Origin of the sequence: Halomonas zincidurans B6 (assembly GCF_000731955.1) — a bacterium.
Taxonomy (GTDB): Bacteria; Pseudomonadota; Gammaproteobacteria; order Pseudomonadales; family Halomonadaceae; genus Modicisalibacter; species Modicisalibacter zincidurans.
In genome coordinates, this window is sequence record NZ_JNCK01000001.1 from 1,240,627 (window position 1) to 2,153,980 (window position 913,354).

Annotated in this window: 826 protein-coding genes, 23 tRNA genes and 19 pseudogenes (2 of these 868 running past the window's edge); 414 read left to right on the forward strand and 454 right to left on the reverse strand. The window is 64.2% G+C overall.

Annotated elements, in window-relative coordinates; translation table 11 throughout:
- The 30 genes from glgA to lon (HALZIN_RS0106020) form a co-directional block, all read left to right on the forward strand.
- A protein-coding gene (gene glgA, locus HALZIN_RS0105870; protein WP_084173388.1) for a glycogen synthase GlgA crosses the window boundary here: on the forward strand, window positions 1–540 show its end. 1,080 nt of this gene lie to the left of the window's left edge; only the last 540 of its 1,620 coding nucleotides appear in the window; the start codon falls outside the window, past its left edge; it ends in the stop codon at window positions 538–540.
- A 48-nt stretch (window positions 541–588) separates the two neighbouring features.
- Window positions 589–2,016 carry an alpha amylase C-terminal domain-containing protein gene (locus tag HALZIN_RS0105875; RefSeq protein WP_031383306.1) on the forward strand — a complete coding sequence of 476 codons (1,428 nt, stop codon included), beginning with the start codon at window positions 589–591 and terminating at the stop codon, window positions 2,014–2,016.
- Entirely contained in the window at window positions 2,013–3,833 is a 1,821-nt protein-coding gene (treZ, locus tag HALZIN_RS0105880) for a malto-oligosyltrehalose trehalohydrolase (RefSeq protein WP_031383307.1), read from the forward strand. The genes HALZIN_RS0105875 and treZ overlap by 4 nt, the downstream gene beginning before the upstream one ends.
- Entirely contained in the window at window positions 3,830–5,962 is a 2,133-nt protein-coding gene (gene malQ, locus HALZIN_RS0105885) for a 4-alpha-glucanotransferase (protein ID WP_031383308.1), read from the forward strand. The genes treZ and malQ overlap by 4 nt, the downstream gene beginning before the upstream one ends.
- A complete protein-coding gene (treY, locus tag HALZIN_RS0105890; RefSeq protein ID WP_031383309.1) occupies window positions 5,959–8,754 on the forward strand; it encodes a malto-oligosyltrehalose synthase in 2,796 nt (931 codons plus the stop codon). Before malQ ends, treY begins: the two co-directional genes overlap by 4 nt.
- A 59-nt stretch (window positions 8,755–8,813) precedes the next feature.
- Window positions 8,814–8,996, forward strand: coding sequence for a DUF2934 domain-containing protein (locus HALZIN_RS16755; protein ID WP_035575192.1), 183 nt, complete (start codon window positions 8,814–8,816; stop codon window positions 8,994–8,996).
- Window positions 8,997–11,186, forward strand: coding sequence for a glycogen debranching protein GlgX (glgX, locus tag HALZIN_RS0105900; protein WP_031383310.1), 2,190 nt, complete (start codon window positions 8,997–8,999; stop codon window positions 11,184–11,186).
- Window positions 11,187–11,266: 80 nt separating this feature from the next.
- Window positions 11,267–13,300, forward strand: a complete 2,034-nt coding sequence (locus tag HALZIN_RS0105905; protein WP_031383311.1) for an alpha-1,4-glucan--maltose-1-phosphate maltosyltransferase — start codon at window positions 11,267–11,269, stop codon at window positions 13,298–13,300.
- A 22-nt stretch (window positions 13,301–13,322) separates the two neighbouring features.
- Window positions 13,323–16,673, forward strand: coding sequence for a maltose alpha-D-glucosyltransferase (gene treS / locus HALZIN_RS0105910; RefSeq protein WP_051907397.1), 3,351 nt, complete (start codon window positions 13,323–13,325; stop codon window positions 16,671–16,673).
- Window positions 16,670–18,898 (forward strand): 1,4-alpha-glucan branching protein GlgB, encoded by a 2,229-nt coding sequence (gene glgB, locus HALZIN_RS0105915; RefSeq protein WP_031383313.1) that lies wholly within the window; start codon window positions 16,670–16,672, stop codon window positions 18,896–18,898. The genes treS and glgB overlap by 4 nt, the downstream gene beginning before the upstream one ends.
- A gap of 144 nt (window positions 18,899–19,042) precedes the next feature.
- A complete protein-coding gene (locus HALZIN_RS0105920) occupies window positions 19,043–19,765 on the forward strand; it encodes a glutathione S-transferase (protein ID WP_031383314.1) in 723 nt (240 codons plus the stop codon).
- A gap of 178 nt (window positions 19,766–19,943) precedes the next feature.
- Entirely contained in the window at window positions 19,944–20,654 is a 711-nt protein-coding gene (locus HALZIN_RS0105925; RefSeq protein ID WP_031383315.1) for a DUF3581 family protein, read from the forward strand.
- Window positions 20,655–20,804: 150 nt separating this feature from the next.
- Entirely contained in the window at window positions 20,805–21,671 is an 867-nt protein-coding gene (locus tag HALZIN_RS0105930) for an MBL fold metallo-hydrolase (protein ID WP_031383316.1), read from the forward strand.
- A 38-nt stretch (window positions 21,672–21,709) separates the two neighbouring features.
- Window positions 21,710–22,171, forward strand: a complete 462-nt coding sequence (locus HALZIN_RS0105935; protein ID WP_422723633.1) for a YeeE/YedE family protein — start codon at window positions 21,710–21,712, stop codon at window positions 22,169–22,171.
- Window positions 22,168–22,569, forward strand: coding sequence for a DUF6691 family protein (locus HALZIN_RS0105940; protein ID WP_031383318.1), 402 nt, complete (start codon window positions 22,168–22,170; stop codon window positions 22,567–22,569). Before HALZIN_RS0105935 ends, HALZIN_RS0105940 begins: the two co-directional genes overlap by 4 nt.
- A gap of 279 nt (window positions 22,570–22,848) precedes the next feature.
- Entirely contained in the window at window positions 22,849–23,757 is a 909-nt protein-coding gene (locus HALZIN_RS0105945; protein WP_031383319.1) for a beta-keto acid cleavage family enzyme, read from the forward strand.
- Window positions 23,754–24,725, forward strand: a complete 972-nt coding sequence (locus HALZIN_RS0105950) for an L-carnitine dehydrogenase (RefSeq protein ID WP_031383320.1) — start codon at window positions 23,754–23,756, stop codon at window positions 24,723–24,725. The genes HALZIN_RS0105945 and HALZIN_RS0105950 overlap by 4 nt, the downstream gene beginning before the upstream one ends.
- A gap of 11 nt (window positions 24,726–24,736) precedes the next feature.
- Window positions 24,737–25,237: a thioesterase family protein gene (locus tag HALZIN_RS0105955; RefSeq protein ID WP_051907398.1), complete on the forward strand. Its 501-nt coding sequence runs from the start codon at window positions 24,737–24,739 to the stop codon at window positions 25,235–25,237.
- 21 nt (window positions 25,238–25,258) lie between these two features.
- Window positions 25,259–26,140, forward strand: coding sequence for an alpha/beta hydrolase fold domain-containing protein (locus HALZIN_RS0105960; RefSeq protein ID WP_231663320.1), 882 nt, complete (start codon window positions 25,259–25,261; stop codon window positions 26,138–26,140).
- A 182-nt stretch (window positions 26,141–26,322) separates the two neighbouring features.
- Window positions 26,323–27,168: a cyanophycinase gene (locus HALZIN_RS0105965; RefSeq protein WP_031383323.1), complete on the forward strand. Its 846-nt coding sequence runs from the start codon at window positions 26,323–26,325 to the stop codon at window positions 27,166–27,168.
- Window positions 27,165–29,807, forward strand: coding sequence for a cyanophycin synthetase (cphA, locus tag HALZIN_RS0105970; RefSeq protein WP_031383324.1), 2,643 nt, complete (start codon window positions 27,165–27,167; stop codon window positions 29,805–29,807). Before HALZIN_RS0105965 ends, cphA begins: the two co-directional genes overlap by 4 nt.
- Before the next feature lie 50 nt (window positions 29,808–29,857).
- Window positions 29,858–31,033, forward strand: coding sequence for a beta-aspartyl-peptidase (gene iadA, locus HALZIN_RS0105975; RefSeq protein ID WP_051907400.1), 1,176 nt, complete (start codon window positions 29,858–29,860; stop codon window positions 31,031–31,033).
- Between the two features lie 90 nt (window positions 31,034–31,123).
- On the forward strand, window positions 31,124–31,606 hold the full coding sequence (nrdR, locus tag HALZIN_RS0105980) for a transcriptional regulator NrdR (protein WP_031383326.1): 483 nt from the start codon (window positions 31,124–31,126) through the stop codon (window positions 31,604–31,606).
- A gap of 60 nt (window positions 31,607–31,666) precedes the next feature.
- Window positions 31,667–32,803 carry a bifunctional diaminohydroxyphosphoribosylaminopyrimidine deaminase/5-amino-6-(5-phosphoribosylamino)uracil reductase RibD gene (ribD, locus tag HALZIN_RS0105985; protein ID WP_031383327.1) on the forward strand — a complete coding sequence of 379 codons (1,137 nt, stop codon included), beginning with the start codon at window positions 31,667–31,669 and terminating at the stop codon, window positions 32,801–32,803.
- Between the two features lie 132 nt (window positions 32,804–32,935).
- On the forward strand, window positions 32,936–34,153 hold the full coding sequence (gene ribBA / locus HALZIN_RS0105990) for a bifunctional 3,4-dihydroxy-2-butanone-4-phosphate synthase/GTP cyclohydrolase II (protein ID WP_084173392.1): 1,218 nt from the start codon (window positions 32,936–32,938) through the stop codon (window positions 34,151–34,153).
- A 41-nt stretch (window positions 34,154–34,194) separates the two neighbouring features.
- Complete coding sequence (gene ribH, locus HALZIN_RS0105995) at window positions 34,195–34,677, forward strand: 6,7-dimethyl-8-ribityllumazine synthase (protein ID WP_031383329.1); 483 nt, start codon at window positions 34,195–34,197, stop codon at window positions 34,675–34,677.
- Entirely contained in the window at window positions 34,674–35,174 is a 501-nt protein-coding gene (gene nusB, locus HALZIN_RS0106000) for a transcription antitermination factor NusB (RefSeq protein ID WP_031383330.1), read from the forward strand. Before ribH ends, nusB begins: the two co-directional genes overlap by 4 nt.
- 13 nt (window positions 35,175–35,187) lie before the next feature.
- Entirely contained in the window at window positions 35,188–36,153 is a 966-nt protein-coding gene (gene thiL, locus HALZIN_RS0106005) for a thiamine-phosphate kinase (protein ID WP_031383331.1), read from the forward strand.
- Entirely contained in the window at window positions 36,150–36,623 is a 474-nt protein-coding gene (locus HALZIN_RS0106010; RefSeq protein WP_031383332.1) for a phosphatidylglycerophosphatase A family protein, read from the forward strand. Before thiL ends, HALZIN_RS0106010 begins: the two co-directional genes overlap by 4 nt.
- Window positions 36,624–36,796: 173 nt before the next feature.
- The gene (gene lon / locus HALZIN_RS0106020; RefSeq protein WP_031383333.1) at window positions 36,797–39,220 is read left to right on the forward strand and encodes an endopeptidase La; all 2,424 of its coding nucleotides are present in this window, start codon (window positions 36,797–36,799) and stop codon (window positions 39,218–39,220) included.
- 149 nt (window positions 39,221–39,369) lie between these two features.
- On the opposite strand, the gene HALZIN_RS18050 is transcribed toward lon (HALZIN_RS0106020), so the two are convergent.
- Window positions 39,370–39,762, reverse strand: a complete 393-nt coding sequence (locus HALZIN_RS18050) for a hypothetical protein (RefSeq protein ID WP_160171089.1) — start codon at window positions 39,760–39,762, stop codon at window positions 39,370–39,372.
- A gap of 300 nt (window positions 39,763–40,062) precedes the next feature.
- Between HALZIN_RS18050 and ilvD the strand changes: the two genes are divergently transcribed.
- The 3 genes from ilvD to HALZIN_RS0106045 all read left to right on the forward strand — a co-directional run bounded on the left by ilvD (window position 40,063) and on the right by HALZIN_RS0106045 (window position 43,999).
- Window positions 40,063–41,907 (forward strand): dihydroxy-acid dehydratase, encoded by a 1,845-nt coding sequence (gene ilvD, locus HALZIN_RS0106030; protein WP_031383334.1) that lies wholly within the window; start codon window positions 40,063–40,065, stop codon window positions 41,905–41,907.
- Between the two features lie 429 nt (window positions 41,908–42,336).
- Complete coding sequence (locus HALZIN_RS0106040; RefSeq protein ID WP_031383335.1) at window positions 42,337–43,413, forward strand: oxidoreductase; 1,077 nt, start codon at window positions 42,337–42,339, stop codon at window positions 43,411–43,413.
- Window positions 43,414–43,660: 247 nt separating this feature from the next.
- Window positions 43,661–43,999 (forward strand): hypothetical protein, encoded by a 339-nt coding sequence (locus tag HALZIN_RS0106045; protein WP_150113087.1) that lies wholly within the window; start codon window positions 43,661–43,663, stop codon window positions 43,997–43,999.
- A 96-nt stretch (window positions 44,000–44,095) separates the two neighbouring features.
- Here HALZIN_RS0106045 and HALZIN_RS0106050 read toward each other — a convergent pair whose 3' ends face one another.
- From HALZIN_RS0106050 to nudE, 3 genes are all read right to left on the reverse strand, one after another.
- A complete protein-coding gene (locus HALZIN_RS0106050) occupies window positions 44,096–44,485 on the reverse strand; it encodes a hypothetical protein (protein WP_031383337.1) in 390 nt (129 codons plus the stop codon).
- A gap of 234 nt (window positions 44,486–44,719) precedes the next feature.
- Complete coding sequence (locus tag HALZIN_RS0106055) at window positions 44,720–45,124, reverse strand: hypothetical protein (protein ID WP_160171090.1); 405 nt, start codon at window positions 45,122–45,124, stop codon at window positions 44,720–44,722.
- Window positions 45,125–45,331: 207 nt separating this feature from the next.
- Complete coding sequence (gene nudE, locus HALZIN_RS0106060; RefSeq protein ID WP_031383339.1) at window positions 45,332–45,910, reverse strand: ADP compounds hydrolase NudE; 579 nt, start codon at window positions 45,908–45,910, stop codon at window positions 45,332–45,334.
- A 70-nt stretch (window positions 45,911–45,980) separates the two neighbouring features.
- On the opposite strand from nudE, the gene yrfG reads away from it, so the two are divergent.
- The 4 genes from yrfG (at window position 45,981) to HALZIN_RS0106080 (ending at window position 49,726) form a co-directional block, all read left to right on the forward strand.
- Window positions 45,981–46,634: a GMP/IMP nucleotidase gene (gene yrfG, locus HALZIN_RS0106065; RefSeq protein WP_031383340.1), complete on the forward strand. Its 654-nt coding sequence runs from the start codon at window positions 45,981–45,983 to the stop codon at window positions 46,632–46,634.
- Between the two features lie 41 nt (window positions 46,635–46,675).
- Window positions 46,676–47,071 carry an RNA-binding S4 domain-containing protein gene (locus tag HALZIN_RS0106070; RefSeq protein ID WP_031383341.1) on the forward strand — a complete coding sequence of 132 codons (396 nt, stop codon included), beginning with the start codon at window positions 46,676–46,678 and terminating at the stop codon, window positions 47,069–47,071.
- A gap of 52 nt (window positions 47,072–47,123) precedes the next feature.
- Window positions 47,124–47,999: an Hsp33 family molecular chaperone HslO gene (gene hslO, locus HALZIN_RS0106075; protein WP_031383342.1), complete on the forward strand. Its 876-nt coding sequence runs from the start codon at window positions 47,124–47,126 to the stop codon at window positions 47,997–47,999.
- 146 nt (window positions 48,000–48,145) lie between these two features.
- Window positions 48,146–49,726 (forward strand): phosphoenolpyruvate carboxykinase, encoded by a 1,581-nt coding sequence (locus HALZIN_RS0106080; RefSeq protein ID WP_031383343.1) that lies wholly within the window; start codon window positions 48,146–48,148, stop codon window positions 49,724–49,726.
- A 72-nt stretch (window positions 49,727–49,798) separates the two neighbouring features.
- On the opposite strand, the gene HALZIN_RS0106085 is transcribed toward HALZIN_RS0106080, so the two are convergent.
- From HALZIN_RS0106085 to HALZIN_RS0106100, 4 genes are read right to left on the reverse strand one after another with little or no spacing between them, the layout of a single operon-like run.
- Complete coding sequence (locus HALZIN_RS0106085; RefSeq protein ID WP_051907401.1) at window positions 49,799–50,782, reverse strand: NAD(P)-dependent oxidoreductase; 984 nt, start codon at window positions 50,780–50,782, stop codon at window positions 49,799–49,801.
- 25 nt (window positions 50,783–50,807) lie between these two features.
- Complete coding sequence (locus HALZIN_RS0106090) at window positions 50,808–52,022, reverse strand: MFS transporter (RefSeq protein ID WP_051907402.1); 1,215 nt, start codon at window positions 52,020–52,022, stop codon at window positions 50,808–50,810.
- 7 nt (window positions 52,023–52,029) lie between these two features.
- Window positions 52,030–53,670: a thiamine pyrophosphate-binding protein gene (locus HALZIN_RS0106095; RefSeq protein ID WP_031383346.1), complete on the reverse strand. Its 1,641-nt coding sequence runs from the start codon at window positions 53,668–53,670 to the stop codon at window positions 52,030–52,032.
- Window positions 53,671–53,706: 36 nt separating this feature from the next.
- Window positions 53,707–54,465 carry an SDR family NAD(P)-dependent oxidoreductase gene (locus HALZIN_RS0106100; protein ID WP_201448180.1) on the reverse strand — a complete coding sequence of 253 codons (759 nt, stop codon included), beginning with the start codon at window positions 54,463–54,465 and terminating at the stop codon, window positions 53,707–53,709.
- A 333-nt stretch (window positions 54,466–54,798) separates the two neighbouring features.
- Here HALZIN_RS0106100 and HALZIN_RS0106105 point away from each other — a divergent pair, with 333 nt between their 5' ends.
- The 4 genes from HALZIN_RS0106105 to HALZIN_RS0106120 all read left to right on the forward strand — a co-directional run bounded on the left by HALZIN_RS0106105 (window position 54,799) and on the right by HALZIN_RS0106120 (window position 59,437).
- Complete coding sequence (locus HALZIN_RS0106105) at window positions 54,799–55,911, forward strand: Bug family tripartite tricarboxylate transporter substrate binding protein (RefSeq protein WP_051907403.1); 1,113 nt, start codon at window positions 54,799–54,801, stop codon at window positions 55,909–55,911.
- Window positions 55,912–55,998: 87 nt separating this feature from the next.
- Window positions 55,999–57,477, forward strand: coding sequence for a tripartite tricarboxylate transporter permease (locus HALZIN_RS0106110; protein ID WP_031383349.1), 1,479 nt, complete (start codon window positions 55,999–56,001; stop codon window positions 57,475–57,477).
- On the forward strand, window positions 57,477–57,938 hold the full coding sequence (locus HALZIN_RS0106115) for a tripartite tricarboxylate transporter TctB family protein (RefSeq protein WP_031383350.1): 462 nt from the start codon (window positions 57,477–57,479) through the stop codon (window positions 57,936–57,938). The genes HALZIN_RS0106110 and HALZIN_RS0106115 overlap by 1 nt, the downstream gene beginning before the upstream one ends.
- A gap of 14 nt (window positions 57,939–57,952) precedes the next feature.
- The gene (locus HALZIN_RS0106120; RefSeq protein WP_031383351.1) at window positions 57,953–59,437 is read left to right on the forward strand and encodes an aldehyde dehydrogenase; all 1,485 of its coding nucleotides are present in this window, start codon (window positions 57,953–57,955) and stop codon (window positions 59,435–59,437) included.
- Window positions 59,438–59,452: 15 nt separating this feature from the next.
- Here the strand turns inward: HALZIN_RS0106120 and HALZIN_RS0106125 are convergent, their stop codons facing one another.
- A complete protein-coding gene (locus HALZIN_RS0106125; protein WP_035575531.1) occupies window positions 59,453–60,139 on the reverse strand; it encodes a GntR family transcriptional regulator in 687 nt (228 codons plus the stop codon).
- 111 nt (window positions 60,140–60,250) lie between these two features.
- Here HALZIN_RS0106125 and tcuA point away from each other — a divergent pair, with 111 nt between their 5' ends.
- From tcuA to HALZIN_RS0106155, 6 genes are all read left to right on the forward strand, one after another.
- Window positions 60,251–61,690 (forward strand): FAD-dependent tricarballylate dehydrogenase TcuA, encoded by a 1,440-nt coding sequence (gene tcuA, locus HALZIN_RS0106130; protein ID WP_051907404.1) that lies wholly within the window; start codon window positions 60,251–60,253, stop codon window positions 61,688–61,690.
- Window positions 61,677–62,789 carry a tricarballylate utilization 4Fe-4S protein TcuB gene (tcuB, locus tag HALZIN_RS0106135; RefSeq protein ID WP_051907406.1) on the forward strand — a complete coding sequence of 371 codons (1,113 nt, stop codon included), beginning with the start codon at window positions 61,677–61,679 and terminating at the stop codon, window positions 62,787–62,789. The genes tcuA and tcuB overlap by 14 nt, the downstream gene beginning before the upstream one ends.
- Before the next feature lie 107 nt (window positions 62,790–62,896).
- Complete coding sequence (locus HALZIN_RS0106140) at window positions 62,897–65,275, forward strand: Tex family protein (RefSeq protein ID WP_031383355.1); 2,379 nt, start codon at window positions 62,897–62,899, stop codon at window positions 65,273–65,275.
- A 112-nt stretch (window positions 65,276–65,387) separates the two neighbouring features.
- On the forward strand, window positions 65,388–66,989 hold the full coding sequence (gene gshA, locus HALZIN_RS0106145) for a glutamate--cysteine ligase (protein ID WP_031383356.1): 1,602 nt from the start codon (window positions 65,388–65,390) through the stop codon (window positions 66,987–66,989).
- A 106-nt stretch (window positions 66,990–67,095) separates the two neighbouring features.
- Complete coding sequence (locus HALZIN_RS0106150) at window positions 67,096–67,608, forward strand: disulfide bond formation protein B (protein WP_031383357.1); 513 nt, start codon at window positions 67,096–67,098, stop codon at window positions 67,606–67,608.
- Between the two features lie 92 nt (window positions 67,609–67,700).
- On the forward strand, window positions 67,701–68,204 hold the full coding sequence (locus HALZIN_RS0106155) for an Rsd/AlgQ family anti-sigma factor (protein ID WP_031383358.1): 504 nt from the start codon (window positions 67,701–67,703) through the stop codon (window positions 68,202–68,204).
- A 312-nt stretch (window positions 68,205–68,516) separates the two neighbouring features.
- On the opposite strand, the gene guaD is transcribed toward HALZIN_RS0106155, so the two are convergent.
- From guaD to xdhA, 4 genes are read right to left on the reverse strand one after another with little or no spacing between them, the layout of a single operon-like run.
- Complete coding sequence (gene guaD / locus HALZIN_RS0106160; RefSeq protein ID WP_031383359.1) at window positions 68,517–69,830, reverse strand: guanine deaminase; 1,314 nt, start codon at window positions 69,828–69,830, stop codon at window positions 68,517–68,519.
- On the reverse strand, window positions 69,827–70,747 hold the full coding sequence (gene xdhC / locus HALZIN_RS0106165) for a xanthine dehydrogenase accessory protein XdhC (protein ID WP_035575193.1): 921 nt from the start codon (window positions 70,745–70,747) through the stop codon (window positions 69,827–69,829). Before xdhC ends, guaD begins: the two co-directional genes overlap by 4 nt.
- Window positions 70,744–73,242 (reverse strand): xanthine dehydrogenase molybdopterin binding subunit, encoded by a 2,499-nt coding sequence (gene xdhB, locus HALZIN_RS0106170; RefSeq protein WP_084173400.1) that lies wholly within the window; start codon window positions 73,240–73,242, stop codon window positions 70,744–70,746. Before xdhB ends, xdhC begins: the two co-directional genes overlap by 4 nt.
- A complete protein-coding gene (xdhA, locus tag HALZIN_RS0106175) occupies window positions 73,226–74,692 on the reverse strand; it encodes a xanthine dehydrogenase small subunit (RefSeq protein ID WP_031383362.1) in 1,467 nt (488 codons plus the stop codon). Before xdhA ends, xdhB begins: the two co-directional genes overlap by 17 nt.
- 393 nt (window positions 74,693–75,085) lie before the next feature.
- On the opposite strand from xdhA, the gene HALZIN_RS0106180 reads away from it, so the two are divergent.
- Both HALZIN_RS0106180 and HALZIN_RS0106185 read left to right on the forward strand, forming a co-directional pair.
- A complete protein-coding gene (locus HALZIN_RS0106180) occupies window positions 75,086–75,724 on the forward strand; it encodes a TetR/AcrR family transcriptional regulator (RefSeq protein ID WP_031383363.1) in 639 nt (212 codons plus the stop codon).
- A gap of 80 nt (window positions 75,725–75,804) precedes the next feature.
- Entirely contained in the window at window positions 75,805–76,065 is a 261-nt protein-coding gene (locus HALZIN_RS0106185) for a hypothetical protein (protein ID WP_031383364.1), read from the forward strand.
- A gap of 88 nt (window positions 76,066–76,153) precedes the next feature.
- Here HALZIN_RS0106185 and HALZIN_RS0106190 read toward each other — a convergent pair whose 3' ends face one another.
- The 22 genes and pseudogenes from HALZIN_RS0106190 to HALZIN_RS0106285 all read right to left on the reverse strand — a co-directional run bounded on the left by HALZIN_RS0106190 (window position 76,154) and on the right by HALZIN_RS0106285 (window position 102,350).
- Window positions 76,154–77,446 (reverse strand): cytochrome P450, encoded by a 1,293-nt coding sequence (locus tag HALZIN_RS0106190; RefSeq protein WP_051907407.1) that lies wholly within the window; start codon window positions 77,444–77,446, stop codon window positions 76,154–76,156.
- Window positions 77,447–77,676: 230 nt separating this feature from the next.
- Entirely contained in the window at window positions 77,677–79,236 is a 1,560-nt protein-coding gene (ligD, locus tag HALZIN_RS18335) for a DNA ligase D (protein WP_231663357.1), read from the reverse strand.
- Between the two features lie 484 nt (window positions 79,237–79,720).
- Window positions 79,721–80,131, reverse strand: a pseudogene (locus HALZIN_RS18340) (DNA polymerase ligase N-terminal domain-containing protein); the annotation flags it as partial.
- 130 nt (window positions 80,132–80,261) lie between these two features.
- Window positions 80,262–82,034 carry a thiol reductant ABC exporter subunit CydC gene (cydC, locus tag HALZIN_RS0106200; RefSeq protein WP_051907409.1) on the reverse strand — a complete coding sequence of 591 codons (1,773 nt, stop codon included), beginning with the start codon at window positions 82,032–82,034 and terminating at the stop codon, window positions 80,262–80,264.
- Window positions 82,027–83,820: a thiol reductant ABC exporter subunit CydD gene (gene cydD / locus HALZIN_RS0106205; protein WP_051907411.1), complete on the reverse strand. Its 1,794-nt coding sequence runs from the start codon at window positions 83,818–83,820 to the stop codon at window positions 82,027–82,029. Before cydD ends, cydC begins: the two co-directional genes overlap by 8 nt.
- A gap of 2 nt (window positions 83,821–83,822) precedes the next feature.
- On the reverse strand, window positions 83,823–84,821 hold the full coding sequence (gene cydB / locus HALZIN_RS0106210; protein ID WP_031383368.1) for a cytochrome d ubiquinol oxidase subunit II: 999 nt from the start codon (window positions 84,819–84,821) through the stop codon (window positions 83,823–83,825).
- Between the two features lie 29 nt (window positions 84,822–84,850).
- On the reverse strand, window positions 84,851–86,263 hold the full coding sequence (locus HALZIN_RS0106215) for a cytochrome ubiquinol oxidase subunit I (protein ID WP_031383369.1): 1,413 nt from the start codon (window positions 86,261–86,263) through the stop codon (window positions 84,851–84,853).
- A gap of 304 nt (window positions 86,264–86,567) precedes the next feature.
- Entirely contained in the window at window positions 86,568–86,888 is a 321-nt protein-coding gene (locus HALZIN_RS17835) for a hypothetical protein (protein WP_150113089.1), read from the reverse strand.
- Between the two features lie 134 nt (window positions 86,889–87,022).
- Window positions 87,023–88,039 (reverse strand): bifunctional enoyl-CoA hydratase/phosphate acetyltransferase, encoded by a 1,017-nt coding sequence (locus HALZIN_RS0106220; RefSeq protein ID WP_236254964.1) that lies wholly within the window; start codon window positions 88,037–88,039, stop codon window positions 87,023–87,025.
- 17 nt (window positions 88,040–88,056) lie between these two features.
- The gene (locus HALZIN_RS0106225) at window positions 88,057–89,247 is read right to left on the reverse strand and encodes an acetate/propionate family kinase (RefSeq protein ID WP_031383371.1); all 1,191 of its coding nucleotides are present in this window, start codon (window positions 89,245–89,247) and stop codon (window positions 88,057–88,059) included.
- Between the two features lie 51 nt (window positions 89,248–89,298).
- Window positions 89,299–89,634 carry a hypothetical protein gene (locus HALZIN_RS0106230; RefSeq protein ID WP_031383372.1) on the reverse strand — a complete coding sequence of 112 codons (336 nt, stop codon included), beginning with the start codon at window positions 89,632–89,634 and terminating at the stop codon, window positions 89,299–89,301.
- Between the two features lie 52 nt (window positions 89,635–89,686).
- On the reverse strand, window positions 89,687–91,369 hold the full coding sequence (locus tag HALZIN_RS0106235) for a DUF3141 domain-containing protein (RefSeq protein ID WP_031383373.1): 1,683 nt from the start codon (window positions 91,367–91,369) through the stop codon (window positions 89,687–89,689).
- Window positions 91,370–91,371: 2 nt separating this feature from the next.
- On the reverse strand, window positions 91,372–93,765 hold the full coding sequence (locus HALZIN_RS0106240) for a copper-transporting P-type ATPase (protein WP_268871172.1): 2,394 nt from the start codon (window positions 93,763–93,765) through the stop codon (window positions 91,372–91,374).
- Between the two features lie 89 nt (window positions 93,766–93,854).
- On the reverse strand, window positions 93,855–94,109 hold the full coding sequence (locus tag HALZIN_RS0106245) for an SHOCT domain-containing protein (RefSeq protein ID WP_051907413.1): 255 nt from the start codon (window positions 94,107–94,109) through the stop codon (window positions 93,855–93,857).
- Window positions 94,110–94,407: 298 nt separating this feature from the next.
- Window positions 94,408–94,719, reverse strand: coding sequence for an alcohol dehydrogenase catalytic domain-containing protein (locus HALZIN_RS0106250; protein WP_031383376.1), 312 nt, complete (start codon window positions 94,717–94,719; stop codon window positions 94,408–94,410).
- Between the two features lie 259 nt (window positions 94,720–94,978).
- Entirely contained in the window at window positions 94,979–95,167 is a 189-nt protein-coding gene (locus HALZIN_RS18670; protein ID WP_422723634.1) for a molybdopterin-binding domain-containing protein, read from the reverse strand.
- Between the two features lie 200 nt (window positions 95,168–95,367).
- Window positions 95,368–96,183 carry a peptidylprolyl isomerase gene (locus tag HALZIN_RS0106260; RefSeq protein WP_031383377.1) on the reverse strand — a complete coding sequence of 272 codons (816 nt, stop codon included), beginning with the start codon at window positions 96,181–96,183 and terminating at the stop codon, window positions 95,368–95,370.
- Window positions 96,184–96,254: 71 nt separating this feature from the next.
- Window positions 96,255–96,932 (reverse strand): respiratory nitrate reductase subunit gamma, encoded by a 678-nt coding sequence (gene narI / locus HALZIN_RS0106265; RefSeq protein WP_031383378.1) that lies wholly within the window; start codon window positions 96,930–96,932, stop codon window positions 96,255–96,257.
- A gap of 17 nt (window positions 96,933–96,949) precedes the next feature.
- Window positions 96,950–97,687 carry a nitrate reductase molybdenum cofactor assembly chaperone gene (narJ, locus tag HALZIN_RS0106270; protein ID WP_031383379.1) on the reverse strand — a complete coding sequence of 246 codons (738 nt, stop codon included), beginning with the start codon at window positions 97,685–97,687 and terminating at the stop codon, window positions 96,950–96,952.
- Window positions 97,680–99,308 (reverse strand): nitrate reductase subunit beta, encoded by a 1,629-nt coding sequence (gene narH, locus HALZIN_RS0106275; RefSeq protein ID WP_035575194.1) that lies wholly within the window; start codon window positions 99,306–99,308, stop codon window positions 97,680–97,682. The genes narJ and narH overlap by 8 nt, the downstream gene beginning before the upstream one ends.
- Before the next feature lie 223 nt (window positions 99,309–99,531).
- Window positions 99,532–100,929, reverse strand: coding sequence for a NarK family nitrate/nitrite MFS transporter (locus tag HALZIN_RS0106280; RefSeq protein WP_031383381.1), 1,398 nt, complete (start codon window positions 100,927–100,929; stop codon window positions 99,532–99,534).
- A gap of 68 nt (window positions 100,930–100,997) precedes the next feature.
- Window positions 100,998–102,350 carry an MFS transporter gene (locus HALZIN_RS0106285; protein ID WP_051907414.1) on the reverse strand — a complete coding sequence of 451 codons (1,353 nt, stop codon included), beginning with the start codon at window positions 102,348–102,350 and terminating at the stop codon, window positions 100,998–101,000.
- Between the two features lie 330 nt (window positions 102,351–102,680).
- Between HALZIN_RS0106285 and HALZIN_RS0106290 the strand changes: the two genes are divergently transcribed.
- Together HALZIN_RS0106290 and narL are read left to right on the forward strand one after the other, a co-directional pair.
- Window positions 102,681–104,519, forward strand: coding sequence for a type IV pili methyl-accepting chemotaxis transducer N-terminal domain-containing protein (locus HALZIN_RS0106290; protein WP_051907415.1), 1,839 nt, complete (start codon window positions 102,681–102,683; stop codon window positions 104,517–104,519).
- The gene (narL, locus tag HALZIN_RS0106295) at window positions 104,516–105,157 is read left to right on the forward strand and encodes a two-component system response regulator NarL (protein ID WP_031383384.1); all 642 of its coding nucleotides are present in this window, start codon (window positions 104,516–104,518) and stop codon (window positions 105,155–105,157) included. Before HALZIN_RS0106290 ends, narL begins: the two co-directional genes overlap by 4 nt.
- Before the next feature lie 336 nt (window positions 105,158–105,493).
- Here the strand turns inward: narL and hmpA are convergent, their stop codons facing one another.
- Together hmpA and HALZIN_RS0106305 are read right to left on the reverse strand one after the other, a co-directional pair.
- A complete protein-coding gene (hmpA, locus tag HALZIN_RS0106300) occupies window positions 105,494–106,678 on the reverse strand; it encodes an NO-inducible flavohemoprotein (RefSeq protein ID WP_031383385.1) in 1,185 nt (394 codons plus the stop codon).
- A gap of 217 nt (window positions 106,679–106,895) precedes the next feature.
- Entirely contained in the window at window positions 106,896–110,663 is a 3,768-nt protein-coding gene (locus HALZIN_RS0106305; RefSeq protein ID WP_031383386.1) for a nitrate reductase subunit alpha, read from the reverse strand.
- A 298-nt stretch (window positions 110,664–110,961) separates the two neighbouring features.
- On the opposite strand from HALZIN_RS0106305, the gene fnr reads away from it, so the two are divergent.
- A complete protein-coding gene (fnr, locus tag HALZIN_RS0106310; protein ID WP_031383387.1) occupies window positions 110,962–111,708 on the forward strand; it encodes a fumarate/nitrate reduction transcriptional regulator Fnr in 747 nt (248 codons plus the stop codon).
- Window positions 111,709–111,808: 100 nt separating this feature from the next.
- Complete coding sequence (locus HALZIN_RS0106315; RefSeq protein ID WP_031383388.1) at window positions 111,809–113,155, forward strand: oxygen-independent coproporphyrinogen III oxidase; 1,347 nt, start codon at window positions 111,809–111,811, stop codon at window positions 113,153–113,155.
- 113 nt (window positions 113,156–113,268) lie between these two features.
- Here the strand turns inward: HALZIN_RS0106315 and HALZIN_RS0106320 are convergent, their stop codons facing one another.
- A complete protein-coding gene (locus HALZIN_RS0106320) occupies window positions 113,269–113,658 on the reverse strand; it encodes a SirB2 family protein (RefSeq protein ID WP_084173404.1) in 390 nt (129 codons plus the stop codon).
- Window positions 113,659–113,757: 99 nt separating this feature from the next.
- On the reverse strand, window positions 113,758–114,480 hold the full coding sequence (ytfE, locus tag HALZIN_RS0106325) for an iron-sulfur cluster repair protein YtfE (protein WP_035575195.1): 723 nt from the start codon (window positions 114,478–114,480) through the stop codon (window positions 113,758–113,760).
- Window positions 114,481–114,666: 186 nt separating this feature from the next.
- On the opposite strand from ytfE, the gene norR reads away from it, so the two are divergent.
- The 6 genes from norR (at window position 114,667) to HALZIN_RS0106355 (ending at window position 119,906) form a co-directional block, all read left to right on the forward strand.
- On the forward strand, window positions 114,667–116,184 hold the full coding sequence (gene norR / locus HALZIN_RS0106330; protein ID WP_031383391.1) for a nitric oxide reductase transcriptional regulator NorR: 1,518 nt from the start codon (window positions 114,667–114,669) through the stop codon (window positions 116,182–116,184).
- A gap of 297 nt (window positions 116,185–116,481) precedes the next feature.
- Complete coding sequence (locus HALZIN_RS17420) at window positions 116,482–116,799, forward strand: hypothetical protein (protein WP_236254965.1); 318 nt, start codon at window positions 116,482–116,484, stop codon at window positions 116,797–116,799.
- 27 nt (window positions 116,800–116,826) lie between these two features.
- Window positions 116,827–117,534: a succinate dehydrogenase iron-sulfur subunit gene (locus HALZIN_RS0106340; RefSeq protein ID WP_031383393.1), complete on the forward strand. Its 708-nt coding sequence runs from the start codon at window positions 116,827–116,829 to the stop codon at window positions 117,532–117,534.
- A 229-nt stretch (window positions 117,535–117,763) separates the two neighbouring features.
- Window positions 117,764–118,372: a hemerythrin domain-containing protein gene (locus HALZIN_RS0106345; protein WP_031383394.1), complete on the forward strand. Its 609-nt coding sequence runs from the start codon at window positions 117,764–117,766 to the stop codon at window positions 118,370–118,372.
- Between the two features lie 60 nt (window positions 118,373–118,432).
- On the forward strand, window positions 118,433–118,630 hold the full coding sequence (locus HALZIN_RS0106350) for a hypothetical protein (RefSeq protein ID WP_031383395.1): 198 nt from the start codon (window positions 118,433–118,435) through the stop codon (window positions 118,628–118,630).
- 76 nt (window positions 118,631–118,706) lie between these two features.
- Window positions 118,707–119,906, forward strand: coding sequence for an NnrS family protein (locus HALZIN_RS0106355; protein ID WP_051907416.1), 1,200 nt, complete (start codon window positions 118,707–118,709; stop codon window positions 119,904–119,906).
- Between the two features lie 340 nt (window positions 119,907–120,246).
- On the opposite strand, the gene HALZIN_RS16770 is transcribed toward HALZIN_RS0106355, so the two are convergent.
- From HALZIN_RS16770 to HALZIN_RS0106370, 3 genes are all read right to left on the reverse strand, one after another.
- The gene (locus tag HALZIN_RS16770) at window positions 120,247–120,540 is read right to left on the reverse strand and encodes a YbaN family protein (RefSeq protein ID WP_236254966.1); all 294 of its coding nucleotides are present in this window, start codon (window positions 120,538–120,540) and stop codon (window positions 120,247–120,249) included.
- A 164-nt stretch (window positions 120,541–120,704) separates the two neighbouring features.
- The gene (gene hemN / locus HALZIN_RS0106365; RefSeq protein WP_031383397.1) at window positions 120,705–122,093 is read right to left on the reverse strand and encodes an oxygen-independent coproporphyrinogen III oxidase; all 1,389 of its coding nucleotides are present in this window, start codon (window positions 122,091–122,093) and stop codon (window positions 120,705–120,707) included.
- Between the two features lie 258 nt (window positions 122,094–122,351).
- Window positions 122,352–122,428: transfer RNA gene (locus HALZIN_RS0106370), tRNA-Pro, on the reverse strand.
- Between the two features lie 202 nt (window positions 122,429–122,630).
- Here HALZIN_RS0106370 and HALZIN_RS0106375 point away from each other — a divergent pair.
- From HALZIN_RS0106375 to msrQ, 4 genes are all read left to right on the forward strand, one after another.
- Window positions 122,631–122,996: a CidA/LrgA family protein gene (locus HALZIN_RS0106375; RefSeq protein WP_031383398.1), complete on the forward strand. Its 366-nt coding sequence runs from the start codon at window positions 122,631–122,633 to the stop codon at window positions 122,994–122,996.
- Window positions 122,997–122,998: 2 nt separating this feature from the next.
- The gene (locus HALZIN_RS0106380) at window positions 122,999–123,721 is read left to right on the forward strand and encodes an LrgB family protein (RefSeq protein WP_031383399.1); all 723 of its coding nucleotides are present in this window, start codon (window positions 122,999–123,001) and stop codon (window positions 123,719–123,721) included.
- A gap of 408 nt (window positions 123,722–124,129) precedes the next feature.
- Entirely contained in the window at window positions 124,130–125,146 is a 1,017-nt protein-coding gene (msrP, locus tag HALZIN_RS0106385; RefSeq protein WP_031383400.1) for a protein-methionine-sulfoxide reductase catalytic subunit MsrP, read from the forward strand.
- Window positions 125,146–125,793 carry a protein-methionine-sulfoxide reductase heme-binding subunit MsrQ gene (msrQ, locus tag HALZIN_RS0106390; RefSeq protein WP_031383401.1) on the forward strand — a complete coding sequence of 216 codons (648 nt, stop codon included), beginning with the start codon at window positions 125,146–125,148 and terminating at the stop codon, window positions 125,791–125,793. The genes msrP and msrQ overlap by 1 nt, the downstream gene beginning before the upstream one ends.
- Window positions 125,794–125,838: 45 nt before the next feature.
- Here msrQ and HALZIN_RS0106395 read toward each other — a convergent pair whose 3' ends face one another.
- Window positions 125,839–127,302, reverse strand: coding sequence for an SLC13 family permease (locus tag HALZIN_RS0106395; RefSeq protein ID WP_031383402.1), 1,464 nt, complete (start codon window positions 127,300–127,302; stop codon window positions 125,839–125,841).
- A 179-nt stretch (window positions 127,303–127,481) separates the two neighbouring features.
- Here HALZIN_RS0106395 and HALZIN_RS0106400 point away from each other — a divergent pair, with 179 nt between their 5' ends.
- From HALZIN_RS0106400 to ihfA, 10 genes are all read left to right on the forward strand, one after another.
- Entirely contained in the window at window positions 127,482–127,949 is a 468-nt protein-coding gene (locus HALZIN_RS0106400) for a DUF2489 domain-containing protein (RefSeq protein ID WP_031383403.1), read from the forward strand.
- A 38-nt stretch (window positions 127,950–127,987) separates the two neighbouring features.
- A complete protein-coding gene (locus HALZIN_RS0106405) occupies window positions 127,988–128,212 on the forward strand; it encodes a hypothetical protein (RefSeq protein ID WP_031383404.1) in 225 nt (74 codons plus the stop codon).
- Window positions 128,213–128,599: 387 nt separating this feature from the next.
- Window positions 128,600–129,481, forward strand: a complete 882-nt coding sequence (locus HALZIN_RS0106410) for an OmpA family protein (protein ID WP_031383405.1) — start codon at window positions 128,600–128,602, stop codon at window positions 129,479–129,481.
- A gap of 348 nt (window positions 129,482–129,829) precedes the next feature.
- The gene (gene thrS, locus HALZIN_RS0106415; protein WP_031383406.1) at window positions 129,830–131,725 is read left to right on the forward strand and encodes a threonine--tRNA ligase; all 1,896 of its coding nucleotides are present in this window, start codon (window positions 129,830–129,832) and stop codon (window positions 131,723–131,725) included.
- Entirely contained in the window at window positions 131,691–132,302 is a 612-nt protein-coding gene (infC, locus tag HALZIN_RS0106420) for a translation initiation factor IF-3 (protein WP_084173405.1), read from the forward strand. Before thrS ends, infC begins: the two co-directional genes overlap by 35 nt.
- A gap of 93 nt (window positions 132,303–132,395) precedes the next feature.
- Window positions 132,396–132,590 carry a 50S ribosomal protein L35 gene (gene rpmI, locus HALZIN_RS0106425; RefSeq protein ID WP_031383408.1) on the forward strand — a complete coding sequence of 65 codons (195 nt, stop codon included), beginning with the start codon at window positions 132,396–132,398 and terminating at the stop codon, window positions 132,588–132,590.
- 37 nt (window positions 132,591–132,627) lie between these two features.
- Window positions 132,628–132,981 carry a 50S ribosomal protein L20 gene (rplT, locus tag HALZIN_RS0106430; RefSeq protein WP_031383409.1) on the forward strand — a complete coding sequence of 118 codons (354 nt, stop codon included), beginning with the start codon at window positions 132,628–132,630 and terminating at the stop codon, window positions 132,979–132,981.
- A 133-nt stretch (window positions 132,982–133,114) separates the two neighbouring features.
- Entirely contained in the window at window positions 133,115–134,134 is a 1,020-nt protein-coding gene (pheS, locus tag HALZIN_RS0106435; RefSeq protein ID WP_031383410.1) for a phenylalanine--tRNA ligase subunit alpha, read from the forward strand.
- A 26-nt stretch (window positions 134,135–134,160) separates the two neighbouring features.
- Window positions 134,161–136,560 (forward strand): phenylalanine--tRNA ligase subunit beta, encoded by a 2,400-nt coding sequence (gene pheT, locus HALZIN_RS0106440; protein ID WP_031383411.1) that lies wholly within the window; start codon window positions 134,161–134,163, stop codon window positions 136,558–136,560.
- 28 nt (window positions 136,561–136,588) lie between these two features.
- Window positions 136,589–136,894 (forward strand): integration host factor subunit alpha, encoded by a 306-nt coding sequence (ihfA, locus tag HALZIN_RS0106445; RefSeq protein ID WP_031383412.1) that lies wholly within the window; start codon window positions 136,589–136,591, stop codon window positions 136,892–136,894.
- Window positions 136,895–137,049: 155 nt separating this feature from the next.
- Here ihfA and HALZIN_RS0106450 read toward each other — a convergent pair whose 3' ends face one another.
- Window positions 137,050–137,361 (reverse strand): SCP2 sterol-binding domain-containing protein, encoded by a 312-nt coding sequence (locus tag HALZIN_RS0106450; protein WP_031383413.1) that lies wholly within the window; start codon window positions 137,359–137,361, stop codon window positions 137,050–137,052.
- 131 nt (window positions 137,362–137,492) lie between these two features.
- Here HALZIN_RS0106450 and sohB point away from each other — a divergent pair, with 131 nt between their 5' ends.
- Complete coding sequence (gene sohB / locus HALZIN_RS0106455; RefSeq protein ID WP_031383414.1) at window positions 137,493–138,530, forward strand: protease SohB; 1,038 nt, start codon at window positions 137,493–137,495, stop codon at window positions 138,528–138,530.
- 1 nt (window position 138,531) lies between these two features.
- Here the strand turns inward: sohB and HALZIN_RS0106460 are convergent, their stop codons facing one another.
- The gene (locus HALZIN_RS0106460) at window positions 138,532–138,849 is read right to left on the reverse strand and encodes an ArsR/SmtB family transcription factor (RefSeq protein ID WP_031383415.1); all 318 of its coding nucleotides are present in this window, start codon (window positions 138,847–138,849) and stop codon (window positions 138,532–138,534) included.
- A gap of 407 nt (window positions 138,850–139,256) precedes the next feature.
- Between HALZIN_RS0106460 and HALZIN_RS0106465 the strand changes: the two genes are divergently transcribed.
- Window positions 139,257–141,170, forward strand: a complete 1,914-nt coding sequence (locus tag HALZIN_RS0106465) for a propionyl-CoA synthetase (protein WP_031383416.1) — start codon at window positions 139,257–139,259, stop codon at window positions 141,168–141,170.
- A 218-nt stretch (window positions 141,171–141,388) separates the two neighbouring features.
- On the opposite strand, the gene HALZIN_RS0106470 is transcribed toward HALZIN_RS0106465, so the two are convergent.
- Window positions 141,389–142,513, reverse strand: coding sequence for an ISAs1 family transposase (locus HALZIN_RS0106470; protein WP_031383417.1), 1,125 nt, complete (start codon window positions 142,511–142,513; stop codon window positions 141,389–141,391).
- 161 nt (window positions 142,514–142,674) lie between these two features.
- Here HALZIN_RS0106470 and HALZIN_RS0106475 point away from each other — a divergent pair, with 161 nt between their 5' ends.
- Window positions 142,675–143,139, forward strand: coding sequence for a flavodoxin (locus HALZIN_RS0106475; protein ID WP_031383418.1), 465 nt, complete (start codon window positions 142,675–142,677; stop codon window positions 143,137–143,139).
- 16 nt (window positions 143,140–143,155) lie between these two features.
- Window positions 143,156–143,536 carry a hypothetical protein gene (locus tag HALZIN_RS0106480; RefSeq protein WP_150113090.1) on the forward strand — a complete coding sequence of 127 codons (381 nt, stop codon included), beginning with the start codon at window positions 143,156–143,158 and terminating at the stop codon, window positions 143,534–143,536.
- A gap of 95 nt (window positions 143,537–143,631) precedes the next feature.
- On the opposite strand, the gene ppnN is transcribed toward HALZIN_RS0106480, so the two are convergent.
- Window positions 143,632–144,996 carry a nucleotide 5'-monophosphate nucleosidase PpnN gene (gene ppnN / locus HALZIN_RS0106485; protein ID WP_031383420.1) on the reverse strand — a complete coding sequence of 455 codons (1,365 nt, stop codon included), beginning with the start codon at window positions 144,994–144,996 and terminating at the stop codon, window positions 143,632–143,634.
- A 386-nt stretch (window positions 144,997–145,382) separates the two neighbouring features.
- Here ppnN and HALZIN_RS0106490 point away from each other — a divergent pair, with 386 nt between their 5' ends.
- Complete coding sequence (locus HALZIN_RS0106490; protein WP_031383421.1) at window positions 145,383–146,300, forward strand: LysR family transcriptional regulator; 918 nt, start codon at window positions 145,383–145,385, stop codon at window positions 146,298–146,300.
- 93 nt (window positions 146,301–146,393) lie between these two features.
- Here the strand turns inward: HALZIN_RS0106490 and HALZIN_RS18055 are convergent, their stop codons facing one another.
- The gene (locus HALZIN_RS18055; RefSeq protein ID WP_160171091.1) at window positions 146,394–146,564 is read right to left on the reverse strand and encodes a hypothetical protein; all 171 of its coding nucleotides are present in this window, start codon (window positions 146,562–146,564) and stop codon (window positions 146,394–146,396) included.
- Window positions 146,565–146,927: 363 nt separating this feature from the next.
- Between HALZIN_RS18055 and HALZIN_RS0106500 the strand changes: the two genes are divergently transcribed.
- From HALZIN_RS0106500 to HALZIN_RS0106530, 7 genes are all read left to right on the forward strand, one after another.
- Complete coding sequence (locus HALZIN_RS0106500) at window positions 146,928–148,133, forward strand: ABC transporter substrate-binding protein (RefSeq protein ID WP_031383422.1); 1,206 nt, start codon at window positions 146,928–146,930, stop codon at window positions 148,131–148,133.
- Complete coding sequence (locus HALZIN_RS0106505) at window positions 148,130–149,842, forward strand: ABC transporter permease (RefSeq protein WP_031383423.1); 1,713 nt, start codon at window positions 148,130–148,132, stop codon at window positions 149,840–149,842. Before HALZIN_RS0106500 ends, HALZIN_RS0106505 begins: the two co-directional genes overlap by 4 nt.
- 16 nt (window positions 149,843–149,858) lie before the next feature.
- Window positions 149,859–150,491 (forward strand): ATP-binding cassette domain-containing protein, encoded by a 633-nt coding sequence (locus tag HALZIN_RS0106510; RefSeq protein WP_031383424.1) that lies wholly within the window; start codon window positions 149,859–149,861, stop codon window positions 150,489–150,491.
- Between the two features lie 83 nt (window positions 150,492–150,574).
- The gene (locus HALZIN_RS0106515; RefSeq protein WP_236254967.1) at window positions 150,575–151,198 is read left to right on the forward strand and encodes a DUF3047 domain-containing protein; all 624 of its coding nucleotides are present in this window, start codon (window positions 150,575–150,577) and stop codon (window positions 151,196–151,198) included.
- Between the two features lie 165 nt (window positions 151,199–151,363).
- Entirely contained in the window at window positions 151,364–151,972 is a 609-nt protein-coding gene (locus HALZIN_RS0106520) for a sigma-70 family RNA polymerase sigma factor (protein ID WP_051907417.1), read from the forward strand.
- Window positions 151,969–152,187, forward strand: coding sequence for a zf-HC2 domain-containing protein (locus tag HALZIN_RS16775; RefSeq protein WP_035575196.1), 219 nt, complete (start codon window positions 151,969–151,971; stop codon window positions 152,185–152,187). Before HALZIN_RS0106520 ends, HALZIN_RS16775 begins: the two co-directional genes overlap by 4 nt.
- Window positions 152,184–153,095 (forward strand): AraC family transcriptional regulator, encoded by a 912-nt coding sequence (locus HALZIN_RS0106530; protein WP_084173407.1) that lies wholly within the window; start codon window positions 152,184–152,186, stop codon window positions 153,093–153,095. The genes HALZIN_RS16775 and HALZIN_RS0106530 overlap by 4 nt, the downstream gene beginning before the upstream one ends.
- On the opposite strand, the gene HALZIN_RS0106535 is transcribed toward HALZIN_RS0106530, so the two are convergent.
- Together HALZIN_RS0106535 and HALZIN_RS0106540 are read right to left on the reverse strand one after the other, a co-directional pair.
- Window positions 153,085–153,387, reverse strand: coding sequence for an EthD family reductase (locus tag HALZIN_RS0106535; RefSeq protein ID WP_031383428.1), 303 nt, complete (start codon window positions 153,385–153,387; stop codon window positions 153,085–153,087). The two genes, HALZIN_RS0106530 and HALZIN_RS0106535, sit on opposite strands and share 11 nt — an antisense overlap.
- Before the next feature lie 100 nt (window positions 153,388–153,487).
- On the reverse strand, window positions 153,488–154,156 hold the full coding sequence (locus HALZIN_RS0106540; protein ID WP_031383429.1) for a haloacid dehalogenase type II: 669 nt from the start codon (window positions 154,154–154,156) through the stop codon (window positions 153,488–153,490).
- Between the two features lie 178 nt (window positions 154,157–154,334).
- Between HALZIN_RS0106540 and HALZIN_RS0106545 the strand changes: the two genes are divergently transcribed.
- The gene (locus tag HALZIN_RS0106545; RefSeq protein ID WP_031383430.1) at window positions 154,335–154,892 is read left to right on the forward strand and encodes a carboxymuconolactone decarboxylase family protein; all 558 of its coding nucleotides are present in this window, start codon (window positions 154,335–154,337) and stop codon (window positions 154,890–154,892) included.
- A gap of 240 nt (window positions 154,893–155,132) precedes the next feature.
- A complete protein-coding gene (locus tag HALZIN_RS0106550) occupies window positions 155,133–157,280 on the forward strand; it encodes an FAD-dependent oxidoreductase (protein WP_031383431.1) in 2,148 nt (715 codons plus the stop codon).
- Between the two features lie 36 nt (window positions 157,281–157,316).
- Here HALZIN_RS0106550 and gcvP read toward each other — a convergent pair whose 3' ends face one another.
- Window positions 157,317–160,211, reverse strand: coding sequence for an aminomethyl-transferring glycine dehydrogenase (gene gcvP, locus HALZIN_RS0106555; RefSeq protein WP_031383432.1), 2,895 nt, complete (start codon window positions 160,209–160,211; stop codon window positions 157,317–157,319).
- Between the two features lie 95 nt (window positions 160,212–160,306).
- Window positions 160,307–160,711 (reverse strand): glycine cleavage system protein GcvH, encoded by a 405-nt coding sequence (gene gcvH / locus HALZIN_RS0106560; RefSeq protein ID WP_031383433.1) that lies wholly within the window; start codon window positions 160,709–160,711, stop codon window positions 160,307–160,309.
- Window positions 160,712–161,238: 527 nt separating this feature from the next.
- On the opposite strand from gcvH, the gene HALZIN_RS0106565 reads away from it, so the two are divergent.
- Together HALZIN_RS0106565 and gcvT are read left to right on the forward strand one after the other, a co-directional pair.
- The gene (locus HALZIN_RS0106565; RefSeq protein ID WP_031383434.1) at window positions 161,239–162,618 is read left to right on the forward strand and encodes an alanine/glycine:cation symporter family protein; all 1,380 of its coding nucleotides are present in this window, start codon (window positions 161,239–161,241) and stop codon (window positions 162,616–162,618) included.
- 31 nt (window positions 162,619–162,649) lie between these two features.
- Window positions 162,650–163,758, forward strand: a pseudogene (gene gcvT, locus HALZIN_RS16780) (glycine cleavage system aminomethyltransferase GcvT).
- A gap of 78 nt (window positions 163,759–163,836) precedes the next feature.
- Here gcvT and HALZIN_RS0106575 read toward each other — a convergent pair.
- From HALZIN_RS0106575 to HALZIN_RS0106600, 7 genes are all read right to left on the reverse strand, one after another.
- Window positions 163,837–164,472, reverse strand: coding sequence for an alpha-ketoglutarate-dependent dioxygenase AlkB family protein (locus tag HALZIN_RS0106575; RefSeq protein WP_031383435.1), 636 nt, complete (start codon window positions 164,470–164,472; stop codon window positions 163,837–163,839).
- Window positions 164,473–164,524: 52 nt separating this feature from the next.
- Window positions 164,525–165,076, reverse strand: coding sequence for a phosphatase PAP2 family protein (locus HALZIN_RS0106580; RefSeq protein WP_031383436.1), 552 nt, complete (start codon window positions 165,074–165,076; stop codon window positions 164,525–164,527).
- Window positions 165,048–165,575 (reverse strand): glycosyltransferase, encoded by a 528-nt coding sequence (locus tag HALZIN_RS18345; RefSeq protein WP_236255009.1) that lies wholly within the window; start codon window positions 165,573–165,575, stop codon window positions 165,048–165,050. Before HALZIN_RS18345 ends, HALZIN_RS0106580 begins: the two co-directional genes overlap by 29 nt.
- Window positions 165,460–166,062 (reverse strand): glycosyltransferase, encoded by a 603-nt coding sequence (locus HALZIN_RS18350; RefSeq protein ID WP_236254968.1) that lies wholly within the window; start codon window positions 166,060–166,062, stop codon window positions 165,460–165,462. Before HALZIN_RS18350 ends, HALZIN_RS18345 begins: the two co-directional genes overlap by 116 nt.
- An 89-nt stretch (window positions 166,063–166,151) precedes the next feature.
- Window positions 166,152–166,931 carry a LysM peptidoglycan-binding domain-containing protein gene (locus HALZIN_RS0106590; RefSeq protein ID WP_031383437.1) on the reverse strand — a complete coding sequence of 260 codons (780 nt, stop codon included), beginning with the start codon at window positions 166,929–166,931 and terminating at the stop codon, window positions 166,152–166,154.
- Window positions 166,932–166,980: 49 nt separating this feature from the next.
- Complete coding sequence (locus HALZIN_RS0106595; RefSeq protein WP_031383438.1) at window positions 166,981–167,853, reverse strand: acetyltransferase; 873 nt, start codon at window positions 167,851–167,853, stop codon at window positions 166,981–166,983.
- A 133-nt stretch (window positions 167,854–167,986) separates the two neighbouring features.
- Entirely contained in the window at window positions 167,987–169,936 is a 1,950-nt protein-coding gene (locus tag HALZIN_RS0106600) for an acetoacetate--CoA ligase (RefSeq protein WP_031383439.1), read from the reverse strand.
- A 465-nt stretch (window positions 169,937–170,401) separates the two neighbouring features.
- Here HALZIN_RS0106600 and HALZIN_RS0106605 point away from each other — a divergent pair, with 465 nt between their 5' ends.
- Window positions 170,402–171,817, forward strand: coding sequence for an MFS transporter (locus HALZIN_RS0106605; RefSeq protein WP_084173409.1), 1,416 nt, complete (start codon window positions 170,402–170,404; stop codon window positions 171,815–171,817).
- Window positions 171,818–171,823: 6 nt separating this feature from the next.
- Here the strand turns inward: HALZIN_RS0106605 and HALZIN_RS0106610 are convergent, their stop codons facing one another.
- The 7 genes from HALZIN_RS0106610 to HALZIN_RS0106640 all read right to left on the reverse strand — a co-directional run bounded on the left by HALZIN_RS0106610 (window position 171,824) and on the right by HALZIN_RS0106640 (window position 178,283).
- Window positions 171,824–172,591, reverse strand: a complete 768-nt coding sequence (locus HALZIN_RS0106610; protein ID WP_031383441.1) for a VOC family protein — start codon at window positions 172,589–172,591, stop codon at window positions 171,824–171,826.
- Between the two features lie 265 nt (window positions 172,592–172,856).
- Window positions 172,857–174,023, reverse strand: coding sequence for an acetate/propionate family kinase (locus HALZIN_RS0106615; protein WP_031383442.1), 1,167 nt, complete (start codon window positions 174,021–174,023; stop codon window positions 172,857–172,859).
- The gene (locus HALZIN_RS0106620) at window positions 174,020–174,973 is read right to left on the reverse strand and encodes a bifunctional enoyl-CoA hydratase/phosphate acetyltransferase (protein ID WP_035575198.1); all 954 of its coding nucleotides are present in this window, start codon (window positions 174,971–174,973) and stop codon (window positions 174,020–174,022) included. The genes HALZIN_RS0106615 and HALZIN_RS0106620 overlap by 4 nt, the downstream gene beginning before the upstream one ends.
- A 170-nt stretch (window positions 174,974–175,143) precedes the next feature.
- Window positions 175,144–175,416, reverse strand: coding sequence for a GrxA family glutaredoxin (locus tag HALZIN_RS0106625; protein ID WP_031383444.1), 273 nt, complete (start codon window positions 175,414–175,416; stop codon window positions 175,144–175,146).
- A gap of 108 nt (window positions 175,417–175,524) precedes the next feature.
- On the reverse strand, window positions 175,525–176,358 hold the full coding sequence (locus HALZIN_RS0106630; protein WP_031383445.1) for an inositol monophosphatase family protein: 834 nt from the start codon (window positions 176,356–176,358) through the stop codon (window positions 175,525–175,527).
- An 80-nt stretch (window positions 176,359–176,438) separates the two neighbouring features.
- The gene (locus HALZIN_RS0106635; protein ID WP_031383446.1) at window positions 176,439–176,975 is read right to left on the reverse strand and encodes a response regulator transcription factor; all 537 of its coding nucleotides are present in this window, start codon (window positions 176,973–176,975) and stop codon (window positions 176,439–176,441) included.
- Between the two features lie 36 nt (window positions 176,976–177,011).
- Window positions 177,012–178,283 (reverse strand): ATP-binding protein, encoded by a 1,272-nt coding sequence (locus HALZIN_RS0106640; RefSeq protein WP_031383447.1) that lies wholly within the window; start codon window positions 178,281–178,283, stop codon window positions 177,012–177,014.
- Between the two features lie 162 nt (window positions 178,284–178,445).
- On the opposite strand from HALZIN_RS0106640, the gene HALZIN_RS0106645 reads away from it, so the two are divergent.
- Window positions 178,446–180,035 carry a peptide chain release factor 3 gene (locus HALZIN_RS0106645; RefSeq protein ID WP_031383448.1) on the forward strand — a complete coding sequence of 530 codons (1,590 nt, stop codon included), beginning with the start codon at window positions 178,446–178,448 and terminating at the stop codon, window positions 180,033–180,035.
- A gap of 128 nt (window positions 180,036–180,163) precedes the next feature.
- Entirely contained in the window at window positions 180,164–180,931 is a 768-nt protein-coding gene (locus HALZIN_RS0106650; protein ID WP_031383449.1) for a TatD family hydrolase, read from the forward strand.
- Between the two features lie 7 nt (window positions 180,932–180,938).
- Here HALZIN_RS0106650 and ygfZ read toward each other — a convergent pair whose 3' ends face one another.
- Entirely contained in the window at window positions 180,939–181,988 is a 1,050-nt protein-coding gene (ygfZ, locus tag HALZIN_RS0106655; RefSeq protein ID WP_031383450.1) for a CAF17-like 4Fe-4S cluster assembly/insertion protein YgfZ, read from the reverse strand.
- Window positions 181,989–182,231: 243 nt separating this feature from the next.
- On the opposite strand from ygfZ, the gene treF reads away from it, so the two are divergent.
- From treF to HALZIN_RS0106695, 8 genes are all read left to right on the forward strand, one after another.
- Window positions 182,232–183,836 (forward strand): alpha,alpha-trehalase TreF, encoded by a 1,605-nt coding sequence (treF, locus tag HALZIN_RS0106660; RefSeq protein ID WP_035575202.1) that lies wholly within the window; start codon window positions 182,232–182,234, stop codon window positions 183,834–183,836.
- 88 nt (window positions 183,837–183,924) lie between these two features.
- Window positions 183,925–185,478: a glucose-6-phosphate dehydrogenase gene (zwf, locus tag HALZIN_RS0106665; RefSeq protein WP_051907418.1), complete on the forward strand. Its 1,554-nt coding sequence runs from the start codon at window positions 183,925–183,927 to the stop codon at window positions 185,476–185,478.
- 255 nt (window positions 185,479–185,733) lie between these two features.
- Window positions 185,734–185,925 carry a hypothetical protein gene (locus HALZIN_RS0106670; RefSeq protein WP_031383453.1) on the forward strand — a complete coding sequence of 64 codons (192 nt, stop codon included), beginning with the start codon at window positions 185,734–185,736 and terminating at the stop codon, window positions 185,923–185,925.
- A gap of 48 nt (window positions 185,926–185,973) precedes the next feature.
- Window positions 185,974–186,396, forward strand: coding sequence for an OsmC family protein (locus tag HALZIN_RS0106675; RefSeq protein ID WP_031383454.1), 423 nt, complete (start codon window positions 185,974–185,976; stop codon window positions 186,394–186,396).
- A 31-nt stretch (window positions 186,397–186,427) separates the two neighbouring features.
- Entirely contained in the window at window positions 186,428–188,458 is a 2,031-nt protein-coding gene (uvrB, locus tag HALZIN_RS0106680; protein ID WP_031383455.1) for an excinuclease ABC subunit UvrB, read from the forward strand.
- Between the two features lie 245 nt (window positions 188,459–188,703).
- A complete protein-coding gene (locus HALZIN_RS0106685; RefSeq protein WP_031383456.1) occupies window positions 188,704–190,209 on the forward strand; it encodes a fumarate hydratase in 1,506 nt (501 codons plus the stop codon).
- Between the two features lie 109 nt (window positions 190,210–190,318).
- Entirely contained in the window at window positions 190,319–191,737 is a 1,419-nt protein-coding gene (cls, locus tag HALZIN_RS0106690; RefSeq protein ID WP_031383457.1) for a cardiolipin synthase, read from the forward strand.
- Window positions 191,738–191,867: 130 nt separating this feature from the next.
- Window positions 191,868–192,785 carry a LysR family transcriptional regulator gene (locus HALZIN_RS0106695; RefSeq protein WP_031383458.1) on the forward strand — a complete coding sequence of 306 codons (918 nt, stop codon included), beginning with the start codon at window positions 191,868–191,870 and terminating at the stop codon, window positions 192,783–192,785.
- A gap of 44 nt (window positions 192,786–192,829) precedes the next feature.
- Here the strand turns inward: HALZIN_RS0106695 and HALZIN_RS0106700 are convergent, their stop codons facing one another.
- Entirely contained in the window at window positions 192,830–193,921 is a 1,092-nt protein-coding gene (locus tag HALZIN_RS0106700; protein ID WP_031383459.1) for a bifunctional nicotinamide-nucleotide adenylyltransferase/Nudix hydroxylase, read from the reverse strand.
- A gap of 155 nt (window positions 193,922–194,076) precedes the next feature.
- Here HALZIN_RS0106700 and HALZIN_RS0106705 point away from each other — a divergent pair, with 155 nt between their 5' ends.
- The 16 genes from HALZIN_RS0106705 (at window position 194,077) to HALZIN_RS0106775 (ending at window position 219,984) form a co-directional block, all read left to right on the forward strand.
- Window positions 194,077–195,009, forward strand: a complete 933-nt coding sequence (locus HALZIN_RS0106705; protein WP_031383460.1) for a YihY/virulence factor BrkB family protein — start codon at window positions 194,077–194,079, stop codon at window positions 195,007–195,009.
- Window positions 195,010–195,399: 390 nt separating this feature from the next.
- Window positions 195,400–203,703 (forward strand): malectin domain-containing carbohydrate-binding protein, encoded by an 8,304-nt coding sequence (locus HALZIN_RS0106710; protein WP_031383461.1) that lies wholly within the window; start codon window positions 195,400–195,402, stop codon window positions 203,701–203,703.
- 747 nt (window positions 203,704–204,450) lie between these two features.
- A complete protein-coding gene (locus tag HALZIN_RS0106715; RefSeq protein ID WP_031383462.1) occupies window positions 204,451–205,575 on the forward strand; it encodes a polysaccharide export protein in 1,125 nt (374 codons plus the stop codon).
- 6 nt (window positions 205,576–205,581) lie between these two features.
- On the forward strand, window positions 205,582–206,049 hold the full coding sequence (locus HALZIN_RS0106720; protein WP_031383463.1) for an arsenate reductase/protein-tyrosine-phosphatase family protein: 468 nt from the start codon (window positions 205,582–205,584) through the stop codon (window positions 206,047–206,049).
- Between the two features lie 23 nt (window positions 206,050–206,072).
- Window positions 206,073–208,286 (forward strand): polysaccharide biosynthesis tyrosine autokinase, encoded by a 2,214-nt coding sequence (locus HALZIN_RS0106725; RefSeq protein ID WP_051907419.1) that lies wholly within the window; start codon window positions 206,073–206,075, stop codon window positions 208,284–208,286.
- 23 nt (window positions 208,287–208,309) lie between these two features.
- On the forward strand, window positions 208,310–210,121 hold the full coding sequence (locus HALZIN_RS0106730; protein ID WP_031383465.1) for an ABC transporter ATP-binding protein: 1,812 nt from the start codon (window positions 208,310–208,312) through the stop codon (window positions 210,119–210,121).
- Window positions 210,122–210,139: 18 nt separating this feature from the next.
- Complete coding sequence (locus HALZIN_RS0106735) at window positions 210,140–211,072, forward strand: hypothetical protein (protein ID WP_051907420.1); 933 nt, start codon at window positions 210,140–210,142, stop codon at window positions 211,070–211,072.
- Between the two features lie 22 nt (window positions 211,073–211,094).
- Window positions 211,095–211,994, forward strand: coding sequence for a glycosyltransferase family 2 protein (locus HALZIN_RS17425; RefSeq protein WP_084173411.1), 900 nt, complete (start codon window positions 211,095–211,097; stop codon window positions 211,992–211,994).
- Between the two features lie 48 nt (window positions 211,995–212,042).
- Entirely contained in the window at window positions 212,043–213,149 is a 1,107-nt protein-coding gene (locus tag HALZIN_RS0106740) for a glycosyltransferase (RefSeq protein WP_084173413.1), read from the forward strand.
- Between the two features lie 8 nt (window positions 213,150–213,157).
- Window positions 213,158–214,390 carry an ArnT family glycosyltransferase gene (locus HALZIN_RS0106745; RefSeq protein ID WP_031383468.1) on the forward strand — a complete coding sequence of 411 codons (1,233 nt, stop codon included), beginning with the start codon at window positions 213,158–213,160 and terminating at the stop codon, window positions 214,388–214,390.
- 2 nt (window positions 214,391–214,392) lie between these two features.
- Complete coding sequence (locus HALZIN_RS0106750; protein WP_035575205.1) at window positions 214,393–215,502, forward strand: glycosyltransferase family 4 protein; 1,110 nt, start codon at window positions 214,393–214,395, stop codon at window positions 215,500–215,502.
- On the forward strand, window positions 215,499–216,164 hold the full coding sequence (locus HALZIN_RS0106755) for a sugar transferase (RefSeq protein WP_031383470.1): 666 nt from the start codon (window positions 215,499–215,501) through the stop codon (window positions 216,162–216,164). Before HALZIN_RS0106750 ends, HALZIN_RS0106755 begins: the two co-directional genes overlap by 4 nt.
- Window positions 216,164–217,000 carry an aldolase/citrate lyase family protein gene (locus tag HALZIN_RS0106760; RefSeq protein WP_031383471.1) on the forward strand — a complete coding sequence of 279 codons (837 nt, stop codon included), beginning with the start codon at window positions 216,164–216,166 and terminating at the stop codon, window positions 216,998–217,000. The genes HALZIN_RS0106755 and HALZIN_RS0106760 overlap by 1 nt, the downstream gene beginning before the upstream one ends.
- Window positions 216,997–217,977: a D-2-hydroxyacid dehydrogenase gene (locus HALZIN_RS0106765; RefSeq protein WP_031383472.1), complete on the forward strand. Its 981-nt coding sequence runs from the start codon at window positions 216,997–216,999 to the stop codon at window positions 217,975–217,977. The genes HALZIN_RS0106760 and HALZIN_RS0106765 overlap by 4 nt, the downstream gene beginning before the upstream one ends.
- A gap of 63 nt (window positions 217,978–218,040) precedes the next feature.
- Window positions 218,041–218,943, forward strand: coding sequence for a glycosyltransferase family 2 protein (locus tag HALZIN_RS0106770; protein ID WP_051907421.1), 903 nt, complete (start codon window positions 218,041–218,043; stop codon window positions 218,941–218,943).
- Window positions 218,944–219,042: 99 nt separating this feature from the next.
- Complete coding sequence (locus HALZIN_RS0106775; RefSeq protein WP_031383474.1) at window positions 219,043–219,984, forward strand: UDP-glucuronic acid decarboxylase family protein; 942 nt, start codon at window positions 219,043–219,045, stop codon at window positions 219,982–219,984.
- Window positions 219,985–220,209: 225 nt separating this feature from the next.
- On the opposite strand, the pseudogene HALZIN_RS17430 reads toward HALZIN_RS0106775, so the two are convergent.
- Window positions 220,210–221,118, reverse strand: a pseudogene (locus HALZIN_RS17430) (transposase); the annotation flags it as partial.
- A gap of 595 nt (window positions 221,119–221,713) precedes the next feature.
- On the opposite strand from HALZIN_RS17430, the gene HALZIN_RS17845 reads away from it, so the two are divergent.
- Together HALZIN_RS17845 and HALZIN_RS0106785 are read left to right on the forward strand one after the other, a co-directional pair.
- Window positions 221,714–222,568 carry a hypothetical protein gene (locus tag HALZIN_RS17845; protein WP_150113092.1) on the forward strand — a complete coding sequence of 285 codons (855 nt, stop codon included), beginning with the start codon at window positions 221,714–221,716 and terminating at the stop codon, window positions 222,566–222,568.
- Between the two features lie 110 nt (window positions 222,569–222,678).
- The gene (locus tag HALZIN_RS0106785) at window positions 222,679–223,803 is read left to right on the forward strand and encodes a glycosyltransferase family 2 protein (protein ID WP_084173417.1); all 1,125 of its coding nucleotides are present in this window, start codon (window positions 222,679–222,681) and stop codon (window positions 223,801–223,803) included.
- A gap of 123 nt (window positions 223,804–223,926) precedes the next feature.
- Here the strand turns inward: HALZIN_RS0106785 and HALZIN_RS0106790 are convergent, their stop codons facing one another.
- The 7 genes from HALZIN_RS0106790 to HALZIN_RS0106820 form a co-directional block, all read right to left on the reverse strand.
- Window positions 223,927–225,315 carry an IS1380 family transposase gene (locus tag HALZIN_RS0106790; protein ID WP_031383476.1) on the reverse strand — a complete coding sequence of 463 codons (1,389 nt, stop codon included), beginning with the start codon at window positions 225,313–225,315 and terminating at the stop codon, window positions 223,927–223,929.
- Window positions 225,316–225,510: 195 nt separating this feature from the next.
- Window positions 225,511–226,059 carry a dTDP-4-dehydrorhamnose 3,5-epimerase gene (rfbC, locus tag HALZIN_RS0106795; RefSeq protein ID WP_031383477.1) on the reverse strand — a complete coding sequence of 183 codons (549 nt, stop codon included), beginning with the start codon at window positions 226,057–226,059 and terminating at the stop codon, window positions 225,511–225,513.
- 36 nt (window positions 226,060–226,095) lie between these two features.
- Window positions 226,096–227,403, reverse strand: coding sequence for an NAD(P)H-dependent oxidoreductase (locus HALZIN_RS0106800; RefSeq protein WP_031383478.1), 1,308 nt, complete (start codon window positions 227,401–227,403; stop codon window positions 226,096–226,098).
- 33 nt (window positions 227,404–227,436) lie between these two features.
- On the reverse strand, window positions 227,437–228,213 hold the full coding sequence (rfbF, locus tag HALZIN_RS0106805; protein ID WP_031383479.1) for a glucose-1-phosphate cytidylyltransferase: 777 nt from the start codon (window positions 228,211–228,213) through the stop codon (window positions 227,437–227,439).
- Window positions 228,214–228,245: 32 nt separating this feature from the next.
- The gene (locus tag HALZIN_RS0106810; protein ID WP_051907424.1) at window positions 228,246–229,355 is read right to left on the reverse strand and encodes an NAD-dependent epimerase/dehydratase family protein; all 1,110 of its coding nucleotides are present in this window, start codon (window positions 229,353–229,355) and stop codon (window positions 228,246–228,248) included.
- A gap of 54 nt (window positions 229,356–229,409) precedes the next feature.
- A complete protein-coding gene (gene tviB / locus HALZIN_RS0106815; RefSeq protein ID WP_031383481.1) occupies window positions 229,410–230,678 on the reverse strand; it encodes a Vi polysaccharide biosynthesis UDP-N-acetylglucosamine C-6 dehydrogenase TviB in 1,269 nt (422 codons plus the stop codon).
- Between the two features lie 74 nt (window positions 230,679–230,752).
- Window positions 230,753–232,669 (reverse strand): polysaccharide biosynthesis protein, encoded by a 1,917-nt coding sequence (locus HALZIN_RS0106820; RefSeq protein WP_236254969.1) that lies wholly within the window; start codon window positions 232,667–232,669, stop codon window positions 230,753–230,755.
- A gap of 653 nt (window positions 232,670–233,322) precedes the next feature.
- On the opposite strand from HALZIN_RS0106820, the gene HALZIN_RS0106825 reads away from it, so the two are divergent.
- Both HALZIN_RS0106825 and galE read left to right on the forward strand, forming a co-directional pair.
- Window positions 233,323–234,396, forward strand: coding sequence for an SDR family oxidoreductase (locus HALZIN_RS0106825; RefSeq protein ID WP_035575208.1), 1,074 nt, complete (start codon window positions 233,323–233,325; stop codon window positions 234,394–234,396).
- Between the two features lie 14 nt (window positions 234,397–234,410).
- Window positions 234,411–235,430: a UDP-glucose 4-epimerase GalE gene (galE, locus tag HALZIN_RS0106830; RefSeq protein ID WP_031383484.1), complete on the forward strand. Its 1,020-nt coding sequence runs from the start codon at window positions 234,411–234,413 to the stop codon at window positions 235,428–235,430.
- Window positions 235,431–235,484: 54 nt separating this feature from the next.
- On the opposite strand, the gene HALZIN_RS0106835 is transcribed toward galE, so the two are convergent.
- Window positions 235,485–236,543, reverse strand: coding sequence for a Leu/Phe/Val dehydrogenase (locus tag HALZIN_RS0106835; RefSeq protein ID WP_031383485.1), 1,059 nt, complete (start codon window positions 236,541–236,543; stop codon window positions 235,485–235,487).
- A 236-nt stretch (window positions 236,544–236,779) separates the two neighbouring features.
- On the opposite strand from HALZIN_RS0106835, the gene HALZIN_RS0106840 reads away from it, so the two are divergent.
- Window positions 236,780–237,055, forward strand: a complete 276-nt coding sequence (locus HALZIN_RS0106840; RefSeq protein WP_031383486.1) for an acylphosphatase — start codon at window positions 236,780–236,782, stop codon at window positions 237,053–237,055.
- A gap of 7 nt (window positions 237,056–237,062) precedes the next feature.
- Here HALZIN_RS0106840 and HALZIN_RS0106845 read toward each other — a convergent pair whose 3' ends face one another.
- The 3 genes from HALZIN_RS0106845 to HALZIN_RS0106855 all read right to left on the reverse strand — a co-directional run bounded on the left by HALZIN_RS0106845 (window position 237,063) and on the right by HALZIN_RS0106855 (window position 240,097).
- Window positions 237,063–238,004: a nucleoside hydrolase gene (locus tag HALZIN_RS0106845; RefSeq protein ID WP_031383487.1), complete on the reverse strand. Its 942-nt coding sequence runs from the start codon at window positions 238,002–238,004 to the stop codon at window positions 237,063–237,065.
- Window positions 238,005–238,049: 45 nt separating this feature from the next.
- Window positions 238,050–238,970, reverse strand: coding sequence for a ribokinase (locus HALZIN_RS0106850; protein ID WP_031383488.1), 921 nt, complete (start codon window positions 238,968–238,970; stop codon window positions 238,050–238,052).
- A gap of 188 nt (window positions 238,971–239,158) precedes the next feature.
- The gene (locus tag HALZIN_RS0106855) at window positions 239,159–240,097 is read right to left on the reverse strand and encodes a D-2-hydroxyacid dehydrogenase (RefSeq protein ID WP_031383489.1); all 939 of its coding nucleotides are present in this window, start codon (window positions 240,095–240,097) and stop codon (window positions 239,159–239,161) included.
- Between the two features lie 220 nt (window positions 240,098–240,317).
- On the opposite strand from HALZIN_RS0106855, the gene HALZIN_RS0106860 reads away from it, so the two are divergent.
- The 12 genes from HALZIN_RS0106860 to HALZIN_RS0106915 all read left to right on the forward strand — a co-directional run bounded on the left by HALZIN_RS0106860 (window position 240,318) and on the right by HALZIN_RS0106915 (window position 250,677).
- Window positions 240,318–240,608, forward strand: a complete 291-nt coding sequence (locus tag HALZIN_RS0106860; protein ID WP_031383490.1) for an FmdB family zinc ribbon protein — start codon at window positions 240,318–240,320, stop codon at window positions 240,606–240,608.
- A gap of 59 nt (window positions 240,609–240,667) precedes the next feature.
- A complete protein-coding gene (gene aspS / locus HALZIN_RS0106865) occupies window positions 240,668–242,449 on the forward strand; it encodes an aspartate--tRNA ligase (RefSeq protein ID WP_031383491.1) in 1,782 nt (593 codons plus the stop codon).
- A gap of 143 nt (window positions 242,450–242,592) precedes the next feature.
- Window positions 242,593–243,132, forward strand: a complete 540-nt coding sequence (gene ruvC, locus HALZIN_RS0106870) for a crossover junction endodeoxyribonuclease RuvC (RefSeq protein WP_031383492.1) — start codon at window positions 242,593–242,595, stop codon at window positions 243,130–243,132.
- 78 nt (window positions 243,133–243,210) lie between these two features.
- Window positions 243,211–243,816, forward strand: coding sequence for a Holliday junction branch migration protein RuvA (gene ruvA, locus HALZIN_RS0106875; protein ID WP_031383493.1), 606 nt, complete (start codon window positions 243,211–243,213; stop codon window positions 243,814–243,816).
- A 6-nt stretch (window positions 243,817–243,822) separates the two neighbouring features.
- Window positions 243,823–244,860 (forward strand): Holliday junction branch migration DNA helicase RuvB, encoded by a 1,038-nt coding sequence (ruvB, locus tag HALZIN_RS0106880; protein WP_035575211.1) that lies wholly within the window; start codon window positions 243,823–243,825, stop codon window positions 244,858–244,860.
- A 183-nt stretch (window positions 244,861–245,043) separates the two neighbouring features.
- Entirely contained in the window at window positions 245,044–245,733 is a 690-nt protein-coding gene (tolQ, locus tag HALZIN_RS0106885; protein WP_031383495.1) for a protein TolQ, read from the forward strand.
- Window positions 245,734–245,748: 15 nt separating this feature from the next.
- The gene (tolR, locus tag HALZIN_RS0106890; RefSeq protein WP_031383496.1) at window positions 245,749–246,189 is read left to right on the forward strand and encodes a protein TolR; all 441 of its coding nucleotides are present in this window, start codon (window positions 245,749–245,751) and stop codon (window positions 246,187–246,189) included.
- Between the two features lie 9 nt (window positions 246,190–246,198).
- Window positions 246,199–247,233 (forward strand): cell envelope integrity protein TolA, encoded by a 1,035-nt coding sequence (gene tolA / locus HALZIN_RS0106895; protein ID WP_031383497.1) that lies wholly within the window; start codon window positions 246,199–246,201, stop codon window positions 247,231–247,233.
- On the forward strand, window positions 247,230–248,513 hold the full coding sequence (gene tolB / locus HALZIN_RS0106900; RefSeq protein WP_031383498.1) for a Tol-Pal system beta propeller repeat protein TolB: 1,284 nt from the start codon (window positions 247,230–247,232) through the stop codon (window positions 248,511–248,513). The genes tolA and tolB overlap by 4 nt, the downstream gene beginning before the upstream one ends.
- A 54-nt stretch (window positions 248,514–248,567) precedes the next feature.
- Entirely contained in the window at window positions 248,568–249,104 is a 537-nt protein-coding gene (gene pal, locus HALZIN_RS0106905) for a peptidoglycan-associated lipoprotein Pal (RefSeq protein WP_031383499.1), read from the forward strand.
- An 18-nt stretch (window positions 249,105–249,122) separates the two neighbouring features.
- Complete coding sequence (gene ybgF / locus HALZIN_RS0106910; protein WP_031383500.1) at window positions 249,123–249,896, forward strand: tol-pal system protein YbgF; 774 nt, start codon at window positions 249,123–249,125, stop codon at window positions 249,894–249,896.
- Window positions 249,897–249,915: 19 nt separating this feature from the next.
- The gene (locus tag HALZIN_RS0106915; RefSeq protein WP_031383501.1) at window positions 249,916–250,677 is read left to right on the forward strand and encodes a YciK family oxidoreductase; all 762 of its coding nucleotides are present in this window, start codon (window positions 249,916–249,918) and stop codon (window positions 250,675–250,677) included.
- A gap of 52 nt (window positions 250,678–250,729) precedes the next feature.
- Here HALZIN_RS0106915 and HALZIN_RS0106920 read toward each other — a convergent pair whose 3' ends face one another.
- Together HALZIN_RS0106920 and ubiG are read right to left on the reverse strand one after the other, a co-directional pair.
- Window positions 250,730–251,404 (reverse strand): HAD-IA family hydrolase, encoded by a 675-nt coding sequence (locus tag HALZIN_RS0106920; RefSeq protein WP_031383502.1) that lies wholly within the window; start codon window positions 251,402–251,404, stop codon window positions 250,730–250,732.
- Entirely contained in the window at window positions 251,401–252,132 is a 732-nt protein-coding gene (gene ubiG / locus HALZIN_RS0106925; RefSeq protein WP_031383503.1) for a bifunctional 2-polyprenyl-6-hydroxyphenol methylase/3-demethylubiquinol 3-O-methyltransferase UbiG, read from the reverse strand. Before ubiG ends, HALZIN_RS0106920 begins: the two co-directional genes overlap by 4 nt.
- 292 nt (window positions 252,133–252,424) lie before the next feature.
- Between ubiG and galU the strand changes: the two genes are divergently transcribed.
- Together galU and HALZIN_RS0106935 are read left to right on the forward strand one after the other, a co-directional pair.
- The gene (gene galU / locus HALZIN_RS0106930; protein ID WP_031383504.1) at window positions 252,425–253,315 is read left to right on the forward strand and encodes a UTP--glucose-1-phosphate uridylyltransferase GalU; all 891 of its coding nucleotides are present in this window, start codon (window positions 252,425–252,427) and stop codon (window positions 253,313–253,315) included.
- 5 nt (window positions 253,316–253,320) lie between these two features.
- Window positions 253,321–254,616, forward strand: coding sequence for a nucleotide sugar dehydrogenase (locus HALZIN_RS0106935; protein ID WP_031383505.1), 1,296 nt, complete (start codon window positions 253,321–253,323; stop codon window positions 254,614–254,616).
- Window positions 254,617–254,720: 104 nt separating this feature from the next.
- On the opposite strand, the gene HALZIN_RS0106940 is transcribed toward HALZIN_RS0106935, so the two are convergent.
- Window positions 254,721–255,029, reverse strand: coding sequence for a hypothetical protein (locus HALZIN_RS0106940; RefSeq protein ID WP_031383506.1), 309 nt, complete (start codon window positions 255,027–255,029; stop codon window positions 254,721–254,723).
- 160 nt (window positions 255,030–255,189) lie between these two features.
- On the reverse strand, window positions 255,190–255,381 hold the full coding sequence (locus HALZIN_RS0106945) for a hypothetical protein (RefSeq protein WP_031383507.1): 192 nt from the start codon (window positions 255,379–255,381) through the stop codon (window positions 255,190–255,192).
- A 212-nt stretch (window positions 255,382–255,593) separates the two neighbouring features.
- Here HALZIN_RS0106945 and dauA point away from each other — a divergent pair, with 212 nt between their 5' ends.
- A complete protein-coding gene (gene dauA / locus HALZIN_RS0106950) occupies window positions 255,594–257,366 on the forward strand; it encodes a C4-dicarboxylic acid transporter DauA (protein WP_031383508.1) in 1,773 nt (590 codons plus the stop codon).
- A gap of 9 nt (window positions 257,367–257,375) precedes the next feature.
- Window positions 257,376–257,786, forward strand: a pseudogene (locus HALZIN_RS0106955) (isocitrate/isopropylmalate family dehydrogenase); the annotation flags it as partial.
- A gap of 246 nt (window positions 257,787–258,032) precedes the next feature.
- Here HALZIN_RS0106955 and HALZIN_RS0106960 read toward each other — a convergent pair.
- Complete coding sequence (locus HALZIN_RS0106960) at window positions 258,033–258,611, reverse strand: superoxide dismutase (RefSeq protein WP_031383510.1); 579 nt, start codon at window positions 258,609–258,611, stop codon at window positions 258,033–258,035.
- A gap of 222 nt (window positions 258,612–258,833) precedes the next feature.
- Between HALZIN_RS0106960 and HALZIN_RS0106965 the strand changes: the two genes are divergently transcribed.
- The 4 genes from HALZIN_RS0106965 to msrA all read left to right on the forward strand — a co-directional run bounded on the left by HALZIN_RS0106965 (window position 258,834) and on the right by msrA (window position 266,418).
- Window positions 258,834–259,679, forward strand: a complete 846-nt coding sequence (locus HALZIN_RS0106965; RefSeq protein WP_031383511.1) for a hypothetical protein — start codon at window positions 258,834–258,836, stop codon at window positions 259,677–259,679.
- 121 nt (window positions 259,680–259,800) lie between these two features.
- The gene (gene tamA / locus HALZIN_RS0106970) at window positions 259,801–261,678 is read left to right on the forward strand and encodes an autotransporter assembly complex protein TamA (protein WP_031383512.1); all 1,878 of its coding nucleotides are present in this window, start codon (window positions 259,801–259,803) and stop codon (window positions 261,676–261,678) included.
- Window positions 261,675–265,724, forward strand: a complete 4,050-nt coding sequence (gene tamB, locus HALZIN_RS0106975; RefSeq protein WP_236254970.1) for an autotransporter assembly complex protein TamB — start codon at window positions 261,675–261,677, stop codon at window positions 265,722–265,724. The genes tamA and tamB overlap by 4 nt, the downstream gene beginning before the upstream one ends.
- Window positions 265,725–265,782: 58 nt before the next feature.
- On the forward strand, window positions 265,783–266,418 hold the full coding sequence (msrA, locus tag HALZIN_RS0106980) for a peptide-methionine (S)-S-oxide reductase MsrA (protein WP_035575215.1): 636 nt from the start codon (window positions 265,783–265,785) through the stop codon (window positions 266,416–266,418).
- A gap of 40 nt (window positions 266,419–266,458) precedes the next feature.
- On the opposite strand, the gene HALZIN_RS0106985 is transcribed toward msrA, so the two are convergent.
- From HALZIN_RS0106985 to can, 9 genes are all read right to left on the reverse strand, one after another.
- On the reverse strand, window positions 266,459–267,481 hold the full coding sequence (locus tag HALZIN_RS0106985) for a hydrolase (protein ID WP_031383515.1): 1,023 nt from the start codon (window positions 267,479–267,481) through the stop codon (window positions 266,459–266,461).
- Window positions 267,482–267,532: 51 nt separating this feature from the next.
- Window positions 267,533–268,855 carry a Xaa-Pro dipeptidase gene (gene pepQ / locus HALZIN_RS0106990; RefSeq protein ID WP_031383516.1) on the reverse strand — a complete coding sequence of 441 codons (1,323 nt, stop codon included), beginning with the start codon at window positions 268,853–268,855 and terminating at the stop codon, window positions 267,533–267,535.
- On the reverse strand, window positions 268,852–269,763 hold the full coding sequence (locus tag HALZIN_RS0106995; protein ID WP_031383517.1) for a LysR family transcriptional regulator: 912 nt from the start codon (window positions 269,761–269,763) through the stop codon (window positions 268,852–268,854). The genes pepQ and HALZIN_RS0106995 overlap by 4 nt, the downstream gene beginning before the upstream one ends.
- A gap of 144 nt (window positions 269,764–269,907) precedes the next feature.
- Complete coding sequence (locus tag HALZIN_RS0107000) at window positions 269,908–270,966, reverse strand: ABC transporter ATP-binding protein (RefSeq protein WP_231662691.1); 1,059 nt, start codon at window positions 270,964–270,966, stop codon at window positions 269,908–269,910.
- Window positions 270,963–271,991 (reverse strand): ABC transporter ATP-binding protein, encoded by a 1,029-nt coding sequence (locus tag HALZIN_RS0107005; RefSeq protein ID WP_031383519.1) that lies wholly within the window; start codon window positions 271,989–271,991, stop codon window positions 270,963–270,965. The genes HALZIN_RS0107000 and HALZIN_RS0107005 overlap by 4 nt, the downstream gene beginning before the upstream one ends.
- A 4-nt stretch (window positions 271,992–271,995) precedes the next feature.
- Window positions 271,996–272,952, reverse strand: a complete 957-nt coding sequence (locus HALZIN_RS0107010; RefSeq protein WP_031383520.1) for an ABC transporter permease — start codon at window positions 272,950–272,952, stop codon at window positions 271,996–271,998.
- On the reverse strand, window positions 272,949–273,995 hold the full coding sequence (locus HALZIN_RS0107015; protein ID WP_031383521.1) for an ABC transporter permease: 1,047 nt from the start codon (window positions 273,993–273,995) through the stop codon (window positions 272,949–272,951). Before HALZIN_RS0107015 ends, HALZIN_RS0107010 begins: the two co-directional genes overlap by 4 nt.
- Window positions 273,996–274,125: 130 nt before the next feature.
- A complete protein-coding gene (locus tag HALZIN_RS0107020) occupies window positions 274,126–275,715 on the reverse strand; it encodes an ABC transporter substrate-binding protein (protein ID WP_031383522.1) in 1,590 nt (529 codons plus the stop codon).
- A gap of 188 nt (window positions 275,716–275,903) precedes the next feature.
- Window positions 275,904–276,560 (reverse strand): carbonate dehydratase, encoded by a 657-nt coding sequence (gene can / locus HALZIN_RS0107025; RefSeq protein WP_031383523.1) that lies wholly within the window; start codon window positions 276,558–276,560, stop codon window positions 275,904–275,906.
- A 143-nt stretch (window positions 276,561–276,703) separates the two neighbouring features.
- Here can and gorA point away from each other — a divergent pair, with 143 nt between their 5' ends.
- From gorA to yidD, 9 genes are all read left to right on the forward strand, one after another.
- Window positions 276,704–278,065, forward strand: coding sequence for a glutathione-disulfide reductase (gene gorA / locus HALZIN_RS0107030; RefSeq protein ID WP_031383524.1), 1,362 nt, complete (start codon window positions 276,704–276,706; stop codon window positions 278,063–278,065).
- Between the two features lie 300 nt (window positions 278,066–278,365).
- Window positions 278,366–278,944 (forward strand): diaminobutyrate acetyltransferase, encoded by a 579-nt coding sequence (ectA, locus tag HALZIN_RS0107035; RefSeq protein WP_031383525.1) that lies wholly within the window; start codon window positions 278,366–278,368, stop codon window positions 278,942–278,944.
- 104 nt (window positions 278,945–279,048) lie between these two features.
- Window positions 279,049–280,314 (forward strand): diaminobutyrate--2-oxoglutarate transaminase, encoded by a 1,266-nt coding sequence (gene ectB / locus HALZIN_RS0107040; RefSeq protein WP_031383526.1) that lies wholly within the window; start codon window positions 279,049–279,051, stop codon window positions 280,312–280,314.
- 99 nt (window positions 280,315–280,413) lie between these two features.
- Window positions 280,414–280,809, forward strand: a complete 396-nt coding sequence (locus HALZIN_RS0107045; protein WP_031383527.1) for an ectoine synthase — start codon at window positions 280,414–280,416, stop codon at window positions 280,807–280,809.
- 390 nt (window positions 280,810–281,199) lie between these two features.
- Window positions 281,200–282,369 (forward strand): efflux RND transporter periplasmic adaptor subunit, encoded by a 1,170-nt coding sequence (locus HALZIN_RS0107050; RefSeq protein WP_051907425.1) that lies wholly within the window; start codon window positions 281,200–281,202, stop codon window positions 282,367–282,369.
- On the forward strand, window positions 282,369–285,434 hold the full coding sequence (locus tag HALZIN_RS0107055; RefSeq protein ID WP_031383529.1) for an efflux RND transporter permease subunit: 3,066 nt from the start codon (window positions 282,369–282,371) through the stop codon (window positions 285,432–285,434). The genes HALZIN_RS0107050 and HALZIN_RS0107055 overlap by 1 nt, the downstream gene beginning before the upstream one ends.
- Window positions 285,435–285,703: 269 nt before the next feature.
- Window positions 285,704–286,159 carry a transcriptional repressor gene (locus HALZIN_RS0107060; RefSeq protein WP_031383530.1) on the forward strand — a complete coding sequence of 152 codons (456 nt, stop codon included), beginning with the start codon at window positions 285,704–285,706 and terminating at the stop codon, window positions 286,157–286,159.
- A gap of 73 nt (window positions 286,160–286,232) precedes the next feature.
- Window positions 286,233–286,682 (forward strand): phosphoribosyl-AMP cyclohydrolase, encoded by a 450-nt coding sequence (gene hisI, locus HALZIN_RS0107065; protein ID WP_031383531.1) that lies wholly within the window; start codon window positions 286,233–286,235, stop codon window positions 286,680–286,682.
- Window positions 286,683–286,686: 4 nt separating this feature from the next.
- A complete protein-coding gene (gene yidD / locus HALZIN_RS0107070) occupies window positions 286,687–286,983 on the forward strand; it encodes a membrane protein insertion efficiency factor YidD (protein WP_031383532.1) in 297 nt (98 codons plus the stop codon).
- A 28-nt stretch (window positions 286,984–287,011) separates the two neighbouring features.
- Here the strand turns inward: yidD and HALZIN_RS0107075 are convergent, their stop codons facing one another.
- The 3 genes and pseudogenes from HALZIN_RS0107075 to HALZIN_RS18675 all read right to left on the reverse strand — a co-directional run.
- The gene (locus tag HALZIN_RS0107075) at window positions 287,012–287,431 is read right to left on the reverse strand and encodes a SufE family protein (RefSeq protein ID WP_031383533.1); all 420 of its coding nucleotides are present in this window, start codon (window positions 287,429–287,431) and stop codon (window positions 287,012–287,014) included.
- Window positions 287,432–287,495: 64 nt separating this feature from the next.
- Entirely contained in the window at window positions 287,496–287,621 is a 126-nt protein-coding gene (locus tag HALZIN_RS17850) for a hypothetical protein (RefSeq protein ID WP_422723635.1), read from the reverse strand.
- Between the two features lie 50 nt (window positions 287,622–287,671).
- Window positions 287,672–287,800, reverse strand: a pseudogene (locus tag HALZIN_RS18675) (tyrosine-type recombinase/integrase); the annotation flags it as partial.
- A gap of 188 nt (window positions 287,801–287,988) precedes the next feature.
- Here HALZIN_RS18675 and HALZIN_RS16795 point away from each other — a divergent pair.
- Complete coding sequence (locus HALZIN_RS16795) at window positions 287,989–288,954, forward strand: DNA-binding protein (RefSeq protein WP_035575219.1); 966 nt, start codon at window positions 287,989–287,991, stop codon at window positions 288,952–288,954.
- A 420-nt stretch (window positions 288,955–289,374) separates the two neighbouring features.
- Here the strand turns inward: HALZIN_RS16795 and nfuA are convergent, their stop codons facing one another.
- Window positions 289,375–289,962, reverse strand: a complete 588-nt coding sequence (nfuA, locus tag HALZIN_RS0107090; protein ID WP_031383534.1) for a Fe-S biogenesis protein NfuA — start codon at window positions 289,960–289,962, stop codon at window positions 289,375–289,377.
- Window positions 289,963–290,226: 264 nt separating this feature from the next.
- Here nfuA and metH point away from each other — a divergent pair, with 264 nt between their 5' ends.
- The 3 genes from metH (at window position 290,227) to HALZIN_RS0107105 (ending at window position 296,271) form a co-directional block, all read left to right on the forward strand.
- On the forward strand, window positions 290,227–293,976 hold the full coding sequence (gene metH, locus HALZIN_RS0107095; RefSeq protein WP_084173676.1) for a methionine synthase: 3,750 nt from the start codon (window positions 290,227–290,229) through the stop codon (window positions 293,974–293,976).
- 155 nt (window positions 293,977–294,131) lie between these two features.
- Window positions 294,132–295,784 (forward strand): nitrite/sulfite reductase, encoded by a 1,653-nt coding sequence (locus HALZIN_RS0107100; protein ID WP_031383536.1) that lies wholly within the window; start codon window positions 294,132–294,134, stop codon window positions 295,782–295,784.
- Window positions 295,777–296,271: a DUF934 domain-containing protein gene (locus HALZIN_RS0107105; RefSeq protein WP_031383537.1), complete on the forward strand. Its 495-nt coding sequence runs from the start codon at window positions 295,777–295,779 to the stop codon at window positions 296,269–296,271. The genes HALZIN_RS0107100 and HALZIN_RS0107105 overlap by 8 nt, the downstream gene beginning before the upstream one ends.
- A gap of 73 nt (window positions 296,272–296,344) precedes the next feature.
- Here HALZIN_RS0107105 and smrA read toward each other — a convergent pair whose 3' ends face one another.
- A complete protein-coding gene (smrA, locus tag HALZIN_RS0107110) occupies window positions 296,345–296,941 on the reverse strand; it encodes a DNA endonuclease SmrA (protein WP_031383538.1) in 597 nt (198 codons plus the stop codon).
- Between the two features lie 138 nt (window positions 296,942–297,079).
- Between smrA and HALZIN_RS0107115 the strand changes: the two genes are divergently transcribed.
- The 5 genes from HALZIN_RS0107115 to pdxH all read left to right on the forward strand — a co-directional run bounded on the left by HALZIN_RS0107115 (window position 297,080) and on the right by pdxH (window position 300,909).
- On the forward strand, window positions 297,080–297,502 hold the full coding sequence (locus tag HALZIN_RS0107115) for a gamma-glutamylcyclotransferase family protein (protein ID WP_031383539.1): 423 nt from the start codon (window positions 297,080–297,082) through the stop codon (window positions 297,500–297,502).
- Between the two features lie 310 nt (window positions 297,503–297,812).
- The gene (wrbA, locus tag HALZIN_RS0107120) at window positions 297,813–298,436 is read left to right on the forward strand and encodes an NAD(P)H:quinone oxidoreductase (protein ID WP_031383540.1); all 624 of its coding nucleotides are present in this window, start codon (window positions 297,813–297,815) and stop codon (window positions 298,434–298,436) included.
- The gene (locus HALZIN_RS0107125; protein WP_031383541.1) at window positions 298,433–298,822 is read left to right on the forward strand and encodes a DUF2069 domain-containing protein; all 390 of its coding nucleotides are present in this window, start codon (window positions 298,433–298,435) and stop codon (window positions 298,820–298,822) included. Before wrbA ends, HALZIN_RS0107125 begins: the two co-directional genes overlap by 4 nt.
- The gene (locus tag HALZIN_RS0107130; protein WP_031383542.1) at window positions 298,819–300,072 is read left to right on the forward strand and encodes a hypothetical protein; all 1,254 of its coding nucleotides are present in this window, start codon (window positions 298,819–298,821) and stop codon (window positions 300,070–300,072) included. The genes HALZIN_RS0107125 and HALZIN_RS0107130 overlap by 4 nt, the downstream gene beginning before the upstream one ends.
- Window positions 300,073–300,267: 195 nt before the next feature.
- Window positions 300,268–300,909, forward strand: a complete 642-nt coding sequence (gene pdxH, locus HALZIN_RS0107135) for a pyridoxamine 5'-phosphate oxidase (RefSeq protein WP_031383543.1) — start codon at window positions 300,268–300,270, stop codon at window positions 300,907–300,909.
- Window positions 300,910–300,995: 86 nt separating this feature from the next.
- Here the strand turns inward: pdxH and HALZIN_RS0107140 are convergent, their stop codons facing one another.
- The 4 genes from HALZIN_RS0107140 to HALZIN_RS0107155 all read right to left on the reverse strand — a co-directional run bounded on the left by HALZIN_RS0107140 (window position 300,996) and on the right by HALZIN_RS0107155 (window position 306,983).
- Complete coding sequence (locus HALZIN_RS0107140; RefSeq protein WP_031383544.1) at window positions 300,996–301,880, reverse strand: glycine betaine ABC transporter substrate-binding protein; 885 nt, start codon at window positions 301,878–301,880, stop codon at window positions 300,996–300,998.
- A 97-nt stretch (window positions 301,881–301,977) separates the two neighbouring features.
- Window positions 301,978–302,820, reverse strand: coding sequence for an ABC transporter permease (locus tag HALZIN_RS0107145; RefSeq protein WP_031383545.1), 843 nt, complete (start codon window positions 302,818–302,820; stop codon window positions 301,978–301,980).
- Window positions 302,821–304,023, reverse strand: coding sequence for a quaternary amine ABC transporter ATP-binding protein (locus HALZIN_RS0107150; RefSeq protein WP_031383546.1), 1,203 nt, complete (start codon window positions 304,021–304,023; stop codon window positions 302,821–302,823).
- Between the two features lie 212 nt (window positions 304,024–304,235).
- Window positions 304,236–306,983 (reverse strand): bifunctional acetate--CoA ligase family protein/GNAT family N-acetyltransferase, encoded by a 2,748-nt coding sequence (locus HALZIN_RS0107155; protein ID WP_031383547.1) that lies wholly within the window; start codon window positions 306,981–306,983, stop codon window positions 304,236–304,238.
- Window positions 306,984–307,101: 118 nt separating this feature from the next.
- On the opposite strand from HALZIN_RS0107155, the gene HALZIN_RS0107160 reads away from it, so the two are divergent.
- From HALZIN_RS0107160 to HALZIN_RS0107180, 5 genes are all read left to right on the forward strand, one after another.
- Window positions 307,102–308,052: a histone deacetylase family protein gene (locus HALZIN_RS0107160; RefSeq protein WP_031383548.1), complete on the forward strand. Its 951-nt coding sequence runs from the start codon at window positions 307,102–307,104 to the stop codon at window positions 308,050–308,052.
- Between the two features lie 142 nt (window positions 308,053–308,194).
- Complete coding sequence (locus HALZIN_RS0107165; protein ID WP_031383549.1) at window positions 308,195–308,824, forward strand: helix-turn-helix domain-containing protein; 630 nt, start codon at window positions 308,195–308,197, stop codon at window positions 308,822–308,824.
- A gap of 78 nt (window positions 308,825–308,902) precedes the next feature.
- Window positions 308,903–309,217: a DUF1244 domain-containing protein gene (locus HALZIN_RS0107170; protein ID WP_031383550.1), complete on the forward strand. Its 315-nt coding sequence runs from the start codon at window positions 308,903–308,905 to the stop codon at window positions 309,215–309,217.
- Window positions 309,214–309,744, forward strand: coding sequence for a molybdenum cofactor biosynthesis protein B (gene moaB, locus HALZIN_RS0107175; RefSeq protein WP_031383551.1), 531 nt, complete (start codon window positions 309,214–309,216; stop codon window positions 309,742–309,744). Before HALZIN_RS0107170 ends, moaB begins: the two co-directional genes overlap by 4 nt.
- Window positions 309,737–310,954, forward strand: coding sequence for a molybdopterin molybdotransferase MoeA (locus HALZIN_RS0107180; protein ID WP_031383552.1), 1,218 nt, complete (start codon window positions 309,737–309,739; stop codon window positions 310,952–310,954). Before moaB ends, HALZIN_RS0107180 begins: the two co-directional genes overlap by 8 nt.
- Here HALZIN_RS0107180 and HALZIN_RS0107185 read toward each other — a convergent pair whose 3' ends face one another.
- From HALZIN_RS0107185 to HALZIN_RS0107225, 9 genes are all read right to left on the reverse strand, one after another.
- Window positions 310,955–311,515, reverse strand: coding sequence for an acyl carrier protein phosphodiesterase (locus tag HALZIN_RS0107185; protein WP_031383553.1), 561 nt, complete (start codon window positions 311,513–311,515; stop codon window positions 310,955–310,957).
- Window positions 311,516–311,524: 9 nt separating this feature from the next.
- On the reverse strand, window positions 311,525–311,878 hold the full coding sequence (locus tag HALZIN_RS0107190; protein ID WP_031383554.1) for a TusE/DsrC/DsvC family sulfur relay protein: 354 nt from the start codon (window positions 311,876–311,878) through the stop codon (window positions 311,525–311,527).
- Complete coding sequence (gene tusB / locus HALZIN_RS0107195; RefSeq protein WP_031383555.1) at window positions 311,878–312,168, reverse strand: sulfurtransferase complex subunit TusB; 291 nt, start codon at window positions 312,166–312,168, stop codon at window positions 311,878–311,880. The genes HALZIN_RS0107190 and tusB overlap by 1 nt, the downstream gene beginning before the upstream one ends.
- A gap of 27 nt (window positions 312,169–312,195) precedes the next feature.
- Entirely contained in the window at window positions 312,196–312,561 is a 366-nt protein-coding gene (tusC, locus tag HALZIN_RS0107200; protein ID WP_031383556.1) for a sulfurtransferase complex subunit TusC, read from the reverse strand.
- Window positions 312,562–312,603: 42 nt separating this feature from the next.
- Window positions 312,604–312,996: a sulfurtransferase complex subunit TusD gene (gene tusD / locus HALZIN_RS0107205; protein ID WP_031383557.1), complete on the reverse strand. Its 393-nt coding sequence runs from the start codon at window positions 312,994–312,996 to the stop codon at window positions 312,604–312,606.
- Between the two features lie 178 nt (window positions 312,997–313,174).
- The gene (locus tag HALZIN_RS0107210; RefSeq protein WP_031383558.1) at window positions 313,175–313,843 is read right to left on the reverse strand and encodes a Bax inhibitor-1/YccA family protein; all 669 of its coding nucleotides are present in this window, start codon (window positions 313,841–313,843) and stop codon (window positions 313,175–313,177) included.
- A 131-nt stretch (window positions 313,844–313,974) separates the two neighbouring features.
- Window positions 313,975–314,649, reverse strand: a complete 675-nt coding sequence (locus tag HALZIN_RS0107215) for a metallophosphoesterase (RefSeq protein ID WP_035575540.1) — start codon at window positions 314,647–314,649, stop codon at window positions 313,975–313,977.
- A gap of 240 nt (window positions 314,650–314,889) precedes the next feature.
- A complete protein-coding gene (locus HALZIN_RS18060) occupies window positions 314,890–315,057 on the reverse strand; it encodes a hypothetical protein (protein ID WP_160171092.1) in 168 nt (55 codons plus the stop codon).
- An 87-nt stretch (window positions 315,058–315,144) separates the two neighbouring features.
- Window positions 315,145–315,342, reverse strand: coding sequence for a CsbD family protein (locus HALZIN_RS0107225; RefSeq protein ID WP_031383560.1), 198 nt, complete (start codon window positions 315,340–315,342; stop codon window positions 315,145–315,147).
- A gap of 239 nt (window positions 315,343–315,581) precedes the next feature.
- Here HALZIN_RS0107225 and HALZIN_RS0107230 point away from each other — a divergent pair.
- Window positions 315,582–315,672, forward strand: a tRNA-Ser gene (locus HALZIN_RS0107230).
- 237 nt (window positions 315,673–315,909) lie between these two features.
- Here HALZIN_RS0107230 and HALZIN_RS0107235 read toward each other — a convergent pair.
- Complete coding sequence (locus tag HALZIN_RS0107235) at window positions 315,910–317,616, reverse strand: potassium/proton antiporter (protein ID WP_031383561.1); 1,707 nt, start codon at window positions 317,614–317,616, stop codon at window positions 315,910–315,912.
- A gap of 216 nt (window positions 317,617–317,832) precedes the next feature.
- Between HALZIN_RS0107235 and HALZIN_RS0107240 the strand changes: the two genes are divergently transcribed.
- Window positions 317,833–318,990 (forward strand): ABC transporter substrate-binding protein, encoded by a 1,158-nt coding sequence (locus tag HALZIN_RS0107240; protein ID WP_051907428.1) that lies wholly within the window; start codon window positions 317,833–317,835, stop codon window positions 318,988–318,990.
- 27 nt (window positions 318,991–319,017) lie between these two features.
- Here HALZIN_RS0107240 and HALZIN_RS0107245 read toward each other — a convergent pair whose 3' ends face one another.
- The 6 genes from HALZIN_RS0107245 to HALZIN_RS0107270 all read right to left on the reverse strand — a co-directional run bounded on the left by HALZIN_RS0107245 (window position 319,018) and on the right by HALZIN_RS0107270 (window position 323,271).
- Window positions 319,018–319,815, reverse strand: coding sequence for an alpha/beta fold hydrolase (locus tag HALZIN_RS0107245; RefSeq protein WP_031383563.1), 798 nt, complete (start codon window positions 319,813–319,815; stop codon window positions 319,018–319,020).
- A gap of 52 nt (window positions 319,816–319,867) precedes the next feature.
- Window positions 319,868–320,533, reverse strand: coding sequence for a 7-cyano-7-deazaguanine/7-aminomethyl-7-deazaguanine transporter (locus HALZIN_RS0107250; RefSeq protein ID WP_031383564.1), 666 nt, complete (start codon window positions 320,531–320,533; stop codon window positions 319,868–319,870).
- A gap of 110 nt (window positions 320,534–320,643) precedes the next feature.
- Window positions 320,644–321,420 carry an NAD(+) diphosphatase gene (nudC, locus tag HALZIN_RS0107255; RefSeq protein ID WP_031383565.1) on the reverse strand — a complete coding sequence of 259 codons (777 nt, stop codon included), beginning with the start codon at window positions 321,418–321,420 and terminating at the stop codon, window positions 320,644–320,646.
- A complete protein-coding gene (dnaQ, locus tag HALZIN_RS0107260; RefSeq protein ID WP_031383566.1) occupies window positions 321,420–322,178 on the reverse strand; it encodes a DNA polymerase III subunit epsilon in 759 nt (252 codons plus the stop codon). Before dnaQ ends, nudC begins: the two co-directional genes overlap by 1 nt.
- 42 nt (window positions 322,179–322,220) lie before the next feature.
- Window positions 322,221–322,679 (reverse strand): ribonuclease HI, encoded by a 459-nt coding sequence (gene rnhA / locus HALZIN_RS0107265; RefSeq protein ID WP_031383567.1) that lies wholly within the window; start codon window positions 322,677–322,679, stop codon window positions 322,221–322,223.
- Window positions 322,672–323,271, reverse strand: a complete 600-nt coding sequence (locus HALZIN_RS0107270) for a class I SAM-dependent methyltransferase (RefSeq protein WP_231662666.1) — start codon at window positions 323,269–323,271, stop codon at window positions 322,672–322,674. Before HALZIN_RS0107270 ends, rnhA begins: the two co-directional genes overlap by 8 nt.
- 302 nt (window positions 323,272–323,573) lie before the next feature.
- Between HALZIN_RS0107270 and gloB the strand changes: the two genes are divergently transcribed.
- The 6 genes from gloB to HALZIN_RS0107300 all read left to right on the forward strand — a co-directional run bounded on the left by gloB (window position 323,574) and on the right by HALZIN_RS0107300 (window position 331,416).
- Window positions 323,574–324,341 (forward strand): hydroxyacylglutathione hydrolase, encoded by a 768-nt coding sequence (gloB, locus tag HALZIN_RS0107275; protein WP_031383569.1) that lies wholly within the window; start codon window positions 323,574–323,576, stop codon window positions 324,339–324,341.
- A gap of 43 nt (window positions 324,342–324,384) precedes the next feature.
- Window positions 324,385–325,674, forward strand: coding sequence for a LysM peptidoglycan-binding domain-containing protein (locus tag HALZIN_RS0107280; protein ID WP_031383570.1), 1,290 nt, complete (start codon window positions 324,385–324,387; stop codon window positions 325,672–325,674).
- 119 nt (window positions 325,675–325,793) lie between these two features.
- Window positions 325,794–327,629: an extracellular solute-binding protein gene (locus HALZIN_RS0107285; protein ID WP_031383571.1), complete on the forward strand. Its 1,836-nt coding sequence runs from the start codon at window positions 325,794–325,796 to the stop codon at window positions 327,627–327,629.
- Between the two features lie 9 nt (window positions 327,630–327,638).
- On the forward strand, window positions 327,639–328,715 hold the full coding sequence (locus HALZIN_RS0107290; RefSeq protein WP_031383572.1) for a microcin C ABC transporter permease YejB: 1,077 nt from the start codon (window positions 327,639–327,641) through the stop codon (window positions 328,713–328,715).
- Window positions 328,716–328,720: 5 nt separating this feature from the next.
- Window positions 328,721–329,836, forward strand: coding sequence for an ABC transporter permease (locus HALZIN_RS0107295; RefSeq protein ID WP_051907429.1), 1,116 nt, complete (start codon window positions 328,721–328,723; stop codon window positions 329,834–329,836).
- Window positions 329,833–331,416, forward strand: coding sequence for an ABC transporter ATP-binding protein (locus HALZIN_RS0107300; RefSeq protein ID WP_031383574.1), 1,584 nt, complete (start codon window positions 329,833–329,835; stop codon window positions 331,414–331,416). The genes HALZIN_RS0107295 and HALZIN_RS0107300 overlap by 4 nt, the downstream gene beginning before the upstream one ends.
- A gap of 176 nt (window positions 331,417–331,592) precedes the next feature.
- Here the strand turns inward: HALZIN_RS0107300 and HALZIN_RS0107305 are convergent, their stop codons facing one another.
- Together HALZIN_RS0107305 and HALZIN_RS0107310 are read right to left on the reverse strand one after the other, a co-directional pair.
- The gene (locus HALZIN_RS0107305) at window positions 331,593–332,294 is read right to left on the reverse strand and encodes a pseudouridine synthase (RefSeq protein WP_031383575.1); all 702 of its coding nucleotides are present in this window, start codon (window positions 332,292–332,294) and stop codon (window positions 331,593–331,595) included.
- Window positions 332,294–333,097: an amidohydrolase gene (locus HALZIN_RS0107310; protein ID WP_031383576.1), complete on the reverse strand. Its 804-nt coding sequence runs from the start codon at window positions 333,095–333,097 to the stop codon at window positions 332,294–332,296. The genes HALZIN_RS0107305 and HALZIN_RS0107310 overlap by 1 nt, the downstream gene beginning before the upstream one ends.
- Before the next feature lie 197 nt (window positions 333,098–333,294).
- On the opposite strand from HALZIN_RS0107310, the gene rarD reads away from it, so the two are divergent.
- Window positions 333,295–334,203 carry an EamA family transporter RarD gene (gene rarD / locus HALZIN_RS0107315; protein ID WP_031383577.1) on the forward strand — a complete coding sequence of 303 codons (909 nt, stop codon included), beginning with the start codon at window positions 333,295–333,297 and terminating at the stop codon, window positions 334,201–334,203.
- A 15-nt stretch (window positions 334,204–334,218) separates the two neighbouring features.
- On the opposite strand, the gene HALZIN_RS0107320 is transcribed toward rarD, so the two are convergent.
- The 4 genes from HALZIN_RS0107320 to aptA all read right to left on the reverse strand — a co-directional run bounded on the left by HALZIN_RS0107320 (window position 334,219) and on the right by aptA (window position 340,031).
- Complete coding sequence (locus HALZIN_RS0107320) at window positions 334,219–335,262, reverse strand: hypothetical protein (RefSeq protein WP_031383578.1); 1,044 nt, start codon at window positions 335,260–335,262, stop codon at window positions 334,219–334,221.
- Between the two features lie 150 nt (window positions 335,263–335,412).
- Window positions 335,413–337,011, reverse strand: a complete 1,599-nt coding sequence (locus tag HALZIN_RS0107325) for a methyl-accepting chemotaxis protein (RefSeq protein ID WP_051907430.1) — start codon at window positions 337,009–337,011, stop codon at window positions 335,413–335,415.
- 107 nt (window positions 337,012–337,118) lie between these two features.
- Window positions 337,119–338,618, reverse strand: coding sequence for a CoA-acylating methylmalonate-semialdehyde dehydrogenase (locus HALZIN_RS0107330; RefSeq protein WP_031383580.1), 1,500 nt, complete (start codon window positions 338,616–338,618; stop codon window positions 337,119–337,121).
- A gap of 45 nt (window positions 338,619–338,663) precedes the next feature.
- Entirely contained in the window at window positions 338,664–340,031 is a 1,368-nt protein-coding gene (aptA, locus tag HALZIN_RS0107335) for an omega-aminotransferase AptA (RefSeq protein WP_031383581.1), read from the reverse strand.
- Between the two features lie 328 nt (window positions 340,032–340,359).
- On the opposite strand from aptA, the gene HALZIN_RS0107340 reads away from it, so the two are divergent.
- Window positions 340,360–342,102 carry a SulP family inorganic anion transporter gene (locus HALZIN_RS0107340; protein ID WP_035575224.1) on the forward strand — a complete coding sequence of 581 codons (1,743 nt, stop codon included), beginning with the start codon at window positions 340,360–340,362 and terminating at the stop codon, window positions 342,100–342,102.
- Between the two features lie 173 nt (window positions 342,103–342,275).
- On the opposite strand, the gene HALZIN_RS0107345 is transcribed toward HALZIN_RS0107340, so the two are convergent.
- The 7 genes from HALZIN_RS0107345 to lhgO form a co-directional block, all read right to left on the reverse strand.
- Window positions 342,276–343,397: an ABC transporter ATP-binding protein gene (locus HALZIN_RS0107345; RefSeq protein ID WP_031383583.1), complete on the reverse strand. Its 1,122-nt coding sequence runs from the start codon at window positions 343,395–343,397 to the stop codon at window positions 342,276–342,278.
- A 22-nt stretch (window positions 343,398–343,419) separates the two neighbouring features.
- Window positions 343,420–344,298 carry a carbohydrate ABC transporter permease gene (locus HALZIN_RS0107350; protein WP_031383584.1) on the reverse strand — a complete coding sequence of 293 codons (879 nt, stop codon included), beginning with the start codon at window positions 344,296–344,298 and terminating at the stop codon, window positions 343,420–343,422.
- Entirely contained in the window at window positions 344,291–345,220 is a 930-nt protein-coding gene (locus tag HALZIN_RS0107355) for a carbohydrate ABC transporter permease (protein WP_031383585.1), read from the reverse strand. Before HALZIN_RS0107355 ends, HALZIN_RS0107350 begins: the two co-directional genes overlap by 8 nt.
- 64 nt (window positions 345,221–345,284) lie before the next feature.
- Window positions 345,285–346,538, reverse strand: coding sequence for an ABC transporter substrate-binding protein (locus tag HALZIN_RS0107360; RefSeq protein ID WP_031383586.1), 1,254 nt, complete (start codon window positions 346,536–346,538; stop codon window positions 345,285–345,287).
- A gap of 278 nt (window positions 346,539–346,816) precedes the next feature.
- A complete protein-coding gene (locus tag HALZIN_RS0107365) occupies window positions 346,817–348,199 on the reverse strand; it encodes an ATP-binding protein (RefSeq protein WP_084173678.1) in 1,383 nt (460 codons plus the stop codon).
- 71 nt (window positions 348,200–348,270) lie between these two features.
- Window positions 348,271–348,984 (reverse strand): response regulator, encoded by a 714-nt coding sequence (locus tag HALZIN_RS0107370; RefSeq protein ID WP_031383588.1) that lies wholly within the window; start codon window positions 348,982–348,984, stop codon window positions 348,271–348,273.
- Between the two features lie 257 nt (window positions 348,985–349,241).
- Window positions 349,242–350,438: an L-2-hydroxyglutarate oxidase gene (gene lhgO / locus HALZIN_RS0107380; protein WP_031383589.1), complete on the reverse strand. Its 1,197-nt coding sequence runs from the start codon at window positions 350,436–350,438 to the stop codon at window positions 349,242–349,244.
- Window positions 350,439–350,661: 223 nt separating this feature from the next.
- Between lhgO and HALZIN_RS16800 the strand changes: the two genes are divergently transcribed.
- Both HALZIN_RS16800 and HALZIN_RS0107390 read left to right on the forward strand, forming a co-directional pair.
- Entirely contained in the window at window positions 350,662–351,381 is a 720-nt protein-coding gene (locus HALZIN_RS16800; RefSeq protein ID WP_051907431.1) for a lipopolysaccharide kinase InaA family protein, read from the forward strand.
- Window positions 351,378–352,448 (forward strand): glycosyltransferase, encoded by a 1,071-nt coding sequence (locus HALZIN_RS0107390; protein ID WP_031383591.1) that lies wholly within the window; start codon window positions 351,378–351,380, stop codon window positions 352,446–352,448. Before HALZIN_RS16800 ends, HALZIN_RS0107390 begins: the two co-directional genes overlap by 4 nt.
- Window positions 352,449–352,479: 31 nt before the next feature.
- On the opposite strand, the gene HALZIN_RS0107395 is transcribed toward HALZIN_RS0107390, so the two are convergent.
- From HALZIN_RS0107395 to HALZIN_RS0107415, 5 genes are read right to left on the reverse strand one after another with little or no spacing between them, the layout of a single operon-like run.
- Window positions 352,480–353,487, reverse strand: a complete 1,008-nt coding sequence (locus tag HALZIN_RS0107395) for an Ldh family oxidoreductase (RefSeq protein WP_031383592.1) — start codon at window positions 353,485–353,487, stop codon at window positions 352,480–352,482.
- Window positions 353,484–354,413: a hydroxyacid dehydrogenase gene (locus HALZIN_RS0107400; protein WP_031383593.1), complete on the reverse strand. Its 930-nt coding sequence runs from the start codon at window positions 354,411–354,413 to the stop codon at window positions 353,484–353,486. The genes HALZIN_RS0107395 and HALZIN_RS0107400 overlap by 4 nt, the downstream gene beginning before the upstream one ends.
- Window positions 354,414–354,435: 22 nt before the next feature.
- A complete protein-coding gene (locus HALZIN_RS0107405) occupies window positions 354,436–354,939 on the reverse strand; it encodes a tripartite tricarboxylate transporter TctB family protein (protein WP_031383594.1) in 504 nt (167 codons plus the stop codon).
- On the reverse strand, window positions 354,936–356,453 hold the full coding sequence (locus HALZIN_RS0107410; RefSeq protein WP_031383595.1) for a tripartite tricarboxylate transporter permease: 1,518 nt from the start codon (window positions 356,451–356,453) through the stop codon (window positions 354,936–354,938). The genes HALZIN_RS0107405 and HALZIN_RS0107410 overlap by 4 nt, the downstream gene beginning before the upstream one ends.
- Before the next feature lie 54 nt (window positions 356,454–356,507).
- Window positions 356,508–357,494 carry a tripartite tricarboxylate transporter substrate binding protein gene (locus tag HALZIN_RS0107415; protein ID WP_031383596.1) on the reverse strand — a complete coding sequence of 329 codons (987 nt, stop codon included), beginning with the start codon at window positions 357,492–357,494 and terminating at the stop codon, window positions 356,508–356,510.
- A gap of 354 nt (window positions 357,495–357,848) precedes the next feature.
- Here HALZIN_RS0107415 and HALZIN_RS0107420 point away from each other — a divergent pair, with 354 nt between their 5' ends.
- Window positions 357,849–358,574, forward strand: a complete 726-nt coding sequence (locus HALZIN_RS0107420; protein WP_031383597.1) for a GntR family transcriptional regulator — start codon at window positions 357,849–357,851, stop codon at window positions 358,572–358,574.
- 54 nt (window positions 358,575–358,628) lie between these two features.
- Entirely contained in the window at window positions 358,629–358,775 is a 147-nt protein-coding gene (locus HALZIN_RS18065; RefSeq protein WP_160171093.1) for a hypothetical protein, read from the forward strand.
- A 45-nt stretch (window positions 358,776–358,820) separates the two neighbouring features.
- Here the strand turns inward: HALZIN_RS18065 and suyB are convergent, their stop codons facing one another.
- The 3 genes from suyB to HALZIN_RS0107440 all read right to left on the reverse strand — a co-directional run bounded on the left by suyB (window position 358,821) and on the right by HALZIN_RS0107440 (window position 361,388).
- Window positions 358,821–359,990, reverse strand: a complete 1,170-nt coding sequence (gene suyB / locus HALZIN_RS0107430) for a (2R)-sulfolactate sulfo-lyase subunit beta (protein ID WP_031383598.1) — start codon at window positions 359,988–359,990, stop codon at window positions 358,821–358,823.
- Window positions 359,991–359,992: 2 nt separating this feature from the next.
- Window positions 359,993–360,277 (reverse strand): UxaA family hydrolase, encoded by a 285-nt coding sequence (locus HALZIN_RS0107435; protein ID WP_031383599.1) that lies wholly within the window; start codon window positions 360,275–360,277, stop codon window positions 359,993–359,995.
- 220 nt (window positions 360,278–360,497) lie between these two features.
- Window positions 360,498–361,388, reverse strand: a complete 891-nt coding sequence (locus HALZIN_RS0107440) for a LysR substrate-binding domain-containing protein (protein ID WP_031383600.1) — start codon at window positions 361,386–361,388, stop codon at window positions 360,498–360,500.
- Window positions 361,389–361,496: 108 nt separating this feature from the next.
- On the opposite strand from HALZIN_RS0107440, the gene HALZIN_RS0107445 reads away from it, so the two are divergent.
- A complete protein-coding gene (locus tag HALZIN_RS0107445) occupies window positions 361,497–362,495 on the forward strand; it encodes a YeiH family protein (RefSeq protein ID WP_031383601.1) in 999 nt (332 codons plus the stop codon).
- A 101-nt stretch (window positions 362,496–362,596) separates the two neighbouring features.
- On the opposite strand, the gene HALZIN_RS0107450 is transcribed toward HALZIN_RS0107445, so the two are convergent.
- The 29 genes and pseudogenes from HALZIN_RS0107450 to HALZIN_RS0107590 all read right to left on the reverse strand — a co-directional run bounded on the left by HALZIN_RS0107450 (window position 362,597) and on the right by HALZIN_RS0107590 (window position 388,467).
- A complete protein-coding gene (locus HALZIN_RS0107450; protein WP_031383602.1) occupies window positions 362,597–363,940 on the reverse strand; it encodes a UDP-glucose dehydrogenase family protein in 1,344 nt (447 codons plus the stop codon).
- 23 nt (window positions 363,941–363,963) lie between these two features.
- A complete protein-coding gene (locus tag HALZIN_RS0107455; protein WP_031383603.1) occupies window positions 363,964–364,971 on the reverse strand; it encodes an NAD-dependent epimerase in 1,008 nt (335 codons plus the stop codon).
- Window positions 364,972–365,064: 93 nt separating this feature from the next.
- Entirely contained in the window at window positions 365,065–365,556 is a 492-nt protein-coding gene (locus tag HALZIN_RS0107460; RefSeq protein ID WP_031383604.1) for a hypothetical protein, read from the reverse strand.
- Window positions 365,557–365,660: 104 nt separating this feature from the next.
- Window positions 365,661–366,458 (reverse strand): HAD-IIB family hydrolase, encoded by a 798-nt coding sequence (locus HALZIN_RS0107465; RefSeq protein WP_031383605.1) that lies wholly within the window; start codon window positions 366,456–366,458, stop codon window positions 365,661–365,663.
- A 183-nt stretch (window positions 366,459–366,641) separates the two neighbouring features.
- Window positions 366,642–366,875, reverse strand: coding sequence for a hypothetical protein (locus HALZIN_RS0107470; protein WP_031383606.1), 234 nt, complete (start codon window positions 366,873–366,875; stop codon window positions 366,642–366,644).
- A gap of 105 nt (window positions 366,876–366,980) precedes the next feature.
- A complete protein-coding gene (locus HALZIN_RS16805) occupies window positions 366,981–367,934 on the reverse strand; it encodes an OmpA family protein (protein ID WP_035575225.1) in 954 nt (317 codons plus the stop codon).
- The gene (locus HALZIN_RS0107480) at window positions 367,927–368,748 is read right to left on the reverse strand and encodes a motility protein A (RefSeq protein WP_035575227.1); all 822 of its coding nucleotides are present in this window, start codon (window positions 368,746–368,748) and stop codon (window positions 367,927–367,929) included. The genes HALZIN_RS16805 and HALZIN_RS0107480 overlap by 8 nt, the downstream gene beginning before the upstream one ends.
- A 166-nt stretch (window positions 368,749–368,914) precedes the next feature.
- Window positions 368,915–369,253 carry a hypothetical protein gene (locus HALZIN_RS0107485; protein WP_031383609.1) on the reverse strand — a complete coding sequence of 113 codons (339 nt, stop codon included), beginning with the start codon at window positions 369,251–369,253 and terminating at the stop codon, window positions 368,915–368,917.
- Between the two features lie 413 nt (window positions 369,254–369,666).
- Window positions 369,667–370,050 (reverse strand): histone-like nucleoid-structuring protein, MvaT/MvaU family, encoded by a 384-nt coding sequence (locus HALZIN_RS0107490; RefSeq protein ID WP_031383610.1) that lies wholly within the window; start codon window positions 370,048–370,050, stop codon window positions 369,667–369,669.
- 95 nt (window positions 370,051–370,145) lie between these two features.
- Window positions 370,146–370,370, reverse strand: a pseudogene (locus tag HALZIN_RS0107495) (Na+/H+ antiporter NhaC family protein); the annotation flags it as partial.
- Window positions 370,371–370,666: 296 nt separating this feature from the next.
- Entirely contained in the window at window positions 370,667–371,605 is a 939-nt protein-coding gene (locus HALZIN_RS0107500; protein WP_031383612.1) for a branched-chain amino acid transaminase, read from the reverse strand.
- 55 nt (window positions 371,606–371,660) lie between these two features.
- A complete protein-coding gene (locus HALZIN_RS0107505; RefSeq protein ID WP_031383613.1) occupies window positions 371,661–372,944 on the reverse strand; it encodes a D-amino acid dehydrogenase in 1,284 nt (427 codons plus the stop codon).
- A 13-nt stretch (window positions 372,945–372,957) separates the two neighbouring features.
- Window positions 372,958–374,121, reverse strand: a complete 1,164-nt coding sequence (locus HALZIN_RS0107510; RefSeq protein ID WP_035575230.1) for a class II histone deacetylase — start codon at window positions 374,119–374,121, stop codon at window positions 372,958–372,960.
- Window positions 374,118–375,068, reverse strand: coding sequence for a bifunctional Delta(1)-pyrroline-2-carboxylate/Delta(1)-piperideine-2-carboxylate reductase (lhpI, locus tag HALZIN_RS0107515; protein ID WP_031383615.1), 951 nt, complete (start codon window positions 375,066–375,068; stop codon window positions 374,118–374,120). The genes HALZIN_RS0107510 and lhpI overlap by 4 nt, the downstream gene beginning before the upstream one ends.
- Window position 375,069: 1 nt before the next feature.
- Window positions 375,070–375,426 carry a RidA family protein gene (locus tag HALZIN_RS0107520; RefSeq protein WP_031383616.1) on the reverse strand — a complete coding sequence of 119 codons (357 nt, stop codon included), beginning with the start codon at window positions 375,424–375,426 and terminating at the stop codon, window positions 375,070–375,072.
- A 65-nt stretch (window positions 375,427–375,491) separates the two neighbouring features.
- Window positions 375,492–376,477: pseudogene (locus tag HALZIN_RS16810) on the reverse strand (histone deacetylase family protein).
- 7 nt (window positions 376,478–376,484) lie between these two features.
- On the reverse strand, window positions 376,485–377,762 hold the full coding sequence (locus HALZIN_RS0107530) for a TRAP transporter large permease (RefSeq protein WP_031383617.1): 1,278 nt from the start codon (window positions 377,760–377,762) through the stop codon (window positions 376,485–376,487).
- Complete coding sequence (locus HALZIN_RS0107535; protein ID WP_031383618.1) at window positions 377,759–378,331, reverse strand: TRAP transporter small permease; 573 nt, start codon at window positions 378,329–378,331, stop codon at window positions 377,759–377,761. The genes HALZIN_RS0107530 and HALZIN_RS0107535 overlap by 4 nt, the downstream gene beginning before the upstream one ends.
- Before the next feature lie 89 nt (window positions 378,332–378,420).
- Window positions 378,421–379,503, reverse strand: coding sequence for a TRAP transporter substrate-binding protein (locus HALZIN_RS0107540; protein ID WP_031383619.1), 1,083 nt, complete (start codon window positions 379,501–379,503; stop codon window positions 378,421–378,423).
- A gap of 198 nt (window positions 379,504–379,701) precedes the next feature.
- A complete protein-coding gene (locus HALZIN_RS0107545) occupies window positions 379,702–381,051 on the reverse strand; it encodes an adenosylmethionine--8-amino-7-oxononanoate transaminase (RefSeq protein WP_035575233.1) in 1,350 nt (449 codons plus the stop codon).
- Window positions 381,038–381,766 (reverse strand): dethiobiotin synthase, encoded by a 729-nt coding sequence (gene bioD / locus HALZIN_RS0107550; protein WP_031383621.1) that lies wholly within the window; start codon window positions 381,764–381,766, stop codon window positions 381,038–381,040. Before bioD ends, HALZIN_RS0107545 begins: the two co-directional genes overlap by 14 nt.
- A gap of 2 nt (window positions 381,767–381,768) precedes the next feature.
- Window positions 381,769–382,590, reverse strand: coding sequence for a malonyl-ACP O-methyltransferase BioC (gene bioC / locus HALZIN_RS0107555; protein WP_031383622.1), 822 nt, complete (start codon window positions 382,588–382,590; stop codon window positions 381,769–381,771).
- Window positions 382,587–383,354: an alpha/beta fold hydrolase gene (locus HALZIN_RS0107560; RefSeq protein WP_031383623.1), complete on the reverse strand. Its 768-nt coding sequence runs from the start codon at window positions 383,352–383,354 to the stop codon at window positions 382,587–382,589. Before HALZIN_RS0107560 ends, bioC begins: the two co-directional genes overlap by 4 nt.
- Window positions 383,351–384,601: an 8-amino-7-oxononanoate synthase gene (bioF, locus tag HALZIN_RS0107565; protein WP_150113094.1), complete on the reverse strand. Its 1,251-nt coding sequence runs from the start codon at window positions 384,599–384,601 to the stop codon at window positions 383,351–383,353. Before bioF ends, HALZIN_RS0107560 begins: the two co-directional genes overlap by 4 nt.
- Before the next feature lie 12 nt (window positions 384,602–384,613).
- Window positions 384,614–385,693: a biotin synthase BioB gene (gene bioB / locus HALZIN_RS0107570; protein WP_345473576.1), complete on the reverse strand. Its 1,080-nt coding sequence runs from the start codon at window positions 385,691–385,693 to the stop codon at window positions 384,614–384,616.
- A gap of 140 nt (window positions 385,694–385,833) precedes the next feature.
- Window positions 385,834–386,601 (reverse strand): AraC family transcriptional regulator, encoded by a 768-nt coding sequence (locus HALZIN_RS0107575; RefSeq protein ID WP_031383626.1) that lies wholly within the window; start codon window positions 386,599–386,601, stop codon window positions 385,834–385,836.
- A gap of 100 nt (window positions 386,602–386,701) precedes the next feature.
- On the reverse strand, window positions 386,702–386,902 hold the full coding sequence (locus HALZIN_RS0107580) for a hypothetical protein (RefSeq protein ID WP_031383627.1): 201 nt from the start codon (window positions 386,900–386,902) through the stop codon (window positions 386,702–386,704).
- 132 nt (window positions 386,903–387,034) lie between these two features.
- Window positions 387,035–387,817 carry a DUF2182 domain-containing protein gene (locus HALZIN_RS0107585; RefSeq protein ID WP_031383628.1) on the reverse strand — a complete coding sequence of 261 codons (783 nt, stop codon included), beginning with the start codon at window positions 387,815–387,817 and terminating at the stop codon, window positions 387,035–387,037.
- 17 nt (window positions 387,818–387,834) lie between these two features.
- Window positions 387,835–388,467 (reverse strand): DUF1326 domain-containing protein, encoded by a 633-nt coding sequence (locus HALZIN_RS0107590; protein WP_031383629.1) that lies wholly within the window; start codon window positions 388,465–388,467, stop codon window positions 387,835–387,837.
- A gap of 298 nt (window positions 388,468–388,765) precedes the next feature.
- Between HALZIN_RS0107590 and HALZIN_RS0107595 the strand changes: the two genes are divergently transcribed.
- The 5 genes from HALZIN_RS0107595 to HALZIN_RS0107615 all read left to right on the forward strand — a co-directional run bounded on the left by HALZIN_RS0107595 (window position 388,766) and on the right by HALZIN_RS0107615 (window position 395,715).
- Window positions 388,766–389,935 (forward strand): isovaleryl-CoA dehydrogenase, encoded by a 1,170-nt coding sequence (locus HALZIN_RS0107595; protein ID WP_031383630.1) that lies wholly within the window; start codon window positions 388,766–388,768, stop codon window positions 389,933–389,935.
- Window positions 389,936–390,039: 104 nt separating this feature from the next.
- The gene (locus tag HALZIN_RS0107600) at window positions 390,040–391,662 is read left to right on the forward strand and encodes a carboxyl transferase domain-containing protein (RefSeq protein WP_031383631.1); all 1,623 of its coding nucleotides are present in this window, start codon (window positions 390,040–390,042) and stop codon (window positions 391,660–391,662) included.
- 136 nt (window positions 391,663–391,798) lie between these two features.
- On the forward strand, window positions 391,799–392,638 hold the full coding sequence (locus HALZIN_RS0107605) for an enoyl-CoA hydratase-related protein (protein ID WP_031383632.1): 840 nt from the start codon (window positions 391,799–391,801) through the stop codon (window positions 392,636–392,638).
- Window positions 392,635–394,692 (forward strand): acetyl/propionyl/methylcrotonyl-CoA carboxylase subunit alpha, encoded by a 2,058-nt coding sequence (locus HALZIN_RS0107610; protein WP_031383633.1) that lies wholly within the window; start codon window positions 392,635–392,637, stop codon window positions 394,690–394,692. The genes HALZIN_RS0107605 and HALZIN_RS0107610 overlap by 4 nt, the downstream gene beginning before the upstream one ends.
- A 123-nt stretch (window positions 394,693–394,815) precedes the next feature.
- Complete coding sequence (locus tag HALZIN_RS0107615; protein WP_031383634.1) at window positions 394,816–395,715, forward strand: hydroxymethylglutaryl-CoA lyase; 900 nt, start codon at window positions 394,816–394,818, stop codon at window positions 395,713–395,715.
- 195 nt (window positions 395,716–395,910) lie between these two features.
- On the opposite strand, the gene HALZIN_RS18680 is transcribed toward HALZIN_RS0107615, so the two are convergent.
- From HALZIN_RS18680 to HALZIN_RS0107635, 5 genes are all read right to left on the reverse strand, one after another.
- Window positions 395,911–396,102, reverse strand: a complete 192-nt coding sequence (locus tag HALZIN_RS18680; protein ID WP_422723642.1) for a DUF2442 domain-containing protein — start codon at window positions 396,100–396,102, stop codon at window positions 395,911–395,913.
- A gap of 34 nt (window positions 396,103–396,136) precedes the next feature.
- Window positions 396,137–396,397, reverse strand: a complete 261-nt coding sequence (locus tag HALZIN_RS17445) for a DUF4160 domain-containing protein (protein ID WP_201448183.1) — start codon at window positions 396,395–396,397, stop codon at window positions 396,137–396,139.
- An 81-nt stretch (window positions 396,398–396,478) separates the two neighbouring features.
- Window positions 396,479–396,772 carry a type II toxin-antitoxin system RelE/ParE family toxin gene (locus HALZIN_RS17860; protein WP_150113095.1) on the reverse strand — a complete coding sequence of 98 codons (294 nt, stop codon included), beginning with the start codon at window positions 396,770–396,772 and terminating at the stop codon, window positions 396,479–396,481.
- Window positions 396,769–396,993 (reverse strand): addiction module protein, encoded by a 225-nt coding sequence (locus HALZIN_RS0107630; RefSeq protein WP_031383635.1) that lies wholly within the window; start codon window positions 396,991–396,993, stop codon window positions 396,769–396,771. Before HALZIN_RS0107630 ends, HALZIN_RS17860 begins: the two co-directional genes overlap by 4 nt.
- A 252-nt stretch (window positions 396,994–397,245) precedes the next feature.
- Complete coding sequence (locus tag HALZIN_RS0107635) at window positions 397,246–397,482, reverse strand: DUF2835 family protein (RefSeq protein ID WP_031383636.1); 237 nt, start codon at window positions 397,480–397,482, stop codon at window positions 397,246–397,248.
- A 146-nt stretch (window positions 397,483–397,628) separates the two neighbouring features.
- Here HALZIN_RS0107635 and HALZIN_RS0107640 point away from each other — a divergent pair, with 146 nt between their 5' ends.
- Window positions 397,629–398,990 (forward strand): IS1380 family transposase, encoded by a 1,362-nt coding sequence (locus HALZIN_RS0107640; protein ID WP_031383637.1) that lies wholly within the window; start codon window positions 397,629–397,631, stop codon window positions 398,988–398,990.
- A gap of 238 nt (window positions 398,991–399,228) precedes the next feature.
- On the opposite strand, the gene HALZIN_RS0107645 is transcribed toward HALZIN_RS0107640, so the two are convergent.
- Complete coding sequence (locus tag HALZIN_RS0107645) at window positions 399,229–399,720, reverse strand: type II toxin-antitoxin system YhaV family toxin (RefSeq protein WP_031383638.1); 492 nt, start codon at window positions 399,718–399,720, stop codon at window positions 399,229–399,231.
- A complete protein-coding gene (locus HALZIN_RS0107650; protein WP_031383639.1) occupies window positions 399,717–400,046 on the reverse strand; it encodes a type II toxin-antitoxin system PrlF family antitoxin in 330 nt (109 codons plus the stop codon). Before HALZIN_RS0107650 ends, HALZIN_RS0107645 begins: the two co-directional genes overlap by 4 nt.
- A 369-nt stretch (window positions 400,047–400,415) precedes the next feature.
- Between HALZIN_RS0107650 and HALZIN_RS0107655 the strand changes: the two genes are divergently transcribed.
- The 3 genes from HALZIN_RS0107655 (at window position 400,416) to HALZIN_RS0107665 (ending at window position 402,404) form a co-directional block, all read left to right on the forward strand.
- Window positions 400,416–401,678: a FliC/FljB family flagellin gene (locus tag HALZIN_RS0107655; protein WP_031383640.1), complete on the forward strand. Its 1,263-nt coding sequence runs from the start codon at window positions 400,416–400,418 to the stop codon at window positions 401,676–401,678.
- A 126-nt stretch (window positions 401,679–401,804) separates the two neighbouring features.
- Complete coding sequence (locus HALZIN_RS0107660; RefSeq protein ID WP_031383641.1) at window positions 401,805–402,161, forward strand: hypothetical protein; 357 nt, start codon at window positions 401,805–401,807, stop codon at window positions 402,159–402,161.
- A gap of 42 nt (window positions 402,162–402,203) precedes the next feature.
- Complete coding sequence (locus HALZIN_RS0107665; protein ID WP_031383642.1) at window positions 402,204–402,404, forward strand: hypothetical protein; 201 nt, start codon at window positions 402,204–402,206, stop codon at window positions 402,402–402,404.
- 186 nt (window positions 402,405–402,590) lie between these two features.
- Here the strand turns inward: HALZIN_RS0107665 and HALZIN_RS17450 are convergent.
- Window positions 402,591–402,857, reverse strand: a pseudogene (locus tag HALZIN_RS17450) (Txe/YoeB family addiction module toxin).
- Window positions 402,854–403,072, reverse strand: coding sequence for a type II toxin-antitoxin system Phd/YefM family antitoxin (locus tag HALZIN_RS0107670; protein ID WP_236254972.1), 219 nt, complete (start codon window positions 403,070–403,072; stop codon window positions 402,854–402,856). The pseudogene HALZIN_RS17450 and the gene HALZIN_RS0107670 overlap by 4 nt, the downstream one beginning before the upstream one ends.
- Before the next feature lie 461 nt (window positions 403,073–403,533).
- Here HALZIN_RS0107670 and tnpC point away from each other — a divergent pair, with 461 nt between their 5' ends.
- From tnpC to HALZIN_RS18360, 3 genes are all read left to right on the forward strand, one after another.
- A complete protein-coding gene (tnpC, locus tag HALZIN_RS0107675) occupies window positions 403,534–404,973 on the forward strand; it encodes an IS66 family transposase (protein WP_031383644.1) in 1,440 nt (479 codons plus the stop codon).
- Between the two features lie 132 nt (window positions 404,974–405,105).
- Window positions 405,106–405,789, forward strand: coding sequence for a type II toxin-antitoxin system RelE/ParE family toxin (locus tag HALZIN_RS18355; RefSeq protein ID WP_231664054.1), 684 nt, complete (start codon window positions 405,106–405,108; stop codon window positions 405,787–405,789).
- A gap of 103 nt (window positions 405,790–405,892) precedes the next feature.
- On the forward strand, window positions 405,893–406,204 hold the full coding sequence (locus HALZIN_RS18360) for a helix-turn-helix domain-containing protein (protein ID WP_231664084.1): 312 nt from the start codon (window positions 405,893–405,895) through the stop codon (window positions 406,202–406,204).
- Here the strand turns inward: HALZIN_RS18360 and HALZIN_RS18365 are convergent.
- From HALZIN_RS18365 to HALZIN_RS0107710, 5 genes and pseudogenes are all read right to left on the reverse strand, one after another.
- Window positions 406,129–406,407 (reverse strand): annotated as a pseudogene (locus HALZIN_RS18365) (PIN domain-containing protein); the annotation flags it as partial. The gene HALZIN_RS18360 and the pseudogene HALZIN_RS18365 overlap by 76 nt on opposite strands.
- 114 nt (window positions 406,408–406,521) lie before the next feature.
- Entirely contained in the window at window positions 406,522–406,932 is a 411-nt protein-coding gene (mntA, locus tag HALZIN_RS0107695; protein WP_031383646.1) for a type VII toxin-antitoxin system MntA family adenylyltransferase antitoxin, read from the reverse strand.
- A 152-nt stretch (window positions 406,933–407,084) separates the two neighbouring features.
- A complete protein-coding gene (hepT, locus tag HALZIN_RS0107700) occupies window positions 407,085–407,498 on the reverse strand; it encodes a type VII toxin-antitoxin system HepT family RNase toxin (RefSeq protein WP_031383647.1) in 414 nt (137 codons plus the stop codon).
- Window positions 407,483–407,899 (reverse strand): type VII toxin-antitoxin system MntA family adenylyltransferase antitoxin, encoded by a 417-nt coding sequence (mntA, locus tag HALZIN_RS0107705; protein WP_035575238.1) that lies wholly within the window; start codon window positions 407,897–407,899, stop codon window positions 407,483–407,485. Before mntA (HALZIN_RS0107705) ends, hepT begins: the two co-directional genes overlap by 16 nt.
- 225 nt (window positions 407,900–408,124) lie before the next feature.
- Window positions 408,125–408,409: a HigA family addiction module antitoxin gene (locus HALZIN_RS0107710; RefSeq protein ID WP_201448184.1), complete on the reverse strand. Its 285-nt coding sequence runs from the start codon at window positions 408,407–408,409 to the stop codon at window positions 408,125–408,127.
- A gap of 305 nt (window positions 408,410–408,714) precedes the next feature.
- Between HALZIN_RS0107710 and HALZIN_RS0107715 the strand changes: the two genes are divergently transcribed.
- From HALZIN_RS0107715 to HALZIN_RS0107730, 4 genes are all read left to right on the forward strand, one after another.
- Window positions 408,715–409,371: a hypothetical protein gene (locus HALZIN_RS0107715; protein ID WP_031383650.1), complete on the forward strand. Its 657-nt coding sequence runs from the start codon at window positions 408,715–408,717 to the stop codon at window positions 409,369–409,371.
- Window positions 409,372–409,384: 13 nt separating this feature from the next.
- A complete protein-coding gene (locus tag HALZIN_RS0107720; RefSeq protein WP_031383651.1) occupies window positions 409,385–409,942 on the forward strand; it encodes a FlgO family outer membrane protein in 558 nt (185 codons plus the stop codon).
- A 140-nt stretch (window positions 409,943–410,082) separates the two neighbouring features.
- Window positions 410,083–410,475: a flagellar protein FlaG gene (locus HALZIN_RS0107725; RefSeq protein WP_031383652.1), complete on the forward strand. Its 393-nt coding sequence runs from the start codon at window positions 410,083–410,085 to the stop codon at window positions 410,473–410,475.
- Window positions 410,476–410,570: 95 nt separating this feature from the next.
- The gene (locus HALZIN_RS0107730; protein WP_031383653.1) at window positions 410,571–412,901 is read left to right on the forward strand and encodes a sensor domain-containing phosphodiesterase; all 2,331 of its coding nucleotides are present in this window, start codon (window positions 410,571–410,573) and stop codon (window positions 412,899–412,901) included.
- 87 nt (window positions 412,902–412,988) lie between these two features.
- Here the strand turns inward: HALZIN_RS0107730 and fliE are convergent, their stop codons facing one another.
- On the reverse strand, window positions 412,989–413,336 hold the full coding sequence (fliE, locus tag HALZIN_RS0107735; protein WP_031383654.1) for a flagellar hook-basal body complex protein FliE: 348 nt from the start codon (window positions 413,334–413,336) through the stop codon (window positions 412,989–412,991).
- A gap of 349 nt (window positions 413,337–413,685) precedes the next feature.
- On the opposite strand from fliE, the gene fliF reads away from it, so the two are divergent.
- From fliF to HALZIN_RS0107805, 14 genes are all read left to right on the forward strand, one after another.
- Window positions 413,686–415,458, forward strand: coding sequence for a flagellar basal-body MS-ring/collar protein FliF (fliF, locus tag HALZIN_RS0107740; RefSeq protein WP_031383655.1), 1,773 nt, complete (start codon window positions 413,686–413,688; stop codon window positions 415,456–415,458).
- 5 nt (window positions 415,459–415,463) lie between these two features.
- A complete protein-coding gene (gene fliG / locus HALZIN_RS0107745) occupies window positions 415,464–416,450 on the forward strand; it encodes a flagellar motor switch protein FliG (RefSeq protein ID WP_422723643.1) in 987 nt (328 codons plus the stop codon).
- On the forward strand, window positions 416,443–417,177 hold the full coding sequence (fliH, locus tag HALZIN_RS0107750) for a flagellar assembly protein FliH (RefSeq protein ID WP_031383657.1): 735 nt from the start codon (window positions 416,443–416,445) through the stop codon (window positions 417,175–417,177). Before fliG ends, fliH begins: the two co-directional genes overlap by 8 nt.
- On the forward strand, window positions 417,174–418,577 hold the full coding sequence (gene fliI, locus HALZIN_RS0107755; RefSeq protein WP_031383658.1) for a flagellar protein export ATPase FliI: 1,404 nt from the start codon (window positions 417,174–417,176) through the stop codon (window positions 418,575–418,577). Before fliH ends, fliI begins: the two co-directional genes overlap by 4 nt.
- Before the next feature lie 53 nt (window positions 418,578–418,630).
- Complete coding sequence (fliJ, locus tag HALZIN_RS0107760) at window positions 418,631–419,101, forward strand: flagellar export protein FliJ (protein WP_031383659.1); 471 nt, start codon at window positions 418,631–418,633, stop codon at window positions 419,099–419,101.
- A gap of 30 nt (window positions 419,102–419,131) precedes the next feature.
- Window positions 419,132–420,562, forward strand: coding sequence for a flagellar hook-length control protein FliK (locus HALZIN_RS17090; protein ID WP_051907433.1), 1,431 nt, complete (start codon window positions 419,132–419,134; stop codon window positions 420,560–420,562).
- A 205-nt stretch (window positions 420,563–420,767) separates the two neighbouring features.
- Window positions 420,768–421,256 (forward strand): flagellar basal body-associated protein FliL, encoded by a 489-nt coding sequence (fliL, locus tag HALZIN_RS0107770; protein ID WP_031383661.1) that lies wholly within the window; start codon window positions 420,768–420,770, stop codon window positions 421,254–421,256.
- A gap of 6 nt (window positions 421,257–421,262) precedes the next feature.
- Window positions 421,263–422,306, forward strand: coding sequence for a flagellar motor switch protein FliM (gene fliM, locus HALZIN_RS0107775; RefSeq protein ID WP_031383662.1), 1,044 nt, complete (start codon window positions 421,263–421,265; stop codon window positions 422,304–422,306).
- On the forward strand, window positions 422,299–422,802 hold the full coding sequence (fliN, locus tag HALZIN_RS0107780) for a flagellar motor switch protein FliN (RefSeq protein WP_031383663.1): 504 nt from the start codon (window positions 422,299–422,301) through the stop codon (window positions 422,800–422,802). Before fliM ends, fliN begins: the two co-directional genes overlap by 8 nt.
- Entirely contained in the window at window positions 422,799–423,248 is a 450-nt protein-coding gene (fliO, locus tag HALZIN_RS0107785) for a flagellar biosynthetic protein FliO (RefSeq protein WP_031383664.1), read from the forward strand. Before fliN ends, fliO begins: the two co-directional genes overlap by 4 nt.
- On the forward strand, window positions 423,248–424,045 hold the full coding sequence (gene fliP / locus HALZIN_RS0107790; protein ID WP_035575553.1) for a flagellar type III secretion system pore protein FliP: 798 nt from the start codon (window positions 423,248–423,250) through the stop codon (window positions 424,043–424,045). The genes fliO and fliP overlap by 1 nt, the downstream gene beginning before the upstream one ends.
- A gap of 73 nt (window positions 424,046–424,118) precedes the next feature.
- Window positions 424,119–424,388, forward strand: coding sequence for a flagellar biosynthesis protein FliQ (gene fliQ, locus HALZIN_RS0107795; protein WP_031383666.1), 270 nt, complete (start codon window positions 424,119–424,121; stop codon window positions 424,386–424,388).
- An 11-nt stretch (window positions 424,389–424,399) separates the two neighbouring features.
- A complete protein-coding gene (gene fliR, locus HALZIN_RS0107800; protein WP_031383667.1) occupies window positions 424,400–425,185 on the forward strand; it encodes a flagellar biosynthetic protein FliR in 786 nt (261 codons plus the stop codon).
- 121 nt (window positions 425,186–425,306) lie between these two features.
- On the forward strand, window positions 425,307–426,842 hold the full coding sequence (locus HALZIN_RS0107805; protein WP_051907434.1) for a putative bifunctional diguanylate cyclase/phosphodiesterase: 1,536 nt from the start codon (window positions 425,307–425,309) through the stop codon (window positions 426,840–426,842).
- Window positions 426,843–426,885: 43 nt separating this feature from the next.
- Here the strand turns inward: HALZIN_RS0107805 and rfaH are convergent, their stop codons facing one another.
- Window positions 426,886–427,428 (reverse strand): transcription/translation regulatory transformer protein RfaH, encoded by a 543-nt coding sequence (gene rfaH / locus HALZIN_RS0107810; RefSeq protein ID WP_031383669.1) that lies wholly within the window; start codon window positions 427,426–427,428, stop codon window positions 426,886–426,888.
- A 189-nt stretch (window positions 427,429–427,617) separates the two neighbouring features.
- On the opposite strand from rfaH, the gene HALZIN_RS0107815 reads away from it, so the two are divergent.
- Window positions 427,618–428,994: an AmpG family muropeptide MFS transporter gene (locus HALZIN_RS0107815; protein ID WP_035575241.1), complete on the forward strand. Its 1,377-nt coding sequence runs from the start codon at window positions 427,618–427,620 to the stop codon at window positions 428,992–428,994.
- Here HALZIN_RS0107815 and HALZIN_RS0107820 read toward each other — a convergent pair whose 3' ends face one another.
- A complete protein-coding gene (locus HALZIN_RS0107820; RefSeq protein WP_031383671.1) occupies window positions 428,995–430,833 on the reverse strand; it encodes an SEC-C domain-containing protein in 1,839 nt (612 codons plus the stop codon).
- 138 nt (window positions 430,834–430,971) lie between these two features.
- On the opposite strand from HALZIN_RS0107820, the gene HALZIN_RS0107825 reads away from it, so the two are divergent.
- The 3 genes from HALZIN_RS0107825 (at window position 430,972) to HALZIN_RS0107835 (ending at window position 435,834) form a co-directional block, all read left to right on the forward strand.
- On the forward strand, window positions 430,972–432,894 hold the full coding sequence (locus HALZIN_RS0107825; protein WP_031383672.1) for a hypothetical protein: 1,923 nt from the start codon (window positions 430,972–430,974) through the stop codon (window positions 432,892–432,894).
- A 79-nt stretch (window positions 432,895–432,973) separates the two neighbouring features.
- Window positions 432,974–434,941, forward strand: coding sequence for a DNA topoisomerase III (locus tag HALZIN_RS0107830; protein ID WP_031383673.1), 1,968 nt, complete (start codon window positions 432,974–432,976; stop codon window positions 434,939–434,941).
- The gene (locus tag HALZIN_RS0107835; RefSeq protein WP_031383674.1) at window positions 434,938–435,834 is read left to right on the forward strand and encodes a ketopantoate reductase family protein; all 897 of its coding nucleotides are present in this window, start codon (window positions 434,938–434,940) and stop codon (window positions 435,832–435,834) included. The genes HALZIN_RS0107830 and HALZIN_RS0107835 overlap by 4 nt, the downstream gene beginning before the upstream one ends.
- Before the next feature lie 209 nt (window positions 435,835–436,043).
- Here the strand turns inward: HALZIN_RS0107835 and ppc are convergent, their stop codons facing one another.
- The 4 genes from ppc to cysM form a co-directional block, all read right to left on the reverse strand.
- Window positions 436,044–438,692 carry a phosphoenolpyruvate carboxylase gene (gene ppc, locus HALZIN_RS0107840; RefSeq protein ID WP_031383675.1) on the reverse strand — a complete coding sequence of 883 codons (2,649 nt, stop codon included), beginning with the start codon at window positions 438,690–438,692 and terminating at the stop codon, window positions 436,044–436,046.
- Window positions 438,685–439,548, reverse strand: a complete 864-nt coding sequence (gene mazG / locus HALZIN_RS0107845; protein WP_031383676.1) for a nucleoside triphosphate pyrophosphohydrolase — start codon at window positions 439,546–439,548, stop codon at window positions 438,685–438,687. The genes ppc and mazG overlap by 8 nt, the downstream gene beginning before the upstream one ends.
- Complete coding sequence (relA, locus tag HALZIN_RS0107850; RefSeq protein WP_031383677.1) at window positions 439,545–441,803, reverse strand: GTP diphosphokinase; 2,259 nt, start codon at window positions 441,801–441,803, stop codon at window positions 439,545–439,547. The genes mazG and relA overlap by 4 nt, the downstream gene beginning before the upstream one ends.
- 158 nt (window positions 441,804–441,961) lie before the next feature.
- Complete coding sequence (gene cysM, locus HALZIN_RS0107855) at window positions 441,962–442,858, reverse strand: cysteine synthase CysM (protein ID WP_031383678.1); 897 nt, start codon at window positions 442,856–442,858, stop codon at window positions 441,962–441,964.
- A 155-nt stretch (window positions 442,859–443,013) separates the two neighbouring features.
- On the opposite strand from cysM, the gene HALZIN_RS0107860 reads away from it, so the two are divergent.
- Window positions 443,014–445,722 (forward strand): ATP-binding protein, encoded by a 2,709-nt coding sequence (locus HALZIN_RS0107860; RefSeq protein ID WP_031383679.1) that lies wholly within the window; start codon window positions 443,014–443,016, stop codon window positions 445,720–445,722.
- 2 nt (window positions 445,723–445,724) lie between these two features.
- Here HALZIN_RS0107860 and pdxJ read toward each other — a convergent pair whose 3' ends face one another.
- From pdxJ to rpoE, 10 genes are all read right to left on the reverse strand, one after another.
- The gene (gene pdxJ, locus HALZIN_RS0107865) at window positions 445,725–446,510 is read right to left on the reverse strand and encodes a pyridoxine 5'-phosphate synthase (RefSeq protein ID WP_031383680.1); all 786 of its coding nucleotides are present in this window, start codon (window positions 446,508–446,510) and stop codon (window positions 445,725–445,727) included.
- A 44-nt stretch (window positions 446,511–446,554) separates the two neighbouring features.
- Entirely contained in the window at window positions 446,555–447,253 is a 699-nt protein-coding gene (gene recO / locus HALZIN_RS0107870) for a DNA repair protein RecO (protein WP_031383681.1), read from the reverse strand.
- A 2-nt stretch (window positions 447,254–447,255) separates the two neighbouring features.
- On the reverse strand, window positions 447,256–448,158 hold the full coding sequence (gene era / locus HALZIN_RS0107875) for a GTPase Era (protein WP_031383682.1): 903 nt from the start codon (window positions 448,156–448,158) through the stop codon (window positions 447,256–447,258).
- Complete coding sequence (gene rnc, locus HALZIN_RS0107880; protein ID WP_031383683.1) at window positions 448,155–448,844, reverse strand: ribonuclease III; 690 nt, start codon at window positions 448,842–448,844, stop codon at window positions 448,155–448,157. The genes era and rnc overlap by 4 nt, the downstream gene beginning before the upstream one ends.
- Before the next feature lie 47 nt (window positions 448,845–448,891).
- Entirely contained in the window at window positions 448,892–449,695 is an 804-nt protein-coding gene (gene lepB, locus HALZIN_RS0107885) for a signal peptidase I (protein WP_031383684.1), read from the reverse strand.
- Window positions 449,696–449,708: 13 nt separating this feature from the next.
- A complete protein-coding gene (lepA, locus tag HALZIN_RS0107890) occupies window positions 449,709–451,526 on the reverse strand; it encodes a translation elongation factor 4 (protein ID WP_031383685.1) in 1,818 nt (605 codons plus the stop codon).
- A 186-nt stretch (window positions 451,527–451,712) separates the two neighbouring features.
- On the reverse strand, window positions 451,713–453,155 hold the full coding sequence (locus HALZIN_RS0107895) for a DegQ family serine endoprotease (protein WP_031383686.1): 1,443 nt from the start codon (window positions 453,153–453,155) through the stop codon (window positions 451,713–451,715).
- A 179-nt stretch (window positions 453,156–453,334) separates the two neighbouring features.
- Window positions 453,335–454,336 (reverse strand): MucB/RseB C-terminal domain-containing protein, encoded by a 1,002-nt coding sequence (locus tag HALZIN_RS0107900; RefSeq protein ID WP_031383687.1) that lies wholly within the window; start codon window positions 454,334–454,336, stop codon window positions 453,335–453,337.
- Complete coding sequence (locus HALZIN_RS0107905) at window positions 454,336–455,040, reverse strand: sigma-E factor negative regulatory protein (RefSeq protein WP_031383688.1); 705 nt, start codon at window positions 455,038–455,040, stop codon at window positions 454,336–454,338. The genes HALZIN_RS0107900 and HALZIN_RS0107905 overlap by 1 nt, the downstream gene beginning before the upstream one ends.
- 198 nt (window positions 455,041–455,238) lie before the next feature.
- The gene (gene rpoE, locus HALZIN_RS0107910) at window positions 455,239–455,844 is read right to left on the reverse strand and encodes an RNA polymerase sigma factor RpoE (protein WP_031383689.1); all 606 of its coding nucleotides are present in this window, start codon (window positions 455,842–455,844) and stop codon (window positions 455,239–455,241) included.
- Between the two features lie 280 nt (window positions 455,845–456,124).
- Between rpoE and HALZIN_RS0107915 the strand changes: the two genes are divergently transcribed.
- Window positions 456,125–457,207, forward strand: a complete 1,083-nt coding sequence (locus HALZIN_RS0107915; protein ID WP_031383690.1) for a 3-deoxy-7-phosphoheptulonate synthase — start codon at window positions 456,125–456,127, stop codon at window positions 457,205–457,207.
- 101 nt (window positions 457,208–457,308) lie between these two features.
- On the opposite strand, the gene dinG is transcribed toward HALZIN_RS0107915, so the two are convergent.
- Window positions 457,309–459,447 (reverse strand): ATP-dependent DNA helicase DinG, encoded by a 2,139-nt coding sequence (gene dinG, locus HALZIN_RS0107920; RefSeq protein WP_031383691.1) that lies wholly within the window; start codon window positions 459,445–459,447, stop codon window positions 457,309–457,311.
- A gap of 30 nt (window positions 459,448–459,477) precedes the next feature.
- The gene (rhlB, locus tag HALZIN_RS0107925; RefSeq protein ID WP_031383692.1) at window positions 459,478–460,752 is read right to left on the reverse strand and encodes an ATP-dependent RNA helicase RhlB; all 1,275 of its coding nucleotides are present in this window, start codon (window positions 460,750–460,752) and stop codon (window positions 459,478–459,480) included.
- Window positions 460,753–460,912: 160 nt separating this feature from the next.
- Between rhlB and HALZIN_RS0107930 the strand changes: the two genes are divergently transcribed.
- Both HALZIN_RS0107930 and xthA read left to right on the forward strand, forming a co-directional pair.
- Window positions 460,913–461,155 (forward strand): hypothetical protein, encoded by a 243-nt coding sequence (locus tag HALZIN_RS0107930; RefSeq protein WP_031383693.1) that lies wholly within the window; start codon window positions 460,913–460,915, stop codon window positions 461,153–461,155.
- On the forward strand, window positions 461,155–461,991 hold the full coding sequence (gene xthA, locus HALZIN_RS0107935; RefSeq protein ID WP_031383694.1) for an exodeoxyribonuclease III: 837 nt from the start codon (window positions 461,155–461,157) through the stop codon (window positions 461,989–461,991). Before HALZIN_RS0107930 ends, xthA begins: the two co-directional genes overlap by 1 nt.
- On the opposite strand, the gene HALZIN_RS0107940 is transcribed toward xthA, so the two are convergent.
- From HALZIN_RS0107940 to HALZIN_RS0107975, 8 genes are all read right to left on the reverse strand, one after another.
- Window positions 461,988–463,238, reverse strand: a complete 1,251-nt coding sequence (locus tag HALZIN_RS0107940; protein WP_051907435.1) for a hypothetical protein — start codon at window positions 463,236–463,238, stop codon at window positions 461,988–461,990. The two genes, xthA and HALZIN_RS0107940, sit on opposite strands and share 4 nt — an antisense overlap.
- Window positions 463,239–463,243: 5 nt before the next feature.
- Entirely contained in the window at window positions 463,244–464,005 is a 762-nt protein-coding gene (locus HALZIN_RS0107945; protein ID WP_031383696.1) for an energy transducer TonB, read from the reverse strand.
- Window positions 464,005–464,409 (reverse strand): ExbD/TolR family protein, encoded by a 405-nt coding sequence (locus HALZIN_RS0107950; protein WP_031383697.1) that lies wholly within the window; start codon window positions 464,407–464,409, stop codon window positions 464,005–464,007. The genes HALZIN_RS0107945 and HALZIN_RS0107950 overlap by 1 nt, the downstream gene beginning before the upstream one ends.
- Window positions 464,402–464,935 (reverse strand): MotA/TolQ/ExbB proton channel family protein, encoded by a 534-nt coding sequence (locus HALZIN_RS0107955; RefSeq protein ID WP_031383698.1) that lies wholly within the window; start codon window positions 464,933–464,935, stop codon window positions 464,402–464,404. The genes HALZIN_RS0107950 and HALZIN_RS0107955 overlap by 8 nt, the downstream gene beginning before the upstream one ends.
- Window positions 464,919–466,310: a MotA/TolQ/ExbB proton channel family protein gene (locus HALZIN_RS0107960; protein ID WP_031383699.1), complete on the reverse strand. Its 1,392-nt coding sequence runs from the start codon at window positions 466,308–466,310 to the stop codon at window positions 464,919–464,921. Before HALZIN_RS0107960 ends, HALZIN_RS0107955 begins: the two co-directional genes overlap by 17 nt.
- Window positions 466,307–467,164, reverse strand: coding sequence for a DUF3450 domain-containing protein (locus tag HALZIN_RS0107965; RefSeq protein ID WP_236254973.1), 858 nt, complete (start codon window positions 467,162–467,164; stop codon window positions 466,307–466,309). Before HALZIN_RS0107965 ends, HALZIN_RS0107960 begins: the two co-directional genes overlap by 4 nt.
- Window positions 467,165–467,349: 185 nt before the next feature.
- A complete protein-coding gene (locus HALZIN_RS0107970) occupies window positions 467,350–468,288 on the reverse strand; it encodes an electron transfer flavoprotein subunit alpha/FixB family protein (RefSeq protein ID WP_031383701.1) in 939 nt (312 codons plus the stop codon).
- A 14-nt stretch (window positions 468,289–468,302) separates the two neighbouring features.
- Window positions 468,303–469,061, reverse strand: coding sequence for an electron transfer flavoprotein subunit beta/FixA family protein (locus HALZIN_RS0107975; protein ID WP_031383702.1), 759 nt, complete (start codon window positions 469,059–469,061; stop codon window positions 468,303–468,305).
- A gap of 351 nt (window positions 469,062–469,412) precedes the next feature.
- Here HALZIN_RS0107975 and HALZIN_RS0107980 point away from each other — a divergent pair, with 351 nt between their 5' ends.
- Window positions 469,413–471,056 (forward strand): electron transfer flavoprotein-ubiquinone oxidoreductase, encoded by a 1,644-nt coding sequence (locus HALZIN_RS0107980; protein ID WP_031383703.1) that lies wholly within the window; start codon window positions 469,413–469,415, stop codon window positions 471,054–471,056.
- 18 nt (window positions 471,057–471,074) lie between these two features.
- Here HALZIN_RS0107980 and HALZIN_RS0107985 read toward each other — a convergent pair whose 3' ends face one another.
- The 18 genes from HALZIN_RS0107985 to HALZIN_RS0108070 form a co-directional block, all read right to left on the reverse strand.
- Complete coding sequence (locus HALZIN_RS0107985) at window positions 471,075–473,333, reverse strand: ATP-dependent helicase (protein WP_031383704.1); 2,259 nt, start codon at window positions 473,331–473,333, stop codon at window positions 471,075–471,077.
- Window positions 473,330–473,890 (reverse strand): DUF1285 domain-containing protein, encoded by a 561-nt coding sequence (locus HALZIN_RS0107990; protein WP_031383705.1) that lies wholly within the window; start codon window positions 473,888–473,890, stop codon window positions 473,330–473,332. The genes HALZIN_RS0107985 and HALZIN_RS0107990 overlap by 4 nt, the downstream gene beginning before the upstream one ends.
- 13 nt (window positions 473,891–473,903) lie before the next feature.
- Window positions 473,904–474,752: a TatD family hydrolase gene (locus HALZIN_RS0107995; RefSeq protein WP_031383706.1), complete on the reverse strand. Its 849-nt coding sequence runs from the start codon at window positions 474,750–474,752 to the stop codon at window positions 473,904–473,906.
- A gap of 82 nt (window positions 474,753–474,834) precedes the next feature.
- Window positions 474,835–475,170, reverse strand: coding sequence for a PilZ domain-containing protein (locus tag HALZIN_RS0108000; protein WP_031383707.1), 336 nt, complete (start codon window positions 475,168–475,170; stop codon window positions 474,835–474,837).
- Between the two features lie 27 nt (window positions 475,171–475,197).
- Window positions 475,198–476,184 carry a DNA polymerase III subunit delta' gene (locus tag HALZIN_RS0108005; RefSeq protein WP_031383708.1) on the reverse strand — a complete coding sequence of 329 codons (987 nt, stop codon included), beginning with the start codon at window positions 476,182–476,184 and terminating at the stop codon, window positions 475,198–475,200.
- Complete coding sequence (gene tmk / locus HALZIN_RS0108010) at window positions 476,172–476,816, reverse strand: dTMP kinase (RefSeq protein WP_031383709.1); 645 nt, start codon at window positions 476,814–476,816, stop codon at window positions 476,172–476,174. Before tmk ends, HALZIN_RS0108005 begins: the two co-directional genes overlap by 13 nt.
- Before the next feature lie 9 nt (window positions 476,817–476,825).
- Entirely contained in the window at window positions 476,826–477,827 is a 1,002-nt protein-coding gene (mltG, locus tag HALZIN_RS0108015) for an endolytic transglycosylase MltG (RefSeq protein ID WP_031383710.1), read from the reverse strand.
- A 48-nt stretch (window positions 477,828–477,875) separates the two neighbouring features.
- Window positions 477,876–478,670, reverse strand: a complete 795-nt coding sequence (gene pabC / locus HALZIN_RS0108020) for an aminodeoxychorismate lyase (protein ID WP_031383711.1) — start codon at window positions 478,668–478,670, stop codon at window positions 477,876–477,878.
- Window positions 478,671–478,692: 22 nt separating this feature from the next.
- Window positions 478,693–479,931 carry a beta-ketoacyl-ACP synthase II gene (fabF, locus tag HALZIN_RS0108025; protein WP_031383712.1) on the reverse strand — a complete coding sequence of 413 codons (1,239 nt, stop codon included), beginning with the start codon at window positions 479,929–479,931 and terminating at the stop codon, window positions 478,693–478,695.
- A 194-nt stretch (window positions 479,932–480,125) separates the two neighbouring features.
- Entirely contained in the window at window positions 480,126–480,359 is a 234-nt protein-coding gene (gene acpP, locus HALZIN_RS0108030) for an acyl carrier protein (protein ID WP_031383713.1), read from the reverse strand.
- A gap of 100 nt (window positions 480,360–480,459) precedes the next feature.
- Window positions 480,460–481,203, reverse strand: a complete 744-nt coding sequence (gene fabG / locus HALZIN_RS0108035; protein ID WP_031383714.1) for a 3-oxoacyl-ACP reductase FabG — start codon at window positions 481,201–481,203, stop codon at window positions 480,460–480,462.
- 13 nt (window positions 481,204–481,216) lie between these two features.
- On the reverse strand, window positions 481,217–482,182 hold the full coding sequence (gene fabD / locus HALZIN_RS0108040; RefSeq protein WP_031383715.1) for an ACP S-malonyltransferase: 966 nt from the start codon (window positions 482,180–482,182) through the stop codon (window positions 481,217–481,219).
- 5 nt (window positions 482,183–482,187) lie between these two features.
- Window positions 482,188–483,279, reverse strand: coding sequence for a phosphate acyltransferase PlsX (gene plsX, locus HALZIN_RS0108045; protein ID WP_084173443.1), 1,092 nt, complete (start codon window positions 483,277–483,279; stop codon window positions 482,188–482,190).
- A 34-nt stretch (window positions 483,280–483,313) separates the two neighbouring features.
- Window positions 483,314–483,484, reverse strand: a complete 171-nt coding sequence (gene rpmF, locus HALZIN_RS0108050) for a 50S ribosomal protein L32 (RefSeq protein WP_031383717.1) — start codon at window positions 483,482–483,484, stop codon at window positions 483,314–483,316.
- A 32-nt stretch (window positions 483,485–483,516) separates the two neighbouring features.
- Window positions 483,517–484,044 (reverse strand): YceD family protein, encoded by a 528-nt coding sequence (locus HALZIN_RS0108055; protein ID WP_031383718.1) that lies wholly within the window; start codon window positions 484,042–484,044, stop codon window positions 483,517–483,519.
- A gap of 284 nt (window positions 484,045–484,328) precedes the next feature.
- Complete coding sequence (gene sppA, locus HALZIN_RS0108060) at window positions 484,329–485,396, reverse strand: signal peptide peptidase SppA (protein ID WP_031383719.1); 1,068 nt, start codon at window positions 485,394–485,396, stop codon at window positions 484,329–484,331.
- A complete protein-coding gene (locus HALZIN_RS0108065; RefSeq protein ID WP_051907437.1) occupies window positions 485,389–486,090 on the reverse strand; it encodes an HAD family hydrolase in 702 nt (233 codons plus the stop codon). The genes sppA and HALZIN_RS0108065 overlap by 8 nt, the downstream gene beginning before the upstream one ends.
- Before the next feature lie 29 nt (window positions 486,091–486,119).
- Window positions 486,120–487,076 (reverse strand): RluA family pseudouridine synthase, encoded by a 957-nt coding sequence (locus tag HALZIN_RS0108070; protein ID WP_031383721.1) that lies wholly within the window; start codon window positions 487,074–487,076, stop codon window positions 486,120–486,122.
- A gap of 724 nt (window positions 487,077–487,800) precedes the next feature.
- On the opposite strand from HALZIN_RS0108070, the gene rne reads away from it, so the two are divergent.
- A complete protein-coding gene (gene rne, locus HALZIN_RS0108075; RefSeq protein ID WP_031383722.1) occupies window positions 487,801–490,947 on the forward strand; it encodes a ribonuclease E in 3,147 nt (1,048 codons plus the stop codon).
- Window positions 490,948–491,202: 255 nt separating this feature from the next.
- On the opposite strand, the gene HALZIN_RS0108080 is transcribed toward rne, so the two are convergent.
- A complete protein-coding gene (locus HALZIN_RS0108080; RefSeq protein WP_031383723.1) occupies window positions 491,203–492,501 on the reverse strand; it encodes a M18 family aminopeptidase in 1,299 nt (432 codons plus the stop codon).
- 128 nt (window positions 492,502–492,629) lie between these two features.
- Here HALZIN_RS0108080 and HALZIN_RS0108085 point away from each other — a divergent pair, with 128 nt between their 5' ends.
- Together HALZIN_RS0108085 and ligB are read left to right on the forward strand one after the other, a co-directional pair.
- Window positions 492,630–494,714, forward strand: coding sequence for a carboxy terminal-processing peptidase (locus HALZIN_RS0108085; protein ID WP_031383724.1), 2,085 nt, complete (start codon window positions 492,630–492,632; stop codon window positions 494,712–494,714).
- 91 nt (window positions 494,715–494,805) lie between these two features.
- Window positions 494,806–496,539 carry an NAD-dependent DNA ligase LigB gene (gene ligB, locus HALZIN_RS0108090; protein ID WP_051907438.1) on the forward strand — a complete coding sequence of 578 codons (1,734 nt, stop codon included), beginning with the start codon at window positions 494,806–494,808 and terminating at the stop codon, window positions 496,537–496,539.
- 48 nt (window positions 496,540–496,587) lie between these two features.
- Here ligB and folE read toward each other — a convergent pair whose 3' ends face one another.
- On the reverse strand, window positions 496,588–497,190 hold the full coding sequence (gene folE / locus HALZIN_RS0108095) for a GTP cyclohydrolase I FolE (protein WP_031383726.1): 603 nt from the start codon (window positions 497,188–497,190) through the stop codon (window positions 496,588–496,590).
- Window positions 497,191–497,416: 226 nt separating this feature from the next.
- Between folE and HALZIN_RS0108100 the strand changes: the two genes are divergently transcribed.
- The 5 genes from HALZIN_RS0108100 (at window position 497,417) to HALZIN_RS18170 (ending at window position 500,418) form a co-directional block, all read left to right on the forward strand.
- Window positions 497,417–498,541 carry an ISAs1 family transposase gene (locus tag HALZIN_RS0108100; RefSeq protein ID WP_031383727.1) on the forward strand — a complete coding sequence of 375 codons (1,125 nt, stop codon included), beginning with the start codon at window positions 497,417–497,419 and terminating at the stop codon, window positions 498,539–498,541.
- A 92-nt stretch (window positions 498,542–498,633) separates the two neighbouring features.
- Window positions 498,634–499,071 (forward strand): 2-amino-4-hydroxy-6-hydroxymethyldihydropteridine diphosphokinase, encoded by a 438-nt coding sequence (folK, locus tag HALZIN_RS0108105; RefSeq protein ID WP_031383728.1) that lies wholly within the window; start codon window positions 498,634–498,636, stop codon window positions 499,069–499,071.
- A 133-nt stretch (window positions 499,072–499,204) separates the two neighbouring features.
- A complete protein-coding gene (locus HALZIN_RS18530; protein WP_150113097.1) occupies window positions 499,205–499,573 on the forward strand; it encodes a TFIIB-type zinc ribbon-containing protein in 369 nt (122 codons plus the stop codon).
- A gap of 196 nt (window positions 499,574–499,769) precedes the next feature.
- A complete protein-coding gene (locus HALZIN_RS18685; protein WP_422723644.1) occupies window positions 499,770–499,910 on the forward strand; it encodes a cation efflux transmembrane domain-containing protein in 141 nt (46 codons plus the stop codon).
- Window positions 499,885–500,418, forward strand: a complete 534-nt coding sequence (locus HALZIN_RS18170) for a hypothetical protein (RefSeq protein WP_201448185.1) — start codon at window positions 499,885–499,887, stop codon at window positions 500,416–500,418. The genes HALZIN_RS18685 and HALZIN_RS18170 overlap by 26 nt, the downstream gene beginning before the upstream one ends.
- 54 nt (window positions 500,419–500,472) lie before the next feature.
- Here HALZIN_RS18170 and HALZIN_RS0108120 read toward each other — a convergent pair.
- The 5 genes from HALZIN_RS0108120 to HALZIN_RS0108140 all read right to left on the reverse strand — a co-directional run bounded on the left by HALZIN_RS0108120 (window position 500,473) and on the right by HALZIN_RS0108140 (window position 502,031).
- Window positions 500,473–500,548 (reverse strand) — tRNA-Asn (locus tag HALZIN_RS0108120).
- 31 nt (window positions 500,549–500,579) lie between these two features.
- Window positions 500,580–500,655: transfer RNA gene (locus HALZIN_RS0108125), tRNA-Asn, on the reverse strand.
- Between the two features lie 45 nt (window positions 500,656–500,700).
- Window positions 500,701–500,776, reverse strand: a tRNA-Asn gene (locus HALZIN_RS0108130).
- Window positions 500,777–500,901: 125 nt separating this feature from the next.
- Window positions 500,902–500,978, reverse strand: a tRNA-Met gene (locus HALZIN_RS0108135).
- 99 nt (window positions 500,979–501,077) lie between these two features.
- A complete protein-coding gene (locus HALZIN_RS0108140) occupies window positions 501,078–502,031 on the reverse strand; it encodes a choline ABC transporter substrate-binding protein (RefSeq protein ID WP_031383731.1) in 954 nt (317 codons plus the stop codon).
- Between the two features lie 227 nt (window positions 502,032–502,258).
- Between HALZIN_RS0108140 and betI the strand changes: the two genes are divergently transcribed.
- The 3 genes from betI to betA all read left to right on the forward strand — a co-directional run bounded on the left by betI (window position 502,259) and on the right by betA (window position 506,149).
- Complete coding sequence (betI, locus tag HALZIN_RS0108145) at window positions 502,259–502,858, forward strand: transcriptional regulator BetI (protein ID WP_201448186.1); 600 nt, start codon at window positions 502,259–502,261, stop codon at window positions 502,856–502,858.
- A gap of 47 nt (window positions 502,859–502,905) precedes the next feature.
- Window positions 502,906–504,375: a betaine-aldehyde dehydrogenase gene (betB, locus tag HALZIN_RS0108150; RefSeq protein WP_031383733.1), complete on the forward strand. Its 1,470-nt coding sequence runs from the start codon at window positions 502,906–502,908 to the stop codon at window positions 504,373–504,375.
- 79 nt (window positions 504,376–504,454) lie between these two features.
- A complete protein-coding gene (gene betA / locus HALZIN_RS0108155; RefSeq protein WP_031383734.1) occupies window positions 504,455–506,149 on the forward strand; it encodes a choline dehydrogenase in 1,695 nt (564 codons plus the stop codon).
- Between the two features lie 155 nt (window positions 506,150–506,304).
- Here the strand turns inward: betA and HALZIN_RS0108160 are convergent, their stop codons facing one another.
- Both HALZIN_RS0108160 and HALZIN_RS18070 read right to left on the reverse strand, forming a co-directional pair.
- The gene (locus tag HALZIN_RS0108160) at window positions 506,305–506,856 is read right to left on the reverse strand and encodes an O-acetyl-ADP-ribose deacetylase (RefSeq protein ID WP_031383735.1); all 552 of its coding nucleotides are present in this window, start codon (window positions 506,854–506,856) and stop codon (window positions 506,305–506,307) included.
- Window positions 506,820–507,035, reverse strand: coding sequence for a globin family protein (locus HALZIN_RS18070; RefSeq protein ID WP_160171094.1), 216 nt, complete (start codon window positions 507,033–507,035; stop codon window positions 506,820–506,822). The genes HALZIN_RS0108160 and HALZIN_RS18070 overlap by 37 nt, the downstream gene beginning before the upstream one ends.
- Before the next feature lie 191 nt (window positions 507,036–507,226).
- Between HALZIN_RS18070 and HALZIN_RS0108170 the strand changes: the two genes are divergently transcribed.
- The 5 genes from HALZIN_RS0108170 (at window position 507,227) to HALZIN_RS0108190 (ending at window position 513,758) form a co-directional block, all read left to right on the forward strand.
- A complete protein-coding gene (locus HALZIN_RS0108170) occupies window positions 507,227–508,999 on the forward strand; it encodes an ABC transporter transmembrane domain-containing protein (RefSeq protein WP_031383736.1) in 1,773 nt (590 codons plus the stop codon).
- A gap of 270 nt (window positions 509,000–509,269) precedes the next feature.
- On the forward strand, window positions 509,270–510,196 hold the full coding sequence (locus HALZIN_RS17095) for a GGDEF domain-containing protein (protein WP_051907439.1): 927 nt from the start codon (window positions 509,270–509,272) through the stop codon (window positions 510,194–510,196).
- Window positions 510,197–510,473: 277 nt separating this feature from the next.
- Window positions 510,474–511,109, forward strand: coding sequence for a nucleotidyl cyclase domain-containing protein (locus HALZIN_RS0108180; protein WP_031383738.1), 636 nt, complete (start codon window positions 510,474–510,476; stop codon window positions 511,107–511,109).
- Window positions 511,109–511,849: a DUF3307 domain-containing protein gene (locus tag HALZIN_RS0108185; RefSeq protein ID WP_031383739.1), complete on the forward strand. Its 741-nt coding sequence runs from the start codon at window positions 511,109–511,111 to the stop codon at window positions 511,847–511,849. The genes HALZIN_RS0108180 and HALZIN_RS0108185 overlap by 1 nt, the downstream gene beginning before the upstream one ends.
- A gap of 187 nt (window positions 511,850–512,036) precedes the next feature.
- Entirely contained in the window at window positions 512,037–513,758 is a 1,722-nt protein-coding gene (locus HALZIN_RS0108190; protein WP_031383740.1) for a proline--tRNA ligase, read from the forward strand.
- A 34-nt stretch (window positions 513,759–513,792) separates the two neighbouring features.
- On the opposite strand, the gene flgL is transcribed toward HALZIN_RS0108190, so the two are convergent.
- From flgL to flgB, 11 genes are all read right to left on the reverse strand, one after another.
- Entirely contained in the window at window positions 513,793–514,986 is a 1,194-nt protein-coding gene (gene flgL / locus HALZIN_RS0108195; protein WP_031383741.1) for a flagellar hook-associated protein FlgL, read from the reverse strand.
- A 31-nt stretch (window positions 514,987–515,017) separates the two neighbouring features.
- Window positions 515,018–516,964: a flagellar hook-associated protein FlgK gene (flgK, locus tag HALZIN_RS0108200; protein WP_031383742.1), complete on the reverse strand. Its 1,947-nt coding sequence runs from the start codon at window positions 516,962–516,964 to the stop codon at window positions 515,018–515,020.
- 89 nt (window positions 516,965–517,053) lie between these two features.
- Window positions 517,054–518,163: a flagellar assembly peptidoglycan hydrolase FlgJ gene (gene flgJ / locus HALZIN_RS0108205; RefSeq protein WP_051907440.1), complete on the reverse strand. Its 1,110-nt coding sequence runs from the start codon at window positions 518,161–518,163 to the stop codon at window positions 517,054–517,056.
- Window positions 518,163–519,215 carry a flagellar basal body P-ring protein FlgI gene (locus HALZIN_RS0108210; RefSeq protein WP_236255012.1) on the reverse strand — a complete coding sequence of 351 codons (1,053 nt, stop codon included), beginning with the start codon at window positions 519,213–519,215 and terminating at the stop codon, window positions 518,163–518,165. Before HALZIN_RS0108210 ends, flgJ begins: the two co-directional genes overlap by 1 nt.
- A 113-nt stretch (window positions 519,216–519,328) precedes the next feature.
- A complete protein-coding gene (locus HALZIN_RS0108215; protein ID WP_231664126.1) occupies window positions 519,329–520,003 on the reverse strand; it encodes a flagellar basal body L-ring protein FlgH in 675 nt (224 codons plus the stop codon).
- 50 nt (window positions 520,004–520,053) lie between these two features.
- Window positions 520,054–520,836, reverse strand: coding sequence for a flagellar basal-body rod protein FlgG (gene flgG / locus HALZIN_RS0108220; protein WP_031383746.1), 783 nt, complete (start codon window positions 520,834–520,836; stop codon window positions 520,054–520,056).
- 25 nt (window positions 520,837–520,861) lie between these two features.
- A complete protein-coding gene (gene flgF, locus HALZIN_RS0108225; protein WP_031383747.1) occupies window positions 520,862–521,599 on the reverse strand; it encodes a flagellar basal-body rod protein FlgF in 738 nt (245 codons plus the stop codon).
- 65 nt (window positions 521,600–521,664) lie between these two features.
- Window positions 521,665–522,936, reverse strand: a complete 1,272-nt coding sequence (gene flgE / locus HALZIN_RS0108230) for a flagellar hook protein FlgE (protein ID WP_031383748.1) — start codon at window positions 522,934–522,936, stop codon at window positions 521,665–521,667.
- Between the two features lie 74 nt (window positions 522,937–523,010).
- A complete protein-coding gene (gene flgD, locus HALZIN_RS0108235; protein WP_031383749.1) occupies window positions 523,011–523,694 on the reverse strand; it encodes a flagellar hook assembly protein FlgD in 684 nt (227 codons plus the stop codon).
- A gap of 174 nt (window positions 523,695–523,868) precedes the next feature.
- On the reverse strand, window positions 523,869–524,276 hold the full coding sequence (gene flgC, locus HALZIN_RS0108240) for a flagellar basal body rod protein FlgC (protein ID WP_031383750.1): 408 nt from the start codon (window positions 524,274–524,276) through the stop codon (window positions 523,869–523,871).
- A 5-nt stretch (window positions 524,277–524,281) separates the two neighbouring features.
- Complete coding sequence (gene flgB / locus HALZIN_RS0108245) at window positions 524,282–524,695, reverse strand: flagellar basal body rod protein FlgB (protein ID WP_031383751.1); 414 nt, start codon at window positions 524,693–524,695, stop codon at window positions 524,282–524,284.
- 161 nt (window positions 524,696–524,856) lie between these two features.
- Between flgB and flgA the strand changes: the two genes are divergently transcribed.
- From flgA to HALZIN_RS0108265, 4 genes are all read left to right on the forward strand, one after another.
- Window positions 524,857–525,585, forward strand: a complete 729-nt coding sequence (flgA, locus tag HALZIN_RS0108250; RefSeq protein WP_051907441.1) for a flagellar basal body P-ring formation chaperone FlgA — start codon at window positions 524,857–524,859, stop codon at window positions 525,583–525,585.
- Between the two features lie 117 nt (window positions 525,586–525,702).
- Window positions 525,703–525,981, forward strand: a complete 279-nt coding sequence (gene flgM, locus HALZIN_RS0108255) for a flagellar biosynthesis anti-sigma factor FlgM (RefSeq protein WP_031383753.1) — start codon at window positions 525,703–525,705, stop codon at window positions 525,979–525,981.
- Window positions 525,982–526,013: 32 nt separating this feature from the next.
- Window positions 526,014–526,466, forward strand: a complete 453-nt coding sequence (locus tag HALZIN_RS0108260; protein ID WP_031383754.1) for a flagella synthesis protein FlgN — start codon at window positions 526,014–526,016, stop codon at window positions 526,464–526,466.
- A gap of 192 nt (window positions 526,467–526,658) precedes the next feature.
- Window positions 526,659–528,134 (forward strand): GGDEF domain-containing protein, encoded by a 1,476-nt coding sequence (locus tag HALZIN_RS0108265; RefSeq protein ID WP_084173447.1) that lies wholly within the window; start codon window positions 526,659–526,661, stop codon window positions 528,132–528,134.
- Between the two features lie 44 nt (window positions 528,135–528,178).
- Here HALZIN_RS0108265 and HALZIN_RS0108270 read toward each other — a convergent pair whose 3' ends face one another.
- A complete protein-coding gene (locus tag HALZIN_RS0108270) occupies window positions 528,179–528,589 on the reverse strand; it encodes an SRPBCC family protein (RefSeq protein WP_031383756.1) in 411 nt (136 codons plus the stop codon).
- A gap of 356 nt (window positions 528,590–528,945) precedes the next feature.
- Between HALZIN_RS0108270 and queC the strand changes: the two genes are divergently transcribed.
- Genes queC through HALZIN_RS17480 form a run of 4 tightly spaced genes read left to right on the forward strand, consistent with a single transcriptional unit; the run spans window position 528,946 to window position 531,479 of the window.
- Window positions 528,946–529,647 carry a 7-cyano-7-deazaguanine synthase QueC gene (gene queC, locus HALZIN_RS0108275; RefSeq protein WP_031383757.1) on the forward strand — a complete coding sequence of 234 codons (702 nt, stop codon included), beginning with the start codon at window positions 528,946–528,948 and terminating at the stop codon, window positions 529,645–529,647.
- 2 nt (window positions 529,648–529,649) lie between these two features.
- Window positions 529,650–530,303, forward strand: coding sequence for a 7-carboxy-7-deazaguanine synthase (gene queE, locus HALZIN_RS0108280; RefSeq protein WP_031383758.1), 654 nt, complete (start codon window positions 529,650–529,652; stop codon window positions 530,301–530,303).
- Complete coding sequence (locus tag HALZIN_RS0108285) at window positions 530,303–531,181, forward strand: 6-carboxytetrahydropterin synthase (RefSeq protein WP_051907442.1); 879 nt, start codon at window positions 530,303–530,305, stop codon at window positions 531,179–531,181. Before queE ends, HALZIN_RS0108285 begins: the two co-directional genes overlap by 1 nt.
- A gap of 10 nt (window positions 531,182–531,191) precedes the next feature.
- A complete protein-coding gene (locus HALZIN_RS17480) occupies window positions 531,192–531,479 on the forward strand; it encodes a YkgJ family cysteine cluster protein (protein ID WP_084173449.1) in 288 nt (95 codons plus the stop codon).
- Between the two features lie 157 nt (window positions 531,480–531,636).
- Here the strand turns inward: HALZIN_RS17480 and HALZIN_RS0108290 are convergent, their stop codons facing one another.
- The 10 genes from HALZIN_RS0108290 to HALZIN_RS0108335 all read right to left on the reverse strand — a co-directional run bounded on the left by HALZIN_RS0108290 (window position 531,637) and on the right by HALZIN_RS0108335 (window position 540,862).
- On the reverse strand, window positions 531,637–533,466 hold the full coding sequence (locus tag HALZIN_RS0108290) for a SurA N-terminal domain-containing protein (RefSeq protein ID WP_031383760.1): 1,830 nt from the start codon (window positions 533,464–533,466) through the stop codon (window positions 531,637–531,639).
- A gap of 198 nt (window positions 533,467–533,664) precedes the next feature.
- The gene (locus HALZIN_RS0108295; protein WP_031383761.1) at window positions 533,665–533,937 is read right to left on the reverse strand and encodes an HU family DNA-binding protein; all 273 of its coding nucleotides are present in this window, start codon (window positions 533,935–533,937) and stop codon (window positions 533,665–533,667) included.
- A 178-nt stretch (window positions 533,938–534,115) separates the two neighbouring features.
- Window positions 534,116–536,524, reverse strand: coding sequence for an endopeptidase La (lon, locus tag HALZIN_RS0108300; RefSeq protein ID WP_031383762.1), 2,409 nt, complete (start codon window positions 536,522–536,524; stop codon window positions 534,116–534,118).
- 154 nt (window positions 536,525–536,678) lie between these two features.
- Window positions 536,679–537,956, reverse strand: a complete 1,278-nt coding sequence (gene clpX, locus HALZIN_RS0108305; protein WP_031383763.1) for an ATP-dependent Clp protease ATP-binding subunit ClpX — start codon at window positions 537,954–537,956, stop codon at window positions 536,679–536,681.
- Between the two features lie 69 nt (window positions 537,957–538,025).
- Window positions 538,026–538,646, reverse strand: coding sequence for an ATP-dependent Clp endopeptidase proteolytic subunit ClpP (clpP, locus tag HALZIN_RS0108310; RefSeq protein WP_031383764.1), 621 nt, complete (start codon window positions 538,644–538,646; stop codon window positions 538,026–538,028).
- Between the two features lie 109 nt (window positions 538,647–538,755).
- Complete coding sequence (gene tig / locus HALZIN_RS0108315; RefSeq protein WP_031383765.1) at window positions 538,756–540,117, reverse strand: trigger factor; 1,362 nt, start codon at window positions 540,115–540,117, stop codon at window positions 538,756–538,758.
- 282 nt (window positions 540,118–540,399) lie between these two features.
- Window positions 540,400–540,474: transfer RNA gene (locus tag HALZIN_RS0108320), tRNA-His, on the reverse strand.
- Window positions 540,475–540,504: 30 nt separating this feature from the next.
- Window positions 540,505–540,579, reverse strand: a tRNA-His gene (locus HALZIN_RS0108325).
- Between the two features lie 72 nt (window positions 540,580–540,651).
- Window positions 540,652–540,728: transfer RNA gene (locus HALZIN_RS0108330), tRNA-Arg, on the reverse strand.
- Between the two features lie 57 nt (window positions 540,729–540,785).
- Window positions 540,786–540,862 (reverse strand) — tRNA-Pro (locus HALZIN_RS0108335).
- Window positions 540,863–541,082: 220 nt separating this feature from the next.
- Between HALZIN_RS0108335 and folD the strand changes: the two genes are divergently transcribed.
- The 5 genes from folD (at window position 541,083) to HALZIN_RS0108360 (ending at window position 546,061) form a co-directional block, all read left to right on the forward strand.
- Window positions 541,083–541,946, forward strand: coding sequence for a bifunctional methylenetetrahydrofolate dehydrogenase/methenyltetrahydrofolate cyclohydrolase FolD (gene folD / locus HALZIN_RS0108340; RefSeq protein ID WP_031383766.1), 864 nt, complete (start codon window positions 541,083–541,085; stop codon window positions 541,944–541,946).
- A 61-nt stretch (window positions 541,947–542,007) separates the two neighbouring features.
- Window positions 542,008–542,475: an S-ribosylhomocysteine lyase gene (locus HALZIN_RS0108345; RefSeq protein ID WP_031383767.1), complete on the forward strand. Its 468-nt coding sequence runs from the start codon at window positions 542,008–542,010 to the stop codon at window positions 542,473–542,475.
- Between the two features lie 33 nt (window positions 542,476–542,508).
- A complete protein-coding gene (gene mtnN / locus HALZIN_RS0108350) occupies window positions 542,509–543,234 on the forward strand; it encodes a 5'-methylthioadenosine/S-adenosylhomocysteine nucleosidase (protein ID WP_031383768.1) in 726 nt (241 codons plus the stop codon).
- A gap of 246 nt (window positions 543,235–543,480) precedes the next feature.
- Entirely contained in the window at window positions 543,481–544,698 is a 1,218-nt protein-coding gene (nosP, locus tag HALZIN_RS0108355) for a nitric oxide-sensing protein NosP (protein WP_051907443.1), read from the forward strand.
- Complete coding sequence (locus HALZIN_RS0108360; RefSeq protein WP_035575249.1) at window positions 544,610–546,061, forward strand: ATP-binding response regulator; 1,452 nt, start codon at window positions 544,610–544,612, stop codon at window positions 546,059–546,061. The genes nosP and HALZIN_RS0108360 overlap by 89 nt, the downstream gene beginning before the upstream one ends.
- On the opposite strand, the gene HALZIN_RS0108365 is transcribed toward HALZIN_RS0108360, so the two are convergent.
- Window positions 546,035–546,724, reverse strand: a complete 690-nt coding sequence (locus HALZIN_RS0108365; RefSeq protein WP_035575251.1) for a response regulator — start codon at window positions 546,722–546,724, stop codon at window positions 546,035–546,037. The two genes, HALZIN_RS0108360 and HALZIN_RS0108365, sit on opposite strands and share 27 nt — an antisense overlap.
- Before the next feature lie 136 nt (window positions 546,725–546,860).
- Between HALZIN_RS0108365 and exaC the strand changes: the two genes are divergently transcribed.
- Both exaC and adhP read left to right on the forward strand, forming a co-directional pair.
- Entirely contained in the window at window positions 546,861–548,381 is a 1,521-nt protein-coding gene (gene exaC / locus HALZIN_RS0108370; RefSeq protein WP_031383772.1) for an acetaldehyde dehydrogenase ExaC, read from the forward strand.
- 92 nt (window positions 548,382–548,473) lie between these two features.
- Window positions 548,474–549,502: an alcohol dehydrogenase AdhP gene (adhP, locus tag HALZIN_RS0108375; RefSeq protein WP_031383773.1), complete on the forward strand. Its 1,029-nt coding sequence runs from the start codon at window positions 548,474–548,476 to the stop codon at window positions 549,500–549,502.
- A gap of 120 nt (window positions 549,503–549,622) precedes the next feature.
- Here the strand turns inward: adhP and cysS are convergent, their stop codons facing one another.
- The gene (gene cysS / locus HALZIN_RS0108380; RefSeq protein WP_031383774.1) at window positions 549,623–551,014 is read right to left on the reverse strand and encodes a cysteine--tRNA ligase; all 1,392 of its coding nucleotides are present in this window, start codon (window positions 551,012–551,014) and stop codon (window positions 549,623–549,625) included.
- 4 nt (window positions 551,015–551,018) lie between these two features.
- Complete coding sequence (locus HALZIN_RS0108385) at window positions 551,019–552,713, reverse strand: glutamine--tRNA ligase/YqeY domain fusion protein (RefSeq protein WP_031383775.1); 1,695 nt, start codon at window positions 552,711–552,713, stop codon at window positions 551,019–551,021.
- Between the two features lie 172 nt (window positions 552,714–552,885).
- Here HALZIN_RS0108385 and HALZIN_RS0108390 point away from each other — a divergent pair, with 172 nt between their 5' ends.
- Both HALZIN_RS0108390 and HALZIN_RS0108395 read left to right on the forward strand, forming a co-directional pair.
- A complete protein-coding gene (locus HALZIN_RS0108390) occupies window positions 552,886–553,380 on the forward strand; it encodes a peptidylprolyl isomerase (protein WP_031383776.1) in 495 nt (164 codons plus the stop codon).
- Window positions 553,381–553,453: 73 nt separating this feature from the next.
- A complete protein-coding gene (locus HALZIN_RS0108395; RefSeq protein WP_031383777.1) occupies window positions 553,454–554,194 on the forward strand; it encodes a UDP-2,3-diacylglucosamine diphosphatase in 741 nt (246 codons plus the stop codon).
- Window positions 554,195–554,223: 29 nt separating this feature from the next.
- On the opposite strand, the gene HALZIN_RS0108400 is transcribed toward HALZIN_RS0108395, so the two are convergent.
- From HALZIN_RS0108400 to HALZIN_RS0108410, 3 genes are read right to left on the reverse strand one after another with little or no spacing between them, the layout of a single operon-like run.
- The gene (locus HALZIN_RS0108400; RefSeq protein ID WP_031383778.1) at window positions 554,224–558,126 is read right to left on the reverse strand and encodes an ATP-binding protein; all 3,903 of its coding nucleotides are present in this window, start codon (window positions 558,124–558,126) and stop codon (window positions 554,224–554,226) included.
- A gap of 59 nt (window positions 558,127–558,185) precedes the next feature.
- Entirely contained in the window at window positions 558,186–558,824 is a 639-nt protein-coding gene (locus HALZIN_RS0108405; RefSeq protein WP_031383779.1) for a MiaE family protein, read from the reverse strand.
- Window positions 558,821–559,282 (reverse strand): DUF1289 domain-containing protein, encoded by a 462-nt coding sequence (locus HALZIN_RS0108410; RefSeq protein WP_051907445.1) that lies wholly within the window; start codon window positions 559,280–559,282, stop codon window positions 558,821–558,823. The genes HALZIN_RS0108405 and HALZIN_RS0108410 overlap by 4 nt, the downstream gene beginning before the upstream one ends.
- 263 nt (window positions 559,283–559,545) lie before the next feature.
- Between HALZIN_RS0108410 and acnB the strand changes: the two genes are divergently transcribed.
- From acnB to HALZIN_RS0108425, 3 genes are all read left to right on the forward strand, one after another.
- Window positions 559,546–562,149: a bifunctional aconitate hydratase 2/2-methylisocitrate dehydratase gene (gene acnB / locus HALZIN_RS0108415; protein WP_031383781.1), complete on the forward strand. Its 2,604-nt coding sequence runs from the start codon at window positions 559,546–559,548 to the stop codon at window positions 562,147–562,149.
- A 301-nt stretch (window positions 562,150–562,450) separates the two neighbouring features.
- Window positions 562,451–563,053 carry a porin family protein gene (locus HALZIN_RS0108420; RefSeq protein WP_150113099.1) on the forward strand — a complete coding sequence of 201 codons (603 nt, stop codon included), beginning with the start codon at window positions 562,451–562,453 and terminating at the stop codon, window positions 563,051–563,053.
- A 99-nt stretch (window positions 563,054–563,152) separates the two neighbouring features.
- Entirely contained in the window at window positions 563,153–564,982 is a 1,830-nt protein-coding gene (locus HALZIN_RS0108425; protein WP_051907446.1) for a glycerophosphodiester phosphodiesterase, read from the forward strand.
- A 116-nt stretch (window positions 564,983–565,098) separates the two neighbouring features.
- Here HALZIN_RS0108425 and ppsA read toward each other — a convergent pair whose 3' ends face one another.
- The gene (ppsA, locus tag HALZIN_RS0108430; protein WP_031383784.1) at window positions 565,099–567,471 is read right to left on the reverse strand and encodes a phosphoenolpyruvate synthase; all 2,373 of its coding nucleotides are present in this window, start codon (window positions 567,469–567,471) and stop codon (window positions 565,099–565,101) included.
- A gap of 240 nt (window positions 567,472–567,711) precedes the next feature.
- On the opposite strand from ppsA, the gene ppsR reads away from it, so the two are divergent.
- Window positions 567,712–568,545 (forward strand): posphoenolpyruvate synthetase regulatory kinase/phosphorylase PpsR, encoded by an 834-nt coding sequence (gene ppsR / locus HALZIN_RS0108435; protein WP_031383785.1) that lies wholly within the window; start codon window positions 567,712–567,714, stop codon window positions 568,543–568,545.
- Here ppsR and HALZIN_RS0108440 read toward each other — a convergent pair.
- The 5 genes from HALZIN_RS0108440 to HALZIN_RS0108460 form a co-directional block, all read right to left on the reverse strand.
- The gene (locus HALZIN_RS0108440) at window positions 568,532–569,716 is read right to left on the reverse strand and encodes an acyl-CoA dehydrogenase (protein WP_031383786.1); all 1,185 of its coding nucleotides are present in this window, start codon (window positions 569,714–569,716) and stop codon (window positions 568,532–568,534) included. The two genes, ppsR and HALZIN_RS0108440, sit on opposite strands and share 14 nt — an antisense overlap.
- A gap of 23 nt (window positions 569,717–569,739) precedes the next feature.
- The gene (locus tag HALZIN_RS0108445; RefSeq protein WP_031383787.1) at window positions 569,740–570,327 is read right to left on the reverse strand and encodes a DJ-1 family glyoxalase III; all 588 of its coding nucleotides are present in this window, start codon (window positions 570,325–570,327) and stop codon (window positions 569,740–569,742) included.
- A gap of 109 nt (window positions 570,328–570,436) precedes the next feature.
- Window positions 570,437–571,417, reverse strand: coding sequence for a 3-hydroxyisobutyrate dehydrogenase (gene mmsB, locus HALZIN_RS0108450; RefSeq protein ID WP_328286639.1), 981 nt, complete (start codon window positions 571,415–571,417; stop codon window positions 570,437–570,439).
- Between the two features lie 6 nt (window positions 571,418–571,423).
- Window positions 571,424–572,527, reverse strand: a complete 1,104-nt coding sequence (locus tag HALZIN_RS0108455) for an enoyl-CoA hydratase/isomerase family protein (RefSeq protein WP_031383789.1) — start codon at window positions 572,525–572,527, stop codon at window positions 571,424–571,426.
- Between the two features lie 52 nt (window positions 572,528–572,579).
- Window positions 572,580–573,746: an acyl-CoA dehydrogenase family protein gene (locus HALZIN_RS0108460; protein ID WP_031383790.1), complete on the reverse strand. Its 1,167-nt coding sequence runs from the start codon at window positions 573,744–573,746 to the stop codon at window positions 572,580–572,582.
- Window positions 573,747–573,915: 169 nt separating this feature from the next.
- On the opposite strand from HALZIN_RS0108460, the gene HALZIN_RS0108465 reads away from it, so the two are divergent.
- Both HALZIN_RS0108465 and HALZIN_RS0108470 read left to right on the forward strand, forming a co-directional pair.
- Window positions 573,916–574,356 carry a MerR family transcriptional regulator gene (locus tag HALZIN_RS0108465; RefSeq protein ID WP_051907448.1) on the forward strand — a complete coding sequence of 147 codons (441 nt, stop codon included), beginning with the start codon at window positions 573,916–573,918 and terminating at the stop codon, window positions 574,354–574,356.
- A 67-nt stretch (window positions 574,357–574,423) separates the two neighbouring features.
- Window positions 574,424–576,151: an AMP-binding protein gene (locus HALZIN_RS0108470; protein WP_031383792.1), complete on the forward strand. Its 1,728-nt coding sequence runs from the start codon at window positions 574,424–574,426 to the stop codon at window positions 576,149–576,151.
- 102 nt (window positions 576,152–576,253) lie between these two features.
- On the opposite strand, the gene HALZIN_RS0108475 is transcribed toward HALZIN_RS0108470, so the two are convergent.
- From HALZIN_RS0108475 to HALZIN_RS0108490, 4 genes are all read right to left on the reverse strand, one after another.
- On the reverse strand, window positions 576,254–576,832 hold the full coding sequence (locus HALZIN_RS0108475; RefSeq protein WP_031383793.1) for a hypoxanthine-guanine phosphoribosyltransferase: 579 nt from the start codon (window positions 576,830–576,832) through the stop codon (window positions 576,254–576,256).
- A 152-nt stretch (window positions 576,833–576,984) separates the two neighbouring features.
- Window positions 576,985–578,022, reverse strand: coding sequence for a beta-N-acetylhexosaminidase (nagZ, locus tag HALZIN_RS0108480; RefSeq protein ID WP_031383794.1), 1,038 nt, complete (start codon window positions 578,020–578,022; stop codon window positions 576,985–576,987).
- A gap of 66 nt (window positions 578,023–578,088) precedes the next feature.
- Window positions 578,089–578,607 carry a L,D-transpeptidase gene (locus HALZIN_RS0108485; RefSeq protein WP_031383795.1) on the reverse strand — a complete coding sequence of 173 codons (519 nt, stop codon included), beginning with the start codon at window positions 578,605–578,607 and terminating at the stop codon, window positions 578,089–578,091.
- 2 nt (window positions 578,608–578,609) lie between these two features.
- Window positions 578,610–579,269 (reverse strand): TetR/AcrR family transcriptional regulator, encoded by a 660-nt coding sequence (locus HALZIN_RS0108490; protein WP_031383796.1) that lies wholly within the window; start codon window positions 579,267–579,269, stop codon window positions 578,610–578,612.
- Window positions 579,270–579,468: 199 nt separating this feature from the next.
- Between HALZIN_RS0108490 and lexA the strand changes: the two genes are divergently transcribed.
- Window positions 579,469–580,131, forward strand: a complete 663-nt coding sequence (gene lexA, locus HALZIN_RS0108495; RefSeq protein WP_031383797.1) for a transcriptional repressor LexA — start codon at window positions 579,469–579,471, stop codon at window positions 580,129–580,131.
- Window positions 580,132–580,171: 40 nt separating this feature from the next.
- Window positions 580,172–581,221 (forward strand): DNA polymerase IV, encoded by a 1,050-nt coding sequence (gene dinB, locus HALZIN_RS0108500; RefSeq protein ID WP_031383798.1) that lies wholly within the window; start codon window positions 580,172–580,174, stop codon window positions 581,219–581,221.
- Between the two features lie 12 nt (window positions 581,222–581,233).
- On the opposite strand, the gene purU is transcribed toward dinB, so the two are convergent.
- Entirely contained in the window at window positions 581,234–582,088 is an 855-nt protein-coding gene (gene purU, locus HALZIN_RS0108505) for a formyltetrahydrofolate deformylase (protein ID WP_031383799.1), read from the reverse strand.
- A gap of 218 nt (window positions 582,089–582,306) precedes the next feature.
- Here purU and HALZIN_RS0108510 point away from each other — a divergent pair, with 218 nt between their 5' ends.
- The gene (locus HALZIN_RS0108510) at window positions 582,307–583,893 is read left to right on the forward strand and encodes a ribonuclease J (RefSeq protein WP_031383800.1); all 1,587 of its coding nucleotides are present in this window, start codon (window positions 582,307–582,309) and stop codon (window positions 583,891–583,893) included.
- A 129-nt stretch (window positions 583,894–584,022) separates the two neighbouring features.
- Here HALZIN_RS0108510 and HALZIN_RS0108515 read toward each other — a convergent pair whose 3' ends face one another.
- From HALZIN_RS0108515 to mobA, 7 genes are all read right to left on the reverse strand, one after another.
- The gene (locus tag HALZIN_RS0108515) at window positions 584,023–584,316 is read right to left on the reverse strand and encodes an H-NS family histone-like protein (protein WP_031383801.1); all 294 of its coding nucleotides are present in this window, start codon (window positions 584,314–584,316) and stop codon (window positions 584,023–584,025) included.
- Window positions 584,317–584,491: 175 nt separating this feature from the next.
- A complete protein-coding gene (gene moaA / locus HALZIN_RS0108520) occupies window positions 584,492–585,484 on the reverse strand; it encodes a GTP 3',8-cyclase MoaA (protein ID WP_031383802.1) in 993 nt (330 codons plus the stop codon).
- Entirely contained in the window at window positions 585,484–585,930 is a 447-nt protein-coding gene (gene moaE, locus HALZIN_RS0108525; RefSeq protein WP_031383803.1) for a molybdopterin synthase catalytic subunit MoaE, read from the reverse strand. The genes moaA and moaE overlap by 1 nt, the downstream gene beginning before the upstream one ends.
- A gap of 1 nt (window position 585,931) precedes the next feature.
- Entirely contained in the window at window positions 585,932–586,798 is an 867-nt protein-coding gene (gene moaC, locus HALZIN_RS0108530; RefSeq protein WP_031383804.1) for a cyclic pyranopterin monophosphate synthase MoaC, read from the reverse strand.
- The gene (moeA, locus tag HALZIN_RS0108535) at window positions 586,795–588,042 is read right to left on the reverse strand and encodes a molybdopterin molybdotransferase MoeA (protein WP_031383805.1); all 1,248 of its coding nucleotides are present in this window, start codon (window positions 588,040–588,042) and stop codon (window positions 586,795–586,797) included. The genes moaC and moeA overlap by 4 nt, the downstream gene beginning before the upstream one ends.
- Window positions 588,039–588,695 (reverse strand): molybdopterin-guanine dinucleotide biosynthesis protein B, encoded by a 657-nt coding sequence (gene mobB, locus HALZIN_RS0108540; RefSeq protein ID WP_031383806.1) that lies wholly within the window; start codon window positions 588,693–588,695, stop codon window positions 588,039–588,041. Before mobB ends, moeA begins: the two co-directional genes overlap by 4 nt.
- A gap of 69 nt (window positions 588,696–588,764) precedes the next feature.
- Complete coding sequence (mobA, locus tag HALZIN_RS0108545) at window positions 588,765–589,340, reverse strand: molybdenum cofactor guanylyltransferase MobA (protein ID WP_031383807.1); 576 nt, start codon at window positions 589,338–589,340, stop codon at window positions 588,765–588,767.
- Between the two features lie 181 nt (window positions 589,341–589,521).
- Here mobA and HALZIN_RS0108550 point away from each other — a divergent pair, with 181 nt between their 5' ends.
- The gene (locus tag HALZIN_RS0108550; RefSeq protein WP_031383808.1) at window positions 589,522–590,100 is read left to right on the forward strand and encodes a cupin domain-containing protein; all 579 of its coding nucleotides are present in this window, start codon (window positions 589,522–589,524) and stop codon (window positions 590,098–590,100) included.
- 66 nt (window positions 590,101–590,166) lie between these two features.
- Here the strand turns inward: HALZIN_RS0108550 and upp are convergent, their stop codons facing one another.
- The 5 genes from upp to HALZIN_RS0108575 form a co-directional block, all read right to left on the reverse strand.
- Complete coding sequence (gene upp, locus HALZIN_RS0108555; RefSeq protein ID WP_031383809.1) at window positions 590,167–590,796, reverse strand: uracil phosphoribosyltransferase; 630 nt, start codon at window positions 590,794–590,796, stop codon at window positions 590,167–590,169.
- Window positions 590,797–590,902: 106 nt separating this feature from the next.
- Window positions 590,903–591,595, reverse strand: coding sequence for a uracil-DNA glycosylase (ung, locus tag HALZIN_RS0108560; protein WP_031383810.1), 693 nt, complete (start codon window positions 591,593–591,595; stop codon window positions 590,903–590,905).
- A gap of 97 nt (window positions 591,596–591,692) precedes the next feature.
- Window positions 591,693–592,241 carry an adenine phosphoribosyltransferase gene (locus HALZIN_RS0108565; RefSeq protein WP_031383811.1) on the reverse strand — a complete coding sequence of 183 codons (549 nt, stop codon included), beginning with the start codon at window positions 592,239–592,241 and terminating at the stop codon, window positions 591,693–591,695.
- Complete coding sequence (locus HALZIN_RS0108570; RefSeq protein ID WP_031383812.1) at window positions 592,241–593,554, reverse strand: NCS2 family permease; 1,314 nt, start codon at window positions 593,552–593,554, stop codon at window positions 592,241–592,243. The genes HALZIN_RS0108565 and HALZIN_RS0108570 overlap by 1 nt, the downstream gene beginning before the upstream one ends.
- A gap of 117 nt (window positions 593,555–593,671) precedes the next feature.
- Window positions 593,672–594,286 (reverse strand): riboflavin synthase, encoded by a 615-nt coding sequence (locus HALZIN_RS0108575; RefSeq protein WP_031383813.1) that lies wholly within the window; start codon window positions 594,284–594,286, stop codon window positions 593,672–593,674.
- Between the two features lie 462 nt (window positions 594,287–594,748).
- Here HALZIN_RS0108575 and HALZIN_RS0108580 point away from each other — a divergent pair, with 462 nt between their 5' ends.
- The 5 genes from HALZIN_RS0108580 (at window position 594,749) to HALZIN_RS0108600 (ending at window position 598,917) form a co-directional block, all read left to right on the forward strand.
- Window positions 594,749–595,792, forward strand: a complete 1,044-nt coding sequence (locus HALZIN_RS0108580) for a methionine ABC transporter ATP-binding protein (protein ID WP_031383814.1) — start codon at window positions 594,749–594,751, stop codon at window positions 595,790–595,792.
- Window positions 595,773–596,426, forward strand: coding sequence for a methionine ABC transporter permease (locus tag HALZIN_RS0108585; protein WP_031383815.1), 654 nt, complete (start codon window positions 595,773–595,775; stop codon window positions 596,424–596,426). Before HALZIN_RS0108580 ends, HALZIN_RS0108585 begins: the two co-directional genes overlap by 20 nt.
- Before the next feature lie 126 nt (window positions 596,427–596,552).
- Complete coding sequence (locus HALZIN_RS0108590) at window positions 596,553–597,353, forward strand: MetQ/NlpA family ABC transporter substrate-binding protein (RefSeq protein WP_031383816.1); 801 nt, start codon at window positions 596,553–596,555, stop codon at window positions 597,351–597,353.
- Between the two features lie 78 nt (window positions 597,354–597,431).
- Window positions 597,432–597,890, forward strand: a complete 459-nt coding sequence (locus tag HALZIN_RS0108595; protein ID WP_031383817.1) for a GAF domain-containing protein — start codon at window positions 597,432–597,434, stop codon at window positions 597,888–597,890.
- Window positions 597,891–597,951: 61 nt separating this feature from the next.
- Window positions 597,952–598,917 (forward strand): alpha/beta hydrolase, encoded by a 966-nt coding sequence (locus HALZIN_RS0108600; RefSeq protein ID WP_051907449.1) that lies wholly within the window; start codon window positions 597,952–597,954, stop codon window positions 598,915–598,917.
- A 68-nt stretch (window positions 598,918–598,985) separates the two neighbouring features.
- On the opposite strand, the gene HALZIN_RS0108605 is transcribed toward HALZIN_RS0108600, so the two are convergent.
- The 3 genes from HALZIN_RS0108605 to glpK all read right to left on the reverse strand — a co-directional run bounded on the left by HALZIN_RS0108605 (window position 598,986) and on the right by glpK (window position 600,851).
- A tRNA-Val gene (locus HALZIN_RS0108605) sits at window positions 598,986–599,062 on the reverse strand.
- Window positions 599,063–599,082: 20 nt separating this feature from the next.
- Window positions 599,083–599,159: transfer RNA gene (locus HALZIN_RS0108610), tRNA-Val, on the reverse strand.
- Between the two features lie 207 nt (window positions 599,160–599,366).
- The gene (glpK, locus tag HALZIN_RS0108615; RefSeq protein ID WP_031383819.1) at window positions 599,367–600,851 is read right to left on the reverse strand and encodes a glycerol kinase GlpK; all 1,485 of its coding nucleotides are present in this window, start codon (window positions 600,849–600,851) and stop codon (window positions 599,367–599,369) included.
- A 263-nt stretch (window positions 600,852–601,114) separates the two neighbouring features.
- Between glpK and HALZIN_RS0108620 the strand changes: the two genes are divergently transcribed.
- The 3 genes from HALZIN_RS0108620 (at window position 601,115) to HALZIN_RS0108630 (ending at window position 604,815) form a co-directional block, all read left to right on the forward strand.
- Window positions 601,115–601,933 (forward strand): DeoR/GlpR family transcriptional regulator, encoded by an 819-nt coding sequence (locus tag HALZIN_RS0108620; protein ID WP_051907609.1) that lies wholly within the window; start codon window positions 601,115–601,117, stop codon window positions 601,931–601,933.
- Between the two features lie 101 nt (window positions 601,934–602,034).
- Entirely contained in the window at window positions 602,035–603,552 is a 1,518-nt protein-coding gene (gene glpD, locus HALZIN_RS0108625) for a glycerol-3-phosphate dehydrogenase (RefSeq protein ID WP_031383821.1), read from the forward strand.
- 180 nt (window positions 603,553–603,732) lie between these two features.
- On the forward strand, window positions 603,733–604,815 hold the full coding sequence (locus tag HALZIN_RS0108630) for an endonuclease/exonuclease/phosphatase family protein (protein ID WP_031383822.1): 1,083 nt from the start codon (window positions 603,733–603,735) through the stop codon (window positions 604,813–604,815).
- A 105-nt stretch (window positions 604,816–604,920) separates the two neighbouring features.
- Here the strand turns inward: HALZIN_RS0108630 and HALZIN_RS0108635 are convergent, their stop codons facing one another.
- Window positions 604,921–606,300, reverse strand: a complete 1,380-nt coding sequence (locus HALZIN_RS0108635; RefSeq protein WP_031383823.1) for a class II fumarate hydratase — start codon at window positions 606,298–606,300, stop codon at window positions 604,921–604,923.
- Between the two features lie 245 nt (window positions 606,301–606,545).
- On the opposite strand from HALZIN_RS0108635, the gene HALZIN_RS0108640 reads away from it, so the two are divergent.
- Complete coding sequence (locus HALZIN_RS0108640; RefSeq protein ID WP_031383824.1) at window positions 606,546–606,965, forward strand: secondary thiamine-phosphate synthase enzyme YjbQ; 420 nt, start codon at window positions 606,546–606,548, stop codon at window positions 606,963–606,965.
- A 7-nt stretch (window positions 606,966–606,972) separates the two neighbouring features.
- Here HALZIN_RS0108640 and hda read toward each other — a convergent pair whose 3' ends face one another.
- On the reverse strand, window positions 606,973–607,674 hold the full coding sequence (gene hda / locus HALZIN_RS0108645; protein ID WP_031383825.1) for a DnaA regulatory inactivator Hda: 702 nt from the start codon (window positions 607,672–607,674) through the stop codon (window positions 606,973–606,975).
- A complete protein-coding gene (locus HALZIN_RS0108650; RefSeq protein WP_031383826.1) occupies window positions 607,671–608,750 on the reverse strand; it encodes an AI-2E family transporter in 1,080 nt (359 codons plus the stop codon). Before HALZIN_RS0108650 ends, hda begins: the two co-directional genes overlap by 4 nt.
- A gap of 140 nt (window positions 608,751–608,890) precedes the next feature.
- On the opposite strand from HALZIN_RS0108650, the gene purM reads away from it, so the two are divergent.
- Together purM and purN are read left to right on the forward strand one after the other, a co-directional pair.
- Window positions 608,891–609,967 carry a phosphoribosylformylglycinamidine cyclo-ligase gene (gene purM, locus HALZIN_RS0108655; protein WP_084173451.1) on the forward strand — a complete coding sequence of 359 codons (1,077 nt, stop codon included), beginning with the start codon at window positions 608,891–608,893 and terminating at the stop codon, window positions 609,965–609,967.
- Window positions 609,964–610,698 carry a phosphoribosylglycinamide formyltransferase gene (gene purN / locus HALZIN_RS0108660; protein WP_031383828.1) on the forward strand — a complete coding sequence of 245 codons (735 nt, stop codon included), beginning with the start codon at window positions 609,964–609,966 and terminating at the stop codon, window positions 610,696–610,698. The genes purM and purN overlap by 4 nt, the downstream gene beginning before the upstream one ends.
- A 114-nt stretch (window positions 610,699–610,812) precedes the next feature.
- Here purN and dcd read toward each other — a convergent pair whose 3' ends face one another.
- The 3 genes from dcd to HALZIN_RS0108675 form a co-directional block, all read right to left on the reverse strand.
- Entirely contained in the window at window positions 610,813–611,379 is a 567-nt protein-coding gene (gene dcd, locus HALZIN_RS0108665; RefSeq protein WP_031383829.1) for a dCTP deaminase, read from the reverse strand.
- Window positions 611,380–611,528: 149 nt separating this feature from the next.
- Window positions 611,529–612,332, reverse strand: coding sequence for an iron-sulfur cluster carrier protein ApbC (gene apbC / locus HALZIN_RS0108670; RefSeq protein WP_084173453.1), 804 nt, complete (start codon window positions 612,330–612,332; stop codon window positions 611,529–611,531).
- Window positions 612,333–612,589: 257 nt separating this feature from the next.
- Complete coding sequence (locus HALZIN_RS0108675; protein WP_031383831.1) at window positions 612,590–613,771, reverse strand: M24 family metallopeptidase; 1,182 nt, start codon at window positions 613,769–613,771, stop codon at window positions 612,590–612,592.
- 158 nt (window positions 613,772–613,929) lie between these two features.
- Between HALZIN_RS0108675 and HALZIN_RS18175 the strand changes: the two genes are divergently transcribed.
- A complete protein-coding gene (locus HALZIN_RS18175; RefSeq protein WP_031383832.1) occupies window positions 613,930–614,148 on the forward strand; it encodes a hypothetical protein in 219 nt (72 codons plus the stop codon).
- Here HALZIN_RS18175 and HALZIN_RS0108685 read toward each other — a convergent pair.
- The 4 genes from HALZIN_RS0108685 to HALZIN_RS0108705 all read right to left on the reverse strand — a co-directional run bounded on the left by HALZIN_RS0108685 (window position 614,133) and on the right by HALZIN_RS0108705 (window position 617,703).
- On the reverse strand, window positions 614,133–615,131 hold the full coding sequence (locus HALZIN_RS0108685; protein WP_031383833.1) for an MBL fold metallo-hydrolase: 999 nt from the start codon (window positions 615,129–615,131) through the stop codon (window positions 614,133–614,135). The two genes, HALZIN_RS18175 and HALZIN_RS0108685, sit on opposite strands and share 16 nt — an antisense overlap.
- 178 nt (window positions 615,132–615,309) lie before the next feature.
- The gene (locus HALZIN_RS16820) at window positions 615,310–616,500 is read right to left on the reverse strand and encodes a coiled-coil domain-containing protein (protein WP_035575257.1); all 1,191 of its coding nucleotides are present in this window, start codon (window positions 616,498–616,500) and stop codon (window positions 615,310–615,312) included.
- A gap of 120 nt (window positions 616,501–616,620) precedes the next feature.
- Window positions 616,621–617,037, reverse strand: coding sequence for an alternative ribosome rescue aminoacyl-tRNA hydrolase ArfB (gene arfB / locus HALZIN_RS0108700; RefSeq protein WP_031383834.1), 417 nt, complete (start codon window positions 617,035–617,037; stop codon window positions 616,621–616,623).
- Window positions 617,038–617,088: 51 nt separating this feature from the next.
- The gene (locus tag HALZIN_RS0108705) at window positions 617,089–617,703 is read right to left on the reverse strand and encodes an exopolysaccharide biosynthesis protein (RefSeq protein ID WP_031383835.1); all 615 of its coding nucleotides are present in this window, start codon (window positions 617,701–617,703) and stop codon (window positions 617,089–617,091) included.
- A 266-nt stretch (window positions 617,704–617,969) separates the two neighbouring features.
- Between HALZIN_RS0108705 and HALZIN_RS0108710 the strand changes: the two genes are divergently transcribed.
- Window positions 617,970–618,851, forward strand: a complete 882-nt coding sequence (locus tag HALZIN_RS0108710; RefSeq protein ID WP_031383836.1) for a YihY/virulence factor BrkB family protein — start codon at window positions 617,970–617,972, stop codon at window positions 618,849–618,851.
- Between the two features lie 49 nt (window positions 618,852–618,900).
- Here the strand turns inward: HALZIN_RS0108710 and HALZIN_RS0108715 are convergent, their stop codons facing one another.
- Window positions 618,901–619,371, reverse strand: coding sequence for a tellurite resistance TerB family protein (locus HALZIN_RS0108715; protein ID WP_031383837.1), 471 nt, complete (start codon window positions 619,369–619,371; stop codon window positions 618,901–618,903).
- 164 nt (window positions 619,372–619,535) lie between these two features.
- Here HALZIN_RS0108715 and HALZIN_RS0108720 point away from each other — a divergent pair, with 164 nt between their 5' ends.
- Together HALZIN_RS0108720 and HALZIN_RS0108725 are read left to right on the forward strand one after the other, a co-directional pair.
- The gene (locus tag HALZIN_RS0108720; protein WP_031383838.1) at window positions 619,536–620,156 is read left to right on the forward strand and encodes a rhomboid family intramembrane serine protease; all 621 of its coding nucleotides are present in this window, start codon (window positions 619,536–619,538) and stop codon (window positions 620,154–620,156) included.
- Between the two features lie 393 nt (window positions 620,157–620,549).
- Window positions 620,550–621,068 carry an Hsp20 family protein gene (locus tag HALZIN_RS0108725; RefSeq protein WP_035575259.1) on the forward strand — a complete coding sequence of 173 codons (519 nt, stop codon included), beginning with the start codon at window positions 620,550–620,552 and terminating at the stop codon, window positions 621,066–621,068.
- 109 nt (window positions 621,069–621,177) lie between these two features.
- Here the strand turns inward: HALZIN_RS0108725 and HALZIN_RS0108730 are convergent, their stop codons facing one another.
- Window positions 621,178–623,544, reverse strand: a complete 2,367-nt coding sequence (locus HALZIN_RS0108730) for a DNA polymerase II (RefSeq protein ID WP_031383840.1) — start codon at window positions 623,542–623,544, stop codon at window positions 621,178–621,180.
- 129 nt (window positions 623,545–623,673) lie between these two features.
- On the opposite strand from HALZIN_RS0108730, the gene HALZIN_RS0108735 reads away from it, so the two are divergent.
- From HALZIN_RS0108735 to nth, 6 genes are all read left to right on the forward strand, one after another.
- Window positions 623,674–624,129 (forward strand): alkaline phosphatase D family protein, encoded by a 456-nt coding sequence (locus tag HALZIN_RS0108735; protein ID WP_031383841.1) that lies wholly within the window; start codon window positions 623,674–623,676, stop codon window positions 624,127–624,129.
- Window positions 624,130–624,379: 250 nt separating this feature from the next.
- Window positions 624,380–625,585 (forward strand): saccharopine dehydrogenase family protein, encoded by a 1,206-nt coding sequence (locus HALZIN_RS0108740; protein WP_031383842.1) that lies wholly within the window; start codon window positions 624,380–624,382, stop codon window positions 625,583–625,585.
- A complete protein-coding gene (gene nspC, locus HALZIN_RS0108745; protein WP_031383843.1) occupies window positions 625,585–626,757 on the forward strand; it encodes a carboxynorspermidine decarboxylase in 1,173 nt (390 codons plus the stop codon). Before HALZIN_RS0108740 ends, nspC begins: the two co-directional genes overlap by 1 nt.
- A 143-nt stretch (window positions 626,758–626,900) precedes the next feature.
- Entirely contained in the window at window positions 626,901–628,955 is a 2,055-nt protein-coding gene (metG, locus tag HALZIN_RS0108750; RefSeq protein ID WP_031383844.1) for a methionine--tRNA ligase, read from the forward strand.
- Between the two features lie 22 nt (window positions 628,956–628,977).
- A complete protein-coding gene (locus HALZIN_RS0108755; protein WP_084173686.1) occupies window positions 628,978–629,955 on the forward strand; it encodes an RnfABCDGE type electron transport complex subunit B in 978 nt (325 codons plus the stop codon).
- Window positions 629,956–630,003: 48 nt separating this feature from the next.
- Window positions 630,004–630,642: an endonuclease III gene (gene nth, locus HALZIN_RS0108760; RefSeq protein ID WP_031383846.1), complete on the forward strand. Its 639-nt coding sequence runs from the start codon at window positions 630,004–630,006 to the stop codon at window positions 630,640–630,642.
- A gap of 23 nt (window positions 630,643–630,665) precedes the next feature.
- Here nth and HALZIN_RS0108765 read toward each other — a convergent pair whose 3' ends face one another.
- The 3 genes from HALZIN_RS0108765 to HALZIN_RS0108775 form a co-directional block, all read right to left on the reverse strand.
- The gene (locus tag HALZIN_RS0108765; protein ID WP_031383847.1) at window positions 630,666–631,331 is read right to left on the reverse strand and encodes a glutathione S-transferase; all 666 of its coding nucleotides are present in this window, start codon (window positions 631,329–631,331) and stop codon (window positions 630,666–630,668) included.
- A 154-nt stretch (window positions 631,332–631,485) separates the two neighbouring features.
- Window positions 631,486–631,776 carry an HlyU family transcriptional regulator gene (locus tag HALZIN_RS0108770; RefSeq protein WP_031383848.1) on the reverse strand — a complete coding sequence of 97 codons (291 nt, stop codon included), beginning with the start codon at window positions 631,774–631,776 and terminating at the stop codon, window positions 631,486–631,488.
- 55 nt (window positions 631,777–631,831) lie between these two features.
- A complete protein-coding gene (locus HALZIN_RS0108775) occupies window positions 631,832–633,052 on the reverse strand; it encodes an argininosuccinate synthase (RefSeq protein WP_031383849.1) in 1,221 nt (406 codons plus the stop codon).
- Between the two features lie 202 nt (window positions 633,053–633,254).
- On the opposite strand from HALZIN_RS0108775, the gene rnt reads away from it, so the two are divergent.
- On the forward strand, window positions 633,255–633,920 hold the full coding sequence (gene rnt / locus HALZIN_RS0108780; RefSeq protein WP_031383850.1) for a ribonuclease T: 666 nt from the start codon (window positions 633,255–633,257) through the stop codon (window positions 633,918–633,920).
- 95 nt (window positions 633,921–634,015) lie between these two features.
- Here the strand turns inward: rnt and HALZIN_RS0108785 are convergent, their stop codons facing one another.
- Together HALZIN_RS0108785 and HALZIN_RS0108790 are read right to left on the reverse strand one after the other, a co-directional pair.
- Window positions 634,016–634,651: an HPF/RaiA family ribosome-associated protein gene (locus tag HALZIN_RS0108785; RefSeq protein WP_031383851.1), complete on the reverse strand. Its 636-nt coding sequence runs from the start codon at window positions 634,649–634,651 to the stop codon at window positions 634,016–634,018.
- Window positions 634,652–634,905: 254 nt separating this feature from the next.
- Entirely contained in the window at window positions 634,906–635,253 is a 348-nt protein-coding gene (locus tag HALZIN_RS0108790; protein ID WP_031383852.1) for a Grx4 family monothiol glutaredoxin, read from the reverse strand.
- Between the two features lie 284 nt (window positions 635,254–635,537).
- Here HALZIN_RS0108790 and argF point away from each other — a divergent pair, with 284 nt between their 5' ends.
- Window positions 635,538–636,455: an ornithine carbamoyltransferase gene (gene argF / locus HALZIN_RS0108795; protein ID WP_031383853.1), complete on the forward strand. Its 918-nt coding sequence runs from the start codon at window positions 635,538–635,540 to the stop codon at window positions 636,453–636,455.
- A 31-nt stretch (window positions 636,456–636,486) separates the two neighbouring features.
- Here the strand turns inward: argF and HALZIN_RS0108800 are convergent, their stop codons facing one another.
- The 5 genes from HALZIN_RS0108800 to HALZIN_RS0108820 form a co-directional block, all read right to left on the reverse strand.
- The gene (locus HALZIN_RS0108800; RefSeq protein ID WP_031383854.1) at window positions 636,487–637,125 is read right to left on the reverse strand and encodes a glycosyltransferase family 2 protein; all 639 of its coding nucleotides are present in this window, start codon (window positions 637,123–637,125) and stop codon (window positions 636,487–636,489) included.
- Window positions 637,126–637,137: 12 nt separating this feature from the next.
- Window positions 637,138–637,755, reverse strand: coding sequence for an SAM-dependent methyltransferase (locus tag HALZIN_RS0108805; RefSeq protein ID WP_031383855.1), 618 nt, complete (start codon window positions 637,753–637,755; stop codon window positions 637,138–637,140).
- The gene (locus tag HALZIN_RS0108810) at window positions 637,752–638,504 is read right to left on the reverse strand and encodes a PIG-L deacetylase family protein (protein WP_031383856.1); all 753 of its coding nucleotides are present in this window, start codon (window positions 638,502–638,504) and stop codon (window positions 637,752–637,754) included. Before HALZIN_RS0108810 ends, HALZIN_RS0108805 begins: the two co-directional genes overlap by 4 nt.
- A 3-nt stretch (window positions 638,505–638,507) precedes the next feature.
- Entirely contained in the window at window positions 638,508–639,566 is a 1,059-nt protein-coding gene (locus tag HALZIN_RS0108815) for an acyl-CoA dehydrogenase family protein (protein ID WP_150113101.1), read from the reverse strand.
- Window positions 639,567–639,892: 326 nt separating this feature from the next.
- Window positions 639,893–639,968: transfer RNA gene (locus HALZIN_RS0108820), tRNA-Ala, on the reverse strand.
- 200 nt (window positions 639,969–640,168) lie between these two features.
- On the opposite strand from HALZIN_RS0108820, the gene uvrY reads away from it, so the two are divergent.
- The 8 genes from uvrY (at window position 640,169) to nadB (ending at window position 646,323) form a co-directional block, all read left to right on the forward strand.
- A complete protein-coding gene (gene uvrY / locus HALZIN_RS0108825; protein ID WP_031383858.1) occupies window positions 640,169–640,816 on the forward strand; it encodes a UvrY/SirA/GacA family response regulator transcription factor in 648 nt (215 codons plus the stop codon).
- 84 nt (window positions 640,817–640,900) lie between these two features.
- Window positions 640,901–642,715, forward strand: a complete 1,815-nt coding sequence (uvrC, locus tag HALZIN_RS0108830) for an excinuclease ABC subunit UvrC (RefSeq protein WP_031383859.1) — start codon at window positions 640,901–640,903, stop codon at window positions 642,713–642,715.
- 61 nt (window positions 642,716–642,776) lie between these two features.
- The gene (gene pgsA / locus HALZIN_RS0108835) at window positions 642,777–643,325 is read left to right on the forward strand and encodes a CDP-diacylglycerol--glycerol-3-phosphate 3-phosphatidyltransferase (protein WP_031383860.1); all 549 of its coding nucleotides are present in this window, start codon (window positions 642,777–642,779) and stop codon (window positions 643,323–643,325) included.
- A gap of 58 nt (window positions 643,326–643,383) precedes the next feature.
- Window positions 643,384–643,458: transfer RNA gene (locus HALZIN_RS0108840), tRNA-Gly, on the forward strand.
- A 139-nt stretch (window positions 643,459–643,597) separates the two neighbouring features.
- A tRNA-Cys gene (locus tag HALZIN_RS0108845) sits at window positions 643,598–643,671 on the forward strand.
- A gap of 36 nt (window positions 643,672–643,707) precedes the next feature.
- Window positions 643,708–643,794 (forward strand) — tRNA-Leu (locus tag HALZIN_RS0108850).
- Between the two features lie 365 nt (window positions 643,795–644,159).
- Window positions 644,160–644,420 (forward strand): hypothetical protein, encoded by a 261-nt coding sequence (locus tag HALZIN_RS0108855; protein WP_031383861.1) that lies wholly within the window; start codon window positions 644,160–644,162, stop codon window positions 644,418–644,420.
- Window positions 644,421–644,772: 352 nt separating this feature from the next.
- Entirely contained in the window at window positions 644,773–646,323 is a 1,551-nt protein-coding gene (gene nadB, locus HALZIN_RS0108860) for an L-aspartate oxidase (RefSeq protein ID WP_035575263.1), read from the forward strand.
- 32 nt (window positions 646,324–646,355) lie between these two features.
- Here nadB and HALZIN_RS0108865 read toward each other — a convergent pair whose 3' ends face one another.
- Window positions 646,356–646,742: a hypothetical protein gene (locus HALZIN_RS0108865; RefSeq protein WP_150113102.1), complete on the reverse strand. Its 387-nt coding sequence runs from the start codon at window positions 646,740–646,742 to the stop codon at window positions 646,356–646,358.
- On the reverse strand, window positions 646,702–646,929 hold the full coding sequence (locus tag HALZIN_RS0108870) for an FAD assembly factor SdhE (protein WP_422723645.1): 228 nt from the start codon (window positions 646,927–646,929) through the stop codon (window positions 646,702–646,704). Before HALZIN_RS0108870 ends, HALZIN_RS0108865 begins: the two co-directional genes overlap by 41 nt.
- Window positions 646,930–647,169: 240 nt before the next feature.
- Between HALZIN_RS0108870 and HALZIN_RS0108875 the strand changes: the two genes are divergently transcribed.
- Genes HALZIN_RS0108875 through lapB form a run of 3 tightly spaced genes read left to right on the forward strand, consistent with a single transcriptional unit; the run spans window position 647,170 to window position 648,994 of the window.
- Window positions 647,170–647,466, forward strand: coding sequence for an integration host factor subunit beta (locus HALZIN_RS0108875; protein ID WP_031383865.1), 297 nt, complete (start codon window positions 647,170–647,172; stop codon window positions 647,464–647,466).
- 40 nt (window positions 647,467–647,506) lie between these two features.
- Window positions 647,507–647,812: a lipopolysaccharide assembly protein LapA domain-containing protein gene (locus HALZIN_RS0108880; protein ID WP_031383866.1), complete on the forward strand. Its 306-nt coding sequence runs from the start codon at window positions 647,507–647,509 to the stop codon at window positions 647,810–647,812.
- A complete protein-coding gene (lapB, locus tag HALZIN_RS0108885; RefSeq protein WP_031383867.1) occupies window positions 647,813–648,994 on the forward strand; it encodes a lipopolysaccharide assembly protein LapB in 1,182 nt (393 codons plus the stop codon).
- 7 nt (window positions 648,995–649,001) lie between these two features.
- Here lapB and pyrF read toward each other — a convergent pair whose 3' ends face one another.
- Complete coding sequence (pyrF, locus tag HALZIN_RS0108890; RefSeq protein ID WP_031383868.1) at window positions 649,002–649,697, reverse strand: orotidine-5'-phosphate decarboxylase; 696 nt, start codon at window positions 649,695–649,697, stop codon at window positions 649,002–649,004.
- A 228-nt stretch (window positions 649,698–649,925) separates the two neighbouring features.
- Between pyrF and HALZIN_RS0108895 the strand changes: the two genes are divergently transcribed.
- A complete protein-coding gene (locus HALZIN_RS0108895; protein ID WP_031383869.1) occupies window positions 649,926–650,195 on the forward strand; it encodes a ComEA family DNA-binding protein in 270 nt (89 codons plus the stop codon).
- A 76-nt stretch (window positions 650,196–650,271) separates the two neighbouring features.
- On the opposite strand, the gene HALZIN_RS0108900 is transcribed toward HALZIN_RS0108895, so the two are convergent.
- Window positions 650,272–651,033 (reverse strand): SDR family oxidoreductase, encoded by a 762-nt coding sequence (locus tag HALZIN_RS0108900; protein ID WP_031383870.1) that lies wholly within the window; start codon window positions 651,031–651,033, stop codon window positions 650,272–650,274.
- A 158-nt stretch (window positions 651,034–651,191) separates the two neighbouring features.
- Here HALZIN_RS0108900 and HALZIN_RS0108905 point away from each other — a divergent pair, with 158 nt between their 5' ends.
- The 4 genes from HALZIN_RS0108905 (at window position 651,192) to HALZIN_RS0108920 (ending at window position 656,743) form a co-directional block, all read left to right on the forward strand.
- Window positions 651,192–651,704, forward strand: a complete 513-nt coding sequence (locus tag HALZIN_RS0108905; RefSeq protein ID WP_031383871.1) for an FxsA family protein — start codon at window positions 651,192–651,194, stop codon at window positions 651,702–651,704.
- A 180-nt stretch (window positions 651,705–651,884) separates the two neighbouring features.
- Complete coding sequence (locus HALZIN_RS0108910) at window positions 651,885–652,178, forward strand: co-chaperone GroES (protein ID WP_031383872.1); 294 nt, start codon at window positions 651,885–651,887, stop codon at window positions 652,176–652,178.
- 78 nt (window positions 652,179–652,256) lie between these two features.
- On the forward strand, window positions 652,257–653,897 hold the full coding sequence (groL, locus tag HALZIN_RS0108915; RefSeq protein WP_031383873.1) for a chaperonin GroEL: 1,641 nt from the start codon (window positions 652,257–652,259) through the stop codon (window positions 653,895–653,897).
- Between the two features lie 395 nt (window positions 653,898–654,292).
- Entirely contained in the window at window positions 654,293–656,743 is a 2,451-nt protein-coding gene (locus HALZIN_RS0108920; protein ID WP_031383874.1) for an acyl-CoA dehydrogenase, read from the forward strand.
- A 71-nt stretch (window positions 656,744–656,814) separates the two neighbouring features.
- Here HALZIN_RS0108920 and HALZIN_RS0108925 read toward each other — a convergent pair whose 3' ends face one another.
- Window positions 656,815–657,792, reverse strand: a complete 978-nt coding sequence (locus HALZIN_RS0108925; RefSeq protein ID WP_031383875.1) for an NADPH:quinone reductase — start codon at window positions 657,790–657,792, stop codon at window positions 656,815–656,817.
- An 88-nt stretch (window positions 657,793–657,880) separates the two neighbouring features.
- Window positions 657,881–658,453 (reverse strand): hypothetical protein, encoded by a 573-nt coding sequence (locus tag HALZIN_RS0108930; RefSeq protein WP_031383876.1) that lies wholly within the window; start codon window positions 658,451–658,453, stop codon window positions 657,881–657,883.
- A gap of 242 nt (window positions 658,454–658,695) precedes the next feature.
- Between HALZIN_RS0108930 and HALZIN_RS0108935 the strand changes: the two genes are divergently transcribed.
- The 5 genes from HALZIN_RS0108935 to cobO all read left to right on the forward strand — a co-directional run bounded on the left by HALZIN_RS0108935 (window position 658,696) and on the right by cobO (window position 665,787).
- Window positions 658,696–659,481 (forward strand): glycerophosphodiester phosphodiesterase family protein, encoded by a 786-nt coding sequence (locus tag HALZIN_RS0108935; RefSeq protein WP_051907611.1) that lies wholly within the window; start codon window positions 658,696–658,698, stop codon window positions 659,479–659,481.
- Between the two features lie 802 nt (window positions 659,482–660,283).
- Window positions 660,284–662,137: a TonB-dependent receptor domain-containing protein gene (locus HALZIN_RS0108940; RefSeq protein WP_031383878.1), complete on the forward strand. Its 1,854-nt coding sequence runs from the start codon at window positions 660,284–660,286 to the stop codon at window positions 662,135–662,137.
- Window positions 662,138–662,335: 198 nt separating this feature from the next.
- Window positions 662,336–663,961, forward strand: coding sequence for an OpgD/OpgG family glucan biosynthesis protein (locus HALZIN_RS0108945; RefSeq protein ID WP_031383879.1), 1,626 nt, complete (start codon window positions 662,336–662,338; stop codon window positions 663,959–663,961).
- Between the two features lie 66 nt (window positions 663,962–664,027).
- Entirely contained in the window at window positions 664,028–665,101 is a 1,074-nt protein-coding gene (locus HALZIN_RS0108950) for a PA0069 family radical SAM protein (RefSeq protein WP_031383880.1), read from the forward strand.
- 86 nt (window positions 665,102–665,187) lie between these two features.
- Window positions 665,188–665,787: a cob(I)yrinic acid a,c-diamide adenosyltransferase gene (gene cobO / locus HALZIN_RS0108955; protein ID WP_031383881.1), complete on the forward strand. Its 600-nt coding sequence runs from the start codon at window positions 665,188–665,190 to the stop codon at window positions 665,785–665,787.
- Window positions 665,788–665,796: 9 nt separating this feature from the next.
- Here cobO and HALZIN_RS0108960 read toward each other — a convergent pair whose 3' ends face one another.
- Complete coding sequence (locus HALZIN_RS0108960; protein ID WP_051907450.1) at window positions 665,797–666,684, reverse strand: cobalamin-binding protein; 888 nt, start codon at window positions 666,682–666,684, stop codon at window positions 665,797–665,799.
- Between the two features lie 60 nt (window positions 666,685–666,744).
- On the opposite strand from HALZIN_RS0108960, the gene HALZIN_RS0108965 reads away from it, so the two are divergent.
- The gene (locus tag HALZIN_RS0108965; protein WP_051907451.1) at window positions 666,745–667,548 is read left to right on the forward strand and encodes an SIMPL domain-containing protein; all 804 of its coding nucleotides are present in this window, start codon (window positions 666,745–666,747) and stop codon (window positions 667,546–667,548) included.
- A gap of 97 nt (window positions 667,549–667,645) precedes the next feature.
- On the opposite strand, the gene serS is transcribed toward HALZIN_RS0108965, so the two are convergent.
- Window positions 667,646–668,923: a serine--tRNA ligase gene (serS, locus tag HALZIN_RS0108970; protein WP_031383884.1), complete on the reverse strand. Its 1,278-nt coding sequence runs from the start codon at window positions 668,921–668,923 to the stop codon at window positions 667,646–667,648.
- Window positions 668,924–669,121: 198 nt separating this feature from the next.
- Between serS and ydiJ the strand changes: the two genes are divergently transcribed.
- A complete protein-coding gene (gene ydiJ / locus HALZIN_RS0108975; protein WP_031383885.1) occupies window positions 669,122–672,295 on the forward strand; it encodes a D-2-hydroxyglutarate dehydrogenase YdiJ in 3,174 nt (1,057 codons plus the stop codon).
- A 225-nt stretch (window positions 672,296–672,520) separates the two neighbouring features.
- Here the strand turns inward: ydiJ and trpC are convergent, their stop codons facing one another.
- The 6 genes from trpC to rpe all read right to left on the reverse strand — a co-directional run bounded on the left by trpC (window position 672,521) and on the right by rpe (window position 678,809).
- Entirely contained in the window at window positions 672,521–673,327 is an 807-nt protein-coding gene (gene trpC, locus HALZIN_RS0108980; protein ID WP_031383886.1) for an indole-3-glycerol phosphate synthase TrpC, read from the reverse strand.
- Window positions 673,324–674,361 (reverse strand): anthranilate phosphoribosyltransferase, encoded by a 1,038-nt coding sequence (gene trpD, locus HALZIN_RS0108985; RefSeq protein WP_031383887.1) that lies wholly within the window; start codon window positions 674,359–674,361, stop codon window positions 673,324–673,326. The genes trpC and trpD overlap by 4 nt, the downstream gene beginning before the upstream one ends.
- Window positions 674,362–674,371: 10 nt before the next feature.
- On the reverse strand, window positions 674,372–674,959 hold the full coding sequence (locus HALZIN_RS0108990; protein ID WP_031383888.1) for an anthranilate synthase component II: 588 nt from the start codon (window positions 674,957–674,959) through the stop codon (window positions 674,372–674,374).
- Window positions 674,960–675,411: 452 nt separating this feature from the next.
- On the reverse strand, window positions 675,412–676,908 hold the full coding sequence (trpE, locus tag HALZIN_RS0108995; RefSeq protein WP_031383889.1) for an anthranilate synthase component I: 1,497 nt from the start codon (window positions 676,906–676,908) through the stop codon (window positions 675,412–675,414).
- A 210-nt stretch (window positions 676,909–677,118) separates the two neighbouring features.
- Window positions 677,119–678,114 carry a phosphoglycolate phosphatase gene (locus HALZIN_RS0109000; protein ID WP_084173457.1) on the reverse strand — a complete coding sequence of 332 codons (996 nt, stop codon included), beginning with the start codon at window positions 678,112–678,114 and terminating at the stop codon, window positions 677,119–677,121.
- Window positions 678,111–678,809: a ribulose-phosphate 3-epimerase gene (rpe, locus tag HALZIN_RS0109005; protein ID WP_031383891.1), complete on the reverse strand. Its 699-nt coding sequence runs from the start codon at window positions 678,807–678,809 to the stop codon at window positions 678,111–678,113. The genes HALZIN_RS0109000 and rpe overlap by 4 nt, the downstream gene beginning before the upstream one ends.
- 347 nt (window positions 678,810–679,156) lie before the next feature.
- On the opposite strand from rpe, the gene HALZIN_RS0109010 reads away from it, so the two are divergent.
- The 6 genes from HALZIN_RS0109010 (at window position 679,157) to HALZIN_RS0109035 (ending at window position 684,995) form a co-directional block, all read left to right on the forward strand.
- Complete coding sequence (locus HALZIN_RS0109010; protein ID WP_051907612.1) at window positions 679,157–680,335, forward strand: MFS transporter; 1,179 nt, start codon at window positions 679,157–679,159, stop codon at window positions 680,333–680,335.
- Between the two features lie 120 nt (window positions 680,336–680,455).
- Window positions 680,456–681,478, forward strand: coding sequence for a thiosulfate ABC transporter substrate-binding protein CysP (gene cysP / locus HALZIN_RS0109015; protein WP_031383893.1), 1,023 nt, complete (start codon window positions 680,456–680,458; stop codon window positions 681,476–681,478).
- A complete protein-coding gene (gene cysT, locus HALZIN_RS0109020; protein ID WP_031383894.1) occupies window positions 681,475–682,332 on the forward strand; it encodes a sulfate ABC transporter permease subunit CysT in 858 nt (285 codons plus the stop codon). The genes cysP and cysT overlap by 4 nt, the downstream gene beginning before the upstream one ends.
- A complete protein-coding gene (cysW, locus tag HALZIN_RS0109025) occupies window positions 682,332–683,159 on the forward strand; it encodes a sulfate ABC transporter permease subunit CysW (RefSeq protein WP_031383895.1) in 828 nt (275 codons plus the stop codon). The genes cysT and cysW overlap by 1 nt, the downstream gene beginning before the upstream one ends.
- Entirely contained in the window at window positions 683,156–684,253 is a 1,098-nt protein-coding gene (locus HALZIN_RS0109030) for a sulfate/molybdate ABC transporter ATP-binding protein (protein ID WP_035575268.1), read from the forward strand. Before cysW ends, HALZIN_RS0109030 begins: the two co-directional genes overlap by 4 nt.
- Before the next feature lie 139 nt (window positions 684,254–684,392).
- Window positions 684,393–684,995 carry a YajG family lipoprotein gene (locus HALZIN_RS0109035; RefSeq protein WP_031383897.1) on the forward strand — a complete coding sequence of 201 codons (603 nt, stop codon included), beginning with the start codon at window positions 684,393–684,395 and terminating at the stop codon, window positions 684,993–684,995.
- Window positions 684,996–685,061: 66 nt separating this feature from the next.
- On the opposite strand, the gene tmpT (HALZIN_RS0109040) is transcribed toward HALZIN_RS0109035, so the two are convergent.
- From tmpT (HALZIN_RS0109040) to HALZIN_RS0109050, 3 genes are all read right to left on the reverse strand, one after another.
- A complete protein-coding gene (tmpT, locus tag HALZIN_RS0109040; protein ID WP_031383898.1) occupies window positions 685,062–685,697 on the reverse strand; it encodes a thiopurine S-methyltransferase in 636 nt (211 codons plus the stop codon).
- A 35-nt stretch (window positions 685,698–685,732) separates the two neighbouring features.
- Complete coding sequence (locus HALZIN_RS0109045) at window positions 685,733–686,365, reverse strand: TIGR04211 family SH3 domain-containing protein (protein ID WP_031383899.1); 633 nt, start codon at window positions 686,363–686,365, stop codon at window positions 685,733–685,735.
- A gap of 208 nt (window positions 686,366–686,573) precedes the next feature.
- On the reverse strand, window positions 686,574–686,903 hold the full coding sequence (locus HALZIN_RS0109050; protein ID WP_031383900.1) for a DUF1820 family protein: 330 nt from the start codon (window positions 686,901–686,903) through the stop codon (window positions 686,574–686,576).
- 207 nt (window positions 686,904–687,110) lie between these two features.
- On the opposite strand from HALZIN_RS0109050, the gene HALZIN_RS0109055 reads away from it, so the two are divergent.
- The 9 genes from HALZIN_RS0109055 to HALZIN_RS0109095 all read left to right on the forward strand — a co-directional run bounded on the left by HALZIN_RS0109055 (window position 687,111) and on the right by HALZIN_RS0109095 (window position 694,288).
- The gene (locus HALZIN_RS0109055) at window positions 687,111–688,841 is read left to right on the forward strand and encodes a tetratricopeptide repeat protein (protein ID WP_031383901.1); all 1,731 of its coding nucleotides are present in this window, start codon (window positions 687,111–687,113) and stop codon (window positions 688,839–688,841) included.
- Window positions 688,842–688,845: 4 nt separating this feature from the next.
- Complete coding sequence (gene lolB / locus HALZIN_RS0109060) at window positions 688,846–689,460, forward strand: lipoprotein insertase outer membrane protein LolB (protein ID WP_031383902.1); 615 nt, start codon at window positions 688,846–688,848, stop codon at window positions 689,458–689,460.
- Window positions 689,453–690,316: a 4-(cytidine 5'-diphospho)-2-C-methyl-D-erythritol kinase gene (gene ispE, locus HALZIN_RS0109065; RefSeq protein ID WP_031383903.1), complete on the forward strand. Its 864-nt coding sequence runs from the start codon at window positions 689,453–689,455 to the stop codon at window positions 690,314–690,316. Before lolB ends, ispE begins: the two co-directional genes overlap by 8 nt.
- Window positions 690,317–690,386: 70 nt before the next feature.
- Window positions 690,387–690,461 (forward strand) — tRNA-Gln (locus tag HALZIN_RS0109070).
- Window positions 690,462–690,523: 62 nt separating this feature from the next.
- Window positions 690,524–691,465 (forward strand): ribose-phosphate pyrophosphokinase, encoded by a 942-nt coding sequence (locus HALZIN_RS0109075; RefSeq protein WP_201448188.1) that lies wholly within the window; start codon window positions 690,524–690,526, stop codon window positions 691,463–691,465.
- 116 nt (window positions 691,466–691,581) lie between these two features.
- Entirely contained in the window at window positions 691,582–692,241 is a 660-nt protein-coding gene (locus HALZIN_RS0109080; protein WP_031383905.1) for a 50S ribosomal protein L25/general stress protein Ctc, read from the forward strand.
- A gap of 38 nt (window positions 692,242–692,279) precedes the next feature.
- Window positions 692,280–692,864 carry an aminoacyl-tRNA hydrolase gene (pth, locus tag HALZIN_RS0109085; RefSeq protein WP_031383906.1) on the forward strand — a complete coding sequence of 195 codons (585 nt, stop codon included), beginning with the start codon at window positions 692,280–692,282 and terminating at the stop codon, window positions 692,862–692,864.
- Between the two features lie 185 nt (window positions 692,865–693,049).
- Window positions 693,050–694,141, forward strand: coding sequence for a redox-regulated ATPase YchF (gene ychF / locus HALZIN_RS0109090; RefSeq protein WP_031383907.1), 1,092 nt, complete (start codon window positions 693,050–693,052; stop codon window positions 694,139–694,141).
- Window positions 694,142–694,211: 70 nt separating this feature from the next.
- Window positions 694,212–694,288 (forward strand) — tRNA-Met (locus tag HALZIN_RS0109095).
- A 69-nt stretch (window positions 694,289–694,357) separates the two neighbouring features.
- Here the strand turns inward: HALZIN_RS0109095 and murB are convergent.
- The 9 genes and pseudogenes from murB to HALZIN_RS0109140 form a co-directional block, all read right to left on the reverse strand.
- On the reverse strand, window positions 694,358–695,374 hold the full coding sequence (murB, locus tag HALZIN_RS0109100; protein WP_031383908.1) for a UDP-N-acetylmuramate dehydrogenase: 1,017 nt from the start codon (window positions 695,372–695,374) through the stop codon (window positions 694,358–694,360).
- Window positions 695,375–695,379: 5 nt separating this feature from the next.
- Window positions 695,380–695,553 (reverse strand): annotated as a pseudogene (locus HALZIN_RS0109105) (arsenate reductase/protein-tyrosine-phosphatase family protein); the annotation flags it as partial.
- A 52-nt stretch (window positions 695,554–695,605) separates the two neighbouring features.
- Window positions 695,606–696,406, reverse strand: coding sequence for a 3-deoxy-manno-octulosonate cytidylyltransferase (gene kdsB / locus HALZIN_RS0109110; protein WP_051907613.1), 801 nt, complete (start codon window positions 696,404–696,406; stop codon window positions 695,606–695,608).
- Window positions 696,407–696,411: 5 nt separating this feature from the next.
- Window positions 696,412–696,636, reverse strand: coding sequence for a Trm112 family protein (locus HALZIN_RS0109115; RefSeq protein ID WP_031383911.1), 225 nt, complete (start codon window positions 696,634–696,636; stop codon window positions 696,412–696,414).
- Window positions 696,629–697,645: a tetraacyldisaccharide 4'-kinase gene (gene lpxK, locus HALZIN_RS0109120; RefSeq protein WP_031383912.1), complete on the reverse strand. Its 1,017-nt coding sequence runs from the start codon at window positions 697,643–697,645 to the stop codon at window positions 696,629–696,631. The genes HALZIN_RS0109115 and lpxK overlap by 8 nt, the downstream gene beginning before the upstream one ends.
- On the reverse strand, window positions 697,642–699,384 hold the full coding sequence (gene msbA / locus HALZIN_RS0109125; RefSeq protein ID WP_031383913.1) for a lipid A export permease/ATP-binding protein MsbA: 1,743 nt from the start codon (window positions 699,382–699,384) through the stop codon (window positions 697,642–697,644). The genes lpxK and msbA overlap by 4 nt, the downstream gene beginning before the upstream one ends.
- Window positions 699,381–699,812 carry an ExbD/TolR family protein gene (locus HALZIN_RS0109130; RefSeq protein WP_031383914.1) on the reverse strand — a complete coding sequence of 144 codons (432 nt, stop codon included), beginning with the start codon at window positions 699,810–699,812 and terminating at the stop codon, window positions 699,381–699,383. The genes msbA and HALZIN_RS0109130 overlap by 4 nt, the downstream gene beginning before the upstream one ends.
- Window positions 699,809–700,462: a MotA/TolQ/ExbB proton channel family protein gene (locus HALZIN_RS0109135; RefSeq protein ID WP_231663177.1), complete on the reverse strand. Its 654-nt coding sequence runs from the start codon at window positions 700,460–700,462 to the stop codon at window positions 699,809–699,811. Before HALZIN_RS0109135 ends, HALZIN_RS0109130 begins: the two co-directional genes overlap by 4 nt.
- Before the next feature lie 113 nt (window positions 700,463–700,575).
- Window positions 700,576–702,897 carry a DNA internalization-related competence protein ComEC/Rec2 gene (locus tag HALZIN_RS0109140; protein WP_231663176.1) on the reverse strand — a complete coding sequence of 774 codons (2,322 nt, stop codon included), beginning with the start codon at window positions 702,895–702,897 and terminating at the stop codon, window positions 700,576–700,578.
- 101 nt (window positions 702,898–702,998) lie between these two features.
- Between HALZIN_RS0109140 and HALZIN_RS0109145 the strand changes: the two genes are divergently transcribed.
- Complete coding sequence (locus HALZIN_RS0109145) at window positions 702,999–703,529, forward strand: DUF2062 domain-containing protein (RefSeq protein ID WP_031383917.1); 531 nt, start codon at window positions 702,999–703,001, stop codon at window positions 703,527–703,529.
- On the opposite strand, the gene HALZIN_RS0109150 is transcribed toward HALZIN_RS0109145, so the two are convergent.
- Window positions 703,526–704,257 carry an ABC transporter ATP-binding protein gene (locus tag HALZIN_RS0109150; RefSeq protein WP_031383918.1) on the reverse strand — a complete coding sequence of 244 codons (732 nt, stop codon included), beginning with the start codon at window positions 704,255–704,257 and terminating at the stop codon, window positions 703,526–703,528. The genes HALZIN_RS0109145 and HALZIN_RS0109150 overlap by 4 nt on opposite strands.
- The gene (locus tag HALZIN_RS0109155; protein ID WP_031383919.1) at window positions 704,250–705,491 is read right to left on the reverse strand and encodes a lipoprotein-releasing ABC transporter permease subunit; all 1,242 of its coding nucleotides are present in this window, start codon (window positions 705,489–705,491) and stop codon (window positions 704,250–704,252) included. Before HALZIN_RS0109155 ends, HALZIN_RS0109150 begins: the two co-directional genes overlap by 8 nt.
- Window positions 705,492–705,682: 191 nt before the next feature.
- Here HALZIN_RS0109155 and HALZIN_RS0109160 point away from each other — a divergent pair, with 191 nt between their 5' ends.
- The 4 genes from HALZIN_RS0109160 to HALZIN_RS0109175 all read left to right on the forward strand — a co-directional run bounded on the left by HALZIN_RS0109160 (window position 705,683) and on the right by HALZIN_RS0109175 (window position 709,736).
- Complete coding sequence (locus HALZIN_RS0109160; protein WP_031383920.1) at window positions 705,683–706,750, forward strand: agmatine deiminase family protein; 1,068 nt, start codon at window positions 705,683–705,685, stop codon at window positions 706,748–706,750.
- A gap of 1 nt (window position 706,751) precedes the next feature.
- Window positions 706,752–707,651 (forward strand): carbon-nitrogen hydrolase, encoded by a 900-nt coding sequence (locus tag HALZIN_RS0109165; protein ID WP_031383921.1) that lies wholly within the window; start codon window positions 706,752–706,754, stop codon window positions 707,649–707,651.
- 158 nt (window positions 707,652–707,809) lie between these two features.
- A complete protein-coding gene (gene trhO / locus HALZIN_RS0109170; protein ID WP_031383922.1) occupies window positions 707,810–708,745 on the forward strand; it encodes an oxygen-dependent tRNA uridine(34) hydroxylase TrhO in 936 nt (311 codons plus the stop codon).
- Window positions 708,746–708,869: 124 nt separating this feature from the next.
- Window positions 708,870–709,736 (forward strand): hypothetical protein, encoded by an 867-nt coding sequence (locus HALZIN_RS0109175; protein ID WP_031383923.1) that lies wholly within the window; start codon window positions 708,870–708,872, stop codon window positions 709,734–709,736.
- Window positions 709,737–709,739: 3 nt separating this feature from the next.
- On the opposite strand, the gene HALZIN_RS0109180 is transcribed toward HALZIN_RS0109175, so the two are convergent.
- The 11 genes from HALZIN_RS0109180 to HALZIN_RS0109230 all read right to left on the reverse strand — a co-directional run bounded on the left by HALZIN_RS0109180 (window position 709,740) and on the right by HALZIN_RS0109230 (window position 720,574).
- Window positions 709,740–710,024 (reverse strand): YrhK family protein, encoded by a 285-nt coding sequence (locus HALZIN_RS0109180; protein WP_031383924.1) that lies wholly within the window; start codon window positions 710,022–710,024, stop codon window positions 709,740–709,742.
- A gap of 64 nt (window positions 710,025–710,088) precedes the next feature.
- On the reverse strand, window positions 710,089–711,480 hold the full coding sequence (gene sthA / locus HALZIN_RS0109185; protein WP_031383925.1) for a Si-specific NAD(P)(+) transhydrogenase: 1,392 nt from the start codon (window positions 711,478–711,480) through the stop codon (window positions 710,089–710,091).
- A gap of 67 nt (window positions 711,481–711,547) precedes the next feature.
- The gene (gene nqrM / locus HALZIN_RS0109190) at window positions 711,548–711,805 is read right to left on the reverse strand and encodes a (Na+)-NQR maturation NqrM (RefSeq protein WP_031383926.1); all 258 of its coding nucleotides are present in this window, start codon (window positions 711,803–711,805) and stop codon (window positions 711,548–711,550) included.
- On the reverse strand, window positions 711,802–712,890 hold the full coding sequence (locus HALZIN_RS0109195) for an FAD:protein FMN transferase (protein ID WP_084173459.1): 1,089 nt from the start codon (window positions 712,888–712,890) through the stop codon (window positions 711,802–711,804). The genes nqrM and HALZIN_RS0109195 overlap by 4 nt, the downstream gene beginning before the upstream one ends.
- Entirely contained in the window at window positions 712,887–714,122 is a 1,236-nt protein-coding gene (gene nqrF / locus HALZIN_RS0109200; RefSeq protein ID WP_031383928.1) for an NADH:ubiquinone reductase (Na(+)-transporting) subunit F, read from the reverse strand. Before nqrF ends, HALZIN_RS0109195 begins: the two co-directional genes overlap by 4 nt.
- 25 nt (window positions 714,123–714,147) lie before the next feature.
- Window positions 714,148–714,768 carry an NADH:ubiquinone reductase (Na(+)-transporting) subunit E gene (nqrE, locus tag HALZIN_RS0109205; RefSeq protein ID WP_031383929.1) on the reverse strand — a complete coding sequence of 207 codons (621 nt, stop codon included), beginning with the start codon at window positions 714,766–714,768 and terminating at the stop codon, window positions 714,148–714,150.
- Window position 714,769: 1 nt separating this feature from the next.
- On the reverse strand, window positions 714,770–715,438 hold the full coding sequence (locus tag HALZIN_RS0109210) for an NADH:ubiquinone reductase (Na(+)-transporting) subunit D (protein WP_031383930.1): 669 nt from the start codon (window positions 715,436–715,438) through the stop codon (window positions 714,770–714,772).
- A gap of 3 nt (window positions 715,439–715,441) precedes the next feature.
- Window positions 715,442–716,230 (reverse strand): Na(+)-translocating NADH-quinone reductase subunit C, encoded by a 789-nt coding sequence (locus HALZIN_RS0109215; RefSeq protein WP_150113104.1) that lies wholly within the window; start codon window positions 716,228–716,230, stop codon window positions 715,442–715,444.
- Window positions 716,227–717,459 (reverse strand): NADH:ubiquinone reductase (Na(+)-transporting) subunit B, encoded by a 1,233-nt coding sequence (locus tag HALZIN_RS0109220; RefSeq protein ID WP_031383932.1) that lies wholly within the window; start codon window positions 717,457–717,459, stop codon window positions 716,227–716,229. Before HALZIN_RS0109220 ends, HALZIN_RS0109215 begins: the two co-directional genes overlap by 4 nt.
- Window positions 717,459–718,811, reverse strand: coding sequence for a Na(+)-translocating NADH-quinone reductase subunit A (locus tag HALZIN_RS0109225; protein WP_031383933.1), 1,353 nt, complete (start codon window positions 718,809–718,811; stop codon window positions 717,459–717,461). Before HALZIN_RS0109225 ends, HALZIN_RS0109220 begins: the two co-directional genes overlap by 1 nt.
- A gap of 293 nt (window positions 718,812–719,104) precedes the next feature.
- Window positions 719,105–720,574 carry a glyceraldehyde-3-phosphate dehydrogenase gene (locus tag HALZIN_RS0109230; RefSeq protein ID WP_051907452.1) on the reverse strand — a complete coding sequence of 490 codons (1,470 nt, stop codon included), beginning with the start codon at window positions 720,572–720,574 and terminating at the stop codon, window positions 719,105–719,107.
- A gap of 256 nt (window positions 720,575–720,830) precedes the next feature.
- Here HALZIN_RS0109230 and mfd point away from each other — a divergent pair, with 256 nt between their 5' ends.
- Window positions 720,831–724,280: a transcription-repair coupling factor gene (gene mfd, locus HALZIN_RS0109235; protein ID WP_031383935.1), complete on the forward strand. Its 3,450-nt coding sequence runs from the start codon at window positions 720,831–720,833 to the stop codon at window positions 724,278–724,280.
- A 99-nt stretch (window positions 724,281–724,379) separates the two neighbouring features.
- Here the strand turns inward: mfd and HALZIN_RS0109240 are convergent, their stop codons facing one another.
- The 4 genes from HALZIN_RS0109240 to HALZIN_RS0109255 form a co-directional block, all read right to left on the reverse strand.
- Complete coding sequence (locus HALZIN_RS0109240) at window positions 724,380–724,658, reverse strand: Lpp/OprI family alanine-zipper lipoprotein (RefSeq protein WP_231663154.1); 279 nt, start codon at window positions 724,656–724,658, stop codon at window positions 724,380–724,382.
- A 112-nt stretch (window positions 724,659–724,770) separates the two neighbouring features.
- Window positions 724,771–725,379: a L,D-transpeptidase family protein gene (locus tag HALZIN_RS0109245; RefSeq protein WP_231663153.1), complete on the reverse strand. Its 609-nt coding sequence runs from the start codon at window positions 725,377–725,379 to the stop codon at window positions 724,771–724,773.
- A 514-nt stretch (window positions 725,380–725,893) separates the two neighbouring features.
- Complete coding sequence (locus tag HALZIN_RS0109250) at window positions 725,894–727,558, reverse strand: GMC family oxidoreductase (protein ID WP_031383938.1); 1,665 nt, start codon at window positions 727,556–727,558, stop codon at window positions 725,894–725,896.
- Window positions 727,559–727,665: 107 nt separating this feature from the next.
- Window positions 727,666–729,177: a CoA-acylating methylmalonate-semialdehyde dehydrogenase gene (locus HALZIN_RS0109255; RefSeq protein WP_031383939.1), complete on the reverse strand. Its 1,512-nt coding sequence runs from the start codon at window positions 729,175–729,177 to the stop codon at window positions 727,666–727,668.
- A 197-nt stretch (window positions 729,178–729,374) separates the two neighbouring features.
- Here HALZIN_RS0109255 and HALZIN_RS17485 point away from each other — a divergent pair, with 197 nt between their 5' ends.
- Window positions 729,375–729,752, forward strand: a complete 378-nt coding sequence (locus tag HALZIN_RS17485; protein WP_084173461.1) for a transposase domain-containing protein — start codon at window positions 729,375–729,377, stop codon at window positions 729,750–729,752.
- Window positions 729,753–729,785: 33 nt separating this feature from the next.
- Window positions 729,786–730,031: pseudogene (locus tag HALZIN_RS18690) on the forward strand (IS30 family transposase); the annotation flags it as partial.
- A 164-nt stretch (window positions 730,032–730,195) separates the two neighbouring features.
- Here the strand turns inward: HALZIN_RS18690 and HALZIN_RS0109265 are convergent.
- The 10 genes from HALZIN_RS0109265 to HALZIN_RS0109310 form a co-directional block, all read right to left on the reverse strand.
- Window positions 730,196–730,283: transfer RNA gene (locus tag HALZIN_RS0109265), tRNA-Ser, on the reverse strand.
- Between the two features lie 94 nt (window positions 730,284–730,377).
- Window positions 730,378–730,908, reverse strand: a complete 531-nt coding sequence (locus HALZIN_RS0109270; protein ID WP_328286630.1) for a YiiD C-terminal domain-containing protein — start codon at window positions 730,906–730,908, stop codon at window positions 730,378–730,380.
- Window positions 730,896–731,456: a nitroreductase family protein gene (locus HALZIN_RS0109275; RefSeq protein WP_031383942.1), complete on the reverse strand. Its 561-nt coding sequence runs from the start codon at window positions 731,454–731,456 to the stop codon at window positions 730,896–730,898. The genes HALZIN_RS0109270 and HALZIN_RS0109275 overlap by 13 nt, the downstream gene beginning before the upstream one ends.
- 56 nt (window positions 731,457–731,512) lie before the next feature.
- Window positions 731,513–732,346 (reverse strand): NADPH-dependent 7-cyano-7-deazaguanine reductase QueF, encoded by an 834-nt coding sequence (gene queF, locus HALZIN_RS0109280; RefSeq protein WP_031383943.1) that lies wholly within the window; start codon window positions 732,344–732,346, stop codon window positions 731,513–731,515.
- 7 nt (window positions 732,347–732,353) lie between these two features.
- Window positions 732,354–733,127 (reverse strand): ABC transporter permease, encoded by a 774-nt coding sequence (locus tag HALZIN_RS0109285; protein WP_031383944.1) that lies wholly within the window; start codon window positions 733,125–733,127, stop codon window positions 732,354–732,356.
- Window positions 733,124–734,092 (reverse strand): ABC transporter ATP-binding protein, encoded by a 969-nt coding sequence (locus HALZIN_RS0109290; RefSeq protein ID WP_031383945.1) that lies wholly within the window; start codon window positions 734,090–734,092, stop codon window positions 733,124–733,126. The genes HALZIN_RS0109285 and HALZIN_RS0109290 overlap by 4 nt, the downstream gene beginning before the upstream one ends.
- A 164-nt stretch (window positions 734,093–734,256) precedes the next feature.
- Window positions 734,257–734,361: transfer RNA gene (locus tag HALZIN_RS0109295), tRNA-Gly, on the reverse strand.
- Between the two features lie 23 nt (window positions 734,362–734,384).
- Window positions 734,385–734,460 (reverse strand) — tRNA-Glu (locus tag HALZIN_RS0109300).
- Window positions 734,461–734,475: 15 nt separating this feature from the next.
- Window positions 734,476–734,550, reverse strand: a tRNA-Gly gene (locus HALZIN_RS0109305).
- A 36-nt stretch (window positions 734,551–734,586) separates the two neighbouring features.
- A tRNA-Glu gene (locus HALZIN_RS0109310) sits at window positions 734,587–734,662 on the reverse strand.
- Between the two features lie 185 nt (window positions 734,663–734,847).
- Here HALZIN_RS0109310 and msrB point away from each other — a divergent pair.
- From msrB to htpX, 4 genes are all read left to right on the forward strand, one after another.
- On the forward strand, window positions 734,848–735,249 hold the full coding sequence (gene msrB, locus HALZIN_RS0109315; protein ID WP_031383946.1) for a peptide-methionine (R)-S-oxide reductase MsrB: 402 nt from the start codon (window positions 734,848–734,850) through the stop codon (window positions 735,247–735,249).
- 222 nt (window positions 735,250–735,471) lie between these two features.
- Window positions 735,472–736,416, forward strand: a complete 945-nt coding sequence (gene ylqF, locus HALZIN_RS0109320; RefSeq protein WP_031383947.1) for a ribosome biogenesis GTPase YlqF — start codon at window positions 735,472–735,474, stop codon at window positions 736,414–736,416.
- Between the two features lie 154 nt (window positions 736,417–736,570).
- A complete protein-coding gene (locus HALZIN_RS0109325; RefSeq protein ID WP_031383948.1) occupies window positions 736,571–737,806 on the forward strand; it encodes a pyridoxal phosphate-dependent aminotransferase in 1,236 nt (411 codons plus the stop codon).
- A 114-nt stretch (window positions 737,807–737,920) separates the two neighbouring features.
- On the forward strand, window positions 737,921–738,820 hold the full coding sequence (gene htpX / locus HALZIN_RS0109330) for a protease HtpX (RefSeq protein ID WP_031383949.1): 900 nt from the start codon (window positions 737,921–737,923) through the stop codon (window positions 738,818–738,820).
- A gap of 110 nt (window positions 738,821–738,930) precedes the next feature.
- Here htpX and pdxB read toward each other — a convergent pair whose 3' ends face one another.
- On the reverse strand, window positions 738,931–740,085 hold the full coding sequence (gene pdxB / locus HALZIN_RS0109335; protein WP_031383950.1) for a 4-phosphoerythronate dehydrogenase PdxB: 1,155 nt from the start codon (window positions 740,083–740,085) through the stop codon (window positions 738,931–738,933).
- Between the two features lie 129 nt (window positions 740,086–740,214).
- Here pdxB and HALZIN_RS0109340 point away from each other — a divergent pair, with 129 nt between their 5' ends.
- Entirely contained in the window at window positions 740,215–740,490 is a 276-nt protein-coding gene (locus HALZIN_RS0109340; protein WP_031383951.1) for a hypothetical protein, read from the forward strand.
- A 15-nt stretch (window positions 740,491–740,505) separates the two neighbouring features.
- Here the strand turns inward: HALZIN_RS0109340 and rlmKL are convergent, their stop codons facing one another.
- Window positions 740,506–742,719: a bifunctional 23S rRNA (guanine(2069)-N(7))-methyltransferase RlmK/23S rRNA (guanine(2445)-N(2))-methyltransferase RlmL gene (rlmKL, locus tag HALZIN_RS0109345; protein WP_051907453.1), complete on the reverse strand. Its 2,214-nt coding sequence runs from the start codon at window positions 742,717–742,719 to the stop codon at window positions 740,506–740,508.
- 215 nt (window positions 742,720–742,934) lie between these two features.
- On the opposite strand from rlmKL, the gene rmf reads away from it, so the two are divergent.
- Window positions 742,935–743,141 (forward strand): ribosome modulation factor, encoded by a 207-nt coding sequence (gene rmf / locus HALZIN_RS17495; protein WP_084173463.1) that lies wholly within the window; start codon window positions 742,935–742,937, stop codon window positions 743,139–743,141.
- 106 nt (window positions 743,142–743,247) lie between these two features.
- Here the strand turns inward: rmf and HALZIN_RS0109350 are convergent, their stop codons facing one another.
- The 5 genes from HALZIN_RS0109350 to HALZIN_RS0109370 all read right to left on the reverse strand — a co-directional run bounded on the left by HALZIN_RS0109350 (window position 743,248) and on the right by HALZIN_RS0109370 (window position 752,118).
- Window positions 743,248–744,258, reverse strand: a complete 1,011-nt coding sequence (locus HALZIN_RS0109350; protein WP_031383953.1) for a quinone-dependent dihydroorotate dehydrogenase — start codon at window positions 744,256–744,258, stop codon at window positions 743,248–743,250.
- Window positions 744,259–744,376: 118 nt separating this feature from the next.
- Window positions 744,377–749,215, reverse strand: coding sequence for an NAD-glutamate dehydrogenase (locus tag HALZIN_RS0109355; protein WP_031383954.1), 4,839 nt, complete (start codon window positions 749,213–749,215; stop codon window positions 744,377–744,379).
- A 208-nt stretch (window positions 749,216–749,423) separates the two neighbouring features.
- Window positions 749,424–750,527 (reverse strand): tRNA (uridine(54)-C5)-methyltransferase TrmA, encoded by a 1,104-nt coding sequence (gene trmA / locus HALZIN_RS0109360; RefSeq protein WP_031383955.1) that lies wholly within the window; start codon window positions 750,525–750,527, stop codon window positions 749,424–749,426.
- Window positions 750,528–750,593: 66 nt separating this feature from the next.
- A complete protein-coding gene (gene murI, locus HALZIN_RS0109365) occupies window positions 750,594–751,397 on the reverse strand; it encodes a glutamate racemase (RefSeq protein WP_031383956.1) in 804 nt (267 codons plus the stop codon).
- A gap of 166 nt (window positions 751,398–751,563) precedes the next feature.
- A complete protein-coding gene (locus tag HALZIN_RS0109370) occupies window positions 751,564–752,118 on the reverse strand; it encodes a hemerythrin domain-containing protein (protein WP_031383957.1) in 555 nt (184 codons plus the stop codon).
- Between the two features lie 274 nt (window positions 752,119–752,392).
- On the opposite strand from HALZIN_RS0109370, the gene HALZIN_RS0109375 reads away from it, so the two are divergent.
- A complete protein-coding gene (locus HALZIN_RS0109375; protein ID WP_031383958.1) occupies window positions 752,393–753,736 on the forward strand; it encodes a replication-associated recombination protein A in 1,344 nt (447 codons plus the stop codon).
- Window positions 753,737–753,838: 102 nt separating this feature from the next.
- On the opposite strand, the gene lolA is transcribed toward HALZIN_RS0109375, so the two are convergent.
- Window positions 753,839–754,471 carry an outer membrane lipoprotein periplasmic chaperone LolA gene (lolA, locus tag HALZIN_RS0109380; RefSeq protein WP_031383959.1) on the reverse strand — a complete coding sequence of 211 codons (633 nt, stop codon included), beginning with the start codon at window positions 754,469–754,471 and terminating at the stop codon, window positions 753,839–753,841.
- Between the two features lie 128 nt (window positions 754,472–754,599).
- Window positions 754,600–757,659, reverse strand: a complete 3,060-nt coding sequence (locus HALZIN_RS0109385) for a DNA translocase FtsK (RefSeq protein ID WP_031383960.1) — start codon at window positions 757,657–757,659, stop codon at window positions 754,600–754,602.
- A gap of 240 nt (window positions 757,660–757,899) precedes the next feature.
- Here HALZIN_RS0109385 and aat point away from each other — a divergent pair, with 240 nt between their 5' ends.
- From aat to infA, 3 genes are all read left to right on the forward strand, one after another.
- Window positions 757,900–758,595 carry a leucyl/phenylalanyl-tRNA--protein transferase gene (aat, locus tag HALZIN_RS0109390; protein WP_035575271.1) on the forward strand — a complete coding sequence of 232 codons (696 nt, stop codon included), beginning with the start codon at window positions 757,900–757,902 and terminating at the stop codon, window positions 758,593–758,595.
- Between the two features lie 13 nt (window positions 758,596–758,608).
- Window positions 758,609–759,346, forward strand: a complete 738-nt coding sequence (locus HALZIN_RS0109395) for an arginyltransferase (protein WP_031383962.1) — start codon at window positions 758,609–758,611, stop codon at window positions 759,344–759,346.
- Window positions 759,347–759,479: 133 nt separating this feature from the next.
- On the forward strand, window positions 759,480–759,698 hold the full coding sequence (gene infA, locus HALZIN_RS0109400; RefSeq protein ID WP_013332816.1) for a translation initiation factor IF-1: 219 nt from the start codon (window positions 759,480–759,482) through the stop codon (window positions 759,696–759,698).
- 227 nt (window positions 759,699–759,925) lie between these two features.
- On the opposite strand, the gene clpA is transcribed toward infA, so the two are convergent.
- Together clpA and clpS are read right to left on the reverse strand one after the other, a co-directional pair.
- Window positions 759,926–762,190 (reverse strand): ATP-dependent Clp protease ATP-binding subunit ClpA, encoded by a 2,265-nt coding sequence (clpA, locus tag HALZIN_RS0109405; protein WP_031383963.1) that lies wholly within the window; start codon window positions 762,188–762,190, stop codon window positions 759,926–759,928.
- 97 nt (window positions 762,191–762,287) lie between these two features.
- Window positions 762,288–762,611 (reverse strand): ATP-dependent Clp protease adapter ClpS, encoded by a 324-nt coding sequence (gene clpS / locus HALZIN_RS0109410; protein WP_031383964.1) that lies wholly within the window; start codon window positions 762,609–762,611, stop codon window positions 762,288–762,290.
- 363 nt (window positions 762,612–762,974) lie between these two features.
- Between clpS and HALZIN_RS0109415 the strand changes: the two genes are divergently transcribed.
- The 9 genes from HALZIN_RS0109415 (at window position 762,975) to HALZIN_RS0109455 (ending at window position 771,667) form a co-directional block, all read left to right on the forward strand.
- Window positions 762,975–763,571: a pseudouridine synthase gene (locus HALZIN_RS0109415; RefSeq protein WP_031383965.1), complete on the forward strand. Its 597-nt coding sequence runs from the start codon at window positions 762,975–762,977 to the stop codon at window positions 763,569–763,571.
- Complete coding sequence (locus tag HALZIN_RS0109420; RefSeq protein WP_031383966.1) at window positions 763,568–764,017, forward strand: NUDIX domain-containing protein; 450 nt, start codon at window positions 763,568–763,570, stop codon at window positions 764,015–764,017. The genes HALZIN_RS0109415 and HALZIN_RS0109420 overlap by 4 nt, the downstream gene beginning before the upstream one ends.
- Before the next feature lie 100 nt (window positions 764,018–764,117).
- The gene (gene mnmA, locus HALZIN_RS0109425) at window positions 764,118–765,266 is read left to right on the forward strand and encodes a tRNA 2-thiouridine(34) synthase MnmA (protein WP_051907454.1); all 1,149 of its coding nucleotides are present in this window, start codon (window positions 764,118–764,120) and stop codon (window positions 765,264–765,266) included.
- Window positions 765,263–765,898 carry a high frequency lysogenization protein HflD gene (hflD, locus tag HALZIN_RS0109430; protein ID WP_031383968.1) on the forward strand — a complete coding sequence of 212 codons (636 nt, stop codon included), beginning with the start codon at window positions 765,263–765,265 and terminating at the stop codon, window positions 765,896–765,898. Before mnmA ends, hflD begins: the two co-directional genes overlap by 4 nt.
- Window positions 765,899–765,993: 95 nt before the next feature.
- Window positions 765,994–767,358 carry an adenylosuccinate lyase gene (gene purB / locus HALZIN_RS0109435; RefSeq protein ID WP_031383969.1) on the forward strand — a complete coding sequence of 455 codons (1,365 nt, stop codon included), beginning with the start codon at window positions 765,994–765,996 and terminating at the stop codon, window positions 767,356–767,358.
- A 44-nt stretch (window positions 767,359–767,402) separates the two neighbouring features.
- On the forward strand, window positions 767,403–768,623 hold the full coding sequence (locus HALZIN_RS0109440) for a cupin domain-containing protein (protein ID WP_031383970.1): 1,221 nt from the start codon (window positions 767,403–767,405) through the stop codon (window positions 768,621–768,623).
- Window positions 768,620–769,051, forward strand: a complete 432-nt coding sequence (locus HALZIN_RS0109445; protein ID WP_031383971.1) for a GNAT family N-acetyltransferase — start codon at window positions 768,620–768,622, stop codon at window positions 769,049–769,051. Before HALZIN_RS0109440 ends, HALZIN_RS0109445 begins: the two co-directional genes overlap by 4 nt.
- A 378-nt stretch (window positions 769,052–769,429) precedes the next feature.
- On the forward strand, window positions 769,430–771,028 hold the full coding sequence (locus HALZIN_RS0109450) for an isocitrate lyase (RefSeq protein ID WP_031383972.1): 1,599 nt from the start codon (window positions 769,430–769,432) through the stop codon (window positions 771,026–771,028).
- Between the two features lie 165 nt (window positions 771,029–771,193).
- A complete protein-coding gene (locus HALZIN_RS0109455) occupies window positions 771,194–771,667 on the forward strand; it encodes an outer membrane lipoprotein (protein WP_031383973.1) in 474 nt (157 codons plus the stop codon).
- Window positions 771,668–771,821: 154 nt separating this feature from the next.
- Here HALZIN_RS0109455 and HALZIN_RS0109460 read toward each other — a convergent pair whose 3' ends face one another.
- Window positions 771,822–772,106, reverse strand: coding sequence for a hypothetical protein (locus tag HALZIN_RS0109460; protein WP_031383974.1), 285 nt, complete (start codon window positions 772,104–772,106; stop codon window positions 771,822–771,824).
- 300 nt (window positions 772,107–772,406) lie between these two features.
- On the opposite strand from HALZIN_RS0109460, the gene slyD reads away from it, so the two are divergent.
- Window positions 772,407–772,889 (forward strand): peptidylprolyl isomerase, encoded by a 483-nt coding sequence (gene slyD, locus HALZIN_RS0109465; protein WP_031383975.1) that lies wholly within the window; start codon window positions 772,407–772,409, stop codon window positions 772,887–772,889.
- A gap of 141 nt (window positions 772,890–773,030) precedes the next feature.
- Here the strand turns inward: slyD and ltrA (HALZIN_RS0109470) are convergent, their stop codons facing one another.
- Entirely contained in the window at window positions 773,031–774,113 is a 1,083-nt protein-coding gene (ltrA, locus tag HALZIN_RS0109470) for a group II intron reverse transcriptase/maturase (RefSeq protein WP_236254974.1), read from the reverse strand.
- Between the two features lie 18 nt (window positions 774,114–774,131).
- Here ltrA (HALZIN_RS0109470) and HALZIN_RS18185 point away from each other — a divergent pair.
- Window positions 774,132–774,260: pseudogene (locus tag HALZIN_RS18185) on the forward strand (glycine zipper 2TM domain-containing protein); the annotation flags it as partial.
- Window positions 774,261–774,343: 83 nt separating this feature from the next.
- Here HALZIN_RS18185 and HALZIN_RS18190 read toward each other — a convergent pair.
- The 3 genes and pseudogenes from HALZIN_RS18190 to HALZIN_RS0109480 form a co-directional block, all read right to left on the reverse strand.
- Window positions 774,344–774,832, reverse strand: a pseudogene (locus HALZIN_RS18190) (reverse transcriptase domain-containing protein); the annotation flags it as partial.
- A gap of 14 nt (window positions 774,833–774,846) precedes the next feature.
- Window positions 774,847–775,110 (reverse strand): hypothetical protein, encoded by a 264-nt coding sequence (locus HALZIN_RS18195; RefSeq protein WP_201448189.1) that lies wholly within the window; start codon window positions 775,108–775,110, stop codon window positions 774,847–774,849.
- A 540-nt stretch (window positions 775,111–775,650) separates the two neighbouring features.
- On the reverse strand, window positions 775,651–776,445 hold the full coding sequence (locus tag HALZIN_RS0109480; RefSeq protein ID WP_031383977.1) for an inositol monophosphatase family protein: 795 nt from the start codon (window positions 776,443–776,445) through the stop codon (window positions 775,651–775,653).
- Between the two features lie 206 nt (window positions 776,446–776,651).
- Between HALZIN_RS0109480 and HALZIN_RS0109485 the strand changes: the two genes are divergently transcribed.
- The 14 genes from HALZIN_RS0109485 (at window position 776,652) to der (ending at window position 790,474) form a co-directional block, all read left to right on the forward strand.
- The gene (locus HALZIN_RS0109485) at window positions 776,652–777,434 is read left to right on the forward strand and encodes an RNA methyltransferase (protein ID WP_031383978.1); all 783 of its coding nucleotides are present in this window, start codon (window positions 776,652–776,654) and stop codon (window positions 777,432–777,434) included.
- A 111-nt stretch (window positions 777,435–777,545) separates the two neighbouring features.
- Window positions 777,546–778,457: a serine O-acetyltransferase gene (cysE, locus tag HALZIN_RS0109490; RefSeq protein WP_035575273.1), complete on the forward strand. Its 912-nt coding sequence runs from the start codon at window positions 777,546–777,548 to the stop codon at window positions 778,455–778,457.
- A gap of 192 nt (window positions 778,458–778,649) precedes the next feature.
- Complete coding sequence (gene iscR, locus HALZIN_RS0109495; RefSeq protein WP_031383980.1) at window positions 778,650–779,120, forward strand: Fe-S cluster assembly transcriptional regulator IscR; 471 nt, start codon at window positions 778,650–778,652, stop codon at window positions 779,118–779,120.
- A 34-nt stretch (window positions 779,121–779,154) separates the two neighbouring features.
- Window positions 779,155–780,303 carry an aminotransferase class V-fold PLP-dependent enzyme gene (locus HALZIN_RS0109500; protein ID WP_031383981.1) on the forward strand — a complete coding sequence of 383 codons (1,149 nt, stop codon included), beginning with the start codon at window positions 779,155–779,157 and terminating at the stop codon, window positions 780,301–780,303.
- A 71-nt stretch (window positions 780,304–780,374) separates the two neighbouring features.
- The gene (locus HALZIN_RS0109505; RefSeq protein ID WP_031383982.1) at window positions 780,375–780,701 is read left to right on the forward strand and encodes a HesB/IscA family protein; all 327 of its coding nucleotides are present in this window, start codon (window positions 780,375–780,377) and stop codon (window positions 780,699–780,701) included.
- Between the two features lie 178 nt (window positions 780,702–780,879).
- Entirely contained in the window at window positions 780,880–781,305 is a 426-nt protein-coding gene (gene ndk / locus HALZIN_RS0109510; RefSeq protein ID WP_031383983.1) for a nucleoside-diphosphate kinase, read from the forward strand.
- An 84-nt stretch (window positions 781,306–781,389) separates the two neighbouring features.
- Window positions 781,390–782,517, forward strand: a complete 1,128-nt coding sequence (rlmN, locus tag HALZIN_RS0109515; protein ID WP_031383984.1) for a dual-specificity RNA methyltransferase RlmN — start codon at window positions 781,390–781,392, stop codon at window positions 782,515–782,517.
- Between the two features lie 169 nt (window positions 782,518–782,686).
- Window positions 782,687–783,436 (forward strand): type IV pilus biogenesis/stability protein PilW, encoded by a 750-nt coding sequence (gene pilW, locus HALZIN_RS0109520; RefSeq protein ID WP_031383985.1) that lies wholly within the window; start codon window positions 782,687–782,689, stop codon window positions 783,434–783,436.
- 28 nt (window positions 783,437–783,464) lie between these two features.
- Window positions 783,465–784,544: a RodZ domain-containing protein gene (locus tag HALZIN_RS0109525; protein WP_031383986.1), complete on the forward strand. Its 1,080-nt coding sequence runs from the start codon at window positions 783,465–783,467 to the stop codon at window positions 784,542–784,544.
- A gap of 5 nt (window positions 784,545–784,549) precedes the next feature.
- Window positions 784,550–785,665: a flavodoxin-dependent (E)-4-hydroxy-3-methylbut-2-enyl-diphosphate synthase gene (gene ispG / locus HALZIN_RS0109530; protein WP_031383987.1), complete on the forward strand. Its 1,116-nt coding sequence runs from the start codon at window positions 784,550–784,552 to the stop codon at window positions 785,663–785,665.
- A gap of 67 nt (window positions 785,666–785,732) precedes the next feature.
- Window positions 785,733–787,013, forward strand: coding sequence for a histidine--tRNA ligase (gene hisS, locus HALZIN_RS0109535; protein WP_031383988.1), 1,281 nt, complete (start codon window positions 785,733–785,735; stop codon window positions 787,011–787,013).
- An 80-nt stretch (window positions 787,014–787,093) separates the two neighbouring features.
- The gene (locus HALZIN_RS0109540; RefSeq protein ID WP_031383989.1) at window positions 787,094–787,753 is read left to right on the forward strand and encodes a YfgM family protein; all 660 of its coding nucleotides are present in this window, start codon (window positions 787,094–787,096) and stop codon (window positions 787,751–787,753) included.
- A complete protein-coding gene (gene bamB / locus HALZIN_RS0109545; protein ID WP_031383990.1) occupies window positions 787,750–788,910 on the forward strand; it encodes an outer membrane protein assembly factor BamB in 1,161 nt (386 codons plus the stop codon). Before HALZIN_RS0109540 ends, bamB begins: the two co-directional genes overlap by 4 nt.
- Before the next feature lie 148 nt (window positions 788,911–789,058).
- Complete coding sequence (der, locus tag HALZIN_RS0109550; RefSeq protein ID WP_031383991.1) at window positions 789,059–790,474, forward strand: ribosome biogenesis GTPase Der; 1,416 nt, start codon at window positions 789,059–789,061, stop codon at window positions 790,472–790,474.
- A gap of 21 nt (window positions 790,475–790,495) precedes the next feature.
- On the opposite strand, the gene HALZIN_RS0109555 is transcribed toward der, so the two are convergent.
- Window positions 790,496–791,356: an ATP-binding protein gene (locus HALZIN_RS0109555; RefSeq protein ID WP_031383992.1), complete on the reverse strand. Its 861-nt coding sequence runs from the start codon at window positions 791,354–791,356 to the stop codon at window positions 790,496–790,498.
- Window positions 791,357–791,530: 174 nt separating this feature from the next.
- Window positions 791,531–792,715, reverse strand: coding sequence for a group II intron reverse transcriptase/maturase (ltrA, locus tag HALZIN_RS0109560; RefSeq protein ID WP_084173467.1), 1,185 nt, complete (start codon window positions 792,713–792,715; stop codon window positions 791,531–791,533).
- A gap of 17 nt (window positions 792,716–792,732) precedes the next feature.
- Between ltrA (HALZIN_RS0109560) and HALZIN_RS0109565 the strand changes: the two genes are divergently transcribed.
- The 4 genes from HALZIN_RS0109565 (at window position 792,733) to modC (ending at window position 795,899) form a co-directional block, all read left to right on the forward strand.
- Entirely contained in the window at window positions 792,733–793,110 is a 378-nt protein-coding gene (locus tag HALZIN_RS0109565) for a winged helix-turn-helix domain-containing protein (protein WP_031383994.1), read from the forward strand.
- A 101-nt stretch (window positions 793,111–793,211) separates the two neighbouring features.
- A complete protein-coding gene (modA, locus tag HALZIN_RS0109570) occupies window positions 793,212–794,051 on the forward strand; it encodes a molybdate ABC transporter substrate-binding protein (RefSeq protein ID WP_084173469.1) in 840 nt (279 codons plus the stop codon).
- 7 nt (window positions 794,052–794,058) lie between these two features.
- The gene (modB, locus tag HALZIN_RS0109575) at window positions 794,059–794,760 is read left to right on the forward strand and encodes a molybdate ABC transporter permease subunit (RefSeq protein ID WP_031383996.1); all 702 of its coding nucleotides are present in this window, start codon (window positions 794,059–794,061) and stop codon (window positions 794,758–794,760) included.
- Window positions 794,757–795,899: a molybdenum ABC transporter ATP-binding protein gene (gene modC / locus HALZIN_RS0109580; RefSeq protein WP_031383997.1), complete on the forward strand. Its 1,143-nt coding sequence runs from the start codon at window positions 794,757–794,759 to the stop codon at window positions 795,897–795,899. Before modB ends, modC begins: the two co-directional genes overlap by 4 nt.
- A gap of 99 nt (window positions 795,900–795,998) precedes the next feature.
- Here modC and HALZIN_RS0109585 read toward each other — a convergent pair whose 3' ends face one another.
- Window positions 795,999–796,370 carry a phasin family protein gene (locus tag HALZIN_RS0109585; protein ID WP_031383998.1) on the reverse strand — a complete coding sequence of 124 codons (372 nt, stop codon included), beginning with the start codon at window positions 796,368–796,370 and terminating at the stop codon, window positions 795,999–796,001.
- A 416-nt stretch (window positions 796,371–796,786) separates the two neighbouring features.
- Between HALZIN_RS0109585 and HALZIN_RS0109590 the strand changes: the two genes are divergently transcribed.
- The 4 genes from HALZIN_RS0109590 to HALZIN_RS0109605 are packed head-to-tail and all read left to right on the forward strand — an operon-like array spanning window position 796,787 to window position 800,123.
- The gene (locus tag HALZIN_RS0109590; RefSeq protein WP_031383999.1) at window positions 796,787–797,602 is read left to right on the forward strand and encodes an ABC transporter ATP-binding protein; all 816 of its coding nucleotides are present in this window, start codon (window positions 796,787–796,789) and stop codon (window positions 797,600–797,602) included.
- The gene (locus HALZIN_RS0109595) at window positions 797,599–798,306 is read left to right on the forward strand and encodes an ABC transporter ATP-binding protein (protein WP_031384000.1); all 708 of its coding nucleotides are present in this window, start codon (window positions 797,599–797,601) and stop codon (window positions 798,304–798,306) included. Before HALZIN_RS0109590 ends, HALZIN_RS0109595 begins: the two co-directional genes overlap by 4 nt.
- Window positions 798,307–798,309: 3 nt before the next feature.
- Window positions 798,310–799,179, forward strand: a complete 870-nt coding sequence (locus tag HALZIN_RS0109600; RefSeq protein ID WP_031384001.1) for a branched-chain amino acid ABC transporter permease — start codon at window positions 798,310–798,312, stop codon at window positions 799,177–799,179.
- A complete protein-coding gene (locus tag HALZIN_RS0109605) occupies window positions 799,179–800,123 on the forward strand; it encodes a branched-chain amino acid ABC transporter permease (RefSeq protein ID WP_031384002.1) in 945 nt (314 codons plus the stop codon). Before HALZIN_RS0109600 ends, HALZIN_RS0109605 begins: the two co-directional genes overlap by 1 nt.
- A 108-nt stretch (window positions 800,124–800,231) precedes the next feature.
- Here the strand turns inward: HALZIN_RS0109605 and HALZIN_RS0109610 are convergent, their stop codons facing one another.
- Entirely contained in the window at window positions 800,232–801,446 is a 1,215-nt protein-coding gene (locus HALZIN_RS0109610) for an ABC transporter substrate-binding protein (protein ID WP_031384003.1), read from the reverse strand.
- Window positions 801,447–801,685: 239 nt separating this feature from the next.
- On the opposite strand from HALZIN_RS0109610, the gene HALZIN_RS0109615 reads away from it, so the two are divergent.
- The 3 genes from HALZIN_RS0109615 to HALZIN_RS0109625 are packed head-to-tail and all read left to right on the forward strand — an operon-like array spanning window position 801,686 to window position 804,812.
- Entirely contained in the window at window positions 801,686–801,904 is a 219-nt protein-coding gene (locus HALZIN_RS0109615; RefSeq protein WP_031384004.1) for a DUF1656 domain-containing protein, read from the forward strand.
- A gap of 3 nt (window positions 801,905–801,907) precedes the next feature.
- Window positions 801,908–802,774: an efflux RND transporter periplasmic adaptor subunit gene (locus HALZIN_RS0109620; protein ID WP_031384005.1), complete on the forward strand. Its 867-nt coding sequence runs from the start codon at window positions 801,908–801,910 to the stop codon at window positions 802,772–802,774.
- A gap of 10 nt (window positions 802,775–802,784) precedes the next feature.
- Window positions 802,785–804,812 (forward strand): FUSC family protein, encoded by a 2,028-nt coding sequence (locus tag HALZIN_RS0109625; protein ID WP_031384006.1) that lies wholly within the window; start codon window positions 802,785–802,787, stop codon window positions 804,810–804,812.
- A gap of 224 nt (window positions 804,813–805,036) precedes the next feature.
- On the opposite strand, the gene HALZIN_RS0109630 is transcribed toward HALZIN_RS0109625, so the two are convergent.
- Entirely contained in the window at window positions 805,037–805,747 is a 711-nt protein-coding gene (locus tag HALZIN_RS0109630) for a glutathione S-transferase N-terminal domain-containing protein (protein WP_031384007.1), read from the reverse strand.
- A 357-nt stretch (window positions 805,748–806,104) separates the two neighbouring features.
- On the opposite strand from HALZIN_RS0109630, the gene HALZIN_RS0109635 reads away from it, so the two are divergent.
- Window positions 806,105–807,802 carry an L-lactate permease gene (locus HALZIN_RS0109635; protein ID WP_031384008.1) on the forward strand — a complete coding sequence of 566 codons (1,698 nt, stop codon included), beginning with the start codon at window positions 806,105–806,107 and terminating at the stop codon, window positions 807,800–807,802.
- Window positions 807,803–807,971: 169 nt separating this feature from the next.
- On the opposite strand, the gene HALZIN_RS0109640 is transcribed toward HALZIN_RS0109635, so the two are convergent.
- From HALZIN_RS0109640 to HALZIN_RS0109680, 9 genes are all read right to left on the reverse strand, one after another.
- A complete protein-coding gene (locus tag HALZIN_RS0109640) occupies window positions 807,972–808,496 on the reverse strand; it encodes a gamma carbonic anhydrase family protein (RefSeq protein WP_031384009.1) in 525 nt (174 codons plus the stop codon).
- 92 nt (window positions 808,497–808,588) lie between these two features.
- Window positions 808,589–811,594 (reverse strand): FAD-binding and (Fe-S)-binding domain-containing protein, encoded by a 3,006-nt coding sequence (locus HALZIN_RS0109645; RefSeq protein WP_031384010.1) that lies wholly within the window; start codon window positions 811,592–811,594, stop codon window positions 808,589–808,591.
- Window positions 811,595–811,630: 36 nt separating this feature from the next.
- Window positions 811,631–812,839 carry a pyridoxal-phosphate-dependent aminotransferase family protein gene (locus HALZIN_RS0109650; RefSeq protein ID WP_031384011.1) on the reverse strand — a complete coding sequence of 403 codons (1,209 nt, stop codon included), beginning with the start codon at window positions 812,837–812,839 and terminating at the stop codon, window positions 811,631–811,633.
- A gap of 56 nt (window positions 812,840–812,895) precedes the next feature.
- Window positions 812,896–814,083 (reverse strand): CaiB/BaiF CoA transferase family protein, encoded by a 1,188-nt coding sequence (locus HALZIN_RS0109655; RefSeq protein WP_031384012.1) that lies wholly within the window; start codon window positions 814,081–814,083, stop codon window positions 812,896–812,898.
- 31 nt (window positions 814,084–814,114) lie between these two features.
- On the reverse strand, window positions 814,115–814,900 hold the full coding sequence (locus tag HALZIN_RS0109660) for an enoyl-CoA hydratase/isomerase family protein (RefSeq protein WP_031384013.1): 786 nt from the start codon (window positions 814,898–814,900) through the stop codon (window positions 814,115–814,117).
- Window positions 814,901–814,973: 73 nt separating this feature from the next.
- Complete coding sequence (locus HALZIN_RS0109665; protein ID WP_031384014.1) at window positions 814,974–816,257, reverse strand: TRAP transporter large permease; 1,284 nt, start codon at window positions 816,255–816,257, stop codon at window positions 814,974–814,976.
- A gap of 31 nt (window positions 816,258–816,288) precedes the next feature.
- Window positions 816,289–816,888, reverse strand: a complete 600-nt coding sequence (locus tag HALZIN_RS0109670) for a TRAP transporter small permease (protein ID WP_035575278.1) — start codon at window positions 816,886–816,888, stop codon at window positions 816,289–816,291.
- Between the two features lie 87 nt (window positions 816,889–816,975).
- Window positions 816,976–817,947 carry a TRAP transporter substrate-binding protein gene (locus HALZIN_RS0109675; RefSeq protein ID WP_031384016.1) on the reverse strand — a complete coding sequence of 324 codons (972 nt, stop codon included), beginning with the start codon at window positions 817,945–817,947 and terminating at the stop codon, window positions 816,976–816,978.
- Window positions 817,948–818,348: 401 nt separating this feature from the next.
- Window positions 818,349–818,810: a GlcG/HbpS family heme-binding protein gene (locus HALZIN_RS0109680; RefSeq protein WP_031384017.1), complete on the reverse strand. Its 462-nt coding sequence runs from the start codon at window positions 818,808–818,810 to the stop codon at window positions 818,349–818,351.
- 135 nt (window positions 818,811–818,945) lie between these two features.
- On the opposite strand from HALZIN_RS0109680, the gene HALZIN_RS0109685 reads away from it, so the two are divergent.
- Entirely contained in the window at window positions 818,946–819,638 is a 693-nt protein-coding gene (locus HALZIN_RS0109685) for a GntR family transcriptional regulator (RefSeq protein WP_031384018.1), read from the forward strand.
- Between the two features lie 10 nt (window positions 819,639–819,648).
- Here HALZIN_RS0109685 and glcC read toward each other — a convergent pair whose 3' ends face one another.
- A complete protein-coding gene (gene glcC, locus HALZIN_RS0109690; RefSeq protein WP_051907456.1) occupies window positions 819,649–820,425 on the reverse strand; it encodes a transcriptional regulator GlcC in 777 nt (258 codons plus the stop codon).
- Between the two features lie 241 nt (window positions 820,426–820,666).
- Here glcC and glcD point away from each other — a divergent pair, with 241 nt between their 5' ends.
- From glcD to glcF, 3 genes are read left to right on the forward strand one after another with little or no spacing between them, the layout of a single operon-like run.
- On the forward strand, window positions 820,667–822,166 hold the full coding sequence (gene glcD / locus HALZIN_RS0109695; protein WP_031384020.1) for a glycolate oxidase subunit GlcD: 1,500 nt from the start codon (window positions 820,667–820,669) through the stop codon (window positions 822,164–822,166).
- 9 nt (window positions 822,167–822,175) lie between these two features.
- A complete protein-coding gene (glcE, locus tag HALZIN_RS0109700) occupies window positions 822,176–823,348 on the forward strand; it encodes a glycolate oxidase subunit GlcE (RefSeq protein WP_084173471.1) in 1,173 nt (390 codons plus the stop codon).
- A 1-nt stretch (window position 823,349) separates the two neighbouring features.
- On the forward strand, window positions 823,350–824,633 hold the full coding sequence (glcF, locus tag HALZIN_RS0109705) for a glycolate oxidase subunit GlcF (protein WP_031384022.1): 1,284 nt from the start codon (window positions 823,350–823,352) through the stop codon (window positions 824,631–824,633).
- 122 nt (window positions 824,634–824,755) lie between these two features.
- On the opposite strand, the pseudogene ltrA (HALZIN_RS0109710) reads toward glcF, so the two are convergent.
- Window positions 824,756–825,715: pseudogene (gene ltrA / locus HALZIN_RS0109710) on the reverse strand (group II intron reverse transcriptase/maturase); the annotation flags it as partial.
- A 303-nt stretch (window positions 825,716–826,018) separates the two neighbouring features.
- Window positions 826,019–826,603 (reverse strand): oligoribonuclease, encoded by a 585-nt coding sequence (gene orn / locus HALZIN_RS0109715; RefSeq protein WP_031384024.1) that lies wholly within the window; start codon window positions 826,601–826,603, stop codon window positions 826,019–826,021.
- Window positions 826,604–826,725: 122 nt separating this feature from the next.
- Here orn and rsgA point away from each other — a divergent pair, with 122 nt between their 5' ends.
- The 3 genes from rsgA (at window position 826,726) to asd (ending at window position 829,729) form a co-directional block, all read left to right on the forward strand.
- Window positions 826,726–827,754, forward strand: coding sequence for a small ribosomal subunit biogenesis GTPase RsgA (gene rsgA, locus HALZIN_RS0109720; protein ID WP_031384025.1), 1,029 nt, complete (start codon window positions 826,726–826,728; stop codon window positions 827,752–827,754).
- 94 nt (window positions 827,755–827,848) lie between these two features.
- A complete protein-coding gene (locus HALZIN_RS0109725; protein ID WP_031384026.1) occupies window positions 827,849–828,679 on the forward strand; it encodes a sulfurtransferase in 831 nt (276 codons plus the stop codon).
- A gap of 162 nt (window positions 828,680–828,841) precedes the next feature.
- Window positions 828,842–829,729, forward strand: a complete 888-nt coding sequence (gene asd, locus HALZIN_RS0109730) for an archaetidylserine decarboxylase (protein WP_035575280.1) — start codon at window positions 828,842–828,844, stop codon at window positions 829,727–829,729.
- A 28-nt stretch (window positions 829,730–829,757) separates the two neighbouring features.
- Here asd and epmA read toward each other — a convergent pair whose 3' ends face one another.
- Together epmA and efp are read right to left on the reverse strand one after the other, a co-directional pair.
- Window positions 829,758–830,726 carry an EF-P lysine aminoacylase EpmA gene (gene epmA / locus HALZIN_RS0109735; protein WP_031384028.1) on the reverse strand — a complete coding sequence of 323 codons (969 nt, stop codon included), beginning with the start codon at window positions 830,724–830,726 and terminating at the stop codon, window positions 829,758–829,760.
- 161 nt (window positions 830,727–830,887) lie between these two features.
- Window positions 830,888–831,454, reverse strand: coding sequence for an elongation factor P (efp, locus tag HALZIN_RS0109740; protein WP_031384029.1), 567 nt, complete (start codon window positions 831,452–831,454; stop codon window positions 830,888–830,890).
- A 104-nt stretch (window positions 831,455–831,558) separates the two neighbouring features.
- Between efp and epmB the strand changes: the two genes are divergently transcribed.
- Window positions 831,559–832,599 carry an EF-P beta-lysylation protein EpmB gene (gene epmB, locus HALZIN_RS0109745; protein ID WP_031384030.1) on the forward strand — a complete coding sequence of 347 codons (1,041 nt, stop codon included), beginning with the start codon at window positions 831,559–831,561 and terminating at the stop codon, window positions 832,597–832,599.
- Window positions 832,600–832,642: 43 nt separating this feature from the next.
- Here the strand turns inward: epmB and HALZIN_RS0109750 are convergent, their stop codons facing one another.
- The 9 genes from HALZIN_RS0109750 to pgi all read right to left on the reverse strand — a co-directional run bounded on the left by HALZIN_RS0109750 (window position 832,643) and on the right by pgi (window position 843,996).
- Window positions 832,643–832,909 carry a TIGR02647 family protein gene (locus HALZIN_RS0109750; protein ID WP_328286631.1) on the reverse strand — a complete coding sequence of 89 codons (267 nt, stop codon included), beginning with the start codon at window positions 832,907–832,909 and terminating at the stop codon, window positions 832,643–832,645.
- 97 nt (window positions 832,910–833,006) lie between these two features.
- Window positions 833,007–833,390: a protealysin inhibitor emfourin gene (locus tag HALZIN_RS0109755; RefSeq protein WP_031384032.1), complete on the reverse strand. Its 384-nt coding sequence runs from the start codon at window positions 833,388–833,390 to the stop codon at window positions 833,007–833,009.
- Window positions 833,387–834,439: a M4 family metallopeptidase gene (locus tag HALZIN_RS0109760; protein WP_031384033.1), complete on the reverse strand. Its 1,053-nt coding sequence runs from the start codon at window positions 834,437–834,439 to the stop codon at window positions 833,387–833,389. The genes HALZIN_RS0109755 and HALZIN_RS0109760 overlap by 4 nt, the downstream gene beginning before the upstream one ends.
- A gap of 106 nt (window positions 834,440–834,545) precedes the next feature.
- The gene (locus HALZIN_RS0109765; protein ID WP_051907459.1) at window positions 834,546–836,258 is read right to left on the reverse strand and encodes an HD domain-containing phosphohydrolase; all 1,713 of its coding nucleotides are present in this window, start codon (window positions 836,256–836,258) and stop codon (window positions 834,546–834,548) included.
- A gap of 78 nt (window positions 836,259–836,336) precedes the next feature.
- Window positions 836,337–837,293, reverse strand: a complete 957-nt coding sequence (gene serB / locus HALZIN_RS0109770; RefSeq protein ID WP_031384035.1) for a phosphoserine phosphatase SerB — start codon at window positions 837,291–837,293, stop codon at window positions 836,337–836,339.
- The gene (gene parC / locus HALZIN_RS0109775) at window positions 837,290–839,551 is read right to left on the reverse strand and encodes a DNA topoisomerase IV subunit A (RefSeq protein WP_031384036.1); all 2,262 of its coding nucleotides are present in this window, start codon (window positions 839,549–839,551) and stop codon (window positions 837,290–837,292) included. The genes serB and parC overlap by 4 nt, the downstream gene beginning before the upstream one ends.
- A 188-nt stretch (window positions 839,552–839,739) precedes the next feature.
- A complete protein-coding gene (parE, locus tag HALZIN_RS0109780; RefSeq protein WP_031384037.1) occupies window positions 839,740–841,635 on the reverse strand; it encodes a DNA topoisomerase IV subunit B in 1,896 nt (631 codons plus the stop codon).
- A 25-nt stretch (window positions 841,636–841,660) separates the two neighbouring features.
- The gene (locus HALZIN_RS0109785) at window positions 841,661–842,296 is read right to left on the reverse strand and encodes a YqiA/YcfP family alpha/beta fold hydrolase (protein ID WP_051907460.1); all 636 of its coding nucleotides are present in this window, start codon (window positions 842,294–842,296) and stop codon (window positions 841,661–841,663) included.
- Between the two features lie 29 nt (window positions 842,297–842,325).
- Window positions 842,326–843,996, reverse strand: coding sequence for a glucose-6-phosphate isomerase (pgi, locus tag HALZIN_RS0109790; RefSeq protein ID WP_031384039.1), 1,671 nt, complete (start codon window positions 843,994–843,996; stop codon window positions 842,326–842,328).
- Window positions 843,997–844,141: 145 nt separating this feature from the next.
- Between pgi and cmoA the strand changes: the two are divergent.
- Together cmoA and cmoB are read left to right on the forward strand one after the other, a co-directional pair.
- A pseudogene (cmoA, locus tag HALZIN_RS0109795) lies at window positions 844,142–844,882 on the forward strand (carboxy-S-adenosyl-L-methionine synthase CmoA); the annotation flags it as partial.
- Window positions 844,883–845,000: 118 nt separating this feature from the next.
- Window positions 845,001–845,955: pseudogene (gene cmoB / locus HALZIN_RS16830) on the forward strand (tRNA 5-methoxyuridine(34)/uridine 5-oxyacetic acid(34) synthase CmoB).
- Window positions 845,956–846,064: 109 nt separating this feature from the next.
- On the opposite strand, the gene HALZIN_RS0109805 reads toward cmoB, so the two are convergent.
- The 9 genes and pseudogenes from HALZIN_RS0109805 to dbpA all read right to left on the reverse strand — a co-directional run bounded on the left by HALZIN_RS0109805 (window position 846,065) and on the right by dbpA (window position 856,423).
- Window positions 846,065–848,140 carry an LTA synthase family protein gene (locus tag HALZIN_RS0109805; protein ID WP_031384041.1) on the reverse strand — a complete coding sequence of 692 codons (2,076 nt, stop codon included), beginning with the start codon at window positions 848,138–848,140 and terminating at the stop codon, window positions 846,065–846,067.
- Window positions 848,141–848,304: 164 nt separating this feature from the next.
- Window positions 848,305–849,747 (reverse strand): sulfate adenylyltransferase subunit CysN, encoded by a 1,443-nt coding sequence (gene cysN / locus HALZIN_RS0109810; RefSeq protein ID WP_031384042.1) that lies wholly within the window; start codon window positions 849,745–849,747, stop codon window positions 848,305–848,307.
- Between the two features lie 77 nt (window positions 849,748–849,824).
- The gene (locus HALZIN_RS0109815) at window positions 849,825–850,169 is read right to left on the reverse strand and encodes a four helix bundle protein (protein WP_031384043.1); all 345 of its coding nucleotides are present in this window, start codon (window positions 850,167–850,169) and stop codon (window positions 849,825–849,827) included.
- A 70-nt stretch (window positions 850,170–850,239) separates the two neighbouring features.
- Window positions 850,240–851,157, reverse strand: coding sequence for a sulfate adenylyltransferase subunit CysD (gene cysD, locus HALZIN_RS0109820; protein ID WP_031384044.1), 918 nt, complete (start codon window positions 851,155–851,157; stop codon window positions 850,240–850,242).
- Window positions 851,158–851,406: 249 nt separating this feature from the next.
- On the reverse strand, window positions 851,407–852,141 hold the full coding sequence (locus tag HALZIN_RS0109825; protein WP_031384045.1) for a metallophosphoesterase: 735 nt from the start codon (window positions 852,139–852,141) through the stop codon (window positions 851,407–851,409).
- 127 nt (window positions 852,142–852,268) lie between these two features.
- Window positions 852,269–852,715, reverse strand: coding sequence for a DUF1249 domain-containing protein (locus tag HALZIN_RS0109830; protein ID WP_031384046.1), 447 nt, complete (start codon window positions 852,713–852,715; stop codon window positions 852,269–852,271).
- Between the two features lie 3 nt (window positions 852,716–852,718).
- Window positions 852,719–853,348 (reverse strand): NUDIX domain-containing protein, encoded by a 630-nt coding sequence (locus HALZIN_RS0109835; RefSeq protein WP_031384047.1) that lies wholly within the window; start codon window positions 853,346–853,348, stop codon window positions 852,719–852,721.
- 321 nt (window positions 853,349–853,669) lie between these two features.
- A pseudogene (ltrA, locus tag HALZIN_RS0109840) lies at window positions 853,670–854,629 on the reverse strand (group II intron reverse transcriptase/maturase); the annotation flags it as partial.
- Between the two features lie 396 nt (window positions 854,630–855,025).
- Window positions 855,026–856,423, reverse strand: coding sequence for an ATP-dependent RNA helicase DbpA (gene dbpA, locus HALZIN_RS0109845; RefSeq protein WP_031384049.1), 1,398 nt, complete (start codon window positions 856,421–856,423; stop codon window positions 855,026–855,028).
- 228 nt (window positions 856,424–856,651) lie between these two features.
- Here dbpA and HALZIN_RS0109850 point away from each other — a divergent pair, with 228 nt between their 5' ends.
- The 3 genes from HALZIN_RS0109850 to HALZIN_RS0109860 all read left to right on the forward strand — a co-directional run bounded on the left by HALZIN_RS0109850 (window position 856,652) and on the right by HALZIN_RS0109860 (window position 859,043).
- Complete coding sequence (locus HALZIN_RS0109850; RefSeq protein ID WP_031384050.1) at window positions 856,652–857,380, forward strand: YebC/PmpR family DNA-binding transcriptional regulator; 729 nt, start codon at window positions 856,652–856,654, stop codon at window positions 857,378–857,380.
- A 236-nt stretch (window positions 857,381–857,616) separates the two neighbouring features.
- Window positions 857,617–857,805 (forward strand): DUF3008 family protein, encoded by a 189-nt coding sequence (locus HALZIN_RS0109855; RefSeq protein WP_031384051.1) that lies wholly within the window; start codon window positions 857,617–857,619, stop codon window positions 857,803–857,805.
- A 191-nt stretch (window positions 857,806–857,996) separates the two neighbouring features.
- Window positions 857,997–859,043: an aldo/keto reductase gene (locus tag HALZIN_RS0109860; protein WP_031384052.1), complete on the forward strand. Its 1,047-nt coding sequence runs from the start codon at window positions 857,997–857,999 to the stop codon at window positions 859,041–859,043.
- A 104-nt stretch (window positions 859,044–859,147) separates the two neighbouring features.
- On the opposite strand, the gene HALZIN_RS0109865 is transcribed toward HALZIN_RS0109860, so the two are convergent.
- Window positions 859,148–859,720 (reverse strand): sugar O-acetyltransferase, encoded by a 573-nt coding sequence (locus HALZIN_RS0109865; RefSeq protein ID WP_084173479.1) that lies wholly within the window; start codon window positions 859,718–859,720, stop codon window positions 859,148–859,150.
- A 639-nt stretch (window positions 859,721–860,359) separates the two neighbouring features.
- On the opposite strand from HALZIN_RS0109865, the gene HALZIN_RS0109870 reads away from it, so the two are divergent.
- The 4 genes from HALZIN_RS0109870 to HALZIN_RS0109885 all read left to right on the forward strand — a co-directional run bounded on the left by HALZIN_RS0109870 (window position 860,360) and on the right by HALZIN_RS0109885 (window position 862,748).
- Entirely contained in the window at window positions 860,360–860,962 is a 603-nt protein-coding gene (locus HALZIN_RS0109870) for a class I SAM-dependent methyltransferase (RefSeq protein ID WP_031384054.1), read from the forward strand.
- A gap of 344 nt (window positions 860,963–861,306) precedes the next feature.
- The gene (locus HALZIN_RS0109875) at window positions 861,307–861,624 is read left to right on the forward strand and encodes a hypothetical protein (RefSeq protein WP_031384055.1); all 318 of its coding nucleotides are present in this window, start codon (window positions 861,307–861,309) and stop codon (window positions 861,622–861,624) included.
- A gap of 340 nt (window positions 861,625–861,964) precedes the next feature.
- A complete protein-coding gene (locus tag HALZIN_RS0109880) occupies window positions 861,965–862,255 on the forward strand; it encodes a hypothetical protein (RefSeq protein ID WP_150113105.1) in 291 nt (96 codons plus the stop codon).
- A 106-nt stretch (window positions 862,256–862,361) separates the two neighbouring features.
- Complete coding sequence (locus HALZIN_RS0109885; protein ID WP_031384057.1) at window positions 862,362–862,748, forward strand: septal ring lytic transglycosylase RlpA family protein; 387 nt, start codon at window positions 862,362–862,364, stop codon at window positions 862,746–862,748.
- A gap of 160 nt (window positions 862,749–862,908) precedes the next feature.
- On the opposite strand, the gene yghU is transcribed toward HALZIN_RS0109885, so the two are convergent.
- The gene (yghU, locus tag HALZIN_RS0109890; protein ID WP_031384058.1) at window positions 862,909–863,784 is read right to left on the reverse strand and encodes a glutathione-dependent disulfide-bond oxidoreductase; all 876 of its coding nucleotides are present in this window, start codon (window positions 863,782–863,784) and stop codon (window positions 862,909–862,911) included.
- Window positions 863,785–863,905: 121 nt separating this feature from the next.
- On the reverse strand, window positions 863,906–864,526 hold the full coding sequence (locus HALZIN_RS0109895) for an NUDIX hydrolase (RefSeq protein ID WP_031384059.1): 621 nt from the start codon (window positions 864,524–864,526) through the stop codon (window positions 863,906–863,908).
- Between the two features lie 104 nt (window positions 864,527–864,630).
- On the opposite strand from HALZIN_RS0109895, the gene HALZIN_RS0109900 reads away from it, so the two are divergent.
- Both HALZIN_RS0109900 and HALZIN_RS0109905 read left to right on the forward strand, forming a co-directional pair.
- Entirely contained in the window at window positions 864,631–865,401 is a 771-nt protein-coding gene (locus HALZIN_RS0109900) for an HAD-IIA family hydrolase (RefSeq protein WP_031384060.1), read from the forward strand.
- Between the two features lie 294 nt (window positions 865,402–865,695).
- A complete protein-coding gene (locus HALZIN_RS0109905; RefSeq protein ID WP_031384061.1) occupies window positions 865,696–866,589 on the forward strand; it encodes a dihydrodipicolinate synthase family protein in 894 nt (297 codons plus the stop codon).
- Window positions 866,590–866,653: 64 nt separating this feature from the next.
- On the opposite strand, the gene tmpT (HALZIN_RS0109910) is transcribed toward HALZIN_RS0109905, so the two are convergent.
- The 4 genes from tmpT (HALZIN_RS0109910) to HALZIN_RS0109925 all read right to left on the reverse strand — a co-directional run bounded on the left by tmpT (HALZIN_RS0109910) (window position 866,654) and on the right by HALZIN_RS0109925 (window position 868,921).
- A complete protein-coding gene (tmpT, locus tag HALZIN_RS0109910) occupies window positions 866,654–867,316 on the reverse strand; it encodes a thiopurine S-methyltransferase (protein ID WP_031384062.1) in 663 nt (220 codons plus the stop codon).
- Window positions 867,317–867,390: 74 nt separating this feature from the next.
- Window positions 867,391–867,777: an ester cyclase gene (locus tag HALZIN_RS0109915; protein WP_031384063.1), complete on the reverse strand. Its 387-nt coding sequence runs from the start codon at window positions 867,775–867,777 to the stop codon at window positions 867,391–867,393.
- Window positions 867,778–867,935: 158 nt separating this feature from the next.
- On the reverse strand, window positions 867,936–868,154 hold the full coding sequence (locus HALZIN_RS0109920) for a tautomerase family protein (RefSeq protein WP_031384064.1): 219 nt from the start codon (window positions 868,152–868,154) through the stop codon (window positions 867,936–867,938).
- A gap of 26 nt (window positions 868,155–868,180) precedes the next feature.
- Complete coding sequence (locus HALZIN_RS0109925; RefSeq protein ID WP_031384065.1) at window positions 868,181–868,921, reverse strand: SDR family oxidoreductase; 741 nt, start codon at window positions 868,919–868,921, stop codon at window positions 868,181–868,183.
- 175 nt (window positions 868,922–869,096) lie between these two features.
- Here HALZIN_RS0109925 and HALZIN_RS17505 point away from each other — a divergent pair, with 175 nt between their 5' ends.
- Window positions 869,097–869,351 (forward strand): LysR substrate-binding domain-containing protein, encoded by a 255-nt coding sequence (locus tag HALZIN_RS17505; protein ID WP_236254976.1) that lies wholly within the window; start codon window positions 869,097–869,099, stop codon window positions 869,349–869,351.
- A gap of 46 nt (window positions 869,352–869,397) precedes the next feature.
- On the opposite strand, the gene HALZIN_RS0109930 is transcribed toward HALZIN_RS17505, so the two are convergent.
- From HALZIN_RS0109930 to HALZIN_RS0109970, 9 genes are all read right to left on the reverse strand, one after another.
- A complete protein-coding gene (locus tag HALZIN_RS0109930; protein ID WP_051907461.1) occupies window positions 869,398–870,288 on the reverse strand; it encodes a DMT family transporter in 891 nt (296 codons plus the stop codon).
- Window positions 870,289–870,293: 5 nt separating this feature from the next.
- Complete coding sequence (locus tag HALZIN_RS17510; RefSeq protein WP_084173482.1) at window positions 870,294–870,638, reverse strand: Rrf2 family transcriptional regulator; 345 nt, start codon at window positions 870,636–870,638, stop codon at window positions 870,294–870,296.
- Window positions 870,639–870,721: 83 nt separating this feature from the next.
- Window positions 870,722–871,879 (reverse strand): alpha-hydroxy acid oxidase, encoded by a 1,158-nt coding sequence (locus HALZIN_RS0109940; RefSeq protein WP_236254977.1) that lies wholly within the window; start codon window positions 871,877–871,879, stop codon window positions 870,722–870,724.
- Window positions 871,879–872,895, reverse strand: a complete 1,017-nt coding sequence (locus HALZIN_RS0109945) for a 2-hydroxyacid dehydrogenase (RefSeq protein ID WP_031384069.1) — start codon at window positions 872,893–872,895, stop codon at window positions 871,879–871,881. The genes HALZIN_RS0109940 and HALZIN_RS0109945 overlap by 1 nt, the downstream gene beginning before the upstream one ends.
- Window positions 872,888–873,817, reverse strand: a complete 930-nt coding sequence (locus tag HALZIN_RS0109950) for a dihydrodipicolinate synthase family protein (protein ID WP_031384070.1) — start codon at window positions 873,815–873,817, stop codon at window positions 872,888–872,890. The genes HALZIN_RS0109945 and HALZIN_RS0109950 overlap by 8 nt, the downstream gene beginning before the upstream one ends.
- A 28-nt stretch (window positions 873,818–873,845) precedes the next feature.
- Window positions 873,846–874,967, reverse strand: coding sequence for a mandelate racemase/muconate lactonizing enzyme family protein (locus tag HALZIN_RS0109955; protein WP_031384071.1), 1,122 nt, complete (start codon window positions 874,965–874,967; stop codon window positions 873,846–873,848).
- A 26-nt stretch (window positions 874,968–874,993) separates the two neighbouring features.
- Entirely contained in the window at window positions 874,994–876,499 is a 1,506-nt protein-coding gene (locus HALZIN_RS0109960; RefSeq protein ID WP_031384072.1) for a tripartite tricarboxylate transporter permease, read from the reverse strand.
- Window positions 876,500–876,600: 101 nt separating this feature from the next.
- A complete protein-coding gene (locus HALZIN_RS0109965; RefSeq protein ID WP_031384073.1) occupies window positions 876,601–877,107 on the reverse strand; it encodes a tripartite tricarboxylate transporter TctB family protein in 507 nt (168 codons plus the stop codon).
- 50 nt (window positions 877,108–877,157) lie between these two features.
- A complete protein-coding gene (locus HALZIN_RS0109970; RefSeq protein WP_031384074.1) occupies window positions 877,158–878,129 on the reverse strand; it encodes a tripartite tricarboxylate transporter substrate binding protein in 972 nt (323 codons plus the stop codon).
- Between the two features lie 196 nt (window positions 878,130–878,325).
- Between HALZIN_RS0109970 and HALZIN_RS0109975 the strand changes: the two genes are divergently transcribed.
- Window positions 878,326–880,107 (forward strand): IlvD/Edd family dehydratase, encoded by a 1,782-nt coding sequence (locus HALZIN_RS0109975; RefSeq protein ID WP_084173484.1) that lies wholly within the window; start codon window positions 878,326–878,328, stop codon window positions 880,105–880,107.
- A gap of 68 nt (window positions 880,108–880,175) precedes the next feature.
- Window positions 880,176–880,877, forward strand: a complete 702-nt coding sequence (locus HALZIN_RS0109980) for a GntR family transcriptional regulator (protein ID WP_031384076.1) — start codon at window positions 880,176–880,178, stop codon at window positions 880,875–880,877.
- 7 nt (window positions 880,878–880,884) lie between these two features.
- Here the strand turns inward: HALZIN_RS0109980 and HALZIN_RS0109985 are convergent, their stop codons facing one another.
- Window positions 880,885–881,733 (reverse strand): putative RNA methyltransferase, encoded by an 849-nt coding sequence (locus HALZIN_RS0109985; protein ID WP_031384077.1) that lies wholly within the window; start codon window positions 881,731–881,733, stop codon window positions 880,885–880,887.
- Between the two features lie 406 nt (window positions 881,734–882,139).
- Between HALZIN_RS0109985 and phnC the strand changes: the two genes are divergently transcribed.
- From phnC to phnP, 13 genes are all read left to right on the forward strand, one after another.
- A complete protein-coding gene (gene phnC / locus HALZIN_RS0109990; RefSeq protein ID WP_031384078.1) occupies window positions 882,140–882,970 on the forward strand; it encodes a phosphonate ABC transporter ATP-binding protein in 831 nt (276 codons plus the stop codon).
- 71 nt (window positions 882,971–883,041) lie between these two features.
- A complete protein-coding gene (gene phnD / locus HALZIN_RS0109995; RefSeq protein ID WP_031384079.1) occupies window positions 883,042–884,058 on the forward strand; it encodes a phosphonate ABC transporter substrate-binding protein in 1,017 nt (338 codons plus the stop codon).
- Window positions 884,059–884,106: 48 nt separating this feature from the next.
- Window positions 884,107–884,901: a phosphonate ABC transporter, permease protein PhnE gene (gene phnE, locus HALZIN_RS0110000; protein ID WP_031384080.1), complete on the forward strand. Its 795-nt coding sequence runs from the start codon at window positions 884,107–884,109 to the stop codon at window positions 884,899–884,901.
- A gap of 29 nt (window positions 884,902–884,930) precedes the next feature.
- A complete protein-coding gene (gene phnF, locus HALZIN_RS0110005; protein ID WP_035575284.1) occupies window positions 884,931–885,668 on the forward strand; it encodes a phosphonate metabolism transcriptional regulator PhnF in 738 nt (245 codons plus the stop codon).
- Complete coding sequence (gene phnG, locus HALZIN_RS0110010) at window positions 885,665–886,096, forward strand: phosphonate C-P lyase system protein PhnG (RefSeq protein WP_031384082.1); 432 nt, start codon at window positions 885,665–885,667, stop codon at window positions 886,094–886,096. The genes phnF and phnG overlap by 4 nt, the downstream gene beginning before the upstream one ends.
- Window positions 886,093–886,710: a phosphonate C-P lyase system protein PhnH gene (gene phnH, locus HALZIN_RS0110015; protein WP_051907462.1), complete on the forward strand. Its 618-nt coding sequence runs from the start codon at window positions 886,093–886,095 to the stop codon at window positions 886,708–886,710. Before phnG ends, phnH begins: the two co-directional genes overlap by 4 nt.
- On the forward strand, window positions 886,695–887,792 hold the full coding sequence (locus tag HALZIN_RS0110020; protein ID WP_031384084.1) for a carbon-phosphorus lyase complex subunit: 1,098 nt from the start codon (window positions 886,695–886,697) through the stop codon (window positions 887,790–887,792). Before phnH ends, HALZIN_RS0110020 begins: the two co-directional genes overlap by 16 nt.
- On the forward strand, window positions 887,789–888,622 hold the full coding sequence (locus HALZIN_RS0110025) for an alpha-D-ribose 1-methylphosphonate 5-phosphate C-P-lyase PhnJ (RefSeq protein WP_031384085.1): 834 nt from the start codon (window positions 887,789–887,791) through the stop codon (window positions 888,620–888,622). The genes HALZIN_RS0110020 and HALZIN_RS0110025 overlap by 4 nt, the downstream gene beginning before the upstream one ends.
- Window positions 888,619–889,425, forward strand: a complete 807-nt coding sequence (phnK, locus tag HALZIN_RS0110030; RefSeq protein ID WP_031384086.1) for a phosphonate C-P lyase system protein PhnK — start codon at window positions 888,619–888,621, stop codon at window positions 889,423–889,425. The genes HALZIN_RS0110025 and phnK overlap by 4 nt, the downstream gene beginning before the upstream one ends.
- 11 nt (window positions 889,426–889,436) lie before the next feature.
- A complete protein-coding gene (gene phnL, locus HALZIN_RS0110035; protein WP_031384087.1) occupies window positions 889,437–890,159 on the forward strand; it encodes a phosphonate C-P lyase system protein PhnL in 723 nt (240 codons plus the stop codon).
- Window positions 890,156–891,298 carry an alpha-D-ribose 1-methylphosphonate 5-triphosphate diphosphatase gene (locus tag HALZIN_RS0110040; RefSeq protein ID WP_031384088.1) on the forward strand — a complete coding sequence of 381 codons (1,143 nt, stop codon included), beginning with the start codon at window positions 890,156–890,158 and terminating at the stop codon, window positions 891,296–891,298. Before phnL ends, HALZIN_RS0110040 begins: the two co-directional genes overlap by 4 nt.
- Before the next feature lie 26 nt (window positions 891,299–891,324).
- Window positions 891,325–891,915 (forward strand): ribose 1,5-bisphosphokinase, encoded by a 591-nt coding sequence (phnN, locus tag HALZIN_RS0110045; protein ID WP_236254978.1) that lies wholly within the window; start codon window positions 891,325–891,327, stop codon window positions 891,913–891,915.
- Window positions 891,912–892,667 carry a phosphonate metabolism protein PhnP gene (phnP, locus tag HALZIN_RS0110050; RefSeq protein ID WP_031384090.1) on the forward strand — a complete coding sequence of 252 codons (756 nt, stop codon included), beginning with the start codon at window positions 891,912–891,914 and terminating at the stop codon, window positions 892,665–892,667. Before phnN ends, phnP begins: the two co-directional genes overlap by 4 nt.
- Window positions 892,668–892,908: 241 nt before the next feature.
- On the opposite strand, the gene HALZIN_RS18370 is transcribed toward phnP, so the two are convergent.
- The 7 genes from HALZIN_RS18370 to HALZIN_RS0110085 all read right to left on the reverse strand — a co-directional run bounded on the left by HALZIN_RS18370 (window position 892,909) and on the right by HALZIN_RS0110085 (window position 902,601).
- Window positions 892,909–893,241 carry an RES family NAD+ phosphorylase gene (locus HALZIN_RS18370; RefSeq protein ID WP_236255016.1) on the reverse strand — a complete coding sequence of 111 codons (333 nt, stop codon included), beginning with the start codon at window positions 893,239–893,241 and terminating at the stop codon, window positions 892,909–892,911.
- Window positions 893,242–893,424: 183 nt separating this feature from the next.
- Complete coding sequence (locus HALZIN_RS0110060) at window positions 893,425–893,844, reverse strand: hypothetical protein (RefSeq protein WP_031384091.1); 420 nt, start codon at window positions 893,842–893,844, stop codon at window positions 893,425–893,427.
- Between the two features lie 240 nt (window positions 893,845–894,084).
- Window positions 894,085–895,833, reverse strand: coding sequence for a mechanosensitive ion channel family protein (locus tag HALZIN_RS0110065; RefSeq protein WP_236254979.1), 1,749 nt, complete (start codon window positions 895,831–895,833; stop codon window positions 894,085–894,087).
- A 140-nt stretch (window positions 895,834–895,973) separates the two neighbouring features.
- Window positions 895,974–897,164, reverse strand: a complete 1,191-nt coding sequence (locus HALZIN_RS0110070; RefSeq protein ID WP_031384093.1) for a DUF3322 domain-containing protein — start codon at window positions 897,162–897,164, stop codon at window positions 895,974–895,976.
- Window positions 897,161–900,580: an ATP-binding protein gene (locus HALZIN_RS0110075; RefSeq protein ID WP_236254980.1), complete on the reverse strand. Its 3,420-nt coding sequence runs from the start codon at window positions 900,578–900,580 to the stop codon at window positions 897,161–897,163. Before HALZIN_RS0110075 ends, HALZIN_RS0110070 begins: the two co-directional genes overlap by 4 nt.
- Complete coding sequence (locus HALZIN_RS0110080) at window positions 900,570–901,160, reverse strand: DUF4194 domain-containing protein (RefSeq protein WP_031384095.1); 591 nt, start codon at window positions 901,158–901,160, stop codon at window positions 900,570–900,572. Before HALZIN_RS0110080 ends, HALZIN_RS0110075 begins: the two co-directional genes overlap by 11 nt.
- A gap of 4 nt (window positions 901,161–901,164) precedes the next feature.
- Entirely contained in the window at window positions 901,165–902,601 is a 1,437-nt protein-coding gene (locus HALZIN_RS0110085; protein ID WP_031384096.1) for a DUF3375 domain-containing protein, read from the reverse strand.
- Between the two features lie 214 nt (window positions 902,602–902,815).
- Between HALZIN_RS0110085 and HALZIN_RS0110090 the strand changes: the two genes are divergently transcribed.
- Entirely contained in the window at window positions 902,816–904,342 is a 1,527-nt protein-coding gene (locus tag HALZIN_RS0110090; protein ID WP_031384097.1) for a DUF2252 domain-containing protein, read from the forward strand.
- A 210-nt stretch (window positions 904,343–904,552) separates the two neighbouring features.
- Here the strand turns inward: HALZIN_RS0110090 and HALZIN_RS0110095 are convergent, their stop codons facing one another.
- On the reverse strand, window positions 904,553–905,905 hold the full coding sequence (locus HALZIN_RS0110095) for an O-antigen ligase family protein (RefSeq protein ID WP_084173488.1): 1,353 nt from the start codon (window positions 905,903–905,905) through the stop codon (window positions 904,553–904,555).
- Between the two features lie 210 nt (window positions 905,906–906,115).
- Between HALZIN_RS0110095 and HALZIN_RS17885 the strand changes: the two genes are divergently transcribed.
- Window positions 906,116–906,238 carry a RidA family protein gene (locus HALZIN_RS17885; protein WP_268871178.1) on the forward strand — a complete coding sequence of 41 codons (123 nt, stop codon included), beginning with the start codon at window positions 906,116–906,118 and terminating at the stop codon, window positions 906,236–906,238.
- A gap of 209 nt (window positions 906,239–906,447) precedes the next feature.
- Here HALZIN_RS17885 and HALZIN_RS0110105 read toward each other — a convergent pair whose 3' ends face one another.
- From HALZIN_RS0110105 to HALZIN_RS0110140, 10 genes and pseudogenes are all read right to left on the reverse strand, one after another.
- Window positions 906,448–907,659 (reverse strand): GGDEF domain-containing protein, encoded by a 1,212-nt coding sequence (locus HALZIN_RS0110105; RefSeq protein ID WP_031384099.1) that lies wholly within the window; start codon window positions 907,657–907,659, stop codon window positions 906,448–906,450.
- Window positions 907,656–908,084: a transposase gene (locus tag HALZIN_RS18735; protein ID WP_479691195.1), complete on the reverse strand. Its 429-nt coding sequence runs from the start codon at window positions 908,082–908,084 to the stop codon at window positions 907,656–907,658. Before HALZIN_RS18735 ends, HALZIN_RS0110105 begins: the two co-directional genes overlap by 4 nt.
- A pseudogene (locus HALZIN_RS18740) lies at window positions 908,070–908,321 on the reverse strand (transposase family protein); the annotation flags it as partial. The pseudogene HALZIN_RS18740 and the gene HALZIN_RS18735, both read right to left, overlap by 15 nt.
- Window positions 908,322–908,558: 237 nt before the next feature.
- On the reverse strand, window positions 908,559–908,732 hold the full coding sequence (locus HALZIN_RS18385; RefSeq protein WP_236255027.1) for a hypothetical protein: 174 nt from the start codon (window positions 908,730–908,732) through the stop codon (window positions 908,559–908,561).
- Window positions 908,669–908,926, reverse strand: a complete 258-nt coding sequence (locus HALZIN_RS18390) for an MmyB family transcriptional regulator (protein WP_231664186.1) — start codon at window positions 908,924–908,926, stop codon at window positions 908,669–908,671. The genes HALZIN_RS18385 and HALZIN_RS18390 overlap by 64 nt, the downstream gene beginning before the upstream one ends.
- Window positions 908,927–908,980: 54 nt before the next feature.
- Window positions 908,981–910,297 carry a type II toxin-antitoxin system HipA family toxin gene (locus tag HALZIN_RS0110120; protein ID WP_031384101.1) on the reverse strand — a complete coding sequence of 439 codons (1,317 nt, stop codon included), beginning with the start codon at window positions 910,295–910,297 and terminating at the stop codon, window positions 908,981–908,983.
- A complete protein-coding gene (locus HALZIN_RS0110125; protein ID WP_031384102.1) occupies window positions 910,287–910,619 on the reverse strand; it encodes a helix-turn-helix transcriptional regulator in 333 nt (110 codons plus the stop codon). The genes HALZIN_RS0110120 and HALZIN_RS0110125 overlap by 11 nt, the downstream gene beginning before the upstream one ends.
- Window positions 910,620–911,455: 836 nt before the next feature.
- Window positions 911,456–912,433, reverse strand: a pseudogene (locus HALZIN_RS0110130) (IS1380 family transposase); the annotation flags it as partial.
- A 27-nt stretch (window positions 912,434–912,460) separates the two neighbouring features.
- The gene (locus HALZIN_RS16845) at window positions 912,461–912,967 is read right to left on the reverse strand and encodes a virulence RhuM family protein (protein ID WP_084173490.1); all 507 of its coding nucleotides are present in this window, start codon (window positions 912,965–912,967) and stop codon (window positions 912,461–912,463) included.
- A 99-nt stretch (window positions 912,968–913,066) separates the two neighbouring features.
- On the reverse strand, window positions 913,067–913,354 hold the 3' portion of the coding sequence (locus HALZIN_RS0110140) for a hypothetical protein (RefSeq protein WP_231664187.1). Its footprint extends 24 nt past the window's final position; 288 of the gene's 312 nt are visible here — the last part of the coding sequence; its start codon lies beyond the right edge, outside the window — the gene reads right to left on this strand; its stop codon occupies window positions 913,067–913,069.

The window sequence follows — 913,354 nt, forward strand, 5'->3', positions numbered from 1 at the left end:
CAGAAGGGCCTGGACCTGACCATCGGCGCGGCGGAATCCGTCGTGCGCGCCGGGGGCCAGATCGTGTTCATCGGGCGTGGCGAGATGCCGGTGGAAAAGGCGCTGCGCCATCTGGCGGCCCGTTTCCCGGGCGCCATCGGCGTCAATATCGGCTTCGACGAAGGCGAGGCGCGCTGCATGTATGCCGGCAGCGACTTCCTGCTGATGCCGTCGCGTTTCGAACCGTGCGGGCTGAGCCAGATGTATGCCCAGCGTTTCGGCTCGTTGCCGATCGCTCACCGCACCGGGGGGTTGGCCGATACCATCGAGGACGGCGTCACCGGTTTCCTGTTTGACGAGATGACGCTGGAAAGCTATATCCATGCCATCCAGCGGGCCATCACCGTGTTCCGCGCCACCGACCTGTTCTACGCCATGCGCCGGGCGGCGATGGCCGGACGTTACCACTGGCGCCAGTCGGTCGAGCCCTACAGTCGTCTTTACCGGACGACCGTGGAGGGCGAGGCGGCATGCGAGGCGCGCTATCGCGCAATGAGCTGACGAGCCAGGGAACGGCCCGTCGCGCATTCAAAGACAAGGATGGTAGCCATGACTCGCCATTTTACCCTCGGATCGCCGCTGTCGCCCGCTGGAGCGATGCCGCACAGCAGGGTGGGTGAACGGCGGATCGCACCGCAGGGGCAAGTCGCCGACGCGGCGCTGGCCAACGGCTCGGCCACGCCGCGTGACTGGCGCGAGCGCCTGGCGTCGCATCGCTGGCAGGATGGCGTGTGGATGCGCCAGCGTCGTCGCGAGGACCCCTTGCTCTATCCGCTGTCGATCTATCGGCTCGATCCGCGGGCCTGGCGGCACGATTCGCTGGGCAAGCCGCTGGGCTGGGAGCCCCTGGCCACCCAGCTGGTGCCCTATGCCGCCGATCTCGGCTTCACTCACGTCGAGGTCAAGCACGTCGCACAGGCCGATGCCGGCGCGGCCTTCGCGGGCTTCGTCAATGACTGCCACGTCGGCGGGCTCGGCGTGATCGTCGAATGGCCGCTGGCTTGCTTGCAGGCCGGGCTGTCCGAGGCGGAGGCGCTCGAACTGGCCTGCGACTGGCTCGCGTTCCTGCATGTCGATGGGCTGCGCCTCAAGCCGGTAGTGCCGGACAGCGACGCAGCGGCGCTGAGCCGCTTGATGGACGGCCTTGCGGCGCGCTCCCCGGATACGCTGCTGTTCGTCGACGACCACGATGCCGAGGCGGCGCCCACCACGGCCCGCGCACTGGCCCTCAACACGCACTGGTCGCGTGCCACCCAGGCCTACCTGAGCCAGCCGCACGAGGCGCGTGGCCAGCATCATCATCGGTTGGTCGAAGGGTTGGCCTGCGCCTTCGAGTCGCACTTCGTGCTGCCGCTGATCGACGAGCAGTCCGACGACGGCGAAGCGACCTGGCTGGAACGCATGGCCGGCGACACCTGGCAACGCTTCGCCAACCTGCGCGCCGGGCTCGGCTTCATGTGGGCGCATCCCGGCAAGAAGCTGGTCGGCATGGGGACCGAATTCGCCCACGGCCAGGCCTGGCGCCCCGCCGGTGAACTCGACTGGTCGCTGCTCGACGATCCTTGCCATGGCGGGATGCTGCGGCTGGTCGCCGATCTCAACCGACTCTACGGCAACGAACCGGCGCTGCATCACTTCGACTGTCAGCCGGAAGGGTTTGCCTGGGTGGTCGGCGACGACAGCGTCAACAGCGTGATCGCCTTTCTGCGCTACGGCCCCGAAGGCACGGCTCCGCTGCTGGCGATTGCCAACTTCACGCCGCGTGTGCTGAGGGGTTATCGCCTGGGCGTTCCGGCATTGGGCAGCTGGTACGAAGTGCTCAATAGCGACAGCACCTTCTACGGCGGCTCGAACGTCGGCAACGCGCATGGCGTCAGGGCGCAACTTTTGCCCAGCCATGGCCATCCGGCCTCGCTGGAGCTGACCTTGCCGCCGCTGGCCACGCTGCTGCTCAGACAGGGGGACTGGCCGGCATGACGGACGAGCTATCACAGGCCGCATTCACGCCGACCTACGGCGCCCACCTGGTCGATACGCAACGCACCCGTTTCGTGCTCTGGGCGCCCAGCGCCCGAATGGTGTATGTCGAGGTGGAGGGCCAGCCCGGCCAGCCGATGCAGGCAACCGCGGAGGGCCATCACGAAGCCGAGATCGGCTGCGGCCACGGAGCGCGCTACCGCTATCGCGTGTTCGCGGCGGACGACGACGAGGGCACTTTGGTGCCAGACCCCGCCTCACGGGCCCAGGAGGGTGACATCGACGGCCCAAGCCTGGTGATCGACCCCCGGCGCTATCAATGGCGCCACCCCAAGTGGCGAGGGCGTCCGTGGCACGAGACGGTGCTCTACGAGCTGCACGTCGGCGCGCTGGGCGGTTTCGACGGCGTGGGCGAGAAACTCGCCTATCTGGCCGAACTGGGCGTCACGGCCATCGAACTCATGCCCGTCGCGGAATTTCCCGGCGGGCGCAACTGGGGGTACGACGGCGTGCTGCCTTACGCCGTGGAAGCCGCCTACGGCAGTCCCGAGGCCATGAAGGCATTGATCGACGAGGCCCACGGCCACGGGCTGATGGTCTTTCTCGACGTGGTCTACAACCACTTCGGCCCCGATGGCAACTACCTGGCGACATACGCCGAGGCCTTCTTTCGCGACGACCTGCAGACCCCTTGGGGGCCGTCGATCGACTTCCGTGAGCCGCCGGTGCGCCGCTACTTCATCGACAACGCCTTGATGTGGCTGCAGGAGTATCGTCTGGACGGGCTGCGCTTCGATGCCGTGCATGCGATCAGCGAACGCGATTTTCTGGTCGAGATGGCCCGCGAAATTCGCCGTCGCGTCGATCCGCGGCGCCACGTCCACCTGGTGCTCGAGAACGAGGGCAACACCGCCAGCCTGCTCGATGCCGATCACTACACCGCCCAGTGGAGCGACGACTGGCACAACGTCATGCACGTGCTGCTCACCGGCGAGTACGAAGGCTACTACGCGGATTTCGTCGAGGACGCCACGGCCAAGCTGGCGCGTTGCCTGAGCGAAGGCTTCATCTATCAGGGCGAGCGCTCGCGGCACGGCCACCCGCGCGGCGAGCCCAGCGCGCACCTGCCGACCAGCGCCTTCGTGATCTTCCTGCAGAACCACGACCAGACCGGCAACCGCGCGCTCGGCGAACGCTTGAGCGTGCTGGCCGATCCCGACGCGCTGGCCGCCGCCAACGTGCTGCTGCTGCTGTCGCCGATGGTGCCGCTGCTGTTCATGGGCGAGGAGTGGGGCTCGACGCGGCCCTTTCTGTTCTTCACCGAACACCGCGACGAGCTGGCCGAGGCCGTGCGCGAGGGGCGACGCGCCGAGTTCGCCGACTTCAGCGCCTTTCAGGACGAGGCCATGCGCCGCCGGATTCCCGATCCCAACGCGCTTGAGACCTTCGAGGATTCGATCCCCGACTATCAAGTGCGCGATACGCCGCCGCACGACGCCTGGCTGGACCGGACCCGAACCCTGCTCGACCTGCGTCATCGCGAGCTCGTGCCACGCCTGCCGGGCGCCCGGGCAGAGGGCGCCGAGGCACTGGGCGACAAGGCCGTGGTGGCGCGCTGGCGCCTGAACGACGGCAGCCGGCTGACGATGGCCATCAATCTCGGCGAACGCGACGTCCCGGCGAACGAGATCGCCTGTGGGCGCTGCCTGTTCGAGTCGCGTGCCGACGTGGCCAGTGCCGCGGCGGAGGGGCGCCTTTTGCACCATGGCGCCGCTGCCTGGCTGGATACTCAAGACATGGGCGAGGTCAGCGCATGAGCGACGATCGACTCAGGGAACTGGCCGACGCGGCTGGAATACTCGTCGAGTGGGAAAACAGCGACAGCGAGCCCCGCGAGCTGTCGACCGCTACCCAGCGAACCCTGCTCGGCGTGCTGGGCTTTCCCGCCGACGACGATGCGGCGATCGAAGCCAGCCTGGCGCGCCTGTCGCAATGGCGAAACCCGGTCGAGCCTGCGCAGTGGCCACCGCTGATCACCGCCGATTGCGACGTGCCGGTGATGCTGCCCGGCCCGCTGCCACGCGGTACGCCTTTCATGTTGTCCCTGGAAGGTGGCGAAGAGCGGCGTGGCGAGATCGACTCGGACGGCCGGCTGCCGGCCATCGGCGAGATGGGCTATCACCGCCTGCAGATCGCCGGTGCCGAACTGAGCGTCGCCGTCGCGCCGAAACAGTGCTTCGGCCCGGCGGACGCCGGCGGCCAGACGGAGCCCCGGCTGTGGGGCCTGGCCGTGCAGCTCTATGCGCTGCGCCGCCCGGGCGATGGCGGCATCGGCGATACCCTGGCACTGGAACGCTTCGCCCGGCGGGCCGCCGAGCAGGGCGCCGCCACGCTAACGATCAGTCCGACCCATGCCATGTTCAGTGCCGACCCTGAACGCTACAGCCCTTATTCACCCTCCAGCCGCCTGCTCGGCAACGCGCTGTACGGCGCGCCGGAGCGGCTGCTGGGCAATGACGCCGTCGCCAAGGCCACGGCGGCCTGCGGGCTGGACGGCGAACTGCGCCGACGCGAGGCCGACGACGAGCTCGACTGGCCGGCCGCGGGGCGTGCCAAGCTGACCTGGCTGCGTCGGCTCTATGACGACCTCATGGCGTGCGACGACGATGAAGCGGTCGAGGCGCGCCGGCAACTGGCCGCGTTCCGCAAGGCCGGCGGCGAGACGCTCGAGGATCACTGCCGCTTCGAGGCGCTGCAGGCCGTGCGCGGCGCCGGCTACTGGCGGGATTGGCCGGCGCCGCTTAAGGACCCGGACAGTGCCGAGGTGGCGCGCTTCGCCGAGCAGCACGCCGACGAAGTGGGCTTTCATGCCTTCCTGCAATGGCAGGTGATGGAAGGTCTGCAGCACGCCCAGGCCGCGGCGCGCGACGCGGGCATGTCGGTCGGCCTGATCGCCGACCTGGCGGTGGGCGCCGACGATGCCGGCAGCCAGTCATGGAGCCGTCAGGGTGAAATGCTCCAGGGCGTGTCGATCGGCGCGCCGCCCGATACCTTCAACGTGCATGGCCAGGACTGGGGGTTGGCCGGCTTCTCGCCCCACGGGCTGGTGCGTTCCGGCTTTCGCACCTTCATCGACATGCTGCGCGCCGGCTTTCGGCATGCCGGTGGCCTGCGCATCGACCATGTCCTCGGTCTGATGCGGCTGTGGCTGGTGCCGCATGGCGCGACGCCCGCCGAGGGCGGCTACGTGAGCTACCCGCTGGACGACCTGCTGCGGCTGGTGGCGCTGGAGTCCTGGCGGCACCGCGGCATCGTCGTCGGCGAGGACCTGGGCACCGTGGCGCCGGGGTTTGGCGACAAGCTCGCCGCGCGCGGCATTCTCGGCATGCGGGTGCTGTGGTTCGAGCAGGACGACGACGCTAACTTCCTGCCTGCCCGGCAGTGGTCGAATTCGGCGATGGCCACCACCTCCACCCACGACCTGCCCAGCGTGGCCGGCTGGTGGGCCGGTCGCGACATCGATTGGCGCAGTCGGCTCGGCTTGCTGGGCGAGGACCAGGACGCCGATGACGAACGACGGGCACGCGGCGCGGCGCGTGCCCGTCTGGCCGGCACGCTGGAGCTGCTCGGCCATGCGACACCGCGCCCCGAGACGCTTGAGGCCTCGGACCTGCCGGCCTCGCAGCTGCTGGATGCCTGTGCCCGGCACATCGGGCGTACTCCTTCGCCGCTGGCAATCCTGCCGATGGAGGACGTGCTGGGGCTCGAGGAGCAGGCCAACCTGCCCGGCACGCTGGACGAACATCCCAACTGGCGACGGCGCTGGATGGCCGAGGTTGATACGTTACTGACGCCTGACGAGGTACGCCATCGCCTCGGCGAATTGCAGCGTGGCCGAGATCTTTCTCGACAGGTCGCAAACGCGCCTCTGGAGCCCAAGTCATGAAGGACATTCGTGCGACCGTGCGCCTGCAGTTTCATGCCGGCTTCACTCTCGACGACGCGATGCAGCGGGTCGATTATTTCGCCGATCTCGGCGTGAGCCATGTGTATGCCTCACCGCTGCTGGCCTCGCGGACCGGCTCGACCCACGGCTACGACGGCATCGACCCGACGCGCATCGATCCGGAGCTCGGCGGCGAGGCGGCGCTCGAGCGGCTGGTGGCGCGGCTGCGCTCGCGGGGCATGGGGCTGATCCTGGATATCGTGCCCAATCACGTGGCGGTGGGCGGCTCGGAAAACCCCTGGTGGCAGGAGGTGCTGGCATGGGGACGCGCCAGCCCCTACGCCGATTTCTTCGACATCGACTGGCAATCGCCCGATCCGCTGCTCAGGGGGCGTCTGCTGGTGCCGTTTCTGGGCGCGCCCTACGACGAGGTGCTGACTTCGGGGCTGCTCACGCTGGATTACGTGCCCGAAGCGGCGAGTTTCACCCTCGACTATCACGAGCACCGCTTTCCCATCGATCCGCGGCGTTACGGCGATATCCTGCGTCACGCCGCGCATCAGGCTCTGCATCAACTGGCGGCGGCGTTCGACGGCTTGCAGACGCGCCTGGACGCCTATGCCGCCGTCGGCGAACTGCGGCGCCAACTGCGCCACGCCCTCGAGGATGAGTCGGCCCGGGCCGCGCTGGCCCGGGCGCTGGAGCGTTTCGACGGCAATCGCGAGGCCGGCGCCGGGCGGCTGCATGCGCTGATCGAACGTCAGAACTACCGGCTGGCCTGGTGGCGCACGGCCTCCGACGAGATCAACTGGCGACGCTTCTTCGACATCACCGAACTCGGTGGCCTGCGTGTCGAGTTGCCCGAGGTCTTCGAGGCGACGCATTCGTTGATCCTGCAACTCGTCGAGGCGGGCTGGGTGGATGGCCTGCGTGTCGATCACGTCGACGGCCTGGCCGATCCGCGCGGCTACTGCCTGCGTTTGCGCGAGCGTCTCGATGCGCTGCAGGCAAGCCGACCGGCCGAGGTGCCCGCCCGGGTCGCGCTGTACGTCGAGAAGATCCTCGCCGAAGGCGAGCGTCTGCACAGCGACTGGGGGATCGAGGGCACCACCGGCTACGAGTTCATGAACGAGATCTCGGGCGTCCAGCACGATCCTGCCGGCGCGGTGCCCTTGCATCGGCTGTGGCGCGAAGTGAGTGGTCGTGCGGACGACTTCCTGGCCGAAGTCCGCCGGGCGCGGGGCGAAATGCTCGACACCGCCCTGGCCAGCGAGTTCGAGGCCTGCGGCCTGGCGCTGCACAAGGTGGCGCGGGCCCGCCGCGAGACGCGGGACGTTACGCTGGGGGCGATCAAGCGCGCCCTGAAGGCGCTGGTCGTGCACTTTCCGGTGTATCGCAGCTATGCCGACGAGAACGGTCGCCCGGCGCAGGACGCGCCGTTCTTCCGGCAGGCGATGGCCGGGGCGCGCGACGACCTGAATCCGCCCGATGCGGCGGTGCTCGACCGACTGGAGCGCTGGCTGGGCGGCGAGGCGCCCGGCGATTGCCAGGACGACGAGGAACGCGGCCTGCGTCTGCGCGCCATCACCCGCTTTCAGCAACTGACCTCGCCAGTGGCCGCCAAGGCCGTGGAGGACACCGCGGGCTATCGCAGCGCGGTGCTGATTTCGCGCAACGACGTGGGCTTCGATCCGCAGAGCTTCTGCATCCCCTTGCCGGAGTTCCATACCGCCAGCGCGTTCCGCCAGCGCCATTTCCCGCACTCGCTGGTCACCACGGCGACCCACGATCACAAGCGCGGCGAGGACGTGCGTGCGCGGCTGGCGGCGCTGAGCGAGAAGGGCGGGCTGTTTGCCGAGCGCGTGCGCCAGTGGCGTGCCCAGGCAGGTTCGTTGCGGCGCAGCGTGGCCAGCGGCGAGGCGCCGTCGCCGGGGGACGAGTTGATCCTCTACCAGCTGCTGCTCGGCGCCTGGTCGCCGTCGCTCGACTCTGACGACGAAGATGCCATGCGCGAGTTCACCGAGCGCCTCGCCCAGTGGCAGCAGAAGGCGCTGCGCGAGGCCAAGCTGCGCAGCCACTGGCTGTGGCCCGACGAAGCCTATGAACAGGCCAGTCGCGCCTTTCTCGAAGAAGCACTGCTCGGCGATCCGGCGTGTCGCGAGGCGCTGGCGGCCGCGGCCCGCGAGCTGGACCTGCCCGGGGCCATCAATGGCCTGGCGCAGGCGACGCTGCGCATGACGGTGCCGGGCGTGCCCGATCTCTATCAGGGCACGGAATATTGGGACTTCAGCCTCGTCGACCCGGACAACCGCCGGCCCGTCGACTACGCGGCGCGCCGGGCGTCGCTGGGGCGCGGCGAAGCGCCGGCCGAGGCCCTGGGACATTGGCGCGACGGCCACGTCAAGCAGGCGCTCGTCCAGCGCCTGTTGAGGCTGCGCAGCCAGTATCCCGCACTGTTCGCCGAGGGCGACTATCGACCGCTGCAGGTCGTTGGCGATCGCGAGGCCCATGTGCTGGGCTTCATGCGCCAGCATGATGAGCAGGCCGTGCTGGTCGTCGTGCCGCGACTGCCTGCGAAGCTGCTTAAAGCGGCTATGCTTCCCCATATACCGGCGGAAAACTGGGGCGATAGCCAACTGCAGGTGACGCCGGCGATGCCGGGAGAGTGGCGCGATGTGCTGTCGAACGCCTCGTTGCGGCTAGGCGAAGGGACGCTTCCGATCGGCGAGTTGTTGAGGGAATTCCCGGTCGCGGTGCTGGTCAGGGAGGACGGACCGGCGCGGGACGCGTAGACGCACTGATAAGGCAATCACGAGGTGCGTAACGAGAGCTTGTTAAGGGGAGCTAAAGGATGGCTGACGACGAACTGCGCATACGCCAACTGGCCTATCGCATCTGGGAATCGGAGGGACGCCCCGAAGGGCAGGAGCAGCGTCACTGGGAAATGGCCCGCAAGATCGTCGCCGCCGAGCGCGAGTCGGGGCGCGATGCGCATCCCGACATCGAGATCGACTCCGATGACAAGGACATGTGAATGACGACCCAGGAAGCACCGCAGCACAACGATGAATCCGCCGCCAACGAGCCGCAGCTGGTCAGAAACCGCTCGCGGGTCCGCGAGGGGCTGCCTTTTCCGCTGGGCGCGACCTGGGACGGGCTGGGCGTCAACTTCGCGCTGTTCTCGGCCAACGCCACCAAGGTGGAACTGTGCCTGTTCGACGCCGAGGGCGAGTATGAGATCGAGCGCATCGAACTGCCCGAATATACCGACGAGATCTGGCACGGTTACCTGCCGGATGCCCGCCCGGGGCAGCTCTACGGCTATCGCGTGCATGGCCCCTACGCCCCCGAGGAGGGGCACCGCTTCAACCCCAACAAGCTGCTGCTCGACCCGTATGCCCGGCAGATCGTCGGCGAACTGGTCTGGGACGAGGCGCTGTTCGGCTACACCATCGGCCACCCCGATGGCGATCTGAGTTTCGACGCGCGCGACAGCGCGCCGTTTATGCCGCGCTGTCGGGTCGTCGATTCGGCCTATACCTGGGGGCGTTCCCGGCGCATCCAGTTGCCCTGGGACCAGGCGATCGTCTACGAGACCCATGTGCGTGGTTACACCATGCGTCATCCGGCGGTGCCCGACGCGCTACGCGGCACGTTTTCGGGGCTGATGGTCACCGAGGTGATCGATCACATCCGCTCGCTCGGCGTGTCGTCGGTGGAACTGATGCCGATCCACGCCTTCGTCCAGGACCAGCATCTGCTGGAAAACGGTCTGCGCAACTACTGGGGCTACAACACGCTGGGCTTCTTCGCCCCGCACTCCAGCTATCTGGCCGGCGACAGCATCAACGAGGTCAAGGAGATGGTGGCGCGCTTTCATGACGCCGATCTCGAGGTGATTCTCGACGTGGTCTACAACCACACCGCGGAAGGCAACGAACTCGGCCCGACGCTGTCGCTCAAGGGCATCGACAATGCCACCTACTACCGGCTGATGCCGGACGACCCGCGCTATTACATCGACGACACCGGCACCGGCAATACCGTCAATCTCAGCCACTCGCGGGTGCTGCAGATGGTCACCGACTCGCTGCGCTACTGGGCCACCGAGATGCGCATCGACGGTTTTCGCTTCGATCTGGCGACCATCCTCGGTCGCGAGCCGCACGGCTTCGACGAGGGCGGGGGGTTCCTCGATTCCTGCCGTCAGGATCCGATCCTCAGTCAGGTCAAGTTGATCGCCGAGCCCTGGGACTGCGGGCCCGGCGGCTATCAGGTCGGCGGGTTTCCGCCCGGCTGGGCGGAATGGAACGATCGCTATCGCGACACCGCGCGGGCCTTCTGGCGCGGCGACGAGGGCCAGCTGGCCGAGCTCGCCACGCGGCTGATGGCCTCGGCGGACTTCTTCGATCGCCGCGGGCGGCGTCCGTTCGCCTCGGTCAATTTCATCACCGCCCACGACGGCTACACGCTGCATGATCTGGTCGCCTACGACGACAAGCACAACGAGGCCAACGGCGAAGACAACAACGACGGCCACGACCACAATCTGTCGTGGAACCATGGCGTCGAAGGCCCGACCGAGGATCCGGATATCCACGCGCTGCGATTGCGTCAGATCCGCAACTTCTTCGCCACGCTGATGTTCTCCCAGGGCACGCCGATGATGCTCGCCGGCGACGAGATGCTGCGTACCCAGGGGGGCAACAACAACGCCTACTGCCAGGACAACGAGATCAGCTGGCTGGACTGGAACCTGAGCGGCGATGCCCAGTCGATGATCGACTATCTGCGCCACGTCATCGTCCTGCGCCGTCGCTATCCGATCCTGCGTCGCGGGCGCTTTCTGAGCGGCGACTACAATGAGGATCTGGGGCTCAAGGAGGTCACCTGGCTGACCCCCGAGGGCGACGAGATGGATGTCGAGCACTGGGAGGAGCCCGAAGCGCGCAGCCTGGGCGTGCTGCTCGACGGGCGCGCTCGGCCCAGCGGTATCCGCCGGGCCGGCGCCGACGTGACACTGCTGCTGCTGCTCAACGCGCACCCCGAGGCGATGACGTTCCAGTTACCCGAAGTACCGCGCGGCAGCGGCTGGATGTGCCGGCTGGATACGGCCATGAGTCTCGACGACACCGTGTGCCGGCGCGCCTTCGGCGACGGCCATCGCCTGATGGGACGCTCGTTGGCGCTGCTGGAGCTGGTCCAGGATTCGGCGACGTCGTGACCCGACCTGGCCGTGCGGAGTGGCCCGCGCGGTCCAATGCACAGACTGCAACTCCGCCCCAGGGACGGAAGGAGACGCCAATGACCACGCGTTCAATCCCGCAGCGGACTGCGGGTGCGGCCACTACGCCACCCCAGCGAGACGACGGTGCCTTGGCGGCGGCGCAAGCGCCACGCATCGCCATCGAATCCGTCGCGCCCTCGCTCGAGCTGGGCCGTTTCGCCGCCAAGGCGATCGCCGGCGAGCCGGTCGACGTCTCCGCGGTGATCTTCGCCGATGGCCACGATGTACTGGCCGCCGCCGTGGTCTGGTGCGACGACCAGGGCCAGTGCCGACGCGAACCGATGCATCTGGTCCGGCCGCTGGGCAAGGATATCTGGCAGGCGCGCTTCACGCCCCCGCGTGTCGGCCGGCACAGCTTCGTGATCGAGGCGTGGTGGGATGTATTTGCCACCTACCGCGACGAGCTGTTCAAGAAGCATCAGGCCGGCGTCCCGGTCGCGCTCGAGCTCGAGGAGGGCCGTCGCCTGGTGGCGGCGGCCGCCGAGCGCTCACAAGGGGCGCTGCGCGAGGCGCTTGACGGCGTGCTCGAACGCTTCCAGGCGTGCGGCAGCGAGGGCGAGCGGGTCGGTGTCATGCTCGACACGCGGACCGCGCAATCGATGCACGCCGCCGACGCGCGACCGCACCTGGCGCGCAGCGAGGCGAGCTACCCGCTCGAGGTCGAACGCCGGGCGGCCCAGTTCGCCAGCTGGTACGAGCTGTTTCCGCGTTCGGAAACCGACGACCCCAACCGGCACGGTACCTTCGACGATGTCCACAGGCGCTTGCCGATGATTCGCGACATGGGCTTCGACGTACTCTACTTCCCGCCCATCCATCCCATCGGTCGCGCCCACCGCAAGGGCCGCAACAACACGCTTCAGGCCGGCCCCGACGATCCCGGCAGCCCGTATGCCATCGGCAGCCCGGAGGGCGGCCACGAGGCGATCCATCCTCCACTCGGCAGCCGCGAGGATTTCCGCCATCTGGTCAAGGCGGCCGCCGAGCATGGCCTGGAGATCGCGCTGGACTTCGCCATCCAGTGCTCGCAGGATCATCCGTGGCTCGAGCAGCACCCGGGCTGGTTCTCCTGGCGCCCGGATGGCTCGATCCGTTATGCCGAGAATCCGCCCAAGAAGTACCAAGACATCGTCAACGTCGATTTCTATGCCGAGGACGCGGTGCCTGCGCTGTGGCTTAAGCTGCGCGACGTGGTGCAGGGCTGGGTGAATGAAGACGTGAAGATCTTTCGCGTCGACAACCCTCATACCAAGCCGCTGCCGTTCTGGGAGTGGCTGATTGCCGACATTCGCGGGCGCCACCCGGACGTGCTGTTCCTCGCCGAGGCCTTCACCCGGCCGGCGATGATGAAGCGCCTGGGCAAGATCGGCTTCAACATGAGCTACACCTACTTTACCTGGCGTCACACCAAGGCCGAGCTGACCGACTATCTGACCGAGCTCAACGAATCGCCGATGCGCGAGTGCTACCGGCCCAATTTCTTCGTCAATACACCGGATATCAATCCCTATTTCCTGCAGTCCTCGGGGCGTCCCGGATTCCTGATTCGCGCCGCGCTGGCGACTCTGGGTTCGGGACTGTGGGGCATGTACTCCGGCTTCGAGCTGTGCGAGGGCGAGCCGGTGCCGGGCAAGGAGGAGTATCTCGACTCGGAGAAGTATCAGATCAAGCCGCGGGACTATACCGCGCCCGGCAACATCGTCTACGAGATTGCCCAGCTCAACCGCATTCGCCGCGAGAATCCGGCGCTGCAGACTCATCTGGGCATCGCTTTCTACCCGGTGCACAACGAACGTCTGCTGTTTTTCGGCAAGCGTACCGACGATTTAGGCAACTTCGTGCTGGTGGCCATCAATCTCGATCCGTTCGAGGCCCAGGAGGGGGCCTTTGAGCTGCCGCTCTGGGAGTTCGAGCTGCCCGACGAGGCGGCGCTGCACGTGGAAGACTTGATGTCCGGCCATCGCTGGACATGGCATGGCAAGTGGCAGTCGATGCGCTTGGAGCCGTGGAACTTGCCGTTCGCCATCTGGCGCATCCATCCGGTGCGTTGATGATAACAAGGAGAAAAGCACCATGATGGATGCCAGCAGCGAATCGCACGCCGTCGAGGCCATCGATTTTCTCAAGGACCCGCTGTGGTACAAGGACGCCGTCATCTACCAGGTCCACGTCAAGTCGTTCTTCGACGCCAACGATGACGGCATCGGCGACTTTCGAGGGCTGATCGACAAGCTCGATTACATCGTCAGCCTGGGTGTGAACACCCTCTGGATATTGCCGTTCTACCCGTCGCCGCGTCGTGACGATGGCTACGACATTGCCGAGTACACCGGCGTCAGCCCCGATTACGGCACCCTCGAGGATGCCCAGCGCTTCATGAAGGAGGCGCACGAGCGGGGCCTACGGGTGATCACCGAACTGGTCATCAACCATACCTCGGATCAGCACGAGTGGTTCCAGCGTGCGCGCCGCGCGCCGCCGGGCTCGCCCGAACGCGATTTCTACGTGTGGTCGGATACCGATGCCAAGTATCCCGACACGCGGATCATCTTTCTCGATACCGAGTCGTCCAACTGGACCTGGGACCCGGTGGCGGGCGCCTACTTCTGGCACCGCTTCTATTCCCACCAGCCGGATCTGAATTTCGACAACCCGCAGGTGCTCGACGAAGTGCTCAAGGTCATGGCGTACTGGCTGGACATGGGCGTCGACGGGTTGCGCCTGGACGCGATTCCCTACCTGGTCGAGCGCGAGGGCACCAACAACGAGAACCTGCCCGAAACGCACGTCGTGCTCAAGAAGATCCGCGCGGTGATCGACGAGCGCTACCCCGATCGCATGCTGCTGGCCGAGGCCAACCAGTGGCCGGAGGACACGCAGCCCTACTTTGGCGGCAACGAGAGCGGCGAGGGCGACGAGTGCCACATGGCGTTCCACTTCCCGCTGATGCCGCGCATGTACATGGCGCTGGCCCAGGAGGATCGCTTCCCGATCACCGACATCCTGCGCCAGACGCCGGAGATCCCCGCCAATTGCCAATGGGCGATCTTCCTGCGCAATCACGACGAGCTGACCCTGGAGATGGTCACCGACAAGGAGCGCGACTATCTCTGGAATCATTACGCCGCCGACCGCCGCGCGCGCATCAACTTGGGGATACGCCGCCGCCTGGCGCCGCTGCTCGAGCGTGACCGGCGCCGCGTCGAGCTGCTCAACAGCCTGCTGCTGTCGATGCCGGGCACGCCGGTGCTGTATTACGGCGACGAGATCGGCATGGGCGACAACATCTACCTGGGCGATCGGGATGGCGTACGCACGCCGATGCAGTGGTCGATGGATCGCAACGGCGGCTTCTCGCGGGCGGATCCGGCCAGGCTGGTACTGCCGGCGATCATGGATCCGCTGTACGGCTTCCAGTCGGTCAACGTCGAGGCCCAGACCCGCGATCCGCATTCGCTGCTCAACAGCATGCGAAGGCTGCTCGCGGTACGCAGTCAGCATCGGGTGTTCAGCCGCGGCACCATGCGCCCGTTGTATCCGAGCAATCGGCATATCCTGGCGTATCTGCGCGAGCTGGTGCTGGACAACGGCGAGTCCGAGGTGTTGCTGTGCGTGGCCAACGTGGCGCGCAACGCCCAGGCGGTGGAGCTCGACCTGTCGGCCTTCGCCGGTCAGGTGCCGGTGGAGATGGTCGGCGGCAGCGCCTTCCCGCCGATCGGCAAGTTGCCCTACCTGCTGACGGTGTCGCCCTACGGCTTCTACTGGTTTCTGCTGGCCCCCGAGACCGCGATGCCCGAGTGGCACGTGCCGGCTCCCGAGGCGATGCCGGATTACGTCACCTTGATCATCAAGCGCCAGCTCGAGGAAATCCTCGACGCGCCATCGCGGGGCATGCTGGAGAACGAGGCGCTGCTCAAGTACTTGCCCAAGCGGCGCTGGTTTGCTGCCAAGCAGTCACGCATCGACCGGGTGAATATCCTGTATGCGGTGCGCATCGAGGATGCTCAGCACACCCTGCTGCTCAGCGAGCTCGAGGTCCAGCATTCCCGGGGGACCGATCGCTACCTGCTGCCGCTGGGCTTTCTCGGCGAGGACGACCGCAGTGGTGCGATGGCCCAACAGCTCGCCCTGGCGCGGGTGCGTCGTGGGCGCGATGTCGGCCTGCTGACCGATGCGCTGGGGCTGGACGCCTTCGCCCTGCGCATTCTCGACTTGCTGCGTAGCGGGGCGAGCCTGCCTTGCGGTGAGGGCGAGATCCGCTTCATCCCCACGCCGGCGCTTGACGCGCTGGACCTGCCCGAGGACGTCGACGTGGCCCACAACAACGTCGAGCAATCCAACAGCTCGGTGATCATCGGCCACGAGGTGGTGCTCAAGCTGTTCCGCCGCCTGGAGCCGGGGCTGCATCCCGAGGCCGAGATCGGCCGCTATCTGAGCGGGCACGGTTTCGAGCATGTGCCGCCCTTGTATGGCGAGGTGGCGCGTCGCAATGCCGACGGCGAGTCGCAGACCCTGATGCTGTTGCAGGGCTTTATCGCCAATCAGGGCGATGCCTGGTCGTGGACGCGCAACGCGCTCGAGCGGGCAATCCGCGAGGTGGGCGAGGAGAGCGAAGCGAGCAGCGAGGAGGGCGGCTACAGCGCGCTGGACGAACTCGAGGAGTTCGCCACGACCCTGGGACAGCGCCTGGGCGAGCTGCACCGGGTACTGGCGATGGCGAGCGAGAATCCCGACTTCACCCCGGAGCAGGCCAATGAGACGCATGTGTCGGCCTGGACACAGCGTATCCGCGAGCAGATCGAGACGGCGCTGGAGCTGCTCGCACGGTATAAGGGCAATGCCGGTGAAGCCGACCAGGCCTTGGCCGATCGGGTGCTGGCCGAGCGCGATGCGCTGCTGGCCGCCGTCGAGCCGCTGGCGCAACAGGCCAGGGGCAGTCTGCTGACCCGCATTCATGGCGATCTGCATCTCGGTCAGGTGCTGGTGGCGCACGACGATGCCTACCTCATCGACTTCGAGGGAGAGCCCGCCCGCACGCTGGCGGAGCGGCGCGCCAAGGACAGCCCGCTGCGCGATGTCGCCGGCATGCTGCGTTCGTTCGACTATGCCGGCGCCAAGATGGACGAAGCCACCGCCGTCAAGCCGAACGACGAAAGCGCGATCGAGGTGGCTCACGGGGTCGCCGAGCGCTACCTGATGGCCAGCCGACGCGCCTTTCTCGAGGCCTATTGGCAGAGCAGCGCCGAGGTTGCCCATCGCTGGGCTTCTCGGCAAGGCGCCGAGGCCGCGCTCGAGCTGTTCGTGCTGGAAAAGACGGTCTACGAGATCGCCTACGAGGCCGCCAACCGTCCCGCCTGGCTGGGCGTGCCGCTGCGCGGCCTGGCGGCCATCGTCGACCAACTGTCCATGAGAGGGGCACCATGACCGATCTCAACGTCAACGCCGTCAAGGACGATGTGCTCTGGTTGTCTCCCGACGACGCCGAAGCGCTGGCCCGTGGCACGCACGGCAATCCCTTTGCGCTGCTTGGCGTGCACGCCTGCGGCGCGGAGGACGCGGAATCCTGCCTGCTGCGGGTCTACCTGCCCGGTGCGCTGGGGGTGGACGTGCTCGATCGCGACACCGGCCAGCGACGCTGCAGTCTGACCGGCATCCAGATTCCGGGGCTGTTCGCGGGCCGGTTGCCGCATGTCGCGCCGTACACGCTGTACATCCGCTGGCCGGGCGGCGAGCAGCAGAGCGAGGATCCCTATTCGTTCGATCTGCTGCTCGGCGAGACGGATCTGTACCTGATCGGCGAGGGCAATCACCGTAACCTGGGCCACTGCCTGGGCGCCCAGCCGCTGGAAGTGGATGGCGTGCCCGGCGTACGCTTTGCCGTCTGGGCGCCGAATGCCCGGCGCGTCTCGGTGGTGGGGAATTTCAATGCCTGGGACGGCCGGCGGCACGTGATGCGCCTGCGTCATCCCGCCGGGGTCTGGGAGTTGTTCCTGCCCCGTCTGGGGCCGGGCGAGCCCTACAAGTACGAGATCCTCGACGCGCATGGCGCCATCGCGCTCAAGGCCGACCCGGTGGCGCTGGCCACCCAGACGCCGCCGCACACGGCCTCGGTGGTCGCCGACACCACGCCGTTCGTCTGGCACGACGCCGAGTGGATCGCCCAGCGTGGCGAGCAGCAGGCGCCCGGCCAGCCAGTTTCCGCCTATGAAGTGCATGCCGCCTCGTGGCGCAAGCACGGCGGACACGACGGCGTCACCTACAGCTGGCACGACCTGGCCGATCACCTGATCCCCTACGTGCTCGAAATGGGCTTCACGCATGTCGAACTGCTGCCGATCATGGAGCACCCGTTCGGCGGTTCCTGGGGCTACCAGCCATTGAGTCAGTTCGCGCCCAGCGGACGCTTCGGCAAGCCCAAGGACTTCGCCTACTTCGTCGATGCCTGCCACGCCGCCGGCCTGGGCGTGATCCTCGATTGGGTGCCGGCGCACTTTCCCACCGATCCGCATGGCCTGGCGCGCTTCGACGGCACCGCGCTCTACGAGTACGAGCACCCGTTCGAGGGCTTTCACCAGGACTGGAACACCTACATCTACAACCTGGGGCGCCGTGAGGTGCACGGCTTCATGCTGGCCTCGGCGCTCTACTGGCTGCGTCATTACCACGTTGATGCGCTGCGCGTCGACGCCGTGGCCTCGATGCTGTATCGCAACTACTCGCGCAACGAGGGCGAGTGGATTCCCAACCAGTACGGCGGCCAGGAGAATCTCGAGGCGATCGATTTCCTGCGCCACTTGAACGACGTGGTCGCCGAGGAGGTGCCCGGTGCGGTGGTGATCGCCGAGGAGTCCACCGCCTGGCCGGGGGTCACCCAGCCGACCCGCGATGGCGGCCTGGGCTTCGCCTACAAGTGGAACATGGGCTGGATGCACGACACTCTGGAGTACATCGCCAAGGACCCGGTGTATCGCTCGTACGCCCATCACGAGCTGACCTTCCCGATGGTCTATGCGTTTTCCGAGAAGTACGTGCTGCCGATCTCTCATGACGAGGTAGTGCACGGCAAGGGCTCGCTGATCAACAAGATGCCCGGCGACGAATGGCAGCGCTTCGCCAACCTGCGTGCCTACCTGTCGATCATGTGGACCCAGCCCGGCAAGAAGCTTCTGTTCATGGGCTGCGAATTCGGCCAGTGGCGCGAATGGAGCCACGATCGCGAGCTCGACTGGTCGCTGCTCGGCGAGGCCCAGCATGCCGGCATCCAGCGTCTGGTCGGCGATCTCAACCGGCTCTATCAGGAGGAAACGCCGCTGCATCAGCGCGATACGGAACCGGAAGGTTTTGCCTGGGTGGTCGGCGACGACAGCACCCACAGCGTATTCGCCTGGCTGCGCTGGAACCTGGTCGGCGAGCCGCTGCTGGTGGTCGCCAACATGACGCCGGTGCCGCGTTACGACTATCGGCTCGGCGTGCCGACCATGGGCCACTGGGAGGAGATCTTCAACAGCGATGCGCAGCGCTACGGCGGGTCCAACCTGGGCAACATGGGACAGATCCAGGCCCTCGATACACCGCTGCACGGGCAGACCGCCAGTATCTCGCTGACGCTGCCGCCGCTGGGGGTGATCATGCTGCGACCGCCGCGCTAAACGCCGCCCGACTCAAGCGCTCGCGTCACCGACGCGACGCTTGTCGATAACCGTTCGGCGGTCGTGATGGATCGCCGCGTTCAATCGTCTACCTTGAAAGCCAGCAGCGAAGGATGTCGAAAGCGGCAGCAAGGAGAAAGGTCGATGCGTTACGAACTCTATTACTGGCCAACCATCCAGGGGCGCGGCGAATTCGTGCGCCTGGCGCTGGAAGACGCCGGCGCCGATTACGAGGATGTCGGCAACCAGGCGGACGCCGGGATTACCGAGATCTCCTACTATCTGGAGGGGCAGGCGACCGTCAGGCCGCCGTTCGCACCGCCGTTCCTCAAGGCCGGCGAAACCGTCGTTTCGCATGTCGCGAACATCCTGCAGTTTCTCGGCCCGCGGCTTGCGCTGGTTCCCGACGATGAGCAGAGCCGGCTGTGGGCGCACGGCCTGCAACTGACGCTGACCGATTTCGTCGCCGAGATTCACGACGTGCATCATCCGCTCGGCGCGAGCCTGTATTACGAGGATCAGCAGGCCGAGGCTAGGCAGCGCGCGGCGCTCTTCCTCGACGAACGCCTGCCCAAGTTTCTCGGCTACTTCGAGCAGGTGCTCGAACTCAACCCCGAGAGCGAGGCGTGTCTGGTCGGCGTCGCTCACAGTTACGTCGACCTGTCGCTGTTCCAGGTGGTGAGCGGCTTGCGCTATGCCTTCCCGCGCGCCATGGCCAGGCATGAAGAGGCCTTTGCGCGCGTCAGCGAACTGGCCCGGCGCGTCGCCGAGCGGCCCAGCATCGCCGCCTATCTGGCATCGTCGCGGCGCCTGCCATTCAATGAAAGCGGCGTGTTCCGTCACTATCCGGAACTGGACACAGATTGACCGACGACAACGATCGCGCAACCCGATTCGTGGCGATGCGGTTGGAGCTGGTCAGCGCGCACGTTCGATGGTAGAACGCAGCTACCGGCACCGCCTCGGCGCTTTATAACAACTAGCCAGCTAGCCGTTTGCCGGTTCTTTCGTTCATGCAAGTGTTTATCCAGGTACCAGGACTGGCATGTTTCTCGACGAGTTCTACACCGAAGCCGACGGCTGGCTGCGTATCGATGCGCAACAGGCCAGCCGCTTCGCCAAGCGCATGGCTGGCGATCACAATCCCATTCATGACCCCGACGCCCGGCGCTTCTGTGTGCCCGGCGATCTGCTGTTTGCCCTGGCTCTGGTAAAACATGGCCTGGCTCAGCGCATGACCTTCCATTTTCGCGGCATGGTCGGCGACAACGTACCGCTCAGGTTTGCCGTGGACGACGAGGGCGGGCTGAGCGTCGTCGACGATGCCGGCAAGCAATACCTGTACGTCGAGCGCAGCGGCGAGACCACCCACGACCCGGCGGTTATCGAGCGCTTCACGCGGCGCTATATCGCCTTCTCGGGACGTAACTTCCCGCATTACCTCAAGCCGCTCATGGAAGACAACGGGGTCATGTTCAATCCCCAGCGGCCACTGGTGATCTACGACAGCATGGGCTTTCAGCTCGATGCGCTGCCCGGCGACGGGCTCGAGGTGGCCTTCGACGGTGCCCGCTTCGACATTCAGGGCAAGCGGGGCGAAGCACGCCTGGCCTTTCGCATGCGTGCCGGCGGCCAGCCGCTGGGCACCGGTGCCAAGAAACTGGTCGTCAGCGGGCTACAGCCCTACGATGCCGAGGTCATGGAATCCTTCGTCGAGATCTTCTCGCGACGCAAGGCCGAGTACGAGGCAGGCTGAACGGCGCGCGGCAGATAGTGGCGGGCGCTCGCGCTCGACAATAATGAGGGTGAATAGCCTCGATCGTGATATAGATCAAAAAAGAATAATGATATAGCGATAAATTGCGCTATGCTGATTGCCGCTCAATCGCATAACGAGGAATCATCCATGCGCAATCCCGTTGTCAGCCACTTCTTCGACGAGCCCACCAACACTTTCAGCTATGTGATTCGCGATCCCGACAGCCGGGCCTGCGCAATCCTCGATTCGGTGCTCGACTTCGATTACGCCGCGGGTCGCACCGATGTGCGCTCCGCCGACGAGATCATCGCCTTTGTGCGTGACAACGGCCTCGCGGTGGAGTGGATTCTCGAGACTCACGTTCACGCCGACCATCTTTCCGCGGCGCCCTACCTGCACGACAAGCTGGGCGGCAAGACGGGCATCGGTGCACGTATCACCGAGGTACAGGAGGTCTTTGGCAAGGCCTTCAATGCCGGGAGCGAATTCGCCCGCGACGGCAGCCAGTTCGACCGGCTGTTCGAGGAGGGCGATACCTTCGCCATCGGCAATCTTCAGGGGCGGGTGCTGCACACGCCCGGCCATACGCCGGCCTGTCTGACCTACGTGATCGGCGATGCCGCCTTCGTCGGTGATACTTTGTTCATGCCCGATTACGGCACCGCGCGCTGTGACTTTCCCGGCGGCGATGCGCGCACCCTGTACCGCTCGATCCACAAGGTGCTGGCGCTGCCCGGCGAGACGCGGCTGTTCCTCTGCCACGACTACAAGGCGCCGGGGCGAGACAGTTACGCACACCAGACCACGGTGGCCGAGCAGCGTCGCGATAACGTGCACGTGCACGACGGTGTGGGCGAGGAGGAATTCGTCACCCTGCGCCGCGATCGCGACGCCAGCCTGGGCATGCCGCGGCTGATCCTGCCGTCGGTACAGGTCAATATGTGTGCCGGCCACTTCCCGCCGGCCGGGGACAACGGGCAGGTGTATCTCAAGGTGCCCATCAACCACTTCTGAATCAACCATTTCTGAGAGGATGCACGGAGGGACGCGACTTGGACATGATGACGAGCCTGCAGGGCCTGATCGGCGGGGTGCTGATCGGCCTCTCGGCGGTATGGCTGATGGCTGCGCTGGGCCGGATCGCCGGTATCAGCGGGATTCTCTCGGGGCTTTTGTGGGAGCGGCCCGACGGCGACAGCGCCTGGCGACTGACGTTTCTGCTCGGCCTGATCAGCGGTCCGCTGCTGCTGATGCTGACCGGCGGCGGCCTGGGCAATGTCGCCGACTCGCCGGGGGAGGTAATCGGTGCACCCGTTGGCGGGGTGGGGACGATGCTCGTCGCCGGCCTGCTGGTGGGGCTGGGAACCGGACTTGGCAGCGGCTGTACCAGTGGGCATGGGGTATGCGGCATGGCGCGACTGTCGCTGCGTTCGCTGGTGGCAACCCTGATATTCGTGGCCATGGCAATGGCCACGGTGTATGTGATGCAGCATATCGTCGAAGGGGCGCAATGAAGACGCTGATGGGATACCTGGCTGGACTGTTGTTCGGACTGGGGCTGGCGATCGGCGGCATGACCGACCCGGCGCGGGTGATCGGCTTTCTCGATATTGCCGGCGACTGGGATCCGACGCTGATCTTCGTGTTCGGCGGCGCGGTCGTGACGACGTTCATAGGCTATCGGCTGGTCTGGAAGCGCGGCACACCCTGGCTGGGCTCACGCTTCGCGTTGCCTACCCGGCGCGACCTGGACGCGCGGTTGCTCGGCGGGGCGGCGTTGTTCGGGATTGGCTGGGGGCTTTCCGGCTACTGCCCCGGGCCGGCGGTAGCATCGATCGCCGATCTGAGCGTACCGCTGACGGCGATGCTCGTTGCCATGGCTGGTGGCTGGTGGCTGGCACGGCGCGTGTGACTTTCGCTGACTGACTTTTCGCTGCAGAAGCTCTCCGCTGCAAAAGCTCTCAATCGCACTAACCTTTTCACCAAAACTCTTCTCTCCACAAACTCTTCTCTCCACAAACTCTTCTCTCCACAAACTCTCAAGGCCGGGGCGTGGAAGTGGCGATCTTCGCGATAAGAGGCCATGCTCGCTGCCCGCTTCGGCGCGTGATGCGCAGCGTGTGTCGCTTTTCGTCAAATGATGACGGCGCTCAGCGACGACACTGTGCACAACGTCACGTGGAGGATAGTCATGCAATCCAGGATCATTCTTACCTGTGCGGTCACCGGGGCCGGCGACACCACCGCCAGGAACCCCAACGTGCCGGTCACCCCCAGGCAGATCGCCGACAACTGCATCGAGGCCGCCAAGGCCGGCGCCAGCGTGGCGCATATTCACGTCCGCGATCCCGAGACCGGCGGCATCAGCCACTCGCAGGATCACTTTCGCGAAGTGATGGAGCGGGTGCGTGAAGCCGACACCGATATCGTCATGAACATCACCGCCGGCGGCGGCGGCGACTGGGTGCCGGATACCGACGATCCTTATCGCGGCGGCCCGGGCAGCGACATCCAGACCCCGGCCGAGCGTCACGCGCCGGTCGGCGAGCTGCTGCCCGAGCTGTGCACCCTGGACTGCGGCAGTCTCAACTTCGGCGACTCGGTCTATATCAACAGCGCCGACTGGCTGCGCGAACACGCCCGGCTGGTGCAGGCCGCGGGGGTCAAGCCGGAACTCGAGTGCTTCGACCTGGGCCATGTGTGGTTCGCCCGCCAGCTGCAGCAGGAGGGGCTGATCGACGGCGACCCGCTCTACCAGCTGTGCCTGGGCATTCCCTGGGGCGCCGAGGCCGACACCGAGACCATGCTGGCGATGCGCAACAAGCTGCCGGCGAACGCCATCTGGGCGGCCTTCGGCATCGGCCGCGCGCAGATGCCGATGGTCGCCCAGGCGGCCCTGCTCGGCGGTCATGCGCGGGTCGGCCTGGAAGACAATCTGTATCTGAAAAAGGGCGTGCTGGCGCGCAATGGCGAGCTGGTCGAGAAGGCCGCCGGACTCATCGAAAATCTCGGCGCGCGGGTGATGACTCCTGCCGAGACCCGCGCCCACCTGGCGCTGCGCGAGCCGCACACCGGCCAGACTGCCGGAGGTGACGCATGAGCCAGCAACCCCCGACGAAGCGACTCGCCGTGATCGGTACCGGGGTGATCGGCAACGGTTGGATCGCCCGCGCGCTGGGCCGCGGCTGGGACGTGGTCGCCTGCGATCCGGCGCCCGGCGCCGAGGCCCGCACCCGCAGCGCGGTGAAGCAGGCCTGGCCGTCGCTCGAGCGCCTGGGCCTGGCCGAGGGCGCCGATCCGGGGCGACTGACCTTCGTCGATAGCCTCGAGACCGCCGTGGCCGACGCCGATCTGGTTCAGGAGAACGTCCCCGAGCGGCTCGAGCTCAAGCGCCAGATTCTCGCCAAGCTCGATGCCGCCGCCGATCCGCAGACGCTGATCGGCTCGTCGACCTCGGGCTTCAAGCCCAGCGATCTTCAACAGGATTGCGCGAAGGCTCCCGGCCGGGTAATCGTCGCCCATCCGTTCAACCCGGTCTACCTGCTGCCGCTGGTCGAGCTGGTGGGCGGCGAGGCCACCACCCACGGCCAGACCGAGCGCGCCCGGGCACTGTATCAGCAGCTGGCGATGCGCCCGCTGGTGGTGCGCCGCGAGATCGAGGGGCATATCGCCGACCGGCTGATGGAAGCGCTGTGGCGCGAGGCGCTGCACCTGGTCAACGACGGCGTGGCCACCACCGAGGAGATCGATGCCGCGGTGGTCTACGGTTGCGGGCTGCGCTGGTCGCTGATGGGCACCTTCCTGACCTTCCATCTGGCCGGCGGCGATGGCGGCATGCGCCACATGCTCGCGCAGTTCGGTCCAGCGCTGAAACTGCCGTGGACCAAGCTCGAGGCGCCGGAACTCACCGACGAGTTGATCGCCAAGGTGGCGGCCGGCTGCGAGCAGCAGGCCGCCGGCCGCTCGGTCGCCGAACTGGAGGCGCGCCGCGACGAATTCCTGGTGCGCCTGCTGGCGCTGGTCGAGGAGTACTGGCCCGAGGCCGAGGGGCTCAAGGGTCATATATGACGGAGACGGTCATGAGCGAAGCGAATCCAGGTCCTGTCGCTCAGCGCATCCTGGCCACCACGGTGGCGGCCGGCTGGGTCGACTATAACGGCCACATGAACGATGCCGCCTACGCGCTGGTGTTCTCGCAGGCGGTGGATGCGCTGATGGCGGCGATCGACCTCGACGCCGCCGGGCGCGCGCGCCACGCCTATACTCTGTATACGTTGGAGATCCATCTGAGCTATCGGCGCGAGGCGCACCGCGATCAGCCATTGACGGTCGAGGTGATATTGCTCGACCGTGACGCCAAGCGCCTGCATGCATTCTTCAGCATGCGCGACGAGGCGGGCGAATGCCTGGCGACCAGCGAGCAGATGCTGATGGGCATCGCCACCGACAGCGGCCGGCCGGGACCGTTTCCCGAACCGGTGACGGCGCACATCGCCGCCTTGCCGCACTGCGTGAGCGGCGCTTGGCCGGCGCTGGCCGGCCGGCGCATCGCCATCCCCCGGCGGGAGGCGTCCACTTGAGCGAGACGAGCAGGAGGCAGCATGTCAGCCAGCGACGCGGACAACACCGCCGACATCGGCGTGGACGATTTCATTCGGCGTTTCGAGCGCGGCATGCAGGCGGTGACCGCCGCCGAAGACACGCTCACCGCGCGGCGCCGCTATGAAGCGCTGTGCAAAAGCTTCGCCCCGCCGGATCCCGACTCGCTGAGCGTCGTGGATAGCGAGCTCGACGGCGTTCGGGTGCGCCGTCTGCGCCCGTCGGGGATCAATGACGGCACCGCGACCGATGCCCGTGGCAATGAATGCATTCTCTACATCCACGGTGGCGGCTGGAGCCTGGGCTCGGCGAAGAGCCATCATGGCATTGCCGCGGATCTCGCGGTGCGCCTCCAGCGCGAGGTGATCAGCGTCGACTATCGGTTAGCCCCCGAGGCCGACTACAGCCAGGCCATCGACGACTGTCACGCGGTCGCCGAACTGGCCCGTCCGGTCGCGCTCATCGGCGACAGCGCCGGGGCCAGGCTGGGTCTGGACCTGGCCCGGCGGCTCGACTGGCAGCCGCCGCTGGGACTTGTCTACCCACCGGTAGGCACGCCCAGCCTGGAGACCCTGGGAGCGGATGCACCGCTACTCACTCGCGAGGATGTCCTTGCCAGTTGGCGGCAGGTCGCCCGCAGCGTTTCCAAACTGTGCGAAGCGCGGGCGCCGGCGCCGCAGATCGTCGCCCTGGCGGTCGAGCGCGATCCGTTGACACGGCCCTTCGAGGCGGCGATCGCCGACTGGCGCGCCAGCGGCGCCGAAATCGACTACTTCTGTGCGGCGGGCATGGTCCACGGCGCGCTGCATGCGCACGCCCGTTTGCCGGCGATGCGCGACGCCTGGGCTGCTTTCTGCCAGGCCTTGAAGGTACGCCTGGGCTGAGCCGCGCGCGGCGAATCCACGCCGCTTGCCATATTGTGCCTGCCTGATCCGCATGGGCAGCTAGACTGGCAGTAATCGGACGTTCCCCGCCTGGCGAGCCGCGACGGGAATAGCCGAGTTGGTTCCATGCGTTTTCAAAAGCGTCGCTCGGCGGCGAAAGGCTAATGGCAGCATCCTCTCTCGTGCCCCACGCTCTCGCAACTCGCGGTCCGCTGATCGCCATCGGCGGTGCCGAGGACCGGACCTCCGATCTGGCGGTCCTCAACCAGGTCTTTTCCCGCGCCCCGGCGGGCAACGCGGAGGTTGCGGTGATCGCCACCGCGAGCTCGATCCCCGGGCAGATCCTGCCTATCTATCAAGCCGCCTTCGAGCGGCTGGGCGCGAGTCAGGTCCACACGCTGGCGATGGAGGGTCGCCGCCAGGCGGCCGATGGCGAGATCGTGCGGCTGATCGAGCGCAGCGGGGTGATCTTCTTCACCGGCGGCGATCAGCTGCGATTGACCCACGTGATGGGCGGCTCGCCGGCGCTCAAGGCAATCCGCGCCCGCTTGCGGGCCGGCGCGGTGGTGGCCGGCACCAGCGCGGGGGCGGCGGCGCTGCCGAGCACCATGATCTACAACAGCACCGCCGAGGATGCCCTGCGCAAGGGCGCGGTCAACATGACCTCGGGGCTCGGGCTGGTCGAGGGATTGATCATCGACAGCCATTTCCTCAAGCGCGGCCGCTTCACGCGGCTGATGGAGGTCGGGGCGGCCAATCCGCAACAGCTCGGGGTCGGCCTCAGCGAGGACGCCGGGGTGGTCATTCATCCTCACGGCGTGCTCGAGGCGATCGGCCCGGGCCACGTGATCATCATCGACAGCCGCGACCTGGCCAGTTCGAACATCGCCGAGCTGGAGATGGGCGCGCCGGTGGCGATCGAGAACATGATCCTGCATGCGCTGATCAGCGGCAACGGCTTCGACGTCGAGGCGCGACGCTATCTCGCCAGCGAGGCGCTACGGGCCTGCCTCGCGGAGAGTCGATGAACATTCTCGAACATCGCGCCCTGCGCGGGCCGAACTACTACAGCCGCTACCTGGCGATCTTCATGCGCCTGGACATCGGCGAACTCGAACAGCGGCCGAGCGACACCATGCCCGACGTCGTCGCGCGTCTCACCGAGCAGATGCCCACCCTCGCGGAGCATCGCTGTTCGATCGGTCGCCGCGGCGGCTTCCTGGAGCGGCTGGCCCGCGGCACCTGGGCCGGGCACGTCGTCGAGCACGTGGCGATCGAACTGCAGAACCTGATCGGCTTCTCGGTGGGCTACGGCAAGACGCTGGATACCTATGAGACGGGCATCTACAACGTCATCTATCGTTACCGGGACGAGGCCTGCGGGCTGGCGGCCGGCGTCGAGGCGGTGGACTTCGTCGAGCGTCTGTTCGACGGTCGGGCGATCGACATGCCAATGATCATTGCACGGCTCAAGACGGTCCGCGACGCGCACATGCTGGGGCCGTCCACCGCCTCGATCGTCGCTGCGGCAAGCCAGCGCGGCATCCCCTGGACGCGGCTGAGCGAGGACAGCAGCTATGTGCAGCTCGGCCACGGCCATCGTCAGCAGCGCATCCAGGCGACCGTGACGGGGCGTACCGGGTTGCTCGGCTACAGCATCGCCGACGACAAGCACTGGACCAAGCAACTGCTCGACGATGCGGGGATTCCGGTGCCGCGCGGCTGGGTGTGCGATTCGTACGAGGCGGCGCTCGAGGCGGCGCGAAACCTGGGCTATCCGCTCGCGGTGAAGCCGCTGGCGGGCAATCACGGCCGCGGCGTGAGCACCGACATCCACGATGGTCACGACCTGCGCGAGGCTTTCGAGACCGCGGCCCGGCAGCACCCGTCGGTGATCGTCGAGCAGTACATCCGTGGCGACGACCACCGCCTGCTGGTGATCGACGGCACCCTCGTCGCCGCGGCGCGGCGGCGTCCGGCGCATGTCGTCGGCGACGGCGTCTCCACCCTGCAAGCGCTGGTTGAGACCGAGAATCGCGATCCCCGGCGCGGCCTGGGCCACGAGAACCTGCTCACCCGGATCGAGCTGGACGCCCAGTCGCAGCGCTTGATCGAGCAGCAGAACCTGACCCCGCAGAGCGTGGTCGCCAGCGGCGAGATCGTCTACCTCAAGGCCACCGCCAACCTGAGCACCGGCGGCACGGCCACCGACGTGACCGACGAGGTCCACCCGGGAGTCCGCTACCTGGCGGAGCGCATCGCACGGTTGGTGGGGCTCGACATCATCGGCATCGACCTGGTGGCCGAGACCCTGAGCCGCCCGCTGGAGGAACAGGCCGCGGCGGTGGTCGAGGTCAACGCCGGGCCGGGGTTTCGCATGCACCTGTCGCCGACCCATGGCGAGGGCCGCGAGGTCGGCCGCCACGTGGTGGATATGTTGTTCGCCGAGGGCGACGACGGGCGCATCCCGATCGTCGCGGTCACCGGCACCAACGGCAAGACCACCACGGTCAGGCTGCTTGCCCACCTGCTGCGCCAGGCCGGGCGCAAGGTGGGCATGGCCTGCACCGGCGGCATCGAAATCGACAACCACGTAATCCTGCGCGGCGATTACAGTGGCCCCCAGGCGGCGGCCATCGTGCTGCGCGAACCGACCGTCGAGTACGCGGTACTCGAGGTGGCGCGTGGCGGGATCATGCGCCGCGGGCTGGGCTTCGACGCCTGCGACGTGGGGGTGCTGCTGAACATCGCCAGCGATCATCTCGGCGAAAGCGACATCCATAGCCTCGACGACCTGGCGCGCTGCAAGACGGTGGTCATCGATGCGGTGCGCGAGGGCGGAAAGGCCGTGCTCAATGCCGACGATTCCCGGACGCTGGCGGCCCAGGAGTGGGTGCGGGGCGAGAGTATCTTCTTCACCCTGGATTCCGACTCGCGGGCGGTGCGGCGTCACGTCCGCGAGCACGGCGTGGCCTTCACCGTGGTCAACGGCTGCATCGTGATGCGCCAGGGGCACGTCGAGGCCGAGATCGTTCCGGTCCTTGACGTGCCCATCGCCTTCGAGGGCCATGCCCGCTTCAACGTCGCCAACGCGCTGGCCGCCGCCGCCGCCGCCCATGCGCTGGGACTGGGCATCGCCGACATCCAGCGCGGCCTGCGTACCTTCCACCCCTCGCATGGCCAGAACCCCGGACGCACCAACCTGATCATGGCCGACGGGGTCCAGGTGCTGGTCGACTACGGCCACAACGTCGCGGCGCTCATCGCCCTCGACGAACTGATCTGCCGGCTGCCCGCGCGGCGACGCATCGGCGTGGCCAGCGCGCCGGGCAACCGCCGTGACGAGGATCTCGTGGCGCTGGGCGAGCAGCTCGCCAGGATGCACGATGCGCTCTATATCTACGAAACCGATCCGCGTGGGCGCGCCGCCGGCGAAACCGCCGCGCTGCTGGGGCGTGGCGCCGAATCGCCGGCCGCCGCTGGCCACGCCGGGCGCGGCGACCATGTCTGTCGCGTCGCGCTGATCATGGACGAGAACCAGGCCATCGATGCGGCCTTCGCCGAGGCCGATCAGGGCGACCTGTTGGTCCTGTTGATCGACGACATCGACAGCGTCATCGCGCGACTCAAGGGGCGCCGGTTCGGCGCCGTGGCCGAGGGCTTGTGATCGGCCGCGAGGGACCACCGATCATGGCTGACACGAACGGAGGAGTGCCCATGGCGCTAGAGGTCGAGGAAAGCGCGGCGCTGCTGACGCTGATCCGCGTCGGTCATATCTACGCCCCCGAGCCGCTCGGCGCCGGCGACATCCTGATCGCCGGCGGTCGCATCGCCGCGATCGGAGCCCCCCTCGAGGTCCCGTCCGGCTGGCCGCTGCGGATCGTGGAGGCGCCCGAACTGACCGCGGTGCCGGCATTCATCGACCAGCACGTCCACGTCACCGGTGGTGGCGGGGAGGGCGGCTGCGCCACCCGTTGCCCGGAGATTACCGCGCTCGAGATCGCCGCGATGGGCATCGGCACCGTGGTCGGCGTGCTGGGCACCGACAGCGTCAGCCGCTCGCCGGCGGATCTGCTGGCCAAGGTTCGCGGGCTGCGCGCCGAGGGCATCGCGGCCTACCTGTATACCGGCGCCTATCGGGTGCCGCCGCCGACCCTGACCGGCGACCTGCAGCGCGACCTGGCGTGGATCCCCGAGGTGCTCGGCCTGGGCGAACTGGCGATTTCCGACCACCGCTCGAGCCAGCCGCGTCAGCACGAGATCGAGCGGCTGGTGAGCGACGTCCGGGTGGGGGCGATGCTGGCCGGCAAGCGCGGCATCTGCCACTTCCATGTCGGCGACGGCGAGCGCGGGCTGGAGCCGCTGCGACGGCTGCTGAGCGAAACCGAGATACCCGCCGAGCAGGTGATCCCCACCCACGTCAATCGTCGCCGGGCGCTGCTCGAGGAGGCCGCGGACTACGCCCTGCGCTTTGGCGCGAACGTCGACGTGACGGCCTTCGAGGACCCAGGAGAGGCGGGGCTCGATGGCTTCGACGCGGTCTGCCGGCTGCTCGAGCGCGGCGTCCCGCTGGCGCGCATCACGTTGAGTTCCGACTGCAACGGCAGCCTGCCGGAGTTCGACGCTGCGGGACGCTATCTGGGCATGCGGGTGGCGCGAAACACCGCCCTGATCGCCGCCTGGCGGCGCTTGGTGCAAGAGGGCGTGCTGCCGCTGGAGCGGGCGCTCGGACTGATTTCCGGGCACGTCGCGCAGGTGCTCGGGCTGCAGCATCGCAAGGGGCGACTGGCAGTCGGCCACGACGCCGATGTGACGCTCGTCGACGCCGCGCTCACGCCGTGCCAGACCTTCGTCAATGGCCGCCGTGTGTATGATGTCGGGACGGCCGGCTGACGGCATGCTCGGGCAGCGGCGTCGGCGATTTCCGCGCGACGGCCCATTCCCGTTACACTATCAGGATTGGTCCATGGCGGATGTCGAGCGATGCATTGTCCCTTTTGCGGTAAGAACGACACCAAGGTCACCGACTCGCGGCTGGTCGCCGAGGGCGATCAGGTGCGACGGCGTCGTCAGTGCGCCGGTTGCGGTGAGCGTTTCACCACCTACGAGACCGCCGAACTGGTCATGCCGCGGGTGATCAAGGCCGATGGCTCGCGGGAATCGTTCGACGAACGCAAGCTGCGCGACGGCATGCTGCGCGCGCTGGAGAAACGCCCGGTGAGCGCCGAGTCCACCGAGGCCGCCGTCGAACGCATTCGCCAGCGCCTGCGCGCCCGCGGCGAGCGCGAAATCGAGGCCGGCGAGATCGGTGAGGAGGTGATGCGCGCCTTGAAGCGTCTCGATCAGGTCGCCTACATTCGCTTCGCCTCGGTCTACCGGCGCTTCCAGGACATCGACGAGTTTCGTGCCGAGATCGACCGTCTGGCCCAGGAGCCCAATTTCTCGCCCAACGAGGAAGAGCACTGAGCACCTGCTTATCGGCGCGGCGTGCTCCGAGGCGTTGATGTTCACTCTTCAGGGAATGACATGCCCAAGACGACTCCCGAATCCTGCATGGCCCGCGCGCTCAAGCTGGCGCGGCGCGGTCTTTACACCACCGATCCCAATCCGCGCGTCGGCTGCGTGCTGGTCAAGGGCGGGCGCATCGTCGGTGAAGGCTGGCACGTGCGCGCCGGCGAGCCGCATGCCGAGATCCACGCGCTGCGTGCGGCCGGCGAGGCGGCGCGCGGGGCGACTGCCTACGTGACGCTGGAGCCCTGCGCGCACCACGGCCGCACCGGGCCCTGCGCCGAGGCGCTGATCGAGGCCGGCGTGGCCAGGGTCGTGGCGGCAATGAGCGATCCCAACCCCGAGGTGAGTGGGCGCGGCCTGACGCTGCTGCGCGAGGCCGGCGCGGCGGTCGAGCTGGGCCTGCTGGAAAGCGAGGCACGGGCCCTGAACCCGGGGTTTATCGCGCGGATGAGTCGCGGCCGGCCGTTCGTGCGGCTGAAGATGGCGATGAGTCTCGATGCGCGCACCGCGATGGCCAGCGGCGAATCGCAGTGGATCACCGGTCCCGCGGCGCGGCGCGAGGTGCAGCGCCTGCGCGCGCGCTCGAGCGCGGTGATGACCGGTGTCGAATCGGCGATCTTCGACAACTCGCGGCTCACCGTGCGTGCCGATCAATTGGGCATCGAGGGCGAGCAGGGCGAGGCGATCGCCGCTCGCCAGCCGCTGCGGGTGATCGTCGACACGCGCTTGCGGCTGCCGCTGGCGGCGGCCTGCCTGAGCGAGCCGGGGCGTACGCTGATCGTCGCCTGCAGCCAGGACGCCGAGCGTCGTGCCGCCCTGGAAGCGGCCGGCGCCGAAGTGCTGATCATGCCCAGCGGGCGCGATGGACGCGTCGATCTGGCGGCGCTGCTCGATCATCTGGCTGCCCACGAGGCGTGCAACGAGGTCCTGCTGGAGACCGGGGCGACGCTAGCCGGGGCGATGCTCGACGCCGAGCTGATCGACGAGATGCAGTTGTTCGTCGCGGCCACGCTGCTGGGCGGCGAGGCGCGCCCGCTGTTCGCCATCCCCGGGCTCGAGCGCATGGCCCAGCAGCGCCCGTTGCTGATCGACGACATCCGCGCCGTCGGCCACGACTGGCGGATCATCGCCCGCCCGCAACGCGGCGTATGACGCTCCTCATGGGACTGGCGCGCGCGCCTGCAGACAGGTACCCTGACCGCCGACCTGACCCGGCGTAGCGACAAAGGCGCACGAAACAGTCGCCATTTGCCGACAACGCCGCTCGAAAAGACCGGAGATTCCATGGCGCTCTCTTCTTCACAGTCTGCTTCTTCACAGTCGGCTTCTTCACAGCCCGCCGACGATTCGACGTCCGCCCAGGGCCTGGCACGTATCGAAGCGCTGGTCGAAGACATTCGCCAGGGCAAGATGGTGATCCTCATGGACGATGAGGATCGCGAGAACGAAGGCGACATCATCATGGCCGCCGAAAAGGTCGAGGCCGAGCATATCAACTTCATGGCGCGCCATGCCCGCGGCCTGATCTGCCTGCCGATGACCCGCGAGCGCTGCGAGCGGCTCAACCTGCCGTTGATGGTGCGCGACAACGGCTCGGGCTTCGGCACCAAGTTCACGCTGTCGATCGAGGCCGCCGAGGGCGTTTCCACCGGCATCTCCGCCGCCGACCGGGCGCGCACCGTGCAGGCCGCGGTGGCGCGCGACGCCAGGCCCGCGGATATCGTCCAGCCCGGGCACATCTTCCCGCTGATGGCCGAGCCGGGCGGGGTGCTGCGCCGCGCCGGGCACACCGAAGCGGCCTGTGACCTGGCGGCGATGGCCGGTTTCGAGCCGAGCGGAGTGATCTGCGAGGTGATGAGCGACGACGGCAGCATGGCGCGGCGCCCAGAGCTGGAGCGCTTCGCCGCCGAGCACGGCCTGAAGATCGGCACCATCGCCGATCTGATCCACTACCGCATGCATACCGAGCAGACCATCGAGCATGTCGAGTCGCAGCCGGTCGAGACCGCCTTCGGCCCGATGACCCTGAATGTGTTCCACGACCGCATCCAAGGCGCCCACCATCTGGCGCTGGTCAAGGGCGAGCCGACGCCCGATGCGGCGACCACCGTGCGCGTGCACCTGGCCGACAGCCTGCGCGATCTGCTGACGCTGCAAAAGGCTGAGCGCAGCAACTGGACCGCCCATCACGCCCTGGCGAAGATCGCCGCGGCGGAGGCGGGGGTCTTCGTGCTGCTCGACGACGGCCGCGCCTCGCTCGACTTCAAGTCGCAGCTGGATATCTTCCTCGAGCGTCGCCGGGCGCCGCGCACCAGCGATTCCGATGGCGCCGGCAACTACCTGATGATCGGCACCGGCTCGCAGATCCTGCGTCAGCTGGGGGTCGGCAGGATGCGCCTGTTGAGTTCGCCGTGGAAGTTCTCCGCGCTGTCGGGTTTCGACCTGGAAGTGGTCGAGCGGCTGGATGCCGATTCCGCCGCTGCGGGCGAGCCGCTAGACTAAGCCCCTTTTTGTCAGGACCCTTTTTTTGCCAGGACAAGGCTATGCAACCGATTTCTCAAGTCGAAGGTTCCTTCACCGATGTCGACGCTCGCTACGTGATCGTCGTGGGGCGTTTCAACCACCACGTGGTCGACAGCCTGGTCGAGGGCGCCGTCGATAGCCTGGTGCGCCACGGTGTCGACGAGGACAATATCGATATCGTCCACGTCCCCGGCGCCTGGGAATTGCCGCTGGCCGTCAAGCGCGCGCTGCGTGTGGTCAAGCCCGACGCGGTGATCGCGCTGGGTACGGTGATCCGCGGCGGCACGCCGCATTTCGAGTATGTCGCCGGCGGCTGCAACAGCGCGCTGGGCGCCCTGCAGCTGGAATTCGAGACGCCGGTCGCCAACGGCGTGCTGACCGTCAATTCCATCGAGCAGGCCATCGAGCGCGCCGGCACCAAGGCTGGCAACAAGGGCGCCGAGGCGGCCATGGCGGCGATGGAAATGGTCTCGCTGATGAAGCGCTTCGGAGGCCAGGCATGAGTCGCCGCGAACAGCCCACGAGCAGTGCCCGCGAGGCACGTCACGCCGCCCGCGAACTGGCCGTCCAGGGCCTCTATCAGTGGCAGATGACCGGCAAGGCGGTGGCCAGCGTGGAAGTCGAGTTCCGCAGCCAGATCGCCGACGAGGATCTCGCCGATCACGAGAACTGGCGCAAGGTGATGGAGATCGCCGACCTGGCGCTGTTTCACGACCTGCTGCACAACGTGGCCCGCAACTGCGGCGAGCTGGACGCCGCCATCGCGCCGCTGCTCGATCGGCGCATCGAGGATCTCGACGCCATCGAGCTGGCGATCCTGCGTCTCGGCGCCTACGAGCTGTCGCATCGCCTCGAAGTGCCGTATCGCGCGGTGATCAACGAAGGCGTCGAGCTGGCCAAGTCGTTCGGCGCCACCGATGGCCACAAGTATGTCAACGGCATCCTCGACAAGCTCGCCGGGCGCTTGCGGATGACCGAGGTCAGCGCACGCCGTCGCTGACGTGCCCGTTGCCATGCTGAGCGAATTCGAGCTCATAGCCCGCTATTTCGCCGACCCCGCGCAGTCCACCGGGGCTGTCGGCTCCGGCGTCGTCCTGGGTCCCGGCGACGACTGCGCGGTGCTGGCACCGAGCCCCGGCAGCCAGCTGGCGGTCAGCGTCGACACCTCGCTGGTCGAGGTGCATTTTCCTGCCGCTGCGCCGGCCGTGGCGATCGGTCACCGGGCGTTGGCGGTGGCGCTTAGCGACCTGGCGGCGATGGGCGCGCGGGCGCGTTGGTGCGTGATGGCGATCAGCCTGCCCGAGGCCGACGACGCCTGGCTGGCCGGTTTCGCCGAGGGTTTCCATGCGTTGTGCCGGGTCTGCGGGGTGACCCTGGTCGGCGGCGACGTGACCCGCGGGCCGTTGAGCATCACGGTGACCGTGCACGGTGAGTTCCCCGCCGGGCAGGCGTTGACCCGCGGCGGCGGTAAAGCCGGCGACGTGCTGGTGGTGACCGGCGCGCTGGGTGGCGGCCGCGGCGGCCTGGAAGCCTGGTATGCCGGGGCGCGCGAGCTCGACGACCCGCTGCTGGCCGCCTATCTGCTGCCGCAGCCGCGGTTGGCGGCGGGCGAGGCGCTGCGCCAGCTGGCCCACAGCGCCATCGATATCTCCGATGGCCTGCTGGTGGATCTCGAACACCTGTGTAGTGCCGCCGGGCTGGGTGCCGAACTCGACGTCGCCGGCCTGCCGCTGAGCGCCGGCCTGGTGGCGCGGCTCGGCGAGGCGGGGGCGCACGAGGCGGCGCTGTGCGGCGGCGACGACTATGAGCTGCTGGTCAGCTTGCCGGCCGCCCGACTCGAAACCGCCCGGCAACGCCTCGCCGCTCTCGATGTACCGCTGACCGCCATCGGCCGCCTGCGCCGGGCACCGGGCATTGCCGGGGTCGATGCCGGGCTGTTGCGCAACGGCTGGCGACATTTTCCGGAGGGCGCGACATGAACCGAGCGCCCGCCAGCGTCTGGCGTCGACCGACGCACTTCTTCGCTTTCGGCCTGGGCAGCGGCGCCGTGCCGTTCGCTCCGGGCACCTTCGGTACCCTGGCGGCGATCCCTTTCTACTGGCTGCTGTCCGATCTCGAGCTGTCCTGGTATCTGGGGCTGACGCTGTTCGCCGGTCTGGTCGGCATCTGGCTGTGCGGCAAGACCTCGCGGGACCTGGGTGTCCACGACCATTCGGGGATCGTCTGGGACGAATTCGTCGGTTACTGGCTGACCATGGCCGCGGTGCCGTTCTCATGGGAGACGGCGCTATGGGGGTTCGTGGTGTTTCGGGTCTTCGACATCATCAAGCCCTGGCCGATTCGCTGGGTCGATCGGCGCATCGCCGGCGGTTTCGGCATCATGTTCGACGACGTGCTCGCCGGGGTCTACGCCTGGAGTACCATGCATCTGTGGTTCTGGCTGCACTGAACAAAGGATTGCTCACTCGGCCCGCTCACGCGCTGGTGCTGGCCGACGGCACGCTGCGCCTCAACGACCGCCCGCTGCCCGAATTATCCTTCTAAGCTTGAAGTTCACTGCCGATGCCCGCATTGCATGCAGCATGATGGTCGTCAATGACCCAGTGGATACGAAGGTGAACGATGAACGAAAATGATCAGGGACACGATCTCGACGTAGCGGAAATTCTCGGCGACGGCGCCGAACGACAGCAGCAGCAGGGCCACCACGGCGCCGTGGTGCCGACCAGCGAATACCTTCCCGAGCGCATCTACCTGCTGCCGATTCACAATCGACCCTTCTTCCCGGCTCAGGTCCAGCCGCTGGTTATCCAGCGCCAGCGCTGGCAGGAGACCATGCAGCGGGTCGCCAACACCAACCATCACGCGGTGGGCGTGGCCTACGTCGGCGACGCCGGCGGCGGGGAGCTCGAGCAGGACGATTTCCCCGAGATCGGCACCGCGGTCAAGGTCCACAAGATTCAGGGCGAGGATCAGCAGATCCAGTTCATCGCCCAGGGCATGCGGCGTTTTCGCATCGTGCGCTGGCTGTCGAAGAAGCCGCCGTACCTGGTCGAAGTCAGCTATCCCAAGGAGCCGATCAACGCCGAGGACGAGGAAGCGCGCGCCTACGCCATGGCGTTGATCAACGGCATCAAGGAGCTGTTGCCGATCAACCCGCTGTACGGCGAGGAGCTCAAGCACTATCTCAACCGCTTCAGCCCCCACGAACCGGGGCCGCTGACCGACTTCGCCGCGGCCATCACCTCGGCCAAGGGTGGCGAGCTGCAGGAGATTCTCGAGACCCTGCCGATCATGCCGCGCATGCAGAAGGTGCTGCCGCTGCTGCGCAAGGAGATCGAGGTCGCCCAGCTGCAGAGCGAGATCAGCGAGCAGGTCAATGCGCAGATGCAGGAGCGTCAGCGCGAGTTCTTCCTGCGCGAGCAGTTGAAAGTGATCCAGAAGGAACTGGGCATCTCCAAGGACGATCGCGAGAACGACGTCGACACCTTCCGCGCCCGGCTGGAGAATCTCGAGGTCCCCGAGCGGGTCATGTCGCGCATCGACGATGAGCTCGACAAGCTCTCGGTGCTCGAGACCGGCTCGCCGGAATACGGTACCACGCGCAACTACCTGGATTGGCTGACCGCGCTGCCGTGGGGCGTCACCTCCAACGACCAGCTCGACCTCAAGCACGCTCGCCAGGTGCTCGACCGCGACCACGACGGTCTCAACGACGTCAAGGAGCGCATCGTCGAGTTTCTCGCCGAGGGCACCTTCAAGGGTGACGTGGGCGGCTCGATTTTGATGCTGGTCGGCCCGCCGGGGGTCGGCAAGACCTCGGTGGGGCGCTCGATCGCCGATGCGCTGGGCCGCAAGTTCTACCGTTTTTCGGTGGGCGGCATGCGCGACGAGGCCGAAATCAAGGGCCACCGGCGCACCTATATTGGCGCCATGCCCGGCAAGCTGGTGCAGGCACTCAAGGAGGTCGAGGTCGAGAACCCGGTGATCATGCTCGACGAGGTCGACAAGATGGGCCAGTCCTTCCAGGGCGACCCGGCCTCGGCGCTGCTCGAGGTGCTCGATCCCGAGCAGAACGTCGATTTCCTCGATCACTACCTCGATGTGCGCCTGGATCTGTCCAAGGTGCTGTTCGTGTGCACCGCCAACCAGCTCGACACCATTCCACCGGCGCTGCTCGATCGCATGGAACAGCTGCGACTGTCCGGCTACATTGCCGAGGAGAAGGTGGAGATTGCCAGGAACCATCTCTGGCCACGGCTGCTCGCGCGGGACAAGATTCCCAGGAAACGCATCAACTTGACCAATGCGGCATTGCGTCAAGTGATCGAGGGCTACGCCCGCGAGGCCGGGGTGCGCCAGCTCGAGAAACAACTGCACCGCATCGTGCGCAAGGCGGCGGTCAAGCTGCTGGAAAACGATCAGCAGAGCGTCAAGGTGTCGGTCAACAACCTCGAGGAGTACCTGGGTGCGCCGATCTTCCGCAAGGAGCAGGTGCTCAAGGGCGTGGGCGTGGTCACCGGGCTGGCGTGGACGGCGATGGGCGGCGCCACGCTGCCCATCGAGGCGAGCAAGGTGCATGCGCTGACCCGCGGCATCAAGCTCACCGGCAAGCTCGGCGAGGTGATGCAGGAGTCGGCGAACATCGCCTACAGCTATGCGCTGGGTCATCTGGGTGACTACGGCGCCGACCCGGACTTCTTCAACGAGGCGTTCATCCACCTGCACGTGCCCGAGGGCGCCACGCCCAAGGATGGCCCGTCGGCGGGAGTGACCATGACCACCGCACTATTGTCGCTGGCCAGAAACGAGAGCGTCGACCGGGCGCTGGCGATGACCGGCGAGCTAACGCTGACCGGCCAGGTACTGCCGGTGGGCGGCATCCGCGAGAAGATCATCGCCGCCCGGCGCAGCGACATCTTCGAGGCGATCCTGCCCGAGGCCAACCGCCGCGACTACGATGAGCTGCCCGACTTTCTCAAGGCGGGCATGACGGTACATTTTGCCAGGCACTACAAGGATGTCGCGAAGGCGGTTTTCGCCTGACGCTCCGAGCTAGAATCCTAGAATTCTAGAATCCGTAGGCTGCAATCGGTAATGCGCGGAAAGCGATGGATGGCTGATAGGATGGATGGCTGATAGAAAGCGTGGAGCAACCGGCCGAGCGGCCCGAAGGCCGCTCGGAACGGGTTGGTTTACTGGCTGCTGCCGCCGTTCATGCCGCCGCCGTTCATGCTGTCGTCGGTCATGCCGCCGCCGTTCATGCTGTCGCCGTTCATGCCGCCGCCGTTCATGCTGTCGCCGTTCATGCTGTCGCCGTTCATGCCGGTTCCGCTATCGCTGCCCGTACTGTTGGAGCCTGAGCCCGAAGTTCCGGTGCCCATATCATCGGGGCATTGGCCGTTACTGTCCTTCATAGCGTCTGAGCATTCCTGTGACATGCCGCCGCTACCCGACTGGCTCATGCCCTCTGTGGAGGTGCCGGTGGGTTCATTGGCGAGTGCGCTCCCTGCGGTCAGCAGTCCCGTCAGCAATAAAGACGCTGCAAAGGCGTGCAGTTTGGTCGCTTTCTTGGTTGCAGATTCCATGAACAACTCCTTGATCCGTAGAAATCTTGCCAGGTAGGGCAAGTCTTCGGGCGCGGATGGCCCTTCGACTGACGCTATTTCCCGTCGCGTCATTTTTCACCATAGTTCCACCCCTCGCCGTGCGCCATGAAAATCTGCGATGTCCCGGCCCGCTGGTTTCGGCTGGGGAGACATGACAGAATCGACAGCCCACCTGGAAACAACTGCAGACCATCCGGCCCCACCCTGTCGGGGCTCGACGGGCCGCTGTCAGCGATTGACCGGCTACGGTAGAAGATGGCTAGCCAAGACGAGGATCGCATGCCCGAGTATCGCTCACGCACCACCACCGCCGGCCGCAACATGGCCGGCGCCCGCGCCCTGTGGCGCGCCACCGGGATGAACGACGAGGACTTCCACAAGCCGATCGTCGCCGTCGCCAACTCCTTCACCCAGTTCGTGCCCGGCCACGTCCATCTCAAGGACATGGGCCAACTGGTGGCCCGGGAGATCGAGAAGGCCGGCGGGGTGGCCAAGGAATTCAACACCATCGCCGTCGACGACGGCATCGCCATGGGCCACGACGGCATGCTCTATTCGCTGCCGAGCCGCGACATCATCGCCGACAGCGTCGAGTACATGGTCAATGCCCACTGTGCCGATGCGCTGGTGTGCATCTCCAACTGCGACAAGATCACCCCGGGGATGCTGATGGCGGCGATGCGCCTCAACGTGCCGACGATCTTCGTCTCCGGCGGGCCGATGGAGGCGGGTAAGACGAAACTGCTCGATCACGGCCTGGACCTGGTCGATGCGATGGTGATGGCGGCCGACGACAGCGTCGACGACGCCACGCTCGACGAGGTCGAGCGCAGCGCCTGCCCGACCTGCGGCAGCTGCTCGGGGATGTTCACCGCCAACTCGATGAACTGCCTGACCGAGGCGCTGGGCCTGGCGCTGCCCGGCAACGGCACTATGCTGGCGACCCACAGCGACCGCCGGCGGCTGTTCGAGACCGCCGGCGAGCGCATCGTCGAGCTGGCCAAGCGCTATTACGAGAATGACGAGGCGCACCTGCTGCCGCGCGCCATCGGTTCCAGGGACGCCTTCAAGAACGCCATGACGCTCGACATCGCCATGGGCGGCTCGACCAACACCATCCTGCACTTGCTGGCGGCGGCCCAGGAGGCCGAGGTCGACTTCACCCTGGCCGACATCGACCGGCTTTCCCGCGAGGTGCCGCAGTTGTGCAAGCTGGCGCCCAACACCCAGCAGTACCACATCGAGGATTGCCATCGTGCCGGCGGCATCATGGGGATTCTCGGCGAGCTCGACCGCGCCGGGGTGCTCAACACCGCGGTGCCCACGGTCTACGGCGACAGCCTGGCCGAGGCGCTGGACAGCTGGGACATCATGCGCAACCCGACGCCCGCGGTAGTCGAGTTCTTCAAGGCCGGCCCCGGCGGCGTGCGCACCCAGCAGGCCTTCTCGCAGTCGGCGCGCTGGCCGAGCCTCGACGGCAACCGGGCCAGCGGCTGCATTCGCGATCTCGCCCATGCCTTCTCCCGCGAAGGCGGGCTGGCGGTGCTCTACGGCAACATCGCCGAAAACGGCTGCGTGGTGAAGACCGCCGGTGTCGACGACTCGATTCTGGTATTCGAGGGTCCGGCGCACGTAGTCGAGTCCCAGGATCAGGCGGTCGAGCATGTGCTCGAAGGCAAGGTCAAGGCGGGTGAGGTGGTAATCATCCGCTACGAAGGCCCGAAGGGCGGGCCGGGCATGCAGGAGATGCTCTATCCGACCTCGTATCTCAAGTCCAAGGGGCTGGGCAAGGTCTGCGCGCTGCTGACCGACGGACGCTTCTCGGGCGGCACCTCGGGGCTGTCGATCGGCCATGTCTCGCCCGAGGCGGCGGCGGGCGGGGCGATCGGCCTGGTCGAAAGTGGCGACGTGATTCGCATCGACATTCCCCAGCGGACCATCGACGTGCAGCTGCCTGCCGGGGAGCTGGCGCGACGCCGCGAGGCGATGGAGGCGCGCGGCAACGAAGCCTGGAAACCGGTCATCCAGCGCGTGCGCAAGGTATCCGCGGCACTCAAGGCCTACGCCTTGCTTGCGACTTCGGCCGACCGCGGCGCAGTGCGCGATCTCTCCAAGCTCGACTGAGTGGCCGCTGCGTGATTTATGACGTTCTTGATTTACAGAATAAGACCCGCGGCGCAGGCCGCGGGTCCTGGAATTTCGAATTGCTGATCGTCGCCGTGCCCTGTATCACTGACTGAGTACCCCCGACTGGCCACAACGACAGTCATTACGCGGCCTGAGGTATACCCTCGGCGGCTTCGTTCTCGAGCGCTTCGAGCTGGCATTCGATGACATACCATACGTTCAGCAATTCCAGACTTTCTTCGCAACAGCACATTGTCGCTATCTCCCGGGCCGAGTGGATAAAACATGCACCGCTCACTTACAGTGGGTTGTAAGAAGTATGGCTGCTTAGACCAAGGTCGACATGACATTTTCTTGAACGTTTTTTGATGGTCAACGTGCTCTTTTTGTATAAGCACGCTGGCCTGTATGGACAAGGAGGAAGCAATGAGGGAGTCGTTCAACGTCGGTCTGGTGGGTTACGGGTTTTCCAGTCAAACGTTCCATGTGCCGCTGATTCGCGCAACCCCGGGGCTCGAACTGGTGGCTGTCTCGTCGAGCGATGCCGCCAAGGTGCATGCCGGGCTGCCCGATGTCGCGGTGGAGGTCAGCCCGCACGCGTTGTTCGCGCGCAGCGATATCGATCTGGTGGTGATTCCCACGCCCAACGAGACCCACTATCCGCTGGCCAAGGCAGCGCTCGCTGCCGGCAAGAACGTGGTGGTCGACAAACCTTTTACCATCACCTTGAGCGAGGGGCGCCAGCTCAAGAGCCAGGCCGAGAACGCCGGTAAATTGCTGTCGGTGTTCCATAATCGGCGCTGGGACAGCGACTTCATGACTGTGCGTGAGCTGCTCGAGGCCGGCACGTTGGGAAGAGTGGTGCACTTCGAGTCGCATTTCGACCGCTTTCGTCCCGAGGTACGCCAGCGCTGGCGCGAACAAGCCAAGCCGGGGGCCGGGATCTGGTACGACCTGGGACCGCATCTGCTCGATCAGGTGCGCGCGCTGTTCGGCATGCCCCAGACGATCCTGCTCGACCTCGTCCAGCGTCGGGATGACGCCCAGATCGACGACGATTTCCATGCCTTGCTCGATTACGGCAATTGTCGTGTTGTCCTGCATGCGGCGACGCTGGTGGCGTCCGAGTCGCCACGGTTCGCGATCCACGGCACCGCCGGCAGTTATGTCAAGTATGGACTCGACCCGCAGGAGGATCGTCTGAAAGCCGGCGAGACACCGGCACCACAGTGGGGCGAGGATCCACGCAACGGCACCCTGACCCTGCGTGACGGCGAGGGGGAGGGGGCGCCATTGATTAGCCGCGAGCAACCGACTCGACCGGGCGACTATCTGGCCTATTACGCCGCTATCCGCGCTGCGCTGCGCGGCCAGGCCAGCAACCCCGTGCCGCTCGACGAGGCGTTGGCGGTCATGCAGCTTATCGAGGCGGGGTTGGACAGCTCGCGTCAGCAGCGCTGGGTGCGCATCAAGGAAAGCGGCCTCAACAAGCTGCGCGGATAGCGGCGGCTGCGAGGCTTGGCCTCGCCCGAATCCTTTCATGAGGGCCCCGGCAACCGTCGGGGTTCTTTGCGTTTGCGGGCCCGGTTGTGCGCAGGCTGTGATTGTCGGCTTGGTTTTGGCAGGCGTAGCTATTAGTCAGCTACTAAAGTTGTAGTGCAATAATTAGTCTGCTATCATGTTTTGCATCGACGAGGCGCCACGAACGCCGAGTCCGATGGCCTTTCGGCCAAGTATCTTTCAAAAGGAGATGAGCAACATGAAAAGCGTAAAGAGCCTGCCCCTGACTTCTCTGCTGCTGGCCTCGGCACTGGTATTTTCCGGCGCCGCACTGGCCCAAACAAGCAGCAGCCTGGCACCCGATCACGGCCTTGATCGTGGTCATCAGGTTCCGCCGGCATACCCGGCCCGGGATGTCCGCAACACGTCGATCAACCTGGATAGTCAATCGGCGGTCGTCGAGCGCAGCGTGAGCCTGGTGCCCGATGGCGGCGTCGATGCCAGGCAGCACCAGGCACCGAGCGAAGCGCAAGTAGATACCCGTACCGCCTACAATGTCAGCCCGCTGGTAAGCGATGCCGGTGTATAACGACTGATAGAATTGCCACCGGTCGCGCGCTTGCGGTGACCGTGCAACGAACAGACCTCGGCCAAGGCCGAGGTCTGTTCGTAGGGGTGAGTGCGTTCAAGGACTATTGGAATCGATGTGATCGTCTTCGGCATCGACGCCGCTGTCGTCGACCAGCGGCTCGCTGGAATAGGAGGTCCAGTCAGTCGAGTTGCCGGATTGGGCCATGCCGTTGGCTCGCTCCTCTTGGGCATCGACGCCGTTGGCCGGCGCCAGCGTTTCTGCACCGCTGTTGGTGTCATTCATCATATCCGCGTCTTGCATGTCTTCCATGCCGTTGGTGGACATGGGCTGCGATGCATCGGGCTGGACCTGATGGCCGGAGTCGACGCCGCTATCCGGGGCCAGTTCCGAGGTCTGCTGGGCGAAGGCAAGCGTGGAAACGCTCAGCAATGCGGCCAGCAGCACCGTTGTCGCTACGGGTGCGAAGCGTTTGAAATTCTGCATGTTCACTCTCCTTACCTAGTGTGTCCCAGGGGCCCGGCGTATGTCGTGTGCGTGCGCCCAGGGTGTCCATGGCCGGACATCGATGAATACGTTGGCCGACCCAGGATGGATTCAGCGAATGCGATAAAAATCGTTCGTGTAAAGGTACAGGCTGCGGTAGGTGATTATCGATAGCGGCACGTTTACAAAAAACCCCGGCCGGAGCCGGGGTCGTGTCATACCGAGAACGAGGGGTTATGGCGTATCGCCGTCATTGCGATCTTCACGGGTATCGACGCCCTTGTCCTCGACGAGTTCCTCGTCCTGATAGGAGGTCTGGTCGCCGTCGTTGGCGCCGGTTTCGGAATCGCGATCCTCGATGGCATCGACGCCGTCATCCGACGCCAATTCATCTTCTTCGCGCATGGTAGCGTTTTCGGCGTTGTTGATATCGGATGATTCCGTGCTCTTTTCGGGCTTCTGCGGTGGCACGTTATGGCCTTCGACCCCCGCATCGACACCACTGTCCGGAGCGACATCCGAAGATTCCTGAGCCAGCGCGGCGGCCGAAAAAGCCAGCAGCGATGTCAACAGGGCGGAACCCAGAGTCAATGATAGTCCTTTCACATTTTTCATGGTCATACCTCCTTGCATGGTCATTCCCTGTTTGCGGGTGAAGCGTCTCTCTTTCAACCCGCCTGAAACAGGTTTGCTATCAAGCGTTAACCTGTACAGAAGCTAGACGCCTGAAGCTGGCCTGTAAAGAATTCGGGTTGCTGTTGCTTTCCCTTCTGGCGGCTACTTCACCCTTCAAGTCACTGCCAAGTTAGTCAATGAACGATTGCATTTCAAACGATGATCATGCCATTACCACCAGGACTCGCTCTGGCGTTCGGTGCGCAGTTTCTCGCGGGCGATGAACAGCGCGGCGATGGCCCGAGCTTCGTGAAAGTCCTCGCGGGCAAGCAGCGCGGGCAACGCATCGATGGCGTGCGTCTCAACCACCAGCGGTTCGGGTTCGTCGCCGGGCAGACGCTTCTCGTACAGATCGGTGGCGAGCATCACCTGCATGCGGTGGTTCATGTAGTTGGGCGCCAACGACAGTTCGACCAGCGGCTCGATGCGTCGCGCGCCCATGCCGCATTCCTCCATGAGTTCGCGGTTGGCGGCGGTGATGATGTCCTCGCCGGGGTCGACCAGGCCCTTGGGCAGGGTCAGCGCATAGTCGTCGAAACCGGCGGCATACTCGTGGATGAGCAGCACATGATCGGGGTCGGGCATGGCGACGATCATCACCGCGCCGCTGCCGCTGCCCTTGAGGCGCTCGAAGGTCCGCTCGGCGCCGTTGGCAAAGCGCAATTCGAGGCTTTCGATGGTGAACAGGCGACTGCGCGCGATCTCCTCGCGGCCGAGGACCTGGGGTTTGTGGAGCGATATTGGCGGCATGGCGGGCGTATCCGTACAATGAAGCTGATCGTGTTCGTCTCTTTTACCACTGCCCCGGAGCCCCTGGCCAATGCTTGATTGGCGCGATATCGACACCGTGCTGCTGGACATGGACGGCACGCTGCTCGACCTGCACTTCGACAGCCACTTCTGGCTCGAGCACCTGCCGCGACGTTACGTCGAGCTGCATCATCTCGACCAGGCGACCCAGGACATCCTGCGCGACCGGATCATTCGCGAGCAGGGCACGCTCAACTGGTACAGCCTGGCCTACTGGCGCCAGGAACTGGGCGTCGATATCGTGGCGCTCAAGCGCGAAGTGCAGCACCTGATCGGCCTGCGCAGCGACGCGCTGGATTTCCTGACCTGGCTCAAGCAGCAGCACCCGCGGGTGGTGCTGGCGACCAACGCCGATCGCGAGAGTCTGGCGCTCAAGCTGCCGCTGACCGGTCTCGAGCAGTACCTGGACGCGATCGTCTCGTCGGCCGATGTCGGCGTGCCCAAGGAGCGTCAGGAGTTCTGGTTCGCGCTGCAGGAGATCGAGCCGTTCGATCCGCAGCGCACGCTGTTCATCGACGACAACCCGGCGGTCCTGGAGAGCGCCCGGGAGTTCGGCATTCGCCACCTGCTGGGCATCAAGCAGCCCGACAGCCAGCGACCCGAGCGCGAACTCGAGGCATTTATCGTCCTCGATCGCTTCGCGACCTTGTTACCCAGCGCCTGAATCGCCATTTACCTATTCTCTAACAGGCTATGTAACGGGCTATGCAACAGGTACGCATCGACAAGTGGCTGTGGGCGGCGCGTTTCTTCAAGACGCGCGGCCTGGCCAAGCAAGCCATCGAGGGCGGCAAGGTCCAGTACAACGGCGCCCGGGTGAAGACCAGCAAGATGGTCGAGCCGGGGGCGCTGATCAAGGTGCCTCAAGGCTGGGATTACTGGGAGGTCGAGGTACTGGCGGTCAGCGACCAGCGCCGCGGCGCCCCCGAGGCCCGCGAGCTCTACCGCGAAACCGCCGACAGCCTGGCCCGCCGCGAGCGCGAGACCGAGAATCGCCGGCTCGCCAATCAGGCGATGCGTGCGCCGCCCGGACGCCCCGACAAGCGCGAACGTCGCAACATTCAGCGTTTCCAGCGCCAGCGCCCCGTCGAAGACGACTAACCCGCCGTTCCTTTCATGTTCTTGTTCCCGACTCCGAGTGACGACGACAGCGATGACCGACCAGATCCAGCGATTCCTTTTCGATGACACCAATGTGCGCGGCGAGGTCGCCGGCCTCGAGCGCGCCTACGCCGAAGTGCTCGAGCGCCACGCCTATCCACCGGCAGTGACGCGGCACCTGGGCGAGATGCTCGCCGCCGTGGCGTTGCTCACCGAGACCGTCAAGCTCGACGGCACGCTGAGCGTCGAGGTCCGCGGCGAGGGCGCCTTGAGCCTGCTGATGGCCGAATCGAATCCCGGCGGTGAATTGCGCGCGATCGCCCGGCTCGACGAAGACGCAGCGTTGCCGGCCGACGATGCCGACTTCCACGCGCTGGTCGGCGAGGGGCGTATCGTGATCACCCTCGATCCGCGCGAGGGCAATCGCTATCAGGGCATCGTGGCGATCGAGGAGTCTTCGCTGGCCGGCTGCCTGGAGGCCTACTTCGCGCGCTCCGAGCAGCTTGCCACGCGGCTGTGGCTGGCGGCCGACGGCCAGCATGCGGCGGGGCTGCTGCTGCAGCAGCTTCCCGACGATCGAAACAGCCGCGACCCGGACGCCTGGGAGCGCACGGTGCATCTGGCCAGTACCGTCAAGCCCGAGGAATTGCTGCAGCTCGGTCAACGCGAATTGCTGCACCGGCTGTATCACGAAGAGACCGTGCGCGTGTTCGATCCCAAGCCGTTGCGGTTTGCCTGCAACTGCTCACGCCAGCGCATCGCCCAGGCACTGCTCAATCTGGGCGCCGAGGAGCTGCGCGGGATTCTCGACGAGCAGCAGGCCATCGATACCCAATGCCATTTCTGCCATACCCGCCATCACTTCTCGGCGGCGGAGATCGAGTCGCTGATCGAATCGCCGGACGCCGGGACGCCGACCTTGCACTGATGCGGCGCGGCGTGACGAAGGGGGGCTTTTTGCCATACTGTTTCAGTCTGTGTGCCGGCGAGAGGCGGCAAACGCCCACGACGGTATTCAGTGAAGCACTTTGGCTAACGAGAGAGAACCGGCCCCCGGCCCAGGACCCATTACCCATGACAAGCAACCAAGCTGCGCCCCGGACATCCAAGGAACAGCGCACCCGACGCCATCTCAACCTGAACGCCGCCGAACTCATCGAACGCGCCATCGTCCGCGGCGAAGGGCGGTTGGCGGACAACGGCGCGCTGGTTGTCGAGACCGGGGCGCGCACCGGACGTTCCCCGAGCGATCGCTTCATCGTCGACGAGCCCTCCACCGCCGAGCTGATCGACTGGGGCAAGGTCAACCAGCCGTTCGACGCCGAGCGTTTCGATGCGCTGTGGGAGCGCGTCGAGGACTACCTGGCGGAAGGCGAGAATTACACCGCCGAGCTGCACGTCGGCGCCGATCCCGAGCATTACCTGCCGATTCGCGTGACCACCGAAACCGCCTGGCACTGCCTGTTCGCCCGCACCCTGTTCGTCCGCCCCGAGGCGTTCAACCCCAAGGGCAAGCACGAATGGACGATTCTCAATGCGCCGCACTTCACCTGTGAACCAGAGCGCGACGGGACCCGCTCGGAAGGCGCGGTGATCCTCAACTTCGCCCGGCGCCGGGTGCTGATCGCCGGGATGCGCTACGCCGGCGAGATGAAGAAGGCGATGTTCTCGGTGCAGAACTTCCTGCTGCCCGAAAAGGACGTATTGCCCATGCACTGCAGCGCCAACGTCGGCGAGGATGGCGAGACGACGCTGTTCTTCGGTCTCTCCGGGACCGGCAAGACCACGCTGTCCGCCGACCCCGCGCGCTATCTGATCGGCGACGACGAGCACGGCTGGGGCGAGGGCACGGTATTCAACATCGAGGGTGGCTGCTACGCCAAATGCATCGATCTTTCCGAGCGCAACGAGCCGCTCATCTGGCAGGCGATTCGCTTCGGCACGGTGCTCGAGAACGTGGTGCTCGACGCGTGCCGCCATCCCGACTATGCCGACGACAGCCTGACCCAGAATTCGCGGGCTGCCTATCCGCTCGAGCATATCGCGAAGCGGGTCGCCGCCAATCGCGCCGGCGAGCCCAACGCCATCATCTTTCTCACCTGCGACATGAGCGGCGTGCTGCCGCCGGTATCGATCCTCTCCAGGGAAGCGGCGGCCTATCACTTCCTGTCGGGCTATACGGCCAAGGTCGGCTCCACCGAAATGGGCTCGTCGGCCGGTCTCGAGGCGACCTTCTCGACCTGTTTCGGCGCGCCGTTCTTCCCGCGTCCGGCCCGCGAGTACGCCGATCTGCTGATCAAGCGTCTCGAGGGCTTCGGCTCGCGCGTCTATCTGGTCAATACCGGCTGGACCGGCGGCAGCCACGGCCAGGGCGGCAGCCGCTTCAGCATCCCCACCACCCGGGCGGTGATCGGCGCGATTCAGTCCGGCGCGCTCAAGAAGGCCGAGACCCGCATGATCGACGGACTCAACCTGGCGGTGCCGACCCGCGTGCCGGGGGTCGATTCGCAACTGCTCGACCCGCGCCAGACCTGGGACGACAAGGAAGCCTACGATGTCCAGCGTCGGGAGCTGGTGGCCAAGTTCGTCGCCAACTTCGCGAAGTTCGAGGGCATCGACGAGGCGATCGTCGCGGCGGGGCCGACGCTCGACTGAGCGTGCAAGCGGTGAACTGCGGACCCGCCTCGCGATCGAAACAGGGAGCGCATGACCAACATGGGGATCTGGTCAGCCATCGACCAGGTGCAGCGGCCGACCGGAGACGAAAGCGCGGATGTTGGCGCCGGCATCGGTCAGGAAGCGTTCGTAGGTACCGCGGGTCGTCCAGCCCATGTGCGGGGTGATCAGCACATCTTCGCGCGACAGCAGCGGATGGCCGGCGGGCAGCGGCTCGGGGTCGGTGACGTCCAGTGCGGCGCCCCGCAGGCGTCCGGCCTGCAGGGCGCCGAGCAGGGCGTGCTGGTCGAGCAGCGCCCCGCGTGCGGTGTTGACGAGCAGCGCCCCGGGGCGGATCGCGGCAATGCGATTTGCATCGAGGAACCCACGGGTCTCGGGGGTCAGGCGCAGATGCAGGCTGACCACGTCGACGGCCTCGAGCAGCGCCTCGACGCTGGGCATGGCCTCGACGCCCAACTGCCGGGCCTGGGCCGGCTCCAGCGAACGGCCCCAGGCCTTGATCCGCATGCCCAGCGCCTGGGCGCGCGGGGCGACGGCCCGGGCGATCGCCCCGAAGCCGACCAGGCCGAGCGTTTGACCGCTCGCCTCGCGGCCCAACTGGCTCGCCCAGTCACCGGCCGCGACGTGGCGACTGCCGGCGACGATGCGATGGTCGAAGGCCAGCATCAGACCGATGACCAGCTCGGCCACGGCATCGACCGACCCGCCCGGGGTGGTGGCGATGGCGATGCCGCGCTGGCGCACCCGCGGTACGTCGACGTGGTTGAGGCCGGTGCCCGTCTGTGCCACCAGTTCGAGTTCCGGGGCGGCCTCGAGGAAGCGCTGGTCGATCGCCGAGCGTTCGCGCAGGGTGACCACGATACGGGCCTGGCGCAGCGCACTCTGTAACGCCGGGCCCTCCAGACGCCGACGATGGACGGTGAGGGGAAAATCGCGCTGTAACGCAGCGACCGCCGGCGACCGGGCGCAGACGTCGTCGAAGTCGTCGAGGATCACGATCGGCCAGTCGGGGTGCCGGGGAGCGTGCTGGGTCATTCGGTTCTCCTTCGTCGGGTGGGCATTACGCGGCTTCGCGCTCGGCGCGGTCGAAGCCGGGGGCCAGGCGGATCACCACTGTCAGCAGACAAAGCAGTATCGCGCCGCAGAGCAAAAAGGCCAGCGTGAATCCCAGCCATTCGGCGATGAACCCCAGCAGCAGGGGCGCCAGGACCTGGGCGCCACGATTGCCCATCAGCCGCATACCCAACGCGCTGGCGCGCTGCTCGGCGGAGACGTGCTCGGCCAGCACCACCATCGACAACGGTTGCGAGATGCCGGATCCCAGCCCGACCAGCACGGCGTAGAAGGCTAGCAAGCCGATGCTATCGGTGGCGCCGGTCCACATCATGCCCAGGGCGACGGCCGCCACCGAAGCGATCATCGTCCGGGAGCGGCCACCCAGGGCTTGAATGACACCGGGCATGAACGGACGGATCAGCATCGCACACAGCGCGCGCAGGCTGATCAGCACACCGATCGCGGTCGCCGACAGAGCGATGCTCTCGAGGTAGACGGGGAGAAAGACGGCATGGGCGGCGAGGGCGAAGAGGACCGCGACGGTCACCGCGATCGACATCTTGACGCCGATATTGGCGCGCAGTAATGAAGCCTGGGCGCGATAGCCGAGCAAGGCCCGGGGCGCCACGTGGCCCTTGCGCGAGTCGCCGACGAACAGCAGCGAGGTGGTCACGGCGATCAGCGGTAGCGTGCCGATCACCATGATCACGCTGGCCATCGGCTGGGTATCGATCAGCCGCCCGGCGAGCAACGGTCCGATGAGTTGGCCCCCAGACAGGCACATGGTGTACCAGCCGAAATAGCGCTCGAGCTGTCGTCCGCGTCCCAGCGAGGCGACGATCGACTGCGCCGCGATCACCATCACCACATGCGCTATGCCGATCACCAACTGAGTGGCGAGCAGGCCGACGAGACCCGGAACCGCTAGCGTCAGCCAGGGCCCGGCGAACATGCCGCAGGCGCCCAGCAGGGTGACCTTCTGGGCGCCGACGCGAGTTACCACGCCGCCGAGGGGAATCGCCAACAGCAGCGGCAACAGGTAGGGCGCCGAGAGCACCAGCCCGACCATCGCCGGGCTGGCGCCCATGTCCAGCGCGCGCAATGGCACCGCCAGCAGCAGCATGGTCTGGGCGACGAAGACGCTGGTCAGGCCGATGCATACCAGCACCAGGTTGCGGATCGCCGCGGCGTCGGGCTTGCCGGTCGGAGCTTCTGGCATGCCGGCTTCAGGCCTTGAAGAGCACGGGAGCCAGGTGATCCTGGTCGATCATCACGTCGACCACCGCCGGGCCTTCGGCGGCAAAGGCGCGCTGCATGGCGGCCTCGAGATCGCCGGGTCGGGTCACCGTCTCGCCGTGCGCGCCGAACACCCGGGCCAGTTCGCCGAAGTCCGGGTTGCGGTAGTCGACCGCGAAGTGCCGGCCGCCGTAATGGGCATTCTGGAAGGCACGTTCGTTGCCCAGCCCCTGGTCATTGAAGACCACCGCGACCAGCTTGATCTTCTCGCGCACGGCGGTTTCCAGCTCGCCGATATTGCACATGAAGCCCATGTCGCCCTGGACCGCCAGCACCGGCACGTCGGGGCGGGCCAGCGCCGCGCCGATGGCAGTGGGAAAGCCGGCGCCCACCGCGGCCCAGTTGTCGATGAATTGGTAGGTGTCCGGGGCGTGACTGACGAAGTGCATGCGCGCATGCTTGCCGGCATTGCCGGCGTCGACCACCATGATCCCGCCCTTGGGCAGGGTGCGGCGCAACACGTCGGCGACGAACGGCGGCTGGATGGGCTCGGCCTCGGCGTCGATCAGCCCCTGGCGCTGGGCTTCCCACTGCGCGACTTCCGCACCGACGTCGAGCCACGCCCAGCGGCGCTCGGCGAGGCGCAGGGTGAGCCCGGCGAGCAGGCTCGGCGTCGCGCCGACGGCGGCCACGTCGACCGGGAATACCGTGCCGATGGGGTCGTCGCTGGCCGCGTGATGGATCAAGGTGGCGTCGGCCTGGATCAGGCCGTGCTTGAAGGTCGTCGAGAACAGATCCATGCGCGCGCCCACGGCGAGCACCAGGTCGGCTTGCTTGACGGCACGGTTGGCGCTTTCCCAGCCGTTGCGGCCCAGCGGCCCCAGCGCCAGCGGATGCGCCGTGGGGAACGCATCGGGGCTGAACTGCAGCGGTGCGACCGGAATGCCGTGACGCTCGGCGAAGGCGATGAGCGCGTCGCTGGACCGCTCGCGGAGCACTCCGCCGCCGGCCAGGATCACCGGGCGCTCGGCGCGTGCGAGCCGCGCGACGATCTCGTCGAGCACGCCGGCGTCCACGCTGGGCAGCGTGGTGGCGCGGTATTGCGCCGGCTGCCACGCCTCCTGCTCGACCTCCTGCAGATAGATGTCCGACGGCGCCTCGAGGTGCACCGGGCCGGGCGGTTCGCTCAGCGCCACGCGGAACGCCTTGCGCAACGCCTCCTGGGCCTTTTCGGGGTCACTGATCGAATAGGCCCATTTGGTAATGGGCTTGAAGAAACTGATCTGATCCATCTCCTGGCTGGCGTCCTTCTCGCGCAGCCAGGCCTCCTGCAGGCCATTGATGCCGATGATCGGTACGTTGCCGCGAAAGGCCGCACCGAACGGTGTCGCCATGTTGGTGACGCCGGGGCCCTCGGTGGCGGTCACCACCGCCGGGCGCTGTCCGGCTCGGGCATAGCCGTAAGCCATGAAAGCCGCGCCCTGTTCATGGCGGGTGAGGATGAAACGGATGTCCGGCGTGTCGCGCAGCACGTCGAGTAGCGGCAGGTTCTGGGTGCCGGGAATGCCGAAGATATGGGTGATGCCTTCGCGGCGAAGGCCTTCGATCAGGGTGTGGGCAACCGAGGGCATGGCAAGCTCCTGACTTTGTTGTTCGGATCGAGACGATCAGACGACGGGACTGCGGCCACCGTCGACGTTGAGGCTGGCGCCGGTCACGTACGAAGCGCAGGGCGAGACCAGAAAGGCGATGCAATTGGCGACTTCGCTGGCGTCACCCAGGCGTCCCAGCGGAATCGCCTGGCTCTGCCTGGTCGAGTATTCATCCCAGCTCAGCTCGGGGGCTTCGCGTTGCCAGCGGCGTTCCACCTGGGCCGAGCGGACCCGGCCGATGCACACCGTGTTGACACGCACCCCCGCGTTGCCCAGCTCGTTGGCCAGCGACTTGGTCAGGGCGATGCCGGCGGCGCGGGTAGCCGAGGTGGGCAGCGAATTGGCCGGCGCCGCCTTGCCGGCGACCGTGGTGATGTTGACGATCGCCGCGGCGGCGGAAACCTTCAGATAGGGCAGGGCCGCCCGCGTGCAGCGAATCGCGCCCATCAGCTTGAGGTCGAAGTCGGCCTGCCAGAGGGCGTCGTCGGACTCCAGGAAGGGGCCGGAGGCGCTGCTGCCGGCATTGTTGATCAGAATGTCCAGCTCGCCATGGGCGTCGATGGCGGCCTGCACGGCCCGCGCCGGAGCCTCCGCGGTGGCCATGTCCGCCGAGACGATGACCGGGGGGTGACCGCCGAGCGCCTCGATCTCGCGGGCGGCGCTTCGCAGCGTCGCTTCGCGGCGAGCGGCGAGTACCACGCGCGCGCCCTCGGCGGCCAGCACCCGCGCCGTGGCCAGGCCGATGCCTTCGCTGCCACCGGTAATCAGAGCCACCTTATTGCTTATATCAAGATTCATCGCGACGCCCCAATGTTGTCAGTGTTGCCCGCCGGCATTGTCGGTGGCGAGTGCCGCCCGTCTGGAGCGTCTCCCTGACCATGAATGCCTTGGCAATATAGCAAGCTTTCCAAGTTAAAGAACACTCTTGCATATTAATGCAGCCATTTGCATACTCAGGTACACAATAATAATTACATGCCTCTCAAGCCTTAGCGCATCGCACCGACTCGGTATGGGTTTCGAGTGGTTGCGATACCGATGAACAACAATGCCAGCCATCGGGTGCGGGTGCCGGAGAACCGGCGGCCCCGCTCAGGAGAATCGACCATGAACAACGATGTACGCCTTCGTACCGGCCGCATTGCGGCCACTCTGCTAGCCGCCGCCGGCCTGTCGCTGGGAGTAGCGACGACGGCGACGGCACAGACCGAGCAAGCCGAGCTCAACGGCTTCTACGACGACGAGACACTGGAGATCCTGACGCCATGGTCGCCGGGCGGTGGGGCGGATACCTGGGGCCGCTTCGTGGCCGCCACGCTGCCGCCGTACCTCGGCGATGACGCCAGCATCCAGGTCGTCAACCGCCCGGGTGCAGGCGGCGTTCAGGGCACCAACGAATTCGAGCTGCGTACCGCCAGCGACGGCTTCACGGTGCTGCTGCAGAGCGCCGGTCAGGTATTTCCGTTCATGTACGGCTCCGATGCCGTACGCTACGATTTTCGCAATTACGCGCCGATCGCCGCCATGGCGCAAGGCGGGGTCGTCTACGCGCGCTCCGACCTGGGCATCGAGGATCCGCAGCAGCTGTGGGAAGCCGACAACCTGATCTACGGCGAGGTCTCGCCCCAGGCCATCGGCTCCACGGCGCTGGCGGCCTTCGCCTTGCTCGACCTGCCGCACCAGGCGATCTTCGGCTACCAGAGCCGTGGCCCGGCACGTCTGGCCCTCGAGCAGGGCGAGACCAATATCGATTTCCAGACCACTAGCGCCTACACCGCGAACGTTCAGCCGTTGGTCGACGAAGGCATCGCGGTGCCGTTATTCAGCATGGGCGTCATCAACACCCAGGGTGAACTGGTGCGCGACCCGGCGTTCCCCGAGCTGCCGACGGTGGCCGAAGTCTACGAGGAGCGCTACGGCGAGAAGCCCTCGGGGCTGGCCTGGGATGCCTATCGTGCGGTGCTCTCGGCCGGCAGCATCAAGATGCTGTGGGCCAAGAAGGATGCCCCCGAAGCCTCCATCGAAGACCTTCGCCAGGCGTTTCGCGATGCGCGTCAGGATCCCGAATTCATCGCCGAGTCCGAAGCCACCAACGGGCCCTACGAGTGGCTGGTCGGCGAGGAGGCCTACACGGCGATGAGCTCGACCCTCGACGTGTCCGACGAGGCGCTCGACTTCCTGCGCAAGACCTTCCGCGAGCGTTACGACGCCGATCTCTGACGGCGACGCGCCTCGACAGGAGAGGGCTTCGGCTGAAAGAGCCAAGGCTTCTCTGCTGTATTCTGCCATGTGAAGGGAGCACTTGCCGTGTTCGAAGCTGCGCTCGAAGCGTTATCCATCGTGCTCGATCCCTCGCGACTGATGTTCATGCTGCTCGGCGTGAGCGTAGGGCTGATCGTCGGCATCCTGCCGGGGCTGGGCGGGGTGGTCGGCATGTCGCTGCTGCTGCCGTTCGTCTACGGCATGGATACCTACGCCGCCATCGCCATGCTGATCGGCATGGCCGCGGTGATCGCGACGGCCGATACCTTTCCCAGCGTGCTGATCGGGGTGCCCGGCTCGGCCGGCTCCCAGGCGACGGTGCTCGACGGCTATCCGCTGGCCCAGCAGGGGCGAGCCGGCCTGGCCCTCAGCGCGGCCTTCAGTGCCTCGCTGATCGGCGGACTGATCGGCGCGCTGGTACTGTTCATGATCCTGCCGGTGGCGCGGCCGGTGATCCTGTCGTTCAGGTCGCCGCACCTGTTCATGCTGACCGTGCTGGGACTGTGCGTGGTCGGGTTGCTGGCCGGCAAGTATCCGTTTCGCGGCATCCTGGCGACGCTGTTCGGTATCCTGATCGCGATGCTCGGTTCGGCACCGGCCTCGGTGACCTTTCGCTTCGTCGGCGACAGCACCTACCTGATGGATGGCATACCGTTGGCGATCCTCGCCATGGGCCTGTTCGCGGTGCCCGAGATCATCGACCTGCTGGCCGAGAATCGCGCCGTCTCCAAGGTCAAGACGCTGTCCGAAGGCTGGAGGGCGGGGATCAAGGCAACCTTCACGCATCGCTGGCTGGTGCTGCGTTCGTCGGCACTGGGCGTCGCGGTGGGGGCGATACCCGGTCTCGGCGGCTCGGTGGTGGACTGGCTGTCCTACGGCCAGGCGATGCATACCACCAAGGACAAGAGCCGCTTCGGCCAGGGCGAGATCCGCGGCGTGATCGCCCCGGAAAGCTCCAACAACGCCAAGGAGGGCGGGGCGCTGATCCCCACCCTGCTGTTCGGCATTCCCGGCAGCGGCACCACGGCGGTACTGCTGGGCGGGTTGATCCTGCTGGGCATCCAGCCGGGGCCGTCGATGCTGACCTCCAACCTGCCGGTCACCCTGACGGTGGTCTGGACGCTGGCGCTGGCCAATGTCGTCGGCGCGCTGGCGTGTTTCCTGCTGTCGCGGCCGATCGCCCGGCTGAGCATGATCCCGGCCAGCAAGTTCGCGCCTTTCCTGATCATCGTGATGATGGTCGGCGCCTACCAGAATACCCGTCACTGGGGCGATCTGGTGGCTTTCCTGGTAGTCGGCCTGATCGGTTGGCTGCTCAAGACCTATGACTGGCCGCGCGCCCCGGTGCTGATCGGCTTCGTGCTGGCGCCGAGCATCGAGCGCTACCTGACCATCTCGGCCTCGCGCTATGGCTGGTCGTGGCTGGCCGACCCGATCGTCATCGCGATCGGCCTGGTGTCCATCGCGGTGGTGGTGGCCGGGGTGCGCGTCAAGGGCAAGAGCCAGACTCGGGAGGCCTCGTGATGTCCCGCCGTCTAGTCGAAGAACTGGTGTTCATGGCGATCGTCGCCGTGATTCTGGTGGCCATGCTGTGGGCGGCCATGGACTATCCGTTCACGGCACGGCTGATGCCTCAGGTGGTCGCCGGCGCGGCCTTGCTGCTGCTGATCGTGGAGTTCGTGCTGACCGTGCGCCGCTCGCGGCACGTGACCGCCGCCGAGCACGGCGAACCGCTGACCGGCGACAAGCTTAAACGCACCATGCCCTACCTGCTGTGGCTGGCCGCGTTGTATGTCTGTATCTCATTGATTGGACTGGTTATATCGGCGGCGCTGTTCTGCGCGGCCTTCGGCTATTTCGTCGGCAAGCTGCGCTGGTGGTCGGCACTGCTCGGCAGCGCCTTGCTGGTGGTGTTCCTGATCGTGCTCGGCGAGGGCTTCAACCTCGACTGGCCGGCGGGCTATTTCTTCTCGCCGTTTCACTGACGCCGGAGACGTGTATGAGTACCCACGATTACAGGTTGCGTATCGGCGACAGCTGGCGGGCGGCCGAAGGCGATGCCAGCTTCGCCGCCATCAACCCCTTTAATCAGACGACCTGGGCGCGTGTCCCCGAGGCCAGTGCGGCCGACGTCGACGCCGCGGTGGCTGCTGCGCGCACGGCCTTCGATAACGACGGCTGGGGTCGCTCGCCCGGCCTTGCGCGGGCGACTCTCCTTCATCGCCTCGCCGAGCTGCTCGAGGGCGACGCCGAGCGCATGGCGCAGCTCGAGACCACCGACAACGGCAAGGTGATTCGCGAGACCCGCGTGCAGATGCGCTTCGCGGCACGCAACTACCGCTATTTCGCCGGCTGGGCCGACAAGCTGCACGGCGAGACGCTGCCGCTCGATCGTCCCGAGCTGTTCGACTACACCACCCGCGAACCGCGGGGCGTCGCCGCGCTGGTGACCTCGTGGAACTCGCCGATGGCGATCCTCGCCAACAAGCTGGCGCCGGCCCTGGCGGCGGGTTGCACGGTGGTGATCAAGCCCTCGGAAGTGGCCAGCGTGACCACCCTCGAGTTCGCCGCGCTGTGCGAACGGGCCGGCTTCCCGCCCGGGGTGGTCAACGTGGTGACCGGCGGCGGCGAGGTGGGCTCGGCGCTGACCGGCCATGCCGACATCGACCTGATCAGCTTCACCGGCGGCACAGCGACAGGCCGGGCGATCGCGCGGGTGGCTGCCGAGGCGCTCAAGCCGGTGACCCTGGAGCTGGGCGGCAAGTCGGCCAACATCGTCTTCGACGATGCCTCGCTGGAGCAGGCGGTGACCGGTGCGGTGGCCGGAATCTTCGCCGCTGCCGGGCAGACCTGCATCGCCGGGTCACGGCTGCTGGTCCAGCGTGGGCTCTACGAGCGGGTCTGCGAGCGGGTCTGTGCGCGGGCCGCGGCGATCCGCCTCGGCGATCCGCGCCGCGACGACACCGAGATGGGCCCGGTCGCCAATCCCGTGCAGCACGAGCGGGTGTTGGGGTTCATCGAGCGCGCCCGGCGCGATGGCGCGACGCTCAAGGTCGGCGGTCGGGCGCCGGACAGCGCCGCATTGCAGGCTGGCTGCTTCGTCGAGCCGACGGTGTTCACCGGGGTCGCCCCCGACAGCGAGCTTGCCCGGGAGGAGGTATTCGGCCCGGTGCTGGCGATCATCCCGTTCGACAGCGAGGACGAGGCCGTGGCGATCGCCAACGGCACCGACTATGGGCTGGTCGCCGGGGTCTGGACGCGCGATCTGGCGCGGGCCCATCGCGTGGTCGGACGGCTACGGGTCGGCAGCGTGTGGATCAATACCTACCGCGCCTCGGCGGCGCAGGCGCCGTTCGGCGGCGTCAAGGCCAGCGGCTTCGGCCGCGAGCGCAGCCATCACGCCCTCAACGAGTACCTGGACATCAAGAACGTGATGATCGACCTGGGCGACGAGGTGCGCGATCCCTTTGCACTGCGGACCTGAGCGCTGCGCAGCTGATCAGGTCTCGCCCTCGAAGAATGCCTCGAGACGCACCTTGTAGGCCTCGCGGATGTGGGTGCGGGCGTGTTGCTCGGCGGTGTCGGGATCGCGGCTCTCCAGTGCCGTGACGATGGCGGCGTGCTCCTGGCGCGCAGTCTGGGGGCGTCCCGGCTTGGCCAGGGTGCTGCGCCCCAGCAGGACCATCGAATCCTGCAGCGAATGCAACATCTTCAGCAGGTAGCGGTTGTGCGCGCAGCGATACAGCGTGCTGTGGAACAGCTTGTTGTTCTTGACCAGGTCGAGAGTCTCGGTGAACTGCTCGTCGCGTTCGCTGATCTCGCGCAGGAAGGTGATCTCGACGTCGGAGGCGTGGCGTGCCGAGAGCCGTGCGGCGGTGCCCTCGAGCACCTCGCGCATGGCATACAGTTCGCTGACCATGCCGTGGTCGAGCTCGGTGACGATCGTGCCGCGGGCCGGGTCGTTGGCCACCAACCCCTCCATCTGCAAGCGGTTGAGCGCCTCGCGAACCGGGGTTCGGCTCAGCCCGGTGCGCTCGGCCAGGTCGACTTCGCGGATGCGCGTACCGGGGCGCAGCGAACCCTCCTTGATGGCCTCGACGATGTACCGGTAGGCCTGTTCGCTGCGCGGTTCGCCGCGCTCGTTGGCGGACTCCGCCGGGGATTTGCGTGACTTGCTTTCTGCCATGGAGCTGCCTGTCCGATCGACGCTTTGGCGCACATGATAATCCTCCATACATGGCTTGTCATTTTGAACACTGATGGATACAGTTGTATTTAGTAGCTACGGGAGGGGTCGATGATCGTCTCATCGCTCGGACGGCCGATAGATAAACAGGCGCTTACCGGCCATGACGTGCTGGTGATCGGCGGCGGCAATGCCGCCTTGTGCGCGGCGCTGTCGGCTCGCGAGCGGGGCGCCAGCGTGCTGCTGCTGGAGAGCGCGCCGCGCGAAGTACGCGGCGGCAACAGCAGCCATACCCGCAACCTGCGCTGCATGCACCGTGCGCCCACCGATGTGCTGACCGACGCCTATCTGGAGGAGGAATTCTTCGAGGACGTCTGGCGGGTGACCGGCGGCAACACCAACGAGGCCCTGGCGCGGTACGTGATTCGCGCCTCGGAAACCTGCACCGACTGGATGAGGGGCTACGGCGTACGCTTCCAGCCCTCTCTGGGCGGCACCCTGCACCTGGGGCGGACCAACGCCTTCTTCCTGGGCGGCGGCAAGGCGCTGGTCAACACCTACTACAAGGCCGCCGAGCGGCTGGGGGTGACCATCATCTACCAGGCCGAGGCCGAGCGGCTGGTCTTCGATGGCACGCGTTTCGATCATGCCCTGGTAACGCTGGGTGACGAGCAAGTGAGGGTGAGCGCCAAGGCGGTGGTGGTCGCCTCGGGCGGGTTCGAGTCCAACCTGGAGTGGCTCGAAGAGGCCTGGGGGCCGGTGTCGCGCAACTTCCTGATCCGCGGCACGCGCTTCAACCAGGGCAAGATGCTGCGCTCGCTGCTCGACAACGGCGCCAAGTCGATCGGCGACCCGACCCAGGGCCATGCCGTGGCGATCGATGCGCGTGCGCCAAAATACGACGGTGGCATCGTCACCCGCGTCGATTGCGTATCGCTGGGCATCGTCGTCAATCGCGAGGGCCGGCGCTTCTACGACGAGGGCGAGGATTTCTGGCCCAAGCGCTACGCGATCTGGGGGCGGCTGATCGCCCGCCAGCCGGACCAGATCGGTTATTCGATCACCGACGCCAAGGCCGAGGGCCGCTTCATGCCGTCGGTGTTCCCGCCGGAGCGCGCCGACAGCCTCGACGAACTGGCGGTAAAGCTCGATCTGCCGGTCGAGGCGCTCAGACGCACCGTCGACGAGTTCAACGCCGCCGTGCAGCCCGGCCACTTCGACCATAGCGTGCTCGACGACTGCCGTACTCAGGGCGTCACGCCGGAGAAGACCCACTGGGCACAGCGCATTGATACGCCGCCCTTCTACGGTTATCCGCTGCGCACCGGTATCACCTTCACTTACCTGGGCGCCGAGGTTGACGACCGGGCGCGCATGTACATGGACAACGGCGAACTCGCCGACAACGTCTTCCTCGCCGGCGAGATCATGGCCGGCAACATCCTGGGGCAGGGCTACGTGGCCGGATTCGGCATGACCATCGGCACGGTTTTCGGGCGCACCGCAGGTACACAGGCAGGAGGCTACGCGAAGAGCCATGCAACGGATTGAGACCCTGATCGACGAAGCGCGCCACAACATGACGGTGTGCAACGCGTGCCGCTACTGTGAAGGCTTCTGCCCGGTCTTTCCGGCCATGGAGCGACGCCTGGCCTTCTCGCGCGAGGATCTCAATTATCTCGCCAACCTGTGCCACAACTGCAGCGAATGCCTCTACGCCTGCCAGTACGCGCCGCCCCACGAATTCGCCGTCAACGTGCCGAAATCGATGGCCAAGCTGCGCGCGTCCTCCTACCGCGAATACGCCTGGCCGGGGCCCCTGGCGCGGCTGTTCGATCGCAACGGGCTGGTCTCGTCGGTCGCTCTGGCACTGGGCATGACGCTGATCCTGCTGGTCGCCATCGCGCTCAACGGTGGTCTCGCGGGCTTGCTCGGCGCTCAGCACGGCGGCGACTTCTATGCGCTGATGCCGCACAACGTGATGGCGGGCCTGTTCGGCGGCGTCGCGCTGTTCATCGTCCTGGCGCTGGCGATGGGCTTCGCCGCTTTCTGGCGCGAGAGCGGCGAGGGCGCACGGGCGCTGCTCGATCGACGCGCCTGGCGCGATGCGCTGAGCGAGGCCGCGTCGCTGCGTCATCTGCACGGCCAGGGCGACGTCGGTTGCACCTATCCCGACGAGTATCACTCCCATTGGCGGCGGCGCTTCCATCATTTTACGGCTTACGGCTTCCTGCTGTGTTTCGCGGCCACCGTCACCGGAACCTTCTATCACTACCTGCTCGGCTGGGTGGCGCCCTACGAGATAATCAGCCTGCCCAAGTTGTTCGGCATTCTCGGCGGGCTGGGTCTGCTGGTGGGCCCGGCCGGACTGTTCTATCTCAAGCTCAAGCGCGATCCGGCGTCCGGGGACGGCCGCCAGCTGGGCATGGACATGGCCTTCATCGCGCTGTTGTGGCTGAGCAGTCTGAGCGGTCTCGTACTGATGCTGTTTCGCGAGTCGTCGGCACTCGGCCTGCTGCTGGTGATCCACCTGGGCATCGTGCTGGCGCTGTTCGTCACGCTGCCCTACGGCAAATTCGTGCATGGCCTGTATCGCCTGGGCGCGCTCTATCGCAACGCCCTGGAGCGCCGTCGCGGGGGAGCCGGCTAGCCCAGCTCGCGAGTGCCAGACGGGCGGTGCAGCGAAAGCGTTTGTGGTACCTTGTCGCGAACTTTTTGTATCGCTGGATCGCCAGCCGCTGGAACGCCAAGGATTTCATGGACGCCCAAGCCCAGATCATCGCCCGCCTCGCCGGGGAACTCGCCGTTCGTCCCGACCAAGTCGCCGCCGCCGTGGAAATGCTCGATGGCGGCGCCACCGTGCCGTTCATCTCGCGCTACCGCAAGGAGGCCACCGGCGGCCTCGACGACGGCCAGTTGCGTGAACTCGAGGAGCGCCTGCGCTACCTGCGCGAGCTCGAGGAGCGCCGCGCCGCGGTGCTTGCCAGCATCGACGAGCAGGGCAAGCTCACGGCCGTGCTGGCCGCCCAAGTGCGCAACGCCGACACCAAGCAGCGCCTGGAAGACTTGTACCTGCCTTACAAGAAGAAGCGCCGCACCAAGGCCCAGATCGCCCGCGAGGCCGGGCTCGAGCCACTCGCCGCTGCACTGCTCGCCGACCCGACGCTGGACCCCGAAAGCGAGGCCCAGAATTACCTGCGTGCGGCCGACGGCGACACCCCGGCCGTCGAGGATGCCAAGGCGGCGCTGGACGGCGCCAAGCAGATCCTCATGGAGCGCTTTGCCGAGGACGCCGAACTGGTCGGCCGGCTGCGCGACCGGCTGTGGGGAGAAGGCGAGCTGCGCGCGCGGGTGATCGACGGCAAGCAGCGCGAGGGCGCCAAGTTCTCCGATTACTTCGAACACGACGAACGCCTCGCCAAGGTGCCTTCGCACCGCGCGCTGGCGATGTTCCGCGGTCGCAACGAAGGCGTGCTGGCGCTGAGCCTCAGGCTGCCCGGCGAAGATGAAGCGCCGGTGCACCCGGCCGAGATCGCCATCGCCAAACACGTCGACATTCACGACGCCGGGCGCGCCGCCGATCGCTGGCTGCGCGAAGTGGTGCGCTGGACCTGGCGGGTCAAGCTCTACACCCATCTCGAGACCGAGCTGATGGGGCGGCTGCGCGAGCGCGCCGAGCTCGAAGCGATCGGGGTGTTCGCCGCCAACCTCAAGGATCTGCTGCTCGCCGCCCCGGCCGGCCCGCAGGCGACGCTGGCGATCGATCCGGGCTTGCGTACCGGCTGCAAGGTGGCGGTGGTCGACGCCACCGGGCAATACCTCGAGCAGGCGGTGATCTATCCGCATGCGCCGCACAAGCGCTGGGACGAATCGCTGGCGACGCTGGCCCGGTTGGCCGACAAGCACGCCGTGAGCCTGATCGCCATCGGCAACGGCACCGCCAGCCGCGAGACCGACAAGCTCGCTGGCGAACTGGTCAAGCGCCTGGCCGCGCAGGACGCCTCGCGGCGGCTCGCCAAGGTGATGGTCAGCGAGGCCGGCGCCTCGGTGTATTCGGCCTCCGAGCTGGCGGCGCGGGAGATGCCCGATCTCGACGTGACCATTCGCGGTGCGGTGTCGATCGCCCGGCGCCTGCAGGACCCATTGGCCGAGCTGGTCAAGATCGAGCCCAAGTCGATCGGCGTCGGCCAGTACCAGCACGACGTCTCCCAGGTGCAGCTCTCGCGCAGTCTGGAAACGGTCATCGAGGACTGCGTCAACGCCGTGGGGGTGGACCTGAACACCGCCTCCGGGGCGCTGCTCTCGCGAGTTTCGGGGCTCAATCCGGGACTCGCCGAGAACATCGTCGCGCGGCGCAACGAGCGCGGGGCGTTCCGCAATCGCCGCGAGCTGCTCGAGGTCAGCCGGCTGGGACCGCGGACCTTCGAGCAGTGCGCCGGTTTCCTGCGCATCATGAACGGCGACAACCCGCTCGACGCCAGCGCCGTGCACCCGGAAGCCTACCCGGTGGTGACGCGGATCGCCGAGCGCGGCGGCCGGCAACTGGCCAGCCTGATCGGCGACAGCGCCTTGCTGAAATCGCTCAAGCCCGCCGACTACGTCGACGACAATTTCGGCGTGCCGACGGTGACCGATATCCTCAAGGAGCTCGACAAGCCTGGGCGCGACCCGCGGCCCGAGTTCAAGGCCGCCGAGTTCCGCGAGGGCGTGGAGACGCTCAAGGATCTCGAGCCCGGGATGATCCTCGAGGGCAGCGTGACCAACGTCACCCACTTCGGCGCGTTCGTCGACATCGGCGTTCATCAGGATGGCCTGGTGCATATCTCGGCGCTGGCCGAGAAGTTCATCGACGACCCGCGCCAGGTGGTCAAGGCCGGCGATATCGTCAAGGTCAAGGTCATGGCCGTGGATATCGAGCGCGCGCGAATCGGCCTGTCGATGCGCCTGAGCGACGACCCCCAGGCCGAGGAGGGGGCGCCGGCCCGGGGCGCCCGGCGCCAGCAGGGCGACGGCGAGCGGCGCAACAAGGGCGCGCGCCGCGGCGGCGCGGACAAGCGAGCGAGTGGCGATGGCGCTGGCAATGGCGGCATGGGGGCGCTGGGCGAGGCGTTGCTCAAGGCCCGCAACAAGCGCTGAGCTATCGTCATGATCGTTAGCCTTGAAAGGGCTGCGCCAGTCACCATAATCTGACCTTCACCCACCGCCGCGGCATGCGGCGGTGAATCGCCTGCAACCGGGGGTGTTCAACTTGTCCGAGCAACTAGTCAAGGCCGTCGAGCGGCTCAAGGGATTGGCCCGCGAAGGGCGGCTGGGTCGCTTGCGCCGCGGCGTCGAAAAGGAAGGGCTGCGCCTCGACCGTCAGGGGGCGATCGCTCAGACGCCGCATCCCCGGGCGCTGGGGTCGAAGCTGACCCATCCGCACATCACCACCGATTACTCCGAGTCGCTGCTCGAATACATCACACCGGTCTACTGTCGCCCCGAAGACGCGACGGCGTTTCTCGCCGACCTGCATCGCTTCAGCTATCGTCACCTGGACGATGAACTGATCTGGCCGGCGAGCATGCCCGGCCGCCTGAACGGCAACGACAGCGTGCCGATCGCCGATTACGGGCGCTCCAATGTCGGCACCATGAAATCGGTTTATCGCAAGGGCCTGGACGTGCGCTATGGGCGGATCATGCAGTCGATCGCCGGCGTGCATTACAACGTCTCGCTGCCCGAGGAAGTCTGGCCGTTGCTGCGTGAGCTCGAGGGTGCCCAGGACAAGCCGCTGAACGGCTATCGCTCGGGACGCTACTTCGACATGATCCGCAATTTCCGGCGCAACAGCTGGCTGCTGCTGTATTTGTTCGGCGCCTCGCCGGCGCTGGATCGCAGCTTTCTGACCGGCGCGGTGCCCGACAAGCTCAAGACCCATGCCCGCGATACCCTGGTGTCGCCATATGCCACCAGCCTGCGGATGTCCGACCTGGGCTATCAGAACAAGGTCCAGGCGCAGCTCAAAATCTGTTTCAACTCGCTGTCCAACTACGTCGGTACCCTGCGCCACGCCATCAGCACTCCATGGCCGGCTTACCAGCGCCTGGGCGTCAACAAGGGCGGCGAATGGCGTCAGCTCAACGCCAACATCCTGCAGATCGAGAACGAGTACTACAGCGACATTCGTCCCAAGCGCGTGGCGCGCCACGACGAGACACCCACCCAGGCGCTCGAGGCGCGCGGCGTGGAATACATCGAAGTGCGCTGTCTCGATCTCAACCCGTTTCTGGCGCTGGGCATCGACGAGACGCAGATGCGCTTTCTCGATACCTTCGTGATGTGGTGCCTGCTCGCCGGCAGTCCGTGGATTCCCGACGAGGAGTGCGACCGGCTCGACGACAATCGCCAGGCGGTGGTCGAGCGTGGTCGCGACCCCTCGCTCACGCTGGCCATCGATGCCCGCGAAGAGCAATTGGCGCGGCGCGCCGAGACGATCTTCGATGAACTGCGCGAGGTGGCCGGACTGCTCGACACCATCGAGGCTTCGCAGGCGCATGCCTCGGCGCTCGACAGTCTGGCGCCGTTGCTGCGCCAGCCCGAGCGCACGCCCTCGGCGCGCTTGCTCGAGGTGCTCGAGGAAAGCGGCGACGAATTCGTCGACTACATGCTCGAGATGGCCGGCGAGCAGGCCACGCGGTTTCGCCGCGAGCCGCTGGACCCTGCCCGCGAGGCGCTGTTCAGCCAGCTCAGCGAGACCTCACATCAGCAGCAGGGCGACATCGAGGCCGGCGATCGCGAAAGCTTCGCGGCCTTCCTCGAGGCCTATTTCGCGCGCGCCCGGGAACCGCGGCCCGCGTCGGCAGTCTGAGCGACTCATTCGGGTCCGCCTGGTGGCCCCGAATTCTCTGCAATTGACATTTACTGACGGGAGCGCCCGAATGGCGGCTAGCTTGAGTGGAACGTGGACGCGGCGGATGACGGTTCGCCACTGGAGTCTGGCCGGCCTGGCCTTCTGTGCGCTGATGATGGCGGTGGCGTTGGCGCTGCAGTACGTGGCGGGGCTCGAGCCCTGCCCGCTGTGTATCTTCCAGCGTATCGCGGTGATCGCCACGGCGCTGGTCTTGCTGATCGCGGCGATCCACAATCCGCGTGGCTGGGGCGGCGGCGTCTACGGCCTGCTGGGGCTGGCGACGGTTGGCAGTGGCATTGCCCTGGCCAGTCGCCACGTCTGGCTGCAATCGCTGCCGGCCGATCAGGTGCCCAGCTGCGGGCCGGGGCTCGGCTACATGATGGACGTCCTGCCGTTGTGGGACGTGCTTTTACGCGTCCTGTCGAGCTCCGGCGAATGCGCTGCGGTGGAGGGCATATGGCTGGGCGTGACCCTGCCGCAGTGGACCTTGGTCGGATTCCTGGTCCTGGCGTTGGTGCCCATCGCATTGATTGCTCGCGGCTTTGTGAACGCACGCCGCAGCGGGCGCCGCGACTAGCCGACGAATCTTGCGCATCCAGGATTGACAGCCGTGCGACCACGAGGGACGCTGAACTTCCGCAGGCTGCATGAATGCATGGAGGCAGGACAATGCTGGAAGATTGCAAGACCGCTCAGGAGCGCTGGGGCGGCGTCCACCGACTGATCGATCGCTGGTTCGAGGAGCGTCGCGAGATGCTGGTCGCCATGCTGGAGCTTCAAGAAGCTTGCGATGCGGACCCCGAAGTAATCACCAAGGAACAGATCGACCGCTTCAGCGAGCTGCTGATGGACTACATCAGCGCCGGGCATTTCGAGATCTATCCACAGTTGCGCGAGGAGGCCGAGCAGTTCAATGACCATGAGGCGCTGAAGCTCGCCGAACAGCTGCTGCAGCGCCTGGAAATGTCGACCGGCATGGTGCTCGAGTTCGACGAAGATTACTCGACGCCGACCCGTTGTCAGCACTATCTGTTCCGCTTGCCGGCGTGGATGAATCGCCTGCGCAAGGCGTTGACCGAGCGTTTTACGCTCGAGGATCAATTGATCAGTCGCCTGCATGCCGCGCATTCGCCGCCGCCGGCCCCCGAGGTAGCGCCCAGCGCGGCCTATTGAGCCACCTTGAGTCTGGAGGCTTTTGCGGAAGGGCGTTTATTCGCGATAATTTCGCGATAATGCAGCCCGGTCCATCGGGAATGAATTCCCGCCCACTAGGCGTCTGTCGGGCTTGGCCGATCGTCACGAGAAGCACGGGTTTCGAGTCGAATTTATCGATCGATTGAGGCGAATAGCGCGCTATTTAACGAAATGGATCGATGGAATTGGCCGAAAGGCCGGGATTCGCAGTAGGTCAGTGTCAAGTCCGACGGGGTCCTAGAACAGTACCCCCCTCTGGAACAAGGTGAGCTCCCTATCACTCAGCCTTCGTCACGCCCCTCGTCGATGCACGCAGCGGCCGTTGGCCCAGGTGGCGTGCACGGCGCGGTCGTCGCCGAGAATCATCAGCGCGAACAGCCGCTCGGCCAGCGTTTCGGTGCGCGCGGTCCGTCGCGAGAGCAGCGGTGTCGCACGTGGATCGAGGGCCACCAGGTCCGCTTCGGCGCCCTCGCGAAAGCGCCCGATATGCTCATCGAGGTGCAGGGCGCGGGCATTGCCCAGCGTCAGCCGGTAGAAGCCCTGCCAGGCGGTGAGTGGTTGAGCGAGCAACTGGCCGACCTGGTAGGCCGCCTTGAGCGTGGCGAACCCGGAAAGATCGGTGCCGGCGCCCACGTCGCTGGCCAGCGAAACCGCCAGCCCGGCTTCACGGCAGGCATGGCGGTCGAACAGACCGCTGCCCAGATACAGATTCGAGGTGGGGCAGAAGGCGACATTGGCGCCTGCCGCGGCGAGCCGGCGGCGTTCGTCCATCGATAGATGAATGCCGTGGGCGAAGGTGCTGCGCGGGCCGACCAGTCCGTGGCGCTCGTAGACATCGAGATAGTCGCGGGCCTCGGGAAACAGCTCGGCGACCCAGTCGACCTCGCCGCGATTCTCGGAGATATGCGCCTGCAGGTAGACATCCGGTGCATTGCGCAACACGCCGCCGACGGCGTCGAGTTGTGCGCGGCTCGAGGTCGGCGCGAAGCGCGGGGTCAGCGAATAGCTCAGCCGATCCTTGCCATGCCAGTCGGCGATCAGCCGTTCGCTGTCGTCGACGCCGCCCAGCGCGGTGTCGGTCAGCGCCTGCGGTGCGTGACGATCCATCAGCACCTTGCCGGCGAGCATACGCAGGCCGCGGCGCCGAGCGGCGGTGAAGAAGCTATCCACCGAACCGGGGTGCGAGGTGCAGAATACCTGGGCGGTGGTGGTGCCGACGCGCAGCGTCTCGTCGAGGAAGGCCTCGGCGACGTTGTCGGCGTGGGCGCGCTCGGCGAAGCGGCACTCTTCGGGGAAGGTGTATTCGTTGAGCCAATCGAGCAGTTGCCGGCCGTAGGAGGCCATGATATCGAGCTGCACGTAGTGCACATGGCTGTCGATGAAGCCGGGCATCATCAGCTTGTCGGAGTAATCGACGTGGGCGATGCCGGCGGGCAGTTGCGCGGCGATCTCGGCGTAGGCGCCGACTGCGCGAATACGGCCGTTCTCCAGCCATAGCGCACCGTCCTCGATGTGCAGCACGCTGCCGGCGGCCGGCGTGTCGTCCTCGCCGGGGTCGTCGTTGAAGCTCAGCAGGGGGCCGCGCAATACTCGGGCGTCGCTCATCCAGGGTCTCCGGAAGGAGTGGCGGAAGAGGAGGTTGCGGAAAAAGGGGCGGCGACCGGGGCGCTCGAAAAGACCTCGCGCAATCGGCGTGGCTCGATGCCGCGGTGCGCATGTCGTTCGCTTTCGATTTCGCTGGCGCTGGCCGGCGTGAGCGTCAGCAGTTCGGCGGCCACGGCCAGGGCGATCTCGTAGGGGCGCTTGCCGGTCGCCCGGGGAATGCCGATCGGGCAGCGCACCCGGGTCAGTGCGGCCTCGTTGTGGCCGGCGGCGGCCAGCCGGCGGCGAAAGCTCGCCCATTTGCTGGGCGAGCCGATCAGGCCGATGGAGGCGAGGTCGTCGCGGCCCAGCAGCGCATCGATCAACGCACGATCCTCGCCGTGGTCGTGGGTCATTACCAGCACGTGGCTATGCGCCGGCAGTGAGGCGGCATCACTCGCCGGGTCGGCGCTGCGCCGGCAGGCCAGTCGCGGTTGCCCGGTGGCCCAGTCGGGAAAGACGCCATCACGGCTGTCGAACCAGGCCAGGCGCCAGGGCAGCGGGGCGAGCAGTTGGACCAACGCCTGGCCGACATGCCCCGCGCCGAACACCGCGACCGTCATCTCGGCGCCGGGGAACACCTCGATCAACACGTGCACGTAGCCGCCGCAGCATTGCCCCGAGCGCGCGCCCAGCGGGAAGGTCTCGAGTCGCGGGCCGCCCTGGCCATCGTCTTGTGAAGCGCGCAGCGCCTGGCGGGCGACGTCGATCACCTGGTATTCGAAGCCGCCGCCGCCGAGCGTGTCGTGAACGGCATCGGCGGTGATCACCATCTTGGCGCCGGGTTCGCGCGGCGTGGAGCCGGCCGCGCCGACCACGCTGGCCAGCGCGTGGGGCTCGCCGGCCTGCTGCAGGCGGTGCAGCGCCGCGTGCCAGCTCATGGCGTAGAGCCGTTCACTGATCGACGCAGCGCTTGTGCCGCCATCAACACGCGCTCCGGGGTGGCCGGCGTATCCAGGCGTGGCGACTGGCGATAGTCGCTCAAGCTGGACAGCGCATCGCGCAGCGCCGACCACACCGAGATGCCGAGCATGAACGGCGGCTCGCCGACCGCCTTGGAGCGGTAGATGCTGGCCTGCGAGTTGGGATGGCCCTGGAGCAGCTCGACGTTGAACGCCGGCGGCAGGTCGCCGTAGGTGGGGATCTTGTAGGTCGCCGGGCCGTCGCTGAGCAGGCGGCCCCGGGCGTCCCACTTGAGCTCCTCGCTGGTCAGCCAGCCCATCGCCTGGATGAAGCCGCCCTCGACCTGACCGGTGTCGATCGCCGGGTTCAGCGAATCGCCGACGTCGTGAAGGATGTCGACCCGCTCGACGCGGTACTCGCCGGACAGCGTATCGAGACTGACTTCGGCGACCGCCGCGCCGTAGGCGAAGTAGTAGAACGGCCGGCCGCTGCCGGTGTCGCGGTCGTAATGGATCAGCGGCGTGGAGTAGAAGCCGTTGGCGGACAGCGAGATGCGCGACAGATAGGCGGCCTGGACCAGCTCGCCCCAGGCGATACGCCGGCTGCTTTCGCCATGCCCGGCGAGCAGTTCGCCGCCCGCCAGGCGCATGCCTTCGCGATCCAATTGATAGTGTTCCGCAGCGAAGTCGAACAACCGCTCGCGAAGCTGGCTCGCCGCATCGCGGGCGGCCATGCCGTTGAGGTCGGCGCCGCTCGACGCCGCGGTGGGCGAGGTGTTGGGCACCTTGTCGGTGCGCGTGGCGGTGATCCGCACGCGCGCCATGTCGAGGCCCAGCTCGCGGGCCGCCACCTGACAGATCTTGGTATGCAGGCCCTGGCCCATCTCGGTACCGCCGTGGTTGATCATCACGCTGCCATCGGTATACACGTGCAGCAGCGCGCCGGCCTGATTCAAGTGCCTGGCGGTGAACGAGATGCCGAACTTGACCGGGGTCAGCGCCAGGCCCTTCTTGACGACCGGGCTGGCGGCGTTGTGGGCACGGATCGCCTCGCGGCGCGTCCAATAGTCGCTGCTGAGCTCGAGACGTTCGACGATCTCGCTCAGCAGCGGGTACTGATCGACCTGCTGGCCGTAATGGGTGACGTCGCGGCCGGCGCGGTAGAAGTTGCGCTTGCGCACGCTCAGCGGGTCCTCGCCGAGGTGGCGGGCGATGTCGTCCATCGCCGCCTCGATGATCATCATCCCCTGGGGGCCGCCGAAGCCGCGAAAGGCGGTATTCGAGGCGGTATGGGTGCGCGCGCGGTGGCCGGTGACGCGAGCCGCGCCCAGCGAGTAGGCGTTGTCGGCGTGGAACATCGCGCGATCGACGATCGCCTCGGAGAGATCCGGCGAGTAGCCGCAGTCGCCGATCACGGTGATCTCGCCGCCGGCCAGCACGCCCTCGGCGTCGAAGCCCAGCCGGTAACGATTGTAAAACGGATGGCGCTTGCCGGTGGCACGCGTGTCCTCGGCGCGCGGCAGGCGCAGCCGGGCGGCGCGGCCGGTACGCCGGGCGATCAGCGCGGCGATGCACGCCCACGGCGAAGCCTGGGTTTCCTTGCCGCCGAAGCCGCCGCCCATGCGCCGGGTTTCCACCGTCACCGCATGAAAGGGCACGGCGAGCACCTCGGAGACCAGCTTCTGGGTTTCGCTGGGATGCTGGTTCGAGGTATAGACGACCACGCCCTCGTCCTCGCTGGGCGTGACCAGGCAGGCCTGGCCCTCCAGGTAGAAATGCTCCTGGCCGCCGACGAACTGCTCGCCTTCGAGCACGTGCTCGGCCTTGCTCAGCGCCTGCTGCCAGTCGCCGCGCTGCTGGACGTGGGTGGGTCGTACCACCTCGCCGCGTTCGGCGGCTTTGAGCGGGTCGAGGCTCGCCGGCTGCTCGTCGATCTCGACCACCGCGGCCCTGACTGCCAGGCGCGCCGCCTTGTGGCTGGTGGCGGCGACGGCGAACAGCGTCTGCCCGGCGTAACTGATCTCGTCGTCGGCGAACAGCGGATCGCCGGGGAACACCGGGCCGATATCGGTATGCCCGGGAATATCGACCACGCTGATCACGTCGACCACCCCCGGGGCGCGCTTGACCGCCTCCAGGTCGAGCCGGGTCAGGCGGCCGTGGGCCACCGGCGAGAAGCCCAGCGCGATATGCAGGGCATCGGCGGGGGCCGGCAGGTCGTCGATGTAGGCGGCGCGCCCGGTGACATGCTTGATGGCGCTCTCGTGGCGGTGCGAGTCGGCGGTCGATGTGCTCGACCGCGGATCGCGGGCCAGCGGGCCGTCGCCCTTGTTGCGGCCAATCTGTTCTTTACGCACCTCGGCGGCTTCGGGCGCCTTGGCTGGCGCGGCTTCGGTCGCCTTGGCTGGCGCGGCTTCGGTCGCCTTGGCTGGCGCGGCTTCGGGCGCCTTGGAAAGCCTAGTGAGCGTACGCATCGATCGACACCTCCGCGGTGGTGGATTCGAGCCCCAGGCGCAGCCGTTCGAGCAGGTTGGCGGCGACCGTCAGCCGATATTCGCTCGAGCCGCGCACGTCGCTGAGCGGCTGGAAGTCGTCGCGCAGCGCGGCCTTGGCAGCGCCGAAGGCGGCGACGGTGGGCGCCTGACCCTCGAGTGCCGCCTCGGCGGGCGCGCAGCGGCGGGGAATCGCCGCCATCCCGCCGAACGCCAGGTGCACGTCGCGCAGCGCGCCATTCTCGAAACGCCAGGCGAACGCGGCGAGCACCGCGGAGATATCGTCCTCGCGGCGCTTGGCGATCTTCCACACCTTGAGATTCTGCGCCGTTGACTGGTGAGGCAAAAAGATCGCGCGCAGCAACTCGCCGTCGTCCAGCGCGGTTTGCTTGTAGTCGCGAAAGAACTCCCCGATCGGCAGCTCGCGCGGGCCGGCCGGGCCGTCGATGGCCAGCCGCGCATCGAGCGCCAGCAGTACCGGCGGGGTGTCGCCGATCGGCGAGGCGTTGGCGACGTTGCCGCCCAGCGTGGCGCGGTTGCGGATCTGCAGCGAGGCGAAGCGCTGCATCAAGTGGGCGAAGGCCGGGAAGTGCTCGGCGAGCAGCGGCTCGAGCCGCGAGTAGGTCACCGCGGCGCCGACCCACCAGCCCTCGGCGGTCTCTTCGATGCGCTGAAGTTCGGCGACCCGACGCAGGTCGATCAAGTCCGTGAGCGGCTTGAGCTGCTGGGTGGCCTCGAGCCACAGATCGGTGGCACCGGCGACCAGCCGCGCTTGCGGTCGCCGGCGGCGCAGCTCGCGCAGTGCGTTCAGATCGTCGGGCGTCGCATAGTGTCCCTCACTATCTTTCGCGACCGGCGAGCGGCGAGTCGCATCATGGGCGAGGGCGGCGACGTTGCCGGCCAGCGCCGGATCGTCGGCCCAGCTCGGCTGCGTATCGGGATACTCGTGCATGCTCAGCGCCGCATCGCCAATCGGCCGGTAGCCGGTGCAGCGGCACAGGTTGCCGCCGAGCGCCGCTTCCAGACGCTCGGACGTCAGCGGCGCCGGGGCGCGGCGCTGCGCTTCGTGCAGGATGAACAGCGACATCACGATGCCGGGGGTGCAGAAGCCGCACTGGCTGGCGTGACAATCGACCATTGCCGCCTGGACGGGATGCAGGGCGTCGCCGCGGGCCAGGCCCTCGACGGTGACCAGGTGGCAGCCGTCGAGCTGATGGGCGGGGACGATGCAGGCATTGGCGCTGCGGTAGGCCAGCTCGCCACTGGCGTCGGGCTCGCCGATCGCCACCGTGCAGGCCCCGCAATCGCCCGAGGCGCAGCCCTCCTTGGTGCCGGTCCGGCCCAGCGCGCCGCGCAACAGCTCGAGAACGCTGGTGTCGGCGCTGGCATCGGCGCACTGCTGGCGTCGGCCATTGAGATAGAAGTCGATCATCGCGGAAGCTCGTTGTTGTCGCTGTTCGAACCGGGGATTGACCGGCCAGGAAATGAATTGACCGAATGGTCAGTTTCAGCGTCGCGCATTCTCATTGCTTGTGCAAGAGACTAAGGAAGAGACACAGGGCAGCATTATCGCTCGGGGCTGATCCGTCGATAAGCCTGCGAGGAGGCGCTGTGAATACCTCCCTGTACGCTACCGACGCCATCCATGGCGCCGGACCTCCTCTTCGGCTTATCCCCCGCGCCCCTCGTCAGTTCAACTGCGACTGTCCTGGCAAGAGACATGCCGCATCCGCCAGCGCGCGTTCTACGCGGCGGGCGCCACGAGCGTTGAGTCGTACGCCCGGCTAGGGCAAGCTTGGCTCTTCCCGGCAGGCAGAGCACACCGATGACGACGACCACCACGGCCGAGTTCACACGTGCCCGGCTGCGCAACCAACCGCGCATTCTCGAGGCGGCGGAGCAGGTGTTCGCCCGGCATGGCTATCGGGGGACGAGCATTCAGGCGATCGCCGAGGCGGCCGGGCTGCCCAAGTCCAACGTGCTCTATTACGTGGGCAGCAAGCGCCAACTCTACGTGGCGCTGCTCGAGCGGATGATGAGCCGCTGGAATGCCATGCTCGACGATATCAGTGTCGACGACGACCCCGCCGAGGTCATCGAGGCCTTCATTCGCAGCAAGATGGCGCTGACGCGCAGTCATCCGCAAGGCTCGCGGCTGTTTGCCGCCGAGATTCTGCAGGGTGCGCCTTTCTTGCAGGAGTACCTGCGTGGCGAACTGCGCGACTGGGTCGAGTCCCGCGCGCGGGTCTTCGAGCAGTGGACGGCACGAGGGCTGATGGATGCGGTGGATCCGGTGTGGCTGATCTTTCTGATCTGGTCGGCCACCCAGCACTACGCCGACTTCGAGGCCCAGGTGCTGGGCATCACCGACCGCATGGCGTTGAACGACGGGGATTACCAGGCGATCACCGACTTTCTGTGCCGGGTCATCCTCAAGGGCTGCGGGGTCGTTGCGCGCAGGTAACACGGGTTAATCCATTGTCTGCGCGGACGATGGTAGCTTTAAGAAGTCGAACCGACGTCAACCAAAGGCAGGAAGCCATCATGTTGAATCGCTCACGGAATGTAATCTGTCCCACGTGCCGGTCCGTCAATAGCTGGGAAGGCGACCCGGCTCCGGATGAAGCCCTTTACTGTCATCTGTGCGATGGATTCATCGCTACCCACCAGCATTACGTCGAGAGCCTGATCAAGGGCGAGGTGGCACGCATCATGGCCCGTTACGCTAATCCCGATTCGTCCTATCAATTGTCACTGTTGAAGCAGGTGCTCGCCGATCGGCCCTCGGCAGACGCTCGCCTCTGAGCCATTCGATCTCCACATCTTTATAACTGCTTTATAGCTGTTTCAGGGGCCCGGCCGGGATCGACGCCGGGCCCTGCGCATCGTCCTTCTAGCTCTCCTGCATCTCGCCCGTTGTCGGGTCCGCTTGGCCGTACGGCAGCGCTTGAACCTGGTCGATCACGAAGCGGCTGGTCGGGATGATCGGCGTCCGCGACCAATCGATATCCAGCGCCTGGCTCGGTACGCGATAGCGCATCCGGGTGAGCAGTTGCTCGATCGCCACCTTGATCAGCGCTTCGGTAAACCATTCCCCGGGGCAGCGATGATGGGTGGCATGCTCGTCGCCGCCCTGGGGAATGAAGTTGTAGGCGTTGGCCGCTTCGCGGAGGAATCTATCGCCTTGAAACGTATCCGGCTCTCGCCAGCTGCGCGGGTCGCGATTGGTACCGAACAAATCCAGCAGGACCCGGGTGCCGCGAGGGAAATGGTAACCCTGCCAGGTGAAGTCGGCGCGGACCCGGGCGGCGAGGAACGGGAAAAAGCTGTAGTAGCGACGCACTTCCTGAACGAAGGCGTCGAGCAGGGCGGCGTCGGTGGGCAGCGATTGGCGCCACTCGGGATGTTCATGCAGCGCCAAGGCGGCGAAGGTCACGTAGCGTGCGATGGCCACGGTGGGACGTATCAGGTTGAGCACTTCCACGGCCGCGGTCTGCGTGTCGAGCAGTTGCCCGTCGGCATCCTGGTGCCAGCAGACCCGCGACAGCGCGCGTTCCTTGTCGACCTCGAGCCGCCCCGCGCGGATCCGTTCGACGAGATCGCCGATCCACGCTTCGCTGCGGATACGCGCGCGACGCGCCCGCCAATAGCGCCAACCGACGCCGCCGCCGGCTCCATCGATCATCGCTGCGATATCGGCGCAATGCTTGACGACTTCCGCCTCGCACAGCGGCAGGTCGGCCCACCGGCAGGCGGCGCGCAGGTGAATCTCCTGAACGGCGTGAAAAAACACGACCTGGTCCCGGCGTTGCCAGGCGTCGATGGCGACTCGCCACTCTTCGGTGGCCAGCTCGGCCAGCTCGCGGATGTTCGCGGCGGTCATCAGCGACATGAACAGCTGCTTGCGAATGCGGTGGGCCTCGCCATCCAGGCCTTGCACGCCGCCTTCGCCGAATAGCGTCTTCTTGAGCATCCCCGGGGCGGCGCCCTCGCGCGTGAAGCGCGACTGATCGTAGAACAGCCGCGCCGCCGCTTCGCCGTGCAGGCACAGCGTCGGTTCGAACAATAGCCGGGTCTGGAAGATATCGCTGCGAAGGCGCTGGCATCGCCGGGGAATGAAATGATTGCCTTCGCGCAGTAGCGACAGCGAGCTGTCCAGCTTGCCGTCCCTGGGGATCGTCGTCATGTTCGCGCTCCTTGAGAATGACTGGTTTGCAGCCGGCCGTGGCTGCGGACGGCCAACTGCCGGGGCCTCGGACGGCTGAACTAGCCGCGGTTTCGGACGGCTGAACTAGCCGCGGTTTCGGGCGGCTGAACTAGCCGCGGTTTCGGGCGGCTGAACTAGCCGCGGTTTCGGGCGGCCAAATTAGCCGCGGTTTCGGGCGGCTGAACTAGCCGCGGTTTCGGGCGGCCAAATTAGCCGAGACCCACGGCCTGGCGCATCCTGGCGTCGATCGCGCGCCGGGCGTCGTCGAAACCCGCCCAGGGATCCTTGCGCAACGAGGCGAGCCGTCGCGGCAGATTGCGAACGGTGTAGCGGTCGGGCTTCAGCTTGGCGTCGAGTTCGTCCCAGCGAACTGGCACGCATACCGGGGCGCCCTCGCGGGCACGCACGGTATAGGAGGCCACGGCGGTGGCGCCGCGGCCGTTGCGCAGATAATCGATGAAGATACGCCCCTCGCGCTGAGCCTTCGACAGGTTGGTGGTCAGTCGCTTGGGGTCCGCCTTGGCCTCCTGCCGGGCGAGCGCCCTGGCGAACGCCTTGGCGTCGTCCCATTCGAGTGCAGGCTCGATGGGCACCACCAGATGCAGTCCCTTGCCGCCGGTGACCCGCACGAAGCTCTCGAGGCCCAGCGAGGCAAGGCGTTCGCGCAGCGAGCGGGCGACACGGACGATTTCCGGCCATGCCACGCCGGGGGCGGGGTCAAGATCGAAGACCAGATTGTCGGGTCTTTCGAGATCGCCGACGCGGCTGCCCCAGGGGTGGATTTCCAGCGCGCCGGCCTGCACCAGCGCGATCAGGTCCGCGGCCGATTCCACGTAGATATACTCGGACGTGCCCTTTTTCTCGTCGATGTCGATACGCGGCACGCTGTCGGGAATGGCGACCCGGGGATGCTTCTGAAAGAAGCACTCGCCGTCACGCCCCTCGGGGCAGCGCATCAGCGCGAGCGGGCGCCGGGCGAGATGCGGCATGACCCAGTCCTGGATCGCCTCGTAGTAGCGCGCCAGGTCGAGCTTGGTCAGGCCCTGTTCCGGGTAGAGCACTCGATCGGCGTGGGTCAGACGCACGCCGAGTACCTGCGTCGTTTGCCCGCTGCGCGACGCGCTGGAACCGCTGGCTCGCTTGCTCCGCGAGGCGGCCTTGCTTTCGTCACTGTCGCTGGGGCGGGACGACTTGCCGGAGCGCGACGGCGCTGCCGATTCATCCTTGTCGGAAGCCATGCGGATCTCCTCGGGGTTGCGGTCCTCGCGCAGGCCGCGAAAGGCCGGGTGGCGCAGCAGACCATCGCGGGTGCGTCCGGCGAATTCGACTTCGATGACCTGCTCGGGGCGTACCCAGTGCACGCCGCGGCTGTTCCGGATCGAGCCGGCGAAGGGCGACTCCGACGTCTCGAGATCGCGCAGCGCGGCGCTCAACGTCTCGAGCAGGCGCTTGCTGAAGCCGGTGCCCACGCGCCCGGCGTAGACCAGCCGGTCCTGGTCGTCGAAGGCGCCCATCAGCAGGGCGCCGAAGCCGCTGCGTGAACCGTCGGGCTCGGTGTAGCCGCCGATCACGAACTCTTCGTGGTTGGCGCACTTGACCTTGAGCCACTGCTTGCTGCGCGTGCTGTGATAGTGGCTCGAGGCGCGCTTGCTGATGATGCCTTCCAGCCCCAGCCGGCAGGCGCGTTCGTAGAAGGTCTCGCCCTGGGCGTCGATATGATCGGAATAGCGAATGCGGCTGGCGTTGTCGAAGCTCGCGGCCTCCAGCAACGCGGCCAGGATCTTTTTGCGTCGCGACGCGGGTCAGGTCGTAGCCGTCGAGGTGCAGCAGGTCGAAGGCCTGATAGATCAGCCTGCGCGTGTCGCCGCGGCTCAGCGCCTCCTGCAGACGTCGGAAACTGCTGATGCCGTCGGGGGCGAGGGCGACGATCTCGCCGTCGAGCGTCGCCAACTGCGGATTGGTCTCCCTGGGCAGGGCCTGACGTCGCGCCCCGCTCAACTTCCCTACGCGTTGGGACGGAGCCGGGGTGTGCTCGCCATCATCGCTTTCGGTCGCACCTTGCCCGGCGCGCTCGTCGCTTGCCTTCGCCTGCCAGACGTTGTCGACGTCCTCGGTGATCTGGTGCATGGTGCGGTCGCTGGCGACGCTGCGATCGTCGTCGTCGATTTCCGGCGCCTGGACTTGCGAGTCCACTTCGTCATGGCGCTTGATCATCAGCCAGTTCTTGTCGCTCTTCTGCTTGCCTCCGGTCATTCGGGTCAGCGTCCAGGCGCCGCGCAGCTTTTCGCCGTCGAGGGTGAAGTCGATGCGGTTCCTGTCGCGCTTTCCGGTCGGCTGCCAGCGGCCGCGATCCCACAGCATGACCGTGCCGCCGCCGTAGGATTCCTGCGGGATGATGCCTTCGAAGTCGCCGTAATCCAGGGGGTGGTCCTCGACCTCGACGGCCAGGCGCTTTTCGCCGGGTCTGAGACTGGGGCCCTTGGGCAGCGCCCAACTCTTGAGCACGCCGTCCTGTTCGAGGCGCAGGTCGAAATGGTCGTGGCTGGCGGCGTGCTTGTGCATCACGTAGCGCTCGCCGCTCGATGAAGCGGCGTTATCGTCACCGGCCGGCTCGCGGGTCTTGCGGAAATCGCGCTTGCGGCGATACTCCTCGAGTTTCGCCATGATTCTCGTCCTTGATGAGTCGCTAACGAAAAGTCCCTAACGCAAGAGCGTTTCATCTGAGCCTAGCAGGCTATCGGACATGGCGCTGAGCGGCTCCTTGCCGTGACCGTTCGCTGCGCCATGCCCGCCGTTAAGAAGCGATGACCGTGCGCCGCCTGAGTGCCGCGTAGCGGCTCCGGGCATCGGCGAGCAGCGCCTGCGGGGTGTCGAATTCCAGCACTCGGCCGGCGTCGAGCACGGCGATGCGATCGAAGCGATCGAGCTCGCGTAAACGGTGGGTGGCCAGCAGCAGGGTGCGGCCCCGGCAACGCCGGCGTATTTCGGCGAGCACGCGTGACGCGCTGGCCTCGTCGAGCCATTCGGTGGGTTCGTCGAGCAGCACCACCGGCGCCTCGTAGAGCAGCGCGCGAGCGACGCCGAAGCGGCGTAGCTGGCCGCCCGACAGGGAACTGCCGCCTTCGTCGGGATAGCTGTCGAGCCCCGCCGGCTGGCTGGCCAGCCAGTCGCCGAGTCCCAGCGCCTCGAGCAGTTCGATCAGCGTCGCGTCGCTGGCCTCGGGGGCGGCGATCAGCAGGTTTTCCCGGTAACTGGCGACGAACAGGTGAACGTCCTGCGGGGCGACGGCGAACGCCTGGCGCAAACTGGGCACGCTGAGCGCGTCAAGCGCCGCTCCGCCCAGGCTCAGCGTGCCCCGTTGGGGGGCGACGAAGCGCAGCAGGGCATTGAGCAACGTGGTCTTGCCGCTACCGGTAGCGCCGAGCAGGGCGACGTGTTCGCCGCTGGCGATCGCCAGCGTCACGTCGTCGAGCGCGGGAATGCCGTCGAAGCAGACGCGCAGCGCCTCGACCTTCAGGCGCGCATCGCCAGGCGTGGCGCGGTCGACATCGGGATAGTCGACGCCGGGCAGCTCGGCATGCAGGCGGTTGAGCCGCGCCGCGGCGTGTCGCAGTCGCCCCAGGTCCTGCATGGCCTTGGGCAACGGGGCGATGGCTTCGAAGGCCGCGAGTACCGCCAGGCCCATCAGCGCGAGCAGCGTCGGATCGAGAGTGCCTGCATCGACCAGCCAGGCGGCCAGCGCCAGGGTCACGGTCACGCTGATGCCGAGCAGCGTGTGGGTCAGCAGTTGCGAATGCCCCCATAGCCGGGCCAGGCGCCGCTCCTCGGCGTCGCGTTGGCGCTGGGCGGCGAGCAGGGTGTCGCGCTCGTGGGTCCAGCGGCCGTAGAGCAGCAGCTCGGAGAAGGCGGCGAGCCGGGCAATGAGCCGTCCGCGCAGCTGAGCGTCGAGCGCCTGCCAGCGCGCCGAGTGCCGCTGGCCCCGGCGCCAGGCGAGCCACGGGCCGAGAAGCGCCGACGCCAGCAAGGCCGTGGCGGCGAACAGGCCGATGCCCGGGGCGAAGACGCCGATCACCACGCCGCAGCCGACGATCACCCACAGCGCGACGATCGACGGCATGAGGACCCGCAGATAGAGCCCGTCCAGGGCATCGACGTCGGCGGTCAGGCGGGTCATCAGGTCGCCGCTGCCGTAACGCTGCAGCGCCGCCGGCGACAGCGGCTCGATATGCCGATAGGCGCGCTCGCGCAGGGCGGAGAGCAGCTTGAGGGTGGCCTGGTGCGAGGTGAGCCGTTCGCCGTAGCGCCCTGCGGTGCGCACCAGCACGAACAGGCGAATCCAGGCCGATGGCAGGTAGAAGTTGAAAGCGGTGGCGGCGCTGAGTCCGGCCAGCGCCGTCGCGCTGAGGAACCAGCCGGATAGCGCGATCAGCCCGATGCTGGCGGAGAAGGCCAGCAGATTGAGCGCGATGCCCAGTATGAACAGGCCGGCATGCGCGCGCAGCGGTGCCAGGTAGGGGCGCAGTTCGCGCCACGTTTCATTGGCTGTCGGCCCGCCCCGATCAGTCATGTGCGCGGTCTCCGGCGGGCTCGGGTTCGTCGTTAGCGGGCCTGTCGAGACCGGCCAGCGGCTGGCCGGGGGCGCTGAGCTCGGCGAGTGTCCCCAGCGCGCTCACGCGGCCCTCGTCGAGCATCAGGATACGCTCGGCGAGTTGCAGCAGTTCCAGCCGGTGGCTGAGCACGACCAGGGTGCGGCCGCGCTTGAGCCGGGCGAGGCCGCGCAGGACCCGCGCTTCGCTGTCGCGATCGAGGCTGGCGGTGGGTTCGTCGAGCAGGATCAGCGGCGCGCGGCGCAGCCAGGCGCGGGCCAGCGAGATCTGCCGCGCCTGACCGCCGGATACCGGCTGGCCGCCTTCACCCAGCGGCGTGGCCAGGCCACGGGGCAAGCGGCGCGCCCATTCGGCGAGATCGACCGCCTCCAGGGCGTTCCAGAGCGCGCGTTCGTCGGCCTGGGGGGCGGCCAGGCGCAGGTTCTCGGCGAGGCTGTCGGGCAATAGCGCGGGCTGCTGGCCGACCCAGCCGATGGCGCGATGCCACGCCTCGCGGGGCAGGCGATCGATTGGCATGCCGGCGTCGGTGGTCAGCGTGCCGGTCTCGGCGGACAGAAAGCCCATCAGCAGGTTCAAAAGCGTCGTCTTGCCGGCCCCGCTGGGGCCGATCACCGCCAGCGTCTCGCCGGGATGCAGGGTCAGCTCGATGTCGTCGAGGGCCGGGTGGCGCTGGCCGGCATAGCGGCAGCTGACGCCCTGGAGATGAACGCCCAGCCGTTCGGGAACCGGCCAATCGGCCTGGGCCGGCGCTGCGGCGTGCTCGTCGGCGAGCATCGGCATCAGATCCTCGGCCGCGGCCTGGGCCTCGGACCTGGCGTGGTAATGGCTGCCCAGATCGCGCAGCGGTTGGTAGAACTCCGGCGCGAGAATCAGGATGAACAGCCCGCTGTAGAGATCGAGCCCGCGGCCCCAGGCGCCGAACTCGAAATAGCCCAGATAGCCAAAGCCGATATAGATCGCCAGCAGGGCAATCGACAGCGAGCTGAAGAACTCCAGCAGGGTCGAAGAGAGAAAGGCCAGGCGCAGCACGCGCAGGGTGCGGTGGCGGAAATTTTCCGAAACATGATGCACGACCGAGGCCTGCTGGCGGCTGACGCCGAACAGCTTGAGCGTCGCCAGGCCGCGCAGGGTGTCGAGGAAGTGCCGGTTCATGCGCGTCATCTCGAGGAACTGAGCCTGCTGACGCTGCTTGGCGCCGATACCCACCATCGCCATGTTGAGCGGGATGAGCGGGCCGGTGGCCAGCAGGATGGCGCCGGCGGCCCAATTCAGCGGGAAGACCGCCAGTAGGATCAGCAGCGGTATGGTCAGGCACAGCCAGACTTGCGGGCGGTAATCGGCGTAGTAGCCGTGGAGCGCGTCGACCTGGTCCCAGATCCGGTTGCCCAGCGTGGCGCTGTGCTGCTGGCGTGCCCACAGCGGGCCGCGCTGCGCCAGATGATCGAGCAGCCGACGGCGCAGCGCCTGGCGCACGCCGATGGCGCTGCGGGTCGCCGTTTCGCTCTTCAGCCAGGCAAGCGCGCCACGGCCGATGAAGGCCAGCGGCAGTACGGCCAGCGGCACCGTGAGCTCGCTCAGCCGGCCCTCATCGAGCACCATGCGCTGGACGACGGTGGCGATCGCCCAGGCCTGGGCGAACAGGCACAGCGTCGCGGCGCTGCCGGCGACAATCGCGAGGGGTGTCCAATAGCCGCCATGTCGGGCCTGCCGGGCCAGCCATAGGTCGCTCTCGTTGCGTGTGGGCATGGCTAGTCTTCGCTCTCCCGCACCTTGCCGGCGAAGACGCGGTAACTGTAAAGGGTAAAGCTGAGGATGATCGGAATCATGATGGCGTAGCCGATCAGCAGGAAAAACTGGCTCGAGCGGTTCGAGGCCGCTTTCCAGATCGTGATGTCGGGCGGGATCAGCAAGGGGTAGAGGCTGATGGCCAGCCCCGTGCAGCCCATCGCGAACAGGCCGACAATCTGTGCGAACAGCCGCTTCTCATGCCCACGGCCGGCGCTTAGGATGGCGCCGATCGCCAATGCCAGCATGACAACGCCGATGGCCGCCAGATAGAGCCCGCTGGGCAGGCTGAACCAGCGTTCGGCGACGTGCGCGTTGATCAACGGCGTGCCGATCACAACGATCACCAGCGCGACGATGAAGATCAGCAGCAGCGGCCTGACCAGGCGCAGAAAGCGTGCCTGCAGCGCGCCGTCGGTCTTGACGATCAGCCAGGCCGCGCCCAGCAGGGCATAGCCGATCACCAGGGCGGCGCCGGTAAGCAAGCCGAAGGGCGAAAACCAGCCGAAGAAACTGGTGGTGTATTGGCCGCTGTCGTCCTGCAGACCGTCTATCACGCTGCCGACGATCATGCCCTGAATGAAGGCGGCGAGCGTGGTGGCGACGAAGAAGCCGCTATCGAACCAGCGCCGGGTCGAGGTTTCGAAGCGGAACTCGAACGTCATGCCGCGAAAGAACAGCGCCATCAGCATGACGATCACGGGAATGTATAGGGCCGGAAAGAGCGTCGCGTAAACCAGCGGGAAAGCGCCATACAGCCCCGCGGCGCAGAGCACCAGCCAGGTCTGGTTGCCATCCCAGAAGGGTTGGGCGGTGGTCATCATGATGCCGCGCTGGCGTTGTTCGCCGACGAACGCAAACAGGATGCCGATGCCCAGGCTGTAGCCGTCGAGGATCACGTACAGCATCAGTCCGAAGCCGATCAGACAAAACCAGATGACTGCGAAAAGTTCATGGCCCATTGAATCGCTCCCTGCGTTGGCTGATGGCGTTATCGACGTTCCGATTCGTCACGCCGGCTGAAGGGGCGGCGAGGTTGTTGCGTCTGCTCGCCTTCCCGGTCGGCCGCTTCCTCGGGCATCTTTTCCATGGGCGGCCTGCTTACCAGCTTGAAGAACAGCCAGGCGCCGGTCGTGAAGATCAACGTGTAGATGCTCCATAGCCCCACCAGGCTGGTCCACAGGGTGGTGGGACTGAACGACGAGACGCCTTCGGCGGTACGCAGCAGGCCGTAGATGATCCATGGCTGACGCCCGGCTTCGGTGGTGACCCAGCCGGCCTCGATGGCGATGACGCCGATCGGCGTCGCCAGGATGATCAGTTTCAGGAACCAGCGCGATTCATAGAGCGTTCGGCGCTTGCGCAGCCATAGCGATAGCGCGACCAGGCCCAACATGGCGAAGCCCAGGTAGACCATCAGCCGGAAGGCGAAGAACACCAGCGGCACATTGGGCCGCTCGTCCCGGGGCCACTGGGTCAGGCCCTCGATCTTGCCGGTCAGCGAACGCGTCAGGTAAAGACTGCTCAGGCGCGGAATCTCCAGTGACAGCCGGTTGGTCTCGGCCTCGCTGTCGGGCCAGGCCAACACCACCATCGGCATGCCGCCGCGCTCGGGCTTGTTCTCCCAGTAGGCTTCCATGGCTGCGACCTTGACCGGCTGGTGATCGCGGGTATTGATCCCTTGCTGGTCGCCGGCGACGATCTGCAGCGGCACCGTGAAGGTGAGCATCCACAGCGCCATCGACAGCATCTTGCGGGCCATGGCGTCGCGGCTGTTGCGATGCACGTGCCAGGCGGCGATGCCGGCCACGACGAAGGCCGTGGCGATCAACGCGGCCAGCGACATGTGCACGAAGCGGTAGGGCATCGAAGGGTTGAAGATCACGTTCCACCAGTTTTCCGGCACGAACTGGCCGTTCTCGATGGCGTAGCCGGCCGGGGTCTGCATCCAGCTGTTGGAAGCGAGTATCCAGAAGGTGGAAATGTAGGCGCCCAGCGCGACCATGGCGGTGGCGAAGAAATGTACCCGTGGGCTGACCCGGCCCTCGCCGAACATCATGATGCCGAAGAAGCCGGCCTCGAGAAAAAACGCGGTGACCACCTCGTAGGTGAGCAACACGCCATTGATGCCACCGGCCCGGGACGAGAAGCCGCTCCAGTTGGTGCCGAACTCGAAGGCCATGATCACCCCCGAGATGACCCCGGCGGCATAGTTCGCGGCGAAATGCGGCTTCCAGTAGTTGAAGATGCCCAGGTAGATGGGGTTGCCGGTCTTCATCCACATGGCCTGGACGAAGGCCAGGTAGGTCGCCAGCCCGATGCTCAAGGCGAGAAAGATGATGTGGTACATCACCGTGGTCGCGAATTGCAGTCGAGCCAGGTCGAGGCTGTCTAGGCCCAGCATGAAGGATCTCCCTATCCTGTTTGGCTTCACGAACGCTCGATAGGCGGCGTGCCGTTACCGACCGGCGTCCATGCTGGGTCGGTGATCAGACCGGAGAGCTCGCAAGGGACGCCGGCAACCTCGACCTTATTGTGGAGCGTGCTGGCGCAGAAGGCGAATATTGCGACCACCGACCGGGACGATGATGTGCGTGGGCTTTTCAGGCCGCGCTGACACAAACGGAATGATTAAAGTGCCGGTCTCGGGGGCTGGCTGGCAGCAGGTGAGCGGTGGTTTCCGGCGAAGTCTCGCTGGGGTGGCCAGTTCAGGCCCCATAGGCAATGGTACTCGCCGGTGGTTTCAATGCCTTCGGCAAATGACCTGACAACCCAGGCTGAGCGAGACGTTCAGCAGTGACTGCATGAACTGGCCAGGCGACGGCACAACAGGTCGAGCTCGACCCGGTGTCCGCTGCGGGCGACCGTGTCGAACAGCGCCAGGGCGAATCGAGTGGCGTGCCGACCGGACCGCGTATCAGCGCCTCATAGCCGAAGATGCCACGGCCGCCAGCATCGGCGATGGGCTGGAAGAGCGGCGTCAGTCTTTCTTTACGCAGGATGGATTTCAACAACTGGGCGTCTGGCATGTGGGGCGCTCCGAGCGCTGGCAGAACGGTCATGTAAGAAGTCGATCAGGAAGCCATTGCTCTCGATGGCCGCGAGCCGCCGACCAAGTCGATGCGACGAAACGGGCCTGCTCGGGGGCGGGGCGTGGTGTCCATCAGTGCACCTCCCTGGGGCGGCAGGTCGACTCGGGTTGTGGGGAACAGCAGAAGCTGGACTCGACTTCGCCAGAGGAAGGCAGGGCCAGGCGGATGCCCGCTAGGTACATCAAGGCCGCGACCCCCAGCCCCGCCAGCCGAGCCTCGGGCGGGTCGGCTCGGGAGCTCAGCATCACCGGTACCGTCAGCCCCATGACCACGCCAGCTGCCGTGGCGCCGGCGTGGTACTCGAAGTTCTTGGCCAACACGTTGCCGGAGATCAGATCCGGCATCAGCAGGATGTCGGCCTTGCCCGCCACCGGGGAGTCGATGCCCTTCTCCCGGGCCGCGCGCTCGGAGATGGCGTTGTCGAAGGCCAGCGGCCCGTCGACCTCGGCACCGGTGATCTGGCCGCGGCGAGCCATCAACGTCAGGCAGGCGGCGTCCAGGGTGGAGACGATGGCCGGGTTCACCGTTTCCACAGCGGAAATGACCGCTACCCGGGGCGTTGTGACACCTACCATGTGCATCAGCTCGATGGCGTTGTGCAGGATCTGCGCCTTGGCGTCGAGGTCGGGGGCGATGTTCATCGCCGCATCGGTCACAGCCAACAGGCGTGGGCAGTCGGGCACGTCCACCAAAAAGACGTGGCTCACGCGTCGGCCGGGCTGCCGTAGGCCGCTGCCCAGCAGGATATGCATGAAGGTGTCGGTGTGGATATGCCCTTTCATCAGCGCATCGGCGTGGCCGTCGAGCACGAGTTCTACCCCACGTCGGGCGGCCTCCGTCTCCGAGTCGGCCTCGATCACGGCCTCGAGGTCGATCTCCCAGCCGAGTACCAAGGCGGCTTCGGCGATCTCGTCGGGCCGGCCGATCAGCACGGGCTCGGCGATCCCGAGCCGTTTGGCCTCGCGTAGTGTCTTCAGCACCGCCGCCTGGGCTGCGTTGACCACGGCGACCCGTATTGGGTCCTCGCCCCGGGCCTGCTGGATCAGATTATCGAGCGTTGCTGGACGTTGGGCTTCCATCGTGGTCATGCCACCTCCTGTTTTGGCTAACATGCGTTGGCCAGCGTGCGCTGTACGTGCGTGGCGATCATCCGTTCTTCATCGGTAGTCACGGCCTCTACCCGGACCGGGCCGTCGGCGACGGAGATCAGCGGCGCGGGCTTGCGGTTGCGCTGCGGGTCCAGCGTCACGCCGAGGTACGTCAGGCCATCGCAGATCTGCATGCGGATATCCGGCGCGTTTGCGCCGATGCCGCCGGTGAAGATCAGTCGGTCCAGTCCGCCGAGGGCGGCGCTCAGGGCGCCGATGAAGAGGCGGGCACGATGGCAGAAGAAGTCGATCGCCTGGGCGGCCTCCGGAATGTCATTACGGCGCGCTAAAAGTTCGCGCATATCGGCGCTGACACCGGAGAGGCCCAGCAAACCGGAGCGGCGGTAGAGCAGTTGCTCGATCTCTTCGGCATCGAGCCCGTAATGCCCGGCCAGATACAGCAGGATGCCGGGGTCCAGGTCGCCGCTGCGGGTGCCCATGGGCATGCCGCCCAAGGCGCTGAAGCCCATCGTGGTCTCGAGGCTGCGTCCCTGGCGAATCGCCGCGAGGGACGCGCCGTTGCCCAGGTGGGCGACAACCAGTCGTTCATCGAGCGCTGCGGGGCCGTGGCGGCGCACCAGATCTTCGACGATGAACTCGTAGGAGAGCCCATGAAAGCCATAGCGGCGTACCCCCTGGGCCTCGTACTCCCGGGGCAGGCCGGTGTGCCGGGCGAGCTGGGGTAGGCCGTGGTGAAAGGCCGTATCGAAGCAGGCGAGCTGGGGCACACCGGGAAAATGCGCGCGCATGGCGACGATACCGGCCAGATTGTGCGGCAGATGCAGCGGCGCCAGTGGCACCAGAGCGTGAAGTCGATCCAGCAGGGATGTATCGATCCGTTGAGGGCAGTCGCAATCGGAGCCACCATGGACAACCCGGTGTCCGATGCCGACCAGGTCCAGTCGGCTTGTCTGCTGTCGAAGAAGGATGTCGACCCTCTCGATGGCGGTGGCATGATCGGTCAATTGCGCTGGGTGGTCGTCCACCGTTCCCTGTGCACTCGACATCTGAAGCCGGCCTTGCGACGTGCCTATCCCACTGGCCGCTCCCCATACCAGGCGTTGAAGCTCCTTCGTCAAGGCGAACACGGCGAATTTCAGGCTGGATGAACCGCAGTTGACCACCAGAATGGATGGCGTCGTCGACATTGACTGACCTCCTGATACACCGCCGCCCAACGACTTGACCGACGGCAAGGTTCAATGACAACTCCAGGGTTCCTTGGCGGCATTGTCCTTGATGTTCTGATCGACGAACCGGTAATGCTCTTCCTTGAAGCGGTTCCACCAGCCCTGACTGATTTCGATGCCATGCCTTGTCAGGATCTGTTCGATACCCTCGATACAGAGTCGCGAGGCGTCATAGGCCAGGTGAAGCATCCGCTTGCTGTCATCGAAAGATACCTTGTCGAGGCCAAAGAGTTGATCGATTTCGGCAATTGCACTTTGAAGATCCTGCTGATCGCCGGGTTTTAACTTCAACTTGCGTATGACCAGATTGACCTCGTTGACGCCGAGGCGGTGTTCGCTGGGCATGACGAAACTCCTGTCTTTTGCTGATCGGTCAGCGTTTCTTCAAGCGGCGCTGTTAGTGTTCCTCGCCACCGGGCCATGACCCACCATAAAATCCGGTGAAAAGCAGTTCACTGAAGCCATCGCGCGCTGTGCCGGCCAGTTCCAAGGTCGAGGTGATCGCATCGCTCGTCAGCGTTTCCCACTGGCGATACATATTTCGCCCCTCGACAGAGACGCTTTCCGGTGGGGCCATATCGGAAAGCCACTTCACGCTGCCCATCCAGGGCGCGAAGCGCTCCGAGAACATCAGCCGGCTGGTCCGTGCCGGATGCAGTTGACGCAGTACCTCGGCCGACCAGGGGGTGGTATACAACCGCACCCAGGGCCCGACGAAGGTCTCATAGAGGGACACATTGTGCTCGGAGCGCGCGCGCACTCGCTCGAACGCCGGTGCCTGAGAAGGGTAATCCAGGTCCTCCACCCGGCGCTCCTCGAAATGCACCCGGAACTGTGGCTTGTGGCAGTCGGGGTCGCCGGTGGGGTTGTCGATGCGCAGCTCGTAGAGGCCAGGGGCCAGGTCATTCAGCTCTGTGAGGCTCTCGAGGATCGCTCGGTGCTCGAGACGCGCGACCCTGGCGGAAACGAAGATCCCCAGGTGCCCGACGTGGGGGTTGAGCAGGTAGACGATGCGCTGGTCCGCGGCCTTCAAGGCCTCGGTGCTCGGGTACACCGCCGGAAGCCAGTTGAGCGCCTGATGGGGCGGGGTGATGTTGTCACCGCCGGAGGCGAAGATCACCAGGGGGTTGCGGATGCGCTTGAGATCGACGGTGCAGCCCGGGCAGAGCTCGAACTCGCCACGCTCGATCTGGTTGCCGATAAAGAGATTCTCGACGATGGCGGTGATCTCTTCCTTGCTCAGGCTATAGAAGCCCGTCCACCAACGCTCGAACCCCAGAAATCGCTCGCGCTGTCCCTCGATATCGGCGAATAGCTGATAGTCCTTCTTCCACAAGGTGTTCGCCGGCTTGAGGGTCTCGAAGTTGGTGGCCAGGTTCGCGCCATCGAAGCGCCCGTCACCCAGGTCCGCCAACAGATGAGTGAGCCAGGCGCCGCCCAGCAGACCGCCGGCGAGGCGCATGGGGTTGACGCCGGATTCGCCGGACCAGTAGGACAGCGGCGAGCCGTTGAGTACCGCCGGCCCGACCAGGCCCTCGCAGTCGGCACTGAGCAGGGCGATGGCCCAGCCCGCCTGGCAATTGCCGTAGAGTACCGGCGGTTTGCCGGGGTGGTGCTTGGCCAGCGTCTCGACGAAGCGTCGCAGGACGTGCAACACGTCCTCCAGCGTCTGGCCGGGGACGGGCTCGGGGAAGAAGATCACGAAGTAGACCGGGTGGCCTTCGTGGAGCGCCATGCCGACCTCGGAGTCGCGCTTGAAGCCGCCGATGCCCGGGCCATGGCCGGCGCGCGGGTCGACGATCATCACCGGCGGTTTGCTGGCGTCGAGGCAGTCTTCCAGACAGTCCTCGCCGACCCGGGTGATACGCAGCAGGGCATAGTTGGCGGGGCGTTCCAGCCGCCGGCCGTCCAGGATCATTTCATAGTCGAAGTCGAGCAGCGGTGGCTTGCCGGCCTGCTCATGCTCGAGCATGTTGTCCGCGCGCTCACGCAGCGTGTCCAGGTAGCGCAGGCCGCGCCACCACAGGTTGGCTTGGTAGGTGAACAGTTCCAACGGCGGAAAAAGCGTCGCATCATTCATGCTCAAATCCTCACCCGGCGCAGGCGCAATGAATTCATTACCACGGACAGCGAGGAGGCGCTCATCGCGAAGGCGGCGAAGATCGGCCCGATCAGGATGCCGAAAAACGGATAGAGGATCCCGGCAGCGATCGGTACGCCGGCCCCGTTATAGATCAGCGCGAAGAACAGGTTCTGCTTGATGTTGCGCATGGTGGCCAGCGACAGCTTGCGGGCGCGTACGATGCCGTCGAGGTTGCCCTTGACCAGCGTGAAGCCGGCGCTTTCGATCGCCACGTCGGCGCCGGTGCCCATGGCGATGCCCACATCGGCCTGGGCCAGGGCGGGAGCGTCGTTCACCCCGTCGCCCGCCATGGCCACCTTGCGGCCTTGTTCCTGCAATTCGCGGATGATGCGGGCCTTGTCCTCGGGCAGCACGTCGGCGCGGATCTCGTCGATACCCAGTCGCCCGGCCACCGCCTTGGCCGTCCGCTCGTTGTCGCCGGTGGCCATGATGATGCGAAAGCCAAGTTTGTGCAGCGCCTTCAGGGCCTCGGGGGTGGTCTCCTTCACCGGGTCGGCGACGCTGACCAGGCCGGCGATCTGGCCATCGAGCACGACGAACATCACCGTTTCGCCTTCATCGCGGCGGGCGTTCGCGGTCTCGGAGATCCGGCCGCCATCGAGGCCCAGTTCGGCCATCAGCTTGGCGTTACCGAGGGCCACCGACTTGCCGTCCACGACCCCCTTGACGCCCATGCCAGTCACGGCTTCGAAATCGGTGGCATCGGCGAGGGACACGCCGCGCTCCTCGGCGCCGGCGACGATGGCCTCGGCCAGTGGGTGCTCGGAGCCTTTCTCGAGGCTGGCCGCCAGGCGCAACACCTCGGCCTCGTCATGCCCTTCCTCGGGCAGCACCGCCACCAGCTTCGGCTTGCCTTCGGTCAGGGTGCCGGTCTTGTCGACCATCAGCGTATCGACCTTGGCGAAACGTTCCAGCGCCTCGGCATTCTTGATCAGTACGCCGGCCTGCGCGCCGCGCCCGGTGGCCGTCATGATCGACATCGGCGTGGCCAGGCCCAGCGCACAGGGGCAGGCGATGATCAGCACCGCCACCGCCGAGACCAGCGCATAGGACAGCGCCGGCGCCGGCCCCCAGATCGCCCAGGCGATGAAGGAGAGGATGGCGACGCCGATCACCGCGGGCACGAACTTGCCCGCCACCTTGTCGGCGAATTTCTGGATCGGTGCGCGGCTGCGCTGGGCGGCAGCCACCATCTCGACGATCTGGCTGAGCATGGTGTCGGCGCCGATGCGGGTGGCTTCCATGACCAGGCTGCCGGTGCCGTTGATCGTGGCCCCCGTGACCTGGTCGCCTTGGACCTTCTCCACCGGTACCGGCTCGCCGGAGATCATCGACTCGTCGATCGAGGAGCGGCCCTCGACCACCACGCCGTCCACCGGTACCTTGTCGCCGGGGCGCACCCGCAGGTGATCGCCGACCTGCACGTCTTCCAGCGGTATCTCCTCTTCGCTGCCGTCGGGCCGGATCACCCGGGCGGTCTTGGCGGCCATGTCCATCAGCGCGCGGATCGCCTTGCCGGTGCCTTCACGGGCGCGCAACTCCATCACCTGACCCAGCAGTACCAGGGTGACGATCACCGCCGCGGCCTCGAAATAGACGCCGACGGTGCCGTCTTCCCGGCGAAAGCCGTCGGGGAAGACGCCCGGCAACAGCACCGCCACGATGCTGAACAGATAGGCCGCGCCGACCCCCATGCCGATCAGGCTGAACATGTTGAGGTTCATGGTGCGGAAGGAGTTGTAGCCGCGCACGAAGAACGGCCAGCCCGACCACAGGATCACCGGCGTGCTGAGCACCAGCTCGATCCACATCGCGTTGCGTTCACCGAAGAAGTCGCGAATGGCCCCGAGGCCCAGGTAGGGGCTCATCGTCAGTACCAGCACCGGGACCGTGAGAACGACCGCGACCCAGAAACGTCGGGTGAAATCCACCAGTTCGGGGTTCGGCCCCTCATCGCCGACCGCTGCCGACTCAAGCTCCAGCCCCATGCCGCACAGCGGGCAGGCACCGGGCTGGATCTGCCGCACCTCGGGGTGCATGGGGCAGGTGTAGACGGCCTCGGCATGCCCGGCCGGCACCTTGTCGTACTTACCGCCGTGGGCCGGCGCGGAGGCCCCATGACCATGCCCGTCATGCGTCTGCGAGTCGTCGCTGCCCACGGGCACGAGGTGCATGCCGCACTTGGGGCAATCATCCGGCTGGTCGGAGACGACCTCCGGGTGCATCGGGCAGGTGTACTGGGAAGCGTCTTGATCGCTGGCCCCGGCATCTGTGCTTTCATTCCGCCTGCCGTGATGCGATTGTTCACGCTGGTTGATGTGCTGCTGAGTCATGAGGTTGTCTCCATCACCGTCATTGGCTGAGGTGTCTCAGGGCCTTCCTTTCCGCGAGCAAGGGATGCCATGGTGCCTGTGCAGGATTGTCACTGCCGCAGATCGCGTCTGCATTGCTCGTATTCTTCACGGTCGATCTCGCCGCGGGCGTAGCGTTCTTGAAGAATGTTCAAGGCTGTAGGCCGCTGCTGAGAAGGGGGCACTCCCCGGCCTCGGGTCAGGCTCCGTACCAGGAGAATGATCAAGGCAATGACGATGCCCCAGAACAAGACCATCATGAGCCCACCGAAGAGCATGTGCCCCCAGCCGTAACGTCCCATATCTGCCGTCAATTCGCCCCACATGGTCGGATCTCCTTTATGTACTGAATCGAATTACCCGGGCTGATGACAGGATAAAACCTGTAGGTTGCCCAATGGTCAAGCTGGGCAGGCCAGGACATCGCTCAATGTTTCGACTTGCATTGCTGTCTCCCACTTGAAGTCAATCACCCGTTTTCAAACACATGTCCTACGGAAGCGTCCCGGTCGCTAGCAATGTCCTTGATAACCCAATAGACGGTTCAGTGTGCTGAGCGTTACAGTACGTTCGGCTTTTGCGGAGTATTAACTTTGCCTTGCCTGGCCATCGCTCGTCGACTTTTCAGTCGAAGCCTAAGTAAGGGCCCGACGCCTGGAATGGTCTAACACTAGTGATGCAGGAGATAAGCACCTGATCGCCCGGCTTGAGACTGCTGAGGCTATCGCCCACCTCCTCGATGGCGCCTATCCCCTCGTGGCCCAGGGTACGGCCGGCTTCAACTGCGGGGACATCGCCTTTCAGGATATGCAGGTCGGTTCCGCAGATGGTGGTATGCGTCAACCGAACGATAGCATCCGTGGGTTTTTCGATACCGGGGCGGGGCTTGTCCTTCCAGCTTCGTTGGCCCGCTCCTGCGTAGACAAGCGCTTTCATCGGTCTGGTACTCCTGTTGACGGCCTGAAACGTGGCCGGTTACCACCATGAGTATAGCTGTAGCGCGCCGACAGGGACTGATCGATATCAAGCTTGATGCAGTACACGCAGCGGAAATCGCAGCGATCGGTCACGGTAAGGCGCAGGTAGCGGATATGACGGCCGAAGTCACCCACTAATGTAGCCATGTTTCACCTTCGATTGGACGGGGAGCGATGCGTCAGACGGTGAATTAGCAGGCCGGGGGGAGGGTATCGCTTCATGCTTGCCGCTCCGCGGCGGCTCGCGGCTCGCGGCTGCCACAGGGCGAGACCTCGGGGCGCACCATGGCGACGAAATTGCAGGGCCGGGCGCGTGCGTCGAGCTGTGCGGCAAGGATACCGTCCCAGGCGGTGACGCAGGCCTTGGGCGAACCCGGCAGGGCGAACACCAGGGTGCGGTTGGCCACGCCGCCGACGGCTCGCGACTGGATCGTCGAGGCGCCGATATCGCCATGCGAGAGTTACCGGAACAGCTCGCCGAAACGCTCGATGGGCTTGTCGAACAGCGACACGAAGGGCGCGTCGGCAGAAACGTGGGCCATGGAATTCTCCTCGACCACCCGCGGGTGGCGGCAATGTGACGTTACGCAACGCGTCTGTGAATGGCTTACTGCATCAGGGCGCCGGCGCTCTCGTCGTCCAGCGCCACGCCGCTGACGCCCAGGCGCGCTTCCAGCGCCAGCAGGTAGTGACGCAGGGCGCGGCGTGTGGCTTGCTCGCGCAGGGTGTGACGTACCCGCTCGGAGGCATCCGCGTAGGGCAGGGTGTGGCCGCCCTCGCGGCAATCGATGCTCACCACGTGCCAGCCGTAGCGCGAGGCCAGCGGCCGGTCGTGCAATCCTTCGGGCAGGCGCTGCAAGGCGCGGTCCAGCTCGGCCACGGTCTGTCCCGGCGTTAGCCAGCCCAGTTCGCCACCGTTGTCCTTCGAGGGGCAGGCGGAGTGGCGCTGGGCGGACTCGGTGAAGCGCTCGGGAACCGCCTGCAACTCGGCGATGAGTGTCCCGCCCAGGCGATACTGCCGGTCGCGAGCCTCGGCATCGTCCGGCGCGGCAGCCAGCAGGATATGGCGAACAGCCATTCGAACCGGCTCGCAGAAGCGCTCGGCGTTGGCCTCGAAGTAGCGTCGGCAGTCGGCCTCGCCGGGCTCGGGAACGTCCAGTTCCGCGTCCAGCAGGGCGGCCAGGGCCGTTTCTTCATTCTCCTCGACGTCCCGGCCCAGTTCGTTACAGCGTTGGCGCAGCAACTCGCGCACCACCAGCGCACGGGCGGCCTCGAGCTGGGCCGCTTCCACGGAATCGGCCTGGTGGTACTGCATTTCCTGGGCAATCTCTTCGGCGGGTATGTTCACGTTGCCGACCCATACCGGTGGTACGGCCATCGTCTGCGCGTTGGCGGGCAGGCTTTCGAGCGGAATCAGTTGCACGATAATCACACCTCACAAGGAAGCTGGGCTGCGAAGGCCAGGCCAACACGGCCTGGCCGTACAGGGCGGGCTCAGGCCCGGCGGCGCACGATCTGATAACGGCGACCTAGATAACCCAGCGGGGCGCTCCATACGTGCACCAGGCGGGTGAACGGGAAAACCAGCACGATGGTCAGCCCCACCAGGATGTGCAGCTTGTAGATCAGCCCGACCCCGGCGAGATACTCGGCGGCGCCGCCCTGGAAGAACACGATGGCCTGGGACCAGCGGGCGAGCTCGAGCATCACGCTGCCGTCCAGGTGGCCCAGCGCCGGGATGATGGTGAGCAGCCCCAGGATCACCTGCACCACCAGCAGCAGGATGATGACGCCGTCCATCGGGCCCGACGAGGCCTTGACCCGCGGGTTGGTCAGGCGCCGCCAGGCCAGCATGCCCCCGCCGACCAGGCACATCGCCCCGGCGATGCCGCCCACCACGATGGCGACCATCTGCTTGGCGCCGGCGCTGATGAACGGCGCATAGACCCAGTGCGGAGTCAACAGGCCGATCAGATGGCCGAAGAAGAGCACGATGATGCCGATGTGGAACAGATTGCTGGCCAGGCGCATCCTGCGCTTGGAGAGCATCTGGCTGGAGCCGGTCTTCCAGGTGTACTGACCATGGTCGAAGCGCAGCAGGGAGCCCGCTAGAAAGATGGTTCCGGCGACGTAGGGATACAGGCCGAACAGCAGTTCATTGAGATAGTTCATGACGGCGGATTCCTGAATTAGTGACCCGGAGCGGCGTTGACGGTGGGGGGTATGATACGGATCGGCACGTCTGCCTGGGTCTGATGCTTGAGTTCCGCCCGGCGACGACCGGTGGCGGATTGCAGCGCGCAATCCTCGTCGGACGTGGCATTGAAGCGCACGGCTTCCTCTTCCCATACCGCGTCGAGGGCGGCGGGAGTGTCGTCGCGCGCTTCCTTCTTGACGGCCTCGGCGTGCTCTTCGATGGCGGTGTCGGCACCGAGCATGGCCAGCAGCGCGGTGGGCACCAGGGCGTAATCGGACTCACGCTCGCGAAGCCGGGCGGCGAGCAGGCCCAGGATGTGAGCGATGTCGCTCAGTTGCCGGGCAATGTCGGTTTCGTCGCGGGTCGACAGGTACTCGAGGAATACTGGCAGATAGTCCGGCAACTCGCGGGCGCTGAGTTCGAAACCGGCCTGGCGATACTGATCGAGCAGGTCGACCATGGCCTGGCCGCGGTCGCGGGATTCGCCGTGAACGTGTTCGAACAGCAGCAGCGAGGTCGAGCGGCCCTTGTCGAACAGCGCCACGTAGTCGGCCTGAAGATCGAGCAGATCGCTGCTGGCGATACGCCTGATCCAGCCATACAGCGCGACGCGCTGCGGATGGCTCAGGTGATCCTCGTCGGCGATGACGCTGTGCATTTCAGTAGCGGCCTGCTGGAGTTCCCGGGTGGGGTAGTCGAGCAGGCGGGCAAGGACGATCAGGCTACGCATTGGGCTCTTCCTCCGACGCGGGACGTTTCGGGGCCGGTGTCGGCGTGAAGTGGTTGACGGCATCGGGCGTGGCCGGCAGCGCGGGTTCGTCATCGCGATGGGTCATCGGCTTGACCAATGTGGCGGTGTGCTTGCGGGCACCGAACAGGCTGGCGTCGCTGTCGCCGCCGTGGCAGCCGTTGCCGAACGAGAAGCCGCAGCCGCCGCGTTCGGGGAAGGCTTCGCGGGCCTGCTCGCGATGACTGGTGGGGATCACGAAGCGATCCTCGTAGTTGGCGATGGCCAGGTAGCGGTACATCTCTTCGACCTGAGCTTCGCTCAGGCCCACGGCGTCGAGCACTTCCTCGGCCTTGTAGCCGTCGACCTGCTGGGCGCGCTTGTACAGACGCATCGCCATCAGACGCTTGAGCGCCAGCACCACCGGCTCCTCCTCGCCGGCGGTGAGCAGGTTGGCGAGGTAGCGCACCGGGATGCGCAGCGACTCGATGTCGGGCAGCACGCCGTCGCTCTCGATGTGCCCGGCCTCGGCGGCGGACTGGATCGGCGAGAGCGGCGGCACGTACCACACCATCGGCAGGGTGCGGTATTCCGGGTGCAGCGGTAACGCCAGGCCCCAATCCATGGCCAGCTTGTAGACCGGCGAGGCCTGAGCGGCCTTGATCACGTTCTCGGGGATGCCATCGCGCTTGGCCTGGGCGATCACTTCGGGGTCGGAGGGGTCGAGAAAGATCTCGCGCTGGCGGTGGTACAGGTCACGCTCGTCGGGGGACGACGCCACTTCCTGGATACGGTCGGCGTCGTAGAGCAGCACGCCGAGATAGCGAATACGACCCACGCAGGTCTCGGAGCAGATCGTCGGCATGCCGGACTCGATGCGCGGGTAGCAGAAGATGCACTTCTCGGACTTGCCGGTCTTCCAGTTGTAATAGATTTTCTTGTACGGGCAGCCCGAGATGCACATGCGCCAGCCGCGGCACTTGTCCTGGTCGATCAGCACGATGCCGTCTTCCTCGCGCTTGTAGATCGCGCCACTCGGGCACGCCGCCACGCACGTCGGGTTGAGACAGTGCTCGCACAGGCGCGGCAGGTACATCATGAAGGTGTTCTCGAACTGGCCGTAGATATCGGCCTGGACCTGCTCGAAGTTGTTGTCCTTGCGGCGCTTGGAAAACTCGGTGCCGAGGATCTCTTCCCAGTTGGGGCCCCATTCGATCTTGTTCATGCGCTGCCCCGTAATGGCGCTGCGCGGGCGCGCCACCGGCTGGTGCTTGCTTTCGCCGGCCTGGTGCAGGTGCTGGTAGTCGAAGTCGAACGGCTCGTAGTAGTCGTCGATCTCGGGCAGGTCGGGGTTGGCGAACAGCTTGGCCAGTACCCGGTAGCGGCCGCCGATACGCGGCTGGATGGAGCCGTTCTTGTTGCGCAGCCAGCCGCCTTTCCACTTCTTCTGGTTCTCCCACTCCTTGGGGTAGCCGACGCCGGGCTTGGTCTCGACGTTGTTGAACCAGGCGTACTCGACGCCTTCGCGGCTGGTCCAGACGTTCTTGCAGGTCACCGAGCAGGTGTGGCAGCCGATACACTTGTCGAGGTTGAGGACCATGCCCACCTGTGAGCGAATTTTCATATCACGGTCTCCGCGGTAGTTGTGTCTTCAACCAGTCGGCAGCGTTGCAAGGGGCAGGCGTGTCCGCCGGTTCAGGCCGCTGCACGATGTTTCTCTGGACCATTGAAGCGTCTTTTCGAAAGCCACTTTGGGGCTTTTGGCGAGTCAAGTTTTTGACTCGAATCAAGTCATGGCGCCGCCGCTCGGCGCCGGAGCGCTGCTTCAGTCATGCGGTCGAGCTGGATCAGCAGGGCGTCTCGGCATTCCTGCGGGTGTAATAGAACCAGGTCAGGCCCATGCAGAGCGCGTAAAAGGCGATGAAGCCGTAGAGTGCCGATTCCGCTCCGCCGGTCAACGCGATGGAGCTGCCGAAGGTCTTGGGGATGAAAAAGGCACCGTAGGCGGCGATCGCCGAGGTGAAGCCGATGGTTGCCGCGGATTCCTTGTCGCTCTGCTGACGCTGCGCTGTGCTATTCAGTGACGGCATCAGGCGCGCCACCTCCTGACGGAAGATCTCGGGGATCATCTGGAAGGTGCTGGCGTTGCCCACCCCGGTAAAGAAGAACAGCAGCAGGAACATGGCGAAGAAGCCCCAGAACGCGCCAGGCTGGTCCTTGATGCCGAGGAAGAACAGCACCCCGGCGACACCGGCGATCATCCCCGCGAACACCCACAGCGTGACCCGAGCGCCGCCGAAACGATCCGAGACCCAGCCGGTGCCGGCACGCGACAGCGCCCCCACCAGCGGCCCCAGGAAGGCGAACTTGAGCACGTCGACCTCGGGGAACTGGTTGGATGCCAGCAGCGGGAAGCCGGCGGAATAGCCGATGAAACTGCCGAAGGTGCCGGTATAGAGCATGCACATCAGCCAGCTGTGCTTGCGTTTGAAGATGACTGACTGATCCTTGAACGAGGAGCGCGCGCTGGCGATGTCGTTCATGCCGAACCAGGCGGCCGCGGTACCGAGCAGGATGAACGGTACCCAGATGAAGCCGGCGTTCTGCAACCACAGGCGCTGACTGTCCCCCAGCGTCTGCGGCTCGCCGCCCAGCGCACCGAAGATCCCGGCGGTGATCACCAGCGGCACCACGAACTGCATGACGCTGACGCCCAGGTTGCCGAGTCCGGCATTGAGCGCCAGGGCATTGCCCTTCTCGCGCTTGGGATAGAAAAACGAGATGTTGGCCATGCTGGAGGCGAAGTTACCGCCGCCGAGTCCGCACAGTAATGCCACGATCAGCATGACCAGATAGGGGGTGTCCGGGTTTTGCACCGCAAAGCCGATCCACAGCGCCGGAAGCGCCAGCGAAGCGGTGGACAGCGCGGTAAAACGTCGGCCGCCGACGATCGGCACCATGAAGCTGTAGAAGATGCGCAGCGTGGCGCCGGACAGGCCCGGCAGCGCGGCCAGCCAGAACAACTGATTGGAGGTGTAGCCGAACCCCACCTGGGGCAGTTTGGCGACCACCACCGACCAGACCATCCATACGCAAAAGGCCAGCAGTAGACAGAAAATGGAAATCCACAGATTGCGCTTGGCGATGGCCTTGCCGCCGCGCTCCCAGAATTCGGCATCCTCAGGGCGCCAGTCGGTGAGCACCCGCGGGTGCTCACCTTTGTGTAGCGTGTTGTCCATGGACATGCTCGTCATCTCCTGATGGGTGCTTGTGACGACCGGGGCCCGGTGCCCCGGCTGTACCGTTGGCGTGGTTAGGCTCGGGCATCCGTCTCCCCGGTCTTGCGGTGGTTTCCGTCCGTCGAGTACTGAGCTTCCGGCAGGTACCGATAGCGCTTTTCGGAGAGCTCGGGGATGTGCCGGCGCTCCATGCGCCGGATCGCCACGTGCATCCAGACCAGGGAAACGGCGACGAGCACGAACATCACCATGTAAGAGGTGGTCCAGACGCCCGTGAGGTCGAGCACGATCCCGAAGGTGATGGGCAGGAAAAAGCCGCCTAGACCGCCGATCATGCCCACCAGGTCTCCGACGGAGCCGACGTGATTCGGGTAGTAGACGGGGATGTGCTTGTAGACGGCCGCCTTGCCCAGGGACATGAAGAAACCGAGCAGCACCGTCAGCACTACCACGCCCCACAGCGGCATCGCCAAGCTGAACTCGATCAGGCCTTCCTTGCCCTGAACAGCGTATCGCGTCTCCGGGTAGGCGAGCAGGAACAGGCAAATCAGCGAGACAATGAAGGTCAGATACATGACCGCGCGGGCGCCGAAGCGATCTGAGAGGTAGCCGCCAAAGGCCCGGAACACGCTTGCCGGCAGCGAATATAGCGCCGTGAGAGTACCGGCGACCGCGATGCTCACATCGTAAGCGCCAACGTAGTAGCGCGGCAGGTAGGAGGCGAGGGCGACGAAGCCGCCAAACACGAAGAAGTAGTAGAGCGCGAAACGCCATACCTGGGGATGACGCAAAGGCTCGAGTTGGGTGAGCGCGGAAGTGCCACGGACGCCGGCACGGCGACGGGCCATCGTCATCGGGTCTTCCTGGGTGAATACCCAGAAAACCACCGCCATGATCGCCAGGACCACGGCGTAGATCACCGCAGTGCGTTCCCAGCCGAGAGCGATCAGCAAAAACGGGGCGCCGAAATTGGTGATCGCCGCCCCCACGTTGCCGGCGCCGAAGATTCCCAGCGCGGTGCCTTGGCGCTCTTCCTCGAACCAGTAGGAGGTGTAGGCAATCCCCACGATGAACGATCCGCCCGCCAGACCCACACCGAGGGCGGCGATCAGGAACATCCAGTAGGTCTCCACGTAGGAGAGCAGGAATACGCACACCGAGGTCACGAGCATGAGGATGCTGAATACCCGGCGGCCACCGAGCTGTTCGGTCCAGATGCCGAGGAAGATCCGGCTGATGGAGCCAGTCAGCACAGGGGTTGCGACCAGGATGCCGAACTCCGTCTCGCTGAGGCCGAGATCCTGCTTGATCCTCACGCCGATAATCGAAAAAATCGTCCATACCGCAAAGCACACGGTGAACGCTAAGGTACTCAGTGCCAGTGCCCGGTATTGATCGGGCCTCGTTACGCCTTCCAGGTTCTTCATGATGGCTTTCCTGTCACGAGTGAAATGATCGAGCGGGAGTCAGGGTGGGCACGGATAATCGCTTGACGTGTTGGCTTGCCATCGCGAGCCCGCCCGGCGGAACCTGTGGCAACCATAGGCACGATGCACAGGGGCGTTGTTGACTCGAATCAAGGGAATCCACAGGGGCGATGGGCAGGCGGGTTCGGCTGGTGCTCGGCTACTCCTTAAGAGGTAGCCGGGTGTCTTTACAATATATTGTTTTAAAAGAATTTTATTGAGAGGTGGGGGTGCGCCGGTGCTCGCTGAATCATCACAGGGGCATTGGGGGTAGTCCTGTCCGGAGTGAACATGGAGCTATCGCTTACCCGCTCGCTGATCTTTCGAGCCGGCCTTACCATGGCGGGAATCGTCATTCTCGCCCTGATCAGCATGCTCGGGTCGATCATGATCGCCGAGACATCGAGTGGCGATGCCGCGGCCATCAATCAGACCGGCTCGCTGCGCATGCAGGCTTACCGTCTGCTAAGCACGCGCCTGCAGACAGCGGAAAACGACGGCGTGTTGCGACAACAGCTCGAGCGCTTCGATGCCAGCCTGACCGGCCCGGCCATCACTTCGCTGATTCCCGACGATCCGCAGCATCCACTGACCGAGCGGTACGCGGCCGTGACCGAAATGTGGAAGGGCATGCTGCGCCCGGCCCTGCTGAAAAATATCGAACAGCGCCCGCCACAGGTATTGATCGACCAGACCGCCGAGTTCGTCAGTGCGGTGAATGGCCTGGTCAGTCAGTTGCAGCAGGAAGCCGAGTCGCGCATCCAACTGCTGCGCCTGCTCCAGGGCATCGCTCTGTTTCTGACCTTGATTATGGTTATCGGCGCCATGTACAAGCTGGTCAATGACGTGATGCCGCCGCTGCGTGAGCTGTTCAAGGTGGTCAATCGGGTGCATCACGGCGATTTCGAGGGGCGCCTGGCTTACGCGGGCAATGACGAGCTGGGCCTGATCTCGCGCACCATCAATCAGATGAACGAGAGCCTGACGCAGATATATGCGCAGCTCGAGCAGCGGGTGGAGACCAAGACCGCTGAGCTCAAGCGCAGCAACGAGGCGTTGCGCCTGCTCTACCAGGCCGCGCGTCAGCTCAACAGCTCGACCCCCGGCAGCGAGGATTTCCGCGACGTGCTCGAGCATCTGGAGCAGGTCACGGGGCTCGGCCCGATCACCCTGTGCCTGTCGCAGGGCGAGGCCGAGCGCGCCTATCAGCGAATCTCGACCCAGTTGGGCGATCGCCCCGATTTCTGCCAAGCTCCCGACTGCGGCCCCTGCCTGAGCGGCGGGCGGGTGCCGCCGCGGGTGCGCCCGGTGGTGGTCAGCGAATCCGGCCGCCGCTATGGGGTGCTGTTGATGCAATATCCGGCGGGTAATCCGCCGCTGCGCCGGCAGCTGGAGCTGGTCGAGACCGTGGCGGGGCTGATCGCCACCGCCCTGTCGCTGGCCCAGAACAACGACGAACAGCGCCGCCTGGCATTGATGGACGAACGCGCGGTGATCGCCCGCGAACTGCACGACTCCCTGGCTCAGTCGCTCTCCTACCTGAAGATTCAGGTGGCGCGCCTGCAGGCGCTGATTCGTCAGCAGGGCTCCTCGACCGACCAGGAAGCGGTCATCGACGAGCTTCGCGAGGGGCTGAGCTCGGCCTACCGGCAGCTGCGTGAGCTGCTCAACACCTTTCGCCTGCAGATGGCCGAACCGGGACTCGAGGCGGCGCTCAACGAGACGGTGCGCGAGTTCGCCCAGCGCTGCGATCTCAAGATCCTGCTCGAGTACGAATTACGGCATTGCCCGCTGACCCCCAACGAGGAGATCCATGTGCTACAGATAGTGCGCGAGGCGCTTTCCAACGTGGTCCACCACGCCAGGGCCGAAAACTGCGATATCCACCTGCAGACCACCGGTTCGGGTCAGGTCAAGGTATGCATCCGCGACGACGGGGTGGGCTTGCCCGAGCAGCACGTGCGGCTCAACCACTATGGCACCACGATCATGGACGAGCGCGCGATCGGCCTGGGCGGTACGCTCGCTATGCACAATCGAGATGAAGGGGGGGCGGAGGTCACGCTGTGTTTCACCCCGCAGGTCACCACCGGGAGTGAATCGGTCAATATGCTGGGAGGCGCGGGATGAGCGAGACTCGCATCCTGATCGTCGACGATCACCCGCTTTTCCGACGCGGCGTGCGCCAGCTGGTCGAGATGGACCCGGACATGGTCATCGCCGGCGAGGCGTCCAACGGTATCGAGGCCGTCGAGGTCGCGGGCACACTCGATCTCGACCTGATCCTGATGGACATGAACATGGCCAAGATGGACGGGCTCGAGGCGCTGCGCCAGATGCGCAGCAACGGCATCGATACGCGGATCGTGATGCTCACCGTTTCCGACGCCGACGATGACGTGGTCGCCGCGCTGCGCGCCGGCGCCGACGGCTATCTGCTCAAGGACATGGAACCCGAGGACCTGCTGGCGCGCATCAAGGAGGCGGCCGAGGGCAAGCTGGTGATCAGCCCGCAACTCGCCGCCATCCTCGCCGGCATCGTCAGCGGCGGCCGCGCCGCGCCCGCCGATGCGCTGGCGACGCTCACCTCGCGGGAACTGGATATCCTGCGTGCATTGGCGCGCGGCATGAGCAACAAGATGGTCGCGCGCCGGCTCGACATCACCGAGGGCACGGTCAAGGTTCACGTCAAGAACCTGCTCAGGAAACTCGGCTTGCGTTCGCGGGTGGAGGCGGCGGTGTGGGCAGTCAACCACGGGGTTTCATGAACTCGGTTACTCGTCGATCTTGCTCAGCGCCGAATCCTTGTGCATGACGATGTGATCGGCCTTGTCATTCTCGATCTCGTATTGCGCTCATCCTCGCTGGCGCGAGGCCTGTTTACCTGTGACTCGCGTCAAGCCGGTAACCTGCCGCTACCGGCATGACGCCCGTGACGCGCAGTGCCGACATGACTTCAATCAAGGCAGGCCGATTCTGTACCGGCATCACGTAACGTAACGTCGTTTTGAGAGAAAGAAGCCAGCCGCTGCGGCGACTGGCTTCTTGTCATTCATGAGCATGTTGCGTGGCTGGGCAACCAGCGCCGATGTCGGAGCGGCGACTCAAGCCGCATGAAGCGGTCGTGACGGTCCGAAGTGTTCATAATGGCGTCGTTCGGCGGGCACGCCGAGCGCCTTCAGTGCCTCGTCGACCGCGGTCATGAACCCCTGGGGACCGACGAAATAACACTCGGGCGAATCAACGGGAAGGTAACGCTCGAGCAGCTCACGATTGACGCGGCCGATGTGGTCGGCCCGGTCGTCTCGTTCGCCCCGTTCGTAGAGTGTCACCGATGTCAATATGCCGGGGTAATCCTCCTTGGCCAAGGCATCCAGTTCATCGGCGAAGGCGTGATGCTCGCGTTCCTGGGCCGCGTGGAGATAGACGACCTGGCGACCCTGTTCGAGCGCACGACAGGCCATGGGCAACATGGGCGTCTGGCCGACGCCGCCGCTGATCAGCATCACCGGGGCGGTGGTCTCGTCGAGAATCAGCTGCCCCGCGGGCTGGAGAAGTTCCAGTTCGTCGTCGACCGCCAGCTCATCGTGAAAGTGTTGGCTGACCCGGCCGCCGGGCTCGCGCTTGATCGAGATGCGATAGCTTTTTCCATTGGGAAAGCCGGACAGGCTGTAGTGGCGATGCACCGGTTCGCCATCGATGGTCAGCTTGACGCCGACGAACTGGCCCGGCTGGAAATCGGCGACCGCTCCGCCATCGACCGGTTTCAGCACGAATGAGCGAATCACCGCGCTTTCCTGACGGGTCTCGGCAATACGGAATCGCCGCGTGCCCCGCCAGCCGCCGGGGCGTTCGGCGAATTCACGGTAGCTGGCTTCCTCCAGCTCGATCAGCAGCGTCGCCAGTTCCTGATAAAGGGCGCCCCAGGCATCCGCCACCTCGGCCGTGACCGCATCGCCCAGAACCTCGCCGATGGCCGCCATCAGGCATTCGCCGACGATCGGGTACTGGTCGGGCCGTATCCCCAGCGACACGTGCTTGCTGACTACCGTGGCGAGCGTCGTCCTGACTTTCGCGGGGTCCTTGCGCAGCTGCACATAGGCCAGTACGGCGCTGGCGAGCACCCGGGGTTGCCCGCCATCCGCCTGGTGGGCCTGATTGAACAAGGGGGTGACTTCTGGATAGCGCTCGAACATCAGCGGGTAGAACCGCTGAGTAATGGCATCGAGATGTTCCGCCACGACCGGTGCCGTGGCCTCGATGATCTGCTCCTGGGCATTTGTCAGCATATTACAACTCCTTTCAAGCTGGTCTGTCTGGGGTGATTCGATCGGGTCGCTGTAGGACGCGATGGGCCGTGCCCATGTCTTCAACCCGAGGCTAAATTCATTGACTGAGAGCAGTCGAAATCGGCAATGCCATCAAGCAGCGCCGAGCCTGCGATGGTGCGAATTCGCCCGGTTGCCACGGAACGATTCGCCGTCATGTCAGTGAAGCGGGGCGGAATCAGACTTTCACTCTCTCCTGCACGCTGTCGTTGTCTTCGCCATCGAGCCAGTCGACATGGTGCATCTTGCGCACGATGACGAACTCGTCACGGTTGGAACCCACGGTGCCGTAGTAGTTGAAGCTGTAGGACAGCTGGGCGTAGCCGCCGATCATGTGAGTCGGCTTGGGGCACACGCGGGTCACCGAGTTGTGGATGCCGCCGCGGGTGCCGGTCACTTCCGATCCGGGCACGTTCACGATGCGCTCCTGAGCGTGATACATCATCGCCATGCCGGTCTTGACCCGCTGGCTGACCACCGCCCGGGCGGCGATGGCCCCGTTGGCGTTGTAGGCCTCGATCCAGTCGTTGTCCTCCACGCCGATGGCGTGGGCGTCATCTTCGGACAGCCAGACGATGGGGCCGCCCCGGGACAGCGTCAGCATCAGCAGGTTGTCCGAATAGGTGGAGTGAATGCCCCACTTCTGGTGCGGCGTGAGGAAGTTCAGCGCGATCTCGGGGTTACCGTTATCCTGCGGCACCGAGACGCTGGCCGCGGCCTTGGTATCGATGGGCGGACGATACACCAGCAGGCTCTCGCCGAAGGCACGCATCCAGGGGTGATCCTGATAGAGCTGCTGGCGACCGGTCACCGTGCGCCACGGAATCAGCTCGTGAACGTTGGTGTAGCCCGCGTTGTATGACACGTGCTCGTCCTCGAGGCCCGACCAGGTGGGGCTGGAGATGATCTTGCGCGGCTGCGCGACGATGTCGCGGAAGCGGATCTTCTCATCAAACTTGGGCAACGCCAGATGGGCGTGCTCGCGGCCGGTGATCCTGGACAGCGCATTCCAGGCCTTGACCGCCACGTTGCCGTTAGTCTCGGGAGCCAGCGTCAGGATCATCTCGGCGGCATCGATGGCCGTCTCGATCTTTGGGCGGCCAGTGACCGGACCCTCGGTCTTGCGCTGGTTGAGGTTGCCGAGCAACTCGACTTCGGGCTGGGTCTGCCAGCTGATGCCCTTGCCGCCGTTACCCAGCGTGTCGAGCAACGGACCGACCGAGGTAAAGCGCTCATAGGTTGCCGGATAGTCACGCTTGACCGCGATCAGGTGCGGCAGGGTCTTGCCGGGGATCGGTTCGCACTCGCCTTTCTTCCAGTCCTTGACCTCGGCCTGGGCCAGCTCGGCCGGGGAGTCGTGCTGCATGGGCAGGGTGACGATGTCGGTTTCCTGGCCCAGGTGGCCGACGCACACCTTCGAGAACGCCTTGGCGATGCCCTTGTAGATGTCCCAGTCGCTGCGCGCTTCCCAGGCCGGGTCGGTGGCCGCGGTCAGCGGGTGGATGAACGGGTGCATGTCCGAGGTGTTGAGATCGTCCTTCTCGTACCAGGTCGCCGTCGGCAATACCACGTCGGAGTACAGGCAGGTGGTGGACATGCGGAAGTCCAGGGTCACCAGCAGGTCGAGCTTGCCTTCCGGAGCGTCCTCGCGCCAGGTGACTTCCTCGGGCAGCGCGCCGCCCATGTCGCCCAGGTCCTTGCCCTGCAGGCCATGCTTGGTACCCAGCAGATACTTGAGCATGTACTCGTGGCCCTTGCCGGAGCTGCCGAGCAGGTTGGAACGCCACACGAACAGGTTGCGCGGGAAGTTCTGCGGGCTGTCCGGGTCCTCGGCGGCGAAGCGCAAGTTGCCGCTCTTGAGCTGGGCGACCACGTAATCGGCAGGGTCCTGTCCGGCGAGGCGGGCGGCTTCGGCGAGCTGCAGCGGGTTGGTGTCGAGCTGCGGCGCGGACGGCAGCCAGCCCATGCGCTCGGCGCGCACGTTGAGGTCGATCAAGCTGCCGGTGAAATCCTCGCGGCGGGCCATGGGCGAGAGCAGTTCGCTGACTTCGAGCTTTTCGTAGCGCCACTGGCTGGAGTGGTTGTAGAAGAACGAGGTGCCGTTCATGTGGCGCGGCGGACGCTGCCAGTCGAGACCGAAGGCCAGCGGTAGCCAGCCGGTCTGCGGGCGCAGCTTCTCCTGGCCCACGTAGTGCGCCCAGCCACCGCCGCTCTGGCCGATACAGCCGCACAGGATCAGCATGTTGATCAGACCGCGGTAGTTCATGTCCATGTGGTACCAGTGGTTCATACCGGCACCGACGATGATCATCGAACGGCCATGGGTCTTGTCGGCGGTGTCGGCAAATTCACGCGCCAGGCGGATGGCCCGCGCAGTGGGCACGCCGGTGACCTGCTCCTGCCAGGCGGGGGTGTACGGACGCACCTGGTCGTAGGCCGTGGCGCCGTCGTCCTCGCCTTCGGCGCCCAGGCCACGGTCGATGCCGTAGTTGGCGACCATTAGGTCGAATACGGTCACCGCCAGCACTTCACGGCCGTCGGCCAGGGGCAGGCGCTTGGCCGGCAGGCTGTGATAGAGCACGTCGTTGCCGGCGACATGGTTGAAATGCTCGTGGGCGATCCCACCGAAGTAGGGGAAGCCGACCTTGGCGACGCTGTCGTGGCCCTTGGCCAGCGACAGCTGCAGGGAGACCTCGTTACCCTCGGCGTCGAGCGGCTCGAGGTTCCAGCGGCCTTCACCGCTTTCCTTTTCACCCCAGCGGAAGCCGATGGAGCCGCGCGGCACCACCAGACGGTTGCTGGCTTGGTCCCAGGCCACGGTCTTCCACTCCGGGTTGTTGTCCTGGCCCAGGTTGGCATCGAAGTCGCTGGCGCGCAGCTGCCTGCCGGGGGCGAAAGTGCCGTCCTCGCGGGTTTCCAGTTCGACCAGAAACGGCATGTCGGTATAGCGACGCACGTAATCGGTGAAGTAGGCGCTGGGCTTGGCGAGGTGGAATTCCTTGAGGATCACGTGGCCCATGGCCATCGCCAGTGCCGCATCGGTACCCTGCTTGGGGCTCAACCACTCATCGCACAGCTTGGCGACCTCGGCGTAATCCGGGGTGATGGCCACGGTCTTGGTGCCCTTGTAGCGCACTTCGGTGAAGAAGTGCGCATCGGGGGTGCGCGTCTGCGGGACGTTGGAGCCCCAGGCGATGATGTAGTTCGAGTTGTACCAGTCGGCGGATTCGGGCACGTCGGTCTGCTCGCCCCAGGTCTGGGGGCTGGCCGGCGGCAGGTCGCAGTACCAGTCGTAGAACGACAGGCACACCCCGCCGATCAGCGACAGGTAACGGGTGCCCGCGGCGTAGGAGACCATCGACATCGCCGGGATCGGCGAGAAGCCGATGATGCGATCGGGGCCGTACTGCTTGGCGGTGTAGGCGTTGGACGCCGCGATCAGGGTTTCCAGCTCGTCCCACTCGGCCCGCACGAAACCGCCCATGCCGCGGGCCTTCTTGTACTGCGCGGTCTTCGCGGGATCCTCGACGATGGCGGCCCAGGCCAGCACCGGGTCGATGTACTGGGCCAGCGCTTCGCGCCACAGCTTGATCAGGCGCTTGCGCACCAGCGGGTACTTGAGGCGGTTGGCGCTGTACAGGTACCAGGAATAGCTGGCGCCGCGGGGGCAGCCGCGCGGTTCATGGTCGGGCAGGTCGGGGCGGGTGCGCGGATAGTCGGTCTGCTGGGTTTCCCAGGTGACCAGGCCGTTCTTGACGTAGATCTTCCAGCTGCACGAACCGGTACAGTTCACCCCATGGGTGGAGCGCACGACCTTGTCGTGCTGCCAGCGCGCACGATAGCCGTCTTCCCAGTCACGGGATTCGCTGCGGGTTTCGCCATGGCCATTGGCAAATGCCTCGCGGGGCTTGCCCAGATACTGCAGGCGGTCGAGAAAATGACTCATTGCTGCTTGCCTCTATGAAGTCCGGTCAGGAGTCAGGGAGTCGTCGGCTCGGTCACGTCGCCGGGCCAAGAGGTGTGGTGTGCCAGCTGGCTTGCCATGGCGAACCTCCCCTGCTTGAACTGAGATCACCTTAAGGAGATCGTGGCGGGTCGATTTTGATTTCAGTCAAGTTGGGTAGCGAACTCCTTCGCTTACCTCGCAATATCACCCGGACTACCTCTAAATGGTTATCGGGGGCTAGGCGGGCGTTGGGTAACATCGTGCTCATGACATTGCGCGCAGAAAGGAGAAACACGCCATGACCCGCATTGCGACGCTGAGCGAGACACGCGATAACTGCCACAACTGTCGTCTGCGCACGTTGTGCCTGCCCGATAACCTGCCGGTGGAAGACGTCGGCAGGTTGGCGGGGATCGTGCAGCGTCGCAAGCCGGTGTCCCGGGGCACCCTTCTTTTTCAGGCCGGACAACGTTTCAACTCGATCTATGCGGTGCGTACCGGGGCGGTGAAGACCACGACACTCATGGCCAATGGCGACGAGCATATTTCGGGATTCCATCTGCCGGGCGAGGTCATCGGCCTCGACGCCATCGTCTCGCGGGATCACCCCTCGACGGCTGTTGCTCTGGAAACCGCCAGCGTGTGTGAAATTCCCTATGCCGAACTGGAGAATCTGAGCGACCGCACACCGGCCCTGCAGCATCAGTTGATGCGCATCATGAGTCGCGAGCTGCTCGCCGAACAGAGCACCAACCACCTGCTGACGCGGCGTTCCGCCGAACAGCGCCTGGCCGTGGTGCTGCTCACGTTCTCCGAGCGCTTCGCCAGCCGCGGCCTTTCGGCGCAACGTTTCCGCCTGCCGATGTCGCGCCTCGACCTGGGCAACTATCTGGGCCTGGTGCCCGAGACCATGAGCCGCACCTTCCGTCGCCTGGAAGAGCAGGGCCTGGTCAGCATCGCCGGCAAGGAGGTCGAGATCGTCGATATCTGCGCCATGCAGGGGCTGGCGTTCGGTGCGCAAGGTGCCCAGGCGGCGCGGGCTTGACCAGGCGCAGTGGGCTTCGTTTGACGGCTTGATTCCGGTCAAGCTCATTGTCGGTAGTGCGCGCTAGGGTGAGTCTGGATCTGCTCACTGCGGTAGCCCAATGAACCGTTCCATCGATCTCGCTCTGCTCGTTAAGCATGACCGGCCGGCCCCGGATTACGGACTCTTTCCCACCCTGGTCCGCTTGCCGGAAAAGCGCTCGGCGGACGATTACCGGCTGGTGGCGCTTGCCAGCAATGAAGACCCCATCCCCAAGCCATTGACGGTTTATGTCCATGTGCCCTCCTGGCTGGGCCACGATAGCCGTGGGCCAGTTCGATATCTGGGATATCTCAAGCGCGAGATAGCGCTTCAGAGCGCCCTGTTCGATGGCGATCGCCGAATCGAGCGGCTCGTGCTGAGCGGGAACGGGGCGGGGCGTCTCGGAGACGGTCAACTGGCTGGCTTGCTCGCCGAGCTGGACGTGCATTTCGGGCTGAAGCGTAGCCGCGATCGCGACTTTGCGTTGCGCATCGATTCTCGCGGTCTGTCACCGCAACGCCTGCCCCTGCTGGCCGCTCTCGGCTTCAACCGGTTGCTCGTCGACCTACAAGACCTTGAGACGCCGGCCGGCGTGCCCGGTGAGCGTCAACCGGCGGACGAGTGGCCAGCCCCCGCTGGCCCTGAGCGTAGCCACCTGCCCGTCACCGAGCTGGCATTGCGTCTGTCCGGACGCACGGCGGTTGGCTTCTCGGCGTTGCTCGAGCGCCTGGTCAGCCTACGTCCCGAGCGCATTACCCTGTATCGCGATGGCTTGTGCGGCGCGGCTGTCTGGCCGGCGTTCTCTTGCCCATCGGCTCCGTGGCAGCGGATCGCAACGCCCGAGCGTGGCGCTGTCCTGGCTCTGCTGGCGCAAGGCGTGGAGCGCTTGGCGCCGGCCGGTTACGTGCATCTGGGCATGGGGCGCTTTGCGCTTGCCAGCGATGCGTTGGTGGCTGCGCAACGCCATGGCCAGCTGCAGCGTTGCCTGGAGGGTTACAATCTGCGGGGCGAGGCCGACTGCATCGGGCTGGGGGCCGGTGCAATCAGCCATCTCGACGATGGCTATTACCAGAATGCGCGGGAATTGCCGGATTACTGTGCGCGTCTGGACGCGGGTCAGCTGGCCATCTGCCGAGGCTATGAACTGACTGCCGATGACCGAGTGAGACAAGCCGTTATCCAGCACCTCATGGGGGGCGGCAACGTTCGATATGCGACTGTCGAGAAAGCTCATCGCATCGTGTTTCGCAACTATTTCGCGCCTGAGCTGCTGGCCCTGCAGGCCATGGCGAGCGATGACCTGGTCGAGCTTCGACGCGACGGCATTGAGCCGACGCAGTCCGGGGGCTTGCTGATGGAGCGTCTGGTCATGCTCTTCGACGGCGCTTTTAGCGAGGGGCGGCCACGCTACCTGCAGATGATCTGAACTGCACTGCCGCGAATGGAAGTTTCCACCGCCAATTTGCCTCAGGCAAGCCTGCCTTCGGCTTGTGGGTGGCTGAGCGGCCGGGTTACGCCCGTGCGCATGCGAACGGCGCATCAGACGCCTGCTAGCCAGGAAAGCGGATTGTGGTTCATCGCCACACCGACGATGTACAGGAAGAGGGCGATGGCGACCAACGAAGCCGCGGCGCGAATCGTCGATGTCCTGCCGCGCTTGATCGCCAAGGTACCGATAACGATATAGGCCACCAGGGCGATCAGCTTGGCCGCCAGCCAAGGCTGCTGGGTAGGCCAGGCGCGCAGCATGATCATCAAACTCACCCCCGCCGCCAGCAGTACCGTGTCGATCAGGTGCGGCAACACCTTTACCCAGCGCCGCTGGAGCTGTGGAGACGCGCGAACCGACCACCATGCGCGCAGCCCGAATAGCCCCAGGCTGAGACCGGCGGCGGTCATATGGATATTTTTTATCAGGAAATAGTCCACGCGGGTCTCCGTAAAAAAAGGCGTCCTTGCTCAGAGCATGACAGTCGATGTTTCCTGTCTCAGCCTAGGGAGCCGCCGATCCGTGAGGCTTGATTACGATCATGCGCGGGGCAATTCGCCTGCCATCGGCGAAGCAGGCGATGATTCACCCAGCGCTACCTGATCTGCGGTGGCCTGCTCGAACAGCACGTTGTTCTCCAGGTGGATGTGCTGCATCAGGTCCTCGCGGAATTCGCGCAGGCCGGCATACAGTGCGCACCAGGTCGTGCAGGCGCCCTTGGGCGTCTGGATGTCATCGGTGAACGCCATCAGCCGGGCCAGCGTTTCGCCATGCTCGTCGTGTTCGAATCGCATGACCGCAATGGGTCCGTGCATGTTGTGGGCGAGGCCACGCTTGAGCGTCGGGAACAGGATCATCTCCTCCTTTTGCAGGTGGCTTTCGATTTCCTGATGCATCCCCTCGAGAAGCTCGGCCAGGCCGGCGGGGCAGTCCTGGCGCTCGCCGTGAACCTGCTCGACGCGCCGGGCCAGGCGAATGAGTTCGGGCAGTTGCTGACGATGCACGGCGTGATAGCGGGTCAGGATGTGATCGATCAGTTCGTTGGCGCTGGCCTCGCACCAGTCGCGCTCGTCGGGTTGATGAGCCGGCAACGCTTCCAGCGCGCTGACGAGGCGGGCCAGATCGGCATCGCGCCCGGCTAGCGAGTCGCGCAGGGTGGCACGACCACCACAGCAGAAGTCGATGCCGTATTCATGGAACACCCGGGTGGCGCCAGGCAATTGGCGGGCCAGTTGACCGACGGGTTGGTCGAGAAGGGTCATGGTGCGTGCTCCTTTGCTAGTTTGCTTTCTTCCTGTTGCAGCTTGCGTGCCAAATTCTAAGCAGCTGATTAGTCTTGATAATTATTGATTATGGTCAATTTTACCCAGAGCAGACGAGGTAATAATGACCCTGCTGTGGTGGTTTTTACCGTTACTTGTTCAACGCGATCCACCAGGAGTCTTGCCATGCTCGAAGATGTCGTGTTCGCCGATCTCACCGCCGAACTGCCCAGCGCGGTACGGTTGCAGCGTCTGGTCAGGGCGCTGCGCGAGTACTTTCATTGCGGTGCCGTGGGCTTGCTGAGTCTCGATGGCGAGGCGCTGTGTCCGGTGGCGGTCGACGGGCTGACGCGCGAGGCGCTGGGGCGACGCTTCGTGGTGGCCCAGCACCCAAGGCTGGCGGCGATTCTCGCCCGTCGCGAGACGGTGGCCTTTCCGCCCGATTCCAGCCTGCCCGACCCCTACGATGGGCTGGTCGACAATCAGCTCGGCGACCCCTTGCCGGTCCACGATTGCATGGGCGTCAGCCTGCATGTCGAGGGCAGCCTGTGGGGGGCATTGACCCTGGATGCACTTACGCCCGGCACCTTCGACGAACGTGCGCAGGACGACCTGCAGCGTTGCACCCTGCTGGTCGAGGCGGCCGTGCGGATGACTCGTCTGGAGCAGGACGTGCGTCGCCTTCGCCTGTCGCGAAGCGATACCGCCAAGGACGCCAGCGAACCTCATCAGGGAGAGATCATTGGCCAGAGCCTCGTCATTCGACAACTGCTGGATGAGCTCGAGGTGGTCGCGGATTCCGAATTGCCGGTACTGCTCACTGGCGAGACCGGTGTCGGCAAGGAGTTGTTCGCCCGCCATCTGCACCAGCGTTCATGGCGCCGGCGCCGTCCGCTGATCCAGATCAACTGCGCGGCGCTGCCCGAGTCACTGGCCGAAAGCGAGCTGTTCGGCCATGTGAAAGGCGCCTTCTCGGGGGCGGGCAAGGCCCGCGCCGGGCGCTTCGAGGCAGCGGACGGCGGCACGCTGTTTCTCGACGAGGTCGGCGAACTGCCACTGGCCATCCAGGCCAAGCTGCTGCGTACCCTGCAGAATGGCGAGATTCAACGCCTGGGCGAAGACGTGCCGCGCCATGTCGACGTGCGCATCATCGCCGCGACCAACCGCAAATTGCACGACAGCGTGCGCGACGGACACTTTCGTGCGGATCTCTATCACCGCCTTTCGGTCTATCCGGTGCCGATCCCGCCGCTGCGCGAGCGAGGCAGCGATGTGCTGGTGCTGGCCGGACATTTTCTCGAGCTCAACCGGGCGCGGCTGGGAGTGCGTAGCTTGCGCCTGTCGTCGGCTGCCGAGGATGCGCTGAGTGGCTACGACTGGCCGGGCAATGTGCGCGAGCTCGAGCATGTGATTAGTCGGGCGGCGATCAAGGCGCTCAGCCAGGGGGCGCGTCGTGAAGACATCGTCACGCTGGAGCCCGGATTGCTTGACCTGCCGCAAGTCTCCGTGCAGTCCACCATCGCCATGCAGTCGTGCCAGGGGGCGCCGGTGGAAGCGCTGCACGATAGTGTGGCGCGCACCCAGCGGCAGGCCATCCGCCATGCCCTCGACCAGGTCGACGGCAACTGGTCGGCGGCGGCGCGGCGACTCGAGGTCGATTCCAGCAATCTGCACAAGCTGGCTCGGCGGCTGGGGATCAAGTAGCGGTGCTCGGCAAACGCCGGGCATGAGGAGCTCGACGAGCCTCTGTGTGGCTATATGCGCCGCATGGTTCAATGTGTCTATACGAGATGTTGTGCATTGGCTGGGCCTTGAAGCGGGGTTGCCTTGACATGGGTCAGGTTCGCTGCGCGTATTGAATGGCACCATGGATGCTTGTTTATCGAACAGGCCAGTCGCTGCCGTTTCGGTGCCGCACGTTCATCGGCGCCGCGCCTTCACGGCCCGAACGCTTGGCCAATCACTGATCGATGAACCATGTTTCTGACTAGCAGACCATCCATGAATTCACCCACCGCGGCCGTCAAAACGTCCAGCGAGGTGCCGATGCAGACGCCCACTCAAGCCATCTGGGACGCCAAGTACCGACTCAAGGATCGCCACGGCACGCCGGTGGACAAGGACGTGGCCGATACCTGGGAGCGGGTGGCGCGTGCAGTGGGACAAGTCGAGGGCGACCAGCGTGATGCCTGGCTACCCAGGTTCCGCTGGGCGCTGGAAGCGGCTGGTCGAAGTGCGGCTGAAATAGACCGTGACCCGCTGAACTACCGCTCGTCGCCGACTTCGTTTCTGTGTGCCGCGAGATCGCCGAGGGCATAACCATCATCACTATCCGCAAGGAAGACCATGTTTACCGTTCAGCTGTACCGCTATCATCCCGAACACGACGATGCACCCTATATGGAAGCCTTCGAAATCGGCGATGAGTTCCGTCACAGGATGGTGCTTGAGGTGCTGGAGAATCTTAAGGTTTCAAACCCTGAGCTGGCCTATCGGCGTTCCTGCCGCGAAGGCGTTTGTGGTTCGGATGGCATGAACATCAATGGCAAGAATGGCCTGGCCTGCATTACATCCGTGTCTGAAGCGCTGGGTCGAAAGGATACCCTGACGCTAAGGCCGCTGCCCGGCATGCCGGTCATTCGCGACCTGGTCGTCGATCAGACTCTATTCTTCAGGCAATTCGAAAAGATCCGGCCCTACCTCATCAACGATAGCGTTCCGTCGACGATAGAGCGCCTGCAGAGCCCCGAAGACCGTGACAAGCTCGATGGCCTGTATGAATGCATCCTGTGCGCCTGCTGTTCTTCGCAATGTCCTTCCTGGTGGTGGAATCCGGAGAAGTTCATCGGACCGGCGGGGCTGATCCAGGCCTATCGTTTCCTGAACGACAGCCGCGATACCGCGACTCAGCAGCGCCTGGCCGAACTGGAAGATCCTTTCAGCGTCTTCCGCTGTCGTCAGATCGGCAACTGTACATGGGTCTGTCCTAAAGGGTTGAATCCGATGAAGGCCATCGGTCGCATCCGGGAGATGCTATTGAAAGAGAGTGTATGAAGTTGATTGAAAGTCGGCCTTGCCGCTCGCTTGGCGAATAGGGTTGATTTAACCCATTTCGGTGATATTAACCCAACATCAGGCAGGTCAATACCACCCAGTTAGAGCAAGTCCGTGCTCCTTCAATGGCTTGAGAACTGGCATGATTAATGCAGTGAATAATGCATGGTAGGCCATCAGATACAGAGGGTTTCCGGGCGTTATCTACCGACTATGTCAGGATGTGATCATGACCATTCCCCTTCTCAAGCAGCTGCAAGACGATCATCGGGACTACGACGGTCTCCTCTGCATTCTCGATCGGCAGCTCGCCGGTGCCTGCAAGGGCGACATGCCGGATTTCGCTCTGATGCGCGACATACTGCATTATCTGACGCGGCATGCCGAGCGCGTCCATCATGCCCTCGAAGAGCTTGTATTCGAGCGCCTGGCGATACGCCATCCCGAAATCCAGCCCACCCTGACGCTGCTCGATGAAGAGCACCGGCGCATCCGCGTTTACGGTGAAGAGCTTTATATAAAGTTTATCGCTCTATCAAGTGCAGGGCCGACGGCCGAGATAGACTCGGCGACTACCAATACGATTCAAGCTTACATCGAGCTTTACCGCGCCCGCATGCATGGCGAAGAGAGCCGCTGGCTCACCTCGCTTGCCGAAACGCTGCCGGCGAGTGATTGGCTGGGGCTGTTGACTGCATGCGACTGGAAGTGCGATCCACTGCTTCGCCCCGATGCTGCAGAGGCTTTCCAGACCCTCAAGTCGCATATTGCCAGGAATGGGGCAGGATACTGGATGGGGCAGGATCGAAAAGCCGATTTTTGCCCGCTCTGTCCATGAGCCCGTTGATTGCTCGATTAGCTCTCCTTGAACATCTGCTCAACGGCAGAAGGAATGACCATGAATAAGCCAATCGATACCCAGTATATGAAGGGCATTGCAGTGCTATCACCGTCACTTCACGAGCTTGATTGCTCGGCACCGGCCCGGCCAAGCGTGGAGTTACAAGTGGAAGCTGCCCTGGATGAGGTCGATAGATCGAGCATGGAGTCCTTCCCGGCCAGTGGATTCGCCTTGCTGCCGATGGGGATCGAGTGAGGCGATATGCGCGGTCACGGCAGAGGGCTGTTCCCCACTCCTATTTGCGCATCATTTCAATCAGGAATTTGCTGCCATGAACGATACGACCAGCCTTCGCTATAATGATGAACCCGTGCTGCTCGCCTTTGCGTTCCGGCCCTTCTTCCTGCTCACTGCACTCTACGCGGCAAGCCTGGTGGCGGCATGGTTCGCCTTCCTGTTCGGCGGGCTGCCGTTGCCGCTGGGCGTGAATCCGATTCAGTGGCATGCACATGAGCTTCTCTTCGGCATGGTACCGGCGGCCATCGCAGGCTTCTTGCTCACCGCGATGTGCAACTGGACGGGAGCGCCGCCTCTCAAGGGGAGCGGCCTGCTGGCGTTGGTTCTGCTATGGGCAGCGGGGCGGGCGGCAATGTGGTTGTCAGGGTGGCTGCCGCTGTGGTTGGTCGCGACGATCGACCTGGCCTTCCTGCCGGCAATGGCGGCTTATGTCGCGCGAGTGCTGCTGCGCCATGGCAATTACCGCAACCTGGTGCTGGTTGCGCTGCTCGTTCTACTCGCTGGTGCCGACCTCTCGATGCACCTGGGGTTCAGTGGGTTTTGGCCTCCCGGGGGGCGATTGGGAGAAATCCTGGCGCTGGATCTGATTGCCGCGATCATGGTCGTGGTGGGCGGGCGAATCACGCCGGCGTTCACTGCCAACTGGCTAGGCATGCAGGGCCAGGATCCCGCCCTGGTGAGGCGCTCGGAGGTGTTGGATCGTGCGGCTTTCTGGAGCACGGTCGCCATGGTGCCGGTGGACCTTGCGATGTCCTTTCCCGTGCCGGCTAGTCTCATTGCACTGATCGCCGCACTCGTCAACGGTTGGCGACTCCTGGCCTGGCGTGGCTGGAAAGCCTCGGCGGAGCCCCTCATATGGATTCTTCATGTGGCCCTGGGCTGGATCGTCGTTGCCTTGCTGCTCAAGGCGATGACGCCTTGGTTGGCGCTATCTCCCAGTGTCTGGATGCATGCGATGGGGGCCGGAGCGGCTGGCACCTTGATTCTTGGCGTGATGACCCGCGTGGCGATGGGCCATACGGGGCGGCCAATGCGCCTGCCACGCATGGCGATATGGATCTATGTCGCCATCATCACTGCGGGGCTGGTGCGGGTGATCGCGGCCTTCGTGCCGCAACTGGCCTATCCCGGGCTCAGCGTCTCGACAGTGGCCTGGGTCGTTGCCTTTCTGCTTTTTGTGCTTATCTACTGGCCGATCCTGAGCCGACCGCGCGCCGATGGTCGTCCCGGCTGAACGAAAGCTCGGAATGTGGCGAAACTCTCAGTGAGGTGGTCCTATCAGTGAGGTGGTCCTATGAAAAAGACAAGCTCTGTCCCGGCGACCCCGGCTGTCGAGCCGATACGCTGGCCGGATGAGGCCGAGTGCCTGCTGACCGGCGAATCGGAGGGTGCCTGTAGTGAATAGCCGTGCGCCTGCCTGCTCTCGGAAGTCGGCATATTGGGTGCGCTGGCCAGGGATTTCTGCCTGCAGTTTCGGAGCTGGCGGCGTTCCGACCGGAAGTGATCGTGAATATCGATGAATCGGGGCTCGCACTTCCCGCCAAGCGATACGCCGACAAGCCTGTCGTCTTCGCTCAGGAGGATGTGGCAGTAGGGCGGGTCACTAGAAAGATCGCCACGCAGGAAAAGAGGAGTCCGGTGATCACCGGGACCTTGGCGCTGTCGCTGGTCGCCAGCAGAATCAGCCAACTCACGAGAAGTAGCAGGCAGGCCAGCCATTTGGCGCGCTTCGGTACGGCGCGCTGTTCGCGCCAGGCCCGCAATGGCGGGCCGAAATGCGGATGACGATGCAGCCAGTCATCGAGGCGCGCCGACCCCTTGGGAGCGGCCCAGGCAGCGACCAGCAGAAATGGGGTGGTGGGCAGCAAGAGGAAGCACGATTCCGGCTGCGCCCAGCCCGACGCAGCCATAGGCCAGGCAAAGGTAGGCGAGGCGACGTGGCGAAGCCATGGACAGCCTCCTTGATCACTCCGGTAGCAGCACGATCGCCAGCATATGTACGACCCGCGCCAGAAAGTAGTATTCCATGGCGTCACACGGTCCGCGAGAACAGGCCGCGCTGGCCTTCGCCCAGGTAGGCGTCGAAGGCCATGGCGACGCTGCGCAGCATCAACTGGCCTTGAGGCAGCAGCGTCACCAGGCCATCCCGTACCGTCACCAGGCCATCGGCGACATGGCCGGCGAGCTGTTCCAGCGACTCGGCGAAATAGTCGGTGAAATCGATCTGGTAGCGGCGCTCGAAGTGGGCCATGTCGAGGTGACCATGGCACATCAGGGCCATGATCACGTCGCGGCGCAGGCAATCGTCATCGTGGAGCCGGTAGCCGCGCTTGACCGGCAGGCGGCCGGCATCGAGGCGGCCATAATACTGGGAAAGCTCCTTGGCGTTCTGGCTGTAGCTGTCGGCCACCTTGCCGATGGCCGACACGCCTAGGCCAATCAGATCGCAGTCGGCATGCGTGGAGTAGCCCTGGAAGTTGCGCTGCAGCGTGCCGTTCTCTCGAGCCAGCACCAGTTCATCGTCGGGCAGCGCGAAGTGATCCATGCCGATGTACACGTAGCCCGCCGCGGTCAGGCGCTGGATGGTCAGTTCGAGCAGTTCCAGCTTGCGCTCGGGCGGCGGCATGTGTTCGGGGCGGATCAGGCGCTGGGACTTGAACATGCTGGGCAGGTGAGCGTAGCTGTAGGCAGCGATGCGGTTGGGGCGAATATCGATGACCTTGGCCAGGGTGGCGTCGAAGCTCTCCACGTTCTGCAGCGGCAGGCCATAGATCAGGTCGACGCTCAGCGAGTCGAAATCGGCCTCGCGGGCCGCCTCGACCAGGCTACATACCTGGGATTCGCTCTGGATGCGATTGACCGCGGCCTGTACGTCCGGATCGAAGTCCTGCACGCCGAAACTCAGCCGATTGAAGCCCAGCCGACGCAACGCATGAAGGCGCTCGGGCGTTACCGTTCGCGGATCGACTTCCACGGAAAATTCATGCGCGCCGCGAGTATCGAAGCGAAACGCCTGACGCAAGGCGACCATCAGCTCGGCAAGCTGGGCGTTGGTGAAGTAGGTCGGTGTACCGCCGCCCAGGTGGAGCTGGGTCAGCCGGCGATCGGCTTTGAACAGCTCCGCCTGCATCGCGATCTCACGCTTGAGATAATCGAGATACTCGGCGGCCTTCTCGGTCTTCTGGGTGATGATCTTGTTGCAGGCACAGTAGTGGCAGAGGCTCTTGCAGAACGGAATATGCACGTACACCGACAACGGCTTGGGCAGCGGATCGGCGTTGCTGGCTTTCGTGGCCAGCCGGTAGTCGTCCATGGCAAAGGCTTCATGAAACTGCGGCGCGGTCGGGTAGGAGGTATAACGAGGCCCCGGGAAGTCGTATTTGCTGACCAGGGCACGATCGAAAGCGTGCGGTTGGCTCATGAATCTGCCCTCCGAGACGAAACATGAGCGCACTATACGAGGTCCTGCAGTTACGCAAGTTGCTTTCGATCATCTTCGCTGCGATCGGCATTGCTCGCTTATGGGCCTGCCTGCCCGTGAAGACATTACTTGGCACTTCGCAAGGAATGGCTGAGGCATGATCTCATCGGGTCGCTTCGGTCGGCATGACCCGAATAGCCAGAAAGCTGAAGCCGCCACTCGGAATGACCCGTAAGCGGCGGTTTTCATTAATCTATTTGGTCGGAGCGACAGGATTCGAACCTGCGACCTCTGCAACCCCATTGCAGCGCGCTACCAAGCTGCGCCACGCTCCGACTTTATCATGCTCGAGTAGGGAGTCGGTGCTTGCCGAGACCCTGCCCAAGGACGAGGCATATAGTAGCGATTTTCCCATCAAATGCAAGCGGGAATTGCGCTTTCCTTTCAATCGCTTGTCTCCAGCGGAGCGTACTGTGGGCAGTGGGCGCGCGGCGTCCGTTGTATAATTTCGTCACATGTGAAGCCCGGGGAGGGAAGATGCCGTTGATCGTGGGAATGAGCGTTCTGCTGGGCTGTCAGTTCATTGGCGAGTTGCTGGTGCGAGCCCTGGCGGTACCGGTGCCCGGCCCGGTGCTGGGAATGGTCGTGCTGCTGATCGGGCTGATGGTCAACGGCCGGGTGCCGAGCGCGCTGCGCATGGCCGGCGAGGGCTTGCTGCGCTATTTGACGCTGCTGTTCGTGCCGGCCGGGGTGGGGCTCATGACTCACTTCGGCTTGATCCGCGAGGAGCTCGGCATACTGGCCGTTACCCTGGTGGCTTCCACGGCACTGACATTGGCAGTCACCGCCAAGGTGCTCGATTGGCTGGCGCGTCGCCATCTGCGAGGAAAAGGAGAGTCGTAACGATGGCGGATTTCGAGCGTCTATGGGTCTATCTCTCCGGCAATCCGCTGGTATCGCTGTTGGCCACGTTGGTGGCGTTCTATTTCGCCACGCACATCAACCGCTGGGCGCGCCATTCGCCGCTTGTGCACCCGGTGTTGGTGGCCATTGCCTTGCTGATCGGTTTCCTGATGCTGACGGGCATCGATTATGCCAGTTATTTCCAGGGCGCCCAGTTCATCCACTTCCTGCTGGGTCCGGCGACGGTGGCATTGGCGATACCGCTGTTCGATCATCGCGAGCGGGTACGACGGTTGTGGCTGCCGATCCTGCTCGCCTGCGTGACGGGCATTGTGACCGCTGTCGGATCGACGCTGGGCATTGCCATGCTGCTGGGCGCACAGCGCGAGACGTTGTTGTCGCTGGCGCCGCGTTCGGTGACCTCGCCGATCGCCATGGGAATCGCTGAGCAGGTGGGCGGTATTCCGTCATTGGCGGCGGGGCTGGTGCTGCTGACCGGTTCGATCGGCTGCGTGCTGGGGCCATGGTTATTGCGCTGGCTGAAGATCGAGGATCCCAGCGTGCGCGGCTTCACCATGGGATTGGCGGCCCATGGCTTCGGCACGGCGCAGAGCTTCGCTTCTTTCGGCGCGATGGCCGGCGCCTTCGCCGGATTGGCGATGGGGCTGACGGGAATGCTCACCGCCTTTCTGCTGCCGTTGATCGTCAGCCTGTTGGGGCTTTGAATGGCGTTGCCTGATCAGCTGTCTGACGCTCCACTCCAGTAAGCAGGCAAGTCAAGTAATGTGCCGCCCAAGAGAACAAGCCATAGCCGCAGTCGATAGGCAGCCATCGTTATCAGGTGTTGCGCGTCGCAACCGTCTCGGGCTACCTTGATGCGATACTCTGACTCGCCGAGTACATGTACAGATAGTCTTGTATAGATAGTCTTGTATAGATAGTCGGCGGTCTGGTGCTCGTCCTCGACTACCAGAATAGGCACATCGTCCTGCGCGGAATCGAGACAGGATAGCCGGCCATGCCCCTTCTGCCCATTATGACGCTGTAATCCTGCCGTCAGCTGTTTGACGAAGTCTTTGTGCCACAATGTTGGAACGCGTCGCGTCAAAGTCTGCCCCCAGTGGAGGCATCCTATGTTGATCAAAATCGCCAAACCCAGCGATCTGTGCGAATCCGCAGTGACACCGGAATCCACCTACCTCTCCCGCCGCCGCTTCATGGGCGGCATGGCGGGCCTGGGGGCGGGGCTGGCCCTGTCCGGCCGGGTCAGGGCCAGCACCGACTACTCGGACGTTCCCGACGGTGATGCACCGGCATGGCTGCAGGAAAAGCTTGATGCCTCCCGCCAGCGAGTCATCGTGCCAGACGACCCCGAGCGGGACGAGATTGCCCCTTTCGACGACGCCAGCGGCTACAACAATTTCTATGAGTTCGGCTCCAGCAAGTCAGACCCTGCTCGCTACGCAGGCAACCTGGACACTCAGCCGTGGAGCGTAGTGGTCGACGGTGAGGTTAATAACGGCGGCCGCCTGGCCCTGGAGGACATCGCCAGCCCGCCCCGGTTCGAGGAGCGCATCTACCGGCTGCGCTGTGTCGAGGCGTGGTCGATGGTGATCCCCTGGCTGGGCATACCGCTCGCCGCGGTAATCAAGCGCGCAGACCCCACCAGCAAAGCCCGCTATGTCCGCTTCGAAACGCTGGTCGACCCCGAGCAGATGCGGGGCCAGCGTTCCTCGTTCTCGCTGATCGACTGGCCCTACGTGGAGGGGCTGCGGCTGGATGAGGCCATGCACCCGCTGACGATACTCGCTCTGGGCATGTACGGCCGCGAACTGCCCAACCAGAATGGCGCGCCACTGCGGCTAGTGGTGCCATGGAAGTACGGCTTCAAGAGCATCAAGTCGATCGTGCGTATCTCGCTGGTTGAAGAGCAACCTGTCAATTCCTGGCAGCGAATCGCTCCGGAAGAGTATGGCTTCTATGCCAACGTCAACCCGCGGGTCGACCACCCGCGCTGGAGCCAGGCCACCGAGAGGCGCCTGCCCAATAGCCTGTTCAGCCCCAACACCATCGATACCCTGATGTTCAACGGCTACGCCGATGAAGTGGCCGAGCTGTATGCGGGCTTGGATCTACGGAAGAACTTCTGATGGCAACGCAGCGAAAATGGCGACTCTGGCGCAGTGGTGTGTTCCTGGCGGCGCTGGCGCCCCTTGTGCTATGGGGATGGCAGGTGGCCAACAACGCTGCCGGCCCCGAGCCGGGGCGCTATCTGCTGCTGAATATCGGCCAGGGTGCGCTGTGGATGCTGCTGCTGACCCTGAGCCTGACGCCACTCACCAAGCTTACCCGCTGGAAAGGCTTTGCGCTGATCCGGCGGCAACTTGGCCTCTGGACGCTAGCCTACGCTTTCCTGCACATGCTCAGCTATGTCCTGTTCATTCTGGCGCTCGACTGGGCAATGTTGGGTAGCGAATTGGTAAAACGCCCCTACATCATCGTCGGCATGCTGGCATTGATAGGCCTTGGCGCGCTTGGCCTCACTTCCAACCGCTGGTCGATGCGCCGATTGGGCAAGCGTTGGAAGACACTACACAGGTTGGCCTACCCCATCCTGGGGCTGGTACTGCTGCACTTCCTCTGGGTGGTGCGCGCCGACCTCGGGCAGTGGACAATGTATGCCATGGTATCTGCCCTGGTCATGGCGACTCGCTTGCCACCGGTGGCCCGAATGCTTCCCAAGTTACGTCAGCGACTCGCTAGTGCGTGGTTTTCCTCGATAACCAGACCGCTATAAGCATTTCATCGAGCAGCGTGTGGCGAGCTCGGCGGCTCTTGAGGCTCACCAGAAGGTGTTGACCACGAAGTAAGCCACCAGCGTAACGACGACCGTGCCGGCGATATTGAGGGCGAAGCCGGCGCGAATCATCGACTGGATCTTCATGTGACCGGTGGCGAACACGATGGCGTTGGGGGGCGTAGCCACGGGCATCATGAATGCGCAACTGGCGGCGATGGCCGCCGGCACCGTGATCAATAACGGCGAGACGTCCAGCGACATCGCCAGAGCCCCGAGCAGTGGCAGGAAAGCCGCTGCCGTGGCGGTGTTGGAGGTCACTTCGGTGAGGAAGATGATGATCAGGACCACCATGGCGACCAGCCCGATCAATGGCAGTACGTCGAACATCGACAACTGATTGGCGATCCACTCGGCGAGCCCGGAACTCTTGATTACCCCGGCCAGTGCCAAGCCGCCGCCGAACAGCAGCAGCACGCCCCAGGGCAGCTCCTTGGCCTGATCCCAGTCGAGCAACTTCACCCCGCGCTGGGTGCCGCTCGGCAGCAGGAACAACAGCAGGCCGGCGGCGATGGCGATGGTGGTGTCGGAGACCCAGTCCAGCCCCATATTGTTGATCAACGGGCGGGCGATCCAGGCCAGCGCAGCCAGCAGGAAGATCACCCCGACACGTCGCTCGGCGGAAGAGAACCCGCCGAGTTCGTCGAGCTGCTGCGCGACCAGATTCTTGCTGTCTTCGCCGGCATCCAGCGCGAAGCCGCCGCGGGTCAGCCATAACCAGGCGATTATCAGCATGATGATGCTCACCGGCAGCCCGACGACCATCCACTGGGCGAAGCCGATGTCGATGTTGCGATCGTTGGAAAGATAGGCTGCCAGCAGGGCATTGGGCGGCGTGCCGATCAAGGTGGCGATGCCGCCGATGCTTGCCGCGTAGGCGATCGCCAGCAGCAGCGCCGTGGCGTAGCGGTTGAGCTCCTGTGGGTCCCTGTCGCCGAGCAGACTGATCACCGACATGCCGATCGGCAGCATCATGATGCTGGTCGCGGTATTCGAGACCCACATGCTCAGAAAGCCGGTGGCGAGCATGAAGCCGGCGATCTGACGGCGCGGCTGATAGCCGACGTACTTCAGCACGTTGAGGGCGATGCGCCGATGCAACTCCCAGCGCTGCATGCCCAGCCCGATCAGAAAGCCGCCGAGGAACAGGAAGATGATCGGGTTGGCATAACTCGCTGCCGTGGGCTTGAGGTCGCCGATGCCCAGCGCCGGCACCAGGACGAGTGGTAACAGTGCCGTGGCAGGTATCGGTATCGCCTCGGTCGACCACCAGGTCGCCATAAGCAGTGCCAGGCCGGCGCAGTACCAGGCGGTGACCGGCATTTCGCCGGGAGCCGGCACGATTAGCACCAGCGCAAGCCAGAAAAAGCCTAGCCAGAGTCCGATGCGCGACGCGACGCTAGACGGCCGGGAGTGGGCCTCACGGGGGGCTTCGGTATCATCTGGCACGTGATGCCTCCTTGGCGTTTTGTTGATAGCCCTTGCTGCAGGCTAGCCTGCTCCGCGCGTGAGCGACAGGTGGGCGGGGGCGCATTATACAGTGCGAGGCCGATTCGTCAGTAGCTGTTGGGTCGATCCGTGGCGCCACGTATACTGCGCGCAACGATGAGCGGGCCGGTGAGGCATGGATGAATCAATCGATAGGCTGGGTGCTGCTCGGAATCGCGATTATCGCGATCCTGGGGCTTGTCGGATACGCGTGGCGGCTCTGGCAGGAGGTGCGCCGGCGGGAGCGGTTCCGTGCCGAGGAAGTGCGGCGTGCCAATGAAAATTGCCTGGAAAGCCTCGCTATCATTGCGCGGGCGATGAAGGCCGAGCAGGTCGACCTGACCGAGGGCAGCCTGCGTTGCAAGGTGCTGCTCGAGATTATCGATCCCCGCCTGCTCGAGCGTGAATCGCTGCGCGTGCTCGATGAAGTGCATCGGCGCACTGCGCACCTGCATACGCATACCGCCCGTCAGGCGTTGTCGCCACGCGAGCGCATGGGCGAAGATCGCGAGCGCCTGGCGCTGGAGGGCGAGTTGCGGCAACGTATCCTAGCCGCCGCCGGTGCGGTCGACGACTTCGTTCGGGGCTGGCCGGCCAGCCTGCACTGAATCCGACGTCTTCTAATGCGAACGATGGAGCCATCGTGATGCCCTTGTCCTTGCTCGCCACGCCGCTCGCCGATTTGCGTCACGCGCTGCATGCCTCGCCCGAGCTTTCCGGCGACGAGTCCCGAACGGCGGATCAAGTGGCCGACTGGCTCATTCAGGCGGATGCCGCTGGCGACGTTGCCCGCGGCGCATCGCTGGTCCGAGGACTTCGGAGCGTTGAGTGGCTGTTGCGAAGGGGCGATGTTCACGCTGGGAAGTGGTGAAGACTGCCTAGGTTGCATCATCCGACATTTGATTTTCCCGACGCCTTGCTCGATCGAGCGGCCACCATTTTTTGCGGATTGGCCGACTATCATCTTGCATGATCGATGCGGCCGGGTATCCTTGTATAAACTTCGTACAGGTGAAGAATTTGCACGATTTCGCGCAATCCTTCACGATGCATGCTGATCGAAGTAAAGAATGCGTCATCCCGGGCAAGCCGAGATGGCAGCATGAGAGCACTGGCCGAAATGGCGCATTTGTGCTTTCTTTTTTGAAGACGGGATAGGTGCAAAAACGTCCTGGCCGAGCTTATTGGGTTCCGACTGGTTTGGGCCCACCGAGTAACGACACGTTACGACGAGCGCTGTGTAAAGAAGGAGTCTTACATGAAGATATCAACGACTGGTTTGCTAGTTGGGTTCGCGTTAGTGCTAGCAAGTTGGACCATCTCTAGTCCCGCCTACTCTTCCTCCGATACCCGGCAGGACGCCTGGTATCAATCGCCTTTCGTCTGCGGCCTGGCCGGCGGTCTGATCGGTGGTGGCATCGGCTACGCCTCGAGCAGCGATGCCGACGAGAACGATGGTGCAGCCATAGGCGGCGTCACCGGTGCCACCGCCGGGGCTCTGCTGTGCGCCGATTATGGCAGCAATGTCGTCGACAGCGATGGCGATGGGGTTCCGGACGATCGCGATCAGTGCCCCAATACGCCGGCCGGCGTTGCCGTCAATGCCGACGGTTGCCCGCTAGACACCGATGGTGACGGCGTACCCGATTACAAGGACGAGTGCCCGGGAACCCCGGCAGGTGTGGAAGTGAACGCCTCCGGCTGCCCGCTCGATTCCGACGGTGACGGCGTGCCCGACTACATGGATCAGTGCCCCGACACCCCGGCAGGTGCCGATGTCAACGCGCTGGGCTGTGAAGCCGATATCGTGCTGCGAGATGTCAACTTCGAGTTCGATTCGGCCACTTTGACCTCTCAGGCTGAAATGATTCTCGACGATGTCGCTAGCAAGCTTGCCGCCAACGAGAATGTCCGTGTTCGCCTCGAGGGGTATACCGATTCCATCGGTAGTGAAGCGTACAACAAGGATCTGTCTCAGCGTCGTGCCCAGTCGGTCAAGGATTACCTGATCTCGCAGGGCATTTCCGCGAACCGCATGCGGGCCATCGGTTACGGCGAAGAGCAGCCGATCGCGACCAACGAGACCGCAGCCGGCCGTGCACAGAACCGTCGTGTCGAGCTGGGTGAATGGACTCAGTGACGCTGACGCCATGAGGCCAGGTAGCGTTTAGCTGGCTGAATGCAGGAAGGGGCGCCTTGGCGCCCCTTCTTCGTGTGTGGCTGGCCTTGCGCAACGGCCTGGAAGTGGACTCGAGTCGGGGCCGCCTGCTAATGTAACGCCGCGCATCCATTCGCCGGCCGGCTCTCATGGCCTGGTACGCTGGTGCTGAGCGCGATTGCCAGGCGACGTGCATAGAAGAGATACATAGCGAAGTGCATAGAAGAGATACATAGGAAGTGCATAGTAGATAGTCAGTCTCGCCATACACCGTTTTTTTGCGACATGTGATCCCTGGTATGGATCACCACTGCGCTTTAGGATTCCTGAATGCCCATCGTGACCCTTCCCGACGGCAGCCAACGCCGTTACGACGCCCCGTTGAGTATCATGCAAGTCGCCGAGTCGATCGGCCCGGGCCTGGCCAAGGCCTGCGTTGCCGGCAAGATCAATGGTCGGCTGGTCGATGCCGCCGATCTCGTCGAAGACGATGCCGAGGTGGCGATCATCACCGCCCGTGATCCCGAAGGGCTCGAGATCATTCGCCACTCCTGCGCCCATTTGATCGGCCATGCCGTCAAGCAGCTTTATCCCGATGCCAAGATGGCTATCGGACCGGTGATCGAGGACGGCTTTTACTACGACATCGATTTCGGCCGCTCGGCGACCCCCGAGGATCTCGAGGCCATCGAGCAGCGCATGAAGCAGCTGATCGACAAGGGCTACGATGTCGTGCGCGAATACGTCGATCGCGATCAGGCGATGCTGACCTTCCTGCATCGCGACGAACCCTACAAGCAGGAAATCGTGCGCGAGATTCCCGAAGGCGAGACGATCCGTCTCTACCATCATGAGGAATACACGGACATGTGCCGTGGGCCTCATGTGCCCAACACCCGGCATCTCAAGGCCTTCAAGCTGACCAAGCTGGCCGGCGCCTACTGGCGGGGCGATGCCGAGAAGCCGATGCTGACGCGCATCTACGGCACGGCCTGGGACGACAGGAAACAGCTCAAAGCCTACCTCAAGCGCCTCGAGGAGGCCGAAAAGCGCGATCATCGCAAGCTGGCTCGCAAGCTCGACTTCTTCCATATGCAGGAAGAGGCGCCGGGCATGGTGTTCTGGCATCCGCGCGGCTGGACCCTGTGGCAGACGGTCGAACAGTACATGCGCAACGTCTACAAGGAGGGCGGCTATCAGGAGATCCGCTGCCCCCAGATCATGGACGTCTCGTTGTGGAAGAAATCCGGCCACTGGGACAACTACGCCGAGAACATGTTCTTCACCGAGTCGGAAAAACGCGAGTACGCGCTCAAGCCGATGAACTGCCCGGGCCACGTGCAGGTCTTCAATTCGGGGCTGCGCAGCTATCGCGAACTGCCGGTGCGTTACGGCGAGTTCGGCGGTTGTCACCGTAACGAGCCTTCGGGCGCGCTGCACGGCATCATGCGGGTACGGGCCTTCACCCAGGACGATGGCCACGTGTTCTGTACCGAGGCGCAGATCGAGTCCGAAGTCACCGCCTTTCATCGTCAGGCGCTCAAGGTCTATCGCGATTTCGGTTTCGAGGATATCGCCGTCAAGATCGCCCTGCGCCCCGAAAAGCGTCTGGGTGGCGATGACGTCTGGGAGCGTGCCGAAGCCGCGCTGCGAGGCGCGCTCTCCGCCTGTGACGTAAAATGGGAGGAGCTGCCGGGCGAAGGGGCCTTCTACGGGCCCAAGATCGAATATCACATGAAGGACTGCCTGGGGCGCGAGTGGCAGGTGGGCACCATGCAGGTCGATTTCATGATGCCGACACGCCTGGGTGCGCAGTACGTGACCGAAGCCGGCGATCGTCAGCCGCCGGTCATGCTCCACCGTGCCATCGTCGGTTCCATGGAGCGCTTTATCGGTATCCTCATCGAGCACTACGCCGGAGCGATGCCATTGTGGCTGGCGCCTCATCAGGCGGTGGTGCTGAACATCACCGATGCGCAGCGCGACTATGTCGGAAAAATCGAAAAACGCCTGCAAAATACCGGGCTGCGCGTCAAGTCGGACTTGAGGAACGAGAAGATCGGCTTTAAAATCCGCGAGCATACGTTGCAGAAGGTCCCCTATCTCCTTGTGGTTGGAGATAAGGAAGTCGAGACCGACTCGGTGGCCGTGCGCACGCGCAGCGGCGATGACCTGGGCGGCATGACGGTGGATGCCTTCATCGAGCGGGTGCAGGCCGAGCGGTAACAGCGACATCTTCCAAGGCAAAAGTGGAGACGGAACCATCAAGAGAAGCAACCCGAGAGGGCGCCCTCAGGAAAAGCGCCCACCAATGAACGAGCGGATTACCGAAGATCAGGTCCGCCTGATCGCCAGCGACGGCGAGCAGCTGGGCATCGTACCCACCAGCGATGCACTCGAGCGCGCCGAAGCGGAAGGTATGGACCTCGTACAGATTTCCAATGCCGATCCGATCGTCTGCAAGATCATGGATTACGGCAAGTTCCTCTTCGAGCAGAAGAAGCAGAAGGCTGCTCAGAAGAAGAAGACCAAGCAGATCCAGGTCAAGGAAGTCAAATTCCGGCCTGGCACCGACGAGGGCGACTACCAGGTCAAGCTCAAGAACCTGATCCGGTTCCTCGAAGGTGGCGACAAGGGCAAGGTCACCCTGCGCTTCCGGGGTCGTGAAATGGCTCACCAGGACATCGGCCGCAAGCTGATGGAACGGATTGCCGCCGATCTCGAGGAGCTGGCCGCTGTCGAGTCCTTCCCCAAGATGGAAGGCCGTCAGATGGTCATGATCCTGGCCCCGAAGAAGAAGTGATCCGTCGGCAAGTGAACGGGTGGTCGCTGCACGCTGGTGCGTGTCGGGCCACCGGCCATGGATTTTCTAAAAAACCCGAGCGGAGTTATCTCCATGCCGAAGATCAAGAGTAACAGGGGCGCCGCCAAGCGCTTCAAGAAGACCGCCAACGGCTTCAAGCACAAGCAGTCGTTTCGCAGTCACATCCTGACCAAGAAGTCCACCAAGCGTAAGCGTCAGCTGCGCGGCATGAAGCAGATCCACGCTGCCGACAAGGCATTGGTCTCGCGCATGCTGCCCAACCTGTAACGCGCCGGTCGAATTCATTTAACGTCAGGAGATTGCCATGACTCGTGTCAAGCGTGGTGTCGTAGCGCGCCGCCGTCACAAGAAAATCATGAAGCAGGCCAAGGGTTACTACGGGGCCCGGTCTCGCGTGTTCCGTGTCGCCAAGCAGGCGGTCATCAAGGCGGGCCAGTACGCGTATCGCGACCGCCGTCAGCGCAAGCGCCAGTTCCGCGCGCTGTGGATCTCGCGGATCAACGCGGCGGCTCGTCAGAACGGCCTGTCGTACAGCCGCTTCATTGCCGGGCTCAAGCAGGCCGGTATCGAGATCGATCGTAAGGTTCTCGCCGATCTTGCCGTTCACGAAAAGGCGACCTTTACCGTCATCGTCGAGAAGGCCAAGGCTGCCCAGTAAGTGATGGCGCCGTCGGAGTCGCAAGCTTCGTCGACAGCATCGTGAACGCCACAGGGGAAGAGCAGCCGCTCTTCCCCTGTTTTTTTGGACCCGGATACCAGGGTCCCGGGATTCAGGATTCGGAGCGTAACGGATGGACCATTTACCGACCGTGGTCGCCGAGGCTCGCCAGGCCATTCAGGCCGCCGAGAGCGTCGCCTCTCTGGACGAGGTGCGGGTGAAATATCTCGGCAAGAAAGGCGAGATCACGGCGCTGCTCAAGGGGCTCGGCAAGTTGCCTGCCGAGGAGCGCCCTGCCGCGGGCGAGCGCATCAATCAGGCGAAACAGGCACTCAGTCGCGAGCTTGAGGCGCGGCGTGACGATCTCGAGCGGGCTGCACTGGCCGCGCGCCTGGCCGCCGAGCGTGTCGATGTGACCCTGCCCGGCCGAGGCCAGTCGCAGGGTGGATTGCATCCGGTGACGCGCACCCTGGAGCGCATCGAGGGGCTGTTCACGCGGATCGGCTTCGATGTCGCGGTGGGGCCCGAGATCGAGGACGACTATCACAACTTCGAGGCGCTCAACATTCCCGCGCATCATCCGGCGCGCGGCATGGCGGATACCTTTTACTTCGATGCCACGCGCCTGCTGCGCACCCATACCTCGCCGGTCCAGGTGCGGACCATGGAGCGTCAGGCGCCGCCGATCCGCATCGTCTGCCCGGGGCGCGTCTACCGCAGCGACTCGGATCTGACCCACACGCCGATGTTCCATCAGGTCGAAGGTCTGCTGGTCGACGAGGACGTCAGCTTCGCCGATCTCAAGGGCACCATCGAGGACTTCCTGCATGCCTTCTTCGAGCGCGACGATCTCTCGGTGCGCTTCCGGCCGTCCTACTTTCCGTTTACCGAGCCGTCCGCCGAAGTCGATATCCAGTGCGTGATGTGCAGCGGCGAAGGCTGTCGGGTGTGCTCGCACAGCGGTTGGCTGGAAGTGATGGGCTGCGGCATGGTGCACCCCGAGGTGTTCCGTCATTCGGGCATCGACGCCGAGCGTTACAAGGGCTTCGCCTTCGGCATGGGTGCCGAGCGCCTGGCCATGCTGCGCTACGGCGTCAATGATCTGCGGCTGTTCTTCGAGAACGACCTGCGCTTTCTGCGCCAGTTCGCCTGAGCGAATCAAGGAGACGGGATTCCAAGATGAAATTTTCAGAACAGTGGCTGCGCGAGTGGGTCTCGCCGGCGCTCGCGACCCAGGCGCTGGCTGAGCAGGTGACCATGGCCGGGCTCGAGGTGGACGCCATCGAGCGGGTCGCCGGGGTATTCAGCGGTGTGGTGGTAGCCGAAGTGCTGAGTCGCGAACCCCATCCGGACGCCGACAAGTTGAGCGTATGCCGGGTCGACGACGGTTCCGCGGAGCCCGTCCAGGTGGTCTGCGGGGCGCCCAACGTCGCCGCCGGCCAGAAGGTGGCCTTCGCCCGTGTCGGCGCCGTGTTGCCCGACGATGCCAAGGCTGATGGCTTCAAGATCAAGCAGGCCAAGCTGCGCGGCGTCGAGTCGCGCGGCATGATTTGTTCCGCCTCGGAGCTGGGCCTCGCTGAGGAAACCTCGCCGGGCATCCTCGAGCTGCCGCGCGACGCGCCTGCCGGCGTCGACCTTCGCGACTGGATGGGCCTTGAGGATGCCACCATCGAGGTCGACCTGACGCCCAATCGCGGCGACTGCCTGAGTCTCAAGGGCCTGGCCCGCGAAGTCGGTGTGCTCAACCGGATGGCCGTCAATGAGCCCGACGTGGCGGCGCAGGTCGCCGTTCACGACGCGAGCTTCCCGGTTGATGTCAGTGCAGTCGAGGCCTGCCCGCGCTATGTGGGGCGTATCGTCAGGAATGTCGACGTCAATGCCACGACCCCCTTGTGGATGGCCGAACGGCTGCGCCGTAGCGGCGTGCGCGCCATCAGTCCGCTGGTCGACATCACCAATTACGTGATGCTCGAACTGGGTCAGCCGATGCATGCCTTCGACCTGGCCAATCTCGAGCAGGCGATCGAGGTGCGTTATGCCCGCGAAGGGGAAACCCTGGTGCTGCTCGACGGCCAGCAGATTGCGCTGCGCGAGGATACCCTGATCATTGCCGATGCCGAGAAGCCGCTGGCGATCGCCGGGGTGATGGGCGGCGAATTTTCGGGGGTCAGCGATGCCACTCGCGATGTGTTTCTCGAAGCGGCCTTCTTCACGCCGCTGACGGTGGCCGGGCAGGCGCGCTCCTACGGGCTGCACACCGATGCCTCGCATCGCTTCGAGCGGGGCGTCGATCCGGCCCTGACCCGCCAGGCCATCGAGCGCGCCACGCAACTGCTGCTGGCGATTGCTGGCGGCGAGCCGGGTCCGTTGAGCGAGACGGCAAGCCCGGATCATCTGCCCGCTGAGCGGCATATCGTGCTGCGTGCCGCGCGCCTCGAGCAATGTCTGAGCATGCCGCTGCCCGGCGAGGAAGCGGTCGATATCCTCACCCGACTGGGCATGCAGGTGAGTGCACAGGGCGATATGGGCTGGCGGGTCGGCGTGCCCAGCTGGCGCTTCGACGTGGCGATCGAGGAGGACCTGATCGAGGAGCTGGCGCGGATCCACGGTTACAACCGCTTGCCGGTGCGTCGGCCGGCGGCGCGCCTGTCGCTGCAGGCCGATGACGAAGCGCGCCAGCCGCTCGCGCGCTTGCGACGTCAACTGGTGGCACGCGGCTTCCAGGAGGCGATCAGCTACAGCTTCGTCGCGCCTGAGTTGCAAGTTTTGCTGGCGCCCGGTGTCGAGGCCCCGCGCTTGGCCAACCCGATCTCCAGCGACATGGCGGTGATGCGGGCCAGCTTGCTGCCCGGCCTGCTCAAGGCGTTGATGCACAATCTCAACCGCCAGCAGCAACGGGTCAGGTTGTTCGAGTCGGGGCTGGTGTTCAGAGGCGATCTCGATTCGCTGGAACAGACCGCCATGCTGGGGGGACTGGTCTGCGGGCCGCGCGATCCCGAGGGCTGGACCGCGCGCCGCGATGACGTCGATTTCTTCGATCTCAAGGGCGACCTGGAAAGCCTGCTGGCGATGGGGGGCAATCGCGACGCCTGGCGTTTCGAGCCCGCCGAGGATCCGGTGTTGCATCCGGGGCAGACCGCCGCGGTGTTGCATCTGGGCCAGCGTGTCGGCTGGATCGGTGCCCTGCATCCCGCGGTGCGCGCCGAACTGGGCCTGAAGAGCGACCCGCTGGTGTTCGAAATCGAGCTGGATCGTCTGGTGCATGGCCGGTTGCCGCGTTTCGCTGCGCTGTCGCGCTATCCCGAAGTGCGTCGCGACCTGGCGCTGGTGGTCGACGAGTCGGTGGCCGTGCAGGCACTTCTCGACACGTTGCGCGATCAAGCCGGCGAATGGCTGACGGATCTGCATCTGTTCGATGTCTATCAGGGCGCCGGTATCGCCGAGGGTTACAAGAGCGTCGCTTTGGGCTTGACCTGGCAGCATCCTTCGCGCACGCTGAATGACGAAGAAATCAATCAGTTAGTTGAGGCGATCGTCGCCGAATCCAGGCAGCGTTTGGGTGCCGAGCTGCGCGGCTGAACGTCGTCATCCAGCACGAGGAGAGACCATGGCTGCATTGACCAAGGCGGAACTGGCTGAACATTTGCATACCGAGCTCGGCGTCTCGAAACGCGAAGCCAAGACCCTGGTCGAGGCGTTCTTCGAGGAAATCCGCGGCTGCCTGCGCGAGAACGAGCAGGTCAAGCTGTCGGGCTTCGGCAATTTCGACCTGCGTGACAAGCGCGAGCGTCCGGGACGCAACCCCAAGACCGGTGAAGAGATCCCGATTTCAGCCCGCCGCGTGGTTACTTTTCGCCCCGGGCAGAAATTGAAGGCCCGGGTCGAAGCCTTTGACGGACCCGCGCCGCAGTGATGCCTGCCGGTAAACGGCTGACATGTGAATGCAAAGGCCCTGCTTGGAAAGCGGGGCCTTTGCATTGTTGCACTCTCTTCGCCGGGGCCGTTGTGGGTGACTATAGTTCACGACAGCTTGAGTCATGACAGCCTGAACTCACGACCGCTTGAAGATCAGGGGAACAGCTGATTCAGCTTGGTCGCCAGCATCAAGTTGCCGCTGGCCTTGAGGCGCCCGGACATGAAGGCCTGCATGCCATTGAGCTCCCCGCTCAGAACGCCCTTGAGCGTATCGCTATCGGTGGAGAGCGACACCGAAGGGTCGTCGTGCTCACCTGACTGAATGTCCAGCGTACCGTCGTCGACGGTCATGAAATAGTCGTCGGCATCGGCGATATGAAACTGAAAGGTCTCGTGCATGCCCTTGGCGGCTTGCGGGTCGAAGCGAGACTTGAGATTGTCGATTACCTGAGTGGTGTCGCTCATGGTGTTTTCTGCAGCCTATGAACCGTGAAGGGTCCGAGCTTATTTTGAACAGGCGTTTGAATCAAGCGTTACCCTTGGCCGGCCGAACGAAAGGCCCCACGGATTTACAACTCGCATCGAGGAGAAGCAGGGTGAGTCAATGGTTTGCCGAATACGGCTTGTTTCTGGCCCAACTGGTCACGCTGGGCGTGATGATCCTGGCGGCGCTGGCCATCGTCGGTCGCGCCAAGGCCGGCCAGGCGCACGGCCAGCTGCGCATCGAGGAACTCGACAAGCGCTATCGCGCGCGGCAGCGGCAGCTTAGCCTGGTGGGGCTCGACAAGAAGCGTCGCAAGGCGGCGCTCAAGGCGTTCAAGCGCGACGACAAGCATCGCGACAAGCATCGCGACAAGCGGGATGGCGCGAAACGACCAACGCTGTGGGTGCTCGATTTCCATGGCGACATCAAGGCGTCGGGGACGGCACGGCTTGCCGAGGAAGTCTCGCTGATCCTCGGCGTCATCGACGAACGGGACGAGGTCGCCATACGCCTGGAGTCGCCCGGCGGGCTGGTGCATGCCTATGGACTGGCCGCCGCCCAGCTCGACCGGCTGCGCGATGCGGGCGTGTCGACGACGGTCTGCATCGACAAGGTGGCGGCCAGCGGCGGCTACATGATGGCGTGTTGCGCCGATCGACTGCGTGCGGCGCCGTTCGCGGTGCTGGGCTCGATCGGCGTGGTCGCGCAGCTGCCCAATATCCACCGCCTGCTCAAGCGCCACGATGTCGATGTCGAGCTGCTTACCGCCGGGCGCTACAAGCGTACGCTGACGGTGCTCGGGGAAAATACCGAGGAGGGGCGCGAGAAGTTCATCGAGGAGCTTGAGAGCACCCACGCGCTGTTCAAGCGCTTCGTTGCCGAGCGTCGCCAGGGGCTCGACATCGACGCCATCGCCACCGGCGAGACCTGGTACGGCAGCCAGGCGGTGGACAAGGGACTGATCGATGCGGTGGGAACCAGCGAGGCCTACCTGCTCGAGCGCATGAACGACGCGCGGGTCGTCACGGTGAGTCTCGAAAAGCGCCGTCGCCTCACCGAACGCCTGGGACGCGCTGTGTCACTGGGCATCGAGGGCGGACTGCAGCGAATCTACGAGGCGCTTGAGGCGAGCGGATGGCAACGCCGTTGAGCTAGTCGAGATACAGCGCGCCCAGGGTGTCGATCAGTTTCTCGGCTTCGCGGCCCTGTCGCGAATAGTAGATGGTCTGCGAGGCGCGACGCGTGGTTACCAGCCCTACGCGGCGCAGTATGGCCAGATGCTGGGACAGCGCCGACTGGCTCAGCGACAGGCGCGCATTGAGCTCGGACACCGAGAGTTCGCCGCTGTCGAGCAGGCACAGGATGCGCAGACGATTTTCGTTGGCGACCGCCTTGAGCAGGTTGGTCGACGCTTGGATGGCATCGTCGGGGTCGCTCAGCAGTCGTGAAGCGAGTGGGCGGCTACTCATGTTTCGTCTCCTGTGGCCGGCGCGTCCTGCGCCGTGTCCATTTCCCCGCTGCCGATGGATGCGTGCATCGCAGGCTTTCGGAACCGCCGCGGGTGACGTGAGAGGTAACGCAACAAGTCTGCCTCTCTTACTGATTTAGCGAAACTTCAACAACCACGCAAATTTGCCGTGATAGCGCGGCAAACGCTAATTCAGCGTCACGAGGAGGGGCGACATGATTGCATGCACCGATTGTCGACAAAGCCCTGTCGGTGGCACTCAGGAAAAGTCGGCGACAGGTTTTACGGTCGACTAGCCGATGGTATGACGGGAAACCGCGCTTAAATGCTCTAGAGTTGTGTCAACAATTCATCGTGAGCCACCGCGATCGATGAAGCCGTCGATCATCCTTAAATGGCAGGCATTTCATGAGCGCATACCGGACCGAATACCAGCGATCGATCGAGCAGCCCGAAGCATTCTGGGCCGAGCAGGCGCAGCGTATTTCCTGGTTCCGCCAGCCCCATGAAATTCTCGGCTTTGACAGGCAAGGGCATGCGCGCTGGTATGGCGACGGCGAAATGAATACCTGCCATGTGGCGCTCGATCATCATGTCGCCGAGGGGCGCGGCGACCAGCCCGCCATACACTGGGATTCGCCGGTAACCGCAGGCAAGCGCACGCTGAGCTATCGGGAATTGCGCGACGAGGTGGCGCTGTTCGCCGGCGGGCTGGCCTCGCTGGGCGTGGGCAAGGGCGATCGGGTGGTGATCTACATGCCGATGGTCCCCGAGGCGCTGATCGCCATGTTCGCCTGTGCCCGGCTGGGCGCCGTGCATTCGGTGGTGTTCGGCGGATTCGCGGCGCATGAGCTCGCCGTACGCATCGAGGACGCCGAGCCGCGGGTGATCATCGCCGCTTCCTGTGGCGTCGAGGTCGACCGGATCATCGCCTACAAGCCGATCGTCGACGAGGCGCTGACGCGTAGCCGCCATCGTCCCGAGGCCTGCGTAATCCTGCAGCGCGATTCGCTGCGTGCGCAGCTCAATGACAGCGATCACGACTGGCAGGCGCTGGTGGCGGATGCTTCGCCCGCCGACTGCGTCGCCGTCAATGCCCGCGATCCGCTGTACATCCTGTACACCTCGGGAACCACCGGCAAGCCCAAGGGCGTGGTGCGCGACAATGGCGGGCATGCGGTGGCGCTGCACTACTCGATGGAGCGCGTCTATGGCATGACGCCCGGCGAGGTATTCTTCTCGGCCTCGGACGTCGGCTGGGTCGTCGGCCACTCCTACATCGTCTACGCTCCGCTGATCTACGGCTGCACCACGCTGGTCTACGAGGGCAAGCCGGTACGGACCCCCGATGCCGGGGCTTTCTGGCGCCTGATCGAGGAGTACCGAGTGCGGGCCTTCTTTACCGCGCCGACCGCCTTTCGCGCGATCAAGAAGGAAGACCCCGATGGCCGGCGGTTGGAGGGGCATGACATTTCTTGCCTGAGGACGCTGTTCCTGGCCGGCGAACGGCTCGATCCGCCGACCTTTCATTGGCTGGAGGAGCTGTTGTCGGTGCCGATCGTCGATCACTGGTGGCAGACCGAGACCGGCTGGCCGATCGTTGCCAACCTGCAGGGCCTGGAGCCGATGCCGGCCAAGGCCGGCTCGGCGACGCTGCCGGTTCCCGGGTTCGATGTGGCCGTGTTGAACGCCCAGGGCGAGCCGGCCGGCATCGGCGAGCAGGGTAGCGTGGCGATTCGCGAGCCGATGCCGCCGGGCTGTCTGGCGGGGATATGGCGCGATCCGCAGCGCTTTCAGCGTGCCTACATGGCGGCTTTCCCGGGCTACTACCTGAGCGGCGACGGCGGCTATTTTGACAAGGATGGCTATCTGTTCATCATGGGGCGCAGCGATGACGTCATCAATGTCGCCGGGCACCGCCTGTCCACCGGCGAGATGGAGGAGGTCGTCGGCTCGCACGCCGCGGTGGCCGAGTGTGCGGTCATCGGCATCCAGGACGCATTGAAAGGGCAGGTGCCGATCGCCCTGGTGATCCCCAAGGACGGCTTCGATGGCGATGTCACGGCACTCGAGCGCGAGCTGGTCGCGCTGGTGCGCGAGCGGATCGGGGCCATTGCCAGCCTGCGTCAGGCGCTGGTGGTTGCGCGGTTGCCCAAGACCCGCTCGGGCAAGATCCTGCGCAAGCTATTGCGCAACATCGCCGATGGTGAGTCCTACGGCGTTCCCTCGACCATCGACGATCCGGCCAGCCTGCAGGACGTTCACGAGGCGATGGTGGCGGGCGAGGTGGGCACCGCGCATCGCGCGCAGCAGAGCGGTTAGGCGCCGGAGGGTCTGCAGGGCAATCGCCGTTAGCGTTTCGCTCGGGGCTGATCCGTCGATAAGCCTGCGAGGAGGCGCTGTAAATACCTCCCTGTACGCTACCGACGCCATCCATGGCGTCGGACCTCCTCTTCGGCTTATCCCCGGCGCCCCTCGTCAGTTCAACTGCGATTGCCCTGGGAGGGGCTGGCAGGGCAATCGCACGTAGCGATCTATTCTCATTCAAGGCCCAGCAGATGAGCCCGGTATTCATCTGACGTCGCTGCGATGATCCGCTTGGTCTTGAAGCTGCCTTTGCGCTTCGCCGGATCCAGGCGGATCAGGTTGAGGGTCAGGCGCTTGAGGATGGCTAAGTTGTGCGCCGCATGGCCCGTGCGGGCTCGCATCTGATCATCAGCAAACGTCACGTCAAGACACCAGTGCACGCGGTCCTCAATCCCCCAGTGCTGACGGACTGCCGCGGCCAGTTGCTCGGCATCGGGCACCAGGCTGCAGATGTAGTAACGCCGTTCCCGGGTCATCCTGCCCTGCCTCTCGCGTGTCGATTCGATGACCGCAAAGCAACGCAGGTCCGGCCAGCGCGTGGGGGCGGGCAAGCATTCCAACGCATCAAAGACGTAGCAGCGGCGCGTTTCCAGCCGTCCGTGATCCTTGCTGACCGCTTCGCTGACGTGATGGGGCGTCTTGTCCGGCGGCGCTGACTGGAACAGCTCGAAAAAGTCGTTTATCGCCGCATTGAGCTGTGGCTGATTATCCTTCACTGCCAGCACATAGTCCGCCCCACGGTCGCGAATCGCCTGCGCGATGCTGGGTTGGGTCCCCATGGCATCGATCGTCACGATACATCCCTCCAGGGCCAACGTGGCCAGCAGCTCCGGAATGGCGGTCTTCTCGTTCGACTTGGCCGGTGTCGCCTGCTGGCCGAGGATGACCCCGGCAGCCGCCGCGAACGCGCTGACCCAAGCGGCGCAACAGATCGTGAAGGCCGCCGACCGCCGGCTGGTTTTGCCATCCAACGCGACGACCTGGGGCGAGAGGCCAGGCAGCGCCCCCGCCACCCAGCAACGGAAGGCATGCTCGAACTCCTTGGGGTCCATCAAACCAAAGAGGCGTGCGAAGGTATCATGTGATGGGATGCCGTTGGGTAAGGAGAGATGCTGGCGTAACCAGGCTTGCTTCTCTTGGGCCCAGAGCTCGATCTCCTCGAAGGTATCGGCGCCGACCAGGATGCCACAGGCCGCCACGGTGAGCACTTCCGGCAAGGAGTGCTGGACCTTGTTGGACTGGCGAGGATCGGTAACGGAGACGAAGACATCCATGAGAGGCTGTGAAGACTGAGGCATAGTGACGCTCGAACCAAATGCCTAGTAATACCGGCCCGCTCTAATTTCTTCAAATGCGATCGATTACCGACGTGCGATCGCCCTGGCGGGGCTGGCGAGAAACTGCGCGAGCGGTGCTTACGTGCTAATATCCGGGCAAATTTTCCAAGCAAGTCCTGCCCATGCCCACGCTCAAGATCATTGTCGGCACCGTCTACGGCGGTGCCCTGGATGTCGCCGAACAGGTCAAGCCGCTCTTCGAGCAGGCCGGCTATGAGGTTTCAATCCTCGAACAGCCGACGCTCGCCGACATTACCGATCAAGCCGCCGACCTGACCCTGTTCTGCGTCTCGACGACCGGCAGCGGCGATTATCCCGGCGGCATTACGCCGTTCGCCCGCGCGATCAACGAGCAGCATCCTATGCTCGGCGAGCTGCGTTACGGACTGATCGCGCTGGGTGACAGCTCCTATGGCGACACCTTCTGTGGCGGCGGGCGCAGTCTCGATGCGCTGCTCGAGGACCACGGCGCTCAGCGCATCGGCGAGCGACTCGAGGTCGATGCCATGGAAACCTTCATGGCCGACGATGCCGCCGTGCCCTGGGTCGAGGCGTGGATCGACGAAAACGGTCTGCGCAGCGAATGACGACGGGGTGCCAGCAATGACGACTCGCGTCATGACCGCCGAACGGGTCAGCATCCTCGTCGGCATCCTGATCGCCATGCTGACGACCTTGCTGCGCTATGTCGCCAACGGCGTGGCGCAAGATCGCTTGATCCTGTTGTGCATCGCCGCCGTGGTGGTCCTGGGGGTCGCCGTGGCCTCCTGGCGATTGCTTGACGCCGGCGCGCGCCAGCGCTTGCCGGTGTTGCTGGGGCGGATGGGCGTGGCCATGCTCTCGAGCCTGCTGGTGGTCGCGGTATGGCAGGGCCTCCAGGGCGGGATGGCCAATCTCGACGGCCTGGCCGTGCTCTCGCACGGCACGGCGCTGGGGCTGCTGATTCATGCCCTGGCGTCGGGCTGGCGCCGCAAGCGCGCCTGATCGCTCGCTGGGTCATTCATCAAGGCCGGCCGCTGGCGGCCGGTTTTTGCATTGAGGCGACAAAGCGCTCAGAAAAGGCCGCGATTTGCGGCTTCCTAGCCCAGCGTGTAGCAAGGAACGTAGTGACTGCCGGGCAGCTTCATGCGCCCCTGGGCGACGAATGAATTGAGCAGGGCATCCAGCCGCGCCATCAGTTCGGCCTCGGCGTGCAGCCGGAAAGGGCCGTGCGCCTCGATGGCGCGAATGCCGGGTTCCTTGACGTTGCCGGCGACGATGCCCGAGAACGCCCGGCGCAGATTGGCGGCGAGTTCATGGATCGGCTGGTCGTGATGGAGCTGCAGGGCGGCCATGGCCTCATGGGTGGGCTCGAAGGGCTGCTGGAAGCCGGGCTGCACGTTGAGGCGCCAGTTGTAGTAGAAGGCGTCGTTGTGCGCGCGACGGAATTCGGTGACCTCGTCGATTCCCTTGCGCATGGCGCGAGCCACCTTGGCCGGGTCGTCGATGATGATGCGATAGCGCTGGCAGACCTCATCACCCAGCGTATAGCGCAGGAATTCATCGATGCGCTTGAAGTAGTCGGCGGCGCTCGGCGGGCCGCTGAAGATGACCGGGAACGGCGTGTCGGCGTTCTCCGGGTGCAACAGGATGCCCAGCAGGTAGAGCGCTTCCTCGGCGGTGCCCACGCCGCCGGGAAAGATGATGATGCCATGACCGACGCGCACGAACGCCTCGAGCCGCTTCTCGATGTCGGGCATCACCACCAGTTCGTTGACGATCGGGTTGGGCGACTCGGCGGCGATGATCCCGGGCTCGGAAATGCCCAAGTAGCGGCCATGCCTGCGACGTTGCTTGGCGTGCGCGACGTTGGCGCCCTTCATGGGGCCCTTCATGGCGCCGGGGCCGCAGCCGGTGCAGATATCCAGATCGCGCAGTCCCAGATGATAGCCGACATCCTTGGTGTAGTCGTACTCCTCGCGCGAGATCGAGTGGCCGCCCCAGCACACCACCAGGCTGGGCTCGCGGGACGGCTTGAGCGTGCCGGCGTTGCGCAGGATATGAAAGACCGCGTTGGTGGTGCCGTCGCCGGTCGTCAGGTCGAAGCGCGAGTGCTGCTGGATCTCGTTGAAGACATACACGATGTCGCGCAGGATCGCCGACAGGTGTTCGCGGATACCGCGGATCATGCGGCCGTCGACGAACGCCTCGGCGGGGGCATTGGTGAGCTTGAGGCGGATGCCGCGATCCTGCTGCAGCACCTCGATATCGAAATCGCGATAGGCTTCCATTACCGCCAGCCCATCGTCGGTCGGCGAGCCGCAGTTGAGCACCGCCAGGGCGCAGCGGCGCAACAGATCGTGAAGGCCGTTGGCCGACGTGTCGCGCAGGCGGTTGACCTCCTGCTGAGACAGCACCTCGAGGCTGCCTTCCGGGGAAATCGTGGTTGAAATCGTTTCCGGCATTAGCGGTTCCTTGTCATGCCTGCAATACAGGTCGCGGCGCATACGGCGTCGTTCCATGAATGAAAGTTCCATACGGGCGCGGTCAGCGACGTCCCGCTCCATTGACCATCGTACTGGCTCGAGCATCTCGGCGAGCGTCGAGATGCGAGCCGGTCGCGACAGCGGTTTTTACCTGAGCGTAGTTCTTGCGTAGTGCTTGCATAGCGCCTGTCGAACGATGCTAACACGCCGGTGTCCCGGCCGCAGCGCTGCGCCGTGGGGCCATTCTTTGCTAAGATAGCGCCCGGCATGTCATCTGACGGCAACGAGGCCCGGGGTGCGCCCGTGTCGAGCCGTTGCCTGGCGCGCTGTGGTCAATGAAATTCCAGCGAGTGGTCGCCCGTTCCATGTTCAATGCCCAGTATTTCCGTACGTTCATAACCCTGGTCGAAACCGGCAGCTTCACGCATACGGCACGGCGACTCGAGATGACCCAGCCCGGGGTCAGTCAGCACATTCGCAAGCTGGAGAACTATCTCGACAAGTCGCTGATCAATCGCTACGGGCGTCGCTTTACGCTTACCGAGGCCGGCCGGCGGGCTTACGATTACTCAGTTCGGCTGTTCGCCGAGCACGAGCATTTTCGCCACTCGCTGGATGACGAGTCGCTGGATTCGGGCGATTGTCGCGTCGCCTCGCCGGGCAGCATCGGACTGTTGTTCTATCCGTTCATTCTCGGTTATCAGCAGATGCATCCCGGGCTCACCGTCAGCTACAGTTTCGCCTTCAACGACGAGATCATCCAGGACGTGGTGGCCGGCCGCTACGACCTGGGTATCGTCACCGAGGTGTTCAAGCACCCCGACCTGAAATTCGAGCCCTGGCATCAGGAGCCGCTGTGCCTGGTGGTGCCGGCCGATTTTACCGGTACCTCGCTGCAGGAGCTGATGGCGCTGGGCTTCATGAACTACTCGGACGGCATCAACTATGCCGGCCAGCTGCTGCGCGCCAATTTCGCCGGCGAGTTTCGCTCGATGAGTCACTTTCCGCGCCAGGGGCATACCAACGAGGTCGCCATGGTGCTCGACGCCGTCGCGCGCGGGCTGGGTTTCACCGTGGTCTCGCGGCCGGTGCTGGAGACCTCGCCCTGGCAGCGCCAGGTCAAGGCGTTGACGCTGCCGCATCAGGCCTACGAGTCGCTGTACATCGTCACCCAGGCGGGTACCGAGACGCCGAAGCGATACATGCAATTGCTCGACGATTTCCGCGAGGAGCGGCGAAACACGCTGTACGGGCTGGTCGAGGAGCCGGGATTCGATATCTGAAGGACGACGAGCGCAAGCCGGCCTGCAAAAGCCGCTGAAGACCGAACCGAGCTCATCGTATGACAGCCTGTGGCCGGCATTCGGTTTGCGTCTTCAAGACGTTTGTCGGGTAGCTGCCTCGGCGATGTCGGCGAAGATCGTATCCAGCCTGGCGGCGATGTCGGACAGTGACTCGGCCTCGCCGGGGGTCTCCAGGCCCGCGATATAGGGCGAAAAGATCGCACTGGGCTGCTCGCTGTGCGGCGGTCTGGGTGGGGCCCACATCGGTCACGATGCCCATGTTGTTGGCGGCAATCGCGCTCTTCAGCCGGCTCAGCAATGTCGCGTAGCTCTGTTGCGTTGGCATGACCTGCCAGCCGTCCGCCGGCCATCGCGTCTGCGCCATGCCGGGCGAGACCCCATTATCAGCATCAGAGCAAGGGCCCAGCGCAGGGCGCGCTTGTGGATGTCTCTCATGACTGCATCTCATGGAGTGGCGAAAATGTGCGTTGCCAGTGACGCAACGCCGAAGGGTGTACGCCGAACGTGTTCGTAGGGCGCGGCGTATTGGGCGGATGGGAGATTGCCCACGAAGAACGAATGTCGCTGCGCCACGACCAAGACGGTGATCAATCGAGGGAGAGAGGCATGACGTATTCGCGAGGCTTGCTGGTGGCGGTGTTGTCGCTGTTGCCAACCATGGGCCAGGCCTACGAGTTGTCCGACTGGGACTCGGTGACCGCGGCCGCCCGGGGGCAGACCGTGTACTGGAACGCCTGGGGCGGCGATCCGCGGACCAATGCCTATATCGATTGGGTGGCCGAGCAGGTCGACCAGCGTTACGGCATCGATCTCGAGCACGTCAAAGTGGGCGATACCGGCGAGGCGGTGACCCGCGTGCTGGCCGAGAAGGCGGCGGATAACGAAGACCGAGGTGCGGTCGACCTGATCTGGCTCAACGGCGAGAACTTCGCCGCCATGAAGGAAAATGACCTGCTCTATGGTCCCTGGGCCGAGCGACTGCCCAATTTCTCGCTGACCGCCCCCGAGCAGAACCCCGAAGTGCGCGAGGACTTCACCTTGCCGGTCGAGGGGTACGAAGCGCCCTGGGGGCGTGCACAGCTCACCTTCTATTACGACAGTGGGCGTGTCGACGCGCCGCCGCGCAGCATTCCCGCGTTGCTCGACTGGGCCAAGGCGAACCCTGGGCGCTTCACCTATCCGCAGCCGCCGGCCTTTCTGGGCACGACCTTCCTCAAGCAGGCGTTGCTGGCATTGACCGAGCAGCGCGAGGCGCTCTATGCGCCGGTCGGCGAAGCCGATTTCGAGGCCGTCACCGCGCCGCTGTGGGACTACCTGGACCGCTTGCATCCTTATCTATGGCGCGAGGGCGAACGCTTCCCCTCGGGCGGGCCTCAGATGCGCCAGCTGATGGGTGACGGGGCGCTGAGCCTGGCGTTCACCTTCACCCCCACGGCGCCGGCTGCCGGGGTGCTCGATTATCAACTACCGCCGACCACGCGCAGCTATATTCTCGACGGCGGCACGCTGGGCAACGTGCATTTCGTCGCCATTCCCTTCAATGCCCAGCACAAGGCCGGCGCGCTGACGATCGCCAACTTCCTGCTCTCGCCGGAGGCCCAGGCCCGCAAGCAGGATCTTGCGCTGTGGGGCGATGCCACGGTGCTGGACATGTCGCGCCTGAGCCCCGATCAGCGTGAGGCGTTCACCCGCGATGGCCGGGCTGCCGAGAGCCTGCCGCCGCCGTCGCTGGGCAAGACGCTGCGCGAACCCCATCCCTCCTGGATCGAGCCCCTCGAGCAGGCCTGGCGGCAGCGTTACGGCGCGCAATGACATCGGCCGTTGCCTACCGGCTCGTCGTCGGGGTGCTGCCCTGGCTGACCATCGCCTTGCTCAGCGTGCCGGTGGCCGCCGGTACGCTGGGCGCGCTGGCGCCAGCCTTCGGCTGGCTGCCGGTACTCGGCGGTGAACACCTGACCCTGGTCCCCTGGCGGCAGCTCTTCGCGGTACCGGGCCTCGCCGACATGGCGCGGCTCAGCCTGGTGACCGGGTTGGCCAGCACGGCGCTGTCGCTGGTCCTGGTGGTGCTATTTTTGGGCAGCTTCCTGGGCACGCCGCTGTATCGGCGCATTCAGCGCTGGCTGTCGCCGTTGCTGGCGGTGCCTCACGCGGCGGCGGCGATCGGCCTGGCGTTCCTGCTGACCCCATCGGGGTGGGTGGTGCGTGGCTTCTCGCCCTGGCTGAGCGGCTGGGCCTACCCACCGGATTATGCGTTTCCCGGCGATGCCTGGGGGCTGTCGCTAATCTTGGGCTTGATCATCAAGGAGGTTCCCTTCCTGCTGCTGATGAGCCTGGCAGCCCTGGTGCAGTGCCAGGCCGGCGAGCGCCTGCGCGTGGCACGCAGTCTGGGCTATCGTCCGCTGACGGCCTTTCTCAAGGGTGTCATGCCCGGGCTCTATCCCTTGCTGCGGTTGCCCGTCTATGCGGTGATCGCCTTTGCCACCTCGACGGTGGACGTGGCCATGATCCTGGGCCCCACGACGCCTTCGACGCTTGCGGTGTCGGTGGTCGGCTGGCTCAACGACCCCGCGCTGTCGATGCGCTTCATGGCCTCGGCGGGGGCGATGCTGCAACTGCTGCTGACGCTGGCTGCCTTGTTGATCTGGTGGTCGTTGGAGCGATTGGTGGCACGCATAAGCCGGGGCTGGTGCCGGGACGGGCGGCGCCACTGCGGCGAGCGCTGGCTGGGCAGCATCGCCTGGCTGGCCATGCGCACGGTGCTGGGCCTGATGATGTCCGCCCTGGCGGGGCTGGCGCTGTGGTCGGTGGCCGGGTACTGGCCGTTCCCGCAGTTCCTGCCCTGGCCGCCGACCGTGCATAACTGGCTGAACGCGGCCGATGACCTGATCGCCCCGGTGTGGCAAACGCTCGGCGTCGCGCTCACCGCGACCCTCGTCTCGGTGGTGATGGTGCTGGGCGCGTTGGAGGCGGAGACCCAGCGCCGTCGGCCGATGCGCCCCTGGGCGCAACGGATTCTGTACCTGCCGCTGCTGGTGCCATCGGTGGCCTTCCTGTTCGGGCTGGTCATGATCCAGGCGCAAGTCGGCATCCGGCCCGGCTTGGGCGCGGTCATCATCGGGCATGCGGTGTTCGTGCTGCCCTACGTCTTTCTGTCCCTGGCGGAAAGCTATCGGCGCCTGGACCCGCGCTGGAGCCATCAGGCACGCAGCCTCGGTGCCGGGCCATGGCGGGTCTTCTTGCGCGTGCGCCTGCCGTTGTTGCTGGCGCCGATCCTGACCGCGGCGGCGGTGGGCTTCGCGGTGAGCGTCGGCCAGTACCTGCCTACCATTTTGCTGGGCGCCGGGCGCGTGGTTACGGTGACCACCGAGGCGGTCAGCCTGGCCAGCGGCGGGGACCGGCGGCTGACCGCCATCTACGCCCTGGTCCAGTTGTTGCTGCCGGCCTTGGGGTTTTTGCTGGCGATGCGGGTGCCGCGCTATGTGTTTCGACGGCGGCGCGGTCTGCTGCCAGGTGCCGATTGATGAAAGGATGCATGCCATGGCGTCATTGATGCTCGACGACATCGTCATCGAACAGGGCCAGCAGCGCCTGCTGAGTCTGGACACCACGGTCGCCCCCGGTGAGGTGCTGACCGTCATGGGGCCCTCCGGTGTGGGCAAGTCCACCTTGCTGGCGTTCATCGCGGGATTCCTGAACCCGGCCTTCCAGGCGCGGGGACGCGTGATGCTCGATGAGACACGCATCGATACGCTGCCCGCCGAGCGGCGTCGTGTGGGGGTGCTGTTTCAGGATCCGCTGCTGTTTCCGCATCTCGACGTCGGGGGCAACCTGGCCTTCGGCATGGCGCGCGAAGGCACGCGTCGGCAACGCCGTGAGCGCATTCATGAGGCCTTGTTGTCGGTGGGTCTGGAGGCGTTCGCAGGGCGCGACCCGGCGACGCTGTCCGGCGGGCAGAAGGCGCGGGTCGCGCTGTTGCGGGTGCTGTTGTCGCAGCCGCGCGCGATCCTGCTCGACGAGCCGTTCTCCAAGCTGGACGCCGAGCGGCGCGGCGAGATTCGTCACTGGGTCTTCGAGCGCGTGCGCGATCACCGGCTCCCCACGCTGATGGTGACCCACGACGAGGCCGACGCCCGGGCGGCCGACGGGCGTATCGTGAGGTTGACCGAATGAGGTGTCGCAATGGGACGTATCGACCAGGAGGGACGCACATGATGACGTATCACTGGGTTTTTCGGGCGCTTGTCCTGGGGAGCATGACGCTCTCGACAAGCGCCGTGGCCGCTGAAATCGATTTCTCCGCCCGGGACATGGTGTCCTGGTCGACGCGCTCCTTCGAGGGGCAGACGCGTTACGCGGTGGTTCGCGACGGCGGCGTCGAGGTGCTCGAGGCAAACGCGCGGGGCCAGGCCTCCGCCAAGTACCTGGAGCGCGAGATCGACCTGAGCGAGACCCCTTACCTGCGCTGGTGCTGGAAGGTGAATGCCCGTTATGCGGGGCTCGACGAGCGTACCCGGGCCGGTGACGACTACCCCGGCCGGCTCTACGTGGCGCGCAAGACGGGGCTGCTGCCGTGGCAGGTGCAATCGGTGAACTACGTATGGTCCTCCAATCAGGCCGCCGGGGCACGCTGGCCGAATGCCTTCACCGACCGGGCGATGCTGCTGGCCCTTCAGGGAAAACGCTCGCCGCTCGGCGAGTGGCGGGCGGAAGTGCGCGACGTGAGCGCCGATTTCAAGACGCTGTTCGGCGATGCCGCGAACACGATCGACGGCGTGGCGCTGATGAGCGATGGCGACAACGCGGGCGGCGACGCCACCGCCTGGTATTACGGCGTCGGCTTCTCCGACTCGCCGGCGCCCCCGGATTGTCCGGGGTGAATCAGAGCAGAGATAGCGTCATGCTGACACGGGATGTCGACACGCCACGCGATCTCGAACGCTGGCGCATGCTGGACGCTAGGGTATCGATGCGGGTTTGGGCGGATGGTGGATGACACGTTTTATTGCCATGATGGGCGATGCTCATCGAAGGGGAAGCGCATCATGGCAGCAAGACCCGATTCGTCATCTGACGCGGGATCTCTCGGCGAGCGTCAACGTCGCCTGGCGGCGGTACGGCCGCGGCTACTGGCTTTCGCGCGTCTGCAATTGCGCGATGCCTCCGAGGCAGACGATGTCGTGCAGGAGGCTCTGATCACCGCCGTCGAGAAAAATGACAGTTTCGAAGGAAAATCCGGTTACGAGACCTGGGTCTTTGGGATTCTGAAACACAAGATTCTCGATGCACTGCGTGCCCAGAAGCGCCGGGGACAATGGCAGTCCTGGGACGATGACGGCGTCGAGGAGGCCATCGAACGGCAATTTCAGGACACCGGCAGGTGGACGAGAATGGCGCGCCCCAGGTCCTGGGGCGATCCCGAGAGCACGCTTGCCAGCGAGCGGTTCTGGCAGGTGTTCGATAGCTGCATGATCGCGCTGCCCGATAATATTGCCAGGGTCTTCACGCTGCGCGAACTCATGGGGCTCTCCACGCGTCAGATTTGCGAAGAGGTCGGTATCCAGGAAAACAACTGCTGGGTCGTCCTGCATCGCGGCCGCCTGTTGTTGCGCGCGTGTCTGGAAAAGGGCTGGCTGGCGGAGGCCGACTCATGAAAATGCTGATGTGCCGAGAGGCCACGCGGCTGATGTCGAAGCGTTTGGATGTGCCGTTGGGCATTCAGGAAAAAATGGCGCTGAAATTTCACCTGGCCATGTGCGGGGCCTGCAAGCAATGCAATAAGCAGTTTCAATTGATGCACGATGCAGGACGCGTCCTGGAACATCAGACCCCGACAACGCCCTTCGATCTGGGTGGCGATTCTCGATGACACACCGCGAAACACGAGAAGACGTTGCCCGGGATCCACTGACGGCACTCCTGAAACCCATCTTCATGGGGAGTGATTTTTACCATGTCGCCAAGCAATGCGGCGATTGGCTGCTGTCGCATGAACATGCCGTCGCCCCGAGCTTTCATCTGGTGACCGAGGGGCAGTGTCGTCTTGCCTGGCATGACGGGGGCGAGGAGCATTTGCAGGCCGGCGACTTGGCGTTCTTTCCCGGTGATACGCCGCACCAACTTACACCCCAGGGCGTGCCCGCCGATACGCCGACGCAGGTGGTAACGCTACGCAGTTCACGACCGGGCGTGGGATTGATCTGCGGCCATTTTCGCTTCGTGCATGACGTCCCCCCGGCCTGGTTCGGCGCGTTGCCGCGTATCGTGCGTATTCCCCGGCAGGCGCGTGGGCAAACGTTTCAACATGCGGTCGAGGCCTTTGCCCAGGAGTTGTCCAACGGCAATGCGCCCGGACACGCCCCGGTGACGAATGCCTTGGCCAATGCCCTGTTGATCCTGATGCTGCGCCACTGTCTGGAGACGCAGCTGCTCGATCACCGTCACCTGATGGCGTTTCTGGACGCCCCTATTAGCCGTGCACTCAAGTTGTTGCATGAAGATCCGAGACGCGACTGGACGCTGCACGAACTGGCCCGTGCCGTGGGGCTTTCCCGTTCGAGTTTCAGTGAACGTTTCCATCGCGTCGTGGGGATGACCGTGGTGCGCTATCAAGGACGGCTGCGCATGATATTGGCGGACCAGGCCCTCGCCAACGGCGAGAGCATCGTGGGAGCCATGCTGGCCAGCGGCTATCGCTCGGAATCCACCTTTCGCAAGGCCTACAAGCGGATCAGGGGCGAGCCGCCCTCACGTCTTAAAACGCACGCTACGGAGTGACCACCTCGCTGACCTGCAACACCGGTTCCACATTGGTGAAGTGGGGAACGTCGTCCATGAGCTGCTGCCCCACGGCGTCAAAAGCCGACTCGAAAGCCTCCGCCGAATCGAATCCCAGATGAGCCATCAAGTGGTAGGGAGACGCGGCATCGGTACCGCGATGAATTCTCGCATAACGCAGGACGTGTTCGCCTAGTTTTTCCTCGACAAGAGGAACATGTTTTTCCAGGTAGTACTGATCATCGAAGGTAAGATCATTCTGGTTGGGATACGCTACCATGACGTCGATCATTGTCGTCTCCAGGGAATAGACAAGAATTGAGGGAGTGTTCTCGTTCAGTCGTGTGGTGACTCTACACCTTACATGTCGCTTCACTCTTTCAGTCACGGCTTTACGTTTTAACGTCTGCCATCAGTTGCTGGCTCAGCGTCGTGAGTGAATCGGCTTGCCAGTCCGGCTCGAAGAGTTGTGTGTCGATTACTTTTCCGGGGCGAGCGATGAACCCGGTCCTATATCCCGCGCTGGCGGCGCCGATAAGGTCCCAGCCATGAGCCGCGATCATGACCAGCTCACGCGGTGATACCTGCCAGTGATCGGCAACATATTGGTACGCGATTGGGCTTGGCTTGTAGGTCTCTACGGAATCGACGCTTAGCACGGCGTCGAAAAGGTCTCTCAATCCGGCGTTTTCCAACTGACACTGCACGGCGTCGAGGGTGCCGTTGGTCAGAGCGGTCAATTGATAGCCTGCAGTGCGAAGCTTGGTGAGGGCAGGCGCTGCATCGGGGTGCGGTGGCAAGGTGACCAGTATGTCAATGAGCTGGCGCTGGTGGTCGTCGCTAATGTCGACACCATGACGCAAACCGGTTTGCCGCAAGGCACTTTTCGCGAGCAATCCGAAGGGAAAGTAGCGACCGGAAAGGGTGGTCGTCATCCATGCCCCTTCCAGGGTCAGGAACCACTCGCCACGCACGGCCGCATTGCCAAACATCTTCTCGAAAAGTGGCGTCAATGCTGCGGTATCGAGCAACGTCTCATTGATATCGAATACCAGGATCATGTGTGTTTTCCGCTATCAGGTAAAAGGCCCATCACTCAAGCATGCGTGGCCGTGCTCCGCAGCGATTTTGGCTTGATAGTGTACGCTGCGACATGAATTGGAGACGTGGAGTAGCATTCTTTGCGCCCGAGGGGGGGCTACGCTGGTGGCTGACATACGTCATCACGAGGAGAGTTACATGACGGACTTCACACTGCATACGGTCGACAGCGCGCCCCAGGAAGCCAAGGAACGCCTGGAAAGCACGCAAAAACAGATGGGGTTTTTGCCCAACCTGTTCGCCAAGATGGCCGAGGCTCCGGCGCTGCTGGAGGCCTACCAGACGCTCGACGAGATCTACTCACGGACCAGTCTGACGGCGGCGCAGCAGCAGGTCGCGCTACTCGCCATCAGTTCCGTCAATGGCTGCAGCTTCTGCGTGGCCGCTCATACCGGTGGGGCGAAAGCGGCCAAGGTGCCGCAGGGCGACATTGCCAAGCTGCGCGAGCTGCAAAACCCCGATGACCCGAGACTCAACGCCGTGTCGCGCTTTGCCAAGCATCTCGTCGAGGCACGGGGCTGGGCCAAGGATGCCGAGATTCAGGCGTTTCTGGAGGCCGGTTTCGAAAAACAGCAGTTGCTCGAGCTGGTGATTGCCGTCAGCCTCAAGACGCTATCCAACTACACCAATCATATCGCCGGCACGCCGCTCAACGACGAGTTAAAGCCTCTCGAATGGCAGGATCCGCGTACTTGAGAGATGTGAACGTGCGACACTAGCGGTCGCGCAAGAGAAGGTGGGCGATATACCGGCGTCGGTGTATCGCTTTTTTCATGGTGGCGACGGCGGTGGCCTGCAAGGATATTGGTCGGGTAGCGACTCAACATATGAACGCGTCGCCATCCGGGCTGCTTGGCCGAGTGACTGAAGCATGCGGGTATCGCGTCACCGGCGACGTCGATACCCATCGACCAGCGTGGGCACAGGGGAAATGGATTGAAACGTTATCGCGTGGTGATTCTGGGCATGGTGCTGGTGGCGATCATGGCCTTCTTCGCGGGAGGCTTCGACGATTACCTGACGCTCGAGTCCATCAAGTCGCTGCAAGGGCGGTTCGATCAATGGTTCGCCGATGCGCCCTGGCTGGTCGCCGGCGGCTTCTTCCTCGTCTATGTGCTGATCGCCGCGTTTTCGCTGCCCGGTGCTACGCTGCTGACGCTGCTGGGTGGGGCATTGTTCGGCCTGGGCTGGGGGTTTTTGATCATCTCCTTCGCCAGCACGATCGGCGCCACCTTGGCCTTCCTGGTTTCCCGTACGCTGTTCAGGGAAACCGTGGAGCGTCGTTTTTCGCGCCATCTGAAGACGATCAACCGCGGTGTCGAACGCGACGGCGCGCTGTATCTGTTCAGCCTGCGGCTGGTACCGATCTTCCCGTTCTTCGTCGTCAACCTGGCGATGGGCCTGACTCGGCTGCGTACCTCGGTGTTCTATGTCGCCAGCCAGATCGGCATGATTCCCGGCACGCTGGTCTACGTGAACGCCGGCCAGCAACTCGGCGAACTGCAATCGCTGGGTGGCGTCGTGTCGCCGTCGTTGCTGCTGTCATTCGCCCTGTTGGGCGTCTTCCCGCTGATCGCGCGTAGGCTCGTCGACGGGCTGCAACGCCGCAAGCGTTACCGGGGACATACCAAGCCTCGGCGCTTCGATTACGACATTCTGGTGATCGGCGGCGGCTCGGCGGGGCTGGTGACCAGTTACATCGCCAGCGCAGTGCGAGCCAAGGTCGCGCTCGTCGAACGCGACGCCATGGGAGGCGACTGTCTCAATACCGGCTGCGTGCCCTCCAAGGCGCTGATTCGCGCCGCGCGGGCTGCCCAGAACGTGCGCGACGCCGAGCGAATGGGCGTTCACGCGGGGCCTTCGCGTATCGACTTCGGCGAGGTCATGAATCACGTGCGGCGCGTCATCGAGGAGGTGGCGCCCCATGACAGCGAGGAGCGCTATAGCGGGCTGGGCGTCGAGGTGAAGCGCGGCACGGCGCGGCTGCGTTCGCCGTGGACGGTCGATGTCGACGGCCAGCCGCTGACGGCTCGGCATATCGTCATCGCCACTGGCGCCACGCCCATGGTGCCGCCGATTCCAGGCATCGAGCAGGTCGACGTGCTGACCTCCGAGAACCTGTGGACGCTGACCGAGCAGCCGCGTCGTCTGGTGGTGCTGGGCGGTGGCGCGATCGGCTGCGAGCTCGGCCAGAGCTTCGCCCGCCTGGGCAGCCAGGTCACGCTGGTCGAGGGCGCCGAGCAGCTGCTGGGGCGCGAGGACGACGAGGTCGGCGAATTCGTCGCCGGCCTGCTCACCGAGGAGGGCCTCGAGGTCATGACCGGCACCCGGGCGCTGGCGGTGACGGTCGAGAACGGCGAGCACCGGCTCCTCGTCGAGGCGGCCGACGGTGGCCAGGCGCGTATCCCCTTCGACCGCCTGCTGGTCAGCGTCGGTCGTCAGGCCAACGTCGACGGGCTCGGGCTGGAAGCGCTGGGGGTCGCCACTCGCGACAACGGCACTCTGGAGGTCAACGAGCAGCTACAGACCAAGCTGCCCAACATCTGGGCCTGCGGCGATGTCGCCGGCCCCTATCAGTTGACCCACGCCGCCGCGCACCAGGCCTGGCATGTCGCCGTCAACGCCCTGTTCGGCGAGTTCAAGCGCTTCAAGGTCGACTACCGCATCATGCCCGCGGTGACCTACCTGCAACCCGAAGTGGCGCGGGTGGGGCTCAACGAGCGCGAGGCCAAGGTGCAGGGCATCGCTTACGAGGTCACCCGCTATGCCATGGCCGAGAGCGACCGGGCGATCGCCGAGCGCGCCACCGCCGGTTTCGTCAAGATCCTCACCGTGCCCGGCAAGGATCGCATCCTCGGCGCCACCCTGGTCGGCGAAAACGCCGGGGAATGGCTGGCGGAGCTGACGCTGGCGATGAAGCACAACCTCGGGCTCAACAAGCTGCTCGGCACGATTCACCCTTACCCGACCCTCTCGGAAGCCGTCAAAGGCACTGCCGGCGTGTGGAAGAACGCCCACAAGCCCGAGCGCCTGCTCGGCTGGCTGGCGCGCTATTTCCGGTGGCGACGGGGAGGGCGTCGCTGACATCGCCCTGGCACCGGTTCGTTGAGTCAGATGCCGTCAGTCGCGGTATTCGTCGATGCTCGGGCACGAGCAGATCAGGTTGCGATCACCGAACACGTTGTCGACGCGATTGACCGCCGGCCAGATTTTTCCGGTCTTGGTGGCCTGCGACGGGAACGCCGCCAGCTCGCGGGAATAGGCATGCGGCCACTCGGCGTCGCGCAGATCGGCCATGGTGTGCGGGGCATTGACCAGCGGGTTGTCCGCGAGGCTCCATTCGCCGTCCTCGACTCGTCTTATTTCCTCGCGAATCGCGATCATCGCCTCGCAGAAGCGCTCGATTTCGTAGCGCGATTCCGACTCGGTGGGCTCGATCATCAACGTGCCGGGCACCGGGAACGACATGGTCGGCGCATGGAAGCCGTAGTCCATCAGGCGCTTGGCGATGTCTTCCTCGCTGATCCCCGAACTCGTCTTGAGCGGGCGAGTGTCGATGATGCACTCGTGGGCCACCATGCCGTTGGCGCCGCGATAGAGCACCGGATAGTGCTCGGCGAGACGCCGGGCGATGTAGTTGGCATTGAGGATCGCCAGCTCGGTCGCCTCGCGCAGCCCGCGTGCGCCCATCATCTTGATGTAGGCCCACGAGATCGGCAGGATCGAGGCGCTGCCGTAGGCCGCCGCCGAGACCGCGCCGCACGCCTCGCGCACCCCGGCGATCGGCGTGACCACGTGGTTGGACACGAATGGCGCAAGATGCGCCTTGACGCCGATCGGTCCCATGCCCGGGCCGCCGCCGCCGTGCGGGATGCAGAACGTCTTGTGCAGGTTAAGGTGCGAGACATCGCCGCCGAAATCGCCGGGGCGGCACAGCCCCACCTGGGCGTTCATGTTGGCGCCGTCGATATATACCTGGCCGCCATGCTCGTGCACGATCCGGCACACCTCGCGCACCGTCTCCTCAAACACGCCGTGGGTGGAGGGGTAGGTGATCATGATCGCCGAGAGCGTGTCGCTGTGCTGTTCGGCCTTGGCGCGCAGGTCAACGACGTCGATGTTGCCGCTGTCGTCGCACTCGACCACCACCACTTTCATCTGCGCCATCGCCGCCGAGGCGGGATTGGTGCCGTGCGCCGAGCTCGGGATCAGGCAGATATCGCGATGGCCCTCGCCGATGTCGGCCTGGTAGCGGCGGATCGCCACCAGCCCCGCGTATTCGCCCTGGGCGCCGGAGTTGGGCTGCATGGAGATGTGATCGTAACCGGTGATCTCGACCAGAAACGCCGCCAGTTCATCGATCATCTGCTTGTAGCCGACGGTCTGATCGTTGGGCGCGAAGGGGTGGGTCTGAGCGAACTCCGGCCAGGTGATCGGGATCATCTCGCTGGTGGCGTTGAGCTTCATGGTGCACGAGCCCAGCGGAATCATCGCGTGGGTCAGCGACAGGTCGCGATTCTCCAGGCGCTTGAGATAGCGCAGCATCTCGGTCTCGCTGCGGTAGCGATTGAAGTTGGGGTGCGTAAGATATTCGCTCTCGCGGTGATAGCCCGTCGGAATGCCGTCGCGGCCCTCGGCGACGAGCGCCTCGTCGAGTGCGCTGACCGACAGTTCGTGCTCCTCGCCGAGCAGCACGTCGAACAGCACCGCGACATCGGCAGGGGTGGTGGTCTCGTCGAGGCTGACGCCGACCCGGCCGTCGTCATGCAGGCGCAGGTTGATCTCGTGAGTCAGCGCGCGGCCGTGGATCTTGCCGACATCGACGCCGGTGAGCGTCAGGGTGTCGAACCAGCTGTCGTGTTCGAGGCTCACGCCCTTGCGCGCGAGGCCCTCGGCGAGAATACAGGTCAGCCGATGGATGCGCGTGGCGATGGTGCGCAGGCCCTCGGCGCCGTGATAGACGGCGTAGAAGCCGGCGATGTTGGCCAGCAGGGCCTGGGCGGTGCAGATGTTGGAGGTCGCCTTCTCGCGGCGGATATGCTGCTCGCGGGTCTGCATGGCCATGCGCAGGGCGGTATTGCCGCGGCTGTCCCTGGACACGCCGATGATGCGTCCCGGGATCGAGCGCTTGTGCTTGTCGGTGGTGGCGAAGAAGGCCGCATGCGGGCCGCCGAAACCCATCGGCACGCCGAAGCGCTGCGAGTTGCCGAGCACGATATCGGCGCCCAGCGCGCCGGGTTCCTTGAGCAGCGCCAGGCTCATCAGGTCGGCGGCCACGCAGGCCATCGCCTGGTTGTCCTTGGCGGCACCGATCAGCGTCGCCAGGTCGTGTACGCGGCCGCCATCGCCGGGATACTGGAACAGCGCGCCGAAGACCTCATGCTCGGCGACCGCCTCGGCACGATCGACGATGAGTTCGATGCCCAGGTAGGTGGCGCGGGTGCGCAACACGTCGAGCGTTTGCGCAAAGACGTCGTCGGCGACGAAGAAGCGCTCGCTCTTGACCTTCCTGTTGGCCCGCCGGCACAGCGCCATGGCCTCGGCGGCGGCGGTGGCCTCATCGAGCAGCGAAGCGTTGGCCAGGTCCATGCCGGTGAGATCCATGACCATCTGCTGGAAATTGAGCAGTCCCTCCAGACGACCCTGGGCGATCTCCGGCTGGTAGGGCGTATAGGCGGTATACCAGCCCGGGTTCTCGAGCACGTTGCGCACGATCACCGCCGGGGTGTGGGTGTTGTAATAGCCCTGGCCGATGTAGGTCTTGAAGACCTTGTTCTGGCGGGCCAGGCGCTTCAGGTAATCCAGCGCTTCCGCCTCGCCGCGCGGGGCTTCGAGGGCGAGTTCGCGGTCGAGCCGAATGCCCGCGGGAATGGTCTTGTCGATCAGCGCGGCCATGTCGGCGACATCGAGCGCGGCGAGCATGGCATGCGCATCGTCGGCATCGGGGCCGTTGTGACGTTGAACGAAGGCATCATGACTGACCAGCTCGGCCAGGCGACGGTTGTCTGTAGACATGCAGCACCCTGAAGGAAAGAGGGGCGGTCAGGCCCGGGAAAAGACGTCATCAAACGAATGATGGAAGGGCGGGCGCGCTGCCCGCCCCGTCGAATTCACGCTTCTGCGTCGACGATGGCGGCATAGGCGTCGGCATCGAGCAAGTCATCGAGCAAGTCATCGAGCGCGTCGCTGTCGCCGGTTTTGAGGGTAAGCAGCCAGCCATCCTCGTAGGGCGAGCTATTGACCGTTTCCGGCGCGTCCTCGAGCGCTTCGTTGATGGCGACGATTTCTCCATCCAGCGGCGCGTACAGATCCGAGGCGGCCTTGACCGACTCGATCACGCCAAACTCCTCGCCCTTGTCGAGCGCGCGCCCCACTTCGGGCAGCTCGACGAAGACCACGTCGCCCAGCGCCTCCTGGGCATGGTCGGTGATCCCGATGGTCAACGTGCCGTCGCCATTGTCGAGGACCCACTCGTGGCTTTCGGTGTAGCGCAGGTTTGCGGGAATGTTGCTCATGAGGTTTTCCTATACGAAAAGAAGTTTTCTTATCGGGGAATCGTATCGCGAAAAGCATCGGTTGGCGAGCCTTTGGCCGCCAACGCAGGGCCTGGCAAGACGCTTCCGAGAGGCTATGACCTGACCGTCAGAGTAAGGGTGGGCAGATTTGCCGGGCAAGTCCAGTCAGTGTGCAGCAGACCTTGCCGCATCCAGGCCCCATGGGTGCGTACGCAGCGTGAAAAGGGCATGTTCGGAGCGTGGCGCTCGCAACGGCGACGCGGGTGAAGTCGAGTCCTTGTGATTCGCGCTGACGCTCGGTAATGTTGTCGCGTTTCCTAAAAGAAACAATTATCCGGATCCCACGTGCCACCTTTGCTCCGTGGGACTCTGTATTATTGATGCAAACCAGCAGAAAGTCGGGTTTTCCAACTTGAATTTGGCGTCATAATAGCGAATTCCGCCGGGTGCTTGCTTGCTTACGCTCGTCGCGAGCCCACACTCGGCTTGATAATTGCCAAGACAACAACCGCTAGGGGAGAACGGACGTGGATGCATTGACCAACTTTTTTTCAGCCGTCGAGGGCGTGGTATGGGGGCCTTTGATGCTGGTCCTGCTGCTGGGGGTAGGCCTCTATCTGCAGTTGGGCCTGAAGATCATGCCCCTTCGCAAGCTGGGGACGGGCTTCAAGCTGCTCTGGCAGGGGCGGACCACCGCCGAGGGCGACGAGAAGGAGGGGGAGGTCTCGCCCTTCAACGCCTTGATGACCTCGCTGTCGGCGACCATCGGCACCGGCAATATCGCCGGCGTGGCCACCGCGATCTTCCTGGGTGGCCCGGGCGCGGTGTTCTGGATGTGGATCACCGCCCTGGTGGGCATGGCCACCAAGTTCTCCGAGGCGGTCCTGGCGGTGCGCTATCGCGAGGTCGACGAGGCGGGCGATCATGTCGGCGGCCCGATGTACTACATCCGCAATGGCCTGGGCAGAAAGTGGGCCTGGCTGGGCGGGCTGTTTGCATTTTTCGGCGCGGTGGCGGCCTTCGGTATCGGTAACACCGTGCAGTCGAACTCGGTTGCCGATGGCCTCAGCGAATCGCTGGGCATGCCGCACTGGCTGACCGGGGTAGTGATCATGGTGCTGGCCGGCGCGGTGATCCTCGGCGGCATCAAGCGCATCGCCAAGGTCGCCGGCAAGCTGGTACCGATCATGGCCATCGCCTATATCGTCTGTGGCCTGCTGGTGGTGATCATCAACGCCGATCAGATTGGCGCGGCGCTGGGGCTGATCTTCAAGTATGCCTTCACGCCGGTGTCCGCTGCCGGTGGCTTTGCCGGCGCCGCGGTGGCCAAGGCGATCCAGTATGGCGTGGCGCGGGGAGTATTCTCCAACGAGGCGGGGCTCGGCAGCGCGCCGATCGCCCATGCCGCGGCGCAGACCAAGAATCCGGTTCGCCAGGGCCTGGTGGCGATGCTCGGCACCTTCATCGATACCATCGTGGTGTGTTCGGTGACGGCGCTGGCGATCCTGACCAGCGCCGAGTGGACTTCCGGCGAGACCGGCGCCGCGCTGACGGGCATCGCGTTCGACGGCTCGCTGCCGGGGGTCGGCCAATACGTGGTGTCCTTCGCGCTGGCGGTGTTCGCCTTCACGACTATCCTCGGCTGGGCCTTCTATGGCGAGAAATGCTGTGAATACCTGTTCGGCGTCGCCTCGATCAAGGTCTATCGGGTGATCTACATTCTGGCGATTTTCGCCGGCGCCGTCGCCCCGCTCGAGTTCGTGTGGCTGATGGCGAGTGTCTTCAACGCGCTGATGGCGATACCCAACCTGATCGCTCTGGCGCTGCTGTCTCCGGTGGTCTTCAAGCTGTCGCGGGACTACTTTGCCGGCAAGACGGTGCTGCCCGGCGAAGACCTCGGTCGCTGAGACCGCCCAACAACCTGACCCTGGAGCAATCATGACCGATCTGCGCACGACCCCGCTATACGACCTGCACCTCGAACTGGGTGGCAAGATGGTGGAATTCGCCGGCTACCGGATGCCGGTGCAATATCCCTTGGGGGTCAAGAAGGAGCACGAGCACACCCGCGCGGCCTGTGGGCTGTTCGATGTGTCGCACATGGGTCAGGTTGTGGTGCACGGGCCGCATCCGGCGCAGGCCCTGGAGAGCCTGGTCTGTGCGGATATCGTCGGGCTGGCACAAGGCACTCAGCGCTATGCGCTGTTCACGGGGACCGGGGGCGGCATCCTCGACGACCTGATGGTGGTCAACGCCGGCGACGGCCAGCTTTACCTGGTGGTCAACGCCGCCTGCAAGGCCCAGGACATCGCCCACCTGCGCACCGGCCTGGGTGGCGACTATCGGATCGAGGAGCTCGACCGCGGCCTGCTCGCCCTTCAGGGGCCGCAGGCCGCCGCCGTGATGCGCAGGCTTTGCCCCGCGGCTTTTTGACTGTGCAGCACGAGCGTTTCGCGATCGACGCCATCCCGGTATGGATCAGCCGCAGTGGCTATACCGGCGAGGACGGCTTCGAAATCTCGGTGCCCACCGAGGACGCCGAGCGTCTGGCGCGGATGTTGCTGGCGCAACCCGAGGTCGAGGTGATCGGCCTGGGCGCGCGCGACTCGCTGCGCCTCGAGGCGGGGCTGTGTCTGTACGGCCACGATATCGATCAGACCACCACGCCGATCGAGGCCAACCTGATCTGGGCGGTCGGCAAGCCCCGGCGTATCGGCGGCGAGCGCGAGGCGGGCTTTCTGGGCGCGGACGTGATTCTGCATCAATTGCAGGCCCGCGATCACCGGCGCAAGCGTGTCGGCCTGCTCGGTGAAGGGCGGGCACCGGTCCGCGAGGGTGCGGAGCTGTTCGACGCCGATGGCCACTCGATCGGTCAAGTGACCTCGGGCGGTTTCGGCCCGACGCTGGGCAGGCCGGTGGCGATGGGCTATGTCGCCAGCGAATCCGCCGAGATCGATAACGTGGTCTATGCCGAAGTGCGCGGCAAGCGCCTGGCGATGACGATCAGCAAGATGCCCTTCGTCACGCCGGGCTATCATCGCGGCTGAAAGGCGTTATAGTAGACTTCTTATACCGTTATCTTGTTCAAAGGCCCCCCAATCGGGTGGCCTTTTTTTTCCAGTCGTTCAAGTCGACGGCGGGGTGCCGGGTCCATGTACCTGACGAAAGGTCAGGCTGAGACGGACCCCGGGAATCGCCCGCGGCAGCAGCGCATGCTGGAGAACGCGCTGACAGCCGCGCCCCATGAGCAGCAGGCTGGCGTGGGGAAGCCAGACATTGAAGGCCTGGCGCGGTTCATGGCGATGGCGAAAGCGCAGCGGCCGTTCGGCGCCCAGGCTCAGCGCGGCGACCAGCGGCGCTGAGCCGAGTTCGGGTTCGTCGTCGCTGTGCCAGCCCATGCGCTCGTCACCGCTGGCGTAGCGGTTGATCAGCACGCTGTTGAAGCGCACGTCGGGGTCGTGTTCGGCGACCCGCGACTGGACGCGATCGCCCAGCTCGCGCACCGCCGGATGCCAGGCCTCGGGTTGGAAATCCCGCTGTGAATAGCGGTAGCTGGCCTCGGGATCGCCCATCCACACCTGGCTGCGCGGTATGGGACGGCGCCGCCCGTAGAGCGTCAGCTCGGGGCGCTGCCACTCAAGCTCGCGCTCGAGGCGTGCCAGCAGGGCATCGGCCCGCTCGGCATCCAGGCAGTGGCGATAAAGCAGTAGCGGAGGCCGGGATAGCAAGACTTCCCAGCCTGACGTGGCGATGAACGGCATGCTTTAAGCGTGTCACGCGCATTCGGCGTTGGCTAGCCGAAAGCGGGCCTGTCTACAGAGGCGTCGCCGGCCACAGCCACAGGCTGGTCTCGGCGATCAGGTAGCCGAGCAGGGCGCCGGCCGCGACATCGCTGAGATAGTGCAACCCCAGCACCACCCGCGACATTGCGATCAGCACCGCCAAGGGCGCGATCACCGCGAGTAGCCAGGGCGCGCTATCGGCGGTCAGCGTGGTGAACGCCACCGCGTGCATGGTATGCCCGCTGGGGAAGCTGTATCTATCCATCGGCGGCATGGTGCAGGCGATCTGCTTGAAGGTGATAAACGGTCTTTCGCGACACAGCCGGGTCTTGACCAGCCGATAGATCAGCGCCGCGACGCCGGCGGTCAGCGCGAATTGCAGGGTTAGCCACCAACCGCGGATACCGTGGAGCAGCGCCTGAGAGGCGATCAGCACGGCCCAGATCGGCCAGTCGCCCAGTCGGCTGGCGATGCGCATCGTCAGCAGCAGCGGCCAGTGGCGGCTATAGCCGGCCAGGCGGTGGCAAGTCTGCCATTCGAGCAGATCGAGTCGTTCAAATGCCTGCAGAGTACGGTTTTCCATGTGCCGTCTCCTGAACCTGTAGCAGGGTGGCGAGAAAGTCATCGGCAACCCGTGACCAGGCCTGCCGCTCGACCCGTTGGCGAGCGGCGCGTCCCAGCCACGCGGTCTGGGCGGAATTGCGACACAGCGCCGCGGCATGGGCGACGAAGGCGGCGCTATCGTGGAAGTCGGCCTTGAGGCCATTGCGATCGTGGTCGATCAGCATGGCGGCGGCCGCGTAATCGAAGGCTACGATGCCCAGGCCGCTGGCCATGGCTTCGGCGACCACGTTGCCGTAGGTCTCCGAGCGCGAGGGGAAGACGAACAGATCGGCGCTGGCGTAATGGCGAGCCAGCGACTCGTTGTCGATGAAACCGGTGAAGATTGTGCCGGGCAGGCGCTTCTCAAGTGCTGCCCGCTGAGGCCCATCGCCGACCACCAGCGGTTGAAGATCGGGCTGCACGGCCTGCATCGCCGTGAAGGTCTCGACCAGCAGATCGAGGTTCTTTTCCTGGGCGATCCGGCCGACATGCAACGCCACCGGTCGGCACCAGCGTGGCCTGGCTGCGGTTGTGAAAATAGCGCAGCGTGGCGCGTATCGGCGCTTCGAGCCAGCACAGGCCATAGTCGCCGGCGTAGTGATCGAAGTTGGTGTGAAAGCCGCTGACGGCGGGGATGCCCAGCCGCCTGGCGAGGTTGAGTGCCGCCCAGCCCAGCGGGCCTTCGGTGGCGATATAAATGGCGTCGGGAGGGGCTTCTCGCCACAGCCGGGTCAGCGCCTTGCGCGCCGGCATGCCGAGGCGCACGTCGGGGTAGGTCGGGGCGCGAAATCCGGTGACCTGCAGCTCGTGCTCCATGCCCGCCGCATTGCCGGGTTGGAAGGGGCGGGGGCGGATCAGTTGCAGCGTCACACCGCGCTGGATCAGTGCCTGGCTGAGTTGATGGAGTGTATGAGCGACCCCATTGATGTCGGGGGCCCAGGTTTCGCTGACCATGGCGAGGCGCATGCGGTATCCCTCGTCGTGCTGAACGTCGTCAGCATCGCAAACGGCAATGACAGCCGTGCGACAAGGGCGTTAAGAGTCAGTGACGCGGCTCAGCGCAGCACCTTGCGAGGGTCGATGGGCTTGCCGCCGTAACGCACGTCGAACAGCAGATCGTAGCGGCCGGTGGTGGCGTTGCGGCTGACCGTGCACAGCGGCGTGCCGGCCTTGACCGACTGGCCTTCCTTGACCTTGAGTTCGCCGCACAGGGCGTAGACGCTCTGCAGATTGCCGGGGTGATGTACGATCACCACCCGGCCGAGCTGGCGCATGGAGTTGGCGAAGCTGACCTCGCCATCGGCGACCGCCTGCGCCTGCTTGCCCTGCTGGGTGGCCAGCAGCATGGGCTGAAGGGTGCCGCGCGAATCGGGTCCGAAACCGCGCACCAGGCGATAATCGTCGAGCGGCCAGGGCCAGTTCTTTTGCTGCTTGGGCAACGGGCCGGGGTCGGGCAGGCTGGCGGTGCGGGTCGAGGCGGGTTTCGCGGGCCGGGGGCGACTGGCGGTGCTCCCGGCGGACGGGCCCGACAGGGGAACCTTGATGAGTTGGCCAACCCTGAGCTGGCCAGGGGACAGTCGTGGGTTGGCGGCCTGAATGCGCGCCGCTGTCGTGTCGAAAAGCCGCGCCACTTCGGTATACGTATCGCCGGGCCGTATCTGATAGCGATACGGCCCGCCACCCGGGGCGCGCTCGCGTTGCGTGGGGATCAGGATGCGCTGGCCGACCCGCAACTGGCGGGCCTTGACGCCGGGATTGAAGCGTTGCAGGCGCAACAGCGGGACATCGGCGCGGCGCGCCAGTTCGCCGAGCGTATCGCCGGGGCGAATGCTCACCCAGTTACCGGCGAGCGGCCCCCCGCGCTCAGCACAAGCAGAAGCAGGATCAGCGCAGCGAGTCGAGTCTGGCGTCCTTTTCCTGCCACAGAGCGTTGAGCCATTGCTGAAAGCGTTCCTTGTAGTGCGGGTCCTGATGGTAATCGCCACCGAGCATCCATGTCGGCAACTCGATATGACGGGCGTAAAGCGTCATCGGTCCTTCGCGACCGCAGAGAAAGTCCCAGAAGTTGGGGCGCTTCCGGGCATAGCTCAGGGTCACGTCGAGGACCCCGTTGAGTCGCGTACCTAGCAGGTTGATGACCTGGGCGCTACCGCCGGCCTTGGGGCGCAGCAGGTGGCGATAGGGGCTATCCTGCGCGCGTTGCTTGGCGGACGTGAAGCGCGTGCCTTCGACGAAGTTGTAGATGGCCACCGGCATCTGCTGGGCGTGTTCGCAGAGCCGCTTGGTAGCCCGCCGGTCTCGTTCGGCCAGAGCCGGGTTGCGGGCCAGCTGGTGGCGCTTGTAGCGGCGCATGAAGGGGAATTCCAGTGCCCAGAAGGCGATGCCGACGATCGGCACCCAGATCAGCTCGCGCTTGATGAAGAAGCGCGGCATGGGAATCCGCCGATGCAGCGCCATCTGCAGCACGAAGATATCGGTCCAGCTGCGGTGATTGGCGATCACCAGCCACCATTGGTGAGGAGACAGCCCCTCGGGAACGTGGATGTCGAGGAGCGGACGAATCCAGCGTCGCATCCACCACAGGTTGGTGCCCAGCCAGGCCAGCGCAACCTGATTGAGCCCGCCGAGCACGTGCAGGCGCAGGCGGCGGGTCGGGGTGATCAGCTTGAGCGTTGTCAGGATTAGCAGTGGAACGCCCCAGAACAGCGTGCAGAAAATCAGCAGTAGCAGGCTGACGAGCCCCTTCAGGGTCGACATGCCATTCTCCATCAGTGACTTGGCGGTCATGCTACTGCAAGCGCGAGAAGCTGCCCAGCCTTGCGCCACTCACGCTGGCCAATGCTTGGCGCCGGCGTGAGTGGCATATTGCCCAGCCAACGGACGTCGCCGTTCAGTGCTGCAGCTCGGGCAAGTCCTTATACAGCGTCAGCGCCTCGGGGTTGGCCAGCGCGTCCTGATTCTTGACCGGTCGACCATGCACGACATTGCGCACCGCAAGCTCGACGATCTTGCCCGACAGCGTGCGGGGAATGTCGGCGACCTGGATGATGCGCGCCGGCACGTGCCGCGGTGTGGTATTGGCGCGGATGGTGCGCTTGATCTCGTCGCGCAGTGCGTCGTCGAGGGTGACGCCTTCCTTCAGCCGCACGAACAGGATCACGCGCACGTCATCCTGCCATTCCTGGCCGATGCACAACGATTCCAGCACGCCCTCGACCTTTTCCACCTGGCGGTAGATCTCGGCGGTGCCGATGCGCACGCCGCCGGGATTGAGTACCGCATCGGAGCGGCCATGGATGATCAGGCCGTCCTCGGCGGTGATCTCGGCGTAGTCGCCGTGCGCCCAGATGCCCGGGAAGGTCGAGAAGTACGCCTCGCGGTAGCGCTCGCCGTCGGGGTCGTTCCAGAAGCCCACCGGCATCGACGGAAAGGGCCGGGTGCACACCAGCTCGCCTTTCTCGCCGCGCAGCGGATTGCCGTCGTCATCGAATACGTCGACCGCCATGCCCAGCCCGCGGCACTGCAACTGGCCGCGGTAGACCGGGCGGATCGGACAGCCCAGCGCGAAGCACGAGACGATGTCGGTGCCGCCGGAGATCGAGGCCAGCAGCAGCTCGCGCTTGATGTCGCGGTAGACGTAGTCGAACGATTCGTGGGCCAGCGCCGAGCCGGTGGAGAGCACCGCGCGCAGCGCCGACAGGTCGTGGTCCTGCCCGGGCGCCAGGCCCTGCTTCTCGCAGGCGGCGATGTACTTGGCGCTGGTGCCGAACACGCTGATGCGCTCGCGCGCGGCGATCTCCCAGAGCACCTGCGGGTTCGGCGCGAACGGGGAGCCGTCGAACAGCACCAGGGTCGCCTCGCAGGCCAGGCCCGAGACCAGCCAGTTCCACATCATCCAGCCGCAGGTGGTGTAGTAGAACAGCACGTCGTCGCCATCGAGGTCGGTATGCAGGCGTTGCTCCTTGAGATGCTGGAGCAGGCTGCCACCGGCGGAATGGACGATGCACTTGGGCGCGCCGGTGGTGCCGGAGGAGTAGAGGATGTACAGCGGGTGGTCGAAGGGTTGCGCCTCGAAGGCGATCTCGCGGGCCGAATTGTCGAGATAATCGTCCCAGGCGACGGCCTTGTCGATATCCCCGATGTCGGGTTCGTCGTGGAGGAAGGGAAACACCACGACCTGGTTGAGCGAATCGATCGCCTGGCTGATCCGGGCGAGGCGATCGCGGGTATCGATCGACTTGCCGTTCCAGGTGTAGCCATCGGTGGCGATCAGCACCTTGGGCTGGATCTGGCCGAAGCGGTCGAGTACGCCATTGAAGCCGAAATCCGGCGAGCAGGACGACCACACCGCACCGATGCTGGCCGTGGCGAGCATGCCGATGATCGCGTGCTCGCTGTTGGGCACGAAACCGGCGACGCGATCGCCGGGAGTGACGCCGCTGTCACGCAGCGCCTGGCTGAGCCTGGCGACCCGCTCGTAGAGCTGGCCATGGCTCAGCTCGCGGCGGCGGCCGCGCTCGTCGCAGGCGATCAACGCCGGCTTGGCGTCGCGTCGGCGCAGCAGGTTCTCGGCGAAGTTGAGTCGTGCTTCGGGAAACCAGCGCGCACCGGGCATGGCATCGGGGCGTGCCAGCACGCTGTCGCCGCGCTGCTCGGCGATCACCCCGCCCAGTTCCCAGACCAGCGGCCAGAAGTGCTCGAGGTTGTCGATGCTCCACGCATGCAGGTCGGCGTAATCGGCGAGGGATTGACCATGCTCGCGGTTGATGCGCTGCATCAGCGCATGCATCTGGGTGGCTTCGAGGCTCGCCTGGGAAGGCTGCCAGAGTGGCGTGGTCATCTTTCCGCTCCTTTTTCTTGTCCGGGATGGTTATGATTGGCGCGCGCCGGGGTTGGCCCTGGGTGCCTGATCGGCCGGCGAGCGATGACGGGCGCTTGTGACGACCCGGAGGCACGGCTTGTGCAGCGCAAGACACCATCATTGAAAACGGCTGCCGGAGAATTGTCACGATTGCTCGGCGGCTCGACAAGGAGCCTTTCGGATGACGGGGTTGTCGTGGTTGCTGGTCGCGCAGGCAGATGTCATCCAACAAGGCACGCCACTAAAGGCCCGGGGCCGATTGCCCAGCCATTGCCCACACGGTTTACACAGTTGCCGTGCATAACCGCCGGCCGATAGGACGGGCTTGGTGGGAGTAATGGTCGCGGGCTACAATCTATCATCGCTAGCGCATTCCAGCCGCCGGACGGGTTTTCACCCGCTCCGGCGGTCTCGTTTTTCGCCATCGCTCCGGAGGTGACGCCCTTGCGCGGCTTGCCGTCAACCCTGCCGATTCTTTTCGTCTGCGAAATAAGCTTCCTGCTCGGCCACGGACTGATCATGACCCTGCTCGGGGTGCGCATGTCCCTGGAGGGCTTCCCGTCGCAAATGGCGGGCCTGTTGATGTCGAGCTTCTCGCTGGGCTTCGTGCTGGGTAGCTACTTTCTCGAAAAACGCATCCGTTCGGTGGGGCACATCCGGGTATTCGCCGCCTGTGCGGCGATGCTCGCGGTTACCGCAATGCTGCATGGCATCTGGATCAACCCCTGGGCCTGGTTGGTCTGGCGGGTCGCCGGGGGCGCGGCCACCGCTGGCCTGCTGATGGTGATGGAGTCGTGGGTTTCGGGCGAATCGAACAACGAGAACCGCGGCAAGGTGCTGGGCTGGTACTTGGTGATCTCGACCCTGTCGCTGGCGGGGGGGCAGTGGATGCTCAACATCGCCGACCCGGCTTCCTACGTGCTGTTCTCGGTGGCCGGCATGCTGTTCGCGCTGTCGCTGGTGCCGTTGTCGATCCATCGTATCCACGGGCCTTCGCAGTCGAGCCATGACGTGGCCCACAAGATCAGGCTCAAGGAGCTGTACAAGCGGGCCCCGGTGGGGCTGGTGGGGGCTTTCACCGCGGGCCTGATGGCTCAGGCATACTTCGCCATGACGCCGTTCTTCGGTCAGGAGATCGGGCTGTCAACGAGCCAGACCGCCCAGTTCATGGCCACCACCACGCTGGTCGCGCTGGTTGCGCAATGGTCATTGGGGCGGATTTCCGATCGTCTCGACCGGCGCAAGGTAATCCTGTGCATGGCCGCGGTGATGGCGGTGACCGGGGCCTTCATCTCGTTGGCTGCCAACTACAGCTATCTGGCGCTGCTGATCGTGGCCTGCCTGCATACGGCGATGCTGCTCACGCTGTACTCGCTGAGCCTGGCGCACACCAACGACTGGCTCGGGCCTTCCGAAATCATCGCCGCCAACGCCAAGCTGATGATCTGGTATGGCATCGGTTCGATCATCGGTCCGTTCAGCGCCTCGCTGGTCATGCAGGTGCTGGGGCCGGAAGGACTGTGGCTGTTCCTCGGCGCCGCCGCGCTGGCGCTGGCGATATTCGTGATGGTGCGCCTGTACAATGCGCCGAGCGTCACCGAAGAGCCGATCGCCCAGGAGCCCTATGCGCCCATGCCGATTCTGGAGACGCCGCACTATCATAGCGAGCTCGATCCCCGCCACGAGCCGCATCAGCTGGAACTCGACTTCAGCCATCATGACTACGAAAACGCCGCTTTCAACGAGGCGCCGACCGGGGGCGAGGCATTGGCCGAGCAGCAGATGGACCCCGCCGAGCGGCGTGGGCGGGCGGCGCTCGGCGCGGCCGGCAGGCATATCTACCCCGATCGGGCCGACTGAGCCGTTTCAGGCGATCGCACAGCGGGTATGTTCGGGCAGCAGCAATTCGGCGGCACGCTCATGGTTGTTGCTCAGGCGCTTCTGGACCATGGCGATGCCGCCCAGCGCGATGCGATGTTCGTCGCCGTCGGCGAAGGCCAGGCGACGGGTGCAGGCGGGATAGAAGCGATAATCGAGCAATGCCGACACCGGGAAGACCCCTGATTGACGATCGCTGGAGCGGATCAGGCCCGCCTGTTGCAATCGCTGGTCGAGCGCCTCGAGGGGATGGCCGAGGCTGTCGCAATCGAAGCCGGCATGGTGCAGCCGTGGGCCCAGCGCCGCCAGCCAGGCGGCCAGCGGGTGGGCCTGGCGCAACTGTTGATACGTCGTCCAGTCGGGCATCGGCCAAGGGCGGCCGCGGCACAGCAGGTTCTGACCGCGGGTATCGCAATGCTGCGCCTGGTTGACCAGTGCTTCCAGTTGCCGACGCGGTTCACGCGTCAGGGTGCCGGGCTGGAGTTCGCCGAGCACCAGCCACGGCCCGGGAGTGGCGGGCGAGAGCAGCGTTATCAGCACGCCACGATCGGCCATCGCGTACTGCCCGGCGCAGCGGTAGCCGAAGTGCCGGAGCGTCGGCAGCAAGGCTTCGGCGCTGAACGGACCGTGGTTGAGGGTGACGATGACCAGATATTCGGCGTTTTTCGGCGATGGCTTGAAATCCAGCGACCCCAGATCGGGGTGCAAGTGAACGTAATCCAGCCATAATTGCTGCAGGAATTCTTCGCATTGCATGCGTTGGCGCTCCATGCCTGTGCCTTGAGTAGCCAGAGTCCGTGGGATTTGGCCGATCGTCGCGAGAAGCGCGGGTTTCGCATCAAATTGATCGATCGAGGCGAACGGCGCCCTATTGGACGCAATGGATCGATGGCGTTGGCCGAAAGTCCGGGCCTTGCAGCAGCTCAGCGCCAAGTCCCACTGATTCCTAGTATAGGGGCTTGACATGGATGAGCTTTCAACTGCTCGCCGGGTTATTCAACGCTGAAGAATTCGTGCATGTTCAGTCGCCGGCAATGGCCAGGCACTCGCTGACCGAGTGGTGGATCTCGGCTTCCTCGTCGGCCGTCACCACGCAGACCCGCGGCCCGCGCCCGGTATCCAGGCGCCGGGCGTGATGGGCGTTGGCGGTATCGTCGAGCGCGATGCCCAGCCAGCCTAGCTCGGCACAGATGGCGCGCCGGACCGCCGCGGCTTTTTCGCCGATGCCTGCCGTGAAGACGAGGGCATCGAGTCCGCCGAGCAGCGCGATCAGCGCCCCCGCTTCACGGACTGCGCGACGCACGAACAGGGCGACCGCCTCCTGGGCCTGTGCATCCGGACTGTCGAGCAGATCGCGCATGTCGTCGGAAATCCCGCCCGAGACGCCGTAGAGGCCGCTATCGTGATAAAGCATCCGCTCGATTTGCTCGGCATTCCATCTCTTGCCCTGTAGCAGGTAGAGCACCACGCCGGGGTCGAGGCTGCCGGCGCGACGTCCCATCATCAGACCCTCGAGCGCCGTGAAACCCATCGAAGTGGCTAGGCTCCGACCATCGCGAATCGCGCACATGCTGCAACCGTGGCCGAGATGGGCGACCAGCACACGACCCTGGGCCCGCTCGCCCAGCAGGTCGGGTAGCTGGCGGGCGACATGCGCATAGGACAGGCCGTGAAAGCCATAGCGCTGGATGCCTTCGTCGGTCAGCTGGCGCGGTAGCGCGTAGCACTGATTGAGCCATGGCTGTGTGCGATGGAAAGCGGTATCGAAGCAGGCGACCTGAGGCAGATCCGGCCAGTGTTCGTGGATCTGCCGGATAATCGCCAGTGCCTGTGGCTGATGCAATGGAGCCAGCGGGACCAGCTCGTCGAGCTCGTCCAGCAGGGCAGCGTCGACGCGCCGGGCCTGGTCATGGGTGCGACCGCCATGTACGACGCGATGGCCGACGGCGGCGAACGACGCCTGGCCGACGTGGCCCTCCAGCCAATCCAGCAGGGCATGCGCGACTGCGGCGTGGCCGGTGCCTTCGACCGTGAATCCCTCGGTTCCGGCAGCCTCCTCGTGAAGGCTGAGGCGTGGCGCCTCGTGAATACGCTCGACGAGCCCGCGAAGCCGCTGCCGTCCCTGGTCGTAGAGCGCGAACTTGAGCGACGACGACCCGGCGTTGATGGTCAGGATCGGGCTGCTCATGGCTGGCTGTCGCTGTGCAGTACCACCAGGCAGGCCAGCGCCGCCGATGCGAGACGGGTGGCGATATCGTCGCTGCGGCTGGTCAGCATGATCGGCACCTGGGCCCCCATCACCAGCCCGGCGGCCTGGGCGCCTGCGAGATGGATCAACAGTTTGGCGATCATGTTGGCCGCTTCCAGATCGGGCGCCACCAGAACGTCGGCGCGGCCGGCGACCGCCGAGTCGAGACCCTTGGCGCGGGCCGCCGCTACCGAAACCGCGTTGTCGATGGCCAGCGGGCCGTCGAGATCGCCGCCGGCGATCTGGCTGCGCTGACTCATCTTGCACAGCGCCGCGGCATCGAGCGTCGAGGGGATGCGTGGGTTGACGGTCTCGACCGCCGAGAGGATCGCCACTCTGGGACGCTCCAGGCCCAGCGCGTGGGCGAGATCGATGGCGTTCTGGACGATGTCGCGCTTGGCGGACAGGTCGGGCTGGATATGCAGGGCGCCATCGGTAATCAGCAGCGGCCGTGGGTAGCTGGCGACATCCAGCGCATAGATATGGCTCATCTGGCGTTCGCTGCGTAGGCCGGCCTCGCGGGCGAGCACCACGCTCATCAGCTCATCGGTATGCAGGGCGCCTTTCATCAGCGCCCGCGCCTCGCCGCTGGCTGCGATCCTGACGGCGGCTTCCGCCGAGGCATGGCTATGCGGGGTATCGACGATCCTCAATTCGTCGAGATCGGCATCGAGCTTCTCGGCGGTCGCCTCGATGCGGGCTCGCGGGCCGACCAGCAGCGGCTCGATCACTCCCTGGCGCCAGGCGGCCAGCGCTCCGCCCAGGGACAGCTCGTCACACGGGTGGACCACGGCGGTGCGGATGGGCGGGTAGCCGCGGGTCGCATCGATCAGTTGCCGGTGGCGATCGCCGACCGGGTGATCGTGGGGCAGGGTGTCTTGAGCCGCCATGCTGAAGTCTCCGTCATGCCGGGCATCGCCCGGGAATGCCACGACTCTAGACGGGAATCGTCAGGCTGGCCAGCGAGGGTGTCGCCGGGTTGATCTGCGTCACGTCCGTCGGCACCTCGAAATGAAAACACCGGCCATGAGGCCGGCGTTCGAGGTCAGCGCTGCGTCGCTCAACTGACGCTTTCGGGCATCAACTCGTTTTCACGTACGTACTGGTCGAACTCGGTGAACCCGCCGATGTGCGTCTGATCGACGAAGATCTGCGGCACGGTCTCGACCGGCTTGCCGATGGTCTTTTCCATGTCGGCCTTGGTGATGCCTTCCTCGTGGATGTCGATGTACCGGTACTCGAAGTCATCGCGTGCGGTGCTGAGCCGCTCGGCAAGGTCCTTGGCACGTACACAGAAAGGGCAACCGGAACGTCCGAAGATAACGGTGATCATGGGCTCTCCTGAGCGTTGATGAATCTTGACTAGAACGTTGACGCCGATTGTCAGGCATCGTGGCCGCGTATGCCAATAGGGCGCCACTACCCAGGTCATTGCATGGCGCTATGAAGCTGCGTCATCGCCAGCGTGGCGGGCCTCGTCGGCATCTTTCAGCAGCTTGCGCAGGCTCGAGTAGATATCGGGTGCGGCAACCACGATATTTTCACCGTAGAGATCCTCGGTTATGCCCTCGGGACAGGCGTAGACGTGACCGGTGCGGGCGCCGGCCTCGCGAGCGATCAGTAGGCCGGCGGCGAAGTCCCAGGGCGAGACGCTCTCGTAGTAGGCGTCCAGTCGCCCGCAAGCGACATTGCACAGGTCGAGCGCAGCGGAGCCGCAGCGGCGTATATCCTGGCAATTCTGCATGACCGCCGAGAAACGCCTAAGTAGCGGCGCGCGGCCGTCGCGGCGATAGGGGAAGCCGGTGGCGATCAGGCTGCGCTCGAGTCTGGAGGCGAGACTGGCGCGAATCTGCCGATCGTCGCGCTTGGCGCCCTGGCCGCGAATCGCGGTAAAGGTTTCGCCGAGGATCGGTGCGTGTACCACGCCGACCTGGATCTTGCCGTCGAGCGCCCAGCCGATCGATACCGCCACATGCGGCAGGCCTTGGGCGAAGTTGACCGTGCCGTCGATGGGGTCGACGACCCACAGCGGTCCGCGTTGATCGAGGGTTTCCCGGTCCGGGGTAAGCTCCTCGCTGAGCCGGGGCTCGCCGGGAAAGTGCTGTTCGAGGCGCTGGCTGATCATTCGATCGATGGCGACGTCGACATCGGTGACCAGCTCGCTGCCCTTTTTATAGCGCTTCTCGTAGGAGGGATTCGCGCGGGCTGCGAGAATCTCCCGGCCGGCTTCTTCGGCGATGTCGGTGGCGATGGCGAGCCGCTCGGCAAGCTGCATGATTCCTCCTGGTCGATGTGTGCGCTGGCGTCAGTCTAGCACCGCCCCGGGCGAGGGCCGATACGAGGACCATCGCTTGGCTAGCGCTTGACCGGGCGCTTTTGCAGCTTGCGCTGCAGGGTCCGGCGGTGCATGCCCAGCGCGCGGGCGGTCGCCGAGATGTTGCCGTCGTGCTCCTGGAGGACTTTCTGGATATGTTCCCAGGTGACGCGGTTGATCGATGGCGGGTGGTCGGCGATGTCGATGTCCGGGTCGCCGTCGTCGCGCTCGAAGGCGGCAAGCACTTCGTCGGCATCGACCGGCTTGCACAGGTAGTTGACCGCGCCCAGCTTGATCGCCTCGACGGCGGTGGCGATGCTCGAATAGCCGGTCAATACCACGATGCGGCACTCCGGCACGATTTCCAGCAGCTCGGGCAGCAGCTTGAGCCCCGACGAGTGTTCGAGCTTGAGATCCAGCGTGGCCAGCTGGGGTGGCGCTTGCTGAGCCAGGCTCAGCGCCTGATCGGCGTCCACCGCGGTCATCACCTCGTAACCGCGGCGGCTCAGCGCGCGCTCCATGACGCGGCAGAATATCTCGTCGTCGTCGACGATCAGCAGGCGTTCAGGGGTTGGCATGGCGATATTCCCTACTGCGATGGGTGTGGCGGCCGCTCATTGGCCGGCAAGCAGGCGAGGCAGCTTGACCTCGGTCAGCGTGCCGCCCTCTTCATGATTGTACAGGCTTACCCCGCCGGCGAAGCGGTTGATGGTGGCGTGGGTGAGAAACAGCCCGATGCCCATGCCCTTGCTCTTGGTCGATACGAAGGTGTCACCCAGCTGGTCGGCGATCGACATGGCCACTCCGGGGCCGTGATCGCGGATATCGATGATCACCTCGTCGGCGTTCCAGTCGAGGCTGATGACGATATCCTCGGGGTTGGCGTCGGCGGCATTGTTGAGCAGGTTCATCAACGCCTGCTCCAGCGTCGCGTCGATCGCCAGCAGCGGCGTGCCGCGCTTGCCGAGGATCTCGACCCGGTGGGTGACATCCGGGCGCAGCACCAGCCAGCGCTGGATCACCTGCTCGAGCCAGGCGATGGCGGGGCGCGAATCGGGCTCGGCGAGGCGCCGCCGATCGGCGTTGGCGACCAGTTGCTGAAGGCGCGCCTTGCAGGTATCGACCTGTTCACGCAACAGGTCGATATCGGCCGTCAGCGTTGGCTGGTCGACGGCATCGCGGCGCATCTCGGTGAGCAGTACCGCCATGGTCGACAGCGGCGTGCCCAGTTCATGGGCGGTACCCGCGGCCTGGGTGGCCACCGCGAGCACCTGTTCGTTGCGCAGTGCCGCCTCGCGGGTCCGCGACAGCGCCCTGTCGCGACGCCGCAGGGCATGCGCCATCTTGTAGATGAAAAAGGTCACCAGGCTTGCCGACAGGCCGAAATTCAGCCACATGCCAAGCACGTGCAGGCTGATACCGAGGCCGACCACGGCGTGGCTGAGCTGCGGGACCGGCTCGTAGAACAGCATCAGGAAGGTGTAGCCGGTCAGCGCGGCGCTGGCGATGATCCAGGCGTGGCGCCAGGGCAGCGTGGCGGCGGCGATGGTCACCGGCACCAGGTAATAGGAAATGAACGGATTGGTCGCTCCGCCGGTGTAGTAGAACAGCAGCGTCAACCCGGCGATGTCGGCGAGCAGATGCAGCAGATATTCCAGATCGGTAACCGAGCGGGGCCGGCCGAGCCGCCACCAACTGGCGATATTGATCAGCCCCATGGCGCCGATCACGCCGATCACCGGGGTGACGCTCAACTGGAAGTCGAAGATCTCGATGCCGATGATGATCGCCGCGAGAAAGCCGGTCCAGGTGATGCCGCGCACGAAGGTCAGCCGGACCAGGTTGCGGTTGGGGGTCGACAAGGGCAGGGGGGTCGGCTGTTGCATGGGCTCTCCGGTGGGCTGATTCGCGCATGATAACCGAACTCGCCCGGCGTCAGGCTACAACTCGGATCGTGTAGCCCGTAGAATTGATCGCCAGCCCATTCACGTCAGCCGGGCGCGGCGATGTGCGCCGCGACGGATGTACCCAGACCAGCGATCCCACGAATGACAGCCAGCCAGATAGCCCAAGAAGCCGGGCTTAGAAGAACTTTTGCCATTATTTCCCACCCCGACGCGGGCAAGACCACTATCACCGAGAAGATGCTGCTGTTCGGCAACGCCATCCAGCTGGCCGGCTCGGTGAAGAGCAAGCGCAACGACCGGCATGCCACTTCCGACTGGATGAAGATGGAGCAGGAGCGCGGCATCTCGGTGACCACCTCGGTGATGCAGTTCCCGTACAACGGGCGGATCGTCAATCTGCTCGACACGCCCGGGCACGAGGACTTCTCCGAGGACACCTACCGCACCCTGACCGCGGTGGACTCGGCGCTGATGGTGATCGACGGCGCCAAGGGCGTCGAGGCCCGCACCATCAAGCTGATGGAGGTCTGCCGGCTGCGCACCACGCCGATTCTGACCTTCATCAACAAGATGGACCGCGACACCCGCGATCCGGTCGAGGTGATGGACGAGGTCGAGACCGTCCTGAACATCCAGTGCGCGCCGATGACCTGGCCGATCGGCATGGGGCGGCATTTCCGCGGCGTCTACCATCTCTACAACGACGTCATCCATCTCTACAAGCAGGGCCAGGGCAGCCGCATCCCCGACGACGTGCGCATCGAGGGGCTCGCCAACCCCGAGGTCGACGAGGTGCTGGGCGCCGATCAGGCCGAGGAGCTGCGCATGGAGGTCGAGCTGGTGCGCGGGGCATCGCACGAATTCGACCTCGAGGCGTATCGCCGCGGCGAGCTGACGCCGGTCTACTTCGGCACCGCGATGGGCAACTTCGGCGTGCGCGAGATGCTCGACGGCTTCGTCGAGTACGCGCCGATGCCGCAGGCCCGCGAGACCGATACCCGCGACGTCAGCGCCGACGACGAGCGCTTTTCCGGCTTCGTATTCAAGATCCAGGCCAACATGGACCCCAAGCACCGCGACCGGGTGGCCTTCCTGCGGGTCTGCTCGGGCAAGTACGAGAAGAACATGAAGATGCGCCATGTACGGATCGGCAAGGACGTCAAGATTGCCGACGCGCTGACCTTCATGGCCTCCGACCGGGCGCAGGTCGAACAGGCCTGGCCGGGCGACATCATTGGCCTGCACAACCACGGCACCATCCAGATCGGCGATACCTTCACCGTCGGCGAGGAGATGCGCTTCACCGGCATCCCGCACTTCGCTCCGGAGCTCTTCAAGCGCGTGCGGTTGCGTGATCCGCTCAAGACCAAGGCGTTGCAGAAGGGCCTTCAGCAGCTTTCCGAGGAGGGCGCGACCCAGGTGTTCATGCCGCTCGACAACAACGACCTGATTCTCGGCGCGGTGGGCTCGCTGCAGTTCGACGTGGTCGCCCACCGGCTCAGGGAGGAATACAAGGTCGACTGCATCTACGAGGCGGTCAATGTGCAGACCGCGCGCTGGGTGTACTGCGACGACGCCAGGAAACTCGACGAGTTCCGGTGCAAGGCCAGCAGCAACCTGGCTCTGGATGGTGGCGGCTACCTTACCTATATTGCGCCGACCCGCGTCAATCTGCAGATGACCCAGGAGCGCTGGCCCGAGGTGCGCTTCAACGCCACCCGCGAGCACTGAGCGGGCTGCGCCCGGAGCTGTAAGCTATAAGCTTTAAGCTTTAAGAAAAACCGTTGCCACTGGCTCGACTAGTGGCAACTTCCTGGCTTACGGCTTACGGCTTACGGCTTACGCTTATGCTTATGCTTATGCTCATCGACGCTCACTGCCATCTCGATTTCGCGGCATTCGACGCCGATCGCCAGGCGATGTTCGAGCGCGCCCACGCCGCGGGCGTCGGCCATTTCGTGGTGCCCGGTACGACCCGGGACAGTTGGCCGCGGGTCGTCGCGCTGGGCGGGCGCGACGACGTCAGCATTGCGTTGGGCCTGCATCCCGCCTTCATGGATCGCCACGCCGAGGAAAATGACCTCGAGGCGCTGGCGCAGGCGCTGGACGCGCATCCCGAAGTCGTGGCGCTGGGCGAGTGCGGCATCGATGCGCGCTTTAAGGACACCCTCGACGCCCAATGGCGACTGCTCGACGGCCAGTTGAAGTTGGCCAAGGCGCGTCGCCTGCCGGTGATCCTGCACTGCGTGCACGCCAACGACAAGCTCGGCAAGCGACTGCGTCAGCTCGAACTGCCGGCCGGCGGCTTGATCCACGCGTTCGCCGGCAGCGCCGACCAGGCGCAGCGCTTCATCGACCTGGGATTCGTGGTGGGACTGGGCGGGGCGACCACCTATCCGCGTGCCCAGCGGTTGCAGCGTGCCGTGGCGGCGCTGCCCGACGACGGTTACGTGCTGGAGACGGACAGCCCCGACATGCCGCTGTGCGGCTTTCAGGGTCAGCGCAACGAGCCGGCCCGGATCGCGCGGGTGGCCGAGCAGGTCGCCAAGGTGCGCGGTCAGAGCGTCGCCGAGGTGACGGCTCACAGTGCCACCAATACCCGGCGGCTGTTCGGCATCGCCGGTTAACGGGTCGTCAACCGCCGCTGGTGGCCAGCATCTCGGGGTCAAGGCGTTCGAGCGGGTAGGGCAGTTCGAGCCATTCGAGGCGCTGCCCGCCGACCGTCAGCGGCTCGCTGACCTCGCGGGTGGTCATCACCGCGAGGATCTCCACACGCCCGTCGCCATCGCTCGCCGCGGCAACCACATCGCCACGTGACTTGCCGTCGGCGTCGCTGACGGCGCTGCCCGGCTCGGGTAGCGTATCGCCCTCGAATCGCCCGCGGGCCAGGCGCTTCTTGACCTGGCCGCGGAAATGCGCGCGGGCGACCACCTCCTGACCGGTATAGCAACCCTTCTTGAAACTGATGCCGCCCAGCGCTTCCCAGTTGAACATCTGCGGCAGGTAGCTGTCCTGCAGGCTCACTTCGAGCCACGCCAGGCCGGCCCGGATATCGTGCAACTGCCATACGCCATTGCCAACCGGCAGCGTCTCGCGAGCCAGGTTCTGCCAGGCGCCGATGGCCTCGTCGTGCGGCAGGCACAATACCAGACGCGGCAGGTCGCCGGGGTGGCGCAGCACCACGCCGCCACCGAGCGCAATCTGCTGCCAGGTGGTCGGCGCCGTGGCATCGAGCCGGCGTTCGACCAGCGCCGGGCCGTCGTGTCCGATCAGCCCGAGCACCGCGAGATCGTCGCGCGGCGTCAGCTCGACCTTGTAGAACACCGCGAACTTGGCCAGATGGCTGCGCAGCGGTTCGAGCAGGCTGGCATCCAGCAACAACCAGAAGCGCGCCTCGTCGACACGCAGCAACTGGCCGTTGGCGAGCATGCGTCCCTTGGCTGTGCAGAAGCTGGTGGGCGCGGCGAAATTGCCGTCGGCGAGCTTCAATTGCGCGCTGGTCTGGCCCTGCAGGAAACGTTCGGCATCCGCCCCGGCGATCTCGAGTACCGCGAAGTGGATCAGCGGCGCGAGTAGACTCTGCTGCCGTGCGCTCGCTGCGGATTCCTGCGCGCCGAACTCGATATGCCGCTCGTCGACGAGGCGGGCACCGTGCTGTTCAAGGTGGGCGGTCCAGTCGCTCATGCAGTCTCCTACGCTTATAGCGCCCCGGGAGGCAAGGCGTTAATTGATATCAAGGTCTGAGTAATGGGGATGTGGCGCGCTGAATGCAAGGTGTTCGTCGACTGGCGTCTGCCACCGTCGAACACGGGACCGCCAGGCGTAAGCTATTATTCTTACAATTCATTGAGGGCCGGCGGGTGTTGGCCACTGGTCCACCGTACACTGCCAGCCGCCAGCGTGCGCTGGCTTGCGAAGGGAGACACCATGGATGATCGCGATGTATCCGGTAGCGACCCTCACGCTCGGGTCAGCCAGGTCGCGCCGGCCGATCCATTGACGCCGGCCGATCGCTACGCCGAATTGTTCGTCGCCGTGCAGTGCGGCCGGATCTTCGACGACAGCAAAACATTCGTCGATTGCATCCCGCGTCAGGACCCCGAGGCGATTCTGGCGGCTTACCGGGCACGCAAGGATACGCCGGGCTTCGATCTCGCCAGTTTCGTCGACGAGCACTTCATCCCAGAGCGCGAGCCGTTCAGCAATTACGTCTCGCCACCCGAACAGCCACTGCGGGTGCATATCGACGGTCTGTGGGACGTACTCACGCGCCGTCCCCAGCAACACCCCAGGTACTCGTCGCTGTTGCCGTTACCCTATGCCTACGTGGTGCCGGGAGGGCGCTTTCGCGAACTGTACTATTGGGATTCGCACTTCACGATGCTGGGTCTTGCCGAGAGCGGCCGCCCGCACCTGATGCGCGCCATGGCCGGCAACTTCGCCTATCTGATCGATACCTACGGGCACGTTCCCAACGGCAATCGCACCTATTACCTCAGCCGCTCGCAGCCGCCGGTATTCGCCATGATGGTCGATCTGTTCGCCCGCTACGGGGTCATCAGGCGTTCGCTCGACTACCTGCCGCAGCTGCGCAAGGAGTACGCCTACTGGATGGCCGGCGCCGACACCCTGCGCCCCGGCGAGGCTCACCGCAGTTGCGTCCACCTGGGCGACGGCACCCTGCTCAACCGCTATTGGGACGAGCGCGACACGCCCCGCGAGGAGGCGTATCTCGAGGACGTACTGACGGCTCGGCAATCGACGCGCCCGGCCCGAGAGGTCTATCGCGATCTACGCGCCGGGGCGGCCTCGGGGTGGGATTTCAGCTCGCGATGGCTCGACGATGCGCAGCAGCTGGCAAGCATACGCACCACGGCCCTGCTGCCGGTCGATCTCAACAGCTTCCTGTTCAAACTCGAAACCCAGATCGCACGGCTCAGCGCGATGGGTGGCGATATCGAAACCTCCAGGCACTTTCAACGCAAAGCCGACGAGCGCGCTCAGGCGATCGGGCGTGTCATGTGGGACGAGCGGGCCGGCGCCTTTTTCGATTTCGACTGGCAGCGTGGCCGGCTGTGCACGGCGCTGACTGCGGCGACGGTAACCCCGCTCTACGTTGGTCTGGCCAGTCGCGAGCAGGCGCGGCGCATCGCCAGGACGGTCCGCCAGCGGCTGCTCAGCGCCGGGGGCATCGCCACCACCGAGATCGACAGCGATCAGCAATGGGATCATCCCAACGGCTGGGCCCCGCTGCAATGGCTGGCAAAGCGCGGTTTTGATCAGTATGACGAGACGGCGCTCGCTCAGGACATCTCGGATCGCTGGCTCAAGACGGTCGGCAAACTCTACGAGCGCAAGAACAAGCTGATCGAGAAGTATTCGCTGATTCCCATGCAGGCGGGTGCAGTCGGCGGCGGTGGCGGCGAATATCCGCTGCAGGATGGCTTCGGCTGGACCAATGGCGTGACGCGCAGGCTGCTTCGCGACAGCCCGCGACACTCGGCGAATCAGAGTCGGGCGCAGAAACCGTAACGCCTGCGGACCGCAGCGGCGTTCCAGCGATGCGGCTTGGCATTCCAAGGCTTCAACAAGGCCCGACGTTCAGTAAGGATAAGGAGTCATGGCTTACTCTCAATCTTCACAAGCTCCCACGCCCCCTCCGGCCACGCTGTTCCTGTTCGGCGCCAGCGGCGATCTGGTCAAGCGTCTGCTCGTTCCTTCGCTCTATTCGCTTTTCCGCACGGGCCTGCTCGATCCGGCGCTGCAGATCGTGGGCATCGATCATGTGTCGGGCAATGACGAGAGCTTTCGCCGGCATCTGGCCGACTTCCTCGCCGCCCAGGCGGACGACCCGGATGCCGAGGCCGGTGAGATCGACCTCGAGCAATGGCCGGATTTTGCCCAACGGCTGCGCTATATCCAAGGTGATTTCACCCAGGCCGACACCTATCGACAGATTACTCGGGCCATCCAGGCGAGCCCGACACGCAATGCCCTGTTCTATCTCGCGACTGCGCCGCGTTTCTTTGCCGACATCGCCGAACGATTGGGTGACGCCGGATTGCTGCAAGAAGCTGCCGAGCAGTATCGGCGCGTCCTGGTCGAGAAGCCGTTCGGCCACGATCTCGCCTCGGCGCGGGCGCTCAATGAGCGCCTGCTCGCGGTCATGGCGGAGCACCAGATCTATCGCATCGACCATTTTCTCGGCAAGGAAACGGTCCAGAACGTTCTGGTGGCGCGTTTTGCCAACGTGCTGTTCGAACCGCTCTGGAACAACCATTACATCGATCATATCCAGATCACCGCCGCCGAAACCGTGGGCGTGGAACAGCGCGGCAACTTTTACGACAAGAACGGCGCCCTGCGCGACATGGTGCCCAATCATCTGTTTCAGCTGCTGGCGATGGTGGCGATCGAGCCGCCCGCCGCCTTCGACGCCGATGCCCTGCGCAGCGAGAAATCCAAGCTGCTGGGCGCCATCCGTCCCTGGTCGATGGAAGAGGCCCGGCATAACTCCGCGCGTGGACAGTATCGGGCAGGCACCTTGAAAGGCGAGCCGGTCCCGGGCTATCGCGACGAGCCCGATGTCGACGCCGACAGCAATACCGAAACCTATGTCGCCATCAAGCTCGTGATCGACAATTGGCGTTGGGCGGGCGTGCCCTTTTACCTGCGCACCGGCAAGCGCATGGGCGCCCGCGATACCGAAATCGCCATCTGCTTCAAGCCGGCGCCCTATGCTCAGTTCCGCGATACGAGAGTAGATCGACTCGAATCCAACTATCTGATCATTCAGATCCAGCCTGATGAAGGCATATGGCTGGACTTCGAGGCCAAACGGCCTGGACCCACCCTGGACCTGGAAACCGTCCAGATGGGCTTTGCCTACGAGGATTTCTTCGCGCTTCCCCCCTCGACAGGCTACGAAACCCTGCTCTATGACTGTCTGACCGGCGACCAGATGCTCTTTCAACGCGCCGACACCATCGAGAACGGTTGGCGGGCCGTACAGCCATTCCTGGAGGCCTGGAAGGATGATCCGCGTACCGATGGGTACGCGGCCGGGGAGGATGGCCCGCCGAGCGCCGACGAACTGATCGGGCGCGACGGGCGCAACTGGCACCAGGTAGGCAGGCAGCGGCCCGGAACAGATCGTGAGCAGGCGGAAGAATAGCCTTCGCCGACATGACGCTAAGCTCTGTCTGAAAAATCGGCGAGCGATGGGCAGACAAGGCAAAAATTGCTGAAAAAGCGGAGTTTACAGGCCGTAAATGAGCATTTTGAGTCAATTTTTAACGCCGTATGGGCGAGCGCAGGCATTTTTCAGAAAGCGTAGGGACGTCTGGGCTATCGTGTGCTCTGCGGTGCACTTCATGGCGCGTGCTAGACTCGGGCGCACATAATCAGCAGCAGAATGAGGGAGTCCGGCATGGCGCATGTGTCTTTGGCCTTCGAGGGCGTCGAGGACGCTGAGTTGGTCAATCGGCTGACTAGCGAGCTGATGATGGTCGACGGCGTCGAGAGCGCCGAGGTCGGTCGCCATGGCGCCGATGTCGAGGGTCGCATGAACCGCGCGGCACTGATCAAGGCGGTCGAACGGCTCGGCGTCGTCGTCAACTGAGCAAGGCAGCCGCTGAACGCGGCTTCGGCTGAAAGAGGAGAGTCCCGCATGACGATCACGGTGATCAGCAGCGATGGCCACAGCCTGCGCCAGCGCGTCGAGCTGGAGCATTTCGACGACCTGTTCGTCGATGCGCCGGCCATCGTCGGCGGCGACGAGAGTGCGCCCGATCCGCACGACTACTTCGACCTGGCGCTGGGCGCCTGCAAGGCGATCACCGCGCGCATGTACGCCCGGCGCAAGCAGTGGCCACTGAGCGGAGTCACGGTCACCGTGACCCGCAACGACCGCGAGGAACGCCAGGGGCGTTATTATCTATATGTGTCGTTGGCCTTCGCAGGGATCGACGATCCCGACCAGCTCCAACGCCTGCTCGAGATCGCCGATCGTTGCCCGATCCATCGCCTGATCACCGACTCGACCGTCGAGATTCGCAGCCGGTTGGCCTCGGATCAGGGTCCGAGCGCTTGAACTTTCACCGCATCGCTGCCATTTCAGGCCCATGAGCAAACCATTTCGCATCCAATCCAGGTATCGGCCGGCAGGCGATCAGCCCACCGCCATCGAGGGGCTGGTCAAGGGCCTCGAGGCGGGTCTGGCGCACCAGACCCTGCTCGGCGTCACCGGCTCGGGCAAGACCTTCACCATGGCCAACGTGGTCGAGCGCCTGCAGCGTCCGACCATCGTGCTGGCGCCCAACAAGACGCTGGCCGCGCAGCTCTACGGCGAGTTCAAGTCGTTTTTGCCCGACAACGCGGTGGAGTATTTCGTGTCCTATTACGATTACTACCAGCCCGAGGCCTACGTGCCCTCGTCGGATACCTTCATCGAGAAGGATGCCTCGATCAACGACCATATCGAGCAGATGCGGCTGTCGGCGACCAAGGCGCTGCTCGAACGCCGCGACTCGCTGATCGTGGCCTCGGTGTCGGCGATCTACGGGCTGGGCGATCCGGACCAGTACCTGAAGATGCGCCTGCACTTCAATCGCGGCGAGCAGATCGACCAGCGCGCCTTCCTGCGTCGGCTCGCCGAGTTGCAGTACACCCGCAACGACATGGATTTCCGGCGCGGCACCTACCGGGTGCGCGGCGACGTGATCGACGTGTTTCCCGCCGATTCCGAGGAGGAGGCGGTGCGCATCGAGCTGTTCGACGACGAGATCGAGACGATCAGCCTGTTCGATCCGCTGACCGGCGAAATGCGCGGCAAGCTGCCGCGCATGACCATCTACCCCAAGAGCCACTACGTCACGCCGCGCGAGACGATCCTCGCCGCCGCCGACCGGATCAAGGCCGAGCTCGCCGAGCGTCTCGAGTGGCTGCGCAATCACGACAAGCTGGTCGAGGCCCAGCGCCTCGAACAGCGCACGCTCTACGACCTGGAAATGATGCACGAGCTGGGCTACTGCAACGGCATCGAGAACTACTCCCGCTATCTCTCGGGACGCCAACCGGGCGAGCCGCCGCCGACCTTCTTCGATTACCTGCCCCCCGACGCGATCCTGTTCATCGACGAATCCCACGTCAGCGTGCCGCAGGTGGGCGGCATGTACAAAGGCGACCGTTCGCGCAAGGAGACCCTGGTCGAGTATGGCTTTCGCCTGCCGTCGGCGCTCGACAACCGGCCGATGACCTTCGACGAGTGGGAGCGGATCTGCCCGCAGACGGTGTTCGTCTCGGCCACCCCCGGCCCCTACGAGGCGAAGCACGCCGGCCAGGTGGTCGAGCAGGTGGTGCGCCCGACCGGGCTGGTCGACCCCGAGATCGAGGTGCGCCCGGCCTCGACCCAGGTCGACGACCTGCTCTCGGAGATTCGTCTGCGCACCGAGGTCGGCGAGCGGGTGCTGGTGACTACCCTGACCAAGCGCATGGCCGAGGATCTGACCGAATATCTCGACGAGCACGACATCCGCGTGCGTTACCTGCATTCGGACATCGATACCGTGGAACGGGTCGAGATCCTGCGCGACCTGCGACTCGGCAAGTTCGACGTACTGGTGGGCATCAACCTGCTGCGCGAGGGCCTGGACATTCCCGAAGTGTCGCTGGTGGCGATCCTCGACGCCGACAAGGAGGGCTTCCTGCGTGCCGAGCGCTCTTTGATCCAGACCATCGGCCGCGCCGCGCGCAACGCCAACGGCAAGGCGATCCTCTACGGCGACCGGGTGACCGACTCGATGCGTCGGGCGATCGACGAGACCGAGCGGCGGCGTAACAAGCAGATCGCCCACAACGAAGCGCATGGCATCGTGCCGCGCACCGTGACCAAGTCGGTCGCCGATATCATGGAAGGCGCTCAGACGCCGGGCAAGAAGGGCAGCCGGCGCAAGGGCGAGCGCAAGGTTGCCGAGGGTCCCGGCGAGTATGGCATCGAGGCGCTGCGCAATCTCACGGTCCCCGAGCTGACTCGCGAGATCGCCAAGATCGAGGACGCCATGCACGAGGCGGCGCACAATCTCGAGTTCGAGGAAGCCGCGCGGCTACGTGACCGAGTCCAGACCCTCAACGCCCGCTTGATCGAGCTCAAATAATCGCTTGCGCACCGCGCAGGTCGGGCGAGGGTATCGCCCTTGCCTGATCTTGACGGCAGATGGGCGTTCCCTCGGGTGGCTATTTATACCGTTATCTATGCTTGTCCGATCATACATGATTTCCTATGCCTGCCTGTCTTCAGGCCGTTGCGGTATAATCCCGCCATCCCGAATCCGCCGGGTAGCCTGACCTGCCTGTGGCGGCCGTTTGTCAGCGCGAGCGTGACCCAAGGAGCCCCGACCCCATGACCGTGATTCGCCAGGACGACTTGATCCAGAGCGTCGCCGATGCCCTGCAGTACATCTCCTATTACCACCCCAAGGACTTCATCGAGGCCATGCATGCGGCCTACCAGCGGGAAGAGAACCCGGCGGCGCGGGATGCCATCGCCCAGATCCTGATCAATTCGCGGATGTGCGCCACCGGTCATCGGCCGATCTGCCAGGACACCGGCATCGTCACGGTGTTCGTGCACGTCGGCATGAACGTGCGCTGGGAAGCCGACATGAGCCTCGACGACATGATCAACGAAGGCGTACGGCGGGCCTACCTGAACCCCGACAACGTGCTGCGCGCCTCGCTGCTCGCCGACCCGGACGGCAAGCGCGCCAATACCAAGGACAACACGCCGGCGGTGATCCACCACAAGCTGGTTCCGGGCGACAGCGTCGAGGTGCATGTCGCCGCCAAGGGCGGGGGCAGCGAGGCCAAGTCCAAGTTCGCGATGCTCAACCCCTCGGACAGCGTGGTCGATTGGGTGCTCGAGCAATTGCCCAGGATGGGGGCTGGCTGGTGCCCGCCGGGAATGCTCGGGATCGGTATCGGCGGCACCGCCGAGAAAGCCATGGAGCTCGCCAAGGAATCGCTGCTCGATCCCATCGATATCCAGGAACTCCAGGCCCGTGGCGCCGAGAATCGCGCCGAGGAGCTGCGCCTCGAACTCTACCACAAGGTCAACAGGACCGGCATCGGCGCCCAGGGCCTGGGCGGACTGACCACGGTGCTCGACATCAAGGTCAGGGACTACCCGACCCACGCCGCCAACAAGCCGGTGGCGATCATTCCCAACTGCGCCGCCACGCGGCATGTGCACTTCAGCCTGGATGGCAGCGGCGCCGCCGAACTGCCGGCGCCCAAGCTGGAGGATTGGCCCGAGATCACCCGCGAAGTCGGCGGCAACGTCAAGCGCGTCGATCTGGACGCCATCACTGCCGACGAGGTGCAGACCTGGCAGCCTGGCGATACCTTGCTGCTCAACGGCAAGCTCCTGACCGGCCGGGATGCGGCCCACAAGCGCATGGTCGACATGCTGGCCAAGGGCGAGGCGCTGCCGGTGGATCTCAAGGGGCGGTTCATCTACTACGTTGGCCCTGTCGACCCGATCCGCGACGAGGTAGTGGGGCCGGCCGGGCCGACCACCGCCACGCGCATGGACAAGTTCACCCGCACCATGCTCGAGCAGACCGGCCTGCTGGGGATGGTCGGCAAGGCCGAGCGCGGCCCGCTGGCGATCGAGGCGATCCGCGACAATCGCGCGGTGTATCTGATGGCCGTGGGCGGCGCTGCCTACCTGGTGGCCCAGGCGATCAAGAAATCCCGGGTGATGGGCTTCGAGGATCTGGGCATGGAGGCGATCTATGAGTTCGAGATCGAGGACATGCCGGTGACCGTCGCCGTCGACTCCCGGGGCGAGTCCGTGCACCAGACGGGACCGGCGAAGTGGAAAGAGATCATTGCCGAGCGCGTTTGAAGCGGCGCTGGCCAGCCGACGACACGACCCTGGCCCAGGCTGTGGAGTCGTGCCTTGAGAGCGGCGCTTGAGGAGGCGCGATGATGACCGTTTGCAGCATGGAGCGCCGATGTTTTCCTGGCTTATAGGGCTCGGCGTCTTCGCGATCTATGTGGCCGGGGCGCTCTCGGCGGTACTGGCGCTGCTTTCCAGCCGTACGTCGCAAGGCGCAGTGGCCTGGATCATTTCGCTGCTCACGTTTCCCTATGCAGCGCTGCCGGCGTACTGGATCTTTGGCCGGCCGCGCTTCTACGGCTACGTTTCTTCGCGGGGCGAGCATGACTCGATCCTGCGGCGGATTCTCGCGCGCTACCGGCCCTTGATAGAGCCGTATCTCAGCGACGCGGCGCAGGTGCACGTCAAGGCCGTGGAAAAGCTGGCGATGATGCCGATGACCAGCGGCAATCGTGCCTCGCTGCTGATCAATGGGCAGGCGACCTTCGACAGCCTGTTTGCCGGTATCGAGAACGCGCAGGATTATGTCCTGGTGCAGTTCTTCATCATCCGACGCGATCGCCTGGGCATCGCCTTCAAGGATCTGCTCGAGCGCAAGGCGGGGCAAGGCGTGCGGGTATTTCTGCTCTACGACGAGATCGGCTGCCATGCACTCGATGACGGCTATCTTGACGACCTGACTCGCGCCGGCGTCGAGGTCAGTGCCTTCAATTCGTCGCGGGGCTTTCGCCACCGCTTCCAGCTCAATTTCCGCAATCATCGCAAGGTCGCCGTCGTCGATGGAGTGATTGGCTGGACGGGCGGTCTCAACGTCGGCATCGAGTATTTGGGTGAGGATACCCGCCACGGGCCGTGGCGAGATACCCATTTGATGCTTACCGGGCCCAGCGTGCTGGGGCTTCAGGAAGCCTTCTGGGAGGATTGGCACTGGGCGACGGGGCGGGTCATCGATCTCGAGTGGCAGCCGAAGGTGACCTGCGAGGAGTGCCAGCATGTGGTGATCGTGCCCTCGGGACCGGCCGACGGCCAGGAAACCGCCAGCCTGCTGACGCAGCACAACATTCATACCGCACAGCACCGTCTGTGGATCACCAGCCCCTATTTCGTGCCCGATCAGGGCGTGCAGGATGCCCTGCGGCTGGCGGCACTACGGGGTGTCGATGTTCGGGTGATGATGCCCGAGCGCCCGGATCACCTGCTGGTGTTTTTGTCGGCATTCTCGTTCTTGCCGGACATGATTCGTGCCGGTGTCAAGATATACCGTTATCAACCTGGTTTCCTGCACCAGAAAGTCATGTTGATCGACGATCACAGCGCCACGGTGGGGACGGTCAATCTCGACAATCGCTCGTTTCGGCTCAATTTCGAGATCACCGCCTTCATTCCCGACCGCGGCTTCGCGGAGGAGGTCGAAGCGATGCTCGAAAGCGACTTCAGCGATTGCCGCGAGGTGACCGTCGAAGAACTGGAAAGCCGGCCTCTGTGGCGCAAGTTGGTATCGCGGGCCGCCTATCTGCTGGCGCCGGTGCAATAGGCCAAGGAGTTGGCGGGTGCCAGCCCCGTTCGGGCACGATGGTGGCCGGGCACGGGCTTGGATAGACTCAGGCGCTTCAGGGCTGGCCCATCACCTAGCCGTTCAACTTTCCTTCGGATACGGAGCCGCGGTGAACCTCGAAACCAAATGGCTGGAAGATTTCGTGGCGCTGGCCAATACGCGCAGCTTCTCGGCGTCGGCGCGCCAGCGTCACGTCACCCAGCCGGCCTTCAGTCGGCGTATTCGCTCGCTGGAGCAGGCCGTCGGAGCGACCCTGGTCGACCGTTCGACGACTCCGGTGGGGCTGACTCCGGAGGGCCAGTTGTTTCTGATCACTGCGCGCAATCTGGTCGAACAGCTCAGCGAGAGCCTGAGTCATCTGCGCGGTCTGGCGATTGCCAACGAAGCGCTCGACATCGTCGCGGCCCATTCGCTGGCGCTGGCCTTCTACCCGCGCTGGATTTCGCGTCTGCAGAAAGGCGTCGGCGAATTGCCCACGCGACTGGTGGCCATGAACGTCGGTGATGCCATCCATGTGCTGCGCGAAGGCAATTGCGATCTGATGCTCGGCTATCATGATCCCTATGCGACCATGCAGCTCGATGCCGAGGTCTTTCCGTCGTTCTCGATCGGCAAGGCGATGATGGTGCCGGTATGCATGCCCGATGCCGAGGGTCGGCCGCTGTATCCGCTCGGTGGCGACAACTCGATTCCTTTCCTGGCGTACACTCAGGGCGCTTTCCTGGGCCGTTCGGTGCGCATGTTGCTGAAGAACGATCCGACCCGCATGCGCCTGAAGACGGTCTACGAGACGGCCATGGCCGAAGGGCTCAAGGGCATGGCATTGCAGGGCGTGGGGATGGCCTGGATTCCCGATTTCTGCATTCGCGACGAGTTCGAGAATGGGCGCCTGGTGCGCGCCGGCGATAGCGCCTGGGACATTCCGCTGGAAGTGCGCCTGTATCGCTGCGCACTGGTGCACAAGCCCGGTGTGGAGCAACTGTGGCGGCAAATGATGAAACTGCCCCGCGACTTCCTCCAGGCATGAGGTCGGTAATGTCAGCGTATTCGCCAAGGCGTGGAGCGCAGCGGTCAGGGCACGGCCCAGCCCGCCGGCAGGCCGAGAAAGTTCTGGATGATGAAGAAATGATCCTCGAACAGCGTGTCCGGTTCGAGATCGGCCAGCGCCACCCAACGTGCCTGCTCACCGCCCTTGGCGGGTTTCAGCTGCGGTAAGCGTTGTTCGGGGCGCAGGGCGAAATAGAAGGCCTCGGCGAGGGTACGGCCCCGCCAGCTGCGATGCGGGTTGTCGAACAGCCGCTGGTCGCGTAGCGAGCCCTTGAGTACCGGCTCGGGGACTTTCAGCCGCACCCGTTCGCGGAGTTCACGCAGACAGGCATCCTGCAGGCGTTCATGGGGGTTGATGAACCCGCCCGGCAAGGCCAGCAGGCCCTTGCCGGGGGCGGCATTGCGGCGCACCAGCAATACGTGCCCGGACTGCACCACCACCGCATTGACGGTGACGAAGATCGGCGGGTAGGGCGCCTGGGCCCAGGCGCTGCGGTATTGCTCGAGCAATTGCTGTTCTTCGAGCAACTGCTGGCTGGCTTCGGATTCGTGGAAGGCATTCAAGGCGTGATGCACGTTTGCCGGTAGATCGTGCGCGGCGCCGGTCGATAGATAGTCACTGGCCGAATTGCGGGAATGAAAGAGCCGCTCGCGGATGCGGCTCGCCGAGATACCGTCGACCAGCGGCACGCTGACCGATTCCCACTGCGGAAACAGACTCAGGAAATAGCTCGACTGACCGCGGCTGGCGCCGATCAGCCCGATACGCGGCAGCTTGCCCTGCTTGCCTTGGCTAGGACGCGCAATGTCGCGCACCTTGCGTTGGACGTCACGTACCCAGACATCGTCGTTATACAGTGCGTCAAGCAGCGGTTCGATCTCGAGCCGGGCGTTGTCGGCGCCGTTGAAATCGCTGCGCAGCATGTCGCGGCGTTCCTCGAAGCGCCACGGGTTGCGCAGCGAGCGTGCTTGCCAGGCCGAGCCGATCAGCACGATGACCTGGCGTGCTCGCTTGAGCGCTTCACGGATCACCGCCAGGTGACCCAGATGGGGCGGTTGAAAACGCCCGATGAATACCAGGCAATCGAAATCGAGCTGCTGCATCGCGTCGGACATGGGCGCTCCGGTCAGATGGGCGCGGCCATTATGGGCGGCCGCTCACGGCACTACAAGCCTGCTACCGCAGCGCGATACCGGGAGGCAAGACGCTTTTCGCATGCCGGAAGCGGCCCGGTTATGCTGAGTGCATCGTTACGCCCGGGAATTCATCTGTGATCGCCAAGACCATCGCCTACTGGTTTCGCATCGTGCGCGACGCGACCAAACTGTGGCTCGACCACAACGCCTTCAGTTATGCCGGCTCGCTGGCCTTCTACACCCTGTTTTCGCTGGCTCCGACGGTGATCATCGCCGTCACGGTGATCGGCGTGGTGCTGGGCGAGGATGCGGCGCAGGGCGAGATCGTCGCGAACCTCCAGGGGCTGATCGGGCCCGATGCGGCGCAAGCCGTGCAGAACGCCGTCTCGGCCTCGCGCCTCGAAAGCTCGGGGCTGCTGCCCACGCTGCTCGGGGTCGGTACGCTGCTGATAGGGGCGACCACGGTATTCGCCCAGATGCAGTATTCGCTCAACAATCTGTGGGGCGTGACTGCCAACCCCGACCGCAACAGCCTGCTGATCTTTCTGCAGAAGCGTGTGCTGTCGATGGCGATCGTGGTGTCGATCGGCTTCGTGCTGCTGGTGTCGTTGGTCCTGGGGGTGGCGCTGCGGGCGGCGTTTCGCTATGCCGGCGGCTGGCTGCCGGGGACCGAGGTTCTGCTCAGTGTCGGTGAACTGGCGTTATCGCTATTGGTGATCGCGCTATTCTTCGCCACGATCTTCAAGATCCTGCCGGATGTCGTGCTGCGCTGGCGGGATGTGATGGTCGGCGCGCTGGTTACCGCGATATTGTTTGCCATCGGCCGTTACGCGATCGCCGCCTATCTGGCCTATACCGCCACCGCTTCGACCTATGGGGCCGCGGGCTCGCTGGTGCTGATTCTGCTGTGGGTCTATTACTCATCGCTGATTCTGTTGTTCGGGGCAGCGCTCACGCGAACGCATTTCGAGGCGCGCGGCCATGACATCGTTCCGCGCAACATGGCGGTGCGGGTCAGGCATGAGCTGCTGATGAAGGGGCGTTCCGGATCGGACCCGTTTTCATGATTCGCGCACCTGCTTATTTGTTAGTAGAAAAACCATCATGGCTCATGTTGCCATTCGCGATAAATAGCTAGAGCCGTATAGGCAAGAACAGGAAATAAATGCTCTGAAAAATAACCACCGAGTTACGTAACGTTCATTCTTGTAAAATTTCGTGAATTAGCTGATTTTAACAGTAATCAGGAGCGATAACCGGCTTCGAAAAGCCACATTGCCGACCATGAAATATAAAGGGCTTATTCTTCAATAACTCATGGTCACTCGAACGAAGAATCGACTATGTTTCGATTCTCTCCGATGTTTTCTTACTTTCGATAATGTGGTGGCCCGCCCGCGCCCTGATGAACGATTTTCTGACTGAAACCGGCTAACACGTTCACGGGATGTTCAAGCATGGTCACCAACAATTTTTCCAAGAGCAGTCTCGACCTCAACGGTATCGTCTCTCTGGCTCAGCCGACGGCGCTGGCGTGGGGGCCGGATGGGCGCCTTTACGTGACGGAAGTCAATGGCAGCGTCAAGGTGCTTACCGTCGCCTTCGGCGATCCGACCCCCGGCGACGCAAGTGACGTGAACTCATTCTATGTCACCGAGGCCGAAACGCTCGGCCTGGTCAAGAACATCCCCAACTTCAACGATGATGGCAGCCCTGCCGTCAGCAGCGGGCGTCAGGTGACCGGTATAGCGGTCGTCCAGCAGTATGACGTTGCCGGTCAAGCCGTAACGATCGGTGGCAAGCCGGCGGTGACCCTCTACGTCACTTCCAGCGACAGCCGTATCGGTGCAGGCGCCGATGGTAACGACACGGGCCTCGACACCAATTCCGGCACGATCACCCGGATCGATCAGATCGAAACCGGCTGGTCGGCCGTCGATATCGTTCGTGGCCTGGCGCGCTCGGAAGAAAATCATGCGCTCAATGGTCTGGAGGTCGTCCAGGAGTTCGATGACGCAGGTAATCTGACCGGTCAGCGCCTGATCGTGGCCAATGGCGGCAATGCCAACAATGGGGCGCCATCCAACAATTTCGGCGGCCAGCAGGAGACCGCCTATAGTGCCGCGATTCTCGAGATCGACCTCGATCAACTCAACGCCATGGAGACGCTCACCGATCCGCTGTCGGGACGCCAGTACATCTATGACGTGCCTACGCTGGATGATCCGACACGCGACGGCAATCCTGACGAAAACGATCCCTTCGGCGGCAACGATGGCCTCAATGGCGGCAAGATCGATCCCGACGGCCCTGTGCAGATCTACTCGGCGGGATATCGCAACTCTTATGATGTCGAGGTGACCGAAGACGGTCGGGTCTGGACCTACGACAACGGCAGCAACAACAGTTGGGGCGGTCGACCGATCGGCGAGGCGGGTGACGATGGCGGGACGGTGGATTATGCGCAACTGGCCAATTACATCGCCACGAACCTCAACAATGGCGACGGCAATAGTGGCGATCCCATCAACCTGGAGGACTGGGATCCCAAGAACTACGACCAGTTTCACGAGATCACCCGCTCCGACGACCTGGCCGGGCGCACACTGTCGGCCGGCCAGGGTGGTGCGGCCACCTATGAGTGGCTGGACCCGGACAGCGGCGAGACGCTGACGCTGGTCTATGGTGGCCATCCCAACCCCACCCGCGCGAGCGGGGGGCAATCGGGCATTCTCTTCACCCCACAGAATGGCGTGCAAAATGCCTTTCTGCTGTTATCGAACGTCGACAAGCAGGGTCCCGACAGCAGCGACTACGATGCGGTGATCGCCTGGCTGGCCGAGGTCGAGAGCAATTACGACACGCTGGCGCGGGGTGACCTGACCGGTAGGGTGATCGGCGTCACGCCGGGCGAGTCGTACTACATCACCGACGTGGGCAAGGCCTATCTCACAAGCGACTATCCCGACGGCACGACGAGCATCAACGGTGAGGCGGTGCTTGGGGTGGGTGGCATGCCGGTGGATTTCGACGATGTCGTCGCCACTCTCAATCCCATCGAGAGCGACTACCTCGAGGGCGGATATACCGATGGCTCCGTCGACTCCGGCAAGGGCTCGGTCAACGGCTTGACCGAATACACCTCGACGATACTCGACGATCCCGAGAGCGGCGTGAAGATGTCCGGGGCGATCCTCGCCGCCAGCCTCAACCAGGGCACGCTGACCGTGATGGGGCGTGACGCCGATGGCAGCATGCAGTCCGTGGTCGGCAGCAGCGGGCAGACGCTGGCCCAGGACCGCACCGTCGTCGACGTCAGCGGGGCGCCGCTGGGATTGGCGTCGATCGGCGACGATCTCACCGCCTTCGAGGGCGAGAAGGCCTTCCAAGGCTCGGTATGGACCACGGTCTACAAGCAGAACGGACCGCTGATCGAGATCCTGCAGCCCAATAACGGGGCGGTGCCGCTGGCTGGCAGCGAAATCATCGATCCCACTGATCAAGATGGCGATGGCGTCGATCACTTTAACGATCCTTTCGAGTTCAGCACCGACAACGGCTTCGACCTGGGCGTGGGCGAGCGGGTGCTGCTTGATTTCGACACCACGCAAAGCCCTTATCCTGGGACGATCCTTGATACGGGGCTGATGGGAGCGGCGCTCGATGGCGTCACGCCCAACCGCGATGCCAAGACGGCGGAAGAGGGCTTTGACGCGGACCAGCAGGAAGATGGCCTCTACGACCTGGGGGGTAACATCATTCCCGGTGGCAATGCGCCGATCTTCCAGATCAAGAAGGTAGCCGGGGGCACCGTTGTCGGGACCGAGAACAGTGCGCGCGACGCGATGCATGTCGGCATCAAGCCGGGGCCGGACGTCGAGCGTCTGATGATGAGCTCCAAGATCAAGAACTGGATTCCCGCACAGACCAGCGGGATCAAGAACGGCCAACTCACCGGGATCATGCTCAGCGATGGAACTCAGGCCAACTACCTGCGCCTGGTCTTCGGGGCCGTGATGATCGATGGTGTCCTGGCGGCCGGTTTCGAGGTCGGCTATGAGATTGACGACGACTATACCAAGCTGACCAGCGTTGCCGCGCCGGAGCTCGGCAATAGCGATGTGGCGAGTCTGGATCTGTATCTGGAGGTGGACATCGGCGATAGCTTCGCGGTCAAGGCGGGCTATCAACTGGACAATGCCGACGGCATCACGTCGCTGGATCTGGGCAACTTCACACTCCCTGCAGGCGTGCTCCAGGATATCCTGACTGGATCGCACACCATCACCGATGGCGATACCACGCTGCCCTCAGGTGCGGCCGTGGGCTTTCTCGCCGAGACATCCGCCGCTGATGCGGCCAGCGAAAGTAGGCTGGCGGCGATCGATTTCTATAATCTGCGCATCGATGCGCTGAGCAACGAAATCGCGGCCGATACCGCGGCTGAAGTCGGGGCCGAGGGGACCGACGGGGTCGATACCATCGTCTACACCGGTACCGATACCGATCTGGCTCCCTTGGACGACAGCGTCGAGAACTTCGACGGCAGCGGCTCCTCCGCCGACTTTACGGTCACCGGCAATAGCGGCGACAACATCCTGATCGCTGGTTCGGGAGCCAATACCTTCATCGGTAATGGTGGTGCCGACAGCATCCGTGGGACATTCGCGGATATCGATGGCAGCGTGATCACCGACTTCATGTCGGACGATCGCCTGGTAATTCTCGACTCTGTACTGGAAGCCGGCCATATCGGCTACAGCACGGTGAATGGTGTATTGACGCTGACCCTGACCGATCCGCAGACCGGCGAAACGGCGACGCTGAGCCTGCCCGGCGACCAGTTCGCCGGCTTCGATCCGGCGGACGGGCCCTCGACGTTCGATGTCGAGCAGACCGAGCATGGTACCCAGATCTCCTACAAGATCGAAACGCTGCTCTATCGGGTCAACGCCGGGGCCGGCACAGTAGCCGCCATCGACGGCGGCATGGACTGGCTGGGGGATACCGATTCCAACTTCCCCTACCTGGCCGGTAATACGGCGGATACCTACAGCAACAACATGACGAACGAGCAGAGCGAGGTCGATCTCGCCCATCTCGCGAGTGATCCCGTTCCCTGGCAGCTCTTCGTCAATGAGCGAAGCGACAATGATATCGCCTCACCCAAGCTGGAGTACGCCTTCCCGGTCACGCCCGGTGGAAACTACACGATCACGCTGTATTACACCGAAAACTGGGCCGGCATCTTCGATTACGGCGGCGACCGCATTTTCGACGTCGAGGTCGAAGGCCGCGTGCCCGCCGTACTTTCCGGGATCAACCCGCTGCAAGAAGCCATTGACATCTACGGTGCCGATGCCAGTCAGCAGGAGCTGCTGGGTGTCGGATTTTCGCGCTCCTATACCGTGAACGTGGAAGACGACGTCTTGAATCTGGCGTTCAATCACGGCGCCCAGAATCCCAAGATCAATGCCATCGAGATCAAGCAACTGGGGCCGGGCACCGTGATACCTGACGACGAGCCACCGGTGGTCCAGTCGATCACGCTCGAGGAGCCGCTCGACAACGACAGCCCGATTCTCGCCACGGTGGTGATCACCGACAACGCGGGGATCGATCCCGACTCCCTCGATGGCAACGAGCTCGTCTTTACGGGAATCGAGCCGGCGACGGTGACGCTGGCGCCGGGAGGCGATGCGATCACGATCAGTGATGATGGCAAGACCGTGACCGTCAACTATGAACTGACGCCGCCGGCCGACACCAATTCATGGAGTGACGGTTTCTACACTGTCGGTGTCGCCGCCGATAGCTATCAGGACAAGGCCGGAAACGGCGTCGCCGCCTACGAGACCGACTTCACCATCGGGTCGGCGCCTGATGCGCTTCTCGCGCTGGACTTCGAGACCGTTGGCGAGCCGCTGGACGAGGGCGGTTTCGACGACGTGCTGGGCGGGGTCAGTGACGCCGCGATGATCACCCAGATCATCGGCGGCGAGCTGGTGGTCAATACCTCGAATGGCGATATCATCAAGGGCCAGAGCGTCAACGACTTCATCAAGTACGTCGACCTTAGCGACGACGTTCTCAATGAAATCCGCATCGCGTCGCGCTTCGACAACCCCTTCCCGGCGGCACTGGCGGCTCAGGGTCTGGCTACCGACACCATTCCCAACTATGCCCAGCAGGGCCTTGTCTTCGGGCTCGGCAGCCAGGGCAACAACGAACTGGTCAAGCTGGTGTTCGGCGGCGCCGGCGGCAACATGGTGCAGATCTGGTCGAACCCCACCGGCAAGAGCGACCCGGAGGGTGTCAACAGCGTCTACGAGCTCGGCGACCTGCTCAACGATGCCAGCCTGGGGCTGAGCGATGTGGCGGCGGTGGAGATGACGCTGGTCATCGACAAGGCCGCAGGCACGGTCACCCCGGAGGTGACCTTCCTCGGCAGCGGCGGTGCGATACTCGGCGGGCTGCGCGCCACGCCGAGCGCGGGCTTCGTCACGGCCCAGGCCGAGACCCTGCCCGGCGCGGTGCTGGCGAATCTGACCGACTCGGCGGCGGCGACCGCGGTGGGCGTGACTTCGAACGACTACGGGACGCTGGGTTCGTTTGAGGCGAGTTGGGAGTATCTCAACGTCACCTCGCCGGATGCAACGGGCGACCCCGGCGGCGGCGATCCCGCACTGATTGCTATCAGCGATGCCGCGAATGCCACCGAAAGCGGCGACACGGGCACGACCGCGCTGACCTTCCTGCTCAGTGCCAACGCCGATGTCGACGCCACCTTGGATGTGACCTACTCGACCAACGGCGGGGCGACCTCTCGGACCCAGACGGTGATCTTCACCGACGGGGTCGGCGAGCTCACGATCGACGTGGCCAATGACGACGTCGACGACGGCCCCGATACGGTCACGGTCGCGCTGATCGACATCGCCGGCGAACAGTATGCCGTTGACCCGAATGCCGATACCGCCAGCGGCAGCGTGAACGAAGACGACCGGACGCCGGAGCCGCCGGCCGACGGCGTGTACTTTGCGCTGGACTTCGAGACCGTTGGCGAGCCGCTGGACGAGGGCGGTTTCGACGACGTGCTGGGCGGGGTCAGTGACGCCGCGATGATCACCCAGATCATCGACGGCGAGCTGGTGGTCAATACCTCGAATGGCGATATCATCAAGGGCCAGAGCGTCAACGACTTCATCAAGTACGTCGATCTCAGCGACGACGTTCTCAATGAAATCCGCATCGCGTCGCGCTTCGACAACCCCTTCCCGGCGGCGCTGGCGGCTCAGGGTCTGGCTACCGACACCATTCCCAACTATGCCCAGCAGGGCCTCGTCTTCGGGCTCGGTAGCCAAGGCAACAACGAGCTGGTCAAGCTGGTGTTCGGCGGGCATAAAGGCAACGCGATCCAGATCTGGTCCAATCCCGACAGCAGTGGAGGGATTGATACGGACTACAAGCTCGACGACTTACTCAACGATGCCAATCTGGGGCTGAGCGATGTGGCGGCGGTGGAGATGACGCTGGTCATCGACAAGGCCTCAGGCACGGCCACCCCGGAGGTGACCTTCCTCGGCAGCGACGGTGCGATACTTGGCGGGTTGCGCGCCACGCCGAGCGCGGGCTTCGTCACGGCCCAGGCCGAGGCGCTGCCCGGCGCGGTACTGGCGAACCTGACCGAACCGGCGGCGGCGACCGCGGTGGGCGTGACTTCGAACGACTACGGGACGCTGGGTTCGTACGAGGCGAGTTGGGAGTATCTCAACCTCACTTCGCCGGATGCGACGGGCGACCCCGCGCTGATCGACGCCGAGCAGATCTTCGCCGGCGCCAGTGTAGAGACGCCCGACACCTACGAGGCGGGGGCAGTCGGCTCGGCCACCGTGACGGTGACTCTGGGCTCCGATGTTCAGGAATCGAACTACGGTAACAACTCCTTCAAAGTCACTAACACCGGCGACAAGAAGATCGCGGCCGTTTTCTTCGACGTGCGCACCGCGCTTTATGGCGACAGCGTGTTCGATCCCGACGGCAAAGGCGGCGATACCGCCTTCAAGACATGGGCCGTCAACAGCGGCGGCGGTACGGGCGCGCTCCAGCCGTCGGGCTACGAGCACTACTTCCTGCCCGGGGCCGACCCGGAACCGACCGATCCTGACAACAACGGCGGCTATCGGGGCGCGCTGCTCAAGTTCTCGGCCACGAACGATGGCGGATTCACCCAGGGGGAAGTCGTCGGCTTCAGCGGCGACATGGACCCCAACTCCATCGCCGGCATGGAAAAGGACGGTGCGGCCGGCGTCGATACCGATTCCGTGCCCGATTGGGACGTGGGCGGCGTCTCCGGCGCCGAGATGATCGGCTCGATGGCCTACATCATGTTCACCGACGCCAGCGTAGCCAGTGCGCAGTTGATGGGCGACGGCAGCCAGTCCGGCGCCCAGGCGCGGGTCACCGAAGCGCCCCAGAACCAGCAGGCCAGCCTCAGCGTGAACGGCGTGGCCTCCGGCGAGGCGGGTAGTTACGGTGGTGAAGTGCCGGTGGTGCTGGTCTCCGGTCCGGCCGGCGCATGGGTCCGGGTAATCATGACCAAGGGGCATCAGCCCGTGGCCAACACCACTGACAGTCTGGCGGATATCGTCGATTGGCGCCTGTCCGGCGAGGACTTCCCGGTCAATAACGCGGCGGAATTCCAGTTCGTTGACGTGCAACTGGGCGCCGATGGCACCGCGGATGTTTCCGATCAGTTCACGTACAGCCAGTTTCTCAACGGCACTGCCAGTTTCCCAGGCGACGACACGCTGCCACTGGGTTTCGTCGCTGCGGTGATTGAGGATCCGACGACCTCGCGGGGATTCGCGCTGGGGCCGGTCACCGAGCCGGTCTATCTGGAATCGAACGGGATGCCGGTGAGCGAGTCGATGACGACGAGTTCGACCGCGACGGCGCCGGAGATCATCGGGGAAAGTGGCAACGTGTCGCTCTCGCAGGTGGATGGCGAAACCTGGACAAGCGTCACTTTCGGTGAACCGCTTGCCGATCCCGCGGTGGTCATGGGGCCGCTCACGAACAACGACGGCGAGCCGGTTACGGTGCGTGTGAATAACGTGACGGATACCGGTTTCGAGTTCCAGATCGACGAGTGGGATTACCTGGATGGTATCCATGAGCAAGAGTCGCTCAGCTGGCTGGCCATCGAGAGTGGCACTCATACCCTGGACAATGGAATGACCGTCGCCGCCGGCAAGGGCCAGGTCAGTGCCGAGGCCCAGACCTTCGGCTTCGGCACGGACTTCACCGGAACCCCCGTGGTGCTGGCCCAGACCCTGAGCGTCAATGACGCTTCGGCCGTTGTTCACCGAGTCGATGCCGTCAGCGGCAGTGGTTTCGATCTGCGCCTGCAGAGCGAAGAGGCCGCAGCCGTGCCGCACGGTACGGAATCCTTTGGTTGGATCGCCATCGATGAGGGAGCCGCCGAGGGATTATTGGCGGGGCGTACTGGGCAACAGGTGGGTGATGCGCCCTTCGAAATTCCGTTTGGCACCAGTCTCGATGATATCGCCTTCCTGGCCGGGATGCAGACGCTCAATGATGCGGATCCTGCCACCGTGCGCGCCCAGGCGATCGGTGCCGATGGAGCCACGATCTTCATCGAGGAGGAACAGTCCGGCGATAGCGAAATGGAGCATATCAGCGAGGACGTTGGTTTCGTGGGGATCAATGCTGGCCAGATCGTGAACGAAATTGCATAAGCAGCCGCCAGAAACCAGAAAGCACGGCGTAGCGGCTAGCTGTGGTAATCGCTAGCCGCTACGTGGACCATGAAGCCGATGACCAACCACGAAGGGCAGCCCGAGCGCCAGGCTGACCCTTCGCTTTTTATTGCCAGTCAGGCATGGAAGCGATAGTGCTGGCCCTGGTGTGGCGGGCGGAGGTATGAGGAAAATGATCTTTATGCCATCCAGTCTTTTTGCTTTATTCATGGAATCTTTAAGCTAATTAGCGTCGTTCAGCGTCTTTCATTTTTTGTCCCGGCACTTTGGCTGGCTGCGAATCCTGGTGGGTTGTTTTCGCTATTCTAGATTAGTTTTCTAGTTATATTATTTTAGAATTGCTAATACCTATTGGGTTTCAGGGTGACTTCGGGCCATTGATAAATAGCTATAAATATTTGCTGTATAGGCTGGTTTTTTGTCCGCAAGATATTGGCTTCAGCCAACCCTTCTAATGCTAAAAGGCATGAGGAAAAACAGTTATGCAGAAGCTCCTTCAGTGAGTAAGCTTATGTAGTCAAATCTTGGTTTTTGTAACTATACTGTTAACCCGCAAGTGGTTTTCAGTGCGTTAGAGGCGGCCTGAAAGTAACGTCGCATGAAAACTCTCGGGCGGTAGCGTGGAAAAAAACGTAATGCAAATTCCGGATATGACATATCAATGGAGCCGTTGGTTATCCTCTTCCTTCAAGGTTCCAACCTCTAGCGCTGAAGATGGAATCAACAATGAAAATAAAGATGCGTAACTGGTGGTCCGTTATCGTCCTTCTTTCCATGACCGTAACGGCGGGATGCGCCTTCGCGCCGGGGGGAGATATCGCTTACGATTCCGAAGAAGACGTTGCCTTGGACGATAAGGTCGATATCGTACCTATCACGCCCGAACTCATCGCGACATACCGTGGACGGATGAACGGCATCAAGGCGCAAAGCATGACTCCGGAGTTACGTAACAAGATCGACTCCTATCAGTACGATGTGGGCCCCGGAGATGTACTGAGCATCATCGTCTACGATCACCCCGAACTCACCATACCCGCAGGTAGCGAGCGTAGCGCCGCGGAGACCGGCACCGTCGTGCATGCCGACGGCACGCTCTACTATCCTTATATTGGCCGGGTGAAAGTCGAGGGTAAGACCGTCAACCAGATCCGCGACATCATTGCCCGGCGCCTATCCACTTACATTACCGACCCCCAGGTTGAGGTCAACGTCGCTGCCTATCGCTCCAAGCGGGTATACGTCAGCGGTGCGGTCGGCAATCCTGGAATGCTGCCAATCACCAACGTGCCGATGACCGTGCTCGATGCCATCAGCCAGGCGGGAGGGCCGAGCGCAACCGCTAACTGGCATGACGTCACTCTGAACCGCGGTAGCGAGGAGATCGAATTGTCGCTGTTCAAGATGCTGAAACAGGGTGACCTGACCCAGAACCGTCTGCTCTATGCCGGCGATGTGCTGTACGTGCCTTCCGCGGAAAATGAGAATGTCGCAGTGCTGGGTCAAGTGCGTAACGCCGGCAACATCCAGGTGGGCAACGAGCGTCTGACGTTGACCTCCGCCCTGGCGCGTGCCGGTGGCGTGATAGAAACCCGTGCCGAGCCTTCGGGTATCTTCGTGATTCGCGGTAATCCGCAGGGTAGCGAGAAACTTGCCACCGTCTATCAGTTGGACATCACGAACGCCGTGGCACTGAACATGGGAACTTACTTCCCGCTGGAGCCGCAGGACGTAGTCTACGTCACGGCAGCACCGCTGGCACGTTGGAACAACGTCATCAGCCTCCTGTTACCGTCGGTGACCTTGCCCGGTTCGGTCGCTAATTCATCGAACGAAATTGGCGATCTGTAAGCCTTCATGTTCGAAACAATACTCGTGGTGTGCAGAGGCAATATCTGTCGCAGCCCGGTCGGCGCCGCTTTGCTCGGGACGCACCTGCCGGGACGACGGATAGCCTCGGCGGGGCTCGCCGTGGGTCAGCTCGAAGGTCACGGTGTCGCTCCCTTCGCCAGAGAGTTGGCCGAGGCCGATGGGCTGCTAGTCGACACGCACCGGGCGCGACAGATTCACCGCGAGATGATCGAATCCGCCGACTTGGTGCTGGTCATGAGCGAAGGCCAGCGTCGACATATCGGCGAACTCTCGCCGGCTGCGATCGGCAAGACCATGCTCTTCGGACGCTGGCTCCCGGATGGCAGTGTTCAGGGATACGAAATTCCCGACCCCTACCGCAAGAGCCGTGAGGCCTTCGTTCACGTTCATCAGTTATTGATCTGTGCCGCCGACACCTGGCGAGCCAAACTCAGGGACTGCCCCCCGCTATGACCAGTCTCATCCCAAGAAATGCCATGTCTTCAGAACAACCCTTCCCGGCGGTGGCAAGAAGCACGGCCTCAAGCGATGAAATCATCGACTTGGGGCGCCTGTTCGGATTGCTGGTGGACAACAAATGGAAGATCCTCTTCGTCACGCTCCTGTTCGCCCTCGGTGGCATAGTCTACGTGCTGCTGGCGACACCCATCTATCAGGGCGATGCGCTGGTCCAGGTGGAGAAGACGGGAGGTCCCGGTAACAGCCAAGAAGAAGCGGCCGCATTGCTTGGCAAAGAGGGGCCCAGTTCCGCCGCCCAGATGGAGATATTGCAGTCGCGCTTGATTCTCGGGCGGGCGGTATACCAGGTCAATCTGGATACGGTGGTGAAGCCCGTGACACCTCCGGTACTGGGCGATGCGCTGATTCGCTACGCTATCCCGCGCCCCGCATTCGCCCAGGGTCGGCCGGAAATCTGGGCTAACGAGGAGATCCGGGTCGAGTCGCTGAGTGTAGGGCCGGAGGCCATTGGCCAGCCGCTGACGTTCGAGGTGCTGGATGAAGGCCGTTACCGTCTATTGAATGAGGAAGGTCAACCTTTGGGGACGGGCATCGTAGGGGAAATGCTGCAGATTCAATCGCCCTGGATCGAGCTCGAAGTCGGTGATATCCAGGCGCCTCCGGGTGCCCAGTTCATTGTGATGAAGCGCAGTCGGCAAGCGGCCATCGGCTCTCTCAAGTCGCGCTTCACAGTGGCTCAGAAGGGTACCGATACGGGAGTTCTGGAGCTGACGCTGACGGGCCCAGATCCCGCCGAGATCAACACCACGCTGGATGCGATTACCGAAGTGTATTTGGCGCAGAACATTGCGCGCCAGGCGGCTGAGGCAGAACAGAGCCTGGCATTTCTCGAAAAGCAAATGCCCAAAGTGCGCGATCAGCTGAAGGAGGCGGAAGATCGCCTGAATCTTTACCGGTCAGAACAGGACAGCGTCAATCTCACCCTCGAAACCCAGAATATGCTGACCGGCATGGTGGATGTCGAGGCTCGCCTGAACGAACTGCAGATGCAGGAGTCCGAGCTGTCGCGGCGCTACACGCCCAATCATCCGGTCTACGCCGCACTTCTGGAGAAAAAGGCGCAACTTCAGCGCGAGCAGGCCAATCTCGAGCAGCGTACCGCCAACCTGCCCGAGACCCAGCAGCAGATCCTGCGTATGACGCGCGATGTGGAAGTCACCCAGCAGATTTACGTTCAACTGCTCAATCGCATGCAGGAGCTCAACATCGCCAAGGCCGGCACCGTGGGCAACGTGCGCATTATCGATTCGGCCGTGGTCGGGGGCGGCCCCATCGCGCCCAAGGCAATGACGATCGTACTGCTGTTCACCGTGCTTGGCGCCATGCTGGCAACGGGGGCAGTCATAATACGCGGCTTGCTCAACCGGGGTATCGAGAACCCCGAGCAGTTGGAGGAGCTGGGGCTGCCGGTCTATGCCACGATCCCGCTCTCCGAAGACCAGTTGAAACTTTTCAAACGCATCAAGCATCGCCACGACAAGACAGGCAAGCCCGTCAACAGTGGCCTGCTGGCCAAGCTCAACCCCACTGATACCGCCGTCGAGGCCTTACGCGGGTTACGCACCAGCATGCATTTCGCCATGCTGGACGCGGCCAACAACTGCCTCATGATCACTGGTCCAAGTCCCGAGATCGGTAAAAGCTTCGTCAGCTCCAACTTGGCGGTGGTATGCGCGCAAGCCGGTCAGCGAGTCTTGCTGATCGATGCCGACATGCGCAAGGGGACCATCCACCATGCCTTCAACGATCGTTCGGAAGCGGGGCTCTCCGAGGTCCTGTCCGGCAGGCTGGATCTGCAGCATGCAATTCGGGCCAGCGAACTGGAGGGGTTGTATTACATGTCGCGCGGTATCGTGCCGCCCAACCCGTCAGAACTGCTGATGCAACAGAGCTTTACCGAATTGCTTCATCAGGTAAGCGCACAGTACGACCTGGTGATCATCGATACGCCACCCACGCTTGCGGTGACCGATGCCGCCATCGTCGGCAAGCAGGTCGGTACCAGCCTGCTGGTGGCACGTTTCGAGATGAATCCGCCGCGGGAGGTCAGAATCGCCCTGCGGCGCCTGCAAAACGCGGGTGTCGAAGTGAAAGGATGCATTCTTAATGCCATGGAACGTAAGGCTGCGGCGAGCTATGGCTATGGCGATTACAGTTACTCCTACAAGTAATTACCTGGCTGGGGCCCGATGCCATGCTGCAGAATATGAAAGAGCTCTACCTGCTCCTGACTTCGGAGCAGCGTAAGAAACTGCTGTATCTCCAGGTACTGGTCATCGTCATGTCGTTCGCCGAGATGGCCAGTGTCCTGGCCATCGGTCCCTTCATGGCGCTGGTGGGAGATATGAGTCAGCTACAGGGGAATGGCCTGCCGGCGAAGCTGTATCAACTGAGTGGGCTCTCCTCGCCGGAAACCTTCCTGTTCTGGGTGGGGGTCGGGGTACTTACCATCCTGCTGTTAGCGGCGCTGTTCTCAATGTACACCGTATGGTGTCTGGCGCTGTACAGCACCCATGTCGGTGCCGAGCTGTCCAGTCGCCTGTTCAGGCATTACATGTATCAGCCTTGGCTGTTCCATGCGGGCAATAGCAGCAGCCATTTGACCAATCAGATTGCCCAGGAGTCGCTGCGCGTTACCAACTACATCATCAACCCGCTCATGCAGATGAATGCCAAGTTGGTTCTGGTGCTGATGCTGATGCTGGCCATGTTCTTCTACAACCCGATGGTGGCGGTGGCCGGCGTGTTGTTGTTCGGCACTGCTTATCTCCTCCTTTATCGCATCGTACGCCGGCGCCTGGTCGAGAATGGAAAGCGAGTGTCCAGGCAGCAGACGTTACGGTTCAAGCTTATGGGGGAGGGGTTTGGAGGCATCAAAGATACACTGTTGCTGGGCAGGCAAGCACTTTTTGTCGAACGGTTTGTCGATGCCAGCGAGAGCTTCGCACAGAGTCATGGCACGACCCTGGCGCTCAGCCAAGTGCCCCGCTACGCTATAGAGGCAATTGCATTCAGTGCCGTCGTCTTCCTGGTGCTCTACTTATTGACGTCCCATCAAGGCAGCTTGGGCAGTATTCTCCCGATGCTGTCCATATATGCCTTGGCGGGTTTCAAGCTATTACCGGCATTCCAGAAGATCTATGCCAGTGTCTCGAGCATTCGCGGCAACATGGCCGCTTTTGAATCCATACGGGACGGCATGTATGCCGGTACTCAAGACTACAGCCAGGCACCGGCGGAGAAGAGTAGCACCGCGAACTTGAAACGACTGGCGCCGCGACAGTCGATAACGCTCGATGACATCGTCTTTGCCTACCCCGGCAAGAAAGAACCGGCACTGCATGGGCTCAACCTGACGATTCCGGCCAGGAAGGTAGTGGGATTGGTAGGGGCTTCCGGATCGGGAAAGTCCACGACGATCGATGTGCTTCTAGGACTAGTCACCCCCCAGCAGGGGAATGTGTTAATCGACGGAAAACCTCTGCAGGAGAAGGATAAACGAGCGTGGCAGAACATTCTCGGATTTGTGCCGCAGAGCATTTTTCTCAGCGATGCCAGCATTCGCGAGAACATCGCCTTCGGTCTGCCGCCGGAGGAAATCGACGAAGCTCGGGTTGAACAAGCGGCCAGCATGGCGCATCTGGACGAGTTGCTCGTCGACCTGCCTGACGGTCTGGATACTTTCGTGGGCGAGCGCGGGGTCCAACTCTCCGGTGGTCAACGTCAACGTATCGGCATAGCCCGCGCGCTCTACGGCAATGCCGAAGTTCTGGTGCTTGACGAAGCCACCAGCGCGCTGGATGGAATTACCGAAAAGCTGATAATGGATGCCATTCACGACTTCTCGGGCAGCAAGACGATCGTCATGATCGCTCATCGACTGGCCACGGTTAAGCAGTGCGACAAGGTCTACCTGATCAGCCACGGCAAAGTCATCGACCAAGGAAGTTACGAAGATCTGGTACGCAGAAATGATGTCTTCAAGCGAATGGCCGAGCATGCCTGATATGTTTCGGTCGGCTGGATGGATATCGTCATTTTGTATAAAAAACAAGAGGCTTTTATGCTCCGTAAGGCAACAAGCCTATTGAAATCGATAGTAAGAGAAATCTTGCAGGCTAAAGGGTTTGTCTATTCTTCGGATGTAGGTCCGGCGGACTTCCGAGGGCTCGTCGAGTTTCCCTGGGATGCTCTCGAGCGTACGGACCGATGCCCGATATTATTCGATGTTCCCCTTGAGCGTTGTCGGGGTTTGGGCCTCATGGCCTTTTCCTGTTCAAAAGACTCCGCGCACCCCTATATTAGAACCCTGCAGAACTACCTGAGTGGCAACGTAACTGTTTATAGCGATTCAGAGCTGAAGGCGTACTATATGAATTTTCAGCCGAAAACAGGCTCAGAACTGCTGGGGATATCGCCGGCCGAGAATAAATTATTCCTGAAGCCAGTGTTATGGTTTACCGAGCCATGGATTGCCAGTCCCTCAAGACGTGAAGAAAAAATCAAGATTCGCATAATGCGCAATGAAAGCAGCGACCATGGTCTATCAGAGAGATCCGGAGGGGAATGGAATCAGTTCGGCCCCGTGTCCGACGACAGGGGAGAACTCGAGTTCAGAAGACTGATCTCGGTGATGGCCTCGATCAAGGCTACTGGCTATATGAGAGGTAATGGCTCTGACGGGGATATTAGCGGAGATGTTCTAGTAAGAGACAATGATTACAGAATAAATATAATTCGTGGCCAGCATCGTATCTGTGCGTTGTCAGCAAGTGGTCATCTCAAGGCTTCGGTGCGAATCGACGTCAATAAATGGGGCGTCATCAGGCGAGAGGCCGCCGAGTACTGGCCGGCCGTCAGGTCGGGTGCATTCAGCTTGGCACAGGCTAGAGAGGTATTCGACAGAATTTTCGAGGGGCGTCAGCCAAGTAGTTATTTTATGCCAATGGGCAAATAGTTAGAGTCAGGATCCGTTGATCATGGAAAACAGCCCGCACCTGCCTATCTCAGTGGTAATTACGGTTTATAATGAAGCTTGCTATTTAAGAGAGGCGTTGCGATCCGTGCTTTCGCAGGTCGTTATGCCCGCCGAAATACTAGTGATCGACGATGGATCCGATGATGACGAGGCCCGGCAGGTGGTTGAAGAGAATCAAAAAACAGCTGTCACTCTGCGCTATTACAAGAAAGAAAACGGTGGGCCGTCAAGTGCAAGAAACAGCGGGATTTCTCGATCCGTCCAACCATACATCGCTTTCCTGGATGCCGACGATAAAATGTTGCCAGGGAATCTCTGTTATAAATATAACCTTATAAAAAATTTGGGAAGTCAATACTTCGGTGTCTATGGATCCTATATCCGTGAAGATAATAAAAAGATAGTGGCGTTCAAGGAAATAGACGGCATGCCTTCGACAAGATACATAGGCAGGGACGACGGTGTTCCGGGCGGTATGGGAAACTACCTTTTTCGTCGGGATCCTCTGATTGAAGTTGGAGGGCTGGATGAGACGCTTAGTCATAATGAAGATTTTGATCTGCTGATAAGACTTTTAAAGAGTGGCTACGCTTGTAAAGGGAATGCTGAACCAGGATTTGTCAGAAATTATCGTCCAGGGTCCCTAACTCGAAGTGCGAAACACTATGAAATATACCGTGCCGTGTTGATGTTCTTGAATAAAGCAGAAAAAAATACATATTTTGATGAGCTTGAGCTTAGAAGAAGGCATAAAGCAAACTGTCTGCGCCTGGCACGAAGATTATTTTCGGAAAGGTTTCCATGGGCCGAGGTCAAGCCGGTGTTAGTGGAAGCCTTTAGCCATGACAGACCGCGAAATCCGAGAGAATTAATCGCCTATCTTTTAGCCAGAATGATATGAGATTGATAGTGGTACATTAACCTCGCGTTAGTTGATCAGGGCATCTCTTTGAATATACTTCATGTTATTGCCGCGCCAGCGGCTGGTGGGGCGGAGATATATATCAGAGACTTATGCGTGCATGCCAACGCGAACGGGCATGAGTTCAGTATCGCTTTTATCGCGAATGCGAAAGAGATTGGCCGAAGTGCCGAGTTCGAAGCGAATTTTCTGGAGTCGCTGGAAAATAGTCGGGTCAGGTTTTTCTTCCTGCCTGCAGGAACAAAGCGCAATCCCATCAGGGGCATGCTTTCGTCCGTCAATGCCATTCGCATGCGCAGACCCGACGTCATCCATGTCCACCTGTTGACGGGGCTGCTGGTTTTTTCTCTTTGCTCGGCTTTCTTGCCCATCGTGTACACGCACCACAATATCAAGATCTACCATCGCAGTTGGCTCTTCAAAGCCTTCATGAAGTTGAGTCGAGGCTATGTCGGAATTTCTGATAAGTGCACGGAAGTGTTGGCGAAGATGGTACCGCATGGAAGGGACGTAAGGACCATCCATAATGGCATCCTGACCCAGCGTGTCATGTCCTTGCGGGATGCAACGGCCACTCCTACGGTCGACACGACATGCGTCTCTTTGATTGCTGTTGGTGCATTGAGTGAACAGAAGAACTATCCGCTCCTGCTTCGGGCCCTGGCGCTGGTCAAGACGCGCACCGAGTTGGCTTTTCATCTGTCGATCGTGGGCGAAGGCAGGGAAGGAACTACCCAGGCCATACAGCAGCAGATCGCTGAACAAAACTTAGCCAATGTCGTGACGCTGCTGGGTAATCGTTCGGACGTACCTCAGCTTCTGTGTCATTCGGACATTTTCGTCCTGTCCTCGAGTTGGGAAGGATTGCCAATCTCGCTACTGGAGGCTCAGGCGGCGGGGCTTCCTTCCGTGGTGACTGACGTCGGCGGCTGTGGTGAAGTCATCGAAAGGACACAGGGCGGGATCGTTGTCGCTCCCGAAGATGCCGAGACACTGGCGGTGGCGCTGCAGCAATTGATCGAGATGCCGGAGTATCGCGAGAAGCTGCGAGCCTGTGCACTCCAAAACATTCATCATTTTGATATTTCCTCCTCTTTCAAGAAACACATCGCCTATTACTCGGAACTGCTATAGAGGTCCGAATGACTTCCTACCTATTCATGACAATAATTACCCTTATGGCCTTGGGGGTCGCGTTATTCGTGGGCTTGCGTCATCGCTTTCTCATGGTGGTGTTGTTGTTGGCTTTCTTTTTCAGGTTGGTTCTACTTTTTATTCAGTATTACGGCCTTTTCTCGATACCAGGTGGTGATGCGGATGCACTTAACATGACCCATAAGGCATGGGTTTGGTCCATGCAGGACTGGTCAGGATTGTTCAACGAGATCAACAATGCTGGGTCGTACCTCTATAGCTTTTTCGGTGCCATACTCTTCAAGCTATTCGGCTATCATGAGCTTCTTTTGCCGGTTGTTAACCTTTTTTTCGGAATGCTAGTCGTCGCCTTGACGGGAATCATCGTCAATCGCATCTGGGGTGCCAGGCCCGCACAGCTATCGGCGCTAATCATCGGGCTCTATCCATTCGCTGCCTTCAACTCGGCCATTGCGCTGCGCGAGGAGCCTTCGATTCTGGCGTTCATGTTCGGGCTCTACTTCCTGGTGAAGTGGCTCCAGGAGGAATCGCGAGCGGGTATCTATCTGTGCCTGGCCTTCTTCGGGTTGGCGACCATGATCCATCCCGGATGGGTCGCGGCGATCTTCGGCGTGGGAGTCTACGCGCTGTTGCTGCTATTCAAGGCGCTGCCACGTATCGTTCAGGGCAGTCTCGTCACACGAGGATATTTTCACAATATCCTGACAGCGGGATCCATTGTCATTCTTTCGCTGCTGCTTTCGGCCGCGGGAGAAGTGACCCTGGGCAAGGGCATATCACTGGGCAGCGAAGAGGAAACCGTTGCCGAATTGATTGAATCGCAATTCACGGGAATGCCCCAGGGTGGTTCGGCCTACCCGACGGTGATCGCAACGGGCGATCCTTTCTCACGGCCCTGGCTGATTCCGGCCCGTATCGTCTATTTCCTCTTCTCGCCGTTTCCCTGGGATATCAGCAGTCCTCAGCAAGCATTAGGGATGATTTCGTCGGTGCTTTACTTATTTCTGGTTTGGAAAATCTTCAAGAACTGGAAAACTATCAGGCAACATCAGGAGTGTGTTGCGCTTCTGATCATCCTGGCGCTACTCACCTTCATTTTCGCCATCGGCGTGACCAATATCGGTACAGCCATACGGCATAAAACCAAGTTTCTCGCGCTTTTCATCATTCTCGCCGCCGTATCATTCGATTCAATCCGTTTCAGACTGCTAAGGAGGTGACGATGGACATCTTGTTCGTTGCGGGTAATGCGCGCTCCTTGATCGCCAACCGAGGCGACCTGATACGAGACATGCTGAGTAGAGGGCTGACGGTGGCGGCGGCCGTGCCTACCCGCGATTACCTGCCCGAGGTCGAGAAACTGGGCATTGACGTTTACCCGTTCGAAATGGGGCGTACCGGTATCAATCCGCTGAGCGACCTGCGTACGACGTTCTCGCTGGTTCGCCTGATGCGTCGACTTCGCCCCAAGGCCGTCTTCGGCTATACCGTGAAGCCGGTCATTTATGGCTCGGTGGCAGCCAGGATCGCTCGGGTGCCGCGCGTTTATTCGATGGTTACCGGGCTTGGGCATGTCTTCACCACACGTTCGGCAAGGACGCAAGCCATTCGCTCCATACTCACGCGGCTCTATCGGCTGGGGATTCATTGCAGCGATCGCGTGTTCTTCCAGAACCCCGATGACGAGCGCGATTTCTCCGAGCTTGGCATCGTGCGCGACCGCGGAAAGATCGTACGCATCAACGGCTCGGGAGTGGATATCGAACGTTTCGCCCGCCAACCCCTGCCGGAAGGGGCGCCGGTCTTTCTGTTCATCGGTCGACTTCTGACTGAAAAGGGAGTGGCCGAGTTCGTTGAAGCGGCGACCACACTCCAGGTGCGCTACCCCGCGGCGCGCTTCGTCGCCGTGGGGCCTCACGATCCCTCCTTGCCCCATGCGCTAAGGGGCGCCGTGCTCGAGCAGTGGAAGCGGGATGGTGTGGTCGAGTTCATCGGCAATGTCGCGGATGTGCGCCCCTGGCTCGCCCAATGTTCGGTCTTCGTGCTGCCGTCCTATCGCGAGGGGACGCCCCGCTCGGTGCTGGAGGCGATGAGTATTGGCCGAGCCATCGTCACCAGCGATGCCCCGGGTTGTCGCGAGACGGTGGTGGATGGTGTCAACGGCTTTCTCGTTCCTCCACGCGATGCGGCCTCTCTGGCCGAAGTCATGCAACGCTTTCTGGATCGGCCCACATTGGTAAACGACATGGCCGAGGCATCGCGGCGGATGGTCGAGGAGAAGTACGACGTGCGCAAGGTCAACCGCGTCATCATGGAGGCTCTGGGGCTATGAAAGATAAAGCGAAGCGTTCGTTGGATTGCCTCGTCAGCGCGCTCGCGCTGCTGCTGACGGCACCCATCCTGCTGCTGATCGCGCTTTGGGTGCGTATGGACAGCAAGGGGCCGATCCTTTTCACCCAGTCACGCATCGGGCGGGATCGTCGACCCTTTCGGGTATTGAAGTTCCGCACAATGATCGACCGCACGGCCGACGCCATTGACCAGCATGCCGAGCAGGTCATCGCCAGCAAGAGCGACCCTCGCATCACCCGCTCGGGCCGATTCCTGCGTGGCATGAGCCTCGATGAACTCCCCCAACTCTGGAACATCCTGCGCGGCGACATGAGCATCGTCGGGCCCCGGCCAATCGTGCCGGAACAACTGGAGGTCGTCCCCGAGCGATTCATGAGTCGATTCGATGTGCTTCCGGGGCTGACCGGTCTCGCCCAGGTGCGTGGCCGCCGTAGCCTGGGCTGGCTGCAGCAGCTGGAAGCGGATGCCGAGTATGTGCGTCGCTATGGGCTGCTCTACGACATGGGCATTATCGCCAGAACGGTGGTCGTGGTATTCAGCGGAAGCGGTGTCTACGGCGAGGCGGGTCAGAACTGGCGTGCCTACCGTGACGCCCTCCGGGCGGAAAGCAATGAGCAAGATTACAAGGAGCCCGGCCGGTGATGGATGAACTCAAATGGATGCTGATTACTGCGAATCCGTCCGTCGCGCGCTATGCCGAGGTCTGCGGCGTGCACCGCATCTTTGTCGATATGGAGAGCCTGGGCAAGGCGGAGCGCCAGAAGCATCTGTCAGCTCATATGGCTTCGCATACCCTCGAGGATGTTGCCGCCGTTGCCGGTGTGCTGTCCGACGCGGAACTGATGGTTCGGCTCAACCCGCTGCATGCCGGGACGGCGGAGGAAGTCGACGGTGCGATCGAGCATGGCGCCGGGCGCTTGATGCTGCCCATGTTTCGCCGGCCCGAGGAGGTCGAGCGCTTCCTCGGTCTGGTCGGGGGGCGGGTCCCGGTGACGTTACTGGTCGAGACGCCCGAGGCGCTCACTCGGTTATCGACCTATATGGATGGCCTGGGTCCACGGGACGAGGTGCATTTCGGCTTGAACGACCTTTCCCTGGCCATGGGACTGAATTACCTGTTCGAGCCCTTGGCCGCACGCCTGTTGGAGTCGGCGGTGACGTTGCTGCGCGAGCGTGACATTCCCTTCGGCTTCGGCGGTGTCGCGCGCATCGGCCAGGGTGAGCTGCCTGCCGAATGGGTCCTGAGCGAGCACGTTCGCTTGGGGTCGAGCTGGGTGATTCTCTCGCGCGCCTTCCATGGTGGGGCCGACTGTGTCGAGACGCTGGTCAAGAAGCTGGACCTGCGTGATGAACTGCATCGCCTGCGCTTGACCGAAAATACGCTGCGTGCCGGAGACGCACATCTACTGGAATCGAATCGTCAACGCCTGGAAAAACAGGTCTTCGCCATCGCCAGGGGGAGGCGGACCCAGGCATGACTGTGACTTTCGAGATTCGTACATTATTGTTTTTACAGAAGCCGGAAATACTCGAGCAACAAAGGCAGCAGGTCAGCGACAGGCTCAACGCAGCACTTCCAGACCTTCAGATAATGTTCGCCAGCTCTCCCGACGACATCCCGCCCGGCACCTACTTCGACGTGGTGATTACCCCGACACTGCCCAGGTTGCCTCAGTTGCTGAACCGATTGGCAGGATATCGCTGGATCCATTTTCTTTCCGCCGGCGTGGAAAAAATCTGGGGCATGGGGCTCGACAAGCCCGGCCTCTTGCTCAGCAAGAGCAGCGGCGTGAACAGCGTGCCCATGAGTGAATACGCCATCGGCGCCATGCTGCACTTCGCCAAGCAATTCGGCCGTTTCCAGGAGCAGGGGCGGGAGGCCAGATGGGAGCGCATCTGGCTGGACGAGCTGACGGGCAGACGGGTCGCCGTGCTCGGGCTTGGCCATGTCGGCCAGGCCGTTGCCGCGCGGGCGCGGGCCTTCGACATGAGCGTCGTCGGAACGTTACGCCATCCTCGTCCGATGCAAGGCATCACGCGAGTGGTCGCACCGGAACGAACCCGGGAGCTGTTGGCGGATGCGGATTATCTTGTGGTCTGTCTGCCGCTGACCGCAAACACGCGTGGTTTCGTCGACGATGAACTCCTCACTGCCCTCAAGCCCGGTGCGGTGCTGATCGACATGTCTCGCGGCGGTGTAGTGAGTGCCGATGCGGTGCTTCGGGCGTTGGACGAGGGGCCGCTGCGCGGCGCCGCACTCGACGTCTTCGAGATGCAGCCCTTGCCGGCGGAATCCCCGCTCTGGCGACGCAGCGATGTGCTGGTGACGCCGCATGTCTCGGGAACGACGCCGTATTACCTGGATCGCGCTTTGCGCATCTTCCTGAAGAATACCGAATCGCTGAGAAATGAAGGGTATCTCCTCACCCCCGTGGATCTGGCGTCGGGCTACTGAAGCCTGAAAGGCGACGCGGGCTTATCCAAGCCATCTCAGATTGTTAACAGGATGTATATTAGGATGCCCAGATTCTCTGTAGTCGTTCCAACCTACAACCGCTCGAGTTCACTGAAGCGCACCATTGACTCGGTACTGGATCAGTGTTTCGCCGATTTCGAGTTGCTCATCGTCGATGATGGCTCGACGGACGATACCGAACAGACCGTGAAGCAAATAGCGGATGCGCGGATCAGGTATCTTTGGATGCCCAATTCGGGAGGGCCGGCAGCGCCCAGGAATCGAGGAGTAGCAGAAGCCATCGGTGACTGGGTCTGCTTCCTGGATTCCGACGACATCTGGTACCCCACCAAGCTGGAAGAAGTCGACGTTCTGATATCTAGCAACCCTGAACTCGATGCCGTCTATCATGGTCTTGTCTATAACAATGGCGAACTACGTAAATCCCCACCCCGGGCGGTTCGTAAGGTAACGCCTGACTTCTACAAGGAGTTGCTGCTCAATGGGAATCGCTGCCCGACCTCATCGATGTCGATCAGGCGTCGTTTCCTGCTTGAACACGATCTGAAATTCAACGAGTCCCCCAGCTTTCGCATCGTCGAGGATTACGACATGTGGATGAGGCTGGCGCACCATGGCGCTCGGTTTGGAAGTATCGACAAGCGACTCGGCGAGTATGTCGTCGCGGACAGCAACATTTCCAGTGACACCAGCAAGCAGGAAGAGAATATCCTCACGGTGCTCAAGCATCATGTTTTCGAGATTCAACAGTTCGAAGCCAACAAGAGCAAACTCTGGAAGAACGTTCTAGCCGGGCATTATGCGTTCAACGCTGCCAATGACTTCCAGAGCGGCAAGTTGGTCTCGTTCATCAAAAATGCCTCCAAGTCGACTCTGTTATCCCCAAAGTACATCTATTCGCGAATAGAGACTGCCGTGAGAAACAGGGTCGGAAGGTTTCAATGAAAATCATCAGCAGTGTGGTGGCCTGGTGTAAGTACTCATTGGAGGAGCTAGCATCGGGTAAATCGGCGAACTAGATTTTATTAGAAAGAAAGGTGAATAATGAAAAAGCGCATTCTAGTCACAGGAGGGGCGGGCTTTTTGGGTTCGTATCTATGTGAAAAGTTGTTGCAGAATGGCGAGGACGTCATCTGCGTCGATAATTTTTTTACCGGTAGAAAGGAAAACATTGCCCATCTCTTGGGCAACCCTTACTTCGAGCTCCTGCGCCATGATGTCACGTTTTCGCTCTATGTCGAGGTAGACCAGATCTATAATCTGGCGTGCCCAGCCAGTCCGGTACATTACCAGTTCGACCCAGTGCAGACCACCAAGACCAGCGTGCATGGTGCGATCAATATGCTGGGGCTCGCCAAACGCACCAAGGCAAGAATTTTTCAGGCCTCGACCAGCGAGGTCTACGGCGATCCGCAGGTTCACCCTCAACCCGAATCATACTGGGGCAAGGTGAACCCCATCGGGATACGAAGCTGCTACGACGAGGGCAAGCGCTGCGCGGAAACCCTGTTTTTCGATTATCATCGTCAACATGCCGTCGACATCAAGGTCGCACGCATCTTCAATACGTATGGGCCCCGCATGCATCCCAGCGATGGGCGCGTGGTCAGCAATTTCATCGTCCAGGCGCTGCAAGGACGCGACATCACCATCTACGGTGACGGTAGTCAGACCCGCAGTTTCTGCTATGTCGATGACCTGATCGAAGGTATGGTGCGTTTGATGAATACGGAGGAAGGAATTACCGGCCCCATCAATTTAGGGAATTGCGGCGAATTCACCATGTTGGAGCTGGCCGAAAAGGTGATCCGACTCACCAATAGCAGCAGTAAACTGGTATTCAAGCCACTGCCACCGGACGATCCCCGGCAACGCTGTCCGGATATCGCTTTGGCCAAGGAGAAACTGGCTTGGCAGCCTTCCGTATCGCTGGAGGAGGGCTTGAAGAAAACCATCGAATACTTTGAAGGGCTCAGTGATACCTGAATCCGTGATGCCGCCGCAGACACTCTCCCTATCTCCACCAATGAGCGTTTTTTGAGCATTGGGATCGCATATCGATGGATGTGCTGGTCCAATATCATCAAAAATCCCCGTGCCGAACGGTCCAGATAGCCTAATTTCCCCGCTTTTCTCGCTGCCGCGCACGGCCAGCCTGGCGACCGATGATCGCCACGCGCACACCGCTTGTGGATAACCTCCGGCAGGCGATCAGCCTGGCGACCCTCGCGGGTAACGCAGCCGGCTGCGCAGGGCGTTCAACACCGTCATGCGGCCGATGTCCTGGCCGAAGTCGAGAATGATCTGCCGGGCCTTGTGGCTAACCAGAGCGGCACGATGGACGAGTTCCTGCAGCACCGTGCGCAGCCGGCGGCGTTTCGCCGGGTGACGCACTGGACTGAGCTCGCCGGTCATGCCCAGCTGGCCCATCAATCGCAGGATGTTGTAGGCCAGCTGGGCGAGATGCAGGATCAGGTCATTGGTGGCGAACTTGCCCGAGGGCAGGCGTTCCAGGTCAAGATCGGTCTTGATCTCACTGTGGAACTGCTCATGGGTGGCATGCGCCTGATAGCGTTGGACCACCGCCTCGGGCGCCTCGTCCAGGCTGGTCCACCAGCCTTCCAGCTCATACTCGGGTTCGAGCAGAAGTTGGCCATCGCGATCGGCGGTGCGCTCCACCAGGCGCATCACCCGCTTGACCTCGTATCACCAGCCTTCGTTGCCCAGATAGGCGGCAATCGGCGTGTAGCCATCGACCTGCTGGTAGGTCCGCGAGACGCCTTCCTTCTTCGAGTTGCTGTTGTCCATGACGAAGGTATCGATGTCCAGGCAGACATGCGTCGTCTCGGCGGTGATCGGTGCCTCGGCCAGCGACAGCAAGGTGGTGGACCCGGTCGCGGTGCACGCCTGCAGGTCATTGGCGGCGAGCTTCTCCAGGCGTTGGCGCAGCGTGGCGGTACTGGGCACCTTCTGCAGGCTGAGCAGCTGCTTGAACGGCTTGTCCTGGCGAAAGTTCTCGATGGCGTCATAGTCGCTCATGCCCAGGCACAGCAGGCCCAGGTAGCTCTTGACCACGTCGCTGGTGCGCATGCCCAGCGTGGTGGGGAAGTGGCCGTCGAGGCTGTCGACGCCGGCGATCTCAAGGCACTGCCCGATGATCGAGAGACCGGCATGGCTGGTGAGGGTGCGGCGACTGGCGCGGAATTTGACGTTGGGCATGCTATGGTCCGGGTGAACGGCGATAATGGCTATATTGCTATGCAGGTCAGTGGGTTAGAAGGCTTCCAGGGCACCGGTTTCATGGATTCAGGTGATAGCCAAGGCGACCTGGACGGGCTGTTGAATTTCCACCGGCGTTCTGCCTGGCTGTCAAGCTAGGCTTTGTCCGAAAAGTGCCTGCGCTCGACCATGCGGCGTTAAAAATAGGCTCAAAGTACTCATTTACAACCCGTAAACTCCGCCTTTTCGCCCATTTTTGCCTTGCCTGGCCATCGCTCGTCGACTTTTCGGGCGAAGCCTAGGACGTCTGGGGTGGCTCTCAAGGTTTTTTGAAAATAATCTTAGGGCGGGGATTCTATGCTGCCTGGTTAGCACAAATAATCTAGGGGGTGAGGTTTTGCATGTTAAGACATTGACTAGACAGCTATTGCCACTTACTGTCAAGCAGTACATTAGTAATAAGCTGCGTACCGCTGGCTATGAGAAGAGGCAGCAAATGCCTCCTCTGGATCTTCGTGGGCTGCTGGACTCGCCTTTTGAAGCGTTGCGTAGAGCGAATTATCAGCCTGTGCTGGTAGATATACCGCTGGATCGCTGTCGTGGACTAGACCTGATGGCTTTTTCATGTTCAAACGGCTCTAACCATCCATTTATTACTACTCTTTGCGACTATCTTTCTGGCGATGCAAGAAGTTATGGCGAGTCGAAATTAAGAGAATATTATGAGCTTTTTAATCCTAGGAGTAGTGCGCAATATATGGGGTTGCTTGGAGAGTGCGATGGCATGTTCACTGAGTCCCCTTTATATGCTTTGGCACCTTGGCTTGGGGTCTTGTCCAAGTCGCAAAGAAATCATATAATAAAATTTATGCGCAGTGATGGGAAAGAACATGGAGCAACTAAATTTAATAAAAATGACTGCATTTTCTTCGGACCTATTTCGCGTTCCAGAGGCGAACTCGAGTTCAATCGACTTGTCAAGCTAGTTAATTCGATGGCAGAACACGGCTATATCAGAAACGATAATCGAGATGGGGATATCGCTGGGTATCTATTGATTAGAGATCAAGAGTACTCTGTTTTGGTAGGTCGTGGTCAGCACCGTATATGTTCATTAGCCGCAAGCGGAAATACAAGGGCTCCGATACGAATACTTCCTGATAAATTCAATGTTATTGATCGCAAGGAATCTAGGTCATGGCCTGGTGTACAGCATGGCGTGTTTTCCGTGAATCAGGCCGAGAAATTATTTGACCGAGTTTTCGAAGGTCGGCAGCCAGATGCTTATTATAATTGTGGCTTGATTGAGGCTGACAGCAAAGTTGGGTTTCGATCTCTTATGTTTCCATGACCGAAAAGATCAAGCACCTGTTTTCGCTAACTCTATAAAGAAAAATCAAACAACGAGAAGCGCCAAGTAATCATGCTGTCAATTCATGATTTGGCTAAGGGGAACTTGTGATGCACCAAGTCTACGCTGTAATCCTGACTTACAATCGCAAGGAATTGCTGAAGCGCTGCCTGGATGCCATCTATTCACAAACACGACCCTGCGATGGTGTCATCGTTGTCGATAATGCCAGTCACGATGGCACCCAGCAGCAATTGCTGGAAGCCAATTACCCCAGTCTCAAGGTTTATGTGCTGTCGCGTAATATTGGCGCTTCAGGTGGGTTCAATGCCGGCTTTCGTCTTGCGTATCGAAATGAGGCCGATTTTGTGTGGATGATGGACGATGACGTCATCCCGAAACCTAATGCATTGCAGAACTTGCTGGAAGCTGACGCACGGTTAAGTCGAATGGACATTGATCGGGCTTTCCTGATCTCCACGGCTTACACGGAAGAGGGTCTGGTTACCGATTCGCCGGCTCTGAATCTTCAACGCAACGAGATCGGTTGCCCAGGTTGGCCGGGTATGGTCGAGCATGGCATGGTGCCTGTTCGGCATACCACTTTCGTTTCGATACTCGTGCCTCGTTCGGCGATAACGGAGCACGGCCTACCCATTGCCTCGATGTTCATCTGGGGCGAGGATACGGAGTATACGCTGAGAATTACGCAGGACAAGCCAGGCTTTCTTGTTGGTTCGAGCAAAGTGCTTCATTTGCGCGAAAAAAATGGGCCAATCAATATTCTCTCCGAGAATAACCCAGCCCGTATGAAATATTATCGCTACTTCATACGCAATCGTATATTTATCTGCCGGAAGTATTTCGGAACGTATCGTTTGGTGCTGCATATTAGCAAGGTTTTTTTTATTGTGGCGAAGCTGGTGCGCAAAGGGCTCTTTCACAGAGCTGGTATCGTGCTCGGGGGGGTCATGGAGAGTATCTTCTTCTTTCCGGCTACTGAGCCCGTCGAGGCTCCCATCGAGACACTGGGAGCCTCGATCCGATTGCTGGAAAAGCCTCACTACGTCGCCAAAAAAGCTATTGCCTCAGAAGCCGCCTCCGATACTTTGGCAAGTGGAACTCTCACCAACCCGCCTAATTCATCACGCCCTTCGCCGAGCGGCATTTCGAGGCTTCCCGACGGGGCTGACGGAGCGACCGCCGGATCCCGCCTTCGAGTGGCGCGGCATTGATAGCTTTAAGTTCTCATTTCTGCCTATTTTATTGCCATCAGTTATTGATGGCTGTCGATTAGCCACGGGCGATGCTCGGCGAGACGCCGATCTCGGTGGCTGTCCGTGCTGTCTTGTGGAGGGCTACGACAAAGTGCCCAATCGCGGTAGCGCCTTCAGCGCCGAGGGCCACCATCGATCCGCGGCGGCGCCCAACTGCAGCGTGATCTGCCGGGCGTGCACCGTGATCGTCGCCGCGACCTTGAGCAGTTGCTCTCGCAGCCGTATCAGGCTCCAGCCTTGCTGCGTCTGACCCTCGATCAGGCAGCGCAGCCCATGCAAGACCTGGTAGGCGCAGAGACTCAGCAACAGGTTGACCTGGTTGCGTGCCATCACGTCCTGCACCGTGGAGGCGCCGCGATCCGTCGACGAGAGGTGAACGTTGAGGGCCGACTTCAGCTCCCCCATGTGGGCCTCGGCCTTGCCACGCTTGCGGTACAGCGCTAACACCGTCTCCGGTGGATAATCGAGCTTGTTGAGGTTGGTGACCAGGAAGAAGGCGTGGAACAGCAGGTCGTCGGGATTCTCCTGAACCACCAGCACCACGCGGCGCGGTGACGCCCAACTCTCCGCCTGGTATTCCAGGTCATGGCACCATTCGCGGGGTGTCTCGGGCGGTCTGCCAGGCGGCCGGGTGAGGTAAGGCTCTGCCTTGGCCTGCAATACCGAGTTGCTCTTCAGCCGCCCCAGATAGGCGATGTCCCGGGCGTCCATGGCGCGCAGCGTCTCGCCATCGGTGAAGCCGGCATCCAGGCGCACCCGGATCTGCGCCACGTCCAGGTTCAGGCCTTCCGACATACGCTGGACCAGATGCGGAATCCAGGTATCGGCATCCTCGGCCGGTCCGACATTGCCTTCGCGCAACAGGCCGCCCAGCATGTCGCCGGTCTCGGCGATGGAGGCGATCAGCGGCGAGTAGATGCGGGCACCGGCGTAGCCGTTGAAGGCGGAGCCGCCCTGGTGACCAAAGACCTCGACCGGCAGGCCGTCGATATCCAGGGTCAAGTGCTTGGCGCGTTGACCGCCGTGAAGCGAGCGCAGCCGCCAGATAGCCAGGCGCAGCAAGCCCTCGTGGAGCGTATCGATGTTGTCATCCATGCCCAGACAGCCGAGCAGGCGCGACAGGGTCGCTTGGGAAGGACGTGCCTGGCCGAGAGGGGTTAGCCCGCGGGCATCGCTACCTGCCAGGTGCCAGAGCGGGTCCTTCTGGAGCGTGCCGGTATCGCTCAGGTCATACCAGCCCATGGCGCGCTGGAGCACCACGGTGCGGATCTGACTGGCCAGCGAATGACGGACCCGCAACGGATCACGCGGGTCGACGAGGTGGTCTTCCATGGCCTCGATGACACCGCTGCGATCGAGGGCCTCACGGAGCAACAAGGTGCCGGCATCACTGGTGGTCGCGTCGCCGCTGAGCTGGACGTTGACGGAGCCGTTGCAGGAGGGCGACCAGGTCGTTAGGGTTTCACCCATGGCGGTTGGTCCTCTGGAATCAGGTTCTTGGTCGAATTTTCTGATTTATCAAGAGGATACCATCCGCCATCTTCTTTTCCAGGCCTATCCGGTGAATATCCCGGGACCAAGCTTCTCTGAACTTGGAAAATTTCGATGATGATACCCTGAGAGAGTGTTTCACCCGTAGTGTCGTCGTGTGGCGCTGGAACGCCTTCAATAAAGCGCTGTCGTATGTTCGGCAATCAATGGCCAGTTCGCATCCTTGCCGGAGAGGACGGTGACGGGTAAGGGCCACGCGATGCCCAGGCGCTCGTCACTGTATCTCAGGCCCCGTTCGGCCTGGGGATGGTAGGATGCACTGACCAGGTAGCTGACCTCCACTTCGTTGTTCAGCGTCTGGAAGGCATGGGCGAAGCCGGGTGGCACATACAGCTGGTGGCGATTGGCGCAGGTGAGTTCGAACACCTGGTGCTGCAGATAGGTGGACGAGGCTTCTCGCAGGTCGACGATGACGTCGACGATCGCTCCGCGCAGGCAGCGCACCAGCTTGGCTTCGGCGTAGGGTTGCAGTTGGTAATGCAGGCCCCGAAGGGTGCCTCGCTGGGCGGAGAACGAGGTGTTCTGCTGCACGAATTCGCCGATCAGACCGTGCCTGGCGAATTCATCCCGGCACATGGTTCTGGCGAAGAAGCCGCGTTCGTCGCCGTGCGGCTCGAGTTCGATCAGCCAGGCATCATTCAGGCTCGTTGGGTGAAAGATCATCCTCTCTCCGAAAAATATCGTTCGATGTCTGCGGTTTCACGCGAACATCCCTTCCTGCTCGGCATATAGCCGATCGACCAGACGTCCGTCCGGCATGCTTACGTCGTCGAACGTGAGCGGGACGTCCTTTTCCACCGGTCGAGTCATCCGGCAGCCGAGGGCCAATCCGATCGGCAGCAGGTTTTCCCGGCGCACGGCATCCATGTTCTCGGCGACGCCGTAGACCTCGAAGCCGCCAAGGTCATCGATCGTCTCGCCGGCGGATAACGCCTTCTTGGCCATGGCGACCACGCCGACCCGTGGCCCCCCTTGCGGGGTGAGTACGGGGTCGTCGAACAGCACGGCGCGAGCGACGGACGTGGGTACCTCGAAATGGCAGAGATGGTAAGGGGTATAGAAGCAGTAATAGGGCCCCTTGCCCATCTTGTAGAGCTCCAGGTAGTGCCGCTGCCGGGGATGCTCGAGAACGCCGAGGACGAAGACGCCGGGGCCGGGGCGCGCACCCACGACGTAGTCGACCAGTCCTGGCCCCGTCGGGTCCAGGTAGGGTTCGAAGGCGGGTATCGTCTGCTCGATGGGGATCAGTGGGGTGCCGGGGTCGCCGCCGGAAAAATCGGGACCGAGCATGCCGCGACGGGCCACCTGCATTCCGGTGGCGTTGGCGACGATGGCCTGTTCGAAGGAAATCTTCGTGCCATCCGCGAAGGATGCCACCATGGCGGGCTTCTGTCCCCAGCGCTTGGCGAAGGCCTCCTGGGTGGCCGGGGTGCGGTAGGGATCGTGCAACCCTTTGATGTTGCCGCAGAGTACCGGTTTTAGGCCCAGACCGGACGTGAATCGCTGAAGGTTCATCTGCACGCCGGGCTGGTCGCCATCGGAAAAGGTGTAGATGACACCCGCCGCATCGGCTTTTGCCTTGAGGATAGGACCGATGGTGCCATCGAGCTCGGCATTCATCTGGATGACGTGCTTGCCGCCCTCCAGGGCGGCCAGAACGGCATGCGCGGCGAACTCGATCGAGCCGGTCACCTCGACGATCGCATCCAGCCCCTCGGCGTGGGCGAGGGCGATGGCGTCCTGGGTGACGGCCGGTCGGCCGGCGGCGATCGCGGCCTCCAGCTCGCCTTGCGTAGCGCAGCCGATCGGCTCTAGCCCTGCCTGGGCATAGACGTCGGCCGCAGCCTCGACGTTGCGATTGGCGATGGCGCAAAGGCGCATACCCGGGGTTGCAGTGACGATCTGCAGAGCGATTCCACTCGCCTGGAAACCGGCGCCGATCATGCCCACGCGGATCGGATTGCCCTCGGCCTGACGCTTGGCGAGGGCGGTATCGACGATGATCAATTCAGACGTCTCCAATGGGAAAAGCGAGCGGTTTCAATCCTTCCAGAGCTTCCAGGGAGCGCCTTCCGTCCAGGCCGCTTCCAGAACCATCCTGTCGCGCAGCGAATCCATGCTTTGCCAGTAGCCGTTGTGATGGAAGTATCCCAGCTTGTCGAGCTCGACCATTCGCTCCATGGGCTCGTTCTCCCACGTGGTCTGGCTGCCGTCGATCAGCTCGAAGACCTCCGGCTCGCAGACGAAGAACCCCCCGTTGATCAAACCGCCATCCGTCACGCTTTTCTCGCGGAAGCCTGCGACGTGAGTCGATTTTTCCTTCAGGCGCAGCGCACCGTAACGCCCGGGTTGGGTGACGGCGGTGAGCGTGCACCAGCAATTCGACGCGCGATGGACCTCGACCAACGCCGCGATGTCCACGTCGCTCACCCCGTCGCCATACGTCAGGCAGAAGGGCGCGTCCTTCAATAGAGGCATGGCCTTCTTGAGCCTGCCGCCGGTCATGGTATCGCTGCCGGTATCGAGGACGGTGACCTTCCAATCCTCGCCCACGCTCTGCAGCCACTCGATGTTGCCGGTCTTCAGGTCGATGGTGTAATCGGTCTGGTGGCCGCGATAGTTGAGAAAGTAGTCACGAATGTAGTCGACCTTGTAGCCGCCCAGGACGACGAAGTCGTTGAAGCCATGGTGAGCGTAGATCTTCATGATGTGCCAGAGGATCGGCCGACCGCCGACCTCCACCATCGGCTTGGGGCGAATCGCCGTTTCCTCGCTCAATCGCGTCCCGAAACCACCCGCAAAGATTACCACCTTCATGATCGTTCCCCTTGCACTTGGAATAGACGGCACTAGGAATGGACGACACCAGGAATGGGCGAGAGGACGAGGTCCCTGTCGTATCGATGATCCGCCTGAGGGTTACGCCAGTGAAGATCTCCCGTCAGGCGGCCCTCGTCGATATGCCTCTGCAGGACATGGAGACGCATGAGTGGCGATGCCCGGAACCGGGTATCGGTGAAGTTCATACGCTTGAGTCCATCGATCAGGCCGTCGATCGATTGGGAGAGTGTCATCTGCGGTTGGTGCTGGGGTGCCAACCTGGCGAACAGGTCGAAATCCACCCGGTAGGAGCGACTATCCACGGGCGCGTCGGTATTGATCTCCACGGTCGTTCCCGGCACGGCGTCGGCAACGGCGAAGGCAAGGTCGCGTACCTGGTGGTTGCGTTCGTTCGATCCCGTATTGACGCTCAATACGCGTCCGCCATTCTTGGCCTGGCGTTGTATCGCCCAGTCGATGGCCCTGGCCATGTCGGTCACGTCGATCAAGGGCCGCCATGGCGTTCCATCGCTGAGTACGCTGATCTCTCCTTGGCTGAGCGCGCCGGCGACGAAATCGTTGAGCACCAGATCCAGACGCAGGCGATCAGACATCCCGCAGGCCGTCGCGAAGCGCAGGCTGGTGATGACCATGTCCCCTTCGAGGGTCGCGAGCGCTTCTTCGGTGTGCACCTTGGACTTGGCGTAATCCGTGATGGGCGCCACCACATCGGTTTCGCAGCGAGGCGCTCCCAGGGCGACACCGTAGATGCTGCAACTGGAGGCAAAGACGAAATGGCGCACGCCCGCCTGCGCCGCGGCCCGGGCGATAAAAACGCTGGCGTGATGGTTGATCTCTGCCGTGGCCGTGGCGAAGCGACTGCCCATCGGGTCATTGGAAATGGCGGCCAGTTGGATCACTGCGGTATAGCCTTCGAGCCTTTCGGCCGAAATGGAGCGGCTGTCGCCGAAGAACTGTCGCTCGAGATAGCGTTCGGGGAGCGTATGCGCCCCGGTCAGGCAGTGCGCGAAATACGCGGTGTCGTAGCCATGCAGGATGGCCGAAGGGTGACATGCGGCCAGTTCCCGAACGACCGCGGGGCCGACGTAGCCCATGTTTCCGATAATTAGAATTTTCATGGTTCTTGGTGCTTTTATTGAAATAAGAACTGCAACTTGGCGTATTCGTGCGCTTCACAGCCTCAGGTCGGCCCCGCCCCGGGGCAGGGCGTACTTCAGGTCGTAGAGCACGTGCGACGGCTTGCCCCAGGCGCGTAGACGCTGCACGCCCAGATCGCAGAACTCGCGGTGGGCCACGGCCAGAATCACGGCATCGTAGGCGCCGTCCTGTGGCTGATCCACCGGGCGGATGCCGTACTCATGCACTGCGTCGTCCTTGTTGGCGCGCGGATCGTAGACGTCCACCGCGACATTGTAGTCGGCCAGCTCCTTGAGAATGTCCACCACTCGTGTGTTGCGCAGGTCCGGGCAGTTCTCCTTGAAGGTCAGCCCCAGCACCAGCACTCGCGCTCCTTGTACATGGATGCGTTGCTTGACCATCTGCTTGACGAGCTGACTGGCGACATAAGCCCCCATGCCGTCGTTGATGCGCCGCCCCGATAGGATGACTTCGGGGTGATAACCGACCTGCTGAGCCTTGTGCGTCAGATAGTAGGGGTCGACACCGATGCAGTGGCCGCCGACCAGGCCGGGGCGGAAGGGCAAGAAGTTCCACTTGGTGCCGGCGGCCTGCAGCACTTCTTCGGTATCGATACCCAGGCGATTGAAAATCACCGCCAGCTCGTTGATCAGCGCGATGTTCACGTCGCGTTGGGTGTTCTCGATCACCTTGGCGGCTTCCGCCACGCGGATAGAACTGGCCCTGAAGGTGCCGGCCTCGATCACCAGGGAATAGAGTTCGTCGACGAACGCCGCCACCTGGGGGGTCGAGCCCGAAGTCACCTTCTTGATGGAGGTGACACGATGCGCCTTGTCGCCCGGGTTGATACGCTCGGGACTATATCCGGCGAAGAAATCGACGTTGTAGGTCAGGCCGGAGATCCGCTCGATCACCGGGATGCAGTCCTCCTCGGTGGCGCCGGGATAGACCGTCGATTCATAGATCACGACATCGCCCTTGGTGATGACCTTGCCCAACGTCTCGCTGGCCTTGAGGAGTGGCGTAAGATCGGGGCAATGGCGGTCGTCAATCGGGGTCGGCACGGTGACGATGTATACGTTGCACTCGCGTAGCCGGTCGAGATCGCTGGAGAAGCTTAGTTGCGATGCCTGAGAGAGCAGTTCCGGCTCGACCTCCAATGTCATGTCGATTCCCGCGTTCAGCTGATCGATGCGCTGGGTCTTGATATCGAAGCCCCGGGTGGGGAGCTTCTTGCCGAACTCTACCGCCAGGGGCAGACCCACATAGCCAAGGCCGATGATTCCCAGGCGTACCTCTTTCATACCGAATTTCATTTCCATTGGTTTCGAATCCAGGCAACGTTTCACGGTCGGGGTTGGCATGGGCGTACCCCGGCTCACCATTTCACCGATGAGGCGGCCGGTCGTACGAACCCGACCGATTCATCTTTGGTTTCCGGTTCTGGCTCTGCCCGGGGCTCTGGCAACGGAATCACCTGGTTGAGCGCAAAGGGGGCGAACTCGTGTTCCAGCCACACCAGGTCCACTATCGGACCTTCGGGGTGGTAGGCGGCGGGCGCTTCCAGCAGCAGATTGCGGATGAGGTCATGTCGGCCGCTCGAAATGGCGGCATGCAGGCGCTGCAGATAGTCCTCGAGCTTGGCCCATTCCCAGTAAGTTTCCCGCGCGCTCATGATGCGTGGATGGTCGGTGTCGGTGACGTCGTCATCGATCAGCAACTCTTCATAGAGCTTTTCGCCAGGGCGTAGCCCGGTGTAGACGATCTCGATATCGCCCTCTGGAGTCTCCGCGTTCTGCACCTCGAGGCCGGACAGGCGCACCATATGGGCGGCCAGCTCGCTGATCTTCACCGGCTCGCCCATGTCGAGGACGAAGACCTCGCCACCACGCCCCATGGCACCGGCCTGGATCACCAGTTGGGCGGCTTCGGGAATGGTCATGAAATAGCGGGTAATGTCGGGATGGGTCACGGTAATCGGCCCACCCTCCTTGATCTGGCGACGGAACAGCGGCACCACGGAGCCGGACGAGCCAAGCACGTTGCCGAAGCGGACCATGCAGAAGCGCGTGGCATCCTGGCGGTCGGCAAGCGCCTGGCATGTCAGTTCGGCTAGACGTTTGGTAGTGCCCATGACATTGGTGGGGCGTACCGCCTTGTCGGAAGACACCAGGACGAAGGTTTCCACTCCGCAATCGATTGCCGCCTGCGCGGTTTCCAGGGTGCCGAAGACATTGTTGCGGATGCCTTCCAGCGTGTTGTGCTCGACCATGGGCACGTGCTTGTAGGCTGCGGCATGGTAGATGGTCTGTACGCCAAAGGTGCCTAGAACAACATCGAGACGCTGGCGCTGCTGTACCGAACCGAGCAGTGCCTTGATTGACACTGATATCCCTGCGGCCTGGGCAAGACGCAGCAATTCACTCTCTATGTGATACAGCGAGTATTCGCAGACTTCGAACAGAAGCAGCTGACGCGGCCGCTGCTGCAGAACCTGACGGCAGAGCTCGGAGCCGATCGACCCGCCCGCGCCGGTCACGAGCACGACTTTGTCGCGTATGTTGGCGTCCAGCAGCGTCTGGTTCGGCGGCACCGGATCGCGTCCCAGCAGATCCTCCACCGTGACATCGCGGATCTCGTTGATGCGCGCGCGCCCGGCAATGACGTCATCCATGGCGGGAACGGTCTGGACCGGTACTGCCAAGGGTTCCAGCCGCTTGAGGATTTCCCGGCGGCGCGTGCGGGGCGCGCTGGGAATGGCCAGCAGAACGCGTTTGACGCCGTAATCCCTGATCAGCCGGGGCAACTCGACGGGTGAGTAGACCCGGAGCCCCTCAACATAGGTGGCGTGCATGCCGCGCCAGTCGTCAATGAAGCCTACCGGCGCATATTCGCAACCATGGCGCAAGGAGGCGACCAATTGGGAGCCGGCGGCGCCGGCGCCATAAATCACGATGCGGGTCTTGTGTCGCATCAAGCTGCGAAGGTACAGGCTACGCATAAAGACACGAACGCCGCCTATGGCCAGCAGGGCGAGCATGGCATAGATGACGGGCAGCGAGACGGGAGTTGGAAGACCCAGCAAATAACCGGAAATGCCCAGCGCCACTGCGGAGCTCACCACGCCGACGAGAATCGCCTGCATGGCCTTCTGACTCATGTAGCGAATCACTGCACGATAAAAACCCAGGCGCGCGAAAATGCCCAGGCTCACCGGCACTGTTATCAGCAGCACCAGCCAAGTGCGTAACTCATAAGCGAGTGACCAGCTATCCAGGCGCAACAATAGTGCCATGAAAAAGCTTGTTATAAGCAAGCTGGTGTCCACCAATAGCTGTATCAGGCGTTTATAGCTTCGCGGCAGGCGAAATATACGGTGAAATAGAAGCATCTTGGCATTCCCTTTAGACAGAAGATGGCGCCTGGCGATTATGTGGAAAAAAGTGAGTGCGCATCACTTTTGAGGTGGATTACATAAGCTCCAGTTGTTCCGCGCCTCGAATTCTTGGCGGAGAAAGACGTCTATTTACCGATGCTCTAATGCCTGGCATTACCTTTTTCCTTTTTATGAATAACTTTTTCTAATTTTTCGTGTAAGCGGTTTTGTTAATACCCTAACCCTCTAGCTGTGGTTTTTACCCATGGCCTTGCATAATACACTCAGGGCCTGCTACTTGCCTCGCTCGCTGTTTTCGAAATAAAAGTGGGCTGGCGGGCAGTTTTTTTCTATCATGTTTTTGGCGTGGCGTCCTTGTTCAAGAGTAAAAGGTAAAGTCGTAATTCCCAAGCTGAAATTTCTCAATCACAGGCGTCGGTGTTGTATTAGGTGTTTAATATAACGCTAGTGAGTTGCTGGTTGATTTGTCTAGAAGTTTTCGGCTGCTGGGGGTGAGGGGTGTAGTTATTTGGAATGATATGAGACGACATACAATCAATGGATCAGTGACTATGACTAATTACGAACGACTCCAGAAAGACTTGGTGCAGAATCCACGTACCTGGCTAATCAGCGGCGTGGCGGGCTTCATTGGTTCCAATCTTCTGGAGACGCTACTCAGACTCGACCAGACCGTCGTAGGCTTGGATAACTTCGCCACCGGCCATCGGCGTAACCTCGACGAGGTCCGTGATCTAGTCAGCGCCGAGCAATGGGCTCGCTTCAAGCTGCACGCAGGGGACATACGCGAACCGGACGATTGCCAACGGGTGATGGCAGGCGTCGATCATGTGCTGCACCAGGCAGCGCTCGGCTCGGTGCCTCGTTCGCTGAAGGACCCACTGACCACCAATGCCGTCAATATAGACGGCTTTCTCAACATGCTGATGGCGGCAAGCGACGCGAAGGTGAAGAGCTTCGTCTATGCCGCGTCGAGCTCCAGCTATGGTGACCATCCTGGTCTGCCCAAGGTGGAAGGGGTGATCGGCAGGCCGCTTTCACCCTACGCGGTGACCAAGTATGTCAACGAGCTGTACGCAGAGGTGTTCGCGCGCTGCTATGGCTGCAAGACCGTTGGCCTGCGTTACTTCAATGTCTTCGGGCCGAGACAGGACCCCGATGGCGCGTACGCGGCCGTCATTCCCAAGTGGACCGCGTCCATGCTCACCGGGGAGACGGTCTACATCAATGGCGACGGTGAAACCAGTCGTGATTTTTGCTTCGTCGACAACGCCGTTCAGGCCAATCTACTGGCTGCACTCTGCGACGATGACATTCGTGGCGAAGTGTTCAATGTTGCAGTCAATGCGCGGACCACGCTCAACGATCTGTTTGTGCATCTGCGCAACGCGCTGTCCGAGCATGGCATTCACTATGAGCGGCCACCAGTCTGCCGTGATTTTCGTCCCGGTGATGTGCGCCACTCCCAGGCGGATATCAGCAAGGCATCCGAGATGCTCGGCTACGCGCCGAGCCACGTCATTGCCGAAGGAATCCACGAGGCGATGCCCTGGTATGTCGCGTTCTTTCGCAAGGCACCCCTGAGCACTAATAGCCGCCAGGTTTCCAGTGACTGGCTTCAATAGCAGGGAGTTGGACAATGAAGATTCTGGTGACTGGTGGTGCCGGCTATATTGGTTCCCATGCCGTACTGGCCCTGCTCGAAGCAGGGCATCGAGTGGTAGTGGTCGATAGTCTGGTCAATTCCTCACGGGAGGCGCTTAGACGCGTGGAGCGTCTGAGCGGCTGCAAGCTTGTCTTTGTGCAGGGGGATATCCGCGACCGCGCGCTGCTGGGCGATCTGTTTGCGACGCACGGCATCGAGGCCGTGATGCACTTTGCTGGCCTGAAAGCAGTGGGAGAGAGTGTCTCCAAGCCACTGGACTACTATGCGAGCAATGTCAGCGGGAGTATCACGCTGTGTCAGGCGATGGCGACGGCCGGCGTGTTTCGGCTGGCCTTCAGTTCCTCGGCGACGGTCTACGGTGAGCCGCATGACACTCCAATACGTGAGGATTTTCCCACCGGCATGCCGGCCAATCCGTATGGCCGTTCCAAATTGATGGTCGAAGAGGTTCTCGAGGATGTCGCGCATAGCGATGCGCGCTGGTCGATCGCCGTGCTGCGCTACTTCAACCCCGCCGGGGCCCACGAGAGTGGCGAGATCGGTGAGGACCCGCGAGACATCCCCAACAACCTTTTGCCCTATATCGCGCAGGTGGCCATTGGCAGACGTGAAAGGCTCACCGTCTTCGGCGACGATTATGCAACGCCGGACGGTACCGGCGTGCGCGATTATATCCATGTCGTCGATCTGGCCGAGGGGCACCTCAAGGCGCTGGATCTATTGCAGCGCCAGAGCGGCATTCATGTCTGGAACTTGGGCACGGGCCGAGGCTATTCCGTGCTCGAGATGATCAAGGCCTTCGAACAGGCCAGTGAGCGGTCGGTCGCTTATGCCATCGGACCGCGCCGCGATGGCGACATTGCCGCTTGCTGGGCCGACCCGGGAAAGGCGCGGAAAGAGCTCGGCTGGCATGCGCAGCGCGGGCTGGACGCGATGATGGCCGATACATGGCGTTGGCAGTCACGCCATCCGGACGGCTATCGTGACGCCTGATTCGGCCCTGTCGATGCCCATCGAGCGATGGGCATCGCGTTTCGTCGCGGGCCGCTAGGTCGCCGAAGTGTGGCGCTTGACGAACCGTTCCTCGGCCAGGCGATCGGCGATCGCAACGGGTGGCAGGCCTTCGCGGCCGGCACGCTCGAGTATCGTTTCAAGGGTGCGTTCGATGCCGGCGATATGCGCCATGACCCGTCGACGGTCGTTGTCGGCGCGGCGTTGCCAGGCGACTTCGATGACCCCGCCGGCATTGGCGACATAATCCGGCACGTAGACGATGCCACGCGCATGCAATTGCTCGGCGCAGGCCGGTTCGGCGAGCTGGTCGTTGGCGGCGCCGACGACGATGCGCGCCTGCAAGCGCCGGCAGACCTCGGCGTTGAGGACATCGCCCATCGCGCAAGGCGCGAAGATATCCGCGTCGACATCGAAGATCGCCTTGGGCGCGACGACGCGGGCGTCGACGTGCCGGGCCAGGCTGTTGACGGCGTGGCTGTCGACGTCGCTGAGCACCAGTCGCGCTCCGGCCTCATGAAGATAGCGGGCGAGCCGGGCGCCGACGTGGCCAACGCCCTGAATCGCCACCTGCACACCGCGCAGCTCCTCCTTCCCCAGCGCATGGCGGACCGCGCCGCGCATGGCGTTGTAGACGCCCCAGGCTGTGAAGGGTGACGGGTCGCCGCCCGCGCCGGCGGGATTTCTGAGCCCCATGACATGGGGGGTGACCCGTGCCAGTGCCTGCATGTCCGCCGCATTGCTGCCGAGATCCTCGGCAGCGATATAGCGGCCGTTAAGCGAATCGATAAGATGGCCCATGGCTTCGAGCAACGCCGGCGTCTTGTCGTAGCGCGGATCGGCGATGATCACCGCCTTGCCGCCGCCGTGAGATAGATCGGCCAGCGCCGACTTGAAGGTCATGGTTCGCGATGATCTCAGGACATTGCCGAGCGCCTGGGCGTCGTTGCGGTAAGGATGTATCTGCAGGCCGCCGAGCGCCGGGCCTAGGTAGCTGTTGTGAATGGCGATAATGGCCTTGAGTCCGCTGAGCGGGTCGTGGGCGAAGACGACCTGCTCATGGTCGCGGAATTCGGCATGGTCAAAGATCGACATTATTGTTGTTCCTCTCTTATGGAGGTTCCGCCCGGGGCCGGCAAAGCAAGGAGTCGACTTTCCACCCGCCCGTTCTCACTCAAGCCTAGGGCAGTGTTGGCCTGTTGTCCCGGTTTGGGGCGACGGTGGCGTTGGTGTTACAACTATCGGCTATTACGTACAGTGCCGATGCCGGACCTCGACAGCAAGCCGAAGCAGGAAGCAACGCCAAGACAAGCCGGACACAGGAGCCTTCAATGGATTCAAAGTGTTGTGTAAAGGCCTTGGTCAATGGCCAGGTACAGGGGGTGAGCTATCGTGCGGCGGTCCAGGAACGCGCGCTCACCTCGAACGTGACGGGCTATGCCCAGAATCTGCTCGACGGTCGGGTGGAAGTGCTGCTGTGTGGCGATCGCGAGGCGGTCAACGCGCTCACCGAATGGCTCTGGCAGGGGCCACCGGCAGCGCGGGTGACCCATGTCGAATTGCAGGGCGTGGAGTGGCGCGATCGCGCCAGCTTCGTGATCCGCTAGCGGCGTCTCAGCTCAGGGTCTCGACGATCCACTCGACGACTGCCGGGCCGTTGGCGTTCAGACACACCTGGACCTGCGGCGTGCGCGACCAATGCTCGGCGATGAACGGACGATCCGCCGGCGCGAAGATCGTCTGGCCTTCAGCGTCGCCTTCGGTAACGACCGTGAGATGTCCATCGACCGCGGTGAACAGCTCGGGCTTCATCAGCCAGGCCAGCGCGCAGCTGTCGTGCGGGCAGCAGCCGTCGAAGCCCAGCGCCTGCTGGTAGAACGCCTTGTAGAACTCGTAGCTGCCGGCAAGGACCTCACCGAGCTTGCCTTGACCGGCGGCGATCCTGGCCATCGAATCGGGGTCGAGCACGCAACGATGGGTGGCATCCAGCCCCACCAGCGTCAACGGCCACCCGGCGGTGAGCACGCGCTGTCCGGCGTGAGGGTCGTTGAACAGGTTGGCTTCGGCGACCGGCGTGACGTTGCCGCCTTCGCGAATCGAGCCGCCCATCACCACCACCCGCCTGACACGTTCGACGATGCTCGGGTCGAGTTGCAGAGCCGCGGCCAGGTTGCCCAGTGGACCCACCGCGACCAGGGTAATCTCGCCGGGGCGCGCATTGACCTGCTCGACGATGAACTGCGCCGCGCTGAGGGTCTCGGCACGGCCCTGGACCTCGGGCAGCTCGATATTGCCCAGGCCGTTGTCGCCGTGAATATGCTTGGGCGGCGGGAAGCGCGTCTTGACCAGGGGGCCGGCCGCGCCCTGGGCGACCGGGATGCGCTGCCCGGCCAGTTCGGCAAGCAGCAATGCGTTATGGGTCGCCGTGGTGACGTCGACGTTGCCGTAGGTGGTGGTCATTCCGAGGAGTTCGATCTCCGGATGGGCGAGGGCGATGGCGATGGCCTGGGCGTCGTCGACCCCCGGGTCGGTATCGAAGATGATCGGTGTCGGCATGTGAGAATCCTTTGGTTGAATTGTCGCGGTGCGTGTAGTCGCTACTCAGTCGGCGTCTATCGTCAGCTCGTCCCAGTGGCTGGCGGCATCCTTGACCTCGCTGAGCACGGGAATGCTGGGCGCGGCGCCCTCGCGCTGCACGCACAGCGCCGAGGCGGCGCTGGCCAGCCGCAACGCGGCACAAGTGTCGTGAGCGTGCTGAAGGGCGGCCATGTAATAGCCGATGAAGGTGTCACCGGCCGCGGTGGTGTCGCGCGCTGCGACCCTGTGCGCCGCGAGCCTCAGGCGCTGGCTGTCGCTCTGGTAGCAGACCCCGTCGCCGCCCAGCGTGAGGACTATTTCGCTGCCCGGCAACTTGCGCGAAAGCGCATCGAGCAACCGCTCGATCGCATCGTGTTCGTCGAGTTCGACCAGTGCTGCCGCTTCGCCGCGATTGAGGAATAAAAGCCGGCAATGCTCGAGGGGCAGGCGCAGCACATTGGCGGCCATGGGGGCGGGGTTGAAGGCAAGTTGCATGCCCTTGTCGGCCGCGCTGACCATCAGTTTGTCGAGCGCGTTGCACTCGTTCTGCAGCAGCAGCCAGTCGCCTTCGGTGGCCGTGGCGAGCAGGGTCGTGTGCTGGGCATCGGTAAAGTCATGATTGGCGCCGGGATGGAGGATGATCGAGTTCTCGCCGTGGTCGTCGACCTGGATCAGCGCATGACCGCTGGGTTCGGCGTTCAATTCGATAGACGCCGTGTCGACGCCGGCCGCGGAGAGCGTTTCCAGGACCCAGCGGTCGGCCCGGCCGAGCCGCCCCCAGTGGGTGACGTTACCGCCGGCGCGGGCCACGGCGAGCGACTGGTTGGCGCCCTTGCCACCCAGCACCTGGCGATAGCCATGGCTGGTCAGGGTTTCCCCCGGGCGAACCAGATGCGGGACGCGATAGACATGGTCGATATTGATCGAGCCATAGTTGTAGAGCATGGGTCCTCCGGATAAGACCAAGCGTACGGTGACGGTATGGAGGCGACATGCCTGGTAGCTGCACAAAGACCGGAGCCTGGCCTGCCGATGTGACCAAAGTATTGGCATTCGTTTCGGGGGATGCAACCGCAGTATTTATACCGTTATCTCAAATTTGTTAAAATACTAAATAAGCTTTCCTTCACTTTTTAAACTTTAGTTTTCCAACGCTTCAGATTATCGACCGTGAGCTTGACGACATTGGCTCGAGCCTCGGGACTGATCCAGGCATTGTGCGGAGTGACGATCAGGTTGAGGGGCTCGTCAAGCGCATCGAGCAGGGGATGGCCATCGCGCGGGGGTTCGCATGGCAGTACATCGACTGCCAGTCCACCGAGCCGACCGGCCCGCAGCGCCTCGAGGGCGGCATGCTCGTCGATGACACCGCCGCGCGCGCAGTTGATCAGTAGTGTTTCGGGCTTACAACGCGCCAGCATCGGCGCGTCGATCAGATGACGGGTAGCCTCGGTCAGCGGACAGTGCAGGCTGATGATGTCGGCGCTGCCGGCCAGCTCGGCGAGCGATGGCCGTGCATCCTCGGCCTCGTTGCCGGGACGGGCGGTGAATATCGCCTCGACGCCGAAGGCTTCGGCGAGCCTGGCCACGGCCTGGCCGAGTTCGCCGCTGCCCACGATCACCAGGCGCTTGCCGGCAAGTTGCAGAGTGGAGTGACCGAGCAGGCAGAAAAACGGGCTGCGCTGCCATTCACCGGCGGCGACATCTCGCTGATAGCGGGGCAGGCGGTTGGCCAGGGCCAGCATCAGCATCAACGTGTGCTGAGCCACGCTGGCGGTGCCGTAGGCGCTGACGTTGCGAACGGTGATACCCTGACGCTCGGCGGCCGCCATGTCGATGTTGTTGGTGCCCGTGGCCAGCACACAGATCAGCCTGAGATCGGGCAGGGCGGCCAGCAACTCGGCATCGAGCACCACCTTGTTGACGAGTGCCACTTCGGCCCCGGCAAGCCGTGACTGGCGCTGTTCGAGGAGCGTGGTCGCGTGGACCTCGAGGCTGTCGACCTCGCGTCGAATCGGTTCCAGGTCGATGTCATCGCCTAATGTGGCGGCATCCAGAATCACGGCTTTCATGGTGGCTCCTTGAACGGGAAAAGAAAGTGACCAGCGCTGGATGCGGAAAGCGACAAGTGTGCCCGGAAGTCGACAACTTGCCCGCGAGGGGCCGCAACACGCTATAATATGCGGCTTTCATGGCAGGCTTGGAAAGCGCGTCGCGTGACCGCATATCGTTATCGCCGCAGATTGCCCGGATGCCTGCGGACGCCGTTTAAGTCACAGAGTGATAAAAACCATGCCCATCTATGAATACGAGTGCAAGGCTTGTGGCCATCGTCTGGAAAAGCTCCAGAAAGTCAGCGCACCACCGCTGTACGAATGCCCGGCGTGCCAGACTGACGCGCTGTCGCGATTGATTTCGGCGGCCGGCTTCCGGCTCGCCGGGGGCGGCTGGTACGAAACGGACTTCAAGGCGAGCGGCACCAAGCGCAATCTGGCCGGAGACGGCAGCAACACGGCGCCCGCCAGTGGCGACAAGCCCGCGTCGGCTTCGGCGCCAGCCCCCGACGCCAAGGCGTCCGCCTGATACCGCTGCCGGCGCGGGCCGGCAGCGTTCACCTTTTAAGCAACGAGACAGGATGTGACATGCGCAGCCATTATTGCGGCCAGTTGAACGAGACCCTGGTGGGTCAGGAGGTCACGCTTTGCGGATGGGTGCATCGTCGCCGTGACCACGGGGGCGTCATTTTCCTCGACATGCGCGATCGCGACGGCATCGCTCAGGTCGTGGTCGACCCCGACACCCAGGACGCGTTCGCCACCGCCGATCGTGCGCGCAGCGAGTTCGTGCTGCGCATTCGCGGTCGCATCCGGTTGCGCCCCGAGGGCACCCAGAATCCCAACATGCCCACCGGCATGATCGAAGTGCTGGCCAAGGACGTCGAGGTCCTGAACAGTGCGGCCACGCCGCCGTTCCAGCTCGACGAGCACGGCAAGGTCGGCGAGGAGGTACGTCTCAAGCATCGCTATATCGACCTGCGTCGCCCCGAGATGATCGACAAGCTGCGGCTGCGCTCGCGGATCACCCATAGCGTGCGCGCCTACCTGGAGAGCCAGGGCTTTTTGGATATCGAGACGCCGATCCTGACCCGCGCCACCCCGGAAGGCGCCCGCGATTACCTGGTGCCCAGCCGTACCCACGAGGGGCATTTCTTCGCCTTGCCGCAGTCGCCGCAACTGTTCAAGCAGTTGCTGATGGTGGCCGGACTGGATCGCTACTACCAGATCGCCAAGTGCTTTCGTGACGAGGATCTGCGCGCCGACCGCCAGCCGGAATTCACCCAGATCGATCTCGAGGCCTCGTTCGTCGACGAAGATGCGATCATGGGTATCACCGAGCGAATGATCCGCCAGTTGTTCCAGGAAGTGCTCGAGGTCGAGCTGGCCGAGTTCCCACGCATGCCCTATGCCGAGGCGATTCAGCGTTACGGCTCCGACAAGCCGGACTTGCGCATTCCGCTGGAACTGGTCGACGTCGACGATTTGATGAAGGACGTCGACTTCAAGGTGTTCTCGGGCCCGGCCAACGCCGACGACGGCCGCGTCGCGGCGCTCAAGGTCAGCGGCGGCGCCAGGCTGAGCCGCAAGGAGATCGACGAGTACACGCGTTTCGTCGGCATCTACGGCGCCAAGGGGCTGGCCTGGATCAAGGTCAACGAACGCGCCAAGGGGCTCGAGGGGCTGCAGTCGCCGATCGTCAAGTTCATGGACGGCATCGTCGAGGCGCTGCTGAACCGGCTGGGTGCCGAGGACGGCGACATCATCTTCTTCGGCGCCGACAAGACGCGCATCGTCAACGAGGCGATCGGTGCGCTGCGCGTGCGCCTGGGCGAGGATCTCGATCTGTATACCCGCGCCTGGGCGCCGCTGTGGGTGGTCGACTTTCCGATGTTCGAGGCCGACGATGCCGGGCGACTGTCGGCACTGCACCATCCGTTCACCGCGCCGTCGTGCAGCCCGGAAGCGCTCAAGGATGACCCGGCCAATGCCCTGTCGCGGGCCTATGACATGGTGCTCAACGGCACCGAGCTCGGCGGCGGCTCGATCCGTATTCACGATCAGGGCATGCAGCGCACGGTATTCGAGGTGCTGGGCATCGGTGAGGCCGAAGCCGAGGAAAAGTTCGGCTTCCTGCTCGACGCGCTGCGCTTCGGCGCGCCGCCGCACGGCGGTCTGGCTTTCGGTCTCGACCGCCTGGTGATGCTGATGACCGGGGCGCGGACCATCCGCGAGGTGATCGCCTTCCCCAAGACCCAGAGCGCTGCGGACCTGATGACCGACGCCCCCGGCGAAGTCAGCGCCGAGCAGCTCAAGGATCTCAATATCCGCCTGCGCCAGAAGGCCAGGGTAACGGCCGGCGACGAGTGATCGGCACCTGGCGCCGTTGCCTCAGGTGAACGGAATGATCCGGCTTTCAATGAATCGGCGGCGCTCTCGGCGCCGCCGGTTTTGCTGAACGGGGAAGCTTGCATGACTTTCATCGACGCGTCCCGGCAAATCGGGGAGGCCGCTTGATCATCCTGGGCATCGACCCCGGCTCGCGGATCACCGGCTACGGGGTGCTCGACGTCAGCGCGCTGCGTCCGCGCTACATCGCCAGCGGCTGCATCCGCATCCGCGCCGATGACCTGGCTCAGAAGCTGGCCCAGGTCTACGCCGGGGTCGCCGAACTGATCATCCAGTATCGCCCCGGGGAAGTGGCCATCGAGCAGGTGTTCATGGCGCGCAACCCGGATTCGGCGCTCAAGCTGGGCCAGGCCCGGGGCACGGCGATCGTCTGCGCCGCCAATCATGGCCTGCCGGTACACGAATACGCGGCGCGCCAGATCAAGCAGTCGGTGACCGGCACCGGCGCCGCCGACAAGACCCAGGTGCAGCACATGGTCACCGCGCTGCTGTCGCTCAACGCGCGACCAGCGGCGGATGCCGCCGATGCGCTGGCGATTGCACTCACCCATGCCCACGCTCGCACCGGGTTGCTCGGCCACAAGGAGCGTCGGCGACGACGCTCGCGGGGCGCGGGTTGGCGCGACTTTCGGCCCGAATCCTGACCCCGCGAGGTGGGTGCTGGTCAGTCGAACAGGTGATGAGTATAGTGACTACCCAGTCAGCCCGAGGAACGCAACTGCATGATTGGACGCCTGCGCGGCACCTTGCTGGAAAAACAGCCCCCATGGCTGGTGATCGACGTCGGCGGCGTCGGCTACGAGCTTGAAGCCTCGATGAACACGCTGCTGGCCCTGCCCGGTATCGGCGAAACCGTGCAGCTGTATACTCATCTGAGTATTCGCGACGACGCGCATCTGCTCTATGGCTTCATCCGCGAAGCCGAGCGCGCGCTATTTCGAGCGTTGATTCGGGTCAATGGCGTGGGCCCCAAGCTGGCCCTGGCGATTCTCTCGGGAATGGAACAGGAGCAGTTCATTCGCTGCGTCATGGACAGCGACGTCAAGGCCCTGACGCGGCTGCCGGGGGTGGGGCGCAAGACCGCCGAGCGATTGATCGTCGAAATGCACGATCGTTTCCCGCACTGGGCCGCAGCGCCGGACGCTGGCCAGGCAGCCGCGCCGCCTTCGACGGCGCGCGGTCATGATCCGCTGGTCGATGCCGAAGCGGCGCTGGTGACGCTCGGCTACAAGCCGGCCGAGGCCGCACGCATGCTCAGCGGGCATGAGACCGGACTGTCCACCGAGGCGCTGATCAAGGCCGCACTCACACGCAAGCTGGCAGGGTAGCGACGCATGATCGAAAGTGACCGACTGATCGCCGCCGAGCCGCAGCAGGCCGAGGTGCACCATGATCATGCGATCCGTCCCAAGACCCTGGCCGATTACATCGGCCAGCCGCGGGTCCGCGAGCAGTTGGATATCTTCATCACCGCGGCGCGGGGGCGCGGCGACAGTCTCGATCATACGCTGGTGTTCGGCCCTCCGGGGCTCGGCAAGACCACGCTCGCCAACATCATCGCCGCCGAGATGGATGTCGACATCAAGTCGACCTCGGGCCCGGTGCTCGAGCGAGCCGGCGATCTGGCGGCGATGCTGACCAATCTGCAGCCGGGCGACGTATTGTTCATCGACGAGATCCACCGTCTGCCGGCCGCGGTGGAGGAAGTGCTGTATCCGGCCATGGAGGATTTTCAGCTCGACATCATGATTGGCGAGGGGCCCGCGGCGCGCTCGATCAAGCTCGACCTGCCGCGCTTCACGCTGGTCGGCGCGACCACTCGTGCAGGGCTGCTGACCTCGCCGTTGCGCGATCGCTTCGGGATCGTCCAGCGCCTCGAGTTCTATGCGGTCGACGAGCTCACCGAGATCGTCACACGCTCGGCGCGGCTGCTGGGTGTCGGGGCCGAGGCTGCGGGGGCCGCCGAAGTGGCGCGCCGGGCCCGCGGCACGCCGCGCATCGCCAATCGCCTGCTGCGCCGGGTCCGCGACTATGCCGAGGTGCGCGCCGATGGCCGGCTGACCAAGGCCATCGCCGACCAGGCGCTCAACATGTTGCACGTCGACAGTCATGGCCTCGACCATATGGATCGCCGATTGCTGCTGGCGATGATCGAGAAGTTCGACGGCGGGCCGGTGGGTGTCGATAGCCTGGCGGCGGCGATCAGCGAGGAACGCGACACCATCGAGGACGTGATCGAGCCCTATCTGATCCAACAGGGTTTCATGCTGCGTACCGCGCGGGGACGCATGGTCACTCGTCAGGCCTACCTGCATTTCGGCTTCGCCGCCGGCGACGCCACGCCCCAAACCAGTGGCGAGGGGCGGCCATGAGCGGTTTCGCGATTCCCGTGCGGGTCTAGAGGTGCACAAAAAGTGAGCGCAGCAAAGGAACCCTTGTGCGAAGCCAGCGTCGATATCGCCTGTGTCGATGCCCAGCGGCTTCGCCCAATACGCTGGCCGGCGGCAATCGCCTCGGCTCTGAACGGATAATCTGAACCACTGACGAGGACACCCGTGAACGAATCCCTGTCCATTCCCTCCCTGGTCATGAACGCGAGCCTGATGGTGCAACTGGTGATGCTGTTGCTGACCATGGCTTCCATCGCCTCCTGGGTGGTGATCTTCCAGCGCAGTTTCGTGCTGCGCCGGGCGCACAAGGCGCATCACAGCTTCGAGGATCGTTTCTGGTCGGGAGTCGATCTCAACGAACTCTACCGCGAGACGCCGGCCGAGCAGGACGTGTTCGGCGCCGAGCACATCTTTCGTTCGGGCTTTCGCGAGTTCAACCGGCTGTTGCCCAAGACCCGCAGCAACCAGGCGATCCTCGACGGCGTGCAGCGTGCCATGCGCGTGGCCTGGTCCCGCGAGGAAGAGCGTCTCAACCAGCACCTGACCTTCCTTGCCACGGTCGCTTCGTCGAGCCCTTACATCGGCTTGTTCGGCACCGTCTGGGGCATCATGGGCTCGTTCATGAGCCTCTCCATGGCCCAGCAGGCGACCCTGTCGACCGTCGCGCCGTGGATCGCCGAGGCGCTCATAGCCACCGCCATGGGGCTATTCGCGGCTATTCCCGCGGTGATCTTCTATAACCGGCTGTCCGCGCAGTCCAACCGCCTGCTCGGCCAGTACGAGGATTTCGCCGAGGAGTTCCACTCCATTCTGCACCGCAACCTGCAAGGGCGCGGTGATCGGGAAGCAGCCTGAGGAGGCGCCGTTATGATGCATGGCCCCTTCAACCGTGGCCCTCATCGCAAGCCGATGGGCGAGATCAACGTCGTGCCGTTCATCGACGTCATGCTGGTATTGCTGGTGATTTTCATGATCACCGCGCCGATGATGACCCAGGGCGTTCAGGTTGAATTGCCCAAGGTCGCTTCCGAGCCCATCGACACGCCCGAGGACAGCGAGCCGTTGATCGCCTCGATCAACAGTGATGGCGACTACTTTCTCTCCATCGGCGACGGCGAGACGCCGCTGAGCCTCGACGAGATCAGCAACAAGGTCATCGCGGTGCTGCAGCGCAAGCCGCAGACGCCGGTGATGGTCAAGGGCGATCGCAATGTGCCCTATGGCCAGGTCGTGACCCTGATGAGTACCCTGCAGGTCGCGGGCGTGCCCAACGTCGGCTTGATTTCCGACCCGCCTTCCCGGCAGCAGTGAGGACGCACGATGGCGAAACAGGAAAGGCGGGTCGGCTACGGGCTCCCCGTGGTGCTGGCGGTAGGCCTGCACGTCGGTATAGTGCTATTGAGCGTGCTACGCTGGCCGGTCAGCGAGCCCGAACAAACGTCCTCGGCGATCGTCCAAGCGACGCTGGTGAGCGCTGAAACGGCGACCGACCGGGCGCAGCGGGCCAAGGCAGCCCAGGCACGCGCTGCCGAGCGTCAGACCGAAGAGCAGCAGCAGGAGCCAGCGCCGGCCCAGCAGCAAGCGCAACAGCAGGCCGAACAGCAACGCCAGGCCGAAGCGCAGGCGCGAAAGCGGCGTGAGGCCGAGCAGCAGGCATTGCAGGAAGCCCGAAGACAGGCTGAACAGGAAGCTCAGCGGCGCGCCGATCAAGCCGAACAGCAAGCGGCCGAGCGCAAGGCGCAGGCCGAGGCCGAGGAGCAGCGCAAGGCCGAGGAGGCCCGCAAGCAGGCCGCGGCCGAGAAGCAGCGCAAGGCTGAAGAGGCCCGCAAGCAGGCCGCGGCCGAGAAGCAGCGCAAGGCTGAAGAGGCCCGCAAGCAGGCCGCGGCCGAGAAGCAGCGCAAGGCTGAAGAGGCCCGCAAGCAGGCCGCGGCCGAGAAGCAGCGCAAGGCCGAGGAGGCCCGCAAGCAGGCCGAGGCCGCTCAGCGTGCCTCGGAACAGGCCCTGGCGAGTTCGATAGCCGGCGAAGAGCAGGCCATCGCCAATGCCAGACAGGCGGCCCAAGCGGCGAACGGTTTCAAGAACCTGGTCAAGCGGGCGGTCGAGCAGGCCTGGATCATTCCGCCCGGGGCCACCAATCAGATGCGTGCCGTGGTCAGCCTCAAGTTGCTGCCGACCGGTGAGCTGGTCAATGCTTCGATTCGCAGCAGCAGTGGCAACGCCAGCTTTGATCGCTCGGTCCTTCAGGCCGTCGAACGCGCCGCGCCGTTCCGTGAAATGCGCGAGCTGCCAGCCGCCGCGCAGCGGCAATTTCGTGAATTCAACCTGGATTTCAATCCCAAGGATATGCGCCGATGAAACGACTAGCTCCGTTCCTGCTCAGCTGGCTGATGCTGCTGTTCAGCAACCTGGCCAGCGCGGAACTGACCATCGAGATCACCAAGGGCAGTGATGAGGCGATTCCCATCGCCGTCGTGCCCTTCGCTGGGCAGCAGTTGCCCGAAGACATCGCTCAGATCGTCAGCGACGACCTGAAACGCAGCGGTCAGTTCGATCCGTTATCGCGCAGCACGCTGATCGCCTCGCCGACCGCCAGCGATGAAGTTCGCTATCGCGACTGGCGTGCCGTCGACAGTAACTACCTGGTGGTCGGTCAGGTCAGCCAGACCGATCAGGGCTATCGTATCCAGTTCGAGCTGATGGACATCTACGGCGAGCGGCGCATGCTCGGCGAGGCCGTCAACGTCAGTGCCAACCAGTTGCGTTCCGGCGCACATTACATCAGTGACAAGGTTTACGAGGCGATCACCGGGGTGCGTGGCGCATTCTCGACGCGCATCGCCTACGTTACCGCCCAGGGTGCCGCCGACAATCGTCGTTTCGCGCTGAACGTCGCGGATGCAGACGGTCGCAACAGCCAGCAGATTCTGACCTCGCGTGAGCCGATCATGTCGCCGGCCTGGTCGCCGGATGGCAACAAGCTCGCCTACGTATCCTTCGAATCGGGCAACTCGGCGATCTACATCCAAAATCTGGCGACCAGCCAACGCGTCCAGGTCACCGCGTTTTCGGGTATCAACAGCGCGCCGGCGTGGTCGCCGGATGGCCGCAAGTTGGCAATGTCGTTATCCAAGGATGGCCAGCCGGAAATCTATGTCATGGACATCGGCTCGCGCAGTTTCCAGCGTCTGACCCGCAATGAGGCGATCGATACCGAGCCGTCCTGGGCGCCGGACGGCAACAGTCTGGTATTCACATCGGATCGCAGTGGTGGCCCGCAGCTGTACAGCTACTCGCTGGGGAGTGGCCAAAGTCAGCGACTGACCTTTACCGGTAATTACAATTCACGCGGGCGCTACTCGCCGGATGGCGAAACTCTGTTTATGATCCATCGTGGCAACAAGGGCTTCAGCGTTGCCAAGCAGGATCTGAGCAACGATCGACTGACGATACTGAGCGACTCGCAGTGGGCCGAGTCACCCAGTGTTGCGCCGAACGGGAGCATGGTAATCTTCGCCACCCAGCAGGGGAACAGCGGGGTGCTGAGCGTGGTGTCGGCCGATGGCAATGCCTCGTACCGCCTGCCCTCAGCCGAAGGCGATGTGCGGGAGCCCGCGTGGTCGCCGTTCTTGAACTAAGCCCGAACCTACAGTAACAACTGTGTCATTCGAATTTTGAGCAAGGAGTTGACAATGAAGTTTAAATCGTACGCCAAGAGCCTGGCCGTCGCTGCGTCCCTCGCTGTCATGGCTGGCTGTGCCAGCACGGGCGGCACTGGGGACGGCAGCATGGATGGCACCACGCCCGGCGGCCAGGGGCAGAGCGGCGTGACCACCGGTCAGGGCATTTCCGGCGGACAGCCCAGCGGTTCACAGGTAGGTGCCGGCCAGCGCGCGGCGATACCCGATGTGCGCACCATCTATTTCGACTACGACAAGGACACCATTCGCCCCGAGTTCGAGTCCGTACTCAATGAACATGCTGAGTATCTGCGCAACAACCCCAATGTCCAAGTCGTCCTGCAGGGCTACACCGACGAGCGCGGCACCCGTGAGTACAACCTGGGCCTGGGCGAGCGTCGTGCGCAGTCGGTTGAGCGTTACCTGAGCGTTCAAGGCGTATCGTCATCGCAGATTGATGTCGTCAGCTACGGTGAAGAGCGCCCGGCCGTGGAAGGCCACTCCGAACAGGCCTACGCGAAGAATCGTCGCGTGGTCATCGCTTACTAAGCTCCGGCGGAGTCAAGCATGAAACACAGTCTGAAAGGACTGTGCGGCGCGGGGGCTCTGGTGCTCCCGCTGTCCGTATGGGCCGCTCCCGTGGTCGAAGATCTCTCGGCCAATCAGCAGAACAACCTTTACCAGCAGACCCAGGCTCGTCCTGAGGCTAGTGGAAACTTGCTCCTGTTCAACCAGTTGCAAGACAATCAGCGTCAGATTAAAGAATTGCGCGGGCAGATTGAAGAGTTGCGCTACCAGCTCGAGCAGCAGAAGACCCTGGCGCAGGAACGCTATCTGGAGCTGGAACAACGTATCAATGGTCTTGCCGCCGCGCCTGGCGCTGACAATGCCGCCCAGGGCGACGGGGCCGCCAGCTCGGCCGAGCCGGGCGACGATGGCGATCCGGCGGCCATGGCCGCTGGCCAGGAAGATCGCCAGGCGTACCGTGCAGCTTTCCAGAAGGTTCAGGATCGCGATTTCGATGCCGCGCTCACCGCGTTCGAGACCTTCGTCAAGAACTATCCCGATTCGCCACTGCGCGCCAACGGCTATTATTGGCTGGGAGAGCTCTACTCGGCACGTTCCGAGCTGGAGCCGGCAGCCCAGGCGTTCACGACCGTGATCGAGGACTACCCGCAAAGCAACAAGCTCCCCGATGCGCTCTACAAGCTCGGGCTGCTCAAGGCGCGCCAGGGCCAGCCGGATGCCAGCAAGCAACTGCTGAATCGGGTCCAGCAGGAGTATCCGGATAGCAATGCGGCCAGCATGGCCGGCGATTTCCTCAACCAGTCCGGGCTGTGACCGGCAACGAGGAGTCATGATGAGTTGCAAGATCGATTACCAGGCTCCCGCGGAGCTGTTGGCGGGGCGGGTGGTCCTGGTAACCGGCGCTGGTGAAGGCATTGGCCGCGCCGCTGCCAAGTGCTATGCCCGCCATGGCGCCACGGTGATATTGCTGGGCCGCACGACCGCCAAGCTCGAGACCGTCTACGATGAGATCGAAGCCGAAGGCGGACCCCAGCCGGCGATTTTCCCGCTCAATTTCGAGGGCGCCACGCTCAAGGATTATCAGGACATGGCGGCCACGCTGGGCAAGGAGTTCGCTTGCCTGGACGGCATTCTGCACAATGCCGGCCTGCTGGGACGGATCACGCCGTTCGAACAGTACGATCCCGCGCTGTGGGAACAGGTCATGCAGGTCAATATCAACGGACCTGTCTGGATGACCCAGGCGTTGCTGCCGCTGCTCAAGGCATCCGCAGCCGCCTCGGTGATCTTCACGTCGTCCAGCGTAGGCCGCAAGGGGCGAGCGTTCTGGGGCGCCTATGCGGTCTCCAAGTTCGCTACCGAGGGGGTCGTCCAAGTGCTCGCCGACGAGCTGGAGAGCCTTTCTTCGGTGCGCGTCAACAGTCTCAACCCCGGCGCCACGCGGACGCGGATGCGCCAGGCCGCCTTTCCCGGCGAAGACCCGGCGACGCTGCGCAGCGCCGAGGAGATCATGCCGACCTATCTATGGCTGATGGGCGACGACAGTCAGGGCCATACCGGCGAGCGCTTCGACGCCCAGCCGGCACGCAACTAGCTTGTCGGTCGGCAATCGTCGCTGGTTTTAATTGCTGTTCGCTGAGCCGCGCTCAGCGAGGCGAACCGACCAGATCGATCAGTGCGGCGGTAAGCTCCTGAGGGTGCTCGAACCAGCGATCCGCCCGCCAGCTGTGCCGATCCTCGGCTTCGTCGATATAGCCATAGCCGACCGCGATCGCGACCATGCCGGCGGCCTGGGCGGCCTGCATGTCGCGAACATGATCGCCGATGTACCAACACTGCTCGGCACTCAGCCCCAGGCGCTGAGCCGCCGCCCACAGCGGCTCCGGAGCGGGCTTTCTCACCGGCAGGTCATCGACGCACAGCAATGCCCCCGGCGTGAGGCCCAGCGCCTCGATCAGCGGCGCGGCATACGCACGCGGCTTGTTGGTGACGATGCCCCAGGCCCGCGGCGGTTGCGACCAGGTTGCCAACAACGGCTCCAGCCCCGGGAACAGCCGGCTCTCGGCGGCAACGTCGCGGGCGTAGCTGTCGAGCAGGAAAGCGCGTGCCGTGGCGTGTTCGGGGTGCGTGGCCTCGAGCCCCAGCGCCAGCGTCACCAGCGCGCTACCGCCGTTGGAAACCTGGGCGCGGATGACCTCGAAGGGCAGCGCGTCGAGACCGTGGTGCGCGCGCAGGGCATTGGTCGCACGGGCCAGATCCGGCGCGGTGTCGACCAGCGTGCCGTCAAGATCGAACAGCAGGCCAAGCGGCGCATGGCTCACGGCGCCTCCATCGAGCAATGCATCATGTAGTTGACCGAGACATCGCGCGGCGCCAGGCGGTAGGTGCGGGTCAGCGGGTTGTAAGTCAGCCCGCTCTGTTCGCGCACGCGCAGGCCAGTGGCCCGGCACCAGGTGGAAAGCTCCGAGGGGCGAATGAACTTGCGATAATCGTGGGTGCCGCGCGGCAGCAGGCTGAGCACGTATTCCGCGCCGATGATGGCCAAGGCATAGGCCTTGGGGTTGCGGTTGATGGTCGAGAAGAACACATGGCCGCCGGGGCGTACCAGCGTTGCGCAGGCGCGCACCACCGCGGCGGGATCGGGGACGTGTTCGAGCATTTCCAGGCAGGTGACGACGTCGAATTCGCCGGGTTGCTCGTCGGCCATCTCTTCGGCGCTGACCTGGCGATAGTCGAGCGTCACGCCGCTCTCCTGCTGATGCAGGCGGGCGACTTCCAGCGGCGTCGCGCCCAGGTCGATGCCGGTCACCTTGGCGCCGCGGTGGGCCATGGCTTCACTCAGGATGCCGCCGCCGCAGCCGACGTCGAGCACGCGCTTGCCGGCGAGCCCGGCACGGGCGTCGATGAAATCCAGACGCAGCGGGTTGATCTCGTGAAGCGGCTTGAATTCGCTGTCAGGGTCCCACCAGCGACTCGCCAGGGCCTCGAACTTGGCGATCTCGCTGGGGTCGACGTTGCCGCGCTGGGTATCGCGTGCTGCCGGGTTCATTGCGCCTCTCCCTGTCGGCGGGTATGAAACATGGCCCGCTGACGAGCCGCGGCCATGTGCTTGAGTTGCTGTATGATGCTCGCATTCTACTCTTTCTCGACAGGCTGTGGGCAAAGATGCCACCGTAGCACCGGCCAGCCCGGGCCGTGAGGGCCATGTCGAGTGACCCAGGTCGAGAGCGCCGTGCCGGTTGACGATGCGCTCACCGCAGCTACTGCACTTGACCATGGCGGGGCTCGCTTCGGCGCCTCTCTATGGCATACTTATTGACATTCATGTAGGAGGGACCCCCATGATTCGTAAGGCCGTACTACCCGTTGCCGGTCTTGGCACCCGTTGTCTGCCGGCTTCCAAGGCCATCCCCAAGGAAATGATCACCATCGTCGACAAGCCGGTGATCCAGTATGTGGTCGAAGAGGCGGTGGCCGCCGGGATCAAGGAGATCGTGCTGGTCACGCACTCCAGCAAGGGCGCCATCGAGAATCACTTCGACAAGCATTTCGAACTCGAGACGATGCTCGAGGCCAAGGGCAAGGACGAGCTGCTCGCCGAGGTGCGCAAGATCATCCCCGACGACGTCAGCATCATTGCAGTGCGCCAGCCCGAAGCGCTGGGTCTCGGCCATGCGGTGCTCTGCGCACGCTCGGTGATCGGCGAGGACGAGCCCTTTGCGGTGCTGCTGCCCGACGTGCTGGTCGATGACGAAGGTCTGCCGCGCAATGATCTGGCGGGAATGATCGACGCCTACCAGCGCACCGGCGATGCTCAGATCATGGTCGAGAACGTGCCCCGGGACATGGTCAACAAGTACGGCATCGTCGCCCTCGAGGGCGATGTCCCCGAGCCCGGCAACAGCGCCTTGATCAGCGACATGGTCGAGAAGCCCAAGGTCGAGGAAGCGCCCTCGACGCTGGCGGTCATCGGGCGTTACCTGCTGCCCGGCGCAATCTTCGAGCTGCTCGCCAGGACCAAGCCCGGTGCCGGCAACGAGATCCAGTTGACCGATGCCATCGACGCGCTGCGCGCACAGCAGGGCGTGGCCGCCTACCGCATGCAGGGCGAGACCTACGATTGCGGTCACCAGTTGGGCTATCTGGAAGCCACGTTGGCCTTCGGCAAGCGCCATCCCAAGTTCGGCGAAGGCTTCAATGCCTTGCTCAAGCGTTACGCCAACGAGGGGTAAGGCCGATGCGAATCATCGTACATGGCAGTGAGCTGTCCGCGGCGACCGCCGCTGCTGCGCTGGCCTCGGTCGGCCACCGAGTCGACTGGTATCCGCATCCCGAAACGAGCTGGGCCCAGCTCGCCGCGGCCGATTGGCTAAGCGGCGAACCGTTCGTCGCCGCCGAACTGACGACAAGCCGCGAGTCGGGGGCCTTGCGCATTCACGATATGCCGAGCGCTTTCGATGCTCAGCCGGAGGCGGATATCGTCTGGCTGGCTCTGGCGCCGGACCAGCGCGATGCCGCCGAGCAGTTCGTCGATGCCATCGCCGGCGTGCAGCGTTCGCCTTTGGTGGTGGTCAACAACTCGACGTTCCCGGTGGGCCAGACCGAGGCGCTGGAAGCACTGCTGCGGCATGCCTCGCAGGTGGCCGTGGTGCTGCCGGACATGCTCGAGGAAGGGCGTGCCTGGCAGGTGTTCACACGGCCCGCGCGGTGGCTGTTGGGCTGCGAGGATGACTGGGCGGCCGACCAGGTTCGTGAAACATTGCGCGCCTTCAATCGCCGCGCCGAGGTCTTCCAGCGCATGCCGCGCCGCGCCGCCGAGCTGACCAAACTGGCGATCAACGGCATGCTGGCGACGCGCATCAGCTACATGAACGAAGTCGCCGGACTGGCCGACTCGCTGGGTGTCGACGTCGAGCACGTGCGCCAGGGCATGGGCGCAGACACCCGTATCGGCTACGAGTATCTGTATCCGGGAATCGGCTTCGGCGGACCCAACTTCTCCCGCGACCTGATGCGCCTGGCCGATGTCCAGCACCAGACCGGACGTGAATCGCAGTTGCTCGAGCAGGTGCTCGACATCAACGAGAGCAAGAAGGAGACCCTGTTCCGCAAGTTGTGGAATCATTTTCACGGCAAGCTGGAAGGGCGCACGGTGGCCATCTGGGGCGCCGCCTTCAAGCCCGGCACCACGCGCATCGACCATGCCCCGGTGTTGACGCTGTTGCGCGCGCTATGGGCCCAGGGCGTTCATGTCCGCCTGCATGACCCGGCCGCACTACCGGCGCTGCGCAAGGAACTGGGCGATCATCCACTGCTCAGCCTGCACGAGGATGACCCTTACGCCGCCTGCGAGGGCGCCGACGCCTTGATGCTGGTCACCGAGTGGAAGTGCTACTGGAACCCGGATTGGCGGCGTCTTGCCGAGACGCTCGGCGAGCGACTGATCCTCGACGGTCGCAATATCTACGATCCGGTCTATGTCGCGGCGCGCGGGCTGGTCTACCGGGGTATCGGGCGTCGCGCCGATCCCTGACGCTCCGGTTTCGCGTCGTTAGGGATCAACGCCCCGCTCGAAAGCGGGGCGTTGTCGTTACAGGTCGGCGTGCATTGAGGGGGCGGTTGTCGGTCGGCAAGGTTTCAGTCAGAGAGGCCTGCGCAGTTGTCGCGGTACTGTGGGGAGTCGGTGCCCAGCGTCAGGCTCTGGAGGGCGCTGTTGTAATAGAAGCGATCGGACTCGGCGCTTGGAAGCGTATAGTCGCCGCACACCCCATAGCCCTTGTTGACCCGCGTCAGGTTGGAAATCTCGGCCGGTGCCTGGCTGTCGAGACGTTCAGCTATGGTCGCGGCGATGCGGGCATCACGCTGGGCCTCAGTGTAAGCCTGGCCGCCGAAGATCAGGCCGGCAACGGTGAGAATGGCGACGACGGGAATCCATAGGTTATGCATGGCGGGTCCGTTGGTGATTATAAGGCGCACGAGGCCGACAGCAAAATTGCCGGCCTGAGATACATTGATGAGTTGCCATCTGACGCCTCATGGCGCTGACCACTGATCGCTGATGAATGTCGACACGCAGCCATGCAGCGTTGCATGAAATGGCGCCGGATCAGCCTTGCGTGTTTTTTTCATCGTCGGTCACCTGTGTTTCGTACTCCACACCGTGCTTATGAAGATAATCGCGTATCAGCTGCCTCACGACTTGCGAAGGAGTCAGATCTTGTAACGCGCATAGCTGCTCAAAAGCTTGTTTCTTTCGGGGGTCTATGAGCAGCGTGAGTCGAGCAGTTTTCTTTTCCATTGCTAGTCCCTCATGACATTGACATTAACATTAAATGTTAATGTCATGGCTTCCATAGCGCAATGCTTTGCACGTCCCGTACAGGCATCATGGCCTACAGTTGCTCTCAATTATAATAGCATGTTAATGTAATTAACATGATTTCTGCTCCCTACGCCAAATGCCTCGGTCGATGCTGCCATGGCGAGGGCGCCTTGCAGCGAGGGCATCGTATGTCGCGCCAAGGGTTTTCAGTTAACCTGCCCCGCGTCTCCACGGGTCTGAGCGCCGCGTGGCGGGAGGGGTACGGGCTCACGGATTTACGCAAGGACGTGATGGCTGGCCTCACCATCGGTACCGTGGCCGTGCCACTGTCGATGGCGTTGGCGATCGCGACGGGCGTTCCGCCTCAGCAGGGTCTCTACACGGCGATTGTGGCTGGGGCCATCATCGCGTTGACTGGCGGTGCTCGCTTCAATGTTTCAGGCCCGACAGCCGCTTTTGTCGTTATCCTGTTTCCGATTGTTCAGCAGTACGGTCTGGGTGGCTTGCTTATCGCCTCGATGATGGCCGGCATCATTCTGGTGGCCTTGGGCGTTGCCCGCATGGGGCGCCTGATCGAGTTCGTGCCTTACCCCGTGGTTCTGGGCTTCACGGCGGGGATTGCAGTGGTCATCGCGGTACTACAGATTCCCGATTTTCTGGGGCTGAGCGTCGGGCAACTCGGGGAGCATTTTGTCGAAAACTTGGGCCGTATCGTCACATCACTGCCCACTCTCAATCCTCTCGAATTCGGCATTGGGGCATTTGCTCTGATTGTCATGTTGTTGTGGCCTCGATTGCACATTCCCATTCCCGCCCCCCTTGTCGGGCTAATCGTTGGGGCTATCGCTGCTTACGGTGCCAATCAGTGGCTAGGTAGCACGGGGGCGCCTGCCGTTGAGACGATAGCCTCTCGTTTTACCTGGGAGGCCAATGGCGAAACGGGTACCGGTATTCCCCCTATAGCGCCTTCGTTCATGGCTCCTTGGCTATTACCGGGGCCCAATGGAGAGCCCCTTGAACTGAATTTCGAACTGATTCGCGCTCTGCTGGGGCCTGCCTTCGCCATTGCCATGCTCGGCGCCATCGAGTCACTGCTGTGCGCAGTGGTATCGGATGGCCTGACAAAGACCAAGCATGACCCCAACGCCGAGCTGATTGGTCAAGGGTTGGGCAACATCATTGCGCCACTCTTTGGCGGCATCACGGCCACGGCGGCAATTGCCCGGACAGCAACCAACATCCGCAGCGGCGCTCGATCCCCCATCGCGGCAGTGGTGCACTCCGTGGTGGTGCTGTTGGCGGTTATCGCGCTCGCTGGATTGCTGGGCCTCGTGCCCATGGCTGCCCTCGCGGCGCTGCTGTTCATCATTGCCTGGAACATGAGCGAAGCGCGTCATTTCCTGCATACCTTGCGCTCGGCGCCTCCCGGAGACGTGGCCATTCTTGTCATCTGCTTCGGCCTGACCGTTGTGTTTGACATGGTTCTGGCCGTCGCTGTCGGCATGGGGCTGGCAGCGGCACTGTTCATTCGGCGCATGAGCTTGCTGACTACAACCGATCGCATCGAGATCGAGAATCACCCAACTATCAAAGGGCTGCCTCCAGAAGTGGCGGTTTACGAAATCAACGGCCCCCTGTTCTTCGGGGTGGCCGAGAAAGCCCTCACATCCCTTCATCTGGTCGATCGTCACGTCCAGATCGTCCTGCTAGATATGCGCAAGGTGCCCAGCATGGATGGCACGGCCATCGTGGCACTCCAGTCGCTGATCGACGAAATGCATCGCGAGGGAATAGCGCTAATTCTGATGGGACTGCCTGCGCGAATTATCGTCAAACTGCGTCGTGCAGGCATCCGAAAGGACAGAGGAGCGCTGACTTACTGCAAAGACTTGCAGCGGGCCAAGGCCGTCGCGCTGCGTTGGCATCATGAGCGAAACGAGATGGATCGCAACCAACAATAAGGTAATCCAATGAGCCAGACGATTGCAGTACTTAAAGGCGACGGCATCGGTCCCGAAATCATGGACGCCACACTGCGCGTCCTGAGTGCGCTGGACTGCGGGCTGCATTATGAGTTTCTGGATGCCGGGCTGACTGCGCTGGACAAGCATGGCCAGCCGATGCCTGATGAAACGATCGAAGCGATCCGGAAGCATCGCATAGCCCTGAAAGGTCCACTGACCACCCCTGTCGGGGGCGGGTTTACTTCCCTGAATGTCCAGCTGCGCCGTGAATTCGATCTTTATGCCAATGTCCGCCCTGCGATCAGCTTCCCCGGGACTCGCTCGCGCTATGAAAACATTGACTTGATCACGGTGCGCGAAAATACCGAGGGTGCTTATCTTTCCGATGGGCAGAGCCTCACCGATGATGGGGAGACGGCCCGTGATCAAGTGACGCCTGATATGGGCGGCACCGGAACGACCGATACCTTTGCTGATGCTCTGGTGGCTCACCTGCACGGCTGAGAAGCGGATAACCCGGCTGTCAGGGAAAACCGACCGTTTGAGGTGGTCAAACCATGATCGCCGACGCCGTGATCGAGTCACTCTGAACCCCTCAGCCCCTCGGAACCGAATTGATCAGTGGTTACCTGAGTGCCTGGGAGCGTTTGGCGATCCGGATACTCAATTGAAGTTCTGGGCGACGAAATCCCAGTTGACGACGTTCCACACCGCATCCAGATACTTGGGTCGCGCATTGCGATAGTCGATGTAATAGGCATGTTCCCAGACATCGATCGCCAGCAAGGGCGTCTGGCCGTGGGCGATCGGGGTATCGGCATCGTCGCTATTGACGATGTCGACGCCACCCTCGGCGGTCTTGATCAACCAGGTCCAGCCCGCACCGAAGTTGGTCGCCGCCTTGGCGTTGAATGCATCCTTGAACGTATCGAAGGAGCCGAACTTGGCGCCGATGGCCTCGGCCAGTTCTCCCGCCGGTTGGCCACCGCCGTCGGGCGACAGGCAGTGCCAGTAGAAGGTGTGATTCCATACCTGAGCCGCCTGGTTGAACAGCTCGCCGGACGCCGACGTGATGATCTCCTCGAGCGACCTGCTCGCGTCGCCGGTGCCCTGGGTCAGCTCATTGAGCTTGGCCACATAGGCCTGGTGGTGCTTGCCGTAGTGGTATTCGAGCGTTTCGGCACTGAGGTGCGGCTCAAGCGCATCCTTTTCATAGGGCAGTGCGGGTAATTCGAACGCCATCGATGAGCTCCTGTTTCTTTTCTTTTCAGCCGACAGCCAGCGTGGAATACAGACCGGGTAAAAAAACCTTACAATACCAAGCATCTGCGTCAGCTCAGGTCGCAACATATTATCAGCCTGGGGTATGCTCGCAAATTCCGTAGCTCGAGTTCGGTGCGATCAACAGCGCAGCGAAGCAATGATGGCGAACACGCTACCGCCAGGTATAGACGAGGAGAATCCATGGTGGATCGCGCTGACGAACCACGCCTGACGACCCCGATCGTTCCGGGCCCCGGCGATGAACTGACGACGCATCGGCCGGCGGGTAACGCTCGGGGAACCCGCGTCTGGCCGTTGTGGGTGCTGGCTTGCCTGCTGTTGGCCGGGTTGACGACGTTGGCCTGGTTGTACTGGACGGACCGCCAAGGCTGGCAGGCAACCCAGCGCGAGCTCGAAGGGCAGATTTCCAACATGCATGCCAGGCTGGATGGTTTCGACGATGGCCGCGGCATGTCGCCCGAGCAACTATCGAACAAGCTCGGCGCTCTCGGCGAGGACCAGCAATCATTGGCCCAACAGCTCGGCGAGTTGCGTACGACTGTCGAAGGTCTTGAGCAAAGCGCAGCCGAGAGCACGCGTATCGACGCTCTTGTACAGCGGCTCGACGGCCTGGAAGCCCAGGGCGACACATTGGCTGCCACCCTCGATGCCACCCGCCGTTCGCTGACCGCACTCGAGAAGCAGGGGAACGAAGCCCGCCAGGGGTTGTCCGATCGCTTGTCACGCCTCGCCAGCGATCAGCAGCAGGCGACTCAGCGGCGAGAGACGCTGGCCCAGCGCACCGACGAACTGGCCCGGACTCAGCGCACCATGCAGCAGCAGCTCGCGGCGCTGGGTGACCTTGAAGCACGCATCGCCAAGCTCGGCGAGCGTGTCGACTCGCTGAACGAGACCCGCCAAGCCGGCCAGGATCAACAGCAGCTGCTGCAGGCGCGAATCGACGAAATCCGCGCCGCAATCACGGAATTGCGCCAGAATCAATTGGCGATCAATGCCAGCCTGGAGAGCTTGAGCGTCGGCAATTGATCATCTGATCATCGGAAATGTCATCAGGGAGCTACGGACTAGAATGGAAGCAGGCCTACCGAATCGCTGCGATGACTGCGCTCTCGACGACACCTTCCCGCGGGCCGGCGCGCGCTAACTCATGCAGCGGCGCTATCTCGTTGCCGTGCTGGTCGCCGCCGTGCTGGTCGCGAACGGCAGCCGTGCATGGGCGATCGAGACCCGTGTCGACGGGCTCGAAGGGCCGGAGGCCAACAACGTGGTCAATTACCTGGCCGAGCTGGAAGCGGCGGATTACGGCAGGGCGCGCCTGAAATCGGAAATACAGCGACGCAGCCGCGAAGCGCTCAAGGCCTACGGGTATTACGAACCCACGATCGACGTGAGCCTGAAGACCGGGGATGACGCACAAGCCGTCGAACGTGCCGTGGTCACCATCGATCCGGGGCCACGGGTGATGATCGAAACCCTGGATATCCAACTGACAGGCGATGCCAGCGACGATCGCTATTTCCTCGACGCCATCGATGCCATGCCGCTCGAGGAGGGCGAGCCGCTGCTGCACGCGCCTTACGAGGACCTGCGCAGCCAGCTTTCGACATTGGCGGCCGAGCGCGGCTACTTCGATGCGGCGTTTCCCCGCCACCGTATCGAAGTGCGGCCCTGGCAACAGAGCGCACGAATCTACCTGACGCTGGATAGCGGCGAGCGCTATCGCTTCGGTCGGGTCAGCTATTCCGGCAGCCAGATCGACGTCGCCAAGCTGCGTAACATGTTGCCGTTCGACGCAGGCGACCCCTACCTGGCCGGGCAATTGGCCGAATACAATCAGCGGCTTGGCCAGACCGGCTGGTTTCGTGGTATCAGCGTCAGGCCGCGTATCGAAAGCGGCGCCTCGCTGGCCCAGGCTCAGCTCAACTGGTGGCAAGCTGTCGATCGCCGGCCGCTCGACGCCGCTCCGGCGGGGCCAAGCGGCCAAGCGCAACCCGTATTGCTCAGTGCCTCGGCCCTCGACGCGACGCGCAACGTCGCCACGCCTGGGCCGCCACGAGTGCCGGTCGACGTCAGCCTGATTCCCGCCGACCGCCATCAATTCGAAGTGGGTATCGGCTATGCAACCGACGTCGGGCCGCGCACCCAGTTCTCCTGGGACCAGCCGTGGCTCAACGCGGACGGTGACAGCCTCTACCATGAGCTGTATCTATCCGCCCCCGAGCAGCAATTCAGCGGCACCTACCGCATGCCTCTGGCCGATCCGCTGCGCGACAGCTACGAGTTGCAGTACGGGATCAAAAACCTCGACAACGAAGACACCCAGAGCCTGGAAGCCTCGGTGGAGCTGGCCCGCCAATGGGTCTTCGACAACGGCTGGACCCAGCGGCTCTACGTGCGCTCCACCTACGAGGACTTCAAACAGGCCGATCAGGATGAACAGGTGCTGCTCTACTACCCGGGCATCAGCTGGTCCCGCATCCGTACTCGCAACCCGCGTTTTCCCACCTGGGGGGACAGCCAGCGGCTATCGCTGGCCGTTTCGGATACCCTTTGGGGCTCGGACGCCACCTTCGTGCGGGGCACGCTGGACTCACAGTGGATTCGCATGCTCGGCAGCGATTATCGCTTCATCGGCCGGACCAGCATCGGCGCGATGAGCACCGACGATTTCGACAAGATTCCGCCGTCGTTGCGCTTCTTCACCGGCGGCGATCGCAGCGTCCGCGGGTATGGCTACGAAAGCCTTGCACCGCGCAACGAAGACGGCAAGCTGCTGGGCGGGCAGCAGAAATTCGTCGCCAGCATCGAGGCCCAGCGTCGCTTGAGCGGCAACTGGTGGGGCGCGGCCTTCGTCGATACCGGTAATGCCTTCAATGACTGGTGGCCACAGGACCTGGCGACCGGCGCCGGCCTGGGCGTTCGCTGGGTCTCGCCGGTCGGCCCCATCCGGCTGGACATCGCGCACCCCTTCGACAATGAGGAGGACTCGTGGCGGCTGCATTTCGCCATAGGGCCCGAATTTTGATCATTCCCTTTTTCCGCTTGATGCTCTGGTTGCCGCTGTGGTTGCTTGGGCTGATTGTGCTGCTGGCAGGCCTGGGGTTGTCGCCCTGGGGGACAGCCTGGCTGGCCGGGCAGGGCCAGCAACGTGGCTTGTTCGAGTTCGAGCGCATCAGCGGTTCGCCGCTGGACACGTTCACGCTCGAGGGCTTCGCCATGCAAGCTGGCCCAGCGCGCGTGCGCGTGGGACGCCTGCGTTTGGCCTGGGCCGAGGAGTGTCTGCTGGATGGCCGTCTATGCCTGGATTCTCTCGAACTCGAGAATGTCGATGTCAGGCTCAAACAGTCCGCCCCCGCGCCGGCCACCGAGCAAGCCCCTGGCGAATCGGGCGGTCTGCCATCGATCGCCGTGCCGTTTCCCATCGAGCTGCGAGCGCTGTCGGTCGACGACGTGACGATACGGCTGGCTGACGGCACGCGCCTCGAGTGGCAGCGTTTCACCAGCGGGGCGCGCATCACCGGTAACGAACTCACGCTGTTGCCGACCCGTCTGGCCCAGGCGCGCTTGCAGTTGCCGCAATCGCCCGGCCAGCGACTCGCCGCGGCGGATGCCGAAGCAACCAGCGATGGGCCGCCGATCAGTGCCACGGCGATCGATGCAAGCATCGCGATCACCGCTGTGGATTCTTCCACGCCGGTAGCCGGGGCCGATGGAGCGGGCGCCACCAAACCGGGCAATTCGACACTCCTCGAGACACAGCCGCGACGCTCGCTTCCAGAAATCGAACTGCCGCTGACGGTACGCGCTCCTCGCATCGTGGTCAGCGATTTTCGCCTCGTGGGCTCTTCGCCTCGCCGCATCGATCACCTGGCGCTGAATCTCTCGGGCGAAGGTCACGAGGTGCGCCTGCAAAGCCTGGCCCTGGCCACGCCGGACGCCGATGTACAGCTATCGGCATCGGTCGCCTTGCGCGACGATTATCCGCTGTCGGCCAGCCTCGAAGGCGTCGTCCACCAGCCGCCGCTCGCCGGGCAGCGGCTGAATCTCGAGGTTTCCGGTTCACTGGCCGATTTGACCGCCGACATCGAGGCCAGCGGCCCGGTCAGCGCCTCGCTCAGTGCCAATGCCGACGTCCTGGCGCCGACCGTGCCCTTCGAGCTCAATGTCGATGCCAAGCAGCTGGCCTGGCCGCTGGCCCCGGCGGCGAGCGTCGATGTCGAGGCCGCGCTGGCCGTCAGCGGCGTCACGCTTGAGACTGGCGACACCCCGCTGACATCACGGGTCAGCCCCCCCGAGTATCGCGTGGACGATCTGCAGTTACGCGCCGAAGGCGATCTCACCGGTTACCGCGTGGCGCTGCAGGGCCGGGTCTCCGGCCAGGCGCTGCCCGACAGCGTCGACATAGGCCTGACGGGGAACGGCGATCTCGAGCGTTTCGCCTGGCTGCCGTTGTCGCTCTCCGCCGCCGAGGGCGCGCTGATCAGCCGTGGCGAGGTGCGTTGGGCGCCGACGCTTGCGGTCGAGGCCTCCGTCAATCTCGAGAATTTCGCCCTGGGCGCCGTCACCCAGGCGGTCGACGGCACGCTAAACGGCGATACCCGGGTGCGTTTCACCCAGCAGGAGCAAGGCTGGCGGCTGGCGGTGCCAGAGCTGGCGGTCGACGGCACGTTGCAGGGACGACCGCTGTCGCTGCAAGCCAAGCTCAACGGCAACAGCGACATGCGCTGGCAGATCGACACGCTGGACCTGAGCCAGGGCCGCAATCGCCTGACCGCACAGGGCACGATGGCCGATACCCTCGACCTTGCCGGTCGCCTCGACGCGCCGGCGCTGGATTCGCTGCTGCCTGCGCTCGGCGGCTCGCTCAGTGGTCGTTTCAGCCTGGGCGGGACGCTCAAGACGCCGCAGATCACCGCCGAATTGCAGGGCAGCGACCTGCGTTACGCCGCCAACAGCATCGGCTCGCTGTCGCTGGAAGCCGATGTCGCCGGCCTCGACGACCCGAAACTGGCTATCGAACTGGCCCTCGAGGAGGTCATGGCGGGTGGGCAGCGCCTCAGCCAAGTGGATCTCGCGATCGATGGACGGCTCTCGCAGCACCGTCTGGACCTGTCGATGCGGGCCGGCGAAAACAGGCCGTTGTCACGCGCCTCGCTGCGTATCGATGGTGGGCTGAATGCCGAGCGAAGCGGTTATCGAGGTCGACTGTCGTCGCTCGAGATCGACAGCGAGCAGGCCGAACTGCGCCTTGCCGAAGCGACGCCCTTCGCCGTCGATCTGGCCGCCAGCCGCTTCACCCTGCAGCCATTCTGCCTGGTCCGCCAGCAGGGCGGGCGGCTGTGCGCCACGCAGACGCTGCAGGCGTCGCCCGATCAGGGCCGGGCGGTGATGGCCGTGCAGCAGTTGCCCATGGATCTGCTGGGAATGGTCCTGCCCGAGCAGTGGAACGCCGCCGGTCAGAGCGACGGCCAGTTCGAATTCACCTGGTCGGCCGGGGCCAGCCGTTGGCAAGCCAACGCCGAGCTTCGCAGCCAGCTCGATCTCAAGGGGCTCGATGCCTACGGCAAGCCCTGGAGCCTGCCGACGACGCGGCTTGCGCTGAATCTCGACGCCAATCCCACCCAAGCCAGTGTCGAGGCCCGGGTGAGCGTCGATGAGGCCGGGACTGTTCAGCTGCAAGCGGATATCGACGACCCCACCGGCAAGGCAACGCTGGATGGCCAGCTGAACGTCGACGGGGTGGCCCTTTCCCCCTATCAGGCGCTAGTGGCCGGCGTCGATACACTGCAGGGAACGCTCGACGGGAGTGTCGCCCTGGCCGGCGCGTTGAGCAATCCCGAACTCGACGGCCAGCTCACCCTCGACGGGCTGCGCGCCCAAGGCGGCGAAGTGCCGGTCGAGATACGCGACGGCCGCCTGGCGATCGCCCTGGACGGACGCCAGGCAGATATCCAGGGCTTCGTCGCCGCCGAACGCGGTCGCCTGGAGCTGTCCGGCGACGCTCGCTGGCCCGAGCCCGGCCAGTGGCAGGCCGAATTGGCAATCGAAGGCGTCGAGCAGCCGCTGGAGGTGACGCTGCCCGAATTCGGTCGCCTGCGGGTGGCGCCGGACCTGCAGATCTCGGCCTCGCCGGATCTCTTGCAGCTTCGCGGTCGCGTCGATATCCCCTGGGGACGCCTGGAAATCGGCCAGTTGCCGGCCTCGGCGGTATCGCCGAGCAGCGATGAGGTGATCATCACCCGGCGCGACGAGCAGCGCGCCCGGCGCGAGGCGGCCAAAGCCGCCGATCAGGCGGCCAAGGGCACCGACGAGGCGACCGCCCAGGCGCTGTCGGAGGCCGGCATGCGTCTTGACGTGCGCGTCGACCTGAGTATTGGCCCCGACGTACGCATCGCTGCCTATGGCCTCGCGGCCGAGTTGACCGGCAACCTGCAAGTACGCCAGGGCAGCGGTCCGGTGCAGCTGTTCGGCGACGTCAACCTGATCAATGGCGAATACAGCGCGTTCGGTCAGGATCTGCTGATTCGCAAGGGACAGGTGCTGTTCAGCGGCCCGGCCTCGCAACCGCGCCTGCAGTTCGAGGCGATCCGCAACCCGCAAGCCACCGAGGATGGCGTGATTGCCGGGCTGCGCGTCAGCGGGCCGGCCGAACAGCCCAATCTTGAAGTGTTTTCCGAGCCGGCCATGGCCGAGAGCCGTGCGCTCTCCTACCTGCTGCGCGGTCGCGCCCCGGACGATGCCGGCGGTGACGGCGCTCTGACCTCGGCACTGATCGGATTGTCGCTGTCGCGCACCGGCAGCGCCGTGGGCCGCCTGGGCCAGGCGTTCGGCGTGGAGGATCTGAGCCTGGACACCGCCGGCAGCGGTGATAAGAGCCAGGTGGTGGTCAGCGGCCAGCTGTTCGAGAACCTCGAGGTCAGTTACGGCGTCGGGGTGTTCTCGCCGATCGCCGAGCTGACGCTGCGCTATAAGCTGATGCAGAATCTCTATCTGGAGGCGGTGACCGGGGCGACCCAGGCCGTGGACCTGATCTACAGTTTCAGCCTCGGGCGCAGCAGCGCTTCGCCTTGAGCCCGTTGCCGCACGACGGGAGCGGATCAATTTTCATCATTGCAGAGAGACAGACGCCATGTGGAGTCGAGACAAGCAGCGCATGCCTACGCCGGACCAGGCCCTGCCGGGGCGCGACCAGGCGATGGCGATCAGTGGCATTCACGCCGTCACGCAGCGCTCGATGCTACCGCCTTTCCCGGCGGGCTGCGAGGAGCTCGTGCTCGGCTTGGGCTGCTTCTGGGGTGCCGAGCAGTTGTTCTGGGAATTGCCCGGAGTCCACGTCACGGCGGTGGGTTATGCCGGCGGCTACACGCCCAACCCGAGCTACAAAGAGACCTGTACCGGCATGACCGGACATGCCGAAGTCGTCCGGGTGATCTTCGAGCCGACCGTGATCGGCCTGCCGGAATTGCTGCAGGTGTTCTGGGAGGCCCACGATCCCACCCAGGGGCTGCGCCAGGGCAACGATATCGGCAGTCAGTACCGTTCGGCGATCTACACCACCGACGCCGATCAGCAGGCGCTCGCCGAGCACAGCCGGGCGCGTTACCAGCGGGCCCTGGACAGCGAAAACATGGGGCCGATCACCACCGAGATCGCGCCGCTCAAGGCGTTCTATTATGCCGAAGAGTATCACCAGCAGTACTTGATGAAGAATCCCGGCGGCTATTGCGGCCTCAAGGGGACCGGGGTGAGTTGTCCGATCGGCTAGGCAGGCAAGCTGCACCACGCCTGTGGGCAAATCGCCGTTGTCAGGAACGGCTGGTGGCGCTCCTGGCGGGGGTCGGAAGGCTCGCCCAATCCCTGAGCTGGCGACCCACGCGGTCGACCAGCCAGGGGTGCAGGCGACCGCCACGGGTTTCGATGAAGCCGGCATGGCCACCCTGGCGGGCCACCTCGATACGCACGGCATCGCTGGCCATCGGCAGCCGCGAGAACAGATCGCTCGGCATGAAGGGATCGTCGTCGGCGTGCAGGATCAGCATCGGCAGCTCGATGTCACCGAGCAATCGGCCGGCCGAGGCGCGATGATAGTAGTCGCTGGCCGAAGTGAAGCCATGCAGCGGGGCGGTCACCTCGTTGTCGTAGGCCCAGAAACTGTCGAGGCGTTCGAGCTGAGAGGCGGCGAGATTGATCGGTAGCGGACCGCTGGCCATCTTGGCGGCGATCTTGGCCCTGAGCGTCTTGAGCAGGTGACGCTGATAGAAGCGCGCAAAGCCGCTGTTCAACGCGTCGGCGCTGGCGGCCAGATCGAGCGGCGCGCTGATGACGATGGCGCCGGCCAGGTCGAGACCATCACCGCCTTGTTCGGCGACCAGCTTGGCCAGCATGTTGCCGCCCAGCGAAACGCCGGCGGCGACCTTGGTGGCGCGCGGATAACGCAGCGCCAACTGGCCGATCAGCCAGTAGGCATCGGCGGTATCGCCGGAATGATAGGCCCGCGGCAGGCGATTGGGCGCCTGACCGCAGCCGCGATAGTGCATGAGCAGCGCCCGCCATCCAAGGCGGCTGGCCATGCCCAGCAGATCGCGGGCGTAGGGCGAATCGAACGAACCCTCGAGGCCGTGAAACAGAACGAACAGCGGCGCGTCGTCGGCGAGCGGCGCGGGGCGAACCCACGCCAGTTCGACGAAATCGCCGTCGGGCAGATCGAGAATCTCGACGTCGCGTTCCAGCGCTGCCAGCGGCCGCAAGCGCGGCAGCAGCGTCTGGACGTGACGATTGCCCAGACCGCGCGCGGCGCAAAAGGTGGCTGGAACGATGCTGCGTGCCATGGTAACCGCTTCCCTATGATCGCTTCTCCAGCATATCCCGACTGCGGCTGCTTACAAGCTATCCGTGGCGTTGTCGCGCGTCAGATTGATCGGCCCACCATGGCCGATGGCGATGTCGTCCTCGATGCGAATGCCGCCATGCGGCGCCAGGCGCGTCACGCCGGGCCAATCGATGTGGCGTCCCGCCGGCTGATCACGCAGCGGTTCGAGTAGCATGGGAATTATATACAATCCGGGTTCCATGGTGATTACCATGCCGGCTTCCAGGGGGCGGGTCAGGCGCAGCGCCGGATCGCGTTCGGGCGCCGGCAGCGGCTCGCCGCGGGCATCGCGACGCCCGGCGACGTCATGCACCTGCAGGCCCAGCGAATGGCCCAGTCCGTGCGGACAGAAAGCCCGGGTGATCCCGCTTTCGACCGCCGCTTCGGGGGAGCATTCGATCAGCGCCTGCTCGCTGAGCAGGCGACCCAACTCGAGATGCATCTGCGCGTGCAGCGCGACGTAGTCCACCCCCGGGCGCAACTCGGCGATCAGCCGTTGCTGAAACCGCTCGACGCCTTCGATCAGCGCCGCGAACTGCGGGTCGGCGTCACGGCCGGCCCAGGTACGGGTGATGTCCGAGGCATAGCCGGCGACGCGCCGCCCGGCATCGAGGAGCAGGCTGTGGCGACGCACGGCGGGCTGGATATCGTAATGCTGGTAGTGCAGCACCCCGGCGTGTTCATTGAGACCGACGATGTTCTGATACGGTACCTGCGACTCGCGCTGACGGCTGGCCTTGAGATAGGCGAGCTGGATGTCGAGCTCGGCGGCACCGGCGTCGAAGGCCCCGCGGGCCGCTTCATGGCCGGCCAGCGCCAGCCGGTTGGCCTCGCGCAGACAGGCGATCTCGTAAGCGCTCTTGCGTACGCGCAATTCATCGAGGGCCTGGCAAAGCGCGAGCGGGTTGAGCGCGGCTCCCAGCCGCTCGGCGGTGCCGGCGTCGACGTCGCCGACAATCGCCAGCCGGCCCTGGGGGAACGGCGGCGGCGCGGTTTCGTCGCTGGCCTCGAGGGTGAAGCGCCGGGTCCAGGCGGCCTGGGGCAACGACGGCGTCAAGTGCCAGAAATCCACCGGGGCATGAAAGCGCAGCAATGGCCGTTGGCCCGGGCGGATCAGCAGCCAGCTGTGCTCGATGCCGGCGAGCGGTACCCAGTGCAGAAAGTGTGCGAAGGTCGCGAAACTGGCCTGCTGGTCGTCGCCGAAGAAGTGCCGGGGCGCGCCGCTGTAAAGCAATACGCCCTCGTAGCCGTGAGCCTCGAGCAGCCGGGCGTAGGCGTGTTCCAGGCCCTCGAGATGGGCAGCGTGCTGGTCGTCGAGACGCGTTTCGCTCATGACGGTGTCTCCTGCAATTGTTGCCATAGCTCATCGAGGCCGGGATGGCGGTGCGCTCGGCGTCGGTAGAGGCGCACCTCGAGCGGTACGTTCCAGCGCGCGGGCCCGGCGCGTACCAGCTCGCCTGAATCCAGTGCACGTTGGGCGACACGCTGGGGCAGCCAGCCGAGCCCGTAGCCTTGAATCACCAGTTCCTTGATGTTGGCGGTCTGCACGTTCTCGTTGAGCGTGCTCAGATAACACGGCTGGGTGAGGCGCATCAGGTGCGCCTCGATCACCTTCTGGATCAGCCCGCGCGGGTGATAGGCGATACACGGCAACGGCTGGCGGCGCTGGCCGGGCAGGGCGAAGCGCGGCTGTCCGCTGTCGTCGGGGGCGCAAACCGGCACCAGTATCTCGGTGTCGATGGGCAGGTATTCGAAGCCGCTGGTGTCGACATCCAGCGATACCCTCTGGCGCGGCCAGTAGCATAGCGCGAGGTCGCATTCGTCGCGATCCAGGGCCTGGAAATAATCGGCGAGCAACCAGCTGGTGGCGCGCAGGTAGGGCTCGACACGCTGCTGCAGGCGGTGCTGGTCAAGCCAGCCCGGCAGAATATAGGACAGTGCGCTCTGGGGCGCGGCGATCACGATCCGCCGGGTCTGATTATCGGCGATCTGGCCGATACGCTCGCGTGTCAGCCGTACCCGCTCGGTGATCTGCTCGCACAGGCGCAGAAACTCCTCGCCGGCCGGGGTCAGCGTCAGCGGCAAGGTCTGGCGATCGACGAGGGTGACGCCCATCTCTTCCTCGAGCAGCTTGATGCGTCGCGAAAAGGTCGGCTGGGTGACGTTCTGTGTTTCGGCGGCCCGCGAGAAATGACGCGTTCTGGCCAACGTGATGAAGTCTTCCAACCAGCGAATCTCCATCGATTACCTCGTTTGCTAACACGCGTGATGGGTCGCCAGGGTGAGCCGGCGGGCCTGCTAACGGCGCTGCCCCGGGCGAGCCGGGGCAGGCGCTGATTGTGCCATGTCGACACGCGTTGCCATAGCGAACGACTTAGGACTTCCTTAGATGCGTCCCTCCTCGACACCATGGCACGCCACCTGGCTGCCCTGGGCCTCGATCAATTGCGGGATCTCGCGCCGGCAACGCTCAAAGGCATGCGGACAGCGGCCGTGGAATACGCAGCCCGAAGGCAGCTTGACCGGAGTGGGCACTTCGCCCGAAAGCTTAATATGCTCGGGCTTTTCGTCCTCGAGACGCGGGATCGCCGAGAGCAGCGCCTGGGTATAGGGGTGGCGCGGGCTGTCGAACAGCGAACGAGTTTCGGCCACCTCGCAGATGCGCCCCAGGTACATCACCACCACGCGGGTACCGAAGTGCTCGACCACTGCCAGGTCATGGGTGATGAACAGATAGGTGAGGTGATGGGTCTGCTGGGCGTCCATCAGCAGGTTGAGCACCTGCGCCTGGATCGACACGTCGAGCGCCGAGATCGGTTCGTCGGCGACGATGAACTCGGGTTCCACGGCCAGCGCCCGGGCGATGGCGATGCGTTGACGCTGGCCCCCCGAGAACTCGTGACCGAAGCGCTTGCCCCATTCCGGGTCGATGCCGACCGAGGCCATCACCTCGGCGATCTTGTCGAGGATCTGCTGAGGGTTCCAGTCGGGATGGTGAAAGCGCAGCGGCTCCTCGAGCGTCTGCTGGATACTCATGCGCGGGTTCAGCGACGCATAGGGATTCTGGAAGATCATCTGCATGCGCCGGCGATAGGGCAGCAACTGGCGCGGGCTGAGATCGTCGATGCGCTGGCCGTCGTAGCGGATCTCGCCGGCGCTGGGATGCAAGAGTCCCATCACCATGCGCGCCACCGTGGACTTGCCGCAGCCGGACTCGCCGACCACGCACAATGTCTCGCCGCGCTTGACGTCGATATCCACGCCGTTGATGGCATGCACGAATTCCTGGCGACGCTTCAGCTTGCCGCCTTCAAAGTGCAGCTGTTCGAGGAAGTCGCCGGAAAGCGGGAAGTGCTTCTCGAGCCCGCGAATCTGCAGCAGTGTTTCGCCGGCCCGGGCGGAATCGCCGCCCGGGCGCTGCGAGGGTTTCATGAGCTCGCTCATGGGGCCTCCCGTTGTTCGTTGCACTCGGCCGGGCGTTGTTCGACCAGTTCACGCACCATGTGGCAGGCGACGTCGCAATTGCCCGAACGCACGAACGCGGGTATCACCTCGCGACAATCACGCCGGCGTTCGCCGTAGGCATCCACCGAGAAGCTGCAGCGTGGATGAAAGGCGCAGCCGGATGGCGTATTGGACAGGCTGGGCATCGCGCCGGGAATCTGGTTGAGGCGCTGGCCCGGGGTGGCCATCTGCGGCAGCGCATTGATCAGCCCCTGGGTGTAGGGATGCTGCGCGTCATTGATGATCTCGCGGGTCGGCCCCTGCTCGATCACCCGGCCGGCGTACATCACCAGCGTGCGCTGGGTGACCTGGCTGACCACCCCCAGGTCGTGGGTGATCAGGATCAGCGCCACGTTGTGCTTCTCGCACAACTCCAGCAACAGCTCCATGATTTCCGCCTGGATGGTCACGTCGAGCGCGGTGGTCGGCTCGTCGGCGACGATCACGTCGGGATCGAGCAGCAACGCGATGGCGATGATGATGCGCTGACGCATGCCGCCGGACAGCTCGTGCGGATACTGGTCCAGGCGCCGCTCGGGCGAGGGGATGTAGACTTGGCGCAGCTTGTTGAGGGCGATCTCGCGGGCATCGCGACTGCGGATACGGCGGTGCGCCTTGAGACATTCGATCATCTGCTCGCCGATGGTCAACACCGGATTGAGCGTCATCATCGGATCCTGGAAGATCATCGATATCTGATTGCCGCGCACCTGCTGCAATTCGCGGGGCTTCATGGTGGTCAGTTCGCGGCCGTCGAAACGGATGCTGCCGCCGGCGATGTAGCCCGGTTTGGCGATCAGATTGAGAATGGTGAATGCGGCCACCGACTTGCCGGCGCCGGACTCGCCGACGATCCCCAGGCGCTCACCCCGGTCCAGCGTAAAACTGACGCCACGTAGCGCCTTGACTTCGCCCCGGCGCAGGGCGAAGCGCACATCGAGATTGGAAACTTCGAGTAAAGCCATGCGGTCAGCCCTTGTAGAGTCGCGGATTCATGACGTCGCGCAGCCAGTCGCCGAGCAGGTTGATCACCAGCACCAGCACCACCAGCACGGCACCTGGAATCAGCGTGATCCACCAGGAACCCGACTGCAGATAGTCGAAACCGGACTTGATCAGTGAGCCCAGCGACGGCTGGGTCTCGGGCATGCCCAGGCCGAGGAACGACAGCGCCGCCTCCGAGATGATGGCGTTGGCGATCTGCACGGTGGAGATGACGAAGATCGGCGACAGGGTGTTGGGCAGGATGTGCCGGAACATGATGCGCTTGGCGCGAAAACCCATCACCCGCGCGGCATCGACGTACTCCTTGCTGCGCTCGGCGAGCACCGAGGCGCGTACCGTGCGCGCGTATTGCGGCCATTCGGCGAGACCGATGATCAGCACCAGGATGAACACCGCGTATTCGCTGTAGGTGGCGCCGCCGAAGCTGGCCTTGATCACCGCGCCGACGATGATCGCCACCATCAGCGTGGAAAACGACAGCTGGATATCGGCCATGCGCATCAGAAAGGCGTCGACGCGCCCACCCAGGTAGCCCGCGAGCAGGCCGAAGGTCACCCCCAGCAGGGCCTGCAGAATCACCGCGCCGAAGCCGATGATCAGCGAAACGCGGGCCCCGTAGAGGATCGTCGACAGCAAGTCGCGACCCTGAGCATCGGTACCCAGCAGATATTGCGGATCGCTGCCATCGATCCAGAACGGTGGCAGTTCCGAGGCGAGGATATCGATCTGGGCCAGATCGTAGGGATTCATTGGCGACAGCCAGGGCGCCAGGATCGCCGCGGCCACCAGCGCGACGAAGACGGCGAAGCAGAGCTGGGCAATCCAGTCGCGCTTGAAGCTATACAGCACGTAGGAGCTGCGAAAGCGCGCCCAGCGCGAGGAAGGAGCGGAGGTGGAGGATGAAGTCGGGGCGGTAGTCATGCGGGCTTCCCTGTGAGTTTCACGGTGGGATTGACCAGACCGTAGATCAGATCGACCAACGTATTGGTGATCACGAAGATCAGGCCGACGATCATCAGATAGGTGACGATGAGCGGAATGTCGGAGCGCTCGATGGCATCGAGGAACATCAGCCCCACGCCGGGCCACTGGAAGACCGTTTCGGTGAGGATGGTGTAGGCGACCAGGGTGCCGATCTGCACGCCGCCCACGGTAATCACCGGCAGCATGGTGTTCTTCAACGCATGCAGGAAATAGATGCGGCGCATGCTGATGCCCTTGGCCTTGGCAAACTTGACGTACTCGGACTGCAGCACCTCGAGCATTTCGGCGCGAATCAGCCGAATGAACAGCGGCAGCATGATCGAGGCCAGCGATATCGCCGGCAGCACCAGATAGGTGAGGCCTTCCAGCGAGGCGAAGTTGGTACTCCAGGTTCCGAATACCGGGACCACGTCGCCGCGCCCGTAGGCGGGCATGCCGCCGTCGGTGGACAGCAGTCCGTTGAGCCAGCTGCCCCACCCGGTATCGGCGGGAAAGGGCGTGATCTGTACGCCGATGGCATATATCTGGATCAGCACGATCGCGGTGAGGAACACCGGTATCGAAATACCCACGATCGACACGCCCATGAACAGCCGCGACAGCGGCGAGCGTGGCTTGATGGCGCTGTAGACGCCGATCGGCACCGACAGCAGGATGATCAGCAGCGTCGTTGCGAACACCAGCTCCAGCGTCGCCGGCAGGTAACGCAGGACGACGTCGATGGTCGGCTCGCCATAAAAATAGGAATAGCCGAAATCGAAATGCATGGCATTCTTGGCGAAGCGCAGATACTGCACCATGAACGGGTCATTGAGGCCCAATTCTTCACGCAATATGGCGCGCTCGCTCTCGGGAACCGACTGACCGACCATTTGCTGGATGGGGTCGCCGAGGTTGTCCTGGATGGCGAAGCTGATCACGCTGATGATGAACATCACCAGGAAGGCGTGAAACAGGCGCTTGATCAGAAAGGCAATCATGGATTGCGGGCCCTGTTGGCAGACGAAAGGCACCTGGGCGACTGTCGGCCGCCAGGGCGCTTCCTTGACGTGAGTTTCGACGACTGGCCACCCACCGGCTGGATGCCGGCGAGTGGCGGATGGGTAGCGCCTATTCCGGTTTGATGACGACGTCGCCCAGGTAGGGGAAGTTCATGACATTGAGTACCGGCTCGATCTGGACGTTGGTGTCGGCGGCCCAGGCCAGGTCCTGCCAGTGCAGCGGAATGAAGGCGGCATCGTCGTAGATGGCCTTCTCCGCGGCCTGCAACATCTCGGCACGCTTGGCGCGATCGGTCTCGAGATTGGCGTCGCGCACCAGCTGATCGACTTCCGGATTGCAGTACATGCCAGCGTTGTACTGACCGGCGCCGGTGTCGGCATCGGGACAGAACGTCAGGTACTCGAAGAAGTTCGCCGAGTCCTGGGTGTCGGATTGCCAGCCGATCATCATCATGTCGGCAGCGCGAGCGTCGAATTCCGACCAGTACTGGGCCTTGGGCAGCGTCTTCAGATCCACCGTGACGTTGATCCGCGCCAGCATGGCCGCGACCGCCTGGGCGATCTGCGCGTCGTTCACGTAGCGGTTGTTGGGCGCCATCATGGTGATGCTGAAACCGTCCTCGTAACCGGCTTCCTTCATCAGCTGCTTGGCTTTTTCCAGGTCGTAGCGCGGCTCAAGGTCCGGGTTATACCCAACGTAGCCTTTCGGCGAAAGTTGCGCCGCCGGCGTGGCGAAGCCCTTCATCAGGCGCTCGGCGATGGCTTGCTGATTGACGGCATAGACGAAGGCCTTGCGGACCTTGGGATCCTTGAAGGCCTCGACGCGCTCCTGATTCATCTGCAGCATGATGATCCGGGTGCCGGACATGGTCACCAGCTTGACGCCCTCGGCCGCGCGCACGCGCTCCAGATCGTTGGGCGGCACCGGCGAGATGAAATCGACGTCGCCGGAGAGCAGGGCGGCTACACGGGTGGCATTCTCGCTGATCGGAGTCAGCACGATATGATCGGCGTTGCCCGGTGACTGCTTGTCCCAGTAACCCTCGAAGCGCTCGAACTCGACCTTCACGCCCTGCTGACGCTGGGTGACGGTATAGGGTCCGGTTCCCGAGACGTTGCGCGACGCGAAGGAGTTGCCGTTCTTGACGATCGCGCTCTTGTCCTTGCCGTTCTCGGTCTTGCCGCTGTAGAACTCGCTGTCCATCGGGAAGATATAGGTGGCCAGGTTCAACAGCAGCGGATAGGGCTTCTTGGTATTGAGATTGATGGTGTAATCGTCGACCACTTCGACGCTCTCGACCGGCTCGAAGATCGCCTTGAAATCGGCGCTGCGCTTGAGGCGCTCGACGGTCCAGGCGACGTCCTTGGCGGTGAAAGGGTTGCCGCTGTGAAACTTGACGCCTTTGCGCAGGTTCATCTGCAGCGTGGTGTCGTCGAGCTGTTTCCAGCCGGTGGCCAGGCGCGGCTCGAACTGCAGGTCCTGATTCCAGCGCACCAGGGGGTCGAAGGTCAGGTGAGATAGCTGGAGTATTCCACCGGACAGCTGTTCCTGAATGTCCAGCGAGACAGGGTCGGCGTCGTAGGCGACGCGCAAGGTAAGGTCTTTGCCATCACCCGTGACGTCCTTGGCGGCTGCGGCCATGGGCAGGCATAGCGAGGCACCCACCAGGGTGGCAAGCAGTGTTTTCTTATGAATCATGTCAAAGCCCGAAATGGTTGATTGTTCGTTGTATGACCCTTGGGTCCCTGTATCACCATAGAGAGCGGGGCGGAGCGGGACAATCGAAAAACCGACAGGCGTCATGCGTGTCGCGTATGGCACTTACATTTCACGCCACTCGCCACCCCGTTCGATGATGCCTTGCCGTCAGCCCGAGCACGGCATGCTCAGTCCGTCGGTGTCGTCGGTTCGATGCGGTCGACGCGGTAGAGTTGCGAGACCTGATTGAGGCCTTCGATGGTGCAATCGAGATCGCTGACGCGTCCGTCGCTGAGCCCATAGACCCAGCCATGCACGGCGAGCGATTGGCCGCGCAGCCAGGCGCGCTGGATGATCTTGGTCTGGCACAGGTTCGCGACCTGAGCGCGAACGTTGTGCTCGCACATGCGGTCGACCTGGGTGTCGAGCGGCAAGTCCTTGAGGCTGTCTCGATGACGGCTGTAGAGCTCGCGTATCGAGTGCAGCCAATAGTCGACCATGCCGAATTCGCCGCCGGTAATCGCTGCCTTGACACCGCCGCAACCATAGTGGCCGACCACCATGATATGCCTGACCTCGAGCACGTCGACGGCGAACTGGACCACCGACAGGGCGTTCATGTCGTTGTGCTGGAGAAGGTTGGCGACGTTGCGATGGACGAAGACCTCGCCGGGGGGAAGATCGATGATCTGGTTGGCGGGAACCCGGCTATCCGAGCAGCCAATCCATAGATAGTCCGGATTCTGCTGTTGCGACAGACGCGCGAAGAAGTCCGGGTCCTGGCGACGCACGTTTTCTGCCCAGTCGCGGTTGCGCTCCAGCAGACGCTTCATTTCGGTTTTCATATAGGGGACTCCTTATGGTCAGGCCGCTCGACGGCTAGCATTCTTTATCAACGCCATAGAGAGGGTCAATGGCAAGGAGGCCTCCCGGCAAGCCGACACGGCTGTTATCATCGCCGCCAATAAGTAGACAGGAGAGGAAGCAAGTGGCTGAGTACGATTACGATCTGTTCGTCATCGGCGCCGGCTCGGGGGGCGTGCGTGCCGCACGTACCGCCGCCGCGACCGGGGCCCGAGTTGCCATCGCCGAGGACCGCTATCTCGGGGGCACCTGCGTCAACGTGGGTTGCGTACCCAAGAAACTCTATTCCTACGCTGCGCACTTCCATGAAGCCTTCGATGACAGCGCCGGCTTCGGTTGGCAATTGCCCGAAGCGCCGCGCTTCGACTGGGCCACCCTGCGCGACAACAAGATCGCCGAGATCAAGCGTCTCAACGGTATCTACAACCGGCTGCTCGATAACGCGGGGGTGACCCTGATCAACGCCCGCGCCAAGGTCGTCGATGACCATCGCGTCGAGGTCAATGGCGAGATGCTGAGTGCCGAGAAGATCCTGGTGGCGGTCGGCGGCTGGCCGTGGATTCCGGATTTTCCCGGCAACGAGCATGTGATCGATTCCAATCGGGTATTCGATCTCGCCGAATTTCCCAGGCGTTTCCTGGTGCTGGGCGGTGGTTATATCGCCGTCGAGTTCGCCAGCATCTTCAACGGCCTGGGCAGCGAATCGCATCTGGTCTACCGCGGCGCACTGTTCCTGCGCGGCTTCGATCATGAAGTCCGTGAGTTCACCCGCGACGAAATGTGCAAGAAAGGCGTCAACCTGCACTTCGAAACGACCATCGAGGCCATCGAAAAACAGGGCGATGTCCTTCAGGTGACGCTGACCAACGGCGAGACCCTCGAAGTCGACGCCGTGCTCGCGGCGACCGGCCGACGCCCGCAGCTGGCCGGGCTGGGGCTGGATCAGCTCGATGTCGCGCTCAACTCCGACGGCACGCTCAAGGTCAACGAGCGCTACGAGACGTCGATTCCCTCGATACTCGCGCTCGGCGACGTCACCGGCGGCCCCGAGCTGACCCCCGTGGCGCTGGCCGAGGCCATGCACATGGTGCAGCACCATTTCACCTCGAATCCACCGGGGCCGCTGGATTATCAGAACATTGCCACCGCGGTGTTCTGCCACCCCAATATCGGCACGGTGGGGCTCAGCGAGGAGGAGGCGCGTGCCGACTTCGGCGAGGTGCGCATCTATACCGCCGATTTCCGGCCGATGAAGCACACCCTCTCGGGCAGCGACGAGCGCTGCCTGATGAAGCTGGTCGTCGACGATACCAGCGACCGTGTCGTCGGCGCGCACATGGTCGGCGAAGAGGCGGGCGAGGTCATCCAGGCCATCGCCATCGCCGTACGCGCGGGGCTGCGCAAGACCGACTTCGACGCCACGATCGGTATACACCCGACCGGCGCCGAAGAGTTCGTCACCATGCGTACGCCCAGCCGACGCTGAGGCGACACTTGCCTGCGGCCTTTGGCTACAAGAGCCACCAAGGCCGCCGTGTTCTAAAATGGGCCACCCTTGGGTGGCCCGTGCTTTTTGCGCCACGTCAGCTCGTCCGAGGCGTTCGAATCCTTCCGGGATCCCTGCCCGATAAGCGTGCCTGATTGGACTAGACTTGCGGTAGATAATCATTTGACCGATTGATAATCATGCGTTATGGAGTGCATCAAGACTGATAACCGACTCTTTGATTAATCGCTAAGTGCCTGTTAAAATTCTTCCTAAAATTCGCAACGGCGAACCGAACTCATGAACATGACATCCCAGCCTTTCATCCCCTCGGCCGATTTGGCGAAGCCCAGCGTCGCCGATGCCATAGTGGGTCATGATCACAACCCCTTGTTCCTTCGCAAGCCCACCACCGACGATGGCTGGGCCATCTACGAACTTGTCAAGTCCTGCCCGCCGCTCGACGTCAACTCCGCCTATGCCTACCTGCTGTTGGCGACCCAGTTTCGTGACAGCTGTGCCGTTGCCACCGACGAGGAGGGCGAGGTGGTCGGCTTCGTCTCGGGTTATCCCAAGCGCAACGCGCCGGACACGTATTTCCTGTGGCAGGTCGCCGTCGGCGAGAAGGCGCGTGGCACGGGGCTTGCCCGGCGGTTGGTCGAGGCCGTGATGCGGCGCCCGCAAATGGCTCAGGTGCGGCATATGGAAACCACCATCACGCCGGACAACCAGGCGTCGTGGGGGTTGTTCAAACGTCTCGCCGATCGCTGGCAAGCACCGCTCAACAGCCGCGAGTACTTTTCCACCGACCAGCTCGGTGGCGAGCACGACCCGGAAAATCTGGTGCGCATCGGGCCATTCGATCCCGAGCGCATCTGATCGATTGTGCTGAGATCGGCTCTGTCTCTTTATGACGTCCAGCGTCTGGACGTCACGTCATCACACGTCACTTTTTTCTATTCTCTATCGACCCGGAGGTCGTAATGCACACACAGATTCTCGAACGCATGGAATCCGAAGTCAGAACCTATTCGCGCTCCTTTCCTGTCGTCTTCACCAAGGCGCAGAATGCCCGCCTGACCGACGAGAGCGGCCGAGAGTACATCGACTTTCTGGCCGGCGCGGGCACGCTCAACTACGGGCATAACAATCCGCATATCAAGCAGGCGTTGGTCGATTACCTGGCGTCGGACGGCATCGTTCACGGCCTGGACTTCTGGACCGCCGCCAAGCGCGACTATCTCGAGGCTCTCGAGGAAGTGATTCTCAAGCCCCGCGGGCTCGACTACAAGGTGCATCTGCCGGGGCCGACCGGCACCAATGCCGTCGAGGCGGCAATCCGCCTGGCGCGGGTGGCCAAGGGGCGTCACAACATCGTCACCTTCACCAATGGCTTTCATGGCGTGACCATGGGCGCGCTGGCCACTACCGGCAATCGCAAGTTCCGCGAGGCGACCGGCGGCATTCCCACCCAGGGCGCTGCCTTCCTGCCCTATGACGGCTACATGGGCGAGGCGATCGATACGCTGGACTACTTCGAGAAGCTGCTGGGCGACAAGTCCGGCGGTCTCGATACGCCGGCCGGGGTAATCGTCGAGACGGTGCAGGGCGAGGGCGGCATCAACGTGGCCGGCCTCGAATGGCTCAAGCGTCTGGAAGGCATCTGCCGGGCCAATGACATCCTGTTGATCGTCGACGACATCCAGGCAGGCTGCGGGCGTACCGGCAAGTTCTTCAGCTTCGAACACGCCGGCGTCACGCCCGACATCGTCACCAACTCCAAATCGCTGTCCGGCTATGGCTTGCCGTTCGCGCATGTGCTGATGCGTCCCGAGCTCGACAAGTGGAAGCCCGGTCAGTACAACGGCACGTTCCGCGGCTTCAATCTGGCCTTCACGACCGCCGCCGCCGCGATGCGCAAGTACTGGAGCGACGATGTCTTCGAACGTGACGTGCAGCGCAAGAGCCGGATCGTCGAGGAACGCTTCCAGAAGATCGCCGCCTGGCTGGGCGAGCAGGGCATCGAAGCCAGCGAGCGTGGCCGCGGGCTGATGCGCGGTATCGATGTGGGCAGCGGCGAGATCGCCGACAAGATCACCCACAAGGCGTTCGAGAATGGCCTGATCATCGAAACCAGCGGCCAGGATGGCGAAGTGGTCAAGTGCCTGTGCCCGCTGACGATTACCGACGAGGACCTGCTCGAAGGTCTCGATATCCTGGAATCCAGTACCCGCCAGGCCTTCAGCTGATACTCTGGCGTCACCATCGCGCCGCTCGCAGCGAGTCGGCGAATGGTGACTCAGTCACCCGTCGACACCCCGTCGGCTTGTCATACCAAGGAGATCACCATGATCGTTCGCAATCTCGAGGAAGCGCGCCAGACCGACCGGCTGGTTACCGCAGCGAATGGCAACTGGGACAGTACGCGGCTGTCTCTTGCCGACGATGGCGGCAAATGCTCGTTCCACATCACGCGGATCTTCGGCGGTACCGAGACCCATATCCATTACAAGCATCACTTCGAAGCGGTCTATTGCATCGAAGGCAAGGGGGAAGTCGAGACGCTGGCCGACGGCAAGCTCTGGCCGATCGGTCCGGGCGATATCTACATCCTCGACCAGCACGACGATCACATGCTGCGCGCCTCAGAGACGTTGGTGCTGGCCTGTGTGTTCACCCCCGGGCTGACCGGCAACGAAGATCACCGTGACGATGGCTCCTACGCACCCTCCGGAGAGCTCTGAGCCAATCGCCAGCTCGGCAAGAAGCCTTGACCAGGACAGGACGGCTCCGCATCCGGCGGGGCCGTCTTGTCCTGGCATCAAGGAAAGCGGTGCCGGGATCGGGTCGAGTCGGTTGCGCGAGTCATGATGTATGAAGAGCGTGATCCGCGGCCCCAGCAACCAGGCACTTGATTTCGCATAATATATATTATGTTAAAATCATGGGAATCGCATCTGATCCGCCCGTTCCCATGCTCCTCGCCGTGCGGCAATTTCCCCCTTGCCTGCCAGGCCGCGTCGATTCATTGCGATTTTCAACTACTGGCTTTTGTTGTGCGTTGCTCGCATGATACGCGGTTAGCGTTCATCTTGGCTCCGCTGGCAGATTAAGAGAATTCGGGAAAACCGCGCATGAAAACCGCCACACGCATGATCGTCGTCCTGGTATTGCTGGCCGTGATTCTCGGAGGGATCTTCGGCTGGAAGTTTCTGCAAATGCAGAAAAGGGGCGAACAGATGTCGCAGGCCCAGCCACCGACGCTGGTCGACAGCGCCGCCCTGGACACCGAAGCCTGGCGACCACAGATCAAGTCGGTCGGCTCGCTGCGGGCAATCAATGGCGTGGCGGTTTCCAACGAAGTCGCCGGCGTGGTCAGCGAAATCGCCTTCGAATCCGGCCAGCGCGTCGCGCGTGGCGATATCCTCATCAAGCTCGAGGACAGCGTCGACCGGGCCGCGTTGGCTGCTCTGGAAGCCCAGGCCCGGCTAGCCAACGAGACGTTCCGGCGATACTCCGACCTGCTGCCGCGCAACGCTATCTCGCAGTCGCAATATGACGAGGCCCAGGCCAATTATCAGGCTGCACGGGCCGATGTTGCACAGCAACAGGCGCAGCTTGACAAGAAGACCATCCGCGCCCCGTTCGATGGCGTGGTCGGGCTGCGCCAGGTCGATCTGGGCGAATACATCGCCGTCGGCACGCCGATCGTCGAGTTGAACATGCTCGACCCGATCTACGTCGACTACAGCGTGGCCGAGAAGCAACTCGACCAGGTCCAGGCCGGTCGCCAGGTCGAGGTTCGCGTGGCGGCATTTCCCGAGCGAGCGTTCGACGGCGTGATCGAGGCCGTGGCACCGACCGTGGATGAAAGCAGTCGGACGCTGGATGTACGGGCCAAGCTCACCAACTCGGAGCGGCTGCTGCGCCCGGGGATGTTCGCCGACGTCCGCACCCTGGCGCCGGACAGCGTCAGCGTGCCGACGCTGCCGCGTACCGCCCTCGCCTTCAATACTTATGGCGATTACGTCTTCAAGATCGTCGAGAACGACCAGGGCCAGGCGATCGCCCAGCGCACCCAGGTCAGCATTGGCCGCCTGCGTGGCGACCAGGTGGAGATCACCCAGGGGCTCGAGCCCGGCGATCGCGTCGTCGCCACCGGCCAGCTGCGCCTGCGCGACGGTCAGCCGATTCAGATCAAGGACAAAGGAGCCAGCGAGGATAGCGCGGACGCGGCGAGCAATGCGAATGGCGGCGCACCGGCTTCCGATAGCGAGGCGTCGAACGCGGAGGCGCAGGGCTGATGAAGTTCACCGACATCTTCGTTCATCGGCCGGTACTGGCCACCGTGGTGAGCCTGCTGATTCTGCTGATGGGCCTGCGCGCCGCGATGGACATGGAAGTGCGCCAGTACCCGCAACTGGAAAGTACCGTGATCACGGTCTCCACGGCCTACCCCGGAGCCAGTTCCGAACTGGTGCAGGGCTTCGTGACCACCCCGCTGCAACAGGCCATCGCCGAGGCCGACGGCATCGACTACATCAATTCGCAGAGTATTCAAGGCGCCTCGACCATCGAGGTGAACATGACGCTCAACTACAATGCCAATGCCGCGCTGGCCGAAATCCAGGCCAAGGTGGCGAGTCAGCGCAGCGTATTGCCCGAAGCCGCCGAGAGTCCGGTCATCGAGTCCTCGACCGGCGACTCGACGGCATTGATGTATCTGGCGTTCTATTCCGGCGAGATGCCGGTGCCGCAGATCACCGACTATCTGACCCGCGTGGTCCAGCCCAAGCTGCAGGCACTGTCCGGGGTCGCCAAGGCGCGCATCTTTGGTCAGGGCTTCGCCATGCGCATCTGGCTCGACCCCCGGCGCATGGCCGCGCTCGACGTTACCCCGCAAGAGGTCGTCGCGGTGCTCGAGAGCAACAATTACCAGGCCGGCGTCGGCAAGACGCGCAGCGAATTCGTGGCCGTCAACCTGACCGCCAACACCGATATCAGCGATCCCGAGCAGTTCGAGGATCTGGTGGTGCGCAACGACGACGGCGACCTGGTGCGGCTGCGCGATATCGCCCGCACCGAGTTGGGGGCGGAAAGCTATGACAGCACCGCCTGGTACAACGGCACGCCGGCGAGCTTCATGGCCATCGAGCAGGCGCCGGGCGCCAACCCGCTGGATGTGGCCCGGGCCGTGCGCGAGACGATGCCGGAGATTCGCCGCCAATTGCCCACCGGGCTCGACGTGGTGCTGCCCTACGATGCCTCGGAATTTATCGAGGATTCGATCAACGAAGTGATCAAGACGCTCGCCGAGGCGCTGGTCATCGTGCTGGTGGTGATCTTTCTCTCGCTGGGTTCGTTCCGCGCGGCGCTGATACCCGCCGTGGCGGTTCCGCTGTCGTTGATCGGCGCCGCGTTCGTGATGCTGCTGATGGGCTTCTCGCTCAATCTGCTGACGCTGCTGTCGATGGTGCTGGCGATCGGCCTGGTGGTCGACGATGCGATCATCATCGTCGAGAACGTCCACCGCCACATCGAGGCCGGCGAAAGCAAGTTCGAAGCCGCCCTGAACGGCGCCCGCGAGATGGCCACGCCGATCATCGCCATGACCACCACGCTGGTCGCCGTCTATGCGCCGATCGGTTTCATGGGCGGGCTGGTCGGTTCGCTGTTCACCGAGTTCGCCTTCACCCTGGCCGGTGCGGTGGTGATCTCGGGAATCATCGCCCTCACCCTCTCGCCGATGCTGGCCGGCAAGGCGCTCAAGCCCCACGGCAATCCGTCGCGTTTCGAACGTGGCGTCGAAGCCACCTTCAATGGCCTGGCCAACGGCTACCGCGCCATGCTCTCACGGGCACTGGAAACGGTCTCGGTGCTGGTCGTTTTCGCCGTGGTGGTACTGGCGTCGATCTATTTCATGTTCATCACCAGTCAGAACGAGCTGGCGCCGACCGAAGACCAGGGCATCATCTTCTTCCAGGGGACGGCGCCGCAGACCGCGACGCTGGACTACCTCAAGCGCTTCGCCAACGACATACAGGCCGAGGCCGAACAGATCGACGGCTACGACGAAACCTTCATGATCCTTGGCGGCACCAGCGCCGATACGGTATTCGGCGGTTTCAAGATGAAGCCCTGGAGCCAGCGTGACATCTCGCAGATGGAGGTCATGCCGAACCTGCAGGCGGCTCTGGGTCGGGTGACCGGGCTGCAGACCGCGGCGTTCGCGCGCCCTTCCCTGCCCGGTTCGAGCGGCGGCTTGCCGATCCAGTTCGTGCTGACCACCGCCAATAGCTTCGAGGAGCTCAACGCCGCCGCCGATGAACTGCTCGGCAAGGCCATGGCCAGCGGCAACTTCGCCTTCCTGCGCAAGTCGATCAACCTCGACCGGCCGGTGACCAGCATCCAGGTCGACCGTGATCGCGTCGCTGACCTGGGGTTGACCATGGCCGACGTCGGTCAGGCGCTGGCCACGCTGCTTGGCGAAGGCTTCGTCAACCGCTTCAGCATGGAAGGCCGCAGCTACAAGGTGATTCCGCAGGTCGACCAAGCCTACCGGCTCGACGCCTCGATGATCGAGAATTACTACATCGCCGCCGACTCGGGCCGCCAAGTGCCGCTGGCCAGCCTGGTCAGCTTCGAACGCGGCGTCGAGCCGTCCAAGCGCACCCAGTTTCAGCAGCTCAACGCGCTGACCCTGGAAGGCGTGCCGCGCCCCGGCGTGGCCCTGGGCGATGCCCTGGCCTGGCTCAACCAGAGCGCGGCAGAAACCCTCACCGCGAACTATTCGGTGGACTACGCCGGGGCCTCGCGGCAGCTGATGAGTCAGGGCAGCGGCCTGGTTCTGACCTTCTTCCTGTCGCTGTTGGTGATCTATCTGGTCCTCGCCGCGCAGTTCGAAAGCTGGCGCGACCCGCTGATCATCCTGGTCTCGGTGCCGATGTCGGTGGCCGGCGCGATGGCCTTCATCACGCTCGGCGTATCGACGGTCAACATCTATACCCAGGTCGGGCTGATCACCTTGATCGGGGTGGTCGCCAAGAACGGCATCCTGATCGTCGAGTTCGCCAACACGCTGCAGCACGAGCGCAGCCTCGACAAGCGCCAGGCGGTCATCGAGGCGGCGACGATTCGCCTGCGGCCGATCATCATGACCTCAGTGGCGCTGATCGTCGCCATGGTGCCGCTGCTGATCGCCACCGGCGCCGGCGCCGTCAGCCGTTTCGACATCGGCCTGACCATCGCCTCCGGCCTGGGTATCGGCACGCTGTTCACACTGTTCGTGCTGCCGGCGTTCTACATCCTGCTGGCCCGCGATCACAACGCGCTCCGCGATGCCGGTCGCGAAGCACAGCCCGGCCATTGAGCACGAGCCCCGCGCGAACGGCGCGGGGCTCGCTCGATACTGGCAGTTTCACCCAGGGCAATCGCAGTTGAACTGACGAGGGGCGCCGGAAATAAGCCGAAGAGGAGGTCCGACACCATGGATGGCGTCGGTAGCGTACAGGGAGGTATTCACAGCGCCTCCACACAGGCTTGTCGACGAATCAGCCCCGAGCGACAACGCTGTCGCGCCTGGCCGCTCATCGCCCAGAGGCGTAGACTCGATCTTCCACGATTAACGATGCGCTGTAGATGCCCGACACTCAGACCCTGACCCAGCAGGCCGAGCGCCAGTGCCACCAGCGAGGCGTACGCTTCACGCCGATTCGCCGGCGCGTGCTGGAAATGATCTGCGCCTCGCCTGGCGGTCTCAAGGCCTATGACCTGCTCGACAAGCTGGCCGCAGTACACGCCGCGGCACGGCCGCCGACGGTCTACCGCGCGCTCGACTTTCTGATCGAACAGGGTCTGGTGCATCGTATCGAATCGCTCAACGCCTATGTCGCCTGCCCCTGCCCCGAGTACCGTCACGGTTTTCAGTTGTTGATCTGTCGTGACTGCGGCCGGGTCGAGGAGCTGCACCTCGACGAGGTCAGCGCGCAGCTCAGCCAGCGTTCCGCGCGGCTCGGCTTTCGCGTCGATCGCCAGACCATCGAGCTGCTGGGCATCTGCGATGCCTGTCAGCTGGCGCCGGCCGAGTCCCGATAGCCGCCGGCAAGACCTCGGTTCGCTGCACGCAATTCTCTGCACGCAAGCGACGCCAGATACGTAACGGAACCTCATGAGTAAATTGTTCAAGTCCCTGGAATCCGCCCCGCCGGGCGAGCGCCTGGACACCGGCGCACTCCTCGATGCCGTGCGCTGGAACGACGCCGGCCTGATCCCGGCGATCGCCCAGCAGCACGATAGCGGCGAAGTGTTGATGATGGCCTGGATGAACCGCCAGGCGCTCGAGGAGACGCTGGCCAGCGGGCGAGTCTGCTACTTTTCGCGCTCGCGCGCGAAGTTATGGCGCAAGGGGGAGACCTCGGGCCAGGTGCAGAGCCTCGTCAACGCACGGCTGGATTGCGATGGCGACGCCTTGCTGCTCGGCGTCGACCAGCGCGGACCCGCCTGCCATACCGGTCGACGCAGCTGCTTCTATATCGCCCTGGATGCGCAAGACGGCGAGATCGACGCCGCGCCGTTGGTGGATCCGGCCACGCTTTACCGCAATGGCGACAAGCGCTAAGCGCATGGCTCGCCTGCTGCGAAACATCTCGACCGCGCTGCTGCTGGTAGTGCTGCGCGGCTATCAATATCTGATCAGCCCCCTGCTCGGCCCGCGCTGTCGTTTCTGGCCGAGCTGCTCGAACTATGCGATCGAGGCGCTGCGCCTGCATGGTCCGGCCCGGGGCGGCTGGCTGGCACTCAAGCGCATCGCCAAATGCCACCCCTGGCATGCCGGGGGCATCGATCCGGTGCCGGAGTGCCCGGACTGCCGCCAGCCGGTGCCCGACGAGACCGCCTCAGAAGCGAACGACACTCGCTAGACGGCCTTTGCGCCTTTCGATCACGCAATCAGCCCGATACCGCCTGCTGCTCGGCGACCGCGTAGATGTGCTTGAGCATCGCGTGCAGGCCGTTCGAACGGGTCGGCGACAGGTGCTTGTCGAGCCCCAGTTCCTCGAGGAACGTCGGCTGAGTGGCGACGATCTCGCGGGCCGGACGATCGTTGTAGATCCGCATCAATACCGCGATCAGCCCCGACACGATGGCAGCGTCCGAGGTGGCCTCGAAATGCACGCTATCGGCGCGGCTTTCATGGTGAATCCAGACGTTCGACTGGCAGCCCTGGATCTTGGTCTCCGGGGTCTTGAGTTCTTCCGGAAACGCCGGCAGTTGCTTGCCCATGTCGATGATGTACTGGTAACGGTCCATCCAGTTGTCGAACAGACCGAATTCCTCGATCAGCTCGGCCTGGGCTTGTTGAGCGCTCATGATCTCTCCTCGATCGGTCGTAGCGCTGATTATAACGTCTCAGCCCGGGCGGCGTCCGCCATGCTCACTGCTCGCCCAGGCGATGGGCGGCTATCTGCTGCCGCCATTCGTCGGCCTCGGCATGCAGGTAGCGGGCGGTGGTATCGCGTCGCGAGTGACGCGCGGTCTTGGCCAGATAGCGCAGTTCCACGCCGGCCTGCGCCTGATGGGTCAGCGCGGTATGCCTCCCCCCCCCTGCGAGGCGAACATCCCCTGCAGAATGACCAGGCTCTGCCGGCGACTGGCCGCCGACAACGGCCGGCGAAACGGGCGCCACTGGAGATGGCTGCGTGGGCGAGGCGGTCCTATCCAGCGCTCGGGCGGCTGCGGGTGGCGATCCCGCTATCGCCCTGCCCCGGCGATCCATGAAGTTATCAGCACGCAAGATAGTGTATTATCCATATTACGTAATATGTATCAAATGGATGATGCTGCAAACACGCGGCATTGGGTTAAAATCGATCGGCCAAGCAAGTGGGTCGCTTGAACCAGGCGCATATAACAGCGAGGAGACCGTCATGGCACGCAGCGGAGTGCAGTTCGAGGATGTCCAGCGAGCGATCGATGTGCTGCTCAAGCGCGGCGAGGCGCCGGGGATCCAGAAGATTCGCGATGTGCTGGGCACCGGGAGCTTCACCACCATCAGCGAGCACTTTCGCGAATGGCGGGAGCAGCGCGACGCCAACCGCGACCAGCCCACCTGGCAGGACATTCCCGAGCCCGTCGAAACGCTCGTGCACTCGCTGTGGGAACAGGCGCAGCAGCACGCCAGCGACGGCCTGAGTCACTATCGCGAAGAAGCCGATCGACTGGTCGAAGAGGCGCGGGAGCAGGCGCAGCGTTCGCGGCGCGAAGCCGAGGATGCCCTTCAGCGCGAAGCGGCGATCAACGAACATTGGCTTCAAGCGCAGGCGCGGCTGCAGGAGCACAGCGCACTGATCGCGCGCCTCGAGGCGGTGCAACAGGCCGCCGAGCAGCGCGAGAACGAGCTGAACCAGCGGCTGGCGGCGGCCGAGCGTCAGGCGGGCGAGGCGCGGCAATCGTTACGCGACGAGCAGGCCCAGCACCAGACGGCCTTGAAGGCGCGCGACGAGTATTGGAGCGAGCAGCTCAAGCAGGAAGAACAGCGTCACGAGGCGGCCGAAGCGCGCTTGATGGCCTTGCTCGACGAGGCGCGTCAGGAAAGGCAGCGCAGCGAAAAGAATCAGCAGCAGCGTATCGACGCACTCGAAAAGCGCCTCGCCGAAGCCGACAAGGACAGACAAGCCACCCGGCGTGCGCTGAACGAAGAGCAGGCCAGCCATCGCGAGACACAGTGGTCGCTGAACAAGGCCGAGGATGCGCTCAGCGAAAGCGAGCGCCGGGTGCGACAATACGCCGACGATCGGGCTGAAAACGACAAGGTCGTGGCGCAGCTCCGCGAACGCCTGCAGGATGCCGAAGCGCGCCTGGCCCGGGTCAACCTGCCGCCCTTCGTCTATTGATGGGCTGCTCGCACAGCCATGATCGGACGCAAAAGAGCCGCCCCGTTGCCCGGGCGGCTCTTTTCAGGTTCTTCGCGGATCAGCGTGAAACGTCAAGACCCCGCTATTGGGAATAAACTCCCTGCCAGGCAAACCAGCCTGGATGGCCCACTGGAGCATGGGGACTCCTGAGGGAGGGAACTTGTTCCCGATTGGCGCCGCAGGCGCCCGGCATGGCCGGGGAGATACAGTGCCCGCCGCCATCGCGAATAAATTCGCTCCCACAAGGACAAACTAACTGGCAGGGGGCTGTGGGAGGGAGCTTGTTCGCGATGATCTGTGCCGCATTTCCCGGTAAAATGCGATGAACCTCTTTTTACTGATTACTTCTGTTGGCTACGCTACCTGGCGACTGATCCCCGTGGGACGCGGCGATCACGATCAATAGTACGCGTTGGTGGTATCGGTATGATCGGTGACGTCGCGGATCCCGGCGAGTTCGGGGATGCGCTCGACCAGGGTCTTCTCGACGCCCTCCTTGAGGGTCAGGTCGACCGCCGCGCAGCCCTGGCAACCGCCGCCGAACTGCAGGATGGCCATGTTTTCCTCGGTCAGCTGGATCAGCTTGACTTCACCGCCATGGGAAGCCAGTCCGGGGTTGATCTCGCTATAGAGGATATAGTTGATGCGGTCCTCCATCGGGCTGTCGGCGTTGACCTTGGGCATCTTGGCGTTGGGCGCCTTGATGGTCAGTTGCCCGCCCATACGGTCGGCATTGAAGTCGACCACCGCCTCCTCGAGAAACGGCACGCTGTGCGTGTCGAGGAAGACCGTGATCTTGTCCAGCGCCAGGCGCTCGTCGCTGGGCTCTTCCTCGCCGGGACGGCAGTAGGCCAGGCAGGTCTCGGCATACGGCGTGCCCGGCTGGGTGATGAAGATGCGCACCGCGATCCCCTCGACGTTCTGCTTGGCGAGCAGCTCGGCAAGGTAATCCTGGGCGCTATCGGTGATCTGGATGTTCTCGCTCATGAATCTCGCCCCATCAAGACAATACGGTGATTTGCCCTAATGGTATGCAAAAACGCCGGGCGGCACAATCCTGACTGAAATACTCGGACTTATGAGCCCCGCGAGGTCGCTCTAGGCTAGCAACGGGCGGGAGTGCCCCGATCGGGCGCGTTTCTGGTAGCATGGTCGGCCATCGAAAGGCCCGCGCCCAGGCATTTCGAGCCGCCATCGGCAGGCCGCCGGGCAACGACAACCGAGAACGATCGCTGGAGACAGATGCCGACCATGGCTACCGCGCCCCCTTCCCCATCGCTTTCTACCGCGCTGCCCGCCAGCCCCCCCGAGGCATTCGCCAGGACCCTCGGGCAGCGCATCATGCTGCTCGACGGCGGCATGGGCACCATGCTGCAGAACGCTCAGCTAAGCGAGGCGGAGTTCCGCGGCAAGCGTTTCAGCGACTGGGCGACGCAACTGCAGGGCAACAACGATCTGCTGGCGCTGACCCAGCCGGCGCTGGTCGAGCGCATCCATCGCGACTACCTCGAAGCCGGCGCCGACATCGTCGAGACCAACACCTTCAACAGCACGCGACTCTCGCAGGCCGACTACGGCATGCAGGCGCTGGTGGTCGAGCTCAATCGCGAGGCCGCGCGGCTGGCACGGCGGGTCTGCGATGCGGTCGGCGAGGAGACCGGCGTGCCGCGCTACGTCGCCGGGGTTCTCGGGCCGACCAGCCGCACGGCGTCGCTGTCGCCGGACGTCAACGACCCGGCCAAGCGCAACGTCACCTTCGACGAGCTGCGCGAGAACTATCATGAAGCCGCGCAGGCGCTGATCGAGGGCGGCGCCGATCTGATCATGATCGAGACGATCTTCGACACGCTGAACGCCAAGGCGGCGATCTACGCTCTCGAGGAGCTGTTCGACGCTCGCGGCCAGCGCCTGCCGGTGATGATCTCGGGGACCATTACCGACGCTTCGGGGCGCACCCTCTCGGGGCAGACCACCGAGGCGTTCTGGAACTCGATTCGCCACGCCTCGCCGCTCTCGGTGGGCCTGAACTGCGCGCTGGGTGCCGCGGAACTGCGTCCCTACCTGGAAGAGCTGTCGAGCAAGGCCGATGCGCTGGTCTCGGCCCACCCCAACGCCGGGCTGCCCAACGCGTTCGGCGAGTACGATCAGAGCCCCGAGGAGATGGCGGCGATCGTCCGCGAATTCGCCGAAAGCGGCCTGGTCAACGTCATCGGCGGTTGCTGCGGCACCACCCCCGAGCACATCGCCGCGATTCACGCCGCCGTCGCCGGAATCGCGCCGCGTCAGGTCCCCGAGCGACCCCGGGCGTGCCGGCTGTCCGGTCTCGAGCCGTTCAACATCGAAGCCGACTCGCTGTTCGTCAACGTCGGCGAGCGCACCAACGTCACCGGCTCGGCGCGTTTCAAGCGACTGATCAAGGAGGAGGATTTCAATACCGCGCTGGAAGTGGCCCTCGAGCAGGTCGAGAACGGCGCCCAGTTGATCGATATCAACATGGACGAGGGCATGCTCGACTCCCAGGAGGCGATGGTGCATTTCCTCAAGCTGGTCGCCTCCGAGCCGGATATCTCGCGGGTGCCGATCATGGTCGACTCCTCCAAGTGGGCGATCATCGAGGCCGGGCTCAAGTGCATCCAGGGCAAGGCGGTGGTCAACTCGATCTCGCTCAAGGAGGGCGAAGCCGCCTTCCGCGAGCAGGCGCTGGCCTGCCGGCGCTTCGGCGCCGCCATCGTGGTGATGGCCTTCGACGAACAGGGCCAGGCGGATACCTTTGCTCGCAAGACCGAGATCTGTCAGCGCGCCTATCGACTGCTGGTCGACGAGATCGGCTTTCCCGCCGAGGACATCATCTTCGACCCCAACATCTTCGCCATCGCCACCGGCATCGAGGAGCACAACAACTACGCCGTCGATTTCATCGAGGCGGCCCAGTGGATCACTGACCACCTGCCCCATGCGATGGTCTCGGGTGGCGTTTCCAACGTGTCGTTCTCGTTTCGCGGCAACAACGCGGTGCGCGAGGCGATCCACTCGGTGTTCCTCTACCATGCCATCAAGGCCGGGCTGACCATGGGCATCGTCAACGCCGGCCAACTGGCGGTCTACGACGACCTGCCCGCCGAGTTGCGCGAGGCGGTCGAGGATGTGGTTCAAAATCGCCGCGACGACGCCACCGAGCGGCTGCTCGAACTGGCCGAACGCTACAAGGACGAGGCCGCCGGCGGTGCCAGGAAGGAAGACCTCGAGTGGCGCGGCTGGGCGGTCGAGAAACGCATCGAGCATGCCCTGGTCAAGGGCATCACCGCGCATATCGAGGAAGACACCGAACTTGCCCGGCAGCGTGTCGAGCGCCCCATCGAGGTGATCGAAGGGCCGCTGATGGACGGCATGAACGTGGTCGGCGACCTGTTCGGCGAGGGCAAGATGTTCCTGCCCCAGGTGGTCAAGTCGGCACGCGTGATGAAGCAGGCGGTCGCCTACCTGCTGCCGTTCATCGAGGCGGAGAAGACCACCGATACCCAGGCCAAGGGCAGGATCGTCATGGCCACGGTCAAGGGCGACGTCCACGACATCGGCAAGAACATCGTCGGCGTGGTCCTGCAGTGCAACAACTACGAAGTGATCGATCTCGGCGTGATGGTGCCGGCCGAGAAGATCCTGCAGACCGCCCGCGAGGAAAACGCCGACATCATCGGCCTGTCGGGGCTGATTACCCCGTCGCTGGACGAGATGGTGCATGTCGCCAGGGAGATGCAGCGCCAGGGCTTCGAGCTTCCGCTGCTGATCGGCGGCGCGACCACCTCCAAGGCGCATACCGCGGTCAAGATCGACCCGCAGTACGAGCATCCGGTGATCTACGTCACCGATGCCTCGCGCGCGGTGGGCGTGGCCAGCCGGCTGCTCTCGCGCGACAGCAAGCCGGACTACGTCCAGGCCATTCGCGACGAATACGTCCAGGTTCGCGAGCGCAATGCCAAGCGGCGTCCCAAGGCCGCCGATCTTTCTTATGCCCAGGCCCGCAAGCGCCGCTTCGTGCCGGACTGGCCGGCCTATACCCCGCCGGAGCCGAGCTTCATCGGTCTAAAGACTTTCGAGGACTATCCGCTCGACGAACTGATCGAGCGCATCGACTGGACGCCGTTCTTCATGAGCTGGCAGCTGGCCGGCAAGTACCCCAGGATCCTCGACGACGAGGTGGTCGGCGAAGCCGCGCGCAACCTGTTCGACGACGCCCAGGCGATGCTCGCCAAGCTGGTCGACGAGAAACACATCACCGCCCGCGGGGTGATCGGCCTGTGGCCCGCCAACAGCGTCGACGACGACGTCATCGAAGTCTACGCCGACGAATCCCGCGAGACGGTCGTCGAGCGCCTGCACCACATTCGCCAGCAGACCACCCGCAATCGCGACGGCATCTGCTACAGCCTCGCCGACTTCATCGCCCCGCGTTATGACGTGAACGGCGAGCCGAGCGGCAAGCCCGACTGGATCGGCGGTTTTGCCGTGACCACCGGACATGGCGTCGACGAACTGGCCAAGCGTTACGAGCGGGCCGGCGACGACTACAACGCGATCATGGTCCAGGCCCTGACCGACCGGCTCGCCGAGGCCTTCGCCGAGCGCATGCACGAGCGGGTGCGCAAGGAATACTGGGGCTACGTGCCCGACGAGGCGCTCGACAACGACGCGCTGATCGCCGAGAACTATCAGGGCATCCGGCCCGCGCCGGGCTATCCGGCCTGCCCCGACCATACCGAGAAGGCCACGCTGTTCCGGTTGCTCGAGGCAGAAGCCAGAACGGGGCTCGAGCTGACCGAGAACTTTGCGATGTGGCCGGCGGCGGCGGTGGCCGGCTGGTATTTCGCGCATCCCGAGTCGAAGTACTTCGCCACCGGCAAGATCACCCGCGACCAGGTCGAGGCGCTGGCCGACCGCAAGGGCATGTCATCGAGCGAACTGGAACGCTGGCTGTCGCCGGTGCTCAGCTACGATCGCGACTGAGATGTGGCTGGATGTACCCACAAGTAGTGCGTTTTAATAACATATAGTCCAACAAAATATGACTATTTATTCTTTCATCGAATAAAAGAAACGGAGTATGGTCTCTGCCATAAGCCACGGATCCCATTTCGCCCTGACTAGCAGGACACCCCGGTATGTATCGGTACGACACCTACGATCAGACGCTCGTCGACGAGCGCGTTGCCCAGTTTCGCGATCAGATGGACCGCTATCTGGCCGGTCGCCTGAGCGAAAGCGAATTTCTCCCGCTGCGGCTCCAGAATGGCCTGTACATTCAGCGTCATGCGCCGATGCTGCGCATCGCGATTCCCTACGGCATGCTTTCGAGCCATCAGCTGAGAACCCTGGCCGGCATCACCCGACGCTACGATCGTGGCTACGGTCACTTCACCACCCGCCAGAACCTGCAGTTGCATTGGCCGAAGCTCGAGGACGTGCCGCAGATCCTCGCCGAGCTGGCCGAGGTGCAGATGCACGCCATCCAGACCAGCGGCAACTGCATTCGCAACACCACCAGCGATCAGTTCGCGGGCATCGCCAGCGACGAGATCGAGGATCCGCGGCCGTGGTGCGAACTGATCCGCCAGTGGTCGACGCTGCACCCGGAATTCGCCTACCTGCCGCGCAAGTTCAAGATCGCCGTCACCGGCGCCGACCATGACCGTGCGGCCATCCAGGTCCATGACATCGGTCTGCGGCTGTGGCGCAACGAGCTGGGCGAGCTGCGGGTACGGGTGCTGGCCGGCGGTGGCCTGGGCCGCACGCCGATGATCGGCGACGTGGTGCGCGACGACCTGCCCTGGCAGCATCTACTGACCTACCTGGAAGCCTGCGTGCGCGTCTACAACCAGTTCGGACGCCGCGACAACAAGTTCAAGGCGCGCATCAAGATCCTGGTCAAGGCCCTGGGGATCGAGGAATATCGCCGTCGCGTCGAGGAGGAGTGGGCGCACATCAAGGATGGCCCGCAGACGCTGACCGAGGCCGCGGTCGCCTCGGCCCGGGCGCACTTCCCCGAGCCGCCGCGCCGCGCGGTGAGCGAAGCGGCGATCGCCACCTATGAGGCGCTGCGCCGTGACAATCGCGACTTCGCGCGCTTCGTCACCAATAACGTCATCGATCACGTCGACCCCGGCTACAAGGCGGTAACGCTGTCGCTCAAGCGTCGCGAACACGCCCCGGGCGATGTCACCGCCGACCAGATGGAGGCCATCGCCACGCTCGCCGATGCCTTCAGCTTCGGCGAGATGCGCGTCACCCACGAGCAGAACGTGGTGCTTTCCGACGTGCCGGTCGACGAGATCGAGGCGCTCTGGCACAAGCTTCGCGATCTGGGCATGGCCAATCCCACGGTGGGCACGCTCAACGACATCATCTGCTGTCCGGGCGGCGACTATTGCTCGCTGGCCAACGCCGTGTCGATCCCCATCGCCCAGGCGATCCAGGAGCGTTTCGAGGATCTCGATTTTCTCTACGACCTGGGACCGCTGGATCTCAACATCTCGGGCTGCATGAACGCCTGCGGTCACCATCACGTCGGCAACATCGGCATCCTCGGCGTCGACAAGAAGGGCGAGGAATACTATCAGGTCTCGCTGGGCGGCAACTCCCGCGACGATGCCTCGCTGGGCAAGATCCTCGGTCCCTCCTTCTATCGCGAGGACGTGCCCGAGGTGATCGACAAGGTGCTGAAGGTCTATGTCGAGCAACGCCATGAGGACGAGCGGTTCCTCGACACCTACCGCCGCATCGGCATCAAGCCGTTCAAGGAGCGCGTCTATGCCTGATACCAGCCTGATCAAGCTCGGCCAGCCGGAGCAGGATACCTGGGCACTGTCGCGGGACGAGGCAAGCCTGCCCGAAACGCGCCCGGCCATCGTGCCGCTCGGCGTATGGCGCGAGCACCGCGACGACGCCTCGCTGGCGCCCTGGTTGCCCAGCGACACCCAGCTCGACGCGCCGCTCTACGACGCGTTGCGCCAGGCGCCGCTGATCGCCATCGACTTCCCGAGCTTTACCGATGGCCGTGGCTATTCGCTGGCGCGACTGTTGCGCGAGCGCTACGGCTATACGGGCGAGGTTCGCGCCATCGGCGACGTGCTGATCGACCAGCTGTTCTACATGACCCGCTGCGGATTCGATGCCCTGGCGCTGCGTGACGATCAGCACCTCGACGATGCGCTGCGCGCATTGGGTGCCTTCAGCGTCAGCTATCAGCCCGCAGTGGACGTCAAGGAAGCGCTCTTCGAGCGGCGTCTGCGCGAAGCGACCTGAAGCCGACACCGACCGCAACACAGGCGCCGCCCGAGGGCGGCGCTGTCGTTAGATGCGTTCCCCTGCCTTGCGATCAGCCGCGACGTTTCTGCTGGCGCTCGCGATTGCGTGCGCGCTCGCGCTCGGACTTGCGCAGCATCACGTAGGTGGCGCCGATCCCGCCGTGTGACGGTACCGCCGAGGCATAGGCCTGGACCTGATCGAATTGCTGCAGCCACTTGGCGACGTACGAGCGCACCACGTTGGCGTGACTGTCCAACGCCCTGCCGCGGCCGTGCACGACGAGCAGACAGCGCAGATCGCCGGCGGTGGCGTCTTCGATGAAGCGAAACAACTCCTGGCGACAATCGCGCAGCGGCCGCTTGATCAGATGCAGCCGCGCTTGCGGGGCATAACCGCCCTGGCGAAGACGATCGAGCACCCCGGTCTGGATACCGTCCCGGCGGTATTCGATCGGATCGATCGACGCCACCAGATCGACGAACTCATCGCTCAGGAAGTTCGCCGCCTGCGCGTCGGCCTCGGCGCTGGCCCGCCTCGCCAGTTGTGCCTCGCTGGGCATTGCGGGCTGGGTGTCCAGGCTGGCCTTGTCGCGGCCCTTGGAAACCGGACGCACCTTGCCGGCCATCAACTGCGTGAAATCGCTGTCTTCGTCGAACTGACGATTCATGGCTACGCCCTCCGGCCGTTCATCGTGGTGCTTAATCATACCAAAGCCGCAGCCGCTGCCTTAAGCGCCACGCTGTCGCAGCCGAAAAAATGCTATGGCATGATCGGCGGCGTTTGCCACGGTTCACAGGACGGACAAATGAAATTGATCAAGCGCCTGGCCTTGGCGCTGTTGACGATGATTGCCCTGGCGACCGGCTATCTATGGTTCGTGTTCGCCAGTCCCTACGGCTATACGCCACCCGAAAACTTGCCGGCCATCAGCCGTCAGGAACCCCACCGGGTCTTCGTCTATGGCACGCTGCGTTCTGGCGTCGTGCGCTGGCTGGTCTATGGCCGCTGGGGCGACCCGCAGCCGAGCGTCCTGCCGGGTTACGATCGCGAAGGCCTGGATATCGAGAAACAGCCCGGCGCCGAGGTCTCGGGCTTGGTGCTCAGCGTCTCCAGCGAGGAGCTGGCGGCGCTCGATCGCTACGAGCGGCTCGGTGTGCGTTACAGCCGGTATCGCCTGAGGCTGGCCAATGGTCAGCAGGCCTGGGTCTACGCACGCATTCAATCCTGACCCGGCATTGGGGTGACGCCGGGAAGGCGAGTTGTGGCGGGCACTTGGCGCGCTTTACAATGCATGACCCACTCCCTTTACGGTAAGGCTGCGTATGACGCCCCTGACCCTGTCACAACCCGCGCTGCTCGAAGTCGCACCAGGCGCTCAAGTTGCTGGAAGAGCGCGGCTGTGACTTTCATGTTCGCCGCTATTTCGACGAGCTCCTGTCCCGCGAAGAGCTCGCTGCGTGATCGGCCGCTCTCCCGAAACCATTCTCGCCCTGATCGATGCGTGCTGAGCGCTCGACTGTAGGCAACAAGGAGCTGTCATGAGCGATTCACGTCCCTACGTGCTGGTCCTCTATTATTCCCGCTTCGGGGCTACCCGCAGCCTGGCCGAACAGCTGGTGGCCGGCATCGAAAGCCAGGCTGGCATCGACGCTCGGCTGCGCACGGTACCGGCGGTTTCCGCGCGCAGCGAAGCGGTCGAGCCGGAGATCCCCGCCGAAGGCGCGATCTACGCGACACTCGATGACCTGCGCGGCTGCGCCGGCCTGGCGATCGGCAGCCCTACACGCTTCGGCAACATGGCCGCGCCGCTCAAGTACTTCCTCGACGGCACCAGTGAGCTGTGGCTGAACGGCGCGCTGGTCGACAAGCCCGCGACCGCTTTCACCTCCACCGCCAGCCTGCATGGCGGCCAGGAAGCGACGCTGCTGACGATGCTGGTTCCCCTGCTGCATCACGGCATGGTGTATGCCGGCGTTCCCTACAGCGAGCCGGGGCTGGTGGCGACGACCTCGGGGGGTACGCCGTACGGGACCAGCCATGTCGCCGGTGCCCGCGGCGAGCGCAGCGTCGACGATGCCGAACGGGAACTGGCCTACGCCCAGGGCAAGCGCATCGCACGCTTGGCGCTGGCCCTGCAATCCACTCAGGGAAGTGCCGGATGAACGGACTCGAACGGCTCGAAGCGCGCCACGGGCTCGAATCGCTGACCCGCAAAGCGCGCCAGGCCGTGCTGGCAAGCTTCGTGCTGCTCATCGCGCTGCTCTTGATCAGTGGCTGGCAACTGCGCAGCAACAACGGAATCGAGTGGCTGCCGGTGTTGGTGCGCGCCCTGCCGCTGGTCCTCTTCCTGCCTTCGATCCTCACCCGCCGCCCGCGCGGCCACGCCTGGCTGGCTTTCGTCAGTCTGCTGTATATCGCCCAGGGGGCACTGCTTACCACGCTACCCAGCCAGGCCTGGTGGGGCTGGCTCGAGGTTCTGGCGGCAATGGCGCTGTTCTTCGCCAGCGCACTGTACGCCCGCTGGCAAAGTCGCCTGCTGCGCCGGTGAAGCCCTCCAGCGCGCTGATCCTGGCGATGCTCGCGACGAGTATCGCGAGCACCCTGGCAGGCTGGCCGATGTGGCCGGCGGCGCTGCTCAGTTGGCTGGCCACCCTGCGGCTGGCCCGGCAGTTGCCGCGGGCTTCGCGTCATCAAGTGCTGTGGCTGGGGGGCGCCGGGGGGCTGATCTGGCTGGTGGCGCTGATGCGCGACACGCCCTACGCGCCGATTCAGGCGCTGACCATCAATCAGGCCCTGCTGATGATGTTCGCCGGAGTCAGCTTCCTGTCGATGGCGACACCCGCCCAGCCTGCGGGCGAACGCCCGCGAAACGGCAGCCTGTGGGGAACCCTGTTCGGCGTTCACCTGTTCGGCGCGGTGATCAATCTCTCGGCGCTATTCCTGTTCGCCGATCGCATGCAGCGTGACGGCACGCTGAGCCGTCGCCAGGCAATGGTGCTGGGCCGGGCGTTTCCGGCCGCCGCCGCCTGGTCGCCCTTCTTCGTCGCCATGGGGGTCGCACTCACCTATGCCCCGGGGCTCGACTTCACGGAACTGCTGCCGTGGGGCGCGGCCAGTGCCGTGCTGCTGCTGGGTCTGGTGGCGCTCGATACTCTGCGCGTCCCGGGCCCGTTCGTCGGCTATCCGCTGAACGCCAGTGCGCTGGTCCTCCCCGGTGTGCTGGCGGTCACGGTAATGGCGATGCACGAGTGGCGTCCGACGATGTCGATCCCGTTGATCATCAGTATCGTTTCGCCCATTGCAGCCTTGCTGCTGGCTCCCCGGCATGAGCGTGATGCACGCCTGAGACAGCAGATCGACCACGGCCTGGCACGCCTGGTGCCCCAGTTCGCGCTGTTCCTGGCCGCTGGGGTGCTGTCCAGCGGGCTGAGCGCGCTGCTCGCCAGTTTTCCCGCCGGGCTTTCACTGCCGTTCGTCAACTACGGCCATTGGCAGGCCTGGCTGAGTTTGGGGGGCATCGTGACGGCGGCCTTCATCGGCATCCACCCGCTGGTCAGCGTGACCACGCTGGCGCCCCTGCTGACGACCCTCGATCCGGATCCGACGCTGCTGGGCATGGTATTCCTGATGGGCTGGGCGCTGGGCACCGGAAGTAGCCCGCTGTCCGGCAGCAATCTCGTGCTGTGCACCCGCTATGGCGTCAATGCCCGCGACATGCTGGGCTGGAACCTGCCTTATGCGGTGCTCGGCTGGCTGGGCTGCGGACTGATCTTTGCGGCCCATGCCCAATGGGGATGATCGTGCTCGAGCCTGTCACTTGGGCGCGTATCTGCGCTGGCCACGCCGGGTCTTTATACCGATCATGAGAGCATGATGAGAGCAAAGTGCCATGCGTCGCGAGCCGACGAGACACCATCAAGCGGGTTTTGCCTCGATCGCCTTGAGTGCGCCCGGATCAGCAGCGATCATGAAGGGAAATACCAGGAGAACGCCATGAACACCGATATCGCCGACGTCAGACGCAACTACAGCGGAGATTACCTCGACGCCAGCAATACCCCTGGCGAGCCATTGGCGCTATTCCAGCAATGGCTGGCGCTGGCGCTCGAGCGCGAGGCCGACGATGCCAATGCCATGACCCTGGCGACCGTCGACAGCCTGGGATTGCCGCATGCGCGTATCGTGCTGCTCAAGGGCATCGACGAACGTGGTTTTGCCTTCTACACCAGCTATCAGAGCCACAAGGGCGCGGAACTCGCCAATGTCCCGCATGCCGCCCTGGTCTTCTGGTGGCCGGCTACCCAGCGCCAGGTGCGTGTCGAAGGGCGGGTGGTCCAGGTCGACGAAAGCGAATCGGACCAGTACTTCCAGCATCGTCCGCGGGCCAGTCAGCTGGGCGCCTGGATATCGCAGCAAGGCGTCGAGATCCCCGACCGGACGTGGATCGAGGAGCGCAAGGACCGCTTTGAACGGCTTTACAACGGGCAGGACGTGGTCCGCCCACCGCACTGGGGAGGCTACCGCGTCGTTCCGGAAATCGTCGAATTCTGGCAGGGCCAGGCCGATCGCCTTCACGATCGGCTGCGCTATCGTCGCCACGACGACAGCTGGAACAAGGTACGTCTGGCGCCCTGAAACCCGATCCTCGGCAAGCCTGAAAAAAGAAGCGCCCGGCCTAGGCCGGGCGCTTACGCATCGATGGATCTAGCCGGATCGCAGGCTTAGCTCTCGCCTTTCCACTCGTTGACGATCTCGGGATTTTCGTCGACCCATTTCTGGGCGTTGGCGTAGGGGTCGCTGCCCTCTTCCTGGTTCATCAGCATGACTTCGCCCATCTGCTCCGGTGTCCACTCGAAGTTGTCGAGGACTTCGTAGACTTCCGGCATGTCCTTCTCGAGGCCCTGGCGGACGATGGTGCGGATCTGCTCGGTATCGCCGTAGACGTTCTTGGGGTCGTCGAGATACTTGAGGTCCCAGCGCGAGAACATCCAGTGCGGCGTCCAGGCCGTGACGACAATGTCTTCTTTATTCTGGATAGCCGACTGCAGCGCAGCGGTCATCGTGGCGCCGCTACCGCTGCGTAGCTTGATGTCGCCCTGAAGGCCATATTCATCGATGACGTCTTCGGTCAGGCCCATCAGGCCGGCGCCGGGATCGATACCGATGATTTCGCCATCGACAAGGTCGGCCTTCTCGCCGAGTTCCGCGATGGAGTCGATGTCGGTATAAGCCGGCACCGCGAGTCCGAGCTTGGTGCCGTCGAGATTGGTTCCCAGATCGACGACCTTGTCCTTGGTCTGTTCGAAGTAATTCTCGTGGGTCGTCGGCAGCCAGGCCGCGACCATGCCATCGGCATCGCCGTAAGCGACCGCCTGCCACATCGCCGCCGCCGACAGCGACGACATCTCGACGTCATAGCCCATATCCTCGAGCACCGCACGAACCACGTTGGTTGACGCAACTTCGGATGACCACTCGACGTAGGCCAGCGTCACCGTGCCCTTGCCTTCCTGCTGAGCCTGGGCAACGCCAGCGACGCCCAGTCCGGCGATCATCATCATTGAACCGAAGCGTACGGCACGTGACATAGCATTGAACGTTTTCATCACTTTCCCCTTCTTTGGTTGAGTGTCCGGGTGCCGTCCGATTAGCTGCCTCGGAACGTCACCCGCCGACGCCCCTCGAAGCGTCGGCTGCAGCGTCTTAACGCGCCTTCACGGGCTTGCGGAAGGCCTGAGTCAGGCGATCCAGCAGCATGGCTAGAATGACCACGGCGATGCCCGCCTCGAAGCCATCGCCCGGGCGCAGCCGCTGGATCGCTTTCCAGACCTCGCTGCCCAGGCCATCGGCACCGATCATGGCGGCGATCACGACCATCGACAAGGCCAGCATGATGGTCTGGTTGATGCCCGCCATGATAGTCGGCAACGACAGCGGCAACTGTACCTTGAACAGTTTCTGGCCACGTGTCGAGCCGAAAGCATCGGCGGCTTCGATGAGTTCCTTGGGCACCTGGCGAATGCCCAGGGTGGTGAAGCGGATGGCCGGCGGCATCGAGAAGATCACCGTGGCGAAGATCGCCGAGACCGAACCGATGCCGAAGAACGGAATCGCTGGAATCAGGTAGACGAAGGCCGGCATGGTCTGCATGAAGTCAAGAACCGGCATGATCACGCTATACAGCCGGTCGGAGAGCGCGCCGAGTATGCCCACCGGCAGCGCGATCACCACTGCCACGAGGGTGGCGAACACCACTAGCGTCAGCGATTCAATCATCGGATACCAGAGCCCCATGTTCCAGATCAGCGCCAGACCGAGTACCGAGCCGATCGCCAGGCGGATGCCCGCTACCCGCCAGCAGAGCAGTGCGATGAGCGCCATCAGCGCCCATTCAGGCATCCAGGCCAGGGCGTCGTTGATGGTATTGATTCCACCCTGGGTGAACCGTGAAATGCCGCGGGTCACGGATGCGTATTCGGTGGTCAGAAAGTCCAGCCCGGTTTCGATCCAGTCGCCGAGCGGTATACGGGGAATATCGATAGCCATTTAGTGTTCTCCAGCTTCAGCCAGTTCCGCCAGCACGGCGCCCTTGACCACCACGCCGAGCAGACGCTGGTCCGCGTCGATCACGGCGATCGGGTAGCTCTTGTCGTTGAACATTGCAAACAGGTTATGCAGCGGTTCGTCGGGGCCGACCTTGGGGAAATCGTCATGAATCAGCTCCTTGATGGACTGAACGCCTTCCCTGGCCGCCCGGTCAGCGGCGTCGGCCTCGATCAACCCGAGCAGCTTGCGATCGCGACTGGTGACGTAGATCGAATCCAGGCTGTTCTCGCTGAGCTTGTGCAGTACCGTGCGCGGGCCGTCGTCCTCGCGTGCGGTGGCACGCACCGGGCGCATGGCGCTGCGTGCGGTGAGGATGCGCGACATGTCGACCCCTTCGATGAAGCGGGCGACATAATCGTCGGCGGGATTGGTAAGAATATCCTCGGGCTTGCCGATCTGGACGATCTCGCCATCCTTCAACAGGATGATCCGATCGCCGATGCTCAGGGCCTCGTCGAGATCATGGGTGATGAAGATGGTGGTCTTCTTCATGCGGTGCTGCAGCTCGAGCAGTTCCTGTTGCATGTCCTTGCGGATCAGCGGGTCGAGTGCCGAAAAGGCCTCGTCCATCAGCATCACGGTCGAATCGTTGGCCAGCGCCCGTGCCAGGCCGACGCGCTGCTGCATGCCCCCGGAAAGCTGGTTGGGCAAGGCGTCTTCCCAGCCGCCGAGACCGACCTGCTTCAGCGCATCGCTGGCGCGCCGGGTGCGCTCCTGCTTGTCCACGCCGCGGACCTCAAGGCCATATTCGGCATTCTGCTGTACGGTGCGATGCGGGAACAGCGCGAAGTTCTGGAACACCATCGAGAAGTGACGGCGCCGGCAATGCAGCAGCTCCTTCTCGGACAGCGTGGGGATATTCTCGCCGTCGATGACGATCTCGCCCTCGGTCGGCTCGATGAGCCGGTTGAGACAACGGATCAGGGTCGATTTTCCCGAGCCCGAGAGACCCATGATGACCAGCAATTCACCCTCTTGGACATCGAAGCTGACATTGGAAAGACCCAGCGTCTGGCCGGTCTGCTCGAGAATCTCCCCGCGGCTCTTGCCCTTGTCGCGCAGTTCCAGTGCCTTCTTCGGCTGATTGCCGAAGACCTTGCTCAGGCCGCGTACCTGAATCTTGGTCTGTTGCGTTTCGCTCATCGGCTTTGCCTGTATGTCGTGATCGTTTTATTTGATGCGAAACGACGCGGCGAAGATTTCTCAACGCCATCGCAGCGCCGTATTTTCATAACGAGTGGTTATAGCTCTTATTGCATCATACAATCTTATTAATAGTGCTTCAAATCAGAAGTACTGATGATTGATCAACGGTTCAATTTCCCCATGGCCAGTTACGGAGGAATTCCGAACGCTCAATAGGGCTGATTTTCGAGGCGATGACGCTGCCAGTCGCTGGCGGGGGCATTGAGTCGCAGGGCAGCATCGACGACTTGCTCCTCCATGTTGTAATGACTGGTGAAGCCGAGCCGCTTCACCAGCGCTCGCATCGGACCGTTATCGACCATGATCTTGCCGACCATTTCCAGGGTACCCAGGCCGCGGCTGTAACGGATCATTTTTTCCATCAGCAGTCGCCCCAGGCCATGACCATGCATGTCGTCGCGGATGATCACCGAGAATTCGGTGCGGATGTTGTCGGGATCGTTCCAGACCCGTACCACGCCGAGCATTTCCTTGCTGCCGTCGGTGCGCTGATGTTCGGCAATGAAGGCCATCTGACGGTCGTAGTTGATCTGGGCCAGCCGCGACAGATCGCGCTTGCTGAGATCGGCCTTGTTATGGAAATAGCGAAAGCGGATGCTCTCTTCGGAAAGCTGAGCGTGGAAGGCCGTGATCAGCGGCGCGTCCTCGCCCCGAATCGGGCGAATCTCGACGTGCATGCCGTTGCTGAGCGCGACCCACTCACGCAACTCTTCCGGATAGGGCATGATCGCGTGGCGCGCGGGTTCGCCGAGATCCATCGCGAAGTCGATGGCCATCAGGCCCTCGCTGTTGAGCAGCAACGGATTGAGCTCCAGCCCCTTGAGCTCGGGCAGGTCCGAGGCCATCTGCGATAGCTTGACCAGCAGTTGGCCCAGCCGCTTGTAATCGAGATCGGGATCGCGCGAATGCTCGCCGATCAGCTTCGCCGCGTGGGTACGCGCGATCAGCTCGTTGGCCAGGGTCATGTTCAATGGCGGCAAGGCGACCTGCCGATCGGCCAGCACGTTGACCTTGTAGCCGCCGATGCCGAAGACGATCACCGGGCCGAAGATCGGATCCCGGGTGATGCCCGCGCACAGCTGCAGCGAATGCTTGCCGCGCTGCATTTCCTGCAGGCAGTAACTATAGATGCGGCTGTCGGGGAACTTCTCCTCGACCTTGGCGCCGAGACGCCGGACGCCGTCGGCCACCTCCTCGGGGGTCTGCAGATCCTGCAGCAGGCCGGCCGAGAGCTTGTGCGGGTGCTGGCGATAGCGAAACGGCAGGCAGTTGCGTTCATGGACGATCTTGAGCGCCATGCGCCCCGACAAGGCGCCGGCCGCCTCGGCGGCCTGTTGCGGGGTGAGCGCATAACGGCTTGGCGCCACCGGGATGCCGTAGGCGGCCAGCACCTGGGCGGTCTCCTCGTGGGTCAGTCGATCGCGTTGACGGGCCTTGGCCTCGCCGATCAGCCGATGGCAGCGTTCGCGAATCGCCGCGCTGGTGGTGAATGGCAGGCTCGGTGGGGTTTCCTGCAACTGCGCCTGGACCCGCTGATAATCCACCATGTGCATGAAGGCCTTGACCGCCTTCTCGGGCGAAATGTAGGTCGGAATCCCGGCCAGATTGCATTCGTGGCGGGCCGACAGCGCCTCTTCGAGCCCCATCCAACTGGTCAGCAGGTTGCGCTTGAAACGCCGCCGGTTGGCGACCACCGCCTGGGCGGTGGCTCGCGACGGCGCCAAACGGGTCGGCGCATGGACCACCAGTACGGCATCGGTATTGGGATCGGCGGCGACGATATCCAGCGCCTCGACGAAGCGCTCGGGCGCCGCATTGCCGCCCAGATCGACCGGATTGCGACCCGGCAGACTGATGTCGAATTCGCCGTCGGTCAGCGCCCGGCGCGTCTGTTCGGAGAACTCCGCCAGCGTGCCGCCGGCGTTGATCAGCTTGTCGATCGCCAGCAAGGCCGGCCCCAGACCATTGGCGACGATCGCCAGGCGGTCGCCACGCAGCGGCTTCATGCGCGACAACGTTTCCAGCGCGTCGAACAGCTCATCGGAATCGTCGACCCGGACCACCCCGGCACGAGCCAGCGCGGCATCGACGATCACGTCGCGGTTGGCCACGCCCGGTGTCGACGGCACGCCGGACAGCTCGGAGCCCGGCGTGCGGCCGCTCTTGATGGCCAGCACCAGGCGGTTGCGCGACGATTCGCGCAACGCGGTCATGAAATGCTGGGCGTCGTGGATGCGCTCCAAATGCAAGAGCATCGCCTGACAAGGCGAGTATTGATTGATGTAGTCGATCAGGTCGGCCAGCATCACATCGACGCTGTCGCCCAGCGTGACGAGGTGGGAGAAGCCAATGCCGCGCCCGGCGGCCCAGTCGATCATGGCATTGCCTAGCATGCCCGACTGACCGAGATAGGCGACGCGTCCGGCCTTCACCGGCTGGCTGGCGTAGGTGGCGTTGAGATGACGCCCCGGGACGATCATGCCCAGACATTCCGGACCCAGCACACGGATTCCCGAACGCCGCGCCGAGGCCAGCATGCGCTCACGAATCGAGCCGCCGTCGCCGCTGCGATCATCGAGATGCGCGCCACCGGAGAGCACCATGGCCGCGCGCACGCCGAAGCGCCCGAGCTGCTCGATGAGCCGGGGCAGACCCGCCACCGGCGAGCAGACGACCGCCAGGTCGGGGACTTCGGGAAGCTCATGGACGCGCCTGACGCACGGCTTGTCGTGAACGCTGGCGTAGCCCTTGGGATTGACGGCCCAGATATCGCCCGGAAAGCCGCTGTCGATCAGGTTGCGAATCACCAGCCCGCCCATGGAATGAGTCTTTTCCGAGGCACCGATGACCGCCAGGGTCCTCGGTTCGAAGAAATACCGCAAAAACCGTGTGCTCACGCTGCGCTCTCCTTGCCTCGACCTTGTCTCGACGATGTTCACTGTGTACGACTTAAGAACAGTGTCCTGCAAGCCTTGCCGGCGTTTACCGTGATTAACTGTCGGCCGGAGACCCTAGATGATCACAGCCTTTATCAGTCATCCCCATTGTGATCGCCACCACATGGGGCCGGACCATCCGGAAAGTCCCAAGCGGCTGGACATCATTCGCGCTCACATGGCGCTCGCCGGGGTACTTCAACAGACCATGCAGGCCGACGCCAAGCCGGCGAGCGACGAACAGCTGGTGCGCATCCACCCGGCGCGTCATCTCAAGGCGCTCGAACGTTGCGTGCCCGAGCGGGGGCTGATCAACCTCGACAGCGATACGTTCATGAACCCCGACAGTCTCGATGCCGCGCGCTTCGCCGCCGGCGCCGTCATTGCGGGCATCGACCGGGTCTTTCGTCATCAGGCCGACAATGCGTTCTGCGCCGTTCGCCCGCCGGGCCATCATGCCGAGGCCAGCGAGGCGATGGGCTTTTGCTTTTTCAACAACGTCGCCGTCGGCGCCGCTCATGCCCGGGCGCGCTACGGCGTGCGACGCATCGCCATTATCGACTTCGACGTTCACCAGTGTAACGGCACGATCGACATCTTCGGTGGCGATCCCGACACGCTGATCTGTACCAGCTATCAGTACCCCTTCTATCCCTGGCGCCACCTGCGCGCCGGATTCGACAACGTCATCGACACGCCGCTCGATGCCGGCTGCGACAGCGCTAATTACCGCAAGCTGGTCGAGCGTGACTGGCTGCCCGCGCTGCAGGCACATCGCCCCGAACTGATTCTGGTCTCGGCCGGCTTCGATGCCCACCGCGAGGATCCGCTGGGCGATATCTGCCTGGAGGACGCCGATTATCACTGGATCACCGAACTGCTCATGGGCGTCGCGCGTAGCCATGCCGACAACCGGCTGGTGTCGGTGCTCGAAGGCGGCTATGCGCTCGACGCCCTGGGTCGCAGCGCCGCCGCCCATGTATGTGCCCTGCTCGGCCAGCCCTACCTGCCCGCTGCAGCGCCAAAGTGAGCACGATGTTTCCGGGAGGGCGGAAATCGGCATGCAAGAAGATGTCGCAGAATGCATCATCATAGGCGCTACCAGGGCGCTTGATGGCAAGCGCTGTGCTAGCATGGACGAAAATTGATTTCCGATCGTGAACTGTCAATCAATGGCCACAACCGACCAGGACGCCGCTTTGCAGATCGCCTCCGGGCGCAAGCCTTTCGTCGAGCCACTGCGCCTCGGCAAGCGACTCAAGGAGATCCGTCTCGCCAACCGGTGGACGCTCGAGGACGTCAGTCAGCGTACCGGGCTGGCGCGCTCGACGCTTTCCAAGATCGAGAACAATCAGCTATCACCGACCTTCACGGTGGTCCAGAAGCTGATCGGCGGGCTGGGCATCGATTTGCCACAGTTATTGCGTCCGCCAAAGCCACAGACGGCCACCATGGGACGGCGCGACCTGACCAGGGCCGGCGACGGACAGCGCCATCCGACGCCGACCTACGAGCATGAGCTACTCTCCCATCAACTCGCCCAGAAGCGCATGATCCCCTTCAAGACCATCGTCCGGGCGCGCAGCTTCGACGAGTTCCATGAATGGGTGCGTCATGATGGTGAGGAGTTCTTGATCGTGCTCGAGGGCAGCATCCTGCTCTACACCGAGTTCTACGAGCCCGTGGCGCTCGAGCAGGGCGACAGCATCTACTTCGATAGCGACATGGGCCATGCGCTGGTTTCGATCGACGAAACGGACGCCACGGTATTGTCCGTCTGCACCCGCGCCGACATCGGCTAGGTCGCCGATCGTTCGCGGCGCTGCTCGGCATATGGCCTGCGCCCTTCTTTCCAGTCTTGACCAAGCGGAGCGATCAACATGCGTGAATTCGACGACGCCACACGTACCGAACTCGAGGCCGCCGCCTTTCGCCGGCTGCTTGCGCATCTCGACGCCAACAAGGACGTCCAGAACATCGAGCTGATGATTCTGGCCGATTTCTGTCGCAACTGCCTGGCGAAATGGCTGGTTGCCGCCGCCGATGAGCGCGGCGCCGAACTCGACTACGAGTCGGCCCGCGAGTACGTCTACGGCATGCCCTACAGCGACTGGAAGGCGAACCACCAGGCGCCGGCCACGCCCGAACAGCTCGCCGCCCTGGAAGCCCGTCAACAGCGCAAGGAAAAGGCATGAGCGACGAACGTGAAGGCTTGATACCGCTCAGCGTGGCGGTATTGACGATTTCGGATACCCGCGACGAGTCGACGGACCGCTCGGGCCAGACGCTCGTGCAGTGTCTCGACGAAGCCGGCCATCGGCTGATCGACAAGCGGATCGTCATCGATGACGTCTACCGGATCCGCGCCGTAATCGCCGAGTGGATCGCCAATCCCGCGGTCCAGGTGATCCTGACCACCGGCGGGACCGGCTTCACCGGGCGCGACTCCACCCCCGAGGCGGTCTCGGTGCTGCTCGACAAGACCATCGATGGCTTCGGCGAACTCTTTCGCCACCTGTCATGGCAGGAGATCGGCAGCTCGACCATCCAGAGCCGCTGCCTCGGCGGGCTGGCCAACGCCACCGTGGTGTTCTGCCTGCCGGGTTCCACCGGGGCCTGCCGCACCGCCTGGCACGGCATTCTGCGCGAGCAGCTCGACAGCCGGCATCGGCCCTGCAACTACGCCAACCTGGTGATCCCCGGGCGAGGCACGCATGGCTGACGCCCAGGCCGAACTGCAAGACGTGGAGGCCGCGCTCGAGGCACTGCTGGCCGGTGTCTCGCCGCTTGCCGGCGAGCAGCTGCCGGCCGAGCACGCCGCCGGACGCGTGCTCGCCGAGTCGGTGACGGCCACCCGCGACGTGCCGCCGGCCGATAACAGCGCGATGGACGGTTACGCCCTGCGTGCCGCCGATGCCGGCACGCTGCTGCCGATCAGCCAGCGCGTTACCGCCGGCAGTGCAGCGCAGCCGTTGGCGCCGCGTAGCTGCGCGCGAATCTTCACCGGCGGCGAGATACCGCTGGGCGCCGACTGCGTGGTGATGCAGGAAGCCGTCGAGTTGCGCGAGCATGGCGCGCTGATACCGTCCGACGTGTCCCGCGGCGAAAACCTGCGCCGCCGCGGCCGCGACGTGGCAGTGGGCAGTGCTCTGCTGCCTGCCGGGGCGCGGCTCGGGGGCGCGGCCTTGGGGCACATTGCCGGCCAGGGCATTGTTTCGGTCAGCGTCCGTCGCCGTCCGCGTGTCGCCCTGCTGACCACCGGCGATGAGCTGGTCGAGCCCGGACAACCCCTCGCTGCGGGGCAGATCTACAACAGCAACCGGCCGATGCTGACACGCCTGCTCGAGCGCTTCGGGGCCGAGGTCGTGTACACGGCCACGCTGCCGGACGATTTCGCCACGACCTGTCGCCTGCTGGGCGAGGCGGCGCAACGAGCCGACGTTGTCGTCTCCTGCGGCGGGGTGAGCGTCGGCGAAGAGGATCACGTCAAGGCGGCGCTCGAGCGCCTCGGCCGGCTCGATCTCTGGCGTCTGGCAATGCGCCCGGGCAAGCCGCTGGCGCTGGGCCGCCTGCCGCACGCCGATGGCGAGGCGCGGTTCGTCGGCCTGCCCGGCAACCCGGTTTCGAGTTTCGTCGGTGCCTGGCTCTACCTGCGCCCGTTGATCGGCGCCCTGCTGGGCTGTGGCGAACTCGCCGCGCTGCCCCGGCTGCCTGCCCGGGCGGGATTCACGACCCGTACCCAGGCGCGACGCCACTTCATGCGCGTGACGCTCGAATTCGGCGAAGCGGACATCGTCGCGCACGCCTTCGCCGATCAGAACTCGGCGGTACTGTCTTCATGCGTCGCCGCCGAGGCCCTCGCCGACATTCCGCCGCACAGCGATATCCACGAAGGCGATCGTATCGGCTGCCTGTGGCTGCCCGAGGGATAATCAGCTTTCGCGCCTGATGCCCAGTTCGCGGTTGAGCGCCGGCCATAGCGCCTGGAAATCCCGTTCCAGGCCCGCGTAGTCGGCCTCGATCCAGGGCACTAGCTCGGCGAGACGGTTGGGGCCCTGCAGGCGCCGCCCCAGATTGGCGATGGCCGTGCAGGTGAAGTCGAGATCGGCGTAGCGCGACAACCAGTCCTGCTCGATGAGCAGCGGCATCATCGTCGCCAGGCGAGCCGGTGCCGTGCGTGCTGCCAGCACCCGGTAGCAGCGCTCGATCAGCGCCGTGTCGAGATGGTCCCGGGCGACGAAATGATCCCACACCATGTCCAGCGCGATGCCGGCGTAACGGCGTCCCCAACTCGGCGCCCGCGAACGGGACTCGCGCACCACGCAATGCTGGTCCACCCAGGCGTCGACGCGTCGATGATGGCGTATCCCGGCAGCGACGGCCGGGGCCCAGTCGCCCAGATCGGCGCCCTTGACGCCATCGGCAACCAGATTGCCATACAGGAATTCATCCGTGCCGCCGCGGGCCAACCAGCCATGTGCGAGAAAATTCACCAGGCGCTCTTACAGGCAATTGGTGGGCTTGGGCAACCCTGCCAGCCGCGCGGCGACCTTGGCCGGGCTGTCGGGGAACAGGCGCATCAGATGGATGGAGCGCCCCTTGTCGGGCCCCAGCCGCTGGCCGACTGCCTTGACCAGCGGGCGCATCGCCGGGGCCATTGCGTAGCACCGATAGAAATCGCGCAGCGTATCGATCACTTCCCAGTGTTCGTCGGTCAACTCGCGGCCCTCTTCCGCGGCCAGCGCCTGGGCGACGGCCGGCGACCAGTCGGCGAGATCGACGAGATAGCCTTCGGGATCAAGGGCGACTTGGCGCGCATCGATGGCAACGTAGCGTGCGGGGCTCGTGGTGCTCATCAGAACCAGCTCACCGTGCGTTGGGTTTCTTCCGTCAACGTGACGAAACCTTGCATGTCCAGCACCGTTATCCACGCTGCGCAGTGCTCGCTCAAGCCCCGCGACGCGAGATCCTCGGCCAGCGCGAAGCAGCGTCCATGCAGCGATGAAAAAAGCGCCGCATGGGGTTCCACCGCCCCATAGACCCCCGCTTCCATCAACAGCAGCCGGTCGTCGGGGCCCATTGCACGCAACACCTCGTGCGGCACGCCGCTGGAGGCGGGAGAGCGATTAAGCAGGTGCAAAAGCATGGCCGAACGGATCCTCGCTGGGCGCCATCAGAAGTTGAAGACCGACGCGCTCGTTGCAAACAGGCCGGGCAAGGCCTGGTCAGATACCGGGCGTGCCGGCCAGTTGAGTCGCTCCATGGTGAGTCCTCGACTGGTCAACGACTCGATATCGGCGCGGATATCGTCGATATCGTACATGGTCAGCATGTCGAGCGTGGCATGGCTGCCCTTCTGCCCGAGCGGCCCGGCCTGCTGACCACCACGTAGCGCCTCGACGCCGTCGCCGAGAAACAGCAGGGTCACGTCCTGGCCAAGGGCGGCGGCCACCAGCGCGACGTCGAGGCCTTCACGCAGCCAACTACTGTCATGGGGAGCGTGGCGCAGCACCACCAGCACCCTCTGCGGACTACCCATGCATACTCCAACAATCCATGCACACTCCAACATTCATGCCCATCAGGGTGCGAACGTCACCAGGCGGTCATGGGTCATGCTGGCCTCCACCAGTTGGCCCAGCCCGGTCAGCTCGAACGGCGGCTCGACATTATGGGCTGGCTTGCCGTGGCGCCGCGCCTCGCGCTCATCGATCATGCCCCGCCGCAAGGCCGCCGCTACGCACACCAGCAACTCGGTGCCCTGGGATTCGGCCAAGCGCAGCCAGGCATCGCCCAGGTGCGGCTCATCCTGAGGCGGCGCGCTCAACCGCGAGGCATTGTAAACCCCGTCATGATAGAAGAACACGGTTGCCAGGCGATGGCCGCGATCGATGACGGCCTGAGCGAAGCGCAACGCCGAATGCGACGCTTGGTGGGAATAGGGCCCGCCCATTACAACCAGACCATAGCGCATTTCGGTCCCCTTTCTGGATCAGCTAGCTCAGCTAGCTCAACATTCATTGTCGTGCACGCCTTGCGGTAGAGGCAACATTACGGACAGGCACGCTGCTCACGAGAGTCAGCGTAAACCTGCACAACGAAAAGAGCCCCCGCCGGCAATCCGGCGGAGGCTCGTGTCACAGCAGGCCGACTCAATCGCTATTCATGATGCCCAGCAGCGAAAGCAGGCTGATGAACAGGTTGTAGATCGAGACGTACAGCGTCACGGTCGCCAGAATGTAATTGGTCTCACCGGCACGATGCACGATCTCGCTGGTCTGGTAGAGAATGACCGCCGAAGAGAACAGCACGAACCCGGCGGAAACCGCCAGAGCCAGGGCGCCGATATTGAAGATCATCGCCACGACCATCGCCAGGATCAGCACGATGGCACCGGCCATCAGGAAGTTGCTCAGGAAACCGAAGTCCTTGCGGGTAATCAAGGCTACCGCGGACAGCCCGACGAAGGTCGCCCCGGTCATGGCCAGTGCGGTCATGACCAGCTGGCCGCCATTGGGCACGGACAGATAAAGGTTGATCACGGGACCCAGAGTGAAGCCCATGAAACCGGTGAAGGCGAAGGTTGCCAACAGCCCAGCTGCCGAGTTGGCAGTCTTGTGGACCAGGAACATCAAGCCATAGGCGCCGATGAAGAAGATCAGAATGTTCATCTGACCAACGCCCATGGCGACGGCGACGCTAGCGGTCACTGCCGAGAACAGCAGCGTCATTGCCAGCAGCATGTAGGTGTTGCGCAATACCTTGTTGGTCGACAACGCCGACGTGCGGCGATCGCTGACCTGCGATGACTGATAGGCCATGATTCAGACTCCTGTCGCTAAAGAAAACGAGTGTTAAAGGAAGAACTATGAGTATGACCCAGCATGCCGGCTGCGGGTTCCCCGCGCAAGCCACAATAGCGCGTTTTTCATGGCTTATCTCGATTGCCGGCTTACGTTTTGCTTGAGAAGTGACGGGCGCTCTCGTGCAGCGCTTCGATATGCAGATTCCCGGTGCCGAACGCCCCCAGGTCGATGTATCTGACATTCCCCAGATTGATCGGCTCGGCAAGGATGGTATGACCAACCACCACGCCATCGATATTGGCAATGCGGGCGTCATGGTGAGAAGCGATACGTCGACGGGCCCAGGTCAGCTGCTGCTTCAACGCATGGCCCTGTCGCTCGATAGCCAGCCAGTCACCCGGCGGTTCGGCATGCACGATTCCGACGCTGGCCTCGTCGAGGGCCACCTCGATGGCGTAGGGCATGCAAGACAATGCCGCCTCCAGCAAGTCAGCTAACTCGCCAGACCGCTCATTCAAGGCCCAGCCCCCGCCGTTCTCGATCCACAATGCCCAGTCGCCGCTTTTCAGGGCCTGTGCGGCAAGTTCTTCATGATTGCCGCGCACGGCGTGAAACCATGGTTCGAAGGTCAACTCCAGGCAGGCCCGCGAATCGGGGCCACGATCGATCAAGTCGCCTACGCAGAACAACCGATCGCGCGCAGTATCGAAATCCAGGCGCTCGAGCGCCGCTTGAAGCAGGCCGTAACAACCGTGGATATCGCCCACGACATAGTCAGTACCCGCTCGGTTGACGGCACAACGTTCGAGCATCGTGCTCATGAACATCCACCTCGAAAGACCCCTGGGGATGGCTCGACAGATCGCTCCGCGAATCTCGCACCATACAAGTGCCTGATGCGCCAAGGCTTGAAGATAGGCCCCGGCATGACCGGGGCCGGGAACACAGCAGGGCTCAGGTCCTCTTAGTGCCCTGCATGTTCAGGCGTAATGCGATCCCCGAATCCTGACTTACATTAGCGACTTCGAGGGCATGCGTGGTCATATCCGCCTCGAGCCGGCTCAGAGCCTCCGGATCGCTCCGCTGAATCGCCAGGAGCTGATTTTCAGACAGATTGCGTGCCCGATGTAGTCTTTGCCCGCCTTGCGTAGTGCGGTACCCACTTCGCCTGAGGCAGTCTCGTGGAATGCCGTCTCGTCCTCGCCGGCATTCAGGATCGTGATTTCCATGTCTTGCTCCTGTTGTTTCGATCTAGCCTTGCTGCCACTCGCAATCAGCCCATCAGACGCCATTGGTCAGAGTGGCTGACGCGCGGTTCACAGCGTTCCGTAGAAATCATCGACCTCTTTCTTGGCCTCCTCGCGAGCCATGCCGTGACGCTCCTGGAGAACGCCGACCAAACGCTCGTATTCACCGTCGACGACATCCAGGTCGTCATCGGTCAGCTTTCCCCAACGCTTCTGGGCTTCGCCCTTGACCTGCTTCCAGTTGCCTTTCACCTGATCGCTATTCATGTGTCTCTCCTTATCGCCTCCATGCAAGCGCTTGCTGACGCTCCACTACACCGTAGCAGTCACCCGGGCTTTTAACCTAGCCTGAGAACACTGAACTCCACTGATCATAGTCGCCTTGCCCTATAGCCACCTTTCGCCGAATGCGGGCGCAGCCAGGCGCTGCGCGTAAGGCATTGTATTGATTGCTACCCAGGAGTTGACGGTGACGAAAAAAGTGGTAATATACGCCTCCGTAAGCCGGAGGGATGGCAGAGCGGTTGAATGCACCGGTCTTGAAAACCGGCGAAGGTTTATAGCCTTCCCAGGGTTCGAATCCCTGTCCCTCCGCCACTTACCTTTCTCAGCAATGACTTACGTCACCCGCCCGCTGAGCAAAACACCCGAAAATATCGATTTCTATAACGTCTATAACGATACCCGTTATAAGCTTGCGCCGGCCCGGTGCATAAACGCGTGCTTTCAGACCAAAGTGCGAGCGAGCCATGCAGAGCGCGCCAAGGTCTCACGCGACAGCCTGTACCGGGCAATAACTCGATCCCCCCAGTGAACTGCCTGCATGGCTATCGATCAGTACAGCCGCAATCCCACGCGCTTGACCTGGTTACCGTCCATTTCGCTGATGACCCACTGAAAGCCGTGCCAATCGATGTCATCGCCGATTACCGGATGGCCGCCAACCCGCAGTGATACGAACTCGCCAAGTGTCATCTCCTGCTCACCAGGACTCAACGTCAGGCCGTATGCATCTGCCACGTCACGCATCAGCGCAGCTGCGTCGAGAGTGAAGGTGCCGAAGAACGCGCGCTCCTGCTTCAAGCGGGCATCACCATTGAAAAGCCGATTCAGTGCGGGAAGATCGTCACTGCGGCCGATGATGCAAAGCACGTCACCCATGCGCAACCGGGTATTGCCCTTGGGGTGCAGCATCGCATGCTGCCGGAACAGGGCCGAGATCATCGCTCCCGAAGGAAAACGCAACAAGCGAATGGGGGTATCATCCAGGGCATCGTTCTCGACCTGATAGACGAACATCTCATAGTCGTTTTCCGGCAGGACACCCAGCGGGCCGCGCCGGTTGGGCGTGGTCCGGGCAGGCACCAGAACCTTGGTCAATCGGGCCGCGGGAGACAGGCTGCTACCCTGCACGAGCAGCGAGATCAGCACCGCGAAAAAGGCCACGTTAAAATATAACGTGGCATTTTCCACGCCACCGATAACCGGAAAAATCGCCAGCACGATCGGCACCGCACCGCGTAAGCCGACCCAGGATATGAAGGCGATCTCTCGCCAGCGAAAACGAAAGAATGGCTTGATGGCCACGATCACAGCCAGTGGACGAGCCACGAATATCAACACCAACGACAGCAAGGAGGCCGGGACCGCATAGTCCATCATCTCGCTCGGGTTCACCAACAGACCCAGCACGAGGAATAGTCCGATCTGACTGAGCCAGGCCAGGCCGTCGTGTACGGGCAGAATGAAGCTGAGATGCCGTCCCGGCTGGTTGCCGACCATGAGCCCGGCCAAGTAGATCGCCAGGAAGCCGCTGCCGCCCAGCGCGCTGGTAAGTCCGAAAATGCAGAACCCCAATCCCAGCGTCAACAACGAGTAAAGACCGGGGGCCAGGTCAAGCCAACGCAGCAACCTGGCGATGAGCCAGCCGCCACCTACGCCGATCAACAACCCCAAGCCGAACTGGTTGACGAACATCAGCACGGTGTCGACGGGGCCGCCGATCTCACCGGTAAGCACCTCGACCAGTGTCATGGTCAGGAAGATGGCCATTGGATCGTTGGTACCGGATTCGATTTCCAGCGTGGCCCCGACGCGTTCGTTCAGGTCGAGTCCCCGCCCGCCGAGCATCGAAAATACCGCCGCGGCATCCGTCGACCCGACGATTGCCCCCACCAGCAAGCCCTGAACGAGCGTGAGATCGAGAAGCCACATGGCAGACAGCCCGACGACGCCACTGGTCAGGAAAACCCCTAGCGTTGCCAGCGACAGCGCCGGCTTGAAGCCGACGCGGAAGGTTTTCAGGCGCGTACGCAGCCCGCCGTCGAGGAGAATCATCGCCAGGGCGAGATGACCGATGATAAAGGCCAGCGAGTAGTTGCTGAACTCGATGCCCAGCAGGCCATCTTCGCCGACGAGCATGCCCAACCCCAGAAAGATCAACAGCAAGGGAAGGCCGAACAGCGATGACAAGCGGCTTGCCAGGATACTCAGCGCGAGCAAAGAGCCGGTGAACAGAAACAGCGTGTTGATGCTATCCATTGTGGTCCATGTCGGATTCCTGATGCCCAGTTAGTATGTCATGCGTTAGGTAGCCACGCAGGCGCCCTTCTGTGTCGTTTGCGCATTGCCAAGAGCGATCTGAAACGCCGAATCAACGGCTTCGCTAGCCAGTCAGATATCCACCGGGCTAGACTGGAGCGCCACCCCGCCCGCTACGCGGGTCATCCCATCGTGTATTAGAAGGAATCGTCAGTGATGCTGGTGAACCGCCTTTCGGCCATTGTGTTAGGTCTCGTCTTGGCGTTGGACACCCAGCTAGTGCAGGCTGCTGCATTACCACTCGACAAGAGCGCCATCGAGGCTGCGCTACAGGTAGCCGGCAAGGCCGATGATGACGCGGCGAACAGCGCTATTCGTGACAACCTGCCGATTCAGGGACTCTCCCGAGGTAGTGAGGCGCAGCGGCTCGCCCCTAGCGAGCCCCGCTTCGCCCAGAATGAGCCGGAAACCATCACGCCGCCGCCGACCCACAGCCTGCGCGTGATGCTCGACTGGTACATCAACCCCTACCATGCGGCGCTGATCGTCGCCCGCGAACGCGGCCTGTTCGAACAGGAAGGGCTTGACGTCACCTTCAGCGCCCCGGCCGACCCCAACGTGCCGCCCAAGCTGGTGGCGGCCAAACGCGCCGACTTGGCCCTGATGTCGCAGCCTACCTTGCATCGGCTGGTCGACCGCGGTCTCCCCCTGGTCAGGGTCGGCACGCTGATTCCCGTGCCGCTCAGCGGGATTCTGGCCCGCGCGGATCGCGGCATTTCCTCATTAACCGATCTCAAGGGTAAAACCATCGGCTATGCGGTAGAAGACGAAGCCCGGGTACTGCTCGATGCTCTATTCGAACAGCAGAGTTTTGGTGTCGAGCAGGTCACCCTCAAGCACGTCGACTTCTCGCTCAGCCAGGCCCTGGTGGGTGGCGATGTCGACGCCGTCGTCGGCACCTTGAGACCGCTGGACCGTCGTCAGAACGCCCAGCAGGGTGTAGCCACCCGTGAATTCTCTACCGACGATAGTGCCAGTCCCCTGTACGATGCGCTGATCCTGGTGGCCAACCGCGACGACCTGGGCAAGCACCGCAGTGATATCGGTAATTTCCTCGAGGCCCTGGAACAGGCCACCGCCTGGCTGGTCAAGCATCCACAAGCCGGCTGGGAGCTGATCCGAACGGCCGAACCAGCGCTCGATACGCCAGAGAATCGTGCCGCCTGGCCTGATGTGCTGCCCCTCCTGGCACTGCGCCCCAGCCTGCTTCAATCCCAGCGCTATGCGCGCTTCGAAGCCTATCTGAAAGCCCAGGGACTGATCGAGCAACTCTCCCCGGTATCACGCCTCGCCGTCGAGATCGAGACGCCCTGACGGGCACCGCCACCGAGCGCACTCGTCTCAGTTTTCCTCATGGCCACGTTCGGCCAGAAACGTATCCACGGCCTCGTGAAAGGCCTTCGGCGCCTCGGCATGCAGCCAATGCCCCGCCTCCAGGGTGACGACTTGCGCTGCGGGCAATACCGCCTTGACCTGGGGCAGCAGGGCATCCTCGACGTAATCCGAGCGGCTCCCGCGCACGACCAGGGTCGGGCCCGAATAGCTGCCCTCGCCGGCCGGCTCGGCGGCGATATCGGCATAGGCCGCCTCGATCTCGTCGAGCCCGACGCGCCAGCGCATGATGCCGTCATCGCCGCGCTCCAGATTGGTTGCCAGGAACCTGCGTATCGCCGGCGTCTCGACATGCGCGGCCATCGCCGAATCGGCTTGCTTGCGGGACTCGGGCGCATCGCGCTCGACCTGCCGCATGGCCCCGAAAATGGTCTCGTGACCGTGATCATAGGCCACCGGGGCGATATCGGCGACGATCAGCGACGCCAGGCGCTGCGGATAAAGACGCGCCACGCTAAGGGCGACCTTGCCGCCCATCGAATGGCCCAGCAGATCGCAGCGTTCTATTCCCAATTGATCGAGCAGCGCAACGACATCCTCGGCCATCACCGCATAGTTCATGGTCGCCGCATGCGGCGAACGACCATGATTGCGCAGGTCGACGACCACCACTCGACGCTGCGCCTGCCATTGCCTGGCATGCGAGCGCCAGTTGTCGGCACTGCCGAACAGGCCATGGAGAACCACCAGCGGCACGCCTTGCTCGGGGCCGCCGAGCTGATGATGCAAAGCGACGGTTCGGGTCATGCGAAGCCTCTCCTGTATCAACGCGAATGGAGGAATCTCGGTAACCGCATGCTTACACGCCCTCGTGGGTCGGCTGCGCCCCCCAGCTCAGTAGACGACGTGTCAGCCATCCCAGCAGCAACCCGTACATGGGCAAGAATAACAGTAACGAAATACTCAGCTTGACGGCGTAATCGACCCAGGCGATTCCCACCCAGTGACCGGCCATGAAGGCATCCGGCCCGTTATGAAAGGCGACCGAAAAGAACACGAAAGTATCGGCGAGGTTGCCGACGACCGTCGACAACGCCGGCGCCACCCACCAGCGAGCGTTGCGCCGCAGACGATCGAAGACCTGGATATCGAGTAGCTGGCCGATCACGTAAGCCATGAAGCTGGCCAGGGCGATGCGCGCGACGAACAGATTGAACTCGCCCAGCGCTGCCAGGCTGCGAAACTCACCCTTCTCGAACAGCACCGAGAGCAGGTAAGAGATGATCAGTGCCGGGAACATCACGCGGGCGATGATCAGGCGCGCCGGCGTCTTTCCGAATAACCGAACGGTAAGATCCGTCGCCAGGAAGATGAACGGGAAGCTGAACGCGCCCCAGGTGGTATACAATCCAGCGATCGTGAAAGGCAGCTGCACTAGATAGTTGCTGGCAGTAATCACCGCCAGCTGCAACGCCACCATGACCAGCAGGCAGCGCCGATATTGGGTGTCGGTCAGCGCAAGCATTTAAAGGTCCTTTTTACTGACGATGGATACCGAGGGGTGAGGGAACCCTCGCAGGTGATGCGTGGCTGGGCGTGGGCGGGGATTATAGCCGATCGCGGCCTTGCGGTCGCCTACCCGGTCCGGACGCCTTGCAGGTGGGCCTCGATCAGCGCCCGCGAGATCGAATAGGCCGGTGGCAGTTGCGGCAGCCGGCGGGGGGTGAACCATGCCGCATCGGCGATCTCGACGCCATCGATGCGAATGCGTCGGCTGGCGGCTTCGGCGAAGAAGCCCAGCATCAGCGAGTGCGGAAAGGGCCAGGACTGACTGCGGAAGTAGGCAACGCGCCCGACGCTCAGCCCCACTTCCTCGTACACCTCGCGGCGCACGGCGTCCTCGGCGGCCTCGCCGGGCTCGATGAAGCCGGCCAGGGTCGAATAGCGTCCAGGCGGAAAGCGCGGACTGCGTGCCAGCAGCAGATCCTCGCCGTGGGCGACTAGCGTGATGATGCAGGGCGAGATGCGCGGATAGCTACGCTGGCCGCAGCGATCGCAATGCATGGCGAATTCGCCGGCAATCCGCCGAGTCGGGCTGGCGCAACGCCCACAGAAACGATGGTCGCGCTGCCAGGTCACCACCTGCAGCGCGGTGGACAGCAACATGAAGTGCGACTCGCCCAGCTCGCCGAGCCATTGCCGCGCCGACGGCCAGTCCTGCTCCTCCGCCTCGACGAGCACGGCCACCGGCAGGTCGTGCCAGAAGCCCAGCGGCTGAACCCCGTCGGGCCAGGTCGCGACGCTCTCGAGAAAGCTGCCGTCTCGCCCCGGGGCGACACGCCCGCGCCGGTCCATGCGAATGTACACTCCGCCGCTGTGGCGTTCGGCGCCAGGCAGGTCGCGGCGAAACATCACGGCTCGACCGGCCGCGAATGCCAGTCGCCCATCGCGTCCCAGCGGCACTCACCCGCCGAGTCGCGGATGCTCGCCAGCTTGGCCTGATGCGCGGCCCACTCCTCATCACTGGGTACCGACACGACAAGCCGCGGGCGATTCGTCGGCAGACGGCGGATCCGGCTCGCCGCGGCGCCGCCTTCAACCGCCTTGCCAACGTCGGCATCGAGGGTCAAGGCCGTCTGGCCACCGGTCATGGCCAGATAGACATCGGCCAGTATCTCGGCATCCAGCAAGGCGCCGTGCAACACCCGGTGGCCGTTGTCGATCTCGTAGCGCTTGCACAACGCATCGAGACTGTTGCGCTGACCCGGGTGCCGGTCCCGCGCCATCTTCAGCGTATCGAGAATTTGGCAATGATCGGCGACGGGACCCAGCACCGGCTCGCCACGCAGGGCCTTCAACAGCTGGAACTCATGGTCGATGAAACCAACGTCGAATGCCGCGTTGTGTATGATGAGTTCCGCACCGTGAATGAACTCCCAGAATGCATCGGCAATCTCGGCAAAGCGCGGCTCATTGGCCACGCGCTCGTCGGTGATGCCATGGATTCCGACGGCTTCGGCCTCGATGCTTCGATCGGGGTTGATGTACTGATGATAGCTGCGACCGGTCAGCCGTCGATTGACCACTTCGACGGCGCCGATCTCGATCAAGCGATGCCCCTCCTTGGGGTCGATACCGGTCGTTTCGGTGTCGAGGACGATCTGGCGCATGACAATCTCGATATTCGTTGAGGAGGGAAGCGCAGCGTCGGCTCAGTTCGCCAGCGTTGCCGCGTCGATGGCCGCATTGGCCAGGGCATCGGCACGTTCGTTGCCGGGGTGGCCGCCGTGTCCCTTGACCCAGTGCCATTCCATCTGGTGGCGCTGCGACTCGATCAACAGCGCCCGCCACAATTCGGCATTCTTGACCGGCTGCCGGGCGGCAGTCTTCCAGCCGCGCTTCTGCCAACCGTGGATCCACTCGGTGATGCCCTTGCGCAGATATTCCGAGTCGGTATGCAGGGCGACGCGGCAGGGGCGCTTGAGTTCACGCAGCGCCATGATCGCGGCCGTCAATTCCATGCGATTGTTGGTGGTCTGGCGCTCGAAGCCGTTGAGCGTCTTCTCGTGTTCGCCGGCCCTGAGCAGGGCACCCCAGCCACCCGGGCCGGGATTGCCGCGACAAGCGCCGTCGGTATAAATCGTTACCCGGGGTAAGTCGTGTTCAGTCAACCTCGGTCATCCTTTCGCGTTCATGCTCGTTGCTTGCCACCCGCGGGGCGTGTCCCAACAGCGAGCGCCCCACGGCAGGCGTGCGCAATCGCGGTCGAACGACCTGTGCCCACTGACTGCGGCGCCGCGCACGAATCATGTAGGCATCTGCCAGGGGCAGGTTGTGGCGTCGCCCGAGGGTTTCCAGAGCGGCGTTGCGCGGGTATCCGCCGAGCAGGCGAAACCCGCAGTAGTCTACCCGCTCGATCTCGAAGTCGACAAACGCCAACCAGTCCTTGAGCCGTCCCGGCGTCCGCCACTGGCCGCGCCAGGGCAAGACCTTGCGGCGCCCGGCCCAGGGCCGGCGACACCCCTCGAAGCTCCAGGGCGACCAGCCGAACACAACCAGGCGACCCTCGTCGGCGACCAGCCGCGTCGCCTCCTGAAGGAGCCGATGCGGCTCGGGCATGACCTCGAGCAGATGGTGGATGACCACGAGAGTCATGCTTTCATCGTCTAGCGGCAGGCTGTCGGGCGCACTGATCACGGTTGCCGCATCGTTGGCGAGTTCGCGGGTCGGTGACCAGGTCAGGGAGTGACGAATGGGGCACATGTCACTGAGCCGGGGCGCCATTCCCAGCTGTAAACTATGAGCGCCAAAGAGATTTTCGCATATCGGCCCCAGGCACGCCCGCTCGGCCTGCCAATGAGCCAAGCCGGCTTGCGTCGACCAGTAGCGACGTCCCTCGCGCATTAGTCGAGCCAATTCGACCGTTGACTGCGAATTTGACACAGCGCCTCGATCCCCCCAAGGTTGGCCATTTTACGCAGCCGGAATTGCGCCACGTACGTGCGGATAACGGTTAATCATGGACTGTTCTGGCTGCCGTCAACCGCGCCGAGGATAAACTCTTCATGTTGAGCGTGACACCCATTCCGGCTTTCAGCGACAACTATATCTGGCTGTTGCGCCAGGATACCAGCAACGATGTTGCTGTCGTCGATCCCGGCGACGCCGCACCGGTGGTCGAGCTGCTCGAACGCGAGGGACTCGACCTGACAAGCGTGCTGATCACCCATCATCATCATGATCATACCGGCGGCCTCGCGGAGCTCGCCAAGCGCTACGCCCCCCACGTCATCGGCCCCGACAATCCCGATATCAAGGCGCTCGACGAGCGACTGGGCGACGGCGACGAATGTCGCGTCCTGGGGCGCCGATTCGAGATCATGGCGGTCCCCGGTCATACCCTCGATCATATCGCCTTCTTTGCTGCCGGAACCCCACCGCTGCTGTTCTGTGGCGACACGCTGTTCTCGGGGGGCTGTGGTCGTCTCTTCGAAGGCACGCCCGAGCAGATGCACGAGGCGCTGACCCGCTTGAGCGCTCTGCCGGATGACACGCTGGTGTTCGCCGCACACGAATACACGCTGGCCAATCTGCGCTTCGCCCAAGCCGCCGAGCCGGACAACCCGGCCCGCGATCGCTACCTGAGCGAGTGCCAGCAGGCCCGCGACCTTGCGCGCCCCACCCTGCCCAGCAATATCGGCCGCGAACGCCAGATCAACCCTTTCCTGCGGGTCTCCGGCGAGGCCGTGCGGACACGAGCCGCGACGCAGGGCGCGGCGGATACGCCGCTGAATACATTTGCCACGCTGCGCTCCTGGAAGGACCGCTTTTGAACCCCATGGACGCCATTGATCGCGCCCACGAGGAAGCCCCGACATGACTCACCGATCGTCCCGCCGCCGGGCTCACGGCCTGGCGGGCGGCTTGATGCTGGCCCTGGCCGTGGGCGCCGCGCAGGCACAACCGCAGACGCCCCCGACCTTCTGGAACGAGCTGATACTGGAACCCGCCGCGAGCAAGGACGCCTGGGCGCGTCTACGCAACGATTTTCAGTGGCAGGTGGATGCCGACGAACCGCGCGTTCAGCGCTGGCTGGAATATTATCGCAAGTCTCCCGACAACGTGACCGCGATCGCCCGGCAGGCAAGCCCCTGGCTTTACTGGGTCATGGAGGAGCTCGAGCGTCGCGACATGCCCGGCGAGATTGCCCTGCTTCCCTTCATCGAAAGCGCCTACGACCCTACTGCCCAGAATCCCGGCGGCGCTACCGGCCTGTGGCAATTGATGCCCGGCACCGGCGACGCACTGGGATTGCGGCGCGACTGGTGGTACGACGGCCGTTTCGACGTGATCAGTTCGACGCGCGCCGCACTCGATTATCTTCAGCAGCAGGCCGACCAGTGGTATGACGGGGATTTCGAGCTTGCGCTGGCGGCCTACAATGCCGGCGCCGGGACCGTCAACCGAGCGATACGCCGGGCGCTCGCTCAGGGCAAGTCGGGAAGTTACTGGGACCTTCGGCTGCCGCGCCAGACGATGAGCTATGTACCCAAGCTACTGGCGCTCTCCCAGATCATCGCCCGCCCGGACGAGTACGGCATCAGCCTGCCCGCCATCGCCAACAAGCCCGCCTTCGCACGCGTCCAGGTACCCGGCCAGATCGATCTCGAACAGGCCGCCAAGCTGGCCGATGTCAGCGAAGCCAAGCTGGAAGCGCTCAATCCCGGATTGCTTCAGGACGTGACGCTGCCGCGTGACGCTTCGACCCTGCTGGTTCCGATCCAGGCGCGAGAAACGCTGATAACCGCGCTCGCCGACCAACCGCCTCGAGCCATGGCCAGCTGGCAGCGCTATCGGGTCAAGCGCGGCGACACCCTATCGGCGATAGCCAACCGCTATGCGGTGCCCGTCAGTGTGCTGCGACAGGAGAATCGCCTGAATGGCGATATCATCCGCATCGGCCAGACCTTGCGGGTTCCGCAAGGTCGTAAGACGCCTGACTCCCGTGCGGACACTTTGGTGGTACAAGTCAAGCCCGGGGACAGTCTCAGCGGTATCGCCCAGCGTCATGACGTTACCGCCTCGGATATCGCGCGCTGGAATGCGCTCGACAGCAACCAGTATTTACAACCCGGTCAACGCCTGACACTGTATCTGGCAAACTAAGTTGAAGTGCGTCACTCAACAATGCGTTTCACTCCGCTAATCGGTGGCACAAGCCGATCATGAACAGCGGTTCATTACCAGCAAGGCGCGCCAGTCGCGCGATCAGAAGGATCTCGTCGATGTTACGCAATCGCCTGGCTGCGCTGCTGGCGGCCGCCGTGTTGACGCTCCCCGGGGCGGCCTTGGCCGCCGACGCCGCCCAGGTGCCGACGGTCCGTGGCCTGGCGCTCTACGGCAAGCCTGCGCTGCCGGCCGATTTCAAGTACTTCCCCTACGTCAATCCCGATGCCCCGAAGGGCGGCGAGCTGGTCCGCGCCGCGCAGGGCAGCTTCGACTCGACCAACCCGTTCATCATCAAGGGCACACCGGCCAGCGGCCTTATGGCCATCTACGATACGCTGATGGCCAGCAATCCCGACGAGCCCTTTTCGATGTACGGGTTGCTGGCCTCGGGCATTCGTCTCGATCCCGAGCGCCGCTGGATGGAATTCGATATCGACCCCGCCGCGCGCTTTAACGATGGCACGCCGGTCACGGCCGATGACGTGGTGTTCAGCTTCCGCCTGCTGCGCGACGAGGGCCAGCCTTTCTATGCCGGCTATTACGCCGATGTCACCTCGGCCCAGGCCCTCGACGAGGACACCGTGCGCTTCGAGTTCGCCGCCGAAAATTCCCGTGAGTTGCCGTTGATCCTCGGGCAATTGCCCGTGTTGCCCAAGGATTACTGGGCAACACGCGATTTCACCGCCCCGACCCTCGACAAGCTGCTCGGCTCGGGGCCTTATCGTATTGCCGAAGTCGTTCCCGGTCAGCGCATCGTCTATCAACGCGTCGACGACTACTGGGGAAAGGATCTACCGGTCAATCGCGGCCGTTATAACATCGACCGGCTGGTCTTCGACTATTATCGCGACCAGTCCGTGGCGCTGGAAGCCTTCAAGGCCGGCAACGTCGATATGCGCATCGAATCCAGTGCGCGCAACTGGGCCACCGCCTACGACTTTCCGGCCGTCGCCGACGGCTTCGTCGAGAAGATGCTGGTCACCGATGGTCAGCCCGCCGGCATGCAGGCTTACGTCATGAACCTGCGGCGCGACAAGTTCCAGGACGTGCGGGTTCGCGAGGCCATCAACCTGGCTTTCTACTTTCCCTGGCTCAATGAGCAGCTCTTCTATGGCGCCTATGAGCGCACTCGAAGTTATTTCGAAGGCTCGGACATGGCTGCTGGCGGCCTGCCCAGCGATGCCGAGCTCGCACTGCTCGAGCCCTACCGCGAACAACTTCCCGAGCGGCTTTTCGACGAGCCGCTGCCAATCGAGCAACCGGAAGAGTTGCGCCCGCGACTACGCAAGGCCCTGGGCCTGCTGCGTGATGCAGGCTATGAGGTCCAGAAGGGGCAGTTGGTCGATCGCAAGACCGGGCAACCCTTCACGTTCGAGGTTCTCCTCTACGACACGCAGTTCGAGCGCATCGTCCAGCCCTTGCTGCAGAATCTGGAGCGGATCGGGATCCAGGGACGGATTCGCACCGTCGACGTCAATCAGTATCTCAATCGGCTGCGCAATTTCGATTACGACATGATCGTGGGCAGCTTTCCGCAATCGGCCAATCCGGGCAACGAACAGCGCGAGTACTGGACGACGGCGTATGCCGATCAGCCTCAGAGTCGCAATCTGATCGGCTTGAAGGATCCCGTCATCGATGCGCTGGTCGAGTCGCTGATCCGCGCCGATTCCCGCCAGGCGCTGGATACCGCGGCCAAGGCGCTCGATCGGGTGCTGCGCTGGGGCTTTTACGTGATCCCCCAGTTTCATCTCGACGGCACGCGCATCGCGGTATGGGACAAGTTCGGCTATCCCCAGCCCTTCCCCCAGTACACGCTCGATCTCGATGCCTGGTGGGTCGATCCGCAACGCGCCAAGACGATCAATCAACGTCAGAACGGCGGGGGGTGATAGGCACTCGTGGCGGCTTATATTCTCCGACGCATGCTGTTAATGGTCCCCACGCTGCTGGGAATCATGCTGCTCAATTTCGTCATCGTCCAGGCCGCTCCGGGCGGCCCCATCGATCAGATCATCGCCCGTTATCAGGGACTCGACAGCAATTCCAGCACGCGACTCGACGGCGGTGGCGGCGATCCGTCCAGTGGTACGCAGGCTTCGCGCGGCTCGCGCGGCGTCGACCCGCGATTCATCGCCCAGCTCGAAGAGCAGTTCGGTTTCGATGAGCCGCCCTATCAGCGATTCCTGGGGATGATCGGCGATTACGCCACTTTCGATTTCGGCGATAGCTTCTTTCGCGGTCGCCCGGTCGTCGATCTGATACTCGAACGCCTGCCGGTATCGATCTCGCTGGGGCTCTGGAGTACCTTGCTGGTCTATCTGATCTCGATCCCGATGGGCATTCGCAAGGCGCTCCACCACGGGTCCCGCTTCGACGTATGGACATCGGGGCTGGTCATCGTCGGCTATGCGATTCCCGGCTTCCTGTTCGCCATACTCCTGATCGTGCTGTTCGCCGGCGGCAGCTATTTCGACCTCTTCCCGCTGCGCGGGCTGACCTCGGCCAACTTCGACGAGCTTTCACCGCTGGCCAAGGTCGGCGATTACCTGTGGCATATCACCCTGCCGGTGATCGCCACGGCGATCGGCAGCTTCGCGACGCTGACCATGCTGACCAAGAACAGCTTCCTGGACGAGATTCACAAGCAGTACGTGCTGACCGCACGCGCCAAGGGAGCCAGCGATCGCGGCGTCCTCTACGGGCATGTGTTCCGCAACGCCATGCTGCTGATCATCGCCGGGCTACCGGCCGCGCTGGTGGGTATCTTCTTCACCGGCTCGCTGCTCATCGAAGTGATCTTCTCGCTCAACGGCCTGGGCCTGCTGGGCTTCGAGGCGGTGATGCAGCGCGACTATCCGGTGATCTTCGGCACGCTCTATCTGTATACCCTGATCGGCCTGATACTCAAGCTGATCTCCGATCTGACCTACGTGTGGGTCGATCCACGCATCGACTTCGATACTCGGGAAGCATGACGTCAATGGCACAGAACAAGCGGATGCGTGTGTCGCCGATCATGCGGCGACGGCTGGCGGTATTTCGCGGCAACCCTCGGGCACGCTGGTCGCTGTGGACGTTTGCCGTTCTATTCATGCTCAGCCTTTGCGCCGAGCTGATCGCGAACGACAAGCCGCTGGTCGTGCATTATCTGGATGGTTGGTACGTGCCCTTGCTGGTGGATTACCCGGAAACCGAGTTCGGCGGCTTTCTGCCGACCACGACCGACTATCGCGATGAATTCGTCCAGGAGGAAATCAACGAAAATGGCTGGATGCTGTGGCCGCCGATTCCCTTTTCCTACGACACCCTCGATCGGCAACTCGGCCAGCCGGCTCCTTCGCCCCCCGATCTGCGCCATTGGCTGGGAACCGACGATCAGGGCCGGGACGTGCTCGCCAGAGTGATCTACGGTTTTCGGCTCTCGGTGTTGTTCGCGCTGGCCCTGACCGGTGGCTCGCTGATTCTCGGCGTGACCTTCGGCGGCATTCAGGGTTACTTCGGCGGCAAGGTCGACCTGGTCGGCCAGCGCCTTTCCGAAATCTGGTCGGGGCTGCCGGTGCTGTTCCTGCTGATCATCCTCGCCAGCCTGGTCGAGCCCAACATCTGGTGGTTGCTGGGCATCATGCTGCTGTTCTCGTGGCTGGGGCTGGTGGATATCGTGCGCGCCGAATTCCTGCGGGCGCGCAACCTCGAATACGTGCGCGCCGCACGCGCCCTGGGTCTGCCCTCGCGGCTCATCATGTGGCGTCATGTGCTGCCCAACGCGATGGTCGCCACCTTGACCTTCATCCCTTTCCTGTTCACCGGGGCGATCACCACCTTGACCGCGCTGGATTTCCTCGGCTTCGGCCTGCCGCCCGGCTCGCCGTCGCTCGGCGAACTGGTGGCCCAGGGCAAGAACAACCTTCAGGCGCCCTGGCTGGGCATCACCGCCTTCGTCACGCTGAGCCTGATGCTGTCGTTGCTGGTGTTCATCGGCGAGGGACTGCGCGATGCCTTCGATCCCCGGCATATCCAGGCCTCGAGTGGCGCCATCCAGGCGGGTGCCACGCATGACGAAAGACGCCACACCGACAGCGCGGAGGCCAGCCGATGAGCGGCGACAGCGTGTTGTCCCTGAAGAATTTCTCCATCGCCTTCGATGCGCTACAGGTCGTCGAACGGCTCACGTTGAGCGTACGCGCCGGGGAAACCCTGGCGCTGGTCGGCGAATCGGGCTCGGGGAAGTCGGTCACTGCCCTGGGGGCGATGGGGCTGCTTCCCGGCAATGCACGGATCGAAGGAAGCCGTGAACTGGCGGGTCGCGACCTGTCGGAACTCGATGCACGCCAATGGCATCAACTGCGTGGCAATCAGGTGGGATTCATCTTCCAGGAACCGATGACTTCGTTGAACCCCTTGCACACGATCGGCAAGCAGCTCGGCGAAGCGCTACGCCTGCATAGTGACATCACCAAGGGTACGGCGCGGCAAAAGGCCCGCGAGCTCCTCGAGCAGGTGCGCCTGCCACGCCCCGATGAGCTCCTCGACGCCTGGCCCCACCAACTCTCCGGCGGACAGCGGCAGCGGGTCATGATCGCCATCGCTATCGCCAATCGTCCACGCCTGCTGATTGCCGACGAGCCCACCACCGCCCTCGATGTCACCGTTCAGCAGGAGATACTGCAGCTATTGCGCGATCTCCAGCAGCGCCACGCAATGGCCATGCTGTTCATCACTCATGACCTTAATCTGGTGCGTCGTCATGCCGATCGCGTCTGCGTGCTCTACCGGGGACGCGAGCAGGAAAGCGGAGAGGTCCATGAGGTGTTCGAGCGGCCGAGCAGCGAATACACACGGCTATTGCTGGCCGCCGAGCCCGAGGGACGCCCTGCTCCTTGTCAGACGCAAGACACGCTTCTCACGGCTCGCCGTCTTTCGGTCGCTTTCCCCCGATCGCGGCGTTTGTTCGCCCGCCGCCGGGCGCCGTTCGTTGCGCTACAGCCGCTCGATCTGAGCCTGGCCCGCGGCGAAACGCTGGGCATCGTCGGCGAGTCGGGGTCGGGCAAGACCACGTTGGGTCTGGCGCTGCTGCGCCTCAACCGGGCCACCGGCCGGGTCACGCTCGGCGAAACGCGCCTGGATACCCTCACCGGCAATCGCCTGCGCAAGCAACGCCGAAACATGCAGATCGTCTTTCAGGATCCCTATGGTTCGCTTTCCCCGCGCATGCCGGTGAGAGAAATCATCAGCGAGGGACTGCGCTTTCATAACCCACAGCTCACCGAGCAGACGGTCAGCGAGCGCGTCGCCGTCAGCTTGCGGGAAGTCGGTCTGCCGGAAGATGTGGCATCACGCTATCCGCATGAATTCTCGGGCGGACAACGCCAGCGTATCGCCATTGCCCGGGCGATCATCCTCGAGCCCGAACTGCTGATACTCGACGAGCCGACGTCGGCACTCGATCGTACCGTACAGAAGCAATTGATCACGCTGCTTCGCGAGCTTCAGGCTCGCCGCGGATTGAGCTACGTCTTCATCAGCCATGACCTGGCGGTCGTCAGGGCCATGGCCCATCGCGTGCTGGTCATGAAGAACGGCGAGGTGATCGAATACGGCGACTGCGAGCAGGTTCTGCGTCGTCCGACGAGCGATTACACGCGTAACTTGCTGAAAGCCGCAGCCTTGGGCGAATGAACGGCGACGCCGTGTTGTCCCGGAGCGTGTTGTTCTTAAAGAAGTTGGCCCTGAACAATTGGCTGGCCGGGTTGACTATGCCGCCTCAGCCGAGTTTAGGATGTTCTTGTAATTCTTGACCAACTGGCTATGTATCAAGGTTGCAATCAATCAATATAAGATAACGGTATAAATAGTTAGAAGGCGGCAATCTCTTCATCCCTCAGCATGCGGCATTCTCCCGGTTCGAGGTCCGGATCCAGCACCAAGGGGCCTATCGATTCACGATGCAACGTCTCGATGCGGTTGCCGATCGCGGCGAACATGCGCCGCACCTGGTGGTATTTTCCATCGGTCACGGTGATGCGGAAACGCTCGGGTGAAAGCGCTTCAAGCCGCGCCGGGTGGGTCGGCTGCTGTTCGCCATCCAGCAACAGCCCTTCTGCGAAGGCGGCGATCGCGGTTTCCAGCATGCTATCTTGCAGGGGCTCGGCCAAGCTGGCCAGATACACCTTGGGGCATCGGGTTCGCGGCGATGTCACGCGATGCGACCATTGACCGTCATCGGTCAGCAGAACCAGCCCCGTGGTGTCGACATCCAGCCGCCCCACCGGATGCAATCGCTCGACCTTGGGCAGGTCGATCAACTCGAGCACCGTCTGGTAGCGTCCCGCTCGCGTGGTGCATTCGACCCCGAGCGGCTTGTTCATCATCAGGTAGCGCAAGCCGAACGGGGCCAATCGCTTTCCCAGCCAATCGACGGCGCTGCCCTCGCCGACATGCACGGCGGGATTCCTGATCACTTCGCCATCGACATTCACCTCGCCCCGGTGAAGCGCCTTCTTGGCCAGGCTGCGGGTCAGGTCCGTGGTCTCGCAGAGAAACTTGTCGAGGCGCATTACATCTCCAACGTGAAGCGATCGGCATCCATCCAGGCGGGAAACTTTTCGCGGAACTGGGCCAGTGCGTCGCTGTCGAGCACACCGGTGTGAATGAAAGGTTGATCGCGACGCTCATCGATCAGCGACTCGCCCTTGAAGTCGACGAGCATCGAATCGCCGGCGTAGGCCAGCTTCTTGGCGTCTTCACCGACACGGTTGACGCCGATCACGTAACTCAGATTCTCTACCGCTCTGGCTTGCAGCAGGATACGCCACGCCTGGCGACGCGGTGCCGGCCAGTTGGCCACGCACAGCAGCGCATCGTACTCGAAGTGCGCGCCCCCGCGAGGCTGTTGGCGCAGCCAGACCGGGAAGCGCAAGTCATAGCAGACCGTCAGCAACAGACGAAAGCCATTGAGCTCGACGATGACCCGCTGATCGCCCATGCCGTAACGCTCATGTTCACCGGCCATGCGAAACAGGTGGCGCTTGTCGTAATAGGCCAGTTCGCCGTCGGGTGTGGCCCAGATCATGCGATTGTAATACTCGCCTTCGGCGACTATCGCCACACTGCCGGTCACCACGCAGCCACGCTGCATCGCCTGTCGGCGCATCCACGCGACGCTTCGACTGTCCTCCATCGGTTCGGCCATTTCGCGGGAATTCATGGTGAAGCCGGTGGCGAACATCTCCGGCAGCACGACCAGGTCGGTCTGGGCCTGTCCCAGGTCGCCAAGCTGCTCTTCCAGCAAGTGGCAGTTGGCTTCGGGATCCTCCCAGCGCAGATCCGGTTGGACGAGGGTCGTGCGTAGCTCGCTCATGGTGTCCTCCTGTCGCGGCTACAAGCCGCCCTGTTGGTGATGACCATTAGCCTAACCGAGGGACTGGCAAGGTGCAGCCGCCAGAGGCTTGGGCATGCTAACATTAGCGCCCGCTTCACGCTGAGCCACGGCCCAACCAGGGCGCGACGACACGCGGCGCATGTCGTCCTTGATGGCCAACTGCACCAGGAAAAGTCATGAGCCTGCCCGTCCAGCCCGACAAGGAAGCTACCCAAGGGGTGTTTTTCGGCCTCTGCGCCTATCTGATGTGGGGCAGCTTTCCGCTGTTCTTCGCCCTGTTCGAAGGCATTCCCGCCTGGGAAATACTCATTCATCGCGTGCTGTGGTCCTGCGTATTCCTGGTCGGTCTGGTGAGTCTGCTCAGGCGCTGGACGCCGATTCGAGCGGCATTGGCCGAGCCGCGTCGGTTGGGGCGGGTACTGGCGTGTGCGGTGCTGATCGGGCTCAATTGGGGCATTTATATCTATGCCGTCGAAAGTCGCCAGGTCTTTCAGGCAAGCCTGGGATATTTTCTCACCCCGCTGATCAACGTGGCGCTGGGCGTGGGCTTTCTCAAGGAGCGCATGTCGCCACTGCAGGGTGTCGCCGTGGCCCTCGCGGCGGTGGCGATCGGCATTCAGCTCGCACTGCTGGGGAGCCTGCCCTGGATCACGCTGGTACTGGCGACGTCCTTCGGCACTTACGGGCTGCTGCGCAAGCAGGTTCCGCTGGACGGATTGTCAGGGCTGTTCGTCGAGACGCTATTGCTGTTCCCGCTGGGCCTGCTGGCCATCGCCTGGTTGAGCGCTAGCGGCCAATCGCACTTCATGCAGGGCGATGGCCAGACCACGCTGCTGCTCATCGCCAGCGGCGTGATAACGGCGCTGCCGCTGATGGCGTTCGCCGGGGCCGCAAGGCGGTTGCGCCTGGCCACCCTCGGCTTTCTGATGTATCTGAACCCCACGATTCAGTTCTTCATTGCATTGCTGATCTCCCGCGAGCCCCTCTCGCCGATCCAACTGGCCACTTTCGTGCTGATCTGGATTAGCCTGGCGATTTACTCCTACTCCGCCTGGCAACAACACCCACGCGAACGGATCGCATGAACGCCACCGGCGGGCTCAACCGAGCGAAGCTTCGCTGACCAGCCTCACCTTCGATTCGGATAGACGCAAGCGCTCGATCAGCGTGCCGAGCACGGCCATCGTCGGCACCTGGCATTGCCACAGCGTCTCTCCGGCTTGCAGCGCCAGTGCTTCGCGATGCATGGCCGCGGCGGGGTCCATGCTGCGGTCGTCGAGCGCTTCCAGACCCAACCCCGCCAACTGGGCACTATCCACGCCGGGCAACAGCACGACGCAGCTACGCACACCCTCGGTATTGAGAGCGATCCGTTGACGGCTATCGGCGAGTTGCCAGATCGACAGTCGCAGACGACTCACCGAGCGTTCCAGCACCACGCTATCGCTGGCGGCAAGCCATTCCGCCGCCAGGCGACCGTTGATCCTGCGCTCCCGTGTCGCGGCGTTGATGTGCGGATAGAGAAAGCCGCTGCGCTGGACCATCCAGTCCAGCGCGTCATCGAACCCTACACCGAACTGCTTGGAGAAAGGCATTTCGCGACGCGATACGGCGTTGCGCACGGTCGACAACTTCAAGCTGCACAGTGCGGCTATCTCGGTGACACTCAGCCCATGCTCGGCAGGTCGGGGGATCAGGTAGGTGGGCAGTACATTGGCCAGGCCGACGTGCTGCTCGAGGCGCGCTCTGACCCTGGCGATGCCCAGCAGATGCAGCAACCTCAGAGGCGGCGTGCGTCCCGCCAGTTCGTCCAGGCTATGCGTCATCAGCACCAGGTGCCAGAAATCGCTTAGCCCGGCTGTCCCGGCGCCCGGGCTCGGCATCATGCGTGGCTCGAGCGCCCAGCCATGCAAGGCTTCCAGCGGCTGCGTCATGCGCTCGACCAGCGTATCGGCGGTAAGACCCGGGACCGCTGCGCGCGGGGCCGTGTTGCCCAGATAGAGACGCTGCAACGGGCTGACCATCACCTGACAAGCAGCCTCCAGCTCTGCCTTGAGCTGCGGCAGTGCCAGCTCGTCCGATACCGCCTGACCGAGTAGTGACGCCTGCAGAAGCCCCGACGAGGCCATGGCCACTGTGGTCATTGAATGCACTCCTGCGTACGGACGAGACCGTGGCGAACGACCGCTCTATGGCGTCTCGGCCCGGCCCCATTTTTTGATGGGATCATGGTTACAGCTGGTAAAGAGGATAACGGCAAGCGCGTCGACTTCTTTAGCAACAGCGCGTTCTGCTCAGCGCGTGGTTGCGACGCTCTCGGGCTGGTAGCCGACACGGAAGCCGCCCCAATGACGACCATTGACGTGAATGGGCACGGACAGGTCGTGCATCACCTCGCCGGTGTCGCGCTTGTAGGTCTGTACCAGCAAGGCGCGGGTATGCGAGCCACAGCGGCTGCCGGTGGGATCATCGAAGATCCGCTTGCTGCGGCTGTATTTCAGGTCGGTCTCATAGTCGCCGCTTGGCGGCTTGCTGACATGGCGGTTATGGGTGGGAACGTATCCGCGCTGATCGCAGGCGATCGCGTAACTGGCCTGCAGGGCTTCGAGTAGCGGCTCCTGGATCTTGGGCAGGTGACTATCGGTGTATGTGTCGTAGCCCGTCCTGTAGAGAGGTGGTCGGGTATTTGAGATAACGGTATATTTAGCGTCGAACAGCACTTCTTCACGCAGTTCGCCTCGCTTGATGGCCTGCTCGAGCAACGCCGCGATCCGGTCGGCGGCGCGTCTTGCCTCGCCGAAGACCTGTTGATGGCGGCTGGCCAGACGCTGCTGGGCAAGTTCGCCATCCACCGCTTCCGCGGCGTCCATCAAGGCGCGAGCCTGCTCGGCGAGGTCATGCATATCTCCCAGGCCATCATCAACGTGCGATTTGAGTGTGATCAGCGTCTGCGAGACTTGCTGGCTATGTCCGCGGGTCTGTTGCATCGAGCCGGCGATCTCGGCGAGCTGGCTTTCGACGCTGTCGAAATCCTCGGTCATGGCGGAAAGATGCCCGCCCACCGCTTCGATCTCGCTGGCGCTGTCGCCTACCCGACGCATCAGATGGCCGATCGTCTCGACGACCCGGTTACTGCTGTCGCCGATCTCGTCGACCAGCGATTCGACCTGCCGGGTCGCCTCCGCGGTACGCCGTGAAAGCTCGCGCACTTCACCGGCCACCACCGCAAAGCCACGCCCATGCTCGCCGGCACGTGCCGCCTCGATCGAGGCATTGAGCGACAGCAGGTTGGTCTGCTCGGCGATCTCCTCGATCATTCCGGTCACGTCACGGACGCGATGGGTCTTGCCGGCAAGCGACTCGAGCAGATCCAAGGCCTCGTCCGAGCGGCTGGCCAGCAGGGTCATCTCGCCGATGACGCCGTCGAGCGCCTGGCGGTTGCTCTGGTTGGCGGATTGCGAGGCGCTCGCCTGAGCGGCGAGCTGGCTGGCGCTGGCCGAAACGGTTTCGATGGTCGTGGTGATCGCCGCCATGCTCGCCACCGCCTCGCTGACGATGGTTTCCTGTTCGGTGAGCCGCCAGTCGAGGCGGTCAGCGTGATGCGACACCTCGGCGGAGGCAATGGCCGTCCTGCCGGCGCGCTTGACGAGTCGTTGAGCCATCTTTCGCAGCGACAGGTAATCGCGCCCCGATGCCGGCAGCCCACGCTGGCTCATGACATCGAGCTCCTCGGGATCGGCAGCGTAGATCCGCGCGAAACGATCGAATGAAAGACCGGCCAACAACCCCAGCAAGGTGGTCAGATACGACACCCATGGCGCTTCAAGCCATAGACTGGCGACAACGGCGGCGCCCAGCAAGGCCCCCAGCAGGCCCAGATTCACGATACGCATCAGCGGACTCCCCGGCGGTTTCTAAGCCGAATATCGGCCTGGCGAGGCGATGCCTGATATGAACTTTGGCCTGAGAGACTATCGTCGAGGAGTACGGCATGGATCCGTCAGTGACCACCGGAGGGAAAGTTGAATTCGGCCTGGGTGGTTTCGAAGGCCGAAGGCCAGCGCTGGGATACCGCCTTGCGACGAGTATAGAAGCGCACCGAATCGGGACCGTAGGCATGCAGGTCGCCGAACAGCGAACGCTTCCAGCCACCGAAGCTATGGTAGGCCACCGGCACCGGCAGCGGCACGTTGATGCCGACCATGCCCACCTCGATGCTGTCGGCGAAACGCCGCGCCGCCTCGCCGTCGCGGGTGAACAGGCAGGTGCCGTTGCCGTACTCGTGTTCGTTGATCAGTCGGATGGCCTCGTCGAGACTGGCGACACGCACCACGCATAACACCGGGCCGAAGATCTCCTCGCGATAGATGCGCATCGTCGGTTTTACCCGATCGAACAGGCAGCCGCCCAGGAAAAAGCCGTTCTCGTAACCGGGCACGGTCAGCCCCCGTCCGTCGGCCACCAGCTCGGCGCCGCTGGATACGCCCTCCTCGATGAAGCCCAGCACCTTGTCGCGGTGCGCGCCGGTGACCAACGGCCCCATGTCGAGCCCCTTGTCGGTTCCCGGGCCGATCTTCAGCGCGGCGATCTTGGGCAGCATCGACTCGACCAGCCGATCCGCCGTCTCGTCGCCCACGCAGACCGCCACCGAGATGGCCATGCAGCGCTCGCCACAGCTACCGTAGGCAGCGCCCATCAGGGTGTTCGCGGCGTTCTCGAGATCGGCGTCGGGCAGCACCACGGCGTGATTCTTGGCCCCGCCTAGGGCCTGGACGCGCTTGCCGTTGGCGCTACCGCGGCCATAGATCGATTCGGCAATCGGGGTCGAACCGACGAACGACAGCGCCTTGACATGGGGCGATTCGATCAACGCATCGACCGCCTCGCGGCCGCCGTGAACCACGTTGATGACGCCCCTGGGCAGCCCGGCTTCCTGGAGCAGCTCGGCGATCGCCAGTGCCGAGCCGGGATCGCGCTCGGAGGGCTTGAGAATGAAGGTGTTGCCGCAGGCGATGGCCATCGGATACATCCACAGCGGCACCATTGCCGGAAAATTGAACGGCGTGATGCCCGCCACCACACCCAGCGGCTGGAAGTTCGACCAGGCGTCGATCGCCGGACCGGCGTTGTGCGAATAGTCGCCCTTGAGCAATTCGGGTACGCCGCAGGCGTACTCGACGTTCTCGATGCCGCGGCGCAGCTCGCCACCGGCGTCCTCGAAGGTCTTGCCGTGCTCCTCGCTGACCAGGTGGGTCAGCCGCTCGGCATTGTCCTCGAGCAACTGCTTGAAACGGAACATGACCTGGGCGCGCTTGGCCGGCGGCGTATCGCGCCAAGCCGGGTAAGCGGCCTGCGCCGCCGCGATCGCCCGCTCGGCGGTCGCGGCATCGGCATTGGCGACCCGCCGCACCACCGCGCCGGTCGAGGGATTGGTCACCTCGAGCGTCGCGCCCGGGGCATCGCTCGGCTCGCCGTCGATCAGATGATGAATGAATTCCATGAAGACTCCTTGCTGATTGTTCCGGATCACCCGGTCGGGCACGGATCAGGCCAACGTATCGAGGGTGGTGGCGACGGCGTCGAACAGGCGCTCGAGCTCCGCATCGGTGGTCGCGAACGGCGGGCCGAACTGCAGGGTGTCGCCGCCGTAACGCACGTAGAACCCCGCCTCCCACAGCGCCAGCGCGGCGTCGCGGGGACGGATCGCCGGATCGCCCTCGCGCGGCGCCAGCTGGATGGCCCCGGCGAGGCCGTAATTGCGGATGTCGACGACATGCGGGCGCCCCTTCAGCGCGTGCAGGCGCGCTTCGAACGCCGGCGCGATGGCCCGCACCTGAGCGGGGAAGTCCTCGCGCTCGAACAGCTCGAGCGCCGCCAGCGCGGCGGCGCAGGCCACCGGATGGGCGCTGTAGGTATAGCCGTGGGGGAATTCGATGCCGTGCCCGGGACCGCCGGCCTGCATGAAGGTCGCGTGGATCTCGCGCGAGGCGATCACCGCACCCATGGGAATCGCCCCGTTGGTGATCTGCTTGGCGACGTTCATGATATCCGGCGTCACCCCGAAGGCCTCGGCCCCGGTGGTCGCGCCGCAGCGCCCGAAGGCAGTGATCACCTCATCGAAGATCAGCAGGATATCGTGCTCGTCGCAGATCGCCCGCAGGCGTTCGAGATAGCCCTTGGGCGGCACGATCACCCCGGCCGAGCCCGACATCGGCTCGACGATCACTGCGGCGATGTTGGCGGCGTCGTTGAGCGCGATCTGGTCGAGCAGCGCATCGGCGAGCTCGGCGCCCTGCTCGGCCTGGCCGCGGGTGAAGGCCTGTCCCGGCTGCAAGGTATGCGGCAGATGGGCGAATTCAAGCAACTGCCCGTAGTGCTTGCGGTTGGCGACGATGCCGCCGGCGCTGGTACCGCCGATATTGACGCCATGATAGCCCTTGAGGCGGCTGATCAGGCGGGTCTTCTCGGGCTTGCCCTTGAGTCGCCAGTAAGCGCGCGCCATCTTCAGCGCGGTATCGGCGCTCTCCGAACCGGAATTGGTGAAGAACACATGGTCGAGCCCTTTCGGTGTCAGCTCGGCGAGCCGCTCGGCGAGTTCGAAAGCCAGCGGATGGCCGACCTGGAAGCTCGGCGCGTAATCGAGCCTGCCGAGCTGGCGCGCCACGGCCTGCTGAAGCTCTGCGCGGTTATGCCCCGCGCCGCAGCACCACAGCCCCGACAGCGAATCGAACAGCCGCCGGCCGCGGGTATCGATCAGGTAGCGCCCTTCGGCGCCGGCCACCATGCGCGGGTGGGCGCGAAAGTCGCGATTGGCGGTGAAAGGCATCCAATAGGCATCGCCGAGCGTATCGGAGCCGTCCTGGGACCGGGCATCGGCCGCCCTGCCGTGCGTCTGGGAGTCGAGGCTGAACATGGCTGTTTCCTGTTGTTGGTCATGGCCGCGAATGAACATTCGCTTGACAGCTTGGCCCAGCACAAAGCGTTTGAATACACAAACGTATCAACCTTCACATTGGGAATCATTAACCTAAGTGCGGCATTCAGGCCGATCTTCATCGCCACCTGCGATGGGGTAACCAAACAGTGCCGCGTCCGCCGCTTGCAAGCAGTCAGGCCCCTCAGCCTTGCGCCACTTCCGGTAACCCCTCATCATTTCTGAATATATTCACCAAACCATGCGTCGAGACAAGGCGCGAGATTCACCTCGCCAATAAACCGTCGCGAGTTGCCACGAGAGATCGATGCTCAAGCGTTACCTGCCAGTGCTGCAATGGCTGCCTTACTATCGGCGCGAGCTGTTCAGTCATGATCTGACCGCCGGGCTGATCGTCGCGATCATGGTGATCCCCCAGTCGCTGGCCTATGCCCTGCTGGCCGGCCTGCCGGCGGTGATAGGCCTGTATGCCAGCATCCTGCCGGTGTTTGCCTATACGCTGTTCGGTTCGAGCCGCACCCTGGCCGTGGGGCCGGTGGCCATCGTCGCCCTGATGACCGCCGCCGCGCTGGCCGGCGTCGCCACGCCGGGCAGTAGCGAGTACATCGCGGGCGCACTGGTGCTGTCGTTGCTGTCGGGCCTGATGCTCACCGTGATGGGTTTCCTGCGGCTGGGTTTCTTCGCCAACTTTCTCAGTCACCCGGTCATCTCGGGCTTCCTGTCGGCATCGGGAATCCTGATCGCCGCCAGTCAGGCCGCCCACCTGCTGGGCATCGATGGCGCCGGCTTTACACTTCCCACCCTGCTCGCCAATCTGGCAGCTCAACTGGACGACACCAATCTTGCCACCCTGGCGATCAGCGCCTTTACGCTGACTTTTCTGCTCGGCATGCGGCGCTATGGTCGCCAAAGCCTGAAACGCATCGGCCTGCCCGCCAAGCTTGCCGACCTGACCGCCAAGGCCGGTCCGGTATTCGCCGTGGTGCTGACCACCCTGGCGACCTGGCGTTTCGACCTGGTAGCCGACGGTGTCGCCGTGGTCGGCAATGTCCCCGCCGGGCTCCCCCCCCTGACGCTGCCCGACTTCGCCCCCTCGCTGTGGTATTCGTTGCTGGTACCGGCGCTACTGATCAGCATCGTCGGCTTCGTCGAGTCGGTATCGATGGGCCAGATGCTTGCCGCCAAGCGCCGCGAGCGGATCTCGCCGGACCAGGAGCTCATCGGGCTGGGCACCGCCAATCTCGCTGCTTCGGTGACCGGCGGCATGCCGGTCACCGGCGGGCTTTCGCGCACGGTGATCAATTTCGATGCCGGCGCTCGCACGCCGATCGCCGGCGTCGTCGCCGCGCTGGGCATCGGCCTGGTCACGCTGTTCTTCACACCATGGATCTACTATCTGCCGACCGCGACCTTGGCCGCCACCATCACGGTATCGATCCTCACGCTGGTGGATATAGCGGTGATGCGGCGCACCTGGCGCTACTCGAAAGGCGACTTCTCCGCACTACTGGCGACATTGCTGCTGACCCTGATGGAAGGCGTCGAGACTGGCATCATCGCCGGCGTAAGTTTGTCGATCGCACTGTTTCTTTACCGCACCAGCCACCCACATAGCGCCCTGGTGGGCCGCGTGCCGGGCACCGAGCATTTTCGCAACGTCGCCCGGCATCAGGTGGAAAGCCACGAGCAGGTCGCCCTGCTGCGCATCGACGAAAGCCTCTACTTCGCCAATGCCCGCTATCTGGAGGATACGCTGTATACACTGGTGGCCGAGCGTCCGCAGCTTCGCCATACGGTATTGATCTGCTCGGCGGTCAATCTGATCGATGCCTCGGCACTCGAGAGTCTCGAGGCGATCAACGCGCGACTCAAGGATTCCGGCGTAACGCTGCATCTCGCCGAGGTCAAGGGACCGGTCATGGATCGCCTCAAGCACAGCGATTTTCTCGAGACGCTGACCGGGCGGGTATTCCTGAGCACCTACGCCGCCTGGAGCGCGTTGCGACCCTCGATGGCGGGCAGCAACGAGCCCATGCGTCCGCTCGGCTAGCAGTCTGTCGGATTTGACCGATCGTCGCGAGAAAAGCGGATTTCGAGACAAGTTGATCGATCTGATGAGGCGAATAGCGCGCTATTTAACGAATCAGAGCGAATGAAATTGGCCGAAAGCCCGGGTTTCGCAGCAGATCAGCGTTAAGTCCGACAGGCTGCTAGCGACGCCGGTCAGGCGAGCCGGCGCTCGGTTTGCGGTTCGAACAGCACCGCGCGACTCATGTCGACACGCAGGGCGATCGGCTCGCCGGCCACGGCGCGGCTCTTGGGTCCGAGCCGCACGGTGACCTCGCTGGCGCCCAGCGCCACACGCAGCAACAAATCGGCGCCGGTCGGCTCGACGACCGTGGTGGTGGTATTGAGCAACGTGCCCTCGACCTGGGCGCCGAGTCGCACATCCTCCTCGCTGAAATGCTCCGGTCGCAGCCCCAGCGTCAGCGGCTCGTCGACGTGGCGGACCAGCGCCGGCGTCTCGCGCGCCTCCGGCCATGGCAGCACCAGCGGCTGCTCGCCGCCGGTATCCACGCTCAGTCGATAGCTGCCGGGCGCGCCGGTCAACGTGGCACGAATGAAGTTCATCGACGGCGAGCCCATGAAGCCGGCGACGAAGCTGTCGGCCGGATCGTTGTAGACCTCGTCGGGCGTGCCCAACTGGAGGATCTTGCCGTCACGCATCACCGCGATGCGATCGGCCAGCGTCATGGCCTCGATCTGGTCGTGGGTGACGTAGACGATCGTCGTTCCCAGCCGCTGGTGCAGCTTCTTGATCTCGGTGCGCATCTCGACGCGCAGCTTGGCGTCGAGGTTGGATAGCGGCTCGTCGAACAGGTAAATCTGCGGTTCGCGGGCCAGCGCGCGACCCATGGCGACACGCTGGCGCTGCCCGCCGGACAGCTGCGACGGCTTGCGATCGAGCAGCGGCGTGATCTGCAGCAGATCGGCGACCCGCGCCACGGCGGCCTCGCGCTCGGCCTTGGGCACCTTGCGCATCTCCAGCCCGAAGACGATATTCTGGCGCACCGTCATGCTCGGGTAGAGCGCATACGACTGGAAGACCATGGCGATGTCGCGCTCGGCCGGCGTACGCCAGGTGACGTCCTCGCCGCCGATGAGGATCTCGCCGGCGGTCACCGGCTCCAGGCCGGCGATGGCGTTCATCAGCGTCGACTTGCCGCAGCCCGACGGCCCGACCAGGATCAGGAACTCACCGGAGTCGATTGCCAGCGAGATGTCCTTGAGCACCTCGGTGGTGCCGAATGTCTTGTGTACGTTACGAATTTCCAATGCGGACATAAACCCCCCTGCCCCCCTGTGCTCAACCCTTGACGGATCCCGCGGTCAGCCCGCGAACGAAATATTTGCCGGCCAGGACATAGACCACCAGCGTCGGCAATGCGGCGATCATCGCCCCCGCCATATCGACGTTGTACTCCTTGACCCCGGTCGAGGTGTTGACCAGGTTGTTCAGCGCCACCGTCACCGGCTGCGAGTCGAACCCGGCGAAGGCCACCCCGAACAGGAAATCGTTCCAGATCTGGGTGAACTGCCAGATCACCGACACGGTGATGATCGGCCCCGAAACCGGTAGCAGAATCCGCCAGAAGATCCGGAAGAACCCGGCACCGTCGAGCTTGGCGGCGGAGATCATCTCATCGGGAACCGAGACGTAATAGTTGCGGAAGAACAGCGTGGTGAAGGCGATGCCGTAGACCACGTGGACCAGCACCAGGCCGCTCGTCGAGCTCGCCAGACCCAGCCAGCCGAGCGTTCGGGCCATCGGCATCAGCACCACCTGGAACGGGATGAAGCAGCCGAACAGCAGCAGCGCGAAGCACAGGTTGGCGCCACGAAAGCGCCACTTGGTCAGCGCATAGCCGTTGAGCGCACCGACCAGCGTGGAGATTGCCACGGCCGGGATCGCGATGCTCAGCGAGTTCAAGAAGTAACCCGACAGACCCTCGCAGCGCATACCGGTGCAGGCCGTGCCCCAGGCCTTGGCCCAGGCCGCGAACGTCAGCGAGTCCGGCAATGACAGCAGTGCGCCGGCACGGATCTCCTCGAGCGGCTTGATCGAGGTCAGCAGCATCACCACCAGCGGCAACAGATAAACCAGCGCCATTACCGTCAGCAGTGCATAGAGCCCCGCGCGCAGCAGGCGGGCGCCTGGGGTGCGGCGCCGAATGACGTTATCCATGCTTGCGCCCTCGCAGTTCGGAATACAGATACGGCACCAGGATCGCCAGCACCCCGGCGAGCATCATGATCGCGCTGGCCGAGCCCAGGCCGATCTGCCCGCGAGTGAAGGTGTAGGCGTACATGAAGGTCGCCGGCAGGTCGGTGGCATAGCCCGGGCCGCCGCCGGTCAGCGCCATGACCAGGTCGAAGCTCTTGATGGCGATATGCGCGAGTATCATCACCGCACTGAACACCACCGGTCGCAGGCAGGGAATCACGATCCGCCAGTAGACCTTCACCAGGCTCGCGCCATCCAGCGCCGCGGCCTTGAACAGGCTGTCGTCGATGCTGCGCAGCCCGGCCAGGAACAGCGCCATGACGAAGCCCGAGGCCTGCCACACGGCGGCGATCACCAGTGCATAGATGGCCATGTCCGGGTTGACCAGCCAGTCGAAGGTGAAGTCCTCGAACCCCCAACCGCGGACCAGCGACTCGATGCCCAGGCCGGGGTTGAGGATCCAGCGCCATACCACCCCGGTGACGATCAGCGACAGCGCCATGGGATAGAGATAGATGGTGCGCAGCACGCCCTCCTGGCGGATGCGCTGGTCGAGCAGAATCGCCAGCATCAGCCCGATGAACAGGCAGATGACGATGAACAATCCACCGAAGATCACCAGATTGGTGGCGGCGACGTTCCAGCGTTCGTTGGCAAACAACCGGGCATATTGCGCGAAGCCGACGAAATCGTACCGGGGCAGCATACCCGAGCTGGTCAGCGACAGAATGAACGTCCACAGCATGTAGCCGTAGACGAAGAACAGCGCCACCGCAAGGGAGGGCGCCACCACCAGGCGCGGCAATACCCGTTCCAGGGTACCGGACAGCGAATGCCGGCCCGCGTTCGCGCGCCGGCGCGGCAGAGAATCGGTGTGCGACATCGGAGTGTCCTTGAAGGCAACGACAACGAGCCGCCGCTCGCCGAGGGCAAGCGGCGGCGGCAGGTCAGCCTGCGGCGCGAACCGCGCTGGCCAGACGCTCGGCGGCGGTTTCAGCCGCCATCTCGGGATCATTGAAGAAGTTGGTGATCGCGTCGAAGACCGCTCCCTGAACGCTCGCCGACACCGCCATGCCATGCGCCAGGCTGGGCAGCAGGCCGTTGCCCTCGCTGGCCGCATCGAAGGCCTTGCGCGATTCCTTGGCACAGCTATCGAAGCCTTCCAGCGGCACGTCGAGGCGCACCGGAATCGAGCCCTTGGTCTTGTTGAAGGTAGTCTGAAAGTCCTTGGACAGGATCAGGCTGGCCAGATCCTGCTGGGCCTGCTTCTTGCCTTCGCTATCGACCTTGAACATGGCGAAACTGTCGACGTTGTAGGAGAACATGTGCTCGGTCATCGGCGCTGCTTCACACAGGTAATCCTCGCCGGCGGTCAGGCCGGCGGCGGTGAATTCGCCCTTGGCCCAGTCGCCCATGATCTGCATCGCCGCCTCGCCGTTGATGACCATCGAGGTCGCCTGGTTCCAGTCCCGTCCGGCGATGTTGGGATCCATGGTCCCGCGCAGCTTCTTGAAGGTCTTCAGCGACTCGATCATGGTGTCGCTGGTCAACGCCTCGGGGTCGAGTTCGACGAAGGCCTTGCGGTAGAAGTCCGCGCCACCGATCCCCATCATCACCACCTCGAAGACGGTCGCGTCCTGCCACGGCTGGCCGCCGTGCGCCAGCGGGATGAATCCAGCCTCGCGAATCTTCTTGGCGTCGGCGAAGAACTCGTCCCAGGTGCTCGGCAAGCCATCGATGCCGGCTTTCGCCAGGACCTCGGGATTGGCCCAAAGCCAGTTGACCCGGTGGATATTGACCGGCACCGCAGCGTACTTGCCATCGACCTTGTTATCGGCGGCGAGCTGCGCAGGCAGGAAGGAATCCCAGTCTTCCTGCTTGGCGATCGGGTCGATATTGCCCAGAAAGCCCATCTCGCCCCACTCCTGGATCAGCGGTCCCTTGATCTGGGCCACCGCCGGCGGGTTACCGGAAATCGCCCGCGACTTGAGTACCGTCATGGCGCTGTCGCCACCACCACCGGCCACGGCAAAGTCCTTCCAGGTATGCCCTTTCGCCTCCAGCTTCTCCTTGAGCATGTTGGCCGCCTTGGCCTCTCCGCCCGAGGTCCACCAATGCAGCACCTCGATTTCGGCGGCCTGAGCCTGTGTGACGGCGACGGCCAATGCCGCACCGGCGGCCAGCGTATGGATCTTGTTCATGGCGTGTGACTCCGGGGTTGTCATGGTTGTCATGGTTGTCATGAATTGTTTACACGGAATGACCACGAGGCAGCGAAGCCTCGCCTGCCGAGAAACCGCGAGTCGACGAGAGGGTCGGCGGGGAACATGGCGGATCCTGCAAGCGTGTCGTCCTGTTGTGATTGTCATACGGCGCTGGCATAACGCCTCAGCAGACACTAGCGCATATTGCCGGTCCCGCGGATTACCAAAGGCTGCAAAGCATTGCCGAATCTTACAAAGGTGTAATAAACGCACTTTCAGCAGGGCAGGCGAAGCACCACCCGCAGACCGCCGGCAGGCGCCTGATCGAGGCCAATATCCCCCCCATGCGCATGCGCAATGTGGCGAGCGATCGACAGTCCCAGGCCGCTTCCGCCGGTATGCCGGCTACGCGAAGGCTCAAGGCGCACGAACGGCTCGAATACGCGTTCGCGCTGGTCGACGGGGATGCCCGGACCATCGTCGCTGAACGTGACTTGCGCCATGCCCGCCTCACGATCCAGCGAGACCTCGACGCGCTCGCCGTAGAAAACCGCGTTCTCCAGCAGATTGCCCAGACAGCGCTTGAGCGCCAGCGGCTTGGCCTCGATCATCCCCGCGCTGCCCTGCACGCCGATCGTCTCGCCGAAGATGGCCAGCTCATCCACCAGGGCGGCGACCAGCGCGTCGAGGTCGACTGGCTCGGTCCGCTCGTGCAGATCGAGGCCTTTCACCGACGCCAGTGCGCCCTTGACCAGCTGGTCCAGCTCGTCGAGGGTGCGCACGAAGGCCTCGCGCTGACGGGAGTCGGCGAGCATCTCGGCACGCAAGCGCAACCGGGTAATGGGCGTCTTGAGGTCATGCGAGATTGCCGAGAACAGCCGCTCGCGCTCGTCGACCTGCCGGCGGATCCGCTCGCTCATGCGGTTGAACGCGGCGGCGGTGTCGCGCAACTCCCGCGGACCCCGCTCGGCCAGCGGCGGCGACTCGAGATCATCGCCCAGCTGCCGGGCCGCGCGCGCCAGCACCGAGAGAGGCCGGGTCAGCCAGCGAATTCCCAGCAGCGCCAGGCCGACCACCGTCAACAGCACCGCCAGGGAAACGAACAACCGGTCGCCCGAAAACCACGTCGGCCCATCCAGCAAGCCGGCAATCGGCAGCGTGGTCGCTACATACAGCCAGCTATCGGCCTCGAGCGGCATCTGCACCACCAGAATCGGCGTCGACAAGGGCGCCATGGCCAGGCTGTGATTCGCCCAGTGGGCCGGCAATTCGGTCAACGGCACTTCATTGTTGAAGACCTTGAGATCCTCAGGTTGCGAAAAGCCGATATACAGTTCCCGACGGCCCAGTTTCCGCTCCAGCCCCTCGCGCAGATTGCCGGCGACCAGCTCCCGGGCACGGCCGCCATCGGTTGGCTCCAGGGCGATGCGGTGATCGTTGACGCTGACGAAAAAGCGCGTGCCGCCCATGTCGCGCAGTTGATCAAGAACGATGTGTCGATACTCGTAGGGCAACGAGCGGAAATAGCGTACCGTCGCCGCCAGGCTCTCGGCCAGGTTGCGTGACAGGCTGTCCAGTTGCGCCAGACGCTCGCGGTCCTGTTGCCAGCTCCACAGGCTGTAACTGGTCACCTGCGCGCCGAGCACGCCGAGCAACATGATCAATACGAAGCGTCCGCGCAGGGTACGGGGACGCAACCAGGCTCTCTCCCCGGCCCGAAGCCTGCCTTTCACCCCAGCGTTTCCACCGGCGCGGCGAGCACGTAGCCTGCCCCTCGCACGGTGCGGATCAGTTGCGAGTGCTGGGCGTCCTCGCCGAGGCGCTGGCGTAGCCGGCAAATGTGCACGTCGATCGAACGATCCAGCGGCGGCGCCCGCCTTCCCCGGCTCAGGTCGTAGAGCCGCTCGCGGGACAGTACCTGCTCGGGATGATCGAGAAAGACCCTCAAGAGCAGATAGTCGGCCCCCGACAGCGCACTGCGCTGGCCGTCATGGTCGATCAGTTCGCGGGTGATGCGATCGAGTTGCCAACTACCGAACCGCACCAGCCGGGCCGATTCCATCGGCGCCACGCGGACACGCCGCAGCACGGCCTTGATGCGCGCCAGCAATTCGCGCGGGTTGAAGGGCTTCGCCAGATAATCGTCGGCGCCCAGTTCCAGACCGAGAATCCGGTCGGTCTCGTCGGCGCTGGCGGTCAGCATGATGATTGGTACATTGCTGGTGCGACGCAAATCCCGGCACAACGACAAGCCGTCCTCGCCGGGCATCATGATATCCATGACCAGCAAATCGGGCTTTTCCCGTCGCATCAAGTCATACAGCGCGTCGCCATCTTCAGCGAGCAGCGCGCAATAGCCATGCCGTTCGAGATAGTCCTTGAGCAGTTCGCGAATCTCGCGATCGTCGTCGACCACCACTACCGTCGAAACATTGATTGTCATGGTGAGAGGTTGTCATGGTAAGAGGGGGTTCCTTGCGAACCGGCCGGCAAAGAAGGTCGTTATCGCCCCGGGCATTGTTATCGATTGTTGGTATCCGATCATGCGGCGCGCTACCGGGAGCATCAAGCGCCGGGTGGGAAAGCGCGACCAAAGTGGTAGATTACAATGATCAAGAGCGTCGCTGCACAAACGGTGATCGATCGCGGCAAGTTGGTTCCGATACGCAACGGCAACGTTCAGCTGTAGCCCTTCGCAGCTCACGTTTCGAGCAGTTCCTTGACCTTGGCGACCACGTGCGCGCCGATGGGGATCGCCGAGGTCGCCGCCGGCGACGGCGCGTTGCAGACGTTGACGGTGCGCTTGGTATTGACGAAACGAAAGTCGTCGATCAGCTTGCCATCGTCGGACACCGCCTGGGCACGCACCCCGGCCGGGTACGGCTGAAGATCCTCGAGGGCCAGGCTAGGGCAATACTTGCGCACCTGTTGCAGATAGCCCTTCTTGAACAGCGAGTTCTTCATCTCGACCATGCCGGGCCGCAGATTGGCCATGAGCACCTTGAGCACGCCCGGGTTGGCAAGCATCGTCAGGCTATCGCGCAACGATACGTCACGCTTGTGATAACCCTCGCGCTTGAAGGCCAGCACGGCGTTGGGGCCCACCGTCACGCTGCCATCGATCATGCGCGTGAGATGCACGCCGAGAAACGGCATCGACGGATCGGGAATCGGATAGATCAGGTGGTTGACGATGTCATTGTGAACCGGAGGCAATCGATAGTACTCGCCACGGAACGGGCAGATCGTGAAACCGGGCTTGACGCCCAGCATGCGCACCACGCGATCGGCCATCAAGCCGGCACAGGAGATCAACTGGCGGGTGGTGAAACTGCCCTGCGAAGTCTCCACCACGACTTCCTCGCGACGCTCCTCGAGCCCGGTCACCGCCGTCGCGAAGCGCAGCTCGCCGCCGGCCGCCTCGAAACGCTCGCCCATCGCCGCCGCCACCCGGGCGTAATCGACGATGCCGCTGGACGGCACGAAGATGCCGCCGACGCCGGTGATATTGGGTTCCCGCTCGCGCAGCGCTTCGGCCGACAGCCACTCCCGCTCCAGGCCATTGGCCGCGGTGCGCTCCCAGAGTGCCTGCATGCGCTGCAGCTCGAGCTCGTTGGTCGCCACCAGCAGTTTGCCGCATACCGCGAAGGGAATCGCGTGCTCCTCGCAGAACGCCTTGGTCGCGCGATTGCCCTCCAGGCAGAAACGCGCCTTGTGGCTGCCTGGCGTGTAGTAGACGCCGGCATGGATGACGCCGCTGTTGTGGCCGGTCTGGTGCTGTGCCGGCCCGCTTTCCTTCTCGATTACCAGCATGCGCCGGCCGGGATAGGCCTTGATCAACTGCATCGCGGTGGAAAGGCCGAGAATGCCGCCACCGATGATGATGAAATCGTACACGTGCGCCTCTGCGTCGGGGTTGTGCCAGAACGACGAGTCTATCCTATTAGCGGTTGCGCGCGGCCGCCATAGCATGGGCTTCCAGCCCCCTCGCTCTGGAAGCGGGCACCGCCAGAGACTGGCATCCGCTACCCGCTTTCCCGGCTGGCTTGACTTTCCCCGGCGGGGTCACGAGGATTGTCGATCCTGAAAAATTCTTAAATTAAGCTTATCAAGTGAAACCATGACCTTTCACCGAGTCAGCCTGGGCGGCGTGGCGCGCTGGTACCTGATACGCAATCTCGCCTCGTTGCCGGCCAAGACGTCACTGAGCCACCCGGCGGCGATGGAAACACTCGAGCAGGTCGGCAGTAGCGCCTTTTATCTCGATGAAGCCGGCGGCTCGCTGTACAAGCTGGTTCGCGACAAGTACGACTGGCGCAAGCAGACCGTAAAGTGGCTATTGCGCGAGCTTCTCGACAAGCGGTTAAGCGGACGTATTGCCGCCGCGCGGGAATACCGCAGCAACCGTATCATTCGCCGCGCCGGATTGCGGACGATTTCCTGCAGGGCCTACGGGATAGCGCTCAACCCCTGCAATCCGCTGGGTTCGTTGTATGCCATGGAGTATCTCGACGAGGCCCGTTCGGGCGAGCGGCATTTCCTTGCCCAGGATGCAGCCGGGCGGCGCGATTTCCTTCTACGCATGTGCGATGAAGCCCTGCAGTTGATCGCTCACGGTTATACCCACCGCGACTTTCATTTCGGCAACGTGCTGGTCGATACCCGGGGCGAACTGATCTGGATCGACACGCATGTGCGCCGGCTTCCGCGCGAGCATGCGCGACGCCAGGCCTGCCTCGAGGCGATGCTCAGCCCGACCAAGCTGAAGGGCGAGCAGTATCGGCAACTCGCCCTCGAACACATCCGCAGCGCGCTGGAAAACACAAAGGGCCCTGTATGACCAGCAAACGCTTCGCCTTCGTCATCGAGGATCTCTATGCAGGAGGCGCCGAGAAATCGCTGCTCTATACCGCCGATGGGCTACGCCAGCGCGGCAACCAGGTCACGGTCTTCATCCTGCGCGAACGGATCGAGCACCGCATCCCCGAAGGGCTGGAGATCGTCAATCTCGAAGCCGTCAACCGCTTCACCAAACTGTTCTCGAACCCGCTGGTCGAGCAGTGGCAGGCGCGGCGCATCGCCCGCGCCCTGGATGCCTTCGCCCCCGACACGATCATTTCCTGCTCCTGCGACAAGATCACCCGTCACCTGCGCTACCCGAACCTGCATTTCTGGATCAAGAGCGACATGTCGGCCAAGTTCAGCGACCCCAGGCAGCGCGCCAAGGCTTTCGCCAAGGTGAACCGATTCTATACCGGGCGCAAGGTCATCGCCGTCTCTCAGGGGGTGAAGAACAATCTCATCGACGTCATCGGCTTGAAGGCCGGCGAGATATGCGCGATCTACAACCCTTACGAGCGGGAGCCGTTCCTGGCGATGGCCGACGAACCGGCGGCGCTGCCCGTGGGTGACTATCTCATCAATGTCGGCACCTACGAGCCGCGCAAGCGCCACGACAGGCTGCTGCGCGCCTACCAGGCCAGCGGCGTGAGCACACCGCTGATGCTGCTGGGCAAGGGCAAGGGCGACCAGGAGGCACGGCTGCGCGCCCTGATCGACGAGCTCGGCCTCACCGAGCGGGTCATCCTGCCCGGCTACCAGACCAACCCCTACCCGTTCATCCGCCACGCCAAGGCGCTGGTGCTGAGCTCGGATTCCGAAGGGCTGCCCCGGGCGCTGATCGAGGCACTGATGCTGGGCACGCCGGTGATCAGCGTCGACTGCCCTTCCGGCCCACGGGAAATTCTGCGCGGCACATTGGCTCCGTTTCTGGTAGCGCGGGAGGACGAGACCGCGCTCGCCGAAGCCATCGCCGCCATGGACGCAGCGCCGATCGCGGTCACCGAAGAGCACTACCGGCCCTTTCTCAAAGAAACCGTGCTGCCACAGTTCGAAGCGCTGGAATAGCCATTGCCCGGGCATGCAATGCCCCAGCAGTTCATGACGGTGGCGCTTCGGGCTGGGCGTAAGCCGTCAGCTCTTCTACCAGCCCATCGGGCAGTTCCAATGCCTCGGATGCGGCGGCCCGAGTGGCAAAACGCCGTGCCCCGGGCAGCCGCACGCCGGGCTGAGCCAGCATCTCGCTGAACAGCGCTTCGGCGTGCGCCAGATAGCCGGCGGCGAACCGCTGCGGGTCGAACACCAGCAATAGATGGGCCACACTGGGCGGGTCGCCCTCGGCCTCGAAGAACGAACCGGCCTGGAAACCGAAGTGGCTGCCGGTCAGCCCGGCGGTCAGCAGTTCCACCATCAGCGCCAGCGAGGCGCCCTTGGCGTCGCCGGCCGGCACCATGCTGCCGGCGATGGCCGCATCGGCATCGGTAGTCGGCCGCCCTTGCGGATCCAGCGCCCAGCCCTCGGGAATCGGCTCGCCGGCTTTCCTGGCCAGCATCACCTTGCCGCGTGCCACCTTCGACAGCGACAGGTCGATGACCAGCGGCTCGGCATTTGCGCGCGGCGCGGCGAAGGCGATGGGGTTGGTGCCATAAAGTGGACGGTTGCCGCCCCAGGGCGCCATCGCCGAGGGCGCGTTGCTGAAGGCCATCGCCATCAGCCCCTCGCGGGCCAGCCGCTCCACCGGATAGCCGGCCACCCCGAAGTGGTGGGAACGGCCGATCGCCACGGCGACCATGCCCAGCTCGCGCGCCAACGGGATGGCGCTCTCCACGCCCCGAATGATCGCCGGAAAGGCCAGCCCGTGCCGGGCGTCGACCCGAATCACCGAGCCCTCGATGGCGACGCTGGCCCGCGCCCCGGCGACGATCTTGCCGCTGCGCGCCTGGTCCAGATAGAACGGCAGCCGCGACAGCCCATGCGAGGCCAGGCCATCGCGATCGGCCATTACCAGGGCGCGGGTCGTGACTTCGGCTTCCCAATCAGGCACGCCGACCGCGGTCAAGGCGGCGATCGCCAGCGCATGGGCCCTGTCGATCGACAGCCTGGTCATGCCATCACCCCCAGCGCCCGGCGCAGATTGTCGACGGTTATCCAACTGATGCGCTGGTTGGATTCATGAGTGACACCGGCGATGTGCGGCGTGGCAATCAGCCCCTCGAGGCCGGCCAGTGGCGAGCCGTCGGCCAGCGGCTCCTGCTCGAAGACATCGAGCATCGCTCCGCCCAGGTGACCGCCGCGCAGGCTCTCGGCGAGCGCCGCTTCGTCAACCACGCCGCCGCGCGCGGTATTGATCAGCACGCTGCCCGGCTTCATGAGCGCCAGCGCCTCGCGCCCCAGCAGATGACGGGTTGCCTCGCTCAGCGGCACGTGCAGGCTCAGGGCGTCGACCCGCGGCAACAGCGCCTCGAGGGTGGCGGCGCGCTCGGCCTCGTTCCAGGCGCTGTCACGCGCATCGACGAAGGGATCATGGGCGATCACCGACATGCCCAGGCAGCGCGCACGCCGTGCCACTTCGCGGGCGATCGCGCCGAACCCCACTAGACCCAGCACGGCGCCCTCGCTCTCGTGACCCATCAACGCCTGGCGCGGCCATTCGCCGCCCACCACCCGGGCCGTCGACAGATAGGCGCCGCGACGCAGCATCAATACCCCGGCCAGCACGTACTCGACCACCGAGACGGTATTGCCGCCCTGGGCGGGCAGCACCTCGATGCCCCTTTCCCGGCAGGCCTGCAGATCGATATTGTCGAGCCCCACGCCCAACCGGCCTACCGCCTGCAGGTCAGGGAATTCACCGAGCAGCGCCGCATCGACCCGGGTACGGTTGCGCACGATCAACCCGCGCACGCCCTCGCCGGAGGCCATCAGCCGCTGGCGATCCTCCACCAGCGTCGGGTCGAAGCCTACCGAGAAATCACACTCGAGATCGGCCACCGCCGCTTCGTCCATGAATTCCGTGATCAGGATATCGATCATCCGTTACCTCGCTTGTCACTTGTCATAGGGCACGCCAAAGCAGGCCAACCGGCAGCGGCACGTTGAGAAGGATGGCGAACAGGCCGTAGAACAGACCGATGATCAACAGCAGCACGAGCGCGTAGCCGGCGATGCGCTTCGGTGTCCAGGCGTGATAGTGCGAGAGCATGATCAGGCACACGGCACTCAACAGGCTCGACGCCAAGAATCCCAGCCACTTGAGCGCCAGGCTCCACACCAGCAGCACGGCGATCAGCCCCAGACGGCGCGCGACGCTGCCCGGTTCGGGACGCGGACGCGTGGGTCGCATCAACAGGCTGCGCAGCAGCAGGGCCACGCTGAAGACCGCCACCAACGCGGCGATGGTGCGCGGAAACACGCTGGCCATGATCGACATGTCGCCGCTGAACCATAGCGCGCCGAGCGATAGGACCAGCGTCGTGGCGGCTAGACAGGCATCGGAGCCGCGCGACGCAACCCTCTCCGTGGGCTCGATGGTGGGCTTGGGCTCGATGGTGAGTTTCATGGCCGGGCCTCCTCGGGTTCCTTGGACAGCCGCCGGGCACGGTACGCCTGCCAGATCGGATACAGCACCGACAACAGCACCAGCGCGATGATTGCCAATGACAGCGGCCGGCCGAAGAAGGCACCGAAGACCGAGCCCGACGCGTTGCCTATCAGGTAGCCCTGGACGAAACCCTGTTCGGCGATGGGCCCCAGAATCAGTCCCAGCACGATCGGCGATGGCTTGATTCCGTAGCGCGCCAGCACCCAGCCGATCACCCCCAGCACCACCATTACCACCACGTCGAATGGGTTGTTGCGGATGGCATAGGTGCCGATCACGGTCATGAAGGCGATACTCGGCACCAGTAGCGCCTTGGGTATGCTGACGATCGACTTGAAGGCATAGCGGCCGATCAATAACCCCATCGGCAGCATCAACAAGGTGGCGATGACCAGCCCACCGATGAAGGTGTAGGTCACGCTGGCGTTGGTGGTAAACATCTCCGGGCCGGTCCGGAACCCCTGGACCAGCAGCGCCCCGAGAATCACCGCATCGGGCGGCGTGCCGGGAATGCCCAGCACGAAGGTGGGGATGAAACCGCCGCCCACGGTGGCGTTATTGGCCGTTTCGGTGGCAATCACGCCATCCGGCTCGCCATGGCCGAACCGCTCGCTGCGCTTGGAGGTACGCCGCGCCTCGGAATAGGACACCAAGCTGGCGATGGAACCGCCCGCCCCCGGCAGAATGGCGACCAGCGTGCCGATCACCGCGCCGCGCGCGGCGTTGAGCTTGCCGCGCCACACCAGTCTCAGCCCCTCGCCGAGGCGTATGCCCCGGCCTTTTCCCGGGGGCTGCAGGTGGGGGCTGGGCGTGGCGACCAGATCGATCAATACCGGAATGCAGTAGAGGCCGATCAGCGCCGAGATGGTTTCGATTCCGCCGAGCAGAAACTGCGAGCCGAAGGCATAGCGAATGTCGGCACCGATGACAGAGACGCCGACCGTCGACAGCAGCAGACCGATACCGGCGCCGATGAAGCCTTTCAGGGTCGAGCCTTCCGAGAGCGCCGAAATCAATGTCAGGCCGAAGATGGCCAGCCAGAAGTATTCGACCGGGCCGAACTTCAGCGCAATCTGCGCCAACAGCGGCGCCAGCGTCAACAAGGCCAGTGCCCCGACCAGCCCGCCGAGCACCGACGATAGCGTCGACAGCGTGACCGCCAGATCGCCATCGCCGCGCTGGGCCATGGGATAGCCATCGAAGGTGGTCGCGATCGCCGAGGGCGTGCCCGGCGTGTTGACCAGTATCGCGGCATACGAGCCGCCGTAGATCGCCCCGGTGTAGATGGCGCCGAGCATGATCAGCGCCGCCTCGGGGGGCATGCCGAACGTGATCGGTACCAGCACCGCCACGGCCATGGTCGCCGACAGGCCCGGCAAGGCGCCGATGACGATTCCGGCGGCGACGCCGACGATTGCCAGCAGCAGATTGACGGGGGACAGCGCGGCGGCCATGAAACTCAATGTTTCCATGAACTACCTCCGTTGAGGAACGAGACCGCCCGGGAGGCCCGGGCGGTCGTCAGTTCACTCGATGATCCCCATCTCGCGGGCGACCTGCTCGTATTCCTGGCGACGTTCAGCCATGAAGGCGTCCATTTCTTCGTAGGGCACGTCGATCATCACGAAACCCAGGTCCTCCATCTTCTGACGGAACTCGGGATTCTGGTTGATTTTGCCGAAGATATCGGAGAGTTTCTTCGTCACGTCCTCCGGCGTGCTCTTGGGCACCGCCATGCCGCGGTAGGCGCCGCCGGTCATGTCATAGCCCAGTTCCTTGAAGGTCGGGACGTCGGGAAACAGCGGATTGCGCTCCTCCGAAGCCACCGCCAGCATGCGCACCTTGTCGCGCTGGTTGGCGGCGGTGGTGGTGTAGCCCCATTCGGCCTTGACCTGATCGCCCAGCAAGGCGGCGACTGCCGCCCCGGTGCCCTTGAACGGGATATAGGTCGTCTTGATGTCGGCCAGCGATTCGAACCGCCGGTTGGCGATGTCGTTGGCGGATTGCGTGCCGCTACCCGACACGGTGACGCTGCCCGGGGCCTTCTTGGCGGCGGCGATGAAATCGTCGAGCGTCTTGTAGGGGCTATCGTTGGTGACGATCAGCGCATCCGGTGAATAATGAAAGTAATAGAAGTTCTTGAGATCCTCGGTCTTGAAGCCCGGGTCCTTGCCCATCGGCTTGAGGACGATGTGCGGCAGGTTGGTGCCCATGATGGTATAGCCGTCGCCCGCCATTTCGTTGAGCTGCGACCAACCCACGGCACCGCCGCCGCCGGGCATGTACTGGATGATCAACTGCTGACCGGTCAGTTCCTGGAAATACTGCTGCTGCAATCGGGCGCTGATGTCCGACTCGCCGCCGGGGCCGAAGGGAATGATGTACTGCACGTTCTGGTCGGGATAGCTCCCGCCATCGGCAGCCAGGGCCGGGGCGGCGAAGATGGACGTACCGAGCACGCCGGCGATCAGCGTGCCCAATCCCAATGTCTTGAAGCGTGAAGTCTGGCGCATGATGTTCTCCGATGTTGCTGTTGTTGTGATGAGAGTCATGGACGCGTCGTAGCGCCCGCCCTGGATCACCGAGCCACCCCGTATCCGTACATTGCACATGGCGACGGGTGGACGGCCTCGGGTCGATCCTCGGAGCAATCGTTATCCTTGTGCAAGCCACGTGAACAGCTGAAAACGGTCGCGGGGCCTGATCTTGGCTCGCTGCGAGTCCCAGGTACAGGACAACTCACTTGCAATTCATATATATGACATACTATATAAAACAGTCAAGGAGATGTCGGAATGCACGTCCCTGGTTATAATCCGCCCAACGAATCCTCCCCCTCGCCGCTCATCAACAAGGATGTTGCCTCCATGACCGCGCCGAAAGGCCCGACATTTCAGCCACTTTACAAACAGATCAAGAACTTGCTTCTGGAGCGGATCGCTTCGGGGGAATGGCCCCCAGGAACATTCATCCCCAGTGAAGCGACACTGGCTTCAAGCTATAACGTCAGCGTCGGCACCCTGCGCAAGGCACTCGACGAACTGGCCAGTGACAACGTGGTCGTGCGCCGCCAAGGCAAGGGTACCGCCATCGCCACCCATGATGCCGATCGGGCGCTGTTCCGTTTTTTCAACATCGTGCGCCATGACGGCGAACGCAGTCTGCCGGTATCGCGGGTGCTGAGTCGACAGCGCCGCCCGGCCAGCGCCGCCGAGCGCAAATCCCTGGAACTCGCCTCTGCAGCGGAAGTGATCCATATCCGCCGGATTCGCGAACTGACCGGGAGCCCGACTTTGCTCGAGGATATCGTGCTCGACGCCGCTACCTTCGCCGCGGTAGAACAGCAGCCGGATATCCTGCCCAACACGCTCTACAATCTCTACCAGCATCAGTACGGCGTTACCGTCGCCCATGCCGAGGAGCAACTCATCGCCGTGCCCGCCAGCGAGCAGGATGCCGCCCACCTGGGTGTCGAAATCGGCGAACCGCTGATCGAAATTCGCCGCGTCGCTCGAGACTATCAAGACACCCCGATCGAGCTGCGTACCTCACGGCTGACGACTCGGCAATACTGCTACGCCAGCCACCTGTAATGCCCAGCAGCATGGCACTCGTCCTCAACCCACAGTTACAGGGACCGAGGCCGGATGGCGCGGCCTGAAGCTGCCGCCGAAAAGGTTGCCGATGCGCTGGTGACACGCATCCAGGGGCGGTCGACAGCGCACCGTCAGGTGCTCGAGGCGCGGGTGGTGCTGCGTGAATCCACGGCACCACCCTCGCCCGCCGTCGCATGACATGCCATTTGGTCGCGCCTTCGGCGAAGCATTGCTCCCCATCCGTCACGCGCTCTCGTAGAGTCGCGTCAACACGAACTCGCGATGGCCCAGCGCCTCGGCGGCCGTGTTGCGGCCATTCGCGGTGCGCAGCAGCATCTCGAGCAACTGATCCCCCGCCTGCGGCATGTTGATCTCCCGGCGCAGCACGCCCGAGACATCGACGTCGATATGCTCGCTCATGGTGCGCACGGTGCGCGGGTTGGCGCAGAGCTTGATCACCGGCAGGATCGGATTGCCGATCACATTGCCCTGCCCGGTGGGGAAAAAGTGCGCCACAAAGCCCGACGCCGCGCACAGCGTGACCATCTCGGCCGCCGCCGACGAAGAGTCCATGAACCACAGACCCGGCCCGCTGGGCGTCTCGGCCTTGTCGAGCACGCCATCCACCTGGCAGCGCTTGCCGATCTTCTGGATGTTGCCCAGCGCCTTTTCCTCGATGGTGGTCAGCCCGCCCTCGATGTTGCCCTTGGTGGGCTGCGACTCGGAAAGATCGCTGGTCTTGTGACGATCGATCATCGCGCTGTAGCGATCGAACATCGCCTGGAACTGCTCGCGTACACTGTCGTTGGCACAGCGCTCGGCGACCAGATGCTCGCCGCCGGTGAGCTCTGAAGTTTCACCGAATACCAGCGTACAACCCTCATCATAAAGCTTGTCGAAGGCTTCACCGACGGTGGGGTTGGCTCCGCAGCCGGACGTGGTATCGGATTCGCCGCACTTGGTCGATACCCACAAATCAGCGATGTCACAGGGCTCGCGTTGCAGTTCGGTGGCGTACTGGACGAACTCGCGGGCCTTGCGCGAAGCGGCAGCGATGGTGTTGTGGTCGCCATTCTGCTCGATCCAGAAGCCTTCTACCGGCTTGCCGGTGGCGCGGATGCCGTCGACCACCTTGCCGGTCCAGCCGGGCTCGATGCCGATCACGATGACCGCAGCGACATTGGGATTGCAGCCGGTGCCGATCAAGGTGCGAAAGTGCAGATCCAGGTCGGCACCGAACTGCAGACGGCCATAGGGGTGCGGCAGGGCCAGCGTGCCCTTGATATTGTTGGCGACCGCCTCGGCGGCGGCATTCGAGATATCGTCCACCGGCAACACGATGACGTGATTGCGCACACCGACGCGTCCGTTGTCGCGACGATAGCCCATGAACGTGCGTCCCTTGAGTTCCATGCTCACCACCTCTTGGTCTTGACGTTGTGGACGTGCAGATGCTCGCCCTTGCGGATCGGCTTGACCACCCGGCCGATGTCGACGCTGTACTTGATCACGGTATCGCCCTCGGCGAGATCGCGAATCGCCAGCTTGTGACCGATCGGAATCGCGTCGCGCACCTCGAATTGCAGCGTCTTGTCCTGATCCATCACCCAACCGGTCAGCGTCTGCCCCGCCTGGATTCCCTCCACCACCACCACGCCGACCGCGTCGTCGGCATCGTGGACCACGAAATCGATGCTCATGCTCCTCTCCTTCGTTGTTTTGATCGACGGGCTACCTTGACCCCGCAATTCATGTATATGACATAGTATATATGACAGTCAAGCGCATGACCGTGTTCATCTGCTCATGTAACGCAAACCATTGATCCCTGAGCATTCATGGGGAAGCAGAAACGGCAGGATAAATGCGCGCTGAAGGCAGGGTCGCCTGGCCCGCCTCCAGTCAAAGGGGTGTAAACCCTTATTCGGATTCGAGCAGAAAGACCTTGAAGGCCTGCCACAGCGGGCTGCGATAGCGCTCGGGGTGCCAGACCAGCGAAAAAGCCCGGGACAGGCTCAGCGGGGTTTCCAGCGCCACCAGTTCGCCGCGTGCGAGTTCGCCGGCGACACTCAAGCGTGACAGGCAGGCCAGCCCGAATCCGGCACGTACGGCCTGCTTGATCGCCTCGTGCTGGTCCAGTTCCATGCGCACCTGGATGCGTTCAACGTGGGGATGGATCGCCGCCTCGAAGATCGCCCGGCTACCCGAGCCCGGCTCGCGCAGGATCCATTGCGCCGACTGCAGCGCACCGATGCTCAACCGCCCCTGGTCGGCCAGCGGATGCTGGGGCGAGGCGATGATCGCCATCTCGTCGTGACGCCAGACCTCGCTGACCAGGCGCGATTCCGTACACTGCCCCTCGATCAGCCCCAGATCGGCATCGAAGCGCAGGATGTCGCTCATCACCTCCCGCGTGTTGCGCAGGCGCAGCTGCAGATCGACCCCTGGATGGCGCTCGCTGAAGCGTCCGGCCAGCATCGGCAGCAGATAGGTACCAATCGTCGCGCTCGCCGTCACGTGCAGCGTACCGCGTAGCGCGCCCTCGGGCTCCCGGGCGGCATCGACCAGCTCGGCCATGCCCTGCAGCAGTTTCTCGGCATGCGCCAGCAGGCGACTCCCGGCATCGTTGAGCTCGAGCCGGCGGCCCAGCCGTTCGAACAGCACCACCTCCAGTTGACGCTCGAGATCACTCAGCGCCTGACTGGCCGCCGATTGCGAAAGGCTGAGCTGCCTGGCCGCTGCGCTCACCGAACCGCTCCGCGCCACAGCGACGAATACCTGAAGCTGGCGAAAGGTCACATGCGTCGACATATCAGTTCCACTTAACAGTCATATCGTTATTACCCAATAACACATAACAGGATCGCCGATTAGTCTAACCAGACAATTCGAATCATTCAGTTTCGAGGGAGGCGACTCATGTGGCAGGGCATCGTGTTGTGTGCCGGCTTGACCCTGGGGGGCTTTGCGCTGACCCAGCTCCCCGGCATCGTCGAAAGCGGCGTCAGCCCGCTGGTCTTCTCGCTGCTGCTCGGCCTGGTGGCGGGCAACCTACCGTTTATCGGTCGCCTGCCGCAGGCGCGCCCGGGGCTACAGTTCGCCACGCGCTGGTTGTTGCGCGGCGGCATTGTGCTGTTCGGCCTCTCGCTGACCCTGCAGCAGATCCTCGGGCTCGGCCCCAAGGTGATCGTGCTGGACACGCTGGTCATCACCACGGTACTGGTCATCGGCTACTGGCTGGGCACGCGAGTGCTCAAGCTGGATGCCGAAACGGCGTTGCTGACCAGCGCCGGCAGCGCCATCTGCGGTGCCGCGGCGGTACTGGCGACGGAAACGACGATTCGCTCGAAGCCCGCCGCGACGGCGATGGCGGTGGCCACCGTGGTGCTTTTCGGTAGCCTGGCGATGCTGCTCTATCCGCTGCTCTATCCGCTGACCGGCATGGACGAAGGGCTCTACGGAATCTATATCGGCGCGACCATCCACGAAGTCGCCCAGGTGGTCGCCGCCGGCGATGCGGTGGGTCCCCAGGCACTGGCCAACGCGGTGATCGTCAAGTTGGTGCGGGTGATGCTGCTGGTGCCCTTCCTGCTGATCGTCGGCCAATGGTGGCTGCGCCGCGACACCCAAGATAGCGATGACAGCACGGCGCGCCCCGCGCTGGTGATTCCGTGGTTCGCGTTCGGCTTTCTGGCCATGGTCGTGTTCAATAGCCTGATCGCCCTGCCCGCCGTGCTGCATGCCGGGCTGGTGACGGTGGGCCAGGTCTCGCTGGCCATGGCCATGGCGGCACTGGGTTTCGAGACACGCCTGGAAAAGCTCAAGGCCCTGGGCGTCAGGCCCTTTCTGCTGGCGCTGTGCCTGTTCGTGCTACTGCTGGGAGGCGGATGGGCGCTAACGCCGTTGCTTATGAGTTGAGCGTGACCTGACGGCCACATCGGTGGCCCACCAGGAAGCCCCGCGTCAATGCGAACGCCCGCTATCATGAGCGGGCGTTCTCGCTGTAGAGCTGGCAGCGCTCAACGAGGCCGCATCAAGGACTCGCCACGACCGACGGCAAAGTACAACAGCCCCGCTGCCTTGACCGCCTCGGGGTCGTAGAGGTTGCGACCATCGATCACCACCGGCGTGGCCAACTGAGCCTTGAGCCAGGCGAAATCGATACTGCGAAAGGCCTTCCATTCGGTGCAGATCACCAGCGCATCGGCGCCGGAAACCGCCTGCTCGCGACCGTCGACCAGCGCCAGATCGTCGCGCTCGCCGTAGAGCCGGCGGCACTCGGCCATCGCCTCGGGATCGAAGGCCCGCACTCGCGCGCCGGCCGCCCACAGCGCTTCCATCAACGTACGGCTGGGCGCCTCGCGCATGTCATCGGTGCCGGGCTTGAAGGCCAACCCCCACAGCGCCACCGTCTTGCCTGTCAGGCTTCCATCGAAGGCCTGGCTGAGCTTGCTGAACAGGGTGGTCTTCTGGCGCTTGTTGACCGCTTCGACGGCTTCGAGCAGTTCCGAGCGATAGCCGATCTCGCTGGCGGTGCGCGCCAGCGCCTGGACATCCTTGGGAAAGCACGAACCGCCGTAACCGCAGCCGGGGTAGATGAAGTGATAGCCGATGCGCGGGTCGCTGCCGATGCCATGGCGCACCTGCTCGATATCGGCGCCTAATCGCTCGGCCAGGTTGGCGATCTCGTTCATGAAGCTGATCTTGGTGGCGAGCATGGCATTGGCCGCATACTTGGTCAGCTCGGCGCTGCGCACGTCCATGAAAATCAGCTTTTCACGGTTGCGGTTGTAGGGCGCATAACACTCGCGCATCAGCGTTTTGACGCGCGGCGATTCAGTGCCCACGACGATCCTAGCACCCCGGGCGAAGTCCTCGATCGCCGCCCCTTCCTTGAGGAATTCAGGGTTGGAGCAGACGTCGAAAGCCGTTTGCAGACCCCGTGCGGCGAGGGTCGCGGCGATCTCGGCGTGGACCTTGTCGGCGGTGCCCACCGGCACGGTGGACTTGTCGACGACGACCTTGTAGTCCGTCATGTGTTCGCCGATGCTGCGCGCCACCGCGAGGACATACTGCAGATCGGCGCTGCCATCCTCGTCGGGGGGCGTGCCCACGGCGATGAACTGCAGGGTGCCGAACGCCACTGCGGCGGCGGCATCGGTGGTGAAGCGCAGCCGGCCCTCAACTACGGTATGGCGCACCATTGCCTCGAGACCGGGTTCGTAGATCGGCAGTTCGCCGCGTTCGAGCCGGGCGATCTTGTCGGTATCGACGTCCACGCACAGTACATCGTGACCGACATCGGCCAGGCAGGTGCCGGTCACCAGACCCACGTAACCGGTGCCGAAGATGGTGATTTTCATGGCGCGTTATCCCTGAACCAGTCTCATACTTGATAGAAATCGCGATACCAGGCGACGAAACGCGCCACCCCTTCCTCGACCCCGACCGCGGGTCGATAGCCGGTGACCGCGAACAATGCCTCGGTATCCGCCCAGGTCCGTGGCACGTCGCCCGGCTGCATCGGCTGGTAATCGCACTGTGCCGTGCATCCTGTGGCGCTCTCAATCGCGCGGACGAAATCCATCAACGCTACCGGGCTGCCGTGTCCTATGTTGTAGAGCGCGATCGGCGCGCGCCCGCTGTCCGGCACCATGGCCTCGTCGGGCCATTCGGGATGTCCGTCGGGGATCACATCGAGAACCCGCACGACGCCTTCGACGATGTCGTCGATGTAGGTGAAGTCCCGGGACATGTCGCCGTGATTGTAGACCGGCAGTGGCGCCCCTTCGAGGATCGCTCGGGTGAACTTGAACAGCGCCATGTCGGGCCGCCCCCAGGGACCGTAGACGGTAAAGAAGCGCAGGCCGGTGGCGGGCAGGCCATACAGATGCGCATAGGTGTGCGCCATCAGCTCGTTGGATTTCTTGGTCGCCGCGTACAGGCTGATGGGATGATCGACGTTGTCGCACGTCTCGAACGGTACCTTGCCGTTCATCCCGTACACCGAACTCGAGGAGGCATAGACCAGATGCGCGATCTGTTGGTGACGACAGCCTTCCAGCACGTTGAGGTGCCCGATCAGGTTCGATTGCGCATAGACCACCGGGTTTTCCAGCGAATAGCGCACCCCGGCCTGGGCAGCCAGGTGGATCACCCGGTCGAAACGCTCACCGGCAAACAGCCGCTGCATGCCTTTGCTGTCGGCAATGTCGAGTGGCTCGAAGCGTACGTTGGAAAAACCAGCCAGATCGTCGAGTCGCGCCCGCTTCAGGGCAACGTCGTAGTACTCGTTGAGATTGTCGATGCCGACGATGGCATGCCCATCCTCGGCCAATCGTTTGGCGACAGCATGGCCTATAAAGCCTGCCATGCCGGTAATCAGAATGTTCATGAACCTTCCGAATCGCGTGAAAGAGCCGCGTAAAAATTGCACGCACTATATCATGCCAGCTTCCTTCAGGGGGTTGGCGGCATTACCCCTGCGCTAGGGCTTGTGACGATAGGCGGCGATGGCCCCTATCAGTCCCAGCATCAGCAACGCCAGGGCCGCCACGCCGAGATAACCCAAGGCTGTGTCGAAGGCGGCCAAGCGTGAATCGTCGGCAACTCCCTGCCGGGACTGCTGGAGTCCATACAAGGCTAACTGCCCCGCGCCGACCATCAAGGCAAGAAGCAGGCCCAGCGGCAGGCACGACACCAATCCCGGGGGTATCGGTATGCCTGGCAGACGAAATCGTCTGCGCGGTTCGGTCTTGCGAGGATTGCTGCTCGCCGCGCGGCGCGATCTCGCCGTGCCGCCGCCGGCCTGGCGGGGTTGGCGCTTCTGACGCGGCTTGCGCGTCGCCGGGCCCATCTTGGCGCTCCCCTTCTTGCCGATCCCGGTACGGCGAGCGCCCGAGAACAGCCCGCTCACGGCCGTTATCGACAGCAACGCCACCAGCAGGAATAGCGATGTAAAGAAAACCAGTGCGGCCATCACCTCTCCCTTGTTGCAAAGCCCATTCGTCCACTCACCTGCACCCAGGCCTGTCTGCGAGCGATCCATCTGGGTCGGGCACCCTGACAAGCCTCATGATGACGTTAGCGAGGCAAGCTCAAAAGCCGCTCGGCCATTTCCACGAAACCCTCGCCATGACTGGCGCTGCAAAGCCACCGCGGGCGCGCCTGCATGGCTCCAAGATGTGCAGCGATGTTCGCGACACCGACCGAAGCGGGATAGTTGCGAAATAACGACTCGTCGTTGGGTGCATCGCCTATGAACAGCACTCGCCGACGCTGCTCAGCGATTGACAATCCGAAGTCCTGCTCGAGCACCCGCATGGCCATGCTGGCCTTGTCATGCTCGCCGAACCAGGCGTTCACGTGTATCGAGCTGGCACGAGCGCTTGCCCCACCCTTGCGCATGGTGTCGACCAGGCGCTCGATTGCCTCACGACCCAGCGATGGCACTACATCCTGCGCGTGGTCGATCGCCACGTCGGCCAGGCGGTAAGGCTGGTCGGCGGCCAAGCGCGCCTGCGGCACGGCAGCCAATGCCTGCCCGGCCAATTCCAGCAGGCGCCGCTGCTCGTCGCGCAACTGCTCGCGAGGCCGGACGAAGCATTGATCGAGCCCGCCACCGGGGGTCTTGCGAAAGCGCAAGGCGCCGCTCTCGCCGATCACCGCCGCCACCGGCCAGGCACGCACGATATGATCGCACCACCCCGCGCAGCCCCCCGTGACCGGCACGACATGGATACCGCCATCCTCGAGTCGCTCCATGGCCGCCAGGGTGGCCGCATCGAGCCGCCCGTGGCGGGTCAGCGTATCGTCGACATCGGTCAACACCACTTCGATCGGCTGCAGTGCATCGCTATCGGCGTCCTGCAATCGCTGCATCGTTTACTCCTCATGGCCCGTTCATCGCCAACCCTGGCTGCGCAAGAAAGTCTTTTAGCGCGCGCCAGAAGCGAGGCCGGGGGCGAATTCGCCCCCGGCCTCGCTTCTGGCCATCCTTCGTTCGAGCCGATCATTCCTTGCCAAAGCATTCATTCCGAGCTATACGACCGACTGCCGGCACCCTCACTCCAGGCCGGCCCCCTTGAGCTCGGCGGCAAAGGAATGTGCCACCCGATTCAACTGAATCGGATCGACGCCGGGCAGCATCCTGCGCAGCTCGCCAAACAGGCTCTCGGCCGTATCGTGGCGCCCCGAATAGATGAGCAGAAAAAGGTAATGCTCGATCTGTGAGTCGCTGTAAACGACCGCATCGCGCTTTGCCCGATCTTTCCTGGTATTGATTCTCTGAATTGCCATCGCCCCGCCTAAGCTTGCCTTCGTCCCATTCGGTCGCGAATCGTGCGGCCACCATCACGATTCGAACGTTCCAACGCAAGCATACAACGTTCATCAACCTCCGGTTCATGAATCTTCGGGGGCATGAATGATCAATTCGACACGCCGGTTGGCGGCCCTACCCTCGGCCGTGGCATTGGACTCGAGAGGCTGCGTGTCGGCATAGCCCACCGAGCGCAGCCGCTGGGGATCGATTCCCGCCGCGACCAGGTAACGCAGGATCGCCGTCGCGCGAGCGCTGGAGAGCTCCCAATTGGACGGATAACGCTCGGTATTGATCGGTACGCTGTCGGTATGCCCCTCGACCGACACCGTGCCTTCGTACTGGTCGAGCAGCGACACCAGGCCCTGCACCATCTCCTGGCCGGGATCGGTCAATTCGGCGTCACCCGAGCCGAACAATAGATGGTCCTGGATGCGCAGGTTGATGCCGCCCTTGATCCGCGACACCTCGACACCGTCGATCACCGGCAAGGGCTTGGGCACCTTCAATTGCCACTCGCCGGCGACCTGAATGGCCGCCGCCTGGGCGCTGCCGCTGATCCAGCGCGTAGCGGCTATCGCCTGTGCGGCCTGGCGAGCATCGGGATGAATTTGCGGCAACACGGGAACCTGCGGCACCAGCATGCTCCGCCCGGCAAGGCGCTGAGCGGCCGCCAGCGCATCGCGGCTCAATGCCGGCGGCGCGAGCAGTGCCCCCAGGCGCACCCCGAGCGGCGCGGGCAACGGCCGCGTAGCGGCGATTGACCGCGCCGTCACGCTGCGCGCGACATCGATCGCCTCGGTGGAAATCCGGGCACTCGCCGGCGTTTGCGCAGGCACATTCGCCGCCAGGGCGCCACGCACGGCGCCCGCCCAATCCCTCGCCTGGCCACTGACCGTCAGCAACAGCACGAACAGCGCCACCAGCAGCGTCATGATGTCCATGTAACTGATCATCCAGCCCTCGCCATCGCGCTCCTCGGTACGCAGGGAGAGCAGGCGCTCGTGGTGGTGGCCGTCGCGATGACTCTCAAGCATTGGCGTTCGCGCCCTGTTGCGGCTCGGCCAGCGACTTGCGGACCGGGTCGCGGATCTCATCCTGATAACTGGCCATGAACGAGTTGAGCGTTTCCTCGATGAACGACGGCAATCGGCGCTTGGAAATCAGCGCCACGCCCTCGAGCACCATGTTCATGGCGATCAGACGCTGCTCGGTGCGGCGCTCGAGCTTCACCGCGATGGGCTTGCATACCAGATTGGCGAGCAGGATGCCGTAGAACGTGGAGAGCAGGGCCACCGCCATGCGCGGGCCGATGGTGGCAATATCGCCGACCTGCATCACCTCGAGCATGTTGACCAGCCCCACCAGCGTACCGATCATGCCAAAGGCCGGCGCATAGGCCGCCATGGTCCGGAATATCTGCGCCTCGGCCAGTTCCCGTGCCTTGAGACGGGCGATTCGCCAGCGCAGCAGGTCGGTGATCTCCGATTCGCGGGTATTGTCGATGACCAGCTGAACGCCGGTCCGCAGAAAAGGGTTGCGAGTCTGTTCCAGTGCGCGCTCGACCGAGCGGATGTCGCCCTTGAACCACAGCCGCGCCATGTCCACCAGCTCGCGCGTATCATCCTCGACGTAACTGTCCTCGCGGCGGAAGACCACGCCGACGAGTCGCACCACGCGAATGACTTCGCGCAGCGGGTAACTGATGAACGTCGCCGCCAGCGTGCCGGCGAGGACGATCGCCAACCCCGGCAGGTTGACGAAGCTCATCGCCGTGTCCGCGCTCAGCAGCACGACGCTGGCCAGCAGCAGCACGCTGGCGGCTATGCCTATCAGGGTAGAAACATTCATGAACGAGTCCGCTCGGAGCCCAGGATGGCCCCATGATAGCGGCGGATCGCGGAGGCAAAGCCATGAAAAAGGGCTACAAATCGGGTTGTTCATGCCTTCAATCGCACATCCCTCTACGCGCTACGATGCGATGGCGGCGGCGCCTGCCTTCACTACCGGCGGAGCTTCACAGCGGCTTGATGTCGATCACATGGCCAATGATACGATAGCCGGCCTTGTGCGCCGCCTTCTCGGCTTGAAGTTGCGCTTCGAGTCTGGAGATGCTCGTCGACTGGTGCTCGAAGACGGTATCCCACTCAAGCGGCTTGTTGCGGACCGCGAGCTTGACGATATACCCAGTCTTGATTGAACTGCCCTTTGCGGGCGTACGCTTGGTCCTGAAAGCCAGTCCACCGACGCGATCTTCCGTCGCCCTTTCGCGTTGTGGCTTGCTGGCCGTTGGGCCAAGAAACGCATTGATTTCTCGCCGCATGCTCTGTTCGAACTCGTCTAGCTCTGTTGCCATTGATTCACTTACCTTTTTGCGTCTGATTCGCGCACGGTAGCATGTTCACCACCCAGTCCGGCACATAGGCCCCACTCCTGAGCGCGCATTGATGCAGCTGGCCCAGCACGCTGGCCATACCCACGGACAACGCCGACTGGCTGGCGATCGCTAATCTAGCTTGAATGCTTGGGGTTAAATGCTTTCATTGATGAGCGTAATAATTCATGGACAATAATCGGGAAACCGTACTGGAGAACGAGGCCTGGCTTGCGCAGCACAAGCCAATCGCTGCACGTCGCGACATGCTTTACCGCGAAGGGCAATGAATGAGAGCACCCGCGGGAACGCACATGGAAAGGCTTGAAATACCGGGCCGAGAATCAGCCCGGGCAACGCCAAGCGCTCGTTTGACACGATTACGCTGTAAAAGTTCAGTCTTCAGTGCGCACGAGCCAGGACTCGACGGTATCGGCACCGTGCTCATCCTTCCAGACCTTGAGCCTCTTATGATTGCCGCCACGGGTTTCGACGACTTCACCGGTATGCGGGTTCTTGTAGATTTTCAACTTGCGCTTACGGCGACCGCTAGTGCTGGCCGCGTTCGACTTGCTGGCGGAGCCGGAGTCTTGCGGCTTGGGATCGAGCATGTCGATCACGTCGCTGGCGCTCTTGTTGAACTCTTTCATCAAGGCTTCCAGACGCTCCTTGAAATCGAGTTCGGACTTCAGGCGCTGATCACCTTCAAGCTGCTTCAGCTCGTCGCTCAGCTGCTTGAGCAGCTGCTCTTTCTTCATGTATTCGCTTAACAGTGACATGCGCTACTAGCCTTCCATATGTTTCCGGGATGCCTCTCCATTATCGGCATTACAAAGCTATTTGCCAAGTACCCGATTTACCCTCGTTCAAAACTTTATTTCACTTCCTCAGTAGAGTTGATCAAAGCCGGACTAGCCAACCAGCCAAACAGAACCAACGGCATGTTGTGTGAATGTAAAGTCGACACTACAGAATCCCAGATATGGGCGTGCTGATAATCGTCATTCAGCCCGGCGGCCGGCGCGAGTGTCGAGTCGGTAGCCGGCGAACCGGCATCGCCGAGTGCTGCTGCGGTCCCCACCAGTACGATCGTCGCCAGTTCCGCTGTCATGCAAGGTTCAAGAAAGCGTCGCGGCGCTGAAATCGGCGTCGCGCACCCTGTATTCGGGATCAATTGTTGCCGACAGCCAATGATCCATGATCCAGACAAGGGACACTGTCGTTCAGCGCGCCACGGAAGCAAAGCGCAGGAAGCGCTAAGGGAGCGATCCGGCCAGAGCAGTTGGAGCGCGCGGCAGGAGGCCGTTCAGGGAGAGGGTTTTCTTTAACGCCACGGGGTCCGTCAGGGCTGACCGTGGCGTCTTTGTGCGGGCACAGGGCGTGACAATGGTCGCGTCACACGGCTTGCAGCCAATCGCCATAGGCCGCCAGATCGCTGGCCAGGTCGCCACGCACCAACCGCCGGTAAAGCGCCTGAAGCTCACGGGTGACCGGGCGCTGGTCGGTACGACCGATACGTCGGCCGTCCAGTTCGCGAATCGGCAGGATCTCGGCCGCGGTACCCGTGAAGAACGCCTCATCGGCGGTGTAGAGTTCATCGCGGGTGATGCGCCGCTCGCGCACCGTCATGCCCAGCCGCTCGCGGGCGAGCGCGATCACGCTGTCGCGGGTGATGCCCTGTAAACACGAGGTCACTTCCGGGGTATGCAGCACGCCGTCGCGGACCAGGAAGACGTTCTCGGCCGAGCCCTCGGCGACATAGCCTTCGGGGTCGAGCATCAGCGTCTCGTCGAAGCCCGCCTTGATCGCGGTATTCAACGCCAGCATCGAGTTGACGTAGTGGCCGTTGGTCTTGGCCCGGCACAGGCTGATGTTGACGTGGTGGCGGCTCCATGAAGACGTCAGCACCCGCAAGCCCTGCTCGGCGGCACTCGGCGAAATGTAATGGGCGAGATGCCAGGCGGGAATCATCACATGGGTGCTCAGGCCCTCGGCGCGCAGACCCATGCCTTCGGCGCCCAGGAACACCGTCGGCTTGAGATAGGCATCGCCCAGCGCGTTGCGGCGCAACGCCTCGCGCTGCGCGTCGAGCAGTGCCGGGGCGTCGAAATCGAGCGGAATATCCAAGGCGTGGGCGCTATCCAGCAGCCGACGGACATGCGCATCGGCGCGGAACAGATGCACCCCGTTCGGTCCCTCGTAGGCGCGCACGCCCTCGAAACAGCCCATGCCGTAATGCAAGGTGTGGGTGAGCAGATGCATCCTGGCATCGCGCCACGCCAACCATACGCCATCGAGCCAGAACCAGCCGTCGCGATCACTGATCGACTGCATGTCACCCTCCCCTGAACATTGAACGTCCCAGACGTTGAACGATGCCCGTGGCCGATCACTTGCCGAAGCGCCCCGGGCGAAACGGCGCGATATCCAGCACCGGCATATCGCCATCGATCAACTGAGCGATCAGTTGCGCGCTGCCGGCCGAGAACGTCCAGCCGAAGGTACCGTGGCCGGTGTTGAAATACAGATTGTCGAGCTTGGCCTGGCCGATGATCGGCGGGCCGTCGGGGGTCATCGGTCGAAAGCCGGTCCACGACTCGGCCTGGTCGAGATCGGCGGCCCCGGGAAAGCGCGATTCCACCGCATGGCGGATGGTCGCCAGGCGCGCCTCGGGAATGCGCCGATCGAACTCGTCCAGCTCGACGAAACCGGTGGCCCGCAGGCGATCGCCCAGGCGCGTCGCCACGACCTTGTAGCGATCGTCGATCACCGTCGAGCGCGGCGCCCGTTCCGGGTCCTTGATCGGCGCCGTCAACGAATAGCCCTTGACCGGGTAGATCGGCAGCTTGACGCCGAGCGCCTCAGCCAGCCCCGGCGACTGGCAACCGGCCGAGACCACCAGCGCATCCACTTCCAGCGTCTCGCCTTCGCTCAATGAGGCCGCGGTCGTCGGCACCAGTTGCAGGGCGCTTACCACGCCACGCTCGCGCACGATGTCACGCACCTCGCTGGCATAGCGGAAGGTGACGCCGAGCCGCTCGCACTCGGCGGCCAGCGCCTGGGTAAAGCGCTGGCAGTCCCCCGTGCCGTCGCCGGGCAACCGCAACGCACCGACCAGCGGCGCATCACCGCGCAACCCGGGCTCGACCTCGGCCAGCCCCTCGGGCGTCAGCCATTGATGATCGATGCCCATCTCGCTGAGCAGTCCCGCGGTGGCCTTGAGCCCTTCGGCGGTCGCGTCGTCGCTGGCCAGGTCGATCAGCCCGCCGTGGCCGCCGTCGAAGGCCAGGTCCAGGTTCTCCTCGAGATCGACAAAGCACTGCCGGCTATACGTGCCCAGGCGCAGCATCGCCCGCTTGTTGGCCTGGAAGACGCCCGGCGCGTTGGCGAAGCGCCAGGTCGCGGTCAGAAAGCGCAGCGTCCACGGCGTCGGCGGCATGCGCATCTTCAGCGGACCGCTGGGCTTGACCAGCCACGGCAGGGCCTTCTTGATCATCGCCGGCGAAGCCCATGGATAGACGTAACCGTAGGAGCGCTGGCCGGCGTTGCCGCGACTGGTTTCGAGTCCGGCGGCGTCGAGGCGCTCGATCACGCTGACCCGATGACCACGACTGACCAGCGCATGCGCGGTCGTCACCCCGACCACCCCGGCACCGATAATGGCGATATGCATGGTCACTCCCTGGCTACTCCGGCGTTTTCAGTAGGTCGGCAACGACGCCATCCGCCGCGTCGAGATCGGCATAGGCGGACCAGCCCCGGCGCCAGTCGTCGATCAACTCGCGCTGGTGCGGCTGCAACGCCTGATAGCCCCAGGCGGCGATCTCGGCGTCCTGCGGATCGGGCACGTCGATAGCGCTGCCGGCCAGCCGGGCGATGACCGCATGCCCGCATAGCGGTACGTAGCCCTCGGAATAGCCGCCCTCGTGGATCATCACCAAGCGTCCTTCGCAGAGCTGCTCGGCCAGTCCCTTGAGCTGTGCAGTCATCGTCGCGAAGGCGCTGCTGTTGAGCAGCATCTTGCCCAACGGGTCCTTGCCGCAGGCGTCAAAGCCGCAGGCGACGACGATCAGCTCGGGGCGAAAAGCCGCCAGCGCCGGCAGCACCAGACGTCGCATGGCGTAATGATAGGCGTCGGTGCCGCAGCCCGGCGGCAGCGGCAGGTTGAGATTGCCGCCGAGTCCCGCTCCTTTACCCTGCTCGTCGAATTCGCCGGTGTCCAGCGGGTAGTTGCCGGCCTGGTGCAGCGAAATCGTCAGCACCTCCGGATCGTCGTAGAACGCCGCCTGGCTGCCATTGCCGTGATGCACATCCCAGTCGAGTATCGCGACCCGCCCCACCTGGCCAAGCGCGCGGGCGCGGCGCACTGCAACCGGGATGTTGCCCAGCAGGCAGAAACCGCGGCCGCGATCGGCCTCGGCGTGGTGCCCGGGTGGGCGGCACAGCGCATAGGCATTGCCCCGTCGCCCCAGCGCGACATCCTCGATGGCGGCGATCGCCAACCCGGCGGACTGCTTCGCCGCCGCCAGGCTGCCGGCGGTATACGGCGCGCAGTCGCCGCCATCGCCCAATCCGCGCCGGCTGCCAGCCTCGAGTTCATCCAGGTAGCGCGGCGCATGGAAACGCTCGAGGTCTTCGCGGCTGGCCGGCGGCGGCTTGCAGACCGCCAGCGCGTCGATCAGCCCCGAGACCTCGAGCAGGTTCTTGAGCCGGCGCTTGCTCTCCGGGCTCTCCGAGGCCGGTTGCGGCTGCAGGAATTCGCCGGGCGCCGCGAACACCCCGATCGCCCCCGGATCGTGCCAGAAGCAGCGCTCGTGCCAGTAGAACCCGGTCGTCTTCGGGCCCGTCATGAAGCGCCCCGTTCGTCCGCCAGACGTTCCCAGACCTCGATCGCCGCGGCCAGATCCTCCAGCGAGGCGCCGACCGACTTGAACACGGTGATCGCCTGGTCGTCGCTGCGTCCGGGCCGTTCGCCGCGCAGCAGCTCGGCCAGCTCGCCGCGGATCGAGGCGAACTCGAAGGCGCCCTCGTCGATCGCCTGGTGAATGTCGCCGGCCTCGCCTTTTGCCCCGGCATAAGTATCGACGAACACTTCGCCACGGGTCAGGCACGCGGCGTCGCTCTCGCGCATGCTCGGCCGAAAGGCGCCGATCAGATCGAGGTGCGCGCCGGGTTTGAGCCATTCGCCACGCACCAGCGGCTCGCTGGAGAGCGTCGCGCAGCTGACGATGTCGGCCTCGCCCACCGCCGCGGCAAGCTCGTCGACCGCCGCGCAGTCGAAGCGTGATGCATACTCCTCGGCCAGCCGCGCCGCCTTCGCCGAATTGCGGCCCCAGATGCGTACCCGCTTGATCGGGCGCACGGCGGCGTGCGCCTCGATCAGCATCGGCGCCAGCTTGCCGGTGCCGATGACCAGCAGCGATTCGGCATCGGCGCGGGCCAGTGCGCGACAGGCCAACGCCGAGGCCGCCGAAGTCCGCCGCCGGGTCAGCTCACCGCCTTCGATGCACGCCAGCGGGCGGCCGTGATCGCCCTCGCAGAGCAGATAGACCCCGGCGATCGCCGGCAGCCCGTGTTCGGCGTTCTGCGGGAACACGTTGACCATCTTCATGCCGATGTAGCCGTCCTTCTCCCACGCCGGCATCAACAACATGGTCGCCTCGCCGTCGCCACGCTGCATCGTGTGATGGTGGCGCGGCGGCGCCTCTACCCCCTCGACGAAACAGCGCGCCAGACGATCGACCAGCGGCACCCAGGGCATCGCCCCGGCCACCTCCTGCGCGGTAATCATGCGCATGTCAGCTCTCCGTCCGGGCCGCCGTCACCATGATCTCGACCTTCCACTCCGGCTTGGCCAGCCGGGCCTCGACACAGGCGCGCACCGGCGGGCGACCCGGCGCGACCCAGGCATCCCAGGCAGCGTTCATGGCGTCGAACTCGGCCATGTCGGTGACCCAGATGGTCGCCGAGAGCATATGGTCCTTGGCCGAGCCGGCCTTTATCAGCTTGGCCTCGATGGTTTCGAGCACCTGGCGGGTCTGGCCCTGCATGTCGGCGCTGGCATCGTGCGGCACCTGGCCGGCCAGATAGACGGTGCCGTTATGCACGGCAGCCTGGCTCATGCGCTGGTTGGCGTCGGCGTATTCGATGGTCATGGCGTGTTCCTTGCTGTCGAATGAAACGATGAACAAAGCGCTGGTTTCCGGCGATGCATGCCGGCTCAGTTGGTGTTGAAACCGCGTAGAAACGCGGCAAGGTTATGCTCCAGACTGGCCGTCGGGTAACCGCCTTCCTGAACCACCACGCAAGGCAGATCGAGCGCGGCCAAGCGTGCGCCGAGCGGCGCGAAGTCAGCGGTTTCCAGGCTCAGTCCGGCCAGCGGGTCGTCCTTGTGGGCATCGAGGCCCAGCGCGATGACCATGGCATTGGGGACGAAGGCTTGCATATCGCCCAGCAGGCACTCGAGGGCATCCAGGAAGACGACTCCATTGCTACCGATAGATAACGGTATATTTAAATTGCAATCCAACCCTTCTCCTTCGCCGCGCTCCTCGGCGCCGCCCCAGAAGAACGGATAGAAACCACTGGGGTCGGCGTGCAGCGAGCCGGTCCAGACATCACCGCGCGCGTAGAAGATGTCCTGGGTGCCATTGCCGTGATGCAGGTCGACATCGACGATGGCGACCCGCGCGAAGCGTTCGCGCAGCACGCTCGCCGCGAGCGCTGAATTGTTGAAAAAGCAGAAACCGCCGGCGCGCTCCGGTCCGGCGTGATGGCCCGGCGGCCGGCACAGCGCATAGGCCGTGTCGTCGCCATCGAGCACCGCCTCGGCGGCGGCCTCGGCGCTCGCCGCGCTGGCCAGGATGCCGGCGAAGCTGTCGGCACCGATCGGGCACGCCATGTCGTGCATGTGCCAGCCGGCCTGGCCGATCGGATGTTCGGGATAGTGATGCCCGCCGCCGGTCGGATGCACGTTGGGCGCAACCCGCTCGGCGGCGCCCGGCAGTGCCTGCCAGCGGGCATGGATGCTCTCGAGGAAGGTCAGGTAGCGCGGCGTGTGGATCCGCATGAGACGCTCGCGCAGGCGCGGCGTACCCGCCGGCTCCGGGGCCCCCCCGGCCCCTCGGGCGATGGCGCCGGCGCGCCCCGTAGCAGGAAAGTCTCCGGGGCATGGCGATCCTGCCGGGGCGAATAGAAGTACTTCATGACCACCTCAATCGAGCAGGCTGGGAATCCAGGTCGACAGCGCCGGGAACAGCGCCAGCAATACCACCACGCTGATGAACGCGGCGTAGAACGGCAGCGAGGCGATGATCGCCCGCTCGTAGGGCACCTGGGCGATCCGCGCCGCGGTCATCAGCGTCATGCCCACCGGCGGCGTGACGTTGGCGATGTTCAGCGTGACGATCATGACGATCGCGAAATGCAGCGGGTCGAAGCCCAGGCTGACCATCGCCGGCACCACCACCGGGCCGATGACCACCAGCGCCGGCAGCACGTCCATCACCGTGCCGATGACGATCAGCAGCAGGCAGACCAGCATGATCTGGACGAAGGCCACGTCGCTCAAGGTGGTGATCAATTCCGCGGCGTCGCGGGCGATCCCCGAGCGGGTGACGAACCAACCGAGCACCGCCGAGGTGGCGAGCAGGAAGAACACCACCCCCGAGAAACGCACCGTGGTGACCAATGCCTCCCACACCTTGCGCAGCGTCAGGTTGCGGTAGAACACGAAGCCGATGGCGATCGCGTAGACCGCGGCGAACCCCGACGCCTCGGTGATGGTGGTCAGCCCCGAGAGGATGCCGCCGAGGATGATCAGCGGCACCAGCAACGCCGGCAGCGCCGAGAGGAAGGCCAGGATCGCCACCTTGAGCGGCGTGGCGCCCTGCTTGGGATAGCCGCGCAGCCACGAGATCACGATGCTGACGACCAGCAGCGCCACGGTCATCAACACGCCGGGCAGGATGCCGCCGGCGAACAGATCGATCACCGAGATGTCCCGAAGCAGCGTGGCGTAGACCACCATCACCACGCTGGGCGGGATGATCGGCCCGATGATCGACGAGCAGGCGGTGATCGCCGCGGCGTACTCGGCGTCGTAGCCCTGCTTCTTCATCTCGGGGATCATGATCTTGCCGATCGCCACGGTATCGGTGATCGCCGCGCCGGTGAGCCCGGCGAAGAACAGCGACACGGTGACATTGACGTGGCTCAGCGCGCCGCGCACGCGGCCCAGCAGCGCATTGTTGAAGGTGATCAGCTTCTGCGTCAATCCGCCCTGGTTCATCAGCTCGGCGGTGAAGATGAAGTACGGCACGGCGATCAGCATGTAGCCGGATACCCCCGAGAACATGCGATCGGCGATGATCCCCACCATCCGCTCGCCGCCCAGCGAATAGACCCCGGCGACCCCAGAGATCGCCATCACCACGGCCACCGGAGCGCCGATCAGCAGCACCACCACGAAGGCTACGATCGCAACGCTCATGTCCGGACCTCCCGGTTGCTGTCCAGTTCGGCGTCATCCCTGTCCGCATCGCCCAACGCCTCGTCGATCAGCGCATTCTCGTCGCTGAAGTGTTCGAGCAGCTCGAAGCCGTAGACCAGGTGCAGCAGGAAGATCAGCCCGGTCAGCGGCACGGTCACCGCCGTCCAGCGATACGAGATCTGGATGTTGTCCGAGACCATGTAGACCTGGGTGGCGTTGAGGAAGTATCCCCAGCCGTACCAGACCATCAGCAGCGCGAAGAACGCCATCACCGCCAGCGTGGCGATCGCCGAAGCCTTGACCAGCGGCGCGGGCAGCAGCCTGACCAGCAGCGTCATCGCCACATGCTCGCCGGAGCGCAGCGCGATGGTGATCGAGATCAGACCGATCCACGGCAGGAACAATCGAGCCAGGGAATAGGTCCAGCTCAGCGCCGATCCGGTGGCCAGGGTATACAGAAAGCCGACGAAGGAGATCGCCAGCATGCCCAGCACACAGCCTACACAGATCACGATGCAGGCCGTGTTGACGACGTCGCTGACACGCCGCGTGGTTGCCAATATCGCCATGGAATCGCCCCGAATGCTGCGCCCGGCAGCCAGGAAAGAGGGAACAACCGGGGTATGGCCCGGTCGTCGTCTAGGCCATCAGCGCTCGGTTACTGACCGTAGCGCTGATACGCCTGCTCGGGCAGCGATTCGCCCAGCGACTCGACTTCGGCAAGCATGTCGTCGACCAGTTGCGCATCCATGCCGTAGTCGTCGACGATCCATGTCTTCCACGCCGGCCGGGCGATCTCGGCCATCTTGGCGCGCTCCTCGGTGGGCATGATGTAACACTCCTTGAACAGCTCGCAGGACTTCTGCCAGCTGGCCGTGGCCAGTGCCGCCGACGCGCCGTGGCTGAGCGTTATCGCCTCGCGGGCCGACTCGGTGATCGCCCGCTGGTACGCTTCCGGCAATTGCTGATACCAGGCCTCGCTGACCACCCAGCTGGCGCTGTTGTAGACGTGGCCGGTGAGCGTGGTGTAGTCGGTGACCTCGTCGAGCCCGTAGGTGGTATTGATCACCGGGGCGTTGAACTGACCGTCGGCAAGGCCGGTTTCCAGCGCGGTGATCAGCTCGCCCCACGGCAGCGGCGTGGCCGAGGCGCCCAGCGCTCGCATGATGGCGACGTGGGCGGGGTTCTCCTCGGTACGAATATTCAGGCCCTTGAGATCGTCGACGGTCTTGATCAGGCGCTCGTTGTTGGTGAAGGCGACGAAGCCGCCGCCGTCATCGAAGGTGCCCAGGTAGCGCATGTCGGCGGCTTCGACGGTGCCCTTCATGAAGTTGGCGAACCACTCGCCGTCGAAGAACGCCCAGGCCTGGCGCCAGTTCTTGAACAAAAACGGCGCGGTGACTACCTGATAGTCACCGTAGAACGACGACATCGCCCCCGAGGTGAGAATCGTCGACTGCAGCGCACGGCCGCCGGCCTGCACCTGCGAGCCGGTCTCCACTTCCGAGCCCAGCTGGCCACCGCCGAAGATCGAGACCGTGACGTCGCCATCGGTACGCGACTCGACCAGCTCCTTGAAGTGCACCAGGGCCGGATAGATGCTGTTGTTGCTCAGGTTTTCGGGAATCAGCGTGGCGATCGCCATCTCGTATTCCTGGGCCTGGGCGGCGGTGCTCAGCGAGATGGCAAGCGGCAGTGCGGCTAGCGCGGCACCGGTAGCGAAGAGATTGTGTAGCGACATGAGGGATTCCTTGCTTGGCTTGTTGTTGTAGCGTTCATCGAGAACGATTGCTACTTAGCCTAGCCAATTACCGCATGTGCAGCTTGCCCGGGGCTCGGCAGTTTTTGCCCGAGACTCTGGAAACGTGCCGCGCGGTATGCGAAAGCGCCACGCCGAGCAGCAGGCGATGGCTGTCGGTGGTGCCTATGCCGCTACGGCTCAATCGGCGGTGGCAATCTCCAGCCCCTCATGGGTGACTTCCGCCACCAGCTCCAGCTCTTCGGGGGTGATCACGTAGGGCGGCATCCAGTAGATCACGTTGCCCAGCGGGCGCAGCATGACGCCACGCGACAGCGCATGACGGAACACCCGCAGCCCGCGCCGCTCACGGAAATCGTAGGGGCTCAAACTCGCCTTGTCCCTGACCATCTCGATCGCCAGAATCATCCCGGTCTGGCGCACGTCGCCGACATGGGCATGCTCGCGCAACGGTGCGGCAAGACGCTCCATCTGGGCGGCTTTACCGCGGTTGGTGGCGATCACGTCGTCCTGTTCGAAGATATCCAGCGTCGCCAAGGCGGCGGCGCAGGCCAGCGGATTGCCGGTATAACTATGGGAATGCAGAAATGCCTTGAGGGTGGCGTAGTCGTCGTAGAACGCGGTATAGACATCATCGCTGGTCATCACCACGGAGAGCGGTAGATAACCGCCGGTCAACGCCTTGGAAAGACACAGGAAGTCGGGTCGAACCCCGGTCTGCTCACAGGCAAAAAGCGTTCCCGTGCGGCCGAAACCGACCGCGACCTCATCGAAGATCAGTTGCACGCCGTAGCGATCGCAGGCTTCGCGCAGCCAGGTCAGGTACTCCGGCGGGTACATGCGCATGCCCCCGGCGCACTGAATCAGCGGTTCGACGATCACCGCCGCCAGCTCGCCGGCATGGCGTTCGAGAGCCCGCTCCATGTGAACGAAGCATGCCCTGGCTTGCTCTACCCACTGCTCTCTTGGCAGGCCGAAACCGTCGGGTGCCGGCACCTTGATCACGTCCAGCAGCAACGGGCGATAGGTATCGGTATAAAGCGCCACGTCCCCTACCGACAGTGCCCCCAACGTCTCGCCATGATAGCCATTGGTGATGGTCAGGAAGCGTCGCTTCTCGGGTCGACCGACATTGCGCCAGTAGTGATAGCTCATCTTGAGCGCAATCTCGATCGCCGACGAGCCGTTGTCGGCATAGAAGCAGTGCCCCAGACCGGTGGGCGCCAGCCGTCCGAGCCTTTCCGAGAGCTCGATCACCGGTCGATGGGTGAAGCCGGATAGGATCACGTGTTCCAGTTCGTCGAGTTGCTGCTTGATGCGCGCGTTGATGCGTTCGTTGGCGTGTCCGAAAATATTGACCCACCAGGAACTGACGATATCCAGGTAGCGCTTGCCTTCGAAATCCTCCAGCCAGACGCCCTTGCCGCGCCGGATCGGCACGACCGGTAGGGTCTCGTGATCCTTCATCTGCGTACAGGGATGCCACAAACTGGCGAGATCCCGCTGCATCCAGTCGTCATTGCGATTCATGGGTCTTCCGTGGCGGTGTTGCGTGGATTAGCGGTTCGAGTTCGAGCCAGTCGGCGGCCCGTTCGGGTGCAGGCGTCGCTAGCCAGGGCACGACGCCCAGGCAGGGCACGCCGCCCTCCTCGCCGAGCCAGCCGGCCAGCGAGTCCAGGTTTTCTTCCCGACGCGGCATGCGGGGATCGATCCCGTTGGCCACCCACCCCGCCACCGGCAGCCCATCATGCCGGATCGCTTCCAGTGTCAGCCGGGCATGATTGATCGCCCCCAGCCGTACGCCGACCACAACTATTACCGGCAGCGCCAGGGCGACGGCGAGATCCGACAGCGACTCGCGTTCATTGAGCGGTACCCGCCAGCCACCGGCACCTTCGATCAAAGTCAGGTCGGCCTCGCGCGCCAGCAGGGCCCGCATGGGCGCTGCCAGCGCGGATACCGAGAGCGCGACGTTGGCTTCCGCGGCAGCGATGTGCGGCGCTATCGCCGGTTCGAAGGCGACCGGATTGATCGTGTCGTAGTCCAGCGCCGGCCGGCATTGCGCCTGAATCGCCAGCGCATCGGCATTGCGCAATCCCTCCACCGTCCGCTCGCAGCCGGAAGCGACCGGCTTGCCACCGGCGGTGGTCAATCCTTGGTGCCGGGCGGCAGCCAACAGGCCGCTGGTCACGAGGGTCTTGCCGGCATCGGTGTCGGTGCCGGTAATGAAGAATGCCTTGGGCATGATCAATCCTGAGCGTCGAGTCGCTGCATCAGCACAGTGGCCACGCGGTAACGGGTGGGAATGCCGGACGTATCGCGAAACGTCTCAATGGCGCTTTCGAGCCGGGCGAAACGCCGTCGCCCCGCCAGGCCGCTGGAAGCCGGCTCTCCGGTCACCGTGTTGGCACCGATGCGCTTGAGCGCGCGTAATGTTTCGGCCAGATCGTCATGCCAGATACGCCGTGTCGTGAGATCGAACCGCTGAAGTCGCCAGCCGGGTGACGCCAGCGATTGGCGTAGCGCCGCTTCCGGCAAGCAATCGTTGACGTGTCGGCCGCCATCCACCGTTTGCCATGCTTCTCGCAGTTCACTCAGGCTGCCCTCGCATAGCGTGGTGAAGGCAAGCCAGCCATGCGGACGTAGCACCCGCGCCGCCTGGGCAAGGAAGCGCTCGAGGTCACACCACTGCAGCGCCAGGCTGGAGATAACCAGGTCGAGGCTGCGTCCGGCCAGCGGTAGCCGCTCGGCATTGCCGGTCAGCCATTGGATCGCCAGGTGGTCATGGCGTCGCCGGGCCTCGGCCAACATGCCCGGCGCCAGATCGAGCCCGATGGCAGTGGCGTCGAAGCGTAAAGCCAAGTGGGAAACCACGTAGCCGGTACCGCAGCCGACATCCAACAGCGCACGGGGGCGGCACGATACCGGCAGACAGGACAGCAACTCATCGGCGACCTGGCGTTGAAACTGTGCCGCATCGTCGTAGTGTTCAGCCGCACGGGAAAAGTTCTCAGCGATTCGGCGCTGGCGTGACGCCGACAATCCAGGAAGACCCCGCAGTACGCTCATGTCGACGCCCCGCTCCACTGACCCGATTGCCCCTGGCCTGATTGATTTAGAAACATCGCCATCCGCTCGGCGGTCTCGTCCGCGCGTTCCAGCGGAAAGGCGTGACCGACTCCCGAAAGCAACTCGGTGCGACCGAGGCTCGGTAGTCGTTTGGCGATGGCCCGGCGCGCCGCCGCCGGCACCAACAAGTCGTTGTCGCCGAACAGATGCAACTGGGGAATGCGCAGCTGACCAAGGACGTCACGCAGATCGAGTTCGTCCAGCAGCGCGAGCCCGGCCAGTGCCTGATCCCGTGGTGTGGCCTGGAGCGCCTGGAGCAACTCGCTTCCCAGGCGGCGGGCGTCACGACCGCCCTGCGCGCTCAATTGCGCGAACCGGGCAAATGCCCTGGCGGGCGAATGCTGGAAACCGCCGCGAAACGCTACGAAGATCTCCGTCCCCATCGCCTCGGGCCAGCCGGGGCGAGCGACGAAACTGGCATTTGAGCCGAGAGTGATCAGTCCCCGTACCTGCCTGCCTCGCCACTGGGCCAGCGCAGTGGCGAGCATGCCGCCCAGCGACCAGCCGGCCAGCCAGGCGTCCTGCGGCAGCTCGCGGTCGAGCACGGCTACCCAGCTCTCGGGACGATGACTGGTCAGCTCGGGATAGCCCGCACACAGGACGCTCAGGCCGGGGAGACGCTCTCGCAATGTCCGCGCCAACGGTTCCAATAGAGATGGGCCTAGTGCCCATCCAGGCAAAAGGATCAGCGTATCTTCCCTCATGTTGGCGACTCCTGCGCCGATCCCAGCCGACGTGCGCAGTCATGGAGCGCTTCCAGCAGCCGGTCGACATCGGCAACGTCATGGGCCGCCGAAAGCGTAATGCGCAACCGGGCAGTGCCGGCCGGCACGGTCGGCGGGCGGATGGCGGTACACCAAATGCCCGCCGCCTCCAGCGCTGACGCCAGTTTCAGCGCCGCGACAGCGTTGTCGCCGCCCTCGCGGGTCGAGCCGATCACCAGCGGCTGTATCGGTGTCCGCGAAGGCATCAGGTGCAGTCCGAACGCGCTCAGTCCCACGGCGCCGTTGCGAAAACGCTCGACCAGTGTGAACAAGTGATCCCGCCGTTCGGGTTCGTCGCGCACGATATCGAGGCTGGTCAGCGTGGCCCAGGCCAGTGCCGGCGACAGACTGGTGGTATAGACGTAGGGTCGAGCGAACTGGATCAACGCTTCGATCAACGCGTCACTGCCGGCGACGAAGGCGCCCTGTGTCCCCAACGCCTTGCCCAGGGTGCCGACCAGCACCGGCACGACAGCGGGATCGATACCCTGCGATTGCCGCGTGCCTCCACCGTTGGCGCCGAGCACGCCGAAGCCATGGGCATCATCGACCATCAGCCAGGCCCGATGCCGCGAACACTGCTCGGCCAGCGCGGCGAGATCGGCGACGTCGCCATCCATGCTGAACACACCGTCACTGATGACCAGCTTGTGTCGAGCCGAATCCAGCATGGCCAGATGCTGACCACAGTCTTTCGCATCGCCATGCGCAAAACGCATTAACCGCGCCCCGGCGAGCCGGGTGCCATCCAACAGCGAGGCATGGTTGAATCGGTCGTGCAACGCGTAGTCGCCGCGTCCGAGCAATGCCGAGAAAACGCCGAGATTGGCCTGATAACCGCTGGAGAACAGTAGCGCGCGCTGACATCCCGTCCACTCGGCCAGCCGCGCCTCCAGGCGAGCGTGCGCTTCGCTGTGTCCGCAGACCAGATGCGATGCACCGCCGCCGGTACCGAACCGCCGCGCGCCCTCGGCCAATCCTTCGGCCAGGCGCGGGTCGCCCGCCAGTCCCAGATAGTCGTTGCTGCAGAACGCAAGCCATTCGCACCCCTCGCGCTGGAAACGAGGACCGATACCGACGGTGGTGCGCCGTCGCCGATAGCGGTGACGTTCGTGCTGGCGGGCCAGTCGCGACGCCAATACATCGTCGAGTGTGCTGTCGTGATGTGAACGCGGGCTCTTACGCACGGCGATACGGGCTCAAGGCTGTGCCGCCGCATCGGTCACCATGGCATCGATGCGGGCTCGCGCCATGCTCTCCTGGATCGCCGCCTCGCAGGCAGCGTCATCGGCTTCCTCGCGCCGTTCGGGGTGCAGCCCGAGGCGCTCGAACAAGCGTCGATCGTGGTTGGCCTGGGGGTTCTGGGCGGTCAGCAGGCGCTCGCCGTAGAAGATCGAGTTGGCCCCGGCGAAGAACGCCATGGCCTGGGTCTGGTCGTTCATCAGTTCGCGGCCGGCGGCAAGGCGCACATGGGAGCCCGGCATCAGGATGCGTGCCACGGCGACGGTGCGGATGAAATCGATGGGATCGAGATCCTCGACATGCTCCAGCGGCGTGCCCTGGATCCGGATCAGCATGTTGATCGGTACGCTCTCGGGATGCGCCGGCAGGTTGGCGAGTTGCTCCAGCAACCCCGCGCGATCGTCGACACTTTCACCCATGCCGAGAATACCACCGCAACAGACCTTCATCCCCGATTGGCGCACGTGGTCGAGGGTTTCGAGCCGGTCCGCGTAGGTCCGCGTGGTGATGATTTCGCCGTAGTATTCCGGCGAGGTATCGAGGTTGTGGTTGTAGTAGTCAAGTCCGGCCTCGCTGAGCCGTTCGGCCTGATCCCGGGTCAGCATGCCGAGGGTCATGCAGGTTTCGAGCCCCAATTCCCGCACGCCGCGTACCATCTCCAGAACGTAAGGCATGTCCTTGGCGCTCGGGTTTTTCCACGCCGCGCCCATGCAGAAGCGACTGGCGCCGACCGCCTTGGCCTTGCGCGCTTTTGCCAGCACGGCTTCGACCTGCATCAGCTTCTCGCGCTCGAGCCCGGTGTTGTAATGTCCCGACTGCGGACAGTACTTGCAATCTTCGGGACAGGCGCCCGTCTTGATCGAGAGTAGCGTGGAGATCTGCACGGCGTTGGGATCGAAGTACCGCCGATGCACGCCTTGCGCCTGAAACAGCAGATCATTGAACGGCAATTCCAGCAGCGCCTGGATCTCTTCCCGCCGCCAGTCGTGACGCGAGAGCGTTTCCTGGGCTTGCGTCGCCTGATACCTCACCATCATCACAGTCAACCCTATACGAACAATAAAGTTGACTAGGATAGTGCCATCTTGCGCAGTAAACTTCAATGTATACTGAGGTTGACAGAATCTAGAAACGCCATGCCCCGCGATTCTCGGCATTGGGTATCCAGATGCCGCGATCAGTGGCGCCGATGCAGCGACGGCGGCACCCCGTAGGTGCGCCGATAGGCGCGCGAGAAGCTGCCCTGATCGAGAAAGCCGACTTCGGCGGCAATGGCGCCCAGCGAGCGCGAGGTGCGTTCGATCAAGCTACGCGCATGGGCCAGGCGGCGCTGCTGGACATAGGCCTGCGGCGTCATGCCCAGCAACTCGCGAAAGCAGGCGTGGAAGTGGCCGGGACTCAGCGCGCATAGCGCCGCCAGCGCATCGACGCGGATCGGCTCGCTCAGGTGAGCATCGATATAACGCTCGATGCGCGCCAGCTCGATGCGCTCGCGCCCTTCGCTGCACGCTGCAATCGGCGCCAGCGACTCGTCATGCAGGTTGAGATACAGCGCGCGCAGGATCAGCGTGGCGATCTCGCTGTGCAGCGCCGGATGCAGGGCAACCTGGGGCAGAACGCCCTCGGCCAGGCGGTGCAACTGCGCAGGCACGGCGAAGAAGCGCGGACTCTCGAACAGTCGCTCGACCTCGTCGGCGCACGACACCAGCGCCAGATTGACCAGCGGCACGTCGAGCACAAGGGTCTGATTCTGACCGTCGCCGGTATATTCGTGATGGTAGGTGGAGGGTATCAGGCAGCCTCGCTCGCGGGTAATCCGCTCGCCGCGGCCCTCGATGGTCAACTCGGTCACGCCCGACGTCGCCAGAATCAACTGGTGAAAGGCATGTTCGTGGGCGATGTATTGCGGGGTCAGCGTACAGCTACGCAGATTGAAGAATGCCATGACATTGCCGGCTTCAAGGTTTCGACCGAGGCCAATCCCCTACCATACCCCGCCGGCGCCGGGACAGAAGCCGACGGAAATTCCACGTTATACGTTCGATTCAGCAGTTCCCCTTCTTGGCCTGGCCGGGCGGGCAGAACCCCCCATCGCGGTGATCGTGATCGCGATCGCCTTCCCGGTCCTGATGACCGTCGCCCACCTCGACGATCGGCTCCGGATCGATGCGAGCCGGCGTGTAGCTACAGCCGGCCACGAACAAGCCAGCCAGAAGAATCACGGTCGTTGGCATCCACTGTCGCATGAGGTTCTCCTCTTTTTCTATGAATCTCGCATGAGCAGTACCCCACCAGCATATCGGTAAACGTACCGTTACCGGGAGTCGCAGGAGGGCGACAAATACCGGCAGGTTGCAAATCATCGATCTCAGCGCAGATCAGCGGATCGTCAATAAAACAGCGATGCCCCATATCACCAACCCGGCGCCGGTAACTCGTCCAATCCAATACCCGGCAGGCGCCAACTTTTCTATTAGCACCAGCAGTGCAAGTCCGGCGATCCACGCCAGATTCATGACGCCGCCGACGAACAGCAGCAACATGAGCGCCCAACAGCAGCCGAGGCAGTAGATACCGTGGCGAAAGCCCATCGCGAACGCACCGCGCAGCCCTTCCCGCCAATGCGTGAGTACGAACTCCAGGGGCGAGCGGCAATACCTGAGGCAGGCATGCTTGAGTGGCGTCCATTGATAGACGCCGGCAGCGATCAACACTGCACCCGCCAGCGCCGTACTCGTCGTCTGCATCATCGGTGAAAGCAGCGCGGCCTTCTCCATGGCGAACTGCAGCGCGACCGCAGCCAGGCTGAACGCTGACCAGATGGCGATATAGCCCAGCACGAACATTCCCGATGCGACCATGCGCCATCCCGGGGAGTGCCTCGCTCGGCCAATGGCCGTGAAGAGCAGCAGCATCGGCGCGGCGCCAGGCAGCATCATCGCCACCATCATGACGACCCACATCAGCAACATCAGCAGCGCATGGGCGGGCGTCCACGACGTCAGAGTCATGGCCATCCCGCCCTCGCCCTCTTCCATCCCAAGCATGGCGCCTGCCCCGGCCAGCAGATAGGCCCAGCTCAGGGCGACGACCATCAACAGCATGGTCGCCACGAGGGCGCGGTCATGTCGCAGCGCCCTTTCGAACACCGACATCGCCATTGCCGATCTCGCTTGCGCTAGGACTCGACGCCTTCAGGCGTCTGCACGACATGCGCCAGCGTGCTGTGCGAATCCTGCGTGGAGAACGCAATCGCTCCACTGCTCTGGATCGTGGCGCAGGCAATTTCGCCCTCGATGTGTTCGAAGCCTTCCGGCATAACCACCCGAATGCGATGGGGCTTGTCGGTCACCGGGTTCCTGATCGGTTCCACATGGGTTTCGAGTACGCCGGGAATGGACAGACGTGCGGTTCGGCCAGGTTCGTCAAATTCGAACGTCACGGGCGCGAAGACCGGGTCGTGCATCTGGGTCACGATGAGGCTGAAGATATGGAACAACGTCCCTTCCGCCGAGTGCTTCCCGGACAGGATCTCGAACAGCGCCTCGCGCTGCTCCGGGCTCGCTCGCTCATCGATGACCGGCTGTGCCTGCCCGTTGCCTTCATGTAGCGGACCGGGAAAGTGCACGACGACAAAGAAGCTCAGATCGTTCAGGTGGGTATTTTCGTAGTGACCCTTGGTGATATGCATGCCCAGCAGGCCCTTGCATTCACCCTGGGTCGGCCGCGCATTGAAATCGCAGGGACAGCCGAACGCGCAGTTGCAGTTCTTGAGCCACTCCCCCTCGAGACGCCAATCTACTCGTGCCATGGTCGAAGCCTCCCCCGACCTGGAGTCGAGTCGTCCAAGGCTCGGCGCTGTCGGAGTATGTTTGTTGTAAGCAATCGAGGGACAGAGACCTCTGCCCATCTTTATCAATGTAGTTCACTCCTCGCCACGCCGGCCGTCTGTGACCCGCCAATCCTGACTATTTTAGCGAGTTGGGCTGGCTCGCCTCTGCGACCAAAGCTCTACTTTACGTTAACGTCAACCAAAACTAAGCTGGCTGGAAACAGCAACGGACCGCCGGCCAACGCGACCGGCCGCTACATACACCCAGGAGTCGACCATGCACGCCCCCTATTCGCCGCTCGATTTCGGCCTCCCCGATGAGCTGAACATGCTGCGCGATCAGGTCAACGCCTTCGCCCGCGACGAGATCGCCCCCCGCGCCGCGCAGATCGACCACGACAACGTCTTCCCCGAGGACCTGTGGCGCAAGTTCGGCGACATGGGCCTGCTCGGCATCACCGTACCCGACGAGGATGGCGGCAGCGGCATGGGTTATCTCGCCCATTGCATCGCCATGGAAGAGATCTCGCGGGCCAGCGCCTCGGTGGGCCTGTCCTATGGCGCGCACTCCAACCTGTGCGTCAACCAGTTGAAGCTCAACGGCAATGCCGAGCAGAAGGCCAGGTACCTGCCCGGGCTGATCAGCGGCGAGCACGTCGGCGCGCTGGCGATGTCCGAGCCCGGCGCCGGCTCCGACGTGGTGTCGATGAAGCTGCGCGCCGACAAGCGCGGCGACACCTACGTGCTCAACGGCAACAAGATGTGGATCACCAACGGTCCCGACGCCCAGGTGCTGGTGGTCTACGCCAAGACCGACCCGGACGCCGGTTCCAAGGGCATCACCGCGTTCATCGTCGAGCGCGACTTCCCGGGTTTTTCCACTGCGCAGAAGCTCGACAAACTGGGCATGCGCGGCTCCAACACCTGCGAGCTGGTGTTCGAGGATTGTGAGGTACCGGCCGAAAACGTGCTCGGCGAGGAAAATCGCGGCGCCAAGGTACTGATGAGCGGGCTGGATTTCGAGCGTACCGTGCTCGCCGCCGGTCCCATCGGCATCATGCAGGCGGCGATGGACGTGGTGGTGCCCTATATCCACGAGCGCAAGCAGTTCGACCAGTCGATCGGCGAGTTCCAGCTGGTGCAGGGCAAGGTCGCCGATATGGTCACCACGCTGAACGCCTGCCGCGCCTACCTGTACGCCGTGGCCGGCGCCTGCGATCGAGGCCGAACGTCGCGCAAGGATGCCGCCGGGGTGATCCTCTACTGCGCCGAGAAGGCCACCCAGGTGGCGCTCGACGCCATCCAGCTGCTCGGCGGCAACGGCTATATCAATGAATACCCCACCGGGCGCTTGCTGCGCGACGCCAAGCTCTACGAGATCGGCGCCGGCACCAGCGAGATTCGGCGGATGCTGATCGGGCGCGAGATTTTTAACGAATCGGCGTAAACCCAGCCCCGAGCCACGGGCTCCGGGCCACGAACCGCTCGTAGCTCGTAGCTCGTAGCTCGTAGCTCGTAGCTCGTAGCTCGTAGCTCGCCAGAGGATCTTTCATGGCCATATTGAGTACCCAGATCAACCCGCGCAGCGAGGCCTTCCAGGCCAACGCCGCAGCATTGCGCGGCGAGGTCGACACGCTGCGCGAACTGACCGCGCGCATCGCCCGGGGCGGCGGCGACAAGGCCCGCGAACGCCACGAATCCCGCGGCAAGCTGTTCGTGCGCGATCGTATCGACCACCTGCTCGACGAGGGCTCGGCGTTTCTCGAGATCGGCGCGCTGGCTGCCCACGACGTCTACGGCACCGAGGTGCCGGCCGCCGGCGTGGTCGCCGGCATCGGTCGGGTAAGTGGCGTGGAATGCGTGATCGTCGCCAACGATGCCACGGTCAAGGGCGGCACCTATTTCCCGCTGACCGTGAAGAAGCACCTGCGCGCCCAGGAGATCGCCCGCAAGCACCGCCTGCCGTGTATCTATCTGGTCGATTCCGGCGGCGCCCACCTGCCCCACCAGGACGAAGTGTTCCCCGACCGCGACCACTTCGGGCGCATCTTCTACAACCAGGCGACGCTGTCCGCCGAGGGCATCCCGCAGATCGCCGTGGTGATGGGCTCGTGCACCGCCGGCGGCGCCTACGTGCCGGCGATGGCCGACGAATCGATCATCGTGCGCGGCCAGGGCACCATCTTTCTCGGCGGCCCGCCGCTGGTGAAGGCTGCTACCGGCGAGACGATCAGCGCCGAGGATCTGGGCGGTGCCGACGTTCACGCCAAGATCAGCGGTGTGGTCGACCACTACGCCGACAATGACGCCCATGCCCTGCAACTGGCGCGCCGCGCGGTGTCGCGGCTGAACTGGCAGAAGCGCGGCCAGTTGGCGATGCGGGAATCGCGGCCGCCGCGCCTCGACCCCCAGGAGATCTACGGCATCGTCGGTACCGACCTGAAGAAGCCGTTTGAGGTGCGCGAGGTCATCGCACGGCTGGTCGACGATTCCGACTTCGACGAATTCAAGCGCTACTACGGCGACACTCTGGTCACCGGCTTCGCCCACCTGCACGGCCATCCGGTGGGCATCGTCGCCAACAACGGCGTGCTGTTTTCGGAGTCGGCGCAGAAAGGCGCGCACTTCATCGAGCTCTGCGCCAAAAGAAAAATCCCTTTGATTTTCCTACAAAACATTACCGGCTTCATGGTCGGCTCCAAGTACGAGCAACAAGGCATCGCCAAGCACGGCGCCAAGCTGGTCACCGCGGTGGCCTGCGCTCGGGTGCCCAAGTTCACCGTGCTGATCGGCGGCAGCTTCGGCGCCGGCAACTACGGCATGTGCGGGCGCGCCTATGACCCCAACCTGCTGTTCATGTGGCCCAACGCGCGCATCTCGGTGATGGGCGGCGACCAGGCCGCCAACGTGCTGGCCCAAGTTCAAAGGGAAAAGTTCAAGCGTGACCAGTTCGAACGCGACGGCGACGAGTGGAGCGAAGACGACGAAGCCGCGTTCAAGGCCCCGATTCGCGACCAGTACGAGCACCAGGGCCACCCGTTTTATGCCAGTGCGCGGCTGTGGGACGACGGCGTGATCGACCCGCTGCAGACCCGCGACGTGCTGGGGCTGGCGCTGAGCGCGGCGATGAATGCCGAAATCGAAGAAACCAAATTCGGCGTATTCCGGATGTGAGCCCCTTGCTCCGCAAGAGGAGCTATAAGCTTGAAGCTGTAAGCTGGAAGGTTCCGCCGCACGCTTCGAAGGCCTAACTGGGGTTCTTACAGCTTAGAGCTTACGGCTTACAGCTTTACCGATGAGGCCGCTGTATATGACAGACACAACAAGCCTTGCAAAGCTTCGGATCGATCCCCGCGGCGTCGCCTGGCTGACGCTCGACAAGCCCGACGTGCATAACGCCTTCGACGACGCGCTGATCGGCGAGCTCAACGCCCACCTCGACCAACTGCATGACGCCGCCGAGCGCGACGAGGTGCGCATCATCGTGCTGGGCTCGGAGGGCAAGCATTTCTCGGCCGGCGCCGATCTCAACTGGATGAAGCGCATGGTCGACTACGGCCTCGACGCCAATCTTGCGGATTCGCGCCAGTTGTCACGGCTGATGCAGCGGCTCGACAGTCTGCCCTGCCCTACGGTCTGCCGGGTGCAGGGCGCGGCCTACGGCGGCGCGGTGGGTCTGGCGGCGTGCTGCGACCTGGTGATCGCCTCCGAGGCGGCGCGCTTCTGCCTCTCCGAGGTCAAGATCGGCCTGTCGCCGGCGGTGATCAGCCCCTACGTGCAGCGCGCCATCGGCAGCCGCCAGATGCGCCGCTTCGCGCTGACCGCCGAGGTCATCGACGTGACCACCGCCCAGGTGCTCGGCCTGGTGCATGAAGTGACCGACAAGCACGAGCTCGACGAGCGGGTGGCTATCTATGTCGACACCCTGCTCACCGCCTCGCCCCAGGCCAGCCGCGCCACCAAGGCGCTGCTCGCCGAGGTCGCCCGCGAGCCCGATTCCGACGCCATCCGCGAGCGCTGCTGTCGCACCATCAGCGAGTTGCGCGTCAGCGACGAAGGCCAGGAGGGCCTGACCGCCTTCTTCGACAAGCGCGCCCCCGCCTGGCAGCGCGACAGCGACGCTAGCCATGACAAGGAGCCGCGCTCATGAGCCTGGCCAACGCACCGCGACCGCTCAACAAGCTGCTGATCGCCAATCGCGGCGAGATCGCCTGCCGGGTGATCCGCACCGCGCGCCGCCTGGGGCTTGCCAGCGTGGCGGTGCATTCCGATGCCGACGCCCTGGCGCGTCACGTGCGCGAAGCCGACGAAGCAATACGCATCGGCCCCGCCGCCACCCGCGACAGCTACCTGAACGTCGCGGCGGTGATCGAGGCCGCCCGGCAAAGCGGCGCCGATGCCATCCACCCGGGCTACGGCTTCCTCGCCGAGAACGCCGACTTCGTCGCCGCCTGCGAGATGGCCGGCATCGTCTTCGTCGGCCCGCCGGCCAGCGCCATCGCCGCGATGGGCGACAAGTCCGCCGCCAAGGCGCGCATGGACACCGCCGGCGTGCCGCTGGTGCCGGGTTATCACGGCGACGACCAGACGGACGAGCATTTGCAGGCCGAGGCCGAGCGCATCGGCTACCCGGTGCTGCTCAAGGCCAGCGCCGGCGGTGGCGGCAAGGGCATGCGCGTGGTCGAGCGCGGCGCCGGTTTCCAGGCCGCGCTGGACGGTTGCCGGCGCGAGTCGCAGGCCGCCTTCAACGACGACCGCATGCTGATCGAGAAGTACCTGACCCAGCCGCGCCACGTCGAGGTGCAGGTGTTCTGCGACAGCCACGGCAACGGCGTTTACCTGTTCGAGCGCGACTGCAGCGTGCAGCGCCGCCATCAGAAGGTGTTGGAGGAGGCCCCGGCGCCGGACATGAGCGAGGCGCTGCGCCGCGAGATGGGCGAGGCCGCGGTACGCGCCGCCCAGGAGATCGACTACGTCGGCGCCGGCACCGTCGAGTTTCTTCTAGACGCCGATGGCTCGTTCTATTTCATGGAGATGAACACCCGCCTGCAAGTCGAGCACCCGGTCACCGAGATGATCACCGGCGAGGACCTGGTCGAATGGCAACTGCGCGTCGCCGCCGGCCTGGCGCTGCCCAAGTCCCAGAACGAACTGACCATCAGCGGGCACGCCTTCGAGGCGCGGCTCTACGCCGAGGACCCCGAGCAGGACTTCCTGCCCGCCACCGGCACGCTGTCACGCTTCGCCCTCGACTTTACCGGCGCGGGGCTCGACCCAGACCAAGTTCGTCTGGACAGCGGCGTCGAAGCCGGCGACGCAGTCTCGATGCACTACGACCCGATGCTCGCCAAGCTGATCACCCACGGCGACGACCGCGATCAGGCGCTGACCACGCTCAATCGCGCGCTGGCCGCGCTGGATGTCAGCGGCGTCGTCACCAACCGCGCCTTCCTGCAACGCCTGGCGAGCCACCCGGCGTTCGCCGGGGCCGAACTCAACACCCGCTTCATCGAGCACCACGAACAAGCGCTGTTCGCCCCGACCGCCCTCGACGAAGCCGATTACGCACGGGCCGCGCTGGTCGCGCTGGATTGCCTGCACAGCGAGGCCGACGACGACTCGCCCTGGCAACGCCGCGACGGCTGGCGGCTCAACGCCCCCGCCTGCCTGCGCGTCGCCCTCGCCGCGCCGGCGCACGGCCGCGACGCCGCCGACAGCGAGGCGATCGTCACCGTGCTCGCCGAACGCGAAGCGAGCCGGGGCGACTGGCAGCTGACGGTACGCGAGCGGCGCTTCAACGGGAATCTGCAACGCCTGGCCGGCGACAGCGTCGCGCTGACCCTCGATGGCCATCGGCGTCGCCTGCTGGCGCGTCGCGATAATGACAGCCACGGCGAGACGCTGGTACTCGCCGATGCCCACGGCGAGAAGCGCCTCGCCTGGCGCCGGCTCGACGGCGTCGATCATGGCCAGCATGAAGTCGATGCGACGCTGACCGCGCCGATGCACGGCACCGTAGTCGCGCTGCTTGTCGAGCCCGGCCAGTCCGTCGAGAAAGGCACGCCGCTGATGGTCATGGAGGCGATGAAGATGGAACACACCCTGACCGCCCCCACCGATGGCGCGGTCGAAGCATTCCACTTCGCCGCCGGTGATACTGTCGGCCAGGGGGATGTGCTGCTGGAGTTCGCCGCGGACGAATAGCGCCGAGCAATGCCGGGTTCGTGAGAGCGAATTTATTCGCGATGCAACGCCCCGCGTTGCCAAGATAATGAATTCAGCGCCAAAATCGAGTCGTCAGCGCAACAAGCCTATCAGGAGGTAGTCATGCCCTTCCCCAAAGCCGTCCGCCTGGTCGAGGTCGGCCCCCGCGACGGGCTGCAAAACGAACCCGAACCGATCGACACCGCTACCAAGCTGGAACTGATCGAGCGCCTTGGCGCCGCGGGCATCCGGCATATCGAAGCCGCCAGCTTCGTCTCGTCCAGGTGGGTGCCGCAGATGGCCGACCACTGCGAAGTGATGACCGGTCTCACCCGCCACCCGGGCGCGACCTACTCGGCGCTGACGCCCAACCTCAAGGGGCTGGAAGCCGGGCTGGAATGCGGCGTCGAGGAAGTCGCCGTGTTCGGCGCCGCTTCCGAGGCCTTCTCGCAGAAGAACATCAACTGCTCGATCGCCGAATCGCTGCAACGCTTCGAGCCGGTGCTGGAGCGCGCCAAGGCCGTCAACGTCCGCGTGCGCGGCTACGTCTCCTGCGTGCTCGGCTGCCCCTACGAAGGCGAGATCGCCCCGGCCAAGGTCGCTGAGGTCTCAAAGGCGCTGTATGAGATGGGCTGTTTTGAAGTCTCGCTCGGCGACACCATCGGCACCGGCACCCCCTTCAAGGCCAAGCGCCTGATCGAGGCGGTGAGTCGCGACATCCCCATGGACAAGCTCGCCGCCCACTTCCACGACACCTACGGCCAGGCCCTCGCCAATCTTTACGCCGTTCTGGAAGAAGGCATTGCCGTGATCGACAGCTCCGTTGCCGGTCTCGGCGGCTGCCCCTACGCCAAGGGCGCCTCCGGTAACGTGGCCAGTGAAGATGTGGTTTATATGCTTGATGGGCTGGGTATCGAGACGGGTATCGACCTGAACAAGCTCGCTGATACCGGCACCTGGATCACCCAAGCTATCGGGCGGCCGAATCGGTCGAAGGTGGGTGTGGCGTTGGCAGCTAAGTAAGTACGTGGTGGAAACGAAAGCCCCCGAGTCAGTGAACGACTCGGGGCAATTTAAGTATTACGACAAAGTGCCTTAGATGATGGGTTAACGCCTGAGTTGGGCGGCACTGTAGTGGTAACATAACGCCCGCAGCATGCGCGGCTTTGGAATGGAGGCGAAGCCGCAATGGAAAAGACGTCGCCGTGCCTGCGATGGTTATGTGCTGTGAGCGACGTTTGGGAACCTTTCGGGATGCTCGATAATTTCCTCCGTCAGGTCTACGTCAAGATCGGGCCAATAAAAGTGGCCAGGGGATTGTTTCTCAACATTCACAATCGCGCTGATCGGCTGCTCCTTAAACCAGGGGAAACTGTTGTACGGCATAAAAAACTCACGGTTATGTGCCAGAAGTCACACGCCATGTGCAGAGATATTCGTCACCTCAACTGCCGAAATGCTGTTTCCACGCGCTGACAAGCTCATTGCGGTGATCCTCCACCAGTGATTCGATTTCTTTCAACTGCTGCCGGTTGTATCCATAATTTTTGGCCAACTCAAGATCTGCTTCAAACCGGAATTTAGCCTCGCCATCTCCTGATACTACATGAACATGGATACTACATGAACATGGATGCGAGACTCCTCTCGTGAGAAGAAAAAGAAGCGATATCCTTTTTCTCGGAATATTGTAGGACTCATCCATACTCCTCACACATAACGCCCGTCTCACGCACCGGTTTGGAGCTGCAAAGCGGCGGAAAAACGGTCGCTGTGCAGCCGATTGTTAAAGCCTTCCAAGCCAGTACTGCGGACGTCGCCGGTCATGGGCAACCGCCAAAACTTGAAAACCATCAAGTTTCTCTCGGTAAACGATGGACAGCGGAAACCTGTGAAGGGGCGCTCTACGAATATCTGGCTGCAACTCAACTTGCCAGGCTTTTGGCGACTCGCCAACTAAATTGGCCAGGGCCTCAAATTCCTCTATGAAGGCACCACCCAGTCCCGGAACTTTTGATTCGTAATAACCAACTGATTCCAGGAATTCGGCTTCCGCTGCCGGGTGAAACGAATAGATCATTTGATCAGTTCTCTAGCCTTCCTCATGACATCTTCACCGGACACGGCCTGTAGTGAACCATTATCGAGCTCTTCGCCTCTACGGCGGGCTTCAAGCAACCAGTCAGATCTGAGCTCTTCCCTTGATGGCGATTCCAGACTCAGGACCAGTCGCTGGACCAGTTGAGCTCGCTCCTCTTTTGGGAGGTGGAGCGCCTCGTCTTCAATTCTCTGGAGATCCATGGGCGAAACCTCTCGTTCGTTTACCCGTCAATTTTGACACGGATGGGTGACGGCTGCCATGCCTCGGTTTGTACAGCGTTCTGCGACCGCACAAACACAACGGCGGACTACCGCCCAATGTCGCAGAGCAAGCTTACTGGAAAACTCAAAAGACGGTGGCCTAAAACACTTGACCACTACAGCCTGCTGGATCAGGCCAAATCCACATGAAACGTCGAAGAGCCATATAAATCAATAATTTATATATAAAGCTCACACCACCACCAGTGACTCGAACTTGCCCTCGTCCGTAAACGTCAGCCGGTAGAGGCCATGCACGCCGTCGTGCCCGACGATGCGCCGCAGCGCCTGGGCCGGGAATACCACCCCTCGCCCGTCCCGGCTGCGAGCGTAAACGTGCTGAGCGTCGCCGGCCAAAGTAGTTGTCGCTCGATAGTGCGCCAGGCACTGCTCGGCGGAAAGATCGATCACCACATTGATACTGGGCATGGGTTCTTTATGTCGGTTTGAGGCTGTTATTGCCTGATGCTGGGCTAGCAGAATCCTGAATCCGTGAGACTGACCCCCTGCAGCGCTTCTAACCTACTGACCTGCATGGCAATATAGCGAATATCGTCATTCACCCAGACAGTGCCATGCCCAACGTCACGTTTCGCGCCAGTCGCCGTACCCTCACCAGCCACGCCGGGCTATCCATCATCGGGCAGTGCCTTGAGATCGCCGGCGTCGACAGCCTCGACGGTCGCTTCCCCACCACGCTGGGCATGCGCACCAGCGACGTGGTCAAGAGCTATCTGGGCCTGCTGTGTCTGGGCATGAGCGACTATGACGCCATCGAGAATTTCCGCCGCGACAAACCGTTCCAGCACCTGCTGGCCCTGCAGAAGGTGCCGAGCTCCGCCACGCTGCGCCAACGGCTGGAGAAGCTCGCCGCCAATGATCTGCAGGCACGTACCGCGACTTGGTCCACCACCTTGCTGTCGCTGGTGGAAGCACCGATCACCGCCGAGAAGACGCATGTCTGTCTGGACATCGACACCTTCGTCATGGACAACAGCAACTCGCACAAGGAGGGCGTCTCGCGGACCTACCAGAAGGTCGATGGCTACACGCCGATCGCCGCCTATCTGGGCAATGAAGGCTGGTGCCTGGGCCTGGAGCTGCGTCCCGGCAAACAGCACACCATGAAGGAGAGCAACGCCTTCCTGGAGCGGGTGCTGCCACGCGCCCAGGGCCTGACCGAGCAACCGATCCTGGTCCGCGAGGACAGCGGCTTCGACAGCCAGGCGCATCTGGCCCTTCTCGAACGGCAGCGGCAGGCCTTTGCCGACGAGGGCCGGCGGCTCGACTACCTCGTCAAATGGAACCCGCGGGACTCGGCCAAGGCCGATCTCGCCACCTGGTGCGCCGTCGCCGAAGACTGCTGGCAAGAAGAGCTGCGCCCCGGCAAGCGCCAGGCGTTGTGGACACAGACCGTCTCGATCCGCGATGGCCAGACCGAGGTCGAGGTCAGGCGTGTGATGCGCCTGGTGGAGCGCACCGCCGATCGCGATGGCCAGCTGCTGCTCGAACCGGACTATGAGCTGGAAGGCTGGTGGACCAGCCTGGACGAGGCGCCGGAGGCGGTGATCCAGCGCTATCAGGCGCATGCCACCCATGAGCAGTTTCACAGCGAGATCAAGACCGATCTCGACCTGGAGCGTCTGCCCTCGGGCAAGTTCGCCACCAACGACCTGATCCTGCATCTCGCCCAGCTGGCCTATAACATCCTGCGTCTGATGGGGCAACTGGGCATGACTGGCGAGCTGAGCCCGGTGCGCCATCCCGCCAAGCGGCGCCGGATACGCACCGTATTGCAGGAACTGGTCCATCGTGCCGCCGTGGTAGTCCACAAGGCCCGTCAGATCATCCTCGATTTCGGGCAGGACATTGGCCGCATGACGGTGTTGAACACCCTGCGGAGCCGGCTGCGTTACCCGCGAGGATCGCCCTGCTGATCGCCTGTGGGGGAATGTCACTTGGAAGAGGGCTGATGGTCACCAGCAGCCAGCATCGCCATGCCCGGCGGGTAGAAATGCATGACAAAACGGATCATCGTCGCCGGCCGACGCGGCAATGGTTGGCCATCGCAGACATGCGTTCGGCGATTGAGACGGGATCGGAGGTCAAAAAATGCTCGCTGGCGGTGATAGGGAAAGTGCCGACGCCGGCTTCACGGATTCAGGAGAATGGTTTTCAAGTGAACCGTGAAAGACGCGCGCCGGGCTTGACCGCCTGCTTCACCAACTGATCCCAGCTATCAGGTGGATTGCCGTTGGCAAGCATCTTGCGGAAGGTCCGATAGGCATCCGTCTTGCTGTCGTAGGCCCGCTTGGTCTGCTCGTCATTGACCCAGGCGTAGATGATGGTCCGGCTGGGCTCGTGGTAGCGAAAGAATAACCGGTATTGCTGATAGAACTTGGCCCGAAACCAATGCTTATGCTCATCGCCCAGCGTGTTCCCCTGCCGATATTGCTCATGGGTAGGGTCGCTGGGAATGTCCTCAAGTGCGAGCTTGACAATCGCCGCGAGTCGCTTGGTGTCGTTCTTGCTAGTATAGCCCTCGGCATCCTTGCGCCTGTGCCGGTCGACTCGCCGGGCCAGCGAATCCAGTTGGGAAAGGAATAATGGGTGGGCATAGATCGTCCACCCATTGATACGCAAGGGCTCGTTAACCTCGACACTCATTCGTTGTCTTCGGACAGCGGCTCATCGAGATCCACATCGATACCCGCGGTCAGCTCACGAGCCTTGGCAACCGATGCTGCGGTCAAGGGCTGAATACGCTCGGGATGGTCGTGTAGGTCACGTTCCAGGAAGCTCAGGAAACCCACCATGACCGGGTCCTCAGTCTGCGCGCCCGCTGCCCGCGTGAGCACCACCTCGCCGTTGTCACGGATGCTGTAGTGGATCTTGTCGCGCTTGCCGAGGCTCAGCGCTCGGCGGACCTGCGCCGGAACGGTGGTCTGGTAGCGCTCGGTCAGGGTGGAATCCACTTCGTGCGTCGCATTCATGGGCAACCTCCAAGGATCGGCGGGTAATGACCATACACAAAAGGTAATGCATATGCATTACCTCGTCAATGCACAAGCTACCCGGCCCACACGGCACACCCTCCAGACTCAAGCCCCAGCCAGGCCCGCCGATAGCATTCACCGGCAGCGATAGTCGCTGGGTCTACTAGGCTCAGCCGTCGGACACATCCCCTACCGCCCACGATGCCGCTACCTCAGCAAAAATTTGCAGATAGTCCTAAAGCAAATGCCGGTAGCGTCGATAAACAGAGTAACGGCCACGGTGCCGTTGCGGTGGAAAGACCGGAGACCTGGTCGCCGAGAGTCCGGCTCACCGCTCGAGCCCCTAGAGAAAAAAGGAACACCACAATGGCAGTTATCAATACCAACATCACGTCGATGATCGCTCAGCAGAACCTGAACAGTTCCAAGGGCGACCTGACCACCGCCATGGAGCGTCTGTCTTCAGGCCTGCGCATCAACAGCGCCAAGGATGATGCCGCCGGTCAGGCCATCGCCAACCGTATGACCAGCCAGATCACCGGTCTAGCACAGGCGCAGCGTAACGCCAACGACGGTATCTCTGTCGCGCAGACTGCGGAAGGCGCGCTGAATCAGGTCAACGACAACTTGCAGCGTATTCGCGAGCTGACCGTTCAGGCGCAAAACGGTACTAACTCTGCTGAAGACAAGCAGTCCATTCAGAATGAAATCGGTCAGCGCCTCAACGAAATCAATCGTATCTCCGAGGAAACCAGCTTCAACGGCGTCAAGGTGCTGGCAGCAAACCAAGATATATCGATTCAGGTTGGATCAGAAGATGGACAATCCATCAATGTCTCTCTTGAACAAATCACTTCAGCAACGTTGAAGATGGACAGTTTGGACGTAACTCAGCGCACTGTCCTGAGTGAAAATTTTGGTGCAACTGCTGCAAATGGCGCCAGTATCGAAGCCAAGTTCGATGTTGCAAACTTGACTGACCCGACGGACACTAATGCTACCACAACCACAACCAAGAATGATCTCTATGCACTAAAAGATGGCTCCGGCTACGCTGCATTGGCTAGTGATGGCAATTACTATACACTTAACACAGCCGACGCAAGTGCGCTTACTTATGACAGCACCACTGCAATTAGCTCTGCTACCGTTGATACGGATGCAGGCCCCGTTGATAGCATCAAGGCAACGGTCACTCTTGATACAGCCACTAATCTTGCAAGTGCCAGCCTTACCGAAATTAACGATGCTAACGGCAATGGCACTGGCGAATTTTTGATGGATAACGGCGACGGCACATACAATCTAGCAACAATCACCACTGGTGGTGTAGCTAGCAAGGGTGAGGCACTCACTGTTGACCCGCTGAAATCACTGGATGGTGCACTGAGCAAGGTCGACGCGCTGCGTTCCGATCTGGGTGCTATCCAGAACCGTTTCGATTCGGCGATTACCAACCTGAGCACCACTGAAACTAACCTGTCTGCCGCGCGTTCACGGATCGAAGATGCTGACTACGCTTCAGAAGTCGCCAACATGACTCGCGCCCAGATTCTGCAACAGGCCGGTACGTCCGTCCTCGCGCAGGCCAATCAGGTGCCGCAGTCCGTACTGTCTCTGCTGGGTTAATCCGAGCATAGCAGTACATGCAGTGAAGGGTGGGGCTTCGGCCCCGCCCTATTTAAAACAGGCCCTCATTACGAGGGCCTGTCTTTTTTGAAGCGTGTTTATTAAGACGCTAACAAAGGCACTGTCATGCGGAAAACTAAAGACAGAATATCCGCTCGAGAACTCGTCCACGACGTAATACCCAAGCTGAGAGCTACGGAAAAACTGATCAGCGATACCCTTCTCGATATGATCGAGACGGCGAGCGACGAAGAGGAGCGCAGCCGGCGAATATTGCAACAGCAGGAGTTCGAACTCGAAGTCACCATGATTCGTATGAACCTCGACCACCTGATGAAACGCTACGCTAGGGAGATCCAAGAGATGATCGACGCGGCTGACGACCGCCCTGGCGCCCTCTTGCAGCTGGATCAGCACGAGCGCTTTGCCATTGAAAGTGCCAGACAGCTATACGATCGGGTACAGACGATTCAGACCGCCTGATCGATTGCTACCTGTACAGCCAATTCAGCATGCGGGGGCTTTATGAATCAGAGCGAATGCCAACAGGTGATCGACGAACTCGATATCGTCATTGATGATACCCGAGAACTGATGAAGCGCTTCGAGGCGACGGGCATGGATGAAGCGATGCCGAGTGACTATCAGCAGCTTCATGATGTTTATACCAAGGCCGTCAAGGATCAGTGGGCTTATACACAAGAGATGTTACAGGCGGGCGAGTAGCAGTACCAAGCATTACTTCCGGAGCTATATCGGGCACCTAACGGTGTCTATCGGGAATAAATCCCCTCCCACAATAAGCGGCTTCATGGTATCTATTCCAAGGCCGTCAAGGATCAGTGGGCTTATACCCAGGCGATGTTACAGACAGACAATTAGCCTAAACCTACATTCCGAAAAATCGCCGTTTCAGTAGTGATACCGGCATTGCACGATAATGATTGCATGCTCGGTGGGCTTGTAGACCAGGCGATGCTCCCGATCGATACGCCGTGACCAGTAGCCGGACCAGCCGTGTCGCAGTGGCTCGGGGTCACCCAGGCCGCAAAAGGGCTACCGCTGAATATCTCTAATTAGTGTATTGATTCGTTTCAGCGTCTTCTTATCCTGACTTACCAGTACAGCCTGCCAGTACAGATAGTCTTCCCATGCTTTTTCTGCCCATGTGAGCATCATTCTTCAATCAATCCGTACTCCTGAACCTGCCCGGCCTCGGCTTCAGCGATGGCCTGGCTCAGCCGCTCGGCATTCTTGGGGCTAGCCATCAAATAGGCGGTTTCTTCGTAGGACTTGAAGTCTTCCACCGACATGACGATGGCTGGCTTGCCGTTCTGGCGGGTAATGAGGATCGGCGTGTGATCGTCGTTGACCTTGTCCAGCGTCTTGGCCAACTGACTACGAAAGGCCAGTAACTCAGTGTGTCCATTGACAATAATCTCGATTCGTTTTACGTACGAATAATTGTACAAGTACAAAAAAAACGTACGCAAGCAGAAGCCATACGCCTTTACAGAGTCGTTGAACGCGATAGCGGTACTTTATTCCGCCGAGACCCTATCGGGCGCTGGCGGCGCCAATCGGGAACAAGTTCCCTCCCACTTTGCTCTAGCCCATCAACCCTCCATCGAGGCGATTCTTGTGCGCGCCTGACGCCTCGCGTCATATGACATAATGGCCGCACCTTGTAGCCGATGCCAGGGCCGCACCCAGGCATTTCTACGGAAGGGAGTAGCCTCTCTACATTGCAAATCATACAAAGTTTGTAACTATTCAGGTGGTTCTGAATTAGGGTCGCCAACCACCTGATTTCTATGGCATGGTGTCCCGAGATACCACTACGCCATGCGGTGACATGACCATCAGCGACATCAACGTCGACGAGGCCCTGGAACGGGTCCGGCAGCAGCTCAAGGAAGACCGCACGGTCTCCCCGTCGCTGCGTGCCGCCATCGACGTGCTGATGCTGCTGGTCAAGCTCATGGCCGACCGGTTGGCCACCGGCAGCCGCAACAGCAGCAAGCCACCGTCCCAGGATCCCAACCGCCAGCGCCGCTCGCGCGCCAAAGGCGAACGCCGTCCCGGTGGGCAGCCAGGGCATGCGGGCAAGACGTTGGCGCCGGTGACGAACCCCGACGAGGTGGTCAAGCTCCGCGTCGATCGTCGGCATCTGCCTACAGGGCGCACCTATCGCAGCATTGGCGTCGAGACCCGCCAGGTGCAGGACATCGTGATCCAGGCCGTGGTCACCGAGTACCAGGCCGAGATAGTGGAAGATGACCAGAGGCAGCGCCATGTGGCGCCATTCCCCGAGGGTGTGACGCGGCCCATCCAGTATGGGCCGCGCCTCAAGGCACACGCGGTCTATCTCTCGCAGTACCAGCTGCTGCCCTATGCGCGCATTCGGGAGCTGCTCACCTCGCAGTGTGGCCTGTCGTTGAGCACCGGCACGCTGTTCGCCTTCAACCAGGAGGCCTACCAGCGGGCCGAGGCGTTCGCCGAGTGGGTGGTCCCGGCGCTACGCCAAGCGCCCACCGTGCATGCCGATGAAACCGGGATGCAGGTGGGCGGCAAGCGTTACTGGCTGCACAGTGCCTCCAATGACGCCCTGACCTGGTTGGCCCCGCATCCCAAGCGCGGCCAGGAGGCGATGGATGCCATCGGCGTATTGCCCTTCGTGTGTGGCGTGCTGGTGCATGATCATTGGAAGCCCTACTACCGCTACTCGGATTGCCGGCATGTCCTGTGCAATGCCCATCACCTGCGGGAATTGACGGCGGTCTGGGAAAACGACCACCAGCGCTGGGCCAAGTCGCTCCATGACCTGCTGTTGGCCATGAGCCGAGCGGTGGATGCCGCCGGCGACTGCCTCTGCGCCGATGAGGCCCAGCGCTGGCGAGCACGTTACCGACGCTGCCTGGCGGCGGGCGACGCCGAGTGCCCGCCACCGGCAAAGCCACCGCCCGGGACGCGCGGGCGTGCCAAACGCACAAAAGCGCGCAACCTGCTGGAACGTCTCCAGGCGTACGAGGACGACGTGCTGCGTTTTCTCGAGGATCCCGCCGCGCCTTTCACCAACAACCAGGGGGAGCGCGACCTGCGGATGACCAAGGTACAGCAGAAGATCTCGGGCTGTTTTCGCGCCTGGGAGGGCGCCGAGATCTTCTGCCGGATGCGCAGCTTCCTCTCCACCGCGGTCAAGCAAGGCATGGCGGCGCATACGGCGCTGGAGCAACTGTTTGCCGGCGAGGTGCCCACCTTCATGCGACAGGACGACCAGGATCAGGCGGCATGAGCTGAATAGTTACCAAAGTTTTATATATTTGCAGCATGCCAGACCATGAATTCACGGTCTCTTCGGTGGCCTTGCCTAGGCTCTCCCAAAAGAGTCACACTCAGTGTTATGATTGGTCATGGCAGGATGCATGTGAGGATCTTCAAGAACGCCTGGTTCGAGCGCTTCGCCCGTAAGCAACGAATCGACGATGATGCGCTATGCGAAGCCATCCAGCGGGCCGAGCAAGGCCTGATAGATGCCGACCTTGGTAGCGGAGTCATCAAACAGCGCGTCGCTCGCCCTGGCCAAGGCAAGTCCGGCGGATATCGTACAATCATCCTGTACCGTCAGGAGAGCCGCGCCTTGTTCGTCTTCGGCTTCGCGAAAAGCCAACAAAGCAACATCAGCGACGAAGAGAAGGCCGCCTTCAAGCAAGCAGCACAGCACATTCTGTCGCTGTCTGATGAGCACCTGAATGCGATGATCGATAAGGGCCAATTTTCGGAGGTGATGGCAATGGCTAAGCAGTACCGTAGTGACGCCCTCGCCGCGATCCATGAAACCATGGAGGCGCTACATGAGGTCGGCGCCATCGACAAGCAGACCATGCGTGACTTCGATAAGACCTGCCTTACGCCGGTGAAAACATTGTCTCCTGAGGAGATCCGCGCCCTGCGTGAGCGTGAGCACTTGTCTCAGCCTGTGTTTGCCCGCTACCTCAACGTCAGCAAGAACCTGGTCTCCGACTGGGAGCGTGGCGTGAAGCGTCCTGGCGGTCCGGCGTTACGCTTGCTGACGCTGATCGAGAGGAACGGCATCCAGGCCGTCGCCTAAGCGAGGTGAAACGATGAGTAATGAGACGTTCGACAGCGTGTGGGACGCCATCGAGGACACTGCTGCCGAAGCGGAAAATATGAAGCTTCGCTCCGGTCTGATGATGGCCCTTGAGCAGCACATTAACCGTCAGGGCTGGACCCAGGGCGAAGCCGCTAAGCGGCTGGGCGTCACTCAACCCAGGGTGTCCGATCTGATGCGTGGCAAAATCCACCTGTTTGGTCTCGATACGCTGGTGAACATGGTGGTAGCAGCGGGGGCAGCCTCGGGAAAGTCCTTTAGGTTGAAAGTAACGATGGCCTCAGCCCCGCAATGCAGCGCACAAGCGAGCACATGGCGATCATCGGGGTCGGGCAGTTCAAGGCTATCGATCAAGGGTTCAAAACCCTCCACGACGGCTCCCCGCGCATGCTGATCCATCAACTGACGCACCCGCTCGAGTTTCTCCCATGTCAGATCGCTACGCTGGTCCAGCAGGTTACGCATCCACTCGTGGTGGATCATCCGTGACCAGCGAGCCCGATAAAGGTCGGTCAAGGCCAGATGAATCAGCAAGCTCCGCAACGGGGCGGGATAGAGCACACAGGCGTCGTATACGACCGTGTAATGTGAGCTCATCAGTAGCCGAGCCCGAGGTCTTGATCCAGTGCTCGCAGCCGCTGTTCGTCGACCCGCGTAAAATATCGAATACTTCTCTGGCGCTCTATAGTGGCCGCTTTGTTGAGAAGTACATCATCGGGCATGGATACTGCCTCTTCGCTCGATGTCAGCAAGCAGTTCACGCCGCTGTATTGCCAGATCCCAGTATTCGCTGAACGTCGATAACTCGAAGAGGTCGGCCTCGGTTCCAGCGCTCCATAAACGCTGCCCTTGCGCCAGGACCTGATGGCGCATGACGGTGCTCGCCGCACGCAGGTCCACCAGATCGACATCGCGCCCCAACCGCTCCGCCAAGTGCTCCATGAGTGACCAACGTCGTACGGCGGGCAAGGAGGCAGGCAGTAGCACGGCTAGGTCGACATCGCTGTCAGGCCCCGCCTGGCCTGCCGCTTCGCTGCCGAACAGATAAATGGCCTGCAGATCGGCAAGCTGGTCGCGCAGGAATTGCAAACAGGGCTCAAGGGCTTGAGGGTCTAAGCGCATAGCAAATCCTTTGTCATGGCCTTCTTCGCACTCTACGTGGATTCATTCGCAATAGCGGTGCAAAGCGTATACCGGGACTATAGCCGGCGCCTGACGGCGCCAATCGGGAACAAGTTCCCTCCCACGAAGCCCCGCTTGGGGCCATTGGCAGCCTATCGAGAGTCCATGAAAGCCGCAGCGAACTGGCGAAATTGATCGAGATGCTGGCGACAGATCGAAAATACGATCTGCCAATCGACGGCTTCATAGTTATGCACCACGATATTGCGAAAACCGACCGACTTCTTCAGGTTGGCGGCCAGCTCATGGTTGATAACCTCACGCTCTGCCAGCACATCGAAACTTTGCCCCATGGTAATCGGTGAAGTCAGCTCGTGATGTTCGGCAATCCAGTGCGAGGCTATATCGACACATAGCTGAATGGCTCTTGTCAGGTTCAGCGCGAGGATATCCTGCGCATCGAGATCCTTCTGCAAGGCCTCGACATTGCTGGGGCAGCGATCCTCAAGCCGCATGACGCAGCGCCGCAACGATTCCAGCTTCTGATTGATCAGCGATTGATCCATGCCTGCTGCCTGGCCTGCAAGACTCGCCGCTGCAGCGGTACGAAGTCTTCGTTGTCGATGATGTTGCGATAGATGATCTTGGCCCACGCGGTATCGCTACCCGATAAACGTTTGCCCGTAGTCACGATCTGGCTCAGCAAGGGTTGCCCGGCAGCCTTCAGGTCGACCAGATCGACAGGGCGCCCCAACTCGAGCGCCAAGGCCTCGATCATGGCCACTCTCTGCCCCTGCGTCAGCGGCTTTCCCGCATCTAGCGCCACGTCGATATCGCTAGCCGCCCGCGCGGTGCCCCGGGACACGGAGCCGAACAACACGATCTGTTCGATCTCGCGGAAGCCGGCCAATGCCTGTTTTACCCGCTGACCGACGGCTATAACGCTATCCTGCTGTGCATCGTTCACTGTGTTTACCTAGACCGACGATTTCATCCATTAGAGTACAGGACCGGCCGATTTGCAGGCCATCGAAGACACTTGGCAGTCGTAGGCTCTTTCTCGGTTGCGGTACGAAGCGCTGCCGGGCTATACCGGGCGCCTGGCGGTGCCAAATCGGGACAAGTTTCCTCCCCCCTAACCGGCTTCGAGCCAGACTGCTGCCCGTAACTTATCTCTCTCATCGCAGAGGGCTCAGGCAATAGCAAAGCGCGAAATGTGATTCTGGTCCCTGCCCTCGGCCTTGGCCAGCTCATAGTTGGTCTGCATGATTAGCCAGTGCCGCGCGTCACCAATCCCACCCCACTCCAGCCGAACGGCAAAATCAGGAGAAATTCCCGTGCGTTCATTGAGTACACGCGAGACGGCATTGCGCGACATGCCGACGCGTCGAGCGAATTCGGTGACGCTCAAGCCCAAGCTCGGCAGAATACGCCGACGCAATATCCGGCCCGGGTGAGGAGGCGTCTTCATAGCCATAGCAAATCCTCTTTCTAGCGGTTAATGATAGTCTTCGTAATCAACCTGGTCGGCATCTTCACCGTCAAATGTGAAAGTCACCGCCCAATTCCCGTCTACATGGACGGAGTAATAGCCATTTCGCGTCTCCATGCCGCATAGAGGCGTTGCAAAACATACGAATCGCATTTGTAAAGTTCGCTTTCAATCAGCCGATAAGGCTTATAGTGCTGCGTCGCGCTCATGACGTCGCCAACGGCGTCGGCCACGTCTCAAGCCGGAGTCGAAAATCCGGCTCGATAAAAAACTAAAGCCAGGGACCCTTCATGGTACGCAAACTCCTTTTCACCGGGCTGGGCAGCGCGTTGCTGCTGGGCGGCTGCGTCGCCAATACCTCGCAGGTGCCGATGGCGACGACCTATCCCTACAGCGAGCAGCAGAAGATGCAGGCGGCCCATCACTGGGATGTGCTCGCCGAGTACGAGGCGGCGGGCATCCTGCGTAGCGCTTCATTGCGCGGGCGTTCGCTGTTCATCAACCCCACGCAGGCCGGTTCGACGTTCGCGCAGAGCTTCGGCGATCTACTGACCAGCCAGCTGGTGTCGAACGGCGCGCTGGTGCGTACCGACCCGATCAATGCCGCCCGGGTCGACTACCGCGTTCAGCTCGTCGAGCACCAGGATCGCGACTATGTGCGCGCGCCGGTGGGCACCTGGACGGCGCTGAGCGCGGGTATCGCCGTGGCCACATTACCGATCAATAACTGGAGCGAGCCGGCGCTGGCGCTGATCCCCGGTGCGGCTCTGGTCGACGCCTTCAGCGGCAGTTGGGAGAGCGTGAGCAACCAGGAGGTGATCGTTACCACCCAGGTCAGCGAGAACGACCGCATCCTGTATTCGTCGTCGAATATCTATTACATCAACGGTGACGATGCAGGCCAGTACGAATCGCCCAAGCCGTTACCCGTGACCGATGCCTGGTGAGAGAGCGCCTACAATGAAATCGATCCAATGCCTATTGCTGCGCGTCGCCCTGGCCAGTGTCATGGCGCTCGGCGCCGGTTGCGCCTCCAACGGCAGCGACAGCTATAGCGTCACCAGCAACGCCACGGTCGACATACTTGCGCTGGTGCGCGAAACCGCCGCCGATCTGCTCGCTGACACCCGCGAGCTGGACCCAACCAAGCCGATCGTCGCGGCGAGCTTCGTCAGCATCGACGACCTGAGCGAATCGTCGACTTTCGGTCGCACGCTTTCCGAGATGTTCGCCTCGTCGCTCAGCCGTGCCGGGCTGATGCTAATCGAGGTCAAGATGCGCAACAGCCTGTTCATCGAGGAGCAGACCGGCGAGCTGATCCTGTCGCGGGACATCCGCCGGCTTTCCGCCTCGCATAACGCCCAGGCGATCCTATTGGGTACCTATGGCCAGGGTCAGAGCATGGCTTACGTCAATGTGCGCCTGGTGCGTACCCGCGACAACGTGGTGCTCGGCGCCTCGAGCGTGCAGATCCCGCTGGATCGTAATACCCGTGCGATGCTGCCCAACCGCTGGTAGTGACTTGCCGTGCATCGATCGAGCCCGTGCCGGTACGTTCAAGTCTCGCCCCGCCAGGCCGATAGGTCATTTGACAGGCTCGCCCATCGCGCCTGCTGATAACCAACCACACCCCTTCGGCATGCACCGCGAGGCTGGCCATGAGCTCCCCTTACATCGACCCCATCACCGGCGCTGCCGCTGGCGTGATCAGCGCATCGGGCAACGGTGCGACAACCCCGCAACAAAGGCTCGAGCGGGTCCTTGCCCATCTCGCGGCGCCGCCTGGCGTGGCGAAAAACGCGCAGGCGTCGCCGGCGGACGAATCGAGCGCCACCCAGAGCGAGCTGGTCGAGCCGCTTCATCGGATCAACGCGGTCATGCGCAGCTACGGCCTGGAATTCGATCTGCAGTCCTACGACAGCCGCGTGGTAACCCGCGTCGTGGATCGCGAAAGCGGCGATGTGATTCGCCAGATCCCCAGCGAAGAAGTCCTGCGCATCGCCGAGAGCCTCGCCCGGATGCAGGGCCGCCTGATCGAGCTGCAGGTCTGATTCACTCAACGACGGGACAAGGCCAATGGAATGGCAACCCGCCTGATCCGTGCCGGAGACACAACCAGCAGGAAAGACAAGGAGACAGGTCACCGATGACACTTCAGCGCACAGCCTTCAATCATGGAATACGCAAGGCCATGCTCATGAAGCCTCGCCGGCTTGCCGCGCTACGCGCAACGCAGTTGCTCGACACGCCCGACGAGGTACGCTTCGACAGTCTGACGCATCTTGCCTGCCGCCTATTCGATGCGCCGATCGCTTATATCAGCCTGCTCGACGCGGATCGCCAATGGTTCAAGTCGGCTTGCGGGCTGGGCTTTCGCGAAATGCCCATCGAATATGCCTTCTGCGTCCACACCCTGGAATCGGGCACGCTCACGGTCATCGAGGATGCACAGGCTGACCCGCGCTTCGCCGACAATCCCTATGCCCGCGGCGAGCCCTACATTCGCTTCTATGCCGGCACCCTCATCTACGGCCCCGACCGGATGCCGTTGGGCACCTTCTGCATCGTCAGCGACACACCGCGCACCTTCGATGCCCGGGAGCGCGAGATGCTAAAGGGTCTGGCACACCTGACCACGATCGAGATCGAGCGGCGTAGCGCTCACCGCGGGGAGCGCCAGAACCCTCCGAGCGGCGCCTACCCGCGCGAACGGGGTACTGGGTTGCCACCAACGCCGATCAGTGTCGAGGATCGCTGGCAGACGCCCTACGCTGCCAGAAATACGGCTCACAACGGTGCCGCCCTGCAAGCTCAGCTCGATAAGTTTCGCGCCACACTGGACGCCACCCTCGACCTGATCCTGATCGTCGATGAGCAGACCCGGCGCTTTACGTATTGCAATCAGGGCGCCATCGAACGACTGGGCTATTCGCGCGATAAGTTGCTGACGCTCTCCCCCGAAACGCTCGACAAGTCGTTGGCAGTCAGCGCGCTGAGCAAGCGCTTGGCGGCGCTCGATGGCCAGCGTGCGGTGCGCCTGAATGCCAATCTGCATTGTCGCAACGGCGAAACGTTGCCGGTCCAGGCGCAGATTCAGCGCACGCCCTCGAGCAACCTCGAACGGACCCAGTTGATCATCGTCGCCCGCGACCTTCGCGAAACGCTGAAAGCACAGCGCGAAATCGAGTGGATCACCCATCACGACGGCCTCACCCATCAGCTCAACCGCACCGGTTTCCTGCGCGCGCTGGCCCGCAGCGACCATGCATCCGATCAGTGCAAGAAGAAGAGCCAATTGGTCGCCGTGTTCGGCATCGACCGCTTCAAGCGTATCAACGATGCCCACGGCACCGCCCAGGCCGACGCCATTCTCTGCGAGCTGGCCCAGCACTTGAGCAGTCTTCTCGCACCCCACGTCGACGCCCACCTGGGCCGGCTGGGCGGCGATGAGTTCGCCGTCAGCGTACCGCTCGCCCAGCCCTGCGAGGCGCCGCAGCTTGTCGAGCGCTTGCGCGAAGCGGTCGAAAGCTATCGCTTTCATGCCATCGAGGGGCTGCAACTGACCGTCAGTGTCGGCCTGACGGCGCATAGCCTCTACCAGACGGCTCCCGAGGAGCTGTTGAGACGCGCCAATGCGGCCCTGGTGCGCGCCAAGCAGCATGGACGCAACCGCGTGCGCCAATACCTGAGCGGCATGCTCGACGAGGCCAGCCGTCACGAGGCCATCGAGAGACGACTCGCCGGCGCTTTCGAGCGGGGCGAATTTCATCTCGACTTTCAGCCGCAGTGGTCGCTCAAGGCGCTCGACCGACCGTGCGGCGCCGAGGCGCTGCTGCGCTGGCGGGCTCCCGATCAGCAGACCGTCGGCCCCGACGTCTTCGTACCGATTCTCGAACAGAGCGGGCTGATGGTGGAGGTGGGTCGCTGGATCATCGATCAGGCGCTCGACACGTTGGCATCGAACCGGCAACGGCTGCCCACGAACTTCTTCGTCAGCATCAACATCAGCGCCATCCAACTGATGGACGACGCCCAACTGGCCGACTACCTGGTCGAGGCATTGAAACGCCGACGCTTGCCCACCTCGGCGCTGGAGCTGGAGATCACCGAAACGGCACTGATCCAGTCGCCGTACTGGGTCGGCCAGCAGCTCGAGGCGCTGCATCGTCAATCGATCGCCATCGCGCTGGACGATTTCGGCACCGGCTTCTCGTCGCTGTCGCATCTCAAGCAGTTCCCGTTCGACACCGTCAAGATCGACAAATCGTTCATCGCCGGGCTGCCCGATTCCTCCGAAGACCGGGCGATCGTCGAATCGCTGCTGACATTGTGTCGCGGATTCGGCCGGAATGTCTGCGCCGAAGGCATCGAAACGCCGGCTCAGCTCGACTACCTGCGCCGGCTGGGCTGCAATCGCGCCCAGGGCTACCTGCTGGCTCGTCCCGATCGCGACCTGCTGACGCATGACGAAAAGTGACGGCGGGAAACGCAAGCGCTCCCGAACAGGCGCCGCTCAGGCTACCCGCCGGGAGAAAGGAATCAATAACGGCCTCGCAGGCCCGGTTCAGACCTGCATGTTCATGACGTCCTTGTAGGCCGTCACCAAGCGGTTACGTACCTGAACGCCCATCTGAAAGCCGATGCTGGCCTTTTGCATGTCGACCATCACGTCGTTCAGCGCGACCCCGGGATCGCCGGCCTGGAATGCCTTCACGCTGGCATCGGAGTCCTGCTTCAGCTGATTGATCTTGCGAATCGACGACTGCAGCGCGTCGGCGAAGCCGCCCTGCCCCACTGACGTCGACAACTGCTGGCCGCGACCGGCCTGGTTGGCGATCGATTGAGTGGCGCTGGCCTGATTGGCCAGACTCTGCATCTGCTGCAAGGCCGCTTGAATGGCGGGTACGCTCATGGCGGTTCTCCTGCCCCTGTTGGATAAGGACCGATGGGTGGACGAAGGCAAGCCTAGCATCAGCGGCGGCGGATCATGGCTGCAAATGAGCTTCAAAAATGGGGCTTTTCTTGCCTTTAGGGCGACAACACCTGCGGATAATGGCCTCCATCACACGACCGTCCCCCTTGACAACGCGCCCAGTCCGGCTGGCCTATCGCAACCGACCGCCACGTCAAGCGCAACCCGGGACTTGGAATCGATGGATGCTGGAGCCGGATATTAAAATGCTATCTGCACCGACCCGATACGCGCGGGCCGACGCTAACACCGCCACCCTGACGCGCCCGCTGCCTGGCGGAGGGCACTCATGAGCGACGTCGCCTCTTCGCAGCAGCGCAATCCTGGTGGGAACCAGGCCCGGGCAGCCAATGCCTCGGCCCAGGGCGCCTCCGCGCAAGGACTGCTCAAGCAGTTGCGCGAGAATCCGCGCATTCCCTTGATCATTGCCGCCGCCGCAGCGATCGCGTTGATCGCCGTGCTGCTGCTGTGGGCGCGCAGCCCCGAGTACCGGGTGCTGTACAGCAACCTGAGCGATGCCGATGGCGGAAGCATCATCAACGAACTCGACGCCCGCGGCATTCCCTATCAGTTCAGCGAGGGCGGCGGCGCACTGCTGGTGCCCGCCGACCAGGTGTATCTGCTGCGTCTTCAGCTTGCCGAACAGGGCTTGCCCAAGGGTGGCGATGTCGGCTTCGAGGTGATGGACAATCAAGCCTTCGGCATCAGCCAGTTCGCCGAGCAGGTCAATTTTCAACGTTCGCTGCAGGGCGAGCTGGCCCAGTCGGTGGAGGCGCTCGGCCCGGTCGCCCAGGCCCGCGTGCAGCTGTCGATGGCCAAGCCGTCGGTGTTCGTACGCGAAAGCGAACCCGCCAAGGCCTCGGTGGTACTGACCCTGGAGCCCGGCCGGGTGCTGAGCGAAGGCCAGGTCAATGCCATCGTGCACATGGTGTCCAGCAGCGTGCCGCAACTGGCCACCGACGCGGTCACCGTGGTCGACCAGGACGGGCGGCTGCTGTCGCGCAACGGCAGCCAGCTGGGCGGCCTCGACGGCACTCAACTAAGCTATGTCCAGAAGATCGAGAAGACCTACCAGGAGAATATCGAGCGTATCCTGGCGCCGATCCTGGGCGCCGATAACGTCCGTGCGCAGGTCGCGGCGCAGGTCGATTTTTCCAAGCGCGAGCAGACCGCCGAGCGCTATTCCCCCAATCAGCCGCCCAACGAAGCCGCCGTTCGCAGTCGCCAGTTGAGCGAGTTGTACACCGGTGGCGATGGCCTGCCCAGCGGCATTCCCGGCGCACTTTCCAATACCCCGCCGGGCGTCGCGGCATCGCCGATCGACAACGGCCAGACCACTAATGCCCAGGATCAGGTCAACGGTGCCAACGCCCAGAATACCGCCGACAACGCTCAGGCCGACAGCAATACGCCACTGAGCCGCCTGGACCGCAACGACACCATCAATTACGAACTCGATCGTCAGGTCGATTACGTCCAGTTCGAGCGTGGCGGCGTCGAGCGCCTTTCGGTCGCGGTCGTCGTCGATTACCGCGAGGGACTCAACGAGGCCGGCGAAACCGTCAAGCAGCCGCTCAGCGACGAGCAGCTGGCGCAGATCGAGCGCCTGGTACGCCAAGCCATGGGCTTCTCCCAAGCGCGCGGCGACGCCATAGAAGTGGTCAACAGCCCGTTCACCGAAAGCGACGAGACGTTTGTCGAAGTACCTTGGTGGCAGACGCCGGCAATGCTGCAGCTGGCCATGACCCTGGGCCGTTATCTGCTGGTCGCCCTGGCCGCGCTGTTCCTGTGGTTCATGGTCTTGCGTCCGCTGATCAAGCGCCAGAGCGCCGCCCTGCCCGCGAACCGGCCGACCGCCCTGCGCAGCCCGAACGCGGCGAGCGCCGGCGATAGCGAGGACGATGATGGCGGCGATGCGCCGAGCGAAGCCGCCGAGCCACCGCCGCGCCGCCGTCGCCGCGCCAATGCCTACGAGCAGAATCTCAAGGATGCCCGCGAGATCGCCCTGGAAGATCCGCGGCTGGTAGCCATGATCGTCAGAAGCTGGATGAACGACAAATGATCGAAATGACCGGCGCCCGCCGCGGTGCAATCCTGCTGCTTTCCCTTGATGAGGACAGCGCGGCGGAAATCTTCAAGTTTCTGGGTGCCAAGGAGGTCCAGGAAATCAGCATGGAGATGGCCAGGCTCGATCAGGTCTCCCACGAGGAGATGAGCCAGGTGCTCGCCGAATTCCATGACGAGGCCGAGCAGTTTACCGCCGTCAACCTGCACTCCAGCGAGCACATCCGCTCGGTACTGACCAAGGCGCTGGGCAGCGACCGCGCCTCGGGCCTGATCGAGGACATCCTCGAGAGCACCAGCAACGCCTCGGGCATCGACTCGCTGAACCTGATGGAGCCGTCGATGGTCGCCGAGATGATCCGCGACGAGCATCCGCAGATCATCGCCACGATCCTCGTGCATCTCGAGCGTCACCAGGCCGCGAGCATTCTCGAGCTGTTCGACGATAAGCTGCGCAACGATGTGGTGCTGCGAATCGCCACCTTCAGCGGCGTTCAGCCGGCCGCCTTGCAGGAGCTCACCGAAGTGCTCGGCGGCATGCTCGACGGCCAGAACCTCAAGCGCAGCAAGATGGGCGGCGTGAGGACCGCGGCCGAGATCCTCAACCTGATGAACTCCGCCCAGGAAGAGATCGTCATCGAGACGGTGCGCGCCCACAGCGAGGACCTGGCGCAGAAGATCATCGACGAGATGTTCCTGTTCGAGAACCTCATGGACATCGACGATCGAGGTATCCAGTTGATTCTCAAGGAAATCGACACCAACTCGCTGGTTATCGCGCTCAAGGGTGCGCCGGACGCGCTGCTCGAGAAGTTCATGGCCAACATGTCGCAGCGCGCCGCGCAGATGTTGCAGGAAGATCTCGAGGCTCGCGGCCCGATCCGCGTGTCCCAGGTCGAGGCCGAACAGAAGGCGATTCTGCAGATCGTGCGCCGACTCGCCGACAGCGGCGAGATAGCGCTGGGCGGAGGCGACGACAGTTATGTCTGATCATCTGGTCAGCCCCGAATGCGACGACGGCGCCTGGCAGCGTTGGCGGATGGATGAGCTGGGCAGCCCCGACCACCAGTTGCGCAGCCAGCGCGAACGCCGCGAGCGAGTGCGCCAGCAGGCCGCCCAGCGCCAGGCCGAGCTCGACGCGATGCGCGAGCAGGCCCTCAAGGAGGCCTGTCAGGCCGGTTATCAGGAAGGTTTCGAGCAGGGCCAGCAGGCCGGCTACGAAGCCGGTCTTGACGAAGGCCGCAAAGCCGGCGAAGCCGAGATGCAGCGTCAGACCCGCGACACGCTACAACCGTTGCTACCCCTCGCCACGCAGTTTGGCGAGGCGCTGGCCGCCCTCGACGAGGAGATGGCCGAGCACCTGGTCGACCTGGCGCTGGCCACCGGTCGGCAACTCGCCGGCGAAGCCCTCGAGGCACGCCCCGAGGCGATTCTGGATGTCGTTCGCGAGCTCCTGCACGTCGAGCCGGCGCTCTCCGGGCGGCCGCGTCTGTGGCTGCATCCCGCCGACCTGACCCTGGTCAAGGCTCAGCTCGGTCACGAATTCGAGGCCGCCGGCTGGCAGTTGCAGCCCGATGACCTGGTGAGCCGCGGCGGCTGCCGCGCGACCAGCGCCAGCGGCGATCTCGACGCCACCCTGGAATCGCGCTGGGAGACCATCGCCAATCAGGTGCGACGACGCAACACCGCCATCGACGCCGGCGAGAAACCGTCATGACCAGCCTCGGCGAAACCAACCGCCATCAGGGCCATTGGCGCAATGCGCTCGGCGGCGTTCACCAACGCGTCAGCGCGCTACCCAACTATCGCACCAGCGGGCGCATCGTGCGTGCCACCGGCCTGGTGCTCGAGGCGGTCGGCCTGCGCATCCCGCTGGGCAGTGCCTGCCGCATCGAGCTCTCGTCGCAGACGAGCGGTCCGGGTAGCTCCTCTGCACGCTACGCCGAGGCCGAAGTGGTCGGCTTCTCCGGCGAGAAGCTGTTTCTGATGCCCCTCGAAGAGATCAGCGGGCTGCTGCCCGGTTCACGGGTCCTGCCGCTGGGCGAGGGCCACGAAGCCAACAGCAGCGCACGGCGCTTTCCGCTCGGCGATCTGCTGCTGGGCCGCGTGGTCGACGGCAACGGCCGGCCGCTGGATGGCAAGGGGGCATTGCACGACGTGCGCCACGCGCCATTGGCCACGCCCCCCTTCAACCCCATGGCGCGGGCGCCGATCGATGCCCAGATCGACGTCGGCATTCGCGCCATCAATGGCCTGCTCAGCGTCGGACGTGGCCAGCGCATGGGGCTGTTCGCCGGTTCCGGGGTGGGCAAGTCGGTGCTGCTCGGCATGATGGCCCGCTACACCCAGGCGGATGTGATCGTGGTCGGGCTGATCGGCGAGCGCGGCCGCGAAGTTCAGGATTTCATCGAGAACATCCTCGGCGAAGAGGGTCGCCGCCGGGCGGTGGTGGTCGCCGCGCCCGCCGACACCTCACCGCTGCAGCGTTTGCAGGGCGCCTCCTATGCCACGCGGCTCGCCGAGGATTTCCGCGATGCCGGGCGCAACGTGCTGCTGATCATGGACTCGCTGACCCGCTATGCCATGGCTCAGCGCGAGATCGCCCTGGCGATCGGCGAGCCGCCGGCGACCAAGGGTTATCCGCCCTCGGTGTTCGCCAAGCTGCCCGGCCTGGTCGAGCGCGCCGGCAACGGCCCCAGGGGCGGCGGCTCGATCACCGCTTTCTATACCGTGCTGACCGAGGGCGACGACCAGCAGGACCCGATCGCCGACTCGGCGCGGGCGATTCTCGATGGCCATATCGTGCTCTCGCGCCAGCTCGCCGAGGGCGGCCATTACCCGGCCATCGATATCGAGGCATCGGTCAGCCGAGCGATGACCGCCATCGTCAGCGACGAACATCACCGCCGCGCCCAGCAGTTCAAGCAGTGGGTCTCGCGCTATCAGCGCAACCGCGACCTGATCAGCGTCGGCGCCTACACCCCGGGGCACGATCCGCAACTCGACCAGGCGGTGTCGATGTTCCCGGCGCTCGAACGTTTCTTGCAACAGCGCATCGACGAACGCGCGAATATCGACGAAACACGGCAGGTATTGGACGGATTGGTCAGCGCCTGAGCACGTATCCTGGCCACAGCACAGCTAGTCTGATCAAGATCGGGTAAACCATCATGACTCAAGCGTCACCGCTGGACACTTTGATTTCGCTGACCCGCGACTCGCGCGACAGCGCCAGCCTCAAGCTGGCCGAACTGCGCCGCGCGCGCCACGATGCCCAGGCCCAGCTGGATACGCTGTTCCGTTATCGCCAGGAGTACCGCGAGCGCCTGCAAGGGGCCATGGCTCAGGGCATCGGCCCCGATAGCTGGCAGAATTATCAGCAGTTCCTGGCCTCGCTGGACAATGCCATCGAGCGCGCCCGCCAGGCATTGAGCGAGCGCGAGCATCAGCTCAACCGGGGCCAGCAGCACTGGCAGGACGCGCAGCGCAAGCTTTCCGCCTACGACACCCTGGTGGATCGGCGCCAGCAGCGCGAACAACAGCGCGTCTCGCGGCTCGAACAGCGCCACAACGATGAAATGGCCAACGGCCTGCTGCTGCGCCGTCAGCAGAACGAATCCCGACACGGGTCGAGCCACTAGGCTCCCCTTGAAAAGCCAGGAGCCCGTCACATGGCCATGTCATCTCTGCCTGCCGTCACTTCCGGTCAGCCAGCCTCGCCCCAGGGCGGCAAGCCCGCTCAGGACGATCGGTCTGCCGGCGGTTTCGCCCAGCTGTTCGCGCAGGCCAGTCAACCCGGCAAGCCGGCTGGCGGCGTCGAGAGCAGCGCGCGCAGTGCAACGAACAATGCAACGAACAGCGCAACGAACAGCGCAACGAATCGCTCGGCCGGATCCCTTGCCGACGCCGCTGGCGAGCAGAACGACTCCGATGATGCCATGACGCTGGCCAGCGATGGGGCACAAGCCTTGCTGAGCCTGCCTGCCCAGGCTGGCGCCGTACTGGCCACGAGCAAGGGTGCGCTGGCAGGCAGCCAAGCGACAGTGCTCGCCGCGGCGACCGCGGATGCCAACCCCGGCGGTACCGGCAACGGGCTGATCTCGGGGTTCGCCAGCGACGAGCTGGCGGGGATTCAGGAACGCCTCGACACCCTCGCCCGCTTCCGCGACAACACCCCGCTCAACCCGCTGGGCCAGGCCATTGCCCAGGTCCAGCAGGTGAGCCAGCAAGGCGGGCTCGAGCGTAACCTGTTGAGTCAGGCCGGCGGCAACGCGCTGAAGGCGGCGCTTGACGCTACCGACCTGAAAAACGGCCAGCCGGTGTCGCTCGGTACCGGCGGGACAGTGACCGACGATAAAGCCGCCGCGGGGGCTTCCGCTACTGCCGGCGCTGCCAACTCGGCCAGCATGGGAGCGCTCAGCAACGGCGGTGCCACGCTGAACTGGACGCAGCAATTGCAGACCCAGGTCGCCGCGTCGCCTGGCGGTGCAGGCGCCCAGGGCCAGGGCGGAGGCGGCGCCTGGCTGTCGAGCATCAGCGAGAGCCTGAGCGCCGCTCGCACCGGCAACGCGGAAACCTCCGCCATGCCCCTGCATGCCGGCGCGGGGTCGGGTGCGACACCCTCCACCGCCACGCTCAGCGCCAGTGTCGTCCAGACGCCCACCCTGAGCGCCCCGTTGGCTTCGGCCGAATGGCAGCAGAGCCTCGGCCAGCAGCTCGTCAATCTACAGCAGCGCGGCGGCCAGCGCGTGCAGCTGCACCTGAATCCAGCCGAGTTAGGCCCGCTGTCGATCAGCCTCAAGGTCGATGATCAGCTGGCCCAGGCCCAGTTCATGTCGGCCAATCCGCAGGTTCGGGCCGCCGTGGAACAGGCCATCCCGCAATTGCGTGAAGCGCTCGGCGAAGCCGGCATCCAACTCGGCGAAGCGATGGTCGGCGACCAGCAGCCAGGCCAGCAACAGGGCCAGGACGGCACCGATGCGCATCGCGTCGCCGGGTCCATGGGCTCCGGCACCCATAGCGTCACGAATGATGCCCTCGATGACGCAGCGCTCGGCCTTGCCGGCGGCCTTGCCATCAGCGGCGTGGATCTCTACGCCTGAAGGGCGGGCCGGGCGAACCCGGCAATCCCAGGCCTTCACTAACCTCGTCGGCGGCCAGTAGGCCTGAATGCATCAGCCGTCGCCCCGGGTCACGGCACGTTTCGCAAAACCCCGAGATAGCCGTAAATCGGCAGCCTTTTTCGGCCACTCCGAAAGCCCCGCTGCCGGCATACTTTCCCCATCACGATCAACGACGGCGTAAGCAATGGCCAAGACGAAGACCGAAGGCAAGAAGAGCAAGCCCTGGTGGCTGGCGGGACTGCTGATCATCCTGTTATCCGTGGCTGGCTCGGTGGGGGTCTACTTGCTGCTCGATTCCCGCTCAGTCGCCAGCGAGGATGAGGTAACCCAAGCCGCACCGCCCGCCGAGGCAGAACCGCCGATCTTCGTGTCGGTTCAGCCGTTCACGGTCAATATTCAGAGCGACGATTATTCGCAGCGCTTGCTGTATATCGGCCTTTCCCTCAAGGTCGGTGACGAGCAGAGCAGTGAGCTGGTAAAGATGCATATGCCGCAGGTGAGAAGCCGGCTGCTGATGCTGTTGTCCAGCCAGAACGCCGACGATCTGATCACGCCGCAGGGCAAGGAGAAGCTGTCACGACAGATCCTGGCACTGTTCGACCAGCCCTTCAGCGAGCCGCAGCCGACGCTGGTCGTCGATGACGTACTCTACACTGACTTCATTGTGCAATAGGACATCATGGCTCAAGACGATCTGCTCTCGCAGGATGAGATCGACGCCCTGCTCAAGGGCGTCAGCGGCGAGGAAGAGACCCCGGCCCAGGATTCGACGGCTGGCTCGCGCGTGCGTCCCTATGACCCGGCCACCCAGCATCGGGTCATTCGCGAGCGTCTGCATGCGCTGGACATCATCAACGAGCGCTTCGCCCGCCAGTTCCGCATGAGCCTGTTCAATCTGCTGCGGCGCAGTGCCGACATCACCGTCGATAGCGTGCGCTACCAGAGCTACAGCGATTTCGCACGGCACATTCCGGTCCCCACCAACATCAATCTGATCGGCATGAAACCGTTGCGCGGCACCGCCATGGTGGTCTTTCCGCCCAACCTGGTGTTCATGGTGGTCGACAATCTGTTCGGCGGCGACGGGCGCTTTCTGACCAAGTCGGAGGGTCGCGAGTTCACGCATACCGAGCAACGCATCATCCAGCGCCTGTTGCGGCTGGCGATCGACGCCTATCACGACGCCTGGAAGTCGGTCTACCCGCTGGAGATCGATTACATCCGCTCCGAAATGCAGGTGCGCTTCGCCAACATCACCAGCTCGCCCAATGAAATCGTGGTCAACAGCAGCTTCCATCTGGAAGTCGGCAACCTGTCCAGCGATTTTCAGATCTGCATGCCCTACTCGATGATCGAGCCAATCCGCGATCTGCTGTCGGGACCGTTGACCGACAGCAACGCCGAGGAGGACCGCCATTGGGGCCAGCGCATGGCCGGCGAGATCAAGGAATCCCAGGTGGAACTGACCGCCGACTTCGCCGACATCACGACCACTCTGGGCCGCGTGATGTCACTCAAGGAAGGCGACGTGCTGCCCATCGAGTTGCCGGACATCGTCGCCACCCGGGTCGACGGCGTACCGGTCATGCAGTGTGAATACGGCAGCCAGCATGGCCAGCGCGCGCTACGCGTGCGCCGTCTGATCGATCATGCGGCATCCAATGCCAAGTTTTTTGCTCCCGGCCTGACCGCCGCCGGCGCCAAGGAATCCGACAATGACTGACCCGAAGAACCCCGACCAGCCGCACTCCGACGACGATTGGGCAAGCGCCATGGCCGAACAGACTGCCGAAGGCGACGCTGCCGCCGACGACCCCTGGGCGGCGGCGTTCGCCGAGCAGGAAGAAGCCGAACATCAGGTCGAGGAACAGCCCCAGCCGCTACCCGGCAATGCCCAGGCCGCCGGCGACGCGGTGTTCAAGCCGCTCGACGGTGCGAGCGGTGCCAACGGCTCGATGCGCGATCTCGAGATGATCATGGACATCCCGGTCAAGCTGACCGTGGAACTGGGTCGCACCCGCCTGACCATCAAGCAGCTGCTGGAACTCGCCCAGGGCTCGGTCATCGAGCTCGACGGCCTCGCCGGCGAGCCGATGGACATCCTGATCAACGGTTACCTGATCGCCCAGGGCGAAGTCGTGGTGGTCGACGACAAGTATGGCATCCGCATTACCGAAATCATCACCCCCTCCGAGCGGGTTCAAAAGCTCAACCGATGAATCAGACTTCCGCAACCCAGGATGCGGCCGAGTCCATCGGCAGCGCACAAGGCGACCTGATGGGCCTCGCCGTGCTCGGCAAGACGGCGCTCGCGCTGGGGCTGGTGATCGCCGTGATCTTCGCCTGCAGCTATCTGTTGCGGCGCATCAACGCCGCACGCGGGCGAGGCGATCGTCATCTCAAGGTCGTGACCAGCACCGCCATCGGCCAACGCGAGCGGGTGGTCATCGTCGAGGTCGAGGGCACGTGGCTGGTGCTGGGTGTGGGCGGCGGTCAGGTCACGACGCTGCACGAACTGCCGGCACCCAGCGAACCCGAACGCGCTGAAAGCGCCTCTGCCGAAGCACGGAGCTTCGCCGCACGCTTCGCCACGGCGCTGCGCGCCAATGCGCGTGGCACGCTGGGACGGCGCGACAGCCGCTCCGGGCGTGGAGAGGACGAATGATGAATTTTCTGCGTCCAATCCAGGAGCCCGCTCGAGCGCGAGATGCCCTCGCCAGCTGGCGGCTCGTCGTCCTGCTGCTATTGGCCACGCTGGCCCTCGTCTCGCCGCAGGCGCTGGCCCAGTCGGTGCCCGGGCTGACCAGCCAGACTCTCGCAGGCGGCGGCCAGCAGTGGTCGCTGAGCCTGCAGACCTTCCTGCTGCTCAGCTCGATGGCCTTTTTGCCGGCCCTTCTGCTGATGATGACCAGCTTCACCCGGATCATCATCGTGCTCGGCCTGTTGCGCACCGCCATGGGCACCGCGTCGGCGCCGCCCAATCAGGTACTGCTGGGTATCGCGCTGTTCCTGACGTTTTTCATCATGTCGCCGGTGCTTCAGCAGGTCTACGACCAGGCCTGGCAGCCATTCTCCGACCAGCAGATCAACTTCGACGTGTTCCTCGAGCAGGCCAGCCAGCCGTTTCGCGAGTTCATGCTGGCCCAGACCCGCGAGCCGGACATCGCCCTGTTCGCGCGGCTGGCCGATGCCGGCACGTTCCAGGGCCCCGAGGACGTGCCGATGAGCGTGCTGCTGCCCTCGTTCGTGACCAGCGAACTCAAGACCGCCTTTCAGATCGGCTTTACGATCTTCATCCCGTTTTTGATCATCGACCTGGTGGTTGCCAGCGTGCTGATGTCGCTGGGGATGATAATGGTACCGCCGGCAACCATCTCGCTGCCGTTCAAGCTGATGCTGTTCGTGCTGGTCGACGGCTGGCAACTGCTGATCGGCTCGTTGGCCGAAAGCTTCTACTTTTGAACCGCCCTATCCTGTTTTCCCGGCTCTCCCTCTCGACACGAGCCGCCGCCGCAAGCCTTCAGGAGGCCTTGATATGACACCGGAAATGGTGATGAGCATGGCTTACCAGGGCATGAAAGTGACCCTTTACCTGGCCGCGCCACTGCTGCTGACGGCGCTGGCCGTCGGTCTGCTGGTCAGCCTGTTCCAGGCCGCCACGCAGATCAACGAGACGACCCTGTCTTTCATTCCCAAGATTCTCGGGGTCTTTGCCGCCCTGGTACTGGCCGGCCCCTGGCTGATCCAACTGATCGTTCAGTTCACCACTGAACTGTTCAAGAACATCCCGTACATGCTCGGGTAGGTCGACAGCGGATGATCGAGGTCACTTTCGACCAGCTGCAAGGCTGGATCGTCGCCTTCCTCTGGCCCTTCATGCGCCTATCCGCCTTCCTCATGGCGGCACCGCTGTGGGGGCATAGCAGCATACCCCGGCAGTCCAAGATCGCCCTGGCCGCTGTACTCGCCTATGTCATCGCGCCGACGCTGCCGCCTCTCCCCGACGTACCGATCATCTCCTGGGAAGGGCTCGGCATCATGATCGAGCAGACCCTGATCGGCGTGGCGATCGGTCTGATCATGCGCATCGCACTGGCCGTGGTGATGGCCGCCGGCGAGTATATCGGCCTGCAAATGGGTCTGGCCTTCGCCACCTTCTTCTCGCCGGATACCGGTACCAATACCATGGTTCTGTCGCGATTTCTGTACATGATCACGCTGCTCATGCTGCTGGCATTCAATGCCCATCTGGTGGTCATCGAGATTCTCGCCGAATCCTTTCGCACGCTGCCGATCGGCATACAGGCACTCAATCCCGACGCTTTCGAGTTCATCGCTCGCTACACCAGCACCATCTTTACCGCAGGGCTACTGCTCGCCCTGCCAGTGGTCGCGGCGCTGCTGATCATCAATCTGTCACTGGGGATTCTCAACCGCGCCGCACCGCAGCTGACGATCTTTTCGATTGGCTTTCCCATGACGCTGACCGTGGGACTGGTGCTGATCGCGGTACTGATGCAGGATTTAGGGCGCTTTCTGGAGATACTGTTCGCCCAGGCTGTTTCGACGATGCGCGAGATGCTCGAGCTGCTGGCCAGCTAACCCGCGCCTCCGGCTGATCATAAGCTCGTCGGCGTGCCTCGACACCGAGCCGAGAAACTTTTTCCGCCATCGGGTACCTTAGAGAGACTGCCTTGCCCCATCCGGTCAGACGAGACACCCCATGAACCGCACAGATCGCCGCTCCTCCCATCGTCTCGTTCGCGGGGTGGCAAATGCGTTCGGCATCGGCCTGCGTCGTCGCCTGGGCCTGGGGCTGCTCAAGCTGGCGCTGACCATCGCCAGGATGGCGGATCGACTGTTGTCCGGCGGCGATAATCCGCAATCAACCGCGTTGCCCAGCGGTCGCCACCCCACGCATCTGCGCACGCTGCAAGCCTGGTTGCAGGCTCGCAAGGCGGGTCTGCAGGCCATGGATGTCGATCCACTGACCGGAATCGGCACCCGCCAGGCCGCGCTCGGAGAAATCGGCCGACTCATCGAGCACAGCGAGAACTTCGTGCTGCTGCGCATGAGCATCAACAATCTCAAGACCATCAACCAGCATCTCGGCAACGGCGTCGGCGATCAGCTGCTGGTCGCGCTGGCGCAGCGGCTGCTGCAATTGCAGTTCCATCGAGGCCAGGTCTACCGGCTCGGCGGCGATGAATTCTTGATGCTGGCGGCTTGTCCCGCCAACCCGACGGAGCTGCACGAACACCTGCGCCAGGCACTTTGCCAGCCGCTCGAACTGGAAGGCACGTCGCTGATCCCCTCGCTCTCGCTGTCGGCGCTCAGTTACCCCGAGCATGGCCAGGAAGCTCGCCGCCTGCTGCGCCGCTCGGGCATCGCCCTGTCGCTGGCTCGCCAGGGCCATGACGGCTACCGCGTCTATCAGGAGGAACTCGATCTGCGCGACGACCGTGAACGGCAACTGCTACGCGACATGGTGCTGGCCGTGCGCGACGACCAGCTGCGCGTCGTCTATCAGCCCAAGATTCATATCGCCGACGGCCGCATTGCCGGCTTCGAGGCCCTGCTGCAATGGCAGCATCCGCAGCTCGGGCTGCTGCAGGCCGATACATTCCTGCCGCTGGCGGTCGCCTCCGGCCATATGGCGCTACTCGGCGACTGGATGCTCGAGCAGGTGATCGGCCAGATGGCCGGATGGGCGGCTAAGGGGCGCCCGCAGCATGTCGCCGCCAACCTCTCGGCGGTCGACCTGGAGGATGCCCAGTTGAGCCGACGAATTGCCGGCTGGCTGGCCGAGCGGGGGGTCGATCCACGGCTGCTGATGCTCGAGGTCACCGAGCAATCGATGATGCGCGAGCCGGCCCTGGCGGCACGCTTGCTGGGCGAGTTGCGCGAATCGGGCATCCAGGTCGCCATCGACGATTTCGGTACCGGCTATTCCTCGCTGACGCAACTACGCCGCTTGCCATTGGACGTGCTCAAGATCGACAAGTCCTTCGTGCTCGACTTGCCCAACCAGCCCGATGATGCGCTGATCGTCGATGCGACCATTGCCCTGGCTCACCGCTTCGGCCTGCTGGTCATCGCCGAAGGGGTGGAAAGCCGCCGGCACCTGGACCTGCTGGCCGCAGCCGGCTGCGACCAGGCCCAGGGCTTTCTGATCTCGACGGCCCTGGACGCCGACGCCGTGCTCGGCTGGCTCGCCACGTATTCGCCTTCAGCGCGGCACAACGTCGCAGGCTGCTGATGCAAACTTGAATTATTTCGACAGCCTCCGCAAGTTCTGCGACTTATTGACGCCGCAGATGACCGATCGGCATCTCCAGACGCTGCTGGCCATGCAGCAGGTTGAGCAGCACGATCGCCCGCTCCTCGCCCTTTTGACTCTCGAATACCGCCTGCAGGGCACGGAACGGGCCGTCGCTGATCTCGACCGTTTCGCCGGCACGAAAATAGACGTTGGCGGTATGCGCTTCGGGCTGCTGGCCGGCGCTGTCCTGCAAGGTCGAGATCAGCTCGTCCTCGACCGGCAGCGGCTCGTCACCGAAACCCACCAGCTTGAGCACGCCGCGGGTCGAGCGGATCGGCCGCCAGTTGCTATCCAGCCGATCGAGGCGGATGAACAGATAATAGGGAAACAGCGGTTCGTCGAGCCAGCACAACTTGCCACGACGCTTCTTCTGGACCTGGAGCACCGGGTGAAATATTTCATAGCCCTGATTGTCCAGATGCTCGGCGGCACGAAAGGACTCGCCGCCCTTGCACTGGATCAGATACCAGCGGGGCACGGCATCGGGATTGGCCATGGCCGGGTTGTCGTTCGATTCACTCATCAGGCATCCTCGCGCAGTGCCGCTATTCCTGAGCCGCCGCCGCACAGCGATCGGCGATTGATCCAAGCTGCGGAAACCTCGTAAGTTACCCGCTGGCCTAGGACGTTTGACCGATTCAGCCAGTCTAGCATCGATGCCCGCAGGGGTTGATGCCCTTGCGATGCACCCCACAGGCAGGAGAGCCCTTGCATGCCCCGTACCACCCAACGCCGCAGCTGGCGCGACGCGCTGACCGTCTATCGCCAGCCCCCGGTCGTCGCCATGCTGTTTCTGGGCTTTTCCGCCGGCCTGCCGTTCCTGCTGGTGTTCTCGACGCTGACCGCCTGGCTGCGCGATGTCGAGGTGGAGGTCGCGGCGATCGGCTTCTTCTCGTGGATCGGCATGCTCTATTCGATCAAGCTGTTCTGGGCGCCGGTGGTCGATCGTCTGCCGCTGCCGCTGATGACGCGCTGGCTGGGCCAGCGGCGCGGCTGGATGCTGCTCGCTCAGGCGGTCATCGCTACCGGTCTGGTGGGACTGGCCAGCGTCGATCCGCGCAACAGCCTGACGGTCGTCGCCCTGCTTGCCCTGCTGGTCGCCTTCGGCTCGGCCACCCAGGACATCGTGATCGATGCCTTTCGCATCGAATCGGCCAGCGAGACGGTCCAGGCGGCGATGGCCTCGACCTACATCATCGGCTATCGCGGCGGGCTGCTCGCCGCCGGCGCCGGCGCGCTGTACATCGCCGACATGGCGTCCTGGCATGCCGCCTATCTAAGCATGGCCGCGCTGGTCGGCGTCGGCATGCTGACCGTACTGCTGCGCCCCGAGCCACCGCGCACCGCGCTTGCCGTGCAGCTCGTTCACGAGCCGCGCGTGCGGGCCTTCCTGCGCAGGGCCGAGCATCGACCGCGCTGGCAGCGTCGCCTCGGCGCCTGGCTGATCGGCGCCATCGTCTGCCCGTTCACCGACTTCTTCAGCCGCTACGGCCGTCAGGCACTGTGGTTGCTGCTGCTGGTGGGGATCTACCGAATCAGCGACCTGTCGATGGCGGCGATGGCCAATCCGCTGTACATCGATCTGGGGTTTTCGCTGTCGCAGATCGCCAATGTCACCAAGGTCTTCGGCATCGCCATGAGCATCGCCGGCGGCGTGCTCGGCGGGGTGCTGGTGGTGCGCTACGGCGTCGCCACCATGCTGGTGATCGGCGCGGCGCTCGCCGCGGCGACCAATCTGCTGTTCGTCGCCCTGGCGCTGTCCGGCGCTCAACTGCCCATGCTGGTGGTGACGATCATCGGCGACAATCTGGCCAACGGCCTGGCCAGCACGGTGTTCATCGCCTTCCTGTCGAGCCTGACGTCACGGGCCTACACGGCGACGCAATATGCGCTGTTCTCGTCGTTGATGACCTTGCCGGGCAAGTTCATCGGCGGCTTCTCGGGGGTGATCGTCGCCGACCAGGGGTACAGCGTCTTCTTCCTGTGGGCAGCCTTGCTCGGCCTGCCGGCGATCTGGCTGGCCTGGCGGCTCGGCCGCCAGCCCGGCGCGCTCGACAGCGGCCGAATGTCTCAGCCGACGGCCGACTGATCAGCGCGAGCGGGAGCCCGTGACACAGCGGCGTTGCTCGTCCAGCCAATTGAGCGCACCGCGGGTGGCCAGCCACTGATCGCGCATCAGCGCTCGATACTGCCACGCCTCCGCGCGGGTGCCGGGCTCGGGTATCTCGACGGCCAGCGACACCGGCCTGGGTCTTTCGGCGCACATCAGGGCGATGACGTGGCTGTTGGTATCCTGCACGGCGCTCAGCGAATCGCGGGCCTCGTCGAAACGCTCGAGGCGATACAGCGCCAGTACGCGCCCCATCAACACGCCAAGCAGCGGCGATTCTCCCTCGGCCGGCGACTGATCGCTGAGCCTCACCGCTTCCTCGTCACGCCCTTCGCGCAGCAATTGATCGAGTACCAGTTCACGCAGGCCCAGGCTGTCGTGATCGTCGAGCACCAGCAACCGCTCGGCGAGATGACGCGAGCGCTGGCGAGCGCCGCGCTCCATGCCCACCACCAGCGCCAGTCCGGTGCGCAGCAGCACGGCATTGTCGGCATCGTCCCAGGCGAAGCGTCCACCCACCGCCTCGAGCTGATCGAGCCAGCGTTCGAAACGCGCCGCCAGCGGCGCGAAGAAGCTTTCGGCCATCCATGGCAAGCTGCCGAAGCGGCTGGCCAATGCCATGCTCAGCATCTGCACCACCCGCGGCGAATCCAGCCATTCAGGGTGGGAACACAGCGCACCGAGCCAGTCGCCGGCGTGCGGCCACGGTTCGTCGGTAAAGCCCAGCGCCGCGTCCTCGTCGATCTGCACCTTGAACTCGGCCTGCCAGGCGGCATGCAGGGTGTCTTCGCGAGCCGCCGAGTGATACGCCAGGTTGCCGTCGGCGTTGATCTCGAAGTGCAGCAGCGGCGCGGTGGGCAATGCCTCGAGCAATGCCTGCAGGTTGGTCAGCGGTTCGGCCAGCCCCTCCTCGGAATTGAGCATCTGCTCGGCCAGGGTGGCGCCGGGGTTGTCGGCCAGCTCGGCGAGAAATTGCAACTGATCGGGGTCCAGATCGCCCTGGCGCGCCAGCCGGCGGAACCAGAACCGCGCCCGCTCGCGCGCCTCATCAGGATGCCCCTCGTGAAGCAACAGCATGGCCTCGATGTAGGCCAGGGTCGGCGAGTCGGGCAGCGTCTGCTGGGCACTCACGAAGGCCTCGCGAGCGCTGGCCAGGTCGTCGCTGTCGAGATGCATCAGACACAGCCGCTCCAGCGCCACGCCGCGCAGGAACAGCGGGCCGCGCTTGAGAATCTCGTCGAGCAACGCGGTCTTCTTGCGATGGAAACCGCGCTCCTGATAGATATCGATGAGCAACTCGAAGGCCGGCTCGGTCTGCTCCGGCAGTTGATCCCAGTCGGCCGCGTCGAACAGCGCCTCGAGTACCTGCTGGGCACGCCCGCGCTGGCCGCCCTCGGCGGCGATCAGGCCGGCCTCGAGCAGTGCCTGGGCCGGTGCCCGGCCGCTGTCGAGCGCCGCCTTGAGCGTTTCGCCCTTCCAATCGCGCAGCGAGAGCATCCACATCAGGTACGAAGGGATGGCCCCGGGCAGCGTTACCGCACCACAGCACTCCTTGGTCTTGCGCCCCGAATCGCACCAGCAGGGCTCATTGGCGCCCGGCCGTGCCAGCGGCTCGCAGGCGAAATTCTGACGTTCCAGCGGAGTCTGGTTCCATAGCTCGGGGGCCAGCGACTGGGCCATCCCCAAGTCGTCGCCCACATACTTCACGCCCTCCTGGCGCGCCCAGACCATCAGCGACGGGTAATGCTCATGATCACGGATGGCAGCCAGCGCGCCCCCGGCATATCCCAGCAGCTGTTCCACCCACATCGCCAGCATGGCTTTCTCCTTGGAAAATCGACCTCAGTCTAACATGGCTCGGCACCGGCAACCCATCGTCCGGCCGGCGTCTATGGCGCGCCCCGGTAGGCGGTGCTAGGGTTGGCGCCTGCCGTCCAGCCATGAGGAAGCGCCCCCTTGCGCCTGCCGTTTCGCCGAGCCTCCCGAACCGTTGCCGAGACCCCGCAGGTGCGCCTGGAACGCGAGGGTCGCGACGAGATACGGCGCATCACCGCCGCCGTGGAAAAGGTTCCCTGGACGGTCAATCTGCTGCAGATCCTGTGGACTGCGGGGCCGGTCACACTGCTCGGCGCCTGGGGCGGATACCTGCTCGGCTACGGCAAGGCGCCGACCGCCGAGAATTACATCTTCTTCATCTCCTACACGGTGATCACCGGCGCCGCGGGGATCATCGCCAACGTTGTCCATAACCTCACCGGCGGCCGCCGCGCCGAACGCACCGCGCACAAGATCGAACGGGTCATCAAGAGCCTGCCCGAACTGCTGCTGGTCACCCGCAACCTGATCGTCGAGAGCCTGGAGGGTGACGCCCGGCGTCGCGAAGCCGCGGCGATGCTGCTGCGCAAGCAGGATCTCTCGCCGGAGGGCGTCGAACTGGCGGCCATCGAGCTGCTCGACGATCGCGACAGCGCGCGGGTGATCGCCCAGATCGACATCTACCGACGGGTCGGCCTGCATGCGCGCATTCAGGATCTAGTCGCGCGCTACGGCGAGACGCTCGAGCCGCAGTTCGCCGCGATCGCCGACCTCGCGCCGGATGCCACGGCGCTGCTGCGTCAGCGCTTCGAAGGCCACGCCCCGGACCTGCGCGACGGCGTGCCGCGCGACACCAATTTCATCGAGCGCGTCCTGGCAGCCATCGAGCGCGACGACGAATTGCTGATGACGCTGCAGGATGTCGAGGAGATGCTGATTCTCGCCTTCGAGCTGATCAGCGGCCGCAAGATACCCATGCTGACTTTCGAGTACCGGGGCCGCTGGCGTCTGGCCCAGGCCCTCGACGCGCTCGAGGAGGCCCGCGCCCGCTATCGCATCGCCCAGGCCACCGGTCTGTCGCGGCTCAAGGCGTTGACCGCCTATCTGGCCGAGCAATCGGGCACGCTAATCGAGGATGCCGCCGCCGGACTGCGCGCCGACGTGTTGCTCGAACGCTCGCTGCAGGCCATGGATGCGCTGGCCGAGCAGACCCAGCACCTGGCCCCGACGATCGCTGACGGCCCGCCCGGGCGGCGCAGCCAGCTGCGCCACAAGGCCGAGCTGCTGACCAACGCCCTGCGCCTCTACAAGGCCGCCTTCAATGCCTACGAGGCGGTCGGCCGCAGCCACGCCGTGCTGCTCAAGCGCGCCGAGCGCTGGGAGCAGATCAGCGCCCGCCTCGGCGACGAACAGACGCGCCTGCGGCTGGGCCCCGGACGCCGCGGCCTGCGCCTGCGCGAACAGGTCATTGCCCTCGACGATGCCGCCAAGGCCGAGGTCTGCAAGCATCTCGCCAGGCATCTCAGCGCCACCGGCATCGAGCAACCGCAGCGTGCCCGCCGCAGTCAACTCGAGCGCGACTCGCGCATCGCCGTGGACATCGACGCCGCGAAGCGCCTGGCCATCGAGATCGCCCTGGCGCTGGAGCCGCACATCCAGTTGTCGCGCCCCGAGGTGCAGCGCGCCATCAACGGCTCCAACGCCGCCGATTTCGGCCAGCTCGAGCCCAACCTGTCGGCTGCCGCCAAGGCGGCGCTGGGCGCGGCGATGGTCAAGGAGATCGACGTCGATCTGTCGCGCACTGCGGAATCGCTGGCGCTCGCCCTGGTCCGTCATTACCGGGTCGATCTCGATCCCGCCGCCAAACGCTTTCTGATCGCCCAGTACGGCGCCCGCGAGACCACGCTGAACATGCTGAGCAACTTCCAGGCCAGCCATTCGCGCAGCGATCCACGCAATGTCAGCTTCCTCAGCCAGCGCCCGCCGGCGGTCAGCCCGCCGCGCCGCGACTGGTACCGCGCGCTGGTACAGGCCAAGCGTGCGCTCGGCGCGAGCAAGCCGTGATGCGTCGTCGCGGCTCATGGCACAATGCGCTTGGCTGTATAGAGATACATATCGACAACGCCCCGTCGGAAGCCTTGCCATGCGCCTGATCATTGCCGAGAAACCCAGTCTGGCCCGCGCCATCGCCGATGCCCTGCCCGGCAGCTTGCAGCGCATGGAAGGCGCGCTGCGCGTCGGCGACGACGTCGTCAGCTGGTGTTTCGGCCACCTGCTCGAACAGGCCGCCCCCGACGCCTACGACGCACGCTTCAAGCAGTGGCGGCTCGATCACTTGCCGATCGTCCCCGAGCAATGGCGCCTGACGCCGCGGCCCAAGGCGCGCGGCCAGCTCAAGGTGCTGCGCGGCCTGTTCAAGCAGGCCAGCGAGATCATCCATGCCGGCGACCCCGACCGCGAGGGGCAGTTGCTGGTCCAGGAGGTGATCGAGCATCTCGGCTGGCGCGGCCGCGTGCAGCGCCTGCTGATCAGCGATCTCAACCGCCCGGCGGTACAGCGCGCGCTGGCCGGTCTCGAGGACAACCAGGCCTATCAGGCGCTTTTCCGCGCCGCCGAAGCGCGCTCGCGCGCCGACTGGCTGTACGGCATCAATCTGACCCGCGCCTGGACGCTGACCGGGCGTCAGGCCGGCCATGACGGCGTACTCTCGGTGGGTCGGGTGCAGACCCCGGTGCTCGGCCTGGTGGCGCGCCGCGATCGTGAGATCGCCGCCTTCGAGCCGCGCCCCTTCCATGTGCTGTGGGCGGACTTCCGGGTCGCCGCGGGCAGCGTGCGCGGCTGGTGGCAGCCCGGCGAGCATCATCCGCTCGACGACCAGGGGCGGCTGCTCGAGCGAGCGCCGGCCGAGGCGCTGCTGGCGAAATTGCCGGGGACGCAGGGTCGCCTCGACAGCCTGGAACGCCAGGACAAGCGCCAGGCGGCCCCGCTGCCCTACTCGCTATCGGCGCTGCAGGTCGACGCCGCCCGCCGCCATCGGCTATCCGCCAAGCAGGTGCTGGATACCTGCCAGGCGCTCTACGAGCGCCACCAGTTGATCACCTATCCGCGCTCCGACTGTCGGTACCTGCCCGAGGCACACTGGGCCGAGGCCAAACGGGTTCTGAGCGGCGCCTGCCGCAGCGACGACACGCTGCGCGAGTGGCTGGCCGGCGCCGACTTCGGCCGCCGCTCCAAGGCCTTCAACGACAAGCAGGTCGGCGCTCACCACGCACTGGCGCCTACCGGCAAGCCGGCCGATCCAAGCCGATTGTCGAGTGCCGAGGCGAACGTCTTCCGCTTGATCGCCCGCAACGTGCTGGCCCAGTTCTATCCAGCGCTCGAGACCCGCGAGATCAAGGCGACGTTCAGCGTGCTCGGAGAGCGCTTTCGCGCCCAGGGCCGCGAGATCCGCGTAGCCGGCTGGAAGCCGCTGTTCACCACCCGTGACGAGGCGCCGCCGCTGCCGCCGCTGACCGAGGGCGAGCCGGCCACGGTCGACGCTGCGGGCATCGACGACAAGCAGACCCGCCCGCCCGAACCGTTCACCGACGCCAGCCTGATCAAGGCGATGATGCACATCGCCCGCTACGTCGACGATCCGGCGGTCAAGCGCACCCTGCGCGACACCGACGGGCTGGGTACCGAGGCGACCCGCGCCGGAATCATCGAGACGCTGCTGACCCGCGGCTATCTGGTGCGCCAGGGCGGCGCACTGCGCGTCACCCGCACCGGCCAGGCATTGATCGCCGCGCTGCCCGAGGCCGCCACGCGCCCCGAGCGTACCGCGCTGTGGGAGCAGCGGCTGCGGGCGATCGCCGAGGGCAGCGATCAGCCCGCGCCGTTTCTCGACGCGCTGGTCGGCGACGTGCGTCAGTTGCTGACCGCCGCCGACGCCCAGCGCATGCGTCAGGCACTGGGCAGCGCCGAGGGCTTCGCCAGCGCCGCGCCGAAGCGTCGCCAAGCCACCGCCACCCGGCACTCCAAAGCGGATAGCGGCCAGTCAACCGCCAAGCGCCGTGCCACGCGCAAGTCGGGCGCCCGCAGCAAGCGGCGCACGCCGGAGCAGTCATGAAAACAGTCGCTGCCAGCGGCCCCTGGCTGATCCTCGGCGCCGGCTCGCTGGGCCGACTGCTGGCCTGTCGGCTGGCGAATCACGTCGAACTGGCACTGCTCGCTCGCCAGGCAAGCCGGGCGCCATTGTTGCTGACCGATCCCGCGGGCGCGCAGAGCGCTCATTCCATCGCCCGGCTGCGCCTCGATCAGGCACCGTCGACGCCGGCGATGCTGCACATCACCACCAAGAGCCATGCCGTCGAGCCGGCGCTGCGCGAACTGGCGCCGCACATCGCCCCCGCCACCCCGCTGGTACTGTGGCAGAACGGGTTTCAGATTCAGCAGCCGCTAACCCGGCGCTGGCCGGGGCCGGTGCTTTGCGCCACCACCAGCGAGGGCGCGTATGCCGACGGCAGGGATGGCGTGGTCCACGCCGGACACGGCCATACCTTTATCGGCCATCTCGATGGCGAACATCCCGGCCTGGCGGCGCAGATCGCCGGCGTGCTCGCTAGAGCCGGGCTGGCCAGCGCAGCGTGCGACGACATTCACCGCCGGCTGTGGCACAAGCTCGCCGTCAACGCCGCGATCAATCCGCTGGTGGCGCGCCATCGAATCGCCAACGGGCGCCTGCGCGAACCGGCCTTTCGGCCCCGGGTCGAAGCGGTGATTGCCGAGGTGGCGAGGATCATGGACGCGGAAAGAATCGCCCCACCCGAGTCGGGCTGGACGACGATGGTCTGGCGGGTGATCGAGTCGACCGCCGGCAACCGCGCCTCGATGCTGCAGGACGTACTCGCCGGGCGGCCCACCGAGCGCGAGGCGATCCTCGCGCCGTTGCTGGATGCCGCGACACGTCACCGGCTCGACGTGCCGGCACTCACGGATCTCTATCGCCATACGCCGGAGTAAGACGGAAGACGGAAGACGGAAGACGGAAGACGGAAGACGGAAAGCAGAGTAATCAACTCGCAAGAGGCTCGCGAAGGTTGGTCCTCAACTACGCCCATAAGCTTGATGGCAAGGGTCAAACTCATGGGCAGTTGATTTTGGCGAGCGCTCTTTCTTCCAGCCGCGCAGCGGCGTTCTTACAGCTTGAAGCTTACAGCTTCAAGCTGTCCTTACCCCGTATTGCGCAGACCGGCGGCGATCCCCGCCATGGTCACCATCAACGCCCGCGACAGCGCCGGACTGATCGCCCCGTCGGCGTCGCGATTACGCTGCAGCAGCTCGGCCTGCAGGCCGTGCAGCGGGTCGATGTAGGGGTTGCGCACCTCGATCGCCTGGCGGATCAGCGGCGTGCCCTCGAGCAACTCGTCCTGGTCGAGCACCGACAGCAGCACGCCATGCAGACGCCGCAGCCGGTCGCGCAGCGAGGAGCCCAGCGCCTGCAGGGCCGGCTCGTCGACCAGCCGATGCTCGTAGTATTCGGCGATGTTCAGGTCGGCCTTGGCGAGCAGCATCTCGAGCATGTCCAGATAGGTACCGAAGAACGGCCAGTTGTCGCGCATTTCACGCAGCCGCGCCAGGCCGTCAGGCTCCTCGAGCCGGGTCGCGAAGGCCTCGCCGCTGCCCAGCCAGGCCGGCAGCATCAGCCGGGTCTGGGTCCAGGCGAAGATCCACGGGATCGCCCGCAACGATTCGACGCCCCCTTCCTGACGGCGCTTGGCCGGCCGCGAGCCCAGCGGCAGACGGCCCAGCGCCCCTTCGGGAGTAACCGCGCGGAAATACGGCACGAAGTCGGGGTCCTCGCGCACCACCCCGACGTAGGCGCCGTGGGCGATGCCCGCCAGCCGGTCCATCTCCTCGCGCCATTCCGGTTGCGGGTCCGGCGGCGGCAACAGCGTCGCCTCGAGCACCGCGCAGGCGTAGATCTCCATCGAACGCAGCGCGATGTCGGGCTGGCCGAACTTGAAGCGGATCATCTCGCCCTGTTCGGTGACGCGCAAGCTGCCGTTCACCGAGCCGGGCGGCTGCGACAGGATCGCCGCGTGGGCCGGACCGCCGCCACGCCCCACGGTGCCGCCGCGGCCGTGGAACAGCGTCAGATCGACGCCATGGCGCTGACAGACCGTGACCAGCGTTTCCTGGGCGCGGTACTGGGCCCAGGCGGCGGCCAGCTGGCCGGCGTCCTTGGCCGAATCCGAATAGCCGATCATGACTTCCTGGCTATCGCCGGCAAGCGTGCGGTAATCGCGCAGCGACAGCAGCTGGTCGATCACCTCGCCGGCGCGATTCAAGTCGTCGAGGGTCTCGAACAGCGGCGCGATCGGCAGACGCACGTCGCCGCCGACCTCTTTCATCAGCAGCGCCACGCTCAGCACGTCGGAGGGGTGACCGGCCATCGAGATGACATAGGTGCCCAGCGCTTCACGGTGTTCGTTGGCGATCACCCGGAAGGTGTCGATCACCTCGCGGGCCTCGCTGGAGCAGTCCCAGCGGCGCGGAATCAGCGGGCGCGGCGACATCAGCTCCTCGAGCAGGAATTCCTGGCGGCGGGTCTCGTCCCACTCCTGATAACGCCCCAGGCCAAGGTAATCGCTCAGCTCGTCGAAGACCTGGGAGTGGCGCGTCGATTCCTGGCGAATATCGAGCTTGGTCAACGAGACCCCGAACACCGCCACGCGGCGCAGGGTGTCCAGCAGCACGCCGTTGGCGATGGTGTCGAGACCGACGTCGCACAGCGAGCGGTAGCAGGTCAAAAGCGGCGCGTAGAGCTGGTCGCGGGTCTCGATGATCGGCCCGTTGTCGTAGGGCGCGCCGTCGAGGCACGCCTGGGCCCAGTCGCGGGTCGCCTCGACCCGCGCAGTGAGCCGCTTGAGCAGTGCCCGGTAGGGTTCGGCCTCGTTGCCGACTTCGGCCTTGAGTGCACTGTTGGCCTTCCACATCGACAGCTCAGCCCGCAACTGTTCGAGATCCCGCAGGTACAGGTCGGCAGCCATCCAGCGTCCCAGCAGCAGCACCTTGCGGGTGACCTTGGCGGTGACGTTGGGGTTGCCGTCGCGATCGCCGCCCATCCAGGAAGCGAAGCGCAGCGGCGCGGCGTCCAGCGGCAGGCGCTCGCCGGCGGACTCGAGCAGCAGGTTGTCGAGATCACGATGGAAATCGGGCACCGCCTGCCACAGCGAGTTCTCGATCACCGCGAAGCCCCACTTGGCCTCGTCCACCGGCGTGGGCCGCTCGTGACGGATCTCGTCGGTATGCCAGGCCTGACTGATCAACTCCTGCAGGCGGCTTTGAATCCGCGAGGCCTTCTCGGGGTAATCGATGGCGCCTTCCATCGCGGTCAGGCAGTCGTCGATGGCATCGTATTTCTGGATCAGCGTGCGCCGGATGACCTCGGTGGGGTGCGCGGTCAGCACCAGTTCGACCCGCATGCCGGCGAGCGTCTCGACCAGATGGCGTGGGCTGTAGCCGGCGCGGTTGGCGCGACCGAGCAGCTCGCCGAGTACCGGCTGGAAGCCCGGCTTGTAATCCTCGACGCGACGAAACCGCGCGCGATAGTGCTGTTCGGCGATATTGGCCAGGTTGAGAAACTGGTTGAAGGCGCGGGTCACCGGCAGCAGATCGTGCTCGGGCAACGCCCGCAGGTACTCGATCAATTCGCGCTGCGAGCCGCCCTCGCCCTGGCGGCCGGCCTTGGCCAGGCCGCGGATGGCCTCGATCTTGTCGACGAAGCCGGGGCCCAGGTCGTCGGCGATGGTATGCCCCAGGCAGTCGCCCAGCACGCGAACGTTGTCGCGCAGCGATTCGTGCAGGTCGTCACTCATTGAGGCTCTCCTCGGTCGGGTTCTTTTCGCGGCGTTTGGCGTCTTCCCAGTGCCGGTCCATCTCCTTCAGCGAGGCACTGCCGGGTGCGTGACCCTCGTCGGCCAGCCGACGCTCGACATGTCGGAAACGTCGCTCGAATTTACGGTTGGTGGCACGCAAGGCCTGCTCGGGGTCGGCCTTGAGCCGGCGGGCCAGATTGACCGCGGCGAACAGCAGGTCGCCGACCTCCTCGCGGGCCTGGTCAGCGTCATTCGCGGCCAGCGCCGCCTCGACCTCGACGAGCTCCTCGCGGACCTTGGCGATCGCCCCCCGGGTATCCGGCCAGTCGAAGCCGACCCGCGCCGCGCGCCTGGACAGCTTGTCGGCGCGCGACAGCGCCGGCAGCGCGCGCGGCACGTCGTCCAGCGCCGAGACGACGGCTCGGCCTTCGCGCTCGGCGGCCTTGCGCGCCTCCCAGCGCGCATTGACCTGGCGGGTCTCCACCTCGGCGGCGCTCACGCCCTCGCGCCGCGAAGCCAGCGTGCCGTCGGGAAACACATGCGGATGGCGGGCGAGCATCTTGGCGGTCAGCGTATCGACGACGTCGTGGAAATCGAAGCGCCCCTCTTCAACGCCGAAGCGGCTGTAATAGACCACCTGAAACAGCAGGTCGCCGAGTTCGCCGGGCAATTCGTCGAAGGCGCGCCGCTCGATGGCATCGGCGACCTCGTAGGCCTCCTCGAGGGTGTGCGGGACGATGCTATCCCACCGCTGCTGGACGTCCCACGGACAGCCGTATTGCGGATCGCGCAGCACCGCCATCAGCTCGAGCAGATCGTCGAGCGAATGGCGCGGCCGGGCATCGGTCGAACTCATCGCTTGGCTCCTTGAGCGCCGCTGCGCAGGCGCTTGACGTCGATGACGTTGGGCAGTTGCTGGATGCGTGCGAAGATCCGCCCCAGCGATTCGAGGCCGTCGACCTCCAGGTTGATGGTCATGCGCGCGACGTTGTCGTCCCTGTCGGTGGCGGTATTGACGCCCATCACGTTGACCTTGTCGTTACTCAGCACGTGGGTCACGTCGCGCAGCAGGCCGGAACGATCCCAGGCCTCGATCTGCATCACTACCGGATACTGAGTGCGGGCCTGGTCGCCCCACTCGACATCGACGATGCGCCCCGGCTCCTCACTGCGCAGTTGCAGGATGTTGGGGCAATCCTGGCGATGAATGGTCACCCCGCGCCCCTGGGTGATGTAACCGATGATCTGCTCGCCGGGCACCGGATGGCAGCAATTAGCCATGCTGGTCTTGAGATTGCCGACACCGAGCACGGTGATGCCCTCGCCCGGCGCCTTGGTCGAGCGCCTGGGCTTGGCCAGCAGCCGGTCGAGCTGTTCCTCGTCGTCGGTATCGCCGAACAGTTGCTGGGCCTGGTGCAGCACCTGACCGATGCGCAGGTCGCCGGCGCCGATCGCCGCGTACATGTCCTCAGGGCTCTGATAGTTGACCGCGCTGGCCAGCGTCGCCAGGTCGAAGCCCTCGAGATCGAGCCGCCGAAACTCCTTTTCGAACAGGGCACGGCCCTCGTCGAGATTCTGATCCCGCGCCTGGTGCTTGAACCACGACTGGATCTTGGCGCGCGCCCGCGAGGTCTTGACGAAGCCCAGATTGGGGTTGAGCCAGTCGCGACTCGGGCCGCCCTTGGTGGCGTTGAGGATCTCGACCTGCTGGCCGGTCTTGAGCCGGTAGGTCAACGGCACGATCCGTCCGTTGACCTTGGCGCCGCGGCAGCGATGGCCGATCTCGGTGTGCACGCGGTAGGCAAAGTCGATCGGCGTGGCCACCCGTGGCAGGTCGATGACATGCCCGTCGGGCGTGAACACGTAGATGCGATCCGGTGCCACGTCGCTCGACAGCCCCTCGCGCAGGTCGCCGATATCGCCGACCTCGTCCTGCCATTCGAGTACCTGACGCAGCCAGGCGATCTTCTCTTCGTAGCTACGGCTCTTGCCGGCGACGTCGTGGCCCTTGTAGCGCCAGTGCGCACAGACGCCGAGCTCGGCCTCCTCGTGCATGGCGAAGGTGCGAATCTGGATCTCCAGCACCTTGTTCTGCGGGCCGATCAGTGCCGTGTGCAGCGACTGGTAGCCGTTTTTCTTGGGGTTGGCGATGTAGTCGTCGAACTCGTTGGGCACGTGGTGCCAGCGCGAGTGGACGATGCCCAGCGCGGTATAGCAATCGGCGACTTCAGGCACCAGGATGCGCACCGCGCGCACGTCGTAGATTTCCGAGAAGTCGATGTGCTTGCGCTGCATCTTGCGCCAGATCGAATAGATGTGCTTGGCCCGGCCGGTGACGTCGTAGCGGGCGATGCCGTGCTGATCGAGCAGCGACTTGAGCGTGCCGACCACGTCCTGTATGTAGTGCTCGCGATCGACGCGCTTTTCAGCGAGCAGCTTGGCGATCGCCTTGTAGTCCACTTCGTGCAGATAGCGGAACGACAGGTCCTCGAGTTCCCACTTGAGATGACCGACGCCCAGCCGGTGTGCCAGCGGCGCGTAGATGTCGAACACCTCACGGGCCACGCGCAGCTGCTTGTCGCGCGGTGCATCCTTGACCTGGCGCAGCGCGCAGGTGCGTTCGGCGATCTTGATCAGCGCGACGCGCACGTCGTCGATCATGGTCACCAGCATCTTGCGCAGGTTTTCCTGCTGGTTGTGCTGCGAGAGCCCCTGGCTGGGCGTCTGCTGCTGGCTGATCGCGGCCATGTTGAGCACGCCGTCGATCAGCCTGGCGACGTCCGCGCCGAAGCGCTTCTCGATCGTCTCGAGCGCGACCAGCCCCTCACGCACCGCGCGATACAGCACGGCGGCCTCGAGCACGTCCTGCTCGAGGCGCAGCTCGCCGAGAATATCGGCCATCTCCAGCCCGGTGCGGAAGCTCGAACCATCCTCGAGCCAGGCCTTGTGCGGCTTCTCGGCCTCGCCGGCGAGCCGGTCGGCCAGCTCGCAGGCCACCTTCATGCCATCGACGTCGCGCAGCGTCACGTCATCCTGCAGTCGCTCCAGCCAACGCGCGATGTCCACGCGCCCCTGGCCAGTCAGCGGCTGGTCTTCACGAACCTTGACCATCGCCTCGGGTTCCTCCCGTCGTTGTTCTGTTGCGTCTCAGGGTCGCCGAGCCGGAATCGCCGGCTAGCGATGCATGGCGCGCCGCGCGTCACGCTCGACGAATACCAGCGACTCGAGATGCGCCGTCTGCACGGACACGGCTGTATTTTCCCGACAGGCTAGACACCAGGCGCGAACAGGCCCGTCGACAGGTAGCGATCGCCCCGGTCGCAGACGATGAACGCAATCACCGCGTTCTCGACCCGCTCGGCGATACGCAGCGCCCCGGCCAGCGCGCCGCCCGACGAGACGCCGGCGAAGATGCCTTCCTCGCGAGCCAGGCGGCGCATGTGCTGCTCGGCTTCGTGCTGGCCGATGTCGAGTACCGTATCGACCCGCGAGGCGTCGAAGATGCTCGGCAGGTAGGCCTCGGGCCAGCGCCGAATACCGGCAATGCTCGCACCGTCGGACGGCTGCAGACCGACGATCTGGACCTGCGGGGCGACCTCCTTGAAGTAACGCGACACGCCCATGATGGTGCCGGTGGTGCCCATCGAGCTGACGAAGTGGGTCAGCGTACCCTCAGTCTGGCGCCACAGCTCGGGGCCGGTGCCGCAATAGTGTGCCAGCGGATTGTCGGGATTGGCGAACTGGTTGAGCGGCTTGCCCTCGCCCTCGGCGACCATCCGCTCGGCCAGGTCTCGGGCGCCTTCCATGCCCTGCTGCCTGGTCACCGTGATCAGTTCGGCGCCGTAGGCGGCCATCGCCTGCTTGCGCTCGCTGGAGGCGCTGTCGGGCATGATCAGCACCATCCGGTAGCCCTTGATCGCCGCGGCCATGGCCAGGGCGATGCCGGTATTGCCCGAAGTCGCCTCGATCAGCGTATCGCCGGGCTCGATCTCGCCGCGGGCCTCGGCCTCGCGAATCATCGACAAGGCCGGACGATCCTTGACCGAGCCCGCCGGGTTGTCGCCTTCCAGCTTGGCCAGCAGGGTGTTGTTGCGACCGGCGGTGATGCGCTGCAGGCGCACCAGCGGCGTATTGCCGACCGTGTCTTCGAGAGTGGGAAATTCCATCAGCGCTTCCTTTGAGCCGTCGCCAGCGGCCGCGTCGCCTCCGACCCGAACCGCGGCGATAAAATTACTCGCATTATATCCTTGCGATACGGCACTGGACAGGCAGACTGATCGGCTATGGCATATTCTGCATCATGCCGTCAGCGAGAAGCCTCATGTCCTTGCGTCTTCGTCTGTGCCTCACCCTGCTGGTTGCGCCGCTACTGCTGTTGCTGCTGTTCGGCGCCTGGCAGCTACAACAGGACGCCGAGCAACGCCGCGCCGCGTTGACTTCGCGGTTGAGCGACCACCTCGCCCTGCTGCGCGACCCTGCGGCAGAGAAGGCGCCGGCCGAAGCCGACAGGCTGGCATTGCGCCTGCTGAGCCTCGATGAGGTGCGCGGGGTAACCGTGAGAGCTAACGACGGCCAGCCGGTCAATCAGGTCGGCGCGGTAGCGCCCGTGCCGACAGGCTCGCCACGGGCAGGCCTCATCCGGCACGCCGAGCGCTGGCATCTTCAGTTGCCGCTGACGCCGCCCGACAATGCCCGCGCGCCGTTGTGGCTCGACTTGACGCTCCGCGACAGCGTGTTCGATCTACCCTACTATCGGCAACTAACCCAGTTCATGCTCGCCTGGCTGGCGGCGGCACTGTTGCTTGGCGGGCTCTGCTATCTGCTTTATCGGCGGTTGTTCGCCACCTTGGACGAGCAGCGCGACGCCCTGCAACGGCTTTATGCCGGCGACTACGCGTTCCGCCTGCGGCCCGGCGGCCCCCCCGAGCTGGCGACGACCAGCACCGCGATCAACGCACTCGGCGAACATCTCCAGGCCGCCCAGGAAGACATGCGACAGCAAGTCGAACAGGCCACCGCCGATCTGCGCGAATCGATGGACACCATCGAGATCCAGAACATCGAGCTTGATGGCGCACGTCGCCGCGCGCTGGAAGCCAACCGCGTCAAGTCGCAGTTCCTCGCCAACATGAGCCACGAGATCCGCACGCCGCTCAACGGCATCATCGGCTTTTGCCGGCTATTGGGGCGCAGCCAACTCGACGACCATCAGCGCGAATGGCTCAAGCACATCGAAATGGCCTCGACCAACTTGTTGTCGCTGATCAACGATATCCTCGATTTCTCGAAGATCGAAGCCGGCAAGCTTCGGCTCGCCTCGGTCGAGCTGGACATGGCCGAACTGGTCGACGAGGTGCTCGTCCTGCAAGCCCCCGATGCCCAGCAGAAAGACCTTCAGCTGCTGAGCTTGGTCTACGACGATGTGCCCCGCGCCCTGCTCGGCGATCCGCTGCGCATCAAGCAGGTGCTCACCAATCTGGTGCACAATGCCGTGAAATTCACCGAGCGCGGCGAAGTGATCGTGCGCGTTCAGGTCGAGGAGTCGCTGGGCAACAAGGCCACGCTCAGCGTGAAGATCAGCGACACGGGACCGGGGCTGGCCGATGACGTGCGCCAGCAACTATTCCAGCCGTTCACCCAAAGCGCAACGGTCAGCACCAGCCGCGTCGGCGGTACCGGCCTGGGGCTGATGATCTGCAAGCAACTGGTCGAGCAGATGGGGGGCGCCATCGAGGCTGACACGCAGCCGGCAAAGGGTACGACCTTTAGCGTCTCGCTGCCCTTGCGGATCGCCCCGCGCGCCGTACAACGCCCACCGGCCATCAACCTCGACGCCATACACATCGCGATCCAAGAGCCGCATACGCTGACACGTCAGGCCCTCGCCCACCTGCTGCGCGGCTGGGGCGCCGAGGTCCAGGTGCTCAGCGCGCCAGCGACTGGCGAGGGGCTCGCCACAGGCACCCAGTTGCTCATCGCGGCCCTCGCCCAGGGCGGTCTGGGCGCTCAAGTGGCGCAGCTGCGCCATCAGCTCGGCGAGCGGCCCTGCCGCTTGCTGCTGCTGATCAATGGCGAGCCGCAGAACACGGATGAAGCGCTCACCCTGCCCCAAGGCGCCCGGTTGTTCTACAAACCCCTGACCCGGGCCCGCCTGGCCCAGGCGCTCAAGCCGCTGCTCAGCGATGCGCCTGCCGCCCTGTTGACCCATGCGCTCCCCGATCAGGGGCATGACGTCCAGGGGCATGGCGCCGCCGAACAGCAACACCACCAGCCCCGGGTGTTGGCGGTGGACGACATCGAAACCAACCGCCTGCTGGTCGGCGAGCTGCTGGCCCAGCTCGGTGTTGACGGCGTGCTGGCTGAAAGCGGTGAAGAAGCGCTGGCGCTGGCCAGCGGCCAACGCTTCGACCTGGTACTGATGGATATTCGCATGCCGGGCATGAGCGGACTGGAGACGATGGCGGCGCTACGTCGCCTGGGCGGCGCCTGGAGTCATTGTCCGTTCGTCGCGCTGACCGCCCATGCGATGCCCGACGACTCGCAGGCGTTGATCGATGCCGGCATGCAGGCGGTGCTCACCAAACCACTGGATACCGATGCGCTCGAGGACTTGCTCGCCAACTACCTGGGCCTGGTGCTGTCGACACCGACGCGGCATGCCGCGCCCATGCCCCGCGCCGACGACGAATTGCCGGTGGTCGATGAAGAACTGGGTGTGACCCTCGCCGGCGGGCGTCAGGAACTGGCCGAGCGCATGCTGGAAGGACTGCTCGAAAGTCTCGACGCCAGCGAGGCCGAGCTGAGAGATAGCTACTCGGCCAACGACACGACGACGTTTCTCGATGCCGTGCATCATCTCAACGGCGCCTGCCGCTACTGCGGCGTGCCACAACTGGCGTTGATCGCCGAAGCCCTGGAATCGCGCCTGCGCGCCCAGGGCATCGAGGCGGTCGACGATGTCTTCGCTACCCTGCTGCAGGCGATGCAGCGTCTGCGCGACTGGCGCGCCAGTCGGCCCACGCCGGTCTAGCTCTAGCGCCCGTGCTCATGCGCATGGCCGTCGTCCAGCGCCGCCACGAAACCGGCCTCGTAGCCGGCGATAGCCAGGCGTTTCATCTCGGCGACGGCCTCCTTGAGCCCCACGAACAGCGCACGAGCGATGATCGCATGGCCGATGTTGAGCTCGGTGAGGCCGGGTATCGCGGCAATCGCCTCGACGTTGTGATAATTGAGACCGTGCCCGGCGTTGACCGTCAGGCCCAGTTCGAGGGCCAGCTCGGTGGCGGCCGCGACGCGCGTATGCTCGATGCGCGCGGTTTCGCCATGCGCGTCGGCATAGGCGCCGGTATGCAACTCGACGACCGGCGCGCCAGCCTCGAAAGCGGCGCGTATCTGGTCCGGCTCGGGGTCGATGAACAGCGACACCTCGCAGCCGGCGGCGGCCAGCCGTTCGCAGGCCGCGGCGATCGGGGCACGCGAACCGACGACATCCAGCCCACCTTCGGTGGTCAACTCTTCACGCTTTTCGGGTACCAGGCAGACATGCGCCGGGCGCACGCGTTCGGCAAGCGCAAGCATCTCCTCGGTGACCGCCATTTCCAGATTCATGCGCGTGTTGAGCATTTCGGCCAGGCGCAGCACATCAGCGTCCTGGATATGCCGCCGGTCCTCGCGCAGGTGCAGGGTAATCCCGTCGGCACCGGCCTGTTCGGCGAGCAGCGCAGCCTGGACCGGATCGGGATAGCGCGTGCCGCGCGCCTGGCGCAGAGTGGCGACATGGTCGATATTGACGCCGAGCAGGATCCGCGGGGGCTGCATGCTTGTCTCCTTGGTTGGGCTGAATCGGGGCAAAGTGCGCTCGATCAGTGTCGCCGACGCGCCGCCAGCTGTCGCATCAATTCGCGTGAACGCAACGGCGTCGCCCCCAGCAGAGGCGCCAGAGCCGCCCGCGTCAACGACTTGGCGACCCCCGCCAGGCCCGGGCTCGCCCAGTCGCCCTGGGCGAGCAGACGCAAGGTGCGACCGTCGATACCCGATGGGTCATCGGCGAGCTGGAAGTGACGTTGCGCGACGCGATAGACATAGCGCGCCTGGGGATCCAGTTCGCGCTCGTCGAGATCGCGGAAGACCGGCTCGGCGTCGAGCGTCTCGAGCAGCGTGACTTCGAGCCGGCGCAGCGCCCCCGCGCGGCGCGCGGGGGTCGGCAATTCGCCGAGTAGCGCCGAATAGAAGGCAAACACCTCGGCGGCGGGCAGCAGCGGCGGCAATAGCCGAGTCAACAGCTCGTTGGCGTACAGACCGCACAACAGCCCTTCGCCGGCCAGCAGGCTCGCCGAGCCGCCGGATTCCATCAGCCGCAAGCGCTTGAGCTCGTTGTTGCCGCTCCAGGTGACGTGCAGCGGCGCGAACGGCTGGAGTCGCGAGCGATTCTTGCTGCCGGCGCGCTGCACGCCCTGGGCGACCGCCCGCACCCGGCCGTGTTCCAGGGTCAGCAGCTCGACCAGCGCGCTGGTCTCGCGGTAGGGACGCTTGTGCAGCAGATACGCCGGCTGAGGCTGCATGCTCAATCCAGGTTGTAGCCCAGGCTCTTCAGCGCCCGATCGTCATCCGACCAGCCGCGCTTGACCTTGACCCACAGGTTGAGCATCACCTTGGCGCCGAAGGCGCGCTCCATGTCCAGGCGCGCCTCGCGACCGATGCTCTTGATCCGCTCACCGTTCTCGCCGATCAGAATCTTCTTTTGTCCCGGGCGCTCGACCAGCATCAATGCACTGATGTGGATGATCCGCTGTTCGTCGCGAAACTCCTCGATCTCGACGGTCATCTGGTAGGGCAGCTCGTCGCCGAGCTGGCGCATGACTTTCTCGCGCACCAGTTCGGCGGCCAGAAAGCGCTGGCTGCGATCGGTCACCTGGTCGTCGGGGAAGTAATGGATGCTTTCCGGCAGGTACTTGGCGACCTCGCTTTCCAGTTCGGCAACGTTGCTGCCGTGCTTGGCCGACAGCGGCAGGATCGCGGCGAACTCGCGCTTGGCCTGCAGCGTCTCGAGCCAGGGCAACAGATCGCGCTTGTCGCCCAGGCGATCGACCTTGTTGACCGCCAGGATCACCGGCGCCTTGACGTGGGTGAGCTTGTCCAGCACCACGTCGTCCTCGTCTGTCCAGCGGGTACGATCGATCAGCAAGACCACGCAGTCGACATCGCGCAACGCCTGAGTCGCCGCCTGGTTCATGAAGCGGTTGATCGCCTTGTTGCGATCCCTGGACTGGATATGCATGCCGGGCGTGTCGACATAGATGAACTGCGCGCCCTTGTCGGTCTTGATGCCCATTATCTGGTGGCGTGTGGTCTGCGGACGCCGCGAGGTGATCGAGATCTTCTGGCCGAGGATACGGTTCATCAAGGTCGACTTGCCGACGTTGGGACGGCCGACGATGGCGACGAATCCACAGGTCTGTTGGCTCATGGGCGGCCTCCTCGCGGGTCGAGCAGGGCCAGCGCTTTCTGTGCGGCTTCCTGCTCGGCATGACGGCGGCTCGATCCCACACCGCGTGTGAGATTGTCGAGCATGTCGATGTGACACTCCACGGTGAAGGTCTGGGCATGCGCCTCGCCCTCCACGCAGGTCACGTCATAGCGCGGCAGCGGCGCCTGACGCGCTTGCAGGAATTCCTGCAAGCGCGTCTTGGGGTCCTTCTGGGTGTCGAGCAGATCGAGCGACTCCAGGCGGGTGCCGTACCAGGCGAGGATTCGCGCCTTGACCGCATCCATGCCGGCATCCAGATAGATCGCGCCGATCACCGCCTCCATGGCGTCGGCGAGGATCGAGTCGCGCCGAAAGCCACCGCTTTTCATCTCGCCGGAGCCCAGACGAAGCTGTTCGCCGATTTCGAACTCACGGGCCAGCTCGGCCAACGTCTGGCCCTTGACCAGCCGCGCACGCAACCGTGAAAGCTGACCTTCGCGGGCCTGGGGGAAACGCTGGAACAGCGCCTCGCCGATGACGAAGTTGACGATCGAATCGCCCAGGAATTCCAGGCGCTCGTTGTTGTCCCCACCATAGCTGCGGTGGGTCAAGGCTAGCTCCAGCAAGCTTGCATCGCGGAAACGATAGCCGATACGGCGGCTGAAGGCATTGTGGGAATTGCTCACAAAACTGCTGCTCTCGATTGGGCTGGAAGACGTTGCGACACGAGCGCTCAAGGAATTAGTCGGACCGAGTCGAAACTCGGCAGGCCGCCGTCCCAATTCATCCATACGGCAAAGGCCTGGCCGACGATATTGGCCTGGGGCACGAAACCCCAGTAACGACTGTCGTTGGAATGATCGCGATTGTCGCCCATCACGAAATACTGGCCCGGCGGCACCGTGACCTCGCGCATCTGCGGGCCCGGATCGCGCGGGTTGTTGTAGAGCGCATGCTCGTGCTCGCCCAGCCATTCCCGGAATTCTAGCTCGCCCGGAGCGCCCTCGGGATTCTCGTCGACCAGCTCCTTGGGCACCGGTTCGCCGTTGATGTAGAGCTGCTTGCCTTCGTAGCGGATGCGATCCCCCGGCAACCCCACCACGCGCTTGATGAAATTGACCGAGGGGTCCTCAGGAAAGCGAAACACCATGACGTCGCCGCGTTGCGGCTCGCCCAGGTCGACGAACTCGGTATTGGTCACCGGTAGCCGCAAGCCGTAGGCAAACTTGTTGACCAGGATGAAATCGCCGATTTCCAGCGTCGGCCGCATCGAGCCCGAGGGGATCTGGAACGGCTCGGCCAGGAAACTGCGCAGCAACAACACCACCAGCAGCACCGGAAAGAACGAGCGGGCATAGTCGACCGGCCAGGGCTCGCGAGCGAGCTTGCGCCGGGTGCCGTCATCCAGTGTGGCGCCGTTCGCCGACTCTACCGACGCCAGCCGCGCCAGGCGTCGACGCCGCCACCAGGTGACGTCCAGCAGCCATACCAATCCCGTGACGGCCACGGCCACCACCAGCAGTAGCGAAAAGTCCATGCGTGATCAGTTCCTAGTCGTTGACCTTGAGTACGGCGAGGAAGGCATCCTGGGGAATTTCCACGCGCCCCACCTGCTTCATGCGTTTCTTGCCGGCCTTCTGCTTCTCGAGCAGCTTCTTCTTGCGGCTCACGTCGCCGCCGTAACACTTGGCGGTCACGTTCTTGCGCAGCGCCTTGACCGTCGAGCGCGCCACCACCTGACTGCCGATCGTCGCCTGGATCGCCACGTCGAACATCTGCCGCGGAATCAGCTCCTTCATCTTCTCGACCAACGCACGGCCGCGCCCCTGGGCGTGATCGCGATGAATGATCGCCGCCAGCGCGTCGACCTTGTCGCCGTTGATCAGCACGTCGAGGCGCACCAGCTTGGCAACCTGGAAGCGCTCGAAGCTGTAATCCAGAGAAGCGTAACCCTTGGAAATCGACTTGAGGCGATCGAAGAAGTCCATCACCACTTCGGACATCGGCAGTTCATAGACCAGCTGGATCTGATTGCCCAGGAACTGCATGTCGAGCTGCACGCCACGGCGCTGCTCGCATTCGGCGATCACGTTGCCGACGAATTCCTGCGGCACCAGCATGCTGGCACGCACGATCGGCTCGCGCATCTCATCGACGCTGGCCATGTCGGGCAGCTTCGAGGGGTTGGCAACGTAGCGCAACTCGCCGTCGTTCATCGCCAGCTCATAGACCACCGTCGGTGCAGTGGTCAGCAGATCCAGGTCGTATTCGCGCTCGAGCCGCTCCTGGATGATCTCCATGTGCAGCGTACCCAGGAAACCGACCCGAAAGCCGAAGCCCAGCGCGTCGGAGTTCTCCGGCTCGTAATCCAGCGAGGCATCATTGAGCGCCAGCTTTTCGAGCGCGTCGCGAAACTCCTCGTAGTCGTCGGAGCTGACCGGGAACATGCCCGCGTAGACTTGCGGCTTGACCTTCTGGAAACCCGGCAGGCGCGGCGTGTCCGGCGTCCTGGCATGGGTGATGGTGTCGCCGACCGGCGCACCGTGGATGTCCTTGATGCCGGCCACCACGAAGCCCACCTCACCGGCACGCAGGACGCCGGTCTGCTTGCGCTTGGGCGTGAAGATACCCACCTCGGTGGCTTCCCAATCGCGTCCGGTGGACTTCATGCGGATCTTGTCACCCTTCTTCAGGGTACCGTCGAACAGCCGGATCAACGACACCACACCCAGATAGTTGTCGAACCAGGAATCGATGATCAGCGCCTGCAACGGCCCTTGCGAATCGCCCCTGGGGGGCGGGATGTCGCACACCAGGCGTTCCAGCAGCGCTTCCATGCCGATTCCGGTCTTGGCCGAGACCTGGCAGGCATCGGCGGCATCCAGGCCGATAATCTCCTCGATCTCCTGGGCGACGCGATCCGGATCGGCCTGGGGCAGATCGATCTTGTTGAGCACCGGCAACACTTCGAGATCCTGGGTGATCGCGGTGTAGCAGTTGGCCACCGATTGGGCCTCGACCCCCTGGGCGGCATCGACCACCAGCAGCGCTCCTTCGCAGGCGTACAGCGAGCGCGACACTTCATAGGAAAAGTCGACGTGGCCGGGGGTATCGATGAAATTGAGCTGGTAGGTCTCGCCATTTTCGGCGATGTAATCCAGCGTGACCGACTGTGCCTTGATGGTGATGCCGCGCTCGCGCTCCAGATCCATCGAGTCGAGCACCTGCTCCTTGAGCTCGCGCTCGCTCAATCCGCCACACAGCTGAATAATGCGATCGGCCAGCGTGGACTTGCCATGGTCAATGTGGGCGATGATCGAGAAGTTGCGTATATGACTGATTTCTCTGTGGTTCTCGTTGCTGCTCATTAAGCCCGATCCGGTTTCATGAACACACCTGAGTGCGCGACGAGAGTGTCGCAGTCGGCATGTCGAAATGTCTGGCTGGCATTGTACCGGCAAGGTCACGGCAAGGACAGCGAAGCGCAGGCGCCCGACGCACAACGGGGCCCCGTGGGGCCCCGCTCATTCACTGACGAGCGACGCGCTCTCGCCTCATTCCGCGTCGTCGTTGCCCAGCCGCAGCGCCACGAACAGCGAACGGCCGTCGCGCATCAGACGCACCGGAACCACGCGATCCTTGCCGACCTGGCCAATGACCTCGGCCAACTGTTGCGGTGATTCGATGGGTTTCTGATCCAGCGAAACGATCACGTCACCGGGCTTGAAACCGGCCGCCGCCGCCGCACCGGACGGATCGATGTCGACGATACGCACCCCGCTATCGATGCCTAGCTGCTTGAGCTGGTTGCTCTCCAGCGCGCTGACCACAACGCCCAGGCGGCTCTGTGAATCGTCGCCCTGGGCGCCACCGGCCAGCGCCTGCTGCTCTTCGGGCCAATCGCCGACGGTGACCGCCTTGGTCAGCTGCTCACCGTTGCGCAACAGCTCGAGCTCGACCTTTCCGCCCGGAGCGATCTTGCCGATCAGGCGCGGCAGCGTGGTCGACTGATCGACCTTCTGGCCATCCACGGCGACGATGATGTCGCCCGCCTGCAGGCCGGCCTTGGCTGCCGGTGCGCCCTCGGCGACATCGGCGATCAAGGCCCCGCGCGGGCCGTCGAGCCCGAACGACTCAGCCAGATCACGCGATACCGGCTGAATCACCACGCCCAGCCAGCCGCGACTCACCTGACCGCTTTCGCGCAGCTGATCGGCGATGTCCATCGCCACGCTGATCGGGATCGCGAAAGACAGACCCATGAAGCCGCCGCTGCGGGTGAAGATCTGCGAGTTGATGCCGACCACTTCCCCCTCGAGGTTGAACAGCGGCCCCCCGGAATTGCCCGGGTTGATCGCCACGTCGGTCTGGATGAACGGCACATAGGCATCTGAGGGCAGCGTGCGATCGATGGCGCTGACGATACCCGCCGTCACCGAATGATCGAAGCCGAACGGCGAACCGATGGCGGCAACCCACTCGCCGACCTCGAGCTGCTCGGAGTTGCCGATATTGAGCGTCGGCAGGTTGTCGGCATCGACCTTGAGCAGCGCCACGTCGGTCTTCTTGTCGGCGCCGACCAGCTTGGCCTTGAGTTCCCGGCGATCATTGAGGCGCACCATGATCTCATCGGCGCCATTGACCACGTGCGCATTGGTCAGGATGTAGCCATCCTCGCCGATGATGAATCCGGAGCCCAGCGAACGGCGCTCCTCGGAGCCTCCGCCGTTACCGCCGGGAGGGCCGAAGGGGATCTGATCGCCAAAGAAGCGCCGAAAGATTTCCGGAACCTCCTGCTGACCCTGGCCGCCCCAGGGCCCCATGCTGGTACGCTGCACCTCGCGGGTCGTGGAGATATTGACGACCCCGGGAGCGGCCTGCTTGACCAGCTGGGTGAAATCGGGCAGATCCTGGGACTGCGCCGCCTGCGCCTGCAGCGTGACGACGGCCAGCATGACCATCAGCCACATGGAGAGCTGTCGTGTAATGCGTTGCATCGGGAACTCCTGTGTCATGGTTCTGGAGCGGGCGCTCCGTTGGTCGGGGGCAAGTACCGAGAGTGACATGCATGCACCCGAACCGTTTGATAGCGACCCGGGGCAAGAGTTCAGCGGGATCAGTGAAATCGGCAGCCGGCCGTTGACAGACCCGTTCCATGCCGCCCCGTGCAGCCCCCTCACGGCGTTGCCGATCGTGGCTGGGACGCGACGGCAGGACGGTACTCGACTTGCGCGGCCACACGCCGCAGCACCTCGGGCGGGACCTCACCCATCACCACCACCTGGTAGATGCGCCCGGCGACACGCAGGTGGCGTACGGCGGCGTACGACACACCCAGGCGGTGCAGCCCGGGAGTGAGTGCCCGGTCAGGCGTTGCCAGCGGTTCGATGAAGACGCTGAAGCTCGCCAGGCCATCGCTATACAGGCGATGACCCAGTGGCAGCGAATCGATGCTCGATGCCTGCGGCAATGCCAGGGAACGATAACCGGTCGGCAACCAGCCGAGCTGCCAGGGTTGCGGCGGCACTTCGGTCGAAGCGTCGAACGCGACAGCGCCTTCATAGAGCGTCGGCTGGTCGAGCTCGGTCATCTGGAAAGTTTCGATGATCTGCCCGTCGGCATCTATCAATACTCGTTTGAGCGGCAGCCCCGTCGACCGGTCGAGCCATAGCCGATGGCCGTAGCGCAGGCTGTCGAGCGGCTCGATATCCAGGCGGACACTCGGCCGCCCGGCAATCCGCGACTCGCCGCCCAGCGACACGCGGTAATGATTGTCGATGATCGGCAGGCTCGCCGACGGCGAAACGCCACCGACAGCCAGCCCCGAGAGGCTGTCTCGGGCGATGCGCCCATGGCCTTCGTAGACCACCGCCGGACCGTCGAGATAGCTGGCCGCCTCGCGCTCGACGCCGTCGCGGATCGCGCGGGAGAGCGCCAGGGTGCGCACTCCGTCGCCGCTGATGCGCACGCCGCGCGCCTGAAAAAGATAGCAGCGACTGGCCCACAGGCTACGTTCCAGCCAGCCGATGGGCGATGCGGGAGTCTCCAGCCGATCCAACTGCCGGCAATCGAAGCCGCCCGACGACTTCTCGTCGGACACAGCGAGGCCGCTGGACAACAGGTAGACGACGGCCATCAAGGCCGCCGATATATAGGGTGCTCTCTTCGACGTGCGCATCACCGCGGGCTCATCGGCTCCTGGGCAGAAGCGCGCAGCAACGGCATCCAGGGCTCGCCGGAGCGATAGGCCGCGCCTTGCGCATGACGTTCAAGATAGGTCTGCAGCAGACGTGCCTGCTCGATATCGCCACGCTGCGATTGACGCTGGCTGGGTGCCATGAACATCGGCGCCCCCAGGTCGGCGCCCACCGTCATCACGCCACTGTTGCCGCCACCGAACGAAGGATACAGCCCTGACAGGCTGGTCGGCGCATCGACGTCCAGCGGCGCACTGGCCAGGGAGGCACCGTTCCCGCCGGTTGCGACCCCACTGCCCGACGCTGTCTGACGGGTGAGTTCGTCAGGCGCAGCCGGATTGAGACTGTTGTAGACCTGGACGCCCGAGATCACCAGTACCGACACCGTGGCTGCCACCGCGGCGCTGCCCGAAAACGACAAGCCGCCATGACGCCTGGCCACGACGGACTCGCCAGGCGTGGGGACCGGCTCGTCGGCGATCCGCGCGATTATTCCCGCCGACAGATCGACCTGCATCGCGACGCCATGCTCGCGGCGCATAAGGCTGCGTGCCAGATGATAGCGACGCCAGACGTCGGCTGTTTCGGGAGAATCGTCGAGCGACTTGAGCGCGCGGCGCAGCTCGAGTTCATCGCCTTCGTTGTCCATCAACGCGGACAGCGATTCCCGTAATTTGTCATTCATCTCACACCCCCACAGTCGACAAGGCATAAGGCCGGCAATCGACCCGCCTGCAGGTCCCGAACTGACGGAAACATCCGACCCCATGCCCAGACGCCGCCACTTTCATGATGTCTTGCATCGCAGCGGCGTACGAACACCCACTGAGACGCCATTGAGCGCGGACAGTTCAGCCGCGGACGGTAGAATTTCGTCAACCGCTCACTGTTGAACCACGTCCTGGTTGCGCGGATTCTCGAGCAGTGGCTGGATATGCCGGTCCACTGCCTCGCGCGCGCGGAATATCCGCGAGCGCACCGTGCCCACCGGACACTGCATGATATTGGCGATGTCCTCGTAGGACAGGCCATCGAGTTCGCGCAGCGTGATCGCCGTACGCAGATCCTCCGGCAACCGCTCGATCGCCTCGAATACCGCCGCCTCGAGCTGATCGCGGGCGATCGACGCCTCGGGCGTCTCGATGTCGGACAGCCGGCCGCTGTGGTCGACGACCTCGGCATCGCTGATGTCCAGATCGCTGCCCGGCGGACGGCGCCCCTTGGACACCAGATGATTCTTGGCGGTATTGATGGCGATCCGGTACATCCAGGTATAGAAGGCACTCTCCGAACGAAAGTTGGCCAATGCCCGGTAGGCCTTGATGAAGGCCTCCTGGGCCACGTCGTTCACTTCGGCATGATCGTGTACGTAGCGGCTGATCAGGCCAATGATCTTGTGCTGGTATTTCTTGACCAGCAGATCGAAAGCCCGGTTATCGCCTCGCTGGGCGCGCTCGACAAGCTGCTGGTCGGTTTCCCGGTTGGCCATTCAGTGCCTCTCCAGGCGCGCATCGACGATGAGCGGATCCGATGGTAAGCAACACGGCAAGGCCATGGCGCAATTACGATTCATTGATTCAACCTGGGGCTGGATAGCGATTTAGCGTCTCAGTGTTCCTGTTTATGGGACCCGCATCAAGATAGCGCGATTTTTTTGCACGATTGGCAGCCCGTCACAGGGCTCGACGATCATCACGGCGTTGATTTCAGCGCGCCAGCCGGGCGATAGTAGGCGCTTTCCCCTTGCCGACCGAATCGCAGGTAGCTGAATGTCCCAGCAGCAGGTTAACAATCTCAACGTCCTGTCCCAGGATGTCCTGATCACGCCCGACGCCCTGAAACAGGAAATTCCCCTCTCCCCGAGTTCCGAAAAGACCATCATCGAGGGACGCCAGACCATCCAGCGGATCCTCGACGGCGATGACCCTCGCTTGATCGTGGTGGTCGGCCCTTGCTCGATTCACGACGTCGAGGCCGCTCGCGACTATGCTCGTCGCCTGCGCAAGCTTGCCGACGAGGTCAGCGACAGCCTGTATATCGTGATGCGCGTCTATTTCGAGAAACCGCGCACCACGGTCGGCTGGAAGGGGCTGATCAACGATCCGCATCTCAACGGCTCGTTCGAGATCGAAGAGGGCCTGCATATCGCCCGTCGCCTGCTCGTCGAGTTGACCGAAATGGGGCTGCCGCTGGCCACCGAGGCGCTCGATCCGATCTCGCCGCAGTATCTTCAGGATTGCATCAGCTGGTCGGCGGTCGGCGCGCGCACCACCGAATCGCAGACGCATCGTGAAATGGCCTCGGGGCTGTCGAGCCCGGTGGGCTTCAAGAACGGCACCGACGGCAGCCTCGACGTCGCGGTCAACGCGCTCAAGTCGGTCGCCCATCCGCACAATTTTCTGGGCATCGACCAGGCCGGCCAGGTCGCGGTGATACGCACCCGCGGCAATGCCTATGGGCATGTCGTGCTGCGCGGCGGCAACGGCAAGCCCAACTACGACAGCGTCAGCGTCGCGCTGGCCGAGCAGGAACTGACCAAGGCCGGCGTCACCGCCAATATCATGATCGACTGCTCGCATGCCAATTCCAACAAGGACCCGGCGCTGCAGTCGCTGGTGATGGAAAACGTCACCAACCAGATCCTCGAAGGCAATCGCTCGATCATCGGCCTGATGGTCGAGTCGCACATCGGCTGGGGCAGCCAGCAGATTCCCGACGACATCACACAGCTCGAATATGGCGTGTCGATCACCGATGCCTGTATCGACTGGCCGACCACCGAAGACACCTTCAAGCGCATGGATGACAAGCTCAAGCCGGTCCTCGCCGCGCGTCGCGACAAGCGCAGCTGAGGGTAACTCCGTCAATCTCCCCTGCACCAAAAAACACCGGGGTCTGCGTCGAGCGGCCCCGCTGGCTATCCGCTCGGTCTTTCAGCTGTCACTCTGCGCAATCAGGCACTTGGCTGGCCATCGATCTCGCGACGAAAAGGCGGCAGCGAATCGAGCAGTGCCTGTCCATAGCGGCGAGTCAGCACGCGTCGGTCGAGCAACGTGATGCGCCCCTCGTCGGCTTCCTTGCGAATCAGCCGCCCGCAGGCCTGAACCAGCTTGATCGAAGCATCGGGCACCGAGATACGCATGAACGGATTGCCGCCGCGGCTCTCGATCCACTCCGCCAGCGTCGCGCCGACCGGGTCGTCGGGCACCGCGAACGGCAGCCGGGTGATCACCACATGGGTCAGGTAGTGTCCTGGCAGATCGATACCCTCGGCAAAGCTCGCCAGACCGAAGATGATGCTGCCCTCGCCGGCATCGACGCGCTTGCGATGGCGATCGATCAGCTCACGCTTGGGCAGCCGGTCCTGGGCCAGCACGCGCTGGGCCAGCGCCTCGGGCAAGGCCTTCTCGACGGCGCGCAGCTGGGCCCGTGACGAGAACAGCATGAGCACCGCCTCGCGCTCGCCGAGCGCGGCGATGAACTCGCCGATCGCTCGTTCGTGGGCCTCGCGATTGCTCGGGTCGACCGCCTCGCGGGGCACGCTGAGCACCGCCCGGGAATAATCGAACGGACTCGGCAGGCGCTGGTAACGATAGCGATTGGCCAGCCCGGCGCGCTCCTGCAGGCGCTCGAAGCGCCCCAGCGCGGTCAGCGTCGCCGAGGTCACCACCGCCCCGTAGCAACTGCCCCACAGGTAGCGCGCCAGGGTTTCCGCCGCCGACACCGGGCTCGCCGAGAAGGTCAGTTCGCTCTCGCCGCCCTGCTGATCGAAGGTCAACCAACGCGCCTGCGGCGGTTCGCCCTCGCTGTCGTCGGCGGCCATCGCCTGCCACAGCGCATGCGCCTCGAGCGCGCGTCCGTGCAGTAGCGCCACCAGCGGCAACCAGGGCTCGGCCTGCTCGCGCTCGAGCCCGGTGGCCGTGTCGGGATCGAGACTCTCGCGCAGGATGTCGGACATCGTCTCGAGATTGCGCGACAGCTCGGCGAACGGCGTGACCAGCGCCGTGGCCGTCTCGCGCAGGGCCTGGGGCGCACGGCCCATGGCGAAGCGGTGATGGCGCGTGTCGTCGCCGGCGCCATTGGGCAATTCGGCCAGGCTGTGGCCCAGCGCATAGGCCTCGCCGAGGCGCGGCTCGAGCGCGGCGATCGACTCGGGAAAACCGGCCAGCAACCGCGCCAGGGTCGGCTGCACCGCCAGCGCGGCATTCAATTCGGTCAGCGACTTCTTGAGCGTGCGCAGCCAGCGCAGCGTGGCGTTGACGCCAAAGCGGTGATAGAAGTGCTCGAGCGCCTTGTCGGGCAGATGATGGCCTTCGTCGAAGACGTAGATGCAGTCCTTGGGCGGCGGCAGCACCACCCCGCCGCCCAGCGACAGATCGGCGAGCACCAGGTCGTGGTTGGCGACGATCACGTCGGCCTGGTCGAGATGCCGACGGGCGCGGAAGAACGCGCAGGCGCTGAAGTGGCCGCAGCGCCGGTTGGTGCACTGGCGGTGATCGGTGGTCAGCTTGCGCCAGCTGGCGTCCTCGATGGCCACCGGCCAGCTGTCGCGATCGCCCTCCCAGCGGCCGGTGCCGTAGGCCTCGGCAAGCTCCTGCACCAGGCCGTGGAAGTCGTCGCCGTCGCGCGATTCCAGGGCCTGCTCGAACAGCGAGTAGGTCGGGTTGTCCTCGACGCCGTCGAGTACCTGATCGAGCTTGGCGACGCAGAGATAGCGCCCGCGCCCCTTGGCCAGGGCGTAGTCGAACTGCAGGCCACTATGTTGCTTGAGTGCCGGCAGGTCCTGATGAAGGACCTGCTCCTGCAGCGCCACCGTGGCGGTCGAGACCACCAGCCGCTTGCCGCGGGCCTGGGCCACCGGTAACGCCGACAACAGATAGGCCAGCGTCTTGCCGGTGCCGGTGCCAGCCTCGAGCACGCAGACGTGCTCGTGGGAGATCCTACGCCCGCTGTCGTCGGCCTCGATGCCGGCCAGGGTACGCGCAATCTCGGCGATCATCAGCCGCTGGCCGTAGCGCGGGGTCAGCTCGAGGCCCTCGAGGACCCGGCGATAGGCGGCCTGGATCTCGTCCTTCAGGGGCTCGTCGAGCATCGATCGATCCTTTCAATACCTGCGCCAGCCCTACAACAGCCCTTCGGGCGGATGCTCACAAGGCAGCTTGTCATTGATGTAGCGCTCGATCTCGGGCAGCGAGAAGGCGTCCTCCTCACCGACGAAACTGATCGACACGCCCTTGGCGCCGGCACGACCGGTACGCCCGATGCGATGCACGTAGTCCTCGGGGTCTTCGGGCAGGGTGTAGTTGATGACGTGACTGACGTCATCGATATGGATGCCGCGCCCGGCGACGTCGGTCGCCACCAGCACCGTCAGCTCGCCCTCGCGGAAGCGTTCCAGGGTCTTGATGCGCTGATTCTGCGGCACGTCGCCGGACAGCATGGCGACATCGACGCCGGCCTTGCGCAGCAGTTCGTCGAGCTTGCGCACCAGATCGCGGCGGTTGCCGAACACCATGACTCGCTCGAAGGATTCCTGCTTGAGCAGATTGACCAGCAACCGCTGCTTGTCGTCGTCGCTGACCAGATAGACGCGCTGATCGATGTCGGCGGCATTGTCGACGGTGACCTCGATCTCGACGTGCGCCGGCTGATGCGTCCACTGGCTGGCCAGGTTGAGGATGTCTTCGGTGAAGGTCGCCGAGAACAGGAAGGTCTGGCGCTCCTCGGTCTTGGGCGTATGGCGAATGATCCGCTTGACGTCGGGGATGAAGCCCATCGACAGCATGCGATCCGCCTCGTCGAGCACCAGCACTTCGGTCTGACTGAGATCGACGTCGCGCTTCTCGTGAAAGTCGAGCAGCCGACCCGGCGTGGCGATCAGCAGGTCGACCTTCCTGGCCAGCTGTTCGCGCTGCTTCTGGTAGTCCATGCCACCGACCACGCTGGCGATATTCAGCGAGGTGAAGCGGGCCAGTGCCTTGGCGTCCTTCTCGATCTGCAGCGCCAGTTCGCGGGTCGGCGCGACGATCAGCGCCCGCGGCGTACCCGGTTTCTGGCCGTCCGGCGCCGGTTCCTCGAGAAAATAGGTCAGCGCGGCGATCAGGAAAGCCGCGGTCTTGCCGGTGCCGGTCTGGGCCTTGCCGACCACATCGCCGCCCAGCAGGGTCTGGCTGAGTGCTTCAGCCTGAATCGGCGTGCAATACTCGAAGCCCAGCGCATGGATCGCCCGCATCAACGGCAGCGGCAGGTCGAAGTCGTGGAAGCGCCACTTGCCGGCGACCGGCGGCACCTGAAACTGGCGCAGATCCCAGCTGGACTGCGATTTGCGCGGCTTGCGGCGGCGACGCTTGGGCTTGCGGTTCTGGGCCGGTGCGGCTGTCTTTTCCGACTCACTCATAGGCTTGCAGTTCTGTTCCGGTTCGATGGGAAGTAATCAAGGCGCCATTGTACCAGCCCTTGGCAACAAGAGCCCGTCACGCATATCGCGAGTCAGCCTGTCGGCAGCCGGCCAGGAACTGGTAGAATCCACGCAGGCACGATTCAGGAAACCGCCCTACATGACGCGCAAGAAGAAGACTCGCTCGCTGGCCGACAAGGTGACCATCCGTACCGGCAAGCGCAAGGATTATCGCCGCTGGCGCCACGACAATCCCGACGAGGTCGTCTCGTCGCGCCGCTTCACCGCGAAGAAACGCCAGCAGCGCAAGCTTCAGGCTGCGCGCAAGCTGGCCCGCCAGCAACAGGCGGGCAAGCTCGATCTTCATGCGCGCGATGGCGACGCGCCGAAGGGAGACACATGATGCGCCTGGTGTCCTTCAACATCAACGGGCTGCGCGCGCGCCTGCATCAGCTCGAAGCGCTGATCGAAAGCCACCGCCCGGCGGTGATCGGCCTGCAGGAAACCAAGGTCCACGACGACGAGTTTCCGTTCGAGGCCGTCCACGCGCTGGGTTACCATGTCTATTACCATGGCCAGAAGGGCCATTACGGGGTCGCCCTGCTGTGCCGGCGCGAACCCGAGGAGGTCTTCTACGGCCTGCCCGACGATGGCGAGGATGCCCAGCGGCGCTTGATCGGCGCCCGCCTGATCGGCGATGACGGCGAGGCACTGATCGTCTGGAACGGCTATTTTCCGCAGGGCGAGAACGTCGCGCATCCGGTCAAGTATCCGCACAAGCGCGCCTTCTACGCCAAGCTCAGCGAGCATCTCGAGCGGGACTTCCGCCCCGATCAGCGGCTCGCGCTGATGGGCGATTTCAATATCTCGCCCGAGGACAGCGACATCGGCATCGGCGAGCCCAACCGCAAGCGCTGGCTGCGCGAAGGCAAGACCAGCTTCCAGCCCGAAGAGCGCGAATGGCTCAAGCGCCTCAAGACATGGGGTCTGGACGACGGCTACCGGCTCTGCCACCCCGAGGATGGCGATACCTTCAGCTGGTTCGACTACCGCTCGCGCGGCTTCGAACGCGATCCCAAGCGCGGCCTGCGCATCGATTACATCTTGCTCACCAAGCCGCTCGCCGAGCGGGTCCGTGACGCCGGCATCGACTATCCGTTGCGCGGCATGACCCGACCGTCGGATCACGCGCCGGTGTGGCTGGAGCTGGACCTGGCGGGCTTCCCGTCGCCCGGCTAATCCGACGCTGATTGCTTCGCACTTGCCACCCCGACGCCAGCGTTGCTGCTTTCAAGCGAATCCAGCCATGCCCCGGCCTGCTGGGCGCCCGCCTGGCGGGCCGCCTCGAAGGCCGCCCGGGCGGCATCGCGATCGCCCTGCTCGAGTGCCGCCACACCTTCCAGCAGCCAGTCGCGGGGTGTCGCCCCGCCGGCCTGGCGCGCCCGGCGCAGCGCCTCGATGGCCGTTCCCCAGCGCCCCCAGGCGTAGGCCAGTTCACCCAGTTGACGCCAATCCTCGCTCTCCTGGCTACGCTCGCTGACCGCGCGCCAGGCCTGGAGCGCCGCGTCACGATTGCGCGCCGCGCTCCAGGCCTGAGCCAATAGCCGGCGATTGGCCAGACTCTCTTGCAGCCGTCCATCGGCCAGCGCCCGCTCGAGATGTTCGGCAGCGCGCGCCGGGGTGCCGCCGGCCATGTGCAGCTGAATCAGTTGGCGCAGGGCGGCTTCGCCCTGCAACGCGCCACGCCGCCAGCCGGCTTCCCAGATTGCCGCGGCGCGGCCGGGCTGGTCGAGCCGCTGAGCCAGCCCCGCGGCTCGCCGCCAGGTATCCGCCGACACCTCGGCGCCGGCGAGCAAGGCATCGAGACTCGCCAGGGCTTGATCCTCGCGCCCCGCGCGCTGGTAGATGCTCGCGGCGAGCTGCAGATACCGGTCATTCGCGACATTGCCCTCGCCACGCGCGCGATCGACCCACTTGGCCGCCGTGTCCCAGCGCTCGAGCTGCGCCAAGCCCTGCGCCATCAGCCAGCGATCGTCATCGCCCGCGGCGTCACCCTGCTCCAGCCACTGCCCGAGCAGCTCGACGCCGCGCGCGGTCTGGCCGGCGCGCAACCGCAACCGCGCCTCCCGGCGCAGCCAGCGGCGACGATATTCGCGCTCGATGCCGTCAAGCCCTCGCGCCCGGCTCAGCAGCTCGGCCGCGGCAAGCGGATCGTCACGACGCAGTTCGGCATTCGCGGCGATCTGCAGAAACAGCGCCCGTGCCCAGCGATCGGCCGCATTGCCGCCTTGCAGTCGCTGTGCAGCGGCGCGGGCATCGTCGGCCAGCGCCGCGGGATCGCCCGCGTCGAGACGCGACTGCATGCGCTCGAGACTCGCCACCATATCCGGGCGCAGCGCCGGTGCCGCCCAGGTCTGGCTGATCAGCGTCAACGACAGCAAGCCGGCGAGCAATACAGTGGCGGAGTTGAACCAGCGCGCATCCATCGTGACTATCCTGTGAGCCGGAATACCAGACGTTGACGTGCCTCGCGCGGCGACGCGGACTCGGGGAACTGCCAGCGCGAGATCGCCCGCAGCGCTGCCCGCTCGAAGACGTTGCGTGGCTCGGCGTCGGTTACCCGCAGCGAATCGCTGTCGACGCTGCCGTCGGGAAGAATCGTGAAGCGCACCTCGACATAGCCTTCCAGGCCGCGTCGCTGCGCACGCGCGGGATACTCCGGCGGCACCTTGCGCGTCGGCTGCGGCGAGCTCACCGGCCCCGATGCGCCGGTCGGCGCCTGGGCGCTCCGCTGGGAAGCCTCGCTGGCACTCGCGTCGGCCTCGGCGACCCGCTCGGGTGCGGGTTCGGGCTTAGGCGCCGGTTCGGGCTTAGGCGTCGGCTCGGGCTCGGGCTCGGGCTCGGGCTCGGGCTGCTCGGCCGTCAGTTCCGGCAACTTCTCGTCCAGCGGCACCTCGGGCGCCTCCATCGCCGGCACCTCGGGCGTCGGAATGGCAACCGGACTGCTCGGGCTCGGCGCCGGCAACGGCGCGGGCGGTGGCGGCGGTGCCTGGGCGGGCGGCGCGGGCGCCGCCTGGGCCGGTACCGGAGCGTTGTCCCGGGACTGCGACCGGGGCGCCTCGACCATCGACATCGAGAGCGGCTTTTCGATCTCGGGGCGATCGTCGACCGGGGGCGTGACCAGCAGCGCCAGCAACGTCAACAGCACCAGCGTCAGCAGTACGCCACCCAGCGAACCGAGCAGGTGCCGCATCAGGGGTCGCCTCGCGTCGCCGCCACCGCCAGATTGTCGACGCCGGCCTCGCGGATGCGATCCATGACCTCGATCAGCAGCCCGGTGGTGGATTCGCGATCGGCCTGCACCACGACGCCGCCACGATCGCTGACCAATCCGGCCACCGCGCTACCGACGCGACGCACGTCGACCGGCTCGCCATCGACCCACACCGCACCCTCCGGGGTGATGGCCACCATCACCTGGGCATCGGGACGCGCGCTGGCGGTCGACGACTCGGGACGCTCGATCTCGACGCCGCTTTCCTTGGTAAAGCTGGTGGTGACGATGAAGAAGATCAACATGATGAACACCACGTCGAGCATCGGCGTCAGGTTGACCTCGGCGCTCTCGTCGCCGTTGCTTATTCGCCGTCTACGCATGATTGGCCTCCACGGCACGCGCCATACGGTCGTGAAGACGCTGGTCCTCGCGACGAATGACCTGCTCGAGCCGGGTGGTAAACAATAGCCCGACCACCGCGATCGCCATGCCGGTCAACGTCGGCAGGGTCGCCCGCGCGACCCCGTCGGCCATCGCCCGGGCCTGACCGACCTCGGTCAACGCCAGGCTGTCGAAGACCTGGATCATGCCGGTCACGGTGCCCAGCAACCCCAGCAACGGGCACAGCGCAACCAGCAACTTCAGCCACGGCAGCGGACGCCGCAAACGCGCCATCAGCTCGCGGGTCCAGACCTCACGCAGGGTCAGCGCGCTCCAGCTGATGTGCTCGGAGCGCGATGTCCAGCGCTCGATCAGCTCGCGGCGCGCACGGCGGTGAGTAAAGCGCCAGTAGAGCCCACGCTCCAGCGCCAGCGAGAACAGCGCCATGGCCACCATGGCGATCATCACCAGCACGATGCCGCCGGCTTCCACCAGCCGTGCCAAGGGCTCAAGCAGGGTGGGCATGACGGCTCTCCGGATGGCGCTGGCGGCCCTCGAGATGATCGGCCAGTACCGCGCTGGCACGTCCTTCGAGCAGACCGACCAGGCTACGGCTGCGGCTGGCCAGTGCGGTCTGCGCAAACAGCAGCGGCACCGCCGTGATCAGCCCCAGCACGGTGGTGACCAGCGCCTGGCTGATCCCGCCGGCCATCAATTGCGGGTCGCCGGTGCCGAACACGGTGATCGACTGAAAGGTAACGATCATCCCGGTCACCGTACCCAGCAGGCCGAGCAGTGGCGCTACCGCGGCGAGCAACTTGACCAGCGGCTGGCCGCGTTCGAGACGTGGCTGCTCAGCGAGCAGCGCCTCGTCGAGACGCGCCTCGAGGGCCTCGGGCGCATGGCCCTCGCCCAGCGCCTGGAAGCGCTTGAGGATGCGCCCCAACGGGTTGTCATCACGCAGCGTCGTCGCATCGCGCAGCTGCCGGCGCAGGCGCTGCGACACGAGCAACAGATAAGCGTACTGGGACACCGCGACCAGCAGACCCAGCACGCCCAGCGCAACGATGACATAGCCGACGTAACCGCCTTGCTGAAAGCGCTGCCAGACATCGGGACGCTGCGTCAGCGCCTTGAGCACCTGCCCCTGGCTCGGATCGAGCGGCAGCGCCTCGCGCTGGCCCTGCTGATACGCGCGCAGAGCCTCGCTGATCTCTTGGGGTGTGCGCTCGATCACCGCCAGCGCCTCGCCGTTACCCGGCTGACGCAGCAACTGGCCCTCGCTGAAGGCGGCGAACGCCCCTGCACGCATGACCTCGCGCCGGTTCAATTCACCGCTGCGACCGGCCACCGGGGCCGCGAAGCGCACCACACGAGCACTTTCCGCGGTCAGTTGCGCCAGGCTCTCGCCGAGCGCCACCAGGGTGTCGAGATCGAGCAACGCATCGTCGGCCGGCCGCTCGGGCAGACTGACGCTGCTGCCTAGCGTGAGCCAGCTATCGCCAAGATCATCGCGCAAGGCACCGATCCGCTGGCTGATGACGCCCTGAACCCCACCCAGATCGCCGGTCTGATTGCCGGCCTGTTCGCGCAACCGATCCAGGCGCTGGCGCTGCTCGCTGCGCTGGCTTTCCAGCGCAGCGCGGCGCTGCTCGGCCGCCGTCAACCGTGCCTGGGCCTTGTTCAGGGCGGCTTCGAGCGCGTCGCGGTCATCGAGCAAGGCCGTCAGACGCTGCCTGTCGCGGTTGGTGGCCGCCTGACTGTCGGCGCGAAAATCCTCGAGCACCTGAGATAGCGACGGCGCCGCGTCGCCGGCAGCTTGCCCCGGCGACTGCTGGGCTAGCGCCAAGGGTGACAATAGCGCAGCGGTCAGCGCACTCATCGCGAGCAATCGCCTCATGATGCGTCCTCCTGACTCTGCTGCGATGACTGGAGCTGACCTTGTTCGGGCGTTACCGACAGCGGCAGATCGAGCAACGCCGGTGCGCGTTCTTGGCGGGCGATGCGCAGCCCCTTGCGCACCTCGCCCAGCGCTTCATCGTCGAGCGCTTGCCAGGCCTGCTCCTTGCTGCGCCAGACACCGCCCTGCTGGCCATCGGCGGTCAGGTAATACCAGCCCAACCGGCCCAGGCGCAGGTAGTCGACCTCGAGACTGTCGCCTTGCGTCTTGAGCGAGCCCTGCCAGGCATCCACCTCACGGCCGTAATCCAGTTCGGCGCGCCAGGCGGCAAGCACCCGATCCAGCTTGTCGGCGGCTGACAGCTCGCCGCTGTCGAGCATCCGATTAAGGCTCGCCAGGCGCGCCTGGCGCTGGTCGTACAAAAACGGCATATCGGCCGCGACCAGTCGCTCGAGGCGAGCCGCCAACTGGCGAGTCAGTACCGGCAGGCGCTCTTCGGCATTGCCGAGTTGCTCGACGCCACGCTGGCGGCGCTCGACAGCCTTGCCCTGCTCGTCAACCTGGCGCGCCAGCTCTTCGTTATAGGCTTCGAGCCGTTGCGCCTGGCGCTCGACGCGACGCAATTCGCGCAGCGCGTCGCGCGAGGTGTCGTCGGCGGCATCGATCTTCTGCTGGAGCTGCGCCTGGTTCTGCTGGGCCTCGAGGCTTTCTTCCACAAGTACATCTTCCACCGGCGCTTCCCGCCCTTCGTCCTGGGCCTGCACCTGAGCGCTGCCCAGCAACGCCAGGCAGGCCAGCAACGCATAGCCGCTACGCCGCGGTGCGTTGCCCATCGTCATGATCCGCTTATTCACTGCACTGCTCCGATCCGGCTATCGGCTCGGCGGCGTGCCGAGGAAATGATCGCCACGCTAATACAAAATATAACCATTATCAACGCAGCCGCGCGACGATATTCGACGCTCACGTGCAAAGGCCGGCCCGAGAGGGCCGGCCTGGGAGGTCGGGCATGCAATACGCGAGCTTGAGCGTTACTGGGCTACAGCTTCTGCTCGAGCTGCGGCAGGATCTCGAACAGGTCGCCGACGAGACCATAGTCAGCGACCTGAAAGATCGGCGCCTCCTCGTCCTTGTTGATCGCGACGATCACCTTGGAGTCCTTCATCCCCGCCAGGTGCTGAATCGCCCCGGAGATGCCCACCGCGATGTACAGCTCCGGTGCGACGATCTTGCCGGTCTGGCCGACCTGCATGTCGTTGGGCACGAAGCCGGCGTCGACCGCCGCCCGCGAGGCGCCGATCGCCGCACCGAGCTTGTCGGCGATGCCGTCGAGCAGCTTGAAGTTGTCGCCGTTGCCCATGCCGCGGCCGCCCGAGATGACGATCCTGGCGCTGCCCAGCTCGGGGCGCTCGCTGGCCGCCAGCTCTTCGCCGACGAAGCTCGACAGGGCATTGTCGACGACGATGTCGACGGCTTGCTGAGTGGCGCCGCCGCTTTCGCCAACCGCCTCGAACGCCGTGGTGCGTACGGTCAGCACCTTGAGCGCATCGTCGGACTGTACGGTGGCGATGGCGTTGCCGGCATAGATCGGCCGCTTGAAAGTCCCGGCATCGACGACATCGAGAATCTCGGAAATCGCGGCGACATCCTTGAGCGCGGCAAGCCGCGGCAACACATTCTTGCCATTGGTCGAGGCGGCGGCAAGTACGTGCGTGTACTCGTCGGCGAGTGCCGCCAGCAATTCGCCCAGCGGTTCGGCGAGTTGATGGGCGTAGACCGCGTTATCGGCGACGCGCACTCGCGTCACGCCTTCCAGCCGAGTGGCAGCATCGGCGACGGCGGCGACGTTGTCGCCGGCGACCAGCACGTCGACGTCACCGCCAGCGGACTGGGCGATCTGGCGGGCCGCCTCGACGACGTGGGCGGTGGCGCCGGCGAGCTGCCCGTCGTGGTGTTCGGCGAGGACCAGAATGCTCATGAGATCAGCTCCTTTCAAAGCACTTTGGCTTCGTTCTTGAGTTTGTCGATCAGCTCGTCCACCGAGCCCACCTTGATGCCGCCCTTGCGCTCGGCCGGGGTTTCGACCTTGAGCTGGCGAATGCGCGGCGCGATATCCACACCCAGATCGGCCGGCGTCCGGGTATCGAGCGGCTTCTTCTTGGCCTTCATGATGTCGGGCAGCTTGGCATAGCGCGGCTCGTTCAAGCGCAGGTCGGTGGTGACGATCGCCGGCAGCTTGAGGGCGACGGTCTGCAGGCCGCCGTCGATTTCGCGGGTGACGTTGACGGTGCCCTCCTGGACAGCGATCTTGGAGGCGAAGGTGCCTTGGCCCATGCCGGTCAGCGCGGCCAGCATCTGGCCGGTCTGATTGTTGTCGGTATCGATCGCCTGCTTGCCGAGAATCACCAGCCCGGGCTGTTCGGCCTCGACGACCTTGGCCAGCAGCTTGGCCACCGCCAGTGATTCGATCGTGCCGTCGCTATCCGCGGTCTCGATGTGAATGGCCCGGTCGGCACCCAGCGCCAGCGCGGTGCGCAATTGCTCCTGCGCCGCTTTGGGACCCACGGTGACGGCCACGATCTCGCTGGCCACGCCCTGCTCCTTGAGCCGCACCGCCTCTTCCACGGCGATTTCGCAGAACGGGTTCATGGCCATCTTGACGTTGGTCAGATCGACGTCGGAGTTGTCCGCCTTGACGCGGATCTTGACGTTGTAATCGATGACGCGTTTGACCGCGACGAGTACTTTCATGGCGTCCTCGCTAGATTGGAACCGGCCGGCATTTCGTGTCGACTCATGCAAGCGTTTGATAGGGTTGAGACCTGCATTCTAGTTTGCCACAGCTTACAAAGCCGCCCAAGCTGGCATCCGGCATCTGCATAAGTGCTTGTCGCCAGTCTTGCAGGAGAATATGACTAGCAGCAAACGGGAGTAGAAGCAAACGACCGTTTTAATTATAGTGGCAATAATCGCGATATTACCTAAAGACATGCCCGGTAGGCCAAGCCTGACAACCGAGCGCCAGCTCGATACGGCTACCGGGCCGACATCGCCCATCAATGATGTCGCTTGAGGAGGAGACGAGCCGTGGAACGCGAATACATGGACTTCGACGTTGTCATCGTCGGTGCCGGCGCCAGCGGCCTGTCCGCTGCCTGCCGCCTGATGCAGCAGGCCAACCAGGCCGAACGCGAACTCAGCGTCTGCGTGGTCGAGAAAGGCTCCGAAGTCGGTGCCCACATTCTTTCCGGGGCGATCTTCGAGACCCGCGCGCTGGACGAGCTGTTTCCCGACTGGGCCGAGCGCGGCGCGCCGCTGACCACGCCGGCCAGCCACGACGAGGTCTACCTGCTCAAGGATGGCGAGTCGGCGCAGAAGCTGCCCAACGCTCTGGTGCCCAGGAGCATGCACAACGCCGGGGGCCACTCACCAAACTACGTGATCAGCGCCGGCAATCTATGCCGCTGGCTCGGCGAGCAGGCCGAGGCGCTGGGCGTCGAGATCTTCCCCGGCTTCGCCGCCCAGGAAGTGCTCCATGACGCCGATGGCGGCGTGCGCGGCATCATCACCGGCGACATGGGCGTGGCCGCCGATGGCAGCGAGAAGAGCGGCTACATGCCGGGCATGGAGCTGCGCGCCAGGTACACGCTGTTCTCGGAAGGCTCGCGCGGCCATCTCGGCAAGCGCCTGATCGAACGCTACGATCTGGCCGCCGGCAAGGACCCGCAACATTACGGCATCGGTCTCAAGGAACTCTGGGACGTGCCCGCCGACAAGCATCAGCCGGGTCTGGTGGTGCATGGTTCGGGCTGGCCGCTGCCCACGGACACCCAGGGCGGGTTCTTTCTCTACCATGCCGAGAATCAGCAGGTCGTGGTCGGGCTGATCGTCGACCTGGCCTACGCCAATCCCTATCTCTCGCCGTTCGACGAGTTCCAGCGCATGAAGCATCATCCGCTGCTCAAGCAGTACCTGGAGGGCGGCTCGCGGGTCGCCTATGGCGCCAGGGCGATCACCAAGGGGGGGCTCAACTGTCTGCCCAGGATGTGCTTCCCCGGCGGCTTGCTGATTGGCTGCGATGCCGGCACGCTCAACTTCGCCAAGATCAAGGGCCTGCATACGGCGATGAAATCGGGGCTGATCGCCGCCGAGACGGTCTTCGAGGCAATAGCCGACGGCGACGAGGGCGGCAACGAACTGAGCCGCTTCATGACCCGCTGGGAACAGAGCTGGGCCTATGCGGAACTCAAGGAGACCGCCAGCTTCGGCCCGGCAATCCACAAGTACGGCACCCTGCTCGGTGGCGCCTACAACTTCGCCGACCAACTGCTCGGCGGCAGGCTGCCCAAGGTCCACGACACCACCCCCGACCATGCCCGGCTCAGGACCCGCGATGCGGCCACGCCGATCGATTATCCCAAGCCGGACGGCAAGCTGTCTTTCGACAAGCCCTCGTCGGTGTTCCTGTCGAACACCAATCACGAGGAAGATCAGCCCTGCCATCTAAGGCTTGCCGATCCGGACATACCGATCCGCGACAACCTGCCGAAATTCGACGAACCGGCACAGCGCTACTGCCCGGTGGGCGTCTACGAAGTGGTCGAGGACGATAGCGGCCAGCCGCGCTTTCAGATCAACTTCCAGAACTGCATCCACTGCAAGACCTGCGACATCAAGGACCCGGCGCAGAACATCACCTGGGTCGCCCCGGAGGGCGGCGGCGGGCCCAACTACCCCAACATGTGAGGGTCAGGAACGGGCTGGTCAGGCGCGCCCGCCGGCCAGGCGCTCGAGCGGGGCGCGTTCGGCGATCAGACGCCGCCGCCCCGCCTGCTCGAAGCGGACCTCGAGCACCGGGCTGCGCGGGTCGCCCTCGACCACGACGACCTCGCCGGGGCCGAACACCGCGTGACGCACCCACTCTCCGACGGCGAAGCCCATGCCATGCACTAACGCAGCGTATTCCGCGCCGGGGCTGGCGACCCGCGTCGCCGGCGTGACGCTCAGCGCCCCATCCGCGCCGATGCGCCGCAGGTAGCGCTCGACCAAGGCCGGGTCGCCCACCTCGAGCGCAGCTTTCTCTGCCCCCTCCTTTACCAACGCATCGCTTATCAACGCATCGCTCTGCTCCGCCAGCGCATCGTCGATGCGCTGGCAGTCCCGCCAGGCGCTTTCCGACAGGAACCGACTGGGGCGATGCTCGCCGCCGTCGTGAAGCATCAGCAAGCGCTCCTGGGCGCGGGTCATCGCCACGTAGAACAGTCGCCGCTCCTCCTCCAGGCGCTCGTCGTCGATGGGGTTGTCGCGGCTATAGTGTGGAAAGTCCCCTTCGTTGAGCCCCCATAGCGCCACCAACGGCCATTCGAGCCCCTTGGCGCCATGCACCGTGGTGATCAGCACGCCGTCCTCGGCGCCCTCGATCCGGCGATCGAGCAGCTCCAGGAAGGCGTCCGGCGCCTGGGTCAGCTCCTCCGCCTGCTCGATCAGGATATCCAGCAGCCGCACGTCCTCCTCGCCCTTCTCGCGCCGCGCCGCCGCCCGCTTGAGGACCTTCTCGGCATCGAGCCGCTCGACCACCAGCTCAAGCAGTCGCGACGCCGGCATGTTGCCCAGCCGCGGCAACTCGCAAAGCAGCTCCCAACGCTTCTTCAGGTTGCGCCGCTGGATCGGCTTGAGCTCGGCCAACAGCGGGTCGTGACGCTCCGGCCAGCGCTGTCGGTCCGCCAGCTGCACCACCAGCGCCTGCAAGCGCTCGCGGGCGACGAACGGCGTCGGCTGGGAGAACAGCAACAGGAGATGCTCGGGATCGTTGAGCAGTCGTGGTTGGCGAGCCAGGCGCAGGTAGCCGGCCAGGGCCTGGACCAGCGGCAGACGGAACACGAAGCGGTCGTCCCGCGACAGGCGAAACGCAATCCCGGCGCGCAGCAACTGCAACTGCACCGAGACCGACAACGCCCAGCTACGCACCAGCACACAACCCTCGGCAAGGGTGCGCCCCTCACGCTGCCAGCCCTGCAGCGCCGCGATCAGCCGCGCGCCGCCCTGGCCCACGGCCAGCGAGGTGCGCGGATTGCCGGGGGCGGCCAGGCACAACTGGTCGGGGCGCCGACGGTTGGCACGCACGGCATGATTGGCGGACAGCGCCAGGGCATGACCGTGGCGAAACGTGGTCGACAGCGGGTAGTCGGTGGCCTCGCCGAAACTCGCGGCAAAGCGCTGGAGCATGTAGTCCGGACGCGCGCCGCGCCATTCGTAGATGCATTGATTGGCGTCGCCGACCGCCATCACCGCCGCCCGGCTTCCGGCGAGCACTGCCAGCAGGCGCTGCTGGGCCAGGTTGATGTCCTGATACTCGTCGATGATCACGTGATCGAGAAAGCCCTCGACCCGGGCGCGGGATTCGGCGTCGCTTTCCAGGCAACGCAGCGGCCGGTACAGCAGATCGGCGTAGGTCATGCCGCCCTGCTGCTCGAGCAATGCCTCCATCTGTCGGAAGGCCTCGACGAAGTGACCGGTATGCTCGCCCAGGTCGAGGCGCTCCTTGAGCATTTCGGGTGCTTCCAGCTCGGCCTTGACCATCTCGCAGAAGTGCCCGAGGGCTTCGATGCGCTCGGGGTCGAGTGCGGCTTCGCGTGTCGCGGGGTCGGCGCCCTCGAGCGCGCGCATCGCCGCCTGGCGCAACAGCTTCTCACGCTGCCAGTCGGCGGCCAGCAGTTGGCGCGGCGCGAGCCGCCCCCAGCGGGTCAGCGACTGGGTCAGGCGATGGCCGATGGAATGGAAGGTACGCACTTCGGGCAACGCCTGGCCGGCCGGCGCCAGGGACACCAGCTTGGCGGTGAAGTCCTCGCGCGCTGAACGATTGAACATCAGCACCAGCATGCGTCGCGCCGGCACGCCGGCGGCCAACAGGTGCAACACCCGGGCGACCAGCGTGGTGGTCTTGCCGGCACCCGCCACCGCGGCGACCCGCGCATGGCCGCCGGCATGCCCGACCACCGCGCGCTGCTCGTCGGTCAATTTCACGGCGCCGCCTCGTCGAGCCAACCGAGCGGTTGCCAGACGCCATTGCTGGTCAGCCCCAGGGCGATACCGCCCGGCTGGCTACGCTGCTCGGCCTGCTCGATCAGCCGATAATAGACATTGCGATGCAGACGCGCGGCGAGCCCGAAACGGATCGCGACCTCGGGCACCGGCTCGCCGCGCGGGGTCTCGCTGAGTACGAGGCGATGCTCGGCGCCCAGCGTGACACGGTCGCCGACATTGGTGTCGATGTGCCAGGCCAGCGCATCGGCTTCGCCCTGCGCATCCGCATCGACGATCAGGAACGGTCGGTCCTCGACCTGGATGCGCCACTTCTCCACCGGTGTGACCAGGTAATAGTCGCCATCGGCCTCGCGGCGCAGAATCGTCGACAGCAAACGCACCAGCCGCGGCCGGCGGATCGGCTCGCCGTCGTGCAGCCACCCGCCATCGGCACGTATCAGCAGATCCATGTCGCCGCTCAGCGCCGGTTGCCAGCGCTCCAGCGGCGGGATTGCTCCGTCACCCTCGACAGGGGTGAGCAGCCCATCAAGCGACATTGGCCATCCCCCGTCAGACTGCTTGGCCATCGGCGCCGATCATCCGCGCCTCGGCCAGCGTTTGGCGCACGTCCTCGGGCGCCTGGGGCACCGCGCCGCGAAACAGCCGGTAGAAATTGGCCGTGGTCTGCATGGCCACCTCGTCGACGCTGATGCCCCGCTCGGCGGCGATGCACTCGGCGACTTCCACCACCCATTGGGGTTCGTTGGCTCGGCCGCGATGGGGCACCGGCGCCAGGTAGGGGCTGTCGGTCTCGATCAGCAACCGATCGAGGGGTATGCGCCGCGCCAGTTCACGCACCGTGTCGGCGTCGCGAAACGTCACGATGCCCGACAGCGAGATGTAGAAGCCGTGACGCACCGCCTCGCGAGCCATGTCGAGTTCCTCGGTAAAACAGTGCAACACGCCGCCCACCGCCGGGTCGGTGTGACGCCGAATCAGCGCCAGCGTGTCCTCGCGGGCCTCGCGGGTGTGCACGACCACCGGCAGCTCGAGTTCGCGGGCGGCGATCAGGTGATTGGCGAAGCGCGCTCGCTGTGTCGCCTGGCTGACGTCCTGATAGTGATAATCCAGCCCGGTTTCGCCGATCGCGACCGCCGCGTGACGCTCGGCGCAGGCCTTGATTGCGGCGACATCGGGCTCACTGTCGACTCGCTGCAGCGGATGCAGGCCCGCGGCGATCGCCACGTCGACGTGCTCGCGGGCCAGTGCCGCCAGCCCGGGGACGTCCTCCAGCGTTACCGCGATCGCCAGGAACTGGCGTACGTTACGCTCACGCGCGGTGTCCAGCACGGCGTTCAGGTCACCGTCGTGGGCGCCAAGATCGAGGCGATCGAGATGGCAATGGGAATCGACGAACATGCAGATTTACTCGGATCGGAAACATGAAGCTCGAAGCTCGAAGCTCGAAGCTCGAAGCTCGAAGCTCGAAGCTCGAAGCTCTTCAAAGCGTATAGGTCGGCGTGCCCTTGTCGAGCATCCCGGCCAGGTGATTCTCGATGCGGTCGCGCACGCGCCGGTCGTCGGAACTGAAGTGCACGCCGATACCCGGCACCCGACGCCCGGATACGCCCGGCGGCGAGATCCACACGACCTGGCCGGTGACCGGCAGGCGCTCGATCTCGCCAGGCATGGTCAGCAACAGATAGACCGTCTGGCCCAGCACATAGCGATCGCGGGTGGGCACGAACACCCCGCCCCGCTCCAGCGCCGGCATGAACGCCGACAGCAGGGTCGCTCTGTCCTTGAAGGTCAATGAAAGCGCTTTCTGTTCGGCCATCGTCTCAAGCTCCCATGGCCCGCTGCGTCAGGAACGCAACAGGGCGGACCAACGAACCAGCCAGGCTTCCAGCACCAGCTGCGGATTGGGGTTGCCGCCGGCAATCAGCAGCCGCTGCTGCTCGCGGGCGTAATCGAGCAGACGGAACCAGTCGCGCAGGCGGGCGTTCTTGACCGCCTGACGGTACAGCGGCAGCAGGTCGGGGTTGCGAAGCTGGTCGATATCGCCTGACAAGCCCAGGCGAATCAGGTCCTCCAACCAGGCAATACCGTACCACAGGATACGTTCCACGGCCTGGCGATCGAGCCGCGCGGCTTCGGCGATTGGCTCGCCACCGCGCACCAGCGAATCGAACAGTTCCTGCAGGTCCTGGCGCAGCCCGCGCGCCTCGCCGCCCGCCATGTCGGCGGCCAGCAGTGGCAGGCCGCCGGCGACGCGCAACCAGAAATCGCCATCCTGGACTTCACCGAGCGTTTCATTGAGCCACGCAAGGCTCTGCGCGCGATCGGGAATGCCCAGCGCCCAGTGCTGGCAACGCGAACGAATGGTCGCCAGCATGCGCGAGGGAATGTCGGCGAGCAGGATGAACAGGGTACGCTCGCCGGGCTCCTCGAGGCTCTTGAGCAGGGCATTGCCGGCCGCCACGTTCATCGCCTCGGCGGGCTGCAGGACGATCACCCGCGCCCCGCCCTGCTGGGCGGTCTGGGCGACGAAGGCATTGACCTCGCGGATCGGGTCGATGCGGATCTGGCGCCGGTTATCGGCCGGGGCGACCCGCAGCAGATCGGGATGATAGCCCGCGGCCAGCATCCGGCAGCTATGGCATTCGCCGCAGGCGGAAACGCCCGGCCGGCGACACAGCGTGCGCGCCACCAGCGCATCGGCGAGCTGCTGCTTGCCAACCCCATGCGGCCCGGACAACAACAGCGCATGCGGCAGGCGGCCATCGTCCTGCATCGCGCACAGCCGCTGCCAGATGGCGGCGTGCCAGGGCGGCGGCGTCAGGTATTCCATCGCGTCAGCCTTGCCAGCAAGCGCTGACGTATGTCGGCCTGTACCGCCTCGAGCGGCCGCGCGGCGTCGACGATCTCGAATCGCCCAGGCGCCGCTTCGGCACGCTCGCGGTAGGCACGCCGCACTGCATCGAAGAAGGCACCGCGCTCGCCTTCGAAACGGTCGGGGGGGGTGCCGCGCGCGACCACGCGTTCGCGGGCCGCCGTCACCGGCATGTCGAGCAACAGCGTCAGATCCGGTTGCAGCGTCCCCTGGACCAGGGCTTCCAGAGTCGCTATGTGCTGTCGATCGATGCCGCGGCCGGCGCCCTGGTAGGCGAAGGTGGCATCGGTAAAACGGTCGCAGACCACCCAGGCGCCGCGTTCGAGCGCGGGCCCTATGAGCCGGGCGAGATGCTGGGCGCGGGCGGCGAAGATCAGCAGCAGCTCGGCGTCTTCGGCGAGCGGCTCCTGCTCGTCCGGATTCAGCAACAACTCGCGTATCGCCTCGCCCCGCAGTGTGCCGCCCGGCTCGCGGGTCGCCACAACCTCGTGGCCTTGCGCGCGCAGCAACTCACAGACCAGGCCGACATTGGTGCTCTTGCCAACCCCCTCGCTGCCTTCGAGGGTGATGAAGCGTCCGAGAGAATGCATGCTGCGCCCTTAGCGATTGAGGATGTAACGACGCACGGCGGCGTTGTGCTCGTCGAGCGTCTCCGAGAACTTATGGCTGCCGTCGCCCTTGGCGACGAAGTACAGCGCCTTTCCCTCGGCCGGATTCACCGCTGCCTCGAGCGCGGCGCGCCCGGGCATGGCGATCGGCGTCGGCGGCAGACCCTCGATCAGGTAGGTATTGTAGGGCGTTTCGCGGCGCAGGTCCGCCTTGCTGATATCACCATTGTAGTCGTCGCCCAGCCCGTAGATTACCGCCGGGTCGGTCTGCAGGCGCATGCCCTTGGTCAGACGTCGCGTGAACACGCCGGCGATCTTGCGACGCTCGCCGTCGGCGCCGGTTTCACGCTCGATCAACGAAGCCATGATCAGTGCCTGGTAGGGCGTCTTAAGCGGCAGCCCCTCGTCCCGCTTCGCCCAGACCGACTCCAGGGTGCGCTGCATGCGTTGGTAAGCCTGAGCGAGGAGTTCGAGATCGCTGACGCCCTTGTGATAACGGTAGGTATCGGGGAAGAAGCGGCCTTCCGGATACTGGTCGGGATAGCCCAGCTCAGCCATCACTTCGGCGTCGCTCATGGCGGCGGTGCGATTCTCCAGCTTGGTGGCGGCATTCAATTCCGCGCGCATCTGCGCAAAAGTCCATCCTTCGGGAATGGTCAGCGAGTAGCTCACGATGTTGTCGCTGCCGAGCAGCACGAGAGCCTCGCGGGCGCTCATGCCAGGCTTCAGCCGGAACTCGCCGGCCCGCAGCGCCGGCAGACTCTGCGCATCGACACGCTTGAGCAACCGCAGCGACCAGGTCTCGGCGATAATGCCGCGTTCGGCCAGGTCGCCAACCACCTGATTGAAGCTAGCCCCACGGGGCACTTCGTAGACCACCGGCGCATCGATGGACAACGCACGGTCGAGCTGGGCCTGCCAATAGCGAAACCCGGCGAACCCGGCCACCGCCAGTAAAACGGCCAGGACCAGGATGATTTTCAGCAAGCGCATGGTAAATCCTTGTCGCAAATCGTGGCGTGAACTTCGGCAATGGCGCCGTTAGATACCGGCGGGATAGCCGAGCAGCGCGTGGGCTTGTTGCTGAAAGAAACGCAAATCATCGCTGATGCGCCATCGCTCCAGGGGTTCTCCCGATGGACTCTCCAGTGCGGTTACCGGCCACAGGCCTTGAACCGAATTGCCCAGGCAGAGCCCTTCGACCGTTTCCAGCGCCGTCGGTTCGAACTCGACTTCGTCGATGCCGAGCCGTTCCAGCAGCGCGGCACGCAGCGTGCCGGCCACGCCGCAGCGCTCGAGGCAGGGTGTCTGCCAGCGGCCGTTGCGTCGCCAGAAGACATTCATGCTGGTGGCTTCGATCAAATGCCCGCCAATGCTTGTCAGCAGACCTTCGGCAATGTCTGGGGATGTCCATTCGCGACGCGCCAACACGTTCTCGAGCCGGTTGAGGTGCTTGATACCGGCCAGTGCCGGCTGCTCGGCGAGACGCAGCCGACAATGACGAACCGCCACGCCATGCTGCCAACGCTCGCGACGTGGCTCGAACGCGGAAAGTTGCCAGCGCAGGCGTGGTTCGGGGTCGGCCGGCGCCTGATAGCCGCGGCCGCCGCTGCCCCGGGTGACGATGACCTTGAGCACCGACAGTCCCGACTCGGCCGCGGCGGGCAAGGTTGCCAGCACTGCCTCGTCGGGGGCATCGATGCCGAGTGCCGCACAGCCGCGCCGTAGCCGCGCCAGATGGTAGTCCCACAGCGATGGCCGGCCGTCACGCACCAGTACGGTCTCGAACAGACCGTCGCCATAGGCCAGGCCGCGGTCATCGAACGGCACCGGCATACCGGCGTCTAGAGGGCCCGCGTCAGACACGCGAGAAGATCAGCGACCCATTGGTTCCGCCGAAGCCGAACGAGTTGGACAGCGCGTTGTTGATCGTCATGTCGCGCGCGGTATGCGGCACGTAATCGAGAACGCAGCCTTCCTGGGGGTTATCGAGGTTGATGGTCGGCGGCGCCACCTGATCACGCAGAGCGAGGATGCTGAACACCGCCTCGACGGCGCCCGCCGCCCCCAGCAAGTGGCCGATCATCGACTTCGTGGAACTGACCGCGACCTTGTTCGCCGCATCGCCCATGACCCGCTCGACGGCGCGACTCTCGGCCAGATCGCCGGTCGCCGTGGACGTGCCGTGGGCGTTGATGTAATCGATCTGCGCCGGATCCATACGGGCGTCGCGGGTCGCGTTGGTCATCGCCTGCGCCGCGCCGCGTCCGTCCTCGGGCGGCGCCGTCATGTGATGGGCATCATCGCTCATCCCGAAGCCCTTGAGCTCGGCATAAATGGTCGCGCCACGCCGCTTGGCCTGCTCGTATTCCTCGAGTACCACGACCCCGGCGCCATCGGAGAGCACGAAACCATCACGATCGCGATCCCACGGCCGGCTGGCCGCGGCGGGATCGTCGTTGCGCGTGGACAGCGCGCGTGCCGCGGAGAAGCCACCCAGACCCAGCGGCGTGGTCGCCATTTCGGCGCCCCCGCAGACCATCATGTCGGCATCGCCATAGGCGATGGTGCGGGCGCCATAGCCGATATTGTGGGTGCCCGTGGTACAGGCCGTGGTAATGGCGATATTGGGCCCTTGAAAGCCGAACTTGATCGCCAGGTTGCCGGAAATCATGTTGATGATCGAGCCCGGCACGAAGAACGGTGAAATACGCCGCGCGCCGCCCTTGCGCAAGGTATCGTGGTTATGTTCGATCATCGGCAGGCCACCGATGCCCGAGCCGATCGCCACACCGATACGATGGGCATTGTCCGCGCGACACTCGACGCCGGCATCGGCGACCGCCTGGGAAGCCGCCGCAATGCCGTACTGGATGAACAGATCCATCTTGCGCGCTTCCTTGGGATTCAGATAGGGACTGATGTCGAAGTCCTTGATCGATCCGCCGAAGCGCGTATTGAATCCGCTGGTGTCGAAATGCCCGATCGAGGCGATGCCGCTCTTGCCTGCCAGGATATTGCTCCAGCTCTCCTTGACGGTGTTACCGACCGGCGTCACCAGACCCAGCCCGGTCACCACGACCCTTCTACGAGGCATCAGCTCTCCTCCAGATGTCCATAATGGGCACGCCTACGTAGACCTGCCAGCGCTGCGCGCAAGTATACCCGAAGGCTACCGGCTATGCCGCCCATAAACGCGAAAGCCGCTCTGTTTCCAGAACGGCTTTCTTGCGCGCCGGCGGTCGGAACCGCGGGTCACTTGCTCATAATGACTTGCTCATGCCGACTCGCTTACTGATGAGCAACGACGTAATCGATCGCTTCCTGCACCGTGGTAATCTTTTCGGCTTCCTCGTCGGGAATTTCGGTATCGAATTCCTCTTCGAGCGCCATAACCAGTTCGACGGTATCCAGGGAGTCCGCACCGAGGTCCTCGGTGAAGGAGGACGAGTTCTGGATGTCCTCTTCCTTGACGTTCAGGCGCTCGGCCACAACCTTCTTCACGCGCTCTTCGATGGTGCTCATTATGTCGTTACTCCTAGTGGTACATATCCGCCAGCTGGAAAACTGCCGGGTAGTTTATAGATGGCCCCTAATCGACGCAACCAAGGCATCGACAGCGGCCTCAACGCATGTTCATGCCGCCATTGACCTGCAGCGTTTCGCCGGTGATATAGCCGGCGGCATCGCTGGTCAGAAAGCCTACCGCGGCAGCGATCTCCTCGGGCTGACCCAAGCGAGACAACGGGATCTGCCCGAGCAAGGCCTCATGCTGCGACTCGGGCAGCGACTCGGTCATGTCGGTGGCGATGAATCCCGGCGCCACGGCATTGACGGTGATCCCACGCGAAGCGACTTCGCGGGCCAGTGCCCGCGAGAAGCCCTCCATTCCCGCCTTGGCGGCAGCATAGTTGGTCTGTCCCAGGTTGCCCATGGTCGCCACCACGGAGCTGATGCTGACGATGCGTCCGAAACGCGCCTTGGTCATGCCACGGATACACGCTTTACTGACACGGTAGACCGACTTGAGATTGGTATCGAGCACCGAGTCCCATTCGTCCTCCTTCATGCGCATCAGCAGGTTGTCGCGCGTGATGCCGGCGTTGTTGACCAGAATGGTCGGCGCGCCGAACTCGTCAGCGATCGCCTTGATCAGCGCATTGACACTCGCCTGGTCGGTAACATCGAGACGCCGCCCAGCCCCCTCGATGCCCTGCTCGCGAAGATCCGAGTCGATACGCTCGGCGCCGGCATCGCTGGTCGCGGTGCCGATCACGACCCGCCCCTGACGCCCCAGTTCATGCGCGATGGCACGACCGATGCCGCGGCTGGCACCGGTGACCAGGGCGATTCTGCGTTCGCTCGTCATAGTCGTTCCTGAATCAGTCATTGGCTTGCTGGCCCACCGCCTCGCGAGCCAGCTCAAGCGCCGCGCTCAGGCTATCGGGATCGTTGACCGCCAATCCCCTGGCCCCCTTGGCGACGCGCTTGTTGAGCCCGGTCAACACCTTGCCCGGGCCGCATTCGATGATCACCTCGGCGCCCAGCTCGGTCATCGCCTCGACACAGGCGGTCCAGCGCACCGGCTGATAAAGCTGTTCGACCAGACGCGTACGCAGGGTCTCGACATCGGCGTGAGCATGGGCATCGACGTTCTGGATCACCGTGTAGCGCGGCGTCTTCAGCTCGACGTCGTTCATCGCCGCGGCGAGGCGCTCGGCGGCCGGCTTCATCAGCGCGCAATGCGAGGGCACCGAAACCGGTAGCGGCAGGGCCCGCTTGGCGCCCGCTTCCTGGCATAGCGCCACCGCCCGATCGACCGCCGGTTTGTTGCCGGCGATGACCACCTGACCCGGAGCATTGTAGTTGACCGCCGCGACCACGGCGCCCTGAGCGGCATCGGCGCAGGCCTGCTCGACCGCGGCGTCGTCCAGCCCCAGGATCGCCGCCATCGCGCCTTCGCCGACCGGCACGGCCGCCTGCATGGCCTCGCCACGCAGACGTACCAGACGCACGCCCTCGGCGAAGCTCAGCGCGCCGCCACAGACCATGGCGCTATATTCGCCCAGGCTGTGCCCGGCCATGACTCGCGGGCGTGGGCCTTCCAGTTCCTGCCAGACTCGCCAGACCGCCACGCTCGAGGTGAGCAGCGCCGGTTGCGTGCAGGTCGTGGCATTGAGCGCCTCTTCGGGCCCTTCCTGTACCACGTGCCAGAGATCGTACCCCAAGGCCTCCGATGCCTCTTCGAAGGTCGTTCTTACCACGCTGTAACGTTCGGCCAGCTCTCTCAGCATGCCCAGATGCTGGGAGCCCTGCCCCGGGAACACGAGGGCCAGGGATTGAGTCATGGCATTCACCTTTGAGGGTTGTATTCATCGGGTATCGAACGGGTTGCCAACCCGCTATCCCGTCGGCCGCACGCGGCCGACGGGATAGCCGACTGCCGCAGTTCGTGCGCCAGTTGTGCAGGCAGGTTCATGCGTATTTCCTGCGCAGCCCGCGACACGGCAAAGGCAAAGCCCTGGGCATTGGCGCGCCCATGGCTCTTGATCACGATTCCCGACAATCCCAGCAGACTGGCCCCATTGTAGCGCACCGGGTCGAGTTGACGTTTGACCCGCAGCAAGGCCGGTCGAGCCAGCAGCGACACCAGGCGGCTACCCCAATGGGCCGCGAACGTGGCCTGGAAGCGATCGACGAGCATGCGCGCCAGCCCTTCGCTGGCCTTGAGCACGATGTTGCCGACGAAACCGTCGCACACCACGACGTCGGCGGCGCCGGCAAACAAGCCATCGCCTTCGATAAAGCCGATATAGTTGAGCGATGGCATGGTGCGCAGCACGGTATCCGCCTCGCGCACGCTGTCCGGCCCCTTGGTCGCCTCGACGCCGACATTGAGCAGCGCCACCCGCGGGCGCTCGATACCATCGACGTGACGAGCCATCACATCGCCCATGCGCGCGAAATCGACGAGCCGGCGGGCCGGCGCTTCGACGTTGGCGCCCATGTCGATGATGTAGCAGCGCCCGTCCTTGCCACTCGGGATCGCCGTGCCGATCGCCGGCCTGGGAATATCGCCGACCATGCCCAGCGCACGCCGCGCCAGCGCCATCAACGCCCCGGTGTTGCCGGCACTGACGCCGGCCGCGGCGCGACCCGAGGCAACCGCCTCGAGCATCATCGCCATGCTGGAATCGCCGCCGCCACGCAATGCCTGGGAGATCTTGGTCGCCTGGGCGATTACCCCGGGGGCATGACACAACGTCAGGCGCTCCGCCACCCCCTGGAAGGGTCGCGGCAAGCGTTCGACAGCCGCTTCGAGTTCATCCTCGATACCGTAGATGTCGACACTCAGCCCGGGGTCGTCACGTAGCGCTTCGGCCGTCCCCAGAACAACAGCGCGGGGACCCAGATCCCCGCCCATTGCATCGATGGCGATACGCACGGCTACGTGTAATGCCGCCGGGACGCGCTACGTCTTAAACTTCGACGACCTGACGGCCGCGGTAGAAACCATCGGGCGCGATGTGGTGACGACGGTGAGTCGTTCCGGTTTCCTTGTCCTGGGCCAGGGTCGGCGTGGTCAGGGCATCGTGGCTGCGACGCATGCCGCGCTTGGAACGAGTCTTGCGGTTCTTTTGAACTGCCATGGGGTAATACTCCAGAGCGTATCGAGGTTGATTCAGTGTTTGTCCTTCAACGTGCGCAGCACGTCGAAGGGGCTCGCGGGCGCCGCTTCCGAAGTCTCGCTGGCGTCACCGCTGACCAGCTGGTCCCGCGAGACGGCGCAATGCGCCTCGTCGTGATAGACCACCTGCGGCAGACTGAGGATGATTTCGTCCTCGAGTACGGGCAGCAAGTCAAGCTGTTCGTCTTCCACCAGTACCGGCTCGTAATCGCCGGGCAGTGTTGCCGCCAGCGCATCGCTGGTGACCATTCCCAGCAGCCAGTGGCTGTCGATGGCCACCGGCATCGGCTCCAGGCAGCGCCGGCAGGCGAGCTGCACGTCGGCCTTGAGCCAGCCTTCGATGTAACGCCGCCCCTGGGCGTCGAGGTCGAACTGCAGGGTCACTTCGCAGTCGCCCTGCTGAACGCCGGCCTCCTCGGCCAGGCGCGGCAACGCCGCTAGCGACATCAGCCCCTCGAGGCGTTGTCCGTTGGCGGCCAGCCGGTAGGGTTCGACCTGTGCGGGAAGTCTAGTGCTCATCATAGGCGCGCAATAATAGGGATTCCCCCGGTGGCTGTCAAAGTGCGCGTCGTGCCTGTGTACAGCAAGCCCCACGACGCGGCAGACTAGCGACTCAAGCCCGCCACGACAAGATTCAAGTCCACAGCACAAGAGAGTTGCCTTGACTCGCCTGGTTCTCGCTTCCAATTCGCGCTGGCGACGCCAGTTGCTCGACCGGCTCGACCTCGCCTACAGCTGGGAGAGCCCGACATCGACGAGCGACGCCATCCCGGCGAGAGCGCCGAGACGCTCGCCGCCGGCACCGCTCAGGGCAGTTGATAGCGGACCGGCGAAGCGGCACTGGGCAGCCCCAGCCACTGCGCGGCGACACGCCCGAACTGGCGCGTCAGGCGCTCGAACGGATCCAGGCCGGGGGTATAGTCCTTGACCCGCACCTCGCCGAAGCGTTCGCGGGACAGCTCGTCGACGCTCTTGAGACCATCGATCAATCCCAGCCGCTGCGCCTGTTCGCCGGTCCAGATCAGTCCCGAGAACAGCCGCGGGTCGTCGGCCAGACGCTCGCCGCGACCGGCCTTGACATCGTCGATGAACTGCCGATGGGTGGTCTCGAGCACCTGCTGCCAGAAGCGACGCTGATCGGGCTCGATGGGACTGAAGGGGTCGAGGAAGGCCTTGTTCTCGCCGGCGGTGAACACGCGCCGCTCGATGCCCAGCCTGTCGATCGCCTCCTGCAGGCCGAAGCTGGCCTGTATCACGCCGATCGAGCCGACCAGACTGGCCGGCGCGGCATAGATCTCGCGGGCGCCGGCGGCGATGTAATAGGCACCGCTCGCGCCGATATCCTCGATCACCGCATAGATCGGCTTGGCGCCTTGCTGCTGAAGCCGACGCAGCTCGGCGTAGACGCGTTGCGACTGCACCGGGCTGCCCCCGGGGCTGTTGATCTTCAGCACGATCGCGCTGACGGCGGAATCCTCCCAGGCGCGTCGCAGCCCCTCGATGACCCGCTCGGCGCTCGCCTCGCCCTGGGCGTCGATGACGCCCTCGACGCGCACCACGCCCAGCAGCGGCCCGGCCGGGGCGGGCTTGTCGGCGACGAAGAACAGCCCATAGACCGTGAGCGACAAGGAAGCCAGGATCAGCGCCGCAAAGAACAAGCGGAAGAACAGCTTCCAGCGCCGCGACCGACGCTGCTCGGTGAGCACGCCGGACATCCAGCGATCCATCATCTCCAACTGCTGCAAGCGCTGTCGCTCGCGCAGGGCATCGGCATCCTCGCCCTCGGCCACCGGCCGATCGCTCACCCGATGCCGTTGCCCCGGCGGCACCTCGGGGCCCTGGGTCCATTCGTCGTAGCGCTTGTCGTCACTCATCGCAGACTCCCGTTTCCATCACGCCCGAACCGACCGAATCGGCGTCCGCATGCAGCCAGTCGATGACCTCGGCGAAACACGTCGCGGTATGGATCGGCTCACAGGCCGCCAGGCGCTCCCGTGAATGCACGCCGTAGGTAACGGCCAGTCGATCCATGCCCAATGTACGCGCCATTTGCATGTCGTATTCGGTATCGCCGACCATCAGCGCCGCGCCCGGCTCGACCCCGAGTTCGGCAAGCAGTTCCCGGAGCATCCGCGGGTCGGGCTTCGAACACGTCTCGTCGGCGGTGCGGCTGGCGTGAAACCAGTCGCGACTGCCCGTCGAGGCCAATGCCCGGTCGAGCCCGCGCCGGCTCTTGCCGGTCGCCACGGCCAGCTTCAACTGCTCGGCGCCACGCAACCGAGCGATCCCCGTCTCGACACCGGGAAAGAATGCTGTAGGCACCTGATCGGCGCTGACGAAATGACCCGAATAGCGCTGGCGAAGCGCCTCGGCCTGGTCCGACCCGAGCCATGGGTACAGCCGGGCGATCGCCTCCGGCAGCCCCAGGCCGATGATGTCGCGAATGCTGTCGCGACTCAGCGCCGGACAGCCGACGTCACGCGCGCCCGCCTGCATGCAGGCGACGATGCGCGCCTCGGAATCCACCAGCGTGCCGTCCCAATCGAAGATCACCATCTGATAACGCAAGTCATGCCCTCCCCGCTGCTGATTGCCGCTCACCGGTCATCGGCCTGGTCGCGCGCCCGGGCGAGCACGCCTTCGAGATCATCGCCCAGCGGCGCGCGGATGCGTACCGGCCGGCCGCTGCTGGGCTCGGGAAATTCCAGCGAGGCGGCATGCAGGAACAATCTCTCGAGTCCCAGCCGGGCCGCCAGCTGATGACTCTGGCGACGGCCATACTTGTCGTCGCCGAGCAGCGGGAAACCGGCGTGCGCGGCGTGCACGCGGATCTGATGGGTGCGCCCGGTGACCGGCTCGGCCTCGATCAGCGTCACCCCCGGCAGGGTTTCGCGCACCGCGAAGCGCGTGCGCGCGACCTTGCCGTCGGGATCGACCCGCACCCGCCGCTCGCCGTTGCCGGCGTCGAAGCGGTCGAGCCGGGCGCTGACGAAATCGCGGCGCACCGGCCAGCGCCCCTGCACCAGCGCCAGATAGCGCTTGTCCATCTTGTGCTGCTTGAGCGCCGCATTGAGCGTGAGCAGCGCCGGGCGCGACTTGGCCAACAGCAGGCAACCGGAGGTGTCGCGGTCGAGCCGATGCACCAGCTCGAGAAACTCGAGATCGTCGCGCACCTGACGCAATGCCTCAATCAAGCCGATCTTGACGCCACTGCCACCGTGCACGGGCAGCCCCGAGGGCTTGTTGATCACCAACCAACCCGGGCCCTCGACGAGCACGCTGCCGGCCAGCAGGTTGCGCAGGTTGTCGCTGACTTCGCGCACCGCTTCCTCGGGGGCCATGCGCAACGGCGGAATACGCACCCGGTCGCCTTCGGCCAGGCGATAGTCGGCCTTGATGCGTTTCTTGTTGACCCGCACCTCGCCCTTGCGAACGATGCGGTAGACCAGGGTGCGCGGGACCCCCTTGAGGCGCGTGTGCAGGAAGTTGTCGATACGTTGTCCCGCGTGGGCCGCGGTTATCTCGACCCATTGAATGTCACGCCCTTCGGCCATTCGGCCCCCTATCTCGTCGCCCATCTCGTCGCCCACCGTGGCCAGCCGGCAATCACCCGACCCGCCGCGCAAAGGGCCATTCTAACCCAACGATGCCGGCTCAGGGTCAATTGCTGCTCCGTCGCTTTGCTGTTATATTCCCAAATCGCTCGAACAGGCTGTCAGGCCTGTTTTCAGCGCCTGCACGACCCGCACGCAGGCCGGAGCGACAAACACGGCGACAGGGCCATGCCTTGCGCCATGCAGTGAAAAGCGAAAAGACGACGCCACGCCCGAGCCCGGGTCGATCCCACCAAGACAGGGAAGGCCGCGCGCCACGGGGATTACCAACACCGTGCCGGAGGCCGGCGTCGGCGAATCGAACAATGCCAGGTGTCTGGCGGTTGTCCGCAGGGCCGGACGGGGAGCATCAATTACCCACCGAGACATGTCCTGTCGCCGCCGCGTACTCAACATGATCTTGCAGCGACGCGCTTTATCGTCGCTGACGACGCACACTCGACATGCGCTGAGCACAGCACGAGCAAGAAGCGATTCGCCGTCGCCGACGCACAAGGAATCGCTGGTTAGATCGACGTGTGGAGACGGTGCGCCGCGTACCACGCCGAGGCAAGGAGTCTAGCAACCTCCTCCCGGCGCCCGGCGCGCCGCACCGCCCACACCGACATTGCAGCAGCGTTGTCCCCAGGCCCGCCTACCGGTGCGAGCCAACTAGCGAGACAACATGAAACGGATGCTCATCAATGCGACCCAGCCCGAAGAGCTGCGCGTCGCGCTTGTCGATGGACAACGCCTGTACGATCTGGATATCGAATCCGGCGCCCGAGAACAGAAGAAAGCCAACATCTATCGCGGCAAGATCACCCGCGTGGAGCCTTCCCTGGAAGCCGCCTTCGTCGATTTCGGCGCCGAGCGTCACGGCTTCCTGCCGCTCAAGGAAATCTCCCGCGAGTACTTCAGCAAGGAGCCCTCCGGTCGCCCCAACATCAAGGAAGTGATCAAGGAAGGCCAGGAAGTCATCGTCCAGGTCGACAAGGAGGAGCGCGGCAGCAAAGGTGCCGCGCTGACCACCTTCATCAGCCTGGCCGGGCGCTTCCTGGTGCTGATGCCCAACAATCCGCGTGCCGGCGGCATCTCGCGGCGCATCGAGGGCGAGGAGCGCAGCCAGCTCAAGGACACCATGGCGCAACTCACGCTGCCCGACAAGGTGGGCGTGATCGTGCGCACCGCGGGCATCGGGCGTAGCGCCGAAGAGCTGCAGTGGGATCTCGACTACCTGGTCCAGGTCTGGGAAGCAATCACCGAAGAAGCCGTCAAGCGCTCCGCCCCCTTCCTGATCTATCGTGAGTCCAACGTGATCATCCGCGCCATGCGCGATTACCTGCGCCAGGACATCGGCGAGGTGCTGATCGACAGTCCCGAGATCCACCAGGAGGCGCTGGGCTTCATTCGCCAGGTGATGCCCTCCTATCAGCAGAAGATTAAGCTCTACGCCGACGACGTGCCGCTGTTCTCGCGCTTCCAGATCGAGAGCCAGATCGAGACTGCCTATCAGCGCGAGGTCAAGTTGCCGTCCGGCGGCTCGGTGGTCATCGACCACACCGAGGCGCTGGTGTCCATCGACATCAACTCGGCACGCGCCACCCGCGGCAGCGACATCGAAGAAACCGCGCTGCAGACCAACTCCGAGGCTGCCGACGAGATCGCCCGCCAGTTGCGCCTGCGCGACATCGGCGGCCTGGTGGTCATCGACTTCATCGACATGGGCCCGGCGCGCAACCAGCGCGACGTCGAGAACCGCATGCGCGACGCCCTCAAGCTCGACCGCGCCCGGGTGCAGATCGGCCGCATCTCGCGCTTCGGCCTGATGGAGATGTCGCGTCAGCGCCTGCGCCCCTCGCTGGGCGAAACCAGCGGCGTGGTCTGCCCGCGCTGCGACGGCCAGGGCACCATTCGCGATGTCCGCTCGATATCGCTGTCGATCATGCGTCTGATCGAAGAGGAGGCGATGAAGGAGCGCAGCGCGCAGATCCGCGCCATCCTGCCGGTCCCGGTCGCCACCTACCTGCTCAACGAGAAGCGCAGCACCCTCGCCGACATCGAGCGGCGTCAGGAGGTCAAGGTCGTCCTGTTGCCGAGCCCGGACATGGATACCCCGCACTACGACGTCCAGCGCCTGCGCGACGACCATATCGACGACGAGGACGAGGCCAGGTCAAGCTTCGAGCTCTCCACCGAGAGCGAAGTCGGCAAGGAGCCCGACCTGTCGCTCGCCAAGCCCATCCAGCGTACCGAAGCGGCCGTCAAGTCCGTGGCGCATACCGCACCCGCGCCCTCCTCGCTGCAGCAACCGCCGGAGACCGCCGCCACCTCCACGCCGGCGCCCCCGGCAACTCCCGTCGAGATCGCCCCGGCGGGACTCGTGTCGCGCTTCATCAAGGGCCTCGGCAAGCTGATCGGCAGTTCCGAAGAAGAGGCCGCCGCGGACCGTCGCCGAGCCCACGTTGAAGCGCGCCCTGACAAGAGCGTCACCCAGCAGCCCAGCGACGCGAGCGCCAACGACGGCGACACACGCAATCAACGCCGCAATAACGGCAACCGCCGGCGGCGCCCGGAAGGCAGCGACAATCGCAACGATACGCGCAGCGACAAAAGCGGCGCCAATGCGCCTTCTCCGGACAACGGCAACGAGCGCAGCGCCAATGCCGGCCGAAACGCCAATCGCAAGCCCGCCGCGCGCCAGGAGCGCACGGCTACGGACGAGAGCGCACGGCGTGGCGACAAGCCCGACAGCAAGCGCAGGAGCGAGGCCAAGGGTGAGCGTTCGCGCGGCGACAAGTCCAGCGATGCCAAGCAGGCCGAGGCCAAGGGTCGCGACACTGCCAAGCCCGCCGAGGGCAGCAACAAGCGCGGCACCGCCGACCAGCCCAGCGATACCGACCAGTCCGCCAACCTCGACAAGCGCAGCAGCACCGAAGGCACGGCCAAGACCGAGGCTGACGGCAAGCCCCAGCGTACCCGAAACAATCCACGCCAGCGCAGCCGCAAGCATGCCCTGAACCCGGCCGCGATCGCCGAGCAGGAGCGGTTACAGGCCGAAGCCGAGCAGTCGCAGGACGTGGAGCAGTCGCAGGACGCGGAAGAGTCGATCCAGGCGCCGGCGGACTCGCCCGTCGCCGCCCATGACGCCGCGCCGGTGAACCAGGTCGACGGCGATGCTCAGCCGGCACAGACACGTGTCGAAAACGCTGCAAGCACCGAGAGTGTCAAGCGCGCCGAAACAGCCGAGCAGGCGCCTGCGCCGCACACGGACGCCGAGCCGCAAGCCGTGCAGCCCGAGGCTGAAAAGCAGACCGCCGACGACCGCAACGCCACCGAGTCACCGGCAACCACGAGCGCCGATACCGGCAATCCCCCGGCAACCGCTCAAGAAAGCGAAACCAAGAGCGACGCTGCCCAGGCGGAGCCCAAGCGCACGAGATCCCGGCGAGCGCAGCGCGCGTCGCAAGCCGACACGACCGACGTCACCAGCGAACCGGGCGCCGAGGAGCGTTCAGCAGACGCGACACCGGCTGATACTTCGTCGGCGCCGACGGCCGACGAGACCGCAGCGGTCCCGGCTGCGGCCGATCGGGAGGAAGCGGCGCTCGCCGACGATGCGCAATCGGCAACCGACCAGGACGCCTCCCAGGCCCCGGAGCAAGCGACGCAGGCTGATGCCGATCAGCGCCAGGCGCCCGGCGGCGAGACCACGGGCAGCGCCGCCGACGCCGGTGAGCGCGCCGCACGTCGTCGTCAGCGCCGTCGTGCCCACAACGATCCGCGCCTGAAGCGTCACCAGGAGAGCGGCCAGACCGAAGACAGCTGCTAGCAGCCTGTCGGACTTAACGCTGATCTGCTGCGAAACCCGGGCTTTCGGCCAATTTCATTCGCTCTGATTCGTTAAATAGCGCGCTATTCGCCTCATCAGATCGATCAACTTGTCTCGAAATCCGCTTTTCTCGCGACGATCGGTCAAATCCGACAGACTGCTCGGGCGTTGGACGCCGAGCCGCAGAAAGCCCGCGACCTGATCGGTCGCGGGCTTTTTGGTGCCATTCTCGGCGATTGCCGCGAAATCAGCTCATCAGCGCAGCGTGCGGCGATCGACGAACGTCGTCAGCGCACGGATCAGGTAATCGATGTCCTGGCTGCCGGCCGTCTCGCGGATCGAATGCATCGCCCACTGCGGCACCCCCACGTCGAGGGTCGGCACCCCTAGCTCGGCGGCGGTGAGCGGGCCGATCGTGCTGCCGCAGGCCATGTCGGCGCGCGCCGCGAAGGTCTGCACCGGCACCCCCGCCTCACGGCACAGCTCGCGGAACAGCGCCGCCGTTTCGCTGGTCGTCGCATAGCGCTGATTGGCGTTGACCTTGATGACCGGCCCCCCGTTGATCGTCGGCCCATGCCCCGCATCGTGCTTGTCGGGAAAGTTGGGATGCAGCGCATGGGCATTATCGCAGGAGACCAGCCGCGAGGCCTGGATCAGCCGCGCGAGACCCTCCTCGCCGGCATCGCCGCATTGCGCATTGACCCGGCGCAGCACATCGCCGAGAAAGGGCCCCTGAGCGCCGCTGGCACTGGCGCTGCCGACCTCCTCATGATCGTTGGCCACCAGCAGCGCGCCCTGGGAACCGTCACCGCCGAGCAGCGCCTCGATGGCGCAGAAGCACGACAGCAGATTGTCGAGCCGCGCACTGGCGATCAACTCGCCATCAATGCCCACGCGACTCGCGCCCTGTACATCGTAAAGACACAGCTCGAACGCCAGCACTTCGACGCTCTCGAGATTGTGCTGCTCATACAGCCAGCGCTTGAGCAGCCCCTCGAAGCCGGTCTCGCCGCCGCCCTGCCACAAGACCGGCGCCATTTGGGTCTGGGCGTTGAGGGCACGGCCATTGTTGGCTTCACGGTCAAGATGTATCGCCAGATTGGGGATCGTCGCGATGGCGCGATCGACATTGATCAGCACGCCTTGGGTGCGGCCATCAGCGCGTCGCACATGCACACGCCCGGCCAACCCCAGGTCACGATCGAACCAGGGGGCCAGCAGCGCACCGCCGTAGACCTCGACCCCGAGTTGCAGCCAGCCGTGGCCGGCCTGCGCCGCATTGGGTTTCAGTCGCAACCCGGGACTGTCGGTATGCGCACCGATCATGCGCAGCGTCTCCAGCTTGCCAGACGGCAACTGTAAAGCGATCAGCGAAGAATCGTTGCGGGTCACGTAAACGCGATCGCCCGGGCTCAGCGACCACGCCTGGGTCTCATCCAGGCGCCGATAGCCGGCCTGTTCGAGGCGTCTCGCCATGTTGGACGTGGCATGCCAAGGTGTCGGGGAGCGCCGCAGAAATGTCAGGAGGCGTTCCAGAGTCGGGTCTTGGAGCATGCGGATCCTCATCTTGGGTCTGTGTATGGCGACACAGGCTGCTACAATGCCGAATCGGCTCGTGCCAGCCTCGCTTGCGCCGGTCACTAACGAATCAGAGTGTACATGAAACCGGGAGTGCTTCATCAATGAGCCTGACTGCAGCCATTCAGCGCGTATGGATCCTGTGCTTACTGAGCGCGTTGAGTGTACCGGCATTCGCCGGCCCGAGTCCGAGCCCCACGGATGCCCAGCGGCAAGCCTCGGTCGAGATCGCTGAATCACTGAAGTATGGACACTATGCCGACGTCAAACTCGACGATACCTGGTCGCAGCGTGCCTTCAACCGGTTGCTGGACGTGCTCGACCCACAGCGCGCCTACCTGCTCAAACGCGATGTCACGGCTTTCGATGATCTGCGCAATTCCATCGACGAGGCGGTCAGTGAAGGCCAGCTCGAGCGGGTCTACGCCCTTTATGAGCGTTATCAGTCGCGCCTGGAAACGCGCCTCGAATGGCTGCTGGCACAACTCGAGAACGGCTTCAGTTTCGATTACACCGGCAACGAGCGGCTGCTGATCGACCGCCAGGGCGAACCCTGGGCCGGCAACCAGCAAGCACTCGACCGGCTGTGGCAGAAGCGCCTGAAGAACGCCGCCCTGTCGCTGTCGCTCAGCGATCAGTCGAATCAGGAGGTCAAGGACACGCTCGTGGACCGCTACCAGGGGCAGCTCGCGCGGCTGCGCCAGACCAACTCCGAGGATGTCTTCGAGCTGTTCATGGCCGCCGTCACCGGCACCGTCGATCCACATACCGAGTATCTATCGCCACGCCAGGGGGAATCCTTCGACATTCAGATGCGCCTGTCGCTGGAAGGCATCGGTGCGCTGCTCCAGACCGAGGGCGAATACGTCAAGGTTTCGAGCCTGGTGCCCGGGGGGCCGGCCGACAAGGGCGGCGCCCTGCAACCGGCGGATCGCATCGTCGGCGTCGGCCAGGGCGAAAGCGGCGAGATGGTCAACGTCGTCGGCATGCGCCTTGATGACGTGGTCGAGTTGATCCGAGGCCCCAAGGGCACCACCGTGCGCCTCGACGTCATTCCCGCCAAGGCGGTCGACGTGACCCGCTCGCAAGTCGTCAAGATCGTGCGCGACACCGTGAAACTGGAAGACCAGGCAGCCAGCAGCGAAGTCATCGAGATCGAACGCGAGGATGGCAAGCATCGCATCGGGGTGATCGATATCCCCACCTTCTACGTCGATTTCGATGCCTGGCAGGCCGGCGAGGAGGATTATCGCAGCTCGACGCGCGATGTCGCCAAGGAGATCGCCAACCTCAAGGCCGCCAATGTCGAGGGGATTCTGCTCGACCTGCGCAACAATGGCGGCGGCGCGCTGCAGGAAGCCAACTCGCTGGTCGGCCTGTTCATCGATCGCGGCCCGACCGTGCAGGTCCGCGATGCACGCGGTCGCATCAGTCTGTATGGCGACACCGACAGCGGCGTCGCCTATGATGGCCCACTCGGCGTACTGGTCAATCGTCTGTCCGCCTCGGCCTCGGAGATTCTTGCCGGCGCGATTCAGGATTACGATCGCGGGCTGGTCATCGGCAGCCAGACCTTCGGCAAGGGCACCGTGCAGACCTTGAGCGACCTCAGCCATGGCCAGCTGAAGCTGACCCGCGCGAAGTTCTACCGTGTTTCCGGCGAAAGCACCCAACTGCGCGGCGTAACACCGGATATCAGCTTCCCCAGCCTGGTCGACCCCGAGATGATCGGCGAAAGCAGCCTGGACAACGCCCTGCCCTGGGACACCGTCCGTGCCGTTGAATATCGCGATTACGGCAATCCGGAACGCTACCTGAGCACCCTCAAGGCCCGCCATCAGGCGCGTATCGCACAAGACCCCAACTTCGTCTACCTCGAAGAGCAGTCCGCGCTGATCAAGACTTTGCGCGATCAGCAGACCACCGTCAGCCTCAACCGCGAGCAGCGCCAGCGCGAAATGGATGCCCAGGAGAGTGAGCAACTGGCGCTCGAAAACCGTCGCCGTCAAGCGTTGGGACTCGATCCGCTGGAAGACTGGACGCAGACCCGTGACAGCGCCGCCCAGCAGAACACCGAGGATGATCAAGGTGACGAGGATGACGAGACAGCCGACCCCATCGACCGGGCCCAGGTGATCGAGGGTTCCGAGATCGTTCTCGATTATGCGCGGCTCAGCGGCGCCAGCTGAATCACCGCTATCGGGGCCTGGATCGCGACTGCACCGCGAGGTCATCGGCTATAGCGCGCTCGAATCGTCGAGCCGACTTCGAGAAGCAGGCATGTCGATTCAGAGCGCTGTTCGCATGCTGGTGGGTGCAGGTCTCATCCTGGGTTTCGCGTTCGGCGGCGTTCAGGCCCACGCGGCGGACTGCCCTCCCGGCGGTCCGGCACAGCGTCAGGCAGCGCTGGCCCAACTGTCGGCGCGCATAGCGCGCTGGGATGAAGCCTACTACCAGGATGGCAGGCGGTTGGTCGAAGACGGCGTCTACGATGCCGCCAAGCGGCGCCAGCTCGACTGGCGAACCTGCCTGCAAGAGGCCGGCAACGAAAGCGTCGGGCGACCCCTGCCATCCACCACCGCCCCACTCGTCGCCCATCCCATCGCCCAGACCGGCCTGGACAAGGCCGATTCCCGTCAGGCCGTGGCGAACTGGCTGGCCGATCGAGACGATCGCTCGCTATGGGTTCAGCCCAAGGTCGACGGCGTCGCCGTCACTCTGGTGTACCGAGGTGGCACGCTCAGTGCGGCGATCAGCCGTGGCGATGGCGTGCAGGGGCAGGACTGGTTGACTCAGGCCAGGCTTATCGAGGCCATTCCCGAGCGGCTGAACGCCGCGCCCGATCGCGTGATCCTGCAAGGCGAGCTGTATGCCAAGCGTCCCGGTCACGTGCAGGCCCGCGACGGCACCGATGGCGCACGCGCTGCCGTCGTCGGCTTGATGGCCCGGGAGCGACTCGACAAGTCTGCGGCGGCCTCGATCGGCCTGTTCGTCTGGGATTGGCCGAACGGTGCAGCCGAGTTGCCGGCTCGCAATGCGCAACTCGCTGCCTGGGGCTTTAGCGATGCCCAGGCCTATTCACTGCCGGTCGATACGCTCGCCGAGGTCGTCGCCCAGCGCCAGGCATGGTTCAACTCACCGCTGCCCTTCGCCAGCGACGGTATCGTGCTGCGCCAGAGTCGCCGCCCCGCCGCAGCGACCTGGCGGCCCGAACCGCCGGGCTGGGCGCTGGCCTGGAAATACCCGGCCCAGCGCACCCTGGCCGTGGTCGAGGGAATCGATTTTTCGGTGGGTCGTACCGGACGAATCACCCCGGTCGCCGAGCTCGCGCCGGTCACGCTCAACGATCGTACGGTAAGCCGGGTCAGCCTGGGTTCGCTGGATCGCTGGCGCGAACTCGACGTGCGCCCCGGCGATCAACTCCGCGTGGCGCTTGCGGGATTGACCATCCCCCAGGTCGACGGCGTGGTGCTCAGGCGCCAGCCGCGCCCGGCGATCGACGCCCCCGAGGCCGACGACTACGGGCCGTGGAGCTGCCTGACGCCGGGGCCGGGATGTCGGGAACAGTTCGTCGCCCGACTCGACTGGCTATCGAGCGATCAGGGACTCGACCTGACCGGCATCGGCGAAGGCACCTGGCTGCAGTTGGTCGAAAGCGGCCTGGTCGATGACCTGCTCGCCTGGCAGACGCTCGACCGGGCGACCCTCGAAGCGCTGCCTGGCGTCGGCGAGGCACGTGCGAGGCAATGGCTGGAAAGCTTCGAAGATGCGCAGCGGCGGCCGGTCATCGCCTGGCTCCGGGCCCTGGGGCTACCGCCGGTCGATGAAGAGGTGCTCAGGCAGGCCAGCCCAACGCTGAGCCTCGCCGCGTTGAGACAGCGCACCATCGCGCAATGGCAACGCGCCGAAGGCATCGGCCCGGTACGCAGCGAGGCGCTCTGGCGCTTTCTCAACGGCCCGCAGACAGCACCATTGCTTGAGCGCCTGGTCGCGGAGCATAACCTCACGCCTTGATCCCGCATTCGGCATGGCGGCGCAGGCGATGCTCGCCTGAGGAGGCATTCAGATGTTATCGAGCGTACCGGCACCGGAAAGGCTGAGCATGCGCAGGAACTCGCGGCGCGTCGCCGGGTCCTTGCGGAAGCTGCCCAGCATGCGACTGGTCGCCAGACTCGCACCGGGCTTATGGATGCCGCGCGTGGTCATGCATTGGTGAGAGGCTTCTATGACCACGCCGACACCCAGCGGGCGCAACACGTCGTGCAACGTGTCGGCGATCTGCACGGTCATCTTTTCCTGGATCTGCAGGCGCTTGGCATAGATCTCGACCAGCCGCGCCAGCTTGGAAATGCCAACCACGCGACGATCGGGGATATAGCCGATATGCGCCTTGCCGATAATCGCCGCCATGTGATGCTCGCAGTGACTCTCGAAGCGGATGTCGTTCATCACGATCATCTCGTCATAGCCTTCGACTTCCGAGAAAGTACGCTCGAGAATCACCGCCGGATCGGCGTTATAGCCGGCAAAAAACTCTTCATAGGCACGCACGACCCGCGACGGCGTATCCAGCAACCCCTCTCTGTCGGGATCGTCACCGGCCCATTGAATCAAGGTGCGTACAGCCTGTTCCGCCGCTTCGCGACTGGGAGGATTCTTTGACATTCCAATCCCTCATTGGATCAAACAAGTTCGAGTGCCGGTCCAGTTGGACGTGCCGCGGCGACTGCGGCGGCAAGCAGGCCGGTCGTGGCCGCGAAAGCATATCATGATTGCAGCGCCCGTCGTGCATCGGGCTTGCGCGCTCAGGGCGATCGCACGTCGGTAATCGATCGCATTTGAAGAAATTAGAGCGGGCCGGTATTACTAGGCATTTGGTTCGAGCGTCACTATGCCTCAGTCTTCACAGCCTCTCATGGATGTCTTCGTCTCCGTTACCGATCCTCGCCAGTCCAACAAGGTCCAGCACTCCTTGCCGGAAGTGCTCACCGTGGCGGCCTGTGGCATCCTGGTCGGCGCCGATACCTTCGAGGAGATCGAGCTCTGGGCCCAAGAGAAGCAAGCCTGGTTACGCCAGCATCTCTCCTTACCCAACGGCATCCCATCACATGATACCTTCGCACGCCTCTTTGGTTTGATGGACCCCAAGGAGTTCGAGCATGCCTTCCGTTGCTGGGTGGCGGGGGCGCTGCCTGGCCTCTCGCCCCAGGTCGTCGCGTTGGATGGCAAAACCAGCCGGCGGTCGGCGAAGGCGTGTGAAGGGCCTCTGCACTGGGTCAGCGCGTTCGCGGCGGCTGCCGGGGTCATCCTCGGCCAGCAGGCGACAACGGCCAAGTCGAACGAGAAGACCGCCATTCCGGAGCTGCTGGCCACGTTGGCCCTGGAGGGATGTATCGTGACGATCGATGCCATGGGGACCCAACCCAGCATCGCGCAGGCGATTCGCGACCGTGGGGCGGACTATGTGCTGGCAGTGAAGGATAATCAGCCACAGCTCAATGCGGCGATAAACGACTTTTTCGAGCTGTTCCAGTCAGCGCCGCCGGACAAGACGCCCCATCACGTCAGCGAAGCGGTCAGCAAGGATCACGGACGGCTGGAAACGCGCCGCTGCTACGTCTTTGATGCGTTGGAATGCTTGCCCGCCCCCACGCGCTGGCCGGACCTGCGTTGCTTTGCGGTCATCGAATCGACACGCGAGAGGCAGGGCAGGATGACCCGGGAACGGCGTTACTACATCTGCAGCCTGGTGCCCGATGCCGAGCAACTGGCCGCGGCAGTCCGTCAGCACTGGGGGATTGAGGACCGCGTGCACTGGTGTCTTGACGTGACGTTTGCTGATGATCAGATGCGAGCCCGCACGGGCCATGCGGCGCACAACTTAGCCATCCTCAAGCGCCTGACCCTCAACCTGATCCGCCTGGATCCGGCGAAGCGCAAAGGCAGCTTCAAGACCAAGCGGATCATCGCAGCGACGTCAGATGAATACCGGGCTCATCTGCTGGGCCTTGAATGAGAATAGATCGCTACGTGCGATTGCCCTGCTTGCGCGCTTGACACGCCACCCTGCTACACAGTCAGCTAGTCGGGCAATGCAAAGGGACCGCCATGCAGCCAACCGAACATCAGTGTCTAATTTCCGTGGGATCCAATATCGATCCGCAGCGCAACATCGAGCGGGCGCGGGACATTCTCGCCCGGGAATCCCGCCTGATCGCCAGCGCGACGGTCATCGAAACGAAGCCGGTGGGCTATCAGGACCAGGCCAACTTCCTCAACGGTGCCTTTCTGGTCGCGACGCCGCTCGATTGTGCGAGCTTCCGCGACTATCTCAAGCGCGTCGAGGACCGTCTGGACCGCATACGCGGACCGATAAAATCGGGACCTCGGACCATCGATCTGGATATCGTGGCGTGGAACGGCCGGGTGATCGACGCCAGCGGCCTGGAGGAAGACTACGTAAGAATTCCCGTCGACGAACTAATCGCCAAGACGCACCTGACCCTGGAACGCAGCGAGGGCGACCATGCCGCGACTCGGCGATAGCCGATTGCCCCGCTGGCCGGTAGACGGCGTATTTGGCAACAACAAAAACCTATATGACTTAGTGGCTGGGGAACCTATATGATGATCTTGCTCGAGAAAATTAGCTTCGTCGAGCAAACACAAGGGGATGATGATGCTAGATGTCGAAAATACACGTCCGGAAGGCCAGGGCCATGGGCTGCTTTGTCCTACCTGCAGGGTCGATCTACTCATGAGCGAACGCCAGGGCATTGAGATCGACTACTGTCCCAAGTGCAGGGGGGTCTGGCTGGATCGCGGTGAGCTCGACAAGATCATCGAGCGAAGCGCTAGCGAAGAGGTCCGGGGTGCGCAGGCGCAACCCACGCCACAGGGGCCGTCTTATCCGTCTCAAGGCCACTACGATAACAGTCATGGTTCGGGACATGGTGGTGGACACGGTCATGGTGGTGGACACGGTCATGGTGGTGGACACGGTCAAAGCCGCAGACACGGATCATTCCTCAGACGGCTGTTCGACTAACGATATTCGCTCATGATACAAGGTCGAGTTTCGCATCGCCGGGCTTTAACTGACGACGGGAGTTGACCGTGAGTATAGAGCATTCACACGCAGCGACAGCTTCGCCGGGGACCGCCGCCGGGCGACACAAGAGCAGGCTCATAGTAGCTCTTGCTCTGACGACGACTTTCATGGCAGTCGAGGTTATTGGCGGTCTCTGGACGGGAGCCTAGCGCTTCTAGCCGATGCGGCGCATACGCTTACGGACGCGGGCGGTCTCGCCCTGGCACTGATCGCCATCCGTTTCGCGAAGCGCGAAACGACGACAATGATTGGAGCTGCGGCTGGACGTGCTTGAACAACGGGCTGATTTCCCTGAAAATCCTGCCCCGGTTAAAACGGAGATCGCCATGGGAAGACACGGCCACCATGACCGCGGGTATCGCAATACTTACGGTCGGAGCGATGATCGCGATCCGATGATGACGGGCGGGCCTGTCGATTGCAATGCTAGTCCGAGCCGGCTGCGAATGGCCGTCGTTCTTGTCGGTCTCGCTCTGTGGTCGCTGCTCGCCTTGATCGGTTACGCGCTTGTCGATCCCGTGCTCGGCTGGATCGCGATCAGCGCCGGCCTCCTGGAGGATGGCGGAAAGAGCCTGGCAACTGCCGCCGGCGTCGGGAAGGAGGTCGGCAACTTCGTCGATGGTTTGAACGTCAGCGGCCTTTCGGGACAAGTTATCGCCTTGCTACGAGTCATCGCCAGGCCGGCCATTATTGTTTTCTGGGCGATCGGCGCCCTTACCCTCATTGCCGCGCCCGTGATCCTGCCAAGGCTCGGCCGGTTACTTGGCGCGCGCCGACACTGACCGTAGTTCAGAGAGCTTTGGACGACATATCGCGCTGCGGCATAGAAAAGGCGGTGGCTCCCCGAGCAGGACTCGAACCTGCGACCCAATGATTAACAGTCATTTGCTCTACCAACTGAGCTATCGGGGAACGACGGATGCGGTGGTGGTATTCGTAGGCTTGGCTCCCCGAGCAGGACTCGAACCTGCGACCCAATGATTAACAGTCATTTGCTCTACCAACTGAGCTATCGGGGAACAACGAATACCCTGTGCGACCGGCAACGATCGAACGTTGCAAGTTGGCTCCCCGAGCAGGACTCGAACCTGCGACCCAATGATTAACAGTCATTTGCTCTACCAACTGAGCTATCGGGGAACAATGCCGGAGCACGCGGCGTAGTATACGGATCGAGGCTCTCCCGTCAAGGCCTCGCCCCGCCGGGCCGGCAGCCGCGCATTAAAAACGCCCATCGGGAAAACCGGCGGGCGTTTCGCAATACCTGGTGGCTACGCCCTGATTCGAACAGGGGACCCCATCATTATGAGTGATGTGCTCTAACCAGCTGAGCTACGTAGCCAACCGCGCTCGGGCGCCACCACGACGGATCGCGATGTTCGTCAGCGGGGGCGAATTATGCACGCGGGCCGCCGACGTGACAAGTCCCGAGCCGCTTGCCTTATTGGCCGATATTCAGCGCCTGCTTGACCGCCGGCAGCCCCGGTTCGCCATCGACGGTGGTCACGCCCTCAAGCCAGTCGTCGAGCACCTGCGGGTTATCCTGCAGCCAGTTGCGCGCCGCCGCCGAGGGCTGTTCACCGCCGTCCATGATCGCCCCCATGATCTGGTTTTCCATCGCCAGCGTGAAGGTCAGATTCTCGAGCAGTCGACCCACGTTGGCACACTCCTCCACGTAACCGCCGCGCGTGTTGGTGTAGACCGTCGCCCCGCCCAGATCGGGGCCGAAATAGTCGTCGGCGCCTTTCAGGTAGGCCATGTCGAAGTTGGTGTTCATGGGATGCGGCTCCCAGCCCAGGAAGACCATCCATTCGTCGCTGGTGGTCTTGGCCTTGAGCTCGGCAAGCATGCCCGCTTCGGAAGAGTCGACCAGTTGCCAGTCGCCGAGGCCGAAGGCGTCGTTGTCGATCATGTCCTGGATGATCAGGTTGCCGTCATTGCCGGCCTCGATGCCATAGAGGCGCTTGCCGAACTTGTCGGCGTAATCGTCGAGATCGGCCACCGAAGTCACCCCGGCATCGTAAACGTATTGCGGGACGGCCAGCGTGTACTTGGCGCCCTCGAGGTTGGCCGCCACGCGATCGACGTCACCCTTGTCGATGTAGGGATCGCTGATCGAGGCCATCGAGGGCATCCAGTTGCCGAGAAAGACATCGAAATCGCCGTTCTTCATGCCCGAATAGGCGATCGGCACCGAGACCGTATCGCTCCCGGCCTCGTAACCCAGCCCTTGCAGCACCTCGCTGGCCAAAGCCGTGGTCGCGGTGATGTCGGTCCAGCCCACCTCGGCGAAATCGACGCTCCGGCAACTGTCGGGCACGGCCGCCAGCGTCAAGGGAGAGGCGGCGACCAACAGGCCACCGGCGAGCAATTTGATTGAGGTCTTATCGTGCATTGACTGTCTCCTGCGTGTGGCGCCTGCCGCCAGGGTGGCAACAGGCAGTTCAATAACATTGAATTATGCGATACTCGACTTCGCATTCCACTATACAATATATTTTTATTGATTGAACGTTCAATAAAAACATTGCAGACTATACTCCATCAGGGCGTGGAGCGACGGAATGCCCTTTCAACGACCACCGCTCAGCCCGGGGCGAGCCAGCAGAGGAGAAGTGCCCGGTGCCCAAAGTCGGAATGGAACCGATTCGCCGTCAGCAACTGATCAAGGCGACCATGAACGCGATCGACGAGGTCGGCCTGGCCGACGCCACCGTGGCCCGCATCGCCAAGCGCGCGGGCGTCTCGGCCGGCATCATCAGCCATTACTTCGGTGGCAAGGATGGCCTGCTCGAGTCCACCATGCGCCAGATTCTCAACGATCTAGGCAGCGCGGTGGCCGAGCGCCGTGCCGCTGCCGCCGAGGACACCCCGCAAGCGCACATACGCGCCATCATCGACGGCAACTTCGACCGCAGCCAGGTCAATCAATCGGTGATGAAGACCTGGCTGGCATTCTGGGCATCGAGCATGCACCAGCACGACTTGCAGCGCCTGCAGCGGGTCAACGACCGGCGCCTGTACTCCAACTTGTGCAGCCAGTTCCGGCGTTGCCTGAACAAGCAGGACGCCCGCCGCGCCGCACGCGGGCTGGCGGCGATGGTCGACGGCCTGTGGCTGCGCGGCGCGCTGGCGCCGGAGGGCCTCGACGTCGACCGGGCGCGCCGCCTGGCCTATGACTATCTGGACGAACAACTGGCTCAAAGGGAGTGTTTCGCCTGACCGGCGGCTCGCTCGAGGCCCGTTCAAACGCACCTAGGGAGACTTCCATGCCATCATTGCAGACACAGCAACTCTACATCGGCGGACGCCGGGTGGACGCCACGTCCGGCGAGACCTTCGACAGCATCAACCCCGCCAATGGCCAGGTGCTGGCGAGTATTCAGCAAGCCTCGCAGGCCGACGTCGACAGCGCCGTCGCCTCGGCCCGTGAAGGCCAGAAGATCTGGGCGGCGATGACCGGCCTCGAACGCAGCCGCATCCTGCATCGCGCCGTCGCTTTGCTGCGCGAACGCAACGACGAGATCGCCCACCTGGAGACGCTGGATACCGGCAAGCCGATCAGCGAAACCACCAGCGTCGACATCGTCACCGGCGCCGACTCGCTGGAATACTACGCCGGCCTCGCCCCGGCCATCGAAGGCCGGCAGATCCCGCTGCGCGAGGACTCCTTCGTCTATACCCGTCGCGAGCCGCTGGGCGTGATCGGCGCCATCGGCGCCTGGAACTATCCGATTCAGATCGCCTGCTGGAAGAGCGCGCCGGCGCTGGCCGCCGGCAACGCGGTGGTCTTCAAGCCCAGCGAGGTCACCCCGCTGACCACCATGATGCTGGCCGAGATCCTCACCGAAGCCGGCCTGCCGGATGGCGTCTTCAACATCGTCCACGGCGACGGCCGGGTCGGCGAGATGCTCACCCACCATGCCGACATCGACAAGATCACCTTCACCGGCGAAGCCGGCACCGGCAAGAAGGTCATGGCCGCCGCCGCCGGTTCGACGCTCAAGGAAGTGACCATGGAACTCGGCGGCAAGTCGCCGCTGATCGTCTTCGACGATGCCGATCTCGATCGCGCCGCCGATGCCGCGATGATGGCCAACTTCTACTCCAGCGGCCAGGTCTGCACCAACGGCACCCGGGTCTTCGTCCATCGCTCGATCAAGAGCGCCTTCGAAGCCAAGATCCTCGAGCGCGTCAAGCGCATCAAGGCCGGCGATCCGCTGGACGAAACCAGCAACTTCGGCCCGCTGGTCAGCTTCGATCATCTCGACAAGGTGATCGGCTATCTCGAAGCCGGCAAGCAGGAAGGTGCCCGCCTGCTGATCGGCGGCGAGCGCTGGGTGCACGACGACTACGCCAAGGGCGCCTGGGCCGCACCGACGGTGTTCACCGATTGCCGCGACGACATGCGGATCGTGCGTGAGGAAATCTTCGGCCCGGTGATGGCGATCCTCGCATTCGACGACGAGGACGAGGTGGTACGTCGCGCCAACGCCACCCGCTACGGGCTGGCGGCCGGTCTGTTCACCGAGCGTCTGAATCGCGCCCACCGGGTCATCCACCGGCTCGAGGCGGGCATCTGCTGGATCAACACCTGGGGCGATTCCCCCGCCGAGATGCCGGTCGGCGGTTACAAGGAATCGGGCATCGGCCGCGAGAACGGCCTGTCATCCCTCGATCAATATACCCAGATCAAGTCCGTGCAGATCGAGATGGGCCCCTTCCCGGCCGTCTTCTAGAAGCCTGCCGCCAAGGGCCGGACCGCCCGGCCCGGCCGATTCACCGCGCCACGCTGAAAACGACAAAGGAGGGCCGCTCATGCCCCAGGCTCGCGAATACGATTACATCATCATCGGCGCCGGTTCGGCCGGCAACGTGCTGGCCACCCGGCTCACCGAGGATCCCGATGTCCAGGTACTGCTGCTCGAGGCGGGCGGCCCGGACTATCGTTTCGACTTTCGCACCCAGATGCCGGCGGCGCTGGCCTATCCACTCCAGGGCAAGCGCTACAACTGGGCCTTCGAAACCGATCCCGAGCCCTACATGAACGATCGTCGCATGGAGTGCGGGCGCGGCAAGGGCCTGGGCGGCTCGTCGCTGATCAACGGCATGTGCTACCTGCGCGGCAATGCGCTGGACTACGACAGCTGGGCCAAGACACCCGGGCTCGAGGACTGGAACTACCTCGCATGCCTGCCCTACTTCAAGCGCGCCGAGAGCCGCGATATCGGTCCCGACGACTATCACGGCGGCGACGGTCCGGTCTCGGTGGCCACCCCCAAGCGGGGCAACAACGAGCTCTACGGCGCCTTCATCCAGGCCGGCATCGAAGCCGGCTACCCGGCCACCGAGGACGTCAACGGCTACCAGCAGGAAGGCTTCGGTCCGATGGACCGCACCACCACGCCCAATGGGCGTCGCGCCTCCACGGCACGCGGCTACCTGGACATCGCCAAGCAGCGTTCCAACCTGACCATCGAAACCCACGCGCTGACCGATCGCATCCTGTTCGAGGGCAAGCGTGCGGTGGGCGTGGCTTATGCCCGCAAGGGCCAGCCCCAGGAAGTGCACGCACGCCGCGAGGTGCTGCTGTGCGGCGGCGCCATCGCCTCGCCGCAGATCCTGCTGCGCTCGGGGGTCGGCAATCCCCGACACCTCAAGGAGTACGACATCCCGCTGGTCCACGCACTGCCGGGCGTCGGCGAGAACCTTCAGGATCACCTGGAGATGTACATCCAGTACGCGTGCAAGAAGCCGATTTCGCTCTACCCGGCGCTCAAGTGGTACAACCAGCCGAAGATCGGCGCCGAGTGGCTGTTCAACGGCACCGGCATCGGCGCCAGCAACCAGTTCGAGGCGGCCGGCTTCATTCGCACCAACGACGCCGAAAAGTGGCCCAACCTGCAGTACCACTTCCTGCCGATCGCCATCAGCTACAACGGCAAGAGCGCGGTCCAGGCCCATGGCTTCCAGGCCCACGTCGGCTCGATGCGCTCGATGAGCCGCGGGCGGATTCGCCTGACCTCGCGCGATCCCCAGGCGGCCCCCAGCATCCTGTTCAACTACATGTGTCACGACAAGGACTGGGAAGAGTTCCGCGACGCCATCCGCATCACCCGCGAGATCATCAACCAGCCGGCGATGGACGCATACCGCGGCCGCGAGATCTCGCCCGGCCCCGATGTGCAGAGTGACGCCGAACTCGACGAATTCGTCCGCCAGCATGCCGAGACCGCCTATCATCCCGCCGGCTCCTGCAAGATGGGCCATGACGACATGGCGGTGGTCGACGGCGCCGGCCGCGTTCACGGCCTCGAAGGGCTGCGCGTGATCGACGCTTCGATCATGCCGGTCATCACTACCGGCAACCTCAACGCGCCGACGATCATGATCGCCGAGAAGATGGCCGACAAGGTCCGTGGCCGCAAGCCATTGCCCAAGGCCGAGGTGGCCTATTTCGTCGCCGGCGACACCCCGGCCCGTGGCACACCCGCGTCTTCGGCGACCACGTGATAGCCGAGATCGTGAGCCATGCCGATCATCGCACTCTCCGTCAGTTCGAGCTCCATGGCCGAGACCGGCAAGCTGCACTCGGTCGGCGACTCGCGCTCAAGATCAGCGCGCGACCCGAGACGTCAGCGAAACCAGCCTCTCCACCACGATACGGCTCAGCGATCCACCACGCCGCGTTGCTCGGCGATGGCCTCGAATGCCTGGCGATCGCGGTCCTTGAAGAAGCACAGCGTTACCTGCAATTCGTACCTATTCAGCGCCTCGTCCAGCGTATCGATCACGATAGGCGCGGCTTCGTCGAAGGGGTAGCCGTAGATCCCGGTCGAGATCGCCGGGAAGGCGACACTACGGCAGTCATGCTCGGCGGCCAGTGCCAGGGCATTGCGGTAGCAGTTGGCCAGCAGCCGCGACTTGTCCTGGGTCTTGGCGTAGACCGGGCCGACCGTGTGGATCACGTAACGTGCCGGCAGTTCGAAGCCCTCGGTCAGGGCGACCTCGCCATCGGGCAGCCCACCGGGCCACTGCGTCTCACGCAGCGCCAGACAGGCCTGCTTGAGCTGGGGACCGGCGGCGCGGTGAATCGCGCCATCGACGCCACCCCCACCCTTCAGCGAAGGGTTGGCGGCGTTGACGATGGCGTCGACCCCCAGTCGGGTGATGTCGCCGGCGATCACCTCGACGCGCCGATCGAGCAGAGTGACGGACATGGCAACCTCCGTATTCGAGTGCTATGCCGACAGCCTAGCAGTGGATGGCCGCGACGGGTCGTCCAGCGCCCGCCGGTGACCTCGATGAAGCTATCCGCGGTATACCAGGCCTCCTCGGAGAGCAGCCAGAGAATCGCCCGGGCGATCTTTTCGGTCTGCCCGCCACGCTGCATGGACACCCTCTATCCTTGAGGTGCGCGAGGATGCCGGCGTTGTCGACCAGCGCCGCCAGCGCGACGGTCAAGGAGCAGGCCCTCACGATCCGGGTAGACAGCCACAACGCCGGCCGCCATTGACGCGCCAGGCACGGCACTCGATGCTGCGGGAACCCTGCGACATCCGTCGTTCAACTTTCACCAACGAGTCGCCCATGCCCGCTATCCGTCCCGACCCGCGCATCCTGTTTCGTCTCGCAGCGTTGCTAAGCCCTTACCGCTGGCGCCTGGCCGGAGCCGGCATCGCGCTGCTAATCGCCTCGGCCAGCGTGCTGGTCATGGGCCAGGGACTGCGCCTGGTGATCGATCGCGGGTTCATGGCCGAAGACGCCGGCCAACTCAACCGGGCCCTGGCCGGTCTGCTGGTGGTGGTGGCGCTGCTCGCCGTGGCCTCGGCGACGCGCTATTACCTGATCACCTGGATCGGCGAGCGGCTGGCCGCCGACCTGCGGCGTCGGGTCTTCGATCACCTGCTGACGCTGGAGCCCGACTTCTTCGAGAACAGCCGTACTCCGCACGGCGGCGCCGGCGAGATCCAGTCGCGACTGACCGCCGACACCAGCGTGCTGCAGAGCCTGTTCGGCTCATCGCTGTCGGTGGCGCTGCGCAACCTGCTGATGCTGCTCGGGGCGATCGTGCTGATGCTGGTCACCCAGCCCTGGTTGAGTGCGCTGGTGCTGCTGGGCATTCCCGCCACGGTGTTGCCGATCTTGTGGTTCGGGCGCCGAGTGCGTCGCCTGTCGCGGCACAGCCAGGACCGGGTCGCCGAGCTGGGACGCTATGCCGGCGAGGCCCTGGGAGGCATCCGCACCCTGCAGGCCTTCGGCCACGAGGCGATCGACCGGCGCGATTACGCACGCACCGCCGAGGCGGCGTTTCGGGTGGCGATTGCGCGCACCCGCCAGCGCGCCTGGCTGACCGGCATAGCCATGCTGGCGATCTTCACGGCGGTGGGGCTGATGCTGTGGCAAGGCGGCCACGCGGTACTCGACGGCTCGATGAGCGCCGGCGAACTGTCGGCGTTCGTATTCTATGCGGTGCTCGCCGCCGGTGCCGTCGCCGCACTCGCCGAGGTCGCCGGTGACATCCAGCGCGCCGCGGGCGCGGCTGAGCGCCTGCTCGAACTGCTCGACGCTAAGCCGAACATTCGCTCACCGGTCGCGCCGCGTGCCTTGCCCAGGCCATTGCGCGGCGAGATCCGCGCCGAGGGGCTGCGCTTCGCCTACCCGTCGCGTCCCAGCCCACCCGCCCTGGACGAGTTCGATATGCTCATTCGCCCCGGCGAGCGCGTCGCCCTGGTCGGCCCGTCGGGCGCCGGCAAGAGCACCCTGCTGCAACTGTTGCTGCGCTTTCACGATCCGCAAGCCGGGCGCCTGACCCTGGACGGCATCGACCTGCGCGAACTCGACCCGGCGGCGTTGCGCGGCGCCATCGGCCTGGTCGCCCAGGAGCCGATCCTGTTCAGCGGCAGCGCCGCCGACAACATCCGCTACGGCATGCCCGACGCCAGCGACGCCGCGGTACGAAAGGCGGCCCGCGACGCCAGCGCGCTGGATTTCATCGAGGCGCTGCCGGTGGGCTTCGACAGCTACCTGGGGCCGGGCGGCGTCCAGCTCTCCGGCGGCCAGCGTCAACGCCTGGCCATCGCCCGGGCGCTGCTGCGCGACCCCACAGTGCTGCTGCTCGACGAGGCGACCAGCGCGCTGGACGCGGAAAGCGAGCGCCTCGTCCAGGAAGCGCTCGACCGGCTGATGGTCGGGCGCACCACGCTGGTGGTCGCTCATCGCCTGGCCACGGTGGTAGCCGCCGACCGCCTGCTGATCTTCGACCATGGTCGCCTGGTCGGTGCCGGCACTCACGCCGAGCTGCTCGCGACCAATCCGCTCTATCGCCATCTGGCCAGCCTGCAGTTCGACTTCGACCGGTGACCCCGCAACTTGTCGCCGGGCAGCGTTTCTGAATTCAAGTTCCCCTCAACGCAGCCGATTGAGTAAAGTGAAGGACCGGTCAAGCTCCGCACGAGACAGCTACCCGGTGGCGACATGCCGTGTAGCGCCGGGGAGCCGGGCACCGTCTCCGCTTGGTTGCCGAAAGGCAGCGGGGAGCGGAAAACCCTCCCTGATTCGTGTGTCGAATCCGCTCGCGAAACTCACCAACAGGCTTGCCGCAAGGCGCGCTCATTTCCGTGAAACAGGCCCATGCGATCGCTTCGACATAGTACCCTGCTGCGCCTTCTGTCCACGTTCAGCGGCTTGTTCCTGGTGGTCGGAGCGGCCTTGTGGCTGCTCGCCCGCGCCGATTCCCTGCAGCTGGGCGAAACCATCACCGACAACCGTATCGCCCTGCTGGCGCTGCTGTTGCTGGGCTTCATTCTGACGTCCAGCCTGCTGATCCACCGCCAATACATCCAGCCGCTTCATCGCCTCGTCGATTACGTCAAGAATCAACATGACGGCGAGCCTGAAACTCCCCCCGCGACGCTGCTCGAACGCCACGACGACATCGCCTACCTGACCTGCCAGATCGAGAAGCTGCTGCTCAGCCTGCGCGAGAAGAATCAGCAACTGCTCGAGCAGAGCCTCAATGATCCGCTGACCGGGCTCGGCAATCGCCGCCTGCTCGAACAGCGCCTGGAAATTGCCCTGCCGTTGAGTCGCCGGCGCATGACGCCATTGTCGGCGCTGATGATCGACGTCGATCATTTCAAGCAGTACAACGATCACTACGGGCACCCCGCCGGCGATGACTGCTTGCTCGAGATTGCCAACGTGCTGCGGGATATCTTCCGCCGCGAGACCGATATCGTGGTGCGTCTCGGCGGCGAGGAATTCCTGGTGGTGCTGCTCGATGTCGATCTCGGCGAGGCTACCCGGTTGGCCGAGGCCATGCGCAGCATGCTCCAGGCCGTCGGCATTCCCCACGAGAGTTCTCCCACCGCCGAGGTGGTCACCGTCAGCATCGGCGTGGCCACCGCCGCGCCGGGCATCCCGATCGATCTCGACAGCCTGCTGTCCTGCGCCGATGCCGCGCTCTACCAATGCAAGGCGGAAGGCCGCAATCGCACCGTCAGCAGCCTGGTCGACGCGCGTTGCAGCGTACCCGTGGAGCCCCCCTCAAAGGCTTGAAGCCAGCCGCCCAACTGCCACGAGCCGATGCATTGAGCGCTCCGGTGGCTTACATTTTGCTACAGCTGAGCTCGGCGTAATGCTTGGACCCGGCCAAATACTGTATATAATTACAGCACAAGAAGGCCACCTCTCATCGAACCTTGAATAATAGCCAAATTAAGCTATAAAAATAACTTATAGTCTTTTCAGGCTATTTAGGCTATTTATTAATAGCCAATTATAGCTATTAACCACCATTATAGTCATAAATGACTATTAAAGTAGGTGCAGCACCATGAACACTATCGCGGTCTTGACCGGCGACATCGTCGGCTCACAGCAAGTCAGCGACAAACCGCGCTTGAGCCGCACGCTGGATGAGGCGCTGACGCTGCTCGAGAAGCGCTTCGAAGCCCGTAGCGACCGTTATCGCGGCGACGGTTTCCAGATCGCCATAGGCGATCCTCGCGACGGCGTGACCGCTGCGGTGTTGTTGCGCGCAGCGCTCATTCAGCACTCACCGTCACGCCAGGTCATGTGGGATGCCCGAATCGCCGTCGCCGTGGGCGGCGGCGAAGTGCCCGACGCGGCTCGTTTCGCCGAAGCCGAGGGCGACGCCTTCGTGCGTTCCGGACGTCACCTGGATGCCCTTGGCGAGACGCCGCAGCGACTGCTCGTGGTCACCGGCAAGGCGGACCTGGACGCGCACCTCGCCCTGCTGACCCGCTTCGCCGACGATATCATCAGCCACTGGTCCCGCTACTCGGCCGAGGTCGCCTATCACAGTCTGCTGCACGACGAATCGCAGCAAGCCTTGGCAAAGCGCCTGGAGCGAACCCAACCGACGATCAATCGCCGCCTGGTCGCCGCCCGCTGGTCGTTGATCCGCGATTATCTTGCCTACACGGGCCAATGTCTGGGGGAGGCATGATGGATTCGAACAGCCTGTCGCTGCTGCTGTTGCTGCTGCTCGGTCACTTGATCGGCGATTTCCTGCTCCAGAGCCAGGCCTGGGTGCGCAGCAAGGAGAGCCGCCACTACCTTTCGCCGGCCGTCTACCTGCACTCCGGCGTGCACGGCCTGCTGGCGCTTGTCGCCTTACTGGCCAGCGCGCAGGCCGCCCTGCCGACCCTCGCTGCCGTCGTGGCGATCAGCGTGACGCATCTGGCGATCGATATCGCCAAGAGCTACGCCCCGCCGCAGGCGCGCTATTTTCTGCTCGACCAGGCGCTGCACATCGGCGTGCTGCTGGTGGTCTGGGCGCTGCTGGTCGAATCCCCCGCATGGCTCGCCGAGCTTGGCGGCTGGTTGCTGCACCCGGCGCCGTTGCTGGTGGCGCTCGGCTATCTGTTGGTATTGCGCCCCACTTCGATCCTGATCGCGCTGATCATGCGGCGCTGGAGCCGCCAGGTCGACACCAGCGGCATGCTCGCCGATGCCGGCGCGCGCATCGGCATGCTCGAGCGCTTTCTGGTGCTGACCTTCGTGCTGGCCGACCAACTGGTGCCGATCGGTTTCCTGCTCGCCGCCAAGTCAGTGTTGCGCTTCGGCGAATTGCGCGAGGACCGCGACCGCAAGCTGACCGAATACGTGCTGCTGGGCACCATGCTGAGCTTCGCCCTGACACTGTGCCTGGGCATCCTGATCCGCCGCGCGCTGGCGGCACTCTAGAAGCCTGTCGCGACGGCCAATTATCAACCTCGGCAGGCTCGGCTGCCGCTCCGATCTTGGACGTGCCGCGGCGCTGAGGCAGCGTTCGGTGAGCGCGCTTTTGCCGCGCCCCCGGCTTGACCGTACAATGCCACGAGCATTCTTACCGTCCCGTCCACGATGCCCAGATGAAGGAAACGCCGGACCCATGCGCGCCAGCCAACTGTTGATCGCCACCCTCAAGGAAGTGCCCGCCGACGCCGAGATCGTCAGCCACCAGCTGATGCTGCGCGCGGGCATGATTCGCCGCCTGACTTCGGGGCTCTACAGCTGGCTGCCGATCGGCCTGCGCACGCTGCGCAAGGTCGAGCGCATCGTTCGCGAGGAGATGGATCGCGCCGGCGCCCAGGAGGTGCTGATGCCTTCGGTCCAGCCGGCGGAACTGTGGCAGGAATCCGGCCGCTGGGACCAGTACGGCGACCTGCTGCTGCGCATCCGTGACCGCCACGAGCGTGACTACTGCTATGGCCCGACCCACGAGGAAGTGATCACCGATCTGGTGCGCAAGGAGCTCTCCAGCTACAAGCAGCTGCCGAGCAACTTCTACCAGATTCAGACCAAGTTCCGCGACGAGACCCGTCCGCGCTTCGGGGTGATGCGCTCGCGGGAATTCATCATGAAGGATGCCTACTCATTCGATGTCGACCAGGCCGGGCTCCAGCGCTCCTATGAGGCGATGTATGACGCCTATATGCGCATCTTCACTCGCCTGGGTCTGAATTTCCGCGCCGTCGAGGCCGACAACGGCGACATTGGCGGCAGTGGCTCCCACGAGTTCCAGGTGCTGGCCGACTCCGGCGAGGATGCGGTGATTTTCTCCACCTCGTCTGATTACGCCGCCAACATCGAGAAGGCCGAGGCACTGCCTGCCCCGCTGGGCGAGGCCCCTGAACGTCCGGCACCACAGGAAGAGCTGCGCCTGGTCGACACACCCGATGCCCGCACCATTGCCGCGCTGGTCGAGCAGCACGGCCTGCCGATCGACAAGACCCTCAAGACGCTGATGGTGCATGCCGCCCAGGGCGGGCTGATCGCCCTGCTGGTGCGCGGCGACCATGAACTCAACGAGATCAAGGCCGAGAACCTGGCCGAAGTGGCGACACCCTTGACCATGGCCACGGAGGCCGAGATCCGCGCCGCGGTGGGCGCCGGTCCGGGCTCGCTGGGTCCGGTCGGCCTCGACATGCCGGTCATCGTCGATCGCAGCGTGGCGCTGATGAGCGATTTCGGCGCCGGCGCCAACGTCGACGGCAAGCACTACTTCGGCATCAACTGGGAGCGCGACGTGGCCTTGCCCAAGGTCGCCGACCTGCGCAATGTGGTCGAGGGCGACCCCTCGCCGGACGGTCAGGGCACCCTGTCCATCGCCCGCGGCATCGAGGTGGGCCACGTCTTCCAACTGGGTCAGAAATATTCCCAGGCGATGAACGCCACGGTGCTCGACGACAGCGGCAAGGCCGCCAAGCTGTGGATGGGCTGCTACGGCATCGGCATTACCCGCATCGTCGCGGCGGCGATCGAACAGAACCATGACGACGCCGGAATCATCTGGCCCAACGCCATCGCCCCGTTCGAGGTGGTGCTGGTGCCGATGAATGCGCACAAGTCGCAGCGCGTGCGCGAAACCGCCGAACGCCTGTACGGCGAGCTCAAGGCCCAGGGCATTGACGTGTTGCTCGACGACCGCGATACGCGTCCCGGCGTCAAGTTTGCCGACCAGGAGCTGATCGGCATTCCGCATCGCGTGGTGATCGGCGATCGCGGACTCGATAACGGCGAGCTCGAATACAAGGGGCGCCGCGACAACGACAACACCATGATTGCCGCCGACAGCCTGGTCGACTTCCTGCGTGAACGCCTGCAGGGCTGAGCGGCGCCGGTCATGGCCGCGTGGCCGTCACGGTTCAAAGCATCTCGAACAGGCTCATGCCACGCATGTCGACGAAGGTCTTCTGCGAGGCCTGCAGGCCTACCTGGCGTAGCGTGTAGTCGGAAATCGCACTGGCGTAATCCAGATCGACCAGCTCGGACAGGGTCGATTCGTAGTTCAAGCTGCGGTTGCCGCCCACGGTGTCCAGCACGTCCAGTTCGTTGAGTCGCGCACCGACCGAGGCCCGCACGGTGAGTACGTTGTCGAGGCTGTTGTCGAGCTGGCGACTGACCGATGACAGCGTGTTGCTGAGATCCGCCTGCTTGGCCGAGGTATCGGCAGGCGACTCCAGGGCGGCCAGGGCACTTTCCAGTGTTGCAAAGACGCTCTGATCCTGGCCCTTGGTCATCTCGATGGCATCATCCTGCTTCGGCTCGCCTTCCAGCGTGATGGACATGCCATTGAATTCAATGGGCTCGCCAGCCGTGTAGGTATCGGTCAATAGTGCAGTGCCCAGACCGTCGGTGATACTGAAGGTCGTCGCATCGGTGAACGTTAGCGTATAGCTTGCGCCGAAGCCATCCGCCGCTGCGTCCCTGACGCTGGGCCCGGTGAAGGTCAACGTGCTGTCCGCTGCCGTCGTGGCTTCGGCCACGTAATCGGATCCGGCGTGGACTCCGGAGAAGACGTCCAGGCCGCTGTCGCCCACCGGCATCTGACGCGACGAATCGACCTGCTGGGCACGCACCGAATCGGCGCCCTGGTATACGATCCTACCGCCCTGCTTGACGAACGGCGAAGCGTTGTCCTTGACACCGCCGAACAGGTAGTCGCCGTTGCCGTTGGTGGTGTTGGCCTGACCCAGCAGACTCTCGTAGATGCCACGCAGCTCGCTACCGATCGCGGAGCGGTCGGCATCGCTCAGGGTACCGTTGCCGGCTTGCACGATCAGTGTCTTGGCGCTGGAGATCGCGTCGCTGACGCTATTGAGTACGCTCTCTTCCTGCGATAGCGCATTGCGCGCCGTAACGCGGGCATCGGCGTATTGCTGCGATACCGCCATCGACTGCGAGACGCTGACCGCGCGCGAGGCCGCTTGCGGGTCGTCGGACGGGTTGACGACGCGGCGCCCGGTCGCCAGCTGCTGGCCGACATCGAGAAAGGCGCTCTGCTGGCGATTCATCGACGACAGGCTGGATTCAAACATGGTCACGGTACTGATGCGCATGACGAAACCTCAATAATCTAAGTAACCGGGATCAACGAATGCCCAGGATGGTGTCGAGTAACGTGCTGCCTGTCTGGATGACCTTGGCGTTGGCCTGATAGAACTGCTGGAAGCGGATCAGGTTGGCGGCCTCCTCGTCGAGATTGACCCCCGACTCGGACTGCTGCACGGCCGTCAGCTGCTCGGTCAGCACCGACTGCGCGCTCAGATTCGCCTGGACGACGTTGGTCCGGTTGCCCACGTCGCTGACCAGCGACGCATAGGCCTCGCTCAAGCTCGCCTTGCCTTCGACGAGCCCGCCCTGCTGCAGACTCTGCAACGCCAGGGCATTGCGGTTGTCGCCGCTGGCGGGATCCGACGACAAGGTCAGCGTGTCCCCATCGACGGGCTTTCCGCTGAACGTCATGCTGATCCCGTCGATGGACAGCGTATCGCCCGCGGACAGCTTGACGCTCGACGGATCTGCCGGAACCTCGCCATTGACCAGGACTTGGCTGCCGGCAGGCGCATTGGGGCTCAGCGTGAATGCGTCATTGGCGGCATCGGCAGCGCTGATGGAAATATCCATCTGGATACTCGTGGTGGGCAGCGTAAAACCATCCTCGATCGTCACGCTGCTGGCCGCCAGTGTACTTCCCGCCTTGAGCGACGGCGTCACCTGGACATGGGCGCTGGCGGCAATCTTGGAAGTATCGTCAATGACGTTTTCAAGCTGTCCGGCCAGGTTCCTGGTCGGCTGAATCAGGAACGTATCGCCTTCGGCGATGGCGCCCGAGGACTCATCGAGGGTCAGGGTCATGCCGTCAAACGACAGCGTCGTGTTGCTGCCGGCATCGGTTCCGGCCGTCGGCTGCGGGTCCAGCGGCGTCTTGCTCCCGGCCCGGGAAACGACGAAATCGCCACTCTCGTACTTGATCTGATAATCGCTGGTCGTCACCGCCGAGAAAGCGCTGAATTCGGCACTGAAACTCGCGCCACTGGCGTTCCTCTCATTGGAAAAGACACTCGGTGAACCGATGGCGAAGAAGTCCTGGCCCTGGGCGCCATTCAGATCCTGACCGGCGCGATGTTGCTCGTTGAAGCCTTCGGCCAATGCCAGCGCCATCTGGCCGACCTGATTCTGGGTCTTGTCCAGCGTTTCGCTGCGGAAGGTCATCAAGCCGCCCAGCGTGCCGCCCTCGAAAGTCGACTCGGCCAGCTCGATCGTGCTGCCGCCGGGATCGTTGTAGGCAACCACGGTCCGCGTGGGATCGGATGACGACGGGACCGCCTCCAGCGAATAGCTGTTGTTGCCGGCGACCAGCGGTTGGCCATTGGCCATGGTCAGGTTGTAGGTGCCGCCATCCTGGATCGACAGCTTGACATCGATGCGCTCACTCAACCCGGCGACCAGATTATCGCGCTGGTTGAGCAGATTGTTGGGCACCTCGCCGGTCTTGGCCTGGGTCAGCGAGATCTGCCGATTGAGCTTGGCCAACTGCTCGGTGGTGTTGTTGATCTGAGTGACTTCGTCGCGTACCTGGCCGTTGATACCCGACTGCATGTCGTCGAGATAGCTGTCGAAAGCCCGGAACTGGGCGGTCAGCGTATCCGCGCTGCCGATCAGCCCCTGGCGTGCCGCCGGGTCGGAAGGCGCCCCGGAAAGGTCCTCGAGCGACGAGAAGAAGCTCTGCATCAGCGGTGCGAGCCCGGCCTCGCCATCGGCAAGCAGATTGTCGAGCTGGCTGACCTGGGTATCGTAGGCCTGCAGCGCGCTCGAGCGACTGCTCGATTCGTTGAGCTGCGAAGCGATGTACTGGTTGAACTGGCGCTCGATGTCGTTGACCTGGACGCCGCCGCCACTGGGGCTGGTTTCACCCAGCTGGGTGATCTGGCGGTTGTAGCCCGGCGTATAGACGTTGCTGATGTTGGTGCTGGTCGTCTGCAGGGCAACCTGGGCAGCGCTGAGGCCGCTAAGGCCAGTGGAGAAGAGGCTCATGGGTCCATCCCGATCTAGGAGCTTGCAATTACCCGATTTATCGGCCGGCGCTCATGAAACTTGAAGCCGGCCACCATTTTCTGGACGACTCAGAAAATTTGCGTCGGCAACCGGTCGATGGCGTAGGCATCGAGCTTGGCGCGGGCGTCGCTGGCCGGCCTCGACGCATTCGCAGCCAGTTGCGGTTCATCCGTCCCGCGCAAGCCCAGCGTATCCATGATCGCGATCAGCTTGTCGGCATAGGCCGGATCGGTGGCATAACCGCCCGCCTGCAAGGCGCGCGCCGCAGCGTCGGCATTGCTGGCAGTGACCACCCCGGCGTAGCGCGGGTTGTCGCCGATCAACCGGGCGTAGTCGGTGAATGCCGCCTCGAAATCGTCATAGACGCGGAAGCGATCGACGATCTTGACCGCCCGCCCGTCGACATATTCGGTGGTGGTGATGTCGGTGGTCTCGCCCTGCCATTGACTGCCCGTCTTGATGCCGAACAGGTTGTAGCTGTTGTTGCCATCCGCGGTGGGTATTTCATTGCGCCCCCAGCCGGTTTCCAGCGCGGCCTGTGCCAGAATCAGCTCGGCTGGCACGCCGGTGGTGCGGCTGGCCGCCTGCGCCGGGCCGCGGAGCTCGCGCAGGAACTCGGCGACGTGCGCCGGGCGCTCGCGGCCGCTAGCGTCAATGGCCGCCGATGCACCGCCAGCAGTCGATTCATAGCCGCTCCCCGCCGGCTTCAGCTCCAGCGCATCGAGGAACCGCGTCGGTGATTCCTCGGTTAGCGCCTCGCCAGCCCGAGAAGCAGTCGGCAGATCGCCGCCCTGCAGACCGCCATGCAATACTCGCGGCGCGCCCCGTGGTATCCCGGCGATCAGCGACTCACTGACGCTGTCGGCCTTGGGCACCAGGCCACGATCCTCGAGTTGCTGCACCAATTGTTCGGCGAGTCCGATGCCTTGCCCCGACAAGTGCTGCGACCACTGCTGATCGAGCATCTCCGTATAAAAGCGCGTCTGCTGACTGTCCAGCAATCCGGATTGAGGGCTCGCGTCGCGCATGCTCTTGAGCATCATCTTGAGAAAGACCGCCTCGAACTGCTTGGCAGCCTCGCGTACACCCTCCTCGGGCCGGTTGCTGGCCGTCTGCTTGAGTCGCTGCAACCCCTGCATGTCGAGTGCGAACTGGCCGCCGGTACTATTCATCGACATCAGATGATCTCCAGTTCCGCACGCAGCGAGCCCGAGGCCTTGAGGGCCTGGAGGATCGACATCAGATCCTGCGGCGTTGCACCCAGCGCATTGAGCGCACTGACCACCTTGGCCAGATCGGCACTGGTATCGAGCATCTGCAACGCGCCGCCTTCCTGTGACACCGACACTTCGGCATTGGGCACCACTACCGTCTGTCCCTGCGACAGCGGATTCGGCTGGCTGACCTGCGGATTGTTGTCGATGGTGATCGACAGATTGCCATACGCCACAGCCGCCTGGCGCAGCGTCACGGTGCTGGTCAATACCACCGATCCGGTACGCGAATTGATGATCACCCGGGCCGGCTCCATCCCCAACGCCAGGTCGATGTTCTGTACCCGGGCCATGAAACGCACACGATTGTTGCTGTCCATGGGGGCATTTAAACGGATCACCCGTCCGTCGAGCGCCGCGGCTACCGGTGCGCCGAATTCCTGATTGATTGCCGTCACGGCGCGCTGGGCGTTGTCGAAACTGTATTCGTTTAGCTGCAGGTCCAGGATACCGTTGGCGCCGAGCTGCAGCGGCACCTCGCGCTCGACGGTGGCCCCGCCACTGATGCTGCCGCCGGCCTGCTGATTGATGGACACGCTGCTGCCGCCCGCCTGCGCGCCGGCGCCGCCGACGAAGACGTTGCCCTGAGCCATGGCGTAGACGTTGCCGTCGGCCCCTTTGAGTGGCGCCATCAGCAAGGTGCCGCCGCGCAGGCTGCGCGCGTTGCCCACCGAGGAAACGACGACATCGATCTCTTGGCCCTGACGGGCAAACGGCGGCAACTGGGCGGTGATCATGACCGCCGCCACGTTCTTGAGCTGCATGTTGGTCCCGGCCGGCACGCTGATGCCCAACTGGGAAAGCATGTTGGTCAGGCTCTGGGTGGTGAACGGCGCCTGGGTGGTCTGGTCGCCCGAACCATCCAGACCGACCACCAGGCCATAGCCCACCAGGGCGTTGTCACGGACCCCGGCGAAGGAAGCGAGGTCGCGAATACGCTCGGCCTGTGCCGGCATCGTCAGCGCAACCAGCAGGCACAAGCCGGCCAGCCAGCGAAAGCCCGGCTGAGAGAATGAAAGGAAGCGGTGAATAGACATGATCATCAACCCTTGATGCCTGCGATATAACATCAAAACGGCGACACATTGAGGAAGAAGCGCTGCAGCCAGCCCATGGTCTGCGCCTCGTTGATATAACCGTCGCCCACGTACTCGATGCGCGCATCCGCGACTTCGGTCGAGACGACGGTATTGCGGCCGCTGATCGTGCGCGGATTGACGACCCCCGAGAAACGAATGAACTCGGTGCCCTGATTGATGGCGATCTGTTTCTCGCCACGCACCTTCAGGTTGCCGTTATAGAGCACGTCGATGACCGTGACGGTGATCGTGCCGGTAAAACTGTTGTTGGCGGCCGCACCGCCGCTGCCGGAAAAGTCGTTTTTGCCGGACACATCGAAACCGTATTCGGCCAGCTGGTCGAGCGCATCGGGCAACTGAGCGAGCTCCAGGCTCGCGCTGCCATCGCGGCCGGCGTTGGCCGAGGAGTTCTTGCTGGCGCTGACATCCTCGTCGAGGACGATAGTCAGGATATCGCCGATGTTGCGCGGACGGCGATCCTCGAACAACGGCTGATAGCCGGTGGCCGGCTGGAAGATCGAGCCATTGGGAATCGGCGGCGGCGGCTCGTTGATCACCACCTTTTCCTGTTCGCCGACCACCGACGGGCGCGGCAACTGCGCGCAACCGCCTACGACCAGCATCACGATCCCCACCCACAAGCTCCGCAGCACACGGTTCGGCATGCGTTTCCCCACCTCCCGCATCGGGCCAGTATTCATGTGGCAATCATCGATCACAGCTGAGCCAGACGCGCCAGCATCTCGTCGGAAGTCTTGACGGCCTTGCTGTTGATCTCGTAGGCACGCTGGGTCTGGATCATCCCGACCATCTCTTCGACCACGTTGACGTTGGAGGTCTCGACGTAACCCTGATACAGCGTACCGGCACCATTCAGCCCGGGAACGTTGTCGTTGCGCGGACCGGAGGCGGTCGTCTCGAGGTAGAGGTTTTCACCGATGCTCTCCAGCCCCGTGGGGTTGCTGAAGGTCGCCAGGGTCAACTGCCCGACCTGGTTGGACTGCGCGCTGCCCGGCTGGGTCACCGAGACGATGCCGTCGCGACCAACGGAAACCGACAGCGCATTCTCGGGAATGAAAACGGCCGGCTCGATGGGGTAACCGCTGGCGGTCACCAATTGACCATTCTGATTGACCTGGAAACTGCCATCACGGGTATAGGCCGTGCTGCCATCGGCACGCGTCACCTGGAAGAAACCCTTGCCGCTGATCGCCAGATCGCGCGAATTCTCGGTGTTTTCCAGGTTGCCCTGGGTATGCAGGCGCTCGGTGGCGACCGGACGTACACCGCTGCCGATCTGCATGCCCGACGGCAGGTTGTCCTGGACATTCGATTGCGCGCCGGGCTGGCGCAGGTTCTGGTAGAGCAGGTCCTCGAACACCGCCCGCGAGCGCTTGAAGCCGTTGGTGCTGACGTTCGCCAGGTTGTTGGCGATGACATCCATCTGCACCTGCTGAGCTTCCAGCCCAGTCTTGGCAGTCCACAATGAACGAATCATGATTCAATACCTCGAAGGGTTAACGCTAGCTGGTAACGGACAGCAGGCTGTTGGCGCGCTGGGCGTTCTCGTCGGCGCTCTCGATGGTCTTCATCTGCATGTCGTAGCGGCGTGCGCCGTCGATCATCGCGACCATCGCCTCGGTGGCGCTCACGTTGCTGCCTTCCAGCGCCCCGCTGACCACTCTGATCGCATCGTCGGCCTGAAGCTGGCCACCGCCTTGCGGACGGAACAGGCCATCCCCGCCACGGACCAGCGAACCCGGCTCGGGATCGACCAGCTTGAGCTGGCCTACCGGGCCACGGGTATTCGGTGCGCCCCCGGGAACCACGGCGCTCAGGGTACCGTCGGCGCCGATGCTGACCTCCGCGCCCAGCGGCACGATGATCGGCCCGCCATCGCCCATCACCGGACGCCCCATGACGTTGACCACGCCATTGGCATCGACCTGCAGGTCGCCACGCCGGGTGTAGGCTTCGCCGTCGGCGGTCTGCACGGCCAGCATGCCGTCGCCATCGATCGCCACGTCGAGCTCTCGCCCGGTCGTCGACAGCGGCCCGGGGCTGAAATCGCTGCCCGGGGTGGAGGCCATGACAGATGTGCGGGTCGCCAGCCCATCGCCCTGGACCGGAACTGCGCGCATGGCGCTGAGCTCGGCACGAAAGCCCGGCGTGGCAACATTGGCCAGGTTGTTGTTGACCACCGCCTGCTGGTCCATGCTCTGCCTGGCGCCGCTCATGGCGGTATAAAGAATGCGATCCATGATGTTTGTCTCTCGACGTGACGCATCACGATGCCGAGGCATACAGCCCCGGCATCAGTTCGGCATTAACGCAGCTGGGCAATCTGGTCCATCACCTCGGACTGGGTGCGGATCGAGTTGGTGTTGGCCTGGTAGTTGCGCTGAGCGATGATCAGGTCGACCAGTTCCTTGGTCAGATCGACGTTGGAGGCTTCCAGCGTGCCAGATTCGATGGAACCGAACTGGCCCACGCCCGCCGTACCCACCACCTCGGCGCCGGACTCGGCGGTCGCCGCCCACATATTGTCGCCCGCAGACTTGAGGCCTTCAGGGTTGCGGAAGTTGACCAGGGCAATCTGACCGGCGGCCACCGATTTCTCGTTGGTGAAATTGCGCATGATGGTGCCGTCATTGGCAATGGAGATTCCCACCAGGGTGCCGGAGGTATAGCCATCCTGAGCCAGCGAGTTCTGGGTCGAGTCGTTGGCGAACTGGGTCGTGCCCTGAAGGTCTAGCTCAAAGGCCAGCGGCGCGGGATCGCCGCCCAATTGGGCCGTCGTGAAGTTGACCTGCGGCTGGTCGACTGTCGCAGCACCCTGAGTAATGGAGTCGAGTTGACCGTTGGTATCGAAGCCGAGCGTGAAGTCGTTACTGGTATCGTAGAAGCCGTCGAGAGCGACCTTGCCGTTCCACTCGTTGGGGTTGGCAGTCTTTTCAAAGTAAACCGTGGCGTTACGAGCATTTCCCAATGAATCATAGGTGGTGAAACTATTCGAATAATTATAAGTGACGTCGGTGGTCGTCTCGGGCGTTACGCCGGGGTTGGACGTTAAAAGCTCGACTGAACTCTTCATGCTGGCATCGGCAGGATCGATGCTGGCATCCAGATTGTAGGTGCCGCTGACTTGGGTCGTCGCCGAGGCCGGCATGTCATCGGCGGGGATGTTCATCGCCACCGGCTGACCGCCGGCCACCACGTCGGAGAACGGGCCGCCGCCCAGTCCGTAGCCCATGATCTTGGCGCCCTGGGCATTCACCAGGTCGCCCTCGGCGGTCATGGTCAACTGGCCATTGCGCGAATAACCGATCTGCCCTTCCTGCTCGAAGCGATAGAAACCGGTGCCGCTGATCGCCAGGTCAAGATTACGCCCGGTCGTCTCCAGGTTGCCGTTACTGAAATTCTGCAAGACATCGGCCACGCGGGTACCCAGACCCACCTGGCTATTGGCGAACACATCGGAAAATTGCACCGATGAGCTCTTGAAACCGGTGGTCTGCGAGTTGGCAATGTTGTTGCCGACGACATTCAACTGCTGCGAAGCGGCGTTGACGCCACTCAATGCCTGTGAAAAACCCATTCTTCAGTCTCCCTGCGAGCCAAGTCGCCCGCTGCTTAGTTGATTCTTGGTTGGTTCTGGCAGCACTGCGGCCATTAAAGAATCTGGCGGACGGCATCGAGGCCGACCTGGCCGTAGATCGCACCGAGATCGAGACGCGGGCCCGATTCGGTCGACACTACGCCGTTAACCGGGGCATAGTTCAGGGCTGTCACGCTCACCGGCTCGTCACCCTGATTGGCGGCAATGGATACACGATACCGGCCATCGGGCGCAGCACTGCCATCTTGCAGCGTTCCGTCCCAAGTAAAGGATTGAACACCGGCCTCGAGTGCGCCTATATCGTCGGCACTGAAGCTGCGCACGACTTCACCGGAGTCATTGGCGATGGTGATCGCGACGTCATCGGCCGGCCCCTCCAGCTCGACGCCGAACGGCGTGGTTGCCTCACCGTCTTTCACTACCCGATTGCCGGGCACCAAGACTCCTTGGCCAATCAGCGCCGCCGCCTGCAGGTTTTGCCCGGCATTGACCTGGCTGGTGATGCCTTCCAGCGTCTTGTTCAGGTCCTGGATGCCATTGACCGTGTTGATCTGCGCCAACTGCGAGGTCATCTCGGCATTTTCCATCGGCTTCATCGGATTCTGGTTCTTCAGCTGGGTGACCAGCAGGGTCATGAAGCTGTTGCTGAGATCGCCGGTCGCCGATGCCTTGCCTGCCGATCCCCCCGTGGTCTGGTTCAGGCTGTTGAGTACGCTGGTATCGATGGTATTGGCCATGGGGGCTCCTGATGGCTACCAAAAGTTCGCTGTGGGAACACTGCATAAATGCCTGCGCGAGGAAATCGCTTCGTTGCGCGGTGCTCGGAATCCTCACCTATACCCATAGGCTCCGGCTCCTGTGCTCCGTGCGCCTTGCGCTTTACACCGCTCGTCGATTTATTCAGCGCTCCCTTAGCTCTCGCCCAACGTCAGCGTCTTGAGCATCAGCGTCTTGCTGGTGTTCATGACTTCGACGTTGGCTTGATAGGAACGAGAGGCAGCAATCATGTTGACCATCTCGTTGACCGGCTCGACGTTGGGCATCGTCACGTAGCCCTCCGCGTCGGCCATCGGATGCGCCGGCCGATATTCGCGACGCATCGGCGAGGGATCGTCGATGACTTCGCTGACACGAACACCGCCGATGCCGCTGGACACGTCGGAACGCGTCTCGAACATCACCTGCTTGGCGCGATAGGCCTCGCCATCGGGCCCGGCAACGCTGTCGGCATTGGCCAGGTTGCTCGCCGTGACGTTCATGCGCTGAGATTGAGCAGTCAACGCCGAGCCTGAAATATCCAAGATACTGAACATGGCCATGCCAATTACTCCGGTTGCATCGCGGTCTTCAACCCCTGAATCTTGCGATTCATGATGGTCAGCCCCGCCTGGTAGCGAATCGCATTGTCGGCAAACTGAGCGCGCTCGCGGTTCATGTCGACCGTGTTGCCATCGAGGCTTGGCTGGTCGGGTACGCGATAAAGCAGCTCGCGGCCCGTGCCGGCTGGCGCCTGGGCCGCGATGTGCCGGCCTGAAGTGCGTGCCAGTTCCAGTCCGCCGTCGCCCGGACGCCCCTGCTGCATGGCACGCGACAATTCAGCCGAAAAATCGAAGTCGCGCGCTTTATAATTGGGCGTGTCGGCATTGGCGATATTGCTTGCCAGCACTTTCTGACGTTCCGCGCGCAGGTTCAGAGCTTCCTGGGGGAAGCGCAGCGCTCCGTCAAGCATGTCGATCATTTCTTGCTCCCTGGCTCGGCTGGGATAAGGTTCAGGCTGGAGAATAGACGCCAAGCTGTCTTCCCAAAGGAAGAAACAGGCCCTGATTTGCTCATTATTTCCGCGCATGGCAATTCCCCTCCAGCACTAGAATCGTCACCATCGCATGGGGGGAGAAATCGATGCGCAACCAGAACCACAACGTCTACCCGGATCATGGCGCCCACTTCATGAAGCTGCTGGCTATCGCCGCCTTGATTTGGCTGGGCGCTCCCCCGGCGCTGGCCGACAGCAGCGAAGAAGCGCTGATCGAGCAGCGCGTTCGTGACTTCCTGATCGAGCAGGCCCGCCCCCTCGGTGACAGCGTAAGCGTCAGCGTGCAGCGCGCTCAGGCACGCCTGCCCGCCTGCGAGAATCCCCAGCCCTTCCTGCCCCGCAACAATCAACGGCTATATGGACGGGTCGCGGTCGGCGTCGATTGCAACGGTGAAGGTGGTCGCACCCGGTATGTTCAGGCCGACGTCTCGGTGACCATTGAACACGTCGTCCTGGCGCGGGACGTTCCGCGTGGTGCGACTCTGACGTCGCAGGATCTGATGCTTGAAAAGGGTTTCCTGGAAAAGCTGCCGCGACAGGCCGTCAAACGCATCGAGGGCGCCGTCGGGCTGGTAGCCACCCGGGCCTTGCGCGCGGGCACGACACTGCAGAGCTACCAGTTGCGTCGTGAGAATCTCGTCAAGCGCGGACAGACGGTGAGCGTCATTGCCCGCGGCGAGGGCTTTCAGGTTCGCCGCGAGGCCCAAGCGATGGATAACGGCGCGATGGGCGAACAGGTCAGACTGCGCATCGCCAACGGCGAACTGCTTCAGGCACGGGTAATCGGCCCGAAGCGATTGAGCGTCGAGTTCTGAGGCTAGCCGCCGAAGTTGCCGGAAACTAAACTGCCGGGGATTGCCGGCGGTCATTAAAGTTAATGCCCTGTGTGGCCGATAGTCAGGGAAAGGTCGAGATCATCAAGAGGATGCCCCGTGAAAGTCGACAACTCACACCCCCTGCAGCGCCCGACGCAAACCGATAGCAAGCCCACTCAGCCGGCCAAGCAGGGCGTCGAGTCGCAGGCGGCCAGCCCGGCTGCCATCGCGCACCTGAGCAATACGTCCCAGAACACGACTCAGGACATCGATGCTGCACGCGTTGCCGAAATTCGCCAGGCGATCAGCGAAGGCCGGCTGGAGATCGACTCAGGGCGCATCGCCGATGGCCTGATCGATAGCGTCCGCGACCTGCTCGGCAAGTCCGACAGCTGATTGCTACTACACGTACCGGCGGAGAGCACACCATGAGCCTGGCCCAGCACCTCGAGCGCGAACAACAGCATCTCGACGCCTTCATTGCATTGCTCGAGGCGGAACGCGCCAGCCTTTCGCAAGGCGAAGTCGATGGTGAGCGTCTGAGCACCCAGGCACAACAGAAGCAGCACCACATGGAGCGTCTCGAGACGCTCGAGACTCAGCGGCGTAACGTGCTGAAAAAACTCGGCTATAGTCAGGGCCGGCAAGGCGCGGAAGCCGCCGCGCGAGAGGCCCATTGCCTAGATGCCTGGCATGCCTTCCTGAGCCGAGCGTTACACGCCAAGCAACTCAACCAGTTGAACGGGGTATTGATCGGCTCGCGCATGAATCAGAACCAACGCATCCTCGATTTCCTGAACAATGCCGCAGGCAAGGCGCTTTACGGCCCCAACGGCCAATCGCGGCGTCGCGGCTTTGGCGAAGTGGCCTCGAGGGCTTGAAGCCTGTACGGCCGCTGCGAGTGGCCGCTTTGCGCGAACCCGATTAATAGCTTGATCTTCATGTAACAAATAAGGGATATTTATTACAATAGGAAACGAATAGATAATATATTCTTGCATATGCCATTATCGCCGTCGTCCTGTGCCTTGCCTCGCATGGTCTGGACGTGATTCGCGGCCGGGGATAAGCCAGTGATTCCATCGCCTCTCATCCAGTCCTTGCTCGATTGCCCGGCGCTTCCCTCGATCCCAGCCGTGATCCAGCGCGTTATCGTCCTCGCGGCCGATCCCGATTCCCGCTTGCAACAGATCCTCGACGTGCTGCAGAACGATCCGGCATTGACGGCACGGCTGATATCCCTGGCCAATACCGTCTACTACACACAGGCGAAGCCTGCCGATACGCTGCGTGAAGCGGTCGAGCGCCTGGGACTCGATACCACCGTATCGCTTGCCCTGGGCTTCAGCCTGGTCACCGCATCACAGGGCAATGCCCGATCCACCGGCTTTGATCTACAGCACTTCTGGCAACGTGCGTTGATCAGTGCCATCGCCGCACAGGAACTGGCCACGCAGCGCCGCCAGGGCAATGAACTCGGGCCCGTGTTCACGGCAGCGTTGCTGCAGGATATTGGCATGCTGGCCCTCAATGCCGTGGACCCGCTCGAATATGCCAGGCTCATCGGTACGCTCGACGATCATGATGAGATCGCCCTGCGCGAGCGCACGCACTTTGGCGCCGATCATGCCGAAGTCGGTGCCTGGCTGGCAGGCAACTGGGGATTGTCAGCACAGTGCCGCGAATGGATACGCTGCAGTCACGACCGGCCGGTACGCGAGGACGCGTTCGGGGCCGGCGACTGCGTCATGCTTTCGGGGCGTCTCGCCGATATCTGGCTGGCATCGGATGGCCATCGCACCCTCGCCCAGCTAGCCCCCTGGTTGAGCGACGAGAAGCAGCGGAGCGAGTTGCTCAGCAGCATTCAGTCCCGGCTTCCACACATCGTCGCGCTCTTCGAGGTCACTGCCCCCAACGCGTTCGATTCACCGCGTCTGTTGATGGAAGCGAAGCAACTGCTCCTCGACCGTGCGCTCCATCTGCAATCCCAGCTCGATCATCAGAGCCAGGAACTCAAGGCCCTGCAAGCCGCCAACTGGAATCTCGATCGCGCGCTACGCTACGACCCCCTGACCCAGCTCTACAGCCGGCAATATTTACTGTCCTTGCTCGAGACGCATTTCGAAGAAGCCAACCGGTCGTCACAAGAGCTGTCGATGGTATTTCTCGATCTCGATCACTTCAAGCAGATCAATGACGAACACGGTCATCCCGTGGGCGACGAGGTGCTCAAGAACTTTGCCGGCCTGCTCGTCGAACTCAGCGACCCGGACGTTCATCTCGGCCGCTTCGGTGGCGAGGAGTTCATGGTTTTGCTCCCAGGCTACGATCGACGCAAGGCCGCCGACTATGCCGATCATATCTGCAATACTCTACGTAGCCGCCCTTTGTTTCACCATCGGGGAATCACGATTCAGGTCACCGCATCGGTCGGCATCGTCAGTCTCAGGGAGGAGGGCTATAGCTCGCCCGATGAGCTGATCCATAAAGCCGATCAGCGCATGTATCTTTCAAAGCGCACCGGGCGCAATCGTGTGACCCACGAGTAGGCCGCAGCCCGAAGCCTTGCTTGAAAGCCAGCCTGCGACAAGATCTAGAGTCTGGCTTCGAGCCGCGCCAGTATCTGCTGACCGACCTGGTTGACCAGCGGCTTGGCCGCCTTGTCAACGGCCTTGGCAAGCAGCCGGTTACCTATCTCGTAACTCACGCTGAGCTCGACCCTTGTACCTTCTGCAACCGGAGTCAGCGTGTAACGCCCCTGGTTGCGCACCCCCGCCAAGGACTCCCAGGCCAGGGTATGCGGCGGGCGGCGCTCCGTGACCTTCACGTCGAATTGCCAGTCACGCCCGATGACGTGGATGTGCCAGCGGTAGCAGTCGTTGCCGAGGGGCTCGACCCGCTCGATCTTGTCCGAATAGTCACTGAAGTTTTCGATGCGTTCCAGCAGTGCATAGACGCGCTCGGGTGCAGCCTTCAATACCGCACTGTGTTCGATAGTCGCCATGCGCTTCCTTGTTGGGCTGTGATTTTTCCTAGGAGTCTGCCGGGCTTGGCCGATCGTCACGAGAAGCACGGGTTTCGAGTCGAATTTATCGATCGATTGAGGCGAATAGCGCGCTATTTAACGAAATGGATCGATGGAATTGGCCGAAAGGCCGGGATTCGCAGTAGGTCAGTGTCAAGTCCGACGGGCTCCTAGTCAGAGAGTACGCACTGTGGCCTGGAATCGCCAAGTGCGGCATTGTCCGCCCCTGTTGGTAATGGGTACAATGCGCGACTCGTAAGAGAGGCTTACGTCCGGACACCCGGATCCCGGACGCCATCTACCGCGGGCCAACAAATTCTCCGGCAGGCTTTACCATGAACGATTCTTCCCCGGCGATGGCATCCGCCAAGGCTGTCGTCATCTATTCCGGCGGCATGGATTCCTATACCGTGCTGCACCGTGCCGTTGGCCAAGGCTATTCGGTACACGCCCTGTCCTTCGATTATGGTCAACGCCATGTCAAGGAACTCGCTATCGCCCGCCGGGTCTGCCAGCGCCTGAATATCGCTCACCAGGTGATCGATATCCGGGCGATTCATTCGCTGATCGACAACTCGGCGCTCACCGACGCCACTCGCCCACTGCCCGCAGGCGACTACGATGCCGACAGCGTGGCGGCCACCGTGGTACCCAACCGCAACATGATTCTGCTGTCGCTGGCTATCGCTCATGCCGTCAACATCGATGCCGATGCGTGTTTTTACGGGGCCCACGGCGGCGATCACGTGCTCTATCCAGATTGTCGTCCCGAGTTCGTCAAGCGCATGAATGCCGCCTCGGCCGTCGCCAATTTCAATGCCGTACGCATCGAGGCTCCTTATCTGCACGCCAGCAAGGGCGACATCCTCGCCGATGGCCTGCGCATGGGACTCGATTACGCCCAGACCTGGACCTGCTATCAGGGTGGTGAGCTGGCATGCGGCGAGTGCGGCAGTTGCCGCGAGCGCTTGGCGGCCTTCGCCGAGCTGGGTCTTGCCGATCCGCTGGCCTATCGCACCGCAACGGTGGAGCCCTGACGATGTATCACATCAAGGAAGCCTTCTACACGCTGCAGGGCGAGGGTGCACGTACCGGCCGTGCCAGCGTGTTCTGTCGATTTACCGGCTGCAACCTGTGGTCGGGCCGGGAAAGCGACAGACAGCACAGCGCCTGCCGCTTTTGCGATACGGACTTTGTCGGCAGCAATGGCAAGAATGGCGGGCGCTTCGCCGATACCGACACACTTGCCGCGCACCTCGCTGCGTTATGGCCACACCTGCCGACGGCAGCCACGCCCTATGTGGTGTTTACCGGCGGCGAGCCACTGCTGCAACTCGATACTCCGCTCATCGAGGCCATGCAGGCGCGTGGCTTCGAAGTCGCCGTCGAAACCAACGGCACGTTGCCGGCACCACCCGGCATCGACTGGCTGTGCGTCAGCCCCAAGGGCACGACGACGCTGGCCATCGAGAACGGCGATGAATTGAAGCTGGTCTATCCGCAGCACGACGCCCCGCCCTCGCGCTTCGCGAGCCTCGACTTCAGCCACTTTTTCCTGCAGCCAATGGATACCACGGGCATCGCGTCTTGCGGACAACCGACAACTCCACTCGATGCGGCTCTCGCCTACTGCCTGGCTAATCCACAATGGCGACTCTCGCTGCAGATCCATAAAACGCTTGGAATCGAATGATGACGCTTTTCGTCAACGACATCAGTCAGCTCGATGTCGCCTTCTGGTGTCCCCAGAAAGGCCTCAGCGGTGCCAGCTGGGCCGTCGATGTCGAACTCGACGGGCACCTGGGCGAAGATGGCATGCTGTTCGACTTCGGCGAGGTGAAGCCCTGGATCAAGAAGAGTCTGGACAGTGGTCCCGACCATACCCTGCTGGTGCCTACTCAAGCGCCAGGCGTATCGATCACGACCCGGGGCGAGGATTGCATCATTCGCACGACGCAACCTTACGCAATGGAAGTACGTGGCCCCCGCAGGGCCTTCACATTGCTGCCCTGGCCGGCCATTAACGCCGAGCGCATGGCAGTTCATTACGGAGAGCAGCTCTCCCGGCGCCCACCCCAGCGTATCGAATCGGTGCGCCTGCAATTCAGGGAGGAAGCCATCGAAGGTGCGGCCTATGGCTATAGCCATGGCCTCAAAAGACATGCCGGCAACTGTCAGCGCATCGCTCATGGCCATCGCTCGCGACTGCTGATCTGGTGTGATGGCAGGCGTCAGCCTTCGCTCGAGCAGCGTTGGGCCGAGCGCCTCGATGCGCGCTATCTGGTAGATGTCGAGGATATCATCGACCAGACCTCAGCCAGCCTGACGCTAGGCTACCGGGCCAGCCAGGGAGAATTCCGTCTGACCCTGCCTCGGGAGCGCTGCGAACTGTTGCCCACGGCGACCACCGTGGAACAGATCGCCACTTGGCTGGTTGCCCAGGTCTCACATCAAGATGCTCCGCTCAGCCATGTCCGTGTTCAGGCCTTCGAGGGCATCGGCAAGGGAGCCCGCGCTGAAGCCATATTGGAAATGCGCGCCTGGCAGAAAGCCACGCCTGGCAATCAGTGATTGAACGCCGATGAGTGATCCTGCCGCCCAGATATCCCATGGCAGCGCCGACGGATGCCGAGCGGGGTGCGGTGCCTGTTGCATCGCCCCATCGATCAGTTCGGCGATCCCCGGCATGCCCTGTGGCAAGCCGGCGGGGGTACGCTGCGTGCAGCTTGACGACGACAACCTCTGCCGGCTTTTCAACGATCCGCGGCGACCGGCGGTCTGTCGGCGCTTCGACTACGATCCCGAGCTCTGCGGCAGCAATAGAGCGAGCGCACTTGCCCGTATCGCCGCCTTGGAAGCTGCAACATGAACGCTTTCAACGTAAAGAGTTGCTGATCTATATAACGGTATAAATCATGCCTGAACGTTATCAAGCCGCATCAAGCCCGGCGCATGATGCATCAGCGCTGATGATTCATCGAAAAGGCGCGGCCGAAGCCGCGCCCTGCTAGCGATCCAGGCCATCGCTACTGCCGTTGTATCTCCGCTTCGTCACGCAGTGACTGCAACAGCCCTTGAATGGCCGCCTGAACACGCAACCGCTCGGCCAGCACTACATCCCTGTCGGTGGAACCATCGCCGGCAGCTTCGCCGGCGCTCACCGAATCCAGGGCAATCAGGGCCACTCCTTGCTGGGTATCGGCCTTGCCGTACGTCGCTTCTTCTGACGATGACGGCCGGGGCAGGCGGAATGCCTGAGTCACGACAGCATCCGGAACGCTAGCGTCGACGGAGCGGCGGGTGACCGATTCGACGACCTGCCAGTCGATCGCCGGCTGGCGACCGGCCTTGAGCGCAGCGGCCAGCTCCGCCGCACGTTCGCTGAGCGCCTGCTGAACCGCCTCGGCCTCGACCCGCGCTCGGACCTGAGCACGGACATCCTCGAGCGGCAGCGTGGTCGCTTCGCGATGATCCGCCACACGCAGAACCATGCGTCGCTGATCGTCGAGCTCGATGACGTCGCTATTGTACCCCTCCTCGAGCACGTCGGGCTGGAACGCAGCGTCCATGACCCCGGGTTCTGCCAGCACGCCGCTGACGTCACCACGTGATACCCAATCGCTGGATTGCAATTCGAGCCCCAGATCGTCGGCGACACTGGCAAGATCTTCGGCGGCGAAACTCTCGTCGATCAGTCGCTGAGCCAGTTCGTTGAATCGGGCCTGGGCTTTTGCCATAGCCACCTGCTTACGCAGTTCATCGCGCATCTCATCGAATGCGGGCAGCTCGATCCCGGTCGCCTTGAGCAGGTGCAGACCATTGTCGGTCTCGACGATGTCGGAGACCTGGCCCTGCTCGAGCGAGAATGCCGCGTTCTCGAACTCCTCACCGAAGAAGCCACGATTGATGACGCCCAGCGCACCACCCTTGCCCGAGGTTGTGGTGTCATCGGAATATTCATTAGCCAACTGGGCGAAGCTCTCCCCGGCCTGCAACCGCTCGCGCACCTGCTGCAAGCGCTGACGGGCTTGTGCTTTCGTACGCTGTTCACCGAAGCTGACCATGATATGGGAAATGCGTCGCGGCGCTTGTGCCTTGCGTTCAGCATAGGCCGAGCGCAGCGCCTGGTCACTGACCTCGACATCCGCGGCAAGCGCCGCCTGATCGAGGATCACATAATTCAGCTTGACCTGTTCAGGGCGCTGAAACTGGTTCCGGTATTGGTCGTAATAGGCTTGTATGGCCTGCTCGTCCACGCTGACGGGAGTGCTCAGATCATCGCGACTCAGCGTGTGATAGCGAAAGCTGCGTTGTTGATTGCGCAGCGTGCCTAGCCGATCGCGCTCGCTGGGCAGCATGAACTCACTGACCGTCAGGCCTTGCTGTATCTGCTGACGGAGCAGGTCCTGCTGCAGCTGCTGGCGAAAGGACTGTGGCGTATAGCCCGCGCTGTTCAACCGGTTACGGAAGATATCGGCTGAAAAGTTACCGTCCTGATCCTGAAACTCGGGCCGATTGACGATTGTCCGATCGACTTGAGCGTCGGATATATACAACCCGCCCCGCTCAGCATACTGATCCAGCAACTGCTGCGTGATCAGCTGGTCGATGACCTGATTGCGCAACTGGCGCTCCTGGCCGGGAGGAACCTGACCGGAACGGATGGCCCGCTGGACCTGCATCTCGACGGCCTGGGGCGAGATGGGCTCGCCGTTGACCTCGGCAACGCTATCATTGCTCTGCGAGAAGAGCCCGACGAGCGATTCGATGCCAAATAGCGCGAGGGTGACGATGACCGCCCCGACGATGACCTTGGCGGCCATACTCTGGGAACGGTCCCGGATTTGTTGCAGCATGCTGGCCTCGGATAGCTTCTGTAACGAAAAAAGGCGCACCGCTTGTGCGGTGCGCCTGGCAACGGGGCCTCTATGGCAGCATCCGGCAAGAAGGGATGCACAGTGTCATGGCTCAATCATCAGCGCTCTGAGAATCGCCGCCAGGCTCCGCGATAAATCTCGAAATCGATGAAACTTGCTAGAATTCAATCTCGAAACTCAGTTGACCGAATCCTTGAGTGCCTTGCCGGCCTTGAAACTGGGAACCTTGGCCGCTTCGATGTTGATCGGCTGGCCGGTCTGCGGGTTGCGACCCGTGCGTGCAGCGCGCTCCTTGACGGTGAAGGTACCAAAACCAACCAGGGCTACGGAATCCCCTTTCTTCAACGTGTCGGATACAGTATCGATCATCGCGTCCAGCGCACGACTGGCTGCCGCCTTGGGAATGTCGGCAGATACGGCGATGGCTTCGATCAGCTCGGATTTGTTCACACTTCACCCCTTGACTGTTTCTTCGGAAATTACTGGTAATCGGCACAATCTATCGGTGGCCATATACGATCACAGCAATGCGCAATTTATAGCAATGCGGTAAAACCGCTGTCAACCAACCATTGGGCCAAGCCGCGTCATGACGGGTTTTTCAACCCGACATGACGATAAATTATGCTTAATGCGTACTTATCATGCTATGCGAGGAGGCCGTATCTTCGAGTCTATTCTCCTCGCACCCACCTTCGGAAAGATCCATTAATGCAACATCGAGAACTTCGTCGATCCAGCGGACGGGCTTGATTTCCAGAACGTCCTTGACATTGTCAGGCACCTCCTTGAGGTCCCGGCTATTCTCTTCCGGAATAAGCACCGTCTTTATACCACCGCGCCGTGCCGCCAGCAATTTCTCCTTGAGACCGCCGATCGGCATGACCTCGCCACGTAGATTGACCTCGCCAGTCATGGCCACATCGCAACGCACGGGCCGTTCGGTATAGGCCGAAACCATCGCCGTCACCATCGCGATACCGGCGCTTGGGCCATCCTTGGGGGTCGCCCCCTCGGGAACGTGGATGTGCAGATCCTGCTTCTCGAAGCGCTCGGGGTCGATGCCTAGGGCGACCGCCCGAGCTCGCACCACGGTATGCGCCGCATCCACGGACTCTTTCATGACGTCGCCCAGCGAGCCGGTCTTGTTGACCCGCCCCTTGCCCGGCGTGACCACTGACTCGATGTTGAGCAGCTCGCCCCCGACCGAGGTCCAGGCCAGACCGGTGACCCGCCCGACCTGATTCTCCTGATCGGCCAGGCCATAGCTGAAGCGCCGCACCCCCGCGTAGGCTTCCATGTCTTCGCCAGCCAGCGACTGCGGTGCCAATGCTCCCTCCTTGCCCTCCTGCTCGAGACGCTCACGCAGCACCTTGCGACAGACCTTGGCGATCTGGCGCTCGAGCTCACGCACCCCGGCTTCACGCGTATAATAGCGGATCAACTCGAGCAGCGCTTCCGCGGAAAAGCCAAGCTCACCCTCCTTGAGGCCGTTGGCCTTGAGCTGCTTGGGGACCAGGTAACGCTCGGCGATGGCCAGCTTCTCGTCTTCGGTATAGCCGGGCAGGCGGATCACTTCCATGCGATCGAGCAGCGCTCGGGGAATGTTCATCGAGTTGGCGGTACAGATGAACATCACGTCCGACAGATCGTAATCCAGCTCGAGATAATGATCGCTGAAGGTGTCGTTCTGTTCGGGATCGAGCACCTCGAGCAGCGCCGATGACGGATCGCCACGGAAATCGGCACCGATCTTGTCGACCTCGTCGAGCAGGAACAGCGGGTTGCGGACACCGGCCTTGCTCATGCGCTGCACGACCTTGCCCGGCAACGAGCCAATATACGTGCGCCGGTGGCCACGAATCTCGGACTCGTCGCGCACCCCGCCCAGAGCCAGGCGCACGTACTTGCGGTTGGTCGCCCGCGCGATCGATTGGCCGAGCGAGGTCTTGCCGACGCCGGGCGGGCCCACCAGGCAGAGCACGGGCCCCTTGAGCTTCTTGACGCGCTTTTGCACGGCCAGGTACTCGAGAATCCGCTCCTTGACCTCTTCCAGGCCATAGTGATCGGTATCGAGCACTCGGGCGGCGTTGCCCAGATCGTGCTTGACGCGCGTGCGCTTCTTCCAAGGCACGGCAACCAGCCAGTCCAGATAGGAGCGCACCACGGTCGCTTCGGCCGAAGTCGGCGCCATCATCTTGAGTTTGTTCAGTTCCTGGTTGGCCTTGTCGGCGGCCTCGGCCGGCATGCCCGACTCCTCGATCAGCTTCTCGTACTTCTCGGCCTCGTTGGGCACGTTCTCGAGCTCGCCCATCTCCTTCTGAATGGCCTTCATCTGCTCGTTGAGATAGTACTCGCGCTGGGACTTCTCCATCTGTTCCTTGACCCGGGAACGGATCCGCTTCTCGACCTGAAGAAGGTCGATCTCGGACTCGATCAGCGCCATCAGGTGCTCGATTCGATCGCGCACCCGATCCATCTCGAGCAGCTCCTGCTTGTCGCCGATCTTCAGCGACAGGTGGGCACAGATGGTGTCGACCAGCCGACTCGGGTCCTCGATGCCCTGCAGCGAGCCGAGGACCTCGTTGGGCACCTTCTTGGAAAGCTTGACGTACTGTTCGAACTGGTTGAGCAGTACCCGAACCAGCGATTCCTGCTCGCGCTCGGACAATGGCTGGCTCGCGCGCATCATCACTCGCGCCGTGCTGTAACCGTCATCGTTATGGGTGACATCCTGAACATCGGCGCGGGAGGCCCCCTCGATCAGCACCTTGACGGTGCCGTCGGGGAGCTTGAGCAGTTGCATGATGTCGGCCACGGTCCCCACCGAAAACAGATCGCCGGCATCGGGATCGTCCTGGCCCGCTTCCCGCTGGGCAACGAGCAGCACCCGCTTGTCGGCTTCCATCGCCGCCTCGAGAGCCTGAATCGACTTCTCGCGACCGACGAACAGCGGAATGACCATCTGCGGATAGACAACGACATCGCGCAGCGGCAAAAGGGGCAGACTGAATGTCTCTTGGGTGTTCTGCTGCATTGCAGGCAGTCCTCACGAATCGGGTGGTTGGGCCGCTGGCGCGGCTCACGGCTGAGACCTGTGATGGGGGCAGATAGAGCGCTTTGCAACCGCGCCAGCGGGCCTGCAGAAACGAAAAGGGGGCCTCAACGGCCCCCGTCGCAACGAGAAAGGTTCAACCGCCCTTGTTGGCGACCTTGCTTTCTTCCTGCTGGGAGTAGATCAGCAGCGGCTCGCTCTCTCCCGCGATCACCGACTCGTCGATCACCACTTTGGTCACGCCACCCAGTGACGGCACTTCGTACATGGTATCGAGCAGTACCGACTCGAGAATCGAGCGCAGTCCGCGCGCCCCGGTCTTGCGCGCCATCGCCTTGTGCGCCACTGCACGCAGGGCGTCTTCGCGGAAGTCGAGCTCGACGTTCTCCATCTCGAAGAGCTTGGCGTACTGCTTGATCAGCGAGTTCTTGGGCTCGGTGAGAATCTCGATCAAGGCATCCTCGGTCAGCTCGGTCAACGTCGCGATGACCGGCAGACGACCCACGAACTCAGGGATAAGACCGAACTTGACCAGATCCTCGGGCTCCACCCGGGCCAGCACGTCACCGACGCCCTGCGCGTTGTCCTTGCTCTTGACCGAGGCATTGAAGCCGATGCCCCCCTTCTCGGCGCGGTCACGGATCACCTTGTCCAGGCCAGCGAACGCACCGCCGACGATGAACAGGATATCGCCGGTATCGACCTGCAGGAACTCCTGCTGCGGATGCTTGCGCCCGCCCTGCGGCGGCACCGAGGCGGTGGTGCCCTCGATGAGCTTGAGCAGTGCCTGCTGCACGCCCTCGCCGGAGACGTCGCGAGTGATCGAGGGGTTGTCCGACTTGCGCGAGATCTTGTCGATCTCGTCGATATAGACGATCCCCTTCTGCGCCTTCTCGACGTCGTAGTCGCACTTCTGGAGCAGCTTCTGGATGATGTTCTCGACGTCCTCGCCCACGTAGCCGGCTTCGGTCAGCGTCGTTGCATCGGCGATGGTGAACGGCACGTTGAGCAAGCGCGCCAACGTCTCGGCGAGCAGCGTCTTGCCGCTCCCGGTCGGCCCGATCAGCAGAATGTTCGACTTGCCGAGTTCGACCTCGCCCGACTTCACGCCGGCGCGCAAGCGCTTGTAGTGATTGTAGACGGCCACGGACAACACCATCTTGGCGCGGTCCTGACCGATCACGTAATCGTCGAGGGTATTGCGGAGCTCGCGCGGAGCGGGCAGGCGATCCTCGTCACCCTCTGCGTCGGCCTCGAGGACTTCCTCGCGAATGATGTCGTTGCACAAGTCGACACATTCGTCGCAGATGTAGACGGAAGGGCCTGCAATCAGCTTGCGCACCTCGTTCTGATTCTTGCCGCAGAACGAGCAGTACAGCAGCTTGCCCTCGTCTTTGCCTTTGCCGTCGGCCATTCGCGTACCTCATTAGGGCAGGCGACCCGCCGCGGGCCGCCATGATATGCATGGATAGAATTTACGCTATCAGGATGCCGGGCGCTTATCCAGCACCGCATCGATCAGACCATATTCCACCGCCTGGCTGCCGTCCATGAAGTTGTCACGGTCGGTATCTCTGGCGATGGTTTCGATATCCTGTCCTGTATGATCGGCCAGGATACGGTTGAGTTTATGGCGGATACTGAGAATTTCCTTGGTATGAATCTCGATATCCGAAGCCTGGCCCTGATACCCGCCCAGCGGCTGATGAATCATCATCCGTGAATTCGGCAGGCAAAAGCGCTTGTCCTTGGCACCACCGGCCAGCAACAGCGCGCCCATGCTGGCTGCCTGCCCCAGACACACCGTGGAGACGTCGGGCTTGATGAACTGCATGGTGTCGTAGATCGACATGCCCGCCGTCACCGAACCGCCCGGCGAGTTGATGTACAGGTGAACATCCTTGTCCGGGTTCTCGGACTCGAGGAACAGCAACTGCGCGACCACCAGGTTGGCGGTGTAGTCTTCCACCGGCCCCACCAGGAAGATCACCCGCTCCTTGAGCAGGCGAGAATATATATCGTAGGAACGCTCGCCGCGCGCGCTCTGCTCGACCACCATGGGGACCAAGCCACCGGCGTTTTGAATATCGAACTCGTTGCCCATTGCGTGACTTCCTTAATCCGGTGATTGGAAAATCCAGCGCCGCCCTATCCGCGTTGCAGTGACCAGAGACCCGGCCGGAGCCGGGCCGGCGTTGCTGAGCCGTCGCGAATCAGGCCTGCTGTGACGACGTATCGCCAGCGTTCTCGGCGTCTTCTTCGCCGCCCTGCTGCTGTTGCGCCGCCTGGAGCGCTTGTTCGTAGGACATCGCGATGTCCTTAACCCGTGCCTGGGCGAGAAGCGTGTCAACCGCCTTCTCTTCGAGAACGGCGGACTTGACCTGGTTCTTCATCTGCTCGTCCTTGAGGTAGTACTCGATCACCTCTTCAGGCTGCTGATACTGCTGGGCGAGTTCCTCGACCTTGGCCTTGATCTCATCGTCGCTGGCCTCGAGTTCGTGAGCCTCGATCACCTTGGCGAGCAACAGCCCCACCTGCACCCGGCTCTTGGCCTGATCGGCAAACAGCTCGTCGGGCAATTGGGAAACGTCGAAGTCATCGCCCAGACTGAACTGCTGAGCCGCCTGACGCTTGAGGGTATCGGTCTCCTGCTCGATCAGCGAGGCCGGCACGGGAACGTCATTGGCCTTCTGCAGCGCCTCGAGCACCTGCTGCTTGACGCGATTGTCGACGGCCTGCTTGATCTCGCGCTGCATGTTGTTGCGCACTTCGCTGCGGAACTTGTCCAGGTCGCCTTCTTCGACACCGAAGCGCTGGATGAATTCAGCGTCCACCTCGGGCAACTGCTGGGCATTGACCTGGTGAATCTTGACCTCGAAGGTCGCTTCCTGGCCGGCCAGATGTTCTGCCTGGTAATCCTCGGGGAAGGTCACCTTGAGGGTTTTTTCGTCGCCGGCCTTGGCGCCGACCAGCTGCTCTTCGAAGCCGGGAATGAAACTGTTGGAACCGATCACCAACTCATGGCCTTCGGCCTCGCCGCCTTCGAACGGCTCGTCGCCGAGATAGCCTCTGAAATCGATCTTGACCTGATCGCCATCCGCCGCTTCACGCTCGACGGGCTCCCAGCCCGTGTTCTGCTTGCGCAGCGTCTCGATCATCTGGTCGATATCGGCGTCGGTGACCTCGGCGACCGGACGCGCGATCTCGGCACCCTCGATGGAGGCCAGCTCGATTTCCGGATAGATTTCCAGCGTGGCGACGAACTCAAGATCCTTGCCAGCCTCGTTGACCGTCGGCTCGATATCCGGATACCCGGCCGGATTGAGGCTCTGCTCGGCGATCGCCTTGACGTAGTTCTGGCGCATCAGCTCGCCGACCACCTCGTTGCGCACGTCGCGACCGTAACGCTGCTTGACTACCGCCATCGGCACCCGGCCCTGGCGGAAGCCGTTCAGGCGCACACGCTGGGCGGTATCGCGAAGACGCTCGCTAACAGCCTGATCGACCTCGCCGGCGGGTATTTGTACCGTGACGCGGCGTTCGATCTGTGAAGTCGTTTCGACGGAAACTTGCATGGATGGTCCTCTACCGACTAAGGCGTTTCGTTTGGAGTATGTCAAAAGAGCTGGATTCTAAGAACCCCCGGGCGCGCTGGCAAGCACGACCAATGTGTCAGGTTATGGTGTTACAAGACGCATTTTACAAGGCCTGAGCGCTAATTGCTGTATGACCTCGATCACGCGCAATGCGCGCGCAATATCGAAACCGATGACTCATTGCCAACCGAATGATACAGAGAAATCAGGGCGGGGAAAAAGAAACGGGATGGCGCCTTGCCTAGACGACGCCTTGCGAAATGGGGTGGATGATGGGGATCGAACCCACGACCACCGGAGCCACAATCCGGGGCTCTACCACTGAGCTACACCCACCACTTCGAAAGAGACGGCCGCAAGACGACATGGGGTGGATGATGGGGATCGAACCCACGACCACCGGAGCCACAATCCGGGGCTCTACCACTGAGCTACATCCACCATTGTCGCTTGTCATGCCCACGAGCCGCTCGGCCTGTCAGTACGCTTTGCCGGAGCCGACCAGCGACTGCCTGGCGCGCCCAGCAGGACTCGAACCTGCAACCTACGGCTTAGAAGGCCGTTGCTCTATCCGGTTGAGCTATGAGCGCCTATCGCTAAGGCCTTGACCAGTCAAGCTGACGGCACTGCTTGCGGTCATCGCCGGCTGGTCGGGGCAGAGGGATTTGAACCCCCGACATCCTGCTCCCAAAGCAGGCGCGCTACCAGACTGCGCTATGCCCCGTCGACGCTGAACACGGCCTTGACGCCGCCATAGGCCTCGTCAAGCGCTGCATATTCTACTCAAGACACACCGCAGGTCAAGCCGTTAGCGCTGCTTTCAAGGCAGCCCGGTGGTCGCCGGCGCTTTGACTGGAGCCGGGAGCGTGCGAAAATCGGCGCCCTTGCATCGCCGCCTCTTCATCGCCGGCACCGTAGCCCGCATCAGTGCAAAGGAATCTTCGATGACCGCCCAAATGATCGATGGCAAGGCCATTGCCGCGCATGTTCGCCAACAGGTTGCTCGACGGGTTGCCGCTCGCCGCGAGTCAGGGCATCGAGTACCCGGCCTGGCCGTGGTCCTGGTTGGCGAAGACCCCGCCTCGGAGGTCTACGTGCGCAACAAGCACCGCGCTTGCGAGCAGGCCGGCATCCACTCGTTCCGGCACGCCCTGCCCGCCGGTATCTCCCAGCAGGAGCTGGAACAGCTCGTCGATCGCCTCAATGCCGATGCCAGCGTCGACGGCATCCTCGTCCAGCTTCCACTGCCGGCCCATCTCGACGAACGGCCGATTCTCGAACGCATTCGACCCGACAAGGACGTCGATGGCTTTCACCCCTATAACCTCGGGCGCCTGGCACAACGCCTGCCGCTACTGCGCCCCTGCACACCCAAGGGCATCATGACGCTGCTGCAAGAGAGCGGCTTGGCGGTGCGCGGCCTGGACGCCACTATCGTTGGCGCTTCCAACATCGTCGGCCGGCCGATGGCGCTGGAATTGATGCTCGCCGGCAGCACTACCACCGTGTGTCATCGCTTCACTCGCGACTTGAAGAGTCATGTGCAGCGCGCCGATATACTCGTCGTGGCCGTCGGCAAGCCCGGCGTGGTCAGCGGCGAATGGGTCAAGCCCGGCGCGATCGTCATCGATGTAGGCATCAATCGGCAAGCGGACGGCAGCCTGATCGGCGACGTCGAATTCGAGTCGGCTGCCAGCCGCGCCAGCTACATTACCCCGGTCCCCGGCGGCGTCGGACCGATGACCGTGGCCTCGTTGCTCGAGAACACCCTCGATGCCGCCGAGCGGCATGATGCAATGCACGGTTGATGTCCCTTCGTTATAATTGGCCCCCTAATCTTTGCGATAGTTCAGCAACCAGGAGTCCCGGATGAGCGACAAGCCGATGAACGTGGAAAGCTTCAACCTGGATCACACCAAGGTCAAAGCGCCCTATGTCCGCCTGGCCGGCATCAAGACCGGCATCCACGGCGACAACATCCACAAGTACGACATGCGCATCTGCCAGCCCAACCAGGGCCACATGGAGATGCCCGCGCTGCACTCTCTGGAGCACTTGATGGCCGAGCTGTCGCGCAATCACAGCGACAAGGTCGTCGACATCAGCCCGATGGGCTGTCAGACCGGTTTCTACATCGCGATGATCAACCATGACGACTACGACGATGTCCTCGACCTGATCGAAGGCACCCTGAAGGATGTTCTCGCCGCCGACGAGGTGCCGGCCTGCAACGAGACGCAGTGCGGCTGGGCGGCCAGCCATAGCCTGAACGGCGCCAAGACCCTGGCGCGCGAGTTCCTCGCCAAGCGCGACGAATGGAACCAGGTTTTCGCCTGAGCCTGCCCATCCCGCAGAAGGACTGCTCGACACATGCATAAGATAGGCATCATCGGTGCCATGGCCGAAGAGGTGGCACGCCTGGCCTCACTGCTCGACAACCGCCAGACCCGCCAGCACGTTGGCTCGACCTTCCATATCGGACAGCTTCACGGCGTGGAGGTGGTGATCCTCCAGTCCGGCATCGGCAAGGTCAACGCGGCGGTCGGCACCACCTTGCTGCTCGACATGTACCAGCCCGAGGTGATCATCAACACCGGCTCGGCCGGCGGCTTCGGGGCCGAACTCGAGGTCGGCGACGTGGTGATCTCCAGCGAGGTTCGCCATCATGATGTCGATGCCGTGGTGTTCGGCTACGAGCACGGTCAGGTGCCGTTGATGCCCGCCGCCTACCTGCCCGACCAGCGACTGGTCAGCGTCGCCCGGGAATGTGTCGAGGAGTTGGGCCACCTGCGCGTCCATGAAGGGCTGATCGCCACCGGCGACGCCTTCATGGCCTGCCCCGATGCCGTCGCGCTTACCCGCGGTCGTTTACCGACCATGCTGGCCGCCGAGATGGAAGCGGCCGCCATCGCCCAGACATGTCATCTGTATGGCTGCCCGTTCGTGGTGATTCGCGCCCTGTCGGACATCGCCGGCAAGGAGTCGAACGTCTCCTTCAAGGAGTTCATCGATCAGGCGGCGACCCACTCCGCGCAGATGGTCGAAGCGATGGTCAAGCGCCTGGGCACGACGCGCCACGCACCACAGCAGGCCTGAGCAGGGTCAGCACTAGCGGAAATGTTCATCGGTCTGGATCGGCAACGCCGCCTTGACTCCCTGAACCGGGTTGCAGGAAGCAAGAAGCGGCGCTTCGATCGTACTACACCGCTCGCCGGCTGTTTCCGAGGCGGCTGTTCATGATGCCCGACATGCAATCGATGATTCATGCCGGGGCATTCGTTGTGACGGGATCGAGCCAGGCATACACTGCCGAAAAACGCCAACGATGCGACAGCCGCCGCCATGCTCGATGCCTCCCCGAATGACATAGCGCCCCTCTCGCCTTACCGGGAAGTGAAGCCCGTGCGCACGGCCTGGTCCCTCCATCGCGACCCGCAACTGGCTGTCCGGGAGTTAGCCGACGGACTGCAGCATGCCCACCTGGGCGCGGTGCTGTTCTTCTGCAGTACCGAATATCCGCTGGATGAGCTGGGGCATGCACTCGATGAGACATTCCCGCATGTACCGGTGAGTGGCTGTACCACCGCGGGGGAAATCACCCCCACCGGCTACGGGCGGGGATGCGTGGTCGCCATTGGCTTCGACCGGCGTTTCTTCACCGTTGCCCCGACATTGATCGCCGACCTGGAATCCTTCGATCTGTTACGGGCACAATGCCTGGTAGACAAGCTGCTCGGCGAGTGCCGGCGGCAATCGACGGTGTCCGCTTCCGATCACAGCTTCGCCCTGACCCTGCTCGACGGACTTTCGAGCAGCGAGGAGCAGGTATTGGCCACGCTGGATGCCGCACTCGGCAACATTCCCAGTTTCGGCGGGTCGGCGGGCGATGACAATCGCCTCGCTCATACCTACGTCTATCATCGGGGGCATTTCCACAGTCAGGCGGCGGTTGTGGTGATGATCACCACGCCATTGCCGTTCGAAGTCTTCAGCACGCACCACCTGCGCCCGTGCGCCGAGAAACTGGTGGTCACCGCCGCGGATCGGCACCAACGCACCGTACACGAGCTCAATGCCGCACCGGCGGCCGGAGAATACGCCCGGCTGGTCGGGCGCGAGGTAGCGCGGCTGAGTGAAGCCGATTTCGCCCAACATCCCCTGGCGGTGCGTATTGGCGAGCGATTCTACGCACGTTCCATCCAGCGGATCCATGCGGACGGCAGCCTGACCTTCTATTGTGCGGTGGAGAACGGCATCGTCCTGACCGCCATGCGACCGACGCCGATCCTGGCCGACCTCGAACAGGTGCTCACCGAGCTCGAATCACGTCTCGGGCCGCCGACGCTGATCATCGGTTGCGACTGTTTCCTGCGCCGCCTGGCCATCGAAGCGCTCGGCGAAGCGCAATCGGCCTCGGAGCTGTTGCGCCGGTGGCGTGCGATCGGCTTCAACACCTACGGGGAACAGCACCATGGCATGCACATCAACCAGACCTTTACCGGTGTCGCTATTGGCCATCCCCGACCCGACGCAGCAGATGGCGCCAGCCACGGCGCGTGAGCAGGCGCTGGTCGACGAGAACCGCCGCCTGCGCAAGGTGTGCGCGGCGCTGATCGAACGCGTCGAGTCGAGCGGCGCCGCCGAGGGTGCGCCTTATGCCGCCTTCGAACACGCCGTGCTGCTTGCAGAGCAGGTACGCGAGCGAACCGAGACACTGCATCACACCCTCGATGAGCTCGGCCAGGTGAATGCCCAGTTGCGAGAGGAGATCCACAATCGCGCCTCGGCGGAGCAGCGATTGATCGAAGCCAAGCAGGAAGCCGAGGCGGCCAACTCGTCCAAGACCAGGTTTCTCGCTGCCGTCAGCCATGATCTGCTGCAGCCATTGAACGCCGCCCGACTGTTCGCCAGTGCCCTGGGCGAGCACCGGGTGCCCGAGGACGCTCGGCATCTGGTCGAGCACCTCGGCCGCTCGCTCAAGGATGTCGAGACCCTGCTGGGTACCCTGGTGGATATCTCGCGGCTGGATGCCGGGGTTCTCAAGGCCGATGTGGCGCCTTTCGAAGCCGCCGACCTGCTCGACATGCTGGCCCATGAATATCAGCAGATTGCTGCCTCGCAGGGACTGGCCCTGCACTACGTGCGCAGCGGAGCCGTGATCGACTCCGACCTGCAGCTGTTGGCGCGGGTGGTGCGTAATTTTCTCACCAATGCCATCCGCTATACCGCCAGGGGCCATGTTCTGCTGGGCTGTCGCCGGCGGGCGGGAGGTCTGGAAATCTGCGTCGGCGATACAGGCCCGGGCATCCCCGAAGACCAGCGCAAAGCGATCTTCCTGGAATTCCGGCGCGCCGAAAATCGCCGTGTCGACCAGGATCGTGGCCTGGGGCTCGGCCTGGCCATCGTCGACCGCATCACCTCGATGCTCGACCACCCCGTGGGGCTGGCATCCAGGCCCGGTCGAGGCTCGCTGTTCTCGGTACTGGTCCCCTACGCGCATCGGCCCGCAGGGAAGCGTGTCCAGGCAGTGACCGAAGCCATGCCGGATGACGAACCGCTATCCGGCCGAACGATATGGGTCATCGATGACGACCTGGCCATTCGCGAGGGCATGCAGGCGCTGCTGGGAAGCTGGGGATGCCGGGTCATGGCGGCGCGCGGTCCCGGGGTACTGGAAGGCGAGACCGCATCACCGGACGTACTGATCGTCGACTATCATCTCGACGATGGCGATCCGGACGGACTGGAGACGGCGAGCCGGCTGCACGAGCGCTGGCCCGGCCTGCCGGTACTGGTGATCACGGCCAATCATGATGCCGCGCTCAAGCACAGCGCCCGCATGCGGGGATTCGGCTGGCTGCTCAAGCCGGTCAAACCGCTGCGCCTGAAGATGCAGCTACTCAGCCTGCTCGAGAGGACGTGAACCGAGCCCTGCCGACGCCTCGTCCACAGGGGCAAGGTGCTGCTCGTGGGCGGTCAGAATCGCCTGGACCCGACTGCTCACCCCGAGCTTGCCAAGGATCGCGGAAACATGCGTCTTGACCGTGGTTTCGGCAATCATCAACTCGCGGGCAATATGCTTGTTGGATTTTCCCTGCGACATCCGCGCCAGAACCTCGCGCTGCTTGGCGGTCAATGGCGTCAGGCCAAGCGCTTTCGTCGCCTCCGGCCGCGGAGCCGACGATGGCCGGCGCAGCAGATCGGCCGGTAGATAAACCCGCCCTTCCAGGACCTGTCGCAGCGCCGCCAGCAATTCCTGACGGGGTGTCGACTTGGGAATATAGCCGACCGCACCGAGGTTGAGCGCTTCCAGTACCGTCTCGCGGCCCTGCTCGGCGGAAATGATCGCGACCGGCAGCCAGGGCAACTGCTCGCGCAGCCGGACCAGGCCATCGAGCCCCTCGCTGTCGGGCAAGCTCAAGTCGAACAACAGCAGGTCGATCTCTTCGTGCGCGGCGGCATCGCGTAGCGTCTGGGCCAGGGTCGCGGCCTGGAGGATGGTGGTGTCGGGCAAGGCAGCGGCAATGGCGTCGACCATCGCTTCGCGGAACATGGGGTGATCGTCGGCGATCAGCAGGGTATGCATGGCGCTCGCTCCGTTTCGCCTCCTCCCAACGGAGGAGGCGCTCTCCTGCCTCGGAAGGATGTCCCGCCTCGGGCATCTGACCAAGACTGACACAGAGTCACCCATAACGATAACATCCGCAACAGGAGCACGCGCCATGATCTACGCCAACCCCGGAAGCGACGGCAGCGTCGTCGGCTTCGAAAAACGCTATGGCAATTACATCGGCGGCGAGTTCGTCGCCCCGGTCAAGGGCCAGTACTTCGATAACGTCACGCCGATCACCGGCGAGGTGTTCTGCGAGATCCCGCGCTCGAGCGCCGAGGACATAGACAAGGCCCTCGACGCCGCCCACGCGGCCGCCCCGGCCTGGGGCAGGACCTCGGCCACCGAGCGTGGCAACCTCCTGCTGAAGATCGCCGATCGCATCGAGCAGAACCTGGAGACGCTCGCCGTCGCCGAGAGCTGGGACAACGGCAAGGCGGTGCGCGAGACGCTCAACGCCGACATGCCGCTGGCGGTGGATCATTTCCGCTACTTCGCCGGCTGCATCCGCGCCCAGGAGGGCACCGCGGCGGACATCGACGCCAATACCGTGTCCTATCACTTCCATGAGCCGCTGGGCGTGGTCGGCCAGATCATCCCCTGGAACTTCCCGATCCTGATGGCGGTGTGGAAACTGGCCCCGGCACTGGCGGCGGGCAACTGCGTGGTGCTCAAGCCCGCCGAACAGACCCCGGCGTCGATCCTCAAGCTGATGGAGCTGATCGGCGACCTGCTGCCGGCGGGGGTGGTCAACATCGTCAACGGCCTCGGCGAGGAAGCCGGCCAGGCGCTGGCGAGCAGCAAGCGCATCGCCAAGATCGCCTTCACCGGCTCGACGCCGGTCGGTGCGCACATCCTCAAGTGCGCCGCCGACAACATCATCCCCTCGACGGTGGAACTGGGCGGCAAGTCGCCCAACGTCTATTTCGCCGACATCATGAACGCCGAGCCGGAATTCATCGACAAGGCGGTGGAAGGGCTGGTGCTGGCGTTCTTCAATCAGGGCGAGGTCTGCACCTGCCCGTCGCGGGCGCTGATCCAGGAAGCCATGTACGAGCCCTTCATGGCCAAGGTGATGGAGCGCACCCGGGCGATCAAGCGCGGCAATCCGCTGGACACCGAGGTCCAGGTGGGCGCCCAGGCCAGCCAGGAGCAGTACGACAAGATCATGAGCTACATGGACGTGGCCCGCGAGGAGGGTGCCGAATTCCTCACCGGCGGCGGCAAGGAGAGCTTCGATCCGGCCTACGACAAGGGCTACTACATCCAGCCGACGCTGCTCAAGGGTGACAACAGCATGCGCGTGTTCCAGGAGGAGATCTTCGGCCCGGTGGTGGCGGTGACCACCTTCAAGGACGAGGCGGAGGCGCTGGCGATCGCCAACGACACCGAGTTCGGCCTGGGCGCCGGGGTCTGGACCCGCGACATGAACGTCGCCTTCCGCATGGGGCGCGGCATCCAGGCGGGCCGGGTGTGGACCAACTGCTACCACCAGTACCCGGCGCATGCCGCCTTCGGCGGCTACAAGAAGTCCGGCGTGGGTCGCGAGACCCACAAGATGGCGCTGGAGCACTATCAGCAGACCAAGAACCTGCTGGTCAGCTACGACACCAACCCGCTGGGCTTCTTCTGAGCCTGCCGCCGCGGGCCTTGCGCCCGCAGCGTTCCAGCGGCCACGGCGATTACGCCAGGTGCCGTCCCAAGCAAAAAACAAAGGAGCATGCCATGGATTCCACCATGCAAGCCGCAGTGGTTCGTACCTTCGGCGAACCGTTGGTCATCGAGGAAGCGCCGGTCCCCCGGCCGGGCCCCGGCGAACTGCTGGTCAAGATCGCCGCCTCCGGCGTCTGTCACACCGACCTGCATGCCGCCCACGGCGACTGGCCGGTCAAGCCCGAGCCACCGTTCATTCCCGGCCACGAAGGCGTTGGTCACGTGGTCGCGGTGGGCGATGGCGTCAAGCATGTCAAGGAGGGCGACCGGGTCGGCATCCCCTGGCTGTACTCCACCTGCGGGCATTGCGAGCACTGCCTGGGCGGCTGGGAGACGCTGTGCGAGTCCCAGCAGAATACCGGCTACTCGGTCAATGGCGGTTTCGCCGGCTACACGCTGGCCCAGGCCGACTATGTCGGGCGGCTGCCGGACAATGTCGACTTCCTGGAGATCGCCCCGGTCCTGTGCGCCGGCGTGACGGTCTACAAGGGCCTGAAGATGACCGATACCCGCCCCGGCCAGTGGGTGGTCATTTCCGGTATCGGCGGCCTGGGCCACATGGCGGTGCAGTATGCCAAGGCAATGGGCATGAACGTTGCCGCCGTGGATATCGACGACAGCAAGCTGGCGCTTGCCGAACGGCTCGGTGCCACGGTCACCGTCAATGCCAGGCAGCAGGATCCCGCCGCCTACCTCAAGCAGGCGATCGGCGGTGCCCACGGCGCGCTGGTGACGGCGGTATCGCCGGTGGCCTTCGAGCAGGCGCTGGGCATGATACGCCGCGGCGGAACAGTGGCCCTGAACGGCCTGCCGCCAGGGGATTTTCCGCTGCCCATCTTCGACATGGTACTCAACGGCATCACCGTGCGGGGGTCGATCGTCGGTACCCGCCTCGACATGCAGGAGGCACTGGACTTCGCGGGTGAGGGCAAGGTCAAGGCCACGGTGCATGCCGACCGGCTGGAAAACATCAACGATATCTTCGCGCGCATGCTCGCCGGCAGCATCGAGGGGCGGGTCGTCATCGACATGACCGACTGACGGCAACTGCCCGGTTGATCCTCGCGGGGCGCGACATCGGTCGCGCCCCGTCCATTGCTGTTGCCGGTCCGTAGCGCCGCCACGGCGACAACGATCGGACTGGCAGTTTTTACAGGCAGGCTACGCCTGGCCCCGCTCCAGCACCCAGGACGTTCCTTCCCGGGAGTCCTTGAGCACGATGCCAAGCGCCGCCAGCTCATCGCGGATGCGATCGGCCTCGACGAAGTCACGCGCCCGCTTGGCCTCGGCCCGGGCCGCGATACGCGCCTCTATATCGGCCTCGGGCAGCGGCAGCGTATCGCTCCCCCCCTTGAGGAATACCGCAGGCTCCTGTTCGAACAGCCCCAGCAACCCGCCCAGGCGCCTGAGCTCGAAGGCCAGCGCCGGGGCCCGCGCGGCATCGTCCTGCTTGGCGCGATTGAGCTCGCGGGCCAGTTCGAAGAGCACGGCCAGCGCCTCGGCGGTGTTGAAATCGTCGTCCATCGCCGCCGTGAAGCGTGCGGCGAAACGGCCGTCGAGCTCACCCTGCTCCGGCGTCACGTCCTGCAGCGCATTATAGAAGCGCTCCAGCGAGCGACGGGCATCGCCGAGCGCGTCCGGCGCATAGTTGATCGGGCTTCGATAGTGGCTGGCCACCAGCAGGTAGCGCACCACCTCGGGATCGTGCACTTCCAGCACATCGCGGATGGTGAAGAAGTTGCCCAGCGACTTGGACATCTTCTGCTGATCGACGCGTACCGCACCGGCATGCATCCAGGTATTGACGTAGCGCTTGCCGGTCGCCGCCTCGCTCTGGGCGATCTCGTTCTCGTGGTGCGGAAAGGTCAGATCGGGGCCGCCGCCGTGGATGTCGAAGGTGTCCCCCAGGCAGCAGGTCGACATCGCCGAGCATTCGATATGCCAGCCCGGGCGCCCTGCGCCCCAGGGCGACGGCCAACTCGCCTCACCGGGCTTGGCGGCCTTCCAGAGCACGAAATCCAGCGGATCCTCCTTGTGCACGTCGACTTCGACCCGGGCCCCGGAGCGCATCTCATCCAGGTCGCGGTTATTGAGCTTGCCGTAATCGGCGAACTGGCGAACCCGGTAATAGACGTCGCCGTTGGCCGCCGCGTAGGCGTAACCCTTGCCGATCAGCGTCTCGATCATCGCCACGATGTCGTCGATGTGTGCCGTGGCGCGCGGCTCGTGGTCGGGGCGCAACACCCCCAGGCGATCCTCGTCCTCGTGCATGGCGACGATCATGCGTTCGGTCAACGCGCTGATGGTCTCGCCGTTATCAATGGCCCGCTTGAGGATCTTGTCGTCGATGTCGGTGATGTTGCGCACGTAGTTGACATCGTACCCGCGACTGCGCAGGTAGCGGGTGATCACGTCGAACGCCACCATCACCCGGGCATGGCCGATATGGCAGTAGTCATAGACGGTGATGCCGCACACGTACATGCGCACCTTGCCGGCCTCGATCGGCGTGAACGGCTCCTTGCGCCGGGTCAGGGTGTTGTAGATCTGCATGCGCTCAGCCCTTCTTCTGCGCCTGTTGTTTCTGGATCCGCGCCCAGCTGTCCTTGAGCCCGACGATGCGATTGAACACCCGCTTGCCCTCGGCCGCCGCGTGGCGATCGGCGCAGAAATAGCCGATCCGCTCGAACTGATAGCGGCTTTCCGGCGCGACCTCGGCCAGGCTGGGTTCGGCGTAGCCCTCGACGACGCTCAGCGAGTCGCGGTTGAGGTGCTCGAGGAAATCGACGTCGCGATCGCGATCCGGCGCCTCGACCTGGAACAGGTTGTCGTAGAGACGCACTTCCACGGGCACCGCCTGCTCGGCGCTCACCCAGTGGATCACGCCCTTGACCTTGCGGCCTTCGGGGTTCTGGCCGAGCGTGTCGAAATCGACCGAGCAGCGCAGCTCGCTGACCTCCCCGGCCGCGTCCTTGATCACCTCGTCGCACCGAATCACGTAGGCGTTGCGCAGGCGAACCTCCTTGCCCGGCGCCAGGCGGAAGAACTTCTTCGGCGGCGCCTCCATGAAGTCGTCGGCATCGATCCAGATCTCGCGAGTCAGCGGCAGGCGCCGCGTGCCCATGTCGTCGCGGGCCGGGTGGCCGGCGACCTCGAAGACCTCGTCATGCCCCGCCGGCACATTGGTCAGCACGACCTTGAGCGGCTTGAGCACGCACATCGCCCGCGGCGCGTTGTCCTCGAGATCCGCACGAATGGCATGGTAGAGCATGGCGATGTCGACCACCCCGCCCTCGGCGCGGGTGACGCCGATCATCTCGCAGAACTTGCGGATCGAGCCCGGCGTGTAGCCCCGCCGGCGCATTCCCGAGATGGTCGGCATGCGCGGATCGTCCCAGCCATCGACGAAGCCCTGGTCGACGAGCAGCTTGAGCTTACGCTTGGAGGTCACCGTGTAGTCGAGATTCAAGCGCGCGAACTCGATCTGGCGCGGCGTGCCGGGTACGGGCAGGTTGGCCAGGAACCAGTCGTAGAGCGGCCGGTGATCCTCGAACTCCAGCGTGCAGATCGAATGGGTCACGCCCTCGATGGCATCCGACTGGCCATGCGTAAAGTCGTATGACGGGTAGATCTTCCACTTGTCGCCGGTCTGATGATGGCTGGCATGACGGATGCGATAGAGGATCGGATCACGCAGGTTGATATTGGGCGAGGCCATGTCGATCTTGGCCCGCAGCACCTTCTCGCCCTCGGCGAACTCGCCCTTGCGCATGCGCTCGAGCAGATCGAGGTTCTCGTCGGCAGAGCGATCACGATAGGGGCTCGGCCGGCCCGGCTCGGTCAGCGTGCCGCGGTAGTCGCGAATTTCGTCCGGTGACAGGTCGTCGACGTAGGCCTTGTCCTCGCGCACCAGATGCTGCGCCCAGGCATACAGTTGATCGAAATAATCCGAGGCGAAGCGCACCGGGCCGGCCCATTCAAAGCCCAGCCATTCCACATCGGCCTTGATCGCGTCGATGTAGACCTGTTCTTCCTTGGCCGGGTTGGTATCGTCGAAGCGTAGGTGGCAGTCCCCGCCGAATTGCTCGGCGATCCCGAAATTCAGGCAGATCGACTTGGCATGGCCGATGTGCAGAAAGCCGTTGGGCTCGGGGGGAAAGCGGGTAACGACCTTGTCGACCGTGCCCGCGTCGACTTCCTCGCGGATCTGGTTGCGGATGAAGTTCGGGGCGCTGGTGCTCTCAATGGTCATGGGACGTCAAGGAACCTCTTGTCTACGCGTGTGGCCATGTCGCGAACGCCGGGACGGTTTCCCGGAGCGGCTTCGCGCATCGCTCGAAAGCCGCTATTATAGCGTGACGCTCGCGCGCTTCGCCAAGGCGCCGCCAGACTGTTTCGCTCCACCCAGCCAGTTCGAGATCCCAATGATTGTATTGCATACCAATTATGGCGAGATTCATCTGCAACTCGACCATGACAAGGCGCCCAAGAGCGCGGCCAACTTCGAACAATACGTTCGTGACGGGCATTACGACGACACCCTGTTTCACCGCGTGATCAACGGCTTCATGGTTCAGGGCGGCGGCTTCGATACCGATTTCGAACAAAAGCCCACCCGCGAACCGATCGACAATGAAGCCGACAACGGGCTGAAGAATCGCAAGGGTAGCGTGGCCATGGCGCGCACCCAGGACCCGCACTCGGCCACCGCCCAGTTCTTCATCAACATCGCCGACAACGACTTCCTCGATCATCGCGGCAAGAACCTGCAAGGCTGGGGTTATTGCGTGTTCGGCGAAGTCGTCGCCGGCATGGAGGTGGTCGAGCGGATCAAGGCCGTGCCGACCACCCGACGCGGCATGCATGCCGACGTGCCCGCCGAGGACGTTATCCTCGAGCGTGCCGAAATCCGCGACTGAGGCATCTCACTCCTGCGGCCCGTCACGCGACGGGCCAATGCCTGTCCACCCGCCCGCATCGAAGGCCGTTGTCATGACGACCCTGCTGATTTCCGATCTGCATCTGCATCCCGACGAGCCCGCCATCGCACAGGGCTTCCTGGCGTACCTGCAGCGCGAGGCGCGCCACGCCGAGGCGCTGTACATCCTGGGTGACTTGTTCGAAGCCTGGATCGGCGACGACTATCAAGGGGAATTCGAGACCCGCATCCTCGAGGCGCTCAAGCGCCTGAGCGACGCCGGTACCCGGCTCTATTTCATGCACGGCAACCGCGACTTCCTGATCGGCGACGGTTTCGCCGCGGCCACCGGCGCCACCCTGCTGCCCGACCCCAGCGTGGTGGCGCTGGGCGGCGAACCAGGGGGTGAACGAACGCTGTTGATGCACGGCGACAGCCTGTGTACCCGCGATGAAGCCTACATGGCGTTTCGCGCCAAGGCACGCGATCCGCAGTGGCAGACGCAGATCCTCGCACTGCCGGTCGAACAGCGTCTGACACTGGCCAAGCAGATCCGCCAGCAATCCGGGGAGGCCAACTCCAACAAGGCCGAAGACATCATGGATGTCACGCCCGCCGAAGTGGTGCGAAGAATGGCCGAATGCGGCGTACGCACGCTGATTCACGGCCATACCCACCGCCCCGACGTGCATCGCCTGGAAGTCGACGGACAGTCCGCCCAGCGCATCGTGCTCGGCGACTGGCACAGCGACCGGGGCTGGCAGGTGCGTGTCGACGACCGGACAGCCCCGCTGCTGGAATCGTTCCCGCTATAATCCCGCCGGCATGCCGACCGCCGCCGGGCTCACGACTCGAAGGCGGCCGGGCGCGACAGCTGCTTGTCAAGCAGCGTGCGCCAGCGCAGCAATACCGGGGCATCACTCTGGGTGACCTCCTTGAGCAGGCGCCGCAGCTCGTCGCTGGCATGGCTGTCACTGGAGTCGACGACGTCCAGCCACAACTCCAGCGCGCACAGCTGATGATGCAGGTCGTCGTGCTCGCGGGCCTGTTCGAGGGCCTGCTCGGTCAATTGACGGACCGTATCGGCGGAGCGCCCCTGGCGTTGATAGACACGCGCCAGATGGATCGAAAGTTCCGGCACGAACAGCGAGCTGCGCTCGCGGGCGATCATCAGGCACTGATCCAGATAATCCTCGGCCAGCGCCAGCTCGCCCAGCGCGAAACAGGCATCGGTGTACCACAGCATCGGCCGCTGGTAGCGATCCTGCCCGGACAGCTCGGCCAGTTCCTCGAGGCTCGCCTCGATCATCGCAAGCCCCGCCCGATCGCCCGAGAGCGCCTTGTGCCAACCCAGCGCGCACTGCGCCGTCATGTGCCAGATGTGCAAATCCGGCGTGCGCGTGACCTCGAAGGCGCGCTCGGCGCGCGCGCCGGCCAGGTGCACGTGCCCCAGCTGGCGATACATCGCCGCGGCAAAGAGCAACGCCAGCGCCAGCGAACCGGGATGATTGTAGGTCTCGGCGAGCCGAATGGCGGCCTCGACCTGCCGCTCGGCGCGACGATAATCGCCCCGCAGGCACAACGACCATCCTTGATAGCAGGCCGCGGCGACCTGCGGGTGGTCGGAGAACGGCAGCCATTCGAGCATCATCGGCTGATGCAGCGGATCGATCTCCTCGAGATGCTCGTTGGCTTCGCGGACGCGCCCGGCCCAGTATTCGCAGTGCGCCCGGGCGTAGTCGGCCAGGCGGCGATAACGCGGGTCCGGCAACTGCTCGGCGATCGCCGCCATCTTCGAGGCCAGCGAGAAGGCATCGGCATGCGCGAAGCGCTGGCTGCAGCCCACCCACAGCCCCCACTTGACCAGAAAACGCTGCTCAAGTTCGGTTTCCTCGTCGGCGCAGCGGCTGCCCTCGATCAGTTCACGCGCCTTGACGAAGCTTTCGTGAGCGATCGGCGAGCCATGGCCCTCCAGGGCGAAGGCCGCCTGGCCCTTGACCGTGAGCAGGCTGATCTCGCGCTCGGCATGCCCTTCTACCTGACGCAGGCTGGCCAGCCCGGCGTCGGCCATGCGCAAGGCCGTGCGATTGGCGCTGACCTTGAGTGCCTCGCGGGCAGCCAGCTCGAAATAGCGCGCTCCCCGGGAGAAGTGCCCGCTGCGCCGCAGGTGTGTCGCGAAGTCTCCTGGATGACGACTGATCCACATCGGGAAACGCTCCTCGATCAGCCCCACCACCTGCTGATGAATGCGCGTGCGCACATCGCGCGGACAGGACAGGTAGGCGGCTTCCTGCAGCAACGGATGAGTGAACTGATACTGGTATTCGCCATGCGGCTCGCCGGCCTCGACGATCTCCAGTCGACGCATGTGCTCGAGCCCCTGACGCAGGCGCTGCTCGTCGAGGCCACTGCATTCCTGAAGAAAGTCGAGGCGGAACTGGCGCCCCAGCACCGCGGCGACATGGGCGATGTGACGATCGCCCTCGAGTTGGTCGATGCGGCCGGCCAATAGCCCGAACAAGCCGCGGGGCAGCTCGTCGACCTGCACGCTGCGCCCTTCGCGGCGATCCATGTCCAGGCGCCGGCAGATCTCCTGGAGATACAGCGGCACCCCATCGCAGCGCTCGATCAGTTGGCCGCGCAAGCGCGGACTGAGATGCAGCCGGTAACGTCGCGCCAGCTGTGAAAGCAGCCGCGAAGACTGCATGGCATCGAGCCTGTCGAGCGAGAGCTGCTGATCCCAGTGCAGCTTGACCGACAGCGGCTCGCGGCCGTGATGGCTGGCCACCATCAAAAAGGCGCTGTTGATCGGCAGACGCGCCTGCAGGCCAGCGAGCAGCTTGAGCGAAGGCTCGTCGACCCATTGCAGGTCGTCGACCATCATCACCAGCGGCTTGTCCACGGTAACCCGCTCGATCAGCCGGCGCAGCACACCCACCAGTAGATCCACCGCCTCGCCGCTTTGCGCCAGCCCCAGACTGTCGCCGTCGCTTTCCAGACCCAATGCCTGATGCAGCAGCTTGCAGGGCTCGGTGGCGTCGACGAGCCCGGCATGGCCTTGATTCACCAATACCTGATCGAAGGTGTCGACATCCAGCTTGTCCTGACAATGCCAACGCAGCAGCATGCGAGCGACGCTGAACGGCTCGAGCATCGACATGCGGGTAGTCGACTGCCAGCACAGCGATATATCCTCGCTCTGCACCAGCTGTCGGAAGCTGACCAGCAGCGCCGACTTGCCCATGCCCGAAGCGCCCTGGACGAGTATGCTCTGACGCAACCCGAGCCCGGCGCGCGCCAGCGCATCGCGCAGCTTGCGCAGCGCACTTTCGCGGCCCACCAGATCGGGCGGGGTGGCATTGCGCCCGCCCTCGTTGATGCCCAGCACCAATGCCCGCAGGCGCACCTTGCCGTCGCTCGCCATCAGCCGCGACGACAGGCGCGGTTGCAGATCGAGCGCCGGCGGCATGTGCTGGCTCGCTTCCTGGGAGATGACCAGCTCGCTGCCTTCGGCGAGGCTCATCAGATCGAGCGAACGCTGGGTGACCTGTCCCAGCGGGTCGACCAGCTGCCGCTCGGGCAGATAGATCACCCGCCCGCTATCCAACCCCGCTGCCAGTTCGAATTGCGGCAGTTTGCCCTCGCCACTCCACTGCCGGGCGATCTCCTCGGGCAGCACGCGACGGCAATGCTCGTAGAGCGCGACCAGCTCGGCAAGCTGGTGAGCCGGGCCATGGGTACCGAAACAGGCCAGCCCCAGCCCGCCCGTGGCACCCGGCAACCAGAACCCGCCCAAGTGGTTGCACTGACGTTCCAGCCAGCGCAGCAGCTCGATCTGCAGGGAAAGGCAGGCGCGCACCTCGCCGCGCTCCTCCCATTCGCCGTGCAGCCGCAGGCGAATGGCCATCACCGACAACTGCCGATGCTCGATCTCGTCGTCGCGCACCGGCTGGCTGTCGGCGGCCAGCACCCGCGAGAAAGCGCCCTGCGGCGACATCGGCTGCAGCTCGCTGGTGCTGGCATCCGACCAGTAGCGCGCCAACTGCAGTATGTTCGGTTCGGGTTGCTGGCCCGACAACGCCAGTAATTGCAGGTAAGCGTTATATTCCTCGTGGGCCGCCGCCGGTTGGCCCTGCTCGATCAACTGGCGAATCAGACCCTCGTGGAACGGCCCATAGCCGGAAAAGCGACTGACCAATGTACGCAGCAACGGATCGGGCAGCTCGTCGAGCTCCTGCAGAACCTGCTCGGCATAGGCCAGCACGCGCTGACGCCATTCACCACGGATGCGCACCAGCCAGCGCTGGTATTCGGCGCACTGGGCAAGCTGCAGCTCTTCGGCGAGATCGCCGCGGTAGAGCGTCAACAGGCGTTCGAGACGCGCGACATCCGGCGTTTCGGCAAGCAACCGCTCGATGCTGTGCAGGTCGAACTGCCAGTCGGCGGGAAGCTGGAAGGCTATGGTCTGGCGCGACACCGCCAATACCCGGTCGGCCTCGTCGCCGAGACTCTGACGCAGACAGTGCAGCGCGTGGCGCAGGTTGGTGCGCCCCGAAGACAGTCCCTGATCGGGCCACAGCAGCTCGGCCAGCGCAGCACGGTTGACGGGCTGGCACTGCAACAGCAGATGGACCAGCAGGGCCTTGACCTTGTCGTAACTGAATTGGGTGAGGGTGTCGTCACCCAGCGAAAGGGAGAAATGACCGAACAGCGTTAACTGCGCATTGACGGAAGGGGTCCGTAGCATTGTTATAGGTTCCTGCGTTGCTCTGTCGACGACAGCGAGCCCTGACAGCGTTCGTTGACTCAAGCCACGGCGGGTAGGCCGCTGTGGAAACGGAACGTCTCGTCAGGCGTTTCGATCAGCTCGCGCTCGCGATCGGCGAAGAAAGCGATACGGGATTCGATGGGACCGTCCGCGAAGCGCTGGGCCAACATCAAGTAATCCTCATAATGTCGCCCTTCCGACTTAACCAGAGAGCGATAGAACTTGGCAAGCTCGATATCCAGATGCGGAATCAGCCGAGCGAAGCGCTCGCAGCTGCGTGCCTCGATGAACGCGCCGACGATCAGCATATCGACCAGCCGCTGAGGGTCATCGCGCTTTACGTGTTGCCGCAGGCCATCGGCATAGCGCGACGCGCTGAGGTGACGATAGGGGATGCCGCGTTCCTCCATCAACTTGACGACCTGTTCGAAATGCAGCAATTCCTCCCGGGCCAGCTGCGACATCTTAATCAGCAGCAGCGGCCGATCGACATATCGGTACATCAAGCTCATCGCCGTGGACGCCGCTTTCTTTTCGCACTGCGCATGGTCGATCAGCAGCAGCGTCTGATTGGCCAACGCCGCCTCGATCCAGCCCATCGGCGTGGCACAGGGTAGAAAGGCCAGCAGTTCGGCGGGCAACAGGGCTTCCATGGAACCGTCTTGCATCGCAATCATGGGGAAGATCCCGTCGAATGAGTGAAGCCGGAATGATGCCGCCGAGCCTCGACGTGAGCCATCAGCGCCGTCGCGATCGCCTCATAGAGCTCATCGGCCGAGAGATGCAAACCTTTACCGTGGGCTTGCAATCCGTAACGCGTGATATCGCGCATCCGCCCCCGGCCGACCCGCAACAATTCCACCGCGCGCGATAGCGCCGGCTGATCCGCCCGGTGACGAATGCGATGACGCACCAGTTGCGCCTCGAGCTGCGCTTCATCGTTGACCCGCAGGTACTCGCCGGCAATCTCTACACGCCAGGCATCCAGGCGCTGCATCACCTTGCGTCGCGTTGCATCGCTGTAGACGAACCAGTCGCGGATCTCGCTCTCGTGGCGCTGACAGCCACGGCACACCGCGTCGCCCACGGTCGTCGAACAAAGCCCTACGCAGGGCGAAACAATACGTTGCGACATCAGGTCCTCCCGACAGAGGCTTCATGATAACGCGCCAGATCACGGCCAGCGACCGGTCGGCCCGATCCGAGCGCGGCCAATGCGCGTATTGCAGTGCGCCAGAACCGTCTCGCTTAACATTGTCGACAGTTTCCCGTAGAATGCGCTCGGCTCAGACAGGGCCAGAGGAAACAGAAAAAACCGCCATTTACGCAACATTCGTCACTACTTGGCCTCTCTTTTCTGCCCCGCTGGATTGCGATAATTGATGAGGGTTCCCCAACGTGCTTGAAGCCTACCGCCACCATGTCGAGGAGCGTGCTGCCGAGGGCGTACCGCCCAAGCCGCTGAATGCCGAGCAAACCGCCGCGCTGATCGAACTTCTCAAGAACCCGCCGGCCGGCGAAGAACAGTTCCTGCTCGAGCTGATCACCGATCGCGTGCCACCGGGGGTCGACGAAGCCGCCTATGTCAAGGCCGGCTTTCTGACCGCCATCGCCAAGGGCGAGGCCGAATCGCCACTGATCGACAAGGTCCATGCGGTCAAGCTGCTGGGCACCATGCAGGGCGGCTATAACATCGCCACGCTGGTGGAGTTGCTCGACGACGCCGCGCTGGCCAACGAGGCGGGCGAACAGCTCAAGCATACGCTGCTGATGTTCGATGCCTTCCATGACGTCGCCGAGCGCGCCAGAAACGGCAATGGCGTCGCCCAGGACGTACTGCAATCGTGGGCCGACGCCGAATGGTACCTGGCCAAGCCGGCGCTGGCCGAGAAGATCAGCCTGGCGGTGTTCAAGGTGCCCGGGGAAACCAACACCGACGACCTGTCGCCGGCGCCGGATGCCTGGTCGCGCCCGGATATCCCGCTGCACGCCAATGCCATGCTCAAGAACGAGCGCGAAGGTATCGTGCCCGAGGTGCCCGGCACCAAGGGTCCGCTGGCTCAGATCGACGCGGTCAAGGCCAAGGGCTTCCCGGTCGCCTATGTCGGCGACGTGGTGGGCACCGGCTCGTCGCGCAAGTCCGCCACCAACTCGGTACTGTGGTTCTTCGGCGACGACATCCGCCACGTGCCCAACAAGCGCGCCGGCGGCTTCTGCTTCGGCAGCAAGATCGCGCCGATCTTCTTCAACACCATGGAAGACGCCGGCGCCCTGCCCATCGAGATGGACGTCTCCAGGCTCGAGATGGGCGACGTCATCGACGTCTACCCCCACGAAGGCAAGGTCTGCCGTCACGACAGCGACGAGGTGATCTCGACCTTCGCGCTCAAGACCCGGGTGATTCTCGACGAAGTGCGTGCCGGCGGCCGCATCCCGTTGATCATCGGCCGCGGCCTCACCGACAAGGCGCGCAACGAGCTCGGCCTGGGTCCCTCCGATGTGTTCAAGACCCCCGAGCAGCCCGTCGACACCGGCCGCGGCTTCACCCTGGCGCAGAAGATGGTCGGCAAGGCCTGCGGCATGAACGGCGTGCGTCCCGGCATGTACTGCGAACCGAAGATGACCACCGTGGGTTCCCAGGACACCACCGGGCCGATGACCCGCGACGAGCTCAAGGACCTGGCCTGCCTGGGCTTCCAGGCCGACCTGGTGATGCAGTCGTTCTGCCATACCAGCGCCTATCCCAAGCCGGTCGACGTGGAGACCCACCACACCCTGCCCGATTTCATCATGAATCGCGGCGGCGTCTCGCTGCGTCCGGGCGACGGCATCATCCACTCGTGGCTCAACCGCATGCTGCTGCCCGACACCGTGGGCACCGGCGGCGATTCGCACACGCGCTTCCCGCTGGGCATCTCGTTCCCCGCCGGCTCGGGCCTGGTGGCCTTCGCCGCGGCGACCGGGGTGATGCCACTGGATATGCCCGAGTCGGTGCTGGTGCGCTTCAAGGGCGAGCGTCAGCCGGGCATCACGCTGCGCGATCTGGTCCATGCGATCCCCTACTACGCCATTCAGCAGGGTCTGCTGACCGTCGAGAAGTCCGGCAAGAAGAACGCCTTCTCCGGTCGTATCCTGGAAATCGAAGGGCTCGAGGACCTTACCGCCGAGCAGGCCTTCGAGCTCTCCGACGCCTCCGCCGAGCGCAGCGCGGCCGGTTGCACCATCACGCTTGCCGAGGACAGCGTGGCGGAGTACCTGAGATCCAACATCACCCTGCTCAAGTGGATGATCGATCAGGGCTACGGCGATCGCCGGACCATCGAGCGGCGCATCGCCGGGATGCAGGAATGGCTCGACTCTCCCAGCCTGATGCGTGCCGACGCCGACGCCGAGTACGCCGAGGTGATCGAGATCGATCTTGCCGAGATCACCGAACCGGTGCTCTGCGCGCCCAACGACCCCGACGACGCCCGGCTGCTCTCCGAGGTCGCCGGCGAGACCATTGACGAAGTGTTCATCGGCTCGTGCATGACCAACATCGGCCACTTCCGCGCCGCCGGCAAGCTGCTCGAGAAACTGCCAGCCGGCAGTCTCAAGACGCGCCTGTGGCTTGCACCGCCGACCAAGATGGACCAGCATCAGTTGACGGAGGAAGGGTACTACGGCATTTACGGGCGTGCCGGTGCGCGCATGGAGATGCCCGGTTGTTCGCTGTGCATGGGCAACCAGGCGCGCGTCGCGCCTAAATCGACGGTGGTTTCGACCTCGACTCGCAACTTTCCCAATCGCCTGGGCGACGGGGCGAACGTCTATCTCGCCTCGGCCGAACTGGCGGCGGTCGCCGCAGTGGTCGGACGTTTGCCGAGTGTCGAGGAATACCGCGGCTACATGGGCGAGTTCAACGCCATGGCCGGCGAAATCTACCGTTACATGAACTTCCACGAAATCGAGGAGTTCCAGAGAGCGGCATCCAACGTGATTCCGCTCGCCGAACAAGCCTGACCTTTCGATTCCGATGCTCGCAACATCGTCAATCGATGACCGAAACGCCCCGCTGTCGCGGGGCGTTTTTTATGATCTGTCGTGAGCCCGCCATTACCTTCGGTAACCATCATCGGCTTGCCATCGAACAGTGTTCGGCATAACCTTACGAGGTCTCGATCGAGCGTATGTCACCTCGCGCGTGAACCCGGCAGGACGCCATTCCCGCGAGACGACCGCCCCCGTCAAGGTGCCCTGAAAAGGCACCGGGTCGCCGTCTCGTCAGTTGCTTGAACGTGAGCATTGATCAAGGAGAACACTCGTGAAAATCAGACCGCTGCTTACCGCCTCATTGACAACCTCGGCCCTGGTCGCCGCCGCCCCCTCCGTCCTGGCAGCCGACGCCGGGGAAGGGCTCTACCTGGGCATAGGTACCGGCTTCAGCTCGCTTAAGAACGACAACGACGACGTCGACAACTTCATCGAGTCAGGCGTCGAGGATTTCGATATCGACGACGACGACACCGTCTTCAAGGGCTTCGTCGGCTACGAGTTCAATCCCTACTTCGCCACCGAAGTCTTCTATTCGGATCTGGGCAAGACCCGGCTCGAAGGCAACGACGGCGCCAACACCGATCTCGAATCCAACGCCTACGGGGTGAGTGCCGTCGGCCAGTTGCCGATCACCTCCTGGTTCACCGCCTTCGCCAAGGCCGGGATCGCCAAGTGGGAGACCGACGTCGACGGCAACCTCGGTGGACTGAGCGCCGATCTCGAGGACCAGGATGGCACCGATCCAGTCTACGGCGTCGGCGCGCAGCTCAACTTCGATCCGTTCCTGGTGAGGACCGAGTACGAACGCTACGACTTCGACAGCGATTACAAGATCGACACCCTCACCGCTTCCGTGGGCTGGCGCTTCTGACCACGGTCTGCCAGACATAACGCCGGGATTCGTTCCCGGCGTTTCTCGTTGGAGATCGGCTTGATTGCCAGCCGGTATCGGCGATGCCATCCTTGCCGCATGCCTGACAACGATTCGACACTGACACCGCGCGGGCTGATCACCGCGGCGGGGCTCTCATTGCGCGAGCATTGGCGGCCACTGGTCGCCTTTCATCTGTTCTTCACGCTACTCGCCACTACCCTGTTGCTCCCGGCCGGGGCCTCGACACTGACCGCCCTGCTCGGCCAGGTCGGTCGCCCGGTGCTGACCGGCTCGCAACTGCTCGACACCGTCCTGTCCGCCTCCGGCCTGGTCTGGCTGCTGGGCGCAATCGGTTTCACCACGCTGCTGCTCAGCCTGCAGCAGGCCGGCATGCTGCTGGTCGCGGCGCGCCCTTCGGGCTATCGCTATCGCCTGGCCCTGGATGCCTTGTGGAGCGTGTTCCGCCGGCTACCCGGGATCGTCGCGCTGACGCTGATCCAGGTGGGTATCCAGTTGGCGATCGCCCTGCCGCTCCTGTTGCTGCTGAGCGCGCTCTATCAATGGTTGCTCGGCGACATGGAGAGTTACTACATCACGCAGGTCAAGCCACCGGCGCTGTGGCAATTTCTGGCTGCGGCCAGCCTACCGGCGCTGATCTGGTTGTTCAGTGCACTGCACGCCTACCTGCGCTGGTCACTGGCACTGCCGAGCCTGATCCTCGAGGACCTGGGCCCACTTGCCGCCCTGCGTCGCAGCCGGGCCCTGACCTACCGCCGGCTGCGGCGGCTGGCGCTGCCGGTCGGCTTGCCGCTGTTGCTGATTCTCACCCTGCCGGTGCTCGCCTCGGCGCTGTTCGACACGCTGGCGACTCCGTTACTGCTGTGGCTGCCCGAGCGGGTCGCCGTGCTGCTGCCGGCGATGCTCGGCTACCTGACCCTGTACGCGCTGCTGACCCTGGCGGTGACATTCATCGGCGTCGCCGTCAATAGCCTGGTGATCGGCTGCATCTATCTACGCCTGGCGCATCGCCGGCCGCGTCCGCCGGCGCCCACGCCGCACGATCACCCGGCCTGGGTCGCCTGGGGTGCCGAATTGCTGGTGCTGGCGTTCGCCGCCAGCCAGGCTTTTTTCGTGCTCAACAGCTTCACACTGCGCGACGACGTGACCATCACCGCCCATCGCGGCAGCTCGACCGTCGCCCCCGAGAATACGCTGGCGGCCTTCGAGCAGGCGATCGACGACGGCGCCGACTATATCGAGCTCGACGTCCGACTGAGCGCCGACGGCCAGGTGGTGGTGGCTCACGACGACAGTCTTCAGCGGCTGGTCGGACTCGATGAACGGCTCAGCGAGATGACGCTCGAGGCGATCCGCGCGGTCGATGTGGGCAGCTGGTTCGGCGATGGTTTCGTCGGTCAGGGCATCCCCACCCTGGCGGAGGTCCTGCAACTGTCACGCGGTCGCATCAAGCTCTATATCGAGCTCAAGCCGCTCGGCGACAACGCCGAGCGGCTGGCGGACGCGGTACTCGCTCAGCTCCCGCGTCAGCGCTACGATCAGTTCGTGCTGGCTTCGCTGTCGCCCGCGGCGATCCGCGCGGTCGAACGCCGCGAGCCGACGCTGCGCACCACGCTGTTCGCCCAGTTCGTGGTCCGTGGCGGCCTGAATCTGGGCGACATCGATGCGCTGGGCTTGCGCTACAACCGCATCAGCGAGGATCTCGCCGATGCCATCCATCGCCGCGGCTACGCATTGCACGCCTGGACGGTCAACGGCCGGGCGCAGATGTCGCGGCTGATCGATCTCGGCGTCGATAACATCATCACCGACCGTCCGGCGCTGCTCGCCGAGGTGCTGGCCGAGCGCCACGAGCTCAGCGATGGCGAACTGCTGCTGCTCAAGCTGCGCAACTGGCTGCACTTCTGAGCCCCAACGCAAATCTTAGTCTGAGTGCGATACAGGACCTGGAAACGTCAGCCGCAACCGACGCCGCCCGGCACGTTGCGTGACGTGCCGGGCGGCGTCAGCGCTGGAGCGGTCGCTCAGGCCAGCGTCTCGCCGGCCAGCATGAACCAGGTCTCGAGCACCGCGTCCGGGTTCAGCGATACCGAATCGATACCCTGCTCCATCAGCCACTTGGCCAGGTCGGGATGATCCGACGGCCCCTGGCCGCAGATTCCCACGTACTTGCCCTGCTCGCGGCAGGCGGCGATAGCCATCGCCAGCAGCTTCTTGACCGCCGGATCGCGCTCCTCGAACAGATGGGCGACGATCCCCGAGTCCCGATCCAGGCCCAGCGTCAGCTGAGTCAGGTCGTTTGAGCCGATCGAGAAGCCATCGAAGTACTGAAGAAAATCCTCGGCCAGCAAGGCATTGGTCGGCAGCTCGCACATCATGATGATGCGCAGCCCGCGATCGCCGCGCTTCAGGCCGTTGGCCTCGAGCAGCTCGACCACCTGGCGGCCTTCGTCCGGGGTGCGCACGAACGGCACCATGATCTCGACATTGTCGAGGCCCATCTCGTCGCGCACCCGCTTGAGCGCCTGGCATTCGAGCTCGAAACATGGCCGGAACGTCTCGGAGATGTAGCGCGACGCGCCGCGGAAGCCGAGCATCGGATTTTCCTCGCCAGGCTCGTAGAGCTTGCCGCCGATCAGATTCTCGTATTCGTTGGACTTGAAGTCCGACAGCCGCACGATCACCGGCTTGGGATAGAACGACGCCGCCAGCGTCGAGATGCCCTCGACCAGCTTGTCGACGTAAAAGGTCACTGGATCGCGATAGCCGGCAGTGCGCACGTCGATGATCTGCTGCAGATCGGCAGGCAGCCGGTCGTACTCCATCAGCGCCTTGGGATGCACGCCGATCATGCGATTGATGATGAATTCGAGCCGCGCCAGGCCGACGCCGGCATTGGGCAGGCTGGCGAAGTTGAAGGCGCGGTCGGGGTTGCCGACGTTCATCATGATCTTGAACGGCAGATCGGGCATGCTGTCGACGCTGGTGGTCGTGCAGTCGTAGTCGAGCAACCCGTCGTAGACGTGCCCGGTATCGCCCTCGGCGCACGACACGGTGACCTCGCGGCCGTCCTCGAGCACGTCGGTGGCATCGCCGCAGCCGACTACCGCCGGGATGCCCAGTTCGCGGGCGATGATCGCCGCGTGACAGGTACGCCCGCCGCGGTTGGTGACGATCGCCGAGGCGCGCTTCATTACCGGCTCCCAGTCGGGATCGGTCATGTCGGTGACCAGGATGTCGCCGTTATTGACCTTGTCCATCTGCGCCGAGGTCTCGATGACCTTGATCGCCCCGCGGCCGATACGCTGGCCGATCGCCCGGCCGGAGATCAGCAGCCGGCCCTTCTCCTTGAGCTGGAAGCGCTCGAGCTTGCCGCCCTGCTGGTTGGAAACCACGGTTTCCGGGCGCGCCTGGACGATGTACAGCTTGCCGTCGTCGCCGTCGCGGGCCCATTCGATATCCATCGGCCGGCCGTAGTGCTGCTCGATGGTCACCGCCTGGCGCGCCAACGCCATCACCGCCTCGTCGTCGATGCAGAAACGTGCCCGATCGGCGGGAGCGACGTCGACGGTCTGCACCGACTTGCCCGCCGAGGCGTCCTCGGTGTAGGTCATCTTGATCAGCTTGGAGCCCAGCGTGCGGCGCAGCACCGCAGGCCGGCCTGCGGCCAGCGTCGACTTGTGAACGTAGAACTCGTCGGGATTGACCGCGCCCTGCACCACGGTCTCGCCCAGCCCCCAGGAGCCGGTGATGAACACCGCATCGCGGTAGCCGGATTCGGTATCCAGGGTGAACATCACGCCGCTGGCGCCAGTCTCGGAACGCACCATCTTCTGGATGCCCGCCGATAGCGCGACCTGGTCGTGATCGAAGCCGCGATGCACGCGATAGGAAATCGCGCGGTCGTTGAACAGCGAGGCGAACACCTCGTGAACCGCCCGCTTGACGTTGTCGAAGCCCTCGATATTGAGAAAGGTCTCCTGCTGGCCGGCGAACGAGGCGTCGGGCAGGTCCTCGGCGGTCGCCGACGAGCGCACCGCGACCTTCAAGTTGCTGTGACGCGACTCGAGTTCGCGATAGGCGTCACGCAGCGCCGCCTCGAATTCCGGCGGCAGCGGCGTATCGATCACCCACTGGCGTATCTCGCCGCCCACGCGCACCAGTTCGTTGACATCGTCGACGTCGAGACGCACCAGCGCTTGATTGATACGCTCGTTGAGCCCCTCATGGGCCAGGAACTGGCGATAGGCGAATGCGGTGGTGGCGAAGCCGCCGGGCACCGTGACGCCAGCGCCGGCCAGGTTGGAAATCATTTCGCCCAGCGAAGCGTTCTTGCCGCCCACCCGCTCGACATCGTCCATACCGAGACTATCGAACCATTCGATATAGTGTTCCAAGAGAGGTCCCCTCGTTTCGGTCCATGGCGCCTGGGCGCCGAATGCGCCATCCTGGCAGATGTCAGCACCCTACCAAGCGAAGGTCGTATTCGCCATTAGTCTAATAGCGAAGTCACTGGAGTATTTTTACAACATTGCCGCTTTTCACCCTCCTTCCTGTAGTCGGCGGCTTGTCGCGCCGACGTCGAGCATCGACAATGCAGCGAACCGTCATAGTCCACTACCCGCGAGAAAACCGGCATGTCCCGCACCGCCTTCTTCATCTCCGACGGCACCGGCATCACCGCCGAGACCCTGGGCCGCAGCCTGCTGGCCCAGTTCGAGAGCCTCGAAATCAAGATGATCACCAAGCCGTACATCGACAGCACCGAGAAGGCCCACAAGCTCGCCGAGGTGATCGCCGCCACTGCGGCGCGCGATGGCGAGACGCCGATCATCATCGATACCATCGTCGATCAGACCATCCGCGACATCATCAGCCGCGTGCCGGGCTTCAAGGTCGACGTCTTCACCACCTTCCTGGCGCCGCTCGAGGCGGAGCTCAAGGTCCACTCCTCCTACTCGGTGGGACGCACCCACGCCATCGGTCGCGACGACATCTACATGCATCGCATCGACTCGGTGCACTTCGCGCTGGACAACGACGATGGCGCGCGCACCCAGCACTACGACAGCGCCGACGTGATCCTGACCGGCGTATCGCGCTGCGGCAAGACGCCGACCTCGCTCTATCTGGCGCTGCAGTTCGGCATCCGCGCGGCCAACTACCCGCTGACCGAGGACGACCAGGACGAGGACGGCAATCTCAAGATGCCGGCCGCCCTGGCGCCCTATCGCCACAAGTTGTTCGGCCTGACCATCGACCCGCGCCGGCTGGCGGCGATCCGCAGCGAGCGCCGGCCCAACAGCCGCTACTGCTCGATCGATCAGTGCCTGCAGGAAATCCAGCAGGCCGAGGCGCTGTATCGCCGCTATCACATCCCCTACATCGACACCACGCGCTTCTCGATCGAGGAGATTTCCACCCAGCTGATCGCCGAGACCGGTCTGCAGCGGCGCTTCAGTCCGCGCTGAAGGCCTGGATGCCGGTCTGGCAGCGCCCCAGGATCAGCGCGTGGATGTCGTGGGTGCCCTCGTAGGTGTTGACCGCCTCCAGGTTCATCAGATGGCGAATCACGTGGTACTCGTCGCTGACTCCGTTGCCGCCGTGCATGTCGCGGGCCTGGCGGGCGATGTCCAGCGCCTTGCCGGCATTGTTGCGCTTGATAAGCGAGATCGCCTCGGGGATCAACTGGCCCGCGTCGATCAGTTGGCCGACCCGCAGCGCCGCCTGCAGGCCCAGCGTGATCTCGGTCTGCATGTCGGCAAGCTTCTTCTGGATCAACTGGTTGGCGGCCAGCGGCCGGCCGAACTGATGACGCGCCAAGGTATAGTCGCGCGCCGCCTGCCAGCAGAACTCGGCGGCGCCCATACTGCCCCAGGCGATGCCGAAACGCGCCCGATTGAGGCATGAGAACGGCCCCTTGAGCCCACTGACGTTCGCCAGGCAGGCGCCGTCGTCGACCTGCACGTCCTGCAGCACGATCTGGCCGGTGCTCGAGGCACGCAGACTGAACTTGCCCTCGATCGCCGGCGTCGACAGCCCCGGCGTGCCGCGTTCGAGCACGAAGCCGCGCAGCCGGCCGTCGTCGTCCTTGGCCCACACCACGAACACGTCGGCGACCGGGGCGTTGGTAATCCAGGTCTTGCTGCCATCGAGACGCCAGCCGCCCTCGATCCGCCGGGCGCGAGTCGCCATGCCGTTGGGGTCGGACCCGTGATCGGGCTCGGTGAGCCCGAAACAGCCGATCCACTCGCCGCTGACCAGCCGCGGCAGATAACGCTCGCGCTGGGCCTCGCTGCCGAAGGCGTGAATCGGATAGATCACCAGGCTCGACTGCACGCTCAATGCGCTGCGATAACCGGAATCGACGCGCTCCACCTCGCGGGCGATCAGGCCATAGCTGACGTAATCGAGCCCCGCCGCGCCATGGCCCTCGAGTGTCGCGCCGAGCAGTCCCAGGGCACCCATCTCGGTCATGATCGAAGGGTCGAAACGCTCGTGGCGATTGGCCTCGAGTATTCGCGGCATCAAGCGCTGCTGGCAGTAATCGTGGGCGGTGCGCTGGACCTGGCGCTGCGCATCGCTCAGCTGCGCCGACAGGCACAGCGGATCGCGCCAATCGACGGGGGTCGTAGCGGCCATCGGAGTCTCCTTTGAAGCCGGCTTCAGTGTCTTTGCAGGGCCGATTCCTGGCTGGCGGCCAGCAAGCCCTCGGCGATGCGCCGCTCGGTCGCTTCGTCGACCAACAGGCCCACCAGGTGCAGCGCAAAGCCCATTGCCGTTGCCGGGCCCTGGCTGGTCAACAGCCGACCGTCCTCGACCACCGGGTGCTGCGAGAGATGGCCTCCGGCATCGACCAGCGACCCTTGAAAGGCCGGGAAGCCGGTGACCATGTAGCCGCGCACCAGGTCGTGGGCAGCCAGCGCCACCCCGGGAGCGGCACAGATGGCGGCTATCCAGGCGTCGCGCCGGCGTTGGCGCTTAAGCAGCGCCGTCAGCGCCTCGCTGTCGCGCAGACGCTCGGCGCCGGGCATGCCGCCCGGCAACACGATGGCATCGAATTCGCTCTCGGGGTCGATCGCGGATAGACACTTGTCGGCGACCAATCGGGTGCCGCGCGCCAGCGTCACGCTGACATCGCTCATCACCGAGGCCACGCTGACCGTGATGTCGGCGCGCCGCAATACATCGATCAGGGTCACGGTCTCGATATCTTCGCTGCCATCGGCGACCGCGAGCAGTACCAGGGGCATCACGCTACCTCCTCGGCTTCAGGGTGGTTTGTCGGCCGGCGGCCTCCCCTCAGCATAGAAGCCCATCAGCGCCTATCAATGCGCATCGCTCCCGCAGCCATTTATGCCATCACCCCTTGTCGTCCCCTTCCCGGTCAGCGTCGCTATCGCCGGCACGATAGAAGCGCTGGATGCTCGAGAAGTCGAGCCGCCCGTTGCCCTGCGATGCGTGCAACGCATACAGGTTGCGGGCCTGGGCACCCATCGGAATCGCCGCGCGGGATTCCAGCGCCAGCGTCGTCGCCAGCCCCAGGTCCTTGCCCATCAGGTCGACCAGGAACCCGCCCTGATAGCCGTTGGAAGCCGGCGTCTGTTCCATCACCCCCGGCCAGGGATTGTAGACGTTGAGCGCCCAGTTGCCGCCCGAGCTCTGCTTCATGATCTCCGAGAGCACCGCTGGATCGAGGCCATTGCCGACCCCCAGCGCCAGCGCCTCGGCGGTGCCGCTCATCAGGATGCCCAGCAGCATGTTGTTGCACAGCTTGGCGACCTGTCCGGCGCCGCTGGCGCCGGCGTGGAAGATGTTCTTGCCCATCGCCTCGAGCAGTGGTCGGGCCTGGACGTAAGCCTCGGCGCTGCCGCCGACGATGAAGGTCAGGGTGCCGGCCCGGGCGCCGCCGACGCCCCCCGACACCGGCGCGTCGAGATAGCTCAGGCCGCGTGCCGCGGCGGCCTCGGCGACGGTTCGCGCATCGTCGGGCGCGATGGTCGAGGCATCGATCAGCAGCGGTTTGCCATCGAGCGCATCGAGCAGACCCGGCGCGTCGCCACCCAGGTAGAGGCTGCGCACATGGGCGCCGGCCGGCAGCATCGAGATCACCACCTCGACGCCGCGGGCGGCCTCGCTGGCCGAGGAGGCGCGACGCGCACCGGCCTGCTCCAAAGTCTGCATGGCGGATTCGACCAGGTCGTAGACCGTCACCTCGAAGCCGGCCTTGATCAGGTTCTCGGCCATCGGCGCGCCCATGTTGCCCAGCCCGATAAAGGCGACTTTCATGCTCGTCATAACTGTGCTCCTGTGTTTGTTGTTGTTAACGACGGCCGTGTTGATCCGGCCTCAAAGATCGCGCAGCGGATGCTCCGCGGGCGACCAGAGCGGCGCCAGAAAGTCGTCGACAGCCGACGACGGGACGCTGGCCACGTCGGGATACGACCAGCGCGGCGTCTTGTCCTTGTCGATCAGCAGCGCCCGCACGCCCTCGGCGAGATCGGCATGCCGCGTGCATTGCACCGACAGGTTGAGCTCGTCGCGGAAGGTATCGGCAAGGCTCGAGTGACGGTGGCGTTCGCGCATGCGCCAGATCAGATGGGCGGTGATCGGGCAGCCCTCCGCCAGACGCCGGCGATTGGCGGCCAGCCAGGGATCGTCGCGTCCGTCGTCGAGGATGCGCCGCACCGCGCCGGCGACGTGGGGCACCCCGACCAGGTTCTGGATGACATCGAACTGCCTTAGCAGTGGACTTTCGGGCGCCTGACTGCGCGCCTCGAAATCCGCCAGTATCTCGCCCACGGCGTTCGGGCGGGCAAGTTCGCCCTGCTGCAGGGCGGCGATCAGCGCTTCACGTCGCTCGCGGGGAATGAAGCGGTCGGCCAGCCCCGCCAGCAAGGCATCGCGGGCGTTCAACTGGGCACCGGTCAGTCCCAGGTAGGCGCCCAGCCCACTGGGCATGCGGCTCAGAAACCAGCTGGCGCCGATATCGGGATACAGCCCGATGGTGATCTCGGGCATGGCGATGCGCGAGGTTTCGGTGACCACCCGCTCGCTGCCACCAGCCATCAGCCCCAGGCCACCGCCCAGGATGATGCCGTCGCCCCATACGATCAGCGGCTTGGGATAGCGGTGGATACGGTAGTCGAGGCGGTACTCGGCACTGAAGTAGCGCGTGGCGAAATCCGCATCGCGCGCACCGGCGGTATCGCGCATGGCGCGGTACAGCGCGACAACATCGCCGCCGGCGCAGAACGCCTTGTCGCCCGCGCCCTCGAGCCATACCGCGGCGACCGATGGGTCGTCGGCCCATTGTTCCAGACGCGCCAGCAACCCCTCGATCATCGCCAGCGACAAGGCGTTGAGCGAGCGCGGCGCATTGAGCGTGGCCACCCCGATGCGCCGCTCGTCGCGGGTCGGCCACGTGTCGAAAAGCACGGCATCCTCGGTCATGATCCGGCGTCTCCGGTTGGTTGTAATCTCGGCGAAGCGAGCGCGTCAGCGCTCATTGCAGCAGCTCGACGACGCCCGGCTCGAACAGCCGGCGCGCGGCGATCAGGCGCATGATCTCGTTGGTTCCCTCGAGGATCTGGTGAACGCGGGTGTCGCGCACCAGCCGCTCGAGCGGGTATTCCCGGATGTAGCCATAACCGCCGTGCAGCTGCAGGGCGTCGTTGCAGACCTGGAAACCGATGTCGGTAGCCAGGCGCTTGGCCATCGCGCAGTGGGCCGGCGCCTGGGGATCGCCGCGATCGAGTTGCCAGGCGGCATGGCGCACCATCAGCCGGGCGCTGAGCAGCTCGCTGGCCATGTCGGCGAACTTGAACTGCAGAGCCTGGAACGTCGCCAGTTCGCGGCCGAACTGCTTACGCTGCTGAAGATAGTCGCGGGACAGCGTCAGCGCCTGCTGGGCCGCGCCCAGCGAGCAGCTGGCGATATTCAGACGCCCGCCATCGAGCCCCTTCATCGCCAGCTTGAAGCCCTCGCCCTCCTCGCCCAGCCGGTTGCCGGCGGGCACCCGTACGTCGTCGAAACTGACCAGCCGGGTCGGCTGGCTCTTCCAGCCCATCTTCTCCTCGTTCTTGCCGTACTCGATCCCCGCGCTGTCGGCGGGCACCAGGAAGGTCGAGATGCCCGCCGCGCCGGAATCCGCCGCCCCGGTACGCGCCATCACTACCAGCACGTCGGTGGCGCCGGCGCCGGAGATGAACATCTTGCTGCCGGTCAGTCGGTATTCGTCGCCGTCGCGTACCGCCCGGGTCGTCAGGCTGGCGGCATCGGAGCCGGCGCCGGGTTCAGTCAGGCAGTAGGAGGCCAGCCGCTCGCCGCTGACCAGGCGCTCGATCCAGCTCTCGCGCAGCGCCTCGTTGCCCCAGCTGGCGATCATCCAGGTCGCCATGTTGTGAATCGTCAGGTAGGCGGTGGTCGACACGCACCCCTGGGCGAGCTGCTCGAAGATCAGCGCGGCGTCGAGGCGCGACAGCCCCAGCCCGCCACGCGCCTCGTCGATGTAGATGGCCAGAAAGCCGGCCTCGCCGGCGCGGCGGATGACCTCCACGGGAAAGTGCGCGGTGGCGTCCCACTCGGCGGCGTGCGCAGCGAGCTCGGCCTGGGCGAAGTCGGCAGCGGCCTGCTGCAGGGCACGTTGGTCGTCACTCAGGGCGAAGTCCATGAGCGGTATTCCTCGGCTTTTCGGTGGCTCGTGACTCTAACCTAGCAGCGCGCAGCGAGCGGACAAGACGGCCGTTAGTCTACTTTACGTAAACGTAAGCCTCCTCTAGCCTAGGGCGACGGGCACGATGACATCGGCGTCATCCCCACCGATTGCGAGGATCAGCCGCATGCTAGAGACGACCCCCGCCACCGTCGGCGCGCGCGACACCCATCGTCGCACCTATACCATCGGCGAGCTGGCACGGCGCTACGAGGTCACCCCGCGCACCATCCGCTTCTATGAGCAGGAAGGCCTGCTCGAGCCCGAGCGTCGCGGTCAGACGCGCATCTACCATGACAAGGACCGGGTGCGCCTCAAGTTGACCCTGCGCGGCAAGCGCCTGGGCTTTTCGCTGGCCGAGATCCGCGAGGTCATCCATCTTTACGATCATGCGCCCGACGGCGATGAGCGCCAGCTGCGACGCATGCTGGACATCCTCGACGAGAAGCGCGCCGCGCTCACCCGGCAACGGCAGGATATCCAGGCCCTGCAGCGCGAGCTCGACGACGTCGAGGCGCGCTGCCGCGACTCGCTGGCCGCGCTGTCGCGACAACGCGCGAGTTCCTGAACCCGTTTTCCAGACACGCCGCTTTCAAAGCCTTGCCCGAGCCGACAAAAACAAGCAGGAATCAGCGATGACAAGCCAAGCCACCCCCCGCACCGTCCCGAAAAATCGCCCCAGCTACGTCAGCGGCGTCGCTGAACGGCCGCTCAAGGGCGAAACCATCGGCGACTGTTTCGATGCCACCGTCGCTCGCTATCCGGACCGCGACGCGCTGATCAGCCGTCATCAGGGATTGCGCTATAGCTGGACCCGCCTTCAGGCCGAAGTCGATCGCGCCGCACGCGCCCTGCTCGCCGTGGGCGTGGCGAGCGGCGAGCGGGTCGGAATCTGGGCAACCAATCGCGCCGAATGGGCGATCACCCAGTTCGCCACCGCCAAGATCGGCGCCATCCTGGTCAACATCAATCCCAGCTATCGCAGCCACGAACTCGATTACGCGCTGCGCCAGTCAGGCACGTCGACGCTGATTCTGCAGGGCGCCTTCAAGACTTCGCGCTACGCCGACATGATCGCCGAGTTGGTGCCCGCGCTCAATGAAACGGCCGGTGCGACGCTCGCCGGTGCCACGCGCGCCGGCGAACGGCTGCCCGAGCTCAAGCGCGTGGTGTGTCTCGACGACGACTGGGCGCTGCCCGGCATGCTCACCTGGCGTGCGCTGCTCGAGCGCGCCGACGAGACGAGCGCCGAGCAGCTCGCCACCCTGCAGGCCAGCCTGCAGTTCGACGATCCGATCAATATCCAGTACACCTCGGGAACCACCGGCGCGCCCAAGGGCGCCACGCTGTCGCATCACAATATCCTCAACAACGGCTTCTTCGTCGCCGAACGCATCGCGCTCACCGCCGAAGACCGCATGGTGATTCCAGTCCCGCTGTATCATTGCTTCGGCATGGTGATGGGCAACCTGGGCTGCATGACCCACGGCGCGGCGATGATCTATCCCGGCGAGGGCTTCGATGCGCTGGCCACCCTCACGGCGGTGGCCGAGGAGCGCGCCACCGCCCTCTACGGGGTGCCGACGATGTTCATCGCCGAGCTCGAGCATCCCGAGTTCGCCCGCTTCGACCTGTCGTCGCTGCGCACCGGGATCATGGCCGGCTCGATCTGCCCCATCGAGGTAATGCGCCAGGTAATCGACAAGCTGCACATGCAGGAGGTCAGCATCTGCTACGGCATGACCGAAACCAGCCCGGTGAGCTTGCAGACCCAGACCGACGCCCCGCTCGACAAGCGCGTGACCACCGTGGGCACCATCCACCCCCATCAGGAGGTCAAGCTGGTGGACCCATCGACGGGGCGCATCGTGGCGCACGGCGAGCGCGGCGAACTGTGCACCCGCGGCTATAGCGTGATGCTCGGCTACTGGCAGAACCCCGAGGCCACCGACAAGGCGATCGACGATGCCGGCTGGATGCACACCGGCGACCTGGCGCAGATGGACGCCGAGGGTTATGTGGCGATCACCGGGCGCATCAAGGACATGATCATCCGCGGCGGCGAGAACATCTATCCGCGCGAGATCGAGGACTTCCTGTATACCCACCCGGCGATTTCGGATGTTCAGGTGATCGGCGTCCCCGACGGCAAGTACGGCGAGGAGGTGATGGCGTGGGTCAAGCTGGTCGACGGCCAGCAACTCGACGAGGAGGCACTCCGGGCGTTCTGCCAGGGGCGCATCGCGCACTACAAGGTGCCGCGCTACGTCAAGTTCGTCGACGACTTTCCGATGACCGTCACCGGCAAGATCCAGAAGTTCAAGATGCGCGAGACCGCCACCCAGGAGTTGGGGCTGGCCTGAGCTGTAAGCTTTAAGCGGTAAGCAAAACCCCGCGAGCGTCAGGCCCGTGGGGTTTTCTTATAGCTTCCGGCTTAAGGCTTACCGCTCGCCCCGAAGGGGCGGTCACATGCCCTTCGGCGCGAAGATTCCCGGCGCATTGCGCCAGTAGCCCTTGTAGTCCATGCCGAAGCCGAACACGTAGCGATCCTCGACTTCGAGACCGCAGTAATCGGCCTTGAGATCCGGTGCCGCCTTGCGCTCGTGGCGCTTGTCGACGAGTACCGCGGTCGAGATGCTGGCAGCGCCGGCTGCGCGGCAGTAGGCCAGAATCGCCGCCAGCGTAGCGCCCTCGTCGAGAATATCGTCGACGATCACCACGTGCCGGCCGGCCATCGGCACTTCCGGCGAGACCCGCCAGAACAGCTCGCCGCCGCGTATGCCGCCCCGATAGCGGGTCGCGTGCAGGTAATCGACCTCCAGCGGGAAGCCCAGCCGCGTCAGCAGGTGGCCGGTAGTGATCAGTCCGCCATTCATCACGCAGTAGAAGACCGGCAGCTTGTCGCCCAGCTTGTCGGTAATCGCCTCGGCCATGCGATCGAGGGCGCGCTCGACCTGGGACTGGGTGATCAGACAATCGGCATTGTCCATGAGCTCACGCATGAAGGTGAGGGAATCGTGATGCGTGCTTTCGTGTTCAGACATCGGAAATTGGTGTCACTGTCGCTTGCGGAAGGTCCACGTCCGCTTCCGATGGAAGCGGCGTGGCACGATGAATCCAAAGGTGAAGGCGGCCGTTCGCCGCTGTATCGCGACGCTTTGGCGTCTTCTCGTGGGCGTTGAGTGTCACAGCACGCTCAATTCCGCGGTGCGGGATCCGCGGGCTCGTCGACCAGCGCCTCGAGTTGCGCGTGGGCCTTGCGCCAGCGACTCAGCACCGTCAACGTATCGAGCCCCGGCCGGGCGCGGCCGTAGCGCAGCTTGGCCGGGCGCTTGGAAGCGCGCCCCGCACAGGCCTCGATGACCGCCCGGGCGGCGTCGCGGTCGTTGCATACCAGGACCATGTCGCAGCCGGCATCGAGCGCCTGCAGGGCGCGCGCGGCAGGATCGCCCGCGGTATGCGCGGCCGCCATCGACAGATCGTCGGAGAAGATCGTGCCCTTGAAGCCCAGTTCCTCCCGCAGCAGCCCCAGCCAGCTCGGCGAGTAACCGGCCGGCCGCGCATCGAACGCCGGATAGACCACGTGTCCCGGCATGATGCCGTCGAGACGCCCGGCCAGCTCGGCGAAGGGAATCAGGTCATGGGCCCGCAGCGCCTGCAGCGGGCGCTCATCGACGACCTCGTGGGTATGCGAGTCGGCGGCGGTGCCACCATGCCCCGGAAAATGCTTGCCCACGGCGACCATGCCGGCCTCGTGGAGGCCATCGATGAACGCCCTTCCCATCGTCGCCACGGCATGCGGATCCGCCGAGAAGCTGCGATCGCCGATCACGCTGGAAAGTCCGGCGTCGACGTCGAGCACCGGGGCGAAGCTCAGATCGAGCCCGCAGGCCGCCATCTCCATGCCCAGCAGCCATCCGGCCTCCTGACACAAGTGCAGACAGCGCGACGGGTCGCTCACGTAGCAGCGCCCCAGCCGGGCCATCGACGGCAACCGCGTCACGCCCTCGCGCAGCCGCTGGACCCGGCCACCCTCCTGGTCGATCCCCAGCAGCAGATCCGGGCGAATCTGGCGCAGGCTGGCGCACAGCTCGCCGACCTGGGCCGCATCGGCGATGTTGCGCGCGAACAGAATCACCCCGCCGACTGCGGGCCGCATCAGCAGCTCGCGCTCAGCGCGACTCACAGTAGTTCCTTCGAGATCCAGCATCACCGGGCCGAGCGGTTGGGTCATGGTCGGAGTCCTTGGCTTTGAGGGGGCCGATTCTAGACCAATGACGGCCCCGACAACAGGCGTTGGTCAGTCGTGCAACCACACCGGGGTACCCGGCACGGCTCGATCGAACAGGCTGAGCAGCGCCGCGTCGCGTAGCCGTATGCAACCGTGCGAGGCGGGTTGGCCCATCGGCTCCGAGGCAGGCGTGCCGTGCAGGTAAATATAGCGGCGCTGGGAGTCGACGGCACCCCCGCGATTGAAACCCCGCTCCAGCCCGCACAGCCAGAGGATGCGCGTGAGGATCCAGTCGCGCTGCGGATGGGCCGCCGCCAGCGCGGGGGCATACACCTCGCCGGTGGGTCGACGGCCGCGAAATACCGTGCCCGGCGGCTCGCCCCCGCCGATCGCCGCGCGCACGTAATGCCAGCCCAGCGGTGTCTGGCCACTGCCGTCGCGCTGCCCGTTACCCGCGGTACCCGACGAGATGGCATGACGCTGTAGCGCGTCACGGCCCTGCCACACGGTCAGCGACTGACGCGCCAGATCGATCTCGAGCCATAACGCATCCGCCGGCGGCAGCTCGTGGAGTCGCGGTGTGCGCATGCCTACCCCGCCAATGCCTGTGGATCCTCGGGCAGCGGCGCGTTCATGCCGGCGACCACCACCGGGCGCAAGCGCCGGATCAGCTCACGGACGCTGACGTGCTCGCCATAGTCCTGCTCGGCGATGTCGCGCAGCGCATCGAGCCCGGACAGCGTGAAGATCACCGTACCCAGCATGAAGTGCAGTCGCCAGAAACGCTCGCTATCGGGAAGCTCCGGCGTGGCCTTGCGCACCAGTTCGGCAAAGCGCGTGAAGACGCTGCCGTACTGCTGCTGGATATACCTGCGCAGGTGGCCCTGGGCCTGAGTGTAGGCCAGCCCCAGCAGGCGCATGAACACCTTGAGGCTGTTGCGCTCGGCCGGCACCTCGAGCACGGTGCGCGCCATGCTTTCCAACAGGACTTCCAGGGGGATGGGCTGGCCTGCATAGTCGGCCTCGAGTTCGTCGAGCCTGGCGTGGAAACGCTCCGTGAACGGGTCCAGGTAGCGCGCGAAGACCGCCTGAATCAGCGCCTTCTTGGAGCCGAAATGATAGTTCACCGCCGCCAGGTTGACCTTGGCCTTGCTGGTGATGTTACGCAACGACGTCTCGGCAAAACCGCGCTCGGCAAACAGCACTTCGGCGGTATTGAGTATCCGCGTCACTGTGTCGGTCTGAGCCATGACATATCCCTGCTGAAAAACGATTGTTTTAAACGTGGCCAGGATTCTACCTCGTTAACGTTTCTTGAACAAACCGGTCCGTTTCAAACGTTGGGTTCACGCTGCACTATTCGAGACGAGCGCCGACTTGCCGATTACTGGATGCAATTCCATGCTGTATACTTAACCACGAACCCGTTAAGCGACCAGCGGAGGCCGCATGACCCACACTCTTACCCCGCGCCAGCAGAACGTCTACGACTTCATCGTCAAGACCATGAACGAACTGGGCTATCCGCCGACCCGGGCCGAGATTGCCCGTGCACTGGGCTTCCGCTCGCCCAACGCCGCCGAGGAGCATCTGCGCGCGCTTAGCCGCAAGGGCGTGATCCGCATGATTCCCGGCACCTCGCGAGGCATCCGCCTGCCCAGCCAGGCCGCTCAGGCCTATCCCGAGAGTGAAGCGGGTCTCACCGACAGCGAGAGCGGCCTGCCGATCATCGGTGAGGTCGCTGCCGGTAGCCCGATGCTGGCCGCCGAGCATATCGATCGCTACTGCCCGTTATCGGCCGACTTCTTTTCGCCACGCGCCGATTACCTGCTGCGTGTGCGCGGGCTATCGATGCGCGACGTCGGCATCCTCGAGGGCGACCTGCTCGCCGTGCACCGCACCGACCGGGTCCGCGACGGGCAGATCGTGGTGGCTCGCCTGGAGGACGACGTGACCGTCAAGCGCTTCAAGCGTGACGGCCATCGCGTATGGCTGCTCGCCGAGAACCCCGAGTTCGCACCGATCCAGGTCGATCTGCGCCATGAGCATCTGGACATCGAGGGCGTCGGCGTCGGCGTGATCCGCGGTGGCAACGGCCAGGCGCTGGGTTAGCATGCGGTGGCGCTCGGCGGCACCGCCCAGTGGGTGATTCATGCGCAAGATCCTGCATGCCGACTGTGACTGCTTCTATGCCGCGGTGGAGATGCGCGACAACCCGGCCCTGCGCGACGTGCCGCTGGCAATCGGCGGCAGCACCGCGCAGCGCGGCGTGATCGCCACCTGCAATTATCCGGCGCGGCGCTACGGGGTGCATTCCGCCATGCCTACCGGCCAGGCCCTGCGCCTGTGCCCCGAACTGACCTTGCTGCCGCCGGACTTCCCCCGCTATCGGGCGGTTTCCGAGCGCATCCAGGCGATCTTTCACGAACTGACCCCGCTGGTCGAGCCGCTCTCGCTCGACGAAGCGTTTCTCGACGTCAGCGAAGTGCGCCGCTTCCGTGGCAGCGCAACCTGGATGGCCGGCTGGATCAAGCGCGAGGCGATGCGGCGTACCGGCATCGGCGTTTCGGTGGGCGTGGCGCCGAGCAAGTTTCTCGCCAAGATCGCCAGCGACTGGGAAAAGCCCGACGGGCTGACGGTCATCGCACCCGATCAGGTCGACGCCTTCATCAGCACGTTGGCCGTCGACAAGCTGCATGGGGTGGGTCCGGCGACCGCCGCCAAGCTGGCTGCGCTGCATATCGTCACCTGCGCCGATCTGCAGGATTGGTCACTGGAAGCGCTGAGCGAACGTTTCGGCAAGTTCGGCCGACGGCTTCATGAACTCGCCCGCGGCATCGACGACCGCCCGGTGCGAACCGAGCGCGAACGCAAGTCGGTGAGCGCCGAGAACACCTTTCATCGCGACCTGCCCGATCTCGCCACCTGCCGCGAACAGCTGCCGGCGCTGATCGAGCGCCTTCACGAACGCCTGGCGCGGCACGGCAACCCGGCGACCAAGGGCGTGTTCGTCAAGGTGCGCTTCAACGATTTCACGTTGACCACGCTCGAGGGAGGCGGCCGGCGGCCCGAACTCGCTCATTGCCTTGCCCTGCTCGACGAGGCCTGGGCGCGCGGTAGCCGACCGGTGCGCCTGCTCGGGGTCGGCGTGCGCCTTGCGCCGTCCGGCGACGCGCGTCAGTTGTCGCTGTTCGCTGATTGAGCGCCGCCCCTCTCAGGCAAAGACCACGGTCTTGCTGCCGTGAATCAACACACGATCCTGCAGATGCCAGCGCAGCCCCCGGGCGAGTACCGCACGCTCGATATCGCGACCGAAGCGCACCAGGTCCTCGGTGGTGTGGCAATGCGTGATGCGGTGCACGTCCTGCTCGATGATCGGCCCGGCATCCAGCTCTTCGGTCACGTAATGACAGGTCGCCCCGATCAGCTTGACGCCCCGGTCATAGGCCTGGTGATAGGGCTTGGCGCCGGCGAATGACGGCAGGAAGCTGTGATGGATATTGATCACCCGACCGGCATAGCGCCGGCACAACCCCGGCGGCAGAATCTGCATGTAGCGCGCCAGCACCACGCCATCGGCCTGGACTTCTCCGATCAGCCGCTCGGTTTCGTCGAAGGCGGCCGCCTTGGTGTCGGGCGCGACCGGCACATGGTGGAAGGGAATGCCGTGCCACTCGACCAGCGAACGCAGCGCGTCATGATTGGAAATCACGCAGGGGATCTCGCAATCCAGTTCGCCGATATTCCAGCGATGCAGCAGATCCACCAGGCAATGCGAGGCCCTGGAAACCATCAACACGATTCGCTTGCGCTGCGCGCTGTCATGGAGCGACCAGTCCATGCCGAACGTCTCGGCGATCGGCTGAAACGTGTCGCGGAACTGCTCGATCGGCGGTGCATCCACATCGAAGCGAATTTCATAGCGCATGAAGAAGCGCCCGGTAACCAGGTCCGAATGCTGGTTGGCTTCGGTGATCGAGCCACGCTGATCGGCAATGAAATTGGACACCCGGGCGACGATGCCGACCCGGTCGGGACAGGACACGATAAGACGGTAAGAATGCGACATGAAAGGCTGGGAACTCTCGGTAAACCGTGAACGGTCGCACATTGTAACCAATTGCCCCGACTTGGCTAATGTTCGTTGTGAGCCAGGCGACGCATCTCGTATAGTGGGGGCTTGCTCACAAGCTCGTGTCACTGATGTTGCAATCCCGCGTCCAGATCGGCCCCCGAAAACGTCCGCCTCTCCACTTCCTGCCACTGGGAGGCTGCGGCGAGATCGGCATGAACCTCAGCCTCTATGGCTACGGCGATGAATGGATCGCCATCGATTGCGGAATGATGCTGCGTCAGGATCTGCCCGATTCGCCGCTCCAGGTGCCTGACGTGGGCTGTCTGACGCCGCTGGGCATTCAGCCGCGCGCGCTGATCCTCACCCACGGTCACGAGGATCATATCGGTGCCGCCGCCTGGCTCTGGCCCCATTGGGGCTGCCCCATCTACGCCACGCCGCTGGCCGCCGGCCTGCTGCGGGCCAAGTTTCTGGAGCGCGGCCTGGCCGTCGATGCGATCCGCATCGTCGCGCCCGGCGACGCGCTGGAGAGCGGGCCGTTCGCGCTGCGCTACCTGCCGTTGACCCACTCGATTCCCGAAAGCTGCGCATTGCTGCTCACCACGCCCCACCACCGGGTGCTGCACACCGGCGACTGGAAACTCGACCCCGAGCCGCTGATCGGCAGCCCGGTCGACCAGCGGCTCTATGCCTCGCTGGCCCCGGTCGACCTGCTGGTCGGCGATTCCACCAACGCCACCCTGCCCGGCTGGTCGCGTAGCGAAGGCGACGTCGCGCGGGCGCTGGAACGCGCCATCGGCGCCTGCACGGGCCGTGTGATCGTTTCCTGCTTCGCCAGCAACCTGGCGCGTGTGCTGGCCGTGGGGCGTGCCGCCGCGCGTTGCGGACGCCGTATCAGCCTGATGGGGCGCTCGATGGAACGCATGGTGCGTACGGCACGCGACCTGGGCTACCTGGAGGACTTACCGCAACTGGTGCCGGTGCGCGACCTGGGTTACCTGCCTGCCGAAGAGGTGCTGATCATCGCCACCGGCAGCCAGGGTGAGCCGCGGGCCGCGCTGTCACGCCTCGCCCAGGGCCGGCATCCCGACCTGGAATTGCAGGCCGGCGACACGGTCATTTTCTCGGCCAAGGCGATACCCGGTAACGAGCGATTGATCGAGCGCCTTCAATTGGCGCTCAAACGCCTGGACGTCGGGGTACTCGAGGAAACCCGGCACCCCGAGTTGCATGCCTCGGGTCACCCGGCTCAGGATGAGTTGCGGACCTTTTATGGCTGGACCAAACCGCGGCGGTTGCTTCCGGTGCATGGTGAACGCCGCCATCAGGAGGCCCACCAGCGCCTGGCCGAGTCGTGCGGCATCGACGCGCCACTCGCGCCCGATAATGGCGATCTGATCCGTGTCGAGCGCACGACGCTGAGCGTCGAACGACACATTGAACAGACCCCGCATATCGTTCACCAGGATCAAGTGCACGCTCTGAAAGGATTCGAGGATTCTGCGGTGCAATCAAGACAACCCCGCGAGGGTCGCTTCTATCTGGTCTTGCCGGTGTTGGCGATGAGTGATGGCTGGCATCGTGTGGGACGCTTGCTGATCGATTATTCCGGTGCTTCCTCGCTCGACGAAACGGCCTTCGCCGACTGGCTGGACGACACACTCAAACAACTCGACGCCGAAACTCTAGTGCAGTTACGCAACCAGCTTCAGCCACGCCTGGTACAATGGATGAACGATCACCTGCGCCGTCCGCCGGTCGTGCACCTGCAGATCAGCGCCGCCGAAACGGCTTCTTGACGGCCTTTACTTGCCTGTCGATTAAGCAACAATCGCCAGCAAATAGAGCCGGAAAAAAAAGCGGACGCAATGCATCCGCTTTCTGGAACGAGGCCACCCGAGCGATCTTCTGAAGAGGATCGAAGCCATTCAGGCCTTTTCGAGCGTGTCCTTCTTGGGCGGGCGACCGCGACGCTTGGGTTGTTCGCCAACCAGGTCGTCGAGAGAAAGCCCGGCGTCATTGATCGCTTCACGAATCTCCTCGAGCTTGCGCGCCTTGACCGTTTCCTCTTCCTGCCGGCGACGTTCTTCATCCTGCTTTTGCTCGATCACCTCGTTAATCACTTCAGCGAGCTTATGGAGCTGCTCCATGCTCAATTGTCGAGCGGCTGCCCGCGCCACATTCTTGTTGCGAGCGATTTTTTCCAGGGACTCGGTAGACATCGGCCTCCTCCATTCAAAGCGTCAATTACTGCAAACGGTGTGTGAATGTAAAAAGTATATGCCCTGAAGGCCGATTGGCAAGCAAAGTTACGCAATAATGGCCGCCCGATATTCACCAGGAGTCTCGTAAAAAAGGCCGGGGGGAAGCGCTGAAAGAGAGAAAGCCAGGCTGTACTCAACCACCCGTCATGTTCATGAAACGCACCACCTGAACGTCACCGTCGGTCGAGAAATGATGGCGCTCGGGCTTGAGCGGCATGGCACCGACGATGCGCTCCTTGAGGGCACCGATGTCGCCCGGATAGCGCCGCAGAACCTCGCGCAGGTCCACCGAATGCTCATTGCCCAGGCACAACAGCAAACGCCCTTCCACGGTAACCCGGACGCGGTTGCAGCTGGCGCAGAAGTTATGGCTGTGCGGAGAAATGAAGCCGATGCGAGACGCACTGTCCGGCATGCGGTAATAGCGTGAGGGACCCAGTGTCGTCTCGGTGGTCGGCAGCAAGGTATGCCGCGCCTCGATCAAGCGCTGTACCTCGTCGCTGGAACAGTAGGTTTCAGCGCGAGAATGATCCGAGACATCGCCCAGCGGCATTTCCTCGATGAAACTGATGTCGATGCCCTCGTCGCGGGCGAAATCGACCAGTTCGGTAACCTCGTCGTCATTGCGTCCCCGCAGAATCACCGCGTTTAGCTTGATTCCCTCGAAGCCGGCATCCTGGGCGGCATGAATGCCATCGATGACCCGGTGCAGGTCGCCGGTGCGCGTCAAGCGCTTGAAGCGCACCGGGTCCAGTGAATCGAGACTGATGTTGAGGCGCTTAAGCCCGCCCTGGCGAAGCGCCTTGGCATGCTTGCCCAGACCCGCGCCGTTGGTGGTCATGGCGAAATCCTTGAGGCCATCGAGAGCGCCGATATCGCTCACCAGATCCTCGATGCCCCGCCTGACCAGGGGCTCGCCGCCGGTCAGACGAATCTTCTCGACACCCAATTCGATGAAAGCCCGGGCAACTTGCGCCAACTCTTCAAGGGTCAAGACCTGTGCGCGAGGCAGAAAGGTCATCTCCTCGCTCATGCAATAGACACAGCGAAAATCGCAGCGATCCGTCACCGATATCCGCACATAGCGAACGCTACGCTGATAGTTGTCGATCAACTGGGTCATCATCACCTCCAGCGCTCGGCTGCCTGCCTGTCCGTGTCCCGCTCGGCGACCCAGTAATCGCCGTGGGCGGTGTGTTCCTTTTTCCAGAAAGGGGCGCGGGTCTTAAGATAATCCATTATGAATAGACAGGCATCGAATGCCGCCTGTCGATGGGCGCTGGCAACCGCAACCAGCACGATCGGGTCGCCCGGTTCCAATCGGCCGACACGGTGTATGAGCCGTACGCCATTGAGCGACCAGCGGCGTCCGGCCTCGGCGACGATCTCGCCCAAAGCCGACTCGGTCATGCCCGGATAGTGTTCCAACGACAATGCCGTGACGTCGGGCCGCTCGTTGAAATCGCGCACCAGTCCCGTAAAGCAGACCACCGCACCGATATCGTTTCGCTGAGCAACGAGAGTCGCCTGCTCGGCGCCAACATCGAAGCACTCATGCTGCACACGGATCATCTCAGCCTCCGGTGACCGGTGGGAAGAAAGCGACCTCGTCGCCATCGGTCAGATGGTTGTCCTCGCCACTCATGACCTGGTTGATCGCGCACAGCACCCGGCTTTCCGAGAGCATCGAGAATCGCTCGTCGCGTGCCACCAGGGCCGACTTGAGGCCCGCGATATCCGGGGTCGGCAGTGTCTCGAAGGGGATCTCCAGATCGCTGACCCCCAGGCGTTCGCGTAATTCGGCGAGACATTTGACATGGATGCAGGGCGCTTCGGCACGCGGTGCGATACCGACACAGCCCTCCTGGCATTCGCCGGTCACTATCGGTTGGACCGCACCCGGTTGGACCGCACCCGGTTGGACCGCACCCGGTTGGACCGCAGCCATTTCGTCTGACGCCGCCCCGGCGTCGTAGCGATAGTCGCCGGAGCGTCCGCCGCTCTTGGCCTGCAGGCGTATTTCGCCGATTTCCAGCGTCTTGTCGACCGCCTTGCACATGTCATAGAGAGTCAGGCACGCCACCGAGACCGCGGTCAATGCCTCCATTTCAACCCCGGTCTGGCCGGAAAGCCGGCACAGCGCGGTGACGTTGACGCAACGTCCAGCCTCGTCGAGTTCGAAATCGACCGTCACCTTCGACAGTGCCAGCAGGTGGCATAACGGAATCAGCTCGTGGGTACGCTTGGCGGCCTGAATGCCGGCGATACGCGCCGTCGCCAACACATCGCCCTTGGGCAGGCCACCCTCGGCGAGCAGCGCCAGCGTCGCGGGTTGCATCCGAATGCGACCGCTCGCCAGTGCCTCGCGGCGAGTGGTCTGCTTGTCACCGACGTCGACCATGTGGGCCTCGCCGCGTGCATTGATGTGGGTCAGGCTCATGTCAGCTCACCAAAGGGTTGCAGTAATACGGTTTCGCCCTCGCCGATGTCGCCACGGGACGCCTCGATCTCGATCAGGCAATTGGCCGCTGCCATCGAGGATAGAATCCCCGAGCCCTGATGCCCCGTCGTACGCACATGCAGTTGTCCGGTCGCGTCGATTCTATAGACGCCACGATGGAAATCGACGCGACCGCTGCGACTGCGCATCGCTTCATCGGCGATTGCGCTCCAGCGCGTCGGCTGCCAGGCGTATTCGCCCTGGAGCCTGCGCAGCAATGGCTGGACGAACTGCAGGAAAGTCACCATGACCGCCACCGGATTACCCGGCAGGCCGAAGAACGGCACTTCGTTCTCGCCCAGCATCCCGAAGGCCAACGGCCGCCCGGGACGCATGGCGATTCGCCAGAATCCCAGACGACCAATGCTCGACAGCGCCGGCTTGATCCAATCGGCCTGGCCACTCGAGACGCCACCGCTGGTGATGACCATGTCGGCCCGCGTGGCGGCACCTGTCAGCGCGTCGCGAATCGCCTCGGGCCGGTCGGCGAGAATGCCCAGATCGTCGACTTCGCAGCCCAGCGCCTCGAGCAACCCACGCAATGAATAACGATTGGCATCGTAAACGCCCGCCGCACCGAGCGCTTCACCCGGCGAGGTGACTTCGTCGCCGGTGGAAAAGATCGCCACCCGCGGCCGACGCACCACCTCGATGCTGTCGACCCCCAGCGAGGCCAGCAGGCCCAGGTGCTGGGGTCGCAGCCGCGTGCCTGCAGCCACGGCGCAACTGCCACGGACGATGTCTTCGCCGGCGTGGCGCACGTTCTGACCCCGGCTGACCCGCTGCGGCTGATGGATCCTCGCCAGCCGCGACCGGACATCGATGTCCAACTGCTCGTGCATGATGACGGTATCCGCCCCTTCCGGCAGCGGCGCGCCGGTGGTGATCGAGACCGCCTCAGCGTAGCCCAGCGGAGACTCGAAGCGATGCCCGGCCAGGACTTCGCCGACCAGGGTTACCCGTGTCGGCGCAGGCCAGGCCAGCGCGATACCGTCCATCGCCGCGTTGGTGTTCTGCGGGACATCGATCGGCGAGATGCACTCCTTGGCCAACACCCGGCGAGCCGCCGCCGTCAGTGGCAGGCGTTCGGCGGGCAAGCGGGCGGCCACCAGCTCGCTCAGCGACGTCAGCGCCTCGTCGACATCGAGCATCCGCTCGCCGAGCGCAAAGCAGGATAGCGTCATGACGAGTCACCGCCGGGCCGGGGCCCACGGCAGCCCGCCCAGGCAGCCGGCCAATCACGGACGAAAGCGGTCAGCGCGCCCAAGTCGTTGAGATCCAGTGCCGCCACGCCGGCCGGCAGGACCAATTCGGCATCGCTGGCCACGGCCTGGATCCAGGGGTCCTCGCCAGCCAGCAACGGCTTGCCGAGCGACGGCCGGTGCAGTTCGAGCTTGGGCAAGGGCCAGTGCCTGAAGCCTTCGACGAGCACCAGATCCGGTCGCATCAGTTGGACGTGCTCGAGCAGTGCCGCCAGGTCCGGCCCCTCGTCTCTGGGCGATGCCTGCGCTTCCTCGCCGGACGTCTCATGACATGGCGTCTCATTACATGGCGTCTCATTACATGGCGTCTCATTACATGGCGTCTCCATCATCAGCGCGAAGCGCTCGCGCGAGGCGACCAGCATCGGCGTGGCCCCGGCCTGGCGCAGGCGATAACTGTCCTTGCCGGGCCTGTCGATGTCGAAGCGATGATGGGCATGCTTGATCACCGCCACCCTGAGGCCCGCTTGGCGCAGCCGAGGCAGCAAGGCTTCCAGCAGGGTGGTCTTGCCCACCCCGCTCCAGGCGGCGATTCCCAGCAAGGGCACGGGCTGTCTGTCCAGATCGAGTTTCATCGGACTCCGCTAATAAGAGCTTTCCGTCGCCATCGCCATGGCGCGCATCCCCGTAGCCAGGTACCCGGCTTACGAGGCCGTCAGGCTGACGACATCGTGCGGTGAATTGATATTGGCGAATGCCTCGGGGCAGTCGCTGAAATCGACGCTCACCCAGGCATGCCGGGCATACCAGCGCTCGACCTTGCGCTCACCGGCCGCCAGGGCCCGTTCGAGATCCGCCGCCAAGCCGCGACGCAGCAGCGCGACCACCGGCTGGCTGCGCTCGCCATCGTGGGCCACGGCGATATCGTGGGCACCGAGCGACGCGTACAAGCGTTCGACGAGATCCAGCGGCAGACAGGGTGTGTCGCAGGGCACTACCAGCACCAGAGGCGTCTCGGCCGCACACAGCCCGCTCCAGATTCCCATCAACGGGCCCTGATACCCCCCCGAGCGATCGCCGATGACCGGCCAGCCCAGCGCCTCGTAGGCCGTCCGGGAGCGGTTGGCGTTGATCAGCACATGATCCACTTGCCGCGCCAGCCGCGACAGCACCCACTCGATCAGCGAGCGCTGCCGATAGCTCGCCCAGCCCTTGTCGATGCCGCCCATCCGGCGCCCCCGCCCTCCGGCGAGCACTAGTGCGGTGATCGCTTCGTCCATTCTGCATGCCTCGCGATGCCGCCGGGCGATCCGCGGCGGCGGCCGGCTTCCATGATTCAGCCTAGCACCGACCGGCCATGGCGGGCCATCATTCGCCCCGCCAGGCCAGGCACCGGCGATGCTTATCCTCAAACGTCTAACACGCTATCATCGCGGCCAGCTTGTTCAACAAGGATTCTCGATGAGCGGTTTCGACGTCGGCACACGCCTCAAGCAACTCCGTCAGCACAATGGGCTCTCGCAACGTGAGCTGGCCAAGCGCGCGGGGGTGACCAACAGCACCATTTCGCTCGTCGAGCAGAACCATGTCAGTCCATCGGTAAGCTCATTGAAAAAGATCCTCGATGCCATCCCGATCTCGATCAGCGAATTCTTCGCCGGCGAGGAGCTGGCCCAGGAGCAGATCTTCTATCGCGCCGAGGAGCTCACCGAGATCGGCGACGGCACCCTTTCCTGGCGTCTGGTCGGTGCCCGGCGTCCCAATCGGCGCATGTCGATCATTCACGAACATTACCCGCCGGGCTCGGACACCGGCGCCGACATGCTCGAACACGAAGGCGAGGAAGGCGGTATCATCGTCGCCGGAACCATCGAGCTGTGGGTCAACGGCGACGTCCGTCGACTCAACGCCGGCGACGGCTATTATTTCGATTCGCGGCTGCCGCATCGCTTTCGCAACGTCGGCGACAGCGACTGCGTGATCGTCAGCGCCAACAACCCGCCGAGCTTCGCCGACGGCGGCGACAGCCACCATGGCTGAGCGCTAGCAGCTCATCGAGCTGGTGCGTACCGGCTTTGAAGCAATCATCTTTGAAGCAATCATGCCTCAGCGGGTACCGAATATCTTGTCGCCGGCGTCGCCCAGACCGGGAACGATGTAGCCATTCTCGTCGAGACGTTCGTCGATCGACGCGGTGTAGATGTCAATCTCCGGGTAGGCCTCCTGGACCCGCTTCAGGCCCTCGGGGGCGGCCACCAGCACGATCACCTTGACCAGCGGGCAGCCGCGCTCCTTGAGCATGTCCAGGGTGGCGACCATCGAGCCGCCGGTGGCCAGCATCGGGTCGATGACGATCGCCAGACGCTCGTCGAGATCGTTGGTGAACTTCTCGAAGTACGGTACCGGCTCGAGTGTCTCTTCGTTGCGATACAGCCCCACCACGCTGATCCGCGCGCTGGGAATCAGGTCGGTGACGCCATCGAGCATGCCCAGGCCGGCGCGCAGGATCGGCACGATGGTGACCTTCTTGCCCTTGAGCTGCTCGACTTCGATCGGCTCGCCATTCCAGCCGTCGATGGTCTGCGCCTCGAGCTCGAGATCCTGGGTGGCTTCGTAGGTCAGCAACTTGGCGACCTCGCCGGCCAGTTCACGAAAGCTCTTGGTGCTGATGTCGGCGGTGCGCATCAGGCCCAGCTTGTGCTTGACCAGCGGATGTTGGATGGCATGAACGCTCATGGCGAGAACCCTTGCTTGGCAGTGAGAAAGCTGGGCGCATTCTAGCGCGCCGGGCCGCGCGGGTTAAGCGGCGGCCGCGGCAATCGCACCGCACACGCGCCCGGCGTTAGCCCGTCGCGCTGGCCGGCAACTGCCAGTCGATGGGCCGACCGCCACGCGCGGCGAGAAACGCATTGGCCTGCGAAAAATGCCGCTGGCCGAAGAACCCGCGATGGGCCGACAACGGCGATGGATGCGGCGCATGCAGGACGCAATGCTTGTCGCGATCGACGAACGACGCCTTCTTCTGGGCATAGCTGCCCCACAGCAGGAAGACCACGCCGCTGCACTGCTCGTTGACCACCTGGATGGCGCGATCGGTGAATGTCTCCCAGCCCTGATTGCGATGCGAACCGGCATTGCCGCGCTCGACGGTCAATACGCTGTTGAGCAGCAGCACGCCCTGGCGCGCCCAGCTTTCCAGGAAGCCGTGATTCACCGGAGTGAACGCGACGTCCTGAGCGAGCTCCTTGTAGATGTTCTGCAACGAAGGCGGCGTGGCCACGCCGGGGCGCACCGAGAAGCACAGCCCATGCGCCTGGCCGGGGCCATGGTACGGGTCCTGACCGAGTATCACGACCCGCACCCGATCGAGCGGAGTCAGCTCGAAGGCGCGGAACCAGTTCGACGAGTGCGGATAGATCACCTTGTGCGCCGCCTTCTCGCGGGCCAGGAAGTCGCGCAGGGTGTGCATGTAGGGTGCTTCGAACTCGCCGCCAAGGTAGTGCGCCCAGCTCTCGGGTAGCGGTACCTGTGACATATGTCGCCTCGAGCGGTTGCGTGATACCTGATGACGTGATGACAGAGCGAACTCAGTCGCTCTCGAGTCAGTCGCTCTCGAGTCAGTCGCTCTCGAGTCAGTCGCTCTCGAGAAAGGAGCACACCGCGAACACGCCGTGGCCGGCGTCGCGGATCTTCTGCGACCCGCCCAGTTCGGGCAGGTCGATGATGGTCGCGGTCTCGACGACATGGCCGCCGCTACGCTGGATCAGCTTGGCGGCGGCGAGCATGGTCCCGCCGGTGGCGATCAGATCGTCCATCACCAGAATCCGATCGCCCTCGCGGAAGGCGTCGGAGTGCAGCTCGACGGTGGATTCGCCGTACTCCAGGGTATAGGTCTCGCTGATGGTCTTGAACGGCAGCTTGCCCTTCTTGCGCACCGGCACGAAGCTGCAACCGAGCTCATAGGCCACCGGCGCGCCGATGATGAAGCCGCGCGCGTCGATGGCAGCGATCGCGTCCAGGTCCATCTCCTGATAGCGATGCACGAAGCTGTCGATCAGCTTGCGGAAGGCCCCGCTGTTCTGCAGTACCGGCGTGATGTCGCGAAAGTTGACCCCGGCTTGAGGCCAGTCCGGCACGCTGCGAATCACCGACTTGATGTAATCGCCGTAGACACTACTCATCAATGGCCTCCGTCGAGGAACAGGAACTTGAGAATGAACAGCACCGACAGCAGCACGACCGCCGGATTGAGATCGCTGCGGCGCCCCGACAGCAGCTTGATCAGGGTGAAGCTGATGAACCCCAGGGCGATGCCGTTGGCGATGGAATAGGTCAGCGGCATGGCCAACGCGGCGATCAGCACGGGCGCCGCCTCGGTGACATCGTCCCAATTGGCATGCGCCAGGCTGCCGGCCATCAAAACCGCCACGTAGAGCAGCGCGCCGGCGGTGGCGAAGGCCGGCACCGAACCGGCCAGCGGCGAGAAGAACAGGCTGAACAGGAACAGCATAGCCACGACCACCGCCGTCAGCCCGGTGCGCCCGCCCGCGGCGATGCCCGAGGCGCTCTCGATGTAGCTGGTGGTGGTCGAGGTGCCGAGCAGCGCGCCGCTCATCGACGCGCTGCTGTCGGCCAGCAAAGCGTTCTTGAGGCGCGGCAGCTTGCCCTGCTCGTCGAGCAAGCCGCCGCGATGGGCGACGCCGATCAGCGTGCCGGACGTGTCGAACAGATCGACGAACAAGAAGGCGAAGATCACGCTGAGCATGCTCACGTCGAGCGCCCCGACGATATCCAGCTCCAAGAAGGTCGGCGCCAGCGACGGCGGTGCCGACATCACCCCGTTGAACTGATTGTGGCCCAGCAGGATCGACACCACGGTGACCCCGAGAATGCCGATCATCACCGCGCCGGTGACCCGCAGGTGGGACAGCGCAGCGATCACGAAGAAGCCGATCAGGGTGTACAGCGCGGGCGGCTGGGAGAGATCGCCGAGCGACACCAGGGTTGCCGGATTGTCGACCACGATGCCGGCATTCTGCAGCGCGATGATTGCCAGAAACAGCCCGATGCCCGCCGCGATGCCCAATCTCAAGGCCATCGGAATCGAGTTGATCACCCACTCGCGAATGCGAAAGATACTCAGCAGGAAGAACGTCACCCCCGACAGGAACACCGCGCCCAGCGCCACTTCCCAGCTCTTGCCCATGCCCATCACCACGCTGTAGGTGAAAAACGCGTTGAGCCCCATGCCCGGCGCCAGGGCGATGGGATAATTGGCCCACAGGCCCATGATCAAGGTGCCGATCGCCGCCGCCAGACAGGTGGCGACGAACACCGCGCCGTAGTCCATGCCCGATTCGGCCAGCACGCTGGGGTTGACGAAGATGATATAGGCCATCGTCAGGAAGGTGGTGATCCCGGCGATGACCTCGGTGCGAATGGTGGTCTTGTGCTCGTCCAGCTTGAAATAGTCGTTCAATTGCCGTTTCAGCATACCATAGCCCTCAGCCTTAGCCCTGCGCGCATTGTTATGGGGTGATCGAAAAGCCGCTAATGGTACCCAAAGCACCCGATCGACGCGAGCCGATCGAATGCCTGCCCAGTGCCTCGCTCAGCAAGATGCACGTGTCGCCAGGACACGCTCGACGGTCTCGACGATCGCCTGGGTCTGGGGGTCGACCTCGATATTGACGCGGTCGCCCGGGACGCGATCGCCCAGCGTGGTACGCGCCAGCGTTTCGGGGATCAGATTGACGCAGAAGCGCCGTTCGCGCACCTCACCGATGGTCAGGCTGATGCCGTCGACGCCGATATAGCCCTTCTCGAACAGAAAGCGCGCATAACTGACCGGCAGTTCGAACCACAGCCGGCGATTGTTGGGCGCTTCGTCGATCTCGACAAGCTCGGCCATGCAGATGATATGGCCCGACATGGCGTGGCCGCCGATCTCGTCGCCGAACCGCGCCGCGCGCTCGACGTTGACCCGATCGCCAACCGATAGCTGGCCGAGGTTGGTCAGGCGTAGCGTCTCGCGCATCAGATCGAAACTGACCCGCTCGCCGTCGATCCCGGTCACGGTCAGGCAGCAGCCGTTATGAGCCACCGAGGCGCCGATCTCCAACCCTTCGCGCAGCGCGCCCGGCATGGCCAGCACATGGCTGCGAAAATCCTGCTGCTCCTCGATGGCCACCAGTTCGGCAGCCGCCTGTACGATTCCGGTAAACATGCTGTCCTCTCGATAGTCGCCGGGTGGCGAGGCGCTTAGTCTAGAAAAGCCGAGTCTAGAGAAAAGCCGCGCCTGGAGGAAAGCCGATTGTCGCGCCCACCGACGCCGCGGGCGGATAACCGCCATCAACGGCCGCGGGTCACCCATGAATTTTTAGGCTTTTCTTCTATGAAAGGAGCCTTTCACATGGCGATTTGCTACATGGTGGCGTTTGATATTAGGGCATAGACCAAAGTCGTTGACAGCCCCCGAAGGGCTCTCTAGACTTTCGCGCATCATCTCAAGGCGCCGATTTGTTCCCGGATTGCGGGCGCCTCCGGGGCCGCAAGGCGCTGGAAAGTGCAGCTAAAAGGGTGTGTCCAGCGTTGATGGCCACCCGCCAGGGTGGCCTTTTTTGTACCGCGACCTGGTCCGCTCCGCCCGTTTTCCCGCTCCGATCGTCGCCCCGACACGACCGGAACCATGATCACACTCGACCACGTTTCCAAGACCTACGGCAGCGGCGCCGGCGCCATTCATGCGCTCAAGCCCACCGACCTGCACGTGCCCCAGGGTGCCATCCACGGTGTCATCGGCCTGTCCGGCGCCGGCAAGTCGACGCTGATTCGCTGCGTCAATCTGCTCGAACGCCCGACCACCGGCCGGGTATACGTCGATGGCGAGGAACTGACCGCGCTCGACGCCGCCTCACTCAATCGCGCCCGCCACCGGGTCGGCATGATCTTCCAGCATTTCAACCTGCTGTCGTCGCGCACGGTGTTCGCCAATGTCGCCCTGCCGCTGGAGCTGATGGGCGTGGCCAAGCGCGAGATACGCGAACGCGTCGAGCCGCTGCTTGAAATGACCGGGCTCTCCGACAAGCGCGACAAGTACCCGGCCGAGCTTTCCGGCGGCCAGAAGCAGCGCGTGGCGATCGCCCGGGCGCTGGCCAGCCGTCCCAAGGTGCTGCTGTGCGACGAGGCGACCTCGGCGCTGGATCCGCAGACCACCGTGTCGATTCTCGAACTGCTGCAGGACATCAACCGCAAGCTGGGGCTGACCATTCTGCTGATCACTCACGAGATGGAAGTGGTCAAGTCGATCTGCCATCGCGTGGGGCTGATTTCCGGCGGCGAGCTGGTCGAACAAGCCGACGTCGGTGACTTCTTCACCACGCCAGCGACCCGGCTGGGCCGCGATTTCCTCAACGCCTTCCTCGAACTCGAGCCGCCCCAGGCGCTGGTCGACCGGCTCGAGGCGCGCCCCGGCGACAACAGCCACCCGGTGGTGCGCCTGGCATTCAAGGGCGATGCCGTATCCACCCCGCTGATCTCGCGCCTGGCCCGCGACTGCGACATCGACGTCAGCATTCTCGAGGCCAAGGTCGAGTCGATCCAGGATCGCACCCTGGGACTGATGATTGCCGAACTGATCGGCACGCCCGAGCAGACCGCCAAGGCGCTGGCCTATCTCGACTCCCACGACCTGCAAGTGGAGGTGCTCGGCCATGTCCAGCGCGATGCTTGAACTGATCCTCGAGGCGACCCTCGACACTCTCTACATGGTCGCCGTGTCCGGCGTCATCGCCGCGGCGCTGGGCGTGCCGCTGGGGGTACTGCTCTACGTGACCCGCCCGGGGCAGATTCTCGCCCAGCCGCTGAGCAACCGCATCCTGGGGATCGTCACCAACATCGGCCGCTCGATCCCCTTCATCATCCTGCTGGTCGCGATCATCCCCTTCACGCGCATGCTGGTGGGTAGCTCGATCGGCACCAGCGCCGCCGCCGTGCCGCTGACCATCGCCGCGATTCCCTTCGTCGCGCGACTGGTCGAGGGGGCGCTCAACGAAGTCCCGCCAGGGCTGGTCGAGGCCGCTCAATCGATGGGCGCGACGCCGCTGCAGATCATCACCAAGGTGCTGCTGCCCGAGGCGCGTGGCGGCATCATCACCGGCCTGACCATTACCGTGGTCACGCTGATCAGCTATTCGGCGATGGCCGGTGCGGTGGGCGGCGGCGGGCTCGGCGATCTGGGCATTCGCTACGGCTACAACCGCTTCAACCCCACCGTGATGCTGATCACGGTGGTCATTCTGGTGGTTCTGGTGCAGGGCTTCCAGATGCTCGGCGACTATCTGGTGCGGCGAACCGACCATAAATAGCCGACCCGAGCAGCCAAATCGAACCAATAACCAAAAGGCATTACCAATTTTCTGCTTATAGCTTAAAATACGCCCTATTCCGCCGCGCGGTTCCGCGGCATCGGGCATATCGCAAGGAGACACATCATGAAGCACGCCATCGCCAAGACACTCGGCACCACCCTGCTCGGCCTCGGCCTGGTCGGCGGTCCCGCCAGCGCCGCCGCCGATCAGATCAAGGTCGGCACCGTGGCCGGGCCCGAAACCGACGTCATGCAGGTCGCCAAGCAGATCGCCAAGGACAAGTACGGGCTCGACGTCGAGATCATCGAGTTCACCGACTACGTGACGCCCAACGCCGCGCTGGCCGATGGCAGCCTGGATGCCAACGCCTATCAGCACGAGCCGTACATGAAGTCGATGGTCCGCGATCGCGGCTACGATTTCGCGATTGCCGGGCGCACCTTCGTCTATCCGATCGGTGCCTATTCCGAAAAGTACGACAGCATCGAGGAATTACCCGACGGCGCGACCATCGCATTGCCCAACGATCCGTCGAACGAAGGCCGCGCGCTGATCCTGATGCACAACAAGGGCCTGCTCGAGCTCAACGATCCGAGTAATCTTGAAGCCACGCCAATCGACATCGCCGAGAACCCACGCGATTTCGAGTTTCGCGAAATCGAGGCCGCTCAGTTGCCACGAGTGCTGCCCGACGTCGACATGGCGTTCATCAACAATACCTTCGCCCAGCCGGCCGGCCTGAGCCTGGACGACGCACTGATCAAGGAAGGTCCCGAGTCGCCCTACGTCAATCTGATCGTGGTGCGCGCCGGCGATCAGGACCGCGAAGCGATCCAGCAGCTGGTCGACGCCTACCAGAGCCAGCCGGTGATCGACAAGGCCGAGGAGCTGTTCAAGGGCGGCGCCGTTCCCGGCTGGAAGTAAGCGCCACTCGTCGTGACCGACGGGCCGACCTGAAAGGGCCGGCCCGTCTGCTTTCAGGCCCGCTTAAAGGAAGTGTCCATGAGCGATTATCCACGCCTCGCCCGCCAGCTCGAAGCGCTGCTCGACAGCCGCGACTGGCTGACCAACGCGGCCCAGACCTGCGCCTTCATCATGCAGGAGATCCCCGATCTCAACTGGGCGGGCTTCTACCTGCAGCGCCGGGCCGAGACGCTGATCCTCGGCCCCTTTCAGGGCAAGCCGGCCTGCAACCCGATTCCTTTCAGCAAAGGGGTATGCGGCGGCGCGGCGCGCACCCGCCAGACTCAGCGCGTCGATGACGTTCACTCGATCGCCGACCACATCGCCTGCGATGCGGCGTCGCGTTCCGAACTGGTGATACCGATCGTCGTCGATGGCGCGCTGTGGGGCGTGCTCGATCTGGACAGTCCACGCCCGGCACGCTTTACTCGCGACGACCAGACCGGGATCGAGCATCTGGTCGCGACGTTCATCGCCGCCAGCGACTTCTCGGGCTAGCCATTGCCGCCGCCTCTCGCTGACGCCATGCTGTACGTCCGCTAATCCGGGAGGCTCATTCATGCATCACACGCCCTCGCCCGGCGCCGCCCACGAGGGGTTGGACGCCGTGCTTACCCATCTCGAGCGGCTCAAATCGCTCAATATCGCCAGCGGTAACAACCTGACCGTCAAGCGTCGCCTGCTCGATCTGTACTTCGCCGCCGACCCAATGATCCTCGACGCTCACTGCCGGGTCGAGCCGCTGCTGGTGCCGACCCGTGCCGGGGTCATCGCCGCCGAGCGGGTACGCCCGGCCGAGACCGACGACGAGCCACGTCGCCGCCTGTTGTACATTCACGGCGGTAGCTGGATCGCCGGCAGCCCGGCCAGCCATCGCCCGCTGGCGACCCGTCTGGCACGAGCCTGCCAGGCCGAGGTGATCGCCATCGATTATCGCCTGGCCCCCGAGGCGCCCTTTCCTGCCGGGCTCGAGGACTGTCTCGACGCCTGGCAATGGCTGTGCCGCGAAGACTCCGACTGGCCGTTGCTGCTCGCCGGCGACAGCGCCGGCGGCAATCTGGCGCTGGCCTGTGTGGATGTTCTCAAGCGCGAAGCGCTGCGCCTGCCCGACGCGGTACTTGCCTTCTCGCCGGCCACCGACCAGAGCTGGGAGAGCGATTCGCTGACGCGCAAGGCCACGGTCGATCCGATCCTCGATGCCAGCCTGCTGCCGCAATTGACCCAGCTGTATCTTGGTCGCGCGCCGGTCGCCCAGGCCGACGACTCCAGAGTGTCGCCGATCGAGGGCGATCTCACCGGCTTGCCGCCGATGCTGATCCAGTGCGGCGAAGCGGAAGTGCTGCTCGACGACAGCCGGCGCTACGCCGAACAGGCGCAACAAAGCGGCAGCCCCGTCAAGCTCAGCCTGTGGGCCGACATGCCGCATGTGTTCGTCGGCTTCGCCCCGCTACTCGATGCGGCCAATCGGGCACTCGAGGAAATCGCCCGCTTCGTCGACGGGCATGCGCCGGTCGATGGCGACTGACACGCCTGGCCAGCCAAGATACAACGAAAGACGCCCGACTCGGCAAGCGAATCGGGCGTCTCGGGAACTGGTAGGACCAAGCGGATTTGAACCGCTGACCTCCACGATGTCAACGTGGCGCTCTAACCAACTGAGCTATGGTCCTGCAATGCTGTGAGAGCCTGCTGGTAGGACCGAGCGGATTTGAACCGCTGACCTCCACGATGTCAACGTGGCGCTCTAACCAACTGAGCTACGGTCCTGCAGGGGTTGGCGGCGGCGCTCACACACAGGCTGGCCGGCAACGGATGCGTATTCTACCCTCGGCGGCGGCGAATGCAACCCCCGGCAGGCACTTTTCGCCGCGAAGCGCCCTGCCCTTGTGCTTGATTCGGCGGACAATTCCAGTTTCCTCAAGCATCAGACAGTCTGACAGCAGCGGCCGTCAAGACATCGCCGACGCACCCGACTCAACGGCATTTGACGCGGTCCACCGCATCCTGCCAGCCGGCATACAGCGTCTCGCGCTCCTCCTCGGCCATCTGCGGCTCGAAGGTACGTTCGCAGTGCCACAACCGGGCGATCTCGTCGAGGTCGGCGTACCAGCCGATCGCCAGTCCGGCCAGGTAGGCGGCGCCCAGCGCGGTGGTCTCGAGCGTCCGGGGACGATCCACCGCAACCCCCAGCATGTCGGCGAGAAATTGCATGACCCAGTCGTTGCCGACCATGCCGCCGTCAACGCGCAGCGTACCGGCACGTCCGGCGACGTCGTCGTTCATGCAGGTCTGCAGATCGCGAGTCTGGTAACATACCGACTGCAGGCCGGCGGCGACGATCTCGGCGATGCCGGTGTCGCGGGTCAGCCCGAAGATCGCCCCGCGCGCCTGCGGGTCCCAGTGCGGCGCGCCCAGCCCGGTAAATGCCGGCACCAGATAGACGCCGTGCCCCTTGCGGGTACTGCGCGCAAGCTGCTCGCTCTCCGCAGCCTCGGCGAACAGCTTGAGACCATCGCGCAGCCACTGCACCGTCGCCCCGGCGACGAAGATGCTGCCCTCCATGGCATAGGTCACCCGCCCGTCGAGGCGATAGGCGACGGTGGTCAGCAGCCGGTTGCGCGAGGTTTCCGCGCGATCCCCGGTATTGAGAACCATGAAACAACCGGTGCCGTAGGTACTCTTGGTCATGCCCGGCTCGAAGCATGCCTGGCCGATCAGCGCCGCCTGCTGGTCGCCGGCCACGCCGCGGATCGGTAGCGCTTCGCCCAACCACTCGGGCTGGGTGGTGCCGAAGTCGCCGCTGCAGTCGCGCACCTCGGGCAGCAGACTCGCGGGTATGCCGAACAGCGCCAGCAGATCCTCGTCCCAGCGCTGCTCGTGGATGTTGAATAGCGCCGTGCGCGAGGCGTTGGTGGCGTCGGTGGCATGCACCTGCCCGCCGGTCAGCCGCCATAGCAGAAAGCTGTCGACGGTACCGAAGGCCAGCTCGCCGCGTTCGGCACGCTCACGCGCCCCGTCGACGTTGTCGAGCAGCCACTGGAGCTTGCTCGCCGAGAAGTAGGGATCGATTACCAGCCCGCTACGCTCGCGAATCAGTGTATCGTGACCGGCATCGGTCAACGCCTGGCAGGCCTCGGCAGTACGCCGGTCCTGCCAGACGATCGCGTTGTAGATCGGCTCGCCGGTGTGCCGGTCCCACATCAGCGTGGTTTCCCGCTGGTTGGTGATGCCGATGGCCGCTACTGCCGAAGCGTCGACCCCGGCCTTGTCCAGCACCTGCCGGCAGGTGCGCAGCACCGACTCCCAGAGGTCTTCGGGATTATGCTCGACCCAGCCGTCATGAGGAAAATGCTGCGGGAATTCCTCCTGGGCGACCGCCACGCCTCGACCATCGCGATCGAAGAGAATGGCCCGTGAACTGGTGGTGCCCTGGTCGATGGGAAGCAGGTAGGAAGCCATGGCGTACTCGTATTGTTGGCGGTTATCCGGCGCGCGTCGTCTCTCTGCCCGAGCGGAGGGGCGATGTCGACGCCGGGTTGCGCATGTTCGTTATTGCTTGAAAGAGGCTAAACCGCTTTTCACATAACAACAAACCATCGGGCACGGCTCACCCTAAGACCATGGTCGAATCCGCCCGGTGGCGGCCGCGCTGTTGGCACAAGCTGATACTATGACGGCATGCCGCCTGCGGGCTTTGCATCGATAACTCAATGGAACGCTTCATGATCCAGCGCAACCGCCACGACGCCATCATCGCCCTCGTCAGGCGCCAAGGTTACGCCTCCATCGAACAACTGGCCGGCGATTTCGGGGTTACGCCGCAGACCATTCGTCGCGATCTCAACCTGCTGGCCAACGAGGGCCGGCTTCGCCGCGTCCACGGCGGCGCCGGGCTCGAGTCGAGCACCGTCAACACCGCCTACCAGACGCGCAAGACCCTCAATCTCGCTGCCAAACAGCGCATCGCCCGCCTGCTGGCTCGCCAGATTCCCGACAACACCTCGCTGTTCATCAACATCGGCACCACCAACGAGATCTTCGCCGAGGCGCTAGCCGACCACCACGGCCTGGAAGTCATTACCAACAACCTCAATGTCGCGGCCATTCTCCAGCATCAGGAGGATTTCAACGTCATCGTCGCCGGCGGCCAGGTGCGCTCGCGGGATGGCGGCATCATCGGCGAGGCGACGATCGATTTCATCAACCAGTTCAAGGTCGACTACGGCATCATCGGCATCAGCGGCATCGACGACGATGGCTCGCTGCTGGAGTTCGACTATCAGGAAGTGCGCGTCGCCCAGGCAATCATCCACAACTCACGACAGGTGATGCTGCTCGCCGATCACTCCAAGTTTCACCGCAACGCCGTGGTGCGTCAGGGCAACATCGCTCAGATCGACGCCCTGTTCACCGACCGTCAGCCACCGGAACGGCTGTTGCAGCTGATCGAGGCTCACGACGTCGCCCTGCATATCGCCGAAGAACCGGCCACTGCCGGCTCGCTTGAAGACGATACGGGACCCGCTCAGCAATCGCGATGATGTTCGTTTTCACCCATGAGTATTTTCATAAACGAAAATTTCGCCCATAATGAAAATCACCGTTTTCATCATCGCACTCGGGGTGTCCCGAAGGAGCCGACATGGGCGCAACGTCATCAACGCCACCGCTACTCGACCTGTTCGTGGTCGGCGGGGGCATCAACGGCACGGGGATCGCCAACGACGCCGCCGGTCGCGGTCTTTCGGTAACCCTTTGCGAACAGGCCGACCTGGCCCAGGCGACCTCCTCGGCGAGCAGCAAGCTCATCCACGGCGGCCTGCGCTATCTCGAATACTACGAGTTCAGGCTGGTTCGCGAGGCCCTGCGCGAACGCGAGGTGCTGCTCAGAAAAGCCCCGCATATCATCTGGCCGCTGCGTTTCATCCTGCCCCATCAGCCGCACCTGCGTCCGGCCTGGATGATTCGTGCCGGGCTGTTTCTCTACGACCACCTGGGCAAGCGCGACAGCCTGCCGCGCTCGAAGGGCTTGCGCTTCGCCGCCGGCAACCCGCTGCGCGAAGAGATCAGCCAGGGTTTCGAATATTCCGACTGCTGGGTCGACGATGCCCGGCTGGTCGTGCTCAATGCCCTGCAGGCCCGCGACAACGGCGCCGAAATCCTGGTGCGCACGCGCTGCGTCGAAGCCCACGACGAGGATGGCCACTGGCGGCTGGTGCTCGAGGAGCAGCCTGGCGGGCGACGCTTCGAGCGCCGCGCCCGGGTGCTGGTCAACGCGGCTGGACCCTGGGTCGAGCGCTTCATCAGCGAGCGCACCTCGCATCACTCACGCTACGCCATTCGGATGATCCAGGGCAGCCACATGGTGGTGCCTCGCATCAATGCCGACGAGCGCGCCTATATCCTGCAGAACCGCGACGGGCGCATCGTCTTCGTCCTGCCCTACGAACAGGATTTCAGCCTGATCGGCACCACCGACGTGCGCTACCGGGGCGACCCCGCCGCCATTCGGGCCAGCGACGACGAAGTCGACTATCTTCTCGACGTAGTCAATGCGCACTTCCGCACACCGTTGACCCGCGACGAGGTGGTCACCACGTTCTCCGGCGTACGCCCGCTGTGCGACGACGAATCCACCGATCCGGCGGCGATGACCCGCGATTACACACTCGACCTGGATCGCCAGGGCGCTCCGCTGCTCTCCGTGTTCGGCGGCAAGATCACTACCTACCGCAAGCTCGCCGAAACCGCTCTCGAGACACTCGCCCCCCTGTTCCCAGCCATGCGGCCGGCATGGACGGCCGAGGCACGCCTGCCCGGCGGCGATATCGCCAGCCAGGCGGACTTCCAGACTCGGCTACTGCGCGACTACCCGTTCCTCGGCGCAGAGCGCGCACGGCGTTTTGCCGGCAGCTATGGCACGCTCTGCCTGCATTTTCTCCAGGGCTGCACCAGCATCGAGGCGCTGGGCCAGGATTTCGGCGGCGGGCTGTCACAGCGAGAGGTCGACTATCTGGTCGAGCACGAATGGGCGCGTGACGTCGACGACATCCTGTGGCGGCGTACCAAGCGCTATCTGCGCCTTGACAACACTCAGCGCGAGCGGCTCGCCGACTACCTCGGGCGGACGCAGCATTCGATGCAGGCCGCGTTCAACTGATCGCCATGAATGCAGGCACGCTCTGAGTCACTCGATTGAAAAGCGACGCTTACGCCGCGGTTGTCATCCGTGTTATTAGTGACGCATTTTCATGCCGCTCACGATCTACCAGGCCGAACACGTCGTCTGCGAGTGACGCCACTGGCCAGGCGGATGTCGAGCGGTCTGCCCGGAGCAAGCATGATCGACATCGGCCTGAGCACCGCGGCTGCGCTACTGCTGATTGCCACCCTGATTCCCTTCTTGCGGCTACGCCACTGGTGGGTACGCGGCTTCGATTTCCCGCGGCTGCAGATTGCCAGCCTGGCGCTGGTCGTAGGCCTGCTGCTCTGGCTGTTCGGCAGCGCCGAGTGGCGCTGGTGGGCAATCGCCGCCTGCACCGCCGTGTTCGCCGTTCAGGGTAAGCACATCCGCCCCTGGACGCCGCTGGCGACCAAGAAGGTCGCCGATGCCAATGCCGACGGCGAGTGGCGCTACCTGACCGTGCTGGTCGCCAACGTGCTGACGCCCAACCGCAATGCCGAGGACCTGCTCAAGCAGATCCATGCCGCCCAGCCCAATCTGGTGCTGACGCTGGAATCCGACGAATGGTGGGGCGATCAGTTGGCCCGCTCGCTTCAAGGCGACTGGCCGCACAGCGTCAAGGTACCGCTCGACAACCTTTACGGCATGCATCTGTTTTCACGCGAGCCGCTCGAGGAGGTCGAGGTCAAATGGCTGATCCAGAGCGACATTCCGTCGATTCATGCCTGGTTGCGCATGCAGTGCGGCGTCAGGATCCGCATCCACGCCGTGCATCCGCGGCCGCCGGCGCCCAGCGAGAGCGAGGAGTCGCTGTGGCGCGACGCCGAGCTGCTGCTGGTCGGCAAGGGCATCCATCAGCACGAGCAGCCGACCCTGCTGTTCGGCGATCTCAACGACGTCGCCTGGTCGCGCACCACAAGGCTATTCTGTCGTGTCAGCGGGATGCTCGATCCGCGCCGTGGCCGCGGCATGTTCAGTACCTTCCATGCGGGCCATGTCCTGCTGCGCTGGCCGCTCGATCACATCTTCGTCAGCGAACACTTCACGCTGGGCGGCATGCGCCGGCTCGAGGGTTTCGGCTCCGATCATTTTCCGATCCTCGCCACGCTCTGCTACCGTCCGGCCCGCGCCGACGAGAACGACTCCCCCGAGGCCGACCGCGAGGAGCGCCAGCAGGCCGCCGAGACCATTCAGGAGGCGCGCCGCGAAGGTGACGGCGAGGCGACCCGACACGGCTGATCGGCGCAGCCTCGCCAACATGCATACAATGACCAAGCCGGCGCTGAGCGCCGACTTGGTCATTTGTGAATAGCGCCTCGCATTCGCCGGCGCGTCGGATACCGCTCAGCCGGGAATGCCGCCCTCGGTGAGCTTGGCCGGGTCGAGCAGGCGCTCGAGCTCGTCACGCGACAGATCGGTCTGCTCCTCGGCGACGTCGAGTATCGGCCGGCCAGCCTGGTAGGCCTTCTTGGCGATCGCGGCCGCGGCGTTGTAACCGATCACCGAATTCAAGGCGGTGACCAGGATCGGGTTGCGCGACAACGGCGCGTCGATGCTGTCGCGGCGCACGTTGAAGGTGGCGATCGCCCGATCGGCGAGCAGCCGGCTGACATTGGTCATCAATGTCAACGAGGTCAGCAGGTTGCTGGCGATCAGCGGCAGCATCACGTTGAGCTGAAAATTGCCGCTCTGGCCGGCGACGCCGATCGCGCTGTCCAGGCCGATCACCTGGGCGGCGGCCTGGGCGGCGGATTCGGGGATCACCGGGTTGACCTTGCCGGGCATGATCGAGCTGCCCGGCTGCAGCGCCTCGAGCTCGATCTCGCCGAGCCCGGCCAGCGGCCCGGAATTCATCCAGCGCAGGTCGTTGCTGATCTTCATCACCGCGCAGGCGTAGGTACGCAAGTGCCCCGAGAGTTCGACCGCGGCATCCTGCGAGCCCAGGCTGGCGAAGAAGCTGTCGCTGGGGCGCAGCTCCAGTCCGGTCTGGCGGCTCAGCGCCTTGGCGATGCGCGCGGCGAACTCGGGATGGGCGTTGACTCCGGTGCCCACCGCCGTACCGCCTTGGGCCAGCCGCGAGAGCCGCTGCTGGCCGCTCTGCAGACGTTCGATGGCCTGACCCACCTGGCTCGCCCAGCCGCCAAGCTCCTGACTCATGCGTACCGGCATGGCATCCATCAGGTGAGTGCGCCCGGTCTTGACCACGTCGTCGAGCTCGCCGGCCTTGCGCTCGATCGTCGCCTTCAGGTATTCCAGCGCCGGCAACAGCCGTTCCTTGACGGTCAGCGCGGCGGACAGGTGAATCGCCGTGGGGATCACGTCGTTGCTCGACTGGCCCATGTTGACATGGTCGTTGGGCCCGACCTCGAGCCCCTCCTTCGACGCCAGATGCGAGATCACCTCGTTGACGTTCATGTTGGTCGAGGTGCCCGAGCCGGTCTGGAAGACGTCGATGGGAAACTGATCGGCATGCTCGCCATCGATCAGCTGCTGAGCGGCGGCGATGATCGCCTCGGCGCGCGGCGAATCGAGCAGCTCGAGATCGCGGTTGACCTCGGCGGCGGCCTGCTTGATCCGCGCCACCGCGGCGATGAATACCGCCGGCATCGGCTGGCCGCTGACCGGAAAATTGTTGACGGCTCGCTGGGTCTGGGCGCCGTAGAGCGCGCTGACTGGCACGTCCAGCTCGCCCATGCTGTCGCGTTCGATGCGGGTGTCGCTCATGAATACCTCCTGTCGGGTGGTGCGGTAATGACCGTGGTCGCGGGGATCCATGGTTCGCGCAGGCGAGTATTGTGCTGATCCGGCTTTCGGCCAATCGCTTGCAGCAATGATCAGCATAGCTTGCACGGCTTGCTGAATACCTTGCAGCGCAAAGAGGGACTTTCAAGGGCGGACCGACTTGCCAGTTTACCAGCCGCGCCACGCCACTAGACTGGCAACATCAATCAATGGCACGGGAGAACGGCATGTGGGACCAACAACGAATCATCCTCGAGCCGCGAGCGCGCGGCTTTCATCTGATCACCGGCGACGTCGTCGATGCGCTGCCGCGTCTCGGCGAACTCGATGTCGGCCTGCTGCATCTACAGTTGCTGCATACCTCGGCGTCGCTGACCCTCAACGAGAATGCCGACCCGGACGTGCGCCACGACATGGATGCCTTCCTGCGCGATCTCGCCCCCGGCGACCTGGCCTATTTCCGCCACACCGTCGAAGGTCCAGACGACATGCCCGCGCATATCGGTGCCAGTCTGTTCGGCACGCAGCTGACGATCGCGGTGAACAAGGGGAGGCTGGCACTGGGTACCTGGCAAGGCATCTGGATGGGCGAACATCGCGATCATGGTGGCGCGCGCAAGCTCGTGGCCACATTGAACGGCCAATAACCGCTCGTCACCAGCCCAATGCCTGCTTGACGAAGGGAATGGTCAGCTTGCGCTGAGCGGTGAGCGAGGCGTGGTCGAGCCGCTCGAGGATGGCGAACAGCGCGTTGAGCTGGCGCGGCCCGCGATGCAGGATGTAGCGGGCGACCTCATCGGGAAGCTGCATGCCGCGCACCCTGGCACGCAGCTTGAGCGCCTCGAAGCGACCGTCGTCGTCGAGGCGCTGGATCTGGAAGGTCACGCCCCAGGTCAGGCGCGATGCCAGGTCGGGTAGCGTGACACGCAGTTGCCGGGGAGCGGCCGGGGCGGCGATCACCAGCCGCTTGCCGGCATCGCGCAGGCGGTTGAAGCCGTGGAAAAGCGCCTCTTCCCAGCGCTTGCGCCCGATCACCTGGTCGATGTCGTCGATCACTACCAGGTCGAGCCGCTCGACGTCCTCGAGCATATGCGGGGGAAAATGGCCCAGATCGTTCAACGGCAGATAGAGCGCCCGCTTGTCTCGATCGCTGGCCTCATGGCAGGCGGCCTGCAACAGGTGGCTGCGCCCCGACCCAGGCGCGCCCCACAGATAGATGAAGGCTTCGCCGTGGTCGTCGAGCTGGGCTCGCAGCTTGGCCACCAGGGCGGCGTTGTCGCCCGGCAGGAAGTTGCCGAAGGTCGCGTCGTCGCGTAGCCCGACGCCCAACGGCAGCTGCGCCGGCCCGGTGCTCATTGACTGTCCTCGTTGCCGCGGGGCGGACCCTCGGCCTCATATAAGGGGCTGTTTTTATAGCGCTCATGTAGATAGCGCAATAGTACCATGACCATTGCCGCCACCGGCAACGCCAGCAGGATGCCGGTGAAGCCGAACAGTTGGCCGCCGGCCAGCACGGCGAAGATTACCGCCACCGGATGCAGGCCGATCTTGTCGCCCAGCAGCAGCGGCTGCAGCAGCATGCCCTCGAGCATCTGGCCAATACCGAAGACCGCCGCCACGCCGAGCAGATACAGCACGTCGCCATATTGGAAGAAGGCCACGATCGCGGCGATCGCCAGGCCGACGATCACCCCCAGGTAGGGAATGATGCTCGCCAGACCCGCCACGATGCCGATCAGCACGCCGAACTGGATACCCAGCAGCGTCAGCCCCACGGCATAGACGATGCCCAGGCTCAACATCACCAGCAACTGACCGCGCAGGAAAGCCGACAGTACCTCGTCGCACTGTATCGCCAGGCGCGTCGTCGTCGGCTCGTAGCGGCGCGGCAGTAGATCGCGAACATGCCGCTTGAGGCGATCCCAGTCGAGCAGCAGGTAGAAGGTCACCACCGGGATCAGCGCCAGGTTGCCGATCCAGATCGCCAGCGCCAGCCCCGAGCGCGACACCTGGGCGAGCAGGCCTGCCGCGAAGGTGCCGGTTTCCTTCCAGTTGGCCATCAACGCCTGACGCAGCTGGTCGAAGTCGGTGCTGAAATCGAGTCCCGAGACCTCACGCACCCAGGGAAGGATCATGGTCTGTACCCAGTTGAACATCTCCGGCAGCGCCTCGATCAGTTGCCCCAGCTGACGTCCCAGCAGCGGAATGAGAATCACGAAGGCGACTATCAGGCACAGCGACAACACCAGAAATACCACGCTGACCGCCAGGCGACGCGACAGCCCCTTGGCTTCCAGCCAGTCGGTCAGCGGGTCGCCCAGGTAGGCCAGGATCATGCCGACGAAGAATGGCATCAGGATCGGCCCGAGCAATACCAGCAACCAGACCATGGCGGCCACGCCCAGCAGCGTCCAGACTTGCAATCGTGTCATGCGACTCACTCCATCCATGCGCGTCGGCACGCCGATGCACCGCGACAGGCGCGATGCTACAATGCGCGCGCTTTCTCCTCCAGGTCATTCTCGACGGGCAATTAACGCCAAGCTTAGGCTTTCTACTGACAGGACATGCCATGACCCGCAGCGCCTCCGACAAACCTATGCCCCCTTCGCTGAGCTACAAGGACGCCGGGGTGGACATCGACGCCGGCAACGCCCTGGTCGACCGCATCAAGGGCGTCGCCAAGCGGACGCATCGCCCTGAAGTGCTGGGCGGACTGGGCGGCTTCGGCGCGCTGTGCGAACTGCCGGCCGGCTATCGCCAGCCGGTGCTGGTCACCGGCACCGATGGCGTGGGCACCAAGTTGCGCCTGGCCATGGAGCTGGGCCGTCACGACACCATCGGCATCGACCTGGTGGCAATGTGCGTCAACGACCTGGTCGTCGCCGGCGCCGAGCCACTGCAATTTCTCGACTACTATGCCACGGGCAAGCTCGATGTGGATATCGCCGCCGACGTCGTCAGCGGGATCGGCGAGGGCTGTCTGCAGGCCGGTTGCGCGCTGGTGGGCGGCGAGACCGCCGAGATGCCCGGCATGTACGAAGGCAGCGACTACGACCTGGCGGGCTTCTGCGTCGGCGTGGTCGAGAAAGCCGAGATTCTCGACGGCAGCAAGGTCGCCAAGGGCGACGTGCTGCTCGGCCTGGCTTCCTCTGGCCCGCACTCCAACGGCTATTCGCTGATCCGCAAGATCCTCGAAGTCAGCGCGGCCGACCTGACGACCGACATCGATGGCCGCAGCCTCGGCGACGCCCTGCTCGCGCCGACGCGCATCTACGTCAAGCCGCTGCTCTCGCTGATCAAGGACAGCGGCGTCGCCGTGCATGCGCTGTCGCACATCACCGGCGGCGGCCTCACCGAGAACCTGCCGCGGGTGCTGCCGGACCATCTCACCGCGCGCATCGACGCCAACGCCTGGCAGCGTCCGGCGGTGTTCGACTGGCTGCAGCGTCAGGGCAACGTCGCCGAGCGCGAGATGTATCGCGTGCTCAACTGCGGTATCGGCATGGTCGTGGTGGTATCCGCCGACCAGGCCGACGCAGCCCGGCGCCATCTGGAAGCCGCCGGCGAGCAGGTCGTCCAGCTCGGCGACATCGTCGCGCGTGACGGCGACGAGGAGCAGGTCCGCATGGAGAACCTCGAGGCATGAGCCAGGACGACGCGAACGGCGACACGCTCAACGATTTCACCGCCGAGGCCGCCGAGCCACGCCGGGTGGTGGTGCTGATTTCCGGCAACGGCAGCAACCTGCAGGCGCTGATCGACGCCCAGTCCTACGACGAACTGGGCGGCGAGATCGTCGCGGTGATCTCCAACAAGGCCGACGCCTACGGTCTCAAGCGCGCCCACGACGCGGGCATCGAAGCGGTCGCCCTGCCGCATCGCGAGTACGACAGTCGCGAGGCCTTCGACGGCGCGCTGATCAAGGTGATCGAGCGTCATCAGCCCGACCTGGTGGTGCTGGCCGGCTTCATGCGTATCCTTACCCCACGCTTCGTGCAACGTTACTACGGTCGCCTGCTGAATATTCATCCGTCACTACTGCCCGCGTACCCCGGCCTGGATACCCATGCCCGGGTACTCGCCGACGGCGCCGAGGAACACGGCGTCAGTGTGCATTTCGTCACCGAGGACCTCGATGGCGGACCGGTGGTGATGCAGGCCGCCCTCAAGGTACGCCGCGGCGATAGCGAAGAGCGGCTCGTCGCGCGCATCCACGCCCGCGAGCACCTGATCTACCCGATCGCCGTGCGCTGGTTCCTCGAGGGCCGGCTGCAGCTCGGCACCGAAGGCCCGACCCTCGATGGTACGGCGCTGCCGCCGCAGGGCATGCGGCTGTCGCACGACGATGCCGCCGAGGAGCTGGACGAGGAGCTGTAAGCTGTAAGCCAGATAATCAAAAGCGAACCCCACTGGCCCAAGGCTCGTGGGGTTCGCTTTTTCTTACAGCTTCAAGCTGATTGCTTATAGCTCCCGGCCGGAGGCCGGGCCGGCTCAGGTCCTGGGTAGTGTCACGCCACGCTGGCCCATGTACTTGCCGCCGCGATCCTTGTAGGAGATCGCGCACTCCTCGTCGGACTCCAGGAACAGCATCTGCGCCACCCCCTCGTTGGCATAGATCCGCGCCGGCAGGTTGGTGGTGTTGGAGAACTCCAGAGTCACGTGGCCTTCCCACTCCGGTTCCAGCGGGGTGACGTTGACGATGATCCCGCAGCGCGCATAGGTCGACTTGCCCAGACAGATGGTCAGTACGCTGCGCGGAATGCGAAAGTACTCGACGGTGCGCGCCAGCGCGAAGGAGTTGGGCGGGATCACGCAGGCATCGCCCTTGACGTCGACGAAGCTCTTCTCGTCGAAGCTCTTGGGATCGACCACCGCCGAGTGAATGTTAGTGAACACCTTGAACTCATCGGCGCAACGCACATCGTAACCGTAGCTGGACGTGCCGTAGGAGATCACCCGCTGGCCGTCGACGTGGCGGACCTGATCGAACTCGAAGGGCTCGATCATGCCGTGCTGTTCGGCCATGCGGCGAATCCAGTTGTCGGATTTGATGCTCATCGGGCGTCCTCGGGTCATGCGGTCGTAAAATGGGATCGAATGCGATCGTGGTCGGGATCGAATGCGATCGTGGTCGGGATCGATAAAAAGGGGCCGTCATCATAACGGCCCCCGCGGCGTTTCAAAAGCGAGTCGCTTTCAACAGCGCCTCACTCACCGAACGAAATGCTCGGCCCCTCCTCGCGCTGGCTCTCGACGCCTGCGGCCACCGCCCGCGCCACCTCGCGGAACGTCGCGGCGATCCCGCCGTCCGGCTCGGCGACCACGCTGGGCCGGCCGCCGTCGGCCTGCTCGCGAATCGACAGTTGCAGCGGCAACTGCCCCAGCAGGCGGGTGTCGTACTGCGCGGCGATCCGCTCGCCGCCCCCGGCGCCGAAGATCGGCTCGCTGTGCCCGCAGTTGGAGCAGATGTGCAGGCTCATGTTCTCGACCACGCCCAGCACCGGCACGTTAACCTTGCGGAACATCTCGATGCCCTTGCGCGCATCGAGCAAGGCGATGTCCTGCGGCGTGGTGACGATCACCGCGCCGGAGACCGGTACCTTCTGCGCCAGCGTCAGCTGAATGTCGCCGGTGCCCGGCGGCATGTCGATGAACAGATAATCCAGGTCGTCCCACAGCGTCTGGTTGAGCAGCTGCTGGAAGGCCCCGGTAACCATCGGTCCGCGCCATACCATGGGCTCGTTGACATCGACCATCAGCGCCATCGACATCGCCTGCAGGCCGTGGGCGATGATCGGCTTGAAACTGTTCTCGCTGACCACCTCGGGGCGCGTGCCCGCGGCAATGCCCAGCATCTGCGCCTGGCTGGGCCCATAGATGTCGGCGTCCAGCAGGCCCACCCGGTAGCCTTCGGCGGCCATCGCCAACGCCAGATTGGCGGTCACCGTGGACTTGCCGACCCCGCCCTTGCCCGAGGCAACGGCCACGATATGCTTCACACCCTCGATCACGGCTGACTCCTTTCCTTGAATGTTACGACACCGGGTTCGACCGATGCCTAAGGAAAAACTGCATAAATGTCTGCGCGGGTAAATCGCTGCGTTGTGCGGTGCGCGGAATCCTCACATATACCCATATGCTCCGGTTCCTGTGCTCCGTACGCCTTGCGCTTGATTCCGCTCGCCTATTTATTCAGGGTTTTCCTAACTTGGCCGCAGTATAACGCGCGCCGCGCGCCGAGGACCAAGCGTTCGGCCGGATCCTGGCTTCAGCCGGCGGTCAGCGACCAGGGGTTGGCGGTCAATGGCACGCCGCCGTCGGCGCTGACGCGTACCGTGTCGCTGCAGCCGATGCCCCATTCGCCGGGCAAGCGCAGGCACAACGGCAGATGGAAGACCATGTTTTCCTCGAAGCAGCGGCTCTGGCCGCGGGCGATGAACCCCGAACCCTCGACCCAGGACGGCGGGAACTGCGCGCCCACCGCGTAGCCGAACACCCCGGAGAAATAGGCCTGCCCGGCCAACGACTCGAAGGCCGTTTCGGCGTCGCGGGCCGCGCTGTCGAAACTGGCCCCGGGACGCATCGCGGGTAGCAGCGCGTCGTAGATGCGCCGGCAGGTATCGAACACCTCGACCATCCGCGCCGAAGGCCGCCCGGCGACCACGGTGCGCATCATCGGTGCGGTGTAACGGTTCCAGGCCGCGCCGAACTCGAGGAATACCGGCTCGTCGGCGGCGATCGGCCGGCGACGATGATTGAGATGACCGACACTGCTGCGCACGCCGGCCACCACGATCGGCTGCATGCTCATGAACTCGCTGCCCGCCTGATGCAGGGCCTGGGCCCCCACCGCGGCGATCTCGCTATCGGTGGCGTCGGCGCGCACCGCATCGGCCGCCGCCTCGATGCCCCGCCCGGTGATTCGGGCGCTCTCGGTCAAACACTCCAGCTCGGCCGACGACTTGACGAGCTTGATGCCATGCAGCAGCGCCGAGGCGTCGACGAACTCGTGGCCCGGCAGGCGCTGACGCAGCGCATCGATCACGCCCTGGCGCAGCGAGCCATGCCACGGGTCGATGCCGATGCATTCGCCCACCTCGCCCAGTACCTTCGTCAACGGAGCGAGGACCTCGGCGAGCCCCTCCCAGCGGTAGCTGCGTATATCCTCGACGCGGGTGCAGGTCACCGCCGGCCCCACTTCGATCGACGGCACTTGCAGCATCATGTGGTCGGCGGTCATCACCAGCGCCGAGTGGACCGCGACCTCGAAGGTGCTGTAGCCGGTCAGGTAGAAGATATCGGCCGGTGCGGTCAGCAACAGCGCATCAATGTCGGCGTCCTTCATTGCCTTGACGACAGTGTCCCGACGCCGCTGTAGCTCCGCTTCCTCGAAGGCGCACTCGCTGCCAGCCAGCGGCGCGAGGTGGTGGCGATATTCGTCGTGTTGCATGGTGGCTATCTCCCTGCCCATTGGCGCAATGACTCTGCAATCAGCCTAGTACATGCAGCCGCCCTTCTCGCCCTCACCGAGCGCTGCGCTGCCCATGCGTCCCCTGAAGAGCTTGGCTACAGTCAACCTGTCGGCATTACCAGAGCAAGGAGGCCATGATGACGCCGCTCGATTGTGTGAACGGTCTCGCTTCGCGCCTGGCGGGCCAGCCCAGCGATTACGACCGGCTAATGGAGCAGGTCGGCGAGCGTCCGTTCGTGCTGCTCGGCGAAGCCTCGCACGGCACCGATGAGTTCTACCGCATGCGCGCCGAGAGACGAACCGGTCGAGCAGCGCTGGGGGTCCTTCCCCGGTGGGCAGCTCAGCGGCGCCCCTGACAGCCACCGACACAGCGCCCTTGGTCATCGAAAGCCAGGGTGCGCCCGCTAAGCGGCAGGTGCACCGGCACGGAGACCGCCTCGGCGAATGTTGCAGTGCGCGTATCAGGCAGCAATTCGCCATCACGAGTAGCCTCTTCGTTGGCATGCGAAGGAATCACCGCATTCGGCTGGACCATTTCATCGATGACGTATGCGGCTTCGCTCGGGCCCGTGGTGAAGGTATCGCCGATATTGATCACCGCCAGCTCGGCGCCATAGAGCTGTCTGACCACCAGATCCTGCTCGGCGGTCACCCCGGTATCACCGGACAGATAAACCACCAACCCATTGGAAAAGCTCACCACGTAGCCACCCGGCGGGCCGACATAGGCGGTCAGCCCGCTGGCTGCCAACATCTCGCCGACTTGGCCCTCGATGAACGCCGGGCCCAGACCGTTACTGTGCACGGCCGGCACACTGGCTATCTTGACACCTGCAACCTCGGCTTCACCACCGAAGCGCAGCAACTGTACCTGCTCTTCGCTACCGCCGGCCGCAGCGACCTTGTTTTCGAAGAACCCCGGCATCTCGCCGCCCACTAGCAGCGTGGCCTGCTTGGCCACGGCAATGCGCACGGTATTGGATTCAGGCGTGGCCGACACCGAAAAATCCGGCGACGCGCAACTGCCGGCGTTGGCCGTAGGCTGATAGACATCGCCGAGATGGTCCCCATGCACATGGCTGAGCAGTACCGCATCGATTTCACCGAGCCGCGGATCATCGCCGCCGCGCACGGTCCGTCCGGCATCGTAGAGCAACCGGGTGCCGTTGGGATCCTCGAGGATCAGCGCCCGGTCGTAGCGGCAAAACTCGCCGTCCTGGCTTCCCAGCGGGGTGATTTTCACCGTCGCGGGGCTGTCTTCGTTGGCCATCGCCGTGACGGCGCTCGTGATGGTGATAGCAATCAGCGAGATTGCCCGTGCCACAGTCAATCTATTCATGAATGCCTCGCAGTACTGTGATTGTTGCTGTTATCGATATTGCCCAGTTGCTTGAGCGTAGCGCATACCGGCCACGGATAGCGTGCCACGCATGGCTTAGCATCGCTTAGGTCCGATCTGAAAATAAAACGCCCGGCCATTTGGCCGGGCGAAATGAGATCAGCAACTCAATACATGATCAGGATTGCGGGGATGCCTCCTCGCTCTGCTCGCTCTGAGTCTCGGATCCACTCTGTGGCTGATCGCCCTGCGGCTGGCCCTGCTGACCGGAGGAAGACCGCTCCTGGCCTTGCGACGCGCCCGAACCGCCTTGCGAGCCCCGGGAATCGCCGCTCTGGCTATTACCACTTTGGTCCGCGCCACTCTGGACGCCATCTTGCTGGCCGTCACCGGCCGGTTCAGAACCATTCTGCGGTTGGTCCGAAGCGCCCTGCGCGCCTGACGGCGTCTCGTCCCCGGCTGACGTAGCGGAACCGATGCGCTGGGAGAGCTCGTTCAGCGTCTCCTGCATCGCGGCGATGCTGGAAAGCTCCTGCTGGATGTTGGCGATGGAGGTCTGGAGTTTGCCGAGACGCTGGGTGCGCGTCTGGATCTGCGCCTGCAGCTCGCTCAAGCGCTGCTCAGCGGACGCGACCTGGGCGCTCATCGACTTCTCGCGCTGCTGTACTTCGGCCAGCGATTGCTTGAGCTGTCCGAGATTTTCCTTGGCGGTGGTCTTCTGACCTTCGATGTCGGCAAGTTCCGTTTGCCGCGTATCGAGCTGCTCGGCCAACTGTTCGAGACGCGATTGCTGCGCCTTGACGTTCTCCTCGAGCTCGGTGCGACGGCCCTCGGCATCGGCGATTTGCTGCTGCGTCTTCTTCAATTCGGACTGAGCGCTGTCGAGACGCTGCTGGGCCTGCTGAGCCTGGCCATTGAGATCCTCGAGCTGGGCCTGGGCCTGGCCGACCTGATCCTGCAAGGCTTTCAGTTGCTGTGTGCGCTGTGCCAGTCGAGCCTGTGTTTCCTCGAGCTGGGCCTGCACGTCCTCGACCTGCGACTGCAGTTGGCTGAGCTGCTCCTGCGCCTGGCTATTCTGCTGCTCGAGCGACTGCTGCTCCTGCTGGGCCGCTTCGACGCTTGAATAGGCCTTCTCGAAATCGGCGTTGCGCTGTTGCAGGGATTGTTTTTCGTTCTGAAGCTGGGCGATCTGTGCCTGCATCGACTCGCGTTGAGCCTGCCATTTCTCCTTCTGCGAACTGGCGTTGGAGGCCACGAAGATCGCCACGATCACCGCGATTATCGCGACCACTACCACGATGCGTACCCGATTGTCCTTGAAAGGGCTCTGAGGCTTATTCTGGGACTGCTCCGGCGGTGTCTCGGCCATGGATCATCTCCTAGGTTCGGCTGCGTACCAGTTCACCATGGCCATGAACACCCCGATGGGCAAGACGAATTCACTAATTGAGTAGAACGAAAATTCAACGTCGCCTTGTACAGCGGCCATTCACTCGCTATCGATCCTGCCGCGCAGCGCCTTGTGCTTGCCCTTGCGCGTCTTGGCATCCACTCGCCTACGCTTGGCCGCCTTGCTGGGGCGCGTGGGTATTCGCCTGGGACGTTCGCGGGCCACGCTACGGATCAGCTCGCGCAGCCGCATCCGGGCATCCTCGCGATTCTGCTCCTGAGTCCGGTAGCGCTGCGCCTTGATCACGACCACGCCCTGCCGGGTGATGCGCTGATCGGCCAGCACCAGCAAGCGCTCCTTGTAGAGGGCCGGCAACGACGAGGCGCCGATGTCAAAGCGCAGATGCACCGCTGAAGCGACCTTGTTGACGTTCTGGCCACCTGCGCCCTGGGCGCGCACGGCCTGAATCTCGAATTCGCTGTCGGGCAGGCTGACCTGGCGGGAAATTTCCAGCATGGAACCTCCGGTCGACGATTGGCCCGCTACTTTACGGCACCCGACGAAAGCTCACCAGAGCGACTGGGCCACCAGTACCGCGGTCGCCAGGGTCACGCCCAGTGCAATCAATGCCACCAGGCCATCGCGGGCGATCAGCGCCAGGCCGAAGGCGGTCAGTGCCGCGCCGGCGCCGGTTGCGGAGAACGGCACGAGCTCCATCAGCGGCATGCACAAGGCAATGGCCAGGCAGGTCAGCGCCACGCACTGCAGGCCGGCGCCCCGGGTCAGCCCGGTCAGACGCGGCTTCAGCAATCGGTCGGTCCAGCACGCCAGCGGATACAGACGGCGCAACCCCTTGAGAAAGTGATACCGGGACAGCGAGCGGCGCAACAGCCACTTCGGCAACCATAGGCGCTTGCGTCGCAATAGCAGCTGGCCCGCACTGAGCGCCACCAGCAACGCCATCAGCGTCGGCACGCCGGGAATATCGCCCACCAGGGGCATGACCGTGATCAGCCCGGCAATTATCAATAACGGGCCGAACGCCCGGTTGCCCACCGCCTCGAGCAGCAGCGCCAGGCTGACCGGCGCGCCGGATTGGCGCTCTTCGCTGACGGCCCGCTCGAGCTCGGCGAGCAATTGCTCTAGGTTTTCCGGCTCTGCGTCTTCATGTTCCTCATGCATGCATCACCTCCCTGTGAGCCTGGCGCTGCCGAGGAACTCCTCGATTGCTTGTCAGTGAGTACGCCTCATTCAGGCGGGCTCCGGCGTGCGTGTCCGCATGAAGCGCTCCAGCGCCTGCCACGGCTTGGTGCTCGAGTGCTTCCTGGCGGATACTGTCAGTGTCGGATGACAGCCATCCTCGTTGCCAGCCGCCCGGCAGGGAACCGTCAACGACTGCCCGAAGCACATCGTTTCGGGACCTTTGTTCCAAGCTGCAAGGGAATGGAATGCAACGTCTCGTTCTGGCCCGCCAGGTCTGGCAGTTCTCATGGCGCGTACTCGCCGCTTTCCTGCACAATCGCGGCATTCTTCTGGCCGGCGGCGTCGGCTATAACGTCCTGCTCTCGACCGTTCCGCTGTTCGCCCTGCTCTCCGTGCTGCTGACCCATATCGTCGATGAACAACGCCTGCTGGGTATCATCGCCATTCAGGCCCAGCACCTGGCACCGGCCCACGCCGACGTGATTCTCGATGCGGTGCGTACGCTGGTCGATTCGCGCAATGTCGTGGGCTTCGTCGGGACTCTGGTATTGCTGTTCTTCAGCTCATTCGCCTTTCGCATGCTCGAGGATTCCATCGCGCTGATTTTCCACCAGGCCGACGAGGTCGACAAGAAGCGCCGTTTCTGGGTGTCGGCGCTGTTGCCCTACGCCTTCATGTTGGTACTCGGTGCCGGCTTGCTGGCGCTGACCGTGCTGGTCGCGATGGGCAATGCCTTCAATCAAATAGTAATCATGCTGTTCGACATCGAGCTGCCCTCGGCCAGCGTGGCTGTAATATCGCTCAATGTCTTGAGTTTCGTCGGTCTGTGCGGGCTGTTCAGCGCCATCTACAAGATCATGCCGGTGGTGCGCATCGCGCCCCATCGCGCGCTGATCGGCGGCTTTGTCGCCGCCCTGCTGTGGGAGATCGTCCGGCTTACCCTGAGTTACTACTTTGCCAACGTTTCCTACGTCAATGCTGTCTACGGCTCATTGGCGACGCTGATCGTGGTGCTGCTGAGTCTCGAGATCGGTGCGGTGATCCTGCTGCTCGGCGCCCAGGTGATCGCCGAGCTCGAACGCAGTGCTCGCGCCGGCCTGCCCTGGCACCAGAGTCCGCATCGCTAGCCAACCCGGCTCGCCCGAGCGGGCCACCCCAACCCGATGCCCATGCTCTTCACCCCGATACACCGCCGCGCCGCGCCTGGACCCGCAGCTTGGCACGGATGAAATCGCTGTGGCGGACGAACAGCAGATCCGCCAGCTTGCGGATGCGGTGCTCTTCATGGGCATCAAGCGCCTCGTCGACGTAGGCCAGCTGCCACATCAACTCGACCAGTGCGACCTTGTCGGCGTAGTCGTAATGCTCGTTGACCAGCCGCACGAACTGGAAATGATCGACTGCCTGGTTCGTCTCGTGGGTCGCCAGTGCCATCAGCTCATCGACCCGTTGATCGTCCAGGGAAAAGCGTGCCTTTAGCATGCCCCGCCAGGCGTCGAGTTCGGCGGGATCGGTGCGTTGGTCGGCACGCACGATTTCGCAAAGCAGCGCCGCGGTGGCCAGTTCCAGGGTCAAATGCCGCTGGTCGTCGTCGGCTCCCGGCATGGTCAAGGCACGCTGAAAGAATTGCTGGATAGCGTCGAGCACGAGGTGTCTCCTTGGATCGATACGTAGTGACGAAGGCTATCTTTCCGACAAGTGCCCGACGAAGAGGTTGCATGCTCAATGACTGGTGGCCAACAATGCCGTGGTGCGCTTCATCAGCAGGCCGTGGTGCGCTTCATCAGCAGAGAGTAGAGCAGAGGAACGCCATGCTTGATCTGACCCAGGCGCCGATCACCCTGGCGCTGCTCGTCGTCAACGTTGCCATCAGCCTGTTCGTGCTGCATCGCCGGCCTCAGCTCTTCGCCACGCTGGCCTTTCGGCCAGAGCGCATCCTGCGTCACGGCGAGTTCCATCGCCTGCTGAGCGCGGGCTTCCTGCACGTCAACGGCGCGCACCTACTGGTCAACATGCTGACGCTGTACTTCTTCGGCCCCTGGCTGGAAGCCGCTCTGGGGCCGCTGCGCTATCTGCTTTTGTATTTCGGTTCCGATCTTGCCGCCCAGGGGCTAGCGCTGATCGTCCATCGCAACAGCCCGCGCTACTCGGCGGTCGGCGCGTCGGGGGCGATTACCGGCGTGGTCTTCGCCTTCTGCCTCTACGAACCTTTCCGGCTGCTCTATCTGTTCTTCGCCATTCCCATCCCGGCGATCCTGTTCGCCATCGGCTTCGTCGCCCTGTCGCTGTACGCCATGCGCAGCCGTGCCCCCGACCAGGCCGGCGGGCTGGCTCACGAAGCGCACCTGGGCGGCGCACTCGGTGGCGTGGTCATCGCGCTGATACTCGAACCGGCGCTGCTGGCGCACTTTCTTGGGCAGCTCGGCTTGTGATCGGCCCACCGGCGCTCAGGCCATGCAGCGCGCCACGCGTTGACGTTCGTACCCATCCCGGCCCAATCCTCTCCCTCGGCTGCCGATAGCTGGGATATGAACTTGTAAGCAATCACTTGCAAGACATTCAAGCTGGAACATGTCGCGGGCAGACAAAAGAGTATCCAGGCGGGACTGACAGCTTTCGTGTACCGCTTCTGGCAACTGACGGAGCCAGCGCGACAAAACGTCAACAGGCCCTGATACAATTTTTTACAAATATGCCTATTGAAGCGGTTGTATCAGACCCCATTTCATGAAGTGCCGAAAGGTAGATCCCTAGCCATGGGATGCCGCCAAGTGGGTCCCGTCAATAGGGGTATGGCTTCGCTCATCAAATGGGGAGAACATACTATGAATACGGCATTCTCACTGGAACCGCTCTTCCGTCACTCGATCGGTTTCGATCGCTTCAACGATCTATTCGAACGCGCCTTCGAAAGCAGCGCAACAACCGGCTTTCCGCCGTACAACGTCGAGAAGCATGGCGAGAACGAGTACCGCATCATCCTGGCCGTGGCCGGGTTCACCGAGCAGGAACTGAGCATTCAGCTCGAAGGGGGCGTGCTCAGCGTTTCCGGCGCCAAGCCCCAGGCCGAGCAGGACGATCGGGTTCGGTACATGCACCAGGGCATCGCCCAGCGCTCCTTCAAGCTGACCTATCGGCTTGAAGATCATATCGAGGTGCGCGGCGCGAAACTGGAAAACGGCCTGCTGATCATCGACCTGCTGCGCGAGATTCCCGAAGCGCAGAAGCCGCGCGAGATCGAGATCGACGTCTCGAGTCAGCAGCGCTCCGAAACGCGCCGGCTGGAAACCTCAAGGGGGGAGGCCCCCATGGAGGAATCCGCACAGGTGCAAGCATCCACCTGAGTGAGTGAAACGGCACTTCATGCCGATCGACATGATCATGGAAAGATATTGGCCCCGCTCTTGCGGGGCCTTGTTTTTGTATCGGCATGATTGCGGCAATGCCGTTGGACTAGAACAACCCCAACTGACGGTCGGTCAGGGCATCGAAGTCGTCAGCGACGAACGGCAGGATCGCATCGGCCACCGGCTGCAACTGGCGAGTCAGGTAATGCTGGTAGTCGATGGGCGAGCGCCGCGTTTCCAGTGGCTCCGGTCCCGCCAAGGTCATCACGTAGCTGATCCAGCCGCCGTGCTGGTATTGTCGAGGCCGCCCCATCTGGTCGTTGTAGGCGTCGGCGAGACGTGCCGCGCGTACGTGCGGCGGCACGTTACGTCGATAATCGTCGAGCTTGCGACGCAGCCGCTTGCGATAGATCAACCGCTCGTCGTACTCGCCGGCGAGGGTACGCTGCACATAGTCGCGCACGAAGTCGCGGTGGGGCTCGCCGACGAAGATCCGCCGGTAAAGCTCCTGCTGGAAACGCTTGGCCAGCGGCGACCAGTCGGCGCGCACCGTTTCCAAGCCCTTGAACACCAGCCGCTCGCTGCCGTCGGCCTCGCGCACCAATCCGGCGTAGCGTTTCTTGCTGCCCACCTCCGCGCCGCGAATGGTCGGCATCAGAAAACGCCGAAAGTGCGTCTCGAACTGCAGTTCCAGGGCACTTTCCAGCGTGTATTGCTGGCGCAGATGTTCGCGCCACCAGGCGTTGACGCGCTGGACCAGCTGCCGGCCGATCCGGGCGGCCTCGTCGTCTTCGTGGGCACGACCCAACCACACGAACGTCGAGTCGGTATCACCGTAGATAACGGTATATCCCTCGGCCTCGATCAGTTCGCGGGTGCGGTGCATGATCTCGTGGCCGCGCAGGGTGATCGACGACGACAGGCGCGGGTCGAAGAACCGGCAGCCCGAGGCGCCCAGTACGCCGTAGAAGGAGTTCATGATGATCTTCAGCGCCTGGGAAAGCGGTGCGTTGCCCTCGCGCTTGGCGACTTCGCGCCCCTGCCAGACCCGCGCCACCATCTCGGGCAGCGCATGGCGGGTGCGCGAGAAGCGCGCGCCGCGAAAGCCGGGCAGCGTCTCGTTCTCGGGCTCGGCCAGCCCCTGCGCCAGCCCCACCGGGTCGATCAGGAAGGTGCGGATGATCGAGGGATAGAGGCTCTTGAAATCGAGCACCAGCACCGAATCGTAGAGCCCCGGGCGTGAATCCATCACGAAGCCGCCGGGACTGTTCTCGCCACGCTGACTACCCAGGTTGGGAGCCACGAAACCGAGCCGGTGCATACGCGGCAGGTAGAGATGCGAGAACGCCGCCACCGAGCCGCCGCTGCGATCGGCCTGCAGTCCGGTGACGGTGGCACGCTCGAGCAGGAAGTCGATCAGCTCGGTATGCGCGAAGATCCGCGTGACCAGCTCGCAGTCCTTGAGGTTGTAGCGGGCCAGGGCCGGCTTGTCCTCGGCGAACAGGCGGTTGATGGCGTCCATGCGCTGGTAGGGATCGTCGATCGCCTTGCCTTCGCCGAGCAGCTCCTGGGCGACGTTTTCCAGGCTGAACGAGGCGAAACGCCAGGTCGCCTGGCGCAGCATCTCGATACCATCAATGATCAATCGGCCGGGCGCCGAGGCGAAGAAGTGGTTGGAATTGCTGGCGTGGGCGCGCCACTCCATCGGCTCGCCGCCGCGCCCCAGCAATAGCGGGATGCCCAGTTGCTCGGCATGACGCTGCAGGATGCGCAGGTCGAACTGGATCAGGCTCCAACCGATGAGCGCATCCGGGTCATGGCGTGCCATCCACGCATTGAGACAGGTGAGCAACGCGTTGCGGCTTGCGCAATAGTGGAGCTCGAAGTCGCGGCCCGCTTCGGCGTCTCCGCCCTGCCCGTTCGCCGGGCCCAGCATATAGACCGTGCGCGCCCCGCAGCCCTCCAGCGCGATCGAGTACAGTTCGCCGCGCTCGCTGGTCTCGATATCCAGCGAGGCAAGCTTCAGACGCGGGCGATAATCCGGGGCGGGTTTCAACTGCGCATCGCCGAGCGAGCCGTCCGCCTGCGTCACCCCCGAAAATTCCACCGGCGCGGTAATGAAGCGCTCCATCAGGTAGCGCTCCGGCGGGCGAACGTCGGCCTCGAAGATCTCGATGCCCGCATCGGCCAGGCGCCGCTCCAGGTTCAGCAGTTGACGATACTGACGGCAATAAAGCCCCAATACCGGCCGATGGCGGAAATCGCAGAGCTCGAGCGGACGAAGTTCGACACCCGGCTCGTCGCCAACCAGCCGTTCGATACGCGTACGGAACTCGGCGGGGGCGAACGCCACCGAGGTCTGCAACGGCAGGCGGACGTGGCGAGGGCCGGCATCGGTGGCCAGCCACAGGCTCACTTCGCTGCCAACCGCGGTGTCCCGCCAGTGGCGGGTCAGGACGAAGCCATGCGGCATCTCGGGCTCTCTCGACAGGGGTGGCGATAAGGAGACCGGCAACGCTGCTTCGGCCGGCCCTGTGAACGAACAATCCAAGCCGCCCATTATAAGCGGTAATACGCCCGTCATTGACCTGCCATCGGCCTGGTGGTAAGCGATGGCGACGATTTCGAGGCGCTGGCCAACGACGAACCCGGCGAGCCGCTGGGCCGCGAGCGGGAAATCGCCGGGCTGTTGAAGGCGATCCGCGACGAGCGCATCCGCAACGTGGTCTGGCTGACCGCCGACGTCCACTACACCGCCGCCCATCACTATTCGCCGGAACGCGCCAGTTTCAAGGAGTTCGCGCCGTTCTGGGAATTCGTCAGCGGCCCGCTGCATGCCGGCACCTTCGGCCCGGGCGAGCTCGACGCCACCTTCGGCCCGCAAGTGGTCTTCCAGAAGGCGCCGCCCGAGGGACAATCGAACCTGCCGCCCTCCGCGGGCTACCAGTTCTTCGGCCAGGTCGACCTGGACGGCGAAAGCGACGCCCTGACGGTGACGCTGATGGATTCGGCCGGCACGGCGCTGCATAAACAGGTGCTCGAACCGCAGTCCGCCTGATCCCGGCATTCAGATCAGTCCTCTCAAGACACGGCGGTAGGCGTGATAGGGTTGAACGCGTCACGCAGCGTTCGGATTTCGCCATTTTTGGTGAAAAATACTTGAGCCCCGCCGCCGTCGGGGCGATTATCGGCCCCCTCTTGCCAGGTGGCCGGGCGTGGCCATGGCCAGGATGGCATCGGGTCGCGGTAGGCGGGTATTGCGCCCCGCGATTCGACCCCCGTTGAATTTCCGATCTGGAGGCGAACGCATGAGTAAAGCCTTGATTATTGGCGCCGGCGGCGTCGGCGGTGTGGTCACGCACAAGTGCGCGCAGCACCCCGAGGTGTTCCACGAAATCTGTCTGGCCAGTCGCAACGAAGCGAAGTGCAGGGCGATTGCGGACCAGCTGGACCGCCCCATCCAGACCGCCCAGGTCGACGCCGATGACGTCGAGGCGCTGGTCGCGCTGATCGAGTCGTTCAAGCCCGACGTGCTGATCCACGTGGCCCTGCCCTACCAGGACCTGACTATCATGGAGGCCTGCCTGCGTACCGGCGTGCCCTACCTGGACACCGCCAACTACGAGCATCCGGACGAGGCCAAGTTCGAGTACAAGGAGCAGTGGGCATTTCAGGAGCGCTTCGCCAAGGCCGGCAACATGGCCACGCTGGGCTGCGGCTTCGACCCGGGCATGACCAACATCTACTGCGCCTACGGCCAGAAGAACCTGTTCGACGAGATCCAGCGCATCGACATCCTCGATGCCAACGGTGGCGATCATGGTTATCCGTTCGCCACCAACTTCAACCCGGAGATCAACATTCGCGAGATCACCGCGAATGGCCGCTACTGGGAAAAGGGCGAGTGGAAGGAGACCGCGCCGCTGGCCGAGAAGCGCAAATTCGATTTCGACGGTATCGGCGAGAAGGATATCTACCTGCTCTATCACGAGGAGCTCGAATCGCTGGCCCAGAACATCAAGGGCATCGAGCGCATTCGCTTCTGGATGACCTTCTCCGAGAAGTACATCACCCACCTCAAGGTGCTCGAGAACGTCGGCATGACCCGCATCGAGCCGATTAACGTCAACGGCTGCCAGATCTCGCCGCTGCAGTTCCTCAAGGCGGTATTGCCCGATCCGGCCTCGCTGGGTCCGCGCACCAAGGGCAAGACCAACATCGGCGTGATCCTCGACGGCATCAAGGACGGCAAGCGTCGCAAGGTGTACATCTACAACATCAGCGATCACCAGGCGAGCTACCGGGAGGTCAAGTCCCAGGCGATCTCCTACACCACCGGCGTGCCCGCGGTGACCGGCGCGATGTTGATGCTGGAAGGGATCTGGAAGGGCGACGGCGTCTACAACGTCGAGCAGCTCGATCCCGATCCGTTCATGGAGCGCATCGGCGACATGGGCCTGCCGTGGCAGATGGTCGAGCTCGACCCCGACGACGATCCGCTGGCCGATTCGTGATGGCGCAAGCGAGCTACCCGTTCGACGCTTACCCCTTTGACATTGGGGCCTGCCCATCGCCGGCCTATGTGGTCGACGACGCCCTGCTGCGTCGCAATCTCGAGCGGCTGGGCGAAGTTCAGGAGGCCAGCGGGGCGAAGATCCTGCTGGCGCTGAAGGGCTTCGCCATGTGGGACACTTTCCCGCTGGTGAGCCAGTACCTGGTGGGCACGACCTCCAGCGGCCAGGATGAAGCGCGCCTCGGTGCCGAGACCTTCGGCGGCGAGGTCCACGTCTACTCGCCGGCGTTCACCGCGCCGGAGATGGACGTGGTGCTGCGCTACGCCGATCACCTGAGCTTCAACTCGCCGGGCCAGTGGCGGCGCTTTCGCGACACGGTCGCGGCGGCGCCGCGCCGGATTTCCTGCGGCTTGCGGGTCAATCCCGAGCACTCCACCGGCGAAGTCGCCCTCTACGACCCTTGCGCGCCGGGCTCGCGGCTCGGCACCCGGGCCGCGAACCTGAAGCCGGAGGATCTCGACGGCCTGGAGGGGCTGCACTTCCATGCGCTGTGCGAGCAGAACAGCGACGCCCTCGAGGCGACGCTGAACGCCTTCGAGGCTCGGTTCGGTCAGTTTCTCCCGGCCATGCGCTGGGTCAATTTCGGCGGCGGCCATCACATTACCCGCGCCGACTACGACGTGGCGCGGCTGGTGCGGATAATCCGCGATTTCAAGGCCCGCCATCCGCACCTCGAAGTCTACCTGGAGCCGGGCGAGGCGATCGCCCTGAACACCGGCTTCCTGGTGTGCAGCGTGCTGGACATCGTCGACGACGAGGTGCCCAACGCCATCCTCGATACCTCGGCCACCGCGCACATGCCGGACGTGCTGGAGATGCCCTACCGGCCCGAGATCATCGGTGGCGGCAAGCCGAATGAAAAGGCCCACACCTACCGCCTGGGCGGCACCACCTGCCTGGCCGGCGACGTGATCGGCGACTACTCGTTCGATGCGCCACTCGCCATCGGCGACCGGCTGATGTTCACCGACATGGCCCACTACACCATGGTCAAGACCACCACCTTCAACGGCATTCGCCTGCCGTCGATCTGCCGGGTCGACGAGACGAGCCGCGCGGTGCGTACGGTCAAGACCTTCGGCTACGTGGACTATATGCAGCGCTTGAGTTGATCGCTTCGTGGGGCAGGCTTGCGCCTGTCCCACGGATGCACCCGACCGCCAGCCGGGCTACAATCGCCCTTTCGTCCTGGCTCGTGCCCGAGTCCTGGCCGACGCCCTTTTCTCCGTTTCCGATGACCGCTACTAGAGCCGCCATGCCCACTACCGCCAACGCCAAGCGCAAGATTCTGGTCACCAGCGCCCTGCCCTATGCCAACGGCTCGATCCATCTGGGCCACCTGCTGGAATACATCCAGACCGATATCTGGGTGCGTTTCCAGAAGAGCCGCGGCCACGACTGCCACTACGTGTGCGCCGACGATGCCCACGGCACCGCGATCATGCTGCGCGCCGAGCAGGAAGGCATCACCTCGGAGCAGCTGATCGAACGCGTCTCGCAGGAGCATCAGGCGGATTTCGCGCGCTTCGGCGTGGCCTTCGACAACTATCATTCGACGCATTCGGAAGAGAATCGCCTGCACAGCGAGCGCATCTATACCGCGCTGCGCGACGCCGGGCATATCTCGACCCGCGACATCGAGCAGATGTACGACCCGGTCAAGGGGCTGTTCCTCGCCGATCGCTTCATCAAGGGCACCTGCCCCAAGTGCAAGACGCCGGATCAGTACGGCGACAACTGCGAGGCATGCGGCGCGACCTATACCCCGGCCGAGCTGATCAACCCGGTGTCGGCGATCTCCGGTGCCACACCGGAGGTGCGTAGCTCCACTCACTACTTCTTCAAGCTGCCCGATTTCGCCGAGTTCCTGAAGAGCTGGGTTCACCCCGGTCACGTGCAGCCGCAGATCGCCAATAAATTGCAGGAGTGGTTCGAAGCCGGCCTCAACGAGTGGGACATTTCCCGCGATGCGCCCTACTTCGGCTTCGAGATTCCCGACGCCCCGGGCAAGTACTTCTACGTCTGGCTGGACGCGCCGATCGGCTACCTGGCGAGCTTTCAGAATCTCTGCGACCGCGAAGGCATCGACTTCGACAGCTACTGGAGGAACGACTCCGAGGCCGAGGTCTATCACTTCATCGGCAAGGACATCGTCTACTTCCACGCGCTGTTCTGGCCGGCGATGCTCGAAGGCGCCGGGCTGCGCACGCCGAGTGGCGTCAACTGCCACGGCTTCGTCACCGTCAACGGCGCCAAGATGTCCAAGTCGCGCGGCACCTTCATCAAGGCCGAGACCTACGCCGAGTACCTGAACCCCGAGTACCTGCGCTACTACTTCGCCGCCAAGCTGACCGCCGGGGTCGACGATCTCGATCTCAACCTCGAGGACTTCGCCTATCGGGTCAACGCCGATCTGGTCGGCAAGGTGGTCAACATCGCCAGCCGCTGCGCCGGCTTCGTCAAGAAGCTCGGCGACGGCAAGCTCGCCGAGCGTGTCGGCCGGCCGGAGCTCGTGCAGCGCGCCGTCGATGCCGGCGAGGCGATCGCCGAGGAATACGAGGCGCGCGAGTTCGCCCGCGCGATGCGCCGGATCATGGAGCTCGCCGACGAGGCCAACGCCTACATCGCCGAGGCCGAGCCCTGGGTGCTGGCCAAGCAGGAGGGCCGCGAGCAGGAAGTCCTGGACATCTGCTCGGTGGGCATCAACCTGTTCCGCCAGTTGATGGTCTACCTGGCCCCGGTGGTGCCGGCCATGGCCGAGCAGGCCCGCGACTTCCTGAATCTCGACAGCCTGGACTGGGAGAGCCGCCATGCCGTGCTCGAAGGCCACGGCATCGAGAAGTTCAAGCCGTTGATGACGCGTATCGAGAGCGACCGGATCGACGCCATGATCGAAGCCTCCAAGGAGGATCTCGCCGTGGAGAAGAAGTTGAAGGAAACCCCCAAGGGCCCGCTCGCCGACGACCCCATCGCCGCGGAAATCGCCTTCGACGACTTCGCCAAGGTCGACCTGCGCATCGTGCGCATCGCCAAGGCGGAATACGTCGAGGGCGCCGACAAGCTGCTCAAGCTGACCCTGGATCTCGGCGGCGAGACGCGCACGGTGTTCTCCGGCATCCGCTCGGCCTACGCCCCGGAAGCGCTGGAAGGTCACCTGACGGTGATGGTCGCCAACCTCGCCCCGCGCAAGATGCGCTTCGGCGTCTCCGAGGGCATGGTGCTGGCCGCCGGTGGCGCTTCTGGCCAGGATGGGGGCATCTATCTGCTGGAGCCGCACAGCGGCGCCGAGCCCGGCCAGCGCGTTACTTGAGTCAATGCCGGCAAGCGATTCCATGCAGGTGCAAGCCATGAGCGTCACGCTGATCGAGGCCATCGACGCCGAATTGCCGCAGACGCAGTGCGGCAAGTGCGGCCATCCCGGCTGCCGCCCGTATGCCGAGGCGATCGCCGCCGGCGACGCGATCAATCGCTGCCCGCCGGGCGGCGAGCGCACCGTGGCGCGACTGGCCGAGATCACCGATCGGCCGGCCGAGCCGCTGGCGCAGCCGGCCGAATCGCCGCAGCTCGCGGTGATCCGCGAGGACGAATGCATCGGCTGCACCAAGTGCATCCAGGCCTGCCCGGTCGACGCCATCCTGGGTGCGGCCAAGCAGATGCACACCGTGCTCGCCGGCGAATGCACCGGCTGCGAGCTGTGCATCGCGCCCTGCCCGGTGGATTGCATCGACATCGTGCCCCACCCGGACTGGCAGATGGCGTTGACGTCGGCCGACCGGGATGGCTTCCTCGCCCGCCGCGCAACACTCGGACGCCAGCGCTTCGAGGCGCGCCAGGCCCGTTTGCAGCGCCAGGCCGAGGAGCGCCGGCAACGCCGCGAGCAGCGCCAGGCAACGACCCGTCAAACAGCGCCTGTGGATTCCGCTCCGCCCACCGATCCGGCCACGCTCAAGGCCTCCCGGGCAACGCTCTCGGTGACGCTCAAGCGACTGGAGCGCAAGCGTCAAAGGGCCGGGGCCGAGGCCAATACAGGGACCGGAAGCGACGACGAGCGCCGCGAACTCGATGCGCGCATCGCCGAGCAGCGAACGCGGCTCGACGCGATCGCCCGCCAGCTCGAGGGCCAGGCCAAGCCGGCCGCCCACGCCAACCGCCAACGCCTGGCGGAAAACGCCGCCGAACAGGCACTGCGCCGGGCGCGGGCGCAACTCGCCCATGCCGAGCGCCAGCACGACGCACAGGCCATCGACGCCGCCCACGCGCAGATCGCCCAGGCCCAGGCGATGCGCGACGCCGCGCGGCAAAACCATTGACCCGCTGACCGAGCGGCCTCGACCCGCCGGCAGCGTATGCGGAATGCCATGAACGCCCACAAACGCCACCAGATCTTCGCCCGCCTGCGCGAACATACCCCGAAGCCGACCACCGAGCTCGCGTGGACCACGCCCTTCGAGTTGCTGACCGCGGTGCTGCTGTCGGCCCAGGCCACCGATGTCGGCGTCAACAAGGCCTGCGCGCGGCTGTTTCCGGTGGCCAATACCCCGCAGGCGATCCTCGCTCTGGGCCTCGACGGGCTCAAGGAACACATCAGGACCATCGGCCTGTACAACACCAAGGCCGAGAACCTGATGAAGACCTGCCGGATGCTGGTCGAGCAGCACGGCGGCGAGGTGCCGCAGACCCGCGCTGACCTCGAGGCGCTGCCCGGGGTGGGCCGCAAGACCGCCAACGTGATTCTCAACACCGCCTTCGGTCAGCCGACCATCGCCGTGGACACGCATATCTTTCGGGTCTCCAACCGCACCCGCATCGCCACCGGCAAGAACGTCGTCGAGGTCGAGCAGAAGCTGCTGCGCCACGTGCCCCGCGAGTTCCGTCGCGACGCCCACCATTGGCTGATCCTGCACGGCCGCTACACCTGCCTGGCGCGCAAGCCGCGCTGCGGCAGCTGCGTGATCGAGGATCTCTGCGAGTTCCCGGACAAGCTCGATATCGCCTAGTCGCACCGGGGCCATGCAGTGGGTTACATCGAGAACTCGCCACCCTTCTCGATGGCCCGTTGATAGGCGGGGCGCTCGCGCATGCGCGCCAGGCAGGCCAGGAGATTCGGACGCTCACCCAGCCCGCCACGGGCCTCGCGCGCCAGCAGCGGAAAGCTCATCTGGATGTCTGCTGCACTGAATTGCTCGCCGGCGAACCAGCGCGAGGCCGCCAGTTGGCTTTCCCAGAAATCCAGATGACGACGCATCTGCGGTTCGAGATATTTCGCCTTGACGCCGTTGGCCAGCGCCCGCCCGAAGGGGCGCATCAGCGCCGGCACCGGCGGCTTGCCGAGCCGGGTGAACACCAGCGACATCACCAGCAGGGGCATCGCCGAGCCTTCGGCGTAATGCAGCCAGTAGCGGTAATGGCGATGTTCGGCGCTGCCGGCCGGCGGCACCAGGCGGCGCTGATGATCGTAGGTCTCGATCAGATAATCGATGATCGCCCCCGATTCGGCGACGCTGACCTCGTCATCGACGAGCACCGGCGACTTGCCCAGCGGATGAACCTGCTTGAGCGAGTCCGGCGCCAGCATCGTTTGCGGATCGCGACGATAGCCGACGATCTCGTAGTCGAGTTCCAGCTCTTCAAGCAGCCACAGCACACGCTGCGAGCGCGAATTTTCCAGATGATGAACGCCAATCATGATCAACCTCCTGAAGTCGGCCTCCAGTGTGCCCTTCGCCCCGCACCGAAGCCAATCACGGCGATAGGCGGCTCTCCGCGAGCGCATAAAAAACGGCACCCGATGAGGTGCCGTCGTGGCGTCATGCCGGCCGCGTCCGAGCCGGCTGTCGGCTTCAGCGCGTCTTGAAGATCTCGCCGCCCAGATCGTCGATGAATCGCCGGGCCTTGTTCAGAGTCAGTTCCACGCAGGCCTCGCGGGAGGCGACCACGTCCGAGCGTTCGAAGCGATGCTCGAGCGTCTCGCCGCCCTCGACCGGCTTGCGGATCCAGCCGCTGACCCGGTATTGGCCGCCGGCGTCCTGTGGGTCCGGAGTGATCAGGTAGCCGCGATAGTCGGTCGCGGGGATTTGTTCGTCGTTGACGTCGCCGGTCCGAAACAGACCGTCGATAAGCCGTTTGAGCATGCCTTCCTCCTTGCAGGACGCGGCCGGCCTGGACACCCGGTCCGGCCGGCCGCCTTCAATCGGCCTGGCGGCCCTTGCCGGCGGCGATCCGCAGGCGCAGCGCATTGAGCTTGATGAAGCCTTCGGCATCCTTCTGATTGTAGGCGCCCGCATCGTCCTCGAACGTCGCGATCGATTCATCGAACAGCGACTCGTCGGACTTGCGCCCGACCACGGTCGCGCTGCCCTTGTAGAGCTTCATGCGCACCACGCCGTTGACGTAGGTCTGGGTCTCGTCGATGGCCGCCTGCAGCATCTTGCGCTCCGGGCTCCACCAGTAGCCGTTGTAGATCACTTCGGCGTACTTGGGCATCAGCTCGTCCTTGAGGTGGGCCGCTTCGCGATCGAGCGTGATCGACTCGATGGCGCGGTGAGCGCGCAGCATGATGGTGCCTCCCGGGGTCTCGTAGCAGCCGCGCGACTTCATGCCCACGTAGCGGTTCTCGACGATGTCGAGGCGGCCGATGCCGTTGTCGCCACCCAGCTTGTTGAGCCTGGAGAGCACGTCGTGGGGCGCCAGACGCTCGCCGTCGATGGCGACGATGTCGCCCTGCTCGAAGCTCAGTTCGATGTAGGTGGGCGTGTCCGGCGCGGCCTCGGGCGCGACGCTCCAGCGCCACATGTCCTCTTCGGCCTCGGCCCAGGGGTCTTCGAGAATGCCGCCCTCGTAGGAGATGTGCAGCAGGTTGGCGTCCATCGAATACGGCGAGGTCTTCTTGCTCTTGGAGAAGTCGACCGGGATATCATGCCGCTCGCAGTAGTTCATGAGCTTCTCGCGCGAGGTCAGATCCCACTCGCGCCACGGCGCGATGACCTTGACACCCGGCTTGAGCGCGTAGGCGCCGAGCTCGAAGCGCACCTGGTCGTTGCCCTTGCCGGTGGCGCCGTGGGAGATCGCGTCGGCGCCGGTGGCATTGGCGATCTCGATCAGCCGCCTGGCGATCAGCGGCCGGGCGATCGAGGTGCCCAGCAGGTACTCGCCTTCGTAGAGGGTGTTGGCGCGGAACATCGGGTAGACGTAATCGCGCACGAACTCCTCGCGCAGATCCTCGATGTGGATCTCCTTGACGCCCAGCGCCTGGGCCTTGCTGCGCGCCGGCTCGACTTCCTCGCCCTGGCCGATGTCGGCGGTGAAGGTCACCACCTCGCAGTCATAGGTTTCCTGCAACCATTTGACGATCACCGAGGTATCCAGACCGCCGGAATAGGCGAGGACTACCTTTTTGACATCGGACATCGGGGGCTCCTTGTGACTCATGACATGGGCGATGACGCCGGTGAATGGCGTCTCCACCGCGGCTTTGCGATCGACCGATTATAGCGCCCAGGCCGGGCGGCGAATACCGCCACGGTGGGGACGCCCTGCAAGCGAGATGCTAGACTCTCGGCCATTGTGCGCGGGGCGACCGCGAAGGAGCGACTCAGGACGGGAGAGAGGCATGACCGAAGCGAACGCCCCAGGGCTGATGGCACAGCGTTTCCGCAGCTTTATGCCGGTGGTGGTCGACCTGGAAACCGGAGGCTTCAACGCCCAGGGCGATGCCATTCTGGAAATCGCCGCCGTCACCCTGAGCATGGACGCACTGGGTAACCTGATGCCCGAGGACACCTACGCCTTTCATGTCGAGCCTTTCCCGGGCGCCAATATCGACCAGGCGGCACTGGATTTCACCGGCATCGATCTCGACAATCCGCTACGCAAGAACGTCGCCTTGACCGAGGCCCAGGCGCTGGGCGAGATCTTCCGCCCGGTACGCAAGGCGATCAAGGCCAACAACTGCACCCGGGCGATACTGGTCGGCCACAACGCCGCCTTCGATCATGGCTTCCTCAATGCCGCGATCGCCCGCTGCGGGATCAAGCGCAACCCCTTCCACCCCTTCTCGAGCTTTGATACCGCGTCGCTCTCGGGGCTCGTCTACGGCCAGACCGTGCTCGCCCGCGCCTGCCGCGCAGCGGGGATCGAGTTCGACAATGCCGCGGCCCACTCGGCACGCTACGACACCCAACGCACCGCCGAGCTGTTCTGCGCCATCGTCAACCGCTTCAAGGATCTCGGCGGCTGGAACCTGGCGCTGCGCGAACAGGGGATGGAAGAAGGCTGACGGCCCTGTACCGGAAGCGGCTCGGCGGGAATGGCGAGGTCGTGTAGTCAAGGGAAACCGGCGAGCCTGCTGCTCGCCGGATTTGCCTGCTGGCCTCAGTGACGCTCCCAGCCGGCCGGCTGGCTGACATCGTTCTGGGCATCCTGGGAACCGGCCACGCCGGGCTTGTCGATGACCTGAACGGTACTGGCCTGGGGCCCCTTGTCACCCTCTTGGGGCTCGAAACGCACCTGGGCGCCCACGGTCAGCCGGTCGAAGTCATCGTGCAACACGGAGTTGCGGTGAAAATAGATTTCCTCACCGCTGAGATTCTTGAGGAAACCATAACCCTCCTCCTCGAACATGCGGACCACGGTAGCCACCGGCGGCGCCACCTCGTCGCCCTCGGAGTGCTTGACCTTCTTGGCCTCGCGCTTGCCGCTCTCCTTTTTCAGCTGCTTTTCCATCGCCTCGAAGGCATGCTTGATGATCGGGCGCAGCTGAACGTGCATGTCGGTGACCGTATCGGTCTTTTCGGCGACCAGTTCACGTTTGAAGGGCAACGAAACCGACACATGGGCACGATAGGGGTTGCCGCTACGGTGCGGATTCTGGGTCTGCTCGATGGTGAAGCGGCAGGAGACGATGTTGTCGCTGAAGTGCTCGAGCTTCTCGACGCGGGTCTTGACGTATTCGTCGATCCAGCCGGAGCGGGAAATGTGGTTATAAGTAATTTCCAATGGTACTTGCATAGGGAGCCTCCCTGATCATGCCCTTTGGGTGAACGATCGTTTCGACCATTCCAAGGCTCAGCGTGGTAGCCATGCAAGCGCATTTCAACGACTTAAGTACGGCAATTTCGTATCCAAGGGTATCCCGCCAGCTTCATGCGACCGGCCCACGCAAAGAATCCGCTCAAGCCACGCAGCGAATTCCTCTGAGGAAAAAGGCCCGCGAGTCAGCGTCTCGCGGGCCCGGCTAGCGGCCAGATCGACGGCGAATCGAATCAGGCCTTGTCGCCCTGCTCGGCGCCGGCCTTGACGGCAGCGTCCTTGATCAGCGTCTCGAGCTCGCCGTTCTGGTACATCTCGACGACGATGTCGCAGCCGCCGACCAATTCGCCATGGACCCACAATTGCGGGAACGTCGGCCAGTTGGCGTACTTGGGCAGCTCGGCGCGGATATCGGGATTGTCGAGCACGTTGACGAAGGCGAAGCGTTCGCCGCAGGCCATCAGCGCCTGTACGGTCTGCGCCGAAAAGCCGCACTGCGGCAACTGCGGCGTGCCCTTCATGTAGATCAGGATCGGGTTTTCGGCGATCTGCTGCTGGATGTTGTCTAGCGTGGTAGTCATGGGACCTTCCTTACCGGGGCATCGAGAAGTCGACGATGCCGCGTTACCGGTGAATGTTGGCGTGCTGGCCATTTTACGCGGGTCGCCAGGCGAAAGCAGCCCTGACCCGCCAAGATCGCACCCGCGCGTTGCGCCGCTGCCGGCCTGTGGCTAGGATGGTCGTCTTTCGCACGGCCGTAGGATGCAAGGCATCAAGGCCGGGGCGCCGCTAGCGCTGGTGGGCAACGACTCATCAGGGTGCGGCGCCCTTTTCGTTCGCGGCCCGCCGATGACAGGAGCTAGCCATGGCGACACGCCACTTTCTGACCCTGCTGGACCTTACCCCCGACGAGCTCGGTTACCTGATTCGTCGCGCGGTCACCATCAAGAATGGCCTCAAGACCCACGGGCCGACCTATACGCCACTGCCCAACCGTACGCTGGCGATGATCTTCGAGAAATCCTCGACCCGCACCCGGGTCTCGTTCGAGACGGCGATGGCCCAGTTCGGCGGCCATGCGCTGTTTCTCTCGCCCCGCGACACCCAGCTGGGCCGCGGCGAGCCGATCGCCGATACCGCACGCGTGCTAGCGGAGATGGTCGACGCGGTAATGATCCGCACCTTCGCCCACGCCGACCTGGAAGCCTTCGCTGCGGCCAGCGACGTGCCGGTCATCAATGCCCTGACCGACGCCTATCACCCCTGCCAGCTGCTCGCCGACGTCATGACCTGGAGCGAATGCCGCGGCGCGGTGCTCGGCAAGACCGCGGTGTGGATCGGCGACGGCAACAACATGTGCCACTCGTGGATCAATGCGGCCCGCCAGTTCGATTTTCAACTGCGCGTGTGTTGCCCGGAAGGCTATGAGCCCGACGCGACGATCCTCGCCGCCGCCGGCGAGCGCGTCTCGATCATGCGCGACCCGCAGCAGGCGGTCGTCGGCGCCAATCTGGTGACCACCGACGTCTGGGCGTCGATGGGCCAGGAAGAGGAACAGGCCAAGCGCGCCCAGGCCTTCCGGGGCTTTCAGGTCGACGAGGCGATGCTCGACAAGGCCGCCGCCGATGTGTTGTTTCTGCACTGCCTGCCGGCCCACCGCGGCGAGGAGATCAGCGCCACCCTGCTCGACGACCCGCGCGCGGTGGTCTGGCAGGAGGCCGGCAACCGCCTGCACGCCCAGAAGGCGCTGCTCGAATTCCTGATGCTCGGCCGGGTCGACTGAGCGCTCGGCGCCTCAATCGCACCGAGGAGACTCACTTCAGCGCCTTGATCAGCGCGCCGAAGCCGTCCGGCGCGCGGGCATCCTCCCGCGCGCTGGTGGTGACCCGCGCCGTGCGATCCCAGGCGACCCGGTAACCGCCGGCTTCCAGGGCACGCACCAGTTGCACGTCCTCGTGGCAGCGCAGCGGCTTGAAGCCGCCGACCGCCTGATAGGCCAGCGCGCAGACGCCGAGATTGGCGCCGTAGATTCGCTGCTCGCCGTGATCGTAACCCAGATAGTTCTGCCGCAAGGCCACCGGCAAGCGCTCCCACTCGGCCAGCCGGATGCCCCCGCAAACCACATCGCTACCCACGCTGCATTGCGAGGCCAACCAGTCGGCGCTGACCCGGCTATCGGCATCGGTAAACGCCAACCAGCGCGCACCGCGCGCCAGCAACCATTGAGCGCCGGCGTGGCGCGCCATACCGACATTGGGACCGGCGACCTCGAGCACGGTCACCGGGTGGCGTCGGGCGATCGCTGCCGAGCCGTCGTGGCACGTATCCAGCACCACCGCCACGTTGACCGTTTCGCCCCTCAGCCGCGGATGGTCGATTGCTTGAAGCAGCGCCTCCAGACAGCCCTCGAGATACGCCTCCTCGTTGTGTGCCGGTACCACGACGCCGATCATGTGGCGAGTTCCTTATCCGTCATAACAGCCCTCCCGTTGGGCCAACGAATCGCTTGCCCGCGACCATAGATCGATCGCCAGATCGGCTTCGCGATGATATACGACCGGCTGCAAACCCGGTGTCGCCTCCAGCAGCCGGTGGACGCCGTCGCCATCCAGCTCGCCGCCCTGGATCGGGTGGCGCCAATGGCAGGCCAGCAGCTCGCCGCCGGGCGCCAGCGAGGCGGCGATAAGCGCGCGCACTTCGAGCAGCTCGGCACGCGACAGGAAATAGCCGATTTCGCTGAACACGATCAACTCGAAGCGACCGCCCGGCCAGGCGGCCGGCACCCAGCCAGAGGCGAACGTCACGGCACCGGCATCCCGACCCGCCGCAGCCACCCTGCCACGCGCGGCATCGAGCGCCGCTTCGCTGGTATCCCAGGCCAGCAATTCATCGCAGCGCGCAGCCAGCTCAGCGGTCAGCACGCCGATCGAGCAACCGGGTTCGAACGCCCGGGCGTAACGCTCCCGGGTCAGGGCAGTCAGCGTCAGCGCACGCTTGCGGGCTTCGTACCAGGAGGTCTCGTAGTTCCACGGGTCGGCGTCGCGCGCATACAGCGCCGAGAAGTCGTCCGGCCCGAAACTCATTGCAGGACGACCTCGAACGGGCGCAGCAGCCGAGCCAGCGCCGTCGCGGGCAACACCGGCCCCCGCCCGGTCGAGGCGTCCTCGCCGAGCTGGCTTGAGTGGGCCTCGATCGCCGCGCACTTGGCGGCCAGCTGGTCGGGGGTCAGCACGGTGCGTCGCGCGCGCTGCCAGGGCACGCGCGGATCGCCGGGCCACGACCAATGCCAGGCCCATACCGGCGTCTCGAGCAGGCCGCAGCCAATCGACTGGGCCGCTTGCGCGCAGACACGCCCGCAGGCTTCGTGATCCGGATGGCCGTCGCCGCGCCAGGTGGTCACGATCACGTCATCGGAACGCAGGAAATCCTCGAGCCACGCCTGAAGCCGGCGCGCCTGCGCGGCGACCCGGGTATCGCTCAGCCCCAGACGCTGGACGCTGACGGCGCCCGCGCCCAACCGTTGCAAGGCTTCGCGACTCTCGCGAGGGCGCTCGCGGGCCAGCCGCTCGGGCGGCCAGAGACGCGACCCGGGGTGACTGCCGGCGCCATCGGTGACGGCGACCAGCAGCACCGCGCGGCGTGCTTCCAGCAAGCGCAGCATGAGCCCGCCGCAGGCCAGGATCTCGTCGTCGGGATGGGGCGCCACGATGACCGCCCGCTGCCCCTGGGCGATCAGCTCGTCAGGCGCGACGGCGGGCAGCGCCTCGAGGCCGATCCAGTCGGCTTCCGGGGTCCCCGCCCCTTCGATGCGTCGATCGTCGGCGTGCTGCATGCGTTAAAGCTCCCAGCGCGAGGTTTCGCTGGAGGCGATCTGCCGGCCGATACCTTCCAGATCATGCTCGGCGTGACTCTGGCGCACATAGACCGGCAGATCGGCGACCATCCGCGCGAACGCCGGGTCACGACAGTACGGGCCGGCGCCCAGACCGCGTCCGCAGTGGTGGATGACCTGCTCGACGACCTGCTCGACCTTGGCCCGCGTGCGCTCGGCCACCAGCCAGGCGTCGCGGCGCGGGTTGGCGTCGATCCAATCCGCGCTTTCGCGCAGCAGCGCGGCGGCGCTGGCCAGCGCCACATCGGCGGCGCCCAGATGGGCATTGAGATGGGGATCGTCCTTGCGCGACGCCTTGGCCCGCAGGCTCTCGGCGAGCCGGCGGGCACCGCCGAACCAGCACGCGGCGATGCCCGCGCCGCCGTGCCAGAAGCCATAGCGCTGAAGATAACCCTCGGGCGGGCCGATCAGCGTGCCTCGGGCGCCGTCGAACAGCACGTCGACGCTGGCGGTGGCGGCCATGCCGACCGCGTCCCAACCCTCGTCACTGACCGTCACGCCCGGTTGATCGAGTTCGACCAGCACCAACCGCTGATACTCGCCCTGCCAGGCGGTGATCAAGGCATGAGAGAGAATCGGCGCGCCCGAGCACCACGCCTTGCGACCGTCGAGACGCACCGGCGCTTGATCGTTTGATGCTGACGAGTCCGTGCCGATCGACACCTTCGCGAACGGCGGCTCGGCAGCCCACGTGCCGATTCGCCCACCCGCGGGCAGGCAAGCTTGCGCATTCCATTCGCCGATGATCGCCCGCGCGTCGGTATGCCCTTCGAAGAGCTTGACCAGCCCCAGGTCGTGACTCGCGACGTCGGCGAGCATCCGCCAACGCTCCAGCGTATTGCCGCCGCCGGGTGGCGGCAGGCGGTCGCCTCCGGCGTCGATCAAACGCTGCAACTGGAGGGCCAGCGAATCCATTGTCACGGCCGGTGCCGGGAATTCCTGTCGCAAGCGACGAATCAGGCAGTCGCGGAGATCACGGCTCGACTTCGCTGTATTGCTCATGAGTCATCCTTTGACGTTGCACGAGGCCTTCTTGGACTGCGTATTTCCCTATGACCACTGTGATCATCAGCCAACCCAAGCATAGCCGCCGAATACAAGCTGAACATCGACGAACTTTAACAATAGCTTAGACAACGCCAGCCAGCGTCTCGATAACCTTTGTCAGCTGACTTGCCGGCCCAGCGTGCCGACACCGGCCGGGGGAATGACGAGCCTTCTCGACAATGGATGAGCCCGCCAGCCATGTGGAATTTTCCCAGTTTTTCCCGGCGCACGAAAAAGCCGCCTGGAGCATGGCCCCAAGCGGCTGATTCGTGGAAACTTTCTGGTGGAGCCTACCGGGATCGAACCGGTGACCTCAACACTGCCAGTGTTGCGCTCTCCCATCTGAGCTAAGGCCCCGTGCACTTGGCAATGCACATGCAATTGCCAAGCAACGGCGCGCATAGTAAGCAAGCGCGCTATTCGAGTCAAGCGGGTCAGGTCAAGAGCTGTCTCTGGCATCGATACGGTGGTTGCCAGTAAACTTAGAAAACAGGCAATCTGATTGCCATCCAAGCCGGCACGCCAAGACCGGCATCGCGTTGACAGCAGGAGCGTTCTTGATCCGGGTTCTAGTCGCAGACGACCATCACATGGTTCGCACCAGCATCGCACGCATGCTGGATGCCGAAGAGGGACTTCGTGTCGTCGGTGAAGCCGCCGATGGCGAAGCCGCCATCAGCCAGTGTCGCAAGGTGCGGCCGGATATCGTGCTCATGGACATTCGCATGCCGGGTATCGGCGGCCTCGAGGCGACCCGCAAGATTACCCGCGGCATGTCCGACATAAAGGTCTTGGTGCTGACCGCCTATCTCGAGGATACCTTCGCCCAGCGCCTGCTCGACGCGGGAGCCAGCGGTTTCATCAGCAAGGGTAGCGAGCTCGACGAGATGGTACATGCGATTCGTCAGGTGCATGCCGGGCAGCGCTTCATCAGCTCCGAGATCGCCCAGCGTCTGGTGCTGTCCAAGCTCGAGAGCCAGGACAACCCCTTCAACCAGCTATCCAGTCGGGAATTGCAGGTGGCGATGATGATCGTCAATTGCCACAAGGTCAGCGAGATCTCGGACAGCCTGTTCTTGAGCCCCAAGACCGTGAATACCTACCGCTATCGCATCTTCGAGAAACTGGGGGTGCAGTCCGACGTCGAACTGACCCACCTGGGACTGCGCTTCGGCCTGGTCGATGGCTACGAGAACCCGGCCTGAGCTCTCATCGAGCCGACTCTGCTACTCCATCCGCCTTCCCGAGAGCGTTTCCAACGACCTTTTCATGGGTGAAAGTGAACCGGCATGAGCTTCGACGCCAAACATTTTCTCAAGACCGTGAGCGAAGCGCCGGGCGTCTATCGGATGCTCGACGCGGATCAGAACGTGCTTTACGTCGGCAAGGCCAAGCGGCTCAAGGCCCGCCTGGCCAGCTATTTTCGTGGCGCACTCAATGCCAAGACCCAGGCACTGGTGTCACGTATCGCCGACGTGCAGGTGACGATCACCCGTAGCGAGACCGAGGCGCTGCTGCTCGAGCAGACCCTGATCAAGGAGCTGCGGCCGCCCTATAACATCCTGCTGCGCGACGACAAGTCGTATCCTTACGTGTTTGCCAGCGAGCGCCATCCCTACCCGGCGCTGGAATTCAAGCGCGTGCGCCACAAGCGCAACGATGGCCGCTATCTCGGTCCGTTCCCCAGTTCCGTCGCGGTGCGCGAAAGCCTGGCCCTGATGCAGAAGATCTTTCGCATCCGCAATTGCGAGGACAGCGTGTTCGCGCATCGCGCCCGGCCCTGCCTGCAGTATCAGATCAATCGCTGCAGCGCCCCCTGCGTCGACTACATAGACCAGGCGGATTACCGCCGCGATCTGGACCACGCAATCCTGTGCCTCGAAGGCAAGAGCGAGCAGGTCACCGAACAACTGACGGCGGCCATGGAAACAGCCAGCCAGGCGCTCGATTTCGAGGAAGCCGCGCGCCTGCGCGATCAGATCCAGCAACTGCGTCGCCTGCAGGAGCGTCAGATCGTCGACACCGGCAGCGGCGAGGCGGATGCCTTCGCGCTGGCCGAGCGGCCCGGCGGGCTATGCATCAGTGTCCTGACGGTACGCCAGGGGCGGGTGCTCGGCGCACGCAACTATGCCCCGGACAACGGCCTCGATTTGGCTAGCGGCGAGCTGCTCGGCGAATTCATCAGCCAGTATTACCTGGGCCAGGGCCGCGAAGTGCCCAGCGAGGTGCTCGGCAGCCATGCGCTACCCGACAGCGAATTGCTGCAATCGGCGCTCAGCGAGCACGCCGCGCGCCGGGTGCGCGTCGCCCATCAGGTGCGTGGTCACCGGGCCCAGTGGCTGCAGCTGGCACGCACCAACGCCGAGCAGCATCTGGCCAGCGAAATGGCCAATCGTAGCCAGCTTTCCAGGCGCTTCGAGGCCTTGCGCGCAGCGTTGGCCATGGATGCGCCCCCTCAGCGTATCGAGTGCTTCGATATCAGCCACAGTCACGGCGAGGCAACGGTTGCCTCGTGCGTGGTCTTCGGGCCCGACGGCCCCATGAAATCGGACTATCGACGCTTCAATATCGAAGGCGTGGCTGCAGGCGACGACTATGCCGCCATGCGGCAGGCATTGGAGCGGCGCTTCAAGCGCCTTCAGAAAGGCGAAGGCAAGTGCCCCGATGTCTTGCTGGTGGATGGCGGCAAGGGCCAACTGAACATGGCGCGTGAGGTCTTCGCCGAGCTCGATATAGTGGGCGTGCAGCTTGTCGGCGTTGCCAAGGGCACCACGCGCAAGCCGGGCCTGGAAACGCTGTTCCTGGAAACGGTCGACAATACCCTGAACCTGGATAGCGGCTCGCCGGCGCTGCACCTGATCCAGCATGTTCGCGACGAAGCGCATCGCTTCGCCATTACCGGTCATCGCCAGCGCCGGGACAAGGCGCGCCGCACTTCGACCCTGCAGGATATCCCCGGGGTCGGGCCCAAGCGTCGGCGCGAGTTGCTGCGCTTTTTCGGCGGCTTGCAGGGGGTGCGCCACGCCACCCGCGAAGAACTCGCGCGCGTACCGGGCATCAGCGTCAACATGGCGACGGCCATCCATCAGGCCCTGCATGGATGAGGCACGAGCGGGCAGGTACAATGAGCCTTCTCGATCATCGGCAAGGACGACCCAGGCAGCAATGAATATACCCAACCTACTGACTTTGGCGCGCCTCGTCTTCATTCCGCTGCTGGTGATCCTGTTCTACCTGCCCTTCGCCTGGAGTCTGCCACTCACCGCCGCGCTGTTCGGACTGGCCGCGATCACCGACTGGCTGGATGGCTATCTGGCCCGGCGCTGGGATCAGAGCACCCCGTTCGGCGCCTTCCTGGATCCGGTTGCCGACAAGGTCATGGTCGCCGTCGCTCTGGCGCTGCTGGTCGAGCGCTTCGATTCCGCACTGCTGACCTTGCCGGCACTGGTGATCATTGGCCGCGAGATCGTTATTTCGGCGCTGCGCGAATGGATGGCCGAGATGGGCAAACGCGCCAGTGTCGCGGTGTCATGGATCGGCAAGATCAAGACGACACTACAGATGGTTGCCCTGCTGTTGCTGCTCGGCACACCACCGGGCACCTGGGTCGCCAACCTCGGCATGATGACGCTCTACCTCGCCGCAATCTTGACGCTATGGTCGATGCTGCGGTATCTGCGTGCCGCCTGGCCGGAACTCACGCGCTCACTATAAAATCAGGATAAGCGTTTGACATGGCCACACTTATCCTTATAATACGCACTCGAGTCGAGCGGGAATAGCTCAGTGGTAGAGCATCGCCTTGCCAAGGCGAGGGTCGCGAGTTCGAATCTCGTTTCCCGCTCCAGCATTCGTTTCGACCAAGGAGTCAAGACACAGGGTCGCGAGCCGGAACGCCGGTCCGATCGATCTCGTTTCCCGCTCCAGCATTCGTTTCGACCAAGGAGTCAAGTTTCGGCTCCAGCGACAAGCGAAGCGCCTTTTGAGGCTGGATGGCAGAGTGGTTATGCAGCGGACTGCAACTCCGTGTACGCCGGTTCGATTCCGACTCCAGCCTCCACCTTATCCCGCCTGTGAGCTGTCTAGATTTCCCGACGCCCGGATGGCGAAATTGGTAGACGCAAGGGACTTAAAATCCCTCGGTGGTAACACCGTGCCGGTTCGAGCCCGGCTCCGGGCACCAAATCAATGAGTTATGTCGTTCTGTCCCTCGGCACCTCCAATCTTGGTCGCGTTTTGGTTGGCCGCGCAGCGACGATACCCCCCGCACCTCCTCCCTAGTCTCACTTGGCTGCAGAGATACGTCCCCCAATCCGCGTGCCGCACGTTGCGCAATCCGCAATGCCGAACGTTGAATTCATGCCCCGAGCCATCGGCCGCTCGCCGTCTTTATCGATATTCGCAATGAACCACTCGGTATCGATTGGTTCAAAGGAGCATATCGTAACAGGTTCTTCTGTTTGCCTAATCATCAACTTGGATTAATAAAAACGTCACCCGACATTGCTAGGCTGCGCACATCGGCAACGAGACAGGAGGTCTCATCGTATGCTTAATCGCTCAAGAAGGGTCGATTGCCCGCAATGCAGTGGAAGCAATTTTTGGAAAGGCGACCCAAAGCCGACCGACGAGCTTCACTGCCGCTATTGCAAGGCATTCGTCACCACCTACGATAATTACATACATGACCGCATCCGCAACGAGGCGGCTCAAACGCTTGCCAGATTCATCGAGGCCGACTCCGAGCAAGACTTGATGATGTTGCGAGAGGTGCTGGCCCACCCGCGTCGGCGCCACGTTAATCGTTGATGAACCCTGACTCAGAGCAGTCTTGCGCTAGGAGCGCGTCGGACTTGACACTGACCTACTGCGAATCCCGGCCTTTCGGCCAATTCCATCGATCCATTTCGTTAAATAGCGCGCTATTCGCCTCAATCGATCGATAAATTTGACTCGAAACCCGTGCTTCTCGTGACGATCGGCCAAGCCCGACAGACTCCTAGGCGATCAGCCATCTGCTCAGGCATCCCGGGAAACCGGTAAGTAGCTGATCAGGCTAGCTTGTAATTGAGGTTTGGGAGGAAGATCAGGCAAAATGCAGGTTCCCTGGGGCAGATAAAACCGGCCCGTCGGATTTTCTCTTCTTAAGGCAGCCGCTGTGATGACCGAAAGTGAACACGATGTGCTGATCATCGGCGGAGGCGTTGCCGGACTGACGCTGGCGCTGGAGCTCGCCGATCATCGCCGCGTCACGCTACTGCGCCCGGGGCGTGATGAAATCGGCGCGAGTGCTTGGGCTCAGGGAGGCATCGCCGCCGTTCTGGCACCGCACGATACGCTTGAAGCGCACGTCCAGGATACCCTGGTCGCCGGCGATGGTCTGTGTGACGAGCGAGCCGTTCGCTTTACCATCGAGAATGGTCCCGCCGCCATCGAGTGGTTGATCGGCCAGGGCGTACCCTTTACACGCGATCCCTCCCCCGAGGCCCCCTACCCCTATCACTTGACCCGCGAAGGCGGCCACGGCACGCGGCGCATCATTCATGCAGCCGATGCCACGGGACGAGTCGTTATCGACACGTTGCTCGCGCGGGCGGCTGCCCATCCACGGGTGCGCCTGGTCACCGAGCTGCAGGTCATCGAACTCCGTGCCGACAGCCAGGGCTGCTGTGGGGCATCGAGTCTCGACAGCGAAGGCCGCCTTCAACGCCTATCGGCGCGAGATACCGTGCTGGCCACCGGTGGCGCCAGCGGTCTCTATCGGCACACCACGAGCCCCAGCCCGGCATGCGGCGAGGGCATGGCCATGGCCGCCGCGCTGGGTGCGCGCCTGGCCGACCTGGAGTTCCAGCAGTTTCATCCCACCTGCCTCTTCGATCCCGACGGACCGGCGTTTCTGATCAGCGAAGCGGTACGCGGCGAAGGTGGCATCCTGCGCAATGCGCAGGGGCGACGCTTCATGCCGGACTATGACGAGCGCGGCGAACTGGCGCCGCGAGACATCGTCGCACGCGCGATTCAGGCAGAAATGCAACGTGCGCATGGTCAACATGTTGCGCTGGACGTCACTCATCTGCCTGCGCAGACGATCGAACATCACTTTCCGACCATCGTCGCCCATTGCCGGGCCCGCGGCATCGACATTCGTCATGAGTCGATCCCGGTCGTGCCGGCGGCACACTACAGCTGTGGCGGTGTCATGACGGATCTCCACGGCGCCAGCGACATAGCCCACCTCTACGCGATCGGCGAGGTTGCCCGCACGGGGCTACACGGGGCCAATCGCATGGCCAGCAACTCATTGCTGGAATGCCTGGTATTCGCACGTGCCGCCGCCGAGGCGTTGCGCCATGGCGAGAATCATGGCCAGTATCGATTGCCGACCCAGGGGGGGGGCGCAATCCCGCTCAATGAGCAGGCACCGCTCCCCTCTCGGGGCAAAGCGGACGCCCTGCTCGAGCGGCTACGCGCAGTGATGAGCGAACATGCCGCCATCGTTCGCAGCGATGCCGGCCTGATGACGGCTCGGACCCTATTGCAGGCCCTGCAAGACGACAGCGATAAATTGAATGAACGTTATAGAGCGACGATCGCCACTCGTCGGCTGAGTCATGCACTAATGGTGGCTTCTGCATTAGTCGACTCTGCCTTACAGCGCCGCGAATCGCGTGGCCTGCACTACAACCGCGATTGCCCACCAGCCAAGCCTTGAATACCCAGTGGGCACTCAGCCGTGAATGGCGCTCATTCGTTCCAGAGCAACAGGCGACGCAGATGCCAGCGCTGCCTCTGCTCGACGCTATCCACCCACAGCCAGTGACGCTGGCCCGCCACGTTCAGACCCGCCAAGAACGGACCGAGATAGATACAGGACACGACGACCGGCTGCCAGCCTCGCTCCCGCCTGCGCTGCCAACCGTTACCCTGCCCCGGCACCCAGCGAAGCGTCAGACCACGCGCCTGCCGCCACTCCCAGCAGAGCCCCGCGGCCATGCTTGCAGCCGAAGCGGCTGCCAGCCATAGCGGGCCATAGCGGGCAATCAAGACACACACGGCCAATGCCAACAGCGCCGAGCATGCCAATCCCAGCCTAGAGGGTGCGATATTGATCGTTACCGGACGTTTCAGCATATTCGACGATCATCTTGACGATCCGCCGTAGCGTATCGTCCTGCGGCCAATCGCGACGCATCAGCCAGATAAAGAGATCCTGATCCTCCTGCTCGATCAATGCCTGATAGGCGGCCTGGTCCGTGTCGTCGAGATCGCCATAGCGATGTTCGAGAAAGGGGATCAGGAGTAGGTCCAGCTCCCACATGCCACGGCGGGAATGCCAGTAAAGGCGCTTCAATGTGGTGTCTTCGGTCACCATTAGCCTCTTTTCAAGATGGAACTGACCGCGATTATACGCACCGAGCCGTACAGCGCGACATCCACATGACTGCGACCGCACCCGCCGGACTCTAATGCGTTGTTTTCTCACAGTTCGCGCAGTATGCTGACGAAAACAACAAGACGTGCCCTGCCTTAGGCAGGCCATCCGTGTGGAGTGAAAGTGATGACCAAGTCCGAGTTGATCGAACAAATCGCCATGCGACAGCCCGAGCTGTCAATCAAGGAAGTCGAAGCCGCCGTCCGCATCATCCTCGATGACATCACCGGTGAATTGGCCGATGGTGGCCGAGTAGAGATTCGCGGCTTCGGTAGTTTCTCGCTGCATTATCGCGAGCCCCGCGTCGGGCGAAACCCGAAGACCGGCGACCCGGTCGATCTGACGGGTAAATTCGTGCCACACTTCAAGCCGGGCAAGGAGTTGCGCGAACAGGTCAACGCCAGTCGCGCACTGGGTTACTGATTACTGATGCCCGATACAGCTTTGTCATAAGGAAACCGCTATGCGCTGGCTCAAAGGTCTGCTCCTCGCCATCATCCTGCTGGTGGTGCTGCTGCTGGGAATTCTCTTCGCCGTCAATAACCAGCAGGCGTTGCCTTTGAACTTGATCTGGGTCGAGTTGCCACCGGCATCGCTGTCGCTCTGGCTACTCATCGCCCTCGCTCTTGGCGTGATCCTTGGCATGCTCGCCATGACCGGCGTGTATCTGCGCCTGCGCACCCTGCTCACCCGCGCCCAGCGCCATAACCAGCAGCAACGCAAGGAGCTCGATCGGCTGCGCATCCAGGAGTTCAAGGACACCCCCTAGATGCTTGATCTAAAGCTGCTGGTCCTGTTACTGGCGGCAATCGCCATTGGCTGGTGGCTGGGCCGACTCGAGAGCCGCCGACACGCAAGACATCAACACCGCTCATCGCCGTTGTCGCGTGACTACTTCGTCGGCCTCAACTACCTACTCAACGAGCAGCCCGACCGGGCGATCGAAACTTTTGTCCAGGCGCTCGAGGTCAACAGCGACACCATCGAGACCCATATCGCCCTGGGCAACTTGTTCCGCTCACGCGGCGAAGCCGATCGCGCAGTCAAGATTCACCAGAACCTGCTGGCTCGGCCCTCGTTGACCGCTCTGCAAAGCGACCAGGTCCAGCTCGAACTATCGCGTGACTTCCTGCACCTGGGGCTTCTGGATCGCGCCGAAAGATTGCTTCTAGGACTCTTGCGGGCCAGCCCCGATTCCGCCCGCCTGAAACCCGCCAAGCTCCTGCTGGTGGATCTGTACGAGCGTGAACGTGAGTGGGCCAAGGCCCTGGAAGTAGCGCAGCCGCAACTGATCCATGAGGAGGCCGACATTCGCCGTGCAGCCGCTCACTGGCTATGCGAGCTGGCCCAGCAAGACAGGCATACCGCCAGCCCGGCACTGGCTCGCAAGCGTCTGCGCCAAGCTTTGAGCATCGATGATCGCTGTGTACGCGCCAATTGGCTGATCGCCGAGCTGGAGCGTGAAGCCGGCAATTACAAGGCGGAGATCCGAACGCTCCAACGCCTCGCTCGCCAGGACCATGACTTCACACCTATCGTTCTGGAACCGTTGCGAGACGCCTACCTTAAACTCGAAGACGAAAAAGGCCTGGTACGTTGCCTGAATCAATGGGTGAGCGAAGCCCCGCATATCAGTACAGTGATCATGCTGGCCCGCCTGACCGAACAGCATGAAGGCATCAACGCGGCCGCCAATGTCATTAGCAACCAGCTCGCTGCCACGCCCAGCTTGCGCGGGGTCGACTACCTGATGGACCTCTACATTGCCGAAGCAGGTCCCGAACAACAGCATTTTTCGCTGCTCAAACGGCACACCGGAAAGCTGCTCGAATCCCGGCCTCGTTTTCGTTGCCATCGTTGCGGCTTTGAAGGCGCCCACCTGCATTGGCAGTGCCCTCGGTGCCGTAGCTGGGGCGTAACCAAGCCAATTACCGGACTGGAAGGTGAATGATTCGCTCTCACAGCTCGCGCTCGATCGCCTCCAGCGCCGCCATGGGATCGGTGGCCTCGGTTACCGGGCGCCCAATCACCAGATGAGTGCTTCCCGCGGCTAGCGCCTGGGCCGGGGTCAGTATACGCCGCTGGTCTGCTTGCCGGGCAAACGAAGGGCGGATGCCGGGCGTGACCTTGAGAAAGGCCTTGCCGTACAGATCCTCGAGCCGGCTGGCCTCCTGCGCCGAACACACCACCCCATCCAGCCCCGTCTGCTGAGCCAGTTGCGCCAGCCGCTCGACCTGCGACTCGGGCGTTGTGTCTAGGCCGACCTCGGCCAGGTCCTGTCGCTCGAGACTGGTCAAGACCGTCACTGCGATGAGTTGTGTCTTGAAGCGCTGTGCATCGAGACGCTCCCGAGCCGCCAGCATCATGCGTCGCCCTCCCGAAGCATGAACGTTGACCATCCATACGCCCTGCTCGGCGGCTGCCTGAACGGCTCCGGCCACGGTATTGGGTATGTCATGGAACTTGAGGTCGAGAAACACTTCGAAGCCCCGCCCATGCAGCGCTTCGAGAACGGCGGGTCCGCTACGAGTGAACAGCTCCTTGCCGACCTTGAGTCGGCAGCGTGCAGGATCCAACTGATCCGCCATGCACAGAGCCGCATCCAGCGACGAATAGTCGAGAGCGATGATCAGCGGTGAGGTTTGACTAGGCATGGCGGCTCCAATAGCGACAAATGACCGCTAGTATATCAGCCCCGCCCGAGCGAACTGCAGCCTGACGGCAAGCAACAAATGGCAAAAGACTGACACCATCTATCGTCAATAGCTTACATGAAATGACGAACACGCCAACATCGCCGCGGTACCGATTGCTTTAGGGTGAGAACGGTAACTCGCCGAAATCAATAAAATCAGCATCAGAACGACAAGAAAGGAGGAAAGATGTCCCAACTGCTCAAGGCTGTGCTCATCTCGCTGGCCATTGCCATGGCATCCTCGTCGGTGGCAGCTCAGGAAACGACTCAGATCAACGTCAATACCGCTGACGAAGTGACCTTGGCTCAACTCCCCGGCATCGGTGAGGTGAAGGCGCGCGCCATCGTCATGGATCGCAAGAACAACGGCAGTTACCAAACCGCTGACGATCTCGCTCGCGTCGACGGAATCGGCGAAGGCACCATCGACAACCTGCGTGAACAGATAACTTTCTAACTTCTATGCCATCCGTGCATAACGAGCATGCCGACAAGCATGCCCGTTATGCCCGCCGGTATGGCCGGGTTTGGTGCTAGATGCGCAACCCACCATCGCATTCGATAACGCGCCCGCTGAAATAAGTATTCTCGAAAATATAGCGAACGCTTTGAGCGATATCCTCGGGCTGGCCAAGTCGCCCCAACGGAATACCCTTGGTTATTTTTTCCAGCACGCCGGAACGCATCGATGATGTCATTTCAGTCTCGATGAATCCCGGCGCCACGGCGCCGACGCGAATGCCGTAACGCGCCAGCTCCTTTGCCCAGGTCACGGTCAACGAGGCGACGCCAGCCTTGGCCGCGGCGTAGTTGCTCTGCCCCATGTTGCCGGCACGAGAGATACTGGAGATATTGACAATGACCCCCTGCAGGCCGTTGTCGATCATCTGGCGAGCCGCCTCACGCCCACAGAGAAAGACGCCAGTCAGATTGACATCGAGAACCTGCTGCCACTGGGAAAGGGACATGGTTTTCTCGACCCGGCCGTCTTTGACCTTGACCAGAAGGCCGTCACGGGTAATGCCCGCATTATTGACCAGCCCCGATAGCGGTCCCAGTCGATCATGTATCTTTGCGAAGCAGCGCTCTACAGCATCCTCTTGAGCGATATCCGCCACGAACGCTTCAGCAACGATGCCCAACTCGGCAAGTTGCCCCGCGGCCTGAGCCAGGCATTCCTCGTCCCGGTCCACGAGTGCCAGCCGCGCGCCGCACTCACCTAGCAACTTGGCCATGGCCAGCCCCAGTCCCTGAGCCCCGCCGGTTATCGCAATGACGGCACCATTGAGTTCCATGACGTTCTCCTTCGAGCAGTTAGTGTTGTGCGGCGCAATATAAGGAAAGGTAGCACGCCATCCCGTTCGCCTGCCATCATTGCGACTGGGCAAGGCCAGCAAACTTGCTTTTTGCGCAAGCGCCTTCATCTCGATTGTATGAATTCATGGGAGAGCCTATGCCGATCTTATTGTTCTTCACGTTATTTGCCTTGCTGGACTTCGCCATCCTGTTTTCGGTCGGCTCGCAGATCGGGCTACTGACTACCTTGGTGCTTGTCATAGGCACTGGCTTTCTGGGACTACATCTAGTCAAGCGGGAAGGCGTCTCCACGCTCCAGCGTGCGCAACAGCGGTTCGCGCAAGGCGAAATTCCTTCTGACGAGCTAATGACCGGTGCTGCATTGATTTTCGGCGGCGCCCTGCTCATGGCGCCCGGCTTTCTTTCCGACGCCTTGGGCTTCATGTGCCTGTTGCCGAATTCGCGCCGTTTGCTCGGCAGGCTATTGAAGAAGCTGCCTGGACGAATGAGCGTTTACTCGATGCACTCGCGTTATCGACCCGGTAATACGGGGTGGAGCGAGGATGTGAGCCCCACATCGGACAGCAGCGATGCTTCAGAGGAAATGACCTCCCGTAGCAACGACCCCCTGGAAGGAGACTTCCTGGGACGCGATGAAACGCGGCGGTGAATTTTTTTCATCGAAGGCCTTGAAAGGCCATGGCGAGGCCCCATCAAGTGATCAGCGATAAGCTTCGGTAGGCGGCCAGGCCGCAGACCATCAACACCGGCGAGGATCGCTCGCCGCCCGTGAGCCTTGCTCATCAGGGAAATGCGTTTGAGTTATGCAACCATCAGGAGAACGTGAGCAATGAACATCCGTCCCTTGCACGATCGCGTCGTTGTCCGTCGCGTCGAAGAAGAACAGAAAACCGCTGGCGGTATCGTGCTTCCGGGCAATGCCCAGGAAAAGCCGACTCGGGGCGAAGTCCTCGCCATCGGTAACGGCCGGATTCTCGATAACGGAGAAGTACGCCCGCTGGACGTCAAGGTCGGTGACACCGTCATCTTCAAGGAAGGCTTCGGCGTCGAGAAACAGAAGATCGATGGTGAAGAAGTTCTTATCATGAGCGAGACAGACATTCTCGCCGTCGTTGAAGGCTGATCAACGGGCGGGCTCGTACTCGCTCCCGTAGGGTTATCACTATTTCGTTCATCGCACTAATTTCAGGAAGTTACGAAAATGGCAGCGAAACAGATCAAGTTCTCAGATGATGCACGCAAGCGCATGGCGCGCGGCGTTAACGTACTGGCTGACGCCGTCAAGGCCACGCTGGGTCCGAAGGGCCGCAACGTAGTGCTCGAGAAATCCTTCGGCGCTCCGACCGTCACCAAGGACGGCGTTTCCGTCGCCAAGGAGATCGAGCTCAAGGATCGCTTCGAGAACATGGGCGCCCAGATGGTCAAGGAAGTCGCTTCCAAGACGTCCGACGTCGCTGGCGACGGCACCACGACGGCTACCGTCCTGGCACAGTCCATCGTCAACGAAGGGCTCAAGGGCGTCACTGCCGGCATGAACCCGATGGATCTCAAGCGCGGCATCGATCAGGCCGTGGTTGCTGCCGTCAAGGAGATCGAGCAGCTCGCCGTGCCTTGTACCGATTCCAAGGCGATCGCCCAGGTCGGCACCATTTCCGCCAATGGTGATGCGCGCATCGGTCAGATCATCGCCGAGGCAATGGAGAAAGTCGGCAAGGAAGGTGTCATTACCGTCGACGAAGGCCGTGGTTTCGAAGACGAGCTGGAAGTCGTCGAAGGCATGCAGTTCGACCGCGGTTATCTCTCGCCCTACTTCGTCACCAACCAGGAAACCATGGCGGTCGAGCTGGAAGACCCGCTCCTGCTGCTGGTCGACAAGAAGATCTCCAACATCCGCGAGCTTCTTCCCGTGCTCGAGAGCGTTGCCAAGGCCGGCAAGCCGTTGGTGATCATCTCCGAAGACATCGAAGGCGAAGCCTTGGCGACACTGGTCGTCAACAACATGCGCGGCATCGTCAAGGTTGCGGCTGCCAAAGCGCCCGGCTTCGGCGATCGTCGCAAGTCCATGCTCCAGGATATCGCCATCCTTACCGGCGGCACCGTGATCTCCGAGGAAGTGGGTCTGACCCTCGAGCAGGCCAACCTGGATCACCTGGGCAGCGCCAAGCGCATCACCATGTCCAAGGAAAACACCACCATCATTGATGGTTCCGGTTCCGAGGGGGACATCGAAGCGCGTGTCGGCCAGATTCGCGCCCAGATCGAAGAAACCTCTTCCGATTATGACCGCGAGAAGCTTCAGGAACGCGTCGCCAAGCTGGCCGGTGGCGTAGCCGTCATTCGCGTCGGTGCCGCTACCGAAGTCGAGATGAAAGAGAAGAAGGCCCGCGTCGAAGACGCGCTGCACTCTACTCGCGCGGCCGTCGAAGAAGGCGTGGTGCCTGGCGGTGGTACCGCGCTGATCCGTATCCTGACCAAGATTCAGGGACTCAAGGGCGACAACGAAGACCAGACTCACGGTATCTCTATCGCGCTGCGCGCGATGGAAGCTCCGCTACGCCAGATCGTGACCAACGCTGGCGAAGAAGCTTCGGTCATCGTCAATCGCATCAAGGACGGCGAAGGCAACTTCGGTTATAACGCGCAGACCGGCGAATACGGCGATCTGTTCGAGATGGGTGTCCTCGACCCGGCCAAGGTGACTCGCTCTGCGCTGCAGTCCGCCGGTTCCGTGGCAGGCCTGATGATCACCACCGAAGCCATGATCGCCGAAGATCCGGACGAGAAGGAAGCCGGTGGTGCCCCCGATATGGGCGGCATGGGCGGTATGGGCGGCATGATGTAAGCTGTCCGCTTTCTGTCACTGCTTGCGGTGACACTTAAGACCGCCTTTAGGCACAATGCCAGTCAGCTAACGCTGACTGGCATTTTCTTGGCGCAGTACTTGTGTGGCCTGGGGCTGACCGGTCGAATACGATCGCTCGCGGCGCCCCGGCAGGATCTCCTGCCTGTTTCACGCTGATCTGCGAAGAACCCAATTTTTCCTCACTCGAGCGTACACCCCGGTACGGCGCTCGATCGGAAAAACTTCTGTGAAACCCATTATCTGCGCGATCATCACGGCACCTGATGCAACATCCGGTCTAGGCAGGACGCGGCAAATACTCTAGGCTGAGTGGATTCAAACATCTGTTCGAATCGGTTCCGCCAGCTCATCGCTGCACGCTCCGGAGAGCCTCCATGATCGAAACCCTGCTCATCGTCCTGGCCGCCGTCGGCCTGATCATCGTCATGCAACGCGAAGCCGGTGCGCTGGCCGCCGTCGCCGTGCCCGGCATACTCGGCCTGGCCGGCCTGCTGACCGGCGCGCCGGTGACCGGCATCCTGCTGCTGATCGTCGCTGGCGCAGTCGCCGCCTGCGGGCTGCCGGCATTGCGCCGGGCCTGGCTCACGCCAAGCATCTTCGCGGCCTTCAAGAAAGTCGCGCCCAGGGTCTCCGACACCGAACGCTCGGCGCTCGAGGCCGGCACCGTCTCCTGGGACGGCGAGCTGTTCTCGGGGCGCCCGCAGTGGCAGCGCCTGCTCGACTACCGCAACGACGGCCTGAGCGACGAGGAACGCGACTTCCTCGAACACCAATGCTCGGTGGCGGCGGGGATGTGCAACAGTTGGGAGATCGCCCGCGAGCGCGCCGACCTGCCCGAGGCGCTATGGAACTACCTGCGCCGGGAAGGCTTCTTCGGCATGATCATCCCCAAGCGGTACGGTGGCCTGGGCTTCTCGGCCAAGGCGCAATCGGCGGTGCTGCAGAAGCTGGTGGTCAACGAGACGTTGATGATCTCGGTCGGCGTGCCCAATTCACTGGGGCCGGGCGAGCTGCTGCTCAAGTACGGCACCGAGGAGCAGAAGAACCATTATCTACCGCGGCTCGCCGACGGTCGTGACATTCCTTGCTTCGGCCTGACCGGGCCGCGCGCCGGCTCGGACGCCACCTCGCTGCCCGATGTCGGCGTGGTGTGCCGCGGCATGCATAACGGCGAAGAGGTGCTGGGTCTCAAGCTGACCTTCGAGAAGCGCTGGATCACGCTTGCCCCGATCGCCACCGTGGTCGGCCTGGCGTTCCGGATGTTCGACCCCGACAAGCTGCTCGGCGACGAGAGCGACCTGGGCATCACCTGCGCGCTGATTCCCCGCGACACGCCGGGAATGGAGATCGGCCGCCGCCACCATCCGATCGGCAGTCCGTTCATGAACGGCCCGATCGTTGGCCGCGACGTGTTCATTCCGCTGGACACCATCATCGGCGGCCCCGAGATGGCCGGCCACGGCTGGCGCATGCTGGTCGAGTGCCTGTCGGTGGGGCGCTGCATCACGCTGCCCTCGGGGGCGGCCGGCGTGGGTCGCTATGCCGCCGGCTGGTCGGGCGGTTTCACCCGCATCCGCCGCCAGTTCAATATGCCCGTCGCCGAGATGGAGGGCGTGCAGGAACCGCTGGCGCGGCTCACCGCGCACGCCTACATCGCCCAGGCCGCGGTGATGCAGACCGCCAACCTGATCGATCACGGCGTCAAGCCCTCGGTGCCCTCGGCGATCCTCAAGAGTCAGCTCACCGAGTTCCAGCGCAGCATCCTCGGCGACGCCATGGACGTGCACGGCGGCAAGGCGGTGACTCTCGGGCCGCGCAACTATCTGGGCCTGGGCTGGAGCGCGGTGCCGGTATCGATTACCGTCGAGGGCGCCAACATCATGACCCGCAACCTGATGATCTTCGGCCAGGGGGCGATTCGCTGCCATCCCTACGTGCTCGAGGAACTGGCGGCCAAGGACAGCGACGACCGGCAGGCCTTCGACCGCGCGTTCTTCCGCCACGTCGGGCTGATCTTCGGCAACGCCGCCCGCGCCCTGACCCAGGGGCTGGGCCTGTCGCGGCCGAGCGTGCCCTTCGACGAGATCGCCACGCCCTATGCCCGCGACATCATGCGTCTGTCGGCCGGCTTCGGGCTGTGCGCCGACGCCGCCATGGCCAGCCTGGGCTCGAGCCTCAAGAAACGCGAGATGCTCTCGGCACGCCTCGCCGACGTGCTCTCGAATCTGTACCTGGCGTCGATGCTGATCAAGCAGTGGCACGAGGGCGACAACGTCGAGCACGAGGCGGCGCTGTTCCACTACAGCTGTCGCACGCTGCTCTACCGTGCCGAGCAGGCCTTCGTCGAACTCTTCGATAACCTGCCCACCCGGGGCCTGGCGCGCACCTTGGCGGTGATCGTGCTGCCGCTGGGGCGCAAGTGGCGCAAGCCCGACGACACCCTGACCCGAGAAATCGCCCAGGCGATCTCCACCGCCACGCCGCTGCGCGCCAAGCTGATCGCCTATACCTGGAGCACCCAGCAGGAGGAGGAGCAGGACAATCCACTGGCCCGCTACAACGCCCTGCTCGCCGACTATCCGCGTGCCGAGCCGCTGTACCGGGCGATCGGCAAGGCCTACGCCAAGGGCGACCTGCCCGCCGAGGCGCTGCATCCCGAACAACGCCTCGAAGCGGCCGTGGAAGCGGGCCTGATCGACGACGCAGACGCTGCCTTCATGCGCGCCTACGAACGGGAAGTGCTGGAAATGCTCAGCGTCGACGACTTCGCCTTCGACGCCTTCGCGACCGAGAAGGACAAGGTGGTCTGGCACGCGGCCGGTTAGGTATGCACGTCGGCATCGACCAACTCAACGCCCGGCCAAATGGCCGGGCGTTGAGTTTTGAGCGCTCGATATTACGGCAGCAGCACGGTCGAGCCGGTGGTCCGGCGCGAGGCCAGGGCCTGCTGGGCCTCGCCGGCCTTTTCCAGCGGGAAGCGCTGGGCGACGTTGACCTTTACCTGGCCGCTTTCCAGCACCCCGAACAGGTCCTGGCACATCGCCTCGAAGCGTTCACGGGTGTCGGCATAGCCGTTGAGGCTCGGGCGGGTGACGAACAGCGAGCCCTTCTGATTGAGGATGCCGATGTTGACGCCCTCGACCGCCCCCGATGAGTTGCCGAAACTGACCATCAGTCCGCGCTTCTGCAGGCAATCGAGCGAGGTTTCCCAGGTGTCCTTGCCGACCGAGTCGTAGACCACCGGCACCATCGCCCCATCGGTCAGTTCGCGCACCCGTTCAGCGACGTTCTCGCGGGTGTAGTCGATGGTCGCCCAGGCGCCATTGCTGATCGCCAGCTCGGCCTTTTCCGCCGAGCCGACGGTGCCGATCAGCTTGACCCCCAGCGCCCGCGCCCACTGGCAGGCGATCGACCCGACCCCGCCGGCGGCGGCATGGAACAGGATCGTCTCGCCCTGCTCGACGCGATGCGTCTGGCGCAGCAAGTATTGGGTGGTCAGGCCCTTGAGCATTGCCGCGGCGGCAGTTTCGAAGTCGATGCCGTCGGGCAGCACCACGACCTTGTCGGCCGGCAGCACATGCAGTTCGGCGTAGGCGCCCAGCGGGCCCTGGGCATAGGCGACGCGGTCGCCGGGCTTCAAGTGAGCGACGCCCTCGCCGACGGCATCGACGACACCCGCACCCTCGGTACCCAGGCCGGAGGGCAGGCCCGGTGCCGGGTAGAGTCCGGTGCGGAAGTAGATGTCGATGAAGTTCAGGCCCACCGCATGATTCTTGACCCGTACCTCGCCGGCCGCGGGTTCGCCGGGCTCGCTATCGACGTATTCCAGAACCTCGGGGCCGCCGGTGCGGGAAAACTGGATTCGCTTGGCCATGACGCAATGCTTCCTTTATCGCTCGATGGGATCGTCTCACCTTACAAGCGCGCGACGGGCAAGGCTAGAATCGCGGCATGGACAGGCACTACAGCCTTTCGGGAAAGTTCTCGAGCCCAGTGACGAAGCGCTGCTTGTAGCCCTCGAACACCTCGCGATCCTGCTTGAACGACTGGATGATCGCACCCTGATCGAAGCCCAGGCTCTGCGGCAGATCGTCGAGCCCCGAGGCCGGGTGCCTGGGGCCGAGACCGACGCGTAGCCCGCATGGCTCGTCGAACCAGCGCTCGATCCCGCAGCGCGTGAACATCGCCTGCTGATCGGCGTCGCCGGCGTTGACCCGCAACGGGGCCTTGTGGGCCAGCTCGCTGACCAGCGCCTCGCCGGGCTGGATGACGCTGTCGCTGGGCAGGCCTTGCAGCATCGCCAGCTCCATGCTGCGGCCCTCGGCATCGAGCACCAGCAGGGCCAGCGCCACCGGCCGGCTGTCGCGATCGGTCAGCGCCAGCACCTGGGCGGCTTCCTGGCGCATCAGAATACCCAGCGTACCGGCGAAGCTCGCCAGCGGCACGATGCCCGCCTCGCGGCCGAAGACCTCGACGCACAACCGCGCCAGGCAAGCTTCGCACTGGGCCTTGTCCTTCACATTGACTACTCTCATGAATTCTCCGCTCATCACGGCCTTGAGATATCGGCGTCGCAGCCTAGCACATCGCCGCCACTGCTTTCGCCGCTTTCTCGCTTGCGCGCGCCATGGTCATGCAACGGCAAGATGCGCGTTTCAGAATAAATGATACGCTAGCGCTGCCCGACTGCCTGAATTCGAATCAAGCGGTACGGGCAGGCCGAATGATGCCACCCGAGAGAACGCCCGCCATGACCGCCAGCCTGCACATTAAGCCTATGACGCACACCGAAGCCGAAGCGGATGACCACGCCCCACCGGCGCTGATCGCCCATCGCGGGCTATCGGCGCACGCGCCCGAGAACACCCTGGCCGCGGTGCAGGCGGCCCACGAGGCCGGCTGCGGCTGGGTCGAGCTCGACGTCCAGTTGCTCGGCGACGGTACTCCGGTGATCTGGCACGACAGCGGATTGAAACGCTGCGCCGGGGTCGGCGGACGCCTGAGCCGGCTCGATCTGGCGGCGGCCCGACGACTCGACGCCGGCCGCTGGTTCTCGCCGGCGTTTGCCGGCGAGGGCATGGCGACGCTCGACGAAATGCTGGCGCTGATCGAGCGTCTCGGAATGGGCCTCAACCTGGAGATCAAGGTCGGGCGCGGTCGCGATGCAGAGGCGCTGGTCGCCGCCGCCCTGCCCCCCACGCTGCAACGCCTGCCCAGCGAACGGTTGATCGTCTCGTCATTCGATATCCGCGCGCTGCGCGCCTTGCGGGGCATGCAGCCGGATGCACGGCGACTGCGCCTGGGCCTGCTCTACGACAGAGCGCCCCGCACCTGGCTGGCGCAGGCCGAAGCGCTCGACGCCTACAGCCTGCACGTCGACTGGCATCGCCTGAAGCCGGCGCTTGCGCGAAGCATCGCCGCCAGCCCCTATCGGTTGCTGTGCTACACCGTCAACGAGCGCAACGTCTATCAGCGGTTGCGCGCCTGGGGTGTCGACGGCGCGATCAGCGACGATCCGCTGCGTCTCGACCCGGAATATGCGCGGCTTGCCAGCGCCGATTGACGGGCATGCAACGCCGCCGGCCAGCATCCAGGCATAGCAGGCCGGCCGAGTGCTGCTTGGCTTAGCAGGCATCGACTTTTTTGCGGCTAATTAACCCACGTTAAAGCAATCTTTATCGGCTGTGCCATTGTTATTGCGTTGAGCATGGACAAGCCCAACGGGACAGCAAGGATGCACAGCGCGATGCCCGGTCAGGGACGACCGGGCTTTTGCGACATGCGAGCGCTGCCAGACGCCAGCCACGTTGACTTGCCCGCCTCTCGCCCGCAGAATCCCCCACCGTCGAGACACGGGTGCTCGGGAAGCGGGTGAGACCCCCGCACTGCCCCCGCAACGGTGTTCGCGTTCCATCGATGACCGATCTCGGCTTCGTCTGAAAAGTCGACGAGCGATGGCCAGGCAAGGCAAAAATTGGCGAAAAGACGGAGTTTACGGGTTGTAAATGAGTACTTTGAGCCAATTTTTAACGCCGCATGGTCGAGCGCAGGCACTTTTCGGACCAAGCCTCGCAAAATGACCGGCAACGCCGGCTAGCCCGAACGATCAAGCCACTGCCCGCCGGGTGGGAAGGCGTCATCGATGCGAGGCGACAGATGCAATTCGTCTGTCAATCGCCTCGCGCGCGTCAGTCCGGAGACCGGCCTGCGTCTCTTCACTGGCTGATGCGGAGGGCTTCGCCAGTGACGACCGGCGTGCGTGGTCCTTCTCCCTCTTGCGAGCGATCGCGTCGCGACCCTTCCGGGCTGTCGTCACCCTGTGTCCTCCTCATCGCGTATAACTCTGCGCGCTTGAGGATCATTCCATGCACTATCAGAACCATTCGCTCTGGCTGGCTGTCGGCCTGGCAACCGCCGCTCCGTTGCTCAACACGGCACAGGCCGAGCAACGTCTGAACACCGTCCAGGTGACGGCCAACCGCCTGCCGCAATCGCAAGCCGACGTGATGGCCAGCACCACCGTCATCGAACGCGCGGAGATCGAACGGCTGCAGGCCAGCTCGGTGGTCGAACTGCTGCAGGGCCGCGCCGGCATCGAGCTGACCCAGAACGGCGCACCGGGCGCCCAGTCGAGCCTGTTCCTGCGCGGCAGCGAATCCGATCAAACCCTGATTCTCGTCGATGGCGTGCGCATCAACTCGGCGGCCAGCGGCGGCGCCAGCCTGGAGTTCCTGCCGCCAGCGGCCATCGAACGCATCGAGATCGTGCGCGGACCCCGCGCCGCAGCCTATGGCGCCGATGCCATCGGCGGCGTCATCCAGATATTCACCCGCGATGCCCGGGCCACCGGCACTCAGGCCAGTTTGAGCGCGCGTGCCGGCAGCGACGACAGCTACCGTCAGAATGCGCGATTCGCCATCGGCGACGCCGACACACGCCTCGATGCCACGCTGTTTCGCCGCGACGGCGACGGCTTCAATGCGACCCGGGCCGACACCAGCGGCGAACGTGACGGCTTCGAGCGCGAAGGCGGCCAACTGGGTCTATCCCAGCGTTTCAACGATCGGCTTGATTTCAGCTTCAACGCCCTGCGCCAGAACATCGATACCGAGTATGACGACTGCTACCCCGCCGGGGCCCCGGGAGCTTCACAGGACTGCCGAACCAAAGGTTATCTGCAGACCTTTGGCGGACAACTTGACGTCGCTCTCGAGCCCGACTGGAACATGATTCTCACCGCCGGTCATTTCGACGAGCAACGAGAAGAGCGTTATGCCGGCGACCGCAACAGCCGCACGGCGTCGCACCGCAACGAGTTGGGAGTGCAGCATCGCTTCACGCGAACCAATGGCGTCGATGTTCTAGGTCTCGACTACCGCGAGGAACGGCTCGATTACGACGATTACGCCTACGGCTCGCAATATCAGAAGGACAGTCGCGAAAACTATGGCCTATACGCCATGGTTCAACGCCAGTACGGCGCCCATGAGCTGTCGGCATCGCTGCGCTACGACGACGATTCGCGTTTCGGTGACGAAACCACCGGCAATCTGGGTTATGCCTATCGGCTGACCCAGTTTCAGCGGATCGGCGTCAGTTATGGCACCGCCTTCAAGGCACCCAACCTGATCGATCTCTATGGCCCTTACGGCACCAACCCGGATCTCGATGCCGAAACCTCGAAGACACTGGAAGCCTTCTGGGCCTTGAATCGCGGCCCGTGGGACGCACGAGTCACCGCCTTCGAGAGTCGAATCGACGATCTGATCAGCTACGATGCGGCGACTTATATTCCCTACAACGTGGATGAATCGCGCATTCGGGGCGTCGAGTTGAGCGGCGGCTGGCAGCAGGCAGGCCTCAGCCTGCGCGCCAGCCTGACCTACCAGGATCCCGAGAACCGAGACACCGGCGATCGCCTCAAGCGTCGCGCCCGGATCTTCGGTCGTCTCGATGCCGACTACAGATTCGCTGCCTGGTCCCTTGGAGCCACCCTGCGCGCCGCTGGTGACCGTCGCGATACGCAGTTCTCCTTCCCTTACGGTGATACCACCACTGCCGGCTACGGTGTAGTCGACCTGCGCACCGCCTGGCAGGTGACGCCGATGATCGAGCTTTCCGCCAAGCTCGAGAACGCACTCGACAAGCGCTATCAACTGGTCGATGGCTACACTACCCAGGATCGCTATATCGAGGGAGGCATCACCCTGCGCCTGTAAAGTCACGGTGGTGTCGGTATGCATGGCATGGGTAGCCCGCGCCATGCATTACCGGCATTATACGTTGGTCGTTAACAGGAGTTCGTTAGCGGGATGCTCCCGGGCACCATCGCCCCTATTGAAAATCCTAGCTTCGGACTGGTTATACGCGCGCCGTAGACGCGGTGCATGACCCATCTCGTTCCAGGGAAGAGCACGATGAACCGACGTGATTTCCTGAAGGCCACCAGTGTCCTGGGCAGCGCCTTCCTGCCTATCTCCACGGTCCTCGCCGCGGTCGACGGCTCCACCAAGACCATCGGCCCCAGCGAATCGTTCAGCTTTGCCTGGCTCAAGGGCCTGGCCCGATATATCTCCAACCAGGCCAGCGAGGGCGCCAAGCCCAATCTGCCGCCCGAGCTTCAGGACTTGAGCTGGGACGAATATCAGGCGATCAGCTTCAGCAAGGATCAGGATATCTGGGCGGATAACGCGCAATCCAGCTTCCGTGCAGAGCTTTTTCACCTGGGGCTGTATTTCAAGAAGCCGGTCAAGATCTACGAGATCGTCAATGGCCAGGCTCGGGAAATCGCCTACGACCCGGCGATGTTCGACTATGGCAATTCAGGTATCGACGGCGAGAAACTGCCCGAGGATCTGGGCTTTGCCGGCTTTCGGCTGTTCTATAAAAGTGACTGGCAACGCGACATGGTGGCCTTCCTCGGCGCCAGCTACTTTCGCGCGGTCAGCGAGTCCATGCAGTACGGCATGTCGGCCCGCGGCCTGGCGATCGACACCGGGCTCGGCAAGCCGGAGGAGTTTCCCGATTTCACGCGATTCTGGCTCGAGCAGCCCGCCGACCAGAGCGATGTCGTCAACGTCTATGCGCTGCTGGAATCCGACAGCGTCGCCGGCGCCTACCGTTTCGCGATCACCGTCAACGATGGGGTGGTCATGGAGGTCGACTCGGCACTCTATCCGCGCAAGCCGATCGAGCGCCTGGGCGTGGCCCCGCTGACCAGCATGTACATGGTCGGCGAGAACGACCAGCAGGCCAACTGGGACTGGCGCACCGAGATTCATGACTCGGATGGTCTGTCGATGTATACCGGCAATGGCGAGTGGCTATGGCGGCCGCTGGTCAACCCGCCGCAGTTACGCTTCAACGCCTATGCCGACGAGAATCCGCGAGGCTTCGGCCTGCTCCAGCGAGACCGCAATTTCGACCACTATCAGGACGATGGAGTCTTCTATGAGCGCCGCCCCTCGGTATGGATCGAACCCAAGTCCGGCTGGGGCAAGGGCTCGATCCAGTTGATCGAGATCCCCACCCTCGATGAAACCTTCGACAATATCGTCGCCTTCTGGAATCCCGACGAGCCGATCAAGCCCGGCAGCGAGATGCTGTTCGGCTACCGCATCTACTGGCGTGACCGCCCACCCGCCCAGCCGGAGCTGGCCCGATGCGTGGCGACCCGCACCGGTATCGGCGGCGAGGTCGGCAAGATCCGCGAATACTTCAGCTGGCGCTTCGTGATCGACTTCCAGGGCGGCCCCTTCCCCTTCGACGCCGACCAGGACGTCGAGGTCGTACCGGTCATCGAGAATTCCGCCGGCCGCGTCGAGATCACCTCGGCCCGGCCGCTGAACGAAATCCAGGGCTACCGGGCAATGTTCGATGTGGTGCCCCCCGGCGACGGCACCGAGCCGATCAACCTGCGGGTCTATCTCAAGGCCGGCGACAAGCCGCTCACCGAAACCTGGATCTACCAGTGGACGCCGCCGCCGGCCGACGACCGCGATCTGCACAATCCCGGCCACCTGCTGTCAGAGAAGCAGTCGTAGCGATAGGCTTGTTGCTTTCACAGCTTTCCTTATACTGTATATAAATACAGTATAAAGGATCTTCTCATGACCGCCCGCCAACCGCCGCGCGCCCGCAAGGGCCGCGGCGCCACCTATGACCCTCCCAACCGCTTCGCCCCGACCGTCAGCGAAGCCGTCGACGACGGCTGGTGGCAGGACGCCGTGCCCGAGCATATCGCCACTCATGTCACAGACGAGACGAGCAAGAGCGCCCTGTCGTGGAATCGCTCCCCCGATCTGCCCTTCGATCGCTCGCTGAACCCTTACCGGGGTTGCGAGCACGGCTGCATCTATTGCTATGCAAGGCCCAGCCACGCTTACTGGGATCTGTCGCCGGGCATCGATTTCGAGACCCGGCTGATCGCCCGCACCGGCCTCGTCGACCGGCTGCGCGAAGAGCTCTGCAAGCCCGGCTATGTCTGCCGGCCGATCAACCTGTCCGGCAATACCGACTGCTACCAACCATTGGAAGCCGAGCGCGGCACGACCCGAGCAATTCTCGAGTTGCTCCTGGCGTGTCGCCACCCGGTAACCCTGGTGACCAAGGGCGCGCTGATCCTGCGCGATCGCGAGCTGCTCGCCGCGATGGCCGCCAAGCGCCTGGTGCGGGTCTTCGTCAGCCTCACCAGCCTCGACGCCGAACTCAAGCGCAGCCTGGAACCGCGCGCTGCCTCTCCGGCAGCGCGCCTCAAGGTCATGCGTGAATTGAATGCCGCCGGGATTCCCGTGGGCGCCTTGCTGTCACCGATGATTCCCGGGCTCAACGACCATGAACTCGAGCGGTTGCTGGAAGCCGCGCATGAAGCCGGCGCAAGCTCGGCCGGCTGGACGCTGCTGCGATTGCCCCACGAGGTGGCGCCGCTGTTCGAGGACTGGCTCGAGCAGCACTACCCGGAACGGGCCGCCAAGGTCATGAGCCTGATTCGCCAGTCGCGGGGCGGCGCCGACTACGATTCGCGCTTCGGTCAGCGCATGCGCGGCGAAGGCGTGTTTGCCGAGATGCTGGCGCAGCGCTTCCGGCGTGCCAGCCGCCGGCTGGGGTTCGCGCAACGGGGCGATAGCCTACTGGATTGCAAGCACTTTCGCCCGCCCCGACGGCAGGGCGATCTGTTCGGGTAACATGGACGCTCACATCCGAACCGACTCCGCACGCAGCTGGGCTATTCATGAATGCCGGATTACCTCAAGAGCAACAGGACGAACGCATGACAGACCGAAACGCACGCCATCAGCAGTCGATGCAGAAACTCAAGACCCATGTCGATGGGCGCGTCGCCGCCGCGACCGAGCAACGCGGCCTGCTCATGGTCTTTACCGGCAACGGCAAGGGCAAGACGACCGCCGCCTGGGGCACCGTCACTCGCGCGCTCGGCTACGGCTACCGGGTCGGCGTGGTCCAATTCATCAAGGGACTGTGGGAATGCGGCGAGCGCGAGCGCCTGGCCGAGGACGCCAACCTGGAGGTCGCGGTGATGGCCACCGGCTTCACCTGGGAAACCCAGAACCGCGACAGCGACATCGCCGCCTGCCAGAATGTCTGGCGCGAAGCCGAGCGCATGCTCGCCGATCCCGGGGTCTATCTGGTGGTGCTCGACGAGCTCACCTACATGCTCAAGTTCGGCTATCTGGACTTCGCGACGCTCGAGCAGGCACTCGCCAAGCGTCCCGCCGAACAGACGGTGATCGTCACCGGGCGCAATGCCCATCGCGACCTGCTGGCCATGGCCGATACGGTGACCGAAATGCAGGAGATTCGTCACGCGTTCAACGACGGCCTCCAGGCACGCCGCGGTATCGATTATTGAGCGGGGCTTTTATTGAGCGGGCGTTGCCCCCTCATCTGCCGAACGACGCAGCGCGGCACACGCCTGGGCCATGGCATCGAGCAGGCGCGGGCCCGGCCGACTGATCCAGTCCGGCTCGAGGGTATACAGCTGACCGTTCGCCACCGCCGGCACCAGCGACCAGCGCTGCCACGCCGCCTGCCAATCATCGTCGCGCGCGGCGCTGAGAATCACCGTCGGTCGCGCGGCGATCAGCGCCTCGCGGCCGATCTGCGGCACCAGCACCGGCTGCTCGGCAAATAGCGGCACCCCCCCGCAGGCGCGAATCACCTGGCTGACGATGTGCCCGCCGGCCAACGTCGTCAGCGGACTGGCCCCCAATTGATAGAAGACCCGTGGCGGCTCGTCGAAGGTCTGTTTCAAGGCCGCCAGGCGCGCCAGATAGACCGCCGACTGGTATTGACCACGTTGGCCACGCCCGGCGAGCCGGCCTAGATCGCGCAGATTCTCGGCCACATCGGACAAGGCACGGGGCTCGCTGGCGTAGACGGCAATGCCTAGCTCGCGCAGGCGTTCGATCAGTGCACGCGGCGTGCCGCTCGCCCAGGCCACCACCAGATCCGGCTCCCGGGCCAGTACCGCTTCGAGCGGGATGCCACGATAGTTGCCCACCCTCGGTAGGCGGAGCGCCGCCGCCGGGTAGTCGCTGCCGTCGATCGCCCCGACCAGCGCATCGCCCGCCCCGACCTTGTAGAGCATCTCGACCGCGTGGGGCGCCAACGCCACGATGCGCGTTGCCGGCCTATCCAGGCTCACCCGATCGCCGTTGTCGTCGACGGCCGTGACGGCCGCCGGCGCCTCGACGGCCAGCCCCAGCGACAGCGCGACTATTCCGGCCACTCTGCGTATGAAACTCATAGCCACCGCGCTACTCTCTTCATGTTCCGTTCATTCATAGCCGAACTGCAAGGAGGCTTCATGCCGTCACGTCATGCCCTCGCTTCACGACTCCAGCCGCGCTCGCTGTTTGTCGCCCTGCTACTCGGGGGGCTGCTCGGCGCCGCTGGCACGTCCCAGGCGCAGAGCCTCCCCGGCACGCCCTCCGAGCATCGCCTGCAGGTCCAGGCACGCTCCGAGCTGAGCGTGGCGCCCGACATGGCGACGCTCGAGGCCCGGCTGTGGGAGCGCACCCCGAGCGTCGCCCGGGATGGCAGCGAACGGGCCGATCCCGGCGCGTTGGCCAAGGCCCGCGACAGGCTGGAGTCACGCACCGGTGAATTGATTCGCCGACTGGAAAGCCAAGGCATCGACAGCGCGGCGATCAGCGCCGGCTCGCTAATCGTGCGTCCGGACTACATCCAGCAGCCGGGAGACAACGGCGAGCCCGGTCAGGCCCTGGTGCGCACCCAGCTCGAACGTCCGATCAGCCTGCGTATCGACGACCTGGCGCGACTGCCGGCGATCCTCGATGCGCTGACCCAGGCCGGTGTCGATGCCCTCGATGGCGTCACCTATGACCTCAAGGATCGCGATGCAGCCACCGACAAGGCTTTGAGCCAGGCGCTGGACAAGGCCCGTCGCAAGGCCCGATTGATGGCCAAGGCCCTGGATATCGGACTCGGCCAGGTCATCCAGATCGAGGAAACCGGGGCGCCACGCTACTCGCCGCAGATGATGTCGATGCGCAGCGATGCCATGGAAAGCAAGGCCGCGCCCGAATATCGCCCCGGCGAGATCACCCTCGACGCCAGCGTCAGTGTCGCCTGGGAGATCGAGCCGTAAGCCGTAAGCCGTAAGCCGTAAGCCGTAAGCCGTAAGCCGTAAGCCGTAAGCAATATGGTTTATATCTACTTACAGCTTATAGCTTACAGCTCGAAACTCAGGTGTTAATGGTTTCAATACCGCCCAGGTAACCGCGCAGCGCCTCGGGCACCGTGATCGAGCCGTCGGCCTGCTGGTAGTTCTCGAGCACCGCCAGCAGGCAGCGCCCCACCGCCAGCCCCGAGCCGTTGAGGGTATGCAGCAATTGCGGCTTCTTGGCCGCCGGGCTGCGATAGCGCGCCTGCATGCGCCGCGCCTGGAAATCCTCGCAGTTGGAAACCGACGAGATCTCGCGATAGGTCTGCTGGCTGGGCAGCCAGACCTCGATGTCGTAGGTCTTGCTGGCCCCGAAGCCCATGTCGCCGGCGCACAGCGTGACCACCCGGTAGGGTAGCTCGAGCGCCTTGAGGATCGACTCGGCGTGCCCGCGCATCTCTTCCAGTGCGGCGTAGCTGGTCCCGGGCTCGACCATCTGCACCATCTCGACCTTGTCGAACTGATGCTGGCGAATCATTCCGCGGGTGTCCTTGCCGTAGGCGCCGGCCTCGCTGCGAAAGCACGGGGTATGCGCGGTGAGACGGATCGGCAACGCCGCCGCCTCGACGATGGTGTCGCGGGCGAAGTTGGTCAGCGGCACCTCGGCGGTGGGGATCAGGTAGTAGTCGCTGTCGCCCTCGAGACGAAACAGATCCTCGCCGAACTTGGGCAATTGGCCGGTGCCGGTCAGCGAGTCGCTATTGACGATGTAGGGCACGTAGCACTCTTCGTAGCCATGCTCGAGGGTCTGGCGGTCGAGCATGAACTGCACCAGCGCGCGGTGCAGTCGAGCGATCGGGCCACGCATCACGGCGAAGCGCGAGCCGGTCAGCTTGGCGGCCAGCTCGAAGTCCAGATAGCCCAGTTTGGCGCCCAGGTCGACATGATCCTGGACCGTGAAATCGAACGTCCGCGGCGTGCCCCAGCGGTGCAGTTCGACGTTGTCGGCCTCGTCGGCGCCCGCGGGCACGCTCTCGTGGGGCAGGTTGGGCAGGCTGGCCAGCAACGCATCGAGCTCTCCCGCGACCTCGTTCAACTGCGCCTTGGCCGCGTCGAGCCGCTCGCCCAGATCGCTGACTTCGGCAAGCAACGGCTCGATGTCCTCGCCGGCGGCCTTGGCCTGGCCGATCGCCTTGGAGCGTGTGTTGCGCTCGCTCTGCAATTGCTCGGTCTCGGTCTGCAGGTCGCGGCGCCGGCGTTCGAGCGCCTCGAACGCGGCCGTATCCAGGGTGAAGCCGCGCAGGGCCAGGCGTTGCGCAACGTAATCGAGCTCGCTGCGAAGCAGTTTGGGATCGAGCATGGGATCCTTTCCGTTAACGTGACAGGCGAAGAAAAGCGTGATCGGCGTCGAACCCACGACGCGAGTGTCGGACCATTGTAAGAAAAACCGTGGCCATGGGCCACGCCGAGGGAACGAGCGCCGCCGGACATCGTGCGGCAATCGCCGATCTCGGTTAAGGTAGACGGTCACCGATCGCCAGCCAACACTCCCGAGATCATGATCGCACGACTCGACTCTCTCTCCCGCGTCGACGCCCGCTACCTGGCGTTCCTCGAGGCCCTGCGTCAGGCCGGCTTTCGCGGCGATATCGCCCCGGACTACGCCAACCGCGCCGTGCTGGCCACCGACAACTCGATCTATCAGCGCCTGCCCCAGGCGGTGCTCTATCCACGCGACGCCGACGACCTGCAACGCCTCGCGCGGCTGGCCGGGGACGGCGCGTACCGCGACATCGTGCTCGCCCCGCGCGGCGGCGGCACCGGCACCAACGGCCAGTCGCTGACCGACGGCCTGATGGTCGACGTCTCGCGCTACATGAACGAGATCCTCGAGATCGACGTCGAGCGTCGCCGCGTACGGGTCCAGGCCGGGGTGGTCAAGGACCAGCTCAACGCCGCGCTCAAGCCCCACGGGCTGTTCTTCGCCCCGGAGCTGTCGACCTCCAACCGCGCGACCCTCGGCGGCATGATCGCCACCGACGCCAGCGGCCAGGGCAGTCGCGAATACGGCAAGACCCGCGATCACGTGCTGGCGCTGGATACGATCCTGCTGGGCGGCGAGCGTTTCGAGAGCCGGCCGGTGAGCGACGACGAGCTCGCCGCGCTCTGCGCGCGCGACGATATCGTCGGTGAGATCCATCGTGTTGCACGCGACATCATCGATAGCCAGCGCGAGCGGATCGAGGCGGTGTTTCCGCCGCTCAACCGCTGCCTGACCGGCTACGACCTGGCGCACCTGCGCACCGCCGAGGGGCTTTTCGATCTCAACAGCGTGCTGTGCGGCGCGGAGGGTTCGCTGGGTTTCGTCGCCGAGGCGACGCTCAACGTGCTGCCCATCCCGCGCCATTCGCTGCTGGTCAATATCCGCTACAGCGGCTTCATGGATGCGCTGCGCGACGCCAAGGCACTGATGGCGAGTCATGCCAAACCGACCTCGATCGAGACCATCGACGACAGCGTGCTGGCCCTGGCGATGGAGGATTTCGTCTGGGACAGCGTCGCCGAGTTCTTCCCCGCACCGGACAACAACCGCCCGGAGCCGCTCAGCGAGGGTGTCGACGTCGTCACTTCACCGGCCACGCGCCGTGCCGAGATGCCGGCGATTCGCGGCATCAACCTGGTCGAATTCAACGACGACGACCCGGCGGCGCTGAACGCGCGGGTCGCTGCCTTCTGTCGCCATCTCGAGCAGGACACCAGCGTCGAGCGGCTGGGCTACACCCTCGCCGAGGGCCGCGAGCAGATCGGCCGCGTCTACGCCATGCGCAAGCGCGCCGTGGGCCTGCTCGGCAACGCCAAGGGCGAGAAACGCCCGATTCCGTTCGTCGAGGACACCGCGGTGCCGCCCGAGCACCTCGCCGATTACATCGCCGAGTTCCGCGCGCTGCTGGACGGCCGCGGACTCAGTTACGGGATGTTCGGCCACGTCGACGCCGGCGTGCTTCACGTGCGCCCGGCGATCGACATGAAGGATCCGGTACAGGCGGCATTGATCCGCGAGCTGTCCGACGCGGTCGCGGCACTGACCCACAAGTACCATGGCCTGCTGTGGGGCGAGCATGGCAAGGGGGTGCGCTCGGAATACGCGCCGACGTTCTTCGGCGAGCTCTACCCCAGCCTGCAACGCCTCAAGGCGGCGTTCGACCCGCATAATCAATTGAACCCGGGCAAGATCGCCACACCGGCGGGCGCCAGTCCTGACGTTGCCGAGACGCCTGTCAAGTGGGTCGATGCCGGGCTGTTGACCGTCGATGGCGTGCCGACCCGCGGCGAACTCGATCGCCAGATCGACGAGCGGGTGTGGCGCGCACATGCCAGTGCGGTGTACTGCAACGGCAACGGTGCCTGCTACAACTACGACCCCGACGATGCCATGTGCCCGTCATGGAAGGCTACCCGGCAGCGCATCCATTCGCCCAAGGGTCGCGCCAGCCTGATGCGCGAGTGGCTGCGCCTGCAGGGCAACGCCGGCATCGACGTACTCGAAGAGTCACGCAGGAAGAAGACCGAAGGCGCCTGGGGCTTCGTTCGCGACGTCCCGCTGCGCCTGCGCAACACCCTGGCCAAGCGTCGCGGTGAAAGCGATTTCTCGCACGAAGTCCATGAGGCGATGGCCGGCTGCCTGGCCTGCAAGTCCTGCGCCGGCCAGTGCCCGGTCAAGGTCAACGTGCCCGAATTCCGCGCCCAGTTCCTGGAGGTCTATCACGGCCGCTACCTGCGCCCGCTGCGCGACTATCTGATCGGCGGCCTGGAGTTCTTGGTGCCCTATCTGCAGCCGGTGGCGCCGGCGTACAACGCCCTGCTCGGCAACCGCCGAGTCGAGCGCTTGCTGGCCGGCCCCATCGGCATGGTCGACAGCCCGCGGCTGTCGCGGGCGAGTCTCGCCAGGCAGCTGCGTGCCTGGGGCATCGGCGAGGCCACGCCGACCGCGCTCGGCCTGCTCAGCGAGCGCCAGAAGGCACGCAGCGTGATTCTGGTCCAGGACGCCTTCACCAGTTATTTCGAGTCCAAACTGGTGATGGATATCGTCGAGCTGCTGACGCGGCTCGACATCCGCGTGTTCATACCGCCGTTTGCAGCCAACGGCAAGCCGCTCCACGTGCAGGGCTTTCTCGGCGCCTTCGAGCGCACCGCCGCCAGGCAGGCAAGGCGCCTCGGGGCGCTGGCCGAAAGCGGCGTGCCGCTGGTGGGCATCGACCCGGCGATGACCCTGACCTATCGCCAGGAATACGCCCAGGCGCTGGGCGCGGATAACGCGCCCGAGGTGCTGCTGCTGCAGGAATGGCTGGTGTCACTGGGTGCACGCCTGCTGCCCCCGGGTATAAGCCCCGACGATCCCGGTTACAAGCTGCTCTCGCACTGCACCGAGCGCACCAACGCGCCGGGCTCGCCCAAGGCCTGGCAGCAGGTGTTCGCCAACGCCGGGCTCGGGCTCGAACTGGTCGCCACCGGCTGTTGCGGCATGTCCGGCACCTACGGCCACGAAGCGCGCAACCGCGAGACCTCCGAGGCGATCTACGATCTCTCGTGGCGCGCCCCGGTCGAGGACCCGGCCAATGCCGGCACGCTGCTGGCCACCGGCTACTCCTGTCGCAGCCAGGCCAGGCGGCTCTCGGACACGGCGCTGGCGCATCCGCTGCAGGGCCTGCTGGCGGCCATCAAGCGCGCCTGATCGGCAATCGGGACCGTCCGTGGTATCGCCGCTGGTCCAGACGCTGCGCGCGTTAGCATCTTACCCAGAACCTGCGCCGGGAAGCCATCCTCATCGATCCGGTGGGCGCGATCGGCGCGGTGATGGTCTATGAATTCGTCGCCTTCGGCCTGGCTCAGGGCACCATCTCGCATACCCGCAAGTCGGCGCGCAGCGAGGCTGAACGCGGCTGGAAAGTGCTCAAAATTAGAAGAACAGCCGGCGCAGCGCCGAGCCCGGATCGGCCTCGCGCATGAACGCCTCGCCGACCAGGAAGCCGTTGACGCCGTATTCGCGCATGTGTTCGACATCGCCGCGGGTATGGATGCCCGACTCGGTGATCACCGTCACCTGCTCGGGAATGCGCGAAAGCAGCTGAAAGGTGGTGCCGAGGCTGGTCTCGAAGCTGTGCAGGTCGCGATTGTTGATGCCCACCAGCGTCAGTTCCAGCGCCAGCGCACGCTCCAGCTCGAGAGCGTCGTGAACCTCGACCAGCACGTCCATGCCCAGCGCCACGGCCTGCTGATGCAGATCCTTCAAGCGGACATCGTCGAGCGCGGCGACGATCAACAGGATGCAGTCGGCGCCGATCGCCCGTGCCTCGCTGACCTGGTAGCCATCGACGATGAAATCCTTGCGAATCACCGGCAATTCGCAGGCGTTGCGCGCGGCGATCAGGAAATCCTCGTGGCCCTGAAAGAAATCCGCATCGGTGAGCACCGACAGGCAGCTCGCCCCGGCCTCGGCGTAGGCCTTGGCGATCGCCTCGGGATCGAAGTCATCGCGGATCACGCCCTTCGACGGCGAGGCCTTCTTGATCTCGGCGATCACCGCCGGGTCGCCGTCGGCGATGGTCCGGTCAAGCGCCTCGACGAAGCCGCGCGGCGCGCTCTGCCCGCGGGCTTGCTCGAGTAGCGTCGCCTCGGCGACCCGCGCCCGCCGCGCGGCGATCTCCTCGTCCTTGCGGGCGAGGATCCTGGCGAGAATGGTCGGTAGTGCGCGGCTCTGGCTCATCGAAGTGCCCCGTTGTGTTCGGCGAAGACCCGCGCGAAATCGGCGAGTTCCTTCATCTTCTCGCGGGCCAGGCCGCTGTCCATGGCGTCCTGGGCGAGCGCCACGCCCTCCTTGATGCTGGTGGCGATGTCGCAGGCATACAGCGCCGCGCCGGCATTCAGCGCGACGATATCCGCCGCCTCGCCCTCGCCGGCCAGCGCTTCACGAACCAGCCGCAGGCTATCCTCGGCGGTGACCACCTTGAGCGGCGCCAGCGAACGTCGCTCGATACCGAAGTCCTCCGGGGCGATGGTGTATTGCGCGACCGTGCCGTCGCGCAGCTCGGCGACCCGCGTCGGCGTCGCCAGCGACACCTCGTCGAGGCCATCCTCGGCGTGCACCACCAGCACGTGCCGGCTGCCCAGACGCTTGAGCACCTCGGCCATCAGCGGCACCAGCTCGGCCTGGTAGACACCCAATAATTGATGCTGGGCGCCGGCCGGGTTGGTCAGCGGGCCGAGGATATTGAAAATCGTGCGTACCCCCATCTCGCGACGCGGGCCGATGGCGTGGCGCATCGCCTTGTGGTGCATCGGCGCGAACATGAAGCCGACGCCGACCTGCTCGATGCAGCGCGCCACCTGGGCCGGCTCGAGATCGAGCTTGATCCCCGCGACGTCGAACAAGTCGGCGCTGCCCGACGATGACGACACGCTGCGGTTGCCGTGCTTGGCGACATGCCCGCCGGCAGCGGCGACCACGAAGCTCGAGGCGGTGGAGACGTTGAACAGGTTGGCGCCGTCGCCGCCGGTACCGACGATGTCCACCAGGTCGTCACAGCTCACGCTGACCGGGGTCATCAGTTCGCGCATGACCTGCGCGGCGGCGGTGACCTCGTCGATCGACTCGCCCTTCATCGACAGGCCGATCAACAAACCGCCGATCTGGGCGTCACTGGCCTCGCCGGTCATGATCGTGCGCATCACCGCGTGGGTGTCGGCATAACTCAGGTCCCGACCGCGCATGACCGCGTCGATCGCCTCTCGCATCTGCATGTGATTCTCCTTAGGCGCGGCGTTCGAGAAAGTTCGCCAGCAATTCGTGGCCCTGGCGGGTAAGAATCGATTCGGGGTGAAACTGCACGCCCTCGATGGCCAGCGTCCTGTGACGCAGCCCCATGATCAACCCGGGGGTAATGTCGTCATCATCGACCCACGCGGTCACCTCGAGGCATTCGGGCAGGCTTTCGGCCTCGACCACCAGCGAATGATAGCGGGTGACCTCCAGCGGATCGTCGAGGCCGGCGAACACGCTCTCGCCGCGGTGGCGAATGCGCGAGGTCTTGCCGTGCATCACCTGGGGCGCGCGGACGACCTGGCCGCCATACACCTGGCCGATCGCCTGATGCCCCAGGCAGATCCCGAGAATCGGCAGCTTGCCGGCGAAGTGGCGAATCACGTCCATCGAGATGCCCGCCTCGTTGGGCGTGCAGGGCCCCGGCGAGATGACGATGTGACTGAGCGACATGTGCTCGATATCGGCCAGGGTGATCGCGTCGTTGCGATAGGTCACGACATCCGCCCCCAGCTCGGTCAGGTACTGCACCACGTTGAAGGTGAAGCTGTCGTAGTTGTCGATCATCAGCACGAACATGGGTTCAACGCTCTGATTGTGTTGCATAAGGCTGATTTCGCCTCTCTTGTTACCCGGGATCGTACCCGGATCGGTCAGGGTGTCAGCCGTGCGGGATTCGATAGACACAAAAATGCCGCCCCGCAGGCGGCATTTTCTTCAGTCGTCAGCGTGCCGCCCTCGCTCAGGAGGGCCACCACTGAATCGGCCTGTGTGTCTGTGCAATATTCATATCGCAATACTGCGGTCGGGGGCCAAACGTGTCAAGACGCCCACGCCACACCCCAGGGCTATCGCAGATAGCGTTGTCGCTCGGGGCCGATCCGTCGACAAGCCTGCGAGGAGGCGCTGTGAATACCTCCATGTACGCTACCGACGCCATCCATGGCGTCGGACCTCCTCTTCGGCTTATCCCCGGGGCCTCTTGTCAATTCAACTGCGATTGCCCTGCACCTCACCCAGCGGCTCGGCACTCATTCCAGGTTGTCGAGCCCGCGCTCGGCCATCGCCACGGCGCGGAACAGCGCGCGGCCCTTGTTGAGAGTTTCCTGCCATTCGAGCTCGGGCACGGAATCGGCGACGATGCCGGCGCCGGCCTGGACGTGTAGCTGGCCATCCTTGATCACCGCGGTGCGGATGGCGATCGCGGTGTCCATGTTGCCGTGCCAGGACAGATAACCCACCGCGCCCGAGTAGACGCCGCGCTTGACCGGCTCGAGCTCGTCGATGATCTCCAGCGCGCGGATCTTCGGCGCGCCGGACAGCGTGCCCGCCGGGAAGGTCGCGCGCAGCACGTCCATGGCGCTCATCCCCGGTTTCAGCCGCCCGGTGACCTGCGAGACGATATGCATGACGTGGGAATAGCGCTCCACCGCCATGTTGTCGGTCACCGTCACCGAGCCGGTCTGGCTGATGCGGCCGATGTCGTTGCGCCCCAGATCGATCAGCATGACATGCTCGGCGATCTCCTTGGGATCGGCCAGCAGTTCGGCCTCGAGGGCGCGGTCCTCCTCCTCGGTGCGCCCGCGCTTGCGGGTGCCGGCGATCGGTCGCACGGTGACCTCGCCGTCTTCCAGCCGGGTTAGGATCTCCGGCGACGAGCCGACCACATGGTGATCGTCGAGGTTGAAGAAGAACATGTAGGGCGACGGGTTGAGGCTGCGCAAGGCGCGATACAGATCCAGCGGCGGCGCCTGGTAGGGGATCGACATGCGCTGCGAAGGTACGCACTGCATGACGTCGCCGGCCAGCACGTACTCCTTGATCTTCTCCACCGCGGCCTTGAAACCCGCCTCGGTGAAGCCCGAAGTGAAATCGCCCTCCTCCACCGCCGGACGCCCGCTACCCGGACTGACGCTGTTCAGCGTCGCGCTGCGCAGTTGCACTTCAAGCGCTTCCAGGCGCTGCACGGCCCGTCGGTAGGCGTCCTCCAAGGCCGGATCGGCATGCGTCCACAGCGTCAGGCGGCCCGACAGGTTGTCGAACACCACCAGCTCGTCGCAGACCATCAGCAGGATATCGGGCACGCCGAGCGGGTCGGGCTTGGCGGCGACATGCGGACCGCGCAGCCGCGGCTCGATGTAGCGGATGGTGTCGTAACCGAAATAGCCCACCAGGCCGCCGTCGAAACGCGGCTGGTCGTCGAGCCGCGGCACCTTGAAGCGGGCCTGGAACTGCTCGATCCAGGCCAGCGGATCGTCGACCTCGCTGGTCCCCAGCTGCTCGCCGTCGGCGATGTGCCGGACCTGGTGGCCACGCACCTCGATGCGCTCGCGGCACGGTAATCCGATGATCGAGTAGCGGCCCCACTTTTCGCCGCCCTGCACCGATTCGAGCAAAAACGTCCAAGGCGCGTCGGCGAGCTTGAGATAGGTGGAAAGCGGCGTGTCGAGATCGGCGAGCACCTCGCGGGTCACCGGAATGCGGTTGTAGCCGGCCTGGGCCAGTTCGTCGAAACGTGCGGCGGTCATCATACCCAGCATATCCTTCAAGGCGTTGATCGGATTGGCGTTACAGTGTCGGCGGGGCGTCACCATCGCCAGCGGCGCAGGCCCTTGGCCGGTATGCGCCAACGCGCCTCGATCCGCTTGGAAACAGGGTGGGTATTCAGCATGGCGGGGTTCCGTTGATTGCCGAATCTTATTGATTTGGCGGCGCTTATAGCGCAGCCGGATTTCACCCTAAACGAGTTCGATGAGCGATTCAACCAGCCCATCCGGCCCGGCGTCGGCCACCGGTTCACCATGATTGTAGCCGTAGGGGACCGCCAGGGTGCGAAACCCGGCGCGACGGCCGGCCTCGATGTCGTGGCGCGAGTCGCCGACCATCAGCGCCGCCTGCGGGGCCACGCCCAGCATCTCGGCCACGTGCAGCAAGGGCGCGGGATCGGGTTTCTTGGCGGGCAGCGAGTCGCCGCCCAGCGTCACCTCGAACAGCCCGTCGAGTGCCAGCGCCTGGAGAATCGGCGCAATGAACGCGTGCGGCTTGTTGGTGACCAGTGCAAGCCGCATGCCGCGCGCCTTGAGCCCTTCGAGCGCCTCGCGCGCGCCGGGATACAGCGTGGTATCGACACACGGCGCCTGGGCGTAAGCGGTCAGGAACTCGCGGTGGGCGCCGTCCAGCCGGCGTGCCGCCTCGGCCGCGCCCAGCGCATCCGCGAGCGCGCGCTCGACCAGCTTGCGCGCGCCGTTGCCCACCCAGTCGCGGACCTTGGCTTCGCCGGCGGGCGGCAACCGCTGCGCGACGAGTGCCGTATCCACGGCCCGCGCCAGATCGGGGACCGAATCGATCAAGGTGCCGTCGAGATCGAAGACCACCAGGCGTATGCCCTCAAGCTGCACCGTCACATCGCCTCCTTGGCGTTTCTCAGGACAAGCAGGCGCCACGTGACTCAGCGCCTGCGATGAATGCTTCAGCCAGGCGTGCTTTTGCGCTGCCGATTGCTTCTTCAACCATGCCTCGAGCCTGAGCGCCTCGCCGCGCGCGCCGACCGCCTGGCGATGGCACAGCTTGAGCGGGCCCTTGCCGCGCAACGCCCGCGCGCCGCGCTTGCCGTGGCAATGCTCGCGAAAACGCCGCTCGACATCGGTGGTAATCCCGGTATACAGCGCCCCGCCGGCGGTTTCGACGACGTAGAGATACCATAGCGGCTCAGCGCCGCGATCCGCTTCGCTCACGACCGGGTCAGTTCATCGCGCAAGGCCCCGATCACGCTGTCGTAGCGGTGCGCGTCGTCGTCACGGCGCGCACCGAAGATCGCCGAGCCGGCGACAAAGGTATCCGCGCCGGCACGGGCGATCTCGGCGATGTTGTCGACCTTGACCCCGCCGTCGATCTCCAGGCGGATCGGCCGACCGCTGGCCTCGATACGCGAACGCGCATCGCGCAGCTTGTCGAGGGTGCCGGGAATGAACGATTGACCGCCGAAGCCGGGATTGACGCTCATCAGCAGGATCATGTCGAGTTTGTCCATCACGTAGTCGAGATAGGACAGCGGCGTCGCCGGATTGAATACCAGGCCGGCCTTGGCGCCGCCGTCGCGGATCAACTGCAACGAGCGGTCGATGTGCTCGCTGGCCTCGGGATGGAAGGTGATATAGCTCGCGCCAGCGTCGATGAAATCGCCGATCAGCCGATCCACCGGCTTGACCATCAGGTGGGCATCGATCGGCGCGGTCACGCCATGCTTGCGCAGCGCCCCGCAGACCATCGGGCCAATGGTCAGGTTGGGCACGTAATGGTTGTCCATGACGTCGAAGTGGACGATATCGGCGCCGGCGGCCAGCACGTCGTCGACCTCCTGACCGAGGCAGGCGAAGTTGGCGGAGAGAATCGAGGGGGCGATCTTGAAGTCGGGTTTCACGTCGGGCATGGCTCGTCGATCCGGTTCACGAAATCTGGTTCACGAAAAATAGCGCAAGCAGCCTGGCGAAAGCAGCATGCCGAAAAGCCGTCATTCTAGCGTATACCGAGCCCCGGCAGGGCGACGATTTGCGCCGCACAGTCGATCGCGATCGAAGACGGCGTGTTCTACGGCGGCGCCGACCCGCGGCGCTCGACCTCCTCGGCGATGGAGCTTTAGCGACACGGCCTGTCCATGCCTCGATTACGCCCCGGCGACTGCGAGGCGTTTGTAGATAGCCGCCGAGCGCCTTGCGGCCATCGACGCGAGCGACGCTACATGCGCTAATGGCGATTCACGCATCTCCGGCCATCGCCATGCCTATCGTTGTCATCGCCATCGCCCAGCTGTTCGGCACCGCATTGTGGTTTACCCCCAATGCGGTGATCGGCGACCTGCAACAGGCCTGGTCGCTGGCCGCCACCGATCTCGGCTGGCTGACCGGTGCGGTTCAGGTGGGCTTTCTGCTCGGCACGCTGGGCATCGGGCTCAGCGGCCTGGCCGACCGCCGCGACGCCAGCCGGCTGTTCGCCGCCGCCTGCCTGCTCGGCGCCAGCGCCAACGCCCTGCTGCCGCTGGCCGGCGGGCTGTGGCCGGCAGTGGGATTGCGCCTGATTACCGGCCTGGCACTGGCCGGCATCTACCCGATCGGCATGAAGCTGATGGTCGGCTGGACGCCCGGGCGCACCGGGCTGGGGCTGGCCTGGCTGGTCGGCATGCTGGTGATCGGCACCGCACTGCCGCACGCCCTGTATGGGCTGAGTCTGCTCGACGCCTTTCGCCTGCCCTGGGCGAGCGGCGTGTGGGGCGCCTCGGTGCTGGCGCTGATCGCCGCGCTGATGATCGCTCGGCTGGGCGAAGCACCCGAGGTGGCTGTCGCGAAGGTCTCGGCGCACGGCAAACGCCCGACGTTCGATCTCAGCGTGTTCGCCATCGCCGGCTACCGGCGCGCCGCCGGCGGCTATTTCGGCCACATGTGGGAGCTCTATACACTCTGGGCGCTGATCCCGCTGCTGCTGGCTCAGGCTTGGCCCGGGGCCTCGCCGGTCGGCCTGGCGCTGGGCAGCTTCGCGCTGATCGCCATCGGCGGGCCGGGGTGCTGGCTGGGCGGCTGGCTGAGCCAGCGCATCGGCAGCCGGCGCGTCGCCATGCTCGGCCTGATCGGCTCGGGCGGCTGTAGCCTGTTTTACCCCTGGCTCACCGGCGCGCCGCCCTCCGTGCTGGTGATCTTCCTGGGCCTGTGGAGCGCGTTGGCGGTAGTCGACTCGGCGCATTTCTCGGCGCTGTCGGCGCGGGCCTGCCCGAGCCACTTGCTGGGCACCGGGCTGACCCTGCAGAACGCCATCGGCTTCGGCGTCTCGGTGCTGTCGCTGATCCTGCTGGTGCCCCTGTGGCCGCTACTCGGCGAGTGGCTGGCCTGGCTGTTGCTGCCCGGCCCCGCCATCGGTCTGTGGCTGATCGGTCGCGCTCTGCCCAATACCACCCAGAACGCCTGAAGCGCCCCGGAAGACAGCCCCATATTCGGAAGTTATCTCAAAAAAAGAATAAGCAGAAGGATTGTCATTCCATAATAGCTGGATTAGCCTTCAGCCATTCCCGCTATTACCGGAGCTTTCATGACATTCCTGAGCGCACTACGCCGCGGTGCCATCGCCTCGGCGGCGACCGCCGCCCTGGCCGGCAGCATCGCTTCCCCGGCCATGGCCGCCGATCGTGAGTTACTCAACTCCTCCTACGATATCGCCCGCGAGCTGTTCGCCACGCTCAATCCCGAGTTCGTCGACTGGTGGCAGCAAAAGCACGACGCGAGCGTCGAGATCAAGCAGTCCCACGGCGGCTCCTCGAAGCAGGCACGGGCGATCATGCAGGGTCTCAAGGCCGACGTGGTGACCTATAACCAGGTCACCGACGTCGACATATTGGCCGAGGCCGGGCTGGTCGCCAAGGACTGGCAGCAGCAGTATCCCAACAACGCCTCGCCCTACTATTCGACCACCGCGTTCCTGGTCCGCGAGGGCAACCCCAAGGGTATCGACAGCTGGGACGACCTGGTCGCCGACGACGTCGAGATCGTCTTCCCCAACCCCAAGACCTCGGGCAACGGCCGTTACACCTACCTGGCGGCCTGGGCCTACGCCGACCAAGCCTTCGCCGGCGACGAGACCAGGATCCGCGAGTTCATGAAGCAGTTCCTGGGCAACGTCAAGGTGTTCGACACCGGCGGCCGCGGCGCCACGACCACCTTCGTCGAGCGCGGCATCGGCGACGTGCTGATCAGCTTCGAGTCCGAGGTCAACAACATCCGCAAGGAATACGGCCAGGACGACTACGACGTGGTAGTGCCGCCGGTGAGCATCCTTGCCGAGTTCCCGGTGGCGGTGGTCGAGGAGTATGCCGAGCGCAACGACAACCTCGAGCTGGCCCGAGACTACCTGGACTATCTTTACACCGAGGAGGCCCAGCGCCTGCTGGCCGGTTTCAACTACCGCGTCAATGACCAGAACGTCCAGGCCGAATTCGCCGATCAGTTCCCCGAGACCGAACTGCTGCGCGTCGAGGACGTGTTCGGTGGCTGGGACGAGGTCATGGCCACCCACTTCGCTGGCGGCGGCATGCTGGACCAGCTACAGCGCCGATGAGCGCTTCCGCACTGCTCGGCCGGTCGACACCCAAGCGGGTGCTGCCCGGCTTCAGTCTGTCGCTGGGCATTACCCTGACGTTCGTCTCGTTGATCCTGCTGCTGCCGCTGACCAGCCTGGTCGGGCAGCTCGCCGGTCTCAGCCTGGCCGAGTACTGGGCAATCATCAGCGAGCCGCGAGTCGTTGCCAGTTATCTGGTGACCATCGGCGGCGCGGCGGCGGCCTCGCTGGTCAACGCGCTGTTCGGGCTGCTGATGGCCTGGGTGCTGGTGCGCTATGAATTCCCCGGCAGACGGTTGCTGGACGCGCTGATGGACCTGCCCTTCGCGCTGCCCACCGCGGTCGCCGGCATCACCCTGGCGACGCTTTATTCGTCGAGCGGCTGGATGGGGCAACTGCTCGAACCGCTGGGTATCGAGGTGGCCTACACCTGGGTGGGCATCGCCCTGGCAATGGCTTTCACCAGCATCCCCTTCGTCGTGCGCACCGTGCAGCCGGTCCTCGAGGATCTGCCGAGCGAGATCGACGAGGCCGCGCTGACGCTGGGCGCCAGCGACGCCCTCGCCTTCCGCCGGGTCATCCTGCCCAACCTGTGGCCGGCGCTGGTCACCGGTACCGGGCTGGCCTTCGTGCGCTCGCTGGGCGAATTCGGCGCGGTGATCTTTATTGCCGGCAACATGCCCTACGAGACCGAGATCACTTCGCTGATGATCTTCGTCAAGCTGCAGGAATACGACTACGTGGGTGCCTCGGCGATCGCCTCGGTGGTACTGGCGGTGTCGCTGGCACTGCTGCTGGCGCTGAACCTGTGGCAGGGCCGCTTCATTCGAAGGCTGCACGGAGGCAAGGGCTGATGCAACGTATCGGTGACGCACCGCGTATCCGCCGGCTGCTGACCGGCTTGGCGCTGGTCCTGGCGGCGCTGTTCCTGCTGCTGCCGCTGGTGGCGATCTTCGCCCAGGCCTTTGCCGCGGGGCTGGCAATGTTCTGGGCCAACCTCAGCGACGAGTACACCCTGGCGGCGATCGGCCTGACGCTGTTCGTCACGTTGCTGACGATTCCCGTCAACTTGATGTTCGGGGTGTTCCTGGCCTGGCTGGTGACGCGTTTCAACTTTCCCGGAAGGCGGCTATTGCAGACACTCATCGACATCCCCTTCGCCGTCTCGCCGGTGGTCGCCGGGCTCGTCTACCTGCTGCTCTATGGCCGTAACGGTTGGGTCGGCGGCTGGCTCGACAGTCACGACATCCAGATCATGTTCGCCTGGCCGGGCATCGTGCTGGTGACGATCTTCGTCACCAGCCCGTTCGTCGCCCGCGAGCTGATTCCGTTGATGCAGGCCCAGGGCTCGCGCGAGGAGGAGGCCGCGGTGACGCTGGGCGCCTCCGGCTGGACGCTGTTTCGTCGCGTGACGCTGCCCAACATCAAGTGGGCGCTATTGTATGGGGTGATCCTGACCAATGCCCGGGCGGTGGGCGAATTTGGTGCGGTGTCGGTGGTGTCGGGCTCGATTCGTGGCGAAACCAATACCCTGCCGCTGCATGTCGAACTGCTCTATCAGGACTACAACACCGTCGGTGCCTTCACCGCCGCGGCGCTGCTGGCCCTGATCGCCCTGTTCACGCTGGCCGCCAAGGCCCTTCTGGAATGGCGCGCCACGCGCCGGGAGACTGCCGCATGAGCATCCGCCTGAAGAACATCGCCAAGACCTTCGATCGCAACGCCGCGCTGGAACCGCTCGACCTGGACATCGGCGACGGCGAGCTGGTCGGCCTGCTGGGCCCTTCGGGCTCGGGCAAGACCACCCTGTTGCGGATCATCGCCGGGCTCGAGCAGCCCGACCGCCACCCGGCAGGGTCGATTCACTTCGGCGATCGTGACGTCACCCAGGTGCACGTCCGGGATCGGCGCATCGGCTTCGTCTTTCAGCACTATGCGCTGTTCCGGCACATGAGCGTGTTCGACAACGTCGCCTTCGGGCTGACCGCCATGCCGCGCCGCACACGTCCGTCGGGCGGCGAGATCCGTTCACGGGTCCACCGGCTGCTGGAAATGGTCCAGCTCGAGGATTTTGCAAAGCGCTATCCGGCGCAACTCTCCGGCGGCCAGCAGCAGCGCGTGTCGCTGGCCCGGGCGCTGGCCCTGCAACCCGACGTGCTGCTGCTCGACGAGCCGTTCGGCGCACTTGACGCCAAGGTGCGCCAGGATCTGCGCCGCTGGCTGCGTCATCTGCACGACGAACTGAATTTCACCAGCGTGTTCGTCACCCACGACCAGGAAGAAGCCCTGGAGCTCTCGGATCGCGTGGTGGTGATGAGCAATGGCCGCATCGAGCAGATCGATGCGCCCGATAGGCTCTACCGCAACCCGGCCAATCGCTTCGTGTTCGAGTTTCTCGGCGACGTCAATCGCCTCGAGGGCGAGGTACGCGACGGCGTGCTGACCTGCGGCGCCGCGCGGCTCGCCGTCGAACTCGACGAGGGCCGTGAGGAGTTGCTGATGCGACCCCACGAGCTCAGGCTGATCGAAGCCTCCACCGAGCATGCCCATCTGCCGGTCTGCGTCACTGCCGTGTCCCCGGTAGGCGCCGAGGTGCGCATCGAACTCGAGGCCGACTGGCTCGCCGAGCCCTGGCTGGCGACCGTGCGGCATGCCGATTTCGAACGCCTGATGATCAGCCGCGGGCAACGGCTATTCGTGGAGCCGCGTCGCTGGCGACGTTTCGCCACCGGCCGTGGCCTGCATCCGGCTGACCGGAGCCTCGTCTCCTCCTGATCGGGCATGCCTCGATCGGCCACCCTCGCCGTCGTTGCCGCGAAGGTTATACTGCCACACGATGCGGGCAATGATGCGGGCAACGTCGCCACGCGCGCGCCGGCTATCCGGATTGGTCGACAACAGGAGATGAATCGAGATGCGTATTGCCAAGATCTTCAAGCAAGCCAGCGGGCTCGCCGCGCTAGGGGCGGCGCTGTTCCTGGCCGGCTGCGCGCAGAGCCCGCAATACCTGAACGTCAGCCCGACGGTTTCCAGCAACCTGCCTCAGGTGGGTAGCGGCCAGGCGGTGACGCTGGCCACCGTCGACGGTCGCGAATCCGACGTGCTCGGAACGCGCAGCGGCAAGCGCATGTCCACCGACACCATCAGCGTGCCCGCCTACACCCTGGTGCCCAAGCTTCAGCAACAGGCCGAGACGGCGCTGCGCCAGATGGGCTTCGAGCCCACCTCGCAGGCGGCCGAGGGCCGGCCCAGCCTGACCCTGACGCTGACCCGACTGAGCTATGAGAAAGCCGAGGCCCAGGCGATGCTCGACAAGGCGGTGCTGGTCGCCAAGCTCAAGGCCGTGGTCGAGAACCAGGGCAGCGTCTACACCGGGATCTATACCGCCAAGCGCGAGCAGAGCTATGCCCTGACTCCGAATTACGAGGAGAACAACCAGATGGTCAGCGAGCTGCTCGGCAACGCCCTGGATCGCACGTTCGGCGATCCGCAGATCGGTCAGTTGCTGGCCCAATAGCCGGCACGCACGACCCAGTCACGCCCCGGTCTTCACCGGGGCCTGCCTAGCGGTCCGTGCGGCGCGTCAGCGACCCGGACCGCGCCGCCCCAGCGACCATACCTGCTCGCGCCAGCCACGCTCGTCTGGCGGGGTCTCCGTCAGCCGTTCGAGCTCGAAATTGGCGGCGAACAGCCGCTCGACCTCGCCGGCCTCTACCGAATAGGGCGGGCCCTGCGCGGGGCCGCCACCGTGGGTCAGGCTCACCAGCAGCCCACGCGCCCCGGGCGGCAATAATTGCGTCAGGTGAAAGGCATAACGTTGACGCGTCGCCGGCGGCAGCGCGATCAATGCGGCCCGATCGTAGAAGGCCTGCACCTCGAGCGCTTGATCAATGTGAAAGTGGAAGAAATCGCCGCACCACACTTCGACGCTGCCCTGACGATAGACATCGAACACATTCTGACGAAACCGCGAGACAGCGCCGCGCCCTTCGGCGACGAACTGCTCGACGGCTTCACGGGCCAGCTCGATGCCCAGCACCGGATGGCCGCGCTCGGCCAGCCAGCGCATGTCGAGACTCTTGCCGCATAGCGGCACCAGCACCTTGCCCGCCTGGGCGACGCCCAGTGTCGGCCAGTAGTGCGCCAGGGCCGGGTGCGTGGTATCGCGATGGAAACCGATGCGGCCTTCCTTCCAGCGATCCAGCCATTCATTGCTCATCGCCCGCTCCCGTCATCGCTTCGGCGGCTTTTCGACTAGAACCAGCGATCACGCTTGCTCCGCCGTCGCGGCAGGTGGGGCACCAGCAGGCCGACGACCAGCCCCGCGCCGGCCACGCCCCCGCCATACATGAAATAGCGCATCAACAGGTCCTCTTTCTGGGTATCGAGGCGCGCCTTGAGCTGGCGCAGACTCGCCTGTGACTGGCTCAGTTGGCTGTCGAGCGCGGCGTTGCGGCTTTCCAGGTCGGCGATACGCTGCTGACGCGTCTCGAGCGTTTCGGTCATCGTCGCCACGCGCCCTTCCCACTCGCCGTTGATCGACTCGAGCTGCGAGCTGAGCGAATCGACTCGCGAACGCAATTCGGGGACGCGCTCCGTCAGGCTGCGTTCATCCTGCAGTTGATCGCTGCGAATCCAGACTTCGTCGCCATCGCCGGCACGCACGCGGCTGTAGTCGCCGTTGGTCTCGAGCACCGTGACGCCCGCACCGGACGACAGGGTCCCGACGATTCGATATTCGTTCGACGGGCCACTACGCACGAACGTGGTCAGGTCGTCGGCGACCCACTGGGTCGATTGCGCCGCCTGAGCCCAGGCAGCTTCGCCGACTCCCAGCAGCCCCAGCCCCACTGCCAGCCCGGCCATCAACTTATTGATCTTGTACATTTTTACTGTCTTCCTGGTTGTCGGAAGGCTCTCGATCATCGACTCCACGCGATTCCCCGCGGCCGCCACGTCCTGTTTCACCGGCCTGTTTCGGGGCTTTGCAGCCATCCACACTTTCTGTGGATAAGTCTTGGGAAAACCCGCCATGGCTGTCGATCGACCCGGCGACTGATCGGGCCACGCCACAGTTCGGTCAAAATTTGACCGTTCAGCGATCGTCCCGTGGTGGCAAGTTCATCGGTCGCGGAAATTCGGCGACCTTGCTGTCCGCTTTGACGGCCCTGGGCGTGCCCTCGCGCTCCACTTCATCGATGCGCACGATGGCGTTCAGCGGAATATAGCTGCGGGTCACGCCATCGAAGGTGCGACGCAGTTTCTCGCTCGAAGGATCGACCACCACTTTCGAGACATCCTCGAAGACGAACGCCTCGAGCTCGATGAAGCCCCACAGATCGCTCTGGAAGATCTCCCGGGCATAAAGCTCCCAGATTTCCCCCTGGTTGTGAAAGACCACCCGATAGATAGATTTCGACGCCATACCACTCCCGTCACGCAGATGAAAAATCGCCAGGCGCGAGGCGCCATTCAAGCCGCCAAGAATATCACAGACGCCGCGGCTTCGAAGGCCGCCCGCACAAGGCTTTGCTTTGCCCGGGGTCGGCGAATCGGTATGCTGACGGCACGCCCCCACCCCGCGCAGCAGGGATGATCACGGGATGACTACCGGCTCTGGAATGAGGGAAGCATGCGCGCACGCTTGCTTGTGACTGTTCTGGCAGCGGCCCTGGTGGCCGGTTGCCAGGGGCTGGCCGACCGACCGCCGCCACTGACCGATCCGCTGGCCTCGGCCCCAGCGGTGCAAAAGGGCCTGGACGCCCAGAGCCTGGCGACGTTGCTGACCGCCGAGATCGCCGGCCAGCGCGGTGATTTCGAGCGCGCCGCCCGCGGCTACCTGGAAACCGCCGAGCGCTATGAGTCGCCGGCACTGGCCGAGCGCGCCACCTTGGCCGCACGCTACACCGACGACCCGCAACTGCAGGCCCGGGCCGCCGAGCATTGGCGACGCCTGGCGCCGCAGGCCGAAGCCCCCGCCCGCTTGCTGGCCAACCTGGCGCTGGAGCGCGGCGACTGGCAAGCCAGCCTCGAGCAGCGCCTGGCCCTGGCTGAGCGCGGCGGCCAGGGCGATCTGACCGGCTTCGCCGAGGCCGCCATCAAAAAGAGAATAGACGTTGCGCCGCTGATCGAGCGCCTACGGCGCTATCTGCAGGCCCGTGATGGGCAGCCCGATGCGGCACTCGCCACCGCCCTGCTGGAAGCCGCCAACGGCGAAACCGCACGTGCCGATGCTCGCCTCGACCGGCTCGCCGAGAGCTATCCGACACTTGCCGGACTGTGGCTCGCAAGGGCGCGCATCGCCCTTCAGGAAGGCCGCAATACCGATGCCCGCGACGCCGCGCTGCGCGGACTCGAAAACGCCGGGGACGACAGCCGCTTCATCCTGCTGCTGGCCCGCGCGCAACTGCGCCTCGATCAAGTGGAAAGCGCCGAGGCGCGCATCAATACCCTGCTCGCGAAAAATTCCGATTCCGTCGAACTGCGCCTGGCACTGGCCCAGCTGTATCTCGAGGAAGCGCATCCGGCGCCGGCCCGGCGCCTGCTGCTAGCGCTGGTCGACAGCCAGCCGACGCCGCCGCCGCTGGCCTTCATCATGCTCGGCAGCATCGCCGAGCAGGCCGGCGAGATCGACAATGCGCTGCTTTACTATCGCCAGGTGCCCACCGGCGATGGCTTCATCGAGGCTCGCCAGCGCGCCGCGTCGATGCTCGCCGACACCGGCCGCCTGGCCGACGCGCGAACCTTCCTGCGCAGCGAGCGCCTGCGCCATCCCACCGCCTACGCCGAGCTGATCGGCCTGGAAGTCGATCTGCTCCAGGCGCGAGACAGGATCGACGCCGCCCGGCAACTGCTCGACCAGGCCGTGACCCGGTATCCGGACGACACCCCGTTGCGCTTCACCCGCAGCATGTTTCGCTATCGCCAGGGCAACCTGGCGGGCATGGAGCGCGACCTTCGTCAGATTATCGAACGCGAGCCGCGCAATGCCATGGCACTCAATGCGCTGGGCTATACCCTGGCCGACGAGACGTCGCGCCTCGACGAAGCGCGCAAGTTGATCGAGCGTGCCTATCGCCTGCAACCCGAGTCCCCGGCGATCATCGACAGCCTGGGCTGGGTCTATCACAAGCTGGGCGACGACCAGCAGGCGTTGCCCTACCTGCGCGAGGCTTATCGTCTGCAGCCGGACCAGGAGATCGCCGCTCACCTGGCCGAAGTGCTGTGGCGACTCGAACGCCGCGATGAAGCGCGTGCGCTGATCGAAGAGGCGCTCGAGCGCTATGCCGAGCGCCCACGGGTCGATGCGCTGCTCGAACGCATCCCCGAACTCGACCCCACGACGATCACCAACACGGAATAATGCCATGCGACGACTTGCCGCGATGACTCTCGGCCTGGCGCTGCTGGCCGGCTGCGCCAGCCAGTCGCCCGCTCCCGAATCACCCCGCGAAAAGGGCGACTGGGCCGATCAGAAGCCGCGTCTCGAGGCACTGGACAGCTGGCGCCTGGCCGGCAAGCTGGGCCTGCGCACGCCGAACGACGCGCAAAGCGCCAACCTCGACTGGACGCAGCGCGCCGGGCGTTACCGCATGCTGATCAGCGGCCCGTTCGGCGCCGGACGCAGCGTGCTCGAAGGCGGCCCTGACGGCGTGGTGTTGACCACCGGCGAGGGTCGCTACGCAGCCGATACGCCCGAGCAACTGATGGAGCAACAGCTCGGCTGGTCGTTGCCGATCTCGGCGCTCGACAACTGGGTGCGCGGACTGCCGTCGCCGATCGTCGAATACCAGTTGACCCGCGATGCGCTGAATTTCCCCCAGCGCCTGCGCCAGGCCGGCTGGGTGATCGACTACCGTGACTGGACCCAGGCGGATGACTTGTGGCTGCCGCGGCGCATGGTGATGAGCTTCGCCGACTGGCGCGCCACGCTGGTTGTCAACGAGTGGCAACCGGGCGCCGCGGAACCCGGCGATGGCTGAGCTCAGCCTGCCGGCGCCGGCCAAGCTCAATCGGCTGCTGCATATCACCGGCCGCCGCGCGGACGGCTATCATGAGCTGCAGACGCTGTTCCAGTTTCTCGATCACGGCGATACGCTGAAGCTGAGACGTCGCGAGGACCAGCGGATCACGCTGACGCCGGCGCTGCCGGGGGTCGATCATGAGACCAACCTGATCGTGCGCGCGGCACGGCTGCTCCAGGAGCGCAGCGGCTGTCGCCTTGGCGCCGACATCGCCCTGACCAAGCGCCTGCCGATGGGCGGCGGATTGGGCGGGGGAAGCTCGAACGCCGCCACCACCCTGCTCGGCCTGGCCCGCCTCTGGAAGCTTTCCGTATCGCTGGAGGCACTCGCCGAGCTGGGCCTGCGCCTGGGCGCCGATGTGCCGGTATTCGTCCACGGCCACGCCGCCTGGGCCGAAGGCATCGGCGAGCGGCTGACGCCGGTCGAACTCGACACCCCCTGGTTCGTGATCGTTCATCCCGGGGTCGAGATCGCCACGCCCGCGGTATTCGGGGCGTCGCAATTGACACGCGACAGCCTCCCCATTAGTATGACGCGCGCCCTGCAGGAGGGGCCGCACGCCTGGCGCAACGATTGTCAGCCGACCGTGCGCCGGCTCTATCCGGGCGTGGGCGAAGCGCTCGATTGGCTGTCCGACTTCGCCCCGAGCCTGCTGACCGGAACCGGTGCCTGCGTCTTTTGCCGATTGACGCACGAGGACCAGGCCGATAGCATACTCGCCCGTGTTGACGAGGGCTGGCATGCCTTCAAGGCGCGCGGTCGCAACACGTCCCCCCTCCATCAGGCGCTGGGCCTGCCTCGATCGGGACGCTGATCTCAGCTTCATGATCAAGGCGGTAAGCCGGCGACGCAGCGCGTCGCCGGCTAGTGAAGGGCACGGTTACTGGGGTATCGCCAAGTGGTAAGGCAGCGGCTTCTGGTGCCGCCATTCCCAGGTTCGAATCCTGGTACCCCAGCCATTTCCCTGCGCGAGTGCTCAATCCGCTCCAGAGATCCCTGAAGACTCCAAAGGTGGCTGCGCGTGTCTAAATTGATGGTTTTCGCCGGGAACGCCAATCCCGAACTCGCCCGCAAGGTTGCCGAGGCACTCGACAACCGGCTGGGACATGCCACGGTCGGCCAGTTCAGCGATGGCGAAATCGCGGTCGAGATCAACGAGAACGTTCGCGGCAAGGACGTCTTCATCCTGCAGTCCACTTGCGCCCCGACCAACGACAATCTGATGGAACTGATCTTCATGGTGGACGCGCTGCGCCGCGCGTCCGCTGCGCGGATCACCGCCGTGGTGCCCTACTTCGGCTATGCCCGTCAGGACCGCCGGGTACGCTCGGCCCGCGTGCCGATCTCGGCCAAGGTGGTCGCCGACGTGATGGTCAAGGCCGGCGTCGACCGGGTGATGACCATGGACCTGCACGCCGATCAGATTCAGGGTTTCTTCGACGTGCCCGTCGACAACGTCTATGGCTCGCCGATCCTGCTCGACGACATCGAGCGCCAGAATTACGACGACCTGGTCGTCGTCTCGCCGGACGTCGGCGGCGTGGTGCGCGCGCGCGCCATCGCCAAGCAGCTCAATGCCGACCTGGCGATCATCGACAAGCGCCGTCCACAAGCCAATCACGCCCAGGTGATGCACATCATCGGCGAGATCGAGGACCGCACCTGCGTGGTGGTCGACGACATGGTCGATACCGCCGGCACGCTGTGCAAGGCTGCCGAAGCGCTCAAGGATCACGGCGCCCGTCGCGTCGTCGCCTACGCCACGCACCCGATCCTGTCCGGTCCCGCGGTCGACAACATCAGCGGATCGGTGCTTGACGAACTCGTCGTGGCCGATACCATTCCGCTGTCCGAAACCGCGCGGCGCAGCGGCAAGATCCGCCAGCTGTCGGTTGCCGGGCTGATCGCCGAGGCGATCCGCCGAGTCAGCAACGAAGAATCCGTAAGCGCGATGTTCCACTGAACGTCGCGTTGAGGCATTTGCCTCGGATACGTGCGCCGCGAGGCGCTACCGGAAACGCCATCGTCTGGTCGCGGGCGATGGCGATTTCCTTATTTCAAACCCGCGAGGTTACATCAATGTCCGATTATCAACTCACCGCCAATGTTCGTCACGACCTGGGGAAAGGTGCGAGCCGCCGCCTGCGTCGTGAGAACCAGCAGGTCGCTGCCATCATCTATGGCGGCGAAAAGGCACCGCAGCCGATCACCATCGACAAGCCGGCCTTCTACAAGGCGATCGAGGAAGAGGCGTTCTTCTCATCGATCATCAACATCGATGTCGATGGCGCCAAGGAACAGGTCGTCGTCCGTGACCTGCAGCGCCATCCCTTCAAGGCACTGGTCACTCACGCCGACTTCCTGCGTGTCGACGCGACGCATGAGATGACACTCAACGTGCCGCTGCATGTGATCGGCGAAGACAGCAACCAGAGCATCAAGGAAAAGACCGGCGTGTTGCACGTACTGGCCAATGAAGTCGAAGTCAGCTGCTTGCCGAAGGACCTTCCGGAATATCTGGAAGTCGACATTGCGGAACTCGCTATCGGCGACACCCTGCACCTGTCCGATCTCAAGCTGCCGCAGGGCGTGACGCTGGTCGAGCTGTCTCACGGCGAAGAGCATGATGCCGGTGTGGCCAGCATCACCCGTCCGACAGTCGCTGCTGCCGATGAAGAGGAAGAAGACACAGTGCAGGACGAGAGCGGCGAAGAACAGAGCAAGGACAAGTCCGAGTAATCGGCACCTGTCCGGGACGCAACCAGCAAGGCACCTGCATGAGCCACGTCAAAGCGATCATCGGCCTGGGCAATCCAGGCGCGAACTACGCCGAAACCAGGCACAATGCGGGTGCCTGGCTGGTCGAAGCCCTGGCGCGCGACAGCCACACGCCGCTGCGCATGGAGAAGAAGTTCCTCGGCGAATACGCCAAGATCCACTACGCCGGACGCGATCTGCACCTGCTCAATCCGACCACCTTCATGAACCGCAGCGGCGCGGCTGTCGCCGCGCTTTGCCAGTTCTTCAAGCTCGCCCCCGACGAGTTGCTCGTCGCCCATGACGAGCTGGACATCGATCCCGGCACCGCTCGCTACAAGACCGGCGGCGGTCATGGCGGCCACAACGGGCTGCGCGACACCATCAGCGCGCTGGGCAACAGCAATGCCTTCCATCGCCTGCGCATCGGCATCGGCCACCCCGGCGACGCCAAGCAGGTCACCAACTATGTGCTGGGGCGGCCCGGCAAGGCCGAACGCCAGGCCATCGATGCCGCGCTCGACGAGTGCCTGCGCACGCTACCCGACGCCCTGGGCGGCGACTGGGCCAAGGCCATGAATCGCCTGCACAGCTTTTCCGCCTGAGGCTGAAAAGCGTAGCCATAAGCTTGAAGCTTTAAGCTGGAAGAAAAACCAACGGAATCAGGACGAGACGCCATACAAGGCAATGGTCCGGGTTTTGGGTTTCTTACGGCTTACAGCTTACAGCTCATTTCCCGTAGAATACCCGCCATTGCGTTCACGCCTTTCTGCATCTTCAGGACCACATCATGGGTTTCAATTGCGGCATCGTCGGCCTGCCCAACGTCGGCAAGTCCACGCTCTTCAATGCATTGACCAAGTCGGGTATCGACGCCGAGAATTTCCCGTTCTGCACCATCGAACCGAATACCGGCATCGTGCCGATGCCCGACCCGCGCCTCGACAAGCTGGCCGAGATCGTCAAGCCCGAGAAGGTGATTCCGACCACCATGGAGTTCGTCGATATCGCCGGGCTGGTCGCCGGCGCCTCCAAGGGCGAAGGTCTCGGCAACCAGTTCCTCGCCAATATCCGCGAGACCGAGGCGATCGCCCATGTGGTGCGCTGCTTCGACAACGACAACGTCATCCATGTCGCCAACCAGGTCGATCCCCGCGCCGACATCGAGATCATCAACATGGAGCTCGCGCTGGCCGACCTGGATACCGTCGAGCGCGCCAGCCAGCGCCTGGCGCGCGCGGTCAAGGGCGGCGACAAGGACGCCACCGCCACCAAGGCGGTACTCGACCGCATCCAGCCACACCTCGCCGAGGGCCAGCCGCTGAGAAGCTTCGGTCTTTCCGACGAGGACAAGCGCCAGGTCAAGAGTTTCGGCTTTCTGACCCTCAAGCCGACCATGTACATCGCCAACGTCAACGAGGACGGCTTCGAGACCAATCCCTATCTCGACGTGGTCCGCGAAATCGCCGCCGAGGAAGGCGCCGTGGTGGTGCCGGTGTGCAACCAGCTCGAAGCCGAGATCGCCGAACTCGACGCCGAGGAGCGCGGCCTGTTCCTCGACGAGATGGGCATGAGCGAGCCCGGCCTGGACCGGGTGATCCGCGCCGGCTACAGCCTGCTCGGCCTGCAGACCTATTTCACCGCCGGGGTCAAGGAAGTGCGCGCCTGGACGGTCAAGGTCGGTGCCACCGCGCCGGAGGCCGCCGGGGTGATTCATACCGATTTCCAGAAGGGCTTCATCCGTGCCGAGGTGGTCGGCTACAAGGACTTCGTTGCGCTGGGCGGCGAAGCCGGCGCCAAGGAGGCCGGCAAGTGGCGTCTCGAGGGCAAGGAGTACGTGATCAAGGACGGCGATGTGGTGCACTTCCGCTTCAATGTCTGAACACCCGGCTGTTCGTACGGATAACGTTGACACCTCAAGGTGTTATGGGTAATATTCGCCTCCGTTGAAGGGCTACGTAGCTCAGCTGGTTAGAGCACATCACTCATAATGATGGGGTCCCCTGTTCGAATCAGGGCGTAGCCACCAGTTATACCAGACGCCTCGCCGGTTCGCCGACGAGGCGTCTTCGTTGCCTCCCGCCCTGATGGACAGCGCTTACGGCAATGCCCTGCCCAGCAGGCGCGGCTCGCGCTCCAGCGTCACCCCGAAGCGCTCGACGACCATGTCGGCGACGCGGCGCGCCAGCGCCAGCAACTCATCGACGCTGCCCCCGCCGTGGTTGACCAGCACCAGCGCCTGGCGGTCATGGATACCGACCCGCCCCTCTCGCAGTCCCTTGAGACCGCATTGGTCGATCAGCCAGCCGGCGGCCAGCTTGACGCGCCCATCGCCGAGCGGGAAATGCGGCATCGTCGGATACTCGGCCAGCAAGGCCTGGGCGCGCTCGGCCGCGACCACCGGGTTCTTGAAGAAGCTCCCGGCATTGCCGAGCAGCGCAGGGTCGGGCAGTTTCTCGCGGCGCACCTGACTGACCGCGGCGACCACCTCGCTGGCGCTGGGCGAAGGGCTCAGCCGCGCGGCCAGATCGCCATAATCGAACCGCGGCGCCGGTCGGGTGGACAGGCGCAGCACCAGTCGGGTAATCAGCACCCGGCCGTCGAGGGCGTGCTTGAAGACACTGTCGCGATAGCCGAAGGCGCACTCGTCGCGACTCAGGACCGCCTCGCGCCCGTCGTCGAGATACATAAGGTGCACGCTCTCCAGCAGATCGGCGAGCTCGACGCCATAGGCACCGATGTTCTGGATCGGCGCCGCGCCGACGCGCCCGGGTATCAGCGCCAGGTTCTCGGTTCCCCACAGCTCGTGCGCCGCCAGCGCTTGGACCAACGCATGCCAGTTCATGCCGGCTTCGACATGCACGCGCAGCGTCTTCGCGTCGAGCGCTTCCAGCCACCAGTCGGCGAACTCGGCCTGCACTACCAGCCCCGGCAGCCAGGGACGCAGAATCAAATTGCTGCCGCCGCCCAGCACGCTGACCGGCCAGCCATTGCGGCGCGCCTCGCCAAGCACCCGCCGCGCCTCGTCGAGATCGGCGAGCGCGGCGAAACGCTCGGCGCGGCACGCCAGCCCCAGGGTATTGGCCGCACCGAGGTCGACATCGTGACGAATCATCGCGGCGCCGCCTCGAGCGCGCGACGATCCGGGCCCTTGCCGGCATGCCAATCGCCGATCCCGCAGGAATCGACCTCGACCTGCCGGTCCAGGCCAGCGGCGGCGAGCCGCGCGCGCAGCACGCCTTCGACGGTGGATGAACGGCAGATATTGCCCAGACAGACGAACGGTACGCGGATCATGACCTGGAGCCTCGGCGACTAGTGCGAAAGAAACGCTGCAGCCTGGCGGCTAGCCTGCGAAGAGGCCGCGTACGCGCTCGAGATCCTCGACGCTGTCGACGCCCGCCGGATGGGCCTGGCGAGCCAGGCCCACCTGGATGTGCCGGCCGTGATGCAGGGCGCGCAACTGCTCGAGCTGCTCCAACTGCTCCAGCGGGCTCGGCAGCCAGTCGACGTAGGCGGCCAGAAAATCGGCACGGTAGGCGTAGAGCCCGAGGTGACGCAGCCAGGCATCGGTCGCCAAGGCCTCGGGGCGTGCAGCGAATTGCTCGCGGTCCCAGGCCTCTCGATTCCAAGGAATCGGCGCCCGGGAAAAGTACAGCGCCCGACCGTGGATGTCGCGCACCACCTTGACCACATTGGGGTTGAACAGCGTCTCGATGTCGCTGATCGGCTCGGCCAGCGTGGCGATCGAAGCTTCGGCGTCGTCGCCCAGCCTGAGCGCCACCTGAGCGATGGCCGAGGGCGGCAACAGCGGCTCGTCGCCCTGCACGTTGACCACGATGGTCTCGGCGGAAAGCCCCAGCGTCTCGGCGACCTCGGCGAGCCGGTCGGTGCCCGAAGGGTGGTCGACGCGGGTCATCAGCGCCTCGCCGCCGGCGGCCTCCACCGCCCGCAGGATGCGCGCGTCGTCGGTGGCCACCACCACCCGCCCCGCGCCGCTGGCGATCGCCTGCTGCCAGACACGCACCACCATCGGCTGGCCGGCGATGTCGAGCAGCGGCTTGCCCGGCAGGCGGCTGGAACCGTAGCGGGCCGGAATCACCACCACAAAGTGCTCGGCGGCTTCGCCCACGTCCTGACTTGCGATCCGACTCAAGACGCTGCCCCCGGTTGCGCATCGCCGGGGCCGGCGCGCTTGTGGAGCTTCTCGTCGACATCCATGACGCGCGCTTCTTCCTCGAGCATCACCGGGATGTCGTCGCGGATCGGGTACGCCAGGCCATCGAAGTGGCACTTGAGTTCGCCGCGCTGGCGGTCGTACTTGAGCTTGCCCTGGCAAAGCGGGCAGACCAGCATGGCCAGCAGTTCCTTATCCATGAGTTACCTCGCAGGTCGCGGGTTGTAGGGTTTCGAGCCGGTCGCGCAGCCAGGCGACGAATGCCGGCTCCGGCCGGGCCTCGACATCCAGCGCCCAGCAGCGCTGATTGGCGAACCGTCGGCACTTGACGGCGTCCTTGGCGGTCATCACCACCGGACGATTGTCGGCGAAGCACAGATCGCCGGCGCTATAGCGATGATGGTCGGGCAACGGATGGGCGTCGTGCTCGACGCCCAGCGCCGCGAGCGTGGCGAAGAAACGCGGCGGATGGCCGATCCCCGCCAGCGCGTGCACACGCCCGGCGAACGGCAGCTGCTCGACCGGATAGCAGACGCCGTCGGTGAGATGCCGCCAGCGCGCCGGCGCCAGCGTCATGGCATACCCGCCGGTCGGCAAGCCCGCCACCGTCGGCGCGCCGTTGATTATTACCGCGTCGACCGTGCGCAGACGCTCCAGCGGCTCGCGCAACGGCCCCGCCGGCAGGCAATGGCCGTTGCCGAAGCCGCGCGCGCCGTCGACCACCACCAGTTCGATATCGCGGCCCAGCGCCAGATGCTGCAGGCCGTCGTCGGCGATCACGATATCGCAACCGGCGGCGATCAGCTTGCGCGCGCCGCGCGGGCGATCGGGATCGACCACCACCGCCAGCCCGGTCTGCTGGGCGAGCATCAACGGCTCGTCGCCGCTCTGCGCGGCATCGCTGTCGACGTTGACGTACAGCGGATAACGCGGCGCATCGCCGCCGTAACCGCGCGAGACGATGCCCGGCTGCCAGCCCTGCTCCGCCAGCCAGCGCGCCAGCCAGGCGACCAGCGGCGACTTGCCGGTGCCGCCCAGGGTCAGGTTGCCGACCACGATCACCGGCACCGGCGAGCGCCACCGGGTCTTGCGTCCTGCCGCGTAGGCTCGCTGGCGGGCGCCGACCACCTGGCGGTAAAGCCAGGCCAGGGGTCGCAGCGTCTGCAGCCAGGCGGCGTCGCGATACCAGGCCTCGCTCAGCCGACTCATGCCGCCGCTTCCTGAAACTGCAGCCGGTAGAGCGACGCGTAGGCGCCCTCGCGCTCGAGCAGCTCGCTGTGGCTGCCACTCTCGACGATCCGGCCCTGCTCCATCACCAGGATACGATCGGCGCGCTCGATGGTCGACAGGCGGTGGGCGATGACGAAGGTGGTGCGTCCGCGGCAGACCTCCTCCAGCGCACGCTGGATGTAGCGCTCGGATTCGCTGTCCAGCGCCGAGGTCGCTTCATCCAGCACCAGCAATGGAGAGTCCTTGAAGATCGCCCGGGCGATCGCCAGGCGCTGGCGTTGGCCGCCGGACAGCATCACGCCGTTGTCGCCGACCACGGTGTCGTAGCCCTGCGGCAATTGGGCGATGAATTCGTCGGCATAGGCCGCCCGCGCCGCGACCTCGACCGCCTCGCGATCGGCATCGGGCACGCCGTAGGCGATGTTGGCGGCGACCGAGGCATTGAACAGCGTCACCTGCTGCGAGACCAGCGCGATCTGACGACGCAGCGGCGACAGGCGATAGTCCTCGACGGCCACCTCATCGATCGTCACGCGGCCCCGGGTCGGCCGATAGAAGCGCGGCAATAGATTGACCAGTGTCGACTTGCCGCTACCCGAGCGGCCGACGATGGCGATCATCTCGCCAGCCTCGACGTGCAGATCGATGCCCTTGAGCACGTCGGGCTGATCGTCGCCGTAGGCGAAATGCACGCCCTCGAAGGCGACTCGTCCGGCGATTGCCGCGGGCTCGCGCCGCCCTTCATCGATCTCGACCGGCACCTCGAGCAGGCGAAACAGCTCGCTGGCGGCCGCCAGGCCCTTCTGGATGACCGAGTTGATGTCGGTGAGCTGCTTGATTGGATTGGCCATCAACGCAGCAGCAGTGATGAAGGCGACGAATTCGCCGGGCGTCATGTTGGCCATCAGGCTCGGCGCCATCGCCAGCCACACCAGGCCGGCCAGCGCCATCGCCACCAGCAACTGGATGATCGGCGTGCTGGTCGCCTTGGTCAGCGCTTCCTTGAGGCTCTGATCGCGGTTATAGGCGCTGGCGGCGGCGAAGCGGCGCTTCTCGTAGTCCTCGGCACCGTGGGTGCGCACCACCTTGTAGCCGGTCAGCGCCTCGGAGGCAACATGGGTGACGTCCCCCATCGAGTGCTGGATGCGTCGCGAGATGCGCCGGAAACGCTTGCTGGCATAACTCACCGCCAGCCCGATCAGCGGCGTCACGGTGAGAAACAGCATGGTCAGCAGCCAGTTGGTCCACAGCAGATAGCCGATCAGACCGATCACGAACAGGCCTTCACGAAGGATGATGGTGATCGCATTGGTCGCTGCGCCGGTGACCTGCTCGACGTGATAGGTGACCCGCGAGATCAGGTGCCCGCTCGAGTGCGAGTCGAAGAAGCGCCCGGGCAGGTGGAGCATGTGATTGAACACGCTGCAACGCAGCGAATGCACCACGTTACGCGCCACGTTACTCATGTAGAAAGTGCCGAGAAAGGTCCCCACGCCGCGCAGCGCGAACATGCCGATCACGAACAGCGGCAGGAATAGCCGAAAAGCGGCATCGGGATTTTGAATGCCCTCGATCAGGCGCTTCATCATCTCGGCCAGCGCAGTACTCGAGGCGGCGTAGATTGCGTAGCCGACGAACGCCGCAGTGAAGTACTTCCAGTACGGGCGCACATAGCCGATCAAGCGCCGATAGAGGGTCCAGCTGGTTGCTTGGGTCACGGCGTCTCCGCTTGGTTGAGAGGTTCTGACGGCGCGCGGGTAGCGATGCGCACGCGTTGGATACCCAGCGCGGCCGCCTGGTCGAGGGCTCCGACCACCGCCGCGTGGCTGGCCTGACCGTCGGCTTCCACCACCAGCCCCTGTTCGCGGGCCACGCCGGCGCGTTCACTCAGCGCCTGGCGCAGCATCTCGGTGGCCGTGAAGGTTCGACCGTCCAGCCGGTAGTCGCCGCCGCGGGTCACCACCACGGTCACCGGCGAAGCGCTGACGGGTGCACCACTCTCACTCGCCGGCAGCGTCAGCTCCAGCGCCTCGCGCGTCTCGAAGGTGGTCGAGACCATGAAGAAAATCAACAGCAGGAATACCACGTCGATCAGCGGCGTGAGATTGACCTCTGCCGGCTCCCGGTGGCGTCGAGCGAACTTCATGGGCGCGCTCCACGCAGGTCGCGCCGCTCGGCCAGTGTCAGCTCGCTGCCATGATGGGCGAGAAACTCGACCACCTGCCCGGCCTGCTCCTCCATGCGTACCGTGATGTCCTCGACGCGCCGCTGAAAATAGCGGTGGAACATCAAGGCCGGAATCGCCACGGTCAGCCCTGCGGCAGTAGTCACCAAGGCCTGGGAGATGCCGCCGGCGAGCTCGGCGGTCTGTTCGGCGCCCTCGGCGGAAACGATCACCGCGAAGACCTGGATCATCCCCACCACCGTGCCCAGCAGACCGATCAGCGGGGTGATCGAGGCGATCGTCCCCAGCGGACTGAGAAAGCGCTCCATGTCGTGGATCACCGCGGTCGCCGCCTCCTGGAGCCGGGCGCGTACCTGGTCCTGACCCAGCCGGGCATTGCGCAGCCCCGCCGCGAGAATGCCGCCGAGTGGCGAGTGGCTCTCCAGCCAGTAGAGGTTGACCTGCCCCTGCTGGATCAGCTCGCAGACCTCCTGGCCAAGATGTGGCGGAGCGATCCGCGCAATGCGCAGGCTCCACAACCGCTCGAGGATGATCAGCGTCGCGAACAGTGAGCAGCCCACGAGGGGCAGCATCAACAGGCCGCCGGCCAGTAAAGCGTCGTACATGTTCATTCAGCCCATCTCCCGGTCATCAGCCGATCTATCCGCGGCTCCATCATTGCCCTGCCTGTTCCTCGAGAGCCACCCACACGGGTCCGAACGCAACCACCCCGAACGCAGCTAAGCTACTCTTGCGCGAAGGCGTCCCGGTACGGCGATTCTACCGCATGGCAGCGCCCATCGACACCGCCACGCCAGCCCGCCGGCTCGCGTTCGACAGCCACCGGATGCGCCGATTGGCCCCCCAGCCGGAAGGTCACCGCGCCGTCCGTGGCGGTATTCCACAGGCAACTGCCGGCGGCGCGGAAGCGCCGCACCACGCTCGCCGCCGGATGTCCGAGCGGATTGTCGCGCCCGGCGCTGAACACCACATGCGAAGGCCGACTGGCCGCGACCCAGCTCGGCGACGAGCTGCTGCGGCTGCCGTGATGCCCCGCCACCAGCACGCTGACCGGGCCCGGCAAAGCCTCCGCGAGGCGTCGTTCGACCTCGGCGCTGGCATCGCCACTGACCAGCAGACGCTGATCGCCGGCCTCGACCAGTAACACGCAGGAGCGGTCGTTGGACTCGCGCCCGGCCAGGTCGGCTCCCGCCGGGGGCCCCAGGAAACGAAACTCGACCCCATCCCAGCGCCAACGGCTACCCGCCCGGCAGGCACGATCGTCCACGCCCAGCCCGACAACGCCCGGCGAGTACCAGCGTCCGACATCGTGCAACTCGCGCAGCGCCGCCATGCCGCCGGCGTGATCGCGATCGCTGTGGCTGACGATGACCGCATCGAAGGCCTGGCCAGGCGGCCAGAGCGTTTCCAGCGGCATGAAGCCGGAGCGAAAACGCGGCCCGGTATCGTACAGCAAGCGGTGATTTGCCGTACGCAGCTCCAACAGCTGCCCCTGGCCGACGTCGTTGACACGCACCTGCAGCGTACCGGTCGTAATATTCGGCGGCGTCAGCGTCATGGCCATCAGCAATAGTGCCGCGCTACCGACCCAACGCGGGGTGCGCGCCACTCCGGGCAGCGCCCACAATGCCGTCAGCAGGACCAACCCCAGGGCCAGCGGCCAGGCCTGCCAAGCCGGTGGCTGCCACAACGGCATCACGCTTTCGCCCCAGACCAGCAGCGCCTGCAGCGCGTGGGCCAGCAGCGCGAACAACTGCCAGAGGCCTTCGGCCAGCGGCGGCACCCAGGCCAGCAACCAGCCAGCCAGCCCCAGCGGCACCATCAGACTGCCCACTACAGGCACGATGAGTAGGTTGACCAGCGGCGCCGCCGGCGCCAACCGATCGAAGGCCAGCAGTACCGCCGCCGCCATCAGCGGCGCCAGCAGGCCTTGCGTGCGCAGCAACGCCAGCAGCCAACCCCGGCCACCGCTGGGTCGCGTGCGCCCCTGCCAGATCACGATCAGCAGGCCCACGGCAACGAAGGACAACCACAGCCCGGGACGCCACAGCGCCAACGGGTCGAGCAACACGATGACCGCCAGCGCCAGCCACCAGCCCTGCCAGGGGCCGGGTGCGTGCCGCCCACTGGCGACCCATAGCCCGATCAGGGTCATGATCATCGCCCGCAGGGCCGGTGGCTCGAGTCCCGCCAACCAGGCGTAGCCGATCGCCGCCGCCGCGGCACACCACCAGGGCCAGGTTGCCAGCCGCCAGCGCCGGGGTGTGACCAACCGGGCCAGACCGCGCGTCAGCCCCAGCATCAGCGCCGCCACCAGGCCGACGTGCAGGCCCGAGACGACCATGACGTGGGTCGTACCGGTGGCATTGAGCAGTTCCCAGTCGGCGCTATCGAGCCGCTCGGCCGCACCCAACGTCAAGGCCGCCAGCCAACGTCGGGCCAGCGGGTCGTCGACATGCCGGTCGAGATAACCGAGCGCCGTCTGGCGAACCCCCGGCCGACCCACGGCCAGGCGCTGCGGTGGCGGCGCATCGCGAACGTAGCCGGTAGCATCGATGCCCTCGCGCCACAGCCAGGCGCCGTAATCGAAGCTATCCGGGTTGGCAAAGCCGGCCGACGGACGCAGCCGCAGCGTCAGCCGCCAGCGATCGTTCACTGCCAGCGCCGGCGGGTCGTACCAGCTGACCCGTACCTGGTCGAGCGCGGCACAGCTCGGCCGTTCGGACTCGCGCGGCCGGCAGGCCTCCACGGCCAGCCGCAGTCGCATGAAGCGCCCCTCGTCGCTGAACGAGAGAATCCGGACCTGTGTCGTCAAATCGGCGCGCGACAGTCCTTGCGGCAGTTGCGAGCCGCGTGCCAGCAGCACCTGACCGGCACTCACGGCCAGCACGGCGATCAGCAGCGCCAGGCGGTAACGTCGCACGGCCAGGGCCATCAGCAGGGCCAGCGCCAGGCCGCCAAGGAGCCCGGGCAATGCCAGCGTACCGAGCAGGCCGCCCAGGATAGCGGCGCTGGCCAGGGGCGGCGCCAGGCCGACGGGGGGCAAGCGAAGATCGGGGATGTGCGTGGAACCTCCCAATGATCGAGCATGGCAGGACGCCAACCAACCATGGATAATAGCCGTAACCCGAGCCAGCGAGCGAGATCATGCCGCGCCGCCTGTTACAGCGCTACATGCCCCACCCGGACGTTCTCAAGCGCAACCGCTCGCTGCGCTTCATGAGCGGCCTGATCGGCAATGCCACGCTATGGGTGCTGACTCGCCGCTCGGTGGGCAATGCCTTCATGGTCGGGTTGTTCTGCGCCTTGCTGCCGATTCCCTTCCAGATGGTCGTCGCCGCGATGGGCGCCTGGCTGCTGCGCTGCAACCTGCCGCTCTCGGTGGGCCTGGTATGGCTGACCAACCCGTTGACCATACCAATCATCTTCTATGCCAACTACCGCCTCGGTGCCTGGCTGATGAACACCCCGGCGCGCCACGTCCCCGAGCAGATCAACATTCACTGGATCGCTGCCAAGATGGCCGACATCCTGCCTCCGCTGATCCTCGGCTCGCTGGTCGCGGCGGTAACCCTGGGACTCGCCAGCAACCTGATCATTCGCCTGATATGGCGCTGGCACGTGGCACGCAGCTGGAAGCGCCGTGCCCGGCGGCGCCGCCACGCCGAACCGAACTAGCCCGCCGGCTGCAGGCGCCCGCCATCGAGGTGCAACACCCGATCCTGATGAGCCGCCAGACCGCGGTCGTGGGTCACCACGACGAAGGCACAAGCGGCGGTCGCGGCGAGCTCGTCCATCAGCGCGAGGATGCTCGAGGCGGTGGCCTGGTCGAGGTTGCCGGTGGGCTCGTCCATCAGCATCACGCTGGGATCGGTTATCAGCGCCCGGGCGATCGCCACCCGTTGACGCTCGCCGCCGGACAGCTCGCCGGGCTTGTGGTCGGTACGTGGCGCCATGCCCACCTTGGCGAGGATTTCACCGGCCCGCGCCTCGGCGACCTTGCGCTTGAGACCGCGGATGAGCAGCGCCAGGGCGACGTTCTCGCGCGCCGTGAACTCGGCCAGCAGGTGGTGAAACTGGTAGACGAAACCGATATGCCGGTTGCGAAAGCGCCCCAGCTCGGCGGCGTCGAGCCCGGCCAGGTCCTGGCCGGCGATACGCACGGTGCCGCCACTTGGCTGGTCGAGCCCGCCGAGCAGATTGAGCAGCGTGGTCTTGCCCGACCCCGAACTGCCCACCACCGCCACGCGCTCGCCGGCGCGCACCGCGAGTTCGAGCCCGTCGAGCACGGTGACGTCCTGCGGGCCTTCGCGGTAGGTACGGCCCAGCCCCCGGCATTCGAGCATGACCTGACGCGTGTCAGCCTCGGCAGAAACAGAAAGTGTGGATCGAGATGCTTCATTCATAACGCAATACCTCCGCAGGCTGGACTCGCGCCGCCCGCCAGGCGGGATACAGCGTCGACAGGAAGCTCAGGCCAAAGGCCGCCGCGACGATCACGGCCACGTCGCTCCACAGCAGTTGCGAAGGCAGGTAGCTGATGAAATAGACATTGGGATCGAGGAACTGGATACCCGTGAGCGCCTCGAAGCCAGCAATGATGTCCGACACCGTCAGCGCCAGCCCGATGCCCAGGGCCACCCCCGCGACGATGCCGATCAGGCCGATCGTCAGCCCCTGGACGATGAAGATGCCCATGATGGTCCGCGGCGTCGCGCCCAAGGTCCGCAGGATGGCGATGTCGGCATGCTTGTCGGTGACCACCATGACCAGTGTCGAGACGATGTTGAACGCCGCCACGGCGACGATCACCAGCAGCAGCAGGCCGATCATGCGCTTTTCCATCTGAATCGCCTGGAACAGGTTGCCCTGGGTATAGGTCCAGTCGATGCCGCGATAGCCATAGCCCAGATCCTGGACGATCTCGCGGGTCAAGTCGCTGGCCAGAAACAGATCGTCGAGCTTGAGGCGCAACCCACCCACGTTGTCGCCCATCCGCGCCAGGGTCTGCATGTCCTGGATATTGGCGTAGGCCAGCCGCGCATCCAGGTCCGCACCGACCTTGAAGATGCCGCTGACCGTGAAGCGCTTGAGCCGCGGGAACACCCCCCCGGGGGTGATCGAGGCCTCGGGCACCAGCAAGGTGACCTGGTCGCCGACGCCGACGCCCAGATTGCGTGCCAGCAGATCTCCGAGCACGACATTCCAGTCGCCGGGGGTCAGGTCGTCCAGGTTACCCTGCGGCATGTTCTGGTCGATGATCGATACGCGCTTCTCGTACTTCGGCTCGATTCCCCAGACCAGCACGCCTTCGTTGCGCCCGCCGACCGAAAACATGCCCTGCTGCTGGATGTAGGGCGCGGCCGCCAGCACATGTTCGCGCTGCACCAGACGCTCGGCCAGCGGCTTCCAGTCGCTCATGCCCTGCGGCTTCTCGATGCGCGTGTGCGGCACCATGCCGAGCACCCGGGTACGCAGTTCATGATCGAAGCCATTCATCACCGAAAGCACCAGAATGAGCACCGCCACGCCGAGCATCAGGCCCAGCATCGAGGTCATCGAGATAAATGAAATGAAATGATTGCGTCGTTTGGCGCGCACGTAGCGCAGCCCGATCAGAAAGGGGAGGCGATCCAGCATCAACATCGGTTCCTTGTCGGCAGGCGACCCATGGTACGGTTTTTTTGGCGGCGACGCATCGCCGGGCCAAGCGACCCGGGACGACGCCTCGCCCGCCGCGTTCGATAAGGCTTGCATCGACCCCGGCGGCGACTACAATTGCGCCGCCCGGCTTGCGGCTCGCCCGCTACGATAGCCACCATGGAGACCCCATGACACAGCGTCTGTTCCCCGAATGGCACCTCCAGGATGCCATACAGCTTACCTGGCCCGGCGCGGAGAGCGACTGGGCACCGATCCTGCCACGCATCGAGGCGACGCTGGAGGCCATGGTCGTGACGATCGCCCGCCATCAGCGCGTGCTGATCAGCGTCGCCGACGAGGCCACCCGCCAACGCCTGGGGGCGAGCTTTCGCCAGCTGGGCATCGAGCGCGCCCGATTGCTGTTCGTGCTGGCGCCCAGCGACGACAGCTGGGCGCGTGACCATGGCCCGCTCGCCATCGAACGCGACGGCCGCGTGGTGCTACTCGACTACCGCTTCACCGGCTGGGGCGGCAAGTTTCCGGCGGCGCGCGACGACGCGCTGACGTCACGACTCCAAGCCGCCGGCGTGTTCGCCGCGCCCGTCGAGACGCGCGAGCTGATACTTGAAGGCGGCGCCATCGACAGCGACGGCGCAGGTACGCTGCTGACCACCGAGGCCTGCCTGCTCAATCCCAATCGCAACCCGCGGCTCGATCGTCAGGCGCTGGAAGCGCGGCTGCGCGACGAGCTGGGCATCGAGCGGGTACTGTGGCTGCGTCACGGTCACCTCGAGGGCGATGACACTGATAGTCATGTCGACACCCTGGCACGTTTCTGCGATCCGCAGACCATCGCCTACGTACGCTGCGACGATCCGACCGATTCGCATTATGCCGCACTGCGCGCCATGGAAGCCGAACTCGAGGCGCTGCGCCGCGCCGACGGCGAGCCCTACCGGCTGATTCCACTGCCCTGGCCCAGGCCCTGCTTCGACCCCGAAGACGGCCACCGCCTGCCGGCCACCTACGCCAACTTCCTGATCATCAACGGCGCGGTATTGGTGCCGGTCTATGCCGACCCCGCCGATGCCCGGGCGCTGGCGGCGCTGGCCGAGGCCTTTCCCGAGCGCGAAGTGATCCCCATCGATTGCCGCAGTGTGATCCGCCAGCACGGCAGTCTACACTGCCTGACCATGCAACTTCCGCGAGGCAGCCTGGCCGATACCGGGCTCTCACCTAACGACGAGGAGCGTTGAGATGCAAAAGACCCTCAAGGTGGGCCTGGTCCAGCAGCAGGCCTGGCCGGACAAGGCGCGCAGCCTGGAAGCCAGCGAAGCGGGCATCCGCGAGCTCGCCGAGCGTGGCGCCGAGCTGGTGCTGCTGCAGGAGCTGCATGCCACCCATTACTTCTGCCAGAGCGAGGACGCCGAGCTGTTCGACCTCGCCGAGCCGCTCGACGGCCCGACCGCCACCCGGCTGGCGGAACTCGCTCGCGAGCTCGACATCGTGCTGGTCGGCTCGCTGTTCGAGCGCCGCGCCGCGGGGGTCTATCACAACACCGCCGTGGTCATGGATCGTCATCACGGGCGCGTCGGCTTCTATCGCAAGATGCACATTCCCGACGATCCCGGTTTCTACGAGAAATTCTACTTCACCCCCGGCGACGCCGACGCCGAACAGGGCTTCGAGCCGATCGACACCTCGCTCGGTCGGCTCGGCGTGCTGGTGTGCTGGGATCAGTGGTATCCCGAGGCCGCCCGCCTGATGGCGCTGGCCGGCGCCGAGCTGCTGCTCTACCCCACGGCGATCGGCTGGCATCCGCCCGACGACCTGCCCGAGAAGGGCCGCCAGAAGGACGCCTGGACGCTGGTCCAGCGCGCCCACGGCGTGGCCAACGGCCTGCCGGTGCTGGTCGCCAACCGGGTCGGCAACGAGCCCGATCATAGCGGCGCCAGCGAAGGCATCCACTTCTGGGGCGGCAGTTTCATCTGCGGGCCGCAGGGCGAACTGCTCGCCCACGCCGGCGACGTGCCCGAAAACCTGCTGGTCGAACTCGACATGCGCCGCAGCGAACACGTCCGCCGCATGTGGCCCTACCTGCGCGACCGGCGCATCGACGCCTATGGCGACCTGACCAAGCGTTACCGCGACCGCTAGGCGTCGTTCCTTTAATCACTGCCTCTATGCTGCGGCGTGTTGCCGCCCTGCGTTTGTCATCGCCGTCGATTGACTTAAAATAGTCGCCTGGCCGCCCGAGGGCGGCCGGAACCATCATCCGGTCCGTCCTTTACGCGGACGACCCACTGGAGAACGACATGAGTCAAGCCATCGTCGTGGCGACGCTGTACAAGTTCGTCACGCTGCCCGATTACCAGGCCCTGCGCGAGCCGCTGCTCGAGGTCATGCGCGACAACGACGTCAAGGGCACCCTGTTGATCGCCGAGGAGGGCATCAACGGCACCGTCTCCGGCCCCCGCGGCGGGATCGACGCCCTGCTCGATTGGCTCGGGCGCGACGCGCGCTTCGCCGATATCGCGCACAAGGAGTCGTACTGCGACGCCCATCCGTTCTACCGTACCAAGGTCAAGCTCAAGCGCGAGATCGTCACCCTCGGCGTGCCTCAGGTCGATCCCAATCGCAAGGTCGGCAGCTATGTCGAACCGACGGACTGGAACGCGTTGATCAGCGACCCCGAGGTGCTGGTGATCGATACCCGCAATGACTATGAAGTCGAGATCGGTTCCTTCGAGGGGGCGATCAACCCCCGGACACGCTCGTTCCGCGAGTTTCCCGAGTACGTCAAAGCCCACTACGACCCTGCCCGCCACAAGAAGGTGGCGATGTTCTGCACCGGCGGGATTCGCTGCGAGAAGGCCTCGAGCTACCTGCTCGATGAAGGCTTCGAGTCGGTCTACCACCTCAAGGGCGGCATCCTGAGCTACCTGGAACAGGTCCCCGAGCAGCAGTCGCTGTGGCGGGGAGACTGCTTCGTGTTCGACAACCGGGTCACCGTGCGCCACGATCTCAGCGAAGGCGAGTTCGACCAATGCCACGCCTGCCGACGGCCGATCTCCGAGCAGGATCGCGCCTCGCACAAGTACCGCCCCGGGGTCAGCTGCCCGCATTGTTGGGACGCGCTGCCCGAGAAGACCCGCGCGCGCGCCGCCGAGCGCCAGAAACAGATCGACCTGGCCAAGGCGCGGCGCAAGCCCCATCCGATCGGCCGCGACCCGCGCGCCGAGCAGGCCTGACTGGCCGAGGCGCTATTCCCAATCCATGGGGCAATAGCGTCTTTTAGACCATCATGCCCGTGACAGATCTCTTCACGGCTTCTATGATTGGCTTGGATAACGGTATAAAAAGGTCAATCGAAGGATGGAACTGCAATATCGCCTGCTCGCCGAACTGGAAGCCGCCTTTGATCGGCTGATCGAAAGCGTCGAGGGTTTGGCCACGCTCTATGAGCGCGCCCCCCGCCAGGCGTGGGCGCTCGACGAGCCTCACCCCGGCAGCGACTGGCTACGCCGGGCGCTGTTCGACTTCTGGTATCAGGATGGTCAGGACGGCCGTACCACCCGCAGTTACGTGGCGCTGATAGCCGCCGATGAAGCGCTCCTCGAGGCGGTGGCCAGCGTCAACCGCACCAAGGCCGATTTTGCCGCGCTGCTCGCGCAGATCCGTCAGCAGGCGGCAATCCTCGTTCCGGAAATCAAGGCGGTACTGCCGTTTCGCCACCCGGCGTTGCACGACCACCTGCGTGGCCAGGGTCTCGCGCGGTTGCATCTCAAGCAATGCTGGCGGCACATTCCGGTGGCCGACGCGCCACTGTCGCGGATTAGGCTGGCCTGGTACAGCAGCGGGCGTTCGATCAAGCGGCTCACGGTACGCGAGGCCGAGCAGAAGCTGCTGGCGCTCGACAGCGAGGCCGCCCACGTGCGCATCCAGCTCAGGCAACTGGCAGGCATCCCCGATGGCGAACCCTTGGCCCAGGTACAGCGTCAGGCGCCGGTCATGCGCGCCAACCTGTTCTTTCAGGAGCCCTTGGCCGATGGCCGCGAGCGACGCGCCATGAACCTGCCGCTGCCGCTGTTCATCCCGGCAGCGGATGGCCGCCTGCCCCATCACAACGAGCCGTTACCGCGCCCACCCCGGGACCGGACGCGGGCACGCCGCAGCGATGAACGGCTCGAGGACGAGGTCTTCCTGCCCAGCCTGCGCGTCTATCGATACCGCAGCGTATAGGCGTCAGGCGTCATGATCGGTATCCGGCAGGTGCTTGAAGCGCACGTAACGATGCAGACGAATCAACGGGCGCAGCAATAGCTGAAGGCTGCCAATGACGAACAGCCAGACCCCCAGCGTCTTGACGCTGCCTTCGAAGAAGAAGCACACGCTGCCCACCGTAAACCATACGCCGAGCATGACGTCGTTGACGATGCTGAGGACTTCATAGCGCTGATGAATGACCAGCTCTTCATGGCCGATGGTGAAGGTCCAGTCGCGACTGTCGGCATGGCGCTCCCGGCGCATGGCAAGGCTCCTGTCTGTCATTGGGCGAACCGGCCCGCCGCGACGGGCCGGGCTTTTCGAGAAATCAGAACAAGCGATTCAGACCGTTCTGAGCCGCCACCCGGTAGGCTTCCGCCATGGTCGGATAGTTGAAGGTGGTGGTGATGAAGTACTTGAGGCTGTTGGCCTCGCCGGGCTGACGCATGATCGCCTGGCCGATGTGGACGATCTCGGAGGCCTGGTCGCCGAAGCAATGGATGCCCAGGATCTCCAGGCTGTCGCGATGGAACAGGATCTTGAGCATGCCCACGGTATCGCCGGTGATCTGCGCCCGTGCGGTGTCCTTGAAGAACGCCTGGGCCACCTCGTAGGGCACCTTGGCCTCGGTGAGTTCGCGCTCGCTCTGGCCGACCGAGCTGATTTCCGGAATCGTGTAGATGCCGGTGGGAATGTCCTCGACGAACCGGAACGGCTCGTCGAGAAAGTCGTCGCTGGCGCTGCGCCCCTGATCGTAGGCGGCACTCGCCAGGCTCGGCCAGCCGATCACGTCGCCCACCGCGTAGATGTGCGGGATCATCGTGCGGTAATGCTCGTCGACCGGCAGCTGGCCGCGTCCGTTGGCTTCGAGGCCGACGTTCTCGAGGCCCAGTTCATCGGTGTTGCCGGTGCGGCCGTTGGCCCACAGGAAGGCGTCGGCACGCAGCTTCTTGCCCGACTTGAGATGCACCACCACGCCCGCCTCGTCGCCCTCGATTCTCTCGTACTCCTCGTTGTGGCGCACCAGCACGCCGTGCTGACGCAGGTGATACGAGAGCGCATCGCTGATCTCGTCGTCGAGAAACGACAGCAATCGATCACGCGTATCGATCAGATCGACCTTGACTCCCAGCCCCGAGAAGATCGAGGCATATTCGGAACCGATGACCCCGGCACCGTAGATGATCAGGGTTCGCGGGGTGTGGGACACGCCGAGAATGGTATCCGAGCAGTAGATACGCGGGTGACGGAAGTTGACATCGCCCGGCCGGTAGGGCCTTGAGCCGGTAGCCACCACGATGCGCTGAGCGATCAGTTCCTCGGCGCCTTCGTGGTTGTCGCGTACCACCAGGGTGTGCTCATCCTTGAAGCGCGCCACGCCGAAGAACACATCGATCCGGTTACGTGCATAAAAGGTGGTGCGCATCTCGACTTGCTGTTCGATGGTCGCTCGCGAGCGCTCGAGCACCCTGGGGAACGAGAACCAGCGCGGCTCGCCGATATCGCGGAACATGCGGTTGGTATTGAACTGCATGATCTGCTTGACCTGATGACGCAACGCCTTGGAAGGAATCGTCCCCCAGTGCGTGCAATTACCACCCACCGCTGGCTGCTTTTCGATCACCGCCACGCGCTTGCCATGCTTGGCAGCGTTGATCGCCGAGCTCTCACCGGCCGGGCCGGTACCGATCACCACCACATCGTAGTTATGCACTGCCATTGGCTGTCGCGTCTCCTCTACTGAGTGGTAACTGCTTGTGAGTGGTAACTGCTTGGCCGCGAATCACTTAACGCTGCGTGGCGTCGTAGCCGAGATCAAGCCCACGCTGGCTATCGGCACTGCGCCGCGTCCGGCCGCCACGCTTGCGGTTTTCTTCTTCGCAGACCTCGTCCTTGCCGCCGCAGATATCGCAGCCATCCTTGAGGCCCAGATTGTTCAGACCGCCACACGAACCGCTGATCGGCTTGCGACCGAGAATCACGCCGATCGACATCGCCGCGACCAGCAGCAGCATGGCTATGAAAACTATCAACCAGAGCGTCATGATCCCTCCTCCTCGCCGACCGTCTCGGCTCCTTCCATATAAGGAGCGAAGGCCGGACTCATGCGTGTTTCGAACCCGTCATCGGTTCTGACAACGAAATACACTGCAATGTTTTCACGTTTGGCCATTTCCAGCCCGGCCCGTTCACCCATCACCGTGAACGCAGTGGCCAAGGCATCGGCGGTTGCGCAACGTTCATCAATGACCGTCACCGACGCCACCCGATTGGTGATGGGCCGTCCCGTACGCGGGTCGATGGTGTGCGAATAGCGCACACCGTCGCTGACGAAATAGTTGCGGTAATCGCCCGACGTGGCCACCGCGACGTTGCCGAGATCGATGACCCGCTGCACACTTCGCTCGCTGGAGATGGGTTTTTCGACCGCGATGCGCCACGGCTTGCCGCCCGGCTTGGCGCCATGGGTGCGAATCTCGCCACCGACCTCGACCAGGTAGTCCTCGAGGCCTCGACTTTCGAGATAGTCGGCGACGCGATCAGTGCCATACCCCTTGGCAATGCCCGACAGATCGACGTAGACGGGCTTGCGCTTGGTCAGCGTATCGCCCTCGAGCACAAGCGCATCAATATCAACCCGCGCCAATGCCTTGGCCAGCTCGGCGGAGTTTGGCACCCGCTCGGGACGCCCCTTGGGCCCGAACCCCCACAGGTTGACTGCCGGGCCGACGGTGACATCGAAAGCGCCGTCCGACAACCGGGCAATGCGCAGCGCTTCTCGTATCACTTCCGCCGTGGCCGGCGACAGGAAGAACGGCACGCCCACCGGGTAGCGGTTGAACCGTGACAGCTCGGAGTCTTCCCGGTAGGTCGACATCAACGCATCGACCTGCTCGAGCTGGCTACGTATGCCCGCATCGAGCGATTCGATGGTTGCCTCGTCCAGTGCGGCATACACCGTCACATTGTAGCCAGTGCCGAAGATCGGCCCCTCGAAGCGGTGAGCCTCGACCTGTGGCGCACGCTCACACCCCGCCAACGACACCAGAGCCAACGCCGCAACCAGTGTCACTATCAATGACAGGGCCGCATGCGGCCCTGTCGGTGTACGACGCTGGCCGTCGCTCATCCGCCGAAGTCATCCAGCATGATGTTCTCCGGCTCGACGCCCAGGTCGGTGAGCATCTTGATCACCGAGGCGTTCATCATCGGTGGCCCGCACATGTAGTACTCGCAGTCCTCGGGTGCCGGGTGGTCCTTGAGGTAATTCTCGTAGAGCACGTTATGGATGAAGCCGGTGGGGCCTTCCCAGTTATCCTCGGGCTGCGGATCCGACAACGCCAGGTGCCACTCGAAGTTGTCGAACTCCTCGGCCAGCTGGTCATACTCGTCATTGTAGAAAGTCTCGCGCCAGGAGCGCGCGCCGTACCAGAACGAGATCTTGCGCTTGGATTCGAGGCGCTTGAGCTGGTCGAAGATATGACTGCGCATCGGTGCCATGCCGGCGCCACCGCCGACGAAGACCATCTCGGCATCGGTGTCCTTGGCAAAGAACTCGCCGAATGGTCCCATCACCGTGATCTTGTCGCCCGGCTTCAGGCTGAATACGTAGGTCGACATCAGCCCCGGCGGATGGCTGGAGTCGGGCGGCGGCGTGGCGATCCGGATGTTGAACTTGAGAATGCCCTTTTCTTCCGGGTAATTGGCCATCGAGTAGGCGCGAATCACTTCTTCTTCGTCGTTCTTGTGGGAGACGTTGAAGAGATTGAATTTCTCCCAGTCGCCGCGGTATTCCTCGTCGATATCGAAATCGGAGAACTTGATGTCGTAGGACGGCGCCACCAGCTGCACGTAGCCGCCGGCGCGGAAGTCGACGTTCTCGCCCTCCGGCAGCTTGAGGTTGAGCTCCTTGATGAAGGTGGCGACGTTAGGGTTCTCGATGACCTCGCATTCCCACTTCTTGACGCCGAAGACCTCTTCGGGAACCTCGATGCGCATGTCCTGCTTGACCGGCACCTGACAGGAGAGCCGCCAGCCCGCCTTCTTCTCGCCCATGGTGAAGTGCGACTCCTCGGTCGGCAGGATCGAGCCGCCGCCCTCGGTGACCCGGCACTTGCACTGGGCGCAGGAGCCGCCGCCACCGCAGGCGGAGGACAGGAAGATGCCGTTGGACGCCAGGGTCTGCAACAGCTTGCCGCCGGCCTGTGTCGTCAGGGTGTTGTCGGGGTCCTCGTTGATCTGGATCGTCACGTCGCCGCTGCTGACCAGCCGGCTGCGCGCGGCCAGGATGATCGCCACCAGGCCAATGACGACCACGGTGAACATGACCACGCCGAGCACGATAATCGATGTATCGACCATGTCGAATTCCTATATCTCGTTGTACTTACAGCTGAATGCCGGAAAAGGACATGAAGCCCAGAGACATCAGGCCAACGGTGATGAAAGTGATTCCCAGCCCGCGCAGGCCGGCCGGCACGTCGCTGTACTTGAGTTTCTCGCGGATGCCCGCCAGCGCGGCGATAGCCAGGGTCCAGCCGGCGCCGGCGCCGAAGCCATAGATAACCGATTCGGCGAAGCTGTAGTCGCGCTGCACCATGAACAGCGACGCGCCGAGGATCGCGCAGTTCACGGTAATCAGCGGCAGAAAGACCCCCAGCGCGTTGTAGAGCGCCGGCACGAACTTGTCGAGGAACATCTCGAGGATCTGCACGATCGCCGCGATCACGCCGATATAACTGAGCAGCCCGAGAAACGACAGATCGATGCTCGCCGCCCCTTCGATACCGGTCCAGCTCAGCGCCCCCTCCTTCAGCAGGTAATTCAGGATCAGGTTGTTGACCGGCACGGTGATCGCCAGCACCACGATCACGGCGATGCCCAGCCCGATGGCCGAGGAAACCTTCTTCGATACCGCCATGAAGGTACACATGCCAAGGAAGAAGGCCAGTGCCATGTTCTCGACGAACACGGCCTTGATGAACAGGCTCAGGTACTGTTCGAACATTTTACACGGCCTCCTTGACCTTGGTGTTGGTCGTGATCTTGAACTCGTTCTCCTCGACCTGTTCGGGATTGAGGCTGCGCAGCCCCCAGATGATCAGGCCGATGACGAAGAACGCCGAGGGCGGCAGCAGCATCAGGCCGTTGGTCACGTACCAGCCACCCTCATTGACGGGTGCCAGCACCGTGTAGCCGAACACCGAGCCGGAGCCGAACAGTTCGCGGAAAAAGCCCACGACCAGCAGCATGACGGTATAGCCCAGGCCATTGCCGACACCGTCGAGAAAGCTGATCACCGGGCCATTCTGCATGGCAAAGGCCTCGGCACGCCCCATGACGATGCAGTTGGTGATGATCAGGCCGACGAACACCGACAGCGATTTGGAGATTTCATAGGCATAGGCCTTGAGGACCTGGTCGACGACGATGACCAACGAGGCGATGATCGTCATCTGCACGATGATGCGAATCGACGAAGGAATCTGGCTACGAATCAGCGATACAAAGAAACTCGAAAAGGCGGTGACGGCAATGACCGCCAGGCTCATGACCAACGACGTGCTCATGGAATTGGTCACTGCCAGCGCACTGCAGATACCCAGAATCTGCAGTGCAATCGGGTTGTTCTTGAAGATCGGCGTGGTCAGCACGCCTTTGGGCGTATAGGCAGCCATGGCTTACGCTCCTTGCGTCGTGGCGCGAAAACGAGCCAAGTACTCGGCGAAGCCGGCGTCACTCAGCCAGAATTGCAGAAGATTGGTCACACCTTTACTGGTCAGCGTCGCCCCGGAGAGCGCATCGACCTTGTACTCGGCATCAGGCGTCTGGGGGCCGACCCCGCCCTTGACCAGGCGTATGGCGGGGTCCATCCCGTTCTCGGGATAGATTTTCTTGCCATCCCACAGGGCCTTCCAGTCGGGATTGTCGACCTCGCCGCCAAGCCCGGGTGTCTCGCCCTGATCGTAGAACGACAGACCGACTACGGTATTGCCGTCCCCTTTCAGCGCCAGGTAGCCCGACATCAGCGACCACAACCCCTGCCCACGGACCGGCAGGATGATCTTGTCGGGGTTCTGCGGATCGCCGACCAGATACACCGTAGCGTAATTTTCCCGGCGACCGATACCCGCGAGATCCTGAGCCCCGGACAGGGTCCGCGACTGAGCGGGATCCTTGGCGGCCTCGAACTGATCGAAGGTCTCGGGGTTCTTGTCTTCGGCATATTCGCCGGTATTCAGGTTGACGACCCGCGCGGTGATCAGTTTGTCGTACAGTGCCAGAATGTCCTGGCCGGGCTTGTAGAGCTCGGCCACCTGGAGCAGGTTGCTCATGCGGTCCTGCTCCTGGTTCTTCTGCTGGATCGGACGCAGCGCAACCGCCGCCGAGGCTACCACGACGGAACAGACGATACACAGCGCGAACGCAACCGTGAGGGTCTTCTTGACGGAGTTGTTACTGGCCATCAGGCAGTCTCCTTGCTCATCGCGCCGGCGGTCTCACGCTTCTGGCGACGCTTGATATTGGCCTGCACGACGAAATGATCGATCAACGGAGCGAACAGGTTGGCGAACAGGATCGCCAACATGATGCCTTCGGGGAAAGCCGGGTTGATCACGCGAATCAGCACGGTCATCACCCCGATCAAGGCACCGAATATCAACTTGCCCTTGTCGGTCATCGACGCCGAGACCGGATCGGTGGCCATGAACACCATGCCGAAGGCAAAACCGCCGACCACCAGGTGCCAGTACCAGGGCATGGCGAACATCGTGTTGGTCTCGGAACCGACCGCATTGAACAGCGCACTGGTGGCGACCATGCCGAGGAAGGTACCCAGCATGATTCGCCAGGAGGCGATCCGGGTCCACAGCAGCACCGCGGCGCCGATCAGGATTGCCAATGTCGAGACTTCGCCGACCGAGCCGGCCATGAAACCGAAGAAGGCATCGAGCCAGCTCAGCTGCTGATCAAGCGCATCCATGCCACCGGCGTAGACGGTCGACAAGGCGGTCGCCCCGGTATAACCATCGGCCGCGACCCATACCGCATTGCCCGAGATCTGCGCCGGGTAGGCGAAGTACAAAAACGCGCGGCCGGTGAGGGCCGGATTGAGGAAGTTCTTGCCGGTACCGCCGAAGATCTCCTTGCCGATCACCACCCCGAAGGTGATCCCCAGCGCCACCTGCCATAGCGGAATCGTCGCCGGCAGGATCAGGGCGTAGAGCACCGAGGTGACGAAAAAACCTTCGTTGACCTCATGGCCACGCTTGACCGCGAACAGCACTTCCCAGAAGCCACCGACCACGAAGGTCACCAGGTAGATGGGCAGGAAATAGGCTGCACCGAGCACGAAGTCGGCCCAGATGCTGCTCGGGTCGTTGCCGCCGGCCAGGGTCATGGTGATGGCTTCGCGCCAGCCGCCCAGGGCGCTGTAGCCCTCGGCGATCGCCAGGTTGGCCTGCAGCCCGGCGTTGTACATGCCGAAGAACATCGCCGGGAAGGTGCACAACCACACCGTGATCATGATCCGCTTGAGGTCGATGCCATCGCGCACGTGGGCCGTCGTCCGCGTCACGTCGGGCGGCGAGTAGAAGATCGTGTCCACCGCCTCGTAGAGCGCATAGAACTTCTCGTACTTGCCCCCCTTGTGGAAATGCGGCTCGAGATTGTCGAGTGTCTGTCGGATCCCCATCATCAAGCCTCTTTCTCGATCGTGGTGAGATTGTCCCGCAGGATAGGGCCGTACTCGTACTTGCCCGGACACACATAGGTGCAGAGTGCGAGGTCCTCCTCATCCAGTTCGAGACAGCCGAGCTGCATCGCCATTTCGATGTCGCCGACAATCAACGAGCGCAGCAACTGAGTCGGCAGGATGTCCAGCGGCATTACCGTCTCGTAGGAGCCCACCGGCACCATGGCGCGCTCGGAGCCATTGGTGGTGGTGGTCGGCGCGAACTTGCCGAGCCCGGTAAACCGCGACAGGTAGATACCGAGCACCGAGTGCTTGTTGCGCCCCGGCGACAGCCAGCCCATGAAGGCGCGCTTGGTGCCCTCTTCAAGCAGACTGACCTGCTGATGAAAACGCCCCAGGTAGCTCAGTGCGCCTTCGGCGATGTTGCCGCCGAACACCGAGCCAGAGATGACCCGGGCATCGCTTTCCGCCTCGCCGATCTCGCCGTCGAGCAGTTCGCGAAGGCTCGCCCCCAGCCGGCTGCGCACCAGCCGCGGGCGATTGGCCAACGGCCCGCCGATCGCCACCACCCGGCGCGTATCGAGGATGCCTTCGGCGAACAACTTGCCGATGGCGATCACGTCCTGATAGCCAACGTGCCAGACCTGACGCGTCAGGCTGACCGGCGACAGATAATGGATGTGCGTGCCGACCAAGCCGGCGGGATGCGCGCCCTTGAAGCTTTCGGCCTGGATGCCGGCGACATCGCTGCCCGGCAGGCTGGCATCGGGCGCATGGCACAGGAACACCCGCCCCTCGGTGAGCCGCTTGAGAACCTTCAGCCCCTGGCTGAACGCCTCGGGCTGCTCGCTGATCACCAGCGCCGGATCGGCCGCCAGCGGATGGGTGTCGATCGCCGTCACGAAGATATTCGTCGGCTGGGCGTCGAGCGCCGGCGTGCGCGAATAGGGCCGGGTGCGCAGCGCGGTCCACAGCCCGGACTCGACCAGTTGATCGACGACCGCCTGGCGTTCCAGGCTCTCAAGCGCCGCGGCGCCATGCGCGGTGAACGCGACCTGTTCGCCCTGCTCGTCCACCTTGATCACCACCGACAGCAAGCGACGTTTCTCGCCACGGTTGATGGCGACCACTTCCCCGGCCGCTGGCGCGGTAAAGCACACGCCGGGAATCTTCTTGTCGGTGAACAAGCGCTGGCCAAGCTTCACCCGGTCCCCTTCCCGGATCTCCATGGTCGGCTTCATGCCGACGTAGTCGGAGCCCAGGACGGCCACATGGCGCACCGGCCGCGCATCCTCGATACGCTGTTCCGGCGCCCCCGCAATGGGGAGATCCAGGCCTCGTTTGACTTCGATCATAGTCTCGCCCAGTTATCGAATCTGATTAGCAAGGAAAGGGATTCGATGCACAGCATGATGCCGAGCCCCGCGTCCGGCTGAGCTGTCACGGCGCTTGTCACAGTGCCCGAATGCTTTTCTTATCAGAAGGTTGTCTCGAGCGGCCCGTGGCCATACGGACCGCGCCAAAAGTCGCCAACATTATATAGAGGGGCACATCGAAAGGCCACCAGCGACGCGCACCGGTGGCCTTTGTCGAAACACTACGGAGCGCTGTGCAAACGGCCACGCCGTGGCCGCCAAGGAGTGAGAACTCAATCGCGGGTACGCGGCAGGTAGAGAAAATTGACGTTGGACATCGACTGCAGGATCCGCACCACCTGACAGCTATAGCCAAATTCGTTGTCGTACCAGACGTACAGCACGGCATTGTTGCCATCGACGATGGTCGCCTTGGCATCGACGATCCCCGCGTGACGGTTGCCGACGAAGTCGGACGACACCACTTCCGGCGAATCGACGTAATCGATCTGCTTGTGCAGCGGTGAATCGAGCGACACCTGGCGCAGGTAGGCGTTGACGCTTGCCACGTCGGCCGGCCTGGCCAGGTTGAGATTGAGAATCGCCATCGAGACGTTCGGCGTAGGCACGCGAATGGCGTTACCGGTCAGCTTGCCGGCAAGTTCGGGCAATGCCTTGGCGACCGCCTTGGCGGCGCCGGTCTCGGTCAGCACCATGTTGAGCGGCGCGCTGCGTCCGCGGCGGTCGCCCTTGTGGTAGTTGTCGATCAAATTCTGATCGTTGGTATAGGAGTGCACCGTCTCGACATGGCCATGGCTGATGCCGAACTCGTCGTTGATCGCCTTGAGTACCGGAACGATGGCGTTGGTGGTGCAGGACGCCGCCGAAATGATGCGGTCGTCGTCGCCGATGTCCGTGTGGTTGATGCCATAGACGATGTTCTTGAGGTTGCCCTTGCCCGGCGCGGTGAGCATCACCTTGGCGACGCCCTTGCTGGCCAGGTGCTGCGATAGGCCCTCCTCGTCTCGCCACTTGCCGGTATTGTCGACCACCAGCGCATTGTTGATGTCGTACTCGGTGTAATCGATGTCTGCCGGCGAATCGGCGTGAATGACCTTGATGACCTGGCCGTTGGCGATCAGCGCGCTGTTCTCATGATCGACGCTGATCGAGCCGGCGAAAGGCCCGTGTACCGAGTCGCGCCGCAGCAGGCTGGCGCGCTTCTCCAGATCGTCGCCTGCGCCGCGCACGACGATGGCGCGCAGCCGCAGCAGATTGCCGCCGCCCGCCTTCTCGACCAGGATCCGCGCCAGAATACGCCCGATACGCCCGAAGCCGTAGAGCACCACATCCTTGGGTGCGCCGCCCATGCCGTTGGTACCGTGAGCGCCGACCAGCTCGCCGAGTTCCTCGCCCAGGTAGGCCTTGACATCGCTGCGGCCGCTGCGCTTGAAGGCGACGACCAGCTTGCCCAGATCGATGTGCGCCGGCCCCAGTTCGAGTTCGGTCATCGCCTTGATGAACGGCAAGGTATCGCGCACCGACAGCTCGGTCCCTTCGACCTTCTTGACGTAGCGGTGGTTCTTGAGGATGCGGATCACCGAACGGATGATCAGCGAACGACCGTACAGCGACGGCACCACATTGTACTTGCGGTACAACTGGCCGAGCAGCGGAATCATCTCCTCGGCCAGCGCCTCGTTTTCCTGCCATTCCTGGAAACAGATATCGCGTGCGTCCTGACTCGCCTTGTCTTGATCCACCTGGAAGCCCCTTTCTCGGAATCGCGAACAATGATCCGTTCATTATCCTTGCCAGGCTAGAATGCTCAATCGCTGGATGGTCGCATGCGCTGTAGGACCACTACAGAAAAGCGGGGTTGACTACAAACTCGCTTGTGGGCAAGGCGGACACTATTTTCGACAACGATCCATGATCGTACGGTCCGATTGTCCGCCGATAGCGCCGCCCTGTTATGATCTAGCGCATCGCCACCACGTCGTTACGTTGCAAAGACCCATGCCCACTTTTTCACCCCTGGCTCCTCCGCTTCCCGACGATCACCGTCATACCCTGTATTGCCGGGCACCGTCGGGCGCCGCAGGCCCGCTGACTCTCGCCCGCCTGGCCGACGATGCGCCGCTGCTGGTGATCACTCCCGATACCGCCAGCGCGCAGCGTCTGGAAAGCGCACTGCGCTTTTTCGCCCGCGTGCCGGTGCTGCCGTTTCCCGATTGGGAGACGCTGCCCTACGACAGCTTCTCGCCTCATCAGGACATCGTCTCCGAGCGCCTGCGCACCCTGCGCCGCCTGCAGGAAGCCCGCGAAGGCATCGTCCTGGTGCCGGTCAACACGCTGATGCAGCGGCTTCCGCCCACCGATTATATCGCCGGGCGGGTCATCACCCTGACAGTGGGCATGACGCTGGACCGCGAGGGCTTTCGCGAACGTCTGTCACGTGCCGGCTACCGGGCCGTGGAGACCGTCTACGAGCCCGGCGAATACGCCCTGCGCGGCGCGCTGATCGATCTTTACCCGATGGGCAGTGAAACGCCGCTGCGCATCGATCTGTTCGACGACGAGATCGATACCCTGCGCCGCTTCGACCCGGACACCCAGCGCAGCGCCGACAAGGTCGAGTCGGTCGAGTTGCTGCCGGCCCACGAATATTCCCTGTCGCGCTCGGCGATCGCCTGCTTCCGCGAAGGCTTCGAGACGCTGTTCGACGTCGATCCGCGCCAGTGCCCGCTCTACAGCGACGCCATCAAGGGCATCCCCTCGCCGGGGCTCGAACAGTACCTGCCATTGTTCTTCGAGGAGACGGCGACGCTCTTCGAGCATCTCGCCGAGGGCACCCGCGTCGCCCTGCTGCCTGGCGTGCATGCCGCTGCCGAACACCACTGGGGCTCGATACAAAGCCGCTACGAGAATCTCGGTGTCGATCCGACGCGCCCCCTGTTGCCGCCGGCGCGGGCCTTCATCCCGGTGGCCGAGGTGTTCGCCGCGATCAAGGCCAAGCCGCGTCTCGAACTGGTCGACAGCGACGCTCATCCGCATGCCCAGCAGCCGCTGGCCAAGGCCCCGCCACAGGTCGCCATCAACGCCCGCGCCCAACAGCCGCTGGCCGCGCTGCAGGAGTATCTCGCCGCTCATCCCGAGCAGCGCATGCTGTTCGTCGCCGAATCCCGTGGTCGGCGCGAGGCGCTGGAGGAAACGCTGGCCGTTCTGCATCTTGAAATGCCGCATATCGACGACTGGCAGACGTTCATTGCCGGCGATCAACGCCTGGCGATCACCGAGGGCCTGCTCAGCGAGGGCCTGGTGCTCGACGAGCCGGATCTCGCCATCATCACCGAGACCGAGCTGTTCGGCGAGGTAGTGCGTCAGAGCCGGCGCCGCGAGAAGGCCACCGACGACAACGAGCTGGCGGTGCGCCATCTTTCCGAGTTGCGTCCCGGCGCGCCGGTAGTCCATCAACTGCATGGCGTGGGTCGCTATCTGGGACTGGAAACCATCGAGGTTGGCGGTCAGGCCGCCGAGTTCGTGACCCTGGAGTACGCCGACGGTGCACGCCTCTACGTGCCGGTGGACAGCCTGCAGCTGATCTCGCGCTATGCCGGCGCCAGCGATGAACTGGCGCCGCTGCACAAGCTCGGCTCGGATACCTGGGACAAGGCCAAGAAGAAAGCCGCCGAGCGCATCCGCGACACCGCCGCCGAGCTGCTCGATGTCTATGCCCGCCGCGAGGCACGCGAAGGCTTCGCCAGCGACCCGCCCGGGGCGGAGTACCAGCGCTTCGCCGCAAGTTTCCCGTTCGAGGAAACCCCCGATCAGCGCGCCGCTATCCATGCGGTGATCGGCGACATGACGGCCAGCCAGCCGATGGATCGAGTGGTCTGCGGCGATGTCGGCTTCGGCAAGACCGAAGTCGCCATGCGCGCCGCCTTTCTCGCCGTGCATTCGGGGCGCCAGGTGGTGGTACTGGTACCGACCACCCTGCTCGCTCAGCAGCATTATGACAATTTCCGCGATCGTTTCGCCGACACCGCCGTCCAGGTCGAGCTGATCTCGCGCTTTACCGGCGGCAAGGGCCAGGCCGATACGCTCAAGCGCATCGAGGGAGGCCGCGCCGACATCGTCATCGGCACTCACAAGCTGCTTTCCAAGAGTATCAAGCTGCCCAACATGGGCCTTTTGATCATCGACGAGGAGCACCGCTTCGGGGTTTCCCAAAAGGAGCGTCTGAAGAGCCTGCGCGCCGAGGTCGATATCCTGACGCTGACCGCGACGCCGATACCGCGCACCCTGAACATGGCGATGAGCGGTATCCGCGACCTGTCGATCATCGCCACGCCGCCGGCGCGCCGGCTATCGGTGAAGACCTTCGTGCAGCAGCGCGACGAGGCGGTGATCAAGGAAGCGCTGCTCCGCGAGATACTGCGAGGCGGGCAGGTGTACTTCTTGCACAACGAGGTCAGGACCATCGAGCAGACGGCAGAGAAGGTCCGCGAGCTGATTCCCGAGGCGCGGGTCGGCGTGGCGCATGGTCAACTGCCCGAGCGCAGCCTCGAGCGAATCATGTCCGATTTCTATCATCAGCGCTTCAATGTGCTGGTCTGCTCGACGATCATCGAGACCGGCATCGACGTGCCCAGCGCCAACACCATCATCATCGAGCGCGCCGACAAGTTCGGCCTCGCCCAGCTCCATCAGCTGCGCGGCCGGGTCGGTCGCAGCCACCATCAGGCTTATGCCTACTTGCTCACCCCAGCGCCCAAGGCAATAAGCAAGGATGCCATCAAGCGCCTGGAAGCGATCGGCCAGGCCGAGGATCTTGGCGCCGGGTTCACGTTGGCCAGCCACGACATGGAGATTCGCGGCGCCGGCGAGCTGCTCGGCGACGAGCAGAGCGGCCAATTGGAGACTATCGGCTACAGCCTCTACATGCAGATGCTCGACCGGGCGGTGAAGGCGATTCGTGCCGGCAAGACGCCCAATATCGAGGCACCGCTGGACGAAGGGGTCGAAGTCAGCCTCAACCTGCCGGCATTGATCCCCGACGACTATCTGCACGACGTCCAGCAACGCCTGATCATGTACAAGCGCATCAGCAACGCCGAAAATGAAGCCGACCTCAAGGAACTGCAGGTGGAGATGATCGATCGTTTCGGTCTGCTGCCGAACCCGGTCAAGACGCTGTTCCGTCAGACACGGCTGCGTCAGCGCGCCGAGCGCCTGGGCATCGTGCGTCTCGAGGCCGGCGACGAGCGCGGTCGCATCATCTTCGGCGCCAGCCCGGCGATCGATCCCATGACGCTGGTTCAGTTGATTCAACAGGATCCGCAACACTATCGACTCGACGGCGCCGACACCCTGCGCTTCAACGCCGAGATGGCCGATCCCGAGCAACGTTTCGCCACTCTCGAGACCTTGCTGGAAAACCTCAACCGCAAGGCCGAGGCCGCCTGATCCAGGTTGAAGAAACGCAAAAGGCCCCATCACAATCGACAGGGCCTTCCTGAACATCATTAATCGTGCCGCCCTTGGCGGCACGATTAAGTCAGCGTCTTACTTCTGCATGGACTTCTGGAACATGCGATCCATGGCCTGACGGTTTTCGCGAGCCATCTTCAGTGCAGCCTGGGCATCGCGCTGAGCAGAATTTGCGGTGCCCAGAGCTTCGTTAGCCATGCTGCGTGCCTCTGCAACGTCGGAATCCGTCTTGTCCATCCATGACTGCTGCTCGCCGCCCTGAGCGGCACAGCCTGACACCACCAGCAGGGACAGACCGATCGCGGAGAGCTTGAGAGTGCTGCTGAGACTATTTGTCATAATCATCTCCATCATTCCTTGGTTCTTGGTTAATTCCTGCTGGGCAGGCTTTCATGATCGGCTCTTGGCCGTCATGAATCTGGTTTTTCATGATGCCGACCACTATGCATCACTTCCATCCTAGAAACTAGCGGATGATAACCGTTGTGCCAAGTTGCACCAAATCCGCCAAGCGTTCGATCTGGCGATTGGTGACCGCGACACAACCCTCAGTCCAGTTGAATCGCTCATGGATCGCGGGATCGGACTTGCCCAACCCGTGGATCCCGATATTGCTCCCCAGGACGGTATCCTGTGGCGGCGCGCCGTTTCGGCGATAATAATCAAGATAGCGATTGAATTCGACTTCGCTGAACACACCGCTGCGCTTCGCCTCGCGCGCGTTGTCCAGATTGGGGTAATCGAGCCCGAGAAAGATATTGAAATCGCTGTCGCGGTTGATCCAGTTGATCCGGAACTCGCCCGCCGGTGTCGTCATGTCACCCCGCAAGCGCGTCTGGGAAACGCCGCGCCGTCCCACCGATATGGGCTGAAAGCGCTCGATTTCACGCTCGCCCCGATAGACGTGCAACGTCGAGGTGGCCTCATCGATCAGCAGCCAGATCTCACCCTGTCGGGGCGTTAGCGCCTGGCCCGTCGACGGCAGGATCAATAGCAGGCTCAAGATCAAGCCGGCTACAATTCGTCCTGTCATATATACTCTCCCGGAAATTTCCCAACCGACCAGAGCCGTCACTTGCAACTCCACCTAGTACCTGAGCCTACCATTTCCCGCACCTGAAGCCAGCTAACCGTGCCACTGACATGACCATAAAATTCTCAAAAATTGCTCTCGCTTCGATGCATCATCGCCCCGACGAGCACATCGTTCTGCAATCCGGCCGGTTCCGATCGTCTACAGAAGAAGCCATGCATCACCCGGCGGATTCGAAGGTTATCATTCGGTCGGGTAAACTGGGCGATTGCTCGACCCGGTCCCCCACAGATCCGGGCATGCGCGATTGACGCACCCGGCTCCTCAATCATCAGATTCACTGAAAGACTTGCCGATGCACAACCCTTGCCTTTGGCAAGGGTAGGTGTCTGAACAGTACGTTGGCCTTCCCCCAAGAGAAGTATCCTCTCTGGGAATGTCGCCTCAACCATTTGATCCAGGTGCATTGCGCCCGGTAGACAACGTCATGCACTTTTGAAGGCTTCCTGCGCGTACTTGCCCTACCTACCTCTCTTGCAGAGTCATTTTCGAGGCGTTATCGAGATGCGAGTATCCATTCCGCTGCCTTCTCGGCGATCATCAGGGTCGGTGAATTGGTGTTGCCGCTGACGATGGTTGGCATCACGCTGGCGTCCACGACCCTGAGGCCCTGGATACCTTTCACTCGAAGGTGAGAGTCGACTACCGCCATGGGGTCGTCGTCTCGCCCCATCTTCGCGGTCCCCACCGGGTGAAAGATGGTGGTGCCGATGTCGCCGGCCAGCCGTGCCAGGTCCTCGTTGCTCTGGAACTGCACCCCTGGCTTGACCTCTTCCGGCGAATATTTCGCGAAGGCAGGCTGGGAAGCGATGCGTCGGGTGACCCGCAGCGAATCCGCTGCCACCTGGCGGTCCTCGGACGTGCTCAGGTAGTTGGGCGCGATGGCTGGGGCCTGGCGCGGGTCGCGACTCTTGATGCGCACCGTGCCGCGGCTGGTGGGGTTGAGGTTGCAGACGCTGGCCGTGATGGCCGGGAAGTCATGCAGCGGCTGGCCGAAGGCCTCCAGGCTCAGCGGCTGGACGTGATACTCGAGATTGGGGTGCGTGTAGTCCTCGGAGCTGCGCGTGAAGGCACACAGTTGGGACGGCGCCATGCTCATCGGGCCGGAGCGCTTCAGGGCGTATTCCAGGCCGATCTTCGCCTTGCCCATGAGCGAGTTAGCCATGGTGTTGAGGGTCTTGGCCCCTGTCACCTTGTACACCGAGCGGATCTGCAGGTGGTCCTGCAGGTTTTCCCCCACGCCGGGGAGCTCGGCCACCACGGAGATGTCATGCTCGGCCAGCAGCCCTGCCGGGCCGATCCCCGAGAGCTGCAGCAATTGCGGTGAGCCGATCGCGCCCGCGGAGAGGATCACCTCACGGCTGGCCGTCGCCACGACGGTCTCGCCGGCCCGCTCGACCTTCACGCCACGACAACGCGATTCGCCGCCCTCGCCCTTCTCGACCTTGAGCCCCAGCACCTGGGTGGAGGTCCAGAGGGTCAGGTTGGGCCGTTTCTGGGCCTCGCGCAGGAAGGCCTTGGAGGTGTTCCAGCGCCAGCCCGCACGCTGGTTGACCTCGAAGTAGTCGACGCCCTCGTTGTCGCCACGGTTGAAGTCGCGCGTCCGTGGCATGCCGGCTTCCACGGCGGCGGTGGCGAAATCATCCAGCACCTGCCAGCTCAGGCGCTGTTTCTCGATGCGCCACTCGCCGCCGTGACCGTGGAAGTCACGGTGGGCGGCGTCGGCATCGCCTCCCTCATCCAGGCGATAATGGTCCTCATGCTTCATGAAGTCGGGCAGGCAGTTCTCCCAGCGCCAGGCATCGTCGCCGGTGAGCTCGGCCCAGCCATCGTAGTCCCGGGCCTGACCGCGAATGTAGAGCATGCCGTTGATGCTCGAGCAGCCACCGAGGGTCTTGCCGCGGGGGTAGATCAGCGAGCGACCGTTCAAGCCGGGATCGGGCTCGGTGCGAAAAAGCCAATCGGTGCGCGGATTATCGATGCAGTAGAGGTAGCCCACCGGGATGTGGATCCAGTAGTAGTTGTCGCGCCCCCCCGCCTCGATCAGCAACACCCGGTTGGCCGGGTCGGCGCTCAGGCGGTTGGCGAGCAGGCAGCCGGCGGTGCCAGCACCTATCACGATATAGTCGAAGGCTTGCTTGTCGTTGGAGTGTTCAGCCATGGCATGCTCTCGTTCGGCATGTAGCCCCCCAGCGGGGTGGCGCTGGCCAGTCAGCGGGTGGAAGACAGCTGACTGGCCGGCATGCCTGTCGGTCGTTGAGGAAGAAGTTACTTGGACGTCGGCATCGCGAACTCGGCCCCGTGCTCGATGGAGCTCGACCAACGCTGCATGATCGACTTCTGCTTGGTGTAGAAGCGCACGCCCTCCTCGCCGTAGGCGTGGGTGTCACCGAACATCGAGCGCTTCCAGCCGCCGAAGCCGTGCCAGGCCATCGGCACCGGGATCGGCACGTTGATGCCCACCATGCCGACCTGGATGCGCCGGCCGAACTCGCGGGCCACGTTGCCGCTCTCGGTGAAGCAGCTGACGCCGTTGCCGAACTCGTGATCGTCGATCAGCTGGATGGCGGTGGCGACATCCGGCACTCGCACGCAGGCCAGCATCGGCCCGAAGATCTCCTCGCGGTAGATGGTCATCTCCGGGGTGACGTGATCGAACAGGGTGCCGCCCATCCAGAAGCCCTCGGCACAGCCTTCGCCGGTGGTGGTCGGGTCGAAGTCACGGCCGTCGACCACCAGCGCGGCGCCCTCGGCCACGCCCTTGTCGATGTAACCGGTGATGCGCTGGTGCGCCTGAGCCGTGACGATGGGGCCCATCTCGGCATCGAGCTCCAGGCCGTTCTTGATCTTCAGCGCCTTCGCGCGCTCGGCCAGCCGCGGCACGAGCTCATCGGCCACGTCGCCCACCAGCACCGCCACGCTGATCGCCATGCAGCGCTCGCCGGCGGAGCCGTAGGCCGCGCCGATCAGGGCATCGACGGCCTTGTCGAGGTTGGCATCGGGCATTACCACCATGTGGTTCTTGGCGCCGCCGAGGGCCTGGACCCGCTTGCCGTGGCGGGCGCCACGCTCGTAGATCAGGTTGGCGATCGGAGTGGAGCCGACGAACGACAGCGCTTTGACGTCGGGATGGTCGATCAGCGCCTCCACCGAGTCCTTGTCGCCCTGTACCACGTTGAACACGCCATCCGGCAGCCCGGCTCGCTTGAGCAGGTCGGCGATCAGCAGCGAGGCGCTGGGATCCAGCGGACTGGGCTTGAGGACGAAGCTATTGCCGGCGGCGATGGCCAGCGGGAACATCCACATCGGCACCATGACCGGAAAGTTGAACGGGGTGACGCCGGCCACCACGCCCAGCGGCTGGCGGGTCGTCCAGTTGTCGATGCCGGTGCTGACCTGCTCGGTGTAGTCGCCCTTGAGCAGCTGCGGGATGCCGCAGGCGAACTCAACGATGTCGATGCCGCGCGCCACCTCGCCCTGGGCATCGGTGAACACCTTGCCGTGTTCCCGAGTGACCGCCGCGGCCAGCGCGTCCTTGTGGGCATTGAGCAGCTGAAGGAACTTGAACATCACCCGCGCGCGGCGAATCGGCGGCGTATCGGCCCAGGCCGGGAAAGCGGCCCGGGCGGCGGCCACGGCGGTGTCCACATCGGCCGGGGACGCCAGGGCCACCCGGCCGGTCACCTGGCCGGTGGCCGGGTTGAAGACGTCCTGGCTCGCGCCGGACTCGCCGGCTGATATTTGCCCATTGATATAATGCTGGATGCTGGCTGTGCTCATGGTCACCTCATATTGTATCGTTGGTCAGATCCGTGACAGGGGCTTTCCTGGCTTCGGAAAAGATGCCATTGGCGCCCAGACTAGCGGCATCGTCACCAGGATCAATCGAGTAATTTCTAACCGTGATATAAGCTTTATAAATATAAAGGACGCGCGGGGAGGGAGATACGTCACCATGCAGAAGCTACAGACCCTGCGTGCCTTCGTCACCGTGGCGCGGGAAGGCAACGAGACGGTCAGGCCGTCCGTGGCCTCCGAGCCGCTATGCGCGGAACCTCTGGCCGCAGCTGACCACCTACCTGGCCATCGACAATAACGCCACCGAGAATACCATCCACCCCTTCGTCATCGGCAGGAAGGGATGGTTGTTCGCTGGTAGTCCCAAGGGCGCCGACGCCAGTGCCATGCTCTACACCCTGGTGGAAACGGCCAAGGCCAACGGCCTGGATCCCCATGCCTACCTGACCCACGTCTTCGAGCACTTGCCGCGTGCCAGGACCGAAGACGCCGTCCGAGCCTTGCTGCCCCAGCAGCTAGCGATGGCCGATATCACGCCTTTGCCGCAATCCTGCTGATCGCCAGACGCTTACGGTTTAACGGCGCTTACCATTAAGCAACGACCGGCTGAGGTCGATGGCCGGCGCTTCATCGGCCACTGGGAGGCCGACACTGTGATCCAAGGACAAAACCAATCAGGCCTGGTCACGCTGGTCGAGCGGCGTAGCGGCTATCTGCTGGCGGCACGACTGCCCAGGATCTCGGCGGAGCTGACGAAAGCGGCCATGATACGCCTACTGAAACCTCGTCGGGGTGCGGTCCAGCCCATCAAGCTGGACAATGAGTCGGAATTCGCCGGTTGGCCCAATCAGCGAGGAAAAGAGTAAGGCAAGGGAAGGGTTGTCCAAAAGCATCCTGCAGTTTTCAGAGGAAGTCAGCCTGTAGGTGTGGATCAAAGTGCGGGTCAAAAACATCAAGGCAAAGAATAAGCCGCTTTAATCAGCGGCTTATCTATATTCTGTGGCGGAGGGGGAGGGATTCGAACCCTCGAAGCCTTGCGACTTACACACTTTCCAGGCGTGCTCCTTCGACCACTCGGACACCCCTCCGCAGATTGTCTTGGCGAACCGAAGCCACAGCTTGTCCGTCAGAACGGCGCACATAATAACGAGCTAACCCCTCGATTGCAAGCGGGTTTCCGGCTCAAGTCCGCCTGCCGACAGGACGTGCCGCATAGTCGCCGATAGCCTCGAAGCAGAGCCTATCGTCGACGTGAATCTGTTGAACGAGTTTGATGCGCCCCTTGCCGTGCGCATCCAGCTGCGCCGCGAAACGCGTAGGCTCTTCAGGCTCCGCCGCACGACACGAAAGCCGGTAGTCAGCCGTGACCGGGGCCAGAAAACGTTGTGTCGCCTCGGCGATGACGACATCGCGACGAAAACCTCGTGCGCGCAGCCAGAGCGTTGTCCAGCACCACCCCAGCAATGTCGACTGTGCCATCAGCGAACCGCCGAAGCCGGTTCCCTTGTCATTGAGGTTGGGTGCGAGATATACATCGCAAAGCAGCGTGGCGTCCTGCCAGTAAAGGCGCTGCATGCCGAAACGCCCCGCCATCGGTATTGCCGTCTCGAGCCACTGCTGAAAAAGCAGCAGATCGTCTTGCTGCCCTGGTTCTGGCAACGCCAACGACGGGTAGGCCGTGCCGGGCTCGCGCCCCGCCATCAGCTCCAGCACTCGACAAAATCGGCCGGATCGCGCACCGGTGGCGTCCTGAAGCGCCCCCCGGGCTGGCCCAGGTAGATGAAGCCGACGATCGCGTCGTGCTCGGCCAACCCCAGCCCTTCGCGCACCACGGGGTCGAACGCGAAGCTGCCGGTGCGCCACATCGCCCCGAGTCCCTGCGCCTGGGCGGCCAGGACGATAGCATGGGCGGCACATCCAGCCGACAATACCTGCTCGATGGGCGGCACCTTGGCCAGATCCGGCGTCACCCGGGCGATCACGGCGATGATCAGCGGCGCCCGCTTGGGCTTCTTGCGCGTGGATTCCAGCTGTTTCTCGTCGGCTTGGGGATTACTGTGCGCCTCGCTCTCGGCGAACAGCTCGCCCAGGCGATCAAGCCCGGTGCCACTGAACTCGATGAATCGCCACGGCATCAGCTCCTTGTGATCCGGCGCGCGCAACGCCGCACGGTAGAGCGCGTCGAGCTGTTCGCGGTCCGGCACCGGACCGGCCAGCTTGCCCATCGAGCTGCGTTCGTGGAGCAGCGTCATCGCTTCCATGGCAGATTCCTCAAACGAGACCATGTCTCAGTGACTGGGCACCTTACCGCAACTGTTCACTGCCGCGCCAGCCGCAACGGCTCGGGCGGCCGTTCACCCGGCGTGCCCCGCCAAGGACTGATATCGAGCCCACCGCGGCGCACATAGCGCGCCAGCACCAGCAACTTCTCGGGACGCACGCACGCCATGAGGTCGGTAAAAATGTGCTCGACGCAATGTTCATGGAAGTCCTGATGCTGGCGATAGCCCACCAGATACTTGAGCAGCCCCTCGCGGTCGATTCTCGGGCCACGGTAGCGAATCATCACGCTCCCCCAGTCAGGCTGGCCGGTCACCGGACAGTTGGATTTGAGCAGGTGCGAATAGAGGCTCTCCTCGACGATGCCCTGCCCCGCAGCCAACAGCTCGGGGCACGGTGAGTAGTCGCTGATCGCGATATCCAGATCGTCGAGACACTCCCCGGGCAACCGCCGCGGCATCAGCAGCGGGTCGTCGACCGCGAGCAGCTCGACGGATACCGCGCCGCCGGCCGCCGCCGACAGATCAGCCGTGAGCGTATCGCGCACCGCATTCGCGTCCGCGAAACGGCTCTGGTTGAAGCTGTTGAGATAGAGCTTCCACGACTTGGATTCGATCAGCCGTGGCGTATCCGCCGGCAGGCGAAAGCGCGCCACGGCCACCAGCGGTTTGCCACGCGCATTGAGCCAGGAAAGCTCGTAGGCATGCCATTCGTCTTCGCCGACGAAGGGCAGCCGCTCCTCGGCGATTCCCAGCGGCGCACGGTTGGCGGCCCGGGCAATCGGGTACAAAAGCGTGGGATCGTAATGCTCGGGGTAGCTGGACTCACGTCCCAACGGGGCGCCTGCGAGGGTCTCGGGGCGATTCATCATGTGTACCTCAACTGCGTATGCCTTTGCCGCGCTCCAGCATCCACAATGCCAGCGCGAAGAACGCCACGATGAAGACCGCAATGGCGACCAGCGCCCCCGCCACCGGGATGTCGGATACGCCGAGGATGCCGTAGCGGAAGGCGTTGACCATGTACAGGATGGGGTTGACCATCGACACGCCCTGCCAGAAGTCCGGCAACATGTCGATCGAGTAGAACACGCCACCCAGGTAGGTCAGCGGCGTGAGCACGAAGATCGGCACGATCGAGATATCGTCGAACTTGTGCGCCAGCAGCGCGTTGACGAAGCCGCCGATGGAAAACAGCGCGGCGGTCATTGTCACCACGCCGAGCGTTACCAGCGGATGATGGATCGACAGATCCGTGAAGAAGAACGACACAGCGGTGACGATCACACCCACGCCCAGCCCGCGCGCCATGCCGCCGAGCACGAAACCGGCGAGGATCACCCAGTTGGGCATCGGCGAGACCATCATCTCCTCGACGGAGCGCTGAAACTTGTTGGAGAAGAACGACGAGGCGACGTTGGAATAGCTGTTGGTGATCACCGACATCATGATCAATCCCGGAACGATGTACGCCATATAGCTGAAACCGTCCATCTCGCCGATGCGCGAGCCGATCAGATTGCCGAAGATGATGAAATACATGGTCATGGTGATCGACGGCGGCAATAGGGTCTGCGGCCAGATTCGCGTGAAGCGGCGCACCTCCTTGATCACCAGCGTCCATAGCGAGACCAGAATCTGACGGGGGTTCATTTGGCGATTTCCTCGTCGGCGACCTTGGCCGGGCGCGACGCGGCGTTGTCGCTTTCCACCATCGACACGAACAACTCCTCGAGCCGGTTGGCCCGGTTGCGCATCGAGACGACCTCGACACCCTGCGCCGATAGCTGCGAGAAAGCGTCATTGAGACGCTGTCCCTTGTGCAGGCCGAGTGACAGTTGCGAGGCCTCGACCTGTTCGACTTCGAAGCCCTCGAGGGCCGGCGCGGCGACGATCGGTCGCGCCAGATCGAGCAGGAAGGTCTCGGTGTCGAGCTCGGTCAATAGATCGCGCACCGAGGTATTCTTGACGATTTCGCCATTATTGATGATGGCGATGTTGCGGCACAGGCTCTCGGCCTCTTCGAGATAATGCGTGGTGAGGATGATGGTGGTGCCTTCGTCACGGTTGATCCGCCGCATGTATTCCCACATGCTGCGCCGCAGTTCGATATCAACGCCGGCCGTGGGCTCGTCGAGGATCAGCAACCGCGGGCGGTGGATCAGCGCGCGAGCGATCATCAGGCGACGCTTCATGCCCCCGGACAGCATGCGCGCCGGGCCATTGCGCTTGTCCCATAGCCCCAACTCCTTGAGCAGCTGATCGCAACGCGGCTTGGCCTCGCGTAGCGACATGCCGTAGTAGCCGGCCTGGGCGAGGATGATGTCCTCGACCTTCTCGAACTGGGAAAAGTTGAATTCCTGCGGTACCACGCCCAGGTGGTACTTGGCCTTGGGGAAATCACGATCGATGTCGATGCCGTAGATCGATACCTTGCCGGCGGTCTTCTGCACCAACGAGCAGACGATCCCCAGGGTGGTGGACTTGCCCGCCCCGTTAGGCCCCAGCAAGGCGAAGAAGTCGCCCTCGGGAACGTCCAGATCGATCCCTTTCAGGGCATGGAAACCGTTGCCGTAGACTTTCGTGAGTCCACGGATGGAAAGTGCAGGCTTCGCCATCGAACGCCCCTTTCATCGGTCAATCGTCGAACACGCCTAACCATTCCGATTAGCGTGACAAAGAACTACTACATGAGGTCGTTGCAGCGAAAATCAACAGCACACATGCCGTGAGCGGGTTCGGCAAGCGCCGATACCCCTGCAGCCAGGAAAATAGGAAAGATTGGAGCGGGAAACGAGATCGACGGGGCGGCCTTCCGCCGGACCGGCGTGCCGGCTCCCGACCCTCGCCTTGGCAAGGCGATGCTCTACCACTGAGCTATTCCCGCTTGGAGAGGACTGGCGATGCAAGTGGCGTCCCGTAGGGGGTTCGAACCCCTGTTACTGCCGTGAAAGGGCAGTGTCCTAGGCCACTAGACGAACGGGACACGCTTAGCGAAAACTGGAGCGGGAAAGGAGATTCGAACTCCCGACCCTCGCCTTGGCAAGGCGATGCTCTACCACTGAGCTATTCCCGCACTGGTTTTCACCGATTCCGAACACCTGCGACGAAGTGGCGTCCCATAGGGGGTTCGAACCCCTGTTACCGCCGTGAAAGGGCGGTGTCCTGGACCACTAGACGAATGGGACGCATGCCTGCCTCGTCGAGGTGGCGCGTATATTAATTAGCCCGCCTGGGGGTGTCAAGCCGCCATCGCGCCACCGGGCGACTATGCTGTAATCCGGCGCAGCCGGCTACTGCGGGGCTGGCATAGCGAGCTTGGTCTGTTGTCTCATGAGCATCGAAACCACGAACACCCTGCGAGGAGGAAGGCATGCGCAACAAACTGCACAAAAGCGACGCCGAATGGCGCCAGCAGCTGACCCGGGAACAATACCGGGTAACCCGCGAGAAAGGCACCGAGCCGCCGTTCAGCGGCGATCATCAGGTCAGCGACGAACAGGGCATCTATCATTGCGTCTGCTGTGGCGCGGCGCTGTTCGAGAACGAGCACAAGTTCGATTCCGGTTGCGGCTGGCCAAGCTTCGACCGCCCGCTCGGCAAGGGCTCGGTCGAGGAGAACTTCGACGAGTCCCATGGCATGCGGCGCACCGAAGTCGTCTGCTCGCACTGCGATGCCCACCTCGGCCACGTCTTTCCCGATGGCCCGCCACAGACCACCGGGCAGCGCTACTGCATCAACTCGGTGGCGCTGGATTTCCATCCCGACGAGTGATCCCTGCAAGGCGCCTTCGGGCGCCCGGCTTAGGCTCTGTCCGAAAAGTGCCTGCGCTTTTTTGCCTTGCCTGGCCATCGCTCGTCGACTTTTCAGACGAAGCCTAGCGTTCGCTGCCGTGACACGCCTTTCCGGCAAGCCTCTTGCCAGGCCCGGCCGACCTGCCAGGTCTGGTAAGATAGGTGCCGATCCAATTTCCAGAACAGCGCATAGGGGACGACGATGCTCGGCTGGTATCCGGGACACATGAACAAGGCGCGCCGCCAGATCAAGGAAGCGCTGCCCGAAATCGACGTGGTGCTCGAGGTGCTCGACGCCCGCCTGCCCTACTCCAGCGCCAACCCCATGCTCGCCGAGCTCACCGAGCACAAGCCGGTGCTCAAGATTCTCTCGCGGGCCGACCTGGCCGACCCGACATGCACCGCCGAATGGGTCGAATACTTCGACGCCCTGCCGGACACGCGCGCCCTGGCGGTCACCACGACCCAGGCCCGCGAACTCAAGCGCATCCCCGCGTTGTGCCATGAACTGGCCGGTCAGGTGCGCGCCGACCGCGACGTGCGGGTGATGGTCATGGGCATTCCCAACGTCGGCAAGTCGACCCTGATCAACGGCCTGGCGGGGCGCAAGATCGCCAAGACCGGCAACGAGCCGGCGGTGACCAAGCGCCAGCAGAAAATTCGCATCGAGGGGCGCATCGCCCTGATCGACACGCCCGGGGTGCTGTGGCCGAAGATCGAGAACCAGGCCAGCGCCTATCGCCTGGCCGCCAGCGGCGCGATTCGCGACACCGCGATCGACTACCTGGACGTCGCGGTGATCGCCGCCGCCGAGCTGACCAAACGCTACCCCGACGCCCTGAGCGCTCGCTTCAAGCTCAAGACGCTACCGGGCTACGCGCCCGACCCTCAGGCGGCCGGTGTCGAGGTCGACGGCGGGCCGGCGCTCGACCTGATGGCACAGGCCGGGTACGACGGCCAGGCCATCGTCAAGGCGATCGCCGCCAAGCGCGGCGGGCTGCGCGCCGGCGGCGAAGTCGACATGCATCGCGGCGCCGAGGTGTTGTTGCACGAGTTGCGTGACGGCAAGCTCGGACGGGTGACGCTGGAAACTCCCGCCGACATCGTCGAACCGACAGCCGAGCTGCCTACCGCCCCCTCCTCCTGATTCGGCCCGAGCGCGGCTCGAGGGCTCGATGCAGGCGCTTTTGCCGATCAGCGCGGCGGGTTATGCTGGGCTGCGCCCAGATCGGCGGCCTGCAACTCTCAGACGCACATCATTGCCCCAGCCAGTCGCCAAGCCCTATCGCAACGGACACTCCATGCAAACGACCCTCAACCCGATTCGCAAGTCGCACAAGCTCGACAACGTCTGCTACGACATCCGCGGCCCGGTCCTCGATCATGCCAAGCGACTCGAGGACGAGGGTCAGCGCATCCTCAAGCTCAACATCGGCAACCCCGCGCCGTTCGGCTTCGAAGCGCCCGAGGAGATCCTCCAGGACGTGATGCGCAACCTGCCCACCGCCCAGGGCTACTGCGATTCCAAGGGGCTGTACTCGGCGCGCAAGGCGATCATGCAGGAGTGCCAGCGCAAGGCCATACCCGGCGTCGGCATCGAGGATATCTTCGTCGGCAACGGGGTCTCCGAGTTGATCGTGATGGCCATGCAGGCGCTGCTCAACGACGGCGACGAGGTATTGATACCGGCGCCCGACTATCCGCTGTGGACCGCCGCCGCCAACCTGTCCGGCGGGCGTCCGGTGCACTACCGGTGCGACGAGCAGGCCGACTGGGCGCCGGATCTGGCCGATCTGCGCGACAAGATCACCAGCCATACCCGTGCGCTGGTGCTGATCAACCCCAACAACCCCACCGGCGCCGTCTACCCGCCCGAGGTGGTCAAGGAACTGTTGGCCATCGCCCGCCAGCACGACCTGGTGGTGTTCTCCGACGAGATCTACGACAAGATTCTCTACGACGACGTGGAGCACGTCTCCACCGGTGCGCTGGCCAGCGACGAGCAACTGGTAGTGACCATGAACGGCCTGTCCAAGAGCTATCGCTGCGCCGGCTTCCGTTCGGGCTGGATGATTCTTTCCGGCGGGCTCGGCAAGCAGCGCGCCGCGGACTTCATCCAGGGCCTCAACATGCTCGCCTCGATGCGCCTGTGCGCCAATGTGCCGGCCCAGCACGCCATCCAGACCGCGCTTGGCGGCTATCAGTCGATCAACGACCTGGTATTGCCCGGCGGGCGGCTGCGCGCGCAACGCGACATCACCTACGAGAAGCTCAATGCCATTCCCGGGGTTTCCTGCACCAAGCCCCAGGGCGCGCTGTATGCCTTCCCGCGGCTCGATCCGAGCGTATTCAACATCCAGGACGACGAGAAACTGGTCCTCGACCTGTTGCTGCAGGAAAAGATCCTGCTCGTGCAGGGTACCGCCTTCAACTGGCCCGAGCCGGATCATGTGCGCATCGTCACCCTGCCCTGGGCGGAACAGCTGGACGATGCCCTGGAGCGATTCGCACGCTTTCTGAGTCGCTATCGGCAGTGAGCGCCCCAGGATGCGACGACCAGGCAACAACATTCATCAAGGCGCTTGAAACCCGGGCGCCGGCGACCAATCTAATCGTCAATAACACCCCTCCTGACTGCTGAGGATTCGCCCATGATGCGTATCATCCTGTTTCTGGCCACCAACCTGGCGGTAGTGCTGGTGGCCAGCATTACCCTGCGCCTGCTCGGCGTCGAGCCCTACCTCAACGCCAACGGGCTGAACATGAACAGCCTGCTGATCTTCTCTTTCGTGTTCGGCATGGCCGGTTCGCTGGTTTCGCTGTTCATCTCCAAGTGGATGGCCAAGAAAAGCACCGGCACCCAGGTCATCGATACGCCGCGTAACAGCACGGAACAGTGGCTGCTCGATACCGTCGCCGAACTGGCCCGTGATGCCGGCATCAAGATGCCCGAGGTCGGCGTTTTCCCGGCCCAGCAGTCCAATGCCTTCGCGACCGGCTGGAAGAAGGACGACGCGCTGGTTGCGGTGTCGGCTGGATTGCTTGCGCACATGCGTCCCGAAGAGATTCGCGCCGTGCTCGCCCATGAGATCGGCCACGTGGCCAACGGCGACATGGTCACCCTGGCGCTGATTCAGGGCGTGCTCAATACCTTCGTGATATTCTTCGCCCGCGTCGTCGCGCAACTGATCGATAGCTTCCTGCGCCGCGACGATAACGGCGGGCTGGGTTTCATGGGCTACTTCGTGGTGGTCATCGTCGCCGAGATCATCTTCGGCCTGGTCGCCTCGATCATCGTCGCCTGGTTCTCGCGCTTCCGCGAATACCGCGCCGACGCCGCCGGTGCCCAGCTTGCCGGCAGCGGCGCGATGATCAACGCCCTGGCTCGGCTCAAGGCGGAAACCCAGTTGCCCGACCAGATGCCGGATACGCTGACCGCCTTCGCCATTACCACCGGCCAGACCCGCAAGCTCATGGAGCGCCTGTTCGCCAGCCATCCGCCGCTCGACGATCGCATCCGGACGCTCAAGGAATTGGCTTACCGACAGTAAACGCTGAGATGGGCAGGCATTGAAATGCTTGACCATGATGTTCGGCCGCAAGATCAGGGCTCGCTCCGGCGAGCCTTTTCATGGACGCCACAATCCACCAATCGCCGTGTTCATTGCTTGTTGGCCAGGCGGACCTTGAAGCCGAAACGCTCGAGTGCCTCGCGCAGGTCGTTGTTGTTCTTCTTGAGATCGACACGCAGCGTGGAGAATTCGCGGCGCACCGGGTATTCGCCGCGGTAGCGATCGAACGCCTGAGCCATGCCCAGACGCCGCCGGTAGCGTTCAAAGCCGACCATATCGCGGCGCACGTCGTAGCAGGCGCGCACGCATAGCGAGAGCGCCTCGCCGGGTGGCGCCCAGCCGTTGAGCATCAGCTTGCGCAGCCATGGCTCGGGCTTGAGCTGGCCGAGCTTGCGTCGCGCCGGCAAGCCGAAATGACGCATGATCGCCTGGTAGACCAGTTCGGTGCCGCGCATCTTGCCATCCAAGCTGTAGCCGGCGATGTGCGGCGTAGCGATGTCGACCAGCGAATAGAGCGCCTCGTCGATGGCCGGCTCGTGTTCCCAGACATCGATGACCGTGTACAGGTCGCCGTGTTCGGCCAGCCGCTCACGCAGCGCGCGACCATCGAGACAGTCGCCACGTCCGGCATTGAGCAGCACCGTGCCGGGTCGCAGTGCGGCGATGCGCGCTGCGTCGAGCAGGTGGCGTGTCGGATGATCGCCGGTAGTCACCAGGGGCGTGTGCAGGCAGATGATGTCGGCCTCGCCGAGAATCGCATCGAGATCGACGAAATCGTCGCGATTCTCGGCGAGCGCACGGGGCGGATCGCAGACCAGGCAGCGGGCGCCCAGCTCGGCCAGACGCCGCCACAGGCGGCCACCGACGTTGCCCGCCCCGACGATGCCGATGGTGCAACGATCGAGCCGGCAGTCCTGCTCCTCGGCCAGCATCGAGAGGCTGGATAGCACGTAATCGACCACCGAGTCGGCGTTGCAGCCCGGTGCGCTGGCAAAACCGATACGCCGTTCATGCAGGTAATCGAGATCGATGTGGTCGGTGCCGATCGTGCAAGTGCCCACGAAGCGCACCGGCGAGCCGGCCAATAGCGCGGCGTCGACCCGGGTGATCGAACGCACCAATAGAATGTCGCACCCGGCCACCGCCTGGGCGTCGATCTCGCGACCGGGGAGCCGGCGAATCTCGCCCAGCTCGCCGAAGAACTCATCGACCAGCGGGATGTTCTGGTCGGCTAGAATGCGCATGCTGCTCGCTCCTTGTCCCCGGCTGGCGGGCCGCTACAATGATGGCGCCTCGATCGCCAGCCATCTTAGGCTGAGTGATCGGGGGCGACAAGCCGCCATCGACTCTCTGCCATCGACTCTGGAGCCGCCGTGATCGTCCGCTGGGAAAGCCCTCATGACTATGTGCTGGTGCACATCCATCAGGACATGTTCGGCGACTGGATATTCAGCCGCACCTGGGGCCAGATCGGCACCCAGTTCGGCGGCCTCAAGCATCAACTGGCCGAAAGCCGCGAGCAGGCGCTGATGTGGCTCGACGACGTCGATCACATTCAGCGCTCGCGGGGCTTTCGCAAGGTACTCGAGACCCACGACGACAGCCCCGAGGGCCGCGACGCCGTGCGCCAGCTGTCGCTGCTCGAATAGCCCTTGGCATGGCCTTCATTCGCCGCCTTGACGATGGCGAATCAGGAAACAGTGATGCAGATCGGGGCGCCGCTGGAAATCGGGATCGTAGCTGCGCGAGGTAATGTCCTGCACCGCGAAGCGCTCGGCGAGCCCCTCATCCAATCGGAAGCGGCGCTGGTTGTTGGAAAAGATCAGCGTGCCGCCGGGCGCCAGCCGCGCCATGGCCAGCTCAATCAATCGCGGGTGATCGCGCTGAATATCCAGCGTCGCCTCCATGCGCTTGGAATTCGAGAAAGTCGGCGGATCGAGGAAGATCAGGTCGAAACGGCTCTCGGCAGTTTCCAGCCAGTGCAGGCAATCGTCGCGCACCACCCGATGGCGCGACGGATCGAGCCGGTTGAGCGCCAGGTTGTCACGCGCCCAGTCGAGGTAGGTATTCGACAAATCGACGCTGACGCTATCCGTGGCGCCACCCAGCGCGGCATGCACGGTCGCCGCCCCGGTATAGCAGAACAGGTTGAGAAAGCGCTTGCCGCCGGCCATCTCGGCGATCATCCGGCGCACCGGACGGTGATCGAGGAACAGCCCGGTATCCAGGTAATCGCGCAGATTAACCCATAAACGGGCGCTACCCTCGCCGATCTGAAAGCGTTCGCCGCTGGAATCGCGTTTCTGGTACTGAGCCTTGCCGGCCTGGCGTTCGCGCTGCTTGAGATGAATGCGTTCGGCGCGCACGTCGAGCACCTCGGGCAGCACGCTCAGCGCTTCCATCAGCCGACGCTGAGCCTGGGCCGGCTCGACCGATTTCGGCGGCGCGTATTCCTGCACGTGGACGCGCTCGGCGTAGATATCGATGGCCATCGCGTATTCGGGCATATCGGCGTCGTAGACTCGGTAGCATTGCTCGCCGCTACGCTTGAGCCACTTGGCCAGCCGCTTGCGATTCTTGACCAGCCGATTGGCGAACATCTGCGCCCCCTGCGAGCGCCGATCCGCCGCCGGCGACGATTCGCCGGCATCCGGCCCCGCCTCGGCAATCGCCATCAGCAGCAGCTTGCAGTCCAGGGCGCCGTTCTTGAACGCATACTGCCTGTCGGCGCGCAGCCCGGTGCGATGGCCGAGATCGGGGTTGCCGGTGAACAGCGCCAGGCTCCAGCCGGGAAATTCGCGTCGTGCACGCTCGCCGAGCGCCGCATACAGCGAGACCAGCTCAGGCAGCTCGCCGATGCGTTCGCCGTAGGGCGGGTTGGTAATGATCAGCCCCCGGTCGGTGATCTCCATGGGGCGCCGCAGCTGCCGCACGTCGCCGCCTGCGAAGGTGACCAGCGCAGGAATCCCGGCGCGCATGGCATTGGCCTTGGCGGCGGAAAGCGCCTGGGGGCTCTGGTCGAAGCCATACAGGCGCGATTCGATACGCCGACGACCCAGGTTGGCACGCGCCTCGGCCTCGCGCTTGAGCGTCTGCCACAATGCCTCGTCATGGCCCGCCCAGCCATGCAGGCCGAAACGTTGCCGGTTGAGGTTGGGCGCCACGTCGCCAGCCATCATCGCCGCCTCGATCACCAACGTCCCCGAGCCGCACAGCGGATCGACCAGCGGCTCGCCGCGCTTGGCGCGGGCCGGCCAGTCGGCGCGCACCAGCAGCGCCGCCGCCAGGTTCTCCTTGAGCGGCGCATGGCCCGGCTCGCGGCGATAGCCGCGCTGGTGCAGGCTGGTGCCGGCCAGGTCGATGCCCAGCGTCAGGCGCCCGCGATGCAAGTGCGCATAGAGTCGCAGGTCGGGATCGGGCAACTCGACCCGCGGCCGCTCACGGCCGGCCTGGCGCAATGCATCGACGACGCCATCCTTGACCGTCTGGGCGCCGAAACGGGTATGCCGGATCGCCGCTGACTGGCCGTGGAAGTCCACCGCCAGGGTCGCCTCGGCGGGCAGATGATTCGCCCAGTCGAGCCGTTCGACACAGGCCTTGAGCGTCTCGGGCGTCTCGATGTCGGCCTGCCGGGCCAGGCACAGGATGATCCGGTTGGCCAGGCGCGACCACAGACAGGCGCGATAGGCCACCTCCAGCCCAGCGCTAAAATGCACGCCGGCGACAGTCTGCTTGGTGATCGTGGCGCCCCACTGGGCCAGCTCGTCGGCCAGCAACGCTTCGATGCCCTTGGGGCAGGTCGCAAAAAAATCCCGCAGCGCGTCGTTCGGCACTTCTGACCCTGAAGACTCATCTGACACTGGCGACTCGGTCGGCATGTGAACGAATATTCCTTTTAATTTCACTTGCGTAACATTTTTGTAACAAAAACGACTCGACACGACTGACGTTTTTGGACTAGTACTTACCCTAGTAGCTACTGATAACGCATGCGTTCTGTTCGCGGGCTCTAGAGCAGCGCCAACGGGTCTTCTTGACCGTTGTCGTTTGATGACTCGCAATAAAAACCCGGTTCTTCACAAGAGGCCACCCGATGAAACGACAGAAACGTGATCGCTTTCAGCGTGCCTATATTCATGGCTACAAGGCAGGTATGACAGGTCGCTCTAGAGATGACTGTCCCAGCCAGGATATCAACCTACGCGAATACTGGATGAGCGGTTGGCGTGAAGGTCGCGGGGATCAGTGGGCCGGCATGATAGGGGTTGCCGGCATCCACAAGAACCCCATGGTGATCTAACCTGAATGAACGAAGAATACCCCCCAAGGCCCGTCTCGGTGACGGGCCTTCTTGTTGATCTCCGACAGTTTCCAAGCGTCCGATTCGACCGGGCTCCTCGCGCCGGTCACCGCAGCGCACGTCGGCACTCCCCGACCAGCGCCGGCCCCCGGTAGACGAACCCCGTGTAGAGCTGAACGAGATCCGCGCCCGCTTCATGCTTGGCCACTGCCTCGTCGCCGTTGGTAATTCCCCCTACTCCGATGATCGGCATGTCGGGCAGGTAGCGGCGCAATGCTGCGACGACACGATTCGATGCGGCGAATACCGGCTGCCCGGAAAGCCCGCCCTGCTCCTCGGCGTGCGGCAAGCCCATCACCGCGTCGCGGGCGATCGTAGTGTTGGTCGCGATCACCGCATCGATGGCGTTGCGGGCGAGCGCCTCGGCCACCAGGCCGATGGCGGCCTCCTCCATGTCCGGGGCAATCTTGACCGCCAGCGGCACGCGACGCCCCGCCTGGTCGTCGAGCTGTGTGCAGCGTTCGCGCAACGGAGCGAGCAAGCCATCGAGGTGCGCGCCGAGTTGCAGGTCGCGAAGCCCGGGCGTATTGGGCGAGGAGATATTGACGGTGATGTAATGCGCGCAAGCGTGCACGCGCTCCAGGCACACGAGGTAGTCGTCGACCGCCCTCTCGACCGGCGTCGTCAGATTCTTGCCGATATTGATGCCGATCACGCCTGCATAACGGCTCTTGCGCACATTGGCGATGAGCCGGTCGACCCCGGCATTGTTGAACCCCATGCGATTGATGATCGCCTGGCGCTCGGGCAATCGAAACAGCCGCGGCCGCGGATTGCCGGGCTGAGGGCGGGGCGTGACGGTGCCGACTTCGACGAAACCGAAACCCAGCGCCCCCAGCGCATCGAGATGATCGGCGTTCTTGTCGAGCCCGGCTGCCAGGCCGACTCGATTGGCGAAGCGCAGCCCCATCACCTCGCAGGGGGCATCGAGTGCCCCTCCGGCACCGAGCATTCCCTGCAGATGCAATCGGTGGATCAGCTTCAGGGCGTGTAGCGTAACGCCATGGGCGGTTTCAGGGTCCAGGCGGAACAACAGTGAACGGGCGAGCGCGTACATCGGGCTCCTCGGCAGCAACAGGGCAAAAGGCGCCGGGAGTATACCGCACAAGCAACGCGGCGACGACGCACGTCGTGCGCCGCCGCCGCGGCCCCACCCATGACAGTACTTTGCTGCGTCAGCTCTCGCCGTTGCTCTCGGCCAGATCGACCAGCTCACGTATCGCCACGGCAAACAGCGGATAGCCGCCCTGAGCACCACCACGCACTTCGTTGACCAGCCCGCACCAGCGCTCGTGGAGATCGGCATGGCGCACCAGCCACTGATCGACCCGCGGCTCCACGTCGCGGGGCGCATCGGCCATCTTGACCACGCTGACGGTCAGCGCCAGTTGCTGGCGATCGAGATCGTCGCGAAAGGCTTCACGGGCCTGGGCCTGCCAGCTATCGCGTACCTTGAGGGCATCGACCTGCTCGGTCATCCACGGCAACTCGAGACGGTGACCGATCTCGTAGTAGAGCTCGGCGACACGCTGGATCTTCTCGTCGGTCTGCTTGGCCGCTTCGATGATCCCCAACCCGGCGAACAGGTTACCGGTGGCGGCGACGATATTGGCCAACGCCTTGGGTACGCCGGCCGAGGTGAGCTCGTCGCGGCGCTCCTGCCAGAGGTCGAGTTCCTGACCACGCAGGCGCTTGCCGATGCTCTCCTGAAGCTGCGACAGGCGCGGCGCGAAGTGCTCGATACTCTCGTTGACCGAAAGGCTGCTGCGCTGACGCAGAAACCAGCGCGTAGCGCGACGAATCAGGCGCATCAGATCGAGCATCATCTGGTATTGAATGCCGCTATCGACGCGATTGTCCAGCGCTTCGATCTGCTGCCACAGCCCCTCGAGATTGAAGCTGTCGCGGGCAATCACATAGGCCCGCGCGATATCCGCCCGGCTGGCCCCGGTGGTGTCGATCAACCGCCGGACGAAGACGATGCCCATATGATCGACCAGGTCGTTGGCGATCTGCGTGGCGACGATCTCGCGCTTGAGACGGTGGCCGTACATGTCGTCGTGGAACCGCTCGACCAGGGTTCTGGGGAACGCCCGTTCGAGGTGACACTGGATGTACGGATCGTCGGGGACTTCCGATTCGATCAAGTCGCCCTTGAGGGTACTCTTGGCATAGGAGATCAGCACCGAGAGTTCGGGCAGCGTCAGCCCTTCTTCATTGTTGGAGCGTTCGAGCAGCGCTTCATCGCTGGGCAGGGACTCGAGTTCGCGATCGAGATGCCCGCTGGCCTCGAGCTCATTGATGAAGCGCCGATAGGGACCCATGCCCTCCTTCGATAGCCGTTCGGACAATGACAGCGCCTGGGTCTGGCGATAGTTGTCGCGTATCACCAGCTCGGCGACCTCCTCGGTCATTTCCGCCAACAGCGCGTTGCGCTGCTTGTCGGTCATGTCGCCGCGCTTGACGATGTCGTCGAGCAAAATCTTGATGTTGACCTCATGATCCGAGCAGTTGACCCCGCCGGCGTTGTCGATGAAGTCGGTGTTGACGCGCACCCCGCGCAGCGCGGCTTGCATGCGGCCACGCTGGGTCAGGCCAAGGTTGCCCCCCTCGCCGACCACCCGGCAGTTGAGTTCATCACCGTTGACGCGCAGGCCGTCGTTGGCCTTGTCGCCGACGTCGGCATGGCTTTCCTGGCTGGATTTGACGTAGGTGCCGATGCCGCCGTTCCAGATCAGGTCGACCTGGGCCTTGAGCATGGCATTGATCAGATCGTTGGGCGAAAGCTTGTCGGCCTGAATGCCGAAGGCCTTCTTCATCGGCTCGCTGATGGCGATCGACTTGGCGCTGCGCTTGAAGACGCCGCCCCCCGCCGAGATCAGTTCGGCGTCGTAATCCTCCCAACTGGAGCGCGCCTGATCGAACAGCCGCTTGCGCTCAGCGAAGGACTTCGCCGGGTCGGGGTCCGGGTCGACGAAGATATGCAGGTGGTTGAAGGCGCCGATCAGCCGGATCCGGTCGGACAACAGCATGCCGTTGCCGAATACGTCACCGGCCATGTCGCCGATCCCCAGCACGCTGAACGGGTCCTTCTGGGTGTCCAGCCCCATCTCGCGGAAGTGGCGCTTGACCGACTCCCAGGCGCCGCGGGCGGTGATCGCCATCTTCTTGTGGTCGTAACCGTTGGCACCGCCCGAGGCGAAGGCGTCGCCCAGCCAATGGCCGTAATCCAGCGATATTTCGTTGGCGATGTCCGAAAAGGTCGCCGTGCCCTTGTCGGCGGCGACGACCAGATAGGGATCGTCGTCGTCGCGTCTTACCACATCCCGCGGCACGACGACCTCGCCGCCATCGAGGTTGTCGGTGATGTCGAGCAGCGCGCGAATGAATAGCTGATAGCAGGCAATGCCTTCCTTCTGGATCGCGTCGCGGTCGGCAGTGTCGGGCATCCGCTTGCAGATGAAACCGCCCTTGGCGCCCACCGGCACGATGACGGCATTCTTGACTTGCTGAGCCTTGACCAGGCCGAGAATCTCGGTACGGAAGTCCTCGTGGCGGTCCGACCAGCGCAGCCCGCCGCGGGCGACCTTGCCGCCACGCAGGTGGACGCCTTCGACACGCGGCGAATAGACGAAGATCTCGAACAGTGGACGCGGCTTGGGCATCTCCGGCACGCGCGTCGGGTCGAGCTTGAAGGAGATGTAGTCCTTGACCGCGCCATGGGCGTCGCACTGATAGAAATTGGTGCGCAAGGTGGCCTGGATCAGATCGATGTAGCGGCGCAGCAGCAGGTCGTCGTTGAGGCTCGCGACGCTGTCGAGCATCTGCGTCAATCGTTCGACACTGGCGTCGATCTGCTCGGCTTGCCGCTCGCCCTGCGGGTCGAAACGCAACGTGAACAGCCGGATCAGCTCGCGTGTGATCTCCGGGTAACTGGTCAGCGTGTTGGCGATATACAGCTGCGACAGGCCGAAGCGGATCTGCTTGAGGTAACGGGCGTAGGCGCGCAGTATCGCGACCTCGCGCCAGTCGAGACTGGCGGCGATGATCAGGCGGTTGAATGGGTCGTTTTCGGCCTCGCCTGTCCAGATACGCTTGAAGGCGTCGATGAAGATATCGCGCATGTCCTGCAGATTGACGACTTCGCGGCCATGATGCTCGAGCGTGAAATCGTGAATCCAGAACGCCTTGTCCGCCCGGTGGATGCCGTAAGGACGTTCGCCGAGGACGCGAAGCCCCAGGTTCTCCATCATCGGCAATACATCGGAAAGCGGGATCGGCGCATCGCCATGGAACAGCTTGAGGTTGACGCCCTCCTCGTCCTCTTCGACCAATCGGTAGAGACTCAGGGCGACCGGCGCCCCCTCGTCGACTTCGCCGATGTGCTTAAGGTCATAGACGGCGGTGCGCGCCGTGAAATCCTCACGATAGCTGCTCGGAAAGGCGTCGCGATAGCGACCCATGAGCCGGTTGGCCCGTTCCTCGCCGACACCTTCGACCAAGGCGTTATGCAGGTCGTCGCGCCAACTGCGGGCCAGCCCGGCGATCTTGTTCTCGAGCTTGCGCAGATCGTAGTCGGTCGGACTGTCGCCATTGAAGCGCAGAATGAACTGGATGCGCGCCAGCACCGATTCCGACAGATACGTGTTGAAATCGCCGAAGGTGGCGTCGAGCTCCTCGCAGAGCAGATTCTGGATACGCACCCGCAGGTCGGTGGAAAATACGTCGCGCGGCACGAACACCAGACAGGAATAGAAATGGCCAAAGCGATCCTCACGCACGAACAGACGTACCCGGCGCCGCTCGCGAATATTGAGGATACCCAGCGCCGTCTCGGTCAGCTCCTCGGTGCTGATCTGGAACAGGTCGTCGCGCGGATAGACCTCGAGGATCTGCAAGAGATGCTTGCCGTTGTGCCCCTTGGGGTTGACGCCGGAGGCATCCAGCACCGCCTGAATCTTTCTGCGCAGTACCGGAATGTGGCGCGGTGAATCGTTGTAGATCACCGCGGCGTAAAGGCCGATGAAGCGCCGCTCGCCGATCACGTTGCCGTCCTTGTCGTAGCGTTCGATGGCAATGTAATCGGGATAGGCGGGACGGTGAATGCGCGCGTGATAGGCACTCTTGGCGAAGGTCAGCAGTTCGGGAATCAGTACGTAGCGATCGTCCTCGATGCCCTGGTCGCTACGAATACGCTCCTGATAGCGCGGCTGGTCGAGCTTGAATACCCCCAGCTCGCTGCCCTTGACGCGCTGCAGTTCCTGGCGGCCCTGCTTGTCGATCACCGCGTACTCGTCGTAACCGAGGAAGGTGAAGTGGTCGTTCTGCAGCCACTCGAGAAAGGCGATGGCTTCGCTGTGATTCTCCTTGCTGACCGGCTTGGGGCGCGTGGCCTTGATCTCTTCCAGAGCCTCGCCGACCCGCGCCAGCATGGGCTCGAAGTCCTCGACCGCAGTGCGCACATCGGTCAGCACGTCGCGCAGGCTCGCCTCGAGATCCTCGAGTACCGGGGCGTCCGAGTGGCGATCGATCTCGATGACCATGATCGATTCCCGCCCCTGCGGCGCATCCTTGTCGCGCGGCGACGCGGTCCGCTTGAGACGATGCTGGCGGTCGCGCTCGACGGCGAGCACCGCATTGTGGATGGCATGCACGGTGATGCCGCGGCGATTGAGCTCGATGCGCACCGAATCGACGAGGAACGGCATGTCCTCGTGCAGCACCTCGATCAGCGTATGCGAGGACTGCCAGCCATGCTCTTCGAAATCGGGGTTGTAGACATGCACCTTGGGCGAGCGCGGATCGTGATGCTGGATGAAGTGCCAGGTCATCAGCGTCGCCCCGTAGGTGTCGTCGAGGTGACGCTCGATTAGATCCTCGAGCGGCGCACTTGCATAAAAAGCCTCGGCGAAGGTCGTCACGGCCTCCACCTTTTCCTGCGGCAGGCGCTTGGCGAGCTGCTCGCGAAGTTGAGCCAGGAATTCCTGTTTGCCATCGATTGCGACGTGTTGCATCAATCACCTCGGCTGCATCCAGCCGCTGCCTGCGGCCGGGAGATATTCATTGGCGCGGTCGATCACACGCTGGCGATGAGCTTACTCTAGCTCTACCTCGCTTCCCCATCGTCATGCCGGCTTCTTCATGATGCATGACAGTTGTGCATCGTTCCTTGACTTTACAAGCGCTCGCAGGAGACGCCTGCAGCCTGCCAGCATGCCGGGCTCAGCGCCGTTCGAGCAAGACCCCGCACTCGCAGTGATCGGTCCAGGGAAACTGATCGAACAGCGCGAAGCGCACGATACGGTGAGTGTCGTGAAGCTGGCGCAGATTGTCGAACAGCGTCTCGGGATTGCACGAGATGTAGACGATGCGCGGATACTCGCGCAAGCGTTCGCAACTCGCCGTATCGAGCCCTGCCCGCGGCGGATCGACCAGCACGGTGGTGAAAGCGTAGTCGCCGAGCGCCATCGCGGACACTCGCCGCCCCTGCCTTTCGCCGGCCAGCGCCTCGGCGAACGCCTCCGCCGACATTCGCGCCACGACGGCATTGTCGATGCCGTTGGCGGCGAGATTGACCTGCGCCGAAGCCACCGAGGTGCGCGATATCTCGGTCGCCAGCACCCGCCGGAAGTTGCCGGCCAGCGCTACCGTGAAGTTACCGTTGCCGCAGTACAGCTCGACCAGATCGCCGGAGCGGCTGTCGCGGGTCGCCGAGCGCGCCCAGCCGAGCATGGCGCGATTGATCTCGGCATTGGGCTGGGTAAAGCTGTTCTCGACCTGCTGGTAGACCAGCGTCATGTCATCGACGGCGAGGCGCTCCCAGACATGGTCCCGATCCAGCACCTGCCGCTGCTTGCGCGCCCGGCCGATCAACGCGACCCCCAGGTGCGCCTGCAACCACTGCGCCTCGGCCTCCCAGGCGGCGTCGAGCGGGCGATGATAGATCAACGTCACCAGCGCCTCGCCGCTCAGCGTGGTCAGAAATTCGGCCTGAAACAACTTGCGACGCAGTCGGGGACGGTCACGGATGGCCTCCAGCAAGCGCGGCATCAGCGCGTTGATGGCCTCGCTGGCCACCGGATACTGATCGAGGCGAATCACCCGCTTTTGCCCGGGATCATCGGGATCGACCTCGAACATCGCATAGAACAGCTCGTCGCCCTCATGCCAGATGCGAAACTCGCAGCGCATGCGGTAGTGGCTGGCTGGCGAGGCGAAGACCTCCAGCGCCGGCGGCGATAACCCGGCAAAGCGCTGACTGATACGCGCTCGCTTGGCTTCGAGTTGCGCCGGATAGCGCTCGGGGTCGACAACGGGTACGGCCACGCAGGCTCCTTGTAAGCGTAAAGTCGGGGTCGGATTTGCAAGCACACGCGGCCGCCAGGCGGCCTGTCAGCGTGGCAAGGTGAGTGTCTCGGCAGGCAGTGCCAGCGCCTCGAGCGAGGTAAAGCCGTAGCCCGCCAGGGTCGCCGCCAGCCTCGCGCTCGGCGCACTCGCCCAGGCGCGGCCTTCGCGGCCTTGCGCATAGCCGGAAGTATCGAACACGTCGACCACCCGGCGCGCGATCGCTGCGCCGGAATCGACCCAGTTGATCGTTCTCGGCGCACTGGCTTCCAGGCGTCGGCGCAGCAGCGGAAAATGCGTACAGCCGAGCACCACGGTATCGAGCGTCGGCTGTGCCCAGAGCGGCGCCAAGGCCGCCTCGAGCACGCCGTCATCCGGCGCCAGGCCGGCAAGCTGACGCTCGGCCTCGCCGACCAGGCCATCCGCGGCGACCCGCACGATTCGACAGTCCGCGGCGAACTCATCGATCAGGGTCTGCGTATAGGCCCGGTTGACCGTCGCCGAGGTCGCCAGCAAGCCGATGATCCGCGAGGCCGAGAGCCTGGTCGCCGGCTTGATTGCCGGCACGGTACCCACCACCGGTATCGCCAGACGTGCTCGCAGTTCCCGCAGGGCCAGCGTGCTCGCGGTATTGCAGGCCACCACCAGGCCAGCGGCGCCACTGGCCCTGACCGCGCTGGTGCAGGTGGCAACGATACGCGACACCAGCCAAGCGTCGGCCTTGGTGCCATACGGCAGCATCGCGTTGTCGCAGACATAGTCCAGCGTCGCAGTCGGCAGCCGTGCCCGCAGCGCCGCGGTGACCGACAACCCGCCGACGCCGGAATCGAAGATCAGGATCGGCCCGGGCATGCCGTCTCCCTATCGAAGTGACGGATCGACGCCTCGAGACGCGCCACCTGCTTGCCGAACATGACATTGATACCTCATCGAGCCTGGTGGGTGCTCATTCTAACGCACCCGACGCCCGCTGACCCGATGGGCTTGCCACGCCCCGCCAAACTGGCTATTTTTACAGTCATGGCTCCTGATCGAGCGGCGACGGCGCTTCACGGAATTCGGCGTATAGCTCGGGATAGCCCTCCTGAAGGCGGCTCAACTTTTCCTGGGCGCCTTCGGGTAGCGCCTCGGCGAGGCTTGCCAGATCCGCTTCGTCGAAATGCTCGCGAATCAACGGGAACAGCTCCTCGCGTTCCGCCCGCAGATAGGCGCGATGCGCTTCCAGGTAGGCCTGGAGGTCAGCGGCAAAGCGATCCATGGGCACGATGGCATCCATCAGGATCATGTCGAGATCGTCGGAAAGGCGCATCAACCGCTGATGCAGGGCTTCATAGTCGGCGGTCAAGCGCACCACCAGATCGTCCACCTCGGGTAGCCGTTCCACCAGGCGCTCGCCGAAGATGCGCTCCAATGGCACCGTGAATCCGCTCATGTAATCGAGAATGAAGTCGACGACCTCGCGCACCAGCTGGAAATTGGGCCGCTCGCCCTCGTCCAGGGTTCGATGCTTGAGCGAGAGCACGTGCAGCAGGCGCGCCATGTTGGCATGATCCTGGCGCAGCTGGTTGAGCATTGGCATGGTGAGAGCCTCCTCTGCTAGAGACCGACAGGGGAAGTACTAGAACACTAGACCCCATGTAGGCAATGTGCCGTGGCATGTAGCCAGGCTTGACGTCACCGGCGTTAGACAGCCTTGGCGAACTGCCCCTCGCCATGTCGAATGACAAACCCGCTGTATAAACCTGACGTATAAACCTGAAGTATATAAACCTAGTGGCAATAGCGCCGTTATGCTCGTTGAATGATAGCTAACGGCCGTTCAGCCTCCTCGACGAGCCGACGACATTATGGACCTTTTCAGCCAGCAAGGCGCCGACAACGCGCCTCTCGCCTACCGGATGCGCCCGCGGCGACTCGACGACTATGTCGGCCAACAGGCCCTGGTAGGCCCCGGCAAGCCGTTACGCCGCATGGCCGAGACCGGCCAGTTGCGCTCGATGATCCTGTGGGGACCGCCCGGCGTCGGCAAGACCACCCTCGCCGAAATACTCGCCGACGCCTCCGGGGCCAGCCTCGAGCAGCTCTCCGCAGTGATGGCCGGGGTCAAGGAACTGCGCGCAGCCGTCGAGCGCGCGCGTGGCGCCCAGGCGCAGCAGCGGCCCACGGTGTTGTTTCTCGATGAGATCCACCGTCTCAACAAGAGCCAGCAGGACGCCCTGCTGCCGCATGTCGAATCGGGGCTGCTCACGCTGATCGGCGCCACTACCGAGAATCCCTCGTTCGAGGTCAATTCCGCGCTGCTCTCGCGGGCACGCGTCTACGTGCTCAAGAAACTCGCGGCGAGCGATCTGGTGGAGGTGTTGCAGCGTGCCCTAGAGGACCCGGAGCGCGGTCTCGGCAAGCGCTCGATCAGTGTCGATCCCGAGGTGCTGGCCATCCTCGCCCGGGCCAGTAGCGGCGACGCACGCCGCGCACTGGGTCTGCTCGAGACCGCCTGCGATTTCACCCGCCGGGAAGGCGAACGCGAGAGACTCGAGAAACCGGCGCTCGACGCAGTGCTCGGCTACCAGGCCAGCGCCTTCGACAAGCAGGGCGATCATTACTACGACCTGCTGTCGGCGATTCACAAGTCGATACGCTCATCGCGGGTGGATGCCGCCTTGCTTTACATCGCGCAGTTCATGCAGGGCGGCGGTGACCCTCTGGACGTGGTCCGCCGCCTGGCGGCGATCGCCTCGGAGGATGTCGGCAACGCCGAGCCGCGCGCGCTGCCGCTGGTCATCGCTGCCTGGGACGCCTATCTGCGCCTGGGCGATCATGAAGGTCAGCGCGCCATCGCCCACGCCGCGATTCACCTTGCCGTGGCCCCCAAGAGCAACGCCATCGACCAGGCCTGGAGCGGCGCCAAGGGCTTCGTCGCCGAGCATCCCGATTTCGAGGTGCCCCATTATCTGCGCAACGCGCCCACCAAGCTGATGGCCTCGCTGGGCCACGGCGAAGGCTACCGTTACGCCCACAACGAGCCTCAGGGCTATCCGGCGGGTCGCGCCCACGACTGCTGGCCCGGGGAACTGCCGCCCCGACAGTTCTTCGCGCCGAGCGACTACGGTCAGGAAAAGCGCTTCAGGCAGATGCTCGATTACCGTGCCGAGCTCGATGCCCAGGCCGACGGCGGTGCAGCCGAGCCTTGAGCGCTCGACCTGCCCGATCGCAACAGAGCCCGACAGATCGCGATCTGCCGGGCTCTGTGTTGCATGACGAGGGAGCATGAACCAACGCTCAGGGCCGCATCATCAACCCTGGCGAATCACGTCCACCCCGTCGGGGATCTCGAACGTGAAACGCGACTCCTCCAGCGACGGGTTAAGCGTGACCTCGTCGAAGCTGATCTTGGTCTGTTGACCGGTACTGTCGGTCATCTGCAGGGCATCGAACGTTTCGCCATCGAAGGTCAACTTGAGCGATTCGAACAGCGTATCGGACGTCTTGGGTACCAGGGTGAACGTTTCCGCCGTGCCCTGCTGGGCGCGGGATACCCGGTAGTTCTCGGTAAGCGCATCGGCGCTCCCGGACAGCAGCAAGGCCGGGGTACGCGTGACGCGGGTATCCAGCGGCTGTATCGAGACCTGCTCGAGGTCGGGATCATAGAGATAGACCTTTTCCCCGTCCGAGACCACGATCTGACGATAGGGCGCGTTGACTTCCCAGCGGAAGCGTCCCGGCCGCGACAGCCACATCTTGCCCTCGGTGCGCTGCAGGCGGTTACCGCTGCCGTCGAGAATGAACTGCTCGAAGTTCGCCTCATAGTTGTTGATCGGCTTGAGCAGTTGCGCCAAGCGCGATGCCGCCTGCGAATCGGCACTCGCCGACAGCGGCGCCAGCAGCAGCACGATCGTCAGTGCGACCAGGATCTTGATCCGTTTCATGCCTTCTCCTTGGTTTTAATCGCTTCGCGGCGGCTCTCGACCGCTGCAGTCTCGATAGACAGCACCGGCGTTCTGACGTTGCAGCGAGCCGCCGGCTTCCGCATGGCTTGCACAGAGCAACCGCCGGCTCAATCGCCCACCGGCGGCGGCGCCAGCACTTCGCGACTGCCGTTGGTGCCCATCGACGACACCACCCGTGCGGCCTCCATCGACTCGACCAGCCGCGCCGCGCGATTGTAGCCGATCTTGAAGCGCCGCTGGACGGCCGAGATCGACGCGCGGCGCGACTCGGTGACGAACATCACCGCCTCGTCGTAGAGCGCGTCCTGCTCGGCATCGCCATCGCCACCGCTCTCGGCTTCCAGGCCGGTCAAGGCATCGGCGTTGACGCCACCGGTGAGTATTTCCTCAATATATTCCGGCTCGCCGCGGCGCTTCCAGTCCTCGACCACGCGGTGGACTTCATCGTCGTCGACGAAGGCCCCGTGCACGCGAGTCGGCATGCCCGCGCCGGCCGGCAGATAGAGCATGTCGCCGTGGCCGAGCAGCGCCTCGGCGCCGCCCTGGTCGAGGATCGTCCGCGAATCGACCTTGGACGACACCTGAAACGCCATGCGCGTGGGGATGTTGGCCTTGATCAGACCAGTCACCACATCCACCGAAGGCCGCTGGGTGGCGAGTATCAAGTGGATGCCCGCGGCACGCGCCTTCTGCGCCAGCCGCGCGATCAGCTCCTCGACCTTCTTGCCGACGATCATGAACATGTCGGCGAACTCGTCGATCACCACCACGATGTAGGGCAGTTTCTCGAGCACCGGCGGCTGTTCGTGCATCTGCCAGGGTTGCGGCTCCCACAGCGGGTCGGCGACCTGTGCGCCGGCGCGCTCGGCCTCGTCGAGCTTGGCGTTGAAGCCGGCAATGTTGCGCACGCCCATCGCCGCCATCAGCTTGTAGCGCCGCTCCATCTCGGCAACGCACCAGCGCAGGCCATTGGCAGCCTCCTTCATGTCGGTGACCACCGGCGCCAACAGATGCGGAATGCCGTCGTAGACCGATAGTTCGAGCATCTTGGGGTCGACCATGATCATCCGTACGTCGTCCGGCGAGGCCTTGAGCAGCATCGAGATCAGCATGCCGTTGACGCCCACCGACTTGCCCGAGCCGGTGGTACCGGCGACCAGCAGATGCGGCATCTTGCCCAGGTTGGCGACCACCGGCGCACCGCCGATATCGTGGCCCAGCGCCAGCGTCAGCGGCGAAGCGGCCTGCTGGTAGGCGTCGGAGTCGATCACTTCGCGCAGCCGGATCATCGCCCGATTGGGGTTGGGAATCTCGATGCCCACGGTCGGCTTGCCGGGAATGATCTCGACTACCCTGACGCTCTTGACCATCAGCGAGCGCGCCAGGTCCTTGGCCAGGTTGCTGATCTTGGAAACCTTCACGCCGGCGGCGGGCCTGATCTCGAAGCGCGTGATCACCGGCCCGGGCCAGGTCTCGACCACCTCGGCCTTGACGCCATACTCGCGCAGTCGCGTCTCGAGCAATTCGGCCATGTCGGCGAGCTGGTCCGACGTGTAATTGGGCTGCTGCAGGTCGGGGGGCGTCAACAGCCGCAGCGAGGGGAACTCGCCATCCGGCTCGGGCATGTTGTTCATGATCGGCCGCTGGCTCTGCAGGTGCTCGACGGTCCACAGCGCCGGCCCCTGTGGATCGTCGGCCGCCGCCTGGGCCTGCTCGGCGGTAGCGACACGCGGCATCGGTGACTGATCGTCGTCATCCGCGCGGACCGGCTCGGGCGCGCCCGGCTGATGGCTCTTGATCGGCTGATGGCTCTCGGCAGGGGCTTCCTGTGTCGGCTCACGCCGGGCATCACCGGCTGCCGCAACGTCCCAGCTCAATTTCGGCTCGCGGGCATCGTCACGCTCGTCAATTGCTTCGCCACGTGCCGGCGGCGCGGCTACGGGGCGCGACGAATCCGCCGATTCGGCGCTGATCGGTCGCGCTACGCTGGCCGGAATCACTGGTTCATCGTCATCGGGAAGGATCGGCTCGGGTACCGTCTCGGGCACACGCCGTGTCTCAGCGCCGGCAGTGGGCGACGAAGCGGTGGCGGCTTGCGGAGTGACATGGCGGCGGGTCGACATCGCTTCGCTGATTCGCGCTTCCTGAGCGCTGTAGGCGGCTTCGGGACGCTTGGCAGAGGGTGTGCGCTCGGGAACGTCCCAGGGTATGTCGGTTGCCTGGTCGCGCTCGGCGCGCAGCGGCTCTCCATCGCCGCGCGAGGGCGTCGAGGCGGCCGAACGGGCGCTCACCGGCGCCTCCTGGGGGGCGTCATGCAGTTGCGGCTCGAGACGTTGCCCCCCCGCCAGCACGGGCGCAGCCTGCCAATCGGCCGCACGCCGCAATCTCAGCCAGCGACGCCACCCGGGCGGCCTCTCATCCATGGCTTCCGAGTCGGCGGTCTTCTCCGCGTGAGCCGGCGCGGCGTCATCGGCCTTCGAATCGTCCCCTCTCGAGCGCTCACGGGGGCCACCGAACTGCCCGGCGAGCCAGGCCCACACGCGCTGAGTACGCATGCCCAGCTCGTCCATGACCGAGAGCCAGGAGAGCCCCGAGAACAGCGGGAAACCGCACAAAAACGCTGCCAGCGCCAGCAGCGTCGCGCCACGCAGGCCGACCAACGGCTGCAGGGCCTCGCTCAAGCCTTCGCCGAGGATCCCGCCGGCCTTGTAGGGCAGCTCGCTGGCCGGGTTGAAGAAGTGCAGCGACCCCAGACTGGTGGTGGCCAGCAGCAGCAATACCAGGCCGGCCGCACGCACGGCCAGCGCCGTGGCGTCCCATTCCACGCGCACCTCGCGACGACGCATCAGCCGCCAGGCGGCGAAGCCCAGCATGCCGGGCCACCACAATGCGCTGGCGCCGAACAGCGAATACAGCACGTCGGCCAGCCAGGCGCCGACCGAGCCCATCCAGTTATCGACGCCCTGCTCGGGCCCGCTCTGCGACCAACCGGGATCGGCGGGCACATAGCTGAACAGTGCCAGCAGCAGAAACACGCAGCCCGCCAACAGCAGGATGATCACCCCTTCGCGGGATGCGCCCTGCAAGCGCACACCGAAGCGGCGAGCGCGCTCCTTGGCCTGGGACGCCGTCTCGCGCCGCCCCGGGGTTTTCTTATCGACACTCAAAAGGCCCTACCCCCTTCACATCACCGGCGATGCGGCGCGAGACGTGCCTGTCCGCCACCGTCCGGTCTCATCCAACCGGTTATATTCATCTGAACCGCCATCATACCGAGCCTGACCGACCGGTCACAGGGGCAGCGCATGCCAGTTGGCCACAAAAATGCAGCACAGCATTGAGTCGCCGGGTTAGCAACGGCAAACTTGGCATGCTTCGCCATGCCCTCTCGCCACACGACTCGACCCATGCTGCCCTGGTTACCCGCTCATCCGGTTCGCTTTCCCGATCTCGACCTGGCCCTCGACGAACCCAACGGCCTGCTTGCCGCCGGTGGTGCATTGACCTCGGAATGGCTGGTCGCGGCGTACCGTCGTGGCGTCTTTCCCTGGTTTTCCGACGGCCAGCCGATCCTCTGGTGGAGCCCGGATCCGCGCATGGTGCTGTTTCCCGACGAAGTGCGCGTGCGGCGAAGCCTTGCCAAGCGCCTGCGCAATGCCGGCTTCGAGATTACCCGCGACCAGGCCTTCGATACTGTCATCGCGGCCTGCGCCGGGCTGCGAAGCGGTGCCGAAGGCACCTGGATCACCGCGCCCATGCAGGCCGCCTACCAGCGCCTGCATCGGTTGGGCCACGCCCATTCCGTGGAAGTCTGGCGTGGAGGCCGACTCGTCGGCGGGCTGTACGGCGTGGCACTGGGCCACGCCTTCTTCGGCGAATCGATGTTCAGCCGCGAAAGCGATGCCTCGAAGGTGGCACTGGTGCACCTGGCTCGGCACCTGCAGGCCAGCGGCGGCGGTCTGATCGACTGCCAGATGCACACCCCACACCTGGCCAGCCTGGGCGGGCGCGACATCGCCCGCGATCGCTTCCTCGTCTATCTTGAACAGTATGCCGGCAAGCCGGCGCTGAGCTGGGCGCTGCCCCCGTCATCCAGTGAATGAGGAGTCCGTGATCGTGAGCAGTCGCGCTCCACAGCAGCCGACCCGGGATCTGCGCTTTTTCCTGACTGTGCCTCATGCATGCAGCTATTTACCCGATCGCGAAGCCACCACGCTGTTCCTCGATCCTCAGGAATCGCCCGGCCAGGGCGTCTACGATGCGCTGGCTCTGCTCGGTTTTCGGCGCAGCGGCCGACACCTCTACCGGCCGCATTGCGAAGGTTGCAGCGCCTGCATCTCGGTGCGCATCCCCGTCGAGGACTTCGCGCCCAACCGCACCCAACGCAAGCTGTGGCGACGCAACGACGATCTCGGTGTGTACGAACGCTCGGCAATCTTCGACGCCGAGCACTACGCCCTTTACGCCCGGTACATTCGCGCCCGGCACGCTGATGGCGACATGTACCCGCCGAGCCACGAGCAATACCGTACCTTCCTGACGCTCGATCATCCCTATGCACGGCTGCTCGAGTTCCGGCGCGGCCATCAACTGCTGGCCGTCGCTGCCATCGACGTGCTGAGCCACGGCCTGTCGGCCATCTACACGTTCTTCGACCCCTCGCCGGAACACGAGCGCCGCTCGCTCGGCACCTATGCGGTGCTGCAACAGGTCGCCATGGCGCGTCGCCTGAACCTGCCCCATGTCTATCTGGGTTACTGGATCCGCGAATCGCCGAAAATGAACTACAAGCACTCCTTTCAGCCGCTGGAGTTCCTCGACGGGCGCCATTGGCGACGCGCCATTCCGCTGTAAAATGCGCTTTCTTTGCCTTGACGCGCGGCATGCGGCAGAATGACGGGCTATCTTGATCAGCGACGGCATCCGCATTCGCGCTCAACGAACATCGCCATCGCGCTATCGCAACCCAGTGGAGGATTCGCCTAATATGGCACGAGAAGATCACATCGAGATGGAAGGCGTCGTCGTCGACACCCTGCCCAATACCATGTTCCGCGTCGAGCTGGAAAACGGGCATGTGGTGACGGCCCACATCTCTGGCAAGATGCGCAAGAATTACATCCGCATCCTGACCGGCGACAAGGTCAAGGTCGAACTGACCCCCTACGACCTTTCCAAGGGCCGCATCGTCTATCGTTCCCGTTAACGGGCACGCGCCTTCCTCGTCAACTCGCTAGAAAATCGCCAAAGCCGGAATGTCGAGCCTCAGAGCCCGCCACCCCGCCCATCGACGCGCCCCCCCGCGTTGATTGCCGAACGCTGCAATCCGTTGGCGGCCTTCATCGCCATCCGATAAAAAACGCCCCGCCGTGCTCCGACGAGGCGCTGTCAAGCTACGGTCAGCCGGGGGCCCAGCGGACTCCCGGCAACGCTTCAGGCCATCTCGGCTTCGGTAGCCAGTTGCAACTCGCCACCCTCGACGGTGACATGCACCACGCCCCCGTTTTCGGCCAGTTCTCCGAACAGGATCAACTCGGCCAGCGGCTTCTTGAGCTTCTCCTGAATTACCCGCGCCATCGGCCGGGCACCCATCTCGGGATCGTAGCCGCGCTCGGCCAACCACAGCCGCGCCGCTTCGTCGACATCGAGCTGGACGCGCTTCTCGTCGAGTTGCGCCTGAAGCTCGACCAGGAACTTGTCGACCACGCTACGCACCACCTCCGGCGCCAGGCCGTGGAACTGAATGATCCCGTCGAGCCGGTTGCGGAACTCCGGCGTGAAGGTCTTGCGAATGACCTCCATGCCATCGGTGGAGTGATCCTGATTCTGGAAGCCGATTGAACGACGGGCGATCTGCTCGGCCCCGGCATTGGACGTCATGACCAGTATCACGTGGCGGAAATCCGCCTCGCGACCGTTGTTGTCGGTCAGCCGCCCATGGTCCATGACCTGCAGCAGCAGGTTGAAGACTTCCGGATGCGCCTTCTCGATCTCGTCAAGCAGCAGCACGCAATGCGGCTGCTTGGTGATCGCCTCGGTCAGCAGCCCACCCTGGTCGTAGCCGACGTACCCCGGCGGCGCGCCGATCAGCCGCGAGACGGTGTGCCGTTCCATGTACTCGGACATGTCGAAGCGCACCAGCTCGATGCCCATCAACTGAGCCAGCTGGCGCGCCACCTCGGTCTTGCCGACCCCGGTCGGCCCGGAGAACAGGAAGCTGCCCACCGGCTTGTCGGGAGCCTTCAGCCCGGCGCGCGACAGCTTGATGGCCGAGGCCAGGCTGTCGATGGCCTCGTCCTGGCCGAACACCAGCATCTTGAGATCGCGATCCAGGTTGGACAGCAGCTTGCGATCCGAGCTCGACACGCTCTTCGGCGGAATCCTGGCGATCGAGGCGACGATCGCTTCGACCTGCTCGACGTCGATGGTGTCGATGCGCACCTCCGGCGGCAGTAGACGCTGGTGCGCACCCGCCTCGTCGATGACGTCGATCGCCTTGTCGGGCAGGTGGCGGTCGTTGATGTAGCGATCCGCCAGCCGCACGGCGCTGTCCAGCGCGGCATCGGTGTACTTGAGCTGATGATGCTCCTCGAAGCGTCCACGCAGCCCCTTGAGAATGCGAATGGTGTCCTCGACCGAGGGCTCGAGCACATCGACCTTCTGAAAGCGCCGCGCCAGCGCCCGATCCTTCTCGAAGATGCCGCGGAACTCCTGGAACGTGGTCGAGCCGATGCAGCGCAGCTCGCCGGAAGACAGCAGCGGCTTGAGCAGATTGGACGCATCCATCACTCCGCCGGACGCCGCGCCGGCACCGATCACGGTGTGGATCTCGTCGATGAACAGAATCGCGTTGGGCTGTTTCTTGAGCTCGGCCAGCAATCCCTTGAGACGCTTCTCGAAGTCGCCGCGGTACTTGGTGCCGGCCAGCAGCGCGCCCATGTCCAGGGCATAGACCATGCCATCGCTGATGACGTCGGGCACGTCCTCCTCGACGATACGCTTGGCCAGCCCTTCGGCGATCGCCGTCTTGCCGACCCCGGCCTCGCCGACCAGCAGCGGGTTGTTCTTGCGCCGGCGCGCAAGAATCTGCACGGTGCGCTCGAGCTCATGGTCGCGACCGATCAGCGGATCGATCTTGCCGAGCCGCGCCTGTTCGTTGAGGTTGGTCGCATAGCCGGTCAACGGGTGAGTGTTACCTTCGCTCATTCCCTCTTCACCCTCCTCGGCGTCCTGTGACGGCGACGGGCTCTGGCCATGGCCGGCCACCTTGGAAATGCCGTGGGCGATATAATTGACCGCGTCCACGCGCGCCACATTCTGCTGCTTGAGGAAATACACCGCCTGGCTTTCCTGTTCGGAGAAGATCGCCACCAACACGTTGGCGCCGGTCACTTCCGACTTGCCGGATGACTGCACGTGAAAGACCGCGCGCTGCAGTACGCGCTGGAAGCCCAGCGTGGGCTGCGTTTCGCGATCTTCCTGATCCTCCGGAATCAGCGGAGTGGTGGAGTTGATGAAGTCCTGCAGGTCAGAGCGCAACTTGTCCAGGTTGGCACCGCAGGCACGCAGAACGTCTGCCGCGGAAGCGTTATCCAAGAGGGCCAACAGCAGGTGCTCGACGGTCATGAATTCATGACGCTTGGAACGCGCCACCGTAAAGGCCGTGTTAAGGGTCAGTTCAAGTTCTTTGCTCAGCATGGCAGGTCCCCTTCCTCGCCGCCTAGGGCATCGTCGGCACTTTCACAATCGGGCACTTTGGGGCGTTTCGCAACCCCGGACTTCACGTTGCCAGACGTTAGTCGGCCCTATCGATATCACACAGCAATGGATGCTGACATTCTCGCGCGTATTGGTTGACCTGATGACTCTTGGTCTCTGCGATGTCACGGGTGAAAATGCCGCACGCCGCTTTACCTTGGGTATGTACCGCCATCATGATCTGCACGGACTTTTCATGGTCCATATTGAAGAAGGTCTGCAGCACCTCGACGACGAATTCCATGGGCGTGAAATCATCGTTGTGCAAAACCACCTTGTAGCGCGGCGGCTCTTCCAGCTCGGGATCCGCCGGCTTGACCGAAAGATCGCCCTGCTCCTCGTGTTCGGGTGGGCGCGTCATGCCCGACCGGACCGTCGTGGACCGCTGGCGGGCCTTCACATCGGGGTGTTGCGCAAAAACCATCGGCATTCTCTCGTCTCTATTGAACATAAGAGCCAGAATCCATCTGCACAAGCCGGAACGCGCACTGACGCAACCATTAGAACGCCAAGCAACGCCCGGGTTCCCTGCGCCGGTCTGGCCTGACGAATCCGGGTCAATGCCTTGAAGATGCGTCCGTCGGACCCCGCTTGCAAGGGAGCCGTGAAAATAAGCGCGCTCATGGCATACTGGCGGCCTCCATGCCTGCCCCTCGGCAGCGACAACCAGGCAAGGACGCGGTAGCCTGTCTGGGTCGCTTCCCTGGCCTCAACCGAATCCCAGATGAGTACCCTGTACCTGCTCAACAAGCCGTTTCACACACTCTCGCAGTTTACCGACGATCAAGGCCGCGCCACGCTGGCCGACGTGATCGACGTGCCGGACATCTATGCTGCCGGGCGCCTCGATTACGACTCGGAGGGCCTGTTGCTGCTTACCGACGACGGCGCGCTGATCCAGCGCATCAGCGACCCACGCCACAAGCAGCCCAAGACCTACTGGGTGCAGGTGGAGGGCAGCGCCGACGCGGCGGCCCTGCGCGCCTTGCGTGAAGGCCTCGTGCTCAATGATGGCCCGACCCGCCCGGCCCAGGTGCGCCTCATCGCGCCGCCCGCGATCCCGCCACGCGATCCGCCGATCCGCGAGCGCCGCCAACGGCCCACCAGCTGGCTCGAACTGACCCTGCGCGAAGGCCGCAACCGCCAGGTGCGCAGAATGACCGCCCAGGTCGGTCTGCCGACTCTGCGACTGGTGCGAGCCGCCATCGGGGCCTGGCGAATCGATGGCCTGGGGCCGGGCGAATGGCGTCGCGAAACGCTGCACGCCCCCGTACCCTCGGGCCGACAACGGCCCCGACCGACACGGAGAAAGCGTTCATGAATCGCTGGTCGCCCCGCATCACCGTCGCCGCCGTGATCGAGCGCAGCGGTCGTTACCTGCTGGTCGAAGAGGATCGCGGCGGCCCTTTCAGCCAGTTCAACCAACCCGCCGGGCACCTGGAGCGCAACGAGCGGCTGATCGAGGCCGCGGTGCGCGAAACCCGCGAGGAAGCCGCCTGGCAGGTCGCCATCACCGATTATCTGGGGCTTTATACCTACAGCGCCCCCGATGGTCTGGTCTTCCATAGCCATGCTTTCGTCGGCACGGCGCTGGCACACCTCGGCAACGCCCTCGATGAGGGCATCCTCGCCGCCCACTGGCTGACCATCGACGAGATCGACGATCTCGAGCGTGCCAAGCGGCTGCGCAGCCCGCTGGTGATCCGCCGCGTCCGCGACCTGCGTGGCGGCCGGCTTTTTCCCCTCGACGTGATCCAGGAGCGCTGACGCTCGAAGCGATGCGCCGCTTTCGGGTATAATCTCGCGCACTCTATTGTTGGTTCCCAACATCTTCGCCAGTTTCCAACGCCTCCAGCCGAGAGTGACCATGTCATTGCAAGTCACGGCTTCGCCCCAGCACCCCACACCGCCCGCTACCGGGAAGGTCATCGTCGGCATGTCCGGGGGTGTCGATTCGTCCGTTTCCGCGCTGCTGCTGCTCGAACAGGGCTATCAGGTCGAAGGCCTGTTCATGAAGAACTGGGACGAGGACGACGGCACCGAATACTGTACCGCCAAGGATGATCTGGCGGACGCCCGGGCGGTCTGCGACAAGCTCGGCATTGTACTTCACACCGCCAACTTCGCCGCCGAGTACTGGGACAACGTGTTCGAGCATTTCCTGGCCGAATATCGCGCCGGGCGCACGCCCAATCCCGACGTGCTGTGCAATCGCGAGATCAAGTTCAAGGTATTCCTCGAGTATGCCGAGATGCTCGGCGCGGCGTCGATCGCCACCGGGCACTACGTGCGCCGGGGCACCCGCGACGGCCGCGAGCGCCTGCTCAAGGGCCTCGACGCCAACAAGGACCAGAGCTACTTTCTGCACGCGGTGGCCGAAGACGCCATCGCCCGCACACTGTTCCCGGTCGGCGAACTGGAGAAGCCGCGGGTGCGCGAACTCGCCGAACGACACGGCCTGGCGACTGCGCGCAAGAAGGACTCCACCGGCATCTGCTTCATCGGCGAGCGTCGCTTCCGCGACTTCCTGCAGCAGTACCTGCCGGCCCAGCCGGGCCCGATCGTCACCCCCGAGGGCGACGTCATCGGCGAGCACATGGGACTGATGTACTACACCCTGGGCCAGCGCCAGGGTCTGGGCATCGGCGGACTCGCCGACTACCCCGACGCGCCCTGGTACGTGGCCGGCAAGGATCTCGACAACAATCTGCTGACCGTGGTCCAGGGCAAGCATCATCCGCTGTTGTACAGCGACGCCCTGGTCACCGAGGCCATGGACTGGATCGCCGGCGAGCCTCCGGCCGCCGCGCGGCGGCTCACCGCCAAGATCCGCTATCGCCAGCACGACGTGCCCTGCCGCATGACCACCCGCCAGGACGGCGGCGTCGAGGTGGCCTTCGATTCCCCCCAGCGCGCCGTCACGCCCGGCCAGTCGCTGGTCCTGTATGACGACGACATCTGTCTGGGCGGCGGGGTGATTCGCGCGACCTGGCAACGGGAGACGCTAGCCGCATGAATGCCACACCCATTCACACCGCCCCGGACGACCCGATCATGCGCCAGACGCTGGCCCTGGCCGGGGTCTTCCAGGCGGCCGCGGTGGTCGACCAGCTGGCGCGCCACGGCCAGGCCGACGAGCGCAGCTGGGAAACCCTGATTCGCGCCACCATCGACACCGACCCGGAAAGCTTCGAGGCGATCTACGGCGGTCACCCCAACAACTTGCGCCAGGGCCTCGAGGTTCTCAATGCGGTGGTCGGGCGCGAGCGCAGCGACCCGGCCGTGCTACGCTACGGTTTCACCCTGCTGCTGCTGATGCAGAAGCTGCGCAAGCAGCCGGCCATGCTCGATACCCTGGGCGAGCGACTGACCCGCGTCCAGGAGCAGGCCCGGCATTTCGGCGAAACGCACGAGAACGTCGTCGCCAGCCTCGGCGAAATCTACCAGGACACCATCTCGACGTTTCGCCAGCGTATCGTGGTCCAGGGCGAACCCAGCCTGCTTCAGCAACGCATGATGCCCGAGCGGGTGCGTACGGCGCTGCTTGCCGGGATCCGCTTCGCCCTGCTCTGGCACCAGCAGGGTGGGCGGCGCTGGAAACTGCTCGTGCAACGTAGCGCCATGAAAAAGGCCCTGGACCGGCTCTGAATGCGTCGCCAGGCATTCAAGTCGAAGCTCGACAGACAGCTCTTACCTTGAACCGATGGCGCCGTACCGGCGCCCTGACTCTTCGGATGACACCCATGCAGCTCTCCCCGCTTACCGCACTCTCTCCCGTCGATGGCCGCTACGAGTCCAAGACCCAGGCCCTGCGCGAGCATTTCAGCGAGTTCGGCCTGATCCGCGCCCGGGTTACCGTCGAAGTACGCTGGCTGGAGCGCCTCGCCGCGCATCCGCAGATCCTCGAGGTACCGCCGCTGTCCGCCGAGGCCAGCGCCTTTCTCGATGCGCTGGTCGGCGACTTCTCGCTCGCCGACGCCGAACGCATCAAGGCCATCGAGCGCACCACCAACCACGACGTCAAGGCGGTCGAGTACTTCCTCAAGGAGCGGGTCGCCGACTTCCCCGAGCTGCATGCGGTCACCGAGTTCATTCATTTCGCCTGCACCAGCGAGGACATCAACAACCTCGCCTACGCCTTGATGCTCAAGGACGGCCTGGGCGTGCTGCGGCCGGTGATGGGCGAGATCGTCGCCGCGCTCGAGCGCCTGGCCCATCAGCACGCCGATCAGCCGATGCTCTCGCGCACCCACGGTCAGACGGCCAGCCCGACCACGCTGGGCAAGGAGATGGCCAACGTCGCCTATCGCCTGCGCCGCCAGCTCGGCCAGATCGAGTCCGCCGAGCAACTGGGCAAGATCAACGGCGCGGTGGGCAATTACAACGCTCACCTGGCGACCTACCCGGAGATCGACTGGGCCGAGAACGCCCGGCTGTTGGTCGAGGAACTGGGGCTCACGTTCAACCCCTACACCACCCAGATCGAGCCCCACGACTACATCGCCGAGCTGTTCGATGCCATCTGCCGATTCCACACCATACTCATCGATTTCGACCGCGACGTCTGGGGCTACATCTCGCTGGGCTATTTCAAGCAGCGCACGGTGGAAGGCGAGATCGGCTCGTCGACCATGCCGCACAAGGTCAACCCCATCGACTTCGAGAACGCCGAAGGCAACCTGGGGCTGGCCAACGCGATCCTCGGCCACCTGGCCCAGAAGCTGCCGATCTCGCGCTGGCAGCGCGATCTCACCGACTCCACGGTACTGCGCAACCTGGGCGTCGGGCTGGCCTATGGGCTGATCGCCTATCACGCCACGCTCAAGGGGATCGGCAAGCTCGAGGCCAACCCGCAGCGCCTGGCGGAAGATCTCGACAACAGCTGGGAAGTGCTCGCCGAGCCGATCCAGACCGTGATGCGCCGCTACGGCATCGAGAAGCCCTACGAGAAGCTCAAGGAGCTGACCCGCGGCAAGCGCATCGACCAGGCCGGGCTCAAAGCCTTCATCGACAGCCTGGCCTTGCCCGACGAGGCCAAGCGCGAGCTGCGCGCCTTGACCCCGGCCAGCTACGTGGGCAACGCCGCGCAACAGGCCCGCGCGCTATAGACAGGCGCGACGCCCGCAAGCCACCTTCGAACTGCGAGGAAGCCATGCCCGCCAACACCCCGCTGACCCTGCTCGGCGGCCTGACCGCCGCGCAGTTTCTCGCCGACTACTGGCAGAAGCGACCGCTGCTGATCCGCGGCGCGCTGCCCGACTTCGCAACCCCGCTAAGCCCCGACGAGCTTGCCGGGCTAGCCTGCGAGGAGGGCGTCGAGGCGCGCCTGGTCGAGGAGCACGGCCGCGACGACCAGGGTCGTGCCGTGCCCTGGCGGGTCACCCACGGCCCGTTCGACGAGGCGACCTTCGCGCGCCTGCCCGAGCGCGACTGGTCGCTGCTGGTCCAGGCCGTCGATCATTACGTGCCGGCGGTCAATGCGCTGCTCGAGGCCTTTCACTTCCTGCCACGCTGGCGGCTCGACGACGTGATGGTCAGCTATGCGCCGCCCGGCGGCAGCGTCGGCCCGCATGTCGACCAGTACGACGTCTTCCTGCTCCAGGGCAGCGGCAGCCGCCACTGGCAACTCGGCGGACCGGTTACCGACGATGCGCCGATCGTCGACGGCATCGATCTACGCATCCTCGAGCGCTTCGCGGTCCAGCCCGGCGAGGACTGGCTGCTGGAACCCGGCGACATGCTCTACCTGCCGCCCGGTATCGCCCATCACGGCGTCAGTCGCAGCGAGGATTGCATGACCTTCTCGGTGGGCTTTCGTGCCCTGTCCGCCGATGAATCGATCACCTCGTTCGCCGACTATCTCGGCGCACAGCTGCCCGACTCGCGGCGCTACGCCGATCCCGACCTGGCCGCCCCGCTGCACCCGGGCGAGATCGACGATGCGGCACTGGCCCGCATGCGTGCGCTGATCCTCGATTCCCTCGACGACCCGGCACAGCTCGCGCAGTGGTTCGGCCGGGCAATGACCCAGCCCAAATACCCCGACCACCCCGTGGCCAGCGAACACCCGACCGAGGTCGATACGCTTGTCGCGGAACTACAGGCCGGGGCGGAACTCGAACGCACCCCGGGTTCGCGCTTCGCCTACCGTGACCATGACGAGACACGGGCGACGCTATTCGTCGACGGCGACGGCATCGATTGCCCGCCCGATCTGGCGCGGTGGCTGGCCGGCAACGCCTCCCTCGACGTGCGGCTGCTCGAACGCCCCGATGCCGCAATGCTACTGGCTTACTTGCTCGACCGCGGCAGCCTGAGCTGGCCGCCCCATGACGAAGACGATGGCGATCATGCCAGCGAGGACGAGCCATGAGCACGGCACCGTCGAGAGTCGAACAGGGCGACTGGCGCCAGCTCGGAGAACAGGCCAGCGAGATACGCCGTCAGGTATTCATCGAGGAGCAGGCCGTGCCTCAGGAAGAGGAATGGGATGGCCGCGACGACGAATGCCTACATTTCCTGGCTCGGCTCGATGGCCAGCCGGTGGGCACCGCCCGGCTGCTGCCCGACGGCCATATCGGCCGCGTCGCGGTGCTCGCCGCAGGGCGTGGACGCGGCATCGGCCTGGCATTGATGCAGGCGGCGATCGAGGCGGCGCGTGAGCGTGGTCACGCCCACGCCGAGCTCGCCGCCCAGACCCACGCCCTGGCCTTCTACCGGCGCCTGGGCTTCGAAGCTTATGGTCCCGAGTTTCTCGACGCCGGCATTGCGCACCGCAATATGCGCCTCGATCTCGCCTGAAGCGCTTGAAACATCCCACCTTCAAGAAATATCACTACACAAAAGCGGTCTTATTGATCGCTCTTGTAGTCGAGCTACAACCCCTGCTGCCGCCAAATGATAATTGTTGAGCCCCGCATTCATGGGTCATATTGGCTTACATGGCGACGTTAAAACGCTCGTTTTACAGCCTCGATATCCTAAGATCCATCGAATCCTGTAGTGAGCCGAACGTCGCCGGTGAGGGTTTTTAAATGCGACTCATCTCACGAAAAGGCAAGGCCTTTTACGCGATCGCAGCATGAAGCCTTGTCGGTTCGAAACGTCGCATCAGAAGCGCTCGGTTCGACAGGCGGTCAATGGCCGTCGACGACAATCAGCCAAGACGAGGATGCCATCATGTCAGCCTATCGGGATGCCCTGAACAGCTTCACCCAGTTGTGCGAAACACACGCCGGCAAGTGGGACAACATCAACCCCGAGCATGCCGCGCGCATGGCGCTGCAGAATCGCTTTCGCACCGGCCTGGAGATTGCCCGCTACACCGCGGGAATCATGCGCCGCGACATGGCCGCCTACGATGCCGACTCATCGCGCTACACCCAGTCGCTGGGCTGCTGGCACGGCTTCATCGGCCAGCAGAAGATGATCGCCGTCAAGCGCCATCACGGCACGACTCAGGGCCGCTACCTGTATCTGTCCGGCTGGATGGTCGCGGCGATGCGCTCCGAATTCGGCCCGCTTCCCGATCAGTCGATGCACGAGAAGACCTCGGTTCCGGCCTTGATCGAAGAGCTCTACACCTTCCTGCGCCAGGCCGACGCTCGCGAACTCGGCCAGCTGTTCCGTGAACTCGATACGGCCCGCGCCCAGGGCGACGAAATCAAGGCCCGTACCGTCCAGGACCAGATCGACGGCTACGAAACCCACGTAGTGCCGATCATCGCCGACATCGATGCCGGTTTCGGCAACGAGGAAGCCACCTACCTGCTGGCCAGGCGGATGATCGAGGCCGGCGCCTGCTGCATTCAGATCGAAAACCAGGTCTCGGATGTCAAGCAGTGCGGCCATCAGGACGGCAAGGTCACCGTGCCACATGAAGACTTCATCGCCAAGATCAATGCCGTCCGCTACGCCTTCCTCGAACTGGGCGTCGACGACGGAGTGATCGTGGCGCGCACCGACTCGCTGGGTGCGGGACTCACCCAGAAACTCCCGGTCAGCCAGGAGAGGGGCGACATGGCCTGGCAGTACACCAGTTTCCTCGATACCGTGGCGATTTCATCCAACCACGATATCGTCGAGGGCGATACGCTCATCAAGCTCGACGGCGAGCTGAGAAAGCCAGTGCGCCTGGCCAACGGCCTGTATCGCTTCCGTGCCGGCACCGGCGAGGACCGCGTGGTGCTCGACTGCATCACCGCGCTTAAAAATGGCGCCGACCTGCTGTGGATCGAGACCGAAAAACCGCATGTTGGCCAGATCGCCGGTATGGTCAAGCGCATTCGCGACGTGGTGCCCGACGCCAAGCTGGTCTACAACAACTCGCCTTCCTTCAACTGGACGCTCAATTTCCGCCAGCAGGTGTTCGACGCCTGGCAGCAGGAAGGCAAGGACGTCTCGGGCTACGATCGCGAGCAACTGATGGATGCGCGTTACGATGACAGCGAGCTCGGCGCCCTGGCCGATGCCTGGACCCGCGACTTCCAGCGCGACGCTGCCCGCGAGGCGGGTATCTTCCATCACCTGATCACCCTGCCGACCTACCATACGGCGGCGCTGTCCACCGACGAGCTGGCCAAGGGCTATTTCGGCGAGGAAGGCATGCTGGCCTATGTCGCGGGCGTGCAGCGTCGCGAGATCCGTCAGGGGCTGGCCTGCGTCAGGCACCAGGCGATGGCCGGCTCCAACATCGGCGACGATCACAAGGAATATTTCTCCAGCGACCGAGCACTGAAGGCCAGCGGCAAGGACAACACCATGAATCAGTTCGGCTAACGTCGCGCTGCACGCTTCGGGGAGGCTTCGGCCTCCCTTTTTCGTATCCGCTGGCAGACTACACTGGCTCTGCGGGCACCTATCTCGCAGCCATGGTCAAAGCGCGGCAATCACGCTAGACTCATTAAAGAACGCCGTTTTTAAAGCAGCTTGCAGGAGATCGCAATGAAGCGAACGCACTATTTACCGGTACTGGCACTGGGCCTGCTGACGCTTGGCGGTTGTGCCAACACCGACACCTACTCGGGCGATGTCTATAGCGGCAGCCAGGCCAAGACCGGTCAGCGCGTGACCTACGGCACCATCGTCTCGGTACGTCCAGTGCAGATCCAGGGCGGCGACCAGAACAGCGGCGTGCTCGGTGGGCTCGGCGGCGCCGTGATCGGCGGCCTGCTGGGCAATCAGATCGGCGGCGGCTCCGGGCGGACCATCGCCACGGCCGCGGGTGCCATCGGCGGCAGCGTGGCCGGGAAGAAAGTCGAGGATACCGCCAACAAGACTGACGCCTGGGAACTCGAAGTACGTCGGGATACCGGCGACAGCGTCATCGTCGTGCAGAAGGCCGACCGCAACTGGCAAGCCGGTCAGCGCGTTCGGCTAATCGGCAGTGGCGCCAACATGAGCGTAGCGCCCTACTGAGTCGCGCGGCGATGTCTCGCCCGCAGCGCCGGCGCTGACACCGAGCGGTAGCAATCGAGAAGCCCCACGGCAAGCCGTGGGGCTTCTCGCGTTGTCGCTTGCGTCCTGGCCGGGTCCAGGACCAACGTAGCCAATGGCTATTTACGGCCAATGGCTATTTACGGGTCTTGGTCTTGCTCATTCCCCAGCCGATCAGCTTGAGCACGACCCAGCCGACCAGCAGCAGGATCAGCAACGTCAGCAGCATCGACACCGGATTGACGATGGCGGTGGCGCCGACGATGGCCAATGCCACACACCATACCCAGCGATCGTCGCGACTACGCAACATCTTGGGTATCCGGCGATCGATGAAGTGGCCGTACGCCCCGTCCCAGTTCTTGAAAGACAGAAACAGGATCACGGCGAAGGCGATCAGCCAGATCAGGGTCACGGTCATGAATCAGCTCCTGAAGGGTTCAATCGGAATAAGGCTCAATGCGGCAAGCGGATAGGACCAAAACGGGGATCAGCATCAACTGCCTGCTCGCAGGGTACCCCCGCCTCGAAAGCCGCGCAACCGGCCCTCCGGCCCGTCCCAGGCCGCTGCTTCCCAGGGATGACCGAGCGCCCGGCAGGCACCCTTGAACAGACGTCAAGTCACGCGGCACAGACATGAAAAAAACAGCGCATCCCCTGACAGCCCTCGGGGGACACGTTACCATGGTCATGACATACACACCGAAAGGTCCATCACATCATGCAGATTGCGCAGAATTCCGTTGTCGCGTTCCACTACACCTTGACCAACGATACAGGTGAAGTGCTGGACAGCTCGGAAGGCCGCGAGCCGCTGACCTATCTCCATGGCTCAGGCAACATCATTCCGGGTCTGGAGAAAGAACTCGAGGGCCACCAGAGCGGCGATAAGCTGCAGGTGAATGTCGCTCCCGAAGAAGGCTACGGCGAAAAGCAGGAGGCACTCGTTCAGGAAGTGCCGCGCGATGCCTTCCAGGGTGTAGAGAGCGTCGAGCCGGGCATGCAGTTCCAGGCCCAGACGCAGGGCGGCCCGCTGATGGTCACCGTGACCCAGGTCGAGGGCGACACCGTTGTAGTCGATGGTAACCACCCGCTGGCCGGCCAGAAGCTCAACTTCGACGTCGAGATCGCCGAGGTCCGCGAAGCGACCAACGAAGAACTCGAGCATGGCCACGTGCATGGCGAAGGGGACCACGAGCACTAGGCTTTGTCCGAAAACTGCCTGCGCTCGGCGATCGACGCCACCCGCTCGGTCCAGTGATCGAGATAGGGGTCGGGAAGGCTTCGCCTCCCCGCCCGAACCGTGCGTGCGGTTCTCCCGCACACGGCTCTCCAGTCGATGGTTTCAACATCGTGATTGGCTCGCTTGCTGCCAGGCTTCGGCTAGGGTGAAAAGCCCGGCAGCGGCGAAGAACCTATTGGGCCAACGTCGCGTGTCTGTTCCGGTGTTGCCACGCCCAGGGCGTTTCTCCTGCTTGCGCAGGATGGCGCGAAGCCGTCGGCGGATGAAGCCATCCAACGGCCGGAACGTTGTCCGATAGGCGTGTCGGAAGTAGCCGAACCAGCCTCTTAGCAGAGGATTGAGTGAGGCGATGATCTGCCGCAGACTCTTGCCTTCCGTCCGCCGCGTCTTGCTTCTCACCTTGTCCTTGAAGGCTCTGAGACTCTTCCTACGTACCCAGCGCTTTCCCGCCTCGAAGCGGTAGCCCAGGAAGTCGAAGCCCTCGCCGCGTTGTCGACAGTCACCGATATGGGGCTTGTCGGGGTGCAGGGTCAGGCCATTCGTCATCACCCAGTCCTGCACGTGGGCCAGGGCCTGCCGGGCCTCCTGCTCGCTGTAACAGAGGATGACAAAGTCGTCGGCATACCGCACCATGCGATAGCCGCGCTGGGTCATCTCCTGGTCCAGCGGGTGCAGGTAGAGATTCGCCAGCAAGGGGCTGATGATCGCTCCTTGCGGCGCTCCCGCGGTGGGGCTCCAGCAGTTCATCTCGCTAACGATGTCCTGCGTCAGCCAGGCACGCAGCAGTGACAACAACCGACCATCGCTGAGCCGTTCCTCAACACGGCTCATGAGGCGGTCATGCGGGATGCTGTCGAAGTAACCCTGCAGGTCGGCGTCGACCCCCCAGGTCATGCCGGCCTTGAGGCCATCATCGACGGCCCGCAAGGCGTCCTTGCAGCCTCTTCCTGGTCGGAAGCCATAGCTCATCGGCAGGAACTCGTGCTCGAGAATCGGTTCGATGACACGCTTGACCGCCGCCTGAACGATGCGCTCCTTGACGGTAGGGATACCCAACGGGCGTGTCTTGCCGTCGCCCTTGGGGATCTCGATCCGCCGCACCGCCTGTGGGCGGTACCGCCCCGCCGCCAGGTCGGCCTGGAGCTCCTCAAGGTGGCGTCCGGACTGCGCGGCGAAGCGTGACACGCTTGCGACCAGAACAGCGGCGTGCTCGGTGGGCTCGGCGGCGCCGTGATCGGCGGCCTGCTGGGCAATCAGATCGGCGGCGGCTCCGGGCGGACCATCGCCACGGCCGCGGGTGCCATCGGCGGGAGCGGGGCCGGGGCCAGCGTCAGCTTCGGTTGCTTGTGCCGGGTCAGCGTGTACCCCAGATAGCTCCGCTTCCACGGCCGGTCCACCGCGCTCTTGTCGCGGTTGACCTTGAGCTTGAGCGAGCCCTCGAGGAACTCACTCAGGCTGGCCATGATCCGCTCTCCCGCCCGTCGACTGCCGACATAGACCTGCATGTCGTCGGCGTAGCGGCAGAAACGATGCCCGCGGCGCTCCAGTTCCTTATCCATGTCGTCCAGCAGGATATTCGCCAGCAACGGGCTGAGTGGCCCACCCTGGGGCGTTCCTTCCGTACGCGGCATGGGCAAGCCATGCTGGAACAGCCCGGCTTTCAGGTAGCGGCGGATCAGGCGCAACACTCGCTTGTCGCGGACGCGGCGTGCGATCCGCGCCATCAGCAGATCGTGGTTCACTCGATCGAAGTACGCTTCCAGGTCGAGATCGACCACCCAGCGGCGGCCAGCCCCCACGTGGGCCTTCATCGCCCTTACCGCCTGTTGGGCGCTGCGCTTCGGGCGATAACCGTAGCTCGACTCGGAGAAATCCGGATCGAAGAGCGGCGTCAGTACCTGCAACAGCGCCTGCTGGATTAGCCGGTCGGTAACCGTGGGGATACCGAGCTGCGGATGGCCGCCCCGTCGGTCCCGCCTTTCGGTTTGGGGATCTCGACGGCTCGGACGGGGCTGGGGTGGTACTCGCCGGCCAGCAGCCGCTCGCGCAGCGTCGGCCAGTACTGTTTCAGGTGGCCCGCCAACTGCTGCACCGTCATGCCGTCGGCACCCGGTGAACCTCGGTTGGCCACCACCCTACGGTAAGCCCGCGCCATGTTGGCCTTCTCTACCACGGCCTCCATGAGCGGGACGGGCTCCGCTTTCGTCCACGATGACGACGCCGGGAGCACAGCGGCAGACCACCCGACCTCCCAGGGTAAGACGCGCGACGTTGTTCGGCGCATCCTTGCGCCTCACCTTTCAGGCTGACGCTCAAATTCGTTCCCGACGAATTGGTCCCGCTTATGCCTGTCGGATCTACGCCATGACGTTCCGTGCAAGTATTGGGCTTTGATGAATTGGGCCATCTCACCCCATCATGACGCCTCGTATCCGCTTCCTGTTCAGCTGGGCGCCCCCGTCGAGCCCGCGTTTTGCCTCGGGCTTCCTTCAGATTCCCCTTCGCAGGAGACACCCTTGCCGTCGGCTAGCACTTCCCCTTGCCGGGCGTGCAGGGGACTTTCACCCAGGTCATCCCGGAGCACCACCCTCGGGAACAGCGCCAGTCACGGCGCTGCGCGCCATGCCTGGCGCACCCAAGAAAAATGCCAGCCAGCGTTAACTGACTGGCATTACCCGAATCGAGCGGTTTTTTCATTGGTGGCAGACGCCTGGCGACGGCCTCAGAGATGCGGCTGCAGGGTCTGCACCAGCGTCTTGTAGAGCCGCGGGCCGGCGGCCATCAGCCGGCCTTCCGGGGTCACGCCGGGCGAACCGTCGGGTCCGCCCATCAGCGCGCCGGCTTCCTTGAGCAGCAGCGTGCCGACCAGGCTGTCCTGTTCCTCGAGGCCCAGCACGAAGGCCGCGTCGACGCGCCCGGCGGCCAGCTCGGCGATGTCGAGCAGCGGGCAGCCGCTGGCGGTCAGCGTGTCGATGCGCGGGCCGAGCTGCTGGGCCAGCGTCAGGTAAGTCGGCAGATGGCGCGAACGCAGCCAGCGTTCCGGCAAGCCCATTGCCAGGCGAATGCCCTCGACCTGGGTGGCCTTGCTGACGCGGATGCGCTTGCCGTTGTGCTGCGCGCCCCGGCCGCGGCTGACCAGGTACTCGTCGTCGCTGAACGGGCAGATCACCACCGCGTGCTCGGGGCGCCCCTTGACCAGGCACACCAGCGACAGCGCGAAGCCGTTGCCGCCGGTGCTTAAGTTGGAATAGCCGTGGAAGGGCTCGATCCGCCACAGCATGTCGCGGCCTTCGCCTTCACCATCGCGGTGCGGGGTGAAGCGACCGGCGACGCCGTGCTGCGGATAACCGCGCGCCAGCTGGCGGACGATCAGCGTCTCGGCGTTGCGGGCGGCGTCTTCGAGCAACTGGTCGATCTTGCGCTCTTCGTGAGCGATGTCGATACGTTCGCGGATGCGCACAAACTGCTCGGCGGCACTGCGCGCGGCGCGCAGTGCGTATTGGACCATCGGATGCATGATCGGGCCTTGAGGATTCGGTAACTGTTAAAGAACGGGATAGCCTTCGGATCGAAGCTGTCGGCGCGAATCCTAGCAGATCCCCTCAATGGCCGCTATCGAAGCTCGAAGCTCGAAGCTCGAAGCTCGAAGCTCGAAGCTCGAAGCTCGAAGCCAGCATGATAGAATTTCGCCCATCCTCTTCGGCAACCTGCAGGTCCAGACTCATGCTCGAGCGCATCCGCATCGTACTCATCGGCACCAGTCACCCCGGCAACATCGGCGCCGTGGCCCGGGCGATGAAGAACATGGGGCTCGCCGACCTGGCCCTGGTCGCGCCGCGCTGCGAGGTCCAGACCAGCGAGTCGATCTCGCGCGCCTCCGGCGCCGACGCGCTGCTCGTCACGGCTTCGCTGCACGAGAGCCTCGACGACGCGGTCGCCGACGCCACGCTGGTGGTCGGCGCCAGCGCCCGCTCGCGCACCCTGCCCTGGCCGATGATCAGCCCGCGCCAGCTGGGCGCCGCGCTGCCCGCCGAGCTGTCCCGTCGCGAGGCCCGCGTGGCGCTGGTGTTCGGCCGCGAGGACAGCGGACTGACCAACACCGAGCTGCAGCGCTGCCATCGTCACGTGCACATCCCCACCAACGCCGAGTTCAGCTCGCTCAACCTGGCCGCCGCCGTGCAGGTGCTGAGCTACGAGTGCCGACTCGCTTGGCTGGACGCCGGCGAGGCCGGGCAAGCGGCCGCGCCCTCCGGCGAGGTGCCCTTCGGTGAGGCGCCCTGCGGCGTCGAGTGGGACAACCCGCCGGCCAGCCATGCCGATCTCGAGCGCTACTTCGCGCACCTCGAGCGCGTGCTGACGGCGATCGGCTTTCACGATCCCGAGCGGCCGCGCCAGCTCATGGCCCGGCTGCGCCGATTGTACCTGCGTGCGCGACCCGACAGCCTCGAGGTCAGCATCCTGCGCGGCATTCTCACCGCCATCGAGAAGCGCACCGGAGGACGCTGAGCGCCCGCGTCGCCGGGCAACCTTGCAGCCCGGCCGACGCGCCCCAATAATGTATGGCCACCCCGATCATCGGCGGGCCGCTGCGCGCCGTCGTTCAACAAGGATCGCTGCATGTTTCGCCGCCTGCGTGAAGACATCCATAGCGTGTTCGACCGCGACCCGGCGGCACGCAACTTCCTCGAAGTGCTGACCAACTACCCCGGCCTGCATGCGCTGCTCGCCCATCGTCTGGGTAGCTGGCTGTGGCGTCACAACCTCAAGTGGCTGGCCAAGACCGTCTCGACCCTGGCGCGCTGGCTGACCGGCATCGAGATCCATCCCGGCGCGCGCATCGGCCGGCGCTTCTTCATCGACCATGGCATGGGCGTGGTGATCGGCGAGACCGCCGAGGTCGGCGACGACGTCACGCTCTACCAGGGCGTGACCCTGGGCGGCACCAGCTGGAACAAGGGCAAGCGCCACCCCACCCTGGGCGACGGGGTGATCGTCGGCGCCGGCGCCAAGATCCTTGGCCCGTTCACGGTCGGCGCCGGCGCCAAGGTCGGTTCCAATGCGGTGATCACCAAGGAGGTACCGGCCGGCGCCACGGTGGTCGGCATCCCCGGCAAGATCGTCAAGCGCGCCGACCCGGACAGCGAGGACGTGCCGAATTTCGATCCCGAGCGGCGCGAGGCGATCCGCCGGAAATTCGGCTTCGATGCCTACGGCGTCAGCCAGGACATGCCCGACCCGGTGGCGCGTTCGATGCAGGCGATGCTCGACCACATGCACGCCGTCGATCAGCGCATCGAGATGATGTGCAACACGCTATGCAAGCTCGACGCCAGTTACCGCACCGGCAACCTGCCCGAACTGCGCGACGAGGATTTCGCCGAGATCCTCGCCGACGTCGACAGCTGCTGCTCGCCCGACCCGGCACTACCCTCCAAGGCTCCCGAGACGCGTGCCGCCGAACGCGATGCCGCGGCTTCGTCGTCCGACGATCAACAGACGCCACGGCGACGTTCGGGCGGGCAGCGCTGAGTCCGCGGCAATTGTTGACCGTTCTACTCGGTTTTTCCATAATGGCCGCAGCATAGCCTCCGACCCGCCGCGAAAGGCGCGCCGGGCGCGGTTTTTCAGCCTGCCGACCCGCAGGCCTTCAGCAATCAGCGTTCGAGCGCCCATGCGTGCGATCACCGTTCTCGATTATCCAACGCGACTTGTGACTCCCTTATGCGCCTGACCACCAAAGGACGCTACGCCGTCACCGCGATGCTCGATCTTGCCCTGCACGGCAAGCAGGGGCCGATCAGCCTGGCCGATATCTCCCAGCGCCAGGCGATTTCGCTGTCGTATCTCGAGCAGCTGTTCGCCCGCCTGCGTCGTGCGCAGCTGGTCAAGAGCGTGCGCGGACCGGGCGGTGGCTACCTGCTGGCGGTCACGCCGGACGCGGTCTCAGTAGCGCGAGTGATCGACGCGGTCAACGAGTCGCTGGACGCGACGCGCTGTCAGGGATTGTCGGACTGTCAGCAGGGCAATACCTGCCTCACCCATCACCTGTGGTGCGAACTGTCCCACGAGATTCACGGCTTCCTCGACGGCATCAGTCTGGGCGAACTGGTCAAGCGCCAGGAGGTCCGGCAGATCGCCGCCCGGCAACGCCAGACCTTCGACGCCAATACCATCGCCACCTCACCACCGTGAAGCAGCAGCACTTACCGAGGCCAAGCAAAGAACCATGAACACCCCCGTGTATCTCGACTACGCCGCCACCACCCCTGTCGACCCCCGCGTCGCCGAGGTGATGACGCGTTATCTGGGACTCGACGGCATCTTCGCCAACCCGGCCTCGCGCAGTCACATGGCCGGTTGGCAGGCCGAGCAGGCGGTTGAGAGCGCACGCCGCCAGGTCGCCGATCTGATCGGCGCGGATCCGCGCGAGATCGTCTGGACCTCGGGCGCCACCGAGGCCGACAACCTGGCACTGATCGGCTTCATGCGCGCCAATCGCGCCCGCGGCCGGCACCTGGTGACCTCGACCATCGAGCACAAGGCAGTCGTCGACACCGCCCGCGCCCTGGAGGCCGAGGGCTTCGAGGTGACCTGGCTTCAGCCGCAGCACGACGGACGCATCTCACCGTCGAAGCTCGCCGCGGCAATGCGCGACGATACGGCGCTGGTGTCGCTGATGGCGGTCAACAACGAGCTCGGCGCGATCAACGACCTGGCCGCGCTGGCGGCAGTGGTCCATGCCCGCGATGCGGTGTTTCACGTCGATGCCGCACAGGCCATCGGACGCCTGACACTGGACGTCGTCGAGCAGGGCATCGACCTGATGTCGCTGTCGGGTCACAAGGTCTACGGGCCCAAGGGCGTCGGCGCGCTGTACGTCAAGCGCAGCCCCGACATCCGTATCGAGGCGCTGATCCACGGCGGTGGCCACGAGCGCGGCATGCGCTCGGGCACCCTGCCGACCCATCAGATTACCGGCATGGGCGAGGCCTTCGCGCTGGCCGCCGACGAGGGCGAAGCCGACCAGGCGCGCATCGCGGCGCTGGCGAGCCGCTTTCTCGCCGGGCTGAAGGGACTCGAGGGCATTCACCGCAACACCGACACCAGCGTCTCGGTGCCCAATATCGTCAACCTGTCGTTCGACGGCATCGACGGCGAATCGCTGCTCATGGCGCTGCGCGGCATCGCGGTTTCCACCGGCTCGGCCTGCAATTCGGCGAGTGTCGAGCCATCCTATGTATTGACGGGTATCGGCGTGCCGCGTGCCCGGGCGCTGACGGCGCTGCGCTTCAGCTTCGGTCGCTTCACCAGCGAGGCCGAGATCGACGCCGCCGTCGCCGACCTGCAACACGCCGTCGCCACACTACGCCGCTAGCGGCGCTATATTCCGGCACCCCCGGCCACTAATTCAGTAGTCGCCGCCGCACAGAAGTCAGGAGGTTTACCATGGCGCACCTATCCATCACCACCACCGCCGCCGAACAGATTCGCCGGGTCCTCGACGAGCGCGGTCACGGCCTGGGGCTGCGCGTCAGCGTCAAGCCCAGCGGCTGCTCGGGCTATAGCTACGTGCTCGATTTCGCCGACGAGGCGGCGGGTGACGACGTCTCGTTCAAGGAGCATGGCGTGCAGGTGTTCGTCGCCCCCGACGCGCTGACCATGCTCGACGGCAGCGAGGTCGACTACGTCAACGAGGGGCTCAACCGCTTCTTTCGCTTCAACAACCCCAACGTCAAGGACCAGTGCGGCTGCGGCGAAAGTTTCAGCGTCTGAAAAATCAGCAGCGTCTGATACCCTGCGCGTCGCGGATGCGTAGCCGTCCACGAAGGGCTATACTAACGCGCGCTCAGCGCCCGCCCCCGCGCGGCGCCTGACCCCGACCCTCTGCGCGCCGCTACCCTGCGGCGCGCAGCCGTATCAGCGACCCTTTGTTTTCACGGAGAACGACACCATGGCCAACCAGCGCACCCTGTCCATCATCAAGCCCGACGCCGTCGCCAAGAACGTGATCGGCGAGATCGTCAGCCGCTTCGAGAAGGCCGGCCTCAAGATCGTCGCGGCCAAGATGCTGCAGCTGTCCCGAGAGCAGGCCGAGGGGTTCTACGCCGAACACAAGGAGCGCGGCTTCTTCGGCGAACTGGTTGGCTTCATGACTTCGGGCCCGGTCACCGTGCTGGTGCTGGAAGGCGGCGACGCCATCGCCAAGAATCGTGAACTGATGGGCGCCACCAATCCCAAGGAAGCCGCGCCGGGCACCATTCGTGCCGATTTCGCGCAATCCATCGACGCCAACGCCGTGCACGGCTCCGATTCCCCGGAATCCGCCGAGCGCGAAGTGGCCTACTTCTTCGGCGCCGACGAGATCTGCCCGCGCTGAGTCGACGCGCGGGAGCCGGCCGGCTCCCGCGGTTGTCCAGTCCGGGTCCGTCCCTCATCACGCCCCACCGACCGGTTGACCACCATGACCGCCACCGCCATTACCCCCCGCACCAATCTGCTTGGCCTGTCACGCGAACAGATGGAAGCCTTCTTCCTGTCGATCGGCGAAAAGAAATTCCGCGCCAATCAGCTAATGAAGTGGATCCATATCGACGGCTGTGACGACTTCGAGGCCATGACCAACCTCTCCAAGCCGCTGCGCGCCAAGCTCGCCGAGGTAGCCGAGGTGCGCGGTCCGGGGGTGGTCTACGAGGGCACCTCGAACGACGGCACCCGCAAGTGGGTGCTCGAGGTCGAGGACGGCAGCTACGTGGAGACCGTGCTGATTCCGTCGGACAACGGCGCCCGGCGCACGCTGTGCGTGTCGTCGCAGGTCGGCTGCTCGCTCGACTGCAGCTTCTGCTCCACCGGCAAGCAGGGTTTCCAGCGCAACCTGACCGCCGCCGAGATCATCGGCCAGGTGTGGGTGGCGCAGCGCAGCAGCGGGCCGCGCCGCGATACCGCCAATCGCCCGGTAACCAATGTGGTGATGATGGGCATGGGCGAGCCGCTGCTCAACTACGACAACGTGGTGCCGGCGATGAAGCTGATGCTCGACGACAACGGCTACGGGCTATCCAAGCGTCGCGTCACGCTGTCGACCTCGGGCGTGGTGCCGATGATCGACAAGCTCGGCGACGAGATCGACGTGAGCCTGGCGATTTCACTGCACGCCGCCAACGACGAGCTGCGCAACGAACTGGTACCGCTCAACCGCAAGTACAACATCCGCAAGCTGCTCGATGCCTGCCAGCGCTACCTGGCCAAGTGCCATGACACCCGGCTGGTGACCATCGAGTACACGCTGATCAAGGACGTCAACGACCAGCGCGAGCACGCCGAACAGCTCGCCGCGCTGCTCGAGGAACTGCCGTGCAAGATCAACCTGATTCCGTTCAACCCGTTCCCGCATTCAGGCTACGAGAAACCCTCGCGCAACCAGACCATGCGCTTCCAGCAGTGGCTGTTCGATCTCGGCTACACCGCGCCGATTCGCGCCACTCGGGGGGACGACATCGATGCCGCCTGCGGCCAGCTGGTGGGCCGGGTCAAGGACCGCACGCGGCGTCACGCGCGTTATATCCAGTCGATTCAGCTCGACGCCGATTGATGGAGCGGTCCCGCCCGTGGGCAGCGACCTTGACTTCGACTGGTCGCAGCGCTTTTATGAGTACGCTCAAAGCTTGGCCGCGCCGTGTCGCGCAAGCGGTTTCTTACAACCCAGAGAGTCGACCGCAGGCCGTTCGCGCCGAACGATCCGCCACCGTCGAGAGGAGTGCATGATTCGTCGCCCATGCTCGTTACCCGCACCCCGGCTGGGTGCCGTCATGTTCGCAACGCTGTGGCTTTCCGGCTGCGCCGCCACGCAGCAGGACGGCCTGGAAAGCGCTGCGGACCCGGACCGGGCGGCCGAGCTCAACGTGGCGATGGGCATCGAGTACATGGAACAGGGCAACCTGCCCCGCGCGCAGCGCAAGCTCGAACGCGCCTTGGCCATCGATCCCGGCAATGCCGACGCGCTGCAGGCCAATGCGCTGCTCTACCAGCGCCAGGGCGAGAACCGGCTGGCTCGCGAGTTCTTCAAGCGCGCGCTGGCCGCCAACCCCGACCTGACCCGAGCGCGCAACAACTACGCGGCATTCCTCTACCGCCAGGGCGAGATCGCGGCGGCCTGCGAACAGCTCGAACGCGCCAGTCAGGACATCAATTACGACAACCGCGCCCAGTTATTCACCAACCTGGGCCGCTGCCGGCTCGAGCGCGGCGCGCTGGCCGACGCCGCCGAGAGCCTCCAACGCGCCCAAAGCATCGACCCACGCTACGCGCCCAGTTATCTGGCGCTGGCGAGAACACTCACCGCACAGGGCGAGCAAGATCGCGCCTGGGACCAGTTGCAACGCTTCATCCGGTTGACCGGCACCACCCCCGAGAGTCTTCGACTGGCCGAGCAGATCGCCAGCGCTCGCGGTGACAGTGCCAGTGCCGCTTTCTATTCGCAGCAGCTGAACGAGTCTCAGCGCGCTCCCTGATCACAAGATAAGAGAGGACTGCTCAGTCATGAGCGACGCACACCAACGACAGGAAGCCAGTCTCGACCCCGAACTCTCATCCGGCCGGCACTCTTCCGGCGAGATGCTCAAGCGCGAACGCGAGCGCCAGGGCCTGACCATCGAGGAAGTCGCGGTTCAGCTCAACCTGCGCCCGGCGGTGGTCAACGGTCTCGAAGCCGATCAGTACAACGAGGTGCCGGTCGCCGCCTATCGCCGCGGTTATCTGCGCGCCTACGCGCGGCTGATGGGCATCGATGAAGGCCCGGTGGTCGCCGCCTACAATGCCCAGCACGGCGACACCCGCAGCGACGTCGAGCGGCGTGTCACCCCGGTGCAGCACGCGCGCAAGCCGTCGCGGGTCGGCGCCTGGATCTTCAAGCTGTTCACCCTGCTGGTGATTCTCGGCCTGATCGGCCTGACGCTGTTGTGGTGGCAAAGCCGCAACGGCAACGACCTGCTCGGCCTGAGCGGCTCCAGAGAAGGCAATGTCGCCGAGTCGATGAACGACGGACCCGCTGGGGCCAGCGGTACCGACGGTCAAGACGCTGGCATGCCCCCGGTCGCCGATCAGGACGGCGAATTGGGTCTGGTCGCGTCAGAGGGTGGCGCAGCCGACGCCGGAGCGAGCGAGCCGCCGCTGGTCGAGGATCCCGCCACGAGCGAAGACACCGCCACCGCGACGGCGCCCGACGACACGACGCAGACGCCGAACCCGATCATCGCCGAAACCGATAACAGCTCCGCCACCGGCACAGCCCGTTCAGACGGCAGTGATACCGCCAGCCAGGCCGACAGCGCCACGCCGCCGGCCGAGCAGAGCGCCACCCAGACGCCGGCCGTCAACGAACGGCAACTATCGCTGACATTCAATGAGCAGTCGTGGACCGAAATCTACGACGCCAACGACCGCCGCATCCTGGTCGGCCTGCAGTCCGCCGGCACCCAGGCCACGGCCGAGGGCGACCCGCCGTTTCGCCTGACCATCGGCAACGCCACTGGCGTCGAGTTGAACTACCGTGGCGAAGCCGTCGACCTCGCTGCCCGCACCGGCGGTAACAATGTCGCCCGCTTTACGCTGGGAGAGTAATCACCATGCACGCTCAGTCCCCCATCCAGCGGCGCAAGTCGCGCCAGATCCATGTCGGTTCGGTCGCTGTGGGCGGTGACGCGCCCATCTCCGTGCAGAGCATGACCAACACCGACACCCTGGACGTCGCCGCCACCGTCGAGCAGATCAAGCGCCTGGCCGCTGCCGGCGCCGACATCGTGCGCGTCTCGGTGCCGACCATGGACGCCGCCGAGGCGTTCGGCCGGATCAAGCGCCAGTCGCCGGTGCCGCTGGTCGCCGACATCCACTTCGATTACAAGATCGCCCTGCGCGTCGCCGAGCTCGGCGTCGACTGCCTGCGCATCAACCCCGGCAACATCGGCCGCGAGGATCGCGTGCGCGCGGTGGTCTCGGCGGCCCGCGACAACGCCATCCCGATCCGCATCGGCGTCAATGCAGGCTCCTTGGAGAAGGACCTGCAGAAGAAGTACGGCGAGCCGACCTCGGCGGCGCTGGTGGAATCGGCGATGCGCCACATCGATCATCTGGATCGCCTCGACTTTCCCGATTTCAAGGTCAGCGTCAAGGCCTCCGACGTGTTCATGGCGGTGGGCGCCTATCGCGACCTGGCCAGCCGCATCGAACAGCCGCTGCATTTAGGGATCACCGAGGCCGGCGGGCTGCGCTCGGGCACCGTCAAGTCGTCGATCGGCTTAGGGCTACTGCTGATGGACGGCATCGGCGACACCATCCGCGTATCGCTGGCCGCCGACCCGGTCGAGGAGGTCAAGGTCGGCTTCGACATGCTCAAGAGCCTCAAGCTGCGCGCCAAGGGCATCAACTTCATCGCCTGCCCGAGCTGCTCGCGCCAGAACTTCGACGTCATCAGCACCATGAATGCCCTCGAGGAGCGCCTCGAGGACGTCATGACCCCGCTCGACGTCTCGGTGATCGGCTGCGTGGTCAACGGCCCCGGCGAGGCCAAGGAGAGCGACGTCGGCCTGACCGGCGGCAGCCCGGCCAATCTGGTCTACCTGGACGGCAAGCCGGCTTCCAAGCTGCGCAACGATCATCTCGTTGACGATCTCGAGAAACTGATCCGCGACAAGGTACGCGAGAAGCAACAGGCCGAGCAGGACACGATCGTTCGCGCGCGTTAATCCACAGATCGCACGACCCGAAGTGGTCCGGCGGTGCCGCGCCGCCGGTTGTCAGGAGCAAACCCCGTTGAGCAAGAAGATCCAGGCCATCCGTGGCATGAACGACCTGTTGCCCGAACAATCGCCGCTGTGGCAATACTTCGAGGGCCAGGTCAGGACGCTGATGCAGCGCTACGGCTATCGCGAGATACGCACCCCGATCGTCGAGCAGACCGCGCTGTTCGCGCGCTCGATCGGCGAGGTGACCGATATCGTCGAGAAGGAGATGTACACCTTCGACGATCGTAACGGTGACAGCCTGACGCTGCGCCCCGAAGGCACCGCCGCCTGCGTGCGCGCCGCCATGGAGCACGGGTTGCTCTACAACCAGACCCAGCGGCTGTGGTACCAGGGAGCGATGTTCCGCCACGAGCGCCCGCAGAAGGGTCGCTACCGCCAGTTCCATCAGGTCGGCATCGAAGCCTACGGCATGGACGGCCCGGACATCGATCTGGAGGTGATCCTGCTCTCGGCGCGGCTGTGGAAGCAGCTCGGCCTGTACGAGCACGTCACCCTCGAGCTCAACTCGCTGGGCTCGCCCGAGGCGCGTGGGGCCTACCGCGAACGGCTGGTCGATTACTTCGAGCAGCACCAGGAGCTGCTCGACGACGACGCCAGGCGCCGCCTGTCGAGCAATCCGCTGCGTATCCTCGACTCCAAGAATCCCGACATGGCCGGGATGCTCGCCGACGCGCCGCAACTGCTCGACCATCTCGACGCCGAATCCCGGGCGCACTTCGAGACGCTCACCGCGCGCCTCGATGCCGCGGGCATCGGCTATCGCATCAACCCGCGCCTGGTTCGCGGTCTGGACTATTACAGCCGCACCGTGTTCGAGTGGACCACCGAGGCGCTGGGCAGCCAGGGCACGGTATGTGCCGGTGGCCGCTACGATGGCTTAGTCGAGCAGCTGGGCGGCAAGCCGACCCCGGCGGTGGGTTTCGCGATGGGCGTCGAGCGGCTGATTCTGCTGCTCGAGACCCTCGAGCTGGTTCCCGCCGAGAGCCGCCGCGGCCCCGATGCCTACCTGCTGGCCATCGGCGCGCGTGCCGAACACGCCGCGCAGCTGCTCGGCGAGCGGCTGCGCGACGCGCTGCCGAGCCTGACCCTGCAGGTCCACTGCGGCGGCGGCGGCTTCAAGAACCAGATCAAGAAGGCCGACAAGAGCGGCGCGCGGCTGGCGCTGATTCTCGGCGATGACGAAATCGATCAGGGGCTGCTGGGCATCAAGTTCCTGCGCGAGCAGCGCGACCAGGAAACCCTGGACCAGCAGGCCGCCCTCGACCGGCTCGCCGCGCTGCTCGCCTGACGCCCGGTTGGGATGGCGATTTTCGGCTGTAAGGACCCGGATGCCCAGTGGCGCCGAATGCACAGTAAAGGAGACCGCCCGTGGCGGAGCTTAGAAGTGAAGAAGAACAGCTTGACGCGATCAAGCGCTGGTGGAAGAGCAATGGCACGTCGCTGATCATCGGCGTGGTCGTCGCCGCGGCCGGCGTGTTCGCCTGGAAGGCCTGGCAGAACTACCAGGATTCGCAGGCCGAGGCGGCCTCGGCGCAGTATCAGCAGTTGCTTGCGCTGGCCGGCCAGCAGGACCTGGGGGACGAGGCGCTAAGCCGTGCCGAAGGACTGATCGACACCCTGGTCAATGACTACGGCGACACCCGCTATGCCGAGCTGGCCACGTTGATCCAGGCCCGTCTGGAGATCGTCGATGGCGACCTGGCCGGCGCCAGCCAGGCCTTGCAGCGGGTCATCGACGGCGACGCCGACGACTACCTCAAGGGACTGGCGCGGCTGCGTCTGGCACGCATCCAGCTCGCCGACGGCCAGCCCGAGACGGCGCTCGCCACCCTCGAGGCCGGCATTCCCGCGAGCCTGGCCGCGCCGCGTGCGATCGCCCGCGGCGACGCGCTGGTCGCGCTGGCGCGTAACGACGAGGCCCGCAAGGCCTACCAGCAGGCACTCACGCTGTCCCGCGAGTCCGAGCAACCGGTCTACGGCGTGCAGCTCAAGCTCGACAATCTCGGTGCGGAGGACGCCACCCTATGAAACTCGTTCAACTGCTCGCCCCGACCCTGGCCCTGGCGGCGCTGCTGGCGGGCTGCGCCGGTAACGTCGAGCCGCAGTATCCGCCCAAGCCGCTGACCGATATCGACCGCCAGGTCGAACTGACCCGCGAATGGAGCCAGGACGTCGGCGATGGCCTGGGCGTGGCCCGCTATCCGATCACTCCAGCGCTGGACGACGACCGGCTGTTTGCCGCCGACCAGTCGGGCCTGCTGCGCGCCATCGACACCGCAAGCGGCAAGACGCTATGGCAGATCGAGCTCGACACGCCGGTCTCCAGCGGCCTCACCGCGGTGGCCGGGCAGATCTACCTGGGTACTCGCAACGGTGAAGTGCTGGCGCTGAATCAGGACGACGGCTCGATCGTCTGGCGTTCACGGGTGTCCAGCGAGGTGCTTGCCGCGCCGCAGCCCAACAGCGAGCTGCTGGTGGTACAGAGCGTCGATGGCGCGGTGACCGCGCTCGATCGTGCCAGCGGCGAGGAGCGCTGGACCTACACCAGCAACGAGCCGGCGCTGACCCTGCGCGGCACGGGCACGCCGCGGGTCATCAACCAGGTCAGCTTCGCCGGTTTTGCCAACGGCCGACTGGTGACGCTCGACAACCGCAGCGGCCAGCCGCTGTGGGACATGCGTGTCGCCGTTCCCTCCGGACGCACCGAAGTCGACCGGCTGGTCGATCTCGACGGCCAGCCGCTGCTGACCCGCGACGGACGACTCTATGTGACCAGCTACAACGGCCGCCTGCTGGCGCTCGAGGCGACCAGCGGCGAGATCCTCTGGGAGCGCGAGGCCTCGAGCTATCTGACGCCGTTGCTGGTCGGCGACGTGCTGTTCACGGTCAACGAGGACAGCCACGTGCTGGCGCTGGATGCCGCTTCCGGCCGCGTGATGTGGGAATCCGACGCCCTCGAGGGACGCAGCCTGACCGCGCCGGCCTTCGTCGACGGGCGCATCGCGGTGGGCGACTTTGCGGGTTACGTCCACCTGCTCGACGCCGAGAGCGGCGAACTGGTGGGGCGCAGCGAGCTCGGCACGGCGATCAGCCTGTCCCCGCTCGCCGACGGCCAGCGCCTTTACGTGATGGACGACAGCGGCGAACTTGCCGCCTATCGCCTGAACGAGCGCGCCAGCGACTGAGTCGGCGGCCGGCGGGCCCCCTGGCCCGCCGGTTTCCTTCGGTCTAGCCCGCCTCGCAATGAGTGGGCGTGCGGGCGTCGGCGATGATAGAATCGCGCCCCAGGCATTCGCCTCCCCATTCTGACCCATTTCTGAGCTTCGCCACCCCATGAATCCCGTGATCGCCCTGGTCGGTCGGCCCAACGTCGGCAAATCGACCCTTTTCAATCGTCTGACCCGCTCACGTGATGCGCTGGTGGCGGACTTTCCCGGCCTGACCCGCGACCGCAAGTACGGCAACGGCCAGCTCGGCGGCAAGGAATACACCGTCATCGACACCGGCGGCATCAGCGGCGGCATCAGCGGCGACGAACAGGGCATCGACGCCGCCATGGCCGAGCAGTCGCTGCTGGCCATCGACGAGGCCGACATCGTGCTGTTCCTGGTCGATGCGCGCAGCGGGCTGATCCCGGCCGACGAGGCGATCGCCAACCACCTGCGGGTCAACCAGAAGAAGACCTGGCTGGTGGTCAACAAGACCGACGGCCTCGAGGAGCACTCGGCGATGGCCGAGTTCTGGACGCTGGGCCTCGGCGACCCTCACCCGATCGCGGCGAGTCACGGGCGCAACGTAACCACGCTGATCGACGAGGTGCTGGCGCCCTTTCCCGAGCGCGAGGAGAACGCGCCGCCCCCCGACGCCGAGCGCGGCATCCGCATCGGCGTGATCGGCCGGCCCAACGTCGGCAAATCGACGCTGGTCAACCGGTTGCTCGGCGAGGAGCGCGTGGTGGTGTTCGACGAGGCCGGCACCACCCGCGATGCCATCGAGATCCCCTTCGAGCGTCGTGGACGGCGCTACGTGCTGATCGACACCGCCGGGGTGCGGCGGCGCAAGAACGTCAGCCTGACCGCCGAGAAGTTCTCGATCATCAAGACCCTGGACGCGATCAAGGAATGCCACGTCGCGGTGATGGTGCTCGACGCCCGCAGCGGTCTGGTCGAACAGGACCTGCACCTGCTCGACTACGTGCTCAACTCGGGGCGCGCGCTGGTGCTGGCGGTCAACAAGTGGGACGGCCTGGAAAGCGAACAGCGCGACAAGATGCGCAGCGAGATCAAGCGCCGGCTGGGCTTCGCCGACTACGCCGACCTGCACTTCATCTCGGCGCTGCACGGCACCGCGGTGGGCGATCTCTACCCGTCGATCGAGCGCGCCTTCAAGGCCGCCACCGCCCACTGGTCGACCAACCGCCTGACCACCCTGCTGCAGGACGCGGTCAGCGAGCACCAGCCGCCGCTGGTCCACGGCCGGCGCATCAAGCTGCGCATGGCCCACCAGGGCGGCAGCAACCCGCCGATCATCGTCGTCCACGGCAACCAGACCCAGGCGCTGCCGGAAGCCTACAAGCGCTACCTGACCAACACCTTCCGCAAGGTGCTCAAGGTGCGCGGCACGCCGATCCGCTTCGAATTCCGCTCCGGCAACAACCCCTACGACCCCGACGCCGGCGCCAGCGACCGCGAGAAGGCCAAGAAGCGCGAACTCGGACGCAGCCGCGAAGCGCGCAAGAACCGCCGCTGAGCGGCGATCCCCGCGCCGGGCTCAGCGCTCCGGCGCGCTGCCTACCCAGTAACAGGCGAACTGCCAGGCGGCGCGCCCGCTGCGCACTCCGCGCAGCGTGGCGTAGCGGATCGCCTCGCCCCGCGCGGCCTCGTTCCAGCATCCCTCATCGGCGAGCTGCGCCACCCAATGGCGACAGGCCTCTAGGTAACTGTCCTGGTTGAACGGATGGAACGCCAGCCACAGGCCGAAGCGATCCGACAGCGAGATCTTCTCCTCGACGGCGTCGCCGTGATGCAGCTCGCCGTCGACCAGCCGCGAGGCGTCGTTGTCGCCGATCGCCTCGGGCAGCAGATGGCGGCGGTTGGACGTGGCATACAGCAGCACGTTCTCCGGCGGCCCGGTGAGGGTGCCGTCGAGCACGCTCTTGAGCGCCTTGTAGGCGTCGTCGTGGCCCTCGAACGACAGATCGTCGCAGTACACCACGAAGCGATGGCGGGTATCGCGCAGCCGCTGGACCATCGCCGGCAGGCCGACCAGATCGTGGCGATCGACCTGGATCAGCCGCAACCCTTCGCCGGCCAGACTGTTGAGCAGCGCGCGTACCATCGACGACTTGCCGCTGCCCCGCGCGCCCCACAGCAGCGCGTGGTTGGCCGGCCGGCCGTGCAGGAACGCCCGGGTATTGGCGAGCAGCGCCTGCTTCTGGCGTTCGACGCCGATCAGGTCGTCGAGCCTGACGTCGTCGCGGGTGGCGACCGGAATCAGCTGGCCGCCCAGCGCGTTGCGCTGCCATAGCGCGGCGATATCGCGCTCCCAATCGACCGCCGGGGCCGGCGGCGGCAGGGCCTCCTCGAGCCGGTCGAGCAAGCGATGCAGGCGCTGTGCGAGCTCGGCATCCATTCAGGCTATCTCCTCTGTGAACGTTAATTGTGAATAATTCACCTAAGGGTACGGGCCTTGATGACCCACCGAGACAGGCGCTTGAGGTTTCGATAGGGGTCGGGAAGGCTTTGCCTCCCCGCCCTCCGAACCGTGCGTGCGGTTCTCCCGCACACGGCTCTCCAGTCGATGGTTTCAACATCGTGATTGGCTCGCTTGCTGCCAGGCTTCGGCTAGGGTGAAAAGCCCGGCAGCGGCGAAGAACCTATTGGGCCAACGTCGCGTGTCTGTTCCGGTGTTGCCACGCCCAGGGCGTTTCTCCTGCTTGCGCAGGATGGCGCGAAGCCGTCGGCGGATGAAGCCATCCAACGGCCGGAACGTTGTCCGATAGGCGTGTCGGAAGTAGCCGAACCAGCCTCTTAGCAGAGGATTGAGTGAGGCGATGATCTGCCGCAGACTCTTGCCTTCCGTCCGCCGCGTCTTGCTTCTCACCTTGTCCTTGAAGGCTCTGAGACTCTTCCTACGTACCCAGCGCTTTCCCGCCTCGAAGCGGTAGCCCAGGAAGTCGAAGCCCTCGCCGCGTTGTCGACAGTCACCGATATGGGGCTTGTCGGGGTGCAGGGTCAGGCCATTCGTCATCACCCAGTCCTGCACGTGGGCCAGGGCCTGCCGGGCCTCCTGCTCGCTGTAACAGAGGATGACAAAGTCGTCGGCATACCGCACCATGCGATAGCCGCGCTGGGTCATCTCCTGGTCCAGCGGGTGCAGGTAGAGATTCGCCAGCAAGGGGCTGATGATCGCTCCTTGCGGCGCTCCCGCGGTGGGGCTCCAGCAGTTCATCTCGCTAACGATGTCCTGCGTCAGCCAGGCACGCAGCAGTGACAACAACCGACCATCGCTGAGCCGTTCCTCAACACGGCTCATGAGGCGGTCATGCGGGATGCTGTCGAAGTAACCCTGCAGGTCGGCGTCGACCCCCCAGGTCATGCCGGCCTTGAGGCCATCATCGACGGCCCGCAAGGCGTCCTTGCAGCCTCTTCCTGGTCGGAAGCCATAGCTCATCGGCAGGAACTCGTGCTCGAGAATCGGTTCGATGACACGCTTGAGCGCCGCCTGAACGATGCGGTCCTTGACGGTAGGGATACCCAACGGGCGTGTCTTGCCGCCGCCCTTGGGGATCTCGATCCGCCGCACCGCCTGTGGGCGGTACCGCCCCGCCGCCAGGTCGGCCTGGAGCTCCTCAAGGTGGCGTCCGGACTGCGCGGCGAAGCGTGACACGCTTTGCCGATCGACCCCCGCTGTAGACGCACCGGAAATCGCTGAATGGCGGGGCGCTCGACCTGTAGCGGACGCGAGGTGCATGGTACAACGTATTTTCATTCGCTAGCGGAACGCCCATGACACGTACCCGACACGATCGTCCCGGCCTGCAGATACGCCTGGTCGCCGACCGGGACGTGGTGCTGGGCCCCGGCAAGGCGGCGCTGCTCGAGGCGATCGACGCCAGCGGCTCGATCGCCGCCGCGAGCCGGACCCTGGGCCTGAGCTACAAGAAGGCCTGGCAACTGATCGATACCATGAATCGCCATCTGCCCGGGCCGGTCGTGACGACCGCCAGCGGCGGCAACCAGCGGGGCGGCGCCGGACTGACCCCGCTGGGTCGCGAGGTGGTCGAGCGCTATCGCGCGCTGCAACGCACGCTCGATGCCGCCCACTGCGAGGAAGCCAGGTCCTTGCTGGCGCTCGTCGACCGGCGCCAGGCCACGCCGCACTGAGCGTCATTCCATGCGGGCTTGGCTCCACGTGGGCTTGGCAAGTCGCGCTGCGCATTCTACAGTGAACCCGCTATATCCATTTATACATAACGGAATTCACCATGGCCACCCTGCCGGCAAGAGTCACCCACCCGCGTTGCCGCCCTTCACTGCCGGGCATCGCCGGGCCGTGGCTGCTCATCGCCGTGCTCATGGCGGCACTCGGCCTGGCCCCGACGGCACGCGCCGAAACCAGCGTGTACATCTACGCCGCGGCATCACTCGGCGACGCGCTGGACGCGGCCATCGCCCGCTACGAGGCCCGCCGCGGGGTGGACATCGTGCCGGTCTACGCCGCCTCCTCGACCGCCGCACGCCAGATCGCCAACGGCGCCCCCGCCGAGCTGTACTTCTCCGCCAACGAGCGCTGGATGGATTGGCTCGGCGGACAGGGCATCGCGCTGACCGAGCGCAGCGACCTGTTGCACAATCAGCTGGTGCTGATCGCTCCGCGCGACGGCGACACTCGGCCCATCACCCTGGGCGCCGGGAACGCGCTGGCGGCGCGGCTCGGCGATGGACGCCGCCTGGCGGTGGGCGATCCCGCCCACGTCCCGGCCGGCATCTACGCCAAGCAGGCCCTGCAGTCGCTGGGCGAATGGCAGGCGCTGAAGCCGCGCCTGGCGCGGGCCGACAACGTGCGCGCCGCGCTGGCGCTGGTCGAGCGCGGCGAGGCGCCGCTGGGCATCGTCTATCAGACCGACGCCCGCGCCAGCGACCGGGTCCGCGCACTCGCCACCTTCCCCGCCGACAGCCATACGCCGATAACCTACCCGCTGGCGCTGGTCGGCGAGTCGCCCAGCGACGCGGCCCGGAATTTCCGCGACTGGCTGGCCAGCGAACAGGCGTTGGCGATCTTCAAGGACTTCGGCTTCGCCACGATCAAGCCGGGCGAGCGCTGATTCCGTCATGCCGCCACTTTCGGAAGTCGAGCGCGAGGCCATCGCCATCAGCCTCAAGGTCGCCGGCAGTGCGGTGGGCTGGATACTGCTGCCGGGCATCGCTCTGGCCTGGCTGCTGGCGCGTCGCGATTTTCGCGGCAAGGCGCTGCTCGACGGCATGCTGCATCTGCCGCTGGTGCTGCCGCCGGTGGTGGTCGGCTATCTGTTGCTGCTCTCGCTCGGCCGTCAGGGCTGGCTGGGCCAGTGGCTGGATCGACTGTTCGGGATCAGCCTGCCGTTCACCTGGCAGGGCGCGGCGATCGCCGGCGGGATCATGGCGTTTCCGCTGCTGGTGCGCGCGGTGCGGCTCTCGCTGGAGGCCGTCGATCCCAAGCTCGAGGCCGCCGCCAGCACCCTGGGCGCCAACCGCTGGCGGGTGCTGGCGACCATCACCCTGCCGCTGGCGCTGCCCGGGGTGATTACCGGCACCCTGCTGGCCTTCGCCCGGGCGCTGTCGGAATTCGGCGCCACCATGACCTTCGCCGCCAACATCCCCGGCGAGACGCGCACCCTGCCGCTGGCGCTGTACAGCCTGATCCAGACCCCCGGCCAGGAGGCCGCCGCCGCTCGGCTGAGCGTGCTGTCGATCGCCATCGCCATGCTCGCACTGCTGGCCTCGGAGTGGCTGGCCCGGCGCGCCCGGCGACGCATCAGCGAGCGCGACGGATGAGCCGCCTGCACGACGCCGGCTCGGGGGGGCTGGCGCTCGACGTGACCCAGCGCCTCGGCAACTTCGAACTGGCGGCCGAGCTGGCGCTGCCGGCCAGCGGCGTGACCGCGCTGTTCGGCGCTTCGGGCAGCGGCAAGACCAGTCTGCTGCGGCTGATCGCCGGTCTCGACAGCCCCGACAGCGGGCGTATCCGACTCGCCGGCGAGACGCTGGTCGATACCCGGCGCGGCGTGTTCGTGGCCGCGCATCGCCGCCGCCTGGGGGTGGTCTTTCAGGAAGCCCGGCTGTTCCCGCATTACCGGGTACGCGGCAACCTGAGCTACGGCATGCCGCGCGCCAATCGCCTGCCGGGTGGCGCTGCGAGCGCCAATTTCGAGACCGTCGTCGCGCTACTGGGCATCGGGGCGCTGCTGGATCGCCTGCCCGGCACCCTCTCGGGCGGCGAGGCACGCCGGGTGGCGATCGGCCGGGCGCTGCTGAGTCAGCCACGCATGCTGCTGCTGGACGAGCCGCTGAGCGGGCTCGACGCGCCGCGCAAGCGTGAGCTGTTGCGTTACATCGGCGAGTTGGCGAGGCGCGTCGACATTCCCATCCTGTTCGTCAGCCATGTCCCCGAGGAACTCACCGCGATCGCCGATCACCTGGTGGTGCTCGAACACGGCCGGGTGCGCGCGCAGGGCCGCCTCGAGGAGCTGTTGCTGCGCTTCGACCTGACCGAGCAGTTGGGCGGCTTCGATGCCGCCTCGCTGCTCGAGGCGCACCTGGCCGACCATGATGAGCGCTATGCGCTGAGCACGCTGCGCCTCGCCGACGGCCAGACGCTGACCGTGCCCCGGGTCGATGCGCCATTGGGCGTCCGGCTGCGCCTGCGCGTGCCGATCCGCGATGTCGCGCTGGCCCTGACGCCCCTCGCGCACACCAGCTTCCGCAATCAGCTCGCGGCCAGCGTCGAGCGCATCGACCGACCGGACAGCGAGCGGGCCGGCGAACAGAGCGCCGTCGAGGTAGGCCTGCGCCTCGGCGAGCAACCGCTACGCGCGCGCCTGACGCGCAAGTCCCTCGACGAACTGGGGCTCGAGGAAGGCATGCCGGTGGTCGCGCTGGTGCGCAGCGTGGCCTTCGCCGAACGGCTGACATGAATCCGCGTCGCGCAGACATGCAAGAACGGCCGCCGGAATGTCCGGCGGCCGTCGATACGACGTCCGGCGCAAGCGTCGGCGTCAAGCTATTCGAGGCGCTTACTTGGTCTTGCTGGCGGCGGTCTTGCTGGCCGTCTGAATGTTGTCCTCGACCAGCTTCTGGCTCTTCTGAGCGAAGTCCTGGTTCAGGGCAACGACCTTCTCGGCGTCGTCCTTGAAACGCTCGCCCAGATCCTTGGCCGTCTTCTGCTGCTGCTGGACGTAATTGCGCAGGCCTTCGGCATCGCGTACGTCGAGCATCGAGCGGGCCTGACCCAGGTAGGTGTCGGTGCAGGCCTTGGCGAAATCGAGCTGGGTGTTGAGCACCTTCTCGGTGTAATCCACGGTCATTGCCGCGTAGGCGCGCGCCGGGCCGAGGAACATCGATTCCAACTGCTGGGTTGCCTGGTCGAAATTGTTGCTGGTCGCCATGATTCACCTCCGTGAGTGATGGTTGGCTAAACTCGGAGGGTTGCTCTGAAGCACCTTTGCTCAAAGGGCTTCGACCTCCGCTGCAATGCAGCATAGCAAAGTCATTGCTGCATTGCAACATCCCCTTCCATGATGACATCGGGTATCGAGTATAATCCGCGCGGCGATGCGCTCGAACGCGGGTACCAGGCATTGGCACCCTGCCACTGGCCGCCGATGCAGCGTTTAATCAACGCGGCAGCAAGCGCTTGTCGCTCCTACGCGTCGCGCTGTAAGGTCTGGCGACGACTCTCGTCGCACCAGTCACACCGTGAAGAGCGTTGCCGGCCAAGGTTGGGCGGAGCCCCGGCATATCCGCCTTGGCCGCAAGCACACGAGTGCAACACCACAACAAGACGCTTACGAGGAATTCTTCCTTGATTCGAATCGACAACGTCTCCAAGGCGTTCGGCGGCCTGCAGGCGGTACGGGGCGTTTCCTTCGAGGTGACGCAAGGCAGCATCACCGGGCTGATCGGCCCCAACGGGGCCGGCAAGAGCACGCTGTTCAATATCGTCGCCGGCCTCTTTTCGCCTTCCAGCGGCCGCGTGCTGCTCGATGGCCAGGACATCACCGGGCTGCCGCCGCATACGCTGTTTCACCGCGGCCTGGTGCGCACCTTCCAGATTCCGCATGAATTCTCGCGCATGACGGTGCGCGAGAACCTGATGGTGGTTCCGCCCGACCAGAGCGGCGAGAACCTGTTCAACACCTGGCTGCGCTGGGGCAAGGTCAAGCGGCAGGACAGCGAGGTGCTGGACCGCGTCGACGATGTGCTCAAGTTTCTCGAGATCACCCACGTCGCCGACGAGCTGGCCGGCAACTTGTCGGGCGGTCAGAAGAAGCTGCTCGATCTGGGCCGCACGATGATGACCGACGCCAAGGTGGTCTTGCTCGACGAGCCCGGCGCCGGCGTCAATCGCACCCTGCTCGGCAAGATTCGCGAGGCGATCCTGCGGCTCAACCGCGAGCGCGGCTACACCTTCTGCGTCATCGAACACGACATGGACCTGATCTCGGCGCTGTGCGAGCCGGTTCACGTGATGGCCAACGGCGCGCTGATCGCCTCCGGCTCGATGGAGGCGCTGCGCCGGAACGAGGAGGTCCGCGAGGCCTATCTGGGCGGTGGCGCCAGCGGCCGGATGGGCGAAGCGACCGGCAAGCCCGCAACCGATCAAGGAGCGCCCTCATGAGCAGCCTGCTCGAAGCCAAGGGTCTCTACGGCGGCTATGGCGGTGCCGACATCCTCAAGGGCACCGACCTGCGCGTGGAGAGCGACGAGATCGTGGTCATCGTCGGCCCCAACGGCGCCGGCAAGTCCACCGCCATGAAGGCGGTGTTCGGCCTGTTGCGGATTCGCCAAGGCCAGATCCTCTACCATGGCGAGGCGATCACCAACTCAAAGCCCGAACAGATGGTTCGCCGTGGCATCGCTTATGTGCCCCAGGAGAAGAACGTCTTCCCGTCGATGACGGTGCGCGAGAACCTCGAGATGGGCGCCTACCTGATGAAAGGCGACCTGTCCAAGCGCCTCGACACGGTCTACACGCTGTTCCCCAAGCTCGCCGAGCGCCGCCGCCAGCAGGCTGGCCTGATGTCCGGCGGCGAGCGCCAGATGGTCGCCATGGGCCGCGCGCTGATGATCGATCCGCAGCTGTTGATGCTCGACGAACCCACCGCCGGCCTCTCGCCGCTGCTGATCGACGAGACCTTCGAACGCATCCGGGAGATCAACGCTCAGGGCATCGGCGTGCTGATGGTCGAACAGAACGCCAAGCAGGCACTGGCCATCGCCAGCCGCGGCTACGTGCTGGCCACCGGCAGTAACCGCCACGAAGACACCGGCCCCAACCTGTTGGCCAACCCGGAAGTCGCCGAAATGTTCCTGGGAGGCTGAACCATGTCCGATATTCTGCAACTGCTCGTCTACGGCCTGATACTGGGCAGCGTGCTGACCATGGGCGCGATCGGCGTGTCGATGATCTTCGGCATCCTGCGCTTCGCGCACTTCGCGCATGGCGACTTCATGACCCTCGGCGCCTACCTGGGGCTGTCCTTCATCTCGGCCTTCGGGTTGAGCGCATGGTGGGCGCTGCCCGCGGCGATGGTCGGCATGGCGGTGATCGCGGTATTCATCGACCAGGTACTCTATCGGCGCATTCGCCGCACCCAGCCGGTGATCCTGCTGATCGCCTCGTTCGGCATGGCGCTGATCCTGCGCAGCCTGGTGCAGCTGATCTGGGGTTCCAACAACCAGACCTACGCCTCGGGCATCCAGTTTCCCTGGCGCCTCGACTGGCTGGGCGGGCTGCGCCTCAAGCCCGATCAGCTGTGGATCATGCTGATCTCGTTGGGCCTGGTCGCCGGCGTGCATCTGTTCCTGACGCGTACCCGGCTGGGCAAGGCGATGCGCGCGATGTCCGACAACATGGACCTGGCGCTGGTCTCGGGGATTCCCGCCGAGCGTGTGATCATGGTCACCTGGGTGATCGGCGGCGCGCTGGCGGCGGCGGCCGGGGTATTCCTGGGCATCGACACGCGTCTGCACCCGGTGATGGGCTGGACCACGCTGCTGCCGGTATTCGCCGCAGCGATCCTCGGCGGCATCGGCCGGCCCTACGGTGCCATCGCCGGCGGCATGATCATCGGCGTGTCGATGGAAATGTCGACGCTGCTGATCCCCGCCGCCTACAAGCCCGCCGTGGCCTTCGCGATCATGGTCGGCATGCTCATTCTGCGTCCGCAGGGTATCTTCAAGGGGACTGTGTGATGGAATTCACCGGCATCGCCTCGTACCTGGTCTCGTTTCTGACCTTCGCCGGCGTCTACGCCGTGCTCGCGCTGGGCCTCAACATGCAGTGGGGCTTCACCGGCCAGTTCAATATCGGCATCGCCGGCTTCTTCGCGGTCGGCGCCTATACCAGCGCGATCCTCACCACGCCGTCGAGCCCCGCCTACCTGGGCGGCTTCGGCATGCCGTTTCTGGTCGGCCTGGCCGGCGCGATCGTCGCCTCGACGCTGCTCGGTCTGATCGTCGGCCTGATCACCGCGCGGCTGCGTACCGACTACCTGGCCATCGCCTCGATCGGCATCGCCGAGATGGTCCGGCTGTTCGTCAAGAACGAGGACTGGCTGACCAATGGCGTACGCGGCATCGCCGGCATCGACCGGCCGCTGGCCGGCACCGCGCTGGATAGCCCGTTCGCCTATCTGGTGATCGTGGCGCTGTTCGTCGCCGGCGTGTACTTTCTGGTCGAGCGCGCCTACGCCTCGCCCTGGGGCCGCGTGCTGCGCGCCATCCGCGAGAACGAACCGGCCACCGCGGCGGCCGGCAAGTCGATCGCCGGCTTCCGGTTGCAGGCATTCGTGCTGGGCTCGGCGATCATGGGCCTGGGCGGCGGGCTGTATGCCCACTTTTTCGGTTTCCTGAGCCCCGAGGCGTTCATGCCGCTCTACGGGACATTCCTGGTCTGGGTGATGCTGATCGCCGGCGGCAGTGGCAACAACCGCGGCGCGATTCTCGGCGCCGTGGTGGTGTGGGGCGTATGGTCGGGCACCGCGCTGCTCACCGACCTGCTGCCCACCGAGTACGCCACCCAGGCCGCGGCACTGCGCGTGCTGTTGATCGGTGTGCTGCTGCAGGTAATTCTGGTCCTGCGTCCCGAGGGGATCCTGCCCGAGAAGCCGCCCAAGCTGCTCGCCAGGAAACGCTGAGCCGCAACCGGCCTGCGCCCATCACGACAACGCCCGGCCTAGGCCGGGCGTTGTCGTTGAGGATCATCGCGACGGCCAGGCGACACTCGATCGCCTGGCGCGCGTTGCTTACATCTTGGGCTCGAAGATCCGGTTGGTGACGACCTTGCCGTCCTTGAAGGTCCACTCGCCGAAGGTGCCGGGCACGTCGCCGTTGTCGTCGAAGTTGACCGAGCCGGAGGCGCCCTGGTAATCGATCTCCTTGCCCGCCTCGAGCAGCTTGACGGCCTTCTCGAATTCGCCCGGGCCGACCTGCTCGCCCGGCGGGTTGGCGACCGCGCGCAACTGATCGCGGATCGCCACGCTGTCGGTGGTGCCGGCCGCCTGAGCCGCCAGCGAGAGCAGATAGAAGGCGTCGTAGGCGGTATCCAGGTAGGGCTTGGGCGGCAGCGAGCCGTATTCACTTTCGTAGGCACTGCTGAAGTGCTGGGCCCCCGGCGAGTCGGCGCGGGCCTGCGGCACGGTGCCCACCGAACCTTCCAGGTACTGCGCGCCCAGATTGTCGACCAGTTCGGGGGCCTTCATGCCGTCGGTGAAGACGAAGTTCCTGAAGAAACCGCCCTCCAGCGACTGGCGCAGGATGGTCTGGCCGTTCTCCGGGTAACCGACCAATACCAGCGCTTCGGCGTCGTCGTTGGCGGCCTGCTGAAGTTCGCCGCGGTAGGCCGCCTGGCCCTGCTCGTAGGCCACCGACGCGGAGACCGTGCCGCCCGCCTTCTCGAAGGCCTGGGTGAAGGCTTCGGCAAGCCCCTTGCCGTAGTCGTTGTTGATATAGATGATGCTGACGTTCTCGTAGCCCTTTTCCTGGGTCACTTCGGAGAGCGCCACGCCCTGGAAGGCATCCGACGGCACGGTGCGGAACAGGAAGTCGCCATCATTCAGCGAGGTGATCACCGGCGAGGTCGAGGCGCTGCTGATCTGCGGCACCTGTTCGGGCTTCGAGACGCTCTGGGCCACAGGGATGGTCACCCCGCTGGAAAGCGCGCCTAAAATCGCGTTGACGCCTTCGATGTTGACCAGCTTCTGGGCCGCGGCGACGCCCGGCTGCGGCGAGGTCTGGGTATCGCCGCTGCTGATTGTGACGTCCTCGCCGAGCACACCGCCGGCGGAATTGATCTCCTTGGCGGCGAGTTGCGCGGCCTTGAGCGCGGGCTCACCATAGCTTTGCAGATCGCCGGTCAGCGGCACCAGCACGCCGATCTTGAGCGGCGCGGCCAGGGCGGAAAGACTGGTGGCCAAGGCCACCGCGGAAATGGCACCGATAAGCGGTTTCTTGACGGTCATGGCAGAGACTCCTTTGCTGACCTTGATTGTTGGTTGATCGGTGGGCGTGACCCTTCATTGACATCAACCCGTGGTCCAGCATAAGCGGGTCGCTGGCAATAGACAAAGCACCGCGTAGCGCGGCAGTCAACGCTCGCCAGGCGTGGCAACGAGGGAGTCGCGCATGGCCGGGCAATTAGTTAGCATGTTAATACTTGCCGCGGATCGTCACCTCGCCGCTTAACCAGCCAAGGACGCGCATGGGACTTCAGGAAATCGCCCTCGGCGGCATCTATCTGAGCCCCTTGCTGGGCTACGCGCTAGTCGGCTTCATCAGCGCCGTCATCGTGCGCAGTTGCCTGCATCGCCTCCTGCGCCAGCATATCCTATGGTACGAGGCGTGGTTCGATGCCGCCCTGTTCATCATCTTCACGGCGCTCGCCGCCTTCCTTTTTTCCGTTCTCGGTGAGGCTAGCTAGTCGATGCGCACGTCGTTACGCATTCTCATTACCCTGCTGATCGTCGCCATCGCCATCGCCGCCGGGCTATGGCTGTGGCACTACTATCTCTACACGCCGTGGACCCGCGACGGCCGCGTGCGCGCCAACGTGATCACCGTCGCCGCAGACGTCTCCGGCTGGGTCGACACGCTGGCGGTGCAGGACAATGCCCGCGTCGAGCAAGGCGAGGTGTTGTTCACGATCAATGACGCGCGTTTCCAGGCAGCGCTCGAACGTGCCCAGGCGGTGGTCGACCAGCGCCAGGCGACTCTCGATCTCAAACGCAACGAGCAGTCCCGGCGCCAGCGCCTCAGCCGCCAGGCGATCAGCGCCGAGGATCGAGAGATCGCCCGCATCGACACGCGGGTCGCCGCGGCCAACCTGGCCCAGGCCGAGGCCGACCTGGAAAGCGCGCGCATCGACCTTCAACGCACCGTCGTCAAGGCGCCGGTGACCGGCCATATCCTCAACATGCACCTCAATGCGGGCAATTACGTCAACGCCGGTCAGGGCACGATGGCACTGGTCCAGGCGGATTCCTTCTATGTCACCGGCTATTTCGAAGAGACCAAGATGCCGTTCATCGATCTCGGCGACGCCGCCGTGGTCACGCTGATGAGCGGCGACACCCGCCTGCGCGGGCATGTCGCCGGCATCGGACGGGGCATCGCCAACACCAACACCTCGACCAATAGCGAGCTGTTGCCCCAGGTCCAGCCGACCTTCAACTGGGTGCGCCTGGCCCAGCGCATTCCGGTGCGCATCGCCCTCGACGACGTTCCCGAAGACGTCCTGTTGAGCGCCGGGATGACCGCAACGGTGCGCATCGTCGACGCCGCCGGCAAGTGAGCTCAGCCTGATGTCGGCTTTCCTCGATGCCTACCTGACGCCCTCGGCGAGCGCCGTCAAGTTCGCCATCAAGGCTACCCTGGCGATGTTCCTGGCGCTCTACCTGGCGCTGTGGCTCGATCTTGACCGTCCCTACTGGGCGCTGATCTCGGCGGCTTTCCTGCAGATCCGCCCGATGAGCGGCATGGTCGTCGAGAAGGGGCTGTGCCAGATCGGCGGCACCGCCATCGGTGCGGTGGCCGGCATCGCGATCATGGCGCTGTTCGTTCAGGCGCGGGTCCCGGCGCTCATCGCGCTGACCGCCTGGATCATGCTCTGCACCTATGGCAGTTCATTGCTGCGCAACAACTTCTCCTACGGCTGCATCATGGCCGCGGTGACCGCGATGCTGATCGTGGTGATCGCCGGCAGCAACCCGGCAAGCGTCTTCGACGTAGCCGTCGCGCGGCTTTCCGAGCTCGGCCTGGGTGCGATCTGCGCGACCCTGGTCAGCTCGCTGCTGTGGCCCTCGCGGGTCAGCGACCATCTGGCCGCCCAGGCCGATAACGTGGTCAACCAGGCATTCGTCCAGGCCGCGCAGCGCCTCGAGGCCAGCGACGACGAAGCGGCGCTGCAGGCCTCGCTGACCGGTAGCCTGGAGCCGCTGACGACGCTCGAGACCGACAGTCAGGCGGCACGCTACGAGGGCCCCGTGGGCAAGGGCCGGGTGCGCGCCACACATGTGCTGACCCGACGTACGCTCCGTTTTTTGGCCACGCTACAGGCCATGCAGCGCCTGTTGCGCGATCACGACACGCGGATCGATGACGATATTCGCCAACTCATCGCCGAGATCGCCGCGGGCTTTCGTCAGGCCGAGCAGGCCAGCGGCGTGAGCGCGGCCCGCGAAGGGCTTCAGGCCCTGCGCCACCGCGCTCACCGGCAGGACACCGCCAACCTTGCCCCGCTGCAGCGACGCATCGTGCTGGGGCTGCGCGAGGCGCTCGGTCACGCCATCGTGATGCTCGACGCCCGCGAGGCGATCACCCGCCCCCGCGACCGTCAGCTACGCAGCGGCCAGCTGTCCTGGCACCGCGACCACCTCGCCGCCGGCGTCAACGCCCTGCGCGCGGGTATCGTGTTCGCCAGCCTGGCGACGTTCTGGATACTCACCCATTGGTCCAACGGTCAGGTGGCGATGCTGCTGGGCACGCTGTTCTCGGCGTTCTTCGCCAGTCGCGACAATCCGATCGCGCTGACCCTGGCGTTCTTCAAGGGCATGCTGTTCGCCCTCCCCAGCGCCTTCCTGTTCGGTCACGTGCTGCTTTCGCAGGCCTCGGGCTTTGCGTTGCTGGCATTATTGCTCGGCACACCGTTGTTCCTCGGCCTGCTCGGCGCCGGCAACCCCAGGACCATGGGCCACTGCCTGGCGTTCACCATCTTCAATATCCTGCTGATCATGCCCGGCAATGGCATGGACTTCTCGTTCGACAGCTTCGCCAATCGCGCCATCGGCGTGATCGTCGGGCTCAGTGCAGTGGTGATGAGCTTTCGGCTGTTGCCCGGCTTGGGTGCGACGCTGCGCCAGCGGCGCCTGGTCGCTTCGATCAGCCGCGACCTGCGGCGCATCGATCGCCACTCGCGTCACGCCACCGAGACGCGCTTTGCCGGGCGCATGGCCGATCGCATCCTGTCGATGGCCCGCCACGACGACACGCTGCCGGAACAGCAACGCTACCTGCTCGCGCTGGGCCTGACCGGACTCGACATGGGCAACAGCAGCCTGCGCCTGCGTTCATGGCTGGACGACACGCCCCACCCCGCGGTGAAGCGTGCCCAGCGCCGCGTTCACCAAGCGCTGGCCGAGGCCTACGCCGACAGCGCCGTCGGACGGCCCATCGGTGACGGGCTGCCCCGGGCCGCGCAAACCCTGCAGGAAGCCGTCGCCCGCCATGACGCCTTGCCCGGGGAGCAGCGGTCGCTGTTGCAGGGTCTGCTCGAGCGTCTCGAGCTGACTCTCAGGCAGCAGGCCGAGCGCCAGACGGCGAGGGATCGCTGAGTCTCGATCGGCGTCGCGTCACCAGAGATGGAGCATTTCTAATCGAACAGGTGCTTGCGCGCCTCCGCATCCATGCTCACCCCATCCTGCCGGTTGATCTTATCGACACGCGCGCAGCCGCGCTTGACGCCATCGGCCGGATAACGATCGACGATCGTCGGAATCCGGTTGCTGGGGCGATCTCCAGAAATTCGGCGCTGAACTGCTCCCCCCGATAACCGGCTTCAGTTGGCGTAGGCGCCCTCGATATCGACGATGCGCATGGCGTTGCGTCCCAGTCCGCCATGCACATCGAGCATGCGCTCCATCCAGGCGTAGACCGGGTCGGCGTTCGACACCAGATCGGCAGTCGAGACGCAGCGCGCCCACATGAAGCTGCCGAACAGCAGGTAGTCGGCAGCGGCCGGCGCCTCGCCATCGACGAAATCCGCCTCACCGAGCCGCCCGCGCAGCGGCTCCAGCGCCTGGTCGAGCTGGCTCAGCCCGCGGCTCGGCGCATGAACCTCCTCGAGGGCACGGCCGAAAGCCTTCTCGCGGGTCTCGCGGAAATACTCGCGGTCGCGCGGATCAAGGGCGTTGTACAGATCCATGACGATGGTCTTCATCATCCCCGGAGCCAGGCTGCGTTCGGCATAGAACTTGAGAAAGCGCGCCCGAGCTTCTGCCTCGCCGCTGCCCAGCAACGGCTTGTCGGGGTAGGTGCGGTCGAGATAGCGAAAGATCTCGTAGCTGTCGGTCACGGTCTGCTCGCCGTCGACCAGCACCGGCACCTTGCCCTGCTCGGAAAAGCCGATCGCCGGCTTGTCGGTGAAGTGCCAGGGTCGGGTTTCGTAATCCAACCCCTTGTGGGCCAGCGCATACTTGACGCGCCAGCAGTAAGGAGAAAAGCGCAGATTCTCGTCGATACCGCACAGGTCATACAGTACTCGTGGCATAGCATCCTCGGCATCAGCAGCGTTGTCTGCAGACGCTACCATCATGCCCGCGATGCCGCCACTCCTTGTCCAGTCGGTCCTGATTGCTATCCATTAGTCTAATCGGCTTACCTTGCCCTGCCCTTTCGGACCCCGGCAAACTAGCAACAAAACCCTATTCTCCTTTTTTTAACAATGACATGGCAGGAAAATCCAGAGGTACCCTTATATTGGTAAGACCAATTGGCCATGATTAGCAAAAGCGTCCATTTCCGATTATCGTGCCCACACCTGCCCGGTCAGGCAGGCCTACCACTAAAACACCGGACATATCGTGCCAAGTGTGACGCTGCACCAGAACAAGAGGAGCCGTGCCTGATGAATCAAACACTGCTTGCAATACTCGCCTTCCTGCCATTGGTCTTGGCGGGGGTCTTACTGATCGGCTTTCGGATTGCGGCTCGCACCGCGATGCCTATCGTGTATGTGGTTACGGCGCTGATCGCCCTTATCGCCTGGGATATGACGTTCACCCGTGTAGTGGCCTCCACTTTCCAGGGCCTGATATTGACCGTGGCGATACTCTGGATCATCTTCGGCGCCATTCTGCTGCTCAATACGCTCAAGCACTCGGGCGGGATCGCCGCAATCCGTAACGGCTTCTCCGGGGTGAGCCCGGATCGCCGCGTTCAGGCCATTATTGTTGCCTGGCTGTTCGGCAGTTTCATCGAGGGGGCGTCAGGCTTCGGCACGCCGGCCGCCGTGGCGGCGCCATTGATGGTGGCGCTGGGCTTTCCAGCATTGGCCGCCGTCGTGGTCGGCATGATGATTCAATCCACGCCGGTCTCTTTCGGTGCTGTCGGCACGCCGATCGTGGTGGGCGTCACCGGCGGCCTCGATAAAGCCGGCATAAGCGAGGCGCTGACCACCGGCGGCTCCAGCTGGGGCGCCTATTTTCAGTTGATCACCTCCGAGGTGGCGATCATCCACGCCATCGTCGGGCTTTTCATGCCGCTGATCATGGTCACGGTCATGGTGCGCTTCTTCGGAGCCAACCGCTCCTGGCGCGAGGGCCTGGAGATAGCTCCGTTTGCACTGTTTGCCGGTGTCTGTTTCGTGGTTCCCTATGCGCTGGCCGGGGTCCTGCTGGGGCCGGAGTTCCCGTCGATGATCGGCGCCATGGTCGGCCTGGCAATCGTCGTTCCGGCCGCGCGTCGGGGCTTTTTGATGCCCAGGACAACCTGGGACTTTCCCGAGTCATCTTCCTGGCCGGACGAGTGGATCGGCAAGCTGGACATCAAGCTCGACCAGGTGGCCGGGCGTGCACCGATGTCGGTGTTCATGGGTTGGCTACCCTATGTGCTGCTGGCCGTATTGCTGGTCATCTCGCGCACCGTGGCCCCAGTCAAGGAAGCGCTGCTCTCGTTGAGCTTCGGCTGGAGCGGCATCCTCGGCGAGAGCGATATCTCAGGGAGCCTCGAACCGCTCTATCTGCCCGGCGGGATCCTGGTCATGGTAGTGCTGATTGCCATGGCGCTGCATCGCATGCGTGGCCAGCAGGTACAGGCCGCCTTCTCAGAGTCGACCCGTGCGCTGCTGGGTGCCGGTTTCGTGCTGCTGTTTACCATCCCCATGGTACGCATCCTGATCAACTCCGGCGTCAACCAGGCCGACCTGGTTTCCATGCCGGTGGCCATGGCGCAGTTCGTCGCCGATAGCGTTGGCGGTATCTATCCCCTCTTCGCTCCAGCCGTAGGGGCCTTGGGTGCCTTCATTGCCGGCTCCAATACGGTATCGAACCTGATGCTCTCCGATTTTCAGTTCAGCGTTGCCGAGGCGCTCGAACTGTCCACGGCGATGATGGTTGCACTGCAAGCTGTCGGCGCCGCGGCCGGCAACATGATCGCCATCCACAACGTGGTCGCGGCATCAGCTACGGTTGGCCTGCTCGGCCGTGAAGGCACGACCCTGCGCAAGACCATCCTGCCGACGCTGTACTATGTGACTTTCACCGGCCTGCTGGGCTTGATCGCCTTCTACGCACTGGGTATTGGCGACGCCTTGAAGATCAGTTGATATCCTTATCATCAATGCTCTGCCCCGGCTAACCCGGGGCAGTTTTTTATAGATCGTATTGGTCGTATTGGTCGTATTGGTCGTATTGGTCGTATTGGTCGTATTGATAGTGCGATAGGGCTTGGAGGCGTTTCGCGCTGTAGCCATCTGGCAGCGGCCAGCACACGGATCAACCGATCCGCTCCAACTGCCCCGCATGGCATCGGCCGCGTTCGACATAGCTCTGCGCATTCTTTCTGAGGCCTTCCACAGCCTCCGCAGATAGCTCGCGCACGATCCGGGCCGGTGCACCGACAATCAGCGAGTTATCCGGAAAGCTTGCGCCTTCCTTGACCACGGCCCCCGCTGCGACCAGGCAGTTGCTACCGATGCTCGCACCGTTGAGAATTACTGCCTGAATTCCGATCAAGCTGCCATCACCGATGGTGCAGCCATGCAGCATTGCCTGATGGCCGACCGTGACACCATTGCCTACCGCCAGAGGGAAACCCGGATCGGCGTGCAGCACCGCCCCGTCCTGGATATTGCTGCCCTCACCGACTTCAAGATGCTCGGTATCGCCACGCAGCACCGCCTGGTACCAGATGCTGGCATTGCGTTTCAGGGTGACTTGGCCGATCACATCGGCTGTCTCGGCGACGTAGACGCCCTCTTCAATGACCGGTATCCATTTTGCATATCTGTAGATCGCCATACGGCTTCCTCCCGAATCGTTAGATGGCACGAACGGCCGAGCCAGCTAAACGGGCCGATCTTGTCTCGAAAATACCTGGCGGGCGGAGCAGATCAAGCCAACGCCCGCTCCAGGAGCCGGGCCACATGCAGGGCCGTTCGCCCGCTGCCGTCATGGATCTGATGGCGACAGCTGGTGCCATCGGCCACTAGCACCGCATCGTTATCGGCGTCACGGATCTTCGGCAGAAGAGACAGCTCGGCCATCTTCATGGAGGCGTCATAGTGCTCTGCCTCGTAGCCGAAGCTGCCGGCCATGCCGCAGCAGGAGGACTCGATTGTCTCCACCTCGAGGCCGGGAACCCACGCCAACACCTGTTCGACCGGGCGCACGGCATCGAAGGCCTTCTGGTGGCAGTGGCCATGCAACAGGGCCCGCGGGTGGTTCAGCGACTTGAGCTCAAGTGCCAGCTCGCCGGCATCATGAGCCTTGACCAGGAATTCCTCGAAGAGGTAGGCCGACTCGGACAGGGCCTTCGCCTTTGCACCGAAACCGTACTGCAGAAACTCATCACGCATGCTCAGCAGACAGGAGGGCTCGAGACCGACGATCGCCACCCCGCGCTGTACGAATGGCATCAAGTGATCGAGAGTGCGCCGCGCCTCGGCCTTTGCCTTGTCAAATTGACCGGATGATAGGTAGGTACGTCCGCAGCAAAGCGGCCTTTCCCCTTTGCTAATGTTGAGATGCACCCAGTAGCCGGCCGCTTCCAGCACCCGTTTGGCAGCTCGGGCATTGTCGCCCTCCATGTAGTTGTTGAAAGTATCGACGAACAGCAGCACCTCGCGGGTGTCATCAGCCAATTCAGCGGTGTTCCCATGGCGCGCCAGAAAGTTGCCTTCGAAGGCCGGCAGGGCACGCTCGGGAGCCAGGCCCAGCGTCCGCTTGATGCCGCGCGCAATAAATGGCACCCGTTCGGCGGCCTCGAGCAGGCTGGACAACTTGCTGGCCCAGGGCGCGTAGCGCGGCATCTCGCCGACCATACGGTCCCGCAGCGCGAGCCCTCTGGTCCGGGCTCGCGCAGTTCGCGCCTCGATCTTGAACTTGGCCATGTCGACGCCGGTCGGGCAGTCGCGCCTGCACCCCTTGCACGACACGCACAGATCGAGCGCCTCCTTGACCTCGTCACTGGCCAGGCCCGCCTCGCCGAGCTGGCCGGAGAGCACCAGGCGCAGGGTGTTGGCGCGCCCACGAGTCAGGTGCTGCTCGTCTTCAGTGATGCGATAGCTCGGACACATGGTGCCGGCATCGAACTTGCGGCAGTGGCCGTTGTTGTTGCACATTTCCACCGCCATGGCCAAGCCATGAGTGGGATCTCCGGCGCTGCCCGGCTTACTCTGCTCGCCGGTCAGCGGGTCGCGCTTGACGTTCCAGGGCGTCCAGTCGAACGCGGGGGTGAGCGGAATCGTCTGATAATGCCTGGGGAACCGAAAGTAGCGCTCGTCGTCCATCCGCGGGGTATCGACGATCTTGTTGGGGTTGAACAGATTGGCAGGGTCGAAGAGCTGCTTGATCTCCTTGAAGGCGGCATTGAGCGCCGGGCCGAACTGCCAGGCCACCCACTCGCCACGGCAGATACCGTCGCCATGCTCCCCCGAGTAAGCCCCCTTGTATTCGCGCACCAGCGTCGAGGCCTCCTCGGCGATCTCGCGCATCTTGCGCGCGCCGTCGCGTCGCATGTCGAGGATCGGCCGCACGTGCAGCGTGCCTACGCTGGCATGCGCGTACCAGGTGCCCTCGGTACCGTGCTTGTGAAACACCTGGGTCAGCTTGTCGGTGTACTCGGCGAGGTTTTCCAGCGGCACCGCACAGTCCTCGATGAACGAGACCGGCTTGCCGTCGCCCTTCATGCTCATCATGATATTGAGCCCCGCCTTGCGCACATTCCACAGCGCCTTCTGCTCGCCGGCGTCGGGCATGTCGACCACGCAGTCAGGCAGGCCCAGATCGGCCATCAGCTCGTTCAACTGGCGCAGGCTATCAAGCAGCGGCTGACGCTCCTGGCCTGAAAACTCCACCAGCAGTACTGCTTCGGGCTTACCGGTCAGAGCCTTCACGATCACCGGCCGGAACGCGGGATTCTCCAGCGACAGCTCGATCATGGTGCGATCGACCAGCTCCACCGCGGATGGCTCAAGCGTGACGATATGCTGAGTCAGATCCATCGCCTGGTAGAAGGTCGGGAAGTTCACCACCCCGAGAATCTTGTGCTCGGGCAACGGCTCGAGCTTGAGCGTAAGCTGCCGGGTCAGGCCCAGCGTGCCCTCGGAACCGACCAGCAGGTGGGCCAGGTTGACCCGACCCTCAGCGTCATAGGGCCGCGGGTTCTGGCAATCGAACAGGTCCAGGTTGTAGCCGGCGACGCGGCGCAGCACCTTGGGGAAATGCTCGCGGATAGAGGCGTTCTCGCGCTGGGCGATGTCGCGAACGCGCTGGGCGATGTGGCGCAGCCTGGCGTCGTCGGGCAACTCGTCGAGCAGGCCGAACGAGGCCGGCGAGCCGTCCGCCAGCAATGCGTCGATGCCCAGCACGTTGTGCACCATGTTACCGTACTTGATCGAACGCGACCCGCAGGAGTTGTTGCCGGCCATGCCGCCCAAGGTGCACTGGGCGCTGGTGGAGACATCGACCGGAAACCACAGCCCGTAGGGCTTGAGCCAGGCATTGAGATGATCGAGGACGATGCCGGGCTCGACGATGACGGTATGCCGTTGCTCGTCGAACTCGACGATGCCGTTCAGCCAGCGGCTGGTGTCCAGCACCAGCGCTTCGCCCACGGTCTGGCCGCACTGGCTGGTACCGGCGCCCCTCGGCAGCACCGGCATGCCGGCGTCACGGGCGATATCCAGCGCTACTGCCAGATCCTGCTGATGACGTGGAACGACTACACCGATCGGCATGATCTGGTAGATCGAGGCATCGGTGGAATAGCGCCCCCGGGAGGCCTGATCGAACAGCACCTCGCCGGCGATTTCACGCTGCAGGCGAGCGGCCATCTCCGAGACAGGCCGGATACGGGCGTTGCGAGGCTGTGAGCGCTTTGCGGATAACGAGGTCATCGTGTCTTCCCTATGCGGCTTGCGACGATCGCGCTGTTAACGATTGGCATCGAGCGGATGGCGAGCGAAACAGTCCAGCGCCGCCAGTACGCCGCTGTCCTCGAGCGGCACTCCGGCAAGCTTCATGCCGGCTTCGCAGCCACCGAGGGTGGCAATCAGCGTCAGGTCGTTGCAGTCGCCCAGATGGCCGATACGGAACATGCGCCCCTTGGCCTTGCCCAGTCCCATGCCCAGCGACAGATCGAAGCGCTCGTAGATCAGCTTGCGAACGGCATCGGCATCGACGCCGTCCGGCATGACGACGCCGGTCAAGACCGGGGAATAAACGGCGGGGTCCTGACATTGGATTTCCAGCCCCCAGGCGTTGACCGCAGCGCGTACACCGGCGGCCCAGCGCTGGTGACGCGCCAGCACATGCTCGAGTCCTTCGCCCAGCAGCATGTCGAGGGATTCATTCAGGCCATACAGCAGGTTGGTATTCGGCGTATAGGGCCAGTAGCCATGCTTGTTGGCCTCGAGGATCTCGTCCCAGGCCCAGAAACTCTTGGGCAACCGCGCCGACTTGCTTGTCTTGACGGCCTTGTCGGACAGCGCATTGAAACTGATCCCCGGGGGCAGCATCAGGCCCTTCTGGGAGCCTGAAATCGTTACATCGACCCCCCACTCGTCGTGGCGGTAATCGGCACTGGCCAGGCCGGAAATCGTATCCACCATCAACAGCGCCGGATGGCCGGCAGCGTCGATGGCGCGGCGTACGGCAGCGATATCGCTGGTGACGCCGGTCGAAGTCTCGTTGTGAACCACGCAGACCGCCTTGATCTCGTGATCAATATCTTGCTTGAGACGTGCTTCGATCATGTCGGCCTGCACCCCCTGCCGCCAACCCTGATCACCAGGCAGCCACAGAAACTCGGGCTCGATACCCAACCGCCGAGCCATCTTCTGCCATAGCGTGGCGAAGTGGCCGGTCTCGAACATCAGCACCTGATCGCCCGGCGACAGCGTGTTGACAAGCGCAGCCTCCCAGGCGCCCGTGCCGGAAGCCGGGTAGATGATCACCGGGTTCTCGGTCTTGAAGATTTGCTTGATCTTGACCAGCAGTTCCAGTCCCAGCGCACCGAACTCGGGGCCACGATGATCGATCGTCGGCAGGCTCATCGCCCTCAAAATGCGATCCGGTACCGGTGAAGGACCGGGGATCTGCAAGAAGTGACGCCCGGTGGGGTGAAAATCGAGGTTCAGCATGGCAGCTCTCCGATTCGTTATTTTTGGATAATGAATGCAATATGGACGTCAAAAAATTACTTGATGCAGCCCTCAGCCCTCAAGCGCTCAAGCTCCTCGCCCTGAATACCCAAGGTGGACAGCACTTCATCGGTGTGTTGCGCGAACAGCGGTGCCGGTTGGCGAATCTGTGACGGCGTACGCGAGAATTTGCTGGGGAAGCCGATCGTCTTCATCTTGCCGATCTTGGGGTGCTCGATTTCCTGCACCATGCCCCTGGCCAGGTAATGCTCATCCTGCATGGCCTGGGCAAAGTCGTTGATCGGACCGGCCGGCACCCCGGCTGCATCACAACGTTCGAGCCAGTCGTCGACATCGCGATCGGCCATGATCCCCTCAAGCAGCGACTCGAGCTCCTCGACATGCTGGCCACGAGCGTGGTTGGTCAGGAAGCGCTCGTCGGCCAGCAGATCCTCCCGCCCCAGCACGCCCTGGGCGAACCGCTCCCAAGTGCGCTGATTGGCACAACCAAGCATCAGGTAGCCGTCGCGGGCCTTGACCGCCTGGTAAGGGGCCGAGACTCGGTGTCTCCAGCCAGTGGGCTCGGGCACCTTGCCTTCGGCGAAGTAGGCCGCCGCCTCCCAGGTATACCAGGGCAGGCCACATTCGGTGATGGCAATATCGATGTGCTGGCCTTCGCCGCTTTGCATCTTGTGTATATAAGCGGCCAGTATCGAATAGACCGCCGTAATGCCGGCACCGATATCGTAGACAGCGATGCCCGTTTTCAGTGGCCGGCGTCCCGGTTCACCGGTCATCGACATCAGCCCGGTCATGCCCTGTGCCACCAGGTCGAAGCCGCCCTTGTGTCGGCTGGGACCAGTTTGGCCATAGCCGGAAATCGAGCAATAGATAATGCCGGGATTGGTGGCCTTTATCGTGTCGTAATCGATTTCCAGTGACTGGGCCACCCCGGGGCGATAGTTCTCGACGATGACATCGACCTCTTCGGCCAGGCGATAGAAGATTGCCCGAGCACGCTTGTCCTTGAGATTCAAGGAAATGCTCTTCTTGTTGCGATTGATCTGTGAAAAGCAAGTCGATTCGTCGTTGACATAAGGACCCATCTGCCGGCTATCATCGCCGCCGTTGACCTTTTCCACCTTGATAACCGCGGCGCCCATGTCGCCCAGCACCATGGTGCAATACGGGCCGGCCATGATTTGCGACACGTCGAGTACTTTCAAGCCATTCAAAGCAAGCATCGAATCTCTCCCTGGCAGCAGCCAGGACCGGTCATTTTCCAGTCCAGGCGAAAGGCGTCTTGTTGATGAACTTGTTGACTGCAGCCTTGAAGTCATCGCTCATGTAGCAAGTGATGACCCAATCGTCGCCGGCATCGGCAGCCGCTCTTCGCTGGGCCACTACCCGCCCTACCAGCGCCTTGCTGGCCTGCAGCGTGAGCGGCGCCCGGAAAGCGAACTCGGCGGCGATCGACGTCACTTCATCAGCGATCACCTCCGCCTCGAAGACGCCGTTGACCAGGCCTGCCTGCTGCGCCTCATCGGCATTGAGCAGCTTGGCCATCATCAGCACTTCCTTGGTGCGGGCGATGCCGACCATGTCGATCAGCCGCGAAACGTTGGTGATCGATAGGGAATTACCCAGCGTTCTGGCGATCGGCACGCCGAATTTCAGTGATGGCGTGCCATAACGAAAGTCACAGGCCATGGCCAACGCCGCCCCACCGCCGACACAGTAGCCTTCGATCATGGCAATGGTGGGCTTGGGTAAAGCCTCCAGCTTACCCACGACGCGGTCGATACGCCGCTCGTACCCAGTCGCATCTTCCGGCGCTTTAAAGGCAGCGAACTGAGTAATATCGGTTCCCGCCACGAAGGCTTCACCGCCGACGCCATGCAGCACGACTGCATGCACGCCATCGTCGTCCGCAAGCCGCTCGCAGACCTTCTCCAATGCGTCGTACATATCCCAGGTCATGGCATTGCGGCTTTCGGGCCGGTTGAAACCGATCCAGGCCACTCCTTCGCCTACTTCGAAAAGAAGGTTGTTACCACTCATCGTGATTCTCCGTTGATATTGCCGCCGCTGGCGTAGGCTGACGTGTCAGGTTTCGATAGCATCGTGACTGCTCTCAGCCATAGACGAAGTTGACCAGGGACAGTGCGAAAGCCGGGATGTAGGTATTGATCATCAGGATCAGGAACAGTACCCCGATGAACCACATGTTGGTGCGAGTGGTGGCCCAGATATCCGATTTGGCGATCGAACAGGAGGCAATCAGCACACTCGCCACAGGCGGCGTCTGCTGGCCGATGGCCAGATTCAGCGTCACGATCAGGCCAAAGTGCAGCGGATCGATCCCCACCGCCGTCACCAGGGGCAGCACGATCGGCACGACGAGAATGATCGCTGCCGCCGAATGCAGAAAGATGCCCAGGATCAGGAAGATGACATTGAGCAGTGCGAGAATGATGTACTTGTTGTCCGTCAGCTCGCTGATGGAGTTAGCCATTTGCTGGGGAATCTGGGTCTCGGTCAGATAGAGCCCCACCACGGCGGAACTGGCCACCAGCAGCATCACGACGGCCGTCTGAATGCCGGCATCGACGCAGGATTTGTAGAAAATCTTCAGACTGAACTCACGATAGACCACTGCGCTGATGAAAATGGCGACGACAACGGCAAGGGCTGCCCCTTCGGTGGCGGTGACGATGCCGCCGAAGATCCCGCCAAGGATGATGACCGGAATCAGCAGTGCCCAGATCGCCCCCTTGAAGGCCTCCCAGAGTCGCTTGGCCTGGAATTTTCCCTCGGAGGGGAAGTCATGCTTACGAGCCAGGTAGTAGCACATGCCAGCCAGCCCCATGGCACCCAGCAGGCCGGGGAAGATACCCGCGATGAACATCTTGACCACCGATTCGCCGGACATGACCGCATAGAGAATCATGGGAATCGATGGCGGAAGGATGATCGCCAGACTGGCGGCAGAAGAAGAGATGGCCGCCGAGAATTCCCTGGAATAGCCCTTCTTGCGCATCGCCGGAATCAGGATGCTGCCGATGGCCGACACGCCGGCCACTGCCGAGCCGGAAATCTCGGCGAAGAAGATCGATGCGCCGATGGTCACCATGGACAGGCCGCCCTTGATGAACCCGACCATGGCCATGGCCAGGTCGATGAGACGGCGCGAGATACTGGAGGCGTTCATGATCGCGCCGGCCAGTATGAACAGCGGAATCGCAATCAGGGGAAACTTGGTCGCACCGTCGAACATCACCATGCCGACATTGGGCAACGCGAAGGCCCCGAAGCTTGCCACGGTGGCCAGGGCGCCGACGATCCCCAGCGCCACGGCAACCGGCACGTTGATGAGAATCAGCAGTATCAGCCCCACGAACATCGATAATATGATCATTGTTTACTCTCCGCTGGTTCGCTGATACCCATCAGGTCCGACTGGAAGCCCGGCTACCGGTCGGCCCATCCCCACGAACATCTTCTTCCGCGCCAGCATCGCCGGGAGTGATACCCGCCTCTTCCAGTTCATGGTCGATGAAACCGGCCCCACGGGCGCTCTCGATTACTTCAGGCAAGCGCAGCAGCTGCGCAATGATGAACAGCGCCGAACCGATGGGAATGACGGACTGAGTGAGTTGCAGCGAGATACTGGTCAGGCTCACAAGTGTCGAGCCCTCCAGGATCACCACCACCTGGTAGCCGGTGTAACCGAGCAGCACGAAGAACGCGATGGTGATGGCTTCCGCCAGCAATGCTACTGGAAGGCGAATGCCCGGCGATGCCATATTGATGATGCTGGGGCAGGTTATGTGAGCGCCCTTGGCCGCGGCCAGGGCCGCCCCGTAATAGGTCAACCAGGCCAATCCTACCGAAGCGACTTCGTCGTACCAGCTGAAAGGCGAACCAAGCAGGCGTGACATGAAACCGATGATCACCACTCCCGACAGCGCCACGACATTCAGGAAAACGACAAATTCCAGAAATTTCTGATAAACCGACTTTACTTGTTTTAAGGACACGTCGAGCATCTCCGGTAAAGAAGAAGGGAGCGGACATACCCCGCCGCGACAGGATCGCTGTGCGTGGCATGCCCGGTATCACTGACTTTGAAAAGATCAGCGAAGTGCGTCGACCTTCTCGATCATCTCCTTGCCGCCTTCCACTTCGTTGCCGAACTTCTCGTAGATCGCCGCGGAGCCATCAACGAAGGCTTGCGTATCCACCTTATTGATCTGCATGCCTGCCTCTTCGAACTTGGCAAGCAGGCTGTCGTCAAGCTTGGCGCCCTGTTCCAGAGCATATTCCTCGACTTCTTCGGCCGTCTCGACCAGCACCTGGCGGACATCCTCGGGCAGGCGATTCCAGCTGGCGCCGGCCAGCACGTAGGCCGGGGTGTAGACATGATTGGAAAGCGACAGATAGTCCTGAACTTCCTGGAAGCGCTGGGAGTAGATCTGGATCAGCGGGTTTTCCTGACCATCCATGGCGCCGGTCTGGAGGGCAACGAAGGCCTCCGACAGGGCCATCGGCGCAGGATTCGCGCCGTAGCTCTTGAACATCTCTACACGCCACACGCCGTTGGGTGTTCTCAGCTTGATACCCTCGAGATCAGAGGGCACGTAGATCGGTCGGACATTATTGGTAATCTGGCGGAAGCCGTTCTCCCAGATACCGATAATTTTGTAGCCTTTTCCCTCGGCAGCCTCGTAGAGCGTGTCGCGCAGAAAGTCATCGCGTACCCGGCGCATATGATCCCGATCCTCGATGAGATAAGGCATCTCGAAGAGTGAGAATTCGGGGGCTACGCTGCTCATGATCGAGGAAGGCAAGGAGAGATCTATAGTGCCCAGCTTAAGCTTATTGAGCATCTGGGAATCACTACCCAACTGGCTCGAGCCGTAAACGACCACTTCAGCTTTTCCTTCAAGTTTTTCATTGGCGATCTTGGCGAATTCGTTGGCTGTAATCTCGAACAGGGAACCGGGGCCGCCCACGTGACCGAACTTGATCTCACGCTCCTGGGCGCCGGCTGCTTGTACGCCAAGGGCAAGCGCAGTGGCGAGTAAAGCTATCTTTATGGCTTTCATGTCGATCTCCGAAGTTTCGTTATTGTTGTAGGTCCTGAACCGCCATCAGTACGAACCTTGTCAGCCATGGCAGCGGCCTACCGAAGCCCGTCTGCGAGAGCTTCCATCTGGCCGGCTCGGTCGCTCCTTGTTGTGCTGGTGTCATGGTGCACCGAAACCAACCGCAATTTGAATATGGATACATAATTCAAAATTAGAAATTATACTTTAGTACTCTGGCAACTCAGCTTGCAAAATCTAAAAAAACAATTTTAATCAGAAGGTTATAGATCCATATGGATGAGACATCCAGCGCCGAACCGCGCCTGAGGGGCGCGGCTCGCAAGGTTCTAGCAGAGGTGGGCGGTCAATAACGCAGCGTGACCGGGGACCGTCACCCGGTTGCAGAAGTGTGCAGCAGGTCAGTCCGGCGCCAAACCGGCCTGGAAACCAGCCTTACGAATGCCGACCAGGGCCGCTTGCTCGTCCTCGTCCGAGGAGGCACCACTGACACCTGCCGCCCCGATCACCCGGTCATTTTCATCCAGAATCACGACCCCACCGGGTACGGGAACGAATGTCCCCTCCGCGGCTGCAGCCACCGAAGCCAGAAAGGCCGGTCGTTGCTGATTGCGTTCTCCCACGATACGACTGGCAATGCCATTGCCGAGTGCGGCATAGGCCTTGCCCCTGGCCACGGCAAAGCGCAGCGGCGCACAACCATCCTCTCGCTCGGCGGCAATGATGTTGCCGCCCATGTCGAGCACAACGACGGTCAACGGCTCCATGTCGGTATTGCGGGCTTCGCTGAATGCCGTGTCGACAATCTGGCGAGCCTGTAGGCGGGAAATCTGAACGTGGGAACGAAACACCTTGCCAGCCATGGGCGGTTCCTTGCGACAATGGATTATTGTTGTCTTGATTTTGAATTCATAATACCTTTCAGAGATTCAAGTCAAGGCGACGCCGCTGGACTCTGTGCGTTTTCGCCACTGCCTTTCTCCGATCAAGAACCGACAATGGAAAAAATCCAGCATAGAAACCTCTACCGCGAAGTTGCCGATCGTGTTCGGGAACTGATTGAACAGGGTGCCTTGACCCCAGGCGAGCGCATCTCGGAAAAGAAGCTCTGCGAACAGTTCGGGGTATCGCGTACCCCGTTACGCGAGGCGCTCAAGGTGATGGCTTCGGAAGGCTTGGTGGAGCTGCTGCCCAACCGTGGTGCGCGGGTCACGCGCCTGACCGTAAAGAAGGTGCGCAACACTTATGATGTAATGGCCGCGTTGGAAGGCCTGTCAGGTGAATTGGCCTGCCAGAACATCACTGAACAGGAATTTTCGGTTATCCAGCAGCTTCATGAGACGATGCTCGATCACTACCGAAAGCGCGAATTGCAGCCCTATTTTCGGGTCAACCAGCAGATTCATGAACGCATTATTGCAGCGGCCGATAACGAGGTGCTCGAAGAGATGTACAGTAACCTCAGCCAACGCGTAAAGCGTGTCCGTTATTCGAAGAAGATGACGGATGATTTCTGGCGACGTGCCGTTGAAGACCATGAGGCCATGATTGATGCACTGCAAAAACGTGATGGCCTCATGCTGGGGCGCATTCTTCGCGAACATTTGTGCAACAAGCTCGAAGTCGCTTCCCTCGAGGGCATGATTGAAGCGGAGGAAGACGAGTTTTCCTCCCGGGCGGCCTCTTCCTGACTCCAGGCCGTCACTGCCAGGCCTCCAGGCGCATCGCCGCACGCACCAGCCGCTCGTTCTCGGCTTCGATCTCGCGCAGGCTGTTGCCGATGCTCTCGAGATGCTCCAGTGCCGCCTGCTCGGCGCCGTCGGCGTCCTGATCGATCACCGCGCGATACAGCCGCTCGTGCTGGCTATTGATCCGCTCGCGCGACGCCGGGCGGTGGTAGAGGTTCTTGACCGAGGCGAATACCGAACTCAGCAGCAAGTCGGTCAGGCTCTGCAGGGTGTAGACCAGCACCGGATTGTGCGAGGCCTCGCAGATCGCCAGATGGAAGCCGTGGTCGTAGCGCGCCAGGCGTTCGACATCGATCTCGCCGGGCTGACTGACATAGTTCGCCATGGCCTCGTAACGATGGCCGATGACCACCCGATCGGCCGGGGTTCCACGCAGCGCCGCAAGCCGTGCCGACTCGCCCTCGAGCAACGATCGCACTTCGAGTAGGTCGTAGAGCGTACGGGGATGATCGCGGAACAGATGCATCAACGGGCTGTCGTCGCGGCGCGGAATCAGCCGGGCGACCACCGAGCCACGCCCCTGGCGGGTCTCGATGATGCCCTTGCCGCGCAACACGCGTAGCCCTTCGCGCAGCGAGGCCCGCGACACCCCCAGCTTGTCGCACAGGCGGCGCTCCGAAGGCAGCAGCTGGCCGGGGCGGATGATCCCGTCGAGCACCAGTTGCTCGAGTTTGGCGGCCACCGCATCGGGCGTCCGGGTACCGCCTGGCATCGTGGAATCCGCAACCATGCTAGCCCTCCCTGGACGCCCGCGGCGCCCTATACGCGCTTGAATGCTGGGCGAACGGGCCCAGCGCATGGCCCTATTGAAGACCTGGAAAGCTATTTCATAAATACGACCAATGGCTGGTCCGACCAGTGAACCAATGACTGGACAGTGGTGTTTTCAAAGGTCAAATTGTAGGACACAAGCAAACCAATCGTGCGGCGGCGGCCTGACTTGGGCCGCGCCCGGATAGCCGGAGCACGTCATGAACATTCTCTACGACGCGCGACTCGACGGGGCGCTGGCGACCCCTGACAAGACCAGCGTGCTCGCCGACCTTCAGCAGGCGCTCCCCGAGATGACCCTGCTGCATCGCGAAGAAGACCTGCGCCCGTTCGAATGCGACGGCCTCTCGGTGTATCGCGTGCTGCCGATGCTGGTGGCCATGCCGCACACCCTCGAGCAGGTCGAGACACTGATGCGCCGCTGCCATGCGCTCGGCGTACCGGTGGTCACCCGCGGCGCTGGCACCGGCCTGTCGGGGGGCGCGCTGCCCCTCGAGCAGGGCGTGCTGCTGGTGATGTCGCGCTTCGCGCGGATCCTCGAGGTCGATCCCCGGGCGCGCACTGCGCGCGTCCAGCCTGGCGTACGCAACCTGGCGATCTCCGAGGCCGCCGCGCCTCATGGGTTGTATTACGCGCCCGATCCCTCGTCGCAGATCGCCTGCTCGATCGGCGGCAACGTCGCCGAGAATGCCGGCGGCGTGCACTGCCTCAAGTACGGCCTGACCGTGCACAACGTGCTGCGCGTCGAGGTGATCACCATCGAGGGCGAGCGCATGACGCTGGGCTCGGAAGCCTTCGACGCGCCCGGCTTCGACCTGCTGGCGCTGTTCAACGGCTCCGAGGGCATGCTCGGGGTGATCACCGAGATCACCGTCAAGCTGCTGCCCAAGCCGCAGAGCGCCAAGGTGCTGATGGCCAGCTTCGACGACGTCGCCAAGGCCGGCAAGGCGGTCGGCGACATCATCGCCGCGGGAATCGTCCCCGGTGGACTGGAGATGATGGACAAGCTCGCCATCCGCGCCGCCGAGGACTTCGTCAAGGCCGGCTACCCGGTCGAGGCCGAGGCGATCCTGCTGTGCGAGCTCGACGGCGTCGAGGCCGATGTCGACGACGACTGCCAGGCGGTGCGCGGCGTGCTCGAGGCGGCCGGCGCGACGGCCATCGATCAGGCCCGCGACGACGCCGAGCGCGCGCGCTTCTGGGCCGGTCGCAAGGCCGCCTTTCCGGCGGTGGGCCGCATGTCGCCGGACTACTACTGCATGGATGGCACCATTCCGCGCCGCGAGCTGCCGAGGGTGCTCGCGGGCATCGCCGAGCTATCGGGACACTATGGCCTGGCGGTGGCCAACGTCTTCCACGCCGGCGACGGCAACATGCACCCGCTGATCCTGTTCGACGCCAACCGACCCGGCGAGCTGGAGCTCGCCGAGACCGTCGGCGGCAAGATCCTCGAGCTGTGCGTCGAGGTCGGCGGCAGCATCACCGGCGAGCACGGCGTGGGTCGCGAGAAGATCAATCAGATGTGCAGCCAGTTCCAGCCCGACGAATTGCGCGTCTTTCACGCCGTCAAGGCCGCCTTCGACGAGTCGCGCCTGCTCAACCCGGGCAAGAACGTGCCGACGCTGGCCCGCTGTGCCGAGTTCGGCGCCATGCACGTGCACAACGGCGAGTTGGCGCACCCCGAGCTGCCGCGCTTCTGAGGAGTGACGATGAACCAGGATTCACACGACGCGCGCGGAGGCGATCCGCGCCATCCAGGCCCCGATCACCATGAACAGGAGCGACGCCCGCGACATGCCGAACCGGACCCGGCGGCGGGCCACGATGCCGGCGAGGCGCTCGCCGAACGCATCCGCCAGGCGCATGCGGACAGAACGCCACTGCGCATCGTCGGCGGCGACACCAAGGCCTTTTATGGCCGTGCCGTCGACGGCGAGGTGCTTTCGACCACCGCGCATCACGGCATCGTCCACTACGATCCCGTCGAGCTGGTCGTCTCGGTGCGCGCCGGGACGCGCCTGAGTGCGCTCGAGGCGGCGCTTGACGCCGAGGGCCAGCAGCTCGCCTGCGAACCGCCGCATTTCGGCGCGGCCGCCACGGTCGGCGGCATGGTCGCCGCCGGGCTTTCCGGACCACGCCGCCCCTGGGCCGGTGCGGTGCGCGATTTCGTGCTCGGCATTCGCCTGATCGGTCACGACGGCACGCCACTGCGCTTCGGCGGCGAGGTGATGAAGAACGTCGCCGGCTACGATCTGTCGCGCCTGATGGTCGGCGCCCAGGGCTGCCTGGGCGTGCTCAGCGAGGTCTCGTTCAAGGTATTGCCCAAGCCCGCCGCCACACGCAACCTGCGCCTGGCGATGCCGCTCGAGGCCGCGCTCGAACGCCTCGCCGAGTGGGGCCGCAAGCCATGGCCGATCAGTGCCGCAAGCTACCATGACGGCGCGCTCAACCTGCGCCTGGAGGGCGGCGTCAGCTCGGTGGCGCAGACTGCGGAGCAATTCGGTGGCGAGGCGCTCGAAGCCGATTACTGGAGCGCGCTTCGCGAGCAGCGTCTGGCGCTGTTCACCGCCGACGATCCGCGCCCGCTGTGGCGCCTGTCGCTGCCCAACAATGTGCCACCGCTGGCGCTCGACGGCGATGTGCTCTACGACTGGGCCGGCGCCCAGCGCTGGCTGAAGAGCGACGCCCCCACCGCGACCATCCGCGAGGCCGCGGCCCGCGCCGGGGGCCACGCCAGTTGCTTTCGCGAGCGCGATGGCGCGCACCCCGCCGAGCCCTTCATGCCGCTGCCGCCGGTGCTGGCCAAGTATCATCAGCGCCTCAAGCAACGGCTCGACCCGTACGGCATCTTCAATCCCGGCCGGCTCTACGAGGCCCTCTGACATGCAGACCCACTTCACCGACGCCGATCTCGAGAAGCCGCACCTGCGCGAGGCCGACCGCGTGCTGCGCAGCTGCGTGCATTGCGGCTTCTGCAACGCCACCTGCCCCACTTACCAGCTGCTCGGCGACGAGCGCGATGGCCCGCGGGGGCGCATCTACCTGATGAAGGAATTGCTGGAAAGCCGCGACGATGACGCCCAGGTCACCCGCGAGACCCAACTGCATCTGGATCGCTGCCTGACCTGCCGCAACTGCGAGACCACCTGCCCGTCGGGGGTCGAGTATCACAAGCTGCTCGACATCGGCCGCGCCGAAGTCGAACGGCGCGTCGATCGCACGCCGAAAGAGCACGCGTTGCGCTTCGGCCTGCGCAAGGCGCTGGTCGACCCGCAGCGCTTCAAGGCCCTGCTCGCCCTGGGCCAGACCTTCCGCCCGCTGGTGCCCGGCACGCTGCGTGACAAGCTGCCGGCCAGGCCAGTGGATGCCGGCACGCGCCCCGACGGTCGTCGCCATGCCCGGCAGATGCTGATCCTCGAAGGCTGCGTGCAGCCGGGTCTGTCGCCCAACACCAACGCCGCGACGGCACGCGTACTCGACCGGCTGGGTATCGGCCTGACGCCGGCGCCCCAGGCCGGCTGCTGCGGCGCCATCGATTATCATCTCAATGCCCAGCAGGCCGGGCGCGAGCGCATGCGCGCCAATATCGACGCCTGGTGGCCGCATATCGACACCGCCGGCGAAGCCGCAGTGGAAGCCATCGTCCAGACCGCCAGCGGCTGCGGCGCCTTCGTCAAGGAGTACGCCGAAATGCTCGCCGACGACCCGGACTATGCCGAGAAGGCCGCCCGGGTCAGCGAACTGGCCAGGGATCTCGGCGAGATCCTGCGCGACGAGGATCTCGCCCCGCTGGCGATGCATGGCCAGCGGCGACTGGCCTTCCACTGCCCCTGCACCCTGCAGCACGCCCAGCGGCTCAATGGCCTGGTGGAAGGCGTGCTCACCCGGCTCGGCTTCGAGCTGACGCCGGTGCGCGACGCCCATCTGTGCTGCGGCTCGGCGGGCACCTACTCGGTGACCCAGCCCGAACTCGCCACCCGGCTGCGCGACGACAAGCTCGACGCCCTCGAGGCCGGCGAGCCGGAATTGATCGTCACCGCCAATATCGGCTGCCAGACCCACCTCGCCGGCGCCGGCCGCACCCCGGTGCGGCACTGGATCGAGATCGTCGATGAGGCGCTGGAATCAGCCACGAGCAACGGGCTTCGAGCAGCGAGCGGCTCGTAGTCGGTGGGAAACTTTTCCCGACGACGCCCCCATGGTTTTGATAGGGGTCGGGAAGGCTTCGCCTCCCCGCCCTCCGAACCGTGCGTGCGGTTCTCCCGCACACGGCTCTCCAGTCGATGGTTTCAACATCGTGATTGGCTCGCTTGCTGCCAGGCTTCGGCTAGGGTGAAAAGCCCGGCAGCGGCGAAGAACCTATTGGGCCAACGTCGCGTGTCTGTTCCGGTGTTGCCACGCCCAGGGCGTTTCTCCTGCTTGCGCAGGATGGCGCGAAGCCGTCGGCGGATGAAGCCATCCAACGGCCGGAACGTTGTCCGATAGGCGTGTCGGAAGTAGCCGAACCAGCCTCTTAGCAGAGGATTGAGTGAGGCGATGATCTGCCGCAGACTCTTGCCTTCCGTCCGCCGCGTCTTGCTTCTCACCTTGTCCTTGAAGGCTCTGAGACTCTTCCTACGTACCCAGCGCTTTCCCGCCTCGAAGCGGTAGCCCAGGAAGTCGAAGCCCTCGCCGCGTTGTCGACAGTCACCGATATGGGGCTTGTCGGGGTGCAGGGTCAGGCCATTCGTCATCACCCAGTCCTGCACGTGGGCCAGGGCCTGCCGGGCCTCCTGCTCGCTGTAACAGAGGATGACAAAGTCGTCGGCATACCGCACCATGCGATAGCCGCGCTGGGTCATCTCCTGGTCCAGCGGGTGCAGGTAGAGATTCGCCAGCAAGGGGCTGATGATCGCTCCTTGCGGCGCTCCCGCGGTGGGGCTCCAGCAGTTCATCTCGCTAACGATGTCCTGCGTCAGCCAGGCACGCAGCAGTGACAACAACCGACCATCGCTGAGCCGTTCCTCAACACGGCTCATGAGGCGGTCATGCGGGATGCTGTCGAAGTAACCCTGCAGGTCGGCGTCGACCCCCCAGGTCATGCCGGCCTTGAGGCCATCATCGACGGCCCGCAAGGCGTCCTTGCAGCCTCTTCCTGGTCGGAAGCCATAGCTCATCGGCAGGAACTCGTGCTCGAGAATCGGTTCGATGACACGCTTGACCGCCGCCTGAACGATGCGGTCCTTGACGGTAGGGATAGCCAACGGGCGTGTCTTGCCGTCGCTTTAGCCGCCACCCCAGCGCGACGGGTGCGTTTCAGGCTTCGCTGTCTCCCAGCAAGCTCGCCACCTGACCCGGCCGAATCGAGTTCGTCATCCTACGGACCGCCAGTTCGCCTCCGGTTGCTCTCCACCCCGCCTCGCGGCGACGCAGTTACCTTCGACTACGGGGCCATGGCTTACCCCGACTCGGACTTCCACCGAGTTGTGTGCACGCCTTCACGGGCGCACTGGGAGGGAACTTGTTCCCGATGGATTTCACCCCCCAAACCAGCCCCAAGCCTGGGCAAGCGCTTACTCCTCCTCGTCGCGGCGTGGCGGCTCGAGATTGAGGAAGGTGCGCCGGTAGTGACGCAGCTCGTCGACCGACTCGCGAATGTCGTCGAGCGCCTGGTGGGTGTTGCACTTCTCGAAGCCCTTGAGCGCCGCGGGGTTCCAGCGCTTGGCGAGCTCCTTGAGCGTCGAGACGTCGAGATTGCGGTAATGGAAGAACGCCAGCAGTTCGGGCATCTCGCGCTCGAGAAAGCGCCGGTCCTGATGGACGCTGTTGCCGCACACCGGCGATGAATTGGGGGTCACGTACGCCTTGAGAAACGCCAGCGTGCGGCGCTCGGCCTCGGCGGTATCGACGCTGCTGGCCTTGACCCGCGCGGTCAGCCCCGACTCGCCATGGGTCTTGGTGTTCCACTCGTCCATCGCCGCCAGCAGCTCGTCCGATTGCTTGACCGCCAGCACCGGGCCTTCGGCCATCGGGTTGAGCTCGTTGTCGGTGATCAGCGTCGCCACCTCGATGATCCGCTCCTTGTCGGGGTCCAGGCCGGTCATCTCGAGATCGATCCAGACCAGCAGATCGTTGCGGGGGGCGGCTTGCGCGGGCATCGAAGGCTCCTTTCGTACGTAGTGGCTTGACCCGCCGGCATCCCGCCCATGGTTAACAATGGGTCGGACAGCCGCGGCCAGGCTGGTTACAATGAAGCCATTGTACGCCCAGCCGAGGTCGCATGAGCAAACGCAAGCTGTCGCGCCAGCAGCGCTGGCGCATCGAGAAGATCCAGGCCGAACGTCAGGCGCGGGCCACCAAGCACGACGTCCACCAGAACGACGCACTGGAGAGCGGCGAATACGGTCGGGAGAAGCCCGGGCGGGTGATCGCCCACTTCGGGCGCAGCCTGGATGTCGGCGGCGCCGACGACGACGCGCTGCACCGCTGCCACCTGCGCGCCAATCTCGACAGCCTGGTCACCGGCGATCGCGTGGTGTGGCGCGAGGCCAGCGACGCCAGCGGCGTGGTGGTGGCCCGCGACGCCCGCGACAACGTCCTCGAGCGCCCCGACGCGCGCGGCCAGCTCAAACCGGTGGCCGCCAACATCGATCAGATCCTGATCGTCTTCGCCGTCGAACCCGCGCCCTTCGCCAATCTTATCGACCGTTACCTGGTCGCCGCCGAGGCCACCGGCATCGAGCCGGTGCTGGTGCTCAACAAGATCGACCTGCTACCCGCCGACGGCGGCGAGCTCAGAGGCCTGCTGGCGCGCTACGAAGCGCTGGGCTACGCGGTGATCGAGGCTAGCACGCGCCGCGACGGCGGGCTGGACACACTGCACGAACGGCTCACCGGGCGTACCTCGGTGTTTGTCGGCCAGAGCGGGGTCGGCAAGTCCTCGTTGATCGACGAGTTGCTGCCGGACGCCGCGTTGCGCATCGGCGCGCTCTCCGAGGACACCCGCAAGGGCACCCACACCACCACCACCGCGCGGCTGTACCGCCTGCCCTCGCCCCTCGCGAAGGAAGACGGCGAGTTGATCGACTCGCCGGGGATTCGCGAATTCGGCCTCGCCCACCTGGACGAGCGGCAGATCACCGACGGCTTCATCGAGTTTCGCGACTACCTCGGCCGTTGCCGCTTCCGCGACTGTCGCCACCGCCAGGAGCCGGGTTGCGCGCTGCGCGACGCCGTCGAGCGCGAGGCGATCAGCGCCGAGCGCTTCGCCAGTTACCGGCGCATCCTCGACGGCCTGGCACCCGGCTGAGCGACTTGACGCTCCGAGTCGCCCGCACCATGCCGGCTGTGCCATGATCGCAGCAACCCAACCGATCATTCCCTTCCCGCAGAAGGAGTCACCGATGAGTTCCGAAGCGAATCTGCTACCGCTGATCGTCGAGCCCGAGCAACTCGCCGAGCATCTCGAATCGCCCCAGTTGCTGATCGTCGACGTGCCGCTCAAGGCCGACAGCTATGCCGAGGGCCACGTACCCGGCGCGGTCTTCCTCGATCATAACCGGCTGCTGGCCGGCCGCGGCGAGGTGCCCAACGAAGTGCCCGACGAGGCGGCGCTGTCGGCGCTGTTCTCGTCGCTGGGGCTGAGCCGCGATACCCACGTGGTGGCCTACGACGACGAAGGCGGCGGCTGGGCCGGGCGCCTGCTGTGGACGCTGGAGTTGATCGGTCACACCCGCTATTCCTACCTCAACGGCGGCATTCACGCCTGGCGCGCCGCCGGCCTGAATCAATCCCGCGAGCCGCGTCAGCCGCAGCCCAGCAACTACCAGGCGGAGATCCTCAATCCCGCGGTGAAGATCGGCCGCGAGGAGTTGCTCGAGCGTCTCGACGACAAGCAGCTGGCGGTGTGGGACGCCCGTTCGCCGGAGGAGTACCGCGGCGAGAAGGGCCAGAACCGGCATCTCGGCCACATCCCCCGGGCCGTCAACATGGAGTGGACCGAAGCGATGGATCGCCAGCGCGACCTGCGCATCCGCGACTACGCCGAACTGATCACCGAGCTCGACGCGCTGGGGCTGACCCCGGACATGGAAATCGTCACCCACTGCCAGAGCCACCATCGCAGCGGCTTCACCTGGCTGGTCGGCAAGGCGCTGGGCTTTACGCACATGCGCGGCTACGCCGGCTCCTGGAAGGAATGGGGCAACCGCGACGACACGCCGATCGAACGCTAACCGGCAGGTTATGAGCCATGGACTGAAAAAAGCAGTAGGAAGCTCGAAGCTCGAAGCTCGAAGCTCGAAGCTCGAAGCTCGAAGCTCGAAGCCAAAGTATTGCGACCTCCCGCCGCGGCGACTAAGGTGGCGGGCTCTCTTCGTTGACGTGGATGCCGAGCCGTGGATCGCGCCGAACTGTTTTCCCTCATCCAGTATCCCCTGCCCCATCATCTGATTTCACGGCTGGTGGGCCAGCTTGCCGAGTGCCGCTCGCCGTGGCTAAAGGATCTGTTGATCGAGCGCTTCATTCGCACCTTCGACGTCGACATGAGCCAGGCCCGGGAGCCCGATCCACGCGCCTACCCCTGCTTCAACGACTTCTTCACCCGCGCGCTGAAGCCTGATGCCCGGCCGATCGGCGAAGGCCTTGTTTCCCCGGCTGACGGCGTGCTGTCGCAGTCGGGGCGCATCGAGCACGGCACGCTGATCCAGGCCAAGGGCCAGACCTACTCGCTGAGATCACTGCTCGGCGGCGATGCCGACGCGGCCGCGCCGTTTCGTCAGGGCAGTTTCGCCACCGTCTACTTGTCCCCGCGCGACTACCACCGCGTGCACATGCCGCTCGACGGCACCCTGCGCTCGATGACCTACGTGCCGGGCCGGCTGTTCTCGGTCAACCTGGCCACGGCGGCCCATGTGCCCGGCCTTTTCGCGCGCAACGAGCGGCTGGTGTGCCATTTCGACACGCCCCACGGGCCGCTGGCGATGGTGCTGGTGGGCGCGATGATCGTCGCGGCGATCGAGACGGTCTGGTCGGGTCAGGTCACGCCGCTTTCGGGGAACGTCGAAACCACCCGCTTCGACACGCCGATTCGGCTCGCCAAGGGCGAGGAGATGGGTCGCTTCAAGCTCGGCTCGACGGTCATCCTGTGCAGCGCCTCGCCGATCGCCTTCCGCCAGGACCTGAGCGCCGACGCCACCCTGGTGAGCATGGGCGAGAGCCTCGGCAGCGCCCCGGGAGTAGCGCCGGACAATGACGACGAGGCGATTCCCGGCACCTACGTATAGCCTGTGATGCGCGTAGCCCGGCACGCCTTCAGCAACGCGGGCTGGCGAACGCCATCACGTCCTCGACGCGGGCCTTGCCCAGTGCCAGCTGAATCAGCCGGTCGATGCCCAGCGCCACGCCGCTGCCTTCCGGCATGCCGGCCTCGAGCGCGGCGAGCAGCCGCGCGTCGACATCCACTTCCGGCTTGCCCAGCGCGCGCCGTCGGGCGTTGTCCTCGGCGAAGCGGCGCGCCTGTTCGGCGGCGTCGGTGAGTTCGTCATAGCCGTTGGCCAACTCCAGGCCGGCCACGTAGAGCTCGAAGCGCGCCGCGACGAGCTCGCCCTCGCCGTCGCGATGATGCCGCGCCAGTGCCGCCTGGCTGGCCGGATAGTCGATGACCACGTCGATCCCCTCGCGGCCCAGCGTCGGCTCGATCACCAGGCCCATCAGCAGGTCGAGGCAGCCGTCGCGGTCGGCATCGTGCATATCCAGCCCGCCGCGCTCGCCGGCTAGCCGGCGCAGCGCGTCGAGCGGCGCGGTGAACGGGTCGACCTGCAACTGCTCGCGGAATAGCTCGCGGTAACGGCGCAGCCGCCGCGGCCCGGCTTCGGGCAGCAGCTCGCGCACCAGCGCCACGCTCTCGTCGATCAGCTCGGCCAATGAAAAGCCCGGGCGATACCACTCGAGCATGGTGAATTCGAGGTTGTGGCGCGGGCCCACTTCGCCGTCGCGAAAGCAGCGCGCCAGCTGAAAGACCGGCCCGCTGCCCGCCGCCAGCAGGCGTTTCATGGCGAACTCCGGCGAGGTCTGCAGCCACAGCCGCTCGCGCCCGGCGCCGGTGGTGGCGCTCAGCGACAGCGCAGCGAGATGCACGTCCGTGCTGCCGCCATGGCCGAGTGCCGGCGTTTCCACCTCCAGCACGTCACGCGCGGCGAAGAACCCGCGCACCCGCGCCAGTAGCCGCGCCCGCTCGCGCAGCGTCTCGATACGCGCCGAAGGTTGCCAATCGATAGACACGATTCACCTCTAAAACGACGAAGGCCACGCGCAAGCGTGGCCAAATTATACAGTCGCTGCTCGAAGCCGCGAGCCGCGAGCCGCGAGCCGCGAGCCGCGAGCCGCGAGCCGCGAAACCCAGCATCAGCACACACTGAAAATTCGCAAGCTCGTAGCTTAGTTCAGGCGCGAGAGACGTACTCGCCGGAGCGTGTGTCGACTTTCAACACCTCACCCTCGTTGATGAACAGCGGCACCCGCACCACCGCACCCGAGGACAGCGTCGCCGGCTTGGAGCCGCCCTGGGCGGTGTCGCCCTTGACCCCGGGATCGGTCTCGGTGACCGCCAGCTCGATGAAGTTGGGCGGCGTCACGCTGATCGGGTTGTCGTTCCACAGCGTCACGGTATAGGCGACCTGCTCCTTGAGCCATTTCTCGGTGTCGCCCAGGCCGCGCTTGTCGACCGCGTACTGCTCGAACGAGCCGTCGGTCTTCATGAAGTGCCACATCTCGCCGTCGTTGTAGAGATACTCCATGTCGAGATCGAGCACGTCGGCGGCTTCCAGCGAATCGCCGGACTTGAAGGTGCGCTCCCAGACGCGGCCGGTAATCAGGTTGCGCAGCTTGACCCGACTGAACGCTTGGCCCTTGCCCGGCTTGACCAATTCGTTCTCGACGATCGAGCAGGGATCGCCATCCAGCATCACCTTCAGACCGCCCTTGAATTCGTTGGTAGAATAGCTCGCCATGATTCCTCGCTGATGGTCTCGGCGTGGTCCGGGCTCCGGCCTGCCACGCACATGTACGAAACGGCGAAGCGCCCGCGGGCCTTCGCTTCCTTGAATGGTGGCAAATGATAACCCGAAGCCCGAACCTTTTGCAGCGCGCAAACCGCCCCGCCGACATCCCGGTCGCCGTCGAACGCAGCTGGCAGGCCCAGTTGCGCGACGTGATCCGCGACCCGCGCGAGCTGCTCGCCCGGCTGGAGCTGGACGCAGGCTGGCTGCCCGGTGCGCAAGCCGGCCATGCACTGTTCGAGGTGCGCGTCCCCGAAGCCTACCTGGCGCGCATGCGCCCCGGCGATCCGTGCGATCCGCTGCTGCGCCAGGTGCTGCCGCTCGACGCCGAGCGCGACGCCGTTGCCGGCTTCGTCAGCGACCCGCTGGAAGAGGCCGAACATACCCCGCGGCGCGGATTGATCCACAAGTACGCCCGGCGCGTGCTGCTGATCGCCAGCCCCAGTTGCGCGATCAACTGCCGCTACTGCTTTCGCCGGCATTTCCCTTACGCCGAGAATTCGCCGTCCCGCGGGCAGTGGCAGGAAACGCTCGATTACCTGCGCGACGATCCGACGATCAACGAGGCGATCCTCTCCGGCGGCGACCCGCTGGTCTCCAGCGACCAGCGCCTGGCCTGGCTGTGCGAGCGGCTTGCCGAGATCCCGCACTTGACACGGCTGCGCATCCATACCCGGCTGCCGGTGGTGATTCCCGAGCGGATCGACAAGGCGCTGCTCGGCTGGCTCGCCGCGACACGTCTACAGACGGTGATGGTGCTGCACATCAACCACCCGCGCGAGATCGACGCCGCGCTCGTCGCCGCTTGTGTCCGGCTCAAGGCCGCCGGGGTGACGCTGCTCAACCAGAGCGTGCTGCTGCGCGGCGTCAACGACGACGCGGCCACGCTGGCCGAGCTGTCGGAGGCGCTGTTCGCCGCCGGCGTGCTGCCCTACTACCTGCACGTGCTCGACCCGGTGGCCGGCGCGGCGCATTTCGACGTGCCCGATGACGAGGCGCTCACCCTGCACGCCGCGCTGCGCGAACGCGTCGCCGGCTTCCTGCTCCCGCGGCTGGTGCGCGAGGTGCCCGGCGAGACCAGCAAGACCCCGCTGTAGCTTCCGCGGGCGCGACTGTTCGAGGGCTGGCCGGAAGCCTGGGCTAGCCGGTGGTCACGGCCGGCGTGGCCAGGATCGTCAGCAGCCGCTGCGCCTGCTCGGCGGCGTCGCGCCCCAATCCGGTGAGATAACCGCCATCCGGATGAGTCACCAGGCCACGTTCGAACAATCGCTGCGCTGCGGCCACATGCTGGGCATCCGCCGTGGAATGGACCTTGATGCCCTCCTGGGTGGTGTCGAGATTGTAAAGGCAGAGGATGTTGAGTTCTTCGAACATCTCGGGGGTGAAGGCCATGGGCACCTCGGTCATCGTTGTTGTCGTTGAATCCGTTGACGTTAAACCACCTGCTCACTGTAGGCCAGGATGGTGCGCCGTGAGCGAGCGCCTGACGAAAGGATAAGTCGGCTCACTCGCCGTCCGGCTCCTCGCCCAGCTCGCCGTGCCGCCATAGCGTCACCAGCGAGCGCGGTGCCCGGGTCTCGTCGACGATCAGCGACCAGCGCGGTCGTACCGCGTCATCCATGACCTCGCCGGCCGCGTCGCCCGGCTCGTCGATCGTCAACCGGAAGAAGCGCCGGTCGGCGCCGCTCGCTTCGCCCTCGGCCCCGCAGCATAGCGCCATGGCCAGCAGGTTCTCCAGCCAGCGTCGCTGGCCCGGCGTGCACTCGCTGCCCTCGATGCAGCGCGGCGCCGCCAGGCCGGGGAAGTGCGCCAGGCCGCCCTCGCGACGAATCATCAGCCGGCTACGCGGCCCCAGAACCGGCCGTGACGAGTCCCCCGCAACGCTCATACCCTCACCCCGACGGCCTGCCAGGCGTCGCGAATCGCCTGCTGCTCGCGACTCTGGCGACCATAGCTGCGGTCGGCATTATCGACGGTGAGAGCGGCGAATCCCGCGAAATCAATGTCCGGGCTGAGCCGGGAATCGCGCAGCGTCGCGTACCAGACCTGCCCGGCCACCTCCCAGGCGTAACCGTCCAGCGCCTGGGCGGCGAGGTAGAAGGCGCGGTTGGGAATCCCCGAGTTGATGTGCACACCGCCGTTGTCGGTCTGGGTGACGACGAACTGATCCATGTGCGCGGGCTGCGGGTCGCGTCCCAGCACCGGATCGTCGAAGGCGCTGCCCGGCTCGGCCATCGAGCGCAGCGCCCGTCCCTGGACCGCCTCGGTGAGCAGCTCGGCGCCGATCAGCCAGTCGGCCTGCGCGGCTCGTTCGCCGCGATGAAACTGCTTGACCAGGCTGCCGAAGACGTCGGACAGCGACTCGTTGAGCGCCCCGGACTGCCCGGCGTAGACCAGCCCGCTCTCGCGTTCGGTGACGCCGTGGGCCAGCTCGTGGGCGACCACGTCGACGGCGATGGTGAAACGCCGGAAGAGCTCGTCGTCGCCATCGCCGAAGACCATCTGAGCGCCGTTCCAGAAGGCGTTGGCATAGTCCTGACCGAAATGCACCGTGCCGATCAGCGGCATGCCGTTGGCATCGATGGAATGGCGCTCGAAGACCTCCCAGAAGAAACGGTAGGTTGCGCCCAGCCAGCGATAGGCCTCCTCGACCGCCGGATCGTCGCCGCCCGGCTGGTCCTCCTCGCGCACCAGCCGCCCCGGCAACGTCTCGCGATGCTCGGCGGAATGGATGTAACGGGCCGGCCGACCCGGCGCCGAAGCCTCGGGCTTTCGCGCTGCACGCTGCGGACCGCGCGCCGCGCGAAAGCCCCGGTCGCGGGTCAGCGTCGCCTCGGCGCAGCGACGCTGACGCGGGCTGCCATGCTCGCGCAGCCGTTCGAGAATGTACGGGGGCGTGAAGCCCGGATGTAAAATCGTGCCGTCGGATCGAGTCATGTGTACCTCCTGGGACCTGCGACGAGAAGCGTGCCTGCCTCCAGTGTGGCTCAAGCTGACGCTCGTATCCCGCGGCCTTGTCAGGCTCGCTTGCGGTTAACGCCTTCTATACCGGTCTGAGTACCTCGGTAGCCGGATCGAGCCCCGCCTCGATGCGGCCGAGCTGGGCGATCTCCCGGCCCTGGGTCCACTGATCGATGCGTTTGTTGGGGCTGTAGTGGTTGCGCACCACATGCACCAAGGCCGGTTGACGCTGCGCATCGAGGCGATGAATCCAGGCCACCGCGCCGCTCGAATAGCGTACCAGGCTGCCGATCGGATGAATGCCGAAGTGGCGTACGTAGCGCTGCACCCACTGCACGTCGTAGGCCTGCCCCTGTGCCAGCAAGTGGCGATAGATCGCCGCCGTCGACCAGGCCGCCCGGTCGGCGCGCGCTCGGCCCATGGCATCGATGGCATCGACCACCGCCGCCATGCGGCTGAGTTCGGGCAGTGCCTCGCCGCGCTTGCCGTCGGGATAGCCGCTACCGTCGAGTCGCTCGTTGATATCCAGGGCGACGTTGGCGAAGACCCCCGCATCCAGCCAGCGGCAGTCACCGGCGCGCGCGGCGAGCCAACCGACATGCTGGTGGAGCTGGGCACGCTGCTCGGCGTCCAGTTCGCGGCTTTCCAGCAGGCTGTCCGGCAACAGCGCCTTGCCCAGGTCGTGAATCATCGCCGCGGCGAGAATCGCCTTGCGCAACTCACGCGGCGCGCTGCGCGTGTCGAGCAGATCGGCCAGGCGGATCGCCACCGCCAGGCCGTGCTGGACCACCGCGGGCTCGCGGACCAGGCAGATGCTGGCGAACAGCAGCGCCTCTCTATCCTCCTCGAGCAGGCCGAGCAGCAGATCGGCGTTGTGCGACAGCAGCGCGCTGTCGATCGGCCTGCCCTGCTTGAGCAACAGCATCTGGCCATTGAGGAAATCCGCGACCTTGGTCAGTCGACGCGCCATGGGCGTGGCGTAGCGCGGCTTGACGGCCTTGCTGACCGAAGCCTCGGGTGCCTTGTCCGAGGCCTTGAACAATGCCGAGGGCGACAGCGACTTGCCCTCGATGCCGGTCCGTGCGCGCTCGCGCTCGATCTCCTTGACCAGAAACCAGACCTGACGCTCTAGGCGCGGCGTGGCCTCGTCGAAGGCGAAGCCGACCATCGCCTGCTGCCAGCGATCGTCGGCCTGGACGTGGCGCACCTCACCGGGCGTGGTGAAGCGCTGGCCGCTGGGAAAGGTCGCCTCGAGGCGCTTGAGCGGCTCGCCCTGGGTGAGATCGACCGCCTCGCCCAGCGGCAGGCGAATCAGGCAGCCGCCCAGCGACAGGTTGACCAGCTCGCCATGCACGGTCTTGTCCTTGCTGGCCAGATCCATCTCGATGGTTACCGCCATGCCCGGGCCAAGCTCGGCGCGAAAGGCGTTGCGGCGATGCCAGACATCGAGCCGCTCGGGATAGCCACAGGCGAAGCGCACACGCCCTGCCACGCCATCGAGCGGCGTGGCGGTCAAGGGAGGTGTGGCGACCATCGCCCCCTGGGCCTGGCCGGTCAGTCGAAAGGGCCGCTCGGCGCGCAGCCCGCCGACGGCCTCAGGCGCCGCGGTCACGTCGAGGATCAGCCGCGCCTGCGGCTCGATGGCGACCAGCAGCACCGAGATCGGCTCGGCGCTGCCGTCGTCGCCCTCGAAGACCAGCGAGACGTCACCGGGCTGGCTGAGCTCTTCCAGCAGCGCCGCGAGTTCGCGTTCATGTTCGACGACGCTGTTCGGCGTCTCGCTTATCGACTCCATGCTTGTTCCCGGATCAATCAGCGCCGGCCGTTGTTCGATACGAGCGCAGCCGCTGCGGTTATCGTTATGGTTGCTGCGTCACTTCCCGAGTTCGCCGGGACCGGCCTCGAGATCGGCCTGACGGTAGCCGATCAGATAGAGCACCGCGTCGAGTCCCAATGTGGATATCGACTGACGCGCCTGACTCTTGACCAGCGGCTTGGCGCGAAAGGCGATGCCCAGCCCCGCACTCGCCAGCATCTTGAGATCATTGGCACCGTCGCCGACGGCGATGGTCTGCTGAAGCGTCAGCCCCTCGCGCTCGGCGATCTCGCGCAGCAGCGCCGCCTTGCGCTCGGCATCGACGATCGGCTCGCGCACCTCGCCGGTGATCTTGCCGTCCTCGATCAGCAATTCATTGGCATGGATCTCGTCGAAACCCAGGCGCGCCTGCAGGTGACGGGCGAAGTAGCTGAACCCGCCGGAGAGAATCGCCGTACGATAGCCCAGCCGCTTGAGTTGCGTCATCAACCGTTCGAGTCCGTCCATCAACGGCAGGTTCTCGGCGATCTCGGCGAGCACCGATTCGTCGAGCCCCTTGAGCTTGGCCATGCGCTCGCGAAAGCTCTGCTTGAAATCCAGCTCGCCGCGCATCGCCCGCTCGGTGACCGCGGCCACCTCGTCATAGACGCCGTGGCGGCGCGCCAGTTCGTCGATCACCTCGGCCTGGATCAACGTCGAGTCCATGTCGAAGCAGATCAATCGACGGTGGCGACGCCAGATCGAATCTTCCTGCAGGGCGATGTCCACGCCGTGCATGACGCCGAGTTTCAAGGCCTTCTCGCGCAACAGCAGGTAGTCGATCGCCTCGCCACGCAATCGGTACTCGAGGCACACGCCATGCGGCGGGGGATCTTCCGCTGAGCCGTCGCCGGACAACCACTCGCTCAGCGTCACCGTGAGATCATGCGCGGCGATCAGCGCATCGACCTCGGCGAGAACCGATGACGGCAAGCGCGGCGCGAACAATGTCAGAATCAGCGTATCGCAGGTCATGACGCCTCCCCTTGCGCCTCGAGACGATCGACTTTCTGGAAGCCGCGCGGCAGCTTGCTGCCACGTCGGCCACGTTCACCGACGTAGTAATCGAGATCATTCGCCTTGAGGGTCAGCTTGCGCTTGCCGGCGTGGATCACCAGCGCCGTACCGCCCGGCAACACCACCAGGTCGCGTACGAACTCCTCGCGGCGCGCCGCCCGCGCGCCGGGAATGTCGAGCATCTTGTTGCCCTTGCCCTTGGCCATCTCGGGGAGCTGGTCGATGGCGAAGACCAGCAGGCGGCCCTCGTTGGAGACCAGCGCCACGCGCGCCTCGGCGTCGCGCGGCACGGCCTGGGGCGGCAGCACGTTGCAGCCCTTGGGCACGCTGAGCACCGACTTGCCGGACTTGTTCTTGCCGACCAGCTCGTCGAGGCGCACCACGAAGCCGTAGCCGCCGTCGGAGGCCAGCAGGTAGCGGCTCTCCGGCGGCGCCAACATCAACCCGACCATGTACGCGCCGGCGGCGGGATTGACCCGCCCGGTGATCGGCTCGCCCTGGCTACGCGCGCTGGGCAGGTTGTGCGCCGCCAGGGTGTAGCTGCGGCCGCTGTCGTCGAGCAGCACCAGCGGCTGGTTGGTCTTGCCGCGCGCCGCCAGATGGAAGCGATCGCCGGACTTGAAGCCCAGCCCGGCGGCGTCGATCTCGTGGCCCTTGGCGGAGCGGATCCAGCCCTTCTCGGAGAGCACCACGGTGATCGGATCGGCGCCCATCAGCTCGACCTCGGACAGCGCCCTGGCCTCGCCGCGCTCGACGATCGGCGAGCGCCGGGCGTCGCCGAAGCTCTCGCCGGCCTCGCGCAGTTCGCGCTCGATCAGGTCGGTCAGCGCGGCGTCGTTGCCCAGCAGCTCCTTCAGCTGCTTGCGCTCTTCGAGCAGTTCGTCCTGCTCGCCGCGAATCTTGAACTCCTCGAGCTTGGCCAGGTGGCGCAGGCGCAACTCGAGGATCGCTTCGGCCTGGCGCTCGGAGAGCCCGAAGGCGTCGATCAGCGCCGGCTTGGGCTCATCCTCCTCGCGAATGATACGGATCACCTCGTCGATGTTGAGATACGCGGCAAGCAGACCCTCGAGGATGTGCAGGCGATCCTCGACCTTGCCCAGCCGGTAGTCGAGGCGCCGGCGCACCGTGGCGCGCCGGTATTTCAGCCATTCGCCGAGAATCTCGTGAAGCGCCAGCACCCGCGGGCGGCCATCGAGGCCGATCATGTTGAGGTTGACGCGCACCCCCTTCTCGAGATCGGTGGTGGCGAACAGATGCGCCATCAGCGCCTCGATGTCGACACGGTTGGAGCGCGGCTCGATCACCAGCCGGGTAGGGTTTTCATGCGTCGACTCGTCGCGCAGATCGGCGACCATCGGCAGCTTCTTGGCCTGCATCTGCGCGGCGATCTGCTCGAGCACCTTGGAGCCGCTGACCTGATAGGGCAGCGCGGTGACCACGATGCTGCCCTCCTCCAGCGTATAGCGGCTGCGCAGCTTGACCGAGCCGCGGCCGCTTTCGTAGAGCTTGGCGAGATCGGCCCGCGGGGAGATGATCTCGGCTTCGGTGGGAAAATCCGGCGCCGGCACGTACGCGACCAGATCGCCGACCGTGGCCTCGGGATTGCGCAGCAGGTGGCAGGTCGCGTCGACGATCTCGCGCACGTTGTGCGGCGGAATGTCGGTGGCCATGCCCACCGCGATACCGGTGGCGCCGTTGAGCAGCACGTGGGGCAAGCGCGCCGGCAGTACCGCCGGCTCGTTCAGGGTGCCGTCGAAGTTGGGCATCCAGTCGACGGTGCCCTGGCCGAGCTCGGAAAGCAGCGCCTCGGAGAACTTCGACAGCCGCGCTTCGGTGTAACGCATCGCCGCGAACGACTTGGGATCGTCGGGGCTGCCCCAGTTGCCCTGGCCGTCGACCAGCGGATAGCGGTAGCTGAACGACTGGGCCATCAGCACCATGGCTTCGTAGCAGGCGCTGTCGCCGTGGGGATGGAACTTGCCCAGCACATCGCCGACGGTGCGCGCCGACTTCTTGTACTTGGCGCTGGCGGTCAGCGACAGCTCGCGCATGGCGTAGATGATGCGCCGCTGGACCGGTTTCATGCCGTCGCCGATATGCGGCAGGGCACGGTCGAGAATCACGTACATCGAATAGTCGAGATACGCCTTCTCGGTATATTCGCGGAGCGACAGACGTTCGACGTCGCCCTCCGCGACTTGGATATCCATGGTCATGGGTGCGTGGCCCTATCTGCATTCATGGAAACTTCACGGGCGGTGCCCGTTCGATACGTTCTGGAACAGCTGCGAGCTTCGGGCTTCGGGCTTCGGGCTTCGAACCCCATGGCCCGTAGCCCGTAGCTCGTAGCCCGTAGCCCGTAGCTCGTGGCTCGTGGCTCGTGGCTCGTGGCTCGTAGCCGAGATCACACTTCGATATCGGCGAGATTGCCGTAATCCTCGAGCCACCCCTTGCGATCGCTGGCGCGCTTCTTGGCCAGCAGCATGTCGAGCATCTCGCTGGTGCCGTCGCCGTCGACCCGGGTCAGCTGCACCAGCCGGCGCGTGTCCACCGCCATGGTGGTCTCGCGCAACTGCAGCGGACTCATCTCGCCGAGCCCCTTGAAGCGCTGCACGTTGATGGGGCCGGCCTTCCGGGTGCCGCGCTTGCCCTCAAGGCGCTTCAAGATCGCCGCCTTCTCGCTCTCGTCCAGCGCATAGAACACCTCCTTGCCCAGGTCGATGCGATACAGCGGCGGCATCGCGACGTAGACGTGGCCGGCATCGACCAGCGCCGGAAAATGACGCACGAACAGCGCGCACAGCAGCGTGGCGATGTGCAGGCCGTCGGAGTCGGCATCAGCGAGGATGCAGATCTTGTGATAGCGCAGCTTGGTCAGGTCGGCGCTGGCCGGGTCGGCGCCGATCGCCACGGCGATGTCGTGGACCTCCTGGGAGGCGTAGATGTCGTGGGACTCGACCTCCCAGGTGTTGAGGATCTTGCCGCGCAGCGGCAGGATCGCCTGGGTCTCGCGATCGCGGGCCTGCTTGGCGCTGCCCCCGGCGCTGTCGCCCTCGACCAGGAACAGCTCGCTGGCCACCGGGTCCTGCCCCGAGCAGTCGGCCAGCTTGCCGGGCAGCGCCGGGCCCGCGGTGATCTTCTTGCGCGCGACCTTCTTGGCACTCTTCTGGCGGCGCTGGGCGGCGCTGATCACCAGCTCGGCGAGCGCCTCGGCCTGGTCGACGTGGTGATTGAGCCACAGCGAGAAGGCGTCCTTGACTACCCCGGAGACGAACGCGGCGACGGTGCGCGAGGAGAGCCGCTCCTTGGTCTGGCCGGCGAACTGCGGGTCGAGCATCTTCACCGAGAGCACGAACGAGACTCGCTCCCACAGGTCGTCGGCGGTCAGCTTGACGCCGCGCGGCAGCAGGCTGCGGTAGTCGCAGAATTCGCGCAGCGCCTCGAGCAGCCCCGAGCGCAGGCCGTTGACGTGGGTGCCGCCGAGCGGCGTGGGAATCAGGTTGACGTAGGATTCCATCAACGGCTCGCCGCCTTCGGGCAACCACTGGATCGCCCAGTCGCAGGCCTGCTCGTCGTCGGCGAAGTGGCCGACGAACGGCGCTGCCGGCAGCACCTCGTAGCCGTCGGTGGCCTGGGCCAGGTAGTCGCGCAGGCCGTCCTCGTACTGCCAGATGCTCTCGCTGCCGTCGACCTCGGTCAGGATCACCTTGAGCCCCGGACACAGCACCGCCTTGGCGCGCAACAGATGCTTGAGCCGCGGCAGCGACAGGCGCGGCGAATCGAAGTAGTCGAGCTCCGGCCAGAAGCGCACCACGGTGCCGGTGGCGCGCTTGGCGCAGCTGCCGATCACCGCCAGCTCCTCGACCTTCTCGCCCTTGGCGAAGGCGATGGCGTGGCGCTCGCCGTCGCGGCAGACCTCCACTTCCAGGCGCGTGGACAGCGCATTGACCACCGACACGCCGACCCCGTGCAGCCCGCCCGAGAAGCGGTAGCTCGACTGCGAGAACTTGCCGCCGGCATGTAGCTTGGTGAGGATCAGCTCGACCCCGGAAAGCCCGTGCTCGGGGTGGATGTCGATGGGCATACCACGGCCGTCGTCGGTCACCTCGATGCCGCCATCCTCGTAAAGCCGCACGCGGATTTCCCGGGCGTGGCCGGCCAGCGCCTCGTCGACGCTGTTGTCGACGACTTCCTGAACCAAGTGGTTGGGGCGCGTGGTGTCGGTATACATGCCGGGGCGCTTGCGCACCGGCTCGAGACCGGAAAGGACTTCAATGGAAGTGGCACTGTATTGCGTCATGCGGTGTCCATCAGGCTAACGAGTGTCATTGAATGGCCGCCAGCGGCGCGCCGGCGGCATGGCCACCGTGGGCCAGCACCGCCGGCAGGTAGTCCGCCAGCCGGCTGAAGCCGTGATCGCCGCCCGGCTCGATCAGCGTGCGACAACCGCGATAGGCGGCGAACGCCTCGCGGCAATCGAGCGTCTCGTCGGCGCTGCCCAGCAGCAGCAGGTAGCGCTCGGGCGTGAGCCGCACCGGCTCGAGCGCCAAAAGTTCGTCGCGATGCGCCGATTCGATGGTGAAGCGCTCGCCGCTATAAGGGTTGACGAACGCCATGCCCAGCCAGGCGTCGACCAGCCGCGAGGCGTTTACCGCCGGGTTGATCAGCACCGCCGCCAGATCGTGGCGCTCGGCCAACACGCTGGCCAGAAAGCCGCCCATCGAGCTACCCACCAGTAATACCTTGTCGCCGAGTTCGGCGAGCGCCGCTTCGGCACTCGCCAAGGCTTCGGCGGGCCGGTGCGAAAGATTCGGCGTGCGACACGGCAACGGCCCGCGGTGCTCGATGCGGGCGCAGGCTTCGCGCATCAGACGCGCCTTGGGCGAATCGCTACCGCTGTTGAAACCGTGCAGATAGAGCACCCCGTCGACCGGGGCCGCCTGCAAGGGGCCACTCAGCATACCCTGAAACCTGGACGGATAAACAGCATTCAGCGTTGTTCCTCGGCACGCCAGACCGCCTCGATCAAGTGGCGGCTGGATTCGTCGAGGGCCTCGACGCCTTCGTGGCTGGCGAGCACCCGCTCGGTCTGGGTGGCGATCTTCTTGCCCAGCTCGACCCCCCACTGGTCGAACGGGTTGATGTCCCAGATGGTCGCCTGGACGAACACCTTGTGCTCGTAGAGCGCCACCAGCGAGCCCAGCGTGCTCGGCGTCAAGCGATCGAGCAGCAGCGTGGTCGACGGCTGGTTGCCGCGATAGTGCTTGTGGTTGGGCCGCGGGCCGTCGTCCTCGATCGCCTCGTCGCCGAGCATCAGCACCCGCGACTGGGCGAAGCAGTTGGCCAGGGTCAAGCGGTGCTGCTCCTTGAGCAGCGCGCGGGTGGCATCGTCCTCGATGCGATCGTAGCGGCGCATCGGCGCGATGAAGTCGCACTCGACCGGCTGGGTGCCCTGGTGCAGCAACTGGTAGAAGGCGTGCTGGGCGTTGGGACCCAATTGCCCCCAGAGCACCGGGCAGGTCGAGTAGGGCGTGGTCTGGCCGGAATTGGTGGTCGACTTGCCGTTGGATTCCATTTCCAGCTGTTCGAGATAACTGGCGAAGAATTCCAGGCGACCCTCGTAGGGCAGGATCGAGTGGGCGCGGATATCCAGGAAGTTGACGTTCCAGATGCCCGCCAGGGCGAGCAGCACCGGCAGGTTGTCCTCGAGCGCCGCGTTGGCGAAGTGGCGATCCATCTCGTGGGCGCCGGCGAGTAGCTCGCGGAAGTTGTCCATGCCCACCGCCACGGCGATCGGCAGGCCGATGGCGCCCCACAACGAATAGCGACCGCCGACCCACTCCCAGAATTCGAGCTGGTTGGCATCAGAAATGCCCCATTCGCTCATCTTCTCGGGGCTCGCCGAGACGCCGATGAAGTGCTGGCGCATCACCAGGTCGCGATCGCCGCGGCCATTGACCAGATGCCCCATCAGCCAGTCCTGGGCGGTGCGCGCGTTGGACAGCGTGTCGATGGTGGTGAACGACTTCGACGACAGCACGAACAGCGTGGTCTCGGGATTGAAGCGCGTCAGGTAGTCGGCCAGTTGCGAGCCGTCCATGGTCGAGGCGAAATGCACCTCGACCGGATGGATGTCGCGGGGGCGATAGTCGGCCAGCGCATGGGTGACCATCAGCGGCCCCAGGTCGGAACCGCCCACGCCGAGGTTGACCACGTCGGTGACCGCCTTGCCGGTGGCGCCGCGCCACTGCCCGGCGTGAAACTTGTCGACCATCGCCGCCATGCGCTTCAGGGTGCGATGCACGCCCGGCACCACGTCCTCGCCCTCGACATTGAGATGCGCGTCCGCCGGCAGACGCAGCGCGGTATGCAGCGCCGGGCGGTCCTCGCTCAGGTTGACCCGCTCGCCGGCCAGCAGCCGCTCGATGCCCTTGGGCACGCCGGCGACGCGGGCCAGTGCGAGCAACTTGTCCAGCGTCTCGCGACGCCAGCGCTGCTTGGACAGATCCAGCATCAGCCCCGCGGCCCGGCGGCTGAAGTCGGGATAGCGCTGGTCGGATTCGTGAAACAGATCCTTGAGATGCACGTCGCGCATCGCCTCGGCGTGGTCGAGCAGCGCCTTCCAGGCGGGATGCTGGTCGATCGTCGCGGTTTCGGTCATCGGCTCCTCCTTGAACGATCCTTGCGTATCGCACGACGGTGGTCGTGCTCGGCGGCTTCGCGGCGGGTGCAAGCCGAGCGGTCGGTGGGTAAACTGTCAGCGCCTGACGCCCGCCGCCCTCACCAAGCCTGCTTAGCGAATGCCCATGAGTGATGCATCTTACCGTGACGCGATCTTCACGACACCCCTCGACCGGGTCGCGCGATTTTCCTTCGACGAGCAGGTGGTGGCCTGCTTCCCCGACATGGTGCGCCGCTCGATCCCCGGCTACGGTCAGATTCTCGGCATGCTCGGGGTGATCGCCGAGCGCCACCTGCGCCACGGCGGGCATGTCTACGACCTGGGCTGCTCGCTGGGCGCGGTGGGGCTGGCGCTGGCCGGGCGCCTGCCGCCCGAGGCGTTTTCGCTGACCGGCGTCGACCTGTCGCCGGCCATGGTCGCCCGGGCCCGCGAGACGCTCGCCGCCGAGTGCCCCGAGCATGCCATCGAGATCGTCGAGGGCGACATCCGCCATCTCGATTACCGCCCGGTGAGCATGATCGTGCTCAATTTCACCCTGCAGTTTCTCGCCCCCGGCGAGCGCGACGCGCTGATGACGACGCTCTACGAGGCGCTGGAGCCGGGCGGCGTGCTGGTGCTCTCGGAGAAGATCGTCGCCGCCGACGAGGCCGAGAACGCCTGGCTGGTGGAGCGCTATCACGACTTCAAGCGCGCCAACGGCTACAGCGAACTGGAGATCAGCCAGAAGCGCACCGCGCTGGAAAACGTGCTGGTGCCGGACACCCTCGAGGCCCACCATGCACGCCTGGCGCGGGCCGGTTTCGCCCGCGCCACGACCTGGTTCCAGTATCTCAACTTCGCCGCGATGATCGCGTTCAAGGACGCCCGGTATCGGGACGCCCGGTATCGGGACGCCCGGTATCGGGACGCCCGGTATCGGGACGCCCAGTATCGGGACGCCCAGTATCGGGACGCCCAGGGCGAGACCGGGGGGCCGCGCTGACATGGCCGACACCGACCGCGCCCAGCAGGCGCTCTATCACGCCTTCGTCGACCAGCAGTTGCATGCCTGGCTGGCGCGCCTGCCCGAGCAGTTCGCCCGCGGGCTGGACCGTAAGCGCCACGGCGACCTGCCCGGCTGGGAGAAGGCCGTGGCCAAACTCCCCCAGCTACCCGAACCCGCCGCGGCGCGCGACGTCGCCCTCGATCGCGATACCGTCAGCGTCGATGTATCGCTCTCGGATGCCGACCGGCGGCGTTGTTACAACCTGCTCAAGGCATTGATGCCGTGGCGCAAGGGCCCCTATCGGCTTGGCGGCATCGACATCGACAGCGAGTGGCGCTCGGACTGGAAGTGGCGACGTGTCGCCCCGCACCTGGCGCCGCTGGCGGGCCGCCGGGTGCTCGACGTCGGCGGCGGCAACGGCTATCACGCCTGGCGCATGGCCGGGGCCGGTGCGTCGTTCGTGCTGGTGATCGATCCCTCGCCGCGCTTCTATTATCAGTTCCAGGCGGTGCGCCATTTCGTCGCCGACGCCGACGGCGGGCGCACCCACTTTCTACCGGCCGGCATCGAGGATGTTCCGGCCGACCTCGAGGCCTTCGATACGCTGTTCTCGATGGGCGTGCTCTATCACCGCCCTTCGCCGCTCGACCACCTGCTGCAACTGCGCGGCGCGCTGCGCCCGGGCGGCGAACTGGTGCTGGAAACGCTGGTCGTCGAGGGCGACGCGACGACGGTATTGATGCCCGGCGAGCGCTACGCGCAGATGCCCAACGTGTATTTTCTGCCCTCCTCGGCCGCCCTGAGCCATTGGCTTTTGCGACGAGCAACGCCGCAGCGAGTGGATGAACTTTCAGTCGCTGACCGATTTTCTCGACCCTGACGATCGCACGCGGACCGTCGAGGGGCATCCGGCGCCGCGCCGCGCAGTGCTGGTGGCACACAAACCCGAGTGACTCGCCCTTCATTGCAAACGATAATTTTTATTGTTATTTCGCATGCTGAAGGAGCCCTCTCTTGCTGTCGCTCTTCAATACGGCACTGGAGGGAACGCCGCGCTTGGCGTCAATTGGTTGCACGCGCGTCGGCCTGCAAGGCCTCACGCCGTATCCGCCAGCCTTCCAGCGCCATACGCGCCTGTGCGCGCCGGGTTTGGTCCTTGAGAGCTCGCGAGGGGGATTCAACCGCCTGCAGCGTACCGCCCGACCAACGATAATAAGTCGGGTCGGCGAGATTCGTGGCGGCGCCTGCGTCGCTGACCATGACGCCCTGCCCACCATCCTGACGATTGAATGTCAGCGCCATCGGCGATGCTTGTGGCGTGTACAGATCGCGTCCCATCCACGGTACCTGGGCATTGGACAGTGAATGCGCCCATAGCGTCGGGAAGATATCCCGATGGCTGGTCCAGTCATCGACCTGTGCCTCACCCTCTCCCCGATAGGCCGGTGGAATCCACAACAGCATCGGCACACCGAACTGGTCGAACAGGTCATGTGCATCGGGATACTGAATGAGAGAACGCGTGTTGTGATCACCGGTGGCCGCGAACAGTGTATGGTCCATCAATCCATCGGCTTCGAGATGATTCAAAAAGCGCCCCATGCTGTCATTGGCGTATTGATAGGTCTCGAGGATCGAGGTGCCTAACTGGGGCGAGACGGCAAGCGCATCGCCCAGCCGTGAGACACCCAGGGGCGCGGGAGCGTAGTCTTGCGGGATCTTGTACGGCGGATGGTTGGTGATCGATAGCATCACCAGCATCAACTTCTCATCGTTGGCCTCGGCTTGCTCCAGAAGCTTCTCGGCGTAACGGAACATCCACTCGTCATAGAGCCCCCAGGTGCCGCCTTTGGCTTCGGGGAAGCGCTCACGGATCGCGTTTTCGCCCAACACTTCATCGAAGCCTTGACGCTTGAGCGCATCGTCAAGATTTCGCCACTGCGTCGAGCCCGCCGTCAGGAAGACAGTGCGATAGCCCGCGCGCTCATACGGCAGCACCGTCGACGTCGAATATTGACGATAGCCATAACGACTCTGCGTCAATGGGCTGATCGGCGTATCGAAAAGTATTCCTTCCAGTGAGGGATATGTCCCGTTTCCCGACGACAAGGCATACGGAAAGTAGTCCGCCTTCTCCTTCACCCAGGGGCGCAAGCGGCCCAGCAGATCGTTATTCTCGGCATCGTCGAAATCCAGCGGATGACGTCCCCAGCCTTCCATCAAGCTGACCACGACATGCGGTGGTTTTTCTTCTGCTGCGGGTCGCACAGGGGTGGTCACGGTCATGCGGTCGAGAACCGCCTGCGGCGTATCGGCCTGCGACCAGCCCAGCACGTTTGCCGCCGCCATGGAAGAGCTGAAACCGTAACGCGCCAGCCCCGACTGCGGATCGTCACCGATCCGGTTGGCCTGTCGCTCATTCCAGGCCAGATAAAGAGCTTCGGGTCCACTGGGCACCAGGTCATTGACGAAGGCATTCGACGACACCGACATATGCATTTCGCGCAGTGGGAATGTCCCCAGGGTGCCGCGCCCCAACCCGACCAGTGCCACCCAGGAAGCCGCCACCAGCAGCGTGGCTTGAGGCCATCCCAGCCGGCGCCGTTCATGCCGACGGCCGCGTCGCATCAGGGCGACCTGGATTCCCGTCATGCCGATCAAGACGATCAGCAACGGAAAAACGGGATAATCGCTCCATATCGTCTTCAGCACCGCCTGGGTATCGTCTTCGAACAGCCCGAAGATCAGCGAATTGATCGGCCCTTGATAGAAGCTAAAAAAGAAATGATTAATCAGTGCCAGGAGATTGACCAAGGCCATGGTCGCGATGGCCCAGACCAACCACAAGCGACGCCAGCCGGCCAGAAAGACGCGCGGCAAGGGAAGCAACACCGTAGCCACTATAAGCCAGGGTCCCAGAAGGACCGCCATGATCTTGGCATCGAAACGCAGCCCCATCCAGAAGGCCTGCCACATCTCGCCGGCGGGCGCTTCCAGGGTGGGGGGCGCATACGACTGCCACAACAGAACACGCATCAAGGCCAGCGTTGCCACCCCGATCAGCCCCAGACGCCAGAGCTGTCGGTTCAACTCGCGCCAGTTCTGCCAGCGCGACATCATCACGGAATCGTTATACATGCGTCATCTCAATCGGGTAAGCGCGCACACTATATCGATCTTGAACGACTCTAACGATACGTTAGATTGCCAATAGAGTAGGCAAATCCCCGTCACAGACACGCGCGCCCCCGCCAGCTTCGGAACCGGCGGGGCGACGTGACGTAGCGCATGGATTTCGCCGTCTACTTGCCCAGCAGCTCGCGCACATCCTTCGCCTGCCAATGCGGAAAATACTTGCGCACCAGGGCGTTGAGCTCGACCTCGAAGGCCTGCCAGTCGACCTCGCCGGCCGCGCCGCCGCCCTCCAGCGCGCCGCGCACCATCCCCGCGCCGACGGTGACGTTGGTCAACCGGTCGATGACGATGAAGCTGCCGGTGCCGGGGCTGACGCGGTAGTCGTCGACCGGCACCGGCGCGGTCAGCTCGACCCGGCAACGGCCGATGGCGTTCAGCGCGAGCCGCTCGGCGCGGTGATGCTCGAGCGTGTTGACGTCGACCTGGTAGTCGATCGCCGTCACCTTGCCGGCCAGATCGCGGGTGGCGAGCTTTAGATCGTAGAGCTTGCCGGGCTCCAGCGGTGTTTCGTGCATCCACACGATGTCGGCGGCGAAGGCGTTGGACAGCGCGATCTCGGCGTCCGCGGCGACCAGCCAGTCGCCCCGGGAGACGTCGATCTCGTCATTGAGGGTGACGGTGATCGCCTGGCCCGGGTAGGCGGCATCGAGATCGCCATCGAACGTGACCAGCCGCTCGACGGTGGAGGTCTTGCCGGAGGGCAGCGCCTTGATTCGTTGCCCCGGGCGCAGGATGCCGGCGGCCAGCGTGCCGGCGTAGCCGCGGAAGTCGAGATTGGGCCGGTTGACGTACTGCACCGGCAGGCGCAGGTCGGCGAGATTGCTGTCGTGGCTGATCTCGACGGTCTCGAGCAGTTCGAGCAGCGGCGTGCCCGGCTGGCCGTCGTCGGTCCGGTACCAGGGCATGTTCTCGCTAGCGTTGACGACGTTGTCGCCTTCCAGCGCGGAGATCGGCACGAAGCGGATGTCGCGGGCATTGAGCTTGTCGGCGAGCAGCCGGTACTCGGCGACGATCGCGTCGAAGCGCGCCTGGGAGTACTCCACCAGGTCCATCTTGTTGATGGCGACCACCAGGTGCTGGATGCCCAGCAGGTCGGCGATAAAGCTGTGCCGCCTGGTTTGTGTCTGCACGCCGTGCCGGGCGTCGATCAGGATCACCGCCAGGCTGGCGGTGGAGGCGCCGGTGGCCATGTTGCGGGTGTACTGCTCGTGGCCCGGGGTGTCGGCGATGATGAACTTGCGCCGGTCGGTGGAGAAGTACCGATAGGCGACGTCGATGGTGATGCCCTGCTCGCGCTCGGACTGCAGCCCGTCGACCAGCAGCGCCAGGTCGACCCTGTCGCCGGTGGTGCCGCTGGTCCTGGAGGCCTGGGTAATGGCGGCGAGCTGGTCCTCGTAGATCATCTTGGAGTCGTGCAGCAGCCGACCGATCAGCGTCGACTTGCCGTCGTCGACGCTACCGCAGGTGATGAAGCGCAGCAGGTCCTTGTTCTCGTGTTCCTGGAGGTACTGCTCGATATTATCGGCGATAAGGGCTGATTTATGTGACATAGCAAGATCCTGAGCTGTAAGCCGTAAGCTTTAAGCGGTAAGTAAACCCCAACCAACCGCCGCTTGCGGCGTTGCGTCTATTCGTTATCCAGGGTGGCGATCAAGCCAGCGAGCATGGAGGAAATTTCTCGCGTTTCCTGTAGCCATTCACGGCCTTTGTCCTGGGGTACGTAATCGATTTCCATGCCGATATAGATCTGAGTGCGTAATTCGGAGCACGAGCCGCGCGCGATAATTAGAAAGTGGCGCTTATCCTTCGTCGTAGATCGGCTCATGCCTTCCGCGATGTTGCTGGGAACCGATAAGCCTGAACGCGTGATCTGATCCTTGAAACCGAAGTCACGTAAATCCCGCAGGGTTTTATAAAGCTCGGCTGATAGCCTGGCTGAGCGCTTCCAGACCTGGAGTTTCTCGAAATTTATGTCGGCGTCCTCCGGGCTGCTTAAAGCTTATGGCTTACAGCTTACGGCTTTCCAGCGCGCCTACGGCGCGCTAGAAGTATCCCTCGCGCTTCTTGCGCTCCATCGAACCGGCCTGGTCATGATCGATGGCGCGGCCGCTGCGTTCGCTGGTGCGGGTCAGCAGCATCTCCTGGATGATCTCGGGCAGCGTGGCAGCCTTCGATTCCACCGCGCCGGTGAGCGGGTAGCAGCCGAGCGTGCGAAAGCGCACCCATTTCTCCTCGGGGACTTCGCCTTCCTCGAGCGGCAGGCGCTCGTCGTCGACCATGATCTGCATGCCGTCGCGCTCGACCACCGGGCGCGGGGCGGCGTAGTACAGCGGCACGATGGGGATCGATTCCAGATAGATGTACTGCCAGATGTCGAGCTCGGTCCAGTTGGAGAGCGGGAACACGCGGATCGATTCGCCCTTGTTGATCTTGGCGTTGTAGATGTTCCACAGCTCGGGGCGCTGGTTCTTGGGGTCCCAGCGGTGGTACTTGTCGCGGAACGAGTAGACGCGCTCCTTGGCTCTTGATGCTTCCTCGTCGCGCCGCGCCCCGCCGAAGGCGGCGTCGAAGCCGTACTTGTCGAGCGCCTGCTTGAGCGACTGGGTCTTCATGATGTCGGTGTACTTGGCGCTGCCGTGCTCGAAGGGGTTGATGCCCGCCGCGCGGCCTTCCTCGTTGATGTGCTCGATAAGCTCCATGCCCACCTCGGCCGCCATGCGATCGCGGAACGCGATCATCTCGCGGAACTTCCAGGTGGTGTTGACGTGCATCAGCGGGAACGGCGGCGTGCCCGGGTAGAAGGCCTTGCGCGCCAGGTGCAGCATCACCGAGGAGTCCTTGCCGATGGAGTAGAGCATCACCGGGTTCGCGAACTCGGCGGCCACTTCACGGATGATGTGGATCGACTCGGCTTCGAGCTGCTTGAGGTGAGTCTGGCGTTCGGGGGTGATCTCGATCATGGAGTATCCAGGGGAATTCAGGGCTGTGCCAATGGGGAAATAGCTGTAAGCCGTAAACTGTAAGTAACCTCAAAAGATTGGGCGGTTGTTGCTTACAGCTTATCGCTTCAGGCGCAGAGCGCCGTCCTTAGAGCTTCGATCCACCGCTTGTCACGTTGACCACAGACGATGAACAAGGGGATACGTTACCGAGCGAGCGATGATAACGTCAAAGAATTAAGGAACATTCTTTAATCGCATTAGGGAATATCAACTATCGATGCGCTCGATCCAGGTATGGATCCCCGAGGCGTCCAGGTCGACCACCCGCAGCCCGGGACGCGAGGCCTCGTCGATGGCGAACTCCGGCGAACCCGCAAGAAACTGATCGGCGGTCGCCGGGCAGCCGTAGATGACGATCTCGCCCTGCCTCGATGCATGCCGCGCGGTGAAGGCCTGATGGATATGCCCGAACAGGATCGCCCGCACCTGCGCGTAGGCGGCGAGGGTCTGCCAGAAGGCCTCGCGATCGGTCAGGCCGATGGCATCCATCCACGCCGAGCCCACCTCGACCGGCGGATGGTGCAGCGCCAGCAGGGTCGGTCGGTCGTCCTCCTCCAGCGCCAGCGCCAGGGCTTGCAACTGGGCCTGGCCGAGTTCCCCATGGGCCTGGCCATTGACGTGCGAATCGAGCAGCAACAGGCGCCACTCGCCCAAGTCGACCTCGTCAAGCAGTTCACGCTCCTCGGCCATGTAGCGCGGGCGGTCGTGATTGCCGGGCAGCCAGAACCAGGGACACTCCAGCGCCGAGAACGCCTCGGCGGCGTGGCGATAGGAAGCCGGCGACTCGTCCTCGCTGATGTCCCCGGTCACCAGCAGCAGATCGGGGCGCAGCGAGCGCGCCCGTTCGAGTACCGCATGGAGCTGGCGATGCGGCACGCCCGTCCGCGAGCGGGCCGCGGGGTCGGCATGCAGATGGCAATCGGTGACCTGGACCAGCCGCATCGGCTATTCACTCCTGGGCTCGAAAGTGCGTGTCATGCCCGCCGCACGGTAGGCGATGGTATTCCGAACGAGGGTCAAGACGAAGGGAATCGGCAGTTGCGCGAGGCTCGCGGCCTGCCGCAAGTAGCTAGCGCGTCGTCGAGAGGTCGGTCGCGTGGCCGTGCGCCAGGCCGTGTTCGAGCCATTCGCCGAGGAAACGGTTGAGCTGGAGCTTCTCGTCGGGCTGATGCATGCGCGGGTTGGGGTAGCGGTAGCGTCCGCTGAAATGACGCTGACGCTGGAAGTCGGTGACTTCGGCCATGCGCACGTCGTGATAGAGATGCACGTTCATGCGCGGCGAATCGATGATGCCGTCGAGCACTCCGGTCTGGGCCACCCGCACGATGGTCGTGTAGGGCGCGCGCTCGGCGACCTCCAGCCACAGCGTACCGAAACAGCCGGCGCCGCCGGTCAGCGACACCTCACGCACCTCGCCGGCCCCCAACTCGCCAAGCAGCCGCGTCAGGCGCAGGTAGTTGGCGGTACATTCGCCCTGCAGCGTTTTTAGGTCAGTGACATACGCGGTTCTGGCCACGGCTTATCTCCTTGCTCGCAATGAGGCCCGTTCGCGTGTCAGCCAGAGAAAGGCGATCAGGCACATGGCGTTATCCAGCCGCCCCGCCTCGAGCAACTGCTGAGCGCGGACGAATGGCAGCACGTGCACCTGGATGTCTTCATCCTCGTCCTCCAGGCCATGCACGCCGCCCAGCTCGCGGCTGTCGACGAGCCCGCAGAACAGCGTGACCCGCTCGTCGCTGCCCCCGGGACTCGGATAGTAGCTGTACAGCTCGATCAGCTCGTCGATATGGCAACCCGCTTCCTCCATGGCTTCACGGCGCGCCACCTCGGCCGGGTCCTCGCCGGCTTCGATCAGCCCGGCGACGGGCTCGAGTTTCCAGGGACTGAGCGAATCATCGAGCGCTCCGGCGCGCAGCTGCTCGACGAGGACCACGCTATCGCGCTCGATATCGTAGAGTAGCACGCCGACCGCGTCGCGGCGCACATGCACCTCGCGCTCGAGCACGCGGCTCCAGCCGCCCTGAAACAGCCGATGGCGCAGGTGGCGACGCTCGAGGCTGAAAAACCCCTGATACAGCGACTCGCTTTCCAGCCGCTCGACATCGGCGCCGGTAAAGCGCGTAGCGCCCTGTGAATGGTCGTCGGTCATGAACTCTCCAATCGGCCGGGACGCACCCGGGCGCGGACACAATGCGCCCCATTATCCCGGGCCGCTGGATGGATTCCAAGTCGCGCTCCGACAAAGCCGTCTCCTTTCACCGCCATGCGAGATTGGGTATAGCTCGTGGCAAGGAACTTGTTCCCGATCGGTTTCGGCTGCCCCTATCGCGAATAAATTCGCTCCCACGAAAACCGGGCCTGGACGGCCATTGAAGAAGACGCTTCTTGATAGGGGTCGGGAAGGCTTCGCCTCCCCGCCCTCCGAACCGTGCGTGCGGTTCTCCCGCACACGGCTCTCCAGTCGATGGTTTCAACATCGTGATTGGCTCGCTTGCTGCCAGGCTTCGGCTAGGGTGAAAAGCCCGGCAGCGGCGAAGAACCTATTGGGCCAACGTCGCGTGTCTGTTCCGGTGTTGCCACGCCCAGGGCGTTTCTCCTGCTTGCGCAGGATGGCGCGAAGCCGTCGGCGGATGAAGCCATCCAACGGCCGGAACGTTGTCCGATAGGCGTGTCGGAAGTAGCCGAACCAGCCTCTTAGCAGAGGATTGAGTGAGGCGATGATCTGCCGCAGACTCTTGCCTTCCGTCCGCCGCGTCTTGCTTCTCACCTTGTCCTTGAAGGCTCTGAGACTCTTCCTACGTACCCAGCGCTTTCCCGCCTCGAAGCGGTAGCCCAGGAAGTCGAAGCCCTCGCCGCGTTGTCGACAGTCACCGATATGGGGCTTGTCGGGGTGCAGGGTCAGGCCATTCGTCATCACCCAGTCCTGCACGTGGGCCAGGGCCTGCCGGGCCTCCTGCTCGCTGTAACAGAGGATGACAAAGTCGTCGGCATACCGCACCATGCGATAGCCGCGCTGGGTCATCTCCTGGTCCAGCGGGTGCAGGTAGAGATTCGTCAGCAAGGGGCTGATGATCGCTCCTTGCGGCGCTCCCGCGGTGGGGCTCCAGCAGTTCATCTCGCTAACGATGTCCTGCGTCAGCCAGGCACGCAGCAGTGACAACAACCGACCATCGCTGAGCCGTTCCTCAACACGGCTCATGAGGCGGTCATGCGGGATGCTGTCGAAGTAACCCTGCAGGTCGGCGTCGACCCCCCAGGTCATGCCGGCCTTGAGGCCATCATCGACGGCCCGCAAGGCGTCCTTGCAGCCTCTTCCTGGTCGGAAGCCATAGCTCATCGGCAGGAACTCGTGCTCGAGAATCGGTTCGATGACACGCTTGAGCGCCGCCTGAACGATGCGGTCCTTGACGGTAGGGATAGCCAACGGGCGTGTCTTGCCGTCGCTTTAGCCGCCACCCCAGCGCGACGGGTGCGTTTCAGGCTTCGCTGTCTCCCAGCAAGCTCGCCACCTGACCCGGCCGAATCGAGTTCGTCATCCTACGGACCGCCAGTTCGCCTCCGGTTGCTCTCCACCCCGCCTCGCGGCGACGCAGTTACCTTCGACTACGGGGCCATGGCTTACCCCGACTCGGACTTCCACCGAGTTGTGTGCACGCCTTCACGGGCGCACTGGGAGGGAACTTGTTCCCGATTGGCGCCGCCAGGCGCCCGGCATGGCTCCCACGAAACCCGGCTCGGATGGCCAAGGGAGCCTGGCTGATGGCTATCGTGGGAGGGAACTTGTTCCCGATTGGCGCCGCCAGGCGCCCAGCATGGCTCCGGCAGTCTAGCGGGTGATCCGGCGCGCCCGAAACGACCGCCCCTTGATCCGCCCGTTGGCGAGCTGATCGAGCGCGGCCCGGGCGATATCGCGCTCGACGGCGACGAAGGCGCTGCGCTCGGTGACCTGGATCTTGCCGACCTGGTCACCGGCGATACCGCCCTCGCCGGTCAATGCGCCAAGGATATCCCCCGGGCGCACCTTGTCCTTCTTGCCGGCGCCGAGCTGCAGCGTCGCCATGCCCGGCGTGAACGGCTGCGGATTGCCGCGCAATGCCGGCAGCGGCTCGCAGGTCAGCGCCTCGCCGAGAAACTCGCCGAGCTTGTCGAGCCGGTAGAGTTCATTGTCGGCGACCAGGGTGCAGGCCACGCCGCGTCCGCCGGCCCGGCCGGTGCGGCCGATGCGGTGGATGTGGACCTCGAGCTCGCGGGCGATCTGATGATTGAACACCGCATCCAGCGCGTCGATGTCCAGCCCGCGTGCCGCCACGTCGGTGGCGACCAGGATCGACACGCTCTTGTTGGCGAACATCACCAGGATGCGATCGCGGTCGGGCTGCTCCAGGTCGCCGTTGAGCGCCAGCGCGGAAAAGCCCGTCGCGTTCAGGGCATCGGCGACCTGCTGGGTCTCGCGCTTGGTGTTGCAGAACACCACGCTGGATTCCGGACGATGGCTGAGCAACAGCCGCTGCAGCGCCGGCACGCGCGCTTCCTCGTCGGCGATCCGGTAGAAGTGCTGGCGGATAGTGGTATCGTCGTGGGTCGAGGCGACCTTGACATTCAGCGGCTCGCTCATCAGGCGCGCGGCGATCGGCCGGATGCCCTCGCCATAGGTGGCGCTGAACAGCAGCGTCTGGCGCGAGGCCGGCGCCTGGCCGACGATCGCCTCGATCGCCGCCTGAAAGCCCATGTCGAGCATGCGGTCGGCTTCGTCCAGCACCAGTGTGGTCAGCGCGTCGAGCGTCAGCGAGCCCTTGCGCAGGTGCTCCTCGATCCGCCCCGGCGTGCCCACCACCACATGCGCGCCGTGCTCCAGCGAATCGCGCTGCGGCTTGAACGGCGCCCCGCCGCACAGCGTCAGCACCTTGACGTTGCTGAGCCCGCGCGCCAACCGGCGCAGCTCGCCGGCGACCTGGTCGGCCAGCTCGCGAGTCGGGCACAAGACCAGGCCCTGCACGTGGAATGCCTTGATCTCGAGCCTTGACAGCAGCCCCAGACCGAACGCCGCGGTCTTGCCCGAGCCGGTCTGGCCCTGACCGATCACGTCGCGCCCGGCGAGAATCGCCGGCAGGCTCTCGGCCTGGATCGGCGTCATGGCGTGATAGCCCAGCGACTCCAGGGTGGCGAGCAGTTCGGGCGCCAGCGGCAGGGTGGCGAAAGCGGATTGAGGGGGCAGATCGGACACGGGCAAATCCTGTAACGTGGCGGCAGAACGGGCGGCGGGTGCGCGAGGCGTCGACGGATGGAGGCTTTGCAATGGCGACCGGCGCGAGAATAGCAGAATCGCCGCGCGGCTGTCCGGTTATCGCCCGGGGCGAACGAGGGCGCCGCTCTACCACGAAAGAAAGCCTGCCACAGTGCGGCGATGTTGCGTAAAATCCAGGCGTCGATGACAACCTGACAGGACACAGACATGGGTAGGGCCTTCCAGAACCGCAAGGAATCCATGGCCAAGACGGCCGACGCCAAGACCAAGGTGTACAGCAAGTACGGCCGCGAAATTTACGTCTGCGCCAAGTCCGGCGGCACCGACCCGTCCGGCAACCTGGCGTTGCGCGGGCTGATCGATCGCGCCAAGAAGGACCAGGTCCCCTCGCACGTGATCGACAAGGCGCTCGACAAGGCCAAGGGCAGCGGCGGCGAGGATTTCTCGCCGGCGCGCTACGAAGGCTTCGGGCCCGGCAACTGCATGGTGATCGTCGAGTGCCTCACCGATAACCCCAACCGCACCTTCGGCGACGTGCGCGTGTGCTTCAACAAGACCAGGGGCAAGATCGGCACCCCCGGCAGCGTCAGCCACATGTTCGATCACAGCGCGATCCTCGCTTACCCCGGCGAGGACGAGGAGGCGGCGCTCGAGGCGCTGATGGAAGCCGATGTCGAGGTCACCGACATCGAGAACGAAAACGGCCGGATCACCGTGTTCGCCCCGCACACCGACTACGCCAAGGCCAAGCAGGCGCTGACCGACGCCTTCGGCGAACTCGACTTCGAGATCGACGAGATCCAGTTCCTGCCGCAGACCACCACCCCGGTCGAGGGCGAGGACGTCGCGCTGTTCGAGAAGATGCTCGACATGCTCAACGATCTGGACGACGTGCAGAACGTCTACCACAACGCCGAAGTGACCGAGCCGGCGTAAGCTCTCTCGGCCGGGTCCATTCTCTCCCGGCAACCCGCTCCTTTCAGTGCTGAAAGAGCCCGGCTCATGCGAGCCGGGCTCTTTGCTTACCACCGCCTGGCCATCGCTCGTGCCGGCTCTCTTGGCCAACTCCATGCGCGCTGACTAACCTGAGCATGAAGTCCGCCTAACGGATTTCGCCGAGCAAGAGGTGGCGTCGCCGGAACGGCCCCTATGTCATGACAGGAGGTTGAACGATGCCCGCCAAATCCGAAGCCCAGCAAATGGCCGCCGGAGCCGCACTGGCCGCCAAGCGTGGCAAGAAGAAAGCCAGTGAACTGGAAGGTGCCGCGAAGTCGATGTACGACTCCATGGATGAAGACGAGTTGGAGAAGATGGCTTCGGCCAAGCAGAAGGACAAGCCGAAACACAATTCGAAGTCCTGATCGCGCAAAGCCAGCGACGCCGCCGGGCGACCCTGGTGGCGTTTGTCACTGGACGAGCGGTTTTCGCAGGATCGGGCATGAACCCGACAGAATCGAGCCAACCGCCAGCCGCCCAGCGAACCATACTCAGAGGCGTTGTCCCCGTCTGGTCTCAGACGGATATTTCAGCCCTCCCGCACAGGAGCCACTGCATGCGTTACAGACAATTCGGCAATACCGGCCTGTTCGTCTCCGAGCTCTGCCTCGGCACCATGACCTTCGGCGGCGAAGGCGAACTGTGGAGCCAGATCGGCGACCTGCAACAGGCCGATGCCGACAAGCTGATCGGCCGCGCCTTCGACGCCGGCATCAACTTCATCGACACCGCCGACGTCTATTCGCAGGGCCAATCGGAGGTGATCACCGGCCAGGCCTTGAAGAATCTCAACATCGCTCGCGACGAGGTGGTCGTGGCCACCAAGGTGTTCGGCGAGACCGGGCCTGGCGTGAATGCCCGCGGCCTGACGCGCTATCACATCATGGAGGGCGTGAAAGCCAGCCTGAAACGGCTGCAGCTCGACCACATCGACCTTTATCAGGTCCACGGCTTCGACCCGGCCACGCCGATCGAGGAGACCGTTCGGGCGCTCAACACGCTGGTCGAGCATGGTCATGTGCGCTACATCGGCGTCTCCAACTGGGCAGCCTGGCAGATCATGAAGGCGTTGGGCATCGCCGAGCGCCATGGTCTGGCGCGCTTCGAATCGCTGCAGGCGTACTACACGCTGGCCGGACGCGACCTGGAACGCGAAATCGTGCCGCTGCTGCAAAGCGAGAATCTCGGCCTGATGGTCTGGAGCCCGCTCGCCGGTGGCTTGCTGAGCGGCAAGTACGGTCGCGACAAGCAGGCCGAAGCCGGCAGCCGCCGGACCACCTTCGACTTCCCGCCGGTCGACGTCGAGCGGGCCTACGACTGTATCGAGGTAATGCAGCGCATCGCCGGGGCGAAAGGCGTCTCCGTCGCCCAGATCGCACTCGCCTGGCTGCTTCATCAACGCGCGGTGACCAGCGTGATCGTCGGCGCCAAGCGCATCGACCAGCTCGACGACAACATTGCCGCCGCCGAGGTTGGGCTGAGCGATGAGGAACTCGCCGAACTGCACGACGTCAGCGCATTGCCCCCCGAGTACCCCGGCTGGATGTTCGAACGCCAGGGCGAATACCGACGCCAGCAGATCGCTCAGTCGCACCAGCGCTGAACGAGGCACACCGCCGACGCCCGGCTTGGCCATGCGCCGGGCGCGGGTCTTGACGCGGCGCCAAGCGTCCGCTCGGGCCGGGCCAGCCGCCGGGCGGACTGACTTCATGCGTGCGGCAACGGCCGGATGACACGGCATGGATTGCCCGCGGCCACGACATTGGCCGGCAGGTCGCGCGTGACCACGCTGCCCGCGCCCACGACGGTGTTTTCGCCGATGCTCACGCCCGGGCATACGATGGCCCCGCCGCCCAGCCAGACGCCGTCGGCGATGGCCACCGGCAAGGCATATTCCAGGCCGGCGCGCCGCTGTATCGGCTCCAGCGGGTGCGTCGCGGTATAGATATGCACAGCCGGTGCGAGTTGAACCTCATCGCCGAGGGTGATCCGATTGCAGTCGAGCAGCACGCAGTCGTAGTTCACGAAGCAGCGTTTGCCGAGAGTAATATTGAAGCCATAGTCGCAGCGCAGGGTAGGCCGTACCACCGAACCCACGCCGAAACCGCCGAACAAGGCCAAGAGCAGCGCCTGACGCTTTTCAGCCGCATCGGCGGGCGTGGCATTGAACGTGGCCAATAGCGCCTGGGCGTCCAGATGCGCCGCCTGCAAGTGCGGATCCTCGGCATTGTAGAGCTCACCCGTCAGCATCCTCGCCCGCTGGTCATTCCGCATCGTCATTGCTCCGCTCTGTTGGCCTGGTCTGGAAAGGCACTTTAGCGCAATTGACGGTGGCTGGGTGAAAGACCCAACCTACCCCTGTATCCAAAATGCAACACTGCAACTCATTGAAATCTATAATTTCATATAATTTACGCTTATTCATGTCTCGTTTTGGAGACGCTTATCCGATGCTTTGTGCAACAACTCCCTTCACTTTGTCTAACGGCCTCGCCAATAAATATTTATCTTGCTGTATTTGATATAAAATTATGTCAGTTGGCATCAATCTCGCATTGCAAGGACATGGCTGAAGAGGCAGCTTGCAAAGCGCCTTTTCAGTAACAGGAGGTCCTTGATCTCGCTAAGGATTGGCGGGCCAGGGAAGGAACCCGGCAAGGACGCCTCCTTTTTACCGCTGGACGCCGAGCATCATGGCGACCAGCCAGCAAGACCCTTCAGTTCCCTGCGTACCTTGGGCCGCCCTGCGGCCCATTTTTTTGTGCCTGCGTTTTACGCGCGTCCTGATGGTCCGGGCTCGTACGCTTCTCGTCCGGGCGCTGGCACGCCGGAGTCTTGCTATTCTTTTACTCACCGAAGCGGTGCTGTACCGTGAGGTAAAATGAGAGTCCCGTTCCCACTGAATGAGAAAAACAAGCCATGGACGAGCATCAGCAGCCAGCGAGCAATTCCCAACAATCCTTGCGCCGCCAGTTCGTCCTGTTCGCCAGCAACTTCTTCAAACACCCGAAGATGCTGGGCTCGATCATCCCCAGCTCACCCTTTCTGGTGAGACGCATGCTGGGTCACGTCGACTGGGAACGCACTCGAGTGCTGGTCGAATACGGCCCTGGCATCGGCACCTTCACGAGGGAAATCCTGCGCCAGATGCACCCTGATGCAGTGCTGCTGGTGATCGAAACCAACAAGGATTTTGTCGAGTACATCAACAGCGCCTACGCGGACCCGCGGATGCAGGTCGTGCACGGTTCGGCAGCCGATATTCAGCGGGTGCTGGGTGAACGCGGTCTCGGTGCGGTCGACTACGTGATCGCCGGCATCCCTTTCAGTACGCTGCCCGCCGCCATGCGGGAAAGCATCCTCGATGCGACGCGCCAGGTGATCTCGCCGGATGGCACCTTCCTGCTCTACCAGTTCTCGCCCAATATCCTGCCCGCGCTACGCAAGACCTTCTCCAAGGTGACGCGAGAGTTCGAACCGATGAACTTCCTGCCCGCGCATTTCTATCGCTGCAGCCCGTAGCGTGCAGGGCCGTTGGTCAGCGGACGGAGCTGAACTGACCCGCCACAGCGTGTTACCCATGGCGTCGGCAACCAACGTCCGCCCGGCCGTCGATGGCCGCAATCCCTGGCATCCACCAACAAGCGCGCTAAACCAGGCCATGGCGGCATCCTCGTGTGCTATTCATCGGACCGAAACCTCGACCATGCGGCAAACTACCTGGCAAGCTCATATCAGCAACATGGCGAACCGACGTGAGCCCTGGCTACTGCGCTGAAACTCGGTATGATCAGGGTGCATCATTTTTTCATGCGGAGCGGACACCACGAGCAATCATTCTTACCAAGCCAGCACCGGAGGTTCTCATGAAGGTATACAGACCTGAATGGCAGTGCACGTTTAACGTAAACGACGGCGCGGAAGAATCGGCCAACTTAAAAGAGCGCCTCGCCTGGTTCATTCGAGCGCTTGCCGACAAGCTGGACGGTGGCGGTAGAACGCTCAAGATCGACTGCAGCATCTCTCCGCAGGTGAGCCGCCAGGATATCGACACCTGCCTGGGCAAGGGCTTCGAAGTCGCCCAAGGGTTGCTCACCCAGCTCGCCCATCAGGCCGCCTGCGAAGACGTCATGCGTCACGCCAAGGCGGACCTGTTCAAGGAAGACTATCAGCGCCAACGGTAATCCTAAGCATAGCGTAGCAAGTGCACCCCACCCGGCTTGGCCGGCTGGGGTGCTTTTTCTGCGATCCGGTGTAGGAGGCGCCGTCACGACCGACCACTGATCGCGCCCGCGGCGCGTTACCAGCGCCGCGACGAATAGCCGCACCATCGTGATGCTTTAGGATCGCATCGGGTCTTTGCAATGGCGGTGCGAATTCAAGATCCTGCTCATGGAGTCGTTAATACCATTGACTGAGCAAGTGTCATGCGTGACGTTGCTCGGTAGCACCTCGGCCCAGTTGGATGCTAGGAGCCCAGCCCGGCTTGCGCAACGTCGCCGCGAAGGCAGAGGAGAACAAGAGATGGATAGAGCCACTCTGGATAGAGTTCACATGTCGATCGAACTGCCCAACGACGCCGCCATGTCGCCCCCTCCGCTCGGCGACGCCGCGAACGGCGCTTGCGCCTCCGAAACGGCCCTGGCCGGCCGACTGGCGCGCGCCAAGGCCAACCTCGACCGCCTGGAGCGTGACGTCGCCTCGAAGGATCACAGCGCGCTGGCGGCGGCGCGGGTCGAATTTACCCTGGCTTCACGAGCGCTGGCCGATGAACTCATCTCACGAGGGCTGCACGCCTCTCTCCACGGCGCCTGAAGCGATTGCCGGCGCCGGCAAAGCTGGTTACTATCCCAACGCCAACCGGCCCCTCATCGCATCGATGGACGCAAGACTCGCTAGCCGAGCACAATGAGGCAAGACCATGGGAAGTCAATCCCGTCCGTTTCTCCGCTGCTGCCTGGCAGCCCTGATCCTGGCCGGCTCGGTCGGGAATACCCAGGCCAGCGACGCCGCCGGCAAGACCCAACGAGGCGTCGCATCCTACTACAGCGACAGCCTGCAGGGCGCCAGCACCGCCAGCGGCGAACCATTCGACCAGCAGGCGCTGACCGCGGCGCATCCCGACCTGCCCTTCGGCACCAGGGTACGGGTGTCGCGGGCCGATACCGGTCAGAGCGTCGAAGTGCTGATCAACGACCGTGGTCCCTTCGTCAAGGGCCGGATCATCGATCTTTCCAAACGCGCCGCCAAGAAGCTCGGCATGCTCAAGCGGGGCACCGCGCCGGTGCTGGTCACTCAGATCAACTGACGCCGAACAGCCCTACCGCGACCAGCACAGCACCTTACAGGCCTTAACCTGCAGCCGTTCCAGTGTTCGTGGCCGAGCGAAGCTTTCGTGACCGACGAAACACAGCGCCCGGCACCAGAGATGATGCCGGGCGTCGTGATCGTATCGAGCGTGCGTCGGTTCAGCCTTGCGCCTCGCGCTTGTCCTGCGTTCTCAGCTCGAAGTCGCTGGCATCGTGGCGCTCGTGGAGCTGGGTCTCAAGCTCGCCGAAGGTACGGTTGACCATGCGCCCGCGCTGCACCGCCGGGCGGGCGTCGATCTCCTTCGCCCACCGCATCACGTGCGCGTATTCCTGCACCTGCAGGAACTCCGCCGCGTCGTAGAGCCGCCCCAGCACCAGCTGGCCGTACCACGCCCAGTTGGCGATATCGGCGATGGTGTACTCGTCACCGGCCAGATAGCGAGTCTCGGCCAGGCGCCGGTCGAGCACGTCGAGCTGACGCTTGGTCTCCATCGCGTAGCGGTCGATGGGGTACTCGAGCTTCTCCGGGGCATAGGCATAGAAATGGCCAAAGCCACCGCCCAGGAACGGCGCGCTGCCCATCTGCCAGAACAGCCAGTTGAGGGCTTCGGTGCGCGCGGCATGCGCCTTGGGCAGCAAGGCATCGAACGTCTCGGCGAGATACAGCAGGATCGAGCCTGACTCGAACACCCGGGTGGGCTCCGGCGTGCTGTAGTCCATCAAGGCGGGGATCTTGGAGTTCGGGTTGACCGCGACGAAGCCGCTGCCGAACTGATCGCCCTCGCCGATATCGATCAACCAGGCATCGTATTCGGCGCCTTCGTGGCCGAGCGCCAACAGCTCCTCGAACATCACCCCCGCCTTGACGCCGTTGGGCGTGGCCAGCGAATAGAGCTGGAACGGGTGTTTGCCGACCGGCAACGCCTTGTCGTGGGTCGGCCCGGCGACCGGCCGGTTGACGCTGGCGAACTTGCCGCCGCTCTCCTTCTCCCAGGTCCAGACCTGCGGCGGGTTATATGCGTTTTCCTGACTCATGGAAACTCCTTGCTGATGGCATTTCGGCAGACCGGCCCAGGCGACTGCCCGACGCCGACGGCCGGCTTGATGACCACCAAGGTAGCCTAGTAATTATTAACATTCGACCGTAAGCAGCCTCTCAATCGCTATACACGCCCGCCGCGCCGGACTGCGCGAATTCCCAGCACTGATGGATATCCTCGGCCAGCGTGCGCCCCTCGGAGAGCGGCGGCAGATCGTCGAGGGCGAAGAACTCGGCGGCGTCGGTCTCGTTGTTGACGACGAATTCGCCACCCCGGTGGTCGCACAGGTAGAACAGCTTGTAGATGTGATCCGGCGACACCGGCGTGTAGGAGTGCAGGCTACGATCCTTGAGCATCGCCAGGCGCGGGTTGGCGGCGCGATGGCCTGATTCCTCGACGATCTCGCGCAGCACGCAGCTTGAGGGTCCCTCGTTGACATCCGCCCAGCCACCCGGTAGCGCCCAGCGGCCATCCTTGATCTCGCGTACCAGCAGCACCCGGCCGCGTTCGAACACCGCGCCGCGCACGTCCACTTTGGGCGTGGCGTAGCCGGCATCGGGGATGATGAAATCCTCGACCCGCTCGACGGGCACGTCGGCGAGCACCGCGAACATCTGGTTGGTCAACGTCTCGAGCTGCCGATAGCGCTCGAGCTCGTACTTGTTGGTGGTGTAGGTCTGGCCCGTTTGGGCGATCGAGCGCAGCTGTTTGGCGAAGGCGATCCAGTCGTGTGTCATGCGATTCCCTTCCTTTCCGATAAATGAGTCATGACGGCGGCTGCACAGCGGCCTGCATATCAGTATTCTGAACCCCTAATCATTCGATGACAGGGACACAGGCGATGACCGAACGCACGATCGATTGCTGGCTTACCGACATGGATGGCGTACTGATCCGCGAGGACCACGCTCTGCCCGGCGCGGCCGAACTCATCGAGCAGTGGCGTGCGGCGGGCACGCCGTTTCTGGTGCTCACCAACAACTCCATCTATACGCCGCGCGATCTCAGCGCCCGGCTGGCGCGGGTCGGCCTCGACGTGCCCCAAGATCGCCTATGGACCTCGGCGCTGGCAACCGCCGCCTTTCTGCGCGACCAGGCCCCCGGCGGCTCGGCGTTCGTGATCGGCGAGGCCGGGCTGACCACGGCGATCCACGAGGCCGGCTTCGTGATGACCGACGTCGCCCCGGACTTCGTGGTGCTCGGCGAGACCCGCACCTACTCCTTCGAGGCGATCACCCGGGCGATCCGGCTGATCAATGGCGGCGCGCGCTTCATCGCCACCAACCCCGACGTCACCGGGCCCAGCCCCGAAGGACCGCTGCCCGCCACCGGCTCGGTGGCGGCGCTGATCACCGCCGCCACCAAACGCGAGCCCTACTACGTCGGCAAGCCCAATCCGATGATGTTCCGCTCGGCGATGAACAAGCTCGGCACGCATTCGGAGCGCACCGGGATGATCGGCGATCGCATGGATACCGACGTGATCGCCGGCATCGAGGCCGGCCTGCACACGGTACTCGTGCTGACCGGCATCTCCACCCAGGCGGACATCCAGAACTACCCGTTCCGCCCGCGGGAGATTCTCGACTCGGTGGCGGACCTGCTGGCCTAGGCCCGCGACGACGCGTCGCCGCCACTCGCCGCCGCCTTCTTTCAGGGCTATCGCCGTTGAACCAATGAGGGCACCAGGGACACGCTGAAGTGAAGGTCCGACGCCATGGCCGAAAAGAAAGTTCCTGACTTTTCCGGCATTTCCGCCGTCCATGGCGGTCAGATGGCGTCGGTAGCGTACATGGAAGTTACAGCGCCTCCACGCAAGCTTGTCGACGGGTCAACCCCGAACGTAAACGCTGGCTGCGATAGCCCTGCGACTTCTCACCGTCATCGACACGAGGACAATCGACCCATGTTTTCCGGCCTCAGCGCATTTCCCTTGACCCCCACGAACGAGAGCGGCATCGACGAAGCGGCGTTTGTCCGACTGGTCGAGCGTCTGGCCGATGCCGGCGTCGACTCCATCGGCGCCCTGGGATCGACTGGCAGCTATGCCTATCTCACGCGAGCCGAACGTGCGCGTATCGCGCAACTGGCGGTGAAACATGCCGGCAACGTGCCGGTACTCGTCGGCATCGGCGCCTTGCGCACGCGCGATGTGCTGGCCCTGGCCGAAGACGCGCAGCACGCGGGGGCGAGCGCGGTGCTGCTGGCCCCGATGTCGTACCAGAGGCTATCCAGCGATGAAGTCTTCGAGCTTTACGAAACCGTGACCCGCTCCCTGTCCGTGCCGCTGTGCGTGTACGACAACCCGGGTACGACGCATTTCGAGTTCAACGACGAACTGTATCGTCGGATCGCTCGCCTCCCCAACGTGCGTTCCATCAAGATTCCCGGCGTTCCGTCGGACACGGATGCGGCCAGGGCGCATGTCGAGCGCCTGCGCGCCCTGATCCCCTCTCACGTGACGCTCGGCGTCAGCGGGGATGCCTTCGCCGCAACGGGACTGAACTCGGGATGCGAGGCCTGGTATTCGGTGATCGGCGGGCTGTTCCCCAGGACGGCGCTGGCCATCACCCGCGCCGCACAGGCCGGCGATAGGCAGGAAGCCTCGCGCCTGTCCGCGCGACTGCAACCTTTATGGGCGCAGTTCAGCCAGCACGGCGGCAGCCTGCGTGTCATCGCCACCGCCGCGGAACTGAGGGGGCTGGTAGAACGTCCCGTCCTGCCGCTGCCGCTCAAGGTATTGCAAGGAGCCAGCCGGCAACGGCTCGCCGTGCTGCTTGACGAGCTTGAGCTGGCCTGACGAGCCGCGTTGCGTTGCGCCTGTCAAGGGAATTGCCTTGAAGCCACCCTCAAGCCACCGCGATCTATGCGCAACGCTTCGGCGACAACCGCCAGGCAACTTCGACGAACCGCGTCACACCGGCCTCACGGAAATTGAGCGACGACTGGAGCACGTCCTTGCGCGACAGCTCGGTGATCGCGTAGTGCCGACCGTAGTGGCGTTCGACTTCCTCCGGCGGCACCGGAAACGGCGGACCGTCCTTCTCGGCGGGATCGTACTCGAAGGTGATCAATAGCTGCGGCGCGCCATCGCTCAGCGCCAGGATCCGCTCGGCGTATCGGGACCGCATCGCTGGCGGCAGCGCCACCAGCGCCGCCCGATCGTAAACCAGTTCCACCGGGCCGAGTTCCGCCGCCGCCAGGGCGAAAATGTCGCCCTGGAATACCGTCAGCCCGGCGTGACGCCAGCACCGGCCACCGGCCCACTCGCTCGGTTGCGGGTCGACGCCCAGTTCCTCGAACAGCTGCGCCACGGCGATCTCGCTCAATTCGGCGCCGGCGACCCGGTAGCCCTGCTCCAGCAGCCAACCGATGTCCAGCGTCTTGCCGCACAGCGGCAGGAAGATTCGCGCATCCGCGGCCAGCTCGAAGCCGGGCAGGTTGCGCTTGAGAATCGGATGCACGAAGGGCAAATGAAAGCCCAATTGCTCGTTCCGCCATCGGGATCGCCAGAAATCGCGTTCCACTGCGCCTCCTTATCGTCCTGGATTGAAGCCTGAGACATTTCAGCCTGAACGTCGCGCCTGGCTTCGCGCCATCCTCAGAGCTGAGCCTCGATCGCCTGTTTGTCGATTATCGACCAGACCTCGGCGATCTTTCCGTTCTCGAAGGCGTAGAAGACATTCTCGGTGAAGCGCACTTTCTTGCCGTTCACCGGCAGGCCGAGGAAGTGTCCCTGGGGTGTGCAGTGAAAGCTCAAGCGGCTCGCGACGCCCTGCGCATCGGCGATCAGCAGTTGAATCTCGAAACGAAGGTCGGGGATTTCCGAACAATCCGTTTCCAGCATCTCGCGGTAACCCGAGAGCCCGATTCGCCGGCCATTGTGACGCACGTCGTCATCGACGAACGCACCTAGATTCGACCAGTCGCGTTCGTTGAGACACGCGATGTAGCCCCGATAGAGACTGGAAATATCCTTGTCGTTCATGCCATCAACCCATGGTAGCGGAAACGGAGACAGCCATGAGTCTAGCGCGCATGGCCTCGCGTCCCCATGGGCAGCATACATTTCAGCAATCTCAGCCAGGCGGGTCCACGCAAACGCCGCCGGTCGCGACCGGCGGCGTGGGCTCGTCCTGCAGCCGGTCACGTTCTGCCGGGAGGCAGCCCCATCTTCTCCAGCGTCAGAATTTCATCGGCGCGCCCCCAGCCTCCATCGGCGACCTCCTCCACCAGCACCATGGTGTAGGGGCGCACCGCCTCGCCGAAATACTCGACGAACAGGTCGGTGGTGCGGTGGACGATCTCTTCCTTGCGGGCGTGATCCAGGATGCCCTCGGGAAACTTGTAGTTGGCAAATGGCATTGTTTCTATCCTCGAAAAGATCGGTTTCAGACCATGCCGCCGTTGACGCGCAGGATCTGGCCATTGACCCAGCCGCCCTGCGGCCCGGCCAGAAACGCCACGGCATCGGCGATTTCATCGGGCTGACCCAGACGCTCGAACGGCGCCAGGTTGGCGATCGACTGGACCTGCTCCTCGCTCTTGCCGGTGAAGAACAGCTCGGTGGCCACCGGCCCCGGCGCCACGCCATTGACCGCGATCTTCCGGCCACGCAGCTCGTTGGCCAGCACCTTCACCAGCCCCTCGACGCCGGCCTTGCTGGCGATATAGGCGCCGTACCCGGGGAACGATTTCCCCAGCACCGAGGAAGAGAGCGCGATGATGCGGCCGCCCTCCTCGAGCACTTCGGCGGCTTTCGCCATCACCAGCCAGCTGCCGCGCAGGTTAGTCAAAAGCGTCTTGTCGAGAAGCCCGACATTGTCGGTAGTGATCCTTGCCATCTGCAGGATGCCGGCATTGTTGACCACCACGTCGAGCCGCCCGAACGTCTCCAGCGCCTGCGCGAACAAGCGCTCCACCGCATCCGGGTCGGCGATGTCGGCCTGAACCGCCAGCGCCCGGCCGCCATTGGCCTCGATATCGGCCACGGCCTGCTCGGCGAGGGAAGCGCTGCCTGCATAGTTGACCACCACGGCAAAGCCGTCGGCGGCGAGCTTTTGTGCGATGGCGCGGCCGATACCGCGAGAGGCGCCGGTCACCAGGGCGACTTTCTGCGTAGCGTGGGTCATGATTCGATGTCTCCGTAGCACGGATTGAAAGCGGGAATGAACAGCACTTACCAACGTGCGCCATGAGAGTATTGGCGTTTCTCCAGTGCGTCCGACATCGGAAGGCGCGGCGTACCATGAGCGTTGTGTGCAGCTTTTGGCGGAACTCTAGGACGCCGAAGCGATCCTGCAACCGGTGGCGAGCAATCCCGCCGGTGTATTGCGCGTCGAACTCCACGGCATTCACGCCAGCCGGATCGTGCTGCCGCGCATCGATGACTTCCACGCTCGCTACCCTCGCCTGGAACTGGTCGTCACCAGCGGCGACCGGCTCGTCGACCTGATCGCCGAAGGGGTCGACTGCGCGGTGCGAGGCGGCACGCCGCACGCTTCGGCACCAGCCGCCAGGCCACCTCGACGAAGCGCGTCACTCCCGCCTCGCGGAAATTGAGCGACGACTGAAACGCGTCCTGGCACGGCCGCTCCGCGCTTGCCCTTTACCAGCCTCGCGGCAGATTGAGCGTGACCAGCGAAACACCCACGATCGTCACTGCCGCGCCGACGATCTGGCTGGGCGTGATGGGCGTACCCAGCAGCCAATAACCCAGAAGCATGGTCGCCACCGGCAACAGATTGAGCGAGGTCGCGGTGCGGCTCGGGCCGACCAGCAGCAAGGCGCGGTTGTAGCAGACCAGCGCGATCAGCGAAGGCCCGATCCCCAGATACAGCATCGCCGCCAGCGCCTGGCCATCGAGATGCCACTTGGTATCCAGCAACCAGTTTTCCAGCAGCGACAGCGGGGCGAGACACGCCACCGCAATACCGGTCATCGGCACCAGCGAGGCGTAGAAGGGAATCCGCCCCAGCCAGCGACGAACCGCCAGCATGTAGAGCACCCAGGAAGCGACGGCGCCGCCCACGAAGGCATCGCCGACCTGAAGACGCTGCAGGATACCCAGCGGCTCGCCGTCCGTGACCACCCAGGCCGCGCCAAACGCCGACATGACGATGCCCGCCCATTTCACGCCGCCCAGCCGTTCGCGGAAGAACAGCGCCATGACCAGCGCCGTCACCGCCGGAATCATGCTCTCCAGCACCGCCACGTTGGTGGACTCGGTCGTTCGCAGTGCGGAGTAGAGGGTCGCGTTGAACAGCGCCATCCCGGTGATCGCCATCGCCGTCAACGCCCTGGCCTGCCGACGCAGCGCCTCGCGCTGCTGCCATGCCGCTCGGCCGAAGAGCGCCGACACGGCAATGAAGGCCACCAGCATTCGCGCCAGGGCCAGCGTCAGCGGCGGCAGGCTGGCCGTGGCCAGCTTGCCCACCAGCAGGTTGCCGGCAAACAGCAGGACGACGACACATAGGTAAAGGATGGCGCGAGCGGTCACCAGAGCTACCTCAACCAACGACGCTGGTTACGGTAGAGGCTCTTCACGGGCGGGGCAACCGGCCAGGCTCGCCCCTTGGGTACGTCATCTTCGCCGCGCCTGGGCATCTCGGCGCAGGGGACGCCCAGCAGCGTGACGCGATTCAGGTCGCAGCCGATCCGCCAGCCGCCGTTGCGGCCCTTCTCGGCGCGTACGTAGCCGGCCTTGCGCAGCCCTGCCAGGGTCCGCCGCACCACGGCGGCGTTGGTGTCCAGCATCGTCCCGATCTGCTCGGAGCTGATGGGACGCTCCTGGCGTGCCATGTGCTGCAGCACGTAAAGCATGCGGGAAAGACGGCTATCGGTTTTCACGGCGTTCGTTATTCGAAAACGGGGCGGGGCAGATTAACACGCCGATGCCGTGACAACAGAGGCCATCTCTTGCTGGGCATAGGTCAATGTCGCCGTAACAGATCGGCAGTCAATTCTTCCACACCTGTTACGCCCAACAAGGCCATGTTGCGTTCTATTTCGGCGCCAAGCAGCGAAACGGCCCTCTCCACGCCGGCTTCGCCAGCGATGCTGGCCGCGTAGTTGAAGGGCCGCCCCACAAACACGAAGCTGGCTCCCAACGAAAGAGCCTTGAGCACCTGGCTGCCACGGCGGAAGCTACCGTCGATCATCACCGGCACAGCCCCCTCTACCGCCGCCAATACCTCGGGCAGCATGGTCAGCGGTGCCACGGTGTCATCGAGCTGACGACCGCCATGGTTGGAGACAATCAAGCCATCTGCCCCGGCGTTCACAGCACGCCGTGCATCCTCGGGATGCAGGATGCCCTTTACCACCAAGGCCCCCTTCCAGCGCGCCCGAACCCGCTCAAGGGTCGACCAGTCGAGATGGCGGCGGCCCGAGAAATCACGATTGACGTTTTTCGCCAGCACCGGCACGCCGCGGGTCGCAGCGTTGTTCTCGAAGTGCGGCACACCGTGATGCCATAAAGTCTTCAGGAAGGTGCCGAATAGCCACCGCGGTCGCACCAGGCCGTCCCGGGCCAGGCGCAGACTGGGCCTCAGCGGCGATGAAAAGCCGGCGCGTCGATGGTTTTCTGGATTGGGTGGCACCGCGTAATCCACGGTGATCACCAGCTTGCTGAATCCGGCCCGCTCGACGCGCGCCAGCAAGGCGTCGATCTCCTCGGGGCTCCCGGGCAGGTAGGCCTGGAACCAGTCCGAGCCGTCCGGCCCCGCCAGCGCCTCCATGGGAATCAGCGAGGTTCCGCTGACGATCATGGGGATCCCGGCATCGGCCGCCGCCCGCGCCAGTACACGATCGCCGCGATAGGCAGTCAGGGCACTAATGCCCATGGGGGCGATGCCGAAAGGATAGGCGTAGCGGTGTCCGAAGAGCTCGGTTCCGGTGGACACCTGGGAAACGTTCACCAACGCCCGCGGCAGAAACGCGTACTTATCGAAGGACTCCCGGCTGGCTCGTGCGGTACCGCCGTCCTCGGCCACACTGGCCACGTAACCGAAGAGCGGCCGTGGCAAATGTCGCCGAGCCGCCCGCTCGAAATCGTCGAGGCTCAGGATGTGTTCCAGACGACGAGACATCATACCCCCTTGGCTTCAGCGACAGTCCGCCGCCAGGCATCCTCATTGACGGCGGTAAGCGGGCCGCTGCCGGCCAGTGCCCCCACCAAGTTATCGACCGCCAGTTGTGCCATGGCTTCGCGGGTTTCATGGGTCGCCGAGCCGATGTGCGGCGTGGTCACAACATTGTCCATGGTCGCCAATGGCGAGTCGGCAGGCAGCGGCTCCTCGGCGAAGACATCGAGCCCTGCCGCACGAATCCTACCGCAGCGCAGGGCCTCGATCAGCGCCGGCTCGTCGACCACCTTGCCTCTCGCTACATTGACCAGTGCCGCGGAAGGCTTCATCCGCGCCAGGGCATCGGCGTCGATCAGGTGATGGGTTGCGTCGTTGTAGGGCACGCTCAAGCAGACGATATCCGCTTCAGCCAGTAGGGCGTCGAGGTCACGCCGCTGGGCTCCCAGTTCCTGCTCAAGCACCGGCTTAGATGAAGCCGCTGTGTAGAGTATGGGCATCCCGAAACCCAGCGCCCCGCGCCGTGCAATGGCCGCGCCAATGCGCCCTGCCCCCACGATCCCCAGCGTTTTACCGTGTACGTCGAAGCCGAAGTGCTCACGGCCGATATGTGACCGCCAGCCCCCCTCGCGCACCAGGTTGGCCAGCTCCACCAGACGCCGCTGGGTCGCCATGATCAGCGCGAAGGCCGTGTCGGCGGTGGTTTCGGTGAGCACATCCGGCGTATTGCAAAGCAGGATGCCACGTCGATTCATCGCCTCGAGAGGTAGATGGTCATAGCCTACCGAAATGGTCGATACCACTTGCAAAGACGACGCCTCGACCAGCATCGCCTCATCGAACTGCAACTTGCCTCCGATCAGGCCATGCGCCTGCGACAACGCAGACAGAAAGTCGGCACGGTTCGCCTCGTTCACGTCCTCAAAGTATTCGACCTCGGCGATCGCAGAAAGCGCCGCCAACTGGTCCTCGCTGAGTCGCCGTACGGCAACGATACGCCTTTGGCGTTGCGCCTCAGCCATGATTCGTCCCCTTCAACCCTTTCATCTGGAACCCCTGCGCCTCTAGGGCGGAGACGAGAGTGGAGGTCTGGGAATCATCCGACTCGACCAACGGCGGACGCACGCGCCGCCATTCGTTCGCTCCCGAGAAGTGAGCCGTGGCGGCCTTCATGGCGGGTATCAGTTGATACTCTTCGAACAGGTTGCGTATGACATTGAGGCCTTGCTGGCGCTCGTCGGCATCGTCCTCCTGCCAGCGCCTCGCCAACTCAACGATGGCCGCCGGATTGACGTTGGCAGTGGCACTGATGCAGCCAGCCCCACCTGCCCGCAGGGTATCCAGCAGGAAGCGTTCGCTGCCGGCATAGACAGCGAAATCCTCGCCGCCGAAGCGCTCGACCAGGGCTTGGGTGTGGGCCCAGTCTCCACCGCTATCCTTGATGCCGGCGATGACGCCTGGGAATGCTTCACGCAGACGTTCGATCAGCTTGAGCGAGAGCGGCACCTGGGTGACGGGCGGAATATGGTAGAGATAGATCCGCAGGCGCGAATCCCCAACACGGTTGATCACTTCGCTGTAGTAGCGAAACAGGCCCTCGTCGCTGACACCCTTGTAATAGAACGGCGGCAACATCAGCACACCGGCACAGCCTGCCGCCACCGCTTCGCGGGTCAGCGACACGCAGTCATCGATCGCACAGTCCCCGGTGCCGGGCATCACACGTACGGGATCGACACCGCCCTCCACAAGCGCCTCCAGCAACCCCTGTTTCTCCGCCACCGTCATTGAGTTGGCCTCGGAGTTGGTGCCGAACACTGCCAACCCGACTCCGTTCGAGGCGAGCCACCGGCAGTGCGATACAAAACGTTGGGGGTTCGGCGCCAGGGCGGCGCCGAAGGGCGTAATCACCGGTGACCAGACATCGCCACACGATTGAGACATGACGTTCTCCTTGTTGTGTTTGAGTCAATCAGTGCCAGGGCTCGATGGCGTAGCGCTCCAGCGCGGCCTGGTCGAAGCCGAAGCCGAGTCCCGGTGCGGTGGGCAGCAGTAGCTGACCGTTGGCGAACTCCAGTTGTGTATCCACCAGACCTCGGAAGTTGAGCACCTGGTCGTCGGCAAAGAACTCCACCATGTTCACGTTAGGGGCCGAGGCTACCAAATGAACGTGCAGGTCGTGGAACCAGTGGGGATATACGTCCACCCCGAAACTGGCAGCCGTTGCTGCGATTCGTCGAAACTCGGTGATGCCTCCACAGACCGCCGCATCGGTCTGCAGAATCATTGCCGCCTCCTTGTCGAGCAGTTCCTTGAAGCGCCAGCGCCCGGCCTCGATCTCGCCGGTGGCCACCGGCACCGGGGTGCGCTCCGCCAAGCGACGATGGTTGTCGATATCATCGGGACTGAACGGCTCCTCGATCCAGAACGGATCATAAGGCTCGGCCATACGCATAAAGGCCAGTGCCGACGGCAGGTCCCGCCAGGCATTATTGGCATCAAGCATCACCTGCACGTTAGGGCCCACCGCCTCGCGCACTGCTGCAAGTCGTGCCTCCTCGCCGGCGAGATCCTCCCGACCCACCTTCATCTTTACCGCCATGAAGCCCTTTGCCGCGTAGCCGGCCATCTCCTCACCGAGCATCTCGGGTGACTTGCCATCCAGGTAGTAGCCCCCGCTGGCATAGGCCGGCACGCTGTACGTATCACTTGCGCCCAGATACTTGTAGAGCGGCAGGTTCGCTGCCCGCGCATTACGGTCCCATAACGCGGTATCCAGGATACTGATCGCTCGCATTACCGAACCCGTGCGGCCGTGCAACAGCGATTCCTGATACATCGCCTGCCACAGCGCCTCAGTGGCATGGGCGTCGCCGCCCACCAGCACCGGCCGCAACAGCTCTCTCACTGCATTCGCCACCAGCGAGCCGGCATTGTTGCCACCATAACAGAAGCCAATGCCCACATGCCCGTCATCGCCCACCACTTCGACCAGCACGTAATCGCGCTTGAGAACCTGGCGATTGGAAAAGCTCGTGGGATTGTCCAGCGGCACATTGACCGTCCGAGCATGCACATCGGTTATCGTTGTCATGATGTATTCCTCGTCTGGGAGGTGAATCATTCCGCCTGGGTACGGGTGCGCAGCGCGACACGCAACCAGCGAAAGAATGGAGTGGCCTGCAGCACCGAGAGGACGGCGATGCACAACAGCACTACCGCGATGGGGCTGGTCAGGAAGATGCCAAGGTTGCCCTGTCCGATCAGCATCGATTGTTGATAACTGGTCTCCATGACCGGCCCAAGGATCAGCCCGATCACCATCGGCGCCGGTGATACGCTGGCCTTGTTCATCCAGTAACCGAACAGCCCGAAGCCCAGCATCAGTCCAACCTCGAACAGGCTGTTGTTGATGGCAAAGGCGCCGATCACGCACAGCGTAATGATGGAGCAGGCCACAAAACTGTCAGGCACCCGCGTCACGCTCACACAGAGACGGGTGAACAGCAGCCCCACCAGCAGTAGGCCAACGTTGGCAAAAATCACCGCCCAGATCAGGGTGTAGGTGACATCCCCATAGTCTGTCAGCAGGTTCGGTCCGGGCAGGATGCCCTGGACCATCAGCGCACCCAGCAGTATGGCGGTAGAAGAACTGCCAGGAATGCCCAAGGCGATGGTTGGAATCAAGGCACCGCCCACCACTGCGTTGTTAGCGGCTTCAGGTGCCGCAACCCCGGCGATGTCACCCTTGCCAAAGCGGCTCTTATCTTTAGCAAAGCGCTTGGCCTCGTTATAGGCGAACCAGCTGGCGGTATCGCCGCCGGTACCCGGGATCAGGCCAGTAATAATGCCGATTCCGCCGGAGCGGAAGATATTGGGTAGCAAGCGGCGGATTTCGGCAAGAGGCGGAATCAACCTATCGGTGATCTTGCTAGCCACCTTCTGGGTACCATGGGCATTCTCGATCAATATCAGCGCCTGTGGGATCGAGAACAACCCGATCAGTGCTACGGTGAACTCGATACCCGAGAACAGGTTAATGATGCCGAAGGTCATCCGCGGCGTGCCGGTGACCAGATCCATGCCTACCGTGCTCACCAGTAATCCCAAGGTCCCTGAAAGCAGGCCACTGACTACCGAACCCTGTGATAGCGAGCCAATGATTGTGATGCCCAGCACGGCAATCGCGAACAGCTCGACCGGGCCGAACTTGAGCACCAGTACGCCAAGCAATGGCGCCGCAGTAAGCAGCGCGATGCCGCTCATCAGACCACCGATGAAAGAAGCGAAGAGCGAGACCCCCAACGCCTTCCCGGCCTGGCCCTGTTGCGACAACGGAAAGCCATCGAGCACTGTAGCTGCAGCCGAAGGTGTGCCAGGTGTGCGCAACAGAATGGCGGCGATCGAGCCACCATAAGAGGCACCCACATAGAGCGAGGCCAGCATACTGAGCCCCGTGGCCGGATCCATACCGAAGGTCAAAGGCAACAGCAGCGCTAGCGCCATGGTTGCAGATAGTCCCGGCATGGCCCCTACGAAAAGCCCTAGCAGAGTGCCGCCCAGTATCAGAGAAATATTGGTGAACGTGATGACGTTGGTCAGGCCCACCAGAACAAGGTTATCCATATGACTAAACTCCAGGAGCCGGCGTCAGGCGCCCACCCCCCAACCCACTACGATGCCTTCCTAAGCAAAGCGGAGCCGGGGAATGAGTGTCCTATGTGTCGTTATGAGGAAAGCAGCGGAGGCAGCAGTGGCACAGGCAGGCCCAAAAAGCCGATGAAAACCGCACACACAACCGTGACCAGCAGCACAATGCCTATTGCTGCGAAGCGCCATGAGACGTGCCCGATCATCGCCAACGCCACTACCATGAAACCAACAGTGGCGATCAGGTACCCCAACACCGAAATGCTATAGAGGTAGAGCGCGGCCAGCAGGAAGGCCAGCATAGCCTTCCATGGCTTGCGCTGGCTGGTCTGCCCGCTAGCGGGTGCCTCCTCTGTCGCAGCATCATTGGGGTGGGATGGTGCTGCTCCATTGGCCGATACCTGGCGGCGACGTACAGAGCTGAACACCTCCTGGCCTACCATCGCCACTCCTAGCAAGGCCACGACGACCGAATAAATCAAGGGTATGTTTGCCGCCTTATCGGGATAGCCCAGCGCAGTGACATAGAATGTAGCTGCCAAGCCAATGGCGAATATTCCCAAGACCAGACGACTTGCATTCATCTCACACTCCTTCTCGGTCACCGTATGTCGTTGCCAGCCAGCATGACACCTTACTGGTTGACCTCATCCTTGACCTCTGCCCAAATAACTTCGAACTGCCCTTCCATGTCCTGCATCATCTGGCCATAGTCGTCACCGGTCTGGATATCGAGGTTCAAGGCACGCTCCTGAGCAGTCTTCTGGAACTCTTCATTTTCCTTGAGAGATTCAAAGGCCGCGATCAACTCCTCGCGAGCTTCATCAGGAATGCCCGCTGGCGCGCTGTAACCTCGTGAAGAGCCGGCCACCACATCGATATCTTTTTCTACCAGGGTGGGTACATTGGGAAGGATATCCAGTCGCTCGCGGGCAAATACCGCCAGCGGCCGCAGGCTGCCTGACTGGATCTGGCCATAGACGTTGCCAAGGTTGTTGAAGCTGGCATCGATCTTGCCGCCCATGGCCGCCGTGGCCGAAGGCCCATCGCCTTGGAAAGGCACCTTTTGGAAGGACAGGCCGGTCGCTTTCTCAATCATGATGGTTGAGAAGAAATCATCCCCACCGACACCTGAGTTGCCCACCGTGACCTCACCGGGACGCCCCTTGGCTGCGGCGAAGAAATCTTCCACGGTTTTGTAGGGGCTATCCTCCGGCACCACGATAATGCCCGGGTCAGTTACCACGTTGGCGATCGGCGTCAGCTCGTCGATCGAGTAGGTGATGGAATCATTCATGATGTAGTTCGTCATCAGCATCGGGGTGTTGGTGATGCTGATGACACTGCCATCCTCGGGAGACTGCTTAGTTAGACGAGTCCAGGCGATCGCTCCAGTGGCCCCGGGCAGATATTGATTAACAAATTCTACGCCCAGAGACTCCCGCAGAAACGGCTGGGTCAGCTGAGCCAAGGCATCGCTGCCTCCACCCGCCTTGAACCCTTGAAGCACCTTGATCTCATCGGCTGCTGAATACTCGGCCTGAGCGGTTCCGGAAAGCATGAGCGTGGATAGAAGAGTAGCGGCGTAAGCTCCACGGATTTTCATCGTTATTTACCTCAAGTGCTGTTTGTCGTTGTGCTGCACATTGGCGTGCAAGTCGAGCTTGCACGATCCAACGTAGTCCACCATCAACAAGATTGTCAATAATCTTGTCAATGAGATTTATACCGCCTAGCCTAGCGTTCAAGAGCCGTATCAACGGACCCTCCGACAAGCCGCGAACAACATTGAGGTAACCGCGATGAGCCAGGATTTCCACAACGACAGCAATGGCAAAGACAGCGAATGTCATGTACCGGCCGTCGAGAGCTCCACCTTGGGCATGTCCAACCGTCTGACCAATTATGGCGACGCGGAATTCTCGCTATTCCTGCGCAAGGCTTTCATCAAGGGCATGGGTTACACCGACGATGCCCTCTCCCGCCCGGTTATCGGCATCGCCAATACCTACAGCGGTTACAACGCCTGTCACGGCAACGTCCCGGGGTTGGTCGAGAGCGTGAAGCGCGGCGTCATGCTCGCTGGTGGTCTACCGGTGGACTTTCCCACCATTACCCTTCACGAATCCTTCGCAAACCCCACCAGCATGTACCTGCGCAATCTCATGGCGCTGGATACTGAGGAGATGATCCGCGCCCAGCCCATGGATGCCGTGGTGCTGATCGGCGGCTGCGACAAGACCGTCCCCGCCCAGTTGATGGCCGCCGCCAGCGCCGGTGTCCCGACGGTACAGGTAGTCACCGGCCCCATGCTCGCCGGTTCGCACCGTGGTGTGCGTGTCGGCGCCTGCACCGACTGCCGTCGCTACTGGGCCGCCTATCGCGGCAAGGACATCGACGAGGCCGAAATCAACGAGGTCAACGACAAGCTGGTCCCCACCGTGGGCACCTGCTCAGTGATGGGCACCGCCAGCACCATGGCCTGCTTGGCCGAGACACTCGGCATGATGCTGCCCAACAGTGCCACCGCGCCGGCCGTCTATGCCGACCGTCAACGCATCGCCGAGCAATCCGGGGCCCAGGCCGTGGCACTCGCCCATGCCGGCATTACTCCTGACCAGATCCTCACGCCCGAGGCCTTCGAAAACGCCTTGCGCGTACTGCTCGCGCTGGGAGGTTCAACCAATGCCCTGATTCACCTGAGCGCCATCGCGGGTCGCCTGGGCATCGATATCGACCTTGAAGCTTTCGATCGCATGAGCCAGGGAACACCCGTATTGATGGATCTCAAACCCTCTGGAGAAGGCTATATGGAGGACCTGCACCGAGCCGGCGGCCTGCCCACCCTGCTGCGCGAGTTAAAACCGCTGCTGCATCTGGAAACCAAGACCATCAACGGCCTCACCCTGGGTGAAAACATCGATGCCGCCGTGCATCTCATCAATCAGAAAGTCGTTCGATCCAGGAAGGATCCCATCTACGCCCAGGGCGGCATCGCCGTATTGCGTGGCAACCTGGCCCCTGCCGGCGCCATCATAAAGCAGTCGGCTGCCTCAGCCGAGCTGATGACGCACCGCGGCCGCGCCGTGGTGTTCACAGGGCTGGAGGATCTGGCCAAGCGTATCGATGACCCGGCCCTGGACGTACAGGCCGACGACGTGCTGGTGTTGCAGAACATCGGGCCAAAAGGAGCGCCGGGCATGCCCGAGGCGGGCTACATACCGATACCCAAGAAGCTCGCCACTCAGGGTGTCAAGGATATGGTACGCATCTCAGACGGTCGCATGAGCGGCACGGCGGCAGGCACCATCGTGCTCCACGTTTCCCCGGAATCCTCCGAGGGCGGCCCGCTGGGATTGGTGCGCAACGGAGATTTCATTTCGCTGGACGTCGCCAACAACCGTTTGAACCTAGAGGTGGACGAGGCGGAACTTGAAGCTCGACGCCAGATTTTTCAGGCCGAGGAGAATGGCGCTCCACTGCTGGGCTATCGACGCCTGTTCATGGAGCAGATCCTCCAAGCCGAGCAAGGTTGCGACTTCCGAGCCTGCCGCCCGGACCCCACCTGCCGGATACCGAGGTAGCATGAAGCCTGCAGGCGAGCTTGATACACTTTCATTCTCTGCCTGCAATGGATGCTGAGAAAGCGATCATGAGCCGTACCGTCCAGCCGTTCATCTCACGCGGCGCCGAGCCCCGAACCTCCACACCCGCAAACGCTGTCGATGACATTGTGGCGGCCGTGGAAGAGGACATCGTGCTCGGCCGCTTGCACCCTCGTGAGCGTCTGGTCGAGGAGGCCATGATGGAGCGCTTCGACTGCAAACGGCATGTCGTCCGCCAAGCTCTCTTCCAACTCGACAGCATCGGCCTGACTGAGCGCATCAAAAACCGGGGTGCATTCGTCAGGAGCTTTCCACCGGAAGAAGTCGAGGATATCTACGCCATGCGCGAGATCCTCGAGTTGGCCGCGGTGAACGCGCTCCCCCTACCGGCGCCCTCTGAATGGCTTGTAGAACTGGAAGCGGTCCATCGACGCCACAGCGAGGCCGTGGATGCCCACGACCTACGACAGGTATTTCATATGAACATCGCCTTTCACCGCACCCTGTTCCGGGTCTGTGGGAACGCTTACCTCTATGCCACCATCAACGAATTCGCCCAGAAGGCTCATGGCATCCGCTTTATCGCCATCACCGACCGCGACTCCCTGGTCCAGGCCCGCGACGAGCATCAAGCCATGATCGACGCCATTCGTGACGAAGACCGCCAACGCCTGGCCGAGCTGTGTCGCCGACACCTACTACCCTCCAAAAATCGCTACTTGGAACTTTATCGACATACCTATTCATGACGACCAGTCAGTCCGTCGCATCACGCACGAAACGCTTCAGCCGCACGTCCACGCTGACCGTCAGCGAGTCGAGCGCCGCCGCCCTCGCCCGGCCCTCGGCGCTGGCGCGGTACAGGTGCGGGGTCATCGCCAGCAGATCGGCGATTCGTTCAGCGCCGGTGAGCGCCAATGGGTAACGAATCGTCTCGGCGGCAAGCGGCATGAAGCCTTCCGGCGCTGGCGGTTCGGCCGTGCGCTCCGGCTTCAGCGCCGGGTAGATGATCTCGCGCAGTTCTCGCAAATGATCCGGCCCGGCATCGACCTGCAATAGCTCGCCGCCCGGCTTCAACGCACGGGCGAATTCACCGTAAACCGGGAAGCCGAACAGGCACAGCAGCCGGTCCAGCGTGCCCGGCTGCACGGGCAGCCTGGCGTTGCTGCCCACCACCCAGCTGGCGCGCTTGTCCTGCTTGGCGGCGGCGAGCACTGCCCACTTGGAGATGTCCAGCCCCAGCAGCGCCAGCGGTTGCTCGCCGGCGGCATCGGCCAGTTCGCGCAGGTAATAGCCCTCCCCGCAACCGGCATCGAGGCAGTTGGCCGTGGCATCGGTCGGCAGCCCCGCCAGCGCGGCCCGGCTGACCGCCTCGGCGATCGGCCGGTAATGGCCGGCATTCAGAAAGCGTCGGCGCGCCGCCACCATCTGCTTGCTGTCGCCCGGATCCCGCGAGCGCTTGTTCTGCACCGGCAGCAGGTGCACGTAGCCCTGGCGGGCGACGTCGAAACTGTGGCCATGGGCGCAGCGCCACACCTTGCCATCTCGCTGCAGCGGCTCATCGTCCAGCGGGCAGGCCAACGCCTGAAAAGGAGTGATGCTCATGGTCGCTCAAGCGCACTTGTCTGGAGGGTCGGTGGATACGGCGTGGCTGACATGAGACCAGCCTACCACAGCAGCAGGGGCCCTCATCTTCGCGCTCCACTCGCGATTGAACTCAACGTGGCAAGCTGCTTGCACGGGGCCATCACCGCGGTGATGCGTGACGGTCCGGGGATGGAGGCAATGTCACGGCACCGCTTTGGAGCGGTCCGGTTATGACGCGACGCTTTCAATTGGATGACAGATTTATAGCATTTGCCGTAACCCGTTATTTTCATTACCCATGAAATCGGGGCCGCCACTGGCTCGACGTAATCGCCCGCGATCTTTTCATCGAATCGAAATTGTCTAGACAACCTACCTTCATATAGCGACGTCAGACTAGCGCCTGACAGATCAAGGAGGCGTTATGTCGCTGACCACCATCGCGGTAAATCAGCTCAGCAAGACGTTCGGCCATCACCCCGTCCTGCAGGAGATCGGCTTCGAGATTCGCCAGGGCGAGCGGGTCGCACTCATCGGACCGTCGGGATCGGGCAAGTCCACCCTGATGCGCCACCTGGTCGGGCTCACCCGCGCCAACCGTCACCGCAGCTGCTGCGTTCATGTCCTGGGGCGCGACATCCAGCGCGCTGGAAAGCTCGTTAGCGCCAGCCGCGTCGAACGCTGCCGCACCGGTTATATCTTTCAGCAGTTCAACCTGGCCGGACGTCTCAGTGTCCTCACCAACGTGCTGGTGGGGCGGCTCGGCCGCATGCCGCGCTGGCGGGCCCTGCTAGGGCGTTTCTCCGCCGAGGAGCGAGCCATGGCCCTGCGCGCCCTGCAGCGTGTCGGCCTCGCGGAACTCGCCGATCAGCGCGCCAACACCCTCTCGGGCGGCCAGATGCAGCGCGTCGCCATCGCCCGCGCCTTGATGCAGGAAGCCGAGCTGATTCTCGCCGACGAGCCGATCGCCTCGCTCGATCCACGCAGCGCTCGCGAAGTCATGGACATACTCAAGCGCATCAACGAAGAAGATGGCCGCACCGTCGTGATCACCCTGCATCAGGTCGAGTACGCCCGCGAGTACTGCCAGCGAGCGATCGCGCTGAAGCAAGGGCGTCTCTACTACGACGGCCCGATTGCCCAACTCACCGATGTCCGCCTACGGGCGCTCTACGACAACGCCGGGCTCGACGAGCTCCACCGGCCATCAGCCACGCCCATACCGCCAGCAACGCTGCGCGCGGCTGCGGGTTAGGCCATGCCACGGCCTGCCCGGCCATCCACACTGAACCCACGCTTCACCACCCATGATTCAGGAGTTCGAACATGAAAATGCGTTCCCTTAGCCGTCTGGTCCTGCCCCTGGTTGTCGGCCTTGGTCTGATCGGCCAGCAGGCCCTGGCTGCCGACGACACGCTCAATTTCGGCATCATCTCCACCGAGTCGAGCCAGAACCAGGCGCCGCTGTGGAAACCGTTTTTGGCCGACATGTCCGAGTCACTGGGTGTCGAGGTCAAGCCGTTCTTCGCCACCGACTATGCCGCGGTGATCCAGGCCATGCGCTTCGACAAGATCGACCTGGCCTGGTACGGCAACAAGTCCGCGATGGAGGCGGTCGATCGCGCAAACGGCGAGATCTTCGCCCAGACCGTGCCCGATAACGGCCAGCCGGGCTACTGGAGCCTGATGATCGTGAACAAGGACAGTCCCTATGACAGCGTCGACGAGATTCTCGCCAACGCGTCCGAGCTGACCTTCGGCAACGGCGATCCCAACTCGACCTCGGGCTATCTGGTACCGGGCTACTACATCTTCGCCAAGAACGGCATCGACCCAGCCCAGGCCTTCAAGCGCACCATGAACTCAAGCCATGAGACAAACGCTCTGTCGGTGGCCAACAAGCAGGTCGACGTGGCCACCTTCAACACCGAAAGCATGGCGCGCCTCAAGATTACTAACCCGGAAAAAGCCGAGCAGCTCAAGGTGATCTGGAAATCGCCGCTGATTCCCTCCGACCCGCTGGTCTGGCGCAAGGACCTGCCCGCGGACCTCAAGGCACGCATGCGCGAGTTCTTCATGGGCTATGGCGAAACCCCGGCACAGAAGGAGAAGCTCGCCTCGCTGCAGTGGTCACGCTTCGAGCCGTCCGATAACGGCCAGTTGCTGCCGATCCGCCAGTTGGAACTGTTCAAGCAGCGTGCACAGGTCGCCGCGAATGATTCGCTGGACGCCGATGACAGGCAGGCCCGCCTCGCCGAGCTGGATGCCCAGCTGGCGTCACTCGACGAACGCTTACAGGCCCGCGAAGCCGCCCAGAACACCACGGCCATGGCGACCCAGTAACCCCAGCGAGCGAAGCGAAGGGCCACGCGCCCTTCGCCCGGAGCCCCCATGACTACTCAGACACCTTCGATGACCGCCGGCCCCCAGCGCAAGCGCAGCTGGCTCAATCTGGCCGGCTGGGGCGCTGCCCTGGCCGTGTTCGGCTGGGCCTGGCAGGGCACCGAGATGCAACCCGGGCTGCTGATTGAGAACGCCGGCAACATGGCCACGCTGGCCAGCGACTTCGTGCCGCCCAGCCTCGACAATCTCGGCTACTACATCGATCAGATGCTGGTCACCATCCAGATCGCCATCTGGGGCACGCTGCTGGCCATCGTGTTTGCCGTGCCGTGCAGCCTGCTGTCCTCCGACAATCTCGTGCCCTGGTGGGTCTACCAGCCGATGCGCCGGCTGATGGATGCCTGCCGCGCCATCAATGAGCTGGTCTTCGCCATGCTGTTCGTGGTCGCCGTCGGGCTCGGCCCGTTCGCTGGCACGCTGGCGCTGTTCATCCATACCACCGGCGTGCTCGCCAAGCTGTTCTCCGAGGCCATCGAAGCCACCGAGGCCGGCCCCATGGAAGGCATCCGGGTTACCGGCGCCGGGCGCATCGAGGAGATCGTCTTCGGCCTGATTCCGCAGGTCCTGCCGCTGTGGATCTCGGTCAGCCTCTACCGCTTCGAGTCGAACATCCGCTCGGCCACGGTGCTGGGCATGGTCGGCGCCGGCGGCATCGGCGTGTCGTTGTGGGAGACCATGCGCGGTTTCCAGTACCCCGAGACCGCCACGATCATGCTGGTGATCATAGTCGCCGTGACGGTACTGGACATGGCTTCGCAAACCGTGCGCAAACGTTTCATCTGACTTCCGGCTGCGCTTTTTCAGGAAAGAACATGTCTAGACAACTCACCCAGGCACCGCGCTACCGCACCCTCGCCGACACCCTGGCGCGCGAGGTCCGCGCCAGCTACCGGCCCGGCGACCTGCTGCCCGCCGAGGCGGCGCTGGCCAAGCGCTTCGACGTCAATCGCCATACCGTGCGTCGGGCCCTGGACGAACTGGTCGCCGCAGGCATGGTCACCCGCCATCAGGGGCGCGGCACCCAGGTCGTCGATCGCCGGCTCGACTACGCCGTCAATGCCGGCAGCAAGGTCACCCAGAACCTCGCCGAGCTGGGCCTCGCCACGCGAACCCTGTGCCTTGAGCAGGGTCTGCGCGTGCCTCCCGAGGCCATCGCCCAGCGCTTCGACCGCAACCCCGGCGAACCGCTGCTGTGCGTCGACACCCTGCGCCATGTCGACGATTCGCCCGTGCTGTTGCTGCGCCACTGGTTCGACGACCGGCGCCTGCCGGATTGGACGCACCGCTACCGTGGCGGACCGACCCGGGCGCTGCTCAAGCAGCACTACGACCTGCGCCTGTATCGCCGCCGTGTGCGCATCGAGGCCGGCAGCGCCAACCGCGACGACACACGCCTGCTGCACTGCCCGCTCAACGCGCCGCTGCTTCAACTCACCAGCGACAACGTCGATGCCGACGCCATGCTAGTGGAAATTTCGGTCGGTCGTGCGCGTGCCGACCGGCTCGCCTACCACATCGATTTCAACGACATCGACGAGGTCTCTCAATGACTCGATCCCAACGTCAGCGGGTTCTGGCGCTGACACCCTGCGAGCGTCTGGAGCCGCGCTGGAGCGCACTCGGCATCGACCGCCCGCATCGCCGCGTACGTGGTCCGGAAATCGGCATGGCCATGGTCCGCGGGCGCCTGGGCGCCACCGGCAATGCCTTCAACCTGGGGGAAATGACCCTGGCCCGCGCCAGCGTGACGCTGGAGGACGGCGCCGTGGGGCACGGCTGGGTAAGCGGTCGCGACCTGCAACATGCCGAGTTGATCGCGCTCATCGACGCCTGTTCGCAGCAGGAGGATCTCCGCGAGCGCATCGACAGCGAGCTGATCGCGCCGCTCATCGACGAGCTCGCCGCCCGCCACGCCGAGGCCTCGCGCACTGCCGCCGCCACCCGCGTGGATTTCTTCACCATGGCAAGAGGGGAATGAGCATGCTCTGGCCTGGCCTCACCGACCCCGTGCACGACAGCCAGCGGCTGTTCCGCCAGTGTCTCCAGGCGATGTCGGAACCCGGCACGCTGCACATTCTGGACGTTGCCGCCCCGCCCGAAGGGGTCCCGATCGGCGCCGCCCTGTGGGGCGTGCTGCTCACCCTGTGCGATCTAGACACCCGGGTGTGGATCGCCCGCGAGCTCGACACGTCGGCGCTGCGCGACGCGCTGACGTTCCACACCGGCTGTCACCCGACCGACGACCCGGCCAGCGCCGATTTCGCCCTGGTCACGCCCACCGCCCTGGTCGAAGGCATCGCCTTCGCCACCGGCAGCGACGAGTATCCCGATCGCAGCACGACCCTGCTGGTGGCGCTCGACCATCTCGCCGACCACGGCCCGTGGCAGCTCAGCGGACCCGGCATCCCTGAACGACGCTGGCTCGATGTCGGCAACGCCGAGCCGCTGATGCGACGTCTCGCCGCCAACCGTGCCCGCTTCCCGCGTGGCCTCGATGCCCTGCTGGCCTGCGACGCCCGGCTGACGGCGATTCCGCGCAGCAGCCGGATCGAGAAACACCTGGCGGAGGACCGCTCATGTATGTCGCAGTGAAAGGCGGCGAACAAGCGATCAATAACGCCCACCGCTTGCTCGCCGACCGCCGCCGTGGCGAGCGCGATCAGGCCGAACTGTCGGTGGCGCAGATCCAGAGCCAGCTGCGCCTGGCCGTCGACCGGGTGATGGCCGAGGCCTCGCTCTACGACCCCGAGCTCGCCGCCCTGGCGCTCAAGCAGGCCAGCGGCGACATGATCGAGGCCGTATTCCTGCTGCGCGCCTATCGCACCACCCTGCCGCGGCTGGCGGTCAGCGAGCCACTCGACACCAGCGCGATGCGCGTCGAGCGCCGCATCAGCGCCACCTACAAGGACATCCCCGGCGGCCAGATCCTGGGGCCAACCTACGATTACACCCACCGCCTGCTGGATTTCATGCAGCTGGCCGACGGCGAGACGCCGGAACCGGCACGCGCTGACGTGGCGCTGGAGCGTTGCCCGCAGATTCTCGACCTGCTCAATGCCGAGGGGCTGATCGAGCGCGATCACGATGACGGTGCCCAACCCGCCGACATCACCCGCGACCCGCCCGACTACCCGGTCGATCGTGCCACCCGCCTGCAGATGCTGGCGCGCGGCGACGAGGGCTACCTGCTGGCGCTGGGCTACTCCACCCAGCGCGGCTACGGGCGCAACCATCCCTTCGCCGGCGAGATCCGCCTCGGTCAGGTGGAGATCGAGATCTCCGTCCAGGAGCTCGGCGAGCGCGTCTGCATCGGCGAAATTCCGGTCAGCGAGTGCCAGATGATCAACCAGTTCGGTGGCTCGCGTGAGGCCGCGCCGCAGTTCACCCGCGGCTACGGGCTGGCCTTCGGCCACAACGAACGCAAAGCCATGGCCATGGCGCTGGTCGATCGCGCCCTGCGTGCCGAGGAACTCGGCGAACCCATCGGCAGCCCGGCCCAGCAGGCCGAGTTCGTGCTTGCCCACGCCGACAGCGTCGAGGCCTCGGGCTTCGTCTCGCACCTCAAGCTGCCGCACTACGTCGACTTTCAGTCCGAGCTCGACCTGCTGCGCCGGCTTCGCCGTGCCCATGCGGACGGCCAGCAAGCGGCATTCGACGCGGAGGAGGGCCAATGAACGGATACAACTTCGCCTACCTGGACGAACAGACCAAACGCATGATTCGTCGCGCGCTGCTCAAGGCGGTGGCGACTCCCGGCTATCAGGTGCCCTTCGGCGGCCGCGAGATGCCCATGCCTTATGGCTGGGGCACCGGCGGCATTCAGCTCACCGCCAGCATCCTGGGCAGCGACGACGTGCTCAAGGTGATCGATCAGGGCGCCGACGACACCACCAACGCGGTCAGCATCCGCGCTTTCTTCGAGCGGGTCGCCGGGGTCGAGACCACCACCGCGACGGCGCAGGCCAGCGTCATCCAGACCCGTCACCGCATCCCCGAAGCGCCGCTCGCGCACGGCCAGATCCTGGTCTTCCAGGTGCCGGTCCCCGAGCCGCTGCGCTTCATCGAGCCCAGCGAGCAGGAGACCCGGCTCATGCACGCCCTGGAGGAGTATGGCGTGATGCACGTCAAGCTCTACGAGGACATCGCCCGCTACGGCCATATCGCCACCACCTATGCCTATCCGGTCAAGGTCGACGATCGCTACGTGACGGACCCCTCGCCGATCCCCAAGTTCGACAACCCCAAATTGCACATGAACGAGGCCTTGATGCTGTTCGGTGCCGGTCGCGAGAAACGCCTCTACGCCATTCCGCCCTACACCCGGGTGGAAAGCCTCGACTTCGAGGATCACCCCTTCGAGATCCAGTCCTGGGATGCATGCTGTGCGCTGTGCGGCAGCGGGACCAGCTACCTCGACGAGGTCATCACCGACGATGCCGGCAGCCGTATGTTCGTCTGCTCCGACACCGATTACTGCCTGACACGCCGCGGGGAGGTGGCATGAATCGTTGCGTTCTTCCCAGACCCGACCTGGAGCGTCCCGCCCTGCTCGACGTGCACGACGTCAGCCGCCTCTATGGCCCCGAAAAGGGCTGCCAGGCGATCGATTTCCGACTGCATGCCGGCGAGGTGCTGGGCATCGTCGGCGAGTCCGGCTCCGGCAAGTCGACGCTGCTGCGCGTGCTGGCCGGACTGGAGGCCCCCGATACTGGCCGGGTGGCCTACCGCGCCGCAACCGACGACACGCTCGATCTCTACGCGATCAGCGAGGCACGCCGCCGCGCGTTGCTGCGCCTGGAATGGGGGCTGGTCCACCAGAACCCGCGCGACGGCCTGCGCATGGGCGTGTCCGCCGGCGCCAATATCGGCGAGCGCCTGATGGCATTGGGCCAGCGCCATTACGGTGAGCTACGTGCCGCCGGCCAGGACTGGATGAGCCAGGTCGAACTCGACCCGGGGCGTATCGACGACGCGCCGCGAGCCTTCTCCGGCGGCATGCAGCAGCGCCTGCAGATCGCTCGCACCCTGGTCACCCGGCCACGCCTGGTGTTCATGGACGAGCCCACCGGCGGGCTCGACGTCTCCGTGCAGGCGCGCCTGCTCGACATGATCCGTACCCTGGTGCGCCAGCTCGGCCTGTCGGTAGTGCTGGTCACCCACGATCTCGCCGTGGCACGCCTGCTCTCGCATCGCTTGCTGGTGATGCGTCGTAGCCGGGTGGTCGAAGCCGGCCTGACCGATCAGATTCTCGACGACCCGCAGCATGCCTACACGCAGTTGTTGGTGTCGTCGGTGCTCACCCCTTGAGGAGCCCGATCATGAATCCCCTGCTCACTGTCGAGAACCTGCACAAGGACTTCGTGCTGCACGGCCAGGGCGGCACCGCCCTGGAAGTCATGAGTGATCTGTCGCTCGAACTGCATGCCGGCGAATGCCTGGTGCTGGCCGGGCGCAGCGGCATCGGCAAGAGCACGTTGCTCAAGATGCTCTACGGCAACTACCTGGCCCGGCACGGCCGTATCCGTGTGCATTTCAGCGATGGTCCGCTGGAGCTGACCGAACTACCCGCCCACGCCTGGCACCCGCTGCGCCGTGACGTGATCGGCTACGTCAGCCAGTTTCTGCGCGTGGTGCCACGGGTCTCGGCCTGCGAGGTGGTGATGGAGCCGCTGCTGGCGCGTGGCGCCGATGCGCAGGAGGCACGCCTCAAGGCCGAGACGCTGTTGGCCCGCCTCAACCTGCCGGAACGGCTGTGGCAGCTACCGCCCGGCACCTTCTCCGGTGGCGAGCAGCAGCGCGTCAACATCGCCCGTGGCTTCATCGGCGAGCATCCCCTGCTGTTGCTCGACGAGCCCACCGCCTCGCTCGATGCCGCCAACCGCGCCGAAGTGGTCGGATTGGTCCACGCAGCCAAGGCACGCGGCACCGCCATGCTCGGCATCTTTCACGACCAGGACGTGCGCAGCCAGGTGGCGGATCGCCTGTTGTTACTCGACGACCACCTGACGGCCAGAACCACGCCCCCGGGACAGCACTCATGAGCGAACAGATCCTTACCCATGCGCGACTGGTACTCGACGACGAAGTCGTCTCGGGCAGCCTGGTGATTCGCGACGGCATGATCGCCGACATCGATACCGCCCCCAGCCAGCGTCCGGCGGTGATCGACTGCGATGGCGACTACCTGCTGCCGGGACTGGTCGAGCTGCATACCGACAACATGGAAAAGTATTTCCAGCCCCGCCCCAAGGTCGCCTGGCCGAGCCGTCAGGCGGCACTCGCCCACGACGCGCAGATGGCGGCCAGCGGCATCACCACGGTGTTTGATGCCGTGTCGATCGGCGACGTCAACAAGGACAGCATGCGCCACCTGGCGCTGCATGAAATGTGCACCGCCATCGGCGACATCGTCGCCGATGGGCTGGCCCGGGTCGACCATCGCCTGCACCTGCGTTGCGAGGTCAGCCAGCCCGAGACATTGCAGCGCTTCCAGGCGCTGGCCGACCTGCCGCTGCTCGGCCTGGTGTCACTGATGGATCATGCCCCGGGCCAGCGCCAGTTCGCCTCGTTCGACGCCTACCGCACTTACTACCAGGGCAAATACGGCCTCGACGACGCCGAACTCGAAGCGTTCGTCGCGGAACAGCTCGCCAACAGCGGCCGTTACAGTGCCGAGCACCGCCAGACCATCGCCGCCGAATGTCACAAGCGAGGCCTGGCGCTGGCCAGTCACGACGACGCGACCCTGGAGCACGTCGCCGAGAGCCATGAGTACGGCACCCGTGTCGCCGAGTTTCCGACCACCCACGCAGCCGCCGAGGCCTCGCATCGCGCCGGCATGGCGGTGATGATGGGTGCGCCCAACGTGGTCCGCGGCGGGTCGCACTCCGGCAACATCGCGGCGGCGACGTTGGTCGAGCGCGGCGTGCTCGACATCCTGTCCTCCGATTATTATCCGGCAGCCCTGCTCGATGCCGTGTTCAGGGTCGCCGACATGCCAGGCGGCTACTCGCTACCCCGCGCCGTGGCCACCGCCTCGCGCCGTCCGGCCGAGGCCGTGGGGCTCACCGACCGGGGGCGTCTCGCCTCGGGGCTGCGTGCCGACCTGTTGCGCGTGCGCCTGATCGACGGCCACCCGATGCTGCAACGGGCATGGTCCTGCGGACGGCAGGTGCATTGATGAGTCGCACGGATCCAGGTTCTGAAGTGAGCACGGAATCAAGTGCCGAAACACGCACGGAACCGGGTGCGAAAAAAGCCCGACTCGTTTACCTGATGGGCGCCAGCGGGGTCGGCAAGGACACCTTGCTCGGCGAAGTGCGCCGGCACCGCCCCGAATGGCTGGTGGCCCATCGCTATATCACGCGCCCCAGCGGCACGAGCGAGAACTGCGTGAGTCTGTCGGCGGAAGAATTCGAACGACGGCGGCGCCTGGGCCTGTTCTGCCTCGACTGGCACGCGCATGGTCTCGACTATGGCCTGGGCATCGAGATCCCGGCCTGGCTGGAGCGCGACCAGGTGGTGATCGTCAACGGCAGTCGCCGCGCTCTGGCCACGGCACGCGAGTGCTTCGGCGAGCGGTTGCTGCCGGTGCTGGTGACCGCGCAACCCTCGGTGCTGCGGGAGCGCCTGATCCAGCGCGGCAGAGAGACACGGGACGAGATCCAGGCGCGCCTGTGCCGTCACCAGCAACTGGCAGCGACCCTCGACGACGTCGACCGCATCGACAACAGCCATGAACTGCGGCACACCGTTGCAGCGTTGCAGGCCTTGCTCGTGACGGAGTGCCCGGCATGAGGCTGCGCTTCGTGGGCACCGGGGACAGCGCACAGGTACCGCGATTCGGTTGTGATTGCCCGGCCTGCCAGCGGGCCCGTGTGTTGAGCGGCCACCGGCGCGGCCCGTGCTGCGCCGAAATCCGTGTCGACGGGGCGCGCATTGTGCTGGATGCCGGACGCATGGATCTTGCCGAGAGTTGCGAGCGTGAGCGTCCCGCAGCCGTTCTGTTGACGCACTATCATGCCGATCACGTGCAGGGGCTGTTCCACCTGCGCTGGGGCACGGGCGAACCGATTCCGATCTATGGCCCCAAGGATGCCCAGGGTTGTGCCGATCTGCACAAGAATCCGGGAATCCTGGCCTTCCGACCCCGACTGAAGCCTTTTCGGTCACTGTCGCTCAATGGCCTTGAAGTCACTCCCGTGCCCCTCAATCACAGCAAACCCACCCTGGGCTACTGCATCGCCGGGCTCGGTACGAAGCTGGCCTACCTGACCGATACGCTCGGCCTGCCCGGCGGTACCGAGCGCTTTCTGCGTCTGTGGCAACCGGATGCAGTGATTCTCGATGCCACCCACCCTGCCGGTCATCATGCGCCGCGCAATCACAACAGCCTCGACATGGCCCTGGCCATTATCGACCGCCTGGCGCCCGCCCGGGCCTGGCTGACCCACCTCAGCCACGAATTCGACGCCCAGGCCATGCATGAGCCACTGCGCTTACCGCCTAACGTGTCATTGGCGGAGGATGGCCTGGAAATCGAGTTTTGACTCTCCGGCTTCGAACGCGAGGAAACGACGTGACGACTCAGCCCGCTTCAAATGCGCCTTCGCCAGCCCCGGCGGTCGCCTCGACGGCCCGCCTGCATGCCAGTTGGGCGCCTGGACGGAAATCGGCGATCGCTTGTGCTCAACCATGTCGAGGTTGGCGATTACAGCTACACCGAGCGTGACGGCGACCTGATGTATGCGCGTATCGGCAAGTTCACCTCGATTGCCGCCAGCGTCAGAATCAACGCCAGGAAGTCTGGTCAACCCGCAGACGGCCGTCTGGATCGTAGACTTCCAGACTATCCTGGTTGCCCAGAGCGTCGGTGTAGATCGCGAGATTCGTACCGCCCGGGTTGGCAATCGATGGGAATAGAATTCCACTGGCGCCAGCTTCCAGAGCCAGGTCGCCGAGTAACCAGCTGGGAGGCTCGATGTGCTCGTTAAACCACAGTCTGCGCCAGTCACAGCCTATTTCCTGCCACGGCGCGTCCCAGTCGGCCGAGCACCCGTGGCTGAAATCCACTACGCTGGCCAACTGTACTGTGTAGCTAACAACAATTATCCCCGGAGACATAAGGGTTGAGAGCTGACGGTACTCCGCGAGCGCGGTCAACTCTTCAAGAGCAAGGGAAGGACGAAAACGCCGATACGGTTGAGACACCCGCCATGCTGGGCTGCGCCAGCACCGCTAGTCGGCGCGATCGACCAGCGTGCGACATCACTCGGTAGGCCGGCCGAGCTGTCAGTCCGGTGAGGATCATCCAGCCGCACCTGCCATTAGCGATTGGACGTAACGTAACAAATCCTCCGCACGCCCCTCACTAACCAACTGCTCTGGTGTCTTGAAGTCGAACGCGCCAACCGGCTCATTACGGAACCAGAACGCGGCATCCTGAAATCTGCCATTAATGTCAGCTGCGGCGCCCATGACTCGTACCGCATCCCGGAGGTAGGCCTGTAACTTCTCGGACCCTTGGGCGCGGTTCACGGTCACACGATGCACATGTGCCCGAGCCGCCAGCGTCTGTATATCCATACCCAAGGCGCGGCAGAACATCCTGGGGCTGATGATGGGGCTCTTGTCTTGCCGAGCCCGAGCTTTCAGGTCAGCGAGGAACTGATCGAAGGTATCGGGAGCATCATAATCGGCCGGCTCGCTGATAGCTTCAGCACTCATAGCGCATCTCCCTGCAAAAAATATCATTTTTACTACATATATGCATCGTAGCCCCTCGACCAGTCTGCGTCCAACACATCAAGCGTGTATAGAATCGACAAGCAGCCCTCACAATGCAGGCAGCCTGAATGGCCGTAACAATCTGGCGCCAGTGGGCACCAAGGCAAACAAACGGATATCACAGACATACGAATACCGGACGCGTCATATCGGACGATCGAGCGGCGGGAGACCATGAGCTCATCCATCGGCGCTGCCCGCATCTGTAGCGGGCCGGGGGCCTGGCCCGTCGCCGAGCGCGACGTCGCGTTCACTGATGACCGACACCTCTCTCGGCCACCACTCGGGGTGATTATCGCGGATGAAGGCCATCAGTTTTTCCCGGAGATTCATTTCCGCGATCCAGCCGGCGAAGGGGTCCGAGGTCATCAGGTAACAGACAACCCGCTGGGCCCTCTCGGTTTGCTCCGTCACGTAACAGCACAACTTGTGGTGCTCGATGACGTTATCCTCCTCCTGCGCGTATTCCAGAAACTTTTCTCGAATGCACTGGATATCGGCGCTCAGATGAAGGATCAGCTCCAGGCTACGGTACTCCTTGGTGTTCTTGACCGACAGGTTCTCGAAAGGCTTGGAAACGAAGTAGGTGACCGGCACGATCACCCGTCGTTCATTCCAGGATCGCAATCGGATGAAGGTGTAGAAAATGCCCTCCACATAGCACCACTGGCCTTCGAACATCACCAGATCGCCGATGCGTATGGGCTTCGCCAACGACAACTGAAACGAAGAAAGGATATTGCCCAGCACGGCTTGGCCGGCGATACCCACCAGTACCGTCAGGACACTGGCCGAGGCCAGCAGCGACAGTCCCAGCGACTCGAAGAGCTGGATCTGACTGAGCACGTAAACCGAAACGGCGGTCACCGTGATCAGGATGATGAGCCGGCGCATCGCGTAGAGTGTCGTCAGTAATTTACGCTCGTCCCTGGGTTTGGTGTCGTCGATCTGCCCCATGAGACGCCGCATCATTCTCAGCATGAGGGTATCGACGAGACGAAGCGCTACCGTGCCGGCCCCCCATGCCAGAATGGTGATCAACAGCACCCGAAAGAACGTCGCTACCACGGCCGAAAAGGACACCACATAGTCGAGCAGCATCTGGCTGACCAGCGACATGACGATGAGCGCCGTGGGCACCTTGATTCGGCCGGCGAAGATGCTGGGTGCGCCGGAAGGCAACCAGAGCGCCATCAACCTGACCAGGTGGAAAGTGCTCCACCCCACCAGGCCAACCACCAGCAGGAAGACCGGAATGGCCATCCATTCCCAGATCTTGAGCACTCCGAACGAGGCCTGGAAACGCTCCGGGATATATTTCTCCAACAAGGAAGGCCCGTAGTTCTCGTACAGCAGAGGAATCGACGAAACGCTATCCGGCATGATCAACCAGACCGGTTCCTCGTTGCCCACCCGATATCGGCCCAGGCGAATGTCATAGATTTCGCCATTGGCCGTGAGCGATGCCAGCTTGAGATTGCGGCGTGGCTCTCCCGCCTGGGGATTCTGACCCGACGAGTCCTCGATGGCAGCATCCTGGCGGCCGGGAAGATCGGACACATCGAGCCACTCGCCACGCTTGAGTACTTCGGCCAGCTTCCTGGCAAGCTCGTCTCCTCGCTCCCGCTGCTCTGCCGGGGCTAATTCGGAGAGGTTGAGGATATGCGCCGCCGCCTCGAATCTACGATTTTTCGTCAGCTCCAGGAAGCTGCGGATCGACTCTCGCGGCGTCATTCGGTTGACCGCCTCGGGAGAGTGGCCCAGCCCTTCGTTCAGCGAATCGACGGAGAACCAGCGCGTCTCTTCGCTTTCGGCGCCCGGGGTTTGCGCCACGCACAGGCTGGAGAAAGTGAGCGTTACCGTGGTCACCAGCCACAATATCCATGAGCCATTCTTCTTCATACGTCCCTTACCGATTCCGTGGGTCATCCATGCCTCCACTGGGTACCGGATCGACCCGACCCGGCCGGAGCCGCAGCTGGCGCCAAGCGACCCGGAGCAGTGGCCGGTCAAGTACAGCGCAGCGGGTTTTACTCGTCCAGTTCTGGTGGTCAGCGGCTGGGTGGCTGCTAGGTGAGGCGATTCAGCGCCTCCAGCAACCAGCCCTGGGCGATATGCTCCTGCTCCAGCCGAAGAGCCGGCGCCAGCCGGTTCTCGCGGAGCGTCTCAAACACGTCACTTTCTGCTTCGGTCAGATTGGCGAGCGCCCCATTGAAGCGCTTGGCGTCGTCTTCCCGTCCCCAGACCGGCCGGTGAGCCTCGAACGTGGCGCGGTCCATCAGCAGCGAGCGCGCATGCGGAAAGGCGTGGCGGAACCGATTGAGAATGGCGAAGCCATGGGTGTCGATATCGCCCCAGTAATAGAGTCGTTTAGCGGCCAGCCAGGGAAGGTGACGCAGCGCCTCCACACGATAGCCCAGGCCGAAGATCACCAGCGCGTTGGGGAAAGGCGGAAACGCCAGACCGTTGATCTCGTTCTCGGTGATGAAGACGGTATCAGCCCCCGGGTCGAATCGGGCGAGTTGCTCCACCGGCACCGTCAGGTCGGTGAGCCCCTGAATCGCCAGGCGCTCATCCAGCAACCGGAAACGAATCGGCACCGGCTTGTCGCGCAGCCCATAGCGGCGGTTGAAGCCGCGCACCCCGGTGGCGCCGGCATCGATCGCCCCGGCCGGCAGCACGGGGTCGAGCAACTCACCGAGCAGGCCGCGATGGGTTTCGATGAACTTGGTGTGGATGCCGGGAATATCCAGCTCGCGCAGGTAAACAGCGGGCCTCGGGTGCGCCTGGAACCAGGCCAGCACGGCGAGTAGATCGTCCCACACCGGCTCGTGTTCCAGGGCCCGCAGCGGGCGTCGACACAACCCGCTTCGCAAGGCGGGAAACATCGCCAGGCTACGCTCGGCGAGTCGGGAAAAGCGCGCGGCGTCATCACGCCGGCCGAGCCAGCGCAGGGCATCGTCTTCGGTGTCCACGGTGATCGCATCGGGCAGGTCGTTGGCGCCCTGCACCCGATGGCGGCGCTGGCGCCAGTGCACCGTATAGCCGAAGCCCTTCTTATCCTTGGAACTCTCGCGCAGGACGCGCACCCAGTCGGCCACCTCGGCGAAACGTTCGGTGATATCCCCGGCAGCGGGTTTGCGCAGCCTCAAGGTCAGGGGGAATAGCGGCTCGCCGTTCAGACGCGCGCGCAGAATATCGCCCCGCAGCCAGACTTTCTCCATCTGCTGGCGCAGATCGGCCGGCGAGGTCCAGCTCATGGCTGCACGCGAATCCGCTCGCGGGCGGTCTTTTCCGTGCGGTATTCCTCGATGCCGAGATTGCGCACCAGGGACTCGCGGCCCTCGCGGTTGTGCACGAAACCGACGCTGTGCACATAGGGCTCGATGATATGAATCTTCTGCAGCGGGGTGACAATCAGCAACTGCAGGTTAAGCCGCTTGAACAGTTCCAGCCCGTAACGGGCGGACTCGTCGGAACCGCGGCCGAAGGCCTCGTCGATGACCACGAAGCGGAATGAGCGGGAGCGCTGCTCGCCCCATTCCAGGCCGAACTGGTAAGCGAGACTGGCGGCCAGCACGGTATAGGCCAGCTTCTCTTTCTGGCCGCCGGATTTGCCGCCGGAATCGGAATAATGCTCGTATTCCCGGTTGTCCTCGCGCCAGCGTTCCGAGGCGGAAAACACGAACCAGTTGCGCACGTCGGTGACTTTCTGGGTCCAGCGCTTGTCCAGTTCGCCGGTGCCGTCGCGGCCCCGGAAGCGTTCGATGATGTGTTTCACCTGCAGAAATTTCCGCTCGGTGTACTGCTCTTCCTCGTTGCCGCTGAGCGCACCCTCGGTACAGGCGCGCAGCTCCTGCTGGAAGTCACGTACTTCGTTGTCGCTGGTGGGCTCCGCCAGCAGCGTGATGTAGCGGCCCGGATTATAGTCGATGCCCTTCAAGGAGCGGTTGATGATGTCGATGCGCTCGCGGATTGCCTGGCGCTCCTTGTGCAGTTGCCCCTGGAACGCCGCCACCTCGCGGATGGTGTTCTCGTTGAGCAGTTCCTTGAAACGGCGCTCGAAGCGCGGCAGGTCGTCGCGCTGCAATTCCTCCAGCATGGCGCGGTAATCGCCGCCGGCGGCCAAGCTGGCGTCGACCTCGCGGCTTTCCAGCGGCCATTCATGCTGGTGGCGCTGCATGGCACTGACGATTCGCTCGCTCAGTGTTTTCAGCTGCCTGTCGTGCTGGTCGATACGTTTTTGCAGCCAGTCGCGCAGCTCGCTTTGCTGATTGTCGCAGGACTCCACCGTCAGGGTGCGCCCGGCCAGCGCCGCGTCGTGGTAGCCCGACAACGTCTCGAAGCAGGCGCGCCCCGCCTCGTCGGCTTCGGCCAACTGCGCGGCGCTCTCCTCGCGCTGGGCGCTAGCGGTCTCGGTCTTGTTCTGGTTCGCGCCTTCGTCTTTACCCAGGGCTGACAGGGCGTCTTCGGTTTCGCCCAGGCTTTTTTCCAGTTCCTCGAGCTGGCTTTCCAGTTCCCGCAGCAGGTCGTTGGCGGCTTCCAGAGCCTGGCGCTCGTTCTCCAACTGTTCCAGTTGCCGAGCCAGTGGCTTCCAGTCCAGCTCTTCGAAATCGGCGAACATGGCCAACTGATCCAGCTTGCGCAGGGCGTCGTCCAGGGTCTTGCGCTCGGTCTCCCAGACTTGCACACGCCCGGCCAGTTCCCGGCCACGCCGGGCCAGGGATTCCGCCTCCGCTTCCAGGGCGCGAATCTTGGCCTGGTTGTCCCAGCCCAGCACGTAGCGGCTGGCGTCATCGAGGCGATGACGGTCGTCCTTTTCATGGCGGCCACCGGGCGCCTTGATCTGCCCGGCACGGGTCACCGCGCGCTGCTCACGGCGGAAGCGGGTCAGATCCTCGCAGCAGACGTAATCGAAACGCCGCACCAATTCCCGCTCCAGCCACGGATAAAAGGCGCTGTCCGGCTGGATGCGCAGCTTGTCGGTCAGCGAATCCGGCGCCGCCGCCGGCACTTCGCCGCGCGGTTCGCGAACCCGGAAGTACACCAGCCGGCCGCGCAGATGGGTGCGTTCGACCCAGTCGGAGACCCGCTCGTACAAGGCGTCAGGAACCAGCAGCGAAAGGCCGAAATTGTGCAGCAGGCGCTCGATGGCGCCTGCCCAGTCGCGCTCCTCGGCGGGCACCTGCAACAGCTCACCGGCAAACGGCACCTCGTCGTCGTCGAGTTGCAGCGCTTCGCACAGTGCCTCGCGGATCGCCAGCACCCGGCCGGGAATGTTGGAGCGGCGCCGCCGCAGGGAGTCGAGCTCCGTTTCCAGCTCGCCGTGCTGACGATTCAGCCCGTGCAGGTCGGCGCCGGCCTCGTTGATGTGGTTCTGCAGCTGCGCGCGCTGCTCCTGCAATTCATCTTGCCGCTGCTCCCGCTGACGACGGTTGTCGATGAAAAGGTCCAGGGTGTCGGCGTCGGGCAGCGACAACGCCTGGGCCAGTTCGCGGTATTGCTCCGCCTTGTCCTGGCGCTGTCGCTTTTGCCGCTGGCAGGATTGCATTTCCGCCTTCAGCCGTTGCAGCCGATCGCCGCCGTTGTCGGCGATGGATTGGCGCAGATCGTCGCGGCGCGCCTGTTGGTCCCGGCGGCGGGTTTCCAGGGCGTTGCGCCGCTGCGCCAGCCGCTGCGCCTCGGCGGCCAGGTTGTCCAGGCGCTTGTCCAGCAGCTCCATTTTCAAGCTGGCGAACCAGGGCCGCAGCGCCTCGCGGCTTTGTCGCAGCTCCGCCACCTGCCGCTCGCGCTCGTCGTGGCGGTCCAGATCGATGACCAGCGGCGCGAGCATGTCGATGCGCCGGCGCGCCTTGAGCACCGCCTCGTGGGCGCGGTTGAGATCGTCGAAGTGACGGATCAGCGCTTCGATGCGTTCGCCCACCGGGAACGGCTCGAGCATGTGATCGCGCACGAAGCGAGTGATGTTGTCCACCGACTTCATGGAGACGGTCTGATTGAACAGCTCCATGGCCTGTTCGTTGTCGATGCCGAAACGGCGGCGAAAGGCAGCACCATAACCGGGGAAGGCATCGAACACCTCGACGCCGGTTTGTTTTTTCAGGCGCTTTTTCAGATCGGCGATGTCGTTGCCGAAATCGGCGAAGTCCCCGGCCAGGGTCAGCGCCCGGTCGGCCACCACGTAGAAGCGCTCCGGCTGGCCGGCGCTGTCCTTGATCCAGAACACCTGGGCCAGCGTCACGTCCTGGTCGTAACCGGCATTATGAAAGTGCCCGAGAATCACCGAGTAGCTGTTGTGATCGCGCAGCGCCACCGCCTTGGCGGAAAGCCCGCTCTCGCCCCGCTCGGATTTGTAATAGCCCAGCACGTAGGAACGCAGCGAGCGCTCCTTGCTCTCGGCGCCGGCGGCCTTGTTGTAGGTGATGCGCTGCGCCGGCACCAGCAGGGTGGTGACCGCGTCCACCAACGTGGACTTGCCGGAGCCGATGTCGCCGGTCAGCAGGCTGTTGTTGCCCTGCGGGTCGAGCGCCCAGACCTGGCGGTCGAAAGTGCCCCAGTTGAGCACCTCCAGGCGCTGCAACCGAAAGCCGGCCTGTTCGTTGGAGGCGGCGAAATCCAGCCCCAGACTCTCACCCAGCCCCCGACTCTCACCCAGCCCCAGACGCTCACTGTTCACCGGCTTGCTCCCGATAGTCCTGTAGACGCTGTTCGAACTCGCCCAGCCACTGCGCGTCCACGAAGGATTGCAGAATGCGGCGCACTTCATAACGGTCGCTCTGGCCGCGCAGCCGGCGCAGGAACCCCAGTTCGATCACCTTGTTGATGTCGCCCTGCACGCGGTCCACCAGTTTCGCTTCATTGGCGGTGTCCGGCAGGAACAGCCGCACCAGTTCCACGATCTGCTCCTGGGTCAGAATCAGACGCGCCTCGCCGCCGCTGGCATCGTGCTCGGCGAGTTTCTTGCGTAACAGCGCCAGCAACAGACTGACCGGATAGGAAAGCTGCCGGCGCGGTACCAGCCGCGGCGGGGCCTGCTCGTCCTCGCCGCGCTCCACCTGACGCAAATAGGCATAGCCTTCCGCTTCGTCCAGCACCAGCTCCAGCCCCAGCACCGCCACATAATCGCGCACCCGGCTTTGCAGCGTCAGCAGGGCCTGCCACAGCACCTCCTGCTGATCGCGGTAGAGCACGCCCTTGAGCAGATGGATCAACAAAGGCGACAGGTCAGATGAAGTATCGATATCGGTTTCACTCATGCAATCACCGGCTGAACAGCACATCGGGAACGGTGGCGCGGCGCATCATGCCATGATCGTCGCGCCAGCTCACCTGGCACTCGCCGGCCTCGTCGATCAGCGCCTTCGGATCGTCGGCGGCCAGCGCCAGCCAGGCCACCAGCTCCGCCAGGCCGCGCTCCAGGGGGCTGTGTTCCAGCAGCGCCACCAGGGTGATCTGATCACGGGTCTGCAGTACCCGCTGCAACCGCGAGCGCAACGCCGCACGGTCCACGTAAAACTGCTCGAACAGGGCCCCGGCGTCCAGATCGGCATCGCCGGTGGCCAGCGCGCTCTGCGCGATGCGCGGTTTAAGCGGTGGCCGGTACAATGGCCGCTCCAGGGGCAGCACCACCGCCGGCGCCAGTTCGTCCAGCGTCATGCCCGGCGCCTGGGCCGGCGCCTCGCGCACCGCCAGGGCGTGCTGTTCGACGTCATGCAGCAACTGCATGATACGGCGGTTCTCCAGCCAGGCCTGATCGTCCAGGTAACGGCGCAACTGCTCGGACAACCGCGCCACGGTACGCAGCGTCGCCTCGCCGGCCTCCAGCCAATCGTAGTGCACCCGCTGCAGGCGCGGATCCGGCTCCAGCTCGCGCACCGGGTCCAGCGTCAGCACCTTCTCCAGCAACGCGGACAACTCCTCCTGCCGGCTCGGCGACATCAGAAAGTCCCAGAACGCGCGAAAGGTGCGACCCTGGTCCGTGTCGGTGATGGCGTCGTGCTCGCCGAACACCTCCGCCAGCATATCGCCCTTGCCGCCGTCCCAGGCCGCCACCTTTTCGCGCACCTGGCGATCCAGATCGCGGAAGTTCTGCTCCACCTGGCGGAAGTCCGCCAGCAGCGCCCGGGCGGTGTCCGACATCTGCAAGAAACGCTCGCGCAGCCGGGTATCGTCCATCATCCGCAAGCGGCCCGCATCGATCTCCTCGATCTCGCGCTCGATGGCCTGCTTGCGCCGGGTCAGTTCCTCGATGCGCGCCCGGGGATCGGTCTCGGTGCCCTCGGTGATCTCGCGCAACAGCTCGAACACCGTCAGCAACCGCGATTCCGCGCCGATAAAGCGCTGGCCCTGCAACGACACCAGCCACTGCACGGCCTTTTCCGTGGCCGGTGCCAGATCATAATGGGGCTCGTCGCTGTCGCGCGGGTAATACTTGCGCAACCAGCCCCGCTCATCCGCCGCCCAGTCGTTCAGATACTGACGTGCCGGCTTGGGAAAGGCGCCCTCGCCCAACCGCTCGCGCAAATGAAACAGAAAATCCTCCAGCCGGGACGCCAGCTCCGCCTCCGCAAAGGTACGCTGATTCGGCTCGATGAAATAACGATACAGGAACGCGGCCACCAGCGGCCCATGGTCGGCAGCCAGCAGCCGCCAGCCGGGATGCTGGCGGCGCAGCGTGGTGAGGGAATCGTAGTCCATGCTCGATCTATAGATGCCAGACGCTAATATTGCATCTGAGTGTCGCGAAACCGCCCGGCCCGCATCAAGCGTTAATTTTGCCCGGGCGCGAGTGAGCGGATCATGACGCTCGACGTGTTGTAACGCCCCCGGCAATACATGCGTCGTCCAGCCAAGTCGTGCATGCTGGTGGGCATGAAGCTAACGACATCACGGCAACAGGCGAGGAATATCCATGAGCCGGGAATCGGAACCGACACGCAAGGCACTCTACGAGCAAGCGCAACAGCAGGAGATCACGGGACGTTCGTCGATGAGCAAGGCGGAACTGGCGGCGGCGCTCGAGCGGCAGCCGTTCGAGGAGTCCGCCGCTCCGCTGGTGGCGACACGTTTCGATACCTTCAAACGCCTGGCCGAAGCGGTGGCGGCCGGCGAGTTCGTGCTGCGCCCGCGCGCACTGACCGGCTACGTGCGTCGTCGGCACGTGCGCCAGACCCTGCGCGAGGATCATCGGATGCGCATCGCCGACGGCTCCGAGGAAGCCAGCGCCAAGTTCGATCAGCTCTCCGACTCGCTATTCTCGTTCTTTCGCGGCACGGCGCTACTGTTCTACCGCGACATGGCCGGCGACGACGCCTGGATGCCGACCGTGCTCGCGCTCGGCGACGTCCATCCCGGCAACTTCGGCGTCATGCCCAACATGGACAACGTGCCGATCTTCTCGGTCAACGATTTCGACGAGGCCTACTACGCGCCCTTCACCTGGGATATCAAGCGTGGCGCGGTCGGTTTCATGATCGCCTCGGCAACCGAGGGCAATCTCAAGTGCAAGCAGCGCCTCAAGGTCGTGCGGCATTTCGTGAAAGGCTATATCGAGGCCATGCAGCGGCTGGCCCGGGAAGGCGCCGAGCAGGATGAAGAGATGCGTCACGACAACGCCCCGAAGCTCATCCGCAAGCTGTTCGAGGACGCCGACGAAGACCGCGCCGAGTGGCTCGCCGACGACTACCTCGACGAGACGCGAAGCCACTTCCGCCCCACCAGGAAGCTGGTGCCGATCTCGTCGCGCCGTGACGAATTCCAGGCGATCACCGACCGGTTGATCGAAGAAAACGAGATCGACGTGCCGGCACGCGCCAGGAGCCTGCGCAGGAAAGGCGCGAACGAGAATGGCATGCGCGTGAAGGACGTGGCGATACGTCTCGGTCAGGGCACCGCCTCGCTGGGGCTCAACCGCTATTACGTGCTGATCGAAGGTCCACAGCACGACGGCACGGACGATCTGATCATCGAGTACAAGCAGGCCCGGCACTCTGCCCTCTCAGGTCTGGTACCGCCCTCTGCCTACGCAATGGACACCCTCGCCGAACGCATCAGCCATGCCCAGGCGGTGCACCTGATAGGCGGCGATGTCTTCTACGGCCATGTCACGTTCGAGGGCCACAGCTACCTGTCACGCGAGCGCGCGCCCTTCCGCGACGCTATCGATCTGGACGATCTATCCAAAAGCGAATGGAAGGAATACGCCCGCATCTGCGGACAGGTGCTCGCCCGCGTGCACGCCCGCTCCGACGACTCCGGAAGGGTCGACTACGACATCGAACCGGCGATCATGAACGCCATCGGCCCGCCGACGCTGTTCGCCGAAGACATGGTGGCGTTCGCCGTCGAGACCGCCGACCGCCTGCGCCGGGACCACGAGATGTTCCGCGAGGACCACGCCCGAGGCGCGTTCGAGCACCTGGATTGGGTGCATCGGTGATCCACACGGACGCGGTATCGGCGGCGAGCATGTTCATGACCAGCCGGATCATCGTCTCCTTGTTGGCAGGATCGGACTCCACCATCAGCAGCCTCAGCGCCGCTTCGAAACGGTCATGGAAGAAAACGACCCCGCGCTGCTTGCCGCTGCGCGGGGCGATGTTGCTCGCGCTCGCAACATGCGCCACTGACACCCGACATACCGTTGGGCCTACTGGCCAGGCCGCTCCTCCCGACTCGGCGACGGGGGCGCGCTCAACCATCGCCAATAGTGCGTCACCAGCCCGCCGACGATCAGATTGTTGACTATTACCCCGGTACTGAAGGACAGATACGACTCGAACTGATTGACGATCACCCAGTAAACGAAGAAACTGCAGGCGAACAGCGCCATGTCGTTGGGCATCGCCCCACCCCGCCAAGCCAGCCAGGTTGCGCGACCAACCCAGATCACCAGCGCGCCCATCACTGCCAGGCCAAGCAGCCCGTAGGCAACCCAGGTCTCGATAAAGAAATTATGCAGGTGGCCGTAGTTCTTCTTGACGAATTCCGGTAACCAGGGCGTTTCGTCGATGACCAGGCTCCGACCCTGGCCACCCCAGCCGACCAGCGGCCGTTCGCCAATCCACTCCGCGGCGGCCACCCAAGTATTAATGCGTATGCCGATGCTGCTGTAAGGCACATTCTCCAGGTTGCCTTCCAGCACCTCGCCGATCACCTGGCTTTCAGCCGTCAACCGCTCACTCAACGTGTCCTGAAATGCCGCAAGCAGCGCCGTCAGAGCGACCAGCCCTGCGCCTGCCGCAATCAGCAGCGTGCGACGCAAGCGCGCAAGCCCGACGTGACGCACCTGCCAGACGAGCCACATGGCCCCCATCAAGGGCAAGGCCAGCGCCAGCGCCAGCCACACGGCCCGCGTCTGGCCGATGACGACACCCACGGCACACAGCAACAGCACCGCCAGCCAACTCACCAAGCGCCATGTCGCAACACGCGGCCAGCCGATCCAGCGCGGCGCAAACGCAACCACACCGACCAGGACCACACCGAACAGCATGGAAGCATGCTGATTATTGCGAATGCCAAAGCCCACTCGCTGACCTTGCAGCCCCCGCCACCACTCCTGCCAACCGCCACCATAGATGTACGTGGCGATCAGATAGCCCACCACGGCCAGCCCCCACACAAGCAGCGTGTTGTGCGTACTCCCGCCCAGCCACCAGGCGACGGCGATAAAGATGAACAGCTTGGCCAGCCGATCGACTTCGGGAATGGCCGAGATCCATTGCGGATGGTTGAAATAGCCCAGCGTCCATGACAACACCTGCACCGCAATGGCCGCCAGCAACAGCCAGAGCGCGGCACTGTTGCGCAATCCACGACCGCAGGCCAACAGCGCGATCAGCCCGGCTACCGCCATCAGGGTTTCAATGGGGTCGCCCACCTCGGGCCAGAGGATCTTGAAGAACGCCATCAGGCATAGCGCCAGGCCGCCAGACCGGGCAAGCCAACGGGGCGAATGCCAAGGGGCCGGGCGCCAGGATGGAACAAGTCTCTTGATCATGCGGAACTCTTGTCAGTCAAAGAAGGTGCGTGCGGCCATGCCCCACAGGGTTCAGAGTCTAACAGCTGCTGAGGGTCCAACCAGCTTGACAGTGAGGGACGGCACGCTCCACGTAGCTTGGCGCTGCATAGACCCCCCAGCTGCAGGTCGCCGATGCGCCGTGCCATCAGCGATTGATCGGTAAGCTCGCCACCGCGGGCATGGAAGGTGATGCCCGAGTTTTGGGGGAACGCCCCGCACCCGACGCTGACCGCCGTCGGCGTCACCTGGCTCTATGGCTTCGATTTTGAAATCAAGGTAATAGCGAATCTTCCGGAATCGGCCACCGAGTGAGCTCGGCCATTACCGGGTCACGTTCGAGCGTTTCCCGGTTCACCCGATCGACCAGTTCGAGCAGCGTCTCGTACTTCGACGTGCCGGACGTGCCGGCCACGCTGGTTAACTCAGGCGCTCCCTGACAAGTCGGCCATCGGGCGCCAGGATAGGCTATCGAGTCCAGCTGCAGCCGGCTACCGGGCTTCGAATGTCACGCTCGGGGTTGCTCATCCCTCTTCCATTCCTTGGCGACATATCACCACCCGGTTCCTGCCGTCGCGCTTGCCGACGTAAAGCGACTCATCCGCCCGCGAGATCAGGGCCTGCAGGTCGACGTCCTCATCGTGTGCAATAGCGATACCGATGGTGACGCTCAGGCGCATCTCGCTCATTTCTTCCATAAGCGGCAGCTCGGCGACCTTCGTCTTCAAGCGCTCCGCCACGATGAGAGCGTCGTCAGGGCCGGTGTCGGGCAGGGCAACCACGAACTCTTCGCCACCAAAACGGCCTATCACATCCGTGGGGCGCAGAGCGTGCGTACAAACTTCCGAGACCCTGGCCAGCACCCAGTCTCCGTGACTGTGGCCCCAGGTATCGTTGATGCTCTTGAAATGATCCACGTCGATCATGAAAAGGCTGAACGGTACCTTTTCCGATCGCGAATTCTGCAGCAGCGCCTTGGCTCGCTTCATGAAATGGCTCCGACTATTCAGCCCCGTCAGGGCATCCCGCTCGGCGACCATGCGCAACTGCTCTTCCAGCGATTTTCGATGCGCTATTTCCTTGAGCAGTTGGCGGTTTTTATCGCGCGCTTCGTGAAGCAGCGCAAATTGCTTGCGCTGCAGGCTCTCCAGACGCAGCAAGGCACAGAAGCCCACTACATTGGTCATGACCAGCAACAGCGCCAAGCGCAGCGTATCCACCGGCGCAAGCTCGGCAAACAGTACCGCAGAGATCAGAAAGCCGATGCTCAGATAGAGGCTGGCGAACGTTACCACCGTCAGCAGGTTGGGGATCAGGAGATAGAACGCCATGGTAGCGACCACCACCGCCGTTATCTGCGTGGAGAGGCTCTCGGGGCGCAGGGGAACAATCAGGATGATGCCCGTCGCAAGTATCCAGAGCGGCATGGCGTGTAGCCATATTCTTGAATAGCTGCCCCTGCGTGCGATAATCAATGCCAGGAAAAGGCAGAGACCAACCACCACGCTGCGCATGGCAATCAACAGGTAATATTCTCTGGAAAGGCCCAGCAGATAGTAGTCGGTAATGGCGAACATGCCAAAGATCAAGGTCGCCACGATCAACGAAAGCGAGGACTCGAGTCGCACCCTCGTCTTGATGGACCTGCGATACATTGACTCCCTGCCATCGTCACGAAACTGCCCCGTCAGCCAATGTACGTCATATTGCTTTTTTAGGGCTCTTCGTCGTTTCATGTGGATTTGGCCTGATCCAGCAGGCTCCCCACCGGGCTGCCAATCAGATAGATCATGGTGATGAAGTAACCCTCGTTGCGGTACCCGCGAGCCCGTGATCGGGCGCCTTGAAACAAGCTGTTCATCCCTTCCAGTCGTGCATTGGTCAGCGCCGATAGCCAGCGCCGAATGACCCGGTCGGCATGCCGTTCCAGGATGTTCAACGCCTTCCTGACCGGCGCCAACAGGGCCTTGTCCGCGATCGCCTCCCGGGCGAAATTAAGGAAGCGGGTGATCCGCCAGCGGGCCCCGCGAGGGGTGGGCGCCTGCTGAATCCAGCGCAGCTTCTCCTTGATGCTCCAGAGCAGGGTGAAGTCGCTCCCGGGACGCGCCCAGGGCACCTCGACACGTTTGATGCCATGGTCGGGACACTTGGCGCGGGGCACCCGAGCATGCAGGTAACAGTGATGCTGAAAGAAGTTCAGATGGCGCCAGGTCCTGGTGGTGAAGTCATGCGCAGGACAGGCCTTGCCGCACTCGGGGCAGGGGTAAAGATTACCTCGCTCGGCTTCGACATGGAGGTCCAGACGGTGAGGTGACACGGCAGTATCCAGGTGCTGATCCTTGAGAGTCCAAGGTGCTTCAAGGCCCAGGCCAAGGGTCAGAATCTGCGTGCCGTTCATGTTCTACCTCCTGTCCATATGGAGGTCATATCCTGGCCCCGTTCAAGGGACGAATTCCACACCCAACGACGAAGAGCCGTATTTTCTATCGGCCGCTAGCCCAGGGGCTTACCTCTACTTAGCCTCGCTCGGTAACGTTTTGCAATGAGACTTACCGGCAAGTTTGGGGAAGCCGGCAATTCTGGGCGACGCTCATCAGCCCGCTCGGTCGCGCAAACCGTAGCGGCGGCTACTCGGCTATCCCTCGCTTTCGCCAGCCACCCAGCGGGCGAAGGCGTCGGCTTGGGGGGGGGCCGTCTCCTGCACGGCGTAGACCACCAGGCGCAGATGCCGACCTTCGTCGACGATCAGGCGGGTGTGCTCACAGCCGACCTTGCCCAGGCCATCGAGATCGAGCGCACGCTCTGGCAAGGGGCATCCACCTCGTGGCGGCGCCACCACTGGCAAAATTCGGGCGAGTGCGCTGAAAGTTCCTTCATCAGGATGCCGATGGCGGGATCGCCATCCGCCCGCGCGTAGTCGCGCCGGAAACTGGAGAGAAAGCGTGGCACCAGGGTCGGCCAGTCGGCGATCACCGGGCGCAGCTCGGGGTCGGTGAACAGCATCCAGAGCAGATTGCGATACTCGGCGGGCCGGCGGGCTTGGCCCTCGCCGCCTTGTTAGCCGAGTAACTGCGCGCGTGTGGCCGCAAAGCCATCCCGTATCGTGCTATGCGCGGCGCCGAGGCCCTCGACACAGTAGCTGTTCAAAAACTGTCGGCCGGCAAAAAGCCTGCGGTCGGTCTCGGTCAGCTTGGCTTGCTCGCAGACCCCGTCCCATGCACCGGCGATCGTGAGGAGTTGGTTCTCGATGATGGCCTGGGCCTGTTGGTCATTGAGCAGGAAATCCGGGGCGGCCGCGAGGCAGCTGTGCAGCGTACTCATACGGTTTTCGCCCTTGATCAGCATCGCCTGCGTCGCCTCGTTGCCCGTTCGCCCCTGCGGGCAGATGTCATAGGCCGGGGTCAACGAGAGCATCCTGCCGTCCCAGAACGCGGCATGGTTGCGGGCATGATCGTCCGTGTTGCCGCACAGGATATTGAAGACGATCCGAGCGTAGAGCTCTCGCAGCGTTTGCTTGGGGTCGGTGAAGCGGTGACGGATGACTTCGGCAAGATCCTCGTAAGACGCATAGCGCGCCATCATTTCGTCAAGGCCGAGCATCGTCAGCGCCGACACCATCGCTTTGCGCTGCCAGCCAGCCCCTGATTTGATGCGATCGAAGCGGTCGATGAGCAGCACATCCTTGCCGGCCGCCGCAGTCAACGAGACCGGGGCGACATCGAGCTCACATGCAGCCGCCAGCTTCATGGCGATGAATTCCGCCTTCACGACGCTGTAAATATCCGTGCTCGACGAGAACTTGGCGATCATTTTGCGATCGCCATGGTCGATCAGGGCCTTCGGGCGGGCGCCGCCAATCGAGGTGCCGTGGTTCAACGCCTGGTCGAGGGCGGGCGTCAGCGGGGCGCCCTTCTCGATCCGTTCAGCCGCTTCCAGCAACTCTTCATAAGACGCCTCGGCCTTGAGGCGAGGCACGTATTCCGTGGCGGAATGCTGGAAGTCGAGGGCGCCGATCCGGTCCGACCCCGATTCGAGCCAATAGGTGAGTTCGGAGATGTCGTCAGCTGCGGCGCCAGCGGCCTTGCCCCCCATCAGACGATTGATGATCACCCGGCGCCCCCAGGCATCGGGCGAGGCGTCACGCAGGCAACTGGCCATCGACAGGCCAGCGGTCGGTTCGATCAGGCCGCGGCGCAACGGCAGTTCGGGGTCATAGATCGGGATCGCGCCATCGCGCGCCAGGTAGCTGGCACCATAGTTGAAGCTGTAGCCATCGCCATGCTGCGTGACGCGACCGGCCACCACGGGTTGCGTCTCTCCCGGCAACCAGATCCAGACATAGGCCTCTCGTGGCTGCGTCAGCCTAGAAGTCATCATCGACCTCCTGCCTGCCCGGGCGAACCCGCTTCGGCAGCAGCGTCAGTTTTTCCTCGAGATGGGCGTTATGCATCGCACCCGCCCGGTCGTCGACATCGAACAGCCGCACGCCAACGAGTGTGGCGACCTCGAAGACGATGCCGATCTCGGTGCCGGCTTCGCCATTTTCGATGTTACGGAGGGTCTTACGCGAGATGCCTGCGCGCTCGGACAGTTCCGCAGCGGTGAGTTCCCGCTCCAAGCGGCCAGCCTTGATCAGCTTGCCGAGGATCGAGAGTGCCTGCCTGGTGACGCGGGAGTAGCTGCGCGGCCGCTTCATTGCCATCTCGTCAAATTGGGCATTTTAATACTCATTATATAGCTTGTGAGCATTCAAGTGCTCACTATGAAACGGCCTGCATGAGATAGCAAGAATATGGGCATTTTATTACCCAAAAGGTCGTTATATGAAACTTTAAATGCTCATTCTCCAAGCAGTTGGTGATCATTACCTGAATCAATCGTGCTGTAGAGCGCCCTCGGCGCCTCGCTCGGCGGGCTCGCCTAGCGCTACAGATGCCTGTCGACGCGCTCTCCATAGCCGCCGGGCTCGTGGCGCTATCGGACATGGGCGTGCAGGCATGGCTGCTGAGGACGCAGGCTCGTGCGCGCGGTGTGGTCTGCCCCGGTTCGTGAACTCGCATCATGCGTCGGACCGTAATGAATAATGTATCAATACGTTGCGCCAGGTGCTCCTGCGTTAATCGACGCATGCGACGCGCTATTGATAGAACATGACCGAGATTACTCAAGGCAAGCGCCACGAGGGGCGGCATCGCAACCTGGCTGCCAGAGCGTTTGGAACCTGAGGACACCATATCCAAGCTATCCAAATATGAACGGTAGTTGCTCCATAGGAGACAAATTTGAACACTACAATGAGCCCGCCTCATTCATCAGGGTGCCGAAAGAGGGTGCTGAACCGAGAGGCTGCCAGTATCGGCCCGCTTCGATGTCATCAGGCTATTGAGTAGCCGGTTGACTTATTCCCCATTCGGCTTATGGGCGGTCGCTTCATAACTATTGAGAAAAGATATCTGACGCCGGCCCAGCCGTACCCGCCGACCTCCATTGTGGCCACCTTGCCTGATATGTGGATCGTGATGACGCCGAATATCAAATCAAGGCCGTCAGCCGAGGCAGTCCCTTCAGCAAGGTGGGCCACCATTTGTCGGCCGCATCGCCGAGATGCACCGTGATCCGCCGGGCGTGCAGCGATAGCGTGGCGGCGACCTTGAGCACCTGCTCGCGCATCCGGCTCAGGCTCCATCCCTGATGCGTGCGGCTCTCCAGCAAGCGCCGCAGCCCATGCAGGACCTGGTAGGCATAGAGGTTCAGCAGCAGATTTACCTCGTTGCGGGCCATCACGTCCTGGACGGTGGAGGCACCCCGATCCGTCGATGAGAGGTGTACGTCGAGCGCCGACTTCACCTCGCCCATGTGGGCCTCGGCGCTGCCGCGTTTGCGGTAGAGCGCCAGGACCTTCTCCGGCGGCCAGTCGAACGTGCCGAGGTTGGTGACCAGGAAGAAGGCATGCAGCAACAGGTCATCGGGGCGTTCCTGCACCACCAGCACCACACGCCGCGGCGTCGGCCAGGAACCGGCTTGGTACTCCAGGTCGTGGCACCATTCCCGAGGCTGCTCGGGCGGCCGGCCTCGTGGCCGCTTCAGGTGCGGCGCCGCCAACTTCTGCAGGCCCGAGTGGCTGCGCAGCCGGCCCAGGTACTCGATGTCGCGCTCTTCGAGGGCCTGCAGCGTGTCGTTGTCGGTGAAACCGGCGTCGATGCGCACTCGAACCTGGGCCCCGGTGCTCTCGTTGAGTCGCCGCACCAGATGCGGGATCCAGGTATCGGCGTTCTCGGCCGGACCGGCGTTGCCCTCGCGTAGCAGGCCGCCGACCCTGTCGCCGGTCTCGGCCAGCGAGGCGACCAGTGGCGAATAGATTCGTGCGCCGTAAAGCCCATGAAACGCCGAGCCACCCTGGTGGCCGTGAACCTCGATCGGCAGGCCGTCGATGTCCAGCGTCAGGTGCGTGGGCCGTTCGCCATTCTTCAACGCGGTCAGACGCCAGACCACCAGACGCAGCAGCCCTTCGTCATAGCGCTGCAACAGCAGAAACGTCTACGCATAACGCGCGACGATATCCACCAGCCCGCGGCCGCCCGGCAGATCCAGCGCCGGGCTGTGTGCCGCCTTGCGCACCAGTGCCATCGCGGCCTCCAGCTCCCGCGCGTTGGCTTCGAAGCGCTGCTGGTGCAGCGTCCAGCCCTGAGTCAGATGATCCCGGAGGACGCGAGTTGCCCATTGGCGAAAGCGGACCGCGCGTCGGGAGTTGACGCGGTAACCGACGGAAATGATGGCATCGAGGTTGTAATGCAGCCTCGCACGCTTGACCTTTCTGCCTCCTTCGATCTGAACTTGTAAGAATTCCTTACAAGTTCCCTCTTCCACCAACTCTTCCTCTGCGTAGATATTTTTCAAGTGGATCATGATGTTCTGCGGCTTGACGTCGAACACCTCGGCCATCTGCCGTTGCGTCAGCCATACGGTCTCGCGACCCTCGTCCAGACGCACATCGACCGCCTTGTCGGCATCCTCGTAGATCAGGATTTGCAGTTGTTCGCTCATGTCGATCTTGTTCGAGTGAGTTCACCGTCAAGTGACCATAGCACGCCTTCTCCGTCGAATCCGGCAGGATCGGTTACGGCATCGAACCAACAGTCATGCTCAGTGCATGACGACCATCACCGCCAGCACCACCGTCAGCAGTAACAGGTACACCCCGGCATGTATGCGATCGGGAAAGCGCTCGATCCATCGCGACGCCAGGCGGATGCCGAGCCATGAACCGGCCGCCAGCGCCAGCAAGGCGCCCAGGGCGGTATCGCTGGCCGACAGCAACACATAGGTCGCTGTGCCACTCGCCGCCATCGGCAACGACAACGGATTGGCCATCGCCTGCCGCTGTTTGCCCCGCTGCCCCGGGATCCCCGACTGGCCAGCCTGTGCAAGGAT

Bases quoted from the DNA above. Each gene is read 5' to 3' on its own strand.
- HALZIN_RS0106675 (WP_031383454.1), top strand. From the start codon at position 185,974: ATGACGATCACGGTGATCAGCAGCGATGGCCACAGCCTGCGCCAGCGC.
- rne (WP_031383722.1), top strand. From the start codon at position 487,801: ATGAAACGGATGCTCATCAATGCGACCCAGCCCGAAGAGCTGCGCGTC.
- HALZIN_RS0109915 (WP_031384063.1), bottom strand. From the start codon at position 867,777: ATGAACGACAAGGATATTTCCAGTCTCTATCGGGGCTACATCGCGTGT.
- HALZIN_RS0106540 (WP_031383429.1), bottom strand. From the start codon at position 154,156: ATGATCCTGGTATTCGATATCAATGAGACGTTGCTCGATACCGCAGCA.
- HALZIN_RS0109525 (WP_031383986.1), top strand. From the start codon at position 783,465: ATGAGCGACGCACACCAACGACAGGAAGCCAGTCTCGACCCCGAACTC.
- HALZIN_RS0106730 (WP_031383465.1), top strand. From the start codon at position 208,310: ATGCTGCAGAATATGAAAGAGCTCTACCTGCTCCTGACTTCGGAGCAG.
- nadB (WP_035575263.1), top strand. From the start codon at position 644,773: ATGACCGAAAGTGAACACGATGTGCTGATCATCGGCGGAGGCGTTGCC.
- HALZIN_RS0107355 (WP_031383585.1), bottom strand. From the start codon at position 345,220: ATGTCGCACACCGATTCTCTGCCGCGCCGGCGCGCGAACGCGGGCCGG.
- HALZIN_RS0108585 (WP_031383815.1), top strand. From the start codon at position 595,773: ATGTCCAGCGCGATGCTTGAACTGATCCTCGAGGCGACCCTCGACACT.
- HALZIN_RS0108855 (WP_031383861.1), top strand. From the start codon at position 644,160: ATGCTTAATCGCTCAAGAAGGGTCGATTGCCCGCAATGCAGTGGAAGC.
- HALZIN_RS0108400 (WP_031383778.1), bottom strand. From the start codon at position 558,126: ATGCTACGGACCCCTTCCGTCAATGCGCAGTTAACGCTGTTCGGTCAT.
- HALZIN_RS0108895 (WP_031383869.1), top strand. From the start codon at position 649,926: ATGTCCCAACTGCTCAAGGCTGTGCTCATCTCGCTGGCCATTGCCATG.
- HALZIN_RS0107510 (WP_035575230.1), bottom strand. From the start codon at position 374,121: ATGACGGGCCCGAAGACGACCGGGTTCTACTGGCACGAGCGCTGCTTC.
- tig (WP_031383765.1), bottom strand. From the start codon at position 540,117: ATGCAAGTTTCCGTCGAAACGACTTCACAGATCGAACGCCGCGTCACG.
- HALZIN_RS0109615 (WP_031384004.1), top strand. From the start codon at position 801,686: ATGGGACTTCAGGAAATCGCCCTCGGCGGCATCTATCTGAGCCCCTTG.
- HALZIN_RS0106090 (WP_051907402.1), bottom strand. From the start codon at position 52,022: ATGCCAGAAGCTCCGACCGGCAAGCCCGACGCCGCGGCGATCCGCAAC.
- HALZIN_RS0107960 (WP_031383699.1), bottom strand. From the start codon at position 466,310: ATGAGGCGATTGCTCGCGATGAGTGCGCTGACCGCTGCGCTATTGTCA.
- HALZIN_RS0108910 (WP_031383872.1), top strand. From the start codon at position 651,885: ATGAACATCCGTCCCTTGCACGATCGCGTCGTTGTCCGTCGCGTCGAA.
- HALZIN_RS0106670 (WP_031383453.1), top strand. From the start codon at position 185,734: ATGGCGCATGTGTCTTTGGCCTTCGAGGGCGTCGAGGACGCTGAGTTG.
- HALZIN_RS0106505 (WP_031383423.1), top strand. From the start codon at position 148,130: ATGACATCGGCCGTTGCCTACCGGCTCGTCGTCGGGGTGCTGCCCTGG.
- phnH (WP_051907462.1), top strand. From the start codon at position 886,093: ATGAGCATGCTCTGGCCTGGCCTCACCGACCCCGTGCACGACAGCCAG.
- msrB (WP_031383946.1), top strand. From the start codon at position 734,848: ATGCGCAACAAACTGCACAAAAGCGACGCCGAATGGCGCCAGCAGCTG.
- HALZIN_RS0106725 (WP_051907419.1), top strand. From the start codon at position 206,073: ATGTCTTCAGAACAACCCTTCCCGGCGGTGGCAAGAAGCACGGCCTCA.
- HALZIN_RS0109285 (WP_031383944.1), bottom strand. From the start codon at position 733,127: ATGAACCCCCGTCAGATTCTGGTCTCGCTATGGACGCTGGTGATCAAG.
- parC (WP_031384036.1), bottom strand. From the start codon at position 839,551: ATGACCATGGATATCCAAGTCGCGGAGGGCGACGTCGAACGTCTGTCG.
- HALZIN_RS0108930 (WP_031383876.1), bottom strand. From the start codon at position 658,453: ATGAGAGTAGTCAATGTGAAGGACAAGGCCCAGTGCGAAGCTTGCCTG.
- HALZIN_RS0107280 (WP_031383570.1), top strand. From the start codon at position 324,385: ATGACTCACCGATCGTCCCGCCGCCGGGCTCACGGCCTGGCGGGCGGC.
- HALZIN_RS0106940 (WP_031383506.1), bottom strand. From the start codon at position 255,029: ATGCATAACCTATGGATTCCCGTCGTCGCCATTCTCACCGTTGCCGGC.
- HALZIN_RS0107480 (WP_035575227.1), bottom strand. From the start codon at position 368,748: ATGAATGTTTCTACCCTGATAGGCATAGCCGCCAGCGTGCTGCTGCTG.
- HALZIN_RS0106010 (WP_031383332.1), top strand. From the start codon at position 36,150: ATGAACCGAGCGCCCGCCAGCGTCTGGCGTCGACCGACGCACTTCTTC.
- HALZIN_RS0106965 (WP_031383511.1), top strand. From the start codon at position 258,834: ATGGTGGATCGCGCTGACGAACCACGCCTGACGACCCCGATCGTTCCG.
- ylqF (WP_031383947.1), top strand. From the start codon at position 735,472: ATGCTCGGCTGGTATCCGGGACACATGAACAAGGCGCGCCGCCAGATC.
- HALZIN_RS0107610 (WP_031383633.1), top strand. From the start codon at position 392,635: ATGAGCCTGGCCAACGCACCGCGACCGCTCAACAAGCTGCTGATCGCC.
- HALZIN_RS0107590 (WP_031383629.1), bottom strand. From the start codon at position 388,467: ATGGCACGAGTAGATTGGCGTCTCGAGGGGGAGTGGCTCAAGAACTGC.
- HALZIN_RS0105960 (WP_231663320.1), top strand. From the start codon at position 25,259: ATGTCAGCCAGCGACGCGGACAACACCGCCGACATCGGCGTGGACGAT.
- pheS (WP_031383410.1), top strand. From the start codon at position 133,115: ATGGACCATTTACCGACCGTGGTCGCCGAGGCTCGCCAGGCCATTCAG.
- HALZIN_RS0108445 (WP_031383787.1), bottom strand. From the start codon at position 570,327: ATGCCCCTGGTACTGCTCGCGGTCGCCGATGGCAGCGAAGATATCGAG.
- HALZIN_RS0109940 (WP_236254977.1), bottom strand. From the start codon at position 871,879: ATGTCTCGTCGTCTGGAACACATCCTGAGCCTCGACGATTTCGAGCGG.
- HALZIN_RS0107060 (WP_031383530.1), top strand. From the start codon at position 285,704: ATGCCCGACACTCAGACCCTGACCCAGCAGGCCGAGCGCCAGTGCCAC.
- HALZIN_RS0107310 (WP_031383576.1), bottom strand. From the start codon at position 333,097: ATGAGCGAGCTACGCACGACCCTCGTCCAACCGGATCTGCGCTGGGAG.
- treS (WP_051907397.1), top strand. From the start codon at position 13,323: ATGATGGATGCCAGCAGCGAATCGCACGCCGTCGAGGCCATCGATTTT.
- flgK (WP_031383742.1), bottom strand. From the start codon at position 516,964: ATGAGCCTCTTCTCCACTGGCCTTAGCGGCCTCAGCGCTGCCCAGGTT.
- HALZIN_RS0106155 (WP_031383358.1), top strand. From the start codon at position 67,701: ATGCTGGAAGATTGCAAGACCGCTCAGGAGCGCTGGGGCGGCGTCCAC.
- HALZIN_RS0106340 (WP_031383393.1), top strand. From the start codon at position 116,827: ATGTTTACCGTTCAGCTGTACCGCTATCATCCCGAACACGACGATGCA.
- HALZIN_RS0108180 (WP_031383738.1), top strand. From the start codon at position 510,474: ATGAACACTATCGCGGTCTTGACCGGCGACATCGTCGGCTCACAGCAA.
- HALZIN_RS0108805 (WP_031383855.1), bottom strand. From the start codon at position 637,755: ATGAGTTTCGGGCCGGACGACTTCTCGGCGCTGTATGCGCGCGACGCC.
- cphA (WP_031383324.1), top strand. From the start codon at position 27,165: ATGAACATTCTCGAACATCGCGCCCTGCGCGGGCCGAACTACTACAGC.
- HALZIN_RS0107580 (WP_031383627.1), bottom strand. From the start codon at position 386,902: ATGCGACAGTGGATGCCAACGACCGTGATTCTTCTGGCTGGCTTGTTC.
- HALZIN_RS0109600 (WP_031384001.1), top strand. From the start codon at position 798,310: ATGTCCGATATTCTGCAACTGCTCGTCTACGGCCTGATACTGGGCAGC.
- phnL (WP_031384087.1), top strand. From the start codon at position 889,437: ATGAATCCCCTGCTCACTGTCGAGAACCTGCACAAGGACTTCGTGCTG.
- HALZIN_RS0108210 (WP_236255012.1), bottom strand. From the start codon at position 519,215: ATGCCGGCACAGGCCGAGCGTATTCGCGACCTCGCTTCCTTCGCCGGG.
- HALZIN_RS0109240 (WP_231663154.1), bottom strand. From the start codon at position 724,658: ATGATGGAGATGATTATGACAAATAGTCTCAGCAGCACTCTCAAGCTC.
- HALZIN_RS0107325 (WP_051907430.1), bottom strand. From the start codon at position 337,011: ATGCGTATCGTGAATCTGGGCCTGCTGGGGGCCTTGCTGGGCGCCGCC.
- HALZIN_RS0106050 (WP_031383337.1), bottom strand. From the start codon at position 44,485: ATGCAGAATTTCAAACGCTTCGCACCCGTAGCGACAACGGTGCTGCTG.
- HALZIN_RS0108865 (WP_150113102.1), bottom strand. From the start codon at position 646,742: ATGCTGAAACGTCCGGTAACGATCAATATCGCACCCTCTAGGCTGGGA.
- trhO (WP_031383922.1), top strand. From the start codon at position 707,810: ATGAGTCAAGCCATCGTCGTGGCGACGCTGTACAAGTTCGTCACGCTG.
- infC (WP_084173405.1), top strand. From the start codon at position 131,691: ATGCCTTCATCGAGCGGGTGCAGGCCGAGCGGTAACAGCGACATCTTC.
- hda (WP_031383825.1), bottom strand. From the start codon at position 607,674: ATGAGCACCGGGCCGGCGCAGCTGCCGTTGGGCGTCGGGCTACGCGAC.
- HALZIN_RS0109220 (WP_031383932.1), bottom strand. From the start codon at position 717,459: ATGATGGGGATCCGACAGACACTCGACAATCTCGAGCCGCATTTCCAC.
- HALZIN_RS0109150 (WP_031383918.1), bottom strand. From the start codon at position 704,257: ATGAATGAAGCATCTCGATCCACACTTTCTGTTTCTGCCGAGGCTGAC.
- HALZIN_RS18350 (WP_236254968.1), bottom strand. From the start codon at position 166,062: ATGCGCCTCGCCATGGTCAGCGAAACCTGGGCCCCCGACATCAATGGG.
- HALZIN_RS0107595 (WP_031383630.1), top strand. From the start codon at position 388,766: ATGCACGCCCCCTATTCGCCGCTCGATTTCGGCCTCCCCGATGAGCTG.
- aptA (WP_031383581.1), bottom strand. From the start codon at position 340,031: ATGTTCAGCCTCGACTCCCAGACGCACGGCAGGGCGGCCGATGCCCGG.
- HALZIN_RS18065 (WP_160171093.1), top strand. From the start codon at position 358,629: ATGGCGCGGCCTGAAGCTGCCGCCGAAAAGGTTGCCGATGCGCTGGTG.
- nusB (WP_031383330.1), top strand. From the start codon at position 34,674: ATGAGTCGCCGCGAACAGCCCACGAGCAGTGCCCGCGAGGCACGTCAC.
- phnF (WP_035575284.1), top strand. From the start codon at position 884,931: ATGTCTAGACAACTCACCCAGGCACCGCGCTACCGCACCCTCGCCGAC.
- HALZIN_RS0108675 (WP_031383831.1), bottom strand. From the start codon at position 613,771: ATGCAACACGACGAATATCGCCACCACCTCGCGCCGCTGGCTGGCAGC.
- HALZIN_RS0109175 (WP_031383923.1), top strand. From the start codon at position 708,870: ATGGAACTGCAATATCGCCTGCTCGCCGAACTGGAAGCCGCCTTTGAT.
- HALZIN_RS0106835 (WP_031383485.1), bottom strand. From the start codon at position 236,543: ATGTCGATCTTTGACCATGCCGAATTCCGCGACCATGAGCAGGTCGTC.
- HALZIN_RS0107170 (WP_031383550.1), top strand. From the start codon at position 308,903: ATGCGTGAATTCGACGACGCCACACGTACCGAACTCGAGGCCGCCGCC.
- HALZIN_RS0108055 (WP_031383718.1), bottom strand. From the start codon at position 484,044: ATGATGAGCACTAGACTTCCCGCACAGGTCGAACCCTACCGGCTGGCC.
- HALZIN_RS0108940 (WP_031383878.1), top strand. From the start codon at position 660,284: ATGCACTATCAGAACCATTCGCTCTGGCTGGCTGTCGGCCTGGCAACC.
- tnpC (WP_031383644.1), top strand. From the start codon at position 403,534: ATGACCATCAGCGACATCAACGTCGACGAGGCCCTGGAACGGGTCCGG.
- ectB (WP_031383526.1), top strand. From the start codon at position 279,049: ATGCACACACAGATTCTCGAACGCATGGAATCCGAAGTCAGAACCTAT.
- HALZIN_RS0108950 (WP_031383880.1), top strand. From the start codon at position 664,028: ATGACCGCCCGCCAACCGCCGCGCGCCCGCAAGGGCCGCGGCGCCACC.
- HALZIN_RS0109500 (WP_031383981.1), top strand. From the start codon at position 779,155: ATGAACACCCCCGTGTATCTCGACTACGCCGCCACCACCCCTGTCGAC.
- acpP (WP_031383713.1), bottom strand. From the start codon at position 480,359: ATGAGCACCATCGAAGAGCGCGTGAAGAAGGTTGTGGCCGAGCGCCTG.
- HALZIN_RS0109885 (WP_031384057.1), top strand. From the start codon at position 862,362: ATGGGAAGTCAATCCCGTCCGTTTCTCCGCTGCTGCCTGGCAGCCCTG.
- HALZIN_RS0108190 (WP_031383740.1), top strand. From the start codon at position 512,037: ATGCGCGCCAGCCAACTGTTGATCGCCACCCTCAAGGAAGTGCCCGCC.
- HALZIN_RS0109375 (WP_031383958.1), top strand. From the start codon at position 752,393: ATGGACCTTTTCAGCCAGCAAGGCGCCGACAACGCGCCTCTCGCCTAC.
- tusC (WP_031383556.1), bottom strand. From the start codon at position 312,561: ATGGGTAGTCCGCAGAGGGTGCTGGTGGTGCTGCGCCACGCTCCCCAT.
- lolB (WP_031383902.1), top strand. From the start codon at position 688,846: ATGCGACGACTTGCCGCGATGACTCTCGGCCTGGCGCTGCTGGCCGGC.
- mobB (WP_031383806.1), bottom strand. From the start codon at position 588,695: ATGAAACTCGATCTGGACAGACAGCCCGTGCCCTTGCTGGGAATCGCC.
- HALZIN_RS0106960 (WP_031383510.1), bottom strand. From the start codon at position 258,611: ATGGCGTTCGAATTACCCGCACTGCCCTATGAAAAGGATGCGCTTGAG.
- HALZIN_RS0107830 (WP_031383673.1), top strand. From the start codon at position 432,974: ATGCGCCTGATCATTGCCGAGAAACCCAGTCTGGCCCGCGCCATCGCC.
- HALZIN_RS0107330 (WP_031383580.1), bottom strand. From the start codon at position 338,618: ATGGAATTCATTCATCATCTGATCGACGGCGAGCCGAGCGATGCCCCG.
- betB (WP_031383733.1), top strand. From the start codon at position 502,906: ATGCCATCATTGCAGACACAGCAACTCTACATCGGCGGACGCCGGGTG.
- HALZIN_RS0107615 (WP_031383634.1), top strand. From the start codon at position 394,816: ATGCCCTTCCCCAAAGCCGTCCGCCTGGTCGAGGTCGGCCCCCGCGAC.
- dauA (WP_031383508.1), top strand. From the start codon at position 255,594: ATGTCGCGCCAAGGGTTTTCAGTTAACCTGCCCCGCGTCTCCACGGGT.
- HALZIN_RS0109750 (WP_328286631.1), bottom strand. From the start codon at position 832,909: ATGACCGAGGTGCCCATGGCCTTCACCCCCGAGATGTTCGAAGAACTC.
- HALZIN_RS0106285 (WP_051907414.1), bottom strand. From the start codon at position 102,350: ATGAAGAACCTGGAAGGCGTAACGAGGCCCGATCAATACCGGGCACTG.
- htpX (WP_031383949.1), top strand. From the start codon at position 737,921: ATGATGCGTATCATCCTGTTTCTGGCCACCAACCTGGCGGTAGTGCTG.
- HALZIN_RS0109370 (WP_031383957.1), bottom strand. From the start codon at position 752,118: ATGCTCAACCAGCTGCGCCAGGATCATGCCAACATGGCGCGCCTGCTG.
- HALZIN_RS0109630 (WP_031384007.1), bottom strand. From the start codon at position 805,747: ATGCCACGAGTACTGTATGACCTGTGCGGTATCGACGAGAATCTGCGC.
- folD (WP_031383766.1), top strand. From the start codon at position 541,083: ATGACCGCCCAAATGATCGATGGCAAGGCCATTGCCGCGCATGTTCGC.
- HALZIN_RS0108490 (WP_031383796.1), bottom strand. From the start codon at position 579,269: ATGGCTCAGACCGACACAGTGACGCGGATACTCAATACCGCCGAAGTG.
- HALZIN_RS0106595 (WP_031383438.1), bottom strand. From the start codon at position 167,853: ATGTCGACCCTGAAGGGGCTCGTCAGCCTGCTACTGCTGATTTTCTGC.
- rfbC (WP_031383477.1), bottom strand. From the start codon at position 226,059: ATGATCTTTCACCCAACGAGCCTGAATGATGCCTGGCTGATCGAACTC.
- ppsR (WP_031383785.1), top strand. From the start codon at position 567,712: ATGTCCCGCACCGCCTTCTTCATCTCCGACGGCACCGGCATCACCGCC.
- HALZIN_RS0109480 (WP_031383977.1), bottom strand. From the start codon at position 776,445: ATGCATCCGATGGTCCAATACGCACTGCGCGCCGCGCGCAGTGCCGCC.
- HALZIN_RS0108085 (WP_031383724.1), top strand. From the start codon at position 492,630: ATGAGCCTGACTGCAGCCATTCAGCGCGTATGGATCCTGTGCTTACTG.
- HALZIN_RS0109670 (WP_035575278.1), bottom strand. From the start codon at position 816,888: ATGCTCGACGTGTCCTTAAAACAAGTAAAGTCGGTTTATCAGAAATTT.
- trpC (WP_031383886.1), bottom strand. From the start codon at position 673,327: ATGAGCCAGAGCCGCGCACTACCGACCATTCTCGCCAGGATCCTCGCC.
- HALZIN_RS0106375 (WP_031383398.1), top strand. From the start codon at position 122,631: ATGCCGTTGATCGTGGGAATGAGCGTTCTGCTGGGCTGTCAGTTCATT.
- HALZIN_RS0108620 (WP_051907609.1), top strand. From the start codon at position 601,115: ATGATCCAGCGCAACCGCCACGACGCCATCATCGCCCTCGTCAGGCGC.
- fliQ (WP_031383666.1), top strand. From the start codon at position 424,119: ATGACACCGGAAATGGTGATGAGCATGGCTTACCAGGGCATGAAAGTG.
- HALZIN_RS0106460 (WP_031383415.1), bottom strand. From the start codon at position 138,849: ATGAGTAGCCGCCCACTCGCTTCACGACTGCTGAGCGACCCCGACGAT.
- HALZIN_RS0106345 (WP_031383394.1), top strand. From the start codon at position 117,764: ATGACCATTCCCCTTCTCAAGCAGCTGCAAGACGATCATCGGGACTAC.
- HALZIN_RS0109895 (WP_031384059.1), bottom strand. From the start codon at position 864,526: ATGACACACGACTGGATCGCCTTCGCCAAACAGCTGCGCTCGATCGCC.
- gcvH (WP_031383433.1), bottom strand. From the start codon at position 160,711: ATGAGCAACATTCCCGCAAACCTGCGCTACACCGAAAGCCACGAGTGG.
- aat (WP_035575271.1), top strand. From the start codon at position 757,900: ATGCTGCCCTGGTTACCCGCTCATCCGGTTCGCTTTCCCGATCTCGAC.
- HALZIN_RS0108160 (WP_031383735.1), bottom strand. From the start codon at position 506,856: ATGTCCGTCACTCTGCTCGATCGGCGCGTCGAGGTGATCGCCGGCGAC.
- groL (WP_031383873.1), top strand. From the start codon at position 652,257: ATGGCAGCGAAACAGATCAAGTTCTCAGATGATGCACGCAAGCGCATG.
- rpoE (WP_031383689.1), bottom strand. From the start codon at position 455,844: ATGGCCAACCGGGAAACCGACCAGCAGCTTGTCGAGCGCGCCCAGCGA.
- HALZIN_RS0107645 (WP_031383638.1), bottom strand. From the start codon at position 399,720: ATGAGTGTCGAGGTTAACGAGCCCTTGCGTATCAATGGGTGGACGATC.
- HALZIN_RS0109685 (WP_031384018.1), top strand. From the start codon at position 818,946: ATGGAAAAAATCCAGCATAGAAACCTCTACCGCGAAGTTGCCGATCGT.
- epmB (WP_031384030.1), top strand. From the start codon at position 831,559: ATGATAACCCGAAGCCCGAACCTTTTGCAGCGCGCAAACCGCCCCGCC.
- HALZIN_RS0106615 (WP_031383442.1), bottom strand. From the start codon at position 174,023: ATGAGCAGCCCGATCCTGACCATCAACGCCGGGTCGTCGTCGCTCAAG.
- fliN (WP_031383663.1), top strand. From the start codon at position 422,299: ATGACTGACCCGAAGAACCCCGACCAGCCGCACTCCGACGACGATTGG.
- HALZIN_RS0109960 (WP_031384072.1), bottom strand. From the start codon at position 876,499: ATGGATAACCTTGTTCTGGTGGGCCTGACCAACGTCATCACGTTCACC.
- HALZIN_RS0108945 (WP_031383879.1), top strand. From the start codon at position 662,336: ATGAACCGACGTGATTTCCTGAAGGCCACCAGTGTCCTGGGCAGCGCC.
- HALZIN_RS0105945 (WP_031383319.1), top strand. From the start codon at position 22,849: ATGCAATCCAGGATCATTCTTACCTGTGCGGTCACCGGGGCCGGCGAC.
- HALZIN_RS0107470 (WP_031383606.1), bottom strand. From the start codon at position 366,875: ATGGCAATTCAGAGAATCAATACCAGGAAAGATCGGGCAAAGCGCGAT.
- HALZIN_RS0109850 (WP_031384050.1), top strand. From the start codon at position 856,652: ATGGGTAGGGCCTTCCAGAACCGCAAGGAATCCATGGCCAAGACGGCC.
- HALZIN_RS0109130 (WP_031383914.1), bottom strand. From the start codon at position 699,812: ATGAAGTTCGCTCGACGCCACCGGGAGCCGGCAGAGGTCAATCTCACG.
- fliL (WP_031383661.1), top strand. From the start codon at position 420,768: ATGGCCAAGACGAAGACCGAAGGCAAGAAGAGCAAGCCCTGGTGGCTG.
- HALZIN_RS0109440 (WP_031383970.1), top strand. From the start codon at position 767,403: ATGCCCGCCAACACCCCGCTGACCCTGCTCGGCGGCCTGACCGCCGCG.
- HALZIN_RS0107075 (WP_031383533.1), bottom strand. From the start codon at position 287,431: ATGAGCGCTCAACAAGCCCAGGCCGAGCTGATCGAGGAATTCGGTCTG.
- cls (WP_031383457.1), top strand. From the start codon at position 190,319: ATGTTTTCCTGGCTTATAGGGCTCGGCGTCTTCGCGATCTATGTGGCC.
- HALZIN_RS0109010 (WP_051907612.1), top strand. From the start codon at position 679,157: ATGCCTATCGTTGTCATCGCCATCGCCCAGCTGTTCGGCACCGCATTG.
- rhlB (WP_031383692.1), bottom strand. From the start codon at position 460,752: ATGAGTGAGTCGGAAAAGACAGCCGCACCGGCCCAGAACCGCAAGCCC.
- HALZIN_RS16845 (WP_084173490.1), bottom strand. From the start codon at position 912,967: ATGAGCGAACAACTGCAAATCCTGATCTACGAGGATGCCGACAAGGCG.
- HALZIN_RS0107485 (WP_031383609.1), bottom strand. From the start codon at position 369,253: ATGGCAACAGAGCTAGACGAGTTCGAACAGAGCATGCGGCGAGAAATC.
- HALZIN_RS0106860 (WP_031383490.1), top strand. From the start codon at position 240,318: ATGCCCATCTATGAATACGAGTGCAAGGCTTGTGGCCATCGTCTGGAA.
- thrS (WP_031383406.1), top strand. From the start codon at position 129,830: ATGCCCATCGTGACCCTTCCCGACGGCAGCCAACGCCGTTACGACGCC.
- HALZIN_RS0107435 (WP_031383599.1), bottom strand. From the start codon at position 360,277: ATGAGCATCGATTTCGTGGTCCACGATGCCGACGACGCGGTCGGCGTG.
- HALZIN_RS0109975 (WP_084173484.1), top strand. From the start codon at position 878,326: ATGAGCCAGGATTTCCACAACGACAGCAATGGCAAAGACAGCGAATGT.
- HALZIN_RS16795 (WP_035575219.1), top strand. From the start codon at position 287,989: ATGGCACGCAGCGGAGTGCAGTTCGAGGATGTCCAGCGAGCGATCGAT.
- xdhA (WP_031383362.1), bottom strand. From the start codon at position 74,692: ATGATCGACTTCTATCTCAATGGCCGACGCCAGCAGTGCGCCGATGCC.
- tmk (WP_031383709.1), bottom strand. From the start codon at position 476,816: ATGCATTCTCTCGGACGCTTCATCACCCTCGAAGGCAGCGAGGGGGTT.
- HALZIN_RS0107995 (WP_031383706.1), bottom strand. From the start codon at position 474,752: ATGTTCGTCGATTCCCATTGCCATCTCGATCGCCTCGATCTTGGCGCC.
- HALZIN_RS0106745 (WP_031383468.1), top strand. From the start codon at position 213,158: ATGACTTCCTACCTATTCATGACAATAATTACCCTTATGGCCTTGGGG.
- HALZIN_RS0106530 (WP_084173407.1), top strand. From the start codon at position 152,184: ATGACACACCGCGAAACACGAGAAGACGTTGCCCGGGATCCACTGACG.
- nagZ (WP_031383794.1), bottom strand. From the start codon at position 578,022: ATGACCCAACCGCTCGGCCCGGTGATGCTGGATCTCGAAGGAACTACT.
- HALZIN_RS0107160 (WP_031383548.1), top strand. From the start codon at position 307,102: ATGATCACAGCCTTTATCAGTCATCCCCATTGTGATCGCCACCACATG.
- HALZIN_RS0109625 (WP_031384006.1), top strand. From the start codon at position 802,785: ATGTCGGCTTTCCTCGATGCCTACCTGACGCCCTCGGCGAGCGCCGTC.
- hslO (WP_031383342.1), top strand. From the start codon at position 47,124: ATGACCGACCAGATCCAGCGATTCCTTTTCGATGACACCAATGTGCGC.
- rplT (WP_031383409.1), top strand. From the start codon at position 132,628: ATGACTCGTGTCAAGCGTGGTGTCGTAGCGCGCCGCCGTCACAAGAAA.
- HALZIN_RS0107815 (WP_035575241.1), top strand. From the start codon at position 427,618: ATGCCCCGTACCACCCAACGCCGCAGCTGGCGCGACGCGCTGACCGTC.
- rnt (WP_031383850.1), top strand. From the start codon at position 633,255: ATGACCGAAGCGAACGCCCCAGGGCTGATGGCACAGCGTTTCCGCAGC.
- HALZIN_RS0108600 (WP_051907449.1), top strand. From the start codon at position 597,952: ATGCATCACACGCCCTCGCCCGGCGCCGCCCACGAGGGGTTGGACGCC.
- phnD (WP_031384079.1), top strand. From the start codon at position 883,042: ATGAAAATGCGTTCCCTTAGCCGTCTGGTCCTGCCCCTGGTTGTCGGC.
- trpD (WP_031383887.1), bottom strand. From the start codon at position 674,361: ATGCAGATGCGAGAGGCGATCGACGCGGTCATGCGCGGTCGGGACCTG.
- HALZIN_RS0106750 (WP_035575205.1), top strand. From the start codon at position 214,393: ATGGACATCTTGTTCGTTGCGGGTAATGCGCGCTCCTTGATCGCCAAC.
- hemN (WP_031383397.1), bottom strand. From the start codon at position 122,093: ATGAGCCAACCGCACGCTTTCGATCGTGCCCTGGTCAGCAAATACGAC.
- ribD (WP_031383327.1), top strand. From the start codon at position 31,667: ATGCCCAAGACGACTCCCGAATCCTGCATGGCCCGCGCGCTCAAGCTG.
- HALZIN_RS0108705 (WP_031383835.1), bottom strand. From the start codon at position 617,703: ATGCATGAGGAACATGAAGACGCAGAGCCGGAAAACCTAGAGCAATTG.
- HALZIN_RS0110060 (WP_031384091.1), bottom strand. From the start codon at position 893,844: ATGAGTGCTGAAGCTATCAGCGAGCCGGCCGATTATGATGCTCCCGAT.
- HALZIN_RS0108080 (WP_031383723.1), bottom strand. From the start codon at position 492,501: ATGCTCCAAGACCCGACTCTGGAACGCCTCCTGACATTTCTGCGGCGC.
- HALZIN_RS0109645 (WP_031384010.1), bottom strand. From the start codon at position 811,594: ATGACCTCGTTATCCGCAAAGCGCTCACAGCCTCGCAACGCCCGTATC.
- HALZIN_RS0107370 (WP_031383588.1), bottom strand. From the start codon at position 348,984: ATGACAATCAATGTTTCGACGGTAGTGGTGGTCGACGACGATCGCGAG.
- HALZIN_RS0110120 (WP_031384101.1), bottom strand. From the start codon at position 910,297: ATGACTTCTAGGCTGACGCAGCCACGAGAGGCCTATGTCTGGATCTGG.
- purN (WP_031383828.1), top strand. From the start codon at position 609,964: ATGAGCCAGGACGACGCGAACGGCGACACGCTCAACGATTTCACCGCC.
- HALZIN_RS0107975 (WP_031383702.1), bottom strand. From the start codon at position 469,061: ATGAAAGTACTCGTCGCGGTCAAACGCGTCATCGATTACAACGTCAAG.
- HALZIN_RS0105950 (WP_031383320.1), top strand. From the start codon at position 23,754: ATGAGCCAGCAACCCCCGACGAAGCGACTCGCCGTGATCGGTACCGGG.
- HALZIN_RS0109350 (WP_031383953.1), bottom strand. From the start codon at position 744,258: ATGTACGCGCTCGCCCGTTCACTGTTGTTCCGCCTGGACCCTGAAACC.
- HALZIN_RS0106355 (WP_051907416.1), top strand. From the start codon at position 118,707: ATGAACGATACGACCAGCCTTCGCTATAATGATGAACCCGTGCTGCTC.
- HALZIN_RS0106490 (WP_031383421.1), top strand. From the start codon at position 145,383: ATGTTCAATGCCCAGTATTTCCGTACGTTCATAACCCTGGTCGAAACC.
- HALZIN_RS0107440 (WP_031383600.1), bottom strand. From the start codon at position 361,388: ATGTCGACGCATGTGACCTTTCGCCAGCTTCAGGTATTCGTCGCTGTG.
- HALZIN_RS0108880 (WP_031383866.1), top strand. From the start codon at position 647,507: ATGCGCTGGCTCAAAGGTCTGCTCCTCGCCATCATCCTGCTGGTGGTG.
- lolA (WP_031383959.1), bottom strand. From the start codon at position 754,471: ATGAAACGGATCAAGATCCTGGTCGCACTGACGATCGTGCTGCTGCTG.
- HALZIN_RS0108470 (WP_031383792.1), top strand. From the start codon at position 574,424: ATGACAAGCCAAGCCACCCCCCGCACCGTCCCGAAAAATCGCCCCAGC.
- HALZIN_RS0105920 (WP_031383314.1), top strand. From the start codon at position 19,043: ATGCGTTACGAACTCTATTACTGGCCAACCATCCAGGGGCGCGGCGAA.
- HALZIN_RS16775 (WP_035575196.1), top strand. From the start codon at position 151,969: ATGAAAATGCTGATGTGCCGAGAGGCCACGCGGCTGATGTCGAAGCGT.
- bamB (WP_031383990.1), top strand. From the start codon at position 787,750: ATGAAACTCGTTCAACTGCTCGCCCCGACCCTGGCCCTGGCGGCGCTG.
- HALZIN_RS0107970 (WP_031383701.1), bottom strand. From the start codon at position 468,288: ATGAGCATTCTGGTCCTCGCCGAACACCACGACGGGCAGCTCGCCGGC.
- HALZIN_RS0107540 (WP_031383619.1), bottom strand. From the start codon at position 379,503: ATGTCGCTACACAATCTCTTCGCTACCGGTGCCGCGCTAGCCGCACTG.
- mobA (WP_031383807.1), bottom strand. From the start codon at position 589,340: ATGGACGAAGCGATCACCGCACTAGTGCTCGCCGGAGGGCGGGGGCGC.
- HALZIN_RS0108990 (WP_031383888.1), bottom strand. From the start codon at position 674,959: ATGTTCGTGCTGATGATCGACAACTACGACAGCTTCACCTTCAACGTG.
- HALZIN_RS0107360 (WP_031383586.1), bottom strand. From the start codon at position 346,538: ATGAACAAGATCCATACGCTGGCCGCCGGTGCGGCATTGGCCGTCGCC.
- galU (WP_031383504.1), top strand. From the start codon at position 252,425: ATGATTCGTAAGGCCGTACTACCCGTTGCCGGTCTTGGCACCCGTTGT.
- HALZIN_RS0106450 (WP_031383413.1), bottom strand. From the start codon at position 137,361: ATGAGCGACACCACTCAGGTAATCGACAATCTCAAGTCTCGCTTCGAC.
- HALZIN_RS0108405 (WP_031383779.1), bottom strand. From the start codon at position 558,824: ATGATTGCGATGCAAGACGGTTCCATGGAAGCCCTGTTGCCCGCCGAA.
- mntA (WP_031383646.1), bottom strand. From the start codon at position 406,932: ATGCGCTTAGACCCTCAAGCCCTTGAGCCCTGTTTGCAATTCCTGCGC.
- HALZIN_RS0107535 (WP_031383618.1), bottom strand. From the start codon at position 378,331: ATGGCGATATTGGCAACCACGCGGCGTGTCAGCGACGTCGTCAACACG.
- HALZIN_RS0106250 (WP_031383376.1), bottom strand. From the start codon at position 94,719: ATGAAAGCGCTTGTCTACGCAGGAGCGGGCCAACGAAGCTGGAAGGAC.
- lon (WP_031383762.1), bottom strand. From the start codon at position 536,524: ATGCAGCAGAACACCCAAGAGACATTCAGTCTGCCCCTTTTGCCGCTG.
- HALZIN_RS0105905 (WP_031383311.1), top strand. From the start codon at position 11,267: ATGACCACGCGTTCAATCCCGCAGCGGACTGCGGGTGCGGCCACTACG.
- exaC (WP_031383772.1), top strand. From the start codon at position 546,861: ATGATCTACGCCAACCCCGGAAGCGACGGCAGCGTCGTCGGCTTCGAA.
- HALZIN_RS0107115 (WP_031383539.1), top strand. From the start codon at position 297,080: ATGAAATTGATCAAGCGCCTGGCCTTGGCGCTGTTGACGATGATTGCC.
- HALZIN_RS0106855 (WP_031383489.1), bottom strand. From the start codon at position 240,097: ATGAAAGCCGTGATTCTGGATGCCGCCACATTAGGCGATGACATCGAC.
- HALZIN_RS0107405 (WP_031383594.1), bottom strand. From the start codon at position 354,939: ATGAAACTCACCATCGAGCCCAAGCCCACCATCGAGCCCACGGAGAGG.
- HALZIN_RS0109225 (WP_031383933.1), bottom strand. From the start codon at position 718,811: ATGATCGAAGTCAAACGAGGCCTGGATCTCCCCATTGCGGGGGCGCCG.
- rfbF (WP_031383479.1), bottom strand. From the start codon at position 228,213: ATGAAGGTGGTAATCTTTGCGGGTGGTTTCGGGACGCGATTGAGCGAG.
- HALZIN_RS0106475 (WP_031383418.1), top strand. From the start codon at position 142,675: ATGCCCACGCTCAAGATCATTGTCGGCACCGTCTACGGCGGTGCCCTG.
- phnK (WP_031384086.1), top strand. From the start codon at position 888,619: ATGAATCGTTGCGTTCTTCCCAGACCCGACCTGGAGCGTCCCGCCCTG.
- HALZIN_RS0107390 (WP_031383591.1), top strand. From the start codon at position 351,378: ATGACCAGCAAACGCTTCGCCTTCGTCATCGAGGATCTCTATGCAGGA.
- clpP (WP_031383764.1), bottom strand. From the start codon at position 538,646: ATGGGCAACGAGTTCGATATTCAAAACGCCGGTGGCTTGGTCCCCATG.
- pdxH (WP_031383543.1), top strand. From the start codon at position 300,268: ATGAACACCGATATCGCCGACGTCAGACGCAACTACAGCGGAGATTAC.
- HALZIN_RS0110105 (WP_031384099.1), bottom strand. From the start codon at position 907,659: ATGAAACGACGAAGAGCCCTAAAAAAGCAATATGACGTACATTGGCTG.
- HALZIN_RS0108270 (WP_031383756.1), bottom strand. From the start codon at position 528,589: ATGGCGACTATCGAACACAGTGCGGTATTGAAGGCTGCACCCGAGCGC.
- HALZIN_RS0109610 (WP_031384003.1), bottom strand. From the start codon at position 801,446: ATGACCGTCAAGAAACCGCTTATCGGTGCCATTTCCGCGGTGGCCTTG.
- HALZIN_RS0106245 (WP_051907413.1), bottom strand. From the start codon at position 94,109: ATGTGGGGCGAATTGACGGCAGATATGGGACGTTACGGCTGGGGGCAC.
- HALZIN_RS0109080 (WP_031383905.1), top strand. From the start codon at position 691,582: ATGTCCGATTATCAACTCACCGCCAATGTTCGTCACGACCTGGGGAAA.
- glpK (WP_031383819.1), bottom strand. From the start codon at position 600,851: ATGGCTTCCTACCTGCTTCCCATCGACCAGGGCACCACCAGTTCACGG.
- pal (WP_031383499.1), top strand. From the start codon at position 248,568: ATGAAGTTTAAATCGTACGCCAAGAGCCTGGCCGTCGCTGCGTCCCTC.
- HALZIN_RS0108100 (WP_031383727.1), top strand. From the start codon at position 497,417: ATGCCTCAGTCTTCACAGCCTCTCATGGATGTCTTCGTCTCCGTTACC.
- fabG (WP_031383714.1), bottom strand. From the start codon at position 481,203: ATGACGAGCGAACGCAGAATCGCCCTGGTCACCGGTGCCAGCCGCGGC.
- HALZIN_RS0107835 (WP_031383674.1), top strand. From the start codon at position 434,938: ATGAAAACAGTCGCTGCCAGCGGCCCCTGGCTGATCCTCGGCGCCGGC.
- phnC (WP_031384078.1), top strand. From the start codon at position 882,140: ATGTCGCTGACCACCATCGCGGTAAATCAGCTCAGCAAGACGTTCGGC.
- HALZIN_RS0108630 (WP_031383822.1), top strand. From the start codon at position 603,733: ATGATCGACATCGGCCTGAGCACCGCGGCTGCGCTACTGCTGATTGCC.
- ydiJ (WP_031383885.1), top strand. From the start codon at position 669,122: ATGATCGCACGACTCGACTCTCTCTCCCGCGTCGACGCCCGCTACCTG.
- HALZIN_RS0108640 (WP_031383824.1), top strand. From the start codon at position 606,546: ATGTGGGACCAACAACGAATCATCCTCGAGCCGCGAGCGCGCGGCTTT.
- ispG (WP_031383987.1), top strand. From the start codon at position 784,550: ATGCACGCTCAGTCCCCCATCCAGCGGCGCAAGTCGCGCCAGATCCAT.
- HALZIN_RS0106140 (WP_031383355.1), top strand. From the start codon at position 62,897: ATGGACGCCCAAGCCCAGATCATCGCCCGCCTCGCCGGGGAACTCGCC.
- HALZIN_RS16800 (WP_051907431.1), top strand. From the start codon at position 350,662: ATGACCTTTCACCGAGTCAGCCTGGGCGGCGTGGCGCGCTGGTACCTG.
- HALZIN_RS0106190 (WP_051907407.1), bottom strand. From the start codon at position 77,446: ATGACGACGATCCCCAGGGACGGCAAGCTGGACAGCTCGCTGTCGCTA.
- HALZIN_RS18390 (WP_231664186.1), bottom strand. From the start codon at position 908,926: ATGCTGTTCACCGACCCCGAGCTGCGCCCGGTGATCGCCGACTGGCCG.
- HALZIN_RS0106995 (WP_031383517.1), bottom strand. From the start codon at position 269,763: ATGGAGATTCGCTGGTTGGAAGACTTCATCACGTTGGCCAGAACGCGT.
- fnr (WP_031383387.1), top strand. From the start codon at position 110,962: ATGACCCGCATTGCGACGCTGAGCGAGACACGCGATAACTGCCACAAC.
- upp (WP_031383809.1), bottom strand. From the start codon at position 590,796: ATGAGCGTTCATGCCATCCAACATCCGCTGGTCAAGCACAAGCTGGGC.
- HALZIN_RS0110040 (WP_031384088.1), top strand. From the start codon at position 890,156: ATGAGCGAACAGATCCTTACCCATGCGCGACTGGTACTCGACGACGAA.
- HALZIN_RS0108685 (WP_031383833.1), bottom strand. From the start codon at position 615,131: ATGAATAGATTGACTGTGGCACGGGCAATCTCGCTGATTGCTATCACC.
- HALZIN_RS0108515 (WP_031383801.1), bottom strand. From the start codon at position 584,316: ATGTCTACCGAGTCCCTGGAAAAAATCGCTCGCAACAAGAATGTGGCG.
- fliI (WP_031383658.1), top strand. From the start codon at position 417,174: ATGACCAGCCTCGGCGAAACCAACCGCCATCAGGGCCATTGGCGCAAT.
- HALZIN_RS0109870 (WP_031384054.1), top strand. From the start codon at position 860,360: ATGGACGAGCATCAGCAGCCAGCGAGCAATTCCCAACAATCCTTGCGC.
- phnG (WP_031384082.1), top strand. From the start codon at position 885,665: ATGACTCGATCCCAACGTCAGCGGGTTCTGGCGCTGACACCCTGCGAG.
- HALZIN_RS0107715 (WP_031383650.1), top strand. From the start codon at position 408,715: ATGGTACGCAAACTCCTTTTCACCGGGCTGGGCAGCGCGTTGCTGCTG.
- HALZIN_RS0109880 (WP_150113105.1), top strand. From the start codon at position 861,965: ATGGATAGAGCCACTCTGGATAGAGTTCACATGTCGATCGAACTGCCC.
- HALZIN_RS0109900 (WP_031384060.1), top strand. From the start codon at position 864,631: ATGACCGAACGCACGATCGATTGCTGGCTTACCGACATGGATGGCGTA.
- HALZIN_RS0107345 (WP_031383583.1), bottom strand. From the start codon at position 343,397: ATGTCCGCATTGGAAATTCGTAACGTACACAAGACATTCGGCACCACC.
- HALZIN_RS0108740 (WP_031383842.1), top strand. From the start codon at position 624,380: ATGAGTAAAGCCTTGATTATTGGCGCCGGCGGCGTCGGCGGTGTGGTC.
- HALZIN_RS0107640 (WP_031383637.1), top strand. From the start codon at position 397,629: ATGCCCAACGTCACGTTTCGCGCCAGTCGCCGTACCCTCACCAGCCAC.
- HALZIN_RS0108005 (WP_031383708.1), bottom strand. From the start codon at position 476,184: ATGGAATACCTGACGCCGCCGCCCTGGCACGCCGCCATCTGGCAGCGG.
- HALZIN_RS0109050 (WP_031383900.1), bottom strand. From the start codon at position 686,903: ATGGCGTCGAAATCTATCTATCGGGTGGTCTTTCACAACCAGGGGGAA.
- dcd (WP_031383829.1), bottom strand. From the start codon at position 611,379: ATGAGCATCAAATCCGACAACTGGATTCGCCGCATGGCCGAACAGCAC.
- hisI (WP_031383531.1), top strand. From the start codon at position 286,233: ATGAGTAAATTGTTCAAGTCCCTGGAATCCGCCCCGCCGGGCGAGCGC.
- HALZIN_RS0106115 (WP_031383350.1), top strand. From the start codon at position 57,477: ATGTCCCGCCGTCTAGTCGAAGAACTGGTGTTCATGGCGATCGTCGCC.
- HALZIN_RS0108710 (WP_031383836.1), top strand. From the start codon at position 617,970: ATGCAACGTCTCGTTCTGGCCCGCCAGGTCTGGCAGTTCTCATGGCGC.
- bioC (WP_031383622.1), bottom strand. From the start codon at position 382,590: ATGAGCGTACTGCGGGGTCTTCCTGGATTGTCGGCGTCACGCCAGCGC.
- HALZIN_RS0108455 (WP_031383789.1), bottom strand. From the start codon at position 572,527: ATGACCGAGGATGCCGTGCTTTTCGACACGTGGCCGACCCGCGACGAG.
- HALZIN_RS0108590 (WP_031383816.1), top strand. From the start codon at position 596,553: ATGAAGCACGCCATCGCCAAGACACTCGGCACCACCCTGCTCGGCCTC.
- HALZIN_RS0108580 (WP_031383814.1), top strand. From the start codon at position 594,749: ATGATCACACTCGACCACGTTTCCAAGACCTACGGCAGCGGCGCCGGC.
- fabF (WP_031383712.1), bottom strand. From the start codon at position 479,931: ATGCCTCGTAGAAGGGTCGTGGTGACCGGGCTGGGTCTGGTGACGCCG.
- lepA (WP_031383685.1), bottom strand. From the start codon at position 451,526: ATGAGCAGCAACGAGAACCACAGAGAAATCAGTCATATACGCAACTTC.
- HALZIN_RS0106840 (WP_031383486.1), top strand. From the start codon at position 236,780: ATGGATTCAAAGTGTTGTGTAAAGGCCTTGGTCAATGGCCAGGTACAG.
- can (WP_031383523.1), bottom strand. From the start codon at position 276,560: ATGAAAACCGAAATGAAGCGTCTGCTGGAGCGCAACCGCGACTGGGCA.
- serS (WP_031383884.1), bottom strand. From the start codon at position 668,923: ATGCTCGATCCCAAACTGCTTCGCAGCGAGCTCGATTACGTTGCGCAA.
- HALZIN_RS0108475 (WP_031383793.1), bottom strand. From the start codon at position 576,832: ATGTCTGAACACGAAAGCACGCATCACGATTCCCTCACCTTCATGCGT.
- gloB (WP_031383569.1), top strand. From the start codon at position 323,574: ATGTTGAGCGTGACACCCATTCCGGCTTTCAGCGACAACTATATCTGG.
- bioD (WP_031383621.1), bottom strand. From the start codon at position 381,766: ATGCCCAAGGCATTCTTCATTACCGGCACCGACACCGATGCCGGCAAG.
- queF (WP_031383943.1), bottom strand. From the start codon at position 732,346: ATGATGAATCGCCCCGAGACCCTCGCAGGCGCCCCGTTGGGACGTGAG.
- era (WP_031383682.1), bottom strand. From the start codon at position 448,158: ATGAGCCAACAGACCTGTGGATTCGTCGCCATCGTCGGCCGTCCCAAC.
- HALZIN_RS0109505 (WP_031383982.1), top strand. From the start codon at position 780,375: ATGGCGCACCTATCCATCACCACCACCGCCGCCGAACAGATTCGCCGG.
- infA (WP_013332816.1), top strand. From the start codon at position 759,480: ATGGCACGAGAAGATCACATCGAGATGGAAGGCGTCGTCGTCGACACC.
- HALZIN_RS0108775 (WP_031383849.1), bottom strand. From the start codon at position 633,052: ATGTCCGATGTCAAAAAGGTAGTCCTCGCCTATTCCGGCGGTCTGGAT.
- HALZIN_RS0106765 (WP_031383472.1), top strand. From the start codon at position 216,997: ATGACTGTGACTTTCGAGATTCGTACATTATTGTTTTTACAGAAGCCG.
- HALZIN_RS0106720 (WP_031383463.1), top strand. From the start codon at position 205,582: ATGTTCGAAACAATACTCGTGGTGTGCAGAGGCAATATCTGTCGCAGC.
- HALZIN_RS0106235 (WP_031383373.1), bottom strand. From the start codon at position 91,369: ATGAATGATGCGACGCTTTTTCCGCCGTTGGAACTGTTCACCTACCAA.
- der (WP_031383991.1), top strand. From the start codon at position 789,059: ATGAATCCCGTGATCGCCCTGGTCGGTCGGCCCAACGTCGGCAAATCG.
- HALZIN_RS0106640 (WP_031383447.1), bottom strand. From the start codon at position 178,283: ATGCAACAGCCGACCCCCCTGCCCTTGTCGACCCCCAACCGCAACCTG.
- lepB (WP_031383684.1), bottom strand. From the start codon at position 449,695: ATGGACTTTTCGCTACTGCTGGTGGTGGCCGTGGCCGTCACGGGATTG.
- HALZIN_RS0107905 (WP_031383688.1), bottom strand. From the start codon at position 455,040: ATGAATGACAAATTACGGGAATCGCTGTCCGCGTTGATGGACAACGAA.
- ruvB (WP_035575211.1), top strand. From the start codon at position 243,823: ATGATCGAAAGTGACCGACTGATCGCCGCCGAGCCGCAGCAGGCCGAG.
- HALZIN_RS0107545 (WP_035575233.1), bottom strand. From the start codon at position 381,051: ATGAATCGCAATGACGACTGGATGCAGCGGGATCTCGCCAGTTTGTGG.
- HALZIN_RS0108425 (WP_051907446.1), top strand. From the start codon at position 563,153: ATGCCTGACAACGATTCGACACTGACACCGCGCGGGCTGATCACCGCG.
- HALZIN_RS17095 (WP_051907439.1), top strand. From the start codon at position 509,270: ATGCGATCGCTTCGACATAGTACCCTGCTGCGCCTTCTGTCCACGTTC.
- HALZIN_RS17480 (WP_084173449.1), top strand. From the start codon at position 531,192: ATGAGTGATCCTGCCGCCCAGATATCCCATGGCAGCGCCGACGGATGC.
- HALZIN_RS0107730 (WP_031383653.1), top strand. From the start codon at position 410,571: ATGACACTTCAGCGCACAGCCTTCAATCATGGAATACGCAAGGCCATG.
- HALZIN_RS0108570 (WP_031383812.1), bottom strand. From the start codon at position 593,554: ATGCTGAAACGGCAATTGAACGACTATTTCAAGCTGGACGAGCACAAG.
- HALZIN_RS0106825 (WP_035575208.1), top strand. From the start codon at position 233,323: ATGACTAATTACGAACGACTCCAGAAAGACTTGGTGCAGAATCCACGT.
- sppA (WP_031383719.1), bottom strand. From the start codon at position 485,396: ATGAGTGACGACAAGCGCTACGACGAATGGACCCAGGGCCCCGAGGTG.
- pepQ (WP_031383516.1), bottom strand. From the start codon at position 268,855: ATGAGCGAAACGCGTCTCGACGACCAGCACGCTGCCCATCTCGAGGGC.
- HALZIN_RS0107210 (WP_031383558.1), bottom strand. From the start codon at position 313,843: ATGGCCTATCAGTCATCGCAGGTCAGCGATCGCCGCACGTCGGCGTTG.
- HALZIN_RS0109765 (WP_051907459.1), bottom strand. From the start codon at position 836,258: ATGGAGTCGATAAGCGAGACGCCGAACAGCGTCGTCGAACATGAACGC.
- tviB (WP_031383481.1), bottom strand. From the start codon at position 230,678: ATGAAAGAGGTACGCCTGGGAATCATCGGCCTTGGCTATGTGGGTCTG.
- HALZIN_RS0108215 (WP_231664126.1), bottom strand. From the start codon at position 520,003: ATGCCGAACCGTGTGCTGCGGAGCTTGTGGGTGGGGATCGTGATGCTG.
- HALZIN_RS0106080 (WP_031383343.1), top strand. From the start codon at position 48,146: ATGACAAGCAACCAAGCTGCGCCCCGGACATCCAAGGAACAGCGCACC.
- HALZIN_RS0108635 (WP_031383823.1), bottom strand. From the start codon at position 606,300: ATGAGCGACACCCGCATCGAACGCGACAGCATGGGCGAGCTGGACGTG.
- ybgF (WP_031383500.1), top strand. From the start codon at position 249,123: ATGAAACACAGTCTGAAAGGACTGTGCGGCGCGGGGGCTCTGGTGCTC.
- HALZIN_RS0107585 (WP_031383628.1), bottom strand. From the start codon at position 387,817: ATGGCGATGTCGGTGTTCGAAAGGGCGCTGCGACATGACCGCGCCCTC.
- lapB (WP_031383867.1), top strand. From the start codon at position 647,813: ATGCTTGATCTAAAGCTGCTGGTCCTGTTACTGGCGGCAATCGCCATT.
- HALZIN_RS0108815 (WP_150113101.1), bottom strand. From the start codon at position 639,566: ATGAGCAATACAGCGAAGTCGAGCCGTGATCTCCGCGACTGCCTGATT.
- purM (WP_084173451.1), top strand. From the start codon at position 608,891: ATGACCCGCAGCGCCTCCGACAAACCTATGCCCCCTTCGCTGAGCTAC.
- HALZIN_RS0109620 (WP_031384005.1), top strand. From the start codon at position 801,908: ATGCGCACGTCGTTACGCATTCTCATTACCCTGCTGATCGTCGCCATC.
- zwf (WP_051907418.1), top strand. From the start codon at position 183,925: ATGGCTTACTCTCAATCTTCACAAGCTCCCACGCCCCCTCCGGCCACG.
- HALZIN_RS0109255 (WP_031383939.1), bottom strand. From the start codon at position 729,177: ATGAGCACAGCCAGCATCCAGCATTATATCAATGGGCAAATATCAGCC.
- HALZIN_RS0109485 (WP_031383978.1), top strand. From the start codon at position 776,652: ATGCTCGAGCGCATCCGCATCGTACTCATCGGCACCAGTCACCCCGGC.
- HALZIN_RS0106755 (WP_031383470.1), top strand. From the start codon at position 215,499: ATGAAAGATAAAGCGAAGCGTTCGTTGGATTGCCTCGTCAGCGCGCTC.
- HALZIN_RS0109655 (WP_031384012.1), bottom strand. From the start codon at position 814,083: ATGCTTGCTTTGAATGGCTTGAAAGTACTCGACGTGTCGCAAATCATG.
- HALZIN_RS0107950 (WP_031383697.1), bottom strand. From the start codon at position 464,409: ATGCGTAGACGGCGAATAAGCAACGGCGACGAGAGCGCCGAGGTCAAC.
- HALZIN_RS0109160 (WP_031383920.1), top strand. From the start codon at position 705,683: ATGACACAGCGTCTGTTCCCCGAATGGCACCTCCAGGATGCCATACAG.
- HALZIN_RS0107500 (WP_031383612.1), bottom strand. From the start codon at position 371,605: ATGCAGTCGATCAGTGATCGCGACGGCTGGTTCTGGCTCGATGGCGTA.
- HALZIN_RS0107010 (WP_031383520.1), bottom strand. From the start codon at position 272,952: ATGACTACCGCCCCGACTTCATCCTCCACCTCCGCTCCTTCCTCGCGC.
- HALZIN_RS0109180 (WP_031383924.1), bottom strand. From the start codon at position 710,024: ATGCGCCGGGAGCGCCATGCCGACAGTCGCGACTGGACCTTCACCATC.
- HALZIN_RS0108465 (WP_051907448.1), top strand. From the start codon at position 573,916: ATGCTAGAGACGACCCCCGCCACCGTCGGCGCGCGCGACACCCATCGT.
- ltrA (WP_084173467.1), bottom strand. From the start codon at position 792,715: ATGAAAATACGTTGTACCATGCACCTCGCGTCCGCTACAGGTCGAGCG.
- HALZIN_RS0106735 (WP_051907420.1), top strand. From the start codon at position 210,140: ATGGATATCGTCATTTTGTATAAAAAACAAGAGGCTTTTATGCTCCGT.
- HALZIN_RS17425 (WP_084173411.1), top strand. From the start codon at position 211,095: ATGGAAAACAGCCCGCACCTGCCTATCTCAGTGGTAATTACGGTTTAT.
- tolA (WP_031383497.1), top strand. From the start codon at position 246,199: ATGGCGAAACAGGAAAGGCGGGTCGGCTACGGGCTCCCCGTGGTGCTG.
- HALZIN_RS0108440 (WP_031383786.1), bottom strand. From the start codon at position 569,716: ATGGCCGCTACGACCCCCGTCGATTGGCGCGATCCGCTGTGCCTGTCG.
- mltG (WP_031383710.1), bottom strand. From the start codon at position 477,827: ATGCGCTTGCTGAAAATCATCCTGGTCCTGGCCGTTTTACTGGCGGTG.
- fliR (WP_031383667.1), top strand. From the start codon at position 424,400: ATGATCGAGGTCACTTTCGACCAGCTGCAAGGCTGGATCGTCGCCTTC.
- orn (WP_031384024.1), bottom strand. From the start codon at position 826,603: ATGCCCGCGCAAGCCGCCCCCCGCAACGATCTGCTGGTCTGGATCGAT.
- HALZIN_RS0107955 (WP_031383698.1), bottom strand. From the start codon at position 464,935: ATGCCCACCCTGCTTGAGCCCTTGGCACGGCTGGTGGAAGCCGGCGGC.
- HALZIN_RS0106850 (WP_031383488.1), bottom strand. From the start codon at position 238,970: ATGCTCTACAACTATGGCTCGATCAATATCGACCATGTCTATCGCGTC.
- HALZIN_RS18055 (WP_160171091.1), bottom strand. From the start codon at position 146,564: ATGTGGGCCCCACCCAGACCGCCGCACAGCGAGCAGCCCAGTGCGATC.
- pgi (WP_031384039.1), bottom strand. From the start codon at position 843,996: ATGACCGAAACCGCGACGATCGACCAGCATCCCGCCTGGAAGGCGCTG.
- HALZIN_RS0107100 (WP_031383536.1), top strand. From the start codon at position 294,132: ATGTATCGGTACGACACCTACGATCAGACGCTCGTCGACGAGCGCGTT.
- HALZIN_RS0109865 (WP_084173479.1), bottom strand. From the start codon at position 859,720: ATGACGATGCGGAATGACCAGCGGGCGAGGATGCTGACGGGTGAGCTC.
- parE (WP_031384037.1), bottom strand. From the start codon at position 841,635: ATGACGCAATACAGTGCCACTTCCATTGAAGTCCTTTCCGGTCTCGAG.
- smrA (WP_031383538.1), bottom strand. From the start codon at position 296,941: ATGAATCGTCAGTTCGACGAAGACAGCGATTTCACGCAGTTGATGGCC.
- HALZIN_RS0109805 (WP_031384041.1), bottom strand. From the start codon at position 848,140: ATGTATAACGATTCCGTGATGATGTCGCGCTGGCAGAACTGGCGCGAG.
- HALZIN_RS0108920 (WP_031383874.1), top strand. From the start codon at position 654,293: ATGATCGAAACCCTGCTCATCGTCCTGGCCGCCGTCGGCCTGATCATC.
- HALZIN_RS0109860 (WP_031384052.1), top strand. From the start codon at position 857,997: ATGCGTTACAGACAATTCGGCAATACCGGCCTGTTCGTCTCCGAGCTC.
- mazG (WP_031383676.1), bottom strand. From the start codon at position 439,548: ATGAGTTCGACCGATGCCCGGCCGCGCCATTCGCTCGACGATCTGCTC.
- dinG (WP_031383691.1), bottom strand. From the start codon at position 459,447: ATGCTCGACGAGCCCCTGAAGGACGAGATCCAGGCCGCCTATCGCCGG.
- HALZIN_RS0105955 (WP_051907398.1), top strand. From the start codon at position 24,737: ATGAGCGAAGCGAATCCAGGTCCTGTCGCTCAGCGCATCCTGGCCACC.
- tmpT (WP_031383898.1), bottom strand. From the start codon at position 685,697: ATGAGCAATGAATGGCTGGATCGCTGGAAGGAAGGCCGCATCGGTTTC.
- HALZIN_RS0107895 (WP_031383686.1), bottom strand. From the start codon at position 453,155: ATGCAACGCATTACACGACAGCTCTCCATGTGGCTGATGGTCATGCTG.
- HALZIN_RS0110070 (WP_031384093.1), bottom strand. From the start codon at position 897,164: ATGAGCTGGACCTCGCCGGCCGATCTGCGCCAGCAGATGGAGAAAGTC.
- iadA (WP_051907400.1), top strand. From the start codon at position 29,858: ATGGCGCTAGAGGTCGAGGAAAGCGCGGCGCTGCTGACGCTGATCCGC.
- glcD (WP_031384020.1), top strand. From the start codon at position 820,667: ATGAACATTCTCTACGACGCGCGACTCGACGGGGCGCTGGCGACCCCT.
- sthA (WP_031383925.1), bottom strand. From the start codon at position 711,480: ATGGCAGTGCATAACTACGATGTGGTGGTGATCGGTACCGGCCCGGCC.
- HALZIN_RS0106480 (WP_150113090.1), top strand. From the start codon at position 143,156: ATGACGACTCGCGTCATGACCGCCGAACGGGTCAGCATCCTCGTCGGC.
- HALZIN_RS0110020 (WP_031384084.1), top strand. From the start codon at position 886,695: ATGTATGTCGCAGTGAAAGGCGGCGAACAAGCGATCAATAACGCCCAC.
- HALZIN_RS0106700 (WP_031383459.1), bottom strand. From the start codon at position 193,921: ATGTCCGACGCGATGCAGCAGCTCGATTTCGATTGCCTGGTATTCATC.
- cysE (WP_035575273.1), top strand. From the start codon at position 777,546: ATGTTTCGCCGCCTGCGTGAAGACATCCATAGCGTGTTCGACCGCGAC.
- HALZIN_RS0107105 (WP_031383537.1), top strand. From the start codon at position 295,777: ATGCCTGATACCAGCCTGATCAAGCTCGGCCAGCCGGAGCAGGATACC.
- HALZIN_RS0107180 (WP_031383552.1), top strand. From the start codon at position 309,737: ATGGCTGACGCCCAGGCCGAACTGCAAGACGTGGAGGCCGCGCTCGAG.
- HALZIN_RS0109450 (WP_031383972.1), top strand. From the start codon at position 769,430: ATGTCAGCCTATCGGGATGCCCTGAACAGCTTCACCCAGTTGTGCGAA.
- flgD (WP_031383749.1), bottom strand. From the start codon at position 523,694: ATGGCCAATACCATCGATACCAGCGTACTCAACAGCCTGAACCAGACC.
- HALZIN_RS0107710 (WP_201448184.1), bottom strand. From the start codon at position 408,409: ATGGCTATGAAGACGCCTCCTCACCCGGGCCGGATATTGCGTCGGCGT.
- HALZIN_RS0109555 (WP_031383992.1), bottom strand. From the start codon at position 791,356: ATGGATGCCGAGCTCGCACAGCGCCTGCATCGCTTGCTCGACCGGCTC.
- xdhC (WP_035575193.1), bottom strand. From the start codon at position 70,747: ATGAGCTGGCACGCGGCGCTGCACCGCCTGCAGCAGGCCGGCGAGCCC.
- HALZIN_RS17860 (WP_150113095.1), bottom strand. From the start codon at position 396,772: ATGATCTATTCGTTTCACCCGGCAGCGGAAGCCGAATTCCTGGAATCA.
- HALZIN_RS0107560 (WP_031383623.1), bottom strand. From the start codon at position 383,354: ATGAGGGAAGATACGCTGATCCTTTTGCCTGGATGGGCACTAGGCCCA.
- rsgA (WP_031384025.1), top strand. From the start codon at position 826,726: ATGAGCAAACGCAAGCTGTCGCGCCAGCAGCGCTGGCGCATCGAGAAG.
- HALZIN_RS0108565 (WP_031383811.1), bottom strand. From the start codon at position 592,241: ATGAGTAGTGTCTACGGCGATTACATCAAGTCGGTGATTCGCAGCGTG.
- HALZIN_RS0106645 (WP_031383448.1), top strand. From the start codon at position 178,446: ATGACAGCCAGCCAGATAGCCCAAGAAGCCGGGCTTAGAAGAACTTTT.
- ribBA (WP_084173392.1), top strand. From the start codon at position 32,936: ATGGCGCTCTCTTCTTCACAGTCTGCTTCTTCACAGTCGGCTTCTTCA.
- HALZIN_RS0108140 (WP_031383731.1), bottom strand. From the start codon at position 502,031: ATGCACGATAAGACCTCAATCAAATTGCTCGCCGGTGGCCTGTTGGTC.
- hflD (WP_031383968.1), top strand. From the start codon at position 765,263: ATGAATGCCACACCCATTCACACCGCCCCGGACGACCCGATCATGCGC.
- HALZIN_RS0109675 (WP_031384016.1), bottom strand. From the start codon at position 817,947: ATGAAAGCCATAAAGATAGCTTTACTCGCCACTGCGCTTGCCCTTGGC.
- HALZIN_RS0107930 (WP_031383693.1), top strand. From the start codon at position 460,913: ATGACGCGCAAGAAGAAGACTCGCTCGCTGGCCGACAAGGTGACCATC.
- HALZIN_RS0107665 (WP_031383642.1), top strand. From the start codon at position 402,204: ATGAATCAGAGCGAATGCCAACAGGTGATCGACGAACTCGATATCGTC.
- tusD (WP_031383557.1), bottom strand. From the start codon at position 312,996: ATGCGCTATGGTCTGGTTGTAATGGGCGGGCCCTATTCCCACCAAGCG.
- HALZIN_RS0107270 (WP_231662666.1), bottom strand. From the start codon at position 323,271: ATGTGCCCCATTCGTCACTCCCTGACCTGGTCACCGACCCGCGAACTC.
- HALZIN_RS0108000 (WP_031383707.1), bottom strand. From the start codon at position 475,170: ATGGCCGAACAGAAAGCGCTTTCATTGACCTTCAAGGACAGAGCGACC.
- fliJ (WP_031383659.1), top strand. From the start codon at position 418,631: ATGACTCAAGCGTCACCGCTGGACACTTTGATTTCGCTGACCCGCGAC.
- narH (WP_035575194.1), bottom strand. From the start codon at position 99,308: ATGAAAATTCGCTCACAGGTGGGCATGGTCCTCAACCTCGACAAGTGT.
- HALZIN_RS18370 (WP_236255016.1), bottom strand. From the start codon at position 893,241: ATGTCTCCGGGGATAATTGTTGTTAGCTACACAGTACAGTTGGCCAGC.
- HALZIN_RS0110080 (WP_031384095.1), bottom strand. From the start codon at position 901,160: ATGAGTGAAACCGATATCGATACTTCATCTGACCTGTCGCCTTTGTTG.
- HALZIN_RS0109155 (WP_031383919.1), bottom strand. From the start codon at position 705,491: ATGCTGGATCGCCTCCCCTTTCTGATCGGGCTGCGCTACGTGCGCGCC.
- HALZIN_RS0107015 (WP_031383521.1), bottom strand. From the start codon at position 273,995: ATGATTGCCTTTCTGATCAAGCGCCTGTTTCACGCCTTCCTGGTGATG.
- HALZIN_RS0109965 (WP_031384073.1), bottom strand. From the start codon at position 877,107: ATGAATGCAAGTCGTCTGGTCTTGGGAATATTCGCCATTGGCTTGGCA.
- cobO (WP_031383881.1), top strand. From the start codon at position 665,188: ATGACAGACCGAAACGCACGCCATCAGCAGTCGATGCAGAAACTCAAG.
- narJ (WP_031383379.1), bottom strand. From the start codon at position 97,687: ATGCGTAGCCTGATCGTCCTTGCCCGCCTGCTCGACTACCCCACCCGG.
- purU (WP_031383799.1), bottom strand. From the start codon at position 582,088: ATGTCGCATTCTTACCGTCTTATCGTGTCCTGTCCCGACCGGGTCGGC.
- HALZIN_RS0107055 (WP_031383529.1), top strand. From the start codon at position 282,369: ATGAAGTTCACCGACATCTTCGTTCATCGGCCGGTACTGGCCACCGTG.
- flgC (WP_031383750.1), bottom strand. From the start codon at position 524,276: ATGGCCATGTTCAGTATCTTGGATATTTCAGGCTCGGCGTTGACTGCT.
- tcuA (WP_051907404.1), top strand. From the start codon at position 60,251: ATGATCGTCTCATCGCTCGGACGGCCGATAGATAAACAGGCGCTTACC.
- clpS (WP_031383964.1), bottom strand. From the start codon at position 762,611: ATGACGCGCCCACCCGAACACGAGGAGCAGGGCGATCTTTCGGTCAAG.
- HALZIN_RS0106775 (WP_031383474.1), top strand. From the start codon at position 219,043: ATGAAAAAGCGCATTCTAGTCACAGGAGGGGCGGGCTTTTTGGGTTCG.
- HALZIN_RS0106280 (WP_031383381.1), bottom strand. From the start codon at position 100,929: ATGTCCATGGACAACACGCTACACAAAGGTGAGCACCCGCGGGTGCTC.
- HALZIN_RS0107400 (WP_031383593.1), bottom strand. From the start codon at position 354,413: ATGATCGATATCCTGATCACGGAATTCATGGACGAAGCGGCGGTGGCC.
- HALZIN_RS0107900 (WP_031383687.1), bottom strand. From the start codon at position 454,336: ATGCGCACGTCGAAGAGAGCACCCTATATATCGGCGGCCTTGATGGCC.
- HALZIN_RS0106785 (WP_084173417.1), top strand. From the start codon at position 222,679: ATGCACCAAGTCTACGCTGTAATCCTGACTTACAATCGCAAGGAATTG.
- ectA (WP_031383525.1), top strand. From the start codon at position 278,366: ATGAACATGACATCCCAGCCTTTCATCCCCTCGGCCGATTTGGCGAAG.
- HALZIN_RS0107600 (WP_031383631.1), top strand. From the start codon at position 390,040: ATGGCCATATTGAGTACCCAGATCAACCCGCGCAGCGAGGCCTTCCAG.
- moeA (WP_031383805.1), bottom strand. From the start codon at position 588,042: ATGACGCTATCCTGCTTTGCGCTCGGCGAGCGGATGCTCGATGTCGAC.
- ychF (WP_031383907.1), top strand. From the start codon at position 693,050: ATGGGTTTCAATTGCGGCATCGTCGGCCTGCCCAACGTCGGCAAGTCC.
- HALZIN_RS0109660 (WP_031384013.1), bottom strand. From the start codon at position 814,900: ATGAGTGGTAACAACCTTCTTTTCGAAGTAGGCGAAGGAGTGGCCTGG.
- HALZIN_RS0108260 (WP_031383754.1), top strand. From the start codon at position 526,014: ATGAGCCTGGCCCAGCACCTCGAGCGCGAACAACAGCATCTCGACGCC.
- glgB (WP_031383313.1), top strand. From the start codon at position 16,670: ATGACCGATCTCAACGTCAACGCCGTCAAGGACGATGTGCTCTGGTTG.
- HALZIN_RS0109030 (WP_035575268.1), top strand. From the start codon at position 683,156: ATGAGCATCCGCCTGAAGAACATCGCCAAGACCTTCGATCGCAACGCC.
- tamA (WP_031383512.1), top strand. From the start codon at position 259,801: ATGCAGCGGCGCTATCTCGTTGCCGTGCTGGTCGCCGCCGTGCTGGTC.
- HALZIN_RS0106185 (WP_031383364.1), top strand. From the start codon at position 75,805: ATGTTGAATCGCTCACGGAATGTAATCTGTCCCACGTGCCGGTCCGTC.
- nudE (WP_031383339.1), bottom strand. From the start codon at position 45,910: ATGCCGCCAATATCGCTCCACAAACCCCAGGTCCTCGGCCGCGAGGAG.
- cysS (WP_031383774.1), bottom strand. From the start codon at position 551,014: ATGCAGATCTACAACACCCTGACCCGGCGCAAGGAGCCGTTCACGCCG.
- HALZIN_RS0109420 (WP_031383966.1), top strand. From the start codon at position 763,568: ATGAATCGCTGGTCGCCCCGCATCACCGTCGCCGCCGTGATCGAGCGC.
- pheT (WP_031383411.1), top strand. From the start codon at position 134,161: ATGAAATTTTCAGAACAGTGGCTGCGCGAGTGGGTCTCGCCGGCGCTC.
- HALZIN_RS0105940 (WP_031383318.1), top strand. From the start codon at position 22,168: ATGAAGACGCTGATGGGATACCTGGCTGGACTGTTGTTCGGACTGGGG.
- slyD (WP_031383975.1), top strand. From the start codon at position 772,407: ATGCAGATTGCGCAGAATTCCGTTGTCGCGTTCCACTACACCTTGACC.
- HALZIN_RS0109115 (WP_031383911.1), bottom strand. From the start codon at position 696,636: ATGGATAAGGAACTGCTGGCCATGCTGGTCTGCCCGCTTTGCCAGGGC.
- HALZIN_RS0106105 (WP_051907403.1), top strand. From the start codon at position 54,799: ATGAACAACGATGTACGCCTTCGTACCGGCCGCATTGCGGCCACTCTG.
- HALZIN_RS0107300 (WP_031383574.1), top strand. From the start codon at position 329,833: ATGAGCGGCGACAGCGTGTTGTCCCTGAAGAATTTCTCCATCGCCTTC.
- HALZIN_RS17090 (WP_051907433.1), top strand. From the start codon at position 419,132: ATGGCCATGTCATCTCTGCCTGCCGTCACTTCCGGTCAGCCAGCCTCG.
- moaC (WP_031383804.1), bottom strand. From the start codon at position 586,798: ATGAGCCTGACCCACATCAATGCACGCGGCGAGGCCCACATGGTCGAC.
- ung (WP_031383810.1), bottom strand. From the start codon at position 591,595: ATGTCACAGGTACCGCTACCCGAGAGCTGGGCGCACTACCTTGGCGGC.
- HALZIN_RS0108725 (WP_035575259.1), top strand. From the start codon at position 620,550: ATGAATACGGCATTCTCACTGGAACCGCTCTTCCGTCACTCGATCGGT.
- HALZIN_RS0106225 (WP_031383371.1), bottom strand. From the start codon at position 89,247: ATGTCGACGACGCCATCCATTCTGGTGGTCAACTGCGGTTCATCCAGC.
- HALZIN_RS16820 (WP_035575257.1), bottom strand. From the start codon at position 616,500: ATGGCCGAGACACCGCCGGAGCAGTCCCAGAATAAGCCTCAGAGCCCT.
- HALZIN_RS0109045 (WP_031383899.1), bottom strand. From the start codon at position 686,365: ATGTACAAGATCAATAAGTTGATGGCCGGGCTGGCAGTGGGGCTGGGG.
- HALZIN_RS0109980 (WP_031384076.1), top strand. From the start codon at position 880,176: ATGAGCCGTACCGTCCAGCCGTTCATCTCACGCGGCGCCGAGCCCCGA.
- HALZIN_RS0108755 (WP_084173686.1), top strand. From the start codon at position 628,978: ATGCAGGTGCAAGCCATGAGCGTCACGCTGATCGAGGCCATCGACGCC.
- phnE (WP_031384080.1), top strand. From the start codon at position 884,107: ATGACTACTCAGACACCTTCGATGACCGCCGGCCCCCAGCGCAAGCGC.
- HALZIN_RS0108770 (WP_031383848.1), bottom strand. From the start codon at position 631,776: ATGCTCAAACGGCTTATCGACGGTCTGTTTCGGACCGGCGACGTCAAC.
- msrP (WP_031383400.1), top strand. From the start codon at position 124,130: ATGTTGATCAAAATCGCCAAACCCAGCGATCTGTGCGAATCCGCAGTG.
- HALZIN_RS0106620 (WP_035575198.1), bottom strand. From the start codon at position 174,973: ATGGCGGCTCAAGACACCCTGCCCCACGATCACCCGGTCGGCGATCGC.
- HALZIN_RS0106935 (WP_031383505.1), top strand. From the start codon at position 253,321: ATGCGAATCATCGTACATGGCAGTGAGCTGTCCGCGGCGACCGCCGCT.
- HALZIN_RS0108070 (WP_031383721.1), bottom strand. From the start codon at position 487,076: ATGGCCGAAGGGCGTGACATTCAATGGGTCGAGATAACCGCGGCCCAC.
- HALZIN_RS0107350 (WP_031383584.1), bottom strand. From the start codon at position 344,298: ATGGATAACGTCATTCGGCGCCGCACCCCAGGCGCCCGCCTGCTGCGC.
- msrA (WP_035575215.1), top strand. From the start codon at position 265,783: ATGTGGAGTCGAGACAAGCAGCGCATGCCTACGCCGGACCAGGCCCTG.
- HALZIN_RS0107945 (WP_031383696.1), bottom strand. From the start codon at position 464,005: ATGCGGCACCTGCTCGGTTCGCTGGGTGGCGTACTGCTGACGCTGGTG.
- HALZIN_RS0109875 (WP_031384055.1), top strand. From the start codon at position 861,307: ATGAAGGTATACAGACCTGAATGGCAGTGCACGTTTAACGTAAACGAC.
- HALZIN_RS0107340 (WP_035575224.1), top strand. From the start codon at position 340,360: ATGCTCAAGCGTTACCTGCCAGTGCTGCAATGGCTGCCTTACTATCGG.
- HALZIN_RS0106625 (WP_031383444.1), bottom strand. From the start codon at position 175,416: ATGATCACCGTTATCTTCGGACGTTCCGGTTGCCCTTTCTGTGTACGT.
- flgE (WP_031383748.1), bottom strand. From the start codon at position 522,936: ATGGGTTTTTCACAGGCATTGAGTGGCGTCAACGCCGCTTCGCAGCAG.
- pyrF (WP_031383868.1), bottom strand. From the start codon at position 649,697: ATGCCTAGTCAAACCTCACCGCTGATCATCGCTCTCGACTATTCGTCG.
- HALZIN_RS0107190 (WP_031383554.1), bottom strand. From the start codon at position 311,878: ATGAGCACCACGAGCCCCGCACGCTACGTTGCCATCGATGCGCGCCAA.
- HALZIN_RS0106790 (WP_031383476.1), bottom strand. From the start codon at position 225,315: ATGGGTGAAACCCTAACGACCTGGTCGCCCTCCTGCAACGGCTCCGTC.
- HALZIN_RS0109650 (WP_031384011.1), bottom strand. From the start codon at position 812,839: ATGCTGAACCTCGATTTTCACCCCACCGGGCGTCACTTCTTGCAGATC.
- HALZIN_RS0108870 (WP_422723645.1), bottom strand. From the start codon at position 646,929: ATGTGGGAGCTGGACCTACTCCTGATCCCCTTTCTCGAACATCGCTAT.
- xthA (WP_031383694.1), top strand. From the start codon at position 461,155: ATGCGCCTGGTGTCCTTCAACATCAACGGGCTGCGCGCGCGCCTGCAT.
- HALZIN_RS0107285 (WP_031383571.1), top strand. From the start codon at position 325,794: ATGTTACGCAATCGCCTGGCTGCGCTGCTGGCGGCCGCCGTGTTGACG.
- fabD (WP_031383715.1), bottom strand. From the start codon at position 482,182: ATGACTCAATCCCTGGCCCTCGTGTTCCCGGGGCAGGGCTCCCAGCAT.
- HALZIN_RS0107980 (WP_031383703.1), top strand. From the start codon at position 469,413: ATGGACTTCGACGTTGTCATCGTCGGTGCCGGCGCCAGCGGCCTGTCC.
- HALZIN_RS0107045 (WP_031383527.1), top strand. From the start codon at position 280,414: ATGATCGTTCGCAATCTCGAGGAAGCGCGCCAGACCGACCGGCTGGTT.
- HALZIN_RS0107125 (WP_031383541.1), top strand. From the start codon at position 298,433: ATGAACGGACTCGAACGGCTCGAAGCGCGCCACGGGCTCGAATCGCTG.
- rlmN (WP_031383984.1), top strand. From the start codon at position 781,390: ATGACCGCCACCGCCATTACCCCCCGCACCAATCTGCTTGGCCTGTCA.
- HALZIN_RS0106305 (WP_031383386.1), bottom strand. From the start codon at position 110,663: ATGAGTCATTTTCTCGACCGCCTGCAGTATCTGGGCAAGCCCCGCGAG.
- HALZIN_RS0106685 (WP_031383456.1), top strand. From the start codon at position 188,704: ATGACCGTGATTCGCCAGGACGACTTGATCCAGAGCGTCGCCGATGCC.
- pabC (WP_031383711.1), bottom strand. From the start codon at position 478,670: ATGCCGGTGCCGTTCGATGACCGCGGCCTGGCCTATGGCGACGGTCTG.
- HALZIN_RS0109985 (WP_031384077.1), bottom strand. From the start codon at position 881,733: ATGAGCATCACTCCTTTTCAGGCGTTGGCCTGCCCGCTGGACGATGAG.
- fliG (WP_422723643.1), top strand. From the start codon at position 415,464: ATGACCGGCGCCCGCCGCGGTGCAATCCTGCTGCTTTCCCTTGATGAG.
- HALZIN_RS0109755 (WP_031384032.1), bottom strand. From the start codon at position 833,390: ATGAGCGTTGCGGGGGACTCGTCACGGCCGGTTCTGGGGCCGCGTAGC.
- phnP (WP_031384090.1), top strand. From the start codon at position 891,912: ATGAGGCTGCGCTTCGTGGGCACCGGGGACAGCGCACAGGTACCGCGA.
- HALZIN_RS0105875 (WP_031383306.1), top strand. From the start codon at position 589: ATGACTCGCCATTTTACCCTCGGATCGCCGCTGTCGCCCGCTGGAGCG.
- HALZIN_RS0106405 (WP_031383404.1), top strand. From the start codon at position 127,988: ATGCCCTTGTCCTTGCTCGCCACGCCGCTCGCCGATTTGCGTCACGCG.
- HALZIN_RS0109210 (WP_031383930.1), bottom strand. From the start codon at position 715,438: ATGGCTGCCTATACGCCCAAAGGCGTGCTGACCACGCCGATCTTCAAG.
- HALZIN_RS0107050 (WP_051907425.1), top strand. From the start codon at position 281,200: ATGAAAACCGCCACACGCATGATCGTCGTCCTGGTATTGCTGGCCGTG.
- modB (WP_031383996.1), top strand. From the start codon at position 794,059: ATGCCGCCACTTTCGGAAGTCGAGCGCGAGGCCATCGCCATCAGCCTC.
- HALZIN_RS0109415 (WP_031383965.1), top strand. From the start codon at position 762,975: ATGAGTACCCTGTACCTGCTCAACAAGCCGTTTCACACACTCTCGCAG.
- HALZIN_RS0105930 (WP_031383316.1), top strand. From the start codon at position 20,805: ATGCGCAATCCCGTTGTCAGCCACTTCTTCGACGAGCCCACCAACACT.
- fliO (WP_031383664.1), top strand. From the start codon at position 422,799: ATGAATCAGACTTCCGCAACCCAGGATGCGGCCGAGTCCATCGGCAGC.
- ndk (WP_031383983.1), top strand. From the start codon at position 780,880: ATGGCCAACCAGCGCACCCTGTCCATCATCAAGCCCGACGCCGTCGCC.
- HALZIN_RS0107295 (WP_051907429.1), top strand. From the start codon at position 328,721: ATGGCACAGAACAAGCGGATGCGTGTGTCGCCGATCATGCGGCGACGG.
- rlmKL (WP_051907453.1), bottom strand. From the start codon at position 742,719: ATGCCGACCGAGTCGCCAGTGTCAGATGAGTCTTCAGGGTCAGAAGTG.
- HALZIN_RS0109595 (WP_031384000.1), top strand. From the start codon at position 797,599: ATGAGCAGCCTGCTCGAAGCCAAGGGTCTCTACGGCGGCTATGGCGGT.
- bioB (WP_345473576.1), bottom strand. From the start codon at position 385,693: ATGATGGTGAGGTATCAGGCGACGCAAGCCCAGGAAACGCTCTCGCGT.
- HALZIN_RS0106045 (WP_150113087.1), top strand. From the start codon at position 43,661: ATGAGCAACATGAAAAGCGTAAAGAGCCTGCCCCTGACTTCTCTGCTG.
- HALZIN_RS0107530 (WP_031383617.1), bottom strand. From the start codon at position 377,762: ATGAGCGTTGCGATCGTAGCCTTCGTGGTGGTGCTGCTGATCGGCGCT.
- ilvD (WP_031383334.1), top strand. From the start codon at position 40,063: ATGCCCGAGTATCGCTCACGCACCACCACCGCCGGCCGCAACATGGCC.
- moaB (WP_031383551.1), top strand. From the start codon at position 309,214: ATGAGCGACGAACGTGAAGGCTTGATACCGCTCAGCGTGGCGGTATTG.
- ispE (WP_031383903.1), top strand. From the start codon at position 689,453: ATGGCTGAGCTCAGCCTGCCGGCGCCGGCCAAGCTCAATCGGCTGCTG.
- nspC (WP_031383843.1), top strand. From the start codon at position 625,585: ATGGCGCAAGCGAGCTACCCGTTCGACGCTTACCCCTTTGACATTGGG.
- HALZIN_RS0107860 (WP_031383679.1), top strand. From the start codon at position 443,014: ATGTCCTTGCGTCTTCGTCTGTGCCTCACCCTGCTGGTTGCGCCGCTA.
- HALZIN_RS0107240 (WP_051907428.1), top strand. From the start codon at position 317,833: ATGCTGGTGAACCGCCTTTCGGCCATTGTGTTAGGTCTCGTCTTGGCG.
- HALZIN_RS0107940 (WP_051907435.1), bottom strand. From the start codon at position 463,238: ATGGATGCGCGCTGGTTCAACTCCGCCACTGTATTGCTCGCCGGCTTG.
- HALZIN_RS0106635 (WP_031383446.1), bottom strand. From the start codon at position 176,975: ATGCCAACCCCTGAACGCCTGCTGATCGTCGACGACGACGAGATATTC.
- yrfG (WP_031383340.1), top strand. From the start codon at position 45,981: ATGCTTGATTGGCGCGATATCGACACCGTGCTGCTGGACATGGACGGC.
- HALZIN_RS0110090 (WP_031384097.1), top strand. From the start codon at position 902,816: ATGAGCCGGGAATCGGAACCGACACGCAAGGCACTCTACGAGCAAGCG.
- mnmA (WP_051907454.1), top strand. From the start codon at position 764,118: ATGTCATTGCAAGTCACGGCTTCGCCCCAGCACCCCACACCGCCCGCT.
- treF (WP_035575202.1), top strand. From the start codon at position 182,232: ATGGATGATCGCGATGTATCCGGTAGCGACCCTCACGCTCGGGTCAGC.
- msrQ (WP_031383401.1), top strand. From the start codon at position 125,146: ATGGCAACGCAGCGAAAATGGCGACTCTGGCGCAGTGGTGTGTTCCTG.
- serB (WP_031384035.1), bottom strand. From the start codon at position 837,293: ATGACCTGCGATACGCTGATTCTGACATTGTTCGCGCCGCGCTTGCCG.
- aspS (WP_031383491.1), top strand. From the start codon at position 240,668: ATGCGCAGCCATTATTGCGGCCAGTTGAACGAGACCCTGGTGGGTCAG.
- HALZIN_RS0108595 (WP_031383817.1), top strand. From the start codon at position 597,432: ATGAGCGATTATCCACGCCTCGCCCGCCAGCTCGAAGCGCTGCTCGAC.
- HALZIN_RS0107605 (WP_031383632.1), top strand. From the start codon at position 391,799: ATGACAGACACAACAAGCCTTGCAAAGCTTCGGATCGATCCCCGCGGC.
- HALZIN_RS0106810 (WP_051907424.1), bottom strand. From the start codon at position 229,355: ATGAAAATTCTAATTATCGGAAACATGGGCTACGTCGGCCCCGCGGTC.
- HALZIN_RS0108550 (WP_031383808.1), top strand. From the start codon at position 589,522: ATGAGCGGTTTCGACGTCGGCACACGCCTCAAGCAACTCCGTCAGCAC.
- HALZIN_RS0108170 (WP_031383736.1), top strand. From the start codon at position 507,227: ATGCCCGCTATCCGTCCCGACCCGCGCATCCTGTTTCGTCTCGCAGCG.
- HALZIN_RS0107505 (WP_031383613.1), bottom strand. From the start codon at position 372,944: ATGCATATCGCCATTATCGGTGCCGGGGTGGTCGGGGTGACGACCGCG.
- argF (WP_031383853.1), top strand. From the start codon at position 635,538: ATGGCGACACGCCACTTTCTGACCCTGCTGGACCTTACCCCCGACGAG.
- HALZIN_RS0109055 (WP_031383901.1), top strand. From the start codon at position 687,111: ATGCGCGCACGCTTGCTTGTGACTGTTCTGGCAGCGGCCCTGGTGGCC.
- HALZIN_RS0106220 (WP_236254964.1), bottom strand. From the start codon at position 88,039: ATGACCACGATGGAAGCCCAACGTCCAGCAACGCTCGATAATCTGATC.
- HALZIN_RS18060 (WP_160171092.1), bottom strand. From the start codon at position 315,057: ATGGAAATCACGATCCTGAATGCCGGCGAGGACGAGACGGCATTCCAC.
- dnaQ (WP_031383566.1), bottom strand. From the start codon at position 322,178: ATGCGCCAGATCGTCCTCGACACCGAAACGACCGGTATCGACCCCAAG.
- HALZIN_RS0107225 (WP_031383560.1), bottom strand. From the start codon at position 315,342: ATGAATAGCGATCAGGTGAAAGGCAACTGGAAGCAGGTCAAGGGCGAA.
- narL (WP_031383384.1), top strand. From the start codon at position 104,516: ATGAGCGAGACTCGCATCCTGATCGTCGACGATCACCCGCTTTTCCGA.
- HALZIN_RS0105925 (WP_031383315.1), top strand. From the start codon at position 19,944: ATGTTTCTCGACGAGTTCTACACCGAAGCCGACGGCTGGCTGCGTATC.
- trpE (WP_031383889.1), bottom strand. From the start codon at position 676,908: ATGACCGCCGCACGTTTCGACGAACTGGCCCAGGCCGGCTACAACCGC.
- ligB (WP_051907438.1), top strand. From the start codon at position 494,806: ATGTCGATTCAGAGCGCTGTTCGCATGCTGGTGGGTGCAGGTCTCATC.
- HALZIN_RS0106580 (WP_031383436.1), bottom strand. From the start codon at position 165,076: ATGGAAAACCGTACTCTGCAGGCATTTGAACGACTCGATCTGCTCGAA.
- HALZIN_RS0109950 (WP_031384070.1), bottom strand. From the start codon at position 873,817: ATGTCTCAATCGTGTGGCGATGTCTGGTCACCGGTGATTACGCCCTTC.
- lhpI (WP_031383615.1), bottom strand. From the start codon at position 375,068: ATGCGCATGATTACCGCGCAGGAGGTGGCCGGGGCGATGCCCTGGGTG.
- HALZIN_RS0107660 (WP_031383641.1), top strand. From the start codon at position 401,805: ATGCGGAAAACTAAAGACAGAATATCCGCTCGAGAACTCGTCCACGAC.
- HALZIN_RS0110095 (WP_084173488.1), bottom strand. From the start codon at position 905,905: ATGATCAAGAGACTTGTTCCATCCTGGCGCCCGGCCCCTTGGCATTCG.
- galE (WP_031383484.1), top strand. From the start codon at position 234,411: ATGAAGATTCTGGTGACTGGTGGTGCCGGCTATATTGGTTCCCATGCC.
- modA (WP_084173469.1), top strand. From the start codon at position 793,212: ATGGCCACCCTGCCGGCAAGAGTCACCCACCCGCGTTGCCGCCCTTCA.
- HALZIN_RS0106515 (WP_236254967.1), top strand. From the start codon at position 150,575: ATGACGCTCTCGACAAGCGCCGTGGCCGCTGAAATCGATTTCTCCGCC.
- tusB (WP_031383555.1), bottom strand. From the start codon at position 312,168: ATGCTTTTGCACCTGCTTAATCGCTCTCCCGCCTCCAGCGGCGTGCCG.
- HALZIN_RS0108390 (WP_031383776.1), top strand. From the start codon at position 552,886: ATGATTGTATTGCATACCAATTATGGCGAGATTCATCTGCAACTCGAC.
- HALZIN_RS0109135 (WP_231663177.1), bottom strand. From the start codon at position 700,462: ATGAACATGTACGACGCTTTACTGGCCGGCGGCCTGTTGATGCTGCCC.
- HALZIN_RS0107140 (WP_031383544.1), bottom strand. From the start codon at position 301,880: ATGAAAACGTTCAATGCTATGTCACGTGCCGTACGCTTCGGTTCAATG.
- fliH (WP_031383657.1), top strand. From the start codon at position 416,443: ATGTCTGATCATCTGGTCAGCCCCGAATGCGACGACGGCGCCTGGCAG.
- relA (WP_031383677.1), bottom strand. From the start codon at position 441,803: ATGGTCAAGGTTCGTGAAGACCAGCCGCTGACTGGCCAGGGGCGCGTG.
- HALZIN_RS0107725 (WP_031383652.1), top strand. From the start codon at position 410,083: ATGAGCTCCCCTTACATCGACCCCATCACCGGCGCTGCCGCTGGCGTG.
- HALZIN_RS0107420 (WP_031383597.1), top strand. From the start codon at position 357,849: ATGACCGCGCCGAAAGGCCCGACATTTCAGCCACTTTACAAACAGATC.
- HALZIN_RS0106760 (WP_031383471.1), top strand. From the start codon at position 216,164: ATGGATGAACTCAAATGGATGCTGATTACTGCGAATCCGTCCGTCGCG.
- HALZIN_RS0106040 (WP_031383335.1), top strand. From the start codon at position 42,337: ATGAGGGAGTCGTTCAACGTCGGTCTGGTGGGTTACGGGTTTTCCAGT.
- HALZIN_RS0106610 (WP_031383441.1), bottom strand. From the start codon at position 172,591: ATGCAATGCGAAGAATTCCTGCAGCAATTATGGCTGGATTACGTTCAC.
- HALZIN_RS18175 (WP_031383832.1), top strand. From the start codon at position 613,930: ATGACGCCGCTCGATTGTGTGAACGGTCTCGCTTCGCGCCTGGCGGGC.
- HALZIN_RS0107410 (WP_031383595.1), bottom strand. From the start codon at position 356,453: ATGGAAACATTGAGTTTCATGGCCGCCGCGCTGTCCCCCGTCAATCTG.
- HALZIN_RS0108900 (WP_031383870.1), bottom strand. From the start codon at position 651,033: ATGGAACTCAATGGTGCCGTCATTGCGATAACCGGCGGGGCTCAGGGA.
- HALZIN_RS0109665 (WP_031384014.1), bottom strand. From the start codon at position 816,257: ATGATCATATTATCGATGTTCGTGGGGCTGATACTGCTGATTCTCATC.
- guaD (WP_031383359.1), bottom strand. From the start codon at position 69,830: ATGAGCGACGCCCGAGTATTGCGCGGCCCCCTGCTGAGCTTCAACGAC.
- HALZIN_RS0107445 (WP_031383601.1), top strand. From the start codon at position 361,497: ATGTGGCAGGGCATCGTGTTGTGTGCCGGCTTGACCCTGGGGGGCTTT.
- xdhB (WP_084173400.1), bottom strand. From the start codon at position 73,242: ATGCGTACGCTCACTAGGCTTTCCAAGGCGCCCGAAGCCGCGCCAGCC.
- nqrM (WP_031383926.1), bottom strand. From the start codon at position 711,805: ATGACGCTCTGGTTGATAGTTTTCATAGCCATGCTGCTGCTGGTCGCG.
- cysD (WP_031384044.1), bottom strand. From the start codon at position 851,157: ATGATCGAGATCACCCCCGAACGCCAGACTCACCTCAAGCAGCTCGAA.
- HALZIN_RS0108730 (WP_031383840.1), bottom strand. From the start codon at position 623,544: ATGCCGCATGGCTTCGTCCTGACCCGCCACTGGCGGGACACCGCGGTT.
- HALZIN_RS0106520 (WP_051907417.1), top strand. From the start codon at position 151,364: ATGGCAGCAAGACCCGATTCGTCATCTGACGCGGGATCTCTCGGCGAG.
- HALZIN_RS0108360 (WP_035575249.1), top strand. From the start codon at position 544,610: ATGGCATGCACATCAACCAGACCTTTACCGGTGTCGCTATTGGCCATC.
- clpX (WP_031383763.1), bottom strand. From the start codon at position 537,956: ATGGCCGACGGCAAAGGCAAAGACGAGGGCAAGCTGCTGTACTGCTCG.
- HALZIN_RS0107650 (WP_031383639.1), bottom strand. From the start codon at position 400,046: ATGAATGCGACGCACGAAGTGGATTCCACCCTGACCGAGCGCTACCAG.
- HALZIN_RS0108650 (WP_031383826.1), bottom strand. From the start codon at position 608,750: ATGACACGATTGCAAGTCTGGACGCTGCTGGGCGTGGCCGCCATGGTC.
- narI (WP_031383378.1), bottom strand. From the start codon at position 96,932: ATGAACTATCTCAATGAACTGCTGTTCGGCCTGTATCCCTACGTCGCC.
- HALZIN_RS0106715 (WP_031383462.1), top strand. From the start codon at position 204,451: ATGAAAATAAAGATGCGTAACTGGTGGTCCGTTATCGTCCTTCTTTCC.
- HALZIN_RS0107395 (WP_031383592.1), bottom strand. From the start codon at position 353,487: ATGACCAGGCTGTCGATCGACAGGGCCCATGCGCTGGCGATCGCCGCC.
- HALZIN_RS0106820 (WP_236254969.1), bottom strand. From the start codon at position 232,669: ATGGCACTATTGTTGCGCCTGGATAGCTGGTCACTCGCTTATGAGTTA.
- HALZIN_RS0106230 (WP_031383372.1), bottom strand. From the start codon at position 89,634: ATGCCCAGCGAACACCGCCTCGGCGTCAACGAGGTCAATCTGGTCATA.
- HALZIN_RS17845 (WP_150113092.1), top strand. From the start codon at position 221,714: ATGCCTCCTCTGGATCTTCGTGGGCTGCTGGACTCGCCTTTTGAAGCG.
- uvrC (WP_031383859.1), top strand. From the start codon at position 640,901: ATGAGCTTCGACGCCAAACATTTTCTCAAGACCGTGAGCGAAGCGCCG.
- HALZIN_RS0106630 (WP_031383445.1), bottom strand. From the start codon at position 176,358: ATGCAGCTTGCCGAGCGGCTCGCCATCGCCACCGACATCGCCGAAGAA.
- HALZIN_RS0109445 (WP_031383971.1), top strand. From the start codon at position 768,620: ATGAGCACGGCACCGTCGAGAGTCGAACAGGGCGACTGGCGCCAGCTC.
- efp (WP_031384029.1), bottom strand. From the start codon at position 831,454: ATGGCGAGCTATTCTACCAACGAATTCAAGGGCGGTCTGAAGGTGATG.
- HALZIN_RS0107630 (WP_031383635.1), bottom strand. From the start codon at position 396,993: ATGGATCTCCAGAGAATTGAAGACGAGGCGCTCCACCTCCCAAAAGAG.
- HALZIN_RS0108185 (WP_031383739.1), top strand. From the start codon at position 511,109: ATGGATTCGAACAGCCTGTCGCTGCTGCTGTTGCTGCTGCTCGGTCAC.
- modC (WP_031383997.1), top strand. From the start codon at position 794,757: ATGAGCCGCCTGCACGACGCCGGCTCGGGGGGGCTGGCGCTCGACGTG.
- glcC (WP_051907456.1), bottom strand. From the start codon at position 820,425: ATGGTTGCGGATTCCACGATGCCAGGCGGTACCCGGACGCCCGATGCG.
- rarD (WP_031383577.1), top strand. From the start codon at position 333,295: ATGAGCCTGCCCGTCCAGCCCGACAAGGAAGCTACCCAAGGGGTGTTT.
- HALZIN_RS0106120 (WP_031383351.1), top strand. From the start codon at position 57,953: ATGAGTACCCACGATTACAGGTTGCGTATCGGCGACAGCTGGCGGGCG.
- HALZIN_RS0108790 (WP_031383852.1), bottom strand. From the start codon at position 635,253: ATGACTACCACGCTAGACAACATCCAGCAGCAGATCGCCGAAAACCCG.
- HALZIN_RS0106400 (WP_031383403.1), top strand. From the start codon at position 127,482: ATGAATCAATCGATAGGCTGGGTGCTGCTCGGAATCGCGATTATCGCG.
- HALZIN_RS0107165 (WP_031383549.1), top strand. From the start codon at position 308,195: ATGGCCACAACCGACCAGGACGCCGCTTTGCAGATCGCCTCCGGGCGC.
- HALZIN_RS0108785 (WP_031383851.1), bottom strand. From the start codon at position 634,651: ATGCAAGTACCATTGGAAATTACTTATAACCACATTTCCCGCTCCGGC.
- HALZIN_RS0106465 (WP_031383416.1), top strand. From the start codon at position 139,257: ATGAGCGCATACCGGACCGAATACCAGCGATCGATCGAGCAGCCCGAA.
- HALZIN_RS0109835 (WP_031384047.1), bottom strand. From the start codon at position 853,348: ATGACCGACGACCATTCACAGGGCGCTACGCGCTTTACCGGCGCCGAT.
- HALZIN_RS0107005 (WP_031383519.1), bottom strand. From the start codon at position 271,991: ATGGCTTTACTCGAAGTTTCCAATCTCGATGTGCGCTTCGCCCTGCGC.
- purB (WP_031383969.1), top strand. From the start codon at position 765,994: ATGCAGCTCTCCCCGCTTACCGCACTCTCTCCCGTCGATGGCCGCTAC.
- HALZIN_RS0109925 (WP_031384065.1), bottom strand. From the start codon at position 868,921: ATGACCCACGCTACGCAGAAAGTCGCCCTGGTGACCGGCGCCTCTCGC.
- rpmF (WP_031383717.1), bottom strand. From the start codon at position 483,484: ATGGCAGTTCAAAAGAACCGCAAGACTCGTTCCAAGCGCGGCATGCGT.
- nth (WP_031383846.1), top strand. From the start codon at position 630,004: ATGAACGCCCACAAACGCCACCAGATCTTCGCCCGCCTGCGCGAACAT.
- HALZIN_RS0106315 (WP_031383388.1), top strand. From the start codon at position 111,809: ATGAACCGTTCCATCGATCTCGCTCTGCTCGTTAAGCATGACCGGCCG.
- uvrB (WP_031383455.1), top strand. From the start codon at position 186,428: ATGAGCAAACCATTTCGCATCCAATCCAGGTATCGGCCGGCAGGCGAT.
- hepT (WP_031383647.1), bottom strand. From the start codon at position 407,498: ATGGATCAATCGCTGATCAATCAGAAGCTGGAATCGTTGCGGCGCTGC.
- HALZIN_RS0109145 (WP_031383917.1), top strand. From the start codon at position 702,999: ATGCCGCGCCGCCTGTTACAGCGCTACATGCCCCACCCGGACGTTCTC.
- HALZIN_RS0108965 (WP_051907451.1), top strand. From the start codon at position 666,745: ATGCCGTCACGTCATGCCCTCGCTTCACGACTCCAGCCGCGCTCGCTG.
- HALZIN_RS0106915 (WP_031383501.1), top strand. From the start codon at position 249,916: ATGAGTTGCAAGATCGATTACCAGGCTCCCGCGGAGCTGTTGGCGGGG.
- ppc (WP_031383675.1), bottom strand. From the start codon at position 438,692: ATGAGTGACGACCTGCACGAATCGCTGCGCGACAACGTTCGCGTGCTG.
- HALZIN_RS0109585 (WP_031383998.1), bottom strand. From the start codon at position 796,370: ATGGCGACCAGCAACAATTTCGACCAGGCAACCCAGCAGTTGGAATCG.
- hmpA (WP_031383385.1), bottom strand. From the start codon at position 106,678: ATGCTGACAAATGCCCAGGAGCAGATCATCGAGGCCACGGCACCGGTC.
- HALZIN_RS0107720 (WP_031383651.1), top strand. From the start codon at position 409,385: ATGAAATCGATCCAATGCCTATTGCTGCGCGTCGCCCTGGCCAGTGTC.
- HALZIN_RS0106180 (WP_031383363.1), top strand. From the start codon at position 75,086: ATGACGACGACCACCACGGCCGAGTTCACACGTGCCCGGCTGCGCAAC.
- HALZIN_RS0107020 (WP_031383522.1), bottom strand. From the start codon at position 275,715: ATGATTCATAAGAAAACACTGCTTGCCACCCTGGTGGGTGCCTCGCTA.
- nfuA (WP_031383534.1), bottom strand. From the start codon at position 289,962: ATGAGCGAGAACATCCAGATCACCGATAGCGCCCAGGATTACCTTGCC.
- moaA (WP_031383802.1), bottom strand. From the start codon at position 585,484: ATGATGACCCAGTTGATCGACAACTATCAGCGTAGCGTTCGCTATGTG.
- HALZIN_RS0109355 (WP_031383954.1), bottom strand. From the start codon at position 749,215: ATGCAACACGTCGCAATCGATGGCAAACAGGAATTCCTGGCTCAACTT.
- HALZIN_RS0107215 (WP_035575540.1), bottom strand. From the start codon at position 314,649: ATGAGCACGATGCTCGAACGTTGTGCCGTCAACCGAGCGGGTACTGAC.
- HALZIN_RS0108800 (WP_031383854.1), bottom strand. From the start codon at position 637,125: ATGATCGGCGTCGTGGTACCGGCACACAACGAGGAGGCGTATCTCGAG.
- HALZIN_RS0107320 (WP_031383578.1), bottom strand. From the start codon at position 335,262: ATGACCACAGTGGCCATGGCCTCGTCGGGGCTTCTGCAGGCGTCACTA.
- tolB (WP_031383498.1), top strand. From the start codon at position 247,230: ATGAAACGACTAGCTCCGTTCCTGCTCAGCTGGCTGATGCTGCTGTTC.
- HALZIN_RS0109250 (WP_031383938.1), bottom strand. From the start codon at position 727,558: ATGGCTGAACACTCCAACGACAAGCAAGCCTTCGACTATATCGTGATA.
- glpD (WP_031383821.1), top strand. From the start codon at position 602,035: ATGGGCGCAACGTCATCAACGCCACCGCTACTCGACCTGTTCGTGGTC.
- HALZIN_RS0106470 (WP_031383417.1), bottom strand. From the start codon at position 142,513: ATGCCTCAGTCTTCACAGCCTCTCATGGATGTCTTCGTCTCCGTTACC.
- HALZIN_RS17420 (WP_236254965.1), top strand. From the start codon at position 116,482: ATGAATTCACCCACCGCGGCCGTCAAAACGTCCAGCGAGGTGCCGATG.
- HALZIN_RS0106215 (WP_031383369.1), bottom strand. From the start codon at position 86,263: ATGCTGGGCCTAGACAGCCTCGACCTGGCTCGACTGCAATTCGCGACC.
- arfB (WP_031383834.1), bottom strand. From the start codon at position 617,037: ATGCTGGAAATTTCCCGCCAGGTCAGCCTGCCCGACAGCGAATTCGAG.
- rpe (WP_031383891.1), bottom strand. From the start codon at position 678,809: ATGCCCGACGTGAAACCCGACTTCAAGATCGCCCCCTCGATTCTCTCC.
- HALZIN_RS0106380 (WP_031383399.1), top strand. From the start codon at position 122,999: ATGGCGGATTTCGAGCGTCTATGGGTCTATCTCTCCGGCAATCCGCTG.
- HALZIN_RS0106095 (WP_031383346.1), bottom strand. From the start codon at position 53,670: ATGCCCTCGGTTGCCCACACCCTGATCGAAGGCCTTCGCCGCGAAGGC.
- tcuB (WP_051907406.1), top strand. From the start codon at position 61,677: ATGCAACGGATTGAGACCCTGATCGACGAAGCGCGCCACAACATGACG.
- HALZIN_RS0107490 (WP_031383610.1), bottom strand. From the start codon at position 370,050: ATGTCACTGTTAAGCGAATACATGAAGAAAGAGCAGCTGCTCAAGCAG.
- glcE (WP_084173471.1), top strand. From the start codon at position 822,176: ATGAACCAGGATTCACACGACGCGCGCGGAGGCGATCCGCGCCATCCA.
- murI (WP_031383956.1), bottom strand. From the start codon at position 751,397: ATGCCCGGGCCGATCCTGATCTTCGATTCCGGCGTCGGCGGGTTGTCG.
- suyB (WP_031383598.1), bottom strand. From the start codon at position 359,990: ATGGAACTCAAGGGACGCACGTTCATGGGCTATCGTCGCGACAACGGA.
- cydC (WP_051907409.1), bottom strand. From the start codon at position 82,034: ATGACTGATCGGGGCGGGCCGACAGCCAATGAAACGTGGCGCGAACTG.
- HALZIN_RS0107415 (WP_031383596.1), bottom strand. From the start codon at position 357,494: ATGCGCCAGACTTCACGCTTCAAGACATTGGGATTGGGCACGCTGATC.
- HALZIN_RS18050 (WP_160171089.1), bottom strand. From the start codon at position 39,762: ATGGAATCTGCAACCAAGAAAGCGACCAAACTGCACGCCTTTGCAGCG.
- HALZIN_RS0110025 (WP_031384085.1), top strand. From the start codon at position 887,789: ATGAACGGATACAACTTCGCCTACCTGGACGAACAGACCAAACGCATG.
- HALZIN_RS0107990 (WP_031383705.1), bottom strand. From the start codon at position 473,890: ATGTCGCTTGATGGGCTGCTCACCCCTGTCGAGGGTGACGGAGCAATC.
- HALZIN_RS0108345 (WP_031383767.1), top strand. From the start codon at position 542,008: ATGAGCGACAAGCCGATGAACGTGGAAAGCTTCAACCTGGATCACACC.
- HALZIN_RS0110065 (WP_236254979.1), bottom strand. From the start codon at position 895,833: ATGACCCACGGAATCGGTAAGGGACGTATGAAGAAGAATGGCTCATGG.
- HALZIN_RS0107465 (WP_031383605.1), bottom strand. From the start codon at position 366,458: ATGCAGCGATTGCAGGACGCCGATAGCGATGCACTGCAGCCGATCGAA.
- HALZIN_RS0109165 (WP_031383921.1), top strand. From the start codon at position 706,752: ATGCAAAAGACCCTCAAGGTGGGCCTGGTCCAGCAGCAGGCCTGGCCG.
- ubiG (WP_031383503.1), bottom strand. From the start codon at position 252,132: ATGAACCCGGCAGCACGCGATACCCAGCGCGGCAACGTCGACCCCAGC.
- HALZIN_RS0106770 (WP_051907421.1), top strand. From the start codon at position 218,041: ATGCCCAGATTCTCTGTAGTCGTTCCAACCTACAACCGCTCGAGTTCA.
- HALZIN_RS0107365 (WP_084173678.1), bottom strand. From the start codon at position 348,199: ATGTTGCTCGGCGTGCTCGGCGCGCAGGTGACCAGTTACAGCCTGTGG.
- betA (WP_031383734.1), top strand. From the start codon at position 504,455: ATGCCCCAGGCTCGCGAATACGATTACATCATCATCGGCGCCGGTTCG.
- treZ (WP_031383307.1), top strand. From the start codon at position 2,013: ATGACGGACGAGCTATCACAGGCCGCATTCACGCCGACCTACGGCGCC.
- HALZIN_RS0107915 (WP_031383690.1), top strand. From the start codon at position 456,125: ATGTCCCAGCAGCAGGTTAACAATCTCAACGTCCTGTCCCAGGATGTC.
- pilW (WP_031383985.1), top strand. From the start codon at position 782,687: ATGATTCGTCGCCCATGCTCGTTACCCGCACCCCGGCTGGGTGCCGTC.
- cysW (WP_031383895.1), top strand. From the start codon at position 682,332: ATGCAACGTATCGGTGACGCACCGCGTATCCGCCGGCTGCTGACCGGC.
- lpxK (WP_031383912.1), bottom strand. From the start codon at position 697,645: ATGAGTCGGCTGAGCGAGGCCTGGTATCGCGACGCCGCCTGGCTGCAG.
- moaE (WP_031383803.1), bottom strand. From the start codon at position 585,930: ATGATCCGTGTGCAGCATGAGTGCTTCGATGTTGGCGCCGAGCAGGCG.
- glcF (WP_031384022.1), top strand. From the start codon at position 823,350: ATGCAGACCCACTTCACCGACGCCGATCTCGAGAAGCCGCACCTGCGC.
- flgL (WP_031383741.1), bottom strand. From the start codon at position 514,986: ATGCGCATCAGTACCGTGACCATGTTTGAATCCAGCCTGTCGTCGATG.
- HALZIN_RS0107455 (WP_031383603.1), bottom strand. From the start codon at position 364,971: ATGAACATTCTGATTACCGGCATGGCAGGCTTTATAGGCCATGCTGTC.
- HALZIN_RS0108810 (WP_031383856.1), bottom strand. From the start codon at position 638,504: ATGCAGCACGCCGACGATCGACGCATCGAAGGGGCGGGGACCCCGGAA.
- HALZIN_RS0109970 (WP_031384074.1), bottom strand. From the start codon at position 878,129: ATGAAAATCCGTGGAGCTTACGCCGCTACTCTTCTATCCACGCTCATG.
- cysM (WP_031383678.1), bottom strand. From the start codon at position 442,858: ATGGAATTTCCCACTCTCGAAGACACGGTCGGCAATACGCCGCTGGTG.
- HALZIN_RS0106150 (WP_031383357.1), top strand. From the start codon at position 67,096: ATGACGGTTCGCCACTGGAGTCTGGCCGGCCTGGCCTTCTGTGCGCTG.
- HALZIN_RS0108410 (WP_051907445.1), bottom strand. From the start codon at position 559,282: ATGTCGCAACGTATTGTTTCGCCCTGCGTAGGGCTTTGTTCGACGACC.
- glgX (WP_031383310.1), top strand. From the start codon at position 8,997: ATGACGACCCAGGAAGCACCGCAGCACAACGATGAATCCGCCGCCAAC.
- HALZIN_RS0107520 (WP_031383616.1), bottom strand. From the start codon at position 375,426: ATGACCATCGAATACGCCGACGCCAACCAGCGCATGAGCCAGGCTGCC.
- cydB (WP_031383368.1), bottom strand. From the start codon at position 84,821: ATGGGCCATGAACTTTTCGCAGTCATCTGGTTTTGTCTGATCGGCTTC.
- HALZIN_RS0109275 (WP_031383942.1), bottom strand. From the start codon at position 731,456: ATGGAAGCGATGACGCTGCTCCACGAACGCAGCTCGATGGGCAAGCTG.
- rmf (WP_084173463.1), top strand. From the start codon at position 742,935: ATGAAACGACAGAAACGTGATCGCTTTCAGCGTGCCTATATTCATGGC.
- HALZIN_RS17885 (WP_268871178.1), top strand. From the start codon at position 906,116: ATGCCCGAGTTTTGGGGGAACGCCCCGCACCCGACGCTGACCGCCGTC.
- pth (WP_031383906.1), top strand. From the start codon at position 692,280: ATGAGCCACGTCAAAGCGATCATCGGCCTGGGCAATCCAGGCGCGAAC.
- HALZIN_RS0109035 (WP_031383897.1), top strand. From the start codon at position 684,393: ATGCGTATTGCCAAGATCTTCAAGCAAGCCAGCGGGCTCGCCGCGCTA.
- HALZIN_RS0106350 (WP_031383395.1), top strand. From the start codon at position 118,433: ATGAATAAGCCAATCGATACCCAGTATATGAAGGGCATTGCAGTGCTA.
- HALZIN_RS0107235 (WP_031383561.1), bottom strand. From the start codon at position 317,616: ATGGATAGCATCAACACGCTGTTTCTGTTCACCGGCTCTTTGCTCGCG.
- adhP (WP_031383773.1), top strand. From the start codon at position 548,474: ATGGATTCCACCATGCAAGCCGCAGTGGTTCGTACCTTCGGCGAACCG.
- HALZIN_RS0106600 (WP_031383439.1), bottom strand. From the start codon at position 169,936: ATGACCACGCCACTCTGGCAGCCTTCCCAGGCGAGCCTCGAAGCCACC.
- flgF (WP_031383747.1), bottom strand. From the start codon at position 521,599: ATGGATCGCATTCTTTATACCGCCATGAGCGGCGCCAGGCAGAGCATG.
- HALZIN_RS0106710 (WP_031383461.1), top strand. From the start codon at position 195,400: ATGGTCACCAACAATTTTTCCAAGAGCAGTCTCGACCTCAACGGTATC.
- HALZIN_RS0108935 (WP_051907611.1), top strand. From the start codon at position 658,696: ATGACGCACACCGAAGCCGAAGCGGATGACCACGCCCCACCGGCGCTG.
- nrdR (WP_031383326.1), top strand. From the start codon at position 31,124: ATGCATTGTCCCTTTTGCGGTAAGAACGACACCAAGGTCACCGACTCG.
- HALZIN_RS0106070 (WP_031383341.1), top strand. From the start codon at position 46,676: ATGCAACAGGTACGCATCGACAAGTGGCTGTGGGCGGCGCGTTTCTTC.
- HALZIN_RS0109635 (WP_031384008.1), top strand. From the start codon at position 806,105: ATGAATCAAACACTGCTTGCAATACTCGCCTTCCTGCCATTGGTCTTG.
- HALZIN_RS0107145 (WP_031383545.1), bottom strand. From the start codon at position 302,820: ATGGCTATCGATATTCCCCGTATACCGCTCGGCGACTGGATCGAAACC.
- gcvP (WP_031383432.1), bottom strand. From the start codon at position 160,211: ATGTCTACAGACAACCGTCGCCTGGCCGAGCTGGTCAGTCATGATGCC.
- HALZIN_RS0109565 (WP_031383994.1), top strand. From the start codon at position 792,733: ATGACACGTACCCGACACGATCGTCCCGGCCTGCAGATACGCCTGGTC.
- HALZIN_RS0109855 (WP_031384051.1), top strand. From the start codon at position 857,617: ATGCCCGCCAAATCCGAAGCCCAGCAAATGGCCGCCGGAGCCGCACTG.
- HALZIN_RS0108395 (WP_031383777.1), top strand. From the start codon at position 553,454: ATGACGACCCTGCTGATTTCCGATCTGCATCTGCATCCCGACGAGCCC.
- HALZIN_RS0106055 (WP_160171090.1), bottom strand. From the start codon at position 45,124: ATGACCATGCAAGGAGGTATGACCATGAAAAATGTGAAAGGACTATCA.
- HALZIN_RS16755 (WP_035575192.1), top strand. From the start codon at position 8,814: ATGGCTGACGACGAACTGCGCATACGCCAACTGGCCTATCGCATCTGG.
- flgA (WP_051907441.1), top strand. From the start codon at position 524,857: ATGCGCAACCAGAACCACAACGTCTACCCGGATCATGGCGCCCACTTC.
- HALZIN_RS0107250 (WP_031383564.1), bottom strand. From the start codon at position 320,533: ATGCTTGCGCTGACCGACACCCAATATCGGCGCTGCCTGCTGGTCATG.
- fliM (WP_031383662.1), top strand. From the start codon at position 421,263: ATGGCTCAAGACGATCTGCTCTCGCAGGATGAGATCGACGCCCTGCTC.
- HALZIN_RS0106410 (WP_031383405.1), top strand. From the start codon at position 128,600: ATGAAGATATCAACGACTGGTTTGCTAGTTGGGTTCGCGTTAGTGCTA.
- lexA (WP_031383797.1), top strand. From the start codon at position 579,469: ATGACCCACACTCTTACCCCGCGCCAGCAGAACGTCTACGACTTCATC.
- HALZIN_RS0106545 (WP_031383430.1), top strand. From the start codon at position 154,335: ATGACGGACTTCACACTGCATACGGTCGACAGCGCGCCCCAGGAAGCC.
- HALZIN_RS0109785 (WP_051907460.1), bottom strand. From the start codon at position 842,296: ATGCTGAGTGGCCCCTTGCAGGCGGCCCCGGTCGACGGGGTGCTCTAT.
- pdxB (WP_031383950.1), bottom strand. From the start codon at position 740,085: ATGCGCATTCTAGCCGACCAGAACATCCCGCTGGTCGATGAGTTCTTC.
- cydD (WP_051907411.1), bottom strand. From the start codon at position 83,820: ATGCCCACACGCAACGAGAGCGACCTATGGCTGGCCCGGCAGGCCCGA.
- nqrF (WP_031383928.1), bottom strand. From the start codon at position 714,122: ATGGTCGATACATCGATTATCGTGCTCGGCGTGGTCATGTTCACCGTG.
- thiL (WP_031383331.1), top strand. From the start codon at position 35,188: ATGCTGAGCGAATTCGAGCTCATAGCCCGCTATTTCGCCGACCCCGCG.
- cysN (WP_031384042.1), bottom strand. From the start codon at position 849,747: ATGTCACATAAATCAGCCCTTATCGCCGATAATATCGAGCAGTACCTC.
- ruvA (WP_031383493.1), top strand. From the start codon at position 243,211: ATGATTGGACGCCTGCGCGGCACCTTGCTGGAAAAACAGCCCCCATGG.
- HALZIN_RS0107805 (WP_051907434.1), top strand. From the start codon at position 425,307: ATGAACCGCACAGATCGCCGCTCCTCCCATCGTCTCGTTCGCGGGGTG.
- HALZIN_RS0107820 (WP_031383671.1), bottom strand. From the start codon at position 430,833: ATGCTGGCGATGTGGGTGGAACAGCTGCTGGGATATGCCGGGGGCGCG.
- lon (WP_031383333.1), top strand. From the start codon at position 36,797: ATGAACGAAAATGATCAGGGACACGATCTCGACGTAGCGGAAATTCTC.
- HALZIN_RS0107305 (WP_031383575.1), bottom strand. From the start codon at position 332,294: ATGCGCCTCGACAAGTTTCTCTGCGAGACCACGGACCTGACCCGCAGC.
- HALZIN_RS0107450 (WP_031383602.1), bottom strand. From the start codon at position 363,940: ATGAAAATCACCATCTTCGGCACCGGTTACGTGGGTCTGGTGACCGGC.
- HALZIN_RS0106985 (WP_031383515.1), bottom strand. From the start codon at position 267,481: ATGGCACGCAGCATCGTTCCAGCCACCTTTTGCGCCGCGCGCGGTCTG.
- pgsA (WP_031383860.1), top strand. From the start codon at position 642,777: ATGAATATACCCAACCTACTGACTTTGGCGCGCCTCGTCTTCATTCCG.
- HALZIN_RS0106650 (WP_031383449.1), top strand. From the start codon at position 180,164: ATGCTCATCGACGCTCACTGCCATCTCGATTTCGCGGCATTCGACGCC.
- recO (WP_031383681.1), bottom strand. From the start codon at position 447,253: ATGCAGCCTCAGCCGGCGTATCTGCTGCACAAGCGTCCCTACCGCGAG.
- HALZIN_RS18360 (WP_231664084.1), top strand. From the start codon at position 405,893: ATGGCCCTTGAGCAGCACATTAACCGTCAGGGCTGGACCCAGGGCGAA.
- HALZIN_RS0108960 (WP_051907450.1), bottom strand. From the start codon at position 666,684: ATGAGTTTCATACGCAGAGTGGCCGGAATAGTCGCGCTGTCGCTGGGG.
- HALZIN_RS18530 (WP_150113097.1), top strand. From the start codon at position 499,205: ATGCTAGATGTCGAAAATACACGTCCGGAAGGCCAGGGCCATGGGCTG.
- HALZIN_RS0108460 (WP_031383790.1), bottom strand. From the start codon at position 573,746: ATGGACTTCGCCCTGAGTGACGACCAACGTGCCCTGCAGCAGGCCGCT.
- ytfE (WP_035575195.1), bottom strand. From the start codon at position 114,480: ATGACCCTTCTCGACCAACCCGTCGGTCAACTGGCCCGCCAATTGCCT.
- HALZIN_RS0109680 (WP_031384017.1), bottom strand. From the start codon at position 818,810: ATGGCTGGCAAGGTGTTTCGTTCCCACGTTCAGATTTCCCGCCTACAG.
- HALZIN_RS0108510 (WP_031383800.1), top strand. From the start codon at position 582,307: ATGAACCTCAGCCTCTATGGCTACGGCGATGAATGGATCGCCATCGAT.
- HALZIN_RS0107150 (WP_031383546.1), bottom strand. From the start codon at position 304,023: ATGAGCGAAACGCAACAGACCAAGATTCAGGTACGCGGCCTGAGCAAG.
- ribH (WP_031383329.1), top strand. From the start codon at position 34,195: ATGCAACCGATTTCTCAAGTCGAAGGTTCCTTCACCGATGTCGACGCT.
- HALZIN_RS0108765 (WP_031383847.1), bottom strand. From the start codon at position 631,331: ATGATTGGCGTTCATCATCTGGAAAATTCGCGCTCGCAGCGTGTGCTG.
- HALZIN_RS0106240 (WP_268871172.1), bottom strand. From the start codon at position 93,765: ATGACTCAGCAGCACATCAACCAGCGTGAACAATCGCATCACGGCAGG.
- nudC (WP_031383565.1), bottom strand. From the start codon at position 321,420: ATGTTTCGCCGCGACCTGCCTGGCGCCGAACGCCACAGCGGCGGAGTG.
- HALZIN_RS0109955 (WP_031384071.1), bottom strand. From the start codon at position 874,967: ATGACAACGATAACCGATGTGCATGCTCGGACGGTCAATGTGCCGCTG.
- HALZIN_RS0109325 (WP_031383948.1), top strand. From the start codon at position 736,571: ATGCAAACGACCCTCAACCCGATTCGCAAGTCGCACAAGCTCGACAAC.
- HALZIN_RS0106945 (WP_031383507.1), bottom strand. From the start codon at position 255,381: ATGGAAAAGAAAACTGCTCGACTCACGCTGCTCATAGACCCCCGAAAG.
- nqrE (WP_031383929.1), bottom strand. From the start codon at position 714,768: ATGTTCGAACAGTACCTGAGCCTGTTCATCAAGGCCGTGTTCGTCGAG.
- HALZIN_RS0110125 (WP_031384102.1), bottom strand. From the start codon at position 910,619: ATGAAGCGGCCGCGCAGCTACTCCCGCGTCACCAGGCAGGCACTCTCG.
- fliF (WP_031383655.1), top strand. From the start codon at position 413,686: ATGAGCGACGTCGCCTCTTCGCAGCAGCGCAATCCTGGTGGGAACCAG.
- metH (WP_084173676.1), top strand. From the start codon at position 290,227: ATGGCTACCGCGCCCCCTTCCCCATCGCTTTCTACCGCGCTGCCCGCC.
- murB (WP_031383908.1), bottom strand. From the start codon at position 695,374: ATGATTCGTCACGATGTCGACCTCGGTGCGGCCAATACCCTGGGGCTG.
- HALZIN_RS0107460 (WP_031383604.1), bottom strand. From the start codon at position 365,556: ATGGCCGCACTGGTTTTCTTTACATCGCTATTCCTGCTGGTGGCGTTG.
- mtnN (WP_031383768.1), top strand. From the start codon at position 542,509: ATGCATAAGATAGGCATCATCGGTGCCATGGCCGAAGAGGTGGCACGC.
- HALZIN_RS0109195 (WP_084173459.1), bottom strand. From the start codon at position 712,890: ATGAGCGACGGCCAGCGTCGTACACCGACAGGGCCGCATGCGGCCCTG.
- yidD (WP_031383532.1), top strand. From the start codon at position 286,687: ATGGCTCGCCTGCTGCGAAACATCTCGACCGCGCTGCTGCTGGTAGTG.
- HALZIN_RS0108285 (WP_051907442.1), top strand. From the start codon at position 530,303: ATGACGCTTTTCGTCAACGACATCAGTCAGCTCGATGTCGCCTTCTGG.
- cysT (WP_031383894.1), top strand. From the start codon at position 681,475: ATGAGCGCTTCCGCACTGCTCGGCCGGTCGACACCCAAGCGGGTGCTG.
- HALZIN_RS0109725 (WP_031384026.1), top strand. From the start codon at position 827,849: ATGAGTTCCGAAGCGAATCTGCTACCGCTGATCGTCGAGCCCGAGCAA.
- HALZIN_RS16805 (WP_035575225.1), bottom strand. From the start codon at position 367,934: ATGCTTGAGAGTCATCGCGACGGCCACCACCACGAGCGCCTGCTCTCC.
- ihfA (WP_031383412.1), top strand. From the start codon at position 136,589: ATGGCTGCATTGACCAAGGCGGAACTGGCTGAACATTTGCATACCGAG.
- norR (WP_031383391.1), top strand. From the start codon at position 114,667: ATGCTCGAAGATGTCGTGTTCGCCGATCTCACCGCCGAACTGCCCAGC.
- folE (WP_031383726.1), bottom strand. From the start codon at position 497,190: ATGTCAAAGAATCCTCCCAGTCGCGAAGCGGCGGAACAGGCTGTACGC.
- HALZIN_RS0106510 (WP_031383424.1), top strand. From the start codon at position 149,859: ATGGCGTCATTGATGCTCGACGACATCGTCATCGAACAGGGCCAGCAG.
- pdxJ (WP_031383680.1), bottom strand. From the start codon at position 446,510: ATGCAGCCCCCGCGGATCCTGCTCGGCGTCAATATCGACCATGTCGCC.
- HALZIN_RS0109825 (WP_031384045.1), bottom strand. From the start codon at position 852,141: ATGCGGCTGGTCCAGGTCACCGATTGCCATCTGCATGCCGACCCCGCG.
- treY (WP_031383309.1), top strand. From the start codon at position 5,959: ATGAAGGACATTCGTGCGACCGTGCGCCTGCAGTTTCATGCCGGCTTC.
- flgG (WP_031383746.1), bottom strand. From the start codon at position 520,836: ATGATTCGTTCATTGTGGACTGCCAAGACTGGGCTGGAAGCTCAGCAG.
- nosP (WP_051907443.1), top strand. From the start codon at position 543,481: ATGCTCGATGCCTCCCCGAATGACATAGCGCCCCTCTCGCCTTACCGG.
- HALZIN_RS0107575 (WP_031383626.1), bottom strand. From the start codon at position 386,601: ATGGCATTCTTCAATCTGCGTAGCTGTACGCTGACCCCGCAATACATC.
- wrbA (WP_031383540.1), top strand. From the start codon at position 297,813: ATGAGCGATTCACGTCCCTACGTGCTGGTCCTCTATTATTCCCGCTTC.
- HALZIN_RS0106085 (WP_051907401.1), bottom strand. From the start codon at position 50,782: ATGACCCAGCACGCTCCCCGGCACCCCGACTGGCCGATCGTGATCCTC.
- yghU (WP_031384058.1), bottom strand. From the start codon at position 863,784: ATGAGTCAGGAAAACGCATATAACCCGCCGCAGGTCTGGACCTGGGAG.
- HALZIN_RS0106290 (WP_051907415.1), top strand. From the start codon at position 102,681: ATGGAGCTATCGCTTACCCGCTCGCTGATCTTTCGAGCCGGCCTTACC.
- HALZIN_RS0106500 (WP_031383422.1), top strand. From the start codon at position 146,928: ATGACGTATTCGCGAGGCTTGCTGGTGGCGGTGTTGTCGCTGTTGCCA.
- HALZIN_RS0109460 (WP_031383974.1), bottom strand. From the start codon at position 772,106: ATGACCGTGACCCTGATCTGGCTGATCGCCTTCGCCGTGATCCTGTTT.
- HALZIN_RS0107655 (WP_031383640.1), top strand. From the start codon at position 400,416: ATGGCAGTTATCAATACCAACATCACGTCGATGATCGCTCAGCAGAAC.
- HALZIN_RS0108925 (WP_031383875.1), bottom strand. From the start codon at position 657,792: ATGGCCAAGCGAATCCAGTTTTCCCGCACCGGCGGCCCCGAGGTTCTG.
- HALZIN_RS0109605 (WP_031384002.1), top strand. From the start codon at position 799,179: ATGGAATTCACCGGCATCGCCTCGTACCTGGTCTCGTTTCTGACCTTC.
- HALZIN_RS18195 (WP_201448189.1), bottom strand. From the start codon at position 775,110: ATGGAGGCCGTGGTAGAGAAGGCCAACATGGCGCGGGCTTACCGTAGG.
- metG (WP_031383844.1), top strand. From the start codon at position 626,901: ATGCCCACTACCGCCAACGCCAAGCGCAAGATTCTGGTCACCAGCGCC.
- HALZIN_RS0109455 (WP_031383973.1), top strand. From the start codon at position 771,194: ATGAAGCGAACGCACTATTTACCGGTACTGGCACTGGGCCTGCTGACG.
- HALZIN_RS0108290 (WP_031383760.1), bottom strand. From the start codon at position 533,466: ATGCTGCAACAAATCCGGGACCGTTCCCAGAGTATGGCCGCCAAGGTC.
- HALZIN_RS0108485 (WP_031383795.1), bottom strand. From the start codon at position 578,607: ATGCGCACACCGCGACTCCACGAGCTGCCGCCGGCGGATGCGTTATGG.
- HALZIN_RS0109640 (WP_031384009.1), bottom strand. From the start codon at position 808,496: ATGGCGATCTACAGATATGCAAAATGGATACCGGTCATTGAAGAGGGC.
- HALZIN_RS0106575 (WP_031383435.1), bottom strand. From the start codon at position 164,472: ATGCCGTTCATCGCCACGTCAGGCTGGGAAGTCTTGCTATCCCGGCCT.
- flgJ (WP_051907440.1), bottom strand. From the start codon at position 518,163: ATGTCGATGAATAGTACCGGCGGCCAGTTCGCACTCGACATGCAGGGG.
- HALZIN_RS0109945 (WP_031384069.1), bottom strand. From the start codon at position 872,895: ATGGCTGAGGCGCAACGCCAAAGGCGTATCGTTGCCGTACGGCGACTC.
- HALZIN_RS0108575 (WP_031383813.1), bottom strand. From the start codon at position 594,286: ATGTTTACCGGAATCGTACAGGCGGCTGCCGAACTGGTGGCCATCGAG.
- rfaH (WP_031383669.1), bottom strand. From the start codon at position 427,428: ATGAGTGAATCGAACGACAACCCGGCCATGGCCAATCCCGATGCCGTG.
- HALZIN_RS0106845 (WP_031383487.1), bottom strand. From the start codon at position 238,004: ATGCCGACACCGATCATCTTCGATACCGACCCGGGGGTCGACGACGCC.
- mfd (WP_031383935.1), top strand. From the start codon at position 720,831: ATGCCCACTTTTTCACCCCTGGCTCCTCCGCTTCCCGACGATCACCGT.
- HALZIN_RS0109905 (WP_031384061.1), top strand. From the start codon at position 865,696: ATGTTTTCCGGCCTCAGCGCATTTCCCTTGACCCCCACGAACGAGAGC.
- HALZIN_RS0107245 (WP_031383563.1), bottom strand. From the start codon at position 319,815: ATGACCCGAACCGTCGCTTTGCATCATCAGCTCGGCGGCCCCGAGCAA.
- rpmI (WP_031383408.1), top strand. From the start codon at position 132,396: ATGCCGAAGATCAAGAGTAACAGGGGCGCCGCCAAGCGCTTCAAGAAG.
- HALZIN_RS0106125 (WP_035575531.1), bottom strand. From the start codon at position 60,139: ATGGCAGAAAGCAAGTCACGCAAATCCCCGGCGGAGTCCGCCAACGAG.
- iscR (WP_031383980.1), top strand. From the start codon at position 778,650: ATGCGCCTGACCACCAAAGGACGCTACGCCGTCACCGCGATGCTCGAT.
- queC (WP_031383757.1), top strand. From the start codon at position 528,946: ATGAACGATTCTTCCCCGGCGATGGCATCCGCCAAGGCTGTCGTCATC.
- ygfZ (WP_031383450.1), bottom strand. From the start codon at position 181,988: ATGAGCGACTGGACCGCCCACCTTGAACAGCACGGTGCCCGCCTCGTC.
- folK (WP_031383728.1), top strand. From the start codon at position 498,634: ATGCAGCCAACCGAACATCAGTGTCTAATTTCCGTGGGATCCAATATC.
- HALZIN_RS0108385 (WP_031383775.1), bottom strand. From the start codon at position 552,713: ATGACCATTGAGAGCACCAGCGCCCCGAACTTCATCCGCAACCAGATC.
- HALZIN_RS0108875 (WP_031383865.1), top strand. From the start codon at position 647,170: ATGACCAAGTCCGAGTTGATCGAACAAATCGCCATGCGACAGCCCGAG.
- tolR (WP_031383496.1), top strand. From the start codon at position 245,749: ATGCATGGCCCCTTCAACCGTGGCCCTCATCGCAAGCCGATGGGCGAG.
- HALZIN_RS17835 (WP_150113089.1), bottom strand. From the start codon at position 86,888: ATGCCAGACGCCCAGTTGTTGAAATCCATCCTGCGTAAAGAAAGACTG.
- HALZIN_RS0109920 (WP_031384064.1), bottom strand. From the start codon at position 868,154: ATGCCATTTGCCAACTACAAGTTTCCCGAGGGCATCCTGGATCACGCC.
- HALZIN_RS17445 (WP_201448183.1), bottom strand. From the start codon at position 396,397: ATGGATGAGTCCTACAATATTCCGAGAAAAAGGATATCGCTTCTTTTT.
- HALZIN_RS0106535 (WP_031383428.1), bottom strand. From the start codon at position 153,387: ATGATCGACGTCATGGTAGCGTATCCCAACCAGAATGATCTTACCTTC.
- clpA (WP_031383963.1), bottom strand. From the start codon at position 762,190: ATGCTGAGCAAAGAACTTGAACTGACCCTTAACACGGCCTTTACGGTG.
- flgB (WP_031383751.1), bottom strand. From the start codon at position 524,695: ATGATCGACATGCTTGACGGAGCGCTGCGCTTCCCCCAGGAAGCTCTG.
- fliP (WP_035575553.1), top strand. From the start codon at position 423,248: ATGAATTTTCTGCGTCCAATCCAGGAGCCCGCTCGAGCGCGAGATGCC.
- cysP (WP_031383893.1), top strand. From the start codon at position 680,456: ATGACATTCCTGAGCGCACTACGCCGCGGTGCCATCGCCTCGGCGGCG.
- queE (WP_031383758.1), top strand. From the start codon at position 529,650: ATGTATCACATCAAGGAAGCCTTCTACACGCTGCAGGGCGAGGGTGCA.
- HALZIN_RS0108905 (WP_031383871.1), top strand. From the start codon at position 651,192: ATGCCGATCTTATTGTTCTTCACGTTATTTGCCTTGCTGGACTTCGCC.
- HALZIN_RS0107000 (WP_231662691.1), bottom strand. From the start codon at position 270,966: ATGAGCGAGCTCATGAAACCCTCGCAGCGCCCGGGCGGCGATTCCGCC.
- HALZIN_RS0110085 (WP_031384096.1), bottom strand. From the start codon at position 902,601: ATGGACTACGATTCCCTCACCACGCTGCGCCGCCAGCATCCCGGCTGG.
- ppnN (WP_031383420.1), bottom strand. From the start codon at position 144,996: ATGCCGGAAACGATTTCAACCACGATTTCCCCGGAAGGCAGCCTCGAG.
- malQ (WP_031383308.1), top strand. From the start codon at position 3,830: ATGAGCGACGATCGACTCAGGGAACTGGCCGACGCGGCTGGAATACTC.
- HALZIN_RS0108365 (WP_035575251.1), bottom strand. From the start codon at position 546,724: ATGCATACCCTGCTGATCGCCGACGATCACCCCATGTTCCGCGAAGCG.
- fliE (WP_031383654.1), bottom strand. From the start codon at position 413,336: ATGAGCGTACCCGCCATTCAAGCGGCCTTGCAGCAGATGCAGAGTCTG.
- HALZIN_RS0107635 (WP_031383636.1), bottom strand. From the start codon at position 397,482: ATGCCCAGTATCAATGTGGTGATCGATCTTTCCGCCGAGCAGTGCCTG.
- dinB (WP_031383798.1), top strand. From the start codon at position 580,172: ATGCGCAAGATCCTGCATGCCGACTGTGACTGCTTCTATGCCGCGGTG.
- HALZIN_RS0108720 (WP_031383838.1), top strand. From the start codon at position 619,536: ATGCTTGATCTGACCCAGGCGCCGATCACCCTGGCGCTGCTCGTCGTC.
- HALZIN_RS0109760 (WP_031384033.1), bottom strand. From the start codon at position 834,439: ATGACTCGATCCGACGGCACGATTTTACATCCGGGCTTCACGCCCCCG.
- HALZIN_RS0109290 (WP_031383945.1), bottom strand. From the start codon at position 734,092: ATGGCGAAGCCTGCACTTTCCATCCGTGGACTCACGAAAGTCTACGGC.